At 41.7% G+C, this 922,746-nt stretch carries 818 protein-coding genes, 25 tRNA genes, 3 rRNA genes, 1 other RNA gene, 5 pseudogenes, 2 CRISPR repeat arrays, 3 riboswitches and 1 other annotated feature (1 of these 858 only partly in view); of the genes and pseudogenes, 472 read left to right on the top strand and 380 right to left on the bottom strand.

Going from position 1 to position 922,746, the window contains the following annotated elements:
* Positions 1-965, bottom strand: partial view of a zinc/cadmium/mercury/lead-transporting ATPase gene (locus J6836_RS14045; protein ID WP_219244629.1) — the 5' portion only. 1,423 nt of this gene lie to the left of the window's left edge; 965 of the gene's 2,388 nt are visible here — the first part of the coding sequence; its start codon is at positions 963-965; its stop codon lies beyond the left edge, outside the window.
* Positions 966-1,120: 155 nt separating this feature from the next.
* The gene (locus J6836_RS14040; protein ID WP_219244628.1) at positions 1,121-1,750 is read right to left on the bottom strand and encodes a lysoplasmalogenase; all 630 of its coding nucleotides are present in this window, start codon (positions 1,748-1,750) and stop codon (positions 1,121-1,123) included.
* A gap of 122 nt (positions 1,751-1,872) precedes the next feature.
* Between J6836_RS14040 and J6836_RS14035 the strand changes: the two genes are divergently transcribed.
* A complete protein-coding gene (locus J6836_RS14035) occupies positions 1,873-2,223 on the top strand; it encodes a DUF2500 family protein (RefSeq protein ID WP_219244627.1) in 351 nt (116 codons plus the stop codon).
* A 1-nt stretch (position 2,224) separates the two neighbouring features.
* Here the strand turns inward: J6836_RS14035 and J6836_RS14030 are convergent, their stop codons facing one another.
* Both J6836_RS14030 and rsmD read right to left on the bottom strand, forming a co-directional pair.
* Positions 2,225-2,521: a DUF1145 family protein gene (locus tag J6836_RS14030; protein WP_219244626.1), complete on the bottom strand. Its 297-nt coding sequence runs from the start codon at positions 2,519-2,521 to the stop codon at positions 2,225-2,227.
* Between the two features lie 9 nt (positions 2,522-2,530).
* Positions 2,531-3,112: a 16S rRNA (guanine(966)-N(2))-methyltransferase gene (gene rsmD / locus J6836_RS14025; RefSeq protein ID WP_219244625.1), complete on the bottom strand. Its 582-nt coding sequence runs from the start codon at positions 3,110-3,112 to the stop codon at positions 2,531-2,533.
* 275 nt (positions 3,113-3,387) lie between these two features.
* Between rsmD and ftsY the strand changes: the two genes are divergently transcribed.
* The 4 genes from ftsY (at position 3,388) to rpoH (ending at position 8,192) form a co-directional block, all read left to right on the top strand.
* A complete protein-coding gene (gene ftsY / locus J6836_RS14020) occupies positions 3,388-5,403 on the top strand; it encodes a signal recognition particle-docking protein FtsY (protein ID WP_219244624.1) in 2,016 nt (671 codons plus the stop codon).
* Positions 5,404-5,409: 6 nt separating this feature from the next.
* Positions 5,410-6,075 carry a cell division ATP-binding protein FtsE gene (gene ftsE, locus J6836_RS14015; protein ID WP_206083498.1) on the top strand — a complete coding sequence of 222 codons (666 nt, stop codon included), beginning with the start codon at positions 5,410-5,412 and terminating at the stop codon, positions 6,073-6,075.
* Positions 6,068-7,045 (top strand): permease-like cell division protein FtsX, encoded by a 978-nt coding sequence (gene ftsX, locus J6836_RS14010; protein WP_219244623.1) that lies wholly within the window; start codon positions 6,068-6,070, stop codon positions 7,043-7,045. The genes ftsE and ftsX overlap by 8 nt, the downstream gene beginning before the upstream one ends.
* Positions 7,046-7,316: 271 nt before the next feature.
* On the top strand, positions 7,317-8,192 hold the full coding sequence (rpoH, locus tag J6836_RS14005; protein ID WP_219244622.1) for an RNA polymerase sigma factor RpoH: 876 nt from the start codon (positions 7,317-7,319) through the stop codon (positions 8,190-8,192).
* Between the two features lie 102 nt (positions 8,193-8,294).
* Here rpoH and J6836_RS14000 read toward each other — a convergent pair whose 3' ends face one another.
* Together J6836_RS14000 and panM are read right to left on the bottom strand one after the other, a co-directional pair.
* Positions 8,295-8,684, bottom strand: a complete 390-nt coding sequence (locus J6836_RS14000) for a VOC family protein (protein ID WP_219244621.1) — start codon at positions 8,682-8,684, stop codon at positions 8,295-8,297.
* Positions 8,671-9,096: an aspartate 1-decarboxylase autocleavage activator PanM gene (gene panM, locus J6836_RS13995; protein ID WP_219244620.1), complete on the bottom strand. Its 426-nt coding sequence runs from the start codon at positions 9,094-9,096 to the stop codon at positions 8,671-8,673. Before panM ends, J6836_RS14000 begins: the two co-directional genes overlap by 14 nt.
* A gap of 379 nt (positions 9,097-9,475) precedes the next feature.
* On the opposite strand from panM, the gene J6836_RS13990 reads away from it, so the two are divergent.
* The 12 genes from J6836_RS13990 to J6836_RS13935 all read left to right on the top strand — a co-directional run bounded on the left by J6836_RS13990 (position 9,476) and on the right by J6836_RS13935 (position 24,361).
* Positions 9,476-10,585, top strand: coding sequence for a branched-chain amino acid ABC transporter substrate-binding protein (locus J6836_RS13990; RefSeq protein WP_219244619.1), 1,110 nt, complete (start codon positions 9,476-9,478; stop codon positions 10,583-10,585).
* Between the two features lie 101 nt (positions 10,586-10,686).
* On the top strand, positions 10,687-11,613 hold the full coding sequence (gene livH, locus J6836_RS13985; RefSeq protein WP_219244618.1) for a high-affinity branched-chain amino acid ABC transporter permease LivH: 927 nt from the start codon (positions 10,687-10,689) through the stop codon (positions 11,611-11,613).
* Positions 11,610-12,881, top strand: coding sequence for a high-affinity branched-chain amino acid ABC transporter permease LivM (locus tag J6836_RS13980; RefSeq protein ID WP_219244617.1), 1,272 nt, complete (start codon positions 11,610-11,612; stop codon positions 12,879-12,881). The genes livH and J6836_RS13980 overlap by 4 nt, the downstream gene beginning before the upstream one ends.
* Positions 12,878-13,657 (top strand): high-affinity branched-chain amino acid ABC transporter ATP-binding protein LivG, encoded by a 780-nt coding sequence (livG, locus tag J6836_RS13975; protein ID WP_219244616.1) that lies wholly within the window; start codon positions 12,878-12,880, stop codon positions 13,655-13,657. Before J6836_RS13980 ends, livG begins: the two co-directional genes overlap by 4 nt.
* Positions 13,657-14,358, top strand: coding sequence for a high-affinity branched-chain amino acid ABC transporter ATP-binding protein LivF (gene livF / locus J6836_RS13970; protein ID WP_219244615.1), 702 nt, complete (start codon positions 13,657-13,659; stop codon positions 14,356-14,358). Before livG ends, livF begins: the two co-directional genes overlap by 1 nt.
* A 675-nt stretch (positions 14,359-15,033) precedes the next feature.
* The gene (gene hutU, locus J6836_RS13965) at positions 15,034-16,701 is read left to right on the top strand and encodes a urocanate hydratase (RefSeq protein WP_219244614.1); all 1,668 of its coding nucleotides are present in this window, start codon (positions 15,034-15,036) and stop codon (positions 16,699-16,701) included.
* Between the two features lie 51 nt (positions 16,702-16,752).
* Positions 16,753-17,937: a CaiB/BaiF CoA transferase family protein gene (locus J6836_RS13960; RefSeq protein WP_219244613.1), complete on the top strand. Its 1,185-nt coding sequence runs from the start codon at positions 16,753-16,755 to the stop codon at positions 17,935-17,937.
* The gene (locus tag J6836_RS13955) at positions 17,934-19,073 is read left to right on the top strand and encodes an acyl-CoA dehydrogenase family protein (protein ID WP_219244612.1); all 1,140 of its coding nucleotides are present in this window, start codon (positions 17,934-17,936) and stop codon (positions 19,071-19,073) included. The genes J6836_RS13960 and J6836_RS13955 overlap by 4 nt, the downstream gene beginning before the upstream one ends.
* Before the next feature lie 282 nt (positions 19,074-19,355).
* Positions 19,356-20,795, top strand: coding sequence for a purine-cytosine permease family protein (locus J6836_RS13950; protein ID WP_219244611.1), 1,440 nt, complete (start codon positions 19,356-19,358; stop codon positions 20,793-20,795).
* A gap of 152 nt (positions 20,796-20,947) precedes the next feature.
* Positions 20,948-21,703, top strand: coding sequence for an electron transfer flavoprotein subunit beta/FixA family protein (locus tag J6836_RS13945; protein WP_219244610.1), 756 nt, complete (start codon positions 20,948-20,950; stop codon positions 21,701-21,703).
* Between the two features lie 15 nt (positions 21,704-21,718).
* Entirely contained in the window at positions 21,719-22,669 is a 951-nt protein-coding gene (locus J6836_RS13940) for an electron transfer flavoprotein subunit alpha/FixB family protein (protein ID WP_219244609.1), read from the top strand.
* Between the two features lie 9 nt (positions 22,670-22,678).
* Complete coding sequence (locus J6836_RS13935; RefSeq protein WP_219244608.1) at positions 22,679-24,361, top strand: electron transfer flavoprotein-ubiquinone oxidoreductase; 1,683 nt, start codon at positions 22,679-22,681, stop codon at positions 24,359-24,361.
* 92 nt (positions 24,362-24,453) lie between these two features.
* Here J6836_RS13935 and J6836_RS13930 read toward each other — a convergent pair whose 3' ends face one another.
* Entirely contained in the window at positions 24,454-25,167 is a 714-nt protein-coding gene (locus tag J6836_RS13930) for a UTRA domain-containing protein (protein WP_219244607.1), read from the bottom strand.
* A 277-nt stretch (positions 25,168-25,444) separates the two neighbouring features.
* On the opposite strand from J6836_RS13930, the gene J6836_RS13925 reads away from it, so the two are divergent.
* Complete coding sequence (locus J6836_RS13925; protein WP_219244606.1) at positions 25,445-26,698, top strand: hypothetical protein; 1,254 nt, start codon at positions 25,445-25,447, stop codon at positions 26,696-26,698.
* The gene (locus J6836_RS13920; protein WP_219244605.1) at positions 26,695-27,825 is read left to right on the top strand and encodes a hypothetical protein; all 1,131 of its coding nucleotides are present in this window, start codon (positions 26,695-26,697) and stop codon (positions 27,823-27,825) included. Before J6836_RS13925 ends, J6836_RS13920 begins: the two co-directional genes overlap by 4 nt.
* Positions 27,826-27,874: 49 nt before the next feature.
* Here the strand turns inward: J6836_RS13920 and J6836_RS13915 are convergent, their stop codons facing one another.
* On the bottom strand, positions 27,875-29,170 hold the full coding sequence (locus J6836_RS13915) for an MFS transporter (protein WP_219244604.1): 1,296 nt from the start codon (positions 29,168-29,170) through the stop codon (positions 27,875-27,877).
* Positions 29,171-30,032: 862 nt separating this feature from the next.
* Here J6836_RS13915 and J6836_RS13910 point away from each other — a divergent pair.
* The 3 genes from J6836_RS13910 (at position 30,033) to J6836_RS13900 (ending at position 34,693) form a co-directional block, all read left to right on the top strand.
* Positions 30,033-31,436, top strand: a complete 1,404-nt coding sequence (locus J6836_RS13910; protein ID WP_219244603.1) for a tryptophanase — start codon at positions 30,033-30,035, stop codon at positions 31,434-31,436.
* Between the two features lie 67 nt (positions 31,437-31,503).
* Complete coding sequence (locus tag J6836_RS13905) at positions 31,504-32,751, top strand: aromatic amino acid transporter (RefSeq protein ID WP_219244602.1); 1,248 nt, start codon at positions 31,504-31,506, stop codon at positions 32,749-32,751.
* 385 nt (positions 32,752-33,136) lie between these two features.
* Positions 33,137-34,693: a methyl-accepting chemotaxis protein gene (locus J6836_RS13900; protein ID WP_219244601.1), complete on the top strand. Its 1,557-nt coding sequence runs from the start codon at positions 33,137-33,139 to the stop codon at positions 34,691-34,693.
* Between the two features lie 80 nt (positions 34,694-34,773).
* On the opposite strand, the gene fis is transcribed toward J6836_RS13900, so the two are convergent.
* The 9 genes from fis to acuI all read right to left on the bottom strand — a co-directional run bounded on the left by fis (position 34,774) and on the right by acuI (position 42,753).
* Entirely contained in the window at positions 34,774-35,070 is a 297-nt protein-coding gene (gene fis, locus J6836_RS13895) for a DNA-binding transcriptional regulator Fis (protein WP_004258438.1), read from the bottom strand.
* Between the two features lie 7 nt (positions 35,071-35,077).
* Complete coding sequence (gene dusB / locus J6836_RS13890) at positions 35,078-36,061, bottom strand: tRNA dihydrouridine synthase DusB (RefSeq protein WP_219244600.1); 984 nt, start codon at positions 36,059-36,061, stop codon at positions 35,078-35,080.
* A 316-nt stretch (positions 36,062-36,377) separates the two neighbouring features.
* Positions 36,378-37,262, bottom strand: coding sequence for a 50S ribosomal protein L11 methyltransferase (gene prmA / locus J6836_RS13885; RefSeq protein WP_219244599.1), 885 nt, complete (start codon positions 37,260-37,262; stop codon positions 36,378-36,380).
* A 116-nt stretch (positions 37,263-37,378) separates the two neighbouring features.
* Positions 37,379-38,818, bottom strand: coding sequence for a sodium/pantothenate symporter (gene panF, locus J6836_RS13880; protein WP_219244598.1), 1,440 nt, complete (start codon positions 38,816-38,818; stop codon positions 37,379-37,381).
* The gene (locus tag J6836_RS13875) at positions 38,808-39,050 is read right to left on the bottom strand and encodes a YhdT family protein (RefSeq protein WP_219244597.1); all 243 of its coding nucleotides are present in this window, start codon (positions 39,048-39,050) and stop codon (positions 38,808-38,810) included. The genes panF and J6836_RS13875 overlap by 11 nt, the downstream gene beginning before the upstream one ends.
* Positions 39,051-39,225: 175 nt before the next feature.
* Positions 39,226-40,572: an acetyl-CoA carboxylase biotin carboxylase subunit gene (accC, locus tag J6836_RS13870; RefSeq protein WP_219244596.1), complete on the bottom strand. Its 1,347-nt coding sequence runs from the start codon at positions 40,570-40,572 to the stop codon at positions 39,226-39,228.
* Positions 40,573-40,584: 12 nt separating this feature from the next.
* Positions 40,585-41,055 (bottom strand): acetyl-CoA carboxylase biotin carboxyl carrier protein, encoded by a 471-nt coding sequence (gene accB, locus J6836_RS13865; protein WP_219244595.1) that lies wholly within the window; start codon positions 41,053-41,055, stop codon positions 40,585-40,587.
* A gap of 18 nt (positions 41,056-41,073) precedes the next feature.
* A complete protein-coding gene (gene aroQ, locus J6836_RS13860) occupies positions 41,074-41,538 on the bottom strand; it encodes a type II 3-dehydroquinate dehydratase (RefSeq protein ID WP_219244594.1) in 465 nt (154 codons plus the stop codon).
* 231 nt (positions 41,539-41,769) lie between these two features.
* Entirely contained in the window at positions 41,770-42,753 is a 984-nt protein-coding gene (acuI, locus tag J6836_RS13855; protein ID WP_219244593.1) for an acrylyl-CoA reductase (NADPH), read from the bottom strand.
* A gap of 607 nt (positions 42,754-43,360) precedes the next feature.
* On the opposite strand from acuI, the gene J6836_RS13850 reads away from it, so the two are divergent.
* The 11 genes from J6836_RS13850 (at position 43,361) to J6836_RS13800 (ending at position 55,705) form a co-directional block, all read left to right on the top strand.
* On the top strand, positions 43,361-44,404 hold the full coding sequence (locus J6836_RS13850) for a rod shape-determining protein (protein WP_047756254.1): 1,044 nt from the start codon (positions 43,361-43,363) through the stop codon (positions 44,402-44,404).
* 83 nt (positions 44,405-44,487) lie between these two features.
* Positions 44,488-45,450, top strand: a complete 963-nt coding sequence (mreC, locus tag J6836_RS13845) for a rod shape-determining protein MreC (protein ID WP_219244592.1) — start codon at positions 44,488-44,490, stop codon at positions 45,448-45,450.
* Between the two features lie 45 nt (positions 45,451-45,495).
* The gene (gene mreD / locus J6836_RS13840) at positions 45,496-45,984 is read left to right on the top strand and encodes a rod shape-determining protein MreD (RefSeq protein ID WP_219244591.1); all 489 of its coding nucleotides are present in this window, start codon (positions 45,496-45,498) and stop codon (positions 45,982-45,984) included.
* A gap of 37 nt (positions 45,985-46,021) precedes the next feature.
* The gene (locus tag J6836_RS13835) at positions 46,022-46,609 is read left to right on the top strand and encodes a Maf family protein (protein WP_219244590.1); all 588 of its coding nucleotides are present in this window, start codon (positions 46,022-46,024) and stop codon (positions 46,607-46,609) included.
* Positions 46,606-48,075 (top strand): ribonuclease G, encoded by a 1,470-nt coding sequence (gene rng / locus J6836_RS13830; RefSeq protein ID WP_219244589.1) that lies wholly within the window; start codon positions 46,606-46,608, stop codon positions 48,073-48,075. The genes J6836_RS13835 and rng overlap by 4 nt, the downstream gene beginning before the upstream one ends.
* A gap of 22 nt (positions 48,076-48,097) precedes the next feature.
* Complete coding sequence (gene yhdP, locus J6836_RS13825; protein WP_219244588.1) at positions 48,098-51,880, top strand: AsmA2 domain-containing protein YhdP; 3,783 nt, start codon at positions 48,098-48,100, stop codon at positions 51,878-51,880.
* Positions 51,880-52,734, top strand: coding sequence for a deaminated glutathione amidase (nit1, locus tag J6836_RS13820; protein ID WP_219244587.1), 855 nt, complete (start codon positions 51,880-51,882; stop codon positions 52,732-52,734). Before yhdP ends, nit1 begins: the two co-directional genes overlap by 1 nt.
* A gap of 5 nt (positions 52,735-52,739) precedes the next feature.
* On the top strand, positions 52,740-54,185 hold the full coding sequence (gene tldD / locus J6836_RS13815; RefSeq protein WP_219244586.1) for a metalloprotease TldD: 1,446 nt from the start codon (positions 52,740-52,742) through the stop codon (positions 54,183-54,185).
* 86 nt (positions 54,186-54,271) lie between these two features.
* Entirely contained in the window at positions 54,272-54,757 is a 486-nt protein-coding gene (locus J6836_RS13810; protein WP_219244585.1) for a ribonuclease domain-containing protein, read from the top strand.
* Positions 54,758-54,770: 13 nt separating this feature from the next.
* Complete coding sequence (locus J6836_RS13805; protein WP_219244584.1) at positions 54,771-55,058, top strand: barstar family protein; 288 nt, start codon at positions 54,771-54,773, stop codon at positions 55,056-55,058.
* A gap of 59 nt (positions 55,059-55,117) precedes the next feature.
* On the top strand, positions 55,118-55,705 hold the full coding sequence (locus J6836_RS13800) for an RBBP9/YdeN family alpha/beta hydrolase (RefSeq protein ID WP_219244583.1): 588 nt from the start codon (positions 55,118-55,120) through the stop codon (positions 55,703-55,705).
* A 467-nt stretch (positions 55,706-56,172) separates the two neighbouring features.
* On the opposite strand, the gene J6836_RS22780 is transcribed toward J6836_RS13800, so the two are convergent.
* From J6836_RS22780 to yjgA, 4 genes are all read right to left on the bottom strand, one after another.
* Positions 56,173-57,075, bottom strand: a complete 903-nt coding sequence (locus tag J6836_RS22780; RefSeq protein ID WP_255586230.1) for a PAAR domain-containing protein — start codon at positions 57,073-57,075, stop codon at positions 56,173-56,175.
* Between the two features lie 237 nt (positions 57,076-57,312).
* Positions 57,313-57,636 (bottom strand): low molecular weight protein tyrosine phosphatase family protein, encoded by a 324-nt coding sequence (locus J6836_RS13785; protein ID WP_219244582.1) that lies wholly within the window; start codon positions 57,634-57,636, stop codon positions 57,313-57,315.
* Positions 57,633-57,866 (bottom strand): hypothetical protein, encoded by a 234-nt coding sequence (locus J6836_RS23190; protein WP_219244581.1) that lies wholly within the window; start codon positions 57,864-57,866, stop codon positions 57,633-57,635. The genes J6836_RS13785 and J6836_RS23190 overlap by 4 nt, the downstream gene beginning before the upstream one ends.
* Before the next feature lie 158 nt (positions 57,867-58,024).
* Positions 58,025-58,570: a ribosome biogenesis factor YjgA gene (yjgA, locus tag J6836_RS13775; protein ID WP_219244580.1), complete on the bottom strand. Its 546-nt coding sequence runs from the start codon at positions 58,568-58,570 to the stop codon at positions 58,025-58,027.
* Positions 58,571-58,749: 179 nt separating this feature from the next.
* Here yjgA and pmbA point away from each other — a divergent pair, with 179 nt between their 5' ends.
* Positions 58,750-60,090, top strand: coding sequence for a metalloprotease PmbA (gene pmbA, locus J6836_RS13770; protein ID WP_219244579.1), 1,341 nt, complete (start codon positions 58,750-58,752; stop codon positions 60,088-60,090).
* 203 nt (positions 60,091-60,293) lie between these two features.
* Positions 60,294-60,758 (top strand): helix-turn-helix domain-containing protein, encoded by a 465-nt coding sequence (locus J6836_RS13765; protein WP_219244578.1) that lies wholly within the window; start codon positions 60,294-60,296, stop codon positions 60,756-60,758.
* A 127-nt stretch (positions 60,759-60,885) separates the two neighbouring features.
* On the opposite strand, the gene rnk is transcribed toward J6836_RS13765, so the two are convergent.
* The 11 genes from rnk to kdsD form a co-directional block, all read right to left on the bottom strand.
* Positions 60,886-61,296: a nucleoside diphosphate kinase regulator gene (gene rnk / locus J6836_RS13760; protein WP_219244577.1), complete on the bottom strand. Its 411-nt coding sequence runs from the start codon at positions 61,294-61,296 to the stop codon at positions 60,886-60,888.
* Between the two features lie 210 nt (positions 61,297-61,506).
* Positions 61,507-61,794 carry a PTS phosphocarrier protein NPr gene (gene npr, locus J6836_RS13755; protein ID WP_219244576.1) on the bottom strand — a complete coding sequence of 96 codons (288 nt, stop codon included), beginning with the start codon at positions 61,792-61,794 and terminating at the stop codon, positions 61,507-61,509.
* Between the two features lie 5 nt (positions 61,795-61,799).
* A complete protein-coding gene (gene rapZ / locus J6836_RS13750) occupies positions 61,800-62,651 on the bottom strand; it encodes an RNase adapter RapZ (protein ID WP_206083546.1) in 852 nt (283 codons plus the stop codon).
* Positions 62,652-62,767: 116 nt separating this feature from the next.
* Positions 62,768-63,235 carry a PTS IIA-like nitrogen regulatory protein PtsN gene (gene ptsN, locus J6836_RS13745; RefSeq protein ID WP_219244575.1) on the bottom strand — a complete coding sequence of 156 codons (468 nt, stop codon included), beginning with the start codon at positions 63,233-63,235 and terminating at the stop codon, positions 62,768-62,770.
* A 94-nt stretch (positions 63,236-63,329) separates the two neighbouring features.
* Entirely contained in the window at positions 63,330-63,617 is a 288-nt protein-coding gene (hpf, locus tag J6836_RS13740) for a ribosome hibernation promoting factor (RefSeq protein ID WP_219244574.1), read from the bottom strand.
* A gap of 22 nt (positions 63,618-63,639) precedes the next feature.
* Positions 63,640-65,082: an RNA polymerase factor sigma-54 gene (gene rpoN / locus J6836_RS13735; protein WP_219244573.1), complete on the bottom strand. Its 1,443-nt coding sequence runs from the start codon at positions 65,080-65,082 to the stop codon at positions 63,640-63,642.
* 43 nt (positions 65,083-65,125) lie between these two features.
* The gene (lptB, locus tag J6836_RS13730) at positions 65,126-65,851 is read right to left on the bottom strand and encodes an LPS export ABC transporter ATP-binding protein (protein WP_219244572.1); all 726 of its coding nucleotides are present in this window, start codon (positions 65,849-65,851) and stop codon (positions 65,126-65,128) included.
* A gap of 5 nt (positions 65,852-65,856) precedes the next feature.
* Entirely contained in the window at positions 65,857-66,420 is a 564-nt protein-coding gene (lptA, locus tag J6836_RS13725) for a lipopolysaccharide ABC transporter substrate-binding protein LptA (protein ID WP_219244571.1), read from the bottom strand.
* Positions 66,404-66,997 carry an LPS export ABC transporter periplasmic protein LptC gene (gene lptC / locus J6836_RS13720; protein WP_219244570.1) on the bottom strand — a complete coding sequence of 198 codons (594 nt, stop codon included), beginning with the start codon at positions 66,995-66,997 and terminating at the stop codon, positions 66,404-66,406. The genes lptA and lptC overlap by 17 nt, the downstream gene beginning before the upstream one ends.
* Positions 66,998-67,013: 16 nt before the next feature.
* The gene (gene kdsC, locus J6836_RS13715) at positions 67,014-67,574 is read right to left on the bottom strand and encodes a 3-deoxy-manno-octulosonate-8-phosphatase KdsC (RefSeq protein ID WP_219244569.1); all 561 of its coding nucleotides are present in this window, start codon (positions 67,572-67,574) and stop codon (positions 67,014-67,016) included.
* Between the two features lie 14 nt (positions 67,575-67,588).
* Positions 67,589-68,557: an arabinose-5-phosphate isomerase KdsD gene (kdsD, locus tag J6836_RS13710; RefSeq protein ID WP_219244568.1), complete on the bottom strand. Its 969-nt coding sequence runs from the start codon at positions 68,555-68,557 to the stop codon at positions 67,589-67,591.
* A 481-nt stretch (positions 68,558-69,038) separates the two neighbouring features.
* Here kdsD and mlaF point away from each other — a divergent pair, with 481 nt between their 5' ends.
* The 7 genes from mlaF to murA all read left to right on the top strand — a co-directional run bounded on the left by mlaF (position 69,039) and on the right by murA (position 73,876).
* The gene (gene mlaF / locus J6836_RS13705) at positions 69,039-69,842 is read left to right on the top strand and encodes a phospholipid ABC transporter ATP-binding protein MlaF (RefSeq protein WP_219244567.1); all 804 of its coding nucleotides are present in this window, start codon (positions 69,039-69,041) and stop codon (positions 69,840-69,842) included.
* A 6-nt stretch (positions 69,843-69,848) separates the two neighbouring features.
* On the top strand, positions 69,849-70,631 hold the full coding sequence (mlaE, locus tag J6836_RS13700) for a lipid asymmetry maintenance ABC transporter permease subunit MlaE (protein ID WP_047756206.1): 783 nt from the start codon (positions 69,849-69,851) through the stop codon (positions 70,629-70,631).
* Between the two features lie 3 nt (positions 70,632-70,634).
* A complete protein-coding gene (mlaD, locus tag J6836_RS13695; RefSeq protein ID WP_219244566.1) occupies positions 70,635-71,132 on the top strand; it encodes an outer membrane lipid asymmetry maintenance protein MlaD in 498 nt (165 codons plus the stop codon).
* Positions 71,133-71,168: 36 nt separating this feature from the next.
* Complete coding sequence (mlaC, locus tag J6836_RS13690; protein ID WP_219244565.1) at positions 71,169-71,798, top strand: phospholipid-binding protein MlaC; 630 nt, start codon at positions 71,169-71,171, stop codon at positions 71,796-71,798.
* Position 71,799: 1 nt separating this feature from the next.
* Positions 71,800-72,090, top strand: a complete 291-nt coding sequence (mlaB, locus tag J6836_RS13685; RefSeq protein WP_219244564.1) for a lipid asymmetry maintenance protein MlaB — start codon at positions 71,800-71,802, stop codon at positions 72,088-72,090.
* A gap of 216 nt (positions 72,091-72,306) precedes the next feature.
* Positions 72,307-72,561, top strand: a complete 255-nt coding sequence (ibaG, locus tag J6836_RS13680; RefSeq protein ID WP_206083559.1) for a BolA family protein — start codon at positions 72,307-72,309, stop codon at positions 72,559-72,561.
* A gap of 52 nt (positions 72,562-72,613) precedes the next feature.
* The gene (gene murA / locus J6836_RS13675) at positions 72,614-73,876 is read left to right on the top strand and encodes a UDP-N-acetylglucosamine 1-carboxyvinyltransferase (RefSeq protein WP_219244563.1); all 1,263 of its coding nucleotides are present in this window, start codon (positions 72,614-72,616) and stop codon (positions 73,874-73,876) included.
* Positions 73,877-73,955: 79 nt separating this feature from the next.
* Here the strand turns inward: murA and degS are convergent, their stop codons facing one another.
* From degS to zapG, 3 genes are all read right to left on the bottom strand, one after another.
* The gene (degS, locus tag J6836_RS13670; protein ID WP_219244562.1) at positions 73,956-75,020 is read right to left on the bottom strand and encodes an outer membrane-stress sensor serine endopeptidase DegS; all 1,065 of its coding nucleotides are present in this window, start codon (positions 75,018-75,020) and stop codon (positions 73,956-73,958) included.
* A gap of 113 nt (positions 75,021-75,133) precedes the next feature.
* Positions 75,134-76,528: a Do family serine endopeptidase gene (locus J6836_RS13665; RefSeq protein WP_219244561.1), complete on the bottom strand. Its 1,395-nt coding sequence runs from the start codon at positions 76,526-76,528 to the stop codon at positions 75,134-75,136.
* A gap of 373 nt (positions 76,529-76,901) precedes the next feature.
* Positions 76,902-77,306: a Z-ring associated protein ZapG gene (gene zapG / locus J6836_RS13660; protein WP_219244560.1), complete on the bottom strand. Its 405-nt coding sequence runs from the start codon at positions 77,304-77,306 to the stop codon at positions 76,902-76,904.
* Between the two features lie 330 nt (positions 77,307-77,636).
* On the opposite strand from zapG, the gene zapE reads away from it, so the two are divergent.
* From zapE to sspB, 5 genes are all read left to right on the top strand, one after another.
* Positions 77,637-78,761, top strand: coding sequence for a cell division protein ZapE (zapE, locus tag J6836_RS13655; RefSeq protein ID WP_219244559.1), 1,125 nt, complete (start codon positions 77,637-77,639; stop codon positions 78,759-78,761).
* Between the two features lie 307 nt (positions 78,762-79,068).
* Positions 79,069-79,497 (top strand): 50S ribosomal protein L13, encoded by a 429-nt coding sequence (gene rplM, locus J6836_RS13650; protein ID WP_006814213.1) that lies wholly within the window; start codon positions 79,069-79,071, stop codon positions 79,495-79,497.
* 14 nt (positions 79,498-79,511) lie between these two features.
* Positions 79,512-79,904, top strand: a complete 393-nt coding sequence (gene rpsI, locus J6836_RS13645) for a 30S ribosomal protein S9 (protein WP_004258235.1) — start codon at positions 79,512-79,514, stop codon at positions 79,902-79,904.
* A 523-nt stretch (positions 79,905-80,427) separates the two neighbouring features.
* Positions 80,428-81,069, top strand: a complete 642-nt coding sequence (gene sspA / locus J6836_RS13640) for a stringent starvation protein SspA (RefSeq protein WP_206083565.1) — start codon at positions 80,428-80,430, stop codon at positions 81,067-81,069.
* 22 nt (positions 81,070-81,091) lie between these two features.
* Positions 81,092-81,571 carry a ClpXP protease specificity-enhancing factor gene (gene sspB / locus J6836_RS13635; protein ID WP_219249515.1) on the top strand — a complete coding sequence of 160 codons (480 nt, stop codon included), beginning with the start codon at positions 81,092-81,094 and terminating at the stop codon, positions 81,569-81,571.
* Between the two features lie 61 nt (positions 81,572-81,632).
* Here sspB and J6836_RS13630 read toward each other — a convergent pair whose 3' ends face one another.
* On the bottom strand, positions 81,633-83,039 hold the full coding sequence (locus J6836_RS13630; protein WP_219244558.1) for an FAD-dependent oxidoreductase: 1,407 nt from the start codon (positions 83,037-83,039) through the stop codon (positions 81,633-81,635).
* A 301-nt stretch (positions 83,040-83,340) separates the two neighbouring features.
* Between J6836_RS13630 and arcB the strand changes: the two genes are divergently transcribed.
* From arcB to mtgA, 3 genes are all read left to right on the top strand, one after another.
* Positions 83,341-85,689, top strand: coding sequence for an aerobic respiration two-component sensor histidine kinase ArcB (gene arcB, locus J6836_RS13625; RefSeq protein WP_219244557.1), 2,349 nt, complete (start codon positions 83,341-83,343; stop codon positions 85,687-85,689).
* Between the two features lie 232 nt (positions 85,690-85,921).
* Positions 85,922-86,572, top strand: a complete 651-nt coding sequence (elbB, locus tag J6836_RS13620; RefSeq protein ID WP_219249514.1) for an isoprenoid biosynthesis glyoxalase ElbB — start codon at positions 85,922-85,924, stop codon at positions 86,570-86,572.
* An 8-nt stretch (positions 86,573-86,580) separates the two neighbouring features.
* Positions 86,581-87,303 (top strand): monofunctional biosynthetic peptidoglycan transglycosylase, encoded by a 723-nt coding sequence (gene mtgA, locus J6836_RS13615; protein WP_219244556.1) that lies wholly within the window; start codon positions 86,581-86,583, stop codon positions 87,301-87,303.
* 63 nt (positions 87,304-87,366) lie between these two features.
* On the opposite strand, the gene dolP is transcribed toward mtgA, so the two are convergent.
* The 4 genes from dolP to J6836_RS13595 all read right to left on the bottom strand — a co-directional run bounded on the left by dolP (position 87,367) and on the right by J6836_RS13595 (position 90,865).
* A complete protein-coding gene (gene dolP / locus J6836_RS13610) occupies positions 87,367-87,942 on the bottom strand; it encodes a division/outer membrane stress-associated lipid-binding lipoprotein (RefSeq protein WP_219244555.1) in 576 nt (191 codons plus the stop codon).
* A gap of 9 nt (positions 87,943-87,951) precedes the next feature.
* Entirely contained in the window at positions 87,952-88,542 is a 591-nt protein-coding gene (gene diaA / locus J6836_RS13605; protein ID WP_004925390.1) for a DnaA initiator-associating protein DiaA, read from the bottom strand.
* A 222-nt stretch (positions 88,543-88,764) separates the two neighbouring features.
* Entirely contained in the window at positions 88,765-89,139 is a 375-nt protein-coding gene (locus tag J6836_RS13600) for a YraN family protein (protein WP_219244554.1), read from the bottom strand.
* A 49-nt stretch (positions 89,140-89,188) separates the two neighbouring features.
* On the bottom strand, positions 89,189-90,865 hold the full coding sequence (locus J6836_RS13595; protein ID WP_219244553.1) for a penicillin-binding protein activator: 1,677 nt from the start codon (positions 90,863-90,865) through the stop codon (positions 89,189-89,191).
* A 61-nt stretch (positions 90,866-90,926) separates the two neighbouring features.
* Between J6836_RS13595 and rsmI the strand changes: the two genes are divergently transcribed.
* From rsmI to J6836_RS13580, 3 genes are all read left to right on the top strand, one after another.
* On the top strand, positions 90,927-91,799 hold the full coding sequence (rsmI, locus tag J6836_RS13590; RefSeq protein WP_219244552.1) for a 16S rRNA (cytidine(1402)-2'-O)-methyltransferase: 873 nt from the start codon (positions 90,927-90,929) through the stop codon (positions 91,797-91,799).
* A gap of 94 nt (positions 91,800-91,893) precedes the next feature.
* Positions 91,894-92,267, top strand: an RNA gene (gene rnpB, locus J6836_RS13585) — RNase P RNA component class A.
* Positions 92,268-92,789: 522 nt separating this feature from the next.
* Complete coding sequence (locus J6836_RS13580; protein ID WP_219244551.1) at positions 92,790-93,860, top strand: 4Fe-4S binding protein; 1,071 nt, start codon at positions 92,790-92,792, stop codon at positions 93,858-93,860.
* A gap of 135 nt (positions 93,861-93,995) precedes the next feature.
* On the opposite strand, the gene dagF is transcribed toward J6836_RS13580, so the two are convergent.
* From dagF to J6836_RS13530, 10 genes are all read right to left on the bottom strand, one after another.
* A complete protein-coding gene (dagF, locus tag J6836_RS13575) occupies positions 93,996-94,736 on the bottom strand; it encodes a 2-dehydro-3-deoxy-phosphogluconate aldolase (protein WP_219244550.1) in 741 nt (246 codons plus the stop codon).
* A 1-nt stretch (position 94,737) separates the two neighbouring features.
* Positions 94,738-95,850 (bottom strand): DgaE family pyridoxal phosphate-dependent ammonia lyase, encoded by a 1,113-nt coding sequence (locus J6836_RS13570; protein ID WP_219244549.1) that lies wholly within the window; start codon positions 95,848-95,850, stop codon positions 94,738-94,740.
* A complete protein-coding gene (locus J6836_RS13565) occupies positions 95,834-96,973 on the bottom strand; it encodes an amidohydrolase/deacetylase family metallohydrolase (RefSeq protein WP_219244548.1) in 1,140 nt (379 codons plus the stop codon). The genes J6836_RS13570 and J6836_RS13565 overlap by 17 nt, the downstream gene beginning before the upstream one ends.
* 537 nt (positions 96,974-97,510) lie before the next feature.
* Positions 97,511-98,161: a DUF4310 family protein gene (locus J6836_RS13560; RefSeq protein ID WP_219244547.1), complete on the bottom strand. Its 651-nt coding sequence runs from the start codon at positions 98,159-98,161 to the stop codon at positions 97,511-97,513.
* A gap of 2 nt (positions 98,162-98,163) precedes the next feature.
* Entirely contained in the window at positions 98,164-98,955 is a 792-nt protein-coding gene (locus J6836_RS13555) for a DUF4311 domain-containing protein (RefSeq protein ID WP_206083579.1), read from the bottom strand.
* A 26-nt stretch (positions 98,956-98,981) separates the two neighbouring features.
* Positions 98,982-99,278, bottom strand: coding sequence for a DUF4312 family protein (locus tag J6836_RS13550; protein WP_047756106.1), 297 nt, complete (start codon positions 99,276-99,278; stop codon positions 98,982-98,984).
* Entirely contained in the window at positions 99,278-99,643 is a 366-nt protein-coding gene (locus tag J6836_RS13545; protein WP_206083580.1) for an SFCGS family glycine-rich protein, read from the bottom strand. Before J6836_RS13545 ends, J6836_RS13550 begins: the two co-directional genes overlap by 1 nt.
* Before the next feature lie 31 nt (positions 99,644-99,674).
* Entirely contained in the window at positions 99,675-100,013 is a 339-nt protein-coding gene (locus tag J6836_RS13540) for a transcriptional antiterminator (protein WP_206083581.1), read from the bottom strand.
* A gap of 483 nt (positions 100,014-100,496) precedes the next feature.
* On the bottom strand, positions 100,497-102,434 hold the full coding sequence (locus tag J6836_RS13535) for a BglG family transcription antiterminator (RefSeq protein WP_219244546.1): 1,938 nt from the start codon (positions 102,432-102,434) through the stop codon (positions 100,497-100,499).
* A 208-nt stretch (positions 102,435-102,642) separates the two neighbouring features.
* Complete coding sequence (locus J6836_RS13530) at positions 102,643-103,350, bottom strand: pirin family protein (protein WP_219244545.1); 708 nt, start codon at positions 103,348-103,350, stop codon at positions 102,643-102,645.
* 121 nt (positions 103,351-103,471) lie between these two features.
* On the opposite strand from J6836_RS13530, the gene J6836_RS13525 reads away from it, so the two are divergent.
* Positions 103,472-104,365, top strand: coding sequence for a LysR family transcriptional regulator (locus tag J6836_RS13525; RefSeq protein WP_219244544.1), 894 nt, complete (start codon positions 103,472-103,474; stop codon positions 104,363-104,365).
* A 407-nt stretch (positions 104,366-104,772) separates the two neighbouring features.
* Here the strand turns inward: J6836_RS13525 and J6836_RS13520 are convergent, their stop codons facing one another.
* The 5 genes from J6836_RS13520 to J6836_RS13500 all read right to left on the bottom strand — a co-directional run bounded on the left by J6836_RS13520 (position 104,773) and on the right by J6836_RS13500 (position 107,340).
* Entirely contained in the window at positions 104,773-105,168 is a 396-nt protein-coding gene (locus tag J6836_RS13520; protein WP_219244543.1) for a DoxX family protein, read from the bottom strand.
* Positions 105,169-105,426: 258 nt separating this feature from the next.
* Positions 105,427-105,729 (bottom strand): YqjK-like family protein, encoded by a 303-nt coding sequence (locus J6836_RS13515; protein WP_255586229.1) that lies wholly within the window; start codon positions 105,727-105,729, stop codon positions 105,427-105,429.
* Positions 105,713-106,120 (bottom strand): phage holin family protein, encoded by a 408-nt coding sequence (locus tag J6836_RS13510; RefSeq protein WP_219244542.1) that lies wholly within the window; start codon positions 106,118-106,120, stop codon positions 105,713-105,715. Before J6836_RS13510 ends, J6836_RS13515 begins: the two co-directional genes overlap by 17 nt.
* A 6-nt stretch (positions 106,121-106,126) precedes the next feature.
* Positions 106,127-106,432: a DUF883 family protein gene (locus J6836_RS13505; RefSeq protein ID WP_206083588.1), complete on the bottom strand. Its 306-nt coding sequence runs from the start codon at positions 106,430-106,432 to the stop codon at positions 106,127-106,129.
* A gap of 239 nt (positions 106,433-106,671) precedes the next feature.
* Positions 106,672-107,340: a DedA family protein gene (locus J6836_RS13500; RefSeq protein ID WP_219244541.1), complete on the bottom strand. Its 669-nt coding sequence runs from the start codon at positions 107,338-107,340 to the stop codon at positions 106,672-106,674.
* 615 nt (positions 107,341-107,955) lie between these two features.
* Here J6836_RS13500 and J6836_RS13495 point away from each other — a divergent pair.
* Positions 107,956-108,918: a TerC family protein gene (locus tag J6836_RS13495; protein ID WP_219244540.1), complete on the top strand. Its 963-nt coding sequence runs from the start codon at positions 107,956-107,958 to the stop codon at positions 108,916-108,918.
* A gap of 263 nt (positions 108,919-109,181) precedes the next feature.
* Positions 109,182-110,435, top strand: a complete 1,254-nt coding sequence (gene sstT / locus J6836_RS13490; protein WP_219244539.1) for a serine/threonine transporter SstT — start codon at positions 109,182-109,184, stop codon at positions 110,433-110,435.
* A 58-nt stretch (positions 110,436-110,493) separates the two neighbouring features.
* On the opposite strand, the pseudogene J6836_RS13485 reads toward sstT, so the two are convergent.
* The 3 genes and pseudogenes from J6836_RS13485 to J6836_RS13475 form a co-directional block, all read right to left on the bottom strand.
* A pseudogene (locus J6836_RS13485) lies at positions 110,494-111,054 on the bottom strand (carbonate dehydratase).
* Entirely contained in the window at positions 111,044-111,961 is a 918-nt protein-coding gene (gene folE2 / locus J6836_RS13480) for a GTP cyclohydrolase FolE2 (RefSeq protein WP_219244538.1), read from the bottom strand. Before folE2 ends, J6836_RS13485 begins: the two are co-directional and overlap by 11 nt.
* Positions 111,962-112,117: 156 nt before the next feature.
* The gene (locus J6836_RS13475) at positions 112,118-114,139 is read right to left on the bottom strand and encodes an NADPH-dependent 2,4-dienoyl-CoA reductase (RefSeq protein WP_219244537.1); all 2,022 of its coding nucleotides are present in this window, start codon (positions 114,137-114,139) and stop codon (positions 112,118-112,120) included.
* Between the two features lie 224 nt (positions 114,140-114,363).
* On the opposite strand from J6836_RS13475, the gene J6836_RS13470 reads away from it, so the two are divergent.
* Positions 114,364-114,960 carry a GNAT family N-acetyltransferase gene (locus J6836_RS13470; RefSeq protein ID WP_219249510.1) on the top strand — a complete coding sequence of 199 codons (597 nt, stop codon included), beginning with the start codon at positions 114,364-114,366 and terminating at the stop codon, positions 114,958-114,960.
* Positions 114,961-115,153: 193 nt separating this feature from the next.
* Here the strand turns inward: J6836_RS13470 and J6836_RS23345 are convergent, their stop codons facing one another.
* The 3 genes from J6836_RS23345 to J6836_RS13460 form a co-directional block, all read right to left on the bottom strand.
* The gene (locus tag J6836_RS23345; protein ID WP_275074862.1) at positions 115,154-115,411 is read right to left on the bottom strand and encodes a PAAR domain-containing protein; all 258 of its coding nucleotides are present in this window, start codon (positions 115,409-115,411) and stop codon (positions 115,154-115,156) included.
* A 4-nt stretch (positions 115,412-115,415) separates the two neighbouring features.
* Positions 115,416-115,781, bottom strand: coding sequence for a T6SS phospholipase effector Tle1-like catalytic domain-containing protein (locus J6836_RS13465; protein WP_219244536.1), 366 nt, complete (start codon positions 115,779-115,781; stop codon positions 115,416-115,418).
* 587 nt (positions 115,782-116,368) lie between these two features.
* Positions 116,369-117,439, bottom strand: coding sequence for an NAD(P)H-dependent amine dehydrogenase family protein (locus tag J6836_RS13460; RefSeq protein ID WP_219244535.1), 1,071 nt, complete (start codon positions 117,437-117,439; stop codon positions 116,369-116,371).
* A 361-nt stretch (positions 117,440-117,800) separates the two neighbouring features.
* Here J6836_RS13460 and J6836_RS13455 point away from each other — a divergent pair.
* The 17 genes from J6836_RS13455 to J6836_RS13375 all read left to right on the top strand — a co-directional run bounded on the left by J6836_RS13455 (position 117,801) and on the right by J6836_RS13375 (position 133,969).
* Positions 117,801-117,877: transfer RNA gene (locus J6836_RS13455), tRNA-Ile, on the top strand.
* 1,145 nt (positions 117,878-119,022) lie between these two features.
* Positions 119,023-119,364: a helix-turn-helix domain-containing protein gene (locus tag J6836_RS13450; protein ID WP_219244534.1), complete on the top strand. Its 342-nt coding sequence runs from the start codon at positions 119,023-119,025 to the stop codon at positions 119,362-119,364.
* A gap of 67 nt (positions 119,365-119,431) precedes the next feature.
* A complete protein-coding gene (locus tag J6836_RS13445) occupies positions 119,432-119,962 on the top strand; it encodes a fimbrial protein (RefSeq protein ID WP_219244533.1) in 531 nt (176 codons plus the stop codon).
* A gap of 73 nt (positions 119,963-120,035) precedes the next feature.
* The gene (locus J6836_RS13440; protein ID WP_219244532.1) at positions 120,036-120,572 is read left to right on the top strand and encodes a fimbrial protein; all 537 of its coding nucleotides are present in this window, start codon (positions 120,036-120,038) and stop codon (positions 120,570-120,572) included.
* Positions 120,573-120,618: 46 nt separating this feature from the next.
* On the top strand, positions 120,619-123,288 hold the full coding sequence (locus J6836_RS13435; protein ID WP_219244531.1) for an outer membrane usher protein: 2,670 nt from the start codon (positions 120,619-120,621) through the stop codon (positions 123,286-123,288).
* Positions 123,289-123,340: 52 nt separating this feature from the next.
* Complete coding sequence (locus tag J6836_RS13430) at positions 123,341-124,117, top strand: fimbria/pilus periplasmic chaperone (protein ID WP_219244530.1); 777 nt, start codon at positions 123,341-123,343, stop codon at positions 124,115-124,117.
* 47 nt (positions 124,118-124,164) lie between these two features.
* A complete protein-coding gene (locus J6836_RS13425) occupies positions 124,165-124,773 on the top strand; it encodes a fimbrial protein (RefSeq protein WP_219244529.1) in 609 nt (202 codons plus the stop codon).
* A 54-nt stretch (positions 124,774-124,827) separates the two neighbouring features.
* Positions 124,828-125,319: a fimbrial protein gene (locus J6836_RS13420; RefSeq protein WP_255586228.1), complete on the top strand. Its 492-nt coding sequence runs from the start codon at positions 124,828-124,830 to the stop codon at positions 125,317-125,319.
* A 15-nt stretch (positions 125,320-125,334) separates the two neighbouring features.
* Positions 125,335-125,832, top strand: a complete 498-nt coding sequence (locus J6836_RS13415; RefSeq protein WP_219244527.1) for a fimbrial protein — start codon at positions 125,335-125,337, stop codon at positions 125,830-125,832.
* Positions 125,833-125,842: 10 nt separating this feature from the next.
* Complete coding sequence (locus tag J6836_RS13410) at positions 125,843-126,340, top strand: fimbrial protein (protein WP_219244526.1); 498 nt, start codon at positions 125,843-125,845, stop codon at positions 126,338-126,340.
* Between the two features lie 62 nt (positions 126,341-126,402).
* Positions 126,403-126,861: a fimbrial protein gene (locus tag J6836_RS13405; protein ID WP_336432738.1), complete on the top strand. Its 459-nt coding sequence runs from the start codon at positions 126,403-126,405 to the stop codon at positions 126,859-126,861.
* A 23-nt stretch (positions 126,862-126,884) separates the two neighbouring features.
* Positions 126,885-127,427: a fimbrial protein gene (locus J6836_RS13400; RefSeq protein WP_219244524.1), complete on the top strand. Its 543-nt coding sequence runs from the start codon at positions 126,885-126,887 to the stop codon at positions 127,425-127,427.
* Between the two features lie 471 nt (positions 127,428-127,898).
* Positions 127,899-128,480, top strand: coding sequence for a hypothetical protein (locus J6836_RS13395; RefSeq protein WP_219244523.1), 582 nt, complete (start codon positions 127,899-127,901; stop codon positions 128,478-128,480).
* Between the two features lie 261 nt (positions 128,481-128,741).
* Positions 128,742-129,506: a DUF1120 domain-containing protein gene (locus tag J6836_RS13390; protein ID WP_219244522.1), complete on the top strand. Its 765-nt coding sequence runs from the start codon at positions 128,742-128,744 to the stop codon at positions 129,504-129,506.
* A 101-nt stretch (positions 129,507-129,607) separates the two neighbouring features.
* The gene (locus J6836_RS13385; RefSeq protein ID WP_219244521.1) at positions 129,608-130,312 is read left to right on the top strand and encodes a fimbria/pilus chaperone family protein; all 705 of its coding nucleotides are present in this window, start codon (positions 129,608-129,610) and stop codon (positions 130,310-130,312) included.
* A gap of 49 nt (positions 130,313-130,361) precedes the next feature.
* Entirely contained in the window at positions 130,362-132,719 is a 2,358-nt protein-coding gene (locus J6836_RS13380; RefSeq protein WP_219244520.1) for a fimbria/pilus outer membrane usher protein, read from the top strand.
* The gene (locus tag J6836_RS13375; protein ID WP_219244519.1) at positions 132,710-133,969 is read left to right on the top strand and encodes a DUF1120 domain-containing protein; all 1,260 of its coding nucleotides are present in this window, start codon (positions 132,710-132,712) and stop codon (positions 133,967-133,969) included. The genes J6836_RS13380 and J6836_RS13375 overlap by 10 nt, the downstream gene beginning before the upstream one ends.
* A gap of 100 nt (positions 133,970-134,069) precedes the next feature.
* Here J6836_RS13375 and J6836_RS13370 read toward each other — a convergent pair whose 3' ends face one another.
* The 16 genes from J6836_RS13370 to J6836_RS13295 form a co-directional block, all read right to left on the bottom strand.
* A complete protein-coding gene (locus J6836_RS13370; RefSeq protein WP_219244518.1) occupies positions 134,070-135,713 on the bottom strand; it encodes a thiamine pyrophosphate-binding protein in 1,644 nt (547 codons plus the stop codon).
* A 41-nt stretch (positions 135,714-135,754) separates the two neighbouring features.
* Positions 135,755-137,224, bottom strand: a complete 1,470-nt coding sequence (locus tag J6836_RS13365) for an aldehyde dehydrogenase (RefSeq protein ID WP_219244517.1) — start codon at positions 137,222-137,224, stop codon at positions 135,755-135,757.
* Between the two features lie 11 nt (positions 137,225-137,235).
* Positions 137,236-138,027: an aspartate dehydrogenase gene (locus J6836_RS13360; RefSeq protein ID WP_219244516.1), complete on the bottom strand. Its 792-nt coding sequence runs from the start codon at positions 138,025-138,027 to the stop codon at positions 137,236-137,238.
* An 11-nt stretch (positions 138,028-138,038) separates the two neighbouring features.
* Positions 138,039-138,833, bottom strand: coding sequence for an SDR family oxidoreductase (locus J6836_RS13355; protein WP_219244515.1), 795 nt, complete (start codon positions 138,831-138,833; stop codon positions 138,039-138,041).
* A complete protein-coding gene (locus J6836_RS13350) occupies positions 138,830-139,672 on the bottom strand; it encodes an alpha/beta fold hydrolase (protein WP_219249508.1) in 843 nt (280 codons plus the stop codon). The genes J6836_RS13355 and J6836_RS13350 overlap by 4 nt, the downstream gene beginning before the upstream one ends.
* Before the next feature lie 15 nt (positions 139,673-139,687).
* Positions 139,688-140,200 (bottom strand): cupin domain-containing protein, encoded by a 513-nt coding sequence (locus J6836_RS13345; protein ID WP_206083618.1) that lies wholly within the window; start codon positions 140,198-140,200, stop codon positions 139,688-139,690.
* 26 nt (positions 140,201-140,226) lie between these two features.
* Positions 140,227-141,507 (bottom strand): MFS transporter, encoded by a 1,281-nt coding sequence (locus J6836_RS13340; protein WP_219244514.1) that lies wholly within the window; start codon positions 141,505-141,507, stop codon positions 140,227-140,229.
* 18 nt (positions 141,508-141,525) lie between these two features.
* On the bottom strand, positions 141,526-142,740 hold the full coding sequence (locus tag J6836_RS13335; protein WP_219244513.1) for an NAD(P)/FAD-dependent oxidoreductase: 1,215 nt from the start codon (positions 142,738-142,740) through the stop codon (positions 141,526-141,528).
* Position 142,741: 1 nt separating this feature from the next.
* Positions 142,742-143,671, bottom strand: coding sequence for a VOC family protein (locus J6836_RS13330; RefSeq protein WP_219244512.1), 930 nt, complete (start codon positions 143,669-143,671; stop codon positions 142,742-142,744).
* Positions 143,672-143,778: 107 nt separating this feature from the next.
* The gene (locus tag J6836_RS13325; protein WP_219244511.1) at positions 143,779-144,555 is read right to left on the bottom strand and encodes an IclR family transcriptional regulator; all 777 of its coding nucleotides are present in this window, start codon (positions 144,553-144,555) and stop codon (positions 143,779-143,781) included.
* 32 nt (positions 144,556-144,587) lie between these two features.
* Complete coding sequence (locus tag J6836_RS13320) at positions 144,588-145,343, bottom strand: SDR family oxidoreductase (protein ID WP_219244510.1); 756 nt, start codon at positions 145,341-145,343, stop codon at positions 144,588-144,590.
* Positions 145,336-146,376 (bottom strand): aromatic ring-hydroxylating oxygenase subunit alpha, encoded by a 1,041-nt coding sequence (locus tag J6836_RS13315; RefSeq protein WP_219244509.1) that lies wholly within the window; start codon positions 146,374-146,376, stop codon positions 145,336-145,338. Before J6836_RS13315 ends, J6836_RS13320 begins: the two co-directional genes overlap by 8 nt.
* 49 nt (positions 146,377-146,425) lie before the next feature.
* Positions 146,426-146,734, bottom strand: coding sequence for a recombinase-like helix-turn-helix domain-containing protein (locus J6836_RS13310; RefSeq protein WP_219244508.1), 309 nt, complete (start codon positions 146,732-146,734; stop codon positions 146,426-146,428).
* Between the two features lie 2 nt (positions 146,735-146,736).
* Positions 146,737-147,051, bottom strand: coding sequence for a Rieske (2Fe-2S) protein (locus J6836_RS13305; RefSeq protein WP_219244507.1), 315 nt, complete (start codon positions 147,049-147,051; stop codon positions 146,737-146,739).
* 308 nt (positions 147,052-147,359) lie between these two features.
* Positions 147,360-148,841 carry a glycoside hydrolase family 1 protein gene (locus tag J6836_RS13300; protein WP_137018988.1) on the bottom strand — a complete coding sequence of 494 codons (1,482 nt, stop codon included), beginning with the start codon at positions 148,839-148,841 and terminating at the stop codon, positions 147,360-147,362.
* 17 nt (positions 148,842-148,858) lie between these two features.
* Positions 148,859-150,760 (bottom strand): beta-glucoside-specific PTS transporter subunit IIABC, encoded by a 1,902-nt coding sequence (locus J6836_RS13295; RefSeq protein WP_219244506.1) that lies wholly within the window; start codon positions 150,758-150,760, stop codon positions 148,859-148,861.
* 722 nt (positions 150,761-151,482) lie between these two features.
* Here J6836_RS13295 and J6836_RS13290 point away from each other — a divergent pair.
* Entirely contained in the window at positions 151,483-152,310 is an 828-nt protein-coding gene (locus tag J6836_RS13290) for a PRD domain-containing protein (protein ID WP_219244505.1), read from the top strand.
* Positions 152,311-152,429: 119 nt separating this feature from the next.
* Positions 152,430-153,239, top strand: a complete 810-nt coding sequence (gene yidA, locus J6836_RS13285) for a sugar-phosphatase (RefSeq protein WP_255586227.1) — start codon at positions 152,430-152,432, stop codon at positions 153,237-153,239.
* Positions 153,240-153,309: 70 nt separating this feature from the next.
* Here the strand turns inward: yidA and J6836_RS13280 are convergent, their stop codons facing one another.
* Genes J6836_RS13280 through J6836_RS13270 form a run of 3 tightly spaced genes read right to left on the bottom strand, consistent with a single transcriptional unit; the run spans position 153,310 to position 156,792 of the window.
* A complete protein-coding gene (locus J6836_RS13280) occupies positions 153,310-154,488 on the bottom strand; it encodes an anaerobic sulfatase maturase (RefSeq protein WP_219244503.1) in 1,179 nt (392 codons plus the stop codon).
* Positions 154,489-154,528: 40 nt separating this feature from the next.
* Positions 154,529-155,410 (bottom strand): 5'/3'-nucleotidase SurE, encoded by an 882-nt coding sequence (gene surE, locus J6836_RS13275; protein WP_219244502.1) that lies wholly within the window; start codon positions 155,408-155,410, stop codon positions 154,529-154,531.
* A 29-nt stretch (positions 155,411-155,439) separates the two neighbouring features.
* A complete protein-coding gene (locus J6836_RS13270) occupies positions 155,440-156,792 on the bottom strand; it encodes an OprD family porin (protein ID WP_219244501.1) in 1,353 nt (450 codons plus the stop codon).
* Positions 156,793-157,452: 660 nt separating this feature from the next.
* Between J6836_RS13270 and J6836_RS13265 the strand changes: the two genes are divergently transcribed.
* The 13 genes from J6836_RS13265 (at position 157,453) to hypE (ending at position 172,416) form a co-directional block, all read left to right on the top strand.
* Entirely contained in the window at positions 157,453-159,249 is a 1,797-nt protein-coding gene (locus J6836_RS13265) for an arylsulfatase (RefSeq protein ID WP_219244500.1), read from the top strand.
* 408 nt (positions 159,250-159,657) lie between these two features.
* Positions 159,658-161,934 carry a carbamoyltransferase HypF gene (gene hypF / locus J6836_RS13260; RefSeq protein WP_219244499.1) on the top strand — a complete coding sequence of 759 codons (2,277 nt, stop codon included), beginning with the start codon at positions 159,658-159,660 and terminating at the stop codon, positions 161,932-161,934.
* Between the two features lie 609 nt (positions 161,935-162,543).
* Positions 162,544-163,662 (top strand): hydrogenase 2 small subunit, encoded by a 1,119-nt coding sequence (gene hybO / locus J6836_RS13255; protein ID WP_219244498.1) that lies wholly within the window; start codon positions 162,544-162,546, stop codon positions 163,660-163,662.
* 2 nt (positions 163,663-163,664) lie between these two features.
* Entirely contained in the window at positions 163,665-164,651 is a 987-nt protein-coding gene (gene hybA / locus J6836_RS13250; protein WP_219244497.1) for a hydrogenase 2 operon protein HybA, read from the top strand.
* On the top strand, positions 164,635-165,822 hold the full coding sequence (hybB, locus tag J6836_RS13245; protein ID WP_219244496.1) for a Ni/Fe-hydrogenase cytochrome b subunit: 1,188 nt from the start codon (positions 164,635-164,637) through the stop codon (positions 165,820-165,822). Before hybA ends, hybB begins: the two co-directional genes overlap by 17 nt.
* The gene (gene hybC, locus J6836_RS13240; RefSeq protein ID WP_219244495.1) at positions 165,819-167,522 is read left to right on the top strand and encodes a hydrogenase 2 large subunit; all 1,704 of its coding nucleotides are present in this window, start codon (positions 165,819-165,821) and stop codon (positions 167,520-167,522) included. The genes hybB and hybC overlap by 4 nt, the downstream gene beginning before the upstream one ends.
* Positions 167,522-168,016, top strand: a complete 495-nt coding sequence (locus J6836_RS13235) for a HyaD/HybD family hydrogenase maturation endopeptidase (RefSeq protein WP_219244494.1) — start codon at positions 167,522-167,524, stop codon at positions 168,014-168,016. Before hybC ends, J6836_RS13235 begins: the two co-directional genes overlap by 1 nt.
* Positions 168,009-168,494 (top strand): hydrogenase-2 assembly chaperone, encoded by a 486-nt coding sequence (gene hybE, locus J6836_RS13230; RefSeq protein ID WP_219244493.1) that lies wholly within the window; start codon positions 168,009-168,011, stop codon positions 168,492-168,494. The genes J6836_RS13235 and hybE overlap by 8 nt, the downstream gene beginning before the upstream one ends.
* A complete protein-coding gene (gene hypA / locus J6836_RS13225; protein ID WP_219244492.1) occupies positions 168,494-168,835 on the top strand; it encodes a hydrogenase maturation nickel metallochaperone HypA in 342 nt (113 codons plus the stop codon). Before hybE ends, hypA begins: the two co-directional genes overlap by 1 nt.
* A gap of 89 nt (positions 168,836-168,924) precedes the next feature.
* Positions 168,925-170,007: a hydrogenase nickel incorporation protein HypB gene (gene hypB, locus J6836_RS13220; RefSeq protein WP_219244491.1), complete on the top strand. Its 1,083-nt coding sequence runs from the start codon at positions 168,925-168,927 to the stop codon at positions 170,005-170,007.
* Positions 169,998-170,294, top strand: coding sequence for a hydrogenase maturation factor HybG (gene hybG / locus J6836_RS13215; RefSeq protein WP_219249507.1), 297 nt, complete (start codon positions 169,998-170,000; stop codon positions 170,292-170,294). The genes hypB and hybG overlap by 10 nt, the downstream gene beginning before the upstream one ends.
* Positions 170,278-171,390 (top strand): hydrogenase formation protein HypD, encoded by a 1,113-nt coding sequence (gene hypD, locus J6836_RS13210; RefSeq protein ID WP_219244490.1) that lies wholly within the window; start codon positions 170,278-170,280, stop codon positions 171,388-171,390. The genes hybG and hypD overlap by 17 nt, the downstream gene beginning before the upstream one ends.
* Entirely contained in the window at positions 171,391-172,416 is a 1,026-nt protein-coding gene (gene hypE, locus J6836_RS13205) for a hydrogenase expression/formation protein HypE (protein ID WP_219244489.1), read from the top strand. It begins immediately after the preceding gene.
* A gap of 43 nt (positions 172,417-172,459) precedes the next feature.
* Here the strand turns inward: hypE and ureG are convergent, their stop codons facing one another.
* The 7 genes from ureG to J6836_RS13170 are packed head-to-tail and all read right to left on the bottom strand — an operon-like array spanning position 172,460 to position 177,472.
* Complete coding sequence (gene ureG / locus J6836_RS13200) at positions 172,460-173,077, bottom strand: urease accessory protein UreG (protein ID WP_219244488.1); 618 nt, start codon at positions 173,075-173,077, stop codon at positions 172,460-172,462.
* 11 nt (positions 173,078-173,088) lie between these two features.
* A complete protein-coding gene (locus tag J6836_RS13195; protein ID WP_219244487.1) occupies positions 173,089-173,754 on the bottom strand; it encodes an urease accessory protein UreF in 666 nt (221 codons plus the stop codon).
* Positions 173,755-173,775: 21 nt separating this feature from the next.
* Positions 173,776-174,252, bottom strand: a complete 477-nt coding sequence (gene ureE, locus J6836_RS13190) for an urease accessory protein UreE (protein WP_219244486.1) — start codon at positions 174,250-174,252, stop codon at positions 173,776-173,778.
* 20 nt (positions 174,253-174,272) lie between these two features.
* Positions 174,273-175,976 (bottom strand): urease subunit alpha, encoded by a 1,704-nt coding sequence (gene ureC / locus J6836_RS13185; RefSeq protein WP_219244485.1) that lies wholly within the window; start codon positions 175,974-175,976, stop codon positions 174,273-174,275.
* A gap of 2 nt (positions 175,977-175,978) precedes the next feature.
* A complete protein-coding gene (locus J6836_RS13180) occupies positions 175,979-176,302 on the bottom strand; it encodes an urease subunit beta (RefSeq protein WP_219244484.1) in 324 nt (107 codons plus the stop codon).
* A gap of 8 nt (positions 176,303-176,310) precedes the next feature.
* Complete coding sequence (locus tag J6836_RS13175) at positions 176,311-176,613, bottom strand: urease subunit gamma (RefSeq protein ID WP_219244483.1); 303 nt, start codon at positions 176,611-176,613, stop codon at positions 176,311-176,313.
* A gap of 22 nt (positions 176,614-176,635) precedes the next feature.
* Positions 176,636-177,472: an urease accessory protein UreD gene (locus J6836_RS13170; RefSeq protein ID WP_219244482.1), complete on the bottom strand. Its 837-nt coding sequence runs from the start codon at positions 177,470-177,472 to the stop codon at positions 176,636-176,638.
* A 452-nt stretch (positions 177,473-177,924) separates the two neighbouring features.
* Here J6836_RS13170 and J6836_RS13165 point away from each other — a divergent pair, with 452 nt between their 5' ends.
* The 6 genes from J6836_RS13165 (at position 177,925) to J6836_RS13140 (ending at position 183,814) form a co-directional block, all read left to right on the top strand.
* Positions 177,925-178,812, top strand: coding sequence for an AraC family transcriptional regulator (locus tag J6836_RS13165; RefSeq protein ID WP_219244481.1), 888 nt, complete (start codon positions 177,925-177,927; stop codon positions 178,810-178,812).
* A 254-nt stretch (positions 178,813-179,066) separates the two neighbouring features.
* Positions 179,067-180,644, top strand: coding sequence for an ABC transporter substrate-binding protein (locus J6836_RS13160; RefSeq protein ID WP_219244480.1), 1,578 nt, complete (start codon positions 179,067-179,069; stop codon positions 180,642-180,644).
* Positions 180,629-181,612, top strand: coding sequence for an ABC transporter permease (locus J6836_RS13155; protein ID WP_425299564.1), 984 nt, complete (start codon positions 180,629-180,631; stop codon positions 181,610-181,612). The genes J6836_RS13160 and J6836_RS13155 overlap by 16 nt, the downstream gene beginning before the upstream one ends.
* A complete protein-coding gene (locus J6836_RS13150) occupies positions 181,609-182,421 on the top strand; it encodes an ABC transporter permease (protein WP_219244478.1) in 813 nt (270 codons plus the stop codon). The genes J6836_RS13155 and J6836_RS13150 overlap by 4 nt, the downstream gene beginning before the upstream one ends.
* Complete coding sequence (locus J6836_RS13145) at positions 182,415-183,191, top strand: ATP-binding cassette domain-containing protein (protein ID WP_219244477.1); 777 nt, start codon at positions 182,415-182,417, stop codon at positions 183,189-183,191. The genes J6836_RS13150 and J6836_RS13145 overlap by 7 nt, the downstream gene beginning before the upstream one ends.
* A gap of 14 nt (positions 183,192-183,205) precedes the next feature.
* Positions 183,206-183,814, top strand: coding sequence for an ABC transporter ATP-binding protein (locus J6836_RS13140; RefSeq protein ID WP_219249506.1), 609 nt, complete (start codon positions 183,206-183,208; stop codon positions 183,812-183,814).
* 26 nt (positions 183,815-183,840) lie between these two features.
* Here the strand turns inward: J6836_RS13140 and J6836_RS13135 are convergent, their stop codons facing one another.
* Complete coding sequence (locus tag J6836_RS13135) at positions 183,841-185,403, bottom strand: S8 family serine peptidase (RefSeq protein WP_219244476.1); 1,563 nt, start codon at positions 185,401-185,403, stop codon at positions 183,841-183,843.
* A gap of 264 nt (positions 185,404-185,667) precedes the next feature.
* Between J6836_RS13135 and J6836_RS13130 the strand changes: the two genes are divergently transcribed.
* Positions 185,668-187,722 (top strand): TonB-dependent receptor family protein, encoded by a 2,055-nt coding sequence (locus tag J6836_RS13130; protein ID WP_219244475.1) that lies wholly within the window; start codon positions 185,668-185,670, stop codon positions 187,720-187,722.
* Between the two features lie 309 nt (positions 187,723-188,031).
* Here the strand turns inward: J6836_RS13130 and J6836_RS13125 are convergent, their stop codons facing one another.
* A complete protein-coding gene (locus tag J6836_RS13125) occupies positions 188,032-188,748 on the bottom strand; it encodes a Crp/Fnr family transcriptional regulator (RefSeq protein ID WP_219244474.1) in 717 nt (238 codons plus the stop codon).
* A 95-nt stretch (positions 188,749-188,843) separates the two neighbouring features.
* Here J6836_RS13125 and J6836_RS13120 point away from each other — a divergent pair, with 95 nt between their 5' ends.
* The 7 genes from J6836_RS13120 to J6836_RS13090 all read left to right on the top strand — a co-directional run bounded on the left by J6836_RS13120 (position 188,844) and on the right by J6836_RS13090 (position 196,479).
* Positions 188,844-189,932, top strand: coding sequence for an ABC transporter substrate-binding protein (locus J6836_RS13120; protein ID WP_219244473.1), 1,089 nt, complete (start codon positions 188,844-188,846; stop codon positions 189,930-189,932).
* Positions 189,925-190,944 carry a FecCD family ABC transporter permease gene (locus J6836_RS13115; RefSeq protein WP_219244472.1) on the top strand — a complete coding sequence of 340 codons (1,020 nt, stop codon included), beginning with the start codon at positions 189,925-189,927 and terminating at the stop codon, positions 190,942-190,944. Before J6836_RS13120 ends, J6836_RS13115 begins: the two co-directional genes overlap by 8 nt.
* Positions 190,941-191,681: an ABC transporter ATP-binding protein gene (locus J6836_RS13110; RefSeq protein ID WP_219244471.1), complete on the top strand. Its 741-nt coding sequence runs from the start codon at positions 190,941-190,943 to the stop codon at positions 191,679-191,681. Before J6836_RS13115 ends, J6836_RS13110 begins: the two co-directional genes overlap by 4 nt.
* A 47-nt stretch (positions 191,682-191,728) precedes the next feature.
* A complete protein-coding gene (locus J6836_RS13105) occupies positions 191,729-192,079 on the top strand; it encodes a cupin domain-containing protein (RefSeq protein WP_219244470.1) in 351 nt (116 codons plus the stop codon).
* 14 nt (positions 192,080-192,093) lie between these two features.
* Positions 192,094-192,864: a class I SAM-dependent methyltransferase gene (locus J6836_RS13100; protein ID WP_219244469.1), complete on the top strand. Its 771-nt coding sequence runs from the start codon at positions 192,094-192,096 to the stop codon at positions 192,862-192,864.
* Positions 192,865-193,092: 228 nt separating this feature from the next.
* Positions 193,093-195,294, top strand: a complete 2,202-nt coding sequence (locus J6836_RS13095) for a TonB-dependent siderophore receptor (RefSeq protein ID WP_219244468.1) — start codon at positions 193,093-193,095, stop codon at positions 195,292-195,294.
* Positions 195,295-195,378: 84 nt separating this feature from the next.
* Positions 195,379-196,479: an ABC transporter substrate-binding protein gene (locus J6836_RS13090; protein WP_219244467.1), complete on the top strand. Its 1,101-nt coding sequence runs from the start codon at positions 195,379-195,381 to the stop codon at positions 196,477-196,479.
* 74 nt (positions 196,480-196,553) lie between these two features.
* On the opposite strand, the gene J6836_RS13085 is transcribed toward J6836_RS13090, so the two are convergent.
* Positions 196,554-197,450 (bottom strand): LysR family transcriptional regulator, encoded by an 897-nt coding sequence (locus J6836_RS13085; protein WP_219244466.1) that lies wholly within the window; start codon positions 197,448-197,450, stop codon positions 196,554-196,556.
* 100 nt (positions 197,451-197,550) lie between these two features.
* Between J6836_RS13085 and J6836_RS13080 the strand changes: the two genes are divergently transcribed.
* The 3 genes from J6836_RS13080 (at position 197,551) to J6836_RS13070 (ending at position 200,908) form a co-directional block, all read left to right on the top strand.
* The gene (locus J6836_RS13080; RefSeq protein ID WP_219244465.1) at positions 197,551-198,882 is read left to right on the top strand and encodes an MFS transporter; all 1,332 of its coding nucleotides are present in this window, start codon (positions 197,551-197,553) and stop codon (positions 198,880-198,882) included.
* Entirely contained in the window at positions 198,883-199,281 is a 399-nt protein-coding gene (locus tag J6836_RS13075; RefSeq protein ID WP_219244464.1) for a hypothetical protein, read from the top strand. It begins immediately after the preceding gene.
* Positions 199,282-199,447: 166 nt separating this feature from the next.
* Positions 199,448-200,908 (top strand): MFS transporter, encoded by a 1,461-nt coding sequence (locus tag J6836_RS13070; RefSeq protein ID WP_219244463.1) that lies wholly within the window; start codon positions 199,448-199,450, stop codon positions 200,906-200,908.
* A 63-nt stretch (positions 200,909-200,971) separates the two neighbouring features.
* Here J6836_RS13070 and rpoD read toward each other — a convergent pair whose 3' ends face one another.
* The 3 genes from rpoD to rpsU all read right to left on the bottom strand — a co-directional run bounded on the left by rpoD (position 200,972) and on the right by rpsU (position 205,145).
* Entirely contained in the window at positions 200,972-202,825 is a 1,854-nt protein-coding gene (gene rpoD / locus J6836_RS13065) for an RNA polymerase sigma factor RpoD (protein WP_219244462.1), read from the bottom strand.
* 189 nt (positions 202,826-203,014) lie between these two features.
* Entirely contained in the window at positions 203,015-204,760 is a 1,746-nt protein-coding gene (gene dnaG / locus J6836_RS13060) for a DNA primase (RefSeq protein ID WP_219244461.1), read from the bottom strand.
* Between the two features lie 169 nt (positions 204,761-204,929).
* Positions 204,930-205,145, bottom strand: a complete 216-nt coding sequence (gene rpsU / locus J6836_RS13055; protein ID WP_001144069.1) for a 30S ribosomal protein S21 — start codon at positions 205,143-205,145, stop codon at positions 204,930-204,932.
* A 329-nt stretch (positions 205,146-205,474) separates the two neighbouring features.
* Here rpsU and tsaD point away from each other — a divergent pair, with 329 nt between their 5' ends.
* Entirely contained in the window at positions 205,475-206,494 is a 1,020-nt protein-coding gene (tsaD, locus tag J6836_RS13050; RefSeq protein WP_219244460.1) for a tRNA (adenosine(37)-N6)-threonylcarbamoyltransferase complex transferase subunit TsaD, read from the top strand.
* A 224-nt stretch (positions 206,495-206,718) separates the two neighbouring features.
* Here the strand turns inward: tsaD and J6836_RS13045 are convergent, their stop codons facing one another.
* Positions 206,719-208,251 (bottom strand): methyl-accepting chemotaxis protein, encoded by a 1,533-nt coding sequence (locus J6836_RS13045; protein WP_219244459.1) that lies wholly within the window; start codon positions 208,249-208,251, stop codon positions 206,719-206,721.
* Between the two features lie 279 nt (positions 208,252-208,530).
* On the bottom strand, positions 208,531-209,187 hold the full coding sequence (gene plsY / locus J6836_RS13040) for a glycerol-3-phosphate 1-O-acyltransferase PlsY (RefSeq protein WP_219244458.1): 657 nt from the start codon (positions 209,185-209,187) through the stop codon (positions 208,531-208,533).
* Between the two features lie 107 nt (positions 209,188-209,294).
* Between plsY and folB the strand changes: the two genes are divergently transcribed.
* Entirely contained in the window at positions 209,295-209,654 is a 360-nt protein-coding gene (folB, locus tag J6836_RS13035) for a bifunctional dihydroneopterin aldolase/7,8-dihydroneopterin epimerase (RefSeq protein ID WP_219249505.1), read from the top strand.
* Positions 209,655-209,694: 40 nt separating this feature from the next.
* On the opposite strand, the gene J6836_RS13030 is transcribed toward folB, so the two are convergent.
* Positions 209,695-210,939 (bottom strand): multifunctional CCA addition/repair protein, encoded by a 1,245-nt coding sequence (locus J6836_RS13030; protein WP_219244457.1) that lies wholly within the window; start codon positions 210,937-210,939, stop codon positions 209,695-209,697.
* 14 nt (positions 210,940-210,953) lie between these two features.
* Entirely contained in the window at positions 210,954-211,568 is a 615-nt protein-coding gene (locus tag J6836_RS13025) for a TIGR04211 family SH3 domain-containing protein (RefSeq protein WP_219244456.1), read from the bottom strand.
* Positions 211,569-211,848: 280 nt separating this feature from the next.
* Here J6836_RS13025 and J6836_RS13020 point away from each other — a divergent pair, with 280 nt between their 5' ends.
* The 5 genes from J6836_RS13020 to J6836_RS13000 all read left to right on the top strand — a co-directional run bounded on the left by J6836_RS13020 (position 211,849) and on the right by J6836_RS13000 (position 217,977).
* On the top strand, positions 211,849-212,811 hold the full coding sequence (locus J6836_RS13020; RefSeq protein WP_219244455.1) for a CYTH domain-containing protein: 963 nt from the start codon (positions 211,849-211,851) through the stop codon (positions 212,809-212,811).
* 12 nt (positions 212,812-212,823) lie between these two features.
* Positions 212,824-215,676 carry a bifunctional [glutamate--ammonia ligase]-adenylyl-L-tyrosine phosphorylase/[glutamate--ammonia-ligase] adenylyltransferase gene (gene glnE / locus J6836_RS13015; RefSeq protein ID WP_219244454.1) on the top strand — a complete coding sequence of 951 codons (2,853 nt, stop codon included), beginning with the start codon at positions 212,824-212,826 and terminating at the stop codon, positions 215,674-215,676.
* Positions 215,677-215,765: 89 nt separating this feature from the next.
* Entirely contained in the window at positions 215,766-217,193 is a 1,428-nt protein-coding gene (gene hldE, locus J6836_RS13010) for a bifunctional D-glycero-beta-D-manno-heptose-7-phosphate kinase/D-glycero-beta-D-manno-heptose 1-phosphate adenylyltransferase HldE (protein WP_219244453.1), read from the top strand.
* Between the two features lie 159 nt (positions 217,194-217,352).
* A complete protein-coding gene (locus J6836_RS13005; protein WP_219244452.1) occupies positions 217,353-217,631 on the top strand; it encodes a type II toxin-antitoxin system HicA family toxin in 279 nt (92 codons plus the stop codon).
* The gene (locus J6836_RS13000; protein WP_219244451.1) at positions 217,624-217,977 is read left to right on the top strand and encodes a type II toxin-antitoxin system HicB family antitoxin; all 354 of its coding nucleotides are present in this window, start codon (positions 217,624-217,626) and stop codon (positions 217,975-217,977) included. The genes J6836_RS13005 and J6836_RS13000 overlap by 8 nt, the downstream gene beginning before the upstream one ends.
* Positions 217,978-218,013: 36 nt before the next feature.
* Here J6836_RS13000 and ubiK read toward each other — a convergent pair whose 3' ends face one another.
* A complete protein-coding gene (gene ubiK, locus J6836_RS12995) occupies positions 218,014-218,280 on the bottom strand; it encodes a ubiquinone biosynthesis accessory factor UbiK (protein ID WP_206083691.1) in 267 nt (88 codons plus the stop codon).
* Positions 218,281-218,460: 180 nt separating this feature from the next.
* Positions 218,461-219,159 carry a DUF3592 domain-containing protein gene (locus J6836_RS12990; RefSeq protein ID WP_219244450.1) on the bottom strand — a complete coding sequence of 233 codons (699 nt, stop codon included), beginning with the start codon at positions 219,157-219,159 and terminating at the stop codon, positions 218,461-218,463.
* A gap of 271 nt (positions 219,160-219,430) precedes the next feature.
* A riboswitch (FMN riboswitch) is annotated at positions 219,431-219,582 on the top strand.
* A 161-nt stretch (positions 219,583-219,743) separates the two neighbouring features.
* Here J6836_RS12990 and ribB point away from each other — a divergent pair.
* The gene (ribB, locus tag J6836_RS12985; RefSeq protein ID WP_219244449.1) at positions 219,744-220,397 is read left to right on the top strand and encodes a 3,4-dihydroxy-2-butanone-4-phosphate synthase; all 654 of its coding nucleotides are present in this window, start codon (positions 219,744-219,746) and stop codon (positions 220,395-220,397) included.
* Positions 220,398-221,018: 621 nt separating this feature from the next.
* A complete protein-coding gene (gene ygiD, locus J6836_RS12980) occupies positions 221,019-221,846 on the top strand; it encodes a 4,5-DOPA dioxygenase extradiol (protein WP_219244448.1) in 828 nt (275 codons plus the stop codon).
* Positions 221,847-222,173: 327 nt separating this feature from the next.
* On the opposite strand, the gene J6836_RS12975 is transcribed toward ygiD, so the two are convergent.
* The 3 genes from J6836_RS12975 to tolC form a co-directional block, all read right to left on the bottom strand.
* Entirely contained in the window at positions 222,174-223,337 is a 1,164-nt protein-coding gene (locus J6836_RS12975; protein ID WP_219244447.1) for a glutathionylspermidine synthase family protein, read from the bottom strand.
* 6 nt (positions 223,338-223,343) lie between these two features.
* Positions 223,344-224,048 (bottom strand): DUF1190 family protein, encoded by a 705-nt coding sequence (locus tag J6836_RS12970; RefSeq protein WP_219244446.1) that lies wholly within the window; start codon positions 224,046-224,048, stop codon positions 223,344-223,346.
* A gap of 399 nt (positions 224,049-224,447) precedes the next feature.
* A complete protein-coding gene (gene tolC, locus J6836_RS12965) occupies positions 224,448-225,839 on the bottom strand; it encodes an outer membrane channel protein TolC (protein WP_219244445.1) in 1,392 nt (463 codons plus the stop codon).
* A gap of 310 nt (positions 225,840-226,149) precedes the next feature.
* Here tolC and nudF point away from each other — a divergent pair, with 310 nt between their 5' ends.
* The 7 genes from nudF to ftsP all read left to right on the top strand — a co-directional run bounded on the left by nudF (position 226,150) and on the right by ftsP (position 235,408).
* The gene (gene nudF / locus J6836_RS12960) at positions 226,150-226,788 is read left to right on the top strand and encodes an ADP-ribose diphosphatase (RefSeq protein WP_219244444.1); all 639 of its coding nucleotides are present in this window, start codon (positions 226,150-226,152) and stop codon (positions 226,786-226,788) included.
* Positions 226,789-227,099: 311 nt separating this feature from the next.
* Positions 227,100-227,939, top strand: a complete 840-nt coding sequence (cpdA, locus tag J6836_RS12955) for a 3',5'-cyclic-AMP phosphodiesterase (protein ID WP_219244443.1) — start codon at positions 227,100-227,102, stop codon at positions 227,937-227,939.
* A gap of 6 nt (positions 227,940-227,945) precedes the next feature.
* Positions 227,946-228,527, top strand: coding sequence for an esterase YqiA (gene yqiA / locus J6836_RS12950; protein ID WP_219244442.1), 582 nt, complete (start codon positions 227,946-227,948; stop codon positions 228,525-228,527).
* A gap of 87 nt (positions 228,528-228,614) precedes the next feature.
* Complete coding sequence (parE, locus tag J6836_RS12945; protein WP_219244441.1) at positions 228,615-230,510, top strand: DNA topoisomerase IV subunit B; 1,896 nt, start codon at positions 228,615-228,617, stop codon at positions 230,508-230,510.
* Positions 230,511-230,544: 34 nt separating this feature from the next.
* Positions 230,545-232,800 (top strand): DNA topoisomerase IV subunit A, encoded by a 2,256-nt coding sequence (gene parC / locus J6836_RS12940; protein WP_219244440.1) that lies wholly within the window; start codon positions 230,545-230,547, stop codon positions 232,798-232,800.
* Between the two features lie 97 nt (positions 232,801-232,897).
* Positions 232,898-233,638, top strand: a complete 741-nt coding sequence (locus J6836_RS12935; protein WP_219244439.1) for a 1-acylglycerol-3-phosphate O-acyltransferase — start codon at positions 232,898-232,900, stop codon at positions 233,636-233,638.
* A 351-nt stretch (positions 233,639-233,989) separates the two neighbouring features.
* Entirely contained in the window at positions 233,990-235,408 is a 1,419-nt protein-coding gene (ftsP, locus tag J6836_RS12930) for a cell division protein FtsP (RefSeq protein WP_219244438.1), read from the top strand.
* 70 nt (positions 235,409-235,478) lie between these two features.
* Here ftsP and J6836_RS12925 read toward each other — a convergent pair whose 3' ends face one another.
* A complete protein-coding gene (locus tag J6836_RS12925) occupies positions 235,479-236,093 on the bottom strand; it encodes a LysE family translocator (RefSeq protein WP_219244437.1) in 615 nt (204 codons plus the stop codon).
* A gap of 248 nt (positions 236,094-236,341) precedes the next feature.
* Here J6836_RS12925 and folA point away from each other — a divergent pair, with 248 nt between their 5' ends.
* Positions 236,342-236,839, top strand: a complete 498-nt coding sequence (folA, locus tag J6836_RS12920; RefSeq protein ID WP_219244436.1) for a type 3 dihydrofolate reductase — start codon at positions 236,342-236,344, stop codon at positions 236,837-236,839.
* Positions 236,840-236,900: 61 nt separating this feature from the next.
* Here the strand turns inward: folA and apaH are convergent, their stop codons facing one another.
* The 6 genes from apaH to lptD all read right to left on the bottom strand — a co-directional run bounded on the left by apaH (position 236,901) and on the right by lptD (position 244,131).
* Complete coding sequence (apaH, locus tag J6836_RS12915; protein ID WP_219244435.1) at positions 236,901-237,731, bottom strand: bis(5'-nucleosyl)-tetraphosphatase (symmetrical) ApaH; 831 nt, start codon at positions 237,729-237,731, stop codon at positions 236,901-236,903.
* Between the two features lie 2 nt (positions 237,732-237,733).
* Entirely contained in the window at positions 237,734-238,111 is a 378-nt protein-coding gene (gene apaG / locus J6836_RS12910; RefSeq protein WP_219244434.1) for a Co2+/Mg2+ efflux protein ApaG, read from the bottom strand.
* 18 nt (positions 238,112-238,129) lie between these two features.
* A complete protein-coding gene (rsmA, locus tag J6836_RS12905; protein ID WP_219244433.1) occupies positions 238,130-238,939 on the bottom strand; it encodes a 16S rRNA (adenine(1518)-N(6)/adenine(1519)-N(6))-dimethyltransferase RsmA in 810 nt (269 codons plus the stop codon).
* Positions 238,936-239,928 (bottom strand): 4-hydroxythreonine-4-phosphate dehydrogenase PdxA, encoded by a 993-nt coding sequence (pdxA, locus tag J6836_RS12900; RefSeq protein ID WP_219244432.1) that lies wholly within the window; start codon positions 239,926-239,928, stop codon positions 238,936-238,938. Before pdxA ends, rsmA begins: the two co-directional genes overlap by 4 nt.
* Positions 239,912-241,231 (bottom strand): peptidylprolyl isomerase SurA, encoded by a 1,320-nt coding sequence (gene surA / locus J6836_RS12895; RefSeq protein WP_219244431.1) that lies wholly within the window; start codon positions 241,229-241,231, stop codon positions 239,912-239,914. The genes pdxA and surA overlap by 17 nt, the downstream gene beginning before the upstream one ends.
* A gap of 527 nt (positions 241,232-241,758) precedes the next feature.
* The gene (gene lptD, locus J6836_RS12890) at positions 241,759-244,131 is read right to left on the bottom strand and encodes an LPS assembly protein LptD (protein ID WP_219249504.1); all 2,373 of its coding nucleotides are present in this window, start codon (positions 244,129-244,131) and stop codon (positions 241,759-241,761) included.
* Between the two features lie 181 nt (positions 244,132-244,312).
* On the opposite strand from lptD, the gene djlA reads away from it, so the two are divergent.
* Positions 244,313-245,128 carry a co-chaperone DjlA gene (djlA, locus tag J6836_RS12885; protein ID WP_219244430.1) on the top strand — a complete coding sequence of 272 codons (816 nt, stop codon included), beginning with the start codon at positions 244,313-244,315 and terminating at the stop codon, positions 245,126-245,128.
* 298 nt (positions 245,129-245,426) lie between these two features.
* Here djlA and rluA read toward each other — a convergent pair whose 3' ends face one another.
* From rluA to thiB, 6 genes are all read right to left on the bottom strand, one after another.
* Positions 245,427-246,077, bottom strand: a complete 651-nt coding sequence (gene rluA / locus J6836_RS12880; RefSeq protein ID WP_219244429.1) for a bifunctional tRNA pseudouridine(32) synthase/23S rRNA pseudouridine(746) synthase RluA — start codon at positions 246,075-246,077, stop codon at positions 245,427-245,429.
* A 214-nt stretch (positions 246,078-246,291) separates the two neighbouring features.
* A complete protein-coding gene (gene rapA / locus J6836_RS12875) occupies positions 246,292-249,198 on the bottom strand; it encodes an RNA polymerase-associated protein RapA (protein WP_219244428.1) in 2,907 nt (968 codons plus the stop codon).
* Positions 249,199-249,582: 384 nt separating this feature from the next.
* Positions 249,583-251,934 (bottom strand): DNA polymerase II, encoded by a 2,352-nt coding sequence (locus J6836_RS12870; protein WP_219244427.1) that lies wholly within the window; start codon positions 251,932-251,934, stop codon positions 249,583-249,585.
* Positions 251,935-251,996: 62 nt separating this feature from the next.
* Complete coding sequence (gene thiQ, locus J6836_RS12865; RefSeq protein ID WP_219244426.1) at positions 251,997-252,701, bottom strand: thiamine ABC transporter ATP-binding protein ThiQ; 705 nt, start codon at positions 252,699-252,701, stop codon at positions 251,997-251,999.
* On the bottom strand, positions 252,694-254,298 hold the full coding sequence (thiP, locus tag J6836_RS12860; RefSeq protein WP_219244425.1) for a thiamine/thiamine pyrophosphate ABC transporter permease ThiP: 1,605 nt from the start codon (positions 254,296-254,298) through the stop codon (positions 252,694-252,696). Before thiP ends, thiQ begins: the two co-directional genes overlap by 8 nt.
* A complete protein-coding gene (gene thiB, locus J6836_RS12855; protein ID WP_219244424.1) occupies positions 254,274-255,278 on the bottom strand; it encodes a thiamine ABC transporter substrate binding subunit in 1,005 nt (334 codons plus the stop codon). The genes thiP and thiB overlap by 25 nt, the downstream gene beginning before the upstream one ends.
* 58 nt (positions 255,279-255,336) lie before the next feature.
* Positions 255,337-255,434: riboswitch (TPP riboswitch) on the bottom strand.
* 113 nt (positions 255,435-255,547) lie between these two features.
* On the opposite strand from thiB, the gene rppH reads away from it, so the two are divergent.
* The 13 genes from rppH (at position 255,548) to J6836_RS12790 (ending at position 274,942) form a co-directional block, all read left to right on the top strand.
* On the top strand, positions 255,548-256,081 hold the full coding sequence (rppH, locus tag J6836_RS12850; protein ID WP_219244423.1) for an RNA pyrophosphohydrolase: 534 nt from the start codon (positions 255,548-255,550) through the stop codon (positions 256,079-256,081).
* A 4-nt stretch (positions 256,082-256,085) separates the two neighbouring features.
* Positions 256,086-258,332 carry a phosphoenolpyruvate--protein phosphotransferase gene (gene ptsP / locus J6836_RS12845; protein WP_219244422.1) on the top strand — a complete coding sequence of 749 codons (2,247 nt, stop codon included), beginning with the start codon at positions 256,086-256,088 and terminating at the stop codon, positions 258,330-258,332.
* A gap of 168 nt (positions 258,333-258,500) precedes the next feature.
* Positions 258,501-259,397 carry a prolipoprotein diacylglyceryl transferase gene (gene lgt / locus J6836_RS12840; RefSeq protein ID WP_219244421.1) on the top strand — a complete coding sequence of 299 codons (897 nt, stop codon included), beginning with the start codon at positions 258,501-258,503 and terminating at the stop codon, positions 259,395-259,397.
* A 112-nt stretch (positions 259,398-259,509) separates the two neighbouring features.
* On the top strand, positions 259,510-260,361 hold the full coding sequence (locus J6836_RS12835; RefSeq protein ID WP_219244420.1) for a thymidylate synthase: 852 nt from the start codon (positions 259,510-259,512) through the stop codon (positions 260,359-260,361).
* Positions 260,362-260,672: 311 nt separating this feature from the next.
* A complete protein-coding gene (locus J6836_RS12830) occupies positions 260,673-261,158 on the top strand; it encodes a prepilin-type N-terminal cleavage/methylation domain-containing protein (RefSeq protein WP_219244419.1) in 486 nt (161 codons plus the stop codon).
* Positions 261,152-261,757 (top strand): prepilin peptidase-dependent protein, encoded by a 606-nt coding sequence (locus J6836_RS12825; protein ID WP_219244418.1) that lies wholly within the window; start codon positions 261,152-261,154, stop codon positions 261,755-261,757. Before J6836_RS12830 ends, J6836_RS12825 begins: the two co-directional genes overlap by 7 nt.
* Positions 261,757-262,194 carry a YgdB family protein gene (locus J6836_RS12820; RefSeq protein ID WP_219244417.1) on the top strand — a complete coding sequence of 146 codons (438 nt, stop codon included), beginning with the start codon at positions 261,757-261,759 and terminating at the stop codon, positions 262,192-262,194. The genes J6836_RS12825 and J6836_RS12820 overlap by 1 nt, the downstream gene beginning before the upstream one ends.
* Positions 262,191-262,577, top strand: a complete 387-nt coding sequence (locus tag J6836_RS12815; protein ID WP_219244416.1) for a type IV pilus modification PilV family protein — start codon at positions 262,191-262,193, stop codon at positions 262,575-262,577. The genes J6836_RS12820 and J6836_RS12815 overlap by 4 nt, the downstream gene beginning before the upstream one ends.
* Entirely contained in the window at positions 262,555-265,932 is a 3,378-nt protein-coding gene (gene recC / locus J6836_RS12810; RefSeq protein WP_219244415.1) for an exodeoxyribonuclease V subunit gamma, read from the top strand. Before J6836_RS12815 ends, recC begins: the two co-directional genes overlap by 23 nt.
* Positions 265,933-265,949: 17 nt before the next feature.
* Positions 265,950-268,847 (top strand): pitrilysin, encoded by a 2,898-nt coding sequence (gene ptrA / locus J6836_RS12805; protein WP_219244414.1) that lies wholly within the window; start codon positions 265,950-265,952, stop codon positions 268,845-268,847.
* A 5-nt stretch (positions 268,848-268,852) separates the two neighbouring features.
* On the top strand, positions 268,853-272,455 hold the full coding sequence (gene recB / locus J6836_RS12800; protein WP_425299743.1) for an exodeoxyribonuclease V subunit beta: 3,603 nt from the start codon (positions 268,853-268,855) through the stop codon (positions 272,453-272,455).
* Complete coding sequence (gene recD / locus J6836_RS12795) at positions 272,455-274,302, top strand: exodeoxyribonuclease V subunit alpha (RefSeq protein WP_219244412.1); 1,848 nt, start codon at positions 272,455-272,457, stop codon at positions 274,300-274,302. The genes recB and recD overlap by 1 nt, the downstream gene beginning before the upstream one ends.
* Before the next feature lie 70 nt (positions 274,303-274,372).
* Positions 274,373-274,942, top strand: coding sequence for a hypothetical protein (locus J6836_RS12790; RefSeq protein ID WP_219244411.1), 570 nt, complete (start codon positions 274,373-274,375; stop codon positions 274,940-274,942).
* A 108-nt stretch (positions 274,943-275,050) separates the two neighbouring features.
* Here the strand turns inward: J6836_RS12790 and argA are convergent, their stop codons facing one another.
* Entirely contained in the window at positions 275,051-276,394 is a 1,344-nt protein-coding gene (gene argA / locus J6836_RS12785; RefSeq protein ID WP_219244410.1) for an amino-acid N-acetyltransferase, read from the bottom strand.
* 247 nt (positions 276,395-276,641) lie between these two features.
* On the opposite strand from argA, the gene amiC reads away from it, so the two are divergent.
* Positions 276,642-277,892 carry an N-acetylmuramoyl-L-alanine amidase AmiC gene (gene amiC, locus J6836_RS12780; RefSeq protein ID WP_219244409.1) on the top strand — a complete coding sequence of 417 codons (1,251 nt, stop codon included), beginning with the start codon at positions 276,642-276,644 and terminating at the stop codon, positions 277,890-277,892.
* Between the two features lie 120 nt (positions 277,893-278,012).
* Here the strand turns inward: amiC and J6836_RS12775 are convergent.
* The 3 genes from J6836_RS12775 to J6836_RS12765 form a co-directional block, all read right to left on the bottom strand.
* Positions 278,013-278,089, bottom strand: a tRNA-Met gene (locus J6836_RS12775).
* A gap of 19 nt (positions 278,090-278,108) precedes the next feature.
* Positions 278,109-278,185: transfer RNA gene (locus tag J6836_RS12770), tRNA-Met, on the bottom strand.
* 56 nt (positions 278,186-278,241) lie between these two features.
* Positions 278,242-278,318: transfer RNA gene (locus tag J6836_RS12765), tRNA-Met, on the bottom strand.
* A gap of 263 nt (positions 278,319-278,581) precedes the next feature.
* Between J6836_RS12765 and mltA the strand changes: the two genes are divergently transcribed.
* Both mltA and tcdA read left to right on the top strand, forming a co-directional pair.
* A complete protein-coding gene (gene mltA, locus J6836_RS12760) occupies positions 278,582-279,691 on the top strand; it encodes a murein transglycosylase A (protein WP_219244408.1) in 1,110 nt (369 codons plus the stop codon).
* Positions 279,692-279,721: 30 nt separating this feature from the next.
* On the top strand, positions 279,722-280,540 hold the full coding sequence (gene tcdA, locus J6836_RS12755; protein WP_219244407.1) for a tRNA cyclic N6-threonylcarbamoyladenosine(37) synthase TcdA: 819 nt from the start codon (positions 279,722-279,724) through the stop codon (positions 280,538-280,540).
* Positions 280,541-280,580: 40 nt separating this feature from the next.
* Here the strand turns inward: tcdA and csdE are convergent, their stop codons facing one another.
* Both csdE and csdA read right to left on the bottom strand, forming a co-directional pair.
* Positions 280,581-281,039 carry a cysteine desulfurase sulfur acceptor subunit CsdE gene (gene csdE / locus J6836_RS12750; protein ID WP_219244406.1) on the bottom strand — a complete coding sequence of 153 codons (459 nt, stop codon included), beginning with the start codon at positions 281,037-281,039 and terminating at the stop codon, positions 280,581-280,583.
* A 30-nt stretch (positions 281,040-281,069) separates the two neighbouring features.
* The gene (gene csdA, locus J6836_RS12745; RefSeq protein WP_219244405.1) at positions 281,070-282,275 is read right to left on the bottom strand and encodes a cysteine desulfurase CsdA; all 1,206 of its coding nucleotides are present in this window, start codon (positions 282,273-282,275) and stop codon (positions 281,070-281,072) included.
* A gap of 699 nt (positions 282,276-282,974) precedes the next feature.
* Between csdA and J6836_RS12740 the strand changes: the two genes are divergently transcribed.
* The 3 genes from J6836_RS12740 to rlmM are packed head-to-tail and all read left to right on the top strand — an operon-like array spanning position 282,975 to position 285,435.
* Complete coding sequence (locus J6836_RS12740; protein WP_219244404.1) at positions 282,975-283,916, top strand: transcriptional regulator GcvA; 942 nt, start codon at positions 282,975-282,977, stop codon at positions 283,914-283,916.
* 27 nt (positions 283,917-283,943) lie between these two features.
* Complete coding sequence (locus J6836_RS12735; protein ID WP_206083735.1) at positions 283,944-284,339, top strand: DUF423 domain-containing protein; 396 nt, start codon at positions 283,944-283,946, stop codon at positions 284,337-284,339.
* Entirely contained in the window at positions 284,332-285,435 is a 1,104-nt protein-coding gene (gene rlmM, locus J6836_RS12730; protein ID WP_219244403.1) for a 23S rRNA (cytidine(2498)-2'-O)-methyltransferase RlmM, read from the top strand. Before J6836_RS12735 ends, rlmM begins: the two co-directional genes overlap by 8 nt.
* Positions 285,436-285,490: 55 nt before the next feature.
* On the opposite strand, the gene xni is transcribed toward rlmM, so the two are convergent.
* From xni to queF, 3 genes are all read right to left on the bottom strand, one after another.
* On the bottom strand, positions 285,491-286,246 hold the full coding sequence (gene xni / locus J6836_RS12725; protein ID WP_219244402.1) for a flap endonuclease Xni: 756 nt from the start codon (positions 286,244-286,246) through the stop codon (positions 285,491-285,493).
* Positions 286,247-286,264: 18 nt separating this feature from the next.
* A complete protein-coding gene (gene ppnN, locus J6836_RS12720; protein WP_219244401.1) occupies positions 286,265-287,632 on the bottom strand; it encodes a nucleotide 5'-monophosphate nucleosidase PpnN in 1,368 nt (455 codons plus the stop codon).
* Between the two features lie 108 nt (positions 287,633-287,740).
* A complete protein-coding gene (gene queF, locus J6836_RS12715) occupies positions 287,741-288,586 on the bottom strand; it encodes an NADPH-dependent 7-cyano-7-deazaguanine reductase QueF (RefSeq protein ID WP_219244400.1) in 846 nt (281 codons plus the stop codon).
* 142 nt (positions 288,587-288,728) lie between these two features.
* Here queF and syd point away from each other — a divergent pair, with 142 nt between their 5' ends.
* Positions 288,729-289,289, top strand: a complete 561-nt coding sequence (gene syd / locus J6836_RS12710; protein WP_219244399.1) for a SecY-interacting protein — start codon at positions 288,729-288,731, stop codon at positions 289,287-289,289.
* Positions 289,290-289,710: 421 nt separating this feature from the next.
* On the opposite strand, the gene J6836_RS12705 is transcribed toward syd, so the two are convergent.
* A complete protein-coding gene (locus J6836_RS12705; protein ID WP_219244398.1) occupies positions 289,711-290,604 on the bottom strand; it encodes a DUF535 family protein in 894 nt (297 codons plus the stop codon).
* A 237-nt stretch (positions 290,605-290,841) separates the two neighbouring features.
* Here J6836_RS12705 and J6836_RS23180 point away from each other — a divergent pair, with 237 nt between their 5' ends.
* Genes J6836_RS23180 through J6836_RS12690 form a run of 3 tightly spaced genes read left to right on the top strand, consistent with a single transcriptional unit; the run spans position 290,842 to position 292,414 of the window.
* Positions 290,842-291,177, top strand: a complete 336-nt coding sequence (locus J6836_RS23180) for a YqcC family protein (RefSeq protein ID WP_219244397.1) — start codon at positions 290,842-290,844, stop codon at positions 291,175-291,177.
* 3 nt (positions 291,178-291,180) lie between these two features.
* The gene (truC, locus tag J6836_RS12695) at positions 291,181-291,939 is read left to right on the top strand and encodes a tRNA pseudouridine(65) synthase TruC (protein WP_219244396.1); all 759 of its coding nucleotides are present in this window, start codon (positions 291,181-291,183) and stop codon (positions 291,937-291,939) included.
* Between the two features lie 22 nt (positions 291,940-291,961).
* Positions 291,962-292,414 carry a flavodoxin gene (locus J6836_RS12690; RefSeq protein WP_219244395.1) on the top strand — a complete coding sequence of 151 codons (453 nt, stop codon included), beginning with the start codon at positions 291,962-291,964 and terminating at the stop codon, positions 292,412-292,414.
* A 78-nt stretch (positions 292,415-292,492) separates the two neighbouring features.
* On the opposite strand, the gene J6836_RS12685 is transcribed toward J6836_RS12690, so the two are convergent.
* From J6836_RS12685 to map (J6836_RS12670), 4 genes are all read right to left on the bottom strand, one after another.
* Positions 292,493-292,873 (bottom strand): DUF3461 family protein, encoded by a 381-nt coding sequence (locus J6836_RS12685; RefSeq protein ID WP_219244394.1) that lies wholly within the window; start codon positions 292,871-292,873, stop codon positions 292,493-292,495.
* A gap of 412 nt (positions 292,874-293,285) precedes the next feature.
* Positions 293,286-294,113 carry a 2,3,4,5-tetrahydropyridine-2,6-dicarboxylate N-succinyltransferase gene (gene dapD / locus J6836_RS12680; protein ID WP_219244393.1) on the bottom strand — a complete coding sequence of 276 codons (828 nt, stop codon included), beginning with the start codon at positions 294,111-294,113 and terminating at the stop codon, positions 293,286-293,288.
* A gap of 62 nt (positions 294,114-294,175) precedes the next feature.
* Positions 294,176-296,812, bottom strand: a complete 2,637-nt coding sequence (glnD, locus tag J6836_RS12675; RefSeq protein ID WP_219244392.1) for a bifunctional uridylyltransferase/uridylyl-removing protein GlnD — start codon at positions 296,810-296,812, stop codon at positions 294,176-294,178.
* Between the two features lie 108 nt (positions 296,813-296,920).
* Positions 296,921-297,718 (bottom strand): type I methionyl aminopeptidase, encoded by a 798-nt coding sequence (gene map / locus J6836_RS12670; protein WP_219244391.1) that lies wholly within the window; start codon positions 297,716-297,718, stop codon positions 296,921-296,923.
* Positions 297,719-298,378: 660 nt separating this feature from the next.
* On the opposite strand from map (J6836_RS12670), the gene rpsB reads away from it, so the two are divergent.
* The 19 genes from rpsB to tilS all read left to right on the top strand — a co-directional run bounded on the left by rpsB (position 298,379) and on the right by tilS (position 320,314).
* On the top strand, positions 298,379-299,104 hold the full coding sequence (gene rpsB / locus J6836_RS12665; protein WP_219244390.1) for a 30S ribosomal protein S2: 726 nt from the start codon (positions 298,379-298,381) through the stop codon (positions 299,102-299,104).
* A 143-nt stretch (positions 299,105-299,247) separates the two neighbouring features.
* Positions 299,248-300,099 (top strand): translation elongation factor Ts, encoded by an 852-nt coding sequence (gene tsf, locus J6836_RS12660; protein WP_219244389.1) that lies wholly within the window; start codon positions 299,248-299,250, stop codon positions 300,097-300,099.
* A gap of 217 nt (positions 300,100-300,316) precedes the next feature.
* Positions 300,317-301,045, top strand: coding sequence for a UMP kinase (gene pyrH / locus J6836_RS12655; protein ID WP_206083748.1), 729 nt, complete (start codon positions 300,317-300,319; stop codon positions 301,043-301,045).
* 108 nt (positions 301,046-301,153) lie between these two features.
* Positions 301,154-301,711, top strand: coding sequence for a ribosome recycling factor (gene frr, locus J6836_RS12650; RefSeq protein WP_219244388.1), 558 nt, complete (start codon positions 301,154-301,156; stop codon positions 301,709-301,711).
* A 147-nt stretch (positions 301,712-301,858) separates the two neighbouring features.
* Positions 301,859-303,052, top strand: coding sequence for a 1-deoxy-D-xylulose-5-phosphate reductoisomerase (gene ispC / locus J6836_RS12645; RefSeq protein ID WP_219244387.1), 1,194 nt, complete (start codon positions 301,859-301,861; stop codon positions 303,050-303,052).
* Between the two features lie 186 nt (positions 303,053-303,238).
* Positions 303,239-303,991: a polyprenyl diphosphate synthase gene (uppS, locus tag J6836_RS12640; RefSeq protein ID WP_219244386.1), complete on the top strand. Its 753-nt coding sequence runs from the start codon at positions 303,239-303,241 to the stop codon at positions 303,989-303,991.
* Positions 303,992-304,003: 12 nt separating this feature from the next.
* Positions 304,004-304,864 (top strand): phosphatidate cytidylyltransferase, encoded by an 861-nt coding sequence (gene cdsA, locus J6836_RS12635; protein WP_219244385.1) that lies wholly within the window; start codon positions 304,004-304,006, stop codon positions 304,862-304,864.
* A gap of 8 nt (positions 304,865-304,872) precedes the next feature.
* Positions 304,873-306,225 (top strand): sigma E protease regulator RseP, encoded by a 1,353-nt coding sequence (gene rseP, locus J6836_RS12630; protein ID WP_219244384.1) that lies wholly within the window; start codon positions 304,873-304,875, stop codon positions 306,223-306,225.
* A gap of 41 nt (positions 306,226-306,266) precedes the next feature.
* On the top strand, positions 306,267-308,681 hold the full coding sequence (gene bamA / locus J6836_RS12625) for an outer membrane protein assembly factor BamA (protein WP_219244383.1): 2,415 nt from the start codon (positions 306,267-306,269) through the stop codon (positions 308,679-308,681).
* An 89-nt stretch (positions 308,682-308,770) separates the two neighbouring features.
* Positions 308,771-309,265 carry a molecular chaperone Skp gene (gene skp / locus J6836_RS12620; RefSeq protein ID WP_219244382.1) on the top strand — a complete coding sequence of 165 codons (495 nt, stop codon included), beginning with the start codon at positions 308,771-308,773 and terminating at the stop codon, positions 309,263-309,265.
* Between the two features lie 3 nt (positions 309,266-309,268).
* Positions 309,269-310,306 carry a UDP-3-O-(3-hydroxymyristoyl)glucosamine N-acyltransferase gene (gene lpxD / locus J6836_RS12615; protein WP_219244381.1) on the top strand — a complete coding sequence of 346 codons (1,038 nt, stop codon included), beginning with the start codon at positions 309,269-309,271 and terminating at the stop codon, positions 310,304-310,306.
* A gap of 129 nt (positions 310,307-310,435) precedes the next feature.
* On the top strand, positions 310,436-310,888 hold the full coding sequence (gene fabZ / locus J6836_RS12610; RefSeq protein ID WP_219244380.1) for a 3-hydroxyacyl-ACP dehydratase FabZ: 453 nt from the start codon (positions 310,436-310,438) through the stop codon (positions 310,886-310,888).
* Between the two features lies 1 nt (position 310,889).
* On the top strand, positions 310,890-311,687 hold the full coding sequence (gene lpxA, locus J6836_RS12605; protein ID WP_219244379.1) for an acyl-ACP--UDP-N-acetylglucosamine O-acyltransferase: 798 nt from the start codon (positions 310,890-310,892) through the stop codon (positions 311,685-311,687).
* Between the two features lie 52 nt (positions 311,688-311,739).
* Positions 311,740-312,891: a lipid-A-disaccharide synthase gene (lpxB, locus tag J6836_RS12600; RefSeq protein WP_219244378.1), complete on the top strand. Its 1,152-nt coding sequence runs from the start codon at positions 311,740-311,742 to the stop codon at positions 312,889-312,891.
* Positions 312,891-313,484: a ribonuclease HII gene (gene rnhB, locus J6836_RS12595; RefSeq protein ID WP_219244377.1), complete on the top strand. Its 594-nt coding sequence runs from the start codon at positions 312,891-312,893 to the stop codon at positions 313,482-313,484. Before lpxB ends, rnhB begins: the two co-directional genes overlap by 1 nt.
* An 11-nt stretch (positions 313,485-313,495) precedes the next feature.
* Positions 313,496-316,978: a DNA polymerase III subunit alpha gene (gene dnaE / locus J6836_RS12590; protein WP_219244376.1), complete on the top strand. Its 3,483-nt coding sequence runs from the start codon at positions 313,496-313,498 to the stop codon at positions 316,976-316,978.
* Between the two features lie 12 nt (positions 316,979-316,990).
* On the top strand, positions 316,991-317,950 hold the full coding sequence (gene accA, locus J6836_RS12585; RefSeq protein ID WP_219244375.1) for an acetyl-CoA carboxylase carboxyl transferase subunit alpha: 960 nt from the start codon (positions 316,991-316,993) through the stop codon (positions 317,948-317,950).
* A gap of 110 nt (positions 317,951-318,060) precedes the next feature.
* A complete protein-coding gene (locus J6836_RS12580) occupies positions 318,061-318,957 on the top strand; it encodes a DMT family transporter (protein ID WP_219244374.1) in 897 nt (298 codons plus the stop codon).
* A 4-nt stretch (positions 318,958-318,961) separates the two neighbouring features.
* A complete protein-coding gene (tilS, locus tag J6836_RS12575; RefSeq protein ID WP_219244373.1) occupies positions 318,962-320,314 on the top strand; it encodes a tRNA lysidine(34) synthetase TilS in 1,353 nt (450 codons plus the stop codon).
* Positions 320,315-320,376: 62 nt separating this feature from the next.
* Here the strand turns inward: tilS and rof are convergent, their stop codons facing one another.
* Positions 320,377-320,640, bottom strand: coding sequence for a Rho-binding antiterminator (rof, locus tag J6836_RS12570; protein WP_042848970.1), 264 nt, complete (start codon positions 320,638-320,640; stop codon positions 320,377-320,379).
* Positions 320,641-320,913: 273 nt separating this feature from the next.
* On the opposite strand from rof, the gene nlpE reads away from it, so the two are divergent.
* From nlpE to chbG, 7 genes are all read left to right on the top strand, one after another.
* Positions 320,914-321,570, top strand: coding sequence for an envelope stress response activation lipoprotein NlpE (nlpE, locus tag J6836_RS12565; protein WP_219244372.1), 657 nt, complete (start codon positions 320,914-320,916; stop codon positions 321,568-321,570).
* 373 nt (positions 321,571-321,943) lie between these two features.
* The gene (locus J6836_RS12560) at positions 321,944-322,264 is read left to right on the top strand and encodes a PTS sugar transporter subunit IIB (protein WP_206083764.1); all 321 of its coding nucleotides are present in this window, start codon (positions 321,944-321,946) and stop codon (positions 322,262-322,264) included.
* 108 nt (positions 322,265-322,372) lie between these two features.
* The gene (chbC, locus tag J6836_RS12555) at positions 322,373-323,734 is read left to right on the top strand and encodes a PTS N,N'-diacetylchitobiose transporter subunit IIC (protein WP_219244371.1); all 1,362 of its coding nucleotides are present in this window, start codon (positions 322,373-322,375) and stop codon (positions 323,732-323,734) included.
* A gap of 45 nt (positions 323,735-323,779) precedes the next feature.
* The gene (gene chbA, locus J6836_RS12550) at positions 323,780-324,124 is read left to right on the top strand and encodes a PTS N,N'-diacetylchitobiose transporter subunit IIA (protein ID WP_219244370.1); all 345 of its coding nucleotides are present in this window, start codon (positions 323,780-323,782) and stop codon (positions 324,122-324,124) included.
* 9 nt (positions 324,125-324,133) lie between these two features.
* The gene (gene chbR, locus J6836_RS12545; RefSeq protein WP_219244369.1) at positions 324,134-325,000 is read left to right on the top strand and encodes a transcriptional regulator ChbR; all 867 of its coding nucleotides are present in this window, start codon (positions 324,134-324,136) and stop codon (positions 324,998-325,000) included.
* 121 nt (positions 325,001-325,121) lie between these two features.
* Positions 325,122-326,474 (top strand): 6-phospho-beta-glucosidase, encoded by a 1,353-nt coding sequence (locus J6836_RS12540; RefSeq protein WP_219244368.1) that lies wholly within the window; start codon positions 325,122-325,124, stop codon positions 326,472-326,474.
* A gap of 35 nt (positions 326,475-326,509) precedes the next feature.
* Positions 326,510-327,265, top strand: a complete 756-nt coding sequence (gene chbG / locus J6836_RS12535) for a chitin disaccharide deacetylase (RefSeq protein WP_219244367.1) — start codon at positions 326,510-326,512, stop codon at positions 327,263-327,265.
* Between the two features lie 63 nt (positions 327,266-327,328).
* On the opposite strand, the gene proS is transcribed toward chbG, so the two are convergent.
* The 6 genes from proS to metN form a co-directional block, all read right to left on the bottom strand.
* On the bottom strand, positions 327,329-329,047 hold the full coding sequence (proS, locus tag J6836_RS12530; RefSeq protein WP_219244366.1) for a proline--tRNA ligase: 1,719 nt from the start codon (positions 329,045-329,047) through the stop codon (positions 327,329-327,331).
* Between the two features lie 100 nt (positions 329,048-329,147).
* The gene (gene tsaA, locus J6836_RS12525; RefSeq protein WP_219244365.1) at positions 329,148-329,867 is read right to left on the bottom strand and encodes a tRNA (N6-threonylcarbamoyladenosine(37)-N6)-methyltransferase TrmO; all 720 of its coding nucleotides are present in this window, start codon (positions 329,865-329,867) and stop codon (positions 329,148-329,150) included.
* Between the two features lie 7 nt (positions 329,868-329,874).
* Complete coding sequence (rcsF, locus tag J6836_RS12520) at positions 329,875-330,279, bottom strand: Rcs stress response system protein RcsF (protein WP_219244364.1); 405 nt, start codon at positions 330,277-330,279, stop codon at positions 329,875-329,877.
* Positions 330,280-330,404: 125 nt separating this feature from the next.
* Positions 330,405-331,226: a MetQ/NlpA family lipoprotein gene (locus J6836_RS12515; RefSeq protein WP_219244363.1), complete on the bottom strand. Its 822-nt coding sequence runs from the start codon at positions 331,224-331,226 to the stop codon at positions 330,405-330,407.
* Positions 331,227-331,286: 60 nt separating this feature from the next.
* Positions 331,287-331,940 (bottom strand): methionine ABC transporter permease MetI, encoded by a 654-nt coding sequence (metI, locus tag J6836_RS12510; RefSeq protein ID WP_206083774.1) that lies wholly within the window; start codon positions 331,938-331,940, stop codon positions 331,287-331,289.
* Positions 331,933-332,964, bottom strand: coding sequence for a methionine ABC transporter ATP-binding protein MetN (gene metN / locus J6836_RS12505; protein WP_219244362.1), 1,032 nt, complete (start codon positions 332,962-332,964; stop codon positions 331,933-331,935). The genes metI and metN overlap by 8 nt, the downstream gene beginning before the upstream one ends.
* Positions 332,965-333,134: 170 nt before the next feature.
* Here metN and gmhB point away from each other — a divergent pair, with 170 nt between their 5' ends.
* The 7 genes from gmhB (at position 333,135) to J6836_RS12470 (ending at position 339,558) form a co-directional block, all read left to right on the top strand.
* Positions 333,135-333,701, top strand: coding sequence for a D-glycero-beta-D-manno-heptose 1,7-bisphosphate 7-phosphatase (gene gmhB, locus J6836_RS12500; RefSeq protein ID WP_219244361.1), 567 nt, complete (start codon positions 333,135-333,137; stop codon positions 333,699-333,701).
* Positions 333,702-334,131: 430 nt separating this feature from the next.
* A 16S ribosomal RNA gene (locus tag J6836_RS12495) occupies positions 334,132-335,672 on the top strand.
* A 66-nt stretch (positions 335,673-335,738) separates the two neighbouring features.
* A tRNA-Ile gene (locus tag J6836_RS12490) sits at positions 335,739-335,815 on the top strand.
* Positions 335,816-335,954: 139 nt separating this feature from the next.
* Positions 335,955-336,030: transfer RNA gene (locus J6836_RS12485), tRNA-Ala, on the top strand.
* A 222-nt stretch (positions 336,031-336,252) separates the two neighbouring features.
* A 23S ribosomal RNA gene (locus tag J6836_RS12480) occupies positions 336,253-339,161 on the top strand.
* Between the two features lie 142 nt (positions 339,162-339,303).
* Positions 339,304-339,419: ribosomal RNA gene (gene rrf / locus J6836_RS12475) — 5S ribosomal RNA — on the top strand.
* Together the 16S, 23S and 5S rRNA genes with 3 tRNA genes alongside form the textbook arrangement of a ribosomal RNA operon.
* A gap of 62 nt (positions 339,420-339,481) precedes the next feature.
* A tRNA-Asp gene (locus J6836_RS12470) sits at positions 339,482-339,558 on the top strand.
* A 432-nt stretch (positions 339,559-339,990) separates the two neighbouring features.
* On the opposite strand, the gene J6836_RS12465 is transcribed toward J6836_RS12470, so the two are convergent.
* The 7 genes from J6836_RS12465 to J6836_RS12435 all read right to left on the bottom strand — a co-directional run bounded on the left by J6836_RS12465 (position 339,991) and on the right by J6836_RS12435 (position 346,998).
* On the bottom strand, positions 339,991-340,701 hold the full coding sequence (locus J6836_RS12465) for an ArsR/SmtB family transcription factor (RefSeq protein WP_219244360.1): 711 nt from the start codon (positions 340,699-340,701) through the stop codon (positions 339,991-339,993).
* Entirely contained in the window at positions 340,682-341,086 is a 405-nt protein-coding gene (locus J6836_RS12460; protein WP_219244359.1) for an amino acid-binding protein, read from the bottom strand. The genes J6836_RS12465 and J6836_RS12460 overlap by 20 nt, the downstream gene beginning before the upstream one ends.
* Positions 341,079-341,402: an antibiotic biosynthesis monooxygenase family protein gene (locus J6836_RS12455; protein ID WP_219244358.1), complete on the bottom strand. Its 324-nt coding sequence runs from the start codon at positions 341,400-341,402 to the stop codon at positions 341,079-341,081. The genes J6836_RS12460 and J6836_RS12455 overlap by 8 nt, the downstream gene beginning before the upstream one ends.
* A 108-nt stretch (positions 341,403-341,510) precedes the next feature.
* Positions 341,511-341,843, bottom strand: a complete 333-nt coding sequence (locus tag J6836_RS12450; protein ID WP_255586224.1) for a YfiM family lipoprotein — start codon at positions 341,841-341,843, stop codon at positions 341,511-341,513.
* 66 nt (positions 341,844-341,909) lie between these two features.
* Positions 341,910-343,265 (bottom strand): CDP-diacylglycerol--serine O-phosphatidyltransferase, encoded by a 1,356-nt coding sequence (gene pssA, locus J6836_RS12445; RefSeq protein ID WP_219249503.1) that lies wholly within the window; start codon positions 343,263-343,265, stop codon positions 341,910-341,912.
* Positions 343,266-343,424: 159 nt separating this feature from the next.
* The gene (locus tag J6836_RS12440; RefSeq protein WP_282560533.1) at positions 343,425-346,070 is read right to left on the bottom strand and encodes a bifunctional acetate--CoA ligase family protein/GNAT family N-acetyltransferase; all 2,646 of its coding nucleotides are present in this window, start codon (positions 346,068-346,070) and stop codon (positions 343,425-343,427) included.
* A gap of 226 nt (positions 346,071-346,296) precedes the next feature.
* A complete protein-coding gene (locus J6836_RS12435) occupies positions 346,297-346,998 on the bottom strand; it encodes a tRNA-uridine aminocarboxypropyltransferase (protein WP_219244356.1) in 702 nt (233 codons plus the stop codon).
* A gap of 170 nt (positions 346,999-347,168) precedes the next feature.
* Between J6836_RS12435 and J6836_RS12430 the strand changes: the two genes are divergently transcribed.
* Positions 347,169-348,275, top strand: a complete 1,107-nt coding sequence (locus J6836_RS12430; RefSeq protein ID WP_219244355.1) for a tRNA/rRNA methyltransferase — start codon at positions 347,169-347,171, stop codon at positions 348,273-348,275.
* Between the two features lie 68 nt (positions 348,276-348,343).
* Here the strand turns inward: J6836_RS12430 and J6836_RS12425 are convergent, their stop codons facing one another.
* The 12 genes from J6836_RS12425 to nrdH form a co-directional block, all read right to left on the bottom strand.
* Positions 348,344-348,730, bottom strand: a complete 387-nt coding sequence (locus J6836_RS12425) for a hypothetical protein (RefSeq protein WP_255586223.1) — start codon at positions 348,728-348,730, stop codon at positions 348,344-348,346.
* Between the two features lie 136 nt (positions 348,731-348,866).
* Complete coding sequence (gene emrB / locus J6836_RS12420; protein WP_219244354.1) at positions 348,867-350,402, bottom strand: multidrug efflux MFS transporter permease subunit EmrB; 1,536 nt, start codon at positions 350,400-350,402, stop codon at positions 348,867-348,869.
* A 17-nt stretch (positions 350,403-350,419) separates the two neighbouring features.
* A complete protein-coding gene (emrA, locus tag J6836_RS12415; protein WP_219244353.1) occupies positions 350,420-351,601 on the bottom strand; it encodes a multidrug efflux MFS transporter periplasmic adaptor subunit EmrA in 1,182 nt (393 codons plus the stop codon).
* Positions 351,602-351,818: 217 nt separating this feature from the next.
* Entirely contained in the window at positions 351,819-352,334 is a 516-nt protein-coding gene (mprA, locus tag J6836_RS12410) for a transcriptional repressor MprA (protein ID WP_219244352.1), read from the bottom strand.
* A 662-nt stretch (positions 352,335-352,996) separates the two neighbouring features.
* A complete protein-coding gene (locus tag J6836_RS12405; RefSeq protein ID WP_219244351.1) occupies positions 352,997-354,196 on the bottom strand; it encodes an MFS transporter in 1,200 nt (399 codons plus the stop codon).
* Positions 354,197-354,331: 135 nt separating this feature from the next.
* On the bottom strand, positions 354,332-355,327 hold the full coding sequence (gene proX, locus J6836_RS12400; RefSeq protein ID WP_219244350.1) for a glycine betaine/L-proline ABC transporter substrate-binding protein ProX: 996 nt from the start codon (positions 355,325-355,327) through the stop codon (positions 354,332-354,334).
* 263 nt (positions 355,328-355,590) lie between these two features.
* Entirely contained in the window at positions 355,591-356,763 is a 1,173-nt protein-coding gene (gene proW, locus J6836_RS12395) for a glycine betaine/L-proline ABC transporter permease ProW (RefSeq protein WP_219244349.1), read from the bottom strand.
* Complete coding sequence (proV, locus tag J6836_RS12390; RefSeq protein WP_219244348.1) at positions 356,756-357,955, bottom strand: glycine betaine/L-proline ABC transporter ATP-binding protein ProV; 1,200 nt, start codon at positions 357,953-357,955, stop codon at positions 356,756-356,758. The genes proW and proV overlap by 8 nt, the downstream gene beginning before the upstream one ends.
* 729 nt (positions 357,956-358,684) lie before the next feature.
* The gene (gene nrdF / locus J6836_RS12385; protein WP_219244347.1) at positions 358,685-359,656 is read right to left on the bottom strand and encodes a class 1b ribonucleoside-diphosphate reductase subunit beta; all 972 of its coding nucleotides are present in this window, start codon (positions 359,654-359,656) and stop codon (positions 358,685-358,687) included.
* 13 nt (positions 359,657-359,669) lie between these two features.
* The gene (gene nrdE, locus J6836_RS12380; protein ID WP_219244346.1) at positions 359,670-361,802 is read right to left on the bottom strand and encodes a class 1b ribonucleoside-diphosphate reductase subunit alpha; all 2,133 of its coding nucleotides are present in this window, start codon (positions 361,800-361,802) and stop codon (positions 359,670-359,672) included.
* Entirely contained in the window at positions 361,802-362,227 is a 426-nt protein-coding gene (gene nrdI, locus J6836_RS12375) for a class Ib ribonucleoside-diphosphate reductase assembly flavoprotein NrdI (RefSeq protein ID WP_219244345.1), read from the bottom strand. The genes nrdE and nrdI overlap by 1 nt, the downstream gene beginning before the upstream one ends.
* Before the next feature lie 8 nt (positions 362,228-362,235).
* On the bottom strand, positions 362,236-362,463 hold the full coding sequence (gene nrdH, locus J6836_RS12370) for a glutaredoxin-like protein NrdH (RefSeq protein WP_219244344.1): 228 nt from the start codon (positions 362,461-362,463) through the stop codon (positions 362,236-362,238).
* 286 nt (positions 362,464-362,749) lie between these two features.
* Between nrdH and J6836_RS12365 the strand changes: the two genes are divergently transcribed.
* Positions 362,750-363,208, top strand: coding sequence for a methylated-DNA--[protein]-cysteine S-methyltransferase (locus J6836_RS12365; RefSeq protein WP_219244343.1), 459 nt, complete (start codon positions 362,750-362,752; stop codon positions 363,206-363,208).
* 217 nt (positions 363,209-363,425) lie between these two features.
* Positions 363,426-363,635 carry a transcription antiterminator/RNA stability regulator CspE gene (gene cspE, locus J6836_RS12360; RefSeq protein WP_008915010.1) on the top strand — a complete coding sequence of 70 codons (210 nt, stop codon included), beginning with the start codon at positions 363,426-363,428 and terminating at the stop codon, positions 363,633-363,635.
* 160 nt (positions 363,636-363,795) lie between these two features.
* Here cspE (J6836_RS12360) and lipA read toward each other — a convergent pair whose 3' ends face one another.
* The 9 genes from lipA to rsfS form a co-directional block, all read right to left on the bottom strand.
* Positions 363,796-364,761, bottom strand: a complete 966-nt coding sequence (lipA, locus tag J6836_RS12355; RefSeq protein WP_219244342.1) for a lipoyl synthase — start codon at positions 364,759-364,761, stop codon at positions 363,796-363,798.
* Positions 364,762-364,884: 123 nt separating this feature from the next.
* Positions 364,885-365,448 carry a lipoyl(octanoyl) transferase LipB gene (gene lipB, locus J6836_RS12350; protein WP_255586417.1) on the bottom strand — a complete coding sequence of 188 codons (564 nt, stop codon included), beginning with the start codon at positions 365,446-365,448 and terminating at the stop codon, positions 364,885-364,887.
* A gap of 218 nt (positions 365,449-365,666) precedes the next feature.
* Positions 365,667-365,930, bottom strand: a complete 264-nt coding sequence (gene ybeD / locus J6836_RS12345) for a DUF493 family protein YbeD (protein WP_047756149.1) — start codon at positions 365,928-365,930, stop codon at positions 365,667-365,669.
* A 136-nt stretch (positions 365,931-366,066) separates the two neighbouring features.
* Complete coding sequence (gene dacA / locus J6836_RS12340; protein WP_219244340.1) at positions 366,067-367,278, bottom strand: D-alanyl-D-alanine carboxypeptidase DacA; 1,212 nt, start codon at positions 367,276-367,278, stop codon at positions 366,067-366,069.
* 167 nt (positions 367,279-367,445) lie between these two features.
* Positions 367,446-368,417 (bottom strand): endolytic peptidoglycan transglycosylase RlpA, encoded by a 972-nt coding sequence (rlpA, locus tag J6836_RS12335; protein ID WP_219244339.1) that lies wholly within the window; start codon positions 368,415-368,417, stop codon positions 367,446-367,448.
* A 13-nt stretch (positions 368,418-368,430) separates the two neighbouring features.
* Positions 368,431-369,543: a peptidoglycan glycosyltransferase MrdB gene (gene mrdB, locus J6836_RS12330; protein ID WP_219244338.1), complete on the bottom strand. Its 1,113-nt coding sequence runs from the start codon at positions 369,541-369,543 to the stop codon at positions 368,431-368,433.
* Between the two features lie 39 nt (positions 369,544-369,582).
* On the bottom strand, positions 369,583-371,472 hold the full coding sequence (mrdA, locus tag J6836_RS12325; RefSeq protein WP_219244337.1) for a peptidoglycan DD-transpeptidase MrdA: 1,890 nt from the start codon (positions 371,470-371,472) through the stop codon (positions 369,583-369,585).
* A gap of 32 nt (positions 371,473-371,504) precedes the next feature.
* Positions 371,505-371,975: a 23S rRNA (pseudouridine(1915)-N(3))-methyltransferase RlmH gene (gene rlmH / locus J6836_RS12320; protein ID WP_219244336.1), complete on the bottom strand. Its 471-nt coding sequence runs from the start codon at positions 371,973-371,975 to the stop codon at positions 371,505-371,507.
* Positions 371,976-371,977: 2 nt separating this feature from the next.
* Positions 371,978-372,304 (bottom strand): ribosome silencing factor, encoded by a 327-nt coding sequence (gene rsfS, locus J6836_RS12315; RefSeq protein WP_206085261.1) that lies wholly within the window; start codon positions 372,302-372,304, stop codon positions 371,978-371,980.
* 267 nt (positions 372,305-372,571) lie between these two features.
* Here rsfS and J6836_RS12310 point away from each other — a divergent pair, with 267 nt between their 5' ends.
* Positions 372,572-373,297, top strand: a complete 726-nt coding sequence (locus J6836_RS12310; protein ID WP_219244335.1) for a YbgA family protein — start codon at positions 372,572-372,574, stop codon at positions 373,295-373,297.
* Here J6836_RS12310 and nadD read toward each other — a convergent pair.
* From nadD to J6836_RS12270, 8 genes are all read right to left on the bottom strand, one after another.
* The gene (nadD, locus tag J6836_RS12305) at positions 373,285-373,959 is read right to left on the bottom strand and encodes a nicotinate-nucleotide adenylyltransferase (RefSeq protein ID WP_219244334.1); all 675 of its coding nucleotides are present in this window, start codon (positions 373,957-373,959) and stop codon (positions 373,285-373,287) included. The genes J6836_RS12310 and nadD overlap by 13 nt on opposite strands.
* On the bottom strand, positions 373,952-374,983 hold the full coding sequence (gene holA / locus J6836_RS12300) for a DNA polymerase III subunit delta (protein WP_219244333.1): 1,032 nt from the start codon (positions 374,981-374,983) through the stop codon (positions 373,952-373,954). The genes nadD and holA overlap by 8 nt, the downstream gene beginning before the upstream one ends.
* The gene (gene lptE / locus J6836_RS12295) at positions 374,983-375,522 is read right to left on the bottom strand and encodes an LPS assembly lipoprotein LptE (RefSeq protein WP_219244332.1); all 540 of its coding nucleotides are present in this window, start codon (positions 375,520-375,522) and stop codon (positions 374,983-374,985) included. Before lptE ends, holA begins: the two co-directional genes overlap by 1 nt.
* 30 nt (positions 375,523-375,552) lie before the next feature.
* The gene (gene leuS, locus J6836_RS12290; protein WP_219249501.1) at positions 375,553-378,135 is read right to left on the bottom strand and encodes a leucine--tRNA ligase; all 2,583 of its coding nucleotides are present in this window, start codon (positions 378,133-378,135) and stop codon (positions 375,553-375,555) included.
* A 348-nt stretch (positions 378,136-378,483) separates the two neighbouring features.
* Positions 378,484-379,209, bottom strand: coding sequence for an amino acid ABC transporter ATP-binding protein (locus J6836_RS12285; protein WP_219244331.1), 726 nt, complete (start codon positions 379,207-379,209; stop codon positions 378,484-378,486).
* A complete protein-coding gene (gene gltK / locus J6836_RS12280) occupies positions 379,206-379,883 on the bottom strand; it encodes a glutamate/aspartate ABC transporter permease GltK (RefSeq protein ID WP_219249499.1) in 678 nt (225 codons plus the stop codon). Before gltK ends, J6836_RS12285 begins: the two co-directional genes overlap by 4 nt.
* Positions 379,884-379,887: 4 nt before the next feature.
* Complete coding sequence (locus J6836_RS12275) at positions 379,888-380,628, bottom strand: amino acid ABC transporter permease (RefSeq protein WP_219244330.1); 741 nt, start codon at positions 380,626-380,628, stop codon at positions 379,888-379,890.
* Between the two features lie 115 nt (positions 380,629-380,743).
* Positions 380,744-381,610, bottom strand: a complete 867-nt coding sequence (locus J6836_RS12270; protein WP_442959477.1) for a glutamate/aspartate ABC transporter substrate-binding protein — start codon at positions 381,608-381,610, stop codon at positions 380,744-380,746.
* A gap of 615 nt (positions 381,611-382,225) precedes the next feature.
* Here J6836_RS12270 and J6836_RS12265 point away from each other — a divergent pair.
* From J6836_RS12265 to J6836_RS12245, 5 genes are all read left to right on the top strand, one after another.
* The gene (locus J6836_RS12265; RefSeq protein ID WP_219244328.1) at positions 382,226-382,633 is read left to right on the top strand and encodes a metal resistance protein; all 408 of its coding nucleotides are present in this window, start codon (positions 382,226-382,228) and stop codon (positions 382,631-382,633) included.
* A gap of 48 nt (positions 382,634-382,681) precedes the next feature.
* Positions 382,682-384,763: a protein-disulfide reductase DsbD family protein gene (locus J6836_RS12260; protein WP_219244327.1), complete on the top strand. Its 2,082-nt coding sequence runs from the start codon at positions 382,682-382,684 to the stop codon at positions 384,761-384,763.
* On the top strand, positions 384,760-385,491 hold the full coding sequence (locus J6836_RS12255; protein WP_219244326.1) for a DsbA family protein: 732 nt from the start codon (positions 384,760-384,762) through the stop codon (positions 385,489-385,491). Before J6836_RS12260 ends, J6836_RS12255 begins: the two co-directional genes overlap by 4 nt.
* Positions 385,492-385,749: 258 nt before the next feature.
* Positions 385,750-386,250: a protein disulfide oxidoreductase gene (locus tag J6836_RS12250; protein ID WP_219244325.1), complete on the top strand. Its 501-nt coding sequence runs from the start codon at positions 385,750-385,752 to the stop codon at positions 386,248-386,250.
* 111 nt (positions 386,251-386,361) lie between these two features.
* Positions 386,362-386,892 (top strand): protein K, encoded by a 531-nt coding sequence (locus J6836_RS12245; protein ID WP_219244324.1) that lies wholly within the window; start codon positions 386,362-386,364, stop codon positions 386,890-386,892.
* A gap of 47 nt (positions 386,893-386,939) precedes the next feature.
* Here the strand turns inward: J6836_RS12245 and J6836_RS12240 are convergent, their stop codons facing one another.
* Positions 386,940-387,653 (bottom strand): NUDIX hydrolase, encoded by a 714-nt coding sequence (locus J6836_RS12240; RefSeq protein WP_219244323.1) that lies wholly within the window; start codon positions 387,651-387,653, stop codon positions 386,940-386,942.
* Between the two features lie 151 nt (positions 387,654-387,804).
* Here J6836_RS12240 and J6836_RS12235 point away from each other — a divergent pair, with 151 nt between their 5' ends.
* Positions 387,805-388,824 carry an SPFH domain-containing protein gene (locus J6836_RS12235; protein WP_219244322.1) on the top strand — a complete coding sequence of 340 codons (1,020 nt, stop codon included), beginning with the start codon at positions 387,805-387,807 and terminating at the stop codon, positions 388,822-388,824.
* Complete coding sequence (locus J6836_RS12230) at positions 388,824-389,747, top strand: sugar kinase (protein WP_219249497.1); 924 nt, start codon at positions 388,824-388,826, stop codon at positions 389,745-389,747. Before J6836_RS12235 ends, J6836_RS12230 begins: the two co-directional genes overlap by 1 nt.
* A 55-nt stretch (positions 389,748-389,802) precedes the next feature.
* On the opposite strand, the gene lnt is transcribed toward J6836_RS12230, so the two are convergent.
* The 5 genes from lnt to miaB all read right to left on the bottom strand — a co-directional run bounded on the left by lnt (position 389,803) and on the right by miaB (position 396,019).
* Entirely contained in the window at positions 389,803-391,335 is a 1,533-nt protein-coding gene (gene lnt, locus J6836_RS12225; protein WP_219244321.1) for an apolipoprotein N-acyltransferase, read from the bottom strand.
* A complete protein-coding gene (gene corC / locus J6836_RS12220; RefSeq protein ID WP_219249496.1) occupies positions 391,335-392,219 on the bottom strand; it encodes a CNNM family magnesium/cobalt transport protein CorC in 885 nt (294 codons plus the stop codon). Before corC ends, lnt begins: the two co-directional genes overlap by 1 nt.
* An 809-nt stretch (positions 392,220-393,028) precedes the next feature.
* On the bottom strand, positions 393,029-393,496 hold the full coding sequence (gene ybeY, locus J6836_RS12215; protein ID WP_219244320.1) for an rRNA maturation RNase YbeY: 468 nt from the start codon (positions 393,494-393,496) through the stop codon (positions 393,029-393,031).
* Entirely contained in the window at positions 393,497-394,495 is a 999-nt protein-coding gene (locus J6836_RS12210) for a PhoH family protein (RefSeq protein WP_425299655.1), read from the bottom strand.
* A 93-nt stretch (positions 394,496-394,588) separates the two neighbouring features.
* Positions 394,589-396,019, bottom strand: coding sequence for a tRNA (N6-isopentenyl adenosine(37)-C2)-methylthiotransferase MiaB (gene miaB, locus J6836_RS12205; protein ID WP_219244319.1), 1,431 nt, complete (start codon positions 396,017-396,019; stop codon positions 394,589-394,591).
* A 553-nt stretch (positions 396,020-396,572) separates the two neighbouring features.
* Between miaB and ubiF the strand changes: the two genes are divergently transcribed.
* The gene (ubiF, locus tag J6836_RS12200) at positions 396,573-397,760 is read left to right on the top strand and encodes a 3-demethoxyubiquinol 3-hydroxylase (RefSeq protein WP_219244318.1); all 1,188 of its coding nucleotides are present in this window, start codon (positions 396,573-396,575) and stop codon (positions 397,758-397,760) included.
* A 63-nt stretch (positions 397,761-397,823) separates the two neighbouring features.
* Here ubiF and J6836_RS12195 read toward each other — a convergent pair whose 3' ends face one another.
* The 10 genes from J6836_RS12195 to nagB form a co-directional block, all read right to left on the bottom strand.
* A complete protein-coding gene (locus tag J6836_RS12195) occupies positions 397,824-399,179 on the bottom strand; it encodes a dicarboxylate/amino acid:cation symporter (RefSeq protein ID WP_273827579.1) in 1,356 nt (451 codons plus the stop codon).
* Between the two features lie 538 nt (positions 399,180-399,717).
* Positions 399,718-399,792, bottom strand: a tRNA-Gln gene (locus J6836_RS12190).
* Positions 399,793-399,805: 13 nt separating this feature from the next.
* A tRNA-Met gene (locus J6836_RS12185) sits at positions 399,806-399,882 on the bottom strand.
* Positions 399,883-399,931: 49 nt separating this feature from the next.
* Positions 399,932-400,006, bottom strand: a tRNA-Gln gene (locus tag J6836_RS12180).
* A gap of 31 nt (positions 400,007-400,037) precedes the next feature.
* A tRNA-Gln gene (locus J6836_RS12175) sits at positions 400,038-400,112 on the bottom strand.
* Positions 400,113-400,143: 31 nt separating this feature from the next.
* Positions 400,144-400,228 (bottom strand) — tRNA-Leu (locus tag J6836_RS12170).
* Positions 400,229-400,235: 7 nt separating this feature from the next.
* Positions 400,236-400,312 (bottom strand) — tRNA-Met (locus J6836_RS12165).
* A gap of 390 nt (positions 400,313-400,702) precedes the next feature.
* Positions 400,703-401,926 (bottom strand): DNA-binding transcriptional regulator NagC, encoded by a 1,224-nt coding sequence (nagC, locus tag J6836_RS12160; protein ID WP_219244317.1) that lies wholly within the window; start codon positions 401,924-401,926, stop codon positions 400,703-400,705.
* 3 nt (positions 401,927-401,929) lie between these two features.
* Complete coding sequence (gene nagA, locus J6836_RS12155; RefSeq protein ID WP_219244316.1) at positions 401,930-403,099, bottom strand: N-acetylglucosamine-6-phosphate deacetylase; 1,170 nt, start codon at positions 403,097-403,099, stop codon at positions 401,930-401,932.
* Positions 403,100-403,175: 76 nt separating this feature from the next.
* Positions 403,176-403,979, bottom strand: a complete 804-nt coding sequence (gene nagB, locus J6836_RS12150) for a glucosamine-6-phosphate deaminase (protein WP_219244315.1) — start codon at positions 403,977-403,979, stop codon at positions 403,176-403,178.
* A 418-nt stretch (positions 403,980-404,397) separates the two neighbouring features.
* On the opposite strand from nagB, the gene nagE reads away from it, so the two are divergent.
* The gene (nagE, locus tag J6836_RS12145) at positions 404,398-406,425 is read left to right on the top strand and encodes an N-acetylglucosamine-specific PTS transporter subunit IIBC (protein WP_219244314.1); all 2,028 of its coding nucleotides are present in this window, start codon (positions 404,398-404,400) and stop codon (positions 406,423-406,425) included.
* Between the two features lie 67 nt (positions 406,426-406,492).
* On the opposite strand, the gene J6836_RS12140 is transcribed toward nagE, so the two are convergent.
* Positions 406,493-406,987 carry a DUF2569 domain-containing protein gene (locus J6836_RS12140; protein ID WP_219244313.1) on the bottom strand — a complete coding sequence of 165 codons (495 nt, stop codon included), beginning with the start codon at positions 406,985-406,987 and terminating at the stop codon, positions 406,493-406,495.
* A gap of 220 nt (positions 406,988-407,207) precedes the next feature.
* Between J6836_RS12140 and J6836_RS12135 the strand changes: the two genes are divergently transcribed.
* Positions 407,208-408,023 carry a sulfite exporter TauE/SafE family protein gene (locus tag J6836_RS12135; RefSeq protein ID WP_219244312.1) on the top strand — a complete coding sequence of 272 codons (816 nt, stop codon included), beginning with the start codon at positions 407,208-407,210 and terminating at the stop codon, positions 408,021-408,023.
* Positions 408,024-408,182: 159 nt separating this feature from the next.
* Positions 408,183-409,850, top strand: a complete 1,668-nt coding sequence (glnS, locus tag J6836_RS12130) for a glutamine--tRNA ligase (RefSeq protein ID WP_219244311.1) — start codon at positions 408,183-408,185, stop codon at positions 409,848-409,850.
* A 246-nt stretch (positions 409,851-410,096) separates the two neighbouring features.
* On the opposite strand, the gene J6836_RS12125 is transcribed toward glnS, so the two are convergent.
* The 7 genes from J6836_RS12125 to kdpF all read right to left on the bottom strand — a co-directional run bounded on the left by J6836_RS12125 (position 410,097) and on the right by kdpF (position 418,457).
* The gene (locus J6836_RS12125) at positions 410,097-410,492 is read right to left on the bottom strand and encodes a DUF5329 family protein (protein WP_219244310.1); all 396 of its coding nucleotides are present in this window, start codon (positions 410,490-410,492) and stop codon (positions 410,097-410,099) included.
* Between the two features lie 93 nt (positions 410,493-410,585).
* Positions 410,586-411,269, bottom strand: a complete 684-nt coding sequence (gene kdpE / locus J6836_RS12120; RefSeq protein ID WP_219244309.1) for a two-component system response regulator KdpE — start codon at positions 411,267-411,269, stop codon at positions 410,586-410,588.
* 16 nt (positions 411,270-411,285) lie between these two features.
* Positions 411,286-413,973 carry a two-component system sensor histidine kinase KdpD gene (gene kdpD / locus J6836_RS12115; RefSeq protein WP_219244308.1) on the bottom strand — a complete coding sequence of 896 codons (2,688 nt, stop codon included), beginning with the start codon at positions 413,971-413,973 and terminating at the stop codon, positions 411,286-411,288.
* Positions 413,974-413,984: 11 nt separating this feature from the next.
* Entirely contained in the window at positions 413,985-414,575 is a 591-nt protein-coding gene (gene kdpC, locus J6836_RS12110; protein ID WP_219244307.1) for a potassium-transporting ATPase subunit KdpC, read from the bottom strand.
* A 10-nt stretch (positions 414,576-414,585) separates the two neighbouring features.
* The gene (gene kdpB / locus J6836_RS12105; RefSeq protein ID WP_219244306.1) at positions 414,586-416,649 is read right to left on the bottom strand and encodes a potassium-transporting ATPase subunit KdpB; all 2,064 of its coding nucleotides are present in this window, start codon (positions 416,647-416,649) and stop codon (positions 414,586-414,588) included.
* Between the two features lie 13 nt (positions 416,650-416,662).
* Positions 416,663-418,366 (bottom strand): potassium-transporting ATPase subunit KdpA, encoded by a 1,704-nt coding sequence (gene kdpA / locus J6836_RS12100; RefSeq protein WP_219244305.1) that lies wholly within the window; start codon positions 418,364-418,366, stop codon positions 416,663-416,665.
* 1 nt (position 418,367) lies between these two features.
* Entirely contained in the window at positions 418,368-418,457 is a 90-nt protein-coding gene (gene kdpF / locus J6836_RS23340; protein ID WP_206085296.1) for a K(+)-transporting ATPase subunit F, read from the bottom strand.
* A gap of 445 nt (positions 418,458-418,902) precedes the next feature.
* Between kdpF and J6836_RS12090 the strand changes: the two genes are divergently transcribed.
* Together J6836_RS12090 and J6836_RS12085 are read left to right on the top strand one after the other, a co-directional pair.
* Complete coding sequence (locus tag J6836_RS12090; protein WP_219244304.1) at positions 418,903-419,109, top strand: YbfA family protein; 207 nt, start codon at positions 418,903-418,905, stop codon at positions 419,107-419,109.
* A 203-nt stretch (positions 419,110-419,312) separates the two neighbouring features.
* The gene (locus J6836_RS12085) at positions 419,313-420,056 is read left to right on the top strand and encodes a type 2 GTP cyclohydrolase I (protein ID WP_219244303.1); all 744 of its coding nucleotides are present in this window, start codon (positions 419,313-419,315) and stop codon (positions 420,054-420,056) included.
* Between the two features lie 471 nt (positions 420,057-420,527).
* Here J6836_RS12085 and J6836_RS12080 read toward each other — a convergent pair whose 3' ends face one another.
* Positions 420,528-421,661 carry a multidrug effflux MFS transporter gene (locus J6836_RS12080; protein ID WP_219249493.1) on the bottom strand — a complete coding sequence of 378 codons (1,134 nt, stop codon included), beginning with the start codon at positions 421,659-421,661 and terminating at the stop codon, positions 420,528-420,530.
* Between the two features lie 125 nt (positions 421,662-421,786).
* Here J6836_RS12080 and J6836_RS12075 point away from each other — a divergent pair, with 125 nt between their 5' ends.
* Positions 421,787-422,545, top strand: coding sequence for an AraC family transcriptional regulator (locus tag J6836_RS12075; RefSeq protein ID WP_219244302.1), 759 nt, complete (start codon positions 421,787-421,789; stop codon positions 422,543-422,545).
* A 77-nt stretch (positions 422,546-422,622) separates the two neighbouring features.
* Here J6836_RS12075 and J6836_RS12070 read toward each other — a convergent pair whose 3' ends face one another.
* Positions 422,623-423,909 (bottom strand): citrate synthase, encoded by a 1,287-nt coding sequence (locus tag J6836_RS12070; RefSeq protein WP_206085299.1) that lies wholly within the window; start codon positions 423,907-423,909, stop codon positions 422,623-422,625.
* Between the two features lie 672 nt (positions 423,910-424,581).
* On the opposite strand from J6836_RS12070, the gene sdhC reads away from it, so the two are divergent.
* The 22 genes from sdhC to J6836_RS11960 all read left to right on the top strand — a co-directional run bounded on the left by sdhC (position 424,582) and on the right by J6836_RS11960 (position 444,937).
* Positions 424,582-424,971 carry a succinate dehydrogenase cytochrome b556 subunit gene (gene sdhC, locus J6836_RS12065; protein WP_004909059.1) on the top strand — a complete coding sequence of 130 codons (390 nt, stop codon included), beginning with the start codon at positions 424,582-424,584 and terminating at the stop codon, positions 424,969-424,971.
* Positions 424,965-425,309: a succinate dehydrogenase membrane anchor subunit gene (gene sdhD / locus J6836_RS12060; RefSeq protein WP_047756338.1), complete on the top strand. Its 345-nt coding sequence runs from the start codon at positions 424,965-424,967 to the stop codon at positions 425,307-425,309. The genes sdhC and sdhD overlap by 7 nt, the downstream gene beginning before the upstream one ends.
* A gap of 1 nt (position 425,310) precedes the next feature.
* Positions 425,311-427,077 carry a succinate dehydrogenase flavoprotein subunit gene (gene sdhA / locus J6836_RS12055; protein WP_219244301.1) on the top strand — a complete coding sequence of 589 codons (1,767 nt, stop codon included), beginning with the start codon at positions 425,311-425,313 and terminating at the stop codon, positions 427,075-427,077.
* A gap of 35 nt (positions 427,078-427,112) precedes the next feature.
* A complete protein-coding gene (locus J6836_RS12050) occupies positions 427,113-427,829 on the top strand; it encodes a succinate dehydrogenase iron-sulfur subunit (RefSeq protein ID WP_219244300.1) in 717 nt (238 codons plus the stop codon).
* Between the two features lie 499 nt (positions 427,830-428,328).
* Positions 428,329-431,142, top strand: coding sequence for a 2-oxoglutarate dehydrogenase E1 component (gene sucA, locus J6836_RS12045; RefSeq protein ID WP_219244299.1), 2,814 nt, complete (start codon positions 428,329-428,331; stop codon positions 431,140-431,142).
* A 14-nt stretch (positions 431,143-431,156) separates the two neighbouring features.
* Positions 431,157-432,368 carry a 2-oxoglutarate dehydrogenase complex dihydrolipoyllysine-residue succinyltransferase gene (gene odhB, locus J6836_RS12040; protein WP_219244298.1) on the top strand — a complete coding sequence of 404 codons (1,212 nt, stop codon included), beginning with the start codon at positions 431,157-431,159 and terminating at the stop codon, positions 432,366-432,368.
* Positions 432,369-432,500: 132 nt separating this feature from the next.
* Positions 432,501-433,667: an ADP-forming succinate--CoA ligase subunit beta gene (gene sucC, locus J6836_RS12035; protein WP_206085302.1), complete on the top strand. Its 1,167-nt coding sequence runs from the start codon at positions 432,501-432,503 to the stop codon at positions 433,665-433,667.
* Positions 433,667-434,539: a succinate--CoA ligase subunit alpha gene (gene sucD, locus J6836_RS12030; protein ID WP_219244297.1), complete on the top strand. Its 873-nt coding sequence runs from the start codon at positions 433,667-433,669 to the stop codon at positions 434,537-434,539. Before sucC ends, sucD begins: the two co-directional genes overlap by 1 nt.
* Positions 434,540-435,400: 861 nt before the next feature.
* Positions 435,401-436,969 (top strand): cytochrome ubiquinol oxidase subunit I, encoded by a 1,569-nt coding sequence (gene cydA / locus J6836_RS12025; RefSeq protein ID WP_206085304.1) that lies wholly within the window; start codon positions 435,401-435,403, stop codon positions 436,967-436,969.
* A 13-nt stretch (positions 436,970-436,982) separates the two neighbouring features.
* The gene (gene cydB / locus J6836_RS12020) at positions 436,983-438,122 is read left to right on the top strand and encodes a cytochrome d ubiquinol oxidase subunit II (protein WP_219244296.1); all 1,140 of its coding nucleotides are present in this window, start codon (positions 436,983-436,985) and stop codon (positions 438,120-438,122) included.
* A gap of 11 nt (positions 438,123-438,133) precedes the next feature.
* Positions 438,134-438,247 carry a cytochrome bd-I oxidase subunit CydX gene (cydX, locus tag J6836_RS12015; protein ID WP_004909083.1) on the top strand — a complete coding sequence of 38 codons (114 nt, stop codon included), beginning with the start codon at positions 438,134-438,136 and terminating at the stop codon, positions 438,245-438,247.
* Positions 438,248-438,252: 5 nt separating this feature from the next.
* Positions 438,253-438,540, top strand: coding sequence for a cyd operon protein YbgE (gene ybgE, locus J6836_RS12010; protein ID WP_219244295.1), 288 nt, complete (start codon positions 438,253-438,255; stop codon positions 438,538-438,540).
* Positions 438,541-438,665: 125 nt separating this feature from the next.
* Positions 438,666-439,070 (top strand): tol-pal system-associated acyl-CoA thioesterase, encoded by a 405-nt coding sequence (gene ybgC, locus J6836_RS12005; RefSeq protein WP_219244294.1) that lies wholly within the window; start codon positions 438,666-438,668, stop codon positions 439,068-439,070.
* Entirely contained in the window at positions 439,067-439,750 is a 684-nt protein-coding gene (tolQ, locus tag J6836_RS12000; protein ID WP_206085308.1) for a Tol-Pal system protein TolQ, read from the top strand. Before ybgC ends, tolQ begins: the two co-directional genes overlap by 4 nt.
* A gap of 17 nt (positions 439,751-439,767) precedes the next feature.
* On the top strand, positions 439,768-440,190 hold the full coding sequence (gene tolR / locus J6836_RS11995) for a colicin uptake protein TolR (RefSeq protein ID WP_219244293.1): 423 nt from the start codon (positions 439,768-439,770) through the stop codon (positions 440,188-440,190).
* A 51-nt stretch (positions 440,191-440,241) separates the two neighbouring features.
* Positions 440,242-441,360 (top strand): cell envelope integrity protein TolA, encoded by a 1,119-nt coding sequence (gene tolA / locus J6836_RS11990; protein WP_219244292.1) that lies wholly within the window; start codon positions 440,242-440,244, stop codon positions 441,358-441,360.
* Between the two features lie 146 nt (positions 441,361-441,506).
* Positions 441,507-442,799 carry a Tol-Pal system beta propeller repeat protein TolB gene (gene tolB, locus J6836_RS11985; RefSeq protein ID WP_219244291.1) on the top strand — a complete coding sequence of 431 codons (1,293 nt, stop codon included), beginning with the start codon at positions 441,507-441,509 and terminating at the stop codon, positions 442,797-442,799.
* 44 nt (positions 442,800-442,843) lie between these two features.
* Positions 442,844-443,341, top strand: coding sequence for a peptidoglycan-associated lipoprotein Pal (gene pal / locus J6836_RS11980; RefSeq protein ID WP_047756402.1), 498 nt, complete (start codon positions 442,844-442,846; stop codon positions 443,339-443,341).
* Between the two features lie 22 nt (positions 443,342-443,363).
* Positions 443,364-444,149, top strand: coding sequence for a cell division protein CpoB (gene cpoB, locus J6836_RS11975; protein ID WP_219244290.1), 786 nt, complete (start codon positions 443,364-443,366; stop codon positions 444,147-444,149).
* Positions 444,150-444,435: 286 nt separating this feature from the next.
* Positions 444,436-444,511 (top strand) — tRNA-Lys (locus J6836_RS11970).
* Between the two features lie 139 nt (positions 444,512-444,650).
* Positions 444,651-444,726, top strand: a tRNA-Lys gene (locus J6836_RS11965).
* A gap of 135 nt (positions 444,727-444,861) precedes the next feature.
* Positions 444,862-444,937: transfer RNA gene (locus J6836_RS11960), tRNA-Lys, on the top strand.
* Positions 444,938-445,599: 662 nt separating this feature from the next.
* Here J6836_RS11960 and J6836_RS11955 read toward each other — a convergent pair.
* Positions 445,600-446,469 carry an aminoglycoside 6-adenylyltransferase gene (locus tag J6836_RS11955; protein ID WP_219244289.1) on the bottom strand — a complete coding sequence of 290 codons (870 nt, stop codon included), beginning with the start codon at positions 446,467-446,469 and terminating at the stop codon, positions 445,600-445,602.
* A 251-nt stretch (positions 446,470-446,720) separates the two neighbouring features.
* Between J6836_RS11955 and nadA the strand changes: the two genes are divergently transcribed.
* The 4 genes from nadA (at position 446,721) to J6836_RS11935 (ending at position 451,131) form a co-directional block, all read left to right on the top strand.
* Positions 446,721-447,761 carry a quinolinate synthase NadA gene (gene nadA, locus J6836_RS11950; RefSeq protein ID WP_219244288.1) on the top strand — a complete coding sequence of 347 codons (1,041 nt, stop codon included), beginning with the start codon at positions 446,721-446,723 and terminating at the stop codon, positions 447,759-447,761.
* Between the two features lie 68 nt (positions 447,762-447,829).
* Entirely contained in the window at positions 447,830-448,552 is a 723-nt protein-coding gene (pnuC, locus tag J6836_RS11945) for a nicotinamide riboside transporter PnuC (protein WP_219244287.1), read from the top strand.
* Positions 448,553-448,894: 342 nt separating this feature from the next.
* Positions 448,895-449,950, top strand: coding sequence for a 3-deoxy-7-phosphoheptulonate synthase AroG (aroG, locus tag J6836_RS11940; RefSeq protein ID WP_219244286.1), 1,056 nt, complete (start codon positions 448,895-448,897; stop codon positions 449,948-449,950).
* Positions 449,951-450,159: 209 nt separating this feature from the next.
* Complete coding sequence (locus tag J6836_RS11935; protein ID WP_219244285.1) at positions 450,160-451,131, top strand: hypothetical protein; 972 nt, start codon at positions 450,160-450,162, stop codon at positions 451,129-451,131.
* Between the two features lie 179 nt (positions 451,132-451,310).
* Here J6836_RS11935 and J6836_RS11930 read toward each other — a convergent pair whose 3' ends face one another.
* The 3 genes from J6836_RS11930 to J6836_RS22770 all read right to left on the bottom strand — a co-directional run bounded on the left by J6836_RS11930 (position 451,311) and on the right by J6836_RS22770 (position 453,314).
* Complete coding sequence (locus J6836_RS11930) at positions 451,311-452,051, bottom strand: hypothetical protein (RefSeq protein ID WP_219244284.1); 741 nt, start codon at positions 452,049-452,051, stop codon at positions 451,311-451,313.
* A 162-nt stretch (positions 452,052-452,213) separates the two neighbouring features.
* Complete coding sequence (gpmA, locus tag J6836_RS11925) at positions 452,214-452,966, bottom strand: 2,3-diphosphoglycerate-dependent phosphoglycerate mutase (RefSeq protein ID WP_206085318.1); 753 nt, start codon at positions 452,964-452,966, stop codon at positions 452,214-452,216.
* Between the two features lie 225 nt (positions 452,967-453,191).
* A complete protein-coding gene (locus J6836_RS22770; RefSeq protein WP_255586220.1) occupies positions 453,192-453,314 on the bottom strand; it encodes a hypothetical protein in 123 nt (40 codons plus the stop codon).
* A 662-nt stretch (positions 453,315-453,976) separates the two neighbouring features.
* Between J6836_RS22770 and J6836_RS11920 the strand changes: the two genes are divergently transcribed.
* The 7 genes from J6836_RS11920 to J6836_RS11890 all read left to right on the top strand — a co-directional run bounded on the left by J6836_RS11920 (position 453,977) and on the right by J6836_RS11890 (position 463,082).
* A complete protein-coding gene (locus J6836_RS11920; RefSeq protein WP_255586219.1) occupies positions 453,977-454,321 on the top strand; it encodes a hypothetical protein in 345 nt (114 codons plus the stop codon).
* Positions 454,322-454,338: 17 nt separating this feature from the next.
* Positions 454,339-454,659 (top strand): PTS fructose transporter subunit IIB, encoded by a 321-nt coding sequence (locus J6836_RS11915; RefSeq protein WP_219244283.1) that lies wholly within the window; start codon positions 454,339-454,341, stop codon positions 454,657-454,659.
* Positions 454,646-455,764 (top strand): PTS fructose transporter subunit IIC, encoded by a 1,119-nt coding sequence (locus J6836_RS11910; protein WP_219244282.1) that lies wholly within the window; start codon positions 454,646-454,648, stop codon positions 455,762-455,764. The genes J6836_RS11915 and J6836_RS11910 overlap by 14 nt, the downstream gene beginning before the upstream one ends.
* A gap of 89 nt (positions 455,765-455,853) precedes the next feature.
* A complete protein-coding gene (locus J6836_RS11905; protein ID WP_219244281.1) occupies positions 455,854-458,439 on the top strand; it encodes a glycoside hydrolase family 38 C-terminal domain-containing protein in 2,586 nt (861 codons plus the stop codon).
* An 18-nt stretch (positions 458,440-458,457) separates the two neighbouring features.
* Positions 458,458-460,008: a fructose PTS transporter subunit IIA gene (locus J6836_RS11900; RefSeq protein WP_219244280.1), complete on the top strand. Its 1,551-nt coding sequence runs from the start codon at positions 458,458-458,460 to the stop codon at positions 460,006-460,008.
* A gap of 210 nt (positions 460,009-460,218) precedes the next feature.
* Positions 460,219-460,926, top strand: a complete 708-nt coding sequence (locus tag J6836_RS11895) for an oligogalacturonate-specific porin KdgM family protein (RefSeq protein ID WP_219244279.1) — start codon at positions 460,219-460,221, stop codon at positions 460,924-460,926.
* A 32-nt stretch (positions 460,927-460,958) separates the two neighbouring features.
* Positions 460,959-463,082 (top strand): metallophosphoesterase family protein, encoded by a 2,124-nt coding sequence (locus J6836_RS11890; protein WP_219244278.1) that lies wholly within the window; start codon positions 460,959-460,961, stop codon positions 463,080-463,082.
* A 128-nt stretch (positions 463,083-463,210) separates the two neighbouring features.
* Here the strand turns inward: J6836_RS11890 and modF are convergent, their stop codons facing one another.
* Both modF and modE read right to left on the bottom strand, forming a co-directional pair.
* Positions 463,211-464,680 carry a molybdate ABC transporter ATP-binding protein ModF gene (modF, locus tag J6836_RS11885; protein WP_219244277.1) on the bottom strand — a complete coding sequence of 490 codons (1,470 nt, stop codon included), beginning with the start codon at positions 464,678-464,680 and terminating at the stop codon, positions 463,211-463,213.
* A gap of 140 nt (positions 464,681-464,820) precedes the next feature.
* Positions 464,821-465,609, bottom strand: a complete 789-nt coding sequence (modE, locus tag J6836_RS11880; protein ID WP_219244276.1) for a molybdenum-dependent transcriptional regulator — start codon at positions 465,607-465,609, stop codon at positions 464,821-464,823.
* Positions 465,610-465,840: 231 nt separating this feature from the next.
* Here modE and J6836_RS11875 point away from each other — a divergent pair, with 231 nt between their 5' ends.
* Entirely contained in the window at positions 465,841-465,993 is a 153-nt protein-coding gene (locus tag J6836_RS11875; protein ID WP_219244275.1) for an AcrZ family multidrug efflux pump-associated protein, read from the top strand.
* 87 nt (positions 465,994-466,080) lie between these two features.
* On the opposite strand, the gene J6836_RS11870 is transcribed toward J6836_RS11875, so the two are convergent.
* Complete coding sequence (locus J6836_RS11870; RefSeq protein ID WP_219244274.1) at positions 466,081-467,115, bottom strand: ElaD/SseL family deubiquitinase; 1,035 nt, start codon at positions 467,113-467,115, stop codon at positions 466,081-466,083.
* Positions 467,116-467,404: 289 nt separating this feature from the next.
* Between J6836_RS11870 and modA the strand changes: the two genes are divergently transcribed.
* From modA to modC, 3 genes are read left to right on the top strand one after another with little or no spacing between them, the layout of a single operon-like run.
* Positions 467,405-468,181: a molybdate ABC transporter substrate-binding protein gene (modA, locus tag J6836_RS11865; protein ID WP_374445841.1), complete on the top strand. Its 777-nt coding sequence runs from the start codon at positions 467,405-467,407 to the stop codon at positions 468,179-468,181.
* 25 nt (positions 468,182-468,206) lie between these two features.
* Positions 468,207-468,896 (top strand): molybdate ABC transporter permease subunit, encoded by a 690-nt coding sequence (gene modB / locus J6836_RS11860; RefSeq protein WP_219244273.1) that lies wholly within the window; start codon positions 468,207-468,209, stop codon positions 468,894-468,896.
* A 1-nt stretch (position 468,897) separates the two neighbouring features.
* A complete protein-coding gene (modC, locus tag J6836_RS11855) occupies positions 468,898-469,965 on the top strand; it encodes a molybdenum ABC transporter ATP-binding protein ModC (RefSeq protein ID WP_219244272.1) in 1,068 nt (355 codons plus the stop codon).
* 538 nt (positions 469,966-470,503) lie between these two features.
* Here modC and J6836_RS11850 read toward each other — a convergent pair.
* Positions 470,504-471,322, bottom strand: a complete 819-nt coding sequence (locus J6836_RS11850; RefSeq protein ID WP_219244271.1) for a pyridoxal phosphatase — start codon at positions 471,320-471,322, stop codon at positions 470,504-470,506.
* Positions 471,323-471,562: 240 nt separating this feature from the next.
* Here J6836_RS11850 and pgl point away from each other — a divergent pair, with 240 nt between their 5' ends.
* Positions 471,563-472,549: a 6-phosphogluconolactonase gene (pgl, locus tag J6836_RS11845; protein ID WP_219244270.1), complete on the top strand. Its 987-nt coding sequence runs from the start codon at positions 471,563-471,565 to the stop codon at positions 472,547-472,549.
* A gap of 238 nt (positions 472,550-472,787) precedes the next feature.
* On the opposite strand, the gene bioA is transcribed toward pgl, so the two are convergent.
* Positions 472,788-474,056, bottom strand: coding sequence for an adenosylmethionine--8-amino-7-oxononanoate transaminase (gene bioA / locus J6836_RS11840; RefSeq protein ID WP_219244269.1), 1,269 nt, complete (start codon positions 474,054-474,056; stop codon positions 472,788-472,790).
* A gap of 93 nt (positions 474,057-474,149) precedes the next feature.
* On the opposite strand from bioA, the gene bioB reads away from it, so the two are divergent.
* From bioB to uvrB, 5 genes are all read left to right on the top strand, one after another.
* A complete protein-coding gene (bioB, locus tag J6836_RS11835; RefSeq protein WP_219244268.1) occupies positions 474,150-475,187 on the top strand; it encodes a biotin synthase BioB in 1,038 nt (345 codons plus the stop codon).
* Positions 475,187-476,344, top strand: coding sequence for an 8-amino-7-oxononanoate synthase (gene bioF / locus J6836_RS11830; protein ID WP_219249490.1), 1,158 nt, complete (start codon positions 475,187-475,189; stop codon positions 476,342-476,344). Before bioB ends, bioF begins: the two co-directional genes overlap by 1 nt.
* Positions 476,322-477,107: a malonyl-ACP O-methyltransferase BioC gene (gene bioC, locus J6836_RS11825; RefSeq protein WP_219244267.1), complete on the top strand. Its 786-nt coding sequence runs from the start codon at positions 476,322-476,324 to the stop codon at positions 477,105-477,107. The genes bioF and bioC overlap by 23 nt, the downstream gene beginning before the upstream one ends.
* Positions 477,100-477,774, top strand: coding sequence for a dethiobiotin synthase (gene bioD / locus J6836_RS11820; protein ID WP_219244266.1), 675 nt, complete (start codon positions 477,100-477,102; stop codon positions 477,772-477,774). Before bioC ends, bioD begins: the two co-directional genes overlap by 8 nt.
* A 630-nt stretch (positions 477,775-478,404) precedes the next feature.
* A complete protein-coding gene (gene uvrB / locus J6836_RS11815) occupies positions 478,405-480,423 on the top strand; it encodes an excinuclease ABC subunit UvrB (RefSeq protein ID WP_219244265.1) in 2,019 nt (672 codons plus the stop codon).
* 341 nt (positions 480,424-480,764) lie between these two features.
* Here uvrB and J6836_RS11810 read toward each other — a convergent pair whose 3' ends face one another.
* A complete protein-coding gene (locus J6836_RS11810; protein ID WP_219244264.1) occupies positions 480,765-481,673 on the bottom strand; it encodes a gluconeogenesis factor YvcK family protein in 909 nt (302 codons plus the stop codon).
* A 535-nt stretch (positions 481,674-482,208) separates the two neighbouring features.
* Between J6836_RS11810 and J6836_RS11805 the strand changes: the two genes are divergently transcribed.
* The 10 genes from J6836_RS11805 to J6836_RS11760 all read left to right on the top strand — a co-directional run bounded on the left by J6836_RS11805 (position 482,209) and on the right by J6836_RS11760 (position 490,932).
* Complete coding sequence (locus J6836_RS11805; protein ID WP_219244263.1) at positions 482,209-482,460, top strand: hypothetical protein; 252 nt, start codon at positions 482,209-482,211, stop codon at positions 482,458-482,460.
* Positions 482,461-482,509: 49 nt separating this feature from the next.
* Positions 482,510-482,803: a hypothetical protein gene (locus tag J6836_RS11800; RefSeq protein ID WP_219244262.1), complete on the top strand. Its 294-nt coding sequence runs from the start codon at positions 482,510-482,512 to the stop codon at positions 482,801-482,803.
* 365 nt (positions 482,804-483,168) lie between these two features.
* Positions 483,169-483,666 (top strand): RNA polymerase sigma factor, encoded by a 498-nt coding sequence (locus J6836_RS11795; protein WP_219244261.1) that lies wholly within the window; start codon positions 483,169-483,171, stop codon positions 483,664-483,666.
* Between the two features lie 2 nt (positions 483,667-483,668).
* Positions 483,669-484,595 (top strand): FecR family protein, encoded by a 927-nt coding sequence (locus J6836_RS11790; protein ID WP_219244260.1) that lies wholly within the window; start codon positions 483,669-483,671, stop codon positions 484,593-484,595.
* Positions 484,596-484,716: 121 nt separating this feature from the next.
* A complete protein-coding gene (locus J6836_RS11785) occupies positions 484,717-487,386 on the top strand; it encodes a TonB-dependent hemoglobin/transferrin/lactoferrin family receptor (protein WP_219244259.1) in 2,670 nt (889 codons plus the stop codon).
* Positions 487,387-487,775: 389 nt separating this feature from the next.
* Positions 487,776-487,916, top strand: a riboswitch (molybdenum cofactor riboswitch).
* Positions 487,906-488,886 (top strand): GTP 3',8-cyclase MoaA, encoded by a 981-nt coding sequence (gene moaA, locus J6836_RS11780; RefSeq protein WP_219244258.1) that lies wholly within the window; start codon positions 487,906-487,908, stop codon positions 488,884-488,886. Its footprint overlaps the riboswitch before it by 11 nt.
* Before the next feature lie 27 nt (positions 488,887-488,913).
* The gene (gene moaC / locus J6836_RS11775; RefSeq protein ID WP_219244257.1) at positions 488,914-489,390 is read left to right on the top strand and encodes a cyclic pyranopterin monophosphate synthase MoaC; all 477 of its coding nucleotides are present in this window, start codon (positions 488,914-488,916) and stop codon (positions 489,388-489,390) included.
* Positions 489,390-489,635, top strand: a complete 246-nt coding sequence (moaD, locus tag J6836_RS11770) for a molybdopterin synthase sulfur carrier subunit (protein ID WP_219244256.1) — start codon at positions 489,390-489,392, stop codon at positions 489,633-489,635. The genes moaC and moaD overlap by 1 nt, the downstream gene beginning before the upstream one ends.
* Positions 489,636-489,637: 2 nt before the next feature.
* Positions 489,638-490,090, top strand: a complete 453-nt coding sequence (gene moaE / locus J6836_RS11765; RefSeq protein ID WP_219244255.1) for a molybdopterin synthase catalytic subunit MoaE — start codon at positions 489,638-489,640, stop codon at positions 490,088-490,090.
* Positions 490,091-490,224: 134 nt separating this feature from the next.
* The gene (locus J6836_RS11760; RefSeq protein WP_206085344.1) at positions 490,225-490,932 is read left to right on the top strand and encodes a Bax inhibitor-1/YccA family protein; all 708 of its coding nucleotides are present in this window, start codon (positions 490,225-490,227) and stop codon (positions 490,930-490,932) included.
* A 186-nt stretch (positions 490,933-491,118) separates the two neighbouring features.
* Here J6836_RS11760 and J6836_RS11755 read toward each other — a convergent pair whose 3' ends face one another.
* From J6836_RS11755 to cecR, 5 genes are read right to left on the bottom strand one after another with little or no spacing between them, the layout of a single operon-like run.
* Complete coding sequence (locus J6836_RS11755) at positions 491,119-492,225, bottom strand: ABC transporter permease (protein ID WP_219244254.1); 1,107 nt, start codon at positions 492,223-492,225, stop codon at positions 491,119-491,121.
* Between the two features lie 8 nt (positions 492,226-492,233).
* The gene (locus J6836_RS11750) at positions 492,234-493,373 is read right to left on the bottom strand and encodes an ABC transporter permease (RefSeq protein WP_219244253.1); all 1,140 of its coding nucleotides are present in this window, start codon (positions 493,371-493,373) and stop codon (positions 492,234-492,236) included.
* On the bottom strand, positions 493,370-495,109 hold the full coding sequence (locus tag J6836_RS11745; RefSeq protein WP_219244252.1) for an ATP-binding cassette domain-containing protein: 1,740 nt from the start codon (positions 495,107-495,109) through the stop codon (positions 493,370-493,372). The genes J6836_RS11750 and J6836_RS11745 overlap by 4 nt, the downstream gene beginning before the upstream one ends.
* Positions 495,110-495,118: 9 nt before the next feature.
* Positions 495,119-496,114: a secretion protein HlyD gene (gene hlyD, locus J6836_RS11740; RefSeq protein WP_219244251.1), complete on the bottom strand. Its 996-nt coding sequence runs from the start codon at positions 496,112-496,114 to the stop codon at positions 495,119-495,121.
* Between the two features lie 55 nt (positions 496,115-496,169).
* Positions 496,170-496,868 (bottom strand): transcriptional regulator CecR, encoded by a 699-nt coding sequence (gene cecR / locus J6836_RS11735; RefSeq protein WP_219244250.1) that lies wholly within the window; start codon positions 496,866-496,868, stop codon positions 496,170-496,172.
* Between the two features lie 281 nt (positions 496,869-497,149).
* Between cecR and rhlE the strand changes: the two genes are divergently transcribed.
* The 3 genes from rhlE (at position 497,150) to J6836_RS11720 (ending at position 500,105) form a co-directional block, all read left to right on the top strand.
* Positions 497,150-498,490 (top strand): ATP-dependent RNA helicase RhlE, encoded by a 1,341-nt coding sequence (gene rhlE, locus J6836_RS11730; protein WP_219244249.1) that lies wholly within the window; start codon positions 497,150-497,152, stop codon positions 498,488-498,490.
* Between the two features lie 297 nt (positions 498,491-498,787).
* Positions 498,788-499,729, top strand: coding sequence for a tRNA dihydrouridine(16) synthase DusC (gene dusC / locus J6836_RS11725; RefSeq protein ID WP_219244248.1), 942 nt, complete (start codon positions 498,788-498,790; stop codon positions 499,727-499,729).
* A 127-nt stretch (positions 499,730-499,856) separates the two neighbouring features.
* Positions 499,857-500,105, top strand: a complete 249-nt coding sequence (locus J6836_RS11720; RefSeq protein ID WP_219244247.1) for a GlsB/YeaQ/YmgE family stress response membrane protein — start codon at positions 499,857-499,859, stop codon at positions 500,103-500,105.
* Positions 500,106-500,178: 73 nt separating this feature from the next.
* On the opposite strand, the gene sseA is transcribed toward J6836_RS11720, so the two are convergent.
* A complete protein-coding gene (gene sseA / locus J6836_RS11715; protein WP_219244246.1) occupies positions 500,179-501,018 on the bottom strand; it encodes a 3-mercaptopyruvate sulfurtransferase in 840 nt (279 codons plus the stop codon).
* Positions 501,019-501,055: 37 nt separating this feature from the next.
* The gene (locus J6836_RS11710; RefSeq protein WP_219244245.1) at positions 501,056-501,217 is read right to left on the bottom strand and encodes a hypothetical protein; all 162 of its coding nucleotides are present in this window, start codon (positions 501,215-501,217) and stop codon (positions 501,056-501,058) included.
* 240 nt (positions 501,218-501,457) lie between these two features.
* Between J6836_RS11710 and dinG the strand changes: the two genes are divergently transcribed.
* Complete coding sequence (gene dinG / locus J6836_RS11705; RefSeq protein ID WP_219244244.1) at positions 501,458-503,575, top strand: ATP-dependent DNA helicase DinG; 2,118 nt, start codon at positions 501,458-501,460, stop codon at positions 503,573-503,575.
* A gap of 77 nt (positions 503,576-503,652) precedes the next feature.
* Here dinG and dps read toward each other — a convergent pair whose 3' ends face one another.
* Both dps and rhtA read right to left on the bottom strand, forming a co-directional pair.
* Positions 503,653-504,156, bottom strand: coding sequence for a DNA starvation/stationary phase protection protein Dps (dps, locus tag J6836_RS11700; RefSeq protein WP_206085362.1), 504 nt, complete (start codon positions 504,154-504,156; stop codon positions 503,653-503,655).
* A 336-nt stretch (positions 504,157-504,492) separates the two neighbouring features.
* A complete protein-coding gene (gene rhtA, locus J6836_RS11695; RefSeq protein ID WP_219244243.1) occupies positions 504,493-505,380 on the bottom strand; it encodes a threonine/homoserine exporter RhtA in 888 nt (295 codons plus the stop codon).
* A 330-nt stretch (positions 505,381-505,710) separates the two neighbouring features.
* On the opposite strand from rhtA, the gene J6836_RS11690 reads away from it, so the two are divergent.
* The 4 genes from J6836_RS11690 to J6836_RS11675 all read left to right on the top strand — a co-directional run bounded on the left by J6836_RS11690 (position 505,711) and on the right by J6836_RS11675 (position 509,605).
* Positions 505,711-506,286 (top strand): TIGR00730 family Rossman fold protein, encoded by a 576-nt coding sequence (locus J6836_RS11690; RefSeq protein ID WP_219244242.1) that lies wholly within the window; start codon positions 505,711-505,713, stop codon positions 506,284-506,286.
* A 24-nt stretch (positions 506,287-506,310) separates the two neighbouring features.
* On the top strand, positions 506,311-506,769 hold the full coding sequence (locus J6836_RS11685; protein WP_219249489.1) for a GNAT family N-acetyltransferase: 459 nt from the start codon (positions 506,311-506,313) through the stop codon (positions 506,767-506,769).
* Positions 506,770-506,961: 192 nt separating this feature from the next.
* On the top strand, positions 506,962-507,801 hold the full coding sequence (tauD, locus tag J6836_RS11680) for a taurine dioxygenase (protein ID WP_219244241.1): 840 nt from the start codon (positions 506,962-506,964) through the stop codon (positions 507,799-507,801).
* A gap of 229 nt (positions 507,802-508,030) precedes the next feature.
* On the top strand, positions 508,031-509,605 hold the full coding sequence (locus J6836_RS11675) for an ABC-F family ATPase (RefSeq protein WP_442959476.1): 1,575 nt from the start codon (positions 508,031-508,033) through the stop codon (positions 509,603-509,605).
* Between the two features lie 83 nt (positions 509,606-509,688).
* On the opposite strand, the gene J6836_RS11670 is transcribed toward J6836_RS11675, so the two are convergent.
* The 3 genes from J6836_RS11670 to moeA form a co-directional block, all read right to left on the bottom strand.
* Positions 509,689-510,024, bottom strand: a complete 336-nt coding sequence (locus tag J6836_RS11670) for a zinc ribbon domain-containing protein YjdM (protein WP_219244239.1) — start codon at positions 510,022-510,024, stop codon at positions 509,689-509,691.
* 189 nt (positions 510,025-510,213) lie between these two features.
* Complete coding sequence (gene moeB / locus J6836_RS11665) at positions 510,214-510,936, bottom strand: molybdopterin-synthase adenylyltransferase MoeB (RefSeq protein ID WP_255586415.1); 723 nt, start codon at positions 510,934-510,936, stop codon at positions 510,214-510,216.
* Between the two features lie 29 nt (positions 510,937-510,965).
* Positions 510,966-512,207, bottom strand: coding sequence for a molybdopterin molybdotransferase MoeA (gene moeA / locus J6836_RS11660; protein WP_219244237.1), 1,242 nt, complete (start codon positions 512,205-512,207; stop codon positions 510,966-510,968).
* 256 nt (positions 512,208-512,463) lie between these two features.
* Between moeA and J6836_RS11655 the strand changes: the two genes are divergently transcribed.
* The 3 genes from J6836_RS11655 (at position 512,464) to yeiB (ending at position 515,661) form a co-directional block, all read left to right on the top strand.
* Positions 512,464-513,630, top strand: coding sequence for a YbfB/YjiJ family MFS transporter (locus J6836_RS11655; RefSeq protein WP_219244236.1), 1,167 nt, complete (start codon positions 512,464-512,466; stop codon positions 513,628-513,630).
* Positions 513,631-513,840: 210 nt separating this feature from the next.
* Positions 513,841-514,500, top strand: a complete 660-nt coding sequence (gene folE / locus J6836_RS11650; protein ID WP_206085371.1) for a GTP cyclohydrolase I FolE — start codon at positions 513,841-513,843, stop codon at positions 514,498-514,500.
* Positions 514,501-514,503: 3 nt separating this feature from the next.
* Complete coding sequence (gene yeiB / locus J6836_RS11645) at positions 514,504-515,661, top strand: DUF418 domain-containing protein YeiB (RefSeq protein WP_219244235.1); 1,158 nt, start codon at positions 514,504-514,506, stop codon at positions 515,659-515,661.
* On the opposite strand, the gene sanA is transcribed toward yeiB, so the two are convergent.
* On the bottom strand, positions 515,658-516,362 hold the full coding sequence (gene sanA, locus J6836_RS11640) for an outer membrane permeability protein SanA (RefSeq protein ID WP_219244234.1): 705 nt from the start codon (positions 516,360-516,362) through the stop codon (positions 515,658-515,660). The two genes, yeiB and sanA, sit on opposite strands and share 4 nt — an antisense overlap.
* A 373-nt stretch (positions 516,363-516,735) precedes the next feature.
* Here sanA and J6836_RS11635 point away from each other — a divergent pair, with 373 nt between their 5' ends.
* The 5 genes from J6836_RS11635 (at position 516,736) to J6836_RS11615 (ending at position 521,584) form a co-directional block, all read left to right on the top strand.
* Positions 516,736-517,428, top strand: a complete 693-nt coding sequence (locus J6836_RS11635) for a carbohydrate-binding family 9-like protein (protein ID WP_219244233.1) — start codon at positions 516,736-516,738, stop codon at positions 517,426-517,428.
* Positions 517,429-517,598: 170 nt separating this feature from the next.
* On the top strand, positions 517,599-518,516 hold the full coding sequence (gene murQ / locus J6836_RS11630) for an N-acetylmuramic acid 6-phosphate etherase (protein ID WP_219244232.1): 918 nt from the start codon (positions 517,599-517,601) through the stop codon (positions 518,514-518,516).
* 61 nt (positions 518,517-518,577) lie between these two features.
* Positions 518,578-519,939, top strand: coding sequence for a PTS transporter subunit EIIC (locus J6836_RS11625; protein ID WP_219244231.1), 1,362 nt, complete (start codon positions 518,578-518,580; stop codon positions 519,937-519,939).
* A 17-nt stretch (positions 519,940-519,956) separates the two neighbouring features.
* The gene (locus J6836_RS11620) at positions 519,957-520,802 is read left to right on the top strand and encodes a MurR/RpiR family transcriptional regulator (RefSeq protein ID WP_219244230.1); all 846 of its coding nucleotides are present in this window, start codon (positions 519,957-519,959) and stop codon (positions 520,800-520,802) included.
* Entirely contained in the window at positions 520,802-521,584 is a 783-nt protein-coding gene (locus J6836_RS11615) for a sulfite exporter TauE/SafE family protein (RefSeq protein WP_219244229.1), read from the top strand. The genes J6836_RS11620 and J6836_RS11615 overlap by 1 nt, the downstream gene beginning before the upstream one ends.
* A 45-nt stretch (positions 521,585-521,629) precedes the next feature.
* Here the strand turns inward: J6836_RS11615 and J6836_RS11610 are convergent, their stop codons facing one another.
* Together J6836_RS11610 and J6836_RS11605 are read right to left on the bottom strand one after the other, a co-directional pair.
* Complete coding sequence (locus J6836_RS11610) at positions 521,630-522,529, bottom strand: rhomboid family intramembrane serine protease (protein ID WP_219244228.1); 900 nt, start codon at positions 522,527-522,529, stop codon at positions 521,630-521,632.
* 162 nt (positions 522,530-522,691) lie between these two features.
* Positions 522,692-524,389, bottom strand: a complete 1,698-nt coding sequence (locus J6836_RS11605; protein WP_219244227.1) for an NAD-dependent malic enzyme — start codon at positions 524,387-524,389, stop codon at positions 522,692-522,694.
* A 413-nt stretch (positions 524,390-524,802) separates the two neighbouring features.
* Here J6836_RS11605 and J6836_RS11600 point away from each other — a divergent pair, with 413 nt between their 5' ends.
* Genes J6836_RS11600 through J6836_RS11590 form a run of 3 tightly spaced genes read left to right on the top strand, consistent with a single transcriptional unit; the run spans position 524,803 to position 527,110 of the window.
* Complete coding sequence (locus tag J6836_RS11600; RefSeq protein WP_219244226.1) at positions 524,803-525,420, top strand: hypothetical protein; 618 nt, start codon at positions 524,803-524,805, stop codon at positions 525,418-525,420.
* 41 nt (positions 525,421-525,461) lie between these two features.
* Positions 525,462-526,199, top strand: coding sequence for a hypothetical protein (locus tag J6836_RS11595; RefSeq protein ID WP_219244225.1), 738 nt, complete (start codon positions 525,462-525,464; stop codon positions 526,197-526,199).
* Complete coding sequence (locus J6836_RS11590) at positions 526,166-527,110, top strand: serine protease (RefSeq protein ID WP_255586218.1); 945 nt, start codon at positions 526,166-526,168, stop codon at positions 527,108-527,110. The genes J6836_RS11595 and J6836_RS11590 overlap by 34 nt, the downstream gene beginning before the upstream one ends.
* A gap of 262 nt (positions 527,111-527,372) precedes the next feature.
* Here the strand turns inward: J6836_RS11590 and cdd are convergent, their stop codons facing one another.
* From cdd to J6836_RS11575, 3 genes are all read right to left on the bottom strand, one after another.
* Positions 527,373-528,260 carry a cytidine deaminase gene (cdd, locus tag J6836_RS11585; RefSeq protein WP_219244224.1) on the bottom strand — a complete coding sequence of 296 codons (888 nt, stop codon included), beginning with the start codon at positions 528,258-528,260 and terminating at the stop codon, positions 527,373-527,375.
* 203 nt (positions 528,261-528,463) lie between these two features.
* Entirely contained in the window at positions 528,464-529,159 is a 696-nt protein-coding gene (locus J6836_RS11580) for a CidB/LrgB family autolysis modulator (RefSeq protein ID WP_219244223.1), read from the bottom strand.
* Positions 529,159-529,626, bottom strand: a complete 468-nt coding sequence (locus J6836_RS11575) for a CidA/LrgA family protein (protein WP_219244222.1) — start codon at positions 529,624-529,626, stop codon at positions 529,159-529,161. Before J6836_RS11575 ends, J6836_RS11580 begins: the two co-directional genes overlap by 1 nt.
* A gap of 311 nt (positions 529,627-529,937) precedes the next feature.
* On the opposite strand from J6836_RS11575, the gene J6836_RS11570 reads away from it, so the two are divergent.
* The 3 genes from J6836_RS11570 to J6836_RS11560 are packed head-to-tail and all read left to right on the top strand — an operon-like array spanning position 529,938 to position 533,320.
* Positions 529,938-530,966: a threonine aldolase family protein gene (locus tag J6836_RS11570; RefSeq protein ID WP_219244221.1), complete on the top strand. Its 1,029-nt coding sequence runs from the start codon at positions 529,938-529,940 to the stop codon at positions 530,964-530,966.
* 4 nt (positions 530,967-530,970) lie between these two features.
* On the top strand, positions 530,971-532,131 hold the full coding sequence (locus J6836_RS11565; protein WP_219244220.1) for an MFS transporter: 1,161 nt from the start codon (positions 530,971-530,973) through the stop codon (positions 532,129-532,131).
* Positions 532,109-533,320, top strand: a complete 1,212-nt coding sequence (locus J6836_RS11560) for an ATP-grasp domain-containing protein (RefSeq protein ID WP_219244219.1) — start codon at positions 532,109-532,111, stop codon at positions 533,318-533,320. Before J6836_RS11565 ends, J6836_RS11560 begins: the two co-directional genes overlap by 23 nt.
* Positions 533,321-533,408: 88 nt before the next feature.
* Here the strand turns inward: J6836_RS11560 and metG are convergent, their stop codons facing one another.
* Entirely contained in the window at positions 533,409-535,436 is a 2,028-nt protein-coding gene (gene metG / locus J6836_RS11555; RefSeq protein ID WP_219244218.1) for a methionine--tRNA ligase, read from the bottom strand.
* 267 nt (positions 535,437-535,703) lie between these two features.
* Between metG and apbC the strand changes: the two genes are divergently transcribed.
* The 6 genes from apbC (at position 535,704) to asmA (ending at position 542,033) form a co-directional block, all read left to right on the top strand.
* The gene (gene apbC / locus J6836_RS11550) at positions 535,704-536,816 is read left to right on the top strand and encodes an iron-sulfur cluster carrier protein ApbC (RefSeq protein ID WP_219244217.1); all 1,113 of its coding nucleotides are present in this window, start codon (positions 535,704-535,706) and stop codon (positions 536,814-536,816) included.
* A gap of 197 nt (positions 536,817-537,013) precedes the next feature.
* Positions 537,014-537,574 (top strand): LemA family protein, encoded by a 561-nt coding sequence (locus J6836_RS11545; protein ID WP_219244216.1) that lies wholly within the window; start codon positions 537,014-537,016, stop codon positions 537,572-537,574.
* Positions 537,575-537,659: 85 nt separating this feature from the next.
* Complete coding sequence (htpX, locus tag J6836_RS11540; protein ID WP_219244215.1) at positions 537,660-538,616, top strand: zinc metalloprotease HtpX; 957 nt, start codon at positions 537,660-537,662, stop codon at positions 538,614-538,616.
* A gap of 182 nt (positions 538,617-538,798) precedes the next feature.
* A complete protein-coding gene (gene udk, locus J6836_RS11535) occupies positions 538,799-539,443 on the top strand; it encodes a uridine kinase (RefSeq protein ID WP_219244214.1) in 645 nt (214 codons plus the stop codon).
* A 38-nt stretch (positions 539,444-539,481) separates the two neighbouring features.
* Positions 539,482-540,063: a dCTP deaminase gene (dcd, locus tag J6836_RS11530; protein ID WP_206085396.1), complete on the top strand. Its 582-nt coding sequence runs from the start codon at positions 539,482-539,484 to the stop codon at positions 540,061-540,063.
* 131 nt (positions 540,064-540,194) lie between these two features.
* Positions 540,195-542,033: an outer membrane assembly protein AsmA gene (gene asmA / locus J6836_RS11525; protein ID WP_219244213.1), complete on the top strand. Its 1,839-nt coding sequence runs from the start codon at positions 540,195-540,197 to the stop codon at positions 542,031-542,033.
* Between the two features lie 55 nt (positions 542,034-542,088).
* Here the strand turns inward: asmA and J6836_RS11520 are convergent, their stop codons facing one another.
* The 3 genes from J6836_RS11520 to J6836_RS11510 all read right to left on the bottom strand — a co-directional run bounded on the left by J6836_RS11520 (position 542,089) and on the right by J6836_RS11510 (position 545,600).
* Positions 542,089-543,123 (bottom strand): hypothetical protein, encoded by a 1,035-nt coding sequence (locus J6836_RS11520; RefSeq protein WP_219244212.1) that lies wholly within the window; start codon positions 543,121-543,123, stop codon positions 542,089-542,091.
* A gap of 96 nt (positions 543,124-543,219) precedes the next feature.
* A complete protein-coding gene (locus J6836_RS11515; protein WP_219244211.1) occupies positions 543,220-543,843 on the bottom strand; it encodes a hypothetical protein in 624 nt (207 codons plus the stop codon).
* 173 nt (positions 543,844-544,016) lie between these two features.
* Positions 544,017-545,600 (bottom strand): TerC family protein, encoded by a 1,584-nt coding sequence (locus tag J6836_RS11510; RefSeq protein ID WP_219244210.1) that lies wholly within the window; start codon positions 545,598-545,600, stop codon positions 544,017-544,019.
* Between the two features lie 366 nt (positions 545,601-545,966).
* On the opposite strand from J6836_RS11510, the gene gndA reads away from it, so the two are divergent.
* Both gndA and J6836_RS11500 read left to right on the top strand, forming a co-directional pair.
* Positions 545,967-547,373 (top strand): NADP-dependent phosphogluconate dehydrogenase, encoded by a 1,407-nt coding sequence (gene gndA, locus J6836_RS11505; RefSeq protein ID WP_219244209.1) that lies wholly within the window; start codon positions 545,967-545,969, stop codon positions 547,371-547,373.
* Between the two features lie 118 nt (positions 547,374-547,491).
* Entirely contained in the window at positions 547,492-548,673 is a 1,182-nt protein-coding gene (locus J6836_RS11500) for a multidrug effflux MFS transporter (RefSeq protein ID WP_219244208.1), read from the top strand.
* Between the two features lie 44 nt (positions 548,674-548,717).
* Here J6836_RS11500 and J6836_RS23175 read toward each other — a convergent pair.
* Positions 548,718-550,607 (bottom strand): annotated as a pseudogene (locus tag J6836_RS23175) (M66 family metalloprotease).
* A gap of 1,668 nt (positions 550,608-552,275) precedes the next feature.
* On the opposite strand from J6836_RS23175, the gene J6836_RS11485 reads away from it, so the two are divergent.
* A complete protein-coding gene (locus tag J6836_RS11485; protein ID WP_219244205.1) occupies positions 552,276-552,917 on the top strand; it encodes a CatB-related O-acetyltransferase in 642 nt (213 codons plus the stop codon).
* A gap of 47 nt (positions 552,918-552,964) precedes the next feature.
* Here the strand turns inward: J6836_RS11485 and J6836_RS11480 are convergent, their stop codons facing one another.
* Complete coding sequence (locus J6836_RS11480) at positions 552,965-553,462, bottom strand: YbaK/prolyl-tRNA synthetase associated domain-containing protein (protein WP_219244204.1); 498 nt, start codon at positions 553,460-553,462, stop codon at positions 552,965-552,967.
* A 333-nt stretch (positions 553,463-553,795) separates the two neighbouring features.
* On the opposite strand from J6836_RS11480, the gene J6836_RS11475 reads away from it, so the two are divergent.
* Positions 553,796-555,973 carry a TonB-dependent receptor gene (locus J6836_RS11475; RefSeq protein WP_219244203.1) on the top strand — a complete coding sequence of 726 codons (2,178 nt, stop codon included), beginning with the start codon at positions 553,796-553,798 and terminating at the stop codon, positions 555,971-555,973.
* Between the two features lie 55 nt (positions 555,974-556,028).
* On the top strand, positions 556,029-557,015 hold the full coding sequence (locus tag J6836_RS11470) for an ABC transporter substrate-binding protein (RefSeq protein ID WP_219244202.1): 987 nt from the start codon (positions 556,029-556,031) through the stop codon (positions 557,013-557,015).
* Between the two features lie 196 nt (positions 557,016-557,211).
* Here the strand turns inward: J6836_RS11470 and hisIE are convergent, their stop codons facing one another.
* The 8 genes from hisIE to hisG are packed head-to-tail and all read right to left on the bottom strand — an operon-like array spanning position 557,212 to position 564,288.
* Positions 557,212-557,823, bottom strand: coding sequence for a bifunctional phosphoribosyl-AMP cyclohydrolase/phosphoribosyl-ATP diphosphatase HisIE (hisIE, locus tag J6836_RS11465; protein WP_219244201.1), 612 nt, complete (start codon positions 557,821-557,823; stop codon positions 557,212-557,214).
* Positions 557,817-558,593, bottom strand: coding sequence for an imidazole glycerol phosphate synthase subunit HisF (hisF, locus tag J6836_RS11460; protein WP_219244200.1), 777 nt, complete (start codon positions 558,591-558,593; stop codon positions 557,817-557,819). Before hisF ends, hisIE begins: the two co-directional genes overlap by 7 nt.
* Positions 558,575-559,312, bottom strand: coding sequence for a 1-(5-phosphoribosyl)-5-[(5-phosphoribosylamino)methylideneamino]imidazole-4-carboxamide isomerase (gene hisA, locus J6836_RS11455; protein ID WP_219244199.1), 738 nt, complete (start codon positions 559,310-559,312; stop codon positions 558,575-558,577). The genes hisF and hisA overlap by 19 nt, the downstream gene beginning before the upstream one ends.
* A gap of 5 nt (positions 559,313-559,317) precedes the next feature.
* Positions 559,318-559,911 carry an imidazole glycerol phosphate synthase subunit HisH gene (hisH, locus tag J6836_RS11450; RefSeq protein ID WP_219244198.1) on the bottom strand — a complete coding sequence of 198 codons (594 nt, stop codon included), beginning with the start codon at positions 559,909-559,911 and terminating at the stop codon, positions 559,318-559,320.
* Positions 559,911-560,978, bottom strand: coding sequence for a bifunctional histidinol-phosphatase/imidazoleglycerol-phosphate dehydratase HisB (hisB, locus tag J6836_RS11445; RefSeq protein WP_219244197.1), 1,068 nt, complete (start codon positions 560,976-560,978; stop codon positions 559,911-559,913). Before hisB ends, hisH begins: the two co-directional genes overlap by 1 nt.
* A gap of 13 nt (positions 560,979-560,991) precedes the next feature.
* Positions 560,992-562,062, bottom strand: coding sequence for a histidinol-phosphate transaminase (hisC, locus tag J6836_RS11440; protein WP_219244196.1), 1,071 nt, complete (start codon positions 562,060-562,062; stop codon positions 560,992-560,994).
* Between the two features lie 3 nt (positions 562,063-562,065).
* On the bottom strand, positions 562,066-563,382 hold the full coding sequence (gene hisD / locus J6836_RS11435; RefSeq protein WP_219244195.1) for a histidinol dehydrogenase: 1,317 nt from the start codon (positions 563,380-563,382) through the stop codon (positions 562,066-562,068).
* Positions 563,383-563,388: 6 nt separating this feature from the next.
* Positions 563,389-564,288, bottom strand: coding sequence for an ATP phosphoribosyltransferase (hisG, locus tag J6836_RS11430; RefSeq protein WP_219244194.1), 900 nt, complete (start codon positions 564,286-564,288; stop codon positions 563,389-563,391).
* 40 nt (positions 564,289-564,328) lie between these two features.
* Positions 564,329-564,455: a sequence feature (His leader region), on the bottom strand.
* A 267-nt stretch (positions 564,456-564,722) separates the two neighbouring features.
* Between hisG and J6836_RS11425 the strand changes: the two genes are divergently transcribed.
* The gene (locus J6836_RS11425; RefSeq protein WP_219244193.1) at positions 564,723-565,550 is read left to right on the top strand and encodes an SDR family oxidoreductase; all 828 of its coding nucleotides are present in this window, start codon (positions 564,723-564,725) and stop codon (positions 565,548-565,550) included.
* Here J6836_RS11425 and J6836_RS11420 read toward each other — a convergent pair.
* Entirely contained in the window at positions 565,543-566,166 is a 624-nt protein-coding gene (locus J6836_RS11420; protein WP_219244192.1) for a glutathione S-transferase family protein, read from the bottom strand. The two genes, J6836_RS11425 and J6836_RS11420, sit on opposite strands and share 8 nt — an antisense overlap.
* 230 nt (positions 566,167-566,396) lie before the next feature.
* On the opposite strand from J6836_RS11420, the gene J6836_RS11415 reads away from it, so the two are divergent.
* Positions 566,397-567,602, top strand: a complete 1,206-nt coding sequence (locus J6836_RS11415) for a serine hydrolase (RefSeq protein ID WP_219244191.1) — start codon at positions 566,397-566,399, stop codon at positions 567,600-567,602.
* A gap of 231 nt (positions 567,603-567,833) precedes the next feature.
* Here the strand turns inward: J6836_RS11415 and J6836_RS11410 are convergent, their stop codons facing one another.
* The 3 genes from J6836_RS11410 to ybjG form a co-directional block, all read right to left on the bottom strand.
* Positions 567,834-569,201, bottom strand: a complete 1,368-nt coding sequence (locus tag J6836_RS11410) for an L-serine ammonia-lyase (protein ID WP_219244190.1) — start codon at positions 569,199-569,201, stop codon at positions 567,834-567,836.
* A gap of 74 nt (positions 569,202-569,275) precedes the next feature.
* Positions 569,276-570,592 carry a serine/threonine transporter gene (locus tag J6836_RS11405; RefSeq protein ID WP_219244189.1) on the bottom strand — a complete coding sequence of 439 codons (1,317 nt, stop codon included), beginning with the start codon at positions 570,590-570,592 and terminating at the stop codon, positions 569,276-569,278.
* An 852-nt stretch (positions 570,593-571,444) separates the two neighbouring features.
* Entirely contained in the window at positions 571,445-572,053 is a 609-nt protein-coding gene (gene ybjG, locus J6836_RS11400; RefSeq protein ID WP_219244188.1) for an undecaprenyl-diphosphate phosphatase, read from the bottom strand.
* Positions 572,054-572,246: 193 nt separating this feature from the next.
* Here ybjG and J6836_RS11395 point away from each other — a divergent pair, with 193 nt between their 5' ends.
* Positions 572,247-572,675, top strand: coding sequence for a secondary thiamine-phosphate synthase enzyme YjbQ (locus tag J6836_RS11395; RefSeq protein WP_219244187.1), 429 nt, complete (start codon positions 572,247-572,249; stop codon positions 572,673-572,675).
* A gap of 254 nt (positions 572,676-572,929) precedes the next feature.
* On the opposite strand, the gene J6836_RS11390 is transcribed toward J6836_RS11395, so the two are convergent.
* Entirely contained in the window at positions 572,930-573,193 is a 264-nt protein-coding gene (locus tag J6836_RS11390; RefSeq protein ID WP_219244186.1) for a GrxA family glutaredoxin, read from the bottom strand.
* A 158-nt stretch (positions 573,194-573,351) separates the two neighbouring features.
* Here J6836_RS11390 and J6836_RS11385 point away from each other — a divergent pair, with 158 nt between their 5' ends.
* The 3 genes from J6836_RS11385 (at position 573,352) to rlmC (ending at position 575,473) form a co-directional block, all read left to right on the top strand.
* Positions 573,352-573,687, top strand: a complete 336-nt coding sequence (locus J6836_RS11385) for a DUF1418 family protein (protein ID WP_219244185.1) — start codon at positions 573,352-573,354, stop codon at positions 573,685-573,687.
* A 127-nt stretch (positions 573,688-573,814) separates the two neighbouring features.
* Entirely contained in the window at positions 573,815-574,330 is a 516-nt protein-coding gene (locus J6836_RS11380) for a YbjN domain-containing protein (protein WP_219244184.1), read from the top strand.
* 9 nt (positions 574,331-574,339) lie between these two features.
* Positions 574,340-575,473 carry a 23S rRNA (uracil(747)-C(5))-methyltransferase RlmC gene (gene rlmC / locus J6836_RS11375; protein ID WP_219244183.1) on the top strand — a complete coding sequence of 378 codons (1,134 nt, stop codon included), beginning with the start codon at positions 574,340-574,342 and terminating at the stop codon, positions 575,471-575,473.
* Positions 575,474-575,540: 67 nt separating this feature from the next.
* On the opposite strand, the gene artM is transcribed toward rlmC, so the two are convergent.
* The 6 genes from artM to J6836_RS11345 all read right to left on the bottom strand — a co-directional run bounded on the left by artM (position 575,541) and on the right by J6836_RS11345 (position 580,980).
* A complete protein-coding gene (gene artM, locus J6836_RS11370; protein ID WP_219244182.1) occupies positions 575,541-576,209 on the bottom strand; it encodes an arginine ABC transporter permease ArtM in 669 nt (222 codons plus the stop codon).
* On the bottom strand, positions 576,206-576,946 hold the full coding sequence (gene artQ / locus J6836_RS11365; protein ID WP_219244181.1) for an arginine ABC transporter permease ArtQ: 741 nt from the start codon (positions 576,944-576,946) through the stop codon (positions 576,206-576,208). Before artQ ends, artM begins: the two co-directional genes overlap by 4 nt.
* A gap of 12 nt (positions 576,947-576,958) precedes the next feature.
* On the bottom strand, positions 576,959-577,702 hold the full coding sequence (artJ, locus tag J6836_RS11360) for an arginine ABC transporter substrate-binding protein (protein WP_219244180.1): 744 nt from the start codon (positions 577,700-577,702) through the stop codon (positions 576,959-576,961).
* An 18-nt stretch (positions 577,703-577,720) separates the two neighbouring features.
* A complete protein-coding gene (gene artP / locus J6836_RS11355; protein WP_219244179.1) occupies positions 577,721-578,449 on the bottom strand; it encodes an arginine ABC transporter ATP-binding protein ArtP in 729 nt (242 codons plus the stop codon).
* Positions 578,450-578,547: 98 nt separating this feature from the next.
* Positions 578,548-580,029 carry a DUF2867 domain-containing protein gene (locus J6836_RS11350; RefSeq protein WP_219244178.1) on the bottom strand — a complete coding sequence of 494 codons (1,482 nt, stop codon included), beginning with the start codon at positions 580,027-580,029 and terminating at the stop codon, positions 578,548-578,550.
* A 51-nt stretch (positions 580,030-580,080) separates the two neighbouring features.
* Positions 580,081-580,980: a lysine exporter LysO family protein gene (locus tag J6836_RS11345; protein ID WP_219244177.1), complete on the bottom strand. Its 900-nt coding sequence runs from the start codon at positions 580,978-580,980 to the stop codon at positions 580,081-580,083.
* A gap of 384 nt (positions 580,981-581,364) precedes the next feature.
* Between J6836_RS11345 and J6836_RS11340 the strand changes: the two genes are divergently transcribed.
* From J6836_RS11340 to macB, 3 genes are all read left to right on the top strand, one after another.
* On the top strand, positions 581,365-583,029 hold the full coding sequence (locus J6836_RS11340) for an ATP-dependent nuclease (RefSeq protein WP_219244176.1): 1,665 nt from the start codon (positions 581,365-581,367) through the stop codon (positions 583,027-583,029).
* Positions 583,030-583,177: 148 nt separating this feature from the next.
* The gene (macA, locus tag J6836_RS11335; RefSeq protein ID WP_219244175.1) at positions 583,178-584,284 is read left to right on the top strand and encodes a macrolide transporter subunit MacA; all 1,107 of its coding nucleotides are present in this window, start codon (positions 583,178-583,180) and stop codon (positions 584,282-584,284) included.
* Position 584,285: 1 nt separating this feature from the next.
* On the top strand, positions 584,286-586,229 hold the full coding sequence (gene macB / locus J6836_RS11330) for a macrolide ABC transporter ATP-binding protein/permease MacB (RefSeq protein WP_219244174.1): 1,944 nt from the start codon (positions 584,286-584,288) through the stop codon (positions 586,227-586,229).
* Positions 586,230-586,283: 54 nt separating this feature from the next.
* On the opposite strand, the gene J6836_RS11325 is transcribed toward macB, so the two are convergent.
* The gene (locus tag J6836_RS11325) at positions 586,284-587,705 is read right to left on the bottom strand and encodes a hypothetical protein (protein ID WP_219244173.1); all 1,422 of its coding nucleotides are present in this window, start codon (positions 587,703-587,705) and stop codon (positions 586,284-586,286) included.
* Positions 587,706-588,175: 470 nt separating this feature from the next.
* Here J6836_RS11325 and J6836_RS11320 point away from each other — a divergent pair, with 470 nt between their 5' ends.
* The 4 genes from J6836_RS11320 (at position 588,176) to J6836_RS11305 (ending at position 592,277) form a co-directional block, all read left to right on the top strand.
* Positions 588,176-589,522: a purine-cytosine permease family protein gene (locus J6836_RS11320; RefSeq protein ID WP_219244172.1), complete on the top strand. Its 1,347-nt coding sequence runs from the start codon at positions 588,176-588,178 to the stop codon at positions 589,520-589,522.
* Positions 589,523-589,532: 10 nt separating this feature from the next.
* Positions 589,533-590,366: a nitrilase-related carbon-nitrogen hydrolase gene (locus tag J6836_RS11315; protein WP_219244171.1), complete on the top strand. Its 834-nt coding sequence runs from the start codon at positions 589,533-589,535 to the stop codon at positions 590,364-590,366.
* On the top strand, positions 590,363-591,112 hold the full coding sequence (locus J6836_RS11310) for an IclR family transcriptional regulator (RefSeq protein ID WP_219244170.1): 750 nt from the start codon (positions 590,363-590,365) through the stop codon (positions 591,110-591,112). The genes J6836_RS11315 and J6836_RS11310 overlap by 4 nt, the downstream gene beginning before the upstream one ends.
* A gap of 232 nt (positions 591,113-591,344) precedes the next feature.
* A complete protein-coding gene (locus J6836_RS11305; protein WP_219244169.1) occupies positions 591,345-592,277 on the top strand; it encodes a DUF1177 domain-containing protein in 933 nt (310 codons plus the stop codon).
* Positions 592,278-592,357: 80 nt separating this feature from the next.
* Here J6836_RS11305 and cspD read toward each other — a convergent pair whose 3' ends face one another.
* Positions 592,358-592,600, bottom strand: coding sequence for a cold shock domain-containing protein CspD (cspD, locus tag J6836_RS11300; RefSeq protein WP_219244168.1), 243 nt, complete (start codon positions 592,598-592,600; stop codon positions 592,358-592,360).
* A gap of 391 nt (positions 592,601-592,991) precedes the next feature.
* Here cspD and clpS point away from each other — a divergent pair, with 391 nt between their 5' ends.
* Together clpS and clpA are read left to right on the top strand one after the other, a co-directional pair.
* Positions 592,992-593,312 carry an ATP-dependent Clp protease adapter ClpS gene (gene clpS, locus J6836_RS11295; RefSeq protein ID WP_219244167.1) on the top strand — a complete coding sequence of 107 codons (321 nt, stop codon included), beginning with the start codon at positions 592,992-592,994 and terminating at the stop codon, positions 593,310-593,312.
* Between the two features lie 31 nt (positions 593,313-593,343).
* Positions 593,344-595,629, top strand: coding sequence for an ATP-dependent Clp protease ATP-binding subunit ClpA (gene clpA / locus J6836_RS11290; protein WP_219244166.1), 2,286 nt, complete (start codon positions 593,344-593,346; stop codon positions 595,627-595,629).
* A gap of 62 nt (positions 595,630-595,691) precedes the next feature.
* Here the strand turns inward: clpA and infA are convergent, their stop codons facing one another.
* The 6 genes from infA to trxB form a co-directional block, all read right to left on the bottom strand.
* Positions 595,692-595,910: a translation initiation factor IF-1 gene (infA, locus tag J6836_RS11285; protein ID WP_004244560.1), complete on the bottom strand. Its 219-nt coding sequence runs from the start codon at positions 595,908-595,910 to the stop codon at positions 595,692-595,694.
* 141 nt (positions 595,911-596,051) lie between these two features.
* Positions 596,052-596,753 (bottom strand): leucyl/phenylalanyl-tRNA--protein transferase, encoded by a 702-nt coding sequence (gene aat / locus J6836_RS11280; RefSeq protein WP_219244165.1) that lies wholly within the window; start codon positions 596,751-596,753, stop codon positions 596,052-596,054.
* A gap of 8 nt (positions 596,754-596,761) precedes the next feature.
* Positions 596,762-598,504, bottom strand: coding sequence for a heme ABC transporter ATP-binding protein/permease CydC (cydC, locus tag J6836_RS11275; protein WP_219244164.1), 1,743 nt, complete (start codon positions 598,502-598,504; stop codon positions 596,762-596,764).
* A 2-nt stretch (positions 598,505-598,506) separates the two neighbouring features.
* The gene (gene cydD / locus J6836_RS11270; protein ID WP_219244163.1) at positions 598,507-600,273 is read right to left on the bottom strand and encodes a heme ABC transporter permease/ATP-binding protein CydD; all 1,767 of its coding nucleotides are present in this window, start codon (positions 600,271-600,273) and stop codon (positions 598,507-598,509) included.
* Positions 600,274-600,674: 401 nt separating this feature from the next.
* Entirely contained in the window at positions 600,675-602,354 is a 1,680-nt protein-coding gene (locus tag J6836_RS11265; protein ID WP_219244162.1) for a DUF7057 domain-containing protein, read from the bottom strand.
* 170 nt (positions 602,355-602,524) lie between these two features.
* On the bottom strand, positions 602,525-603,484 hold the full coding sequence (gene trxB, locus J6836_RS11260) for a thioredoxin-disulfide reductase (RefSeq protein WP_219244161.1): 960 nt from the start codon (positions 603,482-603,484) through the stop codon (positions 602,525-602,527).
* Positions 603,485-604,020: 536 nt separating this feature from the next.
* On the opposite strand from trxB, the gene lrp reads away from it, so the two are divergent.
* From lrp to J6836_RS11230, 7 genes and pseudogenes are all read left to right on the top strand, one after another.
* Positions 604,021-604,515 carry a leucine-responsive transcriptional regulator Lrp gene (gene lrp, locus J6836_RS11255; protein ID WP_004918089.1) on the top strand — a complete coding sequence of 165 codons (495 nt, stop codon included), beginning with the start codon at positions 604,021-604,023 and terminating at the stop codon, positions 604,513-604,515.
* Between the two features lie 412 nt (positions 604,516-604,927).
* A pseudogene (locus J6836_RS23335) lies at positions 604,928-605,440 on the top strand (DNA translocase FtsK 4TM domain-containing protein); the annotation flags it as partial.
* 759 nt (positions 605,441-606,199) lie between these two features.
* A pseudogene (locus J6836_RS11250) lies at positions 606,200-608,653 on the top strand (DNA translocase FtsK); the annotation flags it as partial.
* 106 nt (positions 608,654-608,759) lie between these two features.
* Entirely contained in the window at positions 608,760-609,380 is a 621-nt protein-coding gene (gene lolA / locus J6836_RS11245) for an outer membrane lipoprotein chaperone LolA (protein WP_219244159.1), read from the top strand.
* 93 nt (positions 609,381-609,473) lie between these two features.
* Positions 609,474-610,817: a replication-associated recombination protein A gene (locus J6836_RS11240; RefSeq protein ID WP_219244158.1), complete on the top strand. Its 1,344-nt coding sequence runs from the start codon at positions 609,474-609,476 to the stop codon at positions 610,815-610,817.
* A 108-nt stretch (positions 610,818-610,925) separates the two neighbouring features.
* Complete coding sequence (serS, locus tag J6836_RS11235) at positions 610,926-612,218, top strand: serine--tRNA ligase (protein ID WP_219244157.1); 1,293 nt, start codon at positions 610,926-610,928, stop codon at positions 612,216-612,218.
* Positions 612,219-612,401: 183 nt separating this feature from the next.
* The gene (locus J6836_RS11230; RefSeq protein WP_219244156.1) at positions 612,402-613,121 is read left to right on the top strand and encodes a sulfite exporter TauE/SafE family protein; all 720 of its coding nucleotides are present in this window, start codon (positions 612,402-612,404) and stop codon (positions 613,119-613,121) included.
* On the opposite strand, the gene J6836_RS11225 is transcribed toward J6836_RS11230, so the two are convergent.
* From J6836_RS11225 to J6836_RS11215, 3 genes are all read right to left on the bottom strand, one after another.
* The gene (locus J6836_RS11225) at positions 613,118-614,011 is read right to left on the bottom strand and encodes a LysR family transcriptional regulator (RefSeq protein ID WP_219244155.1); all 894 of its coding nucleotides are present in this window, start codon (positions 614,009-614,011) and stop codon (positions 613,118-613,120) included. The genes J6836_RS11230 and J6836_RS11225 overlap by 4 nt on opposite strands.
* 123 nt (positions 614,012-614,134) lie before the next feature.
* The gene (locus J6836_RS11220) at positions 614,135-614,941 is read right to left on the bottom strand and encodes a BPSS1780 family membrane protein (RefSeq protein ID WP_219244154.1); all 807 of its coding nucleotides are present in this window, start codon (positions 614,939-614,941) and stop codon (positions 614,135-614,137) included.
* Positions 614,942-615,300: 359 nt separating this feature from the next.
* Positions 615,301-615,771: an Lrp/AsnC family transcriptional regulator gene (locus tag J6836_RS11215; protein WP_219244153.1), complete on the bottom strand. Its 471-nt coding sequence runs from the start codon at positions 615,769-615,771 to the stop codon at positions 615,301-615,303.
* 150 nt (positions 615,772-615,921) lie between these two features.
* Here J6836_RS11215 and J6836_RS11210 point away from each other — a divergent pair, with 150 nt between their 5' ends.
* Positions 615,922-616,344 (top strand): DUF2000 domain-containing protein, encoded by a 423-nt coding sequence (locus tag J6836_RS11210; protein WP_219249311.1) that lies wholly within the window; start codon positions 615,922-615,924, stop codon positions 616,342-616,344.
* A 47-nt stretch (positions 616,345-616,391) separates the two neighbouring features.
* Here J6836_RS11210 and pflA read toward each other — a convergent pair whose 3' ends face one another.
* From pflA to J6836_RS11190, 4 genes are all read right to left on the bottom strand, one after another.
* Positions 616,392-617,180 carry a pyruvate formate lyase 1-activating protein gene (pflA, locus tag J6836_RS11205; RefSeq protein WP_219249309.1) on the bottom strand — a complete coding sequence of 263 codons (789 nt, stop codon included), beginning with the start codon at positions 617,178-617,180 and terminating at the stop codon, positions 616,392-616,394.
* A 139-nt stretch (positions 617,181-617,319) separates the two neighbouring features.
* Positions 617,320-619,602: a formate C-acetyltransferase gene (pflB, locus tag J6836_RS11200; RefSeq protein WP_219249307.1), complete on the bottom strand. Its 2,283-nt coding sequence runs from the start codon at positions 619,600-619,602 to the stop codon at positions 617,320-617,322.
* A 70-nt stretch (positions 619,603-619,672) separates the two neighbouring features.
* A complete protein-coding gene (gene focA, locus J6836_RS11195) occupies positions 619,673-620,530 on the bottom strand; it encodes a formate transporter FocA (protein ID WP_219249305.1) in 858 nt (285 codons plus the stop codon).
* 451 nt (positions 620,531-620,981) lie between these two features.
* Positions 620,982-621,755: an IclR family transcriptional regulator gene (locus J6836_RS11190; RefSeq protein ID WP_219249303.1), complete on the bottom strand. Its 774-nt coding sequence runs from the start codon at positions 621,753-621,755 to the stop codon at positions 620,982-620,984.
* Positions 621,756-622,098: 343 nt separating this feature from the next.
* On the opposite strand from J6836_RS11190, the gene J6836_RS11185 reads away from it, so the two are divergent.
* The 3 genes from J6836_RS11185 to J6836_RS11175 are packed head-to-tail and all read left to right on the top strand — an operon-like array spanning position 622,099 to position 625,975.
* Positions 622,099-622,992: a dihydrodipicolinate synthase family protein gene (locus tag J6836_RS11185; protein WP_219249488.1), complete on the top strand. Its 894-nt coding sequence runs from the start codon at positions 622,099-622,101 to the stop codon at positions 622,990-622,992.
* Positions 622,993-623,042: 50 nt separating this feature from the next.
* Complete coding sequence (locus J6836_RS11180) at positions 623,043-624,356, top strand: MFS transporter (protein ID WP_219249301.1); 1,314 nt, start codon at positions 623,043-623,045, stop codon at positions 624,354-624,356.
* A gap of 23 nt (positions 624,357-624,379) precedes the next feature.
* Entirely contained in the window at positions 624,380-625,975 is a 1,596-nt protein-coding gene (locus J6836_RS11175) for a UxaA family hydrolase (protein ID WP_219249299.1), read from the top strand.
* A 65-nt stretch (positions 625,976-626,040) separates the two neighbouring features.
* On the opposite strand, the gene ycaO is transcribed toward J6836_RS11175, so the two are convergent.
* Positions 626,041-627,795: a 30S ribosomal protein S12 methylthiotransferase accessory factor YcaO gene (ycaO, locus tag J6836_RS11170; protein WP_219249297.1), complete on the bottom strand. Its 1,755-nt coding sequence runs from the start codon at positions 627,793-627,795 to the stop codon at positions 626,041-626,043.
* 193 nt (positions 627,796-627,988) lie between these two features.
* On the opposite strand from ycaO, the gene ansB reads away from it, so the two are divergent.
* On the top strand, positions 627,989-629,032 hold the full coding sequence (ansB, locus tag J6836_RS11165; RefSeq protein WP_219249295.1) for an L-asparaginase 2: 1,044 nt from the start codon (positions 627,989-627,991) through the stop codon (positions 629,030-629,032).
* Between the two features lie 533 nt (positions 629,033-629,565).
* Positions 629,566-630,963 (top strand): chitoporin ChiP, encoded by a 1,398-nt coding sequence (chiP, locus tag J6836_RS11160; RefSeq protein ID WP_219249293.1) that lies wholly within the window; start codon positions 629,566-629,568, stop codon positions 630,961-630,963.
* 204 nt (positions 630,964-631,167) lie between these two features.
* Here chiP and J6836_RS11155 read toward each other — a convergent pair whose 3' ends face one another.
* The 8 genes from J6836_RS11155 to ybfF all read right to left on the bottom strand — a co-directional run bounded on the left by J6836_RS11155 (position 631,168) and on the right by ybfF (position 640,753).
* Entirely contained in the window at positions 631,168-631,701 is a 534-nt protein-coding gene (locus J6836_RS11155; RefSeq protein ID WP_255586389.1) for a bactofilin family protein, read from the bottom strand.
* Between the two features lie 676 nt (positions 631,702-632,377).
* Entirely contained in the window at positions 632,378-632,827 is a 450-nt protein-coding gene (fur, locus tag J6836_RS11150; RefSeq protein ID WP_004256285.1) for a ferric iron uptake transcriptional regulator, read from the bottom strand.
* A gap of 266 nt (positions 632,828-633,093) precedes the next feature.
* Positions 633,094-633,621 (bottom strand): flavodoxin FldA, encoded by a 528-nt coding sequence (fldA, locus tag J6836_RS11145; protein WP_206085466.1) that lies wholly within the window; start codon positions 633,619-633,621, stop codon positions 633,094-633,096.
* 154 nt (positions 633,622-633,775) lie between these two features.
* Positions 633,776-634,069, bottom strand: a complete 294-nt coding sequence (ybfE, locus tag J6836_RS11140) for a LexA regulated protein (RefSeq protein WP_219249290.1) — start codon at positions 634,067-634,069, stop codon at positions 633,776-633,778.
* Between the two features lie 168 nt (positions 634,070-634,237).
* Complete coding sequence (locus tag J6836_RS11135; protein ID WP_219249288.1) at positions 634,238-636,337, bottom strand: type I secretion system permease/ATPase; 2,100 nt, start codon at positions 636,335-636,337, stop codon at positions 634,238-634,240.
* A 2-nt stretch (positions 636,338-636,339) separates the two neighbouring features.
* Positions 636,340-637,668, bottom strand: coding sequence for an HlyD family type I secretion periplasmic adaptor subunit (locus J6836_RS11130; RefSeq protein ID WP_219249286.1), 1,329 nt, complete (start codon positions 637,666-637,668; stop codon positions 636,340-636,342).
* A gap of 14 nt (positions 637,669-637,682) precedes the next feature.
* Entirely contained in the window at positions 637,683-639,770 is a 2,088-nt protein-coding gene (locus J6836_RS11125) for a peptidase domain-containing ABC transporter (protein WP_219249284.1), read from the bottom strand.
* Between the two features lie 206 nt (positions 639,771-639,976).
* A complete protein-coding gene (gene ybfF / locus J6836_RS11120) occupies positions 639,977-640,753 on the bottom strand; it encodes an esterase (protein WP_219249282.1) in 777 nt (258 codons plus the stop codon).
* A 322-nt stretch (positions 640,754-641,075) separates the two neighbouring features.
* Here ybfF and seqA point away from each other — a divergent pair, with 322 nt between their 5' ends.
* The 14 genes from seqA to kdsB all read left to right on the top strand — a co-directional run bounded on the left by seqA (position 641,076) and on the right by kdsB (position 656,498).
* Positions 641,076-641,621: a replication initiation negative regulator SeqA gene (gene seqA / locus J6836_RS11115; protein ID WP_219249280.1), complete on the top strand. Its 546-nt coding sequence runs from the start codon at positions 641,076-641,078 to the stop codon at positions 641,619-641,621.
* Positions 641,622-641,676: 55 nt separating this feature from the next.
* Positions 641,677-643,311 carry a phosphoglucomutase (alpha-D-glucose-1,6-bisphosphate-dependent) gene (gene pgm, locus J6836_RS11110; RefSeq protein WP_219249278.1) on the top strand — a complete coding sequence of 545 codons (1,635 nt, stop codon included), beginning with the start codon at positions 641,677-641,679 and terminating at the stop codon, positions 643,309-643,311.
* Positions 643,312-643,578: 267 nt separating this feature from the next.
* On the top strand, positions 643,579-644,670 hold the full coding sequence (gene serC, locus J6836_RS11105; RefSeq protein ID WP_219249276.1) for a 3-phosphoserine/phosphohydroxythreonine transaminase: 1,092 nt from the start codon (positions 643,579-643,581) through the stop codon (positions 644,668-644,670).
* Between the two features lie 120 nt (positions 644,671-644,790).
* On the top strand, positions 644,791-646,065 hold the full coding sequence (aroA, locus tag J6836_RS11100; protein WP_219249274.1) for a 3-phosphoshikimate 1-carboxyvinyltransferase: 1,275 nt from the start codon (positions 644,791-644,793) through the stop codon (positions 646,063-646,065).
* 191 nt (positions 646,066-646,256) lie between these two features.
* Complete coding sequence (cmk, locus tag J6836_RS11095; protein ID WP_219249272.1) at positions 646,257-646,940, top strand: (d)CMP kinase; 684 nt, start codon at positions 646,257-646,259, stop codon at positions 646,938-646,940.
* Positions 646,941-647,114: 174 nt separating this feature from the next.
* Complete coding sequence (gene rpsA, locus J6836_RS11090; protein ID WP_219249487.1) at positions 647,115-648,788, top strand: 30S ribosomal protein S1; 1,674 nt, start codon at positions 647,115-647,117, stop codon at positions 648,786-648,788.
* A gap of 56 nt (positions 648,789-648,844) precedes the next feature.
* Entirely contained in the window at positions 648,845-649,132 is a 288-nt protein-coding gene (gene ihfB, locus J6836_RS11085) for an integration host factor subunit beta (protein WP_006813582.1), read from the top strand.
* 36 nt (positions 649,133-649,168) lie between these two features.
* On the top strand, positions 649,169-649,477 hold the full coding sequence (locus J6836_RS11080; RefSeq protein WP_219249271.1) for a hypothetical protein: 309 nt from the start codon (positions 649,169-649,171) through the stop codon (positions 649,475-649,477).
* A gap of 200 nt (positions 649,478-649,677) precedes the next feature.
* Complete coding sequence (locus tag J6836_RS11075; RefSeq protein ID WP_219249269.1) at positions 649,678-652,038, top strand: DNA internalization-related competence protein ComEC/Rec2; 2,361 nt, start codon at positions 649,678-649,680, stop codon at positions 652,036-652,038.
* Positions 652,039-652,074: 36 nt separating this feature from the next.
* Positions 652,075-653,820, top strand: a complete 1,746-nt coding sequence (msbA, locus tag J6836_RS11070) for a lipid A ABC transporter ATP-binding protein/permease MsbA (RefSeq protein WP_219249267.1) — start codon at positions 652,075-652,077, stop codon at positions 653,818-653,820.
* Positions 653,817-654,815, top strand: coding sequence for a tetraacyldisaccharide 4'-kinase (lpxK, locus tag J6836_RS11065; protein ID WP_219249265.1), 999 nt, complete (start codon positions 653,817-653,819; stop codon positions 654,813-654,815). The genes msbA and lpxK overlap by 4 nt, the downstream gene beginning before the upstream one ends.
* Before the next feature lie 400 nt (positions 654,816-655,215).
* Positions 655,216-655,431: a cold-shock protein gene (locus tag J6836_RS11060; RefSeq protein WP_219249263.1), complete on the top strand. Its 216-nt coding sequence runs from the start codon at positions 655,216-655,218 to the stop codon at positions 655,429-655,431.
* 135 nt (positions 655,432-655,566) lie between these two features.
* Entirely contained in the window at positions 655,567-655,746 is a 180-nt protein-coding gene (locus J6836_RS11055; RefSeq protein WP_206086646.1) for a Trm112 family protein, read from the top strand.
* Between the two features lie 5 nt (positions 655,747-655,751).
* Entirely contained in the window at positions 655,752-656,498 is a 747-nt protein-coding gene (gene kdsB / locus J6836_RS11050; protein ID WP_219249261.1) for a 3-deoxy-manno-octulosonate cytidylyltransferase, read from the top strand.
* Positions 656,499-656,573: 75 nt separating this feature from the next.
* Here kdsB and elyC read toward each other — a convergent pair whose 3' ends face one another.
* On the bottom strand, positions 656,574-657,401 hold the full coding sequence (gene elyC, locus J6836_RS11045) for an envelope biogenesis factor ElyC (RefSeq protein ID WP_219249259.1): 828 nt from the start codon (positions 657,399-657,401) through the stop codon (positions 656,574-656,576).
* A gap of 338 nt (positions 657,402-657,739) precedes the next feature.
* Here elyC and cmoM point away from each other — a divergent pair, with 338 nt between their 5' ends.
* From cmoM to J6836_RS11000, 9 genes are all read left to right on the top strand, one after another.
* Complete coding sequence (cmoM, locus tag J6836_RS11040; protein ID WP_219249257.1) at positions 657,740-658,528, top strand: tRNA uridine 5-oxyacetic acid(34) methyltransferase CmoM; 789 nt, start codon at positions 657,740-657,742, stop codon at positions 658,526-658,528.
* Entirely contained in the window at positions 658,525-659,850 is a 1,326-nt protein-coding gene (gene mukF, locus J6836_RS11035; RefSeq protein WP_219249255.1) for a chromosome partition protein MukF, read from the top strand. Before cmoM ends, mukF begins: the two co-directional genes overlap by 4 nt.
* A complete protein-coding gene (mukE, locus tag J6836_RS11030) occupies positions 659,831-660,556 on the top strand; it encodes a chromosome partition protein MukE (RefSeq protein WP_219249253.1) in 726 nt (241 codons plus the stop codon). Before mukF ends, mukE begins: the two co-directional genes overlap by 20 nt.
* A complete protein-coding gene (mukB, locus tag J6836_RS11025) occupies positions 660,556-664,998 on the top strand; it encodes a chromosome partition protein MukB (RefSeq protein WP_219249251.1) in 4,443 nt (1,480 codons plus the stop codon). The genes mukE and mukB overlap by 1 nt, the downstream gene beginning before the upstream one ends.
* A gap of 442 nt (positions 664,999-665,440) precedes the next feature.
* Positions 665,441-667,225 (top strand): L,D-transpeptidase, encoded by a 1,785-nt coding sequence (gene ldtD, locus J6836_RS11020; RefSeq protein ID WP_219249249.1) that lies wholly within the window; start codon positions 665,441-665,443, stop codon positions 667,223-667,225.
* Between the two features lie 364 nt (positions 667,226-667,589).
* Positions 667,590-668,138 carry a YcbK family protein gene (locus J6836_RS11015; protein WP_219249247.1) on the top strand — a complete coding sequence of 183 codons (549 nt, stop codon included), beginning with the start codon at positions 667,590-667,592 and terminating at the stop codon, positions 668,136-668,138.
* A 39-nt stretch (positions 668,139-668,177) separates the two neighbouring features.
* Complete coding sequence (locus J6836_RS11010; protein ID WP_219249245.1) at positions 668,178-668,813, top strand: MBL fold metallo-hydrolase; 636 nt, start codon at positions 668,178-668,180, stop codon at positions 668,811-668,813.
* Between the two features lie 202 nt (positions 668,814-669,015).
* Entirely contained in the window at positions 669,016-669,654 is a 639-nt protein-coding gene (locus J6836_RS11005) for a CyaA/EF/ExoY family adenylyl cyclase toxin (protein ID WP_219249243.1), read from the top strand.
* 91 nt (positions 669,655-669,745) lie between these two features.
* The gene (locus J6836_RS11000; protein WP_219249241.1) at positions 669,746-677,857 is read left to right on the top strand and encodes a C80 family cysteine peptidase; all 8,112 of its coding nucleotides are present in this window, start codon (positions 669,746-669,748) and stop codon (positions 677,855-677,857) included.
* Positions 677,858-677,916: 59 nt separating this feature from the next.
* On the opposite strand, the gene J6836_RS10995 is transcribed toward J6836_RS11000, so the two are convergent.
* The 4 genes from J6836_RS10995 to pncB all read right to left on the bottom strand — a co-directional run bounded on the left by J6836_RS10995 (position 677,917) and on the right by pncB (position 684,326).
* Positions 677,917-679,107, bottom strand: a complete 1,191-nt coding sequence (locus J6836_RS10995; protein ID WP_219249239.1) for an amino acid aminotransferase — start codon at positions 679,105-679,107, stop codon at positions 677,917-677,919.
* A gap of 432 nt (positions 679,108-679,539) precedes the next feature.
* Entirely contained in the window at positions 679,540-680,655 is a 1,116-nt protein-coding gene (locus J6836_RS10990; protein ID WP_219249486.1) for a porin, read from the bottom strand.
* A 562-nt stretch (positions 680,656-681,217) separates the two neighbouring features.
* A complete protein-coding gene (gene asnS, locus J6836_RS10985) occupies positions 681,218-682,618 on the bottom strand; it encodes an asparagine--tRNA ligase (RefSeq protein ID WP_219249237.1) in 1,401 nt (466 codons plus the stop codon).
* A 493-nt stretch (positions 682,619-683,111) separates the two neighbouring features.
* Positions 683,112-684,326, bottom strand: coding sequence for a nicotinate phosphoribosyltransferase (gene pncB / locus J6836_RS10980; RefSeq protein WP_219249235.1), 1,215 nt, complete (start codon positions 684,324-684,326; stop codon positions 683,112-683,114).
* Between the two features lie 468 nt (positions 684,327-684,794).
* On the opposite strand from pncB, the gene pepN reads away from it, so the two are divergent.
* From pepN to J6836_RS10965, 3 genes are all read left to right on the top strand, one after another.
* Complete coding sequence (pepN, locus tag J6836_RS10975; protein WP_219249233.1) at positions 684,795-687,413, top strand: aminopeptidase N; 2,619 nt, start codon at positions 684,795-684,797, stop codon at positions 687,411-687,413.
* Between the two features lie 317 nt (positions 687,414-687,730).
* Complete coding sequence (gene pyrD, locus J6836_RS10970; protein WP_219249232.1) at positions 687,731-688,741, top strand: quinone-dependent dihydroorotate dehydrogenase; 1,011 nt, start codon at positions 687,731-687,733, stop codon at positions 688,739-688,741.
* Between the two features lie 250 nt (positions 688,742-688,991).
* Positions 688,992-689,537: a cell division protein ZapC gene (locus J6836_RS10965; RefSeq protein ID WP_219249229.1), complete on the top strand. Its 546-nt coding sequence runs from the start codon at positions 688,992-688,994 to the stop codon at positions 689,535-689,537.
* Between the two features lie 137 nt (positions 689,538-689,674).
* Here J6836_RS10965 and J6836_RS10960 read toward each other — a convergent pair whose 3' ends face one another.
* Positions 689,675-690,790, bottom strand: coding sequence for a YcbX family protein (locus J6836_RS10960; RefSeq protein WP_219249227.1), 1,116 nt, complete (start codon positions 690,788-690,790; stop codon positions 689,675-689,677).
* A 98-nt stretch (positions 690,791-690,888) separates the two neighbouring features.
* On the opposite strand from J6836_RS10960, the gene rlmKL reads away from it, so the two are divergent.
* From rlmKL to rmf, 6 genes are all read left to right on the top strand, one after another.
* Positions 690,889-692,997 (top strand): bifunctional 23S rRNA (guanine(2069)-N(7))-methyltransferase RlmK/23S rRNA (guanine(2445)-N(2))-methyltransferase RlmL, encoded by a 2,109-nt coding sequence (gene rlmKL, locus J6836_RS10955; RefSeq protein WP_219249225.1) that lies wholly within the window; start codon positions 690,889-690,891, stop codon positions 692,995-692,997.
* 12 nt (positions 692,998-693,009) lie between these two features.
* Entirely contained in the window at positions 693,010-694,917 is a 1,908-nt protein-coding gene (locus J6836_RS10950) for an ABC transporter ATP-binding protein (protein ID WP_219249223.1), read from the top strand.
* An 80-nt stretch (positions 694,918-694,997) separates the two neighbouring features.
* Positions 694,998-696,224, top strand: a complete 1,227-nt coding sequence (pqiA, locus tag J6836_RS10945) for a membrane integrity-associated transporter subunit PqiA (RefSeq protein ID WP_255586410.1) — start codon at positions 694,998-695,000, stop codon at positions 696,222-696,224.
* Complete coding sequence (gene pqiB / locus J6836_RS10940; protein WP_219249219.1) at positions 696,221-697,870, top strand: intermembrane transport protein PqiB; 1,650 nt, start codon at positions 696,221-696,223, stop codon at positions 697,868-697,870. The genes pqiA and pqiB overlap by 4 nt, the downstream gene beginning before the upstream one ends.
* Positions 697,870-698,424 carry a membrane integrity-associated transporter subunit PqiC gene (gene pqiC / locus J6836_RS10935; protein WP_219249217.1) on the top strand — a complete coding sequence of 185 codons (555 nt, stop codon included), beginning with the start codon at positions 697,870-697,872 and terminating at the stop codon, positions 698,422-698,424. The genes pqiB and pqiC overlap by 1 nt, the downstream gene beginning before the upstream one ends.
* 360 nt (positions 698,425-698,784) lie before the next feature.
* Positions 698,785-698,955: a ribosome modulation factor gene (gene rmf / locus J6836_RS10930; RefSeq protein WP_219249215.1), complete on the top strand. Its 171-nt coding sequence runs from the start codon at positions 698,785-698,787 to the stop codon at positions 698,953-698,955.
* Between the two features lie 128 nt (positions 698,956-699,083).
* Here the strand turns inward: rmf and fabA are convergent, their stop codons facing one another.
* The 3 genes from fabA to J6836_RS10915 form a co-directional block, all read right to left on the bottom strand.
* Positions 699,084-699,602 carry a bifunctional 3-hydroxydecanoyl-ACP dehydratase/trans-2-decenoyl-ACP isomerase gene (gene fabA, locus J6836_RS10925; protein ID WP_047756798.1) on the bottom strand — a complete coding sequence of 173 codons (519 nt, stop codon included), beginning with the start codon at positions 699,600-699,602 and terminating at the stop codon, positions 699,084-699,086.
* 96 nt (positions 699,603-699,698) lie between these two features.
* Positions 699,699-701,435 carry an AAA family ATPase gene (locus J6836_RS10920; RefSeq protein WP_219249214.1) on the bottom strand — a complete coding sequence of 579 codons (1,737 nt, stop codon included), beginning with the start codon at positions 701,433-701,435 and terminating at the stop codon, positions 699,699-699,701.
* Between the two features lie 330 nt (positions 701,436-701,765).
* Positions 701,766-701,888, bottom strand: a complete 123-nt coding sequence (locus J6836_RS10915) for a GhoT/OrtT family toxin (RefSeq protein ID WP_255586409.1) — start codon at positions 701,886-701,888, stop codon at positions 701,766-701,768.
* Between the two features lie 227 nt (positions 701,889-702,115).
* On the opposite strand from J6836_RS10915, the gene matP reads away from it, so the two are divergent.
* Entirely contained in the window at positions 702,116-702,586 is a 471-nt protein-coding gene (matP, locus tag J6836_RS10910) for a macrodomain Ter protein MatP (RefSeq protein WP_219249212.1), read from the top strand.
* 197 nt (positions 702,587-702,783) lie between these two features.
* Here matP and ompA read toward each other — a convergent pair whose 3' ends face one another.
* Together ompA and sulA are read right to left on the bottom strand one after the other, a co-directional pair.
* A complete protein-coding gene (gene ompA, locus J6836_RS10905) occupies positions 702,784-703,845 on the bottom strand; it encodes a porin OmpA (protein WP_219249211.1) in 1,062 nt (353 codons plus the stop codon).
* A gap of 354 nt (positions 703,846-704,199) precedes the next feature.
* The gene (gene sulA / locus J6836_RS10900) at positions 704,200-704,721 is read right to left on the bottom strand and encodes an SOS-induced cell division inhibitor SulA (protein ID WP_219249210.1); all 522 of its coding nucleotides are present in this window, start codon (positions 704,719-704,721) and stop codon (positions 704,200-704,202) included.
* A 233-nt stretch (positions 704,722-704,954) separates the two neighbouring features.
* On the opposite strand from sulA, the gene J6836_RS10895 reads away from it, so the two are divergent.
* Positions 704,955-705,569 carry a TfoX/Sxy family DNA transformation protein gene (locus J6836_RS10895; RefSeq protein WP_219249209.1) on the top strand — a complete coding sequence of 205 codons (615 nt, stop codon included), beginning with the start codon at positions 704,955-704,957 and terminating at the stop codon, positions 705,567-705,569.
* Positions 705,570-705,682: 113 nt separating this feature from the next.
* On the opposite strand, the gene yccS is transcribed toward J6836_RS10895, so the two are convergent.
* Entirely contained in the window at positions 705,683-707,833 is a 2,151-nt protein-coding gene (gene yccS, locus J6836_RS10890) for a YccS family putative transporter (protein WP_219249207.1), read from the bottom strand.
* Between the two features lie 122 nt (positions 707,834-707,955).
* On the opposite strand from yccS, the gene helD reads away from it, so the two are divergent.
* Positions 707,956-710,010, top strand: a complete 2,055-nt coding sequence (gene helD / locus J6836_RS10885; RefSeq protein WP_219249206.1) for a DNA helicase IV — start codon at positions 707,956-707,958, stop codon at positions 710,008-710,010.
* A gap of 47 nt (positions 710,011-710,057) precedes the next feature.
* On the opposite strand, the gene J6836_RS10880 is transcribed toward helD, so the two are convergent.
* On the bottom strand, positions 710,058-710,516 hold the full coding sequence (locus tag J6836_RS10880) for a methylglyoxal synthase (RefSeq protein WP_219249204.1): 459 nt from the start codon (positions 710,514-710,516) through the stop codon (positions 710,058-710,060).
* 113 nt (positions 710,517-710,629) lie between these two features.
* Here J6836_RS10880 and J6836_RS10875 point away from each other — a divergent pair, with 113 nt between their 5' ends.
* Positions 710,630-711,043: a CoA-binding protein gene (locus tag J6836_RS10875; RefSeq protein ID WP_219249202.1), complete on the top strand. Its 414-nt coding sequence runs from the start codon at positions 710,630-710,632 to the stop codon at positions 711,041-711,043.
* A 73-nt stretch (positions 711,044-711,116) separates the two neighbouring features.
* Here the strand turns inward: J6836_RS10875 and hspQ are convergent, their stop codons facing one another.
* Positions 711,117-711,437, bottom strand: a complete 321-nt coding sequence (gene hspQ / locus J6836_RS10870) for a heat shock protein HspQ (protein WP_206086681.1) — start codon at positions 711,435-711,437, stop codon at positions 711,117-711,119.
* Between the two features lie 218 nt (positions 711,438-711,655).
* Between hspQ and J6836_RS10865 the strand changes: the two genes are divergently transcribed.
* Positions 711,656-711,934: an acylphosphatase gene (locus tag J6836_RS10865; RefSeq protein ID WP_219249200.1), complete on the top strand. Its 279-nt coding sequence runs from the start codon at positions 711,656-711,658 to the stop codon at positions 711,932-711,934.
* A 7-nt stretch (positions 711,935-711,941) separates the two neighbouring features.
* Here the strand turns inward: J6836_RS10865 and J6836_RS10860 are convergent, their stop codons facing one another.
* The gene (locus tag J6836_RS10860; RefSeq protein ID WP_219249198.1) at positions 711,942-712,271 is read right to left on the bottom strand and encodes a TusE/DsrC/DsvC family sulfur relay protein; all 330 of its coding nucleotides are present in this window, start codon (positions 712,269-712,271) and stop codon (positions 711,942-711,944) included.
* A gap of 180 nt (positions 712,272-712,451) precedes the next feature.
* On the opposite strand from J6836_RS10860, the gene J6836_RS10855 reads away from it, so the two are divergent.
* From J6836_RS10855 to ugpQ, 5 genes are all read left to right on the top strand, one after another.
* Positions 712,452-712,539, top strand: a tRNA-Ser gene (locus tag J6836_RS10855).
* A 357-nt stretch (positions 712,540-712,896) separates the two neighbouring features.
* Entirely contained in the window at positions 712,897-713,469 is a 573-nt protein-coding gene (locus J6836_RS10850) for a cytochrome b/b6 domain-containing protein (RefSeq protein ID WP_219249196.1), read from the top strand.
* 993 nt (positions 713,470-714,462) lie between these two features.
* Positions 714,463-715,221 carry a YnfC family lipoprotein gene (locus J6836_RS10845; protein WP_219249194.1) on the top strand — a complete coding sequence of 253 codons (759 nt, stop codon included), beginning with the start codon at positions 714,463-714,465 and terminating at the stop codon, positions 715,219-715,221.
* Entirely contained in the window at positions 715,218-716,639 is a 1,422-nt protein-coding gene (locus tag J6836_RS10840) for a DKNYY domain-containing protein (RefSeq protein WP_219249192.1), read from the top strand. Before J6836_RS10845 ends, J6836_RS10840 begins: the two co-directional genes overlap by 4 nt.
* A gap of 44 nt (positions 716,640-716,683) precedes the next feature.
* The gene (gene ugpQ, locus J6836_RS10835) at positions 716,684-717,421 is read left to right on the top strand and encodes a glycerophosphodiester phosphodiesterase (protein WP_219249190.1); all 738 of its coding nucleotides are present in this window, start codon (positions 716,684-716,686) and stop codon (positions 717,419-717,421) included.
* A 40-nt stretch (positions 717,422-717,461) separates the two neighbouring features.
* On the opposite strand, the gene J6836_RS10830 is transcribed toward ugpQ, so the two are convergent.
* On the bottom strand, positions 717,462-718,181 hold the full coding sequence (locus tag J6836_RS10830; RefSeq protein ID WP_219249188.1) for a GNAT family N-acetyltransferase: 720 nt from the start codon (positions 718,179-718,181) through the stop codon (positions 717,462-717,464).
* 192 nt (positions 718,182-718,373) lie between these two features.
* Between J6836_RS10830 and J6836_RS10825 the strand changes: the two genes are divergently transcribed.
* Positions 718,374-718,886, top strand: coding sequence for a hypothetical protein (locus J6836_RS10825; RefSeq protein ID WP_219249186.1), 513 nt, complete (start codon positions 718,374-718,376; stop codon positions 718,884-718,886).
* A gap of 206 nt (positions 718,887-719,092) precedes the next feature.
* Positions 719,093-719,521 (top strand): TOBE domain-containing protein, encoded by a 429-nt coding sequence (locus J6836_RS10820; RefSeq protein ID WP_219249185.1) that lies wholly within the window; start codon positions 719,093-719,095, stop codon positions 719,519-719,521.
* A 43-nt stretch (positions 719,522-719,564) separates the two neighbouring features.
* Here J6836_RS10820 and J6836_RS10815 read toward each other — a convergent pair whose 3' ends face one another.
* On the bottom strand, positions 719,565-720,245 hold the full coding sequence (locus J6836_RS10815) for a Crp/Fnr family transcriptional regulator (RefSeq protein WP_219249184.1): 681 nt from the start codon (positions 720,243-720,245) through the stop codon (positions 719,565-719,567).
* Positions 720,246-720,441: 196 nt separating this feature from the next.
* Entirely contained in the window at positions 720,442-720,885 is a 444-nt protein-coding gene (locus J6836_RS10810) for a hypothetical protein (RefSeq protein ID WP_219249183.1), read from the bottom strand.
* Between the two features lie 179 nt (positions 720,886-721,064).
* Between J6836_RS10810 and J6836_RS10805 the strand changes: the two genes are divergently transcribed.
* Together J6836_RS10805 and J6836_RS10800 are read left to right on the top strand one after the other, a co-directional pair.
* Positions 721,065-721,631 carry an NAD(P)H-dependent oxidoreductase gene (locus J6836_RS10805; RefSeq protein ID WP_219249182.1) on the top strand — a complete coding sequence of 189 codons (567 nt, stop codon included), beginning with the start codon at positions 721,065-721,067 and terminating at the stop codon, positions 721,629-721,631.
* A 214-nt stretch (positions 721,632-721,845) separates the two neighbouring features.
* Positions 721,846-722,136, top strand: a complete 291-nt coding sequence (locus tag J6836_RS10800) for a putative quinol monooxygenase (RefSeq protein ID WP_219249181.1) — start codon at positions 721,846-721,848, stop codon at positions 722,134-722,136.
* A gap of 59 nt (positions 722,137-722,195) precedes the next feature.
* On the opposite strand, the gene J6836_RS10795 is transcribed toward J6836_RS10800, so the two are convergent.
* On the bottom strand, positions 722,196-722,774 hold the full coding sequence (locus tag J6836_RS10795; protein ID WP_219249180.1) for an NAD(P)H-dependent oxidoreductase: 579 nt from the start codon (positions 722,772-722,774) through the stop codon (positions 722,196-722,198).
* Between the two features lie 376 nt (positions 722,775-723,150).
* On the opposite strand from J6836_RS10795, the gene dkgB reads away from it, so the two are divergent.
* Positions 723,151-723,954: a 2,5-didehydrogluconate reductase DkgB gene (dkgB, locus tag J6836_RS10790; protein WP_219249178.1), complete on the top strand. Its 804-nt coding sequence runs from the start codon at positions 723,151-723,153 to the stop codon at positions 723,952-723,954.
* A 33-nt stretch (positions 723,955-723,987) separates the two neighbouring features.
* Here dkgB and yafC read toward each other — a convergent pair whose 3' ends face one another.
* From yafC to J6836_RS10775, 3 genes are all read right to left on the bottom strand, one after another.
* Positions 723,988-724,887 (bottom strand): DNA-binding transcriptional regulator YafC, encoded by a 900-nt coding sequence (yafC, locus tag J6836_RS10785; RefSeq protein WP_219249176.1) that lies wholly within the window; start codon positions 724,885-724,887, stop codon positions 723,988-723,990.
* 115 nt (positions 724,888-725,002) lie between these two features.
* Positions 725,003-725,575 (bottom strand): TetR/AcrR family transcriptional regulator, encoded by a 573-nt coding sequence (locus J6836_RS10780; RefSeq protein WP_219249174.1) that lies wholly within the window; start codon positions 725,573-725,575, stop codon positions 725,003-725,005.
* On the bottom strand, positions 725,572-726,108 hold the full coding sequence (locus tag J6836_RS10775; RefSeq protein WP_219249173.1) for a dihydrofolate reductase family protein: 537 nt from the start codon (positions 726,106-726,108) through the stop codon (positions 725,572-725,574). Before J6836_RS10775 ends, J6836_RS10780 begins: the two co-directional genes overlap by 4 nt.
* 230 nt (positions 726,109-726,338) lie before the next feature.
* Between J6836_RS10775 and J6836_RS10770 the strand changes: the two genes are divergently transcribed.
* Positions 726,339-726,605 carry a DUF2798 domain-containing protein gene (locus J6836_RS10770; RefSeq protein WP_219249172.1) on the top strand — a complete coding sequence of 89 codons (267 nt, stop codon included), beginning with the start codon at positions 726,339-726,341 and terminating at the stop codon, positions 726,603-726,605.
* A 72-nt stretch (positions 726,606-726,677) separates the two neighbouring features.
* Entirely contained in the window at positions 726,678-727,001 is a 324-nt protein-coding gene (locus tag J6836_RS10765) for a YnfA family protein (protein WP_219249171.1), read from the top strand.
* Between the two features lie 98 nt (positions 727,002-727,099).
* Here the strand turns inward: J6836_RS10765 and J6836_RS10760 are convergent, their stop codons facing one another.
* On the bottom strand, positions 727,100-728,185 hold the full coding sequence (locus tag J6836_RS10760; protein WP_219249170.1) for a hypothetical protein: 1,086 nt from the start codon (positions 728,183-728,185) through the stop codon (positions 727,100-727,102).
* 290 nt (positions 728,186-728,475) lie between these two features.
* Here J6836_RS10760 and fdnG point away from each other — a divergent pair, with 290 nt between their 5' ends.
* From fdnG to fdnI, 3 genes are read left to right on the top strand one after another with little or no spacing between them, the layout of a single operon-like run.
* Entirely contained in the window at positions 728,476-731,523 is a 3,048-nt protein-coding gene (gene fdnG / locus J6836_RS10755; protein ID WP_219249169.1) for a formate dehydrogenase-N subunit alpha, read from the top strand.
* A 10-nt stretch (positions 731,524-731,533) separates the two neighbouring features.
* Complete coding sequence (fdxH, locus tag J6836_RS10750; RefSeq protein ID WP_219249168.1) at positions 731,534-732,421, top strand: formate dehydrogenase subunit beta; 888 nt, start codon at positions 731,534-731,536, stop codon at positions 732,419-732,421.
* On the top strand, positions 732,414-733,070 hold the full coding sequence (gene fdnI, locus J6836_RS10745) for a formate dehydrogenase-N subunit gamma (RefSeq protein WP_219249167.1): 657 nt from the start codon (positions 732,414-732,416) through the stop codon (positions 733,068-733,070). The genes fdxH and fdnI overlap by 8 nt, the downstream gene beginning before the upstream one ends.
* 73 nt (positions 733,071-733,143) lie before the next feature.
* On the opposite strand, the gene J6836_RS10740 is transcribed toward fdnI, so the two are convergent.
* A complete protein-coding gene (locus J6836_RS10740; protein WP_219249166.1) occupies positions 733,144-733,698 on the bottom strand; it encodes a GNAT family N-acetyltransferase in 555 nt (184 codons plus the stop codon).
* A 4-nt stretch (positions 733,699-733,702) separates the two neighbouring features.
* Complete coding sequence (locus J6836_RS10735; protein WP_219249165.1) at positions 733,703-734,143, bottom strand: acetyltransferase; 441 nt, start codon at positions 734,141-734,143, stop codon at positions 733,703-733,705.
* Between the two features lie 199 nt (positions 734,144-734,342).
* Between J6836_RS10735 and agp the strand changes: the two genes are divergently transcribed.
* Positions 734,343-735,596: a bifunctional glucose-1-phosphatase/inositol phosphatase gene (agp, locus tag J6836_RS10730; protein WP_219249163.1), complete on the top strand. Its 1,254-nt coding sequence runs from the start codon at positions 734,343-734,345 to the stop codon at positions 735,594-735,596.
* Positions 735,597-735,898: 302 nt separating this feature from the next.
* On the opposite strand, the gene J6836_RS10725 is transcribed toward agp, so the two are convergent.
* The 11 genes from J6836_RS10725 to ttrS form a co-directional block, all read right to left on the bottom strand.
* Positions 735,899-736,336 carry a universal stress protein gene (locus J6836_RS10725; protein WP_219249161.1) on the bottom strand — a complete coding sequence of 146 codons (438 nt, stop codon included), beginning with the start codon at positions 736,334-736,336 and terminating at the stop codon, positions 735,899-735,901.
* 209 nt (positions 736,337-736,545) lie between these two features.
* On the bottom strand, positions 736,546-737,115 hold the full coding sequence (locus J6836_RS10720) for a tetratricopeptide repeat protein (protein WP_219249159.1): 570 nt from the start codon (positions 737,113-737,115) through the stop codon (positions 736,546-736,548).
* Between the two features lie 599 nt (positions 737,116-737,714).
* Positions 737,715-738,122 carry an acyl-CoA thioesterase gene (locus J6836_RS10715; protein ID WP_042847983.1) on the bottom strand — a complete coding sequence of 136 codons (408 nt, stop codon included), beginning with the start codon at positions 738,120-738,122 and terminating at the stop codon, positions 737,715-737,717.
* A gap of 205 nt (positions 738,123-738,327) precedes the next feature.
* On the bottom strand, positions 738,328-738,684 hold the full coding sequence (locus J6836_RS10710) for a hypothetical protein (protein ID WP_219249157.1): 357 nt from the start codon (positions 738,682-738,684) through the stop codon (positions 738,328-738,330).
* Between the two features lie 108 nt (positions 738,685-738,792).
* Positions 738,793-740,211: an NAD(P)/FAD-dependent oxidoreductase gene (locus J6836_RS10705; protein ID WP_219249156.1), complete on the bottom strand. Its 1,419-nt coding sequence runs from the start codon at positions 740,209-740,211 to the stop codon at positions 738,793-738,795.
* Positions 740,212-740,498: 287 nt separating this feature from the next.
* Positions 740,499-741,293 (bottom strand): PhzF family phenazine biosynthesis protein, encoded by a 795-nt coding sequence (locus J6836_RS10700; protein WP_219249154.1) that lies wholly within the window; start codon positions 741,291-741,293, stop codon positions 740,499-740,501.
* Positions 741,294-741,433: 140 nt separating this feature from the next.
* A complete protein-coding gene (locus J6836_RS10695; RefSeq protein ID WP_219249153.1) occupies positions 741,434-742,963 on the bottom strand; it encodes a peptide MFS transporter in 1,530 nt (509 codons plus the stop codon).
* Positions 742,964-743,346: 383 nt separating this feature from the next.
* On the bottom strand, positions 743,347-744,573 hold the full coding sequence (gene mdtG, locus J6836_RS10690; protein ID WP_219249152.1) for a multidrug efflux MFS transporter MdtG: 1,227 nt from the start codon (positions 744,571-744,573) through the stop codon (positions 743,347-743,349).
* 42 nt (positions 744,574-744,615) lie between these two features.
* Positions 744,616-745,560 carry a Kdo(2)-lipid IV(A) acyltransferase gene (locus tag J6836_RS10685; protein ID WP_219249151.1) on the bottom strand — a complete coding sequence of 315 codons (945 nt, stop codon included), beginning with the start codon at positions 745,558-745,560 and terminating at the stop codon, positions 744,616-744,618.
* Positions 745,561-745,632: 72 nt separating this feature from the next.
* Positions 745,633-746,229 (bottom strand): tetrathionate respiration response regulator TtrR, encoded by a 597-nt coding sequence (ttrR, locus tag J6836_RS10680; protein ID WP_219249150.1) that lies wholly within the window; start codon positions 746,227-746,229, stop codon positions 745,633-745,635.
* A gap of 116 nt (positions 746,230-746,345) precedes the next feature.
* Entirely contained in the window at positions 746,346-748,103 is a 1,758-nt protein-coding gene (gene ttrS / locus J6836_RS10675) for a tetrathionate respiration histidine kinase TtrS (protein WP_219249149.1), read from the bottom strand.
* A gap of 254 nt (positions 748,104-748,357) precedes the next feature.
* Here ttrS and ttrB point away from each other — a divergent pair, with 254 nt between their 5' ends.
* The 3 genes from ttrB to ttrA are packed head-to-tail and all read left to right on the top strand — an operon-like array spanning position 748,358 to position 753,190.
* On the top strand, positions 748,358-749,095 hold the full coding sequence (ttrB, locus tag J6836_RS10670) for a tetrathionate reductase subunit TtrB (RefSeq protein WP_219249147.1): 738 nt from the start codon (positions 748,358-748,360) through the stop codon (positions 749,093-749,095).
* The gene (gene ttrC, locus J6836_RS10665; protein ID WP_219249145.1) at positions 749,077-750,123 is read left to right on the top strand and encodes a tetrathionate reductase subunit TtrC; all 1,047 of its coding nucleotides are present in this window, start codon (positions 749,077-749,079) and stop codon (positions 750,121-750,123) included. The genes ttrB and ttrC overlap by 19 nt, the downstream gene beginning before the upstream one ends.
* Entirely contained in the window at positions 750,116-753,190 is a 3,075-nt protein-coding gene (gene ttrA / locus J6836_RS10660) for a tetrathionate reductase subunit TtrA (protein ID WP_219249143.1), read from the top strand. Before ttrC ends, ttrA begins: the two co-directional genes overlap by 8 nt.
* 159 nt (positions 753,191-753,349) lie before the next feature.
* Here ttrA and J6836_RS10655 read toward each other — a convergent pair whose 3' ends face one another.
* Together J6836_RS10655 and J6836_RS10650 are read right to left on the bottom strand one after the other, a co-directional pair.
* Positions 753,350-754,357 carry a nickel/cobalt transporter gene (locus J6836_RS10655; protein WP_219249141.1) on the bottom strand — a complete coding sequence of 336 codons (1,008 nt, stop codon included), beginning with the start codon at positions 754,355-754,357 and terminating at the stop codon, positions 753,350-753,352.
* A complete protein-coding gene (locus J6836_RS10650; RefSeq protein ID WP_255586388.1) occupies positions 754,348-754,983 on the bottom strand; it encodes a DUF1007 family protein in 636 nt (211 codons plus the stop codon). The genes J6836_RS10655 and J6836_RS10650 overlap by 10 nt, the downstream gene beginning before the upstream one ends.
* A gap of 275 nt (positions 754,984-755,258) precedes the next feature.
* Between J6836_RS10650 and trhO the strand changes: the two genes are divergently transcribed.
* Positions 755,259-756,305 (top strand): oxygen-dependent tRNA uridine(34) hydroxylase TrhO, encoded by a 1,047-nt coding sequence (gene trhO, locus J6836_RS10645; RefSeq protein ID WP_219249139.1) that lies wholly within the window; start codon positions 755,259-755,261, stop codon positions 756,303-756,305.
* 46 nt (positions 756,306-756,351) lie between these two features.
* Here trhO and J6836_RS10640 read toward each other — a convergent pair whose 3' ends face one another.
* The 4 genes from J6836_RS10640 to J6836_RS10625 form a co-directional block, all read right to left on the bottom strand.
* Positions 756,352-756,945, bottom strand: a complete 594-nt coding sequence (locus J6836_RS10640; protein ID WP_219249137.1) for a LuxR C-terminal-related transcriptional regulator — start codon at positions 756,943-756,945, stop codon at positions 756,352-756,354.
* Between the two features lie 217 nt (positions 756,946-757,162).
* A complete protein-coding gene (gene bssS / locus J6836_RS10635) occupies positions 757,163-757,417 on the bottom strand; it encodes a biofilm formation regulator BssS (protein ID WP_219249134.1) in 255 nt (84 codons plus the stop codon).
* Between the two features lie 235 nt (positions 757,418-757,652).
* Positions 757,653-758,702: a dihydroorotase gene (pyrC, locus tag J6836_RS10630; RefSeq protein ID WP_219249132.1), complete on the bottom strand. Its 1,050-nt coding sequence runs from the start codon at positions 758,700-758,702 to the stop codon at positions 757,653-757,655.
* 180 nt (positions 758,703-758,882) lie between these two features.
* Positions 758,883-758,958: transfer RNA gene (locus tag J6836_RS10625), tRNA-Asn, on the bottom strand.
* Positions 758,959-759,122: 164 nt separating this feature from the next.
* Between J6836_RS10625 and J6836_RS22760 the strand changes: the two genes are divergently transcribed.
* Together J6836_RS22760 and J6836_RS22755 are read left to right on the top strand one after the other, a co-directional pair.
* Complete coding sequence (locus J6836_RS22760; RefSeq protein WP_255586387.1) at positions 759,123-759,338, top strand: hypothetical protein; 216 nt, start codon at positions 759,123-759,125, stop codon at positions 759,336-759,338.
* Positions 759,339-759,373: 35 nt separating this feature from the next.
* Positions 759,374-759,544: a hypothetical protein gene (locus J6836_RS22755; RefSeq protein ID WP_255586386.1), complete on the top strand. Its 171-nt coding sequence runs from the start codon at positions 759,374-759,376 to the stop codon at positions 759,542-759,544.
* Positions 759,545-759,643: 99 nt separating this feature from the next.
* Here the strand turns inward: J6836_RS22755 and J6836_RS10615 are convergent.
* From J6836_RS10615 to J6836_RS10605, 3 genes are all read right to left on the bottom strand, one after another.
* Positions 759,644-759,719 (bottom strand) — tRNA-Asn (locus tag J6836_RS10615).
* Positions 759,720-759,964: 245 nt separating this feature from the next.
* Positions 759,965-760,040 (bottom strand) — tRNA-Asn (locus tag J6836_RS10610).
* Between the two features lie 135 nt (positions 760,041-760,175).
* Positions 760,176-760,679 (bottom strand): YlaC family protein, encoded by a 504-nt coding sequence (locus J6836_RS10605; protein WP_219249130.1) that lies wholly within the window; start codon positions 760,677-760,679, stop codon positions 760,176-760,178.
* Positions 760,680-761,164: 485 nt separating this feature from the next.
* On the opposite strand from J6836_RS10605, the gene cspE (J6836_RS10600) reads away from it, so the two are divergent.
* From cspE (J6836_RS10600) to mgtA, 4 genes are all read left to right on the top strand, one after another.
* Positions 761,165-761,377: a transcription antiterminator/RNA stability regulator CspE gene (cspE, locus tag J6836_RS10600; protein WP_219249128.1), complete on the top strand. Its 213-nt coding sequence runs from the start codon at positions 761,165-761,167 to the stop codon at positions 761,375-761,377.
* A 104-nt stretch (positions 761,378-761,481) separates the two neighbouring features.
* On the top strand, positions 761,482-761,670 hold the full coding sequence (gene dsrB / locus J6836_RS10595; protein ID WP_219249126.1) for a protein DsrB: 189 nt from the start codon (positions 761,482-761,484) through the stop codon (positions 761,668-761,670).
* A 425-nt stretch (positions 761,671-762,095) separates the two neighbouring features.
* The gene (locus tag J6836_RS10590; RefSeq protein ID WP_219249123.1) at positions 762,096-762,794 is read left to right on the top strand and encodes an MgtC family protein; all 699 of its coding nucleotides are present in this window, start codon (positions 762,096-762,098) and stop codon (positions 762,792-762,794) included.
* 149 nt (positions 762,795-762,943) lie between these two features.
* On the top strand, positions 762,944-765,646 hold the full coding sequence (gene mgtA / locus J6836_RS10585; RefSeq protein ID WP_219249121.1) for a magnesium-translocating P-type ATPase: 2,703 nt from the start codon (positions 762,944-762,946) through the stop codon (positions 765,644-765,646).
* A gap of 52 nt (positions 765,647-765,698) precedes the next feature.
* On the opposite strand, the gene J6836_RS10580 is transcribed toward mgtA, so the two are convergent.
* The gene (locus tag J6836_RS10580) at positions 765,699-766,400 is read right to left on the bottom strand and encodes a hypothetical protein (protein ID WP_219249119.1); all 702 of its coding nucleotides are present in this window, start codon (positions 766,398-766,400) and stop codon (positions 765,699-765,701) included.
* A gap of 183 nt (positions 766,401-766,583) precedes the next feature.
* On the bottom strand, positions 766,584-766,892 hold the full coding sequence (locus J6836_RS10575; RefSeq protein ID WP_102139566.1) for a DUF5339 domain-containing protein: 309 nt from the start codon (positions 766,890-766,892) through the stop codon (positions 766,584-766,586).
* 1,027 nt (positions 766,893-767,919) lie between these two features.
* Here J6836_RS10575 and fliZ point away from each other — a divergent pair.
* Positions 767,920-768,435, top strand: coding sequence for a flagella biosynthesis regulatory protein FliZ (gene fliZ, locus J6836_RS10570; protein ID WP_219249117.1), 516 nt, complete (start codon positions 767,920-767,922; stop codon positions 768,433-768,435).
* A gap of 209 nt (positions 768,436-768,644) precedes the next feature.
* On the opposite strand, the gene putA is transcribed toward fliZ, so the two are convergent.
* Positions 768,645-772,628, bottom strand: coding sequence for a trifunctional transcriptional regulator/proline dehydrogenase/L-glutamate gamma-semialdehyde dehydrogenase (gene putA, locus J6836_RS10565; protein ID WP_255586385.1), 3,984 nt, complete (start codon positions 772,626-772,628; stop codon positions 768,645-768,647).
* Between the two features lie 498 nt (positions 772,629-773,126).
* Between putA and putP the strand changes: the two genes are divergently transcribed.
* Entirely contained in the window at positions 773,127-774,611 is a 1,485-nt protein-coding gene (gene putP, locus J6836_RS10560) for a sodium/proline symporter PutP (protein ID WP_219249115.1), read from the top strand.
* Positions 774,612-774,702: 91 nt separating this feature from the next.
* Here the strand turns inward: putP and cycA are convergent, their stop codons facing one another.
* A complete protein-coding gene (gene cycA, locus J6836_RS10555) occupies positions 774,703-776,103 on the bottom strand; it encodes a D-serine/D-alanine/glycine transporter (RefSeq protein WP_219249113.1) in 1,401 nt (466 codons plus the stop codon).
* Between the two features lie 255 nt (positions 776,104-776,358).
* Between cycA and J6836_RS10550 the strand changes: the two genes are divergently transcribed.
* Both J6836_RS10550 and J6836_RS10545 read left to right on the top strand, forming a co-directional pair.
* Positions 776,359-776,434: transfer RNA gene (locus J6836_RS10550), tRNA-Lys, on the top strand.
* A gap of 335 nt (positions 776,435-776,769) precedes the next feature.
* Positions 776,770-777,129, top strand: a complete 360-nt coding sequence (locus J6836_RS10545; RefSeq protein WP_219249112.1) for a hypothetical protein — start codon at positions 776,770-776,772, stop codon at positions 777,127-777,129.
* A 268-nt stretch (positions 777,130-777,397) separates the two neighbouring features.
* Here the strand turns inward: J6836_RS10545 and J6836_RS10540 are convergent, their stop codons facing one another.
* Positions 777,398-777,841 carry a hypothetical protein gene (locus J6836_RS10540; protein WP_219249110.1) on the bottom strand — a complete coding sequence of 148 codons (444 nt, stop codon included), beginning with the start codon at positions 777,839-777,841 and terminating at the stop codon, positions 777,398-777,400.
* Between the two features lie 1,639 nt (positions 777,842-779,480).
* Here J6836_RS10540 and flhD point away from each other — a divergent pair.
* From flhD to J6836_RS10475, 13 genes are all read left to right on the top strand, one after another.
* The gene (gene flhD / locus J6836_RS10535; protein ID WP_219249108.1) at positions 779,481-779,831 is read left to right on the top strand and encodes a flagellar transcriptional regulator FlhD; all 351 of its coding nucleotides are present in this window, start codon (positions 779,481-779,483) and stop codon (positions 779,829-779,831) included.
* A complete protein-coding gene (gene flhC / locus J6836_RS10530) occupies positions 779,828-780,418 on the top strand; it encodes a flagellar transcriptional regulator FlhC (RefSeq protein ID WP_219249107.1) in 591 nt (196 codons plus the stop codon). The genes flhD and flhC overlap by 4 nt, the downstream gene beginning before the upstream one ends.
* Before the next feature lie 95 nt (positions 780,419-780,513).
* Positions 780,514-781,401, top strand: a complete 888-nt coding sequence (motA, locus tag J6836_RS10525) for a flagellar motor stator protein MotA (RefSeq protein ID WP_219249106.1) — start codon at positions 780,514-780,516, stop codon at positions 781,399-781,401.
* 7 nt (positions 781,402-781,408) lie between these two features.
* Positions 781,409-782,332, top strand: a complete 924-nt coding sequence (motB, locus tag J6836_RS10520) for a flagellar motor protein MotB (protein WP_255586384.1) — start codon at positions 781,409-781,411, stop codon at positions 782,330-782,332.
* 98 nt (positions 782,333-782,430) lie between these two features.
* Positions 782,431-784,485 carry a chemotaxis protein CheA gene (cheA, locus tag J6836_RS10515; RefSeq protein WP_219249105.1) on the top strand — a complete coding sequence of 685 codons (2,055 nt, stop codon included), beginning with the start codon at positions 782,431-782,433 and terminating at the stop codon, positions 784,483-784,485.
* A 16-nt stretch (positions 784,486-784,501) separates the two neighbouring features.
* Complete coding sequence (cheW, locus tag J6836_RS10510; RefSeq protein WP_004909833.1) at positions 784,502-784,999, top strand: chemotaxis protein CheW; 498 nt, start codon at positions 784,502-784,504, stop codon at positions 784,997-784,999.
* Between the two features lie 103 nt (positions 785,000-785,102).
* Positions 785,103-786,788 (top strand): methyl-accepting chemotaxis protein, encoded by a 1,686-nt coding sequence (locus J6836_RS10505; protein ID WP_219249104.1) that lies wholly within the window; start codon positions 785,103-785,105, stop codon positions 786,786-786,788.
* Between the two features lie 116 nt (positions 786,789-786,904).
* On the top strand, positions 786,905-788,473 hold the full coding sequence (locus J6836_RS10500; RefSeq protein ID WP_219249103.1) for a methyl-accepting chemotaxis protein: 1,569 nt from the start codon (positions 786,905-786,907) through the stop codon (positions 788,471-788,473).
* 128 nt (positions 788,474-788,601) lie between these two features.
* Positions 788,602-789,438 (top strand): CheR family methyltransferase, encoded by an 837-nt coding sequence (locus J6836_RS10495; RefSeq protein WP_219249102.1) that lies wholly within the window; start codon positions 788,602-788,604, stop codon positions 789,436-789,438.
* A complete protein-coding gene (locus tag J6836_RS10490; protein ID WP_219249101.1) occupies positions 789,438-790,505 on the top strand; it encodes a protein-glutamate methylesterase/protein-glutamine glutaminase in 1,068 nt (355 codons plus the stop codon). The genes J6836_RS10495 and J6836_RS10490 overlap by 1 nt, the downstream gene beginning before the upstream one ends.
* Before the next feature lie 39 nt (positions 790,506-790,544).
* Entirely contained in the window at positions 790,545-790,937 is a 393-nt protein-coding gene (cheY, locus tag J6836_RS10485; protein ID WP_206083837.1) for a chemotaxis response regulator CheY, read from the top strand.
* 24 nt (positions 790,938-790,961) lie between these two features.
* Entirely contained in the window at positions 790,962-791,600 is a 639-nt protein-coding gene (locus J6836_RS10480) for a protein phosphatase CheZ (protein WP_219249099.1), read from the top strand.
* Between the two features lie 113 nt (positions 791,601-791,713).
* Entirely contained in the window at positions 791,714-792,013 is a 300-nt protein-coding gene (locus tag J6836_RS10475; protein WP_219249097.1) for a helix-turn-helix transcriptional regulator, read from the top strand.
* A gap of 7 nt (positions 792,014-792,020) precedes the next feature.
* Here the strand turns inward: J6836_RS10475 and J6836_RS10470 are convergent, their stop codons facing one another.
* Genes J6836_RS10470 through J6836_RS10460 form a run of 3 tightly spaced genes read right to left on the bottom strand, consistent with a single transcriptional unit; the run spans position 792,021 to position 793,143 of the window.
* A complete protein-coding gene (locus J6836_RS10470; protein ID WP_219249096.1) occupies positions 792,021-792,578 on the bottom strand; it encodes a hypothetical protein in 558 nt (185 codons plus the stop codon).
* 14 nt (positions 792,579-792,592) lie between these two features.
* Positions 792,593-792,901 carry a CcdB family protein gene (locus J6836_RS10465; RefSeq protein ID WP_219249095.1) on the bottom strand — a complete coding sequence of 103 codons (309 nt, stop codon included), beginning with the start codon at positions 792,899-792,901 and terminating at the stop codon, positions 792,593-792,595.
* Positions 792,901-793,143, bottom strand: a complete 243-nt coding sequence (locus J6836_RS10460; RefSeq protein WP_219249094.1) for a type II toxin-antitoxin system CcdA family antitoxin — start codon at positions 793,141-793,143, stop codon at positions 792,901-792,903. The genes J6836_RS10465 and J6836_RS10460 overlap by 1 nt, the downstream gene beginning before the upstream one ends.
* Before the next feature lie 263 nt (positions 793,144-793,406).
* Between J6836_RS10460 and flhB the strand changes: the two genes are divergently transcribed.
* The 4 genes from flhB (at position 793,407) to J6836_RS10440 (ending at position 797,529) form a co-directional block, all read left to right on the top strand.
* Entirely contained in the window at positions 793,407-794,558 is a 1,152-nt protein-coding gene (flhB, locus tag J6836_RS10455; RefSeq protein ID WP_219249093.1) for a flagellar biosynthesis protein FlhB, read from the top strand.
* Positions 794,551-796,650 carry a flagellar biosynthesis protein FlhA gene (flhA, locus tag J6836_RS10450; RefSeq protein WP_219249092.1) on the top strand — a complete coding sequence of 700 codons (2,100 nt, stop codon included), beginning with the start codon at positions 794,551-794,553 and terminating at the stop codon, positions 796,648-796,650. Before flhB ends, flhA begins: the two co-directional genes overlap by 8 nt.
* A 179-nt stretch (positions 796,651-796,829) precedes the next feature.
* The gene (locus J6836_RS10445; RefSeq protein ID WP_219249091.1) at positions 796,830-797,216 is read left to right on the top strand and encodes a type II toxin-antitoxin system RelE/ParE family toxin; all 387 of its coding nucleotides are present in this window, start codon (positions 796,830-796,832) and stop codon (positions 797,214-797,216) included.
* Positions 797,209-797,529 (top strand): helix-turn-helix domain-containing protein, encoded by a 321-nt coding sequence (locus J6836_RS10440; RefSeq protein WP_219249089.1) that lies wholly within the window; start codon positions 797,209-797,211, stop codon positions 797,527-797,529. Before J6836_RS10445 ends, J6836_RS10440 begins: the two co-directional genes overlap by 8 nt.
* A gap of 31 nt (positions 797,530-797,560) precedes the next feature.
* Here the strand turns inward: J6836_RS10440 and J6836_RS10435 are convergent, their stop codons facing one another.
* The 3 genes from J6836_RS10435 to flgA form a co-directional block, all read right to left on the bottom strand.
* A complete protein-coding gene (locus tag J6836_RS10435; RefSeq protein ID WP_219249087.1) occupies positions 797,561-798,001 on the bottom strand; it encodes a flagella synthesis protein FlgN in 441 nt (146 codons plus the stop codon).
* 9 nt (positions 798,002-798,010) lie between these two features.
* Positions 798,011-798,313 (bottom strand): flagellar biosynthesis anti-sigma factor FlgM, encoded by a 303-nt coding sequence (gene flgM / locus J6836_RS10430; RefSeq protein ID WP_219249085.1) that lies wholly within the window; start codon positions 798,311-798,313, stop codon positions 798,011-798,013.
* Between the two features lie 264 nt (positions 798,314-798,577).
* A complete protein-coding gene (gene flgA, locus J6836_RS10425) occupies positions 798,578-799,216 on the bottom strand; it encodes a flagellar basal body P-ring formation chaperone FlgA (RefSeq protein ID WP_374445398.1) in 639 nt (212 codons plus the stop codon).
* Between the two features lie 276 nt (positions 799,217-799,492).
* Between flgA and flgB the strand changes: the two genes are divergently transcribed.
* The 18 genes from flgB to J6836_RS22750 all read left to right on the top strand — a co-directional run bounded on the left by flgB (position 799,493) and on the right by J6836_RS22750 (position 820,617).
* Entirely contained in the window at positions 799,493-799,906 is a 414-nt protein-coding gene (gene flgB, locus J6836_RS10420; RefSeq protein WP_219249081.1) for a flagellar basal body rod protein FlgB, read from the top strand.
* Positions 799,907-799,911: 5 nt separating this feature from the next.
* Positions 799,912-800,316 (top strand): flagellar basal body rod protein FlgC, encoded by a 405-nt coding sequence (gene flgC, locus J6836_RS10415; protein WP_047755990.1) that lies wholly within the window; start codon positions 799,912-799,914, stop codon positions 800,314-800,316.
* A 12-nt stretch (positions 800,317-800,328) separates the two neighbouring features.
* Complete coding sequence (locus J6836_RS10410; protein ID WP_219249079.1) at positions 800,329-801,180, top strand: flagellar hook assembly protein FlgD; 852 nt, start codon at positions 800,329-800,331, stop codon at positions 801,178-801,180.
* 29 nt (positions 801,181-801,209) lie between these two features.
* The gene (flgE, locus tag J6836_RS10405) at positions 801,210-802,430 is read left to right on the top strand and encodes a flagellar hook protein FlgE (RefSeq protein ID WP_219249077.1); all 1,221 of its coding nucleotides are present in this window, start codon (positions 801,210-801,212) and stop codon (positions 802,428-802,430) included.
* Between the two features lie 15 nt (positions 802,431-802,445).
* On the top strand, positions 802,446-803,201 hold the full coding sequence (locus tag J6836_RS10400; protein WP_219249075.1) for a flagellar basal body rod protein FlgF: 756 nt from the start codon (positions 802,446-802,448) through the stop codon (positions 803,199-803,201).
* An 18-nt stretch (positions 803,202-803,219) separates the two neighbouring features.
* Positions 803,220-804,002, top strand: a complete 783-nt coding sequence (flgG, locus tag J6836_RS10395) for a flagellar basal-body rod protein FlgG (protein WP_219249073.1) — start codon at positions 803,220-803,222, stop codon at positions 804,000-804,002.
* 147 nt (positions 804,003-804,149) lie between these two features.
* A complete protein-coding gene (locus tag J6836_RS10390; protein ID WP_425299632.1) occupies positions 804,150-804,848 on the top strand; it encodes a flagellar basal body L-ring protein FlgH in 699 nt (232 codons plus the stop codon).
* Between the two features lie 34 nt (positions 804,849-804,882).
* Entirely contained in the window at positions 804,883-805,986 is a 1,104-nt protein-coding gene (locus tag J6836_RS10385; protein ID WP_219249072.1) for a flagellar basal body P-ring protein FlgI, read from the top strand.
* Complete coding sequence (gene flgJ / locus J6836_RS10380) at positions 805,986-806,966, top strand: flagellar assembly peptidoglycan hydrolase FlgJ (RefSeq protein WP_219249070.1); 981 nt, start codon at positions 805,986-805,988, stop codon at positions 806,964-806,966. The genes J6836_RS10385 and flgJ overlap by 1 nt, the downstream gene beginning before the upstream one ends.
* 140 nt (positions 806,967-807,106) lie before the next feature.
* Positions 807,107-808,750, top strand: coding sequence for a flagellar hook-associated protein FlgK (gene flgK / locus J6836_RS10375; protein WP_219249068.1), 1,644 nt, complete (start codon positions 807,107-807,109; stop codon positions 808,748-808,750).
* 28 nt (positions 808,751-808,778) lie between these two features.
* Complete coding sequence (gene flgL / locus J6836_RS10370) at positions 808,779-809,714, top strand: flagellar hook-associated protein FlgL (RefSeq protein ID WP_219249066.1); 936 nt, start codon at positions 808,779-808,781, stop codon at positions 809,712-809,714.
* Positions 809,715-809,958: 244 nt separating this feature from the next.
* Positions 809,959-810,408: direct repeats of the CRISPR family, unit length 28 nt; unit sequence GTTTACTGCCACATAGGCAGCTTAGAAA.
* Positions 810,409-810,634: 226 nt separating this feature from the next.
* Positions 810,635-811,612, top strand: a complete 978-nt coding sequence (cas1f, locus tag J6836_RS10365) for a type I-F CRISPR-associated endonuclease Cas1f (protein WP_219249064.1) — start codon at positions 810,635-810,637, stop codon at positions 811,610-811,612.
* The gene (cas3f, locus tag J6836_RS10360) at positions 811,609-815,094 is read left to right on the top strand and encodes a type I-F CRISPR-associated helicase Cas3f (protein WP_219249063.1); all 3,486 of its coding nucleotides are present in this window, start codon (positions 811,609-811,611) and stop codon (positions 815,092-815,094) included. Before cas1f ends, cas3f begins: the two co-directional genes overlap by 4 nt.
* Positions 815,095-815,121: 27 nt before the next feature.
* Complete coding sequence (gene csy1 / locus J6836_RS10355) at positions 815,122-816,387, top strand: type I-F CRISPR-associated protein Csy1 (protein WP_219249062.1); 1,266 nt, start codon at positions 815,122-815,124, stop codon at positions 816,385-816,387.
* A complete protein-coding gene (gene csy2 / locus J6836_RS10350; protein WP_219249060.1) occupies positions 816,384-817,328 on the top strand; it encodes a type I-F CRISPR-associated protein Csy2 in 945 nt (314 codons plus the stop codon). Before csy1 ends, csy2 begins: the two co-directional genes overlap by 4 nt.
* Before the next feature lie 3 nt (positions 817,329-817,331).
* Entirely contained in the window at positions 817,332-818,354 is a 1,023-nt protein-coding gene (gene csy3, locus J6836_RS10345; RefSeq protein WP_219249058.1) for a type I-F CRISPR-associated protein Csy3, read from the top strand.
* Positions 818,355-818,362: 8 nt separating this feature from the next.
* Positions 818,363-818,998, top strand: a complete 636-nt coding sequence (cas6f, locus tag J6836_RS10340) for a type I-F CRISPR-associated endoribonuclease Cas6/Csy4 (protein WP_219249056.1) — start codon at positions 818,363-818,365, stop codon at positions 818,996-818,998.
* A 130-nt stretch (positions 818,999-819,128) separates the two neighbouring features.
* Positions 819,129-820,359: direct repeats of the CRISPR family, unit length 28 nt; unit sequence GTTCACTGCCGCACAGGCAGCTTAGAAA.
* A 126-nt stretch (positions 820,360-820,485) separates the two neighbouring features.
* Positions 820,486-820,617 (top strand): hypothetical protein, encoded by a 132-nt coding sequence (locus J6836_RS22750; RefSeq protein ID WP_255586383.1) that lies wholly within the window; start codon positions 820,486-820,488, stop codon positions 820,615-820,617.
* A 121-nt stretch (positions 820,618-820,738) separates the two neighbouring features.
* Here J6836_RS22750 and fliR read toward each other — a convergent pair whose 3' ends face one another.
* The 13 genes from fliR to fliF form a co-directional block, all read right to left on the bottom strand.
* Entirely contained in the window at positions 820,739-821,518 is a 780-nt protein-coding gene (gene fliR / locus J6836_RS10335; protein ID WP_219249054.1) for a flagellar biosynthetic protein FliR, read from the bottom strand.
* A gap of 2 nt (positions 821,519-821,520) precedes the next feature.
* Entirely contained in the window at positions 821,521-821,790 is a 270-nt protein-coding gene (gene fliQ / locus J6836_RS10330; RefSeq protein ID WP_219249052.1) for a flagellar biosynthesis protein FliQ, read from the bottom strand.
* Between the two features lie 8 nt (positions 821,791-821,798).
* A complete protein-coding gene (gene fliP, locus J6836_RS10325) occupies positions 821,799-822,542 on the bottom strand; it encodes a flagellar type III secretion system pore protein FliP (protein ID WP_219249050.1) in 744 nt (247 codons plus the stop codon).
* Between the two features lie 12 nt (positions 822,543-822,554).
* On the bottom strand, positions 822,555-823,019 hold the full coding sequence (gene fliO, locus J6836_RS10320; RefSeq protein ID WP_219249048.1) for a flagellar biosynthetic protein FliO: 465 nt from the start codon (positions 823,017-823,019) through the stop codon (positions 822,555-822,557).
* A 19-nt stretch (positions 823,020-823,038) separates the two neighbouring features.
* Entirely contained in the window at positions 823,039-823,455 is a 417-nt protein-coding gene (gene fliN, locus J6836_RS10315; protein WP_004255621.1) for a flagellar motor switch protein FliN, read from the bottom strand.
* The gene (gene fliM, locus J6836_RS10310) at positions 823,448-824,455 is read right to left on the bottom strand and encodes a flagellar motor switch protein FliM (RefSeq protein ID WP_206083866.1); all 1,008 of its coding nucleotides are present in this window, start codon (positions 824,453-824,455) and stop codon (positions 823,448-823,450) included. The genes fliN and fliM overlap by 8 nt, the downstream gene beginning before the upstream one ends.
* A gap of 5 nt (positions 824,456-824,460) precedes the next feature.
* Complete coding sequence (gene fliL / locus J6836_RS10305; protein WP_219249045.1) at positions 824,461-824,937, bottom strand: flagellar basal body-associated protein FliL; 477 nt, start codon at positions 824,935-824,937, stop codon at positions 824,461-824,463.
* Between the two features lie 164 nt (positions 824,938-825,101).
* Positions 825,102-826,472: a flagellar hook-length control protein FliK gene (locus tag J6836_RS10300; RefSeq protein WP_219249043.1), complete on the bottom strand. Its 1,371-nt coding sequence runs from the start codon at positions 826,470-826,472 to the stop codon at positions 825,102-825,104.
* Complete coding sequence (fliJ, locus tag J6836_RS10295; RefSeq protein WP_219249041.1) at positions 826,473-826,916, bottom strand: flagellar export protein FliJ; 444 nt, start codon at positions 826,914-826,916, stop codon at positions 826,473-826,475.
* A gap of 11 nt (positions 826,917-826,927) precedes the next feature.
* The gene (gene fliI / locus J6836_RS10290) at positions 826,928-828,292 is read right to left on the bottom strand and encodes a flagellar protein export ATPase FliI (protein WP_219249039.1); all 1,365 of its coding nucleotides are present in this window, start codon (positions 828,290-828,292) and stop codon (positions 826,928-826,930) included.
* Complete coding sequence (gene fliH / locus J6836_RS10285; protein ID WP_219249037.1) at positions 828,289-829,020, bottom strand: flagellar assembly protein FliH; 732 nt, start codon at positions 829,018-829,020, stop codon at positions 828,289-828,291. Before fliH ends, fliI begins: the two co-directional genes overlap by 4 nt.
* On the bottom strand, positions 829,013-830,005 hold the full coding sequence (gene fliG / locus J6836_RS10280) for a flagellar motor switch protein FliG (RefSeq protein ID WP_219249482.1): 993 nt from the start codon (positions 830,003-830,005) through the stop codon (positions 829,013-829,015). The genes fliH and fliG overlap by 8 nt, the downstream gene beginning before the upstream one ends.
* Positions 830,005-831,687: a flagellar basal-body MS-ring/collar protein FliF gene (fliF, locus tag J6836_RS10275; RefSeq protein ID WP_219249035.1), complete on the bottom strand. Its 1,683-nt coding sequence runs from the start codon at positions 831,685-831,687 to the stop codon at positions 830,005-830,007. The genes fliG and fliF overlap by 1 nt, the downstream gene beginning before the upstream one ends.
* Positions 831,688-831,930: 243 nt before the next feature.
* On the opposite strand from fliF, the gene fliE reads away from it, so the two are divergent.
* The 3 genes from fliE (at position 831,931) to cspE (J6836_RS10260) (ending at position 833,657) form a co-directional block, all read left to right on the top strand.
* Complete coding sequence (gene fliE, locus J6836_RS10270) at positions 831,931-832,242, top strand: flagellar hook-basal body complex protein FliE (RefSeq protein WP_219249033.1); 312 nt, start codon at positions 831,931-831,933, stop codon at positions 832,240-832,242.
* Positions 832,243-832,648: 406 nt separating this feature from the next.
* Positions 832,649-833,107: an Hsp20 family protein gene (locus J6836_RS10265; protein WP_219249031.1), complete on the top strand. Its 459-nt coding sequence runs from the start codon at positions 832,649-832,651 to the stop codon at positions 833,105-833,107.
* A gap of 337 nt (positions 833,108-833,444) precedes the next feature.
* Positions 833,445-833,657, top strand: a complete 213-nt coding sequence (cspE, locus tag J6836_RS10260; RefSeq protein WP_206083875.1) for a transcription antiterminator/RNA stability regulator CspE — start codon at positions 833,445-833,447, stop codon at positions 833,655-833,657.
* A 463-nt stretch (positions 833,658-834,120) separates the two neighbouring features.
* Here the strand turns inward: cspE (J6836_RS10260) and J6836_RS10255 are convergent, their stop codons facing one another.
* From J6836_RS10255 to J6836_RS10245, 3 genes are read right to left on the bottom strand one after another with little or no spacing between them, the layout of a single operon-like run.
* Complete coding sequence (locus J6836_RS10255; protein WP_219249028.1) at positions 834,121-834,780, bottom strand: MarC family NAAT transporter; 660 nt, start codon at positions 834,778-834,780, stop codon at positions 834,121-834,123.
* Between the two features lie 17 nt (positions 834,781-834,797).
* Positions 834,798-836,432 (bottom strand): FUSC family protein, encoded by a 1,635-nt coding sequence (locus tag J6836_RS10250; protein WP_219249027.1) that lies wholly within the window; start codon positions 836,430-836,432, stop codon positions 834,798-834,800.
* Between the two features lie 3 nt (positions 836,433-836,435).
* Positions 836,436-837,284 carry an efflux RND transporter periplasmic adaptor subunit gene (locus J6836_RS10245; RefSeq protein ID WP_219249025.1) on the bottom strand — a complete coding sequence of 283 codons (849 nt, stop codon included), beginning with the start codon at positions 837,282-837,284 and terminating at the stop codon, positions 836,436-836,438.
* A gap of 1,083 nt (positions 837,285-838,367) precedes the next feature.
* Between J6836_RS10245 and J6836_RS10240 the strand changes: the two genes are divergently transcribed.
* The 3 genes from J6836_RS10240 to J6836_RS10230 all read left to right on the top strand — a co-directional run bounded on the left by J6836_RS10240 (position 838,368) and on the right by J6836_RS10230 (position 840,714).
* The gene (locus J6836_RS10240; protein WP_219249023.1) at positions 838,368-839,942 is read left to right on the top strand and encodes a phytoene desaturase family protein; all 1,575 of its coding nucleotides are present in this window, start codon (positions 838,368-838,370) and stop codon (positions 839,940-839,942) included.
* 95 nt (positions 839,943-840,037) lie between these two features.
* Complete coding sequence (locus J6836_RS10235; RefSeq protein WP_255586382.1) at positions 840,038-840,397, top strand: MmcQ/YjbR family DNA-binding protein; 360 nt, start codon at positions 840,038-840,040, stop codon at positions 840,395-840,397.
* 53 nt (positions 840,398-840,450) lie between these two features.
* Positions 840,451-840,714 carry a hypothetical protein gene (locus J6836_RS10230; RefSeq protein ID WP_219249021.1) on the top strand — a complete coding sequence of 88 codons (264 nt, stop codon included), beginning with the start codon at positions 840,451-840,453 and terminating at the stop codon, positions 840,712-840,714.
* 529 nt (positions 840,715-841,243) lie between these two features.
* Here the strand turns inward: J6836_RS10230 and J6836_RS10225 are convergent.
* The gene (locus J6836_RS10225) at positions 841,244-841,693 is read right to left on the bottom strand and encodes a DUF1097 domain-containing protein (protein ID WP_219249020.1); all 450 of its coding nucleotides are present in this window, start codon (positions 841,691-841,693) and stop codon (positions 841,244-841,246) included.
* Between the two features lie 575 nt (positions 841,694-842,268).
* Positions 842,269-843,024 (bottom strand): YadA C-terminal domain-containing protein, encoded by a 756-nt coding sequence (locus J6836_RS22745; protein ID WP_255586381.1) that lies wholly within the window; start codon positions 843,022-843,024, stop codon positions 842,269-842,271.
* 602 nt (positions 843,025-843,626) lie between these two features.
* On the opposite strand from J6836_RS22745, the gene def reads away from it, so the two are divergent.
* Positions 843,627-844,136, top strand: coding sequence for a peptide deformylase (def, locus tag J6836_RS10215; RefSeq protein ID WP_219249019.1), 510 nt, complete (start codon positions 843,627-843,629; stop codon positions 844,134-844,136).
* A gap of 45 nt (positions 844,137-844,181) precedes the next feature.
* On the opposite strand, the gene fliT is transcribed toward def, so the two are convergent.
* From fliT to fliD, 3 genes are read right to left on the bottom strand one after another with little or no spacing between them, the layout of a single operon-like run.
* Entirely contained in the window at positions 844,182-844,571 is a 390-nt protein-coding gene (gene fliT / locus J6836_RS10210; RefSeq protein WP_219249018.1) for a flagellar protein FliT, read from the bottom strand.
* Entirely contained in the window at positions 844,561-844,959 is a 399-nt protein-coding gene (fliS, locus tag J6836_RS10205) for a flagellar export chaperone FliS (protein ID WP_219249017.1), read from the bottom strand. The genes fliT and fliS overlap by 11 nt, the downstream gene beginning before the upstream one ends.
* Before the next feature lie 5 nt (positions 844,960-844,964).
* Positions 844,965-846,407 carry a flagellar filament capping protein FliD gene (gene fliD, locus J6836_RS10200; RefSeq protein ID WP_219249016.1) on the bottom strand — a complete coding sequence of 481 codons (1,443 nt, stop codon included), beginning with the start codon at positions 846,405-846,407 and terminating at the stop codon, positions 844,965-844,967.
* A gap of 491 nt (positions 846,408-846,898) precedes the next feature.
* Here fliD and J6836_RS10195 point away from each other — a divergent pair, with 491 nt between their 5' ends.
* Together J6836_RS10195 and J6836_RS10190 are read left to right on the top strand one after the other, a co-directional pair.
* On the top strand, positions 846,899-848,008 hold the full coding sequence (locus tag J6836_RS10195; RefSeq protein WP_219249015.1) for a FliC/FljB family flagellin: 1,110 nt from the start codon (positions 846,899-846,901) through the stop codon (positions 848,006-848,008).
* Between the two features lie 487 nt (positions 848,009-848,495).
* Positions 848,496-849,209: an RNA polymerase sigma factor FliA gene (locus tag J6836_RS10190; RefSeq protein WP_219249014.1), complete on the top strand. Its 714-nt coding sequence runs from the start codon at positions 848,496-848,498 to the stop codon at positions 849,207-849,209.
* Positions 849,210-849,486: 277 nt separating this feature from the next.
* On the opposite strand, the gene J6836_RS10185 is transcribed toward J6836_RS10190, so the two are convergent.
* On the bottom strand, positions 849,487-849,933 hold the full coding sequence (locus J6836_RS10185) for a GNAT family N-acetyltransferase (RefSeq protein WP_219249012.1): 447 nt from the start codon (positions 849,931-849,933) through the stop codon (positions 849,487-849,489).
* Between the two features lie 260 nt (positions 849,934-850,193).
* Between J6836_RS10185 and cbpA the strand changes: the two genes are divergently transcribed.
* Complete coding sequence (cbpA, locus tag J6836_RS10180; RefSeq protein ID WP_219249010.1) at positions 850,194-851,135, top strand: curved DNA-binding protein; 942 nt, start codon at positions 850,194-850,196, stop codon at positions 851,133-851,135.
* Positions 851,135-851,431, top strand: a complete 297-nt coding sequence (locus J6836_RS10175) for a chaperone modulator CbpM (RefSeq protein ID WP_219249008.1) — start codon at positions 851,135-851,137, stop codon at positions 851,429-851,431. Before cbpA ends, J6836_RS10175 begins: the two co-directional genes overlap by 1 nt.
* A 112-nt stretch (positions 851,432-851,543) precedes the next feature.
* Here the strand turns inward: J6836_RS10175 and J6836_RS10170 are convergent, their stop codons facing one another.
* Complete coding sequence (locus J6836_RS10170) at positions 851,544-852,161, bottom strand: bifunctional 4-hydroxy-2-oxoglutarate aldolase/2-dehydro-3-deoxy-phosphogluconate aldolase (RefSeq protein ID WP_219249006.1); 618 nt, start codon at positions 852,159-852,161, stop codon at positions 851,544-851,546.
* Between the two features lie 12 nt (positions 852,162-852,173).
* Positions 852,174-853,118, bottom strand: coding sequence for a sugar kinase (locus J6836_RS10165; RefSeq protein WP_219249004.1), 945 nt, complete (start codon positions 853,116-853,118; stop codon positions 852,174-852,176).
* Between the two features lie 225 nt (positions 853,119-853,343).
* Between J6836_RS10165 and kdgR the strand changes: the two genes are divergently transcribed.
* Positions 853,344-854,123 carry a DNA-binding transcriptional regulator KdgR gene (kdgR, locus tag J6836_RS10160; protein WP_219249002.1) on the top strand — a complete coding sequence of 260 codons (780 nt, stop codon included), beginning with the start codon at positions 853,344-853,346 and terminating at the stop codon, positions 854,121-854,123.
* Between the two features lie 20 nt (positions 854,124-854,143).
* On the opposite strand, the gene J6836_RS10155 is transcribed toward kdgR, so the two are convergent.
* Positions 854,144-855,064: a glycosyl hydrolase family 18 protein gene (locus J6836_RS10155; protein ID WP_219249000.1), complete on the bottom strand. Its 921-nt coding sequence runs from the start codon at positions 855,062-855,064 to the stop codon at positions 854,144-854,146.
* A 344-nt stretch (positions 855,065-855,408) separates the two neighbouring features.
* Here J6836_RS10155 and J6836_RS10150 point away from each other — a divergent pair, with 344 nt between their 5' ends.
* Entirely contained in the window at positions 855,409-855,768 is a 360-nt protein-coding gene (locus J6836_RS10150; RefSeq protein ID WP_219248998.1) for a hypothetical protein, read from the top strand.
* A gap of 454 nt (positions 855,769-856,222) precedes the next feature.
* On the top strand, positions 856,223-858,478 hold the full coding sequence (locus J6836_RS10145; protein ID WP_219248995.1) for a TonB-dependent receptor domain-containing protein: 2,256 nt from the start codon (positions 856,223-856,225) through the stop codon (positions 858,476-858,478).
* A gap of 56 nt (positions 858,479-858,534) precedes the next feature.
* On the opposite strand, the gene J6836_RS10140 is transcribed toward J6836_RS10145, so the two are convergent.
* Both J6836_RS10140 and cutA read right to left on the bottom strand, forming a co-directional pair.
* Positions 858,535-858,876, bottom strand: coding sequence for a carboxymuconolactone decarboxylase family protein (locus tag J6836_RS10140; RefSeq protein WP_219248994.1), 342 nt, complete (start codon positions 858,874-858,876; stop codon positions 858,535-858,537).
* 349 nt (positions 858,877-859,225) lie between these two features.
* Entirely contained in the window at positions 859,226-859,573 is a 348-nt protein-coding gene (gene cutA, locus J6836_RS10135; protein ID WP_219248992.1) for a divalent-cation tolerance protein CutA, read from the bottom strand.
* Between the two features lie 672 nt (positions 859,574-860,245).
* Here cutA and J6836_RS10130 point away from each other — a divergent pair.
* On the top strand, positions 860,246-861,718 hold the full coding sequence (locus J6836_RS10130) for an anion permease (RefSeq protein ID WP_219248990.1): 1,473 nt from the start codon (positions 860,246-860,248) through the stop codon (positions 861,716-861,718).
* Between the two features lie 73 nt (positions 861,719-861,791).
* Here J6836_RS10130 and J6836_RS10125 read toward each other — a convergent pair whose 3' ends face one another.
* A complete protein-coding gene (locus J6836_RS10125; RefSeq protein ID WP_219248988.1) occupies positions 861,792-861,998 on the bottom strand; it encodes a 3-oxoacyl-ACP synthase in 207 nt (68 codons plus the stop codon).
* A gap of 357 nt (positions 861,999-862,355) precedes the next feature.
* Between J6836_RS10125 and J6836_RS10120 the strand changes: the two genes are divergently transcribed.
* Together J6836_RS10120 and J6836_RS10115 are read left to right on the top strand one after the other, a co-directional pair.
* Positions 862,356-863,228, top strand: a complete 873-nt coding sequence (locus J6836_RS10120) for a DMT family transporter (protein WP_219248987.1) — start codon at positions 862,356-862,358, stop codon at positions 863,226-863,228.
* Between the two features lie 229 nt (positions 863,229-863,457).
* Positions 863,458-863,778: a hypothetical protein gene (locus J6836_RS10115; RefSeq protein WP_219248985.1), complete on the top strand. Its 321-nt coding sequence runs from the start codon at positions 863,458-863,460 to the stop codon at positions 863,776-863,778.
* Between the two features lie 46 nt (positions 863,779-863,824).
* Here J6836_RS10115 and J6836_RS10110 read toward each other — a convergent pair.
* Positions 863,825-864,916: pseudogene (locus tag J6836_RS10110) on the bottom strand (NADH:flavin oxidoreductase/NADH oxidase).
* A gap of 592 nt (positions 864,917-865,508) precedes the next feature.
* On the opposite strand from J6836_RS10110, the gene J6836_RS10105 reads away from it, so the two are divergent.
* The 4 genes from J6836_RS10105 (at position 865,509) to J6836_RS10090 (ending at position 869,975) form a co-directional block, all read left to right on the top strand.
* Positions 865,509-866,825, top strand: a complete 1,317-nt coding sequence (locus J6836_RS10105) for a CitMHS family transporter (RefSeq protein WP_219248983.1) — start codon at positions 865,509-865,511, stop codon at positions 866,823-866,825.
* Positions 866,826-867,087: 262 nt separating this feature from the next.
* The gene (locus J6836_RS10100; RefSeq protein WP_219248981.1) at positions 867,088-867,903 is read left to right on the top strand and encodes a VanW family protein; all 816 of its coding nucleotides are present in this window, start codon (positions 867,088-867,090) and stop codon (positions 867,901-867,903) included.
* A gap of 231 nt (positions 867,904-868,134) precedes the next feature.
* Positions 868,135-868,845, top strand: coding sequence for an RNA ligase family protein (locus J6836_RS10095; RefSeq protein ID WP_219249480.1), 711 nt, complete (start codon positions 868,135-868,137; stop codon positions 868,843-868,845).
* Positions 868,842-869,975: an AAA family ATPase gene (locus J6836_RS10090; RefSeq protein ID WP_219248978.1), complete on the top strand. Its 1,134-nt coding sequence runs from the start codon at positions 868,842-868,844 to the stop codon at positions 869,973-869,975. Before J6836_RS10095 ends, J6836_RS10090 begins: the two co-directional genes overlap by 4 nt.
* A 45-nt stretch (positions 869,976-870,020) precedes the next feature.
* On the opposite strand, the gene J6836_RS10085 is transcribed toward J6836_RS10090, so the two are convergent.
* The 8 genes from J6836_RS10085 to citC form a co-directional block, all read right to left on the bottom strand.
* Entirely contained in the window at positions 870,021-871,073 is a 1,053-nt protein-coding gene (locus J6836_RS10085) for a 4-oxalomesaconate tautomerase (protein ID WP_219248976.1), read from the bottom strand.
* Positions 871,074-871,542: 469 nt separating this feature from the next.
* A complete protein-coding gene (locus J6836_RS10080) occupies positions 871,543-872,976 on the bottom strand; it encodes an anion permease (RefSeq protein WP_219248974.1) in 1,434 nt (477 codons plus the stop codon).
* A gap of 255 nt (positions 872,977-873,231) precedes the next feature.
* The gene (gene citG, locus J6836_RS10075; protein WP_219248972.1) at positions 873,232-874,116 is read right to left on the bottom strand and encodes a triphosphoribosyl-dephospho-CoA synthase CitG; all 885 of its coding nucleotides are present in this window, start codon (positions 874,114-874,116) and stop codon (positions 873,232-873,234) included.
* Positions 874,103-874,642 (bottom strand): citrate lyase holo-[acyl-carrier protein] synthase, encoded by a 540-nt coding sequence (gene citX / locus J6836_RS10070; protein ID WP_219248970.1) that lies wholly within the window; start codon positions 874,640-874,642, stop codon positions 874,103-874,105. Before citX ends, citG begins: the two co-directional genes overlap by 14 nt.
* Positions 874,643-874,644: 2 nt before the next feature.
* Entirely contained in the window at positions 874,645-876,171 is a 1,527-nt protein-coding gene (gene citF / locus J6836_RS10065) for a citrate lyase subunit alpha (protein WP_219248968.1), read from the bottom strand.
* Between the two features lie 10 nt (positions 876,172-876,181).
* Positions 876,182-877,078, bottom strand: a complete 897-nt coding sequence (citE, locus tag J6836_RS10060) for a citrate (pro-3S)-lyase subunit beta (protein WP_219248966.1) — start codon at positions 877,076-877,078, stop codon at positions 876,182-876,184.
* Positions 877,078-877,374 carry a citrate lyase acyl carrier protein gene (citD, locus tag J6836_RS10055; protein WP_219248964.1) on the bottom strand — a complete coding sequence of 99 codons (297 nt, stop codon included), beginning with the start codon at positions 877,372-877,374 and terminating at the stop codon, positions 877,078-877,080. The genes citE and citD overlap by 1 nt, the downstream gene beginning before the upstream one ends.
* Entirely contained in the window at positions 877,371-878,447 is a 1,077-nt protein-coding gene (citC, locus tag J6836_RS10050) for a [citrate (pro-3S)-lyase] ligase (protein WP_219248962.1), read from the bottom strand. Before citC ends, citD begins: the two co-directional genes overlap by 4 nt.
* Positions 878,448-878,814: 367 nt before the next feature.
* On the opposite strand from citC, the gene dpiB reads away from it, so the two are divergent.
* Positions 878,815-880,443 carry a sensor histidine kinase DpiB gene (gene dpiB, locus J6836_RS10045; protein ID WP_219248960.1) on the top strand — a complete coding sequence of 543 codons (1,629 nt, stop codon included), beginning with the start codon at positions 878,815-878,817 and terminating at the stop codon, positions 880,441-880,443.
* Positions 880,444-880,445: 2 nt separating this feature from the next.
* Complete coding sequence (dpiA, locus tag J6836_RS10040; protein ID WP_219248958.1) at positions 880,446-881,126, top strand: two-component response regulator DpiA; 681 nt, start codon at positions 880,446-880,448, stop codon at positions 881,124-881,126.
* A gap of 161 nt (positions 881,127-881,287) precedes the next feature.
* Here the strand turns inward: dpiA and J6836_RS10035 are convergent, their stop codons facing one another.
* Positions 881,288-882,325 carry an SEL1-like repeat protein gene (locus J6836_RS10035; protein ID WP_219248956.1) on the bottom strand — a complete coding sequence of 346 codons (1,038 nt, stop codon included), beginning with the start codon at positions 882,323-882,325 and terminating at the stop codon, positions 881,288-881,290.
* A gap of 949 nt (positions 882,326-883,274) precedes the next feature.
* On the opposite strand from J6836_RS10035, the gene dtpA reads away from it, so the two are divergent.
* Entirely contained in the window at positions 883,275-884,747 is a 1,473-nt protein-coding gene (gene dtpA, locus J6836_RS10030) for a dipeptide/tripeptide permease DtpA (RefSeq protein WP_219248954.1), read from the top strand.
* Positions 884,748-884,793: 46 nt separating this feature from the next.
* Here dtpA and glpX read toward each other — a convergent pair whose 3' ends face one another.
* Positions 884,794-885,771 (bottom strand): class II fructose-bisphosphatase, encoded by a 978-nt coding sequence (gene glpX / locus J6836_RS10025; RefSeq protein WP_219249479.1) that lies wholly within the window; start codon positions 885,769-885,771, stop codon positions 884,794-884,796.
* Between the two features lie 155 nt (positions 885,772-885,926).
* Entirely contained in the window at positions 885,927-886,850 is a 924-nt protein-coding gene (locus tag J6836_RS10020) for an AEC family transporter (RefSeq protein ID WP_219248952.1), read from the bottom strand.
* Positions 886,851-887,470: 620 nt separating this feature from the next.
* Between J6836_RS10020 and J6836_RS10015 the strand changes: the two genes are divergently transcribed.
* The 16 genes from J6836_RS10015 to fabV all read left to right on the top strand — a co-directional run bounded on the left by J6836_RS10015 (position 887,471) and on the right by fabV (position 900,112).
* Positions 887,471-890,332 (top strand): DUF2339 domain-containing protein, encoded by a 2,862-nt coding sequence (locus J6836_RS10015; RefSeq protein ID WP_255586380.1) that lies wholly within the window; start codon positions 887,471-887,473, stop codon positions 890,330-890,332.
* Complete coding sequence (locus J6836_RS10010) at positions 890,329-891,807, top strand: DUF3999 family protein (RefSeq protein WP_219248948.1); 1,479 nt, start codon at positions 890,329-890,331, stop codon at positions 891,805-891,807. The genes J6836_RS10015 and J6836_RS10010 overlap by 4 nt, the downstream gene beginning before the upstream one ends.
* 180 nt (positions 891,808-891,987) lie before the next feature.
* Positions 891,988-892,266: a hypothetical protein gene (locus J6836_RS10005; protein ID WP_219248946.1), complete on the top strand. Its 279-nt coding sequence runs from the start codon at positions 891,988-891,990 to the stop codon at positions 892,264-892,266.
* Positions 892,267-892,337: 71 nt separating this feature from the next.
* Entirely contained in the window at positions 892,338-892,751 is a 414-nt protein-coding gene (locus J6836_RS10000) for a GFA family protein (RefSeq protein ID WP_219248944.1), read from the top strand.
* A 201-nt stretch (positions 892,752-892,952) separates the two neighbouring features.
* A complete protein-coding gene (gene psiE / locus J6836_RS09995; RefSeq protein WP_374445390.1) occupies positions 892,953-893,360 on the top strand; it encodes a phosphate-starvation-inducible protein PsiE in 408 nt (135 codons plus the stop codon).
* A gap of 184 nt (positions 893,361-893,544) precedes the next feature.
* Positions 893,545-894,231, top strand: a complete 687-nt coding sequence (locus tag J6836_RS09990; protein ID WP_219248940.1) for a LuxR C-terminal-related transcriptional regulator — start codon at positions 893,545-893,547, stop codon at positions 894,229-894,231.
* On the top strand, positions 894,198-896,030 hold the full coding sequence (gene uvrC / locus J6836_RS09985; RefSeq protein WP_219248938.1) for an excinuclease ABC subunit UvrC: 1,833 nt from the start codon (positions 894,198-894,200) through the stop codon (positions 896,028-896,030). Before J6836_RS09990 ends, uvrC begins: the two co-directional genes overlap by 34 nt.
* Before the next feature lie 57 nt (positions 896,031-896,087).
* On the top strand, positions 896,088-896,636 hold the full coding sequence (gene pgsA, locus J6836_RS09980) for a CDP-diacylglycerol--glycerol-3-phosphate 3-phosphatidyltransferase (protein ID WP_219248936.1): 549 nt from the start codon (positions 896,088-896,090) through the stop codon (positions 896,634-896,636).
* A gap of 164 nt (positions 896,637-896,800) precedes the next feature.
* A tRNA-Gly gene (locus J6836_RS09975) sits at positions 896,801-896,876 on the top strand.
* Between the two features lie 23 nt (positions 896,877-896,899).
* Positions 896,900-896,973: transfer RNA gene (locus J6836_RS09970), tRNA-Cys, on the top strand.
* Between the two features lie 7 nt (positions 896,974-896,980).
* Positions 896,981-897,067: transfer RNA gene (locus J6836_RS09965), tRNA-Leu, on the top strand.
* Between the two features lie 128 nt (positions 897,068-897,195).
* A tRNA-Leu gene (locus J6836_RS09960) sits at positions 897,196-897,282 on the top strand.
* Between the two features lie 207 nt (positions 897,283-897,489).
* Positions 897,490-897,642, top strand: coding sequence for an MbeCy (locus tag J6836_RS09955; RefSeq protein ID WP_219248934.1), 153 nt, complete (start codon positions 897,490-897,492; stop codon positions 897,640-897,642).
* Positions 897,643-897,767: 125 nt separating this feature from the next.
* Positions 897,768-898,355: a hypothetical protein gene (locus J6836_RS09950; protein WP_219248932.1), complete on the top strand. Its 588-nt coding sequence runs from the start codon at positions 897,768-897,770 to the stop codon at positions 898,353-898,355.
* Between the two features lie 138 nt (positions 898,356-898,493).
* On the top strand, positions 898,494-898,808 hold the full coding sequence (locus J6836_RS09945; RefSeq protein ID WP_219248930.1) for a DUF1090 family protein: 315 nt from the start codon (positions 898,494-898,496) through the stop codon (positions 898,806-898,808).
* Positions 898,809-898,912: 104 nt separating this feature from the next.
* On the top strand, positions 898,913-900,112 hold the full coding sequence (fabV, locus tag J6836_RS09940) for an enoyl-ACP reductase FabV (protein ID WP_219248928.1): 1,200 nt from the start codon (positions 898,913-898,915) through the stop codon (positions 900,110-900,112).
* A 62-nt stretch (positions 900,113-900,174) separates the two neighbouring features.
* On the opposite strand, the gene J6836_RS09935 is transcribed toward fabV, so the two are convergent.
* Positions 900,175-900,696 (bottom strand): YcxB family protein, encoded by a 522-nt coding sequence (locus tag J6836_RS09935; RefSeq protein WP_219248926.1) that lies wholly within the window; start codon positions 900,694-900,696, stop codon positions 900,175-900,177.
* Between the two features lie 261 nt (positions 900,697-900,957).
* Between J6836_RS09935 and J6836_RS09930 the strand changes: the two genes are divergently transcribed.
* From J6836_RS09930 to J6836_RS09920, 3 genes are all read left to right on the top strand, one after another.
* Complete coding sequence (locus J6836_RS09930; RefSeq protein ID WP_219248924.1) at positions 900,958-902,163, top strand: nicotinamide mononucleotide deamidase-related protein YfaY; 1,206 nt, start codon at positions 900,958-900,960, stop codon at positions 902,161-902,163.
* Between the two features lie 46 nt (positions 902,164-902,209).
* Complete coding sequence (locus J6836_RS09925; protein WP_219248922.1) at positions 902,210-902,596, top strand: GFA family protein; 387 nt, start codon at positions 902,210-902,212, stop codon at positions 902,594-902,596.
* Between the two features lie 62 nt (positions 902,597-902,658).
* Positions 902,659-903,435 (top strand): nucleotidyltransferase domain-containing protein, encoded by a 777-nt coding sequence (locus tag J6836_RS09920; RefSeq protein WP_219248920.1) that lies wholly within the window; start codon positions 902,659-902,661, stop codon positions 903,433-903,435.
* A 4-nt stretch (positions 903,436-903,439) separates the two neighbouring features.
* Here J6836_RS09920 and J6836_RS09915 read toward each other — a convergent pair whose 3' ends face one another.
* Complete coding sequence (locus J6836_RS09915; RefSeq protein WP_219248918.1) at positions 903,440-903,871, bottom strand: hypothetical protein; 432 nt, start codon at positions 903,869-903,871, stop codon at positions 903,440-903,442.
* Positions 903,872-904,002: 131 nt separating this feature from the next.
* Complete coding sequence (locus tag J6836_RS09910) at positions 904,003-904,428, bottom strand: universal stress protein (protein ID WP_219248917.1); 426 nt, start codon at positions 904,426-904,428, stop codon at positions 904,003-904,005.
* Between the two features lie 319 nt (positions 904,429-904,747).
* Here J6836_RS09910 and J6836_RS09905 point away from each other — a divergent pair, with 319 nt between their 5' ends.
* Positions 904,748-904,954, top strand: coding sequence for a ParD-like family protein (locus J6836_RS09905; protein ID WP_219249478.1), 207 nt, complete (start codon positions 904,748-904,750; stop codon positions 904,952-904,954).
* Positions 904,947-905,717 carry a type I methionyl aminopeptidase gene (map, locus tag J6836_RS09900; protein WP_219248915.1) on the top strand — a complete coding sequence of 257 codons (771 nt, stop codon included), beginning with the start codon at positions 904,947-904,949 and terminating at the stop codon, positions 905,715-905,717. The genes J6836_RS09905 and map (J6836_RS09900) overlap by 8 nt, the downstream gene beginning before the upstream one ends.
* 73 nt (positions 905,718-905,790) lie before the next feature.
* On the opposite strand, the gene J6836_RS09895 is transcribed toward map (J6836_RS09900), so the two are convergent.
* Entirely contained in the window at positions 905,791-906,222 is a 432-nt protein-coding gene (locus tag J6836_RS09895) for a carboxymuconolactone decarboxylase family protein (RefSeq protein WP_219248913.1), read from the bottom strand.
* A 151-nt stretch (positions 906,223-906,373) separates the two neighbouring features.
* Here J6836_RS09895 and pdxR point away from each other — a divergent pair, with 151 nt between their 5' ends.
* Complete coding sequence (gene pdxR, locus J6836_RS09890; RefSeq protein WP_219248911.1) at positions 906,374-907,843, top strand: MocR-like pyridoxine biosynthesis transcription factor PdxR; 1,470 nt, start codon at positions 906,374-906,376, stop codon at positions 907,841-907,843.
* Positions 907,844-908,160: 317 nt separating this feature from the next.
* Positions 908,161-909,444 carry a dicarboxylate/amino acid:cation symporter gene (locus tag J6836_RS09885; protein ID WP_219248909.1) on the top strand — a complete coding sequence of 428 codons (1,284 nt, stop codon included), beginning with the start codon at positions 908,161-908,163 and terminating at the stop codon, positions 909,442-909,444.
* A gap of 85 nt (positions 909,445-909,529) precedes the next feature.
* Here the strand turns inward: J6836_RS09885 and J6836_RS09880 are convergent, their stop codons facing one another.
* Positions 909,530-910,417, bottom strand: a complete 888-nt coding sequence (locus J6836_RS09880; protein ID WP_219248907.1) for a LysR substrate-binding domain-containing protein — start codon at positions 910,415-910,417, stop codon at positions 909,530-909,532.
* A 121-nt stretch (positions 910,418-910,538) separates the two neighbouring features.
* Between J6836_RS09880 and J6836_RS09875 the strand changes: the two genes are divergently transcribed.
* The 6 genes from J6836_RS09875 (at position 910,539) to J6836_RS09850 (ending at position 915,272) form a co-directional block, all read left to right on the top strand.
* Positions 910,539-911,282 carry an aspartate/glutamate racemase family protein gene (locus tag J6836_RS09875; RefSeq protein ID WP_219248905.1) on the top strand — a complete coding sequence of 248 codons (744 nt, stop codon included), beginning with the start codon at positions 910,539-910,541 and terminating at the stop codon, positions 911,280-911,282.
* 278 nt (positions 911,283-911,560) lie between these two features.
* A complete protein-coding gene (locus J6836_RS09870; RefSeq protein WP_219248903.1) occupies positions 911,561-912,505 on the top strand; it encodes an SPFH domain-containing protein in 945 nt (314 codons plus the stop codon).
* A 135-nt stretch (positions 912,506-912,640) separates the two neighbouring features.
* Positions 912,641-913,168, top strand: a complete 528-nt coding sequence (locus tag J6836_RS09865; RefSeq protein ID WP_255586379.1) for a DUF523 domain-containing protein — start codon at positions 912,641-912,643, stop codon at positions 913,166-913,168.
* A 19-nt stretch (positions 913,169-913,187) separates the two neighbouring features.
* Positions 913,188-913,637: a GNAT family N-acetyltransferase gene (locus J6836_RS09860; RefSeq protein WP_219248901.1), complete on the top strand. Its 450-nt coding sequence runs from the start codon at positions 913,188-913,190 to the stop codon at positions 913,635-913,637.
* An 80-nt stretch (positions 913,638-913,717) separates the two neighbouring features.
* The gene (locus tag J6836_RS09855) at positions 913,718-914,071 is read left to right on the top strand and encodes an SH3 domain-containing protein (protein ID WP_255586378.1); all 354 of its coding nucleotides are present in this window, start codon (positions 913,718-913,720) and stop codon (positions 914,069-914,071) included.
* A 394-nt stretch (positions 914,072-914,465) separates the two neighbouring features.
* Positions 914,466-915,272, top strand: a complete 807-nt coding sequence (locus J6836_RS09850; RefSeq protein WP_219249475.1) for a bestrophin-like domain — start codon at positions 914,466-914,468, stop codon at positions 915,270-915,272.
* 48 nt (positions 915,273-915,320) lie between these two features.
* Here the strand turns inward: J6836_RS09850 and J6836_RS09845 are convergent, their stop codons facing one another.
* Genes J6836_RS09845 through J6836_RS09835 form a run of 3 tightly spaced genes read right to left on the bottom strand, consistent with a single transcriptional unit; the run spans position 915,321 to position 917,344 of the window.
* Positions 915,321-916,577: a PTS ascorbate transporter subunit IIC gene (locus J6836_RS09845; protein WP_219248897.1), complete on the bottom strand. Its 1,257-nt coding sequence runs from the start codon at positions 916,575-916,577 to the stop codon at positions 915,321-915,323.
* An 11-nt stretch (positions 916,578-916,588) separates the two neighbouring features.
* A complete protein-coding gene (locus J6836_RS09840) occupies positions 916,589-916,876 on the bottom strand; it encodes a PTS sugar transporter subunit IIB (protein ID WP_219248895.1) in 288 nt (95 codons plus the stop codon).
* A gap of 21 nt (positions 916,877-916,897) precedes the next feature.
* Positions 916,898-917,344 (bottom strand): PTS sugar transporter subunit IIA, encoded by a 447-nt coding sequence (locus J6836_RS09835; RefSeq protein ID WP_219248893.1) that lies wholly within the window; start codon positions 917,342-917,344, stop codon positions 916,898-916,900.
* Positions 917,345-917,574: 230 nt separating this feature from the next.
* Here J6836_RS09835 and J6836_RS09830 point away from each other — a divergent pair, with 230 nt between their 5' ends.
* The 5 genes from J6836_RS09830 (at position 917,575) to J6836_RS09810 (ending at position 922,347) form a co-directional block, all read left to right on the top strand.
* Entirely contained in the window at positions 917,575-918,609 is a 1,035-nt protein-coding gene (locus tag J6836_RS09830; RefSeq protein ID WP_219248892.1) for a LacI family DNA-binding transcriptional regulator, read from the top strand.
* A gap of 244 nt (positions 918,610-918,853) precedes the next feature.
* On the top strand, positions 918,854-919,747 hold the full coding sequence (locus tag J6836_RS09825; protein WP_219248891.1) for an endonuclease/exonuclease/phosphatase family protein: 894 nt from the start codon (positions 918,854-918,856) through the stop codon (positions 919,745-919,747).
* Positions 919,748-920,257: 510 nt separating this feature from the next.
* Positions 920,258-921,106, top strand: a complete 849-nt coding sequence (locus J6836_RS09820; RefSeq protein ID WP_219248890.1) for a hypothetical protein — start codon at positions 920,258-920,260, stop codon at positions 921,104-921,106.
* A 52-nt stretch (positions 921,107-921,158) separates the two neighbouring features.
* Complete coding sequence (locus tag J6836_RS09815; RefSeq protein ID WP_219248889.1) at positions 921,159-921,464, top strand: AAA family ATPase; 306 nt, start codon at positions 921,159-921,161, stop codon at positions 921,462-921,464.
* 1 nt (position 921,465) lies between these two features.
* The gene (locus J6836_RS09810) at positions 921,466-922,347 is read left to right on the top strand and encodes a DUF4435 domain-containing protein (RefSeq protein ID WP_219248888.1); all 882 of its coding nucleotides are present in this window, start codon (positions 921,466-921,468) and stop codon (positions 922,345-922,347) included.
* A 114-nt stretch (positions 922,348-922,461) separates the two neighbouring features.
* Here the strand turns inward: J6836_RS09810 and J6836_RS09805 are convergent, their stop codons facing one another.
* Positions 922,462-922,680: an ogr/Delta-like zinc finger family protein gene (locus J6836_RS09805; protein ID WP_219248887.1), complete on the bottom strand. Its 219-nt coding sequence runs from the start codon at positions 922,678-922,680 to the stop codon at positions 922,462-922,464.
* Between the last annotated feature and the right edge of the window lie 66 nt (positions 922,681-922,746).

Genomic DNA, 922,746 nt, shown 5'->3' with positions numbered 1-922,746 from the left:
CGCCCACCTGGTGCGACTTCAATAATGTCCCCTGGGCGCAGTTGTGCAACAGGAACGGTGGTTTTTTGCCCATCTTTAATGAGAATTGCATCTTCAGGAACCAGTGCCATTAATGCGCTGACCCCACGACGAGCACGGCCAGCAGAATAAGATTCGAGCATTTCTCCTAGCATAAACAGCAAGATAACCATAGCGGCTTCTTCTGTGGCTTGAATAAAAATTGCCCCTACAGCAGCAACGGTCATCAATGTTTCGATAGCAAAAGGAGTACCAGTACGAATTAAACGTAATGATTTGCTCGCGATAGGATATAACCCGTATAACGTGGTTAAAATAAAAGCAATATTCCCGATTTTCGGGCTAAATGCCTCAATTCCCCAGCTGATTGCCATCAGTATTGCTAAGATAATGACAGGCTTAGCTTCACTCAGTAAGCTTTGTGGCGGTGCAATAGATGCTGCATTATTACTACCGACTTCAAGTAATTCATAGCCTGCGGCTTCTACGGTAGAACGTACTGCCACACTGATGTCAGTATTTGCATCAACCACTAATTTTTCAGTCGCAAACAAAACTTTGGCTTGTTTAACTTCGTCGATTTGGCCAACCGCATTTTCAATTTTATTGGCGCAACTTGGGCAATCCATTCCGCGGATAACCCAGCTAAAACGCTGCCCAGCAGCCTGCAAAGGCTCAACTTCATCAACGGCATTTGCTGTTAATCCGCAGCTACCACCATGTTGGTGGTCGTGAGATCCATGGTCATGACCTGAGTGAGACCCACCACTGTGTCGGTGGGATCCTTCATCGTCATCGGGATGTTTTTTTGCATCGCTATGCTCATGAACATGTGAGTCATTACTCGCCTGCGCACCGTTTTGTGTCACCGTGGATGAGCATGCACTAGTGCTTGAGCAACATGAGCTTGTATGTGTATGATTTTCTTTATGAGAGTGTGAGTGCATAAGCGCCCCCTTATCCAACTATAATGAGTTCCATCACTGATTGTTGATAAGTCTACACTCTGGAGTCTACTCTAGAGTCAAACAAAATGAGGGGCGCCAACTGATAAAATTCTCAAATAGCATTTTTTATCAATTGGCACTTATTACGGGAGAAATCATAAATAAATTGCGCGGACAATAAAGAATTGACCAAGAAAATATAATGCAGCGACAACCGCTTTTGAGGCTTTGAACGGTAAGCGGAAATGGGCAATTAACCATACGCAGTTAGATAAAAAGAGTAACGATGCTCCCACCATGATGGAAAAGTTATATTCGCGCCCAAGGCCGAAATATTGGTCGCCAGCGACCCAGGCCATAATCATACACATAATTAAAGAGGCAAAAACAATAGCCTGTAGATTTTCTAATTTGCCCCAAATAAGAACCAGAGTGATGGCTGCAATTATCAGTGGTGCCGCTAACCAAGGTAAAAATAGCCCAAAGTTTAATTGCATACCAAAGCTAATTGTGTAAATCAGGTAGCTGAGAAACATGAGGGCGACAGAAGTTAGTAAGTGTTCACTTGAAAACATTCGCGAGAGATCAGCTATCAGTGAAACTAATAATCCGCCAAGAATAAGGTAATTTTGCAGATTTAAATCATCCGAACTCCACCCCCAAAAGAGTAACAATAACAGCGTAATAGGGCGGAATAACCAACGTTGCCATCCTGGGCCGCGGTAGGCAGCATCGACATATAACCAGCCAGAGAAGAGCACTGCGAGAAATGGCCAACTAATCATACACATATCCTTATAAGTTCAATAAATGAAACGGTAATAAGCCGTTCACTGAGATAACGTGTTCTGTTTCTACAAATAAGATAAACTATAGTTAGGATCTTTTTAAGCGAAATGCACAAATTATGAATAAGCCAATATTATTAATTATCGTTATTGCGATTATCGCCGTGCTTGCCACTAAACGTTTTTTTGATCAACGCAAGCAAAATGAAATTAACGATAATTCCTTGCCTGTTAGTTACTTAGTTAAGGTGGATAGCAAAAAAGATTACCCTTATCCTAACATGCGTTCTCGCGAACGGGATGTCGTTTCACCTGAAGCTTTCCGCTACGAAATTTATTTTAAAACGTTAGCCAGCGGTGAGGTGATTAAAACGATTGTAACAGAAGAACAATACCGCGAAGTTGAGCTAGAGCGTGAAGGTAAACTTACTCTGCAAGGAACGCGGTATATTCGTTTTGAACCCAAATAATCTATTGTTCTGACTTATTTTTCTTGGCTTTTTCTAAAGCAGCTTTCGTTTTTTTCTGCATCGCTAACATTTCGAAGACACCAAAGAAAAAGATGCGCGTTTGCACTAAACCAGAAATTTTTTCACCTTTAGGCAAAGTGGCTTTTAGGAAAATAGTTTGTAATGCGTGCATGAAAATCATAAAGACCATTGCGATATCCATGAAATATTTCAATGGTTTAGGGAATGGGTGAATTAAATTAAATACCATAAAACCCCAAACGCAAACCATCAGCAGGCGACCAACATTAATTAACATACTTTTTTCCTAAAGTGAGGTTCGAATAAACAGGCGATAAGCAACTTGGCCAGCAATTTTTTCGCGATGAAGCTGCCAGTTTGTAGGGAGGTCAGTAAGTGGTGACTCCGCCTCTGACTCAACGTATATCCAGCTTTCGTCTGCTAGCCATTGGTTTTTTTCGAGCAATTGAATTGTTTCGTTGAGTAAGCCTTTGCGAAATGGTGGGTCAATAAATACCACGTCAAAAGGGGTTCCCTGTTGGCTTAATACAGTCAGGCTACTGTTGGTGACAACGGTTGCATCATCCGCTTGTAAACGGGCCTTATTTTCAGTGAGCAATTGCGCATTTTGTTTATCTAGCTCAATGAATGTCACGCTTTGAGCGAAGCGAGAAAGCGCCTCGAAACCTAATGAACCACTTCCTGCGAAGCAATCAAGGCAGCGTGCGTCCCGAATAACAGGCATTAACCAATTAAATAACGTTTCTTTGATGCGGTCTGTGGTTGGACGTAAGCCCTCACTATCACGGACAGGCAGCTTTCTCCCACGCCATTTCCCACCAATGATACGAATTTGCCCTAAAGGCGCTGATTGTGGTTTTTTTGCCATAATGTGTATTGCTACTTAGCTTATTGTTTACTTAAAAATGATTGTTACCATTGTATACCTGTCAGGGGAGAAGTTGCAGTGTTGTTACCCCTAATTGTCTGAATTTCGATTATAGCGTGTCGTTTTCACAGTTTTAACATAAAAATTTCGATTAAATTGTCAGGATTTTTCTTTCAGATATGTGTTGCAGAGCGATGAAATGATAGACTGCATGTAATTTGATTGCGATTTGATTATCGAGCGCCATATTTTTACCGCGAGGAGTGTAGTGGCAGATGGCTAAAGACAAGAAAAAAGGCTTTTTTTCATGGCTAGGTTTTGGTCGTAAAGATGAAGAAGAGACTCAAAAACAACAAGCTCAGCAGGCAGAAACTGCAAACGAAGTTGAAAACCAACACCCCGTAGAAGATGCCGCTGCCGCAGAAGCGGAACGTCAATACCAAGCGGAGCAAGCTGCAATTAAAGCAGCGGAAGATGAAGCGGAACGCCAGTATGCAGCGCAACAAGCCGCAATAGAAGCTGCAACAGAACAAGCGGAACTTGAACGTAAGGCTCAGCTAGAGGCGATTAAAGCGGCGCAAGAGCAAGCAGAACAAGCGCGTTTTGCCGCAGAAGAAGCGCGCCTAGCAGAAGAAAAAGCACAGCGCGATCGCCAAGAAGAAGCGGCTCAACGCCTTGCGGAAGAAGAGCTGGAGCGTCAGCGTGAAGCTGAATTGGCAGCGGTCAAGGCTGCGGAGGAAGCAGTAGAGCAACAACGCCAAGCAGATTTAGCGGCGATTAAAGAAGCTGAAGACAGAGCAGAACGTGAACTGCAAGAAGCTGCACGTTTAGCGGAAGAACAAGCAGAGCAAGAGCGCCAAGCTGCTGAAGCCGCACGTTTAGCGGAAGAACAAGCAGAGCAAGAGCGTCAAGCTGCGGAAGCCGCACGTTTAGCGGAAGAACAAGCAGAGCAAGAGCGCCAAGCTGCCGAAGCCGCACGTTTAGCGGAGGAACAAGCAGAGCAAGAGCGCCAAGCTGCTGAAGCCGCACGTTTAGCGGAAGAACAAGCAGAGCAAGAACGCCAAGCTGCTGAAGCCGCACGTTTAGCGGAAGAACAAGCAGAGCAAGAGCGCCAAGCTGCCGAAGCCGCACGTTTAGCGGAAGAACAAGCAGAGCAAGAGCGCCAAGCTGCCGAAGCCGCACGTTTAGCGGAAGAACAAGCAGAGCAAGAACGCCAAGCTGCTGAAGCCGCACGTTTAGCGGAAGAACAAGCAGAGCAAGAACGCCAAGTTGCCGAAGCTGCACGTTTAGCGGAAGAAGAAGCCGAAGCTGAGCGTCTTCGTTTGGAAGACGAAAAAAATAATTCATCAAAAGAGCAAGAAAAACCGAAAAAAGAGGGTTTCTTTGCTAGGCTGAAGAAAGGGTTATTAAAAACTCGCCAAAATCTGGGATCAGGTTTTCTTAGCTTATTTACAGGTAAGAAAATTGACGATGATTTATTCGATGAATTAGAAGAACAATTACTCATTGCGGACGTTGGTGTTGAGACAACACGTAAAATTATCGACAACCTCACGGCTCATGCAAGTCGTAAAGATCTCAAAGATGCCGAAGCGCTGTATGGCAAATTGCGTGAGGAAATGTCTGATATTTTAGCGAAAGTTGATAAACCGCTCGTGATCGAAGATAAAAAACCCTATGTTATTCTTATGGTTGGGGTCAACGGTGTGGGTAAAACCACCACGATTGGTAAATTGGCTCGCCAATATCAATCTGAAGGCAAAAGCGTGATGTTGGCTGCGGGGGACACGTTCCGTGCTGCTGCGGTTGAGCAATTACAAGTTTGGGGTGAACGCAATAAAATCCCTGTTGTTGCGCAGCACACTGGAGCGGATCCTGCATCGGTTATTTTTGATGCTATTCAATCAGCCCAAGCCAAAGGTGTTGATGTATTGATTGCGGATACCGCTGGCCGCTTACAAAACAAATCGCATTTGATGGAAGAATTGAAGAAAATCGTCCGAGTGATGAAAAAACTGGATGAAAGTGCACCGCATGAAATTATGCTAACGCTGGATGCGAGCACAGGACAAAATGCAGTGAGTCAGGCGAAACTTTTTGACGAAGCGGTAGGTCTGACAGGTATAACATTGACTAAGCTCGATGGCACAGCAAAAGGTGGCGTAATCTTCTCTATTGCCGATCAATTTGGTATTCCAATTCGTTATATTGGTATCGGTGAAGGGATTGAAGATTTACGTCCATTTAAAGCCGATGACTTTATCGAGGCCCTATTTGCCCGAGAGGAATAATTTTCGATGATTCGCTTTGAACATGTTAGTAAAGCTTATCGCGGTGGCCGCCAAGCTCTCCAAGGGGTTGATTTTCATCTACAACCCGGGGAGATGGCATTTTTAACAGGTCACTCAGGTGCAGGTAAAAGTACGTTACTCAAGCTCATTTGTGGCATCGAACGCCCAAGTGCGGGTCATATCTTGTTTAATGGTCATGATATTAGTCGGTTGAAAAATCGGGAGATCCCTTTTCTGCGTCGGCAGATTGGGATGATTTTTCAAGACCATCACCTGCTATTTGACCGTACAGTGTATGACAACGTTGCGATGCCACTGATTATCTCTGGCGCTAGCACGGAAGATATTCGTCGACGTGTTTCTGCGGCCTTGGATAAAGTGGGCTTATTAGATAAAGCAAAAAACTTTCCGATTCAATTATCTGGTGGTGAGCAACAGCGTGTGGGCATTGCTCGCGCGGTGGTTAATAAGCCGACAATGCTATTAGCGGATGAGCCAACAGGTAACCTTGATGGTGAATTATCGGAAGGAATTATGCGCCTATTTGAAGAATTTAACCGCGTGGGCGTGACTGTTTTAATGGCAACGCATGATGTCGCGTTGATTGAACGTCGCAACTACCGTGTTTTAACATTAAGTGAAGGCCGGATGCTTGGAGGTCAACATGGCTAAGAATGCCCGAAGAGCCAAGCCAGAGCGTACCATGCAATCCAAAAGCAAGGCACTAAAAGGGGGATGGCGCGAACAATGGCGTTATTCTTGGCTAAATGCACTGGCAGATATGCTCCGGCAGCCTTTGGCAACCTTTTTGACCATCATGGTGATTGCGATTTCATTAACCTTACCTAGCTTATGTTATGTAGTTTGGAAAAACGTCTCTCAGGCTGCGGCGCAGTGGTATCCGACTCCACAACTCACTGTTTATCTGGATAAATCCCTTGATGAGCAAGGTGGGCAAAATGTCGTAACACAACTACAAGCACTTGAAGGGGTTGATCATGTGAATTATTTATCACGAGATCAAGCCATGAGCGAGTTTCGTAGTTGGTCAGGCTTTAGTACCGCTTTGGATATGTTAGAGGAAAACCCATTACCTGCGGTGGCTATTATTACACCAAAAATTGATTTTGAAGGTTCGGATGTCTTAACCACATTGAGGGACCGAGTCGGCCAAGTCGATGGTATCGAAGAAGTGCGCATGGACGATAGCTGGTTTGCGCGGCTTGCTTCATTAACGGGCTTAGTCGGAAAAATTGCTTCAGTCATTGGTATTCTAATGATTGTGTCGCTGTTCTTAGTGATAGGAAATAGTGTCCGACTCAATATTTTTGCACGCCGAGATACCATTAATGTGATGAAGTTGATTGGTGCAACGGATGGCTTTATTATGCGGCCATTCTTAAACGGCGGTATTGTGCTCGGTGGTGTCGGGGCGATTATTTCGTTGGCAATGACCTTCTTATTAGTCTGGCAATTAGGTAGTGGCGTGGCACAAGTTGCGAGTGTATTTGGTACACAGTTCCATATTGAAGGGTTACTTTGGGAGGAATCCCTATTAATCCTCTTGTTATCAGCCATGGTTGGTTGGATCGCGGCATGGTTAGCGACACTGCAACATTTACGCCATTTTACACCTGAGTAACTGTCTGTTTTCTTGTGGTTTTCAATGAGGGCTATCGGAGAACATATTACCATAGCCCTTGATTATATTAGATATTTAATTTAAAAATGAACTTAGTCTGAATTGTTTTGTCTTATATTGACCCACCGTTAACAATTCTTGTATATAATTTATTTAATGCGGTGAAACTGGTAAGCTATCTACTTGTTTGCTGCATATCGTTTTTCATTGTTAACCTATGCGGTTATCAACATCAAATAAATTTCATTCCTAATATTTATAGAGGATCTGAATGACCAAAGACATGCAATCATTAACGCTTGTTCCGCAAGGAAGTATTGAAGCCTATGTTAGGGCGGCTAATGCTTACCCAATGCTCACCGCTGAGGAAGAAAAGGAACTTGCTGAACGGCTGCATTATAACGGCGATCTGGATGCTGCAAAGCAACTGATCTTATCGCATTTGCGCTTTGTTATTCACGTTGCTCGTAGTTATGCAGGTTATGGTTTACCGCAAGCTGACTTAATTCAAGAAGGCAATATAGGCCTAATGAAAGCAGTGCGCCGTTTTAACCCTGAAGTGGGGGTGCGCCTCGTTTCCTTTGCGGTGCATTGGATCAAAGCGGAAATTCATGAATATGTTCTGCGTAACTGGCGAATTGTTAAAGTTGCCACGACAAAATCACAGCGCAAATTATTTTTTAACCTAAGAAAAAACAAAAAACGTCTTGGTTGGTTTAATCAAGAAGAAGTGGATATGGTCGCTCAAGAACTTGGGGTAAGCACCAAAGATGTCCGCGAAATGGAATCACGCATGGCGGCGCAAGATATGGCATTTGATATGTCAGATGACGACGACAGCGCTGATTTTGGTGGCCCAGTCGCACCAGTGTTATTTTTACAGGATAAATCGTCGGACTTTGCAGGCTCAATAGAAGATGATAACTGGGAAAGCCATGCCACTGACCGTTTGGCCGACGCGCTAGACTCATTAGATGAGCGTAGTCAGGACATCATTCGTGCTCGTTGGTTAGATGATGACAACAAAACCACATTGCAGGAATTAGCCGATAAATACGGTGTTTCTGCGGAACGTGTTCGTCAGCTAGAAAAAAATGCAATGAAAAAATTGCGTCTGGCAATGGAAGAAAGCGACGACGAGATGTAGTCCATTTCGCCTCAAGTTATCTGCATTTATTGCCCCTAAGCGGGAATAGATGCAGATACTCATATCATTAATTTACGCATCTAACCAAAATATACTTCTCACCTATTTATCACTATACAGCTCTAATGGCAGGCCATCAGGGTCAGCAAAAAACGTAAAGCGTTTTTGTGTATAGGGATCAGTCCTCACCGCTTCACATGCAATGCCTTGTTTTGTTAAATAGGCAATCCACTCATCTAGCTCATCAACACTAAAAGCCAAATGGCGAAGCCCCGCGGTTTCTGGGTAGCTGGGCCTTGCTGGTGGATTAACAAAGCTGAATAGTTCAATTTGATAATGTTCACCAAACGCTAAGTCGGCCTTCCATGAGTCATTATGAGGGCGATAATGTTCACTGAGTAAATTCAGCCCCAAAATGCGACAGTAAAAATCCTTACTGACTTCATAGTTGGAAGCAATAATCGCAACATGGTGAATTTTATTCAATCTCATCTAAATGGCCTATTTTAAATTCCCATACACCAGTCTGCGAAGTGGCATGAAATCCGCAAGTGGTTAAAAATGCATGCATGACTTGAATTTGTTTTTCATCTAACCCATCAAACTTAAATTGCCATACCGAGACGTCTGGATGCACCCTAAGAATTTCTTGCAGTAAATAGAGCCCAACTCCTCGCCTACGGGTCACTTCGCGCACACAAAAATCAGCGATAACGCCCTGTGTTTGGTTGATGGTGACTTTCGCTGCGGCAAGTAATCTGTCATTGAAGCGCGCCGCATAAATTAAGTTAGTTTCATCAAACGGTTGTATACGTTTTTCTTTGTTCTGGTCTGGCCAGATTTTATCCAAGTCCTGATACTGGTGCTCAGTAGGATTGACCAAAGGAATAATAGTGAGTCTCATGATGTTTTATCTGTTTCCCTGCAAGGGTTGCAGTTACTCATCCTGCCAGAGTGATCTGTAACCGATTTTTTGATTTTAGAGAGAAAAATTTTGTCAGGCTGTATTTTCCGAGTTTCACTCGGATTAATTTAAATTTAACTAGAATATAACACTAGTATTTACAAAAAACCTACTGAAACACATCAGTTTTTTATTCTGCATCTAACGTAATAACCTACCATATCCATTTGCTATTTAGCATAATTATCTTGTTTAATACCCTGAAATATATAGCCTTATTCGCTGTATTTTGAAATCTCAGGCATTGTACCTGTCAACCATAATAAACGATTATAAATCAAACACAAACACTCAGAACCATGAAGACGGGGACGATAAAATGAAGAATATGAATAAAGCATTATTAGCGGGCTGTATCGCAATGGCATTCAGCTCAGCGGGATGGGCGAAGGAAATCAAAATAGCGGTTGTGGGCGCGATGTCAGGCCCTGTTGCACAATACGGTGATATGGAGTTTACGGGGGCTCGCCAAGCGATTGCAGATATCAATGCAAAGGGTGGGATCAATGGCAACACGTTAGTTGCGGTTGAATATGATGATGCATGTGACCCGAAACAAGCAGTTGCAGTGGCAAACAAAGTCATCAATGACGGAATTCGTCATGTTATTGGTCATTTATGCTCTTCTTCCACACAGCCTGCATCGGATATCTATGAAGATGAAGGCATTATCATGATCACGCCAGCGGCAACCAATGCAGATTTAACAACGCGTGGTTACCAAATGGTGTTGCGTACAACGGGTTTGGACTCTGACCAAGGCCCTACAGCGGCAAAATATATTCTTGAAGAAATTAAGCCATCACGCATCGCTGTTGTTCACGATAAACAACAATATGGTGAAGGTTTAGCACGTTCAGTTCGTGAAAGCCTCAATAAAGCTGGTGCGAAAGAAGTGATGTTTGAAGGCGTCACGGCTGGCGATAAAGATTTCTCTGCCTTAGTCGCGAAACTGAAAAAAGAGAACGTGGACTTTGTTTACTTTGGCGGTTACTACCCAGAAATGGGGCAAATTTTACGCCAAGCAAAACAAGCAGGGCTGAATATTCGCTTTATGGGGCCTGAAGGTGTAGGTAACTCTTCACTTTCTAACATTGCTGGTGATGCATCTGAAGGGATGTTAGTGACGTTGCCAAAACGTTATGACCAAGTCGCGACTAACCAGCCGATTGTGGATGCTATCAAAGCGAAAAAAGAAGACCCTACGGGCCCGTTTGTGTGGACAACTTATGCCGCAATCCAAGGTTTAACCACAGCAATGGAGCGCACGGGGAGCATTGAACCTGAAGATTTAGTCAAAGATCTGAAAGCTAATCCTGTTGATACTGTAATGGGCACTCTGAGCTGGCAGCCAAATGGTGACCTAAAAGGTTTCGAATTTGGTGTGTTTGAATGGCACAAAGATGGGACTTCCACCCCTATAAAATAGTACCAGTAGTGTTCCAACGTAGTGAACAATAACCGGAAGTGAGTCGACTCGCTTCCGGCTTCTGTTCTCTATCAGGACAAGCAGTTCGAAAGGAAAGTCTTATGTCAGATCAAATTCTTTATTTTATTCAGCAATTTCTTAATGGATTAACCCTTGGCAGCACCTATGCGCTAATCGCTATTGGTTATACGATGGTATATGGCATCATCGGGATGATTAACTTCGCCCATGGTGAAGTGTATATGATAGGGAGCTACGTCTCTTTTATCGTGATCGCAGGTTTGATGATGTTGGGGATCGATGTTGGTTGGATCCTTGTCGCCGCTGCGTTTATCGCTGCGATTATCGTTTCCAGTGCGTATGGTTGGAGTATTGAGCGCGTTGCTTACCGGCCTGTACGCCATTCTAAACGTTTGATTGCATTAATTTCTGCGATTGGAATGTCCATCTTCTTACAAAACTATGTCAGCCTGTCCCAAGGCTCTCGTGACCTTGCATTACCTAGCTTAATTACGGGTCAGTGGGTATTAGGGGAAAGCGATGGTTTTGAAGCAACAGTAACGAAAATGCAGCTCACTATTTGGGTGGTCACGCTGCTTGCGATGTTGGCATTAACTTTGTTTATTCGCTATTCGAAAATGGGTCGGGCTTGCCGTGCCTGTGCCGAAGACCTCAAAATGGCCAGTTTATTGGGGATCAATACGGATCGCGTTATCTCCTTAACCTTTGTGATCGGTGCTGCAATGGCTGCCGTTGCAGGGGTATTATTGGGGCAATTTTATGGTGTGATCAACCCTTATATCGGTTTTATGGCAGGTATGAAAGCCTTTACTGCCGCGGTGTTAGGGGGGATTGGCAGTATTCCGGGTGCCATGTTAGGCGGCTTGATCCTCGGCGTGGCAGAAGCGATGACTTCTGCTTATTTTAGTACTGAATACAAAGACGTTGTGTCATTTGGTTTATTAATTGGTGTGCTGTTAATCATGCCAACCGGCATTCTGGGACGCCCGGAGGTCGAAAAAGTATGAGAAAAGAAAATTGGATCAATGCCATTGTGGCATCGGCAACCTTCTTTGTTTTAGCCTTATTTATGATGGGCTTACAACTTGCTCTGGATGGTACTAAGCTGGTGGTCACGGTCGGTGATTCTGTTCGTTGGAACTGGATCATCGCGGGGATTGCGATCATTTTTGTTTATCAACTGGTTCGCCCAACATTAAGTAAAGTTTGGCAAGGTATGCCGAAAAAAGCGTGGTCGATCCCTGATTTTGATGGCTCAACAACCAAGCAAAAAATCCTTGCTGTTCTCATCATTATCGCTGCCATTATTTGGCCATTTATTGTTTCACGTGGAAGCGTTGATATTGCTACCTTAACTCTCATCTATGTGATGTTAGGGCTGGGGTTAAACGTAGTTGTGGGTTTATCGGGCTTATTGGTTTTAGGCTATGCAGGCTTTTATGCTATTGGTGCGTATACCTTTGGTCTGCTAAACCATTATTATGGCTTTGGTTTCTGGGAAAGCTTACCGATTGCAGGGCTAACAGCCGCGTTGGCAGGCTTTTTACTCGGGTTCCCTGTTCTAAGGTTAAGGGGGGACTACCTAGCCATTGTGACGCTAGGTTTTGGGGAAATTGTTCGTATTTTATTACTGAATAATACGGAAATTACAGGTGGCCCGAATGGGATCAGCCAACTGCCAAAACCGACATTTTTCGGCCTCGAATTTAGCCGAACAGCAAAAGAAGGTTGGGATACTTTCCATAATTTCTTTGGTTTAGATTACAACCCTGGCGATCGGATCATCTTCCTTTATTTTGTCGCCTTGTTGCTGGTGGTTTTAACCCTATTTGTGATCAATCGATTATTGCGGATGCCACTAGGCCGTGCTTGGGAAGCGTTGCGTGAAGATGAAATTGCATGTCGATCGCTTGGTTTAAGCCCAACGCGCATCAAACTCACTGCATTCACGATCAGTGCTGCGTTTGCGGGGTTTGCAGGAACATTATTTGCTGCAAGACAAGGGTTTATCAGCCCTGAATCATTTACATTTGTTGAGTCAGCATTTGTTTTAGCCATAGTGGTACTTGGGGGAATGGGCTCACAAACCTCCGTTATCTTAGCGGCAATTATCTTAGTTGTATCAAGGGAAATGATGCGTGACCTTAACCAATACAGCATGTTACTGCTCGGTGCATTGATGGTGTTAATGATGATTTGGCGGCCACAAGGCTTGCTACCAATGAAACGCCGTCAAGTTCAGGTGAAAAAAATACCTGAAGGGGAGGGGGTATGAGCCAATTAACGATACCTTTATTACAGGTTAGCGGCTTAACCATGCGTTTTGGTGGTTTACTTGCGGTGAACAATGTCGAGCTCACCATTAACCAAGGGGAAATTGTTTCTCTGATTGGGCCAAATGGTGCAGGAAAAACAACGATTTTTAACTGCTTAACTGGTTTTTATAAACCCACTAGCGGGACGATTTTATATCGTGAAAAGCACCTTGAAGGCTTAACTGGTCAAGATATTGCGCGTCTCGGCGTGATCCGAACATTCCAACATGTGCGGTTATTTAAGGAAATGACCGTTATTGAAAACTTGTTGGTCGCGCAGCATCAACATTTAAAAAATGGTATTTTTTCAGGTCTATTGAAGACGCCAGCGTTTCGCCGCGCAGAGTCTGAAGCGTTAGATAATGCGGTTAAGTGGTTAGAACGCGTGGACTTACTGGCATTTGCCAATCGGCAAGCAGGTAACTTAGCCTACGGGCAGCAACGGCGATTAGAAATTGCGCGCTGTATGGTGACACGCCCTGAAATTTTGATGTTAGATGAACCAGCAGCAGGGCTTAACCCAAAAGAAACCAATGATTTGGATGATTTAATTGCCGAATTACGTACTCATCATAATGTTTCAATCTTACTAATTGAACATGATATGAAGTTGGTGATGGGGATTTCAGACCGTATTTATGTCGTCAATCAGGGCACGCCATTGGCGAACGGCACGCCAAGTGAAATACGCCAACATCCTGATGTAATTAAAGCCTATTTGGGGGAAGCTTACTGATGTTAGAGTTTAAAAAAGTTTCTGCTCATTATGGAAAAATTCAAGCATTACATGAAATTAGCTTAAATATCCAAAAAGGTGAGATTGTCACTCTGATTGGGGCAAATGGGGCAGGCAAAACTACGCTTTTAAGTACGCTTTGCGGCGACCCAAGAGCTTCTGAGGGGCAAGTATTGTACCGCGATGTGGATATCACTCAGCTACCGACCTCAAAAATTATGCGTGAAGATATTGCGCTTGTACCAGAAGGGCGCCGCGTTTTCTCCCGCATGACCGTGGAAGAAAACCTCGCCATGGGCGGTTTTTTTGCCACGCGACAGCAATATCTAGAACGTATTGAGCGGGTGTATAAGCTATTCCCAAGGCTTTATGAACGCCGCACTCAGCGCTCAGGGACGATGTCAGGTGGTGAGCAACAAATGCTAGCAATTGGCCGAGCATTGATGAGCCAGCCTGCACTGCTACTACTGGATGAGCCTTCATTGGGGTTAGCACCAATCATTATCATGCAAATATTTGATACTATTCAGCAATTGCGTGAAGAGGGAATGACCATTTTCCTCGTGGAGCAAAATGCCAACCAAGCGCTTAAATTAGCGGATAGAGGATACGTGCTGGAAAATGGGCATATAGTGCTGGAAGACAGCGGGAAAGCGTTGCTAGCGAATGAGGCAGTGCGCAGCGCTTATCTCGGTGGCTAAAATTTTCGTCATCTTTCGCGCTGTGGCGGTGTTGGCTTCATTCGGCTAATTTGGGTCACATACTTATGTATGCTCCCCAAGCTATCCTCATTTTGCCGCCTAGCCACAACGCGAATGATTTAGAAAATTACGGTAAGTTAGTAAATTACAGTAAGTTAGAAACTGGCTAATCTATTCAATGTTATGTTTAGTTACTCGGGTTATCTGTTGATGCAGGTAGCCCGTTTTTGTTTTTATGTACTGCAATTTAGGCGGCGGTGTAAATTTGGCCTCTATACATTGTTGCAAGGTTCTGTGAAGCGACTCGCAAATCCATTATTTGCTTGTTTCTATACATAAAATTAAATGTATATACAACTTTTCCTCTAGAAACAGAGAGCTACTTATTGTTGTATAACTCCCCCTTCCTTCTGACCTCCACTCTTCGTATAAAATTTCAAAATTAAATGTATATACTTTGTGAAGTAAATGTATATATATTTAAAAGCAAGAGAAATGGCTTCAGTGAATAAATAGCTTTGAGCAAGTTGGTGAATCATTAATTAATTGATTTTCAATTGATTAATCGACTTAAAATAAAAGTGTGCAGTCACTAACAAAGTACCTCACAGATTATTATCACCAAAAGTTGTTAATTTAGCGTTAATTAAAAAATGGATGATAGGGGATACAACCATGTTAAACCGTACTGACTCAACACGTGTGATCCGTGCACCTCGTGGCAGCGAAAAAACCTGCAAAAGTTGGCTGACTGAAGCCGTTTACCGCATGCTCCAAAACAACCTCGATCCTGAAGTGGCTGAACACCCGCAAAGCCTTGTGGTGTACGGTGGTATCGGTCGTGCAGCCCGTGATTGGGAATGTTACGACAAAATTTTAGAGGTGCTGAAAACACTGGAAGACGACCAAACGCTGTTAGTTCAGTCAGGTAAACCAGTTGGTGTATTCCCAACCCATGCTGATGCACCCCGTGTTTTAATTGCTAACTCCAATATCGTGCCACACTGGGCAAATTGGGATCACTTCAATGAGCTAGATCGCAAAGGCTTGATGATGTACGGCCAAATGACGGCGGGATCGTGGATTTACATTGGTTCCCAAGGGATCGTCCAAGGTACCTACGAAACTTTCGTTTCACTGGCAAAACAACATTTTAATGGCAAGGCCGCTGGGCGTTGGATCTTAACTGGTGGTTTAGGCGGGATGGGCGGCGCGCAGCCATTAGCAGCGACAATGGCTGGGTTTAGCATGATTGCTGTTGAGTGCGATGAAAGCCGTATCGATTTCCGCTTAAGAACACGCTATGTCGATAAAAAAGCGACTTCCCTTGATGAAGCGCTGCAATACATTGAAGAAGCCAAAGTTTCAGGCAAGCCTGTTTCTGTCGGTCTATTAGGCAATGCAGCGGATGTATATAGCGAGTTAGTGAAACGCAATATCACACCTGACTCAGTCACCGACCAAACCAGCGCTCACGACCCTGTACACGGCTATTTACCACAAGGTTGGACATTAAGCCAATGGCGTGAAAAACAAGAGACTGCACCAGCTGAAGTGACCAGCGCTGCGAAAAAAAGCATGGCCGTGCAAGTGGATGCGATGTTAACCATGCAAAAACGTGGATCAGCAGCATTTGATTACGGTAATAACATTCGCCAAATGGCAAAAGATGAAGGAGTGGCAAATGCCTTTGATTTCCCAGGCTTTGTTCCTGCTTATATCCGCCCTCTATTTTGTGAAGGTATCGGCCCATTCCGTTGGGTAGCCTTGTCTGGTGATCCTGAAGATATCTACAAAACAGACCAAAAGGTCAAAGAATTACTGCCTGACGATAAGCACTTACATAACTGGCTCGATATGGCGCGTGAGCGAATTGCATTCCAAGGCCTACCTGCGCGTATTTGTTGGGTAGGTTTAAAAGACCGCGAAAGATTAGGGCGTGCTTTCAATGAGATGGTGAAAAGTGGCGAACTAAAAGGCCCTATCGTGATTGGCCGTGACCACTTAGATTCAGGCTCTGTAGCCAGCCCACACCGTGAAACAGAATCCATGAAGGACGGCTCTGATGCAGTTTCCGACTGGCCATTGCTGAATGCGCTATTAAATACCGCAGGTGGCGCGACATGGGTGAGTTTGCACCACGGCGGCGGCGTTGGCATGGGCTTCTCTCAACACTCGGGTGTTGTGATTGTTTGTGATGGCACTGATGCTGCGGATAAACGCTTAGCGCGTGTTCTGCACAATGACCCTGCGACAGGTGTAATGCGCCATGCGGATGCAGGGTATGACATCGCCATCAATTGTGCGAAAGAGCAAGGTTTGAATTTGCCAATGGTGAAGTAATGTCGTTTGCCGGCTTAGGTCGGCAACTTTCTGGAAAATAAGGAATTCAGTATGAATGCTGCGTCAACTCAGAAAAGACAAGGGCCACTGGCTGGGATCAAAGTGATTGATTTAAGCCGTGTTTTAGCAGGGCCTTATTGCACGGGAATGATGGCTGACCTCGGTGCAGAAGTGATCAAAATTGAAGTGCCAGATCATGGGGATGATAGCCGCCATTTAGGGCCTTTTATTGAGGGTGAAAGTGTTTATTACGGTTTGATCAACAGAGGGAAGCGCAGCATTGAGCTGGATCTGAAAGCTGAAGAAGATCGCGATATTTTGTTCCAGTTGGTCAAAGAAAGTGATGTGGTGGTTGAAAACTTCCGCCCAGGCGTTACCAAACGCCTTGGTATTGATTTTGATAGTTTAAAGCAGCACAACCCGAAACTTATTTATGCAAGCATTTCTGGTTTTGGCCAAGATAGCCCATTAGCGAGCTACCCTGCTTACGACATTGTGGCACAAGCCATGTCAGGGCTGATGAGCGTGACAGGTTTCCCTGAAACGGGCCCAACGCGCAGTGGTGAATCTATTGGTGATGTGTGCGCGGGGATGTTTGCATCTTGGGCGATTAGTAGCGCGTTATTTGCCAGAGAGCGCCATAACGAAGCGGCACAATATATTGATGTTGCGATGGTGGATGTCCTGCTTAGCATGCAATTAACTGGTCTTTCTAACCTGTTTGCACATGATAAAGCACCGAGCTTAGTGGGTAATCGTCACCCTGTATCTACACCGTTTGATACTTACCAAGCCAAAGATGGTTTAGTGGTTATCGCTATTGCGAGTGAAAAGCTGTTTCAACGTTTTTGTGAATGTATGGGTAAAACGCATTTATGCCAAGACTCACGTTTTCAAGATGACCCAAGCCGTACACGTCATCACGGGGAATTAAGGGCTGAAATTGAAGGTTGGACAGCGCAAAAAACGGTGGATGAAGTTTGTGACTTGTTACTAAATGCTGGGGTTCCAGCCTCGCCAATTCATAACCTACAACAAGCGACACAAAGTGAACATGCTCAAGTTCGGCAGGTTCTCATACACCTAAATGATGGTGGTACTCCATTGATTTCTCAGCCAGTCTTTTTTAATGGCAAAAAACCCCATTCAACACGAAGAGCCCCTGTCTTGGGCGAAGCAAATGCACTGTATAAATCGGCAAAAATAACAAGCAAAAATAGGGAGGCCGTACAATGAGTTTTGAAATTAATGAAACAGAACAAGCCATTGTGGATGCAATTGAAAAAGTGTGCCGCGATATTTTGCAGCCCAACGCACAACGTTACGATGAAACGGAAACATTCTGTGCAGAAAGCTTAGCTGCATTAGGTGAAATGGGGGCATGGGGAATTAACCTACCTGAGCAATATGGTGGTTTTGGCCTTGGTAGTATTGCGATGAGTATGATTGTTGAAGCCGTCGCGGCAGCTTGCGCCTCGACATCCTCCTCCTTAACTGCCCACTTTTTAGCCACTGATTCCATTTTGATTGGCGGAACGGAAGAACAAAAAGCCTATTGGTTACCGAAAGCTGCATCCGGTGAGTTATTGGGTGCTTTCGGTTTAACGGAACCCGCTGCGGGTTCGAATCCCGCTGATATGCGCACTGTTGCGACGCGTGAAAATGGTGGCTGGCGTATTCGGGGGAATAAGCACTATATTACTAACGCCAAAGAAGCTGATTTTATTGTGTTATATGCTAAAACGGATGTTGAGGCAGGGGCGCGTGGCATTAGTGCATTTATGATCCCAAAAGGCACTGAAGGTGTGGCATTTTCTCAGCCAGAAAAAACCATGGGGTTACGCGGCAGTACTATTTATGAGTTAGCACTGAACTGCTGGCTACCTGAATCTGCTTTACTCGGTGAAGAAAATAAAGGCTTCCATACTGCAATGGAAGTCTTAGACAAAGGCCGTGTCGAAGTCGCAGCAACATCACTGGGTATTGCCCGTGCGGCGATGGAAAGCACGCTGGGCTGGGTGAAAGAGCGTCAAATTGGCAAAAAACCACTAGCGGCTTACCAAGGAACACAATGGCGTCTTGCAGATATGCATACACAGCTTGAAGCTGCTCGTATGTTGACTTGGCGTGCTGCGGAACTGCGCGATTCAGGTGAACGTTTTAGTTTGCAATCTGCGACAGCAAAACTGTTTGCAGCGGAGTGTGCTGGTTTTGTCACTGATGCTGCACTGCAACTTCATGGGGGATATGGGTATATTCGTGATTTACCCCTTGAGCGGTATGTTCGTGATGCACGTATTTTGCGTATCTTTGAAGGCACGTCAGAAGTTCAAAAAATTATTATTTCGCGTGCTGTACTGGATGCAGTGTAATTTATTGAAATCGTTATTTTACCAAAAGCGGGTAGACGGGACAGGCGGCTACTCGCGAGTCAAGCAACATAGGAAGCACTACCTGACAACAGGATCATGGAATTAAAAACACAACAACAATCAGGTTTAAGAATGTATTTCAATTATAAATTATGGGTGGATAACAGATAAAACATCACCCAATGTAATGTGTAATCACTGTATTCACCATCACGGTTTTTACGAATTCATTACAGTTAATTGGTTCATTCTTTAAGCCAGCCTGCTTAAAGAGGATTTACCATGACAGTTTCAAACGACATCGCAACAGGGCAAAAAGGTCGGCAGGACAATGTCCCGCTTATCGAAGCGCGTTCCATCGATTACATTCCTGAATCTGAACGCCATGGCACCTTATCTAGCCAGTTTACACTTTGGTTTGGTGCTAACTTACAAATTACGGCTATCGTTACTGGGGCGCTCGCGGTTGTGCTAGGGGGCGATGTATTTTGGTCATTGATTGGCTTATTTATTGGTCAGTTATTAGGTGGGGCAGTGATGGCATTGCATGCGGTGCAAGGGCCAAAACTGGGACTACCGCAAATGATTTCAAGCCGTGTGCAGTTTGGTGTTTATGGCGCAGTTATTCCTATCTTATTGGTTTGTATGATGTATGTTGGCTTTTCAGCCAGTGGAACGGTATTAGCAGGCCAAGCTGTTGGGCAATTACTCCATGTGACTGATTGGGTCGGGATCTTAATTTTTGGTGCGGTAATTATCGGGATCACTATCTGTGGTTATCGGATCATTCACATTTTAGGTAAGGTCGCGAGCGTTGTGGGTGTTATTGCGTTCTTTTATCTATTTTTCCGTCTGTTTTACATGAATGATGTCTCCGTATTAATGGAAAATCGCCATTTTGATTGGACACATTTCTTATTAGCCATGTCACTCTCAGCATCTTGGCAAATTGCTTTTGGCCCTTATGTTGCTGACTACTCTCGTTATTTACCAACTAAAACACCAACCATTAAAGCCTTTCTAGCGGTGGGATCAGGGACGGTCATTGGTACTCAAGCGTCAATGATTTTAGGGGTGTTTGCAGCGGCCTTAGCGGGGAATAAATTTGCAGGCAACGAAGTTTCCTACATAGTGGGATTGGGAAGCACAGGCCTAATTGCTGCGTTGTTATATATCACAATTTTCTTCGGGAAAGTGACCATCACGGCGTTAAATGCGTATGGTAGCTTTATGTCGATGGCGGCAATTGTTTGTGGGTTTAGAGGGAAAAACACCATTACGAGAGGGCAGAGACTGTTCTTCATCATTTTAATGGTGAGTTTCTCAACCTTATTAGGGTTAGCTGGCCAACATTCGTTCTTAAAATTATTCTCCGCTTTCTTACTGTTTCTACTGGCATTTTTCACACCATGGAGCGCAATCAATCTTGTTGATTACTATTGGGTGACCAAAGGTCGTTACGATGTCCCTGAACTGGCAAACCCAAATGGTCGCTATGGTCGCTGGAATAAAGTGGGTATCTTCACTTACATCATCGGCGTATTGATCCAATTGCCATTTATTTCAACAGGTTTCTACACTGGCCCGTTAGTTGAACACCTTGGTGGCGTCGATGTTTCATGGATAGTGGGCTTAGTCGCGACCAGTATTATTTATTATATCGCTATCAAAAAATGGCCAATGTCTGTTGCTGATAGGCTGATATTACCAACCACTAAATAACCAAATGTACTATTTGATTTAATTAATAAAAGAATACATTGAGCTAGCCAATAGCAGTGAAGCTTTCACTGCTAAGGCTTCCCTCAACCTAAAAACGATTCAAACCACCTTAATAAAAGCCAATCGTTAATAGAATTGGGATAGGAGTTGCTATGAAAATTTTAGTCGCAGTGAAGCGAGTGATTGACCATAACGTTAAAGTACGCGTAAAAGCCGATGGCTCGGGAGTTGAGCTCACTAACGTCAAAATGGCGATGAACCCTTTTGATGAAATTGCGGTTGAGGAGGCTGTACGCTTAAAAGAAGCGGGTAAAGCGACTGAAGTTATTGCCGTTTCCATTGGTGATATCAGTTATCAAGAAACCTTACGTAGTGCAATGGCGATTGGTGCTGACCGAGCCATTTTAATTCAGCGTCCAACTGAGTTAGTTTTAGAATCACTCGACATAGCGCGTTTATTACAGCAAGTGGTAGCAAATGAGCAACCTGATTTAATTCTATTAGGCAAACAAGCGATTGATGATGACTGTAACCAAACAGGGCAAATGTTGTCAGCATTATTAGATTGTGGGCAAGCAACGTTTGCATCACAAATTATTGTCGAAGGTAACGCATTGCAAGTCACCCGTGAGATTGATGGTGGTTTGGAAACACTGGAGATGGCGCTCCCTGCGGTTGTGACAACCGATTTACGTCTCAACGAACCCCGTTATGCAACTTTGCCGAACATCATGAAAGCAAAGAAAAAACCTTTAGATATTATCGATATTGCGGATATGAACTTCTCTCCTTTGGGGCAAACCAAAACTATCAAGGTGTCTGAACCGAAAAAACGGGTAGGGCAATGCACTTTACTCAATGATGCAGCGGCGTTAGTGAGTACCTTACAAGCAAAAGAAGTGATTTAACCAAGGGGAATGACAATGAGCCAATCATCAGTTTTAGTTATTGTTGAGCATGATAACCAAACAATAAAATCATCAACTTTTCATAGTGTTACGGCTGCGCTGGATATTCTTTCTGCGGGTGGGCAACTGCATTTACTGGTTGTGGGCGATAACGCTGAAAACGTGGTGAAACAAGCGGCAAGCTTAAAAGGTGCGAATAAAGTATTAACGATTCAATCTGATGTTCTAAAAGACCAACTGGCTGAGCCCATGACCAGCGCCATTGTGTCTGTTGCGCAAAATTACAGCCATTTGCTATTCCCTGCGACGACCTTTGGTAAGAATATTGCCCCGCGCGTTGCTGCAAAACTAGGTATCGCACAAATTTCTGATATTACACAAGTCATTGATGCACAGAATTTTATTCGACCTATTTATGCAGGAAATGCATTGGCAACGGTGCAAAATAACGGGCAGCAAGTGGTCATCACCGTACGCAGTTCGGCATTTAGCGGTGCTTTAGAGACACAAGATAACGCAGAAATTGAACACATCATACCAAATGAACTGGTTCAACGAACTCAACTGAAAAGCCAGTCACTGACACAAGTTAGCCGCGCTGAATTGAGCTCAGCAAAAGTTGTGATTTCAGGGGGCAGAGGGCTAAGTTCAGGGGAAAATTTTGCGTTGTTAGAAACCATTGCAGACAAACTGGGTGCCGCAGTTGGTGCATCCCGTGCGGCGGTAGATGCAGGGTATGTTCCTAATGATTATCAGGTGGGGCAAACTGGGAAAATTGTCGCACCAGATTTATACATTGCTGTCGGGATTTCTGGTGCAATTCAACATATTGCAGGCATGAAAGAGAGTAAGGTGATCGTTGCCATAAATAGCGATCCTGAAGCGCCGATCTTCCAAGTGGCAGATTACGGGATTGTCGGCGATCTGTTTGAGATCTTACCTGAATTTGATAAGGCGCTTGCGTAAGAGGTGCATATGGCTATCGACAGTATTGAAAATATAAACGAGGCTCCCGAGCGGGAATCGATGGAATTTGATGTCCTGATTGTCGGTGGCGGGCCTGCGGGGCTATCAACAGCTATTCGTTTGAAGCAGCTTTCAGCTGAGCAAGGCACGGAACTATCTGTCTGCTTGATAGATAAAGGTGCGGAAATCGGTGCTCATATTTTATCTGGTGCAGTGATAGACCCGCGGGCATTAAATGAATTACTCCCTGATTGGCAAGATAAAATTTCGACGCCGTTAACTCCCGTCAGTCAGGATAGTTTTTTATGGTTAAAAGAAAATGGCTCAAGCCAATTACCGTTACCACTATTACCTAATTGCTTAAAAAATAATGGAAACTTAATTGGTAGTCTAGGGCAAGTGAGTGCAGCTTTGGCCGTTGAAGCCGAGGCTTTGGGGGTAGATGTTTTCTCTGGTTTTGCGGCAACACAGGTGCTTTTTAATAATGCGGGCCAAGTCATCGGCGTAACAACGGGTGATATGGGGTTAGATAAATCGGGTAACCCAACGGCGATGTACCAACCCGGTATGAACCTGTTGGCTAAAATGACCTTTTTTGCCGAGGGCTGTCGTGGTCAATTAGGTAAGCAGCTGATAAAACACTTTGATTTAGACTCAAATAGTAGCAAACAAAGCTATGGTTTAGGGATCAAAGAAATTTGGCAAATTCCAAAAGAGCAACATCAAGAAGGGTTAGTCATCCACTCTGTAGGTTGGCCGTTAGATAACCAAACTTACGGTGGCGGGTTTGCCTATCACTATGGTGAGAATTTAGTTGCGGTAGGTCTAGTTGTTGGTTTGAATTATGAAAACCCATATTTATCACCGTTTGAAGAGTTTCAACGTTTAAAGACCCATCCAGCTTTTAGTACCTTCTTATCTGGGGGAGAAAGGCTTAGTTACGGCGCAAGAACCATGGTTGCAGGGGGGTTATCGGCACTCCCTGAATTGAGTTTTCCGGGTGGTGCGCTAATTGGTGATGATGCTGGTTTTCTCAATGGTGCAAGGATTAAAGGAACGCATTGTGCGGTGAAAAGTGGGGCATTGGCTGCAGATGCTTTTTTCGCGTGCTTTAAAAATCAATCGATTGATTTTACTGAATTTACTTTGAAATATCGTCAGAAATTTGAACAGAGCTGGTTGTATCAAGAACTTTATCAGGCCCGTAACTTCAAACCCTATATGAAAAAAGGGTTAGTGATGGGCTCAATGTTATTTGGTGCAGAGCAATTGTTGTTAAAAGGCCGTAGCCCATGGACATTAAAGATCAAACAGGCGGATCACGAAAGGTTGAAAGAAGCTAAAAACTTCAAGCCAATAATCTACCCTAAGCCTGATGGGAAATTGACCTTTGATCGGCCTTCTTCTGTGTTTTTATCGAATACCAACCATGAAGAAGAGCAACCTTGTCATCTTAAATTGGCAGATATAACAGTACCAATTCAAATTAATTTAACGAAATACGCTGCACCAGAAACACGTTATTGCCCTGCTGGGGTATATGAAATTATTGGTGAGCAGCACCAAGAGAAATTACAGATTAATGCGCAAAATTGCCTGCACTGTAAGGCTTGTGACATTAAAGATCCGCTGCAAAATATTACTTGGACCGCACCTCAAGGGGGAGAAGGGCCAATCTATCAGGGGATGTAAAAACAAATTTGTTGTGATGTAGATGTGCTTGATGTCTTTTTATATTTATCAGTCGCTTTGGGGCAATTTTGCCCCATTTTTTTATCTTTGCATTAATTCTCAATACGTGAATGTAATTTTAATTTGTATCGAGAGCCAGCGGTGACCATATTAACGTAGCTAATTAGCGTATTTCCAGTCCATGTTCGACGTCTAAGTTGCAGGCAAGGTGAATTTTCTTTAATCGATAATGATTGTGCGATTGACTTGGTGGCTAATGCAGCTTCGATGGTATGTTCCATTTCACTTACAGGAAAATGACGTTGTAAATAGCCACTGGGTGTTTCTGTATCCCCATATTTTTGTTTAACAAATTCGGGAACGATAGCATGGTTAACGTAGCGTTCTTCCAACATAAGTGGGATATCATTTTCAAAATGCAGCACTTTACAGTAACCCACCTCACTTCCCTCACTAATCCCAAGTTGTAGGGCAATTTCTGCTGATGCGGGGATGACTTTTAATTGTAATTGGTGCCCGCTGTATTTGTTGCCACTAAGGGATATTTCATCAAAAATATCAAATGCTTTAGTGACAGGAAGTTCGTGTTTTTGCGTCGCGACAAAAGTGCCTTTCCCTGCAATGCGATTCAAAATTCCTTTTTGACTCAATTCAGAAATAGCTTTGTTTACTGTCATACGACTGACATTAAACTGCGCACATAGCTCAAGCTCTGTGGGAATTTGTGTTTCGGGTTTAAAAACACCCAAATCAATGCTGCGTAAAATGTAAGACTGAATTTGCTTATAAGCAGGTTGTGATGTCATCGCTTTTATTCAAAATTGTCGTTAAAGGAAGGCCACAGTAAAACGGTTTTATTGCCACAGTTAATGTATAGACTTTTTGGTGATTGCAAGTTTATCAGTAATTATTGGCTTTACTAGTATATAGCGTGTATTTCGGAGTATAAAACATCAGAAAATAGGTGAATAAAGGTGTTCGTCATTGTCTGAATTATTTTATTGTAAGGTAAGTTTCGCTAGGGCTATATGCCTTTATTTATTATCATAATGTTAAATTTACTTAGCGAAATAGGCATTATTCATGCGAGTTCAGTATTTCCATGTCAATCTTACTCAGTGTGATTATCTCAATGTCAGCCTAATTGGTATGGCAAGGCTGATAGCTTCTGGGAAAGTTTTTTTCTTTAATCAAGATGACTTCAAAAATAGCCAAATATTTTTAGAGCGCTTACAAAAAGGCGACTCTTTGGTTATTTGTGCAGAAGAACTGAATGATGGTAGTTATTGGCTGGAATGGGTTTATCACGAGAAGCATGGGCGATTAGAACCTGATAGAAACGTTAGTTTTACCCGCTCTTTGGGTAAACAATATATCATTTCGCTGGTATTAATGGCCTTGATCCCCGTAGTGTATTATTGCTTTATGGCTGCGGAAGATAGCTTTTTAATGATAGCGCTGGTGGCAATTCTAGGTTGCGCTGCTTTTTGCGGCATCGTTTTATTTGGCCTGGCCCTCGCACAAACGAAGTGCATTATTAGCCCTAAACGAAAACGAATTTTAAAAGCATTAGATCTTATTATCGAAGGGCGATTCAAAACTAACGAACAAAACCCATTAATTGAGATTGAAGGCATTAAAAATCCAAAATCTAAGGCGAATAATGTACGCAAGGCTGAAGATATTAGCATTGATAAAACATCATTATCAGTAACTCGTGGTAAGGTGAATATAACAGATAGCCGAAGTTTGACTGTTAAGGCGGGGGATACAGAGCAAGCGCTAAACCTTATCAGCTTACAAATTAATAAAAGCCATATGGATGTTTTAGTGTCAGCCAATGAGCCTCTATTTAATAATCACAGCTTATTTATTGCTCAAGGAGATGAGCTCGAAGTTTTCCATAAAAATATCCAAGACCTCTCAAATGAACAGGCAATATTTGGTATCTATAACCATCAAGATGGGCTTGCTTACAGTTTAATTGGTAGAGGAGCACCTCAAGAACGCGGTTTTTACTTTGGTTTATGGGGCTTTATTGGCTTTATTGCTATTTTATTTGTCCTTATTGCTGGTGGGTTATCTATTTCAGAAACAGTAGAAAAAGGCGGTTATTGGGACTATTGGGATTGGGTTAATATATTGGACACTGGGGGGATGTATATTAGCTTTACAGTGACTATTTTATTGGGAATTAGCGTTTTAATCGGTTTGAGCGTTGCTATATATTACCAAATTTCCCGACGTGGAAACGCATATTATCATGCTCAGTATGTCTTGAAGCATCTACGCCGCCAACATGGCCAGACAGACTATGTGACTGAGGTGCGCTCATGAATCCATTTTTGAGTAAGCGCTTTCTCTTATTAACCGTGATTTTTGTGATAAGTCTATTCTCCACTTTTTTTATTTTCGTGCGTGGTGGTGCGGTTGCTTGGCAAATAGAAAATCACCAAGAAAATGGTTCTGCAGTTGCCTATTATGATTGGGCAAGTACTTTTCAAACAGAGAATGGTATTTTAATTGTTACGCAAAAAAGCCAGAGCTCAAATTATTATTCATCGTATAACTCATATGCGTATGCCTCTAGGGTGTATGACTACCAAGTATTATTTGCAGATAATCAAGGCGTCCGTTTTATTACTCGTGGCGACAAAAGTTTCTATAATGCGGTATGCGAGAGAAAACAGTGTTTGTTATATCTAAGAGACGGGTATCAACCTATTGATCTAACGACATTATCCGCAAGTAAAGTCATACCATGGGAAGATAAATCAGGTGTTCAATTTGCAGGGTTGATAACAGGTAAAATTTATCAATCTAAAAATTACCCCGTTTATGTTGTGGCGAATAATGAAAAGATTTTTGTCAGCCAAGATAAAGGTATGACATGGGAACATTTTATGGATGTTCGTGAGCTCGCTAAGTCACTGTATCCTGAAGAAATAGAGAGCCGTTCGGAATTTGCTTTCGCCACATACAGGGACAAAGTCGTCATGTGGTATAGCTATGGACATCAAATGGGGTCACTGGAAGTCATTATGGATATTCCGAGCAAACAAGTCGTTAGCAGTAAATGGTTACCTGTGCGTATCAATGAAGCAGCACAAAATCTGAATGGTGACATTTTTGTTATTGCTCAAGAACCGTCTCGTAAATTATTTTCTTTAATGCAATATGAAACTAATGGCGGTTTTAAATTACTGGCAGAAACAGGTTATAACTATTTATCAAGTTTAAAAGTGGGCCAGCAAGGGCTGGCAGTGACAGAATCGGTTAGGGGATCAACGCAATTATTAACGATGGATATACAGAAAAATGAGTTTTTACATCGTTCTGATCTACCTATGTATAAAACTGTATTTAATGGTGTCAATAAGTCCTTTATTGAATTAGATAGCATGTATTCAGAGGATATTGATATTACGGAAGGCTCCTCAGTTTCTTACCAATCAATGCACTAAGCGATATTTAAAATAAAAGGATAGGGTTATTCCCTATCCTTTTTGTTGATTATTTAGCGCGTTTTTTCGGTAATAAAATCACAGCGGTAGCAGCAATAACAGCAACGACAGCAAAGGCAATAAAATTCCAGCTGGTGGCAATACCAAGGCTGGCAATATAAGCCCCAAACATTGGGCCTGTCATTGCACCAATTCGTGAAAAACTCAGAGCCCAACCTGTTGCAGATGCACGGGCATTGGATGGGTAATAGTTAGCAATATAGCCCGTTAATATTAATGCCGCTGAAATACTGCCAACGCCAGCAAAGGCAACAAGAACATAATTCATATAAATATTTTGTTTGAATACCAAGCAGCCTACACCAATAGCTCCAAGCAAAAAGAAGAAGGCCACAGAATTTCGAACACCATATCTATCTGCAATTTTTCCTAAGAATAATCCACCCAGTGCAGAAGCTAAGCTAAATACAATTAAAAATGTCAAACTGGAACCTAGGTTATACCCTTCTTTTCGCATAATAGAAGGCAACCAAGTATTTAACCCATAGACTAATAGCATGCCGCAGAATAAGGCTATCCAAAAACAGACTGTCGCCCGTAAGTGGCGCCAAGCAAATACAACTGCAACAATTTCTTTAATACTTTGAGGTTTATGTTGCACATGTTCTGATATCGATTGGTAATCAATATCCAGTTTTTTAGCTAATGTCTTGGCTTCAGAGTGTAAGCCCTTATGGGTTAAATATTCGAGTGATTCAGGAAGAATACGCGCCATTGGCCAAACAAGTAATAACGGTAATGCACCAAAAGCAATCACGCTTCGCCAGCCGAATTGTTCAAGTAACCACATTGCGACCAGCGCCGCACTTAAAATCCCCAACGAATAACCAGAATACATAATGCCATAATTAAATGAGCGTTTTTCACTAGGGGAATATTCAATGGTTAAAGCGGCGGCAACAGGAATAACGCCACCTAAACCAATTCCACCAATAAAACGCATAACACCAAATACCCACGGCGTTGGGGCAAATGCAGCACCTAACATAGTGATTGAAAATAACGTTACGCAGGCTAATAACATGCGGCGCCTACCGTATAATTCGCTTAATGTGCCAATAATAAAGGCACCAAAAAACATACCGATTAATGCATAACTACTTAGTGCCCCTAGTTCGAGTGGTGATAAACTCCATTGCTTGTATTCGGCAAGGGGTGGTAGTACCGCTCCCATTACGCCGACATCGTATCCTTCAAATAAAATACTCATCCAGCAGATCAGCAAAACTTTTGATGTTGTTTTTGTGGAACCAAATGATTTCACAGCGATTGTTTGCATCGTCATAATTAACTCTCTTATCATGAGGGTTTAATAATTTTTAGTAGCAGGTTTATTTTTATGGTCACAACGTGTTCTCCCTACACTCACTGTTTCTGAGAGAAAGTACAATTGCTAATGTTAATAAAAAGTTAAAATAATGCAGAATGTGGATATTTTGTGCAGAGAGATTTATGGATGCAGAAAGATTCATTCATATTAAGAATAAATTCTGTAAAACATTTTATTTTACTTGCACCAAGAAATGATGGTTTGCACAGGTTTATCACTCCTCTTCAAAGGAGAGTCTATACAACCCAAGGTCACCAAAGTATGGCAAAGATGCTTAGTAATGATTAGTTAAGTGACGGATAAAGCCTTGTTGTAAGGCTTTATCCATTTAATTTTAATTAAGGTGTTTTTTTATTAAGTCAAATTATTCTTTCTAATTATCAAATTAGATTTTTTATTATTAGTTTCTTTTGAAATAAGTTAAGTAATTAAAATTTTTTTTAACAATTAAATTGCATAAAATAAACACTGTGACTGAGCTCAAAGGGTTTATGCTATTTAACCTAAATAATGTGATATAAGTATAATAACATGACAATAGGAGTTAATTTAAAAATGTAACTGTTATATATATAATGCAGATGGTTGTACTAATTCCTTGTTGATAGGAGTCATAGTATGTTCTTGTTAAACGAGTCACTAATATCAAGGTATTTCTTCTATATGAAGAAATGGTTCAATATTGATATTTCCTTAGCTTTCTTTTTTCCAAATAATTAACCTTTCAATTTTTCCTCAGTTAAAAATTTCGTTAGCTTATTTTTTATAAGTTCGAATTCTTGTATTTATTATTTAATGAAAAATTAAAGGTATTATCATGGCTAAAAGAATCGTAGAACCGTTCCGTATTAAAATGGTAGAAAATATCCGTATTCCATCGAGAGAAGAGCGTGAAGCCGCATTAAAAGAAGCGGGATACAACCCATTTTTATTACCAAGCAGTGCTGTGTATATCGACTTATTAACTGACTCTGGTACCAATGCCATGAGTGACCACCAGTGGGCAGCAATGATCACGGGTGATGAAGCGTACGCAGGATCTCGTAACTATTATGACTTAAAAGATAAAGTTAAAGAGATGTTTGATTACGATTATATTATTCCAGCTCACCAAGGTCGTGGTGCTGAAAATATGTTGTTCCCGGTGCTCTTGAAAGTAAAACAGGAACAAGGCGGGGCTAAAAAACCTGTATTTATTTCAAACTTCCACTTTGATACAACAGCAGCACACGTTGAATTAAATGGCTGTAAAGCAATTAATATTGTTACCGAAAAAGCCTATGACTCAGATACCTATGATGATTGGAAAGGTAACTTTGATATTCAAAAATTAAAAAATAATATTGCAGAGCACGGCGCAGAAAACGTTGTAGCGATTGTTTCAACTGTAACGTGTAATAGTGCGGGTGGTCAGCCTGTTTCAATGTCTAACTTGAAAGAAGTTTATGAAATTGCAAAACAACATAATATCTTTGTTGTTATGGACTCTGCACGTTTCTGTGAAAATGCGTATTTTATTAAAGAGCGCGATCCAAAATATAAAAACGCAACGATTAAAGAAATCATCCTTGATATGTACAAATATGCTGATGCATTAACTATGTCAGCGAAAAAAGACCCATTATTAAATATTGGTGGGTTAGTCAGTATTAAAAATGACGAAAAAATCTTTACGTTAGCAAGACAGCGCTGTGTTCCAATGGAAGGTTTCGTGACTTACGGTGGGTTAGCTGGCCGTGATATGGCAGCGATGGTGCAAGGTCTTGAAGAAGGTGCTGGCGAAGAATACCTGCATTATCGGATTGGCCAAGTAAAATATTTAGGTGATCGTTTACGTGAAGGGGGAATTTCAATTCAATACCCTACAGGTGGACATGCAGTATTTGTTGACTGTAAAAAACTGGTTCCACATATTCCAGGTGATCAGTTCCCAGCGCAAGCTGTTATTAATGCGTTATATTTGGAGTCAGGTGTTCGTGCTGTTGAGATTGGTTCGTTCTTATTAGGACGTGACCCAGAAACTGGAAAACAAAAGCATGCTGACATGGAGTTTATGCGATTAACTATCGCAAGACGTGTTTATACCAATGACCATATGGATTATATTGCAGATGCTCTGATTGGCTTAAAAGATAAATTTGCGACCTTAAAAGGGTTGGATTTTGAATATGAGCCACCAGTATTAAGACACTTCACAGCAAGATTAAAACCTATTAAATAAAAAATAGGTATATCTTATGGTTCCCGTGCAATGCGGGAACCTTATCCTTATTCTTAAGGTGAACACCATGAATAATTCGGCAGCCAAGAAAGAACCCTCCATAATGGTAGGGGGTTTTGTGCTAGGCGGGGCTATGATAGGGGCGGGAATGTTTAGCTTACCGACTATTATGGCAGGAGCTTGGTTTATTAACTCTGTAGTTATCTTATTAGTTGTTTGTTTTTTTATGTTTCACTCAGGAATTTATATTTTAGAATGCATCTCCAAATATGGATCAGGGACGAATTATTTTTTTATATCGAAAGAACTTTTACCTAAATGGGCCTGTTATATTGCTAACATGGCACTAATATTTGTACTGTATATATTAATATATGCCTATATATCTGCAGCGGGATCTGTTATTAAGGAAGCCGCCGCTATTTATGGTTATAACATTAACTTAAGATTTATATTTATTACCTTCACATTAATATTAGGTGCGAGTATTTGGTGGAGTGGTGTCGGAGCGAGTCGTTTAACATCATTATTTTTGTTTATAAAAATAATTCTATTTATACTCGCATTTTCTGGATTGTTTTTAATCGTAAAAACAGATTTATTATTAACGTCACCTGTTGAAGGTGGGCAAACCGCATTATTGCCTTTCGTCTTTATTATTATTCCCTATGCGATTACCTCGTTTGGCTACCATGGTAATGTGTGTAGCTTGTACAAGTTATATCATGAAAATGAAAGAAAAGTGGTTAAGAGTTGTGTAATTGGTTGTTTACTCGCACTCGTCCTTTATTTCCTTTGGATTATGGGAACAATGGGCAATTTACCAAGAGCTGAGTTTTTAACAATTATTAATAAAGGTGGTAACTTAGACGCATTTATTGAATCACTCTATGCCGTACTTAACAGCAAACACATTGCGACATTTTTACTCTGGTTTTCTATTAGTGCTGTATTCTGCTCATTCTTAGGTGTTGCTATTGGGTTATTTGATTACATACTCGCCTCTTTGAACTTTAAAGATAACCCTTCAGGGCGAATGAAATCAGCATTACTTTGTTTTTTACCTCCTTTAATTCTTTGTATGTTATTCCCAAATGGATTTTTAGTCGCAATTGCATACGCAGGAATGGCGGCATGTATTTGGGCGATAATCTGTCCTGCAATTATGGCATTGAAGGTGAGAGAACGTTTCCCTGATTCAAAATTTAAAGTGTGGGGCGGGAAAGGGCTAATCTATGCCGTTATAGCCTTTGGTGTTTTTGGTATCATCTGCCAATCACTTGCTCAGTTTAATTTGTTACCGATATACCGTTAATTTTTCAACCTTGTTTTAAGCTAACTGTAGTCAAGGTACAGCGGGGTTTGCTGTACCTTTTTTCTGCTTAATATATGAGGAAATACTGAAAAAACATATCATTTTTAAAGAGTATTTTAATATTTTTTCCTTGGTAATAATTACCGTATATAGGGAAGGAGAATATTGTATTTAGCGATCTTCATCAAATTTATAAAATTAATTTATACCGTATGTAAAATTGATTCTCTTAAAACCAAATAATAACCCTGTTGAATTATAAGTGTTTTTACCTATATCGTTGATTTTTTGACTATTAACTAATCAGTTTAAGCTGCTAATTTTTTTCTCTTTATCGCCGATAAAGTTAAATATCGCCATTTTATCTCACCAAAAGAGAAATTGTATGCAGAAACTTCGAAACTACTCAATTCGTGCTGTCATGCTCGTATTACTAGGTATTTTATGTGTGATCTTGGGGGGAACCAGTTTATACAGTGGTTGGTCACTATCCCGTATTGCTGATGGTAATGATATTGACCGGCAACTTGTTAAACAAATGACAGTTCTGAGCCAAGGAAATGACCAATATTTTCGTTTTGTCACACGGTTAACGCGTGTGATGGAAAGTAAAAATGAGGGAAAAGCCATTGATTATGCGCCTGTTAAGGATGCGATGGAGAATATGGCAAGCTATCTCGAGCAGATGAAAGCGATTTCGCCAGGGCCAATGAACACTGAAATTTCTGAGCAAGTAATTAATAGTTGGCAAGCACTACTTGATGAGGGAGTTAAGCCACAGTTAGTTTTCGGTACGGGAGATAATTCACAGGAATATCTTACCCATGCACATAATGTGACACCCGCATTGAGCAGGACATTTGGCGCATCAATCCAAAAGTTTAATCAAGCAGCAGAAGAGATGATTAGTGCAACACGCGGACAAGTTGACCACCAAATGGATGTTACGCGTATCGTGATGATTGTGGCAACAGTGCTAGGTGTTCTAACGTTGATTTTCACCGATCGTTACCTTGCTGCGATGATGCAAAAGCCTTTAGATGTATTAAGGCAATCTTTTTCTCGAATAGCGAAAGGCGACCTTAGCCAAGCGATTCAACCTTTTGGAAACAATTGTGTTGGTAAGCTATTTCCTTTGCTTGAAGAGATGCAAACAAGCTTACGTGGGTCAGTTAGCATGATACGGCAGGGTAGTGAGAATATTTATCTCGGCGCGAGCGAAATTTCCAATGGTAACAGTGATCTTTCATCGAGAACGGAGGAGCAAGCTGCGGCGTTAGAAGAGACGGCGGCAAGTATGGAACAAATTACCGCAGCGGTGCAGTTGAATATGGAAAATACTCTTCAAGCGAACCAATTAGCGAGTGAAGCGTTTGTTGTGGCAAACAAAGGAAATACTCTCGTTGATTCGGTCGTGGTGACAATGAATGAGATATCCCAAAGCTCACAAAAAATCGCGGATATCATCAATATGATCAACGATATTAGTTTTCAAACTAATATATTAGCGCTAAATGCCTCCATTGAGGCGGCAAGGGCGGGTGTACATGGCCGTGGTTTTATGGTCGTAGCGGCTGAGGTTCGTAAGTTAGCCAGCCACAGTGCGGATGCCGCAATGGAAATCGAACGTTTGATTGCTGATTCAGGGGACTGTGTTAAAAAAGGGACAGGGTTAGTCAATGAAATGGGTAAAACCATGGAAAACATCCTGCAAGGCATCAATGAAGTGACTGCGATTATGAAGCAGATAACGGTGGCTTCTGAGGAACAAAGCAAAGGCATTGCACAGGTTGGTGTAGCGATTACACAGATGGACAGTGTCACACAGCAAAATGCTTCTTTAGTTGAACAAGTGGCAACAGCAGCGAGTTCATTAGCTGAGCAAACGCAGGAGTTGCAGCAGGCGGTTCAGCAGTTTAATTTAAATCCACAAATGGCTTAATTTTACGAAATCTAAGACAATAAAAAGCCCTCACTGCTCACAGCGAGGGCTCACAAAAACACTGCATTAACCGACTAGGATTAGTTCATGCCGTATTTTTTCAGTTTCTTACGCAGAGTTCCGCGGTTGATACCCATCATCAGGGCTGCACGGGTCTGGTTTCCACGGGTATATTGCATAACCATGTCCAACAAAGGCTGTTCTACTTCAGCCAATACCAGCTCATATAAATCGTTAACATCTTGATTGTTTAATTGAGCAAAATAGTTCTTCAGTGCTTGCTTAACTGAATCACGTAACGGTTTTTGAGTTACTTGATCTTGTGAATTTACAGTAGCAACGGTTAGTACGTCAGAATTTACGCGTTGTTCGAACATAGTTCTGTCAGCTCTTATCTTTATTTACGCAAAAATTTTCAAAAAATGCTTCCAACACCTCCAGCTGTTCGCTGGCATCCTCAATGGCGTTGAATGAGCGCCGAAACTGGTCATCAGGTGCATGTTCTTTTAAGTACCAAGAAACATGTTTGCGCGCGATACGGGCTCCTTTGCCTTGACCATAAAAGTCGTGCAATTCCTGTACGTGCGCGAGCATAATGCGTTGTACCTCTGCCATAGGCATTGGTGGCAAAATCTCACCTGTGTCCAGATAATGCTGGATTTCCCGAAAGATCCAGGGTCTTCCCTGAGCTGCTCTGCCTACCATCAAGGCATCCGCCCCTGTGTAGTCTAAAACAGCTCTGGCTTTAAGCGGGTCAGTAATGTCGCCATTGGCAATAACCGGAATGGTAACAGTCTGCTTAACTGCCCGAATGTTGTCATATTCAGCTTCCCCATTAAACAGACAGGCTCTAGTTCTGCCGTGAATAGTGAGGGCTTGAATGCCACAATCTTCGGCCAATTTGGCAATCTCTATGCAGTTTCGCTCTTCAGGTGACCAGCCTGTGCGGATCTTAAGAGTAACGGGAACATTCACTGCTTTAACAACGCCTTCAAGAATCGATTTCACGATGTCTGGATAACGTAACAGTGCCGAACCTGCAAGCTTACGATTCACTTTTTTAGCTGGACAGCCCATGTTGATATCGATGATTTGAGCGCCACTCTCAACGTTGATTTGAGCAGCGGCAGCCATTTCATCGGGATCATTGCCAGCTATTTGAACAGAACGAACCCCAAGTTCATCGCGATGAACCATTCTGAGTCTAGATTTGTCAGTCTTCCAAACTTGAGGATTAGAAGAGAGCATTTCCGATACTGTCATCCCAGCACCCATGTCATAACAGAGCGACCTAAACGGTTTATCTGTAATGCCTGCCATGGGGGCAGCAATAAGACAGTTTCTCAACTGATATTGTCCGATTCGCATATCTAAATGGGGGCCATACTGTGACTGCAAGGGCGCGTATATTACGCATTTTTTACGAGATATGAAAGGACAAACTTTGAGCAAACGGTTATTTATCACTAATTTTTTTATCTTGCATTTTTGCAATTTTAAAATTAGTTATATTTAACAAACAGTTAAGGTGACTACGTGACCATTTGTTAAAATAACTGTTGCGCTGTTCAAATCTCGTGCAGAACAGATTATCGCCAGCAATTGAGCAATATTTGAGCTATAAGATAATCTATTCTAGCGTTATTTTCAAAGAAATTATTCTCTGATTTTTATAATATTTCTACTAAAAATGCTTGACACCCGTGATGCGGCACCATTCTTCTTTTTCAGCAACAGGGTCGATTTCAAAGGATGCGCGGTAAGCATCTGCGACACTTTCTGCTTGTGTTGCGAGAACACCCGAGAGCCCGAGGAATCCTCCTGCACGTGGCAGCACGCTAATCATTGGTGCTAATTCACGTAATGGCCCAGCAAGAATGTTAGCAACAACCACATCGGCTTGCAGGTCTTGAGGTTGGTCTTTCGGTAAGTAGAGAGATAAACGCTCTGAAACGCCGTTACGCTCTGCATTATCGCGGCTTGCCGTAATCGCTTGAGGATCAATGTCGATCCCGATGGCATGAGCGGCACCGAGTTTGAGTGCGGCGATCGCTAAAATCCCAGATCCACAACCAAAGTCGATCACGGTTTTACCTTCTAAATCTAGGCCATCGAGCCATTGCAAGCACAGTGACGTTGTTGGGTGTGTACCTGTCCCAAATGCTAAGCCTGGATCAAGCATCACGTTAACCGCAGTTGGATCAGGGACATCTCGCCAGCTTGGGCAAATCCACAAGCGCTCACCAAAACGCATAGGGTGGAAGTTATCCATCCACTCTCTTTCCCAATCTTTATCTTCTAACTGTTCGATTTTATGGGTAAAACCAGCACCCAGTAGAGGGCTATTTTCTAATTGAGCAACAACGAATTTCATCTCCGTTTCTGCATCAAATAAGCCAATCACATCAGTATCGCCCCACAAGCGCGTTTCTCCAGGTAGCGGTTCGAAAACAGGAGTATCGTGGCTATCTTGAAACGTCACAGAGACGGCACCTATTTCGATAAGTTCGTCGCCCAGCGCTTCTGCGTGTTGCGCTGTGGAGTTAATTTTGATTTGGATCCAAGGCATAGTGTTCCTTAACTACTTGTTATATTTTGGGTTATTGCGTTATTGATGCAGATAACCCAAACTATTTAGAGCATGAGTGTCATGTTGCGAGACAATATCAAAAATAGGTCTCTAAATTAATTTGTCGCCAATTGTACTGGATTTTTGCCAAAAAGATTACCGACAAGAAACGCAATTAGGCTAAAAATGAGTGATGGCACGATGGCGTGGAAATCCATGATTTGGATTTTGAAGCTCGCTAAGATTGCATAACAAACTCCCCCGACAACCATGCCACTAATCGCGCCCGTTCCGTTAGCTTTCTCCCAATATAGGCCAAGTACCAGAGGCCACAAGAAAACAGCTTCTAATCCACCGAAGGCTAATAGATTTAGCCAGATGATCATTTGCGGTGGGTTCCACGCGGCAATGAGAAGTAATGCACCTAAGATCAGGGTAGAAAAGCTAGAAATTCGTGCGAGTTTCTTCTCATTTTTTATTTGTTCAGGCGCTGCATTCAGGTAGATATCTTTGACGATGGTCGCTGAAGATTGCAGTAACTGAGCATTAATGGTGGACATAATTGCTGCCATAGGCGCAGCCAAGAAAATCCCTGCGGCAAAAGGTGGTAATACTTGTACCATTAATGTTGGGATGACTTGGTCAGGAATGGTTAAGTCAGGTAAGATGGCTCGGCCTAATGCACCCGCAAAATGCATTCCAAACATCAATACAGCCATTACAATGGTGCCTAAAATGATACCACGATGAACGGCTTTACTGTCTTTGTAGGAAATACAACGCACTGCCGTATGTGGTAAGCCAATCACACCAAAGCAGACTAAAATCCAGAACGAGGCTAAGAATGGCCCACTTAGGATGTCGTCAGCCCCTTCAGGAGAAACCAATTTCGGGTCAATGGCCTGCATTTTTTCAATCGCAGCGGGTAAACCACCTGCGTGATAAATAATGGCAACGAGCAAAATCACGGTTCCCAGCAGCATGACCAGCCCTTGCAAGGCATCGTTTAATACACTCGCTCTAAATCCACCAATCGCGGTATACAGAGCGATGGAGACACCAAAGATAATTAACCCATAAGTATAGGGAATACCCGCAGCGGTTTCGAGCAGCCTTGCCCCGCCAATAAATTGCACGGTCATTGCGCCAAAGAAGGCGATGAGTAAGCTAATACTGGCGAACCACACCAAGAATCGACTCTGGTAGCGAGCGTACAGCATATCGTTGAGAGTCACTGCATTATAGCGGCGCGCTAAGATAGCGAATTTTTTGCCTAATACTCCGAGAGACAGCCAAATAGCTGGCAGCTGTATCATGGCAAGTAGCACCCAGCCTAGGCCATATTTATACGCGGCACCGGGCCCGCCAATAAATGAACTTGCGCTGATGTAGGTTGCTGTAATGGTCATGGCTAGGACGAACCCGCCCATGGAACGATTACCTAAAAAGTACTCATTAAGGAATTCCCCTTTTGTCCGTTTCTTATAGGCATAGACGGATAACAGAAAAACCAGTGTTAGGTAACCAATTAAAGGTAGAAGAACTTCAATCTGCATCCTTCTCCTCCAGAGGAATATCTTTAAAAATAATTTTAACCATCATAATGCAGAGCAAAATAAAGATGACGGGCACAATAAGGCATGACCACTCAAACCATAATGGTAGACCAGTGATGCCTTGCGTATTATCAGGTAGATAGGCACTAATTATCCAGCCTATCATGTATGCGATGGTCAAATAGAGAGACCAGCGCGCTTCCTTATTGGATTGAAGAAAACGTTTGTCCATCCGTTATTCCTCCTCACTCACATAAAAAATAATCAGGGATTGTACGATAATCCGTAGGTAGAGTGTAAGAAAAGGCATAAGAAAAGTGAGAGAAAAGGTGTTTAGTACAAAAAAATGCCGCAAAGCAGAGCGTTGCGGCATTTATTGGCGATGAGTCAAACAGACAATTTCAAGATTACTCAGAAATGCCCAGTTTTTTCTCTAAATAGTGGATGTTAGTTCCACCTTTTTGGAAGTTTTCATCGTTCATAATCATCTGATGCAGCTCGATGTTGGTTTTGATGCCATCAACGATTAACTCATTTAATGCGTTTTTCATACGAGAAATCGCGATTTCACGAGTTTCACCATAGGTGATCAGCTTACCAATCATTGAGTCATAGTACGGAGGTACAGTGTAGCCTGCGTAGATATGGGATTCCCAACGCACACCGAAGCCACCTGGAGAGTGGAAACGTGTGATTTTACCTGGGCTAGGAATAAAGGTTTTCGGGTCTTCTGCGTTGATACGACACTCAACAGCGTGACCGTGAACCACGATATCTTCCTGCTTAACAGATAATGGTAAACCAGAGGCAATGCGTAATTGCTCTTTGATTAAGTCAACACCAGTGATCATTTCAGTCACTGGGTGCTCAACCTGAATACGGGTATTCATTTCGATAAAGTAGAATTCACCGTTTTCGAACAGGAATTCAAAGGTACCCGCACCACGGTAACCGATTTCAATACAGGCATTGGCACAGCGTTCACCGATGCTACGGCGAATTTCAGGGGTGATCCCTGGTGCTGGTGCTTCTTCAACCACTTTTTGGTGGCGACGTTGCATTGAACAGTCACGTTCTGCTAAATAAACCGCGTTGCCTTGGCCATCGGCCATGACTTGGATTTCAATATGACGTGGGTTTTCAAGGTATTTCTCCATGTAAACCATATCGTTATTGAAAGCCGCTTTCGCTTCTGCACGTGTCAGATTGATGGAAGATTCCAAATCTTTTTCGTTGCGAACCACACGCATACCACGACCACCGCCGCCACCAGAGGCTTTGATGATCACAGGGAAACCGATACGTTTTGCGATGGTTTTATTTTTTTCAGTGTCGTTACCTAATGGGCCATCAGAACCCGGCACGCACGGAACACCTGCTTTTTTCATCGCGCTAATCGCAGAAACCTTGTCACCCATTAGGCGGATGGTTTCAGCTTTTGGGCCGATAAAAATAAAGCCTGAGTTTTCAACTTGTTCTGCAAAATCAGCGTTTTCAGCCAAGAAGCCGTATCCTGGGTGAATCGCTTGTGCGCCTGAAATTTCAGCTGCGGAGATAATCGCAGGGATATTTAAGTAGCTTTTTGCAGAGGCTGCTGGGCCGATACAAATAGTTTCATCAGCCAGCAACACGTGTTTTAGATCGCTATCAGCCGTGGAGTGAACCGCTACAGCTTTGATGCCTAATTCTTTACAGGCACGCAAAATACGTAGTGCGATTTCCCCGCGGTTTGCGATGACAATTTTTTCCAGCATGGAGACGCCTCGTTATTCGATGACAACTAATGGCTCGTCAAATTCTACTGCATCACCGTTTTGCAACAGAATGGCTTTAACAACGCCTGCTTTGTCTGCTTCGATTTGGTTCATCATTTTCATCGCTTCAACGATGCAAAGTGGGTCACCAACGCTAACAGTTTGGCCAACTTCAACGAATGATTTCGCTTCTGGGCTTGGTGCGCGGTAGAACGTTCCTACCATTGGTGAGCGAACTTGGTGCCCTGCAACTACGGCTGGTGCAGCTGGTGTTGCCATCGCTTCAGATGGTGCAACAGCATTCGCCAGAGCAGGTTGTTGTGCAACAGGTGCTGAGTAAAATTGTTGAGGTGCAGCCATAACCTGAGATGCAGGTGAAATACGGCTGATACGTACTGACTCTTCACCTTCAGAAATTTCCAGTTCAGAAATGCCAGACTCTTCGACCAGCTCGATCAACTTTTTAATTTTACGAATATCCATGGATATGATTCCGTACTCTTATATTTGGATTGAATTAATTAGACGCACACGGTTAACTGCAGCTTGTAAAGCAAAGCTGTAACCGTCCGCACCTAGACCACAAATTACACCGACAGCCATATCGGAGAAATAAGAATGTTGGCGAAATGGTTCTCTCGCATGCACATTAGACAGGTGGATCTCGATAAACGGGAGACACACGGCCAGTAATGCATCACGTAGAGCCACGCTAGTATGTGTGAATGCAGCCGGGTTAATGAGAATAAAATCAACATCATGGCGTGCAGCATGAATTCTATCGATGAGTTCATGTTCCGCATTTGATTGAAAATGACTCAATTTTACACCTAACTGGCCTGCTTCAACGCCTAGTTTGGCGACGATATCAGCAAGAGTTTGGTTGCCGTACTTGTCTGGCTCCCGTGTACCTAGCAGGTTTAGGTTCGGCCCGTTCAAGAGTAAAATGTGAATATCTTCTGCCATTATGCTGCTAACTCCGACGATATATCAATAGTCCGACAACATAACGCGATGTTGCGCGTTTGTCATCTTTTATCATAAAAATAAATGGAATTTCTACTGACAAAGGACGCTATTATAATTATTTCGTGGCATATAGCAGCAAAATACTGGTCTTATCAGAGAAATTACCCGAATTTATTTTGTGAAATGTGCGGTAATCCGTATTTTTGCCAGATGGCTGCACATATTCGGTTATTTTTCGCAAAGATTGACTAGGGTACGCCCAGTGACTTCATTTTTTAATAGTTTTTTTGCATATTCGGCAGCATCTTCCAATTTAATTTCAGAGCAAACTTGCTCATAGAAAGACGCTGGCAGCAATTGAGCAAGGCGTTCCCAGACTTTCGCGCGTTTTGCCGCAGGGAAATAAACAGAATCAACCCCTTGTAGGCGCACATTACGTAAAATAAATGGCATCACACTGGTCGGTAAGTTAAAACCGCCCGCTAAACCACATGCAGCGACAGCGCCGTTATAATGTGTCTGGGCCAGCAAGTTTGCCAGTAATTCACCGCCCACAGTATCGATAGCACCCGCCCAAAGCTGTTTATCTAAAGGTTTTGCCGGATGAGTAAAATCACTGCGTGGTAGGACGCGTTTTGCACCTAACTTCTGCAAATAGGCATTATTTTCTTCGCGACCAGAAATCGCGACCACGTCATAGCCTAATAAAGATAAAAGCTGAACTGCGGTACTGCCAACACCACCACTTGCTCCACTGACGACAATTTCACCTTTATCTGGTGTTATCCCTGCTTCTTCCAATGCATTGACACATAACATGGCGGTAAAACCTGCCGTACCGATAATCATGGCTTGTTTTAAAGACAGTTGTTCAGGAAGGGGGGTTAAATAATTTGCGGGAACGCGAGCTTGAGATGCTAAACCTCCCCAATGGGTTTCACCGACCCCCCAGCCCGTGAGTAAAACGTGTTGGCCAACTTGAAAGCGAGGGTCTTCACTGTGGTGAATCACACCTGAAAAATCGATCCCTGGCACCATCGGATACTGCCTGACTACACCCGCTTTTCCGTTAATGGCGAGGGCATCTTTATAATTTAGTGTAGACCAGTGAATATCGACTATAATATCGCCGGCAGGTAGCATTTCTGTTGTCAGAGATTGGATATCAGCGGTGATTTTTTCATCGGATTTGTTTAGGACGAGAGCTTTCATCGTTCACTCCTAGTGAAATGATTAAATATGTCATTTAAAATGCCGAAAATTTAAGGGTATTTCATTGACGTAATAACGGTTCTTAAGCTATTAATAATGTAATTATTTTGTAAAAATTCATTTTTTTCTGGCATAAATAGGCTTTTATCATGCAAAATAACGCATCGCGACGAATTCATTTTGCGTACTAATACAAATTTGCCTCATTTTTGGTAGATAATAGAGCGAACACTCGTGAAATTCATCTGATTTGTAGTGAAAATAACCAGTGCGTAGCAATAATAAAAAGATATAAATATTATTTGAACTTGTAGTCACAATTACTTGTCACACTGGGAATACAAACAATGGAGTATATAACAGCCAAAAAGTAGGGGTTATTTTTACGTAAATCTATCTAGTGATGGGAAAAGTGAAATTAATATCTATTTTTGAGGTTTTTATCTGCTTCGTTTAGATAAGAAGCATGTACAGTACGGTACGTGAAAAATAGATGAATTGACCATATTTATAGAAGCAGCTCATTAACGTCTTGAGACCGCTTCAAGTGGTTGGTAGAGTAGACGGGTTTACATTCGTCCCCAGCTTGCAGGATAACTCTTTCGTTATGTTTAAAAAATTTCGTGGCATGTTTTCTAATGACTTGTCTATTGACTTGGGTACGGCCAATACCCTCATTTATGTCAAAGGGCAGGGCGTCAAATTAAATGAACCCTCTGTAGTAGCCATCCGTCAAGACCGTGCAGGTTCGCCGAAAAGCGTGGCAGCAGTCGGTGGTGAAGCCAAACAGATGCTGGGACGTACACCAGGTAATATTTCTGCAATCAGACCAATGAAAGACGGCGTAATCGCTGACTTTTTCTTGACTGAAAAAATGTTACAACACTTCATTAAACAAGTTCATAGCAACAGCTTCTTACGCCCAAGCCCGCGTGTGTTGGTTTGTGTGCCAGTCGGTGCAACGCAAGTTGAACGTAAAGCCATTCGTGAATCTGCTTTAAGTGCAGGTGCGCGTGAAGTCTTCTTAATTGAAGAGCCTATGGCTGCCGCTATCGGTGCGGGTCTCCCTGTATCTGAAGCAACAGGTTCGATGGTGGTTGATATCGGTGGTGGTACGACTGAAGTTGCTGTTATCTCATTAAACGGTGTCGTGTATTCATCCTCTGTTCGTATCGGTGGTGACCGTTTTGATGAATCTATCATTAATTATGTTCGTCGTAATTATGGTTCACTGATTGGTGAAGCAACGGCTGAGCGTATTAAACACGGTATTGGTTCTGCATTCCCAACCGATGAAGTATTTGAAATTGAAGTCCGTGGTCGTAACCTTGCTGAAGGGGTTCCACGTGGTTTCAAAATGAATTCCAATGAAATCTTAGAAGCATTACAAGAGCCGTTAACAGGTATCGTTAGCGCGGTTATGCTTGCGCTGGAACAGTGTCCACCTGAATTAGCGTCTGATATTTCAGAACGCGGTATGGTCTTAACGGGTGGTGGTGCACTTCTTCGTAATTTAGATCGCTTATTAATGGAAGAGACTGGTATCCCAGTTATCGTGGCAGAAGATCCACTAACCTGTGTCGCCCGTGGTGGCGGTAAAGCGTTAGAAATGATTGATATGCACGGTGGTGACCTGTTTAGCGAAGACTAAATGGCCAACTATAAGCAGTTAGGTCGATGCCTAGCTGCTTTGACTATTTTTGATCCTCTGACATTAGCGAAACATAGCCACACATGAAGCCCATTTTTAGGCGAGGTCCATCCCTACAGTTACGCATTTTTTTTGCGGTAATCATTGCACTTGTGCTGGTGGTGATTGACCATCGATTCGAGCCCTTCAATAAAGTCCGTAACTATTTAGACACGGCGGTCAGCCCATTCTATTTTTTAGCCAATGGTCCACGCCAGTTTCTGGACAACATTTCAGAAAATTTCTCTTCTCGGGAACAGCTGCAATTTGAAAACAAAGCATTGCGCCAAGAGCTGTTACTGAAAAAAGCCGATAATCTATTACTGGAACAACTTAAGCAAGAAAATGCGCGCTTAAGGGAGCTTCTCGGCTCGCCATTACGCCAAGATGAACACATGATGGTGACGCAAGTTATCTCAGGTGCGAACACGCCTTATCGTGACCAAGTGGTGATTGATAAAGGCAGCAATGAAGGCGTTTATGAAGGGCAACCCGTTATTAGTGATAAAGGCGTTGTCGGCCAAGTGGTGGGTGTGAGCAATTTTAATAGTCGCGTGTTACTCATTTGTGATACTACCCATGCTCTTCCTGTGCAAGTGCTGCGTAATGACGTTCGTGTCATTGCCGCGGGTTCAGGATGTGCGGATGATTTACAGCTTGAGCCATTGCCTGAAAACACGGATATCCGTGTCGGGGATGTGCTCGTTACATCTGGCTTAGGTGGACGTTTCCCTGAAGGTTACCCTGTTGGGGTTGTCTCAGCGGTTAAACATGATACACAGCGCGCATATACTATCATCAGTGCGAGACCAAGTGCTGAGCTGCAACGTTTACGTTATCTTCTGCTTTTATGGGGTAATGATAGCGATCCGAAAACTCCGTTACAGCCTTCAGAAGTCTACCGTGCCGCAAATGAACGCTTAATGAAAGTACTCCCGCAAGTTTTACCGAATCCAAGTGAAATTCAAGGGCCACCATTGCCACCATCAATGGCACCGCAACCATAGGTAAAGGGAACGTTATTATGGTTATGGGTAGGAGGAATGAATTAAATGGATGAATACCGTGGTAATGGACGTGCCATTATTTGGCTATCCTTTATTATTGCATTGATTTTGCAAGTCATGCCGTGGCCAGAACAGCTTAACTTTTATCGGCCATCATGGCTGCTGCTGATTTTAGCGTATTGGGTGATGGCGTTGCCACACCGCGTGAGCGTTGGCACAAGCTTTATTTTAGGCATTATTGTTGATTCCATTCAAGGCTCTGCTCTGGGCGTTCACGCGCTTTCCTTCAGTATTATTTGTTATCTCGTCGCTTATAAACACCAATTATTACGCAATATGGCGCTATGGCAGCAAGCGCTTGTGATTATGTTATTGACCGTTATTCAAGATTTGGCGGTATTCTGGGCTGAATTTTTATCATCTCAGGTATTATTCCATCCGCAAGTATTCTGGAATAGCCTCGTCAATGGTATCCTGTGGCCATGGTTGTTTTTGCTTTTACGAAAAATTCGTCGACAGTTTTCAGTGTGTTAAGGGTTTTAGCTGTCGTTTCTGACGGGAAATATGTTTTATGAATTTAATCTATCTGGCATCAGGCTCACCTCGTCGACGCGAATTGGTGCAATATCTTGACTATTCTTTTGAAATTTTACGCCCAGAGGTAGAGGAACAGTGGCAACCGGGTGAGACACCTGAAGGTTATGTGCAGCGTCTTGCGCGTGATAAATCCTTAGCCGGTGTTGCCATAGCGCCAGAAGATAAGCCTGTCTTAGGGGCCGATACAATTGTCGTTCTGGAAGGGCGGATCCTTGAAAAACCACGTGATAATCAACATGCCCAAGAGATGCTCAGTGCGCTATCGGGTAAAACTCACCAAGTGATGACCGCGATTGCAATTTCCGACCGCCAGCAGACATTACATGAGCTGATTGTGACAGATGTGACATTCAGCGGGTTATCTTTACTTGAAATACAGGATTATATACAGTCAGGTGAACCTATGGATAAAGCAGGTGCCTATGCAATTCAAGGCCTTGGTGGGCGTTTTATTCGTAAAATTAATGGTAGTTACCACGGCGTAGTGGGTTTACCTTTGGTCGAAACAAATGAATTAATTCAACGGTTTTTAGCGTTAGGTGATGGTAAGGGGAAGTCATGACAGCGGAACTATTAGTGAACATTACACCATCTGAAACGCGCGTAGCTTATATTGATGGTGGGATCTTACAAGAAATACATGTTGAGCGAGAAGCAAAAAGAGGACTCGTAGGGAATATTTACAAAGGCCGCGTGAGCCGCGTTCTACCCGGAATGCAGGCGGCCTTTGTTGATATTGGTCTGGATAAAGCCGCCTTTTTGCATGCTTCAGATATCATGCCGCACACCGAATGCATTGCGGGTGATGAGCAAAAAAATTTCCACGTCAGGGACATTGCTGAGCTGGTTAAACAGGGCCAAGACCTGATTGTGCAAGTGGTGAAAGACCCTCTGGGTACCAAAGGCGCACGGCTGACGACGGATATCACACTGCCTTCGCGTTATTTAGTTTTCATGCCAGGGGCTTCCCATGTGGGAGTTTCTCAACGTATTGAAAGCGAAGAAGAAAGAGAACGCTTAAAACAGTGTGTTGCCCAATATTGTGATGAAAACGGCGGCTTTATTATTCGTACCGCAGCAGAAGGTGTGGGTGAAGATGAAGTTAAGCAAGACGCCGCTTTCTTAAAGCGCCTTTGGGCGAAAGTCATTGAACGGAAAAAACGTAATGTGACTCGCACTAAGATTTACGGTGAATTAGCACTCGCTTTTCGCATTATCCGTGACTTTGCAGGCGCTCATCTCGACAGAATTCGCGTTGACTCCCGTTTGACCTATACTCAATTACAAGAATTTATCGAAGAGTATGTGCCGGAAATGACGGCAAAACTGGAGTTATACCAAGGCAATCAGCCAATTTTCGATTTATTTGATGTTGAAAATGAAATTCAACGGGCGATGGATAGAAAAGTTGAATTGAAATCAGGTGGTTACCTGATTATTGATCAAACTGAAGCCATGACTACCATCGACATCAATACGGGGGCGTTTGTTGGCCACCGTAATCTAGAAGAAACCATTTTCAATACCAATATTGAAGCGACTCAAGCGATTGCGCGCCAGCTACGTTTGCGTAATTTAGGCGGGATCATCATCATCGACTTTATTGATATGACCGATGCTGAGCATCGCCGACGTGTGTTAGCCTCTTTGGAACAAGCACTTAGCAAAGATAAAGTCAAAACGACGATAAACGGTTTTTCACAACTTGGTTTGGTGGAAATGACCCGTAAGCGGACAAGAGAAAGCTTAGAACATGTATTGTGTGATGACTGCCCAACTTGTCAAGGTCGAGGTACGGTGAAATCAGTGGAAACGGTTTGTTATGAAATTTTACGTGAAATCGTGAGAGTTCACCGCACAATCGACGCTGATCGCTTCTTAGTCTATGCCTCACAAGCTGTAGTCGATGTGCTTAAAGGGGATGAATCTCATGCACTGGCGGAAGTTGAAATTTTCGTTGGGAAGCAAGTGAAAGTCCAGACTGAGCCGTTATACAGCCAAGAACGCTTTGATGTTGTGATGATGTAGCTGTTGCTTAAAGGAGAGGTGAGTGAAACGACTTCCACGTGTAGCACTGGTGACTACTGCGGTTATTTTATTGCTGTGCGCGCTGGTGCTGACAGGGCTGCGTTTTCTTCTACCGAATATTGATAGCTATCGCCCTGAACTCATTGCTTATATTGAAAAAAATGCTGATGTTTCGGTTCAGATAGGTGAGATGGAAGGGGCATGGCGCTATTTTGGCCCCGTTCTCACGTTATCCGATGTCACGTTGCAAAGTGACTCAACGGATGTAAATGCTAAGCAAATTCATCTTGAACTGGATATCTGGAAGTCACTGTTTTCCCTACGGTGGCGCTTTCGCGACCTGACTTTCTACCAACTGAATGTTGATTACAAAGTCCCTTTCTCGTTTGAAGGCTCTGCTGAAGGTGAGTCATTAGATGGCGTTGAAGACTTATTTTTACGCCAATTCGATCATTTTACCTTAAAAGACAGCCAACTGACTTTCCTAACACCCTCCGAGCAAAAAACTACGTTAATTCTGCCAGAGCTTTCTTGGCTAAATGAAAATGAACGTCACCGCGCGCAAGGCTTTGTTAGCCTTGAAACTATCAATAAACAGCATGGTTACCTGCAAGTTAAACTGGATGTGTCAGATAAAAATGGTGCGCTGAGTGATGGTATTTTTTACCTTCAAGCGGACAATATTGATATGCAGCCTTGGTTAAGCCGCTGGCTGCGTGATAATACCTCATTGCGTGATGCTAACTTTAGTTTGTCCTCATGGATCAGTTTAAAAGACAATCGTATTGAAAGTGGGTTGATTCAACTGCGCCAAGGGGAAGCGAACTGGGGAGAGGGTGAACTAACTCAAAACCTGCAAGTTAATGATTTACTGCTACGCATGAAAAGGCAGGGAAATGGCTGGCTATTTAATATTCCTGAACTTGATACATTAAAAACCAATGAATTTATTTGGCCACAAGGTAGCGCATCGGTTTTATATCTGCCCGCATCGAAAAAATACCAAGATAACGACCATTGGCGCGTGCGAGCAAAAAATATCGAGCTTGAGCGCTTAAGTGAAGTCTTGCCGACATTTTCATTTCTTACGCCAGATATGGTGCAAGATTGGCAGCATCGCAAGCCCACTGGTGTGGTGAGTGAATTTGCCCTAGATGCGACACAAAATAAACCTGAATCTCTTCAAGTTAGCTTAGATTGGCAAGATGTCAGTTGGAAAAAATGGAAGGAGCTTCCTTCTGTGGATCATTTCTCTGGTGTATTAATTGGGGGAATGCAAAGTGGCGGTATCTCTTTCAACCTGCAAGACAGCGAAGTCGATTACCGTGATGAATTTAAAGCACCTTTTAATATTTCTAGTGCTAAAGGGCAGCTGTATTGGGTTGATAACGATAGCGAATTTAAACTTTGGAGCTCTGCATTAGATGTGCAAGCCACATCGCTATGGGCGAACGGTGAATTCCGTTATGCGAAGGCTAAAAAAGGTAACTATGCCGATTTAGCCATTTTATCGGGCATTCGGCTGGATGATGCAGGGGATGCATGGCGCTATTTCCCGCAAAAATTAATGGGGCAAGATGTTGCGGACTACCTGACAAAAGCGATTATTGCAGGGAAAGTTGACAATGCCACATTGGTATACAAAGGCGATCCAGCCAATTTTCCATATGACCGCAATGATGGTCAATTCCAAGTATATGTGCCGCTGCGTGATGCCACTTTCGAATATGACAGCGAATGGCCAGCGTTACTCAATTTAGACATGGATTTAGATTTTAGGCGTGCAGGCCTGTACATGCATGCACCAATGGTCAAACTGGCAGACGCCACCGCAACCAACCTTGATGCGATTATCCGTGATTACACCGAGGAGATGCTGTATATCGATGCGGATATTAGCGGCACAGGAAAGCAAATTCAGCAATATTTTATGCACACACCGATGAAGCATTCCATAGGTAACACCTTGGAAGAGCTACAAATTGGCGGCACTGTAAATGGGCAGCTCAGTTTGTCTATCCCATTGAGTGCGGGGAAAGATGTTGTCGCAAAAGGGAAAGTTAATCTCAATAAAAATGATTTATTGATTCAGCCAATTGATAGCACTATTTCGTCATTAACAGGCAGCTTTAGCTTTAATAATGGTGACTTGGTAGGTGATAAGTTACAGGGGCAGTGGTTTGGGCAACCTATTTCGGTTGATTTTACGACACAGGCTGGCTCAAAAGATTATCAGGTTGATGTGAATATTGCAGGGAACTGGGCGCTGAATAAACTGGCGATGATCCCTGATGAAATTAAACAGAAAGTATCAGGTACCAGTGATTGGAAAAGTCACGTTACGATCAATTTACCTGATTCAGCAAAAGAAAAAGTCGGTTTACAAATTGATGTCACCGCAGGTCTTAAACAGCTAAAAAGCCAGTTACCTGTCCTAAATAGCCAATTACTGGCGGAACTGGGGCAAATTAATGTTCAAGCGAAAGGCGATACTGAGCAACTGACCATTGGTGGCGATATTGGTAAACGTCTTGGTTTTAATACCCAGTGGAACTTAAGCGATAAGCCATTAAGGCTAGTCAAAGCGCATATTGCTCAGTGGCAAAACAAAGCACCTGAATTACCAAAAAATTCGGTGGTTGTTGTTGATTTACCACCAGTAAAAGAGATGGATTTGGACAGACTTGCTGGGTTATTGGTTTCGTCAAATAGCCGTCAAGGTGGGGTGAATATTCGTCTTCCTGAGGCCCTTGAAGTTAAACTGGCCTCCATTTACCTTGGTGGGCAGTATTGGAAAGATTTAAATTTTTCGTATGATTTACAACGTGATGAGCAAGTGGTTAGCGTGGATAGCGAAAACCTAAAAGGTTCGCTACAAATTTATGCCAAACAGCCTTGGAAAGTGGCAGTTGATTACTTGTATTACAACCCAAGTTCGATAGCTGAAAGCACAACAGGCTCTGAGCGCGTCGACTTTAGTCAATGGCCGCAATTAAATATAACCTGCAAAGAGTGCTGGATTGCAGGGCAAAAACTGGGTGAAATTAGCGCTAATATCATTCCGAAAGGCGACTCACTGCAACTGACGGACGGTACGCTAAACAATAGTGCTATGCAGCTAAAACTGGACGCTATCTGGCACAGTGGTAACGGTAATAAAACCGAAGTGGCGGGTTCCTTAACGGGGGAAGCCTTCGATGAAAGCGCGGCTTATTTCGGTATATTAGTGCCCATTATTGAGTCCCCGTATACGATAGAATTTAATTTAGACTGGGCTAATCTACCGTGGTCACCAGACATTGCTTCATTAAACGGCAAGCTATCGGCGAAATTGGGTAAAGGGGCAATCGCGAAAATGGGCGGTGGGCGTGCAGGGCAGATCCTGCGCTTAGTTAGTTTCGATGCCTTGTTGCGTAAGCTACAGTTCGATTTTCGCGATACATTTAACAACGATTTCGATTTTGACTCGATTAAAGGTGATGCGACTTTGCATAACGGTGTGATGACATCTAAAAACACAGTTGTAGACGGTCTGGTCGCGGATATTGCTTTAAATGGTGAGGTTGACCTTGTTAAACGTCAAATTAACTTAGAAGCGGTCATTACACCTGAAATTTCTGCTACAGTAGGAGTAGCAACCGCGTTTGTAGTCAACCCATTTGCTGGTGCTGCGGTATTCGCGGCAACAAAAGTGCTCGGTCCATTATGGAGTAAAGTTTCTGTTATTCGTTATCGCGTGACAGGTAGCTTGGACGAGCCAAAAATTGATGAAGTATTACGTCAACTAAAGGAGACTCAAGAGTAATGAAAAATGGTAACGTTGCACTTTTGCAGTTATGTAGCGGAAATAATACTAAGCACAATTTGGCGCAAATAGAGCAGCAAATCAAACAGTTGCCAGAGACTGTTCAGTTAGTTTTGACACCTGAAAATGCATTGCTCTTTGCGGATGCGGCGACTTACCGCAAACAAGCTGAAGTACAAGGGAAAGGCCCGTTGCAAGGCGCTATCAGCGCTATGGCTAAACAGTATAATGTGTGGATCCTCGTTGGGTCGATGCCGATGATCAGCCGTGAAGATCCTGAGCGCATTACAAGCAGTAGCTTATTATTTGATTCCGAAGGCAATATCAAAGCTCGCTACGATAAAATTCATATGTTTGATGTGAATATCGAAGACGAACAAGGGAATTACAACGAATCGGTGATTTACCAACGTGGTGAACATATCACGGTAGTCGATACCCCTGTTGGCCGCTTAGGGATGACGATTTGCTATGATTTGCGTTTTCCTGGCTTATTCCAAGCTCTGAGAGAACAAGGTGCAGAAATTATCTCTGTTCCTGCGGCATTTACCCGCTATACCGGTCAGGCGCACTGGGAGCCATTACTGCGCGCTCGTGCGATTGAAAACCAATGCTATATTTTGGCGCCTGCTCAAGTGGGTGTGCATGGAACCCGCCGCACGTGGGGTCATAGCCTTGCCGTTGATGGTTGGGGGAAAGTGATGAAAAAGAACGTGGATGCAGTGGCATCAACAGTATTGAATATCAAAACAGACAGTTTGAGTGTCATGCGTGAGCAAATTCGAGTGGTGAAACATAACCGCTTCAGACCGCAACTGACCTCTCTGATTAAAAAAGACGCAACCAAAGAGTAACGAATATGAGTTTAGCTTCTGTCAGCGAACATTTGCTGGCCGCCAACCGCCTTGGGCATGAAAATCTGTATGACATTTTAGGGTTATTATCTGAGCGCCATCTGGATTATGCGGATCTATTTTTTCAATCAAGTTTCCATGAATCTTGGGTGCTTGAAGATAGAATAATCAAAGATGGCTCTTACAATATTGACCAAGGTGTTGGTGTAAGAGCGGTAAGTGGTGAAAAAACAGGCTTTGCTTATGCAGACCAAATTTCACTGCAAGCGCTGGTGCAAAGCGCGACCGCAGCACGAAGCATTGTAAACGAACAAGGCTCTGGTAAATCACGTGTCTTAAGCAATGTTGAGTACAAAAAATTGTATTCTGTGGCAGACCCGTTACAGAGCCTATCTCGCGAGCAAAAAATTGATTTATTGCACCGTGTCGACCAAGTCGCACGCGCCGAAGACCCACGTGTTATCGAAGTGAACGCGAGTTTAACGGGGGTTTACGAGCAAGTGCTGGTTGCTGCAACCGACGGCACATTAGCGGCAGATATTCGCCCATTAGTGCGCCTTTCCGTGAGTGTATTAGTTGAACATGACGGTAAACGTGAACGCGGTGCCAGTGGCGGCGGCGGTCGCTATGGCTATGAATATTTCTTAGAAATTCACCAAGGTCAAATCGTGGCTGAACAGTATGCTCGTGAAGCTGTACGTATGGCGCTGGTGAATTTATCTGCCATTGCTGCCCCTGCTGGTATGATGCCTGTAGTATTAGGCGCAGGCTGGCCAGGCGTGTTGTTGCACGAAGCGGTTGGCCATGGCCTTGAAGGTGATTTCAACCGCCGTGGTACATCTGTATTCTCTGGGCAAATGGGTGAGCAAGTCGCTTCACCACTGTGTACCGTGGTGGATGATGGCACGATAGCAGGCCGTCGCGGTTCCCTCGCAATTGATGACGAAGGGGTACCAGGGCAATATAACGTCCTAATAGAAAATGGTATTTTGCGTAATTATATTCAAGATAAACTGAATGCGCGCCTGATGGGAGTTTCCCCGACAGGTAATGCACGTCGTGAATCTTATGCGCACCTGCCAATGCCGCGTATGACGAACACTTACATGCTTGCAGGCTCTTCAACACCAGAAGAAATCATTGCTAGCGTCGATAAAGGCATTTACGCACCAAACTTTGGTGGCGGTCAGGTTGATATCACCTCAGGTAAATTTGTATTTTCAACCTCTGAAGCCTACTTGATTGAAAATGGAAAAATTACATCGCCAGTGAAAGGAGCAACACTGATTGGCTCTGGTGTTGAGGCGATGCAGCAAATTTCCATGGTGGGTAATGACCTTGCATTAGACAAAGGTGTAGGAGTGTGTGGTAAAGAAGGCCAAAGCGTGCCTGTAGGCGTTGGTCAGCCAACGTTGAAATTGGATAAAATGACGGTAGGCGGTACCGCGTAATTTTGCGATCTTCCACGCAATAGCGAGTTAAACGGCAGCCTCTGCTTCAGTATAGGTTGCCGTTATTGTCATAATGAAGGTACTAAATGAATAAAAAAGTCATATCACTAGTATTGATGGCTATTTTGATTGTGCTGAGTCTGTATTTTCGCGGTGGTGATATTCAAGATAAACCACCAACAGACAAATCTGTGGCTTCTGAACAAACCATCACTCAAGAAAATGCCCAGTCAAAAACCATTGACCAACTGACTGAGCAACAGAATGTCGTTAGTTATATGCAGAAATACCAAAAACTTCCGGCATTTTACATAACGAAAAAAGAGGCGAGACAAGCAGGTTGGGATGCCAAAAAAGGCAACCTTTGCGATGTATTACCAAAGCGGGCAATTGGAGGGGATCGTTTTTCGAATCGTGAAAAATCATTGCCTATCGCAGATAATCGTCAATGGTTTGAAGCGGATATCAACTACCGGTGTGGGCACCGTGGGGCCGATCGTTTGCTATACTCTTCAGATGGGATGATTTTTGTAACCAACGACCATTATAAGAGCTTTAAACAAGTCAATTAAAGGAAACGTAGCGATGAGCAAACAGGTGAGCTTTGATTTTCGCCAGATAAACACACTGAATGATTTTTATCAGCAATTTGCTCAGCAATTTTCGCTTCCAGATTGGTTTGGTCATAATCTCGATGCTTTGTGGGACATGGTTTCCGCAGGCATTGAGCTTCCAGTAACCATTATTTTTAGCCACATGAGTGCAGAACAACGCATCGAATTTGCCGATGTCATTGATGTGATGAATGATGCACAAGACATGTGGGAAGAAGAATTTGTTTTTGCGTTAGATATAACAAAAAGCTCTAACTGATCACCCTATCACTCATGGTACAGTCTAAGGAAGACAACTGAGTTGATAGGAATTCTAGGATGAGCCACTCCACTTCGGCATTACAGCCACTAAAAAATCAAAAATTCGTTATTATCCATGGCTATACAGCTTCTCCCGAAAAAAACTGGTTTCCGTGGCTAAAAAGCCAGCTTGAAGCCCTTGGTGCGCAAGTGGACGTGCCAGAAATGCCAGATGCTTTATCCCCAGATCCAGAAAAATGGCAGCAGCGCTTGCAACAGCTTCCTTTTGATATTGATGAAGAGTCCGTTCTGATTGGTCATAGTCTTGGCTGCGTTACCGCATTGCGTTTTTTACAAAATAAGCAGCAAGCTGTTAAGGGGTATATTTTAGTGTCTGGTTTTGATGAAGAGCAACAGACGCTACCTGAGCTGCGTAGTCATACCTTAAGTCCACTCGACCATACTGCATTAATTGACATCGCCGATAAGCGTATTTCAATCATATCCACCAATGATGAGATTGTCTCACCATCGTCATCAAAAGCGCTGGCAGAAGCATTAAATACGCAGGTTATTTTAGAAGAGAACGCAGGGCATTTTCTCGACAGAGAAGGCTATACGGCGTTTCCTACCTTGCTTGAGGCAATTAAACAGCAGTTTGGTTAAGGATGTGAGGGCAGGTATGTAGTGCCTGTCCGAAAATGGTTTTTTATTCGCTTTTGATCTGAATAACGCATAAGTAAGATATATAGGAGAATACAGGGATAAGCCAGATCCCATAAATAACGTATTGGGTAATAAAAATAGCTCCCGCTTGTCCTGTAAGAGTGGGCAATTTGCTATACAGCTCAATGCTTGGCAGATAATTGGTAATAAACCATAAAATTGTAGATATAATATACGGGAAGATAACGAAAAATAGAAATTTACTGATGTATCTCTTTTTTATCAATAGAAACAACATCAAAAAAATTTCTATAATTAATAGGCTAAATAATAGCTTAATATGAAAATCTACTTCGGGGTATTTTCCTAGACTTGGTAGTGGTAGAAAAGAGCCATATATGAAGGATAGAGATAGGGCTATTACGCTAAAAGAAAAGCATATAAAGCTGATTATGTCTTTTTGATGTTTAGTAAGCGCCATTCAATTTCCACCATTCACGTCCTGAAAAATAAATATCCATGAGTTCATCTTTAAATGTACTTGGGCGTCTGATATAAGCTACTGATGGTAGTCTAGTGAATATCCCTCCGCTGCGTTTTAGCACATCGGATACGTTTGTTGCGCAGAATAACGGTGCTCCACCACCTTTTTCATCAATAAGTTGTATTAGTTTATCAGCTTGCGTTTTAGGTATTATAAAGTGCATGACTGACACGTTTATGCCATCTTCTAAGTGGTAAGCTAAATAGTCTTCCCACTCCCACATAGGATAAGGAAATACGTCGTTTGATCCTCGGTGTGTAGGGGCCCCATCTTCACAACGACGATTAAAACATCCCGTATATGAACCACCAGGATCATATAGCATTGATCTTTCATTATCACCAATAATCAACCCAACATGACCTTCTTTGTCAGTAGCGATCATAATGTAAATATTAATAGGGTTTTTAATTAGTGATTCTTCGAAAGGTTTTGTTGTTGTAATGACAGGAACACTCAAATTATTAACAGCGTGAGTAGATCGAGCGCGTGTAATGTTGGAGGTTAATAAGGATTTTGGGGAACTAAACGATTTTGAGGGGGGTATTTCTTGTTTATGATAACAATCCGAAAGCGAGTTGATAAATTGCGCTTTACAGGGGCATGAACTAAAGCTGTCTAAGGTTCCTGCCATCATTCGTCCATTACCCCTAATATTACTAATTCCCCCAAGTATTTTATAGGTTCCAGCGTATTTTCCGCATGTCACGAGATCCCCTTCTCTTGCTGCTGAAGATCCATGAAATAAAAATGTATTGTCACCAGTCAGAATTTTTCCGCCACATGTTGTTTTATCTCCGGCACGAAGGAAATAACCAATACTCATATATGCATCCTATATTATTCATATATATCAATGTGTTATGGTTTTATTATTGTAAGTTGGTATGAGTTTTTAGTCTAGGGAATTATTTTTTATGATGCTTAAAGGTATCTAAATGAAGAATTTTGATTGGGGAAATTTGAATATACCTAGGGTGTTTTTATTATTTCGTGATCTAAATAAGGAGGGCATTATTAGGAATAAGGAAAATACAGCGGTCATTGATGACTTGAATTTTTCTCAAAGAGAAAGATAACCAGGAACACTATCTTCCAATAGGGCGATCAGTTCAGGATCCATATACTGATAATCATCAGGAATGTCCAAAACATGAAGGGGTTTGTGCTCAAGTAGGCGCGAAAAATCAGCTTTAAGGCGGTTTTTGTGTTTTTGTTCCATCACAAAAATGATATCCGCCCAACGGATTAAATCGGCATTGATAGGGCGTTTCGCGTGGCGGCTTGTTCCCGCTGAACGGGTGACCCAGCTTGCATGATTGCGCCAGATCTGTTCAGCGGTTGGGCTACGCCATTGATTTTTACTGCAAATGAATAAAATATTCACTGATCGTTTTGTATCTCATCAAGGCTATTACGCACCAGCTTGGCACTGCTTACTTGCGGGTAGGCCATGCCAAGTTGGGCTGCGCGGATCATTTTTTCACTGCGCCCATACATTTGCTTCCAGTTTTTTTCTGGTGCATAGCAGTCGATGAGGCGAGCGTTGAGTTGATCACGTGATTTATTGGTACGAGCTTGGGCTCTGCGCCATGCTCTATTTCGAGTATTATCCATATCTTCCTCATAATTTATCGGGGTTCAGCAGCCGCGATAATACGGGTCAGAGTATGACTAATAGGCGAATAGTACGCCGCTTTACGCGGGCTATCAATGGAAGGGATGCTTTTTAGGATTTTCCCCTAGCGCCCCAAAATAGGCGTAGGGGAAAACGATTAGGCGATTTCAGACTGGTCTTTCAAATATTGGAATATTTGACGATACGCTTTTGGCGGCTTGTTGCCTTCACGTTCTTTTTTCGCATTACGCACAAGGGCGCGCAGTTGTTGCCTGTCTGTTGTTGGGAACAACGTAACCACTTCTTCAATCACATCATCACCCCCTTCCAGTAAACGGGTGCGTAAATCTTCTAATTTATGCAAAATGACGATTTGCTGATTATGGCGGTTTTTCAGTTTATCAAGGGCTTCGGTAATCGGTTCCACTTCACGTGAACGCAATAATTTACCGATAAGCTGTAATTGTCGACGGCGACCTTCACGTTTGATTTTCTGAGCGAGCTCAATGGCCTCAAGTAGTTGAGTGTCCAGTGGAATACGTTCAAGCTCGCTTTTACTTAAATCAACGAGTTCAGCCCCCAGTTTTTTGAGGATCTCAGCATCGCGTTTAATTTCGCTTTTGCTGACCCAAATGATCTCCTCGTCTTCTTCGTCTTGCGGCGCTGGGATGTCATCCAGCCAGTCATCAGGCTGTTTGGCCATATCGATTTTCCTTTTTCCAAACACAGTAGTGAAATTACGCGTAATTAATATGATTTACTGCGTTGTGAGTGTTAACATTTGACTATTATCTATTGTAACTGGGAAAACCCCTTTATGACTACCTAGCATTTGCATGTTAGGGCAGAAAAACATTTTCCCCATATTATTGGATTGAATGCATGAGTGTAACCGAACAAGTCACAGAACAACGTAAAAAACTCGAAGATGCAGTTGCGCACGCATTAGAATTTGCCAAATCACGTTGTGATGCCGCGGAAGTAGCGGTGAATAAAAGCACGGGGATCAGCGTTAGCACCCGTCAAGGTGAAGTTGAAAATGTGGAATTTAACAGTGATGGCGCGTTAGGTATCACTGTTTACCATCAACAGCGTAAAGGTAGCGCATCTTCAACAGATTTAAGCCCAGAAGCCATAGAGCGTACCGTTCAGGCTGCTATCGATATTGCGAATTACACCTCTGAAGACCCCTGTGCTGGCCCTGCGGAAAAATCATTGCTGGCGTTTGAAGCGCCTGATCTTAAATTATTCCAAGCGACAGCGCTGTCCCCTGAAGAAGCGATTCGCTTAGCATCTATTGCTGAAATGTCAGCGTTAAATGCGGACTCGCGTATTGTGAATACCGAGGGCGGTAGCTTTAATGGTCACTACGGCGTGCGTGTGTTTGGTAACTCCCATGGCATGCTACAAAGCTATTGCTCAAGCCGCTATTCTATGTCGAGCTGTGTGATTGCAGAACACAATGGCGATATGGAGCGTGACTACGCCTATACCATTGGCCGCAGTGTGGATGCATTGAAATCCCCCGAGTGGGTTGGTCAAGAATGTGCACGCCGTACGCTAGCGCGTTTATCCCCAAGAAAACTGCCAACTATGAAAGCCCCTGTGATTTTTTCCTCAGAGGTGGCGACAGGGCTGTTTGGTCACCTTGTAGGGGCGATCAGCGGCAGCAGTATTTACCGTAAATCGTCATTTTTATTAGACAGCCTAGGCAAACAAATTTTACCAAGCTGGTTAACCATTAATGAGCAGCCGCATTTAATCGGCGGTTTAGCCTCTTCTCCTTTCGATAGCGAAGGTGTACGCACAACTGAGCGTAATATCGTGGAAGATGGCGTTCTGCAAACGTGGCTAATGACCAGCTATTCTGCTCGCAAACTGGGCTTACAGAGCACAGGTCACGCGGGGGGAATTCATAACTGGCGTATCGCTGGGCAAGGGCTTTCTTTTGATGCATTGCTCAAGCAAATGGGAACAGGCTTAGTGGTTACTGAGTTAATGGGCCAAGGTGTAAGCGGTATTACGGGGGATTACTCTCGTGGCGCATCAGGCTTTTGGGTTGAAAATGGCGAAATCCAATACCCTGTTAGCGAAATTACCATTGCAGGTAATCTAAAAGACATGTGGGCCAATATGGTCACTATTGCTGATGATATCGAAACCCGCAGTAATATTCAGTGCGGCTCTGTGTTGATCCCTGAAATGAGTATTGCGGGGGAGTAACGCTTTTTCTGTCAAACGAACAACTTTAAGCGCCTAATATATTTTATTAGGCGTTTTTACTTGATGATAATATTATCTAATCTATTGATTTATAAACTGTCATGTTATTGTCGTTTCTCTGTCGCTAAGGCGTCGTGGTCAAAATTCTATTGAGTTGACAGTATAGCCATACACGAAGATTGCTAGGTCTAAGGTAGGTTATTATGGAAAACAAAGTCAAACAGCTCAGATTGGCAAGAGCTTGGTCGCAAGAACAGCTTGCTCAATTGTCATCGCTAAGTACAAGAACGATTCAACGCATTGAAAATAATGAAGTGCCAAGTTTAGAAACACTGAGTGCACTCGCATCCGTTTTTAATGTGAGTGTATCAGAGCTAACCTCTGAGCCTTTACTCGAAAGTTATGAGTTGGACAGCCGCATAGACGAGGCAAAAAAGCGGGTCAATGATGAAGCAAAATTACTGAAGAACATCATCATTGCGATTATTGTGTGCGCCGTATTGTATACTGTTAACTCTTTTTATACTCCGCAGCGCGATTGGCCAATTTGGGTGATGTCTATTTGGGGTGGGTTATTAGCAATAAAGGCGATTAGACTCTTTTTATTGGATAAATTTTTTCGCCAGTGGCAACACAAAAGGTTACTGCGTATAACGAAAAAACCTTAGTATCATCCATCAAGATAACTAGGTACAAAAAAGGCACTCAATGAGTGCCTGAATATGCCAGAAGACTTGCCTGAGTTTCTCAAGAAAACTTTTTTCGCTAAGCCATCCTTAATTCAGCAAGTCGAAATTAACGGTGAAATTCGCCAGCCGCTTCTGGCTGATAGACGATTTCAAGAACACGAACACGTGTTTGTACACCGTTTGGTAGTTCCCAACTAATTTCGTCACCAGTGTGCATGCCTAACAGCGCTGCACCGATAGGCGCCATAACAGATAACTGTTCCGCGCTGTCTTTTAGCGAAGCAGGGTAAACGAGTGTACGTGTGCGCTCTTCGTTGCTAATGAGGTCTAAAAAGCGGACGGTACTGTTCATTGTGACCACATCAGCAGGGATTTCTTGTGGGCTAAGAATGTCTGCACGGTCAAGTTCATCATTGAGCGCTTCGGCAACGGGGGTACCTGCGTAAGCCGGCTGTTCCATCAGTGCATCTAAGCGTTCAGCATCTAAATCATTGATAATAATTGTTGGCTTTGTCATACCACACTCCAATAGAGACGTACAAAGCAAACACCCCCCACCCAGAAGGTAGGGGGTGTCGCTATAAATAAAATTTGATTAAAATATTAGGCGCTATGCGCTTTAAAGGGAAGAGATCAGGATCACGATCTCCAAGCCTGCCTTTGTAAAAATACGCATATTGATATTTTTATTGTTAGGCTGAAGTGGGCTTACCCTTTATTAAACTCATCAGGTATTAAACTCGTCGAGTTCATCAAACCCACTCTCGAACAGGTTAACAATGGCGGCTAATGCCTGATTTTCATCTGTGCCACTAACCTCAATATCAATTTTACTACCTTGTTCCGAGTCTAACATCAACATTGCAATAACGCTATCCGCCTCGGCCTCAATTTGGCTATTATTACGCAAAATAACCTTAGAGTTAAATTGTTGAACTAAATCATAAAGTAACATAGCTGGTCTGGCATGCATTCCAAGGCGGTTTTTCAGTGTTATGGTGGCTTTTACCGTCATTTCAGCTACTTGCGCTTTTCAAGCGTCCGGTGGCGCGATTGCACGTTTTTACCACGGGAACGGAAATAGTCAGCAAGTTGTTCGGCAACATAGACAGAACGGTGTTTACCCCCAGTACAGCCAATCGCAACGGTTAAGTAGCTGCGGTTGTTGGTTTCTAACATCGGCAGCCATAACTCTAAATAGCTACGGGTTTGGTAGATAAAGTTATGAACTTCAGTGTGCCTATCCAAGAATGCAGCGACAGGGCGATCAAGGCCTGTCATTGGGCGCAGTTTCGGGTCCCAGTGTGGGTTTGGTAAAAAGCGCACATCAAAAACATAGTCTGCATCAATAGGAATACCGTGTTTGAAGCCGAAGGATTCAAACACCATGGTCAGTTCACGTTCGCGCTTACCCATTAAACGTGTTCTAAGCATTTCTGCTAATTCATGTACAGACATCTCAGAGGTATCGATGACTAAGTCTGCCCGTGAGCGTAGCGGCTCAAGGAGCTCATTTTCTTCATCAATTGCACTTTCAAGAGAAAGATTCTTGCTTGAAAGTGGGTGTAACCTACGAGTATCACTGTAACGGCGGATCAGAGTGTTGCGATCGGCATCCAGAAATAAAAGTTGTGGAGAGAAGCTTGCAGGTAATTTATCAATCGCTTCTTCAAACACTTCTGGATTGTCGGGCATATTACGCACGTCAATGCTCACTGCCGCTGAGATGTTACGATCAGCCAGTGAATTAGCTAACTCTGGCAGTAATACAACTGGCAGGTTATCCACGCAATAGAAACCCATATCTTCCAGCGCACGTAAGGCAACGGATTTCCCCGAACCGGAACGGCCGCTGACAATCATCAGCACCATGAGCTTACTCCCTTTCGTTTCCTAATGATGTATGTCTTAATAAACTGTGTTGTTATCTCTAATGATAGAAACCATAACAATATCATTAGGCTATAGCAAGACACATAAATTATCACTTACTCTGTAATAATACTATATAGCTCATCATCGCTTTGCGCGCAGCGCAGACGCTTACAGAATGTTTTATCGGCCAGTTTTTTGGCGATAAGCGACAACGTATGTAAGTGCGTTTTGCATTGATCTGATGGTACGAGTAATGCAAAAAGTAGGTCAACAGGCTGGTTATCAATCGCATCAAAGGCAATTGGCTCTTCTAAATGCAAAAACACGCCAACAGCGCGAGAACTTTCGCTTTCATCGAGCTTGCCATGGGGGATTGCAATTCCGCCGCCAATACCAGTGGTTCCCACTTTTTCTCTGGTTAATAACGCTTCAAATACCGTATTTTCAGGTAATTCCAATTCAACGGCAGCCAGCTCACTAATAATTTCTAGGGCTCTTTTTTTACTGGTGCACACAATATTATTACGTGTACAGGCTGATGATAAAACGTCGTTTAATTGGATTTCTATATCACTATTCATTTTATTGTTCACTTAGGACTACAAAACCAGATGGTGTATGCCACCATCTGGTTTGAAACATTCATTGGCTTAACGAGTAAGCCGCATCAATGTATTAATGTTGTCTCAGTTTTTCTTTATGTTTGGTTAATTGGCGTGACAGTTTGTCTACCAGTAAATCGATAGCGGCATACATGTCATTTTCTTCCGCTGATGCATGGAGCTCCGCCCCATTAACTTGCACGGTTGCTTCAGCAATTTGCTGAACTTTTTCAACTTTCAGGACGACTTGGATACTGTTAATACGGTCGAACAGTTGCCCTAATTTACTGAGCTTTTTCTCAACAGTTTCACGCAGTGCTGGAGTAACTTCAATATTGTGTCCAGTAATCTGAAATTCCATACAACCTTCCTTATTTTATCAATTAAACCAGTTGTTTACGCTGGTTTGAGGGCGGAATAGATAACGATTCACGATACTTAGCAACAGTACGACGAGCCACTTGAATACCTTGTTCTTCCAGCATACTCGTCAATTTACTGTCACTCAATGGTTTTGCGGGGTTTTCCGCAGCAACCAGTTTTTTCACCAGGGCCCGAATTGCGGTAGAGGAGGCTTCGCCACCTGTATCCGTACTAACATGGCTGGAGAAAAAATACTTCAACTCAAAAATGCCTCGTGGGCTGTGGAGAAACTTTTGAGTTGTCACTCGAGAGATGGTGGATTCATGCATGTCCACTTGATAGGCAATATCTGCCAGTATCATGGGTTTCATGTGTTCCTCTCCCAGCTCAAAGAATTCTTGTTGCTGTTCAACAATACAGGTCGCCACTTTTAATAGAGTTTCATGGCGGCTTTCTAAGCTTTTAATCAACCATTTTGCATCTTGCAGATGGCTGCGAATGTATTGTGTGTCATCATCGCTAGCTGAACTATTTGCCATAGAAGCATAATGATTGTTAATACTTAGTTTAGGAATGCTATCTGTATTTAGTTCAACTTGCCAGTGTCCTGCTATTTTTTTCACTAAAACATCAGGAATAACATATTCCGATTCGCCAGTATTGATAGACTGTCCTGGCTTTGGATTCAACGTTAAAATCAAATCGATAGCTGTTTTTAGCGCATCTTCCTTTAACCGCGTTAGCTTACTAAGTTGTCTAAAATCACGGTTAGCCAGTAAATCAATATGATTACTAATGATTAGCCTTGCTTCTTGTAACCCACCCGTTTCTTTTGGGTAGAGAGAAAGCTGGATTAACAAACATTCTTTTAAATCTTGTGCAGCAACACCAAGCGGGTCAAAGTGTTGAATACGCTTTAGCACTGCAATGACTTCTTCTAGGGTAATTTCAGGGTTATCAATCCCTTCATGTATATCAGAGATTGATGTGGTGAGATAGCCGGAATCATCTATAGAATCAATAATTGCGGTGGCAATCGCACGGTCTGTATCTGTAAACGGGGTGAGATCTGATTGCCACGTTAGATAATCTTGCAGAGTTTGCGTGGTTTCACCTTGGTAAACAGGCAATTCATCGAAGCTGTAATCATTGCTGGTGCCTGATGGTGTGCCTGCAGTATAGATTTCATCCCAATCGGCATCGAGAGGGAGTTCATCAGGCATATCATTGTTTTCTAAAGCGTCTTTAGTATCGATTTCGCTGCCATCAGTGGTGTTGAGAGAATCAATAGAGTCAGTTTCAGAACCTAACTCTTCCTGTTCAAGAAGCGGGTTGGTTTCCAATGCGAGTTGGATTTCTTGTTGAAGCTCAAGCGTAGAAAGTTGCAATAGACGGATCGCCTGCTGCAATTGAGGGGTCATCGCAAGTTGTTGACTGACTCTGAGCTGCAAACTTTGCTTCATGAAACTGTTTTCTTCTCCCTAACAACGAAATACGACATACGATTTATAAACGGAAACCTTCACCTAGGTATACGCGTTTCACTTGCTCATTTTCCAAGATCATCGTTGGTGTGCCATGAGCGATAAGGTGGCCTTGGCTCACAATATAAGCTCTTTCACACACATCTAACGTTTCACGGACATTATGGTCGGTAATCAAAACACCGAGGCCGTAGTCACGTAAATGTTGGATAATTTTTTTAATGTCCAAGACAGAAATTGGGTCAACCCCAGCAAAGGGTTCATCCAATAAGATGAATTTTGGGTTAGCGGCAAGGGCTCTTGCTATCTCAACACGGCGGCGTTCACCACCTGAAAGGGATTGCCCCATGCTGTCGCGAAGATGTGTGATGCTAAACTCTTCCATTAACTCTTCAGCACGCTCTTTACGTTGTTGAGACGTTAAATCTTCGCGGATTTCTAATACCGCCATCAGGTTATCATAAACGCTAAGGCGACGGAAAATAGAGGCTTCTTGAGGTAGGTAGCCAATACCTCGACGTGCACGTTCATGCAGTGGCAGTAAGCTGATATCTTCACCATCAATTAGAATTTTGCCCGCATCCCGCTGAACAATACCCACAACCATATAAAAGGTGGTGGTTTTACCGGCACCATTTGGCCCTAACAGGCCAACAATTTCGCCTGATTTAACTTCAAGGCTGACATCTTCAACAACCTTGCGTTTTTTATAGGATTTAGCCAGATTCTCTGCGGTTAGTGTCGCCATAACGATTATTTACTCTTACCCGTAGTTGCTGATGAATTGTTTGCTGCTGGGCCTTTTTCTTGCAATTGCGCAGGTAAAATCACGGTAGTCACGCGCTTGCCTTTATCACTAAAGGCTTCCATTTGCTGTGTTGGCACAACATAGGTGATTTTATCGCCTTTGATGTTGCTGTCTAGCTGCTCTAAATACGCACCACCCGTTAAAGTGACGAGCTGTTTATCCACTTCATAGCGCGCTTTGTTTGCATGGCCTTTGATTGGTTTGCCGTCATCTTGTAATTGGTAAAACGTCACAGGGTTACCGAAAGCTTCGATTACAATTTTATCCGAGTCGCTGCTTGGACGTGTTACAACCACTTTGTTAGCACGAATATCAATAGAGCCTTGTTTAATCACAACGTCATCGGTAAATGTGGTGACGTTCTTTTCTAAATCAAGAGATTGTTTGACCGAGTTAATCGTCATCGGCTGCTGGGTGTCACTTTTTAATGCCATCGCTGGGAGGCTAAGAGCCAAAATTGCACTGGCAACCGCTCCTTGAATAAAACGCTTCTTAGTTACTTGATTCATTTTGATGCTCTTCCGGTTGTAACACATAATGAGTTTTCACATCCTCGATTAATTCTGCGGTTCTAGTACGAAGATTTCCCTTCATTTTCAAACCAGTAGAATTAAGACCGTGCCCAATAATGGTCACTTTATCGTCGGATGAAACGTCTTGTGTTGTCAAATTGACAACTGCACTTTCAGTTGTAATTCGTTGTATCTGCGACTCTTTTGTTAAGCTATCGACTTGGACATCACTGTACAGGTAAAGTACCCTGTCGTTTGTTAACCTTGCTTTGAAGGCTGTGACTGTCCATGTAGGCACGCCAGCTTCGTTATAAGTAGTTAAAACGGGTTTCGAAAACCACGTGATTTTCCCTTCGGTATAATTATCAATTTTATCCGAAACGAGTTTATACGCTAGATTTCCTGTTGGGTTATAGACGTAAGTCACTGAATCATCAGTTTGATAATTAGGTTGCCCATCATTGATTACTTTCTCCTGTGAGTCAGATGCGTCATTGCCTGCTAAATTCCAGCCAATAAGCCCTAACGCAACCAAGGACAAAATAATGATTAACCACTTCTTCGCATTGCTCATGAATTCAATCTATTCGTTATATCGATAAGCCTTTCGCTTCTTCCAATTTACCTTGGGAAAGAAGGATCAGGTCACAAAGTTCACGTACTGCGCCCTTACCACCACCGATACGCGTCACGTAATTTGCTTTCGGTAATAGTAGCGGATGCGCATCCGCAACAGCGACAGATAACCCAACTCGCGCCATAACAGGCCAGTCGATGAGGTCGTCGCCAATATAAGCCACTTCGTCTTCTGCTAGTTGTAGTGTATCTAACAGTTCACGATACGCCAAAAGCTTATCGCTTTGGCCTTGGTAAAGATATGTAATGCCTAAAGTTTGTGCTCTATCTTCGAGGAGCTTGGCTTTTCTGCCAGTAATAATGGCGACTTCAATATCGGACGTTAATAGGCAACGAATACCATATCCATCACGCACATTAAAGGCTTTGAGCTCTTCACCATTATTCCCCATATACACCAAACCATCGGACATCACGCCATCGACATCGCAAATGAGCAGCTTAATTTTAGCGGCTTTTTCGATGACGGAAGTGGCAACGGGGCCGTAGCAGGTGTTCAAGTTTTGAGAACTCATGGTATTTCCTTATATTATACAACACCTGCTTGGAGCAGGTCGTGCATGTGCAAAACACCCACTAATTTATTGTCTTGCGCAACTAACAATGAGGTTACGTGTTTTGATTGCATTAAATTGAGTGCTTCAACGGCTAACATACTTGGGGAGACTCGAATGCCACCAGGGGTCATGAGATCCGCAATTTTCGCGTTATTCAGATCAATCCCCATATCAAAGATACGGCGCAAATCACCATCCGTGAAGATACCCTCAATATTCATCTCGTCATCACAGACCACTGTCATACCCAGTTTTTTACGGGTAATTTCGACTAAAGCTTCACGCAAAGACGCACTTTTAGGAATATGGGGGATATCCTCACCCGTATTCATTAAATCACGAACTAAGAGTAAAAGTTTGCGCCCAAGTGCGCCGCCTGGGTGAGAAAGTGCGAAATCATCTGCGGTAAACCCACGGGCAGTCAACAATGCGATAGCTAAGGCATCGCCCATCACTAGGGTTGCAGTCGTACTAGTTGTTGGTGCGAGCCCTAATGGACAGGCTTCTTGTGGCACCTTAATGCATAAATGTACATCTGCATATTTTCCCATATTACTATCAGGGTTGTTAGTCATGCAGATTAAGGGAACCTTAATGCGTTTTAAAACAGGTAGTAACGCTAAAATTTCACCAGACTCCCCTGAGTTGGAAATGGCGAGTACTACATCTTTACTCGTTATCATCCCTAAATCACCATGGCTAGCTTCGCCTGGGTGAACGAAAAAGGAGGGGGTACCAGTACTGGCTAATGTTGCTGCAATTTTACGGCCGATGTGCCCAGATTTTCCCATTCCCATCACGACAACTTTACCTTCACAGCCAAAAATCAATTGGCAAGCGCGGTTAAAGTCAGCATTAATATATTGTTCTAGGTTTTTTAAGCCTTCGTGTTCGATATGGAGAACTTCTTTACCTACTTTCTGAAAATCGAAGTTTGACATTTCTCGTTCCATGCGTAGCTTTTAAGTGAATCGGATAAGCAAAAATGAATTGTATAACGAATACTTGGTATCAGTAAGTATTTTGTCTGTTAAGCTATCTTTAATGATAGTTTTGCACCTAATTGTTATTTTACTGTGATCCAAAGTACAATTGGAGAGGTAAAATCTGCTTTCTTTAGCATCTTGAACCAAAAATAGGCGGGTAAATTCGCGTATCCTCACCATTAATTAAACGCCATATTCTAAGAGCTATCTGCTGTTATTGCAGGCAATTTTTACTGACTATAAATTAATTTAATCAGTTTTGGTTGGTGTTGTTTATACAAAAACATAGTTGTAACACTAAAAGTCACATTTTCAGCGCTATAATACTATAAATTCTATTTCGTTGTGATATTAGACGATTTTCAGTTTATCTTTCGGTAATATCTGAGCGGGTAAACATGATATTCAGGCATGATGTATAACGAGTTATTTAACAATGCAAGCACAGACAGACAACTTAATCGAAGTACGGAACATGTCCTTTACTCGAGGCAATCGGAAAATATTTGAAAATATTAACCTGACAGTTCCTCGTGGTAAAATTACGGCAATAATGGGGCCATCTGGGATTGGTAAAACCACATTGCTGCGCTTGATTGGTGGGCAATTACGCCCAAGTGAAGGTGAAATTTGGTTTGATGGCGACAATATCCCGTCATTATCACGTTCAAAATTATATCAAGCACGTAAAAAAATGAGCATGTTGTTCCAATCAGGGGCGTTGTTCACTGATATGGATGTATTTAATAACGTAGCGTTTCCACTGCGTGAACATACAAATTTACCTGAGTCTTTAATTCGCACGACCGTGATGATGAAATTAGAGGCGGTCGGGTTACGTGGGGCGGCTACATTGATGCCATCTGAGCTTTCTGGCGGAATGGCACGCCGTGCGGCATTAGCACGCGCCATCGCCCTTGACCCGGATTTGATCATGTTTGATGAGCCTTTTGTAGGGCAAGATCCGATTACGATGGGAGTTTTGGTTAAACTCATTGATGAATTAAATCAAGCGCTTGGCGTAACCTGTGTGGTGGTTTCTCATGATGTGCCAGAGGTTTTGAGCATTGCAGATAATGCATATATTGTTGCCCAGCAGCATGTTATTGCTCAGGGAACGGGTGAAGCGCTGCGTGATAACCAAGACCCTCGTGTGCGCCAATTTCTTGATGGTATCGCTGATGGTCCCGTGCCGTTCCGTTTTCCTGCCAATGATTATCTGGCCGATTTATTAGGGTAAAATAAGATGATAATAAAGGCGATAGCAGCCTTCGGACGTCGATGGATTGATATTTTTTCTGCTTTTGGGCGAGCAGGCTACATGCTGTTTCGCGCCTTATTGGGTAAACCTGAATTTGGCAAACAGTGGCCGCTTCTAATGAAGCAACTGTATGCGGTAGGCGTTCAGTCTTTATTGATTGTGGCAGTATCGGGCTTATTTATTGGCATGGTGTTGGGGCTACAAGGTTACCTTGTCCTCACCACATTCAGTGCAGAAGCGAGCCTAGGCATGATGGTGGCCCTTTCTCTATTAAGGGAGCTAGGCCCTGTTGTGACGGCCTTGTTATTTGCAGGGCGTGCAGGTTCGGCATTGACAGCTGAAATTGGTTTAATGAAAGCAACCGAACAAATTTCGAGTTTAGAAATGATGGCTGTTGACCCATTAAGACGGGTTATTGCACCACGCTTCTGGGCTGGTTTTATTAGTATGCCGTTGTTATCACTGATTTTTGTGGCTGTCGGTATTTTAGGCGGTGCATTGGTTGGTGTGGATTGGAAGGGGATTGATGAAGGCTTTTTCTGGGCATCAATGCAATCTTCAATCGACTGGCGATTAGATCTGGTTAACTGTGTTATCAAAAGCTTAGTATTTGCGTTCACCGTAACATGGATCGCACTGTTTAATGGCTATGATGCAATTCCAACCTCGGAAGGGATCAGCCAAGCAACAACGAGAACCGTTGTTCATGCGTCATTGTCTGTTTTAGGACTGGATTTCGTACTTACCGCACTGATGTTTGGGAACTAAGTCATGCAAAGTAAAAAAAGTGAAATATGGGTTGGCTGTTTTATGTTATTGGCGATCGCCGCCATTATCTTTTTATGTTTAAAAGTCGCCGATTTGAAATCGATTGGTAGCCAATCCACCTATCAAATTTCAGCGTCATTTGAAAATATTGGTGGCTTGAAAGAAGGTTCTCCAATCAAAGTTGGTGGTGTGGTTGTTGGCCGTGTTGCCAGTATCACTCTCGATAAAAAGAACTATGTACCTGAAGTAAAAATCGATTTACTAAGTGAATACGACAATATTCCAGATTCAAGTTCTTTATCCATTCGTACATCAGGTTTACTTGGCGAACAGTATATTGCCATGAATATTGGTCCTGATGATGAAGAGTTAGGGACTACTATCTTGAAAAATGGTGGACGCCTTGAAGACACTAAGCCAGCGATGGTGTTAGAAGATTTAATCGGGCAGTTCTTGTATAAGAGTGGCGATAGCCAAGGTGCTGAGCCTGCATCTAAATAATCCGCAGCTCCCTCAAAATAGTTAAAGGAATGAATTATGTTTAAACGTTTAATGATGGTTGCCATGTTGGCTATTGCGCCATTTGCGATGGCGGTAGACCAAACGAATCCGTATAAATTAATGGATGAGGCGGCAGCAAAAACTTTTAATCGGTTGAAATCTGAACAGCCGAAAATTAAACAAGATCCTGAATATCTCAGAACGATTGTTCGTGAAGAATTACTGCCTTATGTGCAAATTAAATATGCAGGTGCGCTGGTTTTAGGTACTTACTATAAAGGTGCAACGCCTGCACAGCGTGATGCTTACTTCGCGGCATTCGAAGACTACCTTGAGCAGGTTTATGGCCAAGCACTGGCAATGTACCATGGTCAAACTTACCAAATTGCGCCAGAACAACCTGTTGGCGATAAAAATATCGTTGCTATTCGTGTCACAATCACCGACACCAATGGCCGTCCACCGGTACGCTTAGATTTCCAGTGGCGTAAAAACAGCAAAACAGGTTATTGGCAAGCCTATGATATGATCGCTGAAGGCGTCAGTATGATCACTACCAAGCAAAATGAGTGGGGTGATATTTTACGTAAACAAGGCATTGATGGCTTAACAAAACAGTTAGAAATCAGTGCAAAAGCGCCAATTACGTTAGAAGAGAAAAACTAATATGAGCCACGCATTGGCATGGGAAAAAACGCAATCAACACTGCATTTGACGGGCTCATTAGACCGTGACTCATTGATGTCGTTTTGGGATAAAAAATCCCCATTGCTGGAACATATTGAAAAAATAGATGTTTCAGGCTTAACCCATGTGGATTCAACGGGGCTGGCAATGTTAGTTCGCTTAAAAGGCGAGTTTCAAGCTAAAAAACAGCCCCTGAATATTATTGGTGCTAGTGATAACTTGAATACACTTATTGAGTTATATGGGGTGAAAGCCATCATTCTGGATTAAGGCGATGAGTCCTAAATTCGGTCAAGTTATGTAAAAATAAGCGCCTCTACGTGCATTTGTGCGTTAGAGGCGTTTTCTTTGGTTTAAGTGTTAGGCTTAATCCTTTAGGATAGACGTTTATGCTCTTTCAATTCGAGTTGTGACTAATTGGGCACATTCAACTAGAATTAGTCAGAGTAAAATTGAAAAACCACAAATAATCATAATAGAGTCACTATGGAAACCAACGAAATAAAACAAGTATTGATGGAAAAGTTGTCTCTGGATGAGGCTATTGTTACGGGTGATGGTAGCCACTTTCAGGTTATCGCTGTCGGTGACATGTTTGACGGTATGAGCCGTGTTAAGCAACAGCAAGCAATTTATGCGCCATTGATGGAATATATTGCGGATAACCGCATTCATGCTCTATCAATTAAAGCGTACACCCCTGCGCAATGGGAGCGCGATCGTAAACTTAGTGGTCTTTGATTTCAAAGCCTAAGCGAACAGCCTGTACAATTCGACATACGAGAATACTTGAATGGATAAGTTTTTAGTTAAAGGGCCAACCCGTTTATCGGGCGAGGTTACTATTTCTGGCGCGAAAAATGCTGCGCTGCCAATCCTGTTCGCTGCTCTATTGGCTGAAGAGCCAGTAGAAATACAGAATGTTCCTCATCTGAGGGATATCGACACCACCATTAAATTATTGAACCAGCTTGGCACGAAAGTGAAACGTAATGGCTCAGTATTTGTTGATGCGAGCACAGTAAGCACTTACTGCGCCCCTTATGACCTCGTGAAAACTATGCGTGCTTCTATCTGGGCGCTGGCACCTTTAGTTGCACGTTTTGGTCATGGCGAAGTTTCTCTGCCAGGTGGTTGTGCTATTGGTGCCCGTCCTGTTGATTTACATATTTCTGGTTTAGAACAGTTAGGTGCAAATATTGTTCTGGAAGATGGTTATGTGAAAGCCACCGTCGATGGTCGCCTGAAAGGGGCCTGCATCGTGATGGATAAAGTTAGCGTAGGGGCTACGGTCTCTATTATGACAGCTGCCACATTAGCGGAAGGCACAACGACCATTGAAAATGCTGCGCGTGAGCCAGAAATTGAAGATACAGCTAATTTCTTAAACACCCTTGGTGCAAAAATTACCGGTGCAGGCACTGACCGTATTGTGATTGAAGGGGTTGAGCGATTAGGTGGTGGTACATACCAAGTTCTGCCTGACCGTATTGAAACAGGCACATTCTTAATCGCAGCAGCGGTTTCTCGCGGTAACGTTATTTGCCGTAATGCACGCCCAGATACGCTGGATGCGGTATTAGCAAAATTGCGCGAAGCGGGTGCAACGATTGAAATCGGTGATGACTGGATTAGCTTAGATATGGAAGGTAAACGCCCTAAAGCGGTGACTATCCGTACTGCACCACATCCGGGGTTCCCAACAGACATGCAAGCACAGTTCAGCTTACTAAACTTAGTCGCTGAAGGTGCTGGGCTTATCACTGAGACAATTTTTGAAAACCGTTTTATGCATATCCCTGAGCTTATCCGTATGGGTGCGCATGCTGAAATCGAAAGTAATACAGTGTTGTGCCATGGGGTTGAGAAATTAACCAGTGCACAAGTGATGGCAACAGATTTACGTGCATCTGCGAGTCTTGTTATTGCAGGTTGTATTGCAGAAGGCACCACAACAGTTGATCGTATTTATCACATTGACCGTGGTTATGAACATATTGAAGATAAACTGCGTGGTTTAGGCGCAGATATTCAGCGTGTCCATTCAGACGACTAACTTTCTCGGTTTTTGAATTGAAACAAAAATGCCGTTCAATTGAACGGCATTTTTTATCGTCAAATTTATTTGTCCGCAATTAACTGGCTTGTCCTTCAGGGTTTTCTTCAATAACCACATCGATAGTTTTCGTTTCGCCGTCTCGCAAAATTTGTACAGAGGCTTTACTACCGGGGCGAATTTCAGCGACGAAATCCATGGTTTCAGCAGCTGAAATTGCAGGCTTCCCATCAACAGATAAAATAATATCCCCTTGAACAATACCCGATTTAGCAGCTGGGCCATTAGGTGCAACTTGGAAAACACGAAGCCCTTGTATTTGATTGATATTATTATTGTTTGACCTGATTTGTGGCAGTTCACGCGCGGTAATACCAATGTAACCGCGGATCACTCGGCCATCACGGATCAGTTTATCCATAATTTTCGTCGCGAGTGCCGTTGGGATAGCAAAACTGAGGCCTTCTGAGGTAACTCCTTGCCCTGCAGTGAAGGATAGCGTGTTAATCCCGACTAACTCACCTTCGGTATTAATCAGGGCTCCACCAGAGTTACCCGAGTTAATTGAAGCATCTGTTTGTAAGAAATTTTGCCGACGTGTAGAGCTTAAACCCACACGGCCTGTCGCACTAATAATGCCTTGGGTGACAGTTTGACCAATATTGTAGGGATTGCCAATGGCTAAGACGACATCCCCCACATGGGTGACACGTTGAGTATTAATTGGGATAACAGGGAGGTTATCCGCATCAATCTTAAGTATAGCAAGGTCTGTCAGTGAATCAGAGCCCACCAGTAAGGCATCAAAAATGGCGCCATCTTGCAGTGCTACTAAGATTTGATCAGGATTATCAACCACATGTTTATTGGTAATGATATAGCCATTCGGGCTCATAATTACGCCAGAGCCTAACGATTTAAGCTCACGACCAGACTGGGAAAAGCTCCCCTTAGAGCTACTATAGACATAAACCACGGCAGGTGCTGCACGGCGTACCGCTTTATTATAACTGACGGGCTCGCTATCTGTTTTGCCATATAATAAATCCGCTAAGCCTTGCGGGCGCAATGAAGGCACTGCAATGATGATAATCAACGCAGTTAATAGGCCTAGCATGACAGAAACAGTGAGCTTCTTTACCATAAGATATTGGAGATTCAGTTATTTTTTACATGTACTGAGCATAACATAAAAAAACAGGTACAGCAGAGTGATACTGTACCTGTTTTATTGATTTTAAGACCTACTTTTATTAATTAATTGCGCATTAATAGATATAAGGTTTCATCATCACGTAAGACTTTCATTGCCAGCACTGGAGGCTTGCCATCAATGATTTTACGGAATTGCTCAATAGTTTCAACGCGTTGGTCGTTCACGCCAAAGATTAGGTCACCTTTGACTAAGCCAATAGCAGCCGCTGGGGATTTAGGTGCGACGCTGTCTACTTGAACACCACGTGTATTGCTAATAGTCGCATTCGAAATCGTTGCGCCTAATAATGATTCACTTAATTTTTCTGCGCGTGTTGCTGAGCCTTCATCATTTTCAAGTACAACTTTCACATCCATCGGTTTACCTGAACGGATAAGACCAATAGTGATTTCTTTACCGATTTGGCTGGTACCGATTTTAGCCCTTAATTCCGCAAAGCTATTAATACGTTTACCATCGACAGAGACTAAAACGTCACCTGATTTAATACCCGCTTTTGCAGCAGATGATTTTGGCAGAACTTCACTGACGAATGCACCGCGCTGTGCATCAATATTAAAGGCTTTTGCGATGTCAGAGTTCATCTCAGTCCCTTTAATACCTAAAATACCGCGCTTAACTTCACCGTGTTTAATCAGCTGCTCGCTCAGGTTTTTGGCCATATTACTTGGAATAGCAAAACCGATACCGATATTGCCACCACCTGGTGCTAAAATAGCCGTGTTGATACCAATCAACTCACCATTTAAGTTCACTAAGGCACCGCCTGAGTTACCGCGGTTGATGGATGCATCAGTTTGAATAAAGTTTTCTAAGCCTTCAAGGTTCAAGCCACTACGGCCTAACGCGGAAATAATTCCGGAGGTTGCTGTTTGGCCTAACCCGAATGGGTTACCAACAGCGACAGCAAAATCACCCACACGTAATTTGTCAGAATCCGCAATACTAACAGCAGTTAAATTTTTGATATCTTTCACGTTCGTGATTTTGAGTAACGCGATATCAGTTTGGGGATCTTTACCGATTAATTTAACCTCAATTTCACGGCCATCATTTAATTGAATTTGAATTTTATCTGCGCCATCAATGACGTGGTTGTTGGTTAAAATATAACCTTGCTGAGCGTCAATAATAACACCTGAACCAAGGCCTTCAAATGGGCGCACATTTTGTTGTTGGGAAGGTGCATTAGGGCCAAAGAAGAATTTCAATTCTTCTGGGATCTGTTGGTTTTGTACACGGGTTCCTGATACGTGAATATTCACCACCGCTGGCAACACTTTTTCCAGCATTGGTGCAAGGCTAGGCATGTTTTGGCTTTGTGCCGTTGCTGGCAATGTCGCAGGGAGTGCAGCACTACTTACCGTGGGGATAGTGGCCAAAGATAAGCCTAAACTCATTGCTACAGCGGTAAGAAAAAAATTTTTTCTTTTCATAATTCAGTCAATTCTCTCAAAAATAAAGGTTCCAATCACTGTGAGCCTTTCGTTTGGCAAGCACAATGAGCTTCTATTTGGTTGGTATAAGATTCAATTTTACTGATGACTATGACCACAGATTATGCGCAAAAGTTCCACTTACAGATAGCAATTAACCACTCTTTTACATCTATTTACATGTAGCTTAAGTAATACTTTAACTTCTATACGGTAGCTAAATAAATCGTTAAATTTAATTTAGATGGAAATATTGTTCAGTATTATTAAATGAATATTTTACAGCAGATGATGCGAGTTGAATGGGGGATTTGAGTAAATACAACAAGAAATCACCAGCAAGGGAGGCTCACTGGTGATATACAATTAGAAACTATTTTTCTTTCTCTTCGATAGGTCGAAATAAGCCCGATGAGCCATCTGAATAATCTCTTGGTGGCATTTTTACTGGTGCTTGATCGTTATCGGCTTCAGATTCCGTTAAGCGATAGTTAAACGGGTTATCTTGCGCTGGCATATCTGGCATTAATTCAGATGAACTTTGTGCCATATGTTGGTAAAGCTGACGGTAATCACGCGCCATTTTATCCAATAATTCTGCGCTACGAGCAAAGTGACTGACTAATTCTTTACGGTACTCTTCCAGTTCAGTACTTTTTTTGTCTAGCTCAGCTTGCGCTGTTTTTTGTTGGCGAAGTTTTGGATTACCATAGCGGACAACTAATGCACCGATGATAAAACCGACAATCAATCCGATTAATGCATACTCCCAGGTCATGCTGACTCCTTCATTACTTCAATGTTCGCAGAAATTAAGCGTCGTTACCGTTACTATACCTTAAATAATTCAAGTTGCATGTAGACGTCAAGTAAAGCATCTCAACATATTGTAATTTAGTGGTTAAGTGATGATAAAAACCACAACGCTTGAATCGAGTAATTGTAAAACAGTTAACAGCTTTAAGAGTGGAATCTTAAGGTGAATTTCCTTACTCTATGATGATGCGTTAACCGAAAGTTAAATGATAACTGAATCTGGTTATAATAAAGGCAGTGTATATCAAATAACGGTAAAAAAACCGAAAATTTTTTAAGGATTATTCAGTTAATGTCACCGATGACCCCTACAATGCGTTATCAACAAGCGCTCGCGGATGGCAATTATCAGCCTGATGACGTGCAAAAGCTTGCCGTAGAACGTTTAGATAAAATTTATCAGCAGCTTATTCATACCTCATTAGTCACATCTAATGAAAAGCCAAACGGTTTTTTTAGTCGTTTATTAGGAAAAAATTCGCCTAATAAATCAATAGAACCCGTTCAAGGTTTATATATGTGGGGTGGGGTGGGACGCGGTAAAACATGGTTAATGGACATGTTTTATGAAAGCTTGCCCAGTGATCGTAAGCTTCGGCTGCATTTTCATCGTTTTATGAAAAAAGTGCAGGAAGATTTGATGGCGTTACAGGGGCAAGAAAATCCACTGGATATCATTGCTGATGAGTTCAAAAAACAAACGGACGTATTGTGTTTCGATGAGTTTTTTGTCTCAGACATTACCGACGCAATGATCCTAGGAACGTTACTAGAAGGGCTGTTTGCTCGTGGGATCACGTTGGTCGCCACGTCCAATATTATCCCTGATAACTTATACCGCAATGGGTTACAACGTGCACGTTTTTTACCTGCCATCGAACAAATCAAAAAATATTGTGATGTAATGAATGTTGATGCAGGGATTGATTATCGCTTACGGACTTTAACGCAAGCCCACCTCTTTTTATCTCCGATAAATGCACAAAATCGCCAGCACTTGGATGAGGTTTTTGTCAAATTGGCGGGGAAGCAGGGGGAGATAAACCCAGTTTTAGAAGTTAATCACCGGAAGATGCAGGTCCTTCGCTCGGCGGAAGGTGTTTTAGCTGTTGAGTTTAAAGTGTTGTGTGAAGAGCCGCGTAGCCAAAATGACTATATTTACTTATCAAACTGTTACCACACGGTTTTATTGTACGATGTGCCTGTGATGGGGACAAAAGACGAAAACCCTGCACGGCGTTTTCTTGCGCTGGTGGATGAATTTTATGAGCGTAAAGTGAAACTCGTGATTAATGCAGAAGTCCCGATGGAATCCCTTTATCAGGGTCAGCTTTTAGCCTTTGAATACCAACGTTGCTTATCACGTTTACAAGAAATGCAGAGCGAAGAGTATCTAAAAATTCCGCATTTGGCTTAAGTTTTTTTTGCGCATGGGAGCCCTAGCGTAAAAATGCGCCAAAACGTTTAAATTAAGTACAAATGGTGTTGGATATTCACACAAACGTAAAAAAAATGCATTTGGGGTCGATTTTTGTTTCTGACTTCTCTATAATCTTGCGACCCCACGTTACAGCACTGTTTTTTATTTCCCAAAAAATAGTGCATAAATGCCAGTTAGGCTGCTCGAAGGGGTAGGTTTACTGGACAAAGAGTCGTGTGAACCTCAGAAAGCTTATGAACATGAGTGTTCACCAACGTGTAACTTCAATATTGGGTAAGTTTTAATGAAAACTTTTACAGCTAAACCAGAGACCGTAAAACGCGACTGGTACGTTGTTGATGCAGATGGCAAAACTTTAGGCCGTCTTGCAACAGAAATTGCTAGCCGTCTGCGCGGTAAGCATAAAGCGGAATATACTCCGCACGTGGATACTGGTGATTACATCATCGTTCTGAATGCAGAAAAAATTGCTGTTACCGGCAAAAAACGCGAAGACAAAATCTACTATCGCCACACTGGCCATGTAGGTGGAATCAAGCAAGCAACTTTCGAAGAAATGATTGCTCGCAGTCCTGAGCGTGTGCTTGAAATCGCGGTTAAAGGCATGTTGCCAAAAGGACCTCTGGGTCGTGCAATGTACCGTAAACTGAAAGTTTACGCAGGTAATGAGCACAACCACGCGGCTCAACAACCGCAAGTTCTTGACATTTAATCGGGATTATAGCAATGGCTGAAAATCAATACTACGGCACTGGTCGCCGCAAAAGCTCATCTGCTCGTGTCTTTATTAAGCCGGGTAGCGGTAACATCACAATCAATCAACGCACTCTAGAACAGTACTTTGGTCGCGAAACTGCGCGCATGGTCGTTCGTCAGCCGTTAGAATTGGTTGAAATGTTGGAAAAACTGGATCTGTACATCACTGTTAAAGGTGGTGGTATTTCAGGTCAAGCAGGCGCAATCCGTCACGGTATTACTCGTGCACTGATGGCTTATGATGAGACTCTTCGTTCTGATCTGCGTAAAGCTGGTTTCGTTACCCGTGATGCGCGTTCTGTTGAACGTAAGAAAGTGGGTCTGCGTAAAGCACGTCGTCGTCCACAGTTCTCCAAACGTTAATTTATTGCCCTTTGGGCATAAAATTGATGAAAAAACCCGTCTTTATGGCGGGTTTTTTATTGCCTAAAAATCAGTAAATTGGCGTTTAAAGATAATTTAAAAAAGAATTAAATATTATTAGCAGAAAAAGATAACGAATTAGTCTAGAATTTAAAATAATCACTCTTTGATAATAAAAATGATATTTTTTCATCATATTATTTAGATAACAATGGAGTTAACTTTAAGGTTTATTATTTTAAAATTTAGATTAAATTAGTTTTTAATTGTAATTTCTGTGTGATTACTCTCTTTCAATGAAATAAATCTATGATTTTTCCTATCACGCCCCCCTAAGCTGTACAAAATCTGTTAGAATATGCCCCTGTTTTTTTATTTCATCATTTCTCGCCTTTCTGTGCGGGAGGGTTGTGTTGACTTTCAGTATGGATAAATGAAAGTAGAACACAGGGGATTTTAAAATGGGTAACGGGTAATTAAACATTAATTACATTTCGTCCATTTTTGTAATTTGGAGGTTTTAATGGCTGTCGCTCCTAACAAACGTTCGGTAATGACATTGTTCTCAGGCCCAACTGACATTTTTAGCCATCAGGTACGTATCGTCCTGGCAGAAAAAGGGGTTAGCGTCGAAATTGAACATGTTGAACCCGGTCATCCGCCTCAAGATCTCATTGATCTCAACCCGTACCAAAGTGTTCCAACACTCGTTGATCGTGAACTGACTTTATATGATCCGCTGATTATTATGGAATACCTTGATGAGCGCTTCCCTCATCCGCCACTAATGCCTGTTTACCCAGTTGCACGTGGAACTAGCCGTCAATTAATGCATCGCATTGAAAAAGACTGGTATTCTCTGATGCACAAAGTAGAAAAAGGCAGTGCTCAAGAAGCGGATAGCGCGCGTCGTCAATTAACGGAAGAATTAATTGCCGTTTCGCCTGTTTTTGCTGAAATGCCATTCTTCATGAGTGATGAATTTAGCTTAGTTGATTGCTATTTAGCGCCGCTATTATGGCGTTTACCTGTGCTGGGCATCGAACTGAAACCAGCGAATAGCAAACACTTGCAAATGTATATGCAACGTGTGTTTGAGCGTGATGCATTCTTAGCGTCTTTGACTGAATTAGAACGCGAAATGCGTCTGTCAGCAAGAGGCTAAAGGTATGATGGAAATGACAGCAATGTCACCACGTCGCCCTTATCTGTTACGTGCCCACTATGAGTGGTTGCTCGATAACGATATGACCCCGCATTTGGTGGTTGATGTCACCGTTCCTACTGTTAACGTTCCAATGGAATTTGCTCGGGATGGGCAAATTGTATTGAATGTTGCGCCACGTGCTGTGGGTAACTTTGAAATTACCAACGACGAAGTTCGTTTTAATGCGCGTTTTGGTGGTGTTCCACGTCAAGTGTATGTCCCTATGGCCGCAATTATGGCGGTATATGCACGGGAAAATGGCGCAGGGATGATGTTTGAACCTGAAGCCGCATACGATGCACAAATATCTTCTGATTTTGAAGATATGGATGGTTCGCAAGAAGACGGAATTACATTAGTTCAAGATAGCTCGTCGGTTGAACATAACACTGAAGAGCCTTCGGACGATGAACCTCCAAGACCACCGAAAGGTAGACCTGCGCTAAGAGTGGTTAAGTAGCGAATTTACTTCATATTGATAAAAAAACAGAGGGTATTACCCTCTGTTTTTTTATGCCTTTCTATATCTCTAAAAAAAGCAAAATACCTTCAGCAGCACTGCGCCCATCCGCAATCGCATTGACAACAAGGTCTGAACCTCGAACCGCATCACCTCCAGCAAATATTTTTTCGTTAGAGGTTTGGAAAGGAAACCGGCTGTTGCGATTTGCGCAAATATGCCCCTGTGAGTCAAGCTGCACAAAGTTCTCTTCAACCCAAGGTTGCTTGTGTGGATGAAAGCCGAAGGCGACAATGACGGCATCAGCTTCAATCGTAAAATCTGAATTTTTGATAGGCTCTACGACGGTTCGACCCTCTTTGAGTTCACCATTCTGGGTACGAATGACAGAAATTCCACTGACTTGTTGAGCTTCATTCAAAAGAATCTCAGTGGCTTGTAAATTAAAATGAAATTCAATCCCTTCTTCAATCGCATGATTTATCTCTTTTAGTGAAGCAGGCATACTCTGTTTGTCACGTCGATATATGCACGCTACCTTTGAAGCGCCTTGGCGAACAGCTGTTCGCACACAGTCTATTGCTGTATCGCCGCCGCCTAGCACGACCACATTTTTTCCTTGTAAATTGATATAAGGCTCAAGTGGTAAAGGGGCAAGCTGCATCAAATGACGAGTATTCGCGATTAAATAAGGCAGGGCATCATAACAGCCATAAGCGCCATTCCTACGCAGTTCACCTTTAATTGCACCGTAAGTACCTATTCCGAGGAAAATCGCGTCATAATCCGTTTTGAGCGTATTTAGAGAGATATCTTTACCAATATCGACGTTAAGTTGAAATTGAATCCCCATTTCGGTGAAAATCTCACGCCGTTGTATCATGACCCGCTTTTCTAATTTAAATGTAGGTATTCCAAAGGTTAATAAACCGCCGATTTCTGAGTGTTTATCAAATACAGTAACTTGCACACCATTGCGAGCTAAAACATCAGCACAAGCAAGGCCTGCAGGGCCTGCACCAACGATAGCAACACGGTAATTCACCGGTGTGACATGGGAAAGGTCAGGGCGCCAACCTAGGGAGAATGCGGTGTCATTGATGTAACGTTCAATATGACCGATGGTAACAGCACCAAAAGTGTCATTCAGGACACAGGCCATTTCGCACAGTTCATCTTGTGGGCAAACGCGGCCACAGACCTCGGGTAAACTATTGGTATGATGAGATAATTCAGCGGCTTCAATAATGCGACCTTCTTCTGCTAATTTTAACCATTTAGGGATGGCATTATGTAAAGGGCATTTCCATTCACAGAACGGACTACCACAAGAAAGGCAACGACTCGCCTGTTGTTGTATATTTTTGGCATCATCAGGCTCATAAATTTCGACGAAATTTATTTTTCGAATATCGACCGTTTTTTTCTGCGGTTCATTTCGTGGAAGACTGATAATTTTTGAGTTCATGGTGTTCCTTACTGAACTTAGTCTGAATGTACATCATACAGTACGCTTTCAAATCGAGAGCTTAGCATGGCTAAAGTAAGTATTAAGTTGCATGATTGGTTTGTTTTTCAATCGATTATGATAAAAGTCATCCAAGATACATTTTTACCCGAGCTAAAACAAAGAAAATACCTGATTGTTATTTATCATTAATGATAAAAAATGGCTATTGAATGAGCAGGATCGACATTTTGTATTAATAAACATCCGAATCTGCCCTGTTTGATATATGATTCAAAGAGAATTTTACTAAGGGGTGGTTATGAAAGTACTTCGCGGCCTTGCGCAATACTATGTCGATTTGATGATGAAACTCGGGTTGGTAAGGTTTTCACTGTTACTGGCATCCGCACTTGTTGTGCTGGCCATGATAATGCAAATGGCTGTCACGATTTTCTTGCGTGGGCACGTAGATAGTTTGGATATGGTAGGTTCTATTTTCTTTGGGCTTATTATCACCCCGCTTGCGGTTTATTTTCTTTCCGTTGTGGTGGAACAACTGGAAGAGTCACGCCAACGGTTATCACGTATGGTCGATAAACTCGAAGTGATGCGCAAACGTGATGCTGAATTAAACACGCAATTACAAGGGAATATAGAGCAACTCAACCTTGAAATACTTGAACGTGAAAAAGCGGAGCGCGCACATTTAGAATTGCTTGAGCAACTTAAGCAAGAAATGAAATATCGTGAATTAACTCAAATTGAACTCGAACAGCAATCGGTATTGTTACGCTCATTCCTTGATGCCTCTCCTGACTTAGTTTATTACCGCAATGAAAATAACGAATTTTCGGGCTGCAATAGGGCAATGGAACTCCTGACGGGGAAAAGTGAAAAACACTTAGTTGGGCTGACCCCACTAGATATTTATGATGTAGAAATTGCCTCCAAAGTGATGGAAACCGATGAAAAAGTATTCCGCCATAATGTTTCCCTGACCTACGAACAATGGCTGGTTTATCCCGATGGTAGAAAGGCCTGTTTCGAACTGCGAAAAGTACCATTTTATGACCGAGTTGGTAAACGACATGGTCTCATGGGTTTTGGTCGCGATATAACAGAGCGTAAACGTTATCAGGAGGCGTTAGAGAACGCGAGTAGAGAGAAGACCACATTTATCTCAACAATCAGCCACGAGCTTCGCACCCCCCTTAACGGCATTGTTGGTTTAAGTCGAATTTTATTAGATACCGAACTCACTTCGGAACAATCTAGCTATTTAAAAACAATTCATGTCAGTGCAGTGACGTTAGGAAATATTTTTAATGATGTCATTGAGATGGATAAAATTGAACGCCGTAAAGTTCAATTGGATAACCAGCCAATCACATTATCTGAATTTGTGAATGATCTTGAAAATTTAAGTGGTTTATTAGTCCAGCCAAAAGGGCTTAAATTTGTGATGGATGTCGCCCCAGCGCTGCCGAAAAAAGTGCTAACGGACGGGACGCGTTTACGCCAAATATTGTGGAACTTAATAGGCAATGCAGTCAAATTCACACAAAAAGGTGAAGTGAAACTAAGTATCTGGCAAGAGTCTGAAAGTAAGTTGTTTTTTAGGGTACAAGACAGTGGAATTGGTATCCCTCAAGATGAGCTAGATAAAATTTTTGCGATGTACTACCAAGTAACAGATTCTGCGGGGGGGAAACCTGCAACAGGAACGGGGATTGGGCTTTCTGTATCCCGACGACTAGCACAAAATATGGGTGGGGATATTCAAGTTGAAAGCCAAATAGGTGAAGGTTCTACATTTACATTATCTATTTCTGCACCTGTTGTGGAAGATGACGTTGTGGAATTTGAAGAAAATGATGACGACTATCCATTACCTGCTTTACATATTCTATTGGTAGAAGATATTGAGCTAAACGTTGTTGTGGCGTGCTCTGTATTAGAAAATCTAGGGAATACAGTTGATGTCGCAATGACAGGTAAAGATGCATTATCCATGTTTGCACCGGGTGAATATGATTTAGTCCTATTAGATATTCAGCTGCCCGATATGACAGGGTTGGATATTTCAAGGCAGTTGAAGCAACAGTATGACAAAGAGGATTTGCCACCCCTCATTGCACTGACAGCCAATGTGCTTAAAGATAAAAAAGAGTACTTTGATGCGGGGATGGATGGTGTTTTAAGTAAACCATTATCTATTCCTGCTTTAACTCAAGTTATTGAGCAATTTTGGGGCGAGCAGGCTTCTCATTCTGAAGACGGAGTACCAAGTGACATCTCTAAATTAGCCGTTGATGAGTCAAGGTTAGATTGTGAAATGTTGGAGCAATATATCGAATTAGTTGGCCCTAAATTAATTTATGATGGTCTAGAGGTATTTGAAAAAATGCTTCCAAGCTACTTAGCGATTCTTGATTCTAATATGATTGCAAAGGACCAAAAGGGCATCGTAGAAGAGGCTCATAAGATTAAAGGCGCAGCAGGTTCTGTTGGCTTAAGGAATTTACAGAAAATTGCTCAGCAAATCCAATCTCCTGATTTACCTGCTTGGTGGGATAATGTCCAAGAATGGGTGGATGAGTTAAAACAGGATTGGAAAGGCGATATAGAAACTTTAAGAAACTGGGTTGACGAGCGCACAAAAAAATAACCCCAACCGAAGTTGGGGTGCGCGAATACTGCGCCAACACCAGGGAAATCGTTGATTTGCATGTGGTTTTCATTCTGGGCAAATCATTAAATTAGGCTAATCGTGGTAAAGAATAACATCAAGATACCAAAATTTAGCGAATCTGTTACAAGATTCATTAAAATCTGTGATGAAGATTGATGTTTGTCTTCTTTATCGCTTGAGAGATAATTTACTACAAATGGAGCAAGATATGAAATCAATTGCGGTTATTTTAAGTGGCTGTGGTGTATTTGATGGAAGCGAGGTTCATGAGTCAGTATTAACTATGTTAGCTTTGAGTCAAAATAACGCTAAAGTTTATTTTTTTGCGCCTGATGAGTTACAACCTACTGTTATAAATCATATAAATGGAAATGAAAATACAGAAAAACGCAGTCAATTAGAGGAGTCTGCACGTATTACTCGTGGGGAAATATCCCCTTTATCCTCTGCAGATGCCTCTAAGCTTGATGCACTCATCATTCCTGGTGGTTTTGGCGCGGCAAAAAATTTATGTAATTTTGCCGTCAAAGGTAGTGACTGCGAAATTAATAAAGAACTATTAAGTTTAGTTCGCCAAATGCACCAGCAGAAAAAGCCGCTAGGGCTGATGTGTATTGCGCCTGTAATGTTACCGAAAATGTTAAATACATCAGTAAAATTAACTATTGGTGATGATAGCGAAACGATTATCCAAATAGAAAATATGGGTGGCAAACACATCAAATGTTCTGTTGATGACATTGTTGTTGATGAAGTTAACCGAGTAGTCACAACCCCTGCTTATATGCTGGCACAATCAATTTCTGAAGCAAATATTGGGATTAATAAACTCGTTAAGAAAGTATTGGAAATGGCGTGATTATTTGAATGCTAACTATTGTTTCTAGGCTATGGCACTGGTTAAAAAAGATCACATTCTCATTACTTGTGGTGTGGTTTTGTACGGTTATCGTCTTTAAATATGTCCCTGTGCCATTCTCAGCGGTTATGGCTGAACGCCAAATAAGTGCGTGGCTAAACTTAAATTTTTCTTATGTTTCGAGTTCTACTTGGGTAAGTGAAAACCAGATCTCTCCGTATATTTATTTAGCGGTTATCGCATCTGAAGATCAAAATTTTCCTCATCACTGGGGTTTTGATCTTGATGCAATTGAACGTGCTTATAAACATAATACGATCAATAAACAATCAATTAGAGGTGCCTCAACAATCTCACAACAGACAGTTAAAAACTTATGGTTGTGGGATGGTAGAAGCTGGTTCAGGAAAGGCTTAGAAACACTAATGACGCCAGTAATGGAAGTTTTGTGGTCTAAGCAAAGAATATTGACCATTTATCTCAATATTGCTGAGTTTGGGGATGGGGTTTTTGGTGTGGAGGAAGCTTCAAATAGATTCTTCAATAAGCCTGCTAGCAAGCTCTCTATGAGCGAAGCTGCACTTTTAGCAGCGGTTCTTCCTAATCCACATCGCTATAGTGTAAAATCACCATCTTCTTATGTCTTGAAGAGGCAGGCGTGGATACTGAACCAGATGCACCTTTTGGGCGGTAAGAATTTTCTGAAAGTAAACGATGTTTTATCTGAATAAGAAAAAAGCCATAGTTTTTCACTAATGGCTCTTATTCTTATTCGGATATATTATTGTTTATGATTAATTGAGATAAGTGAAAGCAGTCGTAACTCGACGGACTCCGTCAGTTTCACTGGCAATTTTAGCTGCAGCATCACCTTCTTGCCTTGTTAATACGCCAAGTAAAAAAACTTCACCATTTTCAGTAATGACTTTTACGCTGCCTGATTTGACACTATCACTCGCTAAAATTTTCGATTTAACTTTAGTTGTTAACCAGGTATCTTTAGATGCAGTGCCTAAATCAACTGGCTCACCGCTACGTACCTCATTATAAACTGACACCGTACCATCAACATTAGAGGCGATTTGTTTAGCGCGTTCAGCCCATGACATATCTGGAGTTTGCCCCGTTAATAGCACATTACCTTTATAGGCAGTGGCAATAATACGTGCCTTACCTGTAATTTCTTTGTCTTTATTGAGCTGCCCACTGACACGAGCTTCTAGTGTGCCATCATCAACCTGCTGGCCGACAGTTCGTGGGTCAGAAGCACTCTTAGAGGCAACTGCTGCGGAACCAACAACAGCGGCACCAATACAGCCTTGTAAAAGAATCGTACTGATTACTATGGCAAAAATGGGTATTAATCGCATTTTGTCTCCTTAATCATCCTGATGAGGGAAAAGAGTATTATCTATAAGATCGCATAGACAATTTACAGTAAGAAGATGAACTTCTTGAATTCGAACGCTACGCTGAGAAGGAATACGAATTTCAACATCTTGTGGGCCAAGTAACCCAGCCAGCTCTCCGCCATCGTAGCCAGTAAGGGCAACAATGGTCATATCCCGTGTTACAGCGGCTTCAACTGCTTTAATAATATCGCTACTATTACCATGGGTGGAGATAGCCATCAAAACATCACCATGCTGCCCTAAAGCTCTTACTTGTTTCGCATAAATTTCAGTGGGTTGTTTACTTCCAGAAATCGCAGTAAGTACGGCATTGTCGGTATTGAGCGCAAGAGCAGGAAGACTCGGGCGCTCAGTTTCAAATCGGTGGATCATGCTAGCAGCAAAACGTTGTGCAGTAGCAGCAGATGCACCATTGCCACAACATAAAATTTTGTTGCCATTAAGCAAGGACTGAACCATCATCATCGCGGCTCTAGAAATCGCATCGGGCAGCGCCTCGGCGGCTGCAATTTGAGTTTGAATGCTTTCGGTAAAACATACTTTTATTCTATCTAGCACTGGTTTTTTCCTGTAAAAATTTACCCGTCATTCTTCGCACTGTCGCTGTGTTGACTGCAACGCTCGTTCTAATCACATACTTTTGTATGCTCATAGGGATTAGCTCACTTGTCGCCTTGCGACAGTACGAATTATTTAGGGTAAACTCGTCATGCTCGCACTGTCGTTGTGTTGATTGCAATCGCTATTTTGGTAAAGAATATAACAGCTTGCTGACGAATATTAACTCTCTTCATTAAAGGCGTTTTGTATCCATTCGAATTGATTGCCTGTAATAGCACAAATATCAAATCGACAGGCACTGGTTTCGAAACTCTCTTGCCGTTGTGCAAGCCAAATTTTGGCAGCGGCTAATAACTTTCTACGTTTATGCCAGTTTACTGATAAAAGTGCGTCACCGTAATCACAATTTTTGCGAAATCGCACCTCAACAAATACCCAACCCGCTTTGTCACGCATAATGAGGTCAATTTCTCCACCTCGGTTTCTGGCATTACGTTCAATAAAGGTGAGCCCTTTTTTTTTCAGGAACGTGAGAGCTTGATTTTCGTAATATCGGCCTGTTAACCATCTTAACGGTTTTTGAATTGCTTTCATGACGTCCTTGTCTGAAAAAAGCCATCATCTTGATGGCTTATCTTTTATTTTACTGAGCGGGGACAACTTGCCCTTGCTTAAACTGTAGCCATGGCAATTCACGAAATACCACACAGTTAGCCTGCGTGCTCAATGTTCCTGAAGCACCATTGATTCTCACTTGCCCCGCTTGTTGCAGTTTGTCGTAATTGTTTGCTAATGACCATGCATCAATACCCATCGCATATAAACGGAATAATGAATAATCATTGCTGAGTTTTTGTTGTGCTTGCTTACGCAGGTTATTATTTGCACCCGCAAGCAGTGGGATTTCGCTGAATTTTACGCCATCCATTTCAAAACGGTAGTCTGCGCCTGAACCCGCTTGGTTGCTACGAGAGCTAGTGTATAGTGCAGGGCGAGAACGAGAGCTGATCGCCATTTCTATCATTGGTTTAATCAGCGTGAGTTCATCGCGCGTTGCAACGATATAAACAGAATCAATTGCGCCACTCGCACCGTCTAGCTGGCTTTCTGTATTAACGGGGGTTCCCACCATGCGGATCCCTGCACCACGATTAATGGATTCTTTTAAAGAAGGCACTGAACCGAAGGTTTGCATTAATACGGCTCCGCCACCTTTTGATTGCCACCCTTGGGCGAAGGCTTTGGCTACCCTATCCCCAAACGCATTAGCAGGCACTAAAACCAATGGCATTTGTTTGCCTTGTGCTTTCATATACGCAGCCGCATTTTGCGCTTCATCTTCAGGGGAAAGCGAGAAGTAGCAAAGATTTGGGCGCGGTTGTAATTGATTTGAATCCAATTCATTCAATGCTAATACACTAATGGGGGCACCCATTTGAGCGATAGTTTGTACGTCATTTTTCAGTAATGGACCGACAACGAGGTTGAAACCTTCGTTCTTTGCTTGCTCCAGTAATTGAGGCATTTGCTTGCCTGTTGTATCAAATACCTTGATAGTTTGTGTATTAACGGGCGTGGCATCAATACGTATGCTAGAGGTAACGATATCAGTATCTGCTGGTGCATTACTTGTCGTATTCGCCACTTCTGCATAAATTTGGTCTAGCACATCATTGCCGCTATTTGATGGCGGTGTCGTTCTTGCTGGAGCTGCTGCGCCTTGTGGGATACCTTTTTGTGCATCCATAAAACCTTGCATAATGGCCTGACCAAATACTTTGCCTTGACCACTCATTGGGAGGAATAAGGCAATTTTCGGGCTGCCACCAAGGCGAGGTAGCATCGCTTGGATTAGCTGAGTTGGAGCTAATGTAGCACCTGGGTTGCTTGAGTAACGCATCTTCCAGTCATTAAATCCAGCACGAAGAGCATCTGGGTCATCTTGGTTATTTTGATAAATATCGAGTAAATCAACCCAGCCTTGAAGATTATTTTCCTCTGCGCCTATTCCGTGAATCTGTTCTGGCGTCAACTGTGTTAACATCTTCCATAATCCATCGATGTTAGCTTGGCGCTCAGCCGCTGTTTTTAACAAAGGCTCTTGGCTAATGTAGGCACGAAGCGCTTCCAGAGACGGCTTGCCTTGAGCCGTATCAATGATAGCTTGGTAACTGCTGGCATCGGACGCACTTTGCTCAGGTGTTTTTTGGGTGGAAGGAAAATAATCTGAGACAACTTGGCACCCAGAGAGTGCAAAGGTAGACAGCATCGCTGTGCAGATTAACCCTTTTTTCAAATGCAAAAAAATTGAAGGACGCATACTGTATCCAATGGTGTATTTTTCAATTGCTTAATTTTAAACCGGCTATTCGGATGAAACAATGAACCAACCTAATCAAGCTGTGGTTATGGCATCCACGCTGTATATCGTCCCAACACCGATTGGGAATATGGGCGACATCACGCAACGCGCGCTGGATGTTCTTAAACATGTTGACCTTATTGCGGCAGAGGACACTCGGCATTCAGGTATTTTATTACAAAATTTCGCGATAAATGCACGACTGTTTGCTCTGCATGATCATAATGAACAGCAAAAGGCAGATCAATTAATTAGCAGACTTCATCAAGGTGATAGTATCGCATTAGTCTCAGATGCAGGTACACCTTTAATTAATGATCCGGGTTATCATTTGGTCAATCGTTGCCGTGAAGCTGGTATTCGAGTCGTACCTTTACCCGGAGCTTGCGCGGCAATTACTGCACTATCAGCCGCAGGTTTGCCATCAGACCGTTTTTGCTATGAAGGCTTTTTACCCGCCAAAACAAAAGGTCGGAAAGATGTCTTGCAAGCACTTGAACAAGAAACACGCACACTAATTTTTTATGAATCAACCCACCGTCTACTAGACAGTTTAGCAGATATGGTGGAAGTCTGGGGGCCAGATCGTCATGTTGTTTTAGCCCGTGAAATCACCAAAACATGGGAGTCTATTGAAGGGCGCCCTGTGGGAGAGTTATTGGCTTGGGTGAAAGAAGATGAAAACCGCCATCGTGGTGAGATGGTATTAATTGTTGAAGGCTATAAGAAGCCTGAAGATGATTCAGCGATTTCACCTGATGTTATCCGCACGCTTAATTTGCTGCAAAAAGAGCTGCCACCGAAAAAAGCAGCGGCGATCACCGCAGAAATTTACGGCTTAAAGAAAAATATGCTGTATAAATTGATGTTAGATAATCAAGGTGATGAATAATTTTTAAGCAAATAGCGCTATCAGGGGCCTTAAGTCGTCAATTGCCTGCCCGAAAGTCTGTACAAGCCGTAGCAAAGTGCCTATAATTCGCCGCGGAGTTGGCCAGACAACCGCTGCTTTATCGTAGTCCCTTCGGGAGACGGGTAGAGGGGAGGAAAGTCCGGGCTCCATAGGGCAGGGTGCCAGATAACGTCTGGGAGGCGCAAGCCTACGACTAGTGCAACAGAGAGCAAACCGCCGATGGCCTGTTTACAGGATCAGGTAAGGGTGAAAGGGTGCGGTAAGAGCGCACCGCGCGACTGGCAACAGTTCGTGGCACGGTAAACTCCACCCGGAGCAAGACCAAATAGGGGTTCATATGGTGCGGCCCGCATTGAACTCGGGTAGGTTGCTGGAGCCAGTGCGCAAGTGCTGGCCTAGATGAATGGTTGTCCACGACAGAACCCGGCTTATCGGCCAACTCCCATTTTTTCGTCATATTTAGCGCTGTTACAGCGTTAGCTTCATTCAGCCACACGGGTCACATACTTTTGTATGCTCCCCGTGATGTCTTCATTTTGCTGCCTTGTTACAGCACTAACTATTTAGAAAAAATCCGAGCTTAAAAGAAAAGTGCGTTTTTAATTTTTCGTCATATTTAACGCTGTCACAGCGTTAGCTTCATTCGTCAACTCTAGTCACATACCTTTGTATGCTCCTTTTTTCTTCATACTTCAAGCTGTGCCTGTGTTGGCGTCATTCGTCAACCCTAGTCACATACTTTTGTATGCTCCTAGGGATCTCCTCATTTTGCCGCCTTGGCACAACTCGAATTATTTAGAAAAAATCTGGGATTAGAAGAAAAAATCATATTTTTCTTTTCTGAATTACCTTCATTATCTTTTTGTATCAAACCATCAACATCACCACGCTCTGATGCAAATCAATGCGCTCTTTGAATATGTAAATACAATAATGGTATTTTAAATGCATGTTAAAGAGATAGGCTAGATGGCAAAGAAACCCCATATTCGCTACATGCGACGTCCTGGTACGGTGGGCGGTAGGCTTCCTTGGAATGATTGGCGAAATGCCTCAACATGGCGAAAAGTTGTTCAAATTATCCTGCTGGCGATAAACCTTTATATCGGTGTTACCTTCTATTACTGGGTGCGTTATTTCGAAACTGGGGGGGAAGCGCTGTACTTACCGCGCCCAGGAGGGATTGAAGGCTGGCTGCCCATTGCGGGGTTAATGAATCTAAAATACACATTAGAAACAGGAAGCTTTCCGCCGATTCATGGGGCGTCGATGTTTCTGTTAGTGGCTTTTATTCTTATTAGTTTACTGTTGAAAAAATCCTTTTGTTCATGGATGTGCCCAATAGGAACGATATCGGAATATACAGGGAAATTAGGACAAAAACTGTTTCGCTATCAAATCAATCTCCCTAAATGGCTAGATATCACCCTGCGAGGCTTAAAGTATTTGCTGTTAAGCTTCTTTCTTTATATCGCATTTTCTATGTCAGCGCAGATGATCCAATATTTTATGATGTCACCTTATGGGATCATTATTGACGTCAAAATGCTGGATTTCTTTCGCCACATTAGTGATTTTGCATTGATTAGCGTGGTGGTTTTGGTGGTGCTGAGTTTATTTATTCGCAATGCTTGGTGCCGTTATCTCTGTCCTTATGGCGCGCTGTTGGGGCTATTTTCACTACTTTCACCCGTTAAAATTCGCCGTAATGTGGAAAGTTGCATTGATTGTGGAAAATGTGCGAAAAACTGCCCATCGCGCATTCCAGTGGATAAGCTCATCAAGGTAAGAACGGTAGAGTGCACGGGGTGTATGACCTGTGTGGAGTCCTGCCCAGTTGCGTCAACGCTGGATTTTTCATTGCAAATAGCAACGCAAAAACGTCAATTTCCTTTATCGGGGATTGTGATGGCGGCTTTGACCTTGGCAATTTTATTTATCATGATTGGTATTGCCGCTTTCTTCGGGGTATGGGATAGCCCTGTGCCCGATAATTATTGGTTCCATATTATACCGAATGCACGAAGCATAGGTCATTAATAGAGAATGAAAAAAAGCCCCACACATACTGGATGAGTGGGGCATTTGTTGTTTTGGTCATTTTGTCACAATGACTCAGTTTGTAACGTCTCGCTTATATTTATTTTCTGACTTCTTTTTACTGCTTTTAACGCATCAATTAACCGCTTGCTTAACCATCTGCAATAATTGACGTACATCTTCTGGGCGCGTATTACCCGTATCTTTATCAATAATCGAACTATAAATATGAGGAATGATTTTCTTCACGCCTGCATCGAGGGCTATTTGCAGAATTTCGGCAAAATTATCTAAATCAATCCCCCCAGTCGGCTCTAAAGAAAAATCAAATTCTGCACAGGCTTTGGCGATGGCTTTATATTCTTCAATATAGGTTAATCCTTTCATATTAAAGAATTTAACTGAATCTGCACCCATATCTTTTAGCATCATAATTGCAGTTTCGATAGGAACGATACCGTCAGGGGATTGGGAGCTTAGTGGGCCTGTGGAAATTTTGACCATTCCAATTGTGCCGGTTGGGGAAATCAGTGCATTCACAAACGTTTCATTTTGACCGAGTAAAGCACGGCTGATTGGTGCTCCCGTAAACACTTGGTTGACGTGCTGCGGCTGAATTTCTTTTGAGATCAAGGAGACCATTGTGGATTGATTCGGGTCACCTGCACCCAAACCCACAGATAATGCATTGTCTGTTTCTTTGGCATAAATGCGCATATCGGCGATAGCGCTTTCTAAGTCAGGGTAGTTTTTCGATAACACACCGACAACAACAAAGGTTTCTGCGGCGGCATAAATATCTTTGGCATTTTTGTGGCTACCTGCCAACACATTTAAACAAACACGGTCACGGTAAAAATTCGGTGACAATTTCATCTTAAATTCCTTCTACTAACAAACGAATATTCTTTGAAATAACATCAAGTTGTTCTGTACTGACGCTGCGGATATCCGCCTCGACCTTCCCTTCGTTGGCTTTATATTCACGGAAGTAAATGGCGGTATCGCCTTGTTTTAAGTCAGCCATAATTTGGTAGGTTGTTTTGCCAATCACTTTCTCATCGAAGCTGATTTCGGTACGGGCGATGTCACGGCCTGCAGCGTCCCAGACGACTTGGGCTGAAATGCCCTTAATAGCATTGAGGTCACTGATAAACTTCGTCATGCGCGTGACCATTTCTGCACCTGTTTCTTTTTGCGCAGTTAAGTATTGTTCGATAGCAAGGGTTAATCCCAAAATGCCTTCTTTGCCGACTTTCATTGCACGGCCAATACCTTGGCTTTGGCGTTTTACCCACTCAACATACTGCTTTTTACCAACAACTAAGCCACTGGTTGGCCCTTCAATGGCCTTTGCACCACTGTAAATCACAATATCGCCACCCGCTTGGTAATACGCGGTTAACTCTTCTTCTGCGGCAGCATCAACAATCAATGGTAGCTGGTGGTCATGTGCCACTTTGGCCGCTTGTTCGACGGTTAACATACTTTTTTGCACAGTATGGTGTGACTTGATGTATAAAATTGCTGCTGTATTTGGAGTGATTTTAGCGGCTAATTGCGCCGCGCTGCATTCGTTTGCAAAGCCAGCTTCAATCACCTTTCCGCCCCCTAAAGACACCATAGTGTCGACAGGCGCTCCAAAGTTAACGTTATGCCCTTTTGGTAAAATAATTTCACGGGGAACAACTTTTTCCGATGAATGCAGGTTCAGCAATAAATCATCATCGTCCTGCACAATCACACCCGCAACCGCTTGAGCGATCCCTGCTGAAGCGCAAGACACCACGACAGCGGCCTCAACATTCAACAGATTGGCAATGTACTCACCTGTTTTGTTAACTAAATCTTTAATTTCAAAATAATTGTTAAGCCCGTAAGCGACACGTTCAACAACTTCAGGCGTTGGTGTGGATACGCCGAGTATGGTCATGCGGCCAGATGCGTTGATAACGTGTTTTAACTGATACTTCTCATAAATCGATTGCATGTTCAGATTCGCCTTGTGCATGAATAATATGTTTACCACCAACGATAGCGGCAATAGGTACAAAGCGTTGTGTACCTATGCGGTGCTCGCCTTCTGCGTCAGTGAGTTCAGTTTGTTCTTCCTTCAGATCAAACAACGTAATGTCTGCATCGAAACCAGGTTTTAAATACCCTTTTGCTGGAAGCGATAAGAAATTGGCGGCTTTTTCCGTCACACAACGTAAAATTTGCTCAGCGCTAAAGCCCATGCACAGGAATTTGGTCATCACAAATGCAAGGCTGTAAACGGGGCCATTCACGCGGTTACGATGGTAAATATCGGAGCTGATAATGTCAGGGTATGTGCCGATGCGCATGGCTTGTTCAGCCACTTTAAAGCTAAAACTTTCACCACCATGACCAACATCTAAAATGACGCCACGCGCCAATGCTCGGGCAATAGATGGTTTAAGATAGCCATCATCGCCTAAAATTTTGTTTGGTTTGCCATTAAAGCAGTGTGTGATGATGTCGCCACGCGTTAGCAAATCAGCCACTTCATCAATATCTGGCGGGTTATTACCGATATGTACCATCAATGGAAGACGGTGTTTTTTCTGCATCTCTTTGGCTTTAACTAGCGGTGCAATGCCATTTTCACCCACAACGCTTTTACTCATTCGTGCTTTCATTCCAACCACAAAGCCTTGGTGGCGCTCGATAGCTTCTTGGAAACACGTTTCGTTGATGTTGTTCATATCGGATAATTCATTTTGTGCAATGATGCCAATACGTGAAATATTCAACAAAGAAAAGACGTTGGTTTTGGACTTTTTGGTTAATTGATAAAATTTATCAATATCGTCAGCACCTACACTCCCAGCGTCAACCAGTGAGGTTACGCCGCCCGCGGCGCCTGCTAAATCAGGGTCATCAAAGTAGATAGGTGACTCGGCAAAACAGTGTGCATGAGAATCAATCCATCCCGCGCTGACATATGTTTTTCCTTTCAGGTCAATGACTTTGTCAGCTTGTTGGTCATGGGCTAACTCAGGGCCTGCCGCGTCGATTTTTCCGTCTTTAATCAGAATATCGATAATTGTGCCATCGATACGTTTACCGTTTTTGATGATGAGTGTGTACATGATGTAGTTACCTTCTTCATACTCGTCATACTTCAAACCGCAGCGTTGTTGGCTGCCCTCCCGCTACCCTAGTCACATACTTTTGTATGCTCCTAGGGATATCGTCGTTTGCCGCCTAGCCGCAATTTGAATTATTTAGAGTATGCTTAAATACGTGTTCTAGTTCTAAATGATGCAAACCGCAGCGTTGTTGGCTGCCCTCCCGCTACCCTAGTCACATACTTTTGTATGCTCCTAGGGATATCGTCGTTTGCCGCCTAGCCGCAATTTGAATTATTTAGAGTATGCTTAAATACGTGTTCTAGTTCTAAATGATGCAAACCGCAGCGTTGTTGGCTGCCCTCCCGCTACCCTAGTCACATACTTTTGTATGCTCCTAGGGATATCGTCGTTTGCCGCCTAGCCGCAATTTGAATTATTTAGATCATGCTTAAAAGTGTGTTCTAAATGATGCAAACCGCAGTGTTGTTGTATTTGAATCCGTTTTTACGTCATACTATTTCGTGACCCGGGGCATATGCCCCGGGAAAATAAGAGTTAAGCAGCGATAGGGAAGAAATAACCGAATAACATCGCGCCTAAAATTGCCCCACCGGCAACCGGTTTTTGCCATACGTAAAAGATAAGGGCGCCAATCAGTGAACCTATCCCGATTGGAATGGAAGCGGCCATCGCGGCTAAGATAATCAACGGGCCTAAGAATCGACCTGAAGTATTACCCGCACCCATCATGACGTCAGCACCAAAGGTTGAGTTGGCTTGAGCAATGGTGAACTTACGAGCAAACACAATCAGTAAGCCGATTAGCACGCCAAGGAATAACCCTGTCAGCAACGAAATCCAGAAGTTAGTGACTAAAATATCCCAACCCGCGGCGAGGAATAACGCAGGGACACCTAGGCCAATACCGGTTTGCAGTGCGCCACCGATATCCAAAATCCCCACCAGTGAGCCTTCGATAATTCGAGCGAATAAGAAACTCGCACCGAATGCCGCAACTGCACCATAAACCCCAGTGTCGAGCCCTGCACGTAACATGGCGACAAACGCCACTTCGTTAAATGCGCCGAACCCGTAGACCACATACATATGGGTACCTGCGAAGATCCCTGCCGATAGCAGCCCAACAAAGATGGGGAATGACCATTCTGCGTACCAAAAATCGTCTTTATTAATTTCAGTTGTCATGATTATTTCCCGCTCAGCAGTCCGTGGACGTATTCAAGCCATAATGGTTTGTCTAGGTTGAAAGAGGTGATCATCTTCAGGTCAAATTCACGGAAGAAACCACTCAGAACGAACAACAGAACGACAGTGATCATCATGGTGCGTGTGATGCGGTTCCAGCCGTTGTCATCAACGCCTTTACCAATCAAGATACCTAACACTAAACCTGGGATAGCGTTACCCATGATTAACTGAGCACAACCACCGAACAGCGTTGCCCAGAAACCAGAGCGGCGGCCTGCATCCATTGCTGCTAACCAGAAAATAACTGGCATCACGGTATTTACCAGCAAGTTTGCCGCAGGAACAAGAACGTTAATTGCCGTGGTTTGCAGTGCTGCAGGAACCGCAGATGCGGTGGTATTTAAGAATGCCACCACGAATGCCCCGATGATGGCACAAGCAATCGCCATTTTTTTCGGGTTATGCAGTGTTTCTGCCACGTTACGGTTTTTGGTTAGTAGTGCCGCAGCACCCCAGTTTGGAATGATACGGTGGTCAACGTCTTGGGTGAACGCACCCGCTGCAACGGACGATGCCCATGCGTTAAAGAAGAATCCTAAGCCGAAAGAGAAGTGAGATGCTGGGTCGCCTTCACATGCGTTAAGTTCGCCCAATGTACGAAATGCCCCCATCCCTTGTACGGTCGGTGCGTGGAACATACGTGCCGCGCCTGCGCCTAAACCGAAGCCGCAGAGCCCACCGATAATGAGGGACATGCCCAATATTTCTAAAAAAGATGCAGTTTCACTCATGGAATTAACTCCAGACCTGATTGCTATTATTGTTCTGTAAATGGTATTTCGTTGACAGAAAGTAAGGTAACATCCAGCGAAACGTCGAGTACAACACGGAAATGTTCACGTTTGCGTGGCAAAAAGATGAAGAGAAATTTTTCTGTCCGCGAGTGCGAGTGAGCACTAACAACCTCAACATCCTTTGGTTCTATCCGCAGGATGATGTCTGTGCTGTTTTTCAGTACGGTTTTTTGAATCGAATTTAAGGCGTCCGCAATGGCTTTTTGCTTGGTGTCGCCTTGCCCTGTCACCCGTACTGTCGTTTCGATCGATTTTTTCATTAAGCGTTGCCGTATTTTTTATTAAATGCTTTAACTAAGCGCTCGCCTAACTCTTCCTTGTCCATAAAACCGAAACCTAATACATTGCAACCCTCTGCAATTGCGGTTTCTCCCTCTTCGATAGAGCGCATCCCATAACGAGCTTTATAGCCATATTTGGTTTGAGCTGTGATAGCACCTGCGCCGCCACTGCCACAAAATGAAATTCCAAGGTCGGCTTGCTCTGCGTTCATGACATCACCGAGTTTCATATCGGCTGCCACACCCGGTACAACAATCGCTTTACCGCCAGCTGCTTCAACGCCTGCAGCAACTTTTTGCCCTTTACCTAAACGGTCTCCGATCACAATAACGATCTGTTTCATATAAATATTCTCCAATCCTACAACTTAAAAATTAATCATTTGAACGAACGACTTCAAAGTGAACAGAAAGCAAATATGTCTCTTCTGGTGCTAAGCCGGGGAGCGTATCGACAACCCGCTGAGCTAATGCAATCGAATGTTGAGAAATTTCATCGAATAGACTGATATCAACCTCCGGTAATGCTTCGCCAGTTTTCGCTCTCGCTACCATGGCACGTAGATGAGACTCCAACATTTGTTGTTGTACATCGGTGGTGTAGCAGTCCTCTTGCTTGAGCCAGTCAGTAATCACTGCCAGCAGTTTTTGTGTGACCTCATCAATATCAAGGTCGTGCTCTAACATTTGAAAAACGACAACTGATTCACTCATAACTATTTAAAATCCAAAGTAATATTGCTAGTTAAACTACTCTGTTCCTTCATGTCTTATACATTAGACGCTTATTGGCAATTTTTGCAGGCAGTGAATTTCCACTTAGAAGTGGAAATAATTTGGAAATTAAATTAAGTAAAATTGGTTCGTTATTTAACCTATTTGGAAGTTAAGTGGAAAAATTGACGTGTATCAATCATCAGTAAACGATTATCTTGGAGGTGAAAAAGTATTAATATTAATAAAATCAATTAAATATGTTCTATGGGTGATAGCTGGAAATGGAAAATATAATTGGAAGTGAAAGTGGAAATGAAAAATTAGCGTAGGCGACTTCTGACGATTATGGTTTCCACTTAGCCATTTAGGGTGTAAAACAAGCGAGTATAAAGGGAAAAAGATTTCGTAGAGTTGTGGTTAGGATCACGTAAAAGACGGCAACTCCCACTTTTCCACCTTGAAGTGGAAGTTGCATAAGGGCTATAGCACCCTTGCCAAGCTATCTTTGGCGATCACTTGGAATTCATTGAAGTTTTTGACACTAATAAGGCGGCGGGTGGTTTTTTCTTTCACAAAGGTGACGAATAAATCGTAAATTGCCATCGCTTCCTCATAGTCTGCCTTACTGATGGCGAGCAGAAAAATAACATAGGCGTTTTCTTTGGTTTCTTTATTCCATTCAATGCCTTTAGGGGCAACAACTGTGGCAACAACTGTCTTGTTTGCCAATAAACCTAATGAATGAGGGAGCGCGATACCTTCACCCAAAAGGGTGGATACGATGGATTCGCGCTCTTGCAAAGACGGATAAAATTCAGGCGTGACGTAGCCTTCTTGTTGTAATTTATGACAAACCGTTTGGAATAGCTCTTCTTGGCTGATTTTTTCGTTAATCACCATAAAAAATCGTTCATCAAAAAAACGCTCGATAATGTAAGGGCGAGTTTGGTCCACCATCGCGAGTCGCCCAACTTGCTCTAATTGGTATGGTGTTGGGAAGGGAGCGATCTTGATAACAGGCTTGTTTTTCTCAGAAATTCGTACCGTTGTGATCACAAAATCCTCACTCACTTCACTCAGCGATTCATATTCTTGCAAGGTGAGCCCGCGGCTAAATTTCAATTGTGGAAATTCGCGCATAATTTTGGACTCGACCACACGGAACGTTGAGTTCCCCGCATCGGTAACAACCAGCACCTCGGTTTGGCGTATCGAGCCGGCACCATAGTTACGCTCAAGGCTCACACCGATGTGAACCGCAAGGTAGCCCAGTTCATCCTCACTGATGGGGTGTGGAAGTAATTGCTTACTTGCACTGGTTAACGCACTGAGCGTGACATCATAGGCGAACGGATAGTATTGTTTTATATCCGATAATAATGGGTTTGGCGTGGAAATATGGTACTGCAAGCGGGTGATCAACGCAGCAAGATGCGTGTTGAGATCTTTTTTGAGCTTTTCATCATTTCGTAAGTCATAGTTATATAACTCATTAATATAATTCAAAATATAATCAGAAAGCTCATTGTGGCTGCCACTTTTTTGTGTGGAAGAGTCTTGGTGGCTAATGCGCTGAGCAATAATTTGATCATGCAAGTAACTCAGCTCTGCATTAGAGAGGTCATTGCCTAAAAAGTAAATTAGCCCTTTTGAGATTTCATCACAGGCTTTGCGGATCACCTCTTCCGTTTCATCATTTTTGACGGAAGTGGTGAGTTCATGGCCTCGTGTGATGCGTAAAATGGTTACGGCGCAGTTAAAAACGAGGTAGAGATGCCCTTCATTACTGATACGAATATCAAAGCGATTCATGCTGTTATGAAGCACTTTATCAATATAGGTTAAATCCAAATTATCCAAGCTATCTGGGCGGAAGGTGGTTAAATCTGGGGTGATTTGTTCTGAATAACGGCGCCATAATGTTTCCGTCATACAAGCGCGAATTGCCCATTCACTGCCATTGAGGCGAATGCCTTGATGGGGAATGCTTTCCAATGCGATTTGGTATTTTTGCAGCTGTTCTCGGACTGCCCCCATATCTTGTTGTAGAGTACCACGACTCACGAACCACTCTTCCGCAATGTCATCAAGTTTTACGGGAAGGGATAACATTAATAATTTCAATAGCAACGCATCAATACGCTCTTTGCTGGTGCGGGGAATGGCGCTATCTTCTTCGCTACGTTGTGTAAAAGTGGCAAACAGAGTTTCATCTTCAACTTTTAAACGATAACCTCGCCCTCGCTCATACACGATATGCGCGTGATATTCTTCAATCAATTCATTGATTTCATTGATATCAGAACGAATTGTCCGCGTTGAAACAGAAAAACGTTTGGCAAGTTCATCTTGAGGAACAACCTCATTGAGAATTTGGGCAAAAATTTGATTGTGCCGTTGTTGAGTGAATAGCGCCACGAAAACACCTTTAAAATCAAAACGAAAAAAGCCATTGAGTGAAAAAAGGGTAAATTTCTCACTCGCTAATGGCTGGACTCTATCACAGGGTTGTCAATATATAGGATATGTAAATGATTAAATTTGCGAATCGGTTCGCAAATTTTCCCTCGTACTTGATAAAATACGAGGGATTTTGGTTTTAGGCGACAGGAAGTTGGCGGTAAACTTAGTTTTGTTCACCGAGGTCAATCAATAAACCACGAAAATCTTTATCAGCGGTAATTTCAAACTCGTCTTCGTTTTGCAAAAAGACCCCATCATTACAGCTCATAGTTAACGTTTCGCCATGTTTATTACGCAACGTCGCGCCGCCATGTATTGATTGCAAAAAGGCATTCTCGCCTTTTATGGACATCACCGATGATGATTCTGGTGCTAAGTGAATTTGGTTTATCCAAATTTGTTGACGTAGCTGAATGCTGTTTTTTTCGCCATCTGGCGATGCCACAAGGCAATTTTCATCTTCAGAAATTGTCACTTTTTGCAATGGTAATGACTCTTGTTGTGGGCAAGCATTTAACCAGAGCTGCAAGCGTGTTAATGGTGTCTGTGGGCAGACATTTTGCTCGCTATAACTCAAGTCTGGGCGAGGTGAAAAGCGCACGCAGTCACCTCCATTTGCATCAATGGTATTCCCTAAACTATCGCGGTATTGCGCATGTCCTTTTAGGACGATATTTAAGATATCGACATGGGGATACATTCTTGGCTGTAATGAGTTTTGCGGCGCTATAACCTCTTGATTCAGCACTCTTAGTGTTTTGAATCCCATAAAATCAGGGTCAAAATAGTGGCCGAAAGAAAAAGCATAGCGAGCTTGTAGCCAACCATAGTCTGCTTTTCCGCAATGGTTAACGGGTCTCAATGTCATCATAATGGTTAACCCTCATCCAAATAGTAAGTTAATAATCTATTGTTATAATAAACAGCTGGACGTTGAATTGTTAGCCAGTTAATCTGTTTCCCTTATTCAAATTTCCTGAAAGAGATACATCATGAGTAAAGAGAGAGCATTAACGCTTGAATCATTAAGGGTGATGGATGCAATCGACCGACGTGGCAGTTTTGCAGCGGCAGCAGAGGAGTTAGGTCGAGTGCCATCCGCGCTAAGCTATACCATGCAAAAGTTAGAAGAAGAGCTCGATGTAATTTTGTTTGACCGTTCAGGACATAGAACCAAATTTACCAATGTCGGCAGAATGTTGTTGGATAGAGGCCGTATTTTACTTGAAGCGGCGGATAAGTTGACATCAGATGCGGAAGCGTTAGCAAAAGGTTGGGAAACGCATTTAACGATTATTTGTGAGGCATTGGTGCCAGCACAGTCATTATTTCCGCTGGTGGAGCGTTTGGCTGAGAAGTCAGAAACGCAATTATCATTGATTACAGAAGTGCTGGCAGGGGCATGGGAGCGCCTAGAAAGTGGTAAGGCGGACATTGTGATTGCACCTGATATGCACTTTCGTTCGTCATCAGAGATTAACTCAAAACCGTTATACACCATTAACCATATTTATGTGGCAAGCCCTGATCATCCGATTCATCAAGAACCCGAGCCACTTTCTGATGCAACTCGGGTGAAATACCGTGGGATAGCGGTAGCGGATACTGCCCGTGAACGCCCTGTGATCACCGTACAGTTGCTGGATAAGCAGCAGCGTTTAACGGTATCAAGTATCGAGGATAAGCGTAATGCATTATTGGCAGGGCTTGGCGTGGCGACGATGCCGTATCCGTTAGTAGAGCAAGATATCCGCGAAGGGCGCTTGAAAGTCGTCGGGGCGGAGTTTAGCCATGAGACGACGATTATTATGGCGTGGCGCAGGGATAGTATGGGGGAGGCGAAGTCGTGGTGTTTGCGTGAGATCCCCAAATTATTTCGTTCATAACGTCGTCATACTCCGCACTGTAGCTTTGTTGGCATCACTTCCTAACCCTAGTCACATACTCATGTATGCTCCTAGGGATTAGCAAGCTTGCCGCTTTGCTACAGCACGAATTATTTAGAAGTTAATAGCAGTTTTAGAACCCCATTATTGCCGACAACTCAAACTATTTAGAGTTTACGAGTGCGGTTAACTAGCTATGATTCAAAAAAGTAAAACAATCTCAGCCTGATATTTAGACTTGGCTTATAAACTAAAAGAATAAATAAGGCTTTCCTACATAATTTTTACCTATATTTCCCCTTCAACTGGTTCAAAATCTTTATTTTAGGCAAAAAAATACCTCCCGAAGGAGGTAAAATTGGACAAACAAATGAAATTAAATCAATAAGGGTGATATGAAACGCGTATTACCATTTTTTGCCGAGTAAATGATCGATACTAAATTTACCAGGGCCTGTGACCGCTAACAGTAAGAAACCGCCTGCGATAGTAAAGTTCTTCATAAACATCAAGCTGTTTGGTGCCACACTAAAATCAATGTGGAACATTAATGCGGTTAATACGGTGAAGCCCGCAGTGAACAAAGCAACAGTGCGCGTTAAGAAACCAAACAGAACCGCTAATCCGCCGCCTAATTCTAATAAAATTGTTAACGGTAATAAGAAGCCGGGAACACCCATTGCTTGCATATATTGTTGTGTGCCTGCGTAGGCATCACCGAGTTTTCCATATCCAGCGACAATAAATAGGATTGGCATCATGATACGGGCCAATAATATCGCACCACTTTCTAAATTTTTCATCGAGATTCTCCAGACTAATAAGTCATTAAATGTTAGTTAATTGCGATATATGTCGCTTTATAAAGTTATTTTTAGCACTAATTGGCTAGAAATCATTTGATGGGCTTATAGTAGCGATTTGCTTATTCAATAAAAAGTAAAGGTTATTCACAAAGATAGACAAAAAAATTGAATGAACTTATTTTGGGAATAAAAACTAGATAGATACATCATTTATCTAATTGAATAATAAGGACTATTTTTCTTTGAGGAAAATGGCTATTTTTTGCTGGTTTGAATTGCGCTTTGAATTGAACGAACTAAGCCCCAAATGGTGATGGCTTTTCGGCCTAACAGCAGGATTTTTTGTGGTTTGCGTAGGGAGTAAACAGAGAGTAAGCCTGTGGCTGCAATGACTAAAGGGCGAAATGTCATGACTGTTTGCCAAGCACGGTCATAAGGTGCGGTAGTTTGTAGCCAATCAGAGGATGTTTCAGCCAATTCTTGGCGCTGACGCTCAATTCTTCTGACTAAGCGCTGTTTTTTGGCAGCCAGTAATTGTTGCTTATTTTTGTTCATCATCCTTTCTCGCTAACGCGTTGGCATCTTGAGCTAGTTGTTCTCTCGTTGCACCCAGTAAGGTTGATTGCTTTGCCTTTTTTAACGCCCAAATAGCAAAAATAATGGCAAGCAAGATTAACGCGCCTGTTGTTATCGCCAATGCTTGGTAGCGGTAAATAGGGTCAACAGACCAAAAGATTAAGCCGATCAGGCACATCAAACCAAATGCGGTGAATAGTAGCGCTAAGCCAGCCAATAAAAGAAGTTGAATCAGGTTGAGTTTTTCTTCTTCTAACTCAACAGCAATTAACTCGAGACGAGTTTGCACCATGCCGACTGAAATGTTGGCTATGCGTCGTAAGGTTTTAAGGACCCCTTTACCGGGGCCCTGACGTTGCTGATTTGGTTCCATAAGCAATTAACGTTTAGCGAGCAACACGCCAAGAACAACGCCCACTGCTGCGCCAATACCGACGCCTGTCCATGGGTTTTCTTTTACGTAGTTATCTGCGCGTCCCGCAATTTCCTTGGTTTGCTCGGTGATCCTTTCGGTGGTTTGGCCGAGTTTTGCGCGAGATGAGCACAGTGCTTCTTGTGCTTTTGATTTTAAACTTTCGATCTCTTCTTTCGATTTTTCGCCGGTATCACTAAGCATCGCTTCCAGAGAGTCGGCTAAAGCACGTAGCTCCGCACGTAGTTCGTCTGATGAATGATTCGATGACATATACAACCTCCTATCAATAGAAAAAGCGTATTCGTTGTATTAACAATAGCGATTTTTGTACTAAGTGCAATCGAATATTCAGTGTGATTATGAGTTATTAACAAAAAATGACAAACAGAGTGTTCTAAAAAATAGACGTTGAATCAGCGAATTAATGCTGTTTTTAGTGAAGGAGAAATGGAAAAGTAAAAATGAGTAAAAACGAAAATGCGGGAGCCAAAGTGCCCCCGCAAGTTGAATTAGTTAGCTTTTTTGCCTGACAGTTTTTTCTTTACAACGACAGCAATGCTGCCAACTAAACCGATAACTAACAGACAAACAGGGATTAACATCAGTACATTCATAATGCGATGTTCATATTGCTGGAAAATCGGGCTTTTACCAAAACCGTAACCAATCGCGGTTAAAATCAACACCCACAGCAAACCACTTAACCAGTTAAAAATTTGGAAGCGGCCATTTTTTAACCCCGCCAAACCTGCGATAGTGGGGAGTAACGTTCTTACGAAGGCGAGAAAACGGCCAATCAGCAGCGCAGCAAGACCATGGCGGTGGAATAAGCCATGAGCCCGTTGGTGATAATGTTCAGGGAGATGTGCGAGCCAGCCTTTGACTATCTTTGTATTTCCTAACCAGCGACCTTGTATATAACCCACCCAGCAGCCTAGACTTGCGCCAGCGGTTAAAATAACGATGGTGAGAGGGTAGCTCAAGGTGCCTTTCGCAATCAGGACGCCCACTAAAATCAATAAGCTATCGCCTGGTAGAAATGCTGCGGGTAAAACCCCATTTTCAAGAAACAGGATAGCAAACAGCATAAGGTAGATAGCCCACATCAATGATGGGTTTGAGAGTGTGACATAATCTTGGTGCCAAAGGGCAAAAAAAAGTTCTTTAACTAATTCCATTAATGTTTCCTAAACGGCAATAACAGCAACAAACTTGTTGTTGGGCAGGGAGAAATGGATTAAGTGAATGCCTAAGTGAAAGCGTTGTTTCCTCAGGCTGTTAGTGTAAATCACGCTCACTTTAACAAAACCGAAAATAACTAAACAGCAAATTTTAAGCATATTTTTAGAATTCATTTAAGTTGAGCTGTATTTTTACAATTAATCATCCCAATTGTAACAAGGTAAAATGGCTAAAAACTCACTTTAGTAGAGGCTTTTAGCTAGAAAATGCAAAAGTTTGTTGTTAATTTGACTTTTAACACAAAAAAATTGCGTTAAATCTAATATAGCTAATTATTGCATTTTAAGATTATTTACCGTATATTTTGCGCATAGCAAAGGGGAGTAACTTCTTCTTGTCGGTTTATCGTCATTACGGTGTACACATTACACCCGGTAGCCGAGCACCACATTACCTGTCCTCGGGTTAATTGTGTTGTAAGTGAGACCTTGCCAGAAGGCGAGGTTTGCTCATAATTTACAACCAATAGATAACTCCTTGAGGTTAAAGAATTTTAAGCGGCTGATGTCTTCTGGATATCAGCCGTTTTTTGTTTTTTAAGGGATAGGAAAATGCACTCAGTCGGTAACCCTGTTTTATGGGGCAGTTTTGCAGTTATTATTTTAATTATGTTACTTATCGATTTGTTTTGGCAGGGTAAACACAAAGGCCAAGCCATGTCGATGAAGCAAGCTGCGGCTTGGAGTATTGTGTGGGTCACGCTTTCGCTGATTTTTGCCGCAGGTTTTTGGTGGTATCTCAACGATAATGTAGGCCGTGAGTTTGCCGATAGCCAAACAATGGCGTTTTTAACGGGTTACTTGTTAGAAAAAGCCTTGGCAGTGGATAACGTCTTCGTATGGTTAATGCTATTTAGCTATTTTGCGATCCCAGCAAGTTTGCAACGCCGTGTTCTAGTCTATGGTGTGCTAGGCGCTATCGTATTAAGAACTATCATGATTTTCGCGGGCAGCTGGTTGGTCACGCAGTTTAGTTGGATTTTGTATGTCTTCGGGCTATTTTTACTGTTTACTGGTCTTAAAATGGCTTTTGCCAAAGAAGATGATTCGCCAATCAATGATAAACCGTTAGTGAAGTGGGTACGTTCACACCTTCGTATGACGGATGAACTGCACGGTGAAAAATTCTTTATTAAACGTAATGGTGTGCTGTTTGCAACGCCGCTTATTTTAGTGCTGATCTTAGTTGAAATCAGTGACGTTATATTTGCGGTGGATAGCATCCCTGCTATTTTTGCCGTGACGACTGACCCGTTTATTGTTTTAACGTCTAACTTGTTTGCTATTTTAGGGTTACGTGCGATGTATTTCTTGCTGTCAGGCGTCGCAGAGAAGTTCTCAATGTTAAAATATGGCTTAGCGGTCATTTTAAGCTTCATTGGTATAAAAATGCTGCTTATTGATATCTACCATATTCCAACGCCGATTTCGTTGGGAACGATTGCCGCAATATTAGTGGTGACATTAATTATTAATACAATTGTTAACAAACGTAACGAAGCAAAAAGCAAATAATACCCTTCAAAATTTAAATCCCTTACCGATGAGGTAGGGGGTTTTTGTTTTAACTCTCTGAAAAATCACAATCATTCTCCCTTGTGCCATTCTACTATAAGAAACAAAACTCTATTGCGATCACAGTTATGTAAAATATTTGTTAAGTAAAGTCAATCATTGTGTATATTTTGAATAATAGCCTTTTCACAAGGTATTTATTCCTTATACTGGCTCTGCAAACACATTTAATTCCTAATAAAGATAAATAATATAGGTCTACTATGGATACAAATAAAACAGGGTTATGGCGAGTGATCACTCACGGTAGTTTGGTCAAGCAGATACTGGTTGGCTTAGTTGCAGGGATTTTATTGGCATGGTTATGGCCATCGGCAGCAAAAAACGTGGGGCTGCTAGGTCACTTATTCGTGAGCGCGTTAAAAGCTGTTGCACCAGTCTTGGTATGGGTATTGGTAATGTCGTCCATTGCTAACCATCGTCAAGGGCAAAAAACCAGTATTAAACCGATTTTAGTCCTCTATATCTTAGGTACATTCTTCGCTGCTTTAGTGGCTGTTATCGCATCATTTATGTTCCCATCGACACTTGCTTTGGCGGGTAGCGAAACAGAAATGAATCCTCCAGGTAACATTGCTGAAGTTCTCAGCGGCTTATTAAACAATGTATTCACTAACCCTGTTGATGCGCTGATTAACGGTAACTATATCGGTATTTTAGCGTGGGCTATTGGGTTGGGTATTGCATTTCGCCATGCGAGTGATACGACAAAAACATTGTTACTGGATTTCTCCAATGGCGTGACTCAATTAGTCAGAGTCATTATTCGTTTAGCACCGTTGGGTATTTTTGGTTTAGTTGCCTCAACGATTGCCACAACAGGCTTTGAAGCGCTACAAGGCTACTTCCATGTATTAGCCGTTTTATTAGGCTGTATGGTGATTGTGGCATTGGTTGTTAACCCATTAATCGTTTATTCAAAATTAAAGCGTAACCCATACCCATTAGTGTTTGCGTGCTTACGTGAAAGTGGTGTTACGGCGTTCTTTACCCGTAGTTCTGCGGCGAATATCCCTGTTAATATGGCAATGTGCCGCCGTATGAATTTGCATGAAGACACTTACTCTGTTTCTATCCCATTAGGTGCAGCTATTAACATGGCTGGGGCGGCAGTCACCATTACGGTTCTAACGCTAGCGGCTGTTCACACCAAAGGCATTCCTGTGGATATCCCAACAGCATTACTGTTAAGTGTGGTGGCTTCAGTGTGTGCATGTGGCGCATCCGGCGTTGCGGGTGGTTCATTATTATTAATTCCATTAGCGTGTAATATGTTTGGTATTCCGAATGATGTTGCAATGCAAGTGGTTGCGGTCGGTGTGATGATTGGTGTACTGCAAGATTCAGCGGAAACCGCAGTGAACTCTTCTACTGACGTCTTATTTACTGCCGCAGTTTGCTTGGCAGAAGATGAAAAGCTCGCAAATTCAGAGACTCAGCTCTCCCATAATGATTAATAGTTTTATGCGATAAACGAGAAGGCAGAATAGATATTCTGCCTTTTTTGTTTTTGAATTAAAATTCATTACGTAAGCGACGATAGCCTTCAACTAACTGAATATTCGTTGCCGCGACTTCCTCCTAAAATTGCAATGAAGCGCGGTCGACTTGTTTGAAATCCGATAAATCGCTGTGCCCGTTAACATGCACGCAAGAGGGGATATAGCGTGCAGGGGGAAGCGTTAGGCCATCAACCACAGCGTTGTAGCGGATCACACAATTTTCGCCAATCACACAATTAAATAAAACGCTATTGAAGCCAATAAAAACACGTTGTGCAATCTCGCAAGGCCCATGGACAATGGCACGATGTGCGATAGACGTGTGTGACCCGATATGAACACCTGCACCACTTTTGGAGTGGATCACCACGCCATCTTGAATATTTGAGTGAGAACCTATCACTATGGGTGACATATCTCCGTCCTCATTCAGTTCATCTGCGCGGATCACCGCATAAGGCCCCACATACACGTAATCTTCAATAATGACTTTGCCACAAATAATCGCGGTTGGGTCAATGTAAGCCTTTTCAGAAACAACAGGTACATGGCCTGATGGGTTTTTACGCAGCATGGTCACCTCGTTTCCAGTTGGTGCGTGCAGCGGCATTGTGTGCATGCAAACTTTCTTGATGGTCTATTTCAACGGTAACTTCGTCAAATTGGCATTGATGACTAAACGCATTGATTAACCTTCTTGCTGCATCTTCACAGAACATTAAATTTTGCCCATTAGTGATGGCAAATGCTTGTTCGTCACTACGTTTCACCACGGTTTGAACAGGGGTGAGAAGGATGTTTTCGATACGGTTTATCAATTCAATAACGGGCAGCTCTTTCTCCTCTGCGTTTAAGGTTACAGTGACCCACGCCCAGCTTCTTTGGCTATGAGGCGTTGCAGGTAAGCCTTGTTTTACCAACCAATCAAGGACTTGAGCTTGCGGTAATAACGGCGTTTGGTTATCAAAATCCAGTGCAAACTGCTGCTGCATCACTTGGGCACAAAGTGCAGTTGAACTGGGGCAGGTAGAAGAATAAGGCACACCAACCTTCAACCGAATAGTGAATGAATTTTTAAAATCAACTTCTATTTCAATAGGATAAGACTTCCAGCCAAACTGATTAGAAACTAAAGAACGGCGAGATAGCAAGATATCACCATAAATACGAAGGTGAGCTTTAGAGGACGTTTGAATATGAGAAGACAACGCATGCTCCAACGTTTGCCTGAGCAAATCACGGGTTAATTCACTTTGAGTAAGAGCGTCTAAGGACTGGTAAAGGCGAGACATATGAATGCCTTTTTGCCCTTGGAAATTAATCCCAATATCGACATTTGCATTAACAGGGCGACCGGCTAACTCAATGGGTAAGGCAATCCCTGTCATACCCACCCAATCGAGCCCTATTTGGCTGTGAGTATCATTTTGTACTTGTGCATCTGCGAGAGGGGTGGTGAGTGTTTCGGTAGTCAATGACATAGAGCCTCAGTAATATAGAATGCAAAGTTATGTTATAACATAACAATTAATATCGTTAAAGTGAGGCAAATAAATAAATAGCACTGGATCATTGGGAGAGGTATTCAATTTTCCCCCTTGAGTAATACATTCAACCAAGAGGGAAAAGGGGGAGAGCTAAAGCTGATAAGCGATTTTCATGCCTTGCTCGATAGCCCTACGTGCATCCAATTCAGCGGCTACATCGGCTCCACCAATGACATGGGCATCAATTCCATGTTCAGCGAGCTGAATTTTTAATGGGCGATAAGGCTCTTGCCCTGCACATAACACCACATTATCGACAGGCAAACACTGCGTTTTATCTTGATAACGAATATGCAAACCCTCATCGTCAACACGCATGTATTCCACACCATTGAGCATTTTCACACCGCGCTTCATTAATGACAAACGGTGAACCCAACCGGTTGTTTTCCCAAGGCCTGCACCGACCTTGCTGTTTTTTCGCTGTAATAAATAGAGCTGGCGAGCCGACCTCACGGCATTTTTATGCTCTGGGTAAATTCCCCCTTTTGAATGAATTGTGGGGTCAATATTCCACTCTTGATTAAACAGTGAAGTGTCCAAACTGCTACTTTTACCTTCTTGTGTTAACAGCTCTGCCACGTCAAAACCAATGCCCCCCGCGCCAATAATGGCGACATTTTTACCAACTGCTTGCTGGTGGGTAATCACGTCAATATAAGAAACCACTTTATGGTGATCCGCTCCTTCAAGCTGAATTTTACGTGGGGTGACGCCAGTGGCAATAATCACTTCGTCAAAGCCTGAAAGACTTTGCGCATCCGCTTGTTGTTCAAGGCGAACATCCACGTTCAACAGCTGTAATTGTCGGCAAAAGTAGCGGATAGTTTCATGAAACTCTTCTTTACCTGGGATCTGTTTCGCTAAATTAAATTGCCCGCCAATTTGGTTCGACTTTTCGAATAACGTGACTTTATGGCCGCGCTTAGCTGCATAAATGGCGCATGAAAGCCCCGCAGGGCCCGCCCCGACAATAGCAACCGATTTACTTTTAGCGGCTTTTTCATTGGGGTAATCCATTTCCCTAACCGCTTGCGGGTTAACAAGGCAACTGGCGAGCTTCCCGCTAAAAATTAAATCAAGGCAAGCTTGATTGCAGCCGATGCAGGTGTTTATTTCGTCCGCACGGTTTTCGGCGGCTTTACGTACAAAAGCTTCATCCGCAAGGAATGGGCGAGCCATCGACACCATATCCGCTTGCCCATTGGCAAGAATTTGCTCAGCAACAAAAGGGTCATTGATACGGTTTGTGGTAATTAATGGAATATTCACCTTGCCCATTAATTTTTGGGTGACCCAACTAAATGCGTGGCGAGGGACTTGCGTTGCGATGGTAGGGATGCGGGCTTCATGCCAACCAATACCCGTGTTAATCATACACGCGCCTGCTTTTTCAATTTCGTTAGCAAGGTATTCGATTTCTTCCCACGTTGAACCGTCTTCGACCAAATCCAGCATCGACAACCGATACACAATAATAAAGTTAGCGCCAACGGCTTCACGAATGCGCCGTACAATTTCAATAGGAAAACGAATACGATTTGTGTAGTTACCGCCCCATTCATCAGTTCTATGGTTTGTACGTTTAGCAATAAATTGGTTAATTAAATACCCTTCAGAACCCATGACTTCGACGCCATCATAACCTGCTTGTTGCGCTAATTTCGCGGTATTCACGAAATCATCAATGGTTTTTTGTACTTCATCCGCTGAAAGCTCTTTAGGTGCAAATGGAATAATTTCGGCCTGAATAGCACTTGGAGCCACTAATAATGGGTGTAATCCATATCGGCCCGCATGTAATATTTGTAGGGCGATTTTGCCATCTGCTTGGTGCACAGCATCGGTAATTGTGCGGTGAAATGGCAGCTGTTCTGAGTTATTCAATACCGCACCATGGGCGGTTAGCGCACCTTCAGGATTGGGTGCGATACCCCCTGTAATAATTAGGCTGACGCCATTTTCAGCACGTAAACGGTAAAAATGGGCAAGCCGTTCGCTCCCTTCAGGGTGTTCTTCGAGCCCAGTATGCATTGAGCCCATTAATATTCGGTTTTTAAGTACTGTATGCCCCAAATCAAGGGGGGTAAAAAGATGTGGGAAATTGCTCATATGATGCCCCCATTCGGGATTTATTTAACAGGTCAGATGAGTTAACTGTAGCGTAGTGAGCTTATAAATTGGTAAAGATGTTAAAATTTTGTGATTTTTATCATATGTTTTAGGTTAAATTGCTAAGTCAACGCAGTTAAGTGACGCCATTTTATTTTTATGTCATAAAAAAAGATTAAAAAAGTAGAGATACACCGCAAAAAGAGCCACATAGGGAAACCATGATGAAAGAGATTTGCCAAGCTATTACCTTAGAAGGTGAATGCGTTCGCCTTGAGCCTTTATCTCACCAATATGATGTAGAACTTGCGGCGATTATCCGCCGTGATGGGCTGCATAATTTATGGTATGCCTTAGTTCCCGATCCTGATAATTTTCCCCAAGACGTTGAAAACCGCCTTGTGCGTTTTGCACAAAAAGAGTGTCTGCCATTTGTGGTTATCGACAAACGCACGGGAAAACCTGTTGGCATCACGTCGTATAATAAAGTGGATAATGCCGTGCAACGGGTTGAACTGGGGGCTACGTGGTACGGTGTTGAGGTTCAGCGCACCGCGATTAATACAGAGGCTAAATATTTATTGTTAAAGCATGCCTTTGAAGAGTTAGAGTGCGTTGCGGTGGAGTTTCGCACACACTTTTTAAACCATCAGAGCCGTAAAGCCATTGAGCGTCTAGGCGCAAAACTGGATGGTATTTTACGTAGTCATATGAGAACTAAGACAGGCGAGCTGCGTGATAGCTGCGTTTACAGCATTATTGCGTCTGAATGGCCGGCGATTAAGCGCCATTTAGAATGGCAGATGGTAAAACCGCGCTAAGATGTGGGGCGATATTCAGAGCCCTTTTTAAGAGCGAATGTCGACCCATTGAATATTCTTTGTTTTGTGAAAATCCGCCATACTCTGAGGGGGCGGATTTTTATTTTTTAGCGGTGCATGATAGTAATAACATGGGGCGACCTGTCTTAACGAGGTAAAAAGATTTTTCCTGGCAGTACAAAATTACGCAGGGTTAACAGCGCAAGGGGGCCTTCCCCCATTTCGGTACGCAGCATAAAGGGCAGGGTATTGCCATTTTTGGTCTGCCAGTAAAATTCACTCCTTCAATAGCACTGGAGCCCTCCAATACCGTGGTGGTGTGGCCATGGCGGTTGCAGTTTGCGCTATCGCCCACACAGGCCACGGGCTTGCCAAACGCAAGGTATTGCCCCGTCAAAACAGTTCCACCATAAGGCCTTAACGTATCACCGACACGAATAACGTTTTTCATTGCATTACCCCACCTTTAAAAGTTTATCGGGTTCAACCGATTGGCAAAGGGCATCAATAATCCCTTGTGAATAGTTATATTCGATTTGGGCTTGTGTGATTTTAAACACCTCACTGGCATCTTTCGTGGGTTGAAGTAATTCAGCGGCATTATCAACAAATGGAATGCTAAGCCCTGTGGCGATATCAATGACTTCATACTCCAATGAAAGCAGTCCAACGGTGCCGCTAATACCCCCGAGTACGCCTTTGATGTCTTTTTGTTTAACGGTATAAATGGCGCCCCCCACAAGGGTGTCAATACCAATCAGTTGCCCTGCGAATGCAATTGGGGAAAGGGATTTATTGGTTTCATTACCCGCATAAATCATTCGATAGCGGAAATACCCCGCCCAAGGCTCACGGGTGCCCGTTTTTTTGCGTCTTCTACGTATGTCGATTGGGGAAAATATAGGTCAGTTTATTTAATCAATAGTGATGTGCGAATAATATGCGGTTATTTATTTTAGTTAGGGGGTGATTTCTTATGTTTCTTTATGTATTAATGTATTAAGTGGTGCTTTAAAGTGTTAATGGCTGTTTTTAGATAGGAAACATAAAGTGTAATATGACGTTTTAGACCGTTTTTTTAGGTAAATAGATAAATAAAATTACTTATAACCTATGCTGTGAGTCGTTGTCAGCTTATTCGTGATGATGTCGTGAAAATGACCGCAATACAGGCGTTATGCAACTAGGTTAGAAGCCCGTTTTGCTGCTGAGTGGTCAACTTTGTATTTTACTGGGGGAACTCCAAAAGAAATCAGTCGCATTTTTGTTCTAGCGGGAAACGTTATTTGATGAGCAAGCACAGAGTCATAAACTGTGTTGTAAATAAAAAGGCCGCAATGGTATGCATTGCGGCACTATTGAACACTTAACTAAACGGCATTACACCTTAAGGTGTGTTTCTCTCTGTTTATAAGTATTCATGCATCGGTTTAGTCATATAGATATTATTTGGCATTTTTTCCGTTGTGGTATAGCCTGCCGGGCTATTAATTAGCGCTGGAATACGGTTAACCAAGTTTGCACAGGTTAGCTCAACCGTTGCTGGGTTATTCACCTCAATGGCGGTATCAGGCTCACCGATTAACTGCCAGCTATTTTTATCACATTCATCAGCAGTTAAAATTTTACCAATACATTCGGTCTCGAGGGTCACACCTTCAGCGGTTTCGGTGATGACAACAGCGGATAACCCAAGTACATCGCCTTTTTTCACCGTCATTTTCAGTGTGTCAGAATAAATATCGGCTTGTGCGATTTGTGGGACGCAGCGCTGTGTTTGGTTGGTGATGGTTAAACCTAGGCGGCTACATAACCAGCCATTTTGTGTCCACATATAAGGCGGTGCATATTCACCACTCTCGATTTTTTGGGAAATGACGTCATAAGGCAAGTCATTGTAATTGCCAATTTGCTGGTTAAATTCATCAACAGTGAGCCCTGCACCGTGGCCGATTGCTAAGGCAATTCCATAATCTTCCACGTTATAGCAGCTGGAGCCTTTGATTTTCACCAGTTTATGCATTGACCCTGCTAAGGTATCAACGAGTACACCCCAATACATATCTGGGTAGCCGCTTCCTGCTAAGGTACAGTTATTCGCTTTCGCTAAAGCATCAAGCTTTTGGGTAATTTCAGGTGATGAATTCCAAGGGTAAAGGGCTTCTTCACCTGTAGAGATTGCATTAACGCCATGGCGAGCGAACAATGAGAATGCGTCTTCTAAGTCAGCCATAGTGCTGAGGGTCGCAATAATCCCGACATCTGGTTTTAAGGTTTCGAGTGTTGCATCCGCTTCATGAAGAGGTTGAACTTTTACACCTGTCGGTTTAGTACCCGCGATTTCGCCGATATCTTTACCAATGACCGCATCGTTGATATCAAAAGCCGCCACAACTTCAGCGCCATGCTCTTGTAAGTAACGGATTAAAAATTTGCCCATTTTTCCGCAACCATATTGAACTGCACGTACTTTTTTCATCGTTTTTGTCCTATATGCGAATTATCTATGAGTCATATTGGAAGATCTAAATTATAAAATTATTGTTCTATATCAATTATTTGAATAAAGGATGTTTAATAAAATTGATTGCCGTTATGTGACCATTTACAGGGTAAATTTGATATAAAACAGTGCTAAATATAAATAAAGTATATAAAAGCCTGTTTAACAAAAATTGGCAGCCACTCGCAAAAAGGAAATATCATGGTGTGATTAATGGATTTGCTAAATGCTATTGCGTTGAAATATAAGTGCGATAACGGTTTTGCACACAATTTCACCATCCAGTTTTGAAACACTAGACCTACGATAAAACTGCACGTATAATCCATCCCACTTCGGCCCCTTAGCTCAGTTGGTTAGAGCAGTCGACTCATAATCGATTGGTCGCTGGTTCAAGTCCAGCAGGGGCCACCAAATTTTAGCTGTTAAATCAGCGTATTAAGCCACTTTTAACGAAGTGGCTTTTTTGTATCTATCAGAAATTGTCTTTTTTGTCCTTTGATACTTTTTCCTGTTTGTTCATCTCTTAGCAGGTTAACCCCCCGAGTTATGGCATTAGCGACTTTATGAGGTAGTTAATAAACATGGGGAGATGTTGAAAATTTATTTTTGATGAAAATATATGGTTTTTATTAATCTAACTGGTTACTCATAATTTTAAAATCATGAGGTTTTGAGTGGGCTAGATTTTATTTTAAATTAAAAAATGGGGAATGACCTTTGTTTTAGTATGGATTTGTATCAGTTTTTATAAATTTATTTTTTTATTAAAATTGAGTGTTGCTTTAATGGCAGTATTATTTCCCGATGTGTAAATTCTTATATATCAAAATGAAAATTTTTATCTTTATTTGATGCTCATTAGAAGCGGATATAGCATTAATGATACCTTTTATTGTATTACGTTATGTTTTTTAGTAAGTATAAAAGATGTTCTTTTGTAATTTATTCACTTTATTTGTATTTTTTTGTAGATTTTAATCCTCATTATCTTTGTTTTTTTTGGATTTATATATTGTTAACTTTAAGTGGAATGCGTGATTTTTAAAGGTGAAAATATGAATATATTTTATTTTGTTAGTTATTATTTCTTTTTACTCTCATTTGGTGTTTTTTTAAACCGTTGAATTATAATGACATATTTGTATTTTTTTTGTTTTGTGATTGAAAATCATACCTGAAAAATGAGTTTTAGTGTGTTTTTTGTCGTTCTTTCATTACTATTTTATTCTAAATATTACAATTTATTAATTTTGGTTTAAAAAGTTTTTTTTCTTGGTATTTTTAGATTATATCTCTAGTTGTTGGTTTTCGTTTTTTGAGTTGTCAAAAAATGATTCCACTTGAGGGCTTATTTAACTTATTGATAATAGTGGTTATTTAATCATTGTTAAGAAATGTAACGTATTTGTAGTTGCTAGGAAAAAAAATGTTAGTGATTTGATTTTGGTAAGTTACTCCTTATAATTGTGAGCATTCGAATGGTTATTTCTATATATCTATGTAAGAAATTCTAATATTAGAATTGAGTGATTTTAATTCTCAGGTAAATAATTAATATGAGTATTAATAAAGATTTCTTTAATGACCAATTAGAGAATCATGATAATTTTTTTTCGAAATTTTGTGGAGCTGTTATCAAGAAATTGCGAAAAGAAGTTGGAGTGACTGGTGCTGAGTTAGCAATGAAATTAAATATATCGCAGCAGCAAATGTCTCGATATGAACGTGGTATTAATAAATTTTCAGTGGATATGTTATTTAAAACATCAATTGTTTTGAATGTTCCATTCGAAAGATTAATTAAATATATATTATCGGAGATGGAAGAATCTAATTCTGATGATGTTGCGATGTTGAAAAAAACAATTTCAGCATCTGATACGATCTACTTTTATTAATTTTAGTAGATGGAATGTTTTGTAGTAATGAAAAATATCTAGTTATTTATAATCTATTGAGGAATATATGAAAAAATTATTTTTATTAGCATTAGTTTCTAGTGCTATGAGCACTTCTGTATTTGCTGCTGATATGGGACACGGAAAAGTCACTTTTAAAGGCTCTATTATTGATGCGCCATGTTCTATTTCACCCGATTCAATTGATCAAACTGTTGAGCTTGGGCAAATATCAAATATAGCGCTAGTTAGTGGGGGAAAATCTAGCCCACGGGCTTTTGATATCGCTTTAGAAAATTGTGATGTAACAGCATTAAAGACAGGTGTTCAATTAACATTTAGTGGTGCAGCAGCTTCATTTGATAATACAAATAAAACGTTAGGTATTGTTGGTACTGGCTCAGGAGCAGGCATACAAATTACGAATGGTAGCGGAAATGTAGTTGTTTTAGGAAAACCAACGCCATTCCAAAATATTCAAGATGGTAATAATACTCTGCGCTTTTCTGCATATTTAATGGGTAATGGTGGTGATATTAAAACTATTACGGCGGGTGAATTTAGCTCCGTAGCTGACTTTACGTTGTCATACGAATAACTGCTTAATCGCCAGCAAAAAAGGATCTTTTGCTGGTTTATTTCAAATGTAAGCAAGTGTAGGAGAGGATGCAATGAGATATTCAACGGTCAGTAGGCTGCTTTCATTGAGTCTTAGTATCTGCGCTCTCATAAATATTTCCCCTGCCAATGCGTTAGGCTCGGTAAAGATGAGTGGCAGTATCATTGAAACAGCCTGTGCTATTGATGTTGGTAGCCGTGATCAAACCATTAATATGGGTAGCCTCTCTCTAAGTGATATCCGTCGAGATGGGCAGGGGCCAGTACATCCGTTTGTCATTAAGTTAGTTAATTGCGTTCTTGAACGCCAAAACCCGAATAAACCGAATTGGCAATACTTTCGAGTCACCTTTGATGGTGCACATCAACGTGGATTATTTAGTGTGAACGGACAAGCCAAAGGTGTCGGACTACAAATTCAGCGTAATGACGACGGAGAATTTATTGTTCCAGGACAGGCTCTGCCTGCTCAAACTTTGATGCAAGGCTCCCGTGATTTAGCTTACGAATTAAGGTTGGTAGCTAATCATACTCCATTAGTATCAGGACAGTACTACAGCCAATTACGCTTTAAATTGGATTATGAATAATCCAATTATTGATTTTATTAATAAAAAAAGAAATAAGAAGGTCGAGATGATGGCCCTAGGTTTTATTCATATACCGTTGTTACGGATAAGTAGTTCTCGGTTGATGGGATTACTTGTTGCTTTGTCCCTAAGTTGTAACAGCTACGCTGAGCAAATTGAATTTAATACGGATATTTTAGATGTCAATGACCGAGCAAATATTGATTTAGCCCAGTTTTCACGTCCAGGCTTTTTAATGCCGGGTGAATATCGTTTTTCTATTTTTATAAATAAGCATCAATTACCGGAACAAACCGTATTTTATTATGTACCGGATGGTCAGCCAGATGAGAGTGTTGCCTGTTTAAGCCCTACATTAGTTGAGCAACTTGCGCTTAAATCTGATTTATTACCAACTTTAAAATGGTGGCATGATGGGCAGTGTTTATCATTAGAAAGCTTACCAGGTACTGAAATCAAAGGAGATTTAGCTGCTTCTGCTTTATATATCAGTTTACCTCAAGCGTATTTGGAATATACAGCCGAAAACTGGGATCCACCTGCACGTTGGGAAGATGGATTACCTGGTGCACTTTTTGATTATAACCTCAATGCACAGGTTGGTCAGCAAACTCGAGGCGGACAGCGCACAAATGCCAGTTCCAGCGGTAATGGTGTTGCGGGTGTTAACTTAGGAGTGTGGCGTATGCGTGCTGATTGGCAAATGCATTTAGACAAACAGCAAGGGCAAGGCACTTCTAGTTCATTAGATTGGACTCGATATTATGTCTATCGCGCAATTAAATCTCTCGGGGCAAAACTCACCTTAGGTGAAGATTATTTAGTCTCAGATATTTTTGACAGTTTTCGATTTACGGGACTCAGTCTGATTACAGACATCAATATGCTACCACCTAATTTACGGGGATATGCCCCCGAAATAACGGGGGTAGCTAAAAGTAATGCCACCGTTATCGTGAGCCAGCAAGGTCGTATTATTTATCAAACACAAGTTGCTGCTGGTCCTTTTCATATTCAAGACTTAAATGATGCGTTATCTGGTGAGATTAATGTTGAAGTTAAAGAACAAGATGGAACGATTCAAACGTTTACGGTAAATACAGCCAGTGTGCCTTACCTTACTCGTCCAGGGCAATTACGTTATAAGCTTGCGGCTGGGCGGCCAACAGATTGGCGCCATCGCGTGAGTGGTGAAACATTTGCGAGCGGCGAGTTTTCGTGGGGAGTGAATAACGGCTGGTCATTGTATGGTGGCGGTGTTGCAGCTGAGAATTATGCTTCTGCTGCGGTCGGTATCGGTCGAGACCTGATGATGTTTGGCGCGCTGTCTTTTGATATCACCCATGCGCGTTCGCGACTAAAAGGGTTAACTGAAGTCGGTGATAAAACGTATCAAGGTAATTCATATCGTTTGAGTTATTCGAAGCGATTTGATGCCTACAATAGTCAGGTGACATTTGCGGGATATCGTTTTGCTGAGCAAGGTTTTATGAGTATGTCGGAGTACTTAAATGCGCAGTCTACGGGTGTCCGTCAGTATAACAGTAAGGAAATGTATACCGTTTCCTATAACCAACAATTTCCTGAATTTGGGCTCAGCGCTTATGTAAATTATTACCATCAAACCTACTGGGATCAGCCTGACAATGACCGTTATAGCCTGTCTTTAGCGCGTTATTTTGATATCGGAAAATGGAAAAATTTGAGTGTTAACTTGACCGCTTATCGAAATCGTTATCAGCAGACTAATGATGATGGCGCCTATATTTCCGTTTCATTGCCTTGGGGGGAGAGTGGTTCTCTTAGCATGAACAGTAGTTGGGATGAGCGTGATAATTCTCAACGAGTCAGTTATTACGACCGATTAGATGAACGCACTAATTATCAATTAAGTACAGGATGGTCTCGTTCTGGTGGATTAGTGAGTGGTTACTACACTCATCAAGCGGATTTAGCTCAAATTAATGCAAATGCTACTTATCAGCAAGATAGATATCGTTCTGCTGGCTTATCACTTCAAGGTGGTTTTACCGCGATTAAGCAAGGAGTGGTGATGCATCGCAGTAATCAGCTCGGTGGGACTCGAATTTTTGTCGATACCGATGGCGTTCCTGATATCCCATTACGAGGTTATGGCTCAACCATCCGAACAAACTATTTTGGGCAGGCTGTATTAACAGACGTGAACAGTTATTACCGTAATCAGGTCAGTATAGATTTAAATACATTACCTGAAGATGCTCAGGTATCTCAATCGGTTAAGCAAGGTACCTTAACAGAAGGCGCTATCGGTTATCGTGAGTTCGACGTTGTTGCTGGACACAGCGCAATGGCCTTGTTGCGTTTATCTGATAGTCGTGTTCCCCCATTTGGCGCGCAAGTTTTCAATATAAAAGGCCAACAAGTGGGAATGGTGGGGGATGATGGGAGTACGTATTTAACAGGGCTCAATCCTAACGATAGGTTACAGGTTCGTTGGGATGATAAAGCACAATGCGAAATCACCCTACCTGAAATATTACCGAAGAGCGACACGTTATTAACGAACTGGTTATTACCGTGCCATACGACAGGTATCTTACCACTCGAGCAGACACAGGTGGTCGTTGAACCGAATGCAGTAAGTTTACCGTCATTATCTACGCCTCATTTATTAACTTCTGGGGCATCGGATAAGTCAGGTTTACTCAGTTCATCGAGCGGGTTAAGAAAATAAAAATGACATGATTGAAGAGGGGTATTCTTTCTTCATATTAAGGTAAAAGAATATGTTACAGAGTAATAAAATCAATAAAAGAAATCATCATCCTATTGCTGCTTTTTTGGTTGGGACTGTGTTGATATCCGCGACACTGTCGTCAGCGCAAGCTGCGGTGGCTTTAGATCGCACTCGTGCAATTATGACGGGTGAAGATAAATCCATTAGTTTAAATATCAGTAATGAAAATAAGCAATTACCTTATCTAGCGCAAGGTTGGATTGAAAATGCCCAAGGCGAAAAAATCACTGAACCCTTTACGGTATTACCTCCCGTTCAGCGTGTTGAGCCTGGCGCTAAAAGCCAAGTGAAAATTCAAGCACTACCGAGTGTCGCGTCACTGCCGCAAGATAGGGAGTCCGTTTATTATTTCAATTTGCGTGAAATCCCGCCTAAGAGTGACAAACCCAACACACTTCAGCTGGCGTTGCAAACTCGAATTAAGCTGTTTTATCGTCCAAAAGCGATTATTCCAACTCGCCAACAGATGGAGAATCCATGGCAAGAAAAAATTACCCTCACTCGTCAAGGTGATCAATACAGTGTTGAGAATCCAACGCCGTATTTTGTGACTCTTGTTGATGCAGCTTCAGTAAAAGACGGAAAAACAGTTGCGGGATTTGAACCGTTGATGGTTGCTCCTAAAAGCAGTTTGCTCATGGGCGGAAGTGCAAAAGCTTTAGGTAGTAAGCCTGTACTCACTTATATCAATGACTACGGTGGACGACCAATGTTGACGTTTACTTGTCAAGATAATCGCTGTCACGTGGTATCAGATAAACAGTAACTTCAAACAAGATGACGTTAAAGCAGATTTCAACGCAGGAGGGCATCATGAAAGAAGCCAATAAGATACCTCATAATATGATGGCGTGCGGTTTAGGATTGTGTTTACTCAGTAGCACCGCGCTCAGTACTGAACTCGACAAAGTGGATAACTGGGATGTCGATGGGGCTAATGGGACATTGTATGTACACGGGGCTTTAACGGAAAGTGCTTGCCGATTAGCGATGTCTTCAGCATATCAAACGGTTGAATTGGGGACATTAGGGACGGGGCAATTACAGACAGCCGGCCAAACAGGTACGCCTGTCGCGGTACAACTACGTTTAGAAGATTGTTTAAGTGGTGAAAGTCGTAATCGTAATAAACTCGGTAACTTATTGTGGAGTGCTGATATGCCAGCGATGAAAATTCGTTTTTTGGCCACAGCGGACAATCAAAATCCACAATTAGCGGCCGTTACGGGAGCAAAAGGGATTGCATTACAATTGAGTAATGCGTCTTCTCATCCTATTGCAATAGGGCAATACAGTACGCCTGAGCTGGTTTCTCCGGGGCAGAATCAATTAACTTATTATATTACCCCGATTCGCACTACAGCAGGATTAAGTTCGGGAGCTTATCAGGCAATCATTCGCTTTCAGGTAAGTTATGATTAGGAGTCAACGATGTTATTGATGCAGCATGTGACCGTAGGAGTTAAAGCTCTTATTGTGTTTAGCGTTCTTTTTTTTAGCTCGCTATTATTTGGAAGTCTATTCCATGTCGTACGTGCTGATACCGCAAATCTGAATTTAACGTTGACCATTACGATGCCTCCACAGTGTTCGTTTAGTAGTGGTAGTTCAATACAAATTGTGCGTTTTGAAGAGGTGCAACAAGGATTAATTGATGGAGTGAGTTATAAGCGAACCCCTATTAATACTGGATTATCTTGCAAAGCCTTAGAAAAAAATGCGTTGAATATGGGACTATCATGGGATCCAGTAACCTTTAACGGCGTTTCTGCTGTCAGTACAAACCGAACAAATTTAGGTATTGCCATTTATCGGGATTCGACTCGCTTAAGTAATGGAGCATCAATTAACTTTACCTATGGTAATCCTCCGAACTTGTATGCGGTACCGATAAAGCCTAGTGGTGTAATGCTCAGTGATGCGGGGTCCTTCTCTGGCACAATGACTGTGACGTTAAATTATCAATAAAAGCGGGAATATCTTATGAATAACACTCTTTTTGTTCGGTATTTTATCGGCCTACTTTGTTTATTAAGTCCCGCATTATCACGAGCATTGGATGTTTATTTTACAGGAACACTGGTTGTCACTCCGCCAGAATGTACCGTGAATAGCGGTACAGTGGTAGATGTCAATTTTGGCGATATCCATGAAACACTGATTGACAATAGTAGCTATAAACGCACACGCATTGATTACACCTTAAATTGTACGAATGTCTATAGCAATGCATTAAAAATGACAGTGAGTTGGGACCCGATCACGCTCAATGGGCAAAATGTCATTCGTACAGGTCGGACGGATCTAGGGATAGCTGTTTATCAGGATTCATCTCGATTGAGTAATGGTGATATTGTTAATTTTACTTATGGTAGTGGTCAACCTACGCTTTATGCGGTGCCAGTAAAACCCTCGGGAACGGTATTAACTGATGGAGGGAATTTCAATGGGACATTAACTTTTGTGGTGGATTACCGTTAAGGGGAACAAGATGAAATTTATTCACCGACAACAAGTGGCACTCTGTTTTTTTTGTGTCATAAGCTCTCCATTTGCGCTGGGATTAGGAGCAAATCTTTACGGTAATTTAATTGTGACGCCACCAGAATGTATTCTAAATAACAATAATCAAGCGGCGATTCATTTTGGAGATATTTTGTTAACGCGCATTGACGGTAATAACTACGTACAAACATTGCCATTGAGTCTATCGTGTACAGGGTTAGCAAAAAATAATCTGACATTAACCTTAGAAGGTGACCCTACATTGTTTAATAGCAATGGCGCATTAAAAACAAGCAATAACAAATTAGGCGTTGCTTTTTATATCAATAATGTTCGGCAAGCAATTAATCAGCCAGTGAATATTAATTACACCTCTTTGCCTTCTTTAAAAGCTGCGCCGATTAAAAATATGACTGCGGGCTTTAATGATACAGATGGCGGTAGCTTTACTGCGTTGGCGACATTAAAGGTGAACTATCAATGAAAAAGTTACTGATAAGCGCAAGTCAACGTTATTGCTATTTATGCAGTTTAGGGGGGCTCCTTATGATGATGCCCTTAGCGGTAGAAGCTAATTGGCATTTTGATGGCACGCTAGTACTGCCCCCTGTTTGTGAGTTAGGACAAACTAACCCTATACGTGTTTCTTTTGGAAAGGTGGGGGTGCGCAAAGTGGATGGGAATCTATTTAAACAAGACATTCCGTACCAATTGAATTGCCAAGGTGACTTAAGTCAACCGTGGAATGTGACATTGACGTTCAGTGGAACGCTGGCTGGTACCGGATTTGATAATGCGACATTACGCGCCAGCAGCCCTTTAAATAACGGAAAATTAGGCATTCAAATTCAAAAAGACGGGATACCGTTAGAGCTGAACAAGGCGTTTGCCATTGATAGTTCAAATCCACCAAGATTATCAGCAGTTCCAATTAAACGTGCAGCAACGGAACTGGTTGGTGATAATTTTACTGCGACTGGGACATTGACCATCGATTTTCAATGACACGGCAAAAGGAAATAAGAAAAATGCAAATATCATTACGTCAATTATGGCCTTTAGTCTTGTCGCTAAGTTTAGTGACTGTGCCGCTTTGTGCGCAGTCGGAAACCGTACAATTTGATGGAACGTTAGTTGAGGATGCATGTGAAGTATATCCTGGAGATGAAAATATCGAATTGGATTTTGGCACTATTGTAGATAAATATTTGTACTTGAACACTCGAACACACAGTCAGCCATTTACAATTCGGTTAATTAATTGCGATTTAGTGTTGGGGAAAGAAGTTCAAGTGACCTTCATGGGAACTGAAAGCTTGGCATTACCGGGATTATTAGCGCTTAATGGTGGGAGTCAAGCGAGTGGCATTGCCATAGGATTAGAAGCTGAAAATGGGACACCAATTTTATTGAATAAAGCTAAAAACTATATTCAGAAATTGCATTCTGGCAACGGTAATAATCTTAATCTGAAAGCGTATGTGCAGGGTGAACCTACTCCCTTATTGACTAAAACAATAGGACGAGGAGCCTTCGAGGCAACGACGACGTTTATGCTGGAATATGAATAGCTTGCTTAAGTTTTTGGCTTAAATACTATTTATGGATACATAAATAGTATTTTTATGTATAACAATTTCATTATTTATTTTAACTAATGGAAAATATGAATGAAAAATATATCTAGATCAACTATAGCATTTTTATTGCTAATAATTTGTGGGCAAAGTTTCGCTAAGTCTGTAACGTTAGGCCCGGGATCGGAAGTTACCACTGGTAAGGTAATTTCCTCTAAATGGGTTAATTATCAAATAAGTGATGGTAGGTTTATCGGAAATTTGGAAGTTCGAATTCGTCTTGTACGTGGTTCTTTTATGAGTTCTTCAAATTATGCAGCCCCCTATACTTTACCTGCTCAGGGCTCTTCTCTAGCCGTAACACCGTGTATATCAAATGATGCTGGATATGGTGGCTGTTATAGTAATATTCCTTTTCCTGTTGTAGGCTGTACTAGTACAGATCAAGGAGATATTAACACTTGTATGAATCGTATAGTTGGCACTGAAGGAACGATATTGGTGCCAGTAAATGAATCGACAGTCAGTCTCTCTAGTGCTAATTTTTGTATGCGTAGTTATCTGATTTATCCTGAAGTAGCACGGGGGGTGGTACCAGGTGGGACACTTGGTTCGTTATCGCTTTACTTTGAACCATATACTGTGTGTGGAGCGGATGAAGGAGCGCCTCCTCCTATTCCTGAACTTACGGGATCAGTATGTTCTCTGAATTCACAGCAAATTGAGCTGTCATATCAATCGACAACGACTAATGTTAGTGGTCTGCGTAAAGATGGCGCTTTATCTGTTTTATGTACATCAGGTACACCACAGAATTATCAATTAAAGCTCACTGGAAACAATGTGACTAATGGAAATCTCAATTTTGGAAATGGTGTTTCTGCTCAAGTCTCGTTAAATGGAATTCAAGTACAAGCGAATGGTCCAGAAATTCAATTAAACAACTTAACTAGCCAAACTATTCCTGTCAGTGCTACATTGATGGGTGATGCATCAGTCTCTGGTGTGAGTCAAGCGACAGGAATATTAATATTAGAAGCGTTATAAATAAATATTTTAAAAACTAATATACTAATTGCGTTTGTTAATACCATGTGATTATTAATTGTGTTTTTATTTAATAATAAATAAAATTTATTGTTTTTATACGTCTAAATATCAAATTAAATTAATTGATAATAAGTTTTTATCATAAGTTTAGTTACGTCCTTAATATATAAAATATATGGGTGTCTATTTTTAAAATATAATTAGGATTAATTTTCAGTGATTCAATTATCGTGTTATTACATTTAAATGAGAATATATATGAAAAAAGTATTATTAGCATCATTACTTAGTACTGCTGCCATTCCTGCGTTATCTGCAGATTCGGTAGATATCTCTGTTGTCGGAACGATTAGCTCTGCGTCTTGTACACCTAGCGCGGGCGGTGGTGGAGTCGTTGACTATGGTTTTATCAAACCTGAAGCCTTGGCTGCAAAGGGGCCGACAGTCTTATCGGTAAAAACTATCGGATTTACCATTAGTTGTGATGCATCTGCTAATGTGGCTCTACGCGCATCCAGTAATCGAATGGGGACAGCAACCGATATCTCGGGACCTGAAAGCCAGGTGGGAAGTGGGCTCGCTGATAGTGCTTTAGTGAAAGCTGGGCTAGGAGCCAAACAGCCTTATGGGCAGCCTACAGTAAGCACCCCAACTGTCGTTGGACTCGGGGCATCGAATGGAAAAAATATTGGGGGGTATATGATGAATTTACCCCCTTCACTTGTCACCCTTGATGGTGTTGCGGCAACAGATAAATTTTGGACCTTTGCCGCACCCACACAGGCAACAAAATGGAATAAACAAGTATCGTCTGTAATCACTAACAATGGGCATACCATTTTTACTGTTGATAATGCTTTTTTTGGCTACGGTACTGATAGTGAAGCCACATCACCGACCCCATTTACTGAATTGGCTGGGACACTTGTAATTCAAGCCTATATTACGGATAAAGCTAATTTAGATTTAAGTGCCCCGGTCAATTTAGACGGCTCATCAACCATTGAGCTTTATTATTTCTAACGTCATGAGATAACAGATTTAACATTATTTTATTCAAGGAAAGAAACGTTTAGGTAATACCGATTTTTCTTTCCTTATTTACATATTGTAATTAAGGTTCTATGAAAATTTATTTAAATCACTTTATCTGTTTAAGTTTATTCCTCTTTTCTGCAGGCAGTTTGGCGGCAGGGATGGTGCCTCAAAATCCCATTGTTATGATCGAGGAAAGTGATGGCGAAGGTAATATTGATATTAAAAACACCGATAAATACCCGAGTTTGTTGATCACTAAAATTGAAAATCTCGAAGATGATAAAGAGGAGCTCATTACAGTTTATCCGCCCGTTGCACGTGTAGAAGGCAATGAAACTCAGACGGTACGGTTTCTGATAACCACCAAAACGCCACTTAAAACTGAGCGATTAAAACGTGTAACCTTTGAAGGCGTACCTCCGAAAAATGGTGAGCTGGAAAAAGAAATCAACGTCACTTTTAAACAAAACCTACCCGTGATTATCCGTCCAGCGGGGCTAGCACAAAACCTCGCGCCTTGGGAAGGCTTAACGTGGGAATATAAAAATAACCAATTCACGGTGACTAACCCTTCTCCGTATGTTGTGCGTTTTATCTCACCCAACATTACTGTATTGCCCTCAGGCCAAAGATTCATTTTGCCTAAAACCTATATTTTACCTCACCAATCATTTGATTTATCGGGGGATCAAAATACCAATATCAAAAATGCCGATAAAGTGCGTTTTTACCCTGCCACGACTTGGGGATTCTCTACGAATAAATATTACGATGCCCCATTAATAGATTAATTCAGCGCGTTTAAAAAATAATAAAGGCACCAACACGAGTGTAATAAAAATGACAAAACAGACGCCGATAGCGCTCCTTTTTTGGGTTTGTCTTCACTCAGCACTGGCAACCGAATCGGTCACCTTTGATGAAGAATTTTTAATGTCACGTGGTATTGATACCTCGATTGCTAAGCAATTTGAGCAAGCCCCCACTTTTTTACCAGGTAAACAAGAACTCAAGGTTTATGTTAATAATCAATATCGTGTGAGTGTTGATGTTGAGTTCAATCAGAGTGGACAGCCCTGTATTAATGCCGAGCTATTAGCGGCGATTGGCATTAATGACCCGCGTACTTTACAGGGAACGAAAGAGTGCGTCGCACTTCAGCAACTATGGGAAAACAGTGAGATTATCCCCAAACCTGCGAAACAAGAACTGTGGTTTTTTGTGCCTGAGCGCGCCGTTTCAGTGAATTTTAATCAACAAAAGCGTTATGTGTACGGGGGCATGGGCGCTATTGTGAATTATGCTGCGAACTATATGGGGAGCTCAGGTGTTGGCAATCGTGATATGTATTATGTGAATACGGAGGCAGGGTTTAACTATCAAAACTGGTTATTTCGTAGTTATCAAATTTATAACCATTTCACTGATTCGGAATTTATTCATCAATATGCCTACGCGCAAACGACATTAGAAAAGCAGCAAAAAGTGCTGCAACTGGGGCAAATTAATTTAAATAACAGTGTCATTGGTGCATCTCGCGTTATTGGCTTGCAAGTGTTCCCTGAAAACCAATTAGAAAATCATCGTGGTGGTGGCGCACTGGTTACGGGGGTCGCCCCAGAGCCTTCGATGGTGGAAATCTATCAGGCTGGGCGGTTATTGTACAATACTGCTGTCCCCGCAGGGGCTTTTGAGCTATCCCAATTTTCATTAGTCAATCAAACTGCAGATTTACTCGTGAAATTAAAAGGGGTCAATGGGCAAGAGCAAGAGTTTATTGTGCCAGCGTCTACGTTTTTGAATGATAGCCAGTTTAGTCATACGGGGTACTCAATGGGGATTGGTCGTTATGATGAAAACAATACCCCACATAAACCATTAGTTGTGTCTTTGTCAAAAGGCTGGAGTGTGAACCGCTTTTTAGGGCTACAAAGCGGTGCAGTCGTATCTCCCGATTATTATGGGTTGGGTTTGAATAGTGCGGTGCGTTTGAACGAGTCATGGAGACTTTCGACCAATACTGATGTAGCGCGTGATGAAAAACATCATAAAACCGGTGGGCTTATCACAGGTACAGTGGCTTATTTAGCCTCAGACACGTTGTCTATTGGCGTTAATGGGTTGATACAAAGCCCTGATTACCACTATTTGAGTGATGCTGTGAGAGATGAACCTCGTGTTAATAATAAGCAAAAACAGTTTGGTGGTGACATGAGTTTATCTACAGACTGGGGAACATTGGGGTCTTCAATAGGGCGAACGTATACGCAGGACAATCAGTCTCAAGACTATATTAGTTTTTCATGGAGCAAAACGCTCTACAAAAATACCATGTTAAATACGAGCTATCAGCGTACTTATAATATCGACAATGTCTATGAAGATACCTTTTATGTACGGCTGAATATTCCGCTGGAACGAGCCAATATTTCGTCGTGGCTGACGCGTAGCGATAACAGTAATCGCTGGGGCGCACGTTATAGTAACTATGAGAGTCACGATAGAAACTGGGGAGTTGCATATGATTACAACGACCAAAAACACTATCAATCGGTTTCTGCTAATGCGCATACTGTCACACCATATAGCCAGCTAGGTGCCAACATTCGCCGAGATAATCAAAATCAAACCAGTTGGGGGGCCTCTTTAAATGGGGGAGTTGCTCTGGTCAATGAAGGTTTGTTGCTGTCACCGTATGAAATCAAAGACACCTTTGGTATCGCCAAGGTAGGAGATAAACGCGATATTCGTTTAGACTCCGGGGCAGGCCCAACTTGGACCAATGGCAATGGCTATGCAGTGATCCCCAACCTAAATGCCTATCAACAGAATGCGGTGAAAGTCGATCCGAGAAGCCTATCTCGTCAAAGTGATATTCTCAATGCTTATAAAACAACGCTACCTGCAAAAGGCTCGATTGTACCGATGACTTTCACGGTGGTCGAATCTCGCCGTGTACGGGTGAATACACAATTAGCTGGGAGACCGCTACCCGTTGACAGCGTGATCCGCGATGAGGCGGGTAATTTTTTAACACTGGCGACTCAATCAGGGCAGTTTTTTTTAGGGCAAGCGACACCAGCGATGAGGTTGATGATTGAAACACCAGAAAAAAAGACCTGTGTTGTCCAACTTAATTTACCCAGTGAACCAGAATCACAAGTCTTATTTGAAGAGGTGAATGCGTTATGTCAATAATATTGTCAGTGAAACGACTTGTAGTGAGGCTTTGTCTCGCACTCAGTCTATTGTTTACCTATTCACCCTATCTGTTAGCTGATAATACAGTGGAGGAGGATTGCCAGTGGATAATCTCTCAACCTAATATTGATTACGGTGCTGTCTCGCGTGATCAGATAAAACAACTACCGAGCGGAGATGGGGAGCTACAGAGCCGTCAGGTGGTGGTTAAACTGATGTGCTCACAAGAGATTGACCCCGTGATTAAAATCCAAGATCTTTTTGGTAGCCATCCAAGTGAATTCCAATATGGCCAAAAAGGCGAATTGCAAGTAAGTTTAGTCAGTTTCCGTGTCGATGGACAGAGCACAACGGCAATGGTCGTACGACATCAGGTGAACCACGTCACGGCCTTATTAAAACCCAATGATGAAATTCGCCCACAATCGGCAATCAGAGGAAAACGTGTCGAAATGGTGTTAAATATCACCCCAAAGGTATCAGCTACTGAGGTGACCCAACCGATGGTTTTAACACAATCGGGCCAATTTTCATTAAATGTTGCTGCTTTTTCACCAAGTACAGTCAGGGTATCCTCTGAGTTACGTGCGATAGCTTGTATACCTTCGGTTTCGAACAATGGCACGGTGGATTATCACACTCTCCATGCTAACGATTTAGCTAATAACGCCGTGACCGTTTTACCTGCATATACACTGAATTTTACCCTCAGTTGTGATGCGGCCACAAACATTGCCATTCGGGCCCGCAGTAATCGACCGCAATCGACGACAAATGCAGGGAGTGAAAATGAAATTGGCAGTGCGCTCGCTAAAACGGAGGTATTATCGGCTGGTTTAGGAAAGAATTTACCTATGGGGTTACCTAATGTGACACAAGCGTTTGTTGCGGGGCTAGGGACAAGCAATGGCCAAAAATTAGGGGGATACCTTTTGAATATGCCATTTACCCAAATGAGGCTAGATGGACAAGCAGTAACAGTGAAATATTGGACGCCTACGTTACCCAATAAGGCAACGAGTTGGAATAAAGAAACAGATCTTAAAGGGAATGGAGGGAGTTTATTTACGAATACAGCCTCGTATTTTTCATTTAGTACAGATACGAATTCTGTAACACCCATGCCATTTAAGCAGTTAAATGGACTGTTAATCATTCAAGCCTATATTACTCAAAAACAAAATTTGAATTTGTCATCTCCTGTCCATCTTAATGGTTCTTCAACAATTGAATTATATTACTATTAATTTAATTGTTAGCTTAATGACATCATTTTTCATGATGGGCCAATACAAACAAAAAGAGCAGCCTTTAGCTGCTCAGACAGTATTTTTGAGTCAAAACTAATTAGAACAGTTTTTTCTGCGGTGGGCCTGAGAAATCCATTTTGCCGATTTTATTCATCAGTACCTCAACCACGACAGGTTTTTTTAAATCAATGGCTTGTTGGAGAGTTGATTTAAAATCGGCGGCTTTGTCGATGGTAAATGCGGTAATGCCCATTGATTGAGCTAATTGGTTAAATGAAGGAGTTAATAATTCATTATAATACTGCCGACCTGCGAAATATTTTTCCTGAATGCCTCGCATCACGCCATAGCCATTATCATTCATAATAATCAATACGATAGGAAGTTGTTCTTGTGCCATCGTAGCGAGTTCCCCAATCCCTAGCATCAAACCGCCATCACCAACAAGGCCTATAACTGAAGTGTTTGGGTTGGCTTTTGCGCTACCGATGGACATCGCGAGACCCAAACCAATTGCGCCGGCAAGGGAGTGAATATTGTGCATCGGCTCGGTGGCTTTTAATAACCGACTGCCCCACAAGCTCCCTGAAACCGTAATATCCCGCACAAAAATACCTTCTTTTGGTAGCGTTTGTTCAACGGCATCACTGAGGTCACTATAAGCACCGCATTGTTCGCGCAGTTGTTGCTCTGCCTGCTGAACAGCTTCTTGCACCTGTTTTTTCCAAGTGTCAGATACAGGGCGGTTGGCCAGTTCCATTTTATCTGCCAACGCTTCCAGTAAGGTCTTCGCATCACCAGTAATATTTATATCAGCAATATAATTTCGATTGGCAGCTTGTGGGTCAATATCAAGTTGGATCAGCGGGCGCGGCAAGGGTAATGACCATGTTTTGGTTTCATTGCTGCGCAAGCGGGAGCCCACTACCAAGGATAAATCGCAACTGCGTATTAAGACATCAATGGCGTCTGCATTATGAAAGGCGCGTAAGCTAAAAGGATGATCATCAGACAGAATTCCGCGTCCGTGGGTACTGCTAATCACGGCAATACCCTGATCAGCAAGGCGTTTTATGGCGTCTGCTGCCTGTAATGCCCCTGCACCAATCCACAATAATGGCTGTTTTGCTTGCTGAAGCTTCTCCCAAATAGTGTCGATGTGAGAATCGCTGCATGCAGGCAATGCAGAGGGAACAACGGGGGCGCTTAATACGGAAATAGGCACTTGTGCACTTTGAATATCAATTGGAATTTCAATGGATACGGGGCCGCAAGGCACGGTTTGGGCAACCTGGATGGCTTTGTGCAAGACGGCGACCGCTTGCTCAGCACTGTGTACGCGAAAAGCTTGCTTGGAACTTGCCCGCAAAAATCCGAGCTGATCAGGGGTTTCATGGATAAACCCTGCGTCCATATCTAAATAGGCTTTTTCCACCTGACCCGTAATGTGGATCATGGGCGAACAAGCATTCATGGCTTCAATCATTGAACCAATGGCATTCCCCGCGCCTGCGCCTGTACTGGTTAATGCCACACCGAGCCCACGAAAACGGCTATGGGCATCGGCCATTGTCACCGCACCTGCTTCGCCACGGCTTGGGGTAAAGTCGATGATCCCACGACGGCCAATCGCATCAGCAATGGGTAAATTATGAATTGAAATGACACCGTAAACCGTGGTGACTTGGTATTGCTCTAATGTTCTGGCGACGGCTTCGCCAACCGTAATCATGTCAGACATTATATTCTCCTTAATGCTTGAATAATCCTTTGACGGATTGGTTATTCACACCAACGGTTTGGTTGTGGGTTAAGTGCCAGAAACAGACTTTTTTGTTGCATGTAGGCTTTGAGGCTTTCAAGGCCTTTTTCGCGACCCAGACCGCTTTCTTTAAAGCCGCCAAATGGGGTGGAAATAGAAAAAACTTTGTAGGTGTTGATCCACACGGTGCCCGTTTCAAGGGCATCCGCCAGTTTAAAGGCGCGGGTATAATCACGCGTCCAAATTCCTGCCGCGAGTCCGTACACGGAATCATTGGCTTGTTGAATGAGTTCATCTTCGTTATCAAAGGGAATGACCACTAAGACGGGACCAAAGATTTCCTCTTGGCAAACACGTGCTTGGTTATTTAAGCCTTCAATAATGGTGGGGCAATAATAGTTCCCCGATTGCAGGGCTGGGTCTGAAGGGATTTTCCCGCCAAGGCGAATTTTTCCACCTTCTTGAATAGCCAAATCAACGTAGGCCTGCACGCTATCGCGGTGAGCTGGGGAAATTAATGGGCCAATGTGTACGCGTTCTTGGCGAGGGTCACCGATAATTAAGTTTTGGGTTAATGCGGTGAGTTTTTCCATAAATTTGTCGTATATCTCGCGGGCGACAAATAAACGAGAACCCGCGATGCACGCTTGCCCCATCGAACTAAAAATACCGTAGCAAACACCGTGAGCAGCAAGGTCAAGGTCGGCATCTGATAACACGACTGTTGGGGATTTCCCACCTAACTCTAATGAGGTGGTGATCAGTTTATCTGCCGCAATATGTGCCAGTTGTCGCCCTGTATTGGTGCCCCCTGTGAAGGAGATTTTTCGCACTAAAGGGTGGCGAACGAGGGCATCGCCGATAATTGAGCCTTTGCCCGGTAGTACGCTCAACAAGCCGCGAGGTAAGCCCGCTTGCTCAAAGATTTCAGCGAGTTTTAGCGAGATAAGTGGCGTTGCTTCCGCAGGTTTCAATATGACTGCGTTCCCTGCGGCAATGGCTGGGGCAATTTTTTGCATATCACTAGCAATCGGCGAGTTCCACGGAGTGATCGCCGCAATAACGCCAATAGGTTGGTAAGTGCTTATTGTCATGATATCTGTTTGGCGGCGAGGGGGAAGTTCGCCACCCGACACTTCACAGACTGCAGCGAAATAACGTGCGGTAGCCGCGGCACTCATCACAAGACCACGGGCTTCCGCCCACGGCTTGCCGTTATCCAAGGTTTGTAAGCGAGTGAGTTCTTCGCGCTGTTCGTCAATTAAGGTACTGACTTTATACAAAATAGCTGCACGCTGGTGGGCGGGCATATTCCGCCATGAGGGCTCTCTCCATGCGGTTTCTGCGGCAATCACGGCGTCTTCGACGTCTTCAAGACTGGCGCTATTTAGGGTCGCAATAATCTGGTTGTCGCCAGGAAAACGTGATTGCATCTCTTTTCCGCGGCCCAATTGCCATTTTCCGCCGACAAAAATATCCATTTTATTCATGATGTTCTCCGTCAAATGGCATCCTGTTCAGCAACACGGCGGCAAATTTCCACCGCACTTAGGGCTGATAACATGGATGTTTTCGGGTTAGAGGGAAGTGGATTACCGTTGAGTTCGATGCAAAACTGCCCAAAATCACCTTGTACTTCAATGCGATGGGTGTTTTTACTCGTGTTGGGGTCAACAATCAGCTGCACTTGGGTGTCATCCATACCGATCCCGTAAAGGGCAACGGTTGCGGCAACATTGGCATTCGCTGGGAAATTAAGTGCAGCTTCCCGTGCACTACCCGTAAAAAATACAGTTGCCTCAGTGACTTGAGATAAGTCGATAAATTGCTCGGCAGGACCATTACGCCAACTCGCTGGGCTTTTGCGTGATTGATAAGTCACTTGCGTAATGTTGGCTTCTCTCGCCGCACGTAACCCATCAAGCCCTGCAACGGCACCGGTTAGCGGGATTAACTGCCCATGATGTTGTTTGGCTAATGCGGTTAAATGCTGTGCCGTCGCAGTATCCGCCAGTGCCCCCGTTGAAATAATCGCGAGCCTCCACCCCTTTTGTAAAATAAGGGGCGCATATTGTTTAACGGCTTGATGGCTGGCACATTCCAACACAAGAGAGGGCTTTTCATTAATTTGGCTGATATCCTCAATCGGGGTGACTTCCCCGTGAAAGCGCTTAAGAATGGCGTCGTGGTGATGAGCGCGAGCAACAATCCAGCGCAGAGTTATCCCACGAGGTAAGCGAGTAATCACCTCTTCTGCCATCGTGCCATAGCCTATAAGCATTAACGTTTTCATATTTCAATCCTTTAAATTTGATGGGCAAAGCCACCAGAGACATCCAAAGCTGCACCCGAGGTAAATGACGCCATTGGGGACGCTAAGAAAACCAGTGCGCGAGCAGGCTCTTCAGGTTTACCTAAGCGCTGCATGGGAATGCCGCGGTTTTTGGCGATGTTGCCTATCCATTGTTCCCAAGTGAGGTTGGTGTCGCTGCGGCTTTCGAAGCGGCGGCGCCATTGGTCAGACTCCACCATGCCCAGTAAAATAGAATTGACGCGTATTCCTTTGGGTAACAATGTTTTAGATAAATTCAGTGTCATGTTTAATAGCGCGGCTCTTGCGGCAGATGTGGCGACCATATGGGGTTCAGGTTGCAATGCCAGCAGTGAATTCACGCAGGTAATTGAGGCGATATTTGATTGCTCTAAGAGTGGTAAGAACGCATTCACAGGGTTTATCACCCCAAATAATTTCAATTGGGCTTCGTGCAGCCAAGCGTCTTCTGGCGTGTCTGAAAAGTTGGCGACGTAACCTTGGCCTGCGTTGTTGATCAGTAAATCTGTTTGCCCGTATTGCTGGCGAACTTGCTCGGCAAAGGCTTCGATTTGGGTTTTATCTAATACGTCGCAGGTCACAGCGATAAAATTTCCCTGCGGGTATAACGCCGTTAATTGGGTTGTTGCGGCTTGTAATTTATCTTTATTTCGGCCACAAAAAGCCACTTTGCACCCTTCATCGAGTAACAATTTTACGGTCGCAAAACCAATGCCAGAGCTTCCGCCAGTCACGACAGCGACTCGGTTATTTAACTGTAAATTCATGCGTGTTTCCTTTGCAAAGCTGTCGATAAAAAGTGAGTGAGGTGCTGGTTAAATTCAGCGGGTTGGTCAAGGTAGCTCGCGTGACCCGCCTGTGGAATATAAAACAGTGGGCACTGTTTTTGTTGCGCTAATTGGCTAACTTGCGAAGGCGGGGTGATAGTGTCCTCTTCCCCAACGAGCATTTCGAGCGCGCCAGTATAAGCCTTTAAATACAGGCTGATATCGTCATGCGCCAGCATCCAAGCGGCGGATAAAAAACCCGTTGGGTTGAGTTTTTTCATATTTTGCTGCACCCACTCGATTTTTTCTTGTGAAGCAGTGGGTGACAGTAAGGCTGCCGCACGGTTTTGTGCATAGGCTTCGATACCTGAGTTAAATACAATATCGTGCCTTTGGTCATACACGCGGTTGCGCTCTTCAAGGCTTTTTGTTCCGTAACCTTGTGCGGGGTTAGCGAGGAATAAGCCATTGACACGAGAAGGATGCAAAGAGGCAAAGGCACAAGCCATTAAAGCGCCTAACGAGTGGCCAACGAGGGTTACTTGCTGTAATCCCAGTCCATCAAGAAAGGCTTCTAACGCATCGGCGTAATCGAGAGCCACTGGCGTTTTTGTCGCCAATTCAAGGCTATTCATATAACCGGGTGCATCCCAACAATAGAGATGATAGTGATGAGTCAGTGATGATGCCGTCAGTTGAGAAATCCATGAGGCCGAGCCTGAGCTAATACCATGGAGGAGGATCACGGGCTCCCCTTGGCCCGCTTCCCGCCAATTAAGGCGGTATTGACCAAAGTTTGCGAGCTGTAACTCGGGTAAATTTTCAATTGGCAGACTCATCACTGATTACTCCTGTTATCCGCGTTTAACTTTTGATAATGGGTGGTCTTCTGGGTAAGTTGGGATTGCGGGTTTTTGCGTCCCAATCATCACACACATTAAAGCTTCTTCTTCCCCGTGATTGAATAAGCCGCGATAAATCCCCGCAGGAACAGAAATCAAATCACGCTCTTTTAATACCGTTTCATACTCTTCGTCGCCGTCTTTGATAAACAACGTAATGGTGCCTTTGAGCATGAAAAAAACTTCTTCAACATCAGGGTGTAAGTGCAGTGGCCCTTCACATTTAGCGGGTAACACCATGGTCGAAAAGGTGAAGTTTTCCGCAGGGACGGTATTGACGTCACTGGCGACACCTGTAGCCCCTGTGCCGATATAACGCATTTGGGCGCGGCGGTATTTTGGGTCGTAATCAGCTTGGAATTTCAGTGCGTTCCAATCGTATTTGCGGCCTTCAAGGCGGGCAACTCGGGACTCAATCCATTGTGCCATTGGGATCCCTTGGGGTTTGATTTGAGGTTGTGACATAGCGTTATCTCCTAAAGAGGCAGTGTTTAGTATTTTTTCAGTAAAGGGAGCAATAACAAGCTGCCCACTAAACCAATAATGACGATAAATAACAGCCCACTATCCATAGTGTGGGTAACGGTAATCAATACGCCCATTAACAGCGGTGCAGCAGCGCCAGCAAGGTTTCCTAGACCATTGAATATGCCACCTGCAAGGGCACTGACTTGCTTTTGTGTCGCTTTAGCCAGTAATGCGAAGATGTTAGGGGCACCGGCTCCCCACATAAACATGCTGAATGCCATCATTAAAATGATGCTGTAGGTCTCGGTGAGGAACAGCACACCTGCTAACCCAATCACGGCACCCAATAATGAGATGAAACACACGAGGGCTCTACGGTCGTAGCGGTCAGAAAGCCACGCACCAATCGCTTCACCAAACAGCATGGCAATAAATGGGAGGGAAGAGAGGATCCCTGCGTGTTCCAAGTGAATGGATTTCCCCTTAATTAAGTAGCTTGGTAACCAGCCATTCATCCCCCAGAGGTAGACTAAAAACGCGATATTAAACATGCAGATAATCCAAAAATGGCTATTTTGAAATAGGCGCTTTTTATGCGCTTTCATTTCTGCAATCTGCTCTTCAGGCAGTTTTTCTCCTGACGATGTTTTTAGTTGAGCACTGCGGTTGACTAAATTTGGGTGGCGAATACCGAAAACAACTAACCACCACACTGGCACGGTAAAGGCAGCCATGACGAAAAAGGTACTTTGCCAGCCGAAATTATTTAAAAGATACAAAGAGATAGGGAACCCTAGTGCTGCACCTAGGGGAGTGCCCAGTAACCAGAGCATTGTGGCGCGAGCCTGCATTTTTGGTGGAAAAGTGCGACGGATAATGGCATAGGCGATGGCTAATAATGGCCCTTCAGCTATGCCGAGCAATACGCGTAGAAAAACCATGGTGCCGTAATGGTGGGTGAACCCCATAAAGATCATTAAGAAGCACCAGCTGCTGATCATAAAGAGCAGCATTTTTGTGGGATGAAAGCGGTCACCAATCCCACTGAGTAGCATGGATGAAACGCCATAGGCGAATAAAAATGCACTCATTAATAAGCCTAAGCGGGTCGGATCAAAATCAATACCCAGCGCTTGTTGGAACTTTTCGTCTGAAAACAGTGCAGCGATGCTAATTTTGTCGAAAAATGCCAGTAAAACACAGGAAAATAGACCGATTGGGATCAACCAGTTCACTTTTTCTGGTGTATCCTGCGCACTTTGTGCATTTTCATTGGCGGATATCGTGATACTTTGATTTGCCATGTTTTTTCCTCGCTGACACTATTTAAGTGACATTAGTGAAAATGTGGGGTCGGCAAGTTCGGAGGGAACCAATTTGCGCTGGTTTTGCAGCCAACGTTTACCCAGTTTGATTGCGCGAGCATCATTAAACGCCACCATTTGAACCAATTCGTTAGCTTCATTTAAGGCAAAATGAACCTCAGAATTTTCGCTGTGGCGCTGGACGTGTTGCAGGTTTTGCGTACTAGGAACGCCCAAGATTTGTATGTTGTCTTGGTATTGATCAGACCAAAGCCAAGCGGGCTCATTAAACCCTACGGATTGCGGGTCAAGCATCGCTTTTGCCGTGGTTATGGCTTGGTTTTGTGCGTAAGCCCAAGATTGCAAACACAAAGAAAGCGTCGGATGGCAGGCAACATCCCCTGCGGCGTAGATATCAGGGTGGGAGGTTTGCCCTTGGTCGTTGATCACGATGCCATGAGTGACGGCTAACCCTGCATCTTTGGCGAGCTCAAGGTTGAGCTCAACACCAATCCCCATGACGGCAAGATCAAAGGATTCAGTCGGGTATTTTTGGCAGCCAATTTGTAATGCGTCGTTGTCGTCAACTAATTGAATATCGCCACAATCTGTAATGACCTGTACGCCAGCTTGATGGTGGCGCGACGCTAATGCATCAGAAACACTTTGCGGAACACTGCGCTCGCACAGGCGGTTTTGACGTTCAAAAATCGTGACATTAAGGCCCATTTTCCGTGCGGATGCTGCGACTTCTAAGCCAATCCACCCGCCGCCAATGATGGCGATTTTTTTTGCTGATAAGAGTCTGGAACGTAGCGCTTGAGCATCATCCCATGAACGTAAGGCAAATACATGCGGGTGCTGTTGCCATGCTGTTGAGAGGTAACGAGGGCGACCACCTGTTGCGATAAGCAGTTTATCAAAGCTAACTAACCGCCCATCATTGAGGTAGACACATTTAGCCAGTGTATCAATTCGCTCGGCTCGTATGGGGCGAAACCATTGCAAATTCAATGCACGAGTGTCGTTTTCACTAAATAAACGTGATAAAACCGCGTCTTCTTGTGTGAGAACGGCTTTTGACAGCGGTGGACGTTCATAAAAATCGTGGTTTTCATCGCTGATCACTGAAATTGTGCCTTGGTAACCTTCTTCTCTGAGGGTTTTTGCGGCCCAGCCACCCGCTTGACCTCCACCAATAATGACAATACCGCCTTGAATTAAGGTGCTCATTTTATGACTCCTTGGTCGGCTTGACTTGGCGGCGTGTTTCGTAATCTAAGCCACCTTCAACCGCCCATTCGGTAAATGAAACCAGTGAGTGTTCCAGTTCCCTTGGTTGCCATTTTTCGGTGAGGTAGTCATCGTTGGTGTAGTATTCGAAAGCGCCGCCCGTTGGGCTATTGACGTACCAAAAATAGGCGGATGAGATTGGATGGCGACCAGGGCCAATAAAGGTGCTCCAATTATGGCGGTTCATGGCTAAGCCCCCACCAATCACCTCATGAATATCTCGAACCGTAAAGGCGACGTGGTTCAAGCCACTGCCCCGATGCGGCAATTTCAGTAAAAATAAATTATGGTGGCAGCCGTTAATTTGGGCGCGTAAGAAAACGGCGCGGTCGATGTAGCGATCGGACACTTGGAAACCCAGTTTTTGGCAATAAAATGCTTCTGTCGCAGGGAGATCATCAACAAAAAAAACGACATGGCCTACGTTGATCGGGTTGGCTTTTTCATAAATCGGGCTAGGTTTATCAATACGGCGAATGTCTCCCCATTGATTGATACCCGTGACGTCGAGCTGAACGTCTTTTTGTTGTGAAAGGCAAAAAGCGACGGTCATACCATTCGGGTCACGGCATTGTGCGCCTGTGGATGTCCGTTCAAACCCATCACACTCTTGAATGTTGTCGATGATTTGATTTAAATTGGCGAGGTTTTCAACACCCCATGTAATGCGCCTTAAGGTTGAACCCGTTTCAAAAGGTGCGGGGAGGGCGGAATCATCAAGGGGATATAATGCCAGTTCAGCCCCCGATAGCGTGGTAAACACACTGGGATTATTGGCAGAAACGTGTAAGCCAAAGTCATGTAAAAATTTTTGGCAGGCCTTGAGGTCTTCGACACCAAATTCTAATTTTTCTATTCCAATCACCGACATAGCTTAATCCTCTATAGGGTGGTGTTATTACCTAGCGCGTTTTTTGGGCAAAGGAGAGCCGAGGCTTATGGCAATAAACCGAAAAATGGGTAAGTTTTTCGTTAACGCTAAATCACTTTTGCTGGGCTGATACCGCCAATAAATTCAGTTAGCTTTTGTGCTGCACTACGTACTTCATTTTGTAAATGTTGGCGCTCCTGCACAGGGATACTGTCCATGGGAACCATGATGCTGATCGCTGCCTCGACCCCGTTGTCTTGGTTGTAAACGGGATAAACAATGGAGGAGATACCGCGGCGATAAAATGACTCGCCAATAACATAACCACGCAGTTTGTCGGCTTGGATCATGTTCCAGAATTCGTGTTTGCTGCCCGCGTTATCAGGTAGCTCTTCATCAGGGTAAAGGACGTCAAATTCTGCAGAAGACAGCCCACTTAATAGCATTCGCCCTAAAGAGGTTCGATGAGCCGATAAGCGTGTGCCGACGCTGACATGGTTGATTTTTGATTCCGCACCGCTGACGCGAGCGATATAGATAATGTCTCGGCCATCACGGATCACCAGATGGCTATTGCACTGGCTGCGATCGCGCAAATGTTCAATAATCGGTTGGCCTAACTGGGTTAAATCGAGGGAGGCAATATAACCAAGGCCAAGGCTAAGCACTTTGCGACCAAGTGAAAATGCCCCAGTTCGCGGGTGTTGCACAAGGAAATCCAAATGTACCAAGGTCTGGATCGCACGATAAGCCGTGGCTTTAGGCATATCGACTAAGCGTAGGATTTCAGCAAACGTGAGCTCGCGGTGCTGCTGAGCTAGCAGGAGAAGCAATTGCAATCCTTTTTCCAGACCGGGTATCAAGTACTTACATGTTGAATTCAATGCCTTAACCTCGCCGCCAACGCGGTCATCAATTAGTTAAAAACAAAGCCGCCATTGACGGGTATAAGCTGCCCCGTCACAAAATTCGCCATATCAGAAAGCAAATACAGTGCGGTGCCAGTCACATCTTCAGGTAGTTGCTCCCCTTGTAAGGCACGCCCGTTTTCATAAAGCTGGTGACGCTCTTCAGGGACATATTCCGTCGCTTCAACCTTGGTCAGCCCCGGTGCAATTGCGTTAACGCAAATGCGGTGCTGGCCTAACTCTCGCGCCATCGAGCGAGTCATACTGATAATCGCCCCTTTACTGGCGACATAGGCCATTAACCTTGGTGCTCCCCAAAGGGCGGTATCAGACGCAATATTGATGATTTTTCCCTGTTGGCTTTGCTTTAATAGTGGTAATGCCGCTTTTGTGACCAACCAAGTTCCTTTGACATTCACGGTCATAACGCGATCCCAAAGCTCAAGATCGTATTCATCTAATGTTTTGCCACCCACACCCGTTGCGAGAGCTGCATTGTTGATCAACCCATCAATGGCACCTTGCTTAGCGATATGCTCAAAGGCTTGGCGAATAGAGGCGGGATCAGCAAGATCGATACAGTAACTTTGTGCATCAAACCCTTGGCGGCGTAATGTTTCCGTACTTTCTTGCAAACGTTCTTCAAGAATGTCGCACAGAATGACTTTAGCACCTTGTTCTGCGACGGCTTGGGCAAAGCTAAAACCTAGCCCTCTAGCTGCGCCAGTGACCACAATACGTTTTCCCGCCAATAGGTTATGCATTTTCAGTTTCCTTACCGTAAATCAGTTCAAACTGTTTTTTGGCTTCTCGCTGCATGATACGGCGAAGGCGCGATAAACCGACATCGTGTTGATAGAGAAACTCGTGGTTGCGTGCATTTGGCGCAAGGTTTTCTAAAATAATGCGGTCTTGCTCTAATACATCCCAATGCAGTCCTTCTAAGCGGTTACGGTACATAAAGCGCCAGAGATCGCGTTGCCAGTCTTTGACTTTACGAATTCGCCAGAAGAATACGCGGCAGTGATCTTTATCTTCTGGAACGACCATGCCGATGATCCAAAAGTGCCCACCTGGTCCAAAACGTTTTTGATATGGGATGGATAAACGCAACCAGTTTGCGCCTGTACTGGCAAATTCTACCCAGTCGAAGTTGACACCAATTTGGTCATTCTTACGGAAAATAAACCCTGTTTGAGTCGCTTCAAGGATCATCTCAGACTGTTTATCTCCTTCAGCCATGGAGTGTGAAGAAGAGTGTAAATAGGTGCCATGCATCGGATCCATCACGTTTTCAAGGGCATACTGGTAATTGCATTTCCACGATGCGGTGCAGAGGAAGTGGCTGTGGTTTTCTCCATCGGCTAATTCTTCAGGGAATTCAAGTGCTGGTGGTGTTTCTCCTTCAATCACAGCAAAATAGAGAAAAATAGCACCATGAACTTCTTGAACTGGGTAGGTTTTTAAGCATTTTTGGCCTTCAAGAGGGCATTGGCTAACCGCTGGAACGTCCTTGACAATACCATCTCCGCCCACTTCAACACCGTGGTACCAACAAGCAATGCGTTCACCAAGGTTCCAGCCCATGGATAAACGCGCACCGCGGTGGGGGCATCTGTCTTCTAAGGCATGAATTTGGCCTTTATCATCGCGCCATAAGACAATTTGTTCTTCGAGGCGAGTGATACCGATTGGGTTGCTGCTGACTTCCCAGCTAGATAATACGGGGTACCATTGTCCTCGTAGCCCCACATCTAAATACGCTTGAAAGTTTTGAGGTTGTGTATTCGTTGTCATAATTTGCTTCCGATTATCAAAGGTTATTTTTTGTATAAGTTACAAAGTATTAATATCCATTAACGAGCAAAAATTCGCGAAAACTGCTTGGTGTCCATGTATGACCTTGGCGGTCAAATAAGAGCTGTTGATTTAGGGCTTCAACAAGGGCTTCGAGGGTGTCAGTACCAGCGGCAAATAAGTTTTCTAATGCACCAATCAGCGCTGTTTCGTATTCATCGGGAAGGCGTGAACGTGTTTGCCAGACAATATTAGGGGCACTCCCCGGCGCTTGAATACTTCCTTTTCCACCTTCTCGTGCAGGGATAATTTGGTTATTTGCGGGTAGGTAAGGGTTAATATTTTGAATCGGTTCCATGACTACTCCTCAATTAAACTAATTTCAATTTGGTTTTCATGAATGCGGGTTTGGTAGATTTTTAAATCTCGGCCACCGGGTTCTCGTAAACATTTGCCTGTTTTGATATCAAAGATGGCTTCGTGCAGAGGGCATTCGACCTTGCCATCTTCAACAAACCCTTGACTGAGTAAGGCGTAAGCGTGAGGGCAAACATCTTCCAAAGCGTAATACTGGTCTTCAACCAAAAAAATACCGATTTCGTTGTCATTTACTTTGGCTGAAAAGGGAAATTCTTCTTGAACTTGTGAAACATCGCACACTGCAATCCAGCTCATAATTTTTCCTCTTAATACGCAGTAACATTTTGTTTCATATACGAAACGTTGTTTATTATTTAAAACCAGATTAAATGTAGGGGTGATTAATAGTCAATCGAATGTTGACTATATGTAAAATATTCGTTTCAAAGTGTGGGGTGTGTCGAGCTTATGGCGCAGTTTAGTTTCATATAAGAAACTGCATTTTGAAAAATGACAGAAAGGGGCAATGAGTGGAGGTATGAAAAAGAAATCAGCACTTTCAATAATAAAAAAAAACCGACTCGTTGAACGAGTCGGGGGCAGGTAAATGTAATTAAGGGATATTAATCTACATTTTCACCATTAGATGCGATGACGCGTTTGTACCAATAAAACGACTCTTTCGGGATCCGTTTCAGTGAACCATTACCTTCATCATCTTGTTCGACATAGATGAAACCGTAACGTTTCGTCATTTGGGACGTTCCACAGCTAATGAGGTCAATACAGCCCCATGTGGTATAACCCATCAAATCAACACCATCACGGATAGCTTCTTTCATGGCGATAACGTGTTCTTTGATGTAATCGATACGGTATGGGTCAGAAACGGTTCCATCCGGATTTAAAGTATCACGTGCACCGAGGCCATTTTCGACCACAAATAGAGGAATACCATAGCGATCCCACAATTTATTCAATGTGATACGTAGTCCGGTTGGGTCAATCGGCCAGCCCCACTCAGATTGAGTTAGGAATGGGTTTTTAATTTTACTCACTAAGTGGCCAGATAATTCTTTTGCATCAGGCCCCCCTTTGGTGACATAAGTCATGTAATAACTCAGTGAGATAAAGTCTGCAATACCTTCTTTAAGCACATTGAAGTCTTCTGGCTCGACCTGAATGTTAATATTATTCTCTTCAAAATAACGCAGCATATACGTAGGGTATTCACCGCGTACACTGACATCTGGGTAGAACAAGTTGATTTGGTCTTCTTTCAGTGCTTGCAGTTGGTCTTCTGGATTACAGCTTTCTGCATAAGTTTCTAATCGGCAAATCATGCAGCCGATTTTTGCATTAGGCATCATCTCTTTACCTAATTTGATTGAAAGTGCACTCGCAACAAACTGGTTATGTGATGCTTGATAAGCGGCTTCTTCAACATTTTTTACCGTGTCAGGTAACGTCCCCGCACCAGTATATAAGCTATTTAGGTTCATGTTCATTTCGTTGAACGTGATCCAGTATTTCACTTTGGATTCATAGCGTTTAAAGCATGTGGTTGCAAACTTAACAAATAAATCAATTAAACGACGATCTTGCCAGCCATTGAATTTTTGTGTCAATGTCAGAGGCATTTCATAGTGAGACAGCGTCACTAACGGCTCAATACCGTATTTTGCCAGTTCATCAAATACGCGATCGTAGAAAGCTAAACCTTCTTCATTAGGCTGCTCATCAATACCGTTAGGGAATATGCGAGCCCATGAAATAGATAAACGGAATACTTTAAAGCCCATTTCAGCGAACAGTGCGATATCTTCTTCATAACGATGATAAAAATCGATACCCCAACGTTTTGGAAATAACACTTTGCATTCAGGTTTTAAATATTCTTCAAGTTCTTTTGACGTGACGTTAAAGGTGAAGTTATTCACGCCGCCACCGGCATACGGATCTTTGTATGCGGCAACATCCGATGTCGAAAGTCCTTTACCTTCTACATCAAACGCCCCTTCAATTTGGTTAGCCGCCGTTGCGCCGCCCCATAAAAAACCTTCTGGAAAACCTACTGTACTGGTATTTTTAGTATCTAATTTCATAATTTCCTCTTTCTAAATCAATTAACAGTGAGCAGTGCGGTTTCATGACTAATGACATGCTGTTGCTCTGTCAGATGTAATGCACTGAACTCGTCAAAGTTGGTTATCAAAACCGGGGTGATTGTTGATAATGAATGTTTATTTATATTTTCAATATCGAACTCGATGAGTAGGTCACCGCATTTAACGAGGTCTTTTTCATTGACATGGAGTGTGAAACCTTCACCATTCAATGAAACAGTATCGATGCCTACATGAATAAGAACGTCCAAACCATCGTTGGTTGTTATGCCGATAGCATGCTTTGAGGGGGTGACCATCGAAACAATCCCATCAGCAGGTGCGTAAACTTTGTTGTCAGAAGGGATGATGGCAATACCATCTCCAATGATCCTATTTGCAAAAACGGTATCAGGAACGTGTTCTAGCGCTAAGGTTTCCCCAGTAATTGGTGCAATTAAACTTAATTCAATATTTTGATTATTATGTTGTTTTTGTATGTTTTTAGGTTCAACAGCAATTGTTGACTGTGGTGCATTTTGTTGATTATTAGGAGCAGAGAGCCCAGTTTCATCCCATTTTAAAAATAAGGTGATGATGAACGCAGTACTAAAGCTAGCGGCAATGGCGAGGCAGATATACAAAAAGTTGTTTGTACCTGCTTCAACATAAGTTGGTAATGCTGTGATGCCAGGGATGCTGAATGCGAAAGCTTTAACCGCAAATGTACCAATTATTCCCCCACCAATCGCACCGCCAACTAAAGCGGCATAAAAGGGTTTCTTGAGTCGCATTGTGACGCCATAAATAGCAGGTTCAGTGATACCAAACACAGCAGATAGGGAGGATGAATATGCGATAGATTTTAATTTGGTATTTTTAGTTTTTATTGCGACAGCTAACGTGGCACCAGCTTGGGCAAGATTGCTGGATAAACTGATTGGTAATAAAACAAAGTCATAACCTAAGGTTTTAAAGTTTGAAAAGGTCGCTGGGAAAAAGGCATAGTGCATTCCGGTTATCACTAATAATGATAAGCAACCCCCCATAATCAATCCTGCAATAGGGCCTGCAACATCAAACAAATAAGAGAATGTTTGCTGTAAGTACTCACCGACGTAATACCCGAGAGGCGCTAAGAGTGAGAGTGTGATGAGTGATGTGATAATCAGAACCAATAACGGTACAAAGATGATTTTCACACTGGCGGGAATAATTTTTTCAACCCATCGATTAATGTAACTTAAGAGCCATACACCTAAGATAATAGGAATTACAGTAAAGTTATAAGTAATATTGGGAATATTAATACCGAAGAAAGAAAGTGCAGGTTCATTCTGGAACATTGGGTAAACCAAAATGAACGCTAAAGTTACGGCAATATATTCATTAGTTTTGAATTTCTTAGCAACGGAAAAAGCTAATAAAATAGGTAAAAAATAGAAAGCCGAATCAGAAATAGTATAAAGAATTCGATATTCAGAACTGCCAGCCTGAATAAAACCTGACATATCAAATAATGCTAATAGACCTTTTAATAAACCGGTTCCAATGATAGCAGGTAAAATAGGTGTAAAAATACCAGAAAGAAAGTCAAAGAAAGTATTAATAAAGTTCTGTTTAGGTTCAATATTGGAGCCTTGCTGATCATCAAGGCTCTCCGTGCTGGTGGAGGGTTCTACAAGTTTGTGTAATTCAGTAAAAACGTGGGTGACGTGACTCCCCAAGATCACTTGTAATTGGTTGCCTTGGAAATTAACACCCAGAACCCATGGTATATTACGTAACTCGTCAACGTTAACTAATTCATTGTTATGTAAGTTAAAACGTAAACGTGTAATACAATGCCAATGTTGGCTAATATTCTTTTGCCCACCGATAAGAGCAATAATTTGCTCTGCAACTTGTTTACTTTCCATAAGTACACCTATAAAAAAACCTGAACAACGGCCTCCAAATACACTTGGGGAAATTGTTCAGGTTTATGCCTAGTCTTGCCAGTTACACACCTGTTATTTTGAAGTCAAAGTTGATGCCTGACTTATTTTGATTTTACATTTAGCGCAATCTGTAATACTAATTCTCTATTTTTTCATCAATAACAATGACTTTCTTATCTTTGGTATGGCTAAAAACATCATTGTTATTCATGGTTTTATTCCATCTACACAAAATTTAGATATAAAAAAACCTGAAACAGTGAATACATGACATCACTTTGTTTCAGGTTATTGCCTAGTCGTACTAGTTACATACCTACGTAGCCTTTATAAATTTTTTATGATTAAAAGGCAATTATAGAATAATGGATTTGTGATCTGGACGACAGAGATATAATTTAAAGTCCGAGTTTAATATCTATGTAACGGCCATTTTATATTTTTATAAAATACACCTGAACAGTTATTATACGCGCGGGATAGGCCAAAATTTATAAGATGGGTATTGCGCAGGTATACTTAGGAATCGATCACAAAAAAATGATGCGAATCTTGATTTTAGTATCCAGAAAAGATATATCTACAAATTATGGTGTGTTACTAGCTAGACTAGGCAAAAACCTGAAGTGGCATGAAGAAAATACTTCTTGTCTTTTCAGGTTTTTTTGCATTTATAACTTATAAAAATGGAATAGCCTATTATGTATTTAATCAAAAAAGTTATTAATAATAATGTAATTCTTGTTGAAAATGAGACTCAACAAGATGTTGTTATTATTGGTAAAGGTATAGGCTTTAATTCGAAAGCAGGTCAAAATTATCATTGTAATGAAAATGATGAACTTTTTATTAAGCCTAATGACTACGACATAAATAATTTTCTTGAAAGTATTCCTATTGATATCATCAAGCTCACCATTGAAGTTATCAACAAATGTAAACCTATATTGAATGCTGAGCTTAGCGATAGCTTGGTTGTAACACTGTCGGAGCATATTACTTTCGCAATTGAAAGAAGTAAAAATAGTGAAATAAGTATCTCTCTCTATGAAGTGCCATATTTGTACCATGTTGAGTTTATTGCAGGTAAAGTCGCTGTTGATTATATTAATGATAAATTAGGAATTAATTTACCTGCAAATGAAGCATCATTAATCGCATTGCACTTTGTCAATGCTAAGCTGAATAATAAAAGCGTTGGTGATACACTGAGATTTACTCAAACTGTTTATAAAATTGTCAATATCATTAATTACTCTTTCCATATCCAGATTAGTACCGAAACAGATAATTTTTCTCGTTTTATTAATCACTTAAAATATTTACTTATCCGTTGTCAAGCTCACCATGATAAAAGTAGTCAATTTAATTCGGTACTGGAAGAATTAGTTGAAAAAGAATTATTAAAAAATTTTGCATGTGCAAAAAAAATTGCAGCACTGATTGAAACAGAATACAAAATACCGGTTTCTCGCGAAGAAATCATTTATTTGGCATTACATATAGAAAGGCTTTTAAACTCAGTTTAAAACTAAATTAAGTATGAGATGGGTGTGTAACTGGCAAGACTAGGCATAAACCTAAAGTATATTCTCCCTAGATATAAAGTTTTTAAGGCTTTTCATTGGGAGCTGAAAAGGAAAAACATATGGCCGTGAAATTGATTGCTATCGACCTTGATGGCACACTGTTAAATACTCATCATCAAGTTAGTGATTATGTTGCAAATGTTCTACAACAAGCCAAAAAGAATAATATCCATATTATCCTAGCGTCTGGTCGACCGTATTCAGGTATTCAACCGTATTTACAACAATTAGGATTAGATAAAGCAGGGAACTATTGCATTAGCAATAATGGTAGTGTTATTCACGATGCATCTAATGGTAATCACCTTATTGATTTTTTATTAGGTATGGATGATTACCAAAAAATTTACCAACAGACAGAAGAACTTGCATTATCTTTGCATGCACTTGGTGATCATAAAATATTTACAGCGAATAAAGTGATCGGTTTTTATACAACCCACGAAGCATACCTCTCAAATACATTGATTCATTATGTACCAATGGATGAAATGCCGAAGGATTTGTTATTTACTAAGTTGATGATTTCATCGGAAGAAAATTATTTATCCAGCGTGATCAAAAAAATACCAGCAAGCTATTTTCAACAATATACTTTAGTCAGAAGTACCCCCTATTTTCTTGAGGTGTTAAATAAGAATGCGAATAAGGGGTTGGCAATACAAGCATTGGCTCAGCAACTTGATCTGTATAAACATGAAATTATGTGTATTGGCGATCAAAATAATGATCTTCCTATGTTTGATGCTGCGGGGATATGTGTTGCGATGGAAAATGCGACAGAAGAGCTGAAGTCGCGTGCAACGTATATTACCAGTTGTAATGATTCAGATGGCGTTGCAAAAGCGATTGAGCAATATGCATTATAGATGTCTTTAAGCCGAGTAATCGCAATGAATTACTCGGCTTTTTAATGTCATATATCCCTAACTGTTGCTGCTAGTTTCCTCGGATTTCTTGCAAAATTTTCTTCATTTTTGGTAAGGAATGAGAAAGATAGATTTTGTAAGTGTCACAAAAATAGTTCTTTCTTGGCAGCCCTTTCGAGTCTAATAAAAAGCGATGTTTAGGGCAGCCACCGTGGCACAAAGGTTTAAACTCACACCCTAAACAATCATGACTGATTTTTTCTTTTTTAAGGGAAGAGAAGCGCTGATGATTTGGTGAGAGAAGCATATTTGGAATGCTTTCCTCCATGAGATTGCCAATTTTGTTTTCAGGGTAAACAAAGTGGTCACATGAATAGACATCGCCATTAGCTTCTAAAATAAGGTTCGCACCGCATGTTTCACTAGTGACACAGCTACTGGGATGTCCAATACTTTGACTCATTGTTTGTTCAAAGTTCATGACGAACACTTTACCAATATCTTTTATTTGCCAATGGTCAAAGAGCGTATTTAAAAAATGGCCATACTCAGTGGCATTCACTGACCAATCCGTGACGTTTGCATCACCTTCAAATTCAGGAGAAATCAGTGACAATCCATCTCTTGTTGTCTGTTTTGCTTGCCTTTCAACAACAGGGATAAACTGCATATAATAGCTACCGATGCTTTTTAAAAACTCATAAGTCTCTATGGGTTTTTTGACATTCATATTATTGACGACAGTTAGCGTATTAAAATCAACTTGGTATTTTTTGAGGAGCTCGATACTTGCCATTAATCGTTCAAAGGTACTTTTTCCTGCACGAGTTAAACGATATTGGTCATTGTCTTCTTGGTTTCCATCAATGGAAACTCCCAAAAGGAAATTATTTTTTTTAAAAAATTGACACCAATCATCATCAAGATTTAATGCATTAGTTTGAAAAGAATTATGGATCCTTCTTTTCCCTGCATATTTCTGTTGCAGTTCAACGGCTTTTTTATAGAAGCCAAGTCCAAGTAGTGTAGGCTCCCCTCCTTGCCAAACAAATTCAACAATATCAGCTGATTGCTGTTGAATATTCGAACGAACATAGTGTTCTAATACGTCTTCGTTCATTCGCCACTGACTTTTTCTATTGGGGTATAGCTTTGATTTTTCTAAATAGAAACAATAAGTACAATCAATGTTACAGACTGAGCCTGAGGGTTTAGCCATTAACTGAAAATTTTGTTTTACATTGTTCATACTTATGTCTCTATGAATTAAAAATACGATTAATGAATGATTACTTAATCTTTAAAATATTTTGATATTCTTTGACTTTTGCTTCAGGGGCGTTCCAATCGCCATCAAAGATGGTATAGGTAATATAGCCTTTATCAAGATAACCCGTATCCGAATTATCATTTCTCATTTTTAATGCTTCTGGATTGATAATTTGTTTAGCTTTTCCTTCTGCGGTAATTTCATACAATATTTGTGGTGCAACTAGATATTCATTTTCTACAAATTTAATGCCTTTAATTTTTTCTTTAGGCAATGCAGGGTAATTAATGCTTAAACCTGATTTGGGCGGTAATACTTTTTGGCCAGACTTCCAGTCTTTATTTAAATCATCAACAAGCTCAACAACATGTGTTACGGAATCAGGCCAATATTTATGTGTGCTAGGCCAGCCTGATTTCATTTCTTCTGGTGTCATAATATAACCCACGCTTGCTGCAATTGCTGGGTAGCCAAGGCGTACAGCACGTGCTGCTGCGGAAACTGTACCTGAGTTTAATTGCGATGTCCCAGTATTGGGTCCGTCGTTGACGCCGGAAATGACAAGATCAGGTGGAGTGTCACGTAGTAGGCCATATAACCCAAAATCAAGAGAATCTGCAGGTGTACCTGGGAAGCAATAGGCGCGGTCATTGAGTTTTTTGACATCAAACTCTTTGCCTGCTTTAAACGTAATTGCAGTACCAATTCCACTTTGGTTAGTTGCTGGGCCTACGAGCCAAACATCATAGCCTTTTGCATCAAGTTGCGATTTTAGTTCTTGTAAACCAAAAGCATCACACCCGTCATCATTTACTAATAATATTCGCATGTTATCTGCGGTAGCTTGAGAGCTAATACCAAATAAGGCCAATAAGCTTAGTGTTAAAATTGATTTTTTCATTTTTACCTCTATGTATATTTTATACAGAATTAGAATATATTGAATTTATAATCAAATATAATATCTGCAGCGATAGCATTCCTGCGAATATAGTGCCCGTTATCATCGAATACAGGTTGAGTTCTATTTCCTTCAGCTTGGTATAGCCAAGCTTTGGTTAATTTAGTAAATATGGTAAAGTTTTTTAAACGTGGATCGCTAGGTTGCCAAGCATTAATAAGATTTAGCTCACCTGTTTTTATTTTATTATTTTTAAAATCAAATTGACCATAATTTAATTGTACTGCTGAATAAAAGTCTTCTGCATATTTATAGTCAATGAGGCCTGTGAGAGCGAGTTCACCATCTCGTTGGTAATGATAAGCGGCTGAAGACATTGGGTCTAAACGCCAGCGAGCGTTTTTAACTGGGTGTCTGTCAAAATAACCGAGTGAACCATCATTTTTAGCTGCATCGGTGTACCCAACGCCAACTTTCATTCCTAGGTCATCATATTGCCATTTGACCGTTCCTTCATATACCCACGAGCTGCCATTTGCAGCTTGTCGTGATGAAGGCATATTTTTATACATTTCCAGAGGGACGTTTCCAACAGCTCGAAAACCGAGTGTGATGTTGGAATATGGCATATAGTTTAAATCAATGAAATGGCGGTCGATAAAATCTTTAGCATATCCATAATTATAGGTAGCCTTAAGTTCTTTAGTATTATAATTAATTCCCCCGGCTGCAATATACTCAATAGCTTCATTATTCCTGTTACGAAACTTTTCTTTGTTAGGAGAAAAACGTTCCATAACACTATCAAAATATAAAGTATCAATTGAAAAATCATTATATTTTAATGTGCCGGTATAACCTAAATAGCTATTTTGTGCAGATTCATAAGGGCTTTTAAGAACGGTATACATGTGTGCAGCTTGCCAGCCATATTTAGCTTTATAACTTAATCCTTCGTCATCTCCTAAATGTAATTTTATAAAGCGATTATTGAATTTTGTAAAACCTTTAGCATTAGAAGATTTAAAACCAGGGCCATCGTTCCATAATAAATCTCGGCTTGCAAAGAAATTACTTGCCCCTAATTTTGTTACACTGGTATAAGAAACATCAAACCCTAAAGTTTCTTTCCAAAGACCCGATTGATAATTTAAACCAATTGTTTGTGCCCATGCTGTGTGAATATAAGTTGGGCCAACTTCATTTTCATTAAGGTATTTAAATCGATTTCTTAAAAATAAATCAAGTTTACTGTCTTTAATCAGCGGCTCATTACTTAAACTATCGACAAATTTATATTCCTTGGCTTCTGATATTGTTGCAAAAAGAAGAGGGATGAATAATGTTGCTTTGAAATATTTTAGAAATTTATTTGTTTTCATAGACCAACCTTTACTCTTTGTTTTAGCAATTCAAATTAGTGTTTTTTGTTACTTTATGATTTTTAATGATTTATTGTTTTTTGTTACTTATCAGGAATTTTAGGTAAAAAAAAACCTGAATGTTTAAACGACCACGTGATCGCGTAAACATTCAGGTTCTTGCCTAGTCAAGCTAGTAACACACCATTTGCCGTATATTAAAGACGTGTCTGTTTTTTTTACAATGATAAATTATAAAAATTGTGAGCTAGAACTGGTTTTTATAAGTATAAACGCTCAGGAATTTTAATTAATAATGACAATTTATAGTAATTAAAACAGAAATTTAAATGCTTTTATTTATTGGGGAAAATTATTAATTGAGATAGACAATGACTGAGAAATAAGATCTAAAATAAACATAAAGTTAAATTAATAACAGTATTGAGTGAAAACCTGAAATACTTTTGACATTGTTCACAAAACTATCAATCGGTGATTGTGATTTTTATTTGTTTTGATTAGATGATAACTCTTTAGGTGTGTTACTAGTATGACTAGGCAAAAACCTGAGCCTTATAACTTCATCGTTATAGGTCTCAGGTTTTTTTGTTTTTGTACCTTAATCCACATGATGCTCAGCTTTTTTATTGCTAAATACCGTTTTACAAGAGAGGCTTTATGTCTAATCACGAAAAAAGAAAAAAAGGGAATGAGAGAGCTGAAATCCCTCATAAACCCAATATGGTCAGTAAGTGTTTGCACGTCGCATTAACCGGGGCATTATTTTTATCATCCACCTTTGCGGTGAGTGCAACTACCGATAAAATCGCGCCTATTGCAAAGCAGCCCAATGTCATTTTGATTGTATTAGATGACGTCGGATTTGCCGATTTTGGTGCATTTGGTTCGGAAATTAACACGCCGAATATTGATGCTTTAGCGGAGGCTGGGGTTCGCTATAACCGTTTTGATACGAGTGCAATTAGTGCGCCAACGCGTGCAGCGATAGTGACAGGGCGTAATAACCAAACCGTTAATATGGAAGATTTACCGCCAGATAATGTCAATGCGCCATCGAAAGAAACCCCTAGAGGAGCAGGCCCCGCAACGAGCGGTGAAATTCCTGAAAATGCCCAAAACATTGCACAAGCTTTAAAATCAGCAGGTTATGATACCTATGCTTTGGGTAAATGGCACCTTGCGCCTAATTACAAAGATGATTTAGCACGTAGCCAAAGTTTCTGGCCAAAACAGCGTGGTTTTGATTATTTTTACGGTTTTTTAAGTGGGCATACAAATCAATATAAACCTGCACTGGTCGAAAATAATCAAAAAATTACGCCACCCAATAACCCTGAGTATCATTTATCTGTCGATTTAGTGGATCACGCCATTAATCGTATTGACCAAAAATCAGAGCAACCTAAATTCATTTATTTAGCATTAGGGGCTGCTCACTCACCTTATCATGTCCCTAAATCGTATATTCAGGCTTATGATGGCAAGTATGATCAAGGCTGGGATCAGCTACGTTTAGCGCGTTTTGAAAAACAGAAAAAAATAGGGATTATCCCGAGTAATACAGTGTTACCACCAAGAGAGAAAGGGGATGCTGCATGGGATTCATTAGATGCGGAACAGAAAAAAGTGTATGCAAGGTTTATGGAGACATACGCTGGCTTTATGACGCATACCGATGAGCAGATAGGCCGATTAGTTAACCATTTAAAAGAAACCAATCAGTATGATGACACGCTGATTATTTTGTTATCAGATAATGGGGCTGCACCAGAAGGTGGCGTAAATGGCGGTTTTAGAACGGCTTATATGGATAAAACCACCGTGAAAGAAATGTACGACAATTTAGATGATGCCGGTGGCCCAAAAACGGATATGTTGTACCAGCGCCCATGGGCTTATGCGGGAGCAACTCCGTTTAAACGTTATAAATTATGGCCGTACTTAGGGGGAGTTCGTACACCTTTAATTGTTTCATGGCCGAGTCATACAGATCAACCCAATAGCATTCGTGACCAGTATGTCAGTGTGGTCGATATTGCCCCAACCATTTTGGATGCGGCAGGAACGTCATTTGCAACGGAAGTCGACGGTGTAAAACAAGTGCCGGTTGCGGGTAAATCATTTTTACCAACGCTAAACTCAGACAAAGCGAAAACCCGTGATGTTCAGTATTTCCAATTGCGTAGTCAGCGTGCAATTACCCAAGGAGATTGGCGTGCGGTTGCATTACATCGTTATAATACGAGCTATGATGATGACCAATGGCAATTGTTTAATACTGCGGAGGATTTTTCTGAATCTACAGATTTAGCGAAAAAATACCCTGAGAAATTGAAAGAATTACAGCTACTGTGGTGGGAAGAAGCAAGAAAATACAGCGATCCTGCTGTAGTTGATCCATCTGAATTTTTCTATAACTTTAACCGCATGGAAGATGGGTTTACGAGTGATTAATTAATCAATCAGCGAATGAAAGTGTAGTGGCCATAAGAATTTTATAGCCACTACATGAAACGATTCTTCCATTGTTGAGAAATGCACACCTGACCCCTAGCATGGGGATCTCAAATTGCCTTTGTTATTCACAACGCATCAGTTTGTTGTTTTAGGTAATCAGAAAAATTGCCGATATAAGAAACATTAATTAAATCTTAATTTGTTGAATTTAAAATAAAATATGTCTATTTTGAATAGTTTATTGCGGATAAATAAATTAATGACTCAAGCGAATTTTTACCATTATCTGCATGTTAATTAAATGACTATGCTGACTTTTCCTATCCCACTTTTTTTTGATCTTAAGTTAAGTTTTTTTGATGCGTTAGCGAGAAAATAGCATCAGTATAAAAAGAGGGTGTGCAAGTGAGCAACGGAATACAGCTTCGGGTTAAAGGCAAAGTACAAGGGGTTGGTTTTCGTCCCTATGTTTGGCAGTTGGCACATCAACAGCGACTGCATGGGGATGTCTGCAACGATGGTGAAGGGGTGTTGATCCGCCTAATTTCTGACGCAGATATCACTGAATTTAGCCAATTATTGCAACAGCATTGCCCTCCTTTAGCGAATATTGAAAGTATTCAATCACAACCCTTTCAATGGGATGTTTTACCCGATGAATTTACCATTCGCCGCAGTGGCGAAGGGAAGATGGATACGCAAGTGATCCCTGATGCGGCAACTTGTGAGGCTTGTCAGCAAGAGATTTTTGACCCTGTAAATCGCCGTTTTCATTATCCATTTGCCAATTGTACTCATTGCGGGCCACGCTTTACGATTATTCGCCATATGCCCTATGATCGCCCAAACACGGCGATGGCCGATTTCCCGTTATGCCCTGAATGTTTGGCGGAATATCAATCCCCCGCGGATAGGCGTTTTCATGCGCAGCCCAATGCATGTGCGGTGTGTGGGCCTGAAATTACGCTGAGTGATGCTTTCGGGCAGACGGTGGCGGAAAAGGAACGGGCATTAATATCGGCATCTCAATATCTACTCACGAGTAAAATTATTGCTATCAAGGGGTTAGGTGGCTTTCATCTTGCTTGCGATGCAACGGATGACCATGCAATACAAGCGCTCCGCATACGTAAACATCGCCCAACAAAACCGTTTGCGGTGATGATCCCGTCTTTAGATTGGTTAAAAAACCAAGGAGTTAGTGTTAGTGATGGGCTAGCCTCGTTATTAAAAAGCTCCGCAGCACCTATCGTTTTAATCAAGCAGTGGAAAAACAGTGAGTTAAGTCAGTTCGTTGCTCCACATTTGACTGAGTTAGGGGTGATGCTGCCCTCGAATCCCTTACAGCATTTATTAATGGCAGAAGTAAAAAGGCCATTAATCATGACCTCAGGAAATGCATCAGGGAAGCCCCCAGTACTCACAGAGCAAAGTGCGTTCAATGATTTAGCCAATATCGCTGATTTTTATCTGACCCATAACCGCGATATCGTGCAACGCGCTGATGATTCTTTAGTTCGTTATCACCAAGGTGAGGCGGAAATGTTGCGCCGTGCTCGTGGGTATGTACCTGATTCTGTGGATTTACCTGAAGGTTTTGAAAACTCACCCTCTATATTAGGGTTAGGGGCTGATCTGAAAAATACGTTTTGCTTATTACGTGATAAAAGCGCGGTATTAAGCCAACACCTTGGGGATTTGGACGACTTAGATATTTTTGAGCAGTACCAAAGTGCGATTGATTTGTTTGAATCTATTTACCGTTTTACCCCAACTGCATTGGCTGGAGATATGCACCCTAGCTATGTTAGTCATCGATTTGCTCAGCAGTTATCTGCACAGTTGAACATTCCATTTGTGCAAATTCAGCACCATCATGCCCATATTGCGGCCGTTATGGTGGAGCATGGCTTGCCAAAAAACACAGGCAAAGTCATTGGGTTAGCGCTTGATGGGCTAGGTTATGGCGATGACCAACGTCTCTGGGGGGGGGAATGTTTATTGGTAGATTATTCATCCAGCCAATATTTGGGTGGGTTGCCTGCGGTTGCTTTACCTGGCGGTGAAATGGCGGCAAGGCAGCCTTGGCGTAACTTATTGGCTCACTGGTTGCAGTTTGTTCCTAAGTGGCAACAACAACCAGATGCAACTCAACTCCTCGAATTTCCTTGGCAGGGGCTCGAAAAGGCTATCGAAAGGGGGCTCAACTGCCCAACGGCGTCTTCCACGGGGCGGTTATTTGACGCTGTCGCGGCTGCCCTTGGTATTTGCACGGCGCAAACTAGTTGGGAAGGGGAAGCGGCGTGCCAACTTGAAGCGTTGGCGATGCGCTCTGAAGTTCTAACACACCCAGTGACGATGCCACTAGTCGGCCAACACCTTGACTTAGCTACATTTTGGCGTGAGTGGTGTGCTTACCAAGCTCCTAAAGCGCAGCGTGCCCATGCGTTTCATGTCGCATTAGCAAATGGGTTTGCGCAGCTCGCTAGAACATCTGCTCAGCAATATGGGGTTAAGCAAGTCGTGTTATCAGGAGGTGTGATGCACAATAAATTATTACGAAATTTATTAATGAATAATTTAAATGAATTTGAGGTGTTAACGGCAAGGCAGTTCCCGATGGGGGATGGTGGATTGGCATTAGGGCAGGTAGCTATAGCCTCAGTAAAATTAAAGGGTTAGCCAATGAGAGATATTGTTAGGCCCTTAGAACATATATTAATCGACTTTTTCTATATTCTAAATTTTAATTAAATATTCTTTTTTTGATATTGATTCTTATTTAACTAATTTATATTTATATTAATAAATTGGTTATTAATAATACTCTAATTTCGCTTAATTAAATTATAAATAAATAATGGTTTTATGTATCTAAATGATAATTAATGAAATTTATATTTAAATTAGTGTGATATATAGCGCATTATTGAATAATAAACGAATCATTTTTATTTAACTTAACACTTTTTTCCCCCTATCAACTGAATCGATTTTTCTAACAAATATATAAAAAAGATAAACTTTCTTATTTCCTCTTGATGAAGATCAAGTGATTAAAAATCGGGAGGAATAGGATCTTATTTTATATATATGCACCAGGTTACTTAAATAAGAATTTATTTCATTAAGCTCAGTTTTGTTATCAATTTGAATTGCATCGAATGATACAAGCGTAAGGCGTAAGTGTATTCAACACGTCGGGTTTTGTGGCATCTCTAACGCAAGGATAATCAACAAAATTTGTTTAATGAATAGGTTCTAAGCCACCCATAATAATAGGAAAAAAGAATGATAGGAGATAACTCTATTAATTCTCCTCACGGTATTAACCGCCGTGATTTTATGAAGTTATGTACAGCGTTGGCAGCAACGATGGGGCTAAGTGGGAAAGCAGCGGCCCAAATTGCTGAATCTATTAGCGACCCAGCTCGTCCGCCTGTCATTTGGATTGGCGCCCAAGAGTGTACGGGTTGTACTGAGTCCTTGCTGTGTTCTACTCACCCGACTCTCGAAAACTTAATTCTGGATACAATTTCACTGGAATACCATGAGGTGTTATCTGCCGCTTTTGGTGAGCAAGTTGAACAGAATAAGCACAATGCGATGGAGAAATATAAAGGAAAATATGTTCTTGTCGTCGATGGTTCTATCCCACTGAAAGATAACGGTATCTACTGCATGGTTGCAGGGAAACCCATTGTTGAGCATATTCGCGAAGTGGCGGAACATGCTGCTGCCGTGATTGCAATTGGCTCTTGTGCCTCTTGGGGCGGTGTTGCCGCGGCAGGTGACAACCCAACGGGCGCAGTTGGGTTAAACCAAGTCATCAAAGATAAACCTGTGATTAACATCCCAGGTTGCCCACCAAATCCACATAATTTCTTAGCGACCGTTGCTCACTTAATTACTTTTAATCGCCCACCAGCACTGGACAGCAAAAACCGCCCAATGTTTGCCTATGGTCGATTAATTCACGAGCACTGCGAGCGCCGCCCACACTTTGATGCAGGGCGTTTTGCTAAAGAGTTTGGCGATGATGGTCACCGTGAAGGTTGGTGTTTATATCACCTAGGCTGTAAAGGCCCTGAAACTTACGGTAACTGTTCAACATTGCAGTTCTGCGACGTTGGCGGTGTATGGCCTGTGGCGATAGGTCACCCATGTTATGGCTGTAATGAAGAAAATGTCGGCTTCCACAAAGCCATCCATCAACTTGCCAGTGTGGAAAACCCAACGCCACGCGCAGACAAACCAGATTTAAATAACCGTGAAGGCGGCCAAATTTCATCAACCGCCGTTGGGTTAATCGGTGGTGTTGTGGGGTTAGTGGCTGGGGTGAGTGTGATGGCGGTACGTGAATTAGGTCGCCAAAAACGCCAGCAAGACACTGACTCACGGGGAGAATAACCGTGAATAGACGAAATTTCCTTAAACTCTCCGCTGGGGGAGCGCTCCTTGCGAGCAGCTCACCGAGCTTGGCGGGAGCGGAAAACCGACCGCCAATTCCGAACTCCCTTGGCATGCTGTATGACTCAACGTTGTGCGTTGGGTGCCAAGCCTGCGTGACAAAATGCCAAGATATCAACCATCCAGAGCGTAACCCTGTGGGGGAGCAAACATGGTCGAACAACGACAAGCTTACTCCGTATACCAACAACATTATTCAGGTCTGGAGCAGCGGCACTGGGGTGAATAAAGATCAGGAAAAAGACGGTTACGCGTACATCAAAAAGCAGTGTATGCACTGTGTTGACCCTAACTGTGTGTCTGTTTGCCCTGTTCAAGCACTGAAAAAAGACCCGAAAACGGGCATCGTTCATTACGATGCGAGCGTGTGTACGGGTTGCCGCTACTGCATGGTAGCGTGCCCGTTCAACATTCCAAAATATGCTTACGATGATAAGTTTGGAGCCATTCATAAGTGCGAACTATGTAACCAAAAAGGTGTTGAGCGTCTAGACAAAGGCGGCTTACCGGGCTGTGTAGAAGTGTGCCCAACCGGCGCCGTGATTTTCGGTACGCGGGAAGAGTTACTCAAGGAAGCGAAAAAACGCTTAACACTCAAAGTGGGGGATGAATATGGCTTCCCACGCCAAACCCTGCATAGCAATGACCCGAATGTCATCAAAGTGCCGAAGTATGAACAACACGTATATGGGGAGCTTGAAGGCGGCGGAACGCAGGTCATTGTGCTCTCGGGTGTGCCATATCAGCACCTTGGCTTGCCTGAATTAGAGCAACTGTCGACCGGTGCGCGCTCTGAGCATGTTCAGCACACACTGTACAAAGGCATGGTGTTGCCGTTAGCGGCACTGGCAGGGTTGAGCTTCTTGGTGTATCGCAATACCAAGAATGACAAACACGAAGGAGATGACTCAAATGACGACGCATCATAAAGAAAAGCCGTTAGGCGGGCGTTTAGTCAGTTGGCCAATTATGGTCTTTGGGCCATTGGTGCTGCTTTGCGTCATTCTGATTATTAAACGTCTGGTTTTCGGCCTAGGTTCGGTTTCTGACCTTAACGGGGGTTATCCGTGGGGAATTTGGATTGCCTTTGACTTGCTGATAGGAACGGGGTTTGCCTGTGGTGGCTGGGCGCTGGCTTGGGCAGTGTATGTGTTTAACCGCGGGGAATATCACCCGCTGGTTCGTCCTGCATTGCTGGCCAGCTTATTTGGTTACTCCCTCGGTGGTTTATCTATCACCATCGACGTGGGGCGTTACTGGAACTTGCCGTATTTCTATATTCCGGGCTTCTTCAATACCAATTCAGTGTTGTTTGAAACCGCAGTGTGTATGACGATCTACATTGGTGTGATGGCATTAGAATTTGCCCCTGCACTGTGTGAACGTTTTGGCTGGAAAGTTTCATTAAAACGCTTGAATAAAGTGATGTTTTTTATCATCGCATTAGGGGCACTGCTGCCAATGATGCACCAATCCTCAATGGGATCGTTAATGATTTCAGCGGGATACAAGGTGCACCCAATTTGGCAAAGTTATGAAATGTTGCCGCTGCTCTCGCTGTTGACCGCGTTTATTATGGGGTTCTCGATAGTCATTTTCGAAGGCTCATTACTGCAAGCTGCCTTAAAGGGGCAAGGAGCAGATGAACGGCCACTGTTTGTGCGGCTAACGCAAATTCTGCAAGTGCTTTTGGTGCTGTTCCTCGTGTGCCGATTTGGCGAGTTGATTTATCGCGAAAAACTGCACCACATCTTCAATGGCGACTTCTACGCCATGATGTTCTGGATAGAAACCGTGTTAATGGTGATCCCATTAATTATCTTCCGCATCCCATCGCTGAGAAATGATTCGCGTTGGTTATACATCAGCGGGTTAAGCATGTTAATCGGGGCGGCAATGTGGCGGATGAGCTACTCCCTTGTCGCGTTCAATCCGGGGGGTGGTTATGACTACTTCCCAACATCAGAAGAACTTTTAATTTCAATGGGTTTTGTGGCAATTGAGGTCTGCGCGTACATCTTGCTGATCCGCCTACTACCCGTTATTCCAGCATTGAAAAAAACAAAGATGAGCCATTCAGAGGCCCGAGGTAAAGCATGAGCCAACGTATAACAATAGATCCAGTCACTCGTATCGAAGGTCACTTACGCATTGATTGTGAAATTGAAGATGGAAAAGTCACCAAGGCTTGGGCTTCAGGCACCATGTGGCGCGGTATGGAAGAAATCGTCAAAGGGAAAGACCCACGTGATGCATGGATGATCATGCAGCGTATTTGCGGGGTTTGCACCACTGTTCACGGCATTGTGTCTGTGCGTACCATTGAAAGCGCACTGAATATTGATGTGCCCGTTAACGCACAGTACATCCGTAACATGATTTTAGCGGCGCATACCATTCAAGACCATATTGTCCATTTTTATCAATTATCGGCGCTTGATTGGGTCGATATCACCTCCGCGTTAAATGCAGACCCAAATAAAGCCGCAGAAATCCTCAAAGGGGTTTCTACATGGCCACTTAATAGCGCAGAAGAATTTACCCGCGTACAAGACAAAATTAAAAAGCTGGTGGCAAGTGGTCAGCTAGGGATTTTTGCGAACGGCTATTGGGGTCACCCAGCGATGAAATTGTCGCCTGAAGTGAACTTGATTGCGGTCGCGCACTATTTACAAGCCCTTGAATGCCAACGGGATGCAAACCGTATTGTGGCACTGTTAGGGGGGAAAACACCGCACATCCAAAACCTCGCCGTGGGCGGTGTCGCGAACCCGATTAACCTTGATGGAGTCGGTGTTCTTAACCTTGAGCGTTTAATGTATGTGAAATCCTTTATCGACCGTTTAGGGGATTTTATCGAGCAAGTCTATAAAATCGACGCTGCTGTCATTGCAGCGGGCTACCCAGAATGGTTGGAAGTTGGTCAAGGGGCGAAACACTACATGTGTATGCCTGAAATGCCAATGGATGGCAAAAATGGCAGTTTCTTATTGCCAGGTGGTTACCTCGAAAATAGCGATTTCAGTACCTATCGCCCAATTACCAGCCATATGGACGAGTATTTGATCAACGGTATCAAAGAAAGTAGCAAACACGCATGGTACAAAGAAAACGAGCCACAAGCACCGTGGGAAGGCACCACAAACCCTGACTACACTGGTTGGGACGATGACGGCAAATATTCATGGGTGAAAGCGCCAACCTTCTACGATAAAACCGTCGAAGTGGGGCCATTAGCGGACTTACTGTGCAAACTGGCAGCAAAACATGAGCCAACGGAAAAACACTTTAATGATGTGGTGAACCTGTATCAAACACTGACAGGTAACAGCATTAGTGTTGATCAACTGCACTCCACACTAGGTCGAATTATCGGTCGTAGCGTGCGTTGCTGTGTGCTGAATGAAACACTGTCAATTCAATGGCAAGCGCTGGTGGATAACATCGGTAAAGGTGACTTTACCACATTTGTAAAACCAAACTTCCCAGAAAACGCAACGATCAAAGGTGTTGGTTTTGGGGAAGTGCCACGTGGTCTGCTCTCACACTGGGTGGTTATCAAAGACGGTAAAATTGAAAACTATCAAGCGGTTGTGCCATCCACATGGAACTCTGGCCCACGTAATTTCAATGACGAACCAGGCCCTTATGAGCAAGCGTTGGTAGGAACCCCTGTTGCTGACCCAACTAAGCCGCTTGAGGTGGTGAGAACCATTCACTCATTTGACCCATGTATGTCTTGCGCGGTGCACATTGTGGATCCTGAAGGTGGGGAAGTCACTAAGGTTAAGGTGCTGTAATGCGGATTTTAGTCTTAGGCGTTGGCAACATTTTGCTGAGCGACGAAGGAATTGGTGTACGCATTGTTGAAGCATTGGAAGAGCGTTATCACCTGCCTGAATGTGTGGAAGTACTCGATGGCGGTACCGCAGGAATGGAACTGATCGGCCCAATGGCCGATCGCGACCACTTAATTATTGCGGATGTGGTGTTATCGAGCCAGCAACCCGGTTCGTTATTAGTGCTACGTGATGACGAAGTGCCTGCATTGTTTACCCGTAAAATTTCACCTCATCAATTAGGGTTATCCGATGTGTTATCCGCGCTGCATTTAACAGATGAATTTCCGCAGCGTTTGACCTTAGTGGGCGTCGTGCCTGAGTCCTTAGAGCCGCACATCGGTTTAACCGCTACAGGGCAGGCTGCATTAGAACCTGCGTTGCAAAAAGTGATTGATGTGCTGCGCAGTGAAGGTTTGGAAATTACGGCAAAAGAAGAGAGTTTACATGCCTGATGATATTAAAGGTTATCAAAGCAACCCACGAACTCTGGTAGAGGCTGCATTTCAACGGGTGGCGGAGCAATCGATGCACGATTTGTCTTTCCTCCATCCGTCGATGCCAGTTTATGCCAGTGAGTTTGCTTTGTTTGAAAACCAATGGGTTGGTGCGGTTATTACTCCGTGGATGCTCAGCGCGCTTATTTTACCGGGGCCTGAACAGTATTGGGAGCACCGTACTGTTGGCGATAAAGTGGGCTTGATTTTACCTTATGGGGAAATGACCTATACCGTTGGGGAACTTGACGGGCTGACGCAATATTTTGCCTGTTCCTTGATGTCTCCGTTGGATAAAAGCTTGAGCCCTGAGCAGGGTATTCACCTTACTGATGATTGCCGTCGTATTTTGTTGTCCCTGCCAGTGAGTGACCCAAATGTGCCGCAATCGCCAGCGCGCCGCGCGTTATTTGCGCGACACTTAAAGGAGGCATAATGCATGAAGTTTCATTGTGCCAAAGCACACTCGAAATAATTGAACAACAAGCCAAGCAAAACGCCGTGAAAAAAGTCACGGCAGTTTGGTTAGAAATAGGTGCGCTTTCCTGTGTTGAAGAAAGCGCATTTCGCTTTTGTTTTGATATCGCCTGTCGCGGCACTGTCGCACAAGGTTGCCAATTGCATATGATGCACCGTCCAGCGCAGGCGTGGTGCTGGGATTGCAGTGAAATGGTGGAAATTGATAGCCATCAATCCGTTTGTCCACAATGCCAAAGTTTGAATTTAAAAGTGGAAAGTGGCGATAGCTTGCGCATCAAAGAATTAGAGGTCGAATAGTTTTCAAAGTGACTTTGAGGTGCATCAACCTTGCGATTTTGATTATGTATTAATCTAATTTAACTATTTAGCGGTTGGGAGTGAAACTTATGTGTAGTACATGTGGATGCGCATCGGGAGAGCGCAGAATCGAAGGGGATGAGCACAGTCATCATCACCATGACCATCATCACGACCATGACCACCACCACGGCCATGATCATCATCATCACGATCATGAAAATGCCCATGACCATCATCATGGACACGATCACCACCACGATCATGACCATCATGACCATGAAAACCAAGGCCAAACCGTCATTATTCATCACCATTATTACCACCAAGGGGATGTGCATAACCACTATCACCAATGCGAACCTACGCCTGTTGGTGACAAAGCCAAAAAACAGAAACACAAACATAAGCATAAACACGTTTATGCCATGGCAGAAAATAGCTTCAAACCGGTAGGCGAACACCATGACTTGGATTACGGGCAGGGTGAAGCAGGCACGCACGCGCCGGGGATCAGCCAAAAGCGTATGCTGCAAATTGAAATGGACGTTTTAGATAAAAACAATCACTTAGCGGAACATAACCGCGAGGCATTTGCAGAAAAGAATATTTTAGCGTTAAACCTGGTTTCCAGCCCGGGCTCTGGGAAAACCACCCTATTAACGGAAACTTTACTACGCCTGCGCGACAAAATTAATTGTGCGGTGGTAGAGGGCGACCAACAAACCACCAACGATGCTCAGCGCATTCGTGAAACGGGGGTTCCTGCAATTCAAGTGAATACGGGTAAAGGCTGCCACTTAGATGCGCAGATGATCCACGATGCGGTTTCACGCTTAGGTTTGGATGATAACAGCTTGTTATTCATAGAAAATGTGGGGAACTTAGTGTGCCCTGCAAGCTTTGATTTAGGTGAACGCCATAAAGTGGCTGTATTGTCCGTGACCGAAGGGGAAGATAAACCCTTAAAATACCCGCATATGTTTGCTGCTGCAGACATTATGTTGCTCAATAAAATCGACTTACTGCCATACCTGCATTTTGATGTGGACGCTTGCATTGCCAATGCCAAACAAGTCAATCCAAACATCCAAGTGATTAAAGTCTCCGCAACACAGGGGGATGGCATGGATGCATGGCTCGCATGGCTGGAGACTCAGCTATGTGCTTAGGCATTCCCGGAAAAATCGTGGCAGTGGGGGAAGATATTCACCAACTGGCGCAAGTGGATGTCTGCGGCGTGAAGCGGGACGTTAACATTGGCCTGATTTGTGAGGGAGAAACCCACGAATTATTGGGCCAATGGGTGCTGGTTCACGTGGGCTTTGCCATGAGTATCATCAACGAAGAAGAAGCACAGTCGACATTAGATGCCTTAGCGGCGATGAGCCAGCTTGACCATGAGGTCGGTGACTTTAGTGGCTTAAATGCGGGAGCAACAGATGCAGTACGTCGATGAGTTTCGCGACCCTGCTTTAGCAAAAGTATTATTGGCGAATATTCGCCAACGTGTGAATGAAATTCCACGGGCTAAGCAGCGCCCATTGCAGTTAATGGAGGTGTGCGGCGGGCACACCCATGCGATTTTTAAATTTGGTATCGACCAACTTTTACCACCAGAAATCGAATTTGTTCATGGACCGGGCTGCCCCGTTTGTGTGTTACCGATGGGGCGTATTGACGGCTGCATTGAAATTGCCGAGCAGCCAAATGTGATTTTTTGCACCTATGGGGATGCGATGCGTGTCCCCGGCAAAAATGGCTCTTTGATTGATGCAAAACGCCGTGGGGCAGATGTGCGGATTGTCTACTCCCCTTTGGATGCCCTCGGGATAGCAGAGCAACACCCTGACAAACAAATTGTTTTCTTTGGCTTGGGCTTTGAAACCACCATGCCAAGCACGGCGATTACTTTACAACAAGCTAAACGCCGCCAACTAAACAATTTTACCGTATTTTGCCAACACATCACCATCATCCCAACCTTAAAAAGCCTATTAGAGCAGCCAGATGTGCGTATCGACGGCTTTTTAGCACCAGGGCATGTGAGCATGGTCATTGGGGCGCACCCTTACCAGTTTATTACCGAAGATTTTCATAAACCGCTGGTGGTGACAGGGTTCGAACCGTTGGATATTTTGCAGTCTTTGTCCATGCTAGTTAGCCAGATAGCAGAGGGACGTTGCGAGGTGGAAAATCAATATAAGCGCATTGTCGCTGACCAAGGCAACATGTTAGCACTCAAGGCATTAGATGAAGTGTTTGAGCTAAAAGAGACCAGCGAATGGCGTGGTTTAGGGGAAATTGCAGGCTCGGGAGTGCAGCTCAGCGCCGCTTACCAATCCTTTGATGCCGAACGCCGTTTTCAGGTACAACCACACCAAGTGGCAGATGACCCAGAGGCACGGTGTGGCGATGTGTTAACAGGGCGCTGCAAACCCAATGAATGCCCATTATTTGGCACGCGCTGTACGCCACAAACCGCTTTTGGTGCCTTAATGGTGTCGTCGGAAGGGGCTTGTGCGGCTTATTATCAATATCGTCGGGAGGCATAGATGAGTCATGATGCGAACAATGTGGTATTGATGGCCCACGGCAGTGGTGGGCAAGCTATGCAACAGTTAATCGAACAGTTATTTTTAAAGGCATTTGCCAATCAAGCGTTAAATGAACGCGAAGACCAAGCGCGACTTTCGCTGGCGGAACTCACCACGTTAGGGGATCGTCTTGCATTCAGCACCGACAGCTATGTGATTGACCCGATTTTTTTCCCCGGTGGAAATATCGGTAAATTAGCGGTTTGCGGTACGGTGAATGACGTCGCCGTCAGTGGTGCCGTACCAAAATATCTGTCTTGCGGGTTTATTTTAGAAGAAGGCTTTCCGTTAGCCGAACTCGCCACTATCGTCGAATCAATGGCAGCCACGGCCGCAGCGGCTGGGGTACAGATTGTTACGGGGGATACCAAAGTGGTGCAGCGCGGTGCTGCGGACAAAGTGTTTATCAACACGGCAGGTATTGGCGTTATCCCAAGCGAAATCCAGTGGGGCGCTCAGCAAATTCAAGCGGGAGACAAGGTGATTGTCAGTGGCACGTTAGGTGACCACGGTGCGACCATCTTAAACCTGCGCGAGCAGCTTGGTTTAGAGGCACAGCTTAGCAGCGATTGTGCGGTATTGACGCCATTAATTGAACCACTGCGTAATATTGAGGGCGTACGTGCATTGCGGGATGCCACACGCGGCGGAGTGACGGCGATTTTGCATGAGTTTGCGCAGGCAAGCGGCTGTGGAATGGCTATCAACGAGGCGGACTTACCCGTTGCCTCTGCAGTCAGGGGCGTATGTGAATTGCTCGGTCTTGAACCACTGAATTTTGCCAATGAAGGTAAGTTAGTGATTGTGGTAAAACCCGAAGCGGAAAGCGCAGTGTTAGCCGCATTACGCAATCACCCATTAGGCCAAAATGCCGCCACGATTGGCAGTGTGACAGACAATAAACAGGTGAAACTGGTCGGAATTTTTGGCACCTCAAGGTTGTTGGATTTACCACACAGCGAGCCATTACCACGCATTTGTTGATGTCATCCCCTATAGATTAAAACCTATAGGGGAAATTAACTTATTAACGACTTAACATGCCTTTATCGATAATAAACTCGATAATGGTTTCTAAGCCGACTTTTTTCTTTAAGTTAGTGAAAACATAGGGTTTCACGGGGCGCATTCTGGCAGTATCTGCTTCCATCACTTCTAAAGAGGCGCCGACATACGGGGCAAGGTCAATTTTATTGATCACCAGTAAATCAGAATGGGTGATCCCCGGGCCGCCTTTACGTGGAATTTTCTCGCCTTCTGCGACGTCGATAACATAAATAGTTAAGTCCGCCAGCTCTGGGCTGAATGTGGCGCTCAGGTTATCACCACCGCTTTCCACAAACACGATATCCAGATTTTTGTGGCGCATTGCCAGCTCTTCAACCGCCGCAAGGTTCATGGAGGCATCTTCACGAATCGCAGTGTGCGGGCAGCCACCTGTTTCCACACCAATAATGCGGTCGGCGTCTAACGCTTCAGCGCGGGTGAGGATTTTGGCATCTTCTTGGGTATAGATATCATTGGTCACGACGGCAATTTGGTAGGTATCGCGCATCGCTTTACATAACACTTCTAATAGGGCGGTTTTCCCTGAACCAACAGGGCCACCGACACCAATTCTCAGGGGTTGGTTATATTCTTGCATTGTATGTTTTCTCATGAACGAAAAAGTCGAGTGTATTGGGTTTCATGCCGACTGCTAGCAATGATTTGTGCAGGGGTAAAACTGCCGATATCGTCAACTGACCATGTGGCAGATTGCGCCACAATCTCAGGGATACGTTCGGCAAGGGTAAACAAAATATGTTGCCCCGCACTTTGACCCAGTGGAATTAATTTCACGCCAGACATCACGGTATTTTCCAGCCAGCCCCACGCGTAAGCGGTGCACAGCTTTTCAACGTCAATATCCCAATGCGTGGCGGCAAGGGCAAAAGCCATTAATTGTGTTTTTTTCACGCACGCCAATGCCGTGGCATCAAGTTCAATCGCCAATTGTGGGAGCAAGCGGGCAAAGGCAATGCCTCGCTGGCGCTCCTCTTGGCGAAGTTCTTTGGTCTCGCGGCTAGCAATAATAAAGTCACACCAATAGGTCACTTGCTGCCAATCAGAGCGTGAAAGATTGGCGTGAATTTGCCGTAGAACAGGGAGTTCCAATGTCGCTATTGCGTGGGTCATTTGTGCTGTTAGCCAATTGGCAAGGGTGTCAGGTGTGGTCACCCAGCCTTTTTCAATCGCCCATTCTAACCCTTGGGAATAGGTAAATGACCCCACAGGTAAGGACGGGCTGACTAATTGGTATAAACGCAAATCCGCTAGCATCAATACACTCCCTGAATCTGATTAATGGTGGTGATGGTGATCATCGTGGTCATGATGATGACCACCTGATGAACCGCCATAAGCCCCTGGCTCAGGTTGGTATTTTTCCAGACCCACGTTGACCGTTGCGCCTAATCCACGCGCCATGTCGTCTAAAACATGGTCGTGAAAATAACGGCACCAGCCTGCTTCAATTTGCAGGGGAACATGGCGGTTCCCCAAGTGGTAGCAAACCCGTGCCAGTAGCAGAGGGTCATCGCTGTAAACGGTGGAAACTTGCTCTTTTGCTGCGATAATGGTGACCTGTTCACCGTCTTCTGTCGCTAAAATATCCCCTTCTTTTAAAATGGTGCCACGGGGTAAAAATAACCCCGCATCTTGCCCATCACTTAAGGTGACTTTTAAGCGGCTTTTAGTGCGCTCGTCCATGGTTAAGCATAGGGACAATTCAGTGTCTGTCTGTTGTTCTGGTGGAACGACTTTAATAAATTTTTTCATTTTCTGGCTCTTAATGGGGGTCAGAATAAAAAGTAACGTTGTGCCATTGGCAACTCAGTGGCTGGCTCACATACCAGTGGTACGCCATCGGCTTTCACAATATAGGTTTGAGGGTCTAACTCAATGTGTGGCACGTAGCTGTTATGTACCATAGAGGCCTTGCTGATATTGCGACAGCCCTCAACACGGCCAATTAAGCTTTGTAAGCCAAGTTTTTCGGGCACGCCCGCCTCAATCCCCGCTTTTGACATAAAAATCATCGAGGTTTGGTACTTCGCTTTACCGAGTGCTCCATACATTGGGCGGTAGTGCACAGGTTGCGGCGTTGGAATGGCGGCGTTGATATCCCCCATTGGCGCATACGCCACGAGGCCACCTTTCATAATAAGCGCGGGTTTGATGCCAAAAAAGGCTGGATCCCACAGGATAATATCGGCTAATTTACCTTTCTCTATCGACCCCACTTCATGGGCGATACCATGAGCTAATGCAGGGTTGATAGTGTATTTCGCCACGTAGCGCTTAATGCGGTTATTGTCACTGTCTGGGGTATCGCCTTCCATCGTGCCGCGCTGCAATTTCATTTTGTGGGCACATTGCCATGTGCGCATAATCACTTCGCCAACGCGCCCCATGGCTTGGGAATCGGAGGACATCACGGAGATAGCGCCCATATCATGCAAAATATCTTCTGCGGCAATGGTTTCACGGCGAATACGTGACTCAGCAAACGCCACATCTTCAGGAATTGACGGGTCAAGGTGATGGCACACCATCAACATATCCAGATGTTCGTCCACTGTATTGATGGTGTACGGCATCGTTGGGTTGGTCGAGGCGGGTAAAATATTTGGCTCCCCAACGGATTTGATCACGTCAGGGGCATGGCCACCCCCTGCACCTTCTGTGTGGAACACGTGGATCACGCGCCCGCCGATGGCTTTTACTGTTTCTTCGTAGAAGCCGCCTTCGTTTAACGTGTCGGAGTGAATGGCTACTTGCACGTCCATTTCATCGGCGACATTTAAGCAGTTGTGGATGGCCATTGGGGTTGCGCCCCAGTCTTCGTGGATTTTTAGGCCAATTGCGCCTGCGGTAACTTGCTCACGAATGGCTTCAGGTTGGCTCACGCATCCTTTACCAAATAGTCCCACGTTAATTGGCAGCTCGTCCACAGCCTCTAACATGCGGTACATATTCCAAATCCCCGGAGTGACCGTCGTGGCGTTAGTGCCTGCGACAGGGCCTGTTCCGCCACCAATAAAGGTGGTGACACCAGAAACCAAACCTTCTTCGGCTTGCTGCGGGCAAATAAAGTGAATGTGGGTATCGACGCCACCTGCGGTGACAATTTTGCCTTCACCCGCGACCACTTCTGTACCCGGGCCAACCACGATATCTACATTCGGCTGTACATCAGGATTACCCGCTTTACCAATACCGGCAATACGGCCATTTTTGATGCCGATATCCGCTTTAACAATGCCCCAGTGGTCTAAAATAATGGCGTTGGTGATCAGCACATCGACACATTTATCGCTAGTGACTTGGCTTTGCCCCATGCCATCACGAATGACTTTACCGCCACCAAATTTGACCTCTTCACCGTAGGTGGTGAAATCTTTTTCAATTTCTAAAAACAGTTCTGTATCCGCTAAACGCACACGGTCGCCTTGGGTTGGGCCAAACATATCCGCATACGCTTGTCGTGAGATGGTTTTCATGGTTATTTCTCACTCTCTAATTTACCCATGACTTTGCCATGGAAGCCGTAAATTTCTCGTTTACCGCTAAATGCCACCAGCTCCACCGTGCGGCTTTGACCAGGTTCAAAACGCACAGCCATGCCCGCAGGGATGTTTAAACGAAAACCCAGCGTGCCGTCTCGTTCAAATTTCAGGAAGTCATTCACTTCATAAAAATGGTAATGGGAGCCGACTTGAATCGGTCTATCACCATGATTTGCCACTTGAATGGTTTTGGTTTCACGACCCGCGTTCAGCTCGATGTCGCCTAAAGCCTGATTCACTTTAATTTCACCGGGGATCATATTGCCACCTATACAATTGGGTCGTGAATGGACACAAGTTTTGTGCCGTCAGGGAATGTGCATTCCACTTGAATGTCTTTGATCATTTCAGGTACGCCTTCCATGACTTGGTCTGCACTGAGCACCGTTCTGCCTTCACTCATCAGTTGAGCAACTGTTTTGCCGTCACGCGCGCCTTCCATAATGGCGCAGCTTATTAGGGCAACGGCTTCAGGGTAATTCAGTTTTAACCCACGGGCTAAGCGCCTCTCAGCGACAAGGCCTGCGGTAAAAAGCAATAACTTATCTTTTTCTCTTGGGGTGAGTTCCATTTTTGCTCCTAAAACGAAAAATTTATGTTGCCCAAATACGGGGAGGTTCTGGGCAATAACCTAGCCAATACTGCCGCGTGGTTTGCCAAATATGGGCAAAACACGCCATCATTGGCTCAGTTTGCGTGCCTAATAATCGCAAAACTAAAATGCCATCTACATCCGTTAATCCATACTCAATAGGGCTATCCGTTGGGGATAAAAAATCACTTAAATGCTGTTGGGTTTTTTCTTTTAATTCATCACTGGCAGGGTAAATGTACATCGACCCCATCATGGGATATTCACGCATGACGGCAGACTGTTTTTGTGTGCCATCGATAAACAGGGATTCAGTCAGCGTGAGGGTATCGTCAATGTAAAAATTAAAACGCCCACGCACATCACCATTTTCAAACCATTCCCCTAAAACAGGGCGGCCTAAACATTGCATTTCCCAACCGATAAATTTTGATGACGCGGCGACGTGGATATGGGTTTCGAGCCGAACCTGCGCATCAGGGAAAAAAATATTTTCCTGCGGTAGCCACTCTAAAAAACCATCAGCGGCAACGGTTAAATTCTGTACTTGACGGGCAACACCACCTGCGCTGCGATAAAATTTGGTCGCACCCGGGGTGGTCAGCAGCGAATGAGCGTGTGGCTGCACGTCAATGTTAATCAGGAGCTTATCTCCACCGACCACACCACCAGGGGGATGGAGTAAATAGGTGTGGGCAACCCCTTGCTCGGGGTAAAATGGCCTTTGCACCATTAAAGGGCCGATATGTTGTTTATCGGTCAGGCGTGTTGCACCCCGTTTGAGTTCATAGCGTAAAAAAATCTCAGCTAACCAACCTGATCCTGAAAACTCAGACATACTTTCTCCTGCAAATCAGGCAATGAACAATACGCGAACATGTATAGTTATACCCCTCACCGAATGGTTGGGCTCTAGGCAGTATAAGCTAATGCAAGTAGGGTAGGATGTGAATGAACACGAAAAAATAATTATCTATAATGATGCGTTATAGGCTCGCATTCATCTGCCGCGCGATTTTACACCTTATATCGAAAATTACCTTTCAATTAAATAGCAATTTATTTAGAAAAACTCACAATACGTAAAATAACAGTAAAAAATGAGCGGATCTCTATATTGCGATTTTAGCCTAACAGGACTATATTTTGAGCCGCATTCTAGCAAGGTAGCGGAAGCCATCAACTAGCGTAATTATTTGCTATTTATCCGAATGACGGTATTACTATCTGCTTATTAACCTGCTTTTTCTAGCAGGTGATTTCTGACTTTGACCAAAGTTTATTGAGATTATGGAATATAAATATTTTCTTTCATCAAGCCAAATGGTGTTAAAAGCGTTTTATATTGAAAGCGCGATGATAGCCATGCTGCAAGGGGCGAAAGGAAATGTGGTGATTAATGGCCAATCCATTGATGTGCAGTCTAATTTGACATTTATTATTCCAAAATACAGCCAAGTTTCTTGTAATATTGAGTGCGGTTCTAATCAATCGATTGAGTTGCATACACTGTCGATTACAGACTCAGAGTTAGAATCTGTCTTTTTATTATTAAAGACTTTAATGAAGTCAGGCGCACCGTTGACGAGTCATGTGCCTGCTTTTCAGGTATTCACCCCTGAAACGGTTAGTGATAATTTCAGTTTGCTCAAACAATGTTTGCCATTAAAAAAACAGAGCCAATCCCAAGAAGCGTTGTTAATGAAGCAAAGCCTGTACTTTATTTTACTGGCGATATACCAAGCGGGCGTCGATATTCTCAATATTTTTCGCTTTAATTATGATGAGCCGAAAAACCAAGCTATCACCCATTTAATAACTCAAGAGCCGCAGAAAAAATGGCATTTAGAGGATGTGGCGAAGGCATTATTCACCACTCCATCGACGTTGCGCAGGCACCTTAATCGAGAAGGGGTATCATTCCGCCAATTATTATTGGATGTGCGAATGGGCATGGCGCTAAATTATTTAACTTTCTCAAATTATTCTGTATTTCAAATTAGTCATCGTTGTGGGTTTGGTAGTAATGCCTATTTTTGCGATGTCTTTAAGAAAAAATACGCCATGACACCATCGCAATTTCGGTTGCAATCAAGGCAGTCTAATGACTCGTCTTTTATTACCGATTTATCGTTAAATTCCGCGCCCATTGAATTTGATAAAGACGTGGAAGCGTAAAATTTACGTTTTGATTTATTAAGGTAAATCAAAGATAGGCAGAGTTTTTGCGAATTATTCATTAAATTAGAAGTTCTATTGATATAGAACGTAGAAAGCGTGGTTTAAAATTTAATATAACTAAACATTGCTACTCTACGCACAGTGAATATCTCACCTATAGCGGCAATTAATGGTCACCCATATCATTAACTGCCTGATGATGTTTCATTTTTATTTAGTGATAAAAATAAAACCAAACTATCGAGGGATGTATGATTAAAAATATCGTTGCGGCTATGTGTTTAATGGGGCTGACGCTACCATCACACGCCGCAGAACCTGCACATTCACAAACATTACGTTTAGCCATTGGCGCAGAACCGACCGAAGGTTTTGACCCGATGTTAGGATGGAGTCACGGCAGCTACCTTCTGTTACATAGCCCATTACTCAAACAAAAAGCCGACCTTTCATGGCACAGCTATATGCTGGAAAACTACCAACACAATGCCGATGGGAAAGAGTGGACATTAACGCTAAAAAAAGGCTTAAAATTTTCAGATGGTTCACCATTAACCGCAAAAGATGTGGTATTCACCTACAATAATGCCGCCGCGAGTGGAGGCAAAGTGGACATGGGCAATTTTGCAAAAGCAGAGGAAATTGACCCATTAACCGTCAAAATTACCTTATCTTCCCCGCAAAGTACTTTTATCAATGTATTAGGCTCCCTTGGGATTGTCTGCGCCGATAAATACGATGCAAAAACTTATGCACATAACCCAATTGGTGCGGGCCCATACCGCTTAGTAGCTTTCCAGCCGGGGCAGCAATTAATTGTTGAGCAAAACCCGTATTACGCTGGGCCAAAAAATGATTTCAACAAAATGGTTTTCGTCTTCCTTGATGAAGATGCGGCATTTGCTGCGGCACAAAGTAACCAACTGGAAATTGTCCGTATTCCCGCTGCGGTGGCTGCCAATGCCAATAATGTCAAAAATATGAAACTGGTAGAGCGTTATAGCGTGGAAAACCGCGGTATTTCGTTCCCAATTCCACCCGCAGGTGGAAAAGATGCGCAGGGTAATCCTGTCGGGAATGATATTACCTCCGATGTTGCGGTGCGTAAGGCGATTAACTACGCCTTCGACCGTAAATTATTGTCTGAGTCTGTCCTCGAAGGTTTTGCTGTTCCTGCTTATACCGGTGTGGCAGGGTTACCGTGGAATAGCCCTGATTCAGCCTTTAAAGATGGTGACACGGAAAAAGCCAAAGCCATCTTAGAAGAGGCGGGTTGGAAGCTGAATAAAGATGGCTTGCGTGAAAAAGAAGGGAAAGTGGCAAAACTGACGCTCTGGTATGCCAGCGGTGACACCACGCGCCGTGATTTAGCCCAAGCTATCCGCTCAAGTTTAAAACCTATAGGCATTGAGATGGATTTAAAATCAGGCAGTTGGGAAACCGTTGAACGCAATATGCACGCCAACCCAACCTTGTTTGGTTGGGGCAGCTTAGACCCAATGGAAATCGTTCATAACTACGGTAGTAAAGCTGCAGGTGTCGGTTTCTATAACCCTGGTTACTATAAAAATGCGGCGGTTGATGAGTTAATCGAAGAAGCACTGCGCCAGCCAGACCAAAATGCGGCTATTCCATTATGGCAAAAAGTGGACTGGAATGGCACAACGGGTGTGGGCATTAAAGGTGATGCTGCTTGGGCTTGGTTGATGAACTTACAACATATTTATTTACTGAATAATTGCGTGGATTTAGGTACCAGTGCGCCTGAAATTCATGGTTCTTGGTCAGTGTTAAATAACGTTGATGAATGGGCATGGACTTGCCAGTAATGCGAACCACTCTCGGGCTTTTATTGCGTTTTATCTGTTTATTGACCGTGACGGCGGCGGGTATCTTTATCCTGCTAAGTTATTCGCCTATCGACCCAATAAAAGCCTACATTGGTAATGATTTATTGCATGTCCCCCCCGAGCAATATGCTTTAATTGCAGCTCGTTGGGGGCTTGACCAGCCGCTATGGGTGCAATTTTGGCGCTGGTTTTCTCAAATGTTACAAGGGGATATGGGCTATTCCATGTTGTACAACACCCCCGTTGTGCAAGTGATAGCGGATCGCCTTATTCCCTCGTTAGCGTTGCTTATCTGCGCTTGGCTTTTTTCAGGTATCGTTGGTTTTGCTTTAGGTTTAGTGGCGGGGCGATATCTTAATCGCTGGCCAGATAAACTGATTTCAATGCTCAGCTACCTTTTAGCGTCTATCCCTGTGTTTTGGGTGGGGTTACTGCTACTTTCGTTGTTTGCTGTGTCATTGCAGTGGGCGCCGATTTGCTGCGCATGGCCCATTGGCTTAGATGAAGAAACGGCGACATTTGGCCAAAAACTCCATCACCTTGTTTTGCCTGTAATTGCATTAGGAATGCTGGGTGTGGGGAATATTGCTCTGCATACCCGAGCAAAAGTGATGGAAGTGATGAACAGCGAGTTTATTCATTACGCTCAAGCGCAAGGGGATAAAGGTTGGTCAATGATAGGTTTTCATGTGCTTAAACATGCTATCACCCCTGCAATTTGCTTGCAGTTCGCTTCCGTGGGGGAGTTACTCAGTGGGGCGCTTCTTGCAGAGAAAGTGTTTGCGTATCCGGGGTTGGGGCAAGCGACCATCGATGCAGGTTTGCGAGGCGATATCCCTTTGTTGATGGGGATTGTAATGTTGTGTGCCACTTTGATTTTTTTCAGTAATACGGTTGCCGATATCTTATTGAAAAAAGTGAACAAGGGAGTGATGAGAGACGCATGACCTACAACCCAAATCGAGCGCTATTTAAATTAATTATTTCGCTAACTTTATTGGTTATTTTAGCGAGTTATGCCGTGTGGTTGTCGTCAACCGACATTGAAATGAACCTGTTGGATAGGCGGTTATCCCCTTCTTGGGCACACTTATTCGGTACAGACAATTTAGGCCGTGACCTCTTCGAAAGAACATTCCAAGGTGTCGCGACCAGCTTACAAATTGGTTTGATTGCGGCGGTATCAAGTGGGTTTATTGCCTTGGTGATGGCTGGATTGTCTTCTGTGAGTAAGGTGATGGATTACGCGGTGCGTGGTGTGATTGATGCATTATTAGCATTGCCGCATCTTTTGTTGCTAGTGCTGATTTGCTTTACTTTGGGCGGTGGAAAAATGGGCGTGATTTGGGCAGTTGCCCTTACGCACTGGCCTAAGCTTACCCTGATTTTACGTTCCGAGTTACTGCGAGTGAAGCAAGCGGATTATATCATGCTATCCCAACGCATTGGCAATAGCGCAGTTTACCGTTGGCGTTACCATTATTTACCGATGATCTTACCACAATGGATGGTCGGCACGTTGTTGATGTTCCCACATGCGGTACTTCATAGTGCGGCACTGAGTTTCCTTGGCTTTGGGTTATCACCCCATGAACCTTCGCTGGGTATTTTATTGTCAGATGCATTACGTTATCTCAGTACAGGGGCGTGGTGGCTGGTGGTATTTCCCGGAGTTGCTTTGATGGGGTTAGTGTTGTTATTTGACCAGTTTGCAAAAGCCGCGGCGCAGCTATGGCTGAAGGGGGCAACATGTTGAGCTTAGATAAGCTGACTATCGATGTCGCAAAATTTCGCTGGTTAGGCCGTAAGCAATGGTCGCCATTACTGCAAGATATTACCCTCGATATTCAACCGGGGGAAATGGTGGCACTGGTTGGTGGAAGCGGTGAAGGGAAAAGCCTGTTATTACAAAGCGTTCTTGGCCTACTACCGGATAATATGCGTTGCCAAGGCAACATCAGTTTGAATGGAAGCGCATTGACGGAGAAAAACAAGCCTCAGCACCGTGGTAATTCCTTGTGCTATATTCCTCAAGGCGTTAGCGCACTGAATCCCTTGATTCAAATTGGCCCCCAACTTGAACGGGCGGCAGTACTGAGTGGTCAACACATTAAAATGCACGATGTGGCACGCCATCTTCAGCAATATAACTTGCAAGAAAGTTTGGTGAATAGCTACCCAAGCCAGTTATCCGGAGGGATGGCTAAACGGGTATTGGCAAGCAGTGCAACGTTGTCCCGTGCACAATTTATCCTCGCAGATGAAATTTCGTCTTGGTTGGATGATGAACATGCGTTGCAATTGCTTGAAAATATGAAGTCCCTTTGCCGTGATGGGCGAGGCATTTTATGGGTGACCCATGATTTGTCCATGGCAGTGCGTTTTGCTGACCGTATTGCGTTGCTACGCAATGGGGCGCTAGAGGATGTGTTAAGTAGCCAAACCTTAAAACAAGGCGGTGGGGGGAAATGGCTACAATCCTTGTGGAATGCGCTGCCAGAACATCAATTTATGGCAATGAAATGATGGATATTGAACCCATTTTAACGGTTAAAAACCTGAGCATTGATCAAGGGGGGAAAGCCCTTTGGCAGAACTTTAGTTTTTCCCTTGCACCCAATGAACGCCTTGGTATTTCTGCGCCAAGCGGTTTCGGTAAAACAACGCTGGGTCGTGTTTTAGCACAGTGGCAAGCACCTTCTGGCGGTTCGATTTTATTTGCTGGAAAGCCACTTTTTAAGCAAGGTTATTGCCCAATCCAGTTGGTCCCTCAGCACCCAGAAAAAAGTTTTAACCCGTATCGTACAGTAGGGGCGAGTTTACGTGATGCATGGCAACCTGACGCAGACTGGCTTGAGCGTTTTTCCATCAAACCACAATGGTTAGAGCGGCGGCCTAATGAGTTATCAGGGGGGGAGCTAGCACGGATTGCATTATTACGGGCTCTTGACCCGCGAACACAAATTTTAATTGCCGATGAAGTGACTGCGCAATTAGATGCGCACTTACAAAAAGAAATTTGGCAGTTGTTAATTCAACTTTCAGAAGAACGCCCTTTAGGAATGATTATTTTTAGTCATAACAAGGCGTTGCTTGAAAAGGTATGCACGTCAGTCTTAACCCTTGAAGGGGGAAATACCGTCACATGATAGGTGACGGCTTGAGAACATGAATATTATGCACTTTTGGGTAAGTCTGACTTACGGATGATGCTATCAACGACATCCAACAAATAATCGACATTTGGGCGATAACCAATACCGTATGGCACACCCTCAGTATAATTTGATGCACGAGTTACTGTGCGCATTTGCCACGGAGATAAAATCGCCCCTTGTTTTTTTGCGTAATCTTGAATTAACGCTAATGCACCAGAACATAACGGCGTTGCGCTTGATGTGCCTGAATAATCACGTGAATAATTGCGGTTATCCCCTGGTAATTTTTGTAAAGAACCATAACCCGTCGTGGTAACGCTCCAATCTCCCCATGAGTTAATAAAGGCTATCTCTCTGTTATAGTTTGAGAAATACGCACGAGTCCCACTTTGGTAATTACAAGCACCCACTAAAATACTGCCGCTATCACCGAAATCTTCCATCACATCTGGCTTGCTTAAATCTAACCCGCCATTTCCTGCTGCTAGGATCACGGTTGCACCTTTATCAACCATGATTTTTATACGTTCCCACCAGCCACGTACTGCGGTAGCAGGAACTAATTTTCCACCAAAATCAAATTGTATATCTAGGCTGACAATATCCCCGGGCTGAGCATGCTCAGTGAGCAAATCAAGGTCGCCAGTGTCATAGAAATAAAACTGGCAGCTATGGGCAATACCAGTCACACCAAATTCATTGTGAGTTGCTACGATACAACCTGTTGATGCCGTACCGTGGTTGCAATCTTCACTTTCTGGGCGGCTATTGACGACAACGATATTTGAGTTGATTAAATCCTCATGGTTGCGGTAGACACCAAAATCTAAGTGACGAACGACGGCTGATGAGCCATTAATATTTTTCGCCCAAGCATCACGGATGTTCATCCCTTTTGGTGCATCAAGGTAAGTTTGCATCACCGTAAAATCAGGAGTGATAAAGTCGTTAGCTGTACTGATTTCAATCTCATTAACGGGCTCAGGGTTTAAAGGCAATTTTGGGGCTATGTACCCTGTAGTATCCGGGCTGACGCTACAATAATCGACATAATCAAGACGTTCTATTTGCTCTGCGAGTTCCACTAAAGTATCGAAGTGGCTTTCACCATGGAAAGTAAAATAATCATAGTGGTTTAACACATCATGAATAGCGCTATGTTTTAACGTTAAGTTGGGGAGTTCTGAATAAAAAGCTAAATCTTGTTTTATTTGGTCTTGATGGTTTTTTTTGATTTTCACATCTAAAAAGTAGTGAGATATCCCCGTTATTTTTCGATTGATAGTTTTTGTTTTAACTGCAGGTTTTATTTCGTATTTTTTTTCATCTTCATTAATGTGGAAATAAACTTCTTTTGATTGAATGTTCGCTGTGCTCTCCAACTCCTGATTGATTTCAACTCGATAGCTTCCTGATTTATCGATGAAAAATAAATGATTTTCATTGGTGGTCGTTACTTTTTCTATTATTTCATCATTTAAAATTAAATTAATTCCTAATGATTTTTTTTGTTTATTATTAAATTCAATGAATATTCCATTGTTATTTGTATCTATAAATTTAAAAATTTTAATATTCATGGTTTCTCTTTTTATTAAATGGTTTATTAAATGTTTATTCTATAATTAATAGAATTTTCAAAATTGAAATGATATTTAAAAGAGAAATAAAAACGATAGCAATATTAATAATTGTATTGAATTTAATATAATTTGATATTTATATTTTGAATGAAACTCAATTTATTTTAGTTTTTGACAAATGTCATAGGGAAACAGTTTTTTTTCACCTATTTTATACGTTCAAATGAAAATGATAACCATTACTATTAATAAGGTGAATATATGTCTTATCCACTAAAACGGCATAAATTGGCTCATTGCATCACACTGATTTTGGGATTAGGGCCTTTAACGCTTGCTGTAGCTGCGCCTGAATCAACGGCGCACGATACACTGGTTGTCACCTCAGCGTCAGGGCAGAGCCGTTTAACACCGACGGAGCAACAAGAAAAAGAAAAACTCGAAAAAGTGGCGGGTGGTACGAACTTAGTTGTGATTGAAAAAGATACGCGCCTTGCCACATTACAAGATGCACTGGATTACCAACCAGGGCTGGTTATCCAAAACTTTTTTGGGGGGATTGACCAACCTCGTCTAAATATTCGGGGGTCTGGGGTGCAGAGTGCGCCATTAGCGCGAGGGGTTTTATTATTGCAAGATGGCTTGCCCGCAACGGATGCCGATGGCAGCTTTCATATTAGTACCTTAGAAATGCGCGATGCACGAATGGTAAGCGTTCGGCGTGGGGCAAATAGCTTGAATCCACAAAGTAACAGTCTCGGTGGTGAGCTCGATGTGTTGTCTTATACAGGGCGAAATGAACAAGGGCGGTTGCGCTATGAGTATGGCTCCCATGGCCGTGAAGGGTTACAAACTGCGTTCGGTGGCGTTTCTGATGACGGGGTATTTGATGGGCGGGTAAATTTCACCTATGACCATTTTGATGGTTACCGCAAACATTCGGCTTCTCAACGGAAAACATTGCGTAGCAATTTCGGCTATGTCACAGATAATTTTGAAAATCGTACTTGGTTAAATTGGACCGATTTACGTTTTGATGTCGCGGGGCCAGTCTCTGAAGAGGTATTGAACAATAACCCAACGGATGTTTATCCAATGGTATGGCTACGCGACCCGCACCGCAATGTGGAGCAATTTCGTGTCGCAAACCGCTCTGATTGGCAGGTTGGCAACCAAGCGATTGGTGCAGGGCTATGGCATATTCGCACTCATGATAATTTCACGACGCCCGCATACTACCGCTTTAGCCGCAGCCACAGTGAAGGATTACAGCTGACTTATAACATTGAAACCGAGCCTGTGACCTATCGCACCGCAGTGGCGTGGGATCAAATGACATTGCAAACAGAATTAATGCAAAACCGCAAAGGCACGCCCGCAGATAAGAAAAAAATCGGTAAATATGATGGGCGAGCTGAGAACGTGTATGGCAGCGTGGGCGTTGACCTGCATGTCACACCAACCGTCACTGTGAACTTTGATGTGAAAGCGACTCACGCACGTCGTGATGTGGAAAAACGTCAAAGCTCCCTATCATTAGATCAAAATTGGACGTTTTGGACACCGAAAGCAGGGGTTATTTGGCGGCCAACAGAAAGCCAACGTTATTTTGCCAATATCAGCTCAAGCGAAGAACCCGCTACGTTTTGGGAAATTATCAATTCAAGTGATGGCAAACTCACCAAACTTTCCCCGCAAAAAGCCATTACCTATGAAATTGGCGGGGAAGGTGAAGTGACTGAGGGACTTAAATGGAACCTTGCGCTATATCGCAGTCAAATTAAAGATGAATACATCACGACGTATGATAGTGCAGGCACCGTCGTTGGGGTCTTTAATTATGGTGCAAAAACTCGCCATCAAGGGTTAGAAGCTGGGCTTGCAGGGCGAATTAGTGCGGGGTCTGGGGATGTAAATTATCGTGTTTCTTGGACATACAATGATTTTCGCTTTATGGGCGGTGAGTACAAGGGGAATTACATCGCTGGTATTCCACGTAACATTGTGGCGGCTGAGGTGCTGTATGAACTAGGAGATTGGAGCTTCGGGCCCAATATTCATTGGGCTCCAACGGATATGGCCGTTGATCACCAAAATAACCTTGATATTCAAAAACGTAAACATTATGCCGTATTAGGGGTAAAAGGCAGTTATAAACCGACAGACCAATGGTCAGTATATTTATCGATGGATAACTTAACGGATGAACGTTATGCAACGACGTCAGTGGCTAACCAAACCGTAACCGCCAAAGACAGTACATTATTCCCCGGTATGGGCTTTAATGTGAACGGGGGAGTGACCTTTAACTTCTAATCAATAATTGGCGTATTATTTAACGGTAATGTACGAGGGGCTGTTTATCTTTGCTACTGATTTTTACAGCTAAAATAGGTCAAAAAACAATTCAAAAATAGATAAATGTGTCAATCAAGCTGGCTTATTATTTGAGTTAAGATTAGTACTTAAATGCTGCCCTACGGGTTCGATTAAAGCGCGTTTCACTCATTTAATGCTGCGTTAAGAGGCGCTTGCCTAGTTGACTAGGCGGCGAACCTCTCGCCTTGCCTAAAATGGCTTTAATTCGAATAAAAATTGACTATCAAAGATAAACAGCCCCTAGGGCTAAAAGGGGCGCTGTGCAGAAATAGAAAGTTGGGTCAGATAATTTTCGTTATAAATATGCACAGTGTCTTTTTCGATGTTAATAAACCCTTTTTGACGCCAACCTGAAACTAATCGGCTCAAGGTTTCATAACGCATCCCCAATTTTGCGGCTAACTGCCCGCGGGATAATGGCAAAATAATATTAGAGGTAAGTTGTTTGTTTTTTAAATCAATAATATAAGCGGCAAGCCGTTGCTCTGCGGAACTTGATGTCAGCCAATCGATGTGGTTAATGTTTTCATACAGCTTAGCACTAAAGCGCATGAGTAATTTTTCCATAATCTGTGGACAAGCGTGACAAAGGCGCAATATATCTCGTTTATCAAGGAGCAATGCATCACCCTCTGTTTTTGCTCGTAAGCTCATTGGATAACGGTTATGAGGCATAAATACCGCGGCAATGGCGACAATTTCACCTTCTGCAAACAAACCAAAAATTTTCTCTTCACCTAAATAAGTATGGCGATACACCTCCATTTGACCGTTAATCATTAAGGGACAGTGCTTAAAAGGGTCACCCTCATGGTTTACTATTTCACCACTTTTAAATTGAATATAACCACAATTTTCAAGTAATAACGCCAAGTTTTTTTCTTCAATGCCCACAAATAATGGGCACTGCTTTAGCGCGTCGATAGATTGAGTGTAGGGAAAAACGTTTTTGACAAATGTCATAGGTCATCCTCTTCGGGCACCTTAGAATAGCTTGAGTATAAATGATAATCATACACATTATCAATTAAGTTATTGGTGGAGACTTAAATAACCCTATGATAAATAATGTTTTTAAAATTGCTGCTGCAGTGTGTACTTTGGGGATGACAGCGAATGTGAGTGCATCTCAAGCGGTTGATTTTACGGATATGTCGGGTGATGACATTCACCTTTCCGCTCCCGCTAAACGTATTGTGGTGATCCCAATCCCAGCGGCCTCCATGCTTGTGGGCATGGATGAAAGTAGTGAAAAACTTGTGGGGATGCACCCTTTTGCGAAAGTTGCCGCGAGGGAAGGGATGCTCGGAAAAATGTTCCCCTCTGTGTTGCAGGTTAATTCCAATGTTGTAGGGAATAATTTCACCCCTAATATTGAAGCATTGCTGAATGTTGAGCCTGATCTAGTGTGGCAATGGGGGCATCGTGGTGATGACATTATTTCTCCAATGCGTGATGCAGGGCTAACCGTTGCAACACTTGGCTATGGGCAGGAAAGCTATACGCAAGAGTGGATCCGCTTGATGGGAAAAACATTGGGCCATAATGAAAAAGCCAGTCAGATGATCCAATGGCGCCAACAGGTGGTGGAGGCTCTTTCTGTCACGACGGCAAAAATCCCTGAATCAGAGCAACCTAAAGTCCTTTACCTTTCTCACTTTAATCAAAGTATTCAAACATTTGGTTCGACATCACACAATAATGCGGATTTTGCATTAGCTGGTGGGCTGAGCTTAAATCGTGATTTAACTGGGCCAAGAACGCTAAATATTGAGCAAATCTTACTGTGGGATCCCGATATTATTTTACTGGGTAATTTCGAAGAGGGTTTAGCCCCTGCGGATGTGTACCGTAATCCCATGCTGAGTGATGTTGCTGCGGTTAAAAATCAACGAGTATACAAGTTGCCCATTGGTGGGTTTATTTGGGATGCGCCCAACCAAGAAACGCCATTATATTGGCAATGGTTATCCATGGTATTTCATCCAGAAACTAGCAATATTCCTTTGCGAGAAGAAATTCACCAGCGTTACCAACAGCTTTATGGGTATGACGTCACGGAAGCGGAAATTGATGGCATATTGCAAATTGAACTGAACAAAAATAGCCAGCATTACCTGCAATTAATGGGGAAACCGAATGCATAAGTCGAGCCTGCTTTGGGTAATCTTCACTGTTGGCTTATTGTTTACGCTGCTATTGGCGCTAAGTTTCGGGCGCTATCCTGTCTCGTTTTCTTCAGTATTTCATATTCTCTATGATGCGACGGTCGGGAATGACGTGGGGCTGAGCTATAGTCGTACCGAACAAAATGTGGTGCTGAACGTACGTTTGCCACGCGTGTTAATTGCGGGGATTGCTGGCGCTGGACTTGCTGTATCAGGAGCTGCGTTGCAAGGGATTTTCCGTAACCCATTAGTGGGGCCACAAATTATAGGTGTTTCCTCCGGTGCTGCATTGGGTGGCGCCTTAGCCATTTTATTATTTTCGTCATTACTAATAACTATCTCATTTGCTTTTATTGGTGGGCTAGTCGCGATTATTTTTGTTTTCCTACTGGGATTGAATCGTCAAGGAAGCCAGTTGCTGATGCTGATCCTCGCTGGGGTGATTATTAATGCCTTTTTTGCTGCCCTGATTTCGTTGATTACCTATTTTGCTGATCCAAATAATACACTGCAAACCATTGTATTTTGGTTGATGGGCAGTTTTGCCAGCGCATCCTATTTAAAGCTATCCATTGTTTTTCCTGTTGTTTTAGCCTCGGTATTGGTGATTTTTGCCTTACGTTTTCGCATCAATGTGTTGTCTCTAGGGGAGGAAAATGCGCAGGCGCTAGGGATGAAAATTAATCGGACACGTTGGGCGGTGTTGCTTAGCGTCACATTGATTACCAGCGCCACGGTGGCGGTATCAGGCACGATTGGTTGGGTCGGGTTAATTGTGCCACATATTGCGCGTATTGTTGTCGGGCATGATCACCGCATTTTACTCCCTGCCAGCGCCGTGATTGGTGGAATTTATATGATTGCTGTTGATACCTTTGCGCGCAGTATCACGAATGCAGAAATCCCTCTCAGTGTTATCACTGCATTGATTGGCGCACCTATTTTTACGCTTCTAATTCACACGCTGAATAAAAAGGTGGCTGACTTATGATCCATGTAGAACAGCTTAATTTTTCAATCGGCCAGCGCCAGTTATTCACTGACTTAAGTTTCAGGCAACCGAAAGGCAGCATCGGCGCTATTTTAGGACCTAATGGGAGAGGGAAAACTACCTTATTACGGTTATTGCTGGGGTTACAAAAAGGGTCAAAAGGACAAGTCTCGTTAAATGCCCCTGTGGCTTATGTGCCACAGCTTAGTGGCTCGCTGTTTCACTATTCTGTTCGTACGATGGTGAGCTTAGGGCGTATTCGCCATCTGCCTTGGTATGCTTCTCCCAGTAAAAAAGACCAGCAAATTGTGGCGCAATGTTTGGATTACTTAGGTTTAAATCGTTTTGCTGATCAACCCTTTAACCGACTCAGTGGTGGCGAGAAGCAAATGGTCATGATTGCCAGAGCATTAGCAAGTGAGCCGCAAATTTTAGTGCTTGATGAACCGACCTCTGCACTCGACTTAGCCAACCAAGACAACGTACTCAGCGTACTGCAGAATTTAGCTCAACAACGGGAAATCACCGTGTTATTTACCAGCCATTACCCGCAGCATGCGCTGCATATCGCTGATCACTCGTTGTTATTGTTTAACGAGGGGCACTATTTATTTGGCAATTCACAACAAACGTTAACCGAAGAAAACCTTGCACAGCTTTACCAGTTGCCTGTCGCTATTACGCCAATTTGTGAACAAAGCCGCCAAACACAAGGGGTCATACCTCTGTTTAGATAATTTTTGAATTAATACATTAAACTCATCGAATTAAGGAATATTAAATTATGAGCGATAACACCATTACGCCAGCTGAAGCGCTGAATATCAGCACATTAATTAACTATACCGAACAAGGTATTGCCAGCCGAGTGCTTGCTAAAAATGGGGGCGGAAACATCACATTATTTGCCTTTGATAAAGGACAGGCGCTGTCTGAACACAGTGCCCCTTTTGACGCCATTGTGATGGTAGCGGAGGGAAGCCTGTTGCTCACTATTGATGGTAAGCCTGTGACGGCTAAACTGGGTGAAATTGTGCGAATGCCAGCTAATATTCCCCATGCCGTTGATGCACTAGAGCCTGCCAAAATGCTACTGGTGATGTTACGTGAACCAAGTCATGAGTGCACCCATTAGCTCGGAGGTAATGTATGGATCAATCATTTACAGCACACGAAGCGGGGCACAAATTTTTAGCTCGCCTTGGAAAAAAACGCTTACGCCCCGGTGGAAAAATTGCGACTCAGTGGTTATTGAACCAATCAGGCTTACATAAAGACAGTCAAGTGCTTGAAATTGCCTGTAATATGGGGACGACTGCAATCGAAATTGCTTCACAATTTCGCTGCCATATCACGGGTATTGATATGGATAAACAGGCACTGGAGAAAGCGAAAAAGAATGTGGCACAGCACGGTTTAAGCGATTTAATTACGATTAAAATGGCAGATGCTTCAAAACTGCCTTTTGCAGATAACAGCTTTGATGTGGTAATTAACGAAGCGATGCTCACGATGTATGGCGATAAAGCTAAAGCGAAGTTATTACAGGAATATTACCGCGTACTGAAACCGGGTGGTTGCCTATTAACCCACGATATTGCATTTAAAGATGCAGACAACCCGCAAGATATTGCATCACAAATGCATCAAGCTATTCATGTTAAGGCTCAGCCGCTACCTCAAGCGCAATGGATTGATTTATTTAAGCAAGCAGGCTTTCAACATGTGATGTCCAGTACAGGGCCGATGACCTTATTATCGCCAAAAGGGTTGATTTATGATGAAGGTCTATTGGGCACCATGAAAATTATTCGTAATGCATTAAAAAAAGAAAACCGCCCGCAGTTTTTACGCATGTTCCGTCATTTCCGACAAAATCGTGGGAAACTCAACTATATTGCAGTGGCCAGCGTGAAATAAGGAAGACACATTCATACGCGCAAGGATGCGCTTAAAACGATACCTAATACAAATAACCTTTCAATTCATCATTGTAATGATAATAATTCTTATATCTAACATGATTATCAGTTACTATTGCGAATAATTTTTCCGCAACATAGTTAGCTGTGATGTAATCATGTGTTGTTATTAGTTCTGGCACTGATAACGATGGTATCAATAATTATATTTAAAGGTTTTAACTCAATGAAAATAAAACACCTTTTTATTCTCTCCCCTTGCTTACTCCCCTTTATGTCTCCCTCAGTATTGGCCGCTGATAACAAAGAAGAAAAAATTACGGTCTCTGCAACTCGCGGTTATAAATCAGTTTCAGAAATGGCACAAACCACATGGGTAATAGATAACGCCGAAATTGAGCAGCAAGCAGAAGGTGGGAAAGAGTTAAAAGATATTTTATCACAGTTAATTCCAGGAATGAGCGTGAGCGGCCAAGGGCGTACTAACTATGGCATGAACATGCGTGGCCGCTCGATGATAGTGATGGTAGATGGCGTTCGTCTTAACTCTTCACGCAGTGATAGTCGTCAACTAGATTCGATTGATCCGTTTAATATCAACCATATTGAAGTGATTTCTGGTGCGACGGCAATGTACGGCGGCGGCAGTAGTGGCGGTTTAATTAATATCGTGACGAAAAAAGGCCAAGAAGAAAAACAAGTTTCCCTGCAATTGGGTGGAAAAACGGGTTTTAATAACGGCAAAGATCACGATGAAAATGTCGCAGCCGCAGTGAGTGGCGGTAATGAAAATGCACATGGTCGTGTTTCTGTCGCATATCAACGTTATGGCGGTTGGTATGATGGCAAAGGCGACGCGATTAATATTGATAATACCCAAACAGGGTTACAATTCTCTGACCGTCTTGATGTGATGGCATCAGGCACCATCAAAATTAATGAAACACAACAGATTCAAGCGACTTATCAGCACTATAAAAGTGAATCCGATGGTAAGCACGGCCTATATTTAGGCAAAGATTTTTCCGCAGTGAAGGGGGATGGAAAGGCCTATAACAGTGGCAAATTAAGCTCAGACCGTTTACCGGGGACGGAGCGTAACTTGCTTAACTTACAGTATTCAAATGCAGATGTGTTTGGGCAGGATTTTGTTGCTCAGGTTTACTACCGTGATGAATCACAAAAATTTTATCCATTCCCAACGTTGACGGGGAAAGAAGTTTCGAGCATCAGTTCCTCTGACCAACAAACCAATTTCTATGGTACTAAGCTGACATTTAATAGCCAACCCCTTGATGAATTGACATTAACTTATGGTGTGGATGCGGAGCATGAGCAATTTCGTGCAAACCAAATGTTTTTTGATTTGGATCGCGCAAAAGAATCGGGGGGAATGGATCTCACCAAAGCGTTCCAAATTGGTCGCTACCCAAGCTATACCACCACAAACATGGCGACATTCTTGCAAAGCAGCTATGACATCACGCCGATGTTCACCTTAAGCGGTGGCGTGCGTTATCAATATACTGAAAATAAAGTGGATGATTTTATTGGTTATGCGCAGCAAGAAGCGATTGCAAACGGCAATGGTAAATCCGCAGATGCTGTACCTGGTGGGAAAACCGATTATAACAATTTACTGTTTAATGCAGGGCTATTAGTTAACCTGACAGAAGAGCAACAAACATGGTTTAACTTCTCTCAAGGTTTTGAAATTCCTGATATTGCAAAATATTATGGCACGGGTGATTACGGCAAAACCCCCGATGCGAATGGCCACTGGAACCTAAAGAAAAGTGTGAATATCAATGATACTAAAGTCAAAGGGATCAAGGTTAACTCCTTTGAGTTAGGTTGGCGCTATACAGGTGAGAACCTGCGCACACAGGTCGCCACCTATTATTCCTTGTCTGATAGAAGCTATGGCATCAATAAAGATGACATGACCATTTACATGAAGACCGATAAACGCCGCATTTATGGGGTAGAAGGTGCTGTTGATTACTTCTTTGACGATTCCGACTGGAACGTGGGGAGTAACTTCAACCTGCAAAAATCGGAAACCAAAGTTAATGGTAGCTGGGAAAAATGGAGCGTGGACTTCGCCAGCCCATCGAAAGTTAACGCTTATGTAGGCTGGGAGCCGAATGATTGGTCCTTACGCTTACAAAGCCAGCAAACATTTAACCTAACTGACGCGGCGGGTAAAAAACTGGATGGTTATAATACCGTTGATTTATTAGGTAGTTATATGCTTCCTGTTGGTAAAGTGAGTTTTGCCGTTGAAAACTTACTGGATAAAAACTACTCCACCATTTGGGGGCAGCGCGCACAAAGTTTATATAGCCCGAAATACGGTGCACCAAACCTGTATGACTATAAAGGCCGCGGTAGAACCTTCGCACTTAACTACAGTGTGACGTTCTAATTTAACGTTTTAGTCGATGACAAAGCCACTTAACCGTGGCTTTATTGGGTTAGAATTATTTAAATTTAAAGTAAAGGGTATCCCATGAAATTATTTCTCACAGGGTTATTGTGCTTACTGAGCTTCTGGGTGCAGGCAAAAACGCCAACAGTGATCACTGACCTGCAAGGCCGTGAAGTTACCGTTAATCTTCCCGTCGAAAAATTATTTTTAGTGGATAGCCGTGATGTTTTATCGGTGGATATTGCTGCCGGTAAAACGGGAATTTCCCGTATTACGGGGTGGAGTGATTCATTAACGCAGTATGCCCCTGATTTAAAAGAGGCCTATTTTAGTGTTTTACCTGAGTTAGCAAAAATCCCAACACTGAAGAAAACCCGTGAAGCAGGGCTACAAGTTGAAAAGCTGATTGAGCTCGCCCCTGAGGTTATCATCATGCATAAAGCCAATTATGGCGCGATGCGTGATAGCCAAATTTTACCGCAGCTTGAAGCGGCAGGAATTCAGGTGGTATTTATCGATTTTCGGATGGATATCGTAAAAAATACTCCAAAAAGTATTTTGTTATTGGGGGAATTATTAGGCACGCAAGAACGAGCAACTCAGTTTGCGGCACTATACCAAGAAAAATTGGCCGCGGTAGAATCCCAACTGGTGAAGCCATTTCCTTCAGTATTAATCGAAGCCAATGCAGGGTTATTTACAGATAATTGTTGCCAACTCTATGGGCGTTCAGGTTATGGTGTTTTAGCGTCTTTAGCGGGGGGAAATAACCTTGTCGCAGACAGTTTCCCTGCAAAAGGGGCTGAAAGCTCTATTGAGAATATTATTGCTTTAAACCCAGAATTCTATTTCTTAACGGGCGCGGATTGGCATAACTTCAATCGCGGTTCAATCGCTGTCAGCTTAGGATACCGGACAAACAAACCAGATGCTCAGAAGCAACTGGCGGTATTATTAGATAGGCAAGGGATCTCTTCATTAACGTCGGTAAAAGAAAAGCGCGTAATGGCGATTTACCACAATTTTTATAACAGCCCAATGAACATATTTGCCATTGAAGCGATGGCAAAATTTATACACCCTAAGGCTTTCAGCGAATTAAATCCTGAGCAAAACTTAGCTGATTTCCAAACGCAATTTACCCAATTGCGCTCAGAGGGGGTGTTTTGGGTAACGTTGTAAATTTATTTATAATGTAAAAATAAATAAAATTTTAGTTAACTTAAAAGGTAGAAATAAACCTTTTAAGTTAACTTTTATTCTAAATTCATGCGGGATACCAAATAATCAATAAAAGTACGCGTCTTAGCAGGCAAAGCGGAGGTACTTGGGTAAAGTAATTGAATATTTTGCTTGGGTAAATTGTATTCGGGAAGAACGCGGACTAAACGTTTTGCGTTTAAATCTTCATTCACCAGCCAAGCAGGGCAAATAGTGATGCCTAAAGAGGCTAATACCATTTGGTGGATCACTGCTGCAGAATTTGACTCATATTGGCTTTTAATTAAGGGAAAACTAAATTTATCCCCTCGGTCATTTTGCAAAAAATATTGTGTATCTTGCCAATTTAACAGGGAATGGTTGACCCAAGGCACATGGGCAAGGTCAGAAACCTGATTAATTTGATATTTTTGAACAAACTCAGGGCTTGCAACCAAGTAAATATCGTAATCACCTAATTTTTTCATTTTAAGTGATGAGTTTTTTAAATTACCTAGGCGAATAGAGACATCAAGTTTTTCTGTAATTAAATCATCGAGGGATGAATTGACGGAATATTGTAATTTTAACTTAGGATAAAGGCGGCAAAATTCAGGAAGCAAGGGAAGAATAAAGCGCTGGCCAAATTCACTCGTTGATGAAAAACGCAATAAGCCTGAAATATTGGTGCCTAAATTTTGGCTTTTTTCAAAAGCCTCATCAATTTGGTTTTGAATGTGTTTAAAGTCTTCGTAAAAATGTTTTCCAACCTCGGTTAGGGCAATACTGCGGGTATTTCGTGTCAATAAGCTCACATTTAGCTCAGTTTCTAATTGCTTTATGTCTACGCTGACCATAGAGCGACTTAGCCCTAAAATATCTGCCGCTTTGGTGAAAGACTCTGAATCCACGACCTGAAGAAAACTGATAATTTTTTTAAGATTCTTTTGCATAATGGCATCAATTGTTCTGTTTTATTAAACAATGAGTTTACTTCTCTTGTATCGACAAAGAAAGGGCTAGTCCTTATTCTTTTTCGCCGGAGGGGTTGCTATGTCTTATCGGTACAAAATTGCGATTGTGTTTTTACTCGGTTTTTTCATTGATTGCATTAATATTTTCATGTCTGCGATATCGCTGCCTGATATCGCATCGTCATTTTCAGCGAGCCAATCGCAGGTTGCTTGGGTCGCCAATGCATATATTTTAGGGTTAGTGTTAGTGATACCAATTAGCCTGTGGCTAGCAGGGCGGCTGGGTAATCAAAAATTGCTGTGTTATTCGATGCTACTTTTCACGTTAGCAGTGTGGTTAAGTGGTTCAAGCCAATCTATTTACAGCTTAATTTTTTGGCGTTTTGTTCAAGGGATGGCAGGTGGGTTATTAATTCCTGTTGGTCAAGCGCTCGTTTTTGCATTATTTCCTAATAATGACCGCCAACGTATATCGACATTAATTATGACGGTGGCACTTATAGCACCTGCTTTTTCACCTGCAATTGGTGGCTTAATTATTGATTCGTTATCTTGGCATTGGATTTTTTATTCTAATATCCCATTTTCTTTATTAACGGCAGGTCTTGCTTGGATTTGGATAAAAAATGATGGGCAGGTATTACGGGAAAAACCAGATATTCTTGGCCTTATCATGGTTAGTGTCAGTCTACTCTGCTTATTATTATCTTTTTCATTATATAACGATTATCACAGTGTTGTATTGGCCCTTACCAGCTTTTTGAGCTCCGTTGTGGTGTTTATTTTTTACCTAAACTATGCCAAAAAATGCCGCGAACCTATTTTAAATTTTCAGTTATTAAAAAATAGCAATCTGCGTAATGCCTTTATTGTTTATTACGCAGTGCCCGGCATTTTTACTGGGGTAAATTTGCTCAACATTTTTAACTTACAAATTAATTTGGGCTTTAATGCAGGGCAAACAGGGTTATTTATGATTTTGTATGCAGCAGGTGCTGTTGTTTCTATGATTTCTGGTGGGCATCTTTATTCTCGTATAGGGAAAAAATGTTTATTTGTACTCGGTATTGTATTGCATAGCTTGGGAATATTTTTACTTTATTGGGTATCAAATTCAGCACAATTAAGTTTGTTGGTGATGGCATATTTATTAATGGGCATGGGGGGCGGATTAAGTGCAAACATAGCCCAAATCAGTTCATTGATGGATTTCAAAGATAAAGATTTATTGCAAGGAAGTGTGCTGTGGAATATTAATCGCCAAGTCGCTTTCAGTGTAGGTGCTGTCGTTTTAATTTCAATATTTAGCCTAATGCCATCTTCGAACCCGCTATCTAACTACCAATATACTTTTTTAATTGCTTCTATTCTTGGGCTATTTTCATTAATTTCAGTCAGTAAGGAAAAATAAATGTGTGATTCAATGCAAAAGGCACTGCAAAGTGTTATCGACGTACATGTGTTAATTGAAGATGTTTTTACGGGGCGTAATAGTGATAAAAGTGTCGCTCCATTATTAGCCTGTTTTACTGAAAATTTTAAAATGGTCACCATAGGTGGGAACCGAATTGGCTTAGCAGAAGTGGCAGGGCTCTTTAGTCAAAACGTCGGTGCTAAACCTTCATTCCTGACAGTGCCATTTGAGGTTACTCCGTTATTTGAAGATGGCGAGCGGTGTTGGATCCAATATCAGGAACGACAAGAAAATGAAGGGATCACAACATTAAGGACATCGACAGTCTGTATTCGAGTTGTCGATAACCAATGTTATTGGGAATATCTGCATGAAACACCCGTTTTGAATAACTAGTTTCCACCTTCATTAATAAACAACGGCTGATTAGGCCGTTTTTTTATTTTTAGTAGAAATTTTTTACTCTCTGACTTTATAAATAATGATATTCATTCTCATTTCAATTGACCGCCGGTCGGTCGTATTTTATGATGTTGCCATAAACGAAGATGAGGTAGATGAAATGAGACGGTTATTTTTGATCCTTGCCGTGTGTTTAGGCACATTTATGGCAACATTGGATATCAGTATCGTGAATGTAGCACTCCCTGCAATTGGCGAAGATCTGGGGGCTAGCTTGTCGATGTTACAGTGGATTATAGATGCATATGCATTGTGCTTATCTGCATTGATCCTTTCTGTTGGCCCTATTAGTGACCGTTATGGGCGCAAAAAAGTATGGCTAATGGGAATTGTCATTTTCACTTTAGGTTCAGCCATTTGTGCATTTTCGACGTCTTCTCAGATGTTAATTATTGGGCGTATTATTCAAGGGATAGCCGCCGCAGCGCTGATCCCTGGAGCACTTTCAATTATTACCCAAGCTTTTAATAATGACATTGAACGCATTAAAATTATTGGGGTTTGGTCGGCAGTGAGTGCACTTTCATTAATTATTGGCCCAATCTTAGGGGGATTTTTGGTTGATACTTTTGATTGGATGACGATCTTTTTGATTAATATTCCTATCGGTTTATTGACCTTATTTTTAGGCTACGTAGGGATCGATGAAAGTGCCGATCCTGATAAGGCCGCGTTTGATCCTTTGGGGCAGTTATTGAGTGTTGTGGCATTAGGAAGCGTAACTTTCGCCTTAATCGAAGCAGGAGATAAAGGTTGGGGAAATTATTTAACAATGGGAGGATTAATCATTTTCCTCATGGCGGTTTTAGCGTTTATATGGGTAGAAAAATGCGTTAAAAAACCGCTATTACCGTTTTTTCTTTTTAAAAAGAATCCCTATTTCTTTCAATATAATATGGCCTCTTTTGCGCTTGGTTTTGCCACTTACAGTAACGTATTTTTTATTGCGCTATTTTTGCAAAAAGGGCAAGGGTGGGGTGCTTTTGAAGCGGGTATCCGTATGGCGCCAGAATTTATTGCGATGGCGATATTTTCATTTTCGTTTGGCAAATTATCCCGTTTTTTAAGCGTACGTCATTTAATGATCGTTGGATTTATTTTAATTGCGGGCGCTTCATTGTTATTGACACAGGTTAATTCTAAAACTCATTATTTACCCATTGCATTGATATTATTCGTTCTAGGGGCAGGAATGGGAATGTCGACACCCGCAATTGGCGCTTTAGTGATGGCGAGTGTTGAAAAAGCCTATTCGGGCATTGCTTCAGCCATTATGAACGCGTTAAGGCAAACGGGGATGACGTTAGGGATTGCATTCCTGGGTACGTTAATGACACACCGTGCTGTGAGCCAATTACTCCATGATGACAGGCTAAATAGCGCGATGTCTTCTCACGAAATCGAACATTTGATTCATAATTCTGGCTCGATGCCATCGTTGTTGGTTGAGCAGCTCACGCGTTCTGCTTTTGCTTCGGGGTTCAATGTGGCGATGTTTGGCGGAGCTATGGCGATTATAGCAACGTTATGCTTAATGATGAAAAATAAAATAATCAAATAAAATAGCGCCCATAAAAAAACACCTGCCTAGGCAGGTGTTTTTGTCTATCCGAATAATGAATGATTATTCATCAAGGAAGCTGCGCAGAACTTCTGAGCGGCTAGGGTGACGCAGTTTACGTAGTGCTTTCGCTTCAATCTGACGAATACGTTCACGGGTAACATCAAACTGCTTACCAACTTCTTCAAGAGTATGGTCAGTGTTCATGTCAATACCAAAACGCATACGCAGGACTTTCGCTTCACGCGCTGTTAAGCCAGCTAAAACTTCGTGAGTTGCAGAGCGTAAGCTTTCTGACGTTGCTGAGTCTAAAGGCAGCTCTAAAGTCGTATCTTCAATGAAGTCGCCTAAATGTGAATCTTCATCATCACCGATAGGGGTTTCCATTGAGATAGGCTCTTTCGCAATCTTCAGAACTTTACGTATTTTATCTTCTGGCATCAGCATGCGTTCAGCCAGTTCTTCTGGCGATGGCTCACGGCCCATTTCTTGCAGCATTTGACGAGAAATACGGTTCAATTTATTGATGGTTTCAATCATATGAACCGGAATACGGATAGTACGTGCTTGGTCGGCGATTGAACGCGTGATAGCCTGACGGATCCACCATGTCGCATAAGTTGAGAACTTATAACCACGGCGATATTCAAACTTATCAACGGCTTTCATCAGGCCGATGTTACCTTCTTGGATCAGGTCAAGGAATTGCAAACCGCGGTTGGTATATTTTTTTGCGATAGAAATAACCAGACGTAAGTTCGCTTCAACCATCTCTTTTTTCGCACGGCGCGCTTTCGCTTCACCGATAGACATACGACGATTGATATCTTTAACCTGCTCAATTGTCAGGCCAGTTTCATCTTCAATTTGACGCAGTCTTTGCAGACAACGCAGAATTTCTTCTTCAACTTCCAGCAGTTTTTCAGACCAAGGCTTGTTCATGGCTTTTGCAGCCGTTAACCAAGTCTCACTGGTTTCGTTGCCGCTGAATAACGTGATGAAGTTTTTCTTTGGCATTTTACATTGTTCAACACACAGCTTCATAATGGTACGTTCTTGCAAGCGAACGCGATCCATCATTTCACGCATGTTATTGACCAGATAGTCAAATTGTTTTGGTACTAAACGGAACTCTTTGAACACTTCAGAAAGTTGTTCAATTGCAGCTGCGGTTTTTGTATCGCTGCGTCCATATTGTTTGATATGTTGACGCGTAATCTCGTACTGCTCACGAAGATCAGAGAATTTTTGGCGCGCTAATTCAGGATCGATGCTGTTATCGTCATCGCTATCGCTGTCATCGCCGTCTTCATCTTCTTCGTCTTCATCGTCGTCTTTATCCAGCTCTTCTTGTGGTAATTCAGAGCCGACGTGGGTGGCAGTAGGGGCTAAATCTTCTTCTGCATTAGGGTCAACAAAGCCAGTAATCAAGTCAGATAGACGGCTTTCACCTGCTTCAACACGGTCGTATTGTTCAAGAAGATAAGTGATAGCCTCAGGGTATTCAGCAACAGAGCACTGAACCTGATTAATACCATCCTCAATACGTTTTGCGATGTCTATCTCACCTTCACGGGTAAGAAGCTCGACAGTCCCCATTTCACGCATATACATGCGGACAGGGTCAGTGGTACGGCCAATTTCACTTTCAACACTGGATAAAACTTGTGCAGCGGCTTCTGCTGCATCTTCATCCGTATCGGAAGTATTCTCAGCCAAAATCAAATCATCGGCATCAGGTGCTTCTTCCATGACCTGGATGCCCATGTCATTAATCATCTGAATGATATCTTCAATCTGATCTGAATCGACGATATCTTCCGGCAGATGGTCGTTGACCTCAGCATAGGTTAAGTAACCTTGCTCTTTACCCTTGGTGACGAGTAGCTTAAGCTGCGACTGCGGGTTTTGCTCCATAAGACGGTATCCACACTTCTGAGTATTTAGATTGGTGTCGGTTGGCGAAACATTCGGCCAACAAGAACATACAAAGGGAAATATTTATTATTTGCTACGCCCTTTATTTTCGCAGCATTTTACAGGCATCTGCCTTGTGTTTAGCGGCACTTAAGCCGTTTTATATACTAATTCTGTTTTGGGTTTGTGTTATGTTTTAACTCGCGATAGCGTAATTAAGTGCACCTCTTCGCGCTCCTGCGGGGTCAGACTTTGTGTGCGAGCTTTCGCCATTAAATAGTCGAAACGTTCGCTGAGTGCGCTATTAAATAGATGATTTAATGCATCTATAAAGGTATTTTCCGCTATCTCCTCTATTTCTATATCGTTCCATGTTGCTAGTTTTTCAAGCTGTTTCGAAAAATTATTATCTCGATAACGCTCTAGCAACTGCCCAGTCGTCATTCCAGGGGTGGAACGGCATACATCGACCAGTTCCTGAAATAGAGAAAGCCCCGGCATTTGGATATGGGCAATTCCCTCTAACGAGGGAACAAGCTCCGAAAAGTTCGGATTTTGCACTAACAATGCGATAAGAATTCGCATTGTTGTCGGTTTTAATTTTGGTGCCTGATAGTTAACTTGCTCGGTGTTCTCTCTATCAATAATAGCAAGAACCTGAGAAATATCTGGTATACCAATAAAATTTCCTAGCTCTTGCGCCATATAAAGGCGCAAAGTTTCACCCGGTATCTGTTTAATCAAAGGGATAGCAAGCTTACTAAATTTTGCTTTCCCTTCCTGGGTGGTTAAATCTACTTGTGGTACGAGTGAATCAAATAAAAAACCTGACAGCGTTTGTGCCGTTTGCATGCGCTGCTCAAAGGCATCTTTACCTTCTTTACGTACCAATGAATCAGGGTCTTCACCGTCAGGCAAAAACATAAAGCGTAGTTGACGGCCATCTGTTAGATAAGGTAGGGCGGTTTCTAATGCACGCCATGCAGCTTCGCGGCCAGCTCGGTCCCCATCATAACAGCAGATAACAGTATCTGTAGAACGATAAAGTAACTGAATGTGTTCTGAGGTGGTTGAGGTTCCCAGTGATGCTACCGCATAGCGGATGTCATACTGAGCCAATGCCACTACATCCATATAACCTTCGACAACTAATAACTTCGCTAATTCACTGCTGTTTTGTGTTGCTTCATAAAGACCAAATAATTGGCGGCCTTTATGGAAAATATCCGTTTCTGGTGAGTTCAAATATTTGGGTAATGCATCCCCTAATACACGGCCACCAAAGGCGATAACACGACCTCGTCTATCCCGAATGGGAAACATGACTCGCTCTCTAAAGCGGTCATAGACACGGCCATTATCATTAGTCACTAACATGCCTGCATCATCAAGCTGTTTGCGACTGTCAGGGTTTACTGCAAATTTCTTGAGCAAATTGTCCCAGCCTGGAGGGGCGAAACCAATGGAAAAATGCTCAATAATTTCTGGGCTCAAACCACGTTGGCTTAAATAATCCTTGGCTTTACTTGCCGAGGGATGATTTAAGGCAGCGCAGTAAAATTGGTTAATTTTCTCCATCAACTGATACAAGTTTTGTCGTTGATGTAATTCTATTTGGCTTGCACCTGTTCCTTTTTCGTATGGAACATCAAGGCCATGTAATGCAGAAAGCTCTTCAATGGCTTCGACAAAATCGAGTTTGTCGTAATTCATCAAAAAATCGATAGCGTTACCATGGGCACCACAACCAAAACAATAATAGAACTGCCTTTCACCGTTAACGGTAAAAGAAGGTGTTTTTTCGTTATGGAACGGACAGCAAGCGTGATGGTTTTTACCCTGTTTTTTTAATGGGACTTTTGCATCGACTAAATCAATGATGTCTGTTCTTGCTAACAAGTCATTGATAAATGAACGCGGAATTCGTCCAGCCATAAGCCTCTTTTTCGCCTGTTGATGAACGATAATAAGCCGCGCTTCCTTTAGGAAAGCACGGCCTTTAACTGCTTAGCTATGACTACTACAAGAAAAAAATAACTACGAGAGTGACTCAATTCTTATATTAGCTATCGTCTGTTTTGAATGCGGGTAATACCGCAATCAACTAGTACAGACGAGTACGGCGTGCGTTTTCGCGAGCCAGTTTCTTAGCGTGACGCTTAACAGCTGATGCTTTAGCGCGTTTACGTTCAGTCGTTGGTTTTTCATAGAATTCACGACGACGAACTTCAGCTAAAACACCTGCTTTTTCACAGGAACGTTTGAAACGACGCAGTGCAACGTCGAATGGCTCGTTTTCACGTACTTTAATTACCGGCATGTGCCTCTCACCTCGATAGAAATCGGTTTGTTGCTGGTATGGATTCACCAGCCTTCATTTAAAATGGTGCGGAATTTTACTTCAATGAGTACGGGTTTGTAAAGTGCCGTATAAAATTGAATCACACAAGATTACCTGATTTGCAGCTCGTTCGATGAAAAAGCAAACAAAACCAGATAATAATGAGAATTAGCCACACGAAATTTTTATTACAGGGGGTTGATTATAGACTATACAACAAGGAAAGTCAGCCTTTTGCCAACATAAATTGCGCGATAGTTCGAAAATAGTGATAGACTTGCGCCTATGAAATAAACAAGGGTAGTGCAATGCGTGTTTTAGGTATCGAAACTTCTTGCGATGAAACTGGTATCGCAATCTATGACGATGAGCTTGGCTTACTCGCCAACCAATTATACAGCCAAATTAAAGTCCACGCTGATTACGGCGGTGTTGTGCCTGAACTGGCATCTCGTGACCATATTCGTAAAACAGTGCCATTAATTCAAGCCGCACTGAAAGAAGCCAATTTAACCCGTGAAGACATCGATGCCGTCGCGTATACCGCAGGCCCTGGTCTAGTGGGTGCATTAATGGTTGGTGCAACAGTGGGGCGTTCGTTAGCGTTCGCTTGGAATGTACCCGCAGTGGCTGTTCACCACATGGAAGGTCACTTGTTGGCGCCTATGTTAGAAGAAAAAAGCCCCGAGTTTCCATTCGTTGCATTGCTGGTTTCTGGCGGCCACACACAATTGATTAGTGTGACAGGCATTGGAGAATATGAGCTATTAGGCGAGTCCATTGATGATGCCGCAGGGGAAGCCTTCGATAAAACGGCAAAATTGTTAGGGTTAGATTACCCCGGTGGTCCCGTTTTATCCCGAATGGCGCAACAAGGTACTCCAGGGCGCTTTGTTTTCCCAAGGCCTATGACTGACAGGCCTGGTTTAGATTTCAGCTTTTCAGGGTTAAAAACCTTTGCGGCGAATACTATTCGTGAAAACGCCGATGACGACCAGACTCGCGCTGATATTGCGCGTGCGTTTGAAGATGCAGTGGTTGATACACTGGCTATAAAATGTAAGCGAGCGCTTGAGCAAACAGGCTTCAAACGTCTGGTTATGGCGGGTGGAGTTAGTGCAAACCGCGCACTTCGTGCCAAGATGGAAGAGGTGCTGAAGCAACGTGGTGGTGAAGTATTCTACGCGCGCCCTGAATTCTGTACTGACAATGGCGCGATGATTGCGCTTGCAGGACTGATCCGCCTTAAAGGTGGTACAACGACTGGCTTAGGCGTGACAGTGCGCCCACGTTGGCCGCTAGCAGAATTACCTCCGCTAGAAAAATAGCATGCATCCATATCAACAATAAAGGGCTGTGTTTAAACAGCCCTGAGGTTGTTGACAAAGCAGGATAAAAACGTGGTTTTTCCTGCTTTGTGTTATCAGCCGAAAATCAATGAATTGATTTTCCTTAATTTTTCCAAAACCTATCAAACCTGCCGCCAAACCTAATCGGTTTGTCAGCAGTCTGAGGGCTGTGGTTAAACAGCCCTTTTTTATGTTATCAAAAGTTAATGTAAAACAATCACCGCTTCTTCAAGGCGTATTGAACGGTCTTTCACCATGTTTGACGTCTCTGTACTTTGCTCAACCAATAGTGTGCTTTGCTGCGTAATGGTTTCTAATTCACTGACCGCTTGAGTGATGTCAGAAATACCCGCAGCTTGTTCAGATGTTGCTTGACTAATATGTGTGATGAGCTGGGTGACATTTTGTACTTGGTCAACAATGTTTTTCATTGTGTCCCCTGCGGTATGTACCTGATTTTTCCCTGAATTGACCTTTTTCTCACAGTCATTAATTAATTCACGAATATCATTAACGGCGCTCGCACTACGGCTTGCTAAGCTGCGAACTTCATTAGCCACCACCGCAAAGCCTTTGCCTTGTTCCCCTGCACGAGCGGCTTCCACTGCGGCATTAAGCGCTAATATATTGGTTTGGAAGGCGATATCTTTTATGACATCGGTAATTGAGTTGATTTTATTGGTGCTATGAACAATTTCATCCATGGTACCAACCACGGCTTCCATCATCGCACCACCACTCACTGCGGTTTCACTGGTTGCATTCGAAAGCTGGTCAACTTGAATAGTGTTGTCTGCATTCATTTTTACCGAAACAGCCATTTGGTTCATCGTAGCCACAGTTTGCTGCATATACCCTACCGTTCTTTGGGTATGAGTATCTAACTCACTACAGTCGACGACTAAAGATTGGCTACCTTTTCGTACGCTATCCACTTGTTCAGAAACATCTTTTATCAGCCAGCGGCACACAAGGCCAAGTTGCCCGACGGAGCGCAATAGCTGGCCAATTTCATCTGTACGCTGCATATGATTGACGCTGTGGCGGTTACCTCGTGCAATCCCCAGAGCTTGGGCCATGATGTTTTCAAGGGGGGAGGCCAATATTCGTTCAAAGATAATATTGACAATTAACAGTGTAACAAAGGTGCATAAGCTTGCGATAAGTAACGAGTTGTTTTGCAACCCAGCTAAACTCGCTATCGCCATCCAAAACGCAAATAACAGACTTAGGGTGAGTCGAATTCGCCAACGTGTTGAGAGAGTAGATAGGTGAAAAGGCCAATTTTTGGAAAGCACAATGCCCTTAAAGATTTTTTTTTGGCTCCTATTTTCATTCATTGCTGCATATAAGGGTTCCACAGAGGCGATTTCTTGGCGGGTAGCACGTGTTCGAATCGACATATAACCCGTAATAACACCTTTGCGTTCCATGGGAATAATATTGGCTCTTACCCAATAATGGTCGCCATTTTTACGCCTATTTTTGACAATGCCAGTCCACGGTTCGCCTTTTTTCAGCGTTGCCCACATATCCGCAAATGCCTGCTTTGGCATATCAGGGTGCCGGATAATATTGTGTGGGCGTGTTAATAATTCATCCAATTCATAACCACTAACTTGAACAAAGAAATCATTAGCGTGAACAATGTTTCCTTGTAGGTCGCTAGTGGTCATAAGTGTAATATCTTCATCTAAGATATGTTCGTTTTGAGTGATATAAGGAGTTCTGCTCATGATAAATACCATTATTATTGTTTAATTTTCCTTTTATATAGTCGACAGCTTTTAAATATTCATTAGTAATAAATTTGCAATAAATTAACTTTTTTTTAAAAGTGTGCGCTAGTTATGGCTAAAATGTAACAACAGCACAAATTGCTACTGGTACAGTTTTAAGAAAGGATTAAACGCTATTGTTATTTAGAGATATTTTTTTAGGAAATTTTTAGCAAGCATTAAGGAATAAAAAAGAGCTGATTTTCAGCTCTTTTAGATAAGGTTGGGAATGTATATTTAGTCGTCTAGTTCTTGCTCTTTGGTTTCTTGAGCAATTTCTTTATTTGTTTTCTGTTTTTTATTTTTCAATTTTTGCCAAATACGACTTTCTTGCCCGCGCCATAAGCGTTGAATATTGCCGTGGTGACGCACTAACACCAAGCACGATAGCATGGCGACAGGGAAGGTAAATTCAGGCTTAAACCACCAAACGTAAAATGGCGCTAACAGCGCACTAACAATCGCGCCCAAAGATGAATAGCCACTGAGTAGAACGGTGAGTAACCATGTTCCTGCCACTAACCCTGAAAGATCCCAGCCAATAGCGGCGATAGAACCAAATGCAGTAGCTACCCCTTTTCCACCTTTAAAGTGAAAGAAAATGGGATAAATATGCCCGAGGCAGGCTGCAATTGCGACAAAGCCAAGATAGAATGGGGGCACATTGAGATAGTAAGCCAGCCAAACGGGGATCATCCCTTTTAAAACGTCGCAAAGTAGTACGGCGGCGGCGGCGGCTTTGCCTCCAACGCGTAAGACGTTAGTTGCACCGGGGTTACCAGAGCCGTGTTGACGGGGGTCGGGTAGTCTCGCTATACGGCAGATCAGTATTGCACTGGAAACTGATCCACAAAGGTAAGCGAAGATTATCATGCCAAGCGCGGTTGCACTCATAGCTAACTCCAAAACGGTTGAGGCCATATATTCACTTCAGTCTTGGATAATACGCATATTTTTGCTGAAGTGGTATCAATTCAGTACATAAACGAGAAAATGACGTGATGGATATCGTATTTATTGAACAATTATCAGTCATCACCACGATTGGTGTATATGACTGGGAACAAACTATTGAGCAGAAATTAGTGCTCGATATCGAAATGGGATGGGATAACAAACGCGCGTCTTTGAGCGATAATGTTGAACATTGCTTAGATTATGCGCAAGTCAGCCAAACTCTCATCAGCCATTTAGAAACAAATAAATTTGGTTTAGTTGAACGTGTTGCTGAAGAAGTCGCCCAACTTTTAATGACAAAATTCAATAGCCCATGGGTGCGCATTAAAGTCGCTAAACCAGGCGCAGTGGCACGCGCTCATCAAGTCGGTGTTGTAATCGAAAGAGGTACAAAAACCGCGTAAAAGATGACTGGCGGCGTTTTACCGCCAGTATCATTCATATCTATAGTTTCATCTCAATAATTTGCTGCTGTTGTTGCCAGTGAGCAATGCGCTCAATACGCTGGAGTGTCAATTCTTGGCGAATTTCAGGCCCTTTAAATCCTTGCTCAACAATAGGTTTTACCGCGACAGACTGTGCGATAGCAAATGCTTCGCGTAGAAATTCGCCTTGCGGATAAGCGTGTTGTTCAAGGCCCAGTCGACCTCTAGCATCGGCTTCGCTGATTAAACTGAGTTGCATAATACGCTCTGGCTTACGCCAGCTATCTAAACCATCAAAAATAGCCACTAAATCACTCGCTGATAACCGATTGATTACGTGAATTTTATCGTGATATCGTGCCGCTAAACGCGCTAAATCCCTCGCATCTGTTGGGACTCGGAGGCGATTGCAAAGCTGCTCAATAAGTGGAATACCTGCTTCCTCATGATTAGGATGACTTGGCCAAACATTAGGGGACGTAAGCGCCTTTCCCAGGTCATGGCAAAGCGCGGCAAAGCGAATGTCCACATCATTAGACAACGTGGCAATCACTTTCATCACCATCAATGTGTGAACCCCTGTGTCGATTTCAGGGTGCCATTTTTCAGGGGCGGGTACGCCAAATAAATTATCAATCTCAGGGAACAGCACTGCGAGCGCACCACATTGGCGTAAAACCTCGAAATAAACTTGCGGTGCGTTCGACTTAAGGGCCTTTTCTGTTTCAACCCAAACACGCTCTGCTGTTAAGTGCGATAACTCTCCCGTCATCGCCATTGACTGCATTAACGCCAGTGTTTCTGGGGCAATCGTGAAACCCTGTTCAGAATAACGAGCAGCAAAGCGTGCGACCCGTAAAACGCGCAACGGGTCTTCTGCAAATGCATCCGAAACATGGCGTAGTACCCGTTTTTCGAGGTCATTCACGCCATTGAACGGGTCGATGATCTCCCCTGAATCACTTTGTGCGATGGCATTAATGGTAAGATCGCGACGTAATAAATCATCTTCGATAGTGACATCAGGCGCGCTGTAGCAGCTAAACCCAGTATAGCCCGCGCCGATTTTCCGTTCTGTTCGAGCTAACGCATATTCTTCATGGGTTTTCGGGTGCAAAAAAACAGGGAAATCTTTCCCTACCTGTTGAAAACCTTCTGCCAGCATAGCTTCAGGTGTCGTGCCAACCACCACAAAATCTCTATCAGAAATAGGGAGCCCTAAGAGTTGGTCACGTACGGCACCACCGACAAGATACACTTTCATCGCGATAACCCTAATTACGCCCAGCCATCATTACGTTTTTTACGGCGTGGAATGAGGTGCGGTAAAATTAAACCTAAAATTAAGCCTGCACCCGCCACACCACCACCATACATAAACCATTGTAAAATCAGTTCACGGCGGCGATCGTCGAGGTTCACTTCAGCAATTTCGAGCTTTTTGCCTGATTTAATTAATTCATTCTTTAATTTTTCATTTTCCGCTTTCAGTTGGCGAACGATATTGTCGTTGTCTGCCACTTTCTGCTGCATATCGGCGGTGCGAGTATTCCATGTACCATCAATATTATCTAACTGTTGGCGGAGCTTTTGATTTTCGGCCTCAAGTTCTGGGATGCGAGTTTTCATGCTTTGTTTATTGTTAAGCTGGTCAGCAGGTAGCCAAACGGTTCTGCCTTTATCATCGCGTACCTGAGCGAACTTATTGTCAGTGGAAATTAGTTCAACTTCTTCCCCTGCATTGAGCGTTCCTACGATACGATATTTTGTGCCGGGGCCGCTATGAACATATGTTGATAAGTCATCTGAAACATAACGCTTTTCTGCTGCTTGTGTATTTAAGGAAAGGCCTAGCCCCATGATTGAAATTAATAATAATGGAATTTTTCGCATGGTATTTACAGTCTTTTGGTGGTGAATGAATGTGGTATTCATTGAATACTAATAAGTAAAGTGGCAGGGTGCAAACCCTAAACACCGATGTCTTGGTCCTCTAAAGGATAATGAGAACTATCCTAACTGTCTAAATTACCCTTATTTTTACCCTTTTTTCAAGATAACTCTCTAAAAGAAATCTGGCAGAGAGAATTTTTGATTTCAATACAGATTCTTTTCTCAGCATCGCTTGATTGGGGTAAGATGAGAGCAGTGAAATTATCAAATAAGGATATGTATGAGCCACATCGAGGTTGAACTCAAATTAGCCGCCAAAAGTGAGGCCATAGAGGCTGTTCGTCAGAGTATATCAACATTGCCCCATCAATATAGTGAGCCAACGAAGCTAACCAATATTTATTTTGACACGCCACAAAGGCAATTACGTCAATGGGATATGGGGCTGCGCATTCGTGGTTGCGATGGGCACTATGAAATGACGATGAAAACGGCGGGGCAGGCGATTGGTGGTTTGCATCAGCGACCTGAATACAATGTAGATATTGATTCTCCTGAGCTGAATCTTGCTGCTTTTCCTGAAGAAATCTGGCCTGAAGGCACGGATATTACAGCATTGCAATCTGAGCTCAGTGTGTTGTTTAGCACCAATTTTACGCGTGAAAAATGGCTAGTGACATTTGAAGATAGCGAAATTGAAGTCGTGCTTGACCAAGGTGAAATCTGTGCAGGTGCAAAAGATTTACCTATTCAGGAGTTTGAGTTAGAACTCAAAAAAGGCTTTATTGCGGATGTCCTTAATTTAGCGAAAAAATTTGCTGACATTGATGGACTGTATCTGTCTTCCTTAAGTAAAGCCGCTCGAGGTTATTCCCTGCTTTCACCGACTAAAGCGCCATTAACCCGTCCTGAATCACTATTTGATTATGAAGAACAGCCAATTGAAAAATCGCTGACGCATATGCAGTTATTGTGTCAACAACATGAAACTTATTGGTTAGCTGGTGAAAACGATGCACGCCAAAGTTTTGTTGAGTTTTTGCGTTTTGTTCAAGCTTTTTTGGTACATTATCAAAACTCTGCCCCACATTTTATCCATGATACGCCGTTAGACCAATTACGCTTAGATATTGCGAATGAAGCCATCAGTGCGGATGATTTTTGTTATAGCAGCCAGTGGTTAAAGTGTAAGCTGGCCTTTATTCAATGGTTAAGTGCGCTGACCTACCAAGAAGATCACTAGGATTTAAACAACATGCATCCACTGCCTGATTTACTCCGAGCCCAAAAAGAACGTGTTTTAAATCAGTTAGCTGGCCAAGCGCCTGATTTATTGCCTTTGAGTGAAGATGAAGCACAAGTGCTCTCTTTTAGTGATTTCGCACTTAAGCAGGTTCTTGCGCATTCACGGTTTCTAACGAATATCCGCACAAATCCACCGAAAGCTGATGAGTGGCAACATTATGCAACATGGCTTGCGGACAGTGTTTCATCTGTTTCAAGTGAAGATCATTTAATGCAGGTGCTGCGCACGTTTCGTCACCAAATATTAGTGCGCTGTACGTGGATGCAAGTATTGTCTGTGTGTTCGCAGCAAGACACCATTTACCAACTTAGTGTATTAGCAGAAACCTTGATTGTTGCGGCAAGGGATTGGTTGTATCAGGAATATAGCCAGCAATGGGGAACTCCTTGTAATCACGAAGGAAAACCACAACCGTTGTTAGTACTGGGAATGGGCAAATTAGGGGGGAGAGAGCTGAATTTCTCTTCCGATATTGACCTTATTTTTGCCTACCCAGAAAACGGTGTTACGCAAGGTGGCCGCAAAGAGCTTGATAATGCGCAATTCTTTACCCGCTTAGGGCAAAAGTTGATCCGCATGCTCGATCAAGTCACCGTCCACGGTTTTGTTTATCGAGTGGATATGCGTTTGCGACCGTTTGGTGATAGCGGCCCGCTAGTATTCAGCTTTTCAGCACTGGAAGATTATTACCAAGAACAAGGGCGTGATTGGGAACGTTATGCGATGGTTAAAGCGCGGATTATGGGGCCCGATAGCCTGCATTACGCCGAAAGTTTGCGTAAATTATTGCGCCCGTTTGTTTATCGCCGCTATATTGATTTCAGCGTGATCCAGTCCCTGCGCAATATGAAAAATATGATTGAGCGGGAGGTACGCCGCCGTGGTTTGGTGGATAACATCAAGCTGGGCGCAGGTGGGATCCGTGAGATCGAGTTTATTTCCCAAGTTTTCCAGCTGATCCGCGGGGGGCGTGAACCGATTTTACAATCACAATCCTTGTTTACCACGTTTCAAGGGATCCGCGAACTCGCTTTATTACCCGACAGTCAGCTAGATATCTTGCAAGATAGCTACATTTTTCTGCGTAGAGTGGAAAATTTGCTGCAAAGTATTGATGACCAACAAACTCAAACACTCCCTGATGATGCACTCAACCAAGCTCGTTTAGCGTGGGGAATGAATTTTGCTAGTTGGGCGGATTTTTACGCATCACTAAACCAAAAAATGGCTTCAGTCCACCAAATATTTGCTGAACAAATTGGGCAAGATGACGATGGTGAAGATGCGGGTAATTTTGATGAAATTTACATCACGTTATGGCAAAGCGACCTGTCCAAAGAAGAGCTAGCCGCCTATTTACCTTCTAAGAGTGAAGACATTGCCCAGCGGATCATTCATGGTATCGTAATGTTCCGCCATGATCTGAACAAGCGCACCATCGGGCCGCGAGGACGTGATGTTCTTGATGAACTCATGCCGAAATTATTGGCGAAAATTGGTGAACGCGATGATGCCGGGCAAGTCCTTGAACGTATTACGCCGCTGTTGCTAAGCATCGTTAGCAGAACCACTTACCTAGAGTTAATGCTTGAATTTGACGAGGTGCTGACCCACGTTATTCGTTTGTGTGCAGCTTCACCTATGATTGCTGAGCAGCTCTCTCGCCACCCATTGCTTCTCGACGAACTCCTCGATCCACAATCGCTCTATCAACCTTTGCCATTAACGGCATATCGCGATGAGTTACGCCAATATTTGATGCGTGTGCCTGAAGAGGATGAAGAGCAGCAGTTGGAAGCATTGCGCCAATTTAAACAGGCGCAACTATTGCGGATCGCCGCGGAAGATATTTCGGGTGTGCTTCCGGTTATGAAAGTCAGCGATCACTTAACCTATCTTGCAGAAGCCATTATTGATGCTGTAGTGCATCAAGCATGGCAAAAAATGGTGAAACGCTACGGTGAACCTGCCCATTTAGCGCAGGGTGAGAGTGATAGCAAGAAATATGGTTTTGCTGTATTAGGATACGGCAAGTTGGGGGGCTGGGAATTAGGATATAGCTCTGATTTAGATTTGGTTTTTCTGTTTGATTGCCCCTTGAATGTGGTCACTAATGGTGAACGTTCCATTGATGCAAGGCAGTTTTATTTACGCGTTGCACAGCGCATTATTCACTTATTTAGCACGCGTACGGCATCAGGGGTTTTGTATGAAGTGGATGCCCGTTTAAGGCCATCAGGGGAATCTGGGATGTTGGTCAGTACCATTCAATCCTTTGATGATTACCAAAAAAATGATGCGTGGACATGGGAGCACCAAGCGCTCATTCGTGCGCGGATGGTATTTGGCGACGCTGAATTACAGCAGCAATTTACCCGAATTCGTCATGAAACCCTGTGCTTACCGAGGGATGCAATCACCCTGCAACAACAAGTGCGGGATATGCGAGTGAAAATGCACCAGCACTTAGGTAGCCATCAAGCCAATGAGTTTGATTTAAAGGCTGATCCTGGTGGGATCACGGATATTGAGTTTATCGCGCAATATTTAGTGTTGCGTTTCGCTTCACAAAACAAAGCATTAACACGTTGGTCTGACAATGTGCGTATTTTTGAGCTAATGGCCCAGTACGATTTTATGTCAGAAGTAGAAGCCAACGCACTAACCCAAGCTTACGTTACTATGCGCAATGAACTGCACCATTTAGCCTTGCAGTCATTACCCAGTCGTGTGGATATGAGCCAATTTGCGGAGCAACGTGATCAAGTACTAGACAGTTGGCAAAAATGGCTAGGTGAATGAGTTAAAACGTATTTTATTTGGCTAATTAGCGCAATATGCTAATATTTCGCTAATTACGATTAAATTTTCTTTTTAAACTGGAGTGCAGGATGAAAGTAACTCTTCCGGATTACAAAAAAGCCGGTGTGCTGGTAGTTGGCGATGTGATGTTAGACCGTTATTGGCATGGCCCTGCAAACCGTATTTCCCCAGAAGCCCCTGTACCAGTGGTTAAAGTCACTATGGTAGAAGAGCGCCCAGGTGGTGCAGCGAACGTTGCGATGAATATTGCATCATTGGGGGCAAGCTCTCGCCTTGTTGGTTTAACAGGGATTGATGATGCAGCAAAAGCATTAACGGAAAATTTAAATGCCGTACAAGTCCGCTGTGATTTTGTTGCGATCCCAACACACCCGACGATTACAAAGTTACGAGTGCTGTCTCGTAATCAGCAATTGATCCGCCTTGATTTTGAGGAAGGTTTTGACAACGTTGATGTGGCGCCAGTCTTAGAGCGTATTGAGCAAGCATTACCACACATCGGTGCATTAGTGCTATCTGACTACGCAAAAGGCGCATTAACTCACGTTGAAAAAATGATAGCGTTAGCGAATAAAGCGGGTGTACCCGTATTGATTGACCCGAAAGGCAGCAATTTTGAGCGCTATCGTGGTGCGACGTTATTAACGCCAAATATGTCTGAGTTTGAGGCTATCGTTGGGCCTTGCAAGACAAATCAAGATGTTGAAGAAAAAGGGATGGCGCTACTTAATTCATTGGAATTAAAAGCGTTATTAATCACGCGTTCAGAGCAAGGCATGAGCCTGATCCGCCGTGATGAAGCGCCATTACATCTGCCAACACAAGCACAAGAAGTGTTTGATGTCACGGGGGCGGGTGATACGGTCATTGGTGTATTAGCGGCATCAATTGCATCTGGTCGTCCATTACATGAAGCCTGTGCGTTAGCAAATGCCGCAGCGGGTGTTGTTGTTGGTAAACTTGGGACATCCACCGTTTCCCCTATCGAATTAGAAAATGCGATCCGTGGCCGTGCAGATACGGGCTTTGGTGTGATGACCGAAAGTGAGCTCAAACAAGCGGTTGCCAATGCAAGGCAACGTGGTGAGCGCGTGGTGATGACTAACGGGTGCTTTGATATTTTACACGCAGGCCATGTTTCGTATTTAGCCAATGCACGTAAATTAGGTGATAGACTGATTGTTGCAGTAAATAGTGATGCATCAACCCGTCGCCTTAAAGGTGAAACTCGTCCAGTGAACCCATTAGAGCAGCGCATGATTGTTTTAGGCGCACTAGGGGCTGTCGATTGGGTCGTGGCTTTTGAAGAGGACACGCCGCAACGTTTAATTGCAGAAGTTCTTCCTGATATTCTGGTTAAAGGTGGTGATTATCGCCCTGAAGATATCGCAGGCAGTGCTGAGGTTTGGGCTGCGGGTGGTGAAGTTAAAGTGCTTAATTTCGAAGATGGTATTTCAACGACGAATATTATTAAAAATATTATGAAAACCAGCTAATCACTGATTAGCTCGTTAATTATTGAGAACCCAGCTTTGGTGATATGCCGAAGCTGGGTTTTTTTATTACTCAGCGTCTAAAAACAATGACGTCACTTATTGACGTCATTGTTTTTTTATTTTAAATTGATATCAGTTAATGACGTCATGGAATAGACGATGATCAAAATCAGGGAGTTGAGTGCTAAGCACCGTAAAACAATGGTTAATATACTGACTATCCCACCTAAACCGGCTATTAGATGGGATGAAGTAATCAGTTTAATCAATCATCTAGGCGGTAAAATTAAAAATGGTAATGGATCACGGCGCAAGTTCATTTTATTTGGTTCTCTGTTTCTGACACATCAGCCACATCCGGGAAACACAATGGATAAAGGCGCAGTTAATGGGTTACGTGAATGGTTAGAAAACATAATAGGGGTGGAATATGATTAAAAGCAGTAATGTCATGACAATCAATGGGCATCCTGCTTCTGTCACCTATGAAGCAGACATTAAAGCATTTCGCGGTCAATTTTTAGATGTGAGTGGTTATTGTGATTTTGTTTCCGATAGTATTGAAGGGCTGAAAAAAGAAGGGCAAATCTCATTAAGTGACTATATTGAAAGTTGTCGTGAGGAAGGAATACAGCCATTTAAAGATGAAGGTACCGTGAAGTCATTCACGTTACGTTATCCTAGCCGCTTGGAAGCTTATTTAAATGCTGCGACAACAGCTCATAAGATCTCTAAAAACCAGTATATCGTACAGTTATTAGAACGCGAGTTAGTGTCTAATTAGTAAAATGTGACGCCAACGAGGGCGTCACAATTCGGTTTATTCAGCTGTTTTTTCTTCAGTGCTTAAGCTGGCTTCAAGGGCGCTGATGCGTTGTTCCATTTTGGCTAACTTTTCGCGAGTGCGTAACAACACTTGAGTTTGAATATCAAACTCTTCACGGCTGACTAAGTCTAATTTGCCGAGTTGCGATTGTAACAGTGAGCGCAGTTTTTTATCAAAATCTTCACCTAAATCACGTACGCCTTGGGGTAATGCACCTTGAATTTGGCGAGCAACTTGTTCAAGTTTTTTCGGATCGAGCATTCGCGGGTCCTTAAATTTTTTAAGAAATGAGTTGGGAGTAGTGTAATACCTCTTGTCGTGGTAATAAACTCTTTTCCTGTTTCCAGATGATACTTGGCGCACAAGGGGGCAAGGGGGAATGAGACTGAGGGAGAAATGACCATCTTGAAGGTTGAATTACCCAAGATGATCATTTTAAGATTATTTCAATTCAGGTAAAAAACGGATGTCCATGTAGTATTTACTGGCATTACTTTTATCGAGGTAAATGGTCACATTTTCCCTATCAATATAAGGCGATGGGTCGAAATAAATATTCTCACTTTTATAACGCTTAATTGAATTTGTACTTTTATCATGCACATCTGCAATAATTTGGTAAGGAGAACGCCTATTCACTTGGATCATGGTATTTTCTTCAACGCCCGTGATTTTGACTTGAATTGGCGTACCTTCACGCAACAAACGGGTGCTTTTTTTCTTACTGGCGGCACCGAGCAAAACAGGAATGCCACCAATTAACGTAAATACACCGCCGAAAATCCCTAGAATAATACTCAGGCCATATACGCCAAACAGTGAATCAATAATGGCATCTTGCGGATTTGCAGGATTATAAAGAATATCAATGGATTGACCGATGCTGTTTCGGTAACTGCTACTCCCCATTGATGAGCGAAACTCGATTTGTTGATTTTCTTGGGTGGTAAATTCGATAATTGGAAAATAGGTTTTTGACTTATCTTCCGAAACACTAATATCGAGATCAGTGATTACCCCTGTTGTTTTGATGCCATTTTTTGCCATATCCATACTGGAATAAAGCGCAAAAGCCGTTCCGATTAAAAATAAGATGCCAATCACTAAAAAAATGGGAAAGATAAAACGGTACTTTTTCACGGTGCTATTCCTTTAATTGTGTTCTTATTACTGACTATTATTATACAAACTGATGGGTTATTTCAGTTAAGTGTGATGTTTGTCTAGATATTTAGGATAATTTACGTATTTTTGGTTTTTTATACCTAATGGGCAAACAGTTATTCCTGCATTTTTAATTACCCCTGATAACTCTAGGTTTTTATTCATATTTTTTGACCAAAAGTGTGAGAGGCTCGCCAATTTTGAAAAGCACCGTTGCGTAGTAGAATTATTGGCGTTATATTAATTGCGTTTATCTCAGGGCGGGGTGAAAGTCCCCACCGGCGGTAACATGCAACGCGCATGAAGCCCGCGAGCGCTTTATCATTTTGGTGATAAAGGTCAGCAGATCCAGTGTGAATCTGGAGCCGACGGTTATAGTCCGGATGGGAGAGAATTAACTGTATCTGCATATTTGTGCGACAATGCACAATCATGTTCTGCATACCTGAAGAATAGGTAGGTTGCCATTTATAGGTAATTTATTTATTCATCATTTCTCGTAATCCTAAGACTGCCTTGATTCTGGTAACTAGTTAATAACTATTTAAGAGGTTTTTACCATGGATCATACGCTACTTTCCGAATTCGGTAATCCAATCGAACGTGTTGAAAAAGCTCTCGAAGCCTTACGTCAAGGCCAAGGTGTTCTTGTTCTGGACGATGAAGATCGTGAGAACGAAGGCGATTTAGTTTTTGCAGCAGAAACTATGACCGCAGAGCAAATGGCATTCACCATTCGCTACAGCAGCGGCATTGTGTGCCTGTGTATCACTGAAGAGTGTCGCAAAAAACTGGAACTGCCAATGATGGTGGAAAATAACACCAGCCAAAATCAAACGGGTTTTACCGTAACAATTGAAGCGGCTAACGGTGTCACGACAGGCGTTTCAGCCGCAGACCGTATTACAACCATTCGTGCAGCGATTGCGGATAACGCAGTGCCAGCAGACCTAAACCACCCAGGCCACGTTTTCCCATTACGGGCTCGTGAAGGCGGTGTATTAGCACGCCGCGGTCATACAGAAGCGTCTATTGATTTAGCCTTATTAGCAGGCTTCAAACCAGCAGGTGTGTTATGTGAATTGACCAACGATGATGGCTCAATGGCTCGTACACCAGATGTGGCGGCATTCGGTAAGCAACATGGTCTGACGGTAGTGACTATCGAGGATTTAGTTCAATATCGTTTGCAGCTTGAAAAGAAAGCGAGCTGATCCTCGTCATATTTCGCGCTGTGGCGGTGTTGGCTTCTCTTAGCCATCTTAGTCACATACTTATGTATGCTCCTAAGAATGACTTCGTTTGCCGCCTAGTCACAACGCGAACTATTTAGAGGATGTCTTCGTCGTATTTCAAGCGGTGGCGGTGTTGGCTTCTCTTACCCATCTTAGTCACATACTTATGTATGCTCCTAAGAATGACTTCGTTTGCCGCCTAGTCACAACTCGAACTATTTAGAGGATGTCTTCGTCGTATTTCAAGCGGTGGCGGTGTTGGCTTCTCTTAGCCATCTTAGTCACATACTTATGTATGCTCCTAAGAATGACTTCGTTTGCCGCCTTGCGCTAACTCGAACTATTTAGAGGAATGTCCTCATTGTATTTTGAGGAAGAGCTCGTTTTTTTAACTTAAATATGAATAGGCTAATTTAAGCTAAGTTATTTAATTTATTGATAATACGTTAAGCATATAGAATCTAACTAAGGCCACTGAGTTGCACACCTCGTGGCCTTTTCAATTTTTTTGATGATCATACTCATAATTAGGCCACTGTGTTTTTTGCACAAAAGCGTATGCTGTAAGTAGAAACTAATTGAGTTGGAGTTGAAATCATCATGTCGGTAAATACTTCAGTCGTAAATAACAAGATCCCCGCGATTTTTATAGGCCACGGTAGCCCAATGAATGCTATCGAGGACAATCCTTATACCAAAGCGTGGGAGCAGCTCGGTAAAACCTTACCTCGTCCAAACGCGATATTGGTGATTTCAGCGCACTGGTACACTCGTGGTACGGCGGTGACCTCGATGTTAAAACCTAAAACGATTCATGATTTTGGTGGTTTTCCAGAAGCGTTATACCAAATTGAATACCCAGCACCAGGTTCACCAGAACTTGCTCAGCAGGTTGCTGATTTATTAGCACCAGAACCTATTTACCTTGATAAGGAAGAGTGGGGGCTTGACCATGGGACATGGGAGATTTTAGTGCGCATGTACCCGGAAGCTGATATTCCGGTGATCCAACTAAGCATTGACGGCACAAAACCTGCGGTTTGGCACCACGAATTAGGTAAAAAATTGTCGGTACTCAGAGAGCAAGGCGTGCTTATTATGGGCAGTGGTAATGTGGTGCATAATCTGCGGGCGATGAATTGGCAAAATGCACAAGCAGAGCCTTATCCATGGGCTTTGTCTTTTGAACAATTTGTCTACGATAACTTGCAAAGCAAAGCTCTCCCACACCCGCTCACTAAAGGGCTAGAAAGGGAAGATGGCAAATTATCGAATCCATCCGCAGAACATTACCTGCCTATTTTACCCATTTTAGGAGCTTGGGATGGTGAAGAAGAGGTAAGCACACCGATTGAAGGAATTGTGTCGGGGTCGTTGAGTATGATGTCGGTCATCGTCGGTTCTTCCTCGTCATATTTCAGGCTGTAACGTTGTTGGCTTCACTCTGCAATCTTAGTCACATACTTATGTATGCTCCTAAGAATTGCCTCGTTTGCCGCCTAGTTACAACCTGAACTATTTAGAGGAATATTTTCGTCATATTTCAGGCTGTAACGTTGTTGGCTTCTCTTAGTCATCTTAATCACATACTTGAATGACTTGGTTTGCCGCTTAGCTACAACTCGAACTATTTAGAGAAATTCCTTCGTCATATTTCGATCAAATCGCACGGATATTTTAGGTTGTCATTTTTTTTAAGGTATAAAAAAGCCCAAACAAAATCAATTGATTGGGCTTTTGTGATCGAGGAATTGATCAGTCGATGATTGTATGTGGATAGAAACGAGACAGATCTTGGGTGATCAGTTCTTTATCTTCACGAATACAAATCCCCGCTGGTTGATCATTCACCAACCAGCTCCCGACTAAGGTATAGCTACCTTCAAATTGCGGTAGTGGGTGGAATTGTTGAATAATCATACCTTCTTCGCCGTATGGGCCATCCGCTGCGGCAATTTCTTTGCCATTTTCAATAATACGGATGTTGGCACCTTCACGGGAAAACAGCGGTTTAATCACGTACTTATCGAGCTCAGGCTGCGTTTTGCCATCAGCAAAATAAGCCGGAAGCAGGTTTGGATGATCAGGGAACATTTCCCATAACATTGGTAGTAACGCTTTGTTCGAAATAATGCTCTTCCAAGCAGGTTCTAACCAGCGAACACCCGCATCTTGCAGCTTGGTAGAGAAAATTTCGCGTAGCATAAACTCCCATGGATACAGCTTAAACAGATTACTGATAACCTGATCTTGTGTATCTGTGAATTCGCCTCTTTCACCTAAACCGATTTCATCAATATATAAGAACTCAGTAGCAACGCCCGCTTCATTGGCACAGTCTTGTAAATATTGCACTGTGCCGCGGTCTTCTTCCGTATCACGGCAGCAAGACATGTGTAGCAGACGGAAACCGTATTGATCTTTAAGCTGAGTAAAACGTTCGATCAACTGTTCTTGAATGCTGTTAAATTGATCCGCATTTTCAGGTAGTTTGCCAGCTTCAATTTGATCTTCTAACCAGATCCATTGGAAAAATGCGGATTCATATAAAGATGTTGGCGTATCGGCGTTATTTTCCAGTAACTTCGGTGGGTTGACGCCATCGTAGGCAAGATCGAGCCTTGAATATAATGAAGGCTGTTCGCTTTTCCACGAGCTACGGACAAATTCCCAACAGTGTTTAGGAATTTGAAAACGTGCCAGTAATTCGTCACTTTCAATAACACGTTCAACCACTTTTAGGCACATTTGATGCAGTTCAGCAGTTGCATCTTCGATTTCGTCGATTTGTGCCAGAGTGAATTGATAATACGCATCTTCAGACCAGTACGGCTCGCCGTACATGGTGTGAAATTCAAAACCAAACTCAGATGCTTTTTCGCGCCAATTCGGGCGCTCAACAATAGGAACTCGTTTCATTACAGATCAACCACCCATTGAACGGGAAGAAGACGTTGATTTTGCAGATGAAGATGAACGTTGGGCCATTGCTTGCTTATTAACGGTGTCACCGAAACCACCACGAGTTACAGTTGATGTGGTCGGTGGCTTAGGTGCCATTGCCGTTTTTGGTACGCTCATTGAACGGCCGCCTGCAACTGCAGGGCCATAGCTTTTACCTGATGCATCAACAAACTTGCCGTTTGCTGGGCTTGCTGGGTTTTTCGAGCTGAACAGTGGCTGAGATGCTGCGCTACCGCCCATCATGCGACCCATCATATAACCCATCATGAGTGGCATCCACATGCTGCCGCCACTACTTTGTGCTTGTGCGGTTTGTTCACCATTGGTTGAGCTTGTTCCTGCAAGACCTGCTTGAGCAGGGGCTTGAGTACACATAGACTCACCAAATTCAGCAATACAGTCTGCTTGTGTTTCATATTTAGGCGCAGTTTTTGCGGCTTCTTGTAATGCATTGTTGTAAGCGAGAGTACATTGATCTGCTTGAGATGGATTTGCTTGGCTACAATCTTGTGCATTGGTATACAGAGATACCGTTTCATCGCTTTCTTCACAGGCAGAAAGCATAAATACCGCACTAACAGCGACTGCGACAGGCGCTAAACGGTATGAACGCCAAGACTTGCGGAAGGCGTTTTGATTAATATTTTTGGTACGCTTCATGGTCATGGTAATTACCCTGAATAAGATTTAAGTAAGATGTTTTATAAGTTACCTCTAGGATAGGGGATAACCGTCGAAAATTAAAGCAGAAATATGGCAGAAATAGATTGAAATTATCATTTTTGTAACTTTCTTCTCTTTTTTGAGAAAAGGTGGTTCAAAACTAAAAAGAAAAATGAATATTTTTATTAAATATCAATAAATTAATTAAAGGTTGTTTTTTGAACTATTTAATAATAACTAAAGTGAGAATTGACTGAATTTTGCCACTGAGGGAAGGTAAAACTGTTTTAGCTGATTCAATTTGGGCAAAACGAATGATTTAGGGGGTTTCTGTTGAGCTTTGATAAAAATAACCCGCCAAAGCAGCGGGTCATTCTATTTGTCTAAAATTAAATGCGCAAATTATTTAATCTTAGGGGCATTGGTGTTACGAATAATACTGCTTGGCTCAGTAGAAATTTCTTTGCCTAAGTTCGCATTTAAGCGCGCAATATCATCTTCATTTAATGTGCCGCGAGCAAATTCAATATTCAGCTGGTTAATCATATAGTCATAACGTGCATTAGACAGATTTTGCTTCGCTTGGTACAGCGCAGTGGTTGATGTTAATACGTCAACAATCGTACGAGTCCCCACTTGGTAACCGGCTTCCATTGCATCTAACGAGCTTTGTGCAGAGACAACAACTTGTTTGTATGCATTGATGCTACTGATAGATGAAGAGACGTTATTAAATGATGAACGCACTAACTGAACTACATTACGATAAACGCTTTCCAGTTGCTCGCTTGCACCTTGGAAGCCGTATTGTGCTTGTTCAACTTGTGAGCTAGTCGCACCACCAGTGTATAATGGAATGCTTAAATTTAAGCCGATGCTATTTTGCCCATTATAACTGTTGCTTGCGCCTTTACCCGTTAAGCTATTATTGTAACCGCTACCGTGGTTATAGGTATTAGTCACTGCGGTTGATGCATCAAGACTAACTGTTGGCATATGACCTGTTTCTGCTAAACGGATGTTTTCACGAGAAACGTCTTGAGCTAAGCGCGCACTTAACAGGCTAAGGTTACGTTCTTCCGCTTCTTTTAAGATAGCGTTGATGTCGCCCAGCTCAGTAGTTTTAAAACGATCGATATTTAAAGATGCCAGTTGGTTATAGTACACACCGCTGACTTGACGCAGTTTTTCAATCGCATTTTCTAAGTCGTTACGACCTGCAACTTCTTGCGCGATAACGCTATCGTAGTTTGCGCGGGCGTTTTGCACGTCAGTTATTGCAACAAGACCAACGTTAAAACGTTGTGTAACTTGGTCTAATTGGCGATAAACCGCTTCTTTATTGGCTTCAATATAAGATAATGCGTCAATTGCTTTTAAAACGTTAAAGTATGCAGTTGCCGTATTTAAAATTAATTGCTGTTGGCTGGTTTGGTAAGTGACATCAGAAATACCTGCAGTTTTTTCTTGGATCGTCAGCTGGCGCCATTTCGACATATCAAAAACAGTTTGCGTTAATTTCAGCGAGGCATTTAAACCCGTACTTTCGGTATTATTTGCATCACGGTAACCACTGCCATAGCTAGCCCCTGCGCCTAAACCTAATTGAGGTAATAATGGGCTACGAGCTTCATTAATTTTCTCAAAAGCTTGGTTACGTTCAGCCAATGATTTTCTTAACTCAGGGTTACTTTCTTTCGATTTTTGGTAAACCTGCAGTAAATCGTCTGCGAAGCTATTGGTACTGAGACCCACAAAACTCATCGCAATTAAAAGGGGAAGCAGTTTCTTCATTTTGATTCCTTGATTAAACAGCAAATTATGTTGAGTCTGTTGCCTAAAACGTACCATGCCTAATTTAGGCGATTGATATAAAAAATGCGTTTTAGAGACAGTCATGAAAAAAACAGACCCTATTGTTGCTCTTAGATTTGAATAATGGCGCTTATTGTAGCAGAGGTTCGTTTGAATTAACGGTAGCCTTTTGTGCCATTTTGTCTCAATTTTATTAAACATTACCTCATCTAAGGCTAAAAAACTTTAAAAACAGTTTTAATCCACAATTATTTCCTTAAGATGGAAATTAATGGGTTTGGAGAATGCAATGACAGATAAAATAGAACAGCCAGTTAAGTTTGGCAAAAATGATGTTGAAATTATATCCAAGCGTAAATTATTTAATGGTTTTTTTCAAATGATTGAATACCGATTCCGCCATCGGTTGTTTGCGGGCGGATGGAGTCATGAAATTCGCCGTGAAGTTTTTGAGCGCGGTCACGCAGGGGTAGTTTTACCTTACGATCCACAAACTGATAATGTGGTGTTAATCGAACAAATTCGTTTCCCAGCAATAGAAACTAGCGAAACGCCGTGGCTGCTCGAAGCTGTTGCAGGAATGATTGAAGAAAATGAATCTCCAGAAGAGGTTATTCGCCGTGAAGCGATGGAAGAAGCTGGTCTAGAAATCCATCATACGGAAAAAGCGCTCAGCTACCTTTCAAGCCCTGGTGGTACGACGGAACGTATGCACGTGTTTATTGGTGAGGTAGATAGCAGCCAAGCCCAAGGTATTCACGGCTTAGCATCTGAAAATGAAGATATCAAAGTACACGTTGTCAGCCGAGAGCAGGCCTACCAATGGGTAGAAAATGGTGCTATCGATAATGCAGCAACAGTCATTGCTATTCAGTGGTTACAGCTCAATTATCATAAACTTAATGAAAAATGGATGAAACAATCTTAAAGAACAATTAATCTAGTGAAGTGTGTGCTGATTAGCAGATATTTTACGAATTAGTCGTCATACTCCAATTACTCGTCATACTTCAAGCTGCAAGTGTGTTGGCTGCACTGCGCAACCCAAGTCACATACTTATGTATGTTCCTTGGGATAGCTCCGATTGTCGCCTGCTTGCAACTCGAATTATTTAGAGTAATTAAGTGAAAGTCATAAAATTAAGTTTCAAAGTAAACTGTAAGTGTGTTGAGTTTTTGTATAGTTATAATGAATAGAATAGATTAGGCATTAATAATATTGACGGAAAAGGAAGACTTTTGGATAGCCAGCTTGAAGTGACTGCAAAGCACTCTAACATTGTGAGAATTTTACAGGTTACTGATACGCATCTGTTTGCAAACACAGAAAATACTCTTTTAGGTGTAAACACCTATAAAAGCTATCAGGCGGTACTTGATGCTATCGCAGCACAAAATCTCCCAATTGACTTGATCGTTGCGACAGGGGATTTGGTTCAAGACCAATCACCAAAAGCTTATCAACACTTTGCAAAAGGCATTGAACGTATTCCCGCACCTTGCGTTTGGCTCCCCGGAAACCATGATTATCCGCCTGCAATGGTAGAAAGCTTGCGTGTAGCGGGAATTTCGAGTGCAAAACAGATTTTGATTGGCGAAGAATGGCAAATTCTTATGCTAGATAGCCAATTGCAAGATGTGCCGCACGGTGAGCTTTCTGAGCAACAGCTGGAATGGATGAAAGCGAGTTTGGATGCGGAACCGCAACGCACCACATTAGTGATGCTGCATCACCATCCTCTGCCATCAGGCTGTACGTGGCTTGATCAACACAGTTTAAGAAATTCACATATCTTAGCGGATTATTTAAAAGACTACCCAAATGTGAAAGCGATGCTTTGCGGGCACATTCATCAGGAAATGGATGAAAACTGGCATGGGATCCGTTTATTAGCCACGCCATCGACTTGCGTTCAATTTAAGCCACACTGTACAAATTTTGCCTTAGATACTGTTGCGCCGGGTTGGCGATATCTTGAATTAAGCGTGAATGAAAAAGGGCAAAGGCATGTTACGACAACGGTGCATCGCTTGGAAACCCGTGAATTTAGTCCTGACTTAGACTCTGACGGTTATTAATTCCCGATGGCTACTTTACTTTATATTCATGGCTTTAATAGCTCGCCGCTATCAGCAAAAGCCAATAGCTTAAAGCAATGGATAGAAGCTAACTATCCACATATCAATATGATAGTGCCTCAATTGCCGAATTTCCCAGCACAAGCCGAAATGATGTTGGATGAAATTATTCAGCAACATCGACATGACCATATTGGTTTGGTCGGCTCATCGCTTGGTGGTTATTTTTCAATTTGGTTTTCAGAGCGTTATCACCTTCCCGCAGTGGTAGTAAACCCTGCAGTGCGCCCGTTTGACTTGCTACAAGACTATTTGGGTGTCAACATTAACCCCTATACCCATGAACAATATGTTCTGGAACCAAAACATATTGGCGAGCTAAAATCACTACATATCGAACAGCTTTCTGCATCTCATCGAATTTGGCTGTTACAACAAATGGGTGATGAAGTACTTGATTATCGCGAAGCTGTTACCTATCTTTCAAAGTGTAAACAGACTGTGGAACCTGACGGTAATCATGCCTTTATTGGTTTTGACGCTTACTTTTCTCAAATTATCCATTTTCTTCAATTGGTAGAGAAATAGTGCTAAAACGCATGAACACTGTTATTATCACCAGTAACTAACTGATTGAATAGTTCAATTAATCACCAATTACCGCAGAATGACAATATGACTCAATCTAGTTATAACGCAGAGGCTATTGAAGTCCTCAGTGGTTTGGAGCCTGTTCGCCGTCGTCCGGGGATGTATACCGATACCTCGCGGCCGAACCATTTGGCTCAAGAAGTAATTGATAATAGTGTCGACGAAGCGCTTGCTGGGCACGCGGGGCACATCGAAGTTATTTTATATGCAGATCAATCTATTGAAGTGATTGATGATGGGCGTGGAATGCCTGTCGATATCCACCCAGAAATGAAAGTCTCCGCGGTTGAATTGATTTTAGGTCAGTTACACGCAGGGGGAAAATTCTCCAATAAAAACTACCAATTTTCAGGTGGTTTACATGGTGTTGGTATCTCTGTTGTTAATGCGTTATCAAAACGTATTGAAGTGACCGTGCGCCGTGATAGCCAAGTTTATCAAATCGCCTTTGAAAATGGCGATAAAGTCGAAGATTTGCATGTGATTGGCACTTGTGGGAAGCGTAACACAGGGACTAGCGTGCACTTTTGGCCTGATGAGAGCTATTTTGATAGCCCGAAATTTTCTGTTTCCCGTTTAACCCATAACTTAAAAGCCAAAGCCGTTTTATGCCCTGGCGTGAAAATCACGTTTAAGGATCAGCTCAACAATACTGAGCAAAGCTGGTGCTATAGCGATGGGCTAACCGATTATTTGATGGAATCCATTGATGGCTTAGAAGCCTTGCCAGAAAAACCCTTTATTGGGGAGTTTTCCAGTGAAACGGAAGCGGCACAATGGGCGCTGCTATGGCTGCCAGAAGGTGGCGAGCTACTGACTGAAAGCTATGTGAACCTAATCCCAACCGCGCAAGGCGGTACCCACGTCAATGGGTTACGCCAAGGTTTGTTGGATGCAATGCGTGAATTCTGTGAATTCCGTAATATCCTACCACGCGGTGTAAAATTATCGGCGGATGATATCTGGGAGCGCTGTACCTATGTGCTTTCAGTGAAAATGCAAGACCCACAATTTGCCGGGCAAACCAAAGAGCGCTTGTCTTCACGCCAATGTGCCGCCTTTGTTTCAGGGGTAGTCAAAGATGCCTTTAGCCTGTGGTTAAACCAAAACGTGCAAATTGCGGAACAACTGGCGGAAATGGCGATTTCAAGCGCACAACGCCGGATGCGTGCTGCGAAAAAAGTGGTACGTAAGAAGCTAACAAGCGGCCCTGCATTGCCGGGCAAGCTGGCGGATTGTAGCTCGCAAGACTTAAAAATGACCGAACTGTTCCTCGTTGAAGGGGACTCAGCAGGGGGCTCCGCGAAGCAAGCTCGTGACCGCGAATATCAGGCGATTATGCCACTGCGTGGTAAGATACTGAATACATGGGAGGTCTCTTCTGATGAAGTGTTAGCTTCACAAGAAGTTCATGATATTTCTGTGGCGATTGGTATCGACCCTGATAGCGAAGATTTAAGCCAGCTACGTTACGGTAAAGTGTGCATCCTTGCGGATGCGGACTCGGATGGTTTGCATATCGCGACACTATTGTGCGCGTTATTTGTTCGCCACTTCCCAACCTTAGTGAAAGCGGGGCATGTGTATATGGCAATGCCACCGTTGTATCGTATTGATTTAGGCAAAGAAACCTTTTACGCATTAGACGAAAGTGAAAAAAATGCGGTTCTCGACAGGTTAAGCCGTAAACGTGGGAAACCTAACGTTCAGCGCTTTAAAGGGCTGGGGGAAATGAACCCACTTCAATTGCGCGAAACCACGTTGGACCCTAATACTCGTCGCCTTGTTCAGTTGATCATCGATGATGAAAACTACCAAGAAACCCTTGCAGTGATGGATATGCTTTTAGCGAAAAAACGCTCAGAAGACCGCCGTAATTGGCTGCAAGAAAAAGGCGATATGGCTGAAATTGATGTCTAACATCCTGCGATAAAAAGAGTAAGGAACGAATTGAATGAGTGAAATTACTCATGATGGTGTGGAGCGTTTACCGCTTCACGCCTTTACTGAAAGCGCTTATCTAAACTATTCGATGTACGTCATCATGGATAGGGCGCTACCATTTATTGGTGATGGATTAAAACCTGTTCAGCGTCGTATCGTGTATGCGATGTCAGAACTTGGCCTGAGCAATAACGCGAAATATAAAAAATCAGCAAGAACCGTCGGTGACGTGTTAGGTAAATATCACCCACATGGTGATAGCGCGTGTTATGAAGCGATGGTGTTGATGGCGCAGCCATTTTCTTATCGTTATCCATTAGTGGATGGTCAAGGAAACTGGGGGGCACCCGATGATCCGAAATCATTTGCTGCGATGCGTTATACAGAATCACGTTTATCAAAATACGCTGAAGTATTGCTGAGCGAGTTAGGTCACGGTACGGTTGATTGGGTACCGAACTTTGACGGCACGATGAATGAGCCGAAAATGTTACCTGCGCGTTTACCCAATATTTTATTAAACGGTACTACGGGGATTGCGGTCGGGATGGCAACGGATATTCCGCCACACAACGCCCGTGAAGTGGCAGAAGCCTTAGTCGCTTTACTGGAAAAACCGACCCTGAATCTTGATGAGATTATGGGGTATATTCCAGGGCCTGATTTCCCAACAGAAGCTGAAATTATCTCTTCCCGTGAAGATATTCGTAAAATCTATCAAAACGGCCGTGGCTCAGTGCGTATGCGTGCTGTGTGGGAAAAAGAAGATGGCAATGCAGTTATTACAGCATTACCTCATCAGGTTTCAGGCGCTAAAGTTCTTGAGCAAATCGCGAGCCAAATGCGCGCGAAAAAATTGCCAATGGTGGAAGATTTACGTGATGAATCTGACCATGAAAACCCAACTCGTTTAGTGATTGTTCCGCGTAGTAATCGTGTTGACCTCGAACAAGTGATGACTCACTTATTTGCCACAACCGATTTAGAAAGAAGCTACCGCGTTAACCTCAACATGATTGGCCTAGATAACCGCCCTGCGGTGAAAGGCTTGGTGGAGATATTAACGGAGTGGATTGCATATCGTCGCCAAACTGTGCGTAACCGCTTGAATCACCGTTTAGACAAAGTTTTAAGGCGTTTGCATATTTTAGATGGCTTGTTAATTGCTTATCTAAACATTGATGAAGTTATCGAAATTATCCGTACTGAAGATGAGCCCAAATCGGTGTTGATGTCCCGTTTTAATATTTCGGACACACAGGCAGAGGCTATCTTAGAGCTCAAATTACGTCATTTAGCCAAACTGGAAGAGATGAAAATCCGTGGTGAACAAGACGAATTAGCAAAAGAGCGTGATGAGCTACAAGCGATTTTAGGTTCAGAGCGCCGTCTGAATACGTTAATTAGAAAAGAAATTCAGGCAGATGCGAAGGCCTATGGCGATGATCGCCGTTCTCCACTCCATGAGCGTGAAGAAGCGAAAGCCATGAGCGAGCACGAAATTCTACCATCAGAGCCAATTACGGTTGTGCTGTCTGATATGGGATGGGTACGTAGTGCGAAAGGCCATGACATTGAGCCAACCAACCTGAACTATAAAGCTGGCGATGGCTTTAAAGGTGCAGCCCGTGGGAAATCGAACCAAGCTGCGGTATTCCTCGATACCACAGGGCGTAGCTATTCGGTTGATCCTCTGGAATTGCCATCTGCACGTAGCCAAGGTGAGCCGCTTACTGGCAAACTAACGTTGCCACCAGGCGCAACGATTGAGCATGTCTTAATGGCACCTGAAGAGCAAAAATACTTGATGGCGTCAGATGCGGGTTATGGGTTTATTTGTACATTCAATGATTTGGTGACAAAAAATAAATCTGGTAAGGCGCTAATTTCATTGCCTGAAAATGCAAAAGTACTGGCACCGATTGAGCTAAATAACGAGCAAGAAGACTTATTATTAGCCATTACCAAAGCAGGGCGTATGTTAATCTTCCCTGTGGCCGACTTGCCTCAACTATCAAAAGGTAAAGGCAACAAAATTATCAATATTGCAGGCGCGCAAGCAGCAAGCGGTGAAGATGTATTAACATGGTTGATGCTTTTACCTGTTGGTGCTTCAATAACACTGCATTTTGGTAAACGAAAACTGAAATTTAAAGCCGAAGATCTACAGAAATACCGTTCGGAGCGTGGCCGTAAAGGAACATCGTTGCCGCGTGGAATGCACAATATTGAGCGTATCGATATCGAACCTGTAGATAACGCATAATAATAAATTGAATGGGTGCCTTATCAAGGTATTGTATTTGGCACCGAAGGTTAAAATTCATCGCGGGGCGCTGATGCTCCGCTAATTTGGGGTTAGTATGTTAGCGCTTATTAGAGCGATTATTGTCATTATCTACACCATCCTCGTTTGTGTGGGCGGTGGTATCTATTGCTTATTCAGCCCGCGTAACCCAAAACATGTGATGACATTCGGCCATATGTTTGGGCGCTTATCAGTGGTTTTTGGCATAAAAGTCATCAACCGCGTACCTAAAAAAGCCAAAAGCTACGGCCCAAGTATTTATATAGGTAACCACCAAAATAACTACGATATGGTCACGATGTCTAATGGCGTGTTGCCTAGAACGGTGACAGTGGGTAAAAAAAGCTTGGTGTTCATCCCTTTCTTTGGTTTTTTATATTGGATCACCGGTAACATTTTGATTGACCGTGCGAATCGTTCGAAAGCGCATAACACGATTTCTCAAGTGGCCGATCAAATCAAAAAACGTAAAATTTCCGTGTGGATGTTCCCTGAAGGAACACGTAGCCGTGGTCGTGGTTTACTCCCATTTAAAACGGGTGCGTTCCATGCTGCTATTGCTGCGGGCGTACCGATTGTACCAGTGTGTGTATCCACCACGCAGGGCAAAATTGCGTTAAATCGTTGGAATAATGGCCATGTTATCATTGAGATGCTAGAGCCTATCGATACCTCAACCTATACAAGAGATCAGGTTAGGGAATTATCGGAATATTGCCATTCATTGATGGAAGCCAAAATCAAAGAGCTTGATTTAGAAGTTGAAGAACTGAATAAGAAAGCGAAAAAAGCGTAATAAATTAATCCAATACATCAAAAGGGCAATGAACTATCATTGCCCTAAGTTTTATCGAGGCCTGCTAACTAACGTTAAGCTAATAATTATTTTCCTGCCTTATATTCTTTTCTAATTAATAAACCACACAATTTATAATTCTATTAATTAATTTTTTATATATTAGAAAGATATTTTTAGAATTTAATCTTTTTTCGCGATATCATGGCTCGCAAAATTAGCGAAGTAACAAATTGTTGTCTCTAAGTCGTATTATTACCAGCGCCAATCTAAAATTAGCCAACTCATAGGCTGAAAATTTCGAATACTTAAAAATAAAATGCGCTGGAATGTTTGTTTAGCGGAGAATTTATGTCATTCAATCGATGCCAAGCCGTTGTAGCGGTAGGGTTGGCTCTGTGTGTTTCCTATGTGCCAATGAGCGCCCATGCGGAGAGCTCTAGGGAGTTACCTGTACCCCCTCTGCTGGAATCACGCTCTGGGCAACCTCTATTTTTAACGTTGCAAAAAATCCATTGGTCTTTTGATGGAAAGTATTCTGCGGATGTATGGGGTGTGAACGGCTCTTCACCTGGTCCGACTGTCAAAGTCAAAAATGGTGATGATATCAAACTGATATACAGTAACCGTTTACCCGAAGCGGTTTCTATGACAATCAGTGGGCTGCAAATACCGGGAACACAAATTGGGGGTGCGGCAAGGCTGATTTCGCCTAACGCAGATTGGTCTCCCGTGATCCCAATTCGCCAGAATGCCGCGACACTTTGGTATCACGCAAATACGCAAGGGAAAATGGGGCAGCAAATTCATAATGGGTTATTAGGCATGTGGATTATTGAAGATGATGTCACAAAAAGCCTTCGATTACCTAACCATTATGGTGTAGATGATTTCCCCGTGATCATCCAAGACAAACGCTTGGATAACTTTGGTGTACCTGAGTATAAAGCTGAAGAAAATGGCTTCCTTGGGGATACATTATTAGTCAATGGTGTGCAAAACCCCTATATCGAAGTGTCTCGTGGCTGGGTACGTTTGCGGTTATTAAATGCATCGAACTCACGAAATTATGTGATGAAAATCAGTGATGGGCGCCCATTTGCAATGATTGCATCAGACCAAGGTTTATTAACCGTTCCTGTCAACGTTCAAGAATTACCACTCGCACCAGGTGAACGGCGTGAAGTATTGATCGATATGGCGAAAACGCAGGAATTGACTATCACAGCAGGTGAATCTGCCACGTTTATGGATAGGCTTAAAGGGCTGTTTGAGCCTTCAAACAGCTTGATTTCAACGAATGTGCTAACTATCAAAGCAACTGGTTTGATGTCGTTGGTAACAGATGGCTTGCCAACACAGTTGACAGAAGACAAGACGCAAGTGACTTCCAGTATTACACAAAGGGATATTCACCTTAATGATGGCTTTGGTATTAATAATTCCACTATAGATACCAACCGTGTGGATATCAGTAGTCGCCAAGGAAATTGGGAGCGTTGGGTTGTCACCACGAATGAACCTCAGGCATTTCACATAGAAGGTGTACGCTTTAAAATCATTAATCGTAACGGGCAACCAACACCACCAGAAGACTATGGTTGGAAAGACACTGTTTGGGTTAGTGGGCGTACTGAACTATTAGTGCAGATGATGCAGCCTTCCTACAACCATTTTCCATTTTTGTTTTATAGCCAAAATTTAGAAAAAGCAGATTTAGGTTCAGTAGGGCAGATGGTGGTTGCACCACAAGACACGATGCAATACTAATTCTCTGTCAAAAAACAAAAAGCAGGCGCTCAATAAAGCGCCTGCTTTTTTTATGTATTAGATAAATGAATCAGCTCAGTGCCACACGAATTCCGAAGGCGATTAAAATCACGCCTAGTACTCTATCGACGTATTTTTGCACTTTTGCCAAACCTTTTCTAACAGGGGCACTTTGGATAAGAAAGACTAAAATAGGCCAGTAAATAACAGCTAACCCCCAGATAATAAAGGCAAACCATAGTTTTTCTCCAAATGTCGAATTGATATCCAACACTTGGGTAAATACGGCAAGAAAGAACAGTGTTGCCTTGGGATTGAGTACATTGCAAAGAAACCCCTGCATAAAGGCTTTTTTAAATGAAACAATTTCGTGTTTAGTGGTACTCAAATCGGCCAGATTGCTCGACTGTGGCAATAGGCTTTTTATTCCTATCCACACTAAATAAGCAGCACCTGCGTACTTTAAGATATTAAATAGCCAAGGTGTTGTGGTAATCAGCACAGCAAGACCCGCAACGCAATAAGACATATGCAAGGCAATGGCTGCAATGACACCAAAGGCAGTCATAAGCGCCGCAGAACGTTGGTAGCGGGCGGCATTTTTGACAATAAGGAAGAAATCGGGCCCCGGTGAGAGCATCCCTAATGCGGCGATTGTCGCCACCATAATACTGGTTTCGTACATGATACAGGTCTCTTTGTTTAGCACTGTTTTGGTATTTTTGGGGCTTGACCATTATCTACTGAATGTCTGACACTTTAGAGAGGAAAACAGGCTTTTTTTTGATTTTTAATGTTATTTTTAGTCTTAATTTTAGCAATTTGAGTATAAGTGATTCAAAGCTGTTTAAGGAAGTTTAAATTTAGTCGACGAAGCAAATCTCTTTACGTATAGTGTGCTCAATTTTTATATTTTGCTTCTAAGGTGAGTAAATGAATATTAGCTTAATCGCAGCAATGGCGATCGATCAGGTTATCGGCATGGAAAAAGCGATGCCTTGGAATTTGCCTGGGGATCTCGCGTGGTTCAAACGAAATACGTTAAATAAACCCGTGATTATGGGGCGCGTAACTTATGAGTCTATTGGTCGCCCATTACCGCAGCGAGTCAATATTGTACTGAGTAGTCAGCCAGCAGGTGCGGATAACACGGTCATTTGGGTAACTTCTATTGAAGAGGCACTCGCTGCCGCACAAGCAATAGAAAACGTAGAAGAAGTGATGGTGATTGGTGGCGGTAAGGTTTACCAACAATTTCTACCGTTAGCCAATAAGCTTTATTTGACACATGTCGATGCAGAAGTGATTGGCGATACGCATTTCCCTGCATATGAGCCAGATGAGTGGGATTCTATCTTTACGGAATATCATGAAGCGGATGAAAATAATACTCATGGGTATTGCTTCGAAATTCTGACGAAAAGAGATTGATTTTCAATCGATGATAAATATAAAAATGGCGCTTAATTGCGCCATTTTACATTTTATTCAATTAGGATTCTTTGCGGCTCTTTTGGTAGGACTTTTGGTGGTGATATTGCTTGGTTTCCCAATGGAATAGCGTTAAATCGCCACCCCAGCAGCAACCTGTGTCCATTGCATACACGTTATCTGGTGTGCATTTTCCTTCCAATGATGCCCAGTGACCAAAAAATACGCAATAATCTTCAGGCAGCTGGCTAGGTAAATTGAACCAAGGTTTCAAAGGCGCAGGGGCTTTCTTCGGATTTTCTTTGCAGATCATATCCAATTGGCCGTTAGGAAAACAGTATCGTAAGCGTGTCAGTGCATTGGTGCTAAAACGTAAGCGAGCAAGCCCCATCAAGTTATCAGACCAATTATTAGGCATGTCACCATACATTGAGTCAATGAATAAAGGATAGGCATCACTGGAGAGAACGGCTTCCACTTCCCTCGCACACATTTTGGCTGTTTCAATGTCCCATTGCGGCGTGATCCCTGCGTGGGTCATCACCATTTTTCGCTCTTCATCGATTTGCAGCAGTGGCTGGCGACGTAACCAGTTGATTAGTTCATCCAAATCAGGCGCATGCAATAATTCATCAAGGTGGTCTTTCGGCTTGTTACGACTAATTTTACAGTAGATCCCAAGCAAATGAAGGTCATGATTGCCCAATACTAAGCGAGCAGAATCACCCAAGCTCTTGACATAACGTAAAACTTGCAGCGACTCTGCACCACGAGCAACTAAGTCACCGGTTAGCCATAGCGTGTCTTGTTGCGGGTCAAAATTGACGCTGTCCATCAATTCACGTAATTCACGATAGCATCCGTGAATATCACCTACTATATATGTCGACATAATTAATTAATTAGTGTTGGAATTGCCAGACGAAAAGCAGGGACGTCCACATGGAAATTGTCCCCTTGTGTGCTAATCATCACGTAATAGCCTTCCATCGTTCCCATTGGTGTTTCAAGAACGGCACCACTGGTATAACGATATTCGGTTCCCGGTTGAATAATTGGCTGTTCGCCAACAACACCTTCACCTTGAACTTCTGTTTTATGGCCATCACTGTTCGTAATGAGCCAATAGCGGCTCATTAATTGGATGGGATCGCGCCCTAAATTGCGAATGCAAATAGTATAAGCAAACACATATCTGGCAATATCGGGCTGAGATTGGCTCTCGATGTAGACACTCTGAACTTGGATGCTCACATTCGGCTCGTTAAGCATAGTGCCTCCTTCAACATTCTATTCTGATCGGTTAGAAAGATAGTTTGCCATTTTGCAGTACTGTTCAACAGAAATATTTTCGGCACGGGTACTTAAGTCGATGCCTAATTCAGTTAATTCTTCAACGCTAAATAAATCACCAAGACTGTTACGGATGGTTTTACGGCGCTGATTAAAGGCCTGCGTGGTGATCCGACTTAAGAACTTAATATCTTTAACAGGATATGGGTTCTCACGGTGTGGGATCAAGCGGACAATGGCTGAGTCGACTTTTGGTGCCGGGGTAAATGCCGTTGGCGGCACTTCAAGAACAGGCACGACGTTACAGTAATATTGCGCCATCACACTCAAGCGGCCAAAGGCTTTACTGCCGGGACCTGCAACTAAGCGGTTAACCACCTCTTTTTGCAGCATGAAATTCATGTCAGCAATAGAGTTAGTGAATGTGAATAGGTGAAACATTAATGGTGTGGAAATGTTGTAAGGCAAGTTACCAAACACACGCAGTGGCTGGTCAGCTTGTTTAGCCAATTCACCAAAATCAACGGTCATTGCATCTTGCTGAATGATCGTTAATTTATCTTTGAGTTGTGGATGGACGTGCAAACGCGCCGCGAGGTCACGGTCAAGTTCGACTACCGTCATTTTTTCAATGCGGCTACCGACTGGCTCAGTGAGTGCGCCTAAGCCGGGGCCGATTTCAACAATGGATTGACCCGGCAGAGGGTTCATTGCATCAACGATGCTGTCGATAATAAATTGGTCAGTTAAAAAGTTCTGCCCGAAACGTTTGCGGGCAAAATGCCCCTGATGGACTCGATTATTCATGTATTCTTAGATGTCATTTGGATAGCTAATGTCAATGCGGTGATAAAACTTCCCACATCTGCATGACCCGTACCTGCGAGCTCAAGGGCTGTGCCATGGTCAACGGAGGTGCGGATAAACGGTAGGCCGAGGGTAATATTTACCGCTCTACCAAAACCTTGGTATTTTAACACAGGAAGACCTTGATCGTGATACATTGCTAAAACTGCATCAGCGTGGTCTAAATATTTGGCTTGGAACAGTGTATCAGCAGGCAGTGGCCCGACTAAATGGATGCCTTGTTCTCGTAGGCTTTCCAATGCTGGTTCAATGGTATCAATTTCTTCCGTACCCATGTGGCCGCCTTCTCCTGCATGAGGGTTCAGCCCACAGACGTAGATAGCGGGTTTTTCAATGCCAAACTTAGTTTGCAAGTCATGATGTAAAATGGTGATGACTTCATGAAGGCTTTGCTGCGTGATTGCGGCTGAAACGTCTTTTAACGGAAGGTGTGTTGTCGCAAGGGCTACACGTAACTCTTCTGTTGCCAGCATCATAACAACGCGCTCACAACCACTACGATCGGCAAAAAACTCGGTGTGCCCACTAAAAGCAACACCAGCATCGTTAATGATGCCTTTATGTACTGGCCCTGTCACAATGGCGGAAAACTCACCTGTTAAGCAACCATCACAGGCTCTAGCAAGTGTTTCAACCACATAGTTGCCATTGTTGACATTAAGCTCGCCTGCTTTCACAGCGGTATTTAATGGCACAGAAACGATGGACAGATGGCTTGCTGTGTGTGCTTTAGGCACCTCACTTGGCATATATTCACTTAACGTAAGTGGCAAGTTTAGTGTTTTAGCGCGCTCAAGTAACAAATTGGGATCTGCACAAGCAACAAGCTCAACAGGCCATGCCTGTTGAGCGAGCTGGATAAGCAAATCTGGGCCAATCCCGGCGGGTTCACCGGGGGTAATCACAATCGGCTTAGTTAGATTTTTCATCTTTAGCTTGGTTATCGCTACCGTCAACAATTTTCACGTAAGCGGAAGCGCGTTGTTCTTGCATCCAGCTTTGCGCTTCTTCATTAAATTTACGGTTGAACAGTAAACGGTAAGCTTGGTCTTTTTGCGCCGCATCTGTTTTATCAACACTGCGTGTATCTTCTAACTGAATTAAGTGCCAGCCAAAACTTGAAGGAACTGGTTGGCTTAACTCGCCTTTATTCAGTTTCATCAATGCATCACGGAATGCTGGGTCGTAAATATCTGGCATATTCCAGCCAAGTTCCCCACCTTTTAATGCACTACCCGGGTCTTCTGAGTTTTCTTTTGCAGCATCTTCGAATGACACGGCACCAGAACGGATATCTTGGGCAATTTTATTCAGTTTTTGCCTTGCTTGTACGTCATTCATAATTGGAGATGATTTAATCAAGATATGACGCGCTTTTACTTCAGTCACAGAGATAGGCTGGCTACCACCACTGACATCGTTCACGCGTAAAATATGGTAACCAACACCTGAGCGGATTGGGCCTGCGATATCACCTTTCTTCGCATTTTTTAACTGTTCAGCAAATACCACTGGAAGCTCTTGCAAACGTGACCAACCCATGTTTCCGCCTTTAAGCGCTTGAGGGTCAGCAGAGTATGCAATGGCTAACTTACCGAAATCACCGCCTTTTTTCAGGTCAGCTAAAATTTTGTCCACTAATGCTTCCGCGGTTTTGAGCTGCTCTGGTGTTGGGTTTTCTGGTAATGGGATCAAGATGTGACTTAAATTTACGCCCATTTCATAGTTAGCTTGTGAACTCATTTGCTCAGCAAGTGCATCAACTTCTTGTGGCAAAATGGTAACGCGACGGCGAACTTCGTTATTACGAACTTCCGCAATCAGCATTTCTTTGCGGATTTCACTGCGGTATTGGTTCATGTTGATGCCATCAGCGGTTAAACGCTGTTGCATTTGTTCCAGTGTTAAACCATTTTGACGTGCAATATCAGTGATAGTTGCCGTCACCGCTTCATCTGGGATATTGATCTGCATTTGGCTTGCCATTTGCAGCATGATGTTATCCATCACTAGGCGATCAAGGATTTGATGGCGTAGCGTTTGATCATCAGGGATCTGCTGGCGTGCGTTTTGTGCATTCAGTTTAACTGTGTTGATCATATTCTGGATGTCACTTTCCAGCACAACTCCGTTATTGACAACCGCAGCCACTTTATCCATTTGCTGTGGCGCAGCCAACGTAGCAGAGCTTGCGAACATCAGTCCCAGAATAAGCGTTCTCCAATTCTTCATAATGGTCCTATATATTGACTTTGAATCCGCTAAATGCGGGCTAATACGTTGTTTACTCGTCATACTTCAAGTTGCAGTGTTGTTGACTGCACTCACTCGCGCAAGTCACATACTGATGTATGCTCCTAGAGATTCACTCATTTGTCGCCTAACTGCACCGCGAATTATTTACTCGTCATACTTCGAGTTGCAGTGTTGTTGACTGCACTCACTCGCGCAAGTCACATACTGATGTATGCTCCTAGCGACTCACTCATTTGTCGCCTAACTGCATCTCGAATTATTTAGAGTAAATACCCTTAAATTATTCAGAGTAAATACCCTTAAATTATTCAGAGTAAATACAGTCATACTTCGAGTTGCAGTGTTGTTGACTGCACTCACTCGCGCAAGTCACATACTGATGTATGCTCCTAGCGACTCACTCATTTGTCGCCTAACTGCATCTCGAATTATTTAGAGTAAGTGCCTCTCAAATTATTCAGAGTAAATCGCATGTTATTCAGAATAAACGATGCTATTTGTTATCAGAAAGCTCGCTGGTAAGGCATGATACCCGCTTCTAACATTTGCTGACTACCTAAACTATGATTGTTATTTAGGCCTCTAAGTTCCACATTGACTGACCATTTATTATCATATTCGCTGCTGAACTTATCTTTTTGCCAGCCGACAATCTTACGTTCATAACCAAGGTTGACTGCCCAACAACAGGTATTGTATTGCAACCCAACTAGTTGACTTGCAGATTGTTGTTGTTTTGTATCGTAATAATAGGAACCGACAAAGCCCCATTGTTCGCTTAATGGCCAACTTACCACTGTACCAACTTGGGAAATACCTTGTTGGTATTCAGGCAGTGTATAGGTATAGCCGCCATTCTCAGCCTCATCTCGACGGAAAGTGGCTTGAATATAATCACGGTCAACAAAGCGGTAGTTCAACTGAACTAAACGGTCAGCATCTAAACGGTACTCTGCAACAGCATTACCCATTGTGACGTTACCCAGGCGACGGTCGTATTGTAACCCACCACGAATACCCCAGTTTTCATCAATACGCCACATGGAATCTGTTGCCCACAGTAAAGAACCTGTGTTGCTCTTATCATCGATAGGGCGGTTTGAGTTCCCTGCACGTGGGCGTTCAAAGTAATAGATTTGCCCCACGGAGAAATTAAAGCGTTCCGCGAGTGCATCATCATAAACGCGAGTAGTTAAACCGGTCGTGAACTGATTTGCAGAGGCGATACGGTCAAGGCCACTGTAAATACGCTCACGGAATAAACCGCTGTAATCTGATTGCAGTAAAGATGAGTCAAAGTTATTGATATTGTCCTGATCTTTATACGGAATATACAAGTATTGAACACGAGGCTCTAATGTTTGCACATAGTCACTGCCTTGGAAAAGGTCGCGCTCGAAAACGACTTTCGCATCGCTCTTAAACATTGGAAGCACACGGCTAACGTTTTTCTCTAGGCTGCTATCTGTATTTGATGTTGGAATATCTTGGTCGTAATGGGTCGCATACAGTTTGATGCTGTTATTCATGTTTGCCCAGCCATTTGATAATGGCAGGTTCACTTCAGGCTCAATGTGTAAACGCGTTGCATCAGGGTTATTTTTACCTACGCTGGTAAAGCGAGCGGCTTGTGCATAGGTATGCACATCAAAAGCACCTAAATTATTTTTATAATAATTGAAGTCAACTTGTGGCTCTGCTTTGTAAGCACGTTTGTTCGGGTTATCCGCAAAAATTTGGAATTGTTTGTGGGTAACTTTCGCATTCCAGTTAGTATCCGAATAGCCTGCGCTAAATTTTTGCGTGGCGTAACCATCGGTTGTACTACCGTATTGGGAGCTAAAATCGGTAAAGTATTGCGGGTCGCTGACTTTGGTGTAGTCAGACGCAAAATTCCAGTGCCCTGCGTAGGTGCCTGAATGGCGCCAGTAGAACAACCAACGGTCATCGCTATCACGAGCGGCACGTTTTTCACGGTCTTTATCTTTGATATAAGCGCGGTCACGGGCGATATAATCAAAGGCGACTGTGCCTGTTCCTGGTGTGATAAGATAACGGAATTCGTTGTTTAACTTCACGCCTCTATGTGTCATAAACTGAGGCGTGATAGTCGCATCATAGTTCGGGGCAATATTCCAATAATAGGGTAAAGAGAATTCTAAACCATCATTATTCGAGTAGCTTCCAGTCGGGATTAAGAAACCTGATCGGCGTTTGTTACCAATCGGTAATTGCATGTATGGGCTATAGAATACGGGAACATCCCCGACCTTAAAGCGCGCATGCCAAATTTCCGCAACTTCTTCTTCTCGGTCGATAATGACTTCAGACCCTGCAACGCTCCAGCTATTATTGCCGGGTAAACAGGTGGTGAATGTCCCGTTTTCCATGATGGAATAGCGGTTTTCGCCACGCATTTTCATTTTCGTTGCGTCACCACGGCCTTGGCGACCGACCATCATGTAGTTACCGTCGTTCACGTCGGTATTTTTATTATCTAAGTTAGACCAAGCAGAAGGGCCTTTTAAGATAATTTGTGGGTCGTCATAGTGAACATTACCTGTTGCAGTCACTTCGCGAACAGGTGGCTGCCCCGCAGTTTCAGTTTGCGTTAGCTTAACTTTATCAGCGGTTAGCGTTTGGTTCCCTTGTTGGATATCGACATTGCCATCATATTCAACAAAATTAGGGTATTCACCACGAACATCTTCAGCCGTAATGTTAATTGGCAGGTTGTTAGGGTCACCTTTTACAATCGGTTTTGTGTAAACAGGGACGCCCAGCATACACTGCTGCGCAAGGTCAGCATGCGCTTGCTGACTATAAATAGCCGCCCATACAAGGGTGGCAACTAGTGTTGGATAGCTTTTTTTCATCATTAAATATGCGGTTCCGTCATCATTGGCACAGCCAGCAAACGCTCAAAGACTAACTTAGCCAACCACTTTGCGCCAGTATAATGTAAGAAACTTTACGCGCGGGTAGTTATGCATAGAGCAGAATGAATAGTATGATAATGCAAAATTGCATTTTGAGCATTGAAGAATTGAGGGATATATGCACTATTGGGGTAAAATTATTGGCGTAATACTCGCAATCGTCTCTGGATTAGGTTTTTGGGGGGCGTTAGCGGGGTTAATTATTGGCCACGGCTTTGATAAAGCATCAATACAACGTAAATTTGCCGGGTCGATGAATAAGCGTGATCGCCAAATTATTTTCTTTGCGAGCACCTTCCAAATTTTAGGGCATTTAACCAAGTCTAAAGGCCGTGTAACCGAGACGGATATTCAGCTCGCATCAAATTTGATGGACAGAATGCAACTGCACGGCGAAACCCGAAAAGCAGCACAACAAGCCTTTCGAGAAGGGAAATCACCTAACTTTCCTTTACGTGATGTTTTAAAACAATTACGTATGGCATGTTATGGTCGATTCGACTTAATTCAGATGTTTCTGGAAATTCAATTGCAGGCCGCTTTTGCCGATGGCTCCCTTCATCCAAACGAAAGAAAAGTGCTGTTTATCATCGCAGAAGAGCTCGGTATTTCTAAAGTTCAGTTCGAGCAATTCTTGGATATGATCCAAAGTGGCCGCCAATTCGGCCAAGGATACTCCCAGCAGCAATCAGGAGGCTATTACCAGCAATCTAATGGCCCAACACTCGAAGATGCCTGTAAAGTCCTTGGTGTGTCTCCTAGCGACGAACCGACTAAGATTAAGCGTGCTTACCGCAAGTTAATGAGTGAGCACCATCCAGACAAATTAGTGGCAAAAGGTTTACCGCCAGAAATGATGGAAATTGCGAAGCAGAAAGCTCAATCAATTCAAGCGGCGTACGACTTAGTTAAAAAGGAGCTTGGCTTCAAATAACTTTCCCCGTCATATTTCGCGCCGCAGCGTTGTTGGCTGCGCTCGCGAACCCTAGTCACATACTTTTGTATGCTCCCTGAGATATCCTCAATTTGCCGTCTACCTATAGCCCGAATTATTTAGGAGAAAGAGGAAAGTGGTGCTTTCCGTCATATTTCGCGCCGCAGGGGTGTTGGCTGTGTTTGCAAACCCTAGTCACGTAGTTATCTACGCTTCTAGGGATTCATTCAGTCGGCGTTTTGCGGTAGCACGAACTATATAGGAGAGGGGGATTGGGCAATCAATCGCTTGAGTAAACCTAAAAGTCGGGCTGGCAGGTAAAATGCATTGGTGTGCCATATTCAGGATGGGTAATGTATAACTCCTGAGCATGTAACTGCAAGCGAGGTGCAAGGGCTTTGGCCTCATCGTGGGCATAGAAACGATCGCCAAGGATAGGGTGACCCAATGCAAGCATATGAACGCGCAATTGATGGGAACGGCCTGTAATTGGTGACAGTTTCACGCGAGTCGCTTGTGCTTCACGCGCCAATACTTGGTACTCTGTTTGTGCCGACTTGCCCGTTTCAAAGCACACTTTTTGCTTTGGTCGGTTTGGCCAATCGCAAATCAGAGGTAAATCAACTAATCCTTCTTCTTTCTCTAAATGGCCCCAAACTCGCGCAATATAGACTTTTTTAGGTTCACGCTCTCTAAATTGGCGTTTGAGTTCACGCTCAGCAGCTTTATGCAGCGCAACGACCATCACACCGCTGGTGGCCATATCAAGGCGGTGAACAGATTCTGCAGCGGGAAAATCGCGCTGAACGCGGCTCATAATGCTGTCATGGTGTTCAGGGGCTTTTCCCGGCACGGAAAGTAAGCCACTGGGTTTATTCACCACAATGATGTGTTCATCTTGGTAGAGCACATGCAGCCAAGGTTCAATGGAGGGATGGTAAGGTTCCATAAAATTACCCGTCATACTTCAAGTTGTAGGGGTGTTGGCTTCATTCATCTGCTCAGGTTACATACTTGTGTATGCTCCCTGAGATAGCTTCATTTGCCGCCTACCTACAACTCGAATTATTTAGGGTAATTCAATTATTACGTAAGTAAATCGAGTTGTAGATTTTAAATTAATTATCGAACCATCAAGTGTTCTATGGTTCGATTGTTATGGCTTACTGATGCGTTACAACGACTAAGCGGATGGCATCGAGGCGCCATGTGGCTTGGTCAATATTGGTCATCAGTTGTTGGCGCTCTTCCTCGATAATATCCAACTCTTCATCACGGATATTTGGGTTGACCGCTTTTAGCGCTTCTAAGCGTGAAAGCTCTAAAGTTAACGCTTTATCAGCGGCATCTTTTGCGCTCTCAATTAGTAATTTCGCTTCTTTTTCCACCATCGGTTCAGACAAACGCAGAACGGAATGCACTTCGTTTTGTACTGCATTCACCAGTTTGCTCGCCATATGGCGGTTAATCGCATTTAATTGGCGGTTAAAGCTTTCAAACTCAACTTGAGAAGATAAGTTATTGCCTTTTAAATCAATTAATAAACGTACTGGTGTAGCGGGTAAGAAACGGCTAATTTGCAAGTTTTTTGGTGCTTGTGCTTCAACTACATAAATTAACTCAGTTAGTAACGTGCCGACAGGTAATGCTTTGTTTTTCAATAAAGAAACTGCGCAGCTGCCTGTATCCCCCGATAACACTAAATCTAAGCCATTTCGGATGATAGGGTGTTCCCAGCTGATAAATTGTGTATCTTCACGGGAAAGCGCTTGCTCTCTATCAAACGTGATGGTGCAACCATCTTGTGGAAGACCTGGGAAATCAGGGACTAACATATGGTCGGATGGCGTTAAGATGATTAGGTTATCGCTCTTATCTTCTTGATTAATACCAACAATATCAAACAAGTTTAGCGCGAAGTTAACCAGCTCAGTGTCGTTATCGCCTTCACCAATTTCTTCTGCTAGCTGGTTACCTGCATCTCCGCCGTTTGAATGCATTTCCAGCAAGCGGTCACGGCCTTGTTCTAATTGCAGTTTTAAGCTGTCGTGTTCGTCACGGCACGTTTTGATAAACTCATCAAACCCTTCAGTGACAGTCGGTTCAGCCATAAATTGCAGCAACGGTTGGTAGTATTTATCGTAAATAGCGCGACCTGTCGGGCAGGTGTGCTCAAAGGCATCTAAGCCTTCGTGATACCAGCGGATCAGCACGGCTTGAGCGGTGTTTTCTAAGAAAGGCACATGAATGCTGATATCACGGCTTTGGCCAATACGGTCTAAACGGCCAATACGTTGTTCTAGTAAGTCAGGGTTAAACGGTAGGTCAAACATGACTAACTGGTTTGCGAACTGGAAGTTACGGCCTTCTGAACCAATTTCAGAACACAGTAAGACCTGTGCGCCTTCTTCTTGAGAAGCAAAATAAGCCGCAGCACGGTCGCGCTCTAACAAGGATAACCCTTCGTGGAAGACGGCTGCACGAATCGCTTCGCGTTCACGTAAAACTTGCTCTAATTGCAGTGCAGTCGCCGCTTTTGCACAGATAACAAGGACCTTTTCATTACGATTCGCGGTTAAAAAGCCCATCAACCATTCAACGCGAGGGTCGAAGTTCCACCACGTCGCATTTTCACCTTCAAACTCTTGGTAAATTTGCTCAGGGTAGAGCATTTCTTTGGCGCGAGTTTCGGTGTCTTTTTTGGTGCCCATAATACCTGCGACTTTAATTGCGGTCTGGTATTGGGTCGGTAATGGCATTTTTAACGAATGCAGCTCACGACGCGGGAAGCCTTTAACACCATTACGGGTGTTTCTGAATAACAGGCGGCTTGTCCCGTGTCTGTCCATCAGCATGTTAATTAGTTCTTGACGTGCCGCAGTGCCATCTTCTGTTTCGAGATTAGCGGCTTTTAGTAATGGCTCAATATCTTGCTCTTTGATTAAATCATTGAGTAAGTTTTGTTGGTCATTAGTCAGTTTATCGCCAGATAATAATAATGAAACAGCATCGGCAACTGGGCGGTAGTTATCTTGCTCAGCAACAAATTCCGCATATTCATGGAAACGGCTTGGGTCAAGAAGGCGTAAACGTGCGAAGTGGCTTTCTTGGCCAAGTTGTTCAGGCGTTGCAGTTAACAGAAGGACTGAAGGAATATTTTCTGCCAACGTTTCAATTACTTGATATTCGCGGCTTGGCGCTGCTTCACTCCATTGCAAATGGTGTGCTTCATCGACAACCATCATATCCCAGCCAGCTTCAACCAGTTGATCAAAACGTTGCTTGTTGCGGCGCACAAAATCCAGTGAGCACAGGACTAATTGTTCAGTTTCAAATGGGTTATCACTGTCGTGTTGCGCTTCGCTATAGCGGCTATCATCAAACAGCGAGAAACGCAGGTTAAAACGACGGAGCATTTCTACCAGCCATTGATGCTGTAAGCTGTCAGGAACAATGATAAGAACACGCTCAGCACGGCCAGCAATAAGTTGCTGGTGGATGATCATCCCAGCTTCAATGGTTTTCCCTAAACCCACTTCATCTGCGAGTAAAACGCGTGGATGGTGGCGTTTGCCTACTTCGTTGGCGATGTGTAACTGGTGTGGAATTAAACTGGCGCGTATGCCACGCAGGCCAGTTGCTTGGTGCTTAACTTGCTCGCTTTGAAATTTACGTGCGCGAAAACGCAGTGCGAAGCGATCCATACGGTCAATTTGCCCTGCAAATAAACGGTCTTGCGGTTTATTAAAGGTCAATTTGCTATCGAGAAACACTTCTCTGAGGCTTACATCAGTTTCTTGCGTGTCTAAGCGCGTACCAATGTAAGTTAATAATCCTTTATCTTCTTCAATGCTTTCAACTTGAAGTTGCCAGCCATCGTGGCTGGTGATGGTATCACCTTCATTAAACATCACTCGGGTAATGGGCGCATCACTGCGTGAGTAAAGGCGGTTTTCGCCACTTGCAGGGAAAAGTAACGTTACCATGCGGGTATCGATAGCCACAACGGCGCCTAATCCAAGTTCGCTTTCTGTATCGCTGATCCAGCGTTGACCAAGAGTAAATGGCATAGATTTAACTTAATTCCATAAATTTGTGAGTTATTCTTAGATTTTTTAAGACAATTTTTATCAGAGTCTTCGCCCAGTGTTGGTGCAACTAATCATCTGTTGCACAAGGAAGAATTCGATTTTTAGTAAAAATAGTCATTACCTGATGATTAATTATACACATTAATAAATTCAAATTGCAGTGGCTCACAGTCATTGCTTTAACTTCTTAGCGAAAAACGCGTTAAAGATAAGGTAAGGAGTGCTGCTTGAATTATAACGAGTATTGCTGATTATCGCGCATTATTTGTGCAGTCGAGCTGTGCGGATATCAAAGGGGCGTTATATTAATTCAACCGCGGCTTATCGTCACCTGTTAAAAAAGCATCAGTGGAATAATAAATTTTAAAATAACAGGGTAATTTGGCCTGTTAATAGGGTATCAAAGTCATCCTCTAAGAAAGGTAAGATAGCATCGGCTATGGGTTTGATTTGCTTGCTAATATAGTGTTCATAATCCGGCCTTGCTGTTACGATTTCGAGCGGTTCAGGCCCTGCCAGTGTGATGATATAGCTTATCCAGCCCCCATTTTGGTACTGTAATGGGCGCTGTAATTTTACATTATAGTCATCTGCGGCACGTGCTGCGCGAACGTGTGGTGGCACATTTCGTTGGTAATCAGTGAGTTTTCGGCGTAAGCGTTTACGGTAAATTAAGCGGTCATCAAATTTACCCGCCCGAATATTTTGGATATATTCACGAATATATTCACGATACGATTGGCGATGAAAAATTCGAGTGTAGAGCTCTTTTTGAAAAATTTGTGCGAGTGGAGTCCAATCTGATCGGATCGTTTCTAGCCCTTTGAATATCATTTTATCTTGGCTTAAACCCGCATAACGTTTTTTACTGCCCATTTCAGCGCCACGCACGGTTGGCATAAGAAAACGGCGATAATGTGTTTCGTACTCAAGTTCAAGCACACCTTCGAGCTGCCACTCATCCTTTAAATGTTGTTTCCACCAATCATTAACGTAATCACGAAGGGCATAGCCAATTTTTTGTGCTTGCTCTTCAGTGTGTTGGTCACGTAGCCAAACAAATGTGGAGTCTGTATCCCCATAAATGACTTGGTAACCTTGGGATTCAATCAATCGCTTGGTTGTACGCATGATTTCATGGCCGCGCATTGTAATTGAAGCAGTTAAGCGTGGGTCAAAGAAACGGCAACCTTCAGCGCCAAGCACGCCTGCAAAGGCATTCATAATAATTTTTAAGGCTTGAGAAAGCGGAGCATTGTGTTCTTTTTTGGCTTTATCGCGCGCTTGCCAAATATGGCTAACAATATCGGGTAAACAATGGGTTGTACGTGAAAACCATGCTTGGCGAAAACCTTGCACAGAATGTTGTGGTTCAGGGTGAGCAAGCCCTTCAATCATGCCTGCGGGGTCAATTAAAAAGGTACGAATAATTGAGGGGTACAGGCTTTTGTAGTCTAGCACTAACACGGAGTCATACAATCCAGGTTGAGAGTCCATTACGAACCCACCAGGATTCAACTGCATTTTGTGCTCGGTTATATTCGGTGCGACAAAACCAATACGATGTAACCGTGGAATATAAAGGTGGGAAAATGCCGCAACGGAGCCCCCCATTTTATCTGGCACTAAGCCTGTCACTGACGAACGTTCTTGCAAGAACGCCATGAGATCGGTTTTTTCGAATATACGGTGGACTAAAACGCAGTCTTGAATGTTGTAGTGTGCCAAAGCGGGTTTATCGTGAGCAAAGCGGCGGTTAATTTCGTCCATTCGGTCGTAGGGCGTATCAATCGCCTTACCTTCCCCGAGAAGCTCTTGTGCGACAAATTCCAAACTAAACGAAGCAAAATGCCATGTTGCATTTTTGAGCGCATCTATGCCATCGATAATAAGCCGACCTTGGGCTGAAGCGAAGAAAACGCCTTGTTTGAAGCCGTGCTCCCGCCACTCAAGTTTTGTCCCTTGCCGCCCAAATAACAGCGGAATGCCATAGCGTTCTGCGTGTTTTTGCAAAACCTGTAAGTCGAACTGGATTAAGTTCCAACCGATTATGGCATCAGGATCGTACTGCTGCAGCCATTCATTGAGCTTATCAAGCAATTGAGGCCGGCTATTTACATACACAAGGCGATGATCCGAATTTAATGCAGGGCCTTGCTCTGGGCCTAACATAAACACCACGTTGTCACCACAACCAGATAGCCCGATGGAATATAGCTCACCATGTTGGCTGGTTTCGATATCAAGAGATACCGCTTTAATTTTTGGGCGATAACCTTCACAAGGCTTGAGCTGGTATTCACTGCGCGAATTACGGGAAAACCACACGGGCGCTGTAATAAAGCGCTCCATTAAATAGCGTTCGCAAGGACGAATATCGGTTTCAAACAGCTCAACACCTAATTCTTTACAGCTTTTTTCAATATTCTGTAATTGACGGTATTGGTGGCAATAGATGGCGTAGACTTTTTCCCTTTGAAAGTCAGAGAGTTCAAGTAATCGGTAGCTGACATTTGGTTGTTCATCTAAAAGATGCTGAACAATTGGTAGCTTTGAAGCCGATAAAAAGCCAATTGCTTTTTGATTGGGAATAGTAATTTTTTGCGGGAGCGTGTCTGTGAGAAGCCAATACGTGACCTCAACACCGTGGCGGGTGTCTTTCCAATGTCGGCTTAAGATAAAGCCTTGTTGTACAGGGGGCATTGGTTGAGGCATTGGGCAACTCGGTTCGCTAAGTTACCCAATAATATACGACAATAGTGTGAATTTATACAGTATTAATTGGTGTCGGTGACACGAAGAAGTGCAGAAGCTGCACTTTGCCCTTGCAATAAAGCTTGTGTGTCGCCGTCATAGGCAATTACCCCATCAGTGATGACTAACGTTCTTGGGGCAATTTGCAGGGCGTCATCCACATTATGGGACACCATTAACAGTGTGATGGATTTTTCTGCACAAACCGTTTTTAACAACATAAGCATTTCATGGCGCAGGGCAGGGTCGAGGGCTGAGAACGGCTCATCAAGCAATAAAATCGGTTGATTGCGAACCAAACACCGTGCAAGAGCTGCACGTTGGCGTTGTCCCCCTGAAAGCTGTGCAGGCAAGCGGTCTAAGCATTCAGTTAAACTGACATGAGCTGCAATTTGCTCGACGACCTGCATTTGCGCCGAGCCTAATCGCAGGCTTGGCTGTAAACCGAGACCGATATTTTGCCGTATCGTTAAGTGTGCGAATAAATTGTTTTCTTGAAATAGCATGGAAACAGGACGTTGCGCTGGCGGGGTAAAGGTATGATCTTGCCCGTTAAGTTCTATTGTGCCTGTTTTGGGAAATTGAAAGCCGCTAATTAGGCTCAGTAACGTACTTTTCCCTGCACCGCTTGGCCCCATAATCGCGACACATTCCCCTGATTTTACTGAAAAATCAAATGACATCGTTAAGTTATCATATTGGTAGTCTAAATTTGTCAGCTTAATCATGGTGTTTTCCTGAGATGCGTTCGAGCAGGCTAAATAAACAAAAACACAGTAATAGCAGCAGCATTGCGGTTACCGCACCATCATTGGTGCGATACGCCCCAATTTGCTGGTACAAATAATAGGGAAGCGTACGGAAATTTTCATTACCAAACAGCGCCACGATGCCAAAATCCCCCACCGAAATTACACAAGCAAATGCGAGAGCTTGGGCAATAGGTTTACGTAGTGCTTTTAGCTCAATAATTTTAAAACGGTTAAACCCTGTGATCGCTAAGGATTGACATAAAGGGTTATATCGCTCTGCGGTGTCCCTCATCGGGTTTTCGAGGACTTTTAAGGCATAGGGGATAGCCAACAGAGCATTGGTCATAATCACCAAGGGGTAGGGGGATTCAGGGAGCCCAATGGTTTCATTGAAAAAGATAAAAAAACCTGTAGCAAGGACGATACCAGGCATAGCTAAAATAATTAAGCCGCTTAACTCAATCGCTTGTCCTAGTCGCACAGCTTGGCGTAAACGCAGTTCACGGCTACTCCAGAGCAGCATCAAGGTGAGAGTGACACAGACCACACCTGCGCAAAGCGCAATAAATAGGGATGTTCTTGTGGCTTGCCATAATGCAGGTTGCTGTAATACCGATAATAGTTGGCCGTTTAAACCATCGAAAACCACCGCAAGCAGGGGGGGAAGCAGCAATAACATCGCCGCGGCAATTAATAGGCAATCACGAATACGACGAAATAGGTTATCTGCGGGGTCTACCCATTGTGTTTGATGGCTAAAACCGACTGAAAATAAATTATTGATTTTTTGACAGACAAACATTAATCCAATGCAGAAAAATAATTGGATGAGCGCCAAAATGGTAGCTCTACCAAGGTCAAAATCATAATTAAGCGCTTGATAAATTGCGAGTTCAATCGTTGTTGCCGCAGGGCCACCACCTAAAGCGAGTACGGTGGCAAAACTGGCAAAGCACAGCATAAAGATCAGTGCTGCGGTAGGGAGGATTTGCCTACGCAAATAAGGCCATTCTAAAATTCTAAACTGTTGCCACTCATTAAACCCTAATTGTGCTGACATTTGCCGCTGTTCAATGGCGATATTTTCTAAGGATTGTAGCAACATCCTTGTGGCGAGTGGCATATTAAAGAAAATATGTGCAAGTAAAATTCCTTTTAAGCCGTAGGGAGAAAAACGGTATTCCACGCCTATCCAGTGACAGATTTTTGCCAACCAACCTGTTTGCCCGTATACCGATAAAATACCAAAAACAGCGACTAAAACGGGGAGAACAAGCGTCATCGCACAGAGGCGTATAAATAGTGTACGTCCCCAAAAGCGACGGCGGTAAAGTGCTCTTGCAAGGAAAATGGCAGGAAGCACGGAAAAAATAGCGGATAAAAATGCCTGCCAAAAGGTAAAGCCAATGACATGCCATAGATAACTGTCGCTGATGATGTCATCAATGGCGATTTCAGGCGCAAAAAACCAGAGCGCTCCAAAACTGAGAAGCGCTATCGTAATTAATAAACCGGAAGCGAGAGCTCCCGGTAATAAAGAGAGATTAATTAACGACTGACGGCGGTTTGCCATAAACGCGTCCAGTTTTGACGTTCTTTAGCCACTTCTTGTGAACTAAATTGTAAGGCTTTTTCTGGCAGAGGTAGTTGGTTATAAACCTCTGGCAGAGGGATATCAATCACCGGATACATCCAGTTAGTGGTCGGTAATGTATTTTGGAATCCAGGTGTTAAAACGAATTGTAAAAATTGCTTAGCGAGTTCAGGTTGTGGGCTGTTTTTCAACCTTGCGGCGACTTCCACTTGCATGTAATGGCCTTCATCAAACAAGGCAGCGGCGTAGTTATCTTTTTTGTCGTTGAGCATCTGGTAGCCCGGCGATGAGGTATAGCTCAGAACGAAATCTCCTTCACCTTTTAAGAATAAGCCGTATGCTTCGCTCCAACCTTTGGTGACCGTTAAGGTTTTTCCTGCCATTTTTTTCCACGCATCTGCGGATTTATCACCATATAGTTTTTCAATCCATAACATCAGGCCAAGTCCTGGTGTGCTGGTGCGTGGGTCTTGGTAGATGATTTTCCAGTTATTTTCGCTATTTAATAGCGCATCCATACTTGTGGGTGGTTGTTGGATTTTATTTTTGTCATAAATGAAAGCAAAATAGCCATAGTCATAAGGAATGAAAATAGAACTATCCCATGTAATAGGTAATTTTAAGGCTGTCGTGTCAATTTCAGCAGGGGCAAAGAGGTCTGTTTTCTCTGCGGAATCTAACAGGTTGTTATCTAAGCCCAAAATGACGTCAGCTTTACTTTTTTTGCCTTCCATTCTTAAACGGTTTAACAGCGCAACGCCATCCCCTAAGGCAACAATTTTTAATTCGCAATCACACTGAGCTTCAAAATTTTTTTTAATTTGCGGACCTGGTCCCCACTCTGCGGCAAAGGAGTCATAGGTATAGACAGTTAGGGTCGGTTTTTCTGCCCATGCGAATTGACTTAAACTGAGTGCACTAAGGGTAAAAATCGATGCTATAATTTTGTTTTTAAACATGCTTTTTCCTGCGCTAAAAGAGAGTGACACAGGATTTGAGAGTGAACCGATGCAGGTTTGCAGGCGGTGGCTCAAATCCCTACGCCGGTATTAACCGGATCAGGTTCTACGGGTTATTTCTCAGCCACAATAATTTTGGCACCCCGTTGAGACGCTTACTATTGTAGAGACTTCGGACATATCTGCAAACTGTATTGATATAGGTTTACCAGTTAGGGTATGTGTGAAACAATTAGGTATCTTTCAAATTTGGTTATTGGGGTAGTCGAGTGATTGATGATGATGGCTACCGCCCGAATGTAGGAATTGTAATTTGTAATCGGCAAGGGCATGTTTTATGGGCTCGCCGCTATGGTCAGCACTCATGGCAATTTCCTCAAGGGGGCATCAACCCAGGGGAATCACCTGAGCAAGCGATGTATCGTGAGTTATACGAAGAAGTTGGGCTACAGCGTAAGGATGTCAGGTTATTGGCATCTACCCGTAATTGGTTACGTTACAAATTACCCAAGCGTTTGGTGCGTTGGGATACAAAACCGGTTTGTATTGGGCAGAAACAGCGTTGGTTTTTACTCCAACTGCAATGTAATGATGCTGATATAAACGTGCAGCGCAGTAAATCGCCAGAATTTGATGGCTGGCGATGGGTCAGTTATTGGTATCCTGTTAGGCAAGTGGTTTCTTTTAAACGGGAAGTCTATCGCCGTGTAATGAAAGAATTTGCTCCAGTTGTTATGCCTTTACAGGAACAAAAATTACCACAACGACCTGTTTTTAATAACCGTAGGCGTGGAGCAAAGTAAGCCTATGTTGATGCGTCTACGTGAAATTGTCGAAAAAGTTGCGATGGCGACAAGTTTGACTGATGCGCTCGACGTGTTGGTGGATGAAACCTGCAAAGCAATGCGAACTGATGTGTGTTCGATTTACTTAGCTGATCATCCTCGCCAATGCTATTACTTAATGGCAACCCGCGGGTTAAAAAAACCTAGCGGGATTGCTATTCGTCTTGGCTTTGATGAAGGTGTTGTTGGCGCGGTAGGGCGCCAATCTGAAATGCTAAACCTCGCTGATGCCCGTGAACACCCTCAATACAAATACCTTCCTCAATTAAAAGAAGAGCAGCTTAAAGCCTTTCTTGGTGTTCCCATTGTTTATCGGCGCCAATTATTAGGTGTGCTTGTTGTTCAGCAGCGTGAAAAACGCCTGTTTAATGAGACAGAAGAATCTTTTATGGTGACACTGTCGATGCAACTCGCTGTGATTTTATCGCAAGCACAAGCCAAAGGGATTTTTGGGCAATATCGGCAAAATAGAATTAAAGCTATCCCTGTTTCTCAGGGAATTTCAATGGCCTATGGTTGGCAAGATAACTCGCAACCTTCTTTTGATAGCATCAGCCAAACCAGTGCCATTGATATCGATAGTGAAAAGCAACGTTTAATTACCGCCTTAGAAAGTGCGACAGCAGAATGCCGGCGGATCAGTAAACGTTTTATGGCGAGTTCTGCGAAAGAAAGCGCCGCAATCTTTGATCTTTATAATCACCTGCTTAGCGATCCTCAACTTAAAAAACATTTATTTGCTGCCATTGATGATGGTGCTGCCGCTGAATGGGCGGTGAAAACGGTTATTGAAAACTATGTTGAGCAGTTCTCTCGCCTACGTGACCTCTATTTAAGAGAGCGGGGCACAGATCTTAAAGCGTTAGGTCAACGTCTATTATTTCATCTTGATGACTCGTTAACGGCGAATGAACAGTGGCCCGATCGCTTTATTTTAGTGGCTGATGAACTCAGTGCCAGTGTGCTTGCTGAGCTGCCTATGGAGCAACTCGCAGGCGTCATTGTACGTGATGGTGCAACACATTCTCATTCGGCAATATTAATCCGAGCAATGGGCATTCCTGCCATTATGGGGGCGGACATTGAACCGTCTTTACTGCATAACCGACATTTGATTTTAGATGGTTATCGCGGTGAAGTATTTATCGAGCCTGAAAACCTAATTATTCAAGAATATCAGCAGATAATTGAAGAAGAAAACGTTATTAGTCGTTTGGCTGAAGGAACCTTAGATCAAGATGCGACCTTAATAGGTGGTGAGCAGATACAAATCCACCTAAATGCAGGGCTGAGCCCGCGTTACGAACAGCAAATTAACACTGGGGTTGATGGTGTTGGGTTATATCGCACTGAACTGCCGTTTATGCTACATAATGGTTTTCCTTCGGAAGATGAACAAAAACAGTTATATAAAGAAGTTTTACAGTTATTTCCAACAAAGCCCGTGGTGTTACGTACTCTTGATATTGGGGCAGATAAACAGCTTCCCTATATGCCTATTAGCGAAGAAAACCCAAGCCTAGGCTGGCGAGGGATCCGCATTATGCTTGATCAGCCTGAGATTTTTTTAATTCAATTAAGGGCGATGTTACGGGCTAATGCATTATCTGGCAACTTACGTATTCTTTTGCCGATGGTGACCAGTATTAATGAGGTAGATGAAGCTATCTCATTAATAAACAGAGCAAAAGAAGAAGTGAGTCAGTTGATTGGGCAACCCGTAAAAATGCCGCAAGTGGGGGTCATGCTTGAAGTACCTTCATTGCTATTCTTATTACCAGAAATAAAAAAACGTGTCGATTTTATCTCTATTGGTACCAATGACTTTACACAATATTTACTTGCGGTTGACCGCAACAATACACATGTCGCTGCGCTATATGATAATCTCCATCCTGCTGTCATTCGCTTTCTTGCGAAGGTTAGTGAGGAGTGCCATCGCTTGGGGCTCCCCGTTAGTGTGTGCGGTGAGATGGCAGGCCAGCCTCTCAGTGCTATGATATTAATTGCCCTTGGTTACCGCTCTTTAAGTATGAGTGGGCGGAGTGTTCCGAGGATGAAATACCTTATTCGCCAGCTTGATCCTGTGTTAATGCCTGATTTAGTTGATAAATTATTAATGGCTGAAACGTGTGAAAGCGTTCGAAAAGAAGCTAGCCATTTTATGGAAATTCATCATTTAGGTGGTTTTGTGCGCGGTGGTATTTAGCACCCTTGTTTTTGCTCATTTTCGGTTAAATTAGGTTAAAGTGATTATATTCAAGTATAAGTCACTATGCTTTTTGTTGTATGCTTTTGCGCTCTTCAAATAAATTGAAGTGTATTGAATATTTTATAGTCAGCCAACAGTTGGCTTAATCATTAAAAGTGGGGAACGATGAGTAACAGTTACTTAGCATTTCCGGAAATTGATCCTGTTATGTTCTCAATTGGGCCAGTATCGCTGCACTGGTATGGTTTTATGTACCTTGTTGGCTTTGTTTTTGCGTTATGGTTAGCGGGACGCCGTGCTGCAAAACCAAATAGCGGCTGGACAAAAAATGAAGTTGAAAACCTGCTGTATGTTGGTTTTGTTGGTGTTTTTGTAGGTGGCCGTCTTGGCTACGTATTTTTCTATAATCTCCCTGTTTTCCTCGATGACCCGCTTTATCTCTTTAAGGTATGGGATGGCGGTATGTCTTTCCATGGCGGCTTAATTGGTGTCATTTGTGCCATGATGTGGTTTGCACATCGTACTCGTCGTCGTTTTCTTCAAGTTTCTGATTTTGTGGCTCCATTGATTCCGTTTGGTTTGGGAATGGGGCGTATCGGTAACTTTATTAATGGCGAGTTGTGGGGGCGTGTCACCCTTGATACACCTTGGGCTTTCTTGTTCCCACATTCACGCAGCGAAGATATCCAATTAGCGGCTCAAGATCCTTCTTTACTGCCGATCCTCGAGCAATATGGTGTGTTACCAAGGCACCCATCGCAGCTGTATGAAATGTTCTTAGAAGGTATTGTTTTATTCCTCATTCTTAACTTATTTGTCCGTAAACCAAGGCCAATGGGCAGTGTCTCAGGGCTATTTTTAATCGGTTATGGTGCATTTAGAATTATCGTTGAGTTCTTTAGACAGCCAGATGCACAACTTGGGTTGTTTGGTGGCATCAGTATGGGGCAAATTTTATCTATACCTATGATAATCATTGGTGTTTTAATGATTGTATGGGCATATAAGTACGGTAAAAATGTTCCTGCTCATAAGCCAGAAAAAGAGCCTAAAGGTAGTTAGCTAGCCTTGTTATTGTGGTTAGCTTAGTATTTTAAGTACAACAATTTCACAGAAGATAACGTATTTAGTACTAAGCTTACCAGTTAAGTTATTTTTGAATAAGAGAGCCACTATGAAGCCGTATCTAGATTTATGTCAACGTATCATTGATGAAGGGCAATGGGTTGAAAACAAACGCACAGGCGTTCGTTGTTTAACCATTATCAATGCCGATCTTGAATATGATGTTGGTAATAATCAATTCCCCTTGATTACGACTCGTAAAAGCTTTTATAAAGCAGCGATTGCAGAGCTACTCGGTTACTTGCGCGGTTATGATAATGCAGCACAATTTCGTGAAATTGGTTGCAACACTTGGAACGCAAATGCGAATGAAAACCAAGCTTGGCTGAATAATCCTCATCGAAAGGGTGAGGATGATATGGGCCGTGTTTATGGTGTTCAAGGCCGCTCATGGCAACGCCCAGATGGCACTCATCTTGATCAACTTCAGAAAGTTGTTAATAACCTAAAAAATGGTATTGATGACCGCGCGGAAATTATCACTTTCTATAACCCAGGTGAATTTGAAATGGGGTGCTTGCGTCCTTGTATGCACACTCATACATTTTCACTATTAGGCGATACACTGCATCTAACATCATATCAGCGCAGTTGTGATGTTCCGCTCGGTTTGAATTTCAATCAAGTACAATGTTTTGTTTTACTTGCATTGATGGCACGCATCACGGGCCATAAAGCAGGTAAGGCCTATCATAAGATTGTAAATGCACATATTTATGAAAACCAGTTACCGTTGATGAGAGATGTGCAATTAAAACGTGAACCATTTTCTTCTCCTTCATTGACAATTAATCCAGAAATTAAAACGTTAGAAGATATAGAAACTTGGGTAACCACTGATGACTTCACGCTTGATGGGTATCAATGTCATGAAGCTATCAAATATCCCTTTACTGTTTAGCTAGCAATCCCCTTTCTTTGCTATGGTGGCTTTAGACCTAGGGCCACCATAGGTTCAATTTTCGAATACATATTTTCCCTCCTTTGGTTCTCCGCACTTTCTGATGTGTTTTATTTTGTTATCCCATGAGTCAGAAAACAGTACATTTTTTTGCTTCCTCAATTGTTTTGCGAAGCGCTTCGCAAATTGATTTGAATGCATCTAGGGCATATACATTCTTTTGGGAAGCGCTTTGTAAACGACAAATCATTTACTCGTTATATCGTTTTTTTTAAGCGAGATTTTCTTCTGTTCACGTATGGAGAATATTTATGAAAATCGAGCTGAAACAGACTCAATTAGGTTTCACATTGATAGAGATTTTAGTTGTGTTATTTATTTGTTCTTTAACTGTTTTTTCAGGTTTGCATTACTGGGGTAAATACATTGAACAACAAAGACTTATTGATACAGCGAGGCAACTGTCTGAGTTTATTTACCATCATGTAAAAGAAGGCATTTATCTAAATCGGCATCAAACTCTTTTCGTAAATATAGGGAAAGCTGGTTGGTGGATGTCCATCAAAGATGTTAATACTCGCCAAGAAATAGGGAGAATCACGTCTGATAAATTTCAGGGTATCGAACTTGCTAAATCAACGCGAACTTCAATTGAGTTATATGGGAAGCAAGGAACTAGCCGCGCATTTAGTTTTCAGCTAAAGAATAACGATAGTGCCATTTCTATTTATATGTCTGCTTTAGGGCGGGTTAGAACTTGTTCACATCACAGTGTGGCAGGGGTACCTAAATGTTGAACCCTCAAAGTTGCTTAAGCAGGGAAAAACAAAGGGGATTTACCTTAATTGAAATGTTGATTGCGATGGCGATAAGTAGCCTTATTTGTGTTGCTGTGATGAGTAGTATTCCTTCAATCTTTAAGGAAGCTTATCGAGCGTATTTTCAATATCAGTTAAACAGGGAAGTCAGGCAAGTTTTACTAAATATGGAAAAGGATTTTAGGCGAATTGGCTATTGTAGCTCTTCTAGCTGTCTTGGAGAGGCAATAATGATTAGTGCTAAATCGTTCAGTGAGGGAAGAAATACTTGTATCATTTTTGCCTATGACCAAGATTTATCAGGTAAATGGGTTGATGTTAAGTCTAAAACAACAGAAACGGATTACTTTGGTTATCGGTTAAATAATGGGAAGTTAGAGTCAAACCGAAATGTTAGGGATTGTAGCGGAACACGCTGGCAGTCATTATTTGATGCAGAATTAGTTACAGTAAAAAAATTATCCTTTAATTGGCTCATGGATATTCAACTGCTTGACGTTGTCATGAGTGTAGAAACACGGTTATTACCTAGACAGGTCTTTGATTATCGAATTACCGTAAAAATTAGGAATTTATAATGGTAAAAATGGACTACCAAAGAGGTAATATTGCTTTAGTAATGACAGTTGTTTTAATGACAATGGGCTTGTTATTAATTAGCTCTCTTCATTTTTTTCAAAGACATGCACAAGATGAGTGGCATAAAGAAACTAAATACTTTCTTGAGTTTAATCGGGCTGAATCGGCGCTGGCATGGGGGCTAACATTATCTTGGGAAACGAATAAAAAGAAAAAATGGATTTGCCAGCAGAATGCAACACAAACTTGGACAAGTTGCTTAAAACCTTATAGTCGTTCAATTTCTATTTTATCGGGTCAAAGCCCTTATAAAGATGGCTTAGATATCAAAGTGTATCAGCGGGTTGAGTGGGATGCACTGAAACAGAAAATCATTCCTCATAAGAATGGTTGGTTAGATTATTGCCCAGTTAAACAAAAAGGATTTTGTTTGTGAAAATACATCAACAAGGGTTTGCATTAATAGAATCAATGATTGCTATGGTAGTTTTTGCCATCTTGCTTATAGCTTTGCTAAACTATACACAATATATCGTATTGAATTTTAATCAATTATATAGAAGTTCAATGGTTGTCAGAGAATTGCATAGTGTATTAGAAAAGCAAGGCCTACCTGCTGATAGAATTTCAAAGACGGAAAGCTCTTTCATTGATACAGATTTGCGATACTCTGTTGGGAAGATTGAACAAAGCCACCGCTATCCAGCGGAGTTTTGCACTGAGTTGATGGTTTCATTACTTATTCCTAGGCAACGGCTTTCGCTTAGCCGTTGGTATTGCTCAATAGGAGAGCGCAATGTTTCAAGTCTATCATTCTAACCAATTAGATTTGTTAAAAGAGCTCATTGCTCATTTAATGAAAAATGAACCTTTATCTCATCCTTTTGAGCAAGAAATCATCTTAGTGCAGAGCCCAGGAATGTCCCAGTGGTTACAGATTGAACTCGCAAAACAATTTGGGGTTGCAGCAAATATTAACTACCCGTTACCAGCTACATTTATATGGGACATGTTTAGGCGTGTGCTACCTGATATACCGAAAGAAAGTGCGTATACCAAACAAGCAATGACATGGAAGTTAATGATAATTTTACCCAAGGTTATTGATGATGAAGAATTCGAACCATTAAGACATTATCTACAGCATGATACAGATAAACGAAAACTTCATCAGCTTGCGGGCAGGGTTGCAGACCTATTTGACCAATATCTAGTCTATCGGCCTCAATGGATTGAAAAATGGCAAAAAAATGAATTAATAGAAGGGCTTAGTGCCAATCAGCTATGGCAAAAAAGGCTGTGGCTATGCCTTGTTGAATACTCAAATGAATTAAACCAATCACCTTGGCACCGTGCTAATTTATATGACAATTTTATTGGTAAGCTGAAAAGCACACCTTCTTTAGGAAAAATGCTTCCTAAACGTATTTTTATTTGCGGAATCTCATCATTGCCGCCTGTTTATCTTCAAGCATTGAATGCAATTTCGGAACACACTGACATCCATTTAATGTTTACAAACCCTTGTCGTTATTATTGGGGGGATATTCAAAGTGCCTCTTTCTTAGCTAAGTTACAACAAAGAAAATTACGACATTATCTTGATAAACATGAGATATCACGTTTCAAAATTGAAGAACATGTACCCCATCTATTTAATGATGATGGTGAGCAGGATATTGTTAATCCATTGTTAGCTTCGTGGGGAAAATTGGGGCGAGATAATTTATATTTTATTTCTCAAATTGATACAGCGAATGAAATTTTTGCTTATGTTGATACAAGTAGATCAAGCCTGCTAGAAAATATCCAGCAAGATATTTTAGATCTTGAAAATCACGCACAGCTTGGTACGACACTAGAAAACTATGTAACAAGCGAAGGAAAGGGACTAATACATAAAGGGGATGATTCTATTTCGTTCCATTTGTGTCATAGCGCCCAGCGTGAAGTCGAAGTGTTACAAGACCATCTGCTGTCTATCTTTGAAGAAGACCCATCATTAACACCAAGAGATGTGATTGTTATGGTGGCAGATATAGACAGTTACGCCCCCTATATCCAAGCTGTTTTTGGGAATACAGCATCTTCACATTATATTCCTTTTTCTATTTCTGACAGGAAAGCATTACAAGCCCATCCAATTTTGCAAGCGTTTATCACGTTGCTAGATTTACCTCAAAGCCGATTTTCTACAGAACAAGTGCTTAGTTTACTGGAGGTTAAGGCTTTATCTCAGCGTTTTGGGATAGACGAAAGTGAATTAAGTTTGCTACGACGTTGGGTGAATGAATCAGGGATCCGCTGGGGGCTCGACGATGACAATGTCCGCTCATTTGCTTTACCTGTTATAGGGCAAAATACGTGGCAATTTGGTTTGAGCCGAATGTTATTAGGTTATGCCATGGATAGTCGAAATGGCCCATGGAATGGTATTTTACCTTACGATGAATGTAGTGGTTTGGCAGCTCAGCTAGCAGGGAAATTGGCTTTATTAATTAATACATTAAGAGAGTGGCGTACAATATTAGAGCAAGAACGACCACTTGATGAGTGGAAAGAACTCTGTCAGCAACTTATTGATAGCTGCTTTATAGTTGATAGTGAAACAGAACTGGTTTTGGCTCTTTTAACCGAACAGTGGCACCAAATCATCGAAAATGCTATGGGATCAGGTTATGAAGAATCTATTCCACTTCGTTTGATAAGAGACGAACTTTCAGTACGCTTTGATGATGAAAAAATTAGCCAACGCTTTTTAGCGGGAGCAGTTAACTTTTGTACACTGATGCCAATGCGTTCTGTTCCATTCAAGGTGGTGTGTTTGCTGGGAATGAACGATGGTGCTTACCCACGAAGTATTCCGCCGTTAGGCTTTGATTTGATGGTAGAAAAACCAGCGAGAGGGGATAGAAAGCGTCGAGATGATGACCGTTATCTCTTCCTAGAGGCGCTCAATTCAGCAACTAAACAGCTCTATATTAGCTATATTGGGCTTTCAATACGCGATAATCAACCATGTAATCCATCTGTCTTAGTGACGGAATTACTTGATTACATTTGCCAAAGCTTCTGCTTGGAAGGCGGTGAGTTACTCAATATTGATGACAGTGCCAAACAGTTACAATCCCATTTAGTGACTCAGCACAGCCGAGTTCCTTTTGCGAAAGAAAACTATATTCCTCACACTCCCTATCAAAGTTTTGCTAAAGAGTGGTTACCTGCCGCTAAGACTACAGGAAGCGTAGAAACCCCTTTTTGCTCAATTCTTAAAGATCCAGAAGAAAAAATTACACATATTTCGCTAGAGCAGCTCTTACGTTTTTATCGTCATCCTATTCGTGCATTTTTCCAGCAACGTCTGAAAGTACATTTCTCAATTGAAGAAACTGAGCTTCCTGAGGAAGAGCCTTTTATTCTTGGGCGGTTACAACGCTATAAAATTAATGATCAAATTTTAGATTTGCTTGTCAAAGAAGAAAGCCCTGATCCTTTTTATCATGCGCTTAAAGCATCGGGGCAATTGCCTGCAAAGCAATTTGGTCAGCTTTTTTGGGAGCAACAACTGAATGAGATTGTTCCATTAGCGGAAAAAATAAAAGATTATGAGGTTCAACTATTTGATTATCCAATAGAGTGTGAAATTGAAGGCATAAAAATTACAGGGCAGCTTAAGAATGTACACGAAACAGGCATATTACGTTATCGGCCAGCTTATCTAACTGCGAATGATGGAATTCAGTTATGGATTGAGCATCTTTTTTTTAATGCTCAAGTTGGTGAAGGGGAAAGTGTTGCATTGGGGCGTGATAACAGTATTTGGCAGTTTTCATCCATTGAAAAAGATGATGCATTAGGTTACTTAAAAAGCTTAATAAAAGGTTATTGTGAAGGGCTAAACTCCCCATTAATTCTTTTAAATCAAAGTGGTTGGAGTTGGCTAAATGCATGTTTTGATAAAAAAACGAAGCAATATGATTTTACTTCAGAAGAAAGCCAACAAAAAGCGTTATCAGCCTTAATTCAGGGTCTTCAAGGAAGTTCGATGAAAAAAGGCGAGATGGAAGATGATTATGTATTGAGGGCTTGTAGAAACTTGAATAGTACAATGATTCAATCGCTGTTACAGAATACACAGCGTTTTTTACAGCCAATGACTAAATATTTAAAATAACGGGAGTGCATTACAGGATGCAATATTTATCCAAAAAAATCGCCCAGCTATTCTTATTATTCATAATATTAGGGTGTGGGAGTGCTATTGCAGCGCAACCGCTATGGCAATTATTACCTGAGACGATTAATAAGAGTGAGAGTGACCCTCGCGAGTATAAGGCAATAAAGCTAAATAACGATATGACGGTTTTATTAGTATCTGATGCCAAAGCTACAAAATCATTGGCAGCTGTGTCTATACCTGTAGGTAGTATTGAAAACCCAGATAGTCAGCTAGGGTTAGCTCACTATTTAGAGCATATGGTATTGATGGGTTCTAAAAAATACCCAGAACCAAGCAGCTTCTCTGAGTTTTTACAAAAACATGGAGGTAGTCATAATGCGAGTACAGCACCCCATCGCACAGCGTACTATTTTGAGGTGGAGAATGGGGCATTAAAAGAAGCGACTGACAGATTAGCTGATGCATTAGCAGAACCGTTATTAGATCCTATCAATGCAGATAGAGAACGTAATGCGGTTAATGCGGAACTAACGATGGCACGTTCTCGTGATGGAATGCGGATTTGGCAAGTACGTTCTGAAACACTAAATCCGCAGCACCCTAATTCTCGTTTTTCTGGTGGTAACTTAGAAACGTTAAAAGATAAGCCCAACAGTAAATTGCAAGACGAACTTGTTGGTTTTTATAAGCATTATTATTCATCTAATTTAATGAATGGTGTTCTTTATGGTGATCAATCAATTGATTCCCTCGCCAAAATAGCACAAGAAACATTTGGTCGTATCCCTAATTTTAATGCTAGTGTTCCGGCCATTAGCACTCAAGCGGTTACGGATAAAGAAAAAGGCATTATTATCCATTATGTGCCAGCGCAGCCGCAAAAAGCGATTCAAATTGAGTTTAGCATTAAAAATAACATGGCGGATTTTCGTAGTAAAAGTGATAGTTATATTAGTTACTTACTTGGAAATCGTAGCCCTGGAACATTAGCTGATTGGCTGATTTCACAAGGTTTAGCTGAAGGGATAAGTGCATCAGCATCGCCAAATGCAGACAGAAATTATGGTTCTTTCTCAATCTATGTCACTTTAACGGATAAAGGGCTGCAGGAGCGTGACCAGATTATTGCCGCTATCTTTTCTTATATTGATTTAATCAAAAATGATGGCATAAGCAAAAGTTACTTTGATGAAATTGCAAAAGTGCTTAACTTATCTTTCCGTTATGGTTCAGTTGTTAGGGATATGAACTACATCGAATGGTTATCTGACCAAATGATAGACGTTCCTGTTAATCATGTGCTTGATTCTGATTATATTGCGGATCAATATGACCCAACAGCCATTAAGCAACGTCTATCCGAGCTGACAGCGGAAAATGCGCGAATTTGGTTTATTAGCCCTGATGAACCAAGCAATAAAAAAGCGTATTTTGTCGAAGCGCCTTATCAAGTTGATCGAATCACGCAAAAACAGTTTAAAGATTGGGATAGTTTAGAGTCAAAAATGCACTTTAAATTACCAACACTAAATCCTTACATTGCGGATAAACTACCATTAATTAAATCTGTAAAAGCCTATAAACACCCAGAGTTTATTTATCAAAATGGAAATACTCGGGTGTTATATATGCCAAGCCAATATTTTGCAGATGAACCTAAAGCAAGCATCACGTTGTCTTTGCGTACAAAACAAGGTGACCAAAGTGCGAAAGACCAAGTGACAGGGGCATTGCTGCAATATATTTCTTCATTAAAAATGGATGAACTGCAATATCAAGCATCGGTTGCAGGTATGTCTGTTTCCGTTTCTCAGGGAATTGGCTTGCAGCTCAATGCCAGCGGTTATACCCAACATTTACCTGAGCTCTTTTTGTCCATGACTAAGTTGTATTTAAGCTTTGAGCCAACAGAGCAAGAGTTAGCACAGGCAAAATCTTGGTATAAGGAACAAATCGCCGTTGCAAATAACGCAAAAGCTTATGAATTGGCAATGCAGCCTCTTGAGCGTATTAACAGCGTCCCTTACTTTGAACAAGAGCAGCGCCTTGCTGAGTTGGATAAAATATCACGGAGTGATCTAACTAACTACCGTCAGTTATTAGTGAAAAGCGCAGCATTACAAGCACTTGTTTTCGGTAACATTAGCGAGTCGCAAAGTATCAAAACAATTCAGGATGCTCAAAAGCTATTAAAAAGTGAGGGTACTGAATGGTGGCGTGGCGATGTGGTCGTTATTGATAAAAACTACTTAGCGGACTTCCATAAACAAGGAAATAGTACCGATAACGCACTTGCTGAAATCTTTATCCCAGATGGTTACAGTCGTATTGATGGCGCAGTGTTGTCAGGTATCTTAGCGAAGGTGATTCAGCCCTGGTTCTATGATCAATTAAGGACGAATGAGCAGTTAGGTTATGCCGTATTTGCATTTAAATCTGGCTTAGGTGATCAGTGGGGAATGGGTTTTTTACTACAAAGTAATGCTAAGACGCCAGATTACCTTAACACACGCTATCAAGCATTTTATGCTCAGGCATTAGATAAACTTAAAAAGCTACCAGTTGATGAGTTTAATCAGTATAAACAATCAATTATCACTGAAATGAACCAGCCACCGCAGACATTCTACGAAGAACTTGGGCGCTATTCATCAGACTTTTCGCGCAATATTTTTAGTTTTGATACTCGTGAAAAAGTGTTGTCAGCCTTAGGTTCGACAACGAAAGAGCAAGTTATTGAATATTATGAAAATGCAGTCATTAAGCGTAAAGGGCTAGTGTTAACGTCTCAAGTTATTGGTCAAGGTGTTGACGAGAAGTCTGGTTTTGCTCAACTGAAAAATTGGGTGTTTTACCCAACAGCTTCAGAGTTACAAAAGATTTTGCCAATAAAGGAAGATGCTGAGTGAATAAAATGCAGGTAGAGTCCCAATTATTAAATGTATTTTCTTTGCCTCTAAGTGGACAAAGACTGATTGAAGCTTCGGCAGGGACAGGAAAAACATACACCATTGGTATACTTTATCTGCGGCTTTTATTAGGTTTAGGGGGCGAAAATGCGTTCCCTAGGCCGCTTAGTGTTGAAGAAATACTCGTAGTGACATTTACCGAAGCGGCAACGAATGAATTGCGTGGCCGAATTCGTCAGCGAATTCATGAAATGCGTTTAGTTTGCTTAAGAAATGGGGTTGGGTTTGAATCTCAACCTGAGTATCTGGAATTGCTTGGTGAGCTTTCAGGTGAGGAGCAACTAAAATTTGCAGAAGAGTGGTTATTGGCTGCAGAACGGCAAATGGATGAGGCTGCTATTTATACTATTCATGGTTTTTGCCAAAGGATGCTAGTGCATAATGCATTTGAATCGGGTGTCCTCTTTGAGCAAACAATGATACAAGATGAATTCCCAATACAAAAACAGGCTTGTGCAGATTTTTGGCGCCGTCATTTTTACCCGCTTGATTATTCAATGACTAAAGTCGTGCAGTCCGAATGGAATGGCCCTGAGGCTCTGTTAGCTGAAATAAGGCCTTTCTTGCAAGGAGATATGCCGCTCATTATTAATCAGCCCAAGGTTCAAGAGTCATTGGAGGAACGGCATCAACGCTTAGTTTCTGTGATTGAATCAGTGAAATCCTCTTGGCGAGAAAATGCAGGGGATTTCGAAAAGCTAATTACAGACTCTGATGTTGATAAACGAAGCTACAGTTCTCGTTTTTTGCCTAGTTGGTTAATAAAAATTGGTCAGTGGGCAGAAGAAGTAACCCAAGATTATGACTTTCCAAAAGATCTTGTTCGTTTTTCTCAAACAGTATTACATGAAAAATCAAAAAGTGGCCAAGGCCCAGAGCACACTGTTTTCCAAAAAATAGAAGAGCTTCTTTCCCAGTCCTTAACGTTGAAAGATCTTGTTATCCCATTAGCGATTTCAGAAGTTAGGCAAACTATTGCGGAGGAAAAACATCGCCGTGGGGAGATGGGGTTCGATGACCTTTTAACACGTTTAGACCGTGCTCTTAGTCATGATGGTGGTAAGTTTTTAGCACAGGCGATTAGCCAGCGCTTTCCTGTTGCGATGATTGATGAATTTCAAGATACGGATGCACAGCAATACCGTATTTTTCAGCGAATTTATCAACGTGTTGATAATACGGCACTTTTATTTATCGGCGATCCGAAGCAAGCCATTTATGCTTTTCGTGGCGCGGATATTTTTACCTATATTGAAGCAAAAAAGGAAGTTAGTGCTCACTACACATTAGAAACTAACTATCGCTCATCACAAAGTATGGTTGAAGCCATAAACCGTGTGTTTAGCCATTGCCAATCACCTTTTATTTTTGAACAAATACCATTCCAGCCTGTTAACTTTGCACAACAAAATGCAGGGAAAAAACTGGTCCACAAAGGTAATGAAGTCAAAGCACTCACTTTTTGGCAGTTAGATGCAGAAGCGGTTTCCGTATCTGAATATGAACAAGCCATTGCGAGGCAGTGTGCAGCGCAAATTGCACAATATCTTCAAGGCGGGCTAGATGGTGAAACTTACTTTAAAAATAATGAAAAACAGGTTTTTGTGGCAGCTTCAGATATTACTGTGCTGGTGCGTAGCCGCCGTGAAGCAATATTAATTAGAGATGCCTTAAATCAGTTAAATATTCCTTCGGTTTTTCAATCAAATAGAGAGAGTGTATTTTCAACCCCTGAGGCTAGGGATTTATTATGGTTGCTACAGGCTGTGTTGACTCCTGAAAAAGAGCGTGTGCTACGAAGCGCACTTGCGACAGGGATTTTAGGGCTAACAGCTAAAGATATTGATGAGATTAACCATGATGAAAAAGCATGGGAGGATCTCGTCGATGAATTCTCTCGCTATTCTACCGTCTGGCAAAAGAGAGGCGTATTGCCAATGTTAAGAATGATAATGTCACAGCGTCATATTGCTGAAACATTATTATCTGCAACCGATGGTGAAAGGCGGTTGATGGATGTTATGCATATCGGCGAGCTATTGCAGGAAATGTCACTTCAACTTGAAGGTGAGCACACACTAACTCGTTGGTTAGCACAACAAATCGCTCATCCTGACCATCAATCAGACGCGCAGCAGATGCGCTTGGAAAGCGATAAACACCTTGTTCAAATTAGTACAATCCATAAATCTAAAGGCCTTGAATATAAAATTGTATGGTTACCTTTTGCCAGCAATTTCTTACCGCAATCTAAAGGTTTATATCATGACCGAAATGACTATGGTACGAGGTTAGATTTAGAAGACAGTGATGAAACTGTTGCTTTAGCAGATGAAGAACGTTTAGCTGAAGATCTCCGTTTATTATATGTGGCATTAACTCGTGCGATTTACCATTGTAGTGTCGGTATTGCTCCGTTAATAAAGGGGAATAGAAAGAAGAGCGGTGAAACAGATTTGCATTTATCAGCACTCGGTTATGTTATCCAAAAAGGAGAGGCCGGTGATAATTTACTGCTAAATAGCATGTTAAATGAAATTAGTAACGAAATTATTGATGTCATTTCTATTGATCAGCTTGAATCTGAAAGATTAATTCTCGATAAAGAAACGCATGATGATTTAATGGCGAGGGAGCTAACACGCTACTTTGACGATCACTGGCGAGTAACCAGCTACTCAGGGCTGAGTTATGGGGCAAGCCATTCAGAAGATGAGCAAACAGTCTCTCCATTGCAGTTTGCAAGCTCATTGGCACCTAAAATGGATGTTGAGGCTAGCATTGATATCGAGCAACAAGAAGATGAAAGTGCTAACACTTTAACGCCTCATCAATTTCCAAAAGGTGCTTCCCCAGGAACTTTTTTGCATACATTGATGGAAGAGATTAGCTTTAGTGAGCCTGTTGCACTCGACTGGTTAACAGAAAAACTCGAAAGTTCAGGGTTTGATATTGAATGGGCTCCAATGTTGCAGGAATGGTTAAAGGCAATCGTAGAAGCGCCTCTTGCTGATGACGGGTTCTGTTTATCTGCATTACAGCCGCAAAATCAGCTAGATGAAATGCAGTTTTATCTACCCATTGACGCCATTATTAATGCAAAAAGCGTAGATAACATAACGCATAAATATGACCCATTATCTAAGCTGTGCCCGCCATTGAACTTTGAAAAAGTTCAGGGGATTTTAAAAGGATTTATCGATTTAACATTCTATTGGAATGGAAAATTTTATTTACTTGATTATAAATCGAATTACCTTGGTGAAGATGCTTCACACTATACGCAAGAAGCGATGGCTGAAGCCATGATCGACCATCGTTACGATTTGCAATATCAATTATATTCTTTGGCGCTACATCGCTATTTAAAACAGCGTTTACCTGGCTATGATTACGAAACACATTTCGGTGGTGTGTATTATCTCTTCTTAAGAGGGATTGACAACGTTAATTCACAAAATGGTATTTTCTTTTATCGGCCTGTAGAAGCGTTTATTCAAAGTTTCGACCAATTGTTTAGCAATACACTCGATAAGGAGGCATGCTAATGAAATCTCTTTTTAATCGAGGGATTGAAGAGCGCATTTTCACGCCTTTAGATGTGCAATTTGCTTACAGTATTGCTGATGAAAACAACCCTATTTTATTGGTAGTTGCAGCCCTTTTGAGTGCAGAAACCATGACAGGACATGTGTGTTTAGCATTATCTGACGTGACACTTGAAAACCTATTTTCAGGGCGACACCAAGAACTTGCAAATGATTTTTGGCAAAGCATGGGGTTGCCTGATGAAAATACATTGTATCAAGCGGTTCAAAATGCACATGCAGTCTCTTTAACATCAGAAAATAGTCTCTCCCCATTATTACTTTCGGGAGATTATTTATATTTCCAACGTATGTGGCAGTATGAGCAGTGTGTTGCGTATTTTTTCTCTAACACATCAGTAAAAAATAGCCAGAATCAACCAATTCAATCTGTGCTAGACAGCCTTTTTCCTATTTCAAACGAAGTTGATTGGCAAAAAATTGCAGCTGCAGTTGCTGTAACCAGTCGAGTTTCCATTATTTCAGGGGGGCCAGGTACGGGGAAAACAACGACCGTTGCTCGCATACTGGCTGCTCTAATTAAACTAGAAACACGAAATGACCATCAGTTAAAAATTGAGCTGGCGGCCCCAACAGGGAAAGCTGCGGCAAGGCTAACGGAGTCACTTGGTAATGCGATGAAAAGTATGCCATTGACAGAAAAAGAGCGCGAAATTTTACCAAACCAAGCAAAAACGTTGCATCGATTACTTGGGGCTCAACCTGAAAGCCAGCAATTTCGTTTTAATCGAAATAATTTGTTGTCGTTAGATATCTTAATTATTGATGAAGCGTCTATGGTTGATTTACCGATGATGGCAAAACTAATTGAGGCGCTACCTGAACAGGCAAAATTGATTTTTCTTGGCGATAAAGACCAACTTGCCTCGGTAGAGGCAGGGGCAGTGCTGGGGGATATTTGTCAGTTTGCCGATATTGGTTACAGTCCTGAAAGAGCGAAGCAATTAACGGAAATTACAGGTTATTCACTTGGTGAATATTCTTCAGCCGAAGGGCCTGCTATCCGTGATAGCCTGTGCTTATTACGTAAAAGTTATCGTTTTTCGGCACAGTCGGGTATTGGGCAACTCGCTTTCGCTGTTAATGAAGGTAATTCCACTCGAGCGCAAAAGCTGCTAAACAAAGAATTAGTGGATGTGCATAATTATGTACAAGAAACTGAAGATGATTATGTGAAAATTTTACTTGATGCATCAGCCTGTTATGAAGATTACTTACTGGCTGTAAAAGCAAATAAAACCCCTGAAGAAATATTATCTAAGTTTAATCAATATCGATTGTTAGCTGCTCTTAGAGAAGGGCCTTTTGGTGTTATTGGGCTAAATGATAAGCTAGAGAAACTACTTCATCGGCAGGGACTAATTAATCGACCTTATAATCATTTGAATAAACATTATGCGGGTCGGCCTATCATGATCAGTCGTAATGATAGCCCATTAGGGCTTTTTAATGGTGATATTGGTATTATTTTGCCAGACAACGAAGGTGCGCTTAGGGCTTATTTCCAATTTCCTGACGGGAGTACTCGAGGCGTCCAGCCAAATCGCCTTCCTTTACATGAAACGGCTTATGTGATGACGGTTCACAAATCTCAAGGTTCGGAATTTACTCATACCGCATTCGTTTTACCCCAATTATATTCACCTGTTATTACTCGAGAGTTGGTATACACCGCAATCACTCGAGCAAAAAAAGAACTTTCCCTTTATGGCAATCCGAAGGTATTGCGTCGAGCAATCGAAACGCCAACTAAGCGTCGTAGTGGGCTGACGAGACAGTTAGTGTAACCATGACAAGTGATAGTTTAGAAAATTAAATTACTTAACTTGTTAATAATAATGATTTAAAGGTAATGATATGGATAACCAGCAAGAGATGACCGCAGTAACCATTACGTTGAATGCGAGACTAGAACCTGTTAGGCGTGCAGACTTAGAAGATGCTTTTGATGAAGTCATGAAAAGTCTGGATAAAGATATTCATGTCACGGGTGGAGGCACACTACTAGCTGATAATGGTGAAGCACAAGAATGTGATATTGAACTGGCCATTGCCGATGCAAGTGATGAAAATATTAGCATGATCATCCAGCTATTTACTTCAATGCTAGCGCCAAAAGGGTCTCGTTTATTTATTCATGGTGAAGATGTTCGTATCGATTTTGGTGAGCACGAAGGTTTAGCTGTTTATTTTAATGGCACTGAACTTGCTGATGAAGTTTATGAAAATGGTGACATTAACGACGTTTTTGATGTATTAGATGAAGCCGTTGAAGATATCGGTAGTATTCATGGCGTGTGGGATGGCCCTACCGAAACAGCATTCTACTTTTATGGAAGCTCTTTTGCTGAAATGGAAGCGGCAATAAAGCCACATTTAGATGCCAATCCGCTTTGTGAAAAAGCAAGAATTGTACAAATTGCGTAATTAAGTCGATATTAACAATGAATAATATGCCCCCAAATTAGGTATCCATTCGTAATTTGAGGGCATACACTGCACTAACCAACACTTATTTTATTCAAACAGAGAACGCTACTTATCAGACTGGCTCTTTAGATCTAATATCAAAATTTTAGAGCGGCGCTGGTAGTTATATAAGGCCTGTTTTTTCAATGGCAGCATTTCAATTTCCGCAGGGGTAAAACCACGTTCTTGAAACCAGTGGATACTGCGTGTTGTTAACACGAATAATTTTTCTAAGCCAAATTGTTTTGCTTGTACTGCAACACGGTGAAGTAATTCTTCTCCGCGAGCAGAGCTGCGGTAATCAGGATGAACGGCGACACAAGCCATTTCCCCTAATTTTTCCTCAGGGTATGGATAAAGGGCGGCACAAGCTATCACTAAATTGTCCCGTTCAATAATCGTGAATTTATCGATTTCCATTTCGAGTTGTTCCCGTGAGCGGCGAACGAGTATTCCTTGCTGCTCCAATGGGCGAATTAACTCTAAAATGCCTCCAATATCATTGATATTCGCGCGGCGGATTTGTTCAGAACTTTCCATTACGATTTGGGTTCCGATACCGTCACGAGAGAATAATTCTTGAATAAGAGAGCCATTTTCTTGGTAACTTAACAGGTGGCTACGGCGTACTCCACGGCGACAAGCTTTCGCTGCACCTCGCAAGAAACGCACAGTTCCAGAGTAGTAATCCCCTTCAGATTCAAGTTCTTGGATTCGATTCTCTGCCTCATTAGGGAACAATTCAGATAAAATATTGCCATCTTTATCTGCGACACCTTGAGAGGAACAGAATCCGATCAGCTTCTCGGCCTTCATTTTCACGGCTAGCTGAGTCGCAATTTCTTCTGAAGTGAGATTAAAGCTTTCCCCTGTCACAGAAACGGCAACAGGGCCAATTAATACAATAGAACCATTATCTAATTGATTGTTAATGGCCTCTTCGTTTATACGACGGATTCTGCCACTGTGGCAGTAATCAACACCATCATCAACACCAAGTGGTTGTGCAATGACAAAATTACCACTGACCACATTAATATGAGCACCCTGCAATGGTGTGTTGCTTAAGCTCATTGACAAGCGAGCGGTAATATCGAGTTGTAACGCACCAGATGCCTGTTTAACATATTCAAGTGTATTTGAATCAGTCACACGGGTATGTTTGTGGTAAACCGCATCGTATTTGTGTTCAGCTAAAATATCTTCAATCTGCGGACGTGCGCCGTAGACCACAATAATTCGGATCCCTAAGCTATGCAATAATCCTATATCATTGACAATACTTGGGAAATTTTCGTGCGCAATCGCTTCACCACCAAGCATAATGATAAAATTTTTGCCGCGGTGGGCGTTTATATAAGGTACCGAATGGCGAAACTCATCAACCAACTCGGTGCTGCGCTCTTTCATAACAACCCTCTTAAGTGAATTTTTATTCGTTAATTATGTATTTTTATTCTTTTTGGCGAAAAATATCAAGTAAAAGATGGAATAAAAAAATAACAAATATATTTTTATGGGTTACATATCTTTAAATATAAATGTGTATTATTAATGACAGGGAGCACATGATTCGTTAGAGTGCTTATTTCTGGCCAAATAATTGGCTTATAGTCTAAAATCATTTTATTTTTCAGTTCTAGGTTCGGAATTATTGATGAGTCAGCAAGATCACAGCCCATCTAAGCGCCGTTTTATTCAAGGCGCCGCCGCAGTTATGTTACTGAGCGTCAGCCCATTCGGTTTTTCTGCGAATAGCAGCGTGATCGCTGTGCGTATTTGGCCCGCATCGAGTTATACCCGTGTAACGCTTGAATCAAGCGTTCCGCTAAAGTATCGCCAGTTTGTGCTAAATAACCCTGAGCGTATTGTTGTTGACCTTGAGGGCGTACAGTTAAATAACGTCCTTAAACAGATGGGAACTCAAATTCAAACGCGTGACCCTTACCTCAAACTGGTCAGGGTGGGGCAATTTGACCCTAAAACCGTACGCCTTGTTTTCGAAGTGAAAAATAAAGTGACTCCGCAATTCTTTACCATGTCGCCTGTTGGGGAATTTAAGCACCGCTTAGTCCTTGATTTCTATCCGGGTAAAGGTGTGGATACCAGTGATGATCCACTGTTAGCATTACTCGAGGACTACAATAAAGGTGACCTCGAAGAAAGTATGCCTGTACAAGCGAAAAAACCGGGTAAAGCAGGGACGGATCGCCCGATTATCATTATGATTGACCCTGGACATGGTGGGGAAGACCCTGGCGCAATAGGGAAATATAAAACGCGTGAAAAAGATGTTGTCTTGCAAATTGCACGGCGCTTGAAAGCGTTGATTGATAAAGATCCTAAAATGCGTGCATATATGACGCGTAATGAGGATGTATTTATCCCTCTTAAAGTTCGTGTCGCAAAAGCGCGTAAAATGCAGGCTGATTTATTTGTATCTATTCATGCGGATGCATTTACCAACCGTTCAGCACACGGTTCCTCTGTATTTGCATTATCGACTAAAGGGGCAACCAGCAACACGGCTCGTTATCTTGCTCAAACACAGAATGAGGCTGACTTAATTGGTGGTGTGAGTAAGAGCGGGGATGTGTATCTTGATCACACAATGCTAGATTTAGTCCAGACGGCGACGATTAATGATAGTTTGAAATTTGGTGATGAAGTGCTCAAACGTATGGGTAGAGTCAATCGATTACACAAAAATAAGGTTGATCAAGCAGGGTTCGCGGTACTCAAAGCGCCTGAAATTCCATCAATATTAGTTGAAACTGCGTTTATCAGTAACTTAGAAGAAGAGCGTAAACTGAAGACGGCTAAGTTCCAACAACAGATGGCAGAGTCTATCTTTGAAGGGGTAAAAGCTTACTTCCGTAATGGTGGTGAGTTAGCGATCCGCAATTAGTTATTGTGAATAATTAATAAAGAGGTGATAAGTAAAAGCGAGTCGCCTTTTTTTATATGTAAAAATCGAAATAGATGATTGATAATTTTGAGAGAGAGTGGGTGTGTCAGAGGAGAAAATTGGTTGCGGGGGCTGGATTTGAACCAACGACCTTCGGGTTATGAGCCCGACGAGCTACCAAGCTGCTCCACCCCGCGACTGAAGAAGTAAAAAAATTGGTTGCGGGAGCTGGATTTGAACCAACGACCTTCGGGTTATGAGCCCGACGAGCTACCAAGCTGCTCCATCCCGCGACTGAATTCTTTACAACATTTTGATTTTTTTACTGCTTTACTGATTAAATCAGTATTGGTTGCGGGGGCTGGATTTGAACCAACGACCTTCGGGTTATGAGCCCGACGAGCTACCAAGCTGCTCCACCCCGCGTCCGATAGCGGGCACTATACTCGGGATGAGATCTGATGCAAGTTTTTTCGTGTTTTTTTTTCACTTTTTGCATTCTACAGAACAAAATACGCACGGAATGTCTACTTTTTAAACTTTATTGGTGTGGCAAAGAAAAATAATTTAACTAAATATGTTTACACGTTTCATTCCCATTTGGGGTTTGCTATTGTGCGTTTCATATTGGATTGTGGGTTGCATTTGGGTGGTGGAGCATGAATTTAGGATTAATAAAGGTAAATAATATGCTATCGGTGAAAAAATGGTCGACAGTAAATAGGTGGATAGTCACAGGCGTCTTTTTTTCATTGTTGGCAGGATGCCAAACTCACCCAACGGATAAAGGCCAGCAATATAAAGATGGCCGGCTTGTTGAAGATTTACAAAAAGTTAATCAGGTAAATGTTCAAGGAAAACCAATAAATGCACCTGACTTTAACCAGCAAGTGGTTGAGATTCAAAAAGCATCTCCACGCTTGTTCCAAAACAACCGTGATACCTACCATGCGATTGAAAATTGGTTAATGGCAGGTGGAAACCCAGCAGAACTTGCCAGTTACAATTTATCAGCATTCCAAATGGAAGGTGCTGATAACTACGGTAACGTTCAATTTACTGGGTATTACACCCCCGTTATTGAAGCAAGACGCTCACCTCAGGGGGAATTTCGCCATCCATTATATGGAATGCCACCAAAAGGAAAATCACGATTACCTAGTCGAGCGGCTATCTATAATGGTGCTCTGAGCAATAACCTCATTTTGGCTTACAGTAATTCTACTGTAGATAATTTTATGATGGAAGTCCAAGGCAGTGGTTATGTGGATTTTGGCGATGGTAGCCCGCTGAACTTCTTTAGTTATGCGGGAAAAAATGGCCACGCATATAAAAGTATTGGTAAGGTCCTCGTTGACCGTGGCGAGGTACCGTTAAGCCAAATGTCCCTACAAGCTATCCATGATTGGACAAATAGCCATAGTGAGCAAGAAGTTCGTCAATTATTAGAGGAAAATCCATCGTTTGTTTTCTTCAAACCACAATCTTTTGTACCTGTCAGAGGTGCAAGTGCAGTGCCGTTAATAGCAAAAGCTTCTGTTGCGTCAGATAAAACGTTGATTCCAGCAGGAACTGCATTGCTGGCGGAAATACCTGTTTTAGACGGCAATGGTAAATTTACGGGGCAATACGAAATGCGTATGATGGTTGCCTTGGATGTGGGGGGAGCGATTAAGGGGCACCATTTTGATATTTACCACGGAACAGGTCACGACGCAGGCAAAATGGCAGGTTTTTATAACCATTATGGACGCGTTTGGGTGCTGAAAAAGAACCAGCCTCTTTTTGGTGCAATGTAATTACCGTTTTAACTAAGGTCGTTTGTTATTATGCAAGCTAAGCTTTCAGATGCTTGGATGCAGCGTTTTGCTGGGATCGGGCGTTTATATGGGCAACAGGCCCTTCATCTTTTTGCGCGTTCCCATGTCTGTGTTGTTGGGGTAGGTGGTGTTGGTGTATGGGCTGCGGAGGCGCTTGCTCGTTCAGGTATTGGGGCTATCACTTTAATTGATATGGATGATATTTGCGTCACCAATACGAACCGACAATTGCATGCCGTTAAATCAACGGTTGGTTTACCAAAGGTTGATGTGATGAAAGCACGTATTTTGGAAATTAATCCAGAATGCGTGGTGAATGTGATTGATGATTTCATCACTGTCGATAATGTCGCTCAGTACTTCAGTACAAGCTTTGATTACGTTATTGATGCCATTGATAGTGTTAGGCCTAAAGCGGCGCTATTGGCTTATTGTAGACGTTTTAAAATCCCTGTAGTTACGACGGGTGGGGCGGGTGGTCAAATTGACCCAACCCAAATACAAGTGGCAGATTTGGCGAAAACCATTCAAGACCCATTAGCCGCAAAGCTTCGTGAGCGGCTAAAGTCAGACTTTAATGTGGTCAAAAATGGTAAAGGTAAGCTAGGGATTGATTGCGTGTTTTCCACCGAACAGCTTGTTTATCCACAAAGCGATGGCACTGTCTGCGCAGCAAAAAGTACTGCGGAAGGTTCTAAGCGAATGGATTGTGCGTCTGGTTTTGGTGCTGTGACCATGGTTACGGCCAGTTTTGGTTTTATTGCTGTGGCACATGCGTTGAAAAAAATGATGGCGAAAGCCCAAAGGGATGCGGAAAAAAATCATTAGCTGTAAAGAGGCTATTGCGATAGATAGCCTCTTTCGATGATTAGGCTGGTGTCATTTCATTAGCAATATTTTGAATTGCTGTGATTAATGATTGGATGCCATTTTGGCGTGATTCACTAAGCTGGCTAGGTAAACCTGTTTTTTCCAGTAACTCATTAAAATCAAGCTCTGTGATTTCCTTCGCAGTTTTCTGTTCAATGGCGGCTAATAAAATCGCAAAAAGCCCTTTTACCACACGGCCTTCACTGTCACCATAGAAGTGGAAAGTCTCATCATCATTAATCAGTGCGCCAATCCATACGCGGTTTTCGCAGCCTTTCACTTCTTGAGTTTGTTGTTTCTCATCGTCAGTTAATGCAGGTAATTGCCTCGCTAATTGGATTAGCAAACGGTACTTATCTTCCCATGCTTTTTGTGCGGAAAACTGTTCAACTATTTCCTGAATTCCAATCTCTGTACCAAAAGGGTGCGGAGCAAGTTCATATTTAGTCGAAGTCATTAGGCTTCCTTTTTTATCTTTAGTATTGATTTAGTCATTGAGTATTGAAAGCGAGAGTGTGACTGCATGAATTAGCTTATCAATATCTTGCGAGTTATTGTATGGCATCACAGAGATGCGTATGCAGCCACTAATATTCAAGGCATCCATTAAAGGTTGAGTACAATGCTGCCCATAGCGTAGTGCAATATGTTGCTCAGTTAAGAGCACACCTAAATCGCTATGGTGAATACCTTCAAAATTAAATGAAAGTAAAGGTGAATTAGGCACACTATAACCAATAAAACCTGGAATGCGTGAGAGTTTTCTATTGGCTTGTTCGATAAGTGAGCAAGTATAGGCTTCTGCTTGCACTAAATCGATAGATTGAATCCACTCGAGAACGGCTGAAAAAGCAATCACGCCAGCTATATTTGGTGTGCCTGCTTCAAAACATTGGGGAATTGGTGCTGGAGTGAAGTCTTCAAAAGTCACCTCAGTCAACATTTTTCCCCCACCATGCCAAGGCGCCATGTCTTCTAACAATTCTGTTTTTCCATAACAAACACCAAGGCCTGTTGGGCCATAAAGTTTATGGGCGGAAAAAACGTAAAAATCGATATTCTCTGCGCTCACATCAACTGGGCAATGTACAACACCTTGTGCGCCGTCAACGATAACTAGAGCTCCCATTTGATGAGCAAGATGAGTGATGGTGGATAAATCAGGCTGGAAGCCTGTGACGTTCGACATTTGTGTAATTGCAATGGCTTTAGTTTTGTTAGTCAGCAGTGACTTTAGTGTCTCTAAATTGAGTGATGCACCTTGTTCGATGGGCCATTTTATAATTTTAGCGCCAGTTTGTTTAGCGACTATCATCCATGGTAATAAATTTGAATGATGTTCTATTTCACTGACAATGATTTCATCACCTGCTTGTAAAATAGGGCGAAAATAACTTTGAGCAATGAGATTAATTGACTCAGTCGTCCCGCGCGTCCAAATAATATTACTTTCGCTGGCAGCATTAATAAATTTCGCCGCTCGGATACGGCCTTGCTCATAATCGCGGGTTAATTTTAATGACTCGGGGGATTGCCCACGGTAAACCGAACTACCAGATAAGCGGTAGTAATCGTTGGAAGCCTCAATCATGGCAAGCGGTTTCAACGCCGTTGCTGCACTATCAAAAAAGAGTGTTGAGGACGTTATCGCAGGAAATAATCGGCGAAATGAGGTAGCACTAAAATGATCCATGGGTTCTTTCTTTTTAGTCAATATTATCTGTGTTATCTGGCAGTTGTGAATGTTGTCTACAGAGATGTACATTTATCCGTACATTATTGATTATTTTTTGATTAATTTAAACTTGTGATTTTCAATCAAAACATTGAAATATTTTGTTACGTTTGGTATTACTTATTAGCAATATCAAAAAGACTTTTAGGATGATTCTGTGTGTTGCACTACAAAGTAACCCTTTTTATTTACGAGTTCTTTTTTAGAAAGCATAAACTGAGTAATTTTCAGGAATTATCTTAAATATCTAACTTAAAGTTTTTTCGGTACACTAGTAATTATCTGTAGCTATTTGTATTTACTAAGTTAAATTGCTTAATTTTGCTAAGTAAATACCAGTAAAAAAAGAGCAAAAAAAAAGCACCGCATGTTGGCGGTGCACTATAAAAAATCACTATGGACAGACAGGGTAAATGTACAGGAAGTGAAAAAAAACAGTAGCAAAAGCTACAAAGTCTGGTTCAACCAGACAACTTGCAAACACAACATCACAACCACAAAGCCAAAAGTTTCAAAGTAACTAAACTCTGTAACTTTTCGTTCCGGCTTAGGAAGTGCGCATACTATAGGTATTTACTGGCAGATCCTCAAGGGACAAATTATAATGCTTCGGATGAAAAAAACTAATGTATAACGAGATGCCGAGTAGAAGTGATTATGTCTAAAAGATTACCGCCACTGAATGCCCTGAGAGTGTTTGATGCCGCTGCGCGTCATTTAAGTTTTACTAAGGCAGCTGAAGAATTATTTGTCACTCAAGCCGCTGTAAGTCACCAAATGAAATCTTTGGAGGATTTCCTAGGCTTGAAGCTATTTCGTCGTCGCAATCGTTCATTATTGTTAACGGAAGAAGGGCAAAGTTATTATCTTGATATTAAAGAAATATTCTCTTCTTTAAACGACGCGACGCGTAAATTACAAGCACGGAGTGCCAAAGGGGCATTAACGGTGAGCTTATCACCTAGTTTTGCTATCCAATGGTTGGTGCCTAGACTTTCAGGATTTAATCAAGCGTATCCAGGAATTGATGTTCGTATTCAAGCGGTTGATAGAGAAGAAGATAAACTCGCAGATGATGTTGATGTCGCTATTTTTTATGGGCGAGGAAATTGGTCAGGTCTAAGAACAGATAGGCTGTATGCGGAATATTTGATGCCAGTTTGTGCTCCGTCATTAATGATGGGGGATAACCAATTAAAAAATCCAGAAGATTTAGCTAAGCATACGCTATTACATGATTCCTCACGAAAAGACTGGCAAGCGTATGTTAAGCAGCTCGAGTTACAGAATACCGTCAATGTGCAGCAAGGACCTATTTTTAGCCATAGTGCGATGGTAATCCAAGCAGCAGTACACGGGCAAGGTGTTGCATTAACCAATAATGTAATGGCAAAGAATGAGATTGACGCAGGGCGCTTAGTTTGTCCCTTTAGCGAGGTGTTAGTTAGTAAAAATGCGTTTTATTTAGTTTGCCAAGAAAGTCAGGCAGATTTAGGCAAAATAGCTGCATTTCGCCAGTGGATCCTTGCGCAAGCAGCGAGTGAACAAGAAAAATTGGGCTTTATTACGGGTGACCAAGATGTGGCGCTTATTCAGTAATCAAGTATTTAAACAAAAGGTGTTACTGTGAATAGTCGTTTGATGTTAATTTTCGCTGGAATTAGTGGTTTTTTTACCGTTGCTTTTGGGGCTATTGGTTCTCATGCATTATCGTCAATCATGAGTGTCCATCAAATGGACTGGATTGAAACAGGGTTGCGTTATCAGATGTTGCATACCATTGCGTTAATGGTATTAGGTGCGATTTTATTACGTAAAGTGATCCTATGGTTTTATTGGTCAGGTGTTTTTTTCTCTGTTGGGATACTTCTTTTTAGTGGTAGTCTTTATTGTATGGCCCTATTGCAGGTAAAATACTTTTCTTATTTTACGCCAATAGGAGGAGTTTGTTTCCTGATTGGTTGGTTATTAGTAGTTATTGGCGCTATGCGTCTAAGGAAATCGGCGTCACGCAATGAGTAATAAGATTGCACTTTATTGTCGACCGGGCTTTGAAAAAGAGTGCGCAGCAGAGATTACAGATAAAGCAGGGCAAAAAGAAATTTACGGTTTTGCCCGCGTAAAAGAAAATAGTGGTTATGTGATTTTTGAGTGTTATCAAGCAGAAGATGCGGATACGCTCGCACGCACATTACCTTTTCGTGAGTTAATTTTTGCTCGCCAGATGATTGTGGTTGGTGATTTATTAAAAGACCTGCCACCTGAAGACCGCATTACGCCAATAGTCAGCGCGTTAAGCCAACAAGTGGCGAGAGCGGGTGATATCCGTGTTGAAGTGGCGGATACGAACGAATCAAAAGAGTTGATGAAGTTTTGCCGTAAGTTTACGGTGCCTTTACGCAATGCACTGCGTAAAGAAAAAATTTTACTTCCCCTTGAGAATTTCAAGCGCCCAGTGATCCATGTATTTTTCATCGCACCGGGTTGCTGCTACACGGGTTATTCATATACCAATAATAGTTCGAATTTTTATATGGGTATCCCGCGCTTAAAATTCCCATCAGATGCGCCAAGCCGTTCAACGTTGAAGTTAGAAGAAGCTTTTCATGTCTTTATCCCTTATGAAGAGTGGGATGAACGTCTTGCGAGCGGTATGAAAGCTGTCGATTTAGGCGCTTGCCCAGGTGGCTGGACTTACCAATTAGTGAAACGCAGCATGATGGTTCATGCGGTTGATAATGGCCCGATGGCAGAGAGCTTGATGGATACTGGCCAAGTCACTCATCACAGAGTGGATGGCTTTAAGTTTCAACCGTCATCACAAAATATCACATGGTTAGTGTGTGATATGGTTGAAAAGCCAGCTAAAGTGGCTGCATTGATGACGGATTGGTTAGCCCAAGGTTGGTGCCGTGAAGCCATATTTAACCTGAAACTGCCTATGAAAAAGCGTTATGAAGAGGTTTCGCATATCTTAGAAAAGATGCAGGTGCAGCTGAAAGAACGAGGCATAAACGTGCTCATTCAGGCTAAGCAGCTTTATCATGACCGTGAAGAAGTGACTGTACATGTGATGCGTGTTTGGTCAGCAAACCCAATGGCGCGTGAGTTTTATTAATTCATAACACTAATAAGAAAGGCCACTTATTAACTCAGTGGCCTTTTTGTTTTAATCAGTTTGCTATATAACGTAGCTGATTGAGATTCCCTTGTAGTGCAATATCCGTTCTTAACGTGGCAATTTCGCGGCAAATCAATGCGATTTCCTGCTGGTTAACCAGCTTTTTCTGCCATTTTTCTTCAAGCTTATCTAAATTCGCAAATAAATTTTCGATAGAGTGGTATTGCTGCAATAGCGTTGTTGCACTTTTCTGACCAATGCCTGCAACACCGGGAATCTTACTACTGCTAATACCAGCAAGCCCCCAATAATCGGGAAGTTGCTCTGGCGAAACGCCAAATTCTTTTTCAATAAAAGGGATATCTAGCCAGCGCTTTTGGAAATAATCGCGAATTCGCAGATTAGGCGCAAGTAGTTGGCAATATCCTTTATCGGTGGAAACGATGGTCACAGTATGCCCAGCCCCTGCGATGCGAGTTGCCAAAGTGGCGGCTAAATCATCCGCTTCATCCCCTTCAGATTGCCAACAATGAATGCCTTTTTCCGTCAATAAAGCCATTAGTGCGGGGAGCTCAGCATGTAAATCTTCAGGCATAGGTGACCGGCCTGCTTTGTAATCAGGCAGTTTTTCATGACGCCAGCTTTGGTGGCGGCCTTCTTCATCAAACACTGCGACAATGTGTGTTGCATCGGTATGAACAATTAACTGCGATATTGCAGACAAACAAGTTTCTCCACACGGGCTTCCTTGCACCGCGTGGATACGGCGTATTAAATTTAATGCATCAATAATTAATAAATGGATCATAAATACGCCATCACTGATTTATTTCACGATTTCATAGCAAGGTTCGTACGCAGTACCACCTGGTAATTTCATACGATGTTGCTCAACGAAGCCTTGTAATAATACATCCATGCGCTTCATGAGTTCACTATCGCCGTGAATTTTAAATGGACCATGTTTTTCAATCGCTTTCATACCAAACTCTTTCACGTTACCCGCAACGATACCAGAGAAGGCACGGCGTAAATCTGAAGCCAGTTTCTCAGGTGCTTGACCTGGATGCAGGTTCAGTGATGCCATGTTTTCATGAGTCGGTTCAAACGGGTGCTGCAAGTCGTGCGCGATTTTGATTGACCAGTTGAAACTGTATGCGTCACCTGTGCTACGGCGGTTTTCTTTCACTTGTGGCATGTTTTTTTTCATCACACGCGCGACTTCTTGAGCATCATCGATAATGATTTGGTAATGTTTGCTCGCGTCATCCCCTAAAGTATGGCGGATAAAATCATCAAGCACTTCAAAGTATTCTGCACTCTCTTTCGGGCCTGTTAAAATAAGCGGTAGAACTTGCTCTTTATTGGCAGGATCCATCAAGATCCCCAGTAAATACAGCAACTCTTCAGCAGTACCAACCCCGCCAGGGAAAATAATAATACCGTGACCCAAACGAACAAACGCTTCTAAACGTTTTTCGATATCTGGCATAATAATTAATTCGTTAACTAATGGGTTAGGTGGCTCAGCGGCAATGATAGAAGGTTCAGTTAAGCCGATGAAACGGCTATCCTTATATTGTTGTTGAGCATGGCCAACAGCCGCTCCCTTCATTGGGGCTTCCATTGCGCCTGGCCCACAGCCCGTACAGATATTCAGTTCACGTAGACCCAGCTCGTTACCGACTTTACGGCCATATTGATATTCAATCTCATTAATTGAGTGACCACCCCAACAGACTATCATGCTTGGGTCATCATCAATATGTAATGCGCGAGCATTACGCAGGATGGAGAAAATCATATTGGTGATGTGTGTACCATTTTCAGTATCAAAATGGAATTGCTCTTTGGCTTGGTTAATTTGCGCGTGAACGAACAAAATATCGCGTAAAACGGCAAATAGGTTCGCTTGCAAAGTGCGAATAATTTTCCCATCAACAAATGCTTTTTCTGGTGGCTCGATAAGCTCAAGTTTTACACCACGTTCGCGGCGTAATACGTTAATATCAAAGTCTTTACTTTTTTCGAGTAATTCTTTACTGCTATCAGTAAGGCTTCCTGAATGCAAAACCGCTAATGAGCAGTTTCTAAATAATTGGTATAAATCGCTACTTGCGGTGCGTTTAAGCATGTCGACTTCAAGTTGCGAGAGTAGATCCATAGATCCTAATGGACTGATATGCGTAATCAAGTCGTACTCCTTTACCCCATGGGTTCTTGATAGGTGAATTGTACTGCAAATGCATTAGCGCATTTACTTTTCAACTGTTTTTCAAGCATTTTTTAACTACATGTGTACTTATTGGCGAGCTAAACGCCCAATTTCAGGTTCAAAATGTTCATTGCTACGCCATGGGTTAATGTCCAGTCCCCCACGACGGGTGTATCGAGCATAGACACTCAGTTTTTCTGGTTTACACAACTGCATAATATCGTTAAAAATACGTTCAACACATTGTTCATGAAACTCATTATGGTGACGGAACGAAACTAAATATCGTAAAAGTGCTTCTTGATTGATTTTAGGGCCGGAGTAGTGAATTTGTACAGAGCCCCAGTCAGGTTGATTTGTAATCAAACAATTCGATTTTAATAAATGGCTGACTAATGTTTCTTCAACAATTTCTTCTTGAGTGCAACCTGCTAGATAGTCTCGGTTAAACTCATACTGTTCGATAGTGATATCTTGCTCATCAATACACTGCCCTTGAAATGGCAGGATGGGCTGATGAGAAAAATCGTCTAGCTTATGAAGTGTAACGTCAACTTCACCATTAGCACAGCGGCTTAAATCATTTTGCAAAACGCTTCGCACATTTTCCCAAGTTTCAAAGCGAGTTTGATTAAAACTATTGAGATAAAGCTTAAAACTTTTCGATTCAATAAGGTTTTCACTCGTTGCATTCACGCTGATTGAACCAATCGCTACTTGAGGAAGGCCACGTTGATTTAGCCAAGAAAGTTCATATAAGGTCCAAATATCCGCACCGTGGAATGGCAGTTCATTTGAGTGGATCCCTAATGGATCACGATTTAGGCTCCGAGGGACAGGTTGCAGCAGTGAAGCATCATATTGGTCATGATAAGCCGTTTTTTTCCCAAGAGTTAAATTGTCTAATGCGGGATTGTTCTGGTAGTGTGACATAGTGATCCTTATACTTCATAAACAAATGAGGCTAAAAGGCAGAATGTGTACATTTTATTCGCCTGCAAACATCTGTCATAATACCATTTATCCATCATATTGACGCCTTCCCGTTTAGGCTATCCGTAAAAATTACGTAATTATGAATACAATACTCTCTCAAGCGTTACAGCGTTTTACTCAAAGCTATATTTCAGCGTGGGAACAGCAAACAGGGCTACCTCCTGCATCCACTGATTTATATGGTATTCCATCTCCCTGTGTTGTAAGAACAGGAGAGAACTGGGTTTATTGGGAACCACAAGCATTTCCCATTAAAGATGCACATTTAAATAAAGTCGCAACTGCCTTAGATATCAGTTTGCAAAGTGATATCCATGGCTTTTACACAACTCAGCTTGCTGGGGATATGAAAGCCACATTTCGTGATATTACTGTAAGCTTGGTACAAGTTTGGAATGAAGAGGATTTTATTCGCTTACAAGAAAATTTAATTGGTCATTTAGTGACACAAAAGCGCTTAAAATTATCACCAACCTTGTTTATTGCGACAATAGACTCTGAAATTGAAATGATCTCACTTTGCAATTTGACTGGGGAAGTGATTTTAGAAAAATTTGGTAGCCAAGAACGGCGTGTCCTTTCGCCAAATTTAGCGAGCTTTATTGAGGAGTTAATTCCTGTTGTCGAACCGCAGGGGTAAGTATTTTAGGATAAATGGTGTAAGTAAAAGCTTACAATTTGGTTGAGCTATTTCTTAAAATTATTTCATTTTATTGAAATGATAATTATTTCACTTTTAATTTCATGACGTTACTACCGAAAAAGATAATGCTGTTTTTTCAACCCCATTTTTGTTTGCTCTGCTAGGTTGTTTCATTAATAGATTTAATACATTCTTATGCCGCTGGACAGGGTAAGTTCGTTTAGCTTTTATACAGCACGATGTATAAAAAAATCAAAACCAAGCGATGGAGCGCTAAATAGGCAGGAACGACCTATTAAAGTGTTTTTATTCAACAGGACGTTGAGCGACAGGAAGTCGTTTTGCAGGATGCATAAGCGTATAAAATGTGAAGTTAAGCCAGTCGACCTTATTTAGGCCGGCTGGCTTTTTTGTGAGTTTAGCTCAAATGAGTTGAATTCGCGCTGAGCGAGGTAATAATCTCTTGGCTCATTGCATCACGAAGTGCTTCACGTCGGCGAAACTCAGCTCGGCGCTGGCTTTTCACTGATTCGATATCGCGAACAGGTTCTTGCAATGGGAGCTGGTACCAACCATCAGAGGTCAATGTTGCACTGCATTCTTGCCAAAAGGTATCGTAGCTTGATTTTAAGTGATGGCTCTTAATGTGGCTATTGTTTGCAATGCCTTGGATGGACGTCACTTTGAAATAAGCAGCGACCGCATATACCGCAGACATTAATAAGTTTTTTGGTCTCATTCCATGCATTTGTTTGGTGATTAGGCGAACTTGCTCAACGCTTTGATCCGTTGATGGCCCTTGCAGTGAACATACGTAGAGTTGTCCTTCTGGCCCAAATGAAAAACTCATCAAATAGATATCATCACCTGTTTCATTGCGCAGATGCAAAGTGAGATCGCCTTCCCTTGGATATTGGGAATAAATTAAGGTGAGCTGTGCAAAATCGCCGGATTTTAGCTCAATATTTGCAACAGTTAACCCTCGACGTTCCACTGAAAACATTGCTTCAATGGCCTCTGGTGTGAATGTTTTTTCAATTAATGCTAGCGTATAGCTCGCCGTGAGCAACTTTTGCTTTCCACTCCACGCTTTATGCAGATATTTATTTATTGGGCGCTCAATAAAATGGGGAACTCCATCGATTGCAGAGGCGAGCTGAGCACTTTGGAATGTCTGGCACATGCTTTGGTATTGTTGATATTGCCTTGAAGGGAGCTTCCCAATACGAACTTTTCTTTTGAGCTCGGTAAATTTATGACTGAATGCTTTCCAAGCTTTGTTTTCCTTACGCCACTGCTTTAGTAATCCCATAGATAAACCATTTTATTGTTAATTATTTCGCTAAAATTAAATTAAAAAACATTTAATTATATGTGTATGTACCCTAACAAAGTATCAACGAAATTTATTGAATTGCACTTTTTTGAATAAATAAATGCAATGGAAATAAATAAGCTTGCATATAAAGCAGATCAACCCCATTTATCCGACAGAATCATTGGTCAAATTACAGTATATTTCGCAGCATAAAAGCTAAAAGGTTGAAACATGAATACAGAACAACGCATTATCGAAAAGCTTCGCCATCTCGAAGAAGAAATGAAATTAAAATTATTGTGGCGTGAGCACCCACCTGAACAGGATGCGTTTAAAAGCGTCGAGCCATTTTGCATTGATACGATGGAAGCGTTGGAATGGCTCCAATGGATCTTAATTCCGCGCTTACAAGCGATTATTGATCAAGGCGGCACGCTGCCAGCAAACTTTGCCGTCGCACCGTATTTTGAAGAAGCCTATAAGCATGACGAAGAAGAGCAATACGTGGTTATTATTCAACATTTACGTGAGCTAGACAGCGTTTTTTCGACTAAATCAAATGGGTGATTGATGTTAGAAATCATTTATCAAGATGAATATATGATTGCGGTGAATAAGCCCGCAGGGATGTTAGTTCACCGCAGTTGGTTAGATAGCAAAGAAACTGTTTTTGTTATGCAAACTTTGCGCGACCAAATTGGCCAATATGTTTATCCCATTCATCGGCTAGATAGGCCAACATCGGGTATTTTACTATTTGCTTTATCGAGTGAGGTTGCAAGGTTGCTTGCTACACAGTTTGAAAACCATCAGTTAGAGAAAACCTACCATGCGATTGTGCGGGGCTATCTAACTGATGAGCAAACTATTGATTACCCGTTGCTGGAAGAGCTAGATAAAATTGCAGACAAACATGCTACTCGGGAACCTGTGCTGCAAGAGTGTATTACCCATTGCCGCCCAATTGCGACAGTAGAATGCCCTGTGCCCATCGGTCGCTATGAAACTGCACGGTTTAGTTTGGTGGAGTTAACGCCAGAAACTGGGCGAAAACATCAGCTTAGGCGGCATATGTCTCATTTACGCCACCCAATTATTGGGGATAGTAAGCATGGTGATTTACGGCAAAACAGAGGCGTTACTGAACATTTCGCAGTCTCTCGGCTGATGTTGCACGCAAGCCAATTAAATTTAAATCATCCTATAACAGAAGAAAATATATCGCTGATTGCACCTTGGGATGCACAATGGAGATCACTGACTGAGCAGTTTGGGTGGTCAGCGCAAGTCGCTAATTTAGCTATAAAAGTTATTAATCCATCAGTTTAAATTAAATTTAGAGGGAGACACTATGTCAAAAGTCGGCATCTTTGTAGGCACTGTCTATGGCAATTCTTTAGCTGTGGCAGAAATCGCACAAGAGATTTTAGAGGAACGAGGGCATGAAGTGGTTGTCTTTGATGAACCCACTCTGAATGATTGGCAATTGTATAATTCAGGAAATGAAATTGCGCTGATTGTGACTTCCTCTACAGGACAAGGTGATTTACCTGACTCCATTGCACCGCTTTTTAATGAAATCAATGATGTTGTAGGCTACCAGCCTGATTTACGTTATGGATTAATTGCGCTGGGCGATAGCAGTTATGAAAGCTTTTGTGGGGCAGGATTACGCTTTGATGAAGTGTTAACAGAGCAATCCGCCACACGTATTGGTGATATACTTTTTATTGATGCGATAGAAGTGGATGTCCCCGAAGAGTTTGCAAAACCATGGGTTGAAGCGTGGAGTGAATTACTGTAAGCGCCTGCACCGTGAAATAGCCCTTTTCGATACGAATTCAGGTGATTTCACGGCGCAGTGAGTTATCTGGCACGTAAATTATTTACGAGTCAGTTTTTCTAAGTCAGCTTCAATTTCTGCAATTTTGTTTGAAACGACGTGTTCTAAATGACGTAAGTCATCAAGAATTTTGTGTTTTAAATCAATATCAGTTTTATCTGTTTGGCAAATTTGGTCAAGCTCTTCAATAGCATAACGAAGGTTAGTATTGATTTCGTGAATTTCTTTGAAATTATTACTCCCATCAGCAATGGTTTTACGCTGGCGTGGGTATTTAAATTTTACGCTTTTTGCAAAAAACTCCCCTTTGTCTTTACGGAAGTAGATTTTCAAAATATCGTTATTTGCTTCTTGGCGCAGGGTATAGCGGTCAATATCCTGAGGGTTACTAATGCCTAAACTTTTCAAATTATCGTACATGTTAGCTCGCTTAACTGTAGAGACAGAGTCGGTGAACAAAATAATTGTGTGAGCAGGCCGTAACAATACCGGTTTATTTCTCTTTTATTGTGCTATTGACCTAAAGACATAAATAACATTAAGCCATTACGTAAATAGCATCATGATAATGAAAAATAAAATAATACAGTTTTATTGATGGTAAACGGCAAAAGCCACGAACATATTATGCGCGATTTCTTGAAATTGACCAACTTCTCTTTGCAATAAACCGATAAAAAGGGAAAGGCGATATGAGGGAAGATAAGGGAACTTGGCCACCCGAGCTGCATACAGAGTATGCATTTCGGGATAGCTTCGTTTTACCTGATTACGGCTAAGTAATTCAAATACAGCAGTAAAAGGTTAAGGGGGTAAACTATTAGAAAATTAGTTATTCATCAATAGTTCTTAATAATTCATTGATGCCAACTTTTCCGCGAGTTTTTTCATCCACTTTTTTGACGATCACGGCACAATATAAGCTGTAGCGGCCATCTTTTGACGGTAAATTACCCGACACAACGACAGATCCCGCTGGAACGCGCCCATAAAAAACTTCGCCTGTTTCACGGTCGTAAATTTTGGTGCTTTGCCCAAGATAAACGCCCATGGAAATGACTGAGCCTTCTTCGACAATCACACCTTCAACAACCTCAGAGCGTGCGCCAATAAAACAGTTATCTTCGATAATAGTTGGGTTAGCTTGTAAAGGCTCTAACACGCCACCAATACCGACACCGCCAGATAAATGCACGTTTTTACCGATTTGCGCGCAAGAGCCCACAGTTGCCCATGTATCGACCATTGTCCCTTCATCGACATAGGCCCCAATGTTCACATAAGATGGCATAAGTACGCTATTTTTGGCGATATAGGCACCTTTACGAACTGCCGCTGGTGGTACAACGCGAAAACCTTCTTTTTCGAAGCGTGCTTGGTCGTAATCGGCGAATTTCATTGGTACTTTATCGAAATAACGACTTTCAGCACCGTCAATCACTTGATTGTCTTGGATACGAAATGACAGTAAGACGGCCTTTTTTAACCATTGGTGAGTAACCCATACACCCGCGATTTTTTCGGCAACGCGAAGTTTACCACTGTCTAATAGCGCGATAGTGTCTAAAACGGCCTGTTTAACGGGTGCTGAAACCGTGTTTGGTGTGATGCTAGCACGGTCTTCAAATGCGTTTTCAATGATCGCTTGTAAATGCTGCATTGATATTATTTCCCTCTTGAATAACATAAAAGTGAGCGTTCACCAGAAAAATGTGATGAACGTTATATTTTATCCTTCGATTTTAGGGCTTCTGTCAACCTTTCTGATAACTCTTGTTGCATATTTTTATCGAGCGCTTTGTGTTCTTTATCTGCTAACACAAAGAAATCCTCAACTTTTTCGCCAATTGTGGTGATCCTCGCGCCGTACAAAGAAATGTCTAACTGTGCAAAAACATGGCCAATTCGTGCCAGTAAACCGGGTTGATCTAACGCGAATAATTCCATGTAGGTGCGGCGCTCATTGGTGGAGTGCAAGAAATTGACCTTAGTGGGAACAGTAAAATGACGTAGTTTTGCTGGCAATGTACGTTGTTTCGGTAGGGAAATTTCAGGTTGCTGTACTGCGAGCAACAACATTTTCCGAATGTGGTCATAGCGGTCTTTTGCGAGCGGCGAGCCATTTGGTTCGAGTACCACAAACGTATCCATCGCCATATTGTCTTTGTTGGTAAATATTTGAGCACTGTGAATACTTAAATTACGGCGATCGAGCTCACTGGCCACAGCGGCAAATAAATGCGATTTATCGTGGCACCAAATGAAAATTTCTGTTCCACCGTGTTTCGGTTGTGTGCTGATCAGCACTAACGGTTGGCTTACATCATGATTTAAAAGGTTTTTTGCATGCCAAGCGAGTTGTGATGGGGTGTGACGTAAAAAATAGTCGGCATGGCAGCGTGACCACAGTTTTTGCAATTTCTCTTCATCAATAGCAAGAGGGCGAAGCAGAGATAATGCTTGATTACGGTGATGGCGAATGCGTTCTCGCAGATCTGGCGTGCTTTGCATGCCTTGGTTGAGCTGGTGCTCCGTTGACAAAAATAGCTCGCGGATTAAGCTCTGTTTCCAACTATTCCACAAGGTACTATTGGTGGCACATATATCTGCAACGGTCAAACACATCAAATAGTTAAGTCGAGATACAGATTTTACTTCACCCGCGAATTGCTTGATAACATCAGGGTCTTGAATATCTCGGCGTTGTGCGGTGACCGACATCAATAAGTGGTTTTTGACAAGCCATGCAGCAAGCTCAGCTTCTTTTGTTGATAAATCATGCAGGAGCGCAAAGTCGTATACAAAATCAGCACCTAAGTCTGAGTGATCCCCTGAACGGCCTTTGGCGATATCATGGAAGATAGCTGCAAGGCGTAAAATTTCAGGCTGCAGCAGTTTAGGATAAACACTGACACACAACGGGTGCTCACGACGGCTTTCTTCAAGTGTAAAACTGTCGATTTTTTGTAAGACTCGGATAGTGTGCTCGTCAACGGTATAAGCGTGAAATAAGTCAAACTGCATTTGCCCAACAATGTTGCTCCAAAGCGGCGTATAAGCACTCAGTACACTGTGCAAGTGCATGGGGACAAATGCGCCTTTAATTGCTCGCGGGTGGCGCAGAATTTTTAGGAACAACTTGCGTGCTTCAGGAATTTCACATAGCGGCACTATCAAATTTCGTCGTGCAAAACGCAGTAAGCGCAATGTTGTGGAATAGATACCTGTGATGTTTGGGTAGCGAGCCATTTGGTAGAACATTTTTAAGATAGCGGCGGGCTGGTTGATAAACAGGTTTTCATCAATTACATCAATCAGTGTGCCACGTAATTGGAATTGTGAATCAATTGATCGCGGCTTTTCGTTGGGTTTGAGGGTTAAAATGGCTTCATCAAACAGCTGCAACAGCATTTGATTCAGTTCCCTCACACGGCGAGTCACACGATAAAAGTCTTTCATCATGCGCTCTACAGGTTGATTTTTCTCACCCTCGTAGCCTAATAAACGCGCTACGCTAAATTGGCGATCGAACAGTAAACGGTTATCGTGGCGTTTTACCACTAAGTGGAGTGCAAAACGGATTTTCCATAAGAAAGTGAGGCATTCTTTCAGCTCTTGGCGTTCTTCTTCAGTTAAAAAACCAAAACCGACCATTTCATCGACGGTTGTTGCACCAAAATGGCGTCTTCCTACCCAAAGTAAGGTATGAATGTCTCGCAATCCTCCAGGGCTACTTTTAATGTCAGGCTCTAAATTATAGCTGGTGCTGTGATAGCGTTGGTGGCGTTCTTGCTGTTCCGCAATTTTTGCGGCAAAAAAGGTCGCTGACGGCCAAAAATCGTCACTAAAAATGGTTTTTTGTAGTGACAAGAAAAGGGCGATATCACCGCAAATAAGCCGTGACTCAATTAAATTGGTTGCTGTTGTTAAATCAGCATTTCCGGCTTCGATACATTCAGCAAGAGAGCGGACGCTGTGCCCAATATCGAAGCGTAAATCCCACAGTAACGTGATAAATTGGCCGATTTTTGCGGCGATATCCTCGGAAACGGGGTGTTTACTTAGAATTAAGATATCAATATCAGAAAGTGGGTGGAGCTCATGTCGCCCGTAACCCCCGACAGCAACAAGGGACATATTCGTCTGTTTATCGAATTCGAAAGCCTGCCACAACCTTGTCAGTAATGCATCAAGGTAGTCACTGCGAATGTGAATCAAATCAACCACATCTTTACCTTGATTAAAGCTGTCCTCAAGCCAACAGTCAAAATTATCAACATGTTGCCTTAAAGCGGCGAGGTCAAGGTCGTGGGCAGTGAAGTGGTTTGGAGCGAGATACGTTGCAGAGGATGCCGTCATCTTTATCTTTCCGTCTTGATAGCCATAAAGAAACTACAACCAGCTTACGGTTTTTTGTGAAAGATGAACAGAGAAAGAACCCTCTTAATTGAGGGTTCTTGGGGAAATTTATTCGTTGACTAAAACGGCAGAAATAAAAGGTTCTTCTTCTTTACGAAGAGTGAGAATTTCACAGCCGTTATCTGTAACCACTAATGTGTGCTCATATTGCGCAGACCAGCCGCGGTCTTTGGTTTTCACCGTCCAACCATCTTTCATGGTACGAATACGGTGGTCGCCAGTGTTGACCATAGGTTCGATGGTAAACGCCATGCCTTTTTGCAGAACAACGCCGCTGTCATCGGCATCATAGTGCAACACTTGTGGCTCTTCATGGAAACCTTCACCAATGCCGTGTCCGCAATACTCACGAACTACAGAAAAGCTTTGTTTTTCAACAAATTCTTGAATAGCTTTACCGATAGTACGCAGGCGAATGCCCGGCTTAACCATGCGGATTGCCAAATATAGGCTTTCTTGAGTGACTTGGCACAGGCGTTCGCCTTGGATTGTTGGTTTTCCAACGATAAACATCATGGAAGTATCGCCGTGGAAGCCTTCTTTAATCACAGTGACATCGATATTGACGATATCACCGTCTTTTAGGATTTTTTCATCGCTTGGAATACCGTGGCAGATGACATCATTGACGGAAATACAAACGGATTTTGGGAAACCATGGTAGTTCAGGCAAGCTGGGATAGCTTGTTGTGCGTCAACAATGTGTTGATGGCAAAGTCTGTCCAGTTCACCTGTGCTCACACCCGGTACCACGTGCGGTGCAATCATTTCTAATACTTCGGCAGCTAAGCGGCCAGCAACGCGCATTTTCTGAATATCTTCTTCAGTTTTGATAATAATAGCCATGAGTTCAGTCCATTCATGCCAGCAATGATTGATGACATGTTAAAAAATGAGAGGTTGAAAATGGGTTTTTGAGACCATTTTTTAGCATTAATGATACTTATGGTAACAGCCACCGCATTTTCTGCCAACCTGCTATCGAAAGGTTCGAAAGTTGAAGTTGCTATTAGGATAGAAGAACAGGGGAGAGAGCCTTGTTCATTTTGAGCTTTTTACAGCACAAATTGCAAAAAATTGGCGCTAAGCGAATGAATACCCATCATAAAAATAGGGCTTTTTCATCTCGTCAAAAAAGGTCTATAATTAATGGGATGCAAATCCTGCATCAGATAGGCGCTATGCGACCCATAAAATCTGTTTTTTTGTCACTTTTGTGAGCTAAAAAAACAACAAAAGTTGGCTTCTAAGTTGGTTTTATGGTATAAAGCGCGCCGGCAATCCATATTATTTCTTCTCATCTTCATTGAAATGTCAATTTATGGCAGCAAAATGAGGTTTCCTGAAAAGGAAATTGGATTTGCGAAACTTAAACTCAATTGTGTATAACACACACGAATCGACACGTACGCCGGGGTGCTCTTATGCGTTTAGACGCAGCTTTAGAGTCGGTAGTATGGGATTCGTGGAGGCATAACCCCAATTACTTAAATACAGAGGTATTAAATGGCAACTGTTTCCATGCGCGATATGTTACAAGCGGGCGTTCACTTTGGTCACCAGACTCGTTACTGGAACCCAAAAATGAAACCTTTCATTTTCGGCGCGCGTAACAAAGTTCATATCATCAACCTGGAAAAGACTGTTCCAATGTTCAACGAAGCTCTGGCTGAGTTGACTAAAATTGCTTCTCGTAAAGGCAAAATTCTGTTTGTTGGTACTAAGCGTGCTGCAAGCGAAGCCGTTCAAGAAGCTGCTAACAGCTGTGACCAATATTTCGTTAACCACCGTTGGTTAGGCGGAATGTTGACTAACTGGAAAACTGTTCGTCAGTCAATCAAACGTCTGAAAGATTTAGAAGTTCAATCACAAGACGGTACTTTCGACAAACTGACCAAGAAAGAAGCGCTGATGCGTACTCGTGAACTGGTTAAGTTAGAAAACAGCTTAGGCGGTATCAAAGATATGGGCGGTTTACCTGACGCTCTGTTCGTTATCGATGCAGACCACGAACACATTGCTATCAAAGAAGCAAACAACCTGGGTATCCCAGTATTTGCTATCGTTGATACTAACTCTGATCCAGATGGTATTGATTTCATTATCCCTGGTAACGACGATGCAATCCGTGCAATCAAACTGTATCTGGGCGCTGTAGCAAGCACCGTTCGTGAAGGTCGTTCGCAAGATCTGGCTGTTCAAGCAGAAGAAAGCTTAGTAGAAGCTGAATAATAAGGTTTTATCCTTATTAACAGGTATTGCTATACAGGTACTGCTATATGTTAGAAGGGGCCTGATTTAGGCCCCTTTTATATATGAATCAGAACTATCCACGTGGGGAAGACTCTCACGGGGAATATCGAGGAATAAATCACATGTCTGGAATTACCGCTGCATTGGTAAAAGAACTGCGCGAACGTACTGGCGCAGGTATGATGGAATGTAAAAAAGCACTTGTTGAAGCTAATGGCGACATCGAATTAGCGATTGATAACATGCGTAAATCAGGTCAAGCAAAAGCGGCTAAAAAAGCAGGCCGTGTTGCAGCTGAAGGTGTTATCCTGACTGAAGTTTTCAACGGTGGTAAAACAGGTGCTCTGGTTGAGCTGAACTGTGAAACTGACTTCGTTGCTAAAGACGCAGGTTTCTTAGCATTCGGTAAAGAAGTTTTAGCTTCTGTTGTTGCTGACAAAAATGCTGACATCGATGCGCTGAAAGCAAAATTCGAAGAAGCTCGTACAACTTTAGTTGCGAAAATTGGTGAAAACATCAATATTCGTCGCGTTGCTATTCTGGAAGGCGCACAAGTAGGTAGCTACCTGCACGGTGCTCGTATTGGTGTTTTAGTTGCTGCCGAAGGTGCAGACGAAGAATTACTGAAACACATCGCTATGCACATCGCTGCAAGCAAACCTGAATATGTGACTCCAGACAACGTTCCAGCTGATGTTGTTGCTCACGAGCACCAAATTCAGTTAGACATCGCAATGCAATCTGGTAAACCACGCGAAATCGCTGAAAAAATGGTTATCGGTCGCATGAACAAATTCACTGGCGAAATCTCTCTGACTGGCCAGCCTTTCGTAATGGACCCAAGCAAATCTGTTGGTGACTTACTGAAAGAGAAAGGTGCTACTGTTTCTGGTTTCCTTCGTTTCGAAGTAGGTGAAGGTATCGAGAAAGTTGAAACTGACTTTGCAGCAGAAGTTGCTGCGATGAGCAAGTAATCAACTAAGGGCCGCCAATTGGCGGCTCTGTTTTATTCACGTTTCGTTCAAGCAGACAAACATCAGTTAACGGGTATGAGAGACCATCGACGTTATCTTTTGGCTTGAAAAATATCGTGGGTAATCAAGCTTTAAAACTCTATTCAAATTTAGGTATGTAGAACCTGAGTGTTCTGCGTATGTTACCCCAATAAATAATCTGTTAGGACAGAACACCATGGCTACCAATGCAAAACCCGTTTATCAGCGTATTCTGCTTAAATTAAGTGGCGAAGCCTTACAAGGCGCAGAAGGTTTTGGTATCGATGCTAGCGTTTTAGATCGTATGGCTCAGGAAATCAAAGAACTCATAGAACTGGGTATACAGGTCGGTGTGGTTATTGGCGGTGGTAACCTGTTTCGTGGTGCTGGTTTGGCACAAGCTGGTATGAACCGTGTTGTCGGTGACCACATGGGTATGCTAGCCACGGTGATGAACGGACTCGCGATGCGCGATGCTTTGCACCGTGCTTATGTGAATGCAAGACTGATGTCTGCAATTCCATTAAACGGCGTCTGTGATAATTACAGCTGGGCGGAAGCCATTAGCTTACTACGTCACGGCCGTGTTGTTATTTTTTCTGCGGGAACAGGTAATCCATTCTTTACAACAGACTCTGCGGCGTGTTTACGCGGTATTGAAATTGAAGCAGATGTTGTGTTAAAAGCCACAAAAGTAGATGGCGTCTATTCCGCTGATCCAGCAAAAGACCCAGATGCTGTATTGTATGAAAATCTGAATTATCAAGAAGTTTTGGAGCGTGAGTTAAAAGTGATGGACTTAGCAGCCTTCACATTGGCCCGTGACCATAACTTACCAATCCGTGTTTTCAATATGAATAAACCGGGTGCATTACGCCGTGTTGTCATGGGCGAAAACGAAGGTACTCTGATTTCTCACAACTAATACTCAGAGACACGGCCTGAGTTTAAATGTATTATCTAAGATAAATTCAGACAATTTAAGCGAGGTCGCATTGCGGCCTTTAATAATCAGTTCTTAAGGGTTGAAAACGTGATTAACGAAATCCAAAAAGATGCTCAAGACCGTATGGAAAAGAGCCTCGAAGCATTCAAAAATCAAATCAGTAAAGTTCGTACAGGCCGTGCATCACCAAGCCTGTTAGACGGTATCAACGTTGAATATTATGGCTCAGCGACCCCACTGCGCCAATTAGCTAACGTGACGGTTGAAGATTCACGTACATTAGCTATTTCTGTTTTTGACCGTAGCATGTCACCTGCGATTGAAAAAGCGATTATGGCGTCTGATTTAGGTCTGAACCCATCTTCTGCGGGTACCGTTATCCGTGTTCCACTTCCTCCGTTAACGGAAGAGCGTCGTAAAGACTTAATTAAAGTTGTTCGTGGTGAAGCAGAACAAGGTCGTATCGCTGTTCGTAACGTACGCCGTGATGCTAACGATAAAGTTAAAGCGCTGCTAAAAGATAAAGAAATCAGTGAAGATGATGAACGTCGTTCGCAAGATGACATTCAAAAGCTGACTGATAACTACATCAAGAAAGTTGATGAATCATTAGCACAAAAAGAAGCAGAATTGATGGAGTTTTAATCCATCATAATGGTAAAGCCACCAATGCATACTCAAAAAGTGTGCGTTAGCGTGGCTTTATTATTTTTCGTACCCATTAAAAAATCCTTTCTTATCACTAAGCTGATATAATCTCAGTATTGAATTAATACAGAGTATCCGATCACTATGAAACGTCTGACAGTCCTGGGTTCAACAGGTTCAATTGGTACTAATACACTTTCTGTTGTTCGTCAAAATCCTGAAAAATTCCAAGTTCTTGCCCTAGTTGCAGGTAAAAATGTTGCCGAAATGGCAAAGCAATGCCTTGAGTTTAATCCGAAATATGCCGCCATGGCGGATGAGTCATCGGCGAAGGCATTACGGGCAATTTTGACTGAAAATAATAACAAAACAGAAGTATTATCTGGTAAACAAGCAGCGATTGATCTTGCCGGCCTTGATGATGCAGACCAAGTAATGTCAGCAATTACGGGTGTCGCTGGGCTATTACCTACCTTGGCGGCGATCCGCAAAGGCAAAAGAATATTATTAGCGAATAAAGAGTCTTTGATTACCAGTGGCCGTTTATTCTTTAATGAGATTCGTCAGCATAATGCATCAGTCTTTCCAATTGATAGTGAGCATAATGCAATCTTCCAAAGTTTGCCTGAAATTATTCAGCTCAACTTAGGTTTTGCTGATTTAACGGCTTCAGGTATTTCTAGTATTGTTTTAACTGGCTCAGGTGGCCCGTTCAGAGAAACGCCATTATCGCACTTTGATAACGTGATGCCTGATGAAGCCTGTAATCACCCAAACTGGTCAATGGGACGTAAAATCTCTGTTGATTCAGCGACAATGATGAATAAAGGGCTAGAATATATCGAAGCCTGCTATTTCTTCAATGCAAATGCTGATCAAATGGAGGTGATTATTCACCCTCAATCAGTGATCCACTCAATGGTAAGATATCGTGATGGCAGTGTAATCGCACAGCTTGGTACACCCGATATGCGCACGCCGATTTCGTATAGTATGGCCTACCCACAGCGTATTATTTCAGGTGCAAAACCGCTTGATTTTGCTACCCTTTCATCATTAACATTTGTGCAACCAGATTACCAGCGTTACCCATGCTTGAAACTGGCGATTGATGCTTGTCACCAAGGTCAAGCAGCAACAACGGCGCTGAATGGGGCAAATGAAATGACGGTTGCGGCGTTCCTTGAAGGGAAAATTCGCTTTACTGATATCGCGAAAATTAATCACAAAATATTAGAAAACCAAGTTTTTTCTGAACCTGTTTCTATTGAAGAGGTCTTAGAAATCGACGAATGTGCGCGCCGCGATGCGGCAAAAATAATCGCTCAGACAGTTTAAGCTTGGTATATGATTTATTTAGTTGCTGATAACCATAATTTATCTTTAATATGTGATGCGTTTAAAAAAAGAAAGATAACCTAGTATTTAGCAGAGAATTAAGGATGTGTCTTATCAGCAAACTTAATAATAGTGGTTATTATTGAGTGGAATTCTCAAAGCGGTACTTACAAGGATTAACATTTAATGAACTCTAGTGGTGAAAATCTCTCTGAATCGATGATGCCTAAGCATGTCGCTATCATTATGGATGGTAATGGGCGATGGGCAAAGCAGAGAGGAAAGCTCAGAATAACAGGCCATAAGGCAGGTGTTGAATCTGTACGTAATTCTGTGCGTTTTGCGGTAAAAAATAAAATTAGCTCGCTCACACTTTATGCATTTAGTAGTGAAAATTGGAGACGTCCTGAAAAAGAAGTCAGTTCTTTGATGGAATTATTCGTTTTTGCGCTCGATAATGAAGTCAAAAACCTACACAAGAACAATGTTAAATTAAAAGTGATAGGGGATATCGACCGTTTTAGCGAGCGCTTGAGAAAACGCATTGATAAAGCAGAAGCATTAACGCAAAACAATACAGGCTTAAAACTCAATATTGCGGCGAACTATGGCGGACGCTGGGATATCGCCAACAGTGTGAAGCAAGTCTTTGCCAAAGTGCAAAGTGGTGAGCTTTCGATTGATGATATCAATGAAGACGCTATTAATAACTCAATCTGTATGCATGACCAAGAGTGTGTCGACTTAGTCATCAGAACAGGGGGAGAACATCGAATTAGCAACTTCCTATTATGGCAAGTCGCTTATGCGGAATTTTATTTCACCAACGTTTTGTGGCCAGATTTTGATGAAATGGTGTTTCAAGATGCGGTTGATGCATTTAGTAAGCGCGAGCGTCGTTATGGTGGGGCTGAATCAGATGACGAACTCGTCAAATAATAGGGGATAGATGTGCTGAAATATCGTTTGCTTACTGCGATAGTATTAATACCAATTGTTATTGCGGCGTTGTTTTTACTTTCTCCAGCGAATTTTGGTTTAGTGGTGATTGCTGTTTCTGCTCTCGGTGCTTGGGAATGGGCGCAATTTGCAGGGTGGCACTCACAGGTTAAGCGTGTTGGCTTAGCCATTGTTTTTGCAGCAATCTTGTTGGCAATGCAATTTTCAATCCCTGACATTACATCCTTATCCAATGCGCCAATAATTCTTTATGGATTATGGGCAGGGCTTGTGTGGTGGGTTGCCGCTATTGTGCTTGTTGTGACTTACCCTGCCTCCGCGTCTTGGGGTAAATCTGTTATTATTCGCTTATTATTTGGCGTATTAACCATAATCCCTTTCTATTGCGGAATGATGGCACTACGTACTGTAGGCTACCAGAATGACACGGCTATTGGTGCATGGTGGTTGCTGTATGTCATGTTGCTGGTGTGGGGGGCTGACTCAGGAGCCTACGCATTTGGGCGTACAATCGGCCGTAATAAAATGGCACCGAAGGTCTCACCAGGTAAAACGTGGGAAGGCCTCGTTGGTGGTTTAATCACTGCAGGGGTCATTTCTTGGGTATTTAGTGCATATGCGCCGATCCCTGCTATGCCAGATTATTTGTTAGTGACTTCAATTATTGTTGTTGTAGTATCTGTGTTTGGTGATTTAACTGAAAGTATGTTTAAGCGCCAATCCGGTATTAAAGACAGTAGCCATTTAATTCCCGGTCATGGTGGTATTCTTGACCGTATTGATAGCCTAACAGCGGCAATTCCAGTATTTGCTGGGCTGAATTTGTTAATTTTTAACGGCTTTGGTCTGTAGGAAGATAAATGGGATTTATTTGGAGCTTAGCGGCATTTATTATTGCAATTGGTGTGCTAATTACTGTACACGAATTTGGCCATTATTGGGTCGCTCGCCGCTGCGGCGTTTATGTTGAGCGTTTCTCAATTGGTTTTGGTAAAACGCTGTGGCGCAAAGTAGACAAACACGGTACTGAGTTTGTCCTTGCGCTCATCCCATTGGGCGGTTATGTCAAAATGCTGGATGAGCGTGTTGGTGCGGTTTCACCTGAACGCCGACATGAAGCATTTAATAATAAAACTGTTGGGCAACGTGCCGCAATTATTAGTGCAGGTCCAATTGCGAACTTTTTACTGGCTATTGTTGTCTATTGGATAGTCTTTATGATTGGTGTTCCTTCTGTGAAGCCAATCATTGCGGATATAAAGCCAGGTTCAATTGCAGCAGCTGCAAATTTTGAACCAAAAATGGAACTAAAATCCATTGATGGTATCGAAACACCTGATTGGAATTCAGCGCGTTTAGCATTAGTGGCTAAAATTGGCGACCGCGGGTTAACCGCGGAAGTGTTACCACAAGGGTATAATGAGCCAATTACCAAAACAGTTGATTTAACTGATTGGAAATTTGACCCTGAGAAACAAGACCCGATTTTGTCTATTGGCATCATGCCAGTATCAGTCAGAATTGATCCTGTGATTCAGAAAGTAACTGCAGGTCAGGCTGGTGAACGTGCGGGGTTAATTCCGGGCGATAGAATTTTGAGTGTTAACGGCGAGGAACTTGGGTATTGGAACCCAGTGACTCGAATTATTCGTATGAATCCGGGAACGCCATTAAAGTTAGAAATTGAACGTTCTTCGCAGCGTGTTTCACTCACCTTAACGCCAGATAGCCAAGATGGGCAGCGTGGTGAGAAAATTGGATTTGCGGGTGTAGAACTTTCAGTGTTACCGTTAGCAGATGAATATAAAATGGTGCAGCAATATGGGCCATTTTCTGCGTTTTACCAAGCAAGTGATAAAACGTGGCAGTTGATGAAGCTAACAGTCAACATGATGGGTAAATTAGTTGTTGGGGATGTCAAACTCAACAACTTAAGCGGTCCGATATCTATCGCGAAAGGAGCGGGGGTATCCGCCGAATCAGGCTTGGTGTATTATTTGATGTTTATTGCGCTTATTAGCGTGAATTTAGGTATCATCAATCTGTTTCCATTGCCTGTTTTAGATGGGGGGCATTTGCTCTTCTTATTAATTGAAAAAATTAAGGGAAGTCCAGTGTCTGAGCGAGTACAAGACTTTAGTTTTCGGATAGGTGCAATGGCATTGATTCTGTTAATGGGACTTGCACTTTTTAATGATTTCTCTCGCTTCTAATTTTGTAAGCCGGGGACCAGTAAGGAATACGCATAACAACGATGGCGATGAAAAAGTTGCTCATAGCGTCGCTGCTTCTAGGCAGCGCCACTGCATACGGTTCAGACGGATTCGTAGTTAAAGACATTCGTTTCGAAGGTCTACAACGCGTCGCCGTTGGTGCAGCATTATTGAACATGCCTGTTAGGGTGGGCGATTCGATTGATAACGACGATATCAGTCGTTCAATTCGTTCTCTATTCTCAACCGGTAACTTCGAAGATGTTAGGGTCCTGCGTGATGGAAACACGCTGATCGTTCAAGTTAAAGAGCGGCCAACCATCGCAAGCATCACGTTTACAGGTAATAAATCTGTTAAAGACGATATGCTCAAGCAGAACTTGGAGGCTTCAAATATTCGCGTGGGTGAGGCACTTGACCGCACAACAATCGCGAATATTGAAAAAGGCTTAGAAGACTTTTACTACAGTGTGGGTAAATACAACGCGACAGTTAAAGCCGTTGTGACGCCATTACCGCGCAACCGTGTCGATTTAAAATTTGTGTTCTCCGAAGGTGTATCTGCACAAATTCAGCAGATTAACATCGTGGGTAACAAAAACTACACGACCGCTGAATTGGTTAACAAGCTGCAATTGCGTGATGATGTACCATGGTGGAACCTTGCGGCTGACCAAAAATATCAGAAGCAAAAACTGGCGGGCGACTTAGAAACGTTACGCAGTTTCTACCTTGATCGCGGTTATGCACGCTTTAATATTGATTCTACCCAAGTCAGTCTGACTCCAGACAAAAAAGGCATTTATATCACGATTAACATTACTGAAGGCGACCAGTACAAAATTTCTGGCGTTGAAATTAATGGTAATACGGCTGAACATTTAAATGAAATCAAAGAGCTGATCACGATTACACCGGGTGAGTTATACAACGGTGCGCAAGTGACTCGAATGGAAAACCAGATCAAAGAATTGTTTGGTCGTTACGGTTATGCCTATCCACGAGTGATGACTCAGCCTGAAATTAACGACGCAGATAAAACCGTTAAATTGCACCTGAATGTTGATGCAGGTAACCGTTTCTACGTTCGTGAAATTCGCTTCCAAGGTAATGACACCAGTAAAGATACCGTTCTGCGTCGTGAAATGCGTCAAATGGAAGGGGCATGGCTGGGTAACGACCTTGTTGAGCTAGGTAAAGAGCGTCTTAACCGTACTGGTTTCTTTGAAACCGTTGATGTTGAAACTCAGCGTGTACCGGGTAGCCCTGACCAAGTTGATGTTATCTATAAAGTTAAAGAACGTAATACAGGTTCGATGAACTTCGGTATCGGTTTCGGTACAGAAAGCGGCGTGAGCTTCCAAGTTGGTGTTACGCAAGATAACTGGTTAGGTACAGGTAACGCGGTTGGTATCAACGCAAGTAAAAATGACTATTCAACCAACGTTGAGTTCTCCTTTACTGACCCTTACTTCACCGTTAATGGTGTGAGCTTGGGTGGTCGTATTTTCTATAACGACTTTAGTGCGAAAGATGCTGACCTGTCTGGCTATAACAACAAAACGTATGGCTTAGATAGCTTCTTAAGTTTCCCATTCAATGAAAATAACTCTTTCCGTGTAGGTGCGGGTTATGTTCATAACAAACTGTCTGATATGCGTGCGCAAGCTGCGATGTGGGATTACCTTGATTCTATGGGTAAAAATCCACCAATCACAGAAAATGGCCGTAATAAAGAAAGCTTTGATGCGGATGACTTTACGCTTAACTTAGGTTGGACTTACAACTCGTTAAACCGTGGTTTCTTCCCAACGTCGGGTAACAAAACGAACGTCTCTGGTAAAGTGACTGTTCCAGGCTCTGATAACGAATACTATAAATTGCGTTTTGATACTGCGCAGTACTACCCATTAGATGAAGATGAAACTTGGGTTGTGCTGGGGCGTGCTCAAGCGGGTTACGGTGACGGTATTGGCAGTAAGCAAATGCCATTCTATGAAAACTTCTATGCGGGTGGTTCTAGCACCATTCGTGGTTTCCGCTCGAACAATATCGGTCCGAAAGCGGTTTACTTGAAGAAAGTTAATGGAAAAGATGGCCCAGAGCCAGGTAGCCCATCAAGTGATGCAGTCGGTGGTAACGCCATGTATGCAGCATCATTTGAGTTAATTACGCCTACGCCATTTATTGACGAGAAATATTCGAACTCTGTTCGTACCTCTCTCTTCGTGGATGCAGGTACAGTATGGGATACCAACTGGAACAGTATTCCATCTGATTGGCGTGCGGGTATGCCAGACTACGGTAAGGCGTCTAATATCCGCGCTTCAGCGGGTGTGGCTTTACAATGGATGTCCCCACTTGGACCACTGGTCTTCTCTTATGCGCAGCCGATTAAGGACTACGAAGGGGATAAATCAGAACAGTTCCAATTTAATATTGGTAGAACGTGGTAATCTACACCAGTTCCTATCTATGAAGGCTCCCATAATTTTATGGGAGCAACCAAAATTTCCAGCCATACATATGGGTTAAGGAGTTTAGTGTGAAAAAATTGTTGTGTGCAGCGGGTGTGAGTATTGCTTTAGCAATGTCTGCGGGTGCTTATGCTGAAAAAATCGCTATCGTAAACGTTGGTGAAATTTTCCAAAATATGCCTGCGCGTGAAGCCGTTGCTAAACAGCTTGAAAGCGAATTCAAGAGCCGTGCTACTGAATTGCAGAATCTGGAAAAAGACCTGCAATCACGCGTAGAAAAACTGCGTCGTGATGGTGCTACCATGAAGCAAAGTGAGCGCGAAAAACTTGAATCCGAACTCATGACTAAACGTGACGCTTTTGCTGAAAAAGCGCAGAAATTTGAAGAAGACAACCGTCGTCGTCAAGGTGAAGAGCGTAATAAAATTTTAACTCGTATTCAGGACTCTATTAAGTCTGTTGCTGCTAAAGAAGGCTACGATGTCGTTATCGATGCAAACGCGGTTGCGTATGCAAAAGATAGCATCGACATCACCAGTCAGGTTCAAAAACAGGTTAAATAATAGATGTCTTCAATTCGATTGGCTGACCTTGCTCAGCAGTTGAATGCACAATTACATGGTGATGGCGATATCGTCATCACCAGTATTGCTCCCATGCATTCAGCGAATAATCAACAGATAACTTTTTTATCTGATAGCCGTTACAGTGATAAATTGGCTGAATGCCAAGCTGCGGCGGTGGTCCTCACAGCAAAAGATCTCGAATCCTGTAAAGTGGCTGCACTGGTTGTTGATAACCCGTACCTCGCCTATGCACGGATGGCGCAAATCATGGATACCACGCCAAGTCCGGCTGAAGATATTCATGCATCCGCAGTGATTGCAGATGATGCAGCACTCGGTAAAAATGTCGCAATTGGCGCAAATGCCGTTATCGAAAGTGGTGTCATACTGGGCGATAACGTAGTAATTGGCGCAGGTTGCTTTGTGGGTAAAAACACGCGTATTGGGGCAGGAACCCGCTTATGGGCAAATGTCAGCGTTTACCACAATATTGAAATTGGCGAGCACTGCTTAGTGCAATCAGGTACCGTGATCGGCTCTGATGGCTTCGGCTACGCGAATGATCGTGGCAATTGGATCAAAATCCCTCAATTAGGCACCGTGATCATCGGAGATCGTGTTGAGATCGGCGCAAGTACAACAATTGACCGCGGCGCATTAGATAACACGGTAATTGGCAATGGGGTTATTATCGATAACCAGTGCCAAATTGCACATAATGTCATTATTGGTGATAATACCGCAGTTGCTGGCGGCGTAATTATGGCGGGTAGCTTAAAAATCGGCCGTTACTGTATGATTGGTGGCGCGAGCGTGATCAACGGTCATATGGAAATTTGCGATAAGGTCACAGTAACGGGAATGGGAATGGTCATGCGACCTATCACCGAACCAGGAGTTTATTCTTCAGGTATTCCTTTACAACCTAATAAAGTTTGGCGTAAAACAGCTGCTTTAGTCTTAAGTATCAATGAGATGAATAAGCGTCTGAAGAATGTTGAACGTGAATTAGATAGCCAAAATCAAAAAAATCAGTAATCATTTTGTAATTCAGGCTAAAATAGTTATCTGAGTTACGTTTTCCGGCCTGCCAGTTAACCTAATTTAAGGTTAAAGCAGGCCGATTCGTTAATAATAACCGTATTAATAGACAGGAAGAGTATTTCGATGAGTGATAATCATACTCTGAATATTGAAGAAATTTTAGAGCTCCTTCCACACCGTTACCCATTCCTTTTGGTTGACCGTGTTTTGGATTTTGAAGAAGGCAAATCTTTGCGTGCAGTTAAAAATGTTTCCTTCAACGAGCCATTTTTCCAAGGACATTTCCCTGGTAAACCGATTTTCCCGGGTGTTTTAATTTTAGAAGCGATGGCGCAAGCAACGGGTATCCTTGCATTTAAAAGCGTTGGAAAATTAGAGCCAGGCGAACTGTATTATTTTGCAGCGGTAGACAACGCACGTTTTAAACGTCCTGTTCAGCCTGGAGATCAAATGATCTTAGAAGTTGAATTTATTAAAGAACGTCGCGGAGTCGCACGTTTTAAAGGCGTTGCAAAAGTTGATGGAGAAGTGGCCTGCGAAGCAGAAATGATGTGCGCCCGTCGCCGTGAGGTCTGATATGATTGACAATACTGCCTATATCCATCCTTCATCCATCGTCGAAGATGGCGCAATCATTGGTGCCAATGTGCGTATTGGCCCTTTTTGTTATGTTGGCGCGAATGTTGAAATTGGCGAAGGCACAGAGCTGAAATCCCACGTTGTCGTTAACGGCCACACAAAAATTGGTCGCGATAATGTGATTTTTCAGTTTGCGTCTGTTGGTGAAGCTAACCAAGACCTGAAATACCAAGGTGAACCAACTCGCGTTGAAATTGGTGATAGAAACCGTATTAGAGAAAGTGTGACTATTCACCGTGGTACTGTCCAAGATGCAGGCTTAACAAAAGTGGGTGATGATAACCTGCTGATGGTTAACGTGCATATTGCTCACGATTGTATCATTGGTAATCGTTGCATTATTGCAAATAACGGGACGTTAGGCGGTCATGTCACATTAGGCGATTACGCTATTATTGGCGGTATGACAGCGGTTCACCAATTCTGCAAAATTGGTGCACACGTTATGGTTGGTGGTTGCTCTGGCGTGGCGCAAGATGTGCCGCCATATGTTATTGCACAAGGTAACCATGCAACACCGTTTGGTTTAAATCTTGAAGGTTTAAAACGTCGTGGTTTTGAAAAAGAATCACTGCATGCCATTCGTAATGCATACAAGACGTTATACCGTTCAGGTAAATCATTAGAAGAAGCGCGTGAAGAAATCGCAGAAGCAGGGAAAGTCAACGAACACGTTAAAGTGTTTAGTGATTTCTTAGAAGATTCTGCACAATCTAAGCGTGGTATTATCCGTTAATCACGGTGTTTGTGGTTAACGTGACTAGGCCTTTATTAAGGAGCGAATTTCGGTGATTGATAACCGTCCACTTACTATTGGCCTTGTTGCCGGAGAAACATCTGGCGATATCCTCGGTGCAGGGCTCATTCGTGCATTGAAAGAGCAAGTGCCTAATGCTCGCTTTGTTGGTGTTGCAGGCCCGCTGATGCAAGCGGAAGGCTGTGAAGCCTGGTACGAAATGGAAGAATTGGCCGTCATGGGAATTGTTGAAGTTCTCGGTCGGTTACCTCGCTTATTATCTATTCGTAAAGATTTAACCCAGCGTTTTACACAGTTACAACCCGATATTTTTGTCGGAATTGATGCCCCTGATTTCAATATCACCCTTGAAGGGCGCTTAAAAGCAAAAGGCATCAAAACTATTCATTACGTCAGCCCTTCAGTTTGGGCATGGCGCCAAAAACGCGTATTTAAAATCGGTCGTTCTACAAACCTAGTCTTAGCGTTTTTACCATTTGAAAAAGCATTTTATGACCGTTTTGATGTACCTTGTCGCTTTATCGGCCACACCATGGCGGATGCTATTCCCTTGCACCCTGATAAACTTGCTGCGCGAGCACGCCTAGGTATTCCCGAAAATGTAAAATGTCTCGCATTATTGCCAGGAAGCCGCCATTCAGAAGTGGAAATGTTGAGTGCTGATTTTTTAAAAACGGCGCAAATACTCCAACAACGCTTTCCTGATTTGCATATCGTGGTGCCACTGGTTAATGAAAAGCGCCGCCTGCAATTTGATACGATCAAAGCCACTGCTGTACCTGAGTTATCCGTACATATTCTTGATGGGCAAGCTCGTGATGCGATGATTGCTGCAGATGCGACACTGTTAGCCTCAGGAACCGCTGCTCTGGAATGCATGTTGACCAAATGCCCGATGGTGGTCGGTTACCGCATGAAACCATTCACTTTTTGGCTGGCTAAGCGCTTAGTTAAAACCCCGTATGTCTCCTTGCCGAATTTGCTGGCTGAAAAAGAAATTGTCAAAGAATTGCTGCAGGAAGAGTGCCAGCCAGAAAAATTGGCGCAAGAGCTTCTTCCATTATTGGAAGGTGGGGAACAGGTCAATCAACTAAAAGACACTTTTTTACATCTGCATCAATTGATCCGTTGTGATGCAGATAAACAAGCTGCAGAAGCAGTACTCGATTTGGTTAAAAATTAATGGAATTTATCTATCCCAAAGCCAATTTAATTGCTGGCGTTGATGAAGTTGGGCGTGGGCCATTAGTGGGCGCAGTTGTGACTGCCGCTGTGATCCTTGATCCCAATAACCCGATTGCAGGGCTCGCAGACTCGAAAAAACTCAGTGAAAAAAAGCGCGAGAAACTATTCGACGAAATCAAAGAAAAAGCCTTATGCTGGTGCATTGGTCGTGCAGAACCTGAAGAAATTGATAAAATAAATATATTACACGCGACGATGTTAGCCATGCAGCGTGCCGTTGCTGGGTTATCTATCGTCCCTGAATTTGTTTTAATTGATGGCAATCGCTGCCCTGAGCTGCCAATGCCTTCACAGGCAGTGGTCAAAGGCGATAGCCTTGTGCAAGAAATTAGCGCAGCATCCATTTTAGCGAAAGTGGTGCGGGATAGGGAAATGGTCGAGCTGGACAAAGCATTCCCAGAATATGGCTTTGCAAAGCATAAAGGCTACCCAACCGCATACCACTTAGAAAAATTGGCGCAGTATGGTGCAACCGAATTCCATCGTAAAAGCTTTGCGCCTGTGAGGCGAGCTTTAGACAGTCAAAAATAGGTATTTAATCGATGGTATCACCTCGTTTTATTCATTTGCGTGTGCACAGTGACTACTCGATGATTGACGGGCTCGCTAAAACGGGTCCATTGGTCAAAAAAGTGGCTGCAATGGGCATGCCTGCGTTTGCAATCACCGATTTTACTAACCTGTGTGGGTTAGTGAGATTCTACGGTGCTGCTCATGGAGCAGGTATCAAGCCGATCATTGGCGCGGATTTTTATGTAGAAAGCGAATTATTAGGCGATGAAATTTCTCACCTCACCATTCTTGCTCGTAATAATGAAGGATATCAAAACCTCACTCTCTTGATTTCAGAGGCTTACCAAAAGGGGTATGGCGCGGTAGGGCCAACAATTAAGCGTGAGTGGTTGGCGACTCATAAAGAAGGATTGATTCTACTTTCAGGTGGGCGTAAAGGGGATGTCGGGCAATTTTTATTACGGGGCAACCAAGCGCTTGTCGATGAGTGCCTTGAGTTTTATGAAACGCATTTTCCGGGCTGCTATTACCTTGAATTAGTGAGGACAGGCCGTCCCGACGAAGAAAGTTATCTTCATGCTGCCGTTGAGTTAGCCACGAAGAAAGGCCTGCCAGTTGTTGCAACCAACGAAGTCTGTTTTATTGAAAGTAGCGACTTTGATGCCCATGAAATTCGCGTTGCTATCCACGATGGTTTCACCCTAGCTGACCCCAAAAGACCGAAAAACTATAGCCCTCAGCAATACTTACGTACTGAAGAGGAAATGTGCGAGCTTTTTGCCGACATTCCTGAAGCGTTAGAAAACAGTGTAGAGATTGCTAAGCGTTGTAACGTTACGATTCGTCTTGGTGAATACTTCTTGCCGCAATTCCCAACTGGGGATATGAAAACAGAAGACTTTTTAGTCATGCGGTCAAAAGAAGGACTCGAAGAGCGCCTTGAATTTTTATTTCCTGACGAAAAAGTTCGCGCAGAAAAACGCCCTGCATACGATGAGCGTTTAGAAATTGAACTGAACGTGATTAACCAAATGGGGTTCCCTGGTTACTTCTTGATCGTGATGGAGTTTATCCAATGGTCAAAAGACAACGGTGTACCTGTTGGCCCAGGAAGGGGGTCTGGTGCAGGGTCATTAGTGGCTTATGCACTCAAAATTACAGACCTTGACCCATTAGAATTTGACCTTCTGTTTGAGCGTTTCTTAAACCCTGAACGGGTCTCGATGCCTGACTTTGACGTCGACTTTTGTATGGAGAAACGTGACCAAGTTATTGATCATGTGGCGCAAATGTACGGCCGTGATGCGGTATCACAAATTATTACCTTCGGTACGATGGCGGCAAAAGCGGTTATTCGTGACGTAGGGCGTGTCCTTGGTCACCCTTATGGTTTTGTGGATAGAATTTCTAAACTGGTTCCCCCTGATCCGGGAATGACATTAGAAAAAGCCTTTGAAGCCGAACCACAGCTTCCTGAAATTTACGAAGCCGATGAAGAAGTGAAAGCGCTGATTGATATGGCGCGTAAACTTGAAGGGGTGACACGAAACGCAGGTAAACATGCCGGTGGTGTGGTTATCGCACCAACCAAAATTACCGATTTTGCCCCACTGTATTGCGATGCAGAAGGGAACAACCCCGTTACGCAATTCGACAAAAACGACGTTGAATATGCAGGGTTAGTGAAGTTTGACTTCCTAGGTTTACGGACGCTAACGATCATTAACTGGGCGTTGGAGATGATCAACGCGCGCCGGGCTAAGAGCAACCAAGAACCGATTGATATTGCAACCATTCCATTACACGATCAAAAAAGTTTTGATATGTTGCAACGTTCTGAAACCACAGCGGTATTCCAGTTAGAATCCCGTGGAATGAAGGACTTAATTAAGCGGTTACGCCCTGACTGCTTCGAAGATATGATCGCTCTGGTGGCGTTATTCCGTCCAGGCCCGCTGCAATCAGGCATGGTTGATAACTTTATCGACCGTAAACATGGTCGTGAAGAGATTTCATACCCTGATGTAGAATGGCAACATGAATCGTTAAAGCCTGTTCTTGAGCCAACTTATGGTATTATTTTATACCAAGAACAGGTTATGCAGATTGCACAGGTTCTTGCGGGATATACCCTTGGTGGTGCGGATATGCTGCGCCGTGCAATGGGTAAAAAGAAACCGGAAGAGATGGCGAAGCAGCGTTCTGTTTTTGAAGAAGGTTCAATCAAAAACGGCGTTGATGGCGAATTGTCGATGAAAATCTTTGACTTGGTAGAGAAATTTGCCGGTTATGGGTTTAACAAATCGCACTCCGCAGCATATGCGTTAGTTTCTTACCAAACACTGTGGCTAAAAGCGCATTACCCTGCTGAATTTATGGCGGCAGTAATGACCGCGGATATGGATAATACAGAAAAAGTCGTTGGTTTAGTTGACGAATGCTGGCGAATGGGCTTAAAAGTATTGCCTCCAGATATCAATAGCGGGCTTTATCACTTCCATGTGAATGATGAAGGTGAGATAGTTTACGGTATTGGTGCGATTAAAGGGGTCGGTGAAGGTCCTATTGAAGCCATTGTTGAAGCACGCCAGCAAGGCGGAATTTTCAAAGAGATTTTTGACCTTTGTGCTCGGGTTGATATTAAAAAAATTAACCGCCGCGTGATGGAAAAATTGATCATGGCGGGGGCATTTGATCGCCTAGGCCCTCACCGTGCAGCGTTGATGTCATCCCTTGAGGATGCATTAAAAGCCGCCGATCAACATGCGAAAGCCGAAGCCATAGGCCAAGCCGATATGTTTGGTGTGTTAGCTGAAGCCCCAGAGCAAGTGGAAAGCTCGTATGCAAGCGTGCCAAAATGGCCAGAACAAGTGGTATTGGATGGGGAAAGGGAAACCCTTGGCTTATATTTAACGGGTCATCCAATAACGCGATACTTGAGTGAAATAGAACGCTATACTAATGGCCTTAGATTAAAAGATGTGAACCCAACCCCTCGTGGTCAAGTGACAACTGTGGTAGGTTTAGTACTTTCAGCTAAAGTCATTACAACCAAGCGTGGGAATAGAATTGGTATCTGTACGCTTGATGATCGTTCCGGTCGTCTGGATATTATGCTATTTTCAGATGCACTCGATAAATACCAACACATGTTGGAAAAAGACAATATCCTGATAGCCACCGGTCAGGTCAGCTTTGATGATTTCAATGGTGGTAATAAAATGACAGTGCGTGAGTTAATGGATATTAGTGAAGCAAGGGAGAAATATGCACGTGGACTTGCGATTTCACTGTCAGATAAACAAATTAACGATCAATTACTGAACCGGCTGCGCAGTACGCTTGAACCTCATCGTTCAGGCACTATCCCGGTTCATCTGTATTACCAGAAGGACGATGCCAGAGCCAAGCTTAAATTTGGCGTTGTTTGGCGTGTGACACCCGTGGATCCCCTTCTGAACGATCTTCGAACTCTGCTGGGTAGTGAGCAGGTAGAATTAGAATTTGACTAAAATAGGAATATTATGAGTCTGGATTTTCTTGATTTTGAACAGCCAATCGCGGAATTAGAGGCAAAAATTGACTCTCTAAAAGCCGTCAGCCGTCAAGATAACAATTTAGAGGTCAACCTCGATGAAGAGGTTGCTCGTTTACGTGAAAAAAGTGTTGAACTGACACGTAAAATTTTCTCTGATCTGGGTGCTTGGCAAATTGCTAAACTCGCTCGTCATCCACGCCGTCCTTATACACTGGACTACATCTCTCGCATTTTCACGGACTTCCAAGAATTAGCGGGTGATCGTGCTTATGCTGATGACAAAGCCATAGTCGGTGGCTTGGCGCGTTTAGATGGTCGTCCTGTTATGATTATTGGGCACCAAAAAGGGCGCGAAACGAAAGAAAAAATCCGTCGTAATTTTGGTATGCCAGCCCCTGAAGGTTACCGTAAGGCACTGCGCCTGATGGAACTGGCTGAGCGTTTTAATCTGCCTATTATCACTTTCATCGATACCCCGGGCGCATACCCAGGTGTTGGTGCAGAAGAGCGTGGTCAATCAGAAGCGATCGCGCGTAACCTACGTGAAATGTCACGTTTATCTGTCCCAGTGATTTGTACAGTCATTGGTGAGGGCGGTTCTGGTGGTGCGTTAGCCATTGGTGTGGGTGATAAAGTGAATATGCTGCAATACAGCACTTATTCGGTTATTTCCCCGGAAGGCTGTGCATCCATTCTGTGGAAAAGTGCAGACAAAGCCCCATTAGCTGCTGAAGCGATGGGAATTACTGCACCGCGCCTGAAAGAGCTAAAACTGATTGATAACGTGGTCTCTGAGCCTTTAGGTGGTGCGCATCGTAACTATGATGAAATCGCAGCTCACCTAAAAGCACGTATCACTGAAGATCTTAACGAACTGGAAGTATTAGATGCAGAAGCATTGAAAAACCGTCGTTATCAGCGCCTGATGGAATACGGTTATTGCTAATTTTTAGCGATTCATAGATTAAATAAAACGGGAGTTTGCTTTTGCCAACTCCCGTTTTTTATTGAACATTATTAATACTCACCTGCAAATAATAAAAAATAGGTATAAAAGTGCGACAATATCATTATTTGATTTATGCTTTTTCTTGCGTGTTGATTTGGAGTTTTATCCCGATCGTTTCACGCTTTGGGCAAGATGGAATGGATAGCTTTCAATTTCTATTTTGGTCAAACCTTATTTCGGTTATTGCCGTTATCAGCGTAGCATTGGCATCAGGCTATACACCTGCCAAATTATTTATTTTGCCCTGTGACATTGTAGCCAAAGTCTTTGTTCTTGGGTTTCTGGATTGCCTTTTTTATTTGCTGTTGTATTACGGTTATTCCATTGAAAATGGGATTGCTGTTTTGGTGATCCAATATAGCTGGCCACTAATTATTATTCTTTTATCGGTGGTGCTATTGAAAGACAGATTGTCGGGGCGGCAAATTATCGGAGTTATGGTTGGTTTTATTGCTGTTATCATCACTTTCACAAAAGGGCAAATCACTCAATTGTATGTGGATAACCCAACAGCCTTATTGTTGGTATTTAGCGGGGCATTTTGCTTTGCTTTAATGTCGGTATTTTCCCGCCAATATTCTATTGATCCTTATATAAGTACGGTTTGGTTATTTATCTTCTCGACATTAACTTCTTTGGTTCTCTTGTTGTCTTTGAGTGAAATGCAGTTACCACCTCAAGGTGCGTTGTGGCCGACGCTGATTAATGGGGTACTCATTAATGGCGTGTCGTATATCCTGTGGTTTAAAGCGATGAATGCAGGGAATTCGACAAAAATTGCCTCAGTGGTATTCTTATCACCGGTATTATCGGTCTTGTGGTTAGTGTTACTTTTAAGTGAGCCATTTGAAATAGCGTATATTATTGGGGTTATGTTAGTCATTATTTCAGGCGTTTTATGTGTTGGTGTAAAACGTCGTAGTCAACAATGGTCAAAAAGGTAAACGAATGGTGCAGCAATCATCCATGATCATCGAGCGAGTACGCGAAAAAATCGGTGATTATACAAAAATACTTGTTGGGTTTAGTGGCGGAATTGATTCGACAGTATTGCTGCATGCGCTTTATCAACTCAAGAAAAATCATAATTCGCGATTAATTATCCGAGCAATTCATATTCATCATGGTTTAAACTCGAAAGCAGATGCTTGGGAACAACATTGTGCACAGCTATGCCTTCAGTGGCAGATCCCTTTTATCTGCCACCATGTATTTGTTGACCCTAGCAAAAAAGGCATTGAGGCTGCCGCGCGTGATGCCCGTTATCAGGCCTACCGTGAAGCGCTTGAAATTAATGAAGTGTTGGTGACCGCTCAACATCTTGATGACCAAGCGGAAACATTTTTATTAGCTTTAAAGCGTGGAAGTGGTCCTGCGGGGCTATCATCAATGCCAGAATCTTTGCCTTTTATCGCAAAACACGGGGAAACTCAGTTGCTGCGGCCATTATTAACGGTCTCTCGTGTTGATTTAGAAGCTTACATGCAAGCGCAGCAATTGCCATGGGTGGAAGACGATAGCAACCAAGATGACCGCTATGATAGAAACTTCCTTCGGTTGCATATTTTACCGCGTTTAACCGCACGTTGGCCGCATATTTCCAATGCCATTGCGCGCAGTGCATCGCTATGTGCTGAGCAAGAATCGTTACTGGATGAATTATTGCAAGAAACACTTGAAGGCATGATGGATTACCGCGGAGGGTTGTTTATTGATGAACTGCAAAATTGTTCTGTCGCAAAACGCAACGCGTTGCTCCGTCGCTGGATTGGGTTGCATCAGCTTCCGATGCCACCTTTTAACCAGTTAGAACGTATCTGGCTAGAAGTAGCGCTTGCGCGGCAAGATGCCGAGCCTGTTTGTCGTCTAGGGCCGATTGAAGTTCGCCGTTACCAAGGCGCCTTGTGGGTGGTTCCTCGTATTGAAAACTTAGCAGGGCAGCAATATACGTGGTCATATCCCGCCACATTTGAACTGCCTGAATCCCTTGGCCGATTACAGGTCATGGAGGGGCAAGGGCAAATCCGCTCCCCAGAGCCTGATGAAAAAGTGACTGTGCGTTTTGGTTTACAAGGCTCGCTCAATATTGTGGGGCGGCATCGTTCAAGAAGCAGCAAAAAAATATGGCAGGAACTAGGGGTTGCGCCGTGGATGCGAGAACGTATTCCTCTGGTTTATTATAACGATAAATTGATTACAGCGGTGGGGTGTTTTATCACACCAGAAGGTTTTATTGGCGATGAGCTAGTTGGGATAGCGATAGATTGGCAGCAAGAGTCGAGTTTTCAGAGCGATTTCTAAAACAAGAAACCCCTTATGACTGTGACCATCATAAGGGGCAAGAAGGACTCGAATCGTGAGTATTAGTGAGAGTGGTCGACAACTATCGTGCCGATTTCTGGATGACTGAAGGAATTAATGCAATCCAACCGTAGCTCCTTTGTGCCCTCATGTGTTTCAACAATCAGGTACTCGACTTTTTTTCGTAGAAGCAAATCACTGGCCTGCCCTTCAATATTCTCGCCGTCATTAAGTTTTATTTGCAACTTCAACTGACGTTGGCATGCAATTTCTAGATATTCGTAATCATCACAATTGATAGGTTGATATTCAGTATCTGTAGACATATTCCCTCACCACTGTGTTAGTGGCGGTTATTGCCGCCTTGAACATGTTGTATCAAGCAAAAAAATGCTTAGTACGATAATAGCATAGTAATTTTAATAACTATAATCGCTACTGGATGAAAAAGATAATTCTTATTCATCAAATTAATGCATGGCATTTTTTATCAGTTATGTCCGAATTATCTTACTGTTTCCATTTTTTTATGACTTGAGATGCTATGATGTTTCATATTGGTAAACGAGTTAAAAACGAATAATTTCAAGGGAAGTCTCATGAAAAAATCACTATTGTTAGTCTTAATGGCGGTTGGCGCGGTAACGTTAGCGGGCTGCCAAAGTGGCGCGAAAAATACCAGCACAGTTCCTGTTGATCAAGTTTACACTGGGGTATTGCCTTGTGCAGATTGCTCAGGCATTGAAGCAACATTGTTAGTGAACCAAGATGGCAGTTATGTCGAACAATTGATTTACTTGGGAACAAAAGACGGCAACACAGGCTTCCATGAAGCGGGCAAATGGAGCGTTGAAGGCAATAAATTGCGTACAACAAATCCAAAAGGAGAGAATACCTTTTTTGCTAAAGCTGATAATGGTGAGTCCGTCACTTTACTGGACTTAGAAGGTAACCCGATTGAAACAGAACTGAATTATTCGCTAAACCGTGTTCAACCAAGTAAAAAAGTGGGGCAATATCGCTACATGGCAGATGCCGCTGTCTTTACTGAGTGCGAAACTGGGCGCCAATACGCTGCATCGGGTATTGAATTAGAAAAAGCCTATGGGGAAACTGGCGTTGATGGCGGAACGCCTGTTTATGTTGAGGTTGAAGGTTATTATACCGTTCGTCCGTCAATGGAAGATGGCCAATTTGACTCAGCACTTGTTCAAACAGGGCAGATTAAATTCGATAAAACGGCGTCTTGTAAATAATTTAGATTGCATTTCTCCACTAAAAAGCTCAATAGAAATATTGGGCTTTTTTATTTAACACCTTAAAATATCAATAAAAAATCACTTCAACTATCTCTTTATTTTCTCACTCACGCCTTTTTTGATATCAGTATAACTTTTTTATTGTCGAAAAATATTTGCTTATTTTGTGAAGGTTGTCATAGCGATTGGTCAATCAGAGACAACTAATGATAACAATGAAATATCGTAAACTAAGGGAATTCCGTATACTTCATTCAACTAGAAATAATTTTAATTTTTAGTTTATTGATTTAAGAAAAGCCGCAAGTCTGTAAAAAAATTTATAAATCTAAGCGGTAACTAAAAAATAGAACGAATCAAAGGATAAGGAATGAAGAAGAAAAATATCTATTTATTTTGTTCTGCTGGCATGTCGACCTCATTGTTAGTCAACAAAATGAGGCAACAGGCAGAGAAATATGATGTTCCCGTCAACATAGAAGCTTTCCCTGAAAGCTTAGCTAGTGAAAAAGGTGTTGATGCAGATTTAGTCTTACTCGGTCCGCAAATTGCTTGGATGTTAACGGATATTCAGAAAATACTGCCAAATAAACCTGTCGAAGTGATTGATTCATTGTTATACGGCAAAGTGGATGGACTTGGGGTATTAAAGGCAGCCGTTGCAAGCATAAAAAAACAAACAGCAAATTAAAATTAGAGAGCTACCTCTACTCAATAATAACTCCATCAACCTTAGTGCTATTTATTGCAGATTAGCCTAATTAGAATGGAGCACACTCAAAAAATCGAGGGTATTTTTATGAGTCTTGTTATCACTTCGCTTGAAAAGGTACTTTTGCCCTTCGCAGTTAGATTGGGAAAGCAACCTCACGTTAATGCAATAAAGAATGGTTTTATTCGTATTATGCCATTGACATTAGTCGGGGCAATGTTTGTACTAATTAATAATGTATTTTTAAGCTTTGATGCAGGGTCGTTCTTTTACTCATTGGGCGTGAGATTAGAACCATCAACTATTGAAACATTAAATGGATTTAAAGCTATTGGGGGGAATGTCTATAACGGGACGCTCGGTATTATGTCCCTCATGGCACCCTTTTTTATCTCCATGGCATTAGCAGAAGAGCGAAAGGTTGATCCATTAGCCGCAGGGTTGCTGGCAGTCGCTGCTTTTATGACTGTGACACCTTATGAAGTTAATGGCGCTTATGCTGTTGGTGCAAATTGGTTAGGTGGAGCAAATATTATTTCGGGTATTATTTTAGGGTTAGTCGTTGCCGAAATGTTTGCATTTATTGTGCGTCGTAACTGGGTGATTAAATTACCTGATAGTGTGCCACCTTCTGTTTCCCGTTCATTCTCTGCACTTATTCCGGGTTTTATTATCTTATCGATAATGGGAATTGTGTCATGGGCGCTTTCGAGTGGTATCAGTACTAACTTCCACCAAATCATTATGGATACAGTGTCGACACCGCTCGCCTCAATGGGGAATGTCGTTGGTTGGGCTTATGTGGTCTTTACGTCATTGCTGTGGTTCTTTGGTATTCACGGTTCATTAGCATTGACAGCCTTAGACAGTGGGATCATGACGCCATGGGCACTGGAAAACGTCTCGTTATATGCGCAATATGGTTCGGTGGACGCGGCGATTGCTGCGGGTAAATCTTTCCATATGTGGGCAAAACCAATGCTTGATTCCTACGTGTTCTTAGGCGGAACAGGGGCGACATTAGGGCTGATCATTGCCATCTTTATTGCTTCACGTCGTGCAGATCACCGTCAAGTGGCAAAGTTAGCATTACCAGCGGGTATTTTCCAAATTAATGAGCCGATTATTTTTGGATTACCTATCATTATGAACCCTGTCATGTTTATCCCATTTATTTTGATTCAACCTTTATTGGCGGGAATAATGGTGGCAGCGTATTCTTTAGGGATCATCCCACCAGTGACCAATATTGCACCGTGGACAATGCCGACAGGCTTGGCGGCTTTCTTCAACACTAACGGAAGTATTGCTGCGCTATTGCTTGCTTTATTTAACCTTGGTGTTGCTGTACTGGTTTATCTGCCATTTGTGGTGATTTCAAATAAAGCCCAAAACACGATAGACGAAGAAGAAAGTGAAGAAGATATTGCCAATGCACTGAAGTTTTAAAAAAACGGAGGAGCTTGCTCCTCCCATTTAAGTAGAGATAAAAATATGTTTGAACTCGATGATATTCAAGAAGATGCAGCTAACGAATTAGAAGAAGTTGTCATGGGCTTAATTATTAATGCAGGTCAGGCGAGAAGTTTAGCTTATACCGCATTAAGAAAGGCCAAAGAGGGTGACTTCGTCACAGCAAAAAGTTTAATGGAGCAATCTCACTCTTCTTTGAATGAAGCACATAAAGTACAAACTCAGCTCATTGAAAGCGACATGGGGGAGGGCCGAATTAAAGTCAGCTTAGTCCTCGTCCATGCTCAAGATCATTTAATGAATGCCATGCTAGCGCGCGAATTGATTACCGAATTAATTGAGCTACATGAAAAATTAAACCATTAAAAGGGGATAATGATGCAGACACTGATGAATAGAACCGACACTAATGCTGAAATTAAATTAGTTCAAGAAAGCGAACTGTTTAACAATAAAACCTTTCATGTCTTTATTTATAATAAAGTTGAGAGCGCAAGTGGACTGCATCAACATGATTATTATGAATACACGATTGTATTAACAGGTCGCTGTTATCAAATTATTAATGGAAAAAAAATATTATTAGAGCGCGGGGATTTTGTTTTTTTACCCATTGGCTCATATCACGAAAGTGCTTATGACTTTGGCCCAACACGGATATTAAATGTTGGAATTAGTAAATCATTTTTTGATAAACATTATCTTCCATTATTGCCAAGCTGTTTTGTTGCATCACAAAGCTATCCATTAAAAAATGAATTTATGGCTTATATTGAGTCCGTTATTGCCTCTCTAAACTTTAGAGACAGCGAATTTAATGAGTTTATTGAATTAGTCACATTCAATGTCGTTAATCGCTTACGCCATTTCCGTGAAAAGAGCTTACAGGATGATGCCCCTCAATGGCTTAAGAGCACACTTGAAGACATGCATGATATTGCGATGTTCAGTGAAAGTGCTTTGCAAAATATGATCACCATGACGGGGAAATCTCAAGAGTATTTAACACGGGCGACAAAGCGTTTTTATGGCAAAACACCCATGCAAATTATTAACGATATCAGAATTAATTTTGCTAAAAAGCAATTAGAAATTACCAATTATTCAATTACTGATATTGCATTTGAGTCTGGTTACAGTAGCCCAAGTTTATTTGTGAAAAAATTTAAAGAATCAACTTCACTAACACCAAGTGATTACCGGAAAAATTTATATAGTGTTGAGCAAAAAATGGTGGGTTAATTAGCATTAGGTAAACAGAATTTCAAAACGTTCTTAATTAAACAATTCAAGCATAACCATCTTTTTTAATAAAGATGGTGTGCCTTTCTATGTCTATTGTATAAGATTCTATGAGGTTAATATGACTCAGAAGTTAAAAGTTGTCACCATTGGTGGTGGTAGTAGCTATACACCTGAATTACTCGAAGGTTTTATTAAACGTTACCATGAACTTCCGATAACTGAGTTATGGTTGGTGGATGTTGAGGAAGGCAAAGAAAAATTAGATATTATTTTTGATTTATGTGAACGCATGGTTAAGCATGCAAACATTCCATTGAAAATAGTGAAAACATTGGATAGAAGAGAAGCACTTAAAGATGCTGACTTTGTCACTACACAATTAAGAGTAGGCCAGTTAAAGGCTCGCGAAATTGATGAGTCTATTCCATTAAAACATGGCTATTTAGGCCAAGAAACCAACGGTGCTGGTGGGTTATTTAAAGGGTTGCGTACAATCCCTGTTATTTTTGACATTATTAAAGATGTGGAAGAAATCTGCCCTAATGCGTGGGTGATTAATTTTACTAACCCTGCCGGGATGGTGACAGAAGCTGTTTATCGACACACAAACTTTAAGCGTTTTATTGGTGTGTGTAATATTCCGATTGGCATGAAAATGTTTATTACAGATGTTCTTAATCTGTCAGAAAAAGATGAGTTATCTATCGACTTATTCGGTTTAAACCACATGGTTTTTATCAAGGATGTGATTGTTAATGGTATTTCTCGTTTTGATGAGCTGTTAGACGGTATTGCTTCTGGTACGTTAAGTGCTAACTCTGTAAAAAATATCACTGACCTTGCGTTTGAAGAAGGGTTAATTCGCAGCTTAAATCTGATCCCTTGCTCTTATTTACTGTATTACTTTAAGCCAAAAGAAATGTTAGCTATCGAGCTGGGGGAATATTATAAAGGTGGCGCTCGAGCTCAAATCGTACAAAAAGTTGAACATCGACTGTTTGAGCTTTATAAGGATCCATCACTCGATGTGAAACCTAAAGAGCTTGAATTACGTGGCGGAGCCTATTATTCAGATGCGGCTTGTGAAGTTATCAACGCTATTTATAACGATAAAAATACGGAGCATTACGTTAATATCCCACATCAGGGGCATATTGATAATATTCCAGAAGATTGGACGGTGGAGATGACTTGCCTATTGGGTCGTGATGGTGCAAAACCGCATCCACGAGTGACACATTTTGATGATAAAGTGCTCGGCTTAATTTATACCTTAAAAAACTTTGAAATTGCCACTAGCCAAGCGGCTGTAAATGGTCAGTTTAATGATGTATTACTGGCGATGAATTTAAACCCATTAATTCATTCAGATAAAGATGCGCGTTTAATTTCGAAAGAATTACTTATCGCCCATAAAAAACACCTGCCGAATTTTGAGAAAGCAATACAGCAACTTGAGCTGGAAGGTTAATGAGTTAAATCGTTTATAGCATTAAGGGAGAACAAATGGCTTCATTACTTATTGTGAATGCCGATGATTTTGGATTATGTGAAGCTGTTAATTACGGCATTATCGAATCTCATCGTAATGGGGTTGTTAATTCAACGAGCGCAATGATGAATATGCCTGCCATATCTCATGCGGCTAAATTAAGTCATGAAAATCCGAATTTAGCGGTGGGAATGCATTTTGTTTTAACAGCAGGTAAGCCTTTTTCATCAATGCCAACGCTCAGTCGAGATGGAATGTTAGGTAAATGGTTGTGGGATATCGATATTAATGATTTACCTTTGTCTGAGATTGAACAAGAGCTGAATCTGCAATATCAAAAATTTATCGAAATTTTTGGCCAAAAGCCCAGCCATATTGATAGCCATCATCACGTGCATATGATTGAGGGTATTTTTCCGATTGTCGTGGGTTTTGCACAAGAACAGGGGGTTGCACTTCGTGTTGATCGTCAATTAGAGAAAAATTGGCCGCCATTGTCATACAAAGTGGCAAGCACTGACTGTTTTAGTAGTGAATTTTATGGTGATGAAATTTCAGAAGCATTGTTTTTGAAAATTATTGATGAAGCCAAAGCGCAGGGGAATCACTCTATTGAAGTCATGAGCCATCCTGCTTTTATTGATAATGCATTATTAAAAAGCAACTACGCTTACCCACGCTTAAATGAATTGGAAGTATTAACATCGGAAAATTTAAAATCACAAATAGCTGCGCGTGGTTTTAAAATTGGTTCGTACCGAGATATTTAAAGAAAAAAGCCCAAATTCAATATGACTAGAATTTGGGCTCTATTTTTTGGCTTTTAACCTAACTTATTTGCCGAGCTTACCTTTAAGGAAGCTGACGACATTTTCTAAACCAACCAATTCTTTATCATCGCTACGGCGCGATTTGTACTCAATCTGGTTATTATCTAAGTTACGGTCACCAATAACGATAGTGTATGGAACGCCAATCAGCTCCATATCAGCAAACATCACACCTGGACGCTCTTTACGGTCATCGAAAATGACATCAATACCGTTTGCTTTTAAGTCCGCATACAGTTTTTCAGCAACTTCTTTTACGCGATAAGATTTGTGCATGTTCATTGGTAAAATAGCAACTTGGAAAGGTGCAATTGCATCTGGCCAGATAATTCCGCGATCATCATAGCTTTGCTCAATAGCAGCGGCAACGATACGCGTTACACCAATACCATAGCAACCCATAGTAACGATTTGGTTGTGGCCTTCCTCGTTCTGAACGGAAGCCTTCATGGCTTCTGAATATTTGGTGCCTAATTGGAAAATATGGCCAACTTCAATACCGCGTTTAATTTGCAGCACACCTTTGCCATCTGGGCTTGGGTCGCCTTCGACGACATTACGAAGGTCATAAGTTTCAGGTAAGGCTAAATCGCGTTCCCAGTTAATGCCAAAGTAGTGTTTACCATCAATATTTGCACCCGCACCGAAGTCACTCATCACGGCAACGCTACGGTCGATAACAATCGGTAATGGCATATTGATAGGTCCTAATGAACCTGGGCCTGCATTCACCGCATTTCTAATTTCAGCTTCTGTTGCAAACTCCAGTGGGCTTGCCACTAAAGGATGTTTTTCAGCTTTAACTTCATTTAATTCATGATCGCCACGGATCAACAATGCCACTAATGTATGGCCTGAATCCTTTTCAGCGTGAACGATGAGCGTCTTAACTGTTTTTTCAACAGGTAAGTTAAATTGCTCTACCAATTCAGCGATTGTTTTTGCGTTTGGAGTATCCACTAAACGCAGCTCTTCAGTTGGCGCTCCACGTGGTGTGGTTGGCGCTAATGCTTCAGCAAACTCGATATTTGCAGCATAGTCAGACTCAGTGGAAAAAATAACGTCGTCTTCACCATTTTTTGCTAACACTTGGAATTCGTGGGATGCACTACCACCGATTGAGCCGGTATCCGCTTGAACTGCACGGAAATCAAAGCCAATACGTGTGAAAATTTTGCTATACGCTTCGTACATTGCATCATAGGTTTCTTGCAATGATTCTTGGCTAATATGGAAAGAGTAAGCATCTTTCATAATAAATTCGCGTGAACGCATGACGCCAAAACGCGGGCGAACTTCATCACGGAACTTGGTTTGAATTTGGAATAAATTCAATGGGAGTTGCTTATAAGAGGTGATTTCATTACGCACTAAATCAGTGATCACTTCTTCATGGGTTGGGCCAAGGACAAATGGGCGCTCACCACGGTCAACAAAACGTAGCAATTCAGGGCCATACTGTTCCCAACGTCCACTTTCTTGCCATAAATCTGCGGGCTGAACGACGGGTAAAGATACCTCGATAGCGCCTGCATTTTCCATTTCTTCACGGACGATGTTTTCGACTTTACGCAAAACACGCACGCCTGTGGGTAACCAGTCATACAGACCAGAAGCAAGTTTACGGATCATTCCTGCACGCAGCATCAGCTGGTGGCTGATAACTTCTGCATCCGCAGGGGTCTCTTTTAGAGTTGAGAGCAGATATTTGCTAGTACGCATTGTATTAGGTTCCATTAGAACAACAAATTATGGCAAGCCGTTTGCTTACCAAAGTATATAGAGAGCTAGTCTACCAGCGACTGAGATTCGCCAAAAGGGGTTAACACGTTTTTTCGTAAGGTTCGATAGCGAATACTTCAGTCACACCATTAATCACTCGCCAACGAATATTAAAATCTAGTAAATGAACCGCATAGTCACGAATTTCAGTCGATTGTTTTTTATACGCAGGGCGAGGGTCTTGCATCAAAACTTGTTCAATAAATTGCTTTAGCGCAGGATATTGATGTTGATAAGAGGCTAATTGATTTTCAACGGCTAGCGTGAATATAACCTGCATTTTATCTGAAGGCGCATCTTGCGCGTATCCCGCAGTGGCCTCTGGTATTGCTTCAGCAAAAGGCAAATAAGGTTTTATATCAATCACTGGTGTGCCGTCAACCAAGTCTAGACTACCAAGCTCGAGTATAGCTTGGTTGTTTTTTATAGAAACCCCTTTTAATTCAACAAGGGACATACCTATTGGGTTTGGTCTAAATGTTGAGCGCGTTGCAAATACACCCATTTTGTCATTACCGCCAAGGCGAGGTGGACGAACTAAAGGTTTCCAGCCACCTTTCATCGTTTGATGAAAAACAAAAATTACCCAGATATGGCTAAATTGCGTTAAGCCACGAACAGTATTAGCATCATTAAAAGGGGAGTGGAGATGTAGGCGTCCTGCACCACCTGGAACAAGCCCAGGTTGGCGCGGGATGGCAAACTTTTCTTTATATGGCGATTCGATATACCCAATAGTCTCAAATTGAAAAGATTGCATATGGCGGTTATTCAACAATTTTTAATGCGCTACCTTCACAAATCGTTGCTTGGTAACAACCCGGAGCGGTCATTGTCTGGCATTGGTGCAAAAGGACGGCATCAGCAGCGATAAAAGCAGCTTGTGATAACATACTGTTTTTCGCTGTATTTAGATTTGCAGGAGGGCTTTGAACGCTTTCTCTGCATGATTCACCAGAAACAATACCTAAATCTTTGAAAGGCATTCCCAAGAGTTCTTCTGGGCTATTCATTAATTTAACATTTGCTGTTTCAGGTTCTTCAGTCACACTTGGCACAGGTTTAGACAATTTCATACTGGTGAAACCTTTGTTTGCCCCTGGACTCGTGTATTGGTTAATCCCACACCCAGCCAACGTCAACGCCGCTAAGGTGAGCAATAACAGTCTCATAAGTTATTACCTTTCTTATATGATTCAATAAAATATCGTTATTTTTATAGTCTATAAATTGCAAAAAATACTAGATGGCATGGAGCCATCTAGTATTTTAATCGTTTTTTTAATAATAAAAAAGATTACCAGCCTTTAACTGCACCACCATCAAAGACTTCGTTAGCTTTGTTAGCAACTTCATCTGATTGATAAGCTTGGATAAATTTCTTCACATTTTCGCTATCTTTATTATCTTCACGAGCAACAATAATATTTACATATGGAGAATCTTTATCTTCAACAAATAAACCGTCTTTTGCTGGCGTCAGTTTAGGTGTTGCGCTGCTTGCCCAAGTGGTGTTGATGATAGCTAAAGCAATTTTTTGGTCATCAAGAGCACGTGGTAATTGTGGTGCTTCTAATTCAACAAATTTCAGATTTTTTGGATTTTCAACAACATCCAGAACAGTTGGCATTAAACCTGTGCCATCCTTTAACTTAATTAAATTTTGTTGTTGTAACAGCAGTAAAGAACGACCTAAGTTGGTTGGGTCATTTGGTAATGCGATTTGTGAACCGTCGGCTAACTCGTCAACAGATTTAATTTTTTTAGAGTAAGCAGCAATTGGGTAAATAAATGTATTGCCCACTGGCACTAACTTATAGTTACGATCTTTAATTTGTTGGTCAAGGTACGGCTTGTGTTGGAACGCGTTTAAATCGATATCACCTTTGCTTAATGCTTCGTTTGGTAATACGAAATCATTAAATGAAACCAGCTCAACATCTAAACCGTATTTTTCTTTAGCAACTTTCTGTGCGACTTCAGCAACTTCTAACTCTTTGCCCATGATCACACCAACTTTAATGCTGTTAGCATCTTTTTCTTTTTCGCCACAACCCGCTAAAACGAGTGTGCCTAATAGCGCGCCGACAACAGCGATAGATTTTAACTTAATAGACATTGGTAGTACCCCTTTCATTCGGACTTTATAAGCACCCTAACGGCGCCGCTATTTTACTGACTATCGATGTGAAACTTTTTTCATTAAGTACTCGCCACCAAACTGGATTGCGTTTACTAAAATAACAAGAAGAACAATAACGGTATTCATTACAACAGGGTTATAGGTTTGGTAACCATATTGCAGTGCAATTTGACCTAAACCACCTGCACCCACAGCGCCACCCATAGCCGAATAACCAACTAACATAATTAAAGTAATGGTTGCCGCATTAATTAGGCTTGGCATTGCTTCAGGGATCAAGATTTTACGAATGATCTGAAGAGGAGTCGCCCCCATAGCACGCGCTGATTCAATTAAACCACTCGGAATTTCTAGTAGAGCATTTTCTACCATGCGTGCAATAAATGGCGCTGCACCAATGGTTAACGGTACGATTGCGGCTTTTAAACCAATGGTTGTACCCACTAAAAACGACGTTAATGGAATAATCCAAACGAGTAAAATAATAAATGGTACTGAACGGAAAATATTAATTATAACGGCAAGTGCACGATATAAGCCGACATTTTCCATCACTTGGTCTTTACGCGTAATATAAAGTAAAACACCCAATGGTAAGCCTAAAACAAAGCCCAAAAAGCCAGAAACAAAGGTCATTGTGATAGTGTCGATGGTGCCGTTAATCAGCAAATAAATCATTCTCTCAGACATAACCCAAAACCTCTACTTTCACGTGGTGCTCTTTCAAAAATTCAATTGTGGACTCAACACCACCATTAATGCCATGCAGCTCCGCTAGCATCACACCAAATTTTACGCCGCCTGCGTAATCAATCTGAGAGCTTAAAATATTAATATCAATATCAAACTTACGTACAGCCATCGAAATTAGCGGCGCATCAACAGATTGGCCAGTAAATTCTAATTTCACTAATGGTGATAAATCTTTACCTGCTTCAGTGCTCATGCGCTCTTTATAGTCATCTGGAATATCAATAACTAAAGTTGACTGAATAAAAGCCTGCGCAACAGGTGTTTTGGGGTGAGAGAATACTTCGCTCACTTTATCTTGTTCGATTAATTGGCCGCCACTAATTACTGCAACTTGGTCACAAATGCGTTTTACGACATCCATTTCGTGAGTGATCAATAAGATGGTTAACCCTAAACGGCGGTTAATATCTTTTAATAATTCTAAAATTGAGCGTGTTGTCGCAGGGTCTAATGCACTAGTCGCTTCATCACACAGTAAAACTTTTGGCGAATTAGCTAAAGCACGTGCGATTGCAACACGTTGTTTTTGTCCACCCGATAAATTAGCAGGGTAAGCATCTTTCTTTTCGCTTAAGCCGACTAAATCTAATAGCTCATCAACGCGTTCTTTAATTTTTTCTTTAGGCGTATTGTCCAGTTCCAGTGGCAGTGCCACGTTATCAAAAACAGTACGCGAAGATAATAAGTTAAAATGCTGGAAAATCATGCCAATACCGCGACGTGCTCTCGTCAACGCTTTTTCTGTCATTGAGGTTAAATCTTGTCCATCAACAACAACTTGGCCTGATGTTGGGCGCTCTAGCATGTTTACGCAACGAATTAACGTACTTTTACCTGCACCAGAAGCACCAATAACGCCATATATCTGACCAGCAGGTACATGCAAGCTAATATCAGTCAATGCTTGAATGCTACGGCTTCCTTGCTGGAAAACTTTATTTATATTTGAGAGCTTTATCATTTATGTTTTCTAACTTTTATTTGAATTGTTCTTTAGATAGTGTATCTAATATGGTTGGATGTTAAGGCGTCTAGACGTCTAAGTCAACAAAGATTGTGCGATTTATTCTATTCTCATTTCATTTCTTTTCGTGAGATACTAAAAAGATATTCAGTTTGAGGAGTAAACAGGTGAGTAACGGGATACCAGCAGTCTTTTTAGACAGAGACGGAACAATTAATATCGACCATGGCTACGTACATAAAATAGATGACTTTGAATTTATTGAAGGCGCTATTGAAGCCATGTTGGAATTAAAGAAGATGGGTTATGCATTAGTGGTTGTCACAAACCAATCAGGTATTGGTCGTGGCATTTATACCGAAGACCAATTTATGCAATTAACTGAATGGATGGACTGGTCACTTGCTGATCGTGGTGTTGACCTAGACGGTATTTACTTCTGCCCGCATCACGCAGAGTCTGATATTGAAGAATATCGGCAAGACTGCAATTGCCGTAAACCAAAACCTGGCATGTTATTAGATGCACAGTCTTTCTTAAATATAGATATGGCTGCTTCTATAATGGTAGGAGATAAACTTGCTGATATTTTAGCAGGTAAAGCAGCAAATGTCGGAACAACAGTGCTGGTTAAAAGTGGCGAACCTGTGACAGAAGAAGCAATGAATAGCGCTGATTTTGTGGTTAATAGCATTGCAGACCTGCCAGAAACGCTAAAAAGAATTAAAAAATAGCCATTTTGGGTGATAAGCGAGCAGTCAGAAAAAAAGTTTTAAAAAACACTTGCCAGATTTTTCTGACTCCCTATAATGCGCATCCACTGACCGGGAACAAGACAACGCAAAGCGCGATGAACACTGAAACGGCAGCGAGAGATTCTGAAAAGAAAAAGCAAAAAATCGCTTGACTCTCGATGAGGAAAACGTATTATACGTCACCTCGCGACAACGACCTTGAAGTCGAAAATCGAAAGATTAAGTCGCAACGCTCTTTAACAATTTATCAGACAATCTGTGTGGGCACTCACAGGACACTATCAAAAAAATATTTGATTTTAAGTCTTGAAGAGTGACTAACACGTTAATTCATATATATGAACTAATAGGTAATATGTTTTCGCAAGAAGACATACGACAGTAAACATTCTTTGAGCATCAAGCTTTTTAATTGAAGAGTTTGATCATGGCTCAGATTGAACGCTGGCGGCAGGCCTAACACATGCAAGTCGAGCGGTAACAGGGGAAGCTTGCTTCTCGCTGACGAGCGGCGGACGGGTGAGTAATGTATGGGGATCTGCCCGATAGAGGGGGATAACTACTGGAAACGGTGGCTAATACCGCATAATCTCTCAGGAGCAAAGCAGGGGAACTTCGGTCCTTGCGCTATCGGATGAACCCATATGGGATTAGCTAGTAGGTGAGGTAATGGCTCACCTAGGCGACGATCCCTAGCTGGTCTGAGAGGATGATCAGCCACACTGGGACTGAGACACGGCCCAGACTCCTACGGGAGGCAGCAGTGGGGAATATTGCACAATGGGCGCAAGCCTGATGCAGCCATGCCGCGTGTATGAAGAAGGCCCTAGGGTTGTAAAGTACTTTCAGTCGGGAGGAAGGCGTTGATGCTAATATCATCAACGATTGACGTTACCGACAGAAGAAGCACCGGCTAACTCCGTGCCAGCAGCCGCGGTAATACGGAGGGTGCAAGCGTTAATCGGAATTACTGGGCGTAAAGCGCACGCAGGCGGTTAATTAAGTTAGATGTGAAATCCCCGGGCTTAACCTGGGAATGGCATCTAAAACTGGTTAGCTAGAGTCTTGTAGAGGGGGGTAGAATTCCATGTGTAGCGGTGAAATGCGTAGAGATGTGGAGGAATACCGGTGGCGAAGGCGGCCCCCTGGACAAAGACTGACGCTCAGGTGCGAAAGCGTGGGGAGCAAACAGGATTAGATACCCTGGTAGTCCACGCTGTAAACGATGTCGATTTGAAGGTTGTTCCCTTGAGGAGTGGCTTTCGGAGCTAACGCGTTAAATCGACCGCCTGGGGAGTACGGCCGCAAGGTTAAAACTCAAATGAATTGACGGGGGCCCGCACAAGCGGTGGAGCATGTGGTTTAATTCGATGCAACGCGAAGAACCTTACCTACTCTTGACATCCAGAGAATTTAGCAGAGATGCTTTAGTGCCTTCGGGAACTCTGAGACAGGTGCTGCATGGCTGTCGTCAGCTCGTGTTGTGAAATGTTGGGTTAAGTCCCGCAACGAGCGCAACCCTTATCCTTTGTTGCCAGCACGTCATGGTGGGAACTCAAAGGAGACTGCCGGTGATAAACCGGAGGAAGGTGGGGATGACGTCAAGTCATCATGGCCCTTACGAGTAGGGCTACACACGTGCTACAATGGCGTATACAAAGAGAAGCGACCTCGCGAGAGCAAGCGGAACTCATAAAGTACGTCGTAGTCCGGATTGGAGTCTGCAACTCGACTCCATGAAGTCGGAATCGCTAGTAATCGTAGATCAGAATGCTACGGTGAATACGTTCCCGGGCCTTGTACACACCGCCCGTCACACCATGGGAGTGGGTTGCAAAAGAAGTAGGTAGCTTAACCTTCGGGAGGGCGCTTACCACTTTGTGATTCATGACTGGGGTGAAGTCGTAACAAGGTAACCGTAGGGGAACCTGCGGTTGGATCACCTCCTTACCATTGAAGTGTTTTTGTGAAGTGCTCACACAGATTGTCTGATGAAATTAAAGTAGCGGTATCGATAGGCTTGTAGCTCAGGTGGTTAGAGCGCACCCCTGATAAGGGTGAGGTCGGTGGTTCAAGTCCACTCAGGCCTACCACTTTTCTCTTATGCTGCGTTATGGCTCAGCTCGTTTACTTGTGTAAACTTCGCTAACCCACGCCTTGCCTAAGAAAAAAGACCTCCGAGTAAGAAAAAATCTTATCAGGAGATTAATCGATACCGAAAAAAACCTTTATGGGGCTATAGCTCAGCTGGGAGAGCGCCTGCCTTGCACGCAGGAGGTCAGCGGTTCGATCCCGCTTAGCTCCACCATAAATTTTCTGATTATTCAGAATAGATTAGTCAACTAGTCTATTGCGAATAATTATGCTCTTTAACAATCTGGAACAAGCTGAAAATTGAAAACAACGCACATTGTTTATCGCTTAAACAATGTGAGAGTCTCTCAAAAATCTCAACTTGAAGATGTTGTCAACAGACACGAAACCGTCGGGTTTTGCGTCGACCGACATAAAAGACACCTTCGGGTTGTGAGGTTAAGCGACTAAGCGTACACGGTGGATGCCTAGGCAATCAGAGGCGATGAAGGACGTGCTAATCTGCGAAAAGCGTCGGTAAGGTGATATGAACCGTTATAACCGACGATGTCCGAATGGGGAAACCCAGTGCAATTCGTTGCACTATCGTTTGATGAATACATAGTCAAACGAGGCGAACCGAGGGAACTGAAACATCTCAGTACCTCGAGGAAAAGAAATCAACCGAGATTCCCCTAGTAGCGGCGAGCGAACGGGGAGCAGCCCAGAGTCTTAATCAGCATTAGCATCAGGAGAACGGTCTGGAAAGGCCGGCAGTAAAGGGTGATAGCCCCGTATCCGAAGGTGTTAGTGTTGTGAACTCGACGAGTAGGGCGGGACACGTGTTATCCTGTCTGAATATGGGGGGACCATCCTCCAAGGCTAAATACTCCTGATTGACCGATAGTGAACCAGTACCGTGAGGGAAAGGCGAAAAGAACCCCGGCGAGGGGAGTGAAATAGAACCTGAAACCGTGTACGTACAAGCAGTGGGAGCCTTGATTTATCAGGGTGACTGCGTACCTTTTGTATAATGGGTCAGCGACTTATATTCTGTAGCAAGGTTAACCGTATAGGGGAGCCGTAGGGAAACCGAGTCTTAACTGGGCGAATGAGTTGCAGGGTATAGACCCGAAACCCGGTGATCTAGCCATGGGCAGGTTGAAGGTTGGGTAACACTAACTGGAGGACCGAACCGACTAATGTTGAAAAATTAGCGGATGACTTGTGGCTGGGGGTGAAAGGCCAATCAAACCGGGAGATAGCTGGTTCTCCCCGAAAGCTATTTAGGTAGCGCCTCGTGAACTCATCTTCGGGGGTAGAGCACTGTTTCGACTAGGGGGTCATCCCGACTTACCAACTCGATGCAAACTACGAATACCGAAGAATGTTATCACGGGAGACACACGGCGGGTGCTAACGTTCGTCGTGAAGAGGGAAACAACCCAGACCGCCAGCTAAGGTCCCAAAGTCATAGTTAAGTGGGAAACGAAGTGGGAAGGCTCAGACAGCCAGGATGTTGGCTTAGAAGCAGCCATCATTTAAAGAAAGCGTAATAGCTCACTGGTCGAGTCGGCCTGCGCGGAAGATGTAACGGGGCTAAACTATGCACCGAAGCTGCGGCAGCGATATTTAGATATTGTTGGGTAGGGGAGCGTTCTGTAAGCCTGTGAAGGTGTGCTGTGAGGCATGCTGGAGGTATCAGAAGTGCGAATGCTGACATAAGTAACGATAATGCGGGTGAAAAACCCGCACGCCGGAAGACCAAGGGTTCCTGTCCAACGTTAATCGGGGCAGGGTGAGTCGACCCCTAAGGCGAGGCAGAAATGCGTAGTCGATGGGAAACGGGTTAATATTCCCGTACTGGTGATAATTGCGATGGGGGGACGGAGAAGGTTAGGCTGGCCGGGCGACGGTTGTCCCGGTTTAAGGATGTAGGCAGGTGAATTAGGCAAATCCGGTTCACTATATGCTGAGGTCTGATGACGAGTCACTACGGTGGCGAAGTAGCTCATACCCCGCTTCCAGGAAAAGCCTCTAAGCTCTAGATTATCATTAATCGTACCCCAAACCGACACAGGTGGTCAGGTAGAGAATACTCAGGCGCTTGAGAGAACTCGGGTGAAGGAACTAGGCAAAATGGTGCCGTAACTTCGGGAGAAGGCACGCTGGCGCTAGGTGAAGTGGTTTACCCATGGAGCTGAAGCCAGTCGCAGATACCAGCTGGCTGCAACTGTTTATTAAAAACACAGCACTGTGCAAACACGAAAGTGGACGTATACGGTGTGACGCCTGCCCGGTGCTGGAAGGTTAATTGATGGGGTTATCCGTAAGGAGAAGCTCTTGATCGAAGCCCCAGTAAACGGCGGCCGTAACTATAACGGTCCTAAGGTAGCGAAATTCCTTGTCGGGTAAGTTCCGACCTGCACGAATGGCGTAATGATGGCCAGGCTGTCTCCACCCGAGACTCAGTGAAATTGAACTCGCTGTGAAGATGCAGTGTACCCGCGGCAAGACGGAAAGACCCCGTGAACCTTTACTATAGCTTGACACTGAACATTGAGCCTTGATGTGTAGGATAGGTGGGAGGCTTCGAAGCGTGGACGCCAGTCTGCGTGGAGCCAACCTTGAAATACCACCCTTTAATGTTTGATGTTCTAACGTTGCCCCGTTATCCGGGGTGCGGACAGTGTCTGGTGGGTAGTTTGACTGGGGCGGTCTCCTCCCAAAGAGTAACGGAGGAGCACGAAGGTTGGCTAAGCATGGTCGGACATCATGCGGTTAGTGCAAAGGCATAAGCCAGCTTGACTGCGAGAGTGACGGCTCGAGCAGGTACGAAAGTAGGTCTTAGTGATCCGGTGGTTCTGAATGGAAGGGCCATCGCTCAACGGATAAAAGGTACTCCGGGGATAACAGGCTGATACCGCCCAAGAGTTCATATCGACGGCGGTGTTTGGCACCTCGATGTCGGCTCATCACATCCTGGGGCTGAAGTAGGTCCCAAGGGTACGGCTGTTCGCCGTTTAAAGTGGTACGCGAGCTGGGTTTAGAACGTCGTGAGACAGTTCGGTCCCTATCTGCCGTGGGCGTTGGAAGATTGAAAGGGGCTGCTCCTAGTACGAGAGGACCGGAGTGGACGCACCACTGGTGTTCGGGTTGTCATGCCAATGGCATTGCCCGGTAGCTAAGTGCGGAAAAGATAACCGCTGAAAGCATCTAAGCGGGAAACTTGCCTTGAGATGAGTCTTCCCTGACCCTTTAAGGGTCCTAAAGGAACGTTTAAGACTAAGACGTTGATAGGTTGGGTGTGTAAGCGTAGCGATACGTTGAGCTAACCAATACTAATGAACCGTGAGGCTTAACCTGACAACACCGAAGGTGTTTTAGAGAGATTGAGTTGATTTTCAAAGAACGTGAGAAGCCGAAAGGCGAAGGACACACAGCTTGTTCAAGATTGAAGTTCTGGTTTAGTGAGAAATGATGCTAAACGGGAACGAAACCGAATTTGTCTGGCGGCAATAGCGCGGTGGTCCCACCTGACCCCATGCCGAACTCAGCAGTGAAACGCCGTAGCGCCGATGGTAGTGTGGGGTCTCCCCATGTGAGAGTAGGGAACTGCCAGACATTAAATTAAAGTCTTATTGTGAGTGATTCATGATAAGCAGCCGAAAGGCGAAAGAATAAGTGGAGCGGTAGTTCAGTTGGTTAGAATACCTGCCTGTCACGCAGGGGGGCGCGGGTTCGAGTCCCGTCCGTTCCGCCACTTATCGAAGCCCCGTGATGAAAATCACGGGGTTTTTGTTTATATGCCTATCTAAAATCCATTCTTAAATAGTTTTATGTTAGTCATTCTATATTACCTATCGCGCTTTTTTCAACGAACTAGTTGAATATATGAATATTCACTACTCATTTGAAATGGTGAGAATAGTTCACGTATTTAACTACTTAAGTGCTTTATTTGATCTCCCAGACTATCGCAATTATTACTTTGGGGAACCTACTTGCTGAGTACCGCTTGTTAAGTGTGAGTTGTCTTTTAATTAAATGAGTGGAATGCCAAGTAGGTGCAATAGCTCGTATAGTTATAAAGGTACATAAGAGGTATAAGACCGTAAATAATCAATCACTACTTGGTGTATTAGAGAAATGTGGCGAACAGTAGAAAATTATTTGTAGCCTCTAACGATGAACTTTATATAATTTCAATGTCAAAAATTCGTTTTAGGGCCTTTTTCCCACTTGGGGTAAACATCACCTCACGGTAGCCTGCTGTTTTTAATATCCATTCGTTTTGCTCAAAAGCGTGTAATAACGCAGCTCCAGCATTTCCACCTAAGTGCATACGCCTTTCACTCCAATCTAAGCAAGCACACGCCATTTTTCGTTTAGTGTGCATTGAAATATTGATATTAAGGTTGTTAAATTGCTCAATGCCAATAATAGATAATTTATTTTCTTTAGATGTAAACCAGCCATTTTTATCCATAAATTCATAGAGTTGAACTGCAACTTCGCCTGCTAAGTGATCATAGCAGGTGCGCGCTTTTCTCAGATGAACGGGGGTTGAGATTGGCGCTTTATATTCCAATTTCATGGAGACGCCCATCAGTGTTTCCAGCAGTTCTGCAATGTCTGAACCAGCGAGGCGGTAATAACGGTGTCTACCTTGAGATAAACAGCTAATTAAGTGGTTATTCAAAAGCTTTGTCAGGTGAGCACTGGTTGTTGAAGGCGCAATATTTGCTGCAGCACTTAACTCAGTAGCTGTCCATGCTCTACCATCCATTAGTGCGCAGAGAATACTGACCCTAGAGGGGTCAGCAATCGCAGAAGCAACCTTTGAAATAGATTTCTCTAAGTGCTTATTTTCATCAATGGGTTGGCTAATTTTGTTTTTTATCATTAGGGATATCCCATTTTTTAGTTACTTCTAAGGCGAACTCATTGTTATCAGTTATGAGTATTAGCCTGTTATGATGATCACTGTATTGAATCAGGATATTAATTTTATGGTCTGCTAAGCACTGTGCTATAGCACCAAGTTCACCAGGCCGCTCTTGCTTTAATTTACGAATAACGGGCTGTGAAATGCTTTCCACTTGTATGCCTGCTTTTGTCAGTGCCTGTTGAGCTTCTTCAGGTTGAGTGATTAAGAAGTGCGCATGACTTTTTCCGTCGATAGAAAAGACTCCGCCACCTTCTAAGCCGACGCCATGTTGGCCTAAAGTTGTCGCCAGTAATGCTAATGTACCTGCTTGGTTTTCAAGAATAACATGAATATCATACATTATGGTTATTCTCCTTATCGAAGGAGTAATCCCTTATGGTTTCTGCAACTCGGATACGGTAATGAGAGAAAACGGAGTTTTTCCCTTCACTTTGCGCATTTTGATGCATGAAATGACGTTTCCATTCCATAATAGCGGCTTCATTTTCCCACCAAGAAAGCGATAAAATTTTTCCTTCGGTGGTGATACTTTGAAAACGCTCAACCGAAATAAAACCCTCAATATTCATTAGTTCAGATTTTAGCTTCGTGGCAAGCTCAAAATAACGCGTTTTTTGTTCGGTAATTGGAATAGCTTCAAAGATCACGGCAATCATAAAATTCTCCTTAATGTAGAAAGCATAACTATAAGCTTTTCATTAAGTAATACTTCGATAGTGGACGAAGTATTGAAGTAAATAGAAGGGGGGTATTGAGAATAAGGTTTACTTGAGGGATTGGTATAGACTATAGCCAGCAACTGAGCCAGCAACATCATAAGCAAAGTCGTGCCAGCTCCAGCCGGTTCCTTCAGGGCGGCTATCATAAAGCTCTTTTGCAGCGCCAAGTGAAATAGAAAATAACAGACCAAATTGAGCTGCATGTCGATGGGACATATTTTGCCTGTCTGCATAGGCATTACCTGCTGCAGCCATGGCTGCGGAAAATGCAAAGTGCTGTGCTTTATCTTTACCTTTCCAGTTATCATTAGACCAATGAAAACCACTACACCCTGTTGTTATTAACATCAGTGAGCTAATAATTAATGTTTTCATCATATTAGGTTTCATTCATTGGTTACCAGAATTGAAAAGCGCCACTTTAAAGTGACGCTTTATTTTAACCTATAAGATCCGACTGATCAGCCGATCAACACGTATGCGTCGCAGCCTACGAATTAATTTTTTCACTTTAACAGGGTAAATTTGAATGCTATCTAGCTCCCTGTAGTGATTAACGACTTTAGTATGGGTGCGGATGCATTCCAATTCGTGATGGCGTTGCTCTTGAAGCTGTTGTTTAGGATCATGAATTAAAACTGCGTTTTCCAGATCTAAGCCCCATGCGCGTGGATTTAAGTTATTACCCGTGATCAGTTGCCACTGATCATCGACCCACATGCCTTTTAAGTGATAAGTATTGTCACCGTCTTTCCAAAGCCTAACTGTCAACTGTTTGCTATCAATAAAGCGCTGTAAGCGACTAACAAAGCGGCGTAAGTTGATTTCGTACAGATAAGGAAGTGCGCCAATAATTTTGAAAGGCTCTTCTGGTGGAATATAAAAATCGTTAGCGGTTTTATCCCCAATAATAATTTCTACATGTTTGCCATCACGTAGTAATCGACTGATGATCCGCACTAATACCGCTGGAAGGTTAAAGTATGGCGTACAAATAGTCAGCTTATCACTGGTTGACCCCATTAAATGGGTGATCACTCGGTTGAGATCGTTTTTCTTACCTAAGCCAACAAAAGGTGTGACAGATAATTCATCATTAGATGCATTACCTGTAAATTGGTAAGAAGATCCTCGCAGTCCTAAACGGAATTGTTTTATTAGGTGCTTAAATTCAGCTGTTTTAGGGCGCGTTTCTGTATTTAGACGATGAATAGCATCAGTAGGTAATAGTGAATCATCAATGAATTTTCGCATTGATGCCGCTAGCTGGCTATTTTTAATAAGGTGATATCGGTCATAACGATATTTTTCATGTCGTTGTAAATACACATCATTGATGCTTGCTCCACTATACAGTAGCGTGTCATCAAAAAGGAAACCTTTCAGGTGCAAGACACCTAAAGCTTCCCGAGTATTGACTGGGATGCCATAAATTGGAATTTCAACATCTGGATACTGTTGTGAGACATCGTAGTACCAATCTGCATTAGTTGCATTTGCCGCAGCACCAATACGCCCTCTTTGAGCTCGATGCCAGTCGACGAGAATTTTGATATCTAATGATGTATTAGCTTGTTTTGCCGCATACAGCGCATGAAGAATGTCTTTACCTGCATCATCTTTCTCTAAATACAAAGCCGTAATGTAGATAGTATTTTTAGCGAGAGAAATTTGTTTAAGCAGTTCATCACGAAAATCTTCTGTCTTATATAGCGTTTTGACATCAGCAACATCTTGAGACAGTTTGGGTAAACTTACCAAATATTGTTGATGTTTTGCTTGTTTTAATTTTGACAACATCACAGTGTGAATTTTCTCTTATTAGTCCAATAGCAAATCGCTTTGCGCACATTTTTAAGCGAATGATCTATGGATGATAGCATATTTAGTCAAAGCATTTAGAATAAATTGCATATCTGTTTAATTTCCATGCAGGTTATGCTGTGCATCCCTGCATTGTTAAAGGTGAAGAGTGAGGTTCACAACGCCATCTTCAAATTGTACTTCAACTTCAAACCCTAATTTTTTTGCTAAGCTGATCATATTGCGATTTTCAGGCATGGTGATAGCGGTTAATTTTTTGATGCCATGGCTGCGGGTATAGTTAAGCAGTTTTTGCATAAGCTGATAGCCCAGCGTTTGCCCTTTCATATCGGAACGCACCAAAACAGCAAATTCAGCCTCTTGATTATCTGGGTCTGCCATTGCACGAACAACACCAATAATTTCAGGGATTGTGCCTTGGTTTTTCACTGCGACAAACGCCATTTCACGGTCGTAATCAATTTGTGTCATATTGGCGAGGTCGTCATGAGTAAACTCACTGATCTCACTAAAATACCGATAATAGAGATCTTCTTTTGTGACCTGTTCGATAAAAGACTTCAATAGTGGCTCATCTTCCGGAAGTATTGGACGCAATAAGCAGCTTAAATCATCTTTTAAATGAATAGTTTCTTCTAATTCGCTTGGATAAGGGCGAATAGCGAGTCTCGAGGTTGTTGCGTTCTCACTTGAGCTGAGTGTCATGGAGACATCCAGCAAGGTAAATTCATCGCCAGAGGCTAATAGCGGGTGTATATCTAAGCGTGTAATATTTGGGCAATCGATGATTAGGTTTGAAACTCTCACTAATAAACTTGAGAGACCTAAGATATTCAGTGGTTCTAATGCGCTGCGCGATTTAATTTTATAGCCTTTGATTGCGTTAATAACAAGGTAACGTGCGAGTGCCATATTTAATGGGGGTAAGGCAACAGCGGCTTGGCTTTCTTGCTGCCACTCAATCCCCCCTTCACCTAGCATGATCAATGGCCCAAATACGGGGTCTAGTTCCACAGCAATACGTAATTCTTGTGCTCCTGCACGGTTTGCCATGCTTTGCACTAATAAACCTTCAATGCGAGCGTTCGGAAAGTTGGTAGAGACACGTTCGATAATTGCTTTTGCGGCATCTTCAACCTCTTTTGCGTTTCTCAGATACAGCATGACACCTTGAACTTCCGATTTATGCACGATATCGGGTGAACGCAGCTTTAAAGCAACGGGATAACCAATTTTTTCAGCAATTTCAATTGCTTCCTCACTTGAGTGAGCAATCCAAGTTGGTAAGCTATGTAGCCCATATGCTTTTAAAATAGGCTGCACTTCATGAGTATCTAAATGCAAGTTATTGTTTTTCAATGCTTGCTGAATATATTCATGTGCTTGCTGTGTATTGGCAGTAATTCCCACAGGAAGTGCTGGCGTCTCTTTTAACTGTTTTTGGTTGCGGCGGTATTCCACCATGTGCATATAGGCAGTAATTGCCCCTTCAGGGGTGCGATAAGTTGGGATACCCGCTTCACTAAACAAGCGGCGTGATTCTTGAGAAGAATATTCACCACACCAATTAGTTAGGATAGTAAGCCACTTCCCTCGAGGATGCTGCTTAATGGTTTTGATAATTTTTTCTGCCATGGATTTGCTTTCAGTGATCGCACTGGGGGTGTGGATCAGTAAAAGTGCGTCATGATCATGGCTATCGAGCATTTTGTTTAATACGTTAATATAGCGCTCTACCGTAGAATCATCGCCCAAATCAATCGGATTTTGTGTGGAGAGATCAAGTGGAAGCAGGGCGCTGAGTTCATTTTCGGTTTCAATACTGAGTTTAGCCAGTTTGCCATTACGTAGCAGAAGTTCATCTAGCGCCATGGCTGCGGGGGCGGCGCCATTGCTCATGATCGATAAACGTTCACCCCGTAATGGGGTCATATAACTTAATGTTTCAACAGCAGAAAACATTTCGTGGGTATCTTGCACTCGTAAAAGGCCTGCCCGTTGAATAGCGGCATCATAAGCGGCATCTAAGCTGGGTTTTTCCCCTAAAAGTTCTTGGGCTTTGCGTGTTCGACCACTTTTTATGACGAGAATAGGCTTATTGCGTGATGCACTGCGTGATGACGATAAAAAACGCCGCGCATCACTGATGTTTTCAAGGTAAAGCAAAATTGCACTGGTTTTGCTATCACGGGCTAGATAATCCAGCAAGTCGTCAATATCAATATCGATACTATCACCCAGAGCTATAAAGTAGGAAAAACCGATATCACGATGCCTTGCCCAATCAAGCACAGTATTAGAAACTGCCGCGGATTGGGAAATAAAAGCCAGTTTGCCTTTGAGTATTGGGATAGGTGAAAAGCTGGCATTTAACCCTTGCCATGGTGCTAAAAAACCTAAGCTATTAGGGCCTAAAAGGCGAATTTGATATTGTTGAGCCACCTTTTTTAATTCATTAAATTGAATAGAAGGGGATGATAATATAATCACAACTTTGCAGCCTGCTTCACCAAGTTGCTGTAAACAGCCAATATTTCGTGAATGATGTGTACAAATTACTGCAAGGTCAGGTTTAAGTGGAAGCTTATCAATAGAAGGGTAGGCCAGTACGCCCAAGACGGAACTACGATTTGGGTTAACAGGGAGAATTGGCCCTTTAAAGCCGCTGGTGAGAAGGTTTTTCATCATAACCGAACCTGCACGGCTCGGGTTTTCAGAGGCGCCAATGACCACGATTGATTTTGGCCTGAATAAAGATTCTAACTGACTCACTAAACCCATAAAGATAACCCTTCGCTTGGTGAACGGTATAATCGTTCAAGAGATAAAAAGAGGCGGAGTAATACTTATGAATACTATGCCCTATCTTTTATATTGCGCTAGTTTATCCTGCGGATTTAATTAATTTATACAAGCACCTTCACGTTTTATGATGACGTTTATCTGAAAGTGACTATTTTTTGGAACGGTTTACGAAAAAAAGCGTGAAAACAGCCTCTAAAAAGAGTTAGGGAGCCGCTGCGTTTAACACCATTTGTGCCACTGGATGATGGGGTTTTCCCTCAAGGTATTTTTGGCGAAATAGGCTAAAATGACTAAATAACTGCTGTGAGGCTTGGATATCACCAGCAAGCTCTAGCACAGTGGCGGCAACTTCTGCGGTGCAATGTTGTTCTTCACGGGATGGCGTGCGTAGCAGGTAGTCCGTGCGTGCTTTTGTGTTGATGGATAGCATTGGAATGTTATTGAGATACGGGCTCTTACGGAACATTTTGCGCGCTTCAGGCCAGGTCCCATCCAATAGAATAAATAAAGCTGGTTTATCAGAGATGCTAGGTTCATTCACAACAACACGATTTTCTTGCGCGTAGCTTTCAGGGAAAATGAGGTAAGGCTGGCGAGTATCATCCTGTAAGGCTGCTAAAAGCTGTGCATCAGGGTCAGTTCTTGACCACTGAAAAGCGAGCGTTTCGGGGAGGACATCTGCAATCAGTTTTCCTGTGTTGCTGGGTTTAAATACTTCGCCGTCAAACATGATTAAGCAAAATTGGCTTTTTGCTTGAGCAGACACCGTTTCTTGGCACAGGCATTGTGGAACAGGTAACAAGCAATATTGGCAGCGTTTTACACGACATCCCCTTGCTTTAAAAGGTTTTGTCGATAAAGCGAGGCGTTGCTGGCGGAGGTGATAAACGGCATTAGGTGTCATGTTTGATTACTGTTTTGCAGGCCATAAAATAAGCCGCATATTGTACGCAAAACGATTTCTATGCGATAGAGGTATATTCAATAACTTTTCAGTGAGATAATAGTGCGAATCGGTAGCGTAGCCTTGCAACATCATGTAATCTTCGCGCCATAGCTTAGTAGGGGATAGTGATGAACGACTCGAATGAATTTAGTGGTAAAAACGGCAAAGTAAAAGTGATGTATGTCCGCAGCGAAGAGCAGGACAGCAACAAAGGTAACGATAAACGCCGTGGTGGTCGTGACGGTGGTCGCGATGATAGACGTGGCGGGAATGATAAGCGCGGTGGTGACCGACGTGATGGTGGCCGCCAAGAAAGAGGGGGGCGTTCAAATCGCCCTGAGGGTGGTCGTCAGGAACGCCGCTCTGATAACCGTGATAGCGCACCACGTGAGCGTTCTCCGTGGCGTACGGTTTCTAAACCTGATAGCGAAGAATTTGAAAATGACCATGGTGGGATTGTTGGTAAAAGCCAAATCGATCCTGAGCAACTGCGTAAGCAGCGCCAAGAAGAAACCCGTATTTACGGTGAAAATGCGTGCCAAGCCATGTTCAAAAACCGCCCAGACGCCATTGTCCGCGCATGGTTTTTGCAATCTGTTACACCACGTTTTCGTGATGCCCTGAAATGGATGGCGGCAAACCGCAAAGCTTACCATGTTGTTGATGATGAAGAATTATCGAAAGCTTCTGGCACAGAGCACCACGGCGGCGTATGCTTTATTATCAAAAAACGTGGTGGCATGAGTGCGGACGCATATTTAGAGCAAGCCGCAGAAAAAGATTGTGTATTAGCGCTGGAAGATGTTGGTAATCCACATAACTTAGGCGGGATCATGCGTAGCTGTGCTCACTTTGGTGTACAAGGCGTGATTTTGCAAGATGCAGGCATGTTGGAGTCCGGTGCGGCAATTCGTACTGCAGAAGGTGGTGCTGAGCACATTAAAGCTATCGATGCTGACGGCTTAACGTCTACGTTAGATAAATTCCGCAAAGCGGGTTACACCATTGTGACCACGTCAAGCCATAAAGGCAGCCAAGATTTAGCGAAAGCGAAATTGCCAGCTAAAATGGTACTTGTTTTAGGCCAAGAAAGTGATGGTTTAAGCGATAGCACGTGGGATCAAGGGGATATGAGCTTGTTTATCGGTGGAACGGGCAAAGTTGAAAGCCTGAATGTTTCTGTCGCTACAGGTGTGATGTTGGCACAATGGTGGCAGCAAAACCAAGTTAAATAATCGTTTTAACAATATGATTTCTAAGGCCATACGCTTTCACGTATGGCTTTTTTCTATCTAAAACTTGGCTAGTGAGTCAATAAACCTGCAAACTCAGCAAGCCTTGGCACGAGAAATTCATCTTCTGGATAATTACATGAATAAGCTTCTAATAAATGATTAACGAACTGAATCAGATCTAAACGCGTTAATGGCGTGGGTTGAGTTACTATCATATATGCCGCAGATATCTCGTTTAAACTGATGCAGTATTCATAATAACCTTCTGTAATAGCCTGCTTAATCTCATCGGGAATTGTATTAAAATCCAGATCATCAGTATCAAGTTTTAATTGCATATAAGCTTGAACGTCATCCAAAATATCGAATGGATAATCTTCTTGGTACTGATTAATGTAGCGAATGAGTTTTCCGCGGCATTGCTCTGTCTGGGCTTCATCCATGGTATTAATCAAAGTAAGTGCCTGACTATTTTCAATCTATGATGTCATGATTGTTTACCTGAGCGGGTTAATGATTGAACAAGTGTATTTGATAGGAAAGGATGAAGCAAAAAATAACCCCACACCGAAATGTAGGGTTAAATTGAGATTAGTGAGCGCCACCACCGTCTTTCGACCCTGCGCCAAATGGCGGTTTAGCAAACCAAACGATCACCATCAGCAAAATGAAGATCCCCGCAGATAACCAGAAAATTTCATTTGCAGATAAGATCAGTCCTTGATCTGTAATGGTTTTCGCTAAGTAAGCTGCACTTTGCTGCTCATTCATACCAATCTGTGCCAATTCACTGTACATATGCTGTGCATTTGGATTGTACGGATTGACAAATTCTGCAAGATTTTCATGGTGCATGGATTCTCTTTGCGTCCACATTGTCGTGGTAATCGAGGTACCAATTGCCCCTGCTAGCGTTCGGGTAAAATTAGATAAGCTGGATGCCGATGCCATTTTTTCAGGGGGTAACCCCGATAAGGTAATAGTGGTTAATGGCATAAAGAAGCAGGCAATAGCGAGACCTTGAACAAATTGCGGCCAAGCTGCTGCTGCAAAACCCATACCCGGTTCAAAGGTATAAGCACGCCAGTAGTAACAGACAGCATAGATAATAAAGCTGAATGTCACTAAATAACGCATGTCAATGCGGTTACCAAATTTACCGATGATTGGTGTAATGAGTAGTGGCAGTAACCCAACGGGTGCAGAGGCTAATCCCGCCCATGTTGCAGTATAACCATAGACCTCTTGCAATAGCTGCGGGAGCAATACGATGGTACCAAAGTACAACATGTAGGCGAGGCTAAGGGATAAGCAGCCAATAGTAAAATTGCGCTCCTTAAATAAAGAGAGGTCAATGACGGGGTGATCGTCGGTTAACTCCCAGACAATTAAGAAGGCAATCGCCACAATGGCAATTACTGTCAACACAATGATTTCGGTTGAGTTAAACCAATCCAGCTCTTTCCCTTGGTCGAGCATGATTTGCAGTGCACCAATCCCAACAACCAATAAAACTAAACCAACAGTATCAATACGTTGGATAGAAATTTTTGTCTCACGGCCTTTTAAGGTGCGCATGATGGCAAAAATAATCGCAATACTGAATGGAACGTTGATGAAGAATATCCATCCCCAATGGTAGTTATCACTGATATAGCCACCAAGAATAGGCCCACAAATTGGCGCGACCACAATGGTCATCGACCAAAGCGCCAGCGCCATACTACGTTTGGCGGGGGGATAGTTATTAAGCAGTAAGCTTTGGGATAGAGGGATCAGTGGACCCGCGACTAAACCTTGCAACACACGGAATAAAATCAACATTTCTAAGCTGCCAGAAATGCCGCATAACCAAGATGTTAATGCAAAAAGACCCGTTGACCATAAAAATAGCCGAACTTCACCAATACGCCGTGCCAACCAACCCGTGACGGGAATGGAGATTGCATTTGCCACGCCGAACGAGGTGATTACCCACGTTCCTTGGGAGTTAGATGCGCCTAAATTACCCGCAATCGTTGGGATAGCAACGTTCGCAATGGTTGAGTCAAGGACTTGCATGAATGTCGCCAGTGAGAGGGCGATGGTCATCCAAGCCAGTTTTGAGCCTGTAAGTGGTGCAGTCATGAGTATTGTGCTCCCACTTATTTGTTTCCAGCGTTATTATTAATTATCTCAGTAACTATTTTGTCCGCAGGAGACATATCCACTGCTAATGCAGATGTATGGTAAGCTGGTGTATCACGCATGCCTTTTGACAGTACTTTTCCATCTTTATTGAGGGTATCAATAGTCACTTCCGTGGACAAACCGATACGTAATGGGCGTTCTTCAAGTTGTGCAGGGTCTAACGCAATACGTACGGGGAGGCGCTGTACCACTTTAATCCAGTTTCCACTGGCATTTTGTGCGGGTAATAATGAAAACGCGCTGCCTGTTCCCATATCTAAACCGACCACAGTACCGTTAAAGACCACATCTTTGCCGTAGAAGTCTGCTGTGACTTTTGCAGGCTGGCCAATACGCATATCTGCCAGTTGCGTTTCTTTAAAGTTGGCATCAATCCACATGCCACTTGATGGCACAATGGCCATTAATGGGGTTGATGGCGTGATTTGTGAGCCAATTTGCACACTACGGCGAGAAACATAGCCGTCTACTGGGCTAACAATTTTGGTGCGCTGTAAGGCTAACCATGCATTACGAACTTGAGTCGCAGCTTGCTCAACCGCAGGTTGCTTTTCAATGGACGTATTGAGGACGATTGCTTGGTTGGCATTATATTGTTCAACGGCCATATCCAGTGCGGCTTTTGCACTGACAACGGATTCACGTGCGTGTTGCAACTCTTCTTTACCAATTAAATTGCTGTTGCCTAATACTTCACGACGTTTTAGGTCATTTTGTAATCGGCTCAATTCTGAGCGTTTTACATCAATATTCGCTTGTAGCTGGCGGCTGTTAATGGTGTGCTGGCGGGTTTGACGCACGCTATTTGCCAGCTCGGTTTTGGCTTTATCCAGTGCCAGTTCGGCGTCTCGCGGGTCAAGTTCAACGAGTACTGTGCCGCTTTGTACAAAGTCAGTATTATCAATGTTAACGGTCATGACACTCCCAGATACTTGGGATTGTATTTGCACTTGGTTACCCGCAACGTAAGCGTTATCTGTTGATTCATAATGTCGAAGGACTAAATACCAGTAAATACCCCAGCCCACGCCAATAGCGATAAAAATAAAAGTTAAAAACATTAAGGCATTTCTGCGCTGTCTTTTTTTATTTCGTTGGGGAGCTTGCGTTTGTTGCATTTCCTCAGGGGAACTCATACTGGTATTACTCCATTTTCGATGGATAAGGATCACGGTTGTTTCCAGTAGTTAGTGCTTAACCACTGGAAACTGAGACTACAAATGATTTTGCTACTTGATGGGAATATCGTAAAGCATAAGGTAAAAGGATAATGAAATATTGCAGGCTGAAAAGTTTTTTTTCGCCTTTGAGTATCAGAATGCCTCAAATACATTAACCTTACAAAAACAATGGTTAATCTTTTATAGTATCCAGTTTTGTCAGTAATTTTCGCATTAGTTTATCAAGCTGCTGTTTTTCATCAGCATCTAAAGACGACCAGATATCGATTAGCGCACTGTGCTGTGGTGGCAATAAGCTACTTAAAAACTCTGAACCTTTTTCGGTAAGGTGTAAATGTAGACAACGTCTGTCATTGTGGCTTTCTTTGCGTTCAATCCAACCATTTTTTTCCAGTTCGTCCGCGATACGGGTTGCATTGGTACGAGATGAACCTAGTGCAGCACTGAGTTCTGAAGGTTGGATACTGCGTGAATCTTTTGTATCTAAAATCATTAACGCCATAAAGAGAGTTTCATTAATTCCTTGAGCTCGTAACATGCTATTGCGAGATTCAAGTAATTTCCCATGAACATGCATACATAAGCGAGTCAAAAGTATCTCTTGATACGGGATTGGTTTTTCGTGTGTATCTTGTTGCGCGACGCGAGCATTTAATAGTGCTTCTGTCGGTGTAAATGAACTTTCCATTATTTGGATACCTTATTAGTTTCAGTTGGTAAGATTGCAACTGTCATCAACCATCTAAATGGTATATTAAAAGAGAGAATTAGCAATTATACTTAATTAATATCGATGATTTTATTTTGATAATGATACATGATTCATAAATTTTATGAATGTAATTTATGGGTTTCAGTATAGCGCAATGTATATTTTTAGCCTACCTAAGTATATTTGGATATAAATTAGCCAAAAAAATGCAATTTACACATCAAACAAAATCATATAAAACAATATATAATTACATCGCATTAACTCAATACCATTTTTTTTGTTACCCAATAATTACAAGTTAGATAGATATTGCTATTGATTAGATGGAAATACCTATTTTTTGTTTTTGGATTATTATTTCTGCTAATAATTATTGCCATAATTAACAATAATTATACCGTCCAAATGAGATATAGTATTTGTTTAACTGTGTCATTTGCTAACTTTCGCTGTAGTAACTATAACAATATATTATTATTATCTCGAATTATTGATATTATTTATGAGTTATACGCTTAAATAAAGAAAAAAAGTGACTGTTCTACTTTGAATATATTATGTTTTTTTATGTGTTAATGTGCAGCTGATAACATTTAAGAAAAAACATTATCAGCTGTAGAAAGGGGGGAGAGTGATTACTCTTCTAACGTCGAGATAGTGGGATCGAATCGGATACCGATGGCCCAAATAATTAAGCTCAAGGCGGTTAAACTAACACCTGCAATCGCCACGCCTTCCCAGCCTGCGCGTTCATAGGCATAGCCTGATAATAGTGAACCGAGTGCTCCGCCAATAAAATAACTGGTCATATACCCGGCAGTGAGGCGGTTACGCGCTTCAGGCATAATACGGTACAAGGTACTTTGGCTGGTAACATGTACTGCTTGAACTGCGAGGTCAAGCACCAGAATACCAATAATAAAGGCGACTAAGGAATGTTTTGCTAAGCCAATGGGTAGCCAAGAAAGCAGTAATAACACCAGCCCAACGGTAGTGATTATTTTACCTTTGCCTTTATCCACAAGGTGGCCAGCTTGAGATGCCATTAATGCACCGGCAGCACCAACAAGGCCAAACAAACCGATTGTCCCTTCAGAATAGTTAAATGGCGGGCTTGCCAATAAAAATGCCATTGCTGTCCACAATAAACCAAAATTAGCAAAAGAGAGCGCGCCAAGTGACGCTCTAACCGCCAAAACAGGCGTACTAAAAAATAAGCGGCCAATAGAGCAAAGTAACTGGAAGTAGTTAAGATTTGCTTTCTGATGATAGCGGGGTAATTTAATCGCTAATACAATTAATAAGATAATTAATAAAATAAATGCGACCCAGTAAATAGCGCGCCAGCCGCCGACCATTGCTACAGCGCCAGATACCGTTCTCGCCAGTAAAATTCCGAGCAACAAGCCGCTCATAATGATACCAACCGCTTTACCTCGCTTATTAGGATGCGCAATAGAGGCGGCCATCGGGATCAGTACTTGAGCAACAACAGAAAACAGCCCTGTCAGTGCAGTGCCTAATAGGATCTGCCAAATATTGGTTGAAAGCGCAGTAATGAGTAAGCCTGAAGCAGAAAGAAACGTCATGAATAAAATAAGACGTTTACGTTCAAATAAGTCCCCAAGAGGAACTAAAAACAGTAAACCAACGGCGTAACCAAGCTGTGCGGCGGTGACAATAAATCCTGCCATGTTGGTCGTCAGGTTAAATTGCACAGCAATGGTGTCTAACAGCGGCTGGGCATAGTAATTGCTGGCTACGATAAGGCCTGTTGCAATGGCCATCAAAATAGTGAGGCCCGTTGTTAGCTCAGCAGTTTGGGTCTGTTTCATGTAGGTTACCTATTATTAGCTAGGTGACTACTATAAACAAAATTCATTACCTTGGTTTATTTCTTTTTGTCATTGATGTAAAAAAGCCGCCCAGATTAGCGGGTGGCTTTAGTCATTTTATTGTGTGATTTAAGCTTACTTAGCGGCTTCCTGTGCTGTTTTCACCCAACCATCAAAAGTGGATTGGTGCGCTTTTATCCAAGCATTGGTGTGGCGTTGGATGTCCGCTTGTGATGCTTCACCGTTATGCATTCTTAAGTTTTGCGCATTGATATCAGCAATTGGCAGTTTCATTACTTCAAATAATTTTGCCGCAGATGGGTTATCCGCTGCCCATTTTTTGTTAGCGACGATATGCATGGTATTCGGTGGAAAACCATAGTTTTTCCCGTTAGGTAGCTTAGTGTCTGTTTTTTCACCGTTTGGCATTGAAGAGAAAGGCACCTCTAGCCAGACCACATCACGACCCGGTTTGAGCACATCGCTGATCCAATAAGGTGTCCACGTATAATATAAAATAGGTTTACCTTCTTTATATCGAGTAATGGTATCTGCCATCATCGCTGCGTAGTTACCTTGGTTATGATCGACTGTTTTTTCAAGATCATAGGCTTTTAAATGATTATTGATGGCGGCTTCACAACCCCAGCCCGGGTTACATCCGGTTAAATCTGCTTTACCATTGCCATTTGAATCAAAGAGCTTGGCAATTTTAGGGTCTTTAAGTTGCTCAATGTTAGTAATGTTGTATTTTTCTGCGGTTTTTTTGTCGATGAGGTAGCCTTGAGCTGCATTAACGACGTAATTACCTTGGCGATAAAATACCTTATCACCGCCAGCAGCGTCATATTGTGCATTATGCAAAGGAACCCAGCTGGTGGCTAAGTAAGTCGCATCACCATTCGCAATGGATGCATAAGCCACGTTATAGTCGACCTCTTTGATCGGTTGAACATCATAGCCGAGCTCTTCGAGGGCTTTAGCGACGATCAGTGTTTGGAATGTTTCTTCGCTGATTGTACTTTGTACAGGGTTAATTTTTATCCCTTTACCTGGCAGGTCGTTAGCACCTGCCAATGGAACGGTAAATATAGCTGTCAGTGCAGATGCAAGAATGATTTTATGTTTCATTATATTGTTCCCTCTGTTTTATTTCGCAGCGAGCTTGGCATTAATGTAAAGAGCCAAGTTGAGTGCCAAATGAATGGCGCTGAGGTTGTTGACAAAGCAGGATAAAAGCGTGATTTTTCCTGCTTTGTGTTATTTGTCGAAAATCAATGAATTGATTTTCTTTGATTTTTTCAAAACCTATCGAGTCTACCGCCAAACCTATTCGGTTTGTCAGCAGTCTGAGTGCCAAATGAATGGCACTTCGGTGAATGGAGGATGTATGATTAATTGGTTTTTTTACAAAACGGGCGCATAACCAGCCCAATAGGGCCTTTTTGATACCAACGAACCGGTGTTTTACCTCGGGTATCTTGCCCCAAAGATTGGGTGAAACGGTCTAAAATGATAGCGAGAATAACAATACCAACGCCCCCGACAGACGCGAGCCCCATATCAAGGCGACCAATCCCCCTTAATACCATTTGGCCTAAACCACCAACTGCAATCATCGAAGCTATAACCACCATTGAAAGCGCTAACATCAGTGTTTGGTTAACTCCCGCCATGATAGTTGGCATTGCGAGTGGTAATTGCACTTTGAATAACATTTGGCGAGGGCTTGCACCGAATGATTCAGCCGCTTCAATTAAGTCGGCAGGGACTTGCTTGATACCTAAAATGGTCAGACGAATGATGGGGGGCAAGGCAAATATAATGGTGACGACGACGCCGGGCACATTACCGATACCAAACAACATGACAATCGGCACTAAGTAGACGAATGCAGGTGTAGTTTGCATCGCATCAAGTAATGGGCGGATGATTTTGGCTGCTCTTTCACTGCGTGCCAGCCAAATCCCCAGCGGTAACCCTATCACAATACAAAACAGCAATGAGGTAAGCACCAGCGATAATGTCACCATGGCTTCAGACCAAGCACCAATTGCCCCGATGGCTATCATCGAAATAAAGGTTGCCACGCCCATTGCTCGTCCTGCTAATTGCCAAGCAAGTAATGCAAAAATGATAATGGCCACGGGAGATGGCAGCGAGGTGAGAAACTGTTCAAACCCGCTGAGAATGAAATCGATAGGGGCTCGTATGCCTTGGAATACTGGGCGAAAGTTGAGAACAACCCAATCGATGGCATGCGCAACCCATGAATCAAGCGGAATAAGCGTGTGCTGGAATGGATCCATAATATTAAACTGATCCGCTGCGATGCTATCTGTTGGTGCGGCATCAAGCCAATCGCTAGATCCTGAATCTGGTGCAGTATCTGTTGCGGATGAACCGCCCCACGGATCATCTGCAGCACTTTGATCTTGTGTGGAACTTGCCGCCCAAGGATCGTCAGATTGAGTTGTGTCAGGCGTCTGAGCGGGTGTTTGCTCAACTTGGGTATTGGCCCACGGATCCTGTTGGTCAATGGTATTTTCTTGGTTTTGCTTACTCATTTGGCGTCTCCTTATCCAGTGCTTGTAGCAGCATGCCTTTCGAAATCACCCCTAGATAACGATTTTTTTCATTCACGACTGGCACTGCACAAGGCGCTTGTGCAATCGTAGAGATGACTTCATTTAAGGAGGTATCACCTTGAATCGGCACAATATCTGGTAATATTGCCGCTTCAATACCTGCTTTGTCGTGCAGCGCTTTTTCTAAGGACTCAACGGAGACAACTCCCGCAAAGGTATGGCCTCGTGAAAGCAAATAGCCATGGTAGCGGTCTTCATCATTCAGCACTTTTAGGGCAGAACGAGGCCCAAAGCCAGGCGCGATATGCAGCAGGGCATCGGGGCGTCTTCGTGCAATATCTTTGGCACTGAACACTTGGCTAATATCAACCCCACGGAAGAAGGTTCTAACATAGTCATTAGCTGGGTTATTTAGTATTTCATCAGGAGTACCGACCTGAACGACGACGCCGCCTTGCATAATGGCGATGCGGTCACCAATTCGCATAGCCTCATCGAGGTCATGGGAGATAAAAACGATAGTACGTTGTTTATCCCCTTGTAAAGAAAGCAGTTCATCTTGCATTTCTGTTCGAATGAGTGGGTCAAGCGCAGAAAAAGCTTCATCCATTAATAGAATATCAGGGTCGTTGGCGAGTGCTCGCGCTAGGCCAATACGTTGTCGCATTCCACCAGAAAGCTCATCGGGATATGAATTAGCCCACTTTTCGAGGTTCACTTGATTCAGCGCATCCATCGCTTTTTTATGGCGGTCTTGTTTCGAAATGCCCGAAAGCTCCATGCCAAATGCGGTATTATCAATCACATTCATGTGAGGCATTAAGGCGAAGGATTGAAACACCATGCTGATTTTTGTTCGACGTACGTCGCGCAGGGCTTTATCGGAAATATCAGAGATGTCGTCCCCATCAATCAGCACTTGGCCGCTGGTGGGTTCAATCAGGCGATTGAGGAGGCGCACCAAAGTGGACTTCCCTGAACCCGAAAGCCCCATAACTACGAAGATTTCGCCTTCTTCAATCGCCAGATTGACATCTTGAACACCGACCGTGAGGCCTGTTTTTTCAAAGATAGCATCTTTGTCCATTCCTGATTCTAAAAGCTTAAATGCGGAGTCAGGATTTTCCCCAAATATTTTATATAAGTTTTTAACTTCTAATTTTATTGCCATATATTATTTACCCAATTTTCAATCAACAAAAAGAGTTGGAGCCCAAAATGAATTGTGTTGATTCAATAATGATAGTCTTGCCTATTTAAGACCTAAACAGCGGCTATCGGTTGAAAATTATTAGGGCAGAAATTCCTATTTTAATTTAATGGGTTTATTCATTATGGTTTAAATTCAAATGCTCCTGGTTAGATTATTAGTAAAAATTGCAAGCAATAAACCCTAGCATAATAAAAAAAGCTGGCAACCCTTGGTTAAGTAGAATTAATCAAAAAAATGCGAGTGAAAGCACTAAGTTTTTTTTAAACAAACAAATGAGAATGACTAATATGAATAAGAAAATTGAAATTATTTAGATTAGCTAACTAGCTGGTGAGGCTGTATTTATTTTGTCAGAATTGAAAATAGAGAAATGAAGGTGAGCAGGTCAATGGGGACAAATTTTTGGCGACAATAATGCAATAAACGATGAATAAAAATAAATAAGGTAAAATGCACATAATATTAATTATTCTAATCTATTTTTAATCTTAAAAATAGAAAAATGAAAATTATTGCCAGATTGATTCATTAAAAATGAATAATTGAACAGATATCCCTATAAAAAACGAACTAATTTGAGTGTTTTTTAGCCTAAAAAATACCCTGAAAAATAAAGTTGTTATTATTCATCAGGGTATATTAATGAGTAAAAGCTTAAGTTAAATGTAAGGTAAACTAATCAAATGATTAAAAGTTCCAATCATCATCTTCGGTGCTGACCGCTTTGCCAATAATATAAGAAGAACCTGAGCCTGAGAAGAAATCATGATTTTCATTCGCATCAGGGGATAGTGCAGATAATATTGCCGCACTGACATCAGTGACGGTATCGGGGAATAAGGCCTCATAGCCTAAATTCATTAAGGCCTTATTGGCATTATAATGTAAGAATTTTTTGACATCTTCTGTCCAACCAACCGAGTCATATAACTCTTGGGTATATTTTACTTCATTTTCATATAAATCGAATAATAATGAGAAAGTGAAATCTTTTATTTCTGTCTGCGTTTTTTCATCATAATTCAATAATGATTTTTGGAATTTATAACCGATATAATAGCCATGTATCGCTTCATCTCGAATAATCAATCGAATTAAGTCAGCAGTATTAGTAAGCTTACCGCGACTTGACCAATACATCGGTAAATAAAATCCTGAATAAAATAGAAACGATTCCAAAAAGACACTCGCCACTTTTTTCTTTAAGGGATGTGAATCGCAATAATAGGAAAGAATAATTTTAGCTTTATTCTGTAACGTATTATTTTCTTCACTCCAACGAAATGCTTCATCGACATCGCTAGTGGAACATAAGGTGGAGAAAATAGAGCTATACGAGCGCGCATGTACCGCTTCCATAAAGCTGACATTGGATAAAACGGCTTCTTCGTGGGGCGTCTGTGCGTCAGGCATTAAGCAGGGGGCACCCACCGTGTTTTGAATGGTGTCGAGCAGTGTTAATCCAGTAAAGACACGTATAGTCAGTTTTTTTTCTGCTTCAGTGAGGGTATTCCACGATGGAATATCGTTGGATAAAGGCACTTTTTCGGGCAACCAAAAGTTGGAGGTGAGGCGATTCCAAACCTCAAGGTCCTTATCATCTTGAATACGGTTCCAGTTGATAGCCTTCACAGGGGCTGCGGATGTATTGGTGGTCATATTCTTATTCCTATCACAAAGTGCAAGATACGCAGCCGTCAACTTCAGTACCTTCTAATGCAGTTTGACGTAATCGTATGTAGTACAACGTTTTTATACCTTTTGTCCAAGCGTAAATTTGTGCTCGGTTAATATCTCGAGTGGTGGCATCATCTTTGAAAAATAACGTTAATGATAAGCCTTGGTCGACGTGTTGGGTGGCCATGGCATAGGTATCAATAATTTTTTCAGGGCCTATTTGATAGGCATCTTGGTAATACTCAAGATTTTCATTATCCATAAATGGAGCGGGATAATAGACTCGACCAATTTTTCCTTCTTTACGGATCTCGATACGAGAAACGATAGGGTGAATACTCGATGTGGAATTATTGATATAGGAAATAGACCCTGTTGGTGGAATGGCTTGCAAGTTTTGATTGTAAATACCATAGGTGATCACTGACTGTTTTAAGGCCTGCCAGTCTTCGCGAGTAGGAATTTCGATGCCCGAGCGTCGGAATAATTCCTGCACGGTTTGCGTCTTTGGTAACCAAATATCGTTGATATATTTATCAAAATAGTCACCTGAGCCATAAGTGGAGTGCTCAAAGCCAACAAAAGCAGTTTTACGTTCAATGGCTAATTGGTTCGAGGTTTTGAGGGCGTAATAAGTGACGGTATAAAAATAGATATTGGTAAAATCAAGCGCTTCTTCGCTACCGTAATGAATATGTTCGCGGGCTAAATAGCCATGTAAATTCATTTGCCCAAGGCCGATGGCATGAGACTGACGGTTTCCATGTGCAATAGAGGGTACAGAACGAATATTGCTCATATCGGACACGGCGCTCAGGGCTCTGACTGCGGCTTCAATGGATTGTGCAAAGTTTGGTGAATCCATCGTTTTAGCGATATTCATTGACCCTAAATTGCAGCTGATATCTTTACCAATTTCTTGGTAACTTAAATCCTCTTCATACAGGCTAGGGCGATTAACTTGCAGAATTTCTGAGCACAAGTTGCTCATATTAATTCGCCCTGCAATTGGGTTGGCTCTATTGGCAGTATCTTCAAATAAAATATACGGATAGCCCGATTCAAATTGAATTTCAGCTAAAGTTTGGAAAAATTCCCGTGCATTAATTTTGTATTTTTTAATCGCTTTGTTATCCACCATTTCTGCGTATTTTTCAGAGACACTGATTTCAGACATGGGAACACCATAGACACGCTGAACGTCATAGGGGGAAAACAAGTACATATCTTCGTTATTTTTCGCTAACTGGAAGGTAATGTCTGGGATCACCACACCAAGGGATAACGTTTTTATGCGTATTTTTTCATCTGCATTTTCCCTTTTTGTATCCAAAAAACGCATGATATCAGGGTGATGTGCATGTAAATACACGGCACCAGCACCTTGGCGAGCCCCTAATTGATTGGCGTAAGAAAAGGCATCTTCTAGCATTTTCATCACAGGAACGACACCTGAGGATTGGTTTTCAATCAGTTTTATGGGGGCGCCTTGCTCACGCAAATTGGTCATCATAAAGGCGACTCCACCACCCCGTTTGGATAACTGGAGTGCAGAATTGACTGAGCGCCCGATGGACTCCATATTGTCTTCAATACGTAATAGAAAACAGGAAATTAATTCGCCACGCTGTTTTTTCCCGCAATTGAGAAATGTCGGGGTCGCTGGTTGGAAACGACCTGTAATAATTTCCTCGACATACAGCTTAGCGAGTGGTTCCGAACCTTGTGCGAGTGCTAGTGCCACCATACAAACACGGTCTTCATAGCGCTCTAAATAGCGTTTGCCATCAAAGGTTTTTAGTGTGTAGCTGGTATAGTATTTGAATGCACCAAGGAAAGTTTGGAAGCGAAATTTGTGCGCATAGGCTTGCTGAAACAGCGCTTTAATAAAGTCAAAGCTGTATTGTTGTAATACGTCGCTTTCGTAGTAATTTTCTTGAACGAGAAAATCCAATTTCTCTTTTAAGTCATGGAAAAATACAGTATTTTGATTTACATGCTGGCGGAAATAGTGGTGTGCGGCCTCTTTATCTTTATCAAACTGAATATGACCTTTGTTGTCATATAAATTCAGCATGGCATTCAGGGCATGGTAATCAACTTCAGTATTATTTTGTATTGTATCCATTATGAAAAGCTCTCGTTGTGGGCACGTTGCCAGAACGTTTGTAGGCCATCTTTAACCGATTGAACATCTTTTGCAGTACCTAAGAGTTCAAAACGGTATAGGTAAGGCACACGGCATTTTTGTGCGATAATATTCCCTGCGATAGCGTAAGCATCGCCAAAGTTGGTATTCCCTGCAGCAATAACACCGCGAATGAATAAACGGTTTTCCTCGTTATTTAAAAACTGAATCACTTCTTTTGGCACCGCGCCTTTTGTTCCACCGCCGCCGTAGGTTGGAAGTAGCAGAACATAAGGTTTTGTGGCAATCGGGCTCATTTCGTGTAGCCCTATAGGGAGGCGTGTTGCAGGCAAGCCCAATTTTTCAACAAACCGATGACAATTGCCTGAGCGACTTGAAAAATAAATAAGTGATTCAGTCTTCATGGGATTTCCTATGCGGCAAGAAGGCTTATCATATCAGGGCGAAAACCAGACCAATGTTTGTCACCCACAATGACGACAGGGACTTGCTGGTAGCCTAATTTTTTAACCAGTTCAAGTGCTTGGTTATCCACTGTTAAGTCAATTATTTGATATGCAATTTGCTTGCGATCTAAGGCTTGATAGGTGGCATTACATTGAACGCAGTTGGGCTTACTATAAATGGTAATCTTATTCATAATATTCACCTTTTGAATTTCTAGGGGCATCGTTGTGTGGTAATTGACACTCAAAGACTATATATAGATATGAAATTTTTCAACCACACAATATATAGTGATAAGTGAATATTGAATGATAATTATTCTAATTATCGGCTAGGTTGTTATTTATATTGAAAATAAAAAATGAGACATTCGATGATTCCGTTTGCCACACTAAGAAAAAATAGCATTGCAATGTAGAAATAATTTACTCTATAACTGTATATACAATCAGGTAAATGAATCCTTTTAAGGAGATACTATGTACCATCAATATTTAGCGACGCCGGATAATTTTCCTAAGCCGTGGGTCCATATTACGGCAGATGACGAAGGGATCACGAGCCTCTATTTTGTTGAAGAAAAAACAGAAAAAGAGAGTAAAAATGAGCATTCCAAACTGTGTGCTAAAGAATTAAAAGAATATTTTAATCATAAAAGAAAAACGTTTACGGTAGCATTAAACCCCCATGGTACGGAGTTTCAAAAAAAAGTATGGAAACACCTATGCGGGATCCCTTATGGGGAGCGTTGGAGTTATAAGGACTTAGCATTGAAGTTAGGGTCTGCCAATTACTGTCGTGCAGTGGGAATGGCGAATTCACGTAATCCCATTTCATTAATCGTGCCTTGTCACCGCGTGTTGGGCCACGATGGTAAGCTGGTGGGATACACGGGAGGCTTAGATATTAAGGATTGGCTTTTACTGCATGAGAAGTAACAGCTAAATAATTCGCTATAGGTGATACTATTGATTGAGATAATTGCTATTGGTAAGAATAATTATCGAGTTTAGAGTAAAAATGACCAACAAATAATATATTTTTATCATTTTAGTCTATTTTCGTGATCTAGGTTGTAGACAAGTAACTTAAAGATCTGGTGTACTGGACTTGATACAGATGGTGTGTCTATTTTATTTTAAAGGTAATAATTTGATGTCTAAAGTTAAAGGTAACGTTAAGTGGTTCAACGAATCTAAAGGTTTTGGTTTTATCACTCCAGAAGATGGTAGCAAAGATGTATTTGTTCATTTTTCTGCGATTACAAGCGACGGTTTCAAAACCTTAGCTGAAGGCCAGAAAGTTGAATTTGAAATCACTGAAGGTGCTAAAGGCCCATCTGCTGTTAACGTTGTCTCTCTGTAATTTAAACAATTAACAATCAGAAACGAACAGCTGTAAACTCGCTCTAGTTAACTGGAGCGAGTTTTTTTATGGGAAAAAATCAAGGAATTATCGATAATAAAAAACCTGACTCAGCTGCCCAAATCAGGTTTCTTGTTTACTAAGTGAATAAGATCAGACCTTATTTCACTTCTTCACCTTTAGCTTGCAAGTCAGCATGGTAAGAAGAGCGTACAAAAGGCCCACACGCTGCGTGGGTGAAGCCCATCGCCATAGCTTCCTCTTTCATCTCATCGAACTCAGCAGGGCTTACATAGCGTTTTACAGGTAAATGGTGGCGACTTGGCTGCAAATATTGTCCAAGAGTCAGCATGGTCACGCCATGGCGACGCAAATCGCGCATGACTTCAATGATTTCAGCATTGGTTTCACCAAGACCGACCATCAAACCTGATTTTGTTGGGATATCAGGGTGCGCTTCTTTAAATTTTTCGAGTAATTTCAGCGACCACTCATAGTTTGCACCTGGGCGAACTTGGCGATAAACACGCGGTACGTTTTCGAGGTTATGGTTAAACACATCTGGTGGTGTTGCGGTTAAGATCTCTAATGCGCGATCCATACGACCACGGAAATCAGGTACTAAGGTTTCAATTTTAATCGATGGGCTTTTTTCGCGGATAGCACTGATACAGTCTGCAAAATGTTGTGCGCCGCCATCACGTAGATCATCACGGTCAACGGAAGTGATCACCACATAACGCAATGCCATGTCTTTGATCGTCTGAGCTAATTTTACGGGTTCGTTGGCATCTGGCGCGTTAGGGCGACCGTGGGCAACGTCACAGAATGGACAGCGTCGGGTACAAATGGCTCCTAAGATCATAAAGGTGGCCGTACCATGGTTAAAGCATTCAGATAGGTTTGGGCAAGAGGCTTCCTCGCATACGGAGTGAAGGCCATTTTTACGCATCGCTGCTTTAATGCCTTGAATACGCGTTGAGTCAGCGGGAAGCCGAATTTTCATCCAGTCAGGTTTGCGTAGAATTTCTTCGCGTTCAGTCACCACATTTTTGACAGGGATCAGCGCCATTTTGTCGGCGTCACGATATTTAATTCCGCGTTCTATCTGAATTGGTTTACTCATAATATGACGGTTCCAGTTATCTTTTATGCTGATGGATAAGTTCTAATTCTAAATAAAATGTCGGGAGCGCCGTAACTCACCCATTAAAATATTTTTTAAAAATGTTAAAAAATTATAGCATTATTATTGAACAATATGAAATCCCAGTGTGTCACAGAATTGCCTAATTAGCACAGGCTGAACATCAGATAATGACACTTTGGGGGCGAACTCACAAACTTGAGTCATTTTCAATTCACTGTAACCACAAGGGTTTATACGGTTAAATGGCTCAAGATCCATATCAATATTTAATGCTAGCCCGTGGAATGAACAACCTTGACGAATGCGTAGCCCAAGAGAGCAAATTTTATCCCCATCAACATAAACTCCGGGGGCATCAGGGCGCGGGTAAGCTTCAATATTAAAATGGGCAAGGGTATTGACCACTGTATTTTCCAGCGCAGTCACTAGCTCACGAACACCAATTTTATTGCGTTTTAAATCAAGCATGACGTACATGACTTGCTGACCAGGGCCATGGTAGGTGACTTGGCCGCCTCTATCGCTTTGAATAACAGGGATATCACCAGGGGCTAAAACATGTTCAGCTTTCCCTGCTTGCCCTTGGGTGAAAACACGCGGGTGCTCGACGAGCCAGATTTCATCAAGGGTTTCAGCGGTGCGACACTCAGTAAATTGGTGCATCGCATCAGAAACCGTTTGATAAGGCACATGGCCAAGTTGGCGAATAATGATGCTTTTATCTGACAAAATATTGTGTCCAACGGTTCAAATGAGGGCAGTATAACTCCGCAAAAAGCATATCTCCAGTTCGCTTTGTTATTAATTTGTTATTTATCTAATGCATAAAACAAAAAAAACCGAACAGCCGTGACGCTATTCGGTTTTTTGTTAAGCGTTCATTAAAGAACAACTTTCACTAATTCTAATGCACCTAATTCACTATACAAGGTTTCAACTTGTTCGATATGGGTGGCATTAATGGTAATGGACACTGAGTGATAATTACCTTTGCTGCTTGGTTTGACATCAGGGGCATAATCACCCGGTGCGTGGCGTTGTACCACTTCAATCACTTGATCAACCAGTTCAGGCTGTGCCAAGCCCATTACTTTGTAAGTTAATGGACATGGGAACTCAAGCAGTTCACCTAATTTCGTTTTCATGGGCACTCCTAATTTTTTAAAATTGTGTCGCTGGTTGAAAAAGATTGGCTGGTATCAAACCAGCCAATGAGTTGTCTTCATCCAACAAACATATTGATACTTACTATATGGGGATGACTTATTTTCGTTTCAAGGGCTAGCCGAACCAACGATGGAATAACAGTTTAATGTAGTCGATTAAACGGCTGAAAAAGCCACCTTCTTCAACGTCTTTCAGTACCGCTAGAGGGTGTTGCTCGATTGTTTTACCATCTAATTGGAAGCTAATTGTACCTACTTGCTGGCCTTTCGTTAATGGGGCTTGCAGCTCAGTGGTGGATAATTCATAGCTGGCTTTTAAGTCTTTTAAACGGCCTCGTGGGATAGTCAGGTAGAGGTCTTCCACAACACCGAGTTTGACCTCATTTTCATCACCAAACCAGACAGGTGCACTCGCAAAATCAACGCCTGCTTGTAACGGTTTGACTGTTTCATAGAAGCGGAAGCCGTAGGTTAATAATTTTTTGCTTTCTGCGTCACGGCCTTTACTGCTTTTACCGCCCATCACAACAGAAATTAAACGCATGTCACCTTCAGTGGCAGAGGCAACAAGGTTGTAACCCGCAGCACTGGTGTGACCCGTTTTGATCCCATCAACCGCGAGGCTCTTATCCCATAACAGACCATTACGGTTTGTTTGACGGATATTGTTGAAGGTGAATTCTTTTTCTTTGTAGATAGCATATTCTTCAGGGACATCACGCACCAGCGCTTGGCCAATCAGTGCCATATCACGCGCTGAGCTATACTGCCCGTCGGCATCTAAGCCATGGACGGTTTGGAAATGGGTATTTTTCAAGCCCAGTTTATTCACATAACCATTCATCAGTTGGACGAAATTGGTTTGATCCCCTGCGATATGATCCGCCATCGCAACACAGGCATCGTTACCTGATTGTAGGTTGATACCGCGGGTTAACTGAGAAACGCTGACGCGATCACCCGGTTTTAAAAACATCAATGAAGAGCCTTTAAACACAGGGTTTCCGGTTGCCCAAGCATCTTCACCTACTGTGACCATGTCATTTGCACCGATTTTACCTGATTTAATTGCTTGACCAATCACGTAGCTCGTCATCATTTTGGTTAAACTAGCAGGATCACGGCGCTGATCTGCATTACTTTCAGCGAGGACTTTTCCTGAATTATAATCAATCAGAATGTAAGCTTCGGCATCGATAGGTGGTGCCGCAGGAATTGAGGTATTTGGAAAAGTTTCATTAGCAGTTGCAATATTTGCAGTCAAAAGCAGCAGTGCGGAACCTAGCACAGTATGACGCACGATGCGTGATGGAGCGACATTATTCATGGTTGTACCATTACATCCGAAATTCGGTTAACACAAGGAGGCGCAGTGTAGCAAAAGAGTGAGTGAACAAAAAAGCCCCTTTTACATTGCGCCAATCATTTTATTGCATTTTATCTTTTTCATACCCGAAGTGGCGTTATTTCACACCACTTCACGTATTTGAAGTCTTAAGGTGCGACAACCATCGACGCTTGGTTTCGTTCGGACTGTAAACGCCCTTGAACCTCGACAGCTTGTTGTCTGGTGCTAAATGGCCCCAATTGCACGCGGTAAATTCCATTGTAAGGCTGTAGGCGACCAGGCACATTAAACTGGGTTTTTAACTCATTCAGCATCGATTGTGCATTTGTTTGGCTGCTAATTGCCCCTGCTTGAACTAAAAAGCCGCGTTCTGGTACCGCTTCTTCACTCGCAGCTTGAGGTGCAGGCGTTGGCGTTTGCAAACTCATATCTGGCATGGTTGGCTGCATTGGCTCTTTAGGTTGTTGAACAGGCAGTGCATTTTCTGGCGTTGGTAAGTTTTCCATTACAGGCGTGCCCATTGGGCCTGAGCCTAATTGTGGGCGACCCGGTAGAGCATAGCTTTGTTTAACAAAGTTCGAGCCGATGGTGCCTGCACCCGATAAACTGCCATCTTGCGCGACCGCAATTGCATCAATTTTGATTTTTGTCGTTGGCATTAAATTTAAGCGATCTGCCGTTGCACGGGAAACCGCAATGCTTTTACCCGGAACATAAGGGCCGCGGTCATTAACACGAACCACCATCATACGACCATTCATCATATTGGTAATGCGAACATAGCTTGGGATGGGTAAAGTCGGGTGTGCCGCGGTTAATTCTACTGGGTTTATGCGTTCGCCAATTGCGGTCATATTACCCGTAGATTCAGCGCCATAAATGGAAGCATAACCGACTTGTGAAAACTGAGCAGGGTCGCGAACAATTTGATATTGCTGGCCATTACGGGAATAGTCGTTATTCGCCGTTGGGTGATATGGCTCATAATGAGGCTCTGCACCTAGTACATCTTGGGTTGGCACATTTGTGGGCACTTGAGGTGCCTGCTTAACGTCTTCTGTCACACAGCCACTGAGTAGCGCGGCAGTGATGCCAAGCATTATCCATTGTAAACGCATACTAAGCCTCATTTTATAAACTTTTGGATAGAAATTTTCGGTGTGTATGTATCGACATGATAATACCGAACCCAGCCATTAACACTATTAACGCAGACCCCCCGTAACTTACCAAGGGAAGGGGGACGCCAACAACGGGTAATATACCACTTACCATGCCTATATTAACAAATACATAAACAAAAAGGATCAAGATCAGCCCGCCAACCATAACTCGGCCAAATGTATTCTGTGCACTGGCGGCAATATACAGCCCACGAATGATCAGCAGGATATACAGCCCTAGGAGAATAAGAACACCAATCAAGCCAAGTTCTTCTGCCAGAACAGCAAAAATAAAGTCGGTATGCCTTTCGGGTAAGAACTCGAGTTGAGATTGTGTACCATGTAACCAACCTTTGCCCATAAGCCCACCAGAGCCAATGGCAATTTTAGATTGGATGATATGATAACCTGCGCCTAATGGGTCAGTTTCAGGGTCGAGTAGCATCATCACGCGGGCTCTTTGATAATCATGCATCAAGAAGAACCATAACAGCGGGATAAAGGCAGCTAATGCGATGGCTGCGACAGCAATAAGCCGCCAGCTCATACCCGCAAGAAATAGAACGAACAGCCCTGAAGTTGCAACTAAAATCGAGGTTCCAAGGTCAGGCTGGGCGGCAACTAACAGTGTTGGAACAAAAATTAGCACTAAGGCAATCAGTGTATTTTTAAACGATGGTGGGCAAGAATCGCGGTTCATAAAGCGAGCCACCATCAAAGGAACGGCTATTTTGGCGATTTCGGAGGGTTGAAAACGCACAAAGCCTAAATCTAACCAGCGTTGAGCCCCTTTACTGATTTGGCCAAATACATCGACGAAAATCAGTAAAATGACACAAAAAATAAACAAGTGCGGCGCCCAGCTTTCATACATGCGAGGGGGAATTTGTGCCATCACAATCATGACAATAAAGCCAGTGGCGATTTGCCCAAGCTTTCTTTCCATCATCTCTGGGTCTTGCCCACTGGCGCTCCACATGATAAATGCACTGTAAGCAAGTAAGGCAATAATGATCAATAACATAGGCACATCTATGTGTAGACGTGTTGATAATGAATTTTGTCTCTTATCGTCAGTCATAATCTTTATTGCTCACAAAAAAGGTTCTTAAAACAATCATTAACGATCTTCCCCCGCCCCCGTTGCCGATGAGACAACTTCAGTTCGGTTATCACCGAGCAATACATGGTCAAATATTTGGCGAACAATATCGCCGACCGCAGGGCCTGCACCGCCGTTTTCTAAAATAATCGCGACAGCAATGGTGGGTTTATCATAAGGCGCATAGGCAATCATTAATTTGTGGTCACGTAAATGTTCTGCCAGCTTACTTGCATTATAGGTTTCGTAACTGAATACCTGCGCAGTCCCTGATTTTGCCGCCACTTTATATGGCGTGCCGATAAAGCTGCGGCGGCCTGTACCGTTCGGTGCATTGGCAACACCATACATACCGTGTTTAGCGAGCTCCCAATATCCCGAATGGATATCGCCAATTTGTTTAGTTTCTTTGTCTTCGTACGGCACCATCGCGTTACCCAACTTTGTACCATACAGCAGGTGAGGGGTTTTCACTTGCCCATCATTGATTAGCGTCATCAATGCTTTCGACATCTGGATTGGTGTTGCGGTCCAGTAACCTTGCCCGATCCCAACAGGGATTGTGTCTCCTTGATACCATGGCTTTTTATAGCGTTTTTGCTTCCATTCACGGGTTGGCATGATGCCCGAACGTTCTTCGGCAAGGTCAATCCCCGTATATTCCCCAAAACCAAAACGCGTCATCCAAGCAGAAAGACGGTCTATCCCCATATCATAAGCAACTTGGTAGAAGAAAGTATCCGCTGACTCGACAATGGATTTGACGACATTCAATTTGCCGTGTCCCCAACGCTTCCAGTCTCGGTAACGTTTTTCTGAGCCAGGAAGTTGCCACCAACCAGGATCAAAGATAGTGGTATTTGGTGTGATCACGTTTTCGCTTAGCGCGGCGACTGAAATAAACGGTTTTACCGTCGATGCAGGAGGATAGAGCCCTTGGGTGGTACGATTTATCAGTGGCCTATCTGGGTTATTGAGTAGCGCTTGGTAATCTTTACTTGAAATACCATTAACAAACAAGTTTGAGTCATAACTTGGATTTGACACTAGCGCCAGTATTTCACCATTGCGCGGATCCGTTACAACGACAGCGGCACGGCTGGTGGTTAACAGTTTTTCGATATAAGTTTGCAGCTCTAGGTCGATAGTCAGGTAGATATCGCGCCCTGCTTGTGGTGGCTGCTCATGTAATTGGCGGATCACACGACCACGGCTATTGACCTCAACCTCTTCATAGCCTGTTTTCCCGTGTAAGATATCTTCATAATAGCGTTCAATACCTAACTTACCAATATCGTGGCTCGCGGCATAGTTTGGTAATACGCCTTCTTTATCCAAACGCTCTACGTCTTTATCGTTAATTTTTGCGACGTAGCCAATCACGTGAGTTAATGCGGAGCCATAAGGGTAAGAACGGCGCTGGTAGCTTTTGACTTCTAAACCGGGAAAACGGTATTGATTGACCGCGAAGCGAGCTACCTGAACTTCATTAAGCTGAGTTTTCAGTGCGATAGAGGTAAAACGGCGGGAGCGTTTACGCTCTTTTTCAAAATTGGTGATGTCTTCATCCGTTAAATCGACGACATCACGCAGTTTTTCTAGTGTGTCTTTTAAATCGTCGACTTTTTCAGGGATGATTTCAAGCTGATAAAATGTGCTGTTAAGCGCAAGTTGTGTTCCGCGTCTGTCATAAATAATTCCGCGGCTTGGTGCAATGGGGACTAATTTAATTCGGTTATCATTTGAACGAGTTTGATAGTCTTCATGACGAACAATTTGCAGATGATGTAAGTTGGTGACAAGGATAGCAGTCAAAATAACAATCACGCCGAAGGCAATTAGCGCTCGGCGAATAAATAAGACGGATTCAGCGGTATGGTCGCGAAAAGGGGTGCGTTGTGTTTTCATCCCATTGCCATTTTGAACATATTCAAACCTGACTATTCCCTGTGATAAGGGTGATTAGTCGTAATACTCCATGCCCGATAAAGACTTTCGGCAACAAGGACACGAACGAGAGGGTGTGGTAGCGTTAGTGGCGATAAGGACCAACTTTGCTCCGCTGCCTCTTTGCAAGCAGGCGCAAGGCCTTCTGGGCCACCAATCAACAAACTGATATTGCGACCATCTTGTTTCCATTTATCAAGCTGGACAGCCAGTTTTGGGGTATCCCAGCGGTCACCTGGAATATCCAGTGTAACAATGCGATTCCCTTTTCCTACCGCGGCAAGCATTAACTCGCCTTCTTTTTCCAAAATACGCTTGATATCTGCATTTTTCCCACGTTTTCCTGCAGGCACTTCCGTTAATTCAAACGGCATATCTTTAGGGAAACGGTGGAGATAATCCATAAAGCCGGTCTGAACCCAGTCCGGCATTTTTGTTCCAACGGCGATGAGCTGTAATTTCAACCTCAGCTCCAGAGTTTTTCTAATTCATACATACGGCGACTTTCATCTTGCATGATGTGAACAATGGCATCGCCAAGATCAACAACAATCCAATCAGAAATCCCTTGCCCTTCAACGCCTAATGGCATTAACCCATTTTTACGGCAAGCATCAATCAACCTGTCAGCAACAGACATCAAATGACGGCTCGAGGTTCCTGTGCAGATGATCATCTGGTCAGTAATACTTGATTTCCCTTGAACATCGATAGTGATGATATCTTCGGCTTTCGCATCATCAAGGCTTTCGATAATAAATTTTTGGAGTTCAGTTCCTTGCAAAAGGTTCACCTTTTATTCAAACAAACAGAATAGAATGTTAAATACTGTTTGTAGTTTATAGACAAATAGTTTGCTGCCAATAAACGAATTAGACTCATTTTCAGCAGAGTCATTTTACCTTAGATTTTAAGAAAAATCGGCTAAATTCTTTTTTATTCATTTTGAAGTGAAATTTATAGGGATATCTGCTCATTTGGGCAAGAAGTTTGTGTTAACTTTACAAAATAATAAAAGAAATTCTTACCTTAACAAATATTTTAGAATGGGATGGATAGAGTGCAAATAGTTAAGCCACAAGTTTTTATTTTTGAAGGGATTAATCACATCTCGGCAAAAATGCAGGATGACATCGCCCCTATTGTGGAATCCATAACGAATCTATCGCGTATTTCTTGTGCAAGTGGTGCGTTGGGGGTGGTTTGTCCAACACAGAGTCTATCCGAGTTAATTGGGTTATTTCCGGCGAATATCCCTATTTTAACCGAGGATAAACTGCAAGATATAGACCATTGGGATGCTTTTTTAACCCAGTTATATACTTTGCAGCGGCTTGAATATTTGCAACAGCAGTTAACTCATCATGAAATAATCCAATTCCATAGTCGTCATAAATATTTGATTATGGCCTACTCCCCTGTAGGGTACCAATTAACAGGCCGCATAGTGGCGAATATTCGCAAAGGCAGTGACCTGACGTTATTTTTTAATCAATATAAAGCGTGCTTGATGGAAATATTTGCGACCGTTGCACCTAAAAATATTCAAGTAAACGCCCTTAGTCATATGCAAGGCTATTTTAAACACAAAGCGACGCAAGATGAAAAAAAACGGTTGCTGTGGCTAATTAATGATTATCGAGAAGGGAATTTGCCTATTAATCGGCCATTAATGATGATGCAGCAACTGTTGCAGCAATATCCAGATAACTACCTTCAGGAACAATATTTCTTTGCACCTTACCCTAATTGCGATGTATTAAGGGAAAGCCCTTATCGTTGGTAAAGGCCTTGTTGGTGAATATACTGCAAAACAGCTTCTGGAATTAAATCGCGACAGCTATCGCCAGCCATTAATTTTTGACGGATATCTGTAGCGGAAATATTAATAAGCGGAGTATCCCCTAAAAAAATATAACCATGAGGGGTGCTGCGTAATTTTTCAGGCTGCGTTGTTTTATGTTGTGAAAGCCATGCCTGCATTTTCGGGTCGGTAAACTGTGCTGCATACCCCGGACGTGAGCAAACCAATAAATGGCAGTTATCTAGTATTTTATCCCACCCATGCCACGTATTAATGGAAAGCAACGAATCTTGCCCAATAATAAAAGCTAGGGGTTGTGCTACGCCCATTTCTTGGCGTAATTCGGTTAGTGTTTCAATAGTATAAGAGGGCGAATTTTTTTCGAGTTCCCGTGTGTCAATCGTAAATAACGGGTTGTCCTGAATGGCTAATTTCACCATTTCCAATCGCTGGGATGGGCTTGCTTCAGGCTGTGGACGATGTGGAGGAACGTGGTTAGGCAGCAAAAGAACTTTCTGCAACCCAACTTGCTCTGCGAGTGCTTGAACCGGGCGCAAATGACCATAATGGATTGGGTCGAATGTCCCGCCAAATAACGCTTGCAAGCCAAGCGTATTTTCCTTTGGGGTGTACTTATTAGCCATGAATAAAATTCTCTGCGAATGCTTTGCCACATAGCAACATAGACAGGGATTGAAGATCAGGCCATGCAGAATGGCTAAAATCTTGCTTAATATGAAGTTCTGCTTGGGTAAGTAGCATTAACGCAGATTGTAATTGATGTAAGCTCAAACGCTGCAAGGCTTCAGTCATCACTCCACGACGGTTTTGCCAGACCTTGTGTTGATCAAATAAGGTTTTTAACGATGTGGTTGTTGATTGGCGTTTTAAGGTAATCAACAACATCAACTCCCGTTGGATTGAGCGTAGCAAAATAACAGGTTCAACATCTTCATGTTGTAGTTGCTCAAGAATATGCCATGAGCGACGAGATTTGCCTGCTAAGAGGGCATCAACCCAATGAAACGGCGTAAAGTGAGCGGAATCATTCACCGCGCTTTCGACTCGAGGGTAGGTCAATTTGCCGTCTGGATAGAGCAATGAAAGTCGTTCAAGGGCTTGTGCTAACCCTAATAAATTCCCTTCATAACAATAGCAAAGCAACTGGTTTGCTTCTGCTTCGAGGGATAACCGCATACTGTAAGCGCGTTTAGATACCCATTGAGGTAAGCGTTGATATTCAGGTGTTAAACAACTGACATAAATCGCATCTTGGCTAATTGCCTTAAACCATGCACTGTTTTCTTGGGCTTTGGTTAACTTGTGCCCACGCAGCACTAACAGTAAATCAGCATGCAATAATTGGGAAAGCTGGTTTAATTTTTCTGCCATAGCCGCATTGGGGCCATTTTCAGGGAGCAGTAAGGTGAGCGTTTGACGGCTGGCGAATAAGCTCAGTGCTTGGCACAGGCTAAAAATTTCATCCCAATCCGTGTTTTGCTCAAGGGCGAAAGTAAAATGCTCTTCGAAACCCTGCTCAATAGCGGCTTTGCGAATCGCATCCTGACTTTCTTGAAGAAGGAGGGGCTCATTGCCCCAAATTAAATAGCGGCCTCTTAGAGACTCTTGTAACGAAGAGGCCAGCTGTTCAGGGTAAATACGTGTCATTATGGTTGAGTGTTAGCTTCAGCAGCTTGAGTTTTCGCTTTTTCAAGTTCAGCTGAGTGAACCAACAGTAACTTACGGACGATGTTGCGTGCCGCTTGCTCTTGCATTTCTTGCCTAACAATCTCTTTTTCCGCATCTTTTGCAAGTGCTTCTAACGGGTTGTCAAAGAAAGTACGTTCTACGCGGCTTTGCAGCGGGTAAATCGCACCATCTGGCATTAAAACTTGCGCATTCATAGTGAACGTTAATTGTTTCTCGGCAGCTTTACCATCTTGATAAATTGAGACCGTTTCGGTGTTTTCACTGGAACCGGTGATTTTCAAAATAGGGACGCTCGCGTTACCTGTTTCGAGAATTGTCACGTTATTGAGACGCAATTGTTCCCGAAGAGCACGCGTAAGGTAGCCGTATGGGTCGTTTGAACTCAGTTGCAATGTTTTCAATTCTTCAGGAATTTGTGTTGTTCCTTGTAAACGAAAACCGCAACCTGCGGTGACTAGCACCGCAAGACTCAAAAATAAAGTTATCAGATAACGCACCTGGCCTCCTTATCAGCCAACAACCTAATATCAACCTACAACAAGGTTCAGCAATTTGCCTGGTACATAGATTACTTTGCGAATACTCACTTCTTCAAGGTATTTCGCGACGCTTGACTCTTTTTGAGCCATATCCAAAACAAATTCCTGATTTGCATCAGCTGGTACGGTAATACGCCCGCGGACTTTACCATTGACCTGAACGACAACCAATTTGGTGTCATCAATCATGGCTTTTTCATCAGCGATAGGCCAGTTTGCAAAATCAACATCTTCTTGATGGCCCAGCGCTTTCCACATTTCGAAGCAAACGTGTGGAATAATAGGGTTAAGCATCAAGGTAATTGCTTCAAGAGACTCTTGCACTAATGCACGGTCTTGTTCGCTTTCTTGTGGTGCACGAACCAATTTGTTCATGAATTCCATGATAGCAGCGATAGCAGTATTGAATGCATAACGGCGACCCACGTCATCAGTCACTTTCGCGATAGTTTTGTGTAAGTCACGACGTAAATCTTTTTGTTCAGGGGTTAATGCATTGATATCTAAAGGTGAAACTGCACCTTTTTGTGTGTGTTCATGCACTAAACGCCAGACGCGACGAACGAAACGGTTAGCCCCTTCAACGCTCGATTCTTGCCACTCAAGGGTTAACTCCGGTGGAGCAGCGAACATCATAAACAGACGAACGGTATCAGCACCGTATTTTTCGACCATTAATTGCGGGTCAATACCGTTGTTTTTCGACTTAGACATTTTGCTCATACCAGTATAAACCAGTTCATGGCCTTCTGCGTCTACGGCTTTAACAATACGGTTTTTATCGTCACGCTCAACAATCGCTTCTGCTGGAGAAACCCAAACACGTTGGCCGTCACTTCCGGTGTAATAGAACGCATCAGCTAAAACCATACCTTGGCACAGTAAGCGTTTAGCGGGTTCATCGGAGTTTACTAAGCCTGCATCACGCATCAGTTTGTGGAAGAAGCGGAAATACATAAGGTGCATGATAGCGTGTTCGATACCACCGATATATTGGTCTACAGGTAACCAATAGTTTGCCGCGGTTGGGTCTAACATGCCTTCATCGTGTTGTGGGCATGTATAACGAGCGTAGTACCAAGACGACTCCATAAAGGTATCGAAGGTATCAGTTTCACGCAGCGCTGGCTGACCATCAATGGTGATTTTTGCCCACTCAGGATCCGCTTTAATCGGGCTGGTGATACCATTCATCACAACGTCTTCAGGTAAAATGACCGGCAGTTGATCTTCAGGAACAGGAACGACAGTGCCATCTTCCAATGTAGCCATTGGGATTGGTGCGCCCCAGTAACGTTGACGAGAAACGCCCCAGTCGCGTAAGCGATAATTCACTTTGCGTTGGCCAGCACCTAAAGCAACCAGTTTGTCAGAAATCGCATTAAAGCCAGCTTCGTTATCTAAGCCACTAAATTCACCTGAGTTAATCAGGGAATTTTTCTCTGTCATGGCTTCTTCAGTTAAATCAGGCTCGTTACCTTCTGCATCAGCAATGACGGCTTTGATTGGCAAATTGTATTTGTGAGCAAATTCCCAGTCACGTTGGTCGTGAGCAGGAACCGCCATGACCGCACCAGTGCCGTATTCCATTAATACGAAGTTAGCGACCCAAATCGGTAATTTCTCTTGGGTTAATGGGTGGATAACATACAAACCTGTCGCCATGCCTTTTTTATCCATGGTCGCCATATCCGCTTCTGCGGTTTTGGTGTTACGGCATTCATCAATAAATTGGGCTAATTCAGCGTTGTTTGCTGCCGCTTCTTTTGCCAGAGGATGGCCTGCAGCAACGGCGACATAGGTTGCACCCATAAAGGTATCTGGACGAGTGGTGTAAACGGTTAAGGTTTCAGCACGATCCGCGACGTTAAAGGTAATTTCAGTCCCTTCAGAGCGGCCAATCCAATTGCGTTGCATGGTTTTAACTTGCTCAGGCCAATCTTCTAATTTATCCAGATCGTTGAGCAGCTCTTCTGCGTAATCGGTGATTTTAATAAACCACTGTGGAATTTCTTTACGTTCAACTGGGGTGTCACAACGCCAGCAGCAGCCATCAACTACTTGCTCGTTCGCCAGAACGGTTAAGTCATGTGGGCACCAGTTAACCGCTGAAGTTTTTTTATACACTAAGCCTTTTTCATATAACTTAGTGAAGAACCATTGTTCCCAACGGTAATATTCAGGGGTACAAGTGGTGACTTCGCGATCCCAATCATAACCAAAGCCCAACATTTTCAGTTGGCCTTTCATATAATCAATATTGGCGTATGTCCAAGGTGCAGGTGCAGTGTTGTTTTTAACCGCAGCGCCTTCAGCGGGTAGACCAAACGCATCCCAACCAATCGGCTGGAGAACGTTTTTCCCCAACATGCGTTGGTAGCGGGAAATTACGTCACCAATGGTGTAGTTACGTACGTGGCCCATGTGTAGTCGACCAGAAGGGTAAGGTAGCATGGACAGGCAGTAGTATTTCTCTTTGCTGTTGTCTTCAGTCACTTTGAAAGTTGCTTTTTCATCCCAGTGACGCTGTACTTTAGGCTCTATATCTTCTGGACGATATTGTTCTTGCATGGCACCGATAATCCTATGGTGAATAAAGGCTACATCTGTAGCGTGAATGTCTTTCTTAATTAAGATCCGCATAGCATAGCGGATCCTTACCGAAAACAACAATAGTTGATTAGCTGAACCTACGGGGGAAGCTGGATATTGCTTTTCGGGGAACGGAGTCAGTATATTTTACTCTGATGACCAAACAACTTAACTAAAAAGTCAGGTAAATGGTAGTGGTTTCTTGAACTATTTCAAATTCATCGAGTTGTTGTGGATTTTTATCCATGAATAATCGCAATTTGGTGTGTGAATCGGTGCGAAATTGTGACCTGAAGAGGAGGGAGCCAAATGGCTCCCTGTAAAAAATTAATGCAGAATTTTCGCCAAGAAATCTTTGGCGCGGTCGGATTGTGGGTTAGCAAAAAAGTCTTCTTTCTTGCTGTCTTCAACAATCTTACCTTCATCCATAAAAATCACGCGATTAGCCACTTTTTTGGCGAAGCCCATTTCGTGGGTGACCACCATCATGGTCATACCCTCATTGGCGAGTTCCACCATAACATCAAGCACTTCGTTGATCATTTCAGGGTCAAGTGCTGATGTTGGCTCATCAAACAGCATCGCAATTGGGTCCATGCAAAGAGCGCGAGCGATAGCCACACGTTGCTGCTGACCACCTGAAAGCTGTGCTGGGAACTTATTTGCATGGCTGGATAAGCCAACACGCTCCAACAGCTTCAAACCTTTAGCTTCAGCCGCTTTTTTATCGCGATTAAGGACCTTAACTTGCGCTAATGTCAGATTTTCAATAATGGATAAATGTGGGAATAATTCAAAGTGTTGGAATACCATTCCTACTTTAGAACGCAGTTTCGCAAGGTCTGTTTTTTTGCTATTGACCTGAATATCATTCACAAAAATCTCACCCTGCTGAATAGGTTCCAAACCATTCACTGTTTTTATTAATGTGGATTTACCCGAACCAGATGGCCCGCAAACTACCACAACTTCGCCTTTTTTAACTTCAGTTGTGCAGTCTGTCAGCACCTGAAATTGGCCATACCATTTAGAGACATTTTTCAGGGTAATCATGAAACAGTCCTTTTCTTAAGATAATTCACTAACATTGAAGCGCCAAAACTGATAATAAAGTACACCAGACCTGCAAACAGTACCATCTCTACCTGCGTGCCATCTCGCTCACCAATGTTTGTGGCGGTACGGAAGAAGTCGGTTAAGCTCAGGACATACACAAGGGATGAATCCTGAAATAACACAATACCCTGCGTTAATAACAGTGGCACCATCGCTTTAAATGCTTGTGGTAGCACGACGAGTCTCATGGTTTGCATTTGTGTCATGCCTAGTGCTAATGCAGCAGAGGCTTGACCTCGGGAAATACTTTGAATACCTGCCCGAATAATTTCGGAGTAATAAGCCGCTTCAAAAAGAGAGAAGGCTATCATTGCTGAAATCAAACGAATATCATTTTTTGGTGATAAGCCTAGAACATTTTGCAATAAGCTAGGAACGATTAAATAGAACCATAACAAGACCATAACCAGTGGAATGGAACGGAACGTATTGACATACAGCGCAGCAAACCAGCTAATTGGCTTGAAGGTCGATAAACGCATTACCGCCAATACGGTTCCCCATAAAATTCCGACCACAATAGCGGTTACCGTGATTTTAGCTGTCACAATAAAGCCATCAATTAAGAAGGGCATGCTTGGGGCAATTGAGCTCCAGTCAAAATCATAAATCATCTTATCGCCCTCCTAATGTGCCAGGTAAGCGAACTTTGCGCTCTAATAGCGTCATCAAAATCATAATGACGACGTTAATACCTACATAAGCTAATGTGATTGCAGTGAATGATTCCCATGCATGAGCCGAGTAATCGAGCAGCTTACCTGCTTGCGCCGCCATATCGACTAAGCCAATGGTGGAGGCAATGGCGGAGTTTTTCACTAAGTTCAACATTTCTGAGGTCATTGGTGGCAAAATCACGCGATATGCATTTGGCAATAGCACGTAGCGATAGGTTTGTGGCAAGGTTAGCCCCATGGCTAACGCCGCACTTTTTTGCCCTCTAGGCAGGGATTGGATTGCGGCGCGTACTTGCTCGGTCATACGTGCTGCTGTAAATAATCCAAGGCATAACATTGAGGAAATAAAGAATTGGTAGTTAGGATCTAACTCCATTTTAAACCAATCGCCAATAGAGCGCGGAAGCAGCTCAGGGATCACTAAATACCATGTGAAGAATTGCACGATGAGTGGCACGTTACGGAATAATTCCACATAAGCGGTACCTAAAAAGGCTAAAAAGCGGTTAGGGACTGTACGTAAAATACCGAAGAATGAACCAACTAAGAATGCGATAATCCATGCGCAAATAGAAAGTGTGACAGTGACTTCTAGGCCAGATATTAACCACCCTAAATAGGTGGTATTCCCAAACGGGGCTTCCTGAAGGAAAATCCCCCAATTCCAATTAATTGACATAATTTTGACTTCCTGTGGGCAATTAGATTGTCCCGAATACTGCGAAGAGTGAGCAAGGCGGGGAACGACCGCCTTGCAACCCTTACTTCCAGTAACACCCTGTTTGTCTTTTTTATTAGTTTAGTGCTTTGTCATTTGGCGCTTTAAACAGTGCTTTCATTTCATCGGACAAAGTAAATTTCAGATTCAGATTTTTTGGTGGGATAGGTTGGTTAAACCAACGGTCGAAGGATTTTTCAGCTTTGCCCGAGGTTTGTGCAGTTGCGATAGTTTCATCGACCAGCGCTTTGAATTGCGGGTCATCTTTGCGCAACATACAGCCATAGGCTTCTTCAGTTTGTGGCTTACCAACGATTTCCCAAATTTCAGGTTTTTTCGCTTTCGCACGTTCACCCGCTAACAGTGCATCGTCCATCATAAAGGCGACAGCACGGCCTGACTCTAAAGTACGGAATGAATCACCATGGTCTTTGGCGCTGATAATGCGCATTTTCATGTTCTTTTCGTCATTTAATTGATTTAACAGGATTTCAGATGTTGTACCTGAGGTCACAACAACGTTTTTCCCTGCTAAATCAGCAAAATCTTTGACGCCAGAATCTTTCTTAGTGAGTAAGCGTGTACCCACCACGAAAATTGTGTTGGAGAATGCCGCTTGTTTTTGTCTTTCTACGTTATTGGTGGTTGAACCACATTCGAAGTCAAAGGTGCCATTTTGCAGTAATGGAATACGGTTTTGCGAAGTAATTGGGATTAACTTCACTTGTAGATCAGGCATATTCAATTTTTTCTTCACTGCATCAACGATTTCGTTTGAGTAGTCCTGTGAATAGCCAACGACTTTTTGGTTATTGTCATAATAAGAAAATGGCACGGAGGACTCACGGTGACCTACAACAATCACACCGTTGTCTTTGATTTTTTTCAGAGTACCGTTTAGCTCGTCTGCTTGAACCGCGCAGGTTGCACCTAAAATCATCATCGATAATACAAGCTTACTTATACGCATAATTACAGCTCCTTTAAAACATCGGTGTAAACCCGCCATATTTCAAATGTTCCCTACCATGGAACGAGGTCACACTTGAATGACGTTGGCTTTGTTGTGTTGTATTTGCTGATGTATCGAGGATTTCGATAATGCCACGATCATCGGCTGTATGTTTTATTATTGTTAAAAAGTAATTAAATTTGTTAATTAATGAAAATGGATTGTTTCAATTTCGGGAGCTATCTCGCATATTATTTGGTGCATTCTTGAATCAGCGCACTAATATGATGAATAACGACTAAAAATTGCTTAAAACTGATAATCGTGCACTGTTAGGGTGCAAGCTATCGTCACTTTCATTTCTGTATAAGATGTAGCAATTTCTGTGCCGAGTTTTAGAGATAGGTGAATTTTTGTTTATCAAAAAGGGAAATGTATTTGTAAAGTTAGATGATGCTACTTGTACGGAACGTTTTGCTGTGTAAGATGTAACCTCCATTTAACTTATAGATGGCATAGCGGTTTTAGTCAAAGTTCGATCTCCATCGTTATTATTGCTAAAGTTGTTTAATTGGTGTTATTTCAGGAAGATATACCGAGAAACGCATGAACAGGCATTTAAAATTAGGTAAAGGATTAGTGATATTCGCCTGTCTGATGGTATTGATTTGTATGAATCAGCGAGCCGTCGGAGAGCGTCTATTTGCCAATTTTTTTGTGCCAAATGTTTTAGTTCAAGCACAAAACAATGCGGGTTCTAACCTTTCTTATATAGACAAATCTCAATTAGAACAGAATGATAGTGGCACACATCTTTCCAGTTGCGAGCTTAGTGCTAAATCATTAATCACGTTGCTGCCTGCTGTTATTGAACCTTTCTTCTTTATGTTTCTTGCTTTAGCTGCATTAATGGTATTTTGCACTAATCTATTTATATCTAGAGCAAACAATGAAGAAAAACATGCCCCTCCAAGAGTCAGACGACACTTACAATTTTGTAATCTTCGGAATTAGCGCACAACGAATTTCAATTCGTTGGTGTAATTTATTCTGGAGGAAACAATGCGTTTTTTAATTAATTCATTTTTGGTTTTATTTACTTTATTTTCTAGCAGCTTACAGGCTGCGGATACGGGGTGGTTGCAACCTGCAAAAACCGGGTGGATGAGTGATAACACCCCAATGCATGCACAAGTGCGCTTGCTGAGTTCGACTCAACAGGACGACGGCAAAATTGATGTTTTGCTAGATGTGAAGCTCGATGATGGCTGGAAGACTTATTGGCGCTCACCGGGAGAAGGGGGCGTTGCACCTGAAATCGCTTGGTCAAGTCCCGTAGAAACAATCGATTGGCAGTGGCCTGCGCCAGGGCGTTTTGATGTGGCAGGGGTATCAACCCAAGGTTATATGGGGGATATTGTATTTCCCATCACAGTTTCTAGTTCAGACAAACTTGATAAATTATCGGGTGTGTTAACACTATCGACCTGTAGTAATGTCTGTATTTTAACCGATTATCCTTTCGAACTCGATTTAACTGAGCCCGCTCCCGCTGATTTTACGTGGGCGTTTAACCAAGCCAAAGGCGCCGTACCGCCTACAAGTGGCTTAGTCGAGCAAGCCAAAGCGGGTTTTGCGAATGAAAAACTGGTTATTGAGCTGCAAAAAAATTCAGGTAGTGCATGGATTAAACCCAATATTTTCACTGATGTAGTCGATGGCGCTGTTTTAGGTGTACCAGTGATCAAAACATCAGGGAACAATCTTACTGCAACTATAGATGTAAGTGATGACTGGGGGGATGCATCGCCTAACTTAACAGGCAAAACTGTCTCATTTGTGGTCACCGACGGTGATATTTCCCAGCAAATAAGCAGTGAAGTAACACCATTTACTGGTTCAATTAGTCAAAATGGTGCGGGCAGTGCAATTTCGTTGTGGCAAGTGGTATTGTTTGCGGTGGTTGGCGGGTTAATTCTTAACTTGATGCCATGCGTTCTCCCTGTGCTTGCAATGAAACTAGGCTCCGTGCTGATGGTGCCACAAGGTGAACAAAAAACCATTCGCCGCCAGTTTTTACTCTCTTCCTCTGGGATCTTAGTTTCCTTCTGGTTACTCGCCCTGTTGATGACCCTATTACGTGTTGGCCAGCAGGCTGTTGGCTGGGGGATTCAGTTCCAAAATCCGTGGTTTATTGGCTTTATGGTGCTAGTCACTGCACTGTTTACAGCCAATTTATTCGGTTTATTCGAAATTAACCTCGGTAGTAAAGCGAACACACGCCTTGCGACAGCAGGTGGCCATGGTAACAGTGGGCATTTCTGGCAAGGGGTATTTGCTACCTTATTAGCGACCCCATGTTCTGCACCATTTTTGGGCACCGCAGTGGCCTTTGCCCTCGCCGCACCAATGAGTGAATTATGGTTAATTTTTACAGCATTGGGTGTTGGGATGAGCCTACCTTGGTTACTGATTGCCGCTTTTCCAACTATTGCGAAATTACTTCCGAAACCAGGCACATGGATGCTGAAATTGCGTGCTGTGCTTGGTCTGATGATGTTAGTGTCTAGCCTATGGTTAATTAGCTTATTAATTCCTCATTTTGGTGCAACGTATTCCACCTCGATTGCGATCGCATTCTTGGTCTTATTGGTGGTGTTTATTGCTATCAAAAAAGGGATAAAAGCAGCTATTTTCCCATTGGTGTTATTTGCACTGTTTGCGGGCGCTTTTGTTTGGATGACTCAAGGGCAGCAGACGGGAAGCCGTTCGTTAGTGAAAGATACGGTAAATTGGCAACCGTTGACTGAGCAGGCTATCACCGATGCCTTAGCGCAAAACAAGCGCGTCTTTATTGATGTCACTGCAGAGTGGTGCGTGACCTGTAAGGCGAACAAATATAATGTATTGTTAAGAGATGATATTCAGCAACTGTTAGGTGAGCCGGATGTTGTCGCATTGCGGGGAGATTGGACGAAACCGTCTCCTGAAATCACTGCATTCTTGCAAAAACGTGGGCAAGTTGCGGTACCTTTTAATCAAATCTATGGCCCTAACTTGGCCGGCGGCGAAGTTCTGTCAACATTACTTGACCGTGAATCGTTAATCTCAGTTATGGATCAGGCCAAAGGAGCCTCAAAATGAAAAAAACAATTTTAGCTGTTCTGTTCTCATCACTTATGATTGGTGCAACAGCACAAGCAGCCCCATTAACGGCAGACCAAGAAGCGCAAGTGCGTAAATTAGTGCGTGATACCTTAGTTGAAAACCCAGAAATTCTAGAAGAAGCCATTGTCGCGCTGCAAGCGAAGCAAGGCGAAAAACAACAAGCGCAGATGAAAGAAACGTTAAAAGCGGAGCAAAATGCCTTATTTAACGACCCAACAAGCCCGCGCATAGGTAAAAAAGATGCCAAATTGGTGTTAGTTAACTTTACCGATTTTAACTGCCCATATTGCAAACGTTTTGACCCGCAACTGATGGATATCGTGAAAAAATACCCAGATGACGTAGCGGTAGTGATCAAGTATTTACCATTCAAAGGCCAAACATCATTAGATTCAGCACAACTGACCATGACTCTCTGGCAAGAAGACCCGAAAGCATTCGAAGCGCTGCATCATAAATTCATGCAAAAACAAGGCATGCTGTCAGATGCAAATATCAAAGATGCGCTCAAAGCAACGGGTAACGATAAGCTCAAAGCGAGTGAGAAAAGCCGTGAAGGCATCCGCACAAACATGATGTTAGCGGAAAAACTTGGGGTGAATGGAACGCCAGCGACGCTAGTGGGCGATGAGATGATCCCAGGGGCCATTGATGCTCAGCAGTTTGAAGAGGTGGTGAAGGAGCAGCTCGCTAAGCTGAAATAATTCCTCGTCCTTGTCATAGTTCGCGCTGTGGCGTTGTTGGCTGCTCTTGACTACGTGGGTCACTTACTTGTGTATGCTCCCCACAATAGTCTCGTTTGCCGCCTAGCCACAACCCGAATTATTTAGAGGATAAGTTTGAGGGAAAAGCATTAGGAAACAATGTATTTTTTAAATAGCAAAGCATTCATTTCAGTTGAATGTTTTGGTTTTTTACATCTTAAGTTTGGGCTATTTGAAGAAAAGTTGGTTAATAACCTTATGAATAGACTAAAAAAGTGGTCTAAAGAAATTATTGTTCTGGCGGTTATTTTATTTGTTGCCTTTACCGTCATGGACTTGTGGCGCAAGCCGCAAACCCTTGCACCTGTGCTATTAGAACAACACACTTTAGTTAATGGTGAAAGCGTTTCATTGGCAGAACTAAGTAAGGAAAAACCGGTATTGGTTTATTTTTGGGCGACATGGTGCGGGGTATGCAATTTAACCTCGCCAATGGTGTCTGATTTAAGTCAATCAGGTATGCCGATTATCTCGGTTGCCATACGTTCGGGTGAAACACCGCGTTTAATCAATGGAATGGCAAAGAAAGAGCTTAGCTTCCCTGTCATCAACGATATCAACGGGCAGCTTTCCAATGCCGTTGGGGTGAGTGCAACGCCAACATTTATGGTGATTGATAACGGTGAGTTAGTGAGTTTTACCTCGGGTTGGACCAGTTCTTACGGCTTAAAAATGCGCATGTGGTTGGCATCATTCTAGTCTCTTCATCATCCCCTTTAGGTTGAAAAAGGGGATTTTTCTGCCTATAAGTTTAATTTATCATTATGGTAAACTCATTCGGCTATATAAATAATAAAATAGGTGAATGGGATGGTTATGTTTAAAAAAGTGGTTGGGTTACTGTTAGGTGTAGTATTAATCGCAGGGTGTTCCCCCGATGTGGGAGAGAAAAAACCGGTTGAACAAACGTCAGGGTCAACAGCAAATTCAGAATTAAAACAACGCTATGATGAAATAAAAGCCAATTCAACGGAAGATAAAATTAATGCGTTTAATGCCAAAGGGGATGATGACCCGACATTACTACGTGATGTTTTCTTGACTGAAATGGCAAAAGCATTGCCGATGTTGATTGATGACGTCACATTATTGACGGAAGTGACCGCTAACCAAAATGGCATGTTGTTTTACCAATACACCATCAAGGGTATCCCTGATAATGTTCTAGAAGGTAAAAACTGGCAGCAAAATATGCGTGAAATCTTAGATAAAAACTATTGTGGTAAAGATGCAGGTATGAAAATGCTGCATGAAATGTTCCCAGAAGGGATCACGCACAATTACCATAAGTCAGATAAATTGGTTTTCACCTACATAGTGACTCCAGCTATTTGCCACTAATCTTTTTTATAGCGCCTGATAATGGTTTTTATCAGGCGTATCAATAGCTAAAATTCTAAATTGCGAATAAAACGGTAATCGGCTGATTGGGACTTTAAACGGTATAAATTAGCAGGGCGACCCCGTTCATGGCGCTTTTCACCAGTATCAATCAATAAATCGGCTTGCTCTAAACGTCGCCGAAAAGATTTATTTTGCAAGGGCTTACCAATCAATACCTCATGTACGTGTTGTAACTCTGCTAGGGTGAATACATCAGGTAGGGCAAAGCCCGGCACAATTGAATACAGGGATTTTTGTGTTAAGCGAGCTCTGGCTTGTTGGTAAAGTTCAAGATGATCAAATGCGAGGGGGAGCTGTTCAATCTCATCAATCGCTACCCATTTGACGGAATCTACCGTTTCAATATGTGCTTCGCAGGCTTGGTAAGCAATCAATGCGGTATAACATACTGTCACAGACCAACCGCGCGGATCGCGTTGGTGGTTGCCGACTGTACAAAGTTGCTCAATATAAGGGGGGATCACGCCTGTTTTTTCTTTTAGTTTGCGTAAAACCGTCTCTTCTAAGGTTTGATCATTTTGCTCATCAATAAATCCCCCTGGTAAGCCCCATTTCCCTTTTTCGGGGAAACTTGCTCGTTCAACCAATAATACCTTCAACGTGTTTTCATGGTAAGTAAACAAAACGGCATCGACAGTGAGTAAAGGCGATAAGTATTCTTTTCTGTCATAGCTAGCAAGAAACTCTTTTTCATTCATATTGTTACCACTTAACGTTAAAGATGAATTTTAGGGTTAAATCATACACGCAAAAATAGTTATTGTCATTAAGACATTTAATGCTTGACTTGTTTGTGTCTATAAGACAATAATTTATTAAGGTCATAAAGACAATAATGAGGGATCCACTATGATTAACTTTAAATATTTCAAAGCAGACTCATCCACTTTTGTTATTCAATCAGTGAATGGAAAGGTACGTAAGCAAGGCAAAGGGATCAGTTTTTGGTATAACGCAGATAAAACATCGATTGCCGCTTTACCACTCAATGCACAAGAGGCGCCGTTTATTTTTAACCTACAAACTGCTGATTTTCAAAGCTTACGAGTACAGGGGCAAATTTCATTTCAAGTCAAAGAGCCAGAAAAAACGGCCGATGTATTAAATTTTAACTTAACCAAAGACGGGAAAGGTTATTCATCCGAAGACCCATTAAAAATGAGCGACAGGGTGGTACGTGCGGCGCAAACGGTGATCCAAGCGAAAATCCAAAGTACATCATTACGTGATGCATTATTAATTAGCCGTTCATTAGTTACGTTGGTTTCCCAACAGTTAGCGGAACAGTCGGTTATCAATTCATTAGGGATAGACATTCTTGAGGTCTCTATTGCGGCGATTACACCATCACCGGAAACCTTGAAAGCACTTGAAGCGCAGGCGAGGGAGTCCATTCTAAAAGAGGCGGATGATGCGATTTACGCAAGGCGCAAATTCTCTGTTGAGCAAGAACGGACTATCAAAGAGGCAGAATTAGAAACCGATCTCTCCGTTCAAGCGAAAGAGCAGCAAATCGAAGAGGCGCGATTGGATAATGAACGTCGATTATTACGTGAACGTACTGAAATCGAGCAAGAGGAGTTGACCGCACAAGTCAATGCGGAAGAAAAACGCCAAGAATTGGTGGCGCTCAGTGTCGGGAACCAACGTATTCAATCTGATGCAGATGCATATGCCATTGAATCAAAAATGAAAGCCTATAGCCAGTTACCTGTGGAGAATTTAAAAGCGTTAGCGCTGGCCAAAATGGGGCCAGAACAGTTAATGGCGATGGCGTTTGAATCACTGGCACAAAATGCAGGAAAAATTGGTGAGCTTAATATCTCCCCTGATTTATTCGGCCAATTAATGAAAAAAGGGGCTAAATGATGAAAGGAATTGATGATGCGCGTTTTGTCTTAGTCATGCGTAAGACACGCTTACAAGAGCTGATTGAACGTTTTAACACATGGCCGCAAGCCAAATTCTATTTAGAGCATAATCATGTCGAGGTTGATGATTACTTACATGAACATGATTTATACCAACGGCAATTAGTTCAAGCGGAATCTGTATTGAAATCACTAGGTCGATTTCAATTATTAGAAAGAAAATTACTACCCAGTTACCAATTTTCCAAACAGGATATTGTGGTGGTTATTGGGCAAGATGGTTTGGTTGCGAACACGCTAAAATACCTGCAAGGTCAACCTGTGATTGCCATCAACCCAGACCCTGCAAGGTGGGATGGTAAGTTGTTGCCCTTTGAAATCGGTCAATTAAGGGATGTGGTAACCCAGACATTAAAAGGGAAAATGGCACAAAAATCGGTGACTTTTGCTAAGGCCACAACGAATGATGGGCAGTCTTTATTAGCGGTAAATGACTTATTTATTGGCCCCAAAAGCCATACATCAGTGCGGTATCTGCTTAACTGGCAAGGCGAGCAAGAGTTTCAGTCTTCGTCAGGGATCATTATTTCGACAGGTCTTGGGTCAACAGGGTGGTTTCAATCTATTTTGGCCGGCGCTCAGGCGATTACAGGCACAAAAAATCACCCGCTGGCGAATGGATTTTCATGGGGAGACAACAAGTTACAGTTTAGCGTGAGAGAGCCATTCTTAAGTAAAACAACGGGCACAAAGTGGGTTTTTGGGACGATAGAGCCCAATAGTCCATTAGCACTGGAGTCTCTAATGCCTGATAACGGGGTGATTTTTTCAGATGGCATTGAAGAGGATTTTTTGCAATTTAACGCGGGGTGTATTGTGACGGTGGGGATTGCGGATATACAAGGACAACTCATTGCTTAGTTTAATATCATCAGCCTCAATAGACGTTTATTGACTATTGAGGCTGATTAATAACTCAGTGCTTACGGCGTCGGTTCATCGCAAAACCAAGTACACCAAATACAACAACTGTTCCCCACATTGGGTAGTTGCTCCAACGTGCATAAGGGGTTAACCCTGTTGTTGGCGTCACTTTAGTGGCAAGTGTGGCGGTTGTGAATTGTGGCAGCATATCCTGAATAGAACCATCCGCACTGATCACCGCAGTAATACCGTTATTGGTTGAGCGTAGCAGAGGACGACCCAATTCTAAGGAGCGCATCCGTGCCATCTGGAAGTGTTGCCAAGGGCCTATGGATTTTCCAAACCACGCGTCATTTGAAACGGTAAGTAAGTAATCGCTATCAGGTTTAAAGTTATCCCTGACCTGCGTACCTAAAATAATTTCATAACAAATAGCCGCTGTTAGATGAATATTACCAACCGCTAATTGCGCTTGTTCATAATCTCCACGACTAAAACCAGACATCGGCAAATTAAAGAACGGTGCGATAGGGCGCAGTAAATCTTCTAAAGGCACATATTCACCAAATGGCACTAAATGGTGTTTGTTATAACGGTTTTTGGACGGATATAAATATGGTTTTTTATCCCCTAATACAATGATTGTATTATAGAAAGTGTATTCACCGTCCATCGGACGTGCATCGACAATACCTGTAATTAACTGAGTGTTTGACTCTGCTAATAATTGGTCGAGGGATTTAAGCCACGTTTGGTTATCGAGTTCAACGGAAGGCACCGCTGATTCAGGCCAAATAATCAAAGACGCTTTGCCAATATAAGGGCGAGATAGCTCCATATAAGTGTCTTTGGTTTTTTGTAAAAAGCTGGCTTCCCACTTCATCGATTGGGGAATATTGCCTTGAACCAGTGCCACTTCCATTTTTTTGCTTTCAAGGGGGGTAAACCATTGAACATTTTTGGCAATTAATGGAGCAAAAATTAAGGCAGCTGCAACAGCGAGTGCGATAAAGCTGCGGCGCAGGATAGCGAGCACTAACAGACCACTAATGCTAAATAACAGCAATGTAATCATTTCTACCCCAAATACAGGGGCAAGAGCTTTCATCGGCCCATCAATTTGGCTATAACCAAATTGCAGCCATGGGAAGCCAGTTAATACCCAACCTCGCAGAAATTCAGTGACTTGCCAGAGGGTAGGCGCCACAAATACCAAACGCCAAATATTGGCTTTAGGGGCAAGTTTAGCCAGTAAACCACCAAATAGGCCAGTATAAAGCGAAAGGTAAGCAGCTAATAAAATGACAATAAAGACGTTGACAGGCCCTGGCATTCCGCCGAAATCAGCGATACTGACATAGACCCAATTGACGCCACTGCCAAACAAGCCAAATCCCCATGCAAAAGCAATCGCAAAAGATTGTTTTACGTTGCGTTCTAAGGTGAGTAGCAGGAGAAATAAAATAGAGAGAAGCGCGGCAGGCCAGATATCAAAAGGCGAAAAAGCCAGTGTTCCACTGGCTCCGAATAATAAAGCCAGCAGTAACCGCAACCACTGACTTTGATACATAGACGTTGAGTTCATTAAGTCTGTTCTTCTTCCAAAGTAGGAACTGGCGCATCGTCTGGAATTTTCACATGAAGCAGAAGAATTCGACGACTGTCTGCCATAGCAACTTTAAACTGATAATTATCTATTGTGATGGTTTCACCGCGGGAAGGCAAATGACCAAAGGCTTGCATGACCAATCCACCAACGGTATCCACTTCGTCATCGCTAAAATGGGTATTGAAAGCGTCATTGAAATCTTCAATCTGCGTCAATGCGCGGACAGAATAGGAATGACGGCTCAACTGGCGAACATCAACGTCGTCTTGATCGTCATATTCGTCTTCAATTTCACCCACAATCAACTCTAAAATATCTTCAATGGTCACAAGACCAGAAACACCACCAAACTCATCGATAACGATAGCCATATGGTAGCGTTGGGAACGGAACTCTTTGAGTAATCGGTCTACTCGTTTACTTTCAGGGACAACAACCGCTTGGCGCAAGACTTTGTCGATACTAAAAGGCTCAGCATCTGTACGCATAAATGGCAATAAATCTTTTGCCATCAACAGCCCTTCAATGTGGTCTTTGTCTTCGCTGATAACAGGGAAGCGCGAGTGAGCAGAGTCAATAATGACATCCAAGCACTCATCAAGCGTTTGGTTACGTTTTAAGGTAACAATTTGGGAACGCGGGATCATAATGTCGCGCACGCGCTGATCCGCGATATCCATAACCCCTTCAAGCATTTCACGGGTATCAGGATCGATTAAATCGTTTTGCTCAGAGTCGCGGATTAATTCGACTAAATCATCACGATTTTTAGGTTCACCATGGAAAAGGTGATTTAACAGTGCAAAGAACCCTTTCTTAGGGCCAGGGTTATCGCTACTCGAAGAGTTATCGTCGCTCATGGCGGTTAATTTTTTTTTCCTCAAAAAATACTCGTCATACTTCGAACCGCAGCGTTGTTGGCTGCACTCGGCTACCCGAATCACATACTTATGTATGCTCATCGGGTATCCTCGCTGGCCGCCTAGCCGCAATCCGAATTATTTAGAGTATTAAATAGTCGTTACTCGTCATATATCGAACCGCAGCGTTGTTGGCTGCACTCGGCTACCCGAATCACATACTTATGTATGCTCATCGGGTATCCTCGCTGGCCGCCTAGCCGCAATCCGAATTATTTAGAGTATTAAATAGTCGTTACTCGTCATATATCGAACCGCAGCGTTGTTGGCTGCACTCGGCTACCCGAATCACATACTTATGTATGCTCATCGGATATCCTCGCTGGCCGCCTAGCCGCAATCCGAATTATTTAGAGTATTAAATAGTCGTTACTCGTCACATATCGAACCGCAGCGTTGTTGGCTGCACTCGGCTACCCGAATCACATACTTATGTATGCTCATCGGGTATCCTTGCTGGCCGCCTAGCTGCAATCCGAATTATTTAGAGTATTAAATAGTCGTTACTCGTCACATATCGAACCGCAGCGTTGTTGGCTGCACTCGGCTACCCGAATCACATACTTATGTATGCTCATTCATTAATAATCAGCCGAAGCTAAAGTATTTAGAGCGTTGGTTAGTTAATAAAAACAGCTTACTTCATTCTTTTTTAGCATAAAACCGACGGTTTATCTGCAAAATTACCGTCAGTTTTTTGTAAAATAATGCTTTCTTCGTCAAAGACACCTGAAAAAATTATAGTTAGGTCACTCTTTTTCCGCAAGATAGGGGTCTTCATAACCCAATTCTGCCAAGATTTCCGTTTCTAAACCTTCCATTTCCTCGGCTTCATCATCTTCAATATGGTCATAACCTAATAAATGCAAGCAGCCGTGAACCACCATATGTGCCCAATGTTCTTCGGCACTTTTTTGCTGTTCAATGGCTTCTTGCTCAACCACTTGGCGGCAAATAATTAAATCGCCGAGCAGGGGAAGCTCAATTTCAGGTGGCGCTTCAAAAGGAAAAGATAACACGTTGGTTGGTTTATCTTTTCCGCGATAAGTCAGGTTTAAATGGTGGCTTTCCGCTTCATCCACAATACGAATTGTAACTTCACTTTGTGCTTGAAATTTAGGTAATACAGCGGCTAACCAGCGCTCAAAAAGTGCTTCAGAAGGCAAACCTTCAGGGTTTTCACACGCAATTTGTAAATCGAGAATGACGTCACTCATTTATTGGTTTTCCTGCTTTTCCAGCTCTTTTTGCTGTTCTTTTTCTTCACGTAATTGTTGGCGACGCTTGCTATCTTGCTCTTCCCACGCTTCGTAGGCCATAACAACCTTGGCAACGACAGGGTGGCGAACCACGTCTTCACTGTGGAAGAAATTAAAGCTTAAATCATCCACGCCAGACAGCACTTCAATGGCGTGACGCAGACCTGATTTACTGCCGCGCGGTAAGTCGACTTGTGTGATATCCCCGGTCACAACCGCTTTGGAGTTAAAACCAATCCGCGTCAAAAACATTTTCATCTGCTCGATGGTGGTGTTTTGGCTTTCATCTAAAATAATAAACGCATCATTTAATGTCCGTCCACGCATATACGCTAGCGGGGCGACTTCAATAACGTTGCGCTCAATCAGTTTTTCAACCTTTTCAAAGCCTAACATTTCAAATAGGGCATCATAAAGCGGGCGCAAATATGGGTCGACTTTCTGGCTTAAATCCCCAGGTAAGAAACCTAATTTTTCACCAGCTTCAACTGCAGGGCGCGTAAGCAGAATGCGACGAATCTCTTGGCGTTCTAGAGCATCGACCGCGGCAGCTACCGCTAAATAGGTTTTCCCCGTTCCAGCAGGGCCAATACCAAAGGTAATATCATGATCCAAAATATTGGCAATATATTGCGCTTGGTTTGGTGTGCGAGGTTTTATCACGCCACGTTTGGTTTTGATATTCACCGCCTTGCCGTAGTCTGGAACGCTTTCGGCAGATTGCTCTAAAACGCGGCTATCCATGATGGCTAAGTGAATATTTTCAGGGTCGATATCAGGAATAACACCGCGCACAGGCGCGGTATCGACATACAGTTGACGCAAAATTTTGCTCGCCGCTTGAACATTCAACGGCTTGCCCGATAACTTAAAGCGGTTATCACGGCGATTAATTTCGATAGCAAGGCGGCGTTCTAGCTGCTTGATATTATCGTCAAATGGCCCGCAGAGGCTCATTAAACGTTGGTTATCTGCGGGTTCTAGAAAGATTTCTTGTGTTGCGATATGCAAATTTTTTGTCTCGGTCACTGAATATCCTATGGTTGTGGCTTAAGGTTGAAAACTACCAACACCTAGCTCATCTTCTTTACGGGTACGTGCAATAACAGACTCTGGCGATTCATGAACGCGAAGACCCATTTGATCTTCTGTACGAATGACTTTACCGCGTAATGAGTTGGTATAGACATCCACAATTTCAACATCCACAAATTTACCGATCATATCTGGTGTGCCTTCAAAGTTCACCACGCGATTATTTTCGGTTCGTCCAGAAAGCTCCATCACATTTTTACGGGATGTCCCTTCAACTAAAATGCGTTGAACGGTGCCCACCATTTGGCGGCTGAAGCTCAATGCCTGTTGATTAATGCGCTGTTGCAGTAAGTATAGACGCTGTTTTTTCTCATCTTCAGTGACATCGTCAGGTAAGTCTGCCGCTGGCGTACCAGGACGTGCGGAATAGACAAAGCTGTAGCTCATGTCAAAATTTACGTCTGCAATCAGTTTCATGGTTCTTTCGAAATCATCAGTCGTTTCACCCGGGAAACCAACAATAAAGTCAGAACTGATCAGGATACCTGGACGCGCTTCGCGCAGTTTGCGAATAATGGCTTTATATTCGAGTGCGGTATGAGCACGTTTCATCATTGTGAGAACGCGGTCAGAGCCACTTTGTACAGGCAGGTGTAAGAAGCTGACTAATTCAGGCGTATCACGGTAAACTTCGATGATATCGTCAGTAAATTCAATTGGATGGCTAGTGGTGAAGCGAACACGATCGATACCATCAATAGCAGCAACTAAACGCAGTAATTCTGCGAACGAGCAAATTTCACCATCAAACGTTGCGCCGCGATAAGCATTAACGTTCTGACCCAGCAAGTTAACTTCACGTACGCCTTGTGCGGCTAGTTGTGCGATTTCAAATAAGATATCGTCACAAGGGCGGCTGACTTCTTCACCGCGGGTATAAGGCACCACACAGAAAGTACAGTATTTATTACAACCTTCCATAATGGAAACGAATGCGGTTGGGCCTTCAGCACGCGGTTCTGGTAGGCGGTCAAACTTCTCAATTTCAGGGAAGCTGATATCAATAACTGGGCTGCGCGTACCTTGTACTTGGTTGATCATTTCAGGCAGGCGATGCAGTGTTTGTGGACCAAAAACAATATCAACACTCGGCGCACGCTGGCGAATAAAATCCCCTTCTTGGGATGCAACACAGCCACCGACACCAATAATGATGTCAGGGTTTTTATCTTTAAAAAACTTCCAACGACCAAGCTGGTGGAAGACTTTTTCTTGGGCTTTTTCCCGAATCGAGCAGGTGTTAAGCAGCAGTAAATCTGCTTCTTCAGCAATTTCAGTTAGCTGATAACCGTGGGTGCTTTCTAATAAAGAGACCATTTTGGATGAGTCATACTCATTCATTTGGCAGCCCCACGTTTTAATGTATAACTTTTTATTCGTCGACATGTCGTATATCCGGTGTTTTCGAAGCGGCTAGTGTAATGGACCCCGAAACGCGTTGTAAATCCAAAGTCCTACCCTCTTTTGGGAACTCGTTTGCATTTTGATTAAGGACATCATTGTATGATGGAATAAATGCAAAGATAGCGAGAAATAATATCACTTCACGAAATTTAAGGGCAGGCAATTTGCCTATTGTTTTAAAAATTAGGACGTATTGTATTCATTTGGGGCTTCAGTGACTAGGGGGTGTTTATCTTTGATGGTCAATTTTTATTCGAATTAAAGCCATTTTAGGCAAGGCGAGAGGTTCGCCGCCTAGTGAACTAGGCAAGATCCTCTCAAGGCAGCATTTAAGTACAATAGTTAACGCAAATAATAGTCAGTCAGCTTGATTAATACATTTATTCAATATGTTAATTGTTTTTTGACCTTTTTTAGCGGTAAAAATCAGCAGCAAAGATAAACAGCCCCTAGAGTTCAAGTGGAGATATTGTCTGCGAGGGCAATAAATTTTCGGTACAATACGGCAATCAATTCGTAAATAGTGGCCAATGTGATGAATAAACAAATCGAATCTTATGATGTTGTCGTAGTCGGCGCGGGAATGACAGGCGCAGCGGCGGCATTGGGCTTTGCCCAAGAAGGGATGAAGGTGGCTTTGCTTGAAAAGGCACAACCTGCACTATTTGAGCCACACAGTACCCCAGACGTTCGCATTTCGGCAATTAGCCGTGCATCCGTCGAATTATTAAAGCAACTTGGTGCATGGCAGCATGTTGAAGCTATGCGCAGTGTGCCATATCGTCAGTTGGAAACATGGGAAGAACCCGAAAGCAATGTGGTGTTCGATGCCCAAAGCTTAGGTTTACCTGAGCTCGGTTTTATGGTTGAAAACCGAGTGTTACAGCTTGCGTTGTGGCAGGAATGCCAAAAATATAGCAACTTAGAGTTAGTTTGCCCTGCAAAGTTGGTGAATTTATATCAACCTAAAAACCAAAAAGAGTGGCGATTAGAACTTGATGATAACCGTCGGTTAGAGGCGAAATTGGTTGTGGGGGCTGATGGCGCAAACTCTCAAGTGCGTAAAATGGCAGGGATTGGTAGCCGTGGTTGGCAGTATCGCCAATCTTGCATGTTGATTACCATTCAAACCGAACAGCCTCAACAAGACAAAACGTGGCAGCAATTTTTCCCATCAGGCCCACGGGCATTTTTGCCATTATACGATAATTGGGCCTCATTGGTCTGGTATGACAGCCCTGCAAAGATCAGGCGCTTACAGAGTATGTCTATGGAACAACTCACAGGTACGATTTCTGAAGCGTTTCCTGAGCGTTTGGGCAAGGTGACTGCGATTGCATCAGGGGCATTCCCCTTAACGCGTCATCATGCTAACCGCTATGTGATGGATGGCTTAGCGCTGATTGGTGATGCTGCACATACAATCAACCCATTAGCAGGACAAGGGGTTAATTTAGGCTACCGTGATGTAGAGAGCTTGCTGAATGTGGTGAATTATGCCCGTGAATATTTGCAGCCTTGGTATTCAGTGGATGTTTTAAAACGCTACCAGCGCCGTCGATTACCAGATAATTTGATTATGCAGGCGGGAATGGATGTGTTTTATATGGCATTTAGTGAAAATTTACCGGGGTTAAAAATGTTCAGAAACCTTGGGTTGATGGCTGCTCAACGTGCGGGGGAAGCGAAAAAACTCGCATTGAAATATGCATTAGGCCTTTAGTTTATGACGCTGAAATAAAAATAGGCTGCATCCCGCAGCCTATTTTTTTGTGAATAGCTAAGGTTATTTGCTATTACTGATATCCGCAGACTGTACGTTTTTGATATCAGTATCAATACTGTCATCTTCAGTGATCACGGAGTCTAACGTTTCATTTTTTGCTGAGAATGCATGAGCCAGTTTCTCGGTATCTAACTCTTTTTCCCAACGAGCAACCACGATACACGCACAAGCATTACCGACTAAGTTGGTTAATGCACGGCACTCTGACATAAAGCGGTCAATCCCCAGAATCAAGGCCATACCTGCAACCGGAATACTTGGCACAACCATCAGCGTTGCGGCTAAGGTAATGAAGCCTGCGCCTGTTACACCTGCCGCGCCTTTTGAGCTGATCATGGCAACGAGCAGTAAGGAGATTTGTTCCCAAATAGTGAGCTCAATATTGGTGGCTTGTGCGATAAACAGCGCCGCCATGGTCATATAGATGTTGGTACCATCAAGGTTGAATGAATAACCTGTTGGGATAACTAAGCCCACAACGGATTTTTCACACCCAGCGTGCTCCATTTTTCTCATTAAGCTTGGCAGTGCCGCCTCAGAAGAAGAGGTACCTAAAACTAACCATAACTCATCTTTGATGTATTTAATCAACTCAATGATTGAGAAGCCGTTATATTTTGCAACGGCACCTAATACCAGTAATACGAAGAGTAAAGAGGTGATGTAGAACGTCATTATCAGCATCATTAAGTTGCCGATAGATGAAATTCCATATTTACCAATGGTAAATGCCATGGCACCGAATGCCCCGATTGGCGCGAGTTTCATTAACATCGCAACCATTTTGAACACGGGCTCAGAGAAGTTTTGCAGTAACTTAACAATTGGCTCGCCGTGCTTGCCTGTTGCTGCTAATGCTAATCCGAAAATAACCGCAATGAACAGAACTTGAAGAATGTTACCGTTTACCAGCGGGCTAATGACGGTATCAGGGATGATATTCATCAAGAAGCCAACAATTGACGACTCATGTGCTTTAGCAACGTAACCTGCGACTTTAGTGCTATCGAGGGTAGCTGGGTCAATATTTAAGCCATCACCAGGGCGAATGACGTTCGCCACGATGAGACCAATGATGAGTGCGACAGTTGAGAAGGTGATGAAGTAGAGCATTGATTTACCCGCAACGCTACCTACAGCCTTCATGTTTGACATGCCTGAAATACCGGTTACCACGGTTAAGAAGATAACAGGCGCGATGATCATTTTAACGATTTTGATGAATGCATCACCAAGTGGTTTTAATGATTCTCCAATGTCTGGGAAAAAGTGGCCTAGCGCGATACCTAAGGCGATGGCTACGATGACCTGAACATATAAGATTTTATATATTGGTTGCTTTATCATGTTTCGCATAAATTTTCTCTGTAAAAATGTTGCGCTTTGGCAATTTATAATTATTAGGTTTAAAACTTTTATTTGAGTTTTTGAGAACTAATTAATGATTAATGGAACGGAAGATGGGAGTGAGTTTTCTGGTGACTTAAGTGTATAAAACTTTTTAGCCACCAATCATACCTAACTACAATTCGAGCGCAGGTTACCACTTTCAACAGTTAAATAGAAATGATTAAAGTCACAGATTTAATAGAAAAGTTATGCAAAAGTAAATTTTCTGGGCGAAATGTTGCTTGGTTAACATTTAAAACGATTAAGCTACTGGTTAATTAGTATTCACGGGATTTAATAAAGCAAAAAACATGAAAAAAGAGTGCATTTCTGCTGGAAAGTTGCATAAACATGCAAATAGTGATGCAAAAAATTGGCTTTCAGTAATAAATATGGATTTATTACCTAATTTTTTAAACTTGGTTTAATTTATCAATAAAAGTGATAATCAAAATAAATGAGTTGGGAAGAGTTTGCATGAGAGAGAAGGAAGAAAATAGAAGAATGGCTGGGGTACCAGGATTCGAACCTGGGGATGCCAGGATCAAAACCTGGTGCCTTACCGCTTGGCGATACCCCAACAACAAAAGAAATGGTAGCTACGACGGGATTCGAACCTGTGACCCCAACATTATGAGTGTTGTGCTCTAACCAACTGAGCTACATAGCCATTGTCTATTTCTTTAATCGTGATTTTTGCAACAAGGAGGGATAGTAGATGGCTGGGGTACCAGGATTCGAACCTGGGAATGCCAGGATCAAAACCTGGTGCCTTACCGCTTGGCGATACCCCATCCGGGAAATTCTACTATTGATGATTTAAGATGGCTGGGGTACCAGGATTCGAACCTGGGGATGCCAGGATCAAAACCTGGTGCCTTACCGCTTGGCGATACCCCAATCTTAAATTCAATACTACCGAGAAGGAAAATGGTGCGGGAGACAAGACTTGAACTTGCACACCTTGCGGCGCCAGAACCTAAATCTGGTGCGTCTACCAATTTCGCCACTCCCGCAAATAAATGGTGGCTATGACGGGATTCGAACCTGTGACCCCAACATTATGAGTGTTGTGCTCTAACCAGCTGAGCTACATAGCCATCTTTTTTTGCTTAACCTTCATCGGCGTTGCGGGGCGCATTATGCTAATTACAGACCCTACAGTCAACAGCTTTTTGCACTATTTTTTAGAAAATGCGTCTGTTTGTTTGTTGAATAATCATTTTGTCGATAAAGTCAGCAAAAAACAACCCTTGATTTGAAAAAAAATGGATTTTGACAGTTTGTCTGTTCAAAAAATAGTAGGGAGAAATAACGGTGTTTTGCCAAATTTGCTTTTAAGAGAAGTCGAAATAATTTGAGAAAATACAAATAGATTTTAAATTGTACAATACCATGGTGAAGGGCAAGCGTACTTTTTGATCTTGGGTCTCTAAAAGCAAAAAAGCAGGCCTAAACCTGCTTTTACTTATTCATTGAGATGGCGGAAATTAATTATCAAACAACTTTTGCAGTAATTCGCCATTAAGCATTGCTCGCTTAGTTAAAGCGAATGCACCAATTGCCGAATTATGGACTAATTGCGAGGTAACAATCGGCAAGTTCTCACGGAAGCCTTTAAGAGCTTGAGTATCAATACAGCTTTGGATAGCTGGCAGTAAAATTTGCTCGGCCTCTGTAATATCCCCTGCAATCACCACTTTTTCTGGGTTGAACAAGTTAATGGTAATCGCAACCGCTTTACCAATTTGTCGACCAACGTGCTGAATGACCTCGGTGGCCAATGGGTCATTTTTATTTGCGGCTTGGCAAATAGACGAAATCGTACAAGTTTCTGCGGTCAGCGTGCTGGAGTAGCCTTGTTCTAAGCGCTGTTTAACGCGTGCTTCAATGGCTTGGTTAGAGGCAATGGTTTCCAAACAGCCAAAATTACCACAATGGCATAATTCACCGAGAGGGTCGACTTGGATGTGGCCTATTTCCCCTAAATTCCCGCGGTGGTTGAGTAATATTTCTTTATTGATAACAAGGCCTGCTCCAGCGCCTCGGTGAATGCGCACTAATAAAGAGTCTTCACAATCCCGCGTCGCGCCAAAATAGCTCTCAGCAAGCGCGAGGCTGCGAATATCGTGCCCAACATAGCAGGTGATATTGAAATGCGCTTGCAGGTTATCAATCAGATGCCAGTTATCCACTTTGATGTGGGGCATATAGAAAATAATGCCACGATTTGGATTGACCAAACCGGGGAGGATAATTGAAATGGCAATCAGTTCTTTGATGCGACGGTGATTTTGCTCGATAAAATCCTCAAGGGCGGCAATCAATTTTTGCTCGACCGCTTCTTGAGAAGGCTCAGAGATAGGGTAGTGGCCATCCACAATCATTTTTCCGCCTAAGTCATACAATGCGATAGTGGCATCATAGCGGCCTAAGCGGACACCAATGGTGTGGAAATTTTTGTGTTCAGAGACAATAGATATAGCACGACGGCCCCCAGTGGAGGCCTGCTGGTCAACTTCTTTAATTAAACCGCGTTCGAGTAGCTGGCGAGTGATCTTTGTGACACTGGCTGGGGCAAGCTGGCTTTGCTCCGCTATTTGAATTCTTGATATCGGACCCTGTTGGTCTATCAAGCTATAGACGACAGCACTATTGAGTTGTTTGACGAGGTCAATATTACCAATTTGCTTTAGCGAGTGGCTTTGATTCATTAGCTAGTTACTCATTTTGTAGACTTCCTTTCCGTTTACGTAAGTCGCGAGAATAGTGAAGTCGTGGTTAAATGCGGTCAAATTCGCAATTTTACCCGGAGCAATTGACCCTAAAGTTTCATCAACTCCGATGGCTCTTGCTGGATAGAGCGTTGCCATTCTAAGTGTTTCATCCAATGCGATACCGACATGTTCTACGCTGTTTCTGACTGCTTCAATCATCGTCAGTGACGAACCGCTGAGTGTGCCATTTTCATCAACACATAATCCATCACGATAGTATATGGTTTTACCTGCGAAGATAAAATGATCCATTTCACCAGTTTGAGGATCAATACCTGCTGGTGCTGTTGCATCCGTCACTAAAATTAATTTATCACCTTTCAGGTGCTTACTGTTACGAATGTTGGCCCATTGAACATGCAGTCCATCAGCAATAATACCCGCATACACTTCTGGCGTATCATAAATGGCGCCGACTAAACCTGGGCCGCGGCCTGAAATATATGGCATTGCATTGAAAAGGTGCGTTGAAAAACGGATACCCGCTTTAAAGCCCAGTTTCGCTTCTTCATAGGTTGCATTTGAATGTCCCGCTGAAATCACAATACCCGCTGCTTTTAATTGGCGAATATAATCGAGGTCGACCATTTCAGGCGCTAAGGTGACTTTTGTGATGGCATCAGCGTGGGAGGCTAAATAATCAATCATTTGAGCTGAAGGTTGGCGAATAAATTCAGGGTTATGAGTCCCTTTTTTGATCACATTAATATAAGGACCTTCTAAATGTAGGCCAAGGGCTTGGTTTTTGTGATCTTTTAAATATTCAGTCATGACGTCAATGCCATGTTTCATTAGATCATCAGAGCAAGTGATCAGCGTTGGTAGGTAGCTAGTACAACCTGTGCGCTCATTGGCTTTTTGCATGATATCCAAATTTTTCAATGTGACATTTTCTTTATTGTCATTGAATTGAACACCACCGCAGCCGTTAACTTGCAGATCAATAAAACCAGCAGAGAGAATTGCGCCTTGCAAATCGTGTTGTGGAATATTTGCAGGTAATTCAGAGACAGGGCAAACCTCTTTGATGATTTCACCATCAACGATGACAGCATGGTTATCCAGTCTTTCATGACCTGTATAAATAATGCAATGAGTTAGTGCATACATGGTTTTAAACTCCTGACCTCTGGAAAAATGGGTCACCGACTAGCCGTCGCCAGTCGGGTGATTGATAAATATAATCTTAGTTAAACGTCTCAATAATTTCAGATTCAAGCTGTTTGAAATATTTGAGGGTTTTGACTTTTAATTCGAGTGTTGCAGGTTCATCACACACAATCAGTGCCTTCGGGTGCATTTGTACACAGCTCACTGTCCACATATGGTTGATGGAACCTTCTACCGCAGCGTGAACCGCATTCGCTTTATTCGCGCCAGTCGCTAATACCATTAACTCTTCTGCATCCATGAGTGTGGCAACACCTACGGTTAACGCAAATTTTGGTACTTGGTTGATATCGTTATCAAAGAAGCGTGAGTTTGCTTGGCGTGTTTCTGGCGTTAACGTCTTAATACGGGTACGAGAATTCAGTGATGAACCAGGCTCATTGAAAGCTATATGTCCATCATTCCCTACGCCGCCCATGAACAAATTGATTTTGCCGTAAGATTTAATTTTATCTTCATAACGTCGGCATTCCGCATCAACATCAGGGGCATTACCATTGAGCAGGTTGATATTTTCAGCTTGGATATCAATATGGCTGAAGAAATTCTCATGCATAAAGGTATGGTAGCTTTGTGGATGATTAGCAGGAATGCCAATGTATTCATCCATATTAAACGTCACGACATGTTTAAAGCTCACTTTACCAGCTTGATATAAAGCAATCAGCGCTTTATAGGTTGCTAGTGGGGTGCCACCTGTTGGTAAACCGAGAACGAACGGGCGTTCAGCGGTTGGATTGAATGCGTTGATTTTATCGGCGATATATTGCGCGGACCAAGTGCCGACATCATGCGCATTGTTTAATGGGATTAGCCTCATGTTTCAATTACCTCTAATAAGTCTGTGAAATCTTTCATATATATGTGTATCCCCGATGTTATGCATTAGATATAGGAATACTCGTTATACTACAAATTTATTACACGTTGGTGTTGGTATACAGTGGCGTTTTAACGGTTAGCCCTGCATTTTAAACGCGCTGAGAATATACAGGTTAATGGCCTAAATAAGTTATTTTTAATCATAAAATAAGTTTTCAATAATAGCTACTAATTTAGTCAGATCATGAACTCTTTCGTTGACATTTATCACAAATCGCACCTATTTATTTTGCATCGCGAAACAATTAATTTAGACTATGAAATTGATACTCTCAATAACCTAAATTATTATTTAGGTGTGTGAACAAGAAGATCCCGTAAATGGGGCAAAAAATAGGGCGATAAAGGGGGAGTTTGTGAATATTCTTAGCTACTTACAGCGGATTGGTAGGGCACTTATGGTGCCAGTTGCTGTACTACCAGCCGCAGCAATCCTAATGGGGATTGGCTATTGGATTGACCCAGATGGTTGGGGCGCTAATAGTGCAATCGCGGCGTTACTGATTAAATCCGGCGCGGCAATTATTGATAATATGTCCGTGCTATTTGCAATTGGTGTTGCGTATGGGATGTCCAAAGATAAGGATGGTGCTGCGGCACTGACTGGTTTTGTCGGCTTCTTAGTGGTGACAACGCTGTGTTCTCCTGCATCTTATTCCATGATTATGAATGTTCCTTTGGAAAATGTTCCAGCGGCATTCGGTAAAATTAGCAACCAGTTCGTGGGGATCTTAGTCGGGGTGCTGTCTGCTGAATTATATAACCGCTACAGTGGTGTTGAGCTACCAAAAGCGCTGTCATTCTTCAGTGGTCGTCGCCTTGTTCCGATCCTAACATCATTCCTGATGATCATCCTTGCTTTCATACTGATGTATGTTTGGCCGGTTGTATATAACGGATTGGTTTCGTTCGGCGAAAGTATTAAAGATTTAGGTTCCGTGGGTGCGGGTATCTACGCATTCTTTAACCGTTTATTAATTCCTGTTGGCTTACACCATGCGCTGAACTCGGTATTCTGGTTCGACGTTGCAGGGATTAACGACATTCCAAACTTCCTCGGTGGAGCTAAATCTATCGAAGCAGGTCTGGCAACAGTAGGTATCACAGGTCGTTACCAAGCTGGTTTCTTCCCAATTATGATGTTTGGTCTGCCGGGTGCAGCACTGGCTATTTACCACTGTGCACGCCCTGAAAATAAAGCCAAAGTGGCTGGTATCATGATTGCGGGTGCATTCGCGGCATTCTTCACAGGTATCACTGAGCCTCTTGAGTTCTCATTCATGTTCGTGGCGCCAATCCTGTACGTTATTCACGCACTGTTGACCGGTATTTCTGTGTATATCGCAGCAACAATGGAGTGGATTTCAGGCTTCGGCTTCAGTGCAGGTTTAGTGGATATGCTGCTGCAATCACGTAACCCACTTGCTGTTCATTGGTACATGCTGATTGTTCAAGGCTTGGTCTTCTTCTGCATTTACTACGTGATCTTCCGTTTCATGATCCGCAAATTCAACCTGTTAACCCCAGGTCGTGAAGAAAGCGCGGGCGATGAAACCATTGATGGTTACGATGAAAGCCTTAGCCCAGCAAATACCACGGATAGCGATATCCAAAAAGAAGCGCGCCAATACGTTTCTGCGGTAGGCGGTAGCGATAATATTGTCAGTATCGATGCATGTATCACGCGTTTACGTTTAACAGTAAAAGACACCGCGATTGTTAACGATGCGATGACCAAACGTCTTGGTGCTTCAGGGGTTATTCGCCTGAATAAACAAAACGTGCAAGTGATCGTAGGAACACGTGCTGAATTGGTCGCTAAAGCAATGACGGAAGTGATTGCTAAAGGACCGATTGCCGGTACTGCGCCTGTTGCGGCAGCGGAAGAGAAAAAAGAGGCAGAGCCAGCAAAAGCAAAAGGCAATGCGATTTTATCCCTTATTGCACCTGTTAGCGGACAAGTCTATTCCCTTGACGATGTGCCAGATGAAGCGTTCTCTAGCCGTATTGTGGGTGATGGTATTGCTATCAAACCAACAAGCAACGAGGTGTTAGCACCAGCTTCAGGTACAGTGGTGAAAATTTTCGAAACTAACCATGCATTCTGCCTTGAAACTGAGAATGGTGTAGAGCTCATCGTTCATATGGGTATCGATACTGTTGCGCTGAAAGGCGAAGGTTGTGCGCGTTTAGTGGAAGAAGGTGCAGAAGTCACCGCGGGCACACCAATCCTGAAATTAGACTTAGATTTCCTTGAAGCCAATGCTAAATCGATGATCAGCCCAGTTATCATCAGTAATATCGATGATTTCGCAGGTGTCGAAATTTTAGTTGACGGTGAAGTGAAAGCAGGCGAAACCGTTATTTATAATGTACTGAAATAATGCATTAAGCCTGATTTAAGTTTGTGATGATGCCAGCCGGTAAAAAGGCTGGCATTTTTTATGGAAGTTATCGGGTAAAAACTTGTGGGATACGGTCAGATTTAATGAAATAACCAATCCACAGCGCGGCACTGAATGTGCTCATGAGTATTTGCTGGTAATCTGTATTGGTTAATTTAGCGCCATAAATTATGGCGATAAAAACGGTAAAATACAGCGTTACGATGAGCGCAAAAATGTAGTAGGAAATCATCACCCATTTAGTCGCTTTTTTCTTATTAAAGAAAAACCAACAAGCGACGAGTGTGATAATTATATAGACAAGTTGTAGCACAATAGCGCCAAGGTAAAATGCAGGAACACCCTGCGTATTTTCGGCATAATAGGTGACAACTTGGACTAATTGGTATGCCCCAAAGATAGACAAAAATGCGGTAATAATTAGCCCTAAAGCTGGCAGATAAAGTACGCCATTAATTTTATGGACTTCCAATTGTTCGCATTCATGACACCAACCAGACTCTTTATTCGCTTCGCGCTCATTGCAATTAATACATTTCATTGACTTACCCAGCTGTGAATTTTTAGATTTAACTATTATCGGGATATTTTTTGAATAAATGAATTCTTAGAGGCACATTTATTTCACTTAGTTGGTTTAGTCATGTAGGAAATAAGTTAACAATGTTGGCGAAATCTCAAAGCAGGTTGTCGAATCTGCATAAGCAAGGCGGCTTACGCATCGATAAGATATTTTCTCAATGACTGACGAGGAATTTTCTGTGGAACTGCTTCTTTGCTTATTTGGTTTTATCTCAGGGATCACAACCGCGTTATTTGGTTTTGGCGGTGGGTTTATCACGGTTCCACTGTTGTATGCGTTAATTACCTTGGTGTGGGGGCCGCAAAGCGATGCAAGCGCAGTTGCGATGCAAGTTGCAGTGGCAACATCCACTTGTGTGATGATTTTTTCATCAACGCTATCGAGCCGTGCTCATTATCTAAAAGGTAACCTTAGCTGGCCAATTATCAAGCCGTTTATTATTCCCATTTCAATAGGTGGAATACTTGGGGCAATTGTTGCGTTATCGGTTGATAGTGCGTTGATCCGCTGGATATTTATTGCCTATTTGATAGTCACAATATTGGATTGTTTTATTCGCCCTGGTTTTATGCAAACGGGGTCGGAAGGTATTAAAGCTTCTCGTGGGGGCATTTTTGCAGATACCCCGATTGGGGTGGTAATAGGTGCCGTGGCAGCATTTTTAGGGGTAGGGGGCAGTGTGATGACTGTTCCACTGATGCGACGCCGTGGTGCCAGTATGATCCAAGCGGCGGCGTTTGCTAACCCATTAACGCTGCCGATGGCAATCACTGGGACATTAACCTACTTTTATTTCGCTATCGATAAGCACGTTGACCTTGGTGCGGGTTTCCTTGGCATGATTTACCTCAAAGGCGCGTTGATTCTGATTGCAGCTTCTTGGTTGGGGATCCGTTTTGCTTCATTATTAATGCCTTATCTTAGCGATAAGCGGCATGCTCAAAGCTACCCATTGCTGTTGTTAGTGGTGTTAACTGTGATGTTATTGACTTAGAAAGGGTAGACAAATGCCTATTTTTTGTTGTGTTTGCCTCTTTGGTATAGCTTTTATTGGCTAAGTACAATCAAACGGTTGTTTCCTGACGGATTATGGTAGAATATATCTGGTTACTAACCGCTTTTAGCGCGCTTTTGGCATTGAGGAATGATGACAATGAATGAGGCAGATGCTCGCCCAACAAATTTTATCCGTCAGATCATAGATGAAGATCTGGCGAGTGGAAAACACACGTCGGTCCATACCCGTTTTCCACCAGAACCGAATGGCTATTTACACATCGGCCACGCGAAATCAATCTGCTTGAACTTTGGCATTGCAAAGGACTATCAGGGACAGTGCAACTTACGTTTTGACGACACCAACCCTGTAAAAGAAGACGTCGAATACGTTAACTCAATCCAAGAAGACGTCAAATGGTTAGGTTTTGAGTGGACGGGCAATGTTCGTTACTCTTCTGACTATTTTGATACTTTATATCAATATGCAATTGAGCTGATTAAAAAAGGCTTAGCTTACGTTGATGAGCTAAGTGCAGACGAAATTCGTGAATACCGCGGCACATTAAAAGAGCCGGGTAAAAATAGCCCTTACCGTGAACGCCTAATCGAAGACAACCTCACATTATTTGAAAAAATGCGTGATGGTGGCTTTGAAGAAGGTAAAGCGTGCTTACGTGCGAAAATCGACATGGCATCACCATTTATGGTTATGCGTGATCCGGTTTTATATCGTATTAAATTTGCAGAACATCACCAGTCTGGCAATAAGTGGTGCATTTACCCAATGTATGACTTCACGCATTGTATTTCTGATGCGTTAGAAGGGATCACGCACTCTTTATGTACGTTGGAATTCCAAGATAACCGTCGTTTATATGACTGGGTGTTGGATAACATCACGATTGACTGTCACCCGCGTCAGTACGAGTTTTCTCGTCTGAATCTGGAATACACAGTGATGTCTAAGCGTAAGCTGAACCAATTAGTGACAGAAAAACACGTTAACGGTTGGGATGACCCACGTATGTTAACCATTTCTGGCTTACGTCGTCGTGGTTATACCGCAGCGTCTATCCGTGAATTCTGCCAACGTATTGGTGTGACCAAGCAAGATAATAACGTTGAAATGGCGTCATTAGAGTCGTGCATTCGTGATGACCTGAACGTATCAGCACCGCGCGCTATGGCCGTGATTGACCCTGTGCGTGTGGTGATTGAAAACATGCCAGCGGGCGAAGAAATTTTAACAGCGCCAAACCATCCAAATAACCCTGAGATGGGTACGCGTAAAGTGCCGTTTAGCAATGAAATTTATATTGACCGCGCAGATTTTCGTGAAGAAGCAAATCGTCAATTTAAACGTTTAGTGCTAGGTAAAGAAGTGCGCTTACGTAATGCGTACATCATCAAAGCTGAGCGTGTGGAAAAAGATGCTGATGGCAACATCACAACTATTTTCTGTACCTATGATGCAGGTACACTGAACAAAGACCCAGCGGATGGTCGTAAAGTGAAAGGTGTGATTCACTGGGTGAGCGTACAGCACGCGCTGCCAGCGGAAATTCGCCTGTATGACCGTCTGTTTACTGTGCCAAACCCAGGCGCAGAAGATGATTTCTTATCGGTGATTAACCCAGAATCATTAGTTGTTCGCCAAGGCTTTGTTGAGCCAAGCTTGAAAGATGCGGTTGCAGAGAAAGCGTATCAGTTTGAGCGTGAAGGGTATTTTTGTGCGGATAGTAAGTTAAGCAGCCCAGAGCATCTGGTGTTTAATAGGACTGTGGGGTTGCGTGATACTTGGGCGAAAATCGAAAACGCTTAATTTGATGTCCCCGTCATACTTTGCACCACAGGGGTGTTGGCTTCATTAAGTTACCCGAGTCACATACCTATGTATGCTCACGGGATAACTTAATTTGCCGCCTACCTGTGGCACAAATTATTTAGGGGCCGTGCGGAGTGAAGTCTCTCTCGTGAGCTGGTGCGATTAAGGCTAAATAGATAAAGACAAAAAAGCCGACATGTTAAATGTCGGCTTTTTTTATGGAAGTTTACAGACTGACAAAACTTATTCGGATTTGCTATCCACTTTGTCTTTCAATAGATCATGCAAATATTGATTGGCGGGGAGCACATTACCTTGGGCATCTTTAACTTGGTAAATTTCGCCGGTAATGGACGATTTTGAGGCTACATTATCAATAAATTGCTCGGTGGTGTTTAGGCGTTTTTCTGTTTTACGTAATTTTAAACGTAAATGGGATTCTGCATCGGTCGCGTTGTGTTCTGTGCCGTTGCGAGTAAATGTTAAGTTTTGTTGTTTGCCGAGCTCTGTGAGTAAAGACTCAGTGCGCGCTTTTTCTTCTGGGCTCAAAGCGAGGGCTTGAGTTGTCACAAAAATTCCTAAAAAAAGGACTAAGGCAGATGAAAAACGGTTCGATAGCTGGGTTGTTAATGATTGCACGAATTTCTCTCCATAGAAAATAATGGGGAAATTATAGCCAGCCAAAGGTTTTAAACTAGCGGAAAGATTCTGAGAATTCGATGCAAAATTGGCTTATGGCATAAACCGATAGCCAATGCCTGTTTCCGTTAATAAATGAACCGGGCGAGTTGGGTCATTTTCCAATTTCTGCCGTAAGTGACCCATATAAATCCGCAAATAATGGTTATGCTCAATATAGCTTGGACCCCATACTTGCAATAATAAATGACGTTGAGTCAATACCTTACCGCTATTAGCAACTAATTCGCTAAGTAAGCGAAACTCAATAGGCGTGAGGTGCAATTCTTCATTTTGCTTAGTGACAATCCGATTAATAAAATCGACAGTAATATCACCAAATTGAAATTGTGAGCTTTCTTGGCCCACTTTACCAAAACGGCGCAAAGCCACACGAACTCGGGCGAGTAATTCACTGATACCAAAAGGTTTTGTTAAATAATCATCCGCGCCTGCATCAAGAGCGGCAACTTTTTGTGATTCTTCTTCGCGGGCAGACAAGACAATAATGGGAATGCTGCTCCATTTTCGTAAATCACGAATTAAATCAAGCCCATCACCATCAGGCAGCCCAAGGTCTAAGATCAGTAAATTCGGTTGTCTTGTGCCTGCTTCAATCAACCCCCGTTGGCAATTCTCAGCCTCGAAAACTTTCCAGCCTTCACCCTCCAATGCAAGTCGGACAAAGCGGCGAATTTCTTTTTCATCTTCAACAATCAGGATTTGATGGCTGCTCACAATCGGGTAATGTCTCCTAAACTTCAGCTTCAATATCAGGGAGTTGCTTTAAAGGTAAAACAAAGTGGAAGCTAGCTCCACCTTTATTATTATTTTGCGCCCAAATTTCCCCTTCGTGTAATTGAATGATTGCGCGGCAGATAGCCAGCCCAAGGCCAACACCAGGGATTGCGGACTCTTTTTGTGCGCGAGAAAATTTATCAAAAATCGTTTTTTCTTGTCCATCAGGAATAGCGTTACTGGCATCCCACACTTCAATATGAATTTTCTGCCCTTCAATATAGCCATTGATGCCAATGGGGGTATCTTCATGGCTATATTTTACGGCATTTTCCAATAAGTTAATTAATACTCGCTCGATTAACATGGCATCGCAATATAACAGTAAATCAGCGGGAATGTTAATCTCTAATGGGTGACTGTGTAATGTGTAATCTAATGTTCTGACCGCGCTACTGGTTATTTCTTGCAAAGATTCCCATTCAAGATTGGGTTGAATACTGCCAGATTGTAAACGCGCCATATCGAGTAAGTTATTCACTAAACGTGACGTGCTAAGTACTTGTTGGCGCATTTGGTTAACTTGCGCCGTCAGAGGGGAGTTTTCTGCGGATAAGTTCAGCATCAAAATTTCCGTTTGCCCAAATAAAACCGTTAACGGTGTTTTTAAATCGTGAGAAAGTGCGGCTAGTAAGGAGTTTCGCAGTTGCTCGCGTTCAATATCTAATTTGGCGGATTCAGCTTGTTTTGTCAGTTGTAAGCGCGAAAGGGCGCTGGCGATCAGCCCTGTAAACGTCTGCAACATGCGTTGTTGTTCAGGGATCATCAACTGGCGTAAGTTACGGGGTTCGATGGCTAATACGGCTAAGGTTTGATCTACCGTTGTGATCGGCTGCAATTGATAAGGCACACTTGGCAGGGTATCTGTTCCCGCCCCTGCAGGCTGGCGCTTATCAAAACTCCATTTGGCAATGGCTTTATCAATTTGCATCGGTGTATGCCCATCACATAATAGTGGGCGCAAATTGCCATTTTCATCAGGTACTAATAAGCAGCTTTTTGCTTGAAAAGCATTATTAAGAAAGTGATAGCCTGTCTTTCCGATATCTTCCGTATTGAGTGCTTGTCCTAATTCTTTCGTCATTTCATAGAGATGGCGAGTTCGTTGTTCTCTATAGCGGGCAATTCTCGCTTGGTAACGCATGCCTGCGGTCAGGTTTCCCACAACGACACCGACAATTAGCATCACGCTAAAGGTCACTAAGTATTGCATATCCATGATGGCGAGGGAAAAATGAGGCTGAACAAAAAATAGGTCGAAGCTAATAACGTTAACAAGTGCGGCAAAGACAGAAGGGCGGCGCCCGTAAAATAGGGCAATCAGTACCACGCCTAATAAATAGAGCGTTACGAGGTTCGCTTTGTCTAATGCGAGTAAAAATGTTCTAGAAAATAAGGTGATAGCGGCGCACATCACAATCGCCATCAAGTAACCATTTAAATCGGAACGCCATTTTTCAGAAAATGGTTTTCTTTCAGGCTCTTTATCCCAATCGCTTTTTTCTTCAAGGGCGACAATCACTAAATCGAGATCGGGCCCTAATTTCCCTAAGCGATCTGCAAAGCCTGGGCGGAAATTGAGTTTGGGCCATTTGCGGTGTTTATCGCGGCGGCCAATCAATATCTTGCCTAAATTATGTTCTCGCGCATAACGCAGTATGGCTTTTTCTTCGGAAGAATCAGATAAGGTGGCGGTTTCTGCCCCTAAATCTTGGGCAAGGCGCAGTGCTTTGAGCACAGCGCGACGTTGCGATTCAGGGAGCTGGTGGAGTGTGGGGGTTTCGACATAAACTGCATGCCATACGCTGCCAAACTTTGCAGCGAGCCTTGCGGCCGCACGCACCAATTTTTCATTACCCATATTATGGCCAATACACAATAAAAGCCCATCACGGGTGTGCCAAACTGGGGCCTCACCTTTACCGTCACGAAACTCTCGCATTTGGTCATCAACGCGATCAGCGGTGCGGCGTAAAGCCAGCTCACGTAGCGCAATTAAGTTTCCTTTACGGAAAAAATGCTCAATGGCGCGTTCAGCTTGCCCTGGAATATACACTTTGCCTTCTTTCAGGCGCTGGCGTAAATCGTCAGGGGGTAGGTCGACTAACACCACCTCATTGGCGGCATCAAAAATATGATCAGGAACCGTTTCGCGCACACGAATACCCGTTATGCTCCCCACAATGTCATTCAAGCTTTCAATATGTTGAACGTTAATGGTGGTTAGCACATCGATGCCTGCATCTAATAGCTCCTCAACATCTTGCCAGCGTTTTGGGTGACGGCTGCCAGTTGGGTTACTAAACGCTAACTCATCCATGAGTATAATGGCTGGGTGTCTCGCAATTGCCGCATCAATATCAAATGCATTTAAACGGCGACCACGGTGCTGTAATTTTCTATGTGGCAGCACCGATAGTCCATCCAATAAGGCAGCAGTTTCTTCCCTTTCATGGGTTTCCACCACGCCGATAAGGACATCTAACCCTTGTGAGCGTAGGCGTTGAGCCTCTTGTAGCATGGCATAGGTTTTCCCGACACCTGCACAGGCGCCGAAAAAGATTTTTAATTTACCGCGGCCATCTTCATTGGCTTTCACCAATAAATCATCAGGGTTTGGGCGAGAAGGTTCCTGATTTTTCATAACTCACCTTATTAACGTTGGCTATTCATTTGCTGCATATATTCATCAAGTGCCAAATTCAGTTGTAGCACATTCACAATGGGTTCGCCTAAAAAGGGCAGTGAGGCTGTTTCTGTTTGCGCCGTAATTAATGATTTTACGGCTTCTAATGAAATCTGTCTGTTTTTCGCGATACGTGGTGCTTGGTAAATGGCGGCATCAACCGAAATATTTGGATCAAGCCCGCTGGCGGAAGCGGTCAGTAAATCAACAGGAATGGCATTCCCTGCATCTGGGTTCTGAGCACGCAGCAGTTTACTACGTTCTGCCATCGTTTGTTGTAACACGGGGTTACTAACAGCAAGGTTGCTTCCCCCTGAAGCGAGTGGGTTGTATGGTGTTTCCGCGGTTGCGGAAGGGCGACCATGGAAATACCCCTCACTTTGTATATTTTGTCCAATCAGTTTGGAACCGATAACCTGCTCATCCCGTGTGACTAAAGAGCCTTTTGCTTGCCATGGAAAAAAGACATTCGCAAGACCTGTGACCATTAGAGGGTAGGCTATCCCTGTTAATAGGGTTAACACTAATAACATGATAATAGATGAACGGATCATGTTCATAATTAAATCCTTAAATACCAAACAAGCTAATAAACATATCGATCAATTTGATCCCCACGAATGGCACTATCAAGCCACCTAAACCATATAAGCCTAAGTTTCGTTGCAAAAGTGATTGGGAACTCATGGGGCGATAATTCACACCTTTAAGTGCCAATGGGATCAAAAAGACAATAATCAGTGCGTTGAAGATCACCGCAGAAAGCAAGGCGGATGCAGGTGAATGTAAGTGCATGATATTTAATGCGTTCAGCTGCGGCCATGTCACCGCAAATGCTGCAGGGATAATGGCAAAGTATTTAGCAATATCATTTGCGATACTGAAGGTGGTCAGTGAACCACGGGTCATCAGCATCTGTTTACCAATGTGTACAACTTCAATGAGCTTGGTTGGGTTTGAGTCTAAATCCACCATGTTCCCTGCTTCTTTCGCGGCTTGTGTCCCTGAGTTCATCGCAACGGCCACGTCAGCTTGGGCGAGTGCAGGGGCATCATTGGTTCCATCACCCGTCATAGCGACTAGTCGGCCTTCTGATTGGTATTGGCGGATCAAGGCGAGCTTGGCTTCGGGAGTTGCTTCAGCAAGGAAATCATCGACACCCGCTTCCGCCGCGATGGCTGCGGCAGTTAAGTGGTTATCCCCTGTGATCATTACGGTTTTGATCCCCATGCTGCGCATTTGGGCAAAGCGTTCTTTCATCCCACCTTTGACGATATCTTTGAGCGCAACAACGCCTAAAACAGTTTGGTCATCAACAACAACTAATGGTGTTCCCCCTAAATGGGCGACTTTTTCAACGAGTTTGTCCGCTTCCTCTGGGAATTTTTGATGATTCGCTTCAACATAGCGGCGAATGGCATCGGCAGAGCCTTTGCGGATCATGCGTTCACCGACGTTAACCCCACTCATACGAGTCATTGCGGAGAATGGCACGAAAGTAGCATTCAATCCGTGAATGTCTCTTTCACGTAAATTGAATTTTTGTTTCGCAAGCACGACGATACTGCGCCCTTCAGGGGTTTCATCAGCAAGTGAAGAGAGCTGCGCTGCATCCGCTAGTTGTTCTTCCGTAACGCCAGCTAAAGGCAGAAACTCAGAGGCTTGGCGATTTCCCAGTGTAATGGTGCCCGTTTTATCGAGTAATAAAACATCCACATCCCCCGCTGCTTCGACAGCTCGCCCGCTGGTGGCTATCACATTAGCTCCCAACATACGGCTCATACCTGCCACGCCAATGGAAGAAAGTAGTCCGCCAATTGTGGTTGGAATTAAACAAATGAGTAATGCAATCAGCACTAATATAGAAACTGCACTGCCTGCCCCTGCATACTCTGCGGCAAATACCGTAAACGGGTACAAAGTTGCACAAACTAATACAAAGATAATGGTGAGTGCAGTTAACAAAATAGTTAAGGCGATTTCATTCGGTGTTTTACGGCGCTGTGCACCTTCCACCATGGAGATCATGCGGTCTAGGAATGTCTCACCGGGGTTCACGGTACATTCAACAATCAACCAGTCAGACAGCACACGAGTCCCGCCTGTCACAGAGGAAAAGTCACCGCCAGATTCACGGATCACTGGGGCTGATTCCCCTGTGATCGCGCTTTCATCCACAGATGCACCGCCTTCAAGAACTTCCCCATCGCAAGGAATGGTTTCCCCTGCGCGGATCAGGACAATATCGCCTTTGCGCAATTGTTCGGAACTCACTATTTCTTGTGTTGCGTCCAATGAGGCAGCGGCAAGGCGCGTGGCATTGCTTTGCTGTTTTACCCCTTTTAGACTTTGCGCTTGAGCCTTACTGCGGCCTTCAGCTAAAGCTTCAGCAAAATTGGCGAACAGTACAGTAAACCATAACCACAAGGTGACCATACCGCTAAACCATGCGCTTCCTTCAGTTACCCCTGCCACCATTGCCGCCCATAATAAGGTGGTAATGAGGCTACCGATATACACTACAAACATCACAGGGTTACGCCATTGTGCTTGTGGCGTGCATTTTTTCACAGCATCAAAAATGGATTGCTGGATTAATTTTTTATCAAATAAAGGTGTTTTTTGCTTTTTCATTTTTTTCCCCTGATTATCCCGCAAAACCAATTTGTAACTGCTCAGCAATTGGACCGAGTGCCAGTGCAGGGACAAAAGTCAGTGCGCCAATAAGGAGGACTGTAAAGATTAATAAGCCAATAAAAAGTGGGCCAGAGGTCGGCAATGTTGCCTGACTTTGTGCTTGGGATTTTTTGAGTGCCATCGAACCTGCGATAGCAAGTACAGGCAAGATGACACCAAAGCGCCCAACAAACATAGCGATAGCAAGTAGCACATTGTAGAACGGGGTGTTGGCACTGAGTCCCGCAAATGCACTACCATTGTTATTGGCAGCCGATGAAAATGCATATAACACTTCGCTAAAACCATGAGCGCCAGGGTTTAAAATACCGGCACGTCCTGCATCGGTCATTAAGGCAATAGTTGTACCAAGTAACACTAAGGTTGGTGTCACTAAAATTGCCAGTGCAACCATCTTCATCTCACGGACTTCAATTTTTTTCCCTAAGTACTCGGGAGTACGGCCAATCATCAGTCCAGCAAGGAAGACAGCGAGTAGAACAAATAACAACATGCCATACAGGCCAGAGCCGACACCACCAAAAACGACTTCACCAATCTGCATTAGCCACATTGGGATCATGCCGCCCATTGCCGTAAAAGAATCATGCATCGCATTGACAGCACCACATGACGCTGCAGTGGTGACAACGGCATATAAAGCCGAGGAAAGAACACCAAAGCGGCTTTCTTTACCTTCCATATTGGCGCTACTGCTTGCATGCAGTTCACTTAAAAATGGGTTGCCAACGTACTCAGCTTTAATTACCACTATGGCGGCGATAACAAAAATAATTCCCATAACCCATAACAAGGTATGCCCTTGTTTGTTATCCCCCACAGAACGGCCGAAGGCAAAACACAATGCGGCAGGAATTAAGAATATCGCCAGCATTTGAACAAAGTTACTCAATGCAGTCGGGTTTTCAAATGGATGTGAAGAGTTCGAACCAAAGAAGCCACCACCATTAGTTCCCAGTAATTTGATTGCTTCTTGGGAGGCCACAGGGCCCATTGGCAATAGCTGTGTTGTGTTATCTAAATTGTCGACTAAGAGGTAGTCAGAAAAATTTTGGATCACCCCTTGGCTGACAAAAAATAAGGCGACAACAATGGCAAGAGGGAACAATAAATAAAAGGTGATACGGTAGATATCGACCCATGCATTGCCTAACGTTTTACTGCCATGACGTGAGAAGGCACGGATCAAAGCAAAAACCACGGCAATACCTGTTGAGGCCGAGAGGAAATTTTGTACAGTTAAGCCTGCCATTTGGCTCAAATAACTTAGCGTGTTTTCACCACTGTAAGATTGCCAGTTGGTGTTTGCTACGAAACTTATCGCCGTATTGAAGGCTAAATCCCAACTCATACCAGCAAAATGTTGTGGATTGAGTGGCAAACTGCCCTGAAACATTAAAATGGCGAACAACAAAACAAAACCCAGCACATTGAATAAAACTATGGCTAAGGCATATTGTCGCCAATTCATTTCGGCCGCTGATTTTCCAGGTTGTTTAATACCTGCTAAACGCCAAAGTAATGATTCGCTTGCCATTAAAGGGCGAGGGATATCACCGTCAATAAGACGCGCGATTCCATTGCCTAATGGTTTAGCCAAGATAAGTAAGACTAACAGGAAGCTGCCAATCAGTAAAAATGCAGTAGTGGCCATATCAGAAATCCTCCGCGTTAAGCAGGGCGTAAATCAGATAAACCAGCAGTAGAACAACGAGAACTGCCCCAAAAATGGAAAGTAATGACACAGTGTTTTCTCCTTATTATTTCCATGAAATAAGGGTAGAGAGTTCGTTGTAAAGAAGCTGATAAAAAGATAGGGCTGGGTGTAAAAAAAGTATAAAAATCCCCTCTTTTTAATCAACTTAGTGGGGCTGACACTATTTAATAAAGTAAGTAATAGCACTTAAATTATAGTTTGTTATTGGATTGTTGTTTAAATGTTTATTTAAAACGATTTAAGGTTAAATATCGTAGTAAAAATACAGAATGATAGGTAATTATTAGTAAAGATTTAATTTTAGTGGTCAGATGAGTAGTTTTATTACACAATTTACGCTATTCTATAATCAGTTAATTAATTTTCATATTATCTGTTCGGTTTTAGTCGCTCTGTGGAATAGCTGTATTTGGGGAGTTTTTTGGAGCAAAACTGGGATCGACAAATAAAGTGGCAACTGAAGGAGGATATCGATGTCCACATACCGCGAATATTCCCGTAATCAGGTACTTGCACGCCGCACTGCTGCTGTTACCGCAGGCATTATTGCGTTTCCTGTTATGGTGTTTCACCCGAAAAGAGCTCAATATTACAGTTACTTAAATAAAGTGTGGTCGAAAACAAGCGATAAGCCTGTCTGGCTAGAGCGTTCAGAGAACACGCTCGAAAGCCATCGCTAACCCTACATCTTAAGTAATTGATAATAGCCCCTGCAATGACTCGTTGTGGGGGTTTTGTCTTTTATATCCTTCATTTCCTTTTCGAATGATGCACTTCAAATAACACAGAAAAAAAGTGTGTTTCCGCTTATGCTTATTGCTTATCAGTAAATTATATTCAAAATGGCGTTATAGATTCGCTATGCGGTAAAAAGGACAACATAATGCATAACTTAAGATTAGAAGAAGTCATTAACGACGAACTTAAAGTGAGTGAGTTTCAAGATTTCGCACCAAATGGGCTGCAAGTTGAAGGCCGTCCCCATGTGCATAAAATCATTACAGGAGTGACGGCCTGCCAAGCTTTACTCGATGTCGCTGTTGAGAAAAAGGCGGATGCGGTGATTGTTCACCATGGCTATTTTTGGAAAAATGAGCCAGCCATTATTAAAGGCATGAAAAAAAACCGATTAAAAACATTATTAGCCAACGATATTAACCTTTATGGTTATCACCTTCCTTTAGATGCTCATCATCAATTAGGTAACAATACACAGCTTGCTTATATCATGGGCGTACAAGTGAATGGCCAAATTGACCCATTGATGCCATTTGGCTTTTTTGACCAGCCAATAACCCCAGCAGAGTTGACCTCGCGCTTAGAAACGCGCCTAGGCCGTAAAGTCCTTCACTGTGGTGATAACGCGAAAGAAGAAATTCGCCAAATCGCATGGTGCACAGGGGGCGGGCAAGGTTTTATTTTGCAAGCTGCAGAGTTTGGAGTTGACGCCTTTGTAACAGGGGAAGTCTCAGAACAAACGATCCATATCGCAAGGGAAATGGGGATCCATTTTTACAGTGCAGGGCACCATGCAACGGAGCGTTACGGGATTAAGGCGCTGACTCAGTGGTTAGTCGATGAGCAGGGGTTGGACGCCGAGTTTGTCGATATCGATAACCCAGCCTAAATTCTCGTCATATTTCGAGCTGTGGCGGCGTTGGCTTCACTCGGCTACTTGGGTCACATACTTATGTATGCTCCCCAAGCTATCCTCATTTGCCGCCTAGCCACAACTCGAACTATTTAGAGAATTAAATGTTTATCTAACCTTCGTCATTTTTTAATCACTGCGTTGTTGGCTGCATTCGCGAACTTTAGTCACATACTTATGTATGCATCCATTTTTTTGTCATATTTAGCGCTGTCACGGCGTTAGCTTCATTCAGCCACACGGGGTCACATACTTATGTATGCTCCCCGTGATGACTTCATTTTGCTGCCTTGTTACAGCAGCAACTATTTAGAAAAAACCTAGGCTTAAAAGAAAAACGTATTTTAATTTATAGCCATATATCAAGCTGTACCTATGTTGGCTATCCTTATTTGCCGCCTAGCTACAACACACTTAGAAAATTATGTATGTTAGTAAAACAATAAGTTAACTCGTATAAACGCGATAGTGTAGTGATGCAAGAACGAGAACCAAACTAGAGATAGCGAGCACTAAACCTAAGTGTTGGCTCCAGCCTGCGACCATCAGCCCGATGGCGAGCCCGATATAATAAAGCAAACCTAAAATCGCGCCGGCAGTGCCTTTTCGGTCGCCATAACGGTTTAATGCGTGAGCAAGGATATTCGGGATCGCAATGCCATAGCCAATAACGACGCCGATGACGGGTAAAACGAACCAAACGGAATCCATAAGAACGAAAACTGTACAGCCACTAACTAAAGAAATGGCACTCGATAACTTAATAAGTTGCTCGGGTGTGTGTTTTTTAGCCAATAAATGGCGGTTAATCATCGAGCCTAACCCCACTCCAAGTGCCAATAAAATTCCCGTGAAACCAAATTGTTGCTGAGTGAGCATTAATTGTTCAAAACTGAAAGGTGCCAGCTGATAATAGCTAAATAAATTAATGTTGAAAAATGCTATCAAGATCACATTTCTCATAATCTCTTTATCCGTGATCATCCGTAAAAATGTCTCCATAAATGGGATTTTGATCACGTTTTCAGGGCGTGTTTCTGGTAATCGATATATTGACCACAGTAAAAGTACGATAGCTAAAATAGCTAAACCAATAAAAACACCACGATAACCCGCCAAACTGACGAGACCTGAGCCTAATAACATACCGAGTGCAGGGCTGATAGCCAATGCAATGCCCATAATTGAGAAAACTTTTGCTAATTCATGGCCTTGATAGCTATCCCGCATTGCCGTTTGTGTACCAATTGAGCCTACAGCGGCCCCAAAAGCAGCTAGCATTCGCAGCAGCAGTAACAGATAAAATTGGCTAATAAACAAGGCACCCATTGAAGCTATCCCATAAACCAGCAAACCCGCTAAAATCGTTGGGCGACGGCCAACCGTATCGCAGGCTCTCCCCCAAAATACAACCCCCAATGCAAAGGCAAAGAAATAGAGCGAAAGCGTCTGTGAAGCTTGTTCTGCATTCACTGAAAAAGCGCTCGCAATGCCCGTCAGTGCAGGGCTGTAGATGGTTTCCACAATCTGTGGGAACATCATTAGGGCTACAGCCAGCCATAATGATAGAGGGTGTTTCATGTTCATTTTTTTACCCTGTGTAATAAAAAATAATGGTCTAACCTGTCAATGATGGGCAGTTTAATGGTAATTTAGGTGTCTTATTACAATAATAAAGACTATTAATATCAAAAATCGGACAAGCTATGGCGTGGTTAAATCAAACGGATGAGTTTCAAACACACTGGTATCCCGCCCCTGTTTTAGGGATTGCTGCGCAAATGGGTCAGCACGATTCAGGCACGCATACCCATGAAATGGGGCAACTTTTGTTTACCCAGCAAGGGTGCATTCGTATATCCCTCGAAAACCGTCTCTCTCTGTTACCCCCTGGTAGGGTGGCATGGATCCCGCCACATGTTCATCATCGCGCACAAATGCGTGAATCAGTGGGTTATCGGTCAGTTTATCTTGGTGGAGAATATGCCCAAAAGCTCGAGAACGAAGTGGTCATTTTGAGCATTTCACCGTTGTTAAGGGAGTTATTAGAGCGTATTGCTATCGCACCCTTTGACAGTGATTGGAAAAAGGGAAGGTTAGCCAATTTATTACCTGTTTTTATTGATGAATTGCAAGCAGCCACAACCGAACCAACTTTGCTTTCTTTACCGCAAGATAGGCGCCTGAAACACCTCGATATCGAGCAATTACCCCCTAATTTGAGCCAACTTGCCCAAATTGTCGGCGCTAGCGAAAAGACAATAACCCGTATTTTTTTAAAAGAAACGGGAATGACGTACCAAACATGGCGGCAGCAATGGCGGTTTATTAAAGCAGTTGAATTGCTAGCACAAGAAAAGCCATATCATTTTATTAGTCAAGAACTGGGGCTTACGAGTGACAGTGCGTTTATTAGTTTTTTTCGTAAAATGAGCGGAATGACACCAAGAGAGTACCAACGGTAGGAAATGGTTAGTTAAATAAAAAAGACCTTGATAAATCAAGGTCTTGCTTTACGTAGGGGTTCGTATTTAACGAAATATTATTTTTTTGCTAATTCAGAGTTGAATTCACGTTTGTCATAACCGGTATACAGCTGGCGAGGACGCGCAATTTTCAGGCCGTCATCGTGCATTTCGTTCCAGTGTGCAATCCAACCAATAGTACGCGCAATAGCGAAGATTACGGTGAACATTGAAGATGGAATACCCATTGCTTTCAAGATGATACCTGAGTAGAAGTCAACGTTCGGGTACAGTTTCTTCTCAATGAAGTACGGGTCGTTCAGTGCGATACGCTCCAGCTCCATTGCAACTTCCAGTAAGCTGTCATTCAAGCCCAGTTCATTCAGAACTTCGTGGCAAGTTTCACGCATTACCGTGGCACGTGGATCGTGGTTTTTGTAAACACGGTGACCAAAGCCCATCAAGCGGAAAGAGTCATTTTTGTCTTTCGCACGTTCGATAAATGCAGGGATGTGCTCAACAGTTTGAATTTCTTCAAGCATGCGTAGGCAAGCTTCGTTAGCACCACCATGAGCAGGCCCCCACAGTGACGCGATACCCGCTGCAATACACGCAAATGGGTTTGCACCTGATGAACCTGCTGTACGTACCGTTGAGGTTGATGCATTTTGTTCGTGGTCAGCGTGCAGGATTAAAATGCGGTCCATTGCGCGTTCAAGAACTGGATTCACTGTATATTCTTCACATGGAGTAGAGAACATCATGTGCAAGAAGTTACCCGCGTATGACAAATCATTACGTGGATAAACAAAAGGTTGGCCAATAGAATATTTATAACACATTGCTGCAACCGTTGGCATTTTGGACAGCAAGCGATAAGCCGTAATTTCACGGTGACGTGGGTTGTTAACATCCAACGCATCGTGATAGAACGCCGCCAGTGCTCCCGTCACACCACATAATACAGCCATTGGGTGTGAGTCACGGCGGAAACCATTAAGCATGCGAGTAATTTGCTCGTGGATCATGGTATGGCGAGTCACCGTATTTTTAAATACGTCGTATTGTTCTTGGGTAGGCGCTTCACCGTACAGCAGGATATAACAGACTTCGAGGTATGAGGCTTCGGTTGCCAGTTGGTCGATAGGGAAACCACGGTGCAGCAGAATGCCTTTATCACCATCGATATAGGTGATTTTTGATTCACAGGATGCAGTAGAAGTAAAACCAGGGTCGTAGGTAAAGAACCCTTTTGAACCTAAAGTTCGGACATCGATAACGTCTTGACCAATTGTAGGGCTTAAAATATCGAGTTCAATGTCACCCGCACTACCAGTCATTAGCTTAGCTTTGTTATCAGCCATTTACGGTCTCCTTAGCGCTTGATAATCGACACCCAACAACCCAGAAGCTCAGCGTTATACTGTGTCTTCGTGCATTGTTCTACCGGTATGCTTTGGAAATCAGCTCGCTATCACATAAAACCTGAAATCTGAGACCGACGACAATGTAATTAGGTTGTTTATGAGTGTGTAGATGTTATGTTCTTTTTGTTGTTTTCCCTACAATATCATTATTTGTGGTAAGGGGAACAACTTTCATAACTTTTGTTATTAATACCCATCATAGTTCAAATTGTGGAGTATCTAACATTGCAATGTGCACGTTTTTTATTTTTACGGTGAAGTATCAACCGCACCGTTAAGATAATTCTGCCAGACCTATATGTAAGATAAATGTTGAATCATTGTCAAATAAGATAAGCACATTTATACAAAATGTTTAAATCGTGATCCTTCTCACTGTTCGGGCTAAATGTCCCCAAACATTTTGTGTGGGAATTGTAATGGCATTGTGAAGACTTTATACTAGCGGCAGGTCTCCGGATTACCCTGTAGTAGGAGTTCCCAGCGTGATCAGTATGCAACTTTATTTAAACATGATGGATTAGAGTTTGTGTTAAGTTGCATTTTGTACCCCTGTCGCTGTCTGATTTCCACCCCAGGTCCGGAGGATGGAAAATAATAAAGAGCTGTGTGGGCAAAATTGTGAAAAAACAAAGACCTGTCAACCTTGATTTGCAGACGATTCACTTCCCGATCACTGCAATATCTTCGATCTTGCACCGTGTCTCTGGCGTCATTACTCTCATCGCAGTTGGTATTCTGCTTTGGTTGTTAGGGACATCTCTCTCCTCTCCAGAAGGTTTTCAATACGCGTCTGAAATAATGACTGGCTTTTTTGCTAAGTTCATTCTTTGGGGCATCTTGACTGCATTGGCTTACCACATTTGTGGTGGTATCCGTCATATGCTAATGGATTTCGGCTGTGTTGATGAAACCCTTGCTGCTGGTAACTCATCTGCAAAAATTACATTTGTTATTACCGTAATTCTGGCAATTCTGGCGGGGATCTTAGTATGGTAAGTAATGCATCAGCTTTAGGCCGTACTGGTATTCAGGACTGGCTGTTAATCCGTGGCTCTGCGATTATCATCGCACTCTACGTACTCTACATTGTTGGTTTTGTTGCGATTAACGACATTACCTATGAAGTCTGGCGCGGTTTCTTTGCCTCTTCTGTGACGAAAGTATTCACTATCCTCACCTTGTTCTCGATTCTTGTGCATGCGTGGATTGGCATGTGGCAAGTGCTGACTGACTATGTTAAGCCGCTAGCAATTCGCTTAGTGTTGCAATTGGCTATCATTGTAGGTTTGTTGGCTTATTTAATTTACGGAACAATCGTTGTGTGGGGTGCATAAAATGAATCTGCCAATCAGAGAGTTTGACGCTATCGTTATCGGTGCTGGTGGTGCAGGTATGCGCGCAGCACTTCAAATTTCACAGATGGGCCTATCTTGTGCACTTCTGTCAAAAGTCTTTCCAACCCGTTCTCACACTGTATCAGCGCAAGGTGGTATTACTGTTGCTTTAGGTAACACGCACCCTGATAACTGGGAATGGCACATGTACGATACCGTAAAAGGTTCCGACTATATCGGTGACCAAGACGCTATCGAATATATGTGTAAAACAGGGCCAGAAGCTATCCTCGAATTAGAACATATGGGGTTACCGTTCTCGCGCCTTGACGATGGAAGTATCTATCAACGTCCATTTGGTGGCCAGTCTAAGAACTTCGGTGGTGAGCAAGCAGCGCGTACCGCAGCCGCCGCTGACCGTACAGGACACGCACTGTTACATACGCTGTACCAGCAGAACTTAAAAAACCACACCACCATTTTTTCTGAATGGTATGCCCTTGATTTAGTTAAAAACCAAGATGGCGATGTTGTGGGTTGTACTGCGATTTGTATGGAAACGGGCGAACTCGTTTACTTCAAAGCGAAAGCAACCATTCTGGCAACAGGTGGTGCAGGCCGTATTTACCAATCAACCACCAACGCCCACATCAATACGGGTGATGGCGTTGGTATGGCTGCACGTGCTGGCGTACCACTGCAAGATATGGAAATGTGGCAATTCCACCCAACGGGTATCGCAGGGGCAGGGGTTCTGGTCACTGAAGGTTGCCGTGGTGAAGGTGGTTACTTGCTGAATAAAGACGGCGAGCGCTTCATGGAGCGTTATGCACCAAACGCGAAAGACCTTGCAGGTCGCGACGTTGTTGCACGTTCAATCATGATTGAAATCCGTGAAGGCCGTGGTTGTGATGGTCCTTGGGGTCCACATGCTAAGCTGAAATTGGATCACTTAGGGAAAGAAGTTCTGGAATCGCGTTTACCGGGTATCCTTGAATTATCACGTACCTTCGCGCACGTTGACCCAATTAAAGAACCAATTCCTGTCATCCCAACATGTCACTACATGATGGGCGGTATTCCAACGAAAGTTACAGGCCAAGCACTTCGCTATAACGAAAAAGGCGAAGACGAAGTTATCCCAGGTCTGTTCGCTGTGGGTGAAATTGCTTGTGTATCAGTACACGGCGCTAACCGCTTAGGCGGTAACTCACTGCTCGACTTAGTGGTATTTGGCCGCTCTGCGGGTCTGCACCTGAAAGAATCCATCATGGAACAAGGTTCAATGCGTGATGCTTCTGAATCTGACATCGACGCAGCAATGGCTCGCTTTAATCGTTGGGAAGGTGCACGTACTGGCGAAGATCCAACTGAAATCCGTAAAGCACTACAAACCTGTATGCAGCATAACTTCTCAGTATTCCGTGAAGGTGATGCAATGGCGAAAGGTTTAGAAGAGCTGAAAGTGATTCGCGAACGTCTGCAAAATGCACGCCTTGATGATACGTCGACTGAGTTTAATACACAGCGTATCGAATGTTTAGAGCTGGATAACCTGATGGAAACCGCTTATGCAACTGCACAAGCTGCAAACTTCCGTACAGAAAGTCGTGGGGCTCACAGCCGCTTTGACTATCCAGAGCGTGATGATGCGAATTGGTTATGTCACTCATTATATTTACCGCAATCTGAAACGATGACGCGTCGTGAAGTTAACATGCAGCCAAAACTGCGTGAAGCCTTCCCACCGAAAATTCGTACCTACTAATGCGTGGTGTTAATCCAGTTGCGGAGAAATAAACTATGAAATTACAATTTTCGATTTATCGCTACAATCCTGATGTGGACAACGCACCACGTATGCAAGATTACACGCTAGAAGTTCCAGAAGGGCGTGACATGATGTTGCTGGATGCGTTAATCCAAATCAAAGAGCAAGACCCAACATTATCCTTCCGCCGTTCTTGCCGCGAAGGGGTATGTGGTTCTGATGGTCTGAACATGAACGGTAAAAATGGACTGGCTTGTATCACGCCATTGTCTGCTTTAACCCGTAATGGGAAGAAAATTGTCATTCGTCCTTTGCCGGGTCTGCCTGTTGTACGTGACCTGATCATCGACATGACTCAGTTCTATACCCAATACGAAAAAATCCGTCCATATCTGATTAATGACAACAAAAATCCACCCGCGCGTGAGAATTTACAAACTCCTGCACAACGTGAAAAACTCGATGGTTTATACGAGTGTATCTTGTGTGCATGTTGCTCGACTTCTTGCCCATCTTTCTGGTGGAATCCGGACAAATTTATTGGTCCAGCAGGCCTGTTAGCGGCGTATCGTTTCTTGATTGATAGCCGTGATACTGAAACCGATTCGCGATTAGATGATCTGAACGACGCTTTCAGTGTTTTCCGCTGTCATAGCATCATGAATTGTGTCAATGTATGCCCTAAAGGGCTAAATCCAACAAAAGCTATTGGTCATATTAAATCTATGTTGCTAAAACATAGTGCTTAATAGCTAAATTTAACCCGCAGTGCCTTGGTACTGCGGGCTAAAGTGGAAATAGCACGAAATAAAAACATAAGTTAAAAATAAAGCGTAAAGTAAATCCAAGATTTTGATTTAAATAGCGCTTAAGGTCACAAAAGCGCGAAAACCAAATACCCATAAAGGTCATCAGAAAGTAACATTGTCATCAATAAAACGTAGCATTAAATAAAACGTTGTAACAACAAAAGCGCAAAAAAGTGAACGTAACGAAAGTAACAGTAAAAAGTAAAAAAAATAGCCAACTGCAAAAGATGAAGAAGACGAAAGCGTAATCTTAGGGGCCTTTAAAAACCGCAGCCAGTTTTTAAAGGTTCCTTAAAAGGGAAACCCTTACTGATAAAGGGCCTCCCAAAGAGAGAACATGCATAAAGCACGTCCAAGAGAACCTTTATCGAGGTCGCTTAAATGCGGCGATTAGTTAACCACGGCGAAAACTAAAGCTTTTAAAGCTTAAGGGATCACAATGCAGAACGGCGTAATGAAGGACTGGCTGGATTCAAGCTTTCTGGCAGGCGCGAACCAGACATATATAGAACAGCTCTATGAAGATTATCTGACTGACCCTAACTCTGTCGATGCCGAGTGGAAAGCCATTTTTGAGCAACTACCAGGTGCAGCCCTCGGCACCAATGGTGAGCAATTCCACTCCCAAGCGCGCGATTACTTCCGCCGCTTAGCAAAAGACTCTACTCGTTATCACACCTCTGTTAGCGATCCAGCTATCGACGCAAAACAAGTCAAAGTTTTGCAGTTAATTAATGCATTCCGCTTTCGCGGACATCAAAATGCTAACCTTGACCCGTTAGGGCTATGGAATCGCGAATCTGTTCCAGATTTAGACCCAGCTTTCCATAACTTAACGAAAGAAGATTTCAACGAAACCTTCAACGTCGGTTCTTTTGCTATCGGCAAAGAAACCATGAAACTCAGCGAGCTATATGACAACCTGAAACGCATTTACTGCGGTTCAATCGGTGCGGAATATATGCATATCACCAATACAGAAGAAAAACGTTGGATTCAACAACGTCTTGAGTCTGTTGACGTGTCTAAAATTTTCTCTGCGGATGAGAAAAAACGCTTCCTGTCTGAGTTAACTGCGGCTGAAGGTCTTGAGCGCTATATCGGGGCTAAATTCCCGGGTGCAAAACGCTTCTCATTGGAAGGTGGTGATTCACTGATCCCAATGTTGAAAGACTTAATCCACCACGCTGGCAAACAAGATACTCGCGAAGTTGTTCTGGGTATGGCGCACCGTGGTCGTTTAAACGTACTGGTTAATATCTTAGGTAAAAAACCGGGCGAATTATTTGATGAGTTCGCTGGTAAACACAAAGATCATTCAAGTGCGGGTGACGTTAAATATCACCAAGGTTTCTCGTCTGACTTTGAAACCGCCGGTTCACGTGTTCACTTAGCGCTGGCGTTTAACCCATCGCACCTTGAAATCGTTAGCCCAGTGGTAATCGGTTCTGTACGCGCTCGCCGTGACCGTTTAGATGAAGGTCGCAGCAACATGGTTCTGCCAATCACCATTCACGGTGACTCTGCAGTAACAGGCCAAGGCGTTGTGCAAGAAACCCTGAACATGTCTCAAGCACGCGGTTATGAAGTGGGCGGTACCATGCGTATCGTTATTAACAACCAAATTGGTTTCACCACGTCAAACCCGAAAGATACACGTTCAACAGAATACTGTACTGACATCGTTAAGATGGTTCAGGCGCCAATTTTCCACGTGAATGCAGATGACCCAGAAGCGGTTTCATTTGTCACACGTTTAGCGCTGGATTTCCGTAATACCTTTAAACGCGATGTCATGATCGATTTAGTGTGTTACCGCCGTCATGGTCATAACGAAGCCGATGAGCCAAGTGCAACTCAGCCTGTGATGTACCAAAAAATCAAGCAGCACCCAACACCACGTAAAATCTACGCAGACCGCTTAATTGCAGAAAACGTATTGAGTGCAAATGATGTGACAGAAATGGTTAACCTGTACCGCGATGCGTTAGATGCGGGTAACTGTGTGGTTGAAGAGTACCGTGAAATGGGTCTGAACTCATACACATGGGCGCCGTATTTGAACCACGAGTGGGATGCATCCTACAAATCAACCGTTGATATCAAACGCTTAACGGATCTGGCTGTTAAAGTCAGCACTATCCCTGAAGGCGTTGTCGCGCAATCTCGTGTTGAGAAAATCTATGCTGACCGCGCAGAAATGGCGAAAGGCAATAAATTACTCGACTGGGGTGCAGCTGAGACTTTAGCGTATGCAACGTTAGTTGATGAAGGTGTTCCAGTGCGTTTATCCGGTGAAGATGCGGGCCGCGGAACCTTCTTCCACCGTCATGCGGTTGTTCACAATCAAACTAACGGTTCTGTTTACGTTCCACTGCAAAACATTCATAACGGCCAAGGCGTGTTCAACGTTTGGGATTCTGTTCTGACTGAAAATGCGGTATTAGCGTTCGAATACGGTTATGCAACAACTGAACCTCGCGCACTGACCATCTGGGAAGCGCAATTTGGTGACTTTGCTAACTGTGCGCAAGTGGTTATCGACCAATTCATTAGCTCTGGTGAGCAAAAATGGGGCCGTATGTGTGGTCTGGTGATGTTACTGCCTCATGGTTATGAAGGTCAGGGCCCAGAGCACTCATCTGCACGTTTAGAGCGTTACCTGCAACTGTGTGCTGACCAAAACATGCAAGTGTGTGTGCCGTCAACACCGGCTCAGGTTTATCACATGTTACGTCGTCAAGCCCTGCGTGGCATGCGCCGTCCTCTGATCGTGATGTCACCTAAATCCCTGCTGCGTCACCCACTAGCGGTGTCTAGCATGGAAGAACTGGCAAATGGTACATTTGAACCAGTTATCGGTGAAATCGATGAAATCAATCCGAAAAATGTGAAACGCGTCGTGATGTGTTCAGGTAAAGTTTATTACGATCTGTTAGAACAACGTCGTAAGAATGAACAAACTGACGTGGCTATCGTACGTATCGAACAGCTGTATCCGTTCCCACACGAAGACATCCAAAAAGCGTTGGCGCAATTTACCGGTGTGAAAGACTTTGTATGGTGTCAAGAAGAGCCATTAAACCAAGGCGCTTGGTATTGCAGTCAACATAATTTCCGTGAAGCTATCCCAGCTGGGGCAACTTTACGTTATGCAGGTCGAGCTGCTTCTTCATCTCCAGCAGTTGGCTATGCGTCCGTACACCAAGAGCAACAGAAAGCTCTGGTCAATGACGCTTTGAACATTGAATAATTAAAGGATAGAAAATGAGTAGCGTAGAAATTCTTGTTCCCGATCTTCCTGAGTCCGTTGCCGATGCTACGGTTGCCACATGGCATAAAAAACCAGGTGACAGTGTTCAGCGTGATGAAGTCCTGGTTGAGATCGAAACAGATAAAGTGGTACTGGAAGTGCCAGCGAGCGAAGCGGGCGTATTAGAAGCAATCGTTGAAGACGAAGGCGCAACGGTATTATCTAAACAACTGTTAGGTCGTATTCGTTTAGGCGACAGCACTGGCATTCCTGCGGAAGTTAAAAGCGCGCAAGAATCAACACCAGCTCAGCGCCAAACTGCGAGTTTAGAAGATGAAAGCAACGATGCGCTGAGCCCAGCGATTCGTCGTCTGATTGCAGAACATGACCTGAACCCTGCAAATATTAAAGGTACGGGTGTTGGCGGTCGTTTAACACGTGAAGATGTTGAAAAACACTTAGCGGCAAACAAATCTGCAGCGCCAGCGGCTTCTGCACCAGCTGCACCACAGGCTCCTTTAGCACACCGTAGCGAAAAACGTGTTCCAATGACACGTTTACGTAAACGTATCGCAGAGCGTCTGTTAGAAGCGAAAAACACCACAGCAATGTTGACCACGTTTAACGAAATCAACATGCAACCAATCAAAGATTTACGTAAACAGTATGGCGAAGCGTTCGAAAAACGTCACGGCGTACGTTTAGGTTTCATGTCCTTCTATGTTAAAGCTGCGGTTGAGGCACTGAAACGCTATCCAGAAGTGAACGCTTCTATTGATGGCAGTGATGTGGTTTACCATAACTACTTTGATATCAGCATTGCGGTATCAACACCTCGTGGTCTGGTCACCCCAGTACTGCGCGATGTCGATGCAATGAGCATGGCTGATATCGAGAAGAAAATTAAAGAACTGGCTGTTAAAGGTCGTGACGGTAAATTAACTGTTGAAGACTTAAGCGGCGGTAACTTCACTATCACTAATGGTGGCGTATTCGGTTCTCTGATGTCTACACCTATCATTAACCCACCACAGAGCGCAATTTTAGGCATGCATGCCATTAAAGACCGCCCTATGGCTGTAAATGGTAAGGTAGAGATTCTTCCTATGATGTACTTAGCGCTGTCTTATGACCACCGCTTAATCGATGGTAGCGAGTCAGTCGGCTTCTTAGTCGCTATCAAAGATATGCTGGAAGATCCAACTCGTTTACTGCTGGACGTATAGCAACATAACAGGGCAGGGAACAACCTGCCCGGTCTGAAGTAACCGATGCAGCCCGTTCGCGGGTTGCTAAATCAGTAACAATTGCAGGAGGCGAATAAACGCCTCTTCAGACTCAATTATGGATAGAACATCATGAATTTACACGAGTACCAGGCAAAACAGTTGTTTGCACGTTATGGGATGCCTGCACCAACAGGTTATGCCTGTTCATCAGTCGCTGAAACCGTCGATGCTGCGAAAAAAATTGGCAACGGCCCATGGGTAATTAAATGCCAAGTTCACGCAGGTGGACGTGGTAAAGCTGGCGGCGTTAAAGTCACTAGCGATATAAACGAAGTTAAAGCCTTCGCAGAAAATTGGTTAGGTAAAAACTTAGTTACCTATCAAACAGACGCAAATGGCCAGCCTGTTAACCAAATTCTGGTTGAAACGGCGACTGACATTGCGAAAGAATTATATTTAGGTGCGGTTGTAGACCGTAGCACCCGTCGCGTTGTTTTCATGGCATCAACTGAAGGTGGCGTGGAAATCGAGAAAGTTGCGGAAGAAACACCGGAACTTATCCACAAAGCAATTATCGACCCACTGACTGGCCCAATGCCTTTCCAAGGCCGTGAATTAGCGTTCAAATTAGGCTTAACAGGTAAACAAGTTAGCCAATTTGCGAAAATCTTCATGGGTCTGGCGACACTGTTCCTTGAGCGTGATTTAGCATTAGCTGAAATCAACCCACTGGTTATCAGCACTGCGGGCGACTTAGTATGCTTAGATGGTAAATTAGGCATCGACAGCAACGCATTATATCGTCAGCCTGAAATCCGTGAACTGCGTGACGAATCTCAAGAAGATGCGCGTGAAGCACAAGCGGCTCAGTGGGAACTGAACTACGTTGCATTAGATGGCAACATCGGTTGTATGGTTAACGGTGCAGGCCTAGCAATGGGTACCATGGACATCGTTAAACTGCACGGTGGTGCACCAGCTAACTTCTTAGACGTTGGCGGCGGCGCGACAAAAGAGCGTGTCACTGAAGCATTTAAAATCATTCTTTCTGATGAAAACGTGAAAGCGGTTTTCGTTAACATCTTTGGTGGTATCGTTCGTTGCGACCTGATTGCAGACGGCATCATTGGTGCAGTTGAAGAAGTTGGCGTAAATGTACCAGTAGTTGTGCGTTTAGAAGGTAACAATGCTGAGTTAGGTGCTAAGAAACTGGCAGACAGCGGCTTGAACATTATCGCTGCAAACAGCTTGACTGACGCAGCTAAAAAAGCAGTAGCAGCAGCGGAGGCTAAATAATGTCTATTTTAATCGATAAAAACACCAAAGTCATTTGCCAAGGTTTCACAGGTGGTCAAGGTACATTCCACTCAGAACAAGCAATTGCTTATGGAACACAAATGGTTGGTGGTGTGACTCCAGGTAAAGGCGGCACAACTCACCTAGGTCTGCCAGTATTTAACACAGTGCGTGAAGCCGTTGAAGCAACGGGCGCAACCGCATCTGTTATCTACGTTCCAGCGCCATTTTGTAAAGATTCTATCTTAGAAGCTATCGATGCAGGCATTAAACTGATCATCACTATCACTGAAGGTATCCCAACACTGGATATGCTGACTGTTAAAGTGAAATTAGATGAAGCTGGCGTTCGCATGATTGGTCCAAACTGCCCAGGTGTTATCACTCCGGGTCAATGTAAAATTGGTATCCAACCTGGCCATATTCACTTACCAGGTAAAGTTGGTATCGTTTCACGTTCAGGTACACTGACGTATGAAGCGGTTAAACAAACGACAGACGCAGGTTTAGGTCAATCTACCTGTGTTGGTATCGGTGGTGACCCAATCCCAGGTTCAAACTTCATTGATATCCTGAAAATGTTCCAAGCTGACCCACAAACTGAAGCGATCGTAATGATCGGTGAAATCGGTGGTAACGCAGAAGAAGAAGCAGCAGCGTATATTAAAGAGCACGTGACTAAACCTGTTGTAGGTTACATCGCGGGTGTGACTGCGCCGAAAGGCAAACGTATGGGCCACGCTGGTGCAATCATTGCTGGCGGTAAAGGTACTGCTGATGAGAAATTTGCTGCATTAGAAGCGGCGGGCGTTAAAACCGTTCGTAGCCTTGCAGACATCGGTGATGCCGTTAAATCATTGCTGAACAAGTAAATGATCCGCTAGACAACTAGCAACCGTAAGAGACGAAAGCCCGTGCTTATTTGAGCACGGGTTTTTTTATGCCTCGCGTTGGGCTGTATTTATGGGGCCTAACATAATTTCTGTACCACTTATAAGGTTTTCTAAAAAAGAGTGTCTATACTTAAAAAAATGCACTAGAAAACGCGCTCATAGTGGTTATGAGGGTAAACAAAGTATGTAGGTTGGCAAAAATGGCAGTGTGTTCGCACTTTATGCAAAAAATAGCAAAATTGCGGCACATCAAATTTATAACTTTTAGGGAGAATCAATTATCCGAATATAGGGGTTTAGTTGAGTTAGATTCGTATATTAATAAAATTTATAATAACTTTAAAATAAGATACTATTACAAATTAAATATTCTTTTTTGGAGTCCTTAATACAAAGATTATATTTATTTGTTAATCTTTGGGAAAGTTAAGTACATTTACATCAATGCTAATAACAGCACATTAACAAGTAAATAACCATTAATTGACTGAAGCTCAGAACAATTAACAAGGCAAAAAAAATTGACGTAAATCAACTCATTGGCGCTGGCTTTATTTTGTTAAATTGCTTAAATTGGTGCTCGATCAAATACTCGGTTTTCTATTAAAGGGTATAATTATTGATGTAAATTCAGAATTCAAATCTGAGTCACGTAAAAGAAGTTTATTGTGTGTGAAGATAGGCGTACTATTATTATAGTAACGTTCGTTCTTTTAATTTTGTTAATTATTTGTTGTTTTGAGGCATTTTTTGCTGGTAGTTAAGAGGCTTTCTAAAAACATAATTTGGAAGCTGGGTTGCCGCAAGTCGGTGTCTTCCTGCTAGGAGCAAGGAGTCAAGATGTTTGATATTGTCGAACTGTCACGATTACAGTTTGCCTTAACTGCGATGTATCACTTCCTGTTCGTACCATTAACGCTCGGTATGGCGTTTTTGCTTGCGATCATGGAAACGGTATATGTGCTGTCTGGCAAGCAAATTTATAAAGATATGACTAAGTTCTGGGGTAAGTTATTTGGTATTAACTTTGCCCTAGGTGTTGCAACGGGTCTGACTATGGAGTTCCAATTCGGGACTAACTGGTCTTACTACGCGCACTACGTTGGAGATATCTTCGGTGCACCTCTTGCAATCGAAGGTCTGATGGCGTTCTTCTTAGAATCAACGTTTGTCGGTTTATTCTTCTTTGGTTGGGATCGTTTAAGCAAAAAACAACACCTGGCTGTAACATGGTTAGTTGCTTTAGGTTCTAACTTCTCTGCTTTGTGGATCTTGGTTGCAAACGGTTGGATGCAAAACCCAATCGCTGCAGATTTCAACTTCGAAACAATGCGTATGGAAATGGTTAGCTTCTCTGAGCTAGTCTTAAACCCAGTTGCGCAAGTTAAGTTCGTCCACACAGTTGCTGCGGGTTATTGTACCGGTGCAATGTTTATCCTTGGTATTAGCTCTTACTACCTGCTTAAAGGTCGTGATGTTGCTTTTGCTAAACGTTCTTTTGCAATTGCTGCAAGCTTTGGTATTGCTGCCGTTCTGTCTGTTATCGTTCTTGGTGATGAATCAGGTTACGAAATGGGCGACGTTCAGAAAACCAAACTGGCTGCTGTTGAAGCAGAGTGGGAAACCCATGCTCCACCAGCTGCGTTTAACTTAATCGCTTGGCCGGATACTGAGAAGCAAGAAAATAAATTTGCTATCTCAATTCCTTGGGCGATGGGTATCATTGCAACCCGTTCTATCGATACGCCTGTATTAGGTCTGAAAGACCTGATGAAACAGCACGAAGTTCGTATTCGTAACGGTATGGTTGCATATGGTCAGTTACAAGAGCTGTTAGCAGGTAACAAAGATCCTGATTTGCGTGCCGCATTCGAAGCAAGCAAAAAAGATCTGGGTTACGGTCTTCTGTTAAAACAATACGCACCAAACGTGGTTGATGCGACAGAAGCACAGATTCAAAAAGCAGTTAAAGACAGTATTCCGAACGTTGGACCACTGTTCTGGGCATTCCGCATCATGGTTGGTGTCGGCTTCCTGTTACTGTTAATCATCAGCTGGGCATTCCTGTCAGTCGTTCGCAACCGTATTGGTCAAAGCAAACTGCTGTTACGTATCGCCTTGATTGGTATCCCATTACCATGGATTGCAATTGAAGCAGGTTGGTTCGTTGCAGAATATGGTCGTCAGCCATGGGCAATTGGTGAAGTGTTACCGGTTTCGGTTGCACACTCTAATTTGACTACTCATGACCTGATCTTCTCTATGGTACTGATCTGTGGTCTGTACACACTGTTCTTAATTGCTGAAATGTTCTTAATGTTCAAATTCGCTCGTAAAGGGCCTAGTAGCCTGAAAACCGGTCGTTATCACTTTGAACAGAAAAACACTTCTGCACACGACGTTCAGTAAATAGGAGCCACTTATGTTTGATTATGAAGTTCTTCGGTTTGTGTGGTGGATCCTTATCGGTGTATTACTGATTGGATTTGCTGTCACGGATGGCTTTGACATGGGCGTTGGCTTCCTATTACCTATCTTAGGTAAAACAGATACTGAACGCCGTATCATGATTAACGCCGTTGCACCGCACTGGGATGGTAACCAAGTTTGGTTAATCACTGCGGGTGGTGCGATGTTTGCTGCATGGCCACAAGTCTATGCTGCGTCATTCTCTGGTTTCTATATCGCCATGATTTTGGTATTAGCTGCATTGTTCTTCCGTCCGGTTGGTTTCGACTACCGTTCAAAACTGGAGAACCCAAAATGGCGTAACATGTGGGACTGGGGTCTGTTTATTGGTGGTTTCGTTCCACCATTAGTTATCGGTGTTGCGTTTGGTAACCTATTATTAGGTGTTCCACTGCAAATTGATAACCAGCAGTATCTTACTTATACAGGTAACCTGTTTGGTCTGCTGAACCCATACGGTCTGTTAGCTGGTGTAGTCGGTTTAATGATGATTGTTACCCAAGGTGCAACTTATCTGCAAATGCGTACTACGGGCGAACTGTATTTACGTGTGCGTAAAGCAACGTATATCTGTGCATTAGTCACACTGTTAGCCTTTGCTGGCGCAGGCGTTTGGTTAGTCATGGGAATTGATGGCTATGTTGTGACCTCAACACTGGATCACCATGCAGTATCAAACCCACTAAACAAAACAGTCGAAGTGGTTTCAGGAGCTTGGTTGACTAACTTCAACACTTATCCAATCCTGTGGGCTCTGCCTGCACTGGGTCTGGCACTGCCATTACTGACTATGCTGTTCAGTAAAGCAGACAAAAATGGTTGGGCGTTTGTTAGTTCTTCATTAACCATCGCTTGTATCATTTTAACTTGTGGTGTAGCAATGTTCCCATTCATCATGCCTTCAAGCATCATGCCAAATGCAAGCTTGACCATGTGGGATGCGACTTCTAGCCTGTTTACTCTGCAAGTGATGACCGTGGTTGCTATTATCTTTGTTCCAATCGTACTGGCATACACCGCATGGTGTTACTACAAAATGTTTGGTCGTCTGGACAAAAACTTCATCGAAGGCAACAAGCACTCACTGTATTAAGGAGCATAACTATGTGGTATTTCGCCTGGATCCTCGGCACGCTGTTAGCTTGTAGTTTTGCTGTGATTGCAGCACTCGCGTTAGAGCACTCTGAAGACTCTAAAGCCGCTAAAGATGGTGAGTAAGTAATATGCTGGTGGATAAAACCTATCAGCTATTGGATAAGGGGCCGATAAGGGCCCTTATCCTTATCTTAGCTTTAGTAACAGCTGGTGCTGTCATGTGGGACCCGAGCCTATTTGCAGCCAAGACCAGTTCATTTCTAATTTGGCAAGGGCTATTATTAATTTGGGCAACGTGTACGGCGATGATTTTTGGTGTGGGGTTTAAACCGCAAAAAGTTATCTTTCGTGCAATATTTCACCCATTGCCAGCAGCCATCATCCTTATTTGGGGACTTTTTCAAGTCTTTAGATAATTCTAATTGCTAATTGTGGGTCAATGGACCCATAATTATTTTTGATATCTTTACTTTCAAAGTGATTCCAAACTGACACTGTCTTGCGTATAGTGGCACCGTTAATGAATTTAACCTAAGACGGAGTGGTTGATATGTTGTTTCGCTGGCCTGTTCGCGTGTATTATGAAGATACAGATGCGGGCGGTGTGGTTTATCACGCGCGCTATTTAGCTTTTTTTGAGCGGGCAAGAACAGAAATGTTGCGAAATAAAGGGATCAACCAACAAAGTATGCTTACTGAGAACCTTGGCTTTGTTGTGCGCAGCATGACGATTGACTTTGTGAAGGGCGCTCGGTTGGATGACATGTTGGAAGTTGAGACGCAAATCGTTGAAATGAAACGCGCCTCATTAACCTTTCATCAAAGGTTAGTTGATTCGCAAGGTAACCTGCTTTGTGGGGCTAATGCCCTTATTGCTTGTGTGGACACATCAAAAATGAAGCCTACAGCGCTTCCTAAGTCTATTGTCGCGGAGTTTAAACAGTGACTGACATGAATATCCTGGATTTATTCCTAAAAGCGAGCCTATTGGTTCAGCTTATTATGTTCGTTTTGATCGGTTTTTCTATTGCATCATGGGCGATCATCATTCAAAGAACCAAAATTTTAAATGCCGCTAGCCGTGAAGCAGAGGCGTTCGAGGATAAGTTCTGGTCAGGAATCGAGCTATCGCGCTTATACAAAGAAAGCCAAGCGCGTCGCGATGAACTCAGTGGCGCAGAACAAATTTTCCACTCGGGCTTTAAAGAGTTTGTTCGTTTACATCAAGCGAATATTCATGCGCCTGATGCCGTGGTTACAGGGGCATCCCGTGCAATGCGTATTTCAATGAATCGTGAATTAGAATCCGTAGAGGCACATATCCCATTCTTAGGTACTGTCGGGTCAATTAGCCCGTATATTGGTTTATTTGGTACGGTTTGGGGGATCATGCACGCCTTTATCGCATTAGGTGCGGTTAAACAAGCGACACTGCAAATGGTTGCGCCGGGGATTGCAGAAGCCTTGATCGCAACAGCAATTGGTCTGTTTGCCGCAATTCCAGCGGTTATGGCGTATAACCGCTTAAACCAGCGTGTCAATAAGTTAGAACAAAGCTACGATAACTTTATGGAAGAATTTTTAGCCATCTTGCATCGTCAAGCCTTCTCTGCTGATAAGAAATAATACGGGGAGATAAGCGAATGGCGCGCACTAGTCGCAAACGTGAGCTGAAATCCGAAATTAACATCGTTCCATTGCTGGATGTATTGCTGGTACTTTTGCTGATTTTTATGGCAACTGCACCCATTATTTCCCAAAGCGTGGAAGTTGAATTACCGGATGCTACAGATACACAGACCGTATCATCAAGTGATAACCCACCGATTATTTTAGAAGTATCGGGAGTGGGGCAATACAATATGCGCCTTGATGGCGAGGTGTTAGAATTGCTTCCACCAGAACAGATTGCGGCTGAAGCTAAAGCTCAATTAGAGAAAAATCCCAAAGCGATTTTCTTAATTGGGGGGGCAAAAGAAGTGCCTTATGAAGAAGTGATTAAGGCATTGAACATTTTGCACAGCGCAGGGATTAAATCTGTCGGCTTGATGACTCAGCCTATCTAGGCTGGGTTGTTGTGGTTTGAATAAGTCACACATCTTTTTTTGGATACCAGAGTGGGAAAGACAAAAGAGAAAAAAGATAACTTAAACCGGTCACTTGTGATGTCAGTGGTTCTGCACGTGCTATTGATTGGTTTGATCGTTATAGGCTCTTTAGTTTCCGTCGTCAAACTTGGTGGTGGCGGAGAAGAAGGGACTGTCATCGATGCGGTGATGGTCGACCCTGGCGTGGTTGTTGAGCAATACGAAGAAATGCAAAAACAACAAAACATGGCCAGACAAGCGGCTAAAGAGCGCAAAGAGCAAGAACAGAAGCAAGATGCCGAGCTAAGGGAACAGCAAGAGAAGGAACAAAAACGCCTTCAAAAACTGGAAGAAGAGCGTATTAAAACTGAACGTGATACAGCTGAGCAGCAAAAGCAAGCTGAAGAACAACAGAAAAAAGCGTTAGACGCCGCGAAGAAAGCTAAGGAAGAGCAAAAAATAGCGGAAGAAGCGGCTGCGAAAGCAAAAGCAGAAAAAGAAAAATTAATTAAAGAGCAAGCGGCAGAAAAAGCGAAAGCCGAAGCTCAAGCGCAAAAAGAAGCTGAAGCCACTAAAGCCAAAGCAGAAAAAGAAGCCAAAGAAAAAGCGGAAAAAGAAGCCAAAGAAAAAGCGGAAAAAGAGGCAAAAGTAAAAGCCGATAAAGAAGCTAAAGCCAAAGCTGACAAAGAAGCCAAAGAAAAAGCAGACAAAGAAGCTAAAGCCAAAGCCGCTAAAGCCAAAGCAGAGGCAGCCAAAAACGCCGCATCAGTTGATGACTTACTGGGTGACTTAACTGCATCGGGGCCGAGTAAAAAAGGCGGTGAAGCCGCTGCAGGAAGTGGCGGCGGTAAAAAATCGGGTGCTTCTAATGCGGATGTTGATAGCTATGCCGGTAAAGTGAAAGCGGCAATTCAAAGTAAGTTCTATGATTCGGACACTTATCGTGGGCGGACGTGTGAGTTGCAATTGAAGCTTGCACCCGATGGATTGTTGGTGAGTATTACGCCAAAAAACAGTCCAACGAATGACGCAGCGCTCTGTGATGCGGCAATACGAGCCGCAAAGCTTGCTACGATGCCAAAACCGCCTAGCCGTGATGTCTATGATACATTTAATAAAGCAGGTAGCACTGTTGTGTTTAAACCTTGATTTTCAATAACTCAGAGCTATCTGTATTGAAAAGTTTAGGGCAATAGCATAAATAGTTTGCGTAGTATCTAGTTTTGTTATTATACCTTTGTTAAAATTCAGCGAATTATTGCGGTGGTGAATAATCCGCAGTAAGGGAGATAAGAATGAAGCAGGCTTTTAAAGTAGTTTTAGGGTTCCTAATGCTATGGGCGACAGTGGCTCAGGCTGAAATACGTATTGAGATCACTGAAGGTGTAAACTCAGCTCAACCAATTGGTGTGGTGCCTTTTAAATGGTCTGGTGCAGGCGCACCGCCACAAGAAGTTGGCCAAATCGTGGGCGCTGATTTACGTAATAGCGGGAAATTTAACCCAATTGAGCCAAGCCGTATGCCTCAACAACCAGGCACTGCATCGGAAGTGATTCCAGATGCATGGACTGCATTAGGAATTAATGCGGTGGTTGTGGGCCAAGTACAGCCAGCAGCAGACGGTAGCTTTGTGGTTAGCTATCAGTTAGTGGATGTTGCCGCTAACCCAGGTGCTGTATTATCTCAAAACCAATTTAAAGTCACAAAAGAGTGGTTACGCTATGCGGCGCACACTGCAAGTGATGAAGTCTTTGAAAAACTGACAGGCATTCGTGGTGCATTCCGTACACGTATTGCATATGTTGTTGTTAACAAAGGCGGTCAGTATCCATATGAATTACGGGTTTCTGATTACGACGGTTTCAACCAATTCACGGTTCACCGTTCACCAGAACCTCTAATGTCGCCTGCTTGGTCACCAGATGGTGAAAAACTGGCGTATGTAACTTTTGAAAGCGGTAGTTCAGCACTTGTCATTCAAACATTGTCTTCAGGAGCAGTTCGTCAGGTTGCGTCTTTCCCACGTCATAATGGGGCACCTGCATTCTCTCCGGATGGGACAAAATTGGCATTTGCACTGTCTAAAACAGGCAGCCTGAATTTATATGTTATGGACTTAGCAAGTGGGCAAATTCGTCAGGTAACCGATGGTCGCAGTAATAATACTGAGCCAAGCTGGATGCCAGATAGCCAAACTTTAGTCTATACTTCAGATCAGGCGGGGCGCCCGCAGATTTATAAAATGAATATTAATGGTGGCAGTCCGACACGTGTATCTTGGGAAGGATCACAAAATCAGGACGCTGACGTTAGCCCGGATGGTACTTTCTTAGTGATGGTCAGCTCCGGCGGCGGTCAGCAACATGTCGCCAAACAAGATCTGGCAACGAACAACGTTGAGTTTTTAACGAAAACGTTCCTAGATGAAACGCCGAGTATCGCACCTAACGGCACTATGGTAATTTATAGCTCCTCTCAAGGCTTGGGGACTATATTGCAGCTAGTTTCGACCGACGGGCGTTTCAAAGCGCGTCTTCCGGCGACTGATGGACAGGTCAAATTTCCTGCCTGGTCGCCGTATCTGTGATGCATAATAATAATGTGTGGCAAAAAATATTAAGGATCAAAACGATGCAACTGAATAAAGTGCTTAAAGGGCTGATGATCGCGTTACCAATCATGGCAGTCGCAGCTTGTAGCTCTAACAAAAACAATGACCAAGATGGCGTAGATACTTCTACTAACCAAACTAACACTGGTCTGTCTGCGGAAGAGCTGGCACGTCAGCAAATGGAACAGCTGCAACAAAACAACACTGTTTACTTTGGCTTTGACAAATACAACGTATCTCCAGAATACGCTGATATGTTAGATGCACATGCAGCATTCCTGCGTAGCAACCCATCTGTACGTGTTGTTGTTGAAGGTCATGCGGATGAGCGTGGTACTCCAGAATACAACATCGCACTGGGCGAGCGTCGTGCTAATGCAGTTAAAATGTACCTGCAAAGCAAAGGTGTTTCTGGTGACCAAGTTTCACTGGTTTCTTACGGTAAAGAAAAACCAGCTGTGTTAGGTCATACTGAAGCAGACTACGCGAAAAACCGTCGTGCAGTCATTGCATACTAATAGATAAGCGAAATTATCTATTATGAACAGTAACTTCAGACACTTACTAGTCGGTCTGTCGTTATTGGTTGGCGTAGCGGCCCCTTGGGCCGCTATTGCCCAAGCGCCAATCAACAATGTCGGATCTGGTTCTCCAGGTGACCGTCTATCCCAACTTGAGACAGCGGTATCTTCTCAAGGTCAAATTCTGTATCAAATTCAACAGCAACTCGCTGATAACCAACGTGATATCGATATGTTACGTGGTCAGATTCAAGAAAGTGAATACAAATTGAATCAAGTCATCGAACGCCAAAAAGATTTGTACATGCAATTAGACAATGCGGGTGGCGGAAATTCAGCTAACTCAGGTGATGCGCCTGATACAAGCTCAGCAAATACATCATCTTCCCCAGAGGCACCTGCTACAGCAGCAAGCTCAGGTGGCAATGAGAAAGATGATTACAATGCTGCGGTTAAGCTCGCAATGGAAAGCAAGTCAAAAGCTCAAATTGATGACGCTATCGGTGCATTACAAAGTTTTATTAAAGCCTATCCTAAGTCAGGATATCAATCTAACGCCAACTATTGGTTGGGGCAGTTAAACTACAATAAAGGTAGCAAGGACGACGCTGCATTCTACTTTGCCACTGTAGTGAAGCAATATCCAAAATCCCAAAAAAGCAGTGAAGCCTTATATAAAGTTGGGCTGATCATGCAAGACAAGGGACAAAAAGATAAAGCGAAAGCTGTTTACCAACAGGTGTTGAAACAATATCCAAACAGTGCGGGCTCTAAATTAGCTGAAAAAAAGCTAAGTGCACTTTAATATCTAGCCCCGAAGCGATATTACCGAATATTTCGGGGTTATCAGTATGATAAGTGTGCATTCAATCTTTTTTTGCAAAAAAATCATTGCACCCTCGTCAGAAATCAGTAATATAAGCCGCCGTTGATACGAGAATACGGTTAACCGAAAATCTCGCAAAACAGCAAGAAATTTAGTTTTAGATGGGTCGTTAGCTCAGTCGGTAGATTGATTGAGTTTTACAAGATGGTTGCAGGTTCAACCCGAAGGGTAAGAAACTGTGACTAGTTAGAAAAGTTTTTAAGATGGGTCGTTAGCTCAGTCGGTAGAGCAGTTGACTTTTAATCAATTGGTCGCAGGTTCGAATCCTGCACGACCCACCATCTAAAACCTGAAGTAGTAAAAAGAAGTAATTCAGCTAGGTCGTTAGCTCAGTCGGTAGATTGATTGAGTTTTACAAAATGGTTGCAGGTTCAACCCGAAGGGTAAGAGACTGTGACTAGTTAGAAAAGTTTTTAAGATGGGTCGTTAGCTCAGTCGGTAGAGCAGTTGACTTTTAATCAATTGGTCGCAGGTTCGAATCCTGCACGACCCACCATCTAAAATAGTAAAATGCAGTTAATCTCAGATGGGGCGTTAGTTCAGTCGGTAGAAAAATTGAGTTTTACAAGATGGTTGCAGGTTCAGCCCGTCAGGGTAAATCCTGCAAAATACAATTCAAGCGTTTCCAGATGGGTCGTTAGCTCAGTCGGTAGAGCAGTTGACTTTTAATCAATTGGTCGCAGGTTCGAATCCTGCACGACCCACCATCTCAATACTCAATCAAGTAAAACTCAGTCGGTTAGCAAAACCTCGACAAGCTGGTTGCAGGTTCAGGCCGAAGGCTAAATTCGTAGAATTTAAATCCTGCACGACCCACCATCTCAATACCCAATCAAGTAAAACTCAGTCGGTTAGCAAAACCTCGACAAGCTGGTTGCAGGTTCAGGCCGAAGGCTAAATTCGTAGAATTTAAATCCTGCACGACCCACCATCTCAATACTCAATCAAGTAAAACTCAGTCGGTTAGCAAAACCTCGACAAGCTGGTTGCAGGTTCAGGCCGAAGGCTAAATTCGTAGAATTTAAATCCTGCACGACCCACCATCTCAATACTCAATCAAGTAAAACTCAGTCGGTTAGCAAAACCTCGACAAGCTGGTTGCAGGTTCAGGCCGAAGGCTAAATTCGTAGAATTTAAATCCTGCACGACCCACCATCTCAATACTCAATCAAGTAAAACTCAGTCGGTTAGCAAAACCTCGACAAGCTGGTTGCAGGTTCAGGCCGAAGGCTAAATTCGTAGAATTTAAATCCTGCACGACCCACCATCTCAATACCCAATCAAGTAAAACTCAGTCGGTTAGCAAAACCTCGACAAGCTGGTTGCAGGTTCAAAAAACAGCATTCCCTTGCTGCTCATTATTCAAAAATTACAACCTTTCAGGTAGTAGCTCGTTGTCCTGTAAAAAACCAACCGCTAAATCTTGCATTTTCTCAGCCAAATTGTGCATATCGTCATAACCTTGTAGGTTAGCGAGATCGGTACTGACTTCGGCAAAACACTGCATTAAACACCGCAATGACAACGCCGCTTTCTCCGCTGTGCTACAATTGAAAATGGTTTCTAACGCTTGAACATACTTTAACGGCATCCACTCATGGTATTTGCGGCCTTTATACCAAACATGGCCACCTTGAAGGGAAATAAGACTTTCAATAAGCGTCAGAAAATACTGCTTCATATCTGCGCTTCGTGACCATGCTACCCATAATTCATTGCGGGTTAATGCAATCGCTACTTGATGGGCCTCATGCCAAAAATCGGTAACAATCTCGGCAAATTCAGAAGTGCTTAAAGGTGTAGGTAGCAGCGATGTTGAATTGGCATCCTCTGGCAGACCATCGGTGATCCCTGTTTTATCTAATAAAACAGCAAAGCCCCGTGAGAATGTGGCGTCTAGCCCTTCTCGTTCCATTTTTTCTAGACGTTCAGGCTCCGCAAAAGTGAAATCCACTTTGCGACCTTCTTCATAAATTACCAAACAAGTGGGCCAATCTGGCGCATCATCTTCTAAGTTAAGTAAATGAAGCGCAGCTAAGGGGGTTCCAAAGTTATCAATCCAATGCTTTTGTTGGAAGAGTTCGGTGACGCCAGGACCGATTAATTCAATATCAATATCAGAATAACTGTCGATATCTTGCTCACGACCACGTGAACCGGTTAATACCACGGCTTCAATTCTCGGGTCGAGTAGTGAAATAGAAATTATTTTATTTATTAACGATGCAGGTGATTCCATAACTGACCTATTCAATATAACAGGAAGCGCTAAGATACCGATAAAGTGTCGCAAAAGCGAAGTTTCAAGCGTAAAAAGAGTAGTAAAGCGAAAAGAATGTCTGAAAATACGGCTCAATAAGTAAAATGGGTGAAGACTTATTAAGCAAAGTGGAGTATCTTGTTTAGTATATAAAACAAAAGTTGCTTTATTTTGCGATTATAAACTTAATTTAAGCCAAAAAATCGCTTTATGCTAAACAGAGGCAAGAGATGAGCGTGTTTATCGATTTTGAACAGTCAGTTTACCCATTTCCACCAAAACCTGCGATATTAAGCTCGGATGAAAAAGCGTTTTATCGTGCGCAGATTAAATCACTGCTGATTGAAAAAAATGCCGTTATGGTTGCACATTACTATACCGACCCTGAAATTCAAGCGCTGGCAGAAGAAACTGGAGGGTGCGTCGCAGACTCACTCGAAATGGCGCGTTTTGGTGCCAAACATTCAGCATCAACATTGGTCGTTGCTGGGGTGAAATTTATGGGCGAAACGGCCAAAATACTTAGCCCAGAAAAAAACGTCCTGATGCCAACATTGGACGCACAATGCTCTCTTGACCTCGGTTGTCCAGAAGACGAATTTATTCGTTTTTGCGATAAGCATCCAGATAGAACGGTTGTGGTGTATGCCAATACATCCGCGGCAGTAAAAGCACGAGCTGATTGGGTCGTCACATCCAGCATTGCCGTTGAATTAATCGAGCACCTTGATAGCCTTGGTGAGAAAATTATTTGGGCCCCTGATCGCCATCTTGGGCGCTATGTACAGCAACAAACTGGCGCAGATATTTTGTGTTGGGAAGGGGCATGTATTGTGCATGATGAGTTTAAAACGCAGTCTTTAGAAAAAATGAAAGCACTTTACCCTGAGGCTGCAGTGTTGGTTCATCCTGAATCCCCTCAAGCCATTGTCGAGCTTGCCGATGCCGTGGGTTCCACAAGCCAATTAATTAAAGCAGCGCAGAGTTTGCCTAATCCATCCATGATAGTGGCAACGGATAAAGGTATTTTCTATAAAATGCAGCAAGCGTGTCCAGAAAAGGCCTTATATATTGCACCAACAGCAGGGGAAGGTGCGACATGTCGAACTTGTGCCCATTGCCCTTGGATGGCGATGAACGGCTTAAAAGCGATTGCAGAGGCATTAGAAGGGAATTCTCAGAATCATCAAATTCATGTCAGTGATGATTTACGTAAAAAAGCGTTATTACCACTAAATAAAATGCTAGATTTTGCACAGAGTCTAAAATAAAAATAACCGTGTTATTAAATGAAGTACTGAGCAATACAATATTGACTAACATTTAAAAGGGTTTCGGGATGGATTTCTTTAGTACAGCCAATACATTAGTGCAGATCCCGCTTTGGGGTTCAGTGTATGATTTATCGTATATTGAGGCCGTAGGGACAATCGCGGGTTTGCTTTGCATTTTATTGGCAAGCTTAGAAAAAACGATTAATTATCTGTTTGGTTTAATCAACGTTTCTCTGTTTGCTGTTATTTTCTTTCAGATTCAATTGTATGCGAACTTACTTTTACAGATATTTTTCTTTGTTGCTAATATCTATGGTTGGTATGCATGGAGCCGTGTGACCAGCTCTCAACAAGCGGAATTAAAAATTCGCTGGTTAAGTTTACCGAAAGCCTCTGTCACGCTAGTCATTTCCGTATTAGCGGTACTCTATCTTACTTTTAACATTGATGCGGTATTTGGCGTTCTTGCGACTTGGGCTGTTGAAATGTTGAATCTGTTTGGTACCAATTTAGCGATGCCAACTATAGAGCCTGATGCATTCCCATTCTGGGATTCCGCCATGACTATCCTTTCTGTGGTTGCGATGATTTTAATGACGCGCAAATACGTTGAAAACTGGCTGCTTTGGGTGATCATCAATGTGATAAGCATTGTGATTTTCTTTATCCAAGGGGTATATGCAATGTCGTTGGAATATCTCATTTTGCTGGGTATCGCCTTAAACGGCTCCCGACTTTGGATAAAATCAGCAAAAGAGAATGGCTCAGCGCCTTTGTCTCGCCCATAGATTGAAAAAAAACAGAAAACGGCTAAAGTAACATCCTCGTTATTTAGCCGTTTTACTTATTTTTAACACTGCAAAATGTGAATTTAGCCTATTTATTGTGCTGAATATCTCTATTTCACCTCATTTTATAATCAGCCGTGAATAAATCCTTTGTTTCTGCGTGCGTTTGGCTGTTTACAGATGTTCGCTGAACGGTTAGATTAAAAATTCGATGCCTCAGTTATCAATTCATTTTTTAAGTGCAGTGAGGGAACTCACAGGTGATTTTTGTGCGCTAACTTGAGATAAAAAAGGTATGCAAATCAACAACAGTAAAAAATAATAAACATTGGATATACAGGTATGAACTATCAGAACGATGACGTCAGAATAAAACAAATAAAAGAATTATTACCCCCTATTGCTCTGCTTGAAAAATTTCCAGCAACCGATAAAGCTGCGTTTACCGTTCATGAAGCACGCCTTGCTATTCATAATATTTTAGCGGGTAAAGATGACCGCCTTGTAGTGGTGATTGGCCCATGCTCGATTCATGACACCAAAGCCGCCCTTGAATATGCAGAACGTTTAGCTCCGCTACGTGAAGAGTTAAAAGATTCGTTAGAAATCGTCATGCGAGTCTATTTTGAAAAGCCACGTACAACTGTTGGTTGGAAAGGCTTAATTAATGACCCTCGTATGGATCATAGCTTTGATATCAATGAAGGTTTACGTATTGCTCGTGAATTGTTATTAACGATTAATAACCAAGGCTTACCAACAGCGGGTGAGTTTTTGGATGTGATTAGCCCACAATATGTTGCGGACTTAATGAGTTGGGGGGCAATTGGCGCCCGTACCACTGAGTCACAAATTCACCGTGAGCTCGCTTCAGGACTGTCTTGTCCTGTAGGTTTTAAAAATGGGACAGATGGTACGATTAAAATTGCCATTGATGCGATTAACTCTGCGCGTTCTGCTCACTGTTTCTTGTCTGTGACTAAATGGGGGCATTCTGCCATCGTCAACACAGGCGGTAACCCTGATTGCCATATTATCTTACGTGGTGGTAAGGAACCAAATTACAGTGCGAAACACGTGAAAGAAGTGCGTGAAGGTTTAGAGAAAGCAGGCTTAGTGCCAAGCATTATGATTGATTTTAGCCATGCCAACAGCTGTAAAAAATTCGAAAAACAGATGGAAGTGGCGACAGATGTTAGCGAACAAATTAGCAATGGTGACCGCTCAATTACGGGTATTATGATTGAAAGTAACTTGGTTGAAGGTAACCAAAACTTAGAATCAGGCGAACCATTAGTGTACGGTAAAAGTGTCACTGATGCGTGCATTGGCTGGGCAGATACTGAAAAAGTATTACGCCAATTATCCGATGCAGTGATTGCTCGTCGCAATAAATAAGCTATTTTCTAAAATAAAAAAACCTATTCATTTATGGATGGGTTTTTTATTGTTCTTTTATCTATAAATTAAACTTCTTAGTTAACTTAATTATAATTACTATTTATTTTATCGTGATTAAATATGTGAAAAGTAAATTTGTTATTATCTTTTTAGTGCGGTATTTTTATTTTTGAAAAAAGGTGATGTAATATTAAAAGGAATTTAATATGATACATAATGTAAATATGCGTACTAATTATAAGATAGGTATTTTAGATAACACATTAAAACTTAAAGAGGATTTGACTGATTTAATTAATCTATATGGGGTTTATGTAAGGGAAATTGAAAAGTCAAATAGTGATATTCTTAATTTGACCGAACACTCTCTCCATGATGATGCAATGATTTCTTATGAAACTTTGGTTTTTATTTTAAAGTATCAAAGTAAATTAAATGTTTTCTTACACAATGTAAAAAATGATATGGAGAAATTAAAGGATTTATCACTTCAAGTTGATTCTTATCATAATTCCTCAGGAAATACTTCAGTAATTGAATCATATATTGTAGATAATTTTAATGAATTGAGAGACTCTTTAAAATACCCACCTACAGTGACTTGGCGAGAACGTAATAGATTCAGAGAATTAGATCCTAGTATTGTTGAAATAATTGAATCTGTAGATAAACAAGGAGTAAACGTAAAGAGTAAAATCTATAGCATTAATGAAACACTAAATATTTTATACAATAGTATAGATTTCTATATTAAAAATGGCATGACTGATATATGGGTTAGCCATGATTATATTAGTGCCTTCAAATATAATGAAGATGAAATGGAAAGGATTGATGAGTGTATATCAAAAATAGAGGGTGATATAAAAAGTGGAATATTGAAAGATTACGAAATTAACGATGCGAATCTATGGATTGAATCTTTTAGAGAGAATAAAGGATATCTTCTTGAAGAAAATAAAAAAATAGAAGTTTATTTTGAGAAGTTAGGGGTTAGGAAAGATGATTTGCACATTGATTATGGCATCTTTGAATTAACCCAAAATGATATTTCAGGGCAATTAACGGTGTCAATCGCAAACTTTAAGATTTGGGATACCGATTCTATAATGAGTGCAGCAAATAAAGTCGGGCTTATACAATCTCGATACACATTAGTCATGCCGGAAGCTAACTAGTCTGGTATCAGATTGGGTTTAAAATTGAAAGCATACACATACATCCAATTCTTCAGACTGATAAAAATAAAATAGGTTAGTTCTGAAGTGCTATTTTTAAATCAACAAAAATAGGTGGCATAATTCGGTAATTATTTCACCCCGATCAGTTTAGTGACTGGTCGGGGTTATTAGCAAAATTATTTTGGAATATGGTTTAGAAAAGCCTCAAGCTTCTCTTTCTCTTCTGGAGTCGCATTTGCGGGAGTTGCCGTTAATTGCAAAACACTTTCAGGCGTCTGAACGTCAAAGAACACTTTCCCTTTCTCACCTTTCACATAAGTGACATCTTTTAGTGGAATGCGGTAGCAATGCGCAAAAATATTTGGGCGAATATAAAACTGGGCATCTTTAACGGCTAAATAGAGGTTATCACCGGCTTTTTTACCAAAGTAACCAAGGAAAATGGTTAGGACAAACAAAAACATGCCTAAACTTTGGCTCAGTAAAATAAAGGCAATACTGATAATACCAAGGGAAATCACGACAATGCGGTTATTGCGTTTATTAAATTCAATTTTTTGTGTAAAACCGATATTGAGGCTAGTATCAAACGGCTCTAATTGGCGATAACGCCAGCGAGTAGCCGAAAAAATCATTCCCATAGCAAATACAATGGTAATTGGCATCAATGCAACGCTACTGATAATTGCTAAAGCTATAGAAAGTTTAGGCTTATAGGCCAGCACCATCATGCTCACAATTTGAATTGGGAAGCTGACACAAGCAATGATCATTAGGGTTTTCATGAGTTCATGATTAGCCGCGCCATTTGAGCCATCAATAACCAATTCTCCTGCATTGATCATATACAGAAGCGAACCCAAAATACTGGCGCTGAGTACAAGGCCAACCCAGACATAGATATTAAATTTATTCATTTCGCTGTTTTATCAACCTTTCAAAAAATTTTCCCTATAATAGTTGGTTATCCTAAATACTTACACCTTGAGTTAAGCTTTTTTAAGCAAAAACAGAAAAATAGTGATAAAAAAAGGGCTAAGCTTTCGCTTAACCCCTTATCGGCAAAATAGAGTGAATACTTACTTCGCTTTACCTTGGTTCGCTACCGCCGCTTGTTTTGCCGCGATTTCGTCTTGGTTACCTAAGTAGTAACGTTTGATTGGTTTCATGTTCTCATCGAATTCATAAACCATCGGTACCGCAGTTGGGATATTCAGGTTCAGAATTTCATCTTCGCCCATGTTATCCAAGTATTTCACTAGCGCACGCAGTGAGTTACCGTGTGCAGCAATGATGACTTTCTCACCGCTTGCAACACGTGGTTTAATCACTTCTTCCCAATAAGGAACAACACGGTCAATAGTGGTTGCTAAGCTTTCAGTCACAGGTAATTCGCTTTCTGACAATTTTGCATAGCGTGGGTCGTGACCTGGGTAACGCTCATCATCTTTAGTCAGATCTGGTGGGGTGATTGCGAAACCACGACGCCACAATTTAACTTGCTCGTCACCGTATTTTGCCGCAGTTTCTGATTTATCTAAGCCTTGCAGGGCACCGTAGTGGCGCTCATTCAGTTTCCAGCTTTTTTCAACTGGCAGCCATTGCTGTTCAACTTGATCAAGAATGTTCCACAGGGTGTGAATAGCACGTTTTAGAACAGAAGTGTATGCAAAATCAAAGACAAAGCCTTCATCTTTCAGTAATTGGCCCGCAACTTTTGCTTCTTCGCGGCCTTTATCCGATAACTCAACATCCGTCCAACCTGTGAAGCGGTTTTCTTTGTTCCACTCACTTTCACCGTGTCTTACTAAAACCAGTTTAGTTACAGCCATAGCTAAAACTCCTATCAGTACATTCTAATTAGAAATGAATTGTTGCTGACCTACATTATAGGGATAGTCAACTTGAACGCTAGTGGCAACTTGCGTTTTCTCCCTATCGATGTGAAAAACAAATTTTACACCCTGAGTGTGATTTGTTTTCTAGGTTGATAAACTTTTTCGATACACTAAATTTAACTCGAATTGAATCGATACAGCAAGCGATAAAATCACTGTTTACACATTCTCATGACTGATATCAAGCAAAGCACCTCGCTGTTTAAAGAAAGTGGTCAGCAACCCACTGATTTTACGAATGACTAAGAATTGCCGTTTTTGCCAGCTTAAATTGGGTGTCATGTTTAGGAAAAATTTTCAATGATGTAAGGTTAGTGGCTTGCTAAAGTGCTGAAATTAGCATGATGTGCTTAATAAGTGACCAGTTCAATGGCATCATTATTGCTTCCATACATATTCAAAGCTTATTGCCAAAATAATTGAAATGACGGTTCATAGAAAATAATTATCCTGACTTATCTTAAATTGCTTACTGTTATAGTTTAACATTTCACGGTAATTCCCTTATTAAAGGCAGTTAATGGAAACGTGTTTTATATAAAATTATATGAAATTAAGATTTATTGAATCAATATAAATTTCTGGATTAATTACACTGATTATTTTTGAATATTTAGTTTGTTATTCTGATTTTTATTTTAATAAAAAATTTTTTAAAATAAAAAATATAGTTTATATTATTGCTAAGTGCTTATTAATCAATTTTTTATTGGCAATCAAAAAAATAAAAAATACTTTTTTAGATTAAATATCAATCCAATTTAATAAATGAGGGTGGAATCACAGTAATTCTTTATTTTATAAGTTTAGAATGATGCTAATTTCTAAAGGGGAACATGATGACTTTGCATTTTGCTTCATTTTTTAAAGCCTGCTTTTTAATTTTGCTTTCGTGTGATGGCAGAGTTAAGGCTTTATTGAGCAAAATTTGCTGGTTCGTTCCGGTGTCCTCTTTAGAAAAAGATGAATCAGAGCAGGTTGATCAATTTGAAAATGATTTTTCTGTCAATTGGTCGCAGTTATGGTTAAGTGCACAGAAGCTTTATACCGCTGTATTTGATAGTGAACCGAGTAAATTAGAAAGAAAATCTTGCGCTAAACCAATGATAGCATTAAGTATTATCAAACGTTATGAGTTATTGTTTTTATTCCTTATTTCGAGTTTACGTCACTTGATGACTTGTCGTCACTCTAGTGGTGCGCCTGGAAATATGGCTCACTTTTTTTATTGCCTTTTAAAAGCACAATGCGCGTTTTCGCCATTGTGCTTTTTTTATTACCTGAATTAAATTCTTAAGGAGTTTTTATGTTTATTGTCTGTGTCGCAGCTTGCCCTACCGGTGTCGCTCATACCTATATGGCTGCAGAATCGTTAGATATTGTTGGAAAAAAACGAGGCCACGAAATTAAAGTTGAGACACAAGGAAGCATGGGGATTGAAAATGAAATTACGAGCGAGGACTTAGCACGCGCAGACGCAGTTATTTTAGCCGCAGATGTTGCAGTAATTAATAAGGAACGATTTGATGGAATGATTAAGCTTGAATGCAGTGTTGCAGACCCGATTAAGTATGGTGATGCAATTATTGATGCAATTGAGGAGGAAATGAAGAATGGGGCAGTTTAGTGGTGGGTCTAAATTAGGCGTTGGTACGGAAATTAAAAATGCCATTATGACGGGTGTATCATGGATGCTGCCATTTGTTATTTCTGGTGCAGTGATAATGGGGATATCGCGCATTGGTGCATCTCTCTATGGTATTGATAATATTTGGGATGCTAGTCATCTTGAAGCGACAAATGTTATGGTGCAAATGTTGCACAAATTTGATGGGTTCGGTGGATTAGCCTTATCTCTCATGTTACCCATTGTTGCAGGGTATATTAGCTTTGCTATTGCAAATAAGCCCGGATTAGCGCCGGGGATGGTTGGCGGTTTATTGGCTAGCAATTTAGGGACGGGGTTTTTAGGTGCGTTGGCTGCTGGATTTATTGCAGGTTATATCGTTCGCCTGCTAGCCAAATACACCAAATTACCCAAATCGCTTGCGTCCGCAGGGCCTATCTTTATTTTGCCCGTCGGCGGTACACTACTAACCTGCATTATTATGGCATTTGTGATAGGCGCTCCATTAGCAGCACTCAATCATGGCATGGAGCAATGGCTTCTATCTATGTCGGGTTCAAATAAGGTTATTTTAGCCGCAGTGATCGGTGCGATGGTCGGTTTTGACCTTGGTGGCCCCGTTAATAAAGCAGCGGTAACGACTGCAATGGCATTATTAGCATCAGAAATTTATGAGCCAAATACGGCAGCACAGGTTGCAATTATTATTCCACCGATTGGTATTGGTCTAGCTACGCTTATTTGGGCTAAGCGTTTCCCTGAGTCTTTACGAGAGGCGGGGAAAGCCTCAACACTTATGGGACTCATTGGTGTTTCAGAAGGCGCAATACCTTTTGCATTAGCAAATCCCAAAATCATTATTATCAATATTATTGGTGCGGCAACGGGAGCTGCGATGGCTGTGGGATTAGGGGCAATAAATCATGCTCCAATTTCGGGTTTTTATGGGTGGTTAGCCGTAGATAAGTGGCCAATATATATATTATCTGTAGCTGTTGGCTCTGCAATTATCACCATTGGTTCTTTATTAATATTTCGTGGAAATGAAACGATAGAAACTAAAAAATCAGAAGCGCCTGCGCCTAAATTTAAAGTCGGACGTTAGCTGAGTATTTATATTCTTAATTAGGCAGTGTTAATTATCGCGAATAACGTGACGGGTTCGTTCGGTCAAAATTATTTAAAGGTTACATCATGAAAACTGTACATTTAATTCAACATACACATTGGGATCGTGAATGGTATTTCACTGAGAATGATTCCAAAATTGTTCTTTATTATTTTATGAATGACTTAATTAAACACTTACAAGAAGATTCTTCTCTTGGGCCATTTATATTAGATGGGCAAACCGTGGTGTTGGAAGATTATTTACAGGTAGCACCGGAACAGCGTCAATGTTTACAACAATTAATTAAACAAGGACGGATTTTAATTGGGCCTTGGTACACACAAACGGATTTTTTAGTGGTAGGCGCTGAGTCCATCACGCGAAATTTACTGTTGGGTAAAGCAGATTGTGCACTATGGGGAAATTATATGTCTGTGGGATATGTGCCTGATTCATTTGGGCAAAGTGCACAGCTCCCTATGTTTTTGCAAGAATTTGGCATTGAAAATGCGGTTGTATGGCGTGGCTGGTGTGAGCATGATATTGCAAGTAGTGAATTTATTTGGAAAGCAAAATCTGGTCATCAAGTTATTACCGCAGTATTACCTTGGGGTTACGGTTGCGCAAAATGGTTGCCCGATAACCCAGAAAAAGCATTAACGGTTTTACCTGCAATTTTAGAAAAACAGGCGCGTTTTGCTCATTCAGACCAAATATTATTACCAAATGGGAATGACCAATCTCCATTTGAATATGCTGTGCCAGCGATGCTTGAGCAGCTCAATAAAACACAAAATGAATATTATTTTGTCAAAAGCAGTTTTAGTCAGTTTTTTGATGAAATTAAAGCTAATAGCACTACATTGCCTGAGTTTGAAGGGGAACTACTGAGCCCGAAATATATGCGTGTTCATCGTGGTATTTTTTCGACTCGCATGGACATTAAATTATTAAATGCAAAGTTAGAGCAATTTGTTAGCCAGCAACTAGAACCACTGTTGTCAATTAATTGGCGACTTGGTTTGCCGTATCCTCAAATCGCGGTTGATAATATTTGGCGTAAAGCTATGCAGTCACATGCTCATGACAGTATCGGCGGATGTAACTCTGACCGTGTTAATAGTATGGTGAAAGCACGCTTAAAAGATGGTTTAGAAAGCGCTAATCAATTATTTGACCTGAATATGAAGATGTTAGCGCGAGGTATTGAGGCTAAGCAAGACGGTAAAAAAATCATCATTTTTAATACGTTACCACACAAAAGGGATGCACAGGTTCGTATTACACTTTACACACCTGAAAATGATTTTTGTATTAAAGATAATACAGGAAAGCCTTGTCTCTGGCAGCTTGTTAGTGAAGAAAAACAAGATATGTCATTGATTGTACAAGAGTTAGCGAATAGCACGACAACGACATGGTATCGCAAATGCGAGATCTTACTTGAAGCGAAAGACTTGCCTTCTTGTGGTTATCAGACTTTTTATTTAGTTGAAGGTGAAAGCGCAGGTTTTGAACTTAAAACTGATACACAGGTAGAAAACACATTAGAAAATGAATGGCTAAAACTTGAAGTTAATCAAGGGCAGTTGACGCTAATCGATAAGCGTAATCAACAACAATACCCGAATATTCTTCGCTTAATTGATAGTGGTGATGCGGGGGATAACTATAATTATTCGCCTCCTGAAAACGACTGGTTAATCAATAGTGATGGGCACTTACAACAATATGATTGTGTGAGAGCACCTTTAATGGATTCATTTGTACTCCTGTGGTCTATTCCTGTTCCGCAAGATGCTGCTGCGCGTCAAGAAAAACGAGCTAATGCACATTTAGTCGCTAGCATGAAAGTCTCTTTGCCTCATAATAAGGCATGGTTAGATGTTGAAGTGACGATTAATAATACGACCCAAGATCATCGAGTTCAGGTTGAAATTCCAACGAACGTCCAACAGGCATTTCATTTTGCAGATCAGCCATTTGGCTTAATTCAACGTGAAAATAGCCCCGCAGCAATGAAAGCGTGGCGAGATGAGAGCTGGACAGAGGCACCAACAGCTCTTTATCCAATGCAAAGTCTAGTTATGCAACATGATGATAATAAAGGTATTTGTGTTGTTACTGAAGGGCTTCGAGAGTACGAAATACCTGCGAGTCATACTGAAACTATTCGAGTAACGCTTTTGAGAAGTGTAGGGTGGCTTGGTCAAGCAAACCTCACTTGGCGACCAGGTAGAGCATCGGGCATGGTGCTACCGTCACCTGAGTCACAAATACAGGGCTCGCATCATTTCCATTTTGCTGTGTTGCCAATAAGCGATGGCCTGAGTGCGAAGCTTTGGCGTGATATTGAGCATTGGCGTTTGCCTGCATTTGGTTACCTAGACTCAGGTTGGTCTCAATTTAAAATGAATCCACATAATATTGTTTTTCCAAATCATTATAGCTTACTGACATGGGATAGTGAGTTACATTTCAGCACGTTGAAAAAAGCACAGAACCAAGAGTCACTCATTTTGCGTGGGTGGAACCCAACGAACGAAACTAAAACATATTCAGAACCAAAATCAAATACACAAATACACCAAGTAACTTTATCGGAATCGGTATGCATAAACACGGCTAAAGCAGCTCCTTGTACACCAGTGTCTTGGTTAATTAGTTAATTAGAAAAGGAAAATATTATGCAAACACTGCCATTTCGTTGTGAGTTACCCAATGGTATTCATGCAAGACCAGCGAGTGCTATTGAACAAAATACCGTTGGTTTTCAATCGGATATTATATTATTTAATCAAAGTAAAACGCGCCAAGCGAATGCCAAAAGTGTGTTGGCTCTTGTGGGGGCAGACGTTACTCATGGTGATGAATGCTATTTTACAATTAGTGGCTATGATGAAAATCTCGCTTATGAAAAATTAAAGGCATTTATTGAACACGAATTTATTCATTGCGACGAAAAATTCCCGCAAAAAGATAAACAAGAGCAAAGCATTATTCCTGTTTACCTAAGCCGCACGACTTCTCAGATAGTTCGTGGTCATGGTATTAGTCAAGGCATTGCAAAAGGAAAGGCCGTTTATGTGCAATCGTTTGATTTGCAACAGATTGCATGGTCTGAGCCCTCGAGTACCCAAACAGAGCAAGGAGCTGCGTTAACACACGCGTTGCAATGTGCTCGTCAGCAGTTTACTCAAGATATTGAACAAGCTGATAAGGTGGCAATAAATATTTTAGAGGCGCAGAGCCAATTACTCGATGATGAGGATGTTGAGGCGTGTCTATTGAAGCACAGAGAAACGCATAATGCGATAGCTGCATTATCAATGGCAATTGAAGAGCTGAGTTTGCCATTTCGGGAAAGTAGTAATGAATATTTGCGTCAACGCGAGCTAGATATTCAAGATTTAGGTTTGCGTATTGCAACGTACCTTGGTATTCAAACTAAAATACAACTTCCTGAATTAACAGAAGATTCAATTGTTGTCTGCCAAGGGGTATTAACGCCAAGCGAATTATTGGCGTTAAGAGGAGAATATCTGCAAGGTATTGTAATGGGGCAAGGGGCAGAAACATCCCATACCGCTATTTTGGCACAGTCTTTTGCTCTGCCTTTAATGTGTGTAGCACCTCCAACTATTGAGTCGATTCAATCTGCTCAAGTCATATTATTAGACTCGAAATATGATTTGTTAGTACTTGAACCCGATGCTTATGCAGATAATTGGCTAAAATTTGAAAAAGAAAAATTATCTTACTTATCAGTGTCTTTAGATGAATCGAATATTGAATATGCTGTATTGAGCCCATCCTTAATTTTACTTGATGAAAGTATGGCAAGTAAGGATGAGGTTATTAAACGGTTAACAGATAATTTAGAAATTAATCATCGAACAGATTCTGGTGTGCAAGTTGAGCAAGCAATATGGCAAAGAGAGGAAATATTTAGTACAGCCTTAGGGTTTTCAATTGCAATTCCACACTGTAAATCACCTTTTGTTAAACATAGTAGTATTTCAGTATTACGTTTACCTAATGAATTAGCGTGGGGGGATAACGTAGATGTTAAATTAGTTATTATGTTAACGATTAATGATTCTGATGAAAGCCAACATATGCGAATATTTTCTATATTAGCTCGCAAATTAATGCATGAATCTTTTCGAGAAAAAATATTAAAAGCAAAAAATGAAATTGATATTGTTGAATTGTTAAAAGTTGAGTTGGAATTATGACTTAATTAAATGAGGGTCTAATTAAAATAAAATCCTTACCTTCCTTTTTGGTTTTACTTTAAAGGCTGAGACTCTTTGTTTTTAAAATATATGAAATTAGATAGTTAGACTGGAGAGGACATACCATAAAAAACCAAACTTTAAAGAAGAATTAATAATTTTCACTATTTAATACAACAAAATAAATATTAATTATATAGGAATGAACTTATGAAACATTTAACTCTAGGTATCTCTACATTATTATTTTGCACAGCAGCGAATGCGACGTATATAGACTATCGCCATGAGTGGTTAGGTGATGAACACCGTCATGAAGACCGTGTCAAAATTGGACACAGCATGCAAAATGGGACTTATTTCAGTCTTGAAGGTAAATGGCGAAGTCGAGATGGTGGATTTGGTGAAAATTTATCATCAAAAGGAAATGAAGTTGAAGTCGGTTACAAATATAAAGCGACAAAAGATTTTGTTTTAACGCCTTCTTTTGCTTTAGATTCAGGGGATAAAGATACGGCTTATAAATTTAGTGTCAAAGCTGCTTATAACTTAACAGATGATTTTAATGTTGGTACTCGTTTACGTTATGGAGTAAGGCATTTTGACAATTCCAATAAACCGAAAAAAGATAACCAGCATTATTGGCAGAGTAATTTTTATTTAGGCTATAAAATACAAGATGTTTCATTAAGTTATGACTTTGAATATAAGTTTGATACAGACTACCCAGCATATAAAGGAAAAGAAAAAGATTATGCACATAATCTAAATGTATCTTGGATTGGGAATAAAACTTGGGTTCCTTATGTTGAATTAGGGTATGTCTCTTACGATGATGGTTCATATGTCAAAGATGGAAAAACTTACCGCGATGCATGGCAGTGGCGTTATCGCGTTGGAATTGCCTATAACTTCTGATAGAAATAGCTAATTATCTAAAGGGAACAAATATGAACAATAAAATCAAATACGGTTTTGCCCTTGCTTTGATGTCTGCGGGAACGCTGGCATTGGCTAATGATTCAACGAGTAACGCGTATAACTATCGTGTTGCTTTTATGCCGGATATCCATTTTCATGACGTATATGGCCAATTTTCCGATAATGCATTTGATGGGTTAAAAAACAGTAAAAGCGGCCAAAATGCAGTTATTCGCTCTATGTATGCACAATTAACCTCTACTCGCTTGTTTAATGAAAATTATTTTGCATTGCGTGCGGCGTTAGATGATGCAGGCAAGAAAGGAATTAAGCTCATTGCATTACCCGGTGATTTTACCGATGATGGACAGCCGATCCATTTGCGTGGTTTAGTGAAAGTTTTACAAGAATACGAGCAAAAATACGGTATGCGTTTTTTTGCAACACCGGGCAACCATGATCCAAATCGTCCATTTGATATGCCTGCAGGAAAGGAAGATTTTCTTGGTGTAGATGGTAAAACGCAACGTATCTTTAGTTTAGGTGCCAGTGAATGTACGGGGTACCAAGGTAAAACAGCTATTATAGAAACGGGCGCTGAACTCCCCACCATTTGCTCAGAGGAGATGGTCTACAGTGGCTACGGTCGTGTAATGGATGCAATGAAGTCCTTTGGTATTAATCCCCTACCGGAAGATATTTATTGGGAAACACCTTACTCGAACTACGGCTCAAAAGGTTATAGCTATGAAGCCGCTCTAAATGCGAGTGAATTTAGCCAAAGACAGTATGAAATTTGTGCTCAGGGAACCGGTGGGCAATACAAACAAGCAGGTTATGGTCCTTGTTTTGATGTGGCAGATAGTAGCTATCTTGTTGAGCCAGTTCCAGGTTTGTGGTTAATGGCGGTTGATGCCAATATTTATGTACCTTCAGAAAAGGCGGATATTAATAATCCGAAAGCCGCTAAAAACTTTGCAGGTTCAGGCAATGCAGGTTACAACAAAATGTTGACGCACAAACAGCACACTGTTGAATGGATGACGGATGTCGCCAAACGCGCTAAAGAGCAAAACAAAACATTAATCACCTTCAGCCATTTTCCGATGGTTGAATTTGATAATGGAGCAGCTGACGACCTTGAAACTATTTTTGGTAAAGGCAAATTTCAGTTAGAAAGGGCGCCTAAAGAAGACACTAGCCATGCAATGGCAAAAACGGGAATTGGTGTTCATGTCGGCGGTCATATGCATTTTAATGATACGGGCGTGCGTCAGTATCCAGATGGTAGTTTGCTTTTTAATATTCAGGCTCCATCGATGGCGGCATATGTTCCAGCGTATAAAATCTTGAATTTTAAAAATGCCAATGAAATTGACGTACAAACTATTGTCATAGAAGACGTTCCACGTTTTGATGAGCTATTTGAGCACTACCAGCAAGAGTGGGATCATCTCAAGAATACAAACTCGTCACATCTTTGGAATAAAGATATTTTAAAAGCGAGCAACTATTATGATTTCACGAATTGGCATATTACGGAGCTCACCCGCTTACGTTTTATTCCTGAGGAGTGGCCATGTGAAATTCGCCAAATGTTATTTAGTTTAAATGGCGAAGAAATGCTGATTTTGAGCCAATTAGATACTCAGAATGCTTACAGTGATGTGTTAACCGCTCCACTAAGTCAAAATCATGAAATATGCGTGAAAGATTCAGACCCTGGAACCGTCAATATCACTGAGGTTTATTTAAAGAAAGATTCAGATGCATGGAAAAAAGCTCGTGATAAAGCCGCTGTCGTGGCGCAGAAGGCTGGCTACCAATTAAATGATTTTGCGAAGTGGAATGGTTTTGATCTTGCTGTTGATTTTTACCGCTTACGCAATGCTGATGAACTTGCATTGCAAGATATTCCTGTCGAAAGGTTGAATCAGTATCGTTTCCTAACAGGAACATTATTATCATCGTTACCAAGCACAACAGACAAAATTAATACCGATAGCACTTTCGAAAATATTTTTAAATTACGTTTTGGCAGTATTTTCACGGTGATTGATAAATACTTACAAGGTAATCCTAGCCGAGATTTTTATATCAACGTTGAAACAGGTGAAATTAAGCCGATGAATGTAGGGCAGGGAAATAAGTAATTTAAATGTTGTAGTTAATAAATAAGATAATAAAAATCACTGGCAATATTGTGTTGTCAGTGATTTTTTATGTATAAAGCCACTCAAAGAGGAGTGGCTTAGGTAGGTAGTAATTTATTGATTTAATACTAAATATACTCAATATCGTAGCGATATTTCCCGTTTTCAGGAACGAAGGTTAACCGATGAGTAATACAGGCAGGTGCATCTTCTTGATGGTGGGTGACAAATAGCAGCTGGGTGTTGCCTTGCTTGAGCATCACATCAATAAAGCGCAGAACGAGTAACCGATTCAGGCCATCAAGCCCTTGAAGTGGTTCATCTAAAATCAGCATTGCTGGGTGTTTGACAAGTGCCCGTGCGATTAACACTAATCGCTGTTGTCCCCACGAAAGACTATGGAAAGGTTGTTGTGCAGTTTGAATTGGGAACCCCAATAGCGCTAACCATTCATATGCTAATTGTATCTGGCGGTCTGATGGTGTTTGGTATAAACCTATTGAATCATGGAAGCCAGAAATAATCACATTCAATACGCTAGTGGCAACACGGTACTCTTGGTGAATACTATTACTCACATAACCGATATGGCGCTTGATGTCCCAAATGGTTTCACCACTGCCGCGGCGGCGACCAAATAAGGTTAAGTCATTGCTGTAACCTTGGGGGTGATCTCCCGTAATTAAGCTTAATAAGGTGGATTTTCCCGCGCCATTTTCACCGATAATTTGCCAATGCTCACCGGGGTTAACATGCCAAGTTAACCCATGCAGAATGGGTTTGTCGTTATAACTGATAACACCATTATTTAATATGATGCGAGGCGTCGTATCATCCAGTTTTTCATCGTTTGTTGGGTCTTCCGTCTCAGGAATGGCAAGCTGCTTAATTTTTTCACTGTGCTGTAACTGGCTGATTAGGGTGTTAGCAAGTACTGACTCTCTATCACCAGACATCGTCAATTTACAATCAGCGACCACCCCCATATTTTCAATATAATCAGGAAGTTCATCAAAGCGGTTTAACACCAAGACTATCGTAAGGCCTTTTTCAGATAAACTGTAGAGCAACTCACTCAAGTTACTTCGTGAATAGACGTCTAAGCCATCAAAGGGCTCATCTAAAATTAATAGGTCGGGATTGCCCATTAATGTTTGGCATAACAGTACCTTACGTGTTTCCCCTGTAGAAAGGTATTTAAAGCGGCGAGAAAGTAAATCGCGAATGCCAAACCGTGTGGCAAGCTCTAAGCAATATTCATTGTCTTTATGGTTTAATTGAATGATTTCAGCAGCGGTATAACCCGTATCTTCCTCATCATCACTGAGCAAGTCGGTATTATTGCGTTGCCACTCTTCGCTAATAATCTTTTGTAGCTGCTCAAATGAAAGACGAACAGGGGAGTTAAAGGTATTTTTAACAACTCCAGAAAGCGGTTTGAGTTCATTCGATAGAACACGTGCCAGTGAGGATTTACCACTGCCGTTAGAACCGATAAATGCCCAGCTTTCACCCTTATTAATATTGAGTTGTTGAATATCAAGTGTTTGCGTTTCGCTGAGCTTAAAGCTGCTATGTTGTATTGTTATTGAGCTCATCAACCTTCCTTATCATGAATATTTACCTTGTCACCTAACAGGAATAATCAGGATTGGGGATAAAGTCAACAATTGAGCGAAGGGAGGCGAAAAAAAAGGTGAATGCTTACTTACTTTCTCAAGCAAGTAAGCCGATTTATTTAGCAAAGGGTAGCAACAATCACTTGGTCTGCATTGAAAAGTGCCGTAATCGTATCGTTAACTTGCAAAGATTGCGCATCAACATCACTATTTGGCAGGGTTGAGCAGAGCGTTTCACCACCTGTTAGTGTGACAATCACTTCGCTATTATCCTTACCACGTTCTAGTGTCGTAATTTTGCCTGCAAGGCAGTTATCGAACTCAGTTTGGTTTGGTTGCTTGCTGAGCTTAACCCAAGGCGCTTTAATTAGTGCGAGTACTTCTTTGCCTTCGACTAACCCTAAACGGTTAGCACTTTGCTCAGTCAGTGCGGCATTGATCACTGTACTGTTATCCGCTAAACGGATTTGCACGTGTTGTTGGACATGCGTATGGTCACGCGCAATCAAGGTACCGAAAAACTGGTTACGCGCACTGGTTTGCAGTGAAAAGCGTGAAATTGCCGCAAGTAGGCTATCAAGGGGTAAATTGTCTTCTTTGAGAACATCAAAGGCTTTTTGTTGAATTTGTGCTAATAAATCATATAGCTGGAGCAGTCTTTCACCGTAATGGGTTAATGTGGTGCCACCGCCACCTTTGCCTCCCGTTGCACGGTCAACCAGAATATCATCGGTGAGTTGGTTCATCTCATTGATAGCATCCCAAGCACTTTTATAACTGATACCTGCGAGTTTGGCACCTTGGCTGATAGAACCTGTCGCTTTAATTTGTTTGAGTAGCGCGATACGGCGTGGATCAGCAAATAAACTGCCCTGCAATTTAAGTGTGAGTAAAATTTCTGCCTGCATATTTTTCTCCCTTCCGGCTCGGTTGGTGGTGACAGAGTTAAAAAGCACGTTTAGTATGTCGTTAGTATAATATTTTGTCTAAAATAGTCTGCATTATAACGCTATTATGCGTTATTATTTTGATTTGATTTATAATCATTGTGTTTATAATAGATGTATTGAGAGTCGAATTTTCCCTCGTCAGCGTATCTTGTAGGCTGGTGGGTACAGTATCACTGAAGAGGCTTTTTTATGTTAGAACTCATTAAAAGTTTAGGTTTCGCTCTGATGATGGTCCCCGTTGTGATGTTTTTAATCATGGGCTTGATTTACGGCTTAGGCGCATTTTTTAACTTGCTGTCGAAAGCGCACGTACCTCATCATCATAAAACTGAGAACAAGTAACGCTTAGCGAGTACCGTTCAAATTGATCATAGACCCCTTGATTGTCAATACAATCAGGGGGTTTTTATTTTTGAAGAGTCATAACAGCTATTTTTGATAAGTATCATCATAGTAGGTTGAAAACAATTGTCGGCGGTTTTGGATATTAAACTGCGCTTGTTCTTCTGTTGTTTTTTTAGCAAAATCTTTGTGAAACCTTTCGAGCGTTTCTATAGGGCTTTGTTGTAGGTTTTCAGTGAGTTGTTTTATTGCTTCAAGGACAAATAACCCGCAACCATTGGGGACATTTTGTTGAATGTTCCCTTCAATATACGTGATGTCTTTTTCTTCTGTAACGCCCGCTTTTTCTGCCGCCAGCGCTATTTCACGTCGAATGTCATCGCTAAGGTTATAGTACGAATTAAATACTGCGCATTTGATTTTGTTGTTTGGTGGAGCCTGTTGTGACGTCACTGGGTAGAGTGCAAATAAAATCCAGTGGTTGTTATTCACATTAAGAGGAAATAATTCGAATTGCTTCAAATGGATGCCATTATTTATTTTTTCCTCAATTATCTCTCCCAATAAATTATTCCCACTTTGGGTGAGACCCAAAGAGCAATTAACCGTTACATTATTTGGTAAAGTCTTAGTGTTTTTATTTGCAGAATCAATTTCATCACTTGTGGTCATTCGGTTAGGCTCCCACAGCGTTGACTCTGTTGGTTCACCTTTCATGAATAATGCGGTTAAACCCAGCTTGTCAGCGAGCTTTTCAATTGTTGAAGCAATAATATAGAGCAGTTTTGAGGGCGTCTTCAGCTTTGAATCGTCGAGATAATTTTTGATTTTTCCCTCTCTGTGTCGCTGGTACAACTTTTTGCTGGTTTTTTGTATTTCGAGGGCAATATCTTCTTTACCTTTAATTTTTCCACTGAAGATATCAAATAAAATATTTTCCGCTTTATGACCAAGCTCATCACGACGTAATGCTAAATTATGTAATAAATCAATATCATCAAGATTACCTTGGCTGGCGGATTGAGAGAGTGCCATTAACCCTTGATTATCAATTTCTCCACTTAATAAATTGTGTAGTTGTTCGGGTAATATTTGTCTTGGAGAGGGTTGAGTTATCCGCATTGTCGGTCCTTTTATTAGCAAGGGGATACGATGAATCACAAATTCACCGTAAAAATTAAAATTTGAACTAAAAGAGCCGATAAAATATCAAGAGGAATATATTTATTTCTATACAAAAACGATGAGGTGATAAGTTCGAAGAATTAACCTTTTTTTTAACGTTTTACGATAAGGTGCAGCAAAATTGCATCATTTCTTGAGCCAGCACACTTTTATACGTAGTTTAACTTTAAGTTATCGCTGTGTCCTGATATATATAGCGTGTTAACTAATACTATGGTGGATTAAAATGAAAAAAGGTTTGGTATCTCTTCTTGCTGGTGCAACATTAACGTTAACAATGGCAAGCAACAGCTTTGCCGCTGATAAAATTACCGTTTTCGCTGCTGCCTCTTTAACTAACGCGCTGAATGAAATTTCAGAACAATATAAAAAAGAATCCAATGTAGAAGTGGTGGCATCTTATGCATCGTCTTCAACATTAGCACGTCAAATTGAACAAGGCGCACCAGCGAATCTGTTTATTTCTGCTGACCAGCAGTGGATGGATTACGCTATCGATAAAAAATTAATGGTCGAAAATACCCGTTATACCTTATTAGGTAATGAGCTAGTATTAATCGCACCAAAAGATTCAAAAATCGATAAAGTCGAAATTAATAAACAAACAGATTGGAAAAAGCTGTTAGATGGTGGCCGTTTAGCAGTGGGTGATCCTGATCATGTGCCAGTCGGTATCTATGCTAAAGAAGCATTAGGTAACTTAGGGGCATGGGAAACTGTTGACCCATTACTAGCGCGTACCAACAACGTGCGTAGTGGGATGGCACTGGTTGAACGCCAAGAAGCGCCTTTAGGTATCGTGTACGGCTCTGATGCGGTTGCAAGCCAAAAAGTAAAAGTTGTGGGTATTTTCCCAGCAGATTCACATAAACCTGTTGAATATCCAATGGCTATCGTTAAAGATCAAGACAATAAAGCGACTCGTGACTACTACGAATACCTGAAAACCCCAGCGGCTTCAGAAATCTTCAAGCGTTACGGTTTTGATCCACGTACTAAATAAAAACTAAGAGAGTGTTTCGTTGCAGATGTTAAGTCCTTATGAATGGGAAGCAATTTACCTGAGCCTCAAAGTATCCAGTGTTGCTGTGATCCTCAGCTTACCCCTCGGTATTTTAACGGCTTGGATATTGGTTCGCTGTAATTTTCCGGGTAAAACACTGCTCGATAGTATTATCCATCTACCACTGGTGCTGCCACCCGTGGTAGTGGGGTATTTATTATTGATCAGCATGGGAAAACGCGGTTTTATTGGTGAATGGTTGTATAACTGGTTTGGTTTTAGCTTCACATTTAGTTGGCGAGGTGCAGCACTTGCATCTGCAGTGGTGGCTTTTCCCTTAATGGTGCGAGCAATCCGCTTGGCTCTTGAAGCGGTAGACCGAAAACTAGAGCAAGCCGCAAGAACGCTAGGGGCTACGCCGCTACGCGTTTTCTTCACTATTACTATTCCACTTTCTTTGCCGGGTATTATCGTGGGTACTGTGCTGGCTTTCGCTCGTTCTTTGGGGGAATTTGGTGCAACGATTACCTTCGTGTCTAATATACCGGGTGAAACCCAAACTATTCCCCTTGCCATGTATACACTGATTGAAACACCAGGCGCAGAAGTTGATGCTGCCCGTTTGTGTATTATTGCTATCGTTTTAGCCTTGATTTCATTATTAATTTCAGAATGGCTAACCCGTTGGGGCAAAAAACGTTTGGGGGTAGCGTAATATGTTAGAACTCGACTTTTCCCAAAAGTTAGGGGATTTGCAGTTGGAAGTGAATACCCAGCTACCTACTGAAAGTATTACTGCCGTTTTTGGGTTATCAGGGGCAGGAAAAACCTCCTTAATTAACGTGATTGGTGGGCTAACGAAGCCTAACAAAGGGCGCATTGTGTTAAATGGCCGCACGTTAGTGGATATCGAAAAGAAAATTTGTTTGCCGCCAGAAAAACGCCATATTGGTTATGTATTCCAAGATGCTCGGCTTTTCCCGCACTATCGTGTCAAAAATAACTTGCGCTATGGCATGGCTTCGACAATGAAATCGCGTTTTGACGATATTGTTGAATTACTAGGTATTGAGCAACTGCTTAATCGCTACCCAATTACTTTATCGGGTGGTGAAAAACAGCGTGTTGCCATTGGCCGTGCATTGTTAACAGCACCTGAAATTTTATTGATGGATGAGCCGCTAGCCTCTTTAGATTTACCGCGTAAACGTGAGTTATTGCCTTATTTAGAAAAACTGTCTCAAGACGTTAAAATCCCCATCCTGTATGTTAGCCATAGTTTAGATGAAATCTTGCGCTTGGCAGATAAAGTGATTGTAATGGCGGATGGGAAGGTCAAAGCGTTTGGCCCACTTGAAGAAGTGTGGGCGAGCAGTGCGCTACGCCCTTGGCTACAAAAAGAAACGTTAAGCAGTGTTGTCAGTGCCACAGTACACAGCCAGCACCCAGATTACGACATGACTGCGGTGGTTGTTGGTGGTCAAAAATTATGGATCCCGCGAGTTGATAGCCAGCAAGGTGCAGAATTACGTATCCGTGTCGATGCATCGGATGTTTCGTTGGTGCTAGAAAAACCGCAAGTCAGCAGTATTCGCAATATTCTCTCCGCAGAAGTGGTTGAATGGATTGAAGATGGCGAGCAAATAGATGTGAAGCTGGATTTAGGCGATGAGCACTATTTGTGGGCGCGTATTACGCGTTGGGCACGAGATGAGCTGTCGATTCGTAAAGGTCGCAAGGTGTATGCGCAGGTTAAGGCGGTGTCGTTGTCTCGTCATTTATAATTACTCGTCGTCCTTGGCGCCGTGGCGTTGTTGGCTTCAATCGCTAATCTTAGTCACATACTTATGTATGCTCCTAAGACTTAGCTCATTTGCCGCCTAACCACAACACCAATGACTTAGAGTAAAGGATATTGTCCTTGGCGCCATGGCGTTGTTGGCTTCAATCGCTAATCTTAGTCACATACTTATGTATGCTCCTAAGACTTAGCTCATTTGCCGCCTAGCCACAACACCAATGACTTAGAGTAAAGGATATTGTCCTTGGAGCCATGGCGTTGTTGGCTTCAATCGCTAATCTTAGTCACATACTTATGTATGCTCCTCAATCCTCGTCATATTTCGTACTACAGCGTTGTTGGCTTCATTCAGCTACCCAAGTCACATACTTTTGTATGCTCCTTGGGATAGCTTCATTTGCCGCCTAGCTGTAGTGCGAACTATTTAGAGGATTAGTGTAAAAGTTCTAATAGAAAACAGAAAACAGAAAACAGAAAAAGGAAAGCGGGGCTTTCCTTTGGATTGATAAGTAAAAATGGGGTTACAGAACGTATTTGCGGATCACTTCAGCGATACCAGGCTCGGTATTTTCGCGGGTGACCAATTTGGCTTGCTGTTTGATTTCATCGACGGCATTGCCCATTGCAACGCCGAGGCCTGCGGTGGTAAGCATACTTAAGTCGTTGAAATTATCACCAAAAGCGACAACATTCTCCATTGTCATACCTTGGGATTCGACCCACTCTTTTAAACGTTGGCCTTTGCTATTACCTTTGCGGCCGACATCCACCTGATCCATCCAAGACCATTCACAATCTAAGCCGAAATCATTCTCGATTTCGTTAACAACTTGGTGCAACTGCTCTTTATTTTGCGAGCTAACCGCAAATTTCCAAATTGAATCGTAGCTGTGCATCACATCCGCATAGTCTTCGACAAATTCAATGGTTGGACGTTGTGTTGCGGGTAATGAATCAGCCCAGTTCAATGTGCGTTTGATGCCTTCAGTTTTTGCGTTATATAACATCGCGTTATCCACATACATTAAGTGTTGGATATCGGTTCCGCGCAGTTTATCAATCATTTGAGTGACTGAATCGAGGGTCATTGGGTTTGATTTAAGCACTTTTTTCCCAAGATAGTCATATAGATATGTGCCGTTACAGCAAATAGCCGGAGTATCCAGATCAAGGGCTTGGTAAAAAGGGTGAATAGCGACATGGTGACGTCCGGTCACGATGATCACTTTAACGCCTTGGCGACGGGCTTCTTGTAGGACAGCTAACGATTCAGGCAGGATCTTCTTTTGATGATCAAGCAGTGTTCCATCGAGATCGAGCGCAATAACGCGGTATGACATAAACGGCTCCACGTGATTTTAGAAGTGACCTATAGGCGAGCTATAGGAATGAGGTCATTTTATCATCATAGCTGATAATAGTAACGAACTGAACCGTTTTAGTTTAACGTTTTTGGTTTAAGCTAATAGCGGCATTGGCGTTAATTACTCACAGTAATTTAAAAAATATAAGGTATAGTGGCCTAATACATTTAGGTTATCGATACGGCTTAGCATTTTATCATGAATTAAGGAGTCAGGATGGAACAGGTTGTTTATATTGCGAGTCCCGAAAGTCAGCAAATTCACGTGTGGTCAATGAATGAAGTGGGGGAGTTGACGCTTCTGCAAACCGTGAAAACACCGGGGCAGGTACAACCAATGGTGTTAAGCCATGATAAAAAGCACCTATATATTGGTGTACGCCCAAATTTCCGTGTCGTAACGTATACGATTGAAGAAAAAGGCACACTGCGCTTAAAAGCGCAAACGTCGGTACCAGGTACTCCTGTTCACTTATCCCTTGATAATACGGGTAAATACTTGTTTGTTCCTTCTTATCATCAACACAATTTATCTGTGTTGTCGATTAATCAAGATGGTGTGCCTAGTCAAGTGATCCAAGTCCTTGAAGGCTTGCGTAATCCGCATTCTTCTCATGTGGATGTCGACAATCAACAGCTTTGGGTGCCTTGTTTAGGGGAAGACCATATCCGCTTGTTTGATTTACATGAAAATGGCTATTTAACAGAAGCAACAGCAGACCAAATCACGACAGCGCCAAATTCAGGCCCACGCCATTTAGCATTCCACCCAACGCAGAAAGTGATTTACTGCGTAAATGAGCTGGATTCAACCATCGGTGTTTACCGTAAATTCACCCGTTACCGTACCATGCAAACGCTGGCAAATTACCCTGCAGGCAATGAAAGCCAACGCTGGGCAGCCGATATCCATGTGACGCCAAATGGCCGCCATTTATATGTCAGCGAGCGTTCAGAAAGCTACATCAGCCACTACATAATTTCTGATGATGGTTGTGAGCTTTCGTTAGAGGCGCGTTACCCAACCGAGGTACACCCGAGGGGCTTTAATATCGATGCAACAGGGCGCTTTTTAATCTCCAGCGGGCAGAAATCCGACCATATTTCGGTATCAGAGATTGACCCGATCACAGGAAAATTGACGCAAATAGGCAGGTATAAAGTAGGGAAAGGCCCTATGTGGGTACTGTCTTTCATCCTTTGAGCCGTAGCTGCGTTAGCTACGCTTACTAACCCTAGTCACATACTTATGTATGCTCCTAGGGCTTAGTTTCACTTGCCGCCTTGCTACAACTCAAATGATTTTAGATATTAATGCCCTATTATAATTTCGAGTTGTAGCAATGTTAGCTTCACTGGATACCCTTGCTTGCCGCCTTGCTATAACTCAAATTATTTAGGAGATTATTTGTTTAAACCAATAATTAGTGGTATCGCATTGATTACCCTAATACTTTGGCCATAGTTGAGGTGACCTTCGTGAGCTGCTCAGGGGTAATGATATAGGGTGGCATAATATAAATTAACTTGCCAAATGGGCGGACCCACACGCCATTTTCCACAAATACCTTTTGCAAAGCGGCGGTATTTACTGGCTGCTTCATTTCAATCACACCAATCGCGCCAAGAACACGCACATCCACAACATCAGGGTGAGAGGCTAAAGGTAGCAGCTCGGTTTTGAGTTGATGTTCAATATTGGCAATGGTTTGTTGCCATGGGCTATTAAGCAACAGGGTTAGGCTTGCATCGGCGACAGCGCAGGCTAGGGGGTTACCCATAAAGGTCGGCCCATGCATAAAACAACCTGCTTCACCGTTGCTAATGGTGTCTGCAACGTGGCGCGTTGTGAGCGTCGCTGAAAGCGTCATATAACCGCCTGTTAATGCTTTGCCTAAGCACATAATATCTGGTGATATATTGGCGTGATGGCAGGCAAACAACTTTCCTGTACGGCCAAAACCGGTGGCAATTTCATCTACAATCAGCAAGATCCCATATTCATCACATAACTGGCGCACACCTTTCAAATACTCAGGGTGATATATCCGCATACCGCCAGCTCCTTGCACGATCGGTTCTAAGATGATCGCTGCAACTTCACTGTGTTTTTTTGCTAATTCATCGATTAACGGTACAAGATCATTTGGATCCCATTCATCATAAAAACCGCATTGTGGCGCATCCACAAAGATATGCGGTGGTAAATAACCTTTGTACAGGCCGTGCATGGAGTTATCTGGGTCGCAAACGGCCATCGCACCAAAGGTATCACCATGATATCCATGGCGTAATGTTAAAATTCGTTGACGTTTTTCACCTCTAGCTTGCCAGTATTGCAACGCCATTTTTAGCGCCACTTCGACGGCAACGGAGCCTGAATCCGCCAAAAATATACACTCCAAAGGCTCAGGAGTAATGGCAACTAACTGCCGACATAAATTCACAGCTGGTGGGTGGGTTATCCCGCCAAACATCACGTGGGACATCTGACTTAGCTGATTTGTAACGGCTTGGTTGAGCACGGGATGATTATAGCCATGAATAGCTGACCACCACGAAGCCATCCCATCAATCAATTTTTTTCCATCTGCCATTTCGAGCTCAACACCTTGTGCTGCAACAATAGGGTAGGCTGGAATAGGCCGGCTCATTGAGGTGTAAGGGTGCCAAATGTGTTGGCTATCAAAAGCGATATCGTGACTATTCATGATTATCCATCGTAAACTTTTTTAGATCATTTTGGTTGACATGATAACCACAATATTTAAACTGGCAACAACTTTTTCAACTGGAGCGTCTCCATGAGTACATTAAAACAGTGGACAATAAAACAAGCTAATGAACTGTTTTCAATGCCTTTTTTTGAGTTGTTATTTCAGGCTCAGCAAACCCATCGCCAACACTTTGATCCGCAACAAGTGCAAGTTAGCACCTTGTTGTCTATCAAAACAGGGGCGTGTCCCGAAGATTGCAAATACTGCGCGCAGAGTGCTCGCTATAAAACAGGTTTGGAAACTGAACGTTTGATGGAAGTGCAGCAAGTACTTGAATCTGCGAAAAAAGCCAAGCAAGCTGGGTCAACACGTTTTTGCATGGGGGCAGCATGGCGCAACCCAAAAGAGCGTGATATGCCTTACCTCGAAATGATGGTGAAGGAGGTGAAATCCCTAGGGATGGAGACCTGCATGACCTTAGGTATGATTGATGATACACAAGCCCAGCGCCTTGCTGAAGCAGGTTTAGATTATTACAACCACAACCTTGATACATCCCCTGAATATTACGGCAATATTATCACCACAAGAACATATCAAGACCGTTTGGATACCTTGGGCAATGTTCGCAATGCAGGGATTAAAGTCTGTTCAGGTGGTATTTTAGGTTTAGGCGAAAAAGTCAGCGACCGTGCCGCATTGCTGGTGCAATTAGCCAATTTACCCAAACCACCAGAAAGTGTGCCAATCAATATGCTCATGAAAGTTGAAGGCACGCCAATGGCAGACAATGAAGATGTTGATGCCTTTGATTTTATTCGCACTATTGCGGTTGCCCGTATCATGATGCCGACTTCGTATGTCCGTTTATCTGCGGGTCGCGAATATATGAATGAGCAAACGCAAGCGCTCTGTTTTATGGCAGGGGCAAACTCGGTTTTCTATGGCTGTAAGCTACTGACCACACCAAACCCAGATGAAAACAAAGATTTAGCTCTGTTTAGAAAACTGGATATTAACCCTGAGCGTATTGATACGACTGAAGGGGATAACCTGCAAGCTGCTAAATTGGCTGAAACATTGTTAACTGCGGATAACGCCCAATTCTATAATGCAGCGGTATGATGAGCTGGCAAACATTTCTACAAGAGCAGGAAGAGCAGCGCAAACGCGCGTCGATTTGGCGTCAGCGGCAATGCATTGATGGCGCTAATGGCCGAGAACTGCACCAGCATGGAAAGAAATACCTTAATTTCTCCTCTAATGATTATTTAGGGTTATCCCATCACCCTAAAGTTATTGCTGCATGGCAGCGCGGTGCAGATATTTATGGAGTCGGCAGTGGGGGATCAGGGCATATCACAGGGTATACCCAAGCTCATGCTGAACTTGAAACGGAGCTGGCGCAGTGGTTGGGTTACTCAAAAGCGCTGTTGTTTATTTCGGGTTTTGCAGCAAATCATGCGGTGATTACGGCGTTAATGACACCAAATGACCGCATATTAGCCGATAAGCTCAGCCATGCCTCGATTATAGAAGCCTCAATACATTCAGGGGCTCAATTAAGACGGTTTCATCATAACAATACGCCTTCACTTGAAAATTTAATTAATAAGCCAGCAGCAGGGAAAACCCTCGTGGTAAGCGAAGGCGTTTTTAGTATGGATGGGGACAGTGCTCCCCTTGATACCTTGCATGATATGGCGAAAAAACACTGTGCATGGTTAATGGTTGATGATGCACATGGTATTGGTGTTTGGGGTGAGCAAGGACGAGGGAGTTGCTCTGCTTATGGCATCAAACCTGAAATTTTAGTCGTCACATTTGGTAAAGCGTTTGGTTTAAGCGGAGCAGCCGTGCTTTGTGATGATCAAACCGCCAATTATTTGCTTCAGTCTGCGCGCCATTTGATTTACAGCACATCTATGCCACCTGCGCAGGCGGTTGCATTATTTGAAGCGGTTGAGCAGATTAAATTGGCAGATAAACAGCGTGAGGCACTCAATCATCATATTGAATACCTGAGAAAAAATGCCAACTTTAGGCAAATGAAATTAGCGGGTTCAAACATGGCTATCCAGCCTTTAATCATTGGTGATAATGAAGCATGCCAACATGCAGCTGCATTTTTACGTCAGAAAGGTATTTGGGTACAAGGGATCCGCCCGCCAACGGTTCCGCCGGGAAGTGCGCGGTTGCGGATCACGCTGAGTGCTGCACATCAACAAGACGATCTTGATAAACTGCTGGAGGCGTTATATGACTTCGATAGTTTGTCATGACAAACAAAAAATTGCAGCGGCATTTGGCCGAGCTGCGGCAAGTTACGATGCAATGGCTAATTACCAGCAAGCAACAGGAGATCAACTACTCAATAAATTGAAGTCGATCCTTGTTGCAAAACAGGTTAACAAGCCCTTACGGATATTAGATTCTGGATGTGGAACGGGTTTTTTTAGCCGAAAGCTGAAAAATCAAGGCCATATTGTTACCGCGTTAGACTTATCTTCAGGCATGTTAGATGTCGCTAAAAGCAAAGATGCAGCAGATGAATATGTGTGTGCTGATATGGAGTCGATTCCTGTTAGTTCAGCACAGTTTGATGTGGTGTTTTCCAATTTATCCATTCAATGGTGTGAAAGCTTGCATGGTGCATTGAGCGAACTGTACCGCGTTACAAAACGTGGTGGCGTGATTGTTTTTACAACGCTTGCAGAGAATTCGCTGAGTGAATTATCGCAAGCTTGGCAGTCACTCGATGGATACTCTCATGTGAATACCTTTTTAAGCCCACAAGACATTACCGCGAGTTGCCAAGAATGGCACCATGATGTGTCTTTTCAGCAAGATACGTTGCATTTCCCTGATGTAATTAGCTTATTGAATTCGCTAAAAGGGATCGGTGCAACCCATTTAACGGCAGGGCGCCAGACTGGGCTCATGACGCGTAAGCGCCTTCAGCAATTAGCTTTAGCTTATCCGATGGCTCACCAAGGGCTACCGTTAACTTATCAAACCGTATTTGGAGTCATCTATTGTGACTAAAACGTATTTTGTAACAGGAACGGACACGGAAGTCGGTAAAACCGTGGCGAGTTGCGCTTTATTACAAGCCGCTAATGCGCAAGGGTTTAATGCAATAGGTTATAAGCCTGTCGCTTCTGGCAGCGAACAGACCCCAGAAGGACTACGTAATAGCGACGCTTTATTATTGCAAGCCAATAGCCGCGTGAAATTACCTTATTCAATGATAAACCCCATCGTGTTTGAAGCACCGACCTCACCGCATATTATAAGTGAAAAAATGGGATTACCTATTGATTTTTCTGTCATTAATCAAGGATTATTAGATATTCAGAGACAAGGTGATTGGGTGCTAGTTGAAGGTGCTGGTGGCTGGTATACCCCACTATCTACTGAAAAAACCTACGCAGATTGGGTGATTGAACAGCAACTTCCGGTTATTTTAGTGGTGGGTGTGAAGCTAGGTTGTATTAATCATGCGTTATTAACGCTCGAGGCGATTCATTCTGCTGGGTTATTGGTTGCCGGCTGGATTGCCAATGAAGTGGAACCTGCTGGTGCTTATCAAGCTGAATATCTTGCAACACTCAAACGTATGATTAATCCGCCTTGCTTAGGGATCTTACCTTATCAACCACAACTTAATGAATCTACATTAGGGCAATATTTGGATCTTTCATTATTGTAAAAATAAATAAAGGGCTTAGCATTATCGTTAAAGCCCATTTTTCCTTCGTAAAAAAAGATCAATTGTTAAATGTTCAGTTGATCTTGTTTAACGTTCTTAACCTATTTATTGTCAAGTTTTACCGTAGAAATAGTCTGAGGATCTAACGAAAAGACATAAAATTCCTTTTTTCTAACGGATACTACGTAAAAATTTTTTCATATAACTGCCACCATTTTGTCATTTAGTTCAGGTTATCAAATTTTACCAATGTCGAGAAAGCATGAGCCCTAAGGGCTTCAAGAGTTATCCACCATTTCTGTGGATAACCTTGTGCATTAACGTTATAAAACAACTTCTATGCTAGGCGACAAGCGGCTTTGCCTTTATTTGATGTGATTCTGGACTTAAAAATAATTTCATTTAAATACAAATGGTTAAATAAAATCAAGACTTCAATTTGCATTTGCGATAGGGCGTTCAAAACCAATAGCATAAAATATAAAGTTTCTTAAAGGTCAAGCTTTATTTTGGGGATAACATTTTTATAAACTCATTGGGACGTCTAATAGACAAAATATTAAATTCAGGGCTTGAAGCTGTTTTTTTATCCAGTATTATAGGAAAAGAGACACGTTATGAGGCGGTAATATGAGTAAGGATTTTAAGCTGTATTCTGATTTTCAGCCTGCGGGGGACCAACCTGAAGCAATTCGTAAATTACGCGAAGGGCTGCAAGATGGCTTAGCACATCAAACCTTATTAGGGGTTACGGGGTCAGGGAAAACATTTACGATAGCCAATGTTATCGCAAAAGAAAATCGCCCAACCATGTTAATGGCGCATAATAAGACCTTGGCGGCTCAGCTTTACAGTGAAATGAAAGCGTTCTTCCCTGATAACGCAGTGGAGTATTTCGTTTCTTACTACGATTATTACCAGCCTGAAGCGTATGTACCTAGCTCTGATACATTTATCGAAAAAGATGCTTCTGTAAACGAACACATTGAGCAGATGCGCTTATCTGCCACAAAGGCCTTACTTGAACGTCGTGATGTCATTGTGGTGGCTTCTGTCTCCGCAATATATGGGTTAGGTGACCCAGATAGCTACTTAAAAATGATGCTGCACCTTACGGACGGCATGATCATTGACCAACGCTCTATTTTAAGGCGTTTAGCTGACCTGCAATACAGCCGTAACGACCAAGCTTTTACTCGCGGTACTTTCCGAGTTCGGGGGGAAGTGATAGACATTTTCCCAGCAGAATCTGATGAATACGCGCTGCGTGTCGAGCTATTTGATGATGAAGTAGAGCGACTATCTCTTTTTGACCCACTGACGGGGCAAATCCAACACCGTGTACCTCGCTTTACGGTTTACCCAAAAACGCACTATGTCACCCCAAGAGAGCGTATTTTGGAAGCGATGGAGCATATCAAAGAAGAGCTGGTGGATAGGCGAAAAGTGTTGTTGGAAAACCATAAATTAGTCGAAGAACAGCGTATTACCCAGCGCACTCAGTTTGATTTAGAAATGATGAATGAACTGGGTTATTGCTCAGGGATTGAAAACTATTCACGTTATTTATCCGGCCGTGCACCAGGCGAGCCACCTCCGACACTGTTTGATTATTTACCAGCGGATGGCCTACTGGTGGTGGATGAATCTCACGTGACGATTCCACAAATTGGGGCTATGTACAAAGGTGACCGCTCCCGTAAAGAAACTTTAGTGGAATACGGTTTCCGTTTGCCTTCGGCATTGGATAACCGGCCAATGCGTTTTGAAGAATTCGAAGCTCTAGCACCGCAATCTATCTATGTCTCTGCAACACCGGGCAAATATGAGCTGGAAAAATCGGGCAATGAAGTCATCGAGCAAGTGGTTAGGCCGACAGGTTTACTTGACCCGATTATTGAAGTTCGCCCTGTCACCACGCAAGTGGATGATCTGCTGTCTGAAATCCGTATCCGTGTACAGAAAAATGAGCGAGTGTTGGTTACAACATTGACCAAACGAATGGCGGAAGATTTAACGGAATATCTGGAAGAGCATGGGGAGCGTGTTCGCTATCTTCACTCTGATATTGATACGGTTGAACGAGTGGAAATCATCCGTGATTTGCGACTCGGTGAATTTGATGTGCTGGTTGGGATCAACTTATTAAGGGAAGGTCTCGATATGCCAGAAGTCTCGTTAGTGGCAATTTTAGATGCTGACAAAGAAGGCTTCCTGCGCTCAGAACGCTCTTTGATCCAGACAATAGGCCGTGCAGCACGTAACTTAAACGGTAAAGCGATCCTCTACGGCGACCGAATCACTAATTCGATGGAAAAAGCCATAGCAGAAACCGAACGCCGTCGTGCAAAACAAATGGCATTCAATGAAGAACATGGCATCGTGCCGCAAGGCTTAAACAAGAAAATTGGCGATATCCTGCAAATCGGCCATAAAGTGGGTGGAAAAGGCAAAGGGCGCTCAAAAGATAACGCTAAAAATGCGTTATCAATTGATATCCAAGGTATGTCAACAAAAGAGCTGGAGCAACGCATTTCACAACTTGAAGCGCAAATGTATAAGCACGCACAAGACTTGGAGTTTGAAGCGGCAGCGCGGGTGCGTGATGAGTTGCAAGAGATACGGTCTCAGTTTATCGCCAATTCCTAATTCTCGTCATATTTCGCGTTGTGGGGGTGTTGGCTGCTCTCAATCACTCGGGTCACATACTTGTGTATGCTCCCCGAGATGCTTCCGCTTGCCGCCTACCCACAACGCGAATTTTCTTCATACTTCACGTTGTGGGGGTGTTGGCTGTGCTCAATCACTCGGGTCACATACTTATGTATGCTCCCCAAGACGCTTTCACTTGCCGCCTACCCACAACGTAAATTATTTTGAAAATCAATGGGGTTGGTATAGAAAATGTCTTTGAAATAGAGAAATAGAGAACAAAAATGGGTTTGAGTAGTATTCCACCTCTGGGAGCCAAAGGTGGATAAACTAGGGGGTTACAATAGCGGGACGGTTTCTTCGATGGCTTGTAGGAGCAGCTTTCTATCGTGGCGGTAAGGGATATCATCCGCTTCGAGGACACGCTGGATAATCTTACGGTCACTGCTGATATCACTGATTTTTGTGCGTGGGCCAAGGATCAACGCATCAATTTTTTTGCAGCCAATATAGTTTTCCATCATCTGCAATTTTTCGGGCAAAGTTAAATTAGCGGCGGAGGAGCCGACTTCCTTACCTAAATTGCCGATATAAATCATCGGTGCTTTACATTCGCGCAGGGCGGTCGCAACTTCTTCAAGTAATAGTAGAGGCATTAAACTGGTGAAAAAACTGCCTGGGCCAATAATAATCAAATCGGCTTGGTGAATTGCATCCAACGCTTCTCGTGTGGCTTTCACTGAAGGGTATAAGCGTAACTCTTTCGGGATTTCACGTAGGGCGTCTACATTGACCTCGCCATAGACTTCATTACCCATCTCATCAATTGCCATCAAATCAACAGGGGATTCTGACATTGGAATGAGTTGTGCATCCACTTTGAGCATATTACGAATTAAATTAATCGCTTCAAGTGGCCTAACACTCAGGTGATCTAATGATTTTAACATTAGGTTACCCAAATTGTGGCCAGACAGCTCGCCATTGCCACCGAAACGGTATTCAAACATCGCCGAAGCAATCGATGGCTCAGTAATTAACTGATTCAAGCAGTTTCGCATATCGCCCCAAGCAATCCCGCCTTCAGAACGACGAATTCGACCTGTAGACCCCCCATTATCCGTGGTGGTTACAATTCCAGTTAGGCGAGGCCCTAAAGAGGAAAGGGAAGACATTACGCGACCCAGCCCATGCCCGCCGCCAAGGGCAACAACATGTTCCAGGCTCGCCAGACTACTATTTGGCATAGTGTTCCTATATCAATCAGTCAATATTCGGCAAATAAACAGCCACTACTTGGGGCTTTTATCTGTGATTTTGCCGTGTTTACAGAACCGAACGTATCAAAAATGAAATCTAAAATAAATTGGGCGTTAATCTACCATAAAACATCATTGTCCGCTGAGTTACTGTGATAAAAAATATGGAATGCAGATAAATCTGGTTAAAGAGGGGATTTCACTACAAAAGGTCTTAATACCAATATTTAAAGGAGTTTTTTCATAATGATAACAAAAGCAATTTTATTAGACTTTTGTATAGTGATGAACGGTAAAATAGAGAGCTTAAATTTCGATAGAAATTGTTATTTTTTAGAGCGGGTTCAAGAAAATTTAGGTACGAAATAATAAAAAAAGGTTATTTACAACTATTGGAAATAAATTGAGAATATTAATTCTAGTTGATTTTTCATTGCAAGGAATAGGAATGAATATGAAGCTTTTATTATTATCATCTTTGATTTTTAGTTTTTTTTCTTTTTCTATAACTAATCATATTAGCTTGATAAATTCAATTGAGGGGGATGAATCATTTCAATGTAATAAAAATAATTGTGCTCTAAATTCCAATACTAACGGCACTAATGGTACTAATGGTACTAATGGTACTAACGGTACTAACGGTACTAACGGTACTAACGGTACTAACGGTACTAACGGTACTAACGGTACTAACGGTACTAACGGTACTAACGGTACTAACGGTACTAACGGTACTAACGGTACTAACGGAATTAATGGTACCGATAAATAATGTGATAATTTTATTAACTATGCTTACTTATTAAATAAGGTCATACAATATGATACGTGAATTAATTAATAAAAAAGTGTGCGTGTTTTTATTATCAATTGTTATTAGTTTTGCATCTCAGGCTTTTTCTAATAATGATGAAATAAGTCAATTAATAAGTGGTAAATACACAAGTAATGGAGGAGATGGTGGAAAAGGCGGTAATGGTGGCGACGGTATTGGTTCAGGAAATGGAGGTAGGGGAGGGGATGCTGGTTGGGGCGGTGCTGATTGTGGAAAAGGCGGTATGGGGGGCTCTGATGGCGGAAAAGATGGAATGGATGGTATGAGTACTGCAAAATAACTTTTGCTCCTCTAAAAATGAACAAAATTATTTAGAGTTATAACCAAACATTCTTTAATTTTACAAACTTTAATTATAATATGACCTTATAACGTCAATTTCTTGTGTTTTAGGTATTTGTAAGGCCTGATTTCAATATTAACTAGGGTCAAGCTTGTTAATTTAGATTACAGCTTCAAGTCTTCATGTGCGGAGTTTTTTATTGGTCATTGCCCGCTGAGTTACTGTGATAAAAAACAATAAAAGGCAATATTCCAGATTTACCTTAATCTGTTCACAAAAAAATACCTGAATGTTTCCATTTTGCACATTTCCCTATATAGTGTAAATAATTCTCATTTTCATTATTTGTGTTATGGCTCAATATGTCTGATTCTGAGTTGCAACGCTTGTTTGCACGCCATTCTTCCTCATTATGTCGCTACCTCAACATGTACCTTAAAGACCATAGTTTAAGTATGGATATTGTGCAGGAAAGTTTTGTGCGAATGGCTGAGTTGATGAAGCACTCGACGATCCAAGATTTTGATGCTTATCTTTATCGCGTTGCGAAAAACCTGATGATTGATCATTTTAGGGAGCAAAAAGCACGCCCTTCAATGGCCATCAGTGATGAGCAGTGGCAAGAAATACCAGCACAAGCAAAAAGCCTTGAAGCAACGGCAATCAGAGAGCAGCAACTGAGCCAAATACAAACCATTATTCAAACATTGCCTGAGAGAACACAGACTATTTTTCGTTTGCACAGAGAAGAGGGATTGACGCAAACCGAAGTGGCTCAATTATTGGATATTTCGCTCAGTACCGTTGAAAAGCATTTAGCCAATGCATTGGCTGTTCTGATTCATCAATGGAAGGATTAATCATGAAACCAATATCTCCATCTGAAATCGAAAATACCGCAGCAATGTGGGTCGTCAAAACCACACAAAGAGAACTAAGCGCGCAAGAAAATAGCGAGTTCCAGCACTGGGTGAATGCATCAACAGAGCATGCAAATGCTTATTACCGCGCAAGGCAAATCTGGGCATTAACTTCCTGTCATCAACAGTCTAAAAAAAGAATAAAACCGATTAAAGTGGCAAATAGTTATTTGAAAACAACCATTGCAGCTAGCGTATTAGTGTGTGGCTTGGCGATGCTACTTTGGTGGAGTGAAAATCAAGAACAGATTGATTACCAAGCCAAAATTGGTGAGATTCGACACATTACATTGCCTGATGGTAGCAAAGTCGACCTTGATAGTGGAGCGCAATTGCAGTTGGCTTTTGACGGGCAATATCGGCAAGTCAATTTGATCCAAGGGCGCGCCTATTTCTCTGTAGCGCCTATCACTGGCAGTGAATTGCGTCCCTTTCAAGTTAAGGCGAAAAATGGTGTAACTCAAGCACTGGGAACCGAGTTTGCGATTGATACTGAAAGGGATAATGTTGATGTGAGTGTCTATCAGCACAGCGTTAAAATATCAGTATTATCAGGCCAAGAAATGGTGGTAAAAGCGGGTAACTTTACGCAATACCAGCAGCAGATTTTACCTACAACGCCATTCACCAAACAGAATTCAGAAGGATGGCGTGAAGGCCAGATTACTTTTCAACAGCAAACGCTTTCTGAGATCACCGCTGAAATTAACCGTTACCATAAAAAGCAACTTATTGTTTTAGCTAGTGATAGTGAGGAGAAACTAAGCGGCGTATTACAAATTAATACACTCGAAAGCGGACTTAAACACCTTGCGTCATCAAAAGGGCTCACGATTTATGAAGTGCCATTCTTCACACTAATCTACTGATAGATAAAAACATTATTATTTTTCACAATTATTTAAACTATTTTTACGGGTTTCTTGCATTTTTGCGTCTTAATCTAAGTGATTATGATTTTTATTACCATTATCATTTTAGGGATGGGAAATGACTCAAAAAAAGTTTCAATATAAAAAAGCCTCACTCTGTGTTTACCTTGTATTAGGGGCACTACCTGCATATTCATTGTTTAACATTGCACACGCGAATCAACCTATAACTGCCGCACAACAGAAAATTTCATTTTCGATTGGGGCAGGCTCACTTGAGAACGCGTTGTTACAATTTGCCCAACAGGCAAAAGTTGAAATTATTATTAACAGCCAAGAAATGAATGGCTTAAAAAGCCAAGGCATCAAAGGGCAGTTAACCTTGCAAGACGGGTTACAAAAGCTTGTTGGTGCAAATCCAGTTCAGTACCAAATACACAATAATCGCATTTCTATTTATCGGGTAGCCAATACCCCCGCCAATGAAAAAGTCGTTAAGCTAGATAATATTACGGTGACGGCAAGCCAAATTCAGCAAGGGGACTGGGTTTACAGTAGCCCCTCATCGGTGAGCGTGATCAGTAAAAAACAAATTGAAGACAGACCACCGAAGCATATTGCTGACGTATTGGAACTCACGACGGGCGTGTATTCCAGTGTCAGCCAGCAAGACCCATCGTTATCAGTGAATATTCGTGGGATCCAAGATTATGGGCGCGTGAATATGAATATTGATGGGATGCGGCAAAACTTCCAAAAAAGCGGCCATGGGCAGCGTAATGGTTCAATGTATATTGATTCTGAGCTACTTTCTGGCGTTGAAATTCAAAAAGGGAATAGTAGTGGGATGGGGAGTGGGGGAACGCTTGGCGGTGTTGCCACATTTAATACGGTAAATGCGTCTGATTTTTTATCGAAAGATAAAACATTTGCTGGAAAATTACACGCAAGCACAGGGACAAACAATACCCATTTTATCGGCAGTAGTGCATTTGCCTTAGGAAATGAAAAAGGGGACTTACTGTTTGCCGCCAGTGAACGCCGTTTAGGCGACTATAAACCAGGGACGCACGGCAGTATTGGTGACATCCGTGTTAACAATGGAACGGGGCATTATGACGAATTAGTACGTGATTTAAAACATAGCCGAATTAACGATAGCAATTACCAAATGACGTCCTATCTAGCGAAAGCAGGCTGGAATCTCAGTGAGTCACAGCGTGTACAATTCAACTATTTAGAAACCAAAGTGGCAACGCCTAATGCAGGAACGTTGACCAATTTGACGCAAACATGGCCGTACAAGCTTGGGTGGAAAAGTAGTGGGTTTAGTGATGTGACAACCCAAAATTACTCCCTTGATTATACGCAATTTAGTGACAGCCCATGGAGCACTGAATTCAAAGGAAAAGTGTATTTTGTCGATACGAAGGACGACACGGAAACTTATTCAACAAGCCCCGTTTTTAATAATGGCTATCAGATGGATACTCGGGTTAAAACACTTGGGTTACAACTCGAAAATCATTCAGAAATTGAATTTAATCATAATAATGTAGTAAAAGCGCATTATGGTTTTGAAACTTTCCAAGATAAAGCCAGTAGTGCTTCAACACGCGAAGCCGCGTCGGGTGTGACACCGGATGGAAAACGTACGTTGAGTTCTCTGTTTACTAATTTAACTTACGAATATGATGATTGGTTGACCGTCGAAGGGGGAGTGCGTTACGACTACTACACCCTTAAAGGGCAAACCAGTATGCGTTATCCCATTTTCCCCTATACCAAAGAAAACCCGTGCACAGGCAAGCGCTTACGTGATTGCCCTAGCACGATGCACACAGAGTATTGGAATGTTGATAAATCAGAAGGGGCGTTTTCACCCAACGCTCGACTGGCGATCCGTCCCGGCGTTGAGTGGATGGAGTTCTTTACCAGCTATGGTCGTTCGTGGCGTCCGCCTGCGATCACTGAAACACTCACCACGGGCAGTGCTCACAGTTCCTCAACACAGTATCCTAACCCATTTTTGAAAGCAGAACGTTCGAATGCGTGGGAAGTCGGGATGAACCTGAATTACCCGCAACTGGTGCTCGAAGAGGACCGTTTATTGGCTAAAGTGGCTTATTTTGACACGCGAGTTGATAACTATATTAACCTTGCTATTAACCGAACTAAGCCAGGATTGGTTAACCCAAGTATTGGGAATGCTGCATACAGCAATAATTTAAATACGACGCGTTTTAGAGGGTTTGAATACCAACTCAACTATGATGCAGGGTTTGTGTATGCCGATTTAACGTTCACCCATATGATTGGTAAAAATAAATTCTGTGCTAACCGTGCGTGGTTAGGCGGCGTCTTGAAATTCCCTGAAGGTGTGGGGCCTGGTAATTGGTACGCAGAATCTGATGAGCAAGCAAACAATTATGTGAACTGTGATAGCGGCTCCATCTTTGGTAGCGCAGCAAACCTACCCGGTGACAGAGGGTCATTCACACTTGGTGGACGTGCCTTTGATAGAAAATTGGATGGTGGAATGGTTATCCGTTTTACCCCCGGCTTCCAAGACTATTCCGCACAATCAAATTACCCATATTTAGCGGATTGGCCGAAGTATACCCTTGTGGATTTATACGCAAGTTATTCAATTACTGATAATTTAATTATCCGCGGGAATGTGGAGAATTTAACCAATCGGGCCTATGTGGTGAGCTACGGAGAAAGTTTGGTGAACACGCTAGGACGTGGAAGGACGATATCTGGTGGGGTTGAGTACCGCTTCTAAATACGCCCAATTAGTTGGAGCATAGGCTTTCGCTTTTGATTGGTATAATGCTTAGCGAAAAATACGAAGCGTCCAGTAATAATATTTATAACGGAAACAATGGGATGGGGAGCTTGCTCCCCATTTTAGATCTATATCAAGAAATGTTTAATTAAATAATAAGAGATGTTAATCATTTAAAGTGAAATTGTATCTGTGACTAGGCTATTTTTAAGAAAATTGTCTATGATAATAAGAGCTTCGGAGATTACCGTTGATGTTCTGTAAGTCGTTGTATGTTATATTATATACCGAATTCTGATTCGCTTTTTCATATTCTATACGCTAGAATCCTTACAGAAATTAAGTGAACAAAGTGGCTTGTTTTCGTTATTAAATTAGCGGCTTTGTTCCAAATAAAACTCCTAGCCTTTGCGTCTAAGTTTGTTTCCACAAATATGATGCTCTGGCCGTGGCCTTAGAGCCACCAGGGTGCGAGATAGAAATGTCTGCATCTCCCGTATTTGGAAAGGTGTGATTATGCAGCAACTCGTCGATCAATTTGACCGAAAATTTTACTATCTTCGGCTTTCTATAACAGATGTTTGCAACTTTCGTTGCACATACTGCTTACCTAATGGTTATCAGCCAAGTGGCCGCCATGAATTCCTCACACTGGATGAAATTCGTCGTGTCAGCAGCGCATTTGCTGAATTAGGCACAGAAAAAGTGCGTATCACAGGTGGTGAGCCTACCATGCGCAAAGATTTCAGTGAAATCATTGCCGCAATTCATGAAAATGCAGCGATTAAAAAAATTGCAGTAACCACCAATGGCTATCGCATGGCGAGAGACGTTCAAGCATGGAAAGATGCAGGTCTAAATGCGATTAACGTCAGTGTGGACAGCTTAGACCCACGTCAGTTTGCGGCAATCACTGGGCAAGACAAATTTTTCCAAGTGATGAAAGGGATTGATGCTGCGTTTGAAGCTGGCTTTGAAAAAGTAAAAGTCAACGCTGTGCTGATGAAAAATGTCAATGATATCGGGCTGAAGTCATTCCTAAATTGGATTAAGCACCGCCCAATTCAACTGCGTTTTATTGAATTAATGGAAACTGGGGATGGCAGTGATGTTTTCCAGCGTTTTCATGTTTCTGGCGAAACCATTCGCGATCGTTTAATTGAAGAAGGTTGGTATCGACTTCCTCGGTCACGCAATGATGGTCCTGCTCAAGTCTTTAGTCACCCGGATTACCAAGGTGAAATCGGCCTTATCATGCCGTATGAAAAAGACTTTTGCCAAAGCTGCAATCGCCTTCGTGTATCTTCTTTAGGTAATCTCCATTTGTGTCTGTTTGGTGAAAATGGCATCCCTCTACGTGATTTGTTAGGGGATGATAACCAAAACGAAGCGCTAAAAGCACGGATACAGCGTGGTTTGCATCACAAGCGCGAAACGCACTTTCTACATCTGGGCGATAGCGGCATTACTCCTAATTTATCCGTTATTGGCGGTTAACTCTTTTTCAGATTTTCAGGAGAAAATATGTCCCAACTGACTCACCTCAATGCGTCGGGCGAGGCGCATATGGTTGATGTTTCGGCCAAAGCTGAAACTGTCCGTGAAGCTCGTGCAGAAGCTTATGTCACCATGACCCCCGAAACCTTAGCCATGATTGTTGATGGCAGCCACCATAAAGGGGATGTGTTTGCGACGGCACGTATTGCAGGCATCCAAGCCGCTAAAAATACATGGCAGTTAATTCCATTATGCCATCCACTGTTGTTAACTAAAGTGGAAGTCACCCTTGAAGCAGAACAAGCACATAACCGTGTTCGCATTGAAACATGTTGCCGCCTAACAGGTAAAACAGGGGTGGAGATGGAAGCATTAACGGCGGCCTCGGTAGCGGCATTGACCATCTATGACATGTGCAAAGCGGTACAAAAAGACATGGTCATCGGCCCTGTTCGTTTGTTAGAAAAAACAGGCGGCAAATCTGGACATTTTAAGGTGGAATGATGATTACAGTATTATTCTTTGCGCAAGTTCGCGAATTAGTGGGAACAGATAAACTCGAAATAACTGAAAAATATCAAACGGTTGAGTCTCTACGCCTTGCACTGTCACAAAAAGGTGACCGCTGGGCGCTGGCGTTGGAAAACGGTAAATTGCTGGCAGCAGTTAATCAATCATTTGTTTCTCTTGAACATCCTCTGGTGGAAGGGGATGAAGTGGCCTTTTTCCCACCGGTGACAGGGGGATAACCATGGAAAATACCCATATTGCTGTCCAAACACACAATTTCAGTGTTGGTGAACAATATCAGTGGCTTGCGAAGTGTGATAGTGATGGCGCCGTCGTCACTTTTACAGGCAAAGTGCGCAATCACAACCTTGGTGATAGCGTTGCAGCCTTAACCCTTGAGCATTATCCAGGAATGACAGAAAAAGCCTTAGCAAACATTGTGATAGAGGCAAGAGAACGTTGGCCTTTACAGCGTGTGAGTGTGATTCATCGCATTGGTACTTTGCAGGCAGGGGAAGAAATCGTGTTTGTTGGGGTGACGAGTGCACACCGTAATGCAGCATTTCAAGCCGCTGAATTTATTATGGATTACTTAAAGACTAAAGCGCCGTTTTGGAAAAAAGAGACATTGCCAGATAACGAACGCTGGGTTGAAGCGAAAGATAGCGACGAAGCATCTGCAAGCCGCTGGTAATCGCACTTTTTCCTCCGAAAAATACGAATTTGCCGAATGGTAATGTCATAATAATGTGTTAGACTTTGGTTAATTTTCTCCGATTACAGTATTTTTACTGTGTCGATTTTTATTTTAGCAGAAGGGTAACCATCATGGGTCAGTTTGATCAGCGTAATGATTCTCTTGTCCAGAGGGCCGAAACTGGCGTTCAGGCATTTATGTCACAGGTCTACGGCTGGATGACAGTCGGCCTACTGTTGACAGCATTTGTAGCTTGGTATTCAGTCAGTAGTGGTTTGTATTACACCATTGCAACTAATAAAATTTTATTCTTCGGAATGATCATTGCTGAACTGGGTTTGGTAATGGGAATTTCATTCTTACTGCAACGAATTAGCGGAATGATGGCGACGGGCATGTTTATGCTCTATTCATTGCTAACAGGCTTGACCATTTCTGTCATCCTTGCCGCGTATACTGGTGAATCTGTTGCAGGTACTTTTGTTATCACTGCGGTCATGTTTGGTGCATTGAGCTTCTACGGCTACACCACTAAGCGCAGCTTAACAGGAATGGGTAACTTCCTGTTTATGGCACTGATTGGTATCGTTGTGGCTTCCTTAGTTAACATCTGGCTGCAAAGCTCAATGATGTACTGGGTAATCACTTACGGTGGCGTGTTATTGTTTGCTGCGCTGACGGCTTATGACACTCAAAAACTGAAAGAAATGGGTGCGCAAATTAATGAAGATGATAGAGAAACAATGCGTAAATACTCCATTATGGGTGCGTTGTCTCTGTACTTAGACTTCATCAACCTGTTCCTGATGTTACTGCGCATCTTTGGTGATCGTCGCTAATCGGGAGTCAAGTATTCTATAGTAGAATGCTTTGGTCAGTAAAATTCAAAACCCTTGTTACTTCGGTAGCAAGGGTTTTTTCATGGTAATCATACCAAAAAATATAATTTACTTATTATTTGAAGGCTAATTAAGAAGTTAGTTAAGTATTTCACAGTGCCAAATCTATTCATATCAATAATCGTATCAGGCAATTTTCTTCCTAAAGAGATAATAAGCTGCAGAACTGGTGATGATAGCAATAATTAACAATGGCCATAAACTTTGAAAAACCACTGAAAAATCAGCGTCTTTTAGGTAGATTTGTTTAGTGATTTCAGTGAAGTGACGAATAGGGTTAACCCAAGTGATATCTTGTAGCCAAACAGGCATATTCTCGACTGGGGAGATATAACCAGATAGCAGTACAGCTGGCATCATAAACACAAACACCCCAATGAAAGCTTGTTGTTGCGTCGAGCAAAGGGCTGAAATTAATAAGCCAAACCCCACTAATGACAAACCATAAAATAGCATCGTGGCATAGAACAGTAGTAGTGAACCTGCAAATGGGATCTGGTAACAAAAAATCCCGATAACCAACACAAGGCTTGCTTGGGCTGTCGCCACAATTAACGCAGGCACTGCTTTACCAATAAAAATTTGCCATGTTGTTAATGGGGAAACCAGTAGCTGATCCAGCGTTCCTTGTTCCCTTTCACGAGCAATGGAAAGAGAGGTCACAATCAGTACGCCAATTGTTGTTATGAGCGCCACTAAAGAGGGCACAATAAACCACTTATAATCTAAGTTTGGGTTATACCAGTTACGAATAACTAACTCACTATTATTGGGTTTGATTTGGTTTTGTGTTAACTCTTGCTGATATTGCATCACAATCTGTTCGACATAATTCGCTGCAATTTGCGAACTGTTTGAATTACGCCCATCGAGTAACAACAACATGTTTGCAGGGGTATGTGAGTCGATGTTTGCGCTAAAGTTTTGGCTAAAACGCACGGCTAACAGCGCTTTGCGGTTATCGAGTGTGTCCCGTACTTCATGTTCGCTTTTGACGATCAACACGTGGGAAAATGCACTGGCTTTGGCTAACCGTTGAGTAAGTTCAACGGAGTGTTTACCGCCATCTTGGTCAAAAATTGCAATGGTGCTATTTGTGACTTCTAATGTGGCGGCAAGTGGGAACAAAATCATTTGGAAAATAACTGGCATAATCAAAATAATTCGAGTTTGTGGCTCTTGTAATAATGACTGTAACTCTTTCATAATTAAGGTGTATAGACGATAAAACATAGTGCACCTCAATCAAGGCGGCGGCGAGTTTTCAGCGCCGTCAGACCAATAAATAAGATTGCAGAGGCAATCAATAATAAGAAATCAATCAGCAATACCCAGTAAATATCCCCTGCAAGGAACAACGTTTGCAAGCTGCTGACAAAGTAACGCGCTGGGATAAAATAGGTTACCCACTGAATAATGGCTGGCATGCTATCAATCTCAAAAATAAACCCAGACAACATAATCGCGGGCAAAAATGCCGCATTTAAGGCCACCATTGCGGCATTAAATTGGTTGCGGGTAATGGTTGATATTAATAACCCCATGCCAAGGGCGGTTGCAAGGTACAGGCTCGTAATAACAAACAGTACCAATAATGACCCGCGATATGGTACGCCCAGAACAAAGGTTGTAACGACCATGCACAGTATCATCACAAAAGTGCCGAGAACTTGATAAGGTAATAATTTTGAGAGCAACAATTCAGTACGAGTGATTTGAGTCGAAAGCAAGGCTTCCATTGTGCCGCGCTCCCATTCACGGGCAATAACCAGTGATGTTAAAATTGCCCCAACAACGGTGATAATAATGCTAATGGCGCCTGGAATAATAAAATGTTGGCTGATTGCAGCCTCATTAAACCAGTAACGCATATTAAGCTCAATTAATGGTGAAACCGTATCTGCACGGTTTTCACCTTGTTGTTGCTGCCATATTTGCCAGACGCCTTTGGTGTAGGCCTGAACAAAATTGGCGGTGTTAGGCTCACTCCCATCAGTGATAATTTGTATCGCAGCATGGCCTTCAGGTTGCAGTAATTGGGCCGAAAAATTAACAGGGATAACGATAATTCCACGAATTTCACCTGCTTGCATTTTGTCGATTAACGCTTTTCGGTTATCACTGATAGTGGCATCAACAAAAGGGGAGCCTGTAAAAGTATCCACGAGCTCGCGTGCAGGCTGGCTTTGTTGTTCCATTAAAATGCCAAGGCGTAATTTACTTGAATCCAAGTTAATGCCGTAGCCAAAAATAAATAGCAACATCAATGGGATCAGCACTGCAATTAGGGCACTGCTGGGGTCGCGGACAATTTGTTTGGTTTCTTTCCAGCATAACGCTTTGAGCCGACGCCATGAAAAATGAGAGGCGGAATGATTCATTTAACCTCCTGCTGTTTGTCATAATTCATAATGAGCTCGATAAACGCATCTTCCATGGACGGATCTGGGTTATCGCTGGTGGCAATTTGCTGTTTTAGTTCATCTGGTGTGCCCGCTGCGATAATTTTACCGTGGTACACAAGCCCAATTCGGTCGCAATATTCTGCCTCATCCATAAAATGAGTCGTCACCATCACGGTCACACCTTTATCTACCATTCCATTGATATGTAACCAAAATTCTCGGCGAGTTAATGGGTCGACACCTGAAGTGGGCTCATCTAAAAATAAAATATCAGGTTCATGCATAAGTGAACAAGCAAGGGCAAGACGCTGTTTATAGCCCAAAGGAAGGGATTCAGTGATTTGATTGATAATAGGCTTAAAGCTAAAGGCATCAACCATTTCTTGAATTTTGCTAGACTGCTGTTTATGGTGTAATCCATAAACCCCAGAGAAAAACTTTAGGTTTTGCCCTACCTTTAAATTTCCATACAGCGAAAATTTTTGTGCCATATAGCCAAGGTGTTGTCTTGCTTTATTTGAGCTGGTTTTTAAATCCATACCCAGTACTAAAGCTTGCCCTTCAGTGGGTTTCATCAGGGCACACATCATTTTAAAGGTTGTAGATTTCCCTGCACCATTTGGGCCTAGTAGCCCAAATATTTCACCACGTTTGACTTGAAAATTGACGTGGTCCGTCGCTGCGAAATCACCAAACTTTTTAGTCAGATTACGTGCTTCGATCACTGTTTCTTGCGGGTTAGCAGGGATCTGCGGCACAATGGCGGCTAATTCTGAACGGTGGGAAGGGCCGCCACCAAGAAGGTCAATGAAGGCATCTTCAAACCGAGGTTGTGCGGCAATTAGCTTATTTTCTTGCATATTGAGTGCATTTAACAGGCTTTCTTGAGATGCATCAGGCTTTAGAATTAAACGAACATAGCGGCCTTGGATCACGCCATCTGTGGTTTCAGGGAGTATAAGTGCATTTTGCAGTACGGTACGCTTTTGTGCTGCTGGAACTTCAAGTAAATAGGAACGACCTGCCATTTTTTGTGTTAATAGTTCAGGTTTTCCCGAGTAAAGCAGTTGGCCTTTATTGAGGAGAAGTACTTCTTTACATTGCTGGGCTTCATCTAGATATGAAGTACTCCACAATATTAACATTCCATCATCAGCAAGGGTGTGAACCATCTGCCAGAGCTCGCGTCTTGCGATAGGATCAACGCCAACGCCCGGCTCATCCAATAGCAAAACTTTCGGTTTACCTAGTAAGGTACAGGCTAAACCAAGTTTTTGTTTCATACCACCTGAAAGTTTACCCGCAAGACGCTGTGTAAAAGGGGCAAGGTTAGTGAATGAAAGCAATTGTTGGTAGGTTTTTTCTCGCTCTTCTCCAATAACACTGCGCAAATCGGCGTATAAGTCCAAATTTTCTTGAACCGTTAAATCCTCATACAAACCAAACTTTTGTGGCATATAGCCAAGGTTTGCACGTACTGCGATACTGTCTTTAATGGGGTCTAAACCCATCACGCTAATCTGCCCTGCATCTGGTTTGAGTAGTCCAGCGAGCATACGCATTAACGTTGTTTTCCCCGCGCCATCGGGGCCAACTAACCCGGTGACAGACCCACCGCGAATATCCATTGTGAGGCTTTCAACCGCAGGCGAATCTAAGCCACTAAAGCTTTTTTCAACCCCTTGAAGACGGATGCTGTAATCATCACTCATGGCTATTTCTTACTGCTTGTTATCTGCAAAGTTAATGGTAACAGGCATTCCTTGGCGCAAAGCATCGTCTGCATCATCAACAATAATACGTAATCGATAAACTAAATCAGTTCGTAAATCAGGGGTTTGTACACTTTTAGGCGTGAATTCAGCGGTTGGAGAAACAAAACCAATCGTTCCATGATAGGGTTGATTAGGGCGGCTATCCGTATAGAGCGTGACTTTCGTCCCCGGAACGGCGTTACCAAGGTGGGGTTCGCTAACATAGGCACGTACCCAAACAGGGTGAGTAAGGGTAACATTAAAAATACTGTTTCCTGCGCCAACATTGGTTCCCGGCTCAATGGCCCGAGTTAAAATGGTGCCATCCGAAGGGGCGACCAGCACGGTATCTTGCAAATCGAGCTCAGCTTGGGCAACGGCAGCTTCCGCTTGCAACCATTCTCCTCTTGCCGCTGCTATCTCTTCTTGGCGAAAGCCACTTTGATATTGATTCAGTTTGTCTTGAGAGGCTTGAAGTGCAGCAAAAGCTTGATTACGGTTATTTTTTGCATTGTCGAGTTCATTGGCGGAAATAACACGAGAAGCCGCTAGGCCTTGTTGACGCTTATAAAAGTTATCCGCATATTGCCAAGCGGCTTGTCGTTGAGCGACTTCGGCTTCCACTTGCGCAATTTCTTGAGTGCGGTACCCACTTTCTTTTAGTACTAATTGGGCTTTGGCGCTTTCCCGTACCCCTTTAGCTTTATTTAATGCATTAATGTAAGGAGCATCATCCAATTGACCAAGTTTATCACCTGTTGCAATGCGCGCGCCCTCATCAACGGCTAAGGACACGAGCTTGCCAGGCACTCTGAAACTCAAATTAACCGTTCGTACATCAACATTGCCATATAATGTTAATGTTTTATCTTGTTGAGATTGATAGTAATAATAACCGCCAACTGTTGCGCCGATTAATATGACAATAATAAAAACAAAAATAGAACGGCTTTTATTGTTCATCGCTAACCCTAGTTAATCGTCAAAAAATTTATTCCACTTTAATGATTTAATCATATCACTTTTCAATCTGTTTGCGGTGACGTAGCCCCGCTAATAATATATTTGTGTGTTCAATAAGGACTTGATTAATAATTTTAAATTCATTTTCATTGATATGTTTCCACCCCGTTTGGCGCAATAAGGTTTCTCTAGCAATGCGAAATGACAGCGTTTCACCTAAAATAGCGTGAGTATGAATAAGTGTCGTGAGGTGATTGGGGTCAGCCCCGATATAAACAGCGATTAAGCGGTTTAGGCGTGAATGGATAGGGCCTAAAGCTTGCTCATGAATGATAGTATAGGCTTCGGTGGGGTTGAGTTGTTCACGTGCTAATATACGAGAAAAGCTTAAGTTTTTCTTTTCCAACTGGAAATAGTTATAGGCGATGACCGTTTTTTGCAGTAAATCGAGAGCTTCCTGAGGTGTTCTTTCATTAACAGGTTGATTTAAAAAATGGTCGATAGCACTAAATACATCATGAAAACTCTCTTTAATATTTTTAGCGATCATTTTTGCAACCGCTAAATAAAGCCCTTCTTTGGAACCAAAATAGTAGGAAATAGCAGCAATATTTTGCCCTGATGCTTGCGCTATTTTTCGGGTGGTAGCCCCATCAATCCCTTGTTCTCCATAAACATCCGCTGCTGTAAGTAGTAGTTGTAACTTTGCGTTTTCTCCCCGCAAAGTTGGTGACGAATTTATATTCATAAACATTCCTTTAAATCAGAATTAAATCATATCTTATAAGCTCTAATTGGCTCTTTATGTTTAAATGGAGTCATAAACGACAACTCATAGTGTTGTATAAGTATATATACTATATAGAGGGAATTTTATATTAATTTATTACCCAAACTAAATTAATATATTTATCACCATCAAATAATGTTAGAATTTTGCAATGTCGCACGGCAGTTTGCGCTTTTTTCTTCTGACTCACTTCCCCCAGAACTGCCACAATCAACTTGAAGCGGTGAAGCCCGGAGTAATTTAATTTGACAACTTTTTCAGACCTCGCGTTAAACGAGGAAATTTTGCTTGCCATTAATGAGTTAGGCTATGAAAGTCCAACGCCTATTCAACAACAAGCTATCCCAGCAGTGCTTGCAGGAAACGACCTTCTTGCGAGCGCGCAAACTGGAACGGGTAAAACCGCAGGCTTTACGCTGCCGATTTTACAAAAACTGGTTTCTAACCCTCGCGGTAATAACCGTCGGCCAATCCGCGCACTAATTTTAACGCCAACGAGGGAGCTTGCGGCTCAAGTTGCTGAAAATGTAAAAGAATATAGTCGTCACTTGCGTATTCGTTCATTTGTTGTTTTTGGTGGGGTGAGTATTAATCCGCAGATGATGAAACTGCGTGGTGGCGTTGATATTTTAATCGCCACACCAGGTCGTTTATTGGATTTAGAACATCAAAATGCGGTTGACCTTTCTCAAGTTGAAATGTTTGTATTGGATGAAGCTGACCGTATGTTAGATATGGGCTTTATTCACGATATTCGCCGTGTTATCAATAAATTACCTAAGAAACGCCAAAACTTACTGTTTTCAGCAACCTTTTCGGATGACATTAAACAGCTTGCAAATAAGTTGCTAAATAACCCTGTTACTATCGAAGTTGCACCTCGAAATTCAGCGTCTGAGCAAATAACGCAATATGTTCATCTGGTGGATAAAAAGCGTAAAGCTGAGTTACTATCATTTATGATTGGCCGTGATAATTGGCAGCAAGTTCTTGTTTTTACAAGAACAAAACACGGAGCAAATCGTTTAGCTGAACACTTGAATAAAGATGGTGTTAAAGCTGCGGCTATCCATGGTAATAAGAGCCAAGGTGCACGGACACGCGCTTTAGCGGACTTTAAATCAGGGGATATTCGTGTTTTAGTAGCAACTGATATTGCTGCACGCGGCCTTGATATTGAGCAACTGCCTTATGTGGTCAATTTTGAATTACCAAATGTCGCCGAAGACTATGTACACCGTATCGGTCGTACTGGCCGCGCAGATGCGACAGGTATGGCGGTGTCATTAGTGTGTATTGATGAAGCTAAACTGCTTAAAGATATCGAAAAACTGCTGAAAAAATCGATTCCACTGATGGCGATTGACGGTTATGAACCTGATCCATCGATTAAAGCCGAACCGATTCAAAAAACACCACAGCGTAATGAGCGTCGCTCTGGTGATAGAAACCATGGCAACAAGACTAAGCCGCCACGTCGTAGCCATTCGCCTGCTGCGAAAGCTGGTGGTAACAGAGGCTCTGCATCTACATCACCGTGGAAAAATGCCCAGAAAAAAGTGAGTCAAGGGCGTAATGACGGTTAATTGTTATAAAAAATAATGCGGTTGTTCGAAAAAAGCGATCGCATTAAATTTTAAGGGGGTAAGGCTTGGCTTTATTCCCTTAAAATTCGCTTCTCTTATTTTTAAGTATTCACTTAAACCAATCGTTTGATTGTGGGCACTCCTCTCCTTTGCAATTAATTTTCGACTTATTGAACTAAGAAAAGGTATTATAGCAGGCTGAAATTAGCGCCTTTATTTCCATGGTGAATGTATTGGTGCGGTTCATAGTTCATAAAAATTAAATTTTACCTTTGCCGTTTTTTGTGTGAGTCATTTATGCGTGTTTTATTAGCTCCTATGGAAGGAGTTTTAGACCCCCTTGTTCGTTCTTTATTAACTGGGGTTAATGATTATGACCTTTGTATCAGCGAATTTATACGAGTCGTTGATACGTTATTACCTGCAAAAACATTTTACCGCCTATGCCCAGAGCTAAAATATCAAAGTCGAACATCGTCGGGAACCTTAGTTCGCGTGCAATTACTTGGCCAGCATCCTCAGTGGTTGGCTGAAAATGCTCATCGAGCCATTGAACTAGGGTCATGGGGAGTTGATTTAAACTGTGGTTGCCCTTCAAAAACAGTCAATGGCCATGGTGGCGGGGCAACTTTGCTCAAGCAACCAGATTTAATTTATCGAGCGGCAAAAGCGATGCGTGAGGCTGTGCCGAAAGAATTTCCAGTATCCGTCAAAGTGCGCTTAGGTTGGGACAGTATTTCATTCGCTCATGAAATTGCGGATGCTGTTCAACAGGCAGGAGCAACTGAGTTAACGGTGCATGGACGCACAAAAGAAGATGGTTATAAAGCGGAACGTATTAACTGGCAAGCCATTGGTGAAATTCGTAGTCGGTTATCAATTCCAGTTATCGCAAATGGTGAAATCTGGGATTATGACAGTGCTCAACGTTGCCTTGAAGCGACAGGCTGCGATGCGGTAATGATTGGTCGAGGAGCGCTGAATACCCCAAACCTTAGCCGTGTAATTAAATATAATGAAATTAAAATGCCTTGGAAGCAGGTTGAATCATTGTTACTGAAATACACAGAGCTAGAGAAGCTTGGTGATACAGGACATTACCATTCTGCTCGTATTAAACAATGGCTGGGTTATTTACGCAAAGAATACCAAGAAGCAGATGAGCTATTTTCACAGGTTAGAGCCTTGAAAAATGCTGAGCAAATTGCAGCTGTAATTTTGAAAGTTGTTAGCCACTAATTGTAAATAATCTTATTTGGTTATTATTTTTATTTGCGAATTTAACGCATAGCGTCTTTACTTAAAGCATATGTTAGGTGTATTCATTACCTATGATTGAGTAAAACCTAGTCTTGGGAGGCTTTAAATGGGTGTTATTGCGTGGATCATTTTTGGTTTGATAGCCGGTATTTTAGCTAAATGGTTAATGCCAGGTACTTATCATATGGGCTTCATTATGACAACAGTTCTAGGGATTGTTGGGGCTGTAGTGGGGGGGTATATCAGCACATTTTTTGGTAAGGGCAAAGTGGATGGTTTTAACTTCGGCAGCTTTGTTGTCGCGGTCATAGGTGCCATTGTTGTGCTCTTTTTAGCTGGGTTGTTTGCAAAATAGCGCTAATAAGCTAAAAAATTTCTTAAATAAGCCACTGGATATCAGTGGCTTATTTCTTATATGAATTTAAAAACTAAGGTTCTATTGGTAAGCCATTATTTTGGCCCCATTCAGCCCATGAGCCATCATATAAACGCACGTTCGTGTTACCTAATAGCGTTAATGCCATAAGGATCACAGCGGCTGTCATTCCAGAGCCACAGGTGGTTATTGATGGAGCTTGGATATCAACGCCTTGCTCTGCAAAGATGGCTTTTAAGTCTTCAGGGGATTTAAACTCGCCATTAGCGACTAATAAGTCCCAAGGAACATTTTTACTGCCAGGAATGTGACCCATACGTAAACCAGGGCGAGGCTCTGGCGCTTGTGCAAGAAAGCGAGGAGCGGCACGAGCATCAATAATTTGTATTTGACCTTCGTTAACAATCTCAAGAACTTGCTGCTGATTTAATGCATTAGAGCCTTTACGGGATGCGTTAAAATGTTTACGCGTAGGTGGTATAACCTCACCTGATTGAGTGGCAAAACCCGCTGTTTTCCAAGCATCAATCCCCCCAGACAGGATTTTTACGTTTTTGCATCCCATTGTTGTGAATGTCCACCAAGCACGTGGTGATGAAAATAAATTATTTTGAGAATAAATAATAACTTGAGTGTCATTATCAATTCCCATTGCGCTAACGGCTTGGCTAAAGATTTCTGCACTTGGCAACATATGGGGTAGGTCACAGGTTTTATCCGCGATTTCATCTTGGTGGAAAAACTGCGCGTTTGGAATATGCTCTTCTAAATAACGCTGGCGGCAATCATACGGAGCCGTCGGGGGAGGAGATGAAGCATCAAGTACAATGATATTATCATCAGATAAATGCGTATTAAGCCATTGAGGACTTACAAAATAATCGTTGTACATAAGCTATCTCCGTCCTGGGTTGATAAATGATTCGCAGCTATTGAACTTGGTTTGGCGCAGGCAATAATGATGGCGATTGTGGTTGCCCTTGCTCTAGCGGGGTTGTGGAACGAGTGTAGATGTTCATCCCTGCAAGGACGATGCCGCCTACAGAACCAAAAGCGCATAATGCGCAAAGTGCGATAACAACCTTTTTCATTTTATATAGCCTGCGTAGAAATAAGAACCCAAAGTATAACTGGATGACTGTTGCAAACAAGTTAAAAGCGATTTTTTCTGCCTCTGAATTGGTGTTTTGCAAAAGGCTTCCCAATTTTTATGTATAATGGGTTTTAATACAGTAGTTTTGCGAAGCGGTTGGCAAACGTTATTTTTTGCGTTTTCCTGCCGCTGTTATTTTCGTTATTTTACATCTCACATTTGGTCATCAGCGTAATTTATGTCCCTATCAAACAAAATCAAAGAACAAATAACCCAGTGGTACAAAGGGTTATCACTACAAATTGATGGGTTTGTTTCCCGAGCACCACAGCGCCAAATGATTGCGGAAGTTGCTAAAAATTTAGCAGATGATGGTGGCCGCCATTTGGTTATAGAAGCGCCAACAGGAGTAGGGAAAACACTTTCATATTTAATTCCAGGTATAGCAGTGGGTAGGGAAGAAGGAAAAACGCTGGTTGTTAGTACGGCAAATGTGGCATTACAAGATCAAATATTTAGTAAAGATTTACCGTTACTGAGTAAAATTATTCCAGATCTAAAGTTTACGGGTGCATTTGGGCGTGCCCGTTATGTTTGCCCACGAAATTTAGAGGCTATTTGCGCCGCGGAAGGGGAGCAAATTGATTTAATGCTGCTGGTGGAAGATAAAACGGAGATAGCTAATAGCGAAGAGCGAGCTATTTGCCAACAGCTGCGTAACGACTTCAATGCTTTTGCATGGGATGGCTTACGTGATCACCATAAACGGGCTTTTCCCGATAGCTTATGGCGTAAAGTTAGTACGGACAAAATGAATTGCTTGGGGCGTAATTGCCAATTTTATCAACGATGTCCGTTTTTTATTGCTCGGCGTGAAATCGAAGATGCTGATGTTGTCGTGGCTAACCATGCTTTAGTGATGGCAGCGATGGAAAGTGAGTCAGTTCTACCTGATCCGAAAAAACTGTTATTAGTTTTGGATGAGGGGCACCATGTGCCAGATGTTGCGCGGGATGCCCTCGAAGTTGAAGGCGAAATCACATTAGTACAATTGAATGCTCAGGTAGATAATTTTATTAGTCATGTAGGGCAATATTTAGCGCAATTTCGGCCAGTTAAACCGCCTAAATTAGCAAATCCAGAAAAATTACAGCTGCATGCCGAAAAACTGCGTGAGACGTTCCGTGATTTTTCGTTGTTAGCGAATGCTGTATTGCCTGAAACATCAAAAGAAAGCGAATACCTTTTTCCGTTAGGTGTGTTACCTGATGCAATGCAACTGTGTTGCCAAGATCTTTTTAAACAAACGGATGCATTAAAAGGTTTAGCAGAGTCAATATTGAGTGATTTGACGGAACAAACTGCAAAACAAGATATCGTGCGTTTACACCGTTCCATACTCACAACAAGCCGTGCGATGGGCTACTTTGAAAATATGGCTAAACTGTGGCGATTAGCGGCTCTTGAGCAAAGTTCAGGTGCACCTGTCTCGAAATGGTTAAGTCGACGTTATGAGAAAAACCAGTCCCGTATTTTTATGCACTGTGCAGGGATCCGTGTGAGTGAGCAGTTACAGCACTTATTGTGGCGTAATGTACCACACATTGTTATTACGTCTGCAACACTCCGCTCCTTAAATAGCTATTCACGCTTTATGGAATTAACGGGGTTATCTGAAAAGAGCGATGACCATTTTGTGACACTCTCTTCACCGTTTAACCATATTGAGCAAGGAAAAATTATTATTCCTCAAATGGAATATGAACCGACAATAGCCAATGAGCCACAGCATCTTGCCGAGATGGCTGCATTTTTTCGTGAGCAATTTACTCAAGAGCAGCATCGTGGTGTTTTGGTGTTATTTAGTAGCCAAAGGGCGATGGAAGGGTTTCTTGAACACGTAAAAGATTTACGATTACAGTTGTTGGTTCAGGGCGATCAGCCACGCTATCGCTTGGTTGAGACCCATTGTGAAAGAGTGAGTAAAGGTCAAGTGAGTGCACTGATCGGCCTACAGTCATTTGCAGAAGGGCTTGATTTAAAAGGTGAGTATTTAACACAGGTCCATATTCATAAAATTGCATTCCCACCAGTGACGAACCCCGTTATTGTGACTGAAGGGGATTGGCTAAAATCCTTAAAGCGCTATCCTTTTGAGGTGCAAAGTTTACCTAGTGCTTCTTTTAATTTAATTCAGCAAGCAGGGCGCTTAATTCGTAGTCATGAATGTTATGGTGAAATTATTATTTATGATAAACGGTTATTGACCAAAAATTATGGGAAGCGTTTATTAAATGCGTTGCCTGTTTTTCCAATAGAACAGCCTGAAATGCCAAAAGGCATAAATAAAAATTAGTCCTCAGGTGCTTTCAAAATAAAAGGCCACAATTAAGTGGCCTTCAGGTCAATTTAAATTGACTCTATTGCACGACATTACTCAATATTTGCTTCTAAGAACCACAGAAATTTGTCCATATCGCGAGACGCTGCGGTGAACATATCGGCAGTATCTTCATCTTCGACTTCATCAATGGCTTTACGAATATCATTCGCAACAACAGCATAGCGATCTGCGAGTGCTTTTAAATGATCTTGTACACTGTGAATATTAATTGGGTAGGCTTCTAGCGATGTGAAGCGATTAACTTCCTGAGTCGTTCCAATTGCAACTCCACCTAACTGGACTGCACGCTCTGCAAACTCGTCTAAATGCTCAACTAATGTGGTTCTAAAACCATCTAACATTTCATGAACGGCAATAAAATTACGACCACGCATGTTCCAGTGAGCCTGTTTGGTCATTAAAGATAAATCTGTAAAATGAACAACCATAACATTTAAAATACCAATGGTTTCTAATTTTACGCTATCTTCCAAGTCGTTACGAGTATATAAAAGTTCAGTTGAAGATGTTTTAAATAATTTAGCTGTACTCATGATTCATCCTCTTTTTAAACATTGAAACTGGTTAATAACCTCATCTGCTAATAAATATAAAGTATTCAGTTTAATCTGTCATAGTGTAATAAACGATTAATTTAATAGGCGGATTCGATATGCTTTATTACACTTGGTTTTATTGTGGCTGGTGAAAATTAATTATTTTTCGCAATAAGTGCGATAGGCGAAATTAATATTAATTTAAAACAACTTTAATAAAAAAATATGACAAAAATATGAAATGTTAATGGCAGGATAACAGGTTAATAAACTGAGTGAACAAGCTTATTAACCTAATTAAGACTTCAAAAAACAAGGTATTATTTGTTTTATCTACGAGACTTCTTCAATTTTTGATTTTTGTGAGGCTGTTGATGTTGAGCCGATAGAGGCACAAACGATGCACAACAGGGCTAACCATTGAGTTAAGGTCAGGTGCTCTTGTAAGAAAACAATACCGAGAAATGCACCCATACAAGGTTCTAGGCTCATTAACATGCCAAACGTTCTTGCTGGAAGGCGTGTTAAGGCAATCATTTCAAGGGTATAAGGAAACGCTGTCGATAAGATAGCGACGGCTAAAGCGAGAGGCAAAATGGCTGGGTCAAACATTACCTCAAAACCTGTTTGCATTAGACCGATAGGGAAAAAGATAAGCGCAGAAATAAAGGAGCCAATTGCCACTGTTGCTGCGCCGTAACCTGCCCCTGCGCGCTGGCCAAAAATAATATAAATTCCCCAACATACCCCAGCCCCTAATGCATAAATGGCACCAAGTGGGTCGATGGAATTGATGTTATCACCGATAGGCAGCAAAAAGAGTAACCCAACAATGACCAGCCCAATCCACAGAAAATCGATAGGCTTACGCGAAGAAAACATCGCAACTGCTAATGGGCCTGTAAATTCCAGTGCAACAGCTATCCCAAGAGGGATGCGTTCAAGGGATAGGTAAAATAGGTAATTCATTGTTCCGAGGGATAACCCATACGTTAACAATGGAACCAATGAGTTTCTTCTAAACTTTAAGCGCCAAGGCTTAAAGATAACAAACAAGATAATGGTGGCCAGTAATAAGCGTAAACCTGTTACACCGGGAGCGCCGATAAGAGGAAATAATGTTTTAGCTAAAGACGCTCCACTTTGAATTGAGGTCATTGCTAGCAATAATAACCCTATTGGTAATAGTGGAAATGCGCTCTTTTTGGTATCGGCAGACATAAATAATAAAACCTCAGAAAAACGTCACTAAGTTAGCAAACACAGATAAATTTAATCTGTGTTAAAAAATAAAGCACTATGAAAAGTAATTTCCTAATGATTATCTCATAAAATTGGCTTGCTTTATATTTGTTTGTTGACTGATAGCACTCGTTGGAGAGGGTTAAAATGTGATATAGGGAATTGATGTTGGTTTAGGGAAATAGCAATGGGATAAAAAGAGATTAATATGATTTTATTATGGCAAATAATCGGGGTTGAGCTTCTTTAACACTCCCGTATAATCCTTTTTTCATTAAAATTCATAATAAAATAACAAACGAGGACGTAATGGGAAAAATTAAAAGTATTGCAGTGTATTGTGGCTCTAGTATGGGGAAACATGAAGTTTACCAGCAAAAAGCCATCGAGTTTGCCAAAGAGATGGTCAAGCGTGATATTACATTAGTTTATGGTGGTGCTAGTGTCGGGATTATGGGGGCAATTGCTGATACAGTTTTATCGTTAGGTGGCAAGGCGATAGGGGTGATACCGTCATTGCTTGAAGAGCGTGAAATTTCACATAAAAACCTGACCGAGCTGTATAAAGTTGAAACGATGCATCAACGTAAAAGCAAAATGATTGAGCTGGCGGATGCCTTTGTTGCTTTACCGGGCGGATATGGCACGTTAGAAGAATACGCAGAAGTATTTACATGGAGCCAAATTGGCCTGCATACCAAGCCTTGTGCGTTGCTCAATATCAATAATTATTGGCAGCCATTAATTGATATGACAAATAAAATGGCTGATGAAGGCTTTTTACACGAAAAGTATCGTCATATGGCAATTGTTAACGACTCGCCAGCGGCGTTAATTGATAGCTTTGAATCTTATATTGCACCGCCAGTAAAAACATACGATTAAGCTGGGTAAAATAATGGAGAAATGATGATAAGAGAAGCAACATGTGATGATTTACATGCAGTTTTATTCCTCTATCAGACCTTATTTACTGAAATGGCATTGCTTGACCCTGAGCGTATGAAACCAGCTGAACAATCGCAAGCATTCATTGAAAATGCTATTATTGATGATAAGTTTCATCTATTAGTGGCTGAATTTGAAGGTGAAGTTAAAGGGTTTTGTATTGCTCAGCACCAATCGGCGGATCCTTACAATTGCATGGTTCCACGGGATTTTGCCTACGTTTTTGATTTGATTGTCTCTCCAGATTTTCGTGGCGAGAGAACAGGGCATCAGTTACTTGATGGCATGAAGGGTTGGGCAAAAGCTAAGGGATTTAGCCATTTAGAATTATCTGTGTTAGCACAAAACCATAAAGCGGTTCGCTTTTATGAGCGTGAGGGTTTATCTGAAATTACTCGCACCATGGGCATTAAGTTATAATTTACCTCATATCGGTCGAATATGGCCGATTCATCCTCTTTTTTTGTATGTTAATTAGTCATTATCTATTCCTAATATAATTATATTTTTAATATATTGTTTTATATTAACTTTATTATTTTTGATATTTTTAAAACACCTAATTTAGATTATTTTCATTTTTACATTAAAACGAAAATGGTTAGGGGTTATATGGAATATCCGTTTAAAATAAAGCGAGTCTCACCCGCATTAGGTGCTCTTATTAGTGGTATCGATCTATCCCAAGAATTAGATGAGAAGCAGTTTACAGCGCTAAATTATGCGTTACAGGCATATCATGTTCTTTTTTTTAGAAATCAACCTATACAACCTAAACAGCAAAAACAATTTGCCCAACAGTTTGGCTTATTACACACGCATCCGATTTACCCTCATACGCCTGAATGCGAAGAAATAATGGTACTTGATACGGATGAGCACAACCCACCAGATAACGATAATTGGCATACTGATGTTACATTTATTGAAACACCGCCGATGGGCGCTGTTTTAGCGGCAAAGCATATTCCCGAATTAGGCGGGGATACTTTATGGGCCAGTAGTGTTGCGGCTTATAGTGCCTTGTCTGTTCGGTGGAGACATATGCTGATTGGCCTACAAGCCGTGCATGATTTTACTAAATCATTCCCAGAGTACCGTTTTAATCATTCAGAAGAGAGTTATTCAAGATGGTTGAAAGCCAAAGAAAATAATCCGCCAATATTACACCCTGTCGTTAGAACACACCCACATTCTGGCAGAAAAGCGCTGTTTGTTAATGAAGGTTTTACTACTCGTATCATTGGGTTAACACCAAAAGAGAGCGAGTCAACATTAGCTTTTTTATTCGAACATATTAATAAACCTGAGTTTCAGGTGCGTTGGCAATGGCAAAAAGACGATATCGTGATTTGGGATAATCAAATGACACAACACTATGCGACAGCGGATTATTTACCCGAAAGGCGTATTATGCACAGGGCAACAATAATGGGCGGTGTACCTTATTAGAATGGTTGTGAAATGAAGAATATCAAAAACAGCACAAGATCTAAGCGTCCGATTATGGCATAATGCGCCGCTATTTATACCCGTCGAATTACAGGCCATAGAAATCTCAGTTTTCTTTACTGTTTAAAGCAGTGCTGTTTGCTTTTTCTATGATGAACATTCTTTAAGACGGGTAACTCTACACCGTTTAATTTAAGGCATAGCAGTGTTAACAACCAACAATATCACTATGCAGTTTGGCAGCAAGCCACTGTTTGAAAACATTTCAGTTAAATTTGGTACAGGTAACCGTTACGGTTTAATCGGCGCAAATGGTGCGGGTAAATCGACGTTTATGAAGATCTTAGGTGGTGATTTAACCCCAACGGCGGGTAACGTTAGCACAACGGATCCAAATGAGCGTATTGGTAAACTTCGCCAAGATCAGTTTGCGTTCGAAGAATATACAGTTCTGGATACGGTCATTATGGGCCATATCGAATTGTGGAATGTGAAACAAGAGCGTGACCGTATTTACGCATTACCTGAAATGAGCGAAGAAGATGGCTACCGTGTCGCTGACTTGGAAGTCGCTTATGGTGAAATGGATGGTTATAGCGCAGAAGCACGTGCGGGCGAATTATTACTGGGTGTAGGCATTCCTGTTGAGCAACATTATGGCCCAATGAGTGAAGTTGCACCGGGCTGGAAGCTGCGTGTATTACTGGCTCAAGCCTTATTCTCTAACCCAGACATTCTGTTACTTGATGAGCCGACGAACAACTTGGATATTGATACTATCCGTTGGTTAGAGCAAGTCTTGAATGATCGTAACTGCACCATGATCATTATTTCCCATGATAGGCACTTCCTCAATACGGTTTGTACGCACATGGCGGACTTAGATTATGGTGAATTACGCTTATTCACGGGTAACTATGATGAATATATGATTGCAGCGACACAAGCACGTGAGCGCTTAATTTCTGATAATGCGAAGAAAAAAGCGCAAATTGCTGAACTGCAATCTTTCGTTAGCCGCTTTAGCGCTAACGCATCTAAATCAAAGCAAGCGACATCACGTGCGCGTCAAATTGATAAAATTCAATTGGATGAAGTTAAAGCCTCTAGCCGCCAAAATCCATTTATTCGTTTTGAACAAGAGAAAAAACTGTTCCGTAATGCCCTTGAATTAGAAGGGGTAGCGAATGGTTATGATCAAGGCCTACTCTTCAAAAACGTCAATTTGCTGCTTGAAGTGGGTGAGAAAATGGCGGTTATCGGTGCCAATGGTATTGGTAAAACCACGTTCTTAAAAACCTTAATGGGTGATCAACCTGCAATAAGTGGGATGGTTAAGTGGTCAGAAAACAGCAGTATTGGTTACTATGCACAAGACCACGCTGAAGATTTCGAAACTGATCTGAACGTTTTTGACTGGATGAGCCAGTGGAAAAGCGAAGGTGATGATGAGCAGGCAGTGCGCAGTATCTTAGGCCGTTTATTGTTCTCACAAGATGATATTAAGAAGAAAGTGAAAGTGTTATCTGGTGGTGAGCAAGGGCGTATGTTATTTGGTAAGTTGATGATGCAACAACCAAACATTTTGATTATGGATGAGCCAACTAACCACTTGGATATGGAATCCATCGAATCATTGAACTTAGCACTTGAGATGTACCAAGGAACGCTAGTGTTTGTCTCCCATGACCGTGAATTTGTTAGTTCACTGGCAAGTCGCATTTTAGAAATCAAAGAAGATAAAGTTGTTGATTTCAAAGGTACATATGATGAGTACCTGACAAGCCAAGGTGTTGTTCTGTAAACCTTGCTTTATCTAAAAATAAAACCCCAGTGACGTAATGTGACTGGGGTTTTTTGTTTGTCAAAACGAGTAACTGGGGTGACCTAGTTCTTTTTTACAAACTCAGATTTCAGCTTCATTTGACCAAAACCATCAATTTTACAATCGATATTGTGGTCACCTTCGACTAAGCGAATGCCTTTCACGCGTGTACCGATTTTGAGCATGGTCGAGCTGCCTTTCACTTTCAGGTCTTTGATTACAGTGACGGTATCGCCATCTGCTAACAAATTGCCGTTGGCATCTTTAACAATCAGTTCATCAATCTCTGCCACAGGTTCTGCGTCATTCCATTCGTGCGCACATTCAGGGCAAATATACATATCGTTATCAGTATAGGTGTATTCAGACTGACATTTCGGGCAAGGAGGGAATTGCATATTCATACTCTCAGTAGCATTATCAAAATAATAAAACGTGGTGATGTTTATACGTACAGGCACCACAAAAGAGAGATAGTATAAGCTCAAAGGGCAATTAAATTATTTTTTCGGAATAATCTTAATTTTGCATCTGAGAAGAGATTAAAAAGGCGAAAATAATTTCGCCTAGTTGAGCAATAATTAGCTTTATCGGCAGACTTCACAGTGTGGGTCTTTACTCAGTTTAAACTGGCGAAAATCCATTGTCATTGCGTCAAACAGTAACACTTTGCCTGAATTCACTTTGCCATAATTGGCGAGTAGTTTAATGGTTTCCATCGCCTCTAATGTGCCGATAGTTCCAACGAGTGGAGACATCACACCCGCCTCAACACAGGTTAAGCTATTTTCACCAAATAAGCGGCTTAAACAGTGATAACAGGGGGTGCCATCTTCATAAGTAAAAACAGACAGTTGGCCTTCCATTCGTATTGCAGCGCCAGAGACTAACGGTTTTTTCTGAGCCAAGCACAAACGGTTAAGTTGCTCACGAATAGCGACATTATCGGTGCAATCTAAGATGACATCATGGCGAGTAATTAACTCACTCAGCTGCGCATCTTCAAGCTGCGCATTAACCACATCAATATGAATGTGGGGGTTAATCGCACAAAGTTGCGACTTTGCAGAATCAACTTTGGGTTCGCCAATTGTGGCATCCCGGTGCAAAATCTGCCGTTGTAAGTTAGAAAGCGATACGGTGTCAAAATCAACTAGCGTTAAATGGCCAACACCCGCCGCCGCAAGATATTGAGTTGCGGCACAACCTAAGCCGCCTAAGCCAATGACCAGCACTTTTCCCGCTTTGAGTTTTTCTTGCCCGTCAAAATCAAAGCCGCGAAGAATTATCTGGCGGTTATAACGGAGCATTTCGTTATCGCTAAGTTCTTGCACGGTAATTATTCACTTTTTAATAAGTAGTTAAACATTTCAACTTCAACTGTTTCGCCTGCTTCAACACGGCCACGTTCTCTTTCCAGCACAATAAAGCAGTTCGCTAAGCTAAAAGAGCTAAATACGTGTGAGCCTTGATGGCCTGTGGTAGCAACTTGCAGCTGGCCTTGCTCATTGGCACTTAAAATACCGCGTTGAAAATCCAGGCGACCCGGTGTTTTTTTCAATGGGGTGCTGACTGGCACTTTGAAACGAAGTGGTGCACGCCATTGGCTGTTGCCTGCAAGGCGAGCGATCAACGGCTGAACTAGCTGATAGAAAGTTAATGCGGCTGAAACGGGGTTTCCTGGTAATCCGCAAAACCAAGAATGACTGAGTTTACCGAAGGCAAATGGTTTGCCCGGTTTGATGGCTAATTTCCAAAAACCAATGGTACCTAACTCGTCAAGGATTTGCTTGGTGTAGTCGGCTTCACCGACAGAAACACCACCGCTGCTTATCACTAAATCCGCGTGTTGATCCGCTTCAATAAAGGTTTGTTTTAGTTTTTCAGGGGAGTCAGGGATCACACCTAAATCTAACACTTCACAATTGAGCTTTTCTAACATTAAGCGAACAGTAAAGCGGTTGGTATCATAGATTTGCCCGTCACTAAGTGGTTGGCCTACAGCTTGTAGCTCATCACCAGTAGAGAACACGGCCACTTTTAAGCGACGATAGACCGTCACATCAGCAATACCGAGTGAGGCGATTAATGGCAATTGGGCGGTTGTGAGTAAAGTTCCGGCAGGGAAAACCGAACTACCTTGGGCAATATCTTCGCCAGCTTTACGGACGTTGCTGCCTTTTTTAATTGGTTGAGTGAATAGGATGCCGTCATCTGTTTGTTCAGTTGATTCTTGCATCACTACCGTATCAACACCTTGAGGAATAGGTGCACCAGTCATAATACGCACACAGCAACCTGCTTTCAGTTCACCTTCCATCGGGTTACCTGCGAACGACCTGCCTGCAACTGGCATCGGGGTTTTTCCATCCCAATCCGCAAAACGCAAGCCATATCCATCCATTGCCGAATTATCAAAGGGAGGGACATTGATAGGGGAAATAAGGTCAGTGGCAATGATCCGCTGCGCTGATAAAGTCAGTGGAATGATTTCTGTACTTGTCACGGTTTTGGTTTGAGAAAGTAATTTTTCCAATGCAAGATCTAAAGAAATCAAATCGTTAGTATGACACTGATCCATAAATAATGACCCTCATTATTGTGAGATGCCTTGAGGCCTAAAATGTGTTTGTAATGCATATTATGGCAGAAATCATGGGTTGGGTGAACGAATAGAAATTGATTACCGATAGCTTTTGGGCAGATATTAGTGATTTGAATAACAAATAAATGCACAAAACGATAAAGCTGTTTTTGTTGTATTAATGTTAAATAGTAAGAATGTAAACTACTCTAGGTACAATGTTTCTAGAACGTATTGAGTGAAAATTGTGTCAATGAAAACAATTATATCTTCACCAAGCCGTAGTGCTACCGCGTTTCATGTCGCTTTTACTGGTTTTCTTTCATTAATTGTGGTGATGGGGATTGGGCGATTTACCTTAACACCTCAAGTCCCTTTAATGATTGAAGAGCACCAATTAACGCTATCGAGTGCCAGTATTGTGGCTGCATGTAACTACCTTGGTTACCTGCTAGGTTCTTTTGACGCTATGCGAGCACGTTCACATGTCGAAAGACGTATGTGGTTGGGTGTATGGGGTGCTGTCGCTATTACGTTACTCAGTGCACTGCTTAATGGCCCGATATTACACAGTATTGCCCGTTTTGTGATTGGCTGGGCGAGTGGTATTGCGTTGGTTTTGGTGGCGGCGTGGGCCAATGAAACCCTTGCGAGGCTTAATCGACCTGCGCTTAGCGTGGCGGTGTTTGCAGGAACAGGAACGGGGATTTTCGTTAGCGGCATGCTAGCGGTAGAGATCCAACGATGGCATTTAACCGCGAGTGAAGCGTGGGTAATTTATGGTGTGCTCGCGTTGATTTTGAGTCTGTACATCAGCCGCTATTTACCCCGTTCAGGGCAGTGGCAACGGCCTGCGGGGGAAATTAAAAAATTAACGTTAACTCCTGAAATCAAACGTTTGGTTTGGTGTTATGGGCTCGCGGGGTTCGGGTATATTTTGCCTGCCACTTTTTTATCCCAAATGGCGGCGCAGCGTTTCCCTGATAGCTTGTTTGCTCAGTTTGTTTGGCCTGTTTTTGGTGCATCTGCGGTAGTTGGCATTTTATTAGCGATGTTGTTGCGAAATTTATCTACAACGTGTAATCGGCTAGCAATTAGCTTATGGCTACAAGGCATGGGGATATTGCTTGCAGAAGTGATCCCCAGTATTTATGGGCTAGTTATCTCGGCGGTATTAGTCGGAGTAGGGTTTATGTGTACAGTGCAATTAGCGTTGCAGCTTGGCCGTGAATTAGCACCTGATCATAACCGTTTTATGGCGGGGCTACTGACCACCTTTTATGCTATCGGTCAGTTAGTAGGGCCAACGCTGTCATTTATTTCTACGTCTTTAACGGGAAAATTAGAACCCGCATTGTACGTCGCACTTATCGCGTTGGTGGTCGGGGGTGGATTGGTTTATCGTCGCTCTAACAAATAGCTTTGTTAATAAATATTTAACTGATCATGTTTTATAAATAATGGCGATTTGCAGCAATGGGTTTACCATAGTGAGTAAAATTGTTGATGGGAATGCAAATATTTCACACCCGTTGTTGCGGTTGTGCTGGATTATCTGCACCTGCTGTTTTAGAGTACGGCGCACACCTGCATTTTTATAAAAATAGTCACACCATTTGTGGAGGATCACATGTCATCTCTCAGTAAAGAGGCCGAATTAGTTCACGCTGCGTTGGAAGCCAGAGGGCTAGAAACCCCTTTGCGTATTCAGCCAAAATCAGGCGATGAACGTAAGCAACTGATTGAAGGGCACATGACAGAGATCATGAAGCTGCTCAACCTTGATTTAACAGATGATAGCCTCGCGGATACGCCTCGTCGTATTGCAAAAATGTACGTTGATGAGATCTTTTCAGGGCTAGATTATGCTAATTTCCCTAAAATCACATTAATTGAAAATAAAATGAAAGTGGATGAAATGGTGACGGTGCGTGATATCACGCTAACTAGCACTTGCGAACACCACTTTGTCACTATTGATGGTAAAGCGATAGTGGCTTATATCCCAAAAGATAAAGTGATTGGGTTATCGAAAATCAACCGTATTGTGCAGTTTTTTTCCCAGCGCCCGCAAGTTCAGGAACGTTTGACGCAGCAAATTTTAGTCGCACTGCAAACCTTACTTGGAACTACGAATGTGGCTGTTTCCATTGATGCGGTGCATTATTGCGTTAAAGCGCGTGGTATTCGTGATGCGACCAGTGCTACCACTACAACATCGTTAGGTGGGTTATTTAAGTCGAGTCAAAATACACGACAAGAGTTTTTACGTGCGGTTCGTCACCTGTAATTTATGACAACCATCACACCATCAAGTCGCATCAAGCAACTTGATACCGTTCGTGGCATGGCAATTCTCGGTATTTTTTTGTTGAATATCTTTGGTTTTGCTTTGCCACTCGCGGCCTATTTAAATCCTTATTACACCGCTAGCACGCCTCCTTCAGAAGCCTTTATTTGGGTTGTTTTTAATCTGTTTTTTCAAGGGAAAGTCCTCGCTATTTTTTCGATTTTATTCGGTGCAACACTGGCGCTATTGCAATCGCGAACTTTGCGGTGGAATCATCGACGTTTGTTTATTTTAGCCTTATTTGGCGCGATTCATGGAATTGGTCTCTGGGATGGTGACATCCTACTGGCTTATGCATTAACGGGGCTGGTGGCTACGTATTTATTGAATCAATATGATGACGGCGCATTATTGAAAATAGCGGTATCCATTTATTTAATTGGCTTACTTATTCTGCTTATTTTAGGTTGGGGGGTTGATCCTAAAGGCTTTTGGCAGACATCAGATGAACAAATATATTTTGAATACAGCGCAAAAACAGTAGGTGGCATCGAGGGTGTTATTTATCGCATAAAAGAAATTCAAGCGATGCTGCAAATGTTATTTATTCAGTATGGTTGGCAGCTTATTGCATTGATGATTATTGGTGCATTACTAATACGAAATGGTTGGTTACGTGGGCAATTTAGTGCCATGCATTATCGCCGCATGGCGCTGATTTTTATTGTGCCTTCGCTACTTATTCAAGTGATTGCGTTATATGGACAGAGCCAGTTTGGTTGGAGTTATTTTTCGACTTCAATTATTGGCTATATCATTAATGAGCTAGTTATTCCTTTCCAGTCACTGGGTTATATTGCTTTGGTATATGGTTTTTGGGGCTATATTCAGCATGCTGTGGTTGTTTCATGGTTACAAAATATTGGTCGAATGGCATTGAGTAACTACATTTTACAAACACTGATTTGTACCACTATTTTTTACCATATGGGGTATTTTGCACAATTTACCCGTTTTGAGTTATTGGCTTTTATTCCACCTGTTTGGTTAGCGAATATTCTGTTTTCGTATTATTGGTTACGATTTTTCAACCAAGGCCCATTGGAATGGGCGTGGCGAAAGCTAACGGAAAAGTTAAATCAAAAGAATGAGTACCGTTAATTTAATTTGTTGATTTCATCAGGGGATACAGCAGGGTAGCCTTTGGTGCCATCGGGCATTCTTATTGGGGCAGGAATGGATTCTTGCTCGCCTAAAAACCTCGGTTCACGTTTTAAAACATATACATCAGCAAGTGCACCTAAGCGTGCAAATACTTCTCGAACACGGACTTTGAACATCCCTGCAGGCGCTGGTACTGCATAGCACTGTGCGTCAATACCTTTATGCTTAGCGATAAAAACGGCGCGCTCACAATGGAAGCGTTGTGTGATAATCGTGAAGTTATCGGTATCAAATACTTTTTTAGTGCGCACAACGGAGTCTAAAGTGCGAAACCCTGCAAAATCCATCACAATTTTAGAGGCTGGGACTCCTGCTTTAATTAAATCCTTACGCATATTAATGGGCTCATTGTAATTATGAGCGCCATTATCACCACTGAGTAGCAAATATTTAACTTTTCCACTGTGATAGGCTTCTGCTGCACCTTTGATACGGTTAGTGTAATAGAGATTGGTGGCACCAGAGGTATAGTATTTGGATGTGCCAAGTACCATGCCAACATCACGGGCAGGCAATTGCGCTACATCCTCATAGATATAGGGCGCGGTATCCCAGCTAATCCAGCGATCAAGTAGAATAATGGTCGTAACTGCTATCCCTGCAAGAATAAGAAGACCAATAAGCAGACGTTTCCTCATGTCCTAGCCTTGAAAATAAAAATCATAATAGAAAAATGTTAGCCTCAGTAGAGCAGCTTCTAGGCTACTTGACTTAAATTAGTGACGCAAGTCGTCCAACGTAAAATCATGTCAATGTTGATAGCGGATCCAAAGTTGACTGCTATTAAGCCTGAAAATCGATTTAAAATTAATCAGATATTGGATGAAAAGAGGGTAAGTGAAGATTATTCAAAAAGTGAGTTGCTTCACAGAGCGAAATTTTTTGCCGCGATTGGCTGTTTGTTTTGAAATTTTAATTCTATATTTAATTCAATTGATGAAATTTCATTTCTTTTGGGTGAAAGTCATCAGTCCGTAAAACAAATATGAAAATCTGATACGTGAGGGAAATATGAAACTGACCACATTACTTGCCGCTAGCGCGATGTTAATAACAGCCAGTGTTGCAGCGAAAGAGTACCAAATTAATCATACTGATAAATTAAAATCATTAAATGATGCACAAAACGAAGCGGTATGGCAGCAAGCTGAAGTGTTAACCGATTTTATTTATCCATGGGAAAAAGAAACGCCACCAAAAACTGATTTCCGCGCACTTTGGAGTGATGATGCCCTTTATTTTCGATTTATCGCGGATGATAAAGATATTCAGCTAGGCGATAATGCAGATAAAGATCAAGCGGTATTAGATTCTGACCGTGTTGAGCTATTTTTTGCTACCAGTCCTGAGCTCAAACCTTATTACACTGCAGAAATGGACCCAAAAGGCCGTACATTTGATGCAAAAGCCAACTACTACCGTGAAGTTGACCCAAGTTGGAACTGGGAAACGTTGCAAACAGTGGGGAAAATGACACCAAATGGTTATGTATTAACGGGGAAAATCGATTTGGATGAATTCACGCGTTTAAATCTATGGCAAGACAAAGACAAGCAAACGTTAATGTGTGCCATTTTACGTGGTGAATTCAGCGCGGGTGAAGAAAAACAAGTGCGCAAATGGATCAGCTGGGTTAAACCTGATTCCGTGAAACCGGATTTCCATATCCCATCAGCCTTTGGTACCTGTAAATTCGTGAAGTAATCTAATAGCCGGTCTTTTATGGCCGGCAAATACCTGTTTTTTCCTTGAATGAACTGTGAGAGCGATCATATTCGCTGACGAAATTATTCATTTATTGTGATTTAATTTGAAATTAAAATTCATATATAGTAATTTTTAATGAAATATAATTTCAATTCGAGGGCGTTTTAATGTCTCTAGCGGAAAATACACTGAGCGACTGCCTACAAAATGAATTCAACCAAGAGACGCTACAGTTTTCACGGTTGGAAACGTTAGCGATGGTCTCCGCCATTAACCAAGCGGATGCGACTGTTGCTGGGGCGATTCAACAAGTACTGCCGAATATTGCGGTGGCGGTTGATGCAATTGCAGAGTGCATGAAACAAGGTGGGCGGTTATTTTATATTGGTGCAGGTACCTCTGGTCGTCTGGCGGTATTAGACAGTGCGGAGTGCCCCCCAACATTTGGTACTTCCCCTGAATTAGTCCAATCCATTATTGCGGGTGGCCATGATGCCATGCTTAAAGCGGTTGAAAATATTGAAGATTCAACGGATGCAGCAATTGATGAACTCAAAAAACGCCAACTTACTGCAAAAGATGTGGTTATCGGTATTGCAGCAAGCGGGCGAACACCTTTTACCCTTGCAGGTATTGAGTATGCCAATGAAATCGGGGCGTTAACTGTCGCGATCACCACGCGGGGTCATGGGTTAATTAGTGACGTGGCGAAATTAGCCATCGCCCCTGACGTTGGGCCTGAAGTGTTATCGGGCTCGACACGCATGAAAAGCGGTACCGCACAAAAAATGATTTTAGGCATGTTAAGCACTTGTGTGATGGGGCGTTTAGGGCGTATTCATACCAATTTAATGGTTGATGTTGTCGCAAGCAATTATAAGTTATTACGCCGAGCAGAGCGTATTGTCAGTGAAGTTTGCGGTATTGATACCGAAGCCGCAGCACGGTTATTAGAGCAAGTGGACTACCATCCACGACGCGCAATTTTGATGTTTGAATTACAAATTAATGCACAGCAAGCAACGGAACTCGTTCAACAGCATCCAAATACTACATTGGATAGCATGTTAGAAACTCGCCGTTAATAAATGGGAAAAAAATGCGGGTAAGTTATGAAAATAGCTGCGCCAACATTAGGGGAACGATATGGCTAATAAAATAGAACATCTGGAAGTACTCGCCAGAGAAATAGAAAAATATGCGGGCGGCTTTGAGAACGTGGCAACATTGACCCACTGTATGACTCGTATCCGTTTAGTCTTAAAGGACAATGAAAAATTTGATGCCGAAGCCTTAAAACAAATTGAAGGGGTTAAAGGCGTTATTTTTAACGGAGAACAACAACAAGTGATTGTTGGCATGGGAACCGCGGCAAAAGTGTTTTCTGTGATGAATAAGCGCATGCAGGGCAGCGGCGCAGCAAGTACAGAAAATACAGAACCTGAAAAGAAAAAAGGTTTCTCAATTCGTCGTACGCTGAATACACTAGCCGCGATTTTCGTACCAACCATTCCCGCTCTAATTGGTTGTGGTCTAATTATGGGGCTGATTAATATTGTTCGATTAGTCGCACCTGAAGTGGTCGATCAGTTCCCTGAATTGTTCAAATTATTAAAATTAATCGGTAGTGCGGTATTTGCTTACTTGTCGATTATGATTGGGGTTAATACCGCAAAAGAGTTAGGGGCATCAACGTCGATTGGTGCTGTGATGGCGGGCTTGTTATCAATGCCAGGGTTAGCGGATATCACCTTATTTGGTTCAAAATTAGTACCAAACAGCGGCGGTATTTTTGCGGTCTTAATGGTGGTGGTATTCTCCTCCAAATTTGAAGTGTGGTTTAGAAGCATCATCAAAGAGAGCTTAGACCTGATAGTGACCCCATTTGTGACTATTTTAGTTTCGGCGATGGTGGCAATCGCGGTCTTCCAACCAGCGGGTCATTATTTAAATCAAATTCTGGCGCAAGGTGTCTCCGTTGCGTTATTAAATAGTGGTGGCGGTGCGGTCGCAACGGGCGGGATCTTAGGCGGTAGCTTCCTGTTCTTGTTGTTAACAGGGTTACACCAAGGCTTAATTCCAATTCACGCAGAAATCTTACAAACCTTTGGTTTAAATTACTTATTCCCAATTTTAGCCATGGGTGGCATGGGGCAAGTGGGTTCTTGTTTCTGGGTATTCTTAAAAACCAAAAACCAACGCCTGAAAAAAACCTTAGTCGGTGCATTACCAGTGGGGATCTTTGGTGTGGGCGAGCCACTGTTATTCGGCGTGTCATTGCCACTGGGTAAACCTTTCATTGCGGGTTGTATTGGCGGCGCAGCGGGCGGGGCATTAATGGCGTTCTTCCATGTGGGGATCATCATCCCATTTGGTACTGCAGGGTTATCTTTAATCCCATTAGTGGGTGATGGCCAAATCCTTGATTTCCTCATTGCCGTTGCAGGCGCATGGATTGTCGGATTCATTGCCAGTATGATAATAGGCTTCACCGATCCTGAAAAATAATTAAATAAGGAATAGCCATGTCGACACTGACGGTAAAACTGGAAAGCTTGCAGACAAGAGGTAAAGGCACTGAACAGCGGATCGCGAAATTTTTACTTGATAATCGCGAAAGCTTAATTGCCATGAATGCCGCTGAATTAGCCCAAGCGGCAGGGGTTAGTAGCGCGTCTGTCATTCGCTTTTCACGCCAAATGGGTTACCGTGGCTATCCTGAATTTAAGGTGGATTACCTCTCTGATGAGAAACAACATAAAGCAGAAAGCCTGTATGGTAATTTGAGTCGTAGCGATGATACTTCTCAAATTATCGCAAAAACGGGGCAAATGTTTATTTCAGCGATTGAAAAATCCCTTGAATTATTAGAGCCATCAATGGTTGACGATGTCGCTAAGCGTATGGTCAATGCCAAACGTATTGTGTTGTTTGGGATTGGCTCCTCAGCGATTGTGGCGAGTGATATTTTCCATAAACTGATCCGAGTAAATAAGCACACATTATTTAGTTATGACCTGCATGTTCAACTGAGCTACTCTGCAAACTTGAGCGCCGATGATTTTGCTATCGCGGTGACTGCGCGTGGAAACACGCAAGAAATCAATAATATGCTGCGCTCCGCTAAAGAGGCAGGCTGTTCTACTGTGGCTTTATGCCGTTTTGGTCAAGATGATGCGACAAAACTGGCCGATTTCACTTTACCGTACTTTTATGATGAACAGCACACGCAGCTTGGTGTCATTACCCCACAAGTTTTGCAGATGGTGACGTTCGATACACTGTTTTTTAAATACCTCACTCTCGCAGACAGTGATGCCGATGCAGCACTGCAAAAAGGGCGGCGAGCCCTGATACAAGGCAAGAATTAATGATTTTAACGGAGTTAGCCATCGGTGCGGTGATCGGGCTGATCATTAGCACCACGGGTGTTGGCGGCGGGGTGATTGTCTTGCCAATACTCACCTACTTTTTCGGCTTAAATGCATTGGCGGCGGTGGCAACGGCGAACTTTTTATCGATGTTGATGAAAGTTTCTTCCTCATATATGCATTTTCGCCTCGGGAATATCCCATTCAAAGGGGCCATGATTGTTTTAGCAATTATGTTGCCAAGTACGTTTTTAGCCAGTTTGTTGGTGACATGGCTGGGTAGCCTTGAGGGGTATGAAAAACAAGTTGAATGGGGGATTAACCTTCTCGTTGCAGCTGCAATTATTTTTTCCCTTTATTTATTTGTACAGAGAATGTTTTTCGCCGCGTCAGCAAAAATTACCGTGGCGCAAACTTCCCAATTGAAATCCATGGCTCTCCCCGCAGTGTTAGCGGGAATTGTTCTCGGGGCAACGGGGGTTGGTGGTGGTGTGGTGGTCTTGCCTATGTTGTTGCGTTATATGCAATTGAATATTAAGCAGGCTATAGGGACATCGATTTTTGTCACAACGGTATTGTCGGGGTCATCTGCCTTAGCTTATGCGCAGGAAGGGTATACTGACTTAAAACTGGCACTTATTTTGTGTGCAGGGGCATTGATTGTGATGCCAGTGGCAAAATATTTACTGATCCACCTGTCTGAGCGCACATTTCAATACATTACCCTGTTACTGATCACCTGTAGTGCGGTTATGATGACACTGAATTTATTTTCTTTTTAAATAGGTAGCCCTATTATTGATATGACAAATAATAGGGCAAGTTAGCTAATCTAAATCCCATTTCTTTAAATGATTCAGTTCTTTTTCCATCTCTTGGTAAATAAAAACGCGCTCATCATTTAAGTCTTCATCTTGCGAGGACGAATAGTGCTGCAAAGTGAAAATAAGTAATCCCGCCGCAATCACAGAAATTAATAAACTTGAAAGGTGTTTCGCCAAGGGTGTGGATTGCGGTGCGAGAACAAATGCACCACTAATAATGGCACCTAAAATAGCCCCGCCGATATGTGCTGCATTATCAATTCCAGACTGCAAACCATTCACTAAAGTTAAAGCAATCATCCCAATGATATTATACAGCGGGCGTTTTAATTGGCTTTTTTCTTCACTGGACAAATTGGGGTTATTCAGGGCTTTTAAAAGGTAAATAACCGAAGCGGCAGCCAGCCCCATGATGGCACCTGATGCACCAATACTGACAGTAATATAAACCGTATTATCAGGTAAATATAAACTGTTCCATGAGTTCATTGATGCACGGCTGGTGGCTTCTCTAATGCTTTCACTGTATTGCCAATAAGCACTAAAGAACGCTGCACCAATACCTGAAAAGAGGTAGATAGCGAGGTATCTGAATTTACCGTATGTTCGTTCACATTCAATCCCTATCACAAAAAGTGCCAAGGTATTTAAGGTGAGGTGAAAGCCCCCGGAATGCAACACCATACTCATCGGGTAGCGCCACCAATCACCCGTCAAGGAGAGTTGGTAAACATTTGCACCAAATATTAATAAGTTATTTTCTTGGGAATCAAGGGGGGCGGCATAAGTAAGCTGATAAAAATAAACGGTGATATTTATGGCGACAATCAATAAAGTGAGTGCCATGGCCCAAATGGAAAACTTCGGTTTATGGGGAATGTGTGTCTCTAAAGGGTCTGCCATTTCAATATCCTATCTCTGCGTTGTATTAGATATATTAAATAAGCAAAGCCATCAGCGCAATTTACCATTATCTGAACTCGTGTATTTGTCTGTTTTTTCAGATTAATAAGAAAATAAAAAAGGCGCATATTTTATGCGCCTTTCAATCTGATAAACAATAAATTAGAACGAAGTACGTTTATAAGTACGGTACTCTGGTTTCCAGAAATTGCGTTCAATGGCTTCATCCAATGCACTATCAGAGGTGACAGTTGCCACGCCTTGAACTTGTGCTTCTTTAGCGACTTGTTTCGCAATAATCCGTGAAACATCTTGGATATCAGATAACAATGGTAATAAAGCCCCTTCGCCATTTTTTGCCAGTGGTGAACAGCTTGCTAATGCGCGGCTAGCGGCCATCAACATGCCATCTGTGACACGTTTTGCGCCTGACGCGATAACCCCTAAACCAATTCCTGGGAAAATATAGGAGTTATTACATTGGGCAATTGGGAATATTTGCTCTTTATACGATACAGGGCTGAATGGGCTGCCTGTCGCAACTAACGCTTTTCCGTCGGTCCAATTGATGATGTCTTCAGGGCGAGCTTCAACACGTGAGGTTGGGTTAGACAATGGCATCACAATTGGGCGTTCACAGTGCTTGTGCATCTCTTTGATGATTTCTTCAGTAAACAAGCCCGCTTGGCCTGAAACGCCAATTAAAATAGTTGGTTTGGCATTGCGAACAACATCTAGCAGTGAAATAGAATCGCTGTCTACATCCCAACTGGCTAAATTAGCACTGTTTTGTGTTAATTTTGCTTGGAAATCGAGTAGGTTAGGGAGCTTATCCGTTAATAAACCAAAGCGGTCAACCATGTAAATGCGTGAGCGAGCTTCTTCGTCGCTTAACCCTTCGGATTTCATTTGGGCAATGATTTGCTCGGCGATACCACAACCCGCGGAGCCTGCACCCAAGAACGTCACACGTTGGTCACTTAATTTACTGCCTGCGGCATTGCTAGCGGCGATTAGACTACCTAATGCGACGGATGCAGTTCCTTGAATATCATCGTTAAAGCAGCACAGCTCATCACGGTAACGGGTTAACAATGGCATCGCATTTTTCTGTGCGAAGTCTTCAAATTGCAGTAAAACATTTGGCCAACGGCGCTTAACTGCTTGCACAAACTCATCGAGGAATTCGTTGTATTCGTCGCCGGTAATGCGCGGATGACGCCACCCCATATATAGAGGGTCATTCAAGCGTTGCGGGTTATTCGTTCCCACATCAATAACAATTGGTAAGGTATAAGCAGGGCTGATACCGCCACATGCGGTATACAGTGACAGTTTACCAATTGGAATGCCCATACCACCGATACCTTGGTCACCAAGGCCTAAGATACGCTCACCATCGGTCACAACGATGACTTTTACATTTTGTTTCGTGGCGTTTTGCAGCATATCGTCAATATGTGCACGGTTCGGATAAGAAATAAATAACCCACGAGCACGACGGTAGATATCAGAGAAATGTTCGCAAGCTTCACCTACGGTTGGGGTGTAGATGATTGGCATTACTTCTGTTAAGTGGGCATCAATCAAGCGATAGAATAAGGTTTCGTTGGTATCTTGAATGTTTCTTAAGTAGATGTGTTTATCGATATCGGTTTTAAAATCAATTAATTGGCGATAAGCACGTTCAACTTGCTCTTCGATAGTTTCAACTTGCTCAGGCAGTAAGCCATGCAGGTTGAAGTTCGCGCGCTCTTCTTCAGTGAACGCACTGCCTTTATTCAATAAAGGGAATTCAAGTAAAATTGGGCCAGCGTAGGGGATATAGAGAGGGCGTTTTGTTTCGTATTCATGTTCCATGAAATATCACTCTTCGGACGATTAATCAACAAAGTCAGGGTAGATCCTAAGCTAAACAGGAAATATGTACAGTAAATAATGATGCAAAATCGTTAAAAATTTTATAGACATAATAAAGAATTTAGTTAAGGAATGAAACTAAAGCGTACTTTTACGTTGTGATTACGACGGGTAGATCACGGTTAGCAACGTAATGGTTTTAATCAACTTTTTAAATTTAAAGGTGTAAATACAGATTTCTTTATTATTTTCTGAATTTGTTAATTGATGTTTATCTTTAGTCTAATAAATGAATTTTTAACTAAATAGCTACAAAATTATATTTTAAAATATCATATATTGCTGCATGTTTTTATTTTTCATAACTTATCAACGTTGTTATTTCTTAAATTACCTTTGATAAGGAGCATTACGTGTTTGGTTTAATTTTGAAATATAAAAAATCGGTGTTATTAACAGTCATTTTCTTCTTGAGTGTTTTTAATTATTCAAAAGCCAATTCTAATTCAGTAGAAACAATCAGAGCAGTCGACCAATATCTTTATGAGAACAAATATGGTTCACCCATTTTTGGCCGCATTGTGGCAGATTACTTTTATTTGGTAATGAAAGAAAAAGGTAAGCCTATCAATAAAGGCTTAATGGATAAACTACATTATGACCATGCGTTAGAAACTCTCACCGTATTAAATAGTAAGCTAATAAAGCAAAGTGCTGGGGAAAAAGTCGCTCGCGATATGACTTACAAAGAAGCCGATGAGTTACATTATTTAGTCATGTTACGTAATAAAATCCCAGAAGAGGCTTGGGTATTAGGCGTCGTGTTTTCTGTATTAGACGAAAAACAAAAAGAATTCTACTGGCAAAAAATCATGGAAGCGTCAGGCGATAGAGGGCAAGAATTATCGGTGATATACAGCTTAATGAAAGTGATGTTAGAAAAAGAAAAAAAAGTAAACGACAAAGAAAAAATCATAATTAATAAATGGCATAAACGGATTGGTAAAATATTATCCATGGCAAAGTATTGACCATATATATGAATTAATCAATCTTGAGGTATAAGAAAAATATGCGATTGAATATTTTTTTAATATTTCCATTATTATTATTTTCGTGTGCTATTAATGCAAACAATCGGCCCGGCTTTGTGTGTGGGAAGTTTAATCATACAATAGTTGAGGTGCCGAGTGACTATGTGTATAACTTTGCAGAATATGAAGGGTATAGCTATTTTGACTCAAGGTTTATTGAAAATAAAAAGGGGTGTGAGGCTAATTTTAGGGTGTTACCATTGAGGATGAGTTGGCCAGAAATGAAACCTGTTAATTATGATGAATATACAACAAAGAAAAAAACGATAAGAATCTCTATTGAAGCATTAAATGACAAGGTAAAGGGGTATCTAGAGCATAAACGTTATATATACCTTGACTGGGGAGAGGAAAAAATAAAAGGAGATGTTGTATATGATGAAAAGCTAGGATTATATTTTAGTGAAGTTAAATTAAAAAAACTAACTAAATATAGTGATTCGGAAAATGATAAGTTTGGCTATTATTGGAAAATAGATAATGATGAGATAACAGACTTTTTCAGATGTATTTGGGTTATCCCTAAGCAAAAGTACAGTAGATGTAATGGGGTTTTTCTTGTTCCTGAATATAAAATAAAAGTAGAGGTTAAGTTAAGTATAGAAGAGTTAATTATTTGGGGTGAAATGAAAAATACGACAATAAATTTTATCAACCAACACATAAAAAATAGGAGTAATATATGGAAAGAGAAACTCACAGGCAAGGGAATATGAAATTAAATAGACATGATATATCTATGGCTTCTAGAATATTGAATGTGACCAATAACCCAGAGATAATGTATACATATTTAGAGGCCAAAGGGGATCGCTATGCAGTATTGGCAAATAGTGTGGTAAAAGGGGACTCATTTTCAGGTGCTTTTGCATTAAATTACTTAGAAGAAGTAATGGAAGAAAATGAACTGGAAATTAATAGTAATAGTCTTAATAGAATAAGGATGGATATGGCTTATGGTTATATAGAAACACTCAAAAGTCGATTTAAAGATGGCGAAATAGAAATAAACGGAGATATAAACCATGAGGAAGCAATGGTATTTCATGAAAATGTTTTTAACAAACATGGATTGCCGGTGGAAGCGTGGACCTTACAACTTGTTTTTGATGTACTCCCTGATGAAGAAACGCGAGAAGTATATTGGCAAAAAGCATTAGAAGCGGTAGGGAATACAGAAAAAGAAGCTGAATTAAGTCTAGGTATCTTAAATACGATGGTTGATAGTATGTATGATGCACCTGCTAGTAAGCAGCCTCAAATACATCGTTGGCTTCGACGGATTGCGGATATAGACAACATTTATGACAGTGGAATTATTACTTTAAAAAATACTTATGATTTTTTTGACTCACCTAAAGTGTATGTAGATATGGATTACATTAAAGGGTTAACATATGAAACAGGTAACCCATTAATCGATAGGGGAACTAACAGATTTTCATTCTGGGATTTTCCATCTGGCGATAATAACCGATTTTCTGTACAAACTGATTGGCGAGGGCAAACTGAATTTGAACATAAAAACCCTCTTTCAGATTACTATCTTGAAAAACCTGATTATATGTTGCCTGAAACGGGTTTATTTGATTCACCATCGATTAATTATAATATTATGATCGTATGATTGATAATTTAAGAGATAGTATGTCATCAATGAATAATTCAATGAGCTCATTTGACGATAGATACTCAATGCCTTCAATGCCAAGTGTACCGGAGTTTAGTTATAGTGGTTATTCTTCTGGTGCATCTTTCAGTTTTAACTGAAATTTAAAATTGATAATAATAAAAGATAAATGTGTACTATGATCGCTTGCAACAATAAACGGTTATTGCTTTCTATTCATCTTATTAGCAATAACCGTTATTTTTAAATAAGTATAAAACTAATCCAAATAAACCAATTCCACTTGTCGGCAACCTAGTGCACTTAAGGTATTTTCAGTGGTACACCATTGTTTCACTATCGCATCTTGCTTTTCAACCAACTTAGCTTGTTCAATGGCATGGATATCTTTACCAGCAAGGTTAATCATAATTAACGCGGCTTGTAGTGGTGGTAAGCTTGGGTTGAATGCCGCATTTTCAGCGTAGCGCCCTGTAAACAGTGAACCATCTTTGAGCTGCACAGCAATACCTGAATGGGATTGACTATAAGGTGCATGGGATTGATTAGCAGCCTCAATAGCGGCACTTAACAGCCTGTCACGGCTTTGGTTGTTATAACCATGCTGAACAGAATCAAGCAATAGTGTCGTAATGTTTAAATCGGCTGGGCCAAATGAATCAGGTAAATAATGGTGTAGTACCGCTGGCTCACGACCCGGTAAATGCACCATAATTTTACCACCTTCGCGTAATTCATTCATAAATTGTCGGCAATGGCCACATGGGGTGTAATTCACGGTGATCGACGTAATTTGCTTTTCGCCTTTCATCCACGAATGGGTGATCGCACATTGCTCCGCGTGGATCACTTGCCCCATCGAAACATGGCTAAACTCCATATTGGCGCCGAAATATAAATTACCACTAGCGCCGCAAGCGATTGCACCAACGTGGAAATGGGAGATTGGTGTAACGGCATAGGCCGCTGCAAAAGGGAGTAGTGAGAATGCTAATTCTGAGTCGCTAACACCGCTTTGCGCTTTAATGTGTTGTACTTGCTCAGCCGTTAGCATTCCGGCGAAATCGGATTTATCAATGATAGGTCTAAGTACAGACTGTAGCTTCTCTGGAAGCTCGGCCCAAGCGGCCTTAAATCTTGAATGCATGAGTTACCCTCCCTATTTAATTGCTTTCATTCTATTCAATAAAGCACATAATGAAATGTGATTTAAATCACTAATTCAAATGAAACATATGAAACAAATTCTTTAATTGAGAGATATATCTCATGTTTTTAGTGTTCAATGATAAGTAAGAGAATATCGTTTTCCCTTACTCATCATATTAACGGGGTGTGTAACTAATAAGATTAGCTAAAAAGATGCAAAATGACAGGAAATATAAATGGAGCACTTAATGAGGTGATCACCCCACAGGTCATCAATGCGAGTGAACTATAAGCCCCCTCAATGTAATTAACTTCAGCGCAACGTGCGGTACCTAATGCGTGGGAAGCCGTTCCCATCGCAAGCCCGCGAGACGCATGGGTGCGAACACGTAGGGCATCAAATAAACTGTGCCCGAACATTGCGCCTAAAATACCCACAAACAGCACGCAAGCAGCGCTAATTGCGGGGATCCCACCAATTGAATCAGCAACCGCCATCGCTATGGGTGTCGTGACTGATTTCGGCAATACGGAGGCGGCGATATCTGGCGTTGCCCCGAGCCAAAATGCAATCGCCGCACCGCTAAACATCGCGACGATACTACCCGCAAAGCAGATACTAAATAGGGATTTCCATTGGGCACGAATTTGGTGCATTTGCTCGTAAAGAGGGAAAGCTAATGCCACAACGGCAGGTTGCAGTAAATCATTCAGGATTTTACTGCCCGCAAAATAATGCTCATAAGAGGTATTAGTGATAACCAATATGGTAATAAGCACCGCAATGGTAATTAATAATGGGTTTAATATTGGCAGTTTAAATTTTACTGACAGTTTGCGAGCAAGATAAAACACCACAATTGTCAGCGGTAATGACCACCAAATGTGCGTTAACATTATTCGTTCCCCTTAGTTTTATCATTATTAATTACCGAAGAAATTGGCTCTTCAGGGGGAAGGGGAACTTCATCAGGTTTAGCGCCGATGACAGGGCGTTCTTTGTGAATATAGTTGGAACTGATAGCGACTACTATCATGACTATTAAGGTGCTGACCATACAAGAAACCACAATCGGGATCAGTTGCTGGCTCAATAAGTCATAGTAATTCATGATCCCCACACCGATAGGCACAAACAGAATGGTCATATTTTTCAATAAAATACTGCATCCGGGTTGCGCCCAATGAGCAGGGATAATTTGCAGTGCCAGTAGTGCAAACAGAATGAGCATACCGACAATACTGCCGGGAATGGCAAAAGGAAGTAGGGTAGAGATAAGGTTTCCGACAATCAGGCAGAGGTAAAGTATTGCGAAAGCGCGCAAATACTGCCATCCCGTTATCAGCACCTGTTTAAATGACATGAGATCCGTCCTGTAGCTTGACATCTATTCATCATACAATTAACTAAAGGAATGTGCTATAGATCACAAGAAAATATCTTAACATTCTGAGATGGAAAACTGAAATACACAGACTGCCAATGTACTCACGAAGGCAAAGTTTTAAGCTAATATCTTTGAGGTATATTATATTAAATATTTATTACGTATATCACAGTTATTATTTTTTATTTTAAAAGTAGTTGAACTATAGTGTTTAACCGATAAATTAAATAAATAATTTAAGAGTGTTTTAGAATAATTCCATGGTCAAGTAATAAACAGGGAAATAAATGGATTATATAGATCTCAGAAGTGATACATTAACTAAATTGTTACCCAATGATTTAAGTAACATAGATTTCTGTAAGATAGGAGATGATTGTTACAATGAAGATGAATATGTTAAAGCGTTAGAATGTTTTGCAGCAACGTTATTTGGAAAAGAATCAGCATTATTTATGCCATCTGGAACAATGAGCAATCAAGTTGGTCTTAGGGTATTAGCAAATCCTGGCGATGAAGTAATTACTGAAACAGGTTATCATGTTTGTTATTTTGAATCTTCTCCAACATCAGCGCTTAGCGGGCTTGTTATTAATAATATTAAAACGAATAATGGAATATTAACGGTTAAAGATATCATTGAAGCTATCAATAATAAATCAAGGTGGTCATATTTATATGCAACTCCTAAGGTCATCTCGATAGAAAGTAGTATTGGAACGTATGGAGGAAGTATATTCCCTATTGAAGAAATTAAGGCATTAAGAAAATTATGTGATGATAGAAGAATTTCATTATATCTTGATGGCGCAAGAGTTTTAAATTCATGTGAGGCACTTAATATTTCACCAGAAAGTTATGTAAAAGACATAGACCTACTCAATGTTTGTCTTTCAAAGGGAATTGGTGCACCCTTTGGTTCAGTGCTTATTGGAAAAGAGCGGGATATCCAAATTGCAAGAAAGCTTAGGAAGTGGTATGGCGGTGCATTACATCAATCTGGCCTAATGGCGTTTATAGCGTTAAAAAAATTAAAAGAGTACAAAGTAAATATAAAAAAAGACCATGAGAATGCCCAGTATTTATCTAAAATATTAGAGCCGTTTTTTGAAATAAGATACCCAGTTGAAACCAATATTATAATGGTAAATAAAAAAAACGCACATGAGTTTGCTTTACAACTTAAGGAGTTTGGTATTTTAGCTACAGCATGGACGAATGAAATTATTAGGTTTGTTACTAGTTCAAATATAAATAAAGATAAATTGGATGAATTAAATAGAGTGTTTAATTCAATGGGGGTGGCTAGAAAATAAAAATATGAAAAATAAAATATTAGCGCCAAGGTTTTTATCTGGTGTTTCGTTTTATAGTTTTTTACCTTTCTACTCTCTTTATTTATTGAACTATAAAGAACTTATAAAAGAAGATATTGCAATTGTATTATTTGTATTCTTATTTGTAAGTAGAGGTTTTTCTTTGCTTTCACACTATATTATTTTTTCTCTAGGCTATAAGATAACATTCATTATGAGATATTTACTAACATCATTAGCGATAGCTATGACCTACCTTTTAAGTAATTTCAGCTCATTTATTATTTTTTCTGCAATTATAGGTGCAGGGTTTTCAATTGCAAATATATGTACTAGTTTGTATTTGGCTGAAAATTCTTTGCATTCAAATAGGATGAAAAATTTTTCTATTTTAAATGTTATCGTTAATATATCTTCAGCATTAGGTGGTGTTTTAGGCGAGTTTTTTTACAATAAATTATATTCTGGTGTTATTTTATTCCCTGCATTAATTATGTTTCTTTCAGCTATATATTTAGTGGGAGTAAAAAATAATGAAAAATATAATAAAAGTAATAATGATAAAATAAGAGTATCTACAAGCTTTAGTGAGTGGTGTGTTTTTGTTTTGTATAGTGCTGTTTCTTTTTTCATGATAGGTGTGATACTAAGGAATCTTGCATATCACTATGAGTTATATTCTAAGATGGAAATGGAGTATATTTCAGTTTCATTACTTTTCGCTTTAAATGCAGGGGTTATTATTACTCTACAAATGAAAATGACAAATTTTTTAGCCAAGAAAAATCTGTTGACTCAAAACATAGTTTATAAAATAAGTTTGTTGTTAACAGTAAGCGTTCTATTTTTTTTGGATTTTAATTCATCGATAAATTTATATCTATTAATTGGCTTATTTTCTTTATGCGAGTTAGTTTGGAGCCCGTATAATAATAGCCTTTCTATTATTAAATGCCCATTTGAAAATAAAAAAATGTCATTATCTTTATGCGTTTTTTTCTGGGGTATTGCAGAATCATGTGGTGCTTATTTTGGTCTTATATCAGAGCTATATCAATTAAATTATGTATTGCCTTTTTTTATTATAATATTACTTATATTTTTATTCGGGTTTGAGCATTTTTTAATTAAAAGGAATAAATATGAAAACGATAGTTTTTGTTGAGTGTAATATATCAGGCACAGGAGTTAGTGCGTTAAAAATTGCCAAGCGTTTAGGTTATCATACGGTATTATTCACTAAGGAATATGCATTTTATCGACAGATACCAGATAATCCGACATTGTATGTCGATGATATTATTGAGTTAAATACAAACTGCATGGTTTCTATTTTACATAAAGCAATGCAGTATAACACAGTCGGAGTCGTGGCATTTGATGACTATCGTTTAGTGACGGCGGCAGCGGTATCTCATGCCCTAGGTTTGCCATCCCCAAGTATTAAAGCTTTGGTTTCGTGTCGATATAAAAATATATCGCGAGAAATACTTTCTAATAACGAAGAAAACGTTAAATTTAAAGTCTGTCAGATTGAAGACAATATAGATTTTTCAGAGTTTGCATTTCCCTTAGTTATCAAACCTTGTGATGATAGTGGTAGTAGTAAGGTGACGATTTGTTCTAGTATTGAAGAGGCTAATATTGCCGTTACAGAACTAATAGATTTTCGAATTAATAATCGAGGTTATAAATTATCATCATATTATTTAATTGAAGAGTTTATTCAAGGTCGTGAATACAGTGCTGAAGTGTATTGGGATATTGTATTAAACCAATGGGAAGTTTTAGGCATAACTGAAAAAATCACTACGCAAGGGAAATATGCTGTAGAAATAGGACATAATTTCCCTTGTGAATTGGAATTAAAAAATGAAATAGAGAAGACAATTGTTGGCTGGTTAAACCGACTTGGATTATCACATACTGTTGCCCATGTTGAGTTTAAAATCGATAATAATAAAATCAGGTTAATTGAAATAAACCCAAGAGTTGCGGGAGGGATGATTGATAACCTTTGTGAGAACGTAACAGGTTTTAGTTTAGTTGAATGTTATTTATCGCTGCATGTGAAGGAGATGTCATATATACCGCAATCTGTTGTTGAAAATCGATTTGCCTCAATCCGTTTTATAACACCTACAAAATTAGGAACGATTAAAACGATTTCTACAGCGCTGGTGTTATCACCATCATTACTATACAAATTTGTTTCGACTCCTATTGATGCTAAAGCCCTTAAAGATAGTTATAGCCGTCTTGGTTACATCGTAGTTTATGGAACTTGCGCGGAAGAGGTTATTACTTCGGTGGAGAGCAACTTACAGCAAATAAAAATTGAGTATATTGAGTAACATTTGAGGATAGAAAACAACCCTAATGACTTAGTATATAAGTATTAGGGTTGTTATAGCGTTTAATTAATAGATGCGAATATAGGTGTTACTTAACTTGCATGCCCGGTTGTGCGCCGCTATCAGGGCTGAGCAGATAAATATCTTTACCACCAGGGCCTGCTGCCATGACCATACCTTCGGAAATACCAAAGCGCATTTTACGAGGTGCAAGGTTAGCGACCATCACCGTTAAACGGCCTTCCAACGCTTTTGGATCTGGATAGGCAGAACGGATACCTGAGAACACTTGGCGCGTCTCGCCACCGATATCTAACTGTAATTTCAGTAGCTTGTCCGAACCCTCAACAAAATCAGCGTGTTTGATTAGCGCAATTCGCAGATCGATTTTTGCAAAATCATCAAAGGTGATTGTATCTTGGATTGGGTCATCAGCCAGCGGGCCAGTTACTTGCTGGATTGGCTTGATACTTTCTTTTGATGCCTCAACCATTAAATCCACTTTTGTCATTTCAATGCGGTTAAACAGAGCTTTGAAAGGTGCAACATTGTGGTCAAGTAATGGTGTGCTAATCGCATCCCAAGACAGTTCAGTATTTAAGAACGCTTCTGTACGTTTGGTCAGACCCGGTAAAACTGGCTTCAGGTAAGTCATCAGGATGCGGAACAGGTTAATACCCATTGAGCAGATATCTTGCAGCTCTTGGTCTTTGCCTTCTTGTTTAGCAACCACCCAAGGGGCTTTTTCATCAACATAACGATTAGCGATATCAGCTAATGCCATAATTTCGCGGATCGCTTTATTGTATTCACGATTGCTAAAATCTTCACCGATGACTTTTGCCGCATCAACAAATTGCTGATATAGCTCAGGCTCTGCTAAGTTTGTAGATAACTTGCCATCAAAGCGTTTAGCAATAAAGCCTGCGTTACGAGAAGCTAAGTTAACCACTTTGTTCACGATATCGCTATTGACGCGCTGAACGAAGTCTTCAAGGTTTAAATCGATATCATCGATACGTGAAGACAGTTTTGCTGCGTAGTAATAACGTAAGCAGTCTGCATCTAAATGGTCTAAATACGAGCGTGCAGTGATAAATGTACCACGGGATTTAGACATTTTTGCTCCGTTAACCGTGACATAACCATGGACAAATAGGTTAGTTGGTTTACGGAATTGGCTGCCTTCTAACATCGCAGGCCAGAACAGGCTGTGGAAATAAACGATATCTTTACCGATAAAGTGGTAAAGGTCCGTTTTCGAATCTTTATTCCAAAACTCATCGAAATTCAGGTCACCGCGTTTATCACACAGGTTTTTAAATGAACCCATGTAACCAATTGGTGCATCCAACCAGACGTAGAAATATTTGCCCGGTGCATCTGGGATTTCAAAGCCGAAATACGGTGCATCACGGGTAATATCCCACTGTTGCAGGCCAGATTCGAACCATTCTTGCATTTTATTCGCCACTTGCTCTTGCAGTGCGCCTGAGCGAGTCCATGCTTGTAGCATGTCGCTAAATGCAGGTAAATCAAAGAAAAAGTGCTCTGAATCACGCATTACAGGCGTTGCACCAGAGATGACCGAACGTGGGTTGATTAATTCTGTTGGGCTGTAGGTTGCGCTACACACCTCACAGTTATCACCGTATTGGTCTTCTGCTTTACATTTCGGGCAAGTGCCTTTAACGAAGCGGTCTGGTAAGAACATGCCTTTTTCTGGGTCGAAAAGCTGAGAAATAGTGCGATTTTTAATAAAACCGTTATTTTTCAGTTTTCCATAAATCAGTTCTGATAACTCTTTATTTTCTTCACTGTGTGTGGAGTGATAATTATCATAGCTAATGGAAAAACCCGCAAAATCGTTCTGATGTTCTTGGCTCACTTCTGCAATCATAGCTTCAGGTGTGACACCCAGCTGTTGTGCTTTAAGCATAATTGGCGTTCCGTGCGCGTCGTCGGCACAGATAAAATGAACCTCTTTGCCGCGCATTCGCTGATAACGGACCCAAATATCAGCCTGAATGTGTTCCAGGATATGACCAAGATGGATTGAACCGTTAGCATAGGGTAACGCACAGGTTACCAGTAATTTATTCGCGACTTGAGACATAGTAACTTTCTTACTTCCATTATTTGAAAAGGGTCTTTGATGTTAACCGATCAAAACCATCGCTGCTAGGGGTATAAAAGATTAATTGGAAATTTGTTGGAAAAAGAAATTTTTGCCTCTTCGTGGCTTTTCCTGCGCTTGGCAATCACTATTTTTCGTGTTCTCTGTTATGATTAACCTCAGTCAAAGTATATCCGTCTAATCTCAGGTAGTTTATCGAGTTATATAGGATATCTATAGTTCAAAAATATAAATAAAGGAGCCGGGATGAACGATAAATCCCCCGAGCAGAACAAACCAGAACTGCTGACTGAACAAGTCTCCAAAGTTTTGGCTTCATTTACACACCCAACGCTGCAACGTAATCTGATTTCTATCAAAGCGTTACACCATTGTGCGATGTTAGACAATGTGCTGCACGTCGAATTAGTCATGCCATTTGTTTGGAAAGGTCCTTTCCAAACGCTGATTAGCGAAAAAACGGCAGAGCTAAAACAACTCACTGGCGCTCACGCAGTTGAATGGAAATTACGCCACGATGTGACAACGCTAAAACGCGCGAACGATTTACCAGGCATCAAGGGTGTGCGCAATATTCTGGCGGTGAGTTCAGGTAAAGGCGGCGTGGGGAAATCCAGCACTTCCGTCAACCTCGCGTTAGCACTGGCGCAAGAAGGGGCGAAAGTCGGTATCCTTGATGCGGACATTTATGGCCCGTCGATTCCAAATATGCTAGGCACAACATTAGAGCGCCCAACGTCTCCTGATGGCCAGCACATGGCGCCAATTATGGCATATGGTTTAGCGACTAACTCAATCGGTTATTTAGTCACTGACGATAACGCGATGGTCTGGCGTGGCCCGATGGCAAGTAAGGCATTAATGCAAATGCTGCAAGATACCTTATGGCCAGATTTAGACTATTTAGTTATCGATATGCCACCGGGAACGGGTGATATCCAATTAACACTGTCACAAAACATCCCTGTAACAGGTGCGGTTGTGGTGACAACACCACAAGATATCGCCCTGGTTGATGCCATGAAAGGTATTGTGATGTTTAAGAAAGTGAATGTGCCAGTGTTAGGTGTTATCGAAAATATGAGCGCGCACATTTGCAGTAATTGTGGCCATGTTGAGCCAATTTTCGGTACTGGTGGTGCAGAAAAACTGGCTGAGAAATACAACACGAAACTGTTAGGCCAAGTTCCGCTGCACATTTCTCTGCGTGAAGACCTCGACCGCGGTCAGCCGACCGTTATGCGCGACCCTGAAGGTGAATTTGCGGATATTTACCGTGAAATCGCATCGGGTATTTCTGCATTAATGTATTGGGAAGGGGATAAAATCCCAACGGAAATTTCATTCCGTGCGGTGTAATTTAGCGTAATTCAATAGGGGCTATTTAGTGTTTAACATTAAATAGCCTTTTTTATGCATAGTGATCTCTGCACTCTCAATTTCCCTTTTTCTGATTTATCCGTGGATTGTTTCTATATTGAGAAAGGATAGCGTAGAATAAAACAATATTGTTGTTGATGAATTCTTTTCCTATGGGTAAGCCCTAAAAGGTGATTATGAAATTTTTAATTTTTATTGTCGTAGTGGTGCTGATCGTTATTTATTTTTATAACCGTATCGTGGCATTACGTGAAGCCGTAGTTTCCAGCGAAACTGAAATTTCAGTTCAATTAGACAGACGCGGAAAAGTGTTTGATAGTTTACTTGCGACGGTAAAAAAATATTTAAGCCATGAAACGGAAGTATTCAGTAAAATTACTGAACTGCGTACTCAGGCTCAAAATGCAACGGGCGATAAAGCACGTGAAGCGGAAGATGAGTTATCTAAAATGGTGAGCAGCGGGGCGATTAACGTCGCAGTTGAAGCTTATCCAGAACTGAAATCTGACGCAATCATGGCAAATCTGCAAGAAGAAATCGTATCTTCAGAAAATAAGCTTTCTTTTGCGAAACGCGGCTATAACCGTACATTAGAAACCTACAATGCTTATATTGCATCGATGCCTGCCGCGCTTATTGTTGGCATTATTCCTAGCTTAAAAATATCGAAAGAATACTGGCGTCTTGATGAAGAGACGATTAAGTCTGAAGAGTCACGTCGTATTAATTTCGACTAATTATCGATTAATTGCCATTTGGAAAATTATCGGAACAACTTAGGGCGTTCCGATAATTATCTGTGATAGAAAGCAGGGTATTTTTATGGATTTCCGTAACGTCATACGTAAAAACAATATTCGAACTCGTTTTGTGGTGATGAGCTATATTTTTATTATGCTTATCATTGGGTTATTAGCGGATATTGCCACGCATCCAAATGAACAGTTAGATTTGTTTGATAATGCAATGGAATTTGTGACGTTAAAAGAAATGCCAGTTGCGACATTTATTGTTTTAGGTTTGACATTCCTTGGATTGATTTATATTCATTTTCGGGGCCATAAAATGATGTTGGCAGGGATGAATGCGAAAGAAATCAATCCAGAAAATGCCACCAGTTCAGAAGAAAAACAGCTGTTTAATATTATTGAAGAGCTTAGTTTAAGTGCAAGTTTGGGCTATATTCCGCGTTTATATATTTTAGAAAGTGATGAACCAAATGCATTTGCTGCGGGCTGGAATGGCCGTAATGCATTGGTTGGGGTGACGCGCGGTCTGCTTCAAACGCTGAACCGCCAAGAAGTACAAGCTGTTCTTGCTCACGAAGTTGGCCATATTATACATGGTGATTCGAAGCTGACCCTGTATGTGGGTATCTTAGCGAACGTGATTTTGACGGTAACCAACGTATTTAGTCAGATTTTTATTCGTACAGCAGGGCGAAGCCGTAATAATGCGGCTAATAAAGCCCAAATGATTTTAATGGTTTTGAACTTTGTGTTGCCGTGGATCACGCAAATTCTGTATTTTTATTTATCCCGTACTCGTGAATACATGGCGGATGCGGCGGCGGTTGATCTCACTTCTGATAACCAAGCGATGATCAGCGCACTAAAAAAGATATCTGGGCAACACGAAACGCATGAATATGATGAGAGCAGTACAGGGCAGGCTTACCGTAAAGCGGCCTATATTTTTAATAAAGGAGATTCTGTGTTTTCAACACACCCCTCTATTGAAAATCGCATTGCTGCATTAGAAGGTAAAAAGCCATTTTAGCCCTATAGATTAAAGGGCTAATTAGAAATTCACCGCTTTTCATCGAATATTGGCGTTTTTTTTTAGCGAACTTTGTTGAGGGACGCTGGAACAACACGCCATTACCCCCTATAATTCCGCCAACGTAACATTTTGATGTTATGTATTTTCATTTCTAAAATATTTAACCAGGTTATCATTTTATGACTGACATAGCGCATCACTGTACCATTGTAGGTATATCGGGAGCCTCTGCATCTGGCAAAAGCTTAATTGCAAGCACTCTATATCGTGAATTACGAGAAAAGGTCGGTGATCATAATATCGGTGTTATTCCAGAGGACTGTTATTATAAAGATCAAGCAGACGTACCAATGGAAGAACGGCTTAAAGTGAACTATGATCATCCTAACTCAATGGATCACAGTTTGCTTTTTGAACACCTCAGATCACTAAAAAGTGGTCAAGCAGTAGAAATTCCGCAATACGACTATGTCGCTCACACTCGCAAAGAAAAAACCATTACATTTAAACCTAAAAAAGTCATTATTATTGAAGGCATTTTATTGTTAACCGATAAACGCCTACGTGGTGAGATGGATTTTTCGATTTTTGTTGATACACCACTCGATATTTGCTTGATGCGCCGCATTAAACGTGATGTAAATGAACGGGGCAGAACATTAGATTCCGTGATTGACCAATACAATAAAACGGTTCGCCCAATGTTCTTACAGTTTATTGAGCCATCGAAACAGTATGCCGATATTATTGTCCCTCGTGGTGGGAAAAACCGTGTGGCAATTGATATCTTAAAAGCGAAGATCGGGGAATTCTGCCAAGATTAATCAAGGCAGAAACTAACATTATGAAGGGGGATACAGCCATGCGTCTTTGTGACCGCGATATTATTCAATGGATGGATGATGGTAAATTAGTGATTAGCCCGCGCCCACCTGTTGAACGGATCAATGGTGCGACCGCAGATGTCCGTTTAGGAAATCAGTTTCGTGTTTTTCGAGGACATACCGCGGCATTTATCGATCTTAGTGGCCCAAAAGATGAAGTGAATGCTGCCTTGGATCGTGTAATGAGTGATGAAATAGTGCTTAGCGAAGACGAGCCATTTTTCTTACATCCAGGGGAATTAGCACTTGCAGTGACGCTTGAGTCTGTTACGCTCCCTGATAACCTTGTGGGTTGGCTTGATGGTCGCTCATCACTAGCTCGATTAGGCTTGATGGTACACGTTACCGCGCATCGCATTGACCCCGGTTGGAAAGGGCAAATCGTGCTAGAATTTTATAATTCAGGTAAGTTACCATTAGCATTACGCCCTGGTATGGTCATTGGGGCGTTAAGTTTTGAGCCATTATCGGGCAGCGCAGACCGCCCTTATAATAGCCGCCAAGATGCAAAATATAAAAACCAACAAGGGGCTGTTGGTAGCCGTATCAGTGAAGACTGATATTAGCTAAACTTCGCGGAAATTGTGTCATTAATGGATTTTAATGGCGTAATTTTCGCCCATTTTCAGGGAAAGTAATGGTGTGAGTTCACGTTGGTGATGGTCGCAGGCAGAGTTTAAGAGAGGGAAGCATGAAACGTTTTTTAACGACACTGATTATCTTACTTGTCGTCATTGTTGCGGGTTTAACCACATTAGTGATGTTGGTAAATCCGAATGATTTTCGTCATTATATTGTCGAGCAAGTCGAGAAGAAAAGTGGCTATCAACTTGAATTTAATGGGGATATGCGTTGGCACGTTTGGCCGACGTTGAGCATTATCACAGGCCCCGTCTCTCTGACCGCACCAAATGCATCCAAACCTGTCTTAAGCGCTGAAAATATGCGTTTAGATGTTGAACTGTGGCCTTTGATTTCCCACCGTTTGTCAGTCGAACAAATTGTGATTGATGGTGCTGTTATCCGTAAAACACCAGAAAGTGAACCTCAAGCGCACAGTAGTGACCCTATTGCACCTGGGGGCCCTACCTCTCAAACTGCTTCTGTTGATAAGAGCAATTGGTTATTAGATATCGAAAAAATTGATATCTCTAACAGTTTAGTAATTTGGCAAACGTCAAAAGATGAATTTAACCTGCGCAATATTAACCTGTCACTGAAAAAAAATAATGACAAGCAAGTCGCGGTAAAATTCAGTGGTAACTTAAATAAAAACCAGCAAGAGTTTGTGTTTGATACTCGTGCGGATATCGATTTATCGGCAATCAACCAAAAAATTAGCGGTCAATTAACCCAGTTTGATTATTCGCTTAGTGGTGTGGATTTACCTGAAAACGGAATATCTGGGCAAATCACCACAGATTTTTTATATAACAAAGGGCAGGAGCCTAATGCGAATTTAACTAATCTATCGATTAAAGCCAATGAAAGCCTATTAACAGGGAATGTTAGCGTAAAACTGAGTGAGATCCCGCAGCTGGCGGTTGAATTAATATCTGAAAAATTAGATTTGGATAATTTGATAGGGACAGTACCAACTGCGACAACGTCTGAGGCGGAGACAAATAATAATCGTGTGGGGGTCAAGCCTGTTATTTCAGGGGCGAATACGCAACGATATGATTTGTCAGGGTTAAAATTATTTGCAGGGAGTTTTGATTTATCTGTAGGCAATTTAATTTACCGAGGAATGTCGGTAAATGATGTGGTGATTAGTGCCCAAAATCAAACTCCGCGTTTAACGGTTTCTAAATTACAAGGTAAAGCGTTTGGTGGGGAGTTCTCATTACCTGTTACGTTAAATTATAGCGCGGTGCCAGCGACGGTTTCGGCAAAACCCGACTTTAAAAATATCGATTTAACACCGTTATTAAAAGCCTTTAATATGCCACAAAAACTCAGCGGCATTATCTCCCTCAATGCGGCGTTATCGGGTGTTGGTTATGATGATTATGCGGTGAAAAACCAATGGCAAGGGCCTGTTAATTTCGAGCTTAGAAATGCGAAATTACATGGGTTGAATATTCCGCAGTTAATTCAGCAGTCTATTTCCCGTGTGACGAATAAAATTAACGCACCCGTGAATACAGGGAATTATACAGAAGTTGAATTATTCACAGTTAAAGGCTACTTGAATAAAGGCAATATGAATATTTCATCAATGAATGCGAAATCCGCTTTGGTGAATATTAACGGCCAAGGCCGTGTAAATATTCCAAATGAAAGTATTGATGTGAATTTAGGTGTCAATATTTTTGGTGGCTGGGCGGGGGATTCACGCCTAGTACAGCAATTACAAGGCATGAATATTCCACTGCGTATTTATGGTAATTGGCATAGTTTGCAATATCAGCTTGATGTGGAGAAATTGCTGCGTAATGAGTTACGCACCCAAGCTAAAGAAGCCATTGGTAATTTCTTGAAAAAAGAAGAAAATAAAGGGCTGAATGACTTATTGAATGCGTTGTAGGTATGAGACTAACCGTAAACATGTTATTGGATGTTTGCGGTTAATCTTGCCTGGATTAAAGATTCTCAGTTTGCTTAGCCATTTTAGCTTTCTCGTTTAACTTTACCTGTGTTTCGCGCGACTTTGCATAGTCATCTGAACGGTTTTTTTGATAGTCATTTTTCTTTTTCATTGGGGCTAATTCATTCTGTCGTTTCTCTATTCTTTTTTCGAACGCCTCAAGTTTTTTGAGCTTTGTTGATTGTCCCTTAGTGAGATTACTTTTAATTCTAGGATTAAAATCCTGAATTTTATTTTTTATATTGAGTAGGTTAAGTGAAACATCATTCAGTTTTTGGGCTGATTGCCAGCTGTCTTTCCCCACCATTAATTCACGGATACTATTTTTGATCTTTGAAATTTCACTAGATAATACATTTAAATCTTTCATTGTTACTTTACGTGGATCTGCTGTTGCGGCAGATTCATTTGTTTTTACCTCTGTATTAGCACTTTTAGTCGTAGTTTCTTGTGCGGGTAAGTTAAATGAAACACGTTTCTTGGTTGCACTATTTTGATGGCTATTTGTTGATTTTAAAATAGATTTAGTAGGCAATGGCGTGGATGAATTATTGACGCTTTTTGCTGAATTTCCTAAGGTTCCGCTTGTTTTTTGATTTGCTTCGCAAATGCTTGCGCTTTTAATCGTACTTTCTTGTGCCGGTAAGTTAAATGAAACACGTTTCTTGGTTGCACTATTTTGATGGCTATTTGTTGATTTTAAAATAGATTTAGTAGGTAATGGCGTGGAGGAATTCTTGACGCTTTTTGCTGATTTTCCTAAGGTTCCGCTTGTTTTTTGATTTGCTTCGCAAATGCTTGCGCTTTTAATCGTACTTTCTTGTGCCGGTAAGTTAAATGAAACACGTTTCTTGGTTGCACTATTTTGATGGCTATTTGTTGATTTTAAAATAGATTTAGTAGGCAATGGCGTGGATGAATTCTTGACGCTTTTTGCTGAGTTTCCTAAGGTTCCGCTTGTTTTTTGATTTGCTTCGCAAATGCTTGAGCGAGGAATAGTAATGGTATTTTGTGCTATTTTGATTGGCATAATTGTTCTCTCATTAAAATTTTGGTTATGAAACTGACTTAATTATTCAATAGCCAAATAATTATTGCTTTTAAAAAACGATGTTGATTATGTGTGCTATTGGTTTTTTGTTTGAATGGGCTGCGGTCGTTTGACTTGGAACTCAATAAAACCCAGTTGGTGGTTAGTGATAAGCACTTTGCTTTTTAGCAATGTTAATGTTGCTTGCTTATTTTTATGGTGGTGATAGCTCGAGCTGTTTAATAAAGCTTGATAGGTATTTAGGCTCGTAGTAATAGAATTTAACTCTACTTTTAATTGTGTAATTTGCGTTAACTGTGCAGAATTTTGATCTGCTTCTATGACAGAAGTTCTCTGGTTAATGTCGTCCAATTTTGCGATAACACTTTCTTTTAATTGTTTAATATCCTCCATTTTAACGGTTTTTTGCTTTGTTTTAGCGAAGGATACCTTTTGGCTTGGCTTTGTTGGTGGTAAAAAAAGCGAGCTTTCATTCTGATCAAAAAATTTGATCTTACTCACCACGGAAAATTTAACGTCTTTATTTTCCAGCGAATTTTGTGTTTTATGACCAGTTGATTTTAAAATTGATTTAGTTAAGCCAGCGTGCTGATTACTGATCTGCTTTGTTTGGTTAGCGATTGTTTTTTTCGTGATAGGTATGTTTATGGGTTGAGACGATATTGCTGTGGCAGAAGGGGATTTTGAAATTGATGGCATGATTAAATTCCTTATGAATATTATTTAATGATGATAATTATTCACAAAGAAAATGGGTTATCTTGCAAAAAACGCGATTGAACGGAGTTTGGTATAAACCTAATAAATATCTCGTAAGGTTATAGGCAAAAAAATACCGACCTATTGGCCGGTATTTCGGAATTTAGTTAAGGTTAATCATCTTCATATTCATAACCCTCCCCTTCACGAGCAGGGGGAGTGATTAAGACTTTATTGACGCGGTGGCTATTCACTTCAAGTGGCTGGAAGATGCAGCCATTAATGGTGACTTGCTCGCCGACTTCTGGAACACGTTGTAAATGTTCCATTAAGAGACCTGCGATGGTTTCGTATTCACGTTTGTCATCTAATTCCATCGGTACAAACATGATTAAGTCTTCCAGTGGCATAAAGCCATTGGCAATCCACGTACCGTCATCAAGTTTTTGAATATCATGACGTGAATCATTCTCTTCATCGCCAACGGGTAAGTTACCGGCGATGGTTTCCATCACGTCGGTCAATGTCACAATACCTTCAATAGAACCAAACTCATCGACCACAAATGCAAAGTGAGTGTGCGCTTTACGGAACTGTTCCAATGCTTTGAGCAGTGATAAGCCTTCAGGGAAGATCAGCGGTTGAGTGATTAACGCACGTAAATCCAGTGGTTTACCATTTAGTTGCTGCTTCACTAAATCCATCACATGCACAACACCAACAGGTTCATCGCTAATGGTCTCATCAATCACCACAAGGCGTGAGTGCGGGTTTTTCTCCATCAATTGCAATAAATCGCTAGAGGATTTATTGATATCAAGATAGTCCACATCGTGGCGTGAGGTCATGATACTTTCAACGTTACGCTGCGCCATCCCTAACACACGAGCAATCATTAGGCGCTCTTGCGGGTCGAAGACAGATTTGTTGTCAGCGATAAGGTCAGAAGTCCGTGGGTCTAATTCACCTCTTTCGTTATTACCGCTTAAAATGCGCAATACCGCTTCAGCTGTACGTTCACGCAGTGGGCGCGAACCAGTCAGGAACTTACGACGGTTAAATTGTGCAAATTGGTTTAGCACCTCAATCATGATTGAGAAGCCAATTGCCGCGTACAGGTAGCCTTTCGGAATAGCGTAGCCAAAACCTTCTGCCACAAGGCTGAAACCAATCATCAACAAGAAGCTTAAACACAGTATGACAATGGTTGGGTGTTGGTTAACAAAGCTAGTTAACGGTTTACTTGCCCAAATCATTAATGCCATTGCAATGGTCACTGCCGCGATCATAACGCCAATATGGTCAACCATACCTACCGCAGTGATCACAGAGTCCAGAGAGAATACGGCATCAAGAACAATAATTTGTGCAACAACAGCCCAGAAATTCGATGTCTTTCTTTGGGTATTAGTGTGTTCGTCTTTACCTTCTAGCCGTTCGTTTAGTTCCATCGTTGCTTTAAACAAGAGGAACAGCCCCCCGATTAGCATAATCAAGTCTCGGGCACTAAATGGGTGCTCGAATAGCGTGATTATCGGTTTGGTGAGGGTAATGAGCCACGACAAGCTGAATAGAAGCACAACACGCATAACTAAGGCTAATAAAAGTCCAGTTACACGGGCTCTATCACGCAGCTTTGGCGGGAGCTTATCTGCCAGAATGGCAATGAAGACGAGGTTATCAATACCAAGAACGATTTCTAGAACGATTAGGGTAGCGAGGCCCGCCCAAATCGAAGGATCTGCGATCCATTCCATACAGTTTGTTTTACCTTCTGATATGACGGCTTATACCGACTGGAGAATAATGCGGTTTGTTGAGAGAAATATCAATAAAAATTCACTTTATCCTCGAAATCCTTCAAGTTGCAGCGGTGTTGACTACGCTACGCTCGCCGAGTCACATAGTTTATCTATGCTCCCCGTCTATCTTCGCTTGTCGCCTACCTGCAACTCGAATTATTTGGAGTATAGTCGGACAATTCTTGACAAAAATGGCGTTGTGTACGTCATCGATTGCATCAATAACTACCATGCTGCACAATCCTAGGTTAATATGTGATCCCGTTAACAGAATGTCAGCACATTGAGGCTGACTTGGTCCTAATCAGACAGGAGTTGTTCATGTCAAAGCAGCAGATTGGTGTTGTCGGAATGGCGGTCATGGGGCGTAACCTTGCGCTCAATATTGAAAGCCGCGGTTACTCAGTGTCTATCTTTAACCGTTCTAAAGATAAAACAGACGAAGTAATTGCCGAAAATCCAGGGAAAAACCTCGTTCCCAACTATACAATTGAAGAGTTTGTTGACTCTCTGGAAAAACCACGCCGCATCTTATTGATGGTTAAAGCGGGTGAAGCAACGGACAAAACAATTGCCTCGCTGACTCCTCATCTGGACAAGGGTGATATCCTTATCGACGGTGGTAACACGTTATTTACGGATACAATCCGTCGTAACCGTGAATTATCCGCACAAGGTTTTAACTTCATCGGCACAGGTGTTTCTGGTGGTGAAGAAGGCGCATTAAAAGGCCCTTCAATTATGCCGGGTGGACAAAAAGAAGCTTATGAACTGGTTGCGCCAATCTTAAAAGAAATCGCAGCGAAAGCGGAAGGCGAACCTTGCGTGGCTTACATGGGGCCAGACGGGGCAGGTCATTACGTTAAAATGGTTCATAATGGTATCGAATACGGTGACATGCAGTTAATCGCTGAAGCTTATTCATTGTTAAAAGGTTCATTAAACCTGAGCAATGAAGAGCTGGCAGGCACTTTTGCAGAGTGGAACAAAGGTGAATTGAGCAGCTACCTGATTGAAATCACTGCCGACATCTTCAAGAAAAAAGATGAAGATGGTAAGTACCTTGTTGACGTGATCCTAGATGAAGCGGCAAACAAAGGTACGGGTAAATGGACAAGCCAGAGCGCGCTGGATTTAGGCATTCCTCTGACATTAATTACAGAATCTGTTTTCGCACGTTATATTTCTTTCTTAAAAGACCAACGTGTTGCAGCATCTAAAGTCTTAACAGGCCCAGTCTTAAAACCCGTTGAAGGGGATAAGAGCGCGTTTGTTGAGAAAGTACGCCGTGCGCTGTACTTAGGTAAAATTGTTTCTTATGCGCAAGGCTTCCAACAGCTAAAAGCGGCATCAGATGAGTACAATTGGGATCTTAACTACGGTGAGATTGCGAAAATCTTCCGTGCAGGTTGTATTATTCGTGCGCAATTCCTGCAAAAAATCACGGATGCTTACAATCAAGATGCGAAAATTGCCAACTTGCTGTTAGCGCCGTATTTCAAACAAATTGCTGATGAATACCAACAGGCATTGCGTGATGTTGTATGTTATGGTGTCCAAAATGGCATTCCAACACCAACATTCTCTGCCGCTATCTCTTATTATGATAGCTACCGTTCAGCGGTATTGCCTGCTAACTTAATCCAAGCGCAACGTGACTACTTTGGTGCTCACACTTACAAACGTACGGATAAAGACGGTGTTTTCCACACGGAGTGGATGGAATAATTCCCACATCATAATTGTCTATGATGCGAAAGGCGCTAGGTTTAGCGCCTTTTTTGCCTTTTTGATTGCTATAAAATACGTTTAAATTCATTTTGTTATGTCTTTTTAGGCCTTATTCATGCGTAAATTTCTTGTTTTGCTGCTTTTATTAGTTTTACTTGGCCCATTGGGCATTGATTTATATCTGCCAACGATCCCTGATATTGCGAAGGATTTAGGGAGCAGCGAATCGGTCATTCAATCAACTATTGCGCTATTTATTTTAGTTCTGGGCTTAGGTCAATTAATTTCAGGGCCGATGGTAGACAGATATGGGCGTAAGCCAGTCGCGATGGTTGGCATGGTGCTTTACATTATTGGTGCGGGTGTTGCTATTGCCGCCACGACACCAACGCTATTCATTGCCTCACGTTTATTACAAGGGGTTGCAGTGTGTTGTACCTCAGTGGTGGCATTTAGCTGTGTTCGTGACCGCATGAACGGTACTGAAGCGGCTCGCGCATTCGGCTTTCTCAACGGCACATTGAATATTGTCCCTGCACTCGCCCCGTTATTAGGCGGCCTACTGGCTGAAGCATGGGGCTGGCGTGCACCGTTTTGGTTCCTTGCGTTATATGCCGTCATTATATTGGTATTAATCGCTGTATTTTTACCCGAGACACGCCCTGCAAATTTACCTAAGGTGAAAGTGATCCCAGTGGAAACCTATTGCCGTGTCTTAGGGAATCGCCAATTTATCATTTTTGCACTCGTTAATGCAGGCACTATGGGGATGGCATTGACTTATGTTTCCCTCGCACCAACGGTGTTGATGGGGGATGCTCAATTGAGTCCATTAGCGTTTTCCATTGTGTTTGGAATTAACGGTTTTTGGATCATGTTTGCCAGTTATATTGCCAATCATTTTATTCATAAAATTGGGCGCCCTGCGTGTTTGTTGGTGGGCAGCTCCATGATGGCAATTGGCAGTTTAGGGTTGATATTAGGCTTTGTGGTGTTGCCAGAAGCTATTCAAAGCCATTGGGTTGTCTACATGTTACCTGTGGCCTGTGCGTGTACTGGGCTTGCCTTTATGATGGGAACGGCAACTAGCTACGCTTTGGAACCTTTTGGTAATGAAGCGGGTACGGCATCTGCGTTAGTGGGGTTTGTCCAAATGGCTGGCGGTGCTGCTTTGGGTCTATTGGCTATCGCGTTGCCCATCGCACCAAAATTATCGTTAGCAATCGTGATGCTAGTTGGTTGTATTTTTGGCTTGGTGGCGAGAAAGGCCAGTTTGAGGTTAGCAGAGCCCCATTAATGATGTAAGAGCAGGTCGATAAGCCTGCTCTTATTCATATTAGTTTAAATGGTTAGCCCATTAATGGTCGTGGGTAATTTAAGTTCTCTAATTTCAATATCTTTAGATTCTTTTAGCTCACCTTTAATAAAAATTTTAACTTTAACGGGCTTTAGGTCTCTCTCAATATTCACATGAAAACGGTTCATATGAGATGTGTTGAAATTGGTACCATGAAGTTTGTATTGTCGCGTTGTTCCATCTTCAAGATCGAATTCCAAATAAGAAGAACAAGAATCTAGCTTCTTATTGTCATCATAAACCATGCCTGAAGAACCATATAAAACATCTTGCACATGGTTTGATTTTTGTTTTTCAGTATTGGTGACTAAAATTTGCCCTTCGGGATCATAAAAACCGAGTACGGTAATAACGGGAACATCTTGTTTTATTGGTTTTCTGTGTAACCCGTGGAGATGAGATTTAACCCATGACTTACCATCGGAAATATAGGTTATTTTTTCATTTTTTTTAATTTTTTCAGTTTCACCATTAAGATGAACAGTCGTATCCCTGTCAGCACAAGTTTCTATTATGATGGTATCTTCCGCATTTCTAGACGATGCATCAGGCAAGTGTATATTTTTACTATGATAGCCATTACCTAATTTTATTTTTAGCACATCGTACTTTTCGAGTGCTTTACATAATTTGTATAGAGAGATATCTTCCCCATTTTTAATTGGTACATTAAATTGGAGAAAACTTGGTAATTCTAAATAGGCATCTTCCATTTTGCTTGTTTCAGAATTCCATTTTTGATAACCCGTTGAGGAATCATTATTAAAAGCGTGAAGTTTTTCTAGTCGCTGTTGGATGGCGGCTAATGTATTTGGCGTATAGAGTGAATAAGCATTATTTTTTTCATCTTTCGGGCTTCCACCATTCATTGCATCGTGGTCTGCTATCCCAGACCGTTCAAAATTTGGGATAAACATATTGTTATCCGCGTCCCAGCCCCACGTTGAGTTTTTATGATGAGCAGGGCGATGGATACCAAGTTCTGTACGTCCACCGTAAAAGTCAATAATATCAAAGTTATGACCTAATTCATGGCTAAACTCATTGCCTATCGAATCCTCAACAGAAGCGAGCCCACCGGTATAACTACCCAGCCCCCCATGGATAACTCTACCATTTTGATATTGGCCAACAGAGTTATAGACGACTATTTGCGGGGTTGGGACAAATGTGGGGCTATCATCTGGTTAACTATTAATGCCAGACGTTGCCATATGAATGCCTTCCCCATATGCCCAGCGAGTCATTTTTGAAATTGACCTTTCGTGCCAACCACCATTTTCAGGAATAACCTCTTTTAAAATCGTTCCATCACCGAAGACAAATTGATTGACCCGCGTTGATTCATAGCGGTTTACGAGGAGTGTTGAGGCTGGAATTTGTTGATAATATTGCCGATTAAACTCGGGTGTATCCCTAAAATCGAATTTATCTCTCGGCTCAGTGAAAATACCAATATCCAAAAGATGTAATCTTAACGTCGTTGGTGCGCCTATAGTGGTCTTTGGTAAGATGCCCATTTTATTTTTATGTATAAAGTCAATTTTTATATTAGGCTGAATATATTCACCGGGAATCGTTGTTGACCAAGTATTCTCCATATACTCAAGGTTATTCATATGTTCAGGTGGGACTATTAATGGGTTATTTCTCCATTTCTGAGTCTTAGTGACAAAATCGAGATTGAGGAGTTCCCCTTTTTTTAGCTCTAAATAGGTTCCATCAAAATGAATTTTTGTGCTCTTGCTTGCCGTCGTATTAAAGGTGATATAGCAATAACGATTTCCATTTGGTAATTTGATGGAATCAACCCAGTTTTCATCATTAATATCTATTCTGATTTGTCTTTGATTTCGTAATAGTAAGTTTTCCATAAACTGAGTGTTTTCTTGCATTTGCTCTAGTTTTTCTTTTTCATTGATGACTTCATCATATTCGAAACTTCTCCCTAAGCTCAGTTCTGATGCCTCGGTATTGATTGGCAGTTTTTTCCAAACCCCTTTTTTATCACAGACAAAATAAAGAAAATCCCCTTTTTTTAAAGTTATCTCTTTATTATTAAAATCAATTTTTTTCTCGTCCATAGACTTCGAGGAAAATTGTATTATCTTTGATGTATATTGTTTATTGTTTATTAATTTAAATTTTTTGACGTCATAGTTATCGTGGATATTTATTTTTATACTTGAGTATCTTGTTAGTAAAAGGGGGAGCTCAGTACTATAGTTCTCTATTTTATCTTTTTCATTTAATTCATAATCAAAAATTTTAGGGATTTTTTTACTCACAGACAGCTCTTTTAGCTTTTTGGTTTCAGATTTTGTCAGCCACCTCCCGTTATTATCACAAATAAATTGGATAGAATGATTTTGTTCTAGTGTATGATATTTATTACTATATCTGATAATAATGTTTGAATTGGTACTATTATGGAAAACTGTATTTTTACCTTGATATTGTGGGTTTGAGTTAAGATGAATAGACTTAGTCCAATTATCGAATTTTATATCCCTGAAATTAAATTTTATATTATCTGACTTGGAAATAAGTTGATTAAAATAGTTGGGGTTTTCTAGTACCTTATTTAGTTGATTTGCATTTCTGACTTCTAAATCAAAAAAGCTAGGTTTTTTAAAGTCTCGAGGCCTTAGATTTGTTTCATAAATGCTTAAATAGGATAACTGGGGGAGTTTTGATGGAGGCGAAAGTTTTTTAAGATATGACCCTGTTCCCTTACTATCTGTTATTTCTATATAAACATCGTCGTTATCGGGGATTATATGTTGGGGTTTAAACATAATTAAGGTTTTTCGATTAGGCACTAATGTTGGTTGTATGTCCCCTTCAATTCGATTAACAGCAGGAATGATTGAATTCTGTGCAAAATAAACACTTCCTTTTAGATCTCCATATGTGTCACTGCTCTCTTTTTGTGTTGAATTACCAATAAATTTATTTTGATTATAATAAATTTTTTTGTCTTCTTTATTATAAATAGCAGGGTTAAGGGGATGATAAATTTCATTTGAATCTAGATTGACGTACGGACGTTCGGGGGAAAAATCAGACGTCATACTGTTTAGAATATCCACACAACCATAAAAATAATCTATATTATCGATTGAATAATTGTTAGTTGGAATCCCAGTCATTAAGCTGCTTATGAATGTACTGAGTAAATTTGTGTTTTCAGCCATGGTATTCCTTATGATTTTATTTTTATCATTAAATTTTAAAGTTCAGTATTAATTTATTAAATATTTAATTAAACGTTAAGTGTTTGTTTTTGAATTTAGTCTGAAATAAAAATGAATAATTATTAATTTTTCGATTATTAATTAATTTATTATTATAATGGCATTTATTTCTATTAATATGATATTGTGTGATGGGTTTATAGATAGCCTATGAGAGGGCGTTAGATGTTAAATTCCTTATTAAAACAGCCTCGAGTGGCTAAAGGTGATGTGTTTTGAGCGCGAATACATCACCATAGAAAGCGTTCTATGGTAATCATAAACAACTAAAATAGGTTTATTACCATGAATAAGAAACATTGGTCAAAATATCAGTTATTACATGAAGTTGTGAAAAACCCGAACATTCATATTAAAGGCTGCCATAGCTATTACAGTGATTGTTGGGATGACGGTTTTGAAAATTCCGTTGTGCGTTATTTGCAAGGGGATGAGCAAAGTCGCGATTGGCAGCTTGCGTGGGATGTTGACCAACTGTATATCGGCGATTATGTCTGCATTGGCAGTGAAGCGGTGATTTTGATGGGGGGAAACCATACCCATCGAATGGACTGGTTCTGTTTGTATCCTTTCCTTGAATTTATTGAGGAAGCTTATATTGGCAAAGGGGATACGGTTATTGGGGACGGTGCATGGATAGGCATGCGGGCGTTTATTATGCCCGGTGTCAAAATCGGTGAAGGTGCCATAATTGCCACTAACAGTGTGGTTGTTAAGGACGTCGAACCTTATTGCATTGTGGGGGGGAACCCTGCAAAACCAGTTAAACACCGGTTTGTACCTGAAGTGATTACCGAACTATTGGCGCTGAAAATCTATGATTGGCCAGCAGCAAAATTCACCGCATTAAAGCGTGTGATTTGTGGTTCTGATTTTCAGGCTCTAAAACAAGCCAGTATTGAGTACGATCAACAACGTCATTCGTAATTGTTATAAGGGGATTCTGCGGGGTCCCCTTTTTTGCTATTAGACGGTTAGCTTTCTTCTGTACGAATAAATTCAACCAACGTAGGCTGTGCAATACGTTGATAATCTTGTGTATTTAAAATAATTGAGCGCTCTAACGTCCCTGCATTAAATGCTAGCTCATCAAAACGCGCAAACAATAACGGATCGGCAATAAGCAGTAAGTTAGGGTGAAAGCTAAACGGGGGGATTGCGCCAAATACACACTGAGTTAGTTCATCGACTTCTTTTGGGCTTGCCAGTGATGCGCGAGTTCCTCCGATAGCGATGGCGATTTTGCTTAAATCGGCTTGCTTGTCCGCAGGTAAAATGGCTAAAACATGTTGCTTCACTCCATTTCCTTTTACATGGCAAACTAGACCCTTCGCTCCTTGCCCTAATTGTGTTCCACGAATTTTCGCCACTTCTTCCGATTTCCCTGCGGTGGAGTGCTCCATCACACGGTATTTGGCTTGGTTGTCATCTAATAACTGAGTTAACTGCTTAAAAATTACGTTCTCTGACACAGTCTTTTCCCTTTAAAACCCCATCAATATCAGGGAATGATAACAAGTTCATTGGTAGATACAACCGCAAAACGTAAGAGGCGATAAAGGCGCAAATTTGGGAAATAGTATAAATTGCATATCAGATGCGGTTTTTACCTGTTTTGTCCATCCGTCCACGGATTTTATTATGGTATATTCTGGCCTATTTTTATTATTTATTAAATTCAATAGGTTATAAACAATAGCCTCATGTTAATAATGAGAATGGATATTGTTAAGAATTGAGCTTGATCATTTACGCTCTGTTTTATTCTCGGTAATATAAACTTTTATATAACGAAAATAGATAACATGAAACGTAAAACTCACTTATATGTCATAACGTCCTTGATCGCAGGGATTGCGCCATCCATCGTTGCTGCTCAAACCTCCGAACAAATCAGCAAACCAAAACAAGACAAAATGTTAGTCACAGCAGCACCAACAGATGTCACCGCTGAAGCCCAAGCTGGCGCAGGTTTCTTTACTTCTCAAATTGACCTTGGGCCATTAGGTGATGTGGAATGGATTGATACACCTTATTCCACCACGACAATCAGTCGCGAAATGATTGATAACCAGCAAGCCAAAAGTGTCAGTGAGCTGCTGAAATATGCCCCAAGCGCACAGATGCAAGCACGCGGTGGGATGGATGTCGGTCGTCCGCAAAGCCGTGGTATGCAAGGTAGCGTTGTTGCCAATAGTCGCTTGGATGGGCTCTATATGGTGTCAACAACGGCATTCCCGGTAGAGATGCTCGACCGGTTAGATGTCATCAACAGTTTAACAGGGGCATTGTATGGCCCAGCAAGCCCCGCAGGGCAGTTTAACTTCACCGCCAAGCGCCCTGAAGATATTCAACGTTTATCATTAGGTTATCAAAGCCGTAATGCCTACAGCGGGCACGTTGACCTTGGGGGGTATTTCGATACCGATAAACGCTTTGGTTACCGCTTAAATTTAATGGATGAAGAAGGGACGGGGAACTTAAAAGACAGCACCTTACGCCGCAAGCTGGCATCGGTTGCTTTTGATTGGAACATTCAACCTGGTACACAATTACAACTGAACGCCAGCCACTATAATTTTGTGCAAAAAGGTTATGTTGGCAGCTTCAGTTATGGCCCTAAAATAGAATTACCCAAAGCGCCAAACCCACAAGATAAAAACTTAGCTCTGCATACCGCGGGGAATGATTTAACTACTGATACCGTTAGCACTCGTTTAATTCATGACTTCAATGAAGATTGGAAATTGACAGCTGGTGTTGGTTTCCAGCAAGCGGACAGGGCGATGCGCACGGTTTCAAGCCAAATTACCAATAATCAAGGTAGGATTGAGCGATCATTGTCAGACTCCCCTGCATCAGGGCGTTTTCGCGTCCTGAGTAACTCTGCGGTACTCAATGGCCATGTGGACACGGGCTCCATTGGCCATGATTTATCATTTGCCACCAATGGCTATGTTTGGTCAATTTACAGTGCTAAAGATGGCAGCATTAAACGGGATTTAGGCTCAAGCAATATGTTCAACCCTTCACCAATGGAAGAGCCATCTGATGGGCGAATTCATACGGGGGGCTCTCGCTACAAAGCCAGCGAAAACCGTCAACAAAGTATCACGGTGGGTGACACTATCACTTTTGACCCGCAGTGGTCGGCGATGTTTTATTTGAGCCAAAGCTGGATTGAAAGCCAAAGCTTTGACAAACAACACCATAAAACCAGCCAAACCAATGATAACGGGCTAAGCCCGCAAGGGGCGGTGATGTATAAAATCACCCCGCAAGTGATGACCTACGTGAGCTACGCGGACTCTCTGGAAGAGGGGGATACCGCGCCAATGAATCAAAATATTAAAAATGAAGGGCAAACACTCGATGCTTATCGTAGTAAGCAATATGAAATTGGGGTCAAAGCGGATGTGGCTGATTTAAACCTCGGTGCGGCACTGTTTCATTTAGAGCGCCCATTCGCTTATGTCGATAATAATGATGTATTTCGCAAACAAGGGGAACAAGTCAACAGGGGGCTTGAACTCACCGCTACAGGCCATATTTGGCAAGGGTTGAATGTTTATAGTGGGATTACTTTCTTAGACCCGAAATTAAAAGACACGAAAAAAATCGAAGCGCGTGATAAACGTGTTGTGGGGGTGCCTAAAGTTCAGGCGAATATGTTAGTGGAATATGCTCTGCCATCTATGCCTGAATTAGTGTATAGCGCCAATGTGCATTACACCGGTAAACGTGCCGCTAATGATACCAATACTAGTTGGGCGGGAAGTTACACGACGTTAGACCTTGGCACTCGCTACAGCACAAAAATCAATCAAACTCCAACAACGGTTCGTTTATCGGTGAATAACGTTACTGATGAACGTTACTGGGCATCCATTTTCCCATCAGGGATCAATGGTGAAGGCCGTGGGGGGAGTGCCTTCTTAGGGGCAGGCCGTGAAGTTCGTGCAACGGTTACGTTTGATTTCTAATTATAAACGTCTAGGAGCACGCCGTTTTACATCAAGGTAAAGCGGCGTGATAAATATGAGAAAAACTATTTTCCTGCAATCGGTCGTTTTACTGTTTGGGCTGCTAATGGGCAGTGCAATACAGGCGAAGACAGATAACCCGCAATTGCGCATCGCGACGCCTTGGCCTGCACAAAATACTATTATTATGATGCTCGGTTACGGCGAGCAAATTGTCGGTACCTCGGTGATTGCGAAAAAAATTCCGTTGTTTCGTCAAATGCTGCCAAATATTGATGATGTCCCGGTGATCAGTATTAGCAACCAACTAAGCCCAGAGCAAATCATTTCATTACGTACGGAATTACTGTTTGTCGCCAAAGGAATGGAAGTCCCACAGCGAGATCTATTAGAAAGTGCAGGGGTAAAAGTGGTTGAATACCCTGCTAACTCTTTAAAATCGTTACAAGAAAGAGTACAGGCTACCGCAAAAGAGCTGGGCCCTGATGCACAAAGCAAAGCGATTGAATACCAACGTTATTTTGACCGTAATGTGGCATTGGTCAATGCGCGGCTGGCGGGCTTGACGGAAGCGGAAAAACGCACGGTTTACCACAGTATGGGAAGCACGTTGTTTACCTCGGGGCGACCATCGTTAAATCAAGATTGGATGGATTTAGCAGGGGCAAAAAATGTGGCAGAAACATGGTTTGCAGATAAAAAAAATAACTCTGGTGAGGTATTACTGGAAACGATTATTGCAGCGAACCCCGATGTGATTGTGGCGATGAACAAGGAAGATGCCAATATCATCAAATCGTCCTCCCAATGGCAAGAGATGGACGCGGTTAAAAATCAGCAAGTGTATGTGAACCCGAAAGGCATGTTTTGGTGGTGTCGTGAAACGTCTGAAGAAGCGTTGCAGTTCTTATGGCTAGCTCAAACGCTGTACCCAGAGCGTTTTGCGGATATCGATATGCAGCAAGAAACGGCCGATTTCTACCTGAAATTCTTTGGTATTTCACTGAGTGAGGCGCAAATCGATAATATTTTGCACCCATAAAACAAAACTGCCAGCGAGGCTGGCAGTCAGACTGCTGACAAACCGATTAGGTTTGACTGCAGGTTAGATAGGTTTTGAAAATGAACGAGGAAAATCAAATTATTGATTTTCGGCTGATAACACAAAGCAGGAAAAACCACGCTTTTATCCTGCTTTGTCAACAACCTCACTGCCAGCGAGGCTGGCAGTGTTTAGATTACTGATGACGCTCTTTTAAGCGTTTGATAATCGCGCTTAAATCGAGGTCTTGGTCTTGCAGTAACACCATTAAATGGTACATCAAATCCGCAGCTTCGTTTGTTAATTCAGCACGGTCATTAACGGTTGCAGCCAGTGCGGTTTCAACGCCTTCTTCACCGACTTTTTGTGCGATACGTTTTGTGCCGCTGGCATAGAGGCGAGCAGTATAAGAGCTTTCAGGCGATGCCGTTTTACGCTCTTTTAACAGCGTTTCCAGCTCAAATAAAAAGCCCCAGTCACTTTGTGCTGGTGCAAAACAGCTTTGTGTACCGTTATGACATGTTGGGCCATCTGGCAGGGCGAGGGCTAATAAGGTGTCGCTATCGCAATCAGGGTAAATATCAACTAAATTTAAAAAATTATTGGATGTTTCCCCTTTTGTCCACAAACGCTGTTTGGTTCTTGAATAAAAGGTCACTTTGCGGCTGTCTAAGGTGACTTGCAGCGCTTCAGGGTTCATGTACCCCAGCATAAGCACATCCCCTGAAACTGCGTGTTGTACGATAACCGGCATTAGGTTATCGACTTTTTGCCATGCCAGTTGGCTACATTGTTCTGTGGTTAACATACTCTAATTTGAACTCCATTTTCGGCTAGGTATTGTTTTAAGTCACCGATATTAATAATTTGTTTGTGGAAGACGGAAGCGGCTAAGGCACCATCAACACCTGCATCAGCAAAGGCATCAAGGAAGTGAACTTTTTCACCTGCGCCCCCTGAAGCAATCAGTGGCACTTGGCAAACTTCACGCACTTTTTTCAGTTGTACCAGATCATACCCTTGGCGTACACCATCTTGGTTCATCATATTTAATACGATTTCGCCCGCGCCACGTTGCTGGGCTTCTTTAACCCAATCCAAGGTTTTCCAGCGGGTTTGGGTGGTGCGTTTTTCATCCCCCGTAAACTGGTACACTTGATATTCATTGGTACTGTCATCGAACCACGTATCAATGCCCACGACGATGCACTGAACGCCAAAGCGGTCGGCTAAACGGGTGATTAAGGTTGGGTCAGACAGTGCAGGGGAGTTGATGGAAATTTTATCTGCGCCAAAAGACAAAATCTGCGCCGCATCTTCCACACTCTTAATACCACCTGCCACGCAGAACGGAATATCAATCACTTCAGCGACTTTAGCGACCCAGCTTTTATCGACAACACGGCCATCTGATGACGCAGTAATATCATAAAAAACCAGCTCATCAGCACCTTCTTGTGCATAGCGCTGCGCTAATGGCACGATGTCGCCGATAATTTCGTGGTTACGAAATTGCACACCTTTAACGACTTGCCCGTCGCGAACATCCAAACAAGGAATTATGCGTTTTGCCAACATTCGATTGCCTCCGCAACGGTAAATTTACCTTCAAGTAATGCTCTGCCCACGATAACCCCAGCAGCGCCTGACGCTGGAATAGCCGCGATATCTGCTAAATTACCAATACCACCAGAGGCCTGAAACTCAATATCAGGGAATTTCTGGCTGATTTCTTGGTACAGATTGACGTTTGAGCCTGCCAGCGTGCCATCTTTTGAAATATCGGTACAAAGGACGTGTTTTAAGCCATAAGGGCGATAAATTTCAATGGCTTGCTCTAAGGTTAAATTAGAGTTTTCTTGCCAGCCGCTAATGGCGATTTCTTTCACGCCTTCGGCATTGATCCGCACATCTAACGCCAACACAATTGCTTCACCGCCGTAGGTTTCAAACCAGGTTTTCACCAGTTCAGGCTTGGTGACAGCCGTTGAACCAATCACCACGCGAGTTGCACCCGCATCTAATAACGCTTTGACGTCGTCTTCGGTGCGAATACCACCGCCCACTTGTACGGGCACACTCACGCCTGCTAATAGTTTTTTTAGCAGCGGAATTTGGCGTTTTTGCGGGTCTTTTGCTCCCGTTAAATCTACAAGGTGCAGAAGCGTCGCACCTTCTTTTTCATATTGTTGTAAACGCGGTAGTGGGTCAGTGCCGTAATCGGTTTGCTTGGCGTAATCCCCCTGATGTAACCGCACTACAGTGCCATCAATTAAATCTAATGCAGGAATGATCATGGTTCTTACATCTCCAAAAAGTTTTGAATCAAGCGAGCGCCAGCGGCACCTGAACGTTCAGGGTGAAATTGCACGCCGAAAAAGTTGTCGCGATTCACTGCACTGCTAAATGGGTTGCCATATTGAGTTTGCGCGATGGTATTTTCTGAAATTGGCATCGAATAGCTGTGCACAAAATAGAAATAAGCCTCATCACCAATCCCTTTAAATAACGGGTTACCCGCGAGGGCTTTTACTTGGTTCCAGCCACTGTGGGGAACAGGTAAGCCATTGGCGTCCATTTTGCGCACTGGGCTATCAATCAGGCCAAGTAATGGAATTTCTGTTTGGCCTTCTTCGCTGATGCTACCCAGTAATTGCATGCCCAAACAAATCCCTAAAACAGGTTGAGTTAATGCTCTGATTAAGGGCACTAATTCACGTTCTACGAGTTTTTCCATTGCCGCGCTTGCTGTGCCTACACCAGGTAAAAATACCTTGTCGGCTTGTAAGATAGTGTTGGTATCACGGCTCACTACGGGGCTATAGCCTAGGCGTTGCACTGCATAAGTGACCGACGCTAAATTGGCACAGCCTGTATCAAGGATGACAACGTTCATCAAAGAACCCCTTTTGAGCTTGGTAAAGTATCCCCTTCAACACGGATGGCTTGGCGCAATGTGCGACCAAACACTTTAAATAAGCTTTCCGCTTTGTGGTGGTCGTTTTTCCCTTTGGTTTTCAAGTGCAACGTGCAGCCCATAGCGTAAGATAGAGAACTAAAGAAATGCTCAATCATTTCGGTGCTTAAATCGCCCACGCGTTGGTATTTAAATTCGGCTTTATATTCAAGGTGAGGGCGCCCTGAAATATCCAGTGCACAGCGTGCTTGGCATTCATCCATCGGCAGTACAAAACCAAAGCGCGCGATGCCGCGTTTATCGCCCAGTGCGACTCTCAGTGCTTCACCTAAAGCAAGGCCTGTGTCTTCGACAGTGTGGTGGTCATCGATAAATAAATCCCCTTTGACTTCAACATTTAAGCGGAAACCACCGTGGGTTGCGATTTGGTCTAGCATGTGGTCAAAGAAGCCAACGCCGGTGTTAATTTTGCTGCCACCTTCTTGATCTAACCAAACTTCCACCAGAATATTAGTCTCTTTGGTGACGCGCTCAACACGTGCATGGCGGTCGCGTTTGGTTAATTGGGCAGTGATGGTTTCCCAATCGAGGTCGGTCGCGCTATAGCGTAACCCTTTGATCCCCATGTTTTTAGCCAGTTGGATATCTGTTTCACGGTCGCCGATGACATAGCTATTGTCGCTATCGAGCACATTGCTGTCTAAGTAACGCTCAACTAATTGAAGTTTAGGTTTGCGACAAGCACAGTTATCTTCAGGCTTGTGCGGGCAAATCAGCACTTCATCAAATTTTACGCCTTGTGATTCAAAAACTTGCATCATCAAGTTGTGTGGTGGCTCAAAGTCTGCGGTCGGGAAGCTATCGGTGCCTAGGCCGTCTTGGTTGGTTATCATCACTAAACGATAATTGGCTTTTTGCAGTGCAAGTAAGCTTGGAATGACGGCCTTTTCGAAGGCGAGTTTACTTAAGCTATCCACTTGAAAATCGGTTGGTGGCTCGGTAATTAATGTTCCATCACGGTCGATAAATAAAATTTTCTGGCTCATGAGTCATTCCTAATTAGCATAGTGCTTCAATAGCTTCAATAACACGGACATTTTCAATTTCTGTCCCAATAGTAATGCGCAGGCAATTTTCCAGTCCCGGCTGCTTGCTTTGGTCACGTAAGATAATGCCTTGATCCCACAGGGCTTTAAAGACTTTATTACCGTCAGTAAAGCGCACCAAAATATAGTTGGTTTCGCTTGGGTAAACTTTTTCGACAACCGATAAATCACGCAGAGCTTCGGACAGAGCAATGCGGTTTTCCGTTACGGTTGCTACACGGCTTTTCATGGTGGCGATGCCTTGTGCATCAAGTGCTTGCGCTGCAATCATCGCAACTGGGGTTGATAATGGGTAAGGGGCGATAACTTTTAATAAAACCTCAATGACTTCAGGTGATGCGAGTGTGAAGCCACAGCGCAGGCCTGCTAACGCAAAAGCTTTTGATAACGTTCTTAATATTACCAGATTTGGGTATTTTGCTAACCAGCTTGCGACACTGTATTGTGGGCAAAACTCAATATAGGCTTCATCGACCACTACCAGTGCGCGACCTGCGGCCATCTCTAACACTTCCAGTAAGTCTTTGTTATCGATAATGTTGCCCGTTGGGTTATTTGGGCTGCAAATATAAATCAGTTTAGTATTCGTTAGGTTTTCGCGAATAGAGGCCATATTTAATGACCAATCTGGCAGTGCCATGATTTTTTTCTGTTCGACGCCAAAAGTTTCTGCACTGACGCTGTACATGCCATATGTCGGAGGGCAGAACATCACAGCATCTTTGCCGGGTTCGCAAAATGCGCGGATCAGCAATTCAATGGACTCATCCGCACCACGGCACACTAAAACTTGCTCAGGGGTAATGCTTGCGTAGGCCGCATAGTTATTGATTACAGCCACAGGTTGGCATTCTGGGTAACGGTTTAGGTTGCGCTCGCTAAATTGATAATCAGGGGCAATAGGGTATTCGTTCGCATTGAGCCAGACGTCTCCATTTCCCCCTAAACGTCTCGCAGACATATATGGAGTCATGGTTTTGACATTTTCACGCGCAAGGCTGGCGGCATTAAATTTTTGGCTCATGACTTACTCCTGATTTTGTTTGTTAAGTTCTGCGACGCGTAAAGTCACCGCATTTTTGTGGGCAGTCAGCTGTTCCGCCTGCGCTAACGTTTCAATGGTGTTGGCTAAGCCGAGTAAACCTTGTTTAGACAGCTTTTGCACCGTCATGCGTTTCATAAAATCCGCAAGGCCGAGGCTTGAATAGGTTGCTGTGTAACCATAGGTCGGTAAAACGTGGTTGGTGCCTGAAGCGTAATCCCCAGCAGATTCTGGTGACCAATCACCTACAAACACAGACCCTGCACTGGTAATGCTGGCGACTAAATCATCGGCATCACGAGTTTGTAAAATCAAGTGTTCTGGCCCGTAACGGTTACTGATTTCCACGCATTGTTTGATGGAGTCAGCAATAATGACGCGGCTGGCGTTCAGGGCTTCTCGCGCAATCGCAGCGCGAGAAAGCTGTGCGAGTTGTTTTTCTGTTTCCGCTATCACGCGCTGGGCAAAGTTGTCATCATCGGTTAATAAAATGACTTGAGAATCTGGGCCATGCTCCGCTTGAGATAGCAAGTCAGAGGCGGTAAACGCAGGGTTCGCTTGGCTATCTGCAATGACTAAAACTTCAGATGGGCCCGCTGGCATATCAATTGCGGCACCTTCGTGGCTTTGACTGACTTGGCGTTTTGCTTCGGTCACATATGCGTTGCCTGGGCCAAAAATTTTATCGACCGCAGGAATGCTTTGTGTGCCAAAGGCCATGGCAGCAATCGCTTGCGCACCACCGACTTGGAAAATCTCTGTAATGCCACACAGTTTTGCCGCATACAAGATTTCATCAGCAATAGGCGGTGGCGAACATAAAATAATTTTACGGCAGCCTGCGATGTTGGCTGGAGTGCCTAACATCATGACTGTTGATAATAACGGTGCTGAGCCACCCGGAATATACAAACCAACCGCATCAATTGGGCGTGTGACTTGCTGGCAAACAACACCCGCTTGGGTTTCTACTGTAATGGGCGCGGGGATCTGCGCTTCGTGAAAACGGCGAATATTGCTAATCGCGGTTTTCATAGCCGTTTTAATCTCATCGCCTAAGCGTGTTTCGGCCTCATTGACGGCATTTGGCGCAATACGCACAGTATCAATTTCGGTTTTATCGAAACGACGGCTTAAAGCTTGGAGGGCGCTATCACCCTCACGACGGACTTGGTCGATAATGTCACTAACCGCGGTACTAATGCTGCCAGAGGCAGCAATAGCAGGGCGCATCAGTAATGTGCTTTGTTGTTGTTCGTTGCAATCTGCCCAGCGGATCGGCTGGTTGAATCCCATTTCCATGACGACTTACTCCATCATTTTTTCGATTGGCAGAACAAGAATTGAACTTGCACCTAATGCTTTCAGTTTTTCCATGGTTTCCCAGAACAAGGTTTCTGAGCTGACCATGTGCATAGCGACACGGCTGTGGTCACCCGCTAATGGCAGGATAGTTGGGCGTTCAGCACCCGGTAGCAGCGCAATAATTTCATCCAGCGTTTCACTTGGCGCGTGCAACATAATGTATTTGGATTCACGAGCTTGGATAACGCCTTGAATACGGGTCATCATGCGGTCGATAAGCTGTTGTTTATCAGCAGACATTTCGCCATCACGCTGAATTAAACAGGCTTTAGAGCGATAAATGACTTCCACTTCTTTCAGTCCGTTGGCTTCTAAGGTTGCACCCGTTGAAACGAGGTCACAGATGGCATCCGCTAAGCCTGCGCGAGGGGCGACTTCGACTGAACCGTTCAGTAAGCAAGATTTAAACTGAATACCTTTTTGGTCGAAGTAGCGTTTTAATAAGTGTGGGTAAGAGGTGGCAACGCGAGAGCCATTTAAGCATTCTGCACCTGTGTAATTAAAATCTAATGGCGCAGCTAAAGACAGACGGCATCCACCAAAATCTAAACGACGCAATGTTTTGTACTGCGGGTCTTCCCCTTGAGCACGGCGGTTTAATAATTCTTCTTCAAGGACGTTTTCGCCGATAATACCTAAGTCCACAACGCCGTCCATAACCAGCCCTGGGATATCGTCATCGCGAACGCGAAGTAAATCAATAGGCATATTTTCTGCATAAGCAATCAAACGTTGTTGTTGTAAATTGATTTTGATCCCGCAGCGAGCAAGTAACTCTCTTGATTCTTCGCTTAAACGACCTGACTTTTGAATTGCAATACGTAAACGTGATTTATCCAACATAACCTTACCCCATATTCCTTTAGTAACTTTTTGTTTTAATATAAAAAAACCCTCGGAAGATTATCTTCCGAGGGTTCTCTCATTTGCATTTCAGCCACCGGAAGATTCGTTGATCGTCTTCCAGCACACATCGCCCGAAAGACTAATCAGGATGATGGTGATGATGATGGTTGCGTGAAATACGATTCATGATGTCTTCCGTTCTCTTATTTAACTGAATGACTAAACATTCACTGTGCTAACTAAATACTCATTGGTATCCAACCTATCCGATTTCCCCCTATGAATGCAACCTTTTTTTAAAAAATAACCAATAATAATTCGTTGAGCAGTTTTTACAGTGATTAATCCCCCCGAAAATCTATTCGGAAGTTTTATGGTTTTCAGCTAATCTAAGAAAAAATTCAGCGCCTTAGAAGATTTGGAGTCGAAACATGAAAAAAGTCACGATTATTGGATTGGGGTGGGTGGGGTTGCCACTTGCGCAGGCTTTATTAGCTAAGGGCGTTCAAGTGGTGGGCACCAAAACGACACCAGATGGCATTGAGGCAGCTCGAAGTGTGGGTATTGAGTGCTACTCATTGAAACTGACGCCTGAACTAGAATGTGACACTGATGATTTAACACAATTGATGGAAGGCAGTGATGCGATAACTATTTTGTTGCCACCCTCTAAAGTGAATGTGGAACACTATGTGTCAGCAATTGAGACGCTGGTAAACAGCGCTATTATTTTCAAGGTTCCCAAAGTGATTTTTACTTCTTCTACGGCGGTGTATGGGGAGCAAAATGGTGAAATGACGGAAGATTCTCCGTTAGAAGGTGTAACGGCTTCTGCACAGGCGTTGATTGATGCCGAAAATTGGTTACATCAATTGCCAAATATTTCAGTGGATATACTGCGTTTAGCGGGGTTAGTGGGGGAAAAACGTCATGCAGGGCGTTTTTTAGCTGGCAAAACAGGGGTTAAAGGTGCCATGCAGCCTGTGAATATGGTGCATCAAGATGATGTTATTGAGGCGATTCTTGCATTACTTAACCAACCAGAGGGGGGGCATATTTATAATTTGTGCGCGCCTATTCACCCAACACGACAAGCGTTTTATACCCAAGCGGCAAAATCACTGGGGCTCGCTCCTCCTGAATTTATTGACTCAGTGGATGAGCCTGAAGGTAAAGTAATTAACGGCAATCGTATCTGCCAAGACATCGGGTTTGAATATCAATACCCAAACCCGAATAGCATGTTGATGACTATTTAATTGGGATCATCACAATTTTTTGGAACGCAGGGCGTGTGGTGAGCTGCTGATACCAGCGCTCTAAGTTTTTAAACTCAGGGCGTTCAGTGACAATTTCGTGCCATGGGTAAAATAATGGCGCAATGGCGATGTCGGCAATACCGAATTTATCACCACTGAAATAAGCCTGATGGGCTAAGGCGTCATCGGCAATTTGCAGTAATTTGTTGATATTGGCATAAATGATTTTTGCTTGTTCTGGGTCTCTGTCTGCTTCTGGGACACGGACGATTTTGTTCATCATCTGTTTGATGTGATCGAATAAATTCGCATTGCTCCAATCCATCCATTTATCCGCTGCTGCTCTTTCTTGTATATCCTTGGCGAGTAATAAGTGAGAGTGATCAAACTTTTCCGTAAGGTAACGTAAAATCGCATTTGATTCCCACAGCGCAAAGTCATCATCCTGTAGAGTTGGGATTGTGCTGTTTGGATTCATTTTTTTATATTCAGGTGTATCAAGCCCACCAAATGGGCCACCCACATCTTTTTGATTATAAGCCACATTTAATTCTTCTAAGCACCAAAGCACTTTTTTAACATTGGAAGAATTGGCACGTCCCCAGACAGTTAACATTGCAGTCTCCTAATTGATTTTTTGTCATTAGCCATATCATTAACCATAGCTAAGATAGATTAAATTCGCTTTCAGGCAAATCTTTATTTCCTATCGGTGGTCATAGTGGAAATAAAGTCTTATATTATGATGAGTTAGCAATTTTTATCACGGCGAGGGTTCATCGTTTAGTGATGGTGAGTAAGAAGATAGTCATTTTAAATGTTTAGCATTAAGTGAAGGAATAACCGATGAATAAAAAAATGTTGCCCCTAAAAACCCGCCGTGCAGGCATTGGGTTGAGTCTTTTGATGGCCGTTAGTTCAAGTGTTTACGCGGCTGAGACACCGGTTGCTCCTCAAGTGGATGTTAAAGCGTATGTCCTGATGGACTACAATAGTGGGAAAGTTTTAGCATCAGGTAATCCTGATGAGCGTTTAGATCCAGCCAGTTTAACCAAGATTATGACAAGTTATGTGATTGGGCAGGCTGTGAAGGCGGGGAAAATAACCACGCAAGACATGGTAACCGTCGGGGAAGATGCATGGGCAACAGGAAACCCTGTTCTGAAAGGCTCTTCGTTAATGTTTTTGAAGCCAAAAGACCGTGTTTCAGTGTTGGATTTAAATAAAGGAGTTGTTATTCAATCGGGTAACGATGCCAGTATTGCCCTTGCGGACTATGTTGCAGGGAGCCAAGATTCATTTGTAAGCTTAATGAATCAATACGTTCAACAGATTGGTTTGAAAAACACACATTTTAAAACAGTTCATGGTCTTGATTCTGAAGGGCAATACAGCACTGCACGTGATATGGCGTTATTAACACAAGCAATGATCCGCGATGTCCCTGATGAATATGCGCTGCATAAAGAAAAAGAATTTACTTTTAACAAAATTCGCCAACCTAACCGTAACCGTTTGTTATGGAATCAAAATTTAAAAGTAGATGGTGTGAAAACGGGTCACACGAGCGGTGCAGGCCATAACTTAGTGGCATCGGCAACAGAAGGGGATATGCGGTTGATCTCTGTTGTACTTGGTGCGCCGAGTGACCGTGTGCGTTTTACTGAAAGTGAAAAACTGCTTACTTGGGGCTTCCGTTTTTTCGAAACTGTTACTCCAATCAAAGCAGATGCAACGTTGAAAAAGCAGCGAGTTTGGTTTGGTGATACCTCTGAAGTAGCACTGGGCGTAGCCGATGATGTTTCTGTGACCATTCCTAAAGGCCAACTGAAAAACTTGAAAGTTGATATTCAGATGACTAATGATTCGTTAGAAGCGCCATTAGCGAAAAACCAAGCAGTCGGGACGATTAACTTTATTCTGAATGATGAAGTGATTGAGCAGCACCCACTTGTGGCAAAATCCGCGGTTGAAGAAGCTGGCTTCTTTGGGCGTATCTGGGATTACATCATGAAAACCATTAGTGGCTGGTGGAGTGCGATTTTTGGTTAATTCAGTCTTTATATCCAATTAATGAAAACGCCTGCAATTGCAGGCGTCAGACTGCTGGCAAACCGATTGGGTTTGGCTGCAGGTTGGATAGGTTTTGAAAATAGACGAGTAAAATCAATTTATTGATTTTCGGCTGATAACACAAAGCAGGAAAAACCACGTTTTTATCCTGCTTTGTCAACAAGCTCACGCCTGCAATTGCAGGCGTTTTTTTATCAGTCAGTGAATGAATTATTCACAATGCGCTAATTTAATTGCTAAACCGCCTTGGGAGGTTTCGCGATATTTAGCGTTAATGTCTTTACCCGTTTCATACATCGTCTCAATTACTTTATCGAGACAAACACGTGGGTCACTGACGCGGCGTAGTGCCATACGTGCGGCGTTAACCGCTTTAACAGATGCAATCGCGTTTCGTTCAATACAAGGGACTTGGACTTGGCCGCCAACAGGGTCGCAAGTAAGACCGAGGTTATGCTCCATCGCAATCTCAGCGGCGATGCACACTTGCTCAGGGCTACCCCCCATTAACTCTGCAAGTCCCGCAGCCGCCATTGAACAGGCAACACCCACTTCACCTTGGCAGCCCACTTCAGCCCCTGATATGGAGGCATTCATTTTATACAATGCGCCAATCACCCCAGAAACAAGGAAATAGCGGGTGTAGGAGTTTTCATTCACAGGGCGAATGAATTTATCGTAATAGGCGAGTACAGCAGGAACGATACCACAAGCACCGTTAGTTGGCGCTGTCACTACACGCCCACCCGCGGCGTTCTCTTCATTGACAGCAAGGGCGTACATATTGATCCAATCAATAACCGCCATTGGGTCCATGTTAGTGCTATCTGAGGTAACTAGCTGACGGCGCAATGCTGCTGCACGGCGCGGAACACGCAGTGGCCCGGGTAATAAACCTTCCGTAGTCACGCCGCGTTCAATACCCACTTTCATTACGTCCCAAACAGAAGACAGGTACTGATGAATTTCTTCTTTACTGCGTAGCGCTAATTCATTTTGCATAACGAGCGCAGAAAGTGATAACCCTGTTTCTTTGCAATGTTTTTGCAAATCAGCCGCATATTTAAAAGGGTAAGGGACTTGAACTGCGTTTTCATCGGCTTGACCAAAATGGTCTTCATCGACGATAAACCCGCCGCCAATCGAGTAATAATTTTTGGTATACAGAACGTCATCACCCGTAAATGCGGTGATTGTCATACCATTTTCATGGAGTGGTAAATTTGTGCTGTGAAAATTCATGCCACCATCGACAGGAAAATCGACTTCATGTTGCCCTTGAGCAAGCAAAAGTTTACCTGTTTGTTCGACGTTGCGCATAAATGCAGGAATAGCGTCAATATCAATAGTATCGGGCAAGTTACCCGCAAGACCTATGATGATAGCCATATCGGTGGCATGGCCTTTACCTGTCAGAGACAGCGAACCATAAACGTCAACGGCTATGCGCGTTGTTTTAGCCAGTAAATTTTGTGTGATAAGGTCATCAACGAATTGTTTGCCCGCTTTCATTGGGCCGACGGTGTGGGAACTTGAAGGGCCGATACCGATTTTGAAGATATCAAATACACTAATCATATTCAGTGCTTCCTTTTGTAGAAAGTCATTGAAATCAGGTAGCTATCATTATTAATAGCTACCTGGGGCTTCAATTAGAAGAATAATTTATATGTTGCTGCAGAGATAGCGACTAGACCCATAATTACGATAAATACATTGCTGATTTTGCCTGAGTATTTACGCATCGCAGGGACTTTGCTGATAGCATACATTGGCATTAAGAACAGTAAGATAGCAATAACAGGGCCACCAAGGCTTTCGATGATATCCAGAACACCCGGGTTTAATGTCGCAACAATCCAAGTGGTCACTAACATAAAGATAGCGGTGCCGCGATTTAATTTACGAATATCAACCGTTTTACCTTTTGCACGGTATGCACGTTCAACTAAGCCATTGAAACCTTCACGAGCACCTAAGTAGTGACCTAAGAATGATTTGATAATAGCGATGAATGCAATGATTGCAGCTGCGAATTTGATGAATGGTTGATCAAAGTAGCCAGACAGATAGTCAAGGATACTGATATTTTGTGCTTTTGCTTGTGCAAGGTCAGCTGAAGATAATGTAAACACACAGCTAATCACAAAGAACATGACTGTCAGAACCATCAGAATGTGTGCTGATGCTAAAATACGTGAACATTTTTGTTCTGCTTCATCACCGTATTCTTCACGTTTTGCGACAGAGAATGCAGAGATAATTGGTGAGTGGTTAAATGCGAATACCATGACTGGGATAGTCAACCAAATGGTGATCCAAATACTTTGACCGCCAGTATTTTTAGTCGCTTCTGCGATACCTTCGAAAGTTAAGGTATTCAGCACATCACCAGACCAGTGAGGGATCATATATAAAGAGAATGCAACCAGTACCGCAATGAATGGGAATACCAGCATACTCATCACTTTAACGATGTATTTTTCACCGAAAGAAACGATAGCCATAACGCCGCCGACCAAAATTAAGGCCAGTAACCAACGTGGTGGTGCACCAACACCTAATAATTCGGTTAGGAATTTATTGACGTTATTGGTGATAGAAACACCATAAACGAGCAGAATAGGATAAATGGCAAAGAAATACAGCAGGGTGATCCAGTTACCTGCGGTGCGCCCAAAGTGTTCTTCAACAACTTCAGTAATATCACCATCTTTTTTAGAACCTGAAAGAACGAAACGTGTTAAGCCACGGTGTGCAAAAAAGGTCATTGGGAAGGCTAGAACAAGCATCAATAGAACAGGAAGTAATCCGCTCATACCTGCGTTGATAGGCAAAAACAGAACACCAGCACCGATAGCTGTGCCATATAAACCCAGCATCCATACTGTGTCAGTTTTGCGCCAAGCTTTACTATTTCCTGTTTGCGAGGCTGTTTTGTCGATGGAACCAACTTTAGTTGTATCCATAATAGTCTCCAAAAATAAAAGTCAAAAAATTCATTTAAAGTAACGGCCAATGGCGTTACTGGGTTTTAATCTTTTGGTACGAATAATCACTTAATAACAAGAGTTTTCTTTTACGTAACAATCCGATTGGAAATAAAACTAAAATCGATACTAAATTCATTTTCAATCAGTTTTGTAATTTTATCAGTATTTTTTAAATCTGGTTTTTGAGGGGGTGAATTTATATTTTACCAGAACAAAATGCCGTGATCATTATCTCAAAAGAGAAATATCCCCTGAGATTGAATAGAAACATCAGATTTTATAAAATTGTTAATGAAATTTAACTTAAGTTTATTAATTGTCATATTTTTTATGTTTAAAAAATTCAATTCATTAAAACAAACAGGGGCAGAATAATATTCTGATAGAAAAATATTATTATATTAATGAATATTTTTACGTTGTTTGATTTGTAATCTATATTAATCTAATTATTGAGCTGTACTGCGATACTGCTACATTGTACACATGAAAATATCAAGCTAATACATTGATATTTATGCATTAATTTGATGTTTAAATAATAGTTTAGTGAGTGATTAGTTAGGCGGTTTTACGCTAAACTTAGGGGCACATATTAATTAATTTTTGGTTTTTAAGATAGTATTTAGTGAACTTTTTTTGCGTCGAAAAAAATAATTAAAAAAGGTAACAAAATATTTGTTACATAGTTGTTTATTAATTAATTTGATAATTTAAAATTAATTTTATATGGCGATAAAAAAATAAAAGAAAAGTTTGATTTGGCGCAATTTTTTAAAAACGAAAAAGTACTGGTGTTTATGACCACCAGTACTTAAAAATAAATGATTAAGGTTGGAACCAACCTTTGCGGATGAATGAACCAAAGATTAAATGATAGAGTTGGGTGATTGGTGCTTGGATTCTATTAACGCCAAGTGACCACAGAATTTGGGCTAAACCACAGGCAACGATAGCAAGGATAAACGCACCTGCCATATCTAAAGGCCAGTGAACACCAAGGTAAATACGTGACCACGCAATGACAATTGCGGGGATCATCATCACAAGGCCGACCCAAGTTCGTAACCAGAATAAGAAAGCAAATGCAAAGGTAAATACAATAGTGCCGTGGTTGCTTGGGAATGATGGCGTTGCGTCGTGATCAGAGAAATTAGTGCCGACTCCCATCACAAATGGGCGGTCATGAGGCGCAAAATAGCCAATTAGCCATGAGATAGTGAGCCCTAACGCAATGGCTATCGCCGCTTTACAGGCAAAAGCACGTTGGCGAGTCATGTTAGGCTGGGCACCCCAAAACCAACAAGCGACAGTAAATAGTGGGAAAATAAGCACTAAGCGTTTAGCAATCACATTTGCTATCGCAATCGTTCCGCTTGCAGTTTCTGGTGTGGCATTGATCAGGTTAAATAGATCAAGATTGAGTTGTTCCAGCACAGTTTCGTACCTCAGACAGAGAATGGGTCAGTAAGACAAAGAAAAACAGAGCTTAAAGTCTCAAGCTTCACAGGTAAAGTCCCTTTGTCTTATTATTGATAGCATTACGCGACAAATTTACGTGTGGTTTAAGAATTACTCAATAATTATTTAACTTATATGATGTTGTGCTCATTGAAAGAAGGAAAAAGGGATGTGGTGGCAAAAACAGATACAGCTTAATGCGCGAGAAAGAGGGTTCCATTTAGTGACCGAGGAAATTTTAAGGCAAATTCCTGAACTGAGTACAGTACGTATAGGAATAGTGAATATATTTATTCAACATACTTCTGCTTCATTAACGATTAATGAAAACGCGGACTATACAGTGCGGGAAGACTTTGAAAGCTTTTTTAATAAAGCGGTACCTGAAAATGAACCTTATTTTAAGCATGATTATGAAGGTAGCGATGACATGCCTGCGCACCTAAAAAGCAGTTTATTAGGGGTGAGTTTAACAATTCCTGTGACTAATGGGCGTTTGAATATGGGAACGTGGCAGGGAGTTTATTTGTGTGAACACCGAAATTTTGGTGGAAAGCGTAAGTTAATCATTACATTGCAAGGTGAGACCATTAGCTAAAAAATAGGCAATAAAAAACCCGATAGCATTAAAACAAAGAGTTGGCTATCGGGCTCCTCAATATGGGGACATCAAAGAAAAGCAGTGGCATAAATTAAGACTCCATCTAAAAAGGAAAGTTCTCAGCACTGATGAAAAAAGTGCAATTTTAGGTGAAATTTAAGTTAAATAGCACAAAAAGAACAAGCAAAGCATTTTTTCAACCTAAAAGGCGAGATGCTTTGCTTGCGGTAATACAAAATTAGCTGGGCTAATTATTTGTAAAGATTCAAATTTTCTTTTGCGTAAGCTTCGAAATCAGTGCAGCCACCAATATGTTTCTCATCAATGAAAATTTGTGGGACAGTTTCTACCGGTTTGCCAACAGTTTTAGATAAATCTTCTTTTGAAATACCTTCAGCTTGGATATCGACATAACGGTAGTCAAAATCTTCAAGTTCGTTTTTCAGTTTTTCAGCCAGTTCTTTCGCACGAACACAGTATGGGCAGCCTGGGCGACCAAAAATAACAGTATACATAGTATCTCCTTTTTATCTCAAACTCAGATTCTAATCACAATGCTCAATACTATGCCTATATAAGTTATGAAATAAAAGTCGAATTTTCCTTTTATAGCTATAGGTATGACATATAATTTGTGAAGTAAAACGTCAGGTAACGGGAAAAAGGGTATCAAATGGACAACAAACCACAATCAAAGAGAACCATGCGTTCATTGGCGGATATGCCAAAACCTGTCTTAATCTTAGAAGGCGTTGGGATAATTCTTTTGATTTTGATTTTACTCACGTTAAATGGCTATATAGTGCTGCCAGAACCCCTGATGCACCAAGGGGTGATAGTCACCATTATTATGGTGGCAATCGGGTGTTTAATCCCTGCAATGATTAATATTGTGTGGCGAGCTATTCATGGGCTCACTTTTTTAGGGATTGATAATAATCAGTCAGAAAACCCAAGAAACAAAAAAAATAATATTCAAGATGATAAACAGGATGAAAAGCCCGAATAGCCGTGGTTTTACTGGTATTTTCCCTAGTAATGTGTGAAAATTATCCGCTTTTGTGTTAGGGGATGATGTCATCCTCTGACAAACTGTTTTTGCATTATTATTGTTGAGTTGAAGAAGGTTATTGCCCATGGATTCTATTCGTTACCCTGACATTGCACAATTACGTGAATGGTTAGATCAACTCAAAACATCTTATTTCGAGTGCGACTCTTGTGCTGCACTGCACTTACCTCATATGCAAAATATTGAGGGGATTTTTGATGCGAAACTCGATATCGTCAATAATGTGCTGGTATTGTCTGCGCTAGCTGAGCTAAAACCTACTGCGATTATTACATTGGTCGCCAATATCAGCCAAATTAACGCCAGCTCATTGACAGCAAAAGTTTTTCTCGAAATTAATGATGAAAACCTACCTAAGTTAGTGGTTAGCCAATCATTTTCATTAGAAGCAGGGATGACCTACCGCCAATTTTGCCATTTTGTTCAACAGGCAGAAGACCAAATCTCAGCGATTGTCTTTGAGATCTTCAGTAATAATTTACTGTATGCCAATCAAGATGATTTTCTTGAAGATGAAGATAACGGCGAAGACGAGCCCGAACTCACTCCAGATGATAAACCCGCCATTATTATTCATTAAGTTGTAATTATGCACTGTGAAAAATACATTGCGGGTGAATGCCGCTCTTGCCAATGGTTAGAACTTTCCCCTGAACAGCAAATTGCCCAAAAGCAGCAGCAGCTTTTGGCGTTATTGCCAACAATCGACCCTGCTATTTTTGCCGCGCCTGTGATTGGTCCCCAAACAGGCTTTCGCAACAAAGCCAAAATGGTGGTGAGTGGGAGTGTTGAAAGGCCAACTTTAGGCATTATTGGTAAAGATGGGGTGGGTGTAGACTTAACGGATTGTCCATTATATCCCGCGTCGTTTTCTGACGTATTCAGTGTGATCACGCCATTTATTGCTAGGGCGGGGCTTACGCCATATAACATCGAACGCAAGCGTGGCGAACTCAAGTATGTGTTATTAACACAAAGCTGGCACACTGGTCGGTTTATGTTGCGCTTTGTATTGCGCTCAGCGAAAAAACTCGAACAGCTTAAAAATGCATTACCTTGGTTGCAAGAACAACTACCGCAACTTGAGGTGATCACTGCAAATATTCAGCCTGTGCATATGGCAATATTGGAAGGCGAGGAAGAGATTTTCTTAACGGAGCAACGTACGCTACGTGAAGAATTTAACCAAGTGCCTTTGTTTATTCGTCCGCAAGGTTTTTTCCAAACGAATCCTATCGTGGCAGCTAAATTGTACCAAACAGCGAGGGATTGGGTTAACGCGTTGGGTATCGATAGCTTGTGGGATCTGTTTTGTGGTGTGGGTGGCTTTGGGTTGCACTGCGCTGAAAAAGAGACGTATTTAACAGGTATTGAAATCAGCGCGCCAGCGATTGCCAGTGCACAGCAATCCGCGAATGAACTTGGGTTAAAACATGTTGAGTTTAAAGCCCTAGATTCAACACATTTTGCTACTGCGAATCAGGATATCCCACAGCTTATTTTAGTCAATCCACCAAGAAGAGGCATTGGCAAAGAGCTGTGCGATTATCTTTCCCATATGCAGCCTGAATATATCCTCTATTCAAGCTGTAATGCACAAACTATGGCGCAAGATTTGCAATTGTTGTCTGGCTATCAAGTGTGTAAAGTGCAGCTGTTTGATTTATTTCCACATACGGCGCACTTTGAAGTGCTGACGTTGTTAAAGCGAAAGAATAATTAAAATGAAGTTATAAAAAAAGCTTGGTGTTTAGCCAAGCTTTTTTCTTTATATATTGAATGATAAAGTATTAATTTCGGTGTTCGAAGGCAAGAGCCTTACGTTCGATTAAACGCATTAGAATGGTTAAAGTTGCATTAACCACTAAATAAATAATCCCCGCAGCAACAAACGCCATTACATCCCATGTCTGACCAAATACTTGGCTACTGTACCCCATGATATCTAACATGGTGATCGTACTGGCCAGTGAGGTACTTTTAAACACTAACACCACTTCATTAGAATAAGAGGATAGAGAGCGTTTAAAGGCATAAGGCAAAATAATGCGCATGGTTTGCACTTTACTCATTCCTAACGCTTGGCAAGATTGCCATTGCCCTGATGGAATCGCTTTGACGGCACCATGGAACAACAACGTTGAATAAGCAGCACTGTTTAATGCTAATGCAATCATTGCACAGAACCAAGGCGTCGATATTAACTCCCAAAATAAAGGATAGTTTTGCAGCGACTTAAATTGGCTCGGGCCATTATAGATTAGGAAAAATTGCACTAATAAAGGCGTACCAGTGAAGATGGTGATATACACCTTCACAATTTGCGAAATGACTTTGGTTTTAAGGGATAAAATTAACGTAAATAATCCCGCTAGCAGAAAAGCCACAATTAATGCACAGAATGTTAGTGATAAACTGGTTGGTAGCCCTGGGAGAATTTTGAGGATCATATCAATCATTTGCATTCACCTCGCTCAAAGCGCGTAGTTCGCAGTTCAATACGCTTTAATACCAGTTGGCTAACTAGCGTAATGGCAAGGTAAATCAGACCGACGATAACGTACCAAGTAAAAGGCTCACCAGTACGGTTAACAATGGTTTTTGTCTGTAGCATCAAATCGTTCACACTGATTAAAGATACTAACGCAGTATCTTTTAACAGAACTAACCATTGGTTTCCTAAACCCGGCAGGGCATGGCGCCACATTTGCGGCATAATAAAACGAAAGAAAATCGTACGCTTTTTAAGGCCAAGTGCAAAACCCGCTTCCCACTGACCATAAGGTACCGCTTTGAGGGCACCCCTTAGGGTTTGTGAGGCATAGGAGGCATACAATAGGGCGAGGGCAATGACACCACAAACGAACGGAGTGTAATCAAATTCGCCGCTATCGGCAAAGAAGATGCTGGGGTCAATTTGTATGGTGGTTTGCCAAAACCCGAGGTTAATATCAAAACCATCCCCGAGTAGGTTGATCAACTGTAATGTCCCAAAATAGACGAACAGGACGACCAGCAGTTCAGGTAACCCACGGATCAGCGTCACCCAGCACGTGCCTAAAAAGGCAATTGGCTTAAAGCGGACAGACTCCCATGCGGTAAATAGCATGGCAAGAATCAAACCCAAGATCAGGGCAGAAACAGCAAGGCCGACGGTGATACCGGCGGCACTTGTTAAAAATAGAAGGTTGTTCATTAATTATATCGATTACTGTTGAAACCATTTTTTGTGGATAGCATCATAAGTGCCGTCAGCTTTAACTTCTGCTAAGGCTTTATTCATTTTATCCAACAACTCTTTATTTCCTTTACGCACAGCGATACCTAAACCGATACCGAAGTATTGTGGATCTGTAACTTTCTCACCCACAGCGACTAGGTTTTCATTGCCTTTGGTTTTTAACCATTCGTCAGCAACGGCAGTGTCACCGAATACAGCATCAATACGGCCATTTTGCAGGTCTAAAACTGCAGATTGGTAGTTATCGTAAGGCACAGTGGTCATGCCTTTGTGTTGTTCCATGATGTATTTTTGATGCGTGGTTCCGTTTTGGACACCGATTTTTTTGTCTTTCAGTTGGTCAACAGAGCTAATTTTTTCTTTCACTGCGATAAATTCCGCAGAGTTAGGGTAATAAGTTTCAGTGAAATCCACTTGTTGCTGACGCTCAGGGGTAATGTCGATACCGGCCATTAATGCTTCAAAACGACGGAATTTTAAGCTTGGGATTAAGCTGTCGAAAGATTGGTGAGTAAATGTGCAAGTGGCATTCATTTTTTCACACATTGCATTGGCTAAATCAACGTCAAAACCGACGATTTGATTGTTTTTATCAAACATTTCAAACGGGGCGTAAGTCGCTTCAGTCGCAAAACGAATGGTTTCTTTTTCTGCAGCAGTTGCCGATAGGGTTACAGCGCCCAGCAGCGCAGCTAATATAATTTTTTTCATTGCTTAATCCTATATCTATTAATGTGACAGATAATTTGCAAATGCGTCAGTTTGAGGTGCTGCGAAATGGCTAGCATCCCCCTGTTCTACGATATGGCCGTTTTCCATATACACCACACGGCTAGCGGTTTTGCGAGCAATCTCCACTTCGTGAGTGACGATAACTTGCGTAATACCTGTCGCAGACAATTCACGAATAATATCCACAACTTGAGCGGTAATTTCTGGGTCAAGCGCTGCGGTTGGCTCATCAAATAACAGCACTTTAGGTTCCATCATGAGCGCCCGTGCAATCGCCACGCGTTGCTGTTGACCACCCGACAAGTGCAGTGGATAACGGTCTGCAAATTGGGATAAACGTAAACGGCCTAACAATTTAGCCGCTTTGGCGTGCGCTTCTTGCTTAGAGAGTTTTAAGACGCGGCAAGGGGCTTCAATTAAGTTGTCCATCACACTAAGGTGCGGCCATAAGTTATATTGTTGGAATACCATGCCAACATTTTGGCGTAAGTCGCGAATAGACTTTGCATCTGGCGTCGATGAAAAATCAAATTGCTGCCCAGCAATATTCAAATGACCTGAACGTGGCATCTCTAATAAATTGAGAACACGTAATAGCGAACTTTTACCTGCACCACTTGGCCCGAGTAATACCATAGTCTCACCAGCAGAGCACTCTAGATTGATATCAAAGAGTGCCTGATGGGAACCATAGAAACAGTTTATGTTTTTTAATTGAATGCTCATGCTTACCAATAATATCCTTTTTAACTACCAGCGATATTAATCCTGTAAGCATATTTATGCAATAATTTCTGCATAAAAATTTGGTTTTTACGCTAAAATTAGTCAGGTTTTTCGGTTGGATGAGCTGCTTGCTGTTGCTTAGCGAGTTGTTTATCCCGTTCAAACGCGAGGTCGCTAATCCGTTTTGCCATTCCTTTGAAGATAAACAGGTGGGCAGGCATCATAGCAAACCAATAGAGTAGGCCGCAAAAACCCGCTGGATGCCACCAAGCACGTACATCGATAGAGCGTCGGCTGCCACTGTCATGGATAGTAAAGGTTAAACGACCGAGCCCCGGCGCTTTCATGCCAAACAGTAAGCTAAGCTGCTTGTTGGGTTCAAGATTGATCACTCGCCAGCCATCAACTTCATCGCCAAGTCGCAGGTCTTCTCTGTCAGGACGGCCATATTTTACTTTATTCAACATCATGTCATCCATGATGGCGCGGGTTTTCCACAGGCCATTGGCGTAAAAATAACCGTCTTTGCCACCAATTTGTTGCACCGTATGCCATAGGGATTCCGAGCTTGCTGTTGTGCCAAGGGTTGAGCCCGCTTGTTTTGGGTAATAACCATAGCCTGGGCGCCAGCGTTTTCTTACCTCAGGGTCATAACCCCAATCCGCATTGTCTACTGCGTCCGCTTCTTCAGCTAACGTGGTTCTTACCGCATCGTCAAAGGAAATTAACGTTTGTGGGATAAGCTTTCGTAGCGCTTTATCGTCAGCGGGAAGGTCGTGTTGTAACCCTTGAATCAGCTCTTTTGCAATAGTCGGCGGTACTGAGGTGATCAAGCTAATAAAATGCACAGAAATCATACTAATTGGGATTGGGATAGGGATCAGTAAGCGGCGTTTGCCGCTGACTTTGATAAATCGTTTGAAAAGCTCTTGGTAACTAATAAATTCAGGGCCGCCTGCATCAAATATGCGGTTTTCATTTGTTGGCGTTTTGGCAAGCTGGGTTAAATAATAGAGGATATTCGATAGCGCAATAGGCGATGATTTTGAGCGCACCCAGCGTGGCGGGGTTAGAATCGCTAAGTTGTAAACCATATCCCGCATGATTTCGAATGCTGCAGAGCCTGAGCCAACAATAATAGAAGAGCGGATTTCAGTGACAGGGATATTGCTTTCACGCAGGATATCCCCTGTTAAGCGCCTTGCAATCAGGTGCGGGGAATAAGTATGCCCATGTTGTAGTGCGCTGAGATAAATAACGTGTTTAACATCTGAGCCTTCAAGGGCTTGTTGAACATTACGGGCAGCGCTACGTTCCCGCTCAATCAGATTGGCTTGATCAGCCATGCTGTGCACGAGGAAATAGACAATATCGATTTCCTTCATGACATCTTTTAAGGTCTCAGGGTCATGCAAGTCAACAAAGATACAGCGTGTATCTTGCCAGCCTTGGGAAAGCATCCAATCAACACGACGTGCAGCCGCAGTAACGTCATAACCTTGTTCAATCAGTTGGGGAATAAGATTCTGCCCAATATAGCCGCTAGCGCCCAACACTAAAACACGTTGTTTTTCTGTCATGTTAATTTCCTGTTTCACGCAAATTAACGGCTATTGTGACTGAAATTTTACCTATGTAAAGAAGGCCATAAGAATTGGCGTAATAAGACTAAGTACGAAGCCGTGAACAATGGCGGCAGGCACGATGGAAACGCCGCCACTGCGTTGTAAAACAGGGAGGGTAAAGTCCATCGATGTGGATCCACAAATGCCCAATGCGGTTGAGCGGTAGCGATTAATAATGATAGGAATCAACATAATAGCAGCTAGCTCGCGGGCTAAATCATTAAAAAAGGCGGCACTTCCCATTACAGGGCCGTAGGCATCCGTTAGAACAATCCCTGTGAGTGAGTACCAACCAAAGCCTGAGGCGAGAGCCAGCCCCATTTTAACGGGTAAGCCAAGCAATAATGCTGCCAGTGCTCCACCCGCTAACGCGCTTACCCCCATCACAAAAGCGATAGTTGTCCCGCGGCGGTTAATTAAAATTTGTTTAATGCTCATTCCGCTGTTACGTAATTGAATTCCAACTAATAACAACAGCAACATTAAAGCGATTTGGCTACCTTTATCTGCGTAATGTAGAAAATCGAAACCCGTTAAGCCCACCACAAAACCTAAAAGTAGGACGCCACACAATTGTAGGGATTCAAGCACCATTTTGATACGAGATGGCGGTTTTTCTTGTTTATGTTGCGGAATTTTCCACGGATCTAGCTTATCGAGTAATAACAGCGAGAGAACATTGAAGGAAAAAATACAGCCAAAAAATGTAATGGCATAAATTAAGATAGAAAAGAGGTGCTCACTTAAGTTTTCAAGCAGTGCGAGGGTGATCCCCATTAAAAATAAAATCACATACACCATCGAATTTAGTGATTGGTGAATACGATGGAGAACCTGCTTGTTTTTAATAGGAATAAGATAACCGAGTGTTAACGGTAGAAGAATAATTAAGAGTCCTGAATACATCGCCGCGTCCTTAGTGGTTATCCCATTAACTTGATTAATATAAACAACGAGTTATATTTGTTTTTTTATTTGCGTTATTGAAAATTTAACTCGTCGTGCTAAAGCATTTTTTCACTATATAATTTTATTATTGGTGACTGAATGAAAAATAGGTCAAAAACACTAAAAAAGAAAGTTTTACTATTTTATAACACTGCCATTGCTAGCTCAACTTAGTTAGCTATTTTGTTGTGAAGATTTTTTATTCTGCGGACATACTTATAGTAAAACCATTGGTTAATCGATAAGCTCTAAATGTGCGTTTTGTCAGCAAAAACATTGATAATCTAAATGCAAATTGACGAGTTTAGGGTATATTAAAGAAAACATGACAAGGAGTGAGATATGTATCTGGAACGTGTTGAAATATACGGATTTAGAGGGATCAACCGCCTTTCTTTAGAGCTCAATAACAGTACTGTTTTGATCGGGGAAAACTCATGGGGTAAGTCCAGTCTACTCGATGCGCTCGATTTACTTCTCTCACCAGAACATCAAGATTACCAATTTAATCTGCATGATTTTCATCACCCTATGGGTGATGACGCCTCCCGTTATCGCTCATTGCAAATCGTATTAAAATTTTGCGAAAGGCATAAAGGCCGCCATCAATCTTATCGTTTTCATAACCTTGGTTCAGTTTGGGTCGACAACGGTGATGACTTAAAACACATTTTTTATCGGGTGAGTGCTGAGCTGCGAGATGACAATACGATTGCGGTGGATAAAAGCTTTTTAAATTCAGGGGGAAATAAACTTTCTCTGGATAACGTAGGCAAATATATCAAGGAAATTATTAGGCTATATCCTGTTATTCGTCTGCGTGATGCGCGTTTTTTACAATCTCTCAACCCTGAAACCATTGTTGTTGGTGAAAAAGAGTTTCGAGATTCATTTAATGTTCGCATCAAGGAATTAACCAGTGCCTTGGTGAATAACCCAGAGCGTTTAAGTGATGATGACTTAGTTGATGGTGTAGATGCCATGCAACAGTTATTAAGCCACTATTTTTCAGGGCAAAGTGCTCATATGATCAAGCTTAATGACAATACGGTCAATATTGAACCGCGTAAGCAAGGCTGGAAAGCGCTGGATAACATCAGTCGTTTGATTGCAAAGCCCAACCAACGCAATATTCGTCTGATTATCTTGGGGATGTTCTCTTCTTTATTGCAATCCAAGGGGAATATTCATCTAGATAAACATGCTCGCCCGCTCATTATTGTTGAAGACCCCGAAACGCGCCTACACCCGATTATGCTGTCGATTGCATGGGGGCTATTGAGTTTGTTTGCGCTACAACGGATTACCACGACAAATTCAGGGGAATTGCTTTCTCAAACCCCTCTTGAAGACTTATGCCGTTTAGTGCGGGACACAAATAAAGTCTCATCTTATCGTTTAACGCAAAATGATTTAAGCACGGAAGAACTGCGAAAAATTTCGTTCCATATTCGCTTTAACCGACCATCATCGTTGTTTGCGCGTTGTTGGTTATTAGTGGAAGGTGAAACAGAGATTTGGTTGATGAGTGAATTTGCTCGCCAATGTCACTATTACTTTGAAACAGAAGGGATTAAAGTCATTGCATTTGCACAAAGTGGCTTGAAGCCGCTGTTAAAGTTTGCCAATAAAATGGGCATTGAATGGCATGTTTTAACCGATGGGGACGAGGCAGGGCGTAAATATGCTGCAACAGCGACCCATTACGCCAATAAAATCAACTCACCAGATAGAGACCGTTTAACCATGCTTACCGCGCCAGATATGGAACATTTCCTATATCGCGAGGGCTTTAAAAGTCTTTATCATGAAATTGCAGATATTCCTGAAAATGCACGGGTATCAACACGCCGCGTGATTATTAAAGCAATTTCCCGTACTTCAAAACCTGATTTAGCCTTAGCCACAGTGAACCGCTCCGCAGAACTGGGGCCTGATAGTGTTCCATTGCAGTTAAGAAGTATGTTCTCAAGGGTAGCATGGCTAGCGAGGGGTAAAGCGTATTGATAACGCCAATGAATATATTGTTGATTGAATATTTATAGATATCGGGTATTTATCTGTAGTATGTTTAATTAAACGATAACTTAAGTTATATAGCATAGTATTTCGAAGAGGGCATCGCCCTCTTTTTAATTATAGGAAGTGAAGAACGATGAAGGTAAAACCGAAAAAAAAGTGGCCGATATACTTGGTGATATTAATTGTTGCTGTTGGTGCTGCTGCATTTCTCTTGAATGGAGAGAAAGAAGAGGTTTTCCAAACCGTTGACGTGACCCGTGGTGACTTGGATAAACAAGTCCTCGCAACGGGTAAATTAGATGCTGTACGTAAGGTTGATGTGGGCGCACAGGTAAGCGGGCAGTTACAAACCTTATATGTGAAAGAAGGCGATTACGTTAAAAAAGGCGATTTACTGGCAGTTATCGACCCGAAAAAAGCGCAAAATGATGTCACCGAGTCTGAAGCGACCACTCGTGAGCTTGAGGCCAATTTGTCATTAGCACAAGCCGAGTTGAAACTGGCGCAACTGACTTACCAGCGCCACTTGAGTCTCGCTAAATTGCAGGCTGTTGCACAGCAAGAGTTGGATAAAGCCAAAACTGATGTTGACGTAAAAAAAGCGCAAGTTGCGACGTATCAAGCACAGATAAAACGTAATCAAGCAACGCTAGATACAGCTAAAACTAATTTAAAATACACACAGATCACGGCGCCGATGGATGGTATTGTTACATTTATCAAAACGTTACAAGGTCAAACTGTGATTGCTGCACAAGAAGCGCCAACCATTTTAACATTGGCAGACTTAGACACCATGTTGGTTAAAGCGGAAGTGTCTGAAGCGGATGTAATTTATTTAGAACCGGGGCAAGAGGCTTCGTTTACGGTGTTAGGTGCGCCAGATAAAAAATTCTCGGGTAAGTTAAAGGATATCCTGCCAACCCCTGAAAAAATCAATGATGCTATTTTCTATTATGCACGCTTTGAGGTCCCCAATCCTCATCATCTGTTAAAATTACAGATGACCGCACAGGTTAAAATTGAGCTTGATTCACGTAAAAATGTGCTGATATTACCCCTTTCTGCGTTAGGAGATGAAGTCTCACCGCAAGTGTATGATGTGGAAGTGCTAGAAGGGCAAAAAGCAGAGAAAAAGCAGATTGAGATTGGTAGTCGCAATGATGTGTCGGTCGAAGTAATTAAAGGGCTGAATGAAGGGGATAAAGTCATTATTGGGCACAGTGGTTCGGAGAGTTAAGATGACCGCACTCATTGAGCTTCAAGGGATCACTCGCCGTTATGGTGAAGGCGAAAATGAAGTCACCGTTTTAAAAAATGTTTCATTGCAAATAAATGCAGGTGAAATGGTTGCGATTATCGGTGCTTCTGGCTCAGGTAAATCCACCTTGATGAACATTATTGGCTGTCTCGATAAGCCGTCATCGGGGGAGTACCATATTGATGGGCAAAATATTGCGCTATTAGATAACGACCAACTTGCGGAGCTTCGCCGCGAACACTTCGGTTTTATTTTCCAACGCTACCATTTATTAAGCCATCTGAGTGCTGAGCAAAATGTTGAAATCCCGGCCGTATATGCAGGTTCTGGGAAAGCCCAGCGGCGGGAACGAGCGGCACAATTACTTCAGCGATTAGGGTTAGGTGAACGAGTTAATTATCGACCAAGCCAACTATCAGGCGGGCAGCAGCAGCGAGTCAGTATTGCACGCGCACTGATGAATGGTGGGCAAGTGATTCTTGCCGATGAGCCAACGGGGGCGTTGGATAGCCATTCAGGCGAAGAGGTAATGAAAATCCTCAAAGACCTTTGTGCTCAAGGCCATACAGTGATTATTGTCACACACGATCCAACCGTCGCCCAGCAAGCTGAACGTATTGTCGAAATCAAAGATGGCGAAATTATTCGTGATTCAGGTTCAAAAAACAGTAAATTAGCCAAGCCGTTATCGAAAGCCCCTGCAAGGAAATTGTCGCTTGGGCAGATTTATGGGCGATTTAGTGAAGCATTATTAATGGCTTGGCGTGCCATGGTGGTCAATAAAATGCGTACCTTGTTGACCATGTTAGGCATTATCATCGGGATTGCTTCTGTGGTGTCCATTATGGTCATCGGTGATGCGGCTCAGGGCATGGTACTTAATGATATCAAGTCGATTGGTACTAATACAATTTCGATTTACCCCGGTACTGATTTTGGGAGTGATGATGCGCAAAATCGACAATCTTTAAAAGCCTCGGATATTGATGCACTTGCTAAACAGCCTTATGTTCACGCGATTTCAGGCCAGCTCAATGGCTCCGCACGCTTAAGGAAAGGTAATTTGGATGCACCTGCACAGCTAACAGGTGTTGGCCGCGACTATTTTAATGTGTATGCCTTTAAATTTTCGGAAGGCATGAATTTTACACAAGATATGGCAAATAGGCGCGCTCAGGTGGTCATTATTGATGAAAACACGAAACGACGTTTTTTCCCCAAGCAAGCTAATGTGGTAGGGGAAACCTTGCTTCTAGGTAATATGCCAGCGACAGTCATTGGGGTACTTGAAGACCAAAAGTCAGTGTTTGGCTCCAGTAAATCGTTGTCTGTTTGGTTACCCGATACCACGATGAACAGCAAAATTTTAAATCGACCATATTATGACAGTATTACGGTGCGCGTTAAGGATGGTTATGACACCAAAAACGTGGAGCAGCAACTGACGCGTTTATTAACGTTACGCCACGGCAAAAAAGATATTTTTACCTATAACCTTGATACCTTTGTGAAAACAGCAGAAAAAACCACGCAAACCATGCAGCTATTTTTAACCTTAGTGGCGGTTATTTCATTGGTGGTCGGGGGGATTGGCGTGATGAATATCATGTTGGTTTCGGTGACAGAACGAACCCGCGAAATTGGTATTCGTATGGCAGTTGGCGCGAGAACCAGTGATGTGATGCAGCAGTTTCTCATTGAAGCAGTATTGGTGTGTTTAATGGGGGGATTGATGGGAATTGCACTTTCTTATGGGATCAGTTTGCTGGCTCAAATGGCGCTACCCGGTTGGACGTTCGCGTTTGACCCTGTCGCTCTAATTAGTGCGTTTGTTTGCTCAACCGCGATTGGGATTATTTTCGGCTTCTTGCCCGCACGCAGTGCCGCACGTTTAAATCCGATTGATGCATTAGCGAGAGAGTGATTTTTGAGGGTTATTTACCTCTGCATTCTCAATATATGCAGAGGTAATCGGTCATTAATATTTTGAAAGTCGGTTTAATATCTGCCCCTTCCAATCGATATAAATATCATTCCCCATATAATTTGGGAATTCCTGCATAGAATAGTTAATTAAATCGACCGTTTTGTTGATGTCGTTGAGTTCAGAATAAATGGTGAAAGTTCGCTTACCTAACTGTAGTTTAAGCGTCAATTCATCATTTTCTTGATAATATCCTTCAAAAGACAATTCTACACCCTTGTTAAGTTTAATTACTGTTTTGCTATTAACAAGGTGCTTTTTAGTTAGGTGACCTTTATCAATTATAACAGGAAGGTGTAATTTCTTTGACGGTGTATTTGATTTTTGAAAGTTTCTTATATATCTAATAAATAAAGGATTAAATTTTCTTTTATACCCATTGTATGTTGGTATTTTCGTTAAAATATCAAAAAACTCTTTTTTAGATTCAGTTTGTATTAACCCTTTATTTGGTTCAAAAAAGCTAAATATATAACAATTTTTGAGCATGTCATACCGATAAGTAATAGCCATTGCATGGTCTGTTGTGCTAAATATGCAAGAAAAATCTTGTTTTTTCGTTATACAACCAGTTATGTCATTTTTTAAGTCTTCTAATGTGACTGTCCTCTTACGGTGGTAGATATTGTTAAATGAAAAAGCTGATTGGTCACTATCAGGAGAAACCCCTAAGTTAACATTTGTTGAGGCTGTTTCACTCGCATAATGTAAGTAGCAATAGTTATAAGCAGCTTCAATAACAACTTGTATCTCATAGGGAGTTAAGTTTTTTTTATGCCTAATTTTATTATAAATAGGCGTCATTTTCTCGCTATTGCCTGAAACAGGCATCTCTGCATTTGATTCTATCTTAGTATAGAAGTCTTTAATTAGTTCTTTTTCAATCTCAAAATTAATATTACATCGAGATGAGAAATATATGCTTCTATCATTTTTAAACTTCTCTAAACAATGAAAAATATAATCAAAGTGAGTGCTGTTTTCAGGCCGAGGAGGTAACGTGAACGAATAAAGTTTATTGGCCATATTATAATAGTAATTGTAATAAGATTGGTTTATTTGCAAGTTAAATATATCAGTACAGAGATAATTGAGTACATTTTCTAGGATTGGGTTGTATTCTATATTTAATTGATTAATAGGACTTTTAATCTCATCGTAAGGTGACTCCATAGTTGTAAATGAATTTTTAGATAATTTTAATAAGTTAATATAATGAGCCCCAAGCCCCTGTTTTTCATAAGCAATAAAAGTGTGAGATAGGCCTCTACAGACGCCATCAGTGCATGAAGTGGCAACATTTTCGATACTTTTAAGCTGATGTATAAGCTTTCTTGCTACGTTTTTGTTTGTATATACATAACGTTGCAAATCAGATTGATGAAATTTTATGGGGTAGTTTATTTCAGTTGGCATTCTATATTTCCATTTCCGATGTTAACTATTTATAGCAGCCTAACAACTCACCACTTCCATTTCTTTCATAAATCATTTATCCCAACTAAAGCTAAATTTTTTTTCTAATCGTATAACTTCGTACTCGGATACCCAAAATTGGAGTGAATATTGCTACCTAGAAGTAAATTTATATCAGAGAATAGTCCTATTTTATGGAACTTAGTTCCTCACTCCAATTCTGCTAATTAAACACGTAATTTTTAACCTATTCATTTATCGATAAATTTTTTTACTAGTACGGTATTTCCTCACTCCGTGAAATATTCCATAATAAAAAAGTTATCTGAAAAGATAAATTCTGCTTGCGATTCGATATCGATCATGGATATTATCTGCATGTAGAATAAATGAAACCTAGTTCCATATAATGGAACAAACAACTAAAGCCAGTAAAAACTAAGCAAAGACAACCACACAGCAGGTGCAAAATGGCGAATAAAGCAGGTGAAGATTATTCTTTGGCTCGAGTACCCCAAAGTGCTCGTAGGCCGTTCTATGAAGTGTTAATTCTACGAATTGGCGCACTCGCTTGTGTTTCACAAGTGATGTTAGGTGCAGCCCTCGGTTATGGGTTAACTTTTTGGCAGGCGTTTTGGGCGACCATCCTTGGCTCTGTAATTTTACAGGTTGTCAGTTGGGGACTCGGGGCGGCTGCATGCCGTGAAGGAATGTCAATCAGTCTACTTTCAAGGTGGTCTGGTTTTGGAAAGTTGGGTTCAGCTCTTATTGGTGGCGCGATTGCCATCTCCTTGATGGGCTGGTTCGGCGTCCAAAATGGTTTCTTTGCGGATGGCATGTATAAAGCGACTAATGTGCTAACACCAGGGACTTGGTCACTTATTACAGGTATTGCGGTGACGGTTATTACGGTATATGGGTATCGATTTTTATCTATTACCGCCAATATTTCAACGCCGCTATTTTTATTCGCATTAGGCTGGGCAACATATAATTTATTATCGGGTCAGGACATTGGTACGCTTATTAATGACACTGCCCCTGCCGGGTCACTGATGACAATGCCTGCGGCAATCACCATGGTTGCAGGTGGTTTTATTATTTCAGCGGTTACAACACCAGATATTAGCCGCTTTATGAAAAAACCGAAGGATGTATTTTGGATGACGTTAATCGGAACATTTTTCGGTGAGCTTTTAGTCAATATGATAGCGGTACTGATGGCATTAGCATTACGTACTAGCCAAGTATTTGATTTGATGATGGCATTAACGGGCTTATTAGGTGCTTCGATTGTTATCTTTGCCACCATAAAAATGAACGACATTAACCTATATTCATCATCACTAGGCTTTTCAACGCTGCTTAACGCTATCTTTAATAAGCGTTTTGACCGTCGTTATTTAACATGGGTTATTGGTGTTTTCGGCACGATTGCCTCCATGTTAGGTATTTTAGACAATTTTATTAGCTTTTTGATTTACTTAGGCATCGCTATCCCGCCTGTTGCAGGGATCATGGTTGTCGACTATTACATCTTAAAACGCGACCGCAAAGAGCTTGATATCACCCGTGAGCAAGGTGTGCTGCCATCCAGTTGTGAAGCTTATAACCCTATCACACTCGTTGTGTGGTTGTTAGCCGTCATCGTGGGTTGGGGAACATCAGAATTAGGGCCATTCCATGCTGATTATGGTATTCCTGCTCTTAATTCTTTAATTACAGGTGCGCTGGCTTATTGGATTGGTATGTGCTGGCAAGCAAAAGTAAAAGGTGTCGATACTGTGCATTTTCGCAAAGTGGCTCACTTAGATTAAGGAAAGCGCAATGTCAGATAGCAAGGTCAAAGTTGCCCTTGCTCAGTTTGATTCTGAGCTGGGAAATAAACAAGGTAACTTGCAGCGCATGGCGCTGTTATGCGAACAAGCGGCAGCGTCTGGGGCGAAATTGATTTGTTTTCCAGAGTTGGCCACAACAGGTTATCGCGGCGATTTGCTGAATACAAAGCTGTGGGATCTCAGCGATTCTACAGGAAGTGAAACGTATCGCTTATTTAGTGAACTTGCGACACGCTTAAATATCACCATTGTGAGCGGTTTTGTTGAACGTGGTGATTACCTTGGGGATATCTATAACTCAGTTGGCGTTTGGAACCCAGGATGTGAAGGCATCAGCGGTGTGTTTCGAAAAGTTCATGCTTTTGGCATAGAAAAACAATGGTTTAGCCGCGGTGATAGCTTCCCTGTGTTTGACACGCCAATTGGTAAAATTGGCATCATGATTTGTTATGACATGGGTTTCCCTGAAGTTGCGCGTATTCTTACACTTCAGGGGGCAGAGCTACTCATCGCACCTTCTGCATGGTGTGTGCAAGATAAAGACATGTGGGATATTAATACTGCATCCCGTTCTTTGGAAAATGGCGCACATTTACTGGCGGTTAACCGCTGGGGCCATGAGGGGGATCTGTATTTATTTGGTGGCAGTAAACTGTTAGGGCCACGTGGACAAGTACTTTGTGAAGCAACCTGTGATGGCGAAGCGTTGTTGATGGGCGAAATTGATTTTGTTTTACAAGCCCATACCCGTTTAACCATTCCTTATTTACGTGATAGAAAGCCGCAAGATTACGGTGTTCTCACTCAAGGTTTTGATGCATGAGTATTTTAAACAGCGTCGTTGATGTTTATCAGTTATTTTTACGTTCAGGTAATGAGCTTACCGTTACGACGTTAGTCAATGAATTAGGCATGCCGAAAAGTTCTGCATCTCGTTTACTGAAACAAATGTCAGAGCTGGGACTGCTAGAAAAGAAAAATAATGCGCCAATTTATCGACCAGGGTTACTCATCATGGAATTAGCTCACCGTGCGCGTGGGATGAATCCATTGATTGATATGACGTTAGAAGCCCTTGATGAATTGACGAAAGATACTGGGTTTACCAGCTATGTTTCGGCGCTCGATGATGAAATGGTACGGGTTGTCCATGCACGTTTTGGTAATAGCATGTTGCAGGTGATCACACAACCAGGCACTCGTTTGCCAATTCTTGGAACTTCAACGGGTCGGGCTTTGTTAGCACGCTTACCGTTGCAGGAAAGAACAAACATTATTGCTAGAGAAGACAGTGCATTACAAGCGAAGTTAACAGAGCAAATGAATCTGATTAATGCACGCGGTTGGGAGTTTTCGGTCAACGAGTCTGTTGCTGGAGTCGCTTCGGTGTCCAGTACGGTGTTTGATCCATCACTGAATACCTTGTACGCGTTATGTCTCAGTTTGCCAGAAACCCAAATGAACGAACAGGTTATGGAGCAGCTGTCCACTAACCTATGCCGTAAGGCATCTTACCTTGGTTGCATGGTAGGTGACCCTTATTGGTTACAAAGAAGTACCAAAAAGTAATGATATGTCATGTAGTAAAAGTAAGTAGTAAAAGTAAGTAGCACACCATAAGCAATTTATATTATTAGTTTTTTATTTTAAGTGCGTGAATACGCCTTCATCAGGAAAAATAAGGCTTTTTTAACAATTAAGCCTTAACTTGGGTGAAATGAATTTAAGTCGTATTTTGTGCGGTTTAATTTCAAAGTAGCCCTAAAACCAAATAAAAATTATTAAAATTCAAGGAAGTACAATGAGTCTAAAGCAAACCCTTTGTGCGTATGAGCTAATCGATTGCGCAAGTGTTAAGGGGGAAGATGTTGTTGCATTGTTCAAGACTTTCCCAGCAATTAAAGTTTCTTCTAAAACGGTCAAAGACCTAAAAGGTCAAAGTGATTTTGTCCGTATTCTCATTCCTGGTACTCAGGGTAAATCTCAAGGTCATCAAACACCTACATTAGGCATTATTGGTCGCTTAGGTGGGATTGGTGCTCGGCCTTCACGTATTGGCGTGGTTTCAGATGCTGATGGCGCAATTGCTGCCATTGCAACAGCACTGAAATTAGCGCAAATGCATGAAAAAGGAGATAAATTAGAAGGTGATGTGGTGATTACAACCCATATTTGCCCGAATGCGCCGACTCGCCCTCATACTCCTGTTGATTTTATGGACTCTCCTTTAGAAGACGCCACCATGAATCAGCATGAAGCGATCCCTGAAGCGGACGCTATTTTATCAGTGGATACGACCAAAGGTAATAATCTACTGAATCATAAAGGTTATGCATTATCACCAACCGTTAAAGATGGGTATATTTTGCCTGTTTCTGATGATTTAATCCGCTTGATGGAGTGGAGCAGTGGGCAACGTGCAGTGACATTTCCATTATCCATTCAGGATATAACGCCATATGGGAATGGTCTTCATCATATCAATAGTATTATGCAGCCAGCGGTGTCTACATCTGCCCCTGTGGTCGGTGTAGCGATTTGCTCAGAAGCTGTAGTACCGGGATGTTCTACGGGAGCAAGCCATGAGGTTGACATTGCTGCTGCGGTGAAATTTATGATTGAAGTAGCGAAAGCCTTTACCCAAAAACAGTGTGATTTTTATGATGCGGAGCAATATGCGTTATTGACGTCACTGTATGGCAGTATGTCTCACTTACAAGCATCAGGTCGTTAATACTATAAAATAGCCACAGTTAATTATTAACAGCATCAATATAATTGAAATAATTAACTGTGCTCTATATGTGCAATAGGCTAATTTGATTCTGGCGTGTCTTCTGTACTCTCTTCGATTTCAATAGGGATAATAACATCCGCATGGTTGCCTTTTGGGCCAATCGTCACGCTAAACTGTACTTTTTGACCTGCTTTTAGTGTTCTGTAACCGTCCATTCTGATACAGGAATAATGAGCAAAAATATCTTCTCCACCATCTGCTGGGCAAATAAAACCAAAACCTTTTGCGTTATTGAACCACTTAACGATACCCGTCTCCATATTTTATCCTTTAGGTTTGCTAGTTGTGTTGTACCGATATGTATAAAATACACACAGAAACTAAGTAAATATACGCTGAAAATTGTTCGTAAAACATACTGTAGTAAATTGCATTCTAAGGTCAAGAGGGGAGTTTCAGGAATTATGGTAAAGTGGTAAGAATTCGATAAGCGCTAAATGCTATTTTCTATGATATTTGATGTGGCTCACAGATTGCTAAAGCTAAGCGTTGAAGTCAGTGGCATGATACACTGCAAATGAAAGGCTTGTTTGAGAAAAGCCACGAAAGAATTTAATGGTATAGTTTTATGTCACTATCATGTGGATTGATAGAAATCGTTGATAATAAAGACTATGCTTAATTTGAAGTTAAACACTGAGCAAGAAAGTAATGAGCGATTTTTTAGGCACATTTAAAACAGATGTCATATTCAAAGACGAAGTGGAGCAAACCTTACAGCCACCGTCGATGTATAAGGTATTATTGAATAATGATGATTACACTCCGATGGATTTTGTTGTCGAAGTGTTACAAAAATACTTTTCTTTTGATGAAGAACGCGCTACACAGATAATGTTAGATGTGCATATTCAAGGAAAGGGAATTTGTGGGGTTTTCACGGCAGAGGTTGCAGAAACAAAAGCGGCGCAAGTCAATACATTTGCCCGTGAAAATGAGTACCCTCTGCTTTGCACTATAGAGAAAGTCTGATCTGGCTTAATATCAATTTTGGGAGGTGCTTATGCTCAATCAAGAACTGGAGCTTAGTTTAAACGTAGCGTTTACGAAAGCGAAAGACAGTCGCCACGAATTTATGACTGTTGAGCACCTATTGCTGGCGTTACTGAGTAATATCTCGGCACGCGAAGCTTTAGAGGCTTGTAAGGTTGATCTTGTCGCTTTACGTCAAGAACTGGAACACTTCATCGCGCAAACTACACCCTTGTTACCCGAAAATGATAACAGAGATACCCAACCAACACTCAGTTTTCAACGTGTGTTGCAAAGGGCGGTATTCCATGTGCAGTCATCGGGGCGTAGCGAGGTCAGCGGGGCAAATGTCCTTGTCGCGATTTTCAGTGAACAAGAGTCCCAAGCTGCGTACTTATTGCGTAAGCACGATGTCAGCCGCTTAGATGTGGTCAATTATATTTCTCACGGTACAGTAAAAGGTGAAGAGTCGTCATCATCAGATAACGACATGTCCAACAATAGTGCACCGAATGAAGAGCCGCCGGTCTCAGAAGACCATATGGACAACTTTACGACTAACCTGAACCAACAGGCCAAAAAAGGGAATATCGACCCGCTGGTGGGGCGTCAAGCCGAATTAGAGCGTACTATCCAAGTCTTATGCCGTCGCCGTAAAAATAACCCACTGTTAGTGGGGGAGTCAGGTGTCGGTAAAACCGCGATAGCGGAAGGCCTTGCATGGCGTATCGAACAGGACGATGTGCCTGACGTCATGAAAGGCTGCACGATTTACTCCTTAGATATTGGCTCATTGTTAGCGGGAACGAAATACCGTGGGGATTTTGAAAAACGTTTTAAAGCCTTACTTAAAATGTTGGAAAAAGACCCGAAAAGCATTTTGTTTATCGATGAAATCCACACCATTATTGGTGCTGGAGCCGCATCAGGTGGGCAAGTCGATGCCGCGAACTTAATTAAGCCACTACTTTCAGGTGGGCGTATTCGAGTTATTGGCTCAACTACCTATCAGGAATTTGGTAGTGTTTTTGAAAAAGACAGAGCGTTAGCGCGTCGTTTCCAAAAAATTGATATTGTGGAGCCGACGCCAGAAGAAACTATCCGTATTATTAATGGGTTAAAGCCTAAATATGAAGCGCATCATGATGTGCGTTATACCGCAAAAGCCATTCAGGCCGCGGTGGATTTATCCATTAAATATATCACAGATAGACATCTGCCAGATAAAGCCATTGATGTGATTGATGAAGCAGGGGCGCGTACGCGTTTAGTTGCACCAAGCAAGCGTAAGAAAACGATTGGTGTGCCTGAAATCGAAACGGTGGTTGCCCGTATTGCACGAATTCCAGAAAAAACGGTTTCCTCAAGTGATAAAGACAAACTCAAAACTCTTGATTCACGTCTGAAAATGTTAGTGTTTGGGCAAGATAACGCCATTGAGGCGCTGTCTGAAGCGATCAAAATGAACCGTGCTGGGTTAGGCTTAGAAAATAAACCCGTTGGCTCCTTCTTGTTTGCAGGCCCAACAGGGGTCGGTAAAACGGAAGTGACAGTGCAATTAGCCAAAGCGCTAGATATCAAATTATTACGGTTTGATATGTCCGAATACATGGAGCGCCATACTGTGAGTCGTCTAATTGGTGCGCCTCCGGGGTATGTTGGCTTCGATCAAGGCGGTTTATTGACTGATGCCGTGATTAAGCATCCGCATTCCGTGGTGCTGCTTGACGAGATAGAAAAAGCACATCCTGATGTGTTCAATATCTTACTGCAAGTGATGGACCACGGCACACTGACTGACAATAATGGTCGTAAAGCGGATTTCCGCAACGTGATTGTCGTTATGACGACAAACGCAGGGGTGCAAGAAACACAGCGTCGCTCGATTGGTTTTGCAGAGCAGGACAACAGTACGGATGCGATGTCTGAAATTAAGCGCACTTTCTCACCAGAGTTCCGTAATCGTCTTGATGGCATTATTTGGTTCAACGCACTGACGCCAGAAATTATCACTCAAGTTGTTGATAAATTTATTGTTGAGTTGCAAGTGCAGCTGGATGAGAAGGGCGTGTCTATCGAAGTGAGTGCAGCAGCACGTCGCTGGTTATGTGAAAAAGGCTATGATAAAGCAATGGGTGCCCGACCTATGGCACGCGCAATTCAGGACAACCTGAAGAAACCACTAGCAAACGAATTGCTGTTTGGTTCTTTAACTAACGGCGGCTCTGTAAGTATCGGGCTTGATGAAAAAAGTAACACACTGACATACAGCTTCAGTAGCGTGCACAAGGCCTCTCCGGAGGATGCGGTATTCTGACATAATTAACCACAGGTGTATCATGCACCTGTGGTAATGTCAGGCCTTGCCTGAAGAGGTAATCAACGGCTACGGAAAATGATTCGGCCTTTGCTCAGGTCATAAGGGGTTAACTCTACAGTTACCTTGTCGCCTGTCAGGATGCGGATATAGTTTTTACGCATTTTTCCAGAAATATGAGCAGTCACCACGTGACCGTTTTCCAGTTCAACACGGAACATTGTATTTGGCAGGGTATCTAAAACTGTGCCCTGCATTTCAATATTGTCTTCTTTGGCCATCTAATCCTCTAAGTTTAATAACCGTGATTTTTAACGGGCAAGATAATGCCCAAAAACCCGCACTAAGTAAAGAAGTGTCGCATTTTAACGCGATCTTTATACTTATGTGAAGGAATAAAATTAATAATAAACCAACGTTCACTAGTCGAAAATTGGCGGTAATTCAATCGATTGCGGTATCCAGCAGGCGGGGTCTATCCCTTTGTCACGCCACCGATAAAGAATGTGTAAAAAATCCCTACGGGATATTTCTTTTGCGCCGAGTGAGGCGGTGTGGTGGTTAAGTACCTGACAATCAAAAAGCTGCCCATTATAGCGCAAAAAATGAAAATAGAATGTAATAAAAGCAAATTTGGATGCATCATTCATTCTACTGAACATAGATTCCCCGCAAAATAGGTGACCCATATTCACACCATACAAGCCGCCAACCAGTTTGTCGCCATACCAAGCTTCAACGGAATGGGCTAATCCTTCATGGTGTAACTCAAGGTAACCTGCTTGCACTTCAGGCAGGATCCACGTTCCTTCTTCACGCACAGAACACGCGTCAATAACATCCTCGAAAGCATGGTTAATAGTAATGCGATAAGTCTGCTTTTTTAATACTTTTTTCATCGAGCGGCTGATGTGTAAATCTCCCATCATTAAGACCGCTCGAGGGTCTGGTGACCACCATAAAGGCATCTCACTTGGATTGAACCAAGGGAAGATACCATCATAATACGCAGCTTGCAGCCTTTTTGATGAAAGATCTCCCCCAATGGCTAACAAACCATTCGGTTCCCGCATCGCTTTCGATACGGGAGGGAATAAATATGAGTCATCATCGAGTTGATACATACTGCGCCTCAGTGCGTTTTCTGAGCCCAATGGCGCTGACGGAATTGGTAGTATTGACCTTGCCTATCTAGCAGCGCTTGATGGGTGCCTTGTTCGACAATTTTACCACTATCCATCACGCAGATGTTATCCATTTCTTCAAGGCCTTGCATGCGATGGGTAATCACAATCAAGGTTTTGTCCGCACATTTTTCTTTTAACAGCGCTAAAATTTGCTGCTCAGTCTGTGCGTCTAACCCTTCTGTAGGCTCATCCATTAAAACCAGTGGCGTGTTATGCAGTAGGGCACGAGCTATGCCTAAACGGCGTTGTTCACCACCAGACAACTGTCGACCACCTTCCCCCATCCACGCATTGAGCTTTAATTCATTTTCGAGCAAATTGCCTAAACCAACTTGTTGTAGAACCTCATTTAGCTCAGCATCGCTAGCTTGCTCATTCGCTAATAATAAATTATTACGCAGCGTATCACTAAACACATGTACACGTTGCGGTACAACCGACATGACGCTACGCAGCGATTTCTCACTAAATGTGTTAATTGGCTTGCCATTTAATGTGATCGTACCGCTGTCGACATCCCATGCGCGGGTTATCAGTTGCAGAAGTGTTGATTTACCACAGCCCGTTTTTCCAAGCAAAGCAAGGTGCTGGCCTTTGGTTAAACTCAGTGAAACGTTATTGAGCACAGCAAAAGGCTGTTCAGGGTAGGTAAACGAAATATTGTCGACCGTCAGATTTTCCAATGTTGTTATTGAAGGGCTTTCACTTGGGAAAGTAACCTCAGGTTTTGCGGTCATTAATTGAGATACGCGGGTCGCAGACGCAATCACTTGCCCCATATGTTGGAAAGCAACGGCAACAGGGCCTAACGCTTCAAAAGCCGCTAAGGCGCAAAAAACAAATAACGCAATCAACGCTCCAGGTTTCGTGTCCCCGCCAACATGCTCTGCAGCCATCCACAATAGCAAGGTAGCCGTCACACCTGACGCAAATAAAATAATGGCTTGGGATAACCCTGTCAGTGCTGCTTGTTGTTGCTGGCGTATTTGCCAATTGTTTTCAATTTGCCAAAGATTTTGGCGAAAACGTTCAGTGGCACCAAATAAGGTTAACTCGGCTTGGCCTTGCAGTGCTGACGTTAAAATCGTGCGGTAATCGCCGCGAAGTTCGGTTAATTCACGGCCGATTGGTTTACCTGCGCGGTAAAAAACAAATGGCATGGTGAATAGCAAAAACAACATAACGCCGCCTAGTGTCCAAGCAAGGCGAGGGTCAAGGTAGCTTAAACCGAAAATTAAGACGAATGTGACGAAAAACGCGGTGATAATCGGTGATAATACGCGTAAGTAAAGGTGATCAAGGGTTTCTACGTCTGCCACTAGGCGATTCAACAGTTCCCCTTGACGGAAACGGCTAATTCCTCCTGGAGAGAGTGGTAGTACTTTACTAAAAGCAAAAACCCGTAAGTGAGCCAGAACTTTGAATGTTGCATCATGGCTGACTAAGCGCTCGCCATAACGCCCCGCAGTACGAAAAATTGCAGCACCGCGGACACCTGCTGCAGGCAGCATATAGTTGAAATAATACAGGCCAGGGAAACCTGCGATAGCCGTACCTGCTAAAAACCAACCTGAAAGGGTTAATAGACCAATACTGGCAAGCAACGTCACAATTGCCAAAATGATCCCAAGGGTTATCAGGAACCAATGACGGCGGTAGAGGGCTAAGAAGGGATATAAAACTTTCATTATCAGAGCTCCTCACTGCGGTGGGCTAATAACTGGGCAAACGCCCCTTCAGACTGGCTGAGTTGCTGGTAATTCCCTTGCTGGATAATTTGTCCATTTGCCATGACCCAAATTTGGTCGTAGTCCAAAGTTTCTTCCAGTAAGTGCGTGACAAGTAACGTGGTTTGTTGCTCAGATAGCTGGTTCAGTGTATGCATAACACGTTGTTCACTGTGTGAATCTAGGCTTGCTGCGGGTTCATCTAGCAGTAGTAGCCGCGATGGTTTTAGTAGCATACGTGCGACAGCAACACGTTGTGCTTGGCCAACAGACAGTCTCGCGGCGTAATCACCAAGACGCGTGTTTAAACCATCAGGTAAATGAGGTAAAAATTCAGAAACATAGGCTTTATCAATGGCATGTTGAATTTCTGCTTCAGACGCATTGGGTTTACCTAAACAGATATTTTCAACCAGTGTTTGTTCAGGTAGGTGAGGGTTTTGCCCAACCCAGCCCAGTAATTCACGCCATTTTTCAGGGCATAAATCACGCAGTTCAATACCATTAACGGTTACTGAGCCGTGATAAGGTAAAAAACCAAGTAATAAATTCAGTAATGAGCTTTTACCTGCGCCACTTTGCCCAACCAGTGCGATACGTTGTTGTGGCTCGATGGTGAAGTTCAGCGGGCCTGCAAGACGGACACCGTCGTGGGACAAAATTTCGAGCTGATTGGCTTGAATGCGAATTGGGTTATCAGAGAGTGTTTTTGTGCCTTGCTGTGGTTTTTCTTCGCCATCGCTATTTAGCAGCGTTTCTAAAGTTTCAGCTGCACCAACGGCTTGCGCTTTAGCATGGTAATAAGTGCCCAGATCGCGAAGCGGCTGGAAAAACTCAGGGGAAAGGATCAAAGCAAGGAAGCCGGCAAATAGCGTAACAGGTAAGCCATAGCTCCCGAAATTCATTTCACCTAAATAGGAGAACCCGAAGTATACCGCGACAACAGCAATGGAGATCGAGGCGAAAAACTCCAATACACCAGAAGATAAAAATGCCATGCGTAGCACTTCCATGGTTCTAGAACGGAAATCTTCAGTTGATTCACGAATTTGCTGTATTTCGGCTTTTTCTCGGAAAAATAAACGGAGGGTATCAAGCCCCCTTAGTCTATCTAAGAAGCTACCGCTTAACCGACCAAGTGCAATGAAGTTTCGGCGGTTTGCATCTGCTGCCCCTAGGCCGACTAATGCCATAAAAATAGGAATTAAGGGTGCTGTTACAAACAAAATCATCGCCGCTGCCCAGTTAAACGGGAAGATGGCGATAAGGATCATGATAGGCACAATTCCGGCTAAATACATTTGAGGAAGGTAGCGAGAGTAGTAATCCTGCATATCTTCAATTTGCTCAAGAATAATGGTTGCCCAGCTTCCAGCGGGTTTACCTTTAACCCATACTGGACCGAGTTCTTGAAGTTTATCGAGTACGCGAGTACGAATTTCTTGGCGAACAATTTGGCCGCAACGGAAGCCAACACGTTCTCGAACATAGGTCACAATGGCGCGTAAAATGAATACGCCAATCAGAAGGCAAAATGGGGTCAATAGCTGTTCTCGCGGGGTGCCATCCATAATCAGGGCTTGAAGGATGACCGCTAAGAACCAAGCTTGAGCAATAATCAGTAATCCACTCACCATGCCTAACAGCATAGAGATCCGCAACCAGCGCTTAGCAGGTGCACTGTGTTGTTTTAACCAACGTACCAATTCAGTCTGTCTTGATTTATCCATAATGATTTAGTTAGCAGGTATAGTTTTAATGTCATTGAGTATAGTTAGGTGGTAAAAAAAACCTAACATCGTTTTGTCGTTCACTGTGAGTCAAATAACATCAGGGCGGAAAATAATGATCAAACAACGCATTTAATAAAAATAGTGAAAGCGGTGTTTTTGATCTCGACCTGTAATTCGATTATTACGCTACATCATAACAGCTTAAGTGGCAGATGTTGCATAATAAAAGTCGGTTATTTAAGGTGGAAAGTGCTTTGTTATCAAATTGTTCTGTAAAGGTAAACTGAATATTTCAATGTTAAACAAAACACAAAATCGGTGAAATGCTACTGTATTTTTACGTAATGAGAAGGCGACTCAATAGAAAATTGTTAAGCCGCCCACATTTTTAAAGAGTGCTAGGGAGCGGGAATAATGTTTAACCATTCTTTTGGTTTTAACGTAAATTGCCCTTTAAGCAAATTATCCCAAGCTTGATCTTTTTTCTGAACGGTATTGAACGAATGGCTTTGCGTATCCACAACTTCCCAGCTCTGTTCTATTTCTTGCCAAATATTACAATCAATGGTTGAACTGGTGGGATAGGAATAACACATAATCACATCATTCTGGCCATCTTGGTTCAGGTCTGCCATAAAACCTAAGCATGAATAAGGCTCATGTTTTGATGTGCAATACCACGCACTGCTGAGATTCTCACCTAAATCAAACCAACTATCCGGCAAAGTAGGGCTGTTTTTTGCCTGTATTAGCACTTCCTTGAGTGGTATTCGTTGCTCTTCGGCATAAGGGCTGGTTTGGAATTGTTTCTGGTATTCAGGATTGCTATTGAGTTGTTCAAACGCGAGCTTACCTTCAGCACCTAATTGTTTTAAGTCATACGCGAGTGAGCTATTCACTTTTATTTTACCGTTATTCACGCCCGCAACAATGCTATTGATGGTTATGGTTTTGAAATTAGCAATAGGGCTATTAATGACTAAAATAATGGCGATAAGGGAGAGAATACCCACTTTATTAATGGTACCGAGCGAGGTCATCCACATTGTTTTTTTGCGAATAATCGCAAGGCTATAGGCCAAAACAACCAAAGCTAAAAACAGCGCGACGGTAAAGGCATATAACCGCTCGACACTCCAGCTGTATTGGTTGACTCGCACAAGAATGCCGTACAGTGAAAGACCTGAAAAGGCGTTAAGCAAGATAATGTTAATTAACACAAAGGCGTTCAGGCCTTTACGAAATTGATATTGTGTACTGCCATCGCCATAAACAAAATTAATAAAAATGAGATTAAGAATAACAAACCACAGCATCACCGCGGAACCTAAGCCTGCGGAGTTCAGCCCAGAAAAATAGGAAATAACAAAGCCACCTAAAAAAATGACTGCAACCACGTTTAATAATGGCAGGAAGAAACGGGCAATAAAGCTTGCGAAGTTACTGAGCTGAATATCAACAGTAGCACGTAAAAAGGTTAACCCAATATTGAAGCCGAGGGTAAAACTGCCCCAATAAATGACTTCATTATCAAGAATGCTACTTAAAAAGTGCAAGTTAACAATACCAAAAAGGAAGCTGGCTAATTTCACAATTAAGGTCAATAACCCACCAATTGCCGCAGCTAATATCCCTAAGAAGGTATTTTTAATATATAACCCCATTAAACAACTGTAATTGATTTTCCATGACCGTGTTGTTTGCAGTAATTGCATCCACGGGAGCATGAAAAATAACAGAACAGTCAGTGTAAGGAATGCAATAAAGGGGTTAGCATCCGAAGCGCTTTCAAAGTGTTGGCTATGCCAAAAATTAATCCAATAGGTAAGAACGATGGTTAAAGCAATGCTGATATAGAAAAATATGGATTTAGCGTTAGTGATTAAATAGCTCACCACTGATGGCACAAATATCGCCAGTAACATTGGCAGGAATACTGTAGTTGCATCTAACTGACTGTCAGAGCGAATGGTGTAATCTGTTGTTACGGCAATGACGACACCTTGAATGATGGCGAGTATGATAACAATTAAATACGAATAGCCACGAACGATATCACGCCCTAATGGTTGCTCCATATCAATACCTATAAAGTTAAGATCATGTAAAAAACAGTATAGGTAGTGCAAGGGAAGGGCAATATAAACTTGCTCTTAAAAATACGTAGTGATGTGAAGTATTAAAAATAAAATCATAAAAAAGGCAGTAACTTATGACGGTCACTGCCTAAATCGAAAGCATATAACGATTATTTAGATGCTAAACCGTCAAGATAGCGCTCGGCATCTAATGCCGCCATGCAGCCTGTACCTGCGGAGGTAATCGCTTGGCGATAAATATGGTCCATCACATCACCTGCTGCAAATACGCCTTCCACAGAGGTTTGTGTTGCGTTACCTTGGGTACCTGATTGGACTTTGATATACCCATTATCTAAATCTAGCTGGCCATCAAAAATAGCGGTATTTGGGCTGTGACCAATAGCGATAAAAGCACCCATTACAGGGATATCTTCAGTTGTATGGGTTTTTGTGCATTCAAGGCGCACACCTGTCACACCCATATCATCGCCTAACACTTCATTTAAGGTGCGATCAGTATGCAGAACGATATTGCCGTTTTCGACTTTGTCCATTAAACGGTTGATCAGGATTTTTTCTGCGCGGAAGCTATCGCGGCGGTGAATTAAATGCACTTCAGAAGCGATGTTGGATAAATACAGGGCTTCTTCAACAGCTGTATTACCGCCACCAACGACAGCAACTTTTTGATTACGATAGAAAAAACCGTCACATGTTGCACATGCAGAAACACCTCGGCCCTTAAACGCTTCTTCAGAAGGCAAGCCGATATAACGTGCAGACGCACCAGTTGCGATGATTAGTGCATCACAGGTATATTCGTTTTCATCACCAAATAAACGGAATGGACGTTGTTTTAAATCCACTTTATTGATGTGATCAGAAATAATTTCGGTTTCAAATTTCGCTGCATGCTCATGCATACGTTCCATGAGACCTGGGCCGGTAAGGCCTTCAGGGTCACCCGGCCAATTTTCGACTTCAGTCGTTGTCGTTAATTGACCGCCTTTTTCCACCCCAGTAATCAGTGCAGGGCTTAAATTTGCGCGAGCAGCGTATACTGCCGCGGTGTAACCTGCGGGGCCTGAACCTAAAATGATTAACTTGCGATGTGTGGTTGTGCTCATGAATTCCTCTTTTAATCTCAAAAAAGCATTCTTAGGATTGTAGGAGAAATAGGAAGGTAACAAAAGTGATTTAAGTGCGACTTGGCCTTATGCCACTTATTTCTCTGATAGGCAAGACTCGCTAAATGTAAAAAAGTATGTCAAAAAAGGTAGATTGTCACGCTTCACAATTTTTAGGAATTATCTTGAATTAGGGCTGCGAAACGTTTTACTGGAAAAAAAAGCGAAATCTTGTACTGATTTTTATTCATTTGCTTTGACAATCGGCTGCGCATTTGCGAAAACATCTATGTAAGAGTTAATTATCTAGCAGGTCAATGGAAATGGCGCATTTTTGTTCTTGCTGGAAAATTAGCTTTACACTACTTATAAACTTTAAAAATGAGTCACGATTGTGAATGATCATTACATTCACACGAACTTCAGCACTATAAATAGAATTTGCCCTGAACACGAATTCCTAATAAAAAAGGTGGTTGGCAGGGGCTCATTTTATAGATGTAGAAAATAACAATTAGAGAAAGAGAGATAAAGAGATGATTGACAATAAAAAGCGTCCTGGCAAAGACCTTGACCGTATCGACAGGAATATATTAAACGAACTACAGAAAGACGGGCGTATTTCTAACGTAGAATTATCCAAGCGTGTTGGTTTATCTCCAACGCCTTGTTTAGAACGTGTACGTCGTCTTGAAAGACAAGGTTTTATTTCTGGCTATACTGCCTTACTAAACCCGCATTACTTAGATGCGTCCCTATTAGTGTTTGTTGAAATTACACTAAACCGTGGTGCACCAGATGTGTTCGAACAGTTTAATACTGCAGTTCAAAAGCTTGAAGAAATTCAAGAATGTCACTTAGTATCAGGTGACTTTGACTACTTGTTGAAAACGCGTGTGCCAGATATGTCCGCATATCGTAAGCTATTAGGTGAAACGCTGTTACGTTTACCAGGTGTAAACGACACTCGTACCTATGTAGTTATGGAAGAAGTTAAACAAAGCAACCGTTTAGTGATTAAAACTCGCTAATCAAGGCTTTTGTGACCTCACTTCAGCACAGCATTATCAGCTTTGTTGTCGCACTGCAGTTTCAACGCTGAGTTTACTCAGCGTTGTTCCGTTTTAGAGCCTAATAATTTCCGAAAATTTCCCTTTTAAATCGGCCAGTTGACTGTAAGCTCAGCCTTTCTTACGTAATTTTATGAAAATCCCTTAGTTATCGATAAGTTTTATTATCAATTTATTGATTTTAAAGCTATAAATAATTAGGACTTTTGTCGATAAATAGAAATTGAATCCGATTTCATTAGATGAAATACTGGGTCATTATGTATTAATCGTGCATTCGTTTCCCTTAGGGGCCGCTAAACAGGCATCTTAGGGCGATTAATGTTAGAATAAACAGAATCAGTAAAGAAAATCAGTTAGTAAAGAAACAATAATGAGCCAAGAATATACAGAAGATAAATACATCAAATTTAAAAAACTCAGTAGTGGGAGACGGCTACTTGAGGTGATTTTGCTCGCGATTTGCTTAAGTGCAGTCTTTCTTATGGTTGCATTGCTAAGCTTTAGTCCTTCAGACCCTAGTTGGTCGCAAACTACGTGGAATGCCCCAGTGAAAAACTTGGGTGGCAGTGTGGGGTCATGGAGCGCTGATATTCTTTTTTCTGCTTTTGGTATTCTGGCTTTTGCCATTCCACCGTTATTATTATTGGGCTGTTGGGCTATCTATCATTATGAAAGCCAGCGCCGCTACATCGACTTTTTCTCGCTTTCTTTACGCCTTATCGGTGGCCTAGCACTGATCCTTTCTTCCTGTGGCTTAGCCGCACTTAATTTTGATGATCTTCCCAATTTTGCTTCAGGTGGTGTGATTGGGAGCGTATTTAGTAGCGCTATTATGCCGTGGTTTAATTCATTGGGCGCCACACTGGCATTATTGTTCTTATGGGCAATAAGCTTCACCTTATTTACGGGTTGGTCATGGTTGACTATTGCAGAAAAAATTGGGGCTGCCATCCTTCTTCCGATTACATTATTAACGAATCGTGCCAGAGGCGACGATATAGACGATTATGATGTTGAGGAAACGGAAGATGCATTGCAACGTGCGCAAGAGGCTGAGCATTTAGCAAATGATAATGAGCAGCTTCTTGATGCTGACGATGTGCTATTTTCAGCGCCGACAGTGGCGGAACTTGCCATAGAAAATGCACCACAAGCGGAAGTGATCGAAGAACAACGTCATGTCGAAGCACCAGTAGTAATGCCAGAAGTCGCTTCAGCGACAGAGCTAGATACATTGCCATCATTCACAGCAGCGGATGAGCCAAATACATATCACTTTGAGGTCCCAGATGATTATCAGCCACAATTAGGTGGTGGTTTTGAGAAACAAGCAGAACCGACATTTGAACCTGCCGTCTCTTCGCCAAATTATGTACCTGTAACACCGCCGGCGTTCAGTCCAGTCAATGATGTTCAGCCACAACATCAAGGAAATCAGGCGTTCGTTGAAGTTGTTAACACGCCATCGACGCCAGTCATTCCTGAGCCACAAAATACATTTATTCCTCAGTCTTCTTCTGAATTATTTACACCCGCACCAATGATTGGGGATGTTGCAGTTAGCTCTTCAGTGAGTGAGCGGGTTGCTGACACAGCGGCTTTAGCCGCTGCAGGGATCTCCATTGCTGCACTTGAACGTCATGCGCAGGTTAAACAAAACATGGAACCTGAGCTGCCAAGGCCTAACCCTGTGCGTTTACCAACGCGTCGCGAATTGTATGGAATTCGTATTCCATCACAGCGAGATGCAGAGTTACAACGTCGCCAAGAAGAAGCCTCTAAACGCGAAGAAATTTATCAGCAGTGGTCAACAAATGATGTGGAAGATGAGCAGAACAGTGATGATGCGCAGCAAGCTGAGCTATTACGCGCTCAATTCTTAGAGCAGCAGCGTGAGCGTTACGGTGAGGTGGATAATTCAGATTACGAGCCGCCTGTTACGCAAGTTGCGCCTATTGATTTACCTAAGCCTTTACAGAATGAGCAAGGTGAACAAACGCCTATCAGCTCTTGGACGCAACCAACAATCGAACATCGTTGGCCATCCTCATCTGATTTATCTGCGAATACGCATAAATTTGCGGAACCAGAAATTCCATCTATTGTTCCTAGTGATACTTTTGAGAGCCATCTTGATGATGAAGAAGATGGTTTTGAACCGAAGATTGATTTACGAAAAGAGTTTTCAGTATTAGACAGCTTCTCTCCTGTAGATGATTTAGTGGATGAAAAGCCAGCTGATCCACTCTTTATGCCAACGTTTACCGCTGTTGAGCCACCAGTGGTTCCACAAAATAATTCGTATTCAGGGCTTGGCAATAGCCAGCCTGCAACGCACACTTTTGCGCAGCCACAGCAGCCACAGCAGCCACAGCAGCCACAGCAGCCACAGCAGCCACAGCAGCCACAGCAGCCACAGCAGCCACAGCAGCCACAGCAGCCACAGCAGCCACAGCAGCCACAGCAGCCACAGCAGCCACAGCAGCCACAGCAGCCACAGCAGCCACAGCAGCCACAGCAGCCACAGCAGCCACAGCAGCCACAGCAGCCACAGCAAGATAGCTTATTCCACCCGTTCTTGGTGCGTAATGACCAGCCATTACCAAAACCAACAACGCCGATGCCTTCTCTTGATTTACTGGCAAGTCCACCAGAGCAAGAAGAACCCGTGGACATGTTCAAACTGGAGCAAACAGCAAGGTTGATTGAAGCTCGGTTAAATGATTACCGCGTGAAAGCCGAAGTTGTCGGCTTCTCACCTGGGCCTGTTATCACCCGTTTTGAGCTTGATTTAGCACCGGGTGTTAAAGCCGCCCGTATTTCGACATTATCCCGTGACCTTGCACGTTCATTGTCAACGGTGGCTGTGCGTGTCGTTGAAGTGATACCCGGTAAACCGTATGTTGGGCTTGAATTGCCGAATGAAAAACGTCAAACCGTTTATTTAAGCGAAGTATTAGATTGTGATGATTTTAGAAAAAATCCATCACCACTGACGATTGTACTTGGTAAAGATATCGAAGGTGATCCTGTTGTCGCTGATTTAGCGAAAATGCCACACTTATTAGTGGCGGGTACAACAGGTTCAGGTAAATCGGTTGGGGTCAATGCAATGATCCTCAGTATCTTGTATAAAGCGAAACCTGAAGATGTGCGCTTTATCATGATCGACCCGAAAATGTTGGAACTTTCTATATATGAAGGGATCCCACACTTATTAACGGAAGTGGTCACAGACATGAAAGACGCAGCGAATGCACTGCGTTGGTGTGTCAACGAGATGGAACGCCGTTATAAACTGATGTCTGCATTAGGCGTTCGTAACTTAGCGGGCTACAACGAAAAAATTAAAGCTGCGGCAGATATGCAGCGCCCAATTCCAGACCCATTCTGGAAACCGGGCGACAGCATGGAAACGGAACATCCAATGCTGAAAAAAGAACCTTATATCGTCGTTATGGTGGATGAGTTTGCAGACTTGATGATGACTGCGGGGAAAAAAGTGGAAGAGCTAATCGCAAGGTTGGCGCAAAAAGCCCGTGCGGCAGGTATCCACTTAGTTCTCGCGACTCAGCGCCCTTCAGTCGATATCATAACAGGGTTAATTAAAGCCAATATTCCAACGCGTATAGCCTTTACGGTATCGAGCAAAATTGACTCGCGAACAATCCTTGACCAAGGTGGCGCAGAATCACTATTGGGAATGGGTGACATGCTTTACTTGCCGCCTAACTCATCAATCCCAGTGCGTGTACATGGTGCGTTTGTTCGTGACCAAGAAGTGCATGCAGTGGTAAATGATTGGAAAGCGCGTGGTAAACCGCAATATATTGATAGTATCACAACATGCAGTGATGATAGCGAAGGTGGTGGTTATGATGGTGGCGGCGAAGAACTTGACCCACTGTTTGACCAAGCTGTTGAATTTGTTATTGATAAACAACGTGTTTCTATTTCGGGTGTTCAACGTCAATTCCGTATTGGTTATAACCGTGCTGCGCGAATTGTCGAACAAATGGAACTCCAAGGTATTGTCAGCGAACAAGGCCACAATGGAAACCGAGAAGTACTTGCGCCGCCATCAATGGGGCACTAAAAGTGGATAGCAAATTAATAATTTAATGTGCTAATTGCGGGTTCAATATAAGGGGTGTATAACGTCATCACGCCTCTTAAGGTAATCATATTAAGGTCTTTGTTCGATGAAAAAAATGATGTTGTTAGGTGCATTAGCCTTCAGTTTACATATCGGCCAAGTACTGGCTGATGCGAGTCAAGACCTTCAAGCACGACTGAATAAGGTCAATAGTTTTCAAGCCAGTTTTTCACAAAAGGTAACTAGCCCAGAGGGTGATCTTGTTCAAGAAGGCGTCGGTGATTTATGGTTAGAGCGCCCTAATTTATTTAACTGGAATATGACATCCCCTGATGAAAGCGTGTTAGTTTCTGACGGTAAAAATTTATGGTTTTATAACCCATTTGTTGAGCAAGTGACTGTTACAAACTTAGCCGATGCGACCCAAGACACGCCATTTTTATTGATCACGCGTAATGACCCGAAAGATTGGAAGCAATACTCAATCATTCAACAGGGCAATACATTTGACCTTAAACCTAAGCAAACAAATGGCACGTTGAAAAAATTCTCGATCACGGTTTCGCCTGAAGGCACTATTGAGAAATTCTCTGCGGTTGAGCAAGATGGGCAAACCAGCGCTTATCAGCTAAAACAGCAAAAAAATGGCTATGTTGATGCCAGTAAGTTTAAGTTTACAGTACCGAAAGGCGTGACGTTGGACGATCAACGTTCAAGTGCAAAATAAGCCTTAAACCTGTTTTTATCGCTAACCATCGGTATTTTCTGCTGGTGGTTAGCGAGTTAGTCATTAGCTTTAAGCGGCAATAAAGAGGATATTGTGGGTAACCTGTCTCTCGACTTTTCGCAGAATGAATTTCAACCTTTAGCGGCGCGTATGCGGCCCGAAACTCTTGAGCAATATATTGGTCAACGGCACTTGCTGGCTGAAGGAAAACCCTTACCAAGAGCAATCAAGGCTGGGCATCTGCATTCCATGATTTTATGGGGGCCTCCGGGAACAGGCAAAACAACGTTGGCAGAAATCATTGGTCATTATGCCCACGCGGATATTGAACGTATTTCAGCGGTGACTTCAGGTATTAAAGAAATCCGCGAATCCATCGAAAAAGCACGTCAGAACCGCAGTGCAGGGCGCAGAACGATTTTGTTTGTGGATGAAGTTCATCGTTTTAATAAAAGCCAACAAGATGCTTTTTTACCGCATATTGAAGATGGCACGATCACCTTTATTGGCGCGACAACTGAAAACCCTTCATTTGAATTAAATTCAGCACTGTTATCCCGTGCAAGAGTCTATTTGCTCAAATCCTTAGAAGAGGACGATATTGAGCAAGTGCTATTACAAGCTCTGGCAGATGCATCTCGTGGGCTTGGTGGGCAAAATATTGTCTTACCAGATAGTACACGCAAGATGATAGCGCAGCTTGTTAATGGGGATGCAAGGCGATCGCTAAATTTACTTGAAATGATGGCGGATATGGCTGAAGCCGATAGCCAAGGCCAGCGATTTTTAACCGCGGATTTACTCAAAGAAGTCAGTGGTGAACGTACTGCGCGGTTTGATAACAAAGGCGATCGTTTTTACGATTTGATCTCTGCATTGCATAAATCAGTTCGGGGATCAGCACCAGATGCTGCACTGTATTGGTATGCAAGGATCATTACAGCGGGTGGCGATCCGTTGTATGTGGCGCGCCGTTTATTAGCCATTGCTTCCGAAGATGTCGGGAATGCCGATCCTCGTGCAATGCAAGTAGCGGTTTCTGCTTGGGATTGCTTTACACGAGTTGGGCCAGCGGAGGGGGAGCGCGCAATCGCTCAAGCCATTGTTTATTTAGCTTGCGCACCTAAAAGTAATGCGGTCTACACGGCATACAAAGCCGCGATTAAAGATGCGCAAATGCAGCCTGATTATGATGTTCCTGATCACTTACGTAACGCACCAACAAAACTATTAAAAGAGATGGGAGCGGGTAAAGAATACCGTTATGCCCATGATGAGCCTAATGCCTATGCAGCGGGTGAGAATTATTTTCCTGAACCAATGCAAACAACCCGTTATTACTACCCAACAAAACGTGGCTTAGAAAGCAAATTTGCTGAAAAATTAGACTGGTTAGCCCAACAGGATCAAATTAGTACCACAAAACGCTACCGCTAAACTGGGCAATGCGGTAAGGTTATATAGCGAAATACTTTACTTTATTGATGGTGCTAGAATGCATCATCAAAAGTATCATCTATTACTCACAATACTCACAGGATAAGCATGCTCGATCCCAATTTACTGCGTACGGAGCTAGACGCGGTTGCTGAAAAACTGGCTCGCAGGGGTTTTACCCTTGATGTGGAAAAGCTGCGTGAACTCGAAGAACGCCGCAAAGTTTTACAAGTTGAAACTGAAACCCTGCAAGCAGACCGTAACTCGCGATCGAAAACTATCGGTGCGGCTAAAGCACGTGGTGAAGACATTGAGCCATTACGTCTGGAAGTTAACCAATTAGGCGAAAAATTGGATTCTGCGAAGGCAGAGTTAGACAAGCTGCAACAAGAAATCCGTGATATTGCTTTAAGTATCCCGAATATTCCAGATGACCAAGTGCCTGACGGCAGAGATGACTCTGATAACGTCGAAGTTGCGCGCTGGGGCGAGCCTCGCCAGTATGATTTCGAAGTTCGCGATCACGTTAGTCTTGGTGAATTAACAGGCGGTTTGGATTTCCCTGCTGCGGTTAAACTGACTGGTGCACGCTTTGTTGTGATGAAAGGGCAAGTTGCCCGTATGCACCGTGCGTTAGCCCAGTTCATGCTGGATTTACATACTGAGCAGCATGGTTACCAAGAACTGTATGTTCCGTATTTAGTTAACCATGATACGCTGTATGGTACAGGCCAGTTGCCGAAATTTGGCGAAGACTTATTCCACACAAAACCACTGGAAGAAGAAGCCGATAGCAGCACTTATGCGTTGATCCCAACTGCTGAAGTGCCTGTGACTAACTTGGTTCGTGATGAAATTTTAGATGAAGATGCACTTCCTCTGAAAATGACCGCTCACACGCCATGTTTCCGTTCAGAAGCAGGTTCTTATGGCCGTGATACCCGTGGTCTTATCCGTATGCACCAGTTCGACAAAGTTGAATTAGTGCAAATTGTTCATCCTGAAAAATCGATGGATGCACTGGAGGAGCTAACGGGGCACGCTGAAAAAGTTCTGCAATTACTGAACTTACCATACCGTAAAGTGATCTTATGTACTGGTGATATCGGTTTTGGTTCACGTAAAACTTACGATTTAGAAGTGTGGTTACCAGCGCAAAATACCTACCGTGAAATCTCTTCTTGTTCAAACATGTGGGATTTCCAAGCGCGTCGTATGCAAGCGCGTTTCCGCGGTAAGAGCGATAAGAAAACCCAGCTTGTTCACACGTTGAATGGCTCAGGCTTAGCAGTAGGTCGTACATTGGTGGCAATTTTAGAAAACTACCAATTAGCTGATGGCCGTATTGAAGTACCTGAAGTATTACGTCCGTATATGAAAGGCTTAGAATATATTGGCTAATTAATCGCCATATAGTTTATGCACAAAAACCGCCTCGGGTAACCTTGGCGGTTTTTTTATCCAAATCAAACAACCATCCTCCTCCTCAATATTTACCTAACCCCCTCTAAATATATTCCTGATGGTGATGCTTCTAAGCTATCGATAGTCTGTGAGCTATCGTACGTATGAGAGATAAATTAAATGGAAATAATGATTGGTGTTTTTTTATTGGCTGGAATAATTAAAGGTGTGATTGGGCTAGGGTTACCAACTATTGCGATGGGGCTTTTGAGTACGACCATGGAGCCCGCGATTGCGGCAAGTATACTGATCATACCTTCCTTAGTGACTAACATTTGGCAACTACTTATTGGTTCCCAATTTATCGCATTAATAAAACGTCTGTGGGGATTGATGGCGGGAATAATTGTTGGCACATTATGGAGTTTTTTGCCCTCTTTAACTGAAAATTCAGTTTGGACATTGCCTGCATTAGGCTGCGTGCTAGTACTTTATGGTATTTGGGGGTTATTGGCAAAAAAGATGCCTTCCAGCGGAAAATCTGAGCGTTGGCTTTCACCAATAGTGGGTTACCTTACCGGGGTTATTACCGCTGCAACCGGCGTTTTTGTTATTCCCGCTGTGCCTTATTTGCAAACACTAAAACTAAATAAAGATGAATTAATACAGTCGCTTGGCTTAGCCTTCACCGTATCGACGCTCGCCTTGGCAATTAAACTTTGGAATAGTGGTCAACAAGAGTATATCGATTATGGTTTGTCTTTTATCGCATTACTCCCTGCATTGATTGGGATGTATTTAGGGCAATACCTGCGCAAAATTATGAATGAAAGCGTATTTCGCCGCTGCTTTTTTAGTGGATTGGTGCTTTTGGGCATGTATATGGCGATAAAACCTTAAGGTTTATTTTGCCAATTAATTAAAAAGTTAATAAATTCATTGGTATATTCAGGAAGCAGATTAAAATCGCGGGCACAAATAACCAATTTTCGTTGTGCCCATTTTTCTGTCAGTATCAGTATTTTTGTTTGGGGTGATAAAATGCGTTGTGCTGCCTGTTTGGGAATAATGGCAATGCCCACTTCATTTGCTACCAGTTGCATAACTGCATCAAGGGTAGGAAGGCGAACTCGATAGTTCAAACGAAAACCTTGCTGCTTGGCATAGTTATCAATATGTTTTTGTAATGAATTATCTTCAGATAACCCAATAAAATCTGAATGTATAACATCATTGAATGACACATGCTGCTGATCTGTTAATGGGTGATGATAATGAACCAGTACAATCAGTTCATCCGAACAAAAAGGGCGAAATGCTAATCCTGATAAATCGGTAGAGTCTGCAACGATCCCAATATTGGCCATTTTATTTTTGATAGTTGTAACAATTTCATGGCTTGGCATCTCTTTGACGGATATCGACATATTCGGTTGTTGCTGTAAATACGCGCCAATGCGTTCAGGTAAAAACTCCATTTGAGCAGAAGCATTACATAAAAGATTGATATGTCCACGTAGCCCTTGGCTATATTGGCGCATTTCATCTTTCATTAAATCAATACGTTGCAAAATGCCATTAGCGTGCTCAATAAAAGCAATGCCAGCATTGGATAAAGAAACACCTCTGGTCGAACGGATAAATAAGGGGGTACCAAGCTCACTTTCAAGGCCTCTAACTCGTTCGCTGGCAGATTGCAGCGTAATGTGCGTTAAACTTGCGCCACCAGTGATGCTGCCTGCATTGGCGATATTTACACACAACTGTAGATCCGTTATATCAAAGTGCATGGCAGATAAGCTCAATTTAGGTTGATAAAATCATTGTAGCGTAAAGAAGAACTTGGATGTGTGATAATAAAAAAGGAAAGCTAAGCTTTCCTTTTCAAAATATAATCTATTTCGTTTTACTGCTTATTTTACTTGTGAGAAAAATAGGCTGCGGTAGCTGCTGTAATAGCAAACATACATAATAGGCATAGAAACTAATAAGCCTAAGCCTAATGGGATCACAGAGATAATCATTAAGATAGACAGAACGATAAAGAACAAGATACCTGGTAGGATATTTTTCTTAACCGCTTGCAGGCTAGCTGAAATTGCAGCACCAACAGTGAAATCGTGGTTCATGACTAGAGCAGGAGCAAACCAAGTTAACGCTGTACCCACTAAGCCCGCAACTGCCATCACAATGATAGCGAAGAAGAATGAACCTGAAGATGCTAAAATCGCCGCATCAGATGGTGAGCCGTATTGGTTGCTTTCCATTAATAAGCCAAACATCGCAGAACCGCCAATGATAAAGGCGATGATCATACCGACTAAGTTTGCAGCAAAGTTAATGGCACCAACAGCAAACAGTGCACCGAATTTATTTTGGAAACCTGCGAATAATAAACCAATTTCTGCTTGGCCAGTTTTACGCTGGTTTTCGCTGATAGCGATGATGCCACCAACAAAAATTGGGGTAATAAAGGTGATTAGTAAGTTTAAGAATGGGATCATGGAGATAATCAGAATCAATGCAAATAATACGATATTGATTAAGATCCACATGCCCAGTTTTTCTTTAACCAGTGACCATGATTGGCTGATCCAGTTTACACCTTCACCTGCATCAACAGCGCGAGGCTCAGCGTGAAAAACAAAAGTATCAACTTGAGTTTGAGCGTTAATTGTAGGTGCAGGGTTGTTATCTGCACTGAAGTTTTCATTATTCATGATAAAAAAGGAACCTATTTTTTGTAGTGAATTAGCAATAATTATTATAAAAAAGTCTGTGAGTTTATATGTACTCTTTTACTTTATCGGCTGTAGTATGCAGATAAGTTAATACATTATAAAGCAGACTATTCTGGTAAGGTATTTTTGATTAATTTTTTCTTAATAAACTATTTTTTAGGGTAATAAAGTAATTACTCACTTTATCTTGAATTTATAGACTGTTAAAACTGGTATTTATTGGTTGGATATAGGGTTGTTTTTACTTTAAATAGGATGGTTATTTCTAGAGAATGGTTGTTTTGTGGAATAAAATATAACTAATAACCATTGTAAAGAATAAGGTAAACTTCGATAAGTTATTCAAAAATAGATATTGGATAAGTATCAAGCGGTTTGATTTCTTTTAATACAAACATACTTTGCATCTCTTTAATACCGGGTAATCTACGAATGACTGACATCGCAAAATCGGCGTAAGAATCTAAATCATGGGAAACCACTTGTAATAAAAAGTCGGTATCGCCACCAATGCTATAACAAGCGACAACATTTTCAAGTTCACTGACTTCTTGTTCAAATTTTTGCGCTTCTGCCTCGCTATCGCTATCAATAATCACTCGCACAAATACCATGACACCTAAGCCAATTTTCTTGCGGTTTAGGATCGCGCGATAACCTTGAATAATATTATCTTCTTCAAGTTTTTTTACTCTCCGCCAGCAAGGTGAGGCAGACATGCCCACTTTTTCAGCCAGTTCATGATTGGTGATCCGCGCATCCGCTTGTAGGAGTGAAAGGATTTTTATTTCTGTCTTATCAATTACCATAAATGAACATTCCTACCTATTTTTTACCAAATAGAGAAAAAAATTACCGAATAACAAGCTTGCCATAGCTGAGTTAGAAAGCCTATTTCTTTCTTTAAATGCCATAATATTTGGGAAATTGAACATAATTAAAAACAGTAGGGGACAGGAATGATATTTAATCCAGCTGAGCATCGCTGCGCTATCGTGGTTAATCAGGAACTATCTAATGGGCTTGCTATGAATGCAGCTAGTGTGATTGGTGTGAGCTTAGGAAACAAAGTTAACAATATGGTGGGGAAGGATTTAAACAGTGCGGATAATATTCATTATCCGGGAGTAATTTATGCCCCTTTACCGATTTTAAAATCACCAGAACAATATATTAAAGATATAGAAATGGCGGCATTAAAGGAAAGTGAAATTTATATCATACCTTTTAGTTTATTGGCGCAGTCGTGCCGAACTTATGATGAGTATCAGCAAAAACTATCAGAACACGAATATAAAAATATTCAGTTGGCGGGAATTGGGTTGGTGGGAAATAAAAAGGCAGTGACTCAGCTTATTGGTCATTTACCTTTATTTAGATAGGAATAATGGCAGATAAAGAAGAGGCTCTATTAGGAGCCTCAAATTGGTTAGTACATGACTTTATGGCCATAACTTTCAAGGATATTTTTGACGCGTTCCATCACTTCTTTTGACGGTGGTTTAACCCCATCTAGTTTGTATTCTTCACCCATGGTTTCCCATTTGTGTTTACCAAGTTCATGGTAAGGCAATAATTCGATTTTTTCGATATTGCTCATGTCTTTGGTAAATTCACCGAGCAGATGCACCGAATGGTCGTCATCGCTCCAGCCTGGTACTACAACATATCGCACCCACGTTTTTTGATTACGTTTAGCTAAATATTGCGCAAATTCTAAAGTGCGGTGATTGGATACACCGACTAATTTTTGGTGAATGTCATCGTTGATTTGTTTTAAATCTAACATCACCAAATCAGTAACATCCATTAGTTCGTCAATCACAGGATCATAACGACGGACAAAGCCGTTAGTATCTAAACAAGTGTGGATATTCTCTTTTTTACAGGCGCGGAACCAATCACGAACGAACTCGGCTTGTAAAATAGCTTCACCACCAGAGGCCGTGACACCACCGCCCGTAGCATTCATAAAGTGGCGATAAGTGACCGCTTCTTTCATTAATTCATCGACGGTGACAATATTGCCGCCATGGGTATCCCAAGTATCGCGATTGTGGCAATACAGGCAACGCATTAAGCAGCCTTGGAAAAAGACAATAAAACGAATACCGGGACCATCAACAGTGCCACAAGATTCAAATGAATGAATACGGCCTAATGTTGCTGGAGCTTCCGTTTTAGTGATATCGGTTGTTGTAATAATTTCGGCAGACATAGCAGGTACTCCAAAATATCCGTCATACTTCTAAGACTTTATGCATAAAATAGTGATTTGTAGTCTTTTACTGACAGTATAGATAAAAAGACCCCATAAAGCGGGGTCTTTAATTTACTTTATTTTAATGAGCTAATTATTACATTGAACTTGTGAAAGTACGAGTAATAACGTCTTGCTGTTGTTCTTTAGTCAGTGAGTTAAAACGCACTGCATAACCTGATACACGGATAGTCAGCTGTGGATATTTCTCTGGGTTTTCCATCGCTTCTAACAGCATTTCACGGTTCATAACGTTAACGTTCAGGTGCTGGCCGCCTTCAATAGACGCTTCGTGGTGGAAGTAACCATCCATCAGACCTGCTAAGTTAGTTTTACGAACATCGTCATCTTTACCTAACGCATTTGGTACGATAGAGAAGGTATAAGAGATACCGTCTTTTGCGTAAGCAAATGGCAGTTTAGCAACAGAAGTCAGAGAGGCTACAGCACCTTTTTGGTCACGGCCGTGCATTGGGTTTGCACCTGGTCCGAATGGCGCACCTGAGCGACGACCATCTGGTGTGTTACCTGTTTTCTTACCATACACAACGTTTGACGTGATGGTCAGAATTGACTGAGTTGGTACCGCGTTACGGTAAGTTTGCAGTTTCTGAATTTTCTTCATGAAACGTTCAACTAAGTCACAAGCGATGTCATCAACACGTGAGTCATTGTTACCAAATTGTGGGTATTCACCTTCGATTTCGAAGTCAACAGCGATGCCGTCTTCGTCACGGATAGGTTTAACTTTTGCGTATTTGATAGCAGACAGTGAGTCAGCAGCAACAGACAGACCTGCGATACCACATGCCATTGTACGGTAAACATCACGGTCATGCAGAGCCATCAGCGATGCTTCATAGCTGTATTTATCGTGCATGTAGTGGATGATGTTCAACGCAGTGACGTATTGCGTCGCTAACCAATCCATAAAGTGGTCCATTTTGTCCATCACGGTATCGAAATCAAGGACTTCATCCATGATTGGCGCGTGTTTAGGGCCCACTTGCATTTTCAGTTTTTCGTCCACACCACCATTGATGGTATACAGCATGGTTTTCGCTAAGTTAGCGCGAGCACCGAAGAACTGCATTTGTTTACCCACAATCATTGGGCTAACGCAACATGCGATTGCATAGTCGTCGTTATCAAAGTCAGGACGCATCAGGTCATCATTTTCGTACTGAACTGATGAGGTATCGATAGACACTTTCGCCGCGAATTTTTTGAAATTCATTGGCAGTTTTTCTGACCACAGGATAGTCATGTTTGGCTCAGGAGATGGGCCCATGGTATACAGTGTGTTCAAGAAACGGAAAGTACTTTTCGTTACCAGTGTACGGCCATCAAGACCCATACCTGCTAAAGATTCTGTTGCCCAAATTGGGTCACCAGAGAACAGCTCATCGTATTCAGGGGTACGTAAGAAACGGACCATACGCAGCTTCATGACTAAGTGGTCAATCAGTTCTTGCGCTTCTTGCTCAGTGATTTTGCCTTCTTCGATATCGCGTTGGATATACACGTCTAAGAAAGTAGAAACACGACCAAATGACATTGCCGCACCGTTTTGTGATTTAACCGCAGCTAAATAGCCAAAGTAAGTCCACTGTACTGCTTCTTGTGCGTTAGTTGCTGGCGCAGAAATATCGTAACCGTATTTTGCAGCCATTTCTTTCATTTGACCCAGTGCACGGTGCTGTTCAGCAATTTCTTCGCGCAGTTGGATAGTCATTTGTAAATCTTCACCTTTCTCTAATTTTTCTTGTAGAGAAGTGAATTGTTGGAACTTGTCTTTCATCAGGAAATCAATACCGTACAGCGCAACGCGACGGTAGTCACCGATGATACGACCACGACCGTATGCATCTGGTAAACCGGTTAACACACCTGATTTACGGCATTTTAAGATGTCTGGCGTATAAACGTCGAAAACACCTTGGTTATGAGTTTTACGGTATTCTGTGAAGATTTTTTTCACAGTTGGGTCTAATGTACGGTCGTAGGCTTTACATGAGCTTTCAACCATTTTGATACCGCCGAACGGGATAAGACCGCGTTTCAGAGGTTCATCAGTTTGTAAACCAACGACTTTTTCTAATTCTTTAGTAATGTAACCTGCATCATGGGAAGTGATGGTTGAAGCAACATCTGTATCAAAATCAACAGGCGCATGTGTGCGGTTTTCGATTTTGATCCCTTCCATAACTTTATCCCACAGCGAGTCAGTTGCTGGGGTAGAGCCTGCTAAGAAAGATTCATCACCTTCATATGGAGTGTAGTTTTTCTGGATGAAGTCACGTACGTTGACGTTTTTCTGCCAGTCACCTTGGTTAAAACCTTGCCATGCTAAAGCGAATTTTTCATTTAATTCGGACATGATACTTTTACCTTTTAACAGTGGATCTTTTAGGGATCTTAATAAATCTTTTCGTGTGTGTCAGTGGCGATTAATGTTTTTGGCCACCGCGTAAATGCATAAACCAATAAATGAGGCCGACTAAAAGCGCGCCGCCAATAATATTTCCGATAGTGACTGGAATTAAGTTATCTGTAATAAAATTTCCAATCGTTAAGTGTGAAAACTGCTCAGGTGCCATATTGATTTGTGTCCAATATTCAGCTGGAGCGAATTCTTTAATCATAATCCCCAATGGGATCATAAACATGTTTGCGATGCTATGCTCAAACCCGCTGGCGACAAACATCGCAACAGGGAGAACTAAAACAACCAGTTTGTCGGTTAAACTGCGTCCTGAATAACTCATCCAAACAGCCAGACAAACCATTAAATTTGCTAAAATTCCGAGTGCAACTGCTTCAACAAAGGTATGGTGCAATTTATGGCTACTGGTTTGTAAGACATTAAGTCCCCACAGGCCATTAGCCGCGGTGTATTGCCCCGCAAACCAAATAATAGCGACAAAGAATAGCGCACCAATTAGGTTGCCAATATACACATTGAACCAATTGCGGAACATTTGCCCCCAAGTAATTTTACCTGTGGCTTTAGAAACGATAGTTAAGACAGTGGAAGTGAAAAGGTCGGCACCACAAACAACGACTAACATTAAACCGAGTGAGAAACAAATCCCGCCAATCAGTTTGGTAAAGCCGTACGGTGCGTCGGCAGCCCCAGTTGTTGCAGTAATATAGAAAACAAAAGCAATAGAAATAAAAATACCGGCAGTGAATGCTGACAAGTAAGTAATCACAGGATGTTTGTTCGCTTTATAAAAGCCAGCATCATCCGCGACTTGCGCCATTACAGCAGGTGGTAATAAATTAAAAGGGTTGTCAGCTTTCATACTAACACTCTCTTACAAAGTTGATTAATTATAGCACGCAATAATAGTAACAAAGGGGATAAGTGAGAAATTTGATATGGATCATGAACACTCGCGAGAATACCCCTTAAATGGTTAATAAATTGTTAATTTGCAATCTAACCAATTGAAAAATATAAATTAAATATATTTTAAATTTTATTAAAAATTTTTATAAAGAGCATTTTTAGCGACATTGAAAGTGAAAATATGCATATAAATGTTAATTATTTAAGTGCAATATGAACCCTTTGCTACGGTATTTAACTTATGTCTGAATTTAGCACTGGATTTATTGATATAAACCTCAGAAACTGCCTGTTACATTCACGCTAAATTGTCATATTTTGCTAACAATCAATAAAATAATATGGCATTTGGAAACCTTTGTTCCAGATCATTTTAGACTATATTTGCTAATATTGAATTTTTATTATCTATAAAATTCAATATTATCTAGCGTGTTAAGTTCTTGTTCGATGCGTTCACGGCTCGTTAACAGCGTTTCAATGACTTGGGCAATTTTTTCATTACTACCACGGAAGGTGGGGATAGACACACTGATAGCAGCAATAATTTTATTTCGTTGGCGCAATGCAACCGCATAGCAAATAGTTTCTTCATTGATTTCTTTATTATCAATGGCATAACCATTTTCTTTTACTGCATTTAGTTGCTCACGTAATTGTGGCAGGGAGTGAACACTGTATTGCGTCAGCGGCGTGAAACCTGTGGGATAAAGCTGGGAAATTTGTTCATCACTGTAGTTAAAAATCATTGCTTTACCTAGCGCAGAATAGATAGCGGGTAGGCGGGTGCCAATACTGGACACTAACTGGACTTTTTGTGCAGATTGTACTTTATCAATATACAGGACATCAGCACCATCTAAAATGCCCATTTGGCAAACTTCGTTACACTGCTCAACAATCAACCCCATTTCTCGGTGGATCATTTTCAGCCAATACGATTTTTCGAAGAAAACCCGAGAAAGAATAGAACAGGCGATGCCAAGGTAATAAAGCTGGCTGTTATCATCGTAATTAATATAACGGTGCTCAACCAACGTTTTTAGAATAGGGTAAATAGTCCCTTTTAAAATGCCTGTTTTATCAGAAAGTTGTGTTAAAGATAGCCCTGTGTTTTCAGCTGCTAATACTTGAAGTACCTCTAAAACACGAATTGTCGGCATGTGCCCCGTAGACATTGAACCACCTCCCTGATTAATTGTGCCGCTATTCTAGGTTCAAAACTGCACTATGTAAATCACTCACAAAAACCCATTTCTTTTCTAAATCTATCCAATGACATTGTGCGCTTGATGGCAAAAGTCGTGATCCTGTTCAAAATTTACCAATAAAAAATGATCTTTTTGTTTTTAATACAAGCAATAAACTCATGTTTATATCATTTAAATCAATTAATTAAAGCATTTTTATTTTGACCTTGTTCAAATTTGACTCAATCCATTTTTCATGGTTGTTTATTGTTGTTTTTATTTATGAATAAGGTTTGTATATATGAACAATAACGAAATGGAGCAGTTGAGTATGGAAAGTCGCTATATCACCCCCGTTGTAACAATTTTTGATGACAAAGGCCGCGTTGATACGGAACAGAATCGACAAGTCTATGATTCACTAAGTGGAAAAGTATCGGGTTTTGTCACGATGGGCAGTACAGGGGAATTTTTTGCGTTAGACATGAACAGTTCGAAAGCCCTGATTGACCTTTGTGGTGATTACCCTAAAGGGGATATGAAGGTCTATGCAGGGGCGAGCCGGTTGGATGTCAATGAATCGATTGAACTTGCTAATTATGCGAACGAGCAAGGGGTTGATGGGGTGATGATTATTAGCCCATATTATTTCCCATTGGATGACGAGGGCGTATTTCGCTTTTACAGCACCATAGCGGAAAAAACGTCAGCAAAAATCTTTATTTATAACTTCCCTGAGCGTACAGGGTATTCCGTATCCCCTGAAGTGTGTTTACGCTTAGCAGATAAATACCCTCATATTATTGGCTTGAAAGATACCATTCCAGATACAAATCATACGGCGCAAGTTATTGATGTAGTGAAATCCCGCATTCCTCACTTTGAAGTCTACGCAGGTTACGACAACAATTTTGCTCATGTGGTGTTATCGGGTGGAAGTGGTTGTATTGGTGGGCTTTCAAATATTATTCCACAATTTTTTTCTTCATGGATGCAAGCCTTTGCAAAAGGTGATTTAGCGCTTGTCGCTAAACATCAACAACGTGTTGACCAACTGATGGCCATTTATGGCGTGAATTCTCCGTTTATTCCAACCTTTAAAAAAGCGTTGCAATTGAAAGGAATAATTAATTCAGACCGTTGTACCTCACCCTTTATTGGATTGAACAGTGTACAGACAGAGCAACTTCAGCAATTATTAGCACTGGCTGATTTACCGCTCTGATCTTTCCTATAACAACACAATAGAACATCTTACCGACAGGGAAAAATATCATGGCGACAACACAAGCTTATAACAATCCTGTTTTAAACTCCGCGATTAAAAAGTCGTGGAAGCGTTTAGTACCCCTGATGTTTATTTTGTATTTCGTTGCATTTATTGACCGAGTGAATGTTGGCTTTGCCAAAGATGCCATGCAGTTAGACATCGGGTTATCGGACTCTGCATTTGCGTTTGGGGCAGGGATTTTCTTTGCGGCCTATGCGTTATTTGGTATCCCCGCAAACCTAATTTTAAACAAAATTGGCGCTCAAAAATGGTTGAGTATCACCACCATCATCTGGGGCGTGCTGTCTGCGATGACAGGCTTTGTCACCAATGAAACGCAATTTATTATTTTGCGCTTTTTATTGGGGTTAGGGGAAGCGGGTTTCTATCCAGGGATTTTATTATTAGCATCAATCTATTTTCCGAATAATGTCCGTGGCTCGGTGATTGGTATCTTTGTTTTAGGCGTTCCTCTCGCATTGACTTTGGGGTCTCCACTTTCTGGCGCATTATTAGAGCTACATGGCTGGTTAGGGCGTCCGGGCTGGTTCTGGATGTTTGTTATCGAAGGTTTGCCAGCAGTTGTTATTGGTATTTTTGCCTTCTTTTATCTGGATGATAGCCCTGAAAAGGCACGTTTTTTAACCGACGAAGAGAAAAAAGCGTTAACAGAGCAGCTTGCGAAAGAAAATGCAAAAACAGAAACCACTTCAGTCCTTTCAGCACTTAAAAATGCCAAAGTGTGGCACCTTGCACTGATTTACGGCACCATCCAAATATCTGTGTATGGTTTGATGTTCTTTTTGCCTTCCCAAGTGGCCTCGTTAATGGGGGCAAGCTTAGGGTTCAAACAATCGCTGGTGGCTGCTATCCCATGGGCTTGTTCGGCTTTTGGTGTCTACTATATTCCACGTTTTGCCGATCGCCATCCAACACGTCGTGTTGAAATTTCTGTTCTATGCATGTTAGCTGCGGCAGTAGGCCTAGCGTTATCTGCATTTGCCAGCCCTGTTTTTGCCATTGCGGCACTGTGCTTAAGTGCAGTGGGTTTTTTATCGGTTCAACCTGTATTTTGGACGTTTCCACCTCAATTACTTAGTGGCCCAGCATTAGCCGCGGGGATCGGTTTTTGTACCACTATGGGGGCGTTTTGTTCATTCCTTGCGCCTATCATCCGTGTTGAAGTGGATAAAATGATGAACAGCAACACGGCGGGGATCATGACATTGTCTGTGATAACCGTGGGTTGTGCTGTATTAATTGCACTTCTCAAAAAGAATTCTCATAAAAATGACCATAGAGTTTTGTCGTCAAATTAAAGGCAACAATTGGAAGGTGTGACATGCAAAAGATTTTACGAATTGATGAAAGCGACAACCTGATTGTTGCCTTGAAAGACCTACAGGCAGGGGAAGTTTACCACTGGGGCAATGAAGAAATTGCTTTAGTTACCGATGTGAAGGCCAAACACAAATTTGCATTAGAAGCGGTAGCCGTCGATGGTGTAGTATCCATGTATGGCACGGCAGTGGGCAAAGCGACTCAGCCAATCGCCAAAGGGGAGGCCATTACGGTGGATAATATTCGCCATTATGCAGCTCCCGTTTCCTTAGAAAATGATTCACCATACGAATGGAAATCTCCCGATGTTTCTGCTTATGAAAACCGTACTTTCCAAGGGTATGTACGGGATGATGGGCGTGTAGGTACAGCGAATTACTGGTTAATTTTTCCGTTAGTATTTTGCGAAAACCGCAATGTGACGAAGTTAACCGATGCTTTGAATGATGCGTTAGGTTATACCAATAACAGTTTGAAAAGCTTTGCGTTAGACTTAACTGCAGGAACGCAAGTGCCGGCAGCAAAACCAAAGCTTTTTCCGCATATTGAAGGGGTTCGATGCATTACTGTCACCAGCGGCTGTGGTGGTGCAACATCGGACAGTAAAACCATGTGTGATGTACTGGCGGCTTATGCAGATCACCCCAATGTGATTGGTATTACGGTATTTAGTTTAGGGTGTGAAAAAGCGCAGCGTAAAATGTTTAAAGAGTCACTGGCTGCTCGTAACCCAAATTTTGATAAACCCGCACTCTATTTTCGCCAGCAAGAATGGAATAGCGAAGAAGAAATGATGCAAACAGCACTCAGACAAACCTATGAGTGCATGAAAGAAGTTAAGCCGCAACCAAGGGTCGATGTACCGTTATCCCATCTCAAACTGGGGGTGAAATGCGGGGCATCTGATGGTTTTTCAGGAATTTCCGGTAACCCTGCGATGGGGCTCGTTTCTGATTGGTTGGTGACGTTAGGTGGCGCATCTGGCTTGGCAGAGTTCCCTGAATTATGCGGTGCAGAAGGGGATATGGTGAAACGTTGCGTATCTTTCGATGATAAAAAGAAATTTCTCGAATTGATGGAGCGCTATGAAAAAACGGCAAATTTCTTTAATACCACCATCGCGGATAACCCAAGTCCTGGCAATATTGCAGATGGCTTAATTACTGATGCGATAAAATCCACTGGTGCGGCTAAAAAAGGCGGTACTTCACCCATAAGTGCAGTGTGTGATTATGCAGAACCCATGCCAGAGAGCGGATTGTCACTAGTTTGTACGCCGGGGAATGATGTGGATGCAGTAACAGGCCTTGTCGCCGCAGGTTGCAATGTGGTTGTTTTTTCGACGGGGCTAGGTACGCCAACGGGTAACCCAATTGTACCTGTGTTAAAAATTTCCACTAACAGTGCGATAGCGGAACGCCTATCTGACATGATTGATTATGATTGTGGGCCAATTATTGATGGTGTACCTCTACCGACAATCAGTCAGGGGCTTTTTGAACGGGTGATTGAAACAGCAAGTGGTGATTATCAAGTAAAAGCAGATCGCTTAGAGCAATTTGATTTCTTACTGTGGAAGCGTTCATTAGATTTATGATTTATATAAATAGATAACGCTGTAAATGTTGACGGGAAAGGCTTCCCGTCAACACATTGGCTCAATTACGCGTTAGCGCGTTTGGCTTTTTGCAGTTTTTCATAAGCAGCAAGCAGCGCTTGGTGAGCAGGTAGTGCTTTTAGCTCATCATCGATTGACCACAGACCGTAGAAGCAAGACTCACCCGCAACAGCTGCTGAAGCCGCATCGACGGCCTCTTGCCCATACATACGGACAAATGCGCTGTAGTATTGCGCAGGGTTTCTTTCTTCTTCTTGCGATAATAGCAGCAATGTTTGCAAGCAGCGGTAATAGTTTGCACGTTCTGGGGTGAACACTGAACTGTTAAAGTCTTGCGTCCACTCAACCCATGCAAGGGCTTGCTCGAGGTCACCACCAGCAAGGGCTAACATCGATTTTAACTCACCGATGCGCAGGTTGCTCCAGCCATTGTCTTTGCCGACCGCTAAACCAAGCAGCTCACGTACACGGGTGAAATCATCTAAACCGTCATCGTCTAATTGCTCAATTAGGGCAAGGTAGTCTTGTTTTTCCCATTGGCTATCAGGTAAACCGATAATGGTATCACGCAAGTAGGCGCCCATTGCGTTGTTCGCAATATGCAAATCTTCAACAGGGTAGATATCTGACATGCCTGGTACTAAAATACGGCATGCGTAAACGCCTAAATGGTTGTAATCCGCGATGTAAACTTCGGCATCTAACGTATTGAAAATACGGATAAGCGTTGCAAATTCTTCCTGCGTCGTGCCTTTGAAGCTCCAATCTGCAAATTCATAATCCGCATCATCTTTGAACAGATCCCAGCTGATTAAACCGCTTGAATCAATAAAGTGAGTTTCAAGGTTAGTGTGCTCAGCGACTTCTTCATCATCAAAAGTCGGTGCATTAAAGACGTCTAAGTCTTTTAAGCCGCGTCCTTGCAATAATTCAGTCACGGTACGCTCAAGGGCAACACCAAAGTCAGGGTGTGCGCCGAATGACGCGAAGCAAGTGCCATTTTGCGGGTTAAATAGCACCACGCAAATGACAGGGTATTTTCCACCTAATGACGCGTCGTAGCAGAAAATTGGGAAGCCTTCTTTTTCAAGGGTATCAATAGCTTCAACTACGCTTGGATAACGCGCCATCACATCTGCTGGGATCGTCGGTAAGCTGATGCTTTCTGAGATAATTTTGTTTTTCACAAAGCGTTCAAACACTTCAGAAAGCCCTTGTACACGCGCTTCGTTTGCGGTGTTACCTGCGGACATACCGTTAGAAACGTATAAGTTCCCAACAATATTCATAGGAATATAGACGGTTTTGTCATCAGACTGGCGTGTAAATGGCAGGGCACAAATGCCGCGTTCTTCATTGCCGGATTGCAGGTCAATGAGCTGGCTTGCAGCTAATGCCTCATCAGGGTCATAGAACTTAATCAAACGACTGTCTAACAAGCCTTCAGGTAGACTGTCATCTTCTGTTAATGGGAACCATTTTTCATTTGGGTAGTGGACAAAGTCACCTTCAGAAATGGATTTACCCAAGTAGAAATCAGCAAAGAAGTAGTTAGTCGATAAACGTTCGAAATACTCACCAAGGGCAGAGGCTAAAGCGGCTTTCTTGCTCGCACCTTTACCATTGGTAAAGCAAAGAGGGCACTCTTTATCGCGAATATGCACTGACCAAACGTTTGGTACAGGGTTTAACCATGACGCTTCTTCAATATCAAACCCCAATTTTTGTAATTTGGTTTGGAATGCATCAATGGAGTCTTCAAGAGCGGCGTCTTTGCCGGGGATAAATGTTTGGCTCATTGTCAGTCACTTGTGAATAGAGTGTGTCAAACGGGCTATCATACGGATTTTTGTCTCAACCTCACGCTTTTTATTCATTCATAGAGAAATCATCTTAATATTCATTATTTCTCCTAAAATAATTATATAGGTCACAATAAATTCAGCATAAATACACATAATAACTGGAGTTTATTAATGAAAGGAAAATAGGATGAAAAACAGAAATAAAGCGCTGCTCGCGACACTGGTTTCACTGTTTGCCGTATCAGCCATTGCTCAACCGAATATTACGGTATTGGCAACGGGAGGAACCATTGCTGGGGGCGGGGATTCGGCTACGTCTTCCAGCTATCAAGCGGGTAAAGTTGGCATTGATGCGTTAATTAATGCGGTTCCAGAAACCAAGAAAATCGCCAATTTAAGTGGTGAGCAGTTGGTGAATATCGGTTCGCAAGATATGAACGACCAAGTTTGGTTGACGTTGGCGAAAAAAATTAATCAGGACTGCGATAAAACTGACGGATTTGTGATCACTCACGGAACAGATACGCTAGAGGAAACGGCTTTTTTTCTTGATTTAACAACCTATTGTAAAAAACCAATTGTATTAGTGGGAGCAATGCGACCATCGACTGCGCTGGGCGCAGATGGCCCATTAAATTTATATAACGCAGTGGTACTTGCAACGGATAAGTCAGCGGGTGACCGCGGTGTGCTTATGGCAATGAACGATAAAGTGGTTCAAGGCCGCAATGTGATGAAAATGAGCACGACAGAAGTGCAAGCATTTGATGCGGTTAACGCGGGTGCTGAGGGCTTTATTCACGATGGTAAAGTGACCTATTTCCAAGCCCCTCAACCACGCGGAGATAAGGCCGCATTTGATGTGAGTAAGTTAGAGAAATTACCCGCGGTGGGTATCGTTTATAACTATGCCAATGCATCCGCTGCTCCTGTTAAGGCATTGAGAGAGGAAGGCGTAGAGGGGATTGTCAGCGCAGGTGTTGGTAATGGCAACATGTACAAAACGGTATTTGATGCATTAGCGAAGGCAGCAAAAGAGGATGTGGTTGTGGTGCGTGCAAGCCGAGTTCCAACAGGCTATACCACACGTAATGCAGAGGTTGATGATAATTTATATGGTTTTGTGGCATCGGAAAGGTTAAATCCGCAAAAAGCTCGTGTGTTATTACAATTAGCGTTAACTGAAACGAAAGATCCGCAGAAAATTCAGGCAATGTTTGAGAAATATTAAACTCAATGTGTTTTAGGAGTTAATGTAGCGGGAGGCAGTTTTCTGTCTCCCGTTAATTTTATGGTAATTCACCATAAACAAGGAATGAAAATATTTTTCAGTAAATTGAAGCATGTTCGTAAAATTGAGGCGAATTTTTGGGGCAAACTCAATATTTAATGTCAATGTGGTGATAGGCTACGCAAAATTACGGCATTATTGGAAAATTTAAATCACTAATTAGCAATTTATTTGTTTTAATCTAATTCAAATGAATCGTAAGACCTCTTTTATTTCTTTATTAAATCAATTGGTTGAACCTCATCCTGCGAAAAAACATCATGTGTGATAATGACTGTTAATTAAAATTAATGTGCCGTTGATCATATTTTGGCAACAAAGCCAGTATCAGTGTTGATAATTCGCGTCGCAAAAAATAGGCTAATCACATCACAAATAACATAAGTTATTGTGAATATTTAGATTTAAATGGAAAGTTAAATCGTATTTCGGCCGAAAAAATAAAACATAAAAAATATTAGAGGAATACAAGAATGGTTAATAAACATGTCAATACTGGCAGGAAGTTGCTCGTCTTAAAAATCGCAATCGCGATGCTGCCTATCGCGTATCAGCCAATGACTCACGCAGAACAGTTCCTTGAAGATTCAAAACTCACAGGTGGACTTTATTATTGGCAAAGGGATCGTTCTCGTAAGGATTTGGACCCGAATAGTGATAAATATAAGAAGTATGCAGATAATCTTAAACACTCCACATTCAATGGTAGTCTAGACTTTTCATCTGGCTATTTTCAAGATGTTATCGGCTTAGATTTAGCAGGTTTTACCGCTATAGAATTATCAAACAGTGGCCCCGCAGCACCCAATGAGATTGGATTTAGTGATGCTAAATCACGTTGGGATGAAAAATGGACAGGCGACCGTAGTGGTGTAACGTTTTATAAAGCTGCTGCAAAACTGAAATATGGTCCTTTCTGGGGAAGAGGGGGTTATATTCAGCCTACTGGGCAAACATTATTAGCTTCACACTGGAGCTACATGCCGGGGACTTATCGTGGTTTGGAAGTCGGTGGTGTATTTGATTTTGAGCAAAATGGTGAGCTGAGCATGTCCTATATGTGGACAGACCGTTATAAGGCGCCATGGTACCGCTCAATGTATGATTTCCGTGAAGCGGATGGCAAAACAGGGATCAGTTATTTGCATTCTATTGGGTTTAAATATGATTTTAAAAATAACTTAGTATTAGAAGGGGCTTATGGACAAGCAAAAGACTATATGGATCAGTATTTTGCTAAGGTCTCATATGCTGTGCCTGTAGCTGAACGCGATTTGCGTCTCTCATATCAATTTTATGGTTCTAAAGATAAAGTTTCTGATGGCGGTGTCAATGATGTTTATGATGGCTTAGCGTGGTTGCAAGCGATGACATTAGGCTATACCTATGAACAGTTTGATTTTAAAGTTGAGGGAACCTATGTTAAAGCGGAAGGTAATCAAGGCTACTTCTTGCAACGTATGACGCCGGGCTGGGCGACATCCAATGGGCGTATGGATATTTGGTGGGATGGTCGTTCAGACTGGAACGCCAATAATGAAAAAGCCTTGTACGCAGGTGTAATGTACGATCTTAAAAATTGGGATCTTGCAGGCTGGAAAGTGGGTACATCCTATATTTATGGTTGGGATGCGAAGCCAAGTACGAATTCTCAATATGCCCAAGATGTACGTTTAAAAGAAAGTGCGTGGAACTTTGATATTTTATACACCGTCCAAACAGGCCGAGCAAAAGATACTCTCTTTAAATTACACTTCACCAAATACGATAACCATACCGATATTCCTAGCTATGGTGGTGGTTATGGAAATATCTTCCAAGATGAAAAAGATATTAAGTTTATGGTGATGATGCCATTTACGATTTTTTAATGAGTTAAATAGATAGCGGTTACCATTGTAATAAGTATGATGGTAGCCAACTAAAATGCACATAGCATATTTATGTAGTATCAAACCGATAAATAAAATAAGAAAATACACTTATATTACGAGTTTGAAAATTAAAAATAAGGTGGATTACATTCACCTTATTTTTATTATTCAGTCATTATCCTAGTGTAGAAAAATAAATGTTTATAACGAAGCAATTCCTTTATCACCTTCATTATTGATGATAGGCGCATCATGTTTTACTTTATCTTTTAATTGCGTGACTTTATCCGTATGAGTAACACTATTTTTGACTTTAGCTTGCCCCGAAAGGATCCCGCCTTTTTTAATCGATAAACTGCTGTAGTGAATCGTCCCATGAACTTCGCCGTTATTTTCGATACTAATGGATTCAGAGATACACTCCCCTTCAATTCGACCATTAATAATCAGTTCCTTACAAGTGATATTGCCCGTTACTTGGCCATTTAGCATAACTTTAACGGTATTATCTTTCCCTGTAATATTACCAACGACTTTGCCATAAATGTGGACCTGCTCATTAGAGGTAATATTACCTTCAAACATCACATCCCTCGAAATTATCGTATTCGATTTTTCTTCACTAAGGGTTGGCGTTGATATCGTAACGTGTTCTTCTATCTTAGAAGTAATTTCAGGTTCACGAATGGTAGGGGTTTCTTCAGGGGTTTGTTTGTTTTGTCTTTTGGTGAACATTTTACTTACCTTTTTTTGATTGAAGTATAAGATCAAGAACAGAATTGATAATACAAATGAAAATAAGGTGATGGCTGTATGACGAAAAAACCATCCTATTAAAGTAAGAAACCAGAAGAAAAAACTAGTATTAATGAAAAGATATGTTTTTTTCATCAGTTAATCTCTTACGAAGTACGAGAGCAATCCAAATAAGTCTAGCTAAAAATACATGAATTACATCGTGGAATTGTAATTTAACTTTCTCATTACATTTACTTAGCTTATTAAATTAAAGCAAGCCGAAATTTAGGTCGTAATATATTGAACTTATTATAGACATTAATTAGATAAATCATATGACAGTGATATGAAAAATAGATGCAACGCATACTCTAAATAACGTTATGCATCACTATGATATCATTGTAAATATTCTCAAATAGAGAAGGTGAGTTTATCAGCCAAGTAATATAAAGGATTTGAAGTGAATTGCAACTTATTATAGAACACTTCAATATTTCACCTTAACGACATATTTTAGTGATAAATATAAAGTGAATAAGAGAGATTATGGATATTCTAACTGAGAATGCTTAATTTATCGGCGAATTGACACAATAAAAAAGCCTGATAATGGTTGTTATCAGGCTTTTAAAGAATGGGTTACTATCAAGGTATAATAGTGATTAAACTATTACTCTTTTGCTTCGTGTGCGTCAGCGTTATCGCGGCAATCACCATCAGCACAGTGGCCGTATAAGTATAAACTGTGGTTAGACAGCTTAATACCGTGACGAGCAGCGATATTTTTTTGGCGAGTTTCAATCGATTCATCAGTAAACTCAATCACTTTACCACAATCTAAACAAATTAAGTGGTCATGGTGATGTTGCTGAGTTAATTCGAATACGGATTTTCCACCCTCGAAATTATGGCGCGTAACGATACCTGCATCATCAAATTGGTTCAATACACGGTATACAGTCGCTAGCCCGATCTCTTCGCCCATATCAATCAGCTTTTTATAGAGATCTTCCGCACTGACGTGGTGGCACTCAGGCTCCTGAAGTACTTCCAAAATCTTAAGTCTTGGAAGAGTGACTTTGAGTCCAGCATTTTTCAATGCTTTATTGTTGTCTGTCATGCGGGTTTGTCCTGTATCTTAAATCATAAATTTAACAATAATGAGACATTTTTAACATAAATCCAGTTGTCTTCTAAACTGATTTACAATTATAGGCATGGAAAATAAAAATAGAAACCATGTATTGTCTCATTATTTTGATAATCTCTTATAAGTCTATCCAATTAGGATATTTAATCGATTATTTTAGGCCGAATGATGTTCCGCGGTGGTGCACTTTGAGCGGAAAGGCGTTCAGTCTATGAGTAATGCTTATTTTTAATCGACTAGCCAAGAATTTCAGCTAATGACATTTCTTCAGAGATTTGTTTGACCCAGGCATCCACTCGTTCATCTGTTAACTCAGGTTGGCGGTCTTCATCAATTGCTAAGCCGATAAAGTGGTTGTCATCTGCCATACCTTTTGAAACTTCAAAATGGTAGCCTTCGGTTGGCCAGTGCCCAACAATCACCGCGCCTCTTGGTTCGATGATGTCGCGAATGGTACCCATCGCATCACAGAAATATTCTGCGTAGTCTTCTTGGTCTCCACAACCGAAAAGAGCGACAAGTTTACCATCAAAGTCAATTTCTTCTAACGTTGGGAAAAAGTCATCCCAATCGCATTGTGCTTCGCCATAATACCAAGTTGGAATACCAAGAAGTAGAATGTCAAAAGCTTCAATGTCTTCTTTGCTGCATTTAGCAATGTCGTGAACTTCTGCTACATCTTTGCCTAATCTTTCTTGGATCATTTTGGCAATATTTTCTGTGTTACCTGTATCACTTCCGAAGAAAATACCGATGACTGCCATAAACTGATTAACCTCTTGTTTTTCTAAGAGAGAAAGAAGGAATTTCTCAACTTCTAGAACTCATTTAGAACGAAAATAAATAGAATTTTATGCCTTATTCTGGCGAAAAAACTTTTATAAGTCTGTCAAATTTGTGTGATTTACTAAGATAGCGCTACTTGAGTATTGTCTCATCAACTTGTTGAAGTTGTGACATCAAGATTTCTTCTATTAATTCACTGCGGCTTATGTTTTTTTCTTCAGCTAACTGATTCAGTATAGTTACAGCGTCTTCATTTAGTTTAAGTTCAACTCTGCGTAATCCTTTCACTTTATCGCGTTTTAATTGATTGCGTTTGTTGATCCTTAATTGTTCATCCCGTGATAGCGGGCTTGTCTTAGGTCGCCCAGGCCTTCGTTCCTCAGCGAACAAATCCAGAGTAGTACGATCAGTTTGTTCTTTTGCCATGTCTATAATTGCTAAAAGGGTGTGCCAATAATTCAGCGCGCCATAATACCCTAGCTAATCCCCTAGTGCTATAGCTGCGAGGCGAGGGAATAGGTTTGATTGGCGAAAAAAAGCGCGCTTTTAAGAAAAAAGCACCACTTGTTATGTTAGTGATGCTTTTTAAAGCATTTATTGTGTTTGTTGTTGCCACAAATTGGCGTAAAGCCCACTAGATTGAAGTAAGTCAGTATGTGTGCCTATTTCAGTAACTTCCCCATGACAGATCACACAAATTCTATCTGCGTGTTGAATGGTATTTAACCGATGAGCAATACTGATGACTGTTCTTCCCTGAGTAATCAATGGCATATTCGCCATAATGGCAGCCTCAGACTCATAATCGAGCGCAGAAGTGGCTTCGTCGAGGATCAGTATATCTGGCTCGGTGAGCAAAGCGCGAGCAAGAGCGACTCGTTGGCGTTGTCCTCCTGAGAGGTTTACCCCTTTTTCAGACAGTTGGTAATCGAAGTTATCAGGTAAAGACATAATAAAATCATAAGCGCCTGCTAATTGTGCGGCTTGAATGACTTGTTCTTGAGATGCTTGGGGGACGCTTAACCGAATATTTTCGGCAATTGACCCAACAAATAGCGTACTTTCTTGTAAAACTATACTCATTCTTCGGCGCAATGAAACCGTATCTGCAGCAGCTAAGTCCATCCCATCGATAATCACTTGACCGTGTTGTGGAACATAAAGGCGTTGTAGTAATTTCGTTAGTGTACTTTTTCCTGAGCCAGATGGCCCAGTTATCCCAATAAACTCACCAGCTTTAATGGATAAGGTTAAATTATTGAGCACTTCAGGGGTGTCTGGTTGGTAACGAAAACGGATATTTTGTAATTCAATTTTACCTTGTATTGCTGCTGAGCTTGCAATCCCTTGACGTTCATTTTCAACGGGCTTATCCAAAATGTCACCTACACGGCGCAGAGAGATGATTGTGTGTTGAAAATCCTGCCAAACTTGAGCAAATCGTAAAACAGGTTGTGTTACATGAGCACTTAGCATGTTAAAAGCAACTAATTCGCCTGGGCTAATTCCACCATTTAAAACTTCTTTAACACCAACCCATAGAAGTATTGCTGTGGTGACTTTGCTGACTAGGGTCATTATCTGCCCTGCGATTTCGCTGCGCATGGAGACTTTGAAGTTTTGAATGAGCTGTTTACTGAATATTTTTTTCCATCGTTGGTTAAAATATTTTTCAGTGGCTGTTGTTTTTATTGTTTCTATTCCCGTAATACTTTCGGTCAGAAAGGTCAGTCCATTCTCGTCGGCTTGATAGGCTTTTTCTGTTTGTTGACGAATTATAGGGCCTAGTATCATCCATAAAATAAAAAATACCCCCATAGAGCCCATTAAAATCCAAGCCATAAGAGAACTGTAGGAAAATAAGACAGCAATAAAAATGATGACAAAGATAAAATCAATAAACAACATTAAGGTTGAGCCAGTGAGGAATTGTCGAATATGGGCGAGCTCACGAACTCGTGCAATGATTTTTCCAGTTGGCCTCAATTTAAAATAATTTAATGGCAACGCCATGAGATGGCGGTATATTTTCCCTGATAGTTCAGCACTTATTTGGCTGCTTGTGTGGCTAAATATTTTGTTGCGTAAAAATGCATAGGTGGGCTCCATAATTGCTATCGCAAAAATCGCGATAGCAATGACGTGTAAGTTGGAAATACTTCGTCCAACCAAAACCTTATCGACAAGGTTTTGAAATAAAAGTGGGCTGATTAATGCAAATAATTGGATAACAGCTGAAAGAATGAAAATATTTCGCAGTTTACTATATTGGCGTAATATCGAGGGAACGAACCAACTGAAACCAAAAGCTTTTTTTTGCTCTGTTTCTTGCTGTTCCTTAATTAACAAAATATCCAACTGAGCATGTGTATTGAACGTAATATCATGGATAGCTTGCTGCTCGTCATTCTCTGGGTTGATAAACACAATTTCGTTTTTGTTATCTAAAATTTTCCACGTACCCTCAAAATAAACCAATGCAGGTAGTGGGAGTGAATTTAATTGTGAGCGAGATAGTGATATGAGCTCAGTTTCATACCCTAAAGTATGAGCACACTCCCGGATATCCCATTCTGTAGGTGAGGTAGCTTGCAGTCCTATAGCATGATGGAGTTGCTCTTTTGTTACGTTTTTTTTGTAGTAATTAGCTATCCAAACGATGGCTTCCAAGCCGTTATTATTCATCTGTTCCATGATTATTTTTCTCTCATAGCATTCGAGGTATATTCGTTAATCGGGCTAAGAAGGTAATCGATAACACGCCGTTTATCGGTTTTAATTTCTGCCACAATGGAAAGACCCGGAGTGAGCTCAATTTTTTCGCCTTCAACCAGCAATGATTTTTGATGTAGGCCAATTTGCCCTAAATAAACCAACCCCAAATTTTCATCTTGAGTACTATCCCTTGAAATTGAAAGAATTTCACCATCAACCGTCCCATAGCGGGTATAAGGAAATGCATCTATTTTGACTTCGGCTTTTAACCCTTCATGAATGAATCCAATATCTTTATTCAGAATCTTAATTTCAGCGAGCTGGACATCGTTATTCGGGACAATAGCCATTAATTGCTGTGCAGGTTGGAGGACAGCACCAATTGTGTATGTGGTAAGCTGCTGAACAGTACCATCAACGGGAGCTCGAATAATTTCAAGCTGATTTCTTTCTTGGTTTTTTAATAACTCTTGGTCAAGAGAGACTTGCTTAAAAGCGGCTTGCTTATATTTTTCATCCCATTCTTGGTTTTTTTGTGCTTTTATCCGATCTCTTTTTTTAACTAATGCATGATGTTGACTATCTAAAATAGATAACTCGGATAGTTTGGTTGTTTTTTCTTTTTCAGCAATAAGTAATTCGCGTTCTTGCTCTAGAAATTCTTTTTGGCTAATAATTTGTTTTTGGCTAAGTGATTGGTGTGCTTCTAACCGTTTTTTAATATTTAGAATGAGCGAGTTGATTGTTTTTAATTCATTTTTCCTAGCTTGTTGATTAACGGTATTGAGTTGAATTTCATTTGATATTTCATTGATAAGTGAGTCAAACTCTATTTTTTGTGTTTGATAACTTGCAATTGCACTGGTTTGTTCTTCTTCAGAAAGTGTATTAAACAAGGGGGATTGGGTAACGGATTGCTGTGATAGCAGTGCTTGGTTAATTAATGTTTCGATGAATTGGAAATTACGTTGGTAATGTAAACTGTGAATGTCTTGATCTACCCCTAAAACGTTTACGGTAAATAATGGGTCGCCTTGCTTAACCTTTTGTCCATCAGCTACGTGAATATGTTGTAAGCGGCTTAGTTCAAATGCTTGAATTTGTTGGGTACGCCCAGATACAATTAATTTCCCTTGTGTGGTTGCTTGAATATCTAATTTTCCAAAAAATGACCAAATAATGGCAATAAAAATACCCAAGCTGATTAAAATAGCGACACATGAAGCTAAATAAGAGGGCGGTGTTTTTAAAATAGCCAAATGAGAAGGTAAAAAACTGTTATAGCGAATTTTTTCTAATCTTTGTTTCATATTACATCCGTATCTTATTTAAGAGATTGTTGCAGCGTCCATAAATGCTTATAGAAATCACCTTGCTCAATGAGTTGCTGATGACTGCCTTGTTCAATAATCTTCCCGTTTTGCATCACTAAAATTCGTTGGTGATTGCGAATTGTTGAAAGGCGATGCGCAATGGTAATCACTGTTCTGCCTTGTGCGATGAGTTGCATATTTTTTTGAATAATGGCTTGGGATTCATCATCTAAAGCACTGGTTGCTTCATCAAAAATAATCACTTTGGGGTTAGCAAGTAAGGTTCTTGCTATTGCAATGCGTTGCCGTTGGCCACCTGAAAGAGATGAACCACCTTCTGCTAAAACAGTGTCATAACCCATCGGTAATTTAAGAATAAATTCATGAGCTCCTGCCATTTTAGCTGCATGTACAACATCATCCATAGATGCGTTAGGCTGAGTCTGGGCGATGTTATTGAAAACAGATTGGCTAAATAAGAAGTTCTCTTGAAGAACAATGCCTATTTGTTGTCTCAATGAATGAATGTTGACGGAGGATAACGGCATACCATCAATAAAAATTGTTCCACTTTCAGGGCTGTATAATCGGAGTAATAGGCGTGCTAATGTACTTTTCCCTGAACCTGATGTACCAACGATACCGATGGTTTCAGCCGCTTTGATATTCAAGTTAAAATTCTGAAGGATGTAAGGGGTATTGGGCTGATAACGAAAACAAATATTATCCAGATGAATATTACCGTTTATTGGCACGGTGTTTTCTTGGCGATTCTGCTCCACGGGTAAATTAATAATCTGTGATAACTTTTCGATAGCGACATGGGTTCGAATGTAATCTCCCCATAATTTAACGAGTTTCACTAATGGCTGACTTGCGTGGTTTACCATCATATGAAAAGCAATAAATTGGCCGATTGTCATTTGTAAGGCGAGAACTTCTGAGGCACCAACCCATAATATGATTGCACTGGTGGTCTTTTCAATCAGCATCACTAGATGCTCTGAGCGAGAGCTAATTTGCCCCGAAGTAAAATTCGTATGGCTCATATCCGATGTCTGTTGATCCCAACGACGGGTAAAATTGGGTTCTACAGATAAACTTTTTGCGGTTTCAATACCATTAATACTTTCTGTTAGGAATGAAGTGTTTATGGCAATATTCATAAACTGCTGCTGAGCCGCCGCTTCAATTTTAGGGGTTAGCCACCACGCTAATAATAAATAGAATGGAATTGAACATAAAAATATTAATGTGAGTGTGGTTGAAATTAAATTCATTACAAAAATAAATACAAAAAGGAATAAAACATCAACGCACAGTGTAAAGAAGCTGCTGGTTAGAAACTCCCTAATCGTTTCAAGTTCTTTAACTCGGGTAACAATTGCGCCTATTTGGCGATTTTTAAAAAAAGGAATGGGTAATCGAAGTAAATGTTCAACCAGCTTTAACCCTAATGTTACATCGATGCGGTTAACGGTATGGTGATAAATATATTGCCGTAAACCTTTTAATGTTACCTCTATAATCGCTGCGATAATAAGCCCAAAAATTAAAACATCTAAGGTTAATAAGCTATTATGGACTAATACTTTGTCCATGATTACTTGCATCACAATGGGAGAGACTAGTGCTAATATTTGGAGTATGAATGAGAAAAATAAAACCCAAAGAATAATTGATTTGTATTTCAAAAATTCCACTTGAAACCAGGTGATATCAAATTGCCCTTGTTTGAGGCTAACATGTAACCAGTGGCCACTCCATTGTTGTTGGAGTTTTGAAATATCCCAGATTTCTGGAGGAGTTTGACCAAATGGTTGCACTAAGACTTGTTCATTATTTCGATTAGCTAATAAGAATGCTTCCCCTTGTTCATTATATAAAATAGCAGGGCACGAAACCTTCAAAATATCTTTCTTTTTCGTTTGTTTTTTTTTACAGCTAATATGATGTTTTTTTTGGATTGATTTTATTTTTTCATTATAGCTTATCGACTGGTTAATTAGTTTTTCAAACTCATTGGTGTCAGCCACTCCCGATAATTTGGCGATAATATTAATGAAATATAAAGTTGATTGTTCATGAATATTTTTCATTCTTAGTGTTAATCATTCCTTTGAATATATAAATATAATATATTTTTGTATTTTAAATTTAAAATAAGATAATACAGGCTTTGATGTTGCCTGTGTATTGAAGTTTGTCTTAATCTTTTATTTGAAAATTAATTATTATGGCAAATCATTGGTATAAAGATATTGAAGTAGAACATAAGACTTCAATATCTTTATAAATAGAGGGGTTACTGAGGTATAGATAAAAATCTATGGATAGCTCTTAATACATGGTCTGGTTTTTCTGCGTGCACCCAGTGCCCTGTATCTGCGACAACCCATGCTTTTGCATTTGGAAATTGAGCGGCAATTTCGTCTTTATATTCAGCTTGAACATAAGGAGAGTTTCCACCTGGAATTAATAAGACAGGTTTATCCCAAGATGGTACGGTTTCCCAGCCTATAATTTTTTCGTAATTAGCTTTAAGGGCAGGGATGTTGAATTTCCACTCACCTTGTTTAAAGGATTTGAGTAAAAATTGGATAACCCCTTCTTCATTTATTTCATTTCGCATAATAGCTGCAGCATCTTGGCGACTTTTTGCTTGCTCAGTGGTGACAGCATCTAGTGCCGCAAAAATTTTATCATGACGGCGAACTTTATATGCAACCGGAGCGATGTCAATCGCGACAATTTTTTCAATAAAATCAGGGGCAATTTCAGTGGCAGCCATGGCAATTTTACCACCCATAGAGTGCCCAATTAAAATTGCACTTTCATAACCTAGTGATTTGATAAGGGTAATAACATCTTGTGCCATCTGTTGATAAGACATCTGTTCAGCACGAAAAGAATCACCATGGTTGCGAACATCAATTTGAATGGTATCAAAATAGTGTTGAAGGTCGCGACCAAGTACGCCCAAATTATTGAGGTCGCCAAATAACCCATGAATAAGAACGACTGGGCTATTGCTCAGTGGATTTTCGGGTTTATGGATAGTATGGTTGAGTAACAGAGTCATATTTTTCGTATTAAAAATGAGAGAAGTAAGTCACTTATCATGTCATGGCTATAGTGAAAATCCAAATATTCGAGTTTGCATCTTTATATAAAGGATATTTAGTCAAATCAATGAAAAATAAATGTGTTGTAACAGAAACTCAGAAAATTGAACGTTAGCACTGAATAAAAATACCTAAAGTAATAGGACGATAACATACTGAAATATCATCGAACTTAGAACAATGTTTACTTTAAGTTGTTGAAATTTTAATTGTTTTGTTTTTTTTAAAACTGTCTTATAATCACACCGCAAATTTTAGTTAAATAAGTACTGGGAAAAAATGAAAACGATAGAAGTTGATGAAGAGCTTTACCGCTATATTGCGAGCCATACACAGCATATCGGTGAAAGTGCATCGGATATCTTGCGCCGTATGTTAAATTTCAAGTCCGGGCAGCCAGTACCAATTAAAGAGATTAATCAGCCACAACCGGTGATTAAAACTGAGCCTGTAGCGAGTGCTCCTGCAGTTGCACAAAACCCGGTCAGAGTGGTTAGAGAACTATTATTATCAGATGCTTATGCTGAAAAAAGTAAAGCGATTGACCGCTTTATGATGATATTGTCGACATTGTATAGTTTAGATGCAAAACGTTTTGCCAGTGCAACTGAACTTATGCACGGCCGCACGCGTGTTTACTTTGCAGGTGATGAACAAACACTGCTCGCAGCAGGCAAACAGTCAAAGCCTCGTCATATCCCCGGCACACCTTACTGGGTGATAACTAACACAAATACCAATCGCAAACGCAGTATGGTCGATGCCATCATGCAGGAAATGCAATTTCCCGCAAATGTGATTGAAAAAGTGAGTAATACCATTTAATAACTGAACTTCACTGATGTTGATAACCGAGCATCAGTGCTTTGGGAGAAAACAAGTGACAATACATGAACGTGCAGGGCAGCTTCCGTTTCAAAGTGACTTGATCAATGTCGCTCAATTAACCGCTCAATACTATACGCAGCAGCCTCAGTCAGGAAATGCTTCACATGCCGTTAAGTTTGGCACATCAGGCCACCGTGGTAGCTCGCTACGTAAAAATTTCAATGAAAATCATATCTTAGCAATTGCACAAGCGATTGCTGATTTACGTAAACAGCAAGGTGTAACGGGGCCTTGTTACGTTGGTAAAGACACGCATGCATTATCTGAAGCCGCGTTTATTACTGTAATTGAGGTGTTAGCTGCTAATCAAGTTCATGTCATTGTTCAGGAGAATAATGGCTTCACACCGACTCCAGCGGTCTCCCATGCCATTTTAAGTTATAACCAGTCCCACTCCGATATTGCGGATGGCATTGTTATTACACCATCTCATAACCCGCCAGAAGATGGAGGGATCAAATATAACCCTGCTAACGGCGGCCCAGCGGATACGGATTTAACTTCAGTCATTGAAAAACAAGCTAATCAATTATTGGCCGATAATCTTGTTGGTGTTAAGCGTGTCAATTTTGATGAGGCAATGGCGAGTGAGTATGTTACTGCCCAAGATTTGATCATGCCTTATGTGGCTGCACTTGGCGAAGTTGTTGATATGGCTGTTATTGCAAAGTCTGGGCTGAAAATAGGTGTTGACCCGTTAGGTGGCTCAGGTATTGAGTACTGGAAAAAAATTGCAGAATATTATCAATTAGATATCGAAATTGTTAATGACCAATTAGACCAAACTTTCCGCTTTATGCCGCTCGACCATGATGGTGTTATCCGCATGGATTGCTCATCTAGTTGGGCAATGGCAGGCCTATTAGGCATGAAAGAGAAGTTTGATTTAGCGTTTGCTAATGACCCTGATTATGACAGACATGGTATTGTGACTCCTGATGGACTAATGAATCCTAACCACTACCTTGCTGTTGCGATTGACTATTTATTTCAACATCGCCCGCAGTGGGGGAAAGACGTTGCTGTTGGCAAAACACTGGTTTCCAGCGCGATGATTGACCGTGTTGTTAACGATATTGGTCGTGAGCTCGTTGAAGTTCCCGTTGGGTTTAAATGGTTTGTTGATGGCTTATTTAGTGGAAAACTGGGTTTCGGTGGTGAAGAAAGTGCAGGCGCATCATTCCTTAAATTTGATGGTACGCCTTGGTCAACAGATAAAGACGGTATCATTCTGTGCTTGTTAGCCGCTGAAATCACAGCGGTGACTGGGGAAAATCCACAGCAACGGTATAATAAATTAGCTGAAAAATTCGGCGCTCCCATTTATAACCGTATTCAAGCTAAAGCAACTCACGAAGAAAAAGTAAAACTGAGCAAATTATCTCCAGAGATGGTTGCTGCAGACACGTTAGCTGGGGATAAAATTACTCAACGCTTAACCACGGCTCCAGGTAATGGTGCGTCCATTGGTGGGCTAAAAATTATGACGGACTATGGCTGGTTTGCTGCACGGCCTTCAGGAACCGAAGAAGCTTACAAAATATATTGTGAAAGTTTCCGTGGTGAAGAACACCTTCGCCTAATTGAAAAAGAAGCGATCGAAATTGTGAGCAAAGTGATTAGCTAGTCAATCCTTCGTTTAAATATCCTGCATTGTTACTTTCGGAGGCAATTCGGGATATTATCTGTTTTTTATTGTTAATCTCTTCATAAAATTAGGGTTGTTGAGAGTGTGACGAGATTAACAAAATTCTTTTCTTTATTCTGCCCCAAATTCCCCTATTGCTTTTCATTATCAAGTGACAATAACCGTTGCAGCTAAAGGCTCTCAATGGTACAACTTTAAGTATCTGAGTGAATTTTGCTAACTATAATTGAAGATAGGGTGAGGTCAATGAGTCAGGTTTATAATTTCAGTGCAGGTCCAGCAATGCTGCCTGTTGAAGTGATGCGTCGTGCTGAACAAGAATTTTGTAATTGGAAAGGCTTAGGCGTTTCGGTAATGGAAGTCAGCCATCGCGGAAAAGACTTTATTGAAGTGGCGTCCGAGGCTGAACAAAACTTACGTGACTTATTAAATATTCCAGATAACTATAAAGTGTTATTTTGCCACGGTGGTGCCCGTGCACATTTTGCTACCTTACCAATGAATTTACTCGGTGGCAAAACGACGGCAGATTATATTGTTAGTGGCTATTGGTCTGAATCTGCTGCGAAAGAAGCTGAAAAATATTGCAAACCGAATGTCATCGACATTACTGAAGAAAAAGATGGTGTTGTAAGTTTAAAACCTATGAGCGAGTGGCCTCTAAGTGATGATGCAGCCTATGTGCATTATTGCCCTAATGAAACCATTGGTGGTTTAGCTATCCACGAAGAACCTGATTTTCCTGAAGATAAAATTATTGTAGCTGACTACTCGTCTTCCATCCTTTCTAAGCCTATCGATGTTAGCCGTTATGGTGTGATTTACGCGGGCGCACAAAAAAATATCGGGCCAGCTGGCTTAACAATAGTGATTATACGTGAAGATTTGCTAGGTAAAGCATCCCCGCAAACGCCATCAGTATTTGATTATACTGTATTGGCAAAATTCGACTCTATGTTTAATACTCCGCCAACATTTGCGTGGTATTTAGCGGGTATGGTTTTCAAATGGCTGAAAGCACAGGGCGGCTTGCAAGAAATGGCAAAACGCAACTATGAAAAATCACAGTTACTCTACAATGCTATTGATGATAGCCAGTTTTACATCAACCGCGTTGCGGTAGAAAACCGTTCTTGGATGAACATACCCTTCCAAATGCAAAACCCTGCACTAGATGCAAAATTTATCGAAGAGGCCAAAGACCAAGGGCTACTTTCATTAAAAGGCCATAAAGTGGCTGGTGGTATGCGTGCGTCTATCTATAATGCGATGCCATTAGATGGTGTGCAGGCATTGGTTGATTTTATGGCTGATTTCGAACGCCATCACGCACAATAATGAGAACTGCCGACTGAAATAGGATGTTCAGTCGGTTATTTGTGCCCTCACGATTCGATTAAAAAGAAAATAGGGCCAAATTTTATTTACTTGCAAATTTCACTGGAGAAACTGCTTTTTATGCAATCCCTGACATTACAACCTATCTCTTCAATTAACGGCACAATAAACTTGCCAGGGTCAAAAAGTGTCTCAAACCGCGCACTGCTATTAGCGGCGATGGCCAAAGGAACGACCACACTCACTAATTTATTAGACAGTGATGATATTCGCCATATGCTGAATGCATTAAGCTTGCTAGATGTGAATTATCAACTCTCTGAAGATAAAACACGTTGTCGTGTGGAAGGCTTAGGCGGAAATTTGTCTCATCCAGATGCGCTAGAAATATTTTTAGGGAATGCGGGAACCGCAATGCGCCCACTGACTGCGGCTTTGTCATTGAGTCATAATGATATTGTGCTCACTGGCGAACCTCGTATGAAAGAGCGCCCAATTGGCCATCTAGTGGATTCGCTAAGGGAAGGTGGCGCAGTTATTGATTACTTAGAGCAAGAAAACTATCCACCCATTCGCCTGAGAGGCGGGTTTGTTGGCGGGAAAATTTCGGTTGATGGCTCGGTATCCAGCCAGTTTTTAACTGCATTATTAATGGCAGCGCCACGTGCCGAGCAAGACACAACCATTTCAATTATCGGTGAATTAGTGTCTAAGCCGTATATTGATATCACCTTAGCGTTAATGAAAACCTTTGGTGTTGAAGTGGAAAATCATCAATATCAGCATTTTATTATTAAAGGCCAGCAACAATACCAATCACCAGGTGAATACTTGGTTGAAGGTGATGCGTCTTCTGCCTCTTATTTCTTAGCCGCTGCGGCAATTAAAGGTGGTACAGTGCGAGTTACGGGGATTGGCCGTAACAGCTTGCAAGGTGACACCAAGTTTGCCAATGTGCTGGAAAAAATGGGCGCAACCATTCGCTGGGGGGATGATTTTGTCGAATGTGAGCGAGGAACATTAACAGGGATTGATATGGATATGAATGCTATCCCTGATGCTGCAATGACCATTGGTACTGTTGCATTATTTGCAGAAGGTGAAACAGTCATTCGTAATATCTATAACTGGCGAGTAAAAGAAACTGATCGGTTATATGCGATGGCTACTGAGCTACGTAAAGTTGGCGCAGAAGTAGAGGAAGGGCATGATTATATTCGAGTAGTCCCCCCGAAAAAATTAAAGCATGCTGAAATTGAAACTTATAATGACCATCGTATTGCGATGTGTTTCTCTTTAGTGGCTCTTTCGGATACACCTGTGACTATCTTAGACCCAGGCTGTACAGCAAAAACCTTCCCCGACTATTTTGAGCAATTGGCTCGTTTAAGTTAATCAATTGATTTAAAGGGTTGATGTCAAAGTCTAAATATCAACCCTTTTCGTTCCGCCTAAAAATCAACTTTCTCCTATTTTATTATAATCATCAGAACCTGCTTATTTCACAAAGTTGATGAATTGGTATAATACCTTCACTGAATTCAATTGTAGGTAGCTAAGGCTATCTGCAGGAAAGGAGATTTATTATGGTGGCAATCGCCCCTGTAATCACAATTGATGGACCTAGCGGAGCAGGTAAAGGGACTCTTTGCCAAGCATTAGCAAACGATTTTGGATGGCAACTTTTAGACTCAGGTGCAATATATCGCGTGTTGGCATTAGCTGCACTGCATCACCATGTTGATATCCAATCAGAAGATGCGTTAGTGCCTCTTGCAGCGAACTTAGATGTCCGCTTTGTTCCTGAGGAAAATGTATTAAAAGTCATTTTAGAAGGTGAGGATGTTTCCAATCAAATAAGAACGGAAACTGTTGGTAACACAGCCTCGCAAACTGCGACTTTTCCTCGTGTTAGAGAAGCATTATTAAGACGTCAACGAGCATTTCGCTCGATGCCTGGGTTAATTGCAGATGGCCGTGACATGGGAACCGTCGTGTTTCCTGATGCTCCAGTGAAAATTTTCCTTGATGCTTCAGCAGAGGAACGTGCGCATCGGCGCATGAAGCAGTTGCAAGAAAAGGGCTTTGATGTTAATTTTGAACGTCTTTTGAGCGAAATTGAGGAGCGTGATTTTCGTGATCGTAACCGTTCCGTCGCGCCTCTTATTGCCGCGAAAGACGCGTTAGTGCTGGACTCCACAAGTATGTCTATTGAGGAAGTTATTGAAAAAGCACGCACCTACGCAAAAAAAATTCTACAATTATCGTGATTATAGGCTTTATTTTAGCTTATAATTAGATAATATACGCACTTACCGTTATGCTGGTTATTTAATTAGCATAACATCAACCTTGCGACATGGAATGTTGTCGGGTATGTGAAACAACCCCATTTGGCGGGAAGCTAAGTGGACGTTAATTTAAAACTCTTGAAGATCATTAATATGACTGAATCTTTTGCTCAACTCTTTGAAGAATCCCTGCAGAATATTGAAACTCGTCCTGGTTCTATCGTCCGTGGTACTGTTGTTGCTATCGACAAAGACGTAGTCCTGGTAGACGCAGGTCTTAAATCAGAATCTGCTATCCCAGTAGAACAGTTCAAAAATGCTCAGGGTGAGCTAGAAATCCAAGTTGGCGACGAAATCGATGTAGCTCTGGATGCAGTAGAAGATGGTTTCGGTGAAACTATCCTGTCTCGTGAGAAAGCTAAACGTCATGAAGCATGGCTGATGCTGGAAAAAGCTTACGAAGAAGCTGAAACTGTAACTGGTATTATCAACGGTAAAGTTAAAGGTGGTTTCACTGTTGAACTGAACGGCATTCGTGCGTTCTTACCAGGTTCACTGGTAGATGTACGCCCAGTTCGTGATACTACGCACTTGGAAGGCAAAGAGCTTGAGTTCAAAGTAATCAAGCTGGATCAGAAACGCAACAACGTTGTTGTTTCTCGTCGTGCTGTAATTGAATCTGAAAGCAGCGCTGAGCGCGATCAACTGCTGGAAAATCTGCAAGAAGGCATGGAAGTTAAAGGTATCGTTAAGAACCTTACTGACTACGGTGCATTCGTTGATCTGGGCGGTGTTGACGGCCTGCTGCACATCACTGACATGGCTTGGAAACGTGTTAAACACCCAAGCGAAATCGTCAACGTTGGTGATGAAATCAATGTTAAAGTTCTGAAATTCGACCGTGAGCGCACTCGTGTTTCTCTGGGTCTGAAACAACTGGGCGAAGATCCTTGGGTCGCAATCGCTAAACGTTATCCAGAAGGTACTAAACTGACTGGTCGTGTTACTAACCTGACTGACTATGGTTGCTTCGTAGAAATCGAAGAAGGCGTTGAAGGTCTGGTTCACGTTTCAGAAATGGATTGGACTAACAAAAACATCCACCCATCTAAAGTTGTTAACGTTGGTGATGTTGTTGAAGTTATGGTTCTGGATATCGATGAAGAACGTCGTCGTATCTCACTGGGCCTGAAACAATGCAAATCTAACCCATGGCAGCAATTTGCAGAAACTCACAACAAAGGCGACCGCGTTGAAGGTAAAATCAAGTCTATCACTGACTTCGGTATCTTCATCGGACTGGACGGCGGCATCGATGGCCTGGTTCACCTGTCTGACATCTCCTGGAACGTTGCAGGCGAAGAAGCAGTTCGTGAATACAAAAAAGGTGACGAAATCGCAGCTGTTGTTCTGCAAGTCGACGCAGAGCGTGAGCGTATTTCTTTAGGTGTTAAACAGTTAGCTGAAGATCCATTCAATAACTACTTAGCAGTAACTAAGAAAGGCGCAATCGTAACTGGTAAAGTAATCGCAGTTGATGCTAAAGGTGCAACTGTTGAGCTGACACTGGGCGTTGAAGGTTACCTGCGTGCATCAGAAGCTTCACGTGACCGTGTTGAAGATGCAACTCTGGTTCTGAACGTTGGTGATGATGTTGAAGCTAAATACACTGGTGTTGATCGTAAAAACCGTGTAATCAACCTGTCTGTTCGCGCTAAAGACGAAGCTGATGAGAAAGACGCTGTCGCAGCTGTGAACAAACAAGAAGATACAGCATTCGGCAACAATGCTATGGCTGAAGCTTTCAAAGCAGCTAAAGGCGAATAATTAAGTGGGGGCAACGACAATGTTGCCCCTTTGTAGCGGTAGTTTAGGGAGGTACTATGACCAAGTCTGAGTTGATTGAAAGACTGGCTAGCCAGCAATCTCATCTTTCAGCAAAAACCGTTGAGGAAGCTGTAAAGGAAATTCTTGAGCATATGGCTGATACGTTAGCTAGCGGTGAGCGTATTGAAGTCCGTGGTTTCGGCAGTTTTTCTCTTCACTACCGTGCACCACGCGTTGGCCGTAACCCAAAAACAGGTGACAAAGTGGAACTGGAAGGTAAATACGTTCCCCACTTCAAACCAGGTAAAGAGTTACGTGATCGTGTAAATATTTACGGTCAATAATAGACTGTAAGTCTTAATTATTACATCAAACAGCGCTTGTATCTTATACGGCGCTGTTTTTTTATACGCTGGCCAACACCAACACCAACACCAACACCAACACCAACACCAACACCAACACCAACACCAACACCAACACCAACACCAACACCAACACCAACACCAACACCAACACCAACACCAACACCAACACCAACACCAACACCAACACCAACACCAACACCAACACCAACACCAACACCAACACCAACACCAACACCAACACCAACACCAACACCAACACCAACACCAACACCAACACCAACACCAACACCAACACCAACACCAACGTTATCTTTAGAATAAACTAAAATAGTTCTATGAAAACTAAAATAATATTTAACGACCTATGATTGCGAAGCGCTTCGCAAAAATTTTGTAATTAATACTCTTTATAAATTTTTTTGGGAAGCGCTTTATAACGTTATATTTATGAATTAAAAGTTAATCTAATAAGGGGTAAATTAGGTGCAATATTTAAATGCAAATAAGAAATAAAATTTAAAATGAAATTTTTTCAAAGAAAAAATAGAGTGTGGAAATATAAAGACCAAAAATTGTCCTTAACATTGGTATCATTCGCTGTTATTGGTGGAATATTACCCTTGCTATTCATGCCTAAACTTTTAAATATTAATGATTCAGTTATTATTTTGTTTACTTCTGTTTTTTTGTTATTTGTTTATTTTTTGAATAAAATTACCAGATTTATTTTGTTGGTGATGGTTTTTTTTCTATGGGGAAATTGGCATGGGAATAACATAAACAATAATATTTACTCGTTATCAATAAAATATCATTATTTGGACATAACTGTCATCAGGCTACAATCTGAAGGCAAAGAGAAGAAAATTAAAATTAGAATCGACAAAGTTAATAATAAAGAAATATTTCCCCCACTTTATGCTATATGGAAAAGCAAACAAACTATATGTGCAGGGCAGTCATGGAGAATTAATAGTAAGCTAAAACCCTTACATAACTCTTTGAATGAAGGAAGTTTCAACCAGCAGCGGCACCAATTATCACAACGAGTTATTGGTACACTAAAAAGTAAGCAGAATACGGTATTGAACTCTGAATGCTCGACAAGGCAAAAAATAATCAATCATTTTATGGAGCCAATGAGCAATTTAAGAAATGTTGGGATTATATATGGGTTAATGTTTGGAGAAAGAGCGCTATTGTCTGAAAAACACTCGCGCTTACTGCAGCAAACGGGTTTAACCCACTTAATGGCGATCTCTGGCCTACATATCGGGTTGGCTTATTGTTTAGGGCTTCTTATAGCTAGAGGAGTACAGTATGTGCTTCCTATTCGTTTTATGAATCAAGTTATTCCAACTGTATTAGGTTTAACATTAGCATTATTGTATGCATGGATTTCTGGCTTTGCGATCCCAGCAGCTAGGGCACTATTTTCATTGTTCTTATGGGTTTATATCAGAAACAGACCGTCATTATACTTTTCTTGGCAGTGGGCATTATGGAGTGTCGCAGGCATTTTATTGTTTGATCCACTTGCTATTTTATCAGATAGCTTTTGGTTATCGAGTTTTGCTGTTTTAGCTATTTTGTATTGGTTGAGAGTTTTTCCTTTATCTACACATCTAATTCAAAAGAAAATTATTGGTAAAGTCATTGGATTAGTTCATTTACAGGTTGGGTTATTGGTTTTATTAATACCAATGCAAGTCATCGTATTTAATGGCATTAATTTCATGAGCATATTTGCTAATTTATGGTTTGTTCCATTGATATCTTGGGGGGTGGCACCCGCAATATTGGCTATTTTTTTAGTACCAAATATAATGTTACAAAATTTAATTTTTGATTTTATAGATAGAGTCATTGATTTTGGATTGCTTCCGCTACCTTTTTTTAGCCGTTATTGGATGGATCTTTTTAATATACCCTATTATCTATTATTCATCTGCTGGTCTGTGGCTCTAATATGCCTATTTAGGTGGTACAGAACGTATCTTTCTCTGATTGGCTGCATTGTTGTTTTGATTTTTATAGAGCGGAGCAATAATAAAAAGTCTGAGCATGATTGGAGTATGACACTACTCGATATTGGGCATGGATTAGCCGTTATTATTGAACAAAATAATTTAGCTTACTTATATGACACAGGGAACTCTTGGAAAGGGCATAGCAATGCCAAAAGACAAATCATTCCTTTCCTAAAACAAAAAGGGGTAATACCAATGGGTATGATTTTAAGTCACAATCATTTAGATCACACTGGTGGTGTTAGTGATCTATTAAAACAGTATCCATGGCTAAATGTGCGAAGTAGTTTTGGAAATCATCTCATTAAAACGAAACCAAAAAGAAGTAAAATCAAACAAATGATACATTTACCCTGTGTTAAAGGGCAAAGATGGCAATGGGGAAAGTTGACGTTTGAAGTTTTGTGGCCAGAAAAATTGTCGGCTATTTCCCATAATAATGATTCGTGTGTTATACAGTTTACAGATGGGCACCATAAAATTTTATTGACTGGAGATATAGAAAAGAAGGGGGAGGAAAAATTAGTTGAAGCTTATAAACAAAGCCTTCGTTCTTCTATTTTGTTTGCGCCACACCATGGCAGCAAAACGTCATCAACAAATCTATTGTTAAGAAATGTTCAACCATCTATGGTTTTACTTTCATCTGCAAGGTACAGTGCATGGAAAATCCCGTCGGAAAAGGTCTACGAAAGGTATAAAAAAAATAATATCCAGTGGTTAAATACTGCAGAGAAAGGTCAGTTAACTTTATGGTTTAAAAAAGAAAATATTAGTATTCATAGCTATCGCGATGAAATTTACCCACGTTGGTATCATCTGTGGTTTGGCTTACCGCTATTTCCCGAGTAGAATAGTGCGCTTACATTAAGTCTGGTAATTAAAAGTATGAATGATAAAGACCTTTCGACAAAACAAACTTTTCGCCGCTTGTGGCCAATTATTGCGCCTTTTAAAGTGGGCTTAATTGTTGCAGCAATAGCTCTTATTATAAACGCTGCTGGTGATGCGTTCATGATTTCGTTATTAAAACCTTTATTAGATGAAGGTTTCGATAAAGCCGATAACGACGTGTTAAAATGGCTACCACTCGCTGTGTTAGGTTTAATGGTTGTCCGTGGTGGTTCTAGCTTTGTCTCAACGTACTGTGTTTCTTGGGTTGCAGGTAAAGTGGTGATGAATATGCGCCGCAAACTTTTTGGCCATATGATGGGAATGCCTGTCAGTTTTTTTGACCAACAATCAACAGGAACGCTTTTATCTCGTATTACTTATGATTCCGAACAAGTTGCGTCTTCATCTTCAGGTGCTTTAATTACAATTATTCGTGAAAGCGCTTATATCATCGGTTTATTTACGATGATGTTTTATTATAGCTGGCAATTGTCTCTCATTTTGATTGTTATCGCTCCTGTCGTTTCCATTACTATCCGTATTGTTTCTAAGCGTTTTCGCAAAATCAGCAAAAACATGCAAACAGGCATGGGGCATGTAACTGCTAGTGCGGAACAAATGCTAAAAGGGCACAAAGAAGTTTTAATCTTTGGTGGTCAAAAAGTTGAAACTGAGCGTTTTTATAAAGTCAGTAACAATATGCGCCGTCAAAATATGAAAATGGTAACCGCATCTGCAATATCGGACCCAATCGTACAGTTGATTGCCTCATTTGCTCTTGCATTCGTTTTGTATGCGGCCAGTTTTCCTGATATTCGTGATGAACTTACTTCTGGTACCATTGCAGTTGTTTTCTCATCGATGTTTGCATTAATGCGCCCGTTAAAATCATTAACGAATGTTAACGCACAATTCCAACGTGGTATGGCCGCTTGCCAAACATTATTTGCTATCTTAGATTCTGAGCAAGAAAAAGATGACGGCACAAAAGTTCTCAAGGATGTGAAGGGTGATATCAAATTTGAGAATGTCACGTTTACCTATGCGACAAAAGAGCATCCTGCATTAGATGATATTTCTTTTACTTTACCTGCGGGGAAATCAGTTGCATTAGTTGGGCGCTCAGGTTCTGGTAAATCGACAATAGCTAACCTGATCACGCGTTTTTATGACATTGATAAAGGTTCTATCCAAATTGATGGCCATGATATTCGTGATTACACTCTTTCATCATTGCGTAGCCAAGTTGCACTTGTATCGCAACATGTTTACCTTTTTAACGATACGATAGCGAATAATATTGCTTATGCAACCGATGGTAGCTATAGCCGTGAGCAAATTGAAAAAGCAGCTGAAATGGCCTACGCCATGGACTTTATTGCTAAGCTTGATAAAGGGTTAGATACAGTAATTGGTGAAAATGGTGTCATGCTTTCGGGTGGGCAACGTCAGCGTATTGCAATTGCGCGTGCTTTATTACGTGATGCGCCAATTTTGATCCTTGATGAAGCTACATCAGCACTTGATACCGAATCAGAACGTGCAATTCAAGCTGCACTGGATGAACTACAGAAAAATAGAACATCATTGGTGATAGCACACCGGTTATCAACAATTGAGAATGCAGATGAAATTTTGGTTGTACAAGATGGTCGTATCATTGAACGCGGTACGCATACAGCGCTGCTAGCGCAAAATGGGGCTTATTCTCAATTACACAGTATTCAATTTAAACAATGATAGAGCGTATTTGGTCCGGCAAATCATGGTTGTATGTCTTACTGTTACCATTATCTTTTCTTTATGGATTGATAACAGTGGTTCGACATGCAGCCTATAAAGTAGGACTAAGTCGTTCTTGGAAAGCGCCAATACCTGTGGTTGTGGTGGGTAACCTCACAGCTGGAGGTAATGGCAAAACGCCAGTAGTCATCTGGTTGGTTGAGTCGTTAGTAAAGGAAGGCTATCGTGTGGGAGTGGTATCTCGCGGATATGGTGGAAAAGCGGAGAGTTACCCACTTGTTCTCGATGAAAATACACCAACAACAGCTGCTGGCGATGAGCCTGTTCTAATTTACCATCGCACTAAAGCCCCCGTTGCAGTAGCTCCTAAGCGCAGTGATGCAATCAAAGCATTATTAGAATTGCATGAATTGGATGTGATCATCACTGATGATGGTTTGCAGCACTATGCATTGCAACGTGATTATGAAATCGTTGTGATTGATGGGCAGCGTCGTTTCGGTAATGGATGGTGGTTACCAGCAGGACCAATGCGAGAGCGTGCTGGCCGCTTAAATAGCGTGAATGCATTAATTGTTAATGGTGGTCAGCCAGAGGGGAGCGAAGTATTAATGACTCTTGAAGGTGACACCGCCGTTAATATTGTGACGTCAGAAAAACAGCCTGTTACTCAGCTTCAATCCGTAGTTGCAATGGCTGGCATTGGGCATCCGCCCCGCTTTTTTGCTTCTTTAGAAAATAAAGGGGTAGCATTGGTGAGTACCCACGCTTTTGCTGACCATCAAGATTATGAACAACAGCAACTTTCCGCACTTGTTAAGCCTACCCAGAGCTTACTGATGACTGAAAAAGATGCAGTTAAATGCCGCTCATTTGCGCAGTCCAATTGGTGGTTTTTACCCGTGAAAGCACAATTATCATCCAATGATGAGCAAAAAATCCTAAGTAAAATAAAAAAACTTATCACAAATAACAAAAACACTTGCCACTAACACTTCACTATGATAATAATATCGCCACTGTGATATAGGTCTAATTATTATGTATCTAGATGCAATACAGTAATAATTGGATTTTATACTAGCTTAATTTCACGCTCCGTTCTTTAGTTAGTCTTCATATCCTCGCACATCAACGCTGTTAAATCGTTGTTACTTAGTTTTGTCATCATAATGTCAAAATAGACTGTTAACTTCACAGTAGATGCGTGGTGCCTGAAATCTATATTTATGGGCGTTATAATAGATGCACAATAATTTTAGTGCATGAATTGGTAAAAATTTGATTACTCTTTAATGTATTAATAGATCGGCAATTTATAAATGGGAAGCAAGAAAGAGTAATGATACAAAAATAAAAAGGTATTGTTCTTAGAACAAAAGGAGTTTTAATATGAATTTTCAATTACATATGGGTCGAGTTAAATGGTTTGACGCAAAAGAAGGTTACGGTTTTATTTCACCATCGAAAGGTGGAGATGATGTATTTGTGACAACAAAATCAATTGCTAATAAAAAAATCAAATCATTATTCGAAGGTCAAAACGTCGAGTTTTGCTTAACACGTAGTTCCGATGGCATAACGGCCGCTGACGTTATTGCTTACTAGAAATAACAGCACAATTTCTCCTGCTTTCATCCTCTCATCTTCGCAGGAGATCTTAATCAGAAAGATTAAAGTTAACGGTGATATCTGCATGTGATATCCTGACTCCAAGTGAGTTAAATCCATTCGGGAGAAAACATGGATCACCGTTTACTTGAAATCATTGCCTGCCCTGTTTGCCATGGCAAATTAAGTTATAACAAAGAACACCTCGAACTTATCTGCAAGTTTGACCATCTGGCCTATCCCATTCGTGATGGCATCCCCGTTTTACTCGAAAACGAAGCACGCCAAGTCTCATTAGATGAAGGACAATAATCGCCATGTTTACGGTTATTATTCCTGCTCGTTATGCCTCAACCCGCTTACCCGGCAAGCCGTTGGCTGATATCCATGGTAAACCGATGGTTGTTCGAGTGATGGAGCAAGCCATTAAATCAGGTGCGAACCGAGTGATTGTCGCAACAGACCACCAAGATGTAGCGAATGCGGTTATTGCTGCGGGGGGCGAGGCTTGTATGACTAACCCTGATCACCAATCGGGTACGGAAAGATTGGCTGAGGTTATTGATACATATGGCTTCTCTGATGATGAAATCATTGTGAATGTGCAGGGCGATGAGCCTTTAATTCCGCCTGAAATTATTAGCCAAGTCGCTCATAACCTTCAAGGTAGTAAAGCGAATATGGGCACTCTGGCTGTTCCAATTTATGATGCACATGAAGCTTTCAACCCAAATGCAGTGAAAGTGGTCACGGATAATGAAGGGTATGCATTGTACTTTTCTCGTGCAACCATCCCATGGGATAGAGATAATTTTGCGAAAAGCCATGATTTAATAGGTGATTTTTTCCTACGTCATATTGGTATCTATGCTTACCGTGCAGGCTTTATTCGCCGTTATATTCACTGGGAAGCTAGCCCACTAGAGAAAATCGAAATGCTTGAGCAGCTTAGAGTGCTTTGGTATGGTGAAAAAATTCATGTGGATGTTGCTAAAGTGACACCTGGTGCAGGTGTTGATACACCCGAAGACCTAGAATTGGTGAGAAAACAATTCTTATCATAAGTCGTTATTTGTTTTTCACCAATGAGTTAATATGACAAAAAAGGCGTAACCTTAATGAGTTACGCCTTTTTGTTTTTATTCGGAAACAACTAATTCAGGCGTGCTGAGTGGTTCTTCCAAGGCTTGAGTATTGTCGGGTTTTATATGCCACCAAATCGTGCCAATAAATTCGTACCAAGCCCGCTCGCTATGGCCGAAGTAATAGGCTGAAGGAATGTATTTTTCCCATGGATTAATGCCGCTGCTAATGGCTAATTGATTTGCAGGGGCTGGATAAGGTTGCATACCTCTATCAGTAAACATTGTAATGGCTCTTGGCAAATGATTAGCCGATGTCACAAGCAAAAATGGTGTTTTTCCAATAATTTTCTCAACTTCGTAAGCCTCTTCTTGCGTATCTTTGGGCTCAGTAAGTGGGATCGTATCTGACTCAGGAACTCCCAATGACTGTGCAACTTTAGCAGCAACCTCGGCACTGCTTATCGTGCTACTGGCCTTTCCGCCTGTGAATATCAGCTTACTCCCAGGGTGTTTAAGGTATAAACGTACGCCTTCGGTGACTCTTGGTAGACTGTTGCTCAATAAATTAGCGCTTGGACTCCAGTCTGGGTTATAGGTAAAGCCGCCGCCTAAGACCACGATGTATTTGATATCTTGTGGTGGGTTTTCTGTGATTAATTCATAGCGTTTATTGAATTTACCCTCGATAGGTGCCAGCAAGCTGTCTGAAACGGGTTGTAATCCAAGTAGTGCGATGAGCACTAAACTCACGGTTGTTAAGCTTTTTCCCCATTTTTGCCAACGAGTAAACCACAGCAAAAGCAGTCCGATAGCCCCGATAATGAGCAATAGTGGCAATGGCATTAAAAGTGAGCCAATGTACTTCTTTAAGAAAAATAACATAATCAAGCCTATATTCAGGGAACTAACCACGGCCAATACTCGGTATGAGTCTGGCAAATTTGCTACATAAGACAACGAAAATTAACGTTAATAATGCCAAAATGAAATTCGCTGAGCAAAATAAACTACTATGCAAAAATATAGCTATTATCTGTTATAATTTACGTTTCAATTGTCGCCAACATCTTGTGTGATAAGCACAATACTCAGTGATAATATTCATGATTAGATAAATTTTCATCAAGATCTGGATGAAACTGACGAATTTTGGATGTTTTTGCGACAAATTGCCCCATAAATACGCTGTAAATGACGAATGATAGGCAACTGGATAGCACATGGCAGACCGCAACTTTGATGATATTGTCGATAAATTTGCAAAAAATATCTACGGAACGACCAAAGGAAAGATACGCGAAGCGGTGGTTTGGCAGGACTTAACTCAACTATTAGAGACTCAGTTTAAGGGAAAAACGCTACGGATCCTTGATGCAGGTGGTGGAGAAGGTCATTTTTCGCGCAAATTAGCTGCATTAGGCCATCAAATCACACTTTGCGATTTATCCGAAGAGATGTTGGAGCGCGCTCGTGAGTTAGCGGAAGAAGAGGGAATTATTGGTAACATGCAGTTTGTCCATTGTGCGGTACAAGATATCGCACAATATGTTGATGAACCGGTTGACCTTGTTCTTTTTCACGCGGTTCTTGAATGGATTAGCGATCAAAAATATGCAATTGAACAGCTGGCAGATATAATCAGACCAGAAGGCGTATTTTCTGTCATGTTCTATAATGCAAATGGCTTGGTGATGCGTAATGCAATTTTAGGCAATTTTCATCTTGCAACACCACATATCCAACGTCGCCGTAAACGTTCGTTGTCACCGCAAAAACCGCTATTTCCTCAACAAGTTGATGAGTGGTTAGCTGAGTGTAAGATGGATATCTTAGGGAAAAGTGGTGTCCGAGTTTTCCATGATTATTTGCAAAGTCGGCAGTTACAGCAAAAAGATTTTCCTGCGTTGTTGGCGCTTGAACAACAATATTGCCGTGAAGAACCGTATATCAGCATGGGGCGTTACATTCATGTCATGGCACGCAAACAAATACAAAAGGACGATTTATGAGTGATTTTTCCCAGACCGTCCCTGAGCTCGTGTCTTGGGCACGAAAAAACGATTTTGCAATTTCACTTCCCGCTGAACGTTTAGCGTTTTTACTTGCCGTTGCTGTATTGAACAGCGAGCGGGTAAATGGTGAGATGAGCGAAGTGGAATTGGTCGATGCCTTCCGTGAGGTCTGTAAAGGGTTTGAGCAAACCACTGAATCACTGGCGGTACGGGCAAACAATGCCATTAATGATATGGTACGCCAGAAAATATTTAACCGTTTTGCCAGTGATATTGTCGAAGGCAATGCAATCTATCGTTTAACCCCATTGGGTATTGGTATTAGTGACTATTACATTCGCCAGCGTGAGTTTTCAACGTTGCGGCTTTCGATGCAACTTTCTATCGTTGCAGGAGAATTGCAACGTGCGGCAGAAGCAGCCGAAGAAGGTGGTGATGAGTTTTATTGGCACCGTTACGTTTTTGCCCCACTAAAATATTCTGTCGCTGAAATCTTTGATAGCATTGATTTATCCCAGCGGATCATGGATGAGCAACAAAACTCTGTAAAAGAAGATATTGCAGCGCTGCTAAACCAAGATTGGCAAGCGGCGATTGCCAACTGTGAGCAATTACTGTCAGAAACCTCTGGAACACTTAGGGAATTGCAAGATACGTTAGAAGCTGCAGGGGATAAACTGCAAGCCAACTTGTTACGTATCCAAGAAGCAAATATGAACGCACCTGTGTTTTCCGATATGGTTGATAGGTTAGTCTTTGATTTGCAAAATAAATTAGACCGTATTGTGAGTTGGGGGCAACAGTCTATTGATCTTTGGATTGGCTATGACCGCCACGTACATAAATTTATCCGTACCGCGATTGATATGGATAAAAACCGTATATTTTCTCAGCGGTTACGCCAGTCAGTTCAACATTATCTCGATAGCCCTTGGGCACTCACTTACACCAATGCTGAGCGGTTATTTGATATGCGAGATGAAGAGCTTGCCTTGCATGATGAAGAAGTCACGGGTGAGTTACCGCCAGAGCTGGAATTTGAAGAATTTAGCGAATTAAATGATAGGCTTGCAGAACTAATGGAAGCAGAGCTCGCGTTCTACAAAACAGAGCAACGTCCATTAGATGTTGGTCGTGTATTACATGATTACTTGCAGCAGTATCCGCAAAAACGTCATTTTGATGTGGCGCGAATTATTATTGATCAAGCTGTAAGATTAGGTATCGCAGAGGCTGATTTGGCGGGGTTACCGGCAGAATGGCAAGCTATTAATGATCACGGAGCCAAGGTACAGGCACATGTCATCGACAAATATTGAACAATTTATGCCAGTTAAGCTGGCTCAAGCATTAGCTAACCCGATTTTTCCAGAGCTAGACAGCCAATTGCGTTCAGGTCGCCATATTAGCGTTGATGACCTTGATAACCACGCATTTTTGATGGATTTTCAGGAAGCGTTAGAGCAATTTTATGCACGTTATAACGTTGAGTTAATTCGTGCGCCTGAAGGTTTTTTCTATCTGCGCCCTCGCTCAACCACATTAATTCCACGCTCTGTGTTGTCTGAGTTGGATATGATGGTAGGGAAAATTCTTTGTTACCTCTATTTGAGCCCTGAACGCTTAAGCAACCAAGGTATTTTTACCTCACAAGAGTTATTTGAGGAGCTGTTATCGCTGGCGGATGAAAGCAAATTATTGAAATTTGTTAATCAACGCTCGACAGGCTCTGACCTTGATAAACAAAAATTGCAGGAAAAACTAAGAACCTCCCTAAACCGTTTACGCCGTTTAGGGATGGTGCATTTTCTGCAAAATGATTCGAGTAAATTTATTATTAGTGAATCGGTTTTCCGTTTTGGTGCTGATGTGCGCAGCGGTGATAACCCGCAAGATGCCCAATTACGTATGATCCGTGATGGTGAAGCGATTTCCCTTGATGGTGAATTATCACTTAAAGACAGTGATGAAGATGAAGTCGAAGATAGCCAAGACCCAGCAGAAAGTGATGAGGATGAAGAATAATGATTGAACGCGGAAAATTTCGCTCACTGACGCTGGTTAATTGGAACGGTTTTTTTGCTCGAACTTTTGACCTTGATGAGCTGGTGACCACGCTTTCAGGGGGAAACGGTGCGGGTAAATCAACCACCATGGCGGCGTTTATTACTGCCATGATCCCTGATTTAACCTTGCTGCATTTTCGTAATACCACAGAGGCGGGGGCGACATCAGGTTCCCGTGATAAAGGTTTACACGGTAAATTACGTCCTGGCGTCTGTTATGCCATTTTGGATGTGCTGAACTCAAAACACCAGCGCGTCATGGTCGGTGTGCGCTTACAACAAGTGGCTGGACGTGATAAAAAAGTCGATATTAAGCCATTTATGGTGCAAGGTGTGCCACTTGCCACTGTACCGACAGAAATTTTAACGGAAGTGATTGACGGCCGTCAGGCCAAAGTTATTCCATTAAATGAGTTAAAAGAAAGACTTGAAGAGCAAGAAGGTATTTTATTCAAGCAATTTAACTCGATTACAGATTATCATTCGATTCTGTTTGAATTAGGCGTATTGCCTAAACGTCTGCGTTCAGCAGGGGATCGCAGTAAATATTACCGTCTTATTGAAGCATCGCTATATGGCGGGATTTCAAGTGCGATCACACGCTCACTACGCGACTATTTACTGCCAGAAAACAGTGGGGTTCGTAAAGCTTTCCAAGATATGGAAGCGGCATTACGAGAAAACCGTTTAACTCTTGAAGCTATTCGTGTTACGCAATCAGACCGCGACCTATTCAAACATTTGATTAGCCAAGCCACAGATTATGTTTCTGCGGATTACATGCGTCACTCAAATGAGCGACGAATTCACCTTGATGCAGCATTGGCGGCGCGCAATGAACTCTATGCCAGCCGTAAGCAACTCCGTGTTGAGCAAGTTCGCAGCGTTGAAATGGCGCGTGAATTAAATGAACAAAATGGCTCGTCGACAGAATTAGAAGCGGACTACCAAGCAGCGAGTGACCACTTAAACTTAGTGCAAGCAGCACTGCGCCAACAAGAGAAAATTGACCGTTATCAAGCTGATATCGAAGAGCTAACATATCGCCTTGAAGAACAAAGTGAAGTTGTTGCAGAAGCGACTGAATCACAAGAAGAATTTGAGGCGCGTGCTGAAGCAGCTGAAATTGAAGTTGATGAGTTAAAAAATCAGCTCGCCGATTACCAGCAAGCACTTGATGTACAGCAAACCCGAGCCATTCAATATCAACAAGCGTTGCATGCGCTGAACCGTGCGCGTGAGTTGTGTCAATTACCTGAATTAACCATCGATAATGCAGATGAATGGTTAGACACGTTTGAGGCCCGCGAACAGCAAGCGACAGAAGCTTTATTGGCGCTTGAACAAAAAATGAGTGTTGCAGATGCTGCGCATAGCCAATTTGAGCAAGCTTATCAACTCGTTAAGAACATGGTGGGTGAGGTTAGCCGCAGCGATGCCTATCAACAAGCACGAGTATTATTGCGCGATTGGTCATCCCAACAGCATTTGGCTGAGCGTGTTCAACCTTTACGCATGCAACTATCTGAATTACAACAGCGTTTAAGTAGCCAGCAAAATGCAGAAAGGTTACTCGCAGAATTTTGTAAACGCCAAGGCCAAAGCTATGAGCCAGATGAACTTGATGCATTAATGGCAGAGCTTGAAGCTCAGCAAGAAGAATTAAGTATTGGTGTCAATGAAAGTGGCGAAAGACGCATGCAAATGCGCCAAGAGTTGGAACAAATTCGCCAACGTATTGCTCAACTTTCAGCGAAAGCCCCAGCGTGGATTGTTGCTCAAGAAGCGTTAACACAACTGAACGAACAATCGAACGAAACATTTGATTCAAGCACCGCAGTTACTGAGTTTATGCAGCAATTGCTGGAGCAAGAGCGTGAAATTACCGTTGAGCGTGATGAAGTTGCAGCCCAGCGCCGCGACCTTGAAAAACAAATCGAGCGTTTAAGCCAGCCAAGTGGGGCAGAAGACAGTCGCATGTTAGCGCTGGCAGAGCGTTTCAATGGTGTTTTACTGTCTGAAATCTATGATGATATTACCATTGAAGATGCTGCTTATTTCTCTGCGCTGTACGGTCCAGCTCGTCACGGTATCGTGGTACAAGACCTTGATGCAGTTCGTAGTCAGCTGGATTCACTACAAGATTGCCCTGATGATGTGTATTTTATCGAGGGGGACCCATCTTCTTTCGATGATAGCGTTTTTGATGCACAAGAGTTTGAAAATGCAGTATTAGTGCGTTCATCTGAGCGTCAATGGCGTTATTCGCGATACCCTGAATTGCCACTGTTTGGTCGCGCAGCGCGTGAAAGCCATTTAGAGTCGCTCACAGCAGAACGTGATGAGCTCGCAGAGCGTTATGCGACACTCTCTTTTGATGTGCAAAAAATTCAGCGTGCACACCAAGCATTCAGCCGTTTTATTGGTCAGCATATTTCTGTGGCGTTTGAAGATGACCCTGAAGCCGAAATTCGGACGTTAAATCAAAAACGTACTGAACTAGAGCGTGCTTTAAGCCAATTCGAAGAGCAAACATCTCAGCAACGCCAACAGTTTGCTCAAGGTAAAGAAAGCTTAGCCTCTTTGAATCGCCTTTTACCTCAAATGGGGTTACTGCTAGATGAGACCTTGGCAGATAGAGCAGAAGAAATTAGTGAAGAGCTGATTGAAGCAGAAGAAGCGGCACATTTCCTAAATAAACATGGTCATGCGTTAGAAAAATTAGAGCCAATTGTGACGGTATTACTCAGCGATCCTGAGCAGCACGACCAATTGCGCAAAGATTATGATACTGCAAAACACGCGCAGCAAAATGCGAAACAGCAAGCCTTTGCTGTGGTTGAAGTTGTTCAACGCCGTGCTCACTTTAGTTACAGTGACTCGACGGGTATGGTCAATGAAAATGCCGACCTCAACGAAAAATTACGCCAACGTTTAGAGCAAGCGGAGACAGAACGTACGCGTGCTCGCGAGCAGCTACGTCAGCACCAAGCTCAGTCTGCCCAATATCACCAAGTTTTTGCCTCATTACGTAGCTCTTTTGACACGAAGCAGGAAATGCTGAAAGAGTTAGAAGTCGAGATGCAGGAAATCGGTGTAAAAGCCGACCCAGATGCGCAAGAACGTGCTCGTATTCGCCGTGATGAACTACATCAACGAGTAATGGAAAACCGCAGCCGCATTAACCAGTTAGAAAAACAGCTGACGCTTTGTGAAGCTGAAATGGATAACTTACAAAAGCGTCTGCGCAAACTTGAAAAAGACTACTTCCAGCTTCGTGAGCAAGTCGTTTCCGCCAAAGCTGGTTGGTGTGCGGTGATGCGTTTAGTGAAAGATAACGGCGTTGAACGCCGTTTACACCGCCGAGAACTTGCGTACACAGATGGTGACAGTCTGCGTTCGATGTCGGATAAGGCACTGGGGGCATTACGTTTAGCTGTTTCAGATAACGAACATTTACGTGATGTTTTACGTTTATCGGAAGATCCAAAACACCCAGAGCGTAAGATCCAATTCTTTATTGCTGTTTATCAGCACCTGCGTGAGCGTATTCGCCAAGATATCATTCGCACCGATGACCCAATCGATGCGATTGAGCAAATGGAAATTGAGCTTGCGCGTTTAACGGAAGAATTAACTGCACGTGAGCAAAAACTGGCCATTAGCTCGAAAAGTGTGGCAAATATTATCCGCAAAACTATCCAGCGTGAGCAAAACCGTATCCGTATGTTGAACCAAGGGTTACAAGCGGTAGCATTTGGTCAGGTTAAAGGGGTACGTCTAAACGTCAATATTCGAGAAAGCCATGCATTGTTACTGAGCGTGCTATCCGAAGAAAGCGAAATGCACCAAGACTTATTCACTAGCCAGCGCTTAACGTTCTCTGAAGCGATGGCAAAACTGTATCAACGTCTGAATCCACAAGTGGATGTTGGGCAGCGTTTACCACAAACTATCGGTGAAGAGCTGTTAGATTACCGTAACTATTTGGAGTTAGATGTAGAGGTTAACCGCGGTTCAGATGGTTGGTTAAAAGCAGAAAGTGGTGCGTTATCAACTGGTGAAGCGATTGGTACGGGGATGTCTATCCTAGTCATGGTTGTGCAAAGCTGGGAAGAGGAATCGCGCCGTTTACGTGCGAAAGATATTATTCCTTGCCGCTTGCTGTTCTTGGATGAGGCAGCTCGATTGGATGCAAAATCGATTGCCACGCTCTTTGAACTGTGTGATAGGTTGGAAATGCAATTAATTATTGCGGCACCTGAAAATATCAGCCCTGAAAAAGGCACCACCTATAAGCTGGTACGTAAAGTGTTTGGTAATAATGAGCATGTGCATGTAGTTGGTCTGAAAGGTTTTGGGCAAGATAGCCCAGCAATTGAAGCCCCATTGCAGCAATAATAGCGAATGTGATTTAATTAAATGCCGATATCTAGTAATAGATATCGGCATTTTTGTATCGATGAATACTTAACGATGGGGGAGTCTTATTTAACTAATTTGAATAAACCAGCAAGGCTCGAACTTATTTTTTAAACTTCATTTCATTATTATTAGTAAGGTTATTAGTGAGCCAAATAAGAGCAGGTAAATACTTTTATTTAAAATAAAATTCAACTATGTTTAATGCGGAGTTTAATGAACTCAATACGCAGAATTGTTAAAGATGGGAATAATTCTACTTCTCAAGTGCCTATTTGGCTTTTAATTATTTCAGATGATTGAACATTCAAAATCACTAAAATTAGTCTATTCCTATAACATTATTGTTAAAATAAAATACAATCAAATCGCAACTATAATAAAAACTATTGTTATCCATGTAGTAACTTAAGGTGGATGTATGGCAAAGAGAAGAGTGAAAGCTCTGCAAGTCTCAGTAATATGTGGGTTAATGGCATTCCAATTCCCTGCATTTTCCAATGATGAAAATACGCAGCAAAGTGTAACCGAAACTCAACAACCACAAGTTGTTGAGGTTAAAGAGTCTATCACGGTAACACCAACACAGAGTATGGCAAAAATAACGGCTTCCCTTCCAGCTGATGTGAAACCTGTTTTTGCTACGCAACTCGCTAAGTTATATGCCGATAAGCAAATGAAGTTGCTATGGCAAGATGAAACAGCGATTAGCCAATTCCAACAACAAATAGCCGAACTTTCACTTTCTGGTATGCAACCGCAATTTAGTGAATGGTTATCTATGTTGGAAAATAATCAACTTAGTGAGCTTGGTCGTGATGTTATATTGTCTGATGCGATGCTTGGCTATCTTCAATATTTGTCCTCTGTTGAAGTAAGCGGGCAATACTGGTTATATACAAACCGGCCATATAAAATCATTGCGCCGACAGCGGCTCAAATGAAACCATGGTTAGATGCCGTCGAATCTCAGCGTCTAACTGAGTGGGTTAAAGCGCAAGCACCTAATCACCCACTGTACCAGCCAATGCGTAAGGAAATGCTGAAATTGCTGGCGTTGCCTGAAGATGAGTTAGAAATTACGGGAACCAAGGCATTAAAACCGGGGCAATCCAGTGATGATGTGCTTGTGTTACGTAAAATTTTACAACGAGAAGGTTTGTTAGGTGAAAGTGCCACAGAAGACGTTGTTGGGACTGAAGCTCCAGAAACGTTAGCGCAAGTTGCAGAGCAAGCAAGCGAACAACCGACTGAGGTTTTGGCAGTCGAACCTGCAAAATCAGCTAGCGTAGCCTCTAAAGTTTATGATCAAGAACTGGTCGATGCCGTTAAAAAATTTCAATTGCAGTATGGCTTAGAAGCTGATGGTGTGATTGGAAAGGGGACACGAGTTTGGCTAAATATGAAGCCAACGCAAAAAGCAGGCTTGATGGCACTGAATATTCAACGTTTGCGTATTATTCCTGCGAGTAATGGCACTGGAATTTTAGTTAATATTCCAGGTTATTCATTAGATTTTTATCTTAATGATGAAGTTATCCTTGATTCTAAGGTGATTGTTGGCCGTGCAGATCGCAAAACACCCATTATGAGCAGCGCATTAAATAATGTGGTTATTAATCCGCCTTGGAGTGTGCCAACAAATATGGCGCGTAAAGATATCGCCCCAAGAGGAAAACAAGATCCAAGTTACTTTAGCCGCAAAGGGTATACGGTTTATTCAGGTTGGGGGGCGGATTCTTATGAAATAAATCCTTACTCAATCGATTGGGACAATATCACCCCAGCAAATTTCCCATACCGTATTCGGCAGGCACCAGGCCCAACGAATTCGTTAGGGCGCTATAAATTCAATATGCCAAGTTCTGATGCGATTTATTTGCATGACACGCCAAACCACAGCTTATTTAACCGTAACGCACGTGCGATAAGCTCAGGCTGCGTACGTGTGAATAAAGCTAGTGAGCTTGCCAGTATTTTACTTGGCGATGCAGGTTGGGAACAAAAGCGTATTGATGGCGCATTGAAGGAAGGGTCAACACGTTACGTCAATATTCCTGACCGAATTCCTGTCTATCTTTATTACCAAACAGCTTGGGTGGATAAAGATCAGCAACCGCAATACCGTGCAGATATCTATCAATATGATAACAGTATTGATAATGCAGATAAGTATTTGCCATTATTGAAAAAAATCATGCTGTAATATCTCAATAATAAATGAATAAATAGAGGGGGAAACCTCTCTATTTTTTTGACTTCCTATCTATTCAGTTTGATTCCAAACAATTCCGTTGTTAATTCATAACTTGAGATTATCATTTAAATTAGATTATTGATGTTGTGGCGATCTCAAATACATTGCAGCAGATTTAACGTAATAATAATGTTAAGACGCAGAATTTAGTGATATGACTCTATTTTTGACGAATATTGCAATAAATTTGCCTTAAAGTATGCATATCTTTACATAATTATACATTAAAACTGAGTGTGATTTGCTAGACTCAATAGGTTGTCTGAAATTCATCGAATATTTATTTAAATTATTAGAGTCTGAGCTATCACCTATGGATATTATTGATCAAACCCGCAGAAAATGGCTGGGAATTGGCGCTGCAACAGTGGGCCTCAGTTTGTTACCAAGCCATGTATTTGCCGCCATGACGACACCGCGCCCTCGCATTTTACGTTTTCAGAATATTAATACTGGCGAGTTTTTAAAAACAGAATTTTTTGATGGCCGCCGTTACAATAAATCTGAACTTGCTCGTTTAAATCATCTTTTCCGTGATTACCGTTGTGACAAGGTCAAAACGATTGATCCAAAATTGTTCGATCAAATCTATTTACTGCAAATGATGATGGGGACGAATAAACCTGTTCAATTAATCTCCGGTTACCGTTCTTTAGAAACCAATAATAAATTGCGCAGTAAAAGTTCAGGTGTTGCGAAAAAAAGCTATCACACCCGCGGACAAGCGATGGATTTCCATATCGAAGGTCTACAATTAAGCAATGTCCGTAAAGCTGCATTAAAAATGGGTGCAGGTGGCGTTGGTTATTACCCAAGAAGCAATTTCATTCATATCGATACAGGACCAGCAAGAACGTGGTAATCTGTGCATAGGTGACACAGATTACGGAGTAATTGTTCGATGAAATATACTATTATCCCAGTAACGCCGTTTATGCAAAACTGTCAGGTTATTTGGGATGAAAATACGTTAGACGCAGTTGTGGTTGATCCCGGTGGTGAAGCAGAAAAATTGATTTCTGCTATCGAAAGCCGTGGATTAACACTCACAAAAATTCTACTTACCCACGGTCATTCTGACCATATTGGCGCATCAGCCATACTTTCCAAACATTTTTCAGTGCCCATTTATGGTCCTCAGAAAGAAGATGCTTTCTGGATTGAAAACCTTGCAGAGCAAAATGCGATGTTTTATATCGGAGAATGCCCTGATTTCACGCCTGATTACTGGCTAGAAGAAGGGGACAAAGTGACCTGCGGCGGAATTTCCTTTGATGTGCTGCATTGCCCTGGGCATACGCCTGGTCATATAATTTTTGTTAATCATGATGATAAACTGATTTCAATGGGTGATGTGTTATTTAAAGGTGGTGTAGGGCGCAGTGATTTTCCACGTGGTAACCACCAAGATTTAATTGCTTCGATTAAAAACAAAGTGTTGCCATTAGGGGATGATTACCAGTTCATTCCGGGTCATGGCCCGATGTCAAACTTAGGTTTTGAGCGCAAAACTAACCCTTTCTTACAGGATGAATAGTTTACTGAAATTAATTATTCATAGCATCATTCAATAACCCCTTTTTTGGGGTTATTTTGCATGTGGAATATATAATTTAAATTTATTTAAAACTATGTCCTAATTATATTATTTGAATCTAGCTATATTTTAAATATCTGATATTTTAAGTTGATTTTTATTCTTGTTTTAATATCAAAATTTTATATATATAGGGATGTATATGGGTAAAGTAAATATAGATTTGGATTTGTCTAAAATTAATTCCATTGAAAATGCTAATAATGAAGAGAGTAAAAAAACAATTAGCTTGGATGATTCATATTCGTCATTACCACAAAAAAATAATTTTAGAGATGTTAATAAAGACTATACCAGTATTAACTTACATCTCACACCTTTGAACAAAGATATTGATGCACCTATTTCAGGTGTTTCAGAAATACATCAAAGTTTAATCAGCCAAGTTGCCAATGAGGAGAATATTATTATTGGTATTCGTCCGGTTGATCCTAAATCAACAAGTATTATAGGAACTGGAGAATACAGTAGCAAAGGGTTAGCGATAAAAGCGAAAAGTTCAGACTGGGGGCCACATACAGGCTTTATTCCTGTAAAACAGCAATTTGCAAAAAAATCAGGGAGAGAAAATAGTAAAAAATATAACAGTTACTCACAAGAATCTATTAATGAAGGTAAAGCTATTGCTGTTATATTAGAAATTACTCAAGAAAGAGTTGAGGAGCTTATACAATATAAAACGATCTATTTTTCAGATAAAAATAAACATGATGGATATAAAGAGATAACGGCATCTTTTGATGATGTTGAAAAAGTGTTTTTTCTAAAAAAAAAGTATTAAAGAAGGGAGGGATGTATGGGATGTATATCATCAGGAAAATAATAAAATAAAACCATTTTATGTTATTGGTGATCCTAAAACAGGAAAAGCAATGACCGCAGATTATGATGTTTTCAGTATTATTTTTCCGATGTCAGATTTAGAGCATTATGTAAAAGTAACACCAATGTTAACATGGGATGAATGGAAGGCTAATGTAAATTATGATGAATTAAATTCAGAACAAAAAAAATTATATAATGATGAAATAGAATATAATAGGAAAGAAGGAAAAGATAATGGAATTACAAATAAAAAAATTAAAGAAATAAAAAATAAGTTAAATAAAAAACTTGGTTTAGCGGATGGGATGGAGCTGATCCACCATGGTGCCGATGATGCTAACCCCGCAAGTATAATGAACGAAAATTTTCCAATTACCTTTTTATTACCGGAAAAACTAAAAGGAAAAAATGCCCTTACAGGTACGACCGAATCCATTGATACCTATTTTCATATGAACCCTCAAGGAGCAATCATTGTTAATGATGTTGAAGATCTTTCTAACTTTCAGCAGTTATTAATAAATCAAGGCTATAGAGCCCCATTAAATAAAAAATGGAGTGAAGGAGATAATGGTCAATATTTCGATCCTAAACGTAAAGTATCAGTTAGTTTTATTGAAGGAAGAGATGAAATAATACGGAAGAAAAGTATCAGCAATAATGAGCCCAGTACAGAAAAACTAGCTGTTCAGTTAGATGCAGACTTTGATGATATTTATTTAAATATACAGGAAGAGCATAAAAATAGCCGATTGCCAGAAAGCCATTCTCCAAATATAGACAGCTTAGATACTTGGTTAGATCCAATGTTGATGTACCGTCAAAATAAAGCTAAAGATGCGGAAACTAATAGACAGGCAAAACCGACTGAATATACCTATAATATTATTATTCAAAATGGAGGTGATAAAGAGTCAGCTAAAGCAACCGCTCATGCATTTTCTAAACACCCTGAAGACTCTATGGTTATTCAGTATGATATGGGCTCGAAGCAATATAAAATCTTACATGGAGACTTAAATAGAATTAATGTAGGAAAAATACGTTGGGTAACAATTGGCCATGGAAGATATTATGGTAATCATCAGCCAACGCTTTATATGGAGAAAAATGCACAGCAATATGTAGAAGCATTAATGTATTTACGCAGAAAAGTATTAAAAAATACAGTGCCAGATAAACTCGTTATGCTAGGGTGTAATTTAGGTCGAGGAGGTGTTAATGAAAACTTTGCGATAAAAGCGACTAGTATACTCGCCGAGAATAATGTTCGTGCCCCTGTCGTTGCTTATAATCGGCAAGTCGGAAATATTTATTTAGGCTCTAAGATTATCTATTCTATTGATTTTGCAAAAGATACGGTAAATACGCAAGGTTACAAATTTATCTATCAATACCACTCAGGCAGTGAGCAAATTAGGATAAATAATAACTCTAGTACATTATATTTTATTAATGAGCTTCGCCGTGGTGAGCTGTCACTCGCTCAGTTAAATGATTATATTGAGCCCGACCCGATGTATATGTTTAGGGATCCTGACACACGTATCCTTGATAATAATTTACTTAAAAAAGTAGCTTATAATCATGATGTTTATAAATTATTTGTTCAGGAGCTTAAAAAGCACAACAGTATGTTGCCCAGTGATTTTTGTACTACTTTCTCTACGCGATTAAATGAACTTGGTATCATAGATATTCCTATTTGGAAGATGGTTAATAGTCAAAATATTCAAAAAAAGTCATTAACAAATACAATTCAGCATTCAGAAGAATTAACCGTTATTATTAGGATAACGGGGGATAAAAAAGGGTTATTACAAGCGGAGAGTTTAGCCGCTAGAAGTCCTCAAAACACATTAATATTTCAAATGGATGTGGATAGTAAAAAACATATTTTAGAGTATGGTACAGAACATTTAATTTCTTTAATGGAAAAACAAAAAATAACTAATTGGGTGGTGATTGGTGATACAGAAACAGTACGAAAGCCAACAAATGCATTATCTATTGAGTTATCGGCACTCAAAAAGCAATATCCGCTGATAAATCCTAATAATATTCTATTCCATTCTGTTGGACCAGCAATGATAACGGAAGCTGGTGAGCACAAAATATTTATTAATAGTTTATCTGAATGGCTTAAATTACAAGGTATTAACTGTGATGTTAAATCTAAATTTACCCATGAAGTTCTTAATAAATTCATAGGGGCGAATAGTGATATCTCTACAACTAAACTCACAAGTCACTCTAATCAGCAGCTCATTTCGTTATTGGAAAAAATTTCATTAAAAAATATTGATGTTAAAGATATCAATTTAGAAAGTCATCCATATCTTAAAGGGTATTTTACCGATGAAAATGGGGCGTTAAATCATCATAAGTTAGCTATTGCAGTAAATGACCCACTTATTTCACCAAAGGTTAATCAATACTTTAATGGCGATAATGCAACAAGCCGCCAAGAATGGGACGGTATATTTAATAGTGACTTACCCACTAAAATACAAATACAAGCAAAAGATACCTGTACTATATTAAAAGCATTAAATGATGGAACAATCACATTAAAAGATTTAAGTTTAAAATCACGAAATCAGCTTGAGTCATTATTTCCATCAATAAGTGGCTTAGACAATGGGAAAGTATTATCTGTGGTTAATAATGAAAATGCATTTTTATTATTGAAGAATCATTTAATTGAAATTAGTCAATTAAATGACAGCCATTTTACAGATAAAAGTTTTTCTCTAAAAAACATTAATTTAAAGGGTATCGTTGAGCAATATAAAAATTTAACAATGCTACAAAACCAACAATTCAACAGTATAGTTAACCAAAAAATTAATAAATACTCAGATATCAAATTAAATAAAGTTAACCATAATTCAATACGAGGATTAAGCCAGTCAACTAATTATGATGTGAAAATGGGGTTGTTGTATGGTGTGGAGTTTCAATTAGCTGGGGAAGATTCGGCTTGTTTGTTTTTTGACCGTAAAGCATCGTTGGAACAGAAACAACTGCGGGGTATGCTTTCTGATGGAGAAACAGAATTACTACAAAAAATACAAAGTTATACTGAAGATGTTATACAAAATATGACTAAAAATGGCATAGAAGCCGCTGACCAATCGATACTTTCAGTTATTGATGCAAATAATAGACACTATCACACCGTAGATAATTCTATCTTAATAATAAAAGGGAAATCAGTAAGCTATACGGTTAATCATTCTATTCGAGATGGTAATTATATTTATAGCTTATATGACCCTAATGGTTTTCAGCTTAGCATTAAAAATACAGATGCTAACTTGGCGAAAAAGCAGTTTCACCAGTTTATTACTAATTATTTTAATGATGAAATTATTTTGTCGGATGGAAGAAAAATAACACGTAGTGAATATGCGGGATTTGGTTTCGATTCGAATGGCAAAGTCAGGGCTGATATGAAACTTATTGACTTGGATGCACCTGCATTACAAAAAAATATGGGTCAGTATAAAACTCAGAAAGAACATATTTTAAAAAATCAGTATTTTACAGATTCCGTTAATTGTTGGGTTTATATCGATGGTGAAAAAATATCTCTATCAAAATTACAAGGGTTGGGGGTCAGCATTGATGGAAGACCACTCACTTTGCTCGACACTATGTCAGAAGGGTGGAGCCATAAAATTCGTTTTAATGCTGAGAACCTAGCCGCTGAGTTGACTTTGTTAAAAGCGCAAAGCGATGATGGCTTGAGCTTACTAAAAATACTATATAAAAGAGCAAATGATGTAGATTTAATCATTAATTATGATACTGATTTTAAAAATACACATATATTAAAAGAACAACTTAAGATTATTGCCAAAGATGTCGATCTTAAAAATTCTAAGCAATCTACAGAGTTAGTTAAAAGTCTTCATAAAATAGGGAGTAATTTACCTCGTTTTCAACGAATTGGTGGGCGTGTTGGGCAAGTAATGGGAACTGCCGGGGCATTACAATCGCTAATTAGCTTATATGCATTGATTAATAAATTAGATGACCCTGATTTAACCCAGAAAGAGCGTTTAGAAATTGAAAAACAACTTTATATTACGTGCGGTAATGCTTTTGCAAATTACGGGGATATGATATTACAGCCGGTATTATTGAAAATTGTTCATAATACAAATAATATTTCTTCATTCCGCCCTCGTTTAGCGGCTGGTGTTATGATTATGTTCAATTTAGCGGGTATGGGGTTTGATGCCTACCAAGCTTATGATAATTTGTCTAAGCTTGACACCGTGAAGGATCCTAAACAGCGGCAAGATTTAATTGTTAACGCAGCATTATCGATTGCAAGTTTTGTGGTGAATGGCATCACTGTAGTTGCAGTATTAGTTGCCTCTTCGACAATACCAGTAATAGGCGTTGTCATAGGTGGAATTATACTAGTCGGTGGTTGGGTTTATAATGGGGTGCGTGCCGTTGAAAATATTAAGCAAGAAATAGACATTAGTTGGGATCGGGAATTAGAGGAGGGGATCCGCGGTGCTTTAGGGCTAGAACCAACTTTACGTACACAACATGATCTCACGACAAAACGTTATCTTGAATTCTTTGAAAAAGCAGATTGGGAATCTGATGTTGAACGATTTGAGCGCACATTAGCCCCTGCAGGTTTTAAATATCATTTAAAGATAATTGAAAAACCAAGAATAGTTGATGAGGAGCGATTCTATTTAGTGGCTGATGGTGAAGAAATGATCGCAGGTTATTATACAGATTACTTTGGTGGTAAAGAAGTCAGAAGCGGGTATAAGAATGAATTCATCAAATATACTAAGCAAGGTGCGCCGAATTTTAATTTAGAAGAAATAAATATTTTACAAAATGAATATTTTTTAAGTAAAAATGGTGAAGTAAGAAAACGTACTCAAGATGATGCAGTAAGTGCTTTTAGGCCAAGAAAGAAAGCTGTATCAGGCAGGAAATTAATAGGAACTGAAAGTTCATCAGAATATTTAAATCTAAATTCGGACTATAATAATCTGCTATTGGAACAGTTTAAAAAAACGCATAACATCAATGATGTTAGCCAACCGAAAAAGTATCAGAATAATATAGTGCCATCAGATGTGAGGAATGCGAAGTTATTTGTTGTTACTGGAGAGATTAAAATATTTCATAATAATAAAAATGGCATAAACAAGTATTTATCAAAGGAGTTTAATGATGGTGATTTAATTTCCAGATATATTAATGAGTCAAGGTTTGGCGGTATTAGCTTTAATTCTGGAAATGGTACGGATATAATAATAGGTAAGAATAATGTAATTAATGCATTTCAGGCTTTAAATGGAAATAAGTTTTTTGTCGGAGGCAGTAAAAATGATTATTTTTATCTAAGGGATAAAGATTTCTTAAATGAAAATAGATCTTTTCTATTGAAGTTATCAGAATCTATGACAAGAAAATATTTTGATGGCCAGGGTGGGAATGATACTATCATTATAGATGAACATCCAGACACAGTTACGGCTATCGAAATTAATTTAAATAAAAATGTCATTAATTACCTTAATGGAAAAAAAGAATTTGGTTCTAATATACAGGTTGCGCATGTTTTTAATATGGAAAACATTATTATTAGGGGGCGTGCAACGAATGATAGCATCATTGGTGATAATAATGATAATGTTTTAGATGGTGGAAGTGGTCAGGATTTAATTTATGGGCATGCAGGAAATGACAGATTAATACTAAGTCATGGTAGTGCTTATGGTGGAGAGGGTGATGATACATATCATATTCGTCGTTATGACTGGGAAAGCGAAGTATCAGATGTTTTCTTAAATAAGAAAATATATAACTCAGAGAAAAAAGCATTTGAGCAAAAGAGGATTTTTAATAAAAGTCATTATGATTTTCATCACAGAGTAGTAAATATCAATGAAGAAACTGCATCTAGTAGTATTGTTAATTTAGATTATGACCTCAGTGAAATAAAGGAGGCTTATTTAGATGGCAACAACTTAGTATTAGAACTGTCTATGCCAGTTATGAAGTTAGATGGGAAGAGAGTAGCTAATTTTGATGGTTATATGACAATAAAATTACACAATGTATATATTGATTTAAATGAAGTAAAAACACTTAATCATAATTATCATATTAGAACAAGAGACGGTTTTTTACTTAATAGTAGACTCAAAGATATAGATGGAAAATTAGAAGAAACAATAGAAGAAAAGATATTTGACATTACCTATTTACAATCATTTGATCAAAAGGCTATGGGTAATGAAAAATCGGTTTATATTTCGGCTTCAGATTCCGCAATGATTTTAAATCAAAGTAGAATATATGCTAAACCAAGTTGGGGAGATTTTAAATGGCTAGGTCTTGCTGATGGTTTAACATATGAAGGGAGCTCAAAGAATGATGTACTCAATTATGTTTCAGGGGGGAATGATATCAAGGTCAGTTTAGGCAAAGATATTTACCGGTTCGACAATATTGAACTTTATCAACAAGATATTATTTTTGATTTTTCTACGGTAAGAGGTTTGTATGGTGAAAATGATAAAGTAGTTTTATTGCTCCCAACTATTAATGCTTTTGAATTAAAAATGGAAGGTTCTAAAATTGTTTTAAAAGATAGGTTCAACATTACAAACCTCTCTATTCGATTTGATAACTTTGATGAGAGTATGCAACATGCTGTTGTTATCCAAGATAAACATAGCAATTTGTTTAATGTTAATTTACGAAAAGGGCAATGTATCATTACGCCGATAGTATCAGTAAATAAAGAAACTGATGACTCAGATGCAATTGTTTTACCGAAAGGCTATATACCAAAAAATGGACTAATTAATGGCCTAGGCGGGGATGACGCTATTATAAATTATAGCTCTCAAGTGAACTTTATTTCTGGTGGCTTGGGGAATGACATAATCACCAGTGCAGGAGAATTTAATGTTTTGTACGGGGGGGATGGTGAAAATGAACTTACTGGAGGGGAGGGGGATGATGTGCTGCTTTCCAGTTCGGGTTTTGATACTTTGCAAGGTGGAAAAGGGGATGACCATTATTTAATCGATGGTAGCCAAGCTGGCCTTGTATATGTTGATGACCTAGAAGGTAATAACCATATTCATTTAATTAATTTTACGAGTGAAGCAATTACAGAAGAAAATGATAATATTATTTATCACCGCTATTTATCTTCAGCAGGTAAGATTGTTGTCGTAAAAAGAACCATAACGGATAAAAACCAAGTTCATTTATATTCTGCGCCTTCGGATCATTTAGGATCGTTAATACAAGGTGGGATGGATAAGCTTTTTAACGATATTCATTCCCGTTCTTTAGAAGAAAAAAGAATGGGAAATAATGACTGGAAACCTATTTTTGCCCTTGATGGTGAATTAGATGGAATTGAAACACAAAGTCATGTTGCCATTAATGTAGAAAATATTCAATTAACGCTCTCAGACCGAGATGACGTACAAATATTTAAAGGAATAGAGACAAAAGCCCCTTGGCTCGTTGACTCGTTAGAGGGAAATGATGTGATCTTGGATGAGAGCAAACAAGGCCGTATCATCAAGGGTGGAAAAGGTCATGATGAACTGACCACACTTGGTGGTGAAAATGTCCTTCATGGTGGCAAAGGGAACGACCAATTAGTGGGTGGAGAAAATAGCGATTTATTAATTTCAACACAAGGTAAAGATAGACTTCTGGGCGGCAAAAGCAATGATGTATACCTTATTTATGGGGATGGAGTGGGTGATGTTAATATTCTTGATAATGAAGGTAGTAACCATGTTTACCTTATTAATTTTAAACAGGATAGCTTAACAGAAGTGCAGACCCAGCAAGGTTATACTCAAACCTCCATTCAATCAATTACAGGTAGATGGGTTCATATTCATCATCAAAGCCCTGTGATATCGAATGTTAACCAGACAAACATTCACTTCCATCATCAAACCCATGAAAGTTGGCGTAATAAATCAGAGCAAACCGTAGATAAACTGATCCAACTCATGGTAGAGCAACGTTATGAGTATGAAAGTACATCAGATAATACGTTAAAAGCGGCGTTAGCAGAAAAACGCCTGACGCATTTTGAATGGGTAGACCATTTGGTTAACAGTAAAATTTAGCGTTATTAAAAAGGCACTCATTGAGTGCCTTTTTGTGTCTAATATTGAGTTTTAAAAACTTATAGCACTTTCACGATAGCATCACACAGTGGAACCATGTTTTCCAGAGTCAGACCTGCAACGTTAATACGCCCAGAACTTACCGCATAGATACCAAATTCGCTACGTAGACGCTCTACCTGCTCTTTTGTCAGCCCACTGAAGGAGAACATACCATTTTGGTTGATAATGAAGCTGAAATCCTGTTTAGCGCCTTTCTCTTCCAATGTTTTCACTAGCAGCTGACGCATACGTTTAATACGTTCACGCATTGCAGTCAGTTCTTGGATCCATTCAGCCTTAAGGGCATCATCAGAAAGGATAGTGGTGACTACTGCTGCACCGTGTGCTGGTGGGTTAGAGTAGTTTGCACGGATAACCGCTTTTGCTTGGCTAAATGCGCGCTCTGCGTTATCGCTGTCTTTTGCGATAATCGTACATGCGCCAACACGCTCGTTATATAAACCGAAGTTTTTCGAGAATGAGCTGGCAACAATCATTTCAGGGTTATTTTTGGTGAAGATACGCAGGCCTTCAGCGTCTTCGTCTAAGCCTTTTGCGAAGCCTTGGTAAGCAAAGTCAAAAACAGGTAATAAGCCTTTGTCTGCGCAGAGGGTGGCCAGTTTTGCCCATTGCTCAGCCGTTGGGTCAATCCCTGTTGGATTGTGGCAGCAGCCATGCAGAATAATCGCATCGCCTGCAACCGCAGAAGATAAGCTGTTTAACATGCCATCGAAATCCATGCCATGTTTTGCCGCATCGTAGTAGTTATAGGTTAAAACTTCTAAGCCAGCCGCTTCAAAAATATTTTTGTGGTTAGGCCACGTTGGGTTACTTATCCAAACGCGTTTTGCATTGGTTTGTTTCGCAATAAAATCAGCTGCAATGCGCAGGGCACCCGTACCGCCCGGTGCTTGCGCCGTACGTGCACGTTTTGAGGTGACAATTTCATGTTGTGCACCGAATAACAATTCTTGTGTTACACGGCCAAATTCTGGCATTCCGCTAATCGCAAGATAGTTTTTGGTATTTTCGTTATCTAGCAGGAATTTTTCTGCTTTTTTGACAGTATCAAGCACAGGGGTTTTCCCTGATTCGTCTTTGTAGACGCCAATACCTAAGTTAATTTTATTATCGCGGGGATCAGCACGGAAACTATCAGCAAGACCTAAAATTGGGTCAGCGGGGGCAGAAGTAATTTTCTCAAACATGTTGTCGATTCCAAAGCTCGGTTGTGGTACCTAACACCAACCTGTGTGGTGAGGCAAAGTAAGGGTGTTTATGGCAACCTTACCTGTCAGATGCCCCATACAGCGGGTTAATGCTGGTATAGCTGAAAACGGGTTTAGTCGAACGAGTCGAGTTCTCAGGTTAACGTGTGAAAGGGGTTTTGCCAACCGTTTTACGATAAATTGGCGAGATCTTGTGAGCTAGGTAGGAATTGCATGTAATCCAACCAGAAATATCCATAAAGGTGGTGAATTTACCTGCCTTATCGATGGTTTGGATTGATAACTAGGAAGGTGAGTAGGTTTTGAGGTAAGCAAAACAAAGCTAGGTATAACGCAGAAATAAAAAAGCAGCGCCGAAGCGCTGCTTACAAAAACATGTTACCGTTTTCTAGATTATCAGTTAACTGATAATTAGAATTGGTAAACTAAACCTAAGCCCAGAACGTTGTCTGTCATCAGACCGTACTGTTTGCTGAAGTCGTTGTCTTTTAACAGGTTGATTTTGTAATCAACAACTGCAGACATGTTTTTGTTGAAGTAGTAGTAAGAACCTACAGAGATGTATTTAACAACATCGCCGTTCTCGCCTTTTACGTTTTTAGCTTTAGATTGGTTATAACCTAAAGATGGTTTCAGACCGAAGTCGAACAGGTACTGAGCAACTAACTCAACGTTTTCAGTTTTGTTAGCGATAGTGTCAGCTTTACCGAAGTGAGTTGTGTTCAGTGCTTGACCGTACATAGCTGCTAAGTAAACATTGTTAGCGTCGAATTTACCACCAACGTTCCATACTTGCGCTTTGTCGCCGCCAGCTGCAGTAGTGTTTTTCTGTGATGGAGTACGAGATGAGTTTGCGTAGCTACCGCCCAGTGTAACGCCCCAACCTAAGTCATAAGCGGTAGATAAACCGTAGCCGTCACCGTTGTTTTCCCAAGCATTTTTATCTGCTGAGCCAGACTTGTTGTTGTCGCCGTTTTTACCTTGGTATTGCAGAGCAAAGCTCAGGCCATCAACATAACCGAACGCGTTGTTGTTACGGTAAGTTAACAGGTTACGGTTACGGCTAGTCATGAACGTGTCAGTCTGAGCCATGGTGTCGCCGCCCCATAAAGGCATAACGTCGGTCCATGCGTTCACATCATAGTTAACACCGTAGTTACGGCCGTAATCGATTGAACCGAAATCAGCGAATTTTAAACCAGCGTATGCTAAACGGTTTTTGTTTTCGTTGTTAGTTTCAGTTTTGTTAGTTTTAGTTTCCCACTCGAAACGACCAAAACCAGTCAGTTGATCAGTGATTTGAGTGTCACCTTTCAGACCTACACGAACACGTGAATCATCACCGTCTTGGCTTGCTTTAGTGTTACCGTTGCTGTCTTTTTTGTCAGCTGATGCAAAGTAGTGACGAACGTCAACTTTACCATAAACGTCTAACTTGTTGCCGTCTTTGTTGTATACTTCAGCTGCGTTTGCTGCACCAGCAGCTAACAGAGCTGGGATAACCATTGCAAGAATATTGCGTTTCATCATTATTATTACCCTCATTGGTGTTATTCGGACACCTGCCACTGCCAAAAATAATTCGCAAAAATAATTGGAACTATTTATGAGAGATTAGTGTCGTCTATGTCGGCGACCAGTGTTCCATTGCTGAATAAATTTATCTACCCTCAAAGTGCTACAAAATCAAAGATTCTGAAACAAATGGTAACTAGATGTTTCAAAATGTAAAAAATAGAGTAAAAAGCAACCACTCATCGTACCAGTTTAAAAAATATTACAAAATAAAGGGAACTTTTTTGATAGACGATTTGAGCTTTTTTTGAGCAACTTAGATAAATTTTACTGAAGATTTCTGGCTGGCAAAAAACAAAAATGGAGCAAAAAAGCAGATTATTCTTAGCAATATCAACGTAGGTGCAATATAACGGGAAATTATAAGGCAATAACGTAAAAAATGTGATCTATTTATCAGAAGGCTGAAACTAAATGTAACGAGATGAAATAGTTATGAAGTGAAAGTATCTCAGGGCTTAATATTCACGAGCCAACATGCGCTGGCTCGTGAATAAAGACAGAAAAGCAAAAATTAGAATGCTGCGTTTCTTGGGGTACGTGGGAATGGGATCACTTCACGAACGTTACCGACACCAGTTACATAGGCAACTAAGCGCTCAAAACCAAGGCCGAAACCAGAGTGAGGTACGGTGCCGTAACGGCGCAGATCACGGTACCACCAGTAATCTTCTTTATTCATGCCCATTTCTGCAAGGCGTGCATCTAGCATATCCAAACGCTCTTCACGCTGTGAACCACCGATGATTTCCCCAATACCCGGAGCAAGGACATCCATCGCAGCAACGGTTTTACCGTCTTCATTGAGTCGCATATAGAAAGCTTTGATGTCTTTCGGGTAGTTTTTCACTACGACAGGCGCTTTAAAGTGCTGCTCAGCAAGGTAGCGCTCATGTTCAGAAGACATATCGACACCCCAGTAAACTGGGTTTTCAAATTTCTGGCCGCAGGTCTCAAGAATTTTGATCGCATCTGTGTAATCCACTTGCGCGAAATCAGAGTTAACAAAGCTTTCTAAGCGAGTGATAACGTCTTTATCAACGCGTTGTGCAAAGAACTCTAAATCATCACGGCGTTCTGTCAGTGCCGCTTTAAATGCAAATTTCAACATTTTTTCGGCAAGGCCTGCCACATCATCTAAGTTTGCAAACGCAACTTCTGGCTCAACCATCCAGAATTCCGCCAAGTGGCGACTGGTGTTGGAGTTTTCAGCACGGAATGTTGGGCCGAAGGTGTACACTTTGCTCAGTGCGGTTGCGTAGGCTTCACCATTTAGCTGGCCAGAAACCGTTAAGAAGGCTTCACGACCAAAGAAATCTTCGCTGAAATCCACTTCGCCTTTGTCATTACGTGGCAAATTGTTGTAGTCCAGTGTAGAAACACGGAACATTTCACCTGCACCTTCGGTATCTGAAGCGGTAATGATTGGGGTTGAAACCCAGAAGTAACCTTGTTCATCAAAGAAGCGGTGGATAGCTTGTGCTAAAGTATGACGAACACGTGCAACCGCACCAATTAAGTTAGTGCGTGGGCGCAGGTGTGCTGCGTCACGTAAGAATTCAACGCTATGGCGTTTTGCCGCCATTGGGTAAGTGTCAGGGTCTTCAACCCAGCCAACGACTTTAACCGCAGTAGCTTCTAATTCAAATGATTGACCTTGACCCGGAGACTCTTTTACCGTGCCCGTGACTTCAACTGAACAACCCGTGGTGAGATGCAGGACTTCGTCATTATAATTCGGTAAATTATTATTAATGATAGCCTGTAACGGATTAAAGCATGAGCCGTCATAAACGGCGAGGAAAGAAAAACCAGCATTTGAATCTCTCCTTGTACGTACCCAGCCTTGAACGGTGACTTCAGAGCCTACCGCCACACGGCCTTGCAGTACGTCGACTACAGGCGCTACTATCATATAATTCACTCTCTTCATATTTAATAATATCTACTTTGACTATCTCAATCCGTCATACTTCGAGCCGTAGATGCGTTGGCTTCACAAACCGACCCTAGTCACATACTTGTGTATGCTCCTAGGGCTCATTTTGCTTGCCGCCTTCCTACAACTCGAATTATTTAGGATGCCATTCAAATTGTATTAAAACCATTTCGTTTATTGTATTGCAACGTTCGTCATTAAGGTGCAAAACAAGGCGTGTATGACGGTTAAAATAGCTAAGTAGGGATATACTTACGAAATCCCATATTTCAGGGGCCAAAGCTCTATGTTACTTGCCATTTGTTAGGAAACAAGTAAAAAATCGCGATAAATAATTTCAGTGGAATCGAACGATTATTTTAGAGCTCAAAAACTATAGTAATAGTAAGTGAATAAAAGAAAAAGGGAGTTTTTGAGCCCAGCACAAGAAAAGAGCAGATTCTTGTGCTGAGTGAGGGAAAATAGGGAATTAACAGGCTTTTTCCATTTTAGGTAGGTCAAAGGCTTTTCGGAGCTGATTGACGAACTCATCATCTTCACAAATCGTTTTGCCAGGGCTATCAGATAACTTAGCAACAGGCTTCCCGTTACATTCAACTAACTTGATCACAATATTCAACGGTGTGACGTGAGGAATATTGCAGGTCAGCCTTGTCCCAATCCCAAATACGAGGTTAATACGCTGATGAAAATAGCGATATAAGTCGAGTGCCTTTTGTAAATCTAAGCTATCAGAAAAAACCAGTGTTTTGCTCATCGGGTCAATGCCCAATTTTTCATAGTGTGCAATGGCTTTCTCACCCCATTCGATAGGGTCACCTGAATCGTGGCGTAATCCTTGGTAGCGCTTCGCAAAATTGATATCAAAGTCGCGCAAGAAAGCATCCATAGTGATACAGTCGGTTAACGCTATTCCAAGATGATCAGGGTATTCGTCTAACCAGCTTTGTAGGGCTTCACGCTGACTATTAGCTAGCTCTGGGCTAATTTGCTGGTGTGCTTGGAACCACTCGTGAGCCTGTGTACCTACTGGGATTAAATCGAGCGCATGGGCCAGTTGGTAGTTACTGGTGCCTATAAGGTAAGGAAACTCGTTTTTCAGCATGGAAACAATGGCAGATTGCACTGCGTAAGAAAAACGGCGGCGAGTGCCGAAATCCATTAATTTAAAGCCAGATAAGTCCAGTTTGTCTTCATTGGCTTGTGCATAGAAAACGGTTAATAGTTTTCTAAGCTGGCTAACTGCGTCTTCAGGTGTGATTTCAGGGTGTCTATCGCGCTGCACAATTTCACTAACAAGTGCAAGCAGCGGGACTTCCCACATGATCACTTCACGCCAAGGGCCGCTAATACGAATGGTAAGGTGCCCATCGTGATTAGATGAAACAGTAACTTGGTCAGGTTTAAAGCGGAACGTTTTTAGCCAAGTGAGGTAATCTTCTTGGAAAAAAGGCAAGCGGCGTAGAAATGTAAGTTCATCGTCAGTCAGGGACAAATGTTCCATCAACTGAACTTGTTGCCTGATTTCATCGGCGTAGACGCCTAGGAGCTCACTGCTACGACAGCGGAACTCAGCAACAACCGGTACGTGGTAGTATCGGTGGAAAACAGCCTGCTGCATATGAAGCTTGTAAGCATCGGTATCGAGCAGTGATGTAATAATCGGTGTAGCGTCTAAATTCATGGCGCGCAGACATCCTCGCGGAGCTTATCTACTTATATTTAGCAATTTGCTAAATCGTTAAAGTTGCAAAAGTATACCCACTTTAACAAAAGATAGAAGCGTTATTCTACCTGTCTGTATTGCTGTGGCATATTCAGCTTAAGTTGCTCATTTGCGTTCATGTAAAGCTGTTAAATCAGAGAAACCCATTTTGAAGCTAGAACGACTAATGTTTTAGATACAAAACGATTAATCACGAAAAGATACTAACATGCCGAGAAATATTTAATAGTACAATAGCACCAACAAACAAACGATTTTGTAACAAAACAGCGACTATTAAATATAAGAAAATAACATTGAACAAAAAATAGATAACATTATTTGATGAAAATGTTTCTCAAATCCGTTCACATTACGGTGTCTTATAGTATTGTATAAAGCAGCGAAGTAGTGCGATATCGAATATAACGAATTAAAAGGTTACTTATGACCCAGCTAAGACAAGCGAAATATCGTCAGGATTATCAAGCACCTGATTATACGATTACAGAGATTGACCTCGATTTTAACCTTGATCCTGTCAAGACAGTAGTAACCGCAGTGAGTCAGGTAAAGCGCATTAATCCACAATCATCAACCCTTGAATTACATGGCGAAGATTTATCATTAGTCAGTATCGAAATTGATGGAAAAGTATGGAGCAATTATCAACAAACTGAAGGTAAGTTGATTATTGAATCATTACCTGAATCTTTTACGCTGCGTATTGTGAATGAAATTAGCCCAGAAAAAAATACGGCGTTAGAAGGTTTATATGTTTCTGGTGATGCATTATGTACGCAATGTGAAGCAGAAGGTTTCCGTCACATTACTTTTTATCAAGACCGTCCTGATGTATTAGCGCGTTACACCACAACCATTACAGCGGATAAAGTGCGTTATCCTTATTTATTATCTAATGGTAACCGCATTGCAGAAGGCGAATTAGAAAATGGTCGCCATTGGGTTAAATGGGAAGACCCATTCCCAAAACCAAGTTATTTATTTGCATTGGTTGCTGGTGATTTTGATGTATTAAAAGATATTTTTGTCACCCGTACTGGCCGTGAAGTGGCATTAGAACTGTTCGTTGATAAGGGTAATTTAGACCGTGCTCCATGGGCGATGCAATCGCTAAAAAATGCCATGAAATGGGATGAAGAGCGTTTCGGTTTAGAATATGACCTTGATATTTATATGATTGTCGCCGTTGATTTCTTCAATATGGGGGCAATGGAAAACAAAGGCTTGAACGTCTTTAACTCCAAATATGTATTAGCCAAAAGTGATACAGCCACAGATAAAGACTATTTGAATATTGAGTCTGTGATTGGCCATGAGTATTTCCATAACTGGACAGGTAACCGCATTACTTGCCGTGACTGGTTCCAATTGAGCTTAAAAGAGGGCCTAACGGTTTTCCGTGACCAAGAATTTAGTTCGGATTTAGGTTCTCGTTCAGTGAATCGAATTAATAATGTCAAAGTGATGCGTTCGGCACAATTTGCAGAAGATGCAAGCCCAATGGCTCACCCAATTCGCCCTGAAAAAGTAATAGAAATGAATAATTTCTATACATTAACAGTGTACGAAAAAGGATCTGAAGTCATTCGAATGATCCACACATTACTTGGCGAGGAAATGTTCCAAGCAGGTATACAGTTGTACGTCCATCGCCATGATGGCAGTGCAGCGACTTGTGATGATTTTGTACAAGCAATGGAAGATGCCTCAAATGTCGATTTGTCTTTATTCCGCCGCTGGTACAGCCAGTCAGGTACACCAGTATTAACGGTACGTGATGAATATTCACCTGAAAAACAGCAGTATACATTGCATGTTAGCCAAATGACGCCTCCGACATTAGACCAAACAGAAAAACTGGCTCTGCATATTCCTCTGGATATTGAGTTATATGATGAGGAAGGGGCGGTAATTCCATTAAAACGTGATGGTAGCGCGGTAAACTCAGTGCTTAACATCACCCAAGAAACTCAATCTTTTGTGTTTGATGAAGTTGCAACTCGCCCAGTGCCGTCTTTATTACGCGAATTTTCTGCGCCAGTTAAGTTAGATTATAACTATACGGATGAGCAATTAGCGTTTTTAATGCAGCATGCAAGTAACGAATTTTCCCGTTGGGATGCGGCTCAGCAACTGATCAACAATTATGCGAAAATCAATGTTGCGAAGTTCCAAAAAGGTGAAGAACTTGTTTTGCCTGAATCGGTAGTTGATGCTTTCCGCGCCATTTTATTGAGTGAATCCATTGACCCTGCGCTTGCTGCGTTGATCTTAACGCTGCCTTCAGAAAATGAAATTGCAGAGTTATTTACGGTTATCGATCCTGTTGCTATCCATGAAGTGATCAACTTTATTCATCATCGTTTGGCGAATGAGATGTCGGATGAATTTCTGACGGTCTACCGTTCGATTAACATTGAAGGTTATCGTGTTGATCATCAAGACATTGCAAAACGATCGTTACGTAATGTTTGTTTGCAATATTTAGCGTCAAACGACGATGCTACGATGGCGAATAAGCTGGTCGAAGATCAGTATAAAAATGCAGATAATATGACGGATTCACTTGCAGCATTAACAGCCGCGAATGAAGCGCAACTGCCTTGCCACGCACAATTAATGGCTGATTTTGATGAACGCTGGCACCACGATGGCTTGGTGATGGATAAATGGTTTACATTGCAAGGTTCAAACCCAGCAAAAGGCACGTTATCAAATGTGCGTAAGCTGTTAAATCACCGTTCATTCAGTATGAGTAATCCGAACCGTGTTCGTTCATTAGTTGGTGCTTTCACGGCAGGTAACCCAGTTAATTTCCATGCAGAGGATAGTAGCGGTTATCAGTTCCTGTATGAAATTTTGGTGGACCTGAATACGCGTAATCCGCAGGTTGCTTCTCGCTTAATTGAACCACTCATTCGTTTAAAACGCTATGATGAAAAACGCCAAGCTCAAATGCGTAAAGTGTTAGAGCAATTAAAAGAACTCGATAATTTATCGGGCGATTTATTTGAAAAAATTACCAAGGCGTTAGAAAGCTAACTAGCCTCACGGTTAAATATAAGAAGACCCCTGAATACTGTTTAGGGGTTTTCTTTTTCAATGAACATGCCATTGCGTCAAGCCATATTCAGCTTAAATCAAGCTCACTTTAATACACTAATCCAACTAAACGCACTTTTATTGATTTTTTCATGGCACTTTAGCGCTCAAATAGGGTAATCTATAGCGCGTTTTATCCGACGAAACATCGTTTGCACTTCCATGTTCACCGAAGCTTAATGGCGGGTGGTGTTTGGGTGCGCGCGAGATGATGTCTTTCTTATTGAAACGCACTAGCAGAATATAGGTTATTGGATATGTTATATCACCTTGCCCGCAAGGCACTATTCCAGTTCGACCCCGAAAAAGCGCATGAAATGACTTTTCGCCAGCTTCAACGTTTAAACCATTCCCCTTTTCAATGTCTGATCCGCCAATCTGTAGCGACCAAACCAACCCAGTGCATGGGACTTTCGTTTAAAAACCCACTAGGACTTGCCGCGGGGTTGGATAAAGACGGTGAATGCATTGACGCATTTGGTGCAATGGGCTTTGGTTTTGTCGAAATTGGCACCGTGACGCCACGTCCTCAGTCAGGAAATGATAAGCCGAGGCTTTTTCGCTTAGTTGAAGCGGAAGGGATTATTAACCGTATGGGATTTAATAATAAGGGTGTTGATAACCTTGTTGAGAACGTCAAAAAATCCAATTATGGCGGGATCATTGGTATTAATATTGGCAAAAATAAAGATACACCAGTTGAGCAAGGCAAAGATGATTACCTTATTTGTATGGATAAGGTGTATGCGCATGCAGGTTATATTGCCATTAATATTTCATCACCAAATACACCAGGTTTGCGTTCATTACAATACGGCGAAGCGCTTGATGATTTATTAAATGGTATAAAAGCAAAGCAATTGGAACTGCAATCGTTACACAATAAATATGTTCCTGTTGCTGTTAAAGTGGCACCTGATTTATCTGAAGAAGAAATTATTCAAGTTACAGATAGCTTAGTTAGGCATAATATTGATGGTGTTATTGCTACCAATACCACGTTAGACCGCTCTCTAGTCCAAGGGTTGAATCACTGCAATGAAATGGGCGGATTAAGCGGGCGTCCGGTTCAATTAAAAAGTACCGAAGTAATTAAACTTATTTCTCGTGAATTAAATGGCAAACTTCCGATTATTGGTGTGGGTGGAATTGATTCACTAACCGCTGCACGTGAAAAAATGGATGCGGGCGCTTCATTAATTCAAATTTATTCTGGTTTTATTTATCATGGACCAAGATTAATTAAAGATATTGTCAATCATATCTAGTAAATTGTAAATTTACTTAACAAGGGGGTTTCTTTATGCCCCCTTTTAAACTATATTGCTAATAGTGGCTATTTTTATATCAATTTTATTTCAATTTCAGCGAATGTGTTATTTGATAATAACATTATTCGGTTGTCTGCAAGGCGAATTATTTAGCGTATAAAAGTTAGCTGTAGAGTAAATTTAGGAAAGATCGTATTGATGATCGTTCTTATATATATTTACCGTTAAATCGCTAAAGGATCCGTTTATGAATATTAAACCAGATGATCATTGGCGTTGGTATTTTGATCATGACCATGACAGGGTGATGTTAGATCTCGCCAACGGCATGATATTTCGTTCATGTTTTCCAGCTAAAATGCTGACGGTATTTGCTCGCAATGAAATGCCATTTAGTATTGAGGATGCTGGGGAATTTTATTTGTTTGATGAGCAAGCTAAACGATTAAATATTACACAAGAAGAACGCGCTGAATTAGTGCTTAATAGTCTTGTTGCTTATCGTTTTTTAAAACCGCAGATGCCAAAAAGTTGGTATTTTTCTTCATTTCACGCGATTAATACACCTAAGCAAGGGCAAATTATTCAAGTGTGTTTAGAAAATAGCCATCATTATTCCACGTTTATTATTGCTGAAGCAGGTTCGTGTGCGAGCTTATGCTTATTAGCTGAACCGGTGCTGGAATTACCTGATCGTGTTTTAAGATTTTGTGATCCAATTAAGATCATGAATGATCGTATGCTCGAATATTCATCTAGAGCCAAACGACAGTTATATGGAAATGTGATTTGATTGATCATTACAGATCACATCAAAAAACGAATAAATAAAATCATCTTTCTCAATATGATTATTAATTTGGTCGTCTGAATGTTAACACCATCATAAATTATAATAGATGATGGTGTTAAATATTCTAAAATTAAATTTTACTTAAATGCTAATTTCAATGCTGTTTTAGGGATACAACTGCAGGCTAATATATAACCATTTTCCCTAATTGCACTTTGTTTTAATGGTGTCACTTCACCAGATACTAATTTAATTTTACATCGACCACAAATACCCGCTCGACATGAATAGGGAATATTTAAACCGTGGGATTCAAGTTGTTCAAGGATCACATTTTGGTTGTCACCTTCATATTCGGTTTCGTCGAAAACTAAGCTGACTTTGTTAATTTGAGACTGTGTATTTTGTACTGAAAGGTCGCTTTCTCTTTCCTGAATTAAATATTGTTTGGCGGTCTTAGTTTCTAATACAGTTAGTGTATCGCCAACGCGAATGACGCCTGTATTTTGAATTATCACATTTTGCCCAAAATCGACATCGCCTTTTTCATCTGAACGGAACGTTTGTAATGTGGCTAATGGCTCACTATTGGGGTGTTTAATGCCTTTTTCTGGACTGACGGTCGTGAGAATACATCGGCTGCAAGGCCTGTCTAAAGTAAAGACGACATCGCCAATTTGAATGGTTTTCCACGTGTCTTCTTCAAACGGCTTTGCGCCAGTTATAATTAAGTTGCCTCGAAATTGCTCGAGTTTAATACTGGCAGGGCAACGACGTTGCAATTCTTGAACTGACGCCTCATTAATTAATAGAAAAGGGTAGCCATCAGCAAATGACATCGGTACGTCTTGATATTCTTTAACGCGACGAGAAAGTTGTGGACTTAACCAACGTAATTGAACAGGCTCATCAAAGAAGGCACTTAACCAGCTATTTATTGTTTCCGGTGCAATGAGCGCATGAAAATGATTGCCCCAAACTTCAGTAGGGCTCTGCTTCTCGTTAAAGTCCTGATACAATACAGTCGCACTTTCACCATTAGGCGCTCGAAGATGGAGTCCATTATTGAGCATAACGGGTGTAAACAGTAACATTTGCGGGTATTTTCTCGCCGTAATAAATTTACCTTCCAGCGTGGTTATCATAAAATTACGATCAAAAGTCAAACCGCTAATATCAGCGAAGGCATGAGATAAACGCACCCCTCTCATGGATTTTACTGGGTGTGTATAAAGGCGCGAAAGCGTGATCATTTTTTAATCCTTATAATTGTGCGCAGCAACTTTATGACAACTGCATAAGATTAGCTATAATGCGCAACAATTTTTCATCGAAATCGGTAATAAATACTATGAATTTTCTGTTTGCCAGCACAGCTCGTGGCCTAGAAGAACTACTGAAAACGGAACTGGAAGCACTCGGTGCTAGCCAGTGTAAAGTGACCCAAGGGGGCGTCTATTTTCAGGCCGATGAACGGGTCATGTACCAAAGCTTACTGTGGAGTCGGCTGGCATCGCGTATTTTATTGCCATTGAATGATTTTGATGTCTACAGTGACTTAGATTTATACCTTGGTGTACAGGCGATTGATTGGTCTGAAATTTTTTCGGTAAATGATACGTTTGTGGTGCATTTTACAGGAACCAACGAAGAAATTCGCAACAGTCAATATGGTGCCTTAAAAGTCAAAGATGCCATCGTCGATAGCTTTGTTCGCAAGTTAGATCAACGCCCTGATGTTGCACGTCAACAGGCGGACATTCGCATTAATGTGTACCTGAATAAAGAAAAAGCGAGTGTAGCGTTAGATTTAAGTGGTGATTCGCTGCATATTCGCGGTTATCGTGACTTAGCAGGGCAAGCGCCGTTAAAGGAGACATTGGCCGCTGCAATCATTAACCGTTCTGGTTGGCAGCAAGGCACACCATTAGTTGACCCTATGTGTGGTTCGGGGACGTTATTAATCGAAGCCGCCATGATGGCAACAGATAAAGCGCCAGGTTTACATCGTAACCATTGGGGCTTTTATGCATGGTCGAAATTTAATGCCAAATTATGGCGTGAATTAACCACGGAAGCACAAGTGCGTTTCCGCCAAGGTTTAAAAGAAAACACTTCACGCTTTTATGGCTCTGATATTGATAAACGTGTACTGGAAATGGCGCGAGCAAACGCACGTCGTGCGGGTCTTCAGGACGTTATCACATTTAGCCAAGGCGATGCGGCTGCATTGGAAAATCCGGTTAAAACAGAAGCTGTGGGCACTATTATCAGTAACCCACCGTATGGTGAACGTTTAGAAAGTGAGCCAGCATTAATTGCATTACACAGCCAATTAGGCCGTGTTGTGAAAGCACGTTTCCCAGGCTGGCGTTTATCAATTTTCAGCGCTTCACCTGAACTATTAAGTTGTTTGCAATTACGTTCAGAACGCGAGTTCAAAGCAAAAAATGGTCCATTAGATTGCGTACAGAAAAATTACCAATTAGCGGCTACGCCTTCTGAAACGGTTGCAGAAATCTCCCCTGATTTTGCTAACCGCTTACGTAAAAATTTGAAAAAATTAACCAAGTGGGCAAAACAACAGGGTATTGAAAGCTATCGCGTCTACGATGCTGACTTGCCAGAATATAATGTTGCTGTCGATATCTATGGCGACAAAGTGGTTATCCAAGAATATGCGCCACCAAAAACCGTCGATGAGCGTAAAGCGCGTCAGCGTTTATTTGACGTGATCACAGCGACAATGAATGTGTTAGAGCTATCATCAAATCAATTGGTGTTAAAAACACGCCAACGCCAAAAAGGCAAACAGCAATACGAAAAACTGGCACAAAAAGACGATTTTTTCTTAGTGCAAGAATACAATGCCAAAATGCTGGTTAATCTAACTGATTACCTCGATACAGGGTTATTTTTAGACCACCGTATTGCGCGTCGTATGTTAGGGGAGATGAGCAAAGGTGCTGATTTCTTAAACTTATTCTGCTATACAGGTACAGCAACGGTACATGCAGGTTTAGGCGGCGCGAAAAGCACAACATCGGTAGATATGTCCCGTACTTACCTTGAGTGGGCAGAGAAAAATTTACAAGCTAATGGGTTAACGGGGCGCCAACATCGCTTAATTCAAGCAGATTGTTTAGGTTGGTTAGCAAATAGTGATGAACAATTTGATCTGATCTTTATTGATCCGCCAACATTCTCAAATTCAAAACGCATGGATGGTACGTTTGATGTGCAACGTGACCATGTGCAATTGATTACACATTTAAAACGATTATTACGCCGCGGTGGAACAGTCATGTTCTCAAACAATAAACGCGGTTTCAAAATGGATCTGGATGCAATCGCGGAGTTAGGACTACAAGCACAAGAAATCACCGCGAAAACGCTTTCTGAAGATTTTGCACGTAATCGTCAAATTCATAACTGCTGGTTAATTCGCCACGCAGAGTAAAGGATAGAATCAATGGCTTTAATTAATTTATCGGGTGCATACCTTTCGTTCAGTGATGCGCCATTACTTGATAATACTGAAATTCATATTGAAGATAACGAGCGCGTCTGCTTGGTGGGCCGAAACGGTGCGGGTAAATCAACCCTAATGCGTGTGCTGACGAAAGAACAGCCTTTAGATGATGGCCAACTGATTTACGAGCAGGATTTAGTTGTTGCACGCTTGCAGCAAGATCCGCCGCGTAATGTGGAAGGCACTATTTTTGATTTCGTAGCTGAAGGTGTTGCGGAGCAAGCGCAATACCTGAAGGATTACCACCATATTGCCAAAGTGGTGGAAGAAGATCCTAGCGAGAAAAACTTAAATAAAATGGCTGAATTACAAGAAGTGCTTGATAACCGTAATTTATGGTTATTGGATTCTCGTATCAGCGATGTTCTAAAAAAACTGGGCTTACCTGCGGATGCGGAGCTTTCTTCTCTTTCAGGGGGATGGTTACGTAAAGCGGCGCTGGGGCGTGCGTTAGTGAGCAACCCTCGGGTTTTATTCTTAGATGAGCCAACGAACCACTTAGATATCGAAACCATTTTGTGGTTGGAAAACTTCCTTAAAGATTTCCAAGGCAGCATTGTGTTTATTTCCCATGACCGTTCATTTATTCGTAACATGGCAACCCGTATTATCGATTTAGACCGTGGGCAACTCGCCTCATGGCCGGGAACCTATGATGATTATTTAGTCAGCAAAGAAGAAGCCTTGCGCGTTGAAGAAATGCAAAATGCGGAATTCGATAAAAAACTGGCGCAAGAAGAAGCATGGATCCGCCAAGGTATCAAAGCGCGTCGTACCCGTAACGAAGGGCGTGTTCGTGCTCTAAAAGCGCTGCGTGTTGAGCGTTCAGAGCGCCGTGAAGTGATGGGAACCGCCAAAATGCAAGTGGGTGAAGCCGCTCGCTCAGGTAAAATTGTTTTTGAAATGGAAAACGTTAATTACCAAATCGATAATAAAGTGCTGGTAAACGATTTTTCTGCGCAGGTGATGCGTGGCGACAAAATTGCATTAGTTGGGCCAAATGGTTGTGGTAAAACCACTCTGTTACGTTTAATGCTGGGTGATCTACAAGCGGATAGCGGCCGTGTGCACTGCGGAACAAAACTTGAAGTGGCTTACTTTGACCAGCACCGCGCAGCGTTAGACCCAGATAAAACGGTCATGGATAACTTAGCGGAAGGTAAGCAAGAAGTGATGGTGAATGGCAAGCCGCGCCATGTATTAGGCTATTTGCAAGACTTTATGTTCCCACCAAAACGTGCAATGACCCCAGTCAGAGCCTTATCTGGTGGTGAGCGAAATCGGTTATTATTAGCTCGATTATTCCTAAAACCAAGTAACTTACTGATCCTCGATGAACCGACCAACGACCTTGATGTCGAAACATTAGAATTACTTGAGGAGTTAGTAGATGGTTACCAAGGAACCGTTCTGCTGGTGAGCCATGACCGTGAATTCGTTGATAACAGCGTAACAGAATGCTGGATCTTTGAAGGCAACGGTGTGATCAACCGTTTTGTGGGCGGTTATTTTGATGCGCAAAAGCAAAGAGCACAAACCGTGAGTTTGGAAGCCAAACAAACGAGTAAAGTGGCAGCGCAAGAAAAAACGGCAAAACCGAAAGAAGCGGCAAAGCGACCAAATAAACTCAGTTATAATTTATTGCGTGAGTTGGAACAGTTGCCTGCGAAGCTTGAGCAATTGGAAACGGAAATTGAAGCGTTACAAGCTAAAGTTGGCGATGCTGATTTCTTCAATCAACCTCATGATGTTACTGAGCAAACATTGAGCCAATTATCAGCAAAAGAAACCGAGCTGGAGCAAGCGTTTGACCGCTGGCAAGAGCTTGAATTGCTTAAAAATGGTTGAGTAAATTGATAAATTAGAGGAGCGAATATTCTTTGTGTACCCATGAGTCTCATGAACATGTGCTTTGTCCTCAGTGCGATATGCTGGTTGCGGTTCCTGATCTGGAACAAGGCAGTAAAGCAACTTGCCCGCGCTGTGAGACGACGTTAGTTTCAAAGTGGCGATATCCGTATAAGCAACCTGCTGCCTATGCGTTTAGTGCATTGATCATGCTATTCATTGCGTGCTTATTTCCCTTTGTGAAAATGAGTGCGGCGGGTATAGAAAACGAAATTTCGCTTTTTCAAATTATCGAAATTATCGCCACGACGCGTTATAGCGCCCTGGCGCTATTTTTCTTGTTTTTCTCCTTAATTATACCGGCTTTTTGTATGGTCACCATTATCCTTTTAGGGTTGCAAGTGCATATTCCTAAAGGAATTAAAGTGGTGATCACACGAATTTTATTCCAAATGAAAGCCTGGTGTATGGCGGAGATTTTTTTGGCGGGTGTTCTAGTCAGTTTCGTCAAATTGATAGCCTATGGCGACATTGGCATTGGGTTAAGCTTTCTGCCTTACTGCATATTTTGTATGTTACAGGTGAGGGCATTCCAATGCTTAGATAGACACTGGTTATGGAATCGTATTGAAGCGGCACCAAAATTAGTACATCCATTAAAAGTCGGCCAAACAGGCATCAGCCAAAATATACGTTTATGTTTGGTCTGTACCGCGATTTTACCAGCTGAGCAATCTAAGTGTCCTCGTTGCCATTCTCGTGGCAGCGTGCGTAAGCACCAAAGTTTACAATGGACATTAGCACTGCTTGTGACATCGATTATGTTATATATTCCTGCGAATGTGTTGCCGATGATGACAACCAACACACTCGGGAGTGACTTAAACTCCACTATTATTGATGGGGTTATTTTGCTGTGGGGGGATGGTTCATACCCTGTTGCTATGATTATCTTTATAGCCAGTATTATGGTTCCTACGTTGAAAATGATTGGGATTGCTTGGTTGTGCCTCGATTCAAAAGGGTATGGCAATCGCGATCCACATCGTATGCATTTTATTTATGAGCTGGTGGAATATGTCGGTCGTTGGTCAATGATTGATGTATTTGTGATTACGATTTTGGCCTCTTTAGTCCAAATGGGGCAGTTAATGAGCATCGTTCCTGCGATGGGGATTATTTTCTTTGGTGTTGTCGTGATTTTAACGATGTTTGCGGCGATGACATTTGACCCTCGATTGACTTGGGATCGTTGTGATGCGAAAAATGCAGTGAATACTGCTGAACAAGAAGGAGCCATCGGGTGACCTCACAAGAAACACCACAGGCCAATGCTAAAGTCAGTAAGCTAAAAAGTTGGTCACCTGTATGGGTGATCCCAATTGTCACTGTTTTGCTTGGGGCGTGGATCTTATTTTACCACTTTAGCAACCAAGGCCCAGAAGTGACGTTGATCACTTACAATGCCGAAGGAATCGAAGCAGGTAAAACGAAAATTAAAAGCCGCAGTGTCGATATCGGCGTTGTGGAAAGTGTGACGTTAGATGACAATTTTAGCCGCGTCATCATCAAAGCACGTTTAAATAATGAAATGAAAGAGTTGCTTCGTACTGACTCGGCGTTTTGGATTGTAAAACCCGCGATAGGGCGCGATGGTGTTACGGGCTTAGGGACGTTACTTTCAGGGGCTTATATTGAGCTCCAGCCAGGGCTTGAGGCAAAAGAACACTTTGAGTTTACTCTATTAGATACACCACCTTTGGCTTCTCCTGATGCTAAGGGGATCCGCATTATTTTATCCAGTGACAAGGCTGGGCAGCTCAATGCGGGCGATCCTGTCTTATTCCGCGGTTACCGAGTGGGTTCCGTCGAAGCCAGTAATTTCGACATGGATAAGCGCGATATGCGCTATCAATTATTCATTAATGCTCCATACGACAAGCTCGTGAGCTCGAATGTACGCTTCTGGAAAGACAGCGGCATCGCTTTCGATATGTCATCTCAGGGTGTGCATGTTGAGATGGGCTCAATTGCCACTTTATTAACGGGTGGGGTGAGTTTTGATGTTCCTGAAGGGTGGGTACCGGGCGAAAATGCTAAGGAAAATGCGGAGTTTGAACTATTTGATAACCAAAGTAGCATTCAAAATTCGCTGTATACCCAGTACCAAGATTTTGTACTCTTTTTCTCTGATTCAGTGCGTGGCTTACAACCGGGTGCCCCTGTTGAATTCCGTGGTATTCGTTTAGGGACTGTTGCACAGGTTCCGTTCTATACAGCGGGTCTAGATCAATCACTGGACAATGACTTTAGAATTCCAGTTCTTATTCACATTGAACCTGAGCGTTTTTCTAAAGATGTAGGTGCGAATTTTAATTTAAAAAATGAATTAAAATTGGCGATGCAGGGTGGGCTTAGAGCATCATTAAAATCAGGTAATTTACTGACGGGTGCACTATTCGTTGATTTAGACTTCGTACCGAATGCCGAGCCGTATAAAGGCCCGACAGTGGTTGCTGGGTATAAAATTATCCCAACAACCAGCGGTGGTTTAGCGCAAATTCAACAAAAAGTTATCGCCGTGCTGGATAAAATCAACAATATGCCAATTGAGCCTATGTTGAACCAAACCACACAAACGTTAGCTGAAGGGCAAAAAGTGGTTAAAGAAGCCAACGCAATGCTCGTAGAGTTGAATAAAGTGATGGCGAGCAAAGAGTTCCAAAACTTACCGCATGACCTGCAAAAAACATTGCAAGAAATGAACCGTGCAATGCAAGGCTTCCAGCCGGGTTCACCTGCTTATAATAAGATGGTGGATAATATGCAGCGCTTAGACCAAGTCTTAAGAGAAGTTCAGCCATTGCTAAGAACGTTAAACAATAAGAGTAATGCATTAGTCTTTGAAGCCGAACCGACGAAGGATGTACAGCCGAAAGGAGTTAAAAAATAATGAGATATCTGATATCGATATTTGTTTTGTTGTTGGCAGCGTGTAGTAGCACACCTGAAAAAATGTACTACCAACTGCCAATAAACGCTTCTAAAACGCAATCTGCGGCGGTAATGGATAAAGGCCAAGTCTGGTTACAGCGTATCATGTTGTCGGATGTATTGACGTCTAACGGCATTACTTACCAAACAACTGACGTGAGTTACACCAATGCGAGCACTCACTTATGGGCAAGCCCACTGGAGCAACAACTTGGGCAGTCAATGGTGAGTGAATTATCAGCAGCGTTGCCAGAAAAGTTAGTTTCATTACAGCCTTTGCAAAATTCACCTGATACCTTGGATATCACTCTTACGGCTTTTAATGGCCGTTATGATGGAAAGGTGCTTATTCAGGGATTTTGGACGTACTCACAGGATAAAAATGTGATCCGTCGTAATTTTGATATCCAGTTGGACCAACAGGAAGATGGATATCCTGAATTAGTCCGTACATTGGCAGTGGGCTGGCAGCAAGTTGCTAAAGGGATTGCTGAAGAAATCAATAAACACTAATTAATCATCATTGAGTTAGTTTTCTAAGTGCACTTTAGGTATGCGTAGTTATGACTATTACCTGAGGTGCATTTTTTTTTGCATTAGAAATTCTGTTTAAACACCCTTTTAGGATAGTCTTAAAAATAGTCGATTTTGGTTATTCTAAAGTGATGATTATTAAAGAGATATTTGGTAAATATAATAAATTCAAAAGGTTGCTGTAAATGAGCCATGCAAGTCACATTTATGCTAATTATGACAAATATATGAAAATCTTTACTTGATTTTCTATTCGGTGGGCGCTATTTCTATAGTGTACCTGTTAAGAAGTAATAGGTGCTGTTTTCTTTTCCATTTAAATGATGAGGGAAGTAAGGCATGAAAAGACAGAAGCGAGACCGTTTAGAAAGAGCTTTATCAAGAGGTTATCAAGCAGGTTTAGCAGGGCGCTCTAAAGAGTTGTGTCCATATCAGGCTATAGATGCTCGTTCGCACTGGCTAGGTGGTTGGCGTAAAGCGATGGAGGATCGAACCGTAGCCGTTGTTTAATCCCACTATTATCTGATCCTTTAGGCTAAATAACCTGCCTGTCTTTTTGAACCATTTGCGGGTTTTTAAATTAAAGGTATCAATCAATTTAAAAACCTCCGCGATGGCGGAGGTTTGCATTTTAAGACTTAGAAAGCGCTGGTATCTTTGAATAAGCCTACTTTTAAGTCTGTTGCGGTATAAATTAATTTACCGTCAACTAACACTTCGCCATCCGCTAAGCCCATGATCAGTTTGCGGTTAATCACGCGTTTAAAACTGATACGGTAAGTGACTTTTTTCGCTGTTGGCAGGACTTGACCAGTGAATTTAACTTCACCCACACCTAAAGCACGGCCTTTGCCTTCGCCACCAAGCCAGCCGAGGTAAAAGCCAACTAACTGCCACATAGCATCAAGGCCTAAACAGCCTGGCATAACTGGGTCATTAGTGAAATGACAGCCAAAGAACCAAAGTTCAGGATTAATATCGAGCTCAGCTTCGACATAGCCTTTATCAAAGGTGCCACCATCTTCAGTCATTTTGACGATGCGATCCATCATCAACATGTTTCCTGATGGCAGTGGAGGACCATTTTCCCCAAATAACTCGCCTTTTCCAGAAGCAATTAAATCATCTTTTGTGTAGGACTCGCGTTTATCAACCATGTTCTTCAGATAGCCTTTATTATGTGTAGAGGTACAGGATAGCTTACACTTGTACGCTGAACAACTCCGATCTGCTATTTTTTACGCAATCTTTACTTAACTCATCCACTTCAAGAACCAAGGAAGTCTGGCTTTATCAGGGGAATTTGCTTGGTTAATGCGTTCTTGAATTAAAGCTAACAAGTGTACATTATCTTCTTCCACTTGTTGTTCCAAATAAGGCTGTTTCGTTAACAGCGTAATGGCTTGAGCAACATGTTCGACAGGCCAAATATGGAATTGCCCCGCTTTGACAGCGTCAACCACTTCCGCTTTGGTGCATAAATGACGCACATTAGCCATGGGGATAATCACACCTTGCTCACCCGTTAAGCCGCGTTTTTCACAAATATCGAAGAAGCCTTCAATTTTTTCATTAACGCCACCAATAGGTTGCACATAGCCAAACTGGTCAACAGCACCAGTCACGGCAATTTGCTGATCAATAGGTTGTAATGCCAAGGCGCTGATTAACGCACACAGTTCAGCGAGGGAGGCACTATCACCATCAACTTCACCATATGACTGCTCAAAAACAATAGATGCTGAGAATGGCTGAGGTTGTTCCAGTTTCAACTCATAGTTTAAGTAGGCTTGCATAATCATCATACCTTTGGCATGAATATTACCGCCGAGCTCTGCTTTACGTTCAACATCCGTAAACTCACCATCACCTAAGTGCGCGACGCAAGTAATGCGTGATGGTTCACCAATCGCTTCAGGGTGACCGGGATACTGTAAGACGGACAATCCATTGATTTGGCCGATCACTTCGCCTTCAGTTTTAACGAAAATTTGTTCTTGTAAAATATCATCTTGTGTACGTTCAGCCAGAAAACTATGTCGCCATAAGCGGTTTTCAATTGCTTTAGTAAACGAATCTAGTGTCAGTAGTCCGTCGATTGCGTAATGGGATGCATCCATCAAGCTGCGAGTTAACCAAGGGGTATCCAGCGGTAGATTAAATTTATCTTCACAGAAACGTGTTGCTTGCTGAATAAACGGGATCCATCCATCGGCTGCAATATTCGGTAATGAATTTGTTTCTATAATGGATTTGATATAACCCATCCATAGTAACAATTGTTCTTCATCTTCGAAGAACATGATAGGTTCATATTCACCATAAATAGCACTATCGAAGATCTCTGGCGCACTATATTCAAGTTCTTCTAACGCGAGTCTATCTCCAACAATCACGATTTTAAGTTCAAGAGGCTGAGGTTCTATGCCAATAGGCAGTGGTTGATTTTCAGAGTAGGGTAACCATTCTAATTGGCGTCGGTTAACCATATTTTTAAGGCGGTTCCACATGAGTGGTTGGCTAATTAATGCATTTGCAGCTATTACCAGCACACCACCATTAACTTGGTGAACTAGGCCCGGTACGAGTTGCAATGATGGAGTAACATAACCAAATAATTGTTCTGGTTCTACCCAATGGCGATAAGCAATAGGTTGTTGAGTTGAAAAACGGCTTTTAATACCGCTTTTCCACTGGAAAGAATGTTTATCTTCAGATAATTGATAATCGCCATCAATGACTGATGTATTTTCTAGCAATGGGCTAATTGCATCTGCATAAGTGCGAAGGTATTCCTCACCTTCATCAGACTTGATAAACATAAAGCGAGTATGCGCTAACTCCTTAACGAAACGCTGCATTCCATCATATAACCGAGGTTGAATATCGGAAAATGTTGCGGGGCTCAGAGATCCTGAAGAAATAAGATGCGTCTGAAATGACGATAAATTAGGAATTAGGCCTTGCCATGTTAGTTCTTGACTGATCACTATGATTATCTGCTATTAATAGGGTTATAAATGAAATGCCTGCTAATTATACTCGTTATACTTAAAGTTGCATGGGTGTTGACTGCGTTCAAATAGCTGAATTACATACACAGTATGCTCATCGGACTATCTTCGCTTGCCGCCTACATGCAACTCGAATTATTTAGAGTATTGCTGGGCGCATGTACTTGATTGTGTTTATTTGGTCAATTGACCATTCGTGTTGTTTGTTTTATAAACGATTTTCAAGTCAGTAAATTACCCAGTGGGCAAGATTGTTATATTAGCCTTTGATAGGCAATCTTGCAGCAATAATTGTTGAAATATCGATTAGAATAACGAAAACATGAGCACAACAGGGAGTGTCATTGGCCAAGTGAAGCCAATTAATAGAGCACTAAGTAGACGCATAATACAGTTTGGATCTTTCGTGACAAATAGGGTGAATAACATTGCACATAGGCCGCCAACCCCATAGATGACGAGTATGTTTTCAAAAGTGGACATGCAGGATTACAAATTTGTTAACAGGTGGATGCGGATTCTACACTATTTAGAGTAAGAACGGTTATTTTCTTTACTGAAAAAATGATTATTTAATTAAATTGGATTTCTGCTTGAGCATTTTGTTTATAATATTGCTAATATAAAGATAGGTTCGGTTTTCTTCAGGAAAAATTATGAAATATCAGCAGCTTGAAAATCTTGAATGTGGCTGGAAATGGGAGTATCTCGTTAATAAAGCACGTGCTGGCGAGGCAATTACCCGTTACATCGAAAGAAGCGCAGAAAAAGAAGCGATCGAATTGCTGTTAAAAACAGAAAATAGACCGAACGAAGTGCTCAAATGGATTTCATCACATATGAATCCTGACCTTGATAACCGAATGAAGCAAAGTATTCGCGCCAGACGAAAACGCCATTTTAATGCGGAGCATCCACATACGCGCAAAAAATCAATAGATTTGAATTTTTCGGTTTGGCAGCGCTTATCAAACTTAGCAGTAAAACGGAATAAAACATTGTCAGAAACGATCATTCAATTGATCGAAGATGCTGAGCATAAAGATAAATATGAAAACCAGATGAGTACACTGAAACACGATCTTCAGGCAATACTTGGCGATACAAAAAATAGTGACGAGCAATAGGTGGCGGGAAGATCGCTAGGGATCTTTGCTGGTGAGTCAACAAAATGTAGAACCGTATAACTAACCACTTGAATTGACATCAAGTAAGGCAAAAAAAGTACGTATTCTTGACTCAAAAAAACCAATGATTTAAAAAAAACCCCAATCGAAATTGGGGTTTTTTGTATTTAGTTCAAAATTCAAACTAGGGCTAGGAATTAAGCGCCTGGTTGAGTAACAACTTCAGTTGTACCTTGAATTTCGATTTCAACGCGACGGTCTGGCGCTAAGCACTCGATCAGAGCAGCACGGCCTTTAACAGCGTCACATTTGTTGCCAGTTACTGGATCTTCTTTACCGCGACCTTCAGCTGCGATTGCAGATGCTGGAACGCCTTTAGATACTAAGTAATCAACAACTGACTGAGCACGTTTTTGTGACAGTGGCAGGTTGTAGTTTTGTGAACCGATACGGTCTGTGAAGCCAACAACCAGTACACGACCTTGAGTTGGGTCAATGCTGCTCAGTTCTGTGTACAGTTCGTTCAGTGCTTGCTGACCTTCTGGTTTCAGAGTTGCTTTGTTGAAGTTAAACAGAACGTCTGAACGCAGTGTGAAACGTTTGTTTTCAACAACTGGAGCTGCTGGCTCAACAACTGGAGCTGGAGCAACTACTGGAGCAGTTTCTTGACCGAAACGGTAAGCAACACCAACACTCAGCATGCCGTTGTCTGGACGAGTACCGATGTTGTCTTTATCACCTAAGTTGCTAACCCATTGGTAGTCTAAACGAGTAGCCCACTCTGGAGTGATTGCATACTCAAGACCCAATGCGTATACAGGAGCAACGCCAGTGTCAGTTTCTTTGTAGTTACGTTGGTTAGCTTTAGCTTCTGTACGGTAAACCATACCACCCAGACGAGTATAAACGTCTAAGTCATCCATGATTGGATAGCTTAATTTAGTCGTTAATGAAACACCCATAGAGGTTAAGTCGCCTTTGTCAGCGCCTTTGTATTTCATTTTACCAAACCAGTCATAACCTAATTCGAAGCCCATGTACTGGTTGTATTGGTAACCAGCAAATGCACCTGCACCTAAAGTATCACGCTCAGTAGAACTACCTACTGATGGGCCACCGTTAGGAGTGAATTTAGTGTCTTCGTAATGAGACCAACCTAATTTAGCACCTGTATACCAAGTGTTATCTTTTGGAGCTGCTTGTGCAACTGTTGCAAAAGCGGCTACTGCCACTGCTACTGCGATAGCTGTTTTTTTCATTTTTACGCCTCGTTATCATCCAATATTGGCATGGCTTCAATGAGCCTTATTATTTGCCATTGGTTCAATTTACTTGCTAGGTTTCGCGGACATTATCTACAAAAAATCAATAAAAGTAAAAAATAATGCCATAAGCTTAACAAGCTAAAGTCTACAACGAACTTAAAAAGATACAAGTAGAGTGAGCAATAAACGTTAAAAAAAGTATTTTTTTAGTGTATAAATCAGAGAGATATGGATATTTCTTATTATGATTATTTTTTATCTATCTGATTGATCTTCAATACTTTTCATTTCACTTTAGGGAAAAATATTTCTAAAGGTTAAATTCAGTAAGAAAATTCTTAATCTTGGCTAGTGATAGTGATTTGAATGAATTTTTAGGTTGTTTAGCTGTCCTGATTGCATACTCACCATATTATATGTTTTTTGTGGACGCATAATAAAGCCAATAGAATGACCTTCTTGTGCGGCGTCTTGTAAACGAAGAAAATCTTGTTCATTTAGTTCGGGTAGCCACCCTAAAACAACACTGTAATTACCGCTTTTTAAGGCTTTTTCCATGGCATCTATAGTGGTAATTGGAGCCATATGGTTTAACTGCATAACTTTATGTGTAGGAATGCCCGATTGCTCTAACCAGTGTTTACTGAGTTTTTTGTTAGGGCTTAGCCATAATAACCAACGTGATTGAACACCAAACTGGCGAAGCATCGGTAATAAGATGAAATCCATAATTGGATGTTTTTCGTCGTAAACAAGTTCACTCACCATACCTTGCTGCATTGAGCTATTAGTTGGCCCAGCAGTTTGGAAAGATTGTGCGTAATTATTAAGAGAATGTTCTGTTGTGTCGTTCCAAGAATAGATGCTCATAATTCACCTCGTTACAATGCTGTATGAACATACAGTAACTGTATATCCATCCAATATCAAGACTATTTTTTCAAAGCGCTTCGCAACTTTGGTGTTTTTCTATGCATTCTACTTGGCATTTTTTATTGAAACTCTCAGAATTGGTCATGCGTAATTGGTTGTAATGAAAGAAATAATAAAATTAATTCTCTCAAGGATGAAAATTAACCAGACCCAAAAAGGAGTTAAGGTAAATGTTGTTATCGGAAGAAAAAATTTTTTATTTGTACCGTTTATTAGACCGGTTGGGTGAGCTTAAACGCAAAAACCACTTTGGCGGGCACTGCTTATTAGTTAATGACGCAATTGTCGGGTTATTACTTGATGGGCGTTTTTATCTTAGGGGATGTTTGCTGGCGAGAAGCCATTTTGAGGCATCGGGGCTTGATAGGCTAGTTTACACTAAAAAAGGTATCCCATTGGAAATGCGTTATTACCAGCTATCAGAACAAATGTGGTGTGACGAAAAGGCACTTTTTCAGTTTATCGAGATTGCCTACCATTCTGCTGTTGAGGAACTGCAGCAAAAGCAGGTTATCACGCGCAGAATAAAAGACTTACCGAACATGAATATGTCCGTTGAAAGGGCGTTGGGGAAAATTGGTATCTTACATGCTGACGATTTACGCATGGTGGGCGCTAAAGCGTGTTTTATGAAGTTAAAACAACACGGAAGGCATAAGCCGAGTGTTAAGTTACTGATTGGTTTAGCCGCTGCAATAGAAGGCTGTCACAGTGCGGTGTTACCGAAAACAATCAAACAAGAGCTGATTGCATGGTATAACAGCTTTGAATTAACAGCGATTTGATAGTGCAGTAGGAAAGGTATTGACGAAGTTAATGTATTGCACAGCATAAAACAGAAAACGAAGCGGGTATTAATAGCTTGTTTTATAATCTAATACCCGCTCATCAGTATGTTTTATGACGAACTAATTTGGCGGATCATTTGTTTGATTTCAGGAATAAGTTCAAGCAATAGTTTGGTTTGTTCCATGATTAACACTGTTTTTTCATCATCACTGGCTGAAATATTATCAATACGTTGTAAGAGGCTATCACGTAGTTTTTCTGATTTTTCATCAATAATATGTGGGTCTAACGTGGTAATTTGCAGGGAAGACTCGACATAACAAATTGCATCATTTAATAAGGCTAAATTTTCTTCATTTTGTATTTGCTCGCGGTGAGCACCAAGGGCTGAAATATAGCTTAGTAGGGTATGATTTAAACATAATAAACGAAAGGCTTGCTCTTGCGTTATCCGATAGGATTTAGGATCTGATGCCATGTTGGAAACAATGGAAGCAAACTCGGCGTCATTATTGTGCGCTTCACGGCGTGCGACTCGATACTCTAAGCCATTATCTTTTCCTTGGTAGTACTGTAATAAAATCGCATCTAGATATCGGCAATTGCTATCCATGGTTTTTTGCACTACTTGAGGTAGTTGACGGAATTTCCAATCAGGCCAAATAAAACTCACTGCAAGTAATGCGATAAAACAACCAATTAAGGTATCGATAATACGCGGGAGCGCCACATCAAAGCCTTCACCCAGTAAGTTAAAGCAGAATAAAACCAATAAGGTAATAAAAAGTGTGGCTTGTGCGTATTGGCTACTACGGAACATGAAGAACAATAAACCTGAAATTACGATGAGAGTGAGCTGGCCTTCTATTGAAGGGATCAGGTTAAGGAGTGGTAAGCCGATGAGAATACCCACAATCGTGCCGATAATACGCAGTGCCAAACGTCGTTTAGTGGCGTTGTAGTTAGGTTGGCAGACAAATAAACTGGTGAGTAAAATCCAATAACCTCTTTCCATATCAAACAGTTGAATAATCGCATAGCCAGTACAAAGCAAAATTGACATTCTTACTGCATGGCGAAATAAAGAGGATTTTGGTGTTAAATGGTGCTTAACGCGGGAAATAATATCGCCAAAACCTGAAAGTGATTCATCGGATAATTGCTCAATTTGTTTATTATTTTGTTGCCATGAGCTTTGTTCAAGGCTTAAGCCTTTTAGTTGAACATCGATACCTTTCAAATTCTTCAATAAATTATGTAATGCTTTGATTTCATGAATTCTAGGGGATTGTTCCTTGAGGAGTTGCAAGGAGTTTTCAAGGTAAGTAAACGTACGTTCGAAGCGTGGGTTGTGTTGGTATGGTTTGCGCCATAACACAGATTGAGCAACTTGTTGGCAGGCTCGGGCTTGCATCGTTAATAAGCGTTGAAAGCGAAATAAAATATCATGGTGGCGAAGCGTACGGCTAAGCTGTTGATATTGAATATGGGATGAGCTGGCTCGCTCATGAATATCTTGAGCAACAAAATAGTAATGTAAAGTATTACGTGTCCCTTTTTGCCCACGGTCACCTTTTAAGCGGCTAAGTAAGGCGATTTTTGTTTGGTTCATCGTATTAACTAAGCTACTGTTAACTATTGTCAAATCATAAACGGATTGCTGATAATCATCTTCGAGGTCGGGGTCAAATAAACAGGCTTTGGCATCTAAATAAGCAGATAACTGTTGGTAACACTGTGTAATGGCATCTTGCAATGGCCGTACTGGAAATAAAATATGGCCGATTAAGGTTAAAAGGTTATACCAAATTGCCCCTGTAAGAAGAAGGGCCGGTTGCTGGTACCATGTATCGAAAATGGGAACGCCTAACATGGTATAAATTGCAATTAACAATGCACCAAACGCAATGGTAGCGTAACGCTGCCCTAATGCGCCTAAAAGGATAAAACCGCAGGTAGAAAAAGCCAGTCCAAAAAAGAAAAATAGAGGATAAGGAAATAAAAGCTCAATAGAAACTGAAGCAATAAAAAAACAAAAAAGGGTAATAATTAGATTTTTTATTCTACCAGTTAGCCTATCATCTAAGTCAGTTAAAGCTGCGGCGACCACGCCTAATGTTAATGGAATGGTGACCTTTGGGTCTTGTCCTAAAATCCATGGCAATAAGGTTGTGCCTGTCAGGGCTATAAAGATTCGGATATAATATAAAATATGGCTGTTATATAGCACACGACGATAACTGGTAAGCAGCGTTAGCACAAAGTACCTCAAAGGTAAGAAAATCCCTATTCCTTATAGGATAGCGTGTTTACCCAGAATAAAAAACCGTTTGGAATCAAGCCAACGTATTTTAGTTATTGATATTCTCAGGTGCGGGACGTATGGAACTGAAATCAACACAGATTGGACAGCGTCTGGCTCAGCATCCCTACAATCGGGTTCGCTTACTCAACGCTGGTATTGAAGTTAGCGGTGAAAATCACCAATATCTTATCCCTTTTAATGAACTTATCGATCTTCGTTGTAAGCGAGGTATTGTTTGGGGGGAGTTAGAGTTTGAAATTGTAAACGAGCAAGTGATCCGTTTACATGGTACTGAATGGAAGCAAACTCAGCGATTCTTTCATTATTTAAATGAAAAATGGCAGCAGTGGAGTGGTGAAATGAGCGAAGTGAGTGCAGAGGTTCTCTCTCACTTGGTGAACAAAATTGAGCAAATATCACAGCAAGATACATGGCTAAATTTACGCCAATTGGCTGAGATTAAAGAGAATATTAAGCAGCAGTTTTCGTCGTTACCTTTACCCCTAGCCCGAATTTCACAGTTTGAAAACTGTTCGTCACAGTACCAATTATGCCTACAGTGGCTGAATCATAGCCAGCAGTGTCGTAAGCAAATTAATGAAAAGTGGTGTGAATCTGTTTTGGTTCGCTATCACGATTTTTTTCAGCAAGTGGAATCTTCGCCACTCAATCATTCACAGTCGTTATCGGTCATTAATGGTGAAGATAATGTACTTGTACTAGCTGGAGCAGGAAGCGGTAAAACCTCGGTTTTAGTCGCTCGTGCTGGGTGGTTAGTTTTACGGGGACTGGCGCAACCTGAGCAAATTTTATTGTTGGCATTTGGCCGTAAGGCTGGCGATGAAATGAATGAACGTATTCAGGCTCGTTTACAGCAAGATAATATTCAAGCAAAAACCTTCCATGCATTAGCGCTGCACATTATTCGAGAAGGCAGTAAAAAATCCCCTGTGGTGAGTGAGTTAGAAACGGATACGAAAAAGCGTCAGGCGTTATTGTTAAAAGAGTGGCGTGAACAGTGTTCGAGTAAAAAAGCGCAAGCCAAAGGTTGGCGAGAGTGGCTGAGTGAAGAACTTGCTTGGGATATTCCAGAGGGAGAATTTTGGCAAAATGAAAAAATAACGCAGAGAGTCGCTGCGCGATTAGAACGTTGGCTAAGTTTGATGCGCATGCATGGTGGCAGCCAAAAAGAAATGGTTGATAACGCGCCAGAAGAGGTGCGAGAGCTATTTCAAAAACGCATTAAATTAATGGCTCCATTATTGAAAGTATGGAAGGGTGCCCTAAAGGAAGAAGGTGCGGTTGATTTTTCGGGGCTTATTCACCAAGCGGTTAATATCCTTGAGAAAGGGCGTTTTATCAGCCCATGGAAGCATATTTTAGTCGATGAATTTCAAGATATTTCGCCGTTAAGAGCTAAACTCTTACACGCTTTGCGCCAACAAAATAAGCAAACGACGTTGTTTGCAGTGGGGGATGATTGGCAGGCTATTTATCGCTTTAGTGGTGCTGAGCTGGATTTAACCACCTCTTTTGAGCATAACTTTGGTGAAGGGGAGCTTTGTGCTCTGGACACCACTTATCGATTTAATGAACGTATTGGTGATATTGCTAACCAGTTTATTTTGCAAAATCCTATCCAGCTCGATAAGCCTTTGAATAGTTTAGTGAAAGGTAATAAAAAATCAGTCGTTCTTTTGTATGAAGAGGCATTAGAACGTTTGTTTGATAAAATGAGTGGGTATGTGCTTGATAATGAAACGATACTGGTGCTCGCTCGTTATCATTATTTAAAACCTGAGATTCTAAATAAAGCGCAAACACGTTGGCCTAAGCTGAATATTCAGTTTATGACAATCCATGCGTCTAAAGGGCAACAAGCTGATCACGTGATTATTTGTGGGCTAAATGGTGGGAAAGACGGCTTTCCAGCGCCAGCGAGAGAGTCCATTATTGAACAAGCTTTATTACCACAGCCTGAATCATTTGAACATGCTGAAGAACGGCGCTTATTGTACGTTGCAATAACACGTGCGAAGCAGCAAGTTTGGCTACTGTATAGCCCTGAAAACCCATCCGAGTTTGTTGATGAACTCAGGCAACTGGGGGTACCGAGGCAGAAAAAACCATAGTGGTATGCCCCTGTGCCGAAGGTGTTAGGCTCAGGGGCATTGAATCGCTAGTTGGTACGCTTGGTTAAGTAGCTTTGATAATCAGGGATGACAATATCAATTGTTTCATCAAAAAATGGTGAGGTGATGAGAAAATCTGCTGTTGCAGGGTTAGTGGCGACAGGAATGTTCCACACAGTAGCTAAGCGAAGTAAGGCTTTGACATCGGGGTCATGAGGGACTGCATTAAGTGGATCCCAGAAGAAAATCAAAAGATCGATTTTTTGTTCTGCAATCATGGCGCCAATTTGCTGGTCTCCCCCCATTGGCCCGCTCAACATGCTAGTGACTGGTAAGCCAGTATGTTGGTTAATTAAATTACCCGTTGTCCCTGTCGCATACAATTTATGAGCTTGCAGGCGCTGCGTATTTTTTGTAGACCAAGACAGCAAAGACGGCTTACAGTGGTCATGGGCAACCAAAGCAATATTTTTTGAGGCACCTATGATACGGGTTGTTGATTCCATGGTTTTCCCTTAAGTCAGATGAACTTTAAATATCGTTAAAATTGATTGGGCAAAGATGTACCAGATATATCATAATGCCAATGAATAGTTTACTGGTTTTGGGAGATATTTTGATGAAAGATCAAGAAATTGCTGAAATTTTAAAAAGCGTGAAAACCATCGCATTAGTTGGTGCAAGCGAAAAAGTGAATAGACCCAGCTATGAGGTCATGGAATATCTGTTACATCAAGGTTACAAGGTTATTCCTGTGAGCCCAAAATTAGCAGGGCAAACGCTGTTAGGTCAGTTGGTATATGAAAAGCTAAGTGATATCAATGAACCGATAGACATGGTGGATGTATTTCGTAATGCTGAAGCTGCTGTTGGTATCGCGAAAGAGGCCGTTGCCGCCAAAGCAAACGTTTTGTGGCTACAAAAAGGCGTGATAAGTGAAGAAGCACAAGAAATTGCGTTAGAAGCCGGATTGAAATTTGTGATGGATAGATGCCCAAAGCAAGAAATCCCCGCTTTAGGGCTTGAAAAGTAATGATTTTAGCCTGCTACTAAAAAGTAAAGCAGCTAACTTGCTGCTTTACGGTTGCGTTCATTAATGACAAAAATTAGTTACGCAGACGCGGTGCCTGCAACTGAGACCTTATTGACTCTGCAAGTTCATCCATCGACGGTTGTTCAGGATGGTCATCTGCAGATTCATAAGTAATTTGTGCTTCAGCCAAATAAGTATGAACAGCATCCCCGTTGTCATCTTCCATAACAACATGATACCAAGGCAGATCGCGTAGCGTACTGTTTGAGGCAATATCATCATCATGTGGTTGTTCGAGCGAGTATTCAGCGTCCACATCAACAACGACCCCTAAGTAGCCGAGAAGTTTGTGTCTGACTTGTTGCCCGATCCCATATTTACTGGTGATCATCATAGCGACCTCCTAAAAGCCTTGCTTGTGCTTCAATCTATATGTGGGCAGTGCTGCGCGTTTTCAAGTTAACGTATGGACAATTAGCAATAACGCAATACACTGTCTTTATACGCAACGTTGAAAAAGCAGTGCCTCAACAGCAGATTATCTGTTCAATGCGTAAAAAACAACTGCTAAAAAAGAGAATTACTCGATTATGCTCTAAAAGGGAGGCGAACATGACAACATCTGGCCGTTACTTTTATATTTATGGGCGAGTTCAAGGGGTTGGTTTTCGTTACCAAACCTACCATTGGGCGAATCAAAATGGGCTCAAGGGCTTTGTGATCAACCGCGATGATGGCAGTGTGAAACTGGCAATTTATGGTACAGCGCAAGATATTGAATTTGTCGATGATTGGCTGAAAGCGGGTGGGCCACCAGGTGCAAAAATTGACCATTTTTTTAGTGAAAACTGGCAAACTGCACCAATAGCGGATTTTAGCGTCCGCTATTAGTCAAAAATTAAATACATTTCACTGGTTTTGGTAGGCCAGCAAGCTTAGTTGCTTGTTTGGCTGGCCCTTTTGGAAAGAGTCGGTATAAGTAGCGACTATTGCCTTTTTCTTCCCCAAATTGTTGCGAAACCGCTTTGACTAACATGCGGATTGCGGGAGATGTATTAAATTCTAAGTAGAAATTACGCACGAACCGAATGATTTCTAAGTGTTCATGAGTTAGCTCAATACCTTCCTCTTGTGCAAGTAAGGGAATGAGTTCCTCTGACCATTGTTGGCTATCAAGTAAATAACCTTGAGGATCCGTTTCAATTTCTTGATTGTTAAACAGCAACATACTTTTTTAGTCCCAAAAAAACAGAGCACAAATTTAGCAAAAATCATCTCATAACCCAAGCAAACGAATCAAAATGTTGATATTTTCGCCCAACAGACTGAAATGCGTATATTTTTAAGGCGAACGAACAAGTTAGGGGTTTACATCCAAAGAGAGGATGTTTATAGTGCACGTCATTGCGGAGGGGTGGCCGAGCGGCTGAAGGCAGCGGTCTTGAAAACCGCCGATGGGAAACCATCCGAGAGTTCGAATCTCTCCTCCTCCGCCATCTTCACTTCTAGTAACATCTTCCAAAGTCTTCCAATTCCAAGTAAATCAAGTATTCCAACTAAATCCCATTATTTTAACGTCTGCTAACAGTTAAGCAAATCGATCCAATAAGCTTCAAGAAAAAAACTACAAACCCTAGCCTTGTATTTGCCCTCTGAGTATCAGTTTCGCACTGAAAATAAAAACATCTCATAACGATGAATACATTCATCCTAAAAGGATGCTCCAAATCAAATGGTAGATATGTGCTATTTTTCATATACACTATTTTATAGTTAGGAGTTAAAGTCATAAAAATCGTGCTATAAACTATTAAAAAAAGTCAGTGCGAAAGATGATAAAAAGGTGGATCATTGTGAGCATATTTAAATCGATTTGGGATTTTTTTGGTCTATATCAGACTAAAAGAATCAGAGTGTTGCATGCACTAATTCTACTCTTAGTGGTATCACAAATCATTGTTAGTAATTGGATGACAGGAACAAAGTCAGTTGTTCCTCCTTTTTTTGATATAACTTATTTATTCTCTTGGATTCATATTGTTTCAGGTTTTATACTTTTTTTCTTAACGTTCTTTTTAATCGTATCTTGTTTTAATCAGCGTGGAATTAGATATTTTTATCCCTATCTCTGGGGGGATTTTAAGCAAATCAAAGAAGATATCAGTTCTCTTTTAGCTAAAAAGTTACCAGACAGTTCTCCTAAAGGACTCGCCGCAACAGTTCAAGGGTTAGGGTTAGGTGCTTTATCAATTGTTATTTTGTCGGGTATTGTATGGTTTATACTATGGTTACAGCAGTCTCCTCTTGCTTTAGAGGCTAGAAGTATTCATAAGTCACTCACGATTTTGATTGAGATTTATATTTATGGCCACGGTTGTTTAGGTATTATTCATTTTGTAATTTGGAAAAAAAGTAAAAACAAATAGGTTTACTTAATACTTTATAGACAATACGAGTGATTAGCCGCACATTTGTATTGAATGCTCTTCTTTGTATAGAACGAAAATTAGAAGCTAAATAACCACTTTATCAATTAGATGATTGCTATATATGATTTTCTCCTACGCTATCCTCAGAACTACTAAAGTCTCCTAACCTCAGTTAAAGTAAGCATTTTAGCGAAATCTCACTCTACAGAAGTCTATTACCGCCTTTTAAAATCTCTACAATTTCGCTATACAGTACTGATGGTTAGTTAAGCTAGCAAACATGGCAATTAAGAGTACGACGGGCTATTCTTTTACGTTTAACAGGTTGATATATTGTGAAAATTTTTTGCTGTTTGTTTTTTGTGGTATTCGTGTCAGGTTGTACAAATTATAGAATTAATACAGATAACATCAACATATTGAATAATGAGCAATTATGTAAAGCACTCGGTGAAAACCTAGCATTGGAGCTGCAAGGGTTTGAGCGCACTTATGACATTAAAAGATTAAATAGTGAAATTGAACAAAGGGCACTGATGGGGGTTCTCGATAAGAATAAATGCAATGATATTTCTGAACGTATTAAGGATTATGAGTATTCACGAGCGAGGTTTAGTTCATCAATTAATAGTAATTTAATCAATAAGATAAATCTATAACTTTGTTGAATAAGGATGTGGTTATGCATTTGCCGGAGAGATTAAAGCCAATTAAGGTTAGTCGTACAAAACTGAATCACCCAAAATAAACCTAAAATACCCGATTCCCAAAGCGCTTTAATTCACATTACGTTCATTTCGGTGAATCTTCTCCCTGAGAATTTAGTTTAATTTCCTGTTTTGGGTAAAAAGGTAATAATGTGCGGTCCGTTAGTTTTATTCTCCCTAAGACCTGACATCTGTCAAAAACCTGATAGTATAAATGCTAAGTAAAACTAATAGATATTAATGTATCTTAGAATACCGGCATTAAAGGGTATACAAAATAAAAATGAATCGTAAATTTGCATTACCAATGGCGCAGGTAATTGTTTTTTTTACCTCTTTTGGAGCCTTGGCTTTTCAAGAACAGCAATATAACCCAGTTGTATTCAACATGGCACAGTTGTACGATTTCAATCCAGTGAGAGGAAATATTAAAGAACTGAATACCACTGTTTATAATGATGACAAAACAATTAATTATGAGTCTCAGCTAAAAATTGGGCGTGATGGTTGTGTAGAAAGTTTTCGTCTAAACCAGAAAAAAGATGAATATTTAAGTGGTGTTCATAATTATCTTTCTATTGAACGGGTTAAGAATAAGCTTATCGGTATGGATGCTAATGGGCCTGTTGAAATCGTGATAGGCAAAGACTGTAAGATAATTTCACGAAAAGACACTAACGGTGAACTAATCTATCAATATAACAAAGGTGGATTTATCTCAGGGTCAGTGCTCGCAGAAACACAAGAAAGATTTGGTGAGAACAACTACAACGAGCATCAACTACCAACTGAAATTAAATACTATAAAGGTAATAGCGTTATTTCAGAGACGTTAATAACGTATGGTAAAGATTTCACAAAAGCGTTTGATCATACAATGGATATTCGTGCATTAGGGCAAACAATTTTATTGATAGATTCAAAATGTGATTATGATAAGCGCAACATTGCTTATCAGTGTAATTTTATACTTACCTTGAACTCTAATGGTAAAACGGTCAAACTGGCTAAAAGCAGTAAAACAGAAGCGAAATTTTATTGATTAATAAAAAAATAGTGGCTTATATAAGTGCCAGCATCTTATTTCTTGCTTGTTTGTTCTTGTCAGGCGTTATCTTGTCAATGAATAAGGTGTCGAGTTTTGAAATTAGCCATGAAGGTGAAAGAATAGGGTATAGTATTTTTACACGCTACAATGGCAAAATTTATGCAAATATTCCTAGTAATGGGGAATATGCCATCGAAGAAGCGGATCTCAATAGCTTTAAAGTACTTACAATAGAAGGCCGCCTTCGTGACGCGCAATTTGCTGTTGATGTTAAAAATAGCTATTGCGGTAATAAGATTGTCCCACAGTTTAAACCTAAAACAGCAAAAGTCATTGGTAATGATTACTTTACGGATGGTGAAACGATAATTTATTGTTCATCAATATCACAAGTAAATAATGAACTTTCAGGTTTAGAATATTTATGGCAAACGTGGCTATTTGGCTGGGAGCTAGGAGAAAAACCACAAAGCTATTATTACCCCTTAGAGCTATTACCGAAATCAAATAAAACGTACCAACTGATTGGAAATAGAGATATTCTATATGATGGAGAACAGGTTTATTTCAAAGGGCATGTGATGACCGATGCTGAGGCTCAAAATTTACATGCTGTTAATTTTATGCGCCTGAATAATACCCTTTGGGAAAGCACGTTTTTCTTTCATGATGGAACGTCTGTTTATTACCAGCAAGACAAACTTGCCTTGAAAGACAATGATGATTTATATGCTTTTGATGTAGACAATTTACATTATGAAGAGTACCTATTTTCCCCTCAATCAGGTGATGTGGCTGTAAATAATTTATTATTTCCCTCTGAATTTGCACCTTATCAAATTATTAGTCGTCATGGGGCTCATGTTAATCATGCTTTATTTTTATCAGGTAATGGCGTGTATTTTTATGATAAGAAAAAAGAAAAAATACGTCGGGCGGGGGATAACCCGTTTCCTGCAACAGGATGCCCTGAAATTTCACCATTAATATTTTATTGTGATAATAAAACATATTATGTCAATGGTTCTGAAAAATGGGGGAGTAACCGTTCTCCTGGTCTAATATCCCGCCGAACAAGTTTGTATCAAGTGCAAGATGAAAGTGCAGAGCCTTGGGTAAAAATAGGTAATGTAACAAATCACCACTATGCTGAAGTGTGGCGAAAAGGTTCTCAATTTTATTATTTTGACCGTTTAGGGTCTTCACAATTGATCTTTCAAACGATGTACAAAATAGCGGATGAAATAACAGTTAATCGGTTATTAGAAGAGCCATTACGACCTGATGATATTCGCCAGATGGTGAAAAATGGCGACTTGCAAATCGTATCGAATATTGAGATTTTGCATGCAGAAACAAAATACAAAAAAGGTATATCCGACATATTAACTCTATTCTCTAATGATGATTAAATAAAAGAAGAATATTTTTTCGATAGCCAACAGGGATACCGTTTATGAGTAATTGGCCTTACCCACATATAGTCGCACACCGAGGTGGTGGTAAACTTGCACCTGAAAATACCTTAGCCGCAATTGATGTGGGTGCACGCTTTGGGCATACAATGATTGAGTTTGATGCAAAGCTCTCCATCGATGGCCAAATTTTTCTGTTGCACGACGATACGCTAGAAAGAACAAGTGATGGTACTGGCATTGCTGGGCAACTGAGCTGGGAACAATTACTCACTGTTGATGCGGGGAGTTGGTATAGCTCCGAGTTTGCAGGTGAGCACTTACCTTCTCTTGAACAAGTTGCAGAGCGTTGTCGGCAACATGGCATGATGGCTAATATAGAAATTAAACCTACAACTGGGTTAGAGGTTGAAACAGGTACTTTGGTTTCATTGGCAGCTCGGGAGCTTTGGGCTGGGCAAACGGTACCATTATTATCTTCATTTTCATTTGAGGCTTTGGCCGCGGCTCAAAAAGCGGTTCCCGAGTTACCAAGGGGCTTGTTACTCGATGATTGGCGGGATGATTGGCAGAAGTTAACAACACAACTTGCTTGCGTTTCTATTCATTTAAATCATGAACTTTTAGATGAAGCGCGCGTCAGAATGCTTAAACAAGCGGGGTTACATATATTAGTTTATACCGTCAATAACCCGGCACGTGCAACGGAACTGTTACGATGGGGCGTTGATACTATTTGTACTGACCGAATTGATGTGATTGGTCCAAATTTTGTTTAATTTCGAGTGTCAAAATAGCCCCGGTTGGGGCTATTTATATTTAGCTCTCAACCAGCAATAAACTTTTTCGAATCATCGAAAGGGATTTAATTTGTTTGTTATTGATGTGGTTAGAGTCTGACAACCAAGCTTGCAATGCTTCGTTTACCATTGGCCATTCACTATCAATAATAGAAAACCAGTCGGTATCTCGGTTACGTCCCTTTGTCACCAACGCATTTCGAAATCGCCCTTCATAGTGAAACCCTAAACGTAACGCAGCTCGGTGTGAAGGGTTATTCAGGCTATTACACTTCCATTCGTAACGTCTATAACCCAATGAATTAAAGATGTATTGCATTAATAACCAATGAGCTTCGGTTGACATAATTGTGCCACTAAGCAAGCTGGAAAAATGAACATGACCGACTTCAACAACACCATTGTTTGCATCGATTCTCATTAATGAAAATACACCGATTGCAGCACCATTTTGTTTATCAAAAATAGTAAAAAATAGTGGATCACTTTTTTGTGTAACGTGATGGACCCAATTTTTATATTGCTGTAAATTTTGAGGGGCTTCGTCAGACAACCAAGTCCAGCTACGTTTATCTGGTGACTGAGAAAAAGATTGATACAAGCTTTCAGCATGTGAAATATCAAGAGGTTTGATTCGGCAGTGATTGCCATCTAGTTGAATTCTTTGAGGTAATAGGCGAGGGGACCAATTTGGAACGAGCCGACCAATGGGCTGGCCAAATTCATTTTCTATTTGCATAAACAGGATACCTTTAAAAAACACAATAACATTAATATAGGTGAATTGTGGTTTGATAAAAGTGCCACTTTTTACAAACATAAAGGTACCAGTTAAAATAAAAACATTTCCTTACGCTTAAAATTTCAGCTTTGAGCTCGCTATGTTTATACTAATCTAAATTTTACTTTTTATTTAAGCTCAGGGACTGAAATGAAAAAAATAGGATTTTTGCTCACGGCGATTATGGTTTTAGTCGGCTGTCAAGCGCCCAATTCAACGCTGGTTTATACCTGCGATATTGACCAATCAATCAACCAGATATCACACGATAGGAATGGTAGCTTTACCTTCCCAACTGCGGCCCCCATAGCAAAAGTATTCTTCTTCAATGATGTGATTAATATCCGTGATTTTGTTATCGGTGAATACGCAGGCTTTCCTTTAGAGGAAAGCAAAGAGCATCGTAGAGTTGAAAGTATCAAAGATTTTAATGTAGTGATTAATAAAGGTGATTATTATCATGATGATGGACGAATCATTGAAATAGTTTCCCCAAAACAAAAAACAATTAGCCTCTTTTTAATTGACAAACAAACAGGTAAAACGAATTCTTTACAGTTTTTAACTGATTGTAAGAAAGAATATGTTGTTTTGAAATCACAAGGGCATGCTCATGAACATGATTATAAAAAAGAGCATCCATTATTAAAAGTCAGTGATTAAATGTGAATTTGATAACTATTTTAAATAGCATATTAAAGTGGTTTTAGGATATTATTATTGGATGATTTTCATAGTTTGGTATTCTTTTTATAGGAATATATCTATGAATTATAGGCTGTAAGCCGCAAGTCTTTTGACGTGGTGGTTGAAAAAATATAACGCTAAAGTTTATCATTCAAATAATTAATAATCACTAAGGACGTAATATGACTATTTCTGCACGAAATCAACTTACGGGTGTCGTTGAGTCTGTAGCTGTTGGTTCAGTAAATGATGAAATTATTTTAAATTTAGGCAATGGAGAAAGCATTGCTGCAATTATCACTAAAAACAGCACTAAGCAGTTAGGATTAGAAAAAGGTAAACAAGCGGTTGCTGTGATTAAAGCGCCTTGGGTTGTCCTTGTATCTGATGCACAAGAGTACCAGTTTTCAGCGCGTAACCAATTCAATGGCAAAGTAGAGTCAATTGAAAAAGGTAGTGTAAACTCTGTTGTTAATTTAAAAACGGATGCAGGAACATTACTATCTGCGGTAGTAACAAATAATAGTACAGTTGAAATGGGACTTGCAGTGAACAGTAAAGTTACTGCGATAATTAAGGCTTCAACAGTTATTTTAGCAACCAAAAAGTAATTATCTCCTTATTTTTTAAAAAGGCTGTCATTGGCAGCCTTTTCTAATTTTGGCATGATGTTAAAAGTTGTTCAGTATTTAATATTTTAATTTGTTTGCCTTTTTGTTCTATCAATTTATCACTGACTAATTTAGATAATGTACGGTTTAATTGCCTCACTGATACCCCCAACATTGCAGCTAAAGAATCACGATTTTCTAATTTAAAACTTCCGCCATTTTGTTTTTCAACAAAAGCGAGATAGCGCCTTAACTTGTATTCAACGGAATAGGATGCACTGGAGTGTAATTGTGACGCATTATACAATTTTTTACTAAGGTGTTGGCAGATAAACTGTAAAAATAACGGTGAGTGAATTTCTTTTTTTCGGATTATAGATAAAGATAATGCAAGCAAGTCTGCATCTGTAACTGCTTGAATTGTATTGTAAACGCGGTTATTTTCAAGATGGCTTTGGAAAAGCTCTAAGTCACCAATAATAGAAAATGCATTTACAAATGAAAAAATTACTTTATTGCCATCAGTTTCATAGCGTTCAACTTGCAGTTTCCCACCAACAAGAAAATAAAGGTGACTGATTTCACTATCTTGAAATATTAAATATTCTTTAGCTTTTATATGGATAAGCTTTGCATTTTCGAGAGTTTCTTCAGAAATAAATTCATTAATTTTATGGTGAATAATGAATTCTGTACACTTTGCTGTGGCATTTACTATTTTCATCTTAATAGCCGATTGTGCTTGAAATTATACTTGAATTATACTCAAATTTTCTTTATTAAAAAAGGACACATGTCCTTTTTTAAAGGGTGATAGCCCAGCGGGTTTGTTTGAAAGTAACTTGTAGAATATTAATATTAAAGCCCTTTTAGAATCTTTAAGTTAGAAAAATAGAGTTTTGTCCTTTTTTCTATTGTGATTAATTATATGTAATACCATTCAAGCCCCAATGATGGGTGATTTCCCTTATGATTAATAAAAATGCACTGAACTCGCTATTCGTCGGTAATTGTGTTGAATGAAGGGGGCTACCATTTATCACATTGACCAATTCATTAAAAGCATCTTCAATTTGTAATGTCGTTATAAATTCACCATCAAAACGCCTATTTTCTATCAGTAAACCTAGCTTTTCGTCATTGCTAAAGAGTAATATTTTCCCTTCAGGGAGCTGTTTTTTTACTGGAATAATGGCATTTTCGATATGCTCAATCGCCATCTCTGCTTCATAAGCTGTAATAGGAGAATGTTGAAACTTAAAACCATTAAAATTTTTGATGCCAATAGGTAAAATTATTTTATGTGATAGGTAAGATAAGGTGGCTTCATTATCTTTAATATCCAATTGAATATGATTCTTCATGGTGGCCTCATTCTTATGTTATGACTTTATTATGCTACGCTGGCTAGTTTTATCTGTATAGTAAATCTATTAATTTTGCGTTTTATCATAATCAATTAGTTATAATCAGTTACAATAAAAAATAGAAAAATCAGAGTGATATTTTATATTATTCAGTTTTATGCAAAGGATAGGATTTTATGGTAACTATTATTTATTCACATCCATGGAGTGGTAGCTTTTGCCACTTTTTGCTTGAAGCGATAGAAAAAGAATTAGCCTCTAAAAAGAAAAAGTTTCAACTTATCGATTTACATGCAGATAAATTCAACCCTGTTTTAACGGAAGCTGAGCTTGCGTTATATGCCAAAGGTGACTTTATTGATCCTTTAGTGGGCAAATACCAAGAAACACTTAAAGCAAGCTCTGAGGTGATTGTCATTTTCCCTGTTTGGTGGATGGGAATGCCTGCTATTTTGAAAGGGTTCTTTGATAAAGTAATGCTAAATGGCTTCGCTTGGTATTATAACGAACAACAACAGAAGCTATTACCACTGTTAGATATCAATAAAACGACGATTGTGACAACGTCTGAGGAGCCCACTGATTTCATCGTCAAAGAAGGTGATCCAGTAAGTGATGCCATTTTTCATTGCATGACAGCAGTAGGGCTTAAAAATGGTAAATGGATGAATTGCGACCGTGTAACTCAAGGTGGTGATGATCACCGGTTGAGATTTATTGCGTCATTATTGAATGAAATTTAGCCTATAGCCATCAGTGTGAGACAAACAAAATATAATGCAATTATAAAATTGATTGCATTATATTTTAAAATTACACTATTTTTGCAATATAATAATATGATTAAAATTAGAAATGTATTTTCTGAATTATAGAACAATAAAGCCTAAATTCTGATTTCGAGTTGTGTTATAAATAGATGAATTAATATTTTCTAACTTTATAACAGGTGAGCTTATGTCAGAAATAAGAATTGTTGCAACGATAATTGCAAAAGATAATGAAGTTGAGTTTGTAAAATCAGCAACTAAGTCGATTGTTGAGCCAAGCAATAGAGATGAAGGTTGCCTCCAGTATGAACTACATCAAGACAATGCTAATCCAAATACATTCGTCTTCTTTGAAATATGGCAGGATCAACAATCACTAGATAAACATAATGCGACACAACACTTGCAAGATTTTATTAAAAAAGTAGAAGGTAAGATAAATTTATTAGATGTGAAATTAATAAGTAAAATAGCATAAAATTAATTATAGCTAAATAATAAAAAAGGAATACAGTTGTATTCCTTTTTTAAAATTAACTATTTAAAAATCTCAGTAAGATGCGCTTTATAATCATTGATATATTTTTCAATATTGGGTTCTTTGATCACGTCGTTAACCATAAAGGTTGGAAATTTTTTCAATCCGAGGAATTGTTGTGATTTATGAAAGGCAAAATAAACGCCATCAACACCACGACCATCAAAAAAATTATCAAACTCATTAAATGCATCAATAGGTGCATTCCAAGTTACTGAGAGCATATATTTTCTTCCATGAAGTAGACCCCCAGTACCATATTGCTTGTTTGGGTCTTGGCGAGTACGACCATCGTTTGCATATAAATGGCCGTGGCCGAGGGTATAAACATCATCCATATATTTTTTTACCATCCAAGGCATCATCATCCACCAGCCAGGCATTTGGTAAATGATTGTATCTGCCCAAAGAAATTTTTTAACTTCGTTTTCGATATCGTAACCCGATTCAATATGCGTTTCTTGGATAGTGTGCCCTAACTCACATAGGCAAGCTTTGGCTACATCGTGCAAGGTACGATTAAGTTGCCCTGCAGAGTGAGCAAATGTTTGTCCACCATTGAGAAGAAGAATTTTCATTTGTATTGCCTTATTCGTTAATTGCTAAGTTGTATTTAGGCTAACAAACTAAAATAAAGATAAAAAGCGGAGTAATGAATGGTGATTTTTACATTTGTAGTTTTATTGTCTGAAATGATGATTTAGCTAGGCTGAGTTTAGTCAAATGTCGTTATAAAGACTATTTTTATAGTTAAAGCTATTAACTAAAGAGATTGTTGATTTTTTAGCAAAAGTCTATTGAGCTTACGGCTATTTTCCTCTGCATTATTCCATCGTATTCTCTATGGCATTCGAATTGCCTCAGTAATTATTGGTTGGCTTTTAGCCTGTGTATAGGCTAACCAAATGATTATTTGTGAAGTTTAACGTGAACAAATTTAAGAGAGAAAACATAATGACTATTCCTGTGATTGGCGTTGGCACATTCCGTTTAAAAGATGATGTGGTGATTGCATCGGTAAAAAATGCATTAGATGTTGGTTACCGCGCAGTTGATACTGCACAAATTTACGAGAATGAAGCTGCAGTTGGGCAGGCTATTGCAGAAAGTGGCGTTGCACGCAGTGAGCTTTATATCACAACAAAAATTTGGATTGAGAATCTAAGCAAAGATAAACTCATTCCGAGCTTGAAAAAAAGCTTAAGTGATTTACAAACAGATTATGTGGATTTAACACTGGTGCATTGGCCATCACCAAATGATGCCGTTTCTGTTGAAGAGTTTATGCAAGCTTTATTGGAAGCAAAAAAACAAGGGTTAACACGTGAAATTGGTATTTCTAATTTCACCATCCCATTAATGGAAAAAGCGATTGCAGCAGTTGGTGCAGAAAACATTGCGACAAACCAAATCGAACTGTCGCCTTATCTGCAAAATAAAAAAGTCGTTGAGTGGGCAAAACAGCACAATATCCATATTACCTCTTATATGACATTGGCTTATGGTAAAGCATTAAAAGATGAGGTCATTGGGCGTATTGCACAGAAACACAATGCAACGCCTGCTCAAGTTATTTTAGCGTGGGCAATGGGTGAAGGGTATTCTGTTATTCCATCATCAACCAAACGTGAAAATTTATTGAGTAACTTGCAAGCAACACAATTACAGTTAGACAGCGACGATAAAGCGGCGATTGCAAAATTAGATTGTAATGACCGTTTAGTTAGCCCAGAAGGTTTAGCACCAAACTGGGACTAATTGATTGTTTTATATATTCAGAAGCCATAATTTTTATGGCTTCTGAATTTCTGCAAGATATTGAGTTAAACTGTCAATAAAAACGCGAATACGCTGGCTGACGACGCGGTCACTGTAATAAACGGCATGAAAGGGTAAAGGAATAGGCTGCAATTCTTCTGTCAACACTTCGACAAATTGGCCACTTTGAATATCCTTATTCACCATAAAGTCAGACAAACATGCAATCCCATTTCCAGCTAAGCAAAGCTGCCTTAACGTCTCCCCGCTGTTTGATGATATCCCTTCTGTGATTTCTATTAGTTGTCCATCAATACCTTTAACTGGCCATATATTTAATGATGCAGGTTCAGTAAAGATTAAGCCTGTATGATTCAAAAGGTCTTGAGGGTATTTGGGGGCACCATGCTGTTCTAGATAATTTGGAGACGCAATTATCTTACGATAACTATTAAATAGTGGGCGGGCACGTAAGCTAGAGTCGGTGAGTTGCCCTGCACGTATTGCAACATCGACTTTCCGCTCGATTAAATTAACAAAGGTTTCTGATGAAACTAGAGACAAATGAATGTCGGGATATTGTTGACGAAAAACAGACACAAAAGGGATTAATATATGCAATACAATCGGGGTTGCAGCATCAATTCGTAATAGGCCTTTTGGGGAAGTTTGTGTTTCGTGTAATTCATTTTCTGCCGCTAGCATTTCTTGCAAGATAACTTTCATACGCTGAAAATAAAGCTCACCTTCGGCGGTTAGGTCAATTTGCCTTGTGGTGCGGTTAAGCAAATTGACACCCAGTTTTTCTTCCAGTTTTTTGACGATCCGGCTTACTGCCGAATTCGCTAGATTTAGTTTATCTGCCGCTTTACTAAAACTTTTTTGTTCTACCACTTCAATAAAAACGCGGGCTTCTTCAGAAGTTGCTCTCATAATGATTTTATTAGCCAATAAGATGATAGAAAAGGTGGCTGTTATAGTAGCAGAAATAAAAGAAAAATGGGTTAAGGTGCAAAAGGTATATCGCAGTAAAACGTTATTTATTTAACTATTTTTGACATAACAATAAACCCTTCATGTTCAGTAAAATCATTGCGTTGATATAATTTTCTCTAGCGTGAACTTGCTCGTTATACTCTAAAGTTGCTGACGCTAAAGCTTCCCCGTGAGTATAGTCAATGAGAATGTGCCCCCACTGGGTTGCTTGCTGTATTGATAACCCTAACTCTATTAATAACTGAATTATCTCTTTGGTTATGCGAGTAGCCTGTTCAGGAAATAACGCAGATGCATTAAATATCGCTAACGTAATTTGTGGGTATTGAATCACCTTTTCACGATATCTAAGCAAAAGGTTTTCTATTTTGGGCTGAATACCTTTTATATCTGTAACATTAATATCGTGATATAGCGTGTTGCCAATGGCTTTAATTAACGCGTTTTTATCAGAAAAATAATGGTAAAGCGCCATCGGAGTAATAGCCATTTCTTTAGCGATTAACCGCATGGATAATTGCTCAATTCCTTTTTCATCTAATATTTCTACCGCCTTTGCAATAATATTTTCAGATGAAATATTGAGTTGTTGTGTTTTAGGGCGACCTGGTTTTCTCGCTGTCATTTGACTATCTCATAATGGGATTGAATAAACCCTGAAGGGAAGCTTTGAGTATTCAAATGGTTAAGGAAAATATCATGGGGAATTGGGCCAAATAATGGACGCCCTTCACCTAATAGAATGGGAATTTTAGTGATAATAAGGTCGTGAATTAGCCCTTGTTTTAAAAAGGATTGAACAATTTGCCCGCCATCGATATAAACACGTTTACAGCCTTCGGTCTCTAACATCAGCATGACTTGCTTGGGAGTCTGGTTCGAAAACCGTACCTTACCGATTAAATGTTCAGGAACAGGTTGGGCTGCGAGTGTGGATGAAAGAACCACAATGGGTTGCTCATAGGGCCAAGGTGTAAAATTACAAACGGCTTCAAATGTTCCTCGCCCCATGATGATTGCATCGATGTTGCAGATGAAGTTTTCGTAACCATGGTTTTCTTCAGGCAGATCCTGTTGTAAAAGCCAGTCAATATCGCCATTTTTACGAGCAATATAGCCATCTAAACTGGTTGCTATGAAGACATGCCCGGTGATCATGTGTTACCTCCATTATTAATTATACACCGTATATTAATGTGAAAGAGGAGGATACCAGAGCCTATTGTGTTGTTGTATCGTTTTTGTTGGTTCATTGACAAAAAAATCAAATACCATAGAATAATCGCGAATGGTCATGAGACTCGTAAGCGTTTACGTTAAGCAACGCATATAACTTTGGTCACACAAATCGTTATGTGCTTTGTGTGCTCGTTTGCTTAGGAGTTGTTATGTCATACCAAGACAGTAATTATGTTTTAGGCATCCCTAAATTACCCGCCCGGGCGATGATTGTCCTTGTCCCTTTCTTTTTATCTCTTGTCATGAGTGGCATTGTATCGTTGATAAGTACAGTCAGAGCACTCGGTTTTACCAGTGAAGTATTCACTCCCTGGCTCAGTTCTTGGGGAATTTCGTGGATGATAGCCTTTCCAACGGTTTTCTTTGTTTTACCCATAGCAAGGCGAATTTCTTTACTGTTAGTAAAGTCGGTATAACGTTACCTGTATTGCTCTTCCTAGAATGATTTTCTAAAAAGCATGAATGGGTACTCTATTGAATAGGTTTCTATGTCGATAAAAATTATTGGTTTGTTTTTCATCACTGCACTAGCTGAAATTGCAGGTTGCTATTTCCCTTATTTATGGATGAAAAAACAAGGAAGCTCATGGTTACTCATTCCTGCTGCGTTGAGTTTGGCACTATTTGTTTGGCTACTAACATTACATCCTGAAGCGAGCGGGCGAATTTATGCAACATATGGCGGGATCTATATTGTTACAGCGCTAGTTTGGCTAAAAGTCGTTGATGGTGTTTCGCTTACTGTTACTGATTGGGTAGGGGCTTTAGTGGTTTTTGTCGGTGCGGGTATTATTATCAGCGGTTGGAAGTAGAAAATCATCTTTATATTGATCATAACAATAAAGAAAAATAACATACCATCTTTATTATTATGGTGATTTTCTGGCTAAGAAACGTATCGTTTTTGAAATTAATGTTCAATAATTTCACTGTCTTTGTATTCAAACCACTTTTCATCAAAATCGTTCGATATCATTACACTTTCGCTATGCAATTGTATTCTAATAATGTTGTTAGAAAATTGATTTTTATTGCGTTCAAGGTGCCTGATTTCTGAGAAAACGATGGGTTCTATGTACTCTTTATTATTATATAACCGCCTAAAACCATGTTTGAATTTTTTTTGTTTGATATCATTGATTAAAAGCCCTTCTTCATCATTTTGGTTCCAAGAGAAAACAATTGAATGGTGATTTTGAAGAAAGAAAGTCAATCCGACTTTGCTCGTATTTCTAAAAAAATGGTTTTCAATTAAATTAAATAATCCAGATGAATTACAATCAATATCCTCCTTATCAGTTTGATATAGAGCCTGCAATTTTGTTTGAAATGCTGATAAAGATTGACACGGTAATATTTTATTTTTAATAAAATTGTATAGCTCAGCGCTATCTGTTTCTGGTGGTGTATTTTTTATGATTAGCTTTTTTAATTCTTTTAGTTGTTCCTGTGTATTACTTTTTTTAGCTAAGTATTGAAATATGTCGATTTTATGCTGGCTATTCGCTAATGTCTCTTGCCATTGATTAAGTAGTGGAAGATAGGATTTATGGAGGCAACCGGCGTCTACCAGTGAACGATTTTCTAGCGCGTTAACAAAAGTGCTTAACTGTTCGTCCAGCTCACCATACACGCTACATAATGGATAAACATTCATCTTAGTCAGGCCAATCCTTTGATTTAAGCTGCCTATCATGATGGTTTGTACTTCTTTATTAACGGCTCTCATGTAGTCAGCGCATTCTAATTGATATTTACTGATACCGTAAATAGCCGCTTTTTTTATTTCATGCTGAACCCTATATTTTAATTCATCTCGTTCCAGCTGAGTTGTTGTTTTCAGTTGATTATTACTTAATAAATCGAGGGGCTTTGGGCTGCTCTCTACATTATGGATATGGTTGATAAAATGTGAAGCATCATTTTCTAGTGAACCTATACTTTTTATTTTAATATTTGATTGTGCAGAAATATCATTATTAACGTTAAATGGCATAATTTACCTTAAGTTATGGTTGTTTTATGCATTATAATTATTATATTGAAATTCTGATTTCAAAAAGCGCCAAATAAAAATTATTTAACTTAGATGTTTCTAAATGCAACAATTGATCCAAATCAATTTAACAATAAATACCCTATTGGTGGTAATTTTAATTGTTGTTTAACTACTCAGTTAATATTAATTAAACTTTTATTTTCACTTTAATTGATTTTAGGCAATATCTAATCATATTAGGCTGCTATCCTCACACCGATTTATACAAAAAATATAAAGAGGTAGCAATGAACGTTAGTCGCAGAAAGTTTTTTAAAATCTGTGCTGGCGGGATGGCAGGTACAACTGTAGCTGCGTTAGGTTTTATGCCTGGAATGGCAATAGCTAATGTACGTGAATATAAATTACTACGCTCAAAAGAGACGCGTAATACTTGTACTTACTGTTCTGTCGGTTGTGGATTATTAATGTATAGCATGGGCGATGGCGCCATGAATGCTAAATCCGCGATCTTCCACGTCGAAGGAGACTCCGACCACCCTGTAAACCGTGGTGCTTTATGTCCAAAAGGGGCTGGCCTACTGGATTACATCCACAGTGAAAATCGTTTACGTTACCCAGAATATAGGGCACCAGGCTCCGATAAATGGGAACGCATTAGCTGGGATGATGCTTTCACGCGTATTGCGCGATTAATGAAAGATGACCGCGATGCAAACTTCATTGAGAAAAATGAACAAGGTACGACAGTAAACCGTTGGTTATCAACAGGGATGTTATGTGCATCCGCTGCCAGTAATGAAACGGGAATGCTGACCCAAAAATTCGCACGATCGCTAGGTATGCTGGCGGTTGATAACCAAGCGCGTGTCTGACACGGACCAACGGTAGCAAGTCTTGCTCCAACATTTGGTCGCGGTGCGATGACCAACCACTGGGTTGATATCAAAAATGCGGATGTTGTCGTCGTAATGGGCGGAAACGCTGCGGAAGCTCACCCTGTTGGGTTCCGCTGGGCAATTGAAGCAAAAAACAATAATGATGCAACACTGATAGTGATCGATCCGCGTTTTACGCGTACCGCATCAGTCGCAGACCATTATGTGCCAATTCGTTCAGGTACCGATATTACTTTCTTATCGGGCATTTTACTGTATCTGATTGAAAACAATAAAATCAACGCTGAATATGTTCAGAACTACACCAATGCGGCATTAATTGTCAGAGATGATTTTGACTTTGAAGATGGCCTATTTAGTGGCTATAACGCTGACAAACGCAGTTATGACAAAACCAGCTGGAACTACAAATTTGATGAAAATGGTCACGCTCTGCGCGATGACACATTACAAGATCCGCGTTGTGTTTGGAATTTACTTCGCAAGCACGTCTCACGCTATACGCCTGAGATAGTTGAAAAAATTTGTGGTACTTCACAAGCCGATTTCTTAAAAGTGTGTGAAATCCTCGCGACGACCAGTGCCTCTGAAAAAGCGGGTACGTTCCTGTATGCGTTAGGTTGGACACAACATACCGTCGGTGCGCAAAATATTCGTACCATGGCGATGATCCAGTTACTTCTCGGTAATATGGGGGTAGCGGGCGGTGGTGTGAACGCATTACGTGGTCACTCAAACATTCAAGGTTTGACAGACTTAGGTCTGTTATCCACCAGTTTGCCGGGCTACCTGACGTTGCCTTCAGAAAAACATCTTACTGTCGATAATTACCTGACGGCGAACACGCCAAAAGCGACATTACCGAATCAGGTGAACTACTGGAGTAATTATCCGAAATTCTTCGTCAGCTTAATGAAATCATTCTACGGTGATTCTGCTCAAGCAGATAACCAGTGGGGCTTCGATTGGTTACCTAAGTGGGACCAAGCTTATGATGTTATGAAGTATTTTGACATGATGAGCCGTAATGAAGTCACCGGTTACATTTGCCAAGGCTTTAACCCAGTTGCGTCTTTCCCGGACAAAAACAAAGTGGTTAGTTGCCTAAGTAAGCTGAAATATTTAGTGGTTGTTGACCCTCTGGTCACAGAAACGGCAAATTTCTGGCAAAACCACGGTGAGATGAATGACGTCGATAGCGCTTCAATTCAAACGGAAGTCTTCCGTCTGCCATCAACCTGTTTTGCGGAAGAAGATGGTTCAATCGCCAACTCTGGCCGTTGGTTACAATGGCACTGGCAGGCCGCGGATGGCCCTGGTGAAGCGCGTAATGACGGCCAAATTTTAACGGGTATTTTGTACAAAATCCGTGAAATGTATGAGAAAGAAGGCGGCCAAGGCCAAGAACCTCTGATGCAGATGAAATGGAATTACAAACGACAATTCCACCCTGAATCAGAAGAAGTGGCAAAAGAGAACAACGGTATCGCACTGGCTGATCTCTATGATAAAGACGGTAACCTCCAAGCGAAGAAAGGTGAATTACTGAGTTCTTTTGCGCTGTTACGTGATGATGGAACGACAGCCTCTTCTTGCTGGATTTATACCGGTTGCTGGACAGAAAAAGGCAACCAGATGGCAAACCGTGATAACAGTGACCCATCCGGTATCGGTAATACATTAGGCTGGGCTTGGGCATGGCCTCTGAACCGTCGCGTGATTTATAACCGTGCATCTTGCGATACCAAAGGTAAACCATGGAATAAAGACCGTGTGCTTATCGAATGGAACGGTAAAAAATGGGTGGGTAATGACATTCCTGACTTTAACGCATCCGCACCAGAAGTGGGAACCGGTCCATTTATCATGCAACCTGAAGGGCTAGGGCGTTTATTTGCTATCGATAAGATGGCAGAAGGGCCATTCCCTGAGCACTATGAGCCGTTTGAAACGCCATTAGGTACAAACCCATTGCATCCAAATGTGGTGTCTAACCCTGCAGCGCGAATTTTTGATGAAGACAAGAAACGTCTTGGCGATCACAAAGATTTCCCTTATGTAGGAACCACATACCGTTTGACCGAGCATTTCCATACGTGGACAAAACACGCTCGCTTAAACGCAATTGCTCAGCCAGAGCAATTTGTGGAAATCAGTGAAACTTTAGCGAAAGCGAAAGGCATTGCACTGGGCGATAAAGTCAAAGTTAGCAGTAAACGTGGCTTTATCAAAGCGGTCGCTGTGGTGACACCACGATTGCAAACCCTGATGGTTGATGGCAAACCGATTGAAACGGTTGGGCTGCCAATTCACTGGGGCTTTGAAGGCGCAACGCAAAAAGGTTTCATTACCAATACGTTAACGCCATCTGTGGGCGATGCTAACTCTCAGACACCTGAGTACAAGGCATTCTTAGTTAACATTGAGAAGGCGTAAGGAGGGGAACATGTCCATGCAATCTCAAGACATTATTAAACGTTCCGCTACCAATAGCATTACGCCTCCGCCACAGGTGCGTGATGATAAGTTGGAAGTGTGTAAGCTCATTGATGTGTCATCCTGTATTGGTTGTAAAGCTTGTCAGGTAGCATGTTCGGAGTGGAATGATATCCGTGATGAAGTCGGGCACTGTGTTGGAGTTTATGATAATCCAACCGATTTAAGTGCAAAATCTTGGACGGTAATGCGTTTTAGTGAAACGACTGAGATGGGTAAATTAGAGTGGTTGATCCGTAAAGATGGCTGTATGCACTGTACTGATCCTGGCTGCTTGAAAGCCTGTCCATCCGCGGGTGCAATTATTCAATACGCAAATGGTATTGTGGACTTCCAGTCAGAAAACTGTATTGGTTGTGGCTACTGTATTGCGGGTTGTCCTTTCAACATTCCACGATTGAATCCAAAAGATAATCGTGTGTATAAATGTACACTATGTGTTGATAGGGTCAGTGTTGGCCAAGAACCCGCTTGTGTGAAAACTTGCCCAACGGGTGCTATTCGTTTTGGTACAAAATCCGAAATGTTGGAATATGGCGCAGAGCGCGTCACGAAACTGAAAAATCGTGGTTATGCGCAAGCGGGGATTTATGATCCTGAAGGGGTCGGTGGTACACACGTTGTTTATGTGCTGCACCATGCAGACAAACCTCAATTGTATCATGGCCTACCAAAAGACCCGCAAATTGATACACCAATCAATCTGTGGCAGGGAATCTTGAAACCACTTTCTGTCGTTGGATTTATCGCGACTTTTGCTGGACTGATCTTCCACTATGTTGGAATTGGCCCGAACAAAGACGTGAGTGATGAAGAGGAGAAAGATGACCATGAGTAAAAAAAGCAAAATGATTGTGCGGACAAAATTTATTGACCGCGCTTGTCACTGGACAGTCGTCATCAGCTTCTTTTTGGTTGCTTTGTCAGGTATCGCACTCTTTTTCCCAACACTAAAATGGTTGACGGAAACCTTTGGTACACCACAAATGGGACGTATTCTTCACCCGTTCTTTGGTGTACTGATATTTGTAGTGCTGATGTTTATGTTTGTTCGTTTCGTGAAACACAATATCCCAGATAAACAAGATTTACCGTGGATCAAAAATATTGTTGAAGTCCTTAAAGGGAACGAACATGAAGTGGCTGATGTAGGCAAATACAATGCCGGTCAAAAAATGATGTTCTGGAGTATCATGAGCTTGATTTTCGTGCTCTTGGTAACAGGCGTTATTATCTGGCGCCCTTATTTTGCTCACCTTTTCCCAATGTGGATGGTCAGATGGGGCTTGCTCATTCATGCGGTAGCTGCCATCGTTCTCATCCATGCGATCTTGATCCACATGTATATGGCATTTTGGGTCAAAGGCTCGATTAAAGGGATGATTGAAGGTAAAGTAACGCGCCGTTGGGCGAAAAAACATCACCCGCGTTGGTACCGTAAAGTTGAAGCAGAAGAAGCTAAAACGGAAGCTGAAAGTAAGAAATAATTGACGATTAAGCGAGCCAAATCAAGCCATCACACTGTGATGGCTTTTTTGTGGGGATTGTTTTGGTGGTACTTTAATGACGGTAATCGCTCGCTTTGAGGCGATACAACACATGCTCTTGCAACCAATGACCATCAGGGAGAGCAGGGTGATAAAAATTATCAGGTTGTTTTGTCATGCCAAGACGTTTCATCACCGATTCAGATGGGGTATTGAGAACTGCAGTAAATGCGACTATTTCACGGAGCTTTAACTGGGTAAACGCTAATTGAATGACAGCTTTCGCTCCTTCAGAAGCAAAACCTTGGTGCCAATAAGTGGGCAGTAAGCGCCAACCGATTTCAACGCAGGGGGAAAAGGGCAGGTTAGCGGCGGGGATATTTAAACCAAGAAAGCCAATAAATGCATTGGTTTCTTTCAATTCAACAGCCCATAACCCCCAGCCACCTTGCTGACTAAATTTGGTGATGATGGTATCTAAAAATTGTTGGCTTTGTTGCTCATCTAATAGGGCAGGAAAGTAACGCATCACATCAGGGTCGCTATTAAGTGTATAAAAAGCGGCACTATCTTCTTCTTGCCATTTTCGAAGGCGTAACCTTGGGGTCTCTAACTCGATAATGTTCATGATATTACGCAGTTTTTAAACGCATATGTAGCAGAGGAAAAGGGTTTCCTTCACCATCTAACTCAGAACGGCCATATTGCACAAACCCCATATGCTGATAAAAACCAACGGCTTGTGGATTTTGCTCATTGACATCAAGCTCAGTGACACCTAATTCTTCAATAGCGTATTGCAGGAGTTTTTTCCCAGTTCCTTGACCGCGGTTTTCTGGGGAGATAAACAGCATTTCAAGGCGGTTTTCAGCGCAACCCAGAAAACCTACCATTTTCCCTTCATCATCAAAGGCAACAAATACGGCTAAGTTTGGCAAATAAAGTTGCTTGATTGCCACTTTGAGTTCGTTGATTTTTTCTTCGGGTAAAAAATCGTGGGTAGCTCTGACCGAAGCCTCCCAAACGCGAATTATTTCATCATCATGTGCACGACTGGCAGCTTGGACTATCATTATATTGTCTCCCTAAAATAATGCTGCAATCTTAAATCGCAGACCTGTAATGTCAATGGCTGATTTTAATTTTAGTTAAGGCTAGTTTTGAGATATTAATCTCAGAAAAAAAAGTCAGCTTTGTCATTATTAGATAAATTTAGATTATTGGGGCGGTTTAACGTCTTTTCACTTTTCCATATTGGGTAGGGGTATCTTAATGAAATATAAAGTGTTAACACTATGTTTATCTGCGGCTTTATTCGCACCGATTGCACCAACCATGGCAAATACTGACAATCAATCAGATATGGTTTTAGACCAAGTATTAGTTCTTAGCCGCCACAATTTACGAACTCCGATTGTTAATACCGGTATTCTTACCGAAGTGACTGATAAAAAATGGCCTGACTGGGATGCAAAAAGCGGTTATCTCACCACGCAAGGTGGGGCGCTTGAAGTGTATATGGGGCACTATTTTAGAGAGTGGATTGATCAAAATAAACTTCTAGCGGATGAATTATGTCCAACCAGTAATGAAGATATTTATATGTATACCAATAGCTTACAAAGAACGATAGCGACAGCACAGTTCTTTGCAGCAGGTGCATTCCCAGGTTGTAAAGTGAATATCCACCATCAACCTGAAATTGGTAAGATGGACCCCGTCTTTAACCCAATTATTACTAATGGCTCCCCTGAGTTTAAACAAAAAGCCCTTGCGGCAATGGATGATTACTTAAAAGGTTTATCACTAAAAGCGGGTTATGAAGAACTCGATACGGTGTTAAACATTAAAGATTCTCAAAAATGCAAAACGGACAAACTGTGTAATCTCGATAGCCAAAAAAATAGCTTTATTATCGAAGCGGATAAGGAGCCGGGTGTTAGTGGCCCACTGAAAATTGCCAATTCCGCAGTGGATGCTATCGACTTACAATATTATGAGGGTTTCCCTGCCGATCAAGTGGCATGGGGGCTTGTTGATACCCCTGAGAAATGGAAAAAACTCAATACGCTAAAAAATGCGTATCAAGAAACGTTATTTACACCAAAAATTATCGCGAAAAATGTGGCTCACCCAATCCTCAATTATATTGATAAAGGCTTTGTATCTGTAGATAAAGGGGAAACAGCCAAATTTATTTTCTTGGTGGGGCACGATTCCAATATTGCGTCATTGATGTCAGCGATGGATTTTAAACCGTATCAGCTAGCACAGCAGTACGAGCACACACCAATCGGCGGCAAATTGGTTTTCCAACGCTGGACAGATAAGCAAGCGAAAAAAGACTTTATGAAAGTGGAATATGTTTATCAAACTGCTGATCAACTGAGGGATAACGCCTATTTATCCCTTGAGACACCACCAAAACATGTCACTTTAGAACTGAAAGATTGCCCGATTGATAAGAATGGCTATTGCTCATGGGAAGATTTCCAAAAGGTGATGGCAAAAGCGTTAGAACAATAAACGTTTGAGTGTAATATTCAAAGCCCATTCGCTGCAAAGTGGTGTGGGCTTTTTATGACTCGATTTTTATGTTCTGAATAGTGTCTTAGTTAATGCAGTCAAATAAAAGACGAAAAAAACCCTGCTATAAAAGCAGGGCGTGAAAATCACGAAAATGTTTATGAACCTATAATCTACCTCAATTAGTGATAAAAATAGCACTATAATGTGTATGGTTTTATTGATTTTTGTAACAATCATTAAGCATAAACTTATTATTAGTAAATAAAGCTAAAATCATCAATAATTTGAGATAGATTGGTTTATCTGATAACTAATACACTGGTTTTCGCGTAACGTACGACGGAAGCTGCATTTGAACCTAATAAATACGTTGTGATGTTTGGGCGACGTGAACCCAGTAAGATAATATCGGCACCAATGTCTTCAGCAGCGGCTAAAATTTCATCTTTTACTAAGCCAACACTCGCATTTGCATGCACTTTATCCGCAGGAATGGAGAATAATTTTATTTTCTCTTTTAGCTCAGCAAGAATAATCTCGGCTTGTTTTTCATCGTCTGGGAAATCACCCGGTAAAATAGTGCCACCGTAGCGCAGGTAGTTAGAAATTGGCGCGGTAACAGCCAAAAAGTAAACATTTGCATTATTCAATTTTTGTAGGGAATTGACATGTGGAACTAGCATATTGGTCAGCGCGTCTTCGGTTACATCAATCGGAACTAAAATTTTATTGTACATAATTTCTCCTTTCTTATTGTATATTATAAGTTTAGTTCATTATCATACATTTTGATATTGATTGTTAATAATAGAATAATAACCGATTGATTTTCGTTGAGGTGTGAGCCAGTAGCCGCAATCAGATTTTTAGCAAATAAAAACGAACATGACCAATAGGGTGATGTTCGTCAAAATAGGAAAAATAAAAGGTCGTGGAAAGTGCTAGACTACTTTTTAGGGCACGCTTCCGTAATACCTGCTTTACAGGCTTGTGCTAAATATTCTGTTGCTAATGCATCATTAATTTCGGTACCTTCACCGCTTTCAAGCATTTTTCCAAGCTGATATTGAGCGGGAGGGAATTTTTTATCTGCCGACTTTTGAAACCACTCAAATGCAGTAATATAATTTTGCTTTACACCAATCCCTTGGTAATAAAATTGCCCCATGTAGTTTTGTGCCTCAACATTCCCTTTATTTGCTGATTTTTCAAATAGCTCCATCGCAGTTTCTAGGTTTTGTTCTACACCATTACCATTTAGGTACATATCACCTAGAAATAGCTGAGCGTCAGTATTGCCTTTATTGGAGGCCATCGTCAGCCATTTTTTGGCTTTGCCATAGTCTTGTTTCAGTTCATTACCCAGATAGTAACCAATGCCAAGCATGACCTGCGCTTTAACATCGCCTTTTTGGGCTTCTTGCTCAATACGTTTGATGGTTTCTTTAGGAACCGCAGCAAGACTGAGGTTAATGGATAAAATAAAGATAAAAATAAGTGAAAGAATTCTAAGCATGGTTTTATTTCTTATGTCATCGATGTCTATTACTATTATTTATAGGCAATAAAGTGAATTTTTGCACATTAATTATAGAACTCGCCTAACTACTTCAAACATATACATAATGCTATGACGAAGATATCGCATTTTAAATAATAAATGTTTTTGTAAGGCCTTACACTCTTTTAGGGTAATAGTGTATTGAAATACTCTACGTCCATAATTGCTAAATTACAATATTTATTCGCAATTACATCTTATAGGAGTACGCCTTCAGTGTTAAGAGATGATTCTATGTTATTGTTGTAACAAGGTATTAATACTTCCTTATTTTTTAAACTAAGTATTTCTAATTATGATGATTGCATATTAATAGGCATTTTATAAATCGCATATAAAAATTAATTTTTTGTTGAAAATCCTTTTTGGTGAATTATGCCAAAAAGTCTCATGATTTAAACTAAAAATAGATTTATTTAATGCTTTTGGATTAATAAATTAAGAGATAGAAAAATTAAATAATTAAAGGTCAGACAGATAAGTAAAGTGTGAATAAAAATAGATCCACACTTTATTTACACCAAAAAGGTGATAATAGACGGAGGGACTAAATACTATTCGCCAAATAGTGGCGTTGGTTTGCCATTGTCATCGATAGCCACAAAGTTAAACTGGCCATGGATCACCTCTTCACGGCCTTCAGAATACATATCTTCTAAGAAGATGGAGACATTCACCGTTAAACTGGTTCTACCGACTCGGATGACTTTCCCGACAAGTTCAACAATTGTGCCTGATGGGATTGGGTGGGTAAAATTGATCTTTTCTGTGGAAACAGTCACTAAGCGCTTGCGGCTAAAACGGGTTGCGGTGATAAAAGAAACTTCATCCATCCACGCTAAAGCGGTACCACCAAATAAGGTACTATGGTGGTTTGTTGTGGTAGGAAAGACAACTTTAGAAACGCGGGAAATGGATTGTTCGATTTTTTGTGCGATGACATCATCAGCGATGGAACTCATGGTTGGGCCTTACAGTTGTTACTTGGTGTATTAATAATGTTAAAGCTAAGTGTAATACTCCTCATAAATAATTACAGCAATAAATGAGAAGTGAATCGATCCAGTCTGGAATGTTTTTGTAATAGAGCACATTTTGCTATCGCGATAGAGGGGGAGGTTGACCCACAACGGTAAAATGCGGATCAAAATACATAAAATGGGGCGTTTAGTTATCTAAATATTCAGCGCTCATACGAATAGCTTTCGCACTCTCGCCATTTTTTACGCAAGAGACCAAAAAGGCTTTGGATTCAGCCCAAATAGTGGCAGAAAAATCATCGCCATCAACGTCTTTTTCGATGGTAATGGGGTAGTTTTCAACACCATCTAACCACTCTTTTAAACCTGATTTGCAGGTAGCAAAATCCTCTTTTGCTATTGTGCCATCCAAGACAGGCATTGCGATTTTGGGCTTTTGCCCCGATGCAATCATATTTTTAACTTGTTCTATTGTGTAATTTTTCTCTGCAATTACGCCGAAACTGACTAACGAAATCATCATTCCTAATAATAATTTGTTCATAATCACTCCATTTGATTTAAGTCGTGAATATTAAGGGATTGATGAATATTAGGCAATAAAAACCCCTCCAATTTGGAGGGGTTTTGTGATCGCGATGGAGCGAATGAATTAGCTGAATCTGTACAGGCTAAATGGTTTTACATTCAGTGCAGGTTCTTTGCCTAATAATAAATCGGCAGTTAATTCAGATGAAACTGGGCTTTCTGTCATACCCCAACCTGTTGCGGTATTGATAACCAGGCCTGGGTACTCATTGACTTGAGAAATAATTGGATGTTCATCTGGCGCGATAGCCATTGCACCACTCCACTGATCAATCAGTTTTGAGTCTTTAAACGCAGGGAATTCGGTTTTAAGTTTCTCAAATGATGCATTCAGTTCTGGTAGGTCTGGTAACGCAGTCATATCTCTGTGTTTTTCAAATGGCGAAACTTCATTTAGTTTCCAGCTGGTTGGCTCTGTGAATGAGTTAATCAGCTGCTCATTTAACGAAATATGCACTGGGAAATCAGGCATTGATAATAATGGGATATATTTATAGCCATAAACAAAAGAATCTTTCACGACTGGCGCAACGATAACACGTGGAGAGGTTGCATAGGTGCCATCAGCTTGTTCACGGAAGAAGATATTGCCCGGTAATGCGACGTTACCACCCGGTGCAGTTGGGGAACCAGAAATTAACTGTTGGGATTGGTAAGCTGGCAGCGTTGGGACATCTACCCCTAAATTCTGCATAAACAGACGAGACCAAACACCACCCGCAACGACAACGCGAGACGTTTTGATTGCCCCTTTTTCAGTGACAACATCTGAAATTGCGCCACCCTGAGTTTCTAACCCTCTTGCTGCACAGTTGGTGTAAATCTTGATACCCAGCTTTTTGGCGTGCTCTGCCATCACGAAGGTTGCAATTTCAGCATCTAAACTACCTGAATCTTCTTCGAAACCAGCGATGCTCCATTTAGATTGCGCACCTTTCAGGCGCTGATCTAACTCAGCACCTTCAATAATACGGGTTTTGAATGGAATATCAGAACCGACATTTTTGCTGGTGGTATCAATCCACTCTCTTACGTTGACTAAGTCTTCTTCATCGAGTGGAACTTCAACACGGCCTTGAGTACGGTAGCTGGTATCAGCGCCCACTTTGGCATTCATTTCTCTCCAGCGGTGTTTGCCGAGATGGTGAAGTAAGAAGGTTTCTTCTGGCATTTTATAAGTGATAACTTGGCCGTAGAAACGGGAAGATTGTTCACCTGCGATATTGCCTTTTTCAACGATGACAACATCTAAGCCGCGACCAACTAACTCAATCGCAGTCATAATCCCAAGAATTCCAGCACCAATAACAACGACGTCAGCTTGTTGTGGTAGTGCGCCTTCAGTTCCAGCTACGAAGCCATGTCTTGGCTTACCTGGAACAAAGCGACCTTCACGCGTTAGCATTGGCGTTAAAATTCCGGCACCAGCGGCTACAGTGACAACCGCGCCACCGATAAGAAATTTTCTTCTAGTAATAGCCATTTATAGAGTTCCTTATATAGAATGAGTTTTTAACAGTTAATCAAAGCGTCAATAAGCAATACTTATAATTGTAATTATATTTTTAATTATAATTATGATTGTAAACTAATTTAACGTTGATTTAAAATTTTTAATTAAATGTTAAAAAAATTATTGTTTAATCTGAGATAAGGAACACAAAAGCGAGGGAAGAGTCATACCTATCGCATACCGACTATCATCTAATGTCATTATTGATAATGTGGGTATTGGCTTAAATATGAGCTCTTGAATTAATATTTTGCAATTTATTGATTAATTTGGATTTTACCAGTTAAAAATAATGTGGCATTTCCTGTTAGCTTAACTCTGCCATTATTGACCTCGCAGTGGATCATACCGCCTCGTTTCGATAGCTGCTTTCCGACTAATGCTGTTTTTTGTAATCGTTTTGCCCAAATTGGTGCAATGGCACAATGAGAAGTCCCTGTAACAGGATCCTCATTTACCCCTTTAGCGGGTGCAAAGTAGCGTGATACGAAGTCACAATCGTCTTCAGTAGATTGTGCTGTGATTGTCAGTCCTGGTAGAGGAAGCTGTGAAAGTCGTTGCATGTCAGGCTGGCAGTTTTCGATTTGCTGTCTATTTTTAAGAAAACACAGATAACGGTCTTTGGCGAGCCAAAGTTCGGTGATTTCAACGCCTAAAATATCAGCAAGTTCAGGGTATTGGTTTGGTGAACTAAGTACAGAATCAAGGATTGGGAAATCAAGGGTTAACCCATGTTTACTACAGGTTACTATTAATTCGCCAGAAAGTGATTTGAAGACAATGGGTTGAGTGGATTGCTGCAAGACATTATTAAGCACATAAGCAGTCGCTAAAGTGGCATGGCCACATAAGGCAACTTCCATTTTTGGGGTAAACCAGCGGATATGTTGGCCCATTAAAAATGCGGTTTCCGATAAATTAATTTCCGCGGCTATAGCAATGAGCTTGTCATCTGGCAACCAATCATCCAATAACACAATAGCAGCAGGGTTACCGTGAAATAGGGTATCGGTAAAGGCATCAACATAATAGACAGGCAGAGAAAGAGGCATACTTAACATTCCGCTTATGAAAAATAAGGCAGAAAGTATAATCCGATTCAAAAAAAATAATAAGCAAAGTAATGGCGAAGAAGAAAAGAAAACTGCCCAATAACGCTATGCTATTGAGCAGTTCAAATTAATGAAGATAATTACGCTTTAGCTTCGTTTTTATCCGCATTTTTAAGCATCTTTCTGACTGGAATAATCAGTGCAGCCAATACGACGGCACAGATAACCAATGCGATAGACACGTGGGAGAACAATTCAGGCATTGAATCCAGTTGGTCTTTACGGATGTTTCCACCCATAATACCCGCCGCTAAGTTACCTAATGCGCTCGCACAGAACCACAGACCCATAACTTGACCACGCATTTTTTGCGGTGCTAACAAGGTCATTGTTGCTAAACCAATTGGGCTTAAGCACAGTTCACCTAAGGTCAGTAATAAAATACTGCCCACTAACCAGAACGGTGAAACGCCGCTTTGTGTTGCTAATACTTGGTTTGCGGCAACCATCATGATAGCGAAACCGCCCGCGGCAAATAAAATACCGATAACAAATTTCGTCATGCTGCTTGGGTTCATATTGCGTTTAGCGAGGGATGGCCAGAACCAGCTGAATACCGGTGCTAACAGAATAATGAACAGAGCATTAATGGATTGGAACCAAATAGTTGGGATTTCAAAGCTTCCCATTTGGCGATCGGTATAGTCACGAGCGAAAATGTTAAATGAAGTCGGTTTTTGCTCGAAGGCTGACCAGAAGAACGCCGCTGCAACCAGTAAAATTAAACAGGCCAATAAACGTGCGCGTTCGCTGCTGTTTAAACCTGCAAAGAAGAACATAAACAGGAAGTAGATGCCCACACAGGTTGAAATTACATAGGCAGAGTTTCTCGCAATTATTGATGCGTTGAATGGGATTGTGCCGTTATCGATTAAAATAACCAATACTGCGAGCAATACCATTGCAAAAGTGACCCATTTGCCGACATTTTTGCGTTGAACTGTTGGGTGGTTCCAGGTGGAATCTAAGCCAACTTCTTTGTCATAACGGCGCATTTGTGGGATAGCGTAGAAGCGGAAGATTAACAACGCCACTAACATCCCTAAACCACCAAGGCCAAAGCCTAAATGCCAGCCGTATTTTTCATGCAGTGGGCCAATGATTAATGGAGCAATAAATGACCCCATATTGATACCCATATAGAACAGGGAGAACCCACCATCACGGCGCGTATCTTCTTTCTTATACAGGGTACCGACCATCACTGTGATACAGGTTTTAAACAATCCAGTTCCAAGTACGATCAGTAACAGACCGACAAAGAAGAAGGTGTTTGTTAAAAATGCAGACATTGCGATGGATAAGTGACCAAATGCAATGATCAGTGAGCCGTACCAAACCGCTCTGCGTTGGCCTAACCAGTTGTCGGCTAACCAGCCGCCCGGTAACGAGGTGATGTAAACACCACCTGCAAAGATACCTACGATTGCAGAGGCTTGTTCAATTGGCAGCTCCATGCCGCCTTGTAAGAGTGCCGCACTCATAAACAGAATAAGTAGCGGGCGAACGCCGTAGAAAGAGAACCTTTCCCACATTTCGGTGAGGAAAAGTGAACTCAGCGGGTATGGATGCCCGAAAAAAGTTTTTGTTTTAGTCGCAGAATTATTCATCTGTGAACTCCCATAAATCATCTCTTGAGAGGTTGTGCATGATATAAAACACCAAGCCGAGCGCCTGAGTGTCGATTATTATTTGATATGTTAACTTTCAGTTCGGAAACATATTTTTAACATACATTATTATAGAATCGCCCATAAACAGAATGAATTTATTGTAAAAGGCGAGGTTTTAAGGTGAAAAGTCGATATAACTCTCATTTCTCACGATAAGGTAGGGGAAGATACAGGATTTTTATTGACAATAAAAGAAAGAATTTTGAATCGATTAAGTTGTTATTAAACAGTTAGTTAATCATTTAAAGTATTATTTTTTCGTTAAGAAAACAATAAAGCTTATAAAGCATCAGGTTTTTGGTTAAAAACTATCTGGTTGATTATTGTTCAGTTGGAGAGGCACGTAGGCCATCGGATTGGCGACGAATAATAAGCCAAGAATAGATAAGGTTAAAAAGAACTAAAGCAGCGGTGAAGAAAAAGACGGCTCTAAACCCATAGGTTGCCGCCACAAACGACCCCATCAGCGGCCCCGTTACATTACCAACATCACGCAGGGCTTGGTTGTAGCTGAAAATTCGACCTGTCACTTGGTGGGAAATATTATAAATAATCAGTGTCTGAACCGCTGGCAGCAAGGCGGCGTTGAGTGCCCCTAATAAAAAGCGTAGGAAGCCTAGCTCCCAATAGCTACTCACGAGCCCCATCGGGAATAACACGAAAATTGAAGTGCCTAAAACAGCCAATAGCACTTTTTCAGGGCCAATACGGTCGCTCAATTTACCCAGCATCGGCGCGCTAATTAATGCTGCAACACCCGGAATAGATGCAATAACTCCACTAACAAAGGCCAAGTTATCAATGGAGTTTGATAGCTCCCGAACATACAGGGTGATTACTGGGTTAATAGATCCCATTGCGGCTTGAATAATCATCGTGGTGAAAAACAGGCTGATCACCAAGTTTTTATTTCTTAAGGAGGCAAAAACTTGCTTACTGGTTAAGGCATCTTTGCGAGAAACAGGGGTAAATCGCTCACGAACATAAAAAAGGGTGACGAAAAAACAGATAAATAGCACAGTGGCCGTAATAAAAAAGACTGGGCGCAAGCCATATTGGTCAGCAAGGAACCCGCCAATTAATGGGCCAATAAGTGCACCACTCACCGCCCCCGTGGCTAAAACGCCCATCGCCCAGCCGCTTTTTTTTACCGGAATTTGTGTGGCGATTAGCGCATTCGCATTGGGTACAAAGCCGCCAAGTAAGCCCAAGATGGCTCTTAACACCAATAACTGCCAAATATTTTGTGCAAAGCCAATTAATACCATCACAATCGCCATACCAAGCGCAGAGCGAAGCAGCATTAATTTACGGCCTTTACGATCCGATAAGCGCCCCCAAAATGGCGCAGCGATGGCGGAAAACAAGAAGGTAATACTGAAAACGGCACCCGTCCATAAATTCAACGAGGCGTGGTCTTTGACGCCGAGTTCTTCAATATAGAGGGGGAGAAAAGGCATGATCAAGCTAAAGGCGGCGCCCGTTAAAAAGCAGCCGAACCAGACGACGTATAAATTTCTTTTCCAGTAGGTGCCTTTTCCCGTCATATTTTCTCTTTATATTTAGACCTACAGCTAACTTGTCATAAATTAATGATGAATTTTATCAAGATCCCCATACAGCGACGCTTCGCCTTGTGGGCGTGTCTTAAAGCGGCGATGTAGCCACATATATTGCTCGGGCGCGCGCAAAATTTCTTTCTCGATGACTTGGTTCATCATGGTTGCGGTAGCGACACTATCCTCCACGGGGAAATTATCCACAGCAGGTTGTATCAGTAGCTCGTACCCTTTGGCATTGGGCAAGCGACGTGCAGCGAAAGGGACTACAAGTGGATTCGCTAAGCGAAGCAATATTTGTGAGCCATTCGTGGTTGCGGCTTTCTCAACGGCAAACAACGGCGCGAAAGTGCTATTGCGCGGGCCATAATCGTGATCAGGGGCATACCAGAGAATTTCCCCATCTTTCAGAACACGCACCATGCCTTTGACATCTTTACGATCGAGCATGTACTTATTTGAACGTAAGCGCCCACGGGTTTGCAGCCAATCAATGAGGATATTGTCATTGGCGCGGTAAACACCAATGCCCGGGTTTAGCATGCCAAAGGCTCGGCCACCAATTTCTAAGGTGAGAAAATGTACACCAAGCACGATAATGCCACGGCCAGTCTCTTGGGCCGCTAACATATTTTCACGGCCTTCGACTTTAAACCAACGCTTAACACGCCAATCAGGCCAAAACCATGCCATACCTGTTTCAAATAACCCCATACCGACAGATTCGAAATTTTTATCAATATAGCGTTGTCTTTCTTGCAAACTCATCTCAGGGAAACACAATTGCAGATTGCGATCGGCGATTTGTACGCGTTTTTTTAAGAAACGCTTGGAGAATAACCCGAGGCGAGTTCCCATCCAATAAATAACGGGATAAGGCAATAGAACAAGAAGATAAAGTACGGCAATTCCCATCCAGGTTAGCCAGTAACGTGGATGAAGTAGGCGTTTTTGAAAAGCAGGAGCTGGTATCATTAGTATCCGATTATTTTAGTTTGTAATGGTTAACTTTATTAATTAGGTTTAATTGAATCTAATTATATCAAATTATTCTTTTAATGAATTCACTGACTGCATAGTACTCATCAATTCAGCGATGTTTCTCACCGCCATTTTTTCCATCACGCGGGAGCGATGTACCTCAACTGTGCGCACGGAAACGCAGGTGGCTTCAGCAATTTCACGGTTAATTAAGCCTTGAAGCACATAGCGACAGATTTCTTTTTCCCGAGGTGTTAGCGTTTCATAACGTTGTTTAATCAAATAATTTTCGGTGGATTGCGTGGTTTGTTGCTGAGCTTGTTCAAGTGTTTTTGCTAATTGCTGGCTATCAATCGGTTTTTGTAGAAAATCGACTGCGCCAAGTTTGACTTGCTCAACAGCCATCGGGATATCCCCGTGCCCAGATAAAAAAATCACGGCTAATGTGCTGTGTTGATCGCGTAGAAACTGGTGGACCTGCCTACCATCTAGCTTTGGCATGCGCATATCAAGTAAAACCACCCCCTCTTGATGAAGAGCGGCATGTTGAATAAATTGTTCACTGTCATTCCAGACGGTGACGGTGTAGCCCAGTGTTTCAAGTAAAAACTGGCAAGCATCGGTCACATCGGTGTCATCATCCACTAGATGGATCACTGGCATAAATACAGACCTCGTCGTGTAGAAGGTGACTCTATTAGCTAGGCTTAAGTCAGCGTAATAAAGCCATTGTCACATATAATTAATCTGAATGTTATCAATTGCGTGGCAAACCGTGCTTAGTTATTCAAATTGTCGGGATAATTAAAAATGAGTGTCACTCTAAGTCCATTTAACCCATCGTCACTGAGATTGTTTTCAATGCGGATGTCCCCACCTTGGCTTTGGATCAGGCGTTGGCAAATCACTAAACCGAGCCCTAAGCCTTCTTTTTTGGTGGTGGCAAATGGGGTTATTCCTTGCTCAAGCTGCTCTGGTGGCATACCGCCAGCGTCATCCTGTAAGACTAATAAAAAACGGTTTTGAGCAAAATGGAAACCAAAGCGTAATGTGGTAGCGCCTGCTTGCAGGCTATTGCTAACCAAGTTGGACAATAATTGCTCTAATAAAGTCTCAGGCAGCCTTAATGACACATCATGGGTGTCTGGTAAGAGTAGTTTAGCATCAGGGTAGTGCTGATCAACGCGTAATAGCTGCCAAATATGGTTAATGGCTTGCTTAACAGATTGCTGGCTTAAGTTCAGTGTTGGGTCTTGCCCTGGTTTGCCTGCCCAAAGGCGTAAATTACGGATGATATCCGCACCACGTTGAGCTTGGTTATCAATTTTTGTTAACGCATTAATTAACGAGCTTTTTTCTGCGCCTTTATTTAGCAGCAAAATACACCCTTGGGCATAGTGGCGAATAGCAGATAACGGTTGGTTTAGCTCGTGGGCAAAGCCTGATGCCATTTCCCCTAATATATTGAGTCGCTGTGCTTTTTGCAGATTTGCCTCTTGCTGACGTAACCGGTTATGCGCCTCTTCTAACTGACGGCTGCGGCGGCGGACTAAAAAGGCAATCCACACGTGGTTTACCCCAAGCAATACAAAAAAGAGGGCAACAAAGCCAAGGGTGATTTGGTTTTGGATTGTCCAACTGACGATGTCTTGCCAAATTTGCCGCTGCTGTGGGTGTTGGTTCACATCCCGCAAAAGCGTTTCCACTTGGGTAACGGAGGCAGGGGCTCCCCAGCGCATAGTGCTTTTATCTGCTGAGAGTAAGGTCTTAGTGACTTTGTCGACAAGGTTATCTGGCACTTCGCTTAGGGCAGCAAATGACCAATTAGGATAAAGTTCGGTGCTGGTCAGGCAAGATAGCGAACTGGGATGTTGAATGAGCGGCCGAAATTGGGTTTTATCAATAAGCCCTTCACTGTGCATATTTTCCAGTAAACAAACTGGAACAATGACTGCTGACAACGAGTTATCGCGCAGTGCATATAACAAGGCATCTGCGGGGAAGCCCAAAAATTGCATCTGAAAATCTTTTTCGGCGTCATAGCCTAAATCCCGCAGCACTTTATAGCCTAAGAGATACCCACCAAAAGCATCAGGGGAAATCGCCCCCACTTTTTTGCCAATCAAATTTTTGGGTTCCGTAATATCACTGTTATTACGCACCAGTATCAGGCTGCCAATCACGTTGCGAGTGGTGCTATTGGGTTCGACATCAGAACGTAAGGAAAGTAGCCAACGCAGGTGATAACGGCTATCGAGTTGAATAAATTGTGCAGGGTTAGTCAGTAAAAAATCAATCTTTTGGTTGGAAATGGCTTCGCGCATTTCATCGAGATTTAAAGGTTGGAGAGTGAAACGTTCCCCAGGAATGGAATCATTTAACGTATTAACTAAAGGTTGCCAGTGAGATTGGGTGGTACTTGGGCCACGCAAAGCCAAAACGCCGATTGTCCATTGCGCGGAAATCGCCGGAAATGACCAGAACAGAAACATGGTTAATAGTATGTGATACAACGGTATAGGCGATTTTTTTAACATATTTGGGTTATTCGTTGCGTTAGATCAATTTAGCTTCGGGTATGTGGTAAACCACAATAGGGCGCTGGCTCCTCTCTTCCTACAATGGCACTACAAGCTTTACCAAGATAACACACCAGTTTTAAAGAGAAATAAGAATTTCTGCGGTTATCTTAACCGGACTGAACCGATTGTCAATAACGCTTGTAAAACAAATAACATATTGATTAATAACTTTTATTTTCGCATTAGCAATGTCAATACTGGAGCCAATTATGGATCTGAGTAAACGAAAATTTCTACAACAAATTGGGGCAGTGACGGCGGGTGCGTCGTTAATTCCAATCTCGGAAGCTGGCCTAAACCTATCTCCAACACGTCATGAAGGCAATCCTGAAAAACGTTATGGGATGCTAATCGACCTACGCCGTTGTATTGGTTGTCAATCTTGTACGGTGAGTTGCTCGGTTGAGAACCAAACACCACAAGGCCAGTTTAGAACGACTGTTAACCAATACCAAGTCGCAGTGAAAGGCGAGGAAGGCTTTACTAACGTATTGCTACCGCGCTTATGTAACCATTGTGATTCGCCACCGTGTGTGCCTGTATGTCCTGTTCAAGCCACTTTCCAACGTGAGGACGGCATTGTCGTGGTAGATAACGAACGCTGTGTTGGTTGCGCTTATTGTGTGCAAGCTTGCCCGTACGATGCCCGTTTTATTAACCACTCCACACAAACTGCGGATAAATGCACCTTCTGTGCACATCGCTTAGAAGTCGGTTTATTACCTGCATGCGTCGAATCTTGCGTAGGCGGTGCGCGTATTATTGGTGACTTAAAAGACCCGAATAGCACCATCCGTAAAATGCTGACTGAACATGAAGCCGAAATCAAGGTACTCAAACCAGAGAGTGGCACATTACCACAAGTTTTCTATATCGGTTTGGATGATGCATTTGTGCAGCCGCTACAAGGTAAAGGGCAACCCGCATTATGGCAGGAGGTGTTCTGATGGACGGTCAAGTGACATATATTTCTGAAATTATGGCTCAGCCACAAGAGTTTTTCTGGCTACCGTGGGCGGTGCAATACTTTTTCTTTATCGGAATTGCCTCTTGTGCTGTGCTGTACGCGTGCTACCTGCATTGGCAAAATAAAAGCGAAAATGGCCGATTAGAGATGATTGCAGTGTTCATTGCGATCACCATGGGGATCACTGCGCCACTCGCGTTAACTGCAGATTTACACCAAACGGCACGGGTTTGGCATTTCTACGCACATCCAACACTGTGGTCTTGGATGTGGTGGGGCTCCGTTTTATTACCATTATTCACCACGTTTATTGGTTTATATTTTGTTGCCCTGATTGTGAAAATGGTCTGGAAAAAAGAGTTCAAAGCAACACGTTGGGTGGCATTGCTAGCGGCATTATCTGCAATGGGCTTATTGCTGTACACCGGCCGTGAAGCATCAATCTTAAACGCACGTCCAATCTGGTATAGCTGGTGGATGCCAGTATTAATGTTCCTAAGTGCGTTGCAAGTTCTGCCTGCATTGATTGGTTTGGGAGCACGTAAAGAGCCGCAATACCAAAACCGTTTAGCGCGTTTCCAAGTGATTACCCTGCTGTTATTTGCGGTGTGTTTCGCACTGTGGCTATCAGGGGATACCACTTCGGGTATCGCGGTGCGCCAACAATTAGATACGGCAAGTGCAGGTTGGTGGATGCTGATGGGAGTTTGTGCTCTGTGGTTAATCACATTTTCGATGTCAGTGAGTAACATAAAAGCTATCCGTTCAGTGCCTTACATTACTGTTTTAGCCTTAGTTTCGATGGCTTTTGCTTGGACATTACGTTGGATTTTCCTGATGGAAGTTCAAGCAGTTCCAAAATATAACATTATCGCGAATCCATACCACTTCCCACTGGGGACTGACGGCCTGATGGCTATTGTAGGCACATTTGGTCTATGGATTGCGTTAACAATTATTGTTCGTGAAGGTGTTCGCTGGTTTGCGAGGAGAGTGCAACATGGCTAAATTCTCAAGACGTCAATGGCTTAAAGGTGGTTTGGTTGTCGGTGGTATTGCGTTATTTGGTGCGAGCTACCGTGATGTTGCCAAACGTGCAGTCGATGGTCTGGTTAATGGCACCTCCGGTAAAGTCACGTTAGACCGCCTTAACGGCAACTCACTACGCCCAGAAGGGCAAGCACTGAAGGGCTGGCAGGAAAACCCAGAACAAGTGGTAGCGATGACTCAATGTTTTGGTTGCTGGACTCAGTGTGGTATTCGTGCCCGTGTCGACACAGCGAAGAATGAAGTGCTGCGTATCGCAGGGAATCCGTACCACCCGTTATCTCACGAAGAGCATTTCCCTTATGGTATGCCGCTAAAAACTGCGTTCAACAAAATGAGCGGTGAGTCAGGTTTAGAACATCGTTCAACAGCGTGTGCTCGTGGTGCGACTTTGATGGAAGGCTTAACTAGCCCACTGCGTATTTTAGAGCCGATGAAACGTGTCGGTAAACGCGGCGAAGGTAAATGGGAACGCATTAGCTTTGAACAACTGATTAAAGAAGTGGTTGAAGGCGGCGATTTATTTGGTGAAGGCCATGTGGATGGGTTAAGAGCCATTCGTGACCTCGAAACGCCATTAGACCCATCACAACCTAAATTAGGCCCGAAAGCGAACCAACTGTTAGTGACTAACGCAGGGGACGATGGCCGTGATGGCTTTATTCGTCGCTTTGCACAAAACGGCTTTGGTAGTAAAAATTTCGGTGCACACGGCTCTTACTGTGGCCTCGCTTACCGCGCAGGTTCAGGGGCATTGATGGATGACTTGGATAAAAACGCCCACGTCAAACCTGATTGGGATAATGTGCGTTTTGCCTTATTCCTCGGGACGTCTCCTGCACAATCAGGGAACCCATTTAAACGCCAAGGCCGCCAGTTAGCGACAGCGCGTTTACGTGATTCCTTTAATTATGTGGTTGTTTCACCTGCATTGCCTCTGACGACAACATTAGCCAATGACCACGGTCACTGGGTGCCTGTACAACCGGGTACTGATGCGGCGTTAGTGATGGGGATGATCCGCTGGATCATTGAAAACGAGCGCTATAATGCAAAATACCTCAGTGTGCCAAGTGAAAAATCAATGGAAGGCATGGGAGAGAAAAGCTGGACTAACTCAACCCATTTGGTCATTACAGATGACTCGCATCCATTAGCTGGCAAATTATTAATCTCCTCTTATCTCACAGGGGAAGGGGATGATGAAAAAGCGTACTTAGTTCAAGATGCCTCTGGCGAATTGAAACTAGCAGACGAAGTCCCTGCGGCGGAGCTTTTTGTCACCCGCCAAGTGACATTACACGATGGCAGTGAAGTTACGGTGAAATCGAGCTTCCAATGCCTAAAAGAAGCAGCAAATCGCATGACGCTTGAAGAATATAGCGAACGCTGCCATGTACCAGTGAAAACCATTGCATCACTGGGCAAAGCCTTAACATCTTACGATAGAAAAGCGGCGGTCATTTCCCATGGCGGTATGATGGGGGGCAACGGCTTCTACACAGCATGGTCAGTCATAATGCTTAATGCATTGATTGGTAACTTAAACTTGAAAGGCGGTGTGTCTGTTGGCGGCGGTAAATTTAACGGGGAGAACGATGGCCCACGTTACAATATGGCGAGCTACAAAGGCAAAGTGAAACCGAAAGGCGTTGTATTATCTCGCAGTAATGAAGTCTATGAAAAATCAGATGAATTTAAAGCGAGACTAGCAGCAGGTGAAAAACCGTACCCAGCAAAAGCGCCTTGGTACCCGTTTGCCAAAGGGCAATTAACCGAGCAATTGGCGTCCGCATTGATGGGTTATCCATATGCCCTAAAAGCGTGGGTCACCAATATGACGAACCCAGTATATGGTATTGCGGGTATTCGCCAAGTGATGGAAGAAAAGCTGAAAGACCCAAAACATCTTCCATTAATTATTGGTATCGATGCCTTTATGAATGAAACCACTGCGCTGGCGGATTACATTGTGCCAGATACTCATAACTTTGAAAGTTGGGGGTTCAGTGCGCCGTGGTCAGGTGTTCAAGTCAAAGCCAGTACGGCGCGTTGGCCAATTGTTGAGTCTCGTACAGCGAAAACGGCGGATGGCCAGCCAGTTTCAATGGAAAGCTTCTGTATTGCAGTAGCAAAAGAGCTGAAATTACCGGGCTTTGGTGACAACGTGATTGAGGATATGGATGGCAACATGCATTCACTCAATACTGCGGAAGATTACTACCTGCGTGTGGCAGCTAATATGGCTTGGTTAGGGGAAAAACCCGTACCGGAAGCTGCAACGGAAGACATCCAAATCAGTGGCGTTGAACGTATTTTACCTGCGATCACTCGCACATTGAAACCTGAAGAAGTGCGCCGTGTAGCTTACATCTTCACACGCGGTGGCCGCTTTGCGCCATATGAAAAAGCGTGGGATGGTGATGCAACAGGGCCACAGTGGAAAAAAGGGTTACAGATTTGGAACCCAACCGTTGCGATTAACCGCCATGCGATCACCGGTGAACGCTACAGTGGTTGTCCAACCTACTACCCACCACGTATGGCGAACGGTGATGACGTCAATAAAGTGTTCCCAGAAAAAGAGTGGCCACTGAAACTGATGTCATTTAAATCCCATGTAATGAGCAGCTCAACGACCGTGATTGAACGCTTACGCCATGTTAAACCAACCAACCTTGTGGCTATTCACCCTGATGATGCTGCGAAAATGGGTGTAAAACACGGTGATTGGATCCGCATCACCACACCGGGTGGAAATGCAGAAGCTCAAGTAAGTGTATTAGATGGCGTGATGCCAGGAGTGCTAGCGATTGAGCATGGTTATGGTCACACTGAAATGGGCGCGAAACAGCACTATTTAGACGGCCAACCAATGCCAATGAACGCGGCAAATGGTTCAGGTATTAACTTAAACGACCTCGGGTTTGCTGACCCAACACGTGAAGTGGCGAATACTTGGCTTGATTGGGTATCGGGTGCTTCTGTTCGCCAAGGTTTACCTGCGAAAATTGAGTTAATCAGCTAGCTAGGTTTTAACGTAGTAGTAAAAAGTTGCTACCTTGCGAGGTTCTGCATAGCGTTGCAGGTCAGCAACTTTGTTTTAAGCAGTTGACATTGCGCATCAACAGTGTGTTTCTTGCACTGTGACTTCGGCAAGTGCCAGGGAGGGGGAGCCCTCCCTTTTTTAATGCAATAATGGTGAAGTTGCTTGTTCCATCGCACCGCTTTGGTACAACAACACGCCCATCAGCACAAATAGCACCCCAGCAATAATCTTAAGCGAAATTCCCCAATATGGTGACAGTTGAACGCCTTTTAGACGTGAAACACGCAGTGCACTGTCACGCATAAGATGAACGAACACAGCAATTAAGCAGATAGTGAGTGCTGTGCCGACTGCCATCATCAACGCCGCAATAATTCCCCAAATATACGCATCAATCACATAGGAAAATAACAGTACCAAAATTGCGCCTGAGCATGGGCGGATCCCCATCGAAAGGATAATGAGTAATTTACTTTTGAACCCTGCTTGAAGTTGGTCAGATTTAACAACATGTTGATGGCCACAAGCACAGCTAGCGGACTCAGTTTGCGCCGTGTTATAAATAATTTTTGCTTTTGATTGATTGAGTGGCTGAATGCTCCGTAACGTTAAAGCGGCTGGCTTTTTGGGTTTGCTGATTTGCCAAAGACGACGTACCGCACTAACACAAAGAAATGCGCCCAGCAGGATCACAAAAACGTAGCTGATTTGCTCTGCATAAGCACTGGCTTGGTTTAGGTGTTTGGTGGAGAGCTGGAATAAAATTAGTACAAAAGAAACCAGCAAAATTGCCACTAAACCTTGTAATAAAGATGCCAGTAAGCTGATGAACACACTTTGTTTTAAGTGAGTGGCCTGTGTGGCGATATAAGTGGTGATAATTAATTTACCGTGACCTGGTCCAAGGGCGTGTAAAAAACCATAAGCGAAGCTGGCAACGACCAATAATCCCCCCGCATAAAATGGCCGAGTCGCTGTTTCTTGGAGTAGGTAAGATAGCCCCTGGTTTAACTGTTTTTGCCAAACAATACTCTGATGTAGCCATGAACCCCAATGGGTGTAAACCTGCAAGGCGCAATAAGCGATAAGCAACAATAAGATGACCGCAGCGAGGCATTTTGAATTACGTAGCGAAATTAAGGGCATTGAATATCCACCCGCTGTGCAAATTGCTTACCAAGTGCTAAGTCTTCATCTGGTGTATCACTTTTGTCCAATGAAAACGCATAAGCGCGCATGGAGTCTGTAATATTGGCTTCTTCTAACGTCAATTTACAGGTGGCGGCAAGCTCTAAAGGTAGCGTAATTTGCTGCGAGTTTTGGTAGGTCATACTGACATAAAAGGAAGGGTCGTAGGTTTGTAGAGTCACATGAGAGTCTTTAATAGGTAGTGGCTGCATAAATAACGCAGTGAAGTAAAACACTAACGAAAAACCGTCTTTTTCAAGATGGTAGCTATCAGGTATCCGCTTAAAACTGACTTTTTTCCCTTGATAATAGAAATCAGTGAAATAATCCTGCATTAATACATTTGCCATCACAATGGCTTCTTGTTGTTTCCAGCGTGGGTCATCTGCTTTTACCCCTTTAAGTTCATACAAAATATCCGCAGAGGTCATCGGGTCCATCTTCCAAACATAGTTTATCCCTGAATAGTTATCCTGTTTGGTTTCAAGCGTCATTTTCATCTCAATAAAACTGTGAGGATGAGCCGCTACCTGTGGCGCGACAAGAGATAACATAATCAAAAAGAGAGGGAGTAATCGCATCATTTATACTATTTCAAAGGTGTTAGGTTGGTAATGTTATAACATAATGAACTTAAGTCGTGAATAATCAAATGTGACTAAAATGCAGTCTGTAAAATAAGAATAGAGTGTCCTAAACGTTTTAATCATATTTCAATAACAAAACCACTCAAAATAAAGGGTTTTTTATTAACACAATAACAGCGATAATATAAGAGAATAACCTAATGACGATGCAGTTGGATATCATTGGGTTAACTGCTTAAATATTATCTAGTTACATAGGAATTGAGAACACCATGCCAGTGTTACATAACCAAGTTTCAAATAAAATACTCAAAGAACGCATGTTGGCTGAAACTGAGCCGCGTACCACTATTTCTTTCTATAAGTATTTTAATATTCAAGACCCAGCTGCTTTTCGTAATGAATGGTATCAACAATTCAAAGCGTTAAGCGTATTTGGCCGTGTTTATATTGCCAAAGAGGGCATTAATGCGCAGATCAGCGTGCCTGCATCCAATGTTGATGCATTACGCGAACTGATTTATCGCACAGATCCTGCATTAAATGATTTGCGCTTAAATATTGCTATTGATGATGATGGAAAATCGTTCTGGGTTCTGCGTATGAAAGTGCGCGATCGCGTGGTTGCTGATGGCATCGATGATGAGACATTTAACCCAGCGAATACAGGGCAATATCTTAAGGCGCATGAAGTCAATGCAATGATTGATGACCCAAATACAGTGTTTGTTGACATGCGCAACCACTATGAATACGAAGTTGGTCACTTTGAAAACGCGGTAGAAGTCCCATCGGACACCTTTAGAGAACAGCTCCCGATGGCAGTGGAAATGCTGCAAGAACAAAAAGATAAAAACGTCGTGATGTATTGCACAGGCGGCATTCGCTGTGAAAAAGCGAGTGCTTACATGCTGCACAACGGCTTTAAAAACGTCTACCACGTGGAAGGCGGCATTATCGAGTACGCGCGCAAAGCGAAAGAGCAGGGTTTGCCTTTGCGTTTTAAAGGGAAAAACTTTGTTTTTGATAACCGTATGGGTGAGCGTATCACTGACGATATGTTAGCTCACTGCCACCAATGTGGTGCGCCTTGTGACTCACACACGAACTGCCGCAATGATGGTTGCCATTTATTATTCATTCAATGCCCAACCTGTGCTGAAAAGTACGAAGGTTGCTGTAGTGCTGCTTGTAATGAAGAAATGAAACTGCCAGAGCATGAACAACGCGCACGTCGTGCAGGCCGTGAAGTGAGCAACAAAATATTTAATAAATCCCGCCATCGTTTATCTGATGGCTTATTAAATAGCGATAATTAATTCAACCTAATGTTTAAATAGTAAAAGCCCTTGCCAGGGCTTTTGCTTAATATAAATACTTAAATACATTATAAATAAAAAATAGCTCGATTCTGTTTTTAACGAAAACTTTACTTGCGATATGGCGCTTTTGTGAATAAACCGTACTATTACTGATCCCCAGTTTCTTAGAAATAATATGATTTGGTATTTCATTCATCCAGTTATTAATTATCTTTTGTTCTTTTACGGTAAATATAGATGTTTCTGTATTATTGGCTAACTTTGTTATTTTTTCTATTTGCGCATAGTCATTAATTACTCTATCCAATGTTTTTATGATAATATTTTTAGATAAAATAAAGAAATTATCTTTTAATAACAATGGATTGTCTGTTTGTGGGTAAGGGGCGTTGATATAGATATAAAATCGAATATTACTTGATAAATTTAACAGCCCTCGTAAGGTTGGGCAATAATTTGAGTAGTGGCAATAATAGGTTAAATTAACAAGAACAATATTTGGTGAATTTTTATTTATAGATTTAATAGCATCATCTAAGCAGCCTGTACTAATAAAGTTTAAATTTTTATTCTTTGATAAATATTCAGTAATACCAAGCCTTGTATAATAACACTCATCAATAACTAATATCTTCATTGGGAACGTCCTTGTTCGAAAAAGTATTACAATAAAGGGGAATAGCTAGAAAAGTCAACTGAGGAGTAATAAAAATAAAGAATGAAATCGTTAATTAAAATTAAACTTGACCAAAACTATAAAAATAAAAAAGTAGTTATATATAATATAACTACTTCGTTGGTGAACAATAAATTTAAGGAATGGATATTGAAAACTCAAATATCCATTTAAACGTTTAGTGTGTTTTAAAATTAAATTCGATGTATTCCCCTGACTCTATCTTATCCACGCCAGCTTGAAGAATATCAATCAATTGTTTTGCGACATCAGTAGTAAGCCACATGGTTTTGTCCACGACAGCATCGCCTGAGTTTTTATCTTGTTCGGGGAGGTAGTGCAGACGCAACATCATAGCATCATAGGCTTCTACGGTGCTGATGTCCCAGCCAACTACTGGGTGAGTTTGAATGACATCATCTTTTCTATTCATAAAACCTCCTAATCAAACAGCGTGATAAATAATAAATATCTATAACTGACTAAGAGCAAAGTTCTTGGAATGAATCCACTTTCAGTATAAGGAGATTTCCTTAATAAGGAAGTAAATAAAATATTTTTTTACCTAAATGACAATAAATGCATAAATGAAGTGAGTAAATTTGGAAAAATAGCAAAGGGAAGCAAAAAAAGCTTCCCTTATAAAGATTAAAATAGGTTTTTAGCGCCTATTTTGCGATAGCAATTGACCAGCGAGAATCTTCACCGGCTAAGAACGGGATTAACTTATCATTACAACAATCGATGGACTCGCAAGTGATATTTTGTTCTTTAGTTAAGGTGATATAGCCTTCATTGACAGGTAAATTATAGAATTTAGGACCATTCAATGAGCAAAATGCTTCAAAGTGCGCTAAAGCATCTAATTCCTCAAATACGGTTGCATAAGCGGCCAGTGCTGTTGGAGCATTAAATACCCCAGCACATCCGCAAGAGGATTCTTTGCGTGACTGCACATGCGGAGCAGTATCAGTTCCTAAAAAGAAACGGTCACAACCCGATGCAACAGCAGAACGAAGAGCTTCTTGGTGAATGTTACGCTTTAAGATTGGCAAACAGAATAGGTGCGGTCTTACGCCACCCACCAACATATGATTACGGTTAAACATCAGGTGCTGAGGTGTTAGTGTCGCTGCGGTAAATTCATTGGCCTCCAGAACATATTGTGCGGCTTCTTTTGTTGTGATGTGTTCGAATACCACTTTTAAGTTCGGGAACTGAGCGCGTAACGGTTGCATTATTTGTTCAATAAATAGTGCTTCACGGTCAAAAATATCAATATGGTTAGCAGTGACTTCACCATGAATTAACAGCGGCATACCTGCTTTTTCCATTGCGGCCAGCACAGGGTATATTTTCTTGATATCAGAAACCCCATGACTTGAATTAGTTGTTGCATTGGCTGGGTATAATTTACACGCGGTAAAGACGCCTTCTTGAAAGCCACGGATAAGCTCAACAGGGTCTGTTCCATCCGTCAGGTAGCAGGTCATAAGTGGGGTAAATTGCTGACCTTGTGGAACTGCTTGGATAATGCGCTCACGGTACGCTTTAGCGGTCTCAACGGTTGTGACGGGCGGAACTAAATTTGGCATCACAATCGCGCGGCCAAAAAACTCACTGGTGTAGGGAACGACCGTTCTTAACATATCATCATCGCGAAAATGAACATGCCAATCATCAGGGCGGCGGATCGTTAGGGTAGTTACAGTAGTCATTAAACCGGCTCCATAAGGGAAGGTGAGTGATGAGCGAGCGCTCAGGCCGGGAAAGAATGATAAAGCGAAAGGGAAAAAATAGCTATGGGAATCGATGATTAAATGCTTTTTGAGAAAAAAGATAAATAATAGAAAGCAAAAAGCCTGCTTAAATTTCTTTAAGCAGGCTTCTCTAAATATTGGCTCCTCCAGCTGGACTTGAACCAGCGACATACGGATTAACAGTCCGCCGTTCTACCGACTGAACTATGGAGGAACTCCTTGGTACGCAGAGGATATTAGCTTCCTCTAAAGGGATTGTCAAAGGAGAATATCGAAAAAATGTTTGTTTGCCTGTTATCTGTGCGAACTGAGGGAAGTTTGCTCAAAATTGGGTAGTAACAATCATTTGAAGGAGAATCGAAGAGGAAAAAGTTAACAGTGTTGGTGATTTTTGGCCTTCAAAATATTGAACCTGATGAATCGTTTCATCCTGAACCTCTTGAAAGAACGTTTGTTATTCGAACGAATGATGTCTTTATTGGGGAATTAGGCGGTGGATTATTAGAAACTTTGTGTAAGATGGCGCTAAGCAGCAGCTTAATGTTTATTGTAGAAAGTGATACCAGAAAGGATAACGCATTATCCGCACATTAGTGTATCACGAAGGGGACGTACTTTAGGGCCGATTGATGATGCTAACGATGAAGTCTGATTATATCCTACCGTTGCCTCGCCATGTATTGCAGGGCGTGAAAAGCATTAATTTACCACTGGTTGGAATTGAATTACCGATTGAATTGGAGTCACTATTTATAGTGCAAGCATGGCATCCACGCTTAGATAGAGACCCTGCACACTAATGGCTACGCCAAACGATGAAGCAATTTTTTCTCGAGAAAGAATAACGAGTAACAAACGTTAGATAGCAAAAAGCCCGCATTAAGCGGGCTTTTTAAATTTGGCTCCTCCAGCTGGACTTGAACCAGCGACATACGGATTAACAGTCCGCCGTTCTACCGACTGAACTATGGAGGAATTGCATTGTTCCTGAGAACGAGGCGCATATTACCCATCCTGTTTCCTGTTGTAAAGCATAAAAATAAAAAAAGTGGTCAAGTGGGTGTTAAATAAACAAATCGATGGCTATCTGTTCCTAAACCTCTGATTTCAAGCGAATGGGGAAGATAAATAATCTTGAGATGACCTAGGGGTAAGTAGTAATGATGGAGGCAGTAAATGCTAAATAGCAAAAAGCCCGCATTAAGCGGGCTTTTTAAATTTGGCTCCTCCAGCTGGACTTGAACCAGCGACATACGGATTAACAGTCCGCCGTTCTACCGACTGAACTATGGAGGAATTGCTTGTTCCTGAGAACGAGGCGAATATTAACGATATCACCTCGAGCTGTCAACGATAAAAATAGAAAAAAATGCTAACTGTTCACTCACTGTTCATTATGGCTGAATTTCACGCTAGCCAATTGATATTGCATTAATTTTGAGCTGCCAATTTACCTTGCAATGGTGTAGAAACTTCGGGGTAAGCGACATGATAAATATCGTAAAACGAAATCATACCTTTTAATGCAATTAGGCGAGTGATTTCTTGTTTAATTGCTTGGTTGACTTCATTTGAATCAAGGACTTTACGAATTGCATTTTCAGAAACAGGTTCAGTAACGAACCACTCACCATTATAACAAACACGCAAATCCAACACGCCAATATCTTCAAAATGATAGACAGGCTTAATATCAAAAAGTAATACGCTCGCTAAAATAATGAATAACAGGGTAATACCCAGTGTCCAATAAGGGCCAAAATAGGGCGCATACCAAAGAATAACAGCCAGCGGAATATAAGCTGCAATCATACCAACACATAAATAAGGGTGGTTTGCGAGGAACTGGCTGTTGAAATACGGTTTTCCATCACGGTTTTCGCGTTTGTTGATGGTATCTAAATCTTCGACAAGTATTTGTTTGATAATATCCATGTGATAACTCTCTGTCAGATATTGAATCTATACTAGCAGAGTACCACGAGGTATCGAGATTGTTATATATCAGTTAAAAAAAATATTAATACAGATTGTCATCAGATCAGATAATTCTGACTGACAATAACGGGTTTTGTTGTTCCCTGAGATTAAATTTTCCTTTAAATTATCAACTAAATGCAGTGCTTTTGTTAACATTATGGCTGATAAAAGTGACGGAGTCGAAAAAACCACATTTTTTTATGAATTGGATGTATAAAATAGTTGCTATTATCTTTAAGTCATGAGTTAATGTGCTTCGGCCTGTTTAGCAGTCCTATTTGATGTATGATTACTGAGTTAGTGTGTTCTAAAGAAGAAAGTTATCACAGATAGCCTTTGACCGTGACGCTTCATCTTGGTGTTTCCCTGATTAAATAGTTGACTCTGGCCCGTATATGCCAAAAAGGCAAGTTTTTTTGATGTTATATAGGAAAAGTCAAATGTCCGACAAAATGAAAGGTCAAGTTAAGTGGTTCAACGAGTCTAAAGGCTTCGGTTTCATCACTCCAGCTGATGGTAGCAAAGACGTTTTCGTCCACTTCTCTGCCATTCAGGGCAATGGTTTCAAAACTCTGGCAGAAGGCCAGCAAGTTGAATTCTCCATTGAAAACGGTGCAAAAGGCCCAGCAGCTGCTAACGTAACTGCTATCTAAGCTAATTGCTTAACTGATTTTCTAAAGCCCGTCATTTTTAATGACGGGCTTTTTCGTATGCGCTACATTTACGATTAATATTATTTTTTTGGAAAATAGATGTTATGAATATTAATGATCGTGTTTATGTGAAAACAGATGGGCAAGAGCGAAGAGAAGGAACAATTTTACTTATTGAACCGTTTAATGAAGGTGTGATGTATTTAATCGCATTACCTGATTACCCTGAGGGTATTTGGTTTTTTAATGAAAAAGAAGGGAACGAAGGTACGTTTGTTACATTAATTAAATAATAATTTTTTAATTAATTTCAAGTTTATTAAAAATTTGTTCTTTACTTCGTAAATTAGCCCACCTATACTCCATCCATCAATTATTTAGGAGATTATTACTTGGACAGTCAGAGTTGGAATAAAAACTTAATTTAACGGCAAGCCAGTAATCGTCTTTTCTTTTCACTGCTTGCCACTAAGGCGGGCGGTGTCTGATGTACCCCATCACACATACACCCTTATTTTATAAACAAAGTATTATTCTATATTTAATTAATAGCTTATTACTGTTGTATCGAGTGTGTATCATGTTTGTATATTTTTACTCTCTATTTCCTCCAGGCAATAGCCAATAACTCTTGGATCTTTATTGATTCAAAATAGGGCTATGTGCTTTTTATTAAGCATATAAAACGCTATCCAAATTATTTTTTGGAGGAATCATTATGCTTTTTACTCCTGATATTTTAAATCTTGTTTCGGCAATGTGCCTTGGTGCCTTGATTGGTGCTGAACGTCAATGGCGTCAGCGTATGGCTGGGCTGAGAACAAATGCATTAGTTGCAACGGGCGCCGCTGTTTTTATTTTAAGCTCAGTCACAACATCACCTGACAGCCCCGGACGCATTGCGGCACAAGTGGTTTCAGGTATTGGTTTTCTGGGGGCTGGTGTCATTATGCGTGAAGGCATGAACATTCGTGGCCTGAATACAGCAGCAACATTATGGTGTTCCGCTGGGATTGGTGTGTTGTGTGGGTTAGGGCAGTACTCACTCGCGCTGATGGCTACCTTATTGATTTTATGTGCAAATATTTTATTACGAGAAGCTGCGTCTCGCATCAATAAGCAGCCTCAAGTTCAAGCTCTGGATGTTGAACAACGTTATAAAATCCGCGTTATGTGCCACCAAGAAGACGAAATTTTAGTTAGAACCCTTATTTTACAAGCCATCAATGGGCTACATATTCGGCTGCAATCGTTAAGTAGTGCTGACACATTAAAAACTGAACAACTTGAGGTTTGCGCGGAATTTTTGGCAACACCCGCTGAGCAAAAAGAGATTGAAGCACTAGTTTGCAGAATCAGTCTTGAGCAAAGCGTAAGTGCTATCAATTGGAAAGTAGCATCAGAGCTTCCAGCCTGAATGCAGAAAATTAACTCACTATAGGAGCCGAAATGGACGATCACCCTCCGTCATGGAGTCGAAATTTGGAGCTATCCAATTGATATAATAGCCTTATTTTCAGTTGGATAGCGTAAGAAATATACAAGTGTTGTATTAGAGACAACGTTATGACTGAAATAAGACACCAACGCAAAAGCGTTAAAGCTCCCGCTCGGCAAAAATTTGTTGTTGGCGAGCAAGCGAGTAAAAATATTGAGCAAGTGCTAAATGAGTATCAAACCAATTTATTAGGCCTAGCAGACAATGAAGCGATGGACCGCTTAGTGACTGAAGGTGAAAATGAAGTTGCTCATGAAAAAGCGCCTCCTGCTTGGAAGCAACTACTCTCATCATTTAAAAACCCATTTATTTTTGTTCTGATGGTGTTGGCGTTAGTCAGCTTTTTCACGGACTATCTGATCCCAGAACGCCAAGGGGAAGAGACTGATTTAACAGGTGTTATTATTATTGTTACTATGGTTCTGCTAAGTGGTTTACTGCGTTTTTGGCAGGAGTATCGTACTAATAAAGCTGCTGAAGCCCTCAAATCTTTGGTTAGAACTACTGCAACGGTATTTCGCCGGGACAATAAAACAGGGCGTTCAACTCGTAAAGAAGTTCCAATCAAATGCCTAGTTCCTGGGGATATCGTTCTTTTATCCGCGGGGGATATGGTACCAGCAGATTTGAAACTAGTTGAATCGAGAGACTTATTTATTAGCCAAGCGATTTTAACTGGTGAATCTATCCCTGTGGAAAAATATGACACTCTCGGGGATGTTTCCGCGAAAAGCTTGGATCCCGCATCACCTACCGAAAATGAATTACTCGAAATATCAAATATTTGCTTAATGGGAACCAACGTTACTAGCGGAACGGCTCGGGGTATCGTGGTGGCAACGGGTGGGAAAACCTATTTAGGCTCGCTAGCAAAATCAATCGTTGGCAGTCGGGCACAAACCGCGTTTGACAGAGGTGTGAATAGTGTTAGCTGGTTATTGATCCGTTTTATGTTGGTTATGGTTCCAATTGTCTTATTAATCAATGGATTTACAAAAGGTGATTGGTTTGAAGCAACGCTATTTTCTTTAGCTGTTGCTGTAGGGTTAACCCCTGAAATGCTCCCAATGATAGTCAGTTCAAACTTGGCGAAAGGGGCAATTGCGATGTCGAAACACAAAGTGATTGTCAAAAGGCTGAATGCTATCCAAAACTTTGGCGCAATGGATGTGCTTTGTACGGATAAAACGGGAACATTGACGCAAGATAGGATCATTTTAGAGCATTATCTTGATAGTAATGGTGAGAAAAATGGCAAAATTCTGCAACTTGCTTGGCTAAATAGTTTCCACCAAAGTGGTGCGAAAAATATGATGGATCAGGCCATTATTCGCCGAGGACGGGGGAATAGTGAGGTTGAGCAACTAAAAGCGTTTCAAAAAATTGATGAGTTACCGTTCGATTTTATTCGCCGTAAATTGTCTGTGACAGTAAGGACGCCTGAGGGAAATGCGTTACTTATCTGTAAAGGTGCTGCAGAGGAAATGCTTGCTGTTTGCCAAAGCTATCAGCAAAACGGTGAGTCGCTGGTTCTAGACGAGCATGCGAGAGCCCGAATAACAGAGTTAGTGAGTGATTACAACCGACAAGGATTTCGGGTATTACTGCTAGCAACGCGAGCATTAAATGAACATGAAGCTCGCTTGCCACTCTCAGCTCAAGCGGAACAACAACTTGAGCTACAAGGGATTTTAACTTTCTTAGATCCAGCCAAAGAAAGTGCGATTTCTGCAATCGCGGCACTGCGTGAAAATGGTGTTACCGTCAAAGTATTGACTGGCGATAATGCGATTATTACAGAGAAAATTTGCCATGATGTTGGGCTGAACATCAGTGAGATCATGACTGGCTTAGAAGTTGAAGCGTTGTCTGATGAAGAATTGAGCCAAAAAGTCGAGCAAGTTTCTGTTTTTTGTAAACTGACGCCATTGCAAAAATCCCGTATTTTGAAAAGGTTACAGGCAAATGGGCATACTGTTGGCTTTTTAGGTGATGGAATTAATGATGCGCCAGCCCTTCGTGATGCAGATGTGGGAATTTCAGTAGATACTGGAACCGATATTGCGAAGGAATCAGCGGATATCATCTTACTTGAAAAAGATTTAATGGTATTAGAGCAGGGTGTTATTAAAGGAAGGGAAACGTTTGGTAATATTATCAAATACCTGAATATGACAGCGAGCTCTAACTTCGGGAATGTATTCTCCGTATTAATTGCTAGTGCATTTATTCCGTTCCTACCAATGTTAGCAATTCATTTGCTTGTACAAAATCTGCTGTACGATATTTCCCAATTGGCATTACCTTGGGACAAAATGGATAAAGAGTTTTTAAAACGTCCTCGTAAGTGGGATGCGAAAAATATTGGTCGCTTTATGCTTTGGATTGGGCCGACATCTTCCATCTTTGATATCACCACATTTGCTTTGATGTGGTATGTATTCCAAGCAAATAGTGTGGCACATGAAGCATTGTTCCAGTCAGGCTGGTTTGTTGAAGGGTTATTATCACAAACCTTGGTTGTTCATATGCTAAGAACACAAAAAATTCCATTTATTCAAAGCACAGCAGCATTACCTGTAATGTTAACTACGGGATTAATTATGGCATTAGGCTTATATATTCCGTTCTCATCATTTGGAACTATGATTGGATTACAACCATTACCGATTGAGTATTTTCCTTGGTTAGCACTGACATTAGTGAGCTACTGCGTTGTGGCACAATTGATGAAACAGTTTTATATCAAGCGATTTGGTACGTGGCTATAACGAATTGATAAATTAATCAAAAGGAGAACTAAGGAAGGTTCTCCTTTTTGCATTATACCGCTGTTCCTTCTGTTCTTAAGATGTAGGAATCAATTCTTTGGCAATGTTTCTTTTCTAATATACTACGTGTATTTTTTGCTGCGCTTTCTCTAATTTTGCCAAAATCAATATTAGGGTAAAAGTTCTTGCAGACAGCATCATTAAGCACCTCGATAACATATTTTGTTGTCGCTTTGCTATCTGCATTTATTTTATTTAAGTCCATGTTTTTTGTATTCAACTTTAAATACTGAATTGCTTCTTTGACTTTTTGATCATTTTGAAGAAGTTGCTTAAGAAAGGGTTGTGCTGCATCTATTTGGATATCTGACTCTTGAAGCCCACAATCGCTTTGTATATTGTTAAAAAGCGTTAGTTTATCTTTTGAGTCTATAACCGCTTGGTTTTTTTTTGAGGTGGCCAGATATATAGCCTGAATTTCATCAATTACACTATTGATTCTACTGGATATTTGAAGCGTTTTTTCTCCCACTTCAAAAGTTTCATAGTTGGTTCTCGCTGAAATACTCTCTTTAAGGTTATTGAGTAGGTTATGCTTGTCTAACTCAATATGCTTATGATTAAAATTGAGTTTAATACATGGGATATTGGTATTTTTAATGTTTCTGATCAAGTGGTGAAATTTACTGCATTTCTTTATTAAATCACTGAGTGAAAAGGTTTTTTTTACAACTATGTTGACATATAAGCTCATTATATAATCCTCAGATTTTTGTGTTTTATAATTCTATAAGCTAGAGGAGATATGAGCTTGCAAAAACCTATGGGTATGGCGAATGAGTCTTTAATTGTATGTTTATATGTCTTTTTGTATAAAAAAGAGCCACAAATGGGCTCTTTTTTGGAAAATTGCAGTAATCTGAAATAATTTAAAGAATTACAGACCTAAAGCAGTTTTCATTTGTTTCATTGCATCAATACCTTGTTGGCAAGCTTTATCTTGCTGATCTTTAGGTAATGCGGCAACTTGTTTTTTACCTTCTTCCAGTTGACCTTTCATAGCATCTAACTGAGCTTTTGCTTGTGGGTTTTCTGAAGCTTTAGCAATTAAGCTATCAACTTCAGCAAAGTAAGCGTTACAAGTTTCAGTTGCACCAGCAACTTCACCTTTTTTCTCTTCTTCTGAACAAGCAGTGATTGTCAGTGCCAGTAAACCCATACCACAAGCCAAAATTAACTTTTTCATAATCAACCTTATTAAAATTATTTATTTATATAGCAAATGAAGTATATAAGAGAAGTTTTTAATATCACATGTAACTAATCCTAAAATAATATCTTAATTATTAATTATAAAAACAACTACATTAGTGAATAATATCGCAATATGAATTGTGTGTAGTTTAATTTTTTATTAAATATGGGTAATTCATTAAAAATCACAGCATTAATCACTATTATGATCGAAGTATTCAATATGGGTGTAATGTTGCCTTACCTAAGGTAATGCTGAAGAGGCAAATGTTAGTGTTAATTTGAAATAGATGAATACTGTAAAGTTATTTCGCTATTAAAAATAACTAAGATAAAGAATGTGACATGGAGCGAAATAAAATTAATTAAAACACATATAACACTTTTAGTTGGATTTATAACTTTTTTGTATATAGAGATTAATGTTTAAAAAAGCACACAAAATGTAATAAAAAGTTTACATAAATAAAAAAACACTAAACTATGAGATATTGGAAGCATTAATATCTGCACATTTAAGATGCAATAATAGATGAAAAAGGTGAGCTCCTTCACAATTTTGCTAATTAAATCTTTGAATAGCTATAAGATTGATTTTTAAATCAAATTTTCTTTGTACGAAGATGGAATAATCAGGTAAAGTCTTTGCCCTTAAGCCAATCTAGTGGATAGTTCCCTTGATGTTTTTCGTTAACGGTATGTGTATAGAGTTAACGAAATTTAAGTTAATTAGGTTGACGCTAAATCAAATTCGTACCAAAATTGTCTCGCCTTAGAAATTCGCCAAAGAGCGATAGACGGGGTAGAATATTTTTCGTAAAGGGCAATAACTTTTCTTACACTACATTCTCAGGAGGATTATTCTCCTAAAGGGAAAGTAAGGAAATGATATACGGGTTTACCCGTATTTAAATGCAACGTAGCAAACATTCTATTAATGCTATGGGCATAACAAGTATGTAACTCGGTTTCCCTTGTTACAATTTTATTTTTAGACTTACACACAGGGCTTTACCATTATGTCTGCTTCTATTGTAAAGAAACGGCCTCTGAGTCGTTACATCAAAGATTTTAAACACAGCCAAACTCATTGTGCACATTGCCACAAAACTCTTGATCGTATCTCTTTGGTTTTCAACGATGACATCTTAAATAAAGAAGCTATCGCTGATATGACTGAATTGGTTGATGAAGGTACTTGGGGGGAGCTGCAAGGTAAATTTACTGCACTTTGTCGTTTTTGTAGTGAGATTTACTGCAATAGTAATACTGATTATTTTGATATTATGTCATTTAAACAGTATTTATTCTTACAGACTGAGATGAGCCACAGTACCGTTCGTGAGTATGTAGTTCGCTTACGCCGTTTAGATGAGTTGTTATCTTCCTCTAATTTTTCAATGAAAGAATTTACTGCAAGTAAAGTTCAAGAACAATTAAGCGAAAAAATGACAGACTCAGCATTTAGTAATTACAATATTGCATTACGTAAATATGAACAATATTTATTCTGGGAATCAGAAAAAATGCAATAATAAGAATAGAGTAAGTAGCTAACCTTCTAGTTACCTAATATCTATTGATTAATAAATTGGTGTCCTCTGGGCACCTTTTGCGTTTTTAGCGGTTCAAAATAAAAATTAAAACGTAATAAAAAAGCGAAGATTAACGATTGAAAAATCATTGAAGAGAAATACAAAAAGGCCTGACTTCAATGATTAATGAAATCAGGCCTTACAACATGTTAACCGATGGTCATCAAGCTTGCGTTACCACCCGCAGCTGCGGTATTGACACTCAATGAACGTTCGTGAACAAGGCGTTCTATCAACAAGTTGGTCTCACCACGCTCAAAGCCTTGGACAGAGATAATTGGCCCTTTACGCTCCGCGATAATTGCACAAACTGCTTTTAATTGATCGCTATCCCCATGATAAATCACCCCTTCAATGGGCTCTTTAGATTCTTGCCATTGTTTGGTGATAGAGATGGTTTTGCGAACTTTCTCTGGAAGCTGTTTAAATAATTTCTGATGAGTATCGCTATCAGGCCAAAGTGATTGGCAACCCGCAGCTAGAACCCCTGCAAGCTGGATCAAGCAGTCTTTTTCATTGTCACTAATACATAAAATTAACCCACGAGGGCGTAATGTATAGGTGTTTTTCTCACCAGTAGGGCCTGGTAAAAGTCGAGTCGTACCTGCTTGGGTATAACGCGTAAATTGCTCGATCACTGATTGTGTAATGGGTGCTTGCTGTTTTTCAGCCCATGCAATAAAGGCATCAAAAGGTGCAAGTAACTCGACTCGTGCACTGGCATCCATCGGTAAGTGTTCATCTTGGCGTGCAAGTGTATTTGTCACCGCATTTTCTGGTCGTTCACTTAATAAACGGTAGAGGTATAACGGCCCACCCGCTTTTGGTCCTGTACCCGATAATCCTTCACCACCAAATGGTTGCACGCCAACCACCGCGCCAACCATGTTGCGGTTAACATATAAGTTACCGACTTTTGCTTTGCTGACGACTTGATTGATAGTTTCATCAATACGGGTATGAACCCCTAACGTTAGGCCATAACCCGCTGCATTGATTTGGTCAACCAATGTATCTAGCTCATCACGTTTGAAACGTACAACATGAAGAACAGGGCCAAAAATCTCTTTTTTCAGCTCGCTGATGTTGTCCAACTCAATTAAGGTTGGCTTAACATAAGTTCCTTCTTGTTGCTCTTTCGCATCATCGTTATTGTCAAATGCAGCTTGGAAAATGGTTTTGCCTTTACTGCGCATCTGTTGAATGTGTTGATCAATATTATCTTTTGCTTCTCGGTCAATCACTGGACCAATATCTGTGGATAGGTGCTCTGGGTTGCCCATACGGCATTCTTCCATCGCGCCTTTCAACATGCGAATCGTTCTATCAGCAACATCGTGTTGAACACAAAGAATGCGTAATGCAGAGCAGCGTTGGCCCGCACTATCAAATGCAGAAGCAACCACATCGGTAACAACTTGCTCAGTTAATGCGGAAGAATCGACGATCATGGCGTTTAATCCGCCAGTTTCTGCGATTAACGGGGTAGGGCGGCCTTGAGCATCTAAACGGCCAGCAATATTACGTTGTAATAAACCTGCGACTTCCGTTGAACCAGTAAACATGACACCACGAACGCGTTTATCGCCCACTAATTGGGCACCGATAGTTTCCCCTTTACCCGGTAAAAATTGCAAGACATCACGCGGTATCCCTGCTTGGTGAAGAATAGAAACTGCGATAGCACCGACGAGCGGCGTTTGTTCAGCCGGTTTTGCTAACACTGTATTTCCTGCCGCTAAGGCAGCTGCAATTTGCCCAGAGAAAATGGCAAGAGGGAAGTTCCATGGGCTGATGCACACCACTGGGCCTAATGGGCGATGGGTATTATTATCAAAGTCATGTTTGACTTGCGTAGCATAATAATTCAAGAAATCTACCGCTTCACGCACTTCAGCAATCGCATTGGCGTAGGTTTTACCTGCTTCACGCACTAATACATCAAGCAATGGTTGCAGCTGTTGCTCCATAAGATCAGCTGCGCGTAATAAAATCGCAGCACGCTCTGATGGCGGCGTTGCAAACCAAATTGTGCCTGCATCATTGGCGATATTTAGTGCATGGTCGGCTTCTTGTTCTGTTGTTTCACGTACATGACCCACAATATCTTTATGGCATGCAGGGTTTAGTATGGCTTGAGCTTCTGGCAGCTGATCTTTCGTGGAGAACTCCCCTCCTAATAAAGGCTCAGCCAATTTCGGTTGGATAGCCGCACTGAGTAGCGCACTCGATAAAGAGGCTAAACGGTGCTCATTCGACAAGTCGAGGCCCATAGAGTTAACACGCTCATTACCATACAAATCACGGGGTAGAGGGATCTTCGGATGCGGTAAACCAATTTGGCCTTCTGCTTTAGACAGCTCAAGAACATCTTTTACCGGATCAGCAACTAATTCATCTAACGGAATAGTGGCATCTGCGATACGGTTAACAAAGGAAGTATTCGCCCCATTTTCTAATAAACGACGAACTAAATAGGCTAATAACGTTTCATGGGTACCAACAGGGGCATAGATACGGCATGGGCGATTAAGTTTACCATCCGCGACTTTCCCGACCACTTGTTCATATAAAGGTTCGCCCATCCCATGCAAGCATTGGAACTCATACTGGCCAGGGTAGTAATTTTTACCTGCAATTTGGTAGATAGCAGAGAGTGTATGTGCGTTATGCGTTGCAAATTGAGGGTAAATTAAGTTTGGTACAGACAGTAATTTGCGAGCGCAAGCAATGTATGAAACGTCGGTATATACCTTACGGGTATAGACTGGGTACCCCTCTAAGCCATCAATTTGTGCACGTTTAATTTCGCTGTCCCAATACGCACCTTTAACCAGGCGGATCATTAAACGACGCTGGCTACGTTCTGCTAAATTGATAATTGAGTCAATCACAAATGGGCAGCGTTTTTGGTAGGCTTGGATAACAAAACCAATCCCATTCCAGCCTGCAAGTTGTGGTTCGAAACACAGTTTTTCGAGTAAATCTAAAGAGATTTCTAATCGGTCAGCTTCTTCTGCGTCAATATTTATACCAACATCGTATTGGTGAGCTTGCAAAACGAGAGAGAGTAAACGTGGATATAGCTCATCCATGACTCGGGAATATTGTGCGCGGCTGTAGCGAGGGTGTAGTGCGGATAATTTAATCGAAATGCCGGGGCCTTCATAAATTCCGCGGCCATTTGAGGCTTTACCAATAGCATGAATAGCTTGCTGGTAAGACACCATATAATCTTGGGCATCTTTTTCTGTTAATGCGGCTTCCCCCAACATGTCATAAGAGTAGCGGAACCCTTTATCTTCTAGCTTACGTGCATTTGCTAAGGCTTGGGAAATGGTTTCGCCTGTCACAAATTGCTCACCCATTAGGCGCATTGCCATGTCCACGCCTTTACGCACCAGAGGTTCGCCGCTTTTACTGATAATACGGTTTAGGGAGGTCGATAATTTGGCTTCATTATGTGTTGAAACTAATTTACCTGTAAATAATAAGCCCCACGTTGCGGCATTGACGAACATCGAGCTACTTTGCCCAAGGTGGGATTGCCAATTTCCGTTACTGATTTTGTCACGAATTAAGGCATCACGAGTGGCCTTATCAGGGATACGCAATAAGGCTTCTGCTAAACACATCAGTGCCACACCTTCTTGGGACGAAAGTGAAAACTCTTGCAACAGTCCTTGTACTAGACCAGAACGCCCCACGCCATTTTTTTGGTTACGTAATTTTTCTGCAATGGAGTAGGCCAGTTTATGTGCCGCTTCTGCTTGATCTGCGGGGAGTTGCGCCTGTTGCAGTAACATCGGTACTGCTTGGGTTTCTGGTATGCGATATGCAGAAGTAATCGAAGAGCGTTTTACAGATTGTGGTAAAATGTGCTCTGCAAAATCTAAGAAAGGCTGGTGGTTAGACTCGACCGTGGTGTCCTCTTCCCCAGCTTGGTTTTCTTTTGCATCGGTACCGACGGATAACTCAGGAATGATTTGGTTATTGTCGAGTTGTTCTAGGTAATTATAAATAGCTTGTTTGATAAGCCAATGCGATGTGCGGTCTAGACGTTGAGCGGCATTTTTAATGCGTTCACGAGTTGCTTCATCAAGTCTCACACCCATAGTTGTCGTGCTACTCATCTTAATTCCTCTAGTTGACAGGTCGTCATAATCGAAAAGTTACACAACATTATCTTAATGTTGCAACTTTGTGCAACATTGTTAATCAAGGTTTCTGAGGGAAATGTGAAACATGTCGAACTTTTTGAGGGGGATTCTAATTCATAAAATCAATGGTTATTAATTTTATATATTTTTCATATGGTTATAACCATTCTGTTATTAAGGGAATAATTAAACGATCATTTGGTAATTTGACTTAAAATTTTAACATTTGTGATATGGATTCTATTTATTGAATAAAAAATAGTTAATTTCTTGTTAATTTAATATGAGTCTGACTAGGATGGGGTCACTAAGATGTTAAATTAGTGCAACGCGAACAATCACAATCTATTTGGTGTGCACGAAGATAAATTAACGATGTGCAATAAAGTGCAACACCACGAAGTTACAAGTTATCAACAGTAATTCATATAAAGATAACTAAATTAATAAGCTACTCAATGGAGAATATAAATGACTGTAAGCACTCCGATGATCGTCACGTTCATCGTATACATTACTGGCATGTTATTAATTGGCTATTTGGCCTATCGCTCAACAAAAAACTTTGATGATTATATTCTCGGAGGACGAAGTTTAGGCAGCGTGGTGACCGCATTATCTGCGGGTGCATCAGATATGAGTGGCTGGTTATTAATGGGGCTGCCAGGAGCCATTTTTATTGCTGGGATCTCTGAAAGCTGGATTGCAATAGGGTTAACCTTAGGAGCCTATTTTAACTGGTTATTTGTAGCTGGCCGCCTACGTTTGCAAACAGAAAAAAATAATAATGCTTTGACGTTACCCGACTATTTTACCAGTCGCTTTGAAGACAATAGTAAAATTTTACGGATTATTTCTGCCATTGTTATCTTGGTTTTCTTCACCATTTATTGTGCATCGGGTGTTGTTGCGGGTGGTTTATTATTCGAAAGTACTTTCCATATTAGTTATGAAAAAGCCATGTGGTTAGGGGCGTTAGCAACGATTGCCTATACCTTCTTAGGGGGCTTTTTAGCGGTAAGTTGGACAGATACTGTTCAGGCTTCGTTAATGATTTTTGCACTGATACTGACACCCATTGTCGTTATTTTATCAATGGGCGGCGTAGATACCTCAATCGAAGTGATTAAAGCGAAAAACCCTGAATACCTTGATATGTTCAAGGGCATGAACTTTATTGCGATACTCTCTTTATTGGGCTGGGGGCTAGGTTATTTTGGGCAACCGCATATTTTAGCGCGTTTTATGGCGGCAGATTCACACAAAACAATCCATTCAGCAAGACGTATTAGTATGACGTGGATGGTTCTGTGTTTAGGCGGTACGATTGCAGTAGGCTTCTTTGGGATCGGCTATTTCGAAATGAACCCGAGTGTGGCGGGCGCTGTGACACAAAATAATGAGCGTATTTTCATGGAATTAGCGGCGATATTATTTAACCCATGGATAGCCGGTATATTGCTTTCTGCAATTTTAGCTGCGGTAATGAGTACCTTAAGTTGCCAATTGTTAGTGTGTGCGAGCGCATTGACCGAAGACCTCTACAAGCCATTTATTCGTAAAACAGCGAGCCAAAAAGAGTTAGTTTGGGTTGGGCGCTTTATGGTACTGCTCGTGGCTGCCATTGCTATTTATATCGCTCGTGACCCAAATAACAAAGTGTTAGGGTTAGTCAGTAATGCATGGGCAGGCTTTGGTGCTGCATTTGGCCCAGTCGTGTTGATATCTGTTCTTTGGAAACGCATGACACGTACAGGGGCACTGGCGGGAATGTTAGTGGGCGCTATTACGGTATTAGTTTGGATGCAATACAAATGGTTTGCATTGTATGAAATTATTCCAGGCTTTATCTTTGCGACTATCGCGATTGTTGTGGTGAGTTTAATCACTAAAGCACCAAGTGCAGAAGCGCAAGAGCGTTTTGAACAAGCGGAAGCAGAATATAAAGCGAACTAATGCTCGTCATCGAGTGACAAGGTAATCCATAAAAAAGCCGAACTGCTAAAAACAGATTCGGCTTTTTTTATGGGTAAAGCGCTTAACAGGATTAATTTGTTTTACGGCGCTTCACAATTTGGTAGCCAATAAATAGGACGACAAACCAAATTGGCGTTGCGATGAGCGCTTGCCGTGTATCGTGTTGGAATGCAAGTAAGACAACCATAAATGCGAAGAATGCCAAACTTACCCAAGACATAATAATCCCTGCGGGCATCTTATAATGGGAGGCTTTGTGCATTTCTGGACGTTTACGGCGGAAGTTAAGGTAACTGTATAAAATCATGCTCCAAATAAACATGAACAAAATAGCGGATACCGTGGTCACTAAGGTGAACGCATGCATGATATCGGGAATAAAATAGATAAGCACAATACCAAAGCTAAGGCAGATACAGGTGAAAATTAACCCCGTTGCAGGCACCGCTTTTTTCGATAACTGGCTAAATTTTTTCGGTGCATCACCTTCTTTAGACAAGCCAAATAACATCCGGCTGGTGGAAAATACACCGCTATTTGCAGAAGAAGCCGCTGAGGTCAGGACCACAAAGTTAACGATACTGGCTGCGGCAGGTAGGCTGATCAGCACAAACATTTCAACGAATGGGCTTTTATCGGCCAAAATGGTACGCCAAGGTGTTACGGCCATAATCACAATGAGTGATAAAACATAAAAAGCAATGATACGAATAGGTATTGCATTGATGGCTTTTGGTAGTGATTTCTCAGGATCTCGCGTTTCAGCGGCAGCAGTACCGACTAATTCAATCCCAACAAAGGCAAATATCGCGATTTGGAAGCCAGCAAAGAAACCACTTATTCCCATAGGGAACATTCCACCATCATTCCAAATGTTGCTTAAAGATGCAGTATGGCCTGTTGGTGATTGGAAATTCATCGCGATAAGTGTGCCGCCAACAGCGATTAAGGCAATAATGGCAACAATTTTTATCATCGCGAACCAAAATTCAAGCTCACCAAATAGTTTAACGGACACTAAGTTGAGCGTGAGTAAGGTAATTACACAAATAAATGAAGTGACCCATTCAGGGAAGTCTGGTACCCAAAAGCTTACATACGAAGTTATTGCAATAATGTCAGCTATGCCAGTGATCACCCAACAAAACCAGTAGGTCCAGCCAACGAAAAAACCTGCCCATGGCCCGATAAGGTCGGCAGAAAAATCGCTAAAGGACTTATAGTCAAGGTTAGAGAGTAAGAGCTCACCCATTGCGCGCATGACGAAAAATAGCACAAAGCCAATTATCATGTAGACGAATATGATTGATGGCCCAGCAAGGGAGATGGTTTTCCCTGACCCCATGAATAAACCAGTTCCAATTGCGCCGCCAATTGCAATTAATTGAATGTGGCGGTTACTAAGGCTTCTTTTTAGCTGATTACGATCAGCGGTGTGCTGAGTCGAGTTTGAAGTTGCATTTTCTTCCATACTGTAAAGTGTCCATCGTAGTTTGTTATAATTGACCACAGTATTTTTTTATTTGTGTGGTTATGTTTGCGTGAAATATTGTGACATAAATCTCAATTAGAGTAAGTAAAACTTACTTTGATGAAATCGAAGTGCTGCTTATTCAATCTATCATTATCGTTAATTTAACATTCGCTACTAAAAATTAACTTACACAATAAAAATAGCAGAATAATATTGACTGTAGCAATTGATAGGCGTTAAATATTTTGCATTGGGTTGTTAGCTCAGTTGGCAGAGTAGGCGACTCTTAATCGCTTGGTCGTGGGTTCGAACCCCACACAACCCACCAAGTTTTTCAATGAACAACGCAACTATTAAAAGCCACGTCATCATTGCAAGCCACACAAGGAATGCGATTGCTAAAATTATTGGAATGCTAATAACTAGCAATAAAATTTCAGAAAGATCCATACCCGTATACAGGAGCTACTCCGTAGTGACTTTAGGGTTTTATCCAGTCTAAACTTAAATAAACATGACATAAATTAAAAGTTTGTAAGCCTAATTGCGATGACGAACTGAAGTGGCCCCCAATAGTTGGACAACCAATTATTAGGGGTTTTTTATTGCCAAAACGTTACTTCTACCCTAGTATTTTCGCACTTAACTTAAATGTGGTGATGTATGAAAAAGGGACTCGCGCTAATTGCTTTGGTTCAAATCTATGCAGGCGTTGCGTATGGAGATGCATTTTTTGATAACCTGAGAGATTTTGAAATAAAATCATTAACAAGTATAGGCAATAAAATCTCAGAATCAGACAGGTATAACTCTGGATATTTTAAAGATAAAAATTGTGGGTTAGAGGTTGAGATTAATAAAGACGGGAGCGTTGGTGGCATAAGTGAGACTGGCGATAATAACGATAAAGATTTCTGCCTATTTTTAATTAATGAAATAAGAAATACTATAATACCAAGTTACACTCAACTGGGTGAAAATGATAAAAGTAGAAAGCTCTCTATAAATATGCGTGGTGAGTAGTAAAAGATCACTCTGCTTCAATTTGCACTCTCGCTAAGCTAATACTGGGTGGGATTCTAACCCGTCCTTGGGCTACGATTCATTTACGACATAACACCATCATCCAGAACACACTTACACCCCTTAACCAAGGTCTTTTGCTTTACTGCCAATAAGGTCAGTAACACCAGATGGCTCTAAGATGACGAATTACTCGGTGAGTTGAATATCTATTCAATAGTAATATCGATGTTGGTCATTTTTATGGAGTACACAGGTTGGTTATCATCTAATTCTGAACTCTTTTATGCACTGAAACTGTTGCCTCATATCCTAACAAGTACAAAGCTTGTTCTAACATGTCAATTTTTGAAGCATAGTGAATATCCAGTAACCGTTCTATTTGTTGTGCATTAATGTTCATTTTTCTTGCTAAATCAACGCGTAAAGTTTTTGTTTCTAAGATGGCATTATGCAGTGCAATCTTAAGGCAGCTTAAAATGGGCAAATAAATAGGAAATGTATTTTCATTCTTTTGTGCTGCTAAGGGGACTGGAATCGGTTTTCTTGAGGTTATCAGCTCTGCAAATGTCGCCAATAAAACGTCTTCAGCTTCCAATTCAACATCATCTTTGCAAAAAGTAACACCTTGAATGTCAGGAAAATCACAAAAATTAATTTCATAGGCGCCTTCTTCTTCGACAAAATCAACATTGGCGAAATAAGTGAACATAATCTTCTCTCCTAAAATGGAACAACAAACAGGCAGTATAAAGTAAAGATTGAAGAGTTTCAGGCTAATCCATGGTGAGAGAGGGTGTAATTTACTTATCTACAGGCTAGTGAATGATGCTTTTACAACTTGTTTTAGTGAAATGCCTGTTTTTTGAGCACAGCGGCATAAATATATCAATGAGAACATAGTTTTATTCGGAAATTATTCAGAAATAAAGAAATCAAATGTGAACAACCTCCCAATTCTTATAAGTTTTTTTCTATGGCAGTGGATTATTATTTTGCTGAATTTACACGCAAAAAGCTCACTGAATTATTTTAAATAAAATCAATTCATTTATACGCTTCAACACCTAGTTATAAGCAAAATTACTTAAGTGAAATGTGCAGATCGCAAGAGTTGTTAAAATAAAAGTATATAGTAATCATGCGTTACAATCACTTTTGTTTATTTTAATCTTAACTCGACCAATTTAGAGGTTAAAAGAATTAAGTAAAAATACAAATTAAAATATAAGGCTAAGCGTTAATTTTATTCTTATTTTGAATGTTGCAAAGAGAGTAAAAACAGCGAAGAGAAACAGAATGTTCTCAATTGAAACTTTCATTTTTTTAAAGGCTATACAGGGCAGCGCTAGACCGTAGGTTGATCATTTTATTAAAAAAAATAAATTTTTAGTTATCTGAATAAAAAAAACAAAAATTAATTAGCGAAAAATGCGTCATTAAAAAAATAATAACAATAAAATTACTGAAAATATAAAACAACTAATAATATATAACACATATATTTAAACTAAATATTTCTTCTATTACTCCTGAATTTTATTAAGTTAATTAATTTTATTAATATTATAATTTGACTACATTATAACTATAGTTTAATTATTCTAATGAAAACTATAATTGTAAGTATTATATGTATGACAAAATAATAACTTTGAATGCCATAAATAGGATTGAATAATTTTGAATGATGAAGAGTTATTTGATTAAACTTATTGAAAATTAATGATTAAGTTTTATTCCGGAATTGCCGATATTACGAGATATCGATAGTAGTTGACTGAGTTTCTTAATATCAAATATTGATTTGGATCAATATTTCGATTTTGATGTTGTGCTTGGTTTTTTTTGCTTTCAAATCACATGAAAAGAGTGAGTACTTTGATTAAAGTCCTGTCATTTGACATAGGGTGAGCTAAAGTGTTGCGGATATTTAGGTTAGGGAGGGAGAAGATAAGGAAATAATAAAGATTATTTAATGAATGAATGGATCATTATCCCAATGAGGCAAAAAGAAACATAAGTACCTTGAATAGTTAATTTAGTGGTGCATAATAATTGGCGACTAATAATGACATCGGCAAATTCTGACTTTTACTGAAAGTGCTAACTTTTTAGTCATTCTTTATTGTTTGTAGGTATTCAGGAAATGTATTTAATTTAAGTTTGAAGATTTGTGTTTTTATACTCCAAACTGGGTATTTACCAAAGGACAACATGGGAAGTAAAGGAATACATTTATCCAGTTTAATTAATTTTACTAATAACTATTTTTAGCCACACAAAACTTTCAAATTCATATTTGTTCTTTTTGCACACAGATGTTGATAAATATTCGGAAAGGAAAAAAAATGAGCTCGACGACAGATTTTCTGAAGCATATATACGATATTAACCTCTCATATTTGCTATTAGCCCAAAAACTCATCTCCCAAGAGAAAGCCTCTGCGATGTTTCGTCTGGGTATCTCTGATGCAATGGCAACTACTTTAGCAGACCTTACGCTTCCTCAATTGGTCAAATTGGCAGAAACAAACCAGCTAATCTGCCAGTTTAGATTTGAGAATAGCGATACGATTGAAAAGCTAACCCGCGACTCAAGGGTTGATGAATTGCAACAAATTCATACAGGTATCCTCCTTTCGACCCGATTATTGCAAACGCATAGTCAAGGCGACACAGATATAGCGAGAAAAAGATGAGTACCGCAGCTGAAAAAAGTATTGTCCAAGAAGCGAATGATATTCGCTTAGCCATGGAATTAATCACTTTAGGCGCTCGCCTTCAAATGCTAGAAAGTGAAACACAAATTAGCCGAGGTCGTTTAGTTCGTTTATATAAAGAGCTAAGAGGCTGCCCCCCACCAAAAGGTATGTTACCGTTCTCAACAGATTGGTTTATGACATGGGAACAGAACATTCATTCATCCATGTTTTATAATGCTTATCAGTTTTTACTGCAAAGTGGCCACTGCCAAGGCGTTGATGCTATCTTAAAAGCCTATAGATTGTATCTTGAACAATGTATCCCTGAACCAGGCGATGAGCCATTGTTAGCTCTGACTCGTGCTTGGACGCTTGTCCGTTTTGTTGAAAGTGGCATGTTGCAAAGCTCAAAATGCAGTTGCTGCCATGGCTCGTTTATTACCTATGCACACATTCCAGAAAATAGTTTTACTTGCAGTTTGTGCCAGCCGCCATCACGGGCAATAAAAAAACGTAAACTTTCCGAGCATCTCGCCGATATTACGCTATATCGACAGGATGGCATTACTAAAGCGGTAATGTAATTGGATTGATTTGGTCAACAGGCAAATTTTTGCCTGTTACTCCTAATATTCCCTTTGACTGCCATCTGTTAACCAACGGAGTGAAAGGGAATATTGTGTTAATACTCATCGGGTATATCATTGTTACAGTAGCGGTTATTGGCGGTTATCTCATGGTCGGTGGCCATTTAGGCGCGCTATATCAACCCGCTGAATTTATTATTATATTAGGTGCTGGCTTAGGGGCCTTTGTCGTTGGTAACAGTGGCAAATCCATCATCGCCTTATGTAAAGTATTACCGAAACTTTTCCGCCGTTCTTCCTATAATAAAACGATGTCAATGGACTTGATGGCATTGTTATTCCAGTTACTCAATAAATCTCGCCAGCAAGGGTTACTTGCATTAGAAAAAGACATTGAAAACCCCCAAGAAAGCGAAATTTTCTCTCAGTACCCTCGTATTCTTAAAGATCCCTCTACCATGATGTTTATCGTGGATTATTTGCGTTTGATGGTAAGCAGCAACTTACAAAGCCATGAAATTGAAGCTTTAATGGATGAAGAATTAGAAACATTTCGCCAAGAAAATGAAGTGCCGGCCTCTGGCTTAAATATGGTCGGTGATTCGATGCCCGCTTTTGGTATTGTGGCGGCGGTATTAGGTGTTGTGAATGCATTGGGATCAGCTGACCGACCTGCGGGTGAGTTGGGGGCATTAATTGCTCATGCGATGGTTGGGACATTCTTAGGTATTTTAGTTGCTTATGGTTTTATTTTGCCATTGGCGGCACTGATTCGACTGCGCAGTAGTGAACAATTAAAAATGATGGAATGTATCAAAGTAACATTCTTATCTGCATTACAAGGGTATGCGCCACAAATTGCCGTGGAATTTGGCCGTAAAGTGTTATTCAGTGCGGATAGGCCATCATTCGTTGAACTAGAAGACAAAGTTCGCGAAGTCAAAGTGGGTGCTCGTTCACAAGAAACCACTGAGGAGTAACACTAGGATGGCAGCCAATACCCCTCATGTAATTCGAGTCAAAAAACGTAACTCTCATCATCAAGGTGGTCACGGCGGTTCGTGGAAAATTGCTTATGCCGATTTTATGACTGCGATGATGGCATTCTTTTTGGTGATGTGGCTGATATCAATTTCAAGTCCTCAAGAACTCACGCAAATCGCAGAATATTTTCGAACCCCGCTTAGCACAGCGATAAACCCAGGCACGAAAAGTGGTGATGCGACTAACCCTATCCCTGGCGGGGGTAAAGATCCCATCTTCCGTGAAGGGGACGTAATGCCTGAACCGAATAATATTACTGATGGTAATGTTAATTATCGATTTGAAAAGCTTAAGGAAGCCCTTGAGCAGGCGATTTTGAAAGACCCGCGTCTAAATGAGTTAAAGCCGCATTTATTGATCGACATGATTAATGACGGCCTACGCATTCAAATTGTGGATAGTGAAAATCGTCCGATGTTTAAAGTCGGTTCCGCAATAGTCGAACCTTACATGCGCGATATTTTACGCGCCATTGCCCCTTTACTAAATGACGTACCCAATCGAATCAGCATTTCAGGCCATACCGATGACTTAGCTTATGCCAACGGGGCGAATTACAGCAACTGGGAGCTTTCATCAGACAGAGCAAATGCTTCGCGGCGTGAGTTGATCCGCGGGGGCATGGATGAGCGCAAAGTTTTACGCGTGGTTGGTATGGCATCAGCAATTCATTTAGATAAAGACAATGGACTTGCACCGATTAACCGACGGATCAGCATCATTGTTCTCAATGATGAGGAAACAAAACAAATATTACGTGAATACGACGGAGCAAAACCGATTTCTGACGTATTGGGAAAGCCGGCAACGAAGATGACTCCTGAGAATGTGGTAACGGCGAAGACACAGAAAAAAGCCGATGAATAGGCTGTGTTTGTGAATAAGTACATTACGATTTTTTATTGCCTGCCGGATTTTCCGGCAGTCAGCGTTAAGTGAAACCTAAGCGAAACTGGATAAAAACCATGGATATTACCGAGTTTTATCAAACATTTTTCGATGAAGCCGACGAGTTGCTCAGGGATATGGAACAACATTTACTTGAGCTTGATCCTTTTGACCCGGATAGCGAGCAGCTAAATGCCATTTTCCGCAGTGCGCACTCAATAAAAGGAGGTGCTGCAACCTTTGGTTTCACACAGTTGCAAAATACCACGCACACACTGGAAAACTTGCTCGATAAGGCACGTCACGATGAGTTAACACTCACGCCTGATATCATCGATGTATTTTTGGATACCAAAGATGTGATGGCGTCTCAGCTCGATGCATACAAAAATGATTCGTTACCTGATGAAGAGTCATTTAAACGGATTTGTGAAGTGCTTGGGCGTGTTGAGAACCATGTGGAAGAAGTGATTGACACGTCACCAACTATTGAAAATGTTGAACCCGCAGAAGCGGTAACTGACGAAGAAAAACATGTTGGATCTCAAGGGGAATTTTCACATTACTTTAAAATCACATTAAGTGGACTTAAAGATACTGAAGTGGATTTACTCGCTGATGAGCTCGAGCTGTTTGGCCATTTATATCATACCGAAAAAGCGGCAAATAGCCTGCAAGCATGGTTAGGCACAAATACCAACATCGAGGATGTTTGTGGAGTGCTGTGTTTTGTGGTGGATGAATCACAAATTGCACAGGAAGCTGTTTCGTTTTCCGATTGCCAATCGTTCGCACCACAAGCAGAGCAAGAAAGTGAAGATGAACCCAGTCAGGAAACGGAAATTGTGGTGCCAAAAGAAGTGGTTAAGTCTGCTGTAGCAGCAAGCCCTTCGAAAAAGCCTGCCGTGACAAAACCGAAAGGGGATTCCAGTAGTATTCGTGTTGCCGTGGAAAAGGTCGACCAATTAATCAACCTTGTGGGTGAGTTAGTGATTATCCAGTCCATGCTGACACAGCATAGCCAGCATGTTGATCAAAACGAATACAGTGATTTGTTGAGCTCCATTGTGCAGTTAGAGCGTAATTCGCGCGCATTGCAAGAGTCTGTTATGTCTATACGCATGATGCCAATGGATTATGTTTTCAGTCGTTTCCCGCGCATGGTGCGTGATATTGCCTCGAAATTAGGTAAGAAAATTGAGTTAAAAGTTGAGGGTAGCTCAACAGAACTTGATAAGAGCCTGATTGAGCGCATTGTCGACCCGCTAAACCACCTTGTCCGTAATAGCTTAGATCATGGCATTGAAAAACCAGACGTTCGCGTGGCAAATGGCAAGCCAGAAGCAGGGACGTTGACCCTCGCCGCTGCACATCAAAGCGGCAATATTTGCATTGAAGTGCGTGATGATGGGGCAGGACTGAACCGTGAGCGTATTTTGGCAAAAGCGCGTTCCCAAGGAATGAATGTGCATGACGCCATGAGTAATGATGAAGTGGCGATGCTGATCATGGCACCAGGCTTTTCTACCGCAGAGGTCGTGACCGATGTCTCGGGTCGAGGTGTGGGGATGGATGTGGTGAAGAGGAATATTCAAGATATGGGTGGCCGCATTCAAATCGGTTTCACCGAAGGTAAAGGCACTATCATTCGTATTTTACTTCCTTTAACCCTTGCAATCCTTGATGGAATGTCAGTCAAAGTGGCGGAAGATGTATTCATTGTGCCTTTGAGCGCCATTATCAGCACCTTACAACCTCGCCAAGAAGATATCTATCGCCTAGCGGGTGAAGAAAAAATGTTGTTGGTTCGTGGAGAATACTTGCCATTGGTCGAACTTCACCACGTTTTTTCTATTGAAGAAGCAGAACGCAATTTGGATAACAGCATCGTGTTAATTATTCAAAATGCGGGGCACCGTTTTGCCTTGCTGGTGGACAAACTTGTCGGGCAGCAACAAGTGGTGGTGAAAAATATCGAAAGCAACTACCGCAAAATTCCGGGTATTTCTGCCGCAACGATTATGGGCGATGGTTCTGTTGCATTGATTTTAGATGTGGCTGAGCTGCAAAAAATGAATAACAGCATTTTGATCAAAAAGAAACAGCAGGTTTCCCAACCTGTCGTGCACTAAATAGAGGCCATACACCATGTCTATGTTAGATGATGATTTAAATAAACACGAAGAAGAAAAAAACGGCGAAGGTTACCTCATTTTTACCTTAGGTGAAGAAGAGTACGGCATTGAAATCTTAAAAGTGCAGGAAATTCGAGGTTACGAGCAAGTCACACGTATCGCAAACACCCCTGATTTTATTAAGGGTGTGACAAATTTGCGTGGAGTTATTATCCCAATCATCGATTTACGAGTGAAATTCTCCCATGAAAATGTGGTGTACAACGATAACACTGTTGTGATTGTGGTGAATTTAAAAGATCGCGTAGTTGGTATTGTCGTTGACGGCGTTTCAGATGTGTTGGTGCTCAATGAAGAGCAAATTGCACCACCACCTGATTTTGCAGTGACACTGTCCACCCAATATCTCACTGGTTTAGGGACACTTAATGACCGCATGCTCATTTTAGTGGACATTGAAAAGCTACTGACAAGTGATGAGATGGCGCTGATTGACAGCATGGCTGAGTAATTCTCAGCCTAAAAAATTGCTCAAATAATAATAAGTCATTAACTAAAGTTTTTGGTTGGATGACCGATATCCAAAATACAACAAATAATGTTAGTAAAACGTCATGTACAGTCGAATTAAAATCGTATCAGGACTTTTGTCCGTCATTTTTATCTTTATTTTACTGCAACTGGTATCCAGTGGGTTGATGTTCACCAAACTCGGCGATAACAGTGACAGTATTAATTATTTAAATTCACTACAACGCCAAAGACAAGTATTAACAGAAAGCTGGGTTAACCTTTTACAAGCCCGTGCCAATTTAAATCGGTCAATCAACGCCTATCTTTTAGATGGTCGCAAAATTCAAGATGATGCGACAACGGAAGACCTGATTAAAGCGGCAAAACGTAACTTTAAAGCTGCGGACGACGCATATGGTCGCTATAACAAGTTAATGCAAAGCTCGGAGTATGATAAAGCCAAGTTTGAAAAGCTTTTTAGCACCTATGAAACTTACCGTGATGCATTAATTAAGCTTAGTGACTTCGCTGAAAAAGGCGACCTAGAAGGTTTCTATGCCCACAGAACATCGGGGCATCAGATGAAGTTTGAAGAGCAATTTAATGCTTATTTCGCTGATATTTCAGCGGATTTTCAGGAGGAAGTTGTTAATGCAGATAATAATTATCACCAATCATTATACATGTTGGTGACATTATCGATTCTGCTCGCCTTTATTGGTTTCTTCAGTTATCGCTATGTGCGTAAAGGAATTATTGAGCCGTTAGGTGCATTAAACGAGCGCATTAAAGTCTTCGCATCGGGTGATTTAACGCCTTCTATTACCGCGGCTTCGAATAATGAAATTGGCGAATTAGCCAATGGTGTCCAGCACATGCAACAAGAGCTGATTAACACGGTTCGTGGCGTATTAGATGGCAGTGAAACCATTTATCAAGGCACCACTGAAATTGCCGCAGGCAATAATGACCTTTCTTCACGTACTGAGCAACAAGTGGCGTGTTTGGAAGAGACTTCAGCCAGTATGAGCGAATTAACTGCAACAGTTAAGCAAAATACAGATTACGCCCATCAAGCTAGTGAGTACGCAAACCAAGCTTCTGCTATTGCAAAAGAGGGAGGGAAAGTGGTTTCCAACGTGGTGAGTACCATGTTGAACATCGCTGATAGCTCACAAAAAATCTCTGATATCACTGCAGTGATTGACAGCATTGCCTTCCAAACCAATATATTAGCACTGAATGCGGCTGTTGAAGCAGCACGTGCTGGTGAACATGGTCGTGGCTTTGCTGTTGTGGCAGACGAAGTGCGTAACCTAGCACAACGCAGTGCAGATGCCGCCAAAGAAATCAAAACGTTGATTGAGGACTCGGTTTCAAGAACAGGAACGGGTGCGCGCCAAGCAGAAGACGCGGGCGAAACGATGACGAAAATTGTGGAATCGGTCACGCGAGTTACCGACATCATGACGCACATCGCGACCGCTTCTGATGAGCAAAGCAAAGGCATTTCACAGGTCAGCATTGCCGTCGCTGAAATGGATAAAGTGACCCAACAAAACGCCTCGTTAGTTGAACAGTCGGCAGTGGCAGCGAATGTATTAGAAGAGCAAGTGGCTAAATTGTCACAGCTTATCTCAATTTTCCGCTTACCACCGTTAAAACAAAGTGAAATACGCAATACAAAACCAGCGGCAAGAACGGTATCCAATATCGTGAAAACCCCGGATCTGAAAAAATTATCATCGAAGGAACATAAAGATGATGACAACTGGGAAACTTTCTAAGCATTAAGCATGGCTTCACGCTGCAAAGCTCAGGCTTTGCAGCGTTTCTGTGCATTAGAAAACAAGCAATGTTTTAAGCAAACAGCTCTCTTAGCTGGCACAAATGGGGATTATCTATGTTTGGTAAAAATATCCGAATTTCGGTGAGTTTATATCTGCTTCTGTTTTTATTTTGTGGAATGCAGATTGTGTCGAGCGGGGTTTCTGTTGGGATTGTTGTTAGTGAATTAAATGCATTAGAACGTATTGATTTGGGTTCTGATAAGCGAGCCATGCTTGAGGAAACCAATAAGCATTTAATGCAAGCGCGTAATAGTCTAACGCAAATTGCATTATTAAATAAGGTGGGTGGGCATGAGCAACTCATCGAAGAGACACAAGTGACTTTCGATAAATTATTAGAAGAAGCACAGAAAGATTACACCACCTTTAAGAACCAACCAATTTTGAGTGAAAAAGAAAATCTCGCCGCTCTTGATGCGAAATATCAAGCCTTTGTTGTGACACTCAAAGCATTAAAAGCACACTTAGATAACAAAGATGTTGCGGCGTATATTGCGCTTCCAGCCCAAGAAAACCAAGATCAGCTCGCTCAGGTGATTGATGAGTATCTTGCATTGCTGAATATTGAAAATGATGAGTCTCTTGCCGCTGCACGCATGTACAACACCTTTGCGTGGAGTTCATTCTGTTCCGTGATCGTGATTATTATTTTAGTGATCGCTTTTGCCCATTATTGGATGAAACGTAAAGTGATTAACCCATTGAAAAGCATGGGAGAGCATTTTGCTTTAGTTGCAGATGGCAAGTTGAATGAACATATCGAAGTGTCTACGCGTGATGAAATTGGCGAGGTGTTTGGCAAGCTCAAACAAATGCAAGAATCGTTAGTCACTTCTGTCACGGCATTGCGTACTAATACCGACCAAATGTATACCGGTATTCGAGAAATTGCTTTAGGTAATAACAACTTATCTTCCCGTACAGAGCAGCAAGCGGCATCTCTTGAAGAAACTGCAGCTAGTATGGAAGAGCTTACTGCGACCGTTAAACAGAATGCGGATAACGCACGACAAGCCAGTGAACTTGCGGTTAGTGCATCGAAAACGGCAACGAAAGGCGGTGAAATCACCGAAGATGTTATCGATACCATGACATCGATTTCCAACAGTTCGCAAAAAATTAGCGCAATTATTAGCGTGATTGATGGCATCGCATTCCAGACCAATATCTTAGCCCTAAATGCTGCGGTTGAAGCGGCGCGTGCGGGTGAACAAGGCCGTGGATTCTCTGTGGTAGCAGGGGAAGTTAGGGCATTAGCACAACGCAGCGCTGAAGCGGCAAAAGAAATTAAAACGTTAATTGATGAGTCTGTGGGCCGCGTAAGTCAAGGTTCGCAGTTGGTGAATGAAGCAGGTGCCACCATGAATGAATTGGTTGCTGCGGTAAACCAAGTAACGGAATTAATGGGGAACATTGCCTCTGCTTCGAATGAGCAAAGTCGCGGAATTGAGCAAGTTGCTACCGCTGTTAGCCAAATGGACTTAGTCACACAGCAAAACGCGGCATTAGTTGAGCAATCAACCAGTGCAACGGCGGCACTTGAAGACCAAGCTAATAACTTAGTGGATACCGTCGCATTCTTTGAACTCCCTGAAAGTTCAGCAAACCGTAGTCGATATTAAGTGTTGAGAAAACTCACAATGAGTTTTCGGCAGGGAGAAATGAACCGTTTGGGGCATTTCTCTTGCCATTAAAGGCAGCGCATTAGGTGGCTGCTTCTGGATTTTTATTGAATAGGACGACAAGTACGATGCTTTTTGTACCACAGATAGAACCACTGACTGATGATGAGTTTGGTCGGGTTTGTCGATTTATTCATAAAAAATCAGGCATAGTCCTAACCATGAATAAAAAAAATATGGTCTATAACCGGCTGTTAAAGCGGTTACGTGACTGTAATCTCGACAATTTTTCTGATTATTTACGCATGCTTGAGCGCGAGCCGCATAATGCGGAATGGCAAGCTTTTGTTAATGCGTTAACCACAAACTTAACCGCATTCTTTCGGGAGCCACATCATTTTGTCACGTTAACGGATTTTATTCGTACGCGTAAAAATAGCCCAATCACGATTTGGTGTGCTGCTTCTTCAACAGGTGAAGAGCCGTATTCCATCGCGATGACATTAAGTGATGTTTTGGGGCCAAATGCCGTTAATGCCAAAGTGATAGCCAGTGATATTGATACAGAAGTGCTTGAAAAAGCAAAACAAGGTGTGTACCGCATTGAAGAACTGAAGTCACTAAGCGCGCTTCAGCGCCAACGTTACTTTATGAAAGGGGTTGGTGAATTTGAAGGTTATGCACGAGTCAAACCTGCGTTAAGGCAGATGATTGAATTTCGTTATTTAAATCTGAGTGATCATGACTGGCAACTCCAGCACCGCTTTGATGCAATTTTTTGCCGTAACGTAATGATTTACTTTGATAAAGATATGCAAATAAAAATGCTTGAGCGTTTTGCGCCACTGCTTAAGCCGGATGGATTGTTATTTATTGGGCATTCAGAAAACCTATCACAATTAACGCAAAGCTTTGTGATCAAAGGACAAACCGTCTACAGCGTACAAGCTGGAAGGAGGGGGTAATGAAAAAAATAAAAGTGCTATGTGTGGATGACTCAGCACTGATGCGTCAATTAATGCGTGAAATCATTAATAGCCATGACGATATGGAGGTAGTGGATACTGCCCCCGATCCTTACGTTGCGCGTGATTTAATTAAGCAGCTCGAACCCGATGTGATCACGCTAGATGTTGAAATGCCGCGTATGGATGGTATTGATTTTTTAGAAAAATTAATGCGTTTGCACCCAATGCCAGTGGTGATGGTGTCGACTCTGACCTCAAAAGGTTCTGAGGTTACGCTTAAAGCGTTGGAGCTTGGCGCAGTAGACTTTGTTACCAAACCGCAAATTGGTATCCGCGAAACCATGATGAGCTACCGCGATATTATCGGTGAAAAAATCCGTGCGGCAGCAATGTCAAAAATTACTCAACGCAGTCGCTTTGTGAAGTCAGAAAAAAAAGTGACTGAGCCAGTTTCGCAAGCTAAAGCGTTGTCCCCGTACGTGTGTAACAGCCGTGTGATTGCCGTTGGTGCATCCACTGGCGGAACAGAAGCGATTCGCCAATTTTTAGAAATGTTACCGCGTGAATGCCCGCCAGTGGTGATCACACAGCACATGCCAGCGGGGTTTACACGCTCATTTGCAGACAGGCTCAACAAACTGTGTGTGTTGACGGTAAAAGAAGCTGAAAACAATGAGTTATTGCAAAAAGGCCATGCCTACATTGCCCCTGGTGATTCGCATATGTTGATTGCAGATAAAGGCAAAGGCTTCCAAGTGATTTTGCAACAAAGCGAACCTGTTAATCGCCATCGCCCATCGGTAGATGTGCTATTTGATTCAGTTGCTCAATGTGTCGGGCGCAAATGTATTGGTGTGTTATTGACTGGTATGGGGATGGATGGCGCCAAAGGATTATTGAACTTACGTAAACAAGGAGCAATTACCTACGCGCAGAACGAAAGTAGCTGTGTAGTGTTTGGTATGCCGCGAGCTGCAATTGAAATGGATGCAGTGGACGAAGTGCAAGATATTCGAAAAATTGCCCCAAGTGTTTTAGCAAGACTTTCTTCTGTCACTGTGTAACAGCGGCAGAAATTCACAATTGTATTTGAAGGAGTGGTTATGGCCGCTAAAGATCTTAGTTTTCTGGTTGTTGATGATTTTTCTACCATGCGTCGCATCGTCCGTAACTTATTAAAAGAGCTCGGGTTTAGCAAAATAGAAGAAGCAGAAGATGGCGTTGATGCGTTAGAAAAAATTCGTGCAGGCAACATCGATTTTGTGGTTGCAGACTGGAATATGCCAAATATGGATGGTTTAGAGCTGCTTAAAACCATTCGTGGCGATGATGCACTGAAGCATATCCCTGTTTTGATGGTGACGGCGGAAGCGAAAAAAGAAAACATTATTGCTGCTGCGCAAGCAGGGGCAAGTGGTTACGTGGTTAAACCGTTCACCGCTGCCATCTTAGAAGAAAAACTGAATAAAGTATTTGAAAAAATGGGTCTGCAATAACAGTGCGTACCAAAGGAGATTTTCATGACTGAGCAAGTAGGTATGGAAGGTATTCGAAGTGGTAATGATGATTTAAAACAAGTCATTACGCGCATTGGTACGCTGATGAGAACCCTGCGTGAAAGTATGCGCGAGTTGGGCCTCGAAAAGAGTGTTCAACAGGCTGTAGCTAGCATTCCAGATGGGAAAGATAGGTTGCGTTATATTGCGCAAATGACGGCGCAAGCAGCAGAAAAAACCTTAAACGGCATTGATGTCATCAAGCCACTGCAAGTGGATATGAATAAAAATGCGCAGGCACTGCAACAACAATGGCAAGAAACAGCGGGTGGTGCGGTTCCTGCACAATTACGTGAGTCGACAGAAGCCTTTTTAGGGCAAGTTATCCAAGACAGTGAAACCACCAAAGCGGAACTGTTGGAAATCATGATGGCGCAAGATTTTCAGGATTTAACTGGGCAAGTCATCAAAAAAATGATGGAAGTGGTTGAAGAAGCTGAGAAACAACTGCTCGCATTATTAATGGAAAATACGCCACCTGAAATGCGTGCGAAAACGCAAAACGAAGGTTTACTCAATGGCCCACAAATCAATAAAGAAGGCGTCAATGTGATGGCATCTCAATCACAAGTTGATGACCTGCTTGATGAGCTTGGCTTTTAGGTTTTTGTAATAATTTGACCATTTTTCATGGGGCTACGCGAATTGATGACGATTGACGTAGCTTCAGGTTATCTATTTCAATTAACTCGCTTATGGTGACAGGGTGTATTCACATGAGAAATAATGATTTGATTTCTAATTTGATAAACGATGAAAAAAGGGAAAGGCGAGAAGAACTTGACCACGAAACAGCTTGCCTTGAATTAGAACTGCGTAAAGCATTAATTAGCCAGTTGCGTATGGCTCGCCTTGCGAATAACTATACACAAGTTGAAATTGCCGAAAAAATGCAAACGCAAAAGCAAAATATTTCCCGTTTAGAAAAAGGGCAGTTTGACCCCAAACTCGGTACGTTGCTCAAATATGCCCAAGCTGTAGGTATGCAAATTACGTTAAACCCAGCAGCTAAATAATATTTAGCTAATCATGTTGGTAGACGGCAATAATTTTATGGCCGAGTACGTGTTCAAATTGGGCAATAAAATCATCGTGGATATCCCAATTATGAAAGCGAAAACCTAAGTTACCAAAGGCCCATTGAGGGTTAAATTGCCAACCAGACAGTGGTGAGTGAAAATCACATTGAAAGCAGGCTAAGCTTTCGGGTTTATCTTCATACCAATCGGAAATTACGTCACTCCACGCATGGCTGTGTTCAGTTTGCTCTGCACCACATTGTGGGCAGTAAATGCCAATTCCATTGCCGCCCGCATGAAAAACAGTGCGTTCAGTGACAATGGACAAACTGTTTTTGAGTTGATCTTCAGGGAGTTGGGTGGGAACAATTTTGTCATTAATAACGTACAAAACAGGTTCTTTATAAGCAGGCATTGGCCGATAAATCACCTCATCATATTCAATCGCTTGAAAGTTAGGGTCGATGATCCCTTGTGTTTGTAACCAATTGAGCATGCGAGCAGCTTCTTTTGGTGCATCTTCAAGTGTGATACCGGGGGCGACAAGGTGGCAAGTATCCATAAGAACCTTATTAATTAGAACCCATCAATGAGTAGGTCAATGGCTTTTTTGATACGTTCTCTTTCATCACTTAAATTTTTGATTTCTTTACCCAATAGAGATTTCGGCACAGCAGACATTAAGTGAGTCATTAAAATATAGTCATGACCAAGAATCGAAAGGCATGGGGTGAGTTTATCAGGTACTGGCTGGTGTAATAAATCGCTATCATATAAAGGGATGACCAATCGAGTATTCAGAATATCAATAATATCACTTTGAATATCAACTAGGTAGGGAGCACGAATGGCATCGCCTCTATTTTGATAGAGATGGTATTGCATTAAAATTCCTTGTATTTGTCAAAGAGCAGTCCGTGCTCTTCGCTGATCCTATTAAGTTCATTGAAACCCGCAATGTTTTTTTCTTTCCACTTGATGGCTTCCACTTTTTTTAATTCTTCGGCTAATGCTTTACATAAGATGGCCGATAAATTTAATTTCGCTTGTTTGGCTTGCTCATATAGCTCGGGTGTCACGGTTACACTCACTGTTTTTTTAATCCTATGTGTTGCAAGGTTGCTCATGATAAATTCCTTATACACGTGTATTCACCCGTGTAAGCTATCACAGTTTCGTGTGAATATGGATATTTTATCACCACTTTTTCTCTGTGCGAGAAAAATAGGGTCACCCGTTTTTTATTTGCCAAGCGCTTCGCAAAGTTGCTGTCTTCTTGTGCAATAGGCAAATAACCCCCTCGAACTGCGTCTATTTTCCACCATTGATTTTTTTACACTCTGTCATGCTATAGCGATAACTCGTATTTTCGCTAAATTTTGGAACCACGGTGTCCGACGAGAGTGATGTAGAAAAAACAGAAGAGCCCACCCCCCATAAAAAGCAAAAAGCCAAAGATGATGGGCAAATCGTTCGTTCAAAGGAACTTAGCTCACTAATGATGATGTTGGCGGGTATTAGCTTGCTTTGGTTAAGTGGCGGGCACCTTGCGACACAACTTCGCCAAATTGCTCGCCAAGGTTTTATTTTTGATGGTCATTATTTGCAAAATACAGGCTTAATGATCAGCTATTTAGGTCGCGTGGTTAGCGAAGCGTTATTTGCATTACTGCCTGTTATTGGCGGTTTGGCACTGGTGGGGATTTCCGCTTCATCGTTAGTGGGCGGGTTAGTGTTTAACAGTAAATTGATTAAGTTCGATTTAAAAAAGCTCAACCCAATAAAGGGGCTAAAACGTATTTTTTCAATGAATGCGTTATCGGAATTGTTTAAAGCAATTTTGAAGTCGCTGTTTGTTGGGTTAGGTGCATATATTTTTTTATGGCAAAGCTGGCCTTCCTTACTGCATTTAGTGATGGAGTCGCCTGTTACCGCGCTCAGTAATGCCCTGCAAAAAGTGATTTTTGCGGGGTATTTAATTGTGTTTTTGCTGATCCCAATGGTGGCATTTGATGTGTTTTACCAATTTCGCTCTCATTTGAAGAAATTGCGCATGAGCCGCCAAGAAATTAAAGATGAGTTTAAGCAGCAAGAGGGTGACCCGCACATTAAAGCTAAAATTCGCCAACAACAGCGGGCGATAGCGCGGAATCGCATGATGTCGGATGTGCCACTTGCGGATGTGATAGTCACCAACCCGACGCACTACGCCGTGGCGCTGAAATATGATGATAAGCGCATGGGTGCGCCAAAAGTGTTGGCGAAAGGCGCGGGTGTCATTGCGCAGCGCATTAAGGAAATTGGTGAGGAACACCGAATATTACAGTTAGAAGCACCGCCGCTTGCAAGGGCGTTATACCGCCACGCAGAGATAGGGCAAAGCATCCCTGTTGCGCTATATGCGGCGGTTGCAGAAGTTTTAGCATGGGTTTACCAACTGCGCCGTTGGCGTCGTGAAGGTGGGCTCAGACCGAAGAAACCGAAAAATTTACCAGTGCCACCGACGCTGGACTTTGCTGGAGATAACAATCGCGATGGCTAATTTGGCTGCACTTTTAAAATTGCCGAAAAACTTACAAGGAACGCAGTGGCAAATACTCGCGGGTCCGGTTCTTATCTTATTGATTTTGTCGATGATGGTATTGCCATTACCGGCATTTTTATTGGATTTACTGTTTACCTTTAATATTGCCCTTTCCATCATGGTGTTATTGGTGGCGATGTTCACCAAGCGGACACTTGATTTCGCTGCATTTCCAACTATCTTGCTATTCGCCACACTATTGCGTTTATCATTGAATATCGCATCGACACGAATTATTTTGTTAGATGGGCACACTGGGCCTGACGCCGCAGGGCGGGTGGTTGAAGCCTTTGGCCACTTTTTGGTGGGCGGTAACTTCGCTATCGGAATTGTCGTCTTTATCATCCTTGTCTTGATTAACTTTATGGTTATCACTAAAGGGGCGGGGCGTATCGCTGAAGTGGGCGCTCGCTTTGTGTTGGATGGTATGCCCGGTAAGCAAATGGCTATCGATGCGGACCTTAACGCGGGGATCATTAACGATGATGAAGCCAAAAAACGCCGTGCAGAAGTGACTCAAGAAGCGGATTTTTATGGCTCAATGGATGGTGCGAGTAAATTCGTGCGCGGGGATGCTATCGCGGGGATCATGATTATGGTGATCAACGTGGTGGGCGGGTTAATCGTCGGTGTGGGGCAGCACAATATGTCGCTGGGGGATGCGACCAGCGCCTATACCTTGCTGACCATTGGTGATGGCCTAGTCGCGCAAATTCCTGCATTAATTATTTCTACCGCAGCAGGGGTTATCGTAACTCGCGTTGCAACAGATGAAGACGTGGGCGAACAGATGGTGAGCCAGCTGTTCAATAACCCACGTGTTTTGTGGCTCAGTGCGGCTGTACTTGGTTTAATTGGCCTAATTCCGGGCATGCCAAACTTTGTTTTCTTGTTATTCACTGCAGCACTGGCGGGGCTGGGATGGTATTTAGTGCGTAAATCCCAACAACCGGAAAGTGCGAAGGGGGATAATAGCCAAGCTTTACATTTCCAAGAAGCCAATAAAGTGGTGGAAGCCACGTGGGACGATGTCCAATTAGAAGACTTATTGGCGATGGAAGTGGGTTATCGATTGATCCCACTTGTGGATAACGACCAACAAGGTGAATTACTTGGTCGCTTACGTGGTTTACGTAAAAAATTCGCTCAAGAGGTGGGGTATTTACCGCCAGTTGTCCATATTTGTGACAACTTAGCACTTTCCCCTTGTGAGTACCGTATTTTAATTAAAGGCGCAGAAGTTGGGCGTGGTGAAGCACAACCTGGACGTAGTTTAGCCATTGACCCGGGTAATGCAGCGGGGACGTTACAAGGTGATGCAACCCGAGAGCCAGCCTTTGGTTTGCCCGCAGTTTGGATTGATGATGATTTACGTGAAGAAGCGCAAATCCAAGGGTATACCGTGGTTTCAGCAAGTACGGCGGTAGCGACGCACTTTAACCAAATTTTATTGCAAAACTCGAGCACGTTATTTGGTCGCCAAGAAGCACAAATGCTATATGACCGCGTGAAAAAAGAGATGCCAAAACTGGCGGATGACCTTATCCCAGATACGATTTCATTAACGATTTTGCACCGTGTTTTACAAAATTTATTAATGGAAGATGTGGTGATCCGCGATATGCGCACCATCATTGAAACGTTAGCGGAAATGGCTGGGGAAAATGGTGAGCAAAAAGACACTGATTACCTCACCTCACAAGTTCGCATTGCGTTAGGTCGTGCAATTACTCAGCAATGGTTTGGTAATGCGGAAGAAATTCAAGTGATTGGGCTAGATGCCGGATTGGAGCAAATTCTTCTGCAAGCCGCGAAAAATGGCGGTGGATTAGAGCCAAACCTTGCACAGTTTATCCAAACGCAAGCGGAGCAAGCGGTTTCTCACCAAGAGGCGATGGGGGCACCAAATGTCTTGCTCGTGAACCATGCGTTGAGGTTAATTCTGTCGCGCTTCTTACGTCGCAGCCTGCCACAACTGGTGGTGATGTCGAATTTAGAAATGACAGATCACCGTAAAATTAGGATGACATCAATGATTAGTGGTAGTTGATAAGGGGCTTTATTCGTCAAGGTTAATTGCGAAGATATTGAGATAAAAGGAGCGGGTCGATTCTTATCAAGCCGCTCCTTTTTTTGTATACCTCATACGGGGAGTTTAACCTGAATTCGGATTTACTTTTATTCAAACTATGGTAATTTTTACTACAGTTAAAATTATGGGGGCTATGGATGGCTATCTATAAAACGAAGATGTTTAATAATAGTATCAAAAAGATAAATATTAGTGATTTTGAATTGATTAATGCGGCAATGGATGTGTTTGCAGGCCAATATGAAGCCCATCTTGGCGGCGGCGTTATTAAAAAGCGTTTGCCACTACAAGGAAAAGGTAAAAGCGGAGGCGTCAGAACGCTTATTTTTTATAGGCAGGGGCGGCACTTATTTTTTGCTGACGCTTGGCTGAAATCTCGTTTAAATGCAAAAGGAACCAAAGAAATTGAGGACGATACTCTCGAATCTTATAAAGATATCGCGAAGGTACTTTTGCAATTAGATGATGAAAAAATAATGAAAATGCTAAAAGCTAACCTGTTAATGGAGGTTAATTATGAATAATAAAATGAATGAATTACTGCAATTTGCAGAAGACATGGAAGCGGTTGGTGTTACCGATGATAGTGCAGCACGGCGTATTGAAGCTCGAATAAAAGCCAAAGAACTCAAAGCTAAATTTGCCCACCCTAAACCAATGACCGGGGAAGATATTAAGCGCATTCGTGAGCAAAATAATATCTCACAATCTTCCCTTGCGCTGATCTTAAATATGACAAAAGAGAGTGTATCTAAGTGGGAAAGAGGAGAGATTAAGCCTAATGGCGCGGCATTAAGGCTTCTCACAATGATAGATGAGAGAATGTTTATTATTTAATTAATACTATCTAAATAAACTGCTCTGTAAGCTAAATCGAAATCTTCTTACCTAAAACAGGGCGTTTTGATTCTAAGCCATCAGCGCCATAGGTTGATTGATTATTGTGTTTTTTAACGAAATTAAGGCGCTGGTTATTGAGCTCAATATGTAATTGCAGCATTTGATGATTACGATAATTCAGCTCTTTTAGGTCAGTGGTTAACACTTTAATCGCTGCCCATAAACCTGCCAAGGCTGCATCGTCTTCATAGGGGGCGGTCATTTCGCCTTTTGCTTCAAGCTGTAAGCGATGGGTTTCACCATGGCTGATAGCGGCAACCAGAAAGCGTTTTTGCTCCGTCGCTTCTTGAAAAGGGGACGGAGGCACACGGTGATAACCTAACAAAATTTCTTCATTTTTCATCACAATTTGCAGTGATTGTAAATGGGAAAGCTGCTGCTCGAGCAATATCAGTAATTCATCAGTCATAGCGGTTATTTATTTCATTGATAACATACATTCATGGGCATCACGTAAAATGCCATCAGCAATTTTCCCCGTGTCCATGGTCAGGGTGCCATCTTTGATAGCTTGCTTAATTTTTTCAACTTTTGCAGTATCGATATCAGAGGCTTGTGGCTGTAATAATTTTTTCTGTAGCTCACTCGGCGCAAAAGTACTTTCTTTAATGGTGACATCGGCAGCAACTTTTTTATCGCGCATCGGGGCTGCCGCATCTTGAGGATCACGGGTTGTTACCTGAGTCAGCGAAGAAATTGCAGGGGTTTGCTCAATAGCCATAATGTATTTTCCTATTCCCGATTTTTATCATATGAGAGTTATCGGCGTATTTTGTGGGATCTTTAGTGTTTATAGTGTTACAAAATATTGCCTTTATTCGTCATATTTCAAGCCGCCTCTGCGTTAACTTACGCTCATTCGCGCTAGTCACTTACTTATGTAAGCTCCTAGCGACTCATTCACTTGTCGCCTTGATGCGATAAAGGTTTATTTTGAGTGAGTTAACATCAAATACAGACTCGTCATATTCGGTCTTGATGGCATTTATTTTAATGCGATATTAACACTGCCATTCTCTTGTGCTAACCCATTGACCACTTGACCATTGAGTAATCTTACACGAATATTTTGCCCAATGGTGGCATTATTAATGGCGCGTCCCTCATACTTCACCGAGAAATTATCGCCATTAGCAAAAACAAATACGGTTTGACCCGCTTTGATGGCCCACGGTTGTCTTACCATTGATTTGGTAAATGTTTGCCCTGCTGTAATTGTGCGCAGTGCGATTGCACCCCGTAGCGCCATTTTGTCCGTACTGGCACCTGCAGGTAATTTATGGAGCAGGCCTTTTTTTGTGCCAATATCAACAAATTCAATAGTTTCTCCGCGATTTAAATTACGGGTTGAGACATAATATTGCCCCGTGACATTGACCGTAAGTTGTAGAAATTGTTTTTTCTTTCCACACTGTACTGGCACGGACACATTTCCCATATTGCGTCCACCAATTGGTGGGCTAATCTGCGGTTTATCACAGTTTGGCCATTTTTCAATTGGCGTTTTTATCTCAATTGAAACGTGGTTATTTTTGCCATGTACTTGGCGAAAATAGTTGTTGATATCTTGCGGTAGAGACGCGTGAGATAGCGCAGATGTTAAGCTTAATCCACTGATTATCATGCAATAGATTAATTTTTTAAGATTAGCCATCAGGTTGCTGCCTCCTTTATCAACATACTTTTTCACGCTTGCAGTTTACCCACCTCTTTCATAATGAATGAGCCAAATAGGTCAATTATTTTGCCTTTATCCCGCCATTAGATTTTTTAGTAGACCGCTAAGATATGCACGTCGAATTTTAACTTTCGTACTCTCTTGATGGTTTTTTCCTAATTGAGAGAGCGAATATAACGAGCGTTCGTAGTCAACATCGCTTTACATCCATTAAGGATCATCATGATTGATAAATTAAATGCCACGTTTGCCTTCCAGCAGCAGGCGTTGTCAATACGTGAAGCTAGGCAAACCGTTCTGGCTTCCAATATTGCTAATGCGGATACACCAGGTTATCAGGCGCGGGATATTGATTTTAATCGTCAGCTCCAACAAGCAATGGATAGAGGCGCGGTGAATGGCAAGGGTGTGGCACTGGCGGTAACCGCCAAAGGTCATATTGAAGGTCGCGGTATCAAAGCACCAAATATGGATTTGAAATACCGCGTCCCTTACCAAACTTCAATGGATGGTAACACCGTCGATATGGATATTGAACGCAGTCAATTCGCCGATAACACCCTGAAATATCAGGCTGATCTTACATTTATTAATAGCCGCGTTAAAAGCATGTTGGCTGTTCTACAGCAAGGGTAATCATTATGGCCTTACTGAGTATTTTTGACATTTCAGCATCTGCATTAACCGCCCAGTCTCAGCGTTTAAACGTCAGTGCGAGCAACATGGCTAACGCAGAAAGTATCGCGGGACCCGATGGCCAGCCATATCGTGCCAAACAAGTGGTTTTCCAAATGGCACCGCAAGGCCGCCATGAAGTCGGTGGCGTAAAAGTCAGTGAACTGATTGAAGACCCAGCACCACCGCGTATGGAATACAAGCCTGGTCACCCTTTAGCGGATGAAAAAGGTTATGTGCAAATGCCTAACGTGGACATGGTGGGTGAAATGATCAACACCATTTCGGCTTCTCGTAGCTACCAAGCCAACTTAGAAGTGATGAATACAGCAAAAACTTTGCTGCAAAAAACACTGACTATCGGCCAGTAACGGAGGTACGAAATGGGGATTGCAGCCACGATGTACGATTCATTGGATAACACCACCGCGGGACCAGAGCCTGCGGCGAGTAACGTGCCAAAGAAAAGTCAAAGTGACGACATGCGTGACACTTTCTTAAAAATGATTGTGACGCAAATGCAAAACCAAGACCCAACTAAGCCGATGGAAAATACCGACTTAACCAGCCAATTGGCTCAAATTGCCACGCTGGAAAGTATGAACAAACTCAGTGATAACGTGAGTGGTATTTCCCAACAAATCGGCTCAGGGCAATCACTACAAGCGACCGCATTGGTGGGCAAAGGTGTGCTTATCCCTCGCAATGAAATTATTTTAGCCCCACTCAAAAAAGAGAGTTCAGGGGAAAATAGCACAGTAACGAAACCATCGAACCCGTTACCAGATGAAGGGATTAGCCCGAACAGCCCATCGACTGCGGCATTGAGCAATCAAAATACCTCAGAAGAGGGCGGCGAAGAGCCGAAATCTGAATTTATTTCATCGCCATTTGGTTTCTTTTTACCGAAATTGGCCGATAGCGTTGAAATTACCATTCGCGACAAAAACAAAATGGTTGTGCGAACCATCACCTATGACTCTGAAGTCAAACCCGATATTTATGACATGGCATGGGACGGTTTGGACAACAATGGCAACTTAGTCACCGATACGAAAGGGAAATATTACTTTGATGTGAGAGCTATCAGAAACGGGGCTGAAGTTGAAGTCACGAAACTGGGCTATACCCGCGTCAACGGTGTGACACCGGGGTCTGACGCGCCATTATTAGATGTTGGCATTGGGCAAAGTGTACCCCTTAGCAGCATCTTCAAAGTTTACCCTTCTTCTTAATTTTTACCCCCAATACTCATGGAGAAAATATGTCTTTTTCACAAGCAGTCAGTGGCTTAAATGCAGCATCCGCGGGGCTCGATTCAATTGGTAATAACATTGCCAACTCCGCAACCAACGGCTTTAAAGGTGCAACCACCTCATTTGCAGATATGTTTGCAGGTTCTGGTGTTGGCCTCGGCGTTAACGTTGCGGCGGTCACTCAAAACTTTAAAGACGGCCCAATTACACGTACAGATAGACCAACAGACGTGGCGATTTCAGGCAGCGGTTTTTTCCGCGTTCAAGACAAAAATGGCGATACCTATTACAGCCGTGATGGCCAGTTTCTACGCGACAAAAGCGGTAATTTGGTCAATAACCAAGGCATGGTGGTGACAGGTTATCCTGCGAGCGTCGATGAAAAAGGCAATATCACCATTCAAAGCGGTGGTGTCCCTGAAGCGCTAAACATCCCAACAGATATGATGGATGCGAAAAAATCTGAGTTAGCCAAGTTAACCATTAACTTGAACTCAGAAGACAAAATCAAAGATAAAGCCTTTGATATTGACAAGCCTGATGATTCATCAACCTATAATTTCAGCACCACAATGACGGCATACGATAGCCAAGGTAATACCCATGAAATTTCCGTGTATTTTGTTAAAAATGCGGATAACCAATGGACGGCATATGCGAAAGATGCTGGCGATAAATCAGCGAAAGAACTTGGCAAATTAGAGTTCGATGGTAACGGAAAGCTAAAAGACGCGGATAAAGCTTCATTTCCTTTTAATTACAACGGATTAAATGGTGCTGACAACGGTGTTTTAAACGTTGATTTAAGCAAAACTCGCCAACAAAAAGTGAGCGAGTCTTCCGTCAGTGCCATTGATGTTGATGGTTTCCCTGCCGGTGAATACACCAGTTTCAAAATTGAAGATAACGGCTTAATCGTTGCTAACTACTCAAACCAACAAAAACGTGTGGTTGGGCAAGTGGCACTTTCTGCGTTTGCTAACCCGAATGGTTTAGTTTCCCAAGGGGGCAACGTCTGGGCTTCTTCTAATGCTTCGGGTAACCCGATGGATGGCGTTCCAGGCGTGGGTCAATTCGGTAAATTAACCAGTGGCGCATTGGAATCTTCAAACGTGGATATGAGCCAAGAGCTGATCAGCATGATTGTGATGCAGCGTAATTACCAATCGAACGCGCAAACCATCAAAACGCAAGACCAAATGTTACAAACGCTGGTTAACTTACGATAAGCCTAGAGGGTGGCCATGGATCACGTCATTTATACCGCAATGGGTGGAGCACGCCATGCGCTTGAGAACCAAGCGGTGGTTTCCAACAATATTGCCAATGTGTCTACCGCAGGGTTTAAAGCGCAGCTCTCAGCCATGCGCGCTGTGCCCGTGAATGGGGATAGCGCACAAACCAGAACCTTGGTGGTGTCTTCAACTCCCGGCGCAGATATGAGCCAAGGGCCGCTGAACTACACAGGCAAGCCAACGGATGTTGCGTTAAACGATAAGCACTTTTTAGCCGTTGAATTAGCCGATGGGACGGAAGCCTATACCCGTAACGGGAATATCCAAATTTCGGGTGACGGTGAGTTAGTGATTGGCGAGCGCCGTCTTCAAGGGGATGGCGGGCCGATTAACGTTCCTCAGAACGCAGAAATCACTATCGGTATGGACGGTACCATCACTGCATTGCTAGCGACAGATCCGCCTACGATGTTAGGGCAGATTGGTCGCCTAAAAGTGGTAGAAGCACAGCCGCAAGACTTGATCCGCGGGGAAGATGGGTTATTTCATTTATCCCCTCAAGGGCAAGCGACCAACGGCAACGTGTTGCCGCTGAGTGACCGTGCCGTTGTGACGTCTGGTGTGATTGAGGGAAGTAACGTCAATGCCGCAGAAGCGATGGTATCAATGATAGCCAATGCAAGGCATTTTGAAATGCAAATGAAAGTGGTTCGCAGTGCGGATGAAAATGCCCAACGTGCTAACCAATTGCTTGCCGTCAGCTAAATTCAGTAAGGAATAATTATGATCCGTTCATTATGGATTGCAAAAACTGGGCTTGATGCTCAACAAACTAACTTAGACGTTATTTCCAATAACTTGGCAAACGTTAGCACCAATGGTTTTAAACGCCAACGTGCTGTTTTTGAAGACTTAATGTACCAAAATATTCGCCAGCCAGGTGCGATGAGCTCTGAACAAACGTCATTGCCATCAGGGCTACAGCTGGGGACAGGGGCACGCCCTGTCGCCACGATGCGTATTCATGCACAAGGTGCATTGAATAAAACGGGCACCACCACGGATATTGCGATTAAAGGCCAAGGTTTTTTACATGTGCAAATGCCTGACGGTACTGATGCCTATACCCGTGATGGTGCATTACAACCTAACCAAGATGGCCAATTAGTCACCTCCAGCGGCTATCAAATCGTTCCAGCAATTACTTTGCCAGATAACGCAAACAGCTTAACGATTGGGCGTGATGGTACGGTATCTATCACCGTTTATGGCGATAGCCAACCGCAGCAAATCGGCCAAATTACACTGACAACTTTCATCAACGATGCGGGTTTGGAAAGTATGGGGGAAAACCTCTATATGGAAACCGCGAGCTCAGGTGCGCCGAATGAAAGCGCGCCGGGAACTAACGGTGCCGGCCTACTTTATCAAAATATGCTAGAAACCTCGAACGTGAACGTCGCCGAAGAGCTGGTCAATATGATCCAAACTCAGCGCGCTTACGAAATCAACAGTAAGGCTGTTTCGGCATCTGACCAAATGCTTCAGCGTTTAACGCAACTGTAATTGGTTTTGTATCGGCGCTCATCGGGTTTGTTGTGAGCGCCCTATGAAAGACATCTCTTTGGGATGAAACAACGTACACAGCAGCAAAAGAGTAGCATAATGATTGAAAGCGGCCTTATTTCCCAACAGCAAAAAACAGCGTTGCAGATGCGTTTTACTGCACCTAAACAGGTATGGTTACTTGCCGTTTTGGTTTTAGCCACCAGCGGTTGTGCTCACATTCCATCTCGTCCGTTAGTGGATACACAAACGACGGCTATTCCTTCTGCCCCGACAGCACCGTCACCGAACGGTTCAATCTTCCAAAGTGCACAGCCCGCTTATTACGGTTATCAACCTCTTTTTGAAGATAGGCGACCGCGCAATGTTGGCGATATTTTAACCATTAATTTGCAAGAAAACGTCAGTGCGAGCAAAAATTCCTCTGCCAATGCAAATCGCAGCGGCAAAACCGGTTTCCTCGCCGCCATATTGCCCGGCTTTATGCAAGGTTGGATTGGTGGCAATAACACCGAATTGGATATCAAAGGAAACAGTGACTTTAGTGGTAAAGGTGGCGCAAACGCCAATAACACCTTTAAGGGAACCATTACGGTGACCGTCGACCAATTACTGGCGAACGGCAATTTGCATGTGGTGGGTGAAAAACGCATCGCCATTAACCAAGGCACAGAATCTATTCGTTTTTCGGGGGTCGTCAACCCACGAACTATCGGCTCAGACAACCATGTGAGCTCCACACAAGTGGCAGATGCTCGCATTGAATATGTTGGCGATGGCTATATTAACGAATCGCAAAATATGGGCTGGCTACAACGCTTTTTCTTAAATGTTTCGCCTTATTAATTAAACATTAGCGAGTAACGGCCGAGAGAATTCAATGAAAAACAACGTATTAATTTTGCTATCACTGTTTTGCCTTTTTACCTTTTCGGCGCACAGTGAGCGTATTAAAGATTTAACTACTGTTCAAGGTGTACGCGATAACGCCTTGATTGGTTACGGTTTAGTGGTGGGCTTAGATGGCACGGGTGACCAAACCATGCAAACGCCGTTTACCACGCAAAGCTTGAACAACATGCTGTCCCAGATGGGGATCACCGTTCCACCGGGCACCAATATGCAGCTCAAAAACGTGGCCGCGGTGATGGTCACGGCAAAACTGCCGCCTTTTGCGCGCACAGGGCAATCGGTGGATATCGTGGTCTCCTCCATGGGTAACGCCAAAAGCTTACGTGGCGGTACGCTCTTAATGACGCCATTAAAAGGCGTTGATGGGCAAATTTATGCCATGGCACAGGGCAACATCTTAGTCGGTGGTGCTGGTGCGAGTGGCGGTGGTAGCAGCATCAAAGTCAACCAACTGAATGGTGGGCGCATTACTGGCGGGGCAACCATTGAGCGGGAACTGCCAAGCAGTTTTGGCCAAAGTGGCGCTATTAACCTGCAATTAAACGAAGATAGCTTCACATTGGCGCAAGATATCGCGGATGCAGTGAATCGTATGGGCGGAATGGGAACGGCTAGCGCGTTGGATTCCCGTACAGTGCAATTATTAGTACCAGCCAATAACCGCGACCAAGTCCGTTTCCTCGCGCGAGTCCAAGAACTGAATGTTCGCACGCCAATGGCTGAAGCTAAGGTGATATTGAATTCACGGACAGGCTCGGTGGTGATCAACCGTAGTGTGACACTGGAAAGCTGCGCGGTGGCGCATGGCAGTTTGGCAGTCACCGTGGAAAGACAAACCCAAGTTAGCCAGCCAGATACGCCATTTGCGGGCGGGCAAACCGTGGTAACCCGTAACACCAGTGTTGGTGTACAAGATCGTGGCGGCGCATTGCAAAAAGTGAATGCCAGCGTACAACTTAACCAAGTGATCCAAGCCTTGAATACGTTAGGGGCAACACCAAACGACTTAATGTCGATTTTACAAGCGATGGAAAGCGCAGGTTGCTTACGTGCGAAATTGGAGATTATCTAATGGGTGATATGCAGCTATTGCAAGGTGCGGCGTTCGATTTGCAGTCACTGAGTCAGTTAAAGGGCGAGTTGAATAAAAACACGGAGCAAGGGCTGCGCCAAGTCACGCAGCAATTGGAAGCGACATTTGTCCAAATGATGCTAAAAAGCATGCGTGACGCACTCCCGCAGGATGGTCTATTTTCTAATGACCAAACTCGCATGTTGACCAGTATGTATGACCAACAAATCGCCCAAGACCTCTCCCAAAAAGGGTTAGGTTTTGGGGAGATGATGTACCAACAATTGACTCGCGACCAACATACGTCAAGCGTCCCAAATTCCAACAGTTTATTACCATTTGATGAAAAAACGGTGCAATCCTTGCCGCCATTTAATATGGAACAGATGATGCGCCATTTTGCCCCGATGGGGGATGCGCTTTCTGCTCCTTTGCAAAAAATCAAAGCGTTATCACTCAACAGCAGCAACTTTATCAGTCGTTTACTTGAGCCTGCCAAAGCGGCGAGTAAAGACAGTGGCATTTCCCATTTTCTGGTATTAGCGCAAGCGGCGTTGGAGAGCGGCTGGGGGCAACGAGAAATTTTAAAAATGGATGGAAAAACCAGCCATAACTTATTTGGGATTAAAGCTGGGAAAAGCTGGCAGGGGCCTGTCACCAATATCATGACGACGGAAGTGATCAACGGGCAAACGGTTAAAATGCGTGATGATTTCCGTGTGTATGGCTCCTATGAAGAAGCCATCGCAGATTACATCAGTTTATTGACGGATAACCCGCGTTATAAAGACGTCAAAAAAGCGCCAACCCCTGAGATTGCGGCTCGCCGTTTACACCAAGCAGGTTATGCCACCGACCCGGGGTATTCCGACAAATTAATCACATTAATTAACCAGATACGAGGCCATCAACCTGCGGCGAATACCTCAGCATCACGAGCGGTACAGGCCTATACCATCGACTTAAACGATATTTTCTAAAAACATGGAATTTATACGAGTTAGGGCTAAATAATTACGCCGATTTTCCGATAACTAAACATGCTCTAAATAATTTGAGTTGCTATCACCGACATTGTGTCAGCCAATGAACGCGATACGCACCCAGAACAGGAAAGCTTATGCTGAACAATGTAATGAATAATGCGCTCAGTGGTGTGAACGCTGCACAAGGCGGGTTAAGTGTGATTTCTAACAACTTAGCCAACGCAGGTGTAGGGTATTATCACCGCCAAAGTGCTGTTTTCGGGGAGAATCCCGGTACGATGACACCGAGTGGCTATTTTGGTAACGGCACTTATTTCAGCCATGTTCGCCGTGAGTTTGATGAATTTATCAATGCGCAGTACAGCCAAGCTCGTGCTCGCAGTGGTGACTACGAAGCGTACGTTAAGAACTGTAATAAAGTCGATGATTTGCTAACTAATGATATCGAAGATATTTCCAGCAATATTGGCAGCTTCTTCACGTCATTGGATGCGGCGACGAGCGATGCCAGCGATAAAACATTAATTGATGTTTTCCTTGGCAACTCCAATGCGCTGGTGAGTCAATTTAAAGAAGCGGACAGACGCCTGCAAGAAATGGAACGTGATGTTAATCGCCAAATCGAAAACAAGGTGAAAGATATCAATATCTACGCTGAGAAAATTGCCGGTTTAAACCAGCAGATTTCCCGCGTGCGTTCTGTTAGTGGCTCTGAACCGAATGATTTACTCGATGTGCGCGACCGTTTAGTTAACGAGGTCAACTCGTTAATTGGTGTCAAAGTGATTGAGCAAAACGGCAACTATAACGTTACGTTTGCCAATGGCTTACCGTTAGTCACAGGCGAAAAAGCGAACCGTTTAGAAGCTGTCCCATCCTCAAAAGATGACAGCCGCTTTAGCGTTGGTTTCGTTGGTGCAAATGGCCAAGCTCGTGAAATTCCTGATGAATCTTTCCGTGGTGGCGAGCTAAGCGGTATTTTGCGCTCACGCCAAGAGGTTATCGACCCCGCGTATCAAAAACTCAATAAGCTTGCGCTGGTTTTTGCCACCAAATTCAATGAAGTCCACAGCAAAGGCTATGATGCCAGCGGCACAACGGGTGAGAACTTCTTTGAAATCGGTAAAGGTAATGTGGTGAGCAATACCCACAATACAGGCAAAGCCGATTTTGACTTGAAATACAGTGATGTTTCCAAAGTCACGGGCAGTAATTATGAAATTCGCTTTGGTGATGACGGCTGGAATGTGACGCGTTTACCCGAAGGCACGAAAGTCGCTTTAGACGACGACTCAACGGCGACAATGCTGAAATTTGATGGTATTGAAATCAATATCAGCAACAGTAGCGCACAAAAAGGTGATTCATTCCTCGCAAAACCTGTGAATGGCGTGATTAATGGCATGCAAACGCTGATTAATGATGCAAGCAAATTTGCTGGCGCAGGTAGCAAAGACAGTGGCCCAGGTGATAACGAAAACATCAAAGAACTCGTCAAATTACAAGACCAAAAACTGATTGATGGCGGCTCAACGTTTTCTGACTTCTACGCGACACTCGTCAATGATGTAGGAAGCAAAACTAAGCAAGCCCAAATTGACGCTGAAACGCAAAACAAAATGACAGAGAGCTTTTATGAACAAGAGCAAGCCATCTCTGGCGTGAATATGAACGAAGAAAGTATTCAAATGCAGAAGATCACCCAGTTTTTCAACGCCAATGCACAAGTGTTGAAAACCGTGGACGATTTGTTTAATGCGCTGATGCGTGCGTTCTAAGTTTTAGCGACATAATAAGGATTTAGCGATGCGTTTAAGCACAAATATGATTTACCACCAACGCTTACAGGATATGAATAATTCCCAAGCGCGTTGGATGGAAGCAGGTAGCCAATTAGCGTCAGGTAAGCGTGTGGCCAAACCGTCAGATGACCCGCAAGCGTCATCCCAAGCGGTACGAATTAACCAAGCAGAAACCCGCAACCAGCAATATGTTGCCAGCCGTGGGTTTGCGAAAACGGGTATGACATTGCAAATGAGTATTTTGACTCAAATGAACGATGTCACCACGCAAATCGATACCACAATTATTCAAGCCTCTAACCAAGGGGGTTTGAGTGATAAAGACCGCAATACACTCGCTGAGCAATTAACGGGTTTAAAAGAGCAGTTAGTGGGGCTTGGTAATTCCACCGACGGTAATGGCCGCTATATTTTTGCTGGTTTTAAATCGGATAAACCGCCTTTTGAAATTAACGCAGATGGTGATGTGCTCTATCACGGTGGTGATAAAGCGGTGATGCAAAATGTCTCCAGTGACCGTGAAATGACGACATACTTTACGGGTGCTCAGGTATTTGATACAGACAGCAGCAATGTAGTCAATGTTTTCAAAGCATTGAATGCAGGTATCGCAGCCCTGAAAATTCCACAGCAAGACGCACCTCAAGCCGATTTAGACCGCGCTCAAGCAGGGATGGATGAAGCAAACCGCGGCATTAAAGCGGCGCTCGACCAAATTTCCAATATTGAAGCGAAACAAGGTTTACAGTTGCAAGAAATTGATAAATTGGATTTCTTAGCAGACACGCGCTCTATTCAAAATGCTGCACGTAAAAGTGAATTGCTTGAGACCAATTGGACAGGTACCACAACGGATTATTATAAAGAAAAAGCGATGTTTGAAGCTTCACAAAGCATTTTTAAAGATTTAAATAGCATGTCGTTATTCGGTAGCCGTTAATCATCTTAATATTGAGTTCTACTCAACCGCGCTTTGCCGTCATTGGAGCGCGGTTTTTTTTTTTGGGGCTTTCCTCAACTAATGTGAAAACTAAGTTGTGCTATCCTAAATTTACCCTTTATTTCTTTCTCTTTAAAAATGCGACTTAAAACAACACGTTATGAATTCGATGCAAAAAGAAGGTATTTCTCTGTTTTTATCGATAAGGGTTTGTTGTGATTCACTTTAGTTCTGATATTTTATCGTTTACTGCCACATAGGCAGCTTAGAAACAATTTTTGCATTTTTTAGTGCTTCAGAACTCCGTTTACTGCCACATAGGCAGCTTAGAAAAACAATTCCCTGTGCCGCTTGGCATGTAGAAAGTTTACTGCCACATAGGCAGCTTAGAAAATTTACGATAAAGGTAATAATTTTATTAAACTGTTTACTGCCACATAGGCAGCTTAGAAACACCTTATTGCGGAGTTGCTCATCCGGATATTGTTTACTGCCACATAGGCAGCTTAGAAAAAATGGGCGCAGGTCATCAGGTTTATGGTCTTGTTCACTGCCACATAGGCAGCTTAGAAAAGTAAAACAAGGTTACGGAGAGCACGAAAAAGTGTTCACTGCCACATAGGCAGCTTAGAAATGTTGAAACGCGCAATGGTCCATTCGAAGATAGTTCACTGCCACATAGGCAGCTTAGAAAGACTCATAATCGGTAGGTTGCTGGTTCAAGTCGTTCACTGCCATATAGGCAGCCTTTTATCCAATAATTCTTACCTCTAAAAAGTTATTCTTTCCGTGACTTTTGCCAAATGCCTCACAAATTTTACTTTAGTGCTGGTTTTGACTTGTTTCGTGAGGGGAAGTGGATTCTAATTAGACTTAAAACATTCAGTAAATTTATCAATTTAAAAGGATATTAAATCGTAATGGATGGTTTTTTGCCTTCAGATCTCAAAACTATTTTGCATTCCAAACGCGCCAATATGTACTACCTAGAATACTGCCGCGTGATGCAAAAAGATGGCAGGGTGCTGTATTTCACTGAAGCGAAAAATGAAAACCTCTACTTTAATATTCCTATTGCAAATACCACCGTTATTTTACTGGGAACGGGAACCTCGATCACCCAAGCTGCGATGCGAATGTTATCTCAAGCAGGGGTCTTAGTTGGTTTTTGTGGTGGCGGTGGCACGCCGTTATATATGTCCACCGAAGTGGAGTGGATGACGCCACAAGGTGAATATCGACCGACAGAATACCTGCAAGGTTGGTTAAGTTTTTGGTTTGAGGATGAAAAACGCTTATCTGCGGCGAAAAAACTACAACAATCTCGAATTCAATATCTGCAAAAAGTCTGGCAAAGCTCTCGTGATTTACAAAATGAAGGGTTTATTTACCAAGATAACGTGCTGCAAAGTGCATTTTCAACCTTTTATCAACGTACTGAATCTGCAAAAGATACCCAAGAATTACTCCTGACTGAAGCACAATTAACCAAAGCCTTATATAAATACGCTGCGAATAATTCAGGGCAGAAAAACTTTAAACGTCAACACCAAGCCGCAGATAAAGCGAATGCCTTTCTTAATCATGGCAATTACCTTGCCTATGGGTTGGCAGCCAGTTGTTTATGGGTTCTCGGTATTCCCCACGGCTTTGCTGTGATGCATGGAAAAACACGGCGTGGGGCATTAGTTTTTGATGTGGCGGACTTAATTAAAGATGTCATCGTTTTACCATGGGCGTTTATTTGTGCAAAGGAAGAGGCGACAGAGCAAGAGTTTCGCCAACAAATTTTGCAGTCGTTTGTTGATCACCATGCTTTGGACTTTTTATTTGATACCGTTAAATCGATAGCGTTACAAGGCCACACGGAGCAAGCGTCGCAAGGTGCATCCCTATGATGGTGACCTTTATTTCACAGTGCGAAAAACATGCCCTCAAAAGAACCCGCCGCGTGCTTGATGCCTTTGCTAATCGCATTGGTGACAATACATGGCAAACACTGATTACGGAAGATGGCTTGCAGACCGTCAAAAAACTGCTGCGACAAAGCGCGAGCCGGAACACCGCCGTGAGTTGCCATTGGGTACGTTCTCGCTCACGTAGCCAACTATTATGGGTGGTTGGGCAAAAAAATAAATTTAATGAGCAAGGTTTTGTGCCAGTCAATCGAACAGAGAAATCGTTGCTTGGGAGTGAACACGAGAATAATTGGAAATACTTGCCACTAATTAATGCATTAACTCGCCTCGCTGCATTATTCCATGATTGGGGAAAGGCCTCGCAACTTTTTCAGGATAAACTCAATCCGAACTCAAGAATGCATTTTAAAGGTGATCCTTTAAGGCATGAGTGGGTCTCCGTTTTATTGTTTAGCGCATTGGTAAAAAGCCAAAGCGAGCCTAACAATGATGAAAGTTGGATAACAGCGCTGATCACATCTTCATGGAGTGAGCAGCAATTAAAAGTAGGGATACAAGAAAATAAAACCCGAGAAAAACCGTTAACAGCATTGCCTGATGCTGCATCGCTAATAGTTTGGCTGATTGTTTCTCACCACCGATTACCGTTTATTGAAAATCAAGAAAGACGAAATAGCTTTGCGGGTAAAGCATGCGATTCACTCGATAATTTATTGAAAATAATCGATGAGCAATGGGGATATCAAAATAATTATAACCTGCAAGAATATGAAGGCCGTGTGAGCCAATGTTTTGAATTTCCCGAAGGCTTATTAAGCGAATCACTAACCTGGAAGCTTGCAGTGAGCCAAGCGGCGGAACACCTTAAACACCAACTTCCCTTGCTTAATGAAGCGCTGGAAAATGGCTGCTGGCGGTTGGTCGCCCAACAGGCCCGCTTATGTTTAATGTTAGGGGATCACAATTATTCATCTAAAAATGCGGATCCAGATTGGCAATCGCACATTCCGCTCTACGCCAATACCCAACGCCTTGATGGTGTGATGCAGTACAAACAAAAGCTTGATGAGCACTTAGTTAATGTTGCAAAGACGGCGGCGAATGTCACCGAATATTTGCCCTTTTTTGAATCAGAACCGCGACTTGCCAGCGATATCGAAAAGCTGAAACATGACAAAAATGCCACTGGGAAATTCAGCTGGCAAGAGGATGTCGTTAACCATATTTACCAGTATCGAGAAGAGCAACAAGATAAAACTCAAGGCTATTTTATCGTGAATATGGCGAGTACGGGGAGTGGAAAAACCACTGCAAATGCCAAAATCATGCAAGCGCTCTCTGAGGATAAGCAAAGTTTACGTTTTGTTCTCGCGCTGGGTTTACGAACGCTTACTCTGCAAACCGGGGACGAATACCGTGAGCGTTTAGGGATAGCGGAAGATAACCTTGCGGCATTGATTGGCTCTAAAGCGGTGTTAGAACTACACCAAGAAGAAAACGATAAACAGAAAATTATTGAAAAAGAGCACCAATTAGACGAATTCGGTTCGGAGTCCCAAGACAGGCTTTTTGATGATGAAGGGTTAGAACTTAATTGGTTGGCAGAAAGCTGGCAAGGTTGCTTGCCCGAGGATGAGCTTTCAACCGTGTTAACTCGCCCTAAAGACAGGGCTTTGCTCTACGCGCCAGTTCTCGCTTGTACTATTGACCATATCATGGGGGCGACAGAAACCATTCGTGGTGGGCGCTATATTCTTCCTTACCTTCGGTTAATGTCATCAGATTTAGTCATTGATGAGATTGATGATTTCATCGGTGATGATGCTGCGGCTATCGGACGTTTAGTCCATTTGGCGGGAATGTTAGGGCGTAAAGTCATGATTTCATCGGCAACAATCACCCCAACGCTGGCGCTTTTCTATTTTAATGCCTATCAACTGGGTTGGCGAATTCATGCGCTGAGCCAGCAAAAGTCACCTCAAGTGGGCTGTATTTGGGTGGATGAAGGGCAATATAACGAAAAGAAAAACCGATGCACACATTCATGCCAGATAGCAACAATAAACGCGGCTGATGATGAGAAGACTCTTAACTATTACCGCCAATACCACGCCGCATTTATTGAAAGGCGCGTTAAGGCACTAAAATCATTAGTGGCGCGCCGAAAAGCATTTATTGTGCCAATGGAAAAGGGGGGGAATACTGCGCTTCAACCTCAATATTTCGCCCATATTCAGCAAGCTATTCTTGATTTACATCGCAATCATTTCTGTTCTGAAATGCAAACTCAACTGAATGTTTCCTTTGGCGTCGTACGCGTTGCCAATATCCCCGTGTGTGTTGCATTAACCCATTATTTACTTGCGAATGAATGGCCTGAAGATGTGGAAATTCGAACGATGGCGTATCACAGCCAGCAGGTATTGTTGCTACGTCACGAACAAGAAAAACACCTTGATGCAGTATTAAAACGCAAAGAAAAAATGGGAGAGCAACCCGAGGCTTTTCAAAATACCCTTATTCGCCAGCATTTAGAGCAAGTACATCAGCAAGGCAAAGCGAAGCACCTGATTTTTATTCTGGTTGCGACGCCTGTCGAAGAGGTCGGGCGCGACCACGATTTTGACTGGGCGGTGGTTGAGCCTTCTTCTTATCGTTCCATTATTCAGATGGCAGGCCGCGTTAGACGGCACCGTGAGGGTGAGATCTCAAGCCCGAATATGGCGTTGTTGCAATATAACTGGAAAGGATTTCTGGGTAATAAAGGCCAAGATGCCTTCTGCAAACCGGGGTATGAAAATGGCCATCTGAGTTTGCAGCTCACGACTCATGACTTGTACCAGCTGGTGGATGAACAGCAATTACAGCAATCTGTCGATGCAATCCCCCGAATTCAGCCTATTTTAGACTGGGAAAAACAGCAACAGACTAATTTGGCCTGCTTAGAACATGCAGCTATCGAACGGTTGATGGGACGCTCCCCCGAAAAAGCACAGATCAAAACGACGGTTAGAAAACGTTCTTCATTTTTATCAGAAGCGACTGTTGCGAAAAACCGACCAACGACGCTTTGGGGCTATGTGAGTGGGGGATGGTGGATGACAGCACTTCCGCAGCAGTTTGTTTCATTTAGAAGAAGTGCACCAGAGGTACGTTTATCACTCATTTTATCAGCAAAAAATAGACTTCATTTTTGTGAGTACAGCAAAGACAGTGGTTGGGTCGATAACAGTCAGGAATATGGGATTGATTTTCAACCCGTGGCAGCACGATTAACACAGAGATTATGGTTAGTGAGGGATTACCAACAATCGTTAGAAAATAGGGAAAATGAATACCACCAAGCGGAGCAGCTTTCTAAGCGGTACGGTGAAATCAGTTTTTCACCACGCAAAGTGAGTGGGACTCACCTTCACTATAACGACCAATTTGGGCTTAGCACATTTAAAGTTTCCGAGTAAAAATTTAAGTCACAAGGACCATTCACTATGTTAGATCCAGCAATAGAGGCCTTTTTTGCGGAGCGTAAAGAAGGTTGGCTTAAAAAAAATACCAAGGCATCGATGAATGATAATGAAATGCAGCAGTTGCAACAGGAGTGCGACTTGGTTTTTTCGTTAGAACAATGGTTACCAAATGCGGCTAAGCGAGCGGGGCAAATATCTTTATCAACCCACCCTTGCACGTTTAGCCACCCAAGTTCAAGAAAGAACAAAAACGGTTATGTCACCGCGATATTAGCGAACTCTGAGCGGGTTAATGACGGTTTTTTGCGTACTGGGAATGTGGTTGTTGAAACAGACGCATTAGGTAATGCTGCGGCACTTGATGTGTATAAATTTCTCACGCTTAAATTACAAGATAATAAAACATTACTTGCACATATTGAGGATGAAACCCCGTTAGCAAAAGATTTGCTTAATCAAGGCGGTGAAAGTTATCAAGGGCTTCGAGATGGCTTTTTAGCCATGATTACAATAGATGACACGGTGATCACCAGCTCGAAAATCAAACAAGTCTATTTCCCTGTTTGGATGGAAGATACCGAATACCATTTATTATCGCCATTAACGCCGTCTGGGTTAGTTTTTGAATTACGTAAACGCCTTGATGTTATTCGTTTTTCTGAGCAAACCAAAGTGTTGCGTGATTTAAAACGCAAAAGCGAATATAGCGAAACGGGCTATAAAGAAATTTATGGGCTAACGACCATAGGCTTTGGGGGAACTAAACCGCAAAATATTTCGGTATTAAATAACCAAAATGCAGGGAAAGCGCACTTACTCGCCTCATTACCCCCTAAAATTACCCAGCGGCAACGCCGAATGCCCACCCATGATTTCTTTATGAATAGCTTAAATCCTTGGCAGGTAAAAGAAACCTTAGAGGCATTTCATGGGCTAATTAGCTTACCAAAAGAGCAGCGTGGTGGTCGTTTTATTGAGTACCGTGATAGGCGAATTCAGGAGTATATGGATTACCTAATGCTAATGATGTGGGAAGTGCGGCGTGAGTTCGAGCAAAGCAATATCAATTTACCGACGCAGTTACCCAAAGAGCAACAAATCTGGCTATTCCCCAACCAACAACGTAATGATTCAGATGAATGGGTATCTGTGATTATCAACCTGATCACTCAGCAATTTGTGCGACATTACAAAAAAGTGTTGGGGAAAAAAGCCATTCATTTTGGTATCGATGAATTTACGGTAATTGAAGGGATTATTGCGCTAAATAAGGAGCTATTACGATGAGCTCAACTTTTATACTCAAGCTTCCATATATCAAAATCCAAAATGCCAATGCCCTATCAAGCCCGTATACCATTGGTTTCCCTGCAATGACGGCTTGGCTCGGCTTTATGCATGCCCTTGAGCGAAAACTACGAGCGATTGATGGCCTGAATATGCTATTGGATTCAATTGCAGTGATCAGTCATGAATGCGATTTACAAACCTATCGCGGGCCTAATGATTATGTGAGCTCAATTGTGGGGACGGGGAATCCATTAAACAATGATGGGACACGCTCCGCATTTATTGAAGAGGCTCGCTGCCATTTAACGGTGTCGCTACTGATTAAATATGGTGTGGAAAATCAAGGGGAAGCACAAGCACTTCCTGCTGATTCACCTATTTTGCAAACCCTTTATGACTTGGTGCTGACCATGAAATTAGCGGGTGGCGATATTCTTTCTTTAGAAAAGCCATCATCGCACATTGTGCTATCCGAAGACCTCGAAGGGAAATCAAAGCAAAGTTTGCTCAATAGTATCATGCCAGGTTATGCACTAATTGAACGACGTGACTTAATGATTGAGGCAATGGATGAAGGGCAAGATGCCATGGATGCCTTAATTGATTACGTGGCAGTAGAAAATAGATGCGTTGAAATAATCAAAGAAAACGAGGGGAAAACACACTTTGAGTGGCGCAGTCAGCGCAAAACATCAGGCTGGATAGTACCTATCGCAACGGGATATCAGGGGATTTCCCCCTTGGCTCAAGCAAAAAACCAGAGGGATGCGACAACCCATCACAGGTTTGCGGAAAGTATTGTGACATTAGGCGAGTTTATTTTGGTCAATCGCGCTCAGCGTATTGATGACATATTGTGGGAGTATGCTTATGACGAGTCCCATGACCTTTATTTATGCCAACAAGTGGCATCCAAATTGATTTCGAGTGGAGAATAGCTAATGGCGAAGAATAATGATGTAGCATCTGTTTTAGCATTTGAAAAAAAACTGGTTCCATCGGATGGTTATTTTTACGGGACACGCTGGGATGATAAATCGCAATTTGCACCATTATCATTACAAGAAAAATCTGTTCGTGGCACGATTTCAAACCGCCTAAAAGGGGCGGTAAAAAATGACCCACTCAAATTAAACTCAGAGGTTGAGAAAGCTAATTTACAGACCGTTGATGCCTGCGCATTAGGCACTGACCAAGACACCTTAATGCACCAATTTACGCTAAAAATCCTTGGTGGTGTTGAAACACCTTCGGCTTGTAATAATGCACTCTTTAAACAAAGTTATTCAAAAGCGGCGACGGAATATATCGAAAAAGAAGGTTTTCGCGAGTTAGGTCGTCGTTATGCACAAAATATCGCCAATGGGCGCTTTTTGTGGCGCAACCGAGTCGGCGCTGAGCAAATTGAAGTGAATGTGAAAGTGCTTAACCAAGGGCAAGAAGCTCAGTGGGTATTTGATGCGACTCAATACAGCATTCACCAATTTGATAATCAAGATGAAAAAATTGCTCAGCTAGGCGAAAAAATTGCGGCGGCACTCGCGAATCCGCAAGGGGCATTACTGCTGGAAATCACCACCTATTCTCAGTTGGGCAAAGCCCAAGAAGTTTACCCAAGTGAAGAACTGGTGATGGATAAAGGCAAAGGGGATAAAAGTAAAATTCTGTACCACGTTAACGACCATGCGGCGATGCATTCACAAAAAATTGGTAATGCATTGCGCTCCATCGACACATGGTACCCCGCTTATGGTAGCGACAGTGGCGCTGGGGCGATTGCCATTGAGCCTTATGGTGCAGTCACCAATCTGGGCACGGCTTACCGAACACCAAAAGATAATCAGGATTTTTATACACATTTTGATAAGTGGGCTCGAGGCGAAAAATTGGCGCGTGTTGAAGACGAACACTATGTGATGGCGGTGTTGGTTCGTGGTGGCGTCTTTGGCGAAAGTGATAAATAAGGTGGCTTATGAATTATTATCAGGACGTCACCTTACTGCCTGACTCGACGGTTCCTTTGGATTTTCTGTGGCAAAAGGTTTACCAACAAATTCATATTGCGCTGGTGGATAACCAATCACAACAAGGGGAAAGCCCCATTGCAGTTGCTTTCCCTGAGTATGGCAGTGTGGGTTTTCGTTTGGGCAAAAAAATCCGTTTGCATGCCAACACGCAAGGTGAGCTTGAACAACTGGATGTAGCAAAATGGTTAGCGAGGCTAGCGGATTATGTGCATATCAAGTCAATTCAACAGGCTCCCGCGCAATCTGTTTTTGTGAGTTATATTCGGCGCCATGTGAAAGGGAAAAGCCGAATAGAGACGGATATGCAGAAAAAAGCGCAGCTATGGTCGGAAAAAACGGGGCAATCGTTGGAGATCAGTTTAGCGGTGTTATCCAAAAGCAAGCCTAAAGCCAATAACCGCCTACCGTTTATTTGGGTTGAAAGCCTACATGCGAAAAATACAGAGGGAAGTGGGCGACCTTTTCCATTATTTATTGAACGGGTGATGGCGATGAGTGAGCAAAAAGGGCCTTTTAATTGTTATGGCCTAAGCCAAGTTGCGAATGGCTCAGATTTGATTGCGACGGTTCCGCATTTTTAACCTTTGTTTTTGGCTCTTTAAAAATAAGCAGTAAAATCAACAAGCTATATAATTGATGAAATAAAAGGGTATTTTTTAATAAATACCCTTAACTAATTGTTATAGCTTGTTTTTTGTTTTGAGATTTATAGTTCACTGCCGCACAGGCAGCTTAGAAATCAAATAAAAAAGGGAGCCTAAGCTCCCAAATGTTCACTGCCGCACAGGCAGCTTAGAAAATCCCATTGAGCCAGTTTGAGCGCCACTAAAGGTTCACTGCCGCACAGGCAGCTTAGAAACTCTAAAGAACATGTTCGATATGCTTGAGAAATGTTCACTGCCGCACAGGCAGCTTAGAAACCTACAGATTACAATCACTCTGTAGCAGGAGGGTTCACTGCCGCACAGGCAGCTTAGAAAGGTGAAAACAGAAAGCAGCCACAGCGTGATTTAGTTCACTGCCGCACAGGCAGCTTAGAAACAGAACAAGTCACGCAACCTACTGATATTAAAGTTCACTGCCGCACAGGCAGCTTAGAAATTTATAATATTTTGACTCCCCAGCACCCTGAGGTTCACTGCCGCACAGGCAGCTTAGAAACACACACAAGCGAATACATGAAACTCAAGGAGGTTCACTGCCGCACAGGCAGCTTAGAAATTATTATCAATTTGCGCACTATTCATGCCTAGGTTCACTGCCGCACAGGCAGCTTAGAAAAAAACAGAGCTATTTCTTTGTCACTTAAATACCGTTCACTGCCGCACAGGCAGCTTAGAAATCGCCGACTTTTTACACGTTGAGAGATGGTTTGTTCACTGCCGCACAGGCAGCTTAGAAATTTAACATTGCATCTGCCATGCGATAGTAGAAGTTCACTGCCGCACAGGCAGCTTAGAAAAGCCATCTGCCCGTTGTAAGAGGTCACGGACAGTTCACTGCCGCACAGGCAGCTTAGAAATGTCTGTATATGTGTTCTTTCCAGAGTTGATGGTTCACTGCCGCACAGGCAGCTTAGAAATATCTGCATTTTGTTGCTCCTGAATTAACATTGTTCACTGCCGCATAGGCAGCTTAGAAATAGCGGCGCGAGGTGCAATTCAACTCCCCCCAGTTCACTGCCGTATAGGCAGCTTAGAAATGTATTAGCATGAGTAATACATATCCGATTATGTTCACTGCCGTACAGGCAGCTTAGAAAGTTGCATATGACCGTGATAGAGAGAAACAGAGGTTCACTGCCGTACAGGCAGCTTAGAAACCCCTAGAAAGTTTTCCCCTCTTCCCCAAAATGTTCACTGCCGCACAGGCAGCTTAGAAATTTCGGGTCATCTTCTTTCACTTTGAATCGTGGTTCACTGCCACATAGGCAGCCTAGTACTACGGCTTAGAAGGCCGTTGCTCATAATAAAATCTATTTATCCTATCCTATTAGCTGATCAATTATTAACTTTGCCTATCAATAATTGATATTTATTTAAGCGAATTTCTTGATTAGGTTAGTGATGTGTTTAACACGAAATACATCTTGTCACTATCTCGTAATAGCTTAGAAATGAAACAAGATGCGGGTATTTATCGCTGCCATGCAGGCAGCTTCAACTACAGCAACAACCCTGAAACAAGAAACGGGTTTTAACAGTTTAATAAGGGGGAATTATATGGAAATCATCATCAATTTTTCTTGGTTTACGTTAATTATCAGGTTCAAAAAAGGGTTCTGATAATGTGTGAATAGGTCATTAACTAAATACCAATACTCAAACAAACAAATTAAACATTAGTGAAAGTTGCTCGAACGCTTGGTGGATAAGGCGTTCGGTATAGCGGGGGAGGATGGAGATAATTAACCCTAACATGCTGATACCGATGGTCAGGGTGAGCGGAAAACCAACCACGAAAACGGAGAGTTGTGGGGTCATACGGTTGAGAATACCCAGTGCGAGGTTGAGGATCAAAAACAGCGTGATAAAGGGTAAGGCTAGCATTAACCCATTAATAAATATAGTGTTTGCAAATTGTGCAAATACCCAAAAACCGTCGCGGTTAAGGGGATTGGTTTGAATGGGGATCAGCTCAAATGAGTTCACAACAATATAAATCAGCCATAAATGGCCATCAAAGGCGAGAAACAACAAAATCGTGATCACGTTAAAAATACGCCCTAAAATTGGCATGTTTGGGCCACCCGTTGGGTCAAAAAAGGTGGCGAACGATAACCCCATCTGTAAACCAATCACTTCCCCTGCATGACGAACGGCGGCAAACGCCATTTGCATCGTTAGGCCCATCGCGACGCCAATCACCATTTGTTGCACAATCACCCATAAGCCCATTGCCGAAAATAACGGAATATTCACGACGGGAAGTTGCGGGGAAACAATTAACACGACAAAAAAGGCGAGGGCAACACGAACTTTGGTAATAGACTGTTTTTCATTGAAAAAAGGCGCTGTACCCAGCAGCGCTAAGAGGCGTATAAACGGGTAAAAACCTTGGCTGAGCCAAAGGGTCAGGGTTTCGCTGGTAATGGTTAACATTGTTAGCCAATCATAAAGGGTAAATTACTGAGCAACGTACGCATGTAATCAATCAATAGATTGAGCATCCATGGGCCAGCAATAATGATCACCGAAATTACCGACAAAATTTTGGGAATAAAAGATAACGTCATCTCGTTAACTTGGGTCGCAGCTTGTAGCAAGCTGATAATTAAACCTGCCGCAAGGGCAGCAAGTAATAGCGGCGCTGCTAGCATCAACGCAATTTTCATCGCTTCTGTTCCCATCGCCATTACGGATTCAGGTGTCATAATTGCTCCTAATTAAAAAAGCTTTGCGATAATGAGCCAAGCAATAATTGCCAGCCATCGACGAGAACAAATAACATCAGCTTAAATGGCAATGAAACTGTTGCTGGGGGAACCATCATCATCCCCAGTGCCATCAAGACGCTGGCGACCACTAAGTCAATGATCAAAAACGGAATAAAAATCGTAAAACCAATCTGAAATGCAGTTTTTAGCTCACTGGTAATAAACGCAGGGACTAAAATGCGCAGCGGCACGTCTTTGGCCTCTTGGATATCGCCTACTTTGGCGATACGTGCGAATAACGCAAGGTCAGATTCACGGGTTTGCCCTAACATAAAGGTGCGTAGTGGTGCAGTGCCTTTTTCCAGCGCCGTTTCAAGGCTGATTTTATCTTCGCTAAAGGGTTGATACGCTTCGCGATAGACTTGGTCAGCCACAGGGGACATCACGAAAAACGTCAGAAAAAGCGCTAAGCCGAGCAACACTTGGTTAGGTGGGGCGGATGGCGTCCCTAATGCGTTTCGCAGTAACCCCAGCACGATAATGATGCGCGTAAAGCTGGTCATCATTAACAGTAAAGCGGGAATAAAGCCCAATAACGTTAAAAACAGTAAGGTTTGGACGGGTAACGACCAAGTTTGCCCGCCATCAGCCAAGCTATGGCTGATAACCGCGGGTAATGCTGCAAAAGCAGAATTGGGTAAAGCAAACAGAAGCGCAGCAACGAACAGCGAGTTTTTTACAGGTAACATGCGAGCTTCCGGCTACTTATACAAAGGAGTCACTGACGCCGCAAGGTTCGCAGCATCTTGTTTTTTCTTGAAAACAGATTGGAAAGTCAGTGGCTCATTGGTTAAAACGGGCAAATGTTCAGTTTGTGCAGGATATTGATGCAGCACATTGATACTTTGCGCTGTCACCCCGAGAACCAAACATTCGTTATTTACTTCGACCACCACAACCCGTTCTTTATTGCCTAATGAGCAACTGCTTTTGACTTTCACCAGTGAGTCTTTGCCAAATTTCTTCGGCGCGAACCCTAGCTTTTTCACCAACCAAGCACCTGCTAGGATCAGCAAAATAATACCGCCGAGCGAACCTGAAATTTGCACCAAGCTATCGTTTTGGTTAATGGCGGGTGCATTGGGTTCACTGTGCGCAATCGTATTGGATAAAAAAGGTGCCGTTTGCGCTGGCGTCACTGGCTCGATTTGCGAAAACATCGTCATTGGCAATTGCCCTTGTATCTTAACGGCTCAAGCGGCGCATACGTTCTGATGGCGTAATGATGTCAGTAATACGAATACCGTAATTATCTGAAACCACGACCACTTCACCCTGCGCAATTAAATAACCGTTGATTAAAATATCCAGTGGCTCGCCCGCTAAACCGTCTAAAGACACTACGGAACCTTGGGATAAACTCAGCAGCTTTTTAATGGTCATTTTTGTGCGACCCAGCTCAACCGATAGGCGAACGGGAATATCCATAATCATGTCGATATCGGATAACTGATTTAATGGGTTTTGCCCATCAAAGTTATCAAAGGCCTGTGCACCAGCAGAGGCGGATTCCGCTTTTTTTTGCTGTTCTAACGCTTCAGCCCACAGGTCTTCACTGTCGTGATTGGTTGATGCATCAGGAGAGTTCTTCGCCTCACTCATTGGTACTTTCCTCATCTAGAGTGTTTAAAACAGGGTTAATCAAATGTTCTACACGCAACGCATATTGGCCATTTTGGGTGCCGTATTGACTGGTTAAGACAGGCACGCCATCGACATTCACCATCAGGCGGTCTGGCTTCTCAATAGGGATGACATCCCCTTTTTGCAGTTGCAGTAAGCGAGAAATTCGCATTGGAATGTCAACAAAGTTGGCAACCAACTCAAGTTCAGAACGTTTCACTTGGGTCACAAGGTTAGAGACCCACGCTTCATTTTCCTGATGCCCTTGTTCCACTGGTGGGTTGATTAAACGCTCACGCAACGGCTCAATCATGGCAATAGGGATACAAATACTGAATTCACCCACCGTGTTACCAATTTCAACTAAAAATGGGGTCGTGACGACAATGTCGTTTGGCGAGGTGGTGATATTGGTAAATTTAACTTGCACTTCGGAGCGCACATATTCCACTTCGATATCGGCAATGGGCTTCCAGGCATCACGGTAAGCGCCCAGTGCTAATTTCAACATGCGATTAATAATGCGCTGTTCGGTATTGGTAAACTCTTTACCTTCTTGGCGAACAGGGAAACGGCCATCGCCACCAAATAAGTTATCAACGGCTATATAGACTAACGCAGGTTCGAAGGTAAATAGGGCAGTGCCTCGCAACGGTGGCATGTGGATCAGGTTTAAGTTTGTTGGCACCGGTAAGTTACGAGCAAATTCATGATAAGGCTCGATTTTAATACCGCCGACGGTGATGTCGGGGCTACGGCGCAACATGTTAAACAGACCCATGCGGAACTGACGAGCGAAACGCTCATTAATGATTTCAAGGGACTGCATACGCTCACGAATAACCCGACGTTGGGTATTCGGGTCGTAAGGGCGAACGTGGTCTTTCCCTTGCATTTCAGGTGCAGGCGTATTGCTTGATGGCGCATCATCATTAAGAAGCGCATCAATTTCAGCCTGAGATAAAATATTATCGCTCATGAATATTACCGCAGAATAAAAGTCGTAAATAACACATCGGAAATATCCTGATCGGTATCGCCGGGGATCAGGGTTGGAGTGAGTGTTTGCTTAATTTCTTTCATTAGCTGCAACTTACCATCATGATTTTCAATGTTTTTGGCTTTTTGCTCTGATAAAAGTAGCAGTAAGCGACTGCGAACTTCAGGAAGGTATTCATGAAGTTGCTTGCGAGATTTTTCATTCGCAAGGCGCAATGTCACGTGGATATAGAGCACACGGTCAGGGCCGTCGACGCCAGCTAAGTTCACCGTAAATGGCTCTAATTCCATAAAGATTGGTTGAGGCATATTTGGGCGCTTTTCTTCTTCACTCAGCGCTTGAGGGCCTTGCTGTGTCGTCCACCAGGTGTACCCACCAAAACCAGCACCCGCGAGGGCAACAAGGGCGAACAGAATGAGCAACCCTTTATTCGAACGTTTAGATTCTTTGCGTGACGACATGTTAGCTGAATTCCTGTTTCTTGGATGCTAAACCCAAATGGGTTTTTTTCTTTATGATCTCTAGCATTATGGCTTGCTTGTTGAGAGTTAAAGGAGTGAAAAACGAAACAAAAAGGCGGTAACTCGGCGCTTTAGTTGTGAAATCACCGCATTTTGTTTATTAATTATGCAAAGGTACTGATGCCACCTTGGCGAACTTGGGTCGTTTTCGTAGAAACAGTGGCGTTAGACTCACTGATGCCAACCACGCCGACCGACGGATGTGTTGCTTGAATTTGCCCATCGTGTTGCTGTTGTGAACCTTGTTGCGAACCATCGGATTGGTGGTTTAAGTTCTCCTGCCCCACAGAGCCTTGTGCCAAATGAATGCCACTTTCTTGCAGTGCACTGCGTAGGACTGGCATCATCGATTCCATCGCTGCGCGTACATGGCTGTGAGGCGACACAAAGTGCATCACCGCTTGGTTGTCTTCAATGCGTAAATGCACATTGAGCGAACCTAACTCTTCAGGGTGTAAACGAATTTGTGCTTGTGAAACCCCTTGGCGTGAGAAAAACAGCATGTGCTGGCTCAATTGCTGTTGCCATGCTTCACTGCCTAATTGGCTGCTTAAATGCAGGGTAGGGGCCGCGGTTGGCGCATTCATCGTCGCCGCTTGAACTGTTGAGGCCGTCGGCATCATACTGATTGGCTGCGCGGAGGTATGCTGTGAGGCACTGGTGGTAAATGCCCCAGTGTCCGTTTGCAAGGTAAACGCGCCTTTTGCTGTTTGACTTAACGTTTCATTCGTCAGAGGTTGCATGTTAGTAAGGGCGTCTTTGTCGCTGACTTTTTTGTTCAACGGCATAAAGTCCTGAGTCAGGTTTTTACCACGAACATCACGTTGGTTATCAAGTGCAAAGAGCGGTTGGTCGCGGCGCTCTTCTTTTTCGTTCTTAATCACGGTGCCTAAAGCAGGAGCTTCGTCTTCACCCGCTAATTGCAATTGCGAACCTTCGAGGTGCTTGCCGTCATCAGGTAACGCATCGTGAGTACCTTGGTTAAGCTGTTGCATACGCTGGGTAAATGCCCCAAGAGTGGGATGCGCTTCTGGCGCTGTCAACGGTTTCCCTGTTAATTGGGCTTGATTGCTTAACGATTGTTTTAAGTTATTGAGCCAAGATTGCTCATTGGCTTCTTTACCTGTTAATAAATCGGCATTCAATGCGGTTTGTACGCTATCTGGGCGCAAATTACGGCTAAAATTCAACTGTTCGATGGTGTTTTCAGCACTTTTTTGCACGCCACTGGCGGGTTCAGCAGATTTTTCATTAGCACCAGCCAGCTTATTATCAACAATCTCTTTATTGACTGACTTTTCGTCAACAGGCGAGGTCACCGTGCTTTCTTTAGGCGCAGGCTGTTGGTTATCCAGCACCGCTTGGAAAGGTAGCGCTGGGGCTTGGTTTTCATCAATGCGTGATTCATTTTGTTGCTGCGCGTTACTGTTTTTGGCAGGCGCAAGTGTTGGCACGCTGTTAGCGTTGATGTCCATCTATTGTGGTCTCCGTAAAGTCGCGCGTTGGGCAAATTCATCCATTTGTTTTTGCTCTAAGCGATTTTGACGTTGGTATTCAGTTTGTTCAGCGCGTTGAATTAAGGTATCGAATGCATTGACGCGTTGCTGTTTTTCTTGCCAATGGCGGTTGGCATCGTTAACCCGTTGTTCCCATACATTAAGTTGCTGCTGTTGTTGTTCGATGGTCAGTTCTAATGTGACCAAAAACTGTTGGTAATTCTGCCACTTATCCGATGCCATACCGCTGTGTAGCGTTTGGTTTAGCTTTTGTCGGTATTCAGATTGATAGTTTTCCAACATGCTCAGTTGTTGCGCCATTTGCGTGTGTGTTTGGCGCACTTGAGCTAACACTTTTGCGGCCTCTTCAGAGGCTTCCTCAGCTAAACTGAGCAAAGTTGCCAACGCATTGTTTTTGGCCATTTATCCCCTCATTACTCGTTGGGAACAACATGCATGAGTTGTTCGCAAGCGGTTTGATAGTCACAACGCTCATCAATATCTTGCTGCAAAAATTTCGACATCCGTGGGTAATACTGAATAGCGGTATCCAACATAGGGTCGCTCCCCATGGCATACGCCCCCACGTTGATTAAATCGCGGTTACGCTGGTAGCTTGACGTTAATTGTTTAAACCGCTGAATCTTCCGATAGTGTTCCTTCGGAATTAATTCGGTCATCGCACGGCTTATAGAGGCTTCGACATCAATAGCAGGGTAGTGCCCAGACTCGGCTAAAGAGCGCGAAAGCACAATGTGCCCATCAAGAATAGCGCGAGCAGAGTCTGCAATTGGGTCTTGCTGGTCATCCCCTTCGGTCAATACGGTATAAAACGCGGTGATCGAGCCGCCATTTTTACCGTTACCGGCACGTTCAACGAGCGCAGGCAATTTAGCGAAAACAGACGGTGGGTAGCCTTTTGTTGCAGGGGGCTCACCTACAGCAAGGGCAATTTCACGTTGTGCCATGCTGTAACGGGTGAGTGAGTCCATAATCAGCAATACGCTTAGGCCTTGGTCGCGAAAATATTCGGCAATACGTGTGGCGTAGGAGGCACCTTGCATACGCAAAAGCGGCGAAACATCCGCAGGTGCAGCAACCACGACGGCTCGTTTTAAGCCTTCTGCACCTAAAATATTTTCGATAAAGTCTTTAACTTCACGTCCCCGTTCACCAATTAAACCAACCACGATAATATCGGCTTGCGTAAACCGCGCCATCATACCTAGAAGCACACTTTTACCCACACCTGAGCCCGCAAACAGGCCCATACGCTGCCCACGGCCAACGGTGAGTAAGGCATTAATTGCGCGAACACCGACATCCAGCACGCTGCTAATCGGCGTACGCTCTAGCGGGTTGATCGGTGGCGTGATGAGCGGTGCTCGGGTTTTCACTTCTAAAGGCCCTTTACCATCAAGGGGGGTGCCTTGGGCATCCAATACGCGACCCAGCAATTCATTACCAATCGGCAGTAAGCGGCTGGTTTGGCCGTCGTCACCTGTTGATTGTGCATACACACGGGCACCAGGCGCAATCCCTTCGAGATCGGCGAGTGGCATCAGGAGCATGCGTGGGCCGTTAAACCCGACCACCTCACAAACCACTTCATCCGTGCCGCCGTTAATGGAACGCTCAATAAAACAGGTGGCACCGAGGGGCATTTTTATCCCCTCGGCTTCCATAACTAACCCCGTAATTTTGGTTAAACGACCATAACGGCGCACCATCGGGATCCCTTTCATCCGCGATCCTAAATCATCAAGCGAGGCAATCCAGCGTCCCAAACGTGCGGTCATGAAAGGCTCTCCGGTGCATATAAACGGCACAATTCTTGCCAACGTGTCGCAACAGTCATATCGATTTCACCGTCTTCGGCGACCACACGACAGCCACCTAAGTGCAGTTTCGGGTCAGCCACTAAGCGCCACCCATGCAGGCTTAGTAACGAGCCAAGGTGTTGTTCAATCAACTCAAAGTGATTCGGGTTGACGTGCAACTCAGGCTGCCCAGTGAAAATGGGCTTTTGCTGTAATAGATTACTGATCTCTTCGAGTAGGGCTGTGCCATCACATACTGTAGACTGCCCAAGCACTTGCTTAGCCGCCGTTAAGGCAATCTGTAATAATTTGGTGGTTACCACGGTATCGAAGGTATCGAGGGAGTAATTAAACTCCGACAATAATTTCTGCCACGTCTCAATAACGGGTTGCTGTAAAGCGAGCGCTTGCTCACGCCCTTGCTCTTCGCCCGCCCGTAAACCTTGTTCAAACCCGGCTTGATAACCGTCTTTTTGGCCTTTTTCATGACCTTGTTGATACCCAGTACGCTGGGCATCTTCTTTAATGTTATCGAGCAGGTTAATTTGCTCTAACACTTCTTTTGGCTCAAGGCACGGCACTTTGGGCGCATCGGGCTCTGGGACGTCACTTAATGATGGAATAGCGGATGAGTTCAGCTCCCATTGATTAAGTTCGCGTAATTTCCAAGGCTGCCATTGGTCATGGGTCGGTTTTGTTTTAGACATACACGTCGTCTCCACCACCGATGGCGATTTCGCCTTTCTCGACTAAGCGGCGAACAACCAGCAGGATAGCTTTCTGTTCGTTTTCCACTTGGGACATACGCACTGGCGAGCGCGATTCCAAATCGTCGCGAACAATTTCCGCCGCACGTGCTGCCATATTGTTGAGGAAGTGGTCGCGCAGAGCTTGGTTGCTGCCTTTGAGGGCAATAACCAGCGAGTCGGTAGACACTTCTTGCAAAATACGTTGAATGCTGCGGTTGTCCACTTCGATAAGGTTTTCGAACAGGAACATTTCATCAATGATGCGCTGTGCCAATTCGCCATCGTAATCACGCATTGCATCGATAACGCTTTCCTCTTGCTGGCTCTTCATCAGGTTGATAATTTCTGCCGCAGTTCTTATGCCACCCATTTTGCTGCGTTTGAGGTTTTGGCCATCCAGCAAATTGTTTAACACTTCGGTCAGTTCGGCGAGTGCAGCAGGCTGTACGCCACCGAATGTTGCGATACGCAGCATAATGTCGTTGCGTTGGCGCTCTTCGAACAGTTCCAATACATCGGCTGCAAGGTTGCGTTTTAAGTGAACCAAAATGGTAGCGATAATCTGTGGATGTTCATCACGGATAATATCGGCAACGGTTTGTGGTTCCATATAGTTGAGGCTTTCGATACCTGAGGTAGTCTCTTGTTTTTCAAAGATATCCTCAAGCAGGCTTGCCGCACGCTCTTCACCCAGCGCTTTAATAAGCACGGAGCGCAGGTAGTCATTGGTATTAATGTTCAGCGCCGCAAATTGAATTGCCGACTCTTCAAACTCGGTGAGAACTTCCGCCAGTTCGTTATTGGAGATCTGGCGCATGTTAGACACCGCCATACTCAGTTGCTGAACTTCTTTTGGATTCAGGTGCTTAAACACTTCTGCCGCCTGATCTTCGCCGAGTGTCATTAACATCACGGCGCTTTTTTCTGTTCCACTTAAACTCATTACGCTTTTCCTAACCACTGACGGATAACCATTGCCACGATTTGTGGGTCTTTTTCAGCCATTTCGCGAATACGTTGACTTTGAATTTCAGCGCTAACACGTTGGCGAGTCAGACGGCGGCGAGTTTGCTCATCCATGTCTTCGTTAATTTCTTCGTCCACCACAAGTGGTGTTTTCATCTGAGTTGCCACAAACATTTCGGCATCAGTTTGCGCTTGCTGCGTTTTACGGTATTTAACCCATTGTGGTTTGATACCAAAACGCCACATAAACCAAGCAATTAGGGCAATTAGCAGAATTTTGCCGTAATCCAGTAACTGGGCGATAAACTGCGGGCTTTCCAGTAATGATGGTTCAACTTCAATTGGCGTATCATTCGTAAATAACGAGTTGGTGATATTTAATGAGTCACCGCGCGCGGTTGAGTAGCCCATGGCTTCACGGGTTAATGCTTCAATTTGCTGCATCATTTCCGGTGGCAATGGTTTCATTTCTGCGCCATTTTCACCTTCTTGTGAATGGTAATTGACGATAACTGCGACCGAGAGCCTATCAACCACGCCAATTTGCCGTTGAGTGTGACTAATTTTGCGATCCACCTCGTAATTGGTGGTTTCATCGCTTTGCGAGTTAGTCGTGTTATTCCGGTTATTGGTGGTTTGCTGTGCGTCTTTATTATCTTTATTCGTTTCAATTGGCGCATTTGGTGCGCTAACAGGTTGGTTTGATAACGCACCCGGCACGCCACCTGTTCCGCCATTGTTATTTTGCATACTTTGGCTGTTTTGGCGGGAACGAATAGCGGCGCTATCTGCTGTTTGGTTCGGCTTATATTCTTCCGAGGTTTGTTCAACCTTGGAGAAATCCATTTGCGCGGTGACTTGTGCATGAATATTGGCACGGCCCACTAATGGGGAAAGAATGTCTTCAATGCGCTGTTTAAGATGGGATTCCATCTCTTTAGTCATTTTAATTTGCGCACTGTTGGCGGATTGCTGGCTGTTATCGTTATTGGTGAGTAAGCGACCCGCTTGGTCAACAATAATGACATTTGTCGCCGTCAGTCCAGTGACACTACTTGACACCATATGGACGATAGCGCTAATTTGCCCTTCATCAAGCATTCTGCCCGGCAATAAGCCCACAGTGACCGATGCAGTCGGCAATTTTTGCTCACGCACAAACAACGTCGGTTTAGGGATAGCTAAGTGTACCCGAGCGCTTTGTACAGGGCTGAGTGACTCAATAGTGCGCGATAACTCACCTTCTAACGCACGTTGGTAGTTAATTTGTTCGCTAAACTGGCTAATACCAAACTGTTCTTTATCCAACAGTTCAAAACCGGTGTTACCCCCTTTGGGTAAGCCTGATTGCGCCAGCTTTAAGCGCAACTCATGCACTTTATCGGCGGGAACTAAAATGGCGCTACCATTATCAGCAATTTGATAAGGGACGTTCATCTGCGTTAGCTGACCAACAATATCCCCACCATCCTTAGCACTTAGGTTGCTAAGCAGAACACGGTAGTCGGGGCTGCGTAACCAGAGAAGGAGGGCAACGATAATTGCGACGGCAGCAGCTGCTGCTATCATTAACGGTATTTTAGGATCGGCTTTAATGCGGTCAACCATTGAGGCAAACCCTTTTTTAGCCTCTCCTGTGTCTTTAGATGCGGCACTCATAAATATTCCCTGCTTGGCAGACTACTAGACGGATGAAAATACTTTTGGTGAAACAATGTTATTTCCCTCTTCGTAACGTCACTTTTTCACTTTGCTATTATTTCTTGTCTTGGGGCAATCTAATGACGGAATCAGCCTATAAATTTGGTGTTATTTATCGGCTTCAAGTTAAAAAGGGTGTGGTAGGGTAAGCTCGACGAATGAATTAGTGGTACATATTCACTATATTGAGAAGAGAGCATCATGACAGTTCAAGCCATTGAAGGGGTTATTTCACAATTAAATGTGGTGGCGACGCAAGCGACTAACCCAATAAAACCTGCTATCGAGCCTGTAGGCTTTGCGGATCACCTTGTTGCATCCGTTAACCAAATCAATAAAACGCGCAATGACTCCGCGAAGCAAATTGAAGATTTCACTCTTGGGAAGCAAGATATTTCCCTGAATGATGTGATGGTGGATATGCAAAAAGCCAGTCTAAGCCTGCAAATGGGTATCCAAGTACGTAATAAGTTAGTGGCAGCATACCAAGAAATTATGTCAATGCCTGTGTGATTTTATTATCTATTTGAATATTATAAATTAATAGCCTTATCGTTGCGCGTTAGGCGGACGGTGGGGCGTTTTTATTCAAACTAATAATGAGCGTGAGTGACTTTTAGTTATCCATTAATCAATATCATAATTCTGCATTAATGATCCCTATCCTATTTGCCCAGTAATAAAGACGGTGGGATAACCTGCAAATAATATCCAATATGCCTATTTTATCTCCCAATTAATATTTAAAACCTACCAATAAAAAATTGAAAAAAAGTGCTATTGAGAACTTGAAATATTCGCTGTGAGCCTTATATAAATAATGCACCGAGGTAAAGGGTTACTCCACACTAGGTTTACGATGAGTGGTGCATAGGTTATATGTGTTTAGTTTGCGATATACAATATTGAAGGAGCGTTTATGTCTAACATTCGATCTTTTTCATTATTCCCTGCATTATCTGATAACTTGCTTTCAAACAGATTTGATCAAATAGATAGATTGTTTAGTCAATTAACAGGTAATCGCCCATTAACTTCAGAACATCCTTATAATTTAAAACAAATAGATGACACTCACTATCAATTAACGGTGAGTGTGCCAGGTTATAAGGAAGATGATTTAACGGTATCCATGAAAGGTGGGAAACTGTGTATACAAGGTGAGCAATCCACAGAATTAAACAATGATTCAGAAAAATGGATCCACAAAGGGATCACTCAAAACAAGTTCTCCCTTGAATTTAATTTAGGTAAAAATGTGAAAATTGAATCTGCTGAATTATCGGGTGGGTTATTAGCATTAGATATTGAATATGAAATTCCAGAGGAAGAAAAAGCGCAAGTCATCGCGATTGAAAATAAAGATGTAAAATCATAATGTTAACAATATTAACCCGCCAGGTTTGGCGGGTTTTTTTATGTCTGAAATTAGGGTTAAAGCGGCGATTTACTCAGTGTGATTTTGATAAAATTACACATGATTTTGTGTCAGGGCGTAAAATAAAATTGCAATTATGTTTTATGTGTGGCTTAATACTCTCACTGGTTTGGAAGTACAGGCCTATTTATGCTAGTCAGTTTAAAGTTGTTCACCATTAAGCGTTATCTCAGATACCCCTTCATTGCGAATTCCTTCTAATTAATTCCATAAGTACCAATAAACAACCAAACAAAAATATGCCTTATGGCAAATCTAAAAAATTAAAGGAAATTCTATGTCTAATACAATGACTGGTTCAGTAAAATGGTTTAACGACGATAAAGGTTTTGGTTTTATTACTCCTGCAGATGGCAGCAAAGATGTGTTTGTTCACTTCTCTGCAATCCAGAGCGATAACTTTAAATCTTTAGCTGAAGGCCAACAAGTTTCATTTTCTATCGAAAATGGCGCAAAAGGCCCAGCAGCTGCAAACGTAATTGCACTGTAATAATTAATAAAATCTATTTAGGTTTAATTATTCAAACTTTTGTAAAAGTGCGATAAAACCTTAGGCTTATTAATAGCCAGTTAGAATATTATTCAAAACCTCGTTATGCGAGGTTTTGTTGTATATAAGGTTTATTAAATGCATACATCATAGGCATGATTGTCATTGAGCTAGGTATTATCTTATTCATGGACTACAGTTAACTGAATCAACACCTATGATGAGTTAATTCACATGAAAGTGATGTTTGTGGCTGTTGTTGTTATCGCCACTTTTTGTTTACTAGTCACTAATGCATTGATATTAGGAATGTAAATAAATCAGATGGTAGGTTCCCTAAAAGTGAACTGACGCCATAAAACTAGACAATAACGTAATCTGCCCTTAAGGACTGAATTCTGTATATGACAGGGCTCAGTCCTTTTAATTTTGCCTAAGTTTAATTATGGTTATAGGGAAATAGTTAATAAAAGAAGCCCGATCGGGTTAATTCACCAATTCCTGTGATAATAAACTGCACTCCCATACAAACTAATAAAAATCCCATTATTCTTGATATTGCATCGATACCATTTGTTCCAAAAAATTTCATGATCATATTTGAGCTTTTCAAACAGGCCCAAAGAATAATGGAAAATAAGAAAAAAACTAATGGTGGGGCAATTAAAACAACCCAATGAGGGTATTCACTTTCATTCGTGATGACAGATGAGGCCATACTGATGATCATTGCAATTGTTCCAGGCCCCGCAGTGCTTGGCATTGCTAAAGGAACGAAAGCAATGCTAGAGGTGTTATCCAATATCTTTTCTTCATCACTATTTTTATTGGCTTCAACAACTGGAAATAGCATTCTAAAGCCAATGTAAGCGACAATAAAACCGCCTGCAATTCTTAATCCTGGAATACTGACACCGAATGTGTTCATAATAGCTTGGCCTGAATACCATGAAACAAGCATAATAAAAAAAACATAAATAGGCGTTGTATTTATGGTTTTCTTACGAGCATCAATCGTCATTCCACCCGATAAGCCGAGAAATAATGCAACAGTTGTTAATGGATTAGACAAGGGTAATAATACGGCAAGCCCAATACCAATTGCAGTTAATAATTCAAACATGTCCACCTCGAGTATAATTAGAGCAAGAAATTGAGAATATTATGACTATATTTTAAGCTAATGTCAGAGTTTGATTTATCCTCTAAATTTATTGAGGAAAGAATCGAACTCTTATCTTTACCTACAGATACACTATGAATAAGATGAAAAATTTTATCTTTAGCGTCATGTGACTTAGCTAATTGGTAGAGACTAATTAAGGACAATAAAACATAAAGTTTATTAATGTGCTTAGGGTTAGAAATAGCACTAATATTCAATAGCATCGTATTTTTTAATTTATCTGAATTAAGGTCTTTAGATGTCATGCTGCTAATTTTTTGCAACATAAAATTCATTTTACGTGACTCGATTTGCTGAGCACTACTTAGTGGGATGATATATAGCATCAATATCACAATGATAATGGAAAAAATAAGTGCAATTGAGGTGTTAGCAAAGTAAGAAAAATCAAAATCCATTGGATTGGTGAAATTAATGAGAAATATCATAGAAATACATACGACATGAGAAAGCAAAAAGGCGAGTTTACCTACGGATTTTAAAACACCAAGAATTAAAAATATTGGAGCCATGATCATTACAGCTTGAGCATAACTAGATGCTTGAATTAAAAAATAAAATTTTAGTATGTAGCTGATAATGATCACTAGAAGAGCAACGACAAATATAATAAAGGCGAGTTTATTTGCATTGGGAATAGTCACTCCAAATGTAAATGAAATACTCACTAATACAGGGAGAATATAACCATATTCCCAGCCTGTGTTTAGCCAAAATAATACGCTAATAACCAGGCTGATCACTAGCCTAAGCGTATTTAAAAAAGCATCTTTCCAATCAAAAAAATAATAAAAGCTGTTATCAGTTAAATCACGTTCTTGTTTTTTAAAGTCTAAAAATTGTTTGTAGCTGGTGTATTTTAAAAAGTGTTTATCAACCATGCCCATGATGGAAAAAACGATCAGCATAGGTAACTGTTTTGCTTTACGCTTTGCTGTTTTAAACGATAAAAAATGACTTTCATATTGGCTTGTTTCATCATAGCTAATGCTACTTTCCAGTACACTTTTTAAGCTTGTATGAATTTTATCATTTTGGTGTTTAAACAAGTTTGATAATAACTGTTTTTTTTCTGTTTTTATTTTTTTATCGATTAATTTTGTTTGAGGTATGTTCGATTGATTAGGCAGCAGGTAGGTTATAAAAGTGTACACGATAATCCCAATCGTCACTTCCATTAACCGTTCTTGAGATAAGTTAAAAATCGTCATTGGTAATGGAAATACTGACGTACCGAAAGCAATGATTGCAGAGGTATAACCTGATAACGAAAACATATATGGCATCATATAACGCGAAATTAATGTCATAAAAAGACATACTGATAGCCAAATAATGATTAATGCAGTAAAAATCCAATGATCGTTGATGCTGATATTGGCAATGAGAGTAACAGCAATAACCCCAATAACACTACCCGATAATCTTGCAGCCATTTTAGCTAAGCTTAGTGATGGATCTGGATAGCCAATAATAGCAACGGTCATCATCGACCAATATGGCTTATCAAAGCCAAAATAAGAGGATAAAAACCAAGCAAGTAAAATAGCTAATGTATACTTGACTGCAAATAACCAGTTTAATTTCATTGCTTACTCTTCAATAAATACAGTGCAAGTCGTTCCTGGGATCAAGGATATATTTTGGCTGTTTTGCAGCGATATTTTGACTGGCACACGTTGGGCTAGCCTAACCCACGGGTAGTTGGGCTGCACATTTTCCAATAGTTGGTTACCTGTTGATGAGTTATTATCATCGATTGCACGGCCGATACTTTGTACTTTTCCTCTTAATTCATTGTTATTGCCATATAGCTGTATTTTTGCACTATCCCCTATAACCACATTTGTCATTTTAGTTTCTTCCAAATAGGCGATAACATAGTAGGAGTCTTTATCTACAATAGCGAACAACGGTGAGCCTGCATTAATATAATTACCCGCTCTAAGGTTTAAGTTTGTGATAAAGCCATTAACGGGGGAGGATATTTTCGTTCTTGAAAGATCAAGTTTTGCTTTGTTTATTTTTACTTTCGCCAACTCTATCTTTTGAGTCAGACTCGCTAGCCGAGACTGAGCATCTTCAAGCTCTTCTTTTGAAATGGCGACTTGGTTTAGTTTTGTTCGCCTAGCTAATTGGTTTTTTGCAAAGTTATGTTGAATAACCAGCTCGTTGAGTTCGAGTTCAGATTGGCGAACTTTAATTTCGTAATCTGTCGGGTCTATAATTAATAACAAATCACCTTTTTTAACTTCTTGGTTATCAATGATTAAAAGATTATCAATTTTACCTGAAACTTCAGCGGTCACTTGGTTGATTTCAGCCCTTATCCGGCCATCACGAGTCCACGGGCTTAATGCATAATGGTTCCAGAGTAAATAAATAGAAGAAATAATGATGAACAAAGAGAGAACAATGATTAAATATTTTCTGATATTCATTTTTACCAACTACGAGTTTATAATGAAGTGTATGCATAAAATACATAAAAATAACATGGAGATATCAAATAGGTTCCCTGCATATTCATATTTGCTCATTAAATTTATATAAACAGTCCTAAAGATTAGCCATGAAAAGAACCCTAAAAAAAATATGAGTATGATCCCAGGTATAAAAACTGTTCCCCCTAAAATAAGATCTGTCATCAGTTATTCCACCATGTATGTATATAACATTTAATTGTAGTGATATTTAGCAAGTTGGTGTTTTTGATTTTTTAGTCTGCGACTAACTAAATTAATACGGTGTGTTATAACACTATATTATTCCAATGTGTAGTTCTATCGCATTAATCGTTAATTGACTGATACAATATATCATTAATTTATCTGGTGTTAGGACTGTTGGCTTAATGGTGAAATAATCAAATTCCTATACATCACCAATGGTGTTTAATTATATATTTTTATTAGTGTTTTCTTATCTTACATTAAGTTTTTATCTATATAAAGTTTAGGTTTTACGAATTATAAAAAGTAGATAATTGAAAAACGGTTGAGTGACTAATATGGTTTTTATTATTTTAATGGCGTTTTTAATTATTTTCGATGTACTGAGTTTTTATTTTGTATGATGATTAAAAAGGTATTATCAAAAAATAAACACATGCTAGTTGTTTTTTGTGATTTATTTACTCTTATCATTTTATTATTTGAACGCAGTAAGAGTATATTGATGAAGTAATATTATTGCGCTTAAAATGTATTTTTTAAATTTTATGTTATCTGCATCGAATGTGAGTATGCGTTAGAAATGCTTAACAATAGTAAGAGAAACAGTAATGAGTTTTTTAAAAGAAAATTAGGACACTTTTAACTTGATATGCTAAATGACTGTTTTGTTGTATCTATTTGAAGTATAAAGACATATCTTAAGAGTTAGATGGCATAAGATAAATTGCAAAAATAAAGAGTAGAAAATAATCTAAGTTATCAAATTCATTATCTAAACTTAAATGGTTTACATGTAAACTAACACTTGGGTCTGGCCTCAAGCTAACAATAAAAATTAAGGGGAATATAATGGATGAACAATATGACGTCGTCATTATCGGCAGTGGTCACAATGGCCTTGTTGCAGGTGCAAAACTTGCTCACAAAGGGCTTAAAGTTGTTGTATTAGAAAGTGAAGATACGATAGGTGGCGCGGCGCGTACTGCTGAAATTACCCAGCCTGGTTTTCACCATGACTTGTATGCAACCAATATTGGGTTATTTTTAGGTTCACCGTTTTACCAAGAATATCAAAGCCAGCTACATCAAAATGGTTTTGACATAGTCACCAGCGATCGCCCGTATTCAAACGTATTTCCCGATGGCGATGGGATAGGTGTTTACCAAGACCGCGAGAAAACCGATGCGATGTTCCGCAAATACTCCCCGCAAGATGCTGACAGCTTCTGGGAATTACTCCGTTACTTTCAAAAAAACGTTGGGCATTTTGCACCTTTAATGCAAATGGAATTACCCTCATTTAAAGCCGCTAAGCAGCTGTTTTCTATGGTTAGAAACTTAGGCATGGGGGAGTCGCTTAATTTAGCGCAATTAATACTTAAATCCACTCGCCAATTTTCAGAAGACTATTTTACGCATCCAAAAACCCGAGCACTGTTTATTCCTTGGGCTTTTCACCTTGATTATGGCCCTGATGTGACGGGTGGGGCGACATTTTCATTTTTAGAAAGCTTAAGTGACCACCTCAATGGGCTTTCAATTAGCCGCGGTGGTGTGGGGAATTTAATGCACAGTATTGCCAAAATTATTGAAAATCATGGCGGAAAGGTGCTGACCCAACAAGACGTCACTGAAATCATCATTGAAAATGGCAAAGCCATTGGTGTAAAAACCGCGTCAGGGAAAACCTTCAGCGCGAAAAAAGCGGTGATTGGCAATATTACGCCAACACAAATTGTTAACTCACTGATTAATGAGCAGTACTTGCCGAGTAGCTATATTCAAAAGGCAAAGCGCTACCGTTATGGTGCGGGCACGATGATGCTGCACTTTGCATTGGATAAACCCCTTGAATGGAATGCAGGGGAAGATTTCTCTAACTTTGGTTATGTGCATATTGGCCCGTATACGGACGATATTTCAGCAACCTTTGACCAAGCTCAACGGGGAATTTTGCCTGATAGCCCAATGTTGGTGGTCGGGCAGCAAAGCCGAAGTGACCGAACACGCGCACCAGAAGGGAAAGAAACGCTGTGGGTACAAGTCAGGGCATTACCATTTGCGCCAACGGCAGACTCCCGCAATGAAATTGCTATTGGGGACTGGGGTTCAATGAAGCAGCATTATGCCGAACGTGTAATTGATAAAATTGCGAATTACGCGCCAAATATTAAACAAAATATCCTTGATTATGCAGTGTTATCCCCTGCAGATTTGATGCGGCATAACCGAAACTTAGTGAATGGCGACAGTGTATCGGGCAGCCATCAAATCAGCCAAAACTATATTTTTAGGCCTTTCCCAGGACACTCACGGTATAAAACACCGATTAAAAACCTGTGGATGATCGGTGCAGCGACATGGCCGGGGGCGGGGCTTAATGCTATATCGGGTTATTTGGTGGCGGATCATATTTTAAAATAACGCATTGAACTTCACTAAAATTATCGTGAGCTTGATTAGGTTCACGATAAAATTCCCTTTATAATCATGTACACTAAGACGCGCGGGTGGAGCCCATGATGAACCGAAATGAGTTGATTGAGTATATCCAAAATAATTATGGTGTTGACCCAGAGTACCCATGGGCAAGAGCGCCGACGTTTGCGACCTTTAAACATGGTAATAATGCAAAATGGTTTGCGGTGGTCATGGATATTGCCGCGAAAAAAGTGGTTGAAAACGGGGGAGAGGAAAAAATTGATATCGTTAATGTCAAAGTACCGCCTGAATTAGTTGGCTCATTACGGTTACAAAAAGATATTTACCCCGCTTACCATATGAATAAAGAACATTGGGTGACGGTTAAGCTGGGTGGTGAGGTAAGTGCTGCGGAGCTAATTTCCTTGGTGGATGAAAGCTACCGCCTAACCGTTTAGTTCGCAATAAACCGTCTGATCCTCAAACTTCCCTTTATTGGCAGAAAACGACCATGCTTTATCATTATATCTCTCAAGCCTTAGCTGCCCAGAATTGCACTTTATTGAGTGACCATCAATGGCAAGATCCATCATTAGAAGTGATAGTGAAAACCCGTCAATGGCAATTTGCTGATGGGGTCGTGATTTTATGTACTGAGGAAATTGAAATAGAGCAGGTTGACTGTGATAATCAATGCCCAGAACGTTGGATTATTTGGCAATTAGTGCAAGAGAATGGTCTGAATATTCGACCAAAAAGAAAAGCATATTTTTAATATTTGCCAACAAAACTTTTGGTTGAAGATGCAAAAATCGTGCTCGCTCTAAAAATAACGTATTTTTTTGCTAACTATTTTATTTTTAGTGTTTTTCCTACCTACTCGTAAATGAGAAATAGCAGATATTCATCTGTTTTAATGCCATTCTATATTGAAATTTACTGGTGTTTTAGTTAAGGTATTCTAATCTGATTGCTTTTTTACCCCAGCAAAACATACAGATAAATCTGAATTTAATTAACCATGCTAATAATGTTTTCATATGTAATTAAATCCCATACGGGCATATAAGCTTATCTAATCAAAAAATGAATCTCATATCCATTTTTTATCATTTCATTAACAATATTTGTTTCATTTTCTTTGTTTGGCTATGTAAGCTTACTTAGTGGTTATTCTAATTAATTATCAGTTAAATCATTATGTTATGTATTGTCGTTATACGGATTTAAGGTACTATCAGTTCTGTTTGAAATTCCCTTGGTTTTATTTATTCTTTTATGCCGCTGCGAGGCGGCTTTTTTTATCACTTTTGCGCCAGCCACATTCCACTTTTCTTCATCGCAAAACCAAACAGTACACCCACCAGTAATGATTGAATGGTGACCAGCCAAGCACCTTGTGCAGCAAAAATGGTGCAGGTACCGACAAAGGTGCCAGGGATATATGACAACCACTGCTTTTTCGCTTGAATGCACATAAAAAAGGCCACAAAACCTGTGACAAAATAACCGATAAAACTCGGTAAATTTTGCAAATAACTGCCACTGTGTAAGATAACTAAACCCCATACAACACCGCTACTGACAGTCAATGCGGTAATACCAAGGCCTTTTAGCCCATCTTTGGGGTAGGCAAAGTAAGCGGTACAGCCCAGAAAGCCAGCCCAGCCAATTAAACCAAGTAAATCAGCGACCCACGCCCATAGGCCTGAGAGAATTGCGGTAGTTAATGAAAGGCAAAAAAGTAATTTCACAATAGCGACTTCAAATTAGAGTTAATCAATTCAGAGAACCTTCAGCAGTGGCTTACGGTTGCTCAGTGCTGCATTATTATGCTTAATTAAAAATACATAATTTGTTGGCTCGTTTCAGCTTTTGGGCAATTAAAATAGTCATGGCGCATTTCTTGATGGGAATTGCGTTAACACATTAATAAACCACGATTATTTTGGATTGCTAATAAAGGTGAGAGCAAACAAAGGCGAGCATTGTATCCAGCTGATCTCCTCGTTGCAATTTGTATCTGCGGTTATTTGCCCTAATTCGCTACCTAGATCAACTGCAAACGTTTACCTGTATTTTTCAAAGGAAAAGTACAAAAGCATCCATCTGGGCGTATTGTGCCCCCTGTGATGAAAGGCTTATTTGTCTATATTTTCGTTCTCCCGAATTTATTTACCAGGAGAATAAATAGAGAGGGCAATTAAACTCGCGCAATCATATTGCACAGCGCGTATTGCACAAGGCAAGCGGCACCCTCTATTTTACTTAGCAGCCTAACGTGCTTTGAAACTTGGCAGAAGAAAGCACGTATTGCACTTACACAGCGTTACCAGCCAACAGCGATACCCGCACCGATGACTGGGCTATTCGCATTATTCCACGCGATAGAGCTACGCAAGTTTATATTTTTTCTCACTTGGTATTGTGCCCCTGCGGCAAGTGCTTTGCCATTTTTATAATGGCCGATACCAAGCCCTGCACTGAATCGGCTATTCAGGGAATAGGGGATATTGCTCATGGCAGCGACAGAGGCAATGCCTGAATTGGCTTGTTTGGCGGTTTTATTGATTTTATGTTTTAGCTGCGTAACTTGCTGTTCATAGCGGTTATCAAGCTGAACAATTTTTTCATCCAGCTGGTCGTTGATATTAATAATTTCCCCATAAACCTGATCACTTAATTTATCCATTTTGTCGAAGCTTTGAAGGCGAAGGTTATCAACACTGAGATTGGTGTAGCTCTGGCTTCGGTTTGCTGCATCTTCCAATTTTAATTCAGCCATTTTATTGCTATTTTTTAGCTGGTTTTCAATGTCTTTCTTATTATTGGCTTGGGTGGTAGTCAGGTTTTTGGTGATGTGGCTTATTTTTTTGATATTGTTGCGATTTATATCGGCGGTATGGGATTCCAGATAATTCATTCGGTCATGGAAGTTTCGCTCATTACTCGACAGACGGCCTAAATCATACTGGATTTTCTCAAGTTCCGTAGGGGATGGAGGAAGGGGGTTAGCTAGCGTATAACAAGACACAGTGGCAAGCAGCATTGAAGCAAGCGAAATGGCGCGGTTATTTATTCTCATATTGAATTCCTTATCAATAATAAATTATTTATTCCATTTTTTATTTGTCATCATTTGAATGACATCTTTATGCTAGGAGCTTTTGGCTAAAATGAAAAATCGCTTATACAAGGCGGTTTATTCGGGATATTCGTGGTGGGGTAGTTTCACGCCAGTGTTATTTAAGCCAGTAATAGTAAGTGGCTACAAATAGATAATTGTGAAATGATTAATTCGCTAAATGACACTTTTTGCACATTTTAGGTGAAGTTTGTTAAATAACATGGTATTTTTCTGCCAAGCCGCATTGTACCTTGTTTTTACACGAAATTTTAAATTGCTTGGTCAGGCATTATGGCGAAAAAACCGCCAAGTTGCGAGTAAGGTTAAATCACAATGTCATTTTTTGCCTATTTTTGGCAAATGAAAACGTTGATAATGTTTTCCATACTTATTTATTAGGCTATTCATTAGAACGAAAGGCGCGCAAGCCTATCTCCCCTTAACGTGTTTAACGCGCGGTGTTGAGGTGCTTGCTTATGCAACTTTGTTCGTTTAGATAATTTGGCTGAGCAATAGATTCAATTATTAAGAATAAAGACTGAATTAATAGGATTTAAATTATGGCAGTAAGAGAGATTATTGAAATTCCCGATGAAAGACTGCGCATTAAATGCAGCCCAGTGACGGATTTCGCCGCGGTACAAACGTTAATCGATGATTTAATCGATACCATGTACAGCACTGATAACGGCATTGGCCTTGCTGCTACGCAAATCGCGGAAACCAAATCCATTATGGTGATTGATATTTCGGAAAACCGTGATCAACCGATGGTGTTTGTGAACCCTGAAATCGTCGAAAGCGAAGGGGAAACAAGCTACCAAGAAGGGTGCTTGTCAGTGCCTGAAATCTACGCGGATGTCGACCGTTTCTTACGTGTGAAAGTGAAAGCGTTTGATAGACACGGCAAGGCGTTTGAGGTGGACAGCGATGAGTTTTTAGCCATCGTGATGCAACATGAAATTGACCACTTGCATGGCAAAGTGTTCCTCGACCACTTATCCACGTTAAAACGCAATATGCTGCTTAAAAAGCTGAAAAAACAGCAACGTTTAAAACAGCAGCAATAGTCGTTGGAAGAGGCGTGTCAGGTCTGTTGGCCTGACACACAAATTTTATTCCCTAGGGCGAATGACTAACGGGGCATCGGGCTCATCAAATTGCCCGTAGCTGTTATTGAGCACCCGTTTTTGGTCTAATTGCTTAATTTCTTTGCTTAAAAAATTTAAATGCTGTTGTAAATATTCTTTAGTCACACGTTCATTTTCAATAATTTTATGCAATAACTGAATAAATTCCTCAGTGATTGGCTGCTGTTCTTCGAACGCTTGTGTTAACGCGGTGAGGTTTTCCACCGCAAGGACATACTCCGTCTCGCGGGAGACCAGAGTCTCCCATTCCCCAGATTGCGCTAAGGCAACTAAATTTTCACTTAATACTAAGACATTACGGTATATTTCTTGTAAATCGATAGGATTTTTATTGTCCACCTGATTATCTTTCATCCACATTTGCACCGATTTGTTGCCATGCAGAGGCGATATCGGAGAGTAACTGGTAAACTTCTTGGACATAAGCCACGTTGTTTTCGAGGTTGGCACGGAGTAGCTGCATTGTCATATACTCATACAAACTTGCTAAATTTTCTGCAAGTTCGCCGCCAGCGTCATAATTTAACGACTGCTTTAACCCAGTGTCAATGATGTCGATAGCTTTTGAGATTTCTTTACCTTTTTCAGCCACCTTACCTTGCTGCATAAAAATCTCCCCGCGTTTTAGGGCACTTAGCGCCCCTTTAAACAGGATTTGGATCAGCTGGTACGGGGTCGCGTTGGTGATTTCACTCTCCAAATCGACCTGCTGGTAGGCGTGTTTTGCGTGACGTTGATACATATTTTTTAACCTAAAAGTCGGCCTAATGAATTACTGGTGCTGTTGAGCGACGTCATCATTTTGTCCAAGTTTTGGAACTGACGGCGGTACATGTCCATGGTGTTTTCGATTTGCTTATTAGTTTGCTCAATCCGTTTATCTAAGCTTTTCTTTTTCTTTTGGATACCATCGGTGGCGTTGTGCAGTGTGCCTTCTTTGCTGTCCAAGGTGTCTTTTAAGTAGTTAAAGTTTTGCGTGCCAAAACCGGTTTCTTTACCGTCACCGGCAAAAAACACTTTGACGCTAGAAGGGTTTTCTTTCAGGACTTTATCCAGCACTTTATTATCGATTTCTAAGGTACCATCGAGTTTTTGCTTAATACCCATTTTGCTCAGCGTGTCGACGTCTCCACTTGCTTGTGGCATGCGAACCTGTGTGCGCAAGGTGCTTTGGATCATGCGTAAAGTAGAATCACCAATCAGCGGGCCATTGGTTTTATCGGGCGCCGTGCCTTTTTCTGTTGGGGTATATTTGGTGAGTTCTTTGGCTAAAGTTTGGAATTCATTATAGGCATCCACCCACGCTTTAATTTTTTCTTTTGCAGGTTCAATATCTTCAGAAACGATTAAATGGTCGGCTTTACCTTCTTCGCTTTCTTTTTTCAGGGTGAGGGTTAAACCGGGAAATAAGTCTTTGGCTTCATTGGTTTGTGATTCTAATTTAAAGCCATCAATCTCTAGCAATGCCGTTTGTGGGGCAACTTTTTGTACCATGCCGCTAGTTTCAGCATTTTTTATGGTGACAACCCCTTTATCATCCATCACCGACTCAACATTCAGGATGTCAGCCAGTTTGTCATCCCCGTCCACATTTATGCTAATGCGGTTTTCAGAACCTTCTTTTTTGGCCGTCACAACAAGGTGATAAATATTGTCTTTATCTTTAATCACCGATGCGGAAACGCCTTTATCGGTTTTATTAATAGCATCGGCAATTTCAATCAGTGAAGTGTGTTCGTTATCCAGTTTGATAACGATTTTATCTTTAGCTTCTTTTTGCGAGGGTTGGGTAATAGTGATTGTGCGTTCTTTATCGCCATTACCCAGCAACTCTTTATTACTATTATTGGGTGTGCCTTTGGTGGCGATGGTTTGCGCTTTCGCTAAACGTTCAACGGTGACATCATGTACACCTGCGACAGCTTTACCATCGGTTTTTACATCAAAGGCTTTATATTCGCCATTCACTTTGGTGGTGCTGATATCGCCGTATTTTTTTAGGTCTTCTGCGGCTTTTTTCAGTTTTTCTAAGGACGACTGCATTTTACCAAAGGCGCTAATTTGCGCATCATAACTGGCTTTTTGGGTGGTTAATGGCTCTAAACGACGGCGCTCCATCGCTTCTAATTGATCCATTTGTACGTTTAAATCTAAGTTTGACCCGATACCGAGTGTGGATATTCCTGCCATGTTTTCTCCTACGCTATTCTCGTCATCCTTCAAGTTGCAGGGGTGTTGACTTCGCTCAGCTAGCCGAATCACATACTTGTGTATGCTCATCGGCCTATCTTCACTTGTCGCCTACCTGCAACCCGAATGATTTAGAGTCTATGCCTGTGTCATTAACTCTGAAATAGAGTCTGTTTAGAGTCTTATCGGCAAAACGGAGCAAAATTTTAGACTATTCTGAGAAACAGCGATGGCGGGAAGTAACGGGGTAAATCTAGGTATTTATTCGTATTAGGGTTAAATAACTAGGAAATTGATAAAAATAAACTAATTCCAGACAAAATAATAAAGTAAAAAGTGGCTTTCCGTGCAGGTTTTGCCGCTATTGATGAAATTTTTATTCAAAAAGCCTAAAGGGGTTTTGGTTACAGCCGATAAACATATTGCTGACGAAAATCACTCAGTTAAGCATATAGGCTTAACTTATTAATTTGAATAACAAGGACATTACCATGGCACAAGTTATTAACACGAATATTCTGTCTCTGACTACTCAGAACAACTTAAACCGTTCACAAGGCGTATTAGGTACGGCGATTGAGCGTTTATCTTCCGGTTCACGTATCAACAGCGCAAAAGACGATGCAGCAGGCCAAGCGATCGCTAACCGTTTTACGGCTAACGTAAAAGGTTTATCTCAAGCTGCGCGTAACGCCAACGACGGTATCTCTATCGCACAAACGGCGGAAGGTGCGGTTAACGAAATCAACGATAACTTACAACGTATTCGTGAGTTAACGGTTCAAGCGAAAAATGGTTCTAACTCTGAATCAGATACAAAGTCAATTCAAGAAGAAGTGGATCAACGTTTAGCTGAAATTAATCGTATTTCAGAACAAACACAATTTAATGGGGTTAAAGTTCTTAGCCAAGATACTAAAATGGCAGTACAAGTAGGAGCTAATGACGGTGAAAAAATTGACATCGAATTAAAGAAAATTGACCGTGAAACTTTAGGTTTAGAAAAATTTGACCTGAACTTTACTGGCTATGGTAAGGCTGTTACTAGTGTTAGTGTTAAAGTAGGAGGCACTGATGAAACTCAAGAATTAGATACTGCGGCTATAGATGCGAAAGTAGCAGCTGGTACTATTAAATCCTATGAAGTTTTAGAGTCTATTGACGCAGATGGAAAGGTTGATCCAACTAAGTTAGTTGTAAAAACAACAGATGACAAAGGTGTCGTTGCCTATAATGAGGCTACAGTTACCCCTGGTGCTACTGGCAAAAAAGCAGAAATTGATGTAGGGACTACAAAAGTTGACCCTGTTGCAGGTGATAAAGCGAATGCGAAACCACTTGAAGCTTTAGATAAAGCATTATCAACAGTTGATGGCCTGCGCTCTTCTTTAGGTGCGATTCAAAACCGTCTTCAATCAACCATCAACAACCTGAACAACTCTGTTAACAACCTGAGTGCTGCACGTAGCCGTATCGAAGATGCTGACTTCGCAACAGAAGTTTCTAACATGAGCCGTGGCCAGATTCTGCAACAAGCAGGTACTGCTGTGTTGGCGCAAGCTAACCAGGTTCCACAAGGTGTTTTAAGCTTACTTCGTTAATGCTTATTAAGGCCAGCGATGCTGGCCTTTTTTATGCCCGTCATACTTCGCGCCGCAGCGTTGTTGACTTCAGTCGCTCACCCGAATCACGTACCTATGTACGCTCATCGGGATAATCTCCTTCGCCGCCTAGCCGCAACACGAATTATTTAGGGCTCGCTTTAGCATTTTTTAGGTCGAAAACCAAACCAAACCAAACCAAACCAAACCAAACCAAACCAAACCAAACCAAACCAAACCAAACCCTAAAGATAATCTCCTTTAAATCAAAAATGGCTTCTCAATAAAACAACCACTCCCACTTGTATTACCCATAAAATCCCCTAAAAATTAAGTTAAAACAACCATTAACCTTGTGATTATTCAAATTTGACCTATTTAGGATAAGGGAAATAAAGCCACATTTATTGCCTTACTCTACGGATTGAAATCAAAACCAACACAGATAATGAATACCTTTTATAAAGCTTGAAGGGTGATTCAGGTTGTGAGCGATTTGTATACTGCCGAAGGTGTGATTAATAAAAATAGCCTATGGGAGCGTTATTACCCTCTAATACGCCATGAAGCCCTGAAACTGCAAGTTAGACTACCCGCCAGTGTTGATATCGACGACCTAATTCAAGCGGGGGGCATTGGTTTACTGCATGCATTGGAACGTTTCGATGTTACCCAAGGGGCATCGTTCGCCACCTATGCGGTGCAGCGTATTCGTGGCTCAATGCTTGATGAACTGCGTAGCCGTGACTGGGTGCCGCGCAGCGTGCGCCGCCAAGCAAGGGAAATGACCAAGGCCATAGGCGTGTTGGAACAATCACTTGGGCGCAGCGCGACAGAGCCAGAAATTGCTAAGGCACTGGATATCGAACTGTCTGAATATCGCCAAGCGCTGCTGGATACCAATAACAGCCAGCTATTTTCCTACGATGAGTGGCATGAAGTTCATGGGGAAAGCTGTGAGCCGCAAATGGATGAACGCGACGGCGGTAACCCACTGAGCTTGCTGATGGAGTCGAGCCTGAAGGCGCAAATTATGGCGGCGATAGACCAACTGCCAGAGCGCGAGAAAATGGTGCTGACGCTGTATTACCAAGAGGAACTGAACCTGAAGGAGATTGGCGCGGTGCTGGAGGTGGGGGAGTCGAGGGTGAGTCAGCTTCATAGTCAGGCTATTAAGCGCTTGCGCGGTAAGTTGCGATGATGCTCGTCATACTTCGCACCACAGCGTTGTTGGCTTCATGAGTTCACCCTAGTCACATACTTGTGTATGCTCCTAGGGCTAAACTCACTCGCCGCCTAGCTGTAGCACGAATTATTTAGAGCATCGTAGCGGAGTTACAAGGCATTTTTTTGAATATATTATTTAGGGCATCGTTGTTGGGTTAAAAGCTATTTTCTTGAATTTGTTGTGTGAGTACCTTAAAGACCCTGTTGGTAAATTTTCTTTAAAATTTCTTTTTTCATTCACCCCCTCAATATCAATCCTCATCGGTGGACTTGGCTAAATAAGTCTCCGCGGTGGTGTGCCATGCGCGGGGGGATTGGGTGAAGCCCAATTTCAGGTATTCGGTGAGGTTGCTGTCGGTGGAGAAAAATAGAATTTGGCAGTCGGGGGGAAGTTCTTCGGCGGCAATACGCATTAATTGGCGGTCGATGCCGTGTTTTTGATAATGTGCGTCAATGGCAAGTTCGCAAATATAACAGCAAGAACTAAAATCTGTGACGGCGCGGACAAACCCCACCACCTGCTCGTCATCCCATGCACTAATCAATAAATCCGCGTTATTCAGCATTGCATCTAATTGAGCTAGGTTATCAGTTGAAACCGTGTCTTTAAACGGTGACTGAAAAATTAACCGAATAAAATCCTCAACTGAAATGGCGAAATTCACTTTATAGTTCAGGCGGCTGGCAATAGCATCCATAGGGTTTCCCTTGCGATTAATTAGCTCTCTTATAGGTTTAGCCTGAAATGGTGAAAATTTCCTGTTTTTGTGGAATTTTATCAATTTGCATCGTCATTATTCGCAAATATATTTAATATTTATCATGGTTCTACTATTCCAATTACCATGTAAATGTCTTAAGTTAAATTCAAGGTAAGTCATTATGCTTAGCCCATGTAAAGAGTCAGGCAAAGCACCATAAGAATTCTATTCAACAGACAAGTGAACGAGATATGACTATGGAACTAAAGGATTATTACAGCATCATGGGTGTGCAACGCACCGATGATTTGAAGACCATTAAGACCGCGTATCGCCGTTTAGCGCGCAAATACCACCCCGATGTTAGCAAGGAGCCCGATGCGGAAGCGCGTTTTAAAGAAGTTGCCGAAGCGTGGGCGGTACTGAGTGATAAAGAAAAGCGCGCAGAATACGATGAGATGTGGGAACATCGAAACGACCCTTATTTTAACCAAGGGGCTCAAGGGCAGCAAAGCCATTCATACTCCCAACAAGGTTTTGATTCAGGGAATTTCGATGATATTTTCTCATCGATGTTTTCTCAACGTGCACGTAGTGGTAGCACAAGGCAGCCTCGCAGCCACCGTGGCCAAGACCTCGAAGTTGAATTAGCTATTTTCCTTGAAGAGAGCCAAGAATCACATAAACGCACCATAAGCTACAATTTACCAGTTTATAATGCCTACGGTTTTATCGACAATGAAATCCCCAAAACATTAAATGTGACAATCCCTGCGGGGGTTATCGATGGGCAACGCATTCGCTTAAAAGGGCAAGGTACCGCAGGGGAAAATGGCGGTGAAAACGGTGATTTATGGATTACCATCCGCATTGCACCACACCCATTATTCGATATTAAAGGGCATGATTTGAAAATCGTGGTGCCCTTAGCACCTTGGGAAGCGGCACTGGGCACCAAAATCACCATTCCAACGCTAAAAGACCCTATCGTTATTACAGTTCCTGCAAATAGCCAAGTGGGTCAAAAATTACGGATTAAAGGAAAAGGACTGGCGCACAAGGGGCATGCCGGTGATTTATACGTGATTATAAAAGTGGTGATGCCAGATAGCAGTGATGCGCAATCCAACGCACTGTGGCAGAAGTTGGCGGAGGCACAACAGAGTTTTGACCCACGTAAGAATTGGGGAGGAAAATAATGGAACAGTTAACAACACTCACCGTTATTGATTTCTGTATTCATACAGGTATTGTCGAAGATGAATTACAGGAAATTGTCGGGCTGGGAATAATCCAACCGATTGAAACAACTCACGAATGGTTATTTGATGACCAAGCCGTGGTTATTGTGAGAAGGGCGGTACGTCTTTATCATGAGTTAGAGATTGATTGGCCTGGTATCGCAATGGCGATGAGTTTGATGGATCAAAATGACAGGCTACGGCGTGAAAATGAGATGCTGCGGTTACAACTCAAACGCTTTATTGATGAGTAATACCAACCATTAACCAAGTTACAGCGTTTGGGGTTAGTGAATATTAAGCATAAAAAAGCCCTTATCATGGGGATAAGGGCGTAATGATGACAACGAGATTTTTTATTGTTTTTTAAAGAGTTGCCGCTTCAGCAATTAACTTACCGAGCGCTTGCCAGTCTTCTTTGTCAATTAAGTCATTTGGTACCATCCACGAGCCACCGCAGACCAACACGGATGGTAACGCGGTGTATTCTTTAATGTTTTTCACACCAATACCGCCGGTTGGCATAAATTTCACTGGATAAACGGCGCCAAGGGCTTTTAGCATCGCAACGCCGCCAGAGGCTTCGGCTGGGAAAAATTTTAATGTGGTTAGATTAAATTCAAGGGCCTGTTCGACGAGGCTTGGGCTATTCACTCCAGGAATAATAATCACCTTTTTTTGTTGGCAATAAGCGACAATTTTTGGGTTAAAACCCGGGCTAACAATAAAATCGACACCTGCATCAATGGCTTGGTCAACTTGTTCAGTGGTTAATACGGTGCCCGCCGCAATCAGTAATTCAGGGTAGGCGGCACGCATGTTTTTAATGGCTTGCACGGCGGCAGGGGTACGGAAAGTGACTTCTGCACACGGTAGGCCATTTTCCACCAAGGCTTTAGCAAGTGGTGCACCATGTTCTGCATGATTAATGGTGATCACGGGAACAACGTGCAGTTTTTTAATTCTTTCAATCAGTTGATTCATGGCTAAAGCCCCTTAACATTTTCCTAAATCGGTGGTTGGCATGGCCTCGGCTGGAATAATCGCTCCCCGGTGTTGGATAACGGTTCCTGCCAGTAAGTGGCCAGTTTTTGCGGAGTCGCACGGTGTGCCGCCCAAAATACGGCAGGCAAGATAACCTGCACTGAATGAATCCCCTGCGGCGGTAGTATCAATGACGTGACTGACTTTATTTGCTGGCACCTCATAGCGTTCATTATCGATGATCACGTAGCAGGCCTCTGCGCCACGTTTGATCACTATCTCATTTACGCCATACAGTTGCGTGCGTGCAATGGCTTCGATTTCGTGGCAATCCCCATAGAGGAGTTGCTCGTCATCAAAAGTCAGAAATGCAATATCGGTTAATTTTAAAATTTGCTGGTAAGCCTGTTGTGCGGCTTCTTTAGACGGCCAAAGTGCAGGGCGATAGTTATTATCAAACACAATTTTCGCACCGTGCTGTTTGGCTTGTTGCAGTATTTCCATTAAAAGGTGGCGAGCTGTGTCAGGCAAAATCGCTAAGCTAATGCCACTTAAGTAAATGAACTGCTGTGAATTAAGCAGTTGCTGTGTGTGTGCTTTGCTGCTGTCATCCAACCAAAATTTGGCGGCAGCGTTATCACGCCAATAAAAGAAACGGCGTTCGCCATCGGCGGAGGTTTCAATTAAGTACATACCCGGCAAATGTTTTTGGGAAATCGATACGGCTTCGGTATTGATGCCTTCTTGTTGCCAGCTATCAAGCATTTGTTGGCTGAATGGGTCTTTCCCTAAACCGGTGATATAACGCGTTGTGACACCGTGTTTTTGGGTTAAGCGAGACAGATACAGCGCAGTGTTTAGCGTGTCCCCACCGAAGGCTTGCTTATACAGCTCCCCCGATTTTTGCAATTCAACCATGCACTCGCCAATGACGGCAACTTGCGGATGTGTACTCATATTTATCACCTGCACGATTACGACTGTGTTATCGATTACTGACTTGATGAGGCTATTAAAACGTATTTGGTGCAGAACTTCAATAAAAATGAAACGCTGTTTTAAAAATAATGAATCGCTGTTCTTGTTTTTGTGAGGTAGGACAATTATGCTATGGCGTATCGCGTGGTTTTAATTGGCTTTATGATATTATCGCTGCCAATCTAATAGGATGAAGAAAACAACATGGATAAGACGACTCAAACTGATGCCGTATCCGCGGTGGTGAAAGTATTTAGTATTCTCAGTGCGTTAGGGGAGCAAAAAGAAATTGGTGTTTCCGAGCTATCTCAGCGCCTATTAATGTCAAAGGCCACCACCTTTCGTTTTTTGCAAACCATGAAACAGTTGGGCTACGTGGAACAAGAGGGTGAAGCAGATAAGTACTCACTGACATTAAAGCTTTTTGAATTAGGCGCAAAATCCCTTGAATACGTGGATTTAATTGAAATCGCGGATAAAGAAATGCGCCATATTGGGCAAATGACCCATGAAGCGGTGCATTTAGGAGCATTAGATGAAGATGCCATTATTTATATTCATAAGATTGATTCCAGTTATAATTTACGTATGTATTCGCGGGTAGGGCGCCGTAACCCACTATATTGCACTGCAATTGGTAAAATTTTACTGGCTTGGCAAGATGAAGAGACTATCCGTTTGGCCTTGAAAGATGAGTCTTTTACCAAAAAAACCGACACAACCATTTTAAGCTTTGATGATTTGCTGGTGGAGTTAGCCACGGTGCGTGAGCACCATTATGCACAAGATAGAGAAGAGCAAGAGTTAGGTCTGCGTTGTATTGCGGTTCCTGTGTATGACCGCTTGGGTCATGTAATTGCAGGGTTATCTATTTCGTTTCCAACCATTCGTTTTGATGAACAGCAACTTGATCATTATGTAAAATTGCTCAAAACATCAGGCCGCCGTATTTCAGAAAAAATGGGATATCACCATTATCCATGATATTGATGATATCGGGTTATTTACGCGCTCAGTTTCTGGGTAAATAACGCAGTGTATTCAAATTCATGAGTTTGTTCTGGATTACCTGAACTTATGGCTTCAGGGTAAGGTTTATTTCCCGGGAAATCGCGAGTTAGGCTCCACATCGAAACAAGGTTTAACCCTATTTTCTTAGCAAACTCGCTTAAGATATCCGCATCATGGAAATTAAACATAGTCAGGTCATCGTTTAAACCAATCATCGGTGTGATTTGAACATAATCATACATTTCTTTATCACCAACGGTTGGGTAGAACGGCTTTAATTGGTTCTTAATGCTGATGGCCGCTTTGATAGCCGCATCGCCGAGACTGCTGATATTCGGGTCATAGTAATCCATCGCCATGCCATTGACTTTCATCACTAAACCGGCATCTACTGATTTTTGTACCAATGCTAGCCCTGTACCAGTAAGCCCTGTAGGCAAAGTGGGTAAGGTTAGGCTAAGGGTGACTTTCGGGTTATTTTCGATAATGACTTTTAACGCAGCAAACGCATTATCTGCATCATAGAGGCCGTTTTCAAAATCTAAATCGATGTGAGATGCGCCCAGTATATCAATTGCTTCTTGATAGGTTTCGATCAGCTGTTTTTGCGATTGCACTAGCGAAACATCTTGATTGGCGGCTCCCCCAAATGAAACGGCGACGTTGACGCCACCCGCAATAAGTTCATCAGCTAATGGTTTTGCCCAGCTAATTGGCATTGTAGGTTGGGCTGCCCAAGCTGCTTGCTTGTCACGGGTTGCGGTTAAGAAGCCAAGATAAAGAATATCAACGCCATATTTGATAGCCGCTTGGCTGTATTTAGCATTAGGTCGGCCATTAGGGTAGTTTTGCCAATCATTCCAAGTTGCATCCACACTGACATCAATATAGGGGCCAAAGTACGTTTTTTTCATTATCTATCCTTTCGCAGGTTAAGTGATATAAAGTGAAATTTCGCCCACAACAAGTTGATCAATCGATTGGTAGGGCAAAGTTACTTTTATAAAAAATAGCGAATGGAACAAGACTAAAAATTGTTAGTAATCTAATGAGCGTAATAACGATATTTAAATAAATAATTAAATGTTGCATAAATACTGGATTTTCAATAAAAAAACATATCAATCAATTGATTTAATAGTTTAGGTTAATTATCTATTTGAATAATAAGGTTATCATGAATTAAATTTTAATTATTTCTATTAGGTACTACTGTTGTGCGTATAATGTAAACTTATCGAAACAGTAGGGTATCTTTATGTTTAAAAAGGCTATTTTTATTATTTTTCTTAGTTTCACTTCTTGCGGCTTTGCCAGCGACTTTACCTTTAAAGAGAAATCACCCGTTGATCGTCAGTTTGATAAAGACTACCAAGGGGTTAAAAAATTACAGGCAGAACAGAAGTTTGTCTTTGATCCCAAAAAGAAACTTTCGCCAGAAGAACAAAGTTATCAAGCTTTACTTGAGCAGCGTGACGCCGACGAAAATGCGCTATTTCGGCATTTCAATGTCTGCGATGTCAACCCAACGGGAGCAGGGTGCCCAAATTCAACACCGTGGATGAGTGATCGCCAACAAATGAAAAAAATGTTGGAACAAGCTCAGCGATATAATTAATGTTTTAATCATTGATAGTTTAATGATTGGGGGAGTAAAACCTCCCTTGGATTACGGAAAAGTCGATTATGTTTTAAGTCATTATCGGCTTTTTATATTTTATTTAATTCCCTCAAGCGACGTGCATTAAGCATTGTCGCTTTTTTACGCTTAAATAATTCGCAGCTTAATAAACAATAGTGATATTAATGATAATGCAAATGATATTTATTATGATCTTGATCATTATTATCATTGGTGTATATTCCAAGCCCTGCTTGTATTCATAGGGGGAATAGGCTCGTAACCATTCAATAAATAAGGTTTTTGTGTTGGCCTTGCTTAAGGCGTAACAGGTAAACCCACCATTACATTCACGAATTCCAGTATGGCAGCAGGGATATTTATAAATCTGCCGGTACGGGGTTTTATCATCTTAATAAAATAATCATTAATTAATGAAGGCATTACTTAAATGATATTTCAAAATAAAAAAATAATTAGCTTACTTGTTATCTGTTCATCAAGTGCGGTATTTGCGGATGAAACTCAAACTACACCTAAAAAAGATAAGCTTCTGGTCACTGCCAGCAAAATAAAATCGAATAGCAAACAAATTGATACCAAAGATGTTTCAACCGTTCGGGGAACAACCAACTCAGACATATTTGCGAATGAAAGCTCATTGCAGGTCAATAATGCCCGAAATGAAGCAGGAGCATTAGATATTGGTATTCGAGGCTTACAAGGCAATGGGCGAGTACCGATTATTATTGATGGCAGTTTGCAATCGACCAATACGTGGCGGGGTTATCAAGGTAGTACGGATAGAACATATATTGATATGGATCTGGTGGATACTATCAATATTGAAAAGGGAGCGTCGATGAGCAAATTTTCAGGTGGTGCTATCGGGGGAACTGTTAAGTTAAAAACCTTGTCTGCGAACAGTATTATTCCTCAAGGAGACCAATTTGGTTTTTTATTTAAAGGGAATATTTACAATAATAACCGCCGCCCATCAGTGGCATCAGACAATAAAAATGAATCGCAGTACCGTTTGTCGGATGGGGTTAAAAATTCACACTTTAATAATGGTTCAGTAACCGCAGGCATGGCGTATCGAAATGAAAAATTTGATGTACTGATTGCCCATAGCGATAGGAAACAAGGGAACTTTTTTGCAGGGAAAAATGGCTATCATAAATATGCTTCCACCGATGCACCGATAAAACCAGGGCAAGAGGTGGTGAATACCAGTTATGAAAGCCAATCGACATTGATAAAAACCAATATCTACATTACTCCTTATTCAAGCCTTGAATTAAATTACCGCCACCATGAGCAAAAAGCGGGGGAAGTTTTAGCTGCATATTGGTACCAATCCGATGGGAAAATGCCACAGTGGTCACTGGGAACGGCAGATATTGATACCGCATCATTGAATTACTCCTATAAACCAGACTCACTGTGGGTGGACATGAATTTGGGCTTGTGGTGGACGAAAGGTAAATTTAAGCAACGTAATGGTACGACAGATGATGTTACTGCACATTATGGCAACCAATATCAGCACCGTTATACCGATGAACGAATGGGCTTTAACTTAGAAAATACCTCTGAATTGGCAAATTACCCTGTCAATGTGACTTACGGCGTGGAATTTATGGAACAAAAAACGAAGCCGTTAACCAAAACGTATCAACCGATATGGACACCTGAAGGAACCATTCAGGGGGACGAGTTGACGCCTGTAACGCGCAATGCCAAAGGGAAAAATACCTCTGCATTTACCAATATGGAATATAAGGGGGAGTGGATTAGCACATTAGCGGGTTGGCGTATTCACTCTTTTGACGTTGATGACCATGTATTAGGAAAAAGTATCAGTTATGGCCCGAAAAATGATTTTCTGGGAGAAGTGCGTTTCCATGTGACTGATGAGTTGGATGTATACACCAAGTATTCAGACAGTTATCGCGAGCCAAGCCTATTTGAAACCACCGTTTCTGGGCAAACCTATTCTTATACGCCAGATGTGCCACTCAAACCTGAGCATGCTAAATCATTTGAGGTCGGAATAGATTTCGAAAAAAATAACTTTATTCTTGATGAAGATACCGCTCGCTTACGGGTAGGGTACTTTAATAATGATATCAAAGGTTATCTTTCCCAAGGTGTTAACCCAACGGGGGTCTATTCCCCTTATGTTGTGATGAAAAACTACGATAGCTTCAAGCTTTCAGGCTATGAAATTGAAGCGAAGTATGACTCTAATTATGCCTTTGGCTCTTTAGATGCCACTTTCTATAACAATTCAGAACTTTGTTCTCGTGATGAAATGGAATTAGGTAACTTACCATCAGCGTGTAACGCGGTCGGTTTTGCATGGGGGTTATCACCATCACGTCTTCCTCCGAAAAAAGTGGTGTCTGGGATTGTTGGTGTGAAAATGTTTGATCAGAAATTACAAACAGGTTTGCGTGTGCGTTATAACGCAGGTAAGGAGTACCCACAAAAATGGTTAGCAGGAACCGCCGCTGCGCCTGTCACTAAATTACATGCAACCACGACTTTTGATTTATTAGGCAAATATTCAATTCAAAAAAACCTTCATGTGAATTTTAACATTGATAACTTAACCAACCGCTACGCATTTGACCCTGGCACAGTTATCTATATGCCAATTCCAGGAAGGACGTTTAGACTAGGCCTTGAAGCAACCTTCTAATTGTTTACTTTTATTGCCTTAGATTATGTCATCTAAGGCAACATTACATTCGTCATTTATTTTGCAGAAAATTCTTTATATGCACTGAGGGTTTCAGCGGCATACATAGCGGATGGGCCGCCTCCCATAATGATTGCAACGCCGAGTGCTTCTGCTAACTCTTGTTCTGTTACGCCTAGCTCAACCAAGGTTTTGGTGTGAAAACCAATACAGCCATCACAGCGGTTTGCAACTGCAATCCCAATAGTGATTAGCTCTTTAGTTTTCTTATCGAGGGCGCCATCTTGAACCCCTGCACTGACAAGCCTCGAAAAGTGTTTCATAACATCAGGAATATGTTTACCTAATTCTGGAAGGTGTTTGCTGATATGTTGGGTAACTTCACTGTATTTAGACATTATTTTCTCTCACTTTTTATTTAGCTTATTTGATATATAAAACAATATAATATATTTATATATAATGTCAATTGCATTAAATGATAACTTATCGGTAGTTTAATGGTTTTTAAAATTGATTTAGTTTGGGTTTTTATTTTGATAATGGGGAGGTGCAGGAAAAGGGTGCTAAAAATGGGCAAAAAAAACCTCCAAAAAAGATAAGGAGGGAAAATAAATATAAAGCGAGTCTATTTATATAGCACTAATTTAATCTAAACCATACCCGACCAGATGAATTATTTTGTAAATACACATTAAAAGGTGGTAACTAATATGAAAATTCTTTTAATTCATTCGAGTACAGTGGTTACTTAACGGAGTTAATTAGCCACTGTAAATAATTATCTTCAACCTGACTGGGATCCAGTCTTATTAACTCAGGTGTTTCATAGGGATGTATTTTTTTTATTGCCTCAAAAATACTGAGTTGGTTCGATTGCGTTGTTTTAATTAGTAACAAAATTTCTTTGTCTTTGGTGATGTTGCCTTGCCAAAGGTATAAGGACATTATTTCTGGTAATAAAGAAACGCAAGCAGCTAGCTGGTTATCTAAAAGGTGTTGTGCAATTTTAATTGCATTTTCTTGGCTATTAGTTGTGCATAATACAATGCAGGATTGTTGAGGTGGGGTACTCTTTGAGCTATTGGTTGTCATTTTATTTCCTCGTTGTCATATTAAGATGGGTGACACAATTAAGGGTAGATTAAAGACAATAACAAGGGGTGAATATAATTTTTTGAAAGGAATTTCTAAAAGACAAAAAAGATGTTCATTTTTAGTCGTGATTGTATCTCAAATAACATACTGGTTGGTCAGTATTTAATCTCTTATTGGTGGTTTATTAGTCTAGCATTGTTTTTATCGCTGATAAATATAATTGAAATATTATTTGTATATATTCAAAGAATTAGCTTTTTTTATTTATAATGCTATTAATTCGATTCAGCCTACAAAAAACAAGGTTAAGTTATAAAAAAAATTGAAAATTTAGTATATTAAGAAAATGAAGATAATAAATTGAGCTATTGTATGTGACAGGTCTAAATACATTTCAAATGTGTAGAATACTAATTTATCGAGTAAATGTTTTCTTGCGTTGTTAAAAGGAAATAGGGATTTTTTTGTATTAAATAATAGCGTTAGCTTTATTAGGAAGTTGGATTTACTCAATGTTACAAAAAAAAAGTTACTTTTGTATGAAACAAAGTAACTAACTGATAACGATCAAGGTTTTTGAGGTCTACATTGTTAACATAATGATGTAGATCAGAACAATTATTTAAATATACTCAGTATCTCCATCTTTAGGCATGTATGGATAACTTTATGAATAAACTTACACCTTTAAAACCTGTACCTACATTAATCGCAGTCGCAATTACACTAATCATTTGGTTTTTAATCCCTGTTCCTGAGGGTGTTAATCCAAATGCTTGGCATCTTTTGGCATTATTTGTCGGCACAATCGCCGCTATTATTGGTAAAGCATTGCCAATTGGTGGTGTTTCTATTGTGGCTATCTCATTAGTTGCAGCAACAGGGGTAACCAACCCTGAATCAACGAAAGGGGCTATTGCTGATGCATTAAGTGGTTTCTCAAATGATTTAATTTGGTTGATTGGTATTTCAATCATGGTCTCTATGAGTTTGAATAAAACAGGTTTAGGGGCAAGGATTGGTTATTATGTTATTTCGTTATTTGGTAAAAAAACGATTGGAATAGCTTATTCACTCGCCATCGCTGAAACAATTCTTGCCCCCGTCACGCCAAGTAATACAGCGCGAGGCGGCGGAATTATTCACCCAATTATGCGCTCAATATCTGATAGTTTTGGGTCAAAAGCAGAAGATGGAACGGCGGGTAAAATAGGGCGTTATCTTTCTTTAGTAAACTATAATATTAATCCGATTACATCGGCGATGTTTATTACAGCAACAGCACCAAACCCACTAATTGTCAGTTTAATTATCAGTGAAACTAGCCAAAGTAATGAGCTAACTTGGGGGATGTGGGCGATTGCGGCATTTGTTCCTGCGATTGTCTCGCTTATTTTAATGCCTCTGGTTATATACTTTATGTATAAGCCTGAAATCACCTCAACACCAGATGCACCTAATTTTGCTAAAGAACGTTTACAGCAATTAGGGCCTGTATCGTTGCCTGAAAAGATAACGTTAGGGGTATTTGGTTTGCTGTTATTAATGTGGGCAGGGGTACCGGCGATGATCTTTGGGCCAGCTTACAGTATTAATGCAACGACCGCGGCCTTTATTGGACTGAGTATTTTATTAGCAACAGGCGTCATTAATTGGGATGACGTACTGAAAAATAAAGGGGCTTGGGACACCGTCGTTTGGTTCTCCGCTTTAGTTATGATGGCCAGCTTCTTAGGTAAATTAGGCCTAATTAAATGGATGTCATTAACCGTCGGAAGCACTATTGATAGCATGGGAATTAGTTGGGTATGGGGAATGCTCATCCTAGTTTTAATCTATGTTTATTCGCACTATTTCTTTGCAAGTACTACGGCACATATTACCGCGATGTATGCCGCGTTCTTCTCGGCAGGTTTAGCATTGGGCGCGCCTCCAATGTTATTAGCGCTGACACTGGCATTCTCTTCATCATTAATGATGTCCTTGACTCATTATGGAACAGGTACCGCACCAATTATCTTCGGATCGGGATATGCAACGCTAGGTGAATGGTGGAAAACAGGCTTTGTGATGAGCGTTGTTAACCTAGCGATTTGGTTCTTTATTGGTAGTATTTGGTGGAAATTCTTAGGCTACTGGTAATAACATCTTGTTAGAGTAACGATAAATAAAAAGTCGGGCAATAATCACCCGACTTTTTTATGTCCGTTAAAGGCTAGAACACAGCGATTGTTGCGATAATTGCGCTGCCGATAATCGAAATTAGCATCACTTTTTTCCAGCTAATTATAGTCTTGGAATTGAGCGCATGTTGCCATAACAAGCTGATTTCATCAGCATGTGCATATTTTCGTGTTTTAATGGCAAGTTTAACGTTTTTGATCATATCGTTGTCTTGCGAGACAGTATTTTTCATGATCATGGCAATTTACCTTTGTTGTAATAAATAATAGCAATGAGTTGGTTAATATAAGAAATCGTTCCGATGAAATGATTATCGCAGATAAAAAATGAATAAAAATTGTCGAGTTTTTTTGCCTATTTCCTCATTTAGGCACAGAAGCGTTTGTTTTTAGGATTTTTGTTAGTTAAAAGAATCGATAAAAATAAAAATAACGTAATTAAGAGGAAGTGAGGGCAATTTAAAGGTCATATTTACATTTTTTGGCGGGATATTTTTAATTTGAAAAGAAGGAAAGAAAGGCCATAAATGTGATTGGTTTGGTGGTAAAAGCCAGTATGATATATCTGCTTGCTATCAAATTACGCAGAGGGAAAAATGTATTCACAGAGGAAAGCTGAATTTTTTTTGGTATTGACTACGATGATTGCTGCTTGGGGATGGGTTTTTTCTCGAGAAGCGGTGCAAGGCATGCCAGTTTTTGCTTTTCTAGGAACGCGTTTTTTACTTGCTGCGATTATCTTGCTCCCTTTTTGCAAAGGCAAAAAAAATAAAATTCCACTAAAACAACTCCCTAAAATATTGATGACAGGTGGTTGGATGGCGCTCAATCTTGTTTTATGGATCCACGCAGTCGCTATTACTGATTCTATCGGGGAAGGGGCTTTTATTATGAGCCTCGCAATGCTATTTGTTCCTTTAGTCGCATGGGTTATCTTAAAAAACAGGCCAACCCGATATTTCTGGGAAGCACTACCCGTGGCAATTATTGGGTTAGCTTGTTTGACGTTATTTAAAGCACAGCTGGAATTTAAAGCGAGCCAGTTGTGGTTTTTAGGCGCTGCGATAGTTCAAGCAATTTATTTTTGTTATACCAGTTTGTATACCCGTATGGTTCCCCTTTTACCTTTAACAACGATACAGTTAGCCACTACAGGGATTGTGGCGATCGTGCTTTCATTCTTTTTAGAGGAATGGCCGACAAGTTTAACTACGCCAACAGTGATGTGGTTAGCGGCAAGTGTCGTTATCGCGACGAGCTTACGCTTTGTATTGCAGCTTATTGGTCAAAAAAATACCACCGCTGCTAATGCGGCTATTATTATGATTTTAGAGCCTGTGATGACGGTTTTTGTTGCGGCTATTTGGTATCACGAACGTATGCCTCTAATTCAAATAGTAGGTTGTGCATTAATTTTATTTTCTTTATTTTATTACCGCTGGCGCTGTTCAAACTCATTATCTAAATAAGACTGCTAGATAAAAAAGCGTTAATCATTGCGGATTTTTTAAAAGAAAACGACTATGATTAATAGCAAGATTTACTGATGGGGATATTAATCTTAATAAGAGGTTCTTATTTTGTATATTAAGATTAATAGTGTTGAAAATAGAAAATAATCACCCACAATAGTGAAATACTGGGTATGTGTGACTACTTGCTCAGGGATTAAAAACTAAATGGGGAAATAGGCAAAAAATGAAAAAATTAGCATTAATATTGGGTATGGCGGGTGTGATGGCAGTGTTATCAGCATGCTCCGATGAAAAATCAGAAATTGCAGAATACAAAGAAAATTTTGTCAATACGTGTGTGGTGGCTTCCGGTAATCCTCAAGGCGAAACCGCAAAAGCAGTTAGCGCTATTTGTGGCTGTGCATACGACAAAACGATTGAAAAATACGGTTTAAGTGAATTTAAACGTATGGATGGCGAGCTGGAAAAATCAGGGAATGCAGAACCTGAGTTCCAAAAAACAATGATTGAATTCGTTCAACAGTGTTCACAAAACGCACGTTAATGTTGTCCAACCCGCAGTGAGTGATTGCACACTGCGGGTGCCTGTTTTATTTAAATAAATTTTTAAACTGGTGAGGCGCACTGCGTAAATATTGCGGCGCAACATCAATTTGCTCGTTCAACTCACTCGCTGCACGCCAAGGCCAGCGGGGATCAAATAAAATCCCACGACCACTCGCCACAAAATCCGCCTGATGTGTTGCAATAATCGCTTCGGCTTGTAGTGGCTCCGTTATTAATCCAACTGCAATAACAGGCATCATGCTATGTTCATGAATGGCTTGTGCGAGAGGAACTTGGTAATTCGGGCTTAGTGGTATTTGTTGTTCTGGTGAAAGGCCCCCTGAAGAAACGTGAATGTAGTCGCAACCAAGCTCTTCTAATTGTTCACATAACTCTATAGATTCAGGAACATCCCAGCCGTTTTCTAACCAATCAGTTGCTGAAATACGCACACCAACGGCGATGTTAGGGTTGATAGCTTCACGAACTTCGTGAAATACATTTACTAGCAAGCGGCTGCGGTTTTCAAAACTTCCGCCATATTCGTCTTGACGTTGATTTGAAATTGGCGATAGGAATTCATGCAATAAATAACCATGTGCTGCGTGGATTTCAATAACATCAAACCCTGCTTGTTCAGCGCGTTTTGCCGCAGCAATAAATTGTTGCTTTATTTCGTTAATATCGTCAGCACTCAATTCTTTTGGGGCGTGATTATTACCAAACGCGATTGGAGAAGGTGCAACGGTTTGCCAGCCATGAGTATCTGTTATACCAAGACTTTTTCCCCCTAGCCAAGGAAGGTCGCACGAAGCTTTCCTGCCCGCGTGGGCAATTTGAATTCCTAAGCGTGTATCTGAATATTGGCGAATATCCGTGAGCATTTGTTTCATTGCTGCGGCTTGTTCGTCATTCCACAATCCAAGATCTTTATAGGTGATCCGCCCTTCTGGCACGATAGCACTCGCCTCAATGATGACTAATGCTGCACCAGATAAGGCAAGGTTCATATAATGTGAGTTATGCCAAGCGGTAGGTAAGCCATCATTGGCAGAATATTAGCACATTGGGGGAATAATAATTCTGTTGTTTAGTGCAATCTGACCCATTGTTGCAGAAGAAAAAAGACGACTCATTCGTGAATTCCTTATTTGTAATCTTTAATTATCTTAATATTATACCTGAATCAATCAGCGATTTTTGTGAGATGGTGTGGTACTGACTCTAAAATAATGTTTTTTTAAACTGGGGATAAAGAAAAAATCAAGTGCTTTAATTCATTTTTGAGTAAACCTGCAAAAAGTATATTTTCCTTCTTTCTTCAGATAAAAAAAGGCAAATTCATTAAAAAAATAATATAAAAAATAAAATAAAATAATAATAAATGATTTTAGATACAGAAAAATCCACAGGTTATAAATTAACTCGTTAATAACCAACATTTTTTGGTGTTAATAGTCGCTATGGTTTTAATGGTTCTAATAGCTATTTCGGCTATTTTTTTATTTTAAATAGTGATTTTAATAAGTGTGAATGAGTTGTTATCATCGCAAAAATAGACAATTAGACTTGCGGATAGACTGAAGGATTTATATAAGCAAGGTACTGATACGTAATGAAATGAGTGAATTCATTCTTCAATATAATTAATATTGAGAATTGAAAGTTATCAAATTAATTACATGAAATTATTCACCTGAAAAATATAATTCTAAGAAGGAAGCGCATGTGTTAACAATTATTGGTATTTTAATCATTGTTTCGATAGTTACCTTATTAATGATGGGAAAAGTGAGCCCCATTATAGCAATGTCATGTATTCCCTTTATTGGGGCATTATTTGCGGGTTATTCAATCGCAGAAATATCTGTTTTTTTTGAAAGTGGCATTAATAAAGTGTCTAAAGTGGCAGCGATGTTCCTGTTTGCTATTTTATTTTTTAGCTTGATGAAAGATTTGCATATTTTTGACCCACTAATTAGATTTATGGTCAAAATGACTCGAGGGAATATTATTGTTGTCTGCATTATGACTACGCTTATCGCAGGTGTGGTTCATTTAGATGGCTCAGGAGCCGCAACATTCTTAATTATTATTCCAGCACTTTTACCCCTGTATCGCCAGCTTGGGATGAGCCCATACCTAATGTTGTTATTAATGTGTGCCAGCATGGGGATTATGAATATGGTGCCGTGGGGTGGCCCATTAGGGCGAGCTTCGGCTGTCACTGGAATTGATGCTTCTATTTTATGGCAGCATTTGATCCCTGTTCAATTAATCGGTATGGGGGGGGCTGTCGTATTTGCGGTCATTATGGGAATGCGTGAAAAGCGCCGCATTGCAGCAGCAAAACTTAACGGCACGACGCCGTATGAAATGGATTCATTATTGCCTGTGAGTGATGACACCGCAGATGTGATAGACACTATTAATAAACCTAAAAAACCATGGATTAATGGCGGTTTAATTATTGCTTCAGTCATTTGCTTAGCATTTGGTTTACTCTCAGCGCCTTATGTCTTTATGATTGCACTTTCTCTTGCATTAATGGTTAACTTTCCAAACCCGAAAGACCAAATGAAAGTACTGTCACAACATGCGCCACAAGCCCTTGGTATGGTTGCGATTATTTTAGCCGCAGGGGCATTCTTAGGTATTTTATCTGAAGGCGGTATGTTGAAATCGATAGCGATGGATTTAACCGATATCTTGCCAACAGAATGGGTATCGAAAATTCATATTTTTGTTGGGATTATCGGTGTACCTATGGATATTTTCACCAGTACAGATGCCTACTATTTTGCACTACTGCCGATAATTCAACAAATTGCGGGTACTGTAGGAGTTGACCCATCAGCTGTAGTCTATTCAATGGCTATCGGTAACAATGCAGGAACATTCGTCAGCCCATTCTCACCAGCAGCATGGTTAGCTATGGGATTAGCGGGTATTGATATGGGGCGCCATCTGCGTTACTCGTTTGGTTGGATTTGGCTGTTTAGTTTCTTTTTACTTGCCATTGGCGCCGTACTCGGCCTCTACTGATTATTCTTCATCTTTTGGCCTGTCGCGTTGTTGGCCTCGAAAGTCAACCCGAGTCACATACTGATGTATGCTCCTCGGGATTGATTTTCTTTGCCGCCTAGCGACAGACGCAAAATCTATTGAATAATCGTAATTTGAATTATCAGATCTTAAAAAGTGGTTAATTGAATAATTAGGTTGCTAATTATCAGATAGTTACTATGTTGGAAAATTAACGGTTGTGACATCATTTATTGATTAATTAAATCAATAAGGTTTTGTTATGCGTCGGCCGCTTTCTTCATATCATCCCATTCTCTATTGGCTGCGTGTGACCCAAAAACGTCTGGCTCGACGATTGCACTGGGCGCTTTCTTCTAAGTACTATTCGAAAGCGAAATCTAGTGAGCGCCTCGAATATCGCTACAATAAACATACCTCTAAACTTATCCGTAAACTGGGTGACTCTGATTTGCGTCTGCAACATAACAAAGTGATTAACTTACGGATTGCAGCACAAGCCATGAATGGCATCACCATTTATCCAGGAGAATACTTCTCTTTTTGCCGCTTGGTTGGAAAACCGACAGCTCGTCGTGGTTTTGTCGAAGGAATGGAGTTGTCTTTTGGCGAAGCTCGCTCTGGAATTGGCGGAGGGATCTGCCAACTGAGTAACTTAATTCACTGGATGATCTTACATTCACCATTGAAAGTGGTTGAAAGGGCAAATCACAGTTTTGACCCGTTTCCCGATGAGGGGCGCGTATTACCATTTGGTTCTGGCGCGGCTATTTTTTATAACTATATCGATTTGGTATTTTACAATCCAACCCAGAGTGCCTTTCAATTGGTGTTTAATATTGCGGAGCACCAACTAGAAGGGGAACTACTGTGCAGTGATCCCCGCGAAGTGAAATACCATATTTACGAAAAAGATCATAAATTTACCCGTGAAAACAACGTGGTTTATCGCCATAATGAAATTTGGCAGAAAGTGACAACCAAAGGCCAAGAACCTGTGATATTACAAGACAATTGCTTGTATCGTAATAAAGTGGTGGTGAAATATGCCCTTGAAGATAGCCAAATAACGGCGTAATAATGCCAGCTTAGGTTAATATTAGGAATATATTGATAGCCTTTATCTTGACTGTTGGACTAAAATCCCCCTGAATTTAATTCTAATTAGCTAATATTAAATGATTAGCATCCAAAAAATGAGGCCGTTACTCGGAATAGATATGTAATACCAACACTTGATTTCTCAACATTTAAAGACGCAAATCTGGCAAAGATTTGTGGTTATTTCTATTTCTTTAGAGAAAGCATGATGAATATGCAATCAAGAAAGTATGGTAGAACGTATCATTACCCGTTCTCACCCGGTACGACGAGCGACGATCGTATCAATAGTGATTGGTGGTCTCATATCCAAAATATCGACACGCTGATCCACACAGAAAAGCTCGATGGTGAAAATAACTGTTTGAGCCGCCATGGTGTTTTTGCGCGTTCTCATGGCGCACCGACACAATCCGCATGGAGCCAGCAAATTCGCCAGCGTTGGCAATTAATTAAAGACGATTTAGGAAATATTGAGCTATTCGGTGAAAACCTCTATGCAGTGCATTCCATTGAATATCAACATATTGAAGATTATTTTTATGTGTTTGCGGTACGCCAAGGGGAGTATTGGCTAAGTTGGGAAGAAGTGCAGTTTTATGCAGCATTGTTTGATTTTCCCACTGTGCCACAACTTACGTTGCCCGTGAATAAACAGATGAGTGAGCAAGAGTATGCACGCTCATTAATTGCGGCGGCATCATTAGATAGCAAATTTATTGCCCATGATACTCATACAGGCCAAGCCTGTAGCATGGAGGGCATTGTTAGCCGTGATAGCCGAGGTTTTCATGTGGATGGCTTTATGTCTCATGTGTTCAAATATGTGCGTAAAAATCACGTGAAAACAGACATTCACTGGAAGCGAAACTGGCAAAGAGCCAAGTTGGCGTTTGAGCGACAAGGAGAGCAGCCATGAGTTGGCAATTCACTAAAAGCCGCGATTGGGCTCAACTTGAAGCTCAGTTTGATTTTGTACGCGATATGCAAAATGTCCCGCAAGATGCACTGCACCATGCTGAGGGTAATGTGGCGATCCATACCCAAATGGTGCTTGCTGCACTGGAAAGTTTGCCAGAATATCAGCAACTTCCAGAACTTGAGCAAAATATTGTCTGGGCAGCAGCTTTGTTGCACGATGTGGAAAAGCGCAACACAACGCGGGAAGATGAAGAGGGGCGTATTCATTCACCGGGACATGCTAAAAAAGGCGAATTATCCGCGCGAAATATTTTATTTCGCCAAGTGGATACCCCATTTGCGGTGCGTGAGAAAATTGCGGCTCTTGTGCGTTTTCACGGCTTGCCTTTATGGCTGATGGAAAAGCCTGATCCAGAACGCACCCTCTTTGCTGCTTCGTTACGCGTAAAAATGTCCTTGTTATGTATGTTAGCAAAAGCGGATGCGATAGGTCGCACTTGCGAAGATAAGGCGGAATTATTAGCCCGAATTGAGTTGTTTGAGCTATTTTGCCGCGAACAAGCTTGTTGGGATAAGCCAAAAGAATTTGCTTCATTGGCAGGGCGATTTCATTATTTTCATCACCAAAGGGGAACGCCAGACTACCAACCTTTTGAGGAAGAAGGTAGTGAAGTCACCATGTTATGTGGCTTACCGGGGATGGGCAAAGACCATTTTGTGAAACAGTTTTACCCGCAAACTCAGATGGTGTGTCTTGATGAAATTCGCCGTGAGCACAAAATCAACCCAGCAGACCGAAATGCGCAAGGCTGGGTAGCGCAGCAAGGTAAAGAGCAAGCAAAGCAATTTTTGCGTACAAAAACGAATTTTATTTGGAATGCAACCTCCCTCAGTGCATCTTTGCGTGAAAGCATGGTGAGCTTGTTTGCTCGCTATCAAGCAAAAGTGCACATTGTGTATTTAGAAGTGCCAGCTAAGCAGTGGCGGCAACAAAACCAACAGCGGAAATTTGCTGTGCCAGAACAGGTGATGGAGCGAATGGCGGGTAAGTTAGAGTTACCTACCCCAGATGAGGCATATCGTGTGTCTTATTATATCAATGGGGAATTTGTCGATTTACTCGATTGATAACATTGAATAACCTGCCCTAATCAATAGGGCAGGTTAATGCAATTACAGTACAAACACATCCCCTTCAAAGAGCTTACGGGCAGTGCGAATTATCGAGGCCTGTAATCCTTCAGGGGAATCCCCCTGTTGGTTCAGGGTAACTTCAAATTTGCCACTTAAATGCTCAATCGCAATGTTTTTCATATCCACTGATTGAACATAACGCTGCGCAATGTTATTTGGCAAAATGGTGCTGGTGGCGATAGCAATTGCCCCAGTCACCGCCAGTGCGCCGTGGCATTTTTGTGGCATAAAATAACGGACGTTAATGGTGCCACCTTGGGTAGCGGGTGAAACTAAAATTGGTTTAGGGATCACTTTTTTCGTGACATCGCCTAACCCCATTATGGCACCTGCTTTAATGCGAATCGACTCGAGTTGTTGCATAAACGCGTTATCGGATTCTAATTCTGCGGCACTTTCATAACCTGTTTTATTCAACTGTGGTGCATCGATTAAGACGATGGGAACCGCCATATCAATACAGCTTACCTCAATACCATCAATGGTATCGATGGCATTACCTGTTGGTAATAATTTACCCGTTTTGGCACCACTGGCATTTAAAAAGGTGAGGGCGATAGGAGCAGCACTGCCCGGAACACTAGCAATTTGGGTATTTCCTTCATACTGAACCTGGCCATTAGGGGTCTGTACGGTGGAATTGACAAAGGTTTCTGTGTTGACATTACGAACACGGACTGTAGTCACATTGTCAGTGATAGGTACTAACCCTTTTTCGAGGGCAAAAGGGCCAACAGCACATAACATATTGCCACAATTTGGGGCAGTATCGACAATGCGCTCAGTAATCGCCACTTGGGCAAATAGATAATCAACATCCGCATCAGGATGTTCAGAGCGGCTGATAATGGCGACCTTACTGGTTTGCGGGCTACCACCACCAATGCCATCAATCTGTAAAGGGTGACCCGAGCCCATAATATCTAAAATCAATTCATCACGTTGTTTGATATCGGTTGGTAATGAGTCAGCCAGTAGAAAAACGCCTTTTGATGTGCCGCCGCGCATTAGGGTGCATGGGATTTTTTTCATAAGCTTATATCCTCGTCATATTTCGGTCTGTAGCGGTGTTGGCTGCAATCGACAACCCAAGTCACATACTTATGTATGCTCCTTGGGATTGTCTCATTTGCCGCCTAGCCACAGTCCGAACTATTTAGAGGATTATTTTGGATCCTTGCCATGTTTCAGTCTGTAGCGGTGTTGGCTGCAATCGACAACCCAAGTCACATACTTATGTATGCTCCTCATCCCCGTCATATTTCAAGCCGCAGCGTTGTTGTCTGCACTCAGTTACCTTAGTCACATACTTGTGTATGCTCCTAAGGATGCCTTCGTTTGACGCCTAGCTGCAATTTGAACTATTTAGGGGATGGATCCCGCATGTTATTCAAAGCCGCACCATCGTTAACGCGAAATAGGTTTTGTCAGATTTAAAAAAGGGGCACAATTTGCATTGTACCCCATTGAATGGTTTAGTGAATAATGATTACAGAACGCATTAAATCAGGCCCATGCTAATCAAGATTTCCCACCAACCTAAACCGATAGTCATGTGGACGAATAAGCTAACGAATGCCACTAACCCACCGATGATCCACCAAGAACGAATATCGTTGTAGCCTGCACCGAAGACGATTGGCGCTGCGGCACCACCGTAGTGCGTTACACTTCCGCCGTATGCGTTAGAGAACAGTAAGCCTAACGCCAGTAACATAGGAGGTGCACCTGCGACCATGCCAACTGTAGCAAATACAGGCACCATCGCAGCAACGTAAGCACCACCTGAGGCGAACAGGTAACGAATTGCGACACTGATAAACATGATAACAAAGAAGGCTAACATGGCTTGGTCACCGAAAGACAGGTACTGACTCATGGTGTCGGCTAACCATTTGAAGAAGCCCGCTTTAGTCAGCACGCCAGACATACTGATGATACCACCGTACCAAATCAGGGTGTTCCAGCCACCTTTGTTTTTCAGCACGTCATCCCATGTAACAACACCTAAAATTAAGGTTAATGCCATGACAGCGATAGCTACGCTGGATGCGCTCACACCAATAAAGTCAGAGAAAATCCAGCCGCACAGCGCGATAACGAAGATGATAGCTAACAATTTTTCACGCATGGTCATCGGGCCTAAGTCAGCTAAGCCTTTTGCTGCGATCTCTTTGTTATTCACCTTTTTGAGTTCAGGTGGGTACAGTTTATAAATCATCAATGGTGTCAAAATCAGCATGATCAAACCAGGAACGGATGCTGCAAGTGCCCATCCACCCCAGCTTAAATGAATGCCCATAATGTCACTCATCATGGCTAATGCTAAAGCGTTTGGTGCCATCGCTGTTAAGAACATATAGCTGGTGGTTTTGGTCACCATATACACGTTCACTAATAGGTAGTGGCCTGCTTTACGAGGGCTTTTTTCAGGATCAGACCCTAACGCCACCGCCACACTGTTAATGATTGGGAATACAATCCCACCCGCACGAGCTGTATTCGATGGCGTTGCAGGGGCAATAATTAAGTCAAGGATTGCAGTCACATAGCCAAGGCCTAATGTCGTACCGCCCAATTTACCAATCAAAATATAAGAAAGGCGTTTACCCAGACCCGTAATAACAAATGCAGCACTCAGCGTAAACGCCGCAAATACTAACCATGTTGTCCCTGATGCATAACCACTTAACACTTCACTGGCTTTTACATCTTTTGTTCCAGTCACGCCAATAATCACAGCGCTGGCGGCGATAGTGGCTAATAAAATAACCGGTTCTGAATAAGGTTTTAATACCAATCCAACAATAGCGGCGAGGTAGAGACCAAATAATAACCACGCGATATGCGGTAACCCTGCGGGGGTCGGTATTAAGGCGATAATGATTGGAATTGCTATCAGAAGTAGCAGTTTCCAGATTTTGTCTTTTGGCATAGGCTTAATCCTTAACGAAATTAAAACTTTAATATTATGAATTTGGTTTTTCGTCATATTGGAGGCGTAGCAGTGCATCAATAGGAATAATGGTTTTAATATTCATTACCATTATTTAGCTATTTCCAATATGTTATAAATTCTTTAAATCAATAACGGTTGCTTAATTAAATATATTTTTATTTATCTTTATTAATTAAATTATTGAATGGGTTCCTGTGTTGGTGAATATTTAAGTTGTTTTAATTTTTAATACTAAATACCGAAGCCTTGTCTAGGTAGACGGGCAAAAAACCATGTTAAAATGAGTAAATCTGCACTGCCACCTGGGCTTAAATTCTTTTGAATACAGTGTTGGTCAAATTGTTTTACTTTGACTAAATCATCAGGGTGATTAATACCTTCTTGCAATAATTCTGTTGCTTGCTGTTTTACCCAAATTAAACCGTCTAAGCCGCCGCGATTTGCAATATTGGTATCATCATTAACTTTCATTAATAGTATTAACGTATTTATTAAAGCTATTTCAGCATCTTGTTGTGCTGCCAATTGCTGTAAATAAAACGGTAATGCATGGTTGATGACTAATGAGTAGCCGCCTTCGGCTTCCCCTCGTGCACCCGTAAAACCAAATTGTTGATATAACCGCTGACCAGCTGTTGGCGTCTGTGTAGGTTGCATTAATTCAGTACAAATTCCTTGGCACATCCCAGCAACTAATTGGCTAATCGCAGATGGTGTCACGGTTTGCTGTAATGCCATTAAGCGGCCAACCGCGGTTAACACTAATCCTAATGAAAAAATGCTGCCTTTATGGGTATTTACCCCTTGAGTTGCTCGGAACATGGCAGTTTCACATTCGATTCCGATAGTTCTAATTTTGCTTAAAACTTGGTTAATCGGTAAATCTTTATGTTGTGCGCCAGCCTGAATAAATGACGGGAAAAATCTGGCGATGGCATTGGCACTTAAATGAAAATCCGTTAGTGCCATATCTTTATGCGCCCCTGTATTGTGCTTATCCACTAAACCCGGTTTTGGGGTCAAATTCACTTCGGCGAGCATGGCCTGCCAAGCTAACTGGCTGTAATAGTGCGTGAGTTGGTCACTTAGGGTTTGTGAATAACTAACAAGTTCCATGGGCTAACTCCTCAATGCGAAGAAGAATATCAGCCAACGGATGTGTGCGATGACGAGCACACACTTTGGCTTCTTTTTCACAAATTAAACAACGCCTTACAGGTAAATTTAACTGACTCCGTGAATATTGTTTCCCTTGTGCATCAAAGACATCAAAATCCCATAAACGCCCCACAGGGGAGAATTCTTCAGCTTCAATTAACGCTTTTTTTACGTCAATGGCATCTGCATCCACGGCAACTAAACATTCAGGCCCTGTGCGTAATGCCCATGATTGTTGAGATAAAAGTACCCACTGCCTGCATAAAGCAACTTGTTTAAGCGCATTTAGACCCTGATTAAACACGTGTCTAACAAGGGAGTTGTCTTTGACTGCTCCCGGGAAAACGACAGTAAATGAAATCAAGGTTACCTGATGGAGACCAATCCATTGTTGCTGACGAGCCTGACGGGCATCACGGCTTGCTAGCAGCTCAGGTAAGAAAATTTCAAATTGCTCTTGAGTATCAGGCAGTGGGCAAAACATAGTTACTCCTTCACTTGATGAACAACATCAATCACAGAGCCATCACGGTAACGCACGACAGCAACCACTTTGTCTGTAAATTCAATCGGGTTAGGGGTTCCTGTGAGTAACTGGGCACGCTCCCTTAACCAGCCAATTGAAACTGTTTTGATGCCTTGGCTTTCTAATTGCTGTTTCAGTTCAGGGCGTGCAGGGTTAACGGCAATACCATGGTCGGTCACTAAAATATCGACGCTTGACCCCGGTGTAACGCAAGTCAGGACTTCATCAACTAATGTTGGGATACGGCCTCGCACTAACGGCGCAACAATAATCGATAATTTTGCTGCTACTGCGGTATCACTGTGACCACCGGATGCACCACGAATAACACCGTCAGAACCCGTTAACACATTGACATTAAAGCGAGTATCGATTTCTAGTGCACTGAGTACGACCACATCTAACATGTCAACAGATGCGCCTTTGGAATCAAAACAAGCGTACTGATTAGCACTGATTTCAATGTGGTTTGGATTACGCGCGAGTGACTCTGCAGCGGCTTTATCAAAGCTTTGTACGTCTAATAATTTGCGGATTAAGCCTTTTTCATGCAAATCAACGATGGTTGATGTAATACCACCTAGAGCAAAACCTGCGGTGATATTGTGGCGACGCATTTTATCTTCTAGGAAACGTGTAACCGCAAGGGATGCGCCACCTGTACCCGTTTGTAATGAAAAACCGTCTTTAAAAAAGCCAGATTTCTCAATGACATCAGCGGCTGTGCGGGCAATCAGCAGCTCTCTTGGGTTAGATGTCATTCGAGTGGCGTCAGCACCAATTTTATCGGCATCACCGACACGTTTAACTTTAACGATATAGTCGACTTCATCTTGTTTGATACTGGATGGATTGTGTGGATAATCCAGCAGTTCTTCTGTCAGCATCACCACTTTTTTCGCTGTTTCGGCATCAATTTTGGCATAGCCTAATGAGCCGCAGCTGGCGGTGCCTGTATAGCCGTTGGCATTACCGTACTCGTCGCAAGATGGCACACCAATAAAAGCGACATCAATACGCAGTTCCCCACTGTGTACGAGGTTTGCACGTCCACCATGTGAGTGAATTTGCACCGGTTCTTCAAGCTCGCCGCGGGAAATCGCTTCGGCTAGTGGGCCACGGATCCCCGAGGTATAAATCTTACGAATAACACCGTGGCGAATATGTTCGACCAGTGGTGAATGGCATGCACTGAGTGAACTTGACGCTAATGTGAGGTTACGAAAGCCCATTTCAGCAATCACTTGCATGACCATATTGACAGTCAAATCGCCACCGCGAAACGCATGGTGAAACGAAATTGTCATGCCATCTTGCAAACCTGAGCGGCGAATGGCGACTTGTAAGTCATCACATAACTTACGGTTTCTTGGTTTTTGAACCTGTTGTTGGACTTTACCAATATCTTTAAATTCACGTAATGCTTCATCGCTATTAGGTTGTAGGTAAGCACTTACGCGTGTTTGACGTTGAGTATTCGTTGTCATGTTCTTTGCCTCACTCTTCCCGAATTCCAGATAATGCCGCGCGAGATAACACTAAGCGGGCTCTGTCAATGACTGGGCCATCAACCATTTTTCCGTTCAATGACACCACGCCTTTACCTTCAAGGGCAGCAGCATCAGCGGCATCAACAACACGTTGAGCATGGTCGACTTCTTTTTGAGTTGGCGCATACAGGTTATGGAGTAACTCAATTTGTCTTGGATTAATTAATGATTTGCCATCAAAGCCGAGTTGTTTAATGTGAGCGGCTTCGCGTAGGAAACCCTCTTCATTATTTGCATCAGAATAAACGGTATCAAAAGCTTGGATACCCGCTGAGCGTGCGGCTTGTAAAATGGCGCACCGAGCATAGAGGAGTTCAACGCCGTCAGGAGACCGCTCGGTGCGCAAATTGCGGACATAGTCCTCGGCACCTAATGCGATGCCTATAAGTCGTGGTGATGAATGGGCGATATTCACAGCTTGTGTGATCCCCATCGGTGATTCAATCGCGGCCAGTAAGCCTGTGCTACCTTCTTCGCGACCGCAGCTTTTTTCAATGCGTAATATTTCGCTTTCGATATCGGTGACGTCTTGCGCCGTATCTGTTTTAGGTAAGCGCACAATTTTTGCGCCACCGCGAACGACTGCTTCAAGGTCAGCAACACCAAATGCAGAATCTAACGCATTCACGCGGACAATGGTTTCAATGTCAGCATATAAAGGGTGCTGTAATGCATGGTAAACCAAGCGGCGAGCGGTATCTTTTTCGCGTAATGTGACGGAGTCTTCCAAGTCGAACATCAACGCATCTGCTTTATAAATGAAAGAGTTACTTAACATCGCCGCATTTGAACCAGGGACAAAAAGCATGCTTCTGCGTGTACGGGATTTTTGTTCGGGTGTCATTATTTATTCTCCCATGGCAAATAATCGATATCACAAGCGCGAGCAAGTAGGGCTTCCAAACGCGCTCTGAGCACACACTCCAAAGCACCTTTATCATCTACGATGATTTGAGCACCTTGAATATCATGTTGAGTTATCATTTCTTGCACGATACTGGCGATAGCATCACCAAATTGCTTTTCAACACTGCTGGTTATTTGCACGGAAATTTCTTGGGTATCTTCTAGCGGTTCTATTCGAACCATGACATCACTTGATTCAAGTGTGCCAGCAACGGCTGCGTGTTTAATCTTCATATTTCACCTATAGCTAATTCAGAGCTTTCGATGCGGTTTGTCGTTGATGTTGCTTGATTGGCGAGCATCTCTTGTAAATATTGATATGTCGCATCAGGCACAATCGCCTTAATAGCCGCAAGATCTTTTTTAGCGAGCAGTCTTCTCACTTGTGAGGCGGAAACCGCCGTTCCGTTGATGACTGTTCGCGGGAATTCAACGAGTTCTATAGGAGGAAAATTCATCGCATCTGTTTCAAGCCAATAGCGCATATCTTGGTTATATTGGTTGGTGACTTGGCAAAATGGCTCTGAGCCGACGAATCTATGGGTTATCCCCAGTGCAGGGGCAATATATTGGCGAAAAATCTTAATATCGATTTCGGTATAACAGTTATTTGCTACTGTTTTATCTTTAATAAAGTAGCAAGGGAAAGTTGCTCGAGAAATAATGTATTCAGAACCACGGTGAATAGTTAAGTTCTCAATACCTTTTGTCCCTGCTTCAATTAAGTTCAGTCTGACCTTATAAGGGAAGCGCGAGGTATCCTCTTTAACAACAAATAAGTGTAGCCAGTCACAAGATTTAGCCGCTTGTTCGATTAAATAACGATGCCCAAGAGTAAATGGGTTGGCATTCATCACGATGGCACCAATTTTTTTACCTTCAACACGCTGAGCTTTTAAACTTTGAATATAACGTTTTAGATAGCAGCAACTGTTTTCCATTAGTACCATTACATCAGGTACAGTTGCAATGGTATGAAAACCACATTGCTGGAATAGGCTTTCATTTTGAAATTTGGTGTAAATAAATAAATGGGTTGTATTATTTTCGTAAGCAAGGTTAACAAGTTCTGTTGCAAGTTTTAATGCCAAACCTTCGCCACGAACATCGTCGCTAATCGCTACGCATTTAATAACGTTTTTTGCTAATCCGCCACACGCGATTAATTTTTCATTACGGGTTATTGTAATGAAAACATCGATGCTGGCATCAAGCTCTAAATCGTTTTCCTTTAAAAACTGAGTTATTTCAGCAAGTTTCCTGTTCTCATGACGTTTTACCTGATTAAACGTTATGTTTTCGAACATAATAGTATCCTGCATCTCTTTTAGAGATGTTTTTAAAATGTTGCTAATGTTAAAGTTAATTAAATAAGTATTTTTTGTTTTTTTATTTCTTGAAAATATAAATTCTTATTTAATTTCCCTTTTCAATATTAATATTAAAGGTCCTGTATTTAATATATTTGACCTATTTCATGTTTCTAAAATGAGTTTGTATTTGTTTAATGGTTTTAATGTTTTTAATTATTCGATATGTGTTTTATTGCTTGGTTTTAATGTGTTTAATTAATAATATGTGTATTATGTCTCTAGCTTATATTTCTAATATCTATTATTCTGTGATTTTTACTGTAACAAATTTTTTACTTTTCAGTTGGTAACGAGAACCTATATGAAAAAAGAACACCCATTCTCTGCATTGGCAAAAGTAAACTCTATTTCCTTTTCAGTACGAGTTTTCTTTCTTCTATTGGTTGTCTCGTTATTTTTGACCTTAGGCTTGGGCAAATATTTTACTGACACTGCTGAAAATCGAATGATGGCAAATATTCGATCATTGGCGATGAGCCAAGCAAAACTGATTGCTTCAATGGATGGTGTGATTGAATCTGTTAAGCATCGAGATATTCAGCAACTTAAAATCATTGCAGATAAACTGAATCAAGATTCTGACTATGACTATGTGGTGATTGGTGATGAAAATTCCATGCGGCTTTATCACCCAAATAGTGAAAAAGTCGGTTATAAAATGCAATGGAATAAGCCCGGAGCGCTTGAAAATGGTGAAAGTTATTTTATTGGTGGGGAAGGGTCCATTGGTAATGCCATGCGAGCTAAAACGCCAATAATTGACGAAGAAGGGAAAATTATTGGGGTTGTTTCCATCGGTTATTTAACGAATAAGATAGACACCTCTCGCAGTGAATTATTTGTCCAAACGGGTGCCACATTTCTTGGGGTTTTGGTTATTTTATTATTTTTGTCTTGGGCATTTACTCGATTAATTCAACGGCAAATGCTAGGCCTAGAGCCCGAAGAAATTACGCAGTTAGTCCAAGTGCAAAAAGGTATATTTGATGCGGTGTTTGAAGGGATTATTGCAGTTAATCACCATGGGCAAATTATTAATATTAATTCTAATGCACGAAAGATGTTGTCTCTGAGCAAACCAATAGGGCAACTTATTGGCAAATCGATTACAGAACATATTTCTCCTGCTGATTTCTTTACAGTTGATATCGCCACAGCACAACATGACGTACTGTGTGAATTTAATGGATTAAACGTGATAGCTAATCGGGTTGCGATTCGAGATGAGAACCACCTCATTGGTGCAGTCATTAGTTTCCGCAGCCAAAATGATATTGAATCATTAAATTCCCAATTGACACAAGTGCGCCAATACGTAGAAAATTTGCGAACCATGCGGCACGAACATCTAAATTGGATGTCTACGTTAAGCGGCTTATTGCAAATGAAAGAATATGACCAAGCCCTTGCACTGATTAAAGGTGAATCTGAATCTCAGCAACAACTAATCGATTCATTGCGTGAACAGTTTTTTGATAAGCAAGTTGCTGGGTTATTGTTTGGTAAGTACCATCGTGCAAAAGAGTTGGGTTTACAATTAGTTTTTACTCCAGGTAGCCAACTGCATGCATTGCCTGAGTCTTTAAATAGCACAGAGTTTTGTGCCGTATTAGGTAATTTGCTGGATAACGCCTTTGAGGCGAGCTTGAAAAGCCAACAGGGTAACAGACAAGTTGAGTTATATCTTTCAGATGAAGGTCAGGAAATTGTCATTGAAGTTGCTGACCAAGGGTGCGGCTTTCCCCCTGAAATGCATGATAAATGGTTTGAACGAGGTGTGACAACCAAAACAGATACAACGGATGGGCACGGAATCGGACTCTATTTAGTTGCTTCATACGTACATCGATGTAATGGCGCGGTGATTATTGAAGAAAATCAGCCGCATGGTACAGTGTTCTCAATTTTTATTCCGAAAGTGAAGATATAAAAATGATTAAGATAAAAATCCTCATTGTGGAAGATGAGCTGCTTTTAGCCGAGATGCACGGCGAGTACATTAAAGCTTATCCAGCTTGTGATAAGGTTTGGTTGGCGGGTAATCTCGCTGAAGCCAGAAAAATGATTGAATATATGAAGCCAGATTTGATCTTGCTGGATAACTATTTACCAGATGGCAAAGGGATCGATCTCGTTCATGAATTAATTCAAGAACGCAATAGCGCAGATATCGTGTTTACGACAGCCGCAAGCGATATGGAAACAGTGACTGAAGCCATTCGTCTTGGTGTTTTTGATTATCTGGTTAAGCCAATAGCCTATGAACGCTTGGGGCAAACATTGGATAGATATGTCCAGCGTAAATCTGTTTTACAAGCCAACAGCAAAACTAACCAGAGTCAAATCGATGATATGTTTAATACCTATGCGCGCGGTGAATCCAAAGAGGAGCTGCCAACGGGTATCGATATGATCACTCTGGAAAAGGTGTTAGTGCTGTTTGCTGATCTTGAAGCAGAATATACCGCAGAAAGCATCGCGGAGACAATTAAGCTCAGCCGGACAACAGCAAGGCGTTATTTAGAGTTTTGCTTAGCAAAAAATAAGATTGAAGCTGAGATAGAATATGGGAAGGTAGGGCGCCCTCAACGCATTTATCGTGGCCGCCCATAATCCTCGTTCATATTTCAAGTTATCGGGGTTAGCTGCATTCTGCGACTCGGGTTACATGCTTGTGAGTGTTTCCCGAGCTCCCCTGACAACTTGAATTACTTAGAAAATACCTTTATTTCGATTGTTAGAAAGGAATATCAGTCTAAATTTAATTAATGACATTACTTTTTATTCTTTAGATTGTTTTCCAAAATAAGTACTTTTTTCTCGGCGCGCTCATTGCCTTTTGCTGCGGCAAGTTTATACCAGCGCAGAGCCTTCATCTCGTCTTGCTCAACACCCATTCCATATTGGTAACAGGCACCACTCGCATATTGAGCATCAGCACTGTTTTGTTGAGCGGCTTTAATAAACCAATGGCAAGCTTTTTCTTGGTCAGCTTTAGTGCCATCGCCGCGTGCATAAATTAGCGCTAAATTAAACTGTGCAGAGACTTCCCCTTGTTTGGCGGCGAGAGTTAACCATTTGATAGCCAATTGGGTATTCTTTTTCGTTCCTTGACCTGTCAGATATAACATACCGAGGCTATTTTGTGCGGGAGAAAAGTTAAGATCCGCGGCGCGGGTGAAATACTCAAATGCAAGTGGGTAATCGACTTTATCATACATACCCGTTGCGGCTTGATAGCCTAATAAATAGAGTGCTTGAGGGTGGTTTTCTTTGGCGAGAGTTTGGTAAATAGCCTGTGCTTTTTTAGGGTCTTTAGTTACCGCTTTGCCTTCTTCATACCAGTAAGCAAGGGTTAACATGGCGGCAGGAAAACGCTGCTCAGCGGCTTTTTTTAGCCAGTTTTCAGCCGCTTGTGGATCTTTCTCTAAAATGTTATCAATGCCATGTAGTGTATACTCAGCCATATTCATTTGGCCTATAGGGTCACCATTTTCAGCAGCCAATTGCATCCAATGCAACATTAATTTTTCATCTTTAGGGACACCTGAACCCTCTTGGTATATTAGTGCTAGGTTAATTTGAGCTTTACTAAATCCTTGATTAGCAGAGAGAAGGTACCAGTTTAAGGCATTGTCGAGTTGCCTGTGTGATTGGTAAAACATGGCTAAATTGAATTGCGCTTCCGCTTGCCCTTGAGCGGCGAGTTCAATCAGTGATTTTTCGTCCAGTGGTGCACTAGCTTTTTCTGCGAAAGCGGAAGGAATGAGTAAACAGCTTATCAAAAATAAGGGTAAAAAATTTTTTCTCACAGGGATTTCCTTCGCGCCATATTTCTTAAAAATCATTTAAGGTAAATTATCGTGTTGCTGAGTTTAGTGCAATCATTCGGTTGATTGTACATTATTATCAATAAATCAAACGGTTAATTATTGCTATCAAAAATAGATTAAAAAAAAAGGTAGAAAAAATAAAAAAAGATGAACTTTTTTTGAAGTACATAGGTCTTAGTAGTATCTATATTACTGTTTACTTGCGTAAACATTCATATATTTACCCTCATCATTCATTTCTTTACACGAAGTAATGTAATAATGCATCTATGTAGTGATAGTTTGAATTTAGTAAAAAGATCCTTGAGTAGAATGCATTATGCCCAGTTTATTCACTGGGCTTTTTTTTGCCTAAAATTCCTGAGCGACATCCTTTCACATCGATATAGCGGTTTTTCCCATTCATAAAATGCCTTTTTCCCACTGAGACTGTGTTCAAGTTAACGTGAGGATACAGGGTTAACATGGTGTGGTATATCCCATGGATATAATTTAAATATAGAATAATATCCTTAACAATAGAGAAACAATTGATTAATTAGTGGTCGATAATAATATTGGGATTTTGTAAAAAATTGAAGTAAATCACGATAAAATCTGATTCACATGGTAATTAATACTAGCTAATTCTATAATTTTGGTGCATAAATAACATATATGGCTTAGTTGATTATTGGGTTCTTAGCGAGATATCTGCTAGTTGGTGTTGAATAAATAATCAAATATGCTTTAACTCATTGAATTTTATATTTCGATCTATAAACAATTTTACACACGCTTTTTATTTGTTTTGAGGTCATGGAATGATACTCCCCCTTCAGTTGTGGAACTTTCCAACTATAAATTCTTGAGGTCATAACAATGCGAGAGTGCAAAGAGCGCTCCGTGGTTTTTTTTGCATATCGACAGGTTGTACTAGAGGTAACTTGTGTCCACAACAAATAATAAAGAGGAAGTCAGTCTTAACGCGTTTAAGCAACCTCGCTCGTTCTATCTCATCTTTTCTATCGAACTCTGGGAACGTTTTGGTTACTACGGTTTACAAGGTATTCTCCCGATATACCTTAGCCAAGTTCTCGGCATGTCAGAAACCGAATCCATCACCTTATTCTCTGCATTTGCGGCATTAGTTTATGGTTTTGTTGCAGTAGGTGGTTGGTTAGGGGATAAAATCTTAGGTACAAAACGCGTTATCGTTTTAGGAACACTGACCTTAATTGCAGGTTATGCATTTGTCGCTTTCTCTGGGCATGATGTGTCAATGGTCTATGTTGGTTTAGCGACGATTGCAGTGGGTAACGGTTTATTTAAAGCGAATCCATCCTCTTTACTATCAACCTGTTATGAAAAAGATGATCCACGTTTGGACGGTGCATTTACGATGTACTATATGTCCGTCAACATTGGTTCTTTCTTCTCTATGATAGCCACCCCATGGTTGGCGAAGCACTATGGCTGGGATGTTGCATTCTCACTGAGTGTTGTTGGCCTTGTGATTACACTGATTAACTTCTATATGTGTAAAAAATGGGTTTCCCAACATGGTTCGAAACCTGACTTTGCCCCTGTGGTGATATCCCGTTTAGTGGCAACAGTGATCGGTGTTGTGGCATTAATCGCCATTTCAACCTGGTTATTGCATAACTTGGGCGTTGCACGTACGGCTTTAGCAATTATTTCTTTAGGTATTTTAGTTATCTTTATTAAAGAAACGCTTGCATTAAAAGGCACAGCACGTCGCCGTATGTTTGTTGCATTAATTCTGATGTTAGAAGCGATTGTTTTCTTCGTTTTATACAGCCAGATGCCAACCTCATTAAACTTCTTTGCATTACACAACGTTGAGCATGAAGTCCTCGGCTTTGCTATCGAACCTGCACAGTACCAAGCATTAAACCCATTGTGGATCATGATTGGTAGCCCAATTTTAGCGGCTCTGTACAACAAAATGGGTGACAACTTACCGATGCCGCATAAATTTGCGATTGGGATGATCCTGTGTTCTGCGGCATTCTTAGTGCTGCCACTAGGTGCAAAATTTGCTAACGAAGCGGGTATTGTGTCTGTTGAATGGCTGGTAATTTGTTACGGCTTCCAAAGCATTGGTGAGCTGATGATTTCTGGCCTTGGCTTGGCGATGGTCGCGCAACTAGTACCACAGCGTTTAATGGGCTTTATCATGGGTGCTTGGTTCTTAACCAACTCTGCGGCTGCCTTTATTGCAGGGTATGTTGCCTCGATGGCCGCAGCGCCAGAAGGTGAACTGACCAGTAAAGTCGAGTCATTAGCAGTGTACAGCGATGTATTCTTGAAGATAGGCTTAGTGACTGGTGCGATTGCGATTATTATGGTGTTAACCGCACCAATGTTAAATCGTATGACGTTAGACCGCGCTGAGTAATCAATTAAAAAGGGCCTTTAGGCCCTTTTTTAATACCCTTGAAAAGCTAGTTAAATGATCGGTTATTAATGATTTTTAATGAGCGATCACGTCCATTAACCAGTAGTGTATTGGAAATGCGGCTATAAGCATCCTTTGAAATTCCACCCATTAAAACGGTTGGTGTAATTGCTGTTGCAGCAAAAATGACATCGTCTGTATTCACCATTTGCTCTAACGATAAAACCTCACCAATTTCGATGCCCATTTGTTGGCAGCGTATTGCTTCTTGTGCAGCGAGTTGCTTATTTTCTTCGCTATCACCTTTTGCTTTATCGCGAGGGATTAATCGCGCTTGCATATCGCCACCTAATGCACGGGCAATAGCAGCGCTAATGATACCTTCTGGTGCACCACCAGTGCCGTACATCATATCAATCGGGTGCTCTGGCAGTATTGTTAATAATGATGCCAATACATCACCATCAGGAATAGTAATCACATTTGCACCAAAATTACGGATGGTTTTAATGATGTGTTCATGACGCGGTTTGTCTAAAACGGCGATAGAAAGGTGTGAAATCGGTTTATTTAATGCAGATGAAAGAAGCTCAAGATTCTTTTCAAGGGGGTGACTTAAATGAACGGCACCTTTTGCTTCTGCCCCAACAACGAGTTTTTCCATGTACATATCAGGTGCTTGGAGTAATGAGCCCGTTGGTGCAGCGGCTAGAACGGCAATTGCATTTTGCTCATTACAGGCAACCATACGGGTGCCATCTATTGGGTCAACGGCGATATCAAGCCCTTCAACACCAGATTTTTTACCCACTTGCTCACCGATATAAAGCATTGGTGCTTCATCAATTTCACCTTCACCAATCACAATTTTCCCATAAAAATCAATCTCATTAAGGCGATTTCTCATGGCTTCAACGGCGGCTTTATCCGCTGCATTTTTATCTTGTTTACCTACCCAATCGAAGGCTGCAATCGCAGCAACTTCGGTGACGGAAGCGATAGCAGAGGCTAACTCATCACTGATTTTCATTATTTATTAATATCCCAGATGCTTAAAAGAAAAATACTTAGCCCTATGATACGTTTTTTGTGATCTATCTGGCAAATAGTTGGTGATAAAACCAGCGAGGAAGAATGAAAGAGGGAGCAGGCCAATGTTGACCTGCTTTAATTAGAAGGTTAGAGCATCTCTACAATGGTAATACCACCAATAATAGAAATCAGCGCTGCGAGGGTACTGAGTAACACGGTGCCTGCGGATGTTTCTGTATAAGCTTGGTTACTAATGGCTAAAGCAGGCACTGCCGTTGCGGTCGGTAATACACCGATAATAAACGCCGCTTTTAGTAGGTCGTCTTGTAAACCCAATGCAATGCCTGTTCCTAATATTAAGGCGGCTTGGACAAAGTTCTTAATAAAGACGTTAAAGATAATTTCTTTGCTAATAGTTAGCTTAATACCCGAAAGTAACAAACCAAGGAAAAAGAGAGCAACACCTCCCGCAGTTTTCCCTAACTCATTGACGGAGTTTTGAAGGATTTCGGGTAGCTTCACGCCAAAAATTGCCAGTAATGCACCAAGAATTGGCAAAAATACTAAGGGTTGAGCAACTGCCTTGCCAATGGATTTGAGAATGCTATGGCCTTGTTGGGAACCGCTGATCATCAATAAAGTGAATGGAATAATGATCACAGTATAAATAAGGTTACCTAATACCATCGCAATCAATCCAGATGACCCGACGGTTGCTAATAAAACAGGTGGTCCACAGTAAGCCATATCCGGGAAAGATACTGACAGTGCTTGCATAGCGGCATCTTTTTTATTATGACGGAAAACGAACTTACCAAAAATAAACCCAATAACGTAAGAGACAATCAGCCCGACAGCCAATGCTAATAGGTAGTCGATATTCAGTAATACCGATGGCGGAGCTTGCGCCGCCGCAAGAAATAATGCGAAAGGTAAGGCAATTTTGACGACAAAGTCTGCAAATGCCTGTGAATATTCTCTTTTAATAAAACCATATTTCCCAGATAGCCAACCAACAGCTAAACCGAGAACGATTGGGCCAAGTGCTGCGAGGATGATATGGAGTAGCATGAAGAATTCTCCTTATATTATTCTTCTTATTTCGACGAGCGTTACAAACATATTAATGAACCACGTTTGCCTTCTGGAACAGGCTTTATCTTTAGAGTCTATTGACGTTTCATTTATTAACTAACACAAAATAATGATAAGGATTTAAATCTATTATCATCATTAAATGATAGTAACTTTCTGAATTTATTTAGATATTATTGATAGATATGTGTATATAAATATCATAAATAATTTAAAAAACACTATTTAAATTTATATATTTAAAATTGTGAAGGCGATTGTCTTAAATAGACTATCTAAAAATAAAAATATATTTAATTTGTTACTTATTTTGAGTATCGCTAAATGACTATTAAGGGTTTTCTTAGTTACATGGGCTTTTAAACCGCGTATTAATAAAGGGTTATCATTTTTTGTGATAAGTGTGCTTTTGAGCCCAATTGAAATGAATTTAAGGAAGTATTTTGTAACAGTTTATTACATCTGGTTGGCAAGAGAATCAATGATATCTACACTAGCCATAATCACAGAATGCAATTTTGCCATATCTAAAACTGTGAATTTTATTATGAGGAAACCTGTTTGTGGATACTTGGATACTAGTAGGGTTCATATTAGTGATTCTTGTTATACTCGCTCCGATTTTAGCGATGGTCGCACTAAGTCGTACAGGGCGAATGCAATATCAAATTTCTGAGTTAAATCAGAAGGTTTACTCATTGGAGTCACAGGTTGCACAGTTTGAAAAATTGCAGGGCTCCTCATCAGAACCCTTAATTTCGGCACAAACGAATGAAGAGATTAATCCACACACGGTAGAGCAAAAAGATGATGGTATTGACCAAACAATACTGCGAGATTCAGTGCTTTTAACTGAAAATGAACAAGTGATAGCGACTGAAAACTTAGTTGCTTACCAACAGGCAGAACCTGTAGATAAAATTGAACCAGTGAAAGATTCGCCTATTACGACGCGACCACCGTTAATACTTTCAAATAATATTGATGTTGACCCAAACAGGTTTAACAGCAATTCATCCTCCAAAGTAAATCCGAATCGATTTAATAGCGCCAAAGAAAATACAACAAAAAATACACAGGGTTGGGCTGAAAATCAAAAGATGCCAAGTGATGATAAATCAATATTTGGCCACTTCTTTACTTGGTTATTAAAAGGGAATCCCGTTGCTAAAATTGGGGTTTTATTATTATTCCTTGGTGTTGCTTACTTATTAAATTACAGCGTACAAAATGAAATTATCTCCGTACAAATGCGATTAGTATTTAGCGCAGTAGGGTGTTTAGTTCTATTAGGTGTCGGTTGGTGGTTGCGTAATAAAAAAGCACTGTTTGGTTTAATTTTGCAGGGCGGGGGAATAGGCTGCTTATATATTACTATTTTTGCCGCCTTTAAGTTATATACCATGCTGCCATATGGAATGGCATTTGCGTTTATGCTGCTAATTTGTGCGGCCAGCATCGCACTTGCTTTATTACAACGTACTATCAGTTTAGCCATTTTAGCATCATTAGGCGGTTATCTAGCACCTATATTGCTATCAACGGGTGGCGGTAGCCATGTTGTGCTTTTCTCATATTACTTGATGTTATCAGCGGGTATTTTAATTATCAGTGTATGGCAAGCTTGGAGACCTTTGAATTTAGTTGGCATGGTCATGACTTACGGAGTGGCAGTTTTGTGGGGGCTGGATAATTATCAATCTGACTATTATCTATCTTGCCAATTATTTATTATTGCGAATCTGATCATTTTTAATGCCCTAACACAGCTCTTTTCATTACGTTTCGAACATACGAAACAACTCCTTGTTGATAATACGCTATTATTTGCTCCTCCTTTTATTAGCATTGCGCTGCAATTCTTTATTTCTGAAGGAGTAGGGTTATTACCTGCGTTTATCTCGTTATTAATTGGTTTGTTGTACCTCGTGGCTGGGTTACAGATTCATAAACGTTATAAAGAAATTGGCAAAAACATGGCACTTGGCAATATTATTATTGGTGCTGGGTTCATCACGCTTGCCATACCACTCGCGCTGACATTTGAGTGGACTTCTATTCTCTGGTCATTAGAAGGATTATTGCTTCTGTGGTTTGGTTTACAGCAAAACCAAAAAAAATTAGCCGCGGTAGGTTCATTACTGATTTTAGTGAGCGTTCTTACCTTATTAAGTGATTATCCATTCTTATACTGGAGCCGTAGCAGTACTTATATGGTGCCAGTATTGCTTGTCGCTTGCTTTGGTGCGGGTGGTTTATTCCATATTCGCCGCAATGAAGATAGCAACTATTCATTATTTAGTTATGGCTTTTTAGTCATGGGAATAGTGGCATGGTATTGCTGGCTGCCATTATTCACCAATATTCTGTCATGGAGCCGCGAGTCAGAATCCTTTATTATGCTGGTTTTAGTCGTGATATCGGTCTGGTTCTGGCGGCTATTTGCAATCCGTATTAATTGGGTTCCTTTGCTTATTTGCCAATCTGCCTTATGGATTGCGGGCTATTACTACCTCGGCATTGATTTCTTAAATGATGAAAATCCGATGGGGCGAGGAGAGGGTTCCTTAATTTGGCCAGTCGTATTAGGCAGCTCTATATTATTTGTGATCCACGCTTATAAGCTTCGCAATCCATGGATGCAAAGAGTATTGCATGGCGCGAATTTATGGTTAATCCTTGCCTTTATTGCAACACAAGTAAATTGGTTTGTTTCTATTCTTCCATGGGGAATGCAACATGAACTGGGCTATTTTATTTATGTAATGGCGATAACATTAACGATTTTAGTGTTGTATTGGTTGCAGCACAATAGAATGCCGCCAATGAAACGTAATGGACTTATTTATTGGTATAGCTTGCTTCCTATTATTGCTGGGCTAATCGTTTTATCAGGATATGCAAATTTAGAAGATGGTAAATTAACGTTCTGGAATTATATTCCATTGATAAACCCGTTAGATGAAGCAGGGCTGTTTAGCATTGCTGCGATTGTTTTAGTGCGTAAAGGCTTTATGCAAAAATTACGTAAAGTGACAGAGATAGACTTCTGGATTATTCGAATGTTAATGGTGGCAATTATCGTACTCGCAGGCCTTTGGTTTAATGGCATACTCATTCGAGCGACAGCTGATTTTGCTGGGCTTAATTGGCATTATAAAACATTGTTTGATTCGCGCTTAGTACAAACTGTCCTATCAATCAGCTGGGCTCTTGCGGCATTAGTGTGTGCAGTGATTTCGGCAACCAAGAAAAATCGAATTTGGTGGTTTTTTGGCGCAGGTATTTTTGCTTGTGTCATTGCAAAATTATTCTTAATTGATATTAACGGACAAGGCGGAATTACGCGTGCTATCTCCTTTATTGGTGTGGCATTGGTAATATTAATTGTGGGGTATTTTTCTCCTTTGCCCCCAAAAGAGTCAAAAGGGAAAGCTGAACAGGAAATACAATCATGAGTCTAAGTAAATACAGAGGGCTACTTGCTGTCTTCTCATTATCTTTATTATTTTCGAGCCATTTATATGGGGAGAATATTCAAGATAATTCGCCTTATAATTTTTATCAAGGAACAGAAATAGAGATTTCAGATACAAATGAGCCTTTTTATTGGCTTGAGTTGCCTACGAATGCTTACTTTAATTCTGCTTATCCAAATACATTACAAGATGTTCGTGTCTTTAATGGAACTGGAGATGAAGTTCCTTCAGCGCTTTTTTACGATGCTGAAAAGTCTATTTCTAAAGCTAACGTTTCATTTACACCTCAACATTTAGTTGTACGCCTTGATAATGTGAATACAGATGAAGATATGCGCCGAGATAGGCAATATCTCCTTGTTGAATCAATTCCAGGTAAGGTAAATCGCCTTGAGTTACCGAATACGCAGGCAAAAGATAAAGCATCTTATCAAGCTTACTTGCTGACTCGAAATGAAAACCAAGAGAAAAACGCGGCGATTAAAAATCTTACCCTTGATTGGGCTAAACAGAATAATGACTGGCAAGCAAAGGTATTTATTTTCTCTAGTTATGATAAAGAAAAGTGGGTAAATATTGCGACAAATCAGCCCATTATGAATCTAACACTGAATGAGCAAACTGTTGCAAGTAACCAAATTGAGTTATTAAATGGCAATGCGCAAGCATTGAGTGCACCTTATTTGTTGGTCGTGGCCGCAAGCGCCTCAGATGTTGCCATTCCGAGTTTATCTAAAGTCACAGCAAGTGCAGATGTTTTAAAGGCAACTCGTCGCCAAGAATCATTCCATTTTGAAATGACCAATGATGGTGTTTCGCGGGAACATGTTATATACCAATTGCCATCGATGCAGCCTTTAGATGAGTTACAAATACAATTGCAACAATCTAACCGAGTCATTCCATTAAAAGTAGAGTATTCATCTGATCGTGGTGAAAATTGGCTACCTTTGACGAATATTGTTGCTTATAACCAATATGCAGATGGTGAGACGGTTAGTAATGCAAGTATTATCCTACATGGTGAAATGATCCGCACATTAAGAATTTCTGCATTGAAAGGAAGTTGGGAAGACCAACCTCCCCGCATTGTGGGTAAACGAGATGCACTCAATGTGATATTTAACGTGCAAGGGGCCGCTCCTTACCTGTTGGTGTGGGGAAATAAACAAGCGTCTCAGGAAAATTTAACGTATAACCAATTAGTTGGGAAAACCTATACAGTTGCAGAATTAATGTCGAACTATCCCGTTGCTTATCCCGAGACTGAAATTGTGCCGTTAGGGGGAGTTGAGAGGCTGACTACGACCGATCCTGCGGATGAAAGCTCAAATTGGCTAACTATTGCATTATGGGTTTTATTATTTATCGGAATTATTGTTTTACTCTATTTTTGTTGGTATTTGCTTAAAGAAGTGAATTCTGGAAACAAAGATGAGAAAGGCGAATTATAAAACCTTTTCATTATTTGAATAAAAAGAGAGCTAATTGCTCTCTTTTTGCTTTTTTAAACAGTTCAATAGCCCATTCAGACAAATATCTACATGATTTTACTGAATCATTAAAACAATTACGCATTTTGTGTATTTTTTGACATCTTTTCGCGCTAAAACATATTTTAGTGAAAGGAGAACATGATGAAGAACACGTTATTCGCTCGTTTATTTATCGGCATCGCGTTATTTACGGGGGCAACTTTATTTGCTCAAGCTGCAGATAATACAGTATTAACTGAGATTACCCCTCATGTAATTACGCATGAATATGTACAGTTACATCAAAGCCAGCAGGATGATGGGGATATTGAGTCTGAAAGAGAAACGAAAGAGCTTGAGAGTATTTTGTTGCAAGACACCACAAATGACCAGCGTTTTACAGGTCGCCAATTTAACCTGAATAAAAAAGAAAAGTAAGTTGTAATTTGAAGGGAAATAGCCACTAATAGGTAAGGAATCCATTAATAGGTATAGCAAAGGAAAATAAAATGCATAAAGGTCAATGCTTATGTGGTGCAGTTAAGGTATCAACAAGTAAAGCAGTCGATAAGTTAAGTGTTTGTCATTGCAATATGTGCCAAAAATGGAATGGCGGCCCAGGTTTTAGTGTGGATTGTGGTAGCGATTTGCATATTGAAGGCCAAGATTCAATAACAACGTTTACTTCCTCACAGTGGGGAGAGCGTGCCTTTTGCAAACATTGCGGTACGCATCTTTACTACCACTTGATTAACCCATCAACGTATTATGTTTCAGCAGCCCTGTTTGAAGACAGTAAACAAGCACAATTGGCCATGCAAATCTATATTGATAGCAAACCCAAGTACTATAATTTTGTTGAGCAAACAGCGATGTTGACTGAGCAAGATATATTGAAAATGATGGGCGCTCCCTCAAATTAATCGCGGAATAAGAGATTATAGCCAGGCGGGAAGCTTTCTCGCCTTATAGAAAAACTGCAAACTTCCTTTCTGTTTGTCATGCTAGCGACAAAAAATTGATTTACAATTAAGACAATATGCAATGAATAACACGAGTAAAAATGCGTAATAGCTGTCGTTGTGATCATATTTTGTATTTTTGAGGGATAACAAATGAATAGTATGAACGGAATGCGCCATGCGAGTAACATCGCATGGGTACTGCAATGGATACTAAACCTTGGTTTAATTACATTAGCTGCTGTTTTGGTGTTTTTTTTAGCAAAAGAAACCTTTACTATGGCATCTTTAATGTTCGGTAGCTCAAAGGGAGCAACCGCTTATGAGCTCTTAGAAGGTATTGTTATTTACTTTCTTTACTTTGAGTTTATCGCATTAATTATCAAATATTTTATGTCGGGTTATCATTTTCCATTACGATACTTTATTTATATCGGAATTACAGCAATCATCCGTCTGATTATTGTCGATCATAGCGACCCAATGACAACATTATTGCACGCAGGGGCGATTTTAGTGTTAGTTATTGCTCTGTATATCGCAAACACAGAAAAATTAAAGCGTGAATAATATAGGTATTCACTAAATAAATGATAAAAAGGGATGCTTATCCCTTTTTTATTATTTGATTTTTTAAATTATTATTAAATGAATTATCTAATGTTTATGTAATGATAAATAGGTTGTATCTCAGCCGCTTGCAATATAAAATCCCTGTTCATCTTTGTTTAATTCATTGATAAATAATATAAATATGGGAATAAATATAATAATTATTGATGGCAATAATATTACTCTGCATGGATTCGAGTTTATATTTAGTCGTCATTCACGTTGTAAACTGATAGCTTCATTTTCCTCGATTGACCAAGCAGTGACTTGGAACCGTCATCAAAGAGGTAGTGTTATTTTAATTAATAGTGACCATTGTCACTTTGATTCCTTAAAAACGATTCAAACATTGCGGCGCACTCAGCCAGATGTGGGGATTATTATTTATAACGTTCGTAGCAATTATTCTTTTTTTCTCAAAGCATTAGATATTGGTATTTTTGGCTTATTGAGTATTCACATTACAGAAGAAGAACTCATCGAAGCGATAAAAGTAGTTAATGTAAAAAGGCGAATAATTTCCCCTGATATTGCACAAGACCTCGCTTTACAACGGGTTATTCATAATAATCAGCAAGATTTATACGAACTTTTGTCGGGCCGTGAACTGGAAATAATGTTGATGATCACCCAAGGCGTACCGATTAAACAGGTTGCACAGACGCTATCCTTGAGCCCCAAAACAGTAAATACTTATCGATATCGAATGTTTGGTAAACTTAATATCTGTAGTGATGTAGAATTAACACATATAGCAATTAGATATGGTTTAATTACAGTACAGGGTTTATCCGAGTGGCAGAACAGTTCGAATCAAAAGCTTTCTTAAAAACAGTGACAAACCAGCCTGGCGTATATCGAATGTACGATGTGGGCGGAACGGTAATATACGTTGGTAAAGCGAAAGACTTGAAAAAAAGGCTTTCCAGTTACTTTCGTGAAAATGTCAGTAGCCGAAAAACAGAGCAGCTCGTCAAGCAAATCGCATCTATTGATGTTACGGTGACACACACTGAAACCGAAGCATTATTACTTGAACACAACTATATTAAGTTATACCAGCCCCGTTATAACGTGCTGTTACGTGATGATAAATCCTATCCATACCTATTTTTAAGTAAGGAAGCTCACCCTCGAATCTCGATGCACCGTGGGGCTAAGCATGCGAAAGGTGAGTATTTCGGGCCATTCCCAAGTTCTTATGCTGTACGCGAAACTCTAACCTTAATGCAGAAACTCTTTCCTATTCGTCAATGCGAGGATAGTGTTTATAAAAATCGCTCAAGGCCTTGTTTACAATATCAAATTGGGCGTTGTTTAGGGCCTTGCGTTAAAGGATTGGTTTCTGATGAAGATTATGACCAACAAGTGGAGTACGTGCGATTATTTTTAACAGGAAAAGATAAGCAAGTATTGGCTGGTCTCGTGGAACGGATGGAGAAGGCCAGCCAAGAGTTGCGTTTTGAAGAAGCGGCGCGTTTTCGTGACCAAATTCAAGCTGTCCGCGCAGTGACTGAAGAGCAATATGTTTCGGGTGAAGGGGACGATCTCGATGTTATCGGAGTCTCTTTTGAATCAGGTCTAGCTTGTGTCCACGTTCTATTTATCCGCCAAGGTAAAGTGCTTGGTAGTCGCAGTTATTTCCCTAAAATTCCCGCAGATACCCAACTTGATGAAGTGGTTCAAACCTTTTTGGGGCAATTTTATTTGCAGGGTAGCGAAAATCGTACATTACCAGGGGAAATTTTGCTTGATTTTGCCCTGACAGAAAAAGAGTTACTTGCCCAGTCATTATCTGAGCTGGCGGGGCGTAAAATTAATATTCAAAGCCAGCCGCGGGGCGCAAGAGCTCGCTATTTAAAATTAGCCCGCACGAATGCCTCGATTGCACTATCGACAAAAATTGCACAGAACTCGACAGTGCAACAACGTATGGCAGCGTTAGCGAAGGTGGTTCATTTAGAAAATATTTCACGCATGGAATGCTTTGATATTTCCCATACAATGGGGGAACAAACGGTCGCTTCTTGTGTTGTGTTTGATAAAACAGGCCCTGTAAAATCTGAATATCGCCGTTATAACATCTCAGGCATCACTCCTGGTGATGATTATGCCGCTATGCATCAAGTGTTGACTCGCCGATATGGTAAGCACCTTGATGAAGGAAAAGTACCTGATATTATCTTTATTGATGGTGGTAAAGGGCAATTAGGGCAAGCCAAGGATGTCTTTGATTCTTTGGAAGTAGATTGGGATAAAAACCATCCTTTATTAATTGGCGTAGCAAAGGGTAGTGACCGTAAAGCGGGGCTTGAAACGCTTTTCTTAAAGCCAGAAGGCGAAGGTTTTGCTTTGCCAGCCGATTCGCCAGCATTACATGTGATACAACATATTCGCGATGAATCCCATAACCATGCGATTACAGGCCACCGTCAACGTAGAGCTAAAGTGAAAAATACTAGTGCGTTAGAGTCGATTGAGGGGGTTGGACCAAAACGACGCCAAATGTTATTAAAATATATGGGCGGTTTGCAACCACTGCGAAATGCGAGCATAGAAGAGATCGCAAAAGTGCCCTCGATCTCATACGCGCTTGCAGAAAAGATTTATAATGCATTGAAACAGTAAGTATCTTAGGGCAACATATTCATAATATCCAACTTGGTCAAAAAGTTAGTGAGCGTGATGAAATTAAACATACCAACGTGGCTGACATTATTTCGCGTCATCCTAATACCATTTTTTGTATTGGCATTTTACCTTCCTGTCACTTGGGGGCCTTTCGCCTGCGCGCTGATTTTTGTTTTTGCCGCGGTGACGGATTGGTTTGACGGGTTTTTAGCACGACTTTGGAAGCAAACTACAAAGTTTGGGGCATTTTTAGACCCTGTCGCGGACAAAGTGATGGTGGCAACCGCACTCGTTTTAGTCACTGAGAGCTATGATGTCTGGTATGTAACATTACCTGCCGCGACGATGATTGCACGTGAAATTATTATTTCTTCATTGCGTGAATGGATGGCGGAGATTGGTAAACGTAGTAGTGTTGCTGTGTCTTGGATTGGTAAATTTAAAACAACGGCGCAAATGATGTCGCTCGTAGGGCTATTATGGCGACCGACACCGTTAATTGAAAACCTTTCTATTGCACTGATGTATGTCGCTGCTATCTTAACATTTTGGTCAATGTTCCAATATTTAAAGGCTGCGTGGGGTGATTTGAGCGAAGCGTGATCGAAATGATTGAAAAAACAGCGAACGATCCAATTATTTCAATAATTGTATTGACTCGATAGGTGAAATCAGTAGAATGCAACGCATCGAACGGCAACATGGTTTATGAAAATAAATAAGTAAATCAGCCAGTTTGATAGCATAAGCTGAAAGTTAAGCTTAACGCGGGAATAGCTCAGTTGGTAGAGCACGACCTTGCCAAGGTCGGGGTCGCGAGTTCGAGTCTCGTTTCCCGCTCCAAATTTCGCAAGAAATTCGGATAAGGCGCGTTAGCAAAGCGGTTATGCACCGGATTGCAAATCCGTGTAGCTCGGTTCGACTCCGGGACGCGCCTCCACAATTTAGCCCAGGTGGTGAAATCGGTAGACACAAGGGATTTAAAATCCCTCGGCCTTTAGGCTGTGCGGGTTCAAGTCCCGCCCTGGGCACCATCTTGAAGTAAGTGAGCTATTAGTGCACTTTATTTTAAGTAGTAAGGATCATTATACGAGCGTCTACTCCAGTATATTGATTAGTGGGTGAGTTAACTTATCCCTCTCGAAAGAGAAAATACAATTTGGCCCAGGTGGTGAAATCGGTAGACACAAGGGATTTAAAATCCCTCGGCCTTTAGGCTGTGCGGGTTCAAGTCCCGCCCTGGGCACCATCACTCTTAACATTGTTAAGTTTGACAATTAACCACCTTTAGGTGGTTTTTTTGTATCTACATTTTCCTTCATTATCATTCAACCGATTGATTCCTAACAAAGTGTTTTCTATGTAAATTAACGCGAAAATCGTGTAAAAATCGGTAAGTCAGACCGTTCTGCCAGTTATTTATGTCATTATTTAGTTTTTAAGAAAGAGACTGGCTATGTCACATATGAAAACAGAAGTTGTGGTTGTTCGTTTAACAAAGCATGAGCGTGCTTTATTAGATGCAGTAAAAACAAAACCCTTATTAGCAGATTGGCTAAAAGAAATTGCAATGGCCGAAGCGAAAGAGCAAGAAAAAAAAGAAAATTAAATTGTTAAGTAAAGCTCGTTATTCAGTGAGGTCATTTAACTTGATAAAAGCGATGTTGTTTTTTTGATTAATCATCCGTTTTTGATAGTATCCAATTAGATGACTTAATTGGGATGTGCTAAGTAATGATAAAAGGGATTTTAATTACCTTCTTTGCTCTTGTATTAGCGGGTTGTAGCGCAAATAAACAGGAAGCCCCCTACGGCTTTAAATGGGGGCAGACACCCGCTGATTTAAAGCGATTGAATTTAGCTGGGCTACAGTGTACTGAATTTCAAGAAAACGGGGCGCTGTGCTCAACACCAAATACGCCAACAGTCAAAGGGCGTATGTTTTTATTGATGTTTTCACGAGAAGAAAACACCTTGATGCTTATTTCCGCTCAAGGAAAAGATAGCCGTGATCAAGCAGTCATCTTGGCAGAATATGATGAAATTAATCAAAAAATGTATGAAAAATATGGGATTCCAAAGAAAACAATTGAGCGGTATAAACGCGACTCTTTTTTCTTAGATAAAATATCTGATGATGAAACTACACCATTTAAACGGGTATACGAGCAAGATGGGATGCAGATCATGGTGGGGATCGTCAGTAATTCACATTTCAAAAAAATTCATGACAAAAAAGATATTATTTACTCTGTCATGACTATTCATAATTTAATTCCGAATAAACCGCAAGAGATTATTACGAAAAACGAAGTTGAGTAAAAGTACTTGGCTTGATTAAAGATGCGTAATTTTTTCATTTTGTTATACCTAAACTTTAACTAAGAAAATTCCCGTAGATGGAATAAGCTAATGATGATGAACTCGGTACCATTATTTTTATGGCTATTGAGAAAATACATGAAAAAGACGCTGTTACTCGCACTACTGTTAACGATAATTCCATTATCGTCACAAGCTGGGTCTCATTATTCCAGTTGTGAAAAGAAAATCATAAAGTTGGAAAAACAACTACGCCATCTATCTCATTATGAAAATAGGCATAAAGTTGCCAAAATAAAGCAAAAAATTCATGAGATTGAAGATAAATGTTATGACAGCCGTTCAGGTGCAACACGTATTTATGATAGCTATCCACGTGGAAAAGCGAGTGAATTAGAGAGGGAATTGGAATCTTTAAGGCGTGTCATTGAAGCATTAAAGGACTTTAAATAGACAAAACTGGTCTGTTCACCATGTTTATTTTCCAGCAGTCTTAAGTAAATGGAGAATATCAGGTATATTAGACGCTGATTGTTAGCTACCAAGAAAGAATGACTATGATTATCAAACCTAAAATTCGTGGTTTTATCTGCACTACAGCTCATCCTGCTGGCTGTGAAGCCAATGTTCGTGAGCAAATCGCCTATGTTAAATCTCGTGGCGAATTAAAAAATGGACCTAAAAAGGTTCTGGTTATTGGTGCATCCACCGGTTACGGTCTAGCTTCTCGTATCAATGCTGCATTTGGCAGCGGTGCGGCAACTATCGGCGTATTTTTTGAAAAGCCAGGTAGTGAGGGCAAAACAGGTTCAGCCGGTTGGTATAACTCAGCTGGTTTTGACAAGGCTGCAAAAGAAGAAGGCTTATATGCAAAAAGCATTAACGGTGACGCCTTCTCTGATGAGTGCCGTCAAACAGTCATTGATTTAATTAAACAAGATTTAGGCCAAATCGATTTAGTGGTTTATTCACTAGCTTCTCCAGTGCGTAAAATGCCAGAAACTGGTGAACTCGTACGTTCAGCGTTGAAACCGATTGGCGAGCCATACAAGTCAGTTGCGTTAGATACTAACAAAGACGTATTGATTGAAGCGGTTGTTGAGCCTGCGAATGAACAAGAAATCGCTGATACTGTTAAAGTGATGGGCGGTCAGGACTGGGAACTGTGGATGAATGCGTTAGATGAAGCTGGTGTTTTGGCTGATAACGCACAATCAGTAGCTTATTCCTACATCGGTACTGATTTAACGTGGCCAATCTATTGGCACGGTACTTTAGGAAAAGCGAAAGAAGATTTAGACCGCGCGGCGCACGCAATTAACCAAAAGCTGCAAGCGAAGGGTGGTTCAGCTTACGTTGCTGTATTAAAATCAGTTGTTACGCAAGCGTCTTCTGCTATTCCTGTTATGCCATTATATATCTCTATCGTGTTTAAAATCATGAAAGAGCAAGGTATTCACGAAGGTTGCATCGAACAAATCCAACGTTTATTCGCAACTAAGTTGTTCAACGGTACTGCACCAGATACTGATGAAAAACACCGTCTGCGTTTAGATGATTGGGAATTACGCGATGATGTCCAAAATACGTGTCGCGAAATTTGGGAACAACTTAACGATAACAACATCAATGAGTTGACCGATTACCAAGGTTATAAAGCTGAATTCTTGCGTTTATTCGGTTTTGGCTTGAATGGCGTCGATTACGATGCAGATTTAAGTGGTGAAGTTAACTTTGAAGTGATTGAGCTGGTGTAATAAACCGCGTATCGTTCATTTAAGACACAAAACCCGCATATTAATGCGGGTTTTTTTATCGGTTAATCTAGAGATGTGGGTATTTTACTTTTAACATATAAAATAAATTGCTGGCTTTCATTTTCTGACGCAAAACTGCGGGCGGGGATAATCAGCGCGTAGACTCTATCTAAAAATAGGTACAATAGATCACCATCTGTTCGGATAAACTGCACTGCAGTCCACTTTATCAATGAAGAGCCTTGAGCGCTGGTTTCATGTATGCCTTCATCATCAAATCGATATTCGCGTTCAAGGAACAAAAAGCCATCATCATCAGGAATGGCTTTATTAAAGCTTTGTACCATTCGTAGGGTAAAGGTAACAAAGAGTAGTACAGCCAATAAAAAAGAAATAAAAATTATCGGCAATGTTGCTTGAAAATATTTAAATGCAGAGGCACAGGCGACAATAAAAACAAGTATAAAAAGTGTGAAGGGCAAGCTGCTGGTTTTCTTTTTCGAAAAATATTGGTTTTTAAAACAGTAACGACTGAACCTTATGTAATCACTGCGGTTAAGTGAAACCAAAATTGGATTTATCATAAATGGGTATCTTAAGTATTTTTATCAGAAAATGGGTGCTGTTGGGATAATAGCGGTAAGCGCATCAGCTGTAAATCTGCTAGAAAGAAATCGAGTTAATATTCAGATGAATACTCTTGAACGATATTTATTCTGTGGGAGCGTTCAATATTCATTTTGCGATCACCTGCTTTAATAGATTTAAAAAATACTGATTTTAGTCGTTAAGGTAATAGGGTAATTTAGCATTAGAATATTATTTTGTGATAAAGGGAGTTACGAATGTTAGTTGTTGAGATGCTAAGCACTGGTGATGAAGTGCTACATGGCCAAATCGTTGATACCAATGCTGCATGGTTAGCAGATTGTTTTTTCCTACAGGGTCTCCCTTTGAGTACAAGAACGACTGTGGGTGATAACCTTGATAGCTTAATAAATGTTTTTTTAGAACGAAGTCAGCATGCAGATATTCTTATTGTGAATGGGGGGCTTGGGCCAACTAGTGATGATTTGAGTGCATTAGCCGCAGCAAAAGCAGCAGGGGTGCCATTGGTTGAGCACACAGAGTGGATTGAAGTGATGGAACGCTACTTTATTAGCCGTGGACGAGTGATGCCTGAAACTAATCGAAAACAAGCATTACTCCCTGAAAATGCAGAGCTAATTGATAATCCAGTTGGTACGGCTTGTGGGTTTTCGATAAAGCTTAACAACTGTTTGCTATTCTTTACCCCTGGTGTGCCATCTGAGTTTAAAGTGATGGTGAACGACCAAATATTGCCTCGGTTACGGGCGAAATTTACCTTACCTGAACCTCCTATTTGCTTACGTTTAACCAGTTTTGGACGTAGTGAAAGCAGTTTGGCAAAGCAATTTGATCACATTGAGTTACCTGACGCTTGCGTTCTAGGTTATCGCTCTTCCATGCCAATCATTGAATTAAAATTGACAGGGCCTGCTTCTCAAAAAGCGCTTATGGAGCAACAATGGCACAGTATTAAGCAAGGCGTTGGAGATAACTTAATCTTTGAGGGTACTGAAGGCTTCGCTAAGAAAATCAGCAAACAATTGCAAGAAAGGCAATTAAAAGTTGCAGTGAGTGAACAGTTTAGTGCAGGGTTATTAAGTTGGACACTAAGCTCAGAGGGAGCTTTAAATAATATGAGCTATGTGGTTGAAAATGAACCAGAACAAACACTCTCAACATTAATAGACCGTGCAAAAAATATCGCTAAAGACCAATTAGCTCCTCTAGGATTAGCGATAGGGGAATTTGATGGCCAGTTTTTAAATTTCGCATTATCAACTCCTGAAAAATGTTATGCGCAAAGGGTTCATTATTTACCGAATAATCACTCAAAGAAAGAAAAGCAAGAAGTCAGTGTGATACTTATGTTAGATATGCTTTCTCGTTGGTTAAATAACCGAGAAGTTATCGGATACTATGAATGGTTGGTGCAGAGTGAGGTGCTAATTTTGGAACGTTAGATAAGAGCATCTATCTGAGCAATAAGTTTACAAATTAAGGGGATTTATGGAAAAAGCACTTTCTGGTGGGTGCCTTTGTGGTGATATTCGTTTTCTGGCAATATCTCCTCGTAATATTCATTCGTGTTCATGTGATATTTGCCAAAAACATACAGGCGCACAAACGGCTGTATGGTTAGAGTTCTCGGCTGAAAATGTTGAGTGGATTGGAAAGGGTGGGAAACCTGCAATCTACCGGTCATCTGATTATTCGAGCCGAGCATTTTGTACTAAGTGTGGTAGCTCACTGGGGGCTATTGATGATGAACCTACAGTTGCATTATTAACAGGGGTGATGGATGAGCCTGCTCAGTTAGCTCTGCAATTAGAATATCATTCATTTGTTGATTTAGCGCCAGCTTGGTGGTGCCACTTATTTAATTATGAACAGTAATGGAATTTGCTCTTAGACGTGTTAAGGTCGTAAGAATTCCTGCAAATAGTAATGGCTAGCTAATGGCTTTAGATAAAAACGGCTATATTTGTATTCTTGAAACATTGCCTTATCAATCCGAATTTCAGCAACTCATAACAGAGTCAGTCAATCGACTCCGTACTTTATTAAACAAGGATCTTCACAGTATTTATATTTATGGTAGTGTGGCGAAAGGGCAGGCGACACCATATAAATCTGATATTGATTTTTGTGTCATCATAAATCAACCTATCAGCCAAATGGAAGCATCTTATCTAGTGCAGCTGCAGGAGGCTTTGGCTTCAGACTACCAAGTGGTTAGTAAGGTCGATTTTGATATTGGTACTTATTCAGAGGTGACGGATAAGACTAATTTATATAGCTGGGGTTATTGGATAAAACACCACTGTCGCTGTCTGTACGGAGATGACCTGAGCAAAAAATTTATATCATTTTTGCCTTCAAGGAAAATTGTGGATGCGGTAAATGGTGATTTTATCGATGTATTAAATGGTTATATTCATAAGATTGATACTTGTAATGATCTAATGAAACGGAAATTCTTACAAAGGGCAGCGGCTAGGAAACTAATTCGTTCTACTGATCTTTTGCGTAAAGAAGAAGACAAAGACTGGCCTGACAGTCTTGAGGATTATGTGCAAAAAATAATTTTACGTTACCCTGCACAAAAAAAGCAGTTACAGTATTTTTTAGCTCAGGCTCTAGAACCTTTAGTGAATGATCGACAATTTACCGTTAACCTAAAGGCGCAGATGAATTGGCTATCTGAAGAAAGGCATAATATAAAGAAACGCTAAGTGGTTATTCTTCGTTAGGTTGTATTGCTTCAATAATATAGTTAAAGCTTGAGATCCCTTTTTTACAGGCTTTATTTTTTAAAAGTGAAGGTGTTTTATCAATAGTGCTTTTAAGTGTAGATAATTGACTTGTATATGTCTGTGCACCAATAATATCGGGGTTGTTGTTTAGGTACTCAACCGCAGTATCAACCTTTTGATAAAAATATTCGCAAGGGTTATCACTCATTTCTATCGCTTGTAATTCTTTTAAGGTATTGGGTATTAATTGTTCTGAATTTTGTTTAAGTAGCGCAACATACTCCCCAGATTTAACCTGCTCAACTAAGGTTAATGCTTTGTTTTTTATATTAAAAAACATGGTCATAGCAATAATTAGAGCCACGATCAAAATAATATTGATGGTAATGCTAATTCCGAGAAAATACTTTTTCATTGTATTCCTTGATTGAAAAATTGAGAGGGAAATAGGGTAATACTGTTGCACGTTTTTGTATTTAGGAATAACGAGAAAATAAAGGTAGCGCCAATTAATGAGCTACCTTTCTAATTAATATCAATGGTAAATTAACGGACAGTTAAGACAGAAATTTTTGAGTTTTGAATAACCATTGATGCGGTTGAGCCTAGGAAATAGGTCGACATTCCTGGTCTTCTTGAGCCTATTACGATCAAATCAGCTGAAATTTCTTCAGCAACACGTAAGATTTCATCTCTTGGAGTTCCCATTAACACTTGAGCACTGTGTTTATTAGCTGGAATATTAAATTCTTTGATAATCTCAGCAAGTTGCTTAGTCACATTTTCTTGTTCGCTATCGGCTTTTTCAGCAAAACCAAAACCCATCGTGGTATAAAAAGGAACAGTTGGAATAATGGCTAAAAAATGGATGTGTGCATTTTCGTATTCAGCCAAATATTGGATATGCGACATAACAAGGTGAGCTAAACTTTTCTCTGTAATATCAATAGGTACTAAGATTTTTTTATACATGTTTTTCTCCAGCTTTCATTTAATGAGTCCATGCTGTAATCGAATTTAGAATTATAAGTAGATACGAATTTATATTAGCCTTTTGCTAAATAAAGTGCGAAAAAGGCTATCGAGAGTCAACCAAAATTTCGCAAATTAATCATAGCTGATTAACAATATAAATACTTTGACGGCGGATTCATCTTAAGAAAGTTAAGGGAAATACTTCTGATATTTTTCATGCCGCTTGTGCTATTAAAACCGCCTTAGCTTTGCATTACGACAGTATTAATATATGATTCATAATAATTCATATACATTTCGTATTGTCGAGGGTGTTTTGGGGATCGTAAAAATTTCAGATGAACTGCATGATTATCTACGCCATGCAAGCCAAGTCATGTCACGCTCTATAAATTCGCAAGCCGAGTTTTGGATAAAAATAGGGATACAGGCGGAGTTAAATCCAGATAAGACATTTACAATGTTAATCAACGAGATGCTAGAAAAAGAGTTATCTGAGGCAAAAGGAAAAGTTCATGATTAATATTACAATTAAAACAGCAGAAGAAATTGAACTGATGCGTGAGTCAGGGAGGCTTTTGGCCAGCGTATTTAAAATGCTTGATTCAGTTATTGTGCCAGGTATTTCGACTATGGAAATCAACGATAAAGTTGAACGTTATATTGTTGATGAATTACAAGCACGCCCTGCAAGCAAAGGGCAATATGGCTATCAATATGTGCTTAATACTTCATTAAATGAAGTCGTTTGCCATGGTGTGCCAAAAGAAGACGAAATTTTAAAAGCCAAAGATATTATTAATGTAGATATCACATTGGAGAAAAATGGGTTTATTGCAGACTCAAGTAAAATGTACGTTATGCCAGATGCCTCGCCACTCGCACATAGGCTTGTCAAAGACACCTATGCGGCAATGTGGGAAGGGATCAAACAAGTCAAGCCAGGTGCAACGTTAGGTGATATTGGTTCTGCTATTCAACATTATGCAGAATCAAAAGGTTATAGTGTAGTTCGTGAGTACTGCGGGCATGGTATCGGGCGTGAAATGCATGAAGATCCGCAAGTATTGCATTACGGTGTTAAAGGAAAAGGGGTAGCGTTAAAAGAGGGAATGACTTTTACGATTGAACCCATGATTAACCAAGGTGGTATGAAAATTAAAACGAAAAAAGATGGTTGGACGGTAGTTACAAGAGATAAAAAACTATCTGCACAATCTGAGCATACCATTTTAGTGACGAAAGAAGGATATGAAGTATTAACTTTGCGTGATGAAGAAAAATAGTTTTTAAGTCTTATATAATGAGTTTGTTAGCCAAAAGGGTAGCAAACTCATTTTTGTTTGCAGTGAGTCTTGATTATTGTCTTAATGCAATCGCAATGCGATTAAATGCACTCATTAACCCAATGGCTATTGTTAAATCAGAAATCTGCACATCACTAAAATGTCGCTTTAGCTCATCAAATAAACTATCAGCAGTGTCACTTTCTGCAATATTAACTACCGCTTCAGTCCATGCTAATGCAACACGTTCAGGATCGCTAAAATGATGGCTTACTTGCCACCCTGCGAGAGTATCAATTTTTTTATTGCTTACGCCAGAATTACGTAAGGAGCTCGCATGCATATCAAGGCAAAACGCGCAGCCATTTATTTGTGAAATTCTCAAATAAACTAATTCTATTAGTTCTTTACCTAATCCACTTTTATTGAGGGCATTTTTACAATCAATTAGCCCTTTATAGGCTTCTGGTGATAATGTGTTATACGCTAATCTAAGTGCGCTCATGGTGTTTCCTCATATATTTAATAAGTAGATAAAATGCAAAGTACAGTGATTGTTATGACCTAATTTTAAGGTTATCTTGGCCTAGGTTAAAGGTACAAGAGTAGCTAATTTAACTAGGACAAGTTTTAGGTAAATGTCATTGAGAGAGCGTATGTTTTTAAAAATTGATACCAATATTAATACACCAATTTACTTGCAAATTTACCAGCGAGTTCATGAGGGAATTAAAAGTGGCCAACTAAAAGCTGAGCAGCGTTTACCTTCGGTAAGAGTATTAGCAAGTGAGCTAAATGTTGCTAGGGGTACGATAGAATTAGCGTATCAGTTATTAGTCAGCGAAGGGTTACTTGAAACTAAAGGGGCGAAAGGAACCTTTATCACCCAAACAATAAAAAGTTTCCCAGTAAATCGCTTTAAAGAACTAAAAAGCCTGCATCTTGAGCAAAAAGCTTCGAATCAGACGGCATTGACAAATAATTTTTCAAAACAAAATTCTAGTGGTTATGAAATTTCACCATTTCAATTAGGCATTCCAGCATTAGATGCATTCCCTCATAAATTATGGGCAAGAATTTCTGCAAGAATATTGCGTGATAGGCATTTTGATTTGCTAAGCTACCCTGATGCTCAAGGGCTAAATCAGCTAAGAGAAGGCCTAGCTCGTTATTTAATGATATCTCGAGGAATTAACTGCTCCCCAGAGCAAATATTTATTAGTTTTGGCCATCGTGCAAGTTTGCAATTAATTGCTCAAAGTTTATTTACAACAGGGGATATCGGTTGGTTTGAGGAACCTGGCTACCATATCGCTCGCGATTTTTTACAGCAAATAGGATTAAAGCTGATACCTGTATGTGTGGATGGACAAGGGATTAATGTTAAACAGGGTATTGAAGTAGCGCCAGAAGCTAAATTTGCACTCGTGACACCAACACACCAAAGTCCAACAAACGTCACATTAACTTTAGAACGTAGGTTAGCATTACTTGAATGGGCAAACCAGCAAGGTAGCTGGATAATTGAAGACGATTATGATGGTGAGTTTCACTATCAAGGCCGTCCTTTACCAGCATTGAAAAGTTTGGATAATCAAGACCGTGTTATTTATTGTGGGACGTTTAGCAAAGTACTATTCCCTGCATTACGCCTATCTTATATTGTTGTTCCTTCTAGTTGCCATGAGCACTTCCATTCCACAGCTGTAACCATGGGAAATCAATGCCCAAGCTGGCAGCAGGAGATTACTAACGTGTTTATTCAAGAAGGGTATTTTTCCCGTCATTTACGTAAAATGCGCCACCTCTATCGCCAAAGAAGATCTTTTTTAATAGAGGCGATAAAAATAAAGTTGAGTGATATTTTTGCAGTAGAATTACAAGCTGGTGGCATGCATATTATTGTTAAACTTATTAATGGGGCATCGGCAACTCAATTTTCCCAATTAGCCACACATCATGGATTAAAAATTGAAGCCTTAGATGATTGGTTGATAAATAAAAAAGAAAGTGCTTTTTTATTATTGGGTTTTACCAATATAAAAGATAAGCAAGAAGCTTTGATGTTATGCGATAAATTAAATGAAATTAGCCATAATTTGTTATCATGTGAAGGATTGAAATAAAGAAAATTCGATTTATTTTAACGGTATTTATTTGACTTAAGTTTTTAATTTGAGTGATTTTTATTGTTTAATTTAAAAAATAAATTTAATTTCAAGCTCTGCAATTAAATTTTACAATCATTTTAATTTTTTTATTCCATTTAAATCAATCTGTTATATTGTTTTTGTTTATTATGCAATTTTTGCATACGATTAAGTCCATTTGCATTTCTCTTTAAGTTAAAAAAATGTAACTATCAAAATCAGGCTCAAGAGTCGCATCCGATAAAAGGTTATAGCTCCAACTATAATTTTACATAAATAAAATAGGGGTACGAATGAATAGACATAAACTCATGAAACAAATTATGATAGCGATTGTGCTTGGTATTATATTAGGCTGGGCGTGTCATAATTATGCTGCATCAGTGGAAGAAGCAAAAGATATTGCATCTTATCTAAATATTATTACTGATGTATTTTTACGATTAATAAAGATGATTATTGCACCACTTGTTTTTGCTACAATTGTTTCTGGTATTGTTTCCATGGGAGGTTCATCTTCGGTTGGGAGTATTACTATTAAAGCCATGGTATGGTTTATTTCTGCTGCTGTTATTTCATTATTAATTGGTATGGTTTTTGTTAATGTTTTCCAACTCGGTGTGGGGCTAAATTTAACTGTTCCAGCCGTTGCTGTTGATAGTGGGTTAAATACCTCTGGCTTTACATTAAAAGCATTTATTACCCATATCTTCCCAAAAAGTTTTGCTGAAGCGATGGCAAACAACGAAATTTTACAAATATTAGTTTTCTCTATCTTTTTTGGTTCGGGACTTGCGTTTATCTGCAAAGATAAAAAAAGCCCAATTGTGACATTGATTGAAGATTTATCGCGCATCATGTTCCGCATTACGGACTATGTAATGAGCTTTGCACCAATTGCGGTATTTGCGGCAATTGCATCCGCGGTTACAGTTGAAGGCCTAGGTTTATTGTACGACTACGGAAAATTAATTGGCCTTTTCTATGTTGCATTAGCTGTATTATGGGGTGTTCTGTTCTTTGCAGGTTACGTATTCTTAGGTAAATCTGTATTTAGTTTAGGAAAATTAATTCGTGAGCCTGTTGCGTTGGCTTTTGCGACAGCAAGTAGTGAATCTGCTTATCCAAAAACAATGGAAGCACTGAACCAATACGGTGTTCCCAAAAAAGTCACCAGCTTTGTTTTGCCTCTGGGCTACTCTTTTAACCTAGATGGTTCGATGATGTACCAGTCATTTGCGGTGTTATTTATTGCCAATGCGTATGGTATTGATTTGAGTATTACTGAACAAATTCTCATTTTGTTAACATTAATGGTAACAAGTAAGGGAATGGCGGGAGTTGCTCGTGCGTCTATTGTGGTCGTTGCCGCAACACTACCAATGTTTAGCTTACCTGAAGCGGGAATACTGTTGTTACTGGCGATTGATCAATTCCTCGATATGGGAAGAACTGCAACGAATGTAGTTGGGAACAGTATTTCTACGGCAGTTATTTCCAAACTAGAAGAAAGAAAGGGTGGTTTAAAAGAAGATTTGGATGTGATACTTGATGAAAAAGCAACATCAACATCATAGGATTTAAGGCTACTTAGCAATTGAAACCCTTCTGAGTTGGTTAACTTTAGAAGGGTTTTTGTTTATTCAGATAAATAGCAGAATATTATTTACTTGTTTGGTTACGCATAAACTGCCAAAAACGTTCCGATGAAATATTGAGTCTTGCTTCTGTTCGGTAAATATACACCCCCATTGTGATGGAAAGCGTACTATCTAGGATAGCGAGTTCGTTTCTTTCAAGTTCATTTTTAATCGAATAATCGGGCAACCAACCCACACCACTTCCGTTTAGAACCATGCGTTTTAATACGTCACTCATCGATGAGACAAATGATAATTCAAAAGGTAAATCGGTAGATTTGTCCATTAGTTGGTTGACTTGTCGCCCCATGTAACTTTCATCGGTATATTTCATTAAAGGTAAGGTTGTACCATCTAATACAAAAATAGGTTTCTTATTTTTATCGCATAATGAAACTAGATGTAAACGACTTTCAAGAATTTTCGCATGCAGAAATGGTGAGGACATTAATTCTTCGTTATAGAAGGATAAAATAAAATCACTTTGTCCTTCTTTTAGTTTATGAACTGCTTCATCAACATTAATTGATTCTACAAAGAAAATTTTATCAATATTTTGTGAAAACTGGGATATAAAATCAGGAAGAAGAAAAACAGAAAGTGAATGTGCTGCCGAGATATTAATTTTCTGTTTGTCGTTATCGATACCTTTAATTCTATTTATTTGAAAATAGACATCATCAAGTAAGTTTCTAGCATAAACAATAAAACTTTTTCCTTGGTGGGTGAGCTGTAATGGATTAGTGTTTCTATCAAATATTTCAAAGCCAACGGAGGATTCGATGGATTGAATTCTGCGACTAAAAGATGATTGAGATATATTTCTTTTCTCTGCGGCTAGAGTAAAACTGCGGCATTCTTCTAGTACAACAATATCGTGCAACCATTTAATTTCTAGATTACTGATCATTGTATCCTCTTATGATTATAGTTATTTATTTCCTATGCAAATTTAGCATAACTTATAGAAACTCTGCAATTACGAAAGGTGAGCATTATGCGATTATATTATTAATTTGATGGGAGGGGTTATGAAAAAAATATTAGGTATGTTAGGGGGAATGGGACCAGGTGCAACAGCAGATGCATTTTCTAAATTAATCAATAATACTAAAGCATCTAAAGATCAGGAGCACATACCTGTCATTATTGTTTCTATTCCTGACATTCCAGATAGAACGGAAAATATTGTTTATGATGGGCCATCACCATTACCTGCGATGATAGATTCATTAAAAATACTTGAGGGTGCGGGGGTTTCTTGTATTGTTATGCCTTGTAATACAGCGCATTATTGGTATGACGAGTTAATAAAGGAAGTGAAAATTCCTTTTATTAGTATCATTGATGCAGCGTGTAAAAGTATTATTAATAATAAAATTAAAAAAGTGGCTTTATTGGCAACAACAGCAACAATACGTACGAAATTATATCAAGATAAACTCAGTTTTAATAATGTGGAGTGCATTGTTCCTGATGAGGTTAATCAATTTAAAATAATGCAAAGTATTATTTCTTACAAATCAGGTGATATTGGTAAAGCAAGGGAGCTAATTTTCCCTTATATTAATATGTTAAAATCCGATGGTGTTAATAAATTTGTGATGGGATGTACTGAGATACCATTAATTTTAGAAGAGCTAGTTGAAAAATCACCAGATGAATTTATTGATGCAACTGAGGCTTTAATCAAAGAAGCTATAGATTGGTATAATCTTAGAGATGAAGAGTTTGAACAGGAAGTGACAAGTGGGAATTACCATAAGTTAGTTTGATTTTTTATAGCCAGCATCAGGGCGTGTTTTAAATATAATTATTAGTTTAATATAAAAATAATAGGTCAGATGATTCTTAATGTTTAATGTATTTTTATTTATGAATTGAAAAATAAACTGAAACCAATGTATATAATTGACGATCTTTGGTTGTCAAATAACCTCTTTTTTAGGGTTATTTGAAAGTTTAGGAATTTTGTAACTTGTAGTTAGCGGGGGAGTAGCGACAATAGACGTTTTATTATAATTATTAGTTATTGTCAGATAGGGATCTACTCATGCAATTTAAATCGATGGTTAAATTGGTTATTGGTGCAACGGTGCTGCTTGTTCTTGGGCTTGTTGGTGTTAATTCATATACTATTGTTCAAGACGGGTCTGTAAAAGTTGGCACATTTTTAGGGAAGGTTGATCCTGTAGCATATGATGCAGGGCTGCACTTTCCTATTAACCCATTTACTAACTTCGATACATATTCAACAAAAGATATTCGTGTTTCATTAAAGGAACTTCGGGTTCCTTCACAGGATAAATTGAAATCAATTGTTGATATTACCGTTATGTTGCAATTTGATGGTGCAAAAGCACCCGTATTACGTATTAATGGTGGTACTGAAAGTGAGGCGTTGGATAAATATGTGCGCCAAAAACTGATCTCAACAATTTTAGAATTTGGTAAAGACGTAGCAAACGCCCAAGATCTTTATACCGCAGATACACAGAGGAAATTACAAGATTCCATTCGAGATGCAATTCAAGGTTATGCATCGCCATATGGTTACACGATTAAAGAAATTATGATCCAAGATATTACCTTGCCAGAGGTGGTTCAGGAACAAGTGGTTAATACTAAAATGCGCCAAGAGCAAATTAACCAAGCTAAAGCTGAAGCAGAAAAAGAACGTGAATTAGCGCAGAAGAAAGTTGTCATTGCAGAAGCTGAGCGTGAGTCTGCGGAGCAACAAGCAATTGCTAGAGAGCGTAATGCGCAGGCAAATGCATTTGCAATGCGCCAAGAGGCGGATGCAAAATTATATGCAGCGCAAAAAGAATCAGAGTCTAATGCAATATTGCAGCGCACAATTACCCGCGAAATGATCAATTGGAAACAGTTAGAGATTGAACAGATTAAAGCGCACAAATATAAAGGTGAAGTGCCTAATATTGTTGTTGGTGCTGATTACGACGGCAAAATGATTATGGATATGCGCAGTAGCCAATAATTTTGCCTGAATAATTTTTTAAACAAAGACCAGCTTTATGTAAAGTAGAGCTGGTTTTTTTATCGGTAAAATAAGCATTATTGGCGCGAAGAATGAGGAGCAAATGAAGTTTAATAGCCGCTATAATGATATTAAATGCAAAAATTCCGAGATGTAAAAGAGAAGGATGAGGCTAAGGTGATAGCAGTAAGCTCATGTTTATTAGGGTTTTGTGTAAGGTATGATGGTCAGCATCAACTCTATACCCCCTTAAAAGAACTCTATGATACAGGCAAAGTGATCAGCATCTGCCCTGAGATTTTTGGTGGACTTCCAACTCCCAGGGCACCTGCAGAAATAGTTGGTGGTAATGGGGAAGATGTCTTATTAGGGCGAGCTAAGGTTATGGATAATCAAGGCATTGATGTCACTGAGGCTTTTGTTCGAGGTGCCGAAATAGCACTCAAAAGAGTACAAGATTTACATGTCAGTATTGTTGTCCTTAAGGCTAATAGCCCATCTTGTGGAAGCCAACAGATTTATAGTGGTGAGTTCAATGGTTCACTAAAAACAGGCATGGGAGTTTGTGCTGCATTATTTAAACAAAATAACATTCAAATTTTGGATGAAAACTCGCCAAATTTAATTCCAGTGGTTAACACATTACTTGATAATGCAACGTAACAATAGCGTTAGGTAATTTATGATACAAATCCGTGCTGTTGATAAATTCAATTTTTGGGATGTTGGGGAATTAACCTCTAATACGGATGGCATTGCCACTGTTTTAGAGGAGTATGTGTGTTGCAATGCATTTTCAATCGCTGAATCTCATTTTTACCCTGAGTATAAACCGCATGCGCTTTATCACGGAGATGTATTGATAGGTTTTTTTATGTATAAAATATTAGAGGATAAACCCCAAGAAGCTTTTATTTGCCGCTTTATGTTAGATCATAAATTTATAGGACAAGGGTTGGGTAATCAATCTTTCTTTGCGATTATCAAGTACCTCAAAGGGAGTGGGGTAAATAAAATTTCTTTGGGCTTAGATGATGAAAATAATATTGCAAAAAAAGTTTATATGAATCATGGTTTTAAATTTACCAATAAAATTGTGGATGGTGAGCATATTTATGCTATAGAGTTTTAACGTGTCAATTTGATCCTTTATAAAATTGGTTATAGTCTTCTACTATGATAATTAAAGACAAAAATACTATGGGCAACATAATGAAAAAACAGTTTATGGTGATTAAGAGTCATATATCTGAATATCCCAATCCCATCCATTTTTCAGCGGGCGACCCGTTGGTGGTAGGCGAAAAATACGTAGGTGATGAAGGTTGGGACAATTGGTATTATTGCTCATTTAATGGTTTAAGTGGTTGGGTTCCGAAGCAATTAATTGAGTTGACTGGTGTAACTACTGGAATTGCTAAAGAAAACTACAGTGCTTTGGAACTGAACGTAGAAATATCGGAACAGGTTATTGGGTATCAAAAAACCAATGGTTGGATTTGGTGTGAAAAACTAGATACACAAGAGCAAGGTTGGCTCCCTGAATTAAATCTACAAGAAATCTAGAGAATAAGTTCTCTTTTATAAAGCTGGGACAAAATTTCTCTGGAAGTATCATGAGTGAATTAATAGCCCATTATTTGAATGAGTTTTAGGCTTTTTTACCCGTTGGTCGTCAACTAATTATTCCCAGCTCAATAAAAGGCGCACCTTTTCATCTAAAAAAGCAATATGATCATATCGGCACTATATATCTCGCTTTCTTTTTAACCTTAAGTCAAATTAATGTCTTTTAATGCTAAACAAAAAGCAAGCCACACTGAAAATTACATATTTTAAGTCATTACTGGATGATGATTTAGTGATCTTATCTAAATATCCTATTTTAGAGTTTCCTTGCTAGATAGTTATCTTGTAATCGTGGTATATCATCAGGAAATAAATCTGATGAGTTTAAATGATGTTTAATATCTCTGAGTTGATTAATGATTCGCCAATAGATTCGATTCTTTTATTTGTGATCACGTTTGTTTTATTAATTTTATCTGCTTACATTGGTAAATATATTTTTAAGCGTAAATCTGCGCATGAAGAAGTTGCAGATGATGAAGCTAAAATTATTCTAGGGGCAATTTTATCACTGCTAGGTTTACTGATTGGCTTTGTGCTCTCTATTTCTATTAATGGCTATAACAATCGCCAACAAACAGAGGAAAATGAAGCTATCGCGATTGGCACTGCGTATCAACGTGCTCAGTTATTGAATGCTGATGATAGAAATAAAGCCTCTCAGCTTCTTCAGCAATATTTAGAAGCGCGTATTGAGTTTTTCAAATCAGGGATCAGTGATGAAAATAGCCAATGGCGGATGTTTTCTCTGGAGAAACAAAACCAACTTTGGGAAATCGCGGTCAAAGAAGCAAACCAATCACCAAACCCTGTTGTCGCTTCGGTATTAACCGCATTTAGCGATCTTTATCTTTCCCAGCAAAAGACCATGGCAAGTTGGCGGCATCAAATTCCTAATGCAACTTGGTTTCTCCTCATCTTTTTTGCTATTTGCTCGAATGTCCTTATTGGCTATAACATTCGCGGTACTAAAGGAAAAAATTGGCTGATCCTTATTCTACCTTCATTAACCACCTTGGCATTATTTATGATTGCAGAAATTGATGTGCCAGGAGAGGGGATGATCCACGTCGTTCCTGATGACTTAGTTTTATTGCAGGAGTTCTTATTTAAGGATGGTGCATGGTTGGGAAAGTAGAATAAAAGTAAAACTCCCCAAGAAAAATAGCTTGGGGAGTTTGTTAGATTAGCGAACGATAATACCTAATAAAATTCCGATTGCACCAAAGTCAGCATCACTAAATGTGGTGTTTGCGATACCAATATCCCCAAGTACAGGTAATAAGAATACAGGTAAGAAGGTGATTAATAAGCCTTGCGCAAATGCACCTAAGATAGCACCACGGCGTCCACCTGTTGCATTACCAAATACCCCAGCAGCGGCGCCAACGAAGAAGTGTGGTACAACACCTGGAATAATAACGGTCATGTTCAACGCATATAAGATGAACATACCGAGTACACCCGCGGCGAAGCTACTTAAGAAACCGACTAATACCGCATTTGGGGCATAAGGGAATACCACTGGGCAGTCTAATGCTGGTTTTGCATTTGGCACTAGTTTGTCTGAGATCCCTTTAAATGCAGGGACAATTTCAGCAATAACCATACGCACACCTTGCAGGATAATGTATACCCCAGCAGCGAACGTAATGGACTGCATTAATGAGAACATAAACCAGTTTTTGCCACCACTTACTTCACGAACAAAATCACCGCCCGCAAATAAGCAAGTAATGATAAAGATAATGAACATGGTGAAGGAAATAGCTACTGGTGTATCACGCAGGAATAGTAAGCTTTTTGGCACATTCATGTCTTCAGTCGAATGTTCTTTATTACCAAATTTGCTACCAATAAACCCAGCTAAAACATAAGAGATGGTTGAAAAGTGACCAATAGCAACATCATCAGAACCGGTGACTTTTTTCATATATGGGTGTGCGATGGCAGGGAAAAATACCATACAGAAACCCACAATTAAAGAGCCAACGGTAACCAACATTGTACCTTCCATTCCAGCGGTTGCCAGGATAACGGCAATCATCATTGACATAAATAATGTATGGTGACCCGTCAAGAAGATAAATTTCCATGGTGTTAATCGAGCAATGAGAATATTGATTAACATCGCAAAGAACATGATCATCGCCATTTCGCGACCGAAGCTTTTTTGTGCAATAGAAACAATAGCTTCGTTGTTCGGTACAACGCCATTAATACCGAATGCGTGTTGGAAAATAGCCGAAAAATCACCTAAAGAACTGACAACTAAACCTGCACCAGCACCTAAGATCACAAAACCCATGATGGTTTTGATTGTCCCTTTAATGCATTCAGTAACGGGTTTTTTCTGTGCGATAAGACCTATAAGTGCGATCAAACCGACTAGGATTGCAGGTTCAGATAAAACATCCTGCATCAGAAAACGAAAAAATGACATAGAGCCTCCGCTTACATCGCACCAAGTTTTTGTAATGCAACGGTGAGGCGCTCTTTCATGGCAACTTTATCAATCATGTTTTCCAGTGCGACGATTTCACCACCCACTTGCTGAGCAACAAGCTGCTCGGCAATATCACTTGTGCCAACAAAAATATCGCTGACTGTGCCTTTTGCTGATCCTAAATCTACATGGTCAACTTCAGCACTGACTTGCATATCTTTTAAAATATTTTTGATGCTCATTTCCATCATTAAACTGGTGCCTAAGCCATTTCCACAAACAACGGTGATTTTCATAATATTTACCTTAATATTAAATTATTCGTATTTAGCGATGATTTTAAGAATGTCATCGACGTTTTCTGATTGCATGAGGTTGTCAATATCTTCTTGATTATCAAAAAGTTCAGCAAGTTTTGCGATAGCGCCAATATGGCTATTGCTGTCTGTAGCGGCAAGGACGATAAGCAATTTGATTGGGTCATTACCTTCTGAACCAAATTCTACGCCTTGTTTAATCACGGTTAGGCCAAGGGATAGCTGATTTACGCCATCTTCGGGACGAGCATGGGGCATTGCAATACCTGGGCCTAATACATAGTAAGGGCCAATTTTTTCATGTGATTTGATAATCGCATCAATATATTGCGGTTCGATTAACTTATGGTTAATTAATGGTTTACAGGCGATTTTGATCGCATCTTGCCAATCTGTGGCACTTTCGACGACCTGAATAACGTTCGAGGTCAGTAAAGTCGTAAGCATTGGTTTGCTCCTGGTCGGTTAAATTTTTATCTTTTTAATGGTTGAGTGAATAGTAGTGATCTATGGTAGCGCTATCTAGCTGATTTGTTCATTTTCGTGATAGCGCTATCATTTTGAATAAATATTGCGAACAAAGGCTAAATGAATAGACTTGTAAGCTGATTAACAAATTCAACCTGTGCTAAGTTAATGCCGTTGAATAATAAGTTTAGGCTAAATAAAAGTATTACATGCAAAAAATACGAAAAAGAAAAAACACTGGGCGAGTGACGTTACAGGATGTGGCTAAATACGCGGGCGTTGGCTCTATGACGGTGTCCCGTGCTTTGCGAACGCCAGAATTAGTCTCAGATAATCTGCGTGAAAAGATTAACGCAGCTGTTGAGGAGCTTGGTTATATCCCTAATTCTGCCGCGGGGATTTTAGCGTCTGGGCAAAGCCGAACTGTCGCAGTATTAATTCCTTCTTTGCGTGATAATGCGAGTTCAGTTTTTCTGCAAGCATTACAAGAAGTACTGAATAAAAATAATTACCAAGTGGTTATTGGTAGCCATGATTACCAGCAGAAAAAAGAATCAGAAGTTTTATCGACTTTATTACAAAGTAACCCTGCGGCGCTGATTATATTTGGTGCAGTTAATTCACAAGGCGTTTTTAATTATCTTAAAAATTTAGATATTCCAGTTATTAACGTGGCTGGGGAGTCCAACCATCCTGTTACTTTAAATATTAAAAGTAACATTGGTGAGGCAGTTAATTTCTTAACTCATTTTTTGCTACAAAAAGGCTATAAAAAAATAGGTTATATTGGCGCTCAAATGGACAGCAAAATGCAAAGCCAACAACTGAGCGGTTGGAATAAGGCTATGTTGGCTTATAACCAGAGTGCTGACCAAAGCATCACAACTCCGTATGTTGCTACAATGGATTTTGGTCGTCAGGCGATTAGTGAAATGTTAACACGGCAGCCAGAACTCGAAGCTGTTATTTGCAGCCATGAAATGATAGCACTTGGCGTGCTTTTTGAGTGCCAAAGACGGTTAATTAAAGTGCCAAAAATGCTAGCACTTGCTTGTGTAGAAGGTTCATCAAATTGCGACCATATCCAGCCGTCACTCACATCTGTCCGTATTGATTACAGTAAAATGGCGCGAGAAACCGCCAAAAAACTACAGAAGTGGTTAGCTGACCCTGACACTGATTTTTCAGAGACTCAAGAAGAGATCATTTTTCCCTATAAGTTTGAAGCCAGACAAAGTGCATAAAATAACACGTTAGTTTAAATTCACGTTTTAGCGTGTAATTTAATCTTTTACCGACAAAATATAGTGGCATAAATCACTTTTTGATGAAAATCAGGGGTGTTTTTTTGTATCTCGAAATAAGAGTGTCGGCTAGGTCACGGCATCCTATTTATTCCCTGTTAATGTATAAAGAGGGCAGTTAACTGCCTTCATATTAGAAGTTTATTACTCGATGAATTCATTGAGCCATTACTGGGGAGTCACCATGAAATTTCTTAAAACTGTTATCTCAACGGCTATTTTAGTTTCTTGTAGTGTGAGTGCTGCAACGACAGGTTCTGAAGTTTTAAAAGTACAAGATGGCGGTACACCGAATAAAGTCTATACAGCAAATAAGCCGACAATTAAAGTCGCCACTTACAATATTGGTAAAAATGAATTAGCCCAAGATGTGGCGAACTTAGATAATTTAAGTAAGGCCATTGGCAAGCTAGATGCAGACGTTATTGTTTTAACTGAAATTGATAATAAAACGGCGCGTAGTAAAAAAGTTCATCAACTCGAAGAGATCGCCAAAGCAAATAAGATGGATTTTGCTTTTGGTAAGGCATTGGATTTCGATGGTGGCGAATATGGTGTCGGAATTTTATCAAAATATAAAATAGAGAAATCCCAAGTTGTTAATTTACCATCAGGTGATGCGGAGCAGCGTGTGGTACTAATCTCACAAATAACTAAGCCTGGTTTTGATGCACCGATTATTGTGATGGGAACGCACCTTGATTGGCAAAAAGACCCAAGTATTCGTATTGGCCAAGTTCGCCATATTTTAGATGCGAGTATCGGCGATACAGATACGGGTTTTGATAATATTGCTGCTTCAATAAAAATATTAGCAGGGGATTTTAATTCCACGGCGAATGAGCAACCAATTCAAGAAATTCGTTATATGTGGAACCCTGTACAGAAACAAGGGATAGATTATCGTAGTTGGCCAGCAGTAAACCCAGCGATTGATATTGACCATATTTTTACATTTAAAGGCCAAGTGTGGGATGTGAAGAACATGCAGATCCCAACAGATAGCAAAGAATTCCAATGGTCGAGTGTTAGCGACCATCTTCCAATTATTGCTGAGCTAGAATTACAAGAGCAATAAATAAACATGATGTTTAAGGTTAGGCCTCATTATGGGGCCTGTGTTATACAATTTAACAATATGAAATAAAAGGATTTATTTCTGTCGATGTCCACATATCGACCACACCTCATGTTTCTTATGAAACGTGAGGTTTTCATCGTTTATAGGGGCAAACTCAAAAGTACTTCTTGAGTTTATTGAACAATATAGCATGAATGAAGTTTCAACTAAGTATCATATTAAGCAGTGAAAAATTTATACAGAATTAGATATGATTTAAATTACCGGTATGCATATTCGTGACACATGACCATAAATATATAGTGACACATGAAACGAAATATATTATATATTAATATTATTTATCAGTGTTGTTTTTTCTGTTGATATACTCAATCTAACTTTGCCTCTTTTATGCGCTAAGAGGAAATTGAAAATTAACAACGAGAGAAGCGTCGTTCACTGCATAAACTTTTAGGATATTTAGGTCATTATAGTTATGATAAATTTACTTAATAGAGTTCCAAAATGAAAATTAAAAATGTGCGATTTCTAGGGCTATTTGATAAGTTAAATTATGATTTGGATTTTTCTAACTTTGAAATAAACATATTAACTGGACCCAATGGTTATGGAAAAACGATTATACTTAAGTCAATAAGTAACCTTCTTAATTTGAATTTGAATTTTTTCGAAAAACTTACTTTTGATGAATTTAGTATATCATTTGATTATCTTAGCTTAACGTTAAAGAAATGTGAAGATTTACACATAGAAATAGAAAAAGGGTCTACTAAAGAAACATTGATATTCGAAAGAAATCCTAAAGATATTGAGATATCAAGAAGTTCAATTATTTCACGAATGGAAATACATTGGAATGAGATGAAATCAATATCTAACTCAAGAGATTCTGTAACTGAGAAGCTAAAAGAATATTTGATGGATTATTCTGTTTTATTTATAAAGGATCAAAGAATTCAAGTTTATGTTGATAAAAAAAATGAAATAACATTAATTTCTTTAGCTAAAGACTTGAAAGAAAAAATCAACTCAGCTATTGAGGATTATAATAGGATATCTCAAGAGTTAGATGCTACTTTTCCAATTAGATTATTTGACTATCAAATTAGGCCTAGCTATGCAATGATAGAAGAACGCTTGAAAGGTTTAAAGCTAATTAGGCATGATTATATAAAGTTTGGATTTCTTGATAATTCAGTTAATACTGGATTTGATACGCATGGTATGGAGTCATCAAGAAAGCAAGAAAATGCACATGTCTTAGAGTTATATTTATATGATAGTTTAAATAAGTATTCGGCATTCGAAGATTTGACGAAAAAAAATAAATTTATTCTTGAGGTTCTTAAATAGTAAAGAGCTAGCCTTTAAAAAAGTTGTTGTCCATAAAGAATTTGGATTTTGCTTGAATGATATAGATACAGAGAAAAATATTGAATTAAATAGTCTTTCCTCTGGAGAACAAAACCAAATAATCATGCTATATAATTTGATTTTTCTAACAAGTAAAAACTCAGTTCTATTGGTAGATGAGCCAGAGATTTCATTACACATAGCTTGGCAGAAAGAAGTTCTGAACAACTTAGAGCGTATCATGAAGGTTAATGGTATTCCACAAGCTGTTATAGCTACCCATTCTCCAACAGTGATTAATGGGAATTGGGATAGAAGCTTAGATTTGTATGAGCTAAATAAGTCAAGGAATAAATAATATGCGTTCATTACGCCAAGAAAGTAGTGAACTATCATGGGTAGATAGAAATAGGCTCATGTTTAATCACTCATCAATTGAAAGTAAAATAGTTTTACTTGTTGAAGGGGATAGTGATCGGCGTTTTTTTTATAAAATATTTAAAAGCTATAGCGATAAAATATTAATTGATTCTCCTGATGCAGGAAAGCCTGAAGTCATAAATGCAGTTAATGAGATTCGTTCTTTGGAACATGAGAATATTTATGGGATTTGCGATGCTGATTTTGATTATATAACAGGGAATATAAATAATTACGATAGAAATATAATTCTATTTACAGATTTTCATGACTTAGAAGTAACACTACTGACATTAGGCGTATTTGATGATATTTATACAGAATATACTATATTTGATGAGCTGACTCCTAATGATGCAGATACATTAAAAGAAAATATATTTAATATTGCTTATGATATAGGTTTACTAAAGCTTGCTAATGAAAATGAAAGCTTTAATTTAAATTTTAAAGCATTAGTTCATAATAACTATATTGTTGCTCATGGTGTTAACGTAACATTAGATATCGATTGTTTAATTGATGGTTTAATACAAAAAAGTTCAAGGTTTGATAGGGGGAGATATTCTAGGGAGGATGTTTTAAATAAATATTTGATATTGAAAGAAAGTGATTATGATAGGCACCATATATGTAATGGTCATGACTTTTGTGAAATATTATCTTTATGCTATAAGCAGGATTTTTCGAGGGATAAAAATTTAAATAGGGTTAAAATAGAAAGTGATCTTAGACTAACTTGTACAGGTATGAGATTTTCAGAAAGTAGTCTGTATGGTGCATTAAGAAAAGTTCTTACTCAACATGATATTGGTACCTAAATTCTCACGCTGCTCTGATAGAAGCCACTACATACATTAGTGGCTTTTTTGTACCAAGATTGAAAATAATTAAATCACGGTATGATATATTGTATAACAATCTAAAACCATTTTTTAGATATGTAATAATTTTTGCTGAAACTTATTAGGATGCGGTTCAACAACATTAATATGTGTGGGTTTAACAACAATTTTGGTCACTGACTCGTGACTGACAAATGTGCAGCCACAGTTAATATTCTGGCACTGGTTATAACGCTCTTTGGTTTCGGATGAAACTTGGTAGGAACTTCGTGTGTGTGCAGCTTGACCGCATTCGGGACAATTCATCATGATTATGTATCCTTTGTCATGATGTTGATGTTACGTAAATTATATCATGTATATCTATACAGTCTA

This window comes from Providencia sp. R33, from assembly GCF_019343475.1.
Classification (GTDB): Bacteria; Pseudomonadota; Gammaproteobacteria; order Enterobacterales; family Enterobacteriaceae; genus Providencia.
Note: the sequence above shows the minus strand (reverse complement) of the source record. Positions and strands in the feature narration are given on the sequence as shown.

What these genes read in the sequence shown, in the direction of transcription:
- J6836_RS14040 (WP_219244628.1), bottom strand. Translation starts at nt 1,750, where the DNA reads ATGATTAGTTGGCCATTTCTCGCAGTGCTCTTCTCTGGCTGGTTATAT.
- J6836_RS14035 (WP_219244627.1), top strand. Translation starts at nt 1,873, where the DNA reads ATGAATAAGCCAATATTATTAATTATCGTTATTGCGATTATCGCCGTG.
- J6836_RS14030 (WP_219244626.1), bottom strand. Translation starts at nt 2,521, where the DNA reads ATGTTAATTAATGTTGGTCGCCTGCTGATGGTTTGCGTTTGGGGTTTT.
- rsmD (WP_219244625.1), bottom strand. Translation starts at nt 3,112, where the DNA reads ATGGCAAAAAAACCACAATCAGCGCCTTTAGGGCAAATTCGTATCATT.
- ftsY (WP_219244624.1), top strand. Translation starts at nt 3,388, where the DNA reads ATGGCTAAAGACAAGAAAAAAGGCTTTTTTTCATGGCTAGGTTTTGGT.
- ftsE (WP_206083498.1), top strand. Translation starts at nt 5,410, where the DNA reads ATGATTCGCTTTGAACATGTTAGTAAAGCTTATCGCGGTGGCCGCCAA.
- ftsX (WP_219244623.1), top strand. Translation starts at nt 6,068, where the DNA reads ATGGCTAAGAATGCCCGAAGAGCCAAGCCAGAGCGTACCATGCAATCC.
- rpoH (WP_219244622.1), top strand. Translation starts at nt 7,317, where the DNA reads ATGACCAAAGACATGCAATCATTAACGCTTGTTCCGCAAGGAAGTATT.
- J6836_RS14000 (WP_219244621.1), bottom strand. Translation starts at nt 8,684, where the DNA reads ATGAGATTGAATAAAATTCACCATGTTGCGATTATTGCTTCCAACTAT.
- panM (WP_219244620.1), bottom strand. Translation starts at nt 9,096, where the DNA reads ATGAGACTCACTATTATTCCTTTGGTCAATCCTACTGAGCACCAGTAT.
- J6836_RS13990 (WP_219244619.1), top strand. Translation starts at nt 9,476, where the DNA reads ATGAAGAATATGAATAAAGCATTATTAGCGGGCTGTATCGCAATGGCA.
- livH (WP_219244618.1), top strand. Translation starts at nt 10,687, where the DNA reads ATGTCAGATCAAATTCTTTATTTTATTCAGCAATTTCTTAATGGATTA.
- J6836_RS13980 (WP_219244617.1), top strand. Translation starts at nt 11,610, where the DNA reads ATGAGAAAAGAAAATTGGATCAATGCCATTGTGGCATCGGCAACCTTC.
- livG (WP_219244616.1), top strand. Translation starts at nt 12,878, where the DNA reads ATGAGCCAATTAACGATACCTTTATTACAGGTTAGCGGCTTAACCATG.
- livF (WP_219244615.1), top strand. Translation starts at nt 13,657, where the DNA reads ATGTTAGAGTTTAAAAAAGTTTCTGCTCATTATGGAAAAATTCAAGCA.
- hutU (WP_219244614.1), top strand. Translation starts at nt 15,034, where the DNA reads ATGTTAAACCGTACTGACTCAACACGTGTGATCCGTGCACCTCGTGGC.
- J6836_RS13960 (WP_219244613.1), top strand. Translation starts at nt 16,753, where the DNA reads ATGAATGCTGCGTCAACTCAGAAAAGACAAGGGCCACTGGCTGGGATC.
- J6836_RS13955 (WP_219244612.1), top strand. Translation starts at nt 17,934, where the DNA reads ATGAGTTTTGAAATTAATGAAACAGAACAAGCCATTGTGGATGCAATT.
- J6836_RS13950 (WP_219244611.1), top strand. Translation starts at nt 19,356, where the DNA reads ATGACAGTTTCAAACGACATCGCAACAGGGCAAAAAGGTCGGCAGGAC.
- J6836_RS13945 (WP_219244610.1), top strand. Translation starts at nt 20,948, where the DNA reads ATGAAAATTTTAGTCGCAGTGAAGCGAGTGATTGACCATAACGTTAAA.
- J6836_RS13940 (WP_219244609.1), top strand. Translation starts at nt 21,719, where the DNA reads ATGAGCCAATCATCAGTTTTAGTTATTGTTGAGCATGATAACCAAACA.
- J6836_RS13935 (WP_219244608.1), top strand. Translation starts at nt 22,679, where the DNA reads ATGGCTATCGACAGTATTGAAAATATAAACGAGGCTCCCGAGCGGGAA.
- J6836_RS13930 (WP_219244607.1), bottom strand. Translation starts at nt 25,167, where the DNA reads ATGACATCACAACCTGCTTATAAGCAAATTCAGTCTTACATTTTACGC.
- J6836_RS13925 (WP_219244606.1), top strand. Translation starts at nt 25,445, where the DNA reads ATGCGAGTTCAGTATTTCCATGTCAATCTTACTCAGTGTGATTATCTC.
- J6836_RS13920 (WP_219244605.1), top strand. Translation starts at nt 26,695, where the DNA reads ATGAATCCATTTTTGAGTAAGCGCTTTCTCTTATTAACCGTGATTTTT.
- J6836_RS13915 (WP_219244604.1), bottom strand. Translation starts at nt 29,170, where the DNA reads ATGACGATGCAAACAATCGCTGTGAAATCATTTGGTTCCACAAAAACA.
- J6836_RS13910 (WP_219244603.1), top strand. Translation starts at nt 30,033, where the DNA reads ATGGCTAAAAGAATCGTAGAACCGTTCCGTATTAAAATGGTAGAAAAT.
- J6836_RS13905 (WP_219244602.1), top strand. Translation starts at nt 31,504, where the DNA reads ATGAATAATTCGGCAGCCAAGAAAGAACCCTCCATAATGGTAGGGGGT.
- J6836_RS13900 (WP_219244601.1), top strand. Translation starts at nt 33,137, where the DNA reads ATGCAGAAACTTCGAAACTACTCAATTCGTGCTGTCATGCTCGTATTA.
- fis (WP_004258438.1), bottom strand. Translation starts at nt 35,070, where the DNA reads ATGTTCGAACAACGCGTAAATTCTGACGTACTAACCGTTGCTACTGTA.
- dusB (WP_219244600.1), bottom strand. Translation starts at nt 36,061, where the DNA reads ATGCGAATCGGACAATATCAGTTGAGAAACTGTCTTATTGCTGCCCCC.
- prmA (WP_219244599.1), bottom strand. Translation starts at nt 37,262, where the DNA reads ATGCCTTGGATCCAAATCAAAATTAACTCCACAGCGCAACACGCAGAA.
- panF (WP_219244598.1), bottom strand. Translation starts at nt 38,818, where the DNA reads ATGCAGATTGAAGTTCTTCTACCTTTAATTGGTTACCTAACACTGGTT.
- J6836_RS13875 (WP_219244597.1), bottom strand. Translation starts at nt 39,050, where the DNA reads ATGGACAAACGTTTTCTTCAATCCAATAAGGAAGCGCGCTGGTCTCTC.
- accC (WP_219244596.1), bottom strand. Translation starts at nt 40,572, where the DNA reads ATGCTGGAAAAAATTGTCATCGCAAACCGCGGGGAAATCGCACTACGT.
- accB (WP_219244595.1), bottom strand. Translation starts at nt 41,055, where the DNA reads ATGGATATTCGTAAAATTAAAAAGTTGATCGAGCTGGTCGAAGAGTCT.
- aroQ (WP_219244594.1), bottom strand. Translation starts at nt 41,538, where the DNA reads ATGGCAGAAGATATTCACATTTTACTCTTGAACGGGCCGAACCTAAAC.
- acuI (WP_219244593.1), bottom strand. Translation starts at nt 42,753, where the DNA reads ATGAAAGCTCTCGTCCTAAACAAATCCGATGAAAAAATCACCGCTGAT.
- J6836_RS13850 (WP_047756254.1), top strand. Translation starts at nt 43,361, where the DNA reads ATGTTTAAAAAATTTCGTGGCATGTTTTCTAATGACTTGTCTATTGAC.
- mreC (WP_219244592.1), top strand. Translation starts at nt 44,488, where the DNA reads ATGAAGCCCATTTTTAGGCGAGGTCCATCCCTACAGTTACGCATTTTT.
- mreD (WP_219244591.1), top strand. Translation starts at nt 45,496, where the DNA reads ATGGATGAATACCGTGGTAATGGACGTGCCATTATTTGGCTATCCTTT.
- J6836_RS13835 (WP_219244590.1), top strand. Translation starts at nt 46,022, where the DNA reads ATGAATTTAATCTATCTGGCATCAGGCTCACCTCGTCGACGCGAATTG.
- rng (WP_219244589.1), top strand. Translation starts at nt 46,606, where the DNA reads ATGACAGCGGAACTATTAGTGAACATTACACCATCTGAAACGCGCGTA.
- nit1 (WP_219244587.1), top strand. Translation starts at nt 51,880, where the DNA reads ATGAAAAATGGTAACGTTGCACTTTTGCAGTTATGTAGCGGAAATAAT.
- tldD (WP_219244586.1), top strand. Translation starts at nt 52,740, where the DNA reads ATGAGTTTAGCTTCTGTCAGCGAACATTTGCTGGCCGCCAACCGCCTT.
- J6836_RS13810 (WP_219244585.1), top strand. Translation starts at nt 54,272, where the DNA reads ATGAATAAAAAAGTCATATCACTAGTATTGATGGCTATTTTGATTGTG.
- J6836_RS13805 (WP_219244584.1), top strand. Translation starts at nt 54,771, where the DNA reads ATGAGCAAACAGGTGAGCTTTGATTTTCGCCAGATAAACACACTGAAT.
- J6836_RS13800 (WP_219244583.1), top strand. Translation starts at nt 55,118, where the DNA reads ATGAGCCACTCCACTTCGGCATTACAGCCACTAAAAAATCAAAAATTC.
- J6836_RS22780 (WP_255586230.1), bottom strand. Translation starts at nt 57,075, where the DNA reads ATGAGTATTGGTTATTTCCTTCGTGCCGGAGATAAAACAACATGTGGC.
- J6836_RS23190 (WP_219244581.1), bottom strand. Translation starts at nt 57,866, where the DNA reads ATGGATAATACTCGAAATAGAGCATGGCGCAGAGCCCAAGCTCGTACC.
- yjgA (WP_219244580.1), bottom strand. Translation starts at nt 58,570, where the DNA reads ATGGCCAAACAGCCTGATGACTGGCTGGATGACATCCCAGCGCCGCAA.
- pmbA (WP_219244579.1), top strand. Translation starts at nt 58,750, where the DNA reads ATGAGTGTAACCGAACAAGTCACAGAACAACGTAAAAAACTCGAAGAT.
- J6836_RS13765 (WP_219244578.1), top strand. Translation starts at nt 60,294, where the DNA reads ATGGAAAACAAAGTCAAACAGCTCAGATTGGCAAGAGCTTGGTCGCAA.
- rnk (WP_219244577.1), bottom strand. Translation starts at nt 61,296, where the DNA reads ATGACAAAGCCAACAATTATTATCAATGATTTAGATGCTGAACGCTTA.
- npr (WP_219244576.1), bottom strand. Translation starts at nt 61,794, where the DNA reads ATGACGGTAAAAGCCACCATAACACTGAAAAACCGCCTTGGAATGCAT.
- rapZ (WP_206083546.1), bottom strand. Translation starts at nt 62,651, where the DNA reads ATGGTGCTGATGATTGTCAGCGGCCGTTCCGGTTCGGGGAAATCCGTT.
- ptsN (WP_219244575.1), bottom strand. Translation starts at nt 63,235, where the DNA reads ATGAATAGTGATATAGAAATCCAATTAAACGACGTTTTATCATCAGCC.
- hpf (WP_219244574.1), bottom strand. Translation starts at nt 63,617, where the DNA reads ATGGAATTTCAGATTACTGGACACAATATTGAAGTTACTCCAGCACTG.
- rpoN (WP_219244573.1), bottom strand. Translation starts at nt 65,082, where the DNA reads ATGAAGCAAAGTTTGCAGCTCAGAGTCAGTCAACAACTTGCGATGACC.
- lptB (WP_219244572.1), bottom strand. Translation starts at nt 65,851, where the DNA reads ATGGCGACACTAACCGCAGAGAATCTGGCTAAATCCTATAAAAAACGC.
- lptA (WP_219244571.1), bottom strand. Translation starts at nt 66,420, where the DNA reads ATGAATCAAGTAACTAAGAAGCGTTTTATTCAAGGAGCGGTTGCCAGT.
- lptC (WP_219244570.1), bottom strand. Translation starts at nt 66,997, where the DNA reads ATGAGCAATGCGAAGAAGTGGTTAATCATTATTTTGTCCTTGGTTGCG.
- kdsC (WP_219244569.1), bottom strand. Translation starts at nt 67,574, where the DNA reads ATGAGTTCTCAAAACTTGAACACCTGCTACGGCCCCGTTGCCACTTCC.
- kdsD (WP_219244568.1), bottom strand. Translation starts at nt 68,557, where the DNA reads ATGTCAAACTTCGATTTTCAGAAAGTAGGTAAAGAAGTTCTCCATATC.
- mlaF (WP_219244567.1), top strand. Translation starts at nt 69,039, where the DNA reads ATGCAAGCACAGACAGACAACTTAATCGAAGTACGGAACATGTCCTTT.
- mlaE (WP_047756206.1), top strand. Translation starts at nt 69,849, where the DNA reads ATGATAATAAAGGCGATAGCAGCCTTCGGACGTCGATGGATTGATATT.
- mlaD (WP_219244566.1), top strand. Translation starts at nt 70,635, where the DNA reads ATGCAAAGTAAAAAAAGTGAAATATGGGTTGGCTGTTTTATGTTATTG.
- mlaC (WP_219244565.1), top strand. Translation starts at nt 71,169, where the DNA reads ATGTTTAAACGTTTAATGATGGTTGCCATGTTGGCTATTGCGCCATTT.
- mlaB (WP_219244564.1), top strand. Translation starts at nt 71,800, where the DNA reads ATGAGCCACGCATTGGCATGGGAAAAAACGCAATCAACACTGCATTTG.
- ibaG (WP_206083559.1), top strand. Translation starts at nt 72,307, where the DNA reads ATGGAAACCAACGAAATAAAACAAGTATTGATGGAAAAGTTGTCTCTG.
- murA (WP_219244563.1), top strand. Translation starts at nt 72,614, where the DNA reads ATGGATAAGTTTTTAGTTAAAGGGCCAACCCGTTTATCGGGCGAGGTT.
- degS (WP_219244562.1), bottom strand. Translation starts at nt 75,020, where the DNA reads ATGGTAAAGAAGCTCACTGTTTCTGTCATGCTAGGCCTATTAACTGCG.
- J6836_RS13665 (WP_219244561.1), bottom strand. Translation starts at nt 76,528, where the DNA reads ATGAAAAGAAAAAATTTTTTTCTTACCGCTGTAGCAATGAGTTTAGGC.
- zapG (WP_219244560.1), bottom strand. Translation starts at nt 77,306, where the DNA reads ATGACCTGGGAGTATGCATTAATCGGATTGATTGTCGGTTTTATCATC.
- zapE (WP_219244559.1), top strand. Translation starts at nt 77,637, where the DNA reads ATGTCACCGATGACCCCTACAATGCGTTATCAACAAGCGCTCGCGGAT.
- rplM (WP_006814213.1), top strand. Translation starts at nt 79,069, where the DNA reads ATGAAAACTTTTACAGCTAAACCAGAGACCGTAAAACGCGACTGGTAC.
- rpsI (WP_004258235.1), top strand. Translation starts at nt 79,512, where the DNA reads ATGGCTGAAAATCAATACTACGGCACTGGTCGCCGCAAAAGCTCATCT.
- sspA (WP_206083565.1), top strand. Translation starts at nt 80,428, where the DNA reads ATGGCTGTCGCTCCTAACAAACGTTCGGTAATGACATTGTTCTCAGGC.
- sspB (WP_219249515.1), top strand. Translation starts at nt 81,092, where the DNA reads ATGTCACCACGTCGCCCTTATCTGTTACGTGCCCACTATGAGTGGTTG.
- J6836_RS13630 (WP_219244558.1), bottom strand. Translation starts at nt 83,039, where the DNA reads ATGAACTCAAAAATTATCAGTCTTCCACGAAATGAACCGCAGAAAAAA.
- arcB (WP_219244557.1), top strand. Translation starts at nt 83,341, where the DNA reads ATGAAAGTACTTCGCGGCCTTGCGCAATACTATGTCGATTTGATGATG.
- elbB (WP_219249514.1), top strand. Translation starts at nt 85,922, where the DNA reads ATGAAATCAATTGCGGTTATTTTAAGTGGCTGTGGTGTATTTGATGGA.
- mtgA (WP_219244556.1), top strand. Translation starts at nt 86,581, where the DNA reads ATGCTAACTATTGTTTCTAGGCTATGGCACTGGTTAAAAAAGATCACA.
- dolP (WP_219244555.1), bottom strand. Translation starts at nt 87,942, where the DNA reads ATGCGATTAATACCCATTTTTGCCATAGTAATCAGTACGATTCTTTTA.
- J6836_RS13600 (WP_219244554.1), bottom strand. Translation starts at nt 89,139, where the DNA reads ATGAAAGCAATTCAAAAACCGTTAAGATGGTTAACAGGCCGATATTAC.
- J6836_RS13595 (WP_219244553.1), bottom strand. Translation starts at nt 90,865, where the DNA reads ATGCGTCCTTCAATTTTTTTGCATTTGAAAAAAGGGTTAATCTGCACA.
- rsmI (WP_219244552.1), top strand. Translation starts at nt 90,927, where the DNA reads ATGAACCAACCTAATCAAGCTGTGGTTATGGCATCCACGCTGTATATC.
- J6836_RS13580 (WP_219244551.1), top strand. Translation starts at nt 92,790, where the DNA reads ATGGCAAAGAAACCCCATATTCGCTACATGCGACGTCCTGGTACGGTG.
- dagF (WP_219244550.1), bottom strand. Translation starts at nt 94,736, where the DNA reads ATGAAATTGTCACCGAATTTTTACCGTGACCGTGTTTGTTTAAATGTG.
- J6836_RS13570 (WP_219244549.1), bottom strand. Translation starts at nt 95,850, where the DNA reads ATGCAATCGATTTATGAGAAGTATCAGTTAAAACACGTTATCAACGCA.
- J6836_RS13565 (WP_219244548.1), bottom strand. Translation starts at nt 96,973, where the DNA reads ATGTACACACTCATCATCAAAAACGGTAAACGTATCGATGGCACAATT.
- J6836_RS13560 (WP_219244547.1), bottom strand. Translation starts at nt 98,161, where the DNA reads ATGACAACTGAAATTAATAAAGACGATTTTTGGTACGCAGAATGGTCA.
- J6836_RS13555 (WP_206083579.1), bottom strand. Translation starts at nt 98,955, where the DNA reads ATGAGTGAAACTGCATCTTTTTTAGAAATATTGGGCATGTCCCTCATT.
- J6836_RS13550 (WP_047756106.1), bottom strand. Translation starts at nt 99,278, where the DNA reads ATGAAAAAATCGATCGAAACGACAGTACGGGTGACAGGGCAAGGCGAC.
- J6836_RS13545 (WP_206083580.1), bottom strand. Translation starts at nt 99,643, where the DNA reads ATGAAACAGATCGTTATTGTGATCGGAGACCGTTTAGGTAAAGGGCAA.
- J6836_RS13540 (WP_206083581.1), bottom strand. Translation starts at nt 100,013, where the DNA reads ATGAGTGAATCAGTTGTCGTTTTTCAAATGTTAGAGCACGACCTTGAT.
- J6836_RS13530 (WP_219244545.1), bottom strand. Translation starts at nt 103,350, where the DNA reads ATGATGACATTGAGACCCGTTAACCATTGCGGAAAAGCAGACTATGGT.
- J6836_RS13525 (WP_219244544.1), top strand. Translation starts at nt 103,472, where the DNA reads ATGAGTAAAGAGAGAGCATTAACGCTTGAATCATTAAGGGTGATGGAT.
- J6836_RS13520 (WP_219244543.1), bottom strand. Translation starts at nt 105,168, where the DNA reads ATGAAAAATTTAGAAAGTGGTGCGATATTATTGGCCCGTATCATGATG.
- J6836_RS13515 (WP_255586229.1), bottom strand. Translation starts at nt 105,729, where the DNA reads ATGATGAACAAAAATAAGCAACAATTACTGGCTGCCAAAAAACAGCGC.
- J6836_RS13510 (WP_219244542.1), bottom strand. Translation starts at nt 106,120, where the DNA reads ATGGAACCAAATCAGCAACGTCAGGGCCCCGGTAAAGGGGTCCTTAAA.
- J6836_RS13505 (WP_206083588.1), bottom strand. Translation starts at nt 106,432, where the DNA reads ATGTCATCGAATCATTCATCAGACGAACTACGTGCGGAGCTACGTGCT.
- J6836_RS13500 (WP_219244541.1), bottom strand. Translation starts at nt 107,340, where the DNA reads ATGGAATTAGTTAAAGAACTTTTTTTTGCCCTTTGGCACCAAGATTAT.
- J6836_RS13495 (WP_219244540.1), top strand. Translation starts at nt 107,956, where the DNA reads ATGCACTCAGTCGGTAACCCTGTTTTATGGGGCAGTTTTGCAGTTATT.
- sstT (WP_219244539.1), top strand. Translation starts at nt 109,182, where the DNA reads ATGGATACAAATAAAACAGGGTTATGGCGAGTGATCACTCACGGTAGT.
- folE2 (WP_219244538.1), bottom strand. Translation starts at nt 111,961, where the DNA reads ATGTCATTGACTACCGAAACACTCACCACCCCTCTCGCAGATGCACAA.
- J6836_RS13475 (WP_219244537.1), bottom strand. Translation starts at nt 114,139, where the DNA reads ATGAGCAATTTCCCACATCTTTTTACCCCCCTTGATTTGGGGCATACA.
- J6836_RS13470 (WP_219249510.1), top strand. Translation starts at nt 114,364, where the DNA reads ATGAAAGAGATTTGCCAAGCTATTACCTTAGAAGGTGAATGCGTTCGC.
- J6836_RS23345 (WP_275074862.1), bottom strand. Translation starts at nt 115,411, where the DNA reads ATGAAAAACGTTATTCGTGTCGGTGATACGTTAAGGCCTTATGGTGGA.
- J6836_RS13465 (WP_219244536.1), bottom strand. Translation starts at nt 115,781, where the DNA reads ATGATTTATGCGGGTAATGAAACCAATAAATCCCTTTCCCCAATTGCA.
- J6836_RS13460 (WP_219244535.1), bottom strand. Translation starts at nt 117,439, where the DNA reads ATGAAAAAAGTACGTGCAGTTCAATATGGTTGCGGAAAAATGGGCAAA.
- J6836_RS13450 (WP_219244534.1), top strand. Translation starts at nt 119,023, where the DNA reads ATGAGTATTAATAAAGATTTCTTTAATGACCAATTAGAGAATCATGAT.
- J6836_RS13445 (WP_219244533.1), top strand. Translation starts at nt 119,432, where the DNA reads ATGAAAAAATTATTTTTATTAGCATTAGTTTCTAGTGCTATGAGCACT.
- J6836_RS13440 (WP_219244532.1), top strand. Translation starts at nt 120,036, where the DNA reads ATGAGATATTCAACGGTCAGTAGGCTGCTTTCATTGAGTCTTAGTATC.
- J6836_RS13435 (WP_219244531.1), top strand. Translation starts at nt 120,619, where the DNA reads ATGATGGCCCTAGGTTTTATTCATATACCGTTGTTACGGATAAGTAGT.
- J6836_RS13430 (WP_219244530.1), top strand. Translation starts at nt 123,341, where the DNA reads ATGTTACAGAGTAATAAAATCAATAAAAGAAATCATCATCCTATTGCT.
- J6836_RS13425 (WP_219244529.1), top strand. Translation starts at nt 124,165, where the DNA reads ATGAAAGAAGCCAATAAGATACCTCATAATATGATGGCGTGCGGTTTA.
- J6836_RS13415 (WP_219244527.1), top strand. Translation starts at nt 125,335, where the DNA reads ATGAATAACACTCTTTTTGTTCGGTATTTTATCGGCCTACTTTGTTTA.
- J6836_RS13410 (WP_219244526.1), top strand. Translation starts at nt 125,843, where the DNA reads ATGAAATTTATTCACCGACAACAAGTGGCACTCTGTTTTTTTTGTGTC.
- J6836_RS13405 (WP_336432738.1), top strand. Translation starts at nt 126,403, where the DNA reads ATGATGATGCCCTTAGCGGTAGAAGCTAATTGGCATTTTGATGGCACG.
- J6836_RS13400 (WP_219244524.1), top strand. Translation starts at nt 126,885, where the DNA reads ATGCAAATATCATTACGTCAATTATGGCCTTTAGTCTTGTCGCTAAGT.
- J6836_RS13395 (WP_219244523.1), top strand. Translation starts at nt 127,899, where the DNA reads ATGAATCGTATAGTTGGCACTGAAGGAACGATATTGGTGCCAGTAAAT.
- J6836_RS13390 (WP_219244522.1), top strand. Translation starts at nt 128,742, where the DNA reads ATGAAAAAAGTATTATTAGCATCATTACTTAGTACTGCTGCCATTCCT.
- J6836_RS13385 (WP_219244521.1), top strand. Translation starts at nt 129,608, where the DNA reads ATGAAAATTTATTTAAATCACTTTATCTGTTTAAGTTTATTCCTCTTT.
- J6836_RS13380 (WP_219244520.1), top strand. Translation starts at nt 130,362, where the DNA reads ATGACAAAACAGACGCCGATAGCGCTCCTTTTTTGGGTTTGTCTTCAC.
- J6836_RS13375 (WP_219244519.1), top strand. Translation starts at nt 132,710, where the DNA reads ATGTCAATAATATTGTCAGTGAAACGACTTGTAGTGAGGCTTTGTCTC.
- J6836_RS13370 (WP_219244518.1), bottom strand. Translation starts at nt 135,713, where the DNA reads ATGTCTGACATGATTACGGTTGGCGAAGCCGTCGCCAGAACATTAGAG.
- J6836_RS13365 (WP_219244517.1), bottom strand. Translation starts at nt 137,224, where the DNA reads ATGAATAAAATGGATATTTTTGTCGGCGGAAAATGGCAATTGGGCCGC.
- J6836_RS13360 (WP_219244516.1), bottom strand. Translation starts at nt 138,027, where the DNA reads ATGAAAACGTTAATGCTTATAGGCTATGGCACGATGGCAGAAGAGGTG.
- J6836_RS13355 (WP_219244515.1), bottom strand. Translation starts at nt 138,833, where the DNA reads ATGAATTTACAGTTAAATAACCGAGTCGCTGTCGTGACTGGCGGAAGC.
- J6836_RS13350 (WP_219249508.1), bottom strand. Translation starts at nt 139,672, where the DNA reads ATGAGTCTGCCAATTGAAAATTTACCCGAGTTACAGCTCGCAAACTTT.
- J6836_RS13345 (WP_206083618.1), bottom strand. Translation starts at nt 140,200, where the DNA reads ATGTCACAACCTCAAATCAAACCCCAAGGGATCCCAATGGCACAATGG.
- J6836_RS13340 (WP_219244514.1), bottom strand. Translation starts at nt 141,507, where the DNA reads ATGGCAAATCAAAGTATCACGATATCCGCCAATGAAAATGCACAAAGT.
- J6836_RS13335 (WP_219244513.1), bottom strand. Translation starts at nt 142,740, where the DNA reads ATGAGCACCTTAATTCAAGGCGGTATTGTCATTATTGGTGGAGGTCAA.
- J6836_RS13330 (WP_219244512.1), bottom strand. Translation starts at nt 143,671, where the DNA reads ATGTCGGTGATTGGAATAGAAAAATTAGAATTTGGTGTCGAAGACCTC.
- J6836_RS13320 (WP_219244510.1), bottom strand. Translation starts at nt 145,343, where the DNA reads ATGCATAACCTATTGGCGGGAAAACGTATTGTGGTCACTGGCGCAGCT.
- J6836_RS13315 (WP_219244509.1), bottom strand. Translation starts at nt 146,376, where the DNA reads ATGACAACGAATACACAACCTCAAAACTTTCAAGCGTATTTAGATGTG.
- J6836_RS13310 (WP_219244508.1), bottom strand. Translation starts at nt 146,734, where the DNA reads ATGGAACCGATTCAAAATATTAACCCTTACCTACCCGCAAATAACCAA.
- J6836_RS13305 (WP_219244507.1), bottom strand. Translation starts at nt 147,051, where the DNA reads ATGAGCTGGATTGCAGTGTGCGATGTTTCACAAGTTCAAGAAGAATTT.
- J6836_RS13300 (WP_137018988.1), bottom strand. Translation starts at nt 148,841, where the DNA reads ATGAAATTAGATACTAAAAATACCAGTACAGTAGGTTTTCCAGAAGGT.
- J6836_RS13295 (WP_219244506.1), bottom strand. Translation starts at nt 150,760, where the DNA reads ATGGAAAGTAAACAAGTTGCAGAGCAAATTATTGCTCTTATCGGTGGG.
- J6836_RS13290 (WP_219244505.1), top strand. Translation starts at nt 151,483, where the DNA reads ATGTATTTAATCAAAAAAGTTATTAATAATAATGTAATTCTTGTTGAA.
- yidA (WP_255586227.1), top strand. Translation starts at nt 152,430, where the DNA reads ATGGCCGTGAAATTGATTGCTATCGACCTTGATGGCACACTGTTAAAT.
- J6836_RS13280 (WP_219244503.1), bottom strand. Translation starts at nt 154,488, where the DNA reads ATGAACAATGTAAAACAAAATTTTCAGTTAATGGCTAAACCCTCAGGC.
- surE (WP_219244502.1), bottom strand. Translation starts at nt 155,410, where the DNA reads ATGAAAAAATCAATTTTAACACTAAGCTTATTGGCCTTATTTGGTATT.
- J6836_RS13270 (WP_219244501.1), bottom strand. Translation starts at nt 156,792, where the DNA reads ATGAAAACAAATAAATTTCTAAAATATTTCAAAGCAACATTATTCATC.
- J6836_RS13265 (WP_219244500.1), top strand. Translation starts at nt 157,453, where the DNA reads ATGTCTAATCACGAAAAAAGAAAAAAAGGGAATGAGAGAGCTGAAATC.
- hybO (WP_219244498.1), top strand. Translation starts at nt 162,544, where the DNA reads ATGATAGGAGATAACTCTATTAATTCTCCTCACGGTATTAACCGCCGT.
- hybB (WP_219244496.1), top strand. Translation starts at nt 164,635, where the DNA reads ATGACGACGCATCATAAAGAAAAGCCGTTAGGCGGGCGTTTAGTCAGT.
- hybC (WP_219244495.1), top strand. Translation starts at nt 165,819, where the DNA reads ATGAGCCAACGTATAACAATAGATCCAGTCACTCGTATCGAAGGTCAC.
- J6836_RS13235 (WP_219244494.1), top strand. Translation starts at nt 167,522, where the DNA reads ATGCGGATTTTAGTCTTAGGCGTTGGCAACATTTTGCTGAGCGACGAA.
- hybE (WP_219244493.1), top strand. Translation starts at nt 168,009, where the DNA reads ATGCCTGATGATATTAAAGGTTATCAAAGCAACCCACGAACTCTGGTA.
- hypA (WP_219244492.1), top strand. Translation starts at nt 168,494, where the DNA reads ATGCATGAAGTTTCATTGTGCCAAAGCACACTCGAAATAATTGAACAA.
- hypB (WP_219244491.1), top strand. Translation starts at nt 168,925, where the DNA reads ATGTGTAGTACATGTGGATGCGCATCGGGAGAGCGCAGAATCGAAGGG.
- hybG (WP_219249507.1), top strand. Translation starts at nt 169,998, where the DNA reads ATGTGCTTAGGCATTCCCGGAAAAATCGTGGCAGTGGGGGAAGATATT.
- hypD (WP_219244490.1), top strand. Translation starts at nt 170,278, where the DNA reads ATGCAGTACGTCGATGAGTTTCGCGACCCTGCTTTAGCAAAAGTATTA.
- hypE (WP_219244489.1), top strand. Translation starts at nt 171,391, where the DNA reads ATGAGTCATGATGCGAACAATGTGGTATTGATGGCCCACGGCAGTGGT.
- ureG (WP_219244488.1), bottom strand. Translation starts at nt 173,077, where the DNA reads ATGCAAGAATATAACCAACCCCTGAGAATTGGTGTCGGTGGCCCTGTT.
- J6836_RS13195 (WP_219244487.1), bottom strand. Translation starts at nt 173,754, where the DNA reads ATGCTAGCGGATTTGCGTTTATACCAATTAGTCAGCCCGTCCTTACCT.
- ureE (WP_219244486.1), bottom strand. Translation starts at nt 174,252, where the DNA reads ATGAAAAAATTTATTAAAGTCGTTCCACCAGAACAACAGACAGACACT.
- ureC (WP_219244485.1), bottom strand. Translation starts at nt 175,976, where the DNA reads ATGAAAACCATCTCACGACAAGCGTATGCGGATATGTTTGGCCCAACC.
- J6836_RS13180 (WP_219244484.1), bottom strand. Translation starts at nt 176,302, where the DNA reads ATGATCCCCGGTGAAATTAAAGTGAATCAGGCTTTAGGCGACATCGAG.
- J6836_RS13175 (WP_219244483.1), bottom strand. Translation starts at nt 176,613, where the DNA reads ATGGAACTCACCCCAAGAGAAAAAGATAAGTTATTGCTTTTTACCGCA.
- J6836_RS13170 (WP_219244482.1), bottom strand. Translation starts at nt 177,472, where the DNA reads ATGTCTGAGTTTTCAGGATCAGGTTGGTTAGCTGAGATTTTTTTACGC.
- J6836_RS13165 (WP_219244481.1), top strand. Translation starts at nt 177,925, where the DNA reads ATGGAATATAAATATTTTCTTTCATCAAGCCAAATGGTGTTAAAAGCG.
- J6836_RS13160 (WP_219244480.1), top strand. Translation starts at nt 179,067, where the DNA reads ATGATTAAAAATATCGTTGCGGCTATGTGTTTAATGGGGCTGACGCTA.
- J6836_RS13155 (WP_425299564.1), top strand. Translation starts at nt 180,629, where the DNA reads ATGGACTTGCCAGTAATGCGAACCACTCTCGGGCTTTTATTGCGTTTT.
- J6836_RS13150 (WP_219244478.1), top strand. Translation starts at nt 181,609, where the DNA reads ATGACCTACAACCCAAATCGAGCGCTATTTAAATTAATTATTTCGCTA.
- J6836_RS13145 (WP_219244477.1), top strand. Translation starts at nt 182,415, where the DNA reads ATGTTGAGCTTAGATAAGCTGACTATCGATGTCGCAAAATTTCGCTGG.
- J6836_RS13135 (WP_219244476.1), bottom strand. Translation starts at nt 185,403, where the DNA reads ATGAATATTAAAATTTTTAAATTTATAGATACAAATAACAATGGAATA.
- J6836_RS13130 (WP_219244475.1), top strand. Translation starts at nt 185,668, where the DNA reads ATGTCTTATCCACTAAAACGGCATAAATTGGCTCATTGCATCACACTG.
- J6836_RS13125 (WP_219244474.1), bottom strand. Translation starts at nt 188,748, where the DNA reads ATGACATTTGTCAAAAACGTTTTTCCCTACACTCAATCTATCGACGCG.
- J6836_RS13120 (WP_219244473.1), top strand. Translation starts at nt 188,844, where the DNA reads ATGATAAATAATGTTTTTAAAATTGCTGCTGCAGTGTGTACTTTGGGG.
- J6836_RS13115 (WP_219244472.1), top strand. Translation starts at nt 189,925, where the DNA reads ATGCATAAGTCGAGCCTGCTTTGGGTAATCTTCACTGTTGGCTTATTG.
- J6836_RS13110 (WP_219244471.1), top strand. Translation starts at nt 190,941, where the DNA reads ATGATCCATGTAGAACAGCTTAATTTTTCAATCGGCCAGCGCCAGTTA.
- J6836_RS13105 (WP_219244470.1), top strand. Translation starts at nt 191,729, where the DNA reads ATGAGCGATAACACCATTACGCCAGCTGAAGCGCTGAATATCAGCACA.
- J6836_RS13100 (WP_219244469.1), top strand. Translation starts at nt 192,094, where the DNA reads ATGGATCAATCATTTACAGCACACGAAGCGGGGCACAAATTTTTAGCT.
- J6836_RS13095 (WP_219244468.1), top strand. Translation starts at nt 193,093, where the DNA reads ATGAAAATAAAACACCTTTTTATTCTCTCCCCTTGCTTACTCCCCTTT.
- J6836_RS13090 (WP_219244467.1), top strand. Translation starts at nt 195,379, where the DNA reads ATGAAATTATTTCTCACAGGGTTATTGTGCTTACTGAGCTTCTGGGTG.
- J6836_RS13085 (WP_219244466.1), bottom strand. Translation starts at nt 197,450, where the DNA reads ATGCAAAAGAATCTTAAAAAAATTATCAGTTTTCTTCAGGTCGTGGAT.
- J6836_RS13080 (WP_219244465.1), top strand. Translation starts at nt 197,551, where the DNA reads ATGTCTTATCGGTACAAAATTGCGATTGTGTTTTTACTCGGTTTTTTC.
- J6836_RS13075 (WP_219244464.1), top strand. Translation starts at nt 198,883, where the DNA reads ATGTGTGATTCAATGCAAAAGGCACTGCAAAGTGTTATCGACGTACAT.
- J6836_RS13070 (WP_219244463.1), top strand. Translation starts at nt 199,448, where the DNA reads ATGAGACGGTTATTTTTGATCCTTGCCGTGTGTTTAGGCACATTTATG.
- rpoD (WP_219244462.1), bottom strand. Translation starts at nt 202,825, where the DNA reads ATGGAGCAAAACCCGCAGTCGCAGCTTAAGCTACTCGTCACCAAGGGT.
- dnaG (WP_219244461.1), bottom strand. Translation starts at nt 204,760, where the DNA reads ATGGCTGGACGAATTCCGCGTTCATTTATCAATGACTTGTTAGCAAGA.
- rpsU (WP_001144069.1), bottom strand. Translation starts at nt 205,145, where the DNA reads ATGCCGGTAATTAAAGTACGTGAAAACGAGCCATTCGACGTTGCACTG.
- tsaD (WP_219244460.1), top strand. Translation starts at nt 205,475, where the DNA reads ATGCGTGTTTTAGGTATCGAAACTTCTTGCGATGAAACTGGTATCGCA.
- J6836_RS13045 (WP_219244459.1), bottom strand. Translation starts at nt 208,251, where the DNA reads ATGAGCAGAACTCCTTATATCACTCAAAACGAACATATCTTAGATGAA.
- plsY (WP_219244458.1), bottom strand. Translation starts at nt 209,187, where the DNA reads ATGAGTGCAACCGCGCTTGGCATGATAATCTTCGCTTACCTTTGTGGA.
- folB (WP_219249505.1), top strand. Translation starts at nt 209,295, where the DNA reads ATGGATATCGTATTTATTGAACAATTATCAGTCATCACCACGATTGGT.
- J6836_RS13030 (WP_219244457.1), bottom strand. Translation starts at nt 210,939, where the DNA reads ATGAAAGTGTATCTTGTCGGTGGTGCCGTACGTGACCAACTCTTAGGG.
- J6836_RS13025 (WP_219244456.1), bottom strand. Translation starts at nt 211,568, where the DNA reads ATGCGAAAAATTCCATTATTATTAATTTCAATCATGGGGCTAGGCCTT.
- J6836_RS13020 (WP_219244455.1), top strand. Translation starts at nt 211,849, where the DNA reads ATGAGCCACATCGAGGTTGAACTCAAATTAGCCGCCAAAAGTGAGGCC.
- glnE (WP_219244454.1), top strand. Translation starts at nt 212,824, where the DNA reads ATGCATCCACTGCCTGATTTACTCCGAGCCCAAAAAGAACGTGTTTTA.
- hldE (WP_219244453.1), top strand. Translation starts at nt 215,766, where the DNA reads ATGAAAGTAACTCTTCCGGATTACAAAAAAGCCGGTGTGCTGGTAGTT.
- J6836_RS13005 (WP_219244452.1), top strand. Translation starts at nt 217,353, where the DNA reads ATGATCAAAATCAGGGAGTTGAGTGCTAAGCACCGTAAAACAATGGTT.
- J6836_RS13000 (WP_219244451.1), top strand. Translation starts at nt 217,624, where the DNA reads ATGATTAAAAGCAGTAATGTCATGACAATCAATGGGCATCCTGCTTCT.
- ubiK (WP_206083691.1), bottom strand. Translation starts at nt 218,280, where the DNA reads ATGCTCGATCCGAAAAAACTTGAACAAGTTGCTCGCCAAATTCAAGGT.
- ribB (WP_219244449.1), top strand. Translation starts at nt 219,744, where the DNA reads ATGGATCATACGCTACTTTCCGAATTCGGTAATCCAATCGAACGTGTT.
- ygiD (WP_219244448.1), top strand. Translation starts at nt 221,019, where the DNA reads ATGTCGGTAAATACTTCAGTCGTAAATAACAAGATCCCCGCGATTTTT.
- J6836_RS12975 (WP_219244447.1), bottom strand. Translation starts at nt 223,337, where the DNA reads ATGAAACGAGTTCCTATTGTTGAGCGCCCGAATTGGCGCGAAAAAGCA.
- J6836_RS12970 (WP_219244446.1), bottom strand. Translation starts at nt 224,048, where the DNA reads ATGACCATGAAGCGTACCAAAAATATTAATCAAAACGCCTTCCGCAAG.
- tolC (WP_219244445.1), bottom strand. Translation starts at nt 225,839, where the DNA reads ATGAAGAAACTGCTTCCCCTTTTAATTGCGATGAGTTTTGTGGGTCTC.
- nudF (WP_219244444.1), top strand. Translation starts at nt 226,150, where the DNA reads ATGACAGATAAAATAGAACAGCCAGTTAAGTTTGGCAAAAATGATGTT.
- yqiA (WP_219244442.1), top strand. Translation starts at nt 227,946, where the DNA reads ATGGCTACTTTACTTTATATTCATGGCTTTAATAGCTCGCCGCTATCA.
- parE (WP_219244441.1), top strand. Translation starts at nt 228,615, where the DNA reads ATGACTCAATCTAGTTATAACGCAGAGGCTATTGAAGTCCTCAGTGGT.
- parC (WP_219244440.1), top strand. Translation starts at nt 230,545, where the DNA reads ATGAGTGAAATTACTCATGATGGTGTGGAGCGTTTACCGCTTCACGCC.
- J6836_RS12935 (WP_219244439.1), top strand. Translation starts at nt 232,898, where the DNA reads ATGTTAGCGCTTATTAGAGCGATTATTGTCATTATCTACACCATCCTC.
- ftsP (WP_219244438.1), top strand. Translation starts at nt 233,990, where the DNA reads ATGTCATTCAATCGATGCCAAGCCGTTGTAGCGGTAGGGTTGGCTCTG.
- J6836_RS12925 (WP_219244437.1), bottom strand. Translation starts at nt 236,093, where the DNA reads ATGTACGAAACCAGTATTATGGTGGCGACAATCGCCGCATTAGGGATG.
- folA (WP_219244436.1), top strand. Translation starts at nt 236,342, where the DNA reads ATGAATATTAGCTTAATCGCAGCAATGGCGATCGATCAGGTTATCGGC.
- apaH (WP_219244435.1), bottom strand. Translation starts at nt 237,731, where the DNA reads ATGTCGACATATATAGTAGGTGATATTCACGGATGCTATCGTGAATTA.
- apaG (WP_219244434.1), bottom strand. Translation starts at nt 238,111, where the DNA reads ATGCTTAACGAGCCGAATGTGAGCATCCAAGTTCAGAGTGTCTACATC.
- rsmA (WP_219244433.1), bottom strand. Translation starts at nt 238,939, where the DNA reads ATGAATAATCGAGTCCATCAGGGGCATTTTGCCCGCAAACGTTTCGGG.
- pdxA (WP_219244432.1), bottom strand. Translation starts at nt 239,928, where the DNA reads ATGAAAAATCTAACTAAGCCGATTGTGATTACCCCCGGTGAACCCGCC.
- surA (WP_219244431.1), bottom strand. Translation starts at nt 241,231, where the DNA reads ATGAAGAATTGGAGAACGCTTATTCTGGGACTGATGTTCGCAAGCTCT.
- lptD (WP_219249504.1), bottom strand. Translation starts at nt 244,131, where the DNA reads ATGAAAAAAAGCTATCCAACACTAGTTGCCACCCTTGTATGGGCGGCT.
- djlA (WP_219244430.1), top strand. Translation starts at nt 244,313, where the DNA reads ATGCACTATTGGGGTAAAATTATTGGCGTAATACTCGCAATCGTCTCT.
- rluA (WP_219244429.1), bottom strand. Translation starts at nt 246,077, where the DNA reads ATGGAACCTTACCATCCCTCCATTGAACCTTGGCTGCATGTGCTCTAC.
- rapA (WP_219244428.1), bottom strand. Translation starts at nt 249,198, where the DNA reads ATGCCATTTACTCTTGGTCAACGCTGGATCAGCGATACAGAAAGCGAA.
- J6836_RS12870 (WP_219244427.1), bottom strand. Translation starts at nt 251,934, where the DNA reads ATGCCTCAACCAATGCCCCCTGTACAACAAGGCTTTATCTTAAGCCGA.
- thiQ (WP_219244426.1), bottom strand. Translation starts at nt 252,701, where the DNA reads ATGATTAAGCTGACAAATTTAGACTACCAATATGATAACTTAACGATG.
- thiP (WP_219244425.1), bottom strand. Translation starts at nt 254,298, where the DNA reads ATGGCAAACCGCCGTCAGTCGTTAATTAATCTCTCTTTATTACCGGGA.
- thiB (WP_219244424.1), bottom strand. Translation starts at nt 255,278, where the DNA reads ATGTTTAAAAACAAAATTATAGCATCGATTTTTACCCTTAGTGCACTC.
- ptsP (WP_219244422.1), top strand. Translation starts at nt 256,086, where the DNA reads ATGTTGATGCGTCTACGTGAAATTGTCGAAAAAGTTGCGATGGCGACA.
- lgt (WP_219244421.1), top strand. Translation starts at nt 258,501, where the DNA reads ATGAGTAACAGTTACTTAGCATTTCCGGAAATTGATCCTGTTATGTTC.
- J6836_RS12835 (WP_219244420.1), top strand. Translation starts at nt 259,510, where the DNA reads ATGAAGCCGTATCTAGATTTATGTCAACGTATCATTGATGAAGGGCAA.
- J6836_RS12830 (WP_219244419.1), top strand. Translation starts at nt 260,673, where the DNA reads ATGAAAATCGAGCTGAAACAGACTCAATTAGGTTTCACATTGATAGAG.
- J6836_RS12825 (WP_219244418.1), top strand. Translation starts at nt 261,152, where the DNA reads ATGTTGAACCCTCAAAGTTGCTTAAGCAGGGAAAAACAAAGGGGATTT.
- J6836_RS12820 (WP_219244417.1), top strand. Translation starts at nt 261,757, where the DNA reads ATGGTAAAAATGGACTACCAAAGAGGTAATATTGCTTTAGTAATGACA.
- recC (WP_219244415.1), top strand. Translation starts at nt 262,555, where the DNA reads ATGTTTCAAGTCTATCATTCTAACCAATTAGATTTGTTAAAAGAGCTC.
- ptrA (WP_219244414.1), top strand. Translation starts at nt 265,950, where the DNA reads ATGCAATATTTATCCAAAAAAATCGCCCAGCTATTCTTATTATTCATA.
- recB (WP_425299743.1), top strand. Translation starts at nt 268,853, where the DNA reads ATGCAGGTAGAGTCCCAATTATTAAATGTATTTTCTTTGCCTCTAAGT.
- recD (WP_219244412.1), top strand. Translation starts at nt 272,455, where the DNA reads ATGAAATCTCTTTTTAATCGAGGGATTGAAGAGCGCATTTTCACGCCT.
- J6836_RS12790 (WP_219244411.1), top strand. Translation starts at nt 274,373, where the DNA reads ATGGATAACCAGCAAGAGATGACCGCAGTAACCATTACGTTGAATGCG.
- argA (WP_219244410.1), bottom strand. Translation starts at nt 276,394, where the DNA reads ATGAAAGAGCGCAGCACCGAGTTGGTTGATGAGTTTCGCCATTCGGTA.
- amiC (WP_219244409.1), top strand. Translation starts at nt 276,642, where the DNA reads ATGAGTCAGCAAGATCACAGCCCATCTAAGCGCCGTTTTATTCAAGGC.
- mltA (WP_219244408.1), top strand. Translation starts at nt 278,582, where the DNA reads ATGCTATCGGTGAAAAAATGGTCGACAGTAAATAGGTGGATAGTCACA.
- tcdA (WP_219244407.1), top strand. Translation starts at nt 279,722, where the DNA reads ATGCAAGCTAAGCTTTCAGATGCTTGGATGCAGCGTTTTGCTGGGATC.
- csdE (WP_219244406.1), bottom strand. Translation starts at nt 281,039, where the DNA reads ATGACTTCGACTAAATATGAACTTGCTCCGCACCCTTTTGGTACAGAG.
- csdA (WP_219244405.1), bottom strand. Translation starts at nt 282,275, where the DNA reads ATGGATCATTTTAGTGCTACCTCATTTCGCCGATTATTTCCTGCGATA.
- J6836_RS12740 (WP_219244404.1), top strand. Translation starts at nt 282,975, where the DNA reads ATGTCTAAAAGATTACCGCCACTGAATGCCCTGAGAGTGTTTGATGCC.
- rlmM (WP_219244403.1), top strand. Translation starts at nt 284,332, where the DNA reads ATGAGTAATAAGATTGCACTTTATTGTCGACCGGGCTTTGAAAAAGAG.
- xni (WP_219244402.1), bottom strand. Translation starts at nt 286,246, where the DNA reads ATGATCCATTTATTAATTATTGATGCATTAAATTTAATACGCCGTATC.
- queF (WP_219244400.1), bottom strand. Translation starts at nt 288,586, where the DNA reads ATGTCACACTACCAGAACAATCCCGCATTAGACAATTTAACTCTTGGG.
- syd (WP_219244399.1), top strand. Translation starts at nt 288,729, where the DNA reads ATGAATACAATACTCTCTCAAGCGTTACAGCGTTTTACTCAAAGCTAT.
- J6836_RS12705 (WP_219244398.1), bottom strand. Translation starts at nt 290,604, where the DNA reads ATGGGATTACTAAAGCAGTGGCGTAAGGAAAACAAAGCTTGGAAAGCA.
- J6836_RS23180 (WP_219244397.1), top strand. Translation starts at nt 290,842, where the DNA reads ATGAATACAGAACAACGCATTATCGAAAAGCTTCGCCATCTCGAAGAA.
- truC (WP_219244396.1), top strand. Translation starts at nt 291,181, where the DNA reads ATGTTAGAAATCATTTATCAAGATGAATATATGATTGCGGTGAATAAG.
- J6836_RS12690 (WP_219244395.1), top strand. Translation starts at nt 291,962, where the DNA reads ATGTCAAAAGTCGGCATCTTTGTAGGCACTGTCTATGGCAATTCTTTA.
- J6836_RS12685 (WP_219244394.1), bottom strand. Translation starts at nt 292,873, where the DNA reads ATGTACGATAATTTGAAAAGTTTAGGCATTAGTAACCCTCAGGATATT.
- dapD (WP_219244393.1), bottom strand. Translation starts at nt 294,113, where the DNA reads ATGCAGCATTTACAAGCGATCATTGAAAACGCATTTGAAGACCGTGCT.
- glnD (WP_219244392.1), bottom strand. Translation starts at nt 296,812, where the DNA reads ATGACGGCATCCTCTGCAACGTATCTCGCTCCAAACCACTTCACTGCC.
- map (WP_219244391.1), bottom strand. Translation starts at nt 297,718, where the DNA reads ATGGCTATTATTATCAAAACTGAAGAAGATATTCAGAAAATGCGCGTT.
- rpsB (WP_219244390.1), top strand. Translation starts at nt 298,379, where the DNA reads ATGGCAACTGTTTCCATGCGCGATATGTTACAAGCGGGCGTTCACTTT.
- tsf (WP_219244389.1), top strand. Translation starts at nt 299,248, where the DNA reads ATGTCTGGAATTACCGCTGCATTGGTAAAAGAACTGCGCGAACGTACT.
- pyrH (WP_206083748.1), top strand. Translation starts at nt 300,317, where the DNA reads ATGGCTACCAATGCAAAACCCGTTTATCAGCGTATTCTGCTTAAATTA.
- ispC (WP_219244387.1), top strand. Translation starts at nt 301,859, where the DNA reads ATGAAACGTCTGACAGTCCTGGGTTCAACAGGTTCAATTGGTACTAAT.
- uppS (WP_219244386.1), top strand. Translation starts at nt 303,239, where the DNA reads ATGAACTCTAGTGGTGAAAATCTCTCTGAATCGATGATGCCTAAGCAT.
- rseP (WP_219244384.1), top strand. Translation starts at nt 304,873, where the DNA reads ATGGGATTTATTTGGAGCTTAGCGGCATTTATTATTGCAATTGGTGTG.
- bamA (WP_219244383.1), top strand. Translation starts at nt 306,267, where the DNA reads ATGGCGATGAAAAAGTTGCTCATAGCGTCGCTGCTTCTAGGCAGCGCC.
- lpxD (WP_219244381.1), top strand. Translation starts at nt 309,269, where the DNA reads ATGTCTTCAATTCGATTGGCTGACCTTGCTCAGCAGTTGAATGCACAA.
- fabZ (WP_219244380.1), top strand. Translation starts at nt 310,436, where the DNA reads ATGAGTGATAATCATACTCTGAATATTGAAGAAATTTTAGAGCTCCTT.
- lpxA (WP_219244379.1), top strand. Translation starts at nt 310,890, where the DNA reads ATGATTGACAATACTGCCTATATCCATCCTTCATCCATCGTCGAAGAT.
- rnhB (WP_219244377.1), top strand. Translation starts at nt 312,891, where the DNA reads ATGGAATTTATCTATCCCAAAGCCAATTTAATTGCTGGCGTTGATGAA.
- dnaE (WP_219244376.1), top strand. Translation starts at nt 313,496, where the DNA reads ATGGTATCACCTCGTTTTATTCATTTGCGTGTGCACAGTGACTACTCG.
- accA (WP_219244375.1), top strand. Translation starts at nt 316,991, where the DNA reads ATGAGTCTGGATTTTCTTGATTTTGAACAGCCAATCGCGGAATTAGAG.
- tilS (WP_219244373.1), top strand. Translation starts at nt 318,962, where the DNA reads ATGGTGCAGCAATCATCCATGATCATCGAGCGAGTACGCGAAAAAATC.
- rof (WP_042848970.1), bottom strand. Translation starts at nt 320,640, where the DNA reads ATGTCTACAGATACTGAATATCAACCTATCAATTGTGATGATTACGAA.
- nlpE (WP_219244372.1), top strand. Translation starts at nt 320,914, where the DNA reads ATGAAAAAATCACTATTGTTAGTCTTAATGGCGGTTGGCGCGGTAACG.
- J6836_RS12560 (WP_206083764.1), top strand. Translation starts at nt 321,944, where the DNA reads ATGAAGAAGAAAAATATCTATTTATTTTGTTCTGCTGGCATGTCGACC.
- chbC (WP_219244371.1), top strand. Translation starts at nt 322,373, where the DNA reads ATGAGTCTTGTTATCACTTCGCTTGAAAAGGTACTTTTGCCCTTCGCA.
- chbA (WP_219244370.1), top strand. Translation starts at nt 323,780, where the DNA reads ATGTTTGAACTCGATGATATTCAAGAAGATGCAGCTAACGAATTAGAA.
- chbR (WP_219244369.1), top strand. Translation starts at nt 324,134, where the DNA reads ATGATGCAGACACTGATGAATAGAACCGACACTAATGCTGAAATTAAA.
- J6836_RS12540 (WP_219244368.1), top strand. Translation starts at nt 325,122, where the DNA reads ATGACTCAGAAGTTAAAAGTTGTCACCATTGGTGGTGGTAGTAGCTAT.
- chbG (WP_219244367.1), top strand. Translation starts at nt 326,510, where the DNA reads ATGGCTTCATTACTTATTGTGAATGCCGATGATTTTGGATTATGTGAA.
- proS (WP_219244366.1), bottom strand. Translation starts at nt 329,047, where the DNA reads ATGCGTACTAGCAAATATCTGCTCTCAACTCTAAAAGAGACCCCTGCG.
- tsaA (WP_219244365.1), bottom strand. Translation starts at nt 329,867, where the DNA reads ATGCAATCTTTTCAATTTGAGACTATTGGGTATATCGAATCGCCATAT.
- rcsF (WP_219244364.1), bottom strand. Translation starts at nt 330,279, where the DNA reads ATGAGACTGTTATTGCTCACCTTAGCGGCGTTGACGTTGGCTGGGTGT.
- J6836_RS12515 (WP_219244363.1), bottom strand. Translation starts at nt 331,226, where the DNA reads ATGTCTATTAAGTTAAAATCTATCGCTGTTGTCGGCGCGCTATTAGGC.
- metI (WP_206083774.1), bottom strand. Translation starts at nt 331,940, where the DNA reads ATGTCTGAGAGAATGATTTATTTGCTGATTAACGGCACCATCGACACT.
- metN (WP_219244362.1), bottom strand. Translation starts at nt 332,964, where the DNA reads ATGATAAAGCTCTCAAATATAAATAAAGTTTTCCAGCAAGGAAGCCGT.
- J6836_RS12465 (WP_219244360.1), bottom strand. Translation starts at nt 340,701, where the DNA reads ATGATAAAAAACAAAATTAGCCAACCCATTGATGAAAATAAGCACTTA.
- J6836_RS12460 (WP_219244359.1), bottom strand. Translation starts at nt 341,086, where the DNA reads ATGTATGATATTCATGTTATTCTTGAAAACCAAGCAGGTACATTAGCA.
- J6836_RS12455 (WP_219244358.1), bottom strand. Translation starts at nt 341,402, where the DNA reads ATGATTGCCGTGATCTTTGAAGCTATTCCAATTACCGAACAAAAAACG.
- J6836_RS12450 (WP_255586224.1), bottom strand. Translation starts at nt 341,843, where the DNA reads ATGATGAAAACATTAATTATTAGCTCACTGATGTTAATAACAACAGGG.
- pssA (WP_219249503.1), bottom strand. Translation starts at nt 343,265, where the DNA reads ATGTTGTCAAAATTAAAACAAGCAAAACATCAACAATATTTGGTAAGT.
- J6836_RS12440 (WP_282560533.1), bottom strand. Translation starts at nt 346,070, where the DNA reads ATGGGTTTAGTGAGTCAGTTAGAATCTTTATTCAGGCCAAAATCAATC.
- J6836_RS12435 (WP_219244356.1), bottom strand. Translation starts at nt 346,998, where the DNA reads ATGACACCTAATGCCGTTTATCACCTCCGCCAGCAACGCCTCGCTTTA.
- J6836_RS12430 (WP_219244355.1), top strand. Translation starts at nt 347,169, where the DNA reads ATGAACGACTCGAATGAATTTAGTGGTAAAAACGGCAAAGTAAAAGTG.
- emrB (WP_219244354.1), bottom strand. Translation starts at nt 350,402, where the DNA reads ATGACTGCACCACTTACAGGCTCAAAACTGGCTTGGATGACCATCGCC.
- emrA (WP_219244353.1), bottom strand. Translation starts at nt 351,601, where the DNA reads ATGAGTTCCCCTGAGGAAATGCAACAAACGCAAGCTCCCCAACGAAAT.
- mprA (WP_219244352.1), bottom strand. Translation starts at nt 352,334, where the DNA reads ATGGAAAGTTCATTTACACCGACAGAAGCACTATTAAATGCTCGCGTC.
- J6836_RS12405 (WP_219244351.1), bottom strand. Translation starts at nt 354,196, where the DNA reads ATGAAACAGACCCAAACTGCTGAGCTAACAACGGGCCTCACTATTTTG.
- proX (WP_219244350.1), bottom strand. Translation starts at nt 355,327, where the DNA reads ATGAAACATAAAATCATTCTTGCATCTGCACTGACAGCTATATTTACC.
- proW (WP_219244349.1), bottom strand. Translation starts at nt 356,763, where the DNA reads ATGAGTAAGCAAAACCAAGAAAATACCATTGACCAACAGGATCCGTGG.
- proV (WP_219244348.1), bottom strand. Translation starts at nt 357,955, where the DNA reads ATGGCAATAAAATTAGAAGTTAAAAACTTATATAAAATATTTGGGGAA.
- nrdF (WP_219244347.1), bottom strand. Translation starts at nt 359,656, where the DNA reads ATGACCACCAATACATCCGCAGCCCCTGTGAAGGCTATCAACTGGAAC.
- nrdE (WP_219244346.1), bottom strand. Translation starts at nt 361,802, where the DNA reads ATGGATACAATACAAAATAATACTGAAGTTGATTACCATGCCCTGAAT.
- nrdI (WP_219244345.1), bottom strand. Translation starts at nt 362,227, where the DNA reads ATGAAGACTGAATCACTTATTTATTTTTCAAGTCGCTCAGGCAATTGT.
- nrdH (WP_219244344.1), bottom strand. Translation starts at nt 362,463, where the DNA reads ATGAATAAGATTACCATTTATAGTAAGCCCAACTGCGTTCAATGTAAT.
- J6836_RS12365 (WP_219244343.1), top strand. Translation starts at nt 362,750, where the DNA reads ATGTACCATCAATATTTAGCGACGCCGGATAATTTTCCTAAGCCGTGG.
- cspE (WP_008915010.1), top strand. Translation starts at nt 363,426, where the DNA reads ATGTCTAAAGTTAAAGGTAACGTTAAGTGGTTCAACGAATCTAAAGGT.
- lipA (WP_219244342.1), bottom strand. Translation starts at nt 364,761, where the DNA reads ATGAGTAAACCAATTCAGATAGAACGCGGAATTAAATATCGTGACGCC.
- lipB (WP_255586417.1), bottom strand. Translation starts at nt 365,448, where the DNA reads ATGCACCAATTTACTGAGTGTCGCACCGCTGAAACCCTTGATGAAATC.
- ybeD (WP_047756149.1), bottom strand. Translation starts at nt 365,930, where the DNA reads ATGAAAACGAAATTAGGTGAACTGCTTGAGTTCCCATGTCCATTAACT.
- dacA (WP_219244340.1), bottom strand. Translation starts at nt 367,278, where the DNA reads ATGAATAATGTCGCTCCATCACGCATCGTGCGTCATACTGTGCTAGGT.
- rlpA (WP_219244339.1), bottom strand. Translation starts at nt 368,417, where the DNA reads ATGCGTTTACAATGGATAATGCTTGGCATCACTGCCGCGCTACTCAGT.
- mrdB (WP_219244338.1), bottom strand. Translation starts at nt 369,543, where the DNA reads ATGACTGACGATAAGAGACAAAATTCATTATCAACACGTCTACACATA.
- mrdA (WP_219244337.1), bottom strand. Translation starts at nt 371,472, where the DNA reads ATGAAAACACAACGCACCCCTTTTCGCGACCATACCGCTGAATCCGTC.
- nadD (WP_219244334.1), bottom strand. Translation starts at nt 373,959, where the DNA reads ATGGCTAATAAGTACACCCCAAAGGAAAATACGCTTGGCTTGCAAGCG.
- holA (WP_219244333.1), bottom strand. Translation starts at nt 374,983, where the DNA reads ATGACACGTATTTACCCTGAACAGCTGGCCTCTTCGTTACAAGAGTCT.
- leuS (WP_219249501.1), bottom strand. Translation starts at nt 378,135, where the DNA reads ATGCAAGAACAATATCGTCCAGAAGATATAGAGCCTAAAGTACAGCGT.
- J6836_RS12285 (WP_219244331.1), bottom strand. Translation starts at nt 379,209, where the DNA reads ATGATTACCCTGAAAAATGTCTCTAAATGGTATGGCCAATTTCAGGTG.
- J6836_RS12275 (WP_219244330.1), bottom strand. Translation starts at nt 380,628, where the DNA reads ATGTCAATTAATTGGAATTGGGGGATTTTCCTTCAGGAAGCCCCGTTT.
- J6836_RS12270 (WP_442959477.1), bottom strand. Translation starts at nt 381,610, where the DNA reads ATGATGATTTTAGGTGCAACCTGCGCGGTTCAAGCAGACGAGCTAAAC.
- J6836_RS12265 (WP_219244328.1), top strand. Translation starts at nt 382,226, where the DNA reads ATGAACAGGCATTTAAAATTAGGTAAAGGATTAGTGATATTCGCCTGT.
- J6836_RS12260 (WP_219244327.1), top strand. Translation starts at nt 382,682, where the DNA reads ATGCGTTTTTTAATTAATTCATTTTTGGTTTTATTTACTTTATTTTCT.
- J6836_RS12255 (WP_219244326.1), top strand. Translation starts at nt 384,760, where the DNA reads ATGAAAAAAACAATTTTAGCTGTTCTGTTCTCATCACTTATGATTGGT.
- J6836_RS12250 (WP_219244325.1), top strand. Translation starts at nt 385,750, where the DNA reads ATGAATAGACTAAAAAAGTGGTCTAAAGAAATTATTGTTCTGGCGGTT.
- J6836_RS12245 (WP_219244324.1), top strand. Translation starts at nt 386,362, where the DNA reads ATGGTTATGTTTAAAAAAGTGGTTGGGTTACTGTTAGGTGTAGTATTA.
- J6836_RS12240 (WP_219244323.1), bottom strand. Translation starts at nt 387,653, where the DNA reads ATGAATGAAAAAGAGTTTCTTGCTAGCTATGACAGAAAAGAATACTTA.
- J6836_RS12235 (WP_219244322.1), top strand. Translation starts at nt 387,805, where the DNA reads ATGATTAACTTTAAATATTTCAAAGCAGACTCATCCACTTTTGTTATT.
- J6836_RS12230 (WP_219249497.1), top strand. Translation starts at nt 388,824, where the DNA reads ATGAAAGGAATTGATGATGCGCGTTTTGTCTTAGTCATGCGTAAGACA.
- lnt (WP_219244321.1), bottom strand. Translation starts at nt 391,335, where the DNA reads ATGAACTCAACGTCTATGTATCAAAGTCAGTGGTTGCGGTTACTGCTG.
- corC (WP_219249496.1), bottom strand. Translation starts at nt 392,219, where the DNA reads ATGAGCGACGATAACTCTTCGAGTAGCGATAACCCTGGCCCTAAGAAA.
- ybeY (WP_219244320.1), bottom strand. Translation starts at nt 393,496, where the DNA reads ATGAGTGACGTCATTCTCGATTTACAAATTGCGTGTGAAAACCCTGAA.
- J6836_RS12210 (WP_425299655.1), bottom strand. Translation starts at nt 394,495, where the DNA reads ATGAGCCTCTGCGGGCCATTTGACGATAATATCAAGCAGCTAGAACGC.
- miaB (WP_219244319.1), bottom strand. Translation starts at nt 396,019, where the DNA reads ATGTCGACGAATAAAAAGTTATACATTAAAACGTGGGGCTGCCAAATG.
- ubiF (WP_219244318.1), top strand. Translation starts at nt 396,573, where the DNA reads ATGAATAAACAAATCGAATCTTATGATGTTGTCGTAGTCGGCGCGGGA.
- J6836_RS12195 (WP_273827579.1), bottom strand. Translation starts at nt 399,179, where the DNA reads ATGCGAAACATGATAAAGCAACCAATATATAAAATCTTATATGTTCAG.
- nagC (WP_219244317.1), bottom strand. Translation starts at nt 401,926, where the DNA reads ATGAATCAAAGCCACTCGCTAAAGCAAATTGGTAATATTGACCTCGTC.
- nagA (WP_219244316.1), bottom strand. Translation starts at nt 403,099, where the DNA reads ATGTATGCACTAACTCATTGCATTATTTATACAGGTCATGAAAGACTG.
- nagB (WP_219244315.1), bottom strand. Translation starts at nt 403,979, where the DNA reads ATGAGGCTAATCCCATTAAACAATGCGCATGATGTCGGCACTTGGTCC.
- J6836_RS12140 (WP_219244313.1), bottom strand. Translation starts at nt 406,987, where the DNA reads ATGAAATGTATTAATTGCAATGAGCGCGAAGCGAATAAAGAGTCTGGT.
- glnS (WP_219244311.1), top strand. Translation starts at nt 408,183, where the DNA reads ATGAATGAGGCAGATGCTCGCCCAACAAATTTTATCCGTCAGATCATA.
- kdpD (WP_219244308.1), bottom strand. Translation starts at nt 413,973, where the DNA reads ATGAAAAATCAGGAACCTTCTCGCCCAAACCCTGATGATTTATTGGTG.
- kdpC (WP_219244307.1), bottom strand. Translation starts at nt 414,575, where the DNA reads ATGAACATGATCCGTTCATCTATTATCATGTTATTAGTGTTAACCCTA.
- kdpB (WP_219244306.1), bottom strand. Translation starts at nt 416,649, where the DNA reads ATGAAAAAGCAAAAAACACCTTTATTTGATAAAAAATTAATCCAGCAA.
- kdpA (WP_219244305.1), bottom strand. Translation starts at nt 418,366, where the DNA reads ATGGCCACTACTGCATTTTTACTGATTGGCAGCTTCCTGTTAGTCTTA.
- J6836_RS12090 (WP_219244304.1), top strand. Translation starts at nt 418,903, where the DNA reads ATGTCCACATACCGCGAATATTCCCGTAATCAGGTACTTGCACGCCGC.
- J6836_RS12085 (WP_219244303.1), top strand. Translation starts at nt 419,313, where the DNA reads ATGCATAACTTAAGATTAGAAGAAGTCATTAACGACGAACTTAAAGTG.
- J6836_RS12080 (WP_219249493.1), bottom strand. Translation starts at nt 421,661, where the DNA reads ATGAAACACCCTCTATCATTATGGCTGGCTGTAGCCCTAATGATGTTC.
- J6836_RS12075 (WP_219244302.1), top strand. Translation starts at nt 421,787, where the DNA reads ATGGCGTGGTTAAATCAAACGGATGAGTTTCAAACACACTGGTATCCC.
- J6836_RS12070 (WP_206085299.1), bottom strand. Translation starts at nt 423,909, where the DNA reads ATGGCTGATAACAAAGCTAAGCTAATGACTGGTAGTGCGGGTGACATT.
- sdhD (WP_047756338.1), top strand. Translation starts at nt 424,965, where the DNA reads ATGGTAAGTAATGCATCAGCTTTAGGCCGTACTGGTATTCAGGACTGG.
- sdhA (WP_219244301.1), top strand. Translation starts at nt 425,311, where the DNA reads ATGAATCTGCCAATCAGAGAGTTTGACGCTATCGTTATCGGTGCTGGT.
- J6836_RS12050 (WP_219244300.1), top strand. Translation starts at nt 427,113, where the DNA reads ATGAAATTACAATTTTCGATTTATCGCTACAATCCTGATGTGGACAAC.
- sucA (WP_219244299.1), top strand. Translation starts at nt 428,329, where the DNA reads ATGCAGAACGGCGTAATGAAGGACTGGCTGGATTCAAGCTTTCTGGCA.
- odhB (WP_219244298.1), top strand. Translation starts at nt 431,157, where the DNA reads ATGAGTAGCGTAGAAATTCTTGTTCCCGATCTTCCTGAGTCCGTTGCC.
- sucC (WP_206085302.1), top strand. Translation starts at nt 432,501, where the DNA reads ATGAATTTACACGAGTACCAGGCAAAACAGTTGTTTGCACGTTATGGG.
- sucD (WP_219244297.1), top strand. Translation starts at nt 433,667, where the DNA reads ATGTCTATTTTAATCGATAAAAACACCAAAGTCATTTGCCAAGGTTTC.
- cydA (WP_206085304.1), top strand. Translation starts at nt 435,401, where the DNA reads ATGTTTGATATTGTCGAACTGTCACGATTACAGTTTGCCTTAACTGCG.
- cydB (WP_219244296.1), top strand. Translation starts at nt 436,983, where the DNA reads ATGTTTGATTATGAAGTTCTTCGGTTTGTGTGGTGGATCCTTATCGGT.
- cydX (WP_004909083.1), top strand. Translation starts at nt 438,134, where the DNA reads ATGTGGTATTTCGCCTGGATCCTCGGCACGCTGTTAGCTTGTAGTTTT.
- ybgE (WP_219244295.1), top strand. Translation starts at nt 438,253, where the DNA reads ATGCTGGTGGATAAAACCTATCAGCTATTGGATAAGGGGCCGATAAGG.
- tolR (WP_219244293.1), top strand. Translation starts at nt 439,768, where the DNA reads ATGGCGCGCACTAGTCGCAAACGTGAGCTGAAATCCGAAATTAACATC.
- tolB (WP_219244291.1), top strand. Translation starts at nt 441,507, where the DNA reads ATGAAGCAGGCTTTTAAAGTAGTTTTAGGGTTCCTAATGCTATGGGCG.
- pal (WP_047756402.1), top strand. Translation starts at nt 442,844, where the DNA reads ATGCAACTGAATAAAGTGCTTAAAGGGCTGATGATCGCGTTACCAATC.
- cpoB (WP_219244290.1), top strand. Translation starts at nt 443,364, where the DNA reads ATGAACAGTAACTTCAGACACTTACTAGTCGGTCTGTCGTTATTGGTT.
- J6836_RS11955 (WP_219244289.1), bottom strand. Translation starts at nt 446,469, where the DNA reads ATGGAATCACCTGCATCGTTAATAAATAAAATAATTTCTATTTCACTA.
- nadA (WP_219244288.1), top strand. Translation starts at nt 446,721, where the DNA reads ATGAGCGTGTTTATCGATTTTGAACAGTCAGTTTACCCATTTCCACCA.
- pnuC (WP_219244287.1), top strand. Translation starts at nt 447,830, where the DNA reads ATGGATTTCTTTAGTACAGCCAATACATTAGTGCAGATCCCGCTTTGG.
- aroG (WP_219244286.1), top strand. Translation starts at nt 448,895, where the DNA reads ATGAACTATCAGAACGATGACGTCAGAATAAAACAAATAAAAGAATTA.
- J6836_RS11935 (WP_219244285.1), top strand. Translation starts at nt 450,160, where the DNA reads ATGATACATAATGTAAATATGCGTACTAATTATAAGATAGGTATTTTA.
- J6836_RS11930 (WP_219244284.1), bottom strand. Translation starts at nt 452,051, where the DNA reads ATGAATAAATTTAATATCTATGTCTGGGTTGGCCTTGTACTCAGCGCC.
- gpmA (WP_206085318.1), bottom strand. Translation starts at nt 452,966, where the DNA reads ATGGCTGTAACTAAACTGGTTTTAGTAAGACACGGTGAAAGTGAGTGG.
- J6836_RS22770 (WP_255586220.1), bottom strand. Translation starts at nt 453,314, where the DNA reads ATGACACCCAATTTAAGCTGGCAAAAACGGCAATTCTTAGTCATTCGT.
- J6836_RS11915 (WP_219244283.1), top strand. Translation starts at nt 454,339, where the DNA reads ATGTTTATTGTCTGTGTCGCAGCTTGCCCTACCGGTGTCGCTCATACC.
- J6836_RS11910 (WP_219244282.1), top strand. Translation starts at nt 454,646, where the DNA reads ATGGGGCAGTTTAGTGGTGGGTCTAAATTAGGCGTTGGTACGGAAATT.
- J6836_RS11905 (WP_219244281.1), top strand. Translation starts at nt 455,854, where the DNA reads ATGAAAACTGTACATTTAATTCAACATACACATTGGGATCGTGAATGG.
- J6836_RS11900 (WP_219244280.1), top strand. Translation starts at nt 458,458, where the DNA reads ATGCAAACACTGCCATTTCGTTGTGAGTTACCCAATGGTATTCATGCA.
- J6836_RS11895 (WP_219244279.1), top strand. Translation starts at nt 460,219, where the DNA reads ATGAAACATTTAACTCTAGGTATCTCTACATTATTATTTTGCACAGCA.
- J6836_RS11890 (WP_219244278.1), top strand. Translation starts at nt 460,959, where the DNA reads ATGAACAATAAAATCAAATACGGTTTTGCCCTTGCTTTGATGTCTGCG.
- modF (WP_219244277.1), bottom strand. Translation starts at nt 464,680, where the DNA reads ATGAGCTCAATAACAATACAACATAGCAGCTTTAAGCTCAGCGAAACG.
- modE (WP_219244276.1), bottom strand. Translation starts at nt 465,609, where the DNA reads ATGCAGGCAGAAATTTTACTCACACTTAAATTGCAGGGCAGTTTATTT.
- J6836_RS11875 (WP_219244275.1), top strand. Translation starts at nt 465,841, where the DNA reads ATGTTAGAACTCATTAAAAGTTTAGGTTTCGCTCTGATGATGGTCCCC.
- J6836_RS11870 (WP_219244274.1), bottom strand. Translation starts at nt 467,115, where the DNA reads ATGCGGATAACTCAACCCTCTCCAAGACAAATATTACCCGAACAACTA.
- modA (WP_374445841.1), top strand. Translation starts at nt 467,405, where the DNA reads ATGAAAAAAGGTTTGGTATCTCTTCTTGCTGGTGCAACATTAACGTTA.
- modB (WP_219244273.1), top strand. Translation starts at nt 468,207, where the DNA reads ATGTTAAGTCCTTATGAATGGGAAGCAATTTACCTGAGCCTCAAAGTA.
- modC (WP_219244272.1), top strand. Translation starts at nt 468,898, where the DNA reads ATGTTAGAACTCGACTTTTCCCAAAAGTTAGGGGATTTGCAGTTGGAA.
- J6836_RS11850 (WP_219244271.1), bottom strand. Translation starts at nt 471,322, where the DNA reads ATGTCATACCGCGTTATTGCGCTCGATCTCGATGGAACACTGCTTGAT.
- pgl (WP_219244270.1), top strand. Translation starts at nt 471,563, where the DNA reads ATGGAACAGGTTGTTTATATTGCGAGTCCCGAAAGTCAGCAAATTCAC.
- bioA (WP_219244269.1), bottom strand. Translation starts at nt 474,056, where the DNA reads ATGAATAGTCACGATATCGCTTTTGATAGCCAACACATTTGGCACCCT.
- bioB (WP_219244268.1), top strand. Translation starts at nt 474,150, where the DNA reads ATGAGTACATTAAAACAGTGGACAATAAAACAAGCTAATGAACTGTTT.
- bioF (WP_219249490.1), top strand. Translation starts at nt 475,187, where the DNA reads ATGAGCTGGCAAACATTTCTACAAGAGCAGGAAGAGCAGCGCAAACGC.
- bioC (WP_219244267.1), top strand. Translation starts at nt 476,322, where the DNA reads ATGACTTCGATAGTTTGTCATGACAAACAAAAAATTGCAGCGGCATTT.
- uvrB (WP_219244265.1), top strand. Translation starts at nt 478,405, where the DNA reads ATGAGTAAGGATTTTAAGCTGTATTCTGATTTTCAGCCTGCGGGGGAC.
- J6836_RS11810 (WP_219244264.1), bottom strand. Translation starts at nt 481,673, where the DNA reads ATGCCAAATAGTAGTCTGGCGAGCCTGGAACATGTTGTTGCCCTTGGC.
- J6836_RS11800 (WP_219244262.1), top strand. Translation starts at nt 482,510, where the DNA reads ATGATACGTGAATTAATTAATAAAAAAGTGTGCGTGTTTTTATTATCA.
- J6836_RS11795 (WP_219244261.1), top strand. Translation starts at nt 483,169, where the DNA reads ATGTCTGATTCTGAGTTGCAACGCTTGTTTGCACGCCATTCTTCCTCA.
- J6836_RS11790 (WP_219244260.1), top strand. Translation starts at nt 483,669, where the DNA reads ATGAAACCAATATCTCCATCTGAAATCGAAAATACCGCAGCAATGTGG.
- J6836_RS11785 (WP_219244259.1), top strand. Translation starts at nt 484,717, where the DNA reads ATGACTCAAAAAAAGTTTCAATATAAAAAAGCCTCACTCTGTGTTTAC.
- moaA (WP_219244258.1), top strand. Translation starts at nt 487,906, where the DNA reads ATGCAGCAACTCGTCGATCAATTTGACCGAAAATTTTACTATCTTCGG.
- moaC (WP_219244257.1), top strand. Translation starts at nt 488,914, where the DNA reads ATGTCCCAACTGACTCACCTCAATGCGTCGGGCGAGGCGCATATGGTT.
- moaD (WP_219244256.1), top strand. Translation starts at nt 489,390, where the DNA reads ATGATTACAGTATTATTCTTTGCGCAAGTTCGCGAATTAGTGGGAACA.
- moaE (WP_219244255.1), top strand. Translation starts at nt 489,638, where the DNA reads ATGGAAAATACCCATATTGCTGTCCAAACACACAATTTCAGTGTTGGT.
- J6836_RS11760 (WP_206085344.1), top strand. Translation starts at nt 490,225, where the DNA reads ATGGGTCAGTTTGATCAGCGTAATGATTCTCTTGTCCAGAGGGCCGAA.
- J6836_RS11755 (WP_219244254.1), bottom strand. Translation starts at nt 492,225, where the DNA reads ATGTTTTATCGTCTATACACCTTAATTATGAAAGAGTTACAGTCATTA.
- J6836_RS11750 (WP_219244253.1), bottom strand. Translation starts at nt 493,373, where the DNA reads ATGAATCATTCCGCCTCTCATTTTTCATGGCGTCGGCTCAAAGCGTTA.
- J6836_RS11745 (WP_219244252.1), bottom strand. Translation starts at nt 495,109, where the DNA reads ATGAGTGATGATTACAGCATCCGTCTTCAAGGGGTTGAAAAAAGCTTT.
- hlyD (WP_219244251.1), bottom strand. Translation starts at nt 496,114, where the DNA reads ATGAACAATAAAAGCCGTTCTATTTTTGTTTTTATTATTGTCATATTA.
- cecR (WP_219244250.1), bottom strand. Translation starts at nt 496,868, where the DNA reads ATGTTTATGAATATAAATTCGTCACCAACTTTGCGGGGAGAAAACGCA.
- dusC (WP_219244248.1), top strand. Translation starts at nt 498,788, where the DNA reads ATGCGTGTTTTATTAGCTCCTATGGAAGGAGTTTTAGACCCCCTTGTT.
- J6836_RS11720 (WP_219244247.1), top strand. Translation starts at nt 499,857, where the DNA reads ATGGGTGTTATTGCGTGGATCATTTTTGGTTTGATAGCCGGTATTTTA.
- sseA (WP_219244246.1), bottom strand. Translation starts at nt 501,018, where the DNA reads ATGTACAACGATTATTTTGTAAGTCCTCAATGGCTTAATACGCATTTA.
- J6836_RS11710 (WP_219244245.1), bottom strand. Translation starts at nt 501,217, where the DNA reads ATGAAAAAGGTTGTTATCGCACTTTGCGCATTATGCGCTTTTGGTTCT.
- dinG (WP_219244244.1), top strand. Translation starts at nt 501,458, where the DNA reads ATGTCCCTATCAAACAAAATCAAAGAACAAATAACCCAGTGGTACAAA.
- dps (WP_206085362.1), bottom strand. Translation starts at nt 504,156, where the DNA reads ATGAGTACAGCTAAATTATTTAAAACATCTTCAACTGAACTTTTATAT.
- rhtA (WP_219244243.1), bottom strand. Translation starts at nt 505,380, where the DNA reads ATGTCTGCCGATACCAAAAAGAGCGCATTTCCACTATTACCAATAGGG.
- J6836_RS11690 (WP_219244242.1), top strand. Translation starts at nt 505,711, where the DNA reads ATGGGAAAAATTAAAAGTATTGCAGTGTATTGTGGCTCTAGTATGGGG.
- J6836_RS11685 (WP_219249489.1), top strand. Translation starts at nt 506,311, where the DNA reads ATGATAAGAGAAGCAACATGTGATGATTTACATGCAGTTTTATTCCTC.
- tauD (WP_219244241.1), top strand. Translation starts at nt 506,962, where the DNA reads ATGGAATATCCGTTTAAAATAAAGCGAGTCTCACCCGCATTAGGTGCT.
- J6836_RS11675 (WP_442959476.1), top strand. Translation starts at nt 508,031, where the DNA reads ATGCAGTTTGGCAGCAAGCCACTGTTTGAAAACATTTCAGTTAAATTT.
- J6836_RS11670 (WP_219244239.1), bottom strand. Translation starts at nt 510,024, where the DNA reads ATGCAATTCCCTCCTTGCCCGAAATGTCAGTCTGAATACACCTATACT.
- moeB (WP_255586415.1), bottom strand. Translation starts at nt 510,936, where the DNA reads ATGCTCCGTTATAACCGCCAGATAATTCTTCGCGGCTTTGATTTTGAC.
- moeA (WP_219244237.1), bottom strand. Translation starts at nt 512,207, where the DNA reads ATGGATCAGTGTCATACTAACGATTTGATTTCTTTAGATCTTGCATTG.
- J6836_RS11655 (WP_219244236.1), top strand. Translation starts at nt 512,464, where the DNA reads ATGAAAACAATTATATCTTCACCAAGCCGTAGTGCTACCGCGTTTCAT.
- folE (WP_206085371.1), top strand. Translation starts at nt 513,841, where the DNA reads ATGTCATCTCTCAGTAAAGAGGCCGAATTAGTTCACGCTGCGTTGGAA.
- yeiB (WP_219244235.1), top strand. Translation starts at nt 514,504, where the DNA reads ATGACAACCATCACACCATCAAGTCGCATCAAGCAACTTGATACCGTT.
- sanA (WP_219244234.1), bottom strand. Translation starts at nt 516,362, where the DNA reads ATGAGGAAACGTCTGCTTATTGGTCTTCTTATTCTTGCAGGGATAGCA.
- J6836_RS11635 (WP_219244233.1), top strand. Translation starts at nt 516,736, where the DNA reads ATGAAACTGACCACATTACTTGCCGCTAGCGCGATGTTAATAACAGCC.
- murQ (WP_219244232.1), top strand. Translation starts at nt 517,599, where the DNA reads ATGTCTCTAGCGGAAAATACACTGAGCGACTGCCTACAAAATGAATTC.
- J6836_RS11625 (WP_219244231.1), top strand. Translation starts at nt 518,578, where the DNA reads ATGGCTAATAAAATAGAACATCTGGAAGTACTCGCCAGAGAAATAGAA.
- J6836_RS11620 (WP_219244230.1), top strand. Translation starts at nt 519,957, where the DNA reads ATGTCGACACTGACGGTAAAACTGGAAAGCTTGCAGACAAGAGGTAAA.
- J6836_RS11615 (WP_219244229.1), top strand. Translation starts at nt 520,802, where the DNA reads ATGATTTTAACGGAGTTAGCCATCGGTGCGGTGATCGGGCTGATCATT.
- J6836_RS11610 (WP_219244228.1), bottom strand. Translation starts at nt 522,529, where the DNA reads ATGGCAGACCCTTTAGAGACACACATTCCCCATAAACCGAAGTTTTCC.
- J6836_RS11605 (WP_219244227.1), bottom strand. Translation starts at nt 524,389, where the DNA reads ATGGAACATGAATACGAAACAAAACGCCCTCTCTATATCCCCTACGCT.
- J6836_RS11595 (WP_219244225.1), top strand. Translation starts at nt 525,462, where the DNA reads ATGCGATTGAATATTTTTTTAATATTTCCATTATTATTATTTTCGTGT.
- J6836_RS11590 (WP_255586218.1), top strand. Translation starts at nt 526,166, where the DNA reads ATGGAAAGAGAAACTCACAGGCAAGGGAATATGAAATTAAATAGACAT.
- cdd (WP_219244224.1), bottom strand. Translation starts at nt 528,260, where the DNA reads ATGCATTCAAGATTTAAGGCCGCTTGGGCCGAGCTTCCAGAGAAGCTA.
- J6836_RS11580 (WP_219244223.1), bottom strand. Translation starts at nt 529,159, where the DNA reads ATGTTAACGCACATTTGGTGGTCATTACCGCTGACAATTGTGGTGTTT.
- J6836_RS11575 (WP_219244222.1), bottom strand. Translation starts at nt 529,626, where the DNA reads ATGTCATTTAAACAGGTGCTGATAACGGGATGGCAGTATTTGCGCGCT.
- J6836_RS11570 (WP_219244221.1), top strand. Translation starts at nt 529,938, where the DNA reads ATGGATTATATAGATCTCAGAAGTGATACATTAACTAAATTGTTACCC.
- J6836_RS11565 (WP_219244220.1), top strand. Translation starts at nt 530,971, where the DNA reads ATGAAAAATAAAATATTAGCGCCAAGGTTTTTATCTGGTGTTTCGTTT.
- J6836_RS11560 (WP_219244219.1), top strand. Translation starts at nt 532,109, where the DNA reads ATGAAAACGATAGTTTTTGTTGAGTGTAATATATCAGGCACAGGAGTT.
- metG (WP_219244218.1), bottom strand. Translation starts at nt 535,436, where the DNA reads ATGTCTCAAGTCGCGAATAAATTACTGGTAACCTGTGCGTTACCCTAT.
- apbC (WP_219244217.1), top strand. Translation starts at nt 535,704, where the DNA reads ATGAACGATAAATCCCCCGAGCAGAACAAACCAGAACTGCTGACTGAA.
- J6836_RS11545 (WP_219244216.1), top strand. Translation starts at nt 537,014, where the DNA reads ATGAAATTTTTAATTTTTATTGTCGTAGTGGTGCTGATCGTTATTTAT.
- htpX (WP_219244215.1), top strand. Translation starts at nt 537,660, where the DNA reads ATGGATTTCCGTAACGTCATACGTAAAAACAATATTCGAACTCGTTTT.
- udk (WP_219244214.1), top strand. Translation starts at nt 538,799, where the DNA reads ATGACTGACATAGCGCATCACTGTACCATTGTAGGTATATCGGGAGCC.
- dcd (WP_206085396.1), top strand. Translation starts at nt 539,482, where the DNA reads ATGCGTCTTTGTGACCGCGATATTATTCAATGGATGGATGATGGTAAA.
- asmA (WP_219244213.1), top strand. Translation starts at nt 540,195, where the DNA reads ATGAAACGTTTTTTAACGACACTGATTATCTTACTTGTCGTCATTGTT.
- J6836_RS11520 (WP_219244212.1), bottom strand. Translation starts at nt 543,123, where the DNA reads ATGCCAATCAAAATAGCACAAAATACCATTACTATTCCTCGCTCAAGC.
- J6836_RS11515 (WP_219244211.1), bottom strand. Translation starts at nt 543,843, where the DNA reads ATGCCATCAATTTCAAAATCCCCTTCTGCCACAGCAATATCGTCTCAA.
- J6836_RS11510 (WP_219244210.1), bottom strand. Translation starts at nt 545,600, where the DNA reads ATGGAATGGATCGCAGATCCTTCGATTTGGGCGGGCCTCGCTACCCTA.
- gndA (WP_219244209.1), top strand. Translation starts at nt 545,967, where the DNA reads ATGTCAAAGCAGCAGATTGGTGTTGTCGGAATGGCGGTCATGGGGCGT.
- J6836_RS11500 (WP_219244208.1), top strand. Translation starts at nt 547,492, where the DNA reads ATGCGTAAATTTCTTGTTTTGCTGCTTTTATTAGTTTTACTTGGCCCA.
- J6836_RS11485 (WP_219244205.1), top strand. Translation starts at nt 552,276, where the DNA reads ATGAATAAGAAACATTGGTCAAAATATCAGTTATTACATGAAGTTGTG.
- J6836_RS11475 (WP_219244203.1), top strand. Translation starts at nt 553,796, where the DNA reads ATGAAACGTAAAACTCACTTATATGTCATAACGTCCTTGATCGCAGGG.
- J6836_RS11470 (WP_219244202.1), top strand. Translation starts at nt 556,029, where the DNA reads ATGAGAAAAACTATTTTCCTGCAATCGGTCGTTTTACTGTTTGGGCTG.
- hisIE (WP_219244201.1), bottom strand. Translation starts at nt 557,823, where the DNA reads ATGTTAACCACAGAACAATGTAGCCAACTGGCATGGCAAAAAGTCGAT.
- hisF (WP_219244200.1), bottom strand. Translation starts at nt 558,593, where the DNA reads ATGTTGGCAAAACGCATAATTCCTTGTTTGGATGTTCGCGACGGGCAA.
- hisA (WP_219244199.1), bottom strand. Translation starts at nt 559,312, where the DNA reads ATGATCATTCCTGCATTAGATTTAATTGATGGCACTGTAGTGCGGTTA.
- hisH (WP_219244198.1), bottom strand. Translation starts at nt 559,911, where the DNA reads ATGAACGTTGTCATCCTTGATACAGGCTGTGCCAATTTAGCGTCGGTC.
- hisB (WP_219244197.1), bottom strand. Translation starts at nt 560,978, where the DNA reads ATGAGCCAGAAAATTTTATTTATCGACCGTGATGGAACATTAATTACC.
- hisC (WP_219244196.1), bottom strand. Translation starts at nt 562,062, where the DNA reads ATGAGCCAAAAATTTAATGCCGCCAGCCTTGCGCGTGAAAATGTCAAA.
- hisD (WP_219244195.1), bottom strand. Translation starts at nt 563,382, where the DNA reads ATGGAAATGGGATTCAACCAGCCGATCCGCTGGGCAGATTGCAACGAA.
- hisG (WP_219244194.1), bottom strand. Translation starts at nt 564,288, where the DNA reads ATGTTGGATAAATCACGTTTACGTATTGCAATTCAAAAGTCAGGTCGT.
- J6836_RS11425 (WP_219244193.1), top strand. Translation starts at nt 564,723, where the DNA reads ATGAAAAAAGTCACGATTATTGGATTGGGGTGGGTGGGGTTGCCACTT.
- J6836_RS11420 (WP_219244192.1), bottom strand. Translation starts at nt 566,166, where the DNA reads ATGTTAACTGTCTGGGGACGTGCCAATTCTTCCAATGTTAAAAAAGTG.
- J6836_RS11415 (WP_219244191.1), top strand. Translation starts at nt 566,397, where the DNA reads ATGAATAAAAAAATGTTGCCCCTAAAAACCCGCCGTGCAGGCATTGGG.
- J6836_RS11410 (WP_219244190.1), bottom strand. Translation starts at nt 569,201, where the DNA reads ATGATTAGTGTATTTGATATCTTCAAAATCGGTATCGGCCCTTCAAGT.
- J6836_RS11405 (WP_219244189.1), bottom strand. Translation starts at nt 570,592, where the DNA reads ATGGATACAACTAAAGTTGGTTCCATCGACAAAACAGCCTCGCAAACA.
- J6836_RS11395 (WP_219244187.1), top strand. Translation starts at nt 572,247, where the DNA reads ATGTGGTGGCAAAAACAGATACAGCTTAATGCGCGAGAAAGAGGGTTC.
- J6836_RS11390 (WP_219244186.1), bottom strand. Translation starts at nt 573,193, where the DNA reads ATGTATACTGTTATTTTTGGTCGCCCAGGCTGCCCATACTGTGTTCGT.
- J6836_RS11385 (WP_219244185.1), top strand. Translation starts at nt 573,352, where the DNA reads ATGGACAACAAACCACAATCAAAGAGAACCATGCGTTCATTGGCGGAT.
- J6836_RS11380 (WP_219244184.1), top strand. Translation starts at nt 573,815, where the DNA reads ATGGATTCTATTCGTTACCCTGACATTGCACAATTACGTGAATGGTTA.
- rlmC (WP_219244183.1), top strand. Translation starts at nt 574,340, where the DNA reads ATGCACTGTGAAAAATACATTGCGGGTGAATGCCGCTCTTGCCAATGG.
- artM (WP_219244182.1), bottom strand. Translation starts at nt 576,209, where the DNA reads ATGATTGATATGATCCTCAAAATTCTCCCAGGGCTACCAACCAGTTTA.
- artQ (WP_219244181.1), bottom strand. Translation starts at nt 576,946, where the DNA reads ATGAACAACCTTCTATTTTTAACAAGTGCCGCCGGTATCACCGTCGGC.
- artJ (WP_219244180.1), bottom strand. Translation starts at nt 577,702, where the DNA reads ATGAAAAAAATTATATTAGCTGCGCTGCTGGGCGCTGTAACCCTATCG.
- artP (WP_219244179.1), bottom strand. Translation starts at nt 578,449, where the DNA reads ATGAGCATTCAATTAAAAAACATAAACTGTTTCTATGGTTCCCATCAG.
- J6836_RS11350 (WP_219244178.1), bottom strand. Translation starts at nt 580,029, where the DNA reads ATGACAGAAAAACAACGTGTTTTAGTGTTGGGCGCTAGCGGCTATATT.
- J6836_RS11345 (WP_219244177.1), bottom strand. Translation starts at nt 580,980, where the DNA reads ATGTATTCAGGACTCTTAATTATTCTTCTACCGTTAACACTCGGTTAT.
- J6836_RS11340 (WP_219244176.1), top strand. Translation starts at nt 581,365, where the DNA reads ATGTATCTGGAACGTGTTGAAATATACGGATTTAGAGGGATCAACCGC.
- macA (WP_219244175.1), top strand. Translation starts at nt 583,178, where the DNA reads ATGAAGGTAAAACCGAAAAAAAAGTGGCCGATATACTTGGTGATATTA.
- macB (WP_219244174.1), top strand. Translation starts at nt 584,286, where the DNA reads ATGACCGCACTCATTGAGCTTCAAGGGATCACTCGCCGTTATGGTGAA.
- J6836_RS11325 (WP_219244173.1), bottom strand. Translation starts at nt 587,705, where the DNA reads ATGCCAACTGAAATAAACTACCCCATAAAATTTCATCAATCTGATTTG.
- J6836_RS11320 (WP_219244172.1), top strand. Translation starts at nt 588,176, where the DNA reads ATGGCGAATAAAGCAGGTGAAGATTATTCTTTGGCTCGAGTACCCCAA.
- J6836_RS11315 (WP_219244171.1), top strand. Translation starts at nt 589,533, where the DNA reads ATGTCAGATAGCAAGGTCAAAGTTGCCCTTGCTCAGTTTGATTCTGAG.
- J6836_RS11310 (WP_219244170.1), top strand. Translation starts at nt 590,363, where the DNA reads ATGAGTATTTTAAACAGCGTCGTTGATGTTTATCAGTTATTTTTACGT.
- J6836_RS11305 (WP_219244169.1), top strand. Translation starts at nt 591,345, where the DNA reads ATGAGTCTAAAGCAAACCCTTTGTGCGTATGAGCTAATCGATTGCGCA.
- cspD (WP_219244168.1), bottom strand. Translation starts at nt 592,600, where the DNA reads ATGGAGACGGGTATCGTTAAGTGGTTCAATAACGCAAAAGGTTTTGGT.
- clpS (WP_219244167.1), top strand. Translation starts at nt 592,992, where the DNA reads ATGAGCGATTTTTTAGGCACATTTAAAACAGATGTCATATTCAAAGAC.
- clpA (WP_219244166.1), top strand. Translation starts at nt 593,344, where the DNA reads ATGCTCAATCAAGAACTGGAGCTTAGTTTAAACGTAGCGTTTACGAAA.
- infA (WP_004244560.1), bottom strand. Translation starts at nt 595,910, where the DNA reads ATGGCCAAAGAAGACAATATTGAAATGCAGGGCACAGTTTTAGATACC.
- aat (WP_219244165.1), bottom strand. Translation starts at nt 596,753, where the DNA reads ATGTATCAACTCGATGATGACTCATATTTATTCCCTCCCGTATCGAAA.
- cydC (WP_219244164.1), bottom strand. Translation starts at nt 598,504, where the DNA reads ATGAAAGTTTTATATCCCTTCTTAGCCCTCTACCGCCGTCATTGGTTC.
- cydD (WP_219244163.1), bottom strand. Translation starts at nt 600,273, where the DNA reads ATGGATAAATCAAGACAGACTGAATTGGTACGTTGGTTAAAACAACAC.
- J6836_RS11265 (WP_219244162.1), bottom strand. Translation starts at nt 602,354, where the DNA reads ATGGAGCAACCATTAGGGCGTGATATCGTTCGTGGCTATTCGTATTTA.
- trxB (WP_219244161.1), bottom strand. Translation starts at nt 603,484, where the DNA reads ATGAGCACAACCACACATCGCAAGTTAATCATTTTAGGTTCAGGCCCC.
- lrp (WP_004918089.1), top strand. Translation starts at nt 604,021, where the DNA reads ATGATTGACAATAAAAAGCGTCCTGGCAAAGACCTTGACCGTATCGAC.
- lolA (WP_219244159.1), top strand. Translation starts at nt 608,760, where the DNA reads ATGAAAAAAATGATGTTGTTAGGTGCATTAGCCTTCAGTTTACATATC.
- serS (WP_219244157.1), top strand. Translation starts at nt 610,926, where the DNA reads ATGCTCGATCCCAATTTACTGCGTACGGAGCTAGACGCGGTTGCTGAA.
- J6836_RS11230 (WP_219244156.1), top strand. Translation starts at nt 612,402, where the DNA reads ATGGAAATAATGATTGGTGTTTTTTTATTGGCTGGAATAATTAAAGGT.
- J6836_RS11225 (WP_219244155.1), bottom strand. Translation starts at nt 614,011, where the DNA reads ATGCACTTTGATATAACGGATCTACAGTTGTGTGTAAATATCGCCAAT.
- J6836_RS11220 (WP_219244154.1), bottom strand. Translation starts at nt 614,941, where the DNA reads ATGAATAATGAAAACTTCAGTGCAGATAACAACCCTGCACCTACAATT.
- J6836_RS11215 (WP_219244153.1), bottom strand. Translation starts at nt 615,771, where the DNA reads ATGGTAATTGATAAGACAGAAATAAAAATCCTTTCACTCCTACAAGCG.
- J6836_RS11210 (WP_219249311.1), top strand. Translation starts at nt 615,922, where the DNA reads ATGATATTTAATCCAGCTGAGCATCGCTGCGCTATCGTGGTTAATCAG.
- pflA (WP_219249309.1), bottom strand. Translation starts at nt 617,180, where the DNA reads ATGTCTGCCGAAATTATTACAACAACCGATATCACTAAAACGGAAGCT.
- pflB (WP_219249307.1), bottom strand. Translation starts at nt 619,602, where the DNA reads ATGTCCGAATTAAATGAAAAATTCGCTTTAGCATGGCAAGGTTTTAAC.
- focA (WP_219249305.1), bottom strand. Translation starts at nt 620,530, where the DNA reads ATGAAAGCTGACAACCCTTTTAATTTATTACCACCTGCTGTAATGGCG.
- J6836_RS11190 (WP_219249303.1), bottom strand. Translation starts at nt 621,755, where the DNA reads ATGTCTACGGGGCACATGCCGACAATTCGTGTTTTAGAGGTACTTCAA.
- J6836_RS11185 (WP_219249488.1), top strand. Translation starts at nt 622,099, where the DNA reads ATGGAAAGTCGCTATATCACCCCCGTTGTAACAATTTTTGATGACAAA.
- J6836_RS11180 (WP_219249301.1), top strand. Translation starts at nt 623,043, where the DNA reads ATGGCGACAACACAAGCTTATAACAATCCTGTTTTAAACTCCGCGATT.
- J6836_RS11175 (WP_219249299.1), top strand. Translation starts at nt 624,380, where the DNA reads ATGCAAAAGATTTTACGAATTGATGAAAGCGACAACCTGATTGTTGCC.
- ycaO (WP_219249297.1), bottom strand. Translation starts at nt 627,795, where the DNA reads ATGAGCCAAACATTTATCCCCGGCAAAGACGCCGCTCTTGAAGACTCC.
- ansB (WP_219249295.1), top strand. Translation starts at nt 627,989, where the DNA reads ATGAAAAACAGAAATAAAGCGCTGCTCGCGACACTGGTTTCACTGTTT.
- chiP (WP_219249293.1), top strand. Translation starts at nt 629,566, where the DNA reads ATGGTTAATAAACATGTCAATACTGGCAGGAAGTTGCTCGTCTTAAAA.
- J6836_RS11155 (WP_255586389.1), bottom strand. Translation starts at nt 631,701, where the DNA reads ATGTTCACCAAAAGACAAAACAAACAAACCCCTGAAGAAACCCCTACC.
- fur (WP_004256285.1), bottom strand. Translation starts at nt 632,827, where the DNA reads ATGACAGACAACAATAAAGCATTGAAAAATGCTGGACTCAAAGTCACT.
- fldA (WP_206085466.1), bottom strand. Translation starts at nt 633,621, where the DNA reads ATGGCAGTCATCGGTATTTTCTTCGGAAGTGATACAGGTAACACAGAA.
- ybfE (WP_219249290.1), bottom strand. Translation starts at nt 634,069, where the DNA reads ATGGCAAAAGAACAAACTGATCGTACTACTCTGGATTTGTTCGCTGAG.
- J6836_RS11135 (WP_219249288.1), bottom strand. Translation starts at nt 636,337, where the DNA reads ATGGAACAGATGAATAATAACGGCTTGGAAGCCATCGTTTGGATAGCT.
- J6836_RS11130 (WP_219249286.1), bottom strand. Translation starts at nt 637,668, where the DNA reads ATGAAACAAAGATTAGAAAAAATTCGCTATAACAGTTTTTTACCTTCT.
- J6836_RS11125 (WP_219249284.1), bottom strand. Translation starts at nt 639,770, where the DNA reads ATGAAAAATATTCATGAACAATCAACTTTATATTTCATTAATATTATC.
- ybfF (WP_219249282.1), bottom strand. Translation starts at nt 640,753, where the DNA reads ATGACTCTGTTACTCAACCATACTATCCATAAACCCGAAAATCCACTG.
- seqA (WP_219249280.1), top strand. Translation starts at nt 641,076, where the DNA reads ATGAAAACGATAGAAGTTGATGAAGAGCTTTACCGCTATATTGCGAGC.
- serC (WP_219249276.1), top strand. Translation starts at nt 643,579, where the DNA reads ATGAGTCAGGTTTATAATTTCAGTGCAGGTCCAGCAATGCTGCCTGTT.
- aroA (WP_219249274.1), top strand. Translation starts at nt 644,791, where the DNA reads ATGCAATCCCTGACATTACAACCTATCTCTTCAATTAACGGCACAATA.
- cmk (WP_219249272.1), top strand. Translation starts at nt 646,257, where the DNA reads ATGGTGGCAATCGCCCCTGTAATCACAATTGATGGACCTAGCGGAGCA.
- rpsA (WP_219249487.1), top strand. Translation starts at nt 647,115, where the DNA reads ATGACTGAATCTTTTGCTCAACTCTTTGAAGAATCCCTGCAGAATATT.
- ihfB (WP_006813582.1), top strand. Translation starts at nt 648,845, where the DNA reads ATGACCAAGTCTGAGTTGATTGAAAGACTGGCTAGCCAGCAATCTCAT.
- J6836_RS11075 (WP_219249269.1), top strand. Translation starts at nt 649,678, where the DNA reads ATGAAATTTTTTCAAAGAAAAAATAGAGTGTGGAAATATAAAGACCAA.
- msbA (WP_219249267.1), top strand. Translation starts at nt 652,075, where the DNA reads ATGAATGATAAAGACCTTTCGACAAAACAAACTTTTCGCCGCTTGTGG.
- lpxK (WP_219249265.1), top strand. Translation starts at nt 653,817, where the DNA reads ATGATAGAGCGTATTTGGTCCGGCAAATCATGGTTGTATGTCTTACTG.
- J6836_RS11060 (WP_219249263.1), top strand. Translation starts at nt 655,216, where the DNA reads ATGAATTTTCAATTACATATGGGTCGAGTTAAATGGTTTGACGCAAAA.
- J6836_RS11055 (WP_206086646.1), top strand. Translation starts at nt 655,567, where the DNA reads ATGGATCACCGTTTACTTGAAATCATTGCCTGCCCTGTTTGCCATGGC.
- kdsB (WP_219249261.1), top strand. Translation starts at nt 655,752, where the DNA reads ATGTTTACGGTTATTATTCCTGCTCGTTATGCCTCAACCCGCTTACCC.
- elyC (WP_219249259.1), bottom strand. Translation starts at nt 657,401, where the DNA reads ATGTTATTTTTCTTAAAGAAGTACATTGGCTCACTTTTAATGCCATTG.
- cmoM (WP_219249257.1), top strand. Translation starts at nt 657,740, where the DNA reads ATGGCAGACCGCAACTTTGATGATATTGTCGATAAATTTGCAAAAAAT.
- mukF (WP_219249255.1), top strand. Translation starts at nt 658,525, where the DNA reads ATGAGTGATTTTTCCCAGACCGTCCCTGAGCTCGTGTCTTGGGCACGA.
- mukE (WP_219249253.1), top strand. Translation starts at nt 659,831, where the DNA reads ATGTCATCGACAAATATTGAACAATTTATGCCAGTTAAGCTGGCTCAA.
- mukB (WP_219249251.1), top strand. Translation starts at nt 660,556, where the DNA reads ATGATTGAACGCGGAAAATTTCGCTCACTGACGCTGGTTAATTGGAAC.
- ldtD (WP_219249249.1), top strand. Translation starts at nt 665,441, where the DNA reads ATGGCAAAGAGAAGAGTGAAAGCTCTGCAAGTCTCAGTAATATGTGGG.
- J6836_RS11015 (WP_219249247.1), top strand. Translation starts at nt 667,590, where the DNA reads ATGGATATTATTGATCAAACCCGCAGAAAATGGCTGGGAATTGGCGCT.
- J6836_RS11010 (WP_219249245.1), top strand. Translation starts at nt 668,178, where the DNA reads ATGAAATATACTATTATCCCAGTAACGCCGTTTATGCAAAACTGTCAG.
- J6836_RS11005 (WP_219249243.1), top strand. Translation starts at nt 669,016, where the DNA reads ATGGGTAAAGTAAATATAGATTTGGATTTGTCTAAAATTAATTCCATT.
- J6836_RS11000 (WP_219249241.1), top strand. Translation starts at nt 669,746, where the DNA reads ATGACCGCAGATTATGATGTTTTCAGTATTATTTTTCCGATGTCAGAT.
- J6836_RS10995 (WP_219249239.1), bottom strand. Translation starts at nt 679,107, where the DNA reads ATGTTTGAGAAAATTACTTCTGCCCCCGCTGACCCAATTTTAGGTCTT.
- J6836_RS10990 (WP_219249486.1), bottom strand. Translation starts at nt 680,655, where the DNA reads ATGAAACGCAATATTCTTGCAATGGTTATCCCAGCTCTGTTAGCTGCT.
- asnS (WP_219249237.1), bottom strand. Translation starts at nt 682,618, where the DNA reads ATGATAGTAGCGCCTGTAGTCGACGTACTGCAAGGCCGTGTGGCGGTA.
- pncB (WP_219249235.1), bottom strand. Translation starts at nt 684,326, where the DNA reads ATGAATTTAGACGCTACACCGATTATTACATCACTGCTCGATACCGAT.
- pepN (WP_219249233.1), top strand. Translation starts at nt 684,795, where the DNA reads ATGACCCAGCTAAGACAAGCGAAATATCGTCAGGATTATCAAGCACCT.
- pyrD (WP_219249232.1), top strand. Translation starts at nt 687,731, where the DNA reads ATGTTATATCACCTTGCCCGCAAGGCACTATTCCAGTTCGACCCCGAA.
- J6836_RS10965 (WP_219249229.1), top strand. Translation starts at nt 688,992, where the DNA reads ATGAATATTAAACCAGATGATCATTGGCGTTGGTATTTTGATCATGAC.
- J6836_RS10960 (WP_219249227.1), bottom strand. Translation starts at nt 690,790, where the DNA reads ATGATCACGCTTTCGCGCCTTTATACACACCCAGTAAAATCCATGAGA.
- rlmKL (WP_219249225.1), top strand. Translation starts at nt 690,889, where the DNA reads ATGAATTTTCTGTTTGCCAGCACAGCTCGTGGCCTAGAAGAACTACTG.
- J6836_RS10950 (WP_219249223.1), top strand. Translation starts at nt 693,010, where the DNA reads ATGGCTTTAATTAATTTATCGGGTGCATACCTTTCGTTCAGTGATGCG.
- pqiA (WP_255586410.1), top strand. Translation starts at nt 694,998, where the DNA reads ATGCTGGTTGCGGTTCCTGATCTGGAACAAGGCAGTAAAGCAACTTGC.
- pqiC (WP_219249217.1), top strand. Translation starts at nt 697,870, where the DNA reads ATGAGATATCTGATATCGATATTTGTTTTGTTGTTGGCAGCGTGTAGT.
- rmf (WP_219249215.1), top strand. Translation starts at nt 698,785, where the DNA reads ATGAAAAGACAGAAGCGAGACCGTTTAGAAAGAGCTTTATCAAGAGGT.
- fabA (WP_047756798.1), bottom strand. Translation starts at nt 699,602, where the DNA reads ATGGTTGATAAACGCGAGTCCTACACAAAAGATGATTTAATTGCTTCT.
- J6836_RS10915 (WP_255586409.1), bottom strand. Translation starts at nt 701,888, where the DNA reads ATGTTATTCACCCTATTTGTCACGAAAGATCCAAACTGTATTATGCGT.
- matP (WP_219249212.1), top strand. Translation starts at nt 702,116, where the DNA reads ATGAAATATCAGCAGCTTGAAAATCTTGAATGTGGCTGGAAATGGGAG.
- ompA (WP_219249211.1), bottom strand. Translation starts at nt 703,845, where the DNA reads ATGAAAAAAACAGCTATCGCAGTAGCAGTGGCAGTAGCCGCTTTTGCA.
- sulA (WP_219249210.1), bottom strand. Translation starts at nt 704,721, where the DNA reads ATGAGCATCTATTCTTGGAACGACACAACAGAACATTCTCTTAATAAT.
- J6836_RS10895 (WP_219249209.1), top strand. Translation starts at nt 704,955, where the DNA reads ATGTTGTTATCGGAAGAAAAAATTTTTTATTTGTACCGTTTATTAGAC.
- helD (WP_219249206.1), top strand. Translation starts at nt 707,956, where the DNA reads ATGGAACTGAAATCAACACAGATTGGACAGCGTCTGGCTCAGCATCCC.
- J6836_RS10880 (WP_219249204.1), bottom strand. Translation starts at nt 710,516, where the DNA reads ATGGAATCAACAACCCGTATCATAGGTGCCTCAAAAAATATTGCTTTG.
- J6836_RS10875 (WP_219249202.1), top strand. Translation starts at nt 710,630, where the DNA reads ATGAAAGATCAAGAAATTGCTGAAATTTTAAAAAGCGTGAAAACCATC.
- hspQ (WP_206086681.1), bottom strand. Translation starts at nt 711,437, where the DNA reads ATGATGATCACCAGTAAATATGGGATCGGGCAACAAGTCAGACACAAA.
- J6836_RS10865 (WP_219249200.1), top strand. Translation starts at nt 711,656, where the DNA reads ATGACAACATCTGGCCGTTACTTTTATATTTATGGGCGAGTTCAAGGG.
- J6836_RS10860 (WP_219249198.1), bottom strand. Translation starts at nt 712,271, where the DNA reads ATGTTGCTGTTTAACAATCAAGAAATTGAAACGGATCCTCAAGGTTAT.
- J6836_RS10845 (WP_219249194.1), top strand. Translation starts at nt 714,463, where the DNA reads ATGAATCGTAAATTTGCATTACCAATGGCGCAGGTAATTGTTTTTTTT.
- ugpQ (WP_219249190.1), top strand. Translation starts at nt 716,684, where the DNA reads ATGAGTAATTGGCCTTACCCACATATAGTCGCACACCGAGGTGGTGGT.
- J6836_RS10830 (WP_219249188.1), bottom strand. Translation starts at nt 718,181, where the DNA reads ATGCAAATAGAAAATGAATTTGGCCAGCCCATTGGTCGGCTCGTTCCA.
- J6836_RS10825 (WP_219249186.1), top strand. Translation starts at nt 718,374, where the DNA reads ATGAAAAAAATAGGATTTTTGCTCACGGCGATTATGGTTTTAGTCGGC.
- J6836_RS10820 (WP_219249185.1), top strand. Translation starts at nt 719,093, where the DNA reads ATGACTATTTCTGCACGAAATCAACTTACGGGTGTCGTTGAGTCTGTA.
- J6836_RS10815 (WP_219249184.1), bottom strand. Translation starts at nt 720,245, where the DNA reads ATGAAAATAGTAAATGCCACAGCAAAGTGTACAGAATTCATTATTCAC.
- J6836_RS10810 (WP_219249183.1), bottom strand. Translation starts at nt 720,885, where the DNA reads ATGAAGAATCATATTCAATTGGATATTAAAGATAATGAAGCCACCTTA.
- J6836_RS10805 (WP_219249182.1), top strand. Translation starts at nt 721,065, where the DNA reads ATGGTAACTATTATTTATTCACATCCATGGAGTGGTAGCTTTTGCCAC.
- J6836_RS10800 (WP_219249181.1), top strand. Translation starts at nt 721,846, where the DNA reads ATGTCAGAAATAAGAATTGTTGCAACGATAATTGCAAAAGATAATGAA.
- J6836_RS10795 (WP_219249180.1), bottom strand. Translation starts at nt 722,774, where the DNA reads ATGAAAATTCTTCTTCTCAATGGTGGACAAACATTTGCTCACTCTGCA.
- dkgB (WP_219249178.1), top strand. Translation starts at nt 723,151, where the DNA reads ATGACTATTCCTGTGATTGGCGTTGGCACATTCCGTTTAAAAGATGAT.
- yafC (WP_219249176.1), bottom strand. Translation starts at nt 724,887, where the DNA reads ATGAGAGCAACTTCTGAAGAAGCCCGCGTTTTTATTGAAGTGGTAGAA.
- J6836_RS10780 (WP_219249174.1), bottom strand. Translation starts at nt 725,575, where the DNA reads ATGACAGCGAGAAAACCAGGTCGCCCTAAAACACAACAACTCAATATT.
- J6836_RS10775 (WP_219249173.1), bottom strand. Translation starts at nt 726,108, where the DNA reads ATGATCACCGGGCATGTCTTCATAGCAACCAGTTTAGATGGCTATATT.
- J6836_RS10770 (WP_219249172.1), top strand. Translation starts at nt 726,339, where the DNA reads ATGTCATACCAAGACAGTAATTATGTTTTAGGCATCCCTAAATTACCC.
- J6836_RS10765 (WP_219249171.1), top strand. Translation starts at nt 726,678, where the DNA reads ATGTCGATAAAAATTATTGGTTTGTTTTTCATCACTGCACTAGCTGAA.
- J6836_RS10760 (WP_219249170.1), bottom strand. Translation starts at nt 728,185, where the DNA reads ATGCCATTTAACGTTAATAATGATATTTCTGCACAATCAAATATTAAA.
- fdxH (WP_219249168.1), top strand. Translation starts at nt 731,534, where the DNA reads ATGTCCATGCAATCTCAAGACATTATTAAACGTTCCGCTACCAATAGC.
- fdnI (WP_219249167.1), top strand. Translation starts at nt 732,414, where the DNA reads ATGAGTAAAAAAAGCAAAATGATTGTGCGGACAAAATTTATTGACCGC.
- J6836_RS10740 (WP_219249166.1), bottom strand. Translation starts at nt 733,698, where the DNA reads ATGAACATTATCGAGTTAGAGACCCCAAGGTTACGCCTTCGAAAATGG.
- J6836_RS10735 (WP_219249165.1), bottom strand. Translation starts at nt 734,143, where the DNA reads ATGATAGTCCAAGCTGCCAGTCGTGCACATGATGATGAAATAATTCGC.
- agp (WP_219249163.1), top strand. Translation starts at nt 734,343, where the DNA reads ATGAAATATAAAGTGTTAACACTATGTTTATCTGCGGCTTTATTCGCA.
- J6836_RS10725 (WP_219249161.1), bottom strand. Translation starts at nt 736,336, where the DNA reads ATGTACAATAAAATTTTAGTTCCGATTGATGTAACCGAAGACGCGCTG.
- J6836_RS10720 (WP_219249159.1), bottom strand. Translation starts at nt 737,115, where the DNA reads ATGCTTAGAATTCTTTCACTTATTTTTATCTTTATTTTATCCATTAAC.
- J6836_RS10715 (WP_042847983.1), bottom strand. Translation starts at nt 738,122, where the DNA reads ATGAGTTCCATCGCTGATGATGTCATCGCACAAAAAATCGAACAATCC.
- J6836_RS10710 (WP_219249157.1), bottom strand. Translation starts at nt 738,684, where the DNA reads ATGAACAAATTATTATTAGGAATGATGATTTCGTTAGTCAGTTTCGGC.
- J6836_RS10705 (WP_219249156.1), bottom strand. Translation starts at nt 740,211, where the DNA reads ATGGCTATTACTAGAAGAAAATTTCTTATCGGTGGCGCGGTTGTCACT.
- J6836_RS10700 (WP_219249154.1), bottom strand. Translation starts at nt 741,293, where the DNA reads ATGCCTCTTTCTCTGCCTGTCTATTATGTTGATGCCTTTACCGATACC.
- J6836_RS10695 (WP_219249153.1), bottom strand. Translation starts at nt 742,963, where the DNA reads ATGAATAATTCTGCGACTAAAACAAAAACTTTTTTCGGGCATCCATAC.
- mdtG (WP_219249152.1), bottom strand. Translation starts at nt 744,573, where the DNA reads ATGACGGGAAAAGGCACCTACTGGAAAAGAAATTTATACGTCGTCTGG.
- J6836_RS10685 (WP_219249151.1), bottom strand. Translation starts at nt 745,560, where the DNA reads ATGATACCAGCTCCTGCTTTTCAAAAACGCCTACTTCATCCACGTTAC.
- ttrR (WP_219249150.1), bottom strand. Translation starts at nt 746,229, where the DNA reads ATGCCAGTGATCCATCTAGTGGATGATGACACCGATGTGACCGATGCT.
- ttrS (WP_219249149.1), bottom strand. Translation starts at nt 748,103, where the DNA reads ATGTTAAAAAAATCGCCTATACCGTTGTATCACATACTATTAACCATG.
- ttrB (WP_219249147.1), top strand. Translation starts at nt 748,358, where the DNA reads ATGGATCTGAGTAAACGAAAATTTCTACAACAAATTGGGGCAGTGACG.
- ttrC (WP_219249145.1), top strand. Translation starts at nt 749,077, where the DNA reads ATGGCAGGAGGTGTTCTGATGGACGGTCAAGTGACATATATTTCTGAA.
- ttrA (WP_219249143.1), top strand. Translation starts at nt 750,116, where the DNA reads ATGGCTAAATTCTCAAGACGTCAATGGCTTAAAGGTGGTTTGGTTGTC.
- J6836_RS10655 (WP_219249141.1), bottom strand. Translation starts at nt 754,357, where the DNA reads ATGCCCTTAATTTCGCTACGTAATTCAAAATGCCTCGCTGCGGTCATC.
- J6836_RS10650 (WP_255586388.1), bottom strand. Translation starts at nt 754,983, where the DNA reads ATGATGCGATTACTCCCTCTCTTTTTGATTATGTTATCTCTTGTCGCG.
- trhO (WP_219249139.1), top strand. Translation starts at nt 755,259, where the DNA reads ATGCCAGTGTTACATAACCAAGTTTCAAATAAAATACTCAAAGAACGC.
- J6836_RS10640 (WP_219249137.1), bottom strand. Translation starts at nt 756,945, where the DNA reads ATGAAGATATTAGTTATTGATGAGTGTTATTATACAAGGCTTGGTATT.
- bssS (WP_219249134.1), bottom strand. Translation starts at nt 757,417, where the DNA reads ATGAATAGAAAAGATGATGTCATTCAAACTCACCCAGTAGTTGGCTGG.
- pyrC (WP_219249132.1), bottom strand. Translation starts at nt 758,702, where the DNA reads ATGACTACTGTAACTACCCTAACGATCCGCCGCCCTGATGATTGGCAT.
- J6836_RS22755 (WP_255586386.1), top strand. Translation starts at nt 759,374, where the DNA reads ATGATGCTAACGATGAAGTCTGATTATATCCTACCGTTGCCTCGCCAT.
- J6836_RS10605 (WP_219249130.1), bottom strand. Translation starts at nt 760,679, where the DNA reads ATGGATATTATCAAACAAATACTTGTCGAAGATTTAGATACCATCAAC.
- cspE (WP_219249128.1), top strand. Translation starts at nt 761,165, where the DNA reads ATGTCCGACAAAATGAAAGGTCAAGTTAAGTGGTTCAACGAGTCTAAA.
- dsrB (WP_219249126.1), top strand. Translation starts at nt 761,482, where the DNA reads ATGAATATTAATGATCGTGTTTATGTGAAAACAGATGGGCAAGAGCGA.
- J6836_RS10590 (WP_219249123.1), top strand. Translation starts at nt 762,096, where the DNA reads ATGCTTTTTACTCCTGATATTTTAAATCTTGTTTCGGCAATGTGCCTT.
- mgtA (WP_219249121.1), top strand. Translation starts at nt 762,944, where the DNA reads ATGACTGAAATAAGACACCAACGCAAAAGCGTTAAAGCTCCCGCTCGG.
- J6836_RS10580 (WP_219249119.1), bottom strand. Translation starts at nt 766,400, where the DNA reads ATGAGCTTATATGTCAACATAGTTGTAAAAAAAACCTTTTCACTCAGT.
- J6836_RS10575 (WP_102139566.1), bottom strand. Translation starts at nt 766,892, where the DNA reads ATGAAAAAGTTAATTTTGGCTTGTGGTATGGGTTTACTGGCACTGACA.
- fliZ (WP_219249117.1), top strand. Translation starts at nt 767,920, where the DNA reads ATGTCTGCTTCTATTGTAAAGAAACGGCCTCTGAGTCGTTACATCAAA.
- putA (WP_255586385.1), bottom strand. Translation starts at nt 772,628, where the DNA reads ATGAGTAGCACGACAACTATGGGTGTGAGACTTGATGAAGCAACTCGT.
- putP (WP_219249115.1), top strand. Translation starts at nt 773,127, where the DNA reads ATGACTGTAAGCACTCCGATGATCGTCACGTTCATCGTATACATTACT.
- cycA (WP_219249113.1), bottom strand. Translation starts at nt 776,103, where the DNA reads ATGGAAGAAAATGCAACTTCAAACTCGACTCAGCACACCGCTGATCGT.
- J6836_RS10545 (WP_219249112.1), top strand. Translation starts at nt 776,770, where the DNA reads ATGAAAAAGGGACTCGCGCTAATTGCTTTGGTTCAAATCTATGCAGGC.
- J6836_RS10540 (WP_219249110.1), bottom strand. Translation starts at nt 777,841, where the DNA reads ATGTTCACTTATTTCGCCAATGTTGATTTTGTCGAAGAAGAAGGCGCC.
- flhD (WP_219249108.1), top strand. Translation starts at nt 779,481, where the DNA reads ATGAGCTCGACGACAGATTTTCTGAAGCATATATACGATATTAACCTC.
- flhC (WP_219249107.1), top strand. Translation starts at nt 779,828, where the DNA reads ATGAGTACCGCAGCTGAAAAAAGTATTGTCCAAGAAGCGAATGATATT.
- motB (WP_255586384.1), top strand. Translation starts at nt 781,409, where the DNA reads ATGGCAGCCAATACCCCTCATGTAATTCGAGTCAAAAAACGTAACTCT.
- cheA (WP_219249105.1), top strand. Translation starts at nt 782,431, where the DNA reads ATGGATATTACCGAGTTTTATCAAACATTTTTCGATGAAGCCGACGAG.
- cheW (WP_004909833.1), top strand. Translation starts at nt 784,502, where the DNA reads ATGTCTATGTTAGATGATGATTTAAATAAACACGAAGAAGAAAAAAAC.
- J6836_RS10505 (WP_219249104.1), top strand. Translation starts at nt 785,103, where the DNA reads ATGTACAGTCGAATTAAAATCGTATCAGGACTTTTGTCCGTCATTTTT.
- J6836_RS10500 (WP_219249103.1), top strand. Translation starts at nt 786,905, where the DNA reads ATGTTTGGTAAAAATATCCGAATTTCGGTGAGTTTATATCTGCTTCTG.
- J6836_RS10495 (WP_219249102.1), top strand. Translation starts at nt 788,602, where the DNA reads ATGCTTTTTGTACCACAGATAGAACCACTGACTGATGATGAGTTTGGT.
- J6836_RS10490 (WP_219249101.1), top strand. Translation starts at nt 789,438, where the DNA reads ATGAAAAAAATAAAAGTGCTATGTGTGGATGACTCAGCACTGATGCGT.
- cheY (WP_206083837.1), top strand. Translation starts at nt 790,545, where the DNA reads ATGGCCGCTAAAGATCTTAGTTTTCTGGTTGTTGATGATTTTTCTACC.
- J6836_RS10480 (WP_219249099.1), top strand. Translation starts at nt 790,962, where the DNA reads ATGACTGAGCAAGTAGGTATGGAAGGTATTCGAAGTGGTAATGATGAT.
- J6836_RS10475 (WP_219249097.1), top strand. Translation starts at nt 791,714, where the DNA reads ATGAGAAATAATGATTTGATTTCTAATTTGATAAACGATGAAAAAAGG.
- J6836_RS10470 (WP_219249096.1), bottom strand. Translation starts at nt 792,578, where the DNA reads ATGGATACTTGCCACCTTGTCGCCCCCGGTATCACACTTGAAGATGCA.
- J6836_RS10465 (WP_219249095.1), bottom strand. Translation starts at nt 792,901, where the DNA reads ATGCAATACCATCTCTATCAAAATAGAGGCGATGCCATTCGTGCTCCC.
- J6836_RS10460 (WP_219249094.1), bottom strand. Translation starts at nt 793,143, where the DNA reads ATGAGCAACCTTGCAACACATAGGATTAAAAAAACAGTGAGTGTAACC.
- flhA (WP_219249092.1), top strand. Translation starts at nt 794,551, where the DNA reads ATGGCTAATTTGGCTGCACTTTTAAAATTGCCGAAAAACTTACAAGGA.
- J6836_RS10445 (WP_219249091.1), top strand. Translation starts at nt 796,830, where the DNA reads ATGGCTATCTATAAAACGAAGATGTTTAATAATAGTATCAAAAAGATA.
- J6836_RS10440 (WP_219249089.1), top strand. Translation starts at nt 797,209, where the DNA reads ATGAATAATAAAATGAATGAATTACTGCAATTTGCAGAAGACATGGAA.
- J6836_RS10435 (WP_219249087.1), bottom strand. Translation starts at nt 798,001, where the DNA reads ATGACTGATGAATTACTGATATTGCTCGAGCAGCAGCTTTCCCATTTA.
- flgM (WP_219249085.1), bottom strand. Translation starts at nt 798,313, where the DNA reads ATGGCTATTGAGCAAACCCCTGCAATTTCTTCGCTGACTCAGGTAACA.
- flgA (WP_374445398.1), bottom strand. Translation starts at nt 799,216, where the DNA reads ATGATAATCAGTGGATTAAGCTTAACATCTGCGCTATCTCACGCGTCT.
- flgB (WP_219249081.1), top strand. Translation starts at nt 799,493, where the DNA reads ATGATTGATAAATTAAATGCCACGTTTGCCTTCCAGCAGCAGGCGTTG.
- flgC (WP_047755990.1), top strand. Translation starts at nt 799,912, where the DNA reads ATGGCCTTACTGAGTATTTTTGACATTTCAGCATCTGCATTAACCGCC.
- J6836_RS10410 (WP_219249079.1), top strand. Translation starts at nt 800,329, where the DNA reads ATGGGGATTGCAGCCACGATGTACGATTCATTGGATAACACCACCGCG.
- flgE (WP_219249077.1), top strand. Translation starts at nt 801,210, where the DNA reads ATGTCTTTTTCACAAGCAGTCAGTGGCTTAAATGCAGCATCCGCGGGG.
- J6836_RS10400 (WP_219249075.1), top strand. Translation starts at nt 802,446, where the DNA reads ATGGATCACGTCATTTATACCGCAATGGGTGGAGCACGCCATGCGCTT.
- flgG (WP_219249073.1), top strand. Translation starts at nt 803,220, where the DNA reads ATGATCCGTTCATTATGGATTGCAAAAACTGGGCTTGATGCTCAACAA.
- J6836_RS10390 (WP_425299632.1), top strand. Translation starts at nt 804,150, where the DNA reads ATGCGTTTTACTGCACCTAAACAGGTATGGTTACTTGCCGTTTTGGTT.
- J6836_RS10385 (WP_219249072.1), top strand. Translation starts at nt 804,883, where the DNA reads ATGAAAAACAACGTATTAATTTTGCTATCACTGTTTTGCCTTTTTACC.
- flgJ (WP_219249070.1), top strand. Translation starts at nt 805,986, where the DNA reads ATGGGTGATATGCAGCTATTGCAAGGTGCGGCGTTCGATTTGCAGTCA.
- flgK (WP_219249068.1), top strand. Translation starts at nt 807,107, where the DNA reads ATGCTGAACAATGTAATGAATAATGCGCTCAGTGGTGTGAACGCTGCA.
- flgL (WP_219249066.1), top strand. Translation starts at nt 808,779, where the DNA reads ATGCGTTTAAGCACAAATATGATTTACCACCAACGCTTACAGGATATG.
- cas1f (WP_219249064.1), top strand. Translation starts at nt 810,635, where the DNA reads ATGGATGGTTTTTTGCCTTCAGATCTCAAAACTATTTTGCATTCCAAA.
- cas3f (WP_219249063.1), top strand. Translation starts at nt 811,609, where the DNA reads ATGATGGTGACCTTTATTTCACAGTGCGAAAAACATGCCCTCAAAAGA.
- csy1 (WP_219249062.1), top strand. Translation starts at nt 815,122, where the DNA reads ATGTTAGATCCAGCAATAGAGGCCTTTTTTGCGGAGCGTAAAGAAGGT.
- csy2 (WP_219249060.1), top strand. Translation starts at nt 816,384, where the DNA reads ATGAGCTCAACTTTTATACTCAAGCTTCCATATATCAAAATCCAAAAT.
- csy3 (WP_219249058.1), top strand. Translation starts at nt 817,332, where the DNA reads ATGGCGAAGAATAATGATGTAGCATCTGTTTTAGCATTTGAAAAAAAA.
- cas6f (WP_219249056.1), top strand. Translation starts at nt 818,363, where the DNA reads ATGAATTATTATCAGGACGTCACCTTACTGCCTGACTCGACGGTTCCT.
- fliR (WP_219249054.1), bottom strand. Translation starts at nt 821,518, where the DNA reads ATGTTAACCATTACCAGCGAAACCCTGACCCTTTGGCTCAGCCAAGGT.
- fliQ (WP_219249052.1), bottom strand. Translation starts at nt 821,790, where the DNA reads ATGACACCTGAATCCGTAATGGCGATGGGAACAGAAGCGATGAAAATT.
- fliP (WP_219249050.1), bottom strand. Translation starts at nt 822,542, where the DNA reads ATGTTACCTGTAAAAAACTCGCTGTTCGTTGCTGCGCTTCTGTTTGCT.
- fliO (WP_219249048.1), bottom strand. Translation starts at nt 823,019, where the DNA reads ATGACGATGTTTTCGCAAATCGAGCCAGTGACGCCAGCGCAAACGGCA.
- fliN (WP_004255621.1), bottom strand. Translation starts at nt 823,455, where the DNA reads ATGAGTGAGGCGAAGAACTCTCCTGATGCATCAACCAATCACGACAGT.
- fliM (WP_206083866.1), bottom strand. Translation starts at nt 824,455, where the DNA reads ATGAGCGATAATATTTTATCTCAGGCTGAAATTGATGCGCTTCTTAAT.
- fliL (WP_219249045.1), bottom strand. Translation starts at nt 824,937, where the DNA reads ATGTCGTCACGCAAAGAATCTAAACGTTCGAATAAAGGGTTGCTCATT.
- J6836_RS10300 (WP_219249043.1), bottom strand. Translation starts at nt 826,472, where the DNA reads ATGGACATCAACGCTAACAGCGTGCCAACACTTGCGCCTGCCAAAAAC.
- fliJ (WP_219249041.1), bottom strand. Translation starts at nt 826,916, where the DNA reads ATGGCCAAAAACAATGCGTTGGCAACTTTGCTCAGTTTAGCTGAGGAA.
- fliI (WP_219249039.1), bottom strand. Translation starts at nt 828,292, where the DNA reads ATGACCGCACGTTTGGGACGCTGGATTGCCTCGCTTGATGATTTAGGA.
- fliH (WP_219249037.1), bottom strand. Translation starts at nt 829,020, where the DNA reads ATGTCTAAAACAAAACCGACCCATGACCAATGGCAGCCTTGGAAATTA.
- fliG (WP_219249482.1), bottom strand. Translation starts at nt 830,005, where the DNA reads ATGAGTTTAAGTGGAACAGAAAAAAGCGCCGTGATGTTAATGACACTC.
- fliF (WP_219249035.1), bottom strand. Translation starts at nt 831,687, where the DNA reads ATGAGTGCCGCATCTAAAGACACAGGAGAGGCTAAAAAAGGGTTTGCC.
- fliE (WP_219249033.1), top strand. Translation starts at nt 831,931, where the DNA reads ATGACAGTTCAAGCCATTGAAGGGGTTATTTCACAATTAAATGTGGTG.
- J6836_RS10265 (WP_219249031.1), top strand. Translation starts at nt 832,649, where the DNA reads ATGTCTAACATTCGATCTTTTTCATTATTCCCTGCATTATCTGATAAC.
- cspE (WP_206083875.1), top strand. Translation starts at nt 833,445, where the DNA reads ATGTCTAATACAATGACTGGTTCAGTAAAATGGTTTAACGACGATAAA.
- J6836_RS10255 (WP_219249028.1), bottom strand. Translation starts at nt 834,780, where the DNA reads ATGTTTGAATTATTAACTGCAATTGGTATTGGGCTTGCCGTATTATTA.
- J6836_RS10250 (WP_219249027.1), bottom strand. Translation starts at nt 836,432, where the DNA reads ATGAAATTAAACTGGTTATTTGCAGTCAAGTATACATTAGCTATTTTA.
- J6836_RS10245 (WP_219249025.1), bottom strand. Translation starts at nt 837,284, where the DNA reads ATGAATATCAGAAAATATTTAATCATTGTTCTCTCTTTGTTCATCATT.
- J6836_RS10240 (WP_219249023.1), top strand. Translation starts at nt 838,368, where the DNA reads ATGGATGAACAATATGACGTCGTCATTATCGGCAGTGGTCACAATGGC.
- J6836_RS10235 (WP_255586382.1), top strand. Translation starts at nt 840,038, where the DNA reads ATGATGAACCGAAATGAGTTGATTGAGTATATCCAAAATAATTATGGT.
- J6836_RS10230 (WP_219249021.1), top strand. Translation starts at nt 840,451, where the DNA reads ATGCTTTATCATTATATCTCTCAAGCCTTAGCTGCCCAGAATTGCACT.
- J6836_RS22745 (WP_255586381.1), bottom strand. Translation starts at nt 843,024, where the DNA reads ATGAGAATAAATAACCGCGCCATTTCGCTTGCTTCAATGCTGCTTGCC.
- def (WP_219249019.1), top strand. Translation starts at nt 843,627, where the DNA reads ATGGCAGTAAGAGAGATTATTGAAATTCCCGATGAAAGACTGCGCATT.
- fliT (WP_219249018.1), bottom strand. Translation starts at nt 844,571, where the DNA reads ATGAAAGATAATCAGGTGGACAATAAAAATCCTATCGATTTACAAGAA.
- fliS (WP_219249017.1), bottom strand. Translation starts at nt 844,959, where the DNA reads ATGTATCAACGTCACGCAAAACACGCCTACCAGCAGGTCGATTTGGAG.
- fliD (WP_219249016.1), bottom strand. Translation starts at nt 846,407, where the DNA reads ATGGCAGGAATATCCACACTCGGTATCGGGTCAAACTTAGATTTAAAC.
- J6836_RS10195 (WP_219249015.1), top strand. Translation starts at nt 846,899, where the DNA reads ATGGCACAAGTTATTAACACGAATATTCTGTCTCTGACTACTCAGAAC.
- J6836_RS10185 (WP_219249012.1), bottom strand. Translation starts at nt 849,933, where the DNA reads ATGGATGCTATTGCCAGCCGCCTGAACTATAAAGTGAATTTCGCCATT.
- cbpA (WP_219249010.1), top strand. Translation starts at nt 850,194, where the DNA reads ATGGAACTAAAGGATTATTACAGCATCATGGGTGTGCAACGCACCGAT.
- J6836_RS10175 (WP_219249008.1), top strand. Translation starts at nt 851,135, where the DNA reads ATGGAACAGTTAACAACACTCACCGTTATTGATTTCTGTATTCATACA.
- J6836_RS10170 (WP_219249006.1), bottom strand. Translation starts at nt 852,161, where the DNA reads ATGAATCAACTGATTGAAAGAATTAAAAAACTGCACGTTGTTCCCGTG.
- J6836_RS10165 (WP_219249004.1), bottom strand. Translation starts at nt 853,118, where the DNA reads ATGAGTACACATCCGCAAGTTGCCGTCATTGGCGAGTGCATGGTTGAA.
- kdgR (WP_219249002.1), top strand. Translation starts at nt 853,344, where the DNA reads ATGGATAAGACGACTCAAACTGATGCCGTATCCGCGGTGGTGAAAGTA.
- J6836_RS10155 (WP_219249000.1), bottom strand. Translation starts at nt 855,064, where the DNA reads ATGAAAAAAACGTACTTTGGCCCCTATATTGATGTCAGTGTGGATGCA.
- J6836_RS10150 (WP_219248998.1), top strand. Translation starts at nt 855,409, where the DNA reads ATGTTTAAAAAGGCTATTTTTATTATTTTTCTTAGTTTCACTTCTTGC.
- J6836_RS10145 (WP_219248995.1), top strand. Translation starts at nt 856,223, where the DNA reads ATGATATTTCAAAATAAAAAAATAATTAGCTTACTTGTTATCTGTTCA.
- J6836_RS10140 (WP_219248994.1), bottom strand. Translation starts at nt 858,876, where the DNA reads ATGTCTAAATACAGTGAAGTTACCCAACATATCAGCAAACACCTTCCA.
- cutA (WP_219248992.1), bottom strand. Translation starts at nt 859,573, where the DNA reads ATGACAACCAATAGCTCAAAGAGTACCCCACCTCAACAATCCTGCATT.
- J6836_RS10130 (WP_219248990.1), top strand. Translation starts at nt 860,246, where the DNA reads ATGAATAAACTTACACCTTTAAAACCTGTACCTACATTAATCGCAGTC.
- J6836_RS10125 (WP_219248988.1), bottom strand. Translation starts at nt 861,998, where the DNA reads ATGATCATGAAAAATACTGTCTCGCAAGACAACGATATGATCAAAAAC.
- J6836_RS10120 (WP_219248987.1), top strand. Translation starts at nt 862,356, where the DNA reads ATGTATTCACAGAGGAAAGCTGAATTTTTTTTGGTATTGACTACGATG.
- J6836_RS10115 (WP_219248985.1), top strand. Translation starts at nt 863,458, where the DNA reads ATGAAAAAATTAGCATTAATATTGGGTATGGCGGGTGTGATGGCAGTG.
- J6836_RS10100 (WP_219248981.1), top strand. Translation starts at nt 867,088, where the DNA reads ATGCGTCGGCCGCTTTCTTCATATCATCCCATTCTCTATTGGCTGCGT.
- J6836_RS10095 (WP_219249480.1), top strand. Translation starts at nt 868,135, where the DNA reads ATGAATATGCAATCAAGAAAGTATGGTAGAACGTATCATTACCCGTTC.
- J6836_RS10090 (WP_219248978.1), top strand. Translation starts at nt 868,842, where the DNA reads ATGAGTTGGCAATTCACTAAAAGCCGCGATTGGGCTCAACTTGAAGCT.
- J6836_RS10085 (WP_219248976.1), bottom strand. Translation starts at nt 871,073, where the DNA reads ATGAAAAAAATCCCATGCACCCTAATGCGCGGCGGCACATCAAAAGGC.
- J6836_RS10080 (WP_219248974.1), bottom strand. Translation starts at nt 872,976, where the DNA reads ATGCCAAAAGACAAAATCTGGAAACTGCTACTTCTGATAGCAATTCCA.
- citG (WP_219248972.1), bottom strand. Translation starts at nt 874,116, where the DNA reads ATGGAACTTGTTAGTTATTCACAAACCCTAAGTGACCAACTCACGCAC.
- citX (WP_219248970.1), bottom strand. Translation starts at nt 874,642, where the DNA reads ATGTTTTGCCCACTGCCTGATACTCAAGAGCAATTTGAAATTTTCTTA.
- citF (WP_219248968.1), bottom strand. Translation starts at nt 876,171, where the DNA reads ATGACAACGAATACTCAACGTCAAACACGCGTAAGTGCTTACCTACAA.
- citE (WP_219248966.1), bottom strand. Translation starts at nt 877,078, where the DNA reads ATGACACCCGAACAAAAATCCCGTACACGCAGAAGCATGCTTTTTGTC.
- citD (WP_219248964.1), bottom strand. Translation starts at nt 877,374, where the DNA reads ATGAAGATTAAACACGCAGCCGTTGCTGGCACACTTGAATCAAGTGAT.
- citC (WP_219248962.1), bottom strand. Translation starts at nt 878,447, where the DNA reads ATGTTCGAAAACATAACGTTTAATCAGGTAAAACGTCATGAGAACAGG.
- dpiB (WP_219248960.1), top strand. Translation starts at nt 878,815, where the DNA reads ATGAAAAAAGAACACCCATTCTCTGCATTGGCAAAAGTAAACTCTATT.
- dpiA (WP_219248958.1), top strand. Translation starts at nt 880,446, where the DNA reads ATGATTAAGATAAAAATCCTCATTGTGGAAGATGAGCTGCTTTTAGCC.
- J6836_RS10020 (WP_219248952.1), bottom strand. Translation starts at nt 886,850, where the DNA reads ATGCTACTCCATATCATCCTCGCAGCACTTGGCCCAATCGTTCTCGGT.
- J6836_RS10010 (WP_219248948.1), top strand. Translation starts at nt 890,329, where the DNA reads ATGAGTCTAAGTAAATACAGAGGGCTACTTGCTGTCTTCTCATTATCT.
- J6836_RS10005 (WP_219248946.1), top strand. Translation starts at nt 891,988, where the DNA reads ATGATGAAGAACACGTTATTCGCTCGTTTATTTATCGGCATCGCGTTA.
- J6836_RS10000 (WP_219248944.1), top strand. Translation starts at nt 892,338, where the DNA reads ATGCATAAAGGTCAATGCTTATGTGGTGCAGTTAAGGTATCAACAAGT.
- psiE (WP_374445390.1), top strand. Translation starts at nt 892,953, where the DNA reads ATGAACGGAATGCGCCATGCGAGTAACATCGCATGGGTACTGCAATGG.
- J6836_RS09990 (WP_219248940.1), top strand. Translation starts at nt 893,545, where the DNA reads ATGGGAATAAATATAATAATTATTGATGGCAATAATATTACTCTGCAT.
- pgsA (WP_219248936.1), top strand. Translation starts at nt 896,088, where the DNA reads ATGAAATTAAACATACCAACGTGGCTGACATTATTTCGCGTCATCCTA.
- J6836_RS09955 (WP_219248934.1), top strand. Translation starts at nt 897,490, where the DNA reads ATGTCACATATGAAAACAGAAGTTGTGGTTGTTCGTTTAACAAAGCAT.
- J6836_RS09950 (WP_219248932.1), top strand. Translation starts at nt 897,768, where the DNA reads ATGATAAAAGGGATTTTAATTACCTTCTTTGCTCTTGTATTAGCGGGT.
- J6836_RS09945 (WP_219248930.1), top strand. Translation starts at nt 898,494, where the DNA reads ATGAAAAAGACGCTGTTACTCGCACTACTGTTAACGATAATTCCATTA.
- fabV (WP_219248928.1), top strand. Translation starts at nt 898,913, where the DNA reads ATGATTATCAAACCTAAAATTCGTGGTTTTATCTGCACTACAGCTCAT.
- J6836_RS09935 (WP_219248926.1), bottom strand. Translation starts at nt 900,696, where the DNA reads ATGATAAATCCAATTTTGGTTTCACTTAACCGCAGTGATTACATAAGG.
- J6836_RS09930 (WP_219248924.1), top strand. Translation starts at nt 900,958, where the DNA reads ATGTTAGTTGTTGAGATGCTAAGCACTGGTGATGAAGTGCTACATGGC.
- J6836_RS09925 (WP_219248922.1), top strand. Translation starts at nt 902,210, where the DNA reads ATGGAAAAAGCACTTTCTGGTGGGTGCCTTTGTGGTGATATTCGTTTT.
- J6836_RS09920 (WP_219248920.1), top strand. Translation starts at nt 902,659, where the DNA reads ATGGCTTTAGATAAAAACGGCTATATTTGTATTCTTGAAACATTGCCT.
- J6836_RS09915 (WP_219248918.1), bottom strand. Translation starts at nt 903,871, where the DNA reads ATGAAAAAGTATTTTCTCGGAATTAGCATTACCATCAATATTATTTTG.
- J6836_RS09910 (WP_219248917.1), bottom strand. Translation starts at nt 904,428, where the DNA reads ATGTATAAAAAAATCTTAGTACCTATTGATATTACAGAGAAAAGTTTA.
- map (WP_219248915.1), top strand. Translation starts at nt 904,947, where the DNA reads ATGATTAATATTACAATTAAAACAGCAGAAGAAATTGAACTGATGCGT.
- J6836_RS09895 (WP_219248913.1), bottom strand. Translation starts at nt 906,222, where the DNA reads ATGAGCGCACTTAGATTAGCGTATAACACATTATCACCAGAAGCCTAT.
- pdxR (WP_219248911.1), top strand. Translation starts at nt 906,374, where the DNA reads ATGTTTTTAAAAATTGATACCAATATTAATACACCAATTTACTTGCAA.
- J6836_RS09885 (WP_219248909.1), top strand. Translation starts at nt 908,161, where the DNA reads ATGAATAGACATAAACTCATGAAACAAATTATGATAGCGATTGTGCTT.
- J6836_RS09880 (WP_219248907.1), bottom strand. Translation starts at nt 910,417, where the DNA reads ATGATCAGTAATCTAGAAATTAAATGGTTGCACGATATTGTTGTACTA.
- J6836_RS09875 (WP_219248905.1), top strand. Translation starts at nt 910,539, where the DNA reads ATGAAAAAAATATTAGGTATGTTAGGGGGAATGGGACCAGGTGCAACA.
- J6836_RS09870 (WP_219248903.1), top strand. Translation starts at nt 911,561, where the DNA reads ATGCAATTTAAATCGATGGTTAAATTGGTTATTGGTGCAACGGTGCTG.
- J6836_RS09865 (WP_255586379.1), top strand. Translation starts at nt 912,641, where the DNA reads ATGCAAAAATTCCGAGATGTAAAAGAGAAGGATGAGGCTAAGGTGATA.
- J6836_RS09860 (WP_219248901.1), top strand. Translation starts at nt 913,188, where the DNA reads ATGATACAAATCCGTGCTGTTGATAAATTCAATTTTTGGGATGTTGGG.
- J6836_RS09855 (WP_255586378.1), top strand. Translation starts at nt 913,718, where the DNA reads ATGAAAAAACAGTTTATGGTGATTAAGAGTCATATATCTGAATATCCC.
- J6836_RS09850 (WP_219249475.1), top strand. Translation starts at nt 914,466, where the DNA reads ATGTTTAATATCTCTGAGTTGATTAATGATTCGCCAATAGATTCGATT.
- J6836_RS09845 (WP_219248897.1), bottom strand. Translation starts at nt 916,577, where the DNA reads ATGTCATTTTTTCGTTTTCTGATGCAGGATGTTTTATCTGAACCTGCA.
- J6836_RS09840 (WP_219248895.1), bottom strand. Translation starts at nt 916,876, where the DNA reads ATGAAAATCACCGTTGTTTGTGGAAATGGCTTAGGCACCAGTTTAATG.
- J6836_RS09835 (WP_219248893.1), bottom strand. Translation starts at nt 917,344, where the DNA reads ATGCTTACGACTTTACTGACCTCGAACGTTATTCAGGTCGTCGAAAGT.
- J6836_RS09830 (WP_219248892.1), top strand. Translation starts at nt 917,575, where the DNA reads ATGCAAAAAATACGAAAAAGAAAAAACACTGGGCGAGTGACGTTACAG.
- J6836_RS09825 (WP_219248891.1), top strand. Translation starts at nt 918,854, where the DNA reads ATGAAATTTCTTAAAACTGTTATCTCAACGGCTATTTTAGTTTCTTGT.
- J6836_RS09820 (WP_219248890.1), top strand. Translation starts at nt 920,258, where the DNA reads ATGAAAATTAAAAATGTGCGATTTCTAGGGCTATTTGATAAGTTAAAT.
- J6836_RS09810 (WP_219248888.1), top strand. Translation starts at nt 921,466, where the DNA reads ATGCGTTCATTACGCCAAGAAAGTAGTGAACTATCATGGGTAGATAGA.
- J6836_RS09805 (WP_219248887.1), bottom strand. Translation starts at nt 922,680, where the DNA reads ATGATGAATTGTCCCGAATGCGGTCAAGCTGCACACACACGAAGTTCC.